At 73.1% G+C, this 917257-nt stretch carries 842 protein-coding genes, 9 tRNA genes, 13 pseudogenes and 2 riboswitches (2 of these 866 running past the window's edge); of the genes and pseudogenes, 377 read left to right on the top strand and 487 right to left on the bottom strand.

The genetic code is table 11. The features are described from left to right. Positions 1 to 234, bottom strand: the 5' portion of a protein-coding gene (locus ML5_RS11700) for a glycoside hydrolase family 3 protein (protein ID WP_013474838.1). The gene continues 1266 nt to the left of window position 1, outside the view; 234 of the gene's 1500 nt are visible here — the first part of the coding sequence; its start codon is at positions 232 to 234; its stop codon lies off the left edge, out of view. A gap of 139 nt (positions 235 to 373) precedes the next feature. On the opposite strand from ML5_RS11700, the gene ML5_RS33095 reads away from it, so the two are divergent. The 4 genes from ML5_RS33095 to ML5_RS11685 all read left to right on the top strand — a co-directional run bounded on the left by ML5_RS33095 (position 374) and on the right by ML5_RS11685 (position 3931). Beyond that, a complete protein-coding gene (locus ML5_RS33095) occupies positions 374 to 496 on the top strand; it encodes a hypothetical protein (protein WP_013285408.1) in 123 nt (40 codons plus the stop codon). A gap of 67 nt (positions 497 to 563) precedes the next feature. Further along, complete coding sequence (locus tag ML5_RS11695; protein ID WP_013285407.1) at positions 564 to 2195, top strand: ATP-dependent DNA helicase RecQ; 1632 nt, start codon at positions 564 to 566, stop codon at positions 2193 to 2195. A gap of 63 nt (positions 2196 to 2258) precedes the next feature. Beyond that, a complete protein-coding gene (locus ML5_RS11690) occupies positions 2259 to 2762 on the top strand; it encodes a hypothetical protein (RefSeq protein WP_013474837.1) in 504 nt (167 codons plus the stop codon). Positions 2763 to 2887: 125 nt separating this feature from the next. Continuing rightward, a complete protein-coding gene (locus tag ML5_RS11685) occupies positions 2888 to 3931 on the top strand; it encodes a helix-turn-helix domain-containing protein (protein ID WP_013474836.1) in 1044 nt (347 codons plus the stop codon). Positions 3932 to 4109: 178 nt separating this feature from the next. Here the strand turns inward: ML5_RS11685 and ML5_RS11680 are convergent, their stop codons facing one another. From ML5_RS11680 to ML5_RS11645, 8 genes are read right to left on the bottom strand one after another with little or no spacing between them, the layout of a single operon-like run. Beyond that, the gene (locus ML5_RS11680) at positions 4110 to 5099 is read right to left on the bottom strand and encodes a DNA topoisomerase IB (RefSeq protein WP_013474835.1); all 990 of its coding nucleotides are present in this window, start codon (positions 5097 to 5099) and stop codon (positions 4110 to 4112) included. Next, positions 5083 to 6042: a glycosyltransferase family 9 protein gene (locus tag ML5_RS11675; protein ID WP_013285403.1), complete on the bottom strand. Its 960-nt coding sequence runs from the start codon at positions 6040 to 6042 to the stop codon at positions 5083 to 5085. The genes ML5_RS11680 and ML5_RS11675 overlap by 17 nt, the downstream gene beginning before the upstream one ends. Then, the gene (locus ML5_RS11670) at positions 6039 to 6740 is read right to left on the bottom strand and encodes an SDR family oxidoreductase (protein WP_013285402.1); all 702 of its coding nucleotides are present in this window, start codon (positions 6738 to 6740) and stop codon (positions 6039 to 6041) included. The genes ML5_RS11675 and ML5_RS11670 overlap by 4 nt, the downstream gene beginning before the upstream one ends. Before the next feature lie 55 nt (positions 6741 to 6795). Further along, positions 6796 to 8286, bottom strand: a complete 1491-nt coding sequence (locus ML5_RS11665) for a PfkB family carbohydrate kinase (protein WP_013285401.1) — start codon at positions 8284 to 8286, stop codon at positions 6796 to 6798. Further along, entirely contained in the window at positions 8283 to 8975 is a 693-nt protein-coding gene (locus ML5_RS11660) for an SIS domain-containing protein (RefSeq protein WP_013474834.1), read from the bottom strand. The genes ML5_RS11665 and ML5_RS11660 overlap by 4 nt, the downstream gene beginning before the upstream one ends. After that, a complete protein-coding gene (locus ML5_RS11655) occupies positions 8975 to 10192 on the bottom strand; it encodes a glycosyltransferase (RefSeq protein ID WP_013474833.1) in 1218 nt (405 codons plus the stop codon). The genes ML5_RS11660 and ML5_RS11655 overlap by 1 nt, the downstream gene beginning before the upstream one ends. Next, a complete protein-coding gene (locus tag ML5_RS11650; RefSeq protein ID WP_013474832.1) occupies positions 10177 to 11151 on the bottom strand; it encodes a glycosyltransferase in 975 nt (324 codons plus the stop codon). The genes ML5_RS11655 and ML5_RS11650 overlap by 16 nt, the downstream gene beginning before the upstream one ends. Beyond that, entirely contained in the window at positions 11148 to 12812 is a 1665-nt protein-coding gene (locus ML5_RS11645) for an HAD-IIIA family hydrolase (RefSeq protein WP_013474831.1), read from the bottom strand. Before ML5_RS11645 ends, ML5_RS11650 begins: the two co-directional genes overlap by 4 nt. Positions 12813 to 12994: 182 nt before the next feature. Between ML5_RS11645 and ML5_RS11640 the strand changes: the two genes are divergently transcribed. Together ML5_RS11640 and ML5_RS11635 are read left to right on the top strand one after the other, a co-directional pair. Next, complete coding sequence (locus tag ML5_RS11640) at positions 12995 to 13441, top strand: SRPBCC family protein (protein ID WP_013474830.1); 447 nt, start codon at positions 12995 to 12997, stop codon at positions 13439 to 13441. A gap of 90 nt (positions 13442 to 13531) precedes the next feature. Continuing rightward, entirely contained in the window at positions 13532 to 14299 is a 768-nt protein-coding gene (locus tag ML5_RS11635; protein WP_013285395.1) for a polyprenol monophosphomannose synthase, read from the top strand. Between the two features lie 451 nt (positions 14300 to 14750). Here ML5_RS11635 and ML5_RS11630 read toward each other — a convergent pair whose 3' ends face one another. Next, on the bottom strand, positions 14751 to 16343 hold the full coding sequence (locus ML5_RS11630; RefSeq protein WP_013474829.1) for an NAD(P)/FAD-dependent oxidoreductase: 1593 nt from the start codon (positions 16341 to 16343) through the stop codon (positions 14751 to 14753). Positions 16344 to 16415: 72 nt separating this feature from the next. Between ML5_RS11630 and ML5_RS11625 the strand changes: the two genes are divergently transcribed. Then, positions 16416 to 17849, top strand: coding sequence for an aldehyde dehydrogenase (locus ML5_RS11625; RefSeq protein WP_013285393.1), 1434 nt, complete (start codon positions 16416 to 16418; stop codon positions 17847 to 17849). 60 nt (positions 17850 to 17909) lie between these two features. On the opposite strand, the gene ML5_RS11620 is transcribed toward ML5_RS11625, so the two are convergent. Next, complete coding sequence (locus ML5_RS11620) at positions 17910 to 18314, bottom strand: ChaB family protein (protein ID WP_013285392.1); 405 nt, start codon at positions 18312 to 18314, stop codon at positions 17910 to 17912. A gap of 141 nt (positions 18315 to 18455) precedes the next feature. Here ML5_RS11620 and ML5_RS11615 point away from each other — a divergent pair, with 141 nt between their 5' ends. The 5 genes from ML5_RS11615 (at position 18456) to ML5_RS11595 (ending at position 21214) form a co-directional block, all read left to right on the top strand. Next, positions 18456 to 19478: a YihY/virulence factor BrkB family protein gene (locus ML5_RS11615; protein ID WP_013474828.1), complete on the top strand. Its 1023-nt coding sequence runs from the start codon at positions 18456 to 18458 to the stop codon at positions 19476 to 19478. Between the two features lie 57 nt (positions 19479 to 19535). Next, positions 19536 to 19952 (top strand): DUF2795 domain-containing protein, encoded by a 417-nt coding sequence (locus tag ML5_RS11610; protein ID WP_013285390.1) that lies wholly within the window; start codon positions 19536 to 19538, stop codon positions 19950 to 19952. Positions 19953 to 20010: 58 nt separating this feature from the next. Beyond that, positions 20011 to 20472 (top strand): SRPBCC family protein, encoded by a 462-nt coding sequence (locus ML5_RS11605; RefSeq protein WP_013285389.1) that lies wholly within the window; start codon positions 20011 to 20013, stop codon positions 20470 to 20472. A gap of 101 nt (positions 20473 to 20573) precedes the next feature. Then, on the top strand, positions 20574 to 20837 hold the full coding sequence (locus ML5_RS11600; protein WP_030270328.1) for a hypothetical protein: 264 nt from the start codon (positions 20574 to 20576) through the stop codon (positions 20835 to 20837). A gap of 164 nt (positions 20838 to 21001) precedes the next feature. After that, entirely contained in the window at positions 21002 to 21214 is a 213-nt protein-coding gene (locus ML5_RS11595) for a hypothetical protein (protein ID WP_013285387.1), read from the top strand. A gap of 1 nt (position 21215) precedes the next feature. Here the strand turns inward: ML5_RS11595 and ML5_RS11590 are convergent, their stop codons facing one another. Beyond that, positions 21216 to 21662: a hypothetical protein gene (locus ML5_RS11590; RefSeq protein WP_013285386.1), complete on the bottom strand. Its 447-nt coding sequence runs from the start codon at positions 21660 to 21662 to the stop codon at positions 21216 to 21218. Positions 21663 to 21825: 163 nt separating this feature from the next. Here ML5_RS11590 and ML5_RS11585 point away from each other — a divergent pair, with 163 nt between their 5' ends. Continuing rightward, positions 21826 to 22191 (top strand): DUF6401 family natural product biosynthesis protein, encoded by a 366-nt coding sequence (locus tag ML5_RS11585; RefSeq protein ID WP_041784500.1) that lies wholly within the window; start codon positions 21826 to 21828, stop codon positions 22189 to 22191. A gap of 60 nt (positions 22192 to 22251) precedes the next feature. On the opposite strand, the gene ML5_RS11580 is transcribed toward ML5_RS11585, so the two are convergent. Next, positions 22252 to 23112, bottom strand: a complete 861-nt coding sequence (locus ML5_RS11580) for a hypothetical protein (protein WP_013474825.1) — start codon at positions 23110 to 23112, stop codon at positions 22252 to 22254. A 199-nt stretch (positions 23113 to 23311) separates the two neighbouring features. On the opposite strand from ML5_RS11580, the gene ML5_RS11575 reads away from it, so the two are divergent. The 3 genes from ML5_RS11575 to ML5_RS11565 all read left to right on the top strand — a co-directional run bounded on the left by ML5_RS11575 (position 23312) and on the right by ML5_RS11565 (position 27542). Next, a complete protein-coding gene (locus ML5_RS11575) occupies positions 23312 to 25465 on the top strand; it encodes a SpoIIE family protein phosphatase (RefSeq protein WP_013474824.1) in 2154 nt (717 codons plus the stop codon). Positions 25466 to 25474: 9 nt separating this feature from the next. Next, entirely contained in the window at positions 25475 to 26152 is a 678-nt protein-coding gene (locus tag ML5_RS11570; RefSeq protein WP_013474823.1) for an HAD family hydrolase, read from the top strand. A 100-nt stretch (positions 26153 to 26252) separates the two neighbouring features. Next, positions 26253 to 27542: a sodium:proton antiporter gene (locus ML5_RS11565; RefSeq protein ID WP_013474822.1), complete on the top strand. Its 1290-nt coding sequence runs from the start codon at positions 26253 to 26255 to the stop codon at positions 27540 to 27542. A gap of 20 nt (positions 27543 to 27562) precedes the next feature. Here ML5_RS11565 and ML5_RS11560 read toward each other — a convergent pair whose 3' ends face one another. Then, entirely contained in the window at positions 27563 to 28501 is a 939-nt protein-coding gene (locus tag ML5_RS11560; RefSeq protein ID WP_184977832.1) for an NAD(P)/FAD-dependent oxidoreductase, read from the bottom strand. Between the two features lie 101 nt (positions 28502 to 28602). On the opposite strand from ML5_RS11560, the gene ML5_RS11555 reads away from it, so the two are divergent. Next, positions 28603 to 28827 carry a DUF3072 domain-containing protein gene (locus tag ML5_RS11555; protein WP_013474820.1) on the top strand — a complete coding sequence of 75 codons (225 nt, stop codon included), beginning with the start codon at positions 28603 to 28605 and terminating at the stop codon, positions 28825 to 28827. 5 nt (positions 28828 to 28832) lie between these two features. Here ML5_RS11555 and ML5_RS11550 read toward each other — a convergent pair whose 3' ends face one another. Both ML5_RS11550 and ML5_RS11545 read right to left on the bottom strand, forming a co-directional pair. Next, the gene (locus ML5_RS11550; protein WP_013474819.1) at positions 28833 to 29333 is read right to left on the bottom strand and encodes a metallophosphoesterase; all 501 of its coding nucleotides are present in this window, start codon (positions 29331 to 29333) and stop codon (positions 28833 to 28835) included. 82 nt (positions 29334 to 29415) lie between these two features. Next, on the bottom strand, positions 29416 to 31242 hold the full coding sequence (locus ML5_RS11545) for a glycoside hydrolase family 15 protein (RefSeq protein WP_013474818.1): 1827 nt from the start codon (positions 31240 to 31242) through the stop codon (positions 29416 to 29418). Positions 31243 to 31354: 112 nt separating this feature from the next. Between ML5_RS11545 and ML5_RS11540 the strand changes: the two genes are divergently transcribed. After that, positions 31355 to 31942 (top strand): general stress protein, encoded by a 588-nt coding sequence (locus ML5_RS11540; protein ID WP_013285375.1) that lies wholly within the window; start codon positions 31355 to 31357, stop codon positions 31940 to 31942. Positions 31943 to 31995: 53 nt separating this feature from the next. Here ML5_RS11540 and ML5_RS11535 read toward each other — a convergent pair whose 3' ends face one another. Beyond that, the gene (locus ML5_RS11535) at positions 31996 to 32580 is read right to left on the bottom strand and encodes a DUF1684 domain-containing protein (RefSeq protein WP_013285374.1); all 585 of its coding nucleotides are present in this window, start codon (positions 32578 to 32580) and stop codon (positions 31996 to 31998) included. 114 nt (positions 32581 to 32694) lie between these two features. On the opposite strand from ML5_RS11535, the gene ML5_RS11530 reads away from it, so the two are divergent. Both ML5_RS11530 and ML5_RS11525 read left to right on the top strand, forming a co-directional pair. Beyond that, on the top strand, positions 32695 to 33177 hold the full coding sequence (locus ML5_RS11530) for a MarR family winged helix-turn-helix transcriptional regulator (RefSeq protein ID WP_013474817.1): 483 nt from the start codon (positions 32695 to 32697) through the stop codon (positions 33175 to 33177). A gap of 11 nt (positions 33178 to 33188) precedes the next feature. After that, positions 33189 to 34175 carry a pirin family protein gene (locus tag ML5_RS11525; RefSeq protein ID WP_013474816.1) on the top strand — a complete coding sequence of 329 codons (987 nt, stop codon included), beginning with the start codon at positions 33189 to 33191 and terminating at the stop codon, positions 34173 to 34175. Between the two features lie 44 nt (positions 34176 to 34219). On the opposite strand, the gene ML5_RS33090 is transcribed toward ML5_RS11525, so the two are convergent. Continuing rightward, positions 34220 to 34345, bottom strand: a complete 126-nt coding sequence (locus tag ML5_RS33090; RefSeq protein ID WP_013285371.1) for a hypothetical protein — start codon at positions 34343 to 34345, stop codon at positions 34220 to 34222. Positions 34346 to 34486: 141 nt separating this feature from the next. Between ML5_RS33090 and ML5_RS11520 the strand changes: the two genes are divergently transcribed. Then, entirely contained in the window at positions 34487 to 36076 is a 1590-nt protein-coding gene (locus tag ML5_RS11520; protein ID WP_013474815.1) for a phospholipase D-like domain-containing protein, read from the top strand. Here the strand turns inward: ML5_RS11520 and ML5_RS11515 are convergent. Continuing rightward, positions 36025 to 36762 carry a hypothetical protein gene (locus ML5_RS11515; protein WP_013474814.1) on the bottom strand — a complete coding sequence of 246 codons (738 nt, stop codon included), beginning with the start codon at positions 36760 to 36762 and terminating at the stop codon, positions 36025 to 36027. The two genes, ML5_RS11520 and ML5_RS11515, sit on opposite strands and share 52 nt — an antisense overlap. 334 nt (positions 36763 to 37096) lie before the next feature. On the opposite strand from ML5_RS11515, the gene ML5_RS11510 reads away from it, so the two are divergent. Together ML5_RS11510 and hrpB are read left to right on the top strand one after the other, a co-directional pair. Further along, a complete protein-coding gene (locus ML5_RS11510; protein WP_013474813.1) occupies positions 37097 to 37918 on the top strand; it encodes a SigB/SigF/SigG family RNA polymerase sigma factor in 822 nt (273 codons plus the stop codon). Between the two features lie 134 nt (positions 37919 to 38052). Beyond that, positions 38053 to 40623, top strand: coding sequence for an ATP-dependent helicase HrpB (gene hrpB / locus ML5_RS11505; RefSeq protein ID WP_013474812.1), 2571 nt, complete (start codon positions 38053 to 38055; stop codon positions 40621 to 40623). A gap of 3 nt (positions 40624 to 40626) precedes the next feature. On the opposite strand, the gene ML5_RS11500 is transcribed toward hrpB, so the two are convergent. Next, positions 40627 to 41352 (bottom strand): PP2C family serine/threonine-protein phosphatase, encoded by a 726-nt coding sequence (locus ML5_RS11500; RefSeq protein ID WP_013285366.1) that lies wholly within the window; start codon positions 41350 to 41352, stop codon positions 40627 to 40629. A gap of 213 nt (positions 41353 to 41565) precedes the next feature. Between ML5_RS11500 and ML5_RS11495 the strand changes: the two genes are divergently transcribed. Together ML5_RS11495 and ML5_RS11490 are read left to right on the top strand one after the other, a co-directional pair. Then, complete coding sequence (locus ML5_RS11495) at positions 41566 to 44172, top strand: glycoside hydrolase family 9 protein (protein WP_013474811.1); 2607 nt, start codon at positions 41566 to 41568, stop codon at positions 44170 to 44172. Positions 44173 to 44225: 53 nt separating this feature from the next. Beyond that, entirely contained in the window at positions 44226 to 44546 is a 321-nt protein-coding gene (locus tag ML5_RS11490; protein ID WP_013285364.1) for a multidrug efflux SMR transporter, read from the top strand. Between the two features lie 12 nt (positions 44547 to 44558). Here ML5_RS11490 and ML5_RS11485 read toward each other — a convergent pair whose 3' ends face one another. Next, the gene (locus ML5_RS11485) at positions 44559 to 45113 is read right to left on the bottom strand and encodes a DinB family protein (protein ID WP_013474810.1); all 555 of its coding nucleotides are present in this window, start codon (positions 45111 to 45113) and stop codon (positions 44559 to 44561) included. Between the two features lie 259 nt (positions 45114 to 45372). On the opposite strand from ML5_RS11485, the gene ML5_RS33085 reads away from it, so the two are divergent. The 3 genes from ML5_RS33085 to ML5_RS11475 all read left to right on the top strand — a co-directional run bounded on the left by ML5_RS33085 (position 45373) and on the right by ML5_RS11475 (position 47404). After that, positions 45373 to 45498 carry a hypothetical protein gene (locus ML5_RS33085; protein WP_255348696.1) on the top strand — a complete coding sequence of 42 codons (126 nt, stop codon included), beginning with the start codon at positions 45373 to 45375 and terminating at the stop codon, positions 45496 to 45498. 80 nt (positions 45499 to 45578) lie between these two features. After that, positions 45579 to 46847: an MFS transporter gene (locus ML5_RS11480; RefSeq protein WP_013474809.1), complete on the top strand. Its 1269-nt coding sequence runs from the start codon at positions 45579 to 45581 to the stop codon at positions 46845 to 46847. A 23-nt stretch (positions 46848 to 46870) separates the two neighbouring features. Continuing rightward, complete coding sequence (locus ML5_RS11475; protein WP_013474808.1) at positions 46871 to 47404, top strand: GNAT family N-acetyltransferase; 534 nt, start codon at positions 46871 to 46873, stop codon at positions 47402 to 47404. A 1-nt stretch (position 47405) separates the two neighbouring features. Here ML5_RS11475 and ML5_RS11470 read toward each other — a convergent pair whose 3' ends face one another. From ML5_RS11470 to ML5_RS11450, 5 genes are read right to left on the bottom strand one after another with little or no spacing between them, the layout of a single operon-like run. Continuing rightward, positions 47406 to 47663, bottom strand: a complete 258-nt coding sequence (locus ML5_RS11470) for a UBP-type zinc finger domain-containing protein (RefSeq protein WP_013474807.1) — start codon at positions 47661 to 47663, stop codon at positions 47406 to 47408. Beyond that, on the bottom strand, positions 47660 to 49240 hold the full coding sequence (locus ML5_RS11465; RefSeq protein ID WP_013474806.1) for a Na+/H+ antiporter: 1581 nt from the start codon (positions 49238 to 49240) through the stop codon (positions 47660 to 47662). The genes ML5_RS11470 and ML5_RS11465 overlap by 4 nt, the downstream gene beginning before the upstream one ends. A gap of 37 nt (positions 49241 to 49277) precedes the next feature. Further along, a complete protein-coding gene (locus ML5_RS11460; protein WP_255368079.1) occupies positions 49278 to 50252 on the bottom strand; it encodes a TIGR03885 family FMN-dependent LLM class oxidoreductase in 975 nt (324 codons plus the stop codon). A gap of 32 nt (positions 50253 to 50284) precedes the next feature. After that, complete coding sequence (locus ML5_RS11455) at positions 50285 to 51697, bottom strand: NADP-dependent succinic semialdehyde dehydrogenase (RefSeq protein WP_013474804.1); 1413 nt, start codon at positions 51695 to 51697, stop codon at positions 50285 to 50287. A 12-nt stretch (positions 51698 to 51709) separates the two neighbouring features. Continuing rightward, positions 51710 to 51973 carry a DUF6343 family protein gene (locus tag ML5_RS11450; protein ID WP_013285356.1) on the bottom strand — a complete coding sequence of 88 codons (264 nt, stop codon included), beginning with the start codon at positions 51971 to 51973 and terminating at the stop codon, positions 51710 to 51712. Between the two features lie 163 nt (positions 51974 to 52136). Between ML5_RS11450 and ML5_RS11445 the strand changes: the two genes are divergently transcribed. Together ML5_RS11445 and ML5_RS11440 are read left to right on the top strand one after the other, a co-directional pair. After that, positions 52137 to 52730: an antibiotic biosynthesis monooxygenase gene (locus tag ML5_RS11445; RefSeq protein WP_013285355.1), complete on the top strand. Its 594-nt coding sequence runs from the start codon at positions 52137 to 52139 to the stop codon at positions 52728 to 52730. A 99-nt stretch (positions 52731 to 52829) separates the two neighbouring features. Next, positions 52830 to 53684 (top strand): GDSL-type esterase/lipase family protein, encoded by an 855-nt coding sequence (locus tag ML5_RS11440; protein ID WP_013474803.1) that lies wholly within the window; start codon positions 52830 to 52832, stop codon positions 53682 to 53684. Here the strand turns inward: ML5_RS11440 and ML5_RS11435 are convergent. From ML5_RS11435 to ML5_RS11430, 3 genes are all read right to left on the bottom strand, one after another. Continuing rightward, positions 53661 to 54404, bottom strand: a complete 744-nt coding sequence (locus ML5_RS11435; protein WP_013474802.1) for an EcsC family protein — start codon at positions 54402 to 54404, stop codon at positions 53661 to 53663. The genes ML5_RS11440 and ML5_RS11435 overlap by 24 nt on opposite strands. A gap of 39 nt (positions 54405 to 54443) precedes the next feature. Then, positions 54444 to 54590 carry a hypothetical protein gene (locus tag ML5_RS32325; RefSeq protein ID WP_013285352.1) on the bottom strand — a complete coding sequence of 49 codons (147 nt, stop codon included), beginning with the start codon at positions 54588 to 54590 and terminating at the stop codon, positions 54444 to 54446. 94 nt (positions 54591 to 54684) lie between these two features. Next, positions 54685 to 55536 carry a hypothetical protein gene (locus ML5_RS11430; protein WP_013474801.1) on the bottom strand — a complete coding sequence of 284 codons (852 nt, stop codon included), beginning with the start codon at positions 55534 to 55536 and terminating at the stop codon, positions 54685 to 54687. A gap of 393 nt (positions 55537 to 55929) precedes the next feature. On the opposite strand from ML5_RS11430, the gene ML5_RS11425 reads away from it, so the two are divergent. The 4 genes and pseudogenes from ML5_RS11425 to ML5_RS31500 all read left to right on the top strand — a co-directional run bounded on the left by ML5_RS11425 (position 55930) and on the right by ML5_RS31500 (position 59032). Continuing rightward, positions 55930 to 56850 carry a proteasome assembly chaperone family protein gene (locus tag ML5_RS11425; RefSeq protein WP_013285350.1) on the top strand — a complete coding sequence of 307 codons (921 nt, stop codon included), beginning with the start codon at positions 55930 to 55932 and terminating at the stop codon, positions 56848 to 56850. 37 nt (positions 56851 to 56887) lie between these two features. Continuing rightward, positions 56888 to 57685 (top strand): exodeoxyribonuclease III, encoded by a 798-nt coding sequence (locus tag ML5_RS11420; RefSeq protein ID WP_013474800.1) that lies wholly within the window; start codon positions 56888 to 56890, stop codon positions 57683 to 57685. A 25-nt stretch (positions 57686 to 57710) separates the two neighbouring features. Beyond that, positions 57711 to 57875, top strand: a pseudogene (locus ML5_RS11415) (antibiotic biosynthesis monooxygenase); the annotation flags it as partial. Positions 57876 to 58807: 932 nt separating this feature from the next. Continuing rightward, positions 58808 to 59032 carry a winged helix-turn-helix domain-containing protein gene (locus ML5_RS31500; protein ID WP_013474798.1) on the top strand — a complete coding sequence of 75 codons (225 nt, stop codon included), beginning with the start codon at positions 58808 to 58810 and terminating at the stop codon, positions 59030 to 59032. Here the strand turns inward: ML5_RS31500 and ML5_RS31980 are convergent. From ML5_RS31980 to ML5_RS31490, 6 genes are all read right to left on the bottom strand, one after another. Beyond that, complete coding sequence (locus ML5_RS31980) at positions 59029 to 60108, bottom strand: pentapeptide repeat-containing protein (RefSeq protein ID WP_143766934.1); 1080 nt, start codon at positions 60106 to 60108, stop codon at positions 59029 to 59031. The two genes, ML5_RS31500 and ML5_RS31980, sit on opposite strands and share 4 nt — an antisense overlap. 1128 nt (positions 60109 to 61236) lie before the next feature. Further along, positions 61237 to 61446, bottom strand: coding sequence for a hypothetical protein (locus ML5_RS11410; protein ID WP_013474796.1), 210 nt, complete (start codon positions 61444 to 61446; stop codon positions 61237 to 61239). Positions 61447 to 61615: 169 nt separating this feature from the next. Beyond that, positions 61616 to 61897: a hypothetical protein gene (locus ML5_RS31975; RefSeq protein WP_143766933.1), complete on the bottom strand. Its 282-nt coding sequence runs from the start codon at positions 61895 to 61897 to the stop codon at positions 61616 to 61618. Positions 61898 to 62222: 325 nt separating this feature from the next. Then, positions 62223 to 62648 (bottom strand): hypothetical protein, encoded by a 426-nt coding sequence (locus ML5_RS31970; protein ID WP_013474795.1) that lies wholly within the window; start codon positions 62646 to 62648, stop codon positions 62223 to 62225. Then, the gene (locus tag ML5_RS31495) at positions 62645 to 64720 is read right to left on the bottom strand and encodes a bifunctional DNA primase/polymerase (protein ID WP_013474794.1); all 2076 of its coding nucleotides are present in this window, start codon (positions 64718 to 64720) and stop codon (positions 62645 to 62647) included. The genes ML5_RS31970 and ML5_RS31495 overlap by 4 nt, the downstream gene beginning before the upstream one ends. Before the next feature lie 1226 nt (positions 64721 to 65946). After that, positions 65947 to 67425 carry a recombinase family protein gene (locus ML5_RS31490; RefSeq protein ID WP_168168215.1) on the bottom strand — a complete coding sequence of 493 codons (1479 nt, stop codon included), beginning with the start codon at positions 67423 to 67425 and terminating at the stop codon, positions 65947 to 65949. A gap of 60 nt (positions 67426 to 67485) precedes the next feature. Here ML5_RS31490 and ML5_RS31485 point away from each other — a divergent pair. Next, a pseudogene (locus ML5_RS31485) lies at positions 67486 to 67644 on the top strand (antibiotic biosynthesis monooxygenase); the annotation flags it as partial. 148 nt (positions 67645 to 67792) lie between these two features. On the opposite strand, the gene ML5_RS11385 reads toward ML5_RS31485, so the two are convergent. After that, a complete protein-coding gene (locus ML5_RS11385; protein WP_236619436.1) occupies positions 67793 to 68497 on the bottom strand; it encodes a class F sortase in 705 nt (234 codons plus the stop codon). Positions 68498 to 68811: 314 nt separating this feature from the next. Beyond that, positions 68812 to 69393 carry a hypothetical protein gene (locus ML5_RS11380; protein WP_013285346.1) on the bottom strand — a complete coding sequence of 194 codons (582 nt, stop codon included), beginning with the start codon at positions 69391 to 69393 and terminating at the stop codon, positions 68812 to 68814. 143 nt (positions 69394 to 69536) lie between these two features. Between ML5_RS11380 and trmB the strand changes: the two genes are divergently transcribed. Together trmB and ML5_RS11370 are read left to right on the top strand one after the other, a co-directional pair. After that, on the top strand, positions 69537 to 70163 hold the full coding sequence (trmB, locus tag ML5_RS11375; protein ID WP_221489093.1) for a tRNA (guanosine(46)-N7)-methyltransferase TrmB: 627 nt from the start codon (positions 69537 to 69539) through the stop codon (positions 70161 to 70163). 61 nt (positions 70164 to 70224) lie between these two features. Next, positions 70225 to 72729 carry an RNA helicase gene (locus tag ML5_RS11370; RefSeq protein ID WP_013474791.1) on the top strand — a complete coding sequence of 835 codons (2505 nt, stop codon included), beginning with the start codon at positions 70225 to 70227 and terminating at the stop codon, positions 72727 to 72729. 65 nt (positions 72730 to 72794) lie between these two features. On the opposite strand, the gene ML5_RS11365 is transcribed toward ML5_RS11370, so the two are convergent. Next, a complete protein-coding gene (locus ML5_RS11365; RefSeq protein ID WP_013474790.1) occupies positions 72795 to 74438 on the bottom strand; it encodes a hypothetical protein in 1644 nt (547 codons plus the stop codon). 186 nt (positions 74439 to 74624) lie between these two features. Here ML5_RS11365 and ML5_RS11360 point away from each other — a divergent pair, with 186 nt between their 5' ends. Together ML5_RS11360 and ML5_RS11355 are read left to right on the top strand one after the other, a co-directional pair. Continuing rightward, on the top strand, positions 74625 to 75272 hold the full coding sequence (locus ML5_RS11360; RefSeq protein WP_013285342.1) for a hypothetical protein: 648 nt from the start codon (positions 74625 to 74627) through the stop codon (positions 75270 to 75272). Positions 75273 to 75603: 331 nt separating this feature from the next. After that, the gene (locus ML5_RS11355; protein WP_013474789.1) at positions 75604 to 76863 is read left to right on the top strand and encodes an Nramp family divalent metal transporter; all 1260 of its coding nucleotides are present in this window, start codon (positions 75604 to 75606) and stop codon (positions 76861 to 76863) included. 56 nt (positions 76864 to 76919) lie between these two features. Here the strand turns inward: ML5_RS11355 and ML5_RS11350 are convergent, their stop codons facing one another. The 4 genes from ML5_RS11350 to ML5_RS11335 all read right to left on the bottom strand — a co-directional run bounded on the left by ML5_RS11350 (position 76920) and on the right by ML5_RS11335 (position 80978). Next, positions 76920 to 77864: an ABC transporter substrate-binding protein gene (locus tag ML5_RS11350; protein WP_013285340.1), complete on the bottom strand. Its 945-nt coding sequence runs from the start codon at positions 77862 to 77864 to the stop codon at positions 76920 to 76922. A gap of 32 nt (positions 77865 to 77896) precedes the next feature. Next, a complete protein-coding gene (locus ML5_RS11345; RefSeq protein WP_013474788.1) occupies positions 77897 to 78799 on the bottom strand; it encodes an ABC transporter ATP-binding protein in 903 nt (300 codons plus the stop codon). Continuing rightward, positions 78796 to 79830, bottom strand: coding sequence for an iron chelate uptake ABC transporter family permease subunit (locus tag ML5_RS11340; RefSeq protein WP_236619405.1), 1035 nt, complete (start codon positions 79828 to 79830; stop codon positions 78796 to 78798). The genes ML5_RS11345 and ML5_RS11340 overlap by 4 nt, the downstream gene beginning before the upstream one ends. A 101-nt stretch (positions 79831 to 79931) precedes the next feature. Beyond that, complete coding sequence (locus ML5_RS11335; RefSeq protein WP_013474786.1) at positions 79932 to 80978, bottom strand: iron ABC transporter permease; 1047 nt, start codon at positions 80976 to 80978, stop codon at positions 79932 to 79934. Positions 80979 to 81097: 119 nt separating this feature from the next. Here ML5_RS11335 and ML5_RS11330 point away from each other — a divergent pair, with 119 nt between their 5' ends. Both ML5_RS11330 and ML5_RS11325 read left to right on the top strand, forming a co-directional pair. Beyond that, positions 81098 to 82030 carry a MerR family transcriptional regulator gene (locus ML5_RS11330; protein WP_013474785.1) on the top strand — a complete coding sequence of 311 codons (933 nt, stop codon included), beginning with the start codon at positions 81098 to 81100 and terminating at the stop codon, positions 82028 to 82030. 4 nt (positions 82031 to 82034) lie between these two features. Continuing rightward, entirely contained in the window at positions 82035 to 82394 is a 360-nt protein-coding gene (locus ML5_RS11325; protein WP_013285335.1) for a YciI family protein, read from the top strand. Positions 82395 to 82428: 34 nt separating this feature from the next. Here ML5_RS11325 and ML5_RS11320 read toward each other — a convergent pair whose 3' ends face one another. Then, positions 82429 to 82902: a cytidine deaminase gene (locus ML5_RS11320; RefSeq protein ID WP_013285334.1), complete on the bottom strand. Its 474-nt coding sequence runs from the start codon at positions 82900 to 82902 to the stop codon at positions 82429 to 82431. A 140-nt stretch (positions 82903 to 83042) separates the two neighbouring features. Here ML5_RS11320 and hrpA point away from each other — a divergent pair, with 140 nt between their 5' ends. Continuing rightward, entirely contained in the window at positions 83043 to 87038 is a 3996-nt protein-coding gene (gene hrpA, locus ML5_RS11315) for an ATP-dependent RNA helicase HrpA (RefSeq protein WP_013474784.1), read from the top strand. Between the two features lie 130 nt (positions 87039 to 87168). Here the strand turns inward: hrpA and ML5_RS11310 are convergent, their stop codons facing one another. Then, the gene (locus tag ML5_RS11310) at positions 87169 to 88098 is read right to left on the bottom strand and encodes a LysR family transcriptional regulator (protein WP_013285332.1); all 930 of its coding nucleotides are present in this window, start codon (positions 88096 to 88098) and stop codon (positions 87169 to 87171) included. A gap of 83 nt (positions 88099 to 88181) precedes the next feature. On the opposite strand from ML5_RS11310, the gene ML5_RS11305 reads away from it, so the two are divergent. The 4 genes from ML5_RS11305 (at position 88182) to ML5_RS11290 (ending at position 92394) form a co-directional block, all read left to right on the top strand. Next, positions 88182 to 88865: a succinate dehydrogenase cytochrome b subunit gene (locus tag ML5_RS11305; RefSeq protein WP_082171209.1), complete on the top strand. Its 684-nt coding sequence runs from the start codon at positions 88182 to 88184 to the stop codon at positions 88863 to 88865. Position 88866: 1 nt separating this feature from the next. After that, the gene (locus tag ML5_RS11300) at positions 88867 to 90801 is read left to right on the top strand and encodes a fumarate reductase/succinate dehydrogenase flavoprotein subunit (RefSeq protein WP_013285330.1); all 1935 of its coding nucleotides are present in this window, start codon (positions 88867 to 88869) and stop codon (positions 90799 to 90801) included. Then, positions 90798 to 91550 carry a succinate dehydrogenase/fumarate reductase iron-sulfur subunit gene (locus tag ML5_RS11295; protein ID WP_013285329.1) on the top strand — a complete coding sequence of 251 codons (753 nt, stop codon included), beginning with the start codon at positions 90798 to 90800 and terminating at the stop codon, positions 91548 to 91550. Before ML5_RS11300 ends, ML5_RS11295 begins: the two co-directional genes overlap by 4 nt. A gap of 136 nt (positions 91551 to 91686) precedes the next feature. Continuing rightward, positions 91687 to 92394 (top strand): TetR/AcrR family transcriptional regulator, encoded by a 708-nt coding sequence (locus tag ML5_RS11290; RefSeq protein WP_013474782.1) that lies wholly within the window; start codon positions 91687 to 91689, stop codon positions 92392 to 92394. Here the strand turns inward: ML5_RS11290 and ML5_RS11285 are convergent. Genes ML5_RS11285 through ML5_RS11270 form a run of 4 tightly spaced genes read right to left on the bottom strand, consistent with a single transcriptional unit; the run spans position 92380 to position 96542 of the window. Beyond that, the gene (locus ML5_RS11285) at positions 92380 to 93513 is read right to left on the bottom strand and encodes an acyl-CoA dehydrogenase family protein (RefSeq protein ID WP_013474781.1); all 1134 of its coding nucleotides are present in this window, start codon (positions 93511 to 93513) and stop codon (positions 92380 to 92382) included. The genes ML5_RS11290 and ML5_RS11285 overlap by 15 nt on opposite strands. Positions 93514 to 93535: 22 nt before the next feature. Next, complete coding sequence (locus tag ML5_RS11280; RefSeq protein ID WP_013474780.1) at positions 93536 to 94564, bottom strand: LLM class F420-dependent oxidoreductase; 1029 nt, start codon at positions 94562 to 94564, stop codon at positions 93536 to 93538. Continuing rightward, positions 94564 to 95724: a CaiB/BaiF CoA-transferase family protein gene (locus ML5_RS11275; RefSeq protein WP_013474779.1), complete on the bottom strand. Its 1161-nt coding sequence runs from the start codon at positions 95722 to 95724 to the stop codon at positions 94564 to 94566. The genes ML5_RS11280 and ML5_RS11275 overlap by 1 nt, the downstream gene beginning before the upstream one ends. Then, complete coding sequence (locus ML5_RS11270; RefSeq protein ID WP_013474778.1) at positions 95721 to 96542, bottom strand: enoyl-CoA hydratase-related protein; 822 nt, start codon at positions 96540 to 96542, stop codon at positions 95721 to 95723. Before ML5_RS11270 ends, ML5_RS11275 begins: the two co-directional genes overlap by 4 nt. 43 nt (positions 96543 to 96585) lie before the next feature. Here ML5_RS11270 and ML5_RS11265 point away from each other — a divergent pair, with 43 nt between their 5' ends. Beyond that, a complete protein-coding gene (locus ML5_RS11265) occupies positions 96586 to 97266 on the top strand; it encodes a GntR family transcriptional regulator (RefSeq protein ID WP_013285323.1) in 681 nt (226 codons plus the stop codon). A 1-nt stretch (position 97267) separates the two neighbouring features. Here ML5_RS11265 and ML5_RS11260 read toward each other — a convergent pair whose 3' ends face one another. Next, positions 97268 to 98758 carry an aldehyde dehydrogenase family protein gene (locus ML5_RS11260; protein WP_013474777.1) on the bottom strand — a complete coding sequence of 497 codons (1491 nt, stop codon included), beginning with the start codon at positions 98756 to 98758 and terminating at the stop codon, positions 97268 to 97270. Between the two features lie 76 nt (positions 98759 to 98834). On the opposite strand from ML5_RS11260, the gene ML5_RS11255 reads away from it, so the two are divergent. Further along, positions 98835 to 99986, top strand: a complete 1152-nt coding sequence (locus tag ML5_RS11255; RefSeq protein WP_013474776.1) for an acyl-CoA dehydrogenase family protein — start codon at positions 98835 to 98837, stop codon at positions 99984 to 99986. A gap of 32 nt (positions 99987 to 100018) precedes the next feature. Continuing rightward, positions 100019 to 101965, top strand: a complete 1947-nt coding sequence (locus tag ML5_RS11250) for a GMC family oxidoreductase N-terminal domain-containing protein (RefSeq protein ID WP_013474775.1) — start codon at positions 100019 to 100021, stop codon at positions 101963 to 101965. Between the two features lie 6 nt (positions 101966 to 101971). Here ML5_RS11250 and ML5_RS11245 read toward each other — a convergent pair whose 3' ends face one another. Together ML5_RS11245 and ML5_RS11240 are read right to left on the bottom strand one after the other, a co-directional pair. Further along, the gene (locus tag ML5_RS11245; protein WP_013474774.1) at positions 101972 to 104119 is read right to left on the bottom strand and encodes a 3-hydroxyacyl-CoA dehydrogenase NAD-binding domain-containing protein; all 2148 of its coding nucleotides are present in this window, start codon (positions 104117 to 104119) and stop codon (positions 101972 to 101974) included. A gap of 9 nt (positions 104120 to 104128) precedes the next feature. After that, entirely contained in the window at positions 104129 to 105343 is a 1215-nt protein-coding gene (locus tag ML5_RS11240) for an acetyl-CoA C-acetyltransferase (protein ID WP_013285318.1), read from the bottom strand. A gap of 162 nt (positions 105344 to 105505) precedes the next feature. Between ML5_RS11240 and ML5_RS11235 the strand changes: the two genes are divergently transcribed. Beyond that, positions 105506 to 106714, top strand: a complete 1209-nt coding sequence (locus ML5_RS11235; RefSeq protein WP_013474773.1) for a TetR/AcrR family transcriptional regulator — start codon at positions 105506 to 105508, stop codon at positions 106712 to 106714. 63 nt (positions 106715 to 106777) lie between these two features. After that, positions 106778 to 107971, top strand: coding sequence for a TetR/AcrR family transcriptional regulator (locus ML5_RS11230; protein WP_236619404.1), 1194 nt, complete (start codon positions 106778 to 106780; stop codon positions 107969 to 107971). Between the two features lie 12 nt (positions 107972 to 107983). Here ML5_RS11230 and ML5_RS11225 read toward each other — a convergent pair whose 3' ends face one another. Next, positions 107984 to 109201, bottom strand: coding sequence for an oxygenase MpaB family protein (locus tag ML5_RS11225; protein ID WP_013285315.1), 1218 nt, complete (start codon positions 109199 to 109201; stop codon positions 107984 to 107986). Positions 109202 to 109353: 152 nt separating this feature from the next. Between ML5_RS11225 and ML5_RS11220 the strand changes: the two genes are divergently transcribed. Then, a complete protein-coding gene (locus tag ML5_RS11220; protein WP_013474771.1) occupies positions 109354 to 110325 on the top strand; it encodes an oxygenase MpaB family protein in 972 nt (323 codons plus the stop codon). Here the strand turns inward: ML5_RS11220 and ML5_RS11215 are convergent. Both ML5_RS11215 and ML5_RS11210 read right to left on the bottom strand, forming a co-directional pair. Beyond that, on the bottom strand, positions 110233 to 112095 hold the full coding sequence (locus ML5_RS11215) for a long-chain fatty acid--CoA ligase (RefSeq protein WP_013474770.1): 1863 nt from the start codon (positions 112093 to 112095) through the stop codon (positions 110233 to 110235). The two genes, ML5_RS11220 and ML5_RS11215, sit on opposite strands and share 93 nt — an antisense overlap. A 204-nt stretch (positions 112096 to 112299) precedes the next feature. Further along, positions 112300 to 113067, bottom strand: a complete 768-nt coding sequence (locus ML5_RS11210; RefSeq protein WP_013474769.1) for an SDR family NAD(P)-dependent oxidoreductase — start codon at positions 113065 to 113067, stop codon at positions 112300 to 112302. A gap of 137 nt (positions 113068 to 113204) precedes the next feature. On the opposite strand from ML5_RS11210, the gene ML5_RS11205 reads away from it, so the two are divergent. From ML5_RS11205 to ML5_RS11175, 7 genes are all read left to right on the top strand, one after another. Then, positions 113205 to 114428 (top strand): oxygenase MpaB family protein, encoded by a 1224-nt coding sequence (locus ML5_RS11205; RefSeq protein WP_013474768.1) that lies wholly within the window; start codon positions 113205 to 113207, stop codon positions 114426 to 114428. A 65-nt stretch (positions 114429 to 114493) separates the two neighbouring features. Continuing rightward, the gene (locus ML5_RS11200) at positions 114494 to 115069 is read left to right on the top strand and encodes a hypothetical protein (RefSeq protein ID WP_013474767.1); all 576 of its coding nucleotides are present in this window, start codon (positions 114494 to 114496) and stop codon (positions 115067 to 115069) included. 74 nt (positions 115070 to 115143) lie between these two features. Next, entirely contained in the window at positions 115144 to 116328 is a 1185-nt protein-coding gene (locus ML5_RS11195) for a zinc-dependent alcohol dehydrogenase (protein ID WP_013474766.1), read from the top strand. After that, positions 116325 to 117269 carry an SDR family NAD(P)-dependent oxidoreductase gene (locus ML5_RS11190; RefSeq protein ID WP_013474765.1) on the top strand — a complete coding sequence of 315 codons (945 nt, stop codon included), beginning with the start codon at positions 116325 to 116327 and terminating at the stop codon, positions 117267 to 117269. Before ML5_RS11195 ends, ML5_RS11190 begins: the two co-directional genes overlap by 4 nt. Before the next feature lie 113 nt (positions 117270 to 117382). Beyond that, positions 117383 to 118528 carry an MBL fold metallo-hydrolase gene (locus ML5_RS11185; protein ID WP_013474764.1) on the top strand — a complete coding sequence of 382 codons (1146 nt, stop codon included), beginning with the start codon at positions 117383 to 117385 and terminating at the stop codon, positions 118526 to 118528. Between the two features lie 109 nt (positions 118529 to 118637). Next, entirely contained in the window at positions 118638 to 119315 is a 678-nt protein-coding gene (locus ML5_RS11180; RefSeq protein WP_047890874.1) for a sugar transferase, read from the top strand. Further along, positions 119312 to 119956 (top strand): NeuD/PglB/VioB family sugar acetyltransferase, encoded by a 645-nt coding sequence (locus ML5_RS11175; protein ID WP_013474762.1) that lies wholly within the window; start codon positions 119312 to 119314, stop codon positions 119954 to 119956. Before ML5_RS11180 ends, ML5_RS11175 begins: the two co-directional genes overlap by 4 nt. Positions 119957 to 119960: 4 nt before the next feature. Here the strand turns inward: ML5_RS11175 and ML5_RS11170 are convergent, their stop codons facing one another. After that, positions 119961 to 121472 carry a deoxyguanosinetriphosphate triphosphohydrolase family protein gene (locus tag ML5_RS11170; protein WP_013474761.1) on the bottom strand — a complete coding sequence of 504 codons (1512 nt, stop codon included), beginning with the start codon at positions 121470 to 121472 and terminating at the stop codon, positions 119961 to 119963. Positions 121473 to 121534: 62 nt separating this feature from the next. Between ML5_RS11170 and ML5_RS11165 the strand changes: the two genes are divergently transcribed. Further along, positions 121535 to 124018 (top strand): Tex family protein, encoded by a 2484-nt coding sequence (locus tag ML5_RS11165; protein WP_013474760.1) that lies wholly within the window; start codon positions 121535 to 121537, stop codon positions 124016 to 124018. Positions 124019 to 124225: 207 nt separating this feature from the next. Further along, complete coding sequence (locus tag ML5_RS11160; RefSeq protein ID WP_013474759.1) at positions 124226 to 124660, top strand: hypothetical protein; 435 nt, start codon at positions 124226 to 124228, stop codon at positions 124658 to 124660. Here ML5_RS11160 and ML5_RS11155 read toward each other — a convergent pair. Then, complete coding sequence (locus ML5_RS11155; RefSeq protein ID WP_013474758.1) at positions 124623 to 125633, bottom strand: DUF389 domain-containing protein; 1011 nt, start codon at positions 125631 to 125633, stop codon at positions 124623 to 124625. The genes ML5_RS11160 and ML5_RS11155 overlap by 38 nt on opposite strands. 213 nt (positions 125634 to 125846) lie before the next feature. On the opposite strand from ML5_RS11155, the gene ML5_RS11150 reads away from it, so the two are divergent. From ML5_RS11150 to ML5_RS11140, 3 genes are read left to right on the top strand one after another with little or no spacing between them, the layout of a single operon-like run. After that, positions 125847 to 126977: a DegT/DnrJ/EryC1/StrS aminotransferase family protein gene (locus tag ML5_RS11150; protein WP_013474757.1), complete on the top strand. Its 1131-nt coding sequence runs from the start codon at positions 125847 to 125849 to the stop codon at positions 126975 to 126977. A 14-nt stretch (positions 126978 to 126991) separates the two neighbouring features. Further along, a complete protein-coding gene (locus tag ML5_RS11145; RefSeq protein WP_049800139.1) occupies positions 126992 to 128182 on the top strand; it encodes a glycosyltransferase family 4 protein in 1191 nt (396 codons plus the stop codon). After that, positions 128182 to 129402 (top strand): glycosyltransferase family 4 protein, encoded by a 1221-nt coding sequence (locus tag ML5_RS11140; RefSeq protein WP_013474755.1) that lies wholly within the window; start codon positions 128182 to 128184, stop codon positions 129400 to 129402. The genes ML5_RS11145 and ML5_RS11140 overlap by 1 nt, the downstream gene beginning before the upstream one ends. A 61-nt stretch (positions 129403 to 129463) precedes the next feature. On the opposite strand, the gene ML5_RS11135 is transcribed toward ML5_RS11140, so the two are convergent. From ML5_RS11135 to ML5_RS11110, 6 genes are all read right to left on the bottom strand, one after another. Beyond that, positions 129464 to 130801 (bottom strand): glycosyltransferase, encoded by a 1338-nt coding sequence (locus ML5_RS11135; protein ID WP_013474754.1) that lies wholly within the window; start codon positions 130799 to 130801, stop codon positions 129464 to 129466. Between the two features lie 53 nt (positions 130802 to 130854). Then, positions 130855 to 132153 carry a lipopolysaccharide biosynthesis protein gene (locus ML5_RS11130; RefSeq protein WP_013474753.1) on the bottom strand — a complete coding sequence of 433 codons (1299 nt, stop codon included), beginning with the start codon at positions 132151 to 132153 and terminating at the stop codon, positions 130855 to 130857. A gap of 20 nt (positions 132154 to 132173) precedes the next feature. After that, the gene (locus ML5_RS11125) at positions 132174 to 133463 is read right to left on the bottom strand and encodes an O-antigen ligase (RefSeq protein ID WP_013474752.1); all 1290 of its coding nucleotides are present in this window, start codon (positions 133461 to 133463) and stop codon (positions 132174 to 132176) included. Between the two features lie 90 nt (positions 133464 to 133553). After that, complete coding sequence (locus ML5_RS11120) at positions 133554 to 134561, bottom strand: SDR family NAD(P)-dependent oxidoreductase (RefSeq protein WP_013474751.1); 1008 nt, start codon at positions 134559 to 134561, stop codon at positions 133554 to 133556. Positions 134562 to 134610: 49 nt separating this feature from the next. After that, a complete protein-coding gene (locus tag ML5_RS11115) occupies positions 134611 to 135507 on the bottom strand; it encodes an NAD(P)-dependent oxidoreductase (RefSeq protein ID WP_013474750.1) in 897 nt (298 codons plus the stop codon). Then, entirely contained in the window at positions 135504 to 136232 is a 729-nt protein-coding gene (locus ML5_RS11110) for a sugar phosphate nucleotidyltransferase (protein WP_013474749.1), read from the bottom strand. Before ML5_RS11110 ends, ML5_RS11115 begins: the two co-directional genes overlap by 4 nt. A gap of 149 nt (positions 136233 to 136381) precedes the next feature. On the opposite strand from ML5_RS11110, the gene ML5_RS11105 reads away from it, so the two are divergent. After that, positions 136382 to 137311, top strand: a complete 930-nt coding sequence (locus tag ML5_RS11105) for an NAD(+)/NADH kinase (RefSeq protein WP_013474748.1) — start codon at positions 136382 to 136384, stop codon at positions 137309 to 137311. Positions 137312 to 137317: 6 nt separating this feature from the next. On the opposite strand, the gene pgm is transcribed toward ML5_RS11105, so the two are convergent. Together pgm and glgC are read right to left on the bottom strand one after the other, a co-directional pair. Further along, positions 137318 to 138961 carry a phosphoglucomutase (alpha-D-glucose-1,6-bisphosphate-dependent) gene (gene pgm, locus ML5_RS11100; protein ID WP_013474747.1) on the bottom strand — a complete coding sequence of 548 codons (1644 nt, stop codon included), beginning with the start codon at positions 138959 to 138961 and terminating at the stop codon, positions 137318 to 137320. A gap of 34 nt (positions 138962 to 138995) precedes the next feature. After that, positions 138996 to 140228 carry a glucose-1-phosphate adenylyltransferase gene (gene glgC, locus ML5_RS11095; protein ID WP_013285287.1) on the bottom strand — a complete coding sequence of 411 codons (1233 nt, stop codon included), beginning with the start codon at positions 140226 to 140228 and terminating at the stop codon, positions 138996 to 138998. A 94-nt stretch (positions 140229 to 140322) separates the two neighbouring features. Between glgC and glgA the strand changes: the two genes are divergently transcribed. The 4 genes from glgA (at position 140323) to glgB (ending at position 146843) form a co-directional block, all read left to right on the top strand. Then, complete coding sequence (glgA, locus tag ML5_RS11090) at positions 140323 to 141516, top strand: glycogen synthase (protein WP_013474746.1); 1194 nt, start codon at positions 140323 to 140325, stop codon at positions 141514 to 141516. A gap of 88 nt (positions 141517 to 141604) precedes the next feature. Then, positions 141605 to 142333 carry a class I SAM-dependent methyltransferase gene (locus ML5_RS11085; protein WP_013474745.1) on the top strand — a complete coding sequence of 243 codons (729 nt, stop codon included), beginning with the start codon at positions 141605 to 141607 and terminating at the stop codon, positions 142331 to 142333. 299 nt (positions 142334 to 142632) lie between these two features. Then, complete coding sequence (locus ML5_RS11080) at positions 142633 to 144753, top strand: alpha-1,4-glucan--maltose-1-phosphate maltosyltransferase (protein WP_013474744.1); 2121 nt, start codon at positions 142633 to 142635, stop codon at positions 144751 to 144753. Continuing rightward, positions 144741 to 146843 (top strand): 1,4-alpha-glucan branching protein GlgB, encoded by a 2103-nt coding sequence (gene glgB, locus ML5_RS11075; RefSeq protein ID WP_013474743.1) that lies wholly within the window; start codon positions 144741 to 144743, stop codon positions 146841 to 146843. Before ML5_RS11080 ends, glgB begins: the two co-directional genes overlap by 13 nt. A 212-nt stretch (positions 146844 to 147055) precedes the next feature. On the opposite strand, the gene ML5_RS11070 is transcribed toward glgB, so the two are convergent. Continuing rightward, complete coding sequence (locus ML5_RS11070) at positions 147056 to 148132, bottom strand: App1 family protein (RefSeq protein WP_013285282.1); 1077 nt, start codon at positions 148130 to 148132, stop codon at positions 147056 to 147058. A gap of 82 nt (positions 148133 to 148214) precedes the next feature. Between ML5_RS11070 and ML5_RS11065 the strand changes: the two genes are divergently transcribed. The 4 genes from ML5_RS11065 (at position 148215) to ML5_RS11050 (ending at position 152431) form a co-directional block, all read left to right on the top strand. Beyond that, the gene (locus tag ML5_RS11065; RefSeq protein ID WP_013474742.1) at positions 148215 to 149819 is read left to right on the top strand and encodes a hypothetical protein; all 1605 of its coding nucleotides are present in this window, start codon (positions 148215 to 148217) and stop codon (positions 149817 to 149819) included. Between the two features lie 16 nt (positions 149820 to 149835). Further along, positions 149836 to 150639: a peroxide stress protein YaaA gene (yaaA, locus tag ML5_RS11060; RefSeq protein WP_013474741.1), complete on the top strand. Its 804-nt coding sequence runs from the start codon at positions 149836 to 149838 to the stop codon at positions 150637 to 150639. Positions 150640 to 150745: 106 nt separating this feature from the next. Further along, complete coding sequence (locus ML5_RS11055; RefSeq protein WP_013474740.1) at positions 150746 to 151393, top strand: hypothetical protein; 648 nt, start codon at positions 150746 to 150748, stop codon at positions 151391 to 151393. A gap of 96 nt (positions 151394 to 151489) precedes the next feature. Continuing rightward, the gene (locus tag ML5_RS11050) at positions 151490 to 152431 is read left to right on the top strand and encodes a TAXI family TRAP transporter solute-binding subunit (RefSeq protein WP_013474739.1); all 942 of its coding nucleotides are present in this window, start codon (positions 151490 to 151492) and stop codon (positions 152429 to 152431) included. Between the two features lie 6 nt (positions 152432 to 152437). Here the strand turns inward: ML5_RS11050 and ML5_RS11045 are convergent, their stop codons facing one another. Both ML5_RS11045 and ML5_RS11040 read right to left on the bottom strand, forming a co-directional pair. After that, positions 152438 to 153826, bottom strand: coding sequence for a HAMP domain-containing sensor histidine kinase (locus tag ML5_RS11045; protein WP_013474738.1), 1389 nt, complete (start codon positions 153824 to 153826; stop codon positions 152438 to 152440). A 10-nt stretch (positions 153827 to 153836) separates the two neighbouring features. Continuing rightward, a complete protein-coding gene (locus ML5_RS11040) occupies positions 153837 to 154493 on the bottom strand; it encodes a response regulator transcription factor (protein WP_013285276.1) in 657 nt (218 codons plus the stop codon). Between the two features lie 84 nt (positions 154494 to 154577). Between ML5_RS11040 and ML5_RS11035 the strand changes: the two genes are divergently transcribed. Both ML5_RS11035 and ML5_RS11030 read left to right on the top strand, forming a co-directional pair. After that, entirely contained in the window at positions 154578 to 154916 is a 339-nt protein-coding gene (locus tag ML5_RS11035; protein ID WP_013474737.1) for a DUF952 domain-containing protein, read from the top strand. A gap of 67 nt (positions 154917 to 154983) precedes the next feature. Then, a complete protein-coding gene (locus ML5_RS11030; RefSeq protein WP_013285274.1) occupies positions 154984 to 155526 on the top strand; it encodes an acyltransferase in 543 nt (180 codons plus the stop codon). 58 nt (positions 155527 to 155584) lie between these two features. Here ML5_RS11030 and ML5_RS11025 read toward each other — a convergent pair whose 3' ends face one another. From ML5_RS11025 to ML5_RS11010, 4 genes are all read right to left on the bottom strand, one after another. After that, positions 155585 to 157333, bottom strand: coding sequence for a CDP-glycerol glycerophosphotransferase family protein (locus ML5_RS11025; protein ID WP_013474736.1), 1749 nt, complete (start codon positions 157331 to 157333; stop codon positions 155585 to 155587). Positions 157334 to 157534: 201 nt separating this feature from the next. After that, positions 157535 to 158818 (bottom strand): nucleotide sugar dehydrogenase, encoded by a 1284-nt coding sequence (locus tag ML5_RS11020; RefSeq protein WP_013285272.1) that lies wholly within the window; start codon positions 158816 to 158818, stop codon positions 157535 to 157537. A gap of 3 nt (positions 158819 to 158821) precedes the next feature. Beyond that, positions 158822 to 160390, bottom strand: coding sequence for a glycosyltransferase (locus ML5_RS11015; protein ID WP_013285271.1), 1569 nt, complete (start codon positions 160388 to 160390; stop codon positions 158822 to 158824). Then, positions 160387 to 162006: a glycosyltransferase family 4 protein gene (locus ML5_RS11010; protein WP_369752120.1), complete on the bottom strand. Its 1620-nt coding sequence runs from the start codon at positions 162004 to 162006 to the stop codon at positions 160387 to 160389. Before ML5_RS11010 ends, ML5_RS11015 begins: the two co-directional genes overlap by 4 nt. A 230-nt stretch (positions 162007 to 162236) precedes the next feature. On the opposite strand from ML5_RS11010, the gene ML5_RS11005 reads away from it, so the two are divergent. Continuing rightward, the gene (locus ML5_RS11005) at positions 162237 to 163427 is read left to right on the top strand and encodes a glycosyltransferase family 39 protein (protein ID WP_013285269.1); all 1191 of its coding nucleotides are present in this window, start codon (positions 162237 to 162239) and stop codon (positions 163425 to 163427) included. 4 nt (positions 163428 to 163431) lie between these two features. Here the strand turns inward: ML5_RS11005 and ML5_RS11000 are convergent, their stop codons facing one another. Both ML5_RS11000 and ML5_RS32770 read right to left on the bottom strand, forming a co-directional pair. Next, positions 163432 to 165018: a hypothetical protein gene (locus tag ML5_RS11000; RefSeq protein WP_236619402.1), complete on the bottom strand. Its 1587-nt coding sequence runs from the start codon at positions 165016 to 165018 to the stop codon at positions 163432 to 163434. A 51-nt stretch (positions 165019 to 165069) separates the two neighbouring features. Then, a complete protein-coding gene (locus ML5_RS32770; protein WP_236619401.1) occupies positions 165070 to 165342 on the bottom strand; it encodes a hypothetical protein in 273 nt (90 codons plus the stop codon). A gap of 280 nt (positions 165343 to 165622) precedes the next feature. On the opposite strand from ML5_RS32770, the gene ML5_RS10995 reads away from it, so the two are divergent. Together ML5_RS10995 and ML5_RS10990 are read left to right on the top strand one after the other, a co-directional pair. After that, positions 165623 to 167065 (top strand): glycosyltransferase, encoded by a 1443-nt coding sequence (locus ML5_RS10995; protein WP_013474735.1) that lies wholly within the window; start codon positions 165623 to 165625, stop codon positions 167063 to 167065. Next, entirely contained in the window at positions 167062 to 169212 is a 2151-nt protein-coding gene (locus tag ML5_RS10990; RefSeq protein ID WP_041784171.1) for a glycosyl transferase, read from the top strand. The genes ML5_RS10995 and ML5_RS10990 overlap by 4 nt, the downstream gene beginning before the upstream one ends. 67 nt (positions 169213 to 169279) lie before the next feature. Here ML5_RS10990 and ML5_RS10985 read toward each other — a convergent pair whose 3' ends face one another. From ML5_RS10985 to ML5_RS10965, 5 genes are all read right to left on the bottom strand, one after another. After that, complete coding sequence (locus tag ML5_RS10985; protein WP_176921763.1) at positions 169280 to 170899, bottom strand: glycosyltransferase family 4 protein; 1620 nt, start codon at positions 170897 to 170899, stop codon at positions 169280 to 169282. Between the two features lie 50 nt (positions 170900 to 170949). Then, positions 170950 to 172632 carry a glycosyl transferase family 1 gene (locus ML5_RS10980; protein WP_013474732.1) on the bottom strand — a complete coding sequence of 561 codons (1683 nt, stop codon included), beginning with the start codon at positions 172630 to 172632 and terminating at the stop codon, positions 170950 to 170952. After that, on the bottom strand, positions 172629 to 173654 hold the full coding sequence (locus ML5_RS10975; protein WP_013285263.1) for a Gfo/Idh/MocA family protein: 1026 nt from the start codon (positions 173652 to 173654) through the stop codon (positions 172629 to 172631). The genes ML5_RS10980 and ML5_RS10975 overlap by 4 nt, the downstream gene beginning before the upstream one ends. Further along, complete coding sequence (locus tag ML5_RS10970) at positions 173651 to 174760, bottom strand: DegT/DnrJ/EryC1/StrS aminotransferase family protein (protein WP_013474731.1); 1110 nt, start codon at positions 174758 to 174760, stop codon at positions 173651 to 173653. The genes ML5_RS10975 and ML5_RS10970 overlap by 4 nt, the downstream gene beginning before the upstream one ends. Positions 174761 to 174911: 151 nt before the next feature. Beyond that, on the bottom strand, positions 174912 to 175544 hold the full coding sequence (locus tag ML5_RS10965; RefSeq protein WP_013285261.1) for a TetR/AcrR family transcriptional regulator: 633 nt from the start codon (positions 175542 to 175544) through the stop codon (positions 174912 to 174914). 155 nt (positions 175545 to 175699) lie between these two features. Between ML5_RS10965 and ML5_RS10960 the strand changes: the two genes are divergently transcribed. The 4 genes from ML5_RS10960 to ML5_RS10945 all read left to right on the top strand — a co-directional run bounded on the left by ML5_RS10960 (position 175700) and on the right by ML5_RS10945 (position 180698). Continuing rightward, positions 175700 to 176602 carry an ABC transporter permease gene (locus tag ML5_RS10960; protein WP_013285260.1) on the top strand — a complete coding sequence of 301 codons (903 nt, stop codon included), beginning with the start codon at positions 175700 to 175702 and terminating at the stop codon, positions 176600 to 176602. After that, complete coding sequence (locus ML5_RS10955; protein ID WP_013285259.1) at positions 176595 to 177395, top strand: ABC transporter ATP-binding protein; 801 nt, start codon at positions 176595 to 176597, stop codon at positions 177393 to 177395. The genes ML5_RS10960 and ML5_RS10955 overlap by 8 nt, the downstream gene beginning before the upstream one ends. A gap of 104 nt (positions 177396 to 177499) precedes the next feature. Beyond that, complete coding sequence (locus ML5_RS10950) at positions 177500 to 179002, top strand: bifunctional cytidylyltransferase/SDR family oxidoreductase (protein WP_013474730.1); 1503 nt, start codon at positions 177500 to 177502, stop codon at positions 179000 to 179002. 19 nt (positions 179003 to 179021) lie between these two features. Further along, positions 179022 to 180698 (top strand): CDP-glycerol glycerophosphotransferase family protein, encoded by a 1677-nt coding sequence (locus ML5_RS10945; RefSeq protein WP_013474729.1) that lies wholly within the window; start codon positions 179022 to 179024, stop codon positions 180696 to 180698. A 36-nt stretch (positions 180699 to 180734) separates the two neighbouring features. On the opposite strand, the gene ML5_RS10940 is transcribed toward ML5_RS10945, so the two are convergent. From ML5_RS10940 to ML5_RS10920, 5 genes are all read right to left on the bottom strand, one after another. Beyond that, entirely contained in the window at positions 180735 to 181481 is a 747-nt protein-coding gene (locus ML5_RS10940; RefSeq protein WP_013474728.1) for an alpha/beta fold hydrolase, read from the bottom strand. A 394-nt stretch (positions 181482 to 181875) separates the two neighbouring features. Next, entirely contained in the window at positions 181876 to 182730 is an 855-nt protein-coding gene (locus tag ML5_RS10935; protein ID WP_187692167.1) for a C39 family peptidase, read from the bottom strand. Between the two features lie 192 nt (positions 182731 to 182922). Continuing rightward, positions 182923 to 183065, bottom strand: a riboswitch (cyclic di-AMP (ydaO/yuaA leader). Between the two features lie 308 nt (positions 183066 to 183373). Next, positions 183374 to 184138 (bottom strand): hypothetical protein, encoded by a 765-nt coding sequence (locus ML5_RS10930; protein ID WP_013474726.1) that lies wholly within the window; start codon positions 184136 to 184138, stop codon positions 183374 to 183376. A 135-nt stretch (positions 184139 to 184273) separates the two neighbouring features. After that, a complete protein-coding gene (locus tag ML5_RS10925) occupies positions 184274 to 184618 on the bottom strand; it encodes a hypothetical protein (RefSeq protein ID WP_013285254.1) in 345 nt (114 codons plus the stop codon). 80 nt (positions 184619 to 184698) lie between these two features. Continuing rightward, positions 184699 to 185916, bottom strand: a complete 1218-nt coding sequence (locus ML5_RS10920; protein ID WP_013474725.1) for an acyltransferase — start codon at positions 185914 to 185916, stop codon at positions 184699 to 184701. Positions 185917 to 186071: 155 nt separating this feature from the next. Here ML5_RS10920 and ML5_RS10915 point away from each other — a divergent pair, with 155 nt between their 5' ends. The 3 genes from ML5_RS10915 (at position 186072) to ML5_RS10905 (ending at position 189505) form a co-directional block, all read left to right on the top strand. After that, positions 186072 to 187397 carry a polysaccharide pyruvyl transferase family protein gene (locus ML5_RS10915; RefSeq protein ID WP_013474724.1) on the top strand — a complete coding sequence of 442 codons (1326 nt, stop codon included), beginning with the start codon at positions 186072 to 186074 and terminating at the stop codon, positions 187395 to 187397. Between the two features lie 40 nt (positions 187398 to 187437). Beyond that, positions 187438 to 188073 carry an alpha-ketoglutarate-dependent dioxygenase AlkB gene (locus ML5_RS10910; protein ID WP_013474723.1) on the top strand — a complete coding sequence of 212 codons (636 nt, stop codon included), beginning with the start codon at positions 187438 to 187440 and terminating at the stop codon, positions 188071 to 188073. 94 nt (positions 188074 to 188167) lie between these two features. Next, positions 188168 to 189505, top strand: coding sequence for a uracil-xanthine permease family protein (locus tag ML5_RS10905; protein WP_013474722.1), 1338 nt, complete (start codon positions 188168 to 188170; stop codon positions 189503 to 189505). Positions 189506 to 189996: 491 nt separating this feature from the next. Here ML5_RS10905 and ML5_RS10900 read toward each other — a convergent pair whose 3' ends face one another. Together ML5_RS10900 and ML5_RS10895 are read right to left on the bottom strand one after the other, a co-directional pair. Further along, a complete protein-coding gene (locus ML5_RS10900; protein WP_013474721.1) occupies positions 189997 to 192486 on the bottom strand; it encodes a DNA topoisomerase (ATP-hydrolyzing) subunit A in 2490 nt (829 codons plus the stop codon). Between the two features lie 32 nt (positions 192487 to 192518). Beyond that, the gene (locus ML5_RS10895; protein WP_041784486.1) at positions 192519 to 194576 is read right to left on the bottom strand and encodes a DNA topoisomerase IV subunit B; all 2058 of its coding nucleotides are present in this window, start codon (positions 194574 to 194576) and stop codon (positions 192519 to 192521) included. A gap of 347 nt (positions 194577 to 194923) precedes the next feature. Here ML5_RS10895 and ML5_RS10890 point away from each other — a divergent pair, with 347 nt between their 5' ends. Further along, positions 194924 to 196180, top strand: coding sequence for a hypothetical protein (locus ML5_RS10890; RefSeq protein WP_013474719.1), 1257 nt, complete (start codon positions 194924 to 194926; stop codon positions 196178 to 196180). 40 nt (positions 196181 to 196220) lie between these two features. Here the strand turns inward: ML5_RS10890 and ML5_RS10885 are convergent, their stop codons facing one another. Next, complete coding sequence (locus tag ML5_RS10885) at positions 196221 to 196853, bottom strand: class I SAM-dependent methyltransferase (RefSeq protein WP_013474718.1); 633 nt, start codon at positions 196851 to 196853, stop codon at positions 196221 to 196223. Then, a complete protein-coding gene (locus ML5_RS10880) occupies positions 196853 to 197290 on the bottom strand; it encodes an Rrf2 family transcriptional regulator (RefSeq protein WP_013474717.1) in 438 nt (145 codons plus the stop codon). The genes ML5_RS10885 and ML5_RS10880 overlap by 1 nt, the downstream gene beginning before the upstream one ends. 155 nt (positions 197291 to 197445) lie before the next feature. Here ML5_RS10880 and ML5_RS10875 point away from each other — a divergent pair, with 155 nt between their 5' ends. The 4 genes from ML5_RS10875 to ML5_RS10860 all read left to right on the top strand — a co-directional run bounded on the left by ML5_RS10875 (position 197446) and on the right by ML5_RS10860 (position 200935). Next, entirely contained in the window at positions 197446 to 198657 is a 1212-nt protein-coding gene (locus tag ML5_RS10875) for a globin domain-containing protein (protein ID WP_013474716.1), read from the top strand. Between the two features lie 213 nt (positions 198658 to 198870). Continuing rightward, a complete protein-coding gene (locus tag ML5_RS10870; protein ID WP_013474715.1) occupies positions 198871 to 199728 on the top strand; it encodes an alpha/beta fold hydrolase in 858 nt (285 codons plus the stop codon). An 81-nt stretch (positions 199729 to 199809) separates the two neighbouring features. Beyond that, positions 199810 to 200439 (top strand): hypothetical protein, encoded by a 630-nt coding sequence (locus ML5_RS10865; RefSeq protein WP_013285242.1) that lies wholly within the window; start codon positions 199810 to 199812, stop codon positions 200437 to 200439. 112 nt (positions 200440 to 200551) lie between these two features. Continuing rightward, entirely contained in the window at positions 200552 to 200935 is a 384-nt protein-coding gene (locus ML5_RS10860; RefSeq protein WP_013474714.1) for a hypothetical protein, read from the top strand. Positions 200936 to 200939: 4 nt separating this feature from the next. Here ML5_RS10860 and ML5_RS10855 read toward each other — a convergent pair whose 3' ends face one another. Together ML5_RS10855 and ML5_RS10850 are read right to left on the bottom strand one after the other, a co-directional pair. Beyond that, entirely contained in the window at positions 200940 to 201149 is a 210-nt protein-coding gene (locus tag ML5_RS10855) for a hypothetical protein (protein WP_013474713.1), read from the bottom strand. Between the two features lie 36 nt (positions 201150 to 201185). Further along, positions 201186 to 202076 carry a DUF72 domain-containing protein gene (locus tag ML5_RS10850; RefSeq protein ID WP_013285239.1) on the bottom strand — a complete coding sequence of 297 codons (891 nt, stop codon included), beginning with the start codon at positions 202074 to 202076 and terminating at the stop codon, positions 201186 to 201188. A 143-nt stretch (positions 202077 to 202219) separates the two neighbouring features. Between ML5_RS10850 and ML5_RS10845 the strand changes: the two genes are divergently transcribed. Further along, positions 202220 to 202906, top strand: a complete 687-nt coding sequence (locus ML5_RS10845) for a hypothetical protein (protein ID WP_013474712.1) — start codon at positions 202220 to 202222, stop codon at positions 202904 to 202906. A 24-nt stretch (positions 202907 to 202930) separates the two neighbouring features. Continuing rightward, positions 202931 to 203668 carry a Pr6Pr family membrane protein gene (locus tag ML5_RS10840; RefSeq protein ID WP_013474711.1) on the top strand — a complete coding sequence of 246 codons (738 nt, stop codon included), beginning with the start codon at positions 202931 to 202933 and terminating at the stop codon, positions 203666 to 203668. A gap of 24 nt (positions 203669 to 203692) precedes the next feature. Here the strand turns inward: ML5_RS10840 and ML5_RS10835 are convergent, their stop codons facing one another. Then, on the bottom strand, positions 203693 to 205771 hold the full coding sequence (locus ML5_RS10835) for a glycogen debranching N-terminal domain-containing protein (RefSeq protein ID WP_013474710.1): 2079 nt from the start codon (positions 205769 to 205771) through the stop codon (positions 203693 to 203695). Further along, positions 205768 to 206145 (bottom strand): SCP2 sterol-binding domain-containing protein, encoded by a 378-nt coding sequence (locus ML5_RS10830; RefSeq protein WP_013285235.1) that lies wholly within the window; start codon positions 206143 to 206145, stop codon positions 205768 to 205770. The genes ML5_RS10835 and ML5_RS10830 overlap by 4 nt, the downstream gene beginning before the upstream one ends. Before the next feature lie 133 nt (positions 206146 to 206278). Here ML5_RS10830 and ML5_RS10825 point away from each other — a divergent pair, with 133 nt between their 5' ends. Further along, complete coding sequence (locus ML5_RS10825; protein ID WP_013474709.1) at positions 206279 to 207256, top strand: glycoside hydrolase family 88 protein; 978 nt, start codon at positions 206279 to 206281, stop codon at positions 207254 to 207256. On the opposite strand, the gene ML5_RS10820 is transcribed toward ML5_RS10825, so the two are convergent. Then, on the bottom strand, positions 207243 to 207749 hold the full coding sequence (locus ML5_RS10820) for a DinB family protein (RefSeq protein ID WP_013474708.1): 507 nt from the start codon (positions 207747 to 207749) through the stop codon (positions 207243 to 207245). The genes ML5_RS10825 and ML5_RS10820 overlap by 14 nt on opposite strands. A 99-nt stretch (positions 207750 to 207848) precedes the next feature. On the opposite strand from ML5_RS10820, the gene ML5_RS10815 reads away from it, so the two are divergent. Further along, positions 207849 to 208364: a 2'-5' RNA ligase family protein gene (locus ML5_RS10815; RefSeq protein ID WP_013474707.1), complete on the top strand. Its 516-nt coding sequence runs from the start codon at positions 207849 to 207851 to the stop codon at positions 208362 to 208364. 271 nt (positions 208365 to 208635) lie between these two features. On the opposite strand, the gene ML5_RS10810 is transcribed toward ML5_RS10815, so the two are convergent. Next, positions 208636 to 209097 carry a GNAT family N-acetyltransferase gene (locus ML5_RS10810; RefSeq protein ID WP_236619400.1) on the bottom strand — a complete coding sequence of 154 codons (462 nt, stop codon included), beginning with the start codon at positions 209095 to 209097 and terminating at the stop codon, positions 208636 to 208638. 175 nt (positions 209098 to 209272) lie between these two features. Between ML5_RS10810 and ML5_RS10805 the strand changes: the two genes are divergently transcribed. From ML5_RS10805 to ML5_RS10760, 10 genes are all read left to right on the top strand, one after another. After that, positions 209273 to 210382 (top strand): hypothetical protein, encoded by a 1110-nt coding sequence (locus ML5_RS10805; RefSeq protein ID WP_013474705.1) that lies wholly within the window; start codon positions 209273 to 209275, stop codon positions 210380 to 210382. Positions 210383 to 210405: 23 nt separating this feature from the next. Next, complete coding sequence (locus ML5_RS10800; RefSeq protein ID WP_013474704.1) at positions 210406 to 211233, top strand: MEDS domain-containing protein; 828 nt, start codon at positions 210406 to 210408, stop codon at positions 211231 to 211233. Further along, a complete protein-coding gene (locus ML5_RS10795; protein WP_013474703.1) occupies positions 211230 to 212192 on the top strand; it encodes an anti-sigma factor RsbA family regulatory protein in 963 nt (320 codons plus the stop codon). The genes ML5_RS10800 and ML5_RS10795 overlap by 4 nt, the downstream gene beginning before the upstream one ends. Positions 212193 to 212328: 136 nt before the next feature. Further along, positions 212329 to 213798, top strand: a complete 1470-nt coding sequence (locus ML5_RS10790; RefSeq protein ID WP_013474702.1) for a hypothetical protein — start codon at positions 212329 to 212331, stop codon at positions 213796 to 213798. A gap of 124 nt (positions 213799 to 213922) precedes the next feature. Continuing rightward, entirely contained in the window at positions 213923 to 214297 is a 375-nt protein-coding gene (locus tag ML5_RS10785; RefSeq protein ID WP_013285226.1) for a hypothetical protein, read from the top strand. Between the two features lie 43 nt (positions 214298 to 214340). Next, positions 214341 to 215291 carry a prolyl aminopeptidase gene (gene pip, locus ML5_RS10780; RefSeq protein ID WP_013285225.1) on the top strand — a complete coding sequence of 317 codons (951 nt, stop codon included), beginning with the start codon at positions 214341 to 214343 and terminating at the stop codon, positions 215289 to 215291. Positions 215292 to 215366: 75 nt separating this feature from the next. Next, positions 215367 to 216191, top strand: coding sequence for a metallophosphoesterase (locus ML5_RS10775; protein WP_013285224.1), 825 nt, complete (start codon positions 215367 to 215369; stop codon positions 216189 to 216191). Next, entirely contained in the window at positions 216188 to 216850 is a 663-nt protein-coding gene (locus tag ML5_RS10770) for a 4'-phosphopantetheinyl transferase (RefSeq protein WP_013285223.1), read from the top strand. Before ML5_RS10775 ends, ML5_RS10770 begins: the two co-directional genes overlap by 4 nt. A gap of 92 nt (positions 216851 to 216942) precedes the next feature. Continuing rightward, a complete protein-coding gene (locus ML5_RS10765; protein WP_013474701.1) occupies positions 216943 to 219204 on the top strand; it encodes a catalase in 2262 nt (753 codons plus the stop codon). Positions 219205 to 219380: 176 nt separating this feature from the next. Next, positions 219381 to 220751, top strand: a complete 1371-nt coding sequence (locus tag ML5_RS10760; RefSeq protein ID WP_013474700.1) for a glycosyl hydrolase family 18 protein — start codon at positions 219381 to 219383, stop codon at positions 220749 to 220751. Between the two features lie 43 nt (positions 220752 to 220794). Here the strand turns inward: ML5_RS10760 and ML5_RS10755 are convergent, their stop codons facing one another. After that, the gene (locus tag ML5_RS10755) at positions 220795 to 221772 is read right to left on the bottom strand and encodes a DUF2804 domain-containing protein (RefSeq protein ID WP_013474699.1); all 978 of its coding nucleotides are present in this window, start codon (positions 221770 to 221772) and stop codon (positions 220795 to 220797) included. A 70-nt stretch (positions 221773 to 221842) separates the two neighbouring features. Next, positions 221843 to 222601 (bottom strand): peptidylprolyl isomerase, encoded by a 759-nt coding sequence (locus tag ML5_RS10750; protein WP_013474698.1) that lies wholly within the window; start codon positions 222599 to 222601, stop codon positions 221843 to 221845. Between the two features lie 226 nt (positions 222602 to 222827). Here ML5_RS10750 and ML5_RS10745 point away from each other — a divergent pair, with 226 nt between their 5' ends. The 4 genes from ML5_RS10745 to ML5_RS10735 all read left to right on the top strand — a co-directional run bounded on the left by ML5_RS10745 (position 222828) and on the right by ML5_RS10735 (position 225793). After that, positions 222828 to 223982 (top strand): RNA ligase RtcB family protein, encoded by a 1155-nt coding sequence (locus ML5_RS10745; protein ID WP_013474697.1) that lies wholly within the window; start codon positions 222828 to 222830, stop codon positions 223980 to 223982. Next, a complete protein-coding gene (gene prfH, locus ML5_RS10740; RefSeq protein ID WP_013285217.1) occupies positions 223979 to 224584 on the top strand; it encodes a peptide chain release factor H in 606 nt (201 codons plus the stop codon). Before ML5_RS10745 ends, prfH begins: the two co-directional genes overlap by 4 nt. A gap of 184 nt (positions 224585 to 224768) precedes the next feature. Beyond that, positions 224769 to 224936: a hypothetical protein gene (locus ML5_RS32320; protein ID WP_013474695.1), complete on the top strand. Its 168-nt coding sequence runs from the start codon at positions 224769 to 224771 to the stop codon at positions 224934 to 224936. Positions 224937 to 224965: 29 nt separating this feature from the next. Further along, on the top strand, positions 224966 to 225793 hold the full coding sequence (locus ML5_RS10735) for a DUF72 domain-containing protein (RefSeq protein WP_201766736.1): 828 nt from the start codon (positions 224966 to 224968) through the stop codon (positions 225791 to 225793). A 28-nt stretch (positions 225794 to 225821) separates the two neighbouring features. On the opposite strand, the gene ML5_RS10730 is transcribed toward ML5_RS10735, so the two are convergent. Beyond that, positions 225822 to 226616 carry a DUF3152 domain-containing protein gene (locus ML5_RS10730; RefSeq protein WP_013474694.1) on the bottom strand — a complete coding sequence of 265 codons (795 nt, stop codon included), beginning with the start codon at positions 226614 to 226616 and terminating at the stop codon, positions 225822 to 225824. A gap of 136 nt (positions 226617 to 226752) precedes the next feature. Between ML5_RS10730 and ML5_RS10725 the strand changes: the two genes are divergently transcribed. The 4 genes and pseudogenes from ML5_RS10725 (at position 226753) to ML5_RS10715 (ending at position 229418) form a co-directional block, all read left to right on the top strand. Continuing rightward, positions 226753 to 227256, top strand: a complete 504-nt coding sequence (locus tag ML5_RS10725; protein WP_013285212.1) for a SigE family RNA polymerase sigma factor — start codon at positions 226753 to 226755, stop codon at positions 227254 to 227256. 5 nt (positions 227257 to 227261) lie between these two features. Continuing rightward, positions 227262 to 227981 carry a hypothetical protein gene (locus tag ML5_RS10720; protein ID WP_221489132.1) on the top strand — a complete coding sequence of 240 codons (720 nt, stop codon included), beginning with the start codon at positions 227262 to 227264 and terminating at the stop codon, positions 227979 to 227981. A 391-nt stretch (positions 227982 to 228372) separates the two neighbouring features. Continuing rightward, positions 228373 to 228651: pseudogene (locus ML5_RS32765) on the top strand (alcohol dehydrogenase catalytic domain-containing protein); the annotation flags it as partial. A gap of 5 nt (positions 228652 to 228656) precedes the next feature. Next, positions 228657 to 229418, top strand: a complete 762-nt coding sequence (locus ML5_RS10715) for a zinc-binding dehydrogenase (protein WP_236619435.1) — start codon at positions 228657 to 228659, stop codon at positions 229416 to 229418. Positions 229419 to 229481: 63 nt separating this feature from the next. On the opposite strand, the gene ML5_RS10710 is transcribed toward ML5_RS10715, so the two are convergent. Together ML5_RS10710 and ML5_RS10705 are read right to left on the bottom strand one after the other, a co-directional pair. Next, entirely contained in the window at positions 229482 to 232712 is a 3231-nt protein-coding gene (locus tag ML5_RS10710) for an Ig-like domain-containing protein (protein WP_013285209.1), read from the bottom strand. A 255-nt stretch (positions 232713 to 232967) separates the two neighbouring features. Beyond that, complete coding sequence (locus ML5_RS10705) at positions 232968 to 233537, bottom strand: winged helix-turn-helix domain-containing protein (protein ID WP_013285208.1); 570 nt, start codon at positions 233535 to 233537, stop codon at positions 232968 to 232970. Positions 233538 to 233796: 259 nt separating this feature from the next. On the opposite strand from ML5_RS10705, the gene ML5_RS10700 reads away from it, so the two are divergent. Continuing rightward, complete coding sequence (locus ML5_RS10700) at positions 233797 to 238194, top strand: S8 family serine peptidase (protein WP_013474692.1); 4398 nt, start codon at positions 233797 to 233799, stop codon at positions 238192 to 238194. Positions 238195 to 238354: 160 nt separating this feature from the next. Here the strand turns inward: ML5_RS10700 and ML5_RS10695 are convergent, their stop codons facing one another. Then, positions 238355 to 238846 carry a winged helix-turn-helix domain-containing protein gene (locus tag ML5_RS10695; protein ID WP_013474691.1) on the bottom strand — a complete coding sequence of 164 codons (492 nt, stop codon included), beginning with the start codon at positions 238844 to 238846 and terminating at the stop codon, positions 238355 to 238357. Here ML5_RS10695 and ML5_RS33235 point away from each other — a divergent pair. Next, positions 238815 to 239321 (top strand): annotated as a pseudogene (locus tag ML5_RS33235) (hypothetical protein); the annotation flags it as partial. The gene ML5_RS10695 and the pseudogene ML5_RS33235 sit on opposite strands and share 32 nt — an antisense overlap. 30 nt (positions 239322 to 239351) lie before the next feature. Here the strand turns inward: ML5_RS33235 and ML5_RS10690 are convergent. Further along, complete coding sequence (locus tag ML5_RS10690; RefSeq protein WP_013285205.1) at positions 239352 to 240386, bottom strand: sigma-70 family RNA polymerase sigma factor; 1035 nt, start codon at positions 240384 to 240386, stop codon at positions 239352 to 239354. Between the two features lie 96 nt (positions 240387 to 240482). On the opposite strand from ML5_RS10690, the gene ML5_RS10685 reads away from it, so the two are divergent. Together ML5_RS10685 and ML5_RS10680 are read left to right on the top strand one after the other, a co-directional pair. Beyond that, the gene (locus ML5_RS10685) at positions 240483 to 241310 is read left to right on the top strand and encodes an alpha/beta fold hydrolase (RefSeq protein ID WP_013474690.1); all 828 of its coding nucleotides are present in this window, start codon (positions 240483 to 240485) and stop codon (positions 241308 to 241310) included. A gap of 68 nt (positions 241311 to 241378) precedes the next feature. Beyond that, on the top strand, positions 241379 to 241606 hold the full coding sequence (locus ML5_RS10680; protein ID WP_013474689.1) for a hypothetical protein: 228 nt from the start codon (positions 241379 to 241381) through the stop codon (positions 241604 to 241606). Between the two features lie 48 nt (positions 241607 to 241654). Here ML5_RS10680 and surE read toward each other — a convergent pair whose 3' ends face one another. From surE to ML5_RS10665, 3 genes are read right to left on the bottom strand one after another with little or no spacing between them, the layout of a single operon-like run. Beyond that, positions 241655 to 242485 (bottom strand): 5'/3'-nucleotidase SurE, encoded by an 831-nt coding sequence (surE, locus tag ML5_RS10675; protein ID WP_013285202.1) that lies wholly within the window; start codon positions 242483 to 242485, stop codon positions 241655 to 241657. Then, positions 242475 to 243416, bottom strand: a complete 942-nt coding sequence (locus ML5_RS10670) for a 1-phosphofructokinase family hexose kinase (protein WP_236619399.1) — start codon at positions 243414 to 243416, stop codon at positions 242475 to 242477. The genes surE and ML5_RS10670 overlap by 11 nt, the downstream gene beginning before the upstream one ends. 42 nt (positions 243417 to 243458) lie before the next feature. Then, complete coding sequence (locus tag ML5_RS10665; protein WP_013474687.1) at positions 243459 to 243671, bottom strand: hypothetical protein; 213 nt, start codon at positions 243669 to 243671, stop codon at positions 243459 to 243461. 165 nt (positions 243672 to 243836) lie between these two features. Between ML5_RS10665 and ML5_RS10660 the strand changes: the two genes are divergently transcribed. After that, entirely contained in the window at positions 243837 to 244541 is a 705-nt protein-coding gene (locus ML5_RS10660; protein WP_013474686.1) for a hypothetical protein, read from the top strand. A gap of 9 nt (positions 244542 to 244550) precedes the next feature. Here the strand turns inward: ML5_RS10660 and ML5_RS10655 are convergent, their stop codons facing one another. From ML5_RS10655 to ML5_RS10640, 4 genes are all read right to left on the bottom strand, one after another. Further along, the gene (locus tag ML5_RS10655; RefSeq protein ID WP_013474685.1) at positions 244551 to 245033 is read right to left on the bottom strand and encodes a hypothetical protein; all 483 of its coding nucleotides are present in this window, start codon (positions 245031 to 245033) and stop codon (positions 244551 to 244553) included. A 57-nt stretch (positions 245034 to 245090) separates the two neighbouring features. Continuing rightward, the gene (locus tag ML5_RS10650) at positions 245091 to 246044 is read right to left on the bottom strand and encodes an FAD-dependent oxidoreductase (RefSeq protein WP_013474684.1); all 954 of its coding nucleotides are present in this window, start codon (positions 246042 to 246044) and stop codon (positions 245091 to 245093) included. A gap of 70 nt (positions 246045 to 246114) precedes the next feature. Then, positions 246115 to 247029 carry a CU044_5270 family protein gene (locus tag ML5_RS10645; RefSeq protein WP_013474683.1) on the bottom strand — a complete coding sequence of 305 codons (915 nt, stop codon included), beginning with the start codon at positions 247027 to 247029 and terminating at the stop codon, positions 246115 to 246117. After that, entirely contained in the window at positions 247022 to 247636 is a 615-nt protein-coding gene (locus ML5_RS10640; protein ID WP_013474682.1) for an RNA polymerase sigma factor, read from the bottom strand. Before ML5_RS10640 ends, ML5_RS10645 begins: the two co-directional genes overlap by 8 nt. Positions 247637 to 247814: 178 nt before the next feature. On the opposite strand from ML5_RS10640, the gene ML5_RS10635 reads away from it, so the two are divergent. Genes ML5_RS10635 through ML5_RS10610 form a run of 6 tightly spaced genes read left to right on the top strand, consistent with a single transcriptional unit; the run spans position 247815 to position 250647 of the window. Next, on the top strand, positions 247815 to 248228 hold the full coding sequence (locus ML5_RS10635; protein WP_013474681.1) for a YbaB/EbfC family nucleoid-associated protein: 414 nt from the start codon (positions 247815 to 247817) through the stop codon (positions 248226 to 248228). After that, positions 248225 to 248554, top strand: a complete 330-nt coding sequence (locus ML5_RS10630; protein WP_013474680.1) for a hypothetical protein — start codon at positions 248225 to 248227, stop codon at positions 248552 to 248554. Before ML5_RS10635 ends, ML5_RS10630 begins: the two co-directional genes overlap by 4 nt. Before the next feature lie 3 nt (positions 248555 to 248557). Continuing rightward, positions 248558 to 249052: a hypothetical protein gene (locus ML5_RS10625; RefSeq protein ID WP_013285192.1), complete on the top strand. Its 495-nt coding sequence runs from the start codon at positions 248558 to 248560 to the stop codon at positions 249050 to 249052. Continuing rightward, positions 249045 to 249572, top strand: a complete 528-nt coding sequence (locus ML5_RS10620; protein WP_013285191.1) for a hypothetical protein — start codon at positions 249045 to 249047, stop codon at positions 249570 to 249572. Before ML5_RS10625 ends, ML5_RS10620 begins: the two co-directional genes overlap by 8 nt. Further along, a complete protein-coding gene (locus ML5_RS10615) occupies positions 249569 to 250114 on the top strand; it encodes an SUKH-4 family immunity protein (protein ID WP_013474679.1) in 546 nt (181 codons plus the stop codon). The genes ML5_RS10620 and ML5_RS10615 overlap by 4 nt, the downstream gene beginning before the upstream one ends. Further along, the gene (locus ML5_RS10610) at positions 250111 to 250647 is read left to right on the top strand and encodes an SUKH-4 family immunity protein (RefSeq protein WP_013474678.1); all 537 of its coding nucleotides are present in this window, start codon (positions 250111 to 250113) and stop codon (positions 250645 to 250647) included. Before ML5_RS10615 ends, ML5_RS10610 begins: the two co-directional genes overlap by 4 nt. Positions 250648 to 250649: 2 nt before the next feature. On the opposite strand, the gene ML5_RS10605 is transcribed toward ML5_RS10610, so the two are convergent. The 3 genes from ML5_RS10605 to ML5_RS10595 all read right to left on the bottom strand — a co-directional run bounded on the left by ML5_RS10605 (position 250650) and on the right by ML5_RS10595 (position 252825). Continuing rightward, positions 250650 to 251543: a hypothetical protein gene (locus ML5_RS10605; RefSeq protein WP_013474677.1), complete on the bottom strand. Its 894-nt coding sequence runs from the start codon at positions 251541 to 251543 to the stop codon at positions 250650 to 250652. A gap of 47 nt (positions 251544 to 251590) precedes the next feature. After that, positions 251591 to 252205: a dihydrofolate reductase family protein gene (locus ML5_RS10600; RefSeq protein ID WP_013474676.1), complete on the bottom strand. Its 615-nt coding sequence runs from the start codon at positions 252203 to 252205 to the stop codon at positions 251591 to 251593. A gap of 83 nt (positions 252206 to 252288) precedes the next feature. Then, a complete protein-coding gene (locus ML5_RS10595; RefSeq protein WP_013474675.1) occupies positions 252289 to 252825 on the bottom strand; it encodes a DinB family protein in 537 nt (178 codons plus the stop codon). A 90-nt stretch (positions 252826 to 252915) separates the two neighbouring features. On the opposite strand from ML5_RS10595, the pseudogene ML5_RS31475 reads away from it, so the two are divergent. Further along, positions 252916 to 253023: pseudogene (locus ML5_RS31475) on the top strand (ADP-ribosylation/crystallin J1); the annotation flags it as partial. Positions 253024 to 253074: 51 nt separating this feature from the next. Here ML5_RS31475 and ML5_RS10590 read toward each other — a convergent pair. Beyond that, positions 253075 to 253812, bottom strand: coding sequence for a VOC family protein (locus ML5_RS10590; protein WP_013474673.1), 738 nt, complete (start codon positions 253810 to 253812; stop codon positions 253075 to 253077). 143 nt (positions 253813 to 253955) lie between these two features. Here ML5_RS10590 and ML5_RS10585 point away from each other — a divergent pair, with 143 nt between their 5' ends. Then, complete coding sequence (locus ML5_RS10585) at positions 253956 to 254381, top strand: iron chaperone (RefSeq protein ID WP_013474672.1); 426 nt, start codon at positions 253956 to 253958, stop codon at positions 254379 to 254381. Between the two features lie 25 nt (positions 254382 to 254406). Here ML5_RS10585 and ML5_RS10580 read toward each other — a convergent pair whose 3' ends face one another. Continuing rightward, positions 254407 to 255360 carry an FAD-binding oxidoreductase gene (locus tag ML5_RS10580; RefSeq protein ID WP_013474671.1) on the bottom strand — a complete coding sequence of 318 codons (954 nt, stop codon included), beginning with the start codon at positions 255358 to 255360 and terminating at the stop codon, positions 254407 to 254409. 70 nt (positions 255361 to 255430) lie between these two features. Next, on the bottom strand, positions 255431 to 256153 hold the full coding sequence (locus ML5_RS10575) for a hypothetical protein (protein ID WP_041784170.1): 723 nt from the start codon (positions 256151 to 256153) through the stop codon (positions 255431 to 255433). A 215-nt stretch (positions 256154 to 256368) separates the two neighbouring features. Between ML5_RS10575 and ML5_RS10570 the strand changes: the two genes are divergently transcribed. Genes ML5_RS10570 through ML5_RS10560 form a run of 3 tightly spaced genes read left to right on the top strand, consistent with a single transcriptional unit; the run spans position 256369 to position 257520 of the window. After that, positions 256369 to 256701, top strand: a complete 333-nt coding sequence (locus tag ML5_RS10570; RefSeq protein ID WP_013474669.1) for a helix-turn-helix transcriptional regulator — start codon at positions 256369 to 256371, stop codon at positions 256699 to 256701. Further along, positions 256698 to 257174 carry an SRPBCC domain-containing protein gene (locus ML5_RS10565; protein WP_013474668.1) on the top strand — a complete coding sequence of 159 codons (477 nt, stop codon included), beginning with the start codon at positions 256698 to 256700 and terminating at the stop codon, positions 257172 to 257174. The genes ML5_RS10570 and ML5_RS10565 overlap by 4 nt, the downstream gene beginning before the upstream one ends. Further along, positions 257152 to 257520, top strand: a complete 369-nt coding sequence (locus ML5_RS10560) for a nuclear transport factor 2 family protein (RefSeq protein ID WP_013285180.1) — start codon at positions 257152 to 257154, stop codon at positions 257518 to 257520. Before ML5_RS10565 ends, ML5_RS10560 begins: the two co-directional genes overlap by 23 nt. Here ML5_RS10560 and ftrA read toward each other — a convergent pair. After that, positions 257487 to 258488 (bottom strand): transcriptional regulator FtrA, encoded by a 1002-nt coding sequence (ftrA, locus tag ML5_RS10555; RefSeq protein ID WP_013474667.1) that lies wholly within the window; start codon positions 258486 to 258488, stop codon positions 257487 to 257489. The genes ML5_RS10560 and ftrA overlap by 34 nt on opposite strands. Positions 258489 to 258550: 62 nt before the next feature. On the opposite strand from ftrA, the gene ML5_RS10550 reads away from it, so the two are divergent. Both ML5_RS10550 and ML5_RS10545 read left to right on the top strand, forming a co-directional pair. After that, entirely contained in the window at positions 258551 to 259015 is a 465-nt protein-coding gene (locus ML5_RS10550; protein WP_013474666.1) for a rhodanese-like domain-containing protein, read from the top strand. A 54-nt stretch (positions 259016 to 259069) separates the two neighbouring features. Beyond that, positions 259070 to 259648: a dihydrofolate reductase family protein gene (locus ML5_RS10545; RefSeq protein WP_013285177.1), complete on the top strand. Its 579-nt coding sequence runs from the start codon at positions 259070 to 259072 to the stop codon at positions 259646 to 259648. Here ML5_RS10545 and ML5_RS10540 read toward each other — a convergent pair. The 3 genes from ML5_RS10540 to ML5_RS10530 form a co-directional block, all read right to left on the bottom strand. Beyond that, the gene (locus ML5_RS10540; RefSeq protein ID WP_013285176.1) at positions 259630 to 260340 is read right to left on the bottom strand and encodes a helix-turn-helix domain-containing protein; all 711 of its coding nucleotides are present in this window, start codon (positions 260338 to 260340) and stop codon (positions 259630 to 259632) included. The genes ML5_RS10545 and ML5_RS10540 overlap by 19 nt on opposite strands. A 64-nt stretch (positions 260341 to 260404) precedes the next feature. Further along, positions 260405 to 260917 (bottom strand): hypothetical protein, encoded by a 513-nt coding sequence (locus tag ML5_RS10535; RefSeq protein WP_236619397.1) that lies wholly within the window; start codon positions 260915 to 260917, stop codon positions 260405 to 260407. Positions 260918 to 260944: 27 nt separating this feature from the next. Beyond that, complete coding sequence (locus ML5_RS10530) at positions 260945 to 261838, bottom strand: sulfotransferase domain-containing protein (RefSeq protein WP_013474663.1); 894 nt, start codon at positions 261836 to 261838, stop codon at positions 260945 to 260947. A gap of 243 nt (positions 261839 to 262081) precedes the next feature. Here ML5_RS10530 and ML5_RS10525 point away from each other — a divergent pair, with 243 nt between their 5' ends. Then, a complete protein-coding gene (locus ML5_RS10525; RefSeq protein ID WP_013474662.1) occupies positions 262082 to 265354 on the top strand; it encodes a hypothetical protein in 3273 nt (1090 codons plus the stop codon). 45 nt (positions 265355 to 265399) lie between these two features. Beyond that, complete coding sequence (locus ML5_RS10520) at positions 265400 to 265825, top strand: VOC family protein (RefSeq protein WP_013474661.1); 426 nt, start codon at positions 265400 to 265402, stop codon at positions 265823 to 265825. Positions 265826 to 265828: 3 nt separating this feature from the next. Here ML5_RS10520 and ML5_RS10515 read toward each other — a convergent pair whose 3' ends face one another. From ML5_RS10515 to ML5_RS10505, 3 genes are all read right to left on the bottom strand, one after another. Further along, positions 265829 to 266818, bottom strand: coding sequence for a BtrH N-terminal domain-containing protein (locus ML5_RS10515; RefSeq protein ID WP_013474660.1), 990 nt, complete (start codon positions 266816 to 266818; stop codon positions 265829 to 265831). Next, positions 266815 to 267894 (bottom strand): DUF3800 domain-containing protein, encoded by a 1080-nt coding sequence (locus tag ML5_RS10510; RefSeq protein ID WP_013474659.1) that lies wholly within the window; start codon positions 267892 to 267894, stop codon positions 266815 to 266817. The genes ML5_RS10515 and ML5_RS10510 overlap by 4 nt, the downstream gene beginning before the upstream one ends. A gap of 77 nt (positions 267895 to 267971) precedes the next feature. Continuing rightward, a complete protein-coding gene (locus tag ML5_RS10505) occupies positions 267972 to 268541 on the bottom strand; it encodes a DUF4240 domain-containing protein (protein WP_013474658.1) in 570 nt (189 codons plus the stop codon). 93 nt (positions 268542 to 268634) lie between these two features. On the opposite strand from ML5_RS10505, the gene ML5_RS10500 reads away from it, so the two are divergent. Both ML5_RS10500 and ML5_RS10495 read left to right on the top strand, forming a co-directional pair. Beyond that, positions 268635 to 269576, top strand: a complete 942-nt coding sequence (locus ML5_RS10500) for a daunorubicin resistance protein DrrA family ABC transporter ATP-binding protein (protein ID WP_013285168.1) — start codon at positions 268635 to 268637, stop codon at positions 269574 to 269576. Continuing rightward, a complete protein-coding gene (locus ML5_RS10495) occupies positions 269573 to 270319 on the top strand; it encodes an ABC transporter permease (protein ID WP_013285167.1) in 747 nt (248 codons plus the stop codon). Before ML5_RS10500 ends, ML5_RS10495 begins: the two co-directional genes overlap by 4 nt. On the opposite strand, the gene ML5_RS10490 is transcribed toward ML5_RS10495, so the two are convergent. From ML5_RS10490 to ML5_RS10475, 4 genes are read right to left on the bottom strand one after another with little or no spacing between them, the layout of a single operon-like run. Further along, positions 270303 to 273440, bottom strand: coding sequence for a BTAD domain-containing putative transcriptional regulator (locus ML5_RS10490; protein WP_013474657.1), 3138 nt, complete (start codon positions 273438 to 273440; stop codon positions 270303 to 270305). The two genes, ML5_RS10495 and ML5_RS10490, sit on opposite strands and share 17 nt — an antisense overlap. A gap of 52 nt (positions 273441 to 273492) precedes the next feature. Beyond that, positions 273493 to 274179, bottom strand: coding sequence for a hypothetical protein (locus ML5_RS10485; RefSeq protein ID WP_013474656.1), 687 nt, complete (start codon positions 274177 to 274179; stop codon positions 273493 to 273495). Continuing rightward, entirely contained in the window at positions 274176 to 274997 is an 822-nt protein-coding gene (locus tag ML5_RS10480; protein WP_013285164.1) for an ATP-binding cassette domain-containing protein, read from the bottom strand. The genes ML5_RS10485 and ML5_RS10480 overlap by 4 nt, the downstream gene beginning before the upstream one ends. Further along, a complete protein-coding gene (locus ML5_RS10475) occupies positions 274994 to 275332 on the bottom strand; it encodes a PadR family transcriptional regulator (protein ID WP_013285163.1) in 339 nt (112 codons plus the stop codon). The genes ML5_RS10480 and ML5_RS10475 overlap by 4 nt, the downstream gene beginning before the upstream one ends. A 146-nt stretch (positions 275333 to 275478) precedes the next feature. Here ML5_RS10475 and ML5_RS10470 point away from each other — a divergent pair, with 146 nt between their 5' ends. Further along, on the top strand, positions 275479 to 276456 hold the full coding sequence (locus ML5_RS10470; RefSeq protein WP_013474655.1) for a hypothetical protein: 978 nt from the start codon (positions 275479 to 275481) through the stop codon (positions 276454 to 276456). Positions 276457 to 276599: 143 nt separating this feature from the next. Beyond that, the gene (locus ML5_RS10465; protein ID WP_221488115.1) at positions 276600 to 277235 is read left to right on the top strand and encodes a helix-turn-helix domain-containing protein; all 636 of its coding nucleotides are present in this window, start codon (positions 276600 to 276602) and stop codon (positions 277233 to 277235) included. A 74-nt stretch (positions 277236 to 277309) separates the two neighbouring features. Here the strand turns inward: ML5_RS10465 and ML5_RS10460 are convergent, their stop codons facing one another. The 19 genes from ML5_RS10460 to ML5_RS10370 form a co-directional block, all read right to left on the bottom strand. Then, positions 277310 to 278401, bottom strand: a complete 1092-nt coding sequence (locus ML5_RS10460; RefSeq protein WP_236619396.1) for an alpha/beta hydrolase — start codon at positions 278399 to 278401, stop codon at positions 277310 to 277312. Positions 278402 to 278406: 5 nt separating this feature from the next. Continuing rightward, on the bottom strand, positions 278407 to 279405 hold the full coding sequence (locus tag ML5_RS10455) for an LLM class flavin-dependent oxidoreductase (RefSeq protein WP_013474653.1): 999 nt from the start codon (positions 279403 to 279405) through the stop codon (positions 278407 to 278409). Continuing rightward, positions 279402 to 279731: a TIGR04076 family protein gene (locus ML5_RS10450; protein ID WP_013285158.1), complete on the bottom strand. Its 330-nt coding sequence runs from the start codon at positions 279729 to 279731 to the stop codon at positions 279402 to 279404. The genes ML5_RS10455 and ML5_RS10450 overlap by 4 nt, the downstream gene beginning before the upstream one ends. Next, entirely contained in the window at positions 279728 to 280732 is a 1005-nt protein-coding gene (locus ML5_RS10445) for a zinc-binding dehydrogenase (protein WP_013474652.1), read from the bottom strand. Before ML5_RS10445 ends, ML5_RS10450 begins: the two co-directional genes overlap by 4 nt. Further along, positions 280729 to 281142: a nuclear transport factor 2 family protein gene (locus ML5_RS10440; RefSeq protein ID WP_013474651.1), complete on the bottom strand. Its 414-nt coding sequence runs from the start codon at positions 281140 to 281142 to the stop codon at positions 280729 to 280731. Before ML5_RS10440 ends, ML5_RS10445 begins: the two co-directional genes overlap by 4 nt. Beyond that, a complete protein-coding gene (locus ML5_RS10435; RefSeq protein WP_013474650.1) occupies positions 281139 to 282404 on the bottom strand; it encodes an amidohydrolase family protein in 1266 nt (421 codons plus the stop codon). Before ML5_RS10435 ends, ML5_RS10440 begins: the two co-directional genes overlap by 4 nt. After that, positions 282401 to 284071: a hydantoinase B/oxoprolinase family protein gene (locus ML5_RS10430; RefSeq protein ID WP_013474649.1), complete on the bottom strand. Its 1671-nt coding sequence runs from the start codon at positions 284069 to 284071 to the stop codon at positions 282401 to 282403. The genes ML5_RS10435 and ML5_RS10430 overlap by 4 nt, the downstream gene beginning before the upstream one ends. Further along, positions 284064 to 285752 (bottom strand): hydantoinase B/oxoprolinase family protein, encoded by a 1689-nt coding sequence (locus ML5_RS10425; RefSeq protein WP_013474648.1) that lies wholly within the window; start codon positions 285750 to 285752, stop codon positions 284064 to 284066. Before ML5_RS10425 ends, ML5_RS10430 begins: the two co-directional genes overlap by 8 nt. Next, a complete protein-coding gene (locus ML5_RS10420; RefSeq protein ID WP_013285152.1) occupies positions 285749 to 287800 on the bottom strand; it encodes a hydantoinase/oxoprolinase family protein in 2052 nt (683 codons plus the stop codon). Before ML5_RS10420 ends, ML5_RS10425 begins: the two co-directional genes overlap by 4 nt. After that, positions 287797 to 289830, bottom strand: a complete 2034-nt coding sequence (locus tag ML5_RS10415) for an ABC transporter ATP-binding protein (protein ID WP_013474647.1) — start codon at positions 289828 to 289830, stop codon at positions 287797 to 287799. Before ML5_RS10415 ends, ML5_RS10420 begins: the two co-directional genes overlap by 4 nt. 2 nt (positions 289831 to 289832) lie before the next feature. Beyond that, on the bottom strand, positions 289833 to 290717 hold the full coding sequence (locus tag ML5_RS10410; protein ID WP_013474646.1) for an ABC transporter permease: 885 nt from the start codon (positions 290715 to 290717) through the stop codon (positions 289833 to 289835). Next, the gene (locus tag ML5_RS10405) at positions 290717 to 291727 is read right to left on the bottom strand and encodes an ABC transporter permease (protein WP_013474645.1); all 1011 of its coding nucleotides are present in this window, start codon (positions 291725 to 291727) and stop codon (positions 290717 to 290719) included. Before ML5_RS10405 ends, ML5_RS10410 begins: the two co-directional genes overlap by 1 nt. 15 nt (positions 291728 to 291742) lie before the next feature. Beyond that, complete coding sequence (locus tag ML5_RS10400) at positions 291743 to 293398, bottom strand: ABC transporter substrate-binding protein (RefSeq protein WP_013285148.1); 1656 nt, start codon at positions 293396 to 293398, stop codon at positions 291743 to 291745. A gap of 278 nt (positions 293399 to 293676) precedes the next feature. After that, entirely contained in the window at positions 293677 to 294465 is a 789-nt protein-coding gene (locus tag ML5_RS10395; RefSeq protein ID WP_013285147.1) for an ATP-binding cassette domain-containing protein, read from the bottom strand. After that, complete coding sequence (locus tag ML5_RS10390; RefSeq protein ID WP_013474644.1) at positions 294465 to 295727, bottom strand: alanine racemase; 1263 nt, start codon at positions 295725 to 295727, stop codon at positions 294465 to 294467. Before ML5_RS10390 ends, ML5_RS10395 begins: the two co-directional genes overlap by 1 nt. A gap of 19 nt (positions 295728 to 295746) precedes the next feature. Then, on the bottom strand, positions 295747 to 296727 hold the full coding sequence (locus tag ML5_RS10385) for an ABC transporter permease (protein WP_013474643.1): 981 nt from the start codon (positions 296725 to 296727) through the stop codon (positions 295747 to 295749). After that, positions 296728 to 297705, bottom strand: coding sequence for an ROK family protein (locus tag ML5_RS10380; protein WP_013474642.1), 978 nt, complete (start codon positions 297703 to 297705; stop codon positions 296728 to 296730). After that, entirely contained in the window at positions 297705 to 298697 is a 993-nt protein-coding gene (locus tag ML5_RS10375) for a phosphotriesterase (RefSeq protein WP_013285143.1), read from the bottom strand. Before ML5_RS10375 ends, ML5_RS10380 begins: the two co-directional genes overlap by 1 nt. A 109-nt stretch (positions 298698 to 298806) precedes the next feature. Continuing rightward, on the bottom strand, positions 298807 to 299922 hold the full coding sequence (locus ML5_RS10370; protein ID WP_013285142.1) for a substrate-binding domain-containing protein: 1116 nt from the start codon (positions 299920 to 299922) through the stop codon (positions 298807 to 298809). Between the two features lie 370 nt (positions 299923 to 300292). Between ML5_RS10370 and ML5_RS10365 the strand changes: the two genes are divergently transcribed. From ML5_RS10365 to ML5_RS10310, 12 genes are all read left to right on the top strand, one after another. Then, on the top strand, positions 300293 to 301480 hold the full coding sequence (locus ML5_RS10365; RefSeq protein WP_013474641.1) for an ROK family transcriptional regulator: 1188 nt from the start codon (positions 300293 to 300295) through the stop codon (positions 301478 to 301480). A 356-nt stretch (positions 301481 to 301836) separates the two neighbouring features. After that, complete coding sequence (locus ML5_RS10360; RefSeq protein ID WP_013474640.1) at positions 301837 to 303099, top strand: cellulose binding domain-containing protein; 1263 nt, start codon at positions 301837 to 301839, stop codon at positions 303097 to 303099. Between the two features lie 288 nt (positions 303100 to 303387). Then, a complete protein-coding gene (locus tag ML5_RS10355; RefSeq protein WP_013474639.1) occupies positions 303388 to 305817 on the top strand; it encodes a ricin-type beta-trefoil lectin domain protein in 2430 nt (809 codons plus the stop codon). Positions 305818 to 305941: 124 nt separating this feature from the next. Then, on the top strand, positions 305942 to 307666 hold the full coding sequence (locus tag ML5_RS10350; protein ID WP_049800137.1) for a family 43 glycosylhydrolase: 1725 nt from the start codon (positions 305942 to 305944) through the stop codon (positions 307664 to 307666). A gap of 11 nt (positions 307667 to 307677) precedes the next feature. Further along, the gene (locus ML5_RS10345) at positions 307678 to 308802 is read left to right on the top strand and encodes a ricin-type beta-trefoil lectin domain protein (protein WP_013474637.1); all 1125 of its coding nucleotides are present in this window, start codon (positions 307678 to 307680) and stop codon (positions 308800 to 308802) included. 104 nt (positions 308803 to 308906) lie between these two features. Next, positions 308907 to 309323, top strand: coding sequence for a PPOX class F420-dependent oxidoreductase (locus tag ML5_RS10340; RefSeq protein ID WP_013474636.1), 417 nt, complete (start codon positions 308907 to 308909; stop codon positions 309321 to 309323). A 43-nt stretch (positions 309324 to 309366) separates the two neighbouring features. After that, positions 309367 to 309957 (top strand): DinB family protein, encoded by a 591-nt coding sequence (locus ML5_RS10335; RefSeq protein ID WP_013285134.1) that lies wholly within the window; start codon positions 309367 to 309369, stop codon positions 309955 to 309957. 88 nt (positions 309958 to 310045) lie between these two features. Then, positions 310046 to 311872, top strand: coding sequence for a hypothetical protein (locus ML5_RS10330; protein ID WP_013474635.1), 1827 nt, complete (start codon positions 310046 to 310048; stop codon positions 311870 to 311872). A 15-nt stretch (positions 311873 to 311887) separates the two neighbouring features. Beyond that, a complete protein-coding gene (locus tag ML5_RS10325; protein WP_013285132.1) occupies positions 311888 to 312922 on the top strand; it encodes a glycosyltransferase family 2 protein in 1035 nt (344 codons plus the stop codon). Between the two features lie 114 nt (positions 312923 to 313036). Next, positions 313037 to 314167: an SPFH domain-containing protein gene (locus tag ML5_RS10320; RefSeq protein WP_013474634.1), complete on the top strand. Its 1131-nt coding sequence runs from the start codon at positions 313037 to 313039 to the stop codon at positions 314165 to 314167. A gap of 53 nt (positions 314168 to 314220) precedes the next feature. Next, positions 314221 to 315252 carry a hypothetical protein gene (locus ML5_RS10315; RefSeq protein WP_236619394.1) on the top strand — a complete coding sequence of 344 codons (1032 nt, stop codon included), beginning with the start codon at positions 314221 to 314223 and terminating at the stop codon, positions 315250 to 315252. 147 nt (positions 315253 to 315399) lie between these two features. Next, positions 315400 to 316098: a DUF4386 domain-containing protein gene (locus ML5_RS10310; RefSeq protein WP_013474633.1), complete on the top strand. Its 699-nt coding sequence runs from the start codon at positions 315400 to 315402 to the stop codon at positions 316096 to 316098. A gap of 6 nt (positions 316099 to 316104) precedes the next feature. Here ML5_RS10310 and ML5_RS10305 read toward each other — a convergent pair whose 3' ends face one another. After that, positions 316105 to 316902 carry an SDR family NAD(P)-dependent oxidoreductase gene (locus tag ML5_RS10305; protein WP_013474632.1) on the bottom strand — a complete coding sequence of 266 codons (798 nt, stop codon included), beginning with the start codon at positions 316900 to 316902 and terminating at the stop codon, positions 316105 to 316107. A gap of 87 nt (positions 316903 to 316989) precedes the next feature. On the opposite strand from ML5_RS10305, the gene ML5_RS10300 reads away from it, so the two are divergent. Then, entirely contained in the window at positions 316990 to 317841 is an 852-nt protein-coding gene (locus tag ML5_RS10300) for a helix-turn-helix transcriptional regulator (protein WP_013285127.1), read from the top strand. 75 nt (positions 317842 to 317916) lie between these two features. Here the strand turns inward: ML5_RS10300 and ML5_RS10295 are convergent, their stop codons facing one another. Beyond that, on the bottom strand, positions 317917 to 319152 hold the full coding sequence (locus ML5_RS10295; protein ID WP_013474630.1) for a cellulose-binding domain-containing protein: 1236 nt from the start codon (positions 319150 to 319152) through the stop codon (positions 317917 to 317919). 241 nt (positions 319153 to 319393) lie between these two features. Then, positions 319394 to 320257, bottom strand: a complete 864-nt coding sequence (locus ML5_RS10290; protein ID WP_013474629.1) for a DUF6745 domain-containing protein — start codon at positions 320255 to 320257, stop codon at positions 319394 to 319396. A 152-nt stretch (positions 320258 to 320409) separates the two neighbouring features. Here ML5_RS10290 and ML5_RS10285 point away from each other — a divergent pair, with 152 nt between their 5' ends. Beyond that, complete coding sequence (locus ML5_RS10285; protein WP_013474628.1) at positions 320410 to 320871, top strand: SRPBCC family protein; 462 nt, start codon at positions 320410 to 320412, stop codon at positions 320869 to 320871. Positions 320872 to 320917: 46 nt separating this feature from the next. On the opposite strand, the gene ML5_RS10280 is transcribed toward ML5_RS10285, so the two are convergent. From ML5_RS10280 to ML5_RS10265, 4 genes are all read right to left on the bottom strand, one after another. Further along, positions 320918 to 321610, bottom strand: a complete 693-nt coding sequence (locus ML5_RS10280; protein WP_013285123.1) for a hypothetical protein — start codon at positions 321608 to 321610, stop codon at positions 320918 to 320920. A 16-nt stretch (positions 321611 to 321626) separates the two neighbouring features. Continuing rightward, positions 321627 to 323936: a fibronectin type III domain-containing protein gene (locus tag ML5_RS10275; RefSeq protein ID WP_236619393.1), complete on the bottom strand. Its 2310-nt coding sequence runs from the start codon at positions 323934 to 323936 to the stop codon at positions 321627 to 321629. A 161-nt stretch (positions 323937 to 324097) separates the two neighbouring features. After that, entirely contained in the window at positions 324098 to 325957 is a 1860-nt protein-coding gene (locus ML5_RS10270; RefSeq protein ID WP_013474626.1) for a BTAD domain-containing putative transcriptional regulator, read from the bottom strand. A 189-nt stretch (positions 325958 to 326146) separates the two neighbouring features. Then, positions 326147 to 327328 carry a hypothetical protein gene (locus ML5_RS10265; RefSeq protein WP_013474625.1) on the bottom strand — a complete coding sequence of 394 codons (1182 nt, stop codon included), beginning with the start codon at positions 327326 to 327328 and terminating at the stop codon, positions 326147 to 326149. A gap of 128 nt (positions 327329 to 327456) precedes the next feature. Here ML5_RS10265 and ML5_RS10260 point away from each other — a divergent pair, with 128 nt between their 5' ends. The 3 genes from ML5_RS10260 (at position 327457) to ML5_RS10250 (ending at position 330216) form a co-directional block, all read left to right on the top strand. Beyond that, complete coding sequence (locus tag ML5_RS10260) at positions 327457 to 329040, top strand: nucleotidyl transferase AbiEii/AbiGii toxin family protein (protein ID WP_013474624.1); 1584 nt, start codon at positions 327457 to 327459, stop codon at positions 329038 to 329040. A 93-nt stretch (positions 329041 to 329133) separates the two neighbouring features. Next, positions 329134 to 329724 carry a hypothetical protein gene (locus ML5_RS10255; protein ID WP_013474623.1) on the top strand — a complete coding sequence of 197 codons (591 nt, stop codon included), beginning with the start codon at positions 329134 to 329136 and terminating at the stop codon, positions 329722 to 329724. An 87-nt stretch (positions 329725 to 329811) separates the two neighbouring features. Beyond that, complete coding sequence (locus tag ML5_RS10250) at positions 329812 to 330216, top strand: DoxX family protein (protein WP_013474622.1); 405 nt, start codon at positions 329812 to 329814, stop codon at positions 330214 to 330216. 23 nt (positions 330217 to 330239) lie between these two features. On the opposite strand, the gene ML5_RS10245 is transcribed toward ML5_RS10250, so the two are convergent. Further along, positions 330240 to 331364: a glycosyl hydrolase 53 family protein gene (locus ML5_RS10245; protein WP_013474621.1), complete on the bottom strand. Its 1125-nt coding sequence runs from the start codon at positions 331362 to 331364 to the stop codon at positions 330240 to 330242. A gap of 11 nt (positions 331365 to 331375) precedes the next feature. Beyond that, positions 331376 to 332560: a cellulose binding domain-containing protein gene (locus ML5_RS10240; protein ID WP_013474620.1), complete on the bottom strand. Its 1185-nt coding sequence runs from the start codon at positions 332558 to 332560 to the stop codon at positions 331376 to 331378. 210 nt (positions 332561 to 332770) lie between these two features. Between ML5_RS10240 and ML5_RS10235 the strand changes: the two genes are divergently transcribed. From ML5_RS10235 to ML5_RS10225, 3 genes are all read left to right on the top strand, one after another. Next, positions 332771 to 333049: an FmdB family zinc ribbon protein gene (locus tag ML5_RS10235; protein WP_013285115.1), complete on the top strand. Its 279-nt coding sequence runs from the start codon at positions 332771 to 332773 to the stop codon at positions 333047 to 333049. Between the two features lie 21 nt (positions 333050 to 333070). Continuing rightward, complete coding sequence (gene fmdA / locus ML5_RS10230; protein ID WP_013474619.1) at positions 333071 to 334324, top strand: formamidase; 1254 nt, start codon at positions 333071 to 333073, stop codon at positions 334322 to 334324. Between the two features lie 98 nt (positions 334325 to 334422). Beyond that, positions 334423 to 334752, top strand: coding sequence for a cupin domain-containing protein (locus tag ML5_RS10225; protein ID WP_013285113.1), 330 nt, complete (start codon positions 334423 to 334425; stop codon positions 334750 to 334752). A gap of 86 nt (positions 334753 to 334838) precedes the next feature. On the opposite strand, the gene ML5_RS10220 is transcribed toward ML5_RS10225, so the two are convergent. Continuing rightward, complete coding sequence (locus ML5_RS10220; protein WP_013474618.1) at positions 334839 to 335735, bottom strand: hypothetical protein; 897 nt, start codon at positions 335733 to 335735, stop codon at positions 334839 to 334841. Next, positions 335732 to 336115 carry a PadR family transcriptional regulator gene (locus ML5_RS10215; RefSeq protein WP_013474617.1) on the bottom strand — a complete coding sequence of 128 codons (384 nt, stop codon included), beginning with the start codon at positions 336113 to 336115 and terminating at the stop codon, positions 335732 to 335734. The genes ML5_RS10220 and ML5_RS10215 overlap by 4 nt, the downstream gene beginning before the upstream one ends. Positions 336116 to 336206: 91 nt before the next feature. Between ML5_RS10215 and ML5_RS10210 the strand changes: the two genes are divergently transcribed. Together ML5_RS10210 and ML5_RS10205 are read left to right on the top strand one after the other, a co-directional pair. Continuing rightward, positions 336207 to 337454 (top strand): NAD(P)/FAD-dependent oxidoreductase, encoded by a 1248-nt coding sequence (locus ML5_RS10210; protein ID WP_013474616.1) that lies wholly within the window; start codon positions 336207 to 336209, stop codon positions 337452 to 337454. 8 nt (positions 337455 to 337462) lie between these two features. Next, a complete protein-coding gene (locus ML5_RS10205) occupies positions 337463 to 337951 on the top strand; it encodes a MarR family transcriptional regulator (RefSeq protein ID WP_225319448.1) in 489 nt (162 codons plus the stop codon). A 17-nt stretch (positions 337952 to 337968) separates the two neighbouring features. Here the strand turns inward: ML5_RS10205 and mraY are convergent, their stop codons facing one another. Further along, positions 337969 to 339072, bottom strand: coding sequence for a phospho-N-acetylmuramoyl-pentapeptide-transferase (gene mraY / locus ML5_RS10200; RefSeq protein ID WP_013285107.1), 1104 nt, complete (start codon positions 339070 to 339072; stop codon positions 337969 to 337971). Positions 339073 to 339187: 115 nt separating this feature from the next. On the opposite strand from mraY, the gene ML5_RS10195 reads away from it, so the two are divergent. Genes ML5_RS10195 through ML5_RS10190 form a run of 3 tightly spaced genes read left to right on the top strand, consistent with a single transcriptional unit; the run spans position 339188 to position 340539 of the window. Continuing rightward, complete coding sequence (locus ML5_RS10195) at positions 339188 to 339397, top strand: hypothetical protein (protein ID WP_013285106.1); 210 nt, start codon at positions 339188 to 339190, stop codon at positions 339395 to 339397. Between the two features lie 13 nt (positions 339398 to 339410). Continuing rightward, complete coding sequence (locus ML5_RS33230) at positions 339411 to 339746, top strand: hypothetical protein (protein ID WP_168168214.1); 336 nt, start codon at positions 339411 to 339413, stop codon at positions 339744 to 339746. Next, positions 339733 to 340539 (top strand): aminoglycoside adenylyltransferase domain-containing protein, encoded by an 807-nt coding sequence (locus ML5_RS10190; RefSeq protein WP_013474615.1) that lies wholly within the window; start codon positions 339733 to 339735, stop codon positions 340537 to 340539. Before ML5_RS33230 ends, ML5_RS10190 begins: the two co-directional genes overlap by 14 nt. Before the next feature lie 109 nt (positions 340540 to 340648). Here the strand turns inward: ML5_RS10190 and ML5_RS10185 are convergent, their stop codons facing one another. Continuing rightward, positions 340649 to 341503 (bottom strand): aldo/keto reductase, encoded by an 855-nt coding sequence (locus ML5_RS10185; RefSeq protein ID WP_013474614.1) that lies wholly within the window; start codon positions 341501 to 341503, stop codon positions 340649 to 340651. A 96-nt stretch (positions 341504 to 341599) separates the two neighbouring features. Between ML5_RS10185 and ML5_RS10180 the strand changes: the two genes are divergently transcribed. Further along, entirely contained in the window at positions 341600 to 342013 is a 414-nt protein-coding gene (locus ML5_RS10180; protein WP_013474613.1) for a nuclear transport factor 2 family protein, read from the top strand. Between the two features lie 38 nt (positions 342014 to 342051). Here ML5_RS10180 and ML5_RS10175 read toward each other — a convergent pair whose 3' ends face one another. The 3 genes from ML5_RS10175 to ML5_RS10165 form a co-directional block, all read right to left on the bottom strand. Next, the gene (locus ML5_RS10175; protein WP_013474612.1) at positions 342052 to 343029 is read right to left on the bottom strand and encodes a phosphotransferase family protein; all 978 of its coding nucleotides are present in this window, start codon (positions 343027 to 343029) and stop codon (positions 342052 to 342054) included. Positions 343030 to 343122: 93 nt separating this feature from the next. Next, positions 343123 to 345594, bottom strand: coding sequence for an ABC transporter permease (locus ML5_RS10170; protein ID WP_013474611.1), 2472 nt, complete (start codon positions 345592 to 345594; stop codon positions 343123 to 343125). After that, positions 345591 to 346352, bottom strand: a complete 762-nt coding sequence (locus ML5_RS10165; RefSeq protein WP_013474610.1) for an ABC transporter ATP-binding protein — start codon at positions 346350 to 346352, stop codon at positions 345591 to 345593. The genes ML5_RS10170 and ML5_RS10165 overlap by 4 nt, the downstream gene beginning before the upstream one ends. A 277-nt stretch (positions 346353 to 346629) precedes the next feature. Between ML5_RS10165 and ML5_RS10160 the strand changes: the two genes are divergently transcribed. Next, complete coding sequence (locus ML5_RS10160; RefSeq protein WP_013285099.1) at positions 346630 to 347733, top strand: FUSC family protein; 1104 nt, start codon at positions 346630 to 346632, stop codon at positions 347731 to 347733. 20 nt (positions 347734 to 347753) lie between these two features. Here the strand turns inward: ML5_RS10160 and ML5_RS10155 are convergent, their stop codons facing one another. Continuing rightward, positions 347754 to 348827: an XdhC family protein gene (locus ML5_RS10155; RefSeq protein WP_013474609.1), complete on the bottom strand. Its 1074-nt coding sequence runs from the start codon at positions 348825 to 348827 to the stop codon at positions 347754 to 347756. Between the two features lie 116 nt (positions 348828 to 348943). On the opposite strand from ML5_RS10155, the gene ML5_RS10150 reads away from it, so the two are divergent. Genes ML5_RS10150 through ML5_RS10115 form a run of 8 tightly spaced genes read left to right on the top strand, consistent with a single transcriptional unit; the run spans position 348944 to position 357117 of the window. Further along, on the top strand, positions 348944 to 349816 hold the full coding sequence (locus tag ML5_RS10150) for a xanthine dehydrogenase family protein subunit M (RefSeq protein ID WP_013474608.1): 873 nt from the start codon (positions 348944 to 348946) through the stop codon (positions 349814 to 349816). A gap of 2 nt (positions 349817 to 349818) precedes the next feature. Beyond that, positions 349819 to 350367, top strand: a complete 549-nt coding sequence (locus ML5_RS10145) for a (2Fe-2S)-binding protein (RefSeq protein ID WP_013285096.1) — start codon at positions 349819 to 349821, stop codon at positions 350365 to 350367. Next, positions 350364 to 352754 (top strand): aerobic carbon-monoxide dehydrogenase large subunit, encoded by a 2391-nt coding sequence (locus ML5_RS10140; RefSeq protein ID WP_013285095.1) that lies wholly within the window; start codon positions 350364 to 350366, stop codon positions 352752 to 352754. The genes ML5_RS10145 and ML5_RS10140 overlap by 4 nt, the downstream gene beginning before the upstream one ends. Before the next feature lie 11 nt (positions 352755 to 352765). Then, positions 352766 to 353632 (top strand): XdhC family protein, encoded by an 867-nt coding sequence (locus ML5_RS10135; protein ID WP_013474607.1) that lies wholly within the window; start codon positions 352766 to 352768, stop codon positions 353630 to 353632. Between the two features lie 8 nt (positions 353633 to 353640). Further along, complete coding sequence (locus ML5_RS10130) at positions 353641 to 354213, top strand: NTP transferase domain-containing protein (RefSeq protein ID WP_236619391.1); 573 nt, start codon at positions 353641 to 353643, stop codon at positions 354211 to 354213. Beyond that, positions 354210 to 355079: a MoxR family ATPase gene (locus ML5_RS10125; protein ID WP_013474605.1), complete on the top strand. Its 870-nt coding sequence runs from the start codon at positions 354210 to 354212 to the stop codon at positions 355077 to 355079. Before ML5_RS10130 ends, ML5_RS10125 begins: the two co-directional genes overlap by 4 nt. After that, positions 355076 to 355885, top strand: a complete 810-nt coding sequence (locus ML5_RS10120) for an SRPBCC family protein (protein WP_013474604.1) — start codon at positions 355076 to 355078, stop codon at positions 355883 to 355885. Before ML5_RS10125 ends, ML5_RS10120 begins: the two co-directional genes overlap by 4 nt. Continuing rightward, the gene (locus tag ML5_RS10115) at positions 355882 to 357117 is read left to right on the top strand and encodes a VWA domain-containing protein (protein WP_013474603.1); all 1236 of its coding nucleotides are present in this window, start codon (positions 355882 to 355884) and stop codon (positions 357115 to 357117) included. The genes ML5_RS10120 and ML5_RS10115 overlap by 4 nt, the downstream gene beginning before the upstream one ends. Here the strand turns inward: ML5_RS10115 and ML5_RS10110 are convergent. Next, positions 357042 to 357998 (bottom strand): LysR family transcriptional regulator, encoded by a 957-nt coding sequence (locus ML5_RS10110; RefSeq protein WP_013474602.1) that lies wholly within the window; start codon positions 357996 to 357998, stop codon positions 357042 to 357044. The two genes, ML5_RS10115 and ML5_RS10110, sit on opposite strands and share 76 nt — an antisense overlap. 142 nt (positions 357999 to 358140) lie before the next feature. Then, positions 358141 to 359097, bottom strand: a complete 957-nt coding sequence (locus ML5_RS10105) for a YafY family protein (RefSeq protein ID WP_013474601.1) — start codon at positions 359095 to 359097, stop codon at positions 358141 to 358143. Between the two features lie 58 nt (positions 359098 to 359155). On the opposite strand from ML5_RS10105, the gene ML5_RS10100 reads away from it, so the two are divergent. After that, positions 359156 to 359899 (top strand): alpha/beta fold hydrolase, encoded by a 744-nt coding sequence (locus ML5_RS10100; RefSeq protein WP_013474600.1) that lies wholly within the window; start codon positions 359156 to 359158, stop codon positions 359897 to 359899. A gap of 108 nt (positions 359900 to 360007) precedes the next feature. On the opposite strand, the gene ML5_RS10095 is transcribed toward ML5_RS10100, so the two are convergent. Beyond that, on the bottom strand, positions 360008 to 360763 hold the full coding sequence (locus ML5_RS10095) for an ABC transporter permease (RefSeq protein WP_041784169.1): 756 nt from the start codon (positions 360761 to 360763) through the stop codon (positions 360008 to 360010). Positions 360764 to 360790: 27 nt separating this feature from the next. Then, the gene (ygiD, locus tag ML5_RS10090) at positions 360791 to 361672 is read right to left on the bottom strand and encodes a 4,5-DOPA dioxygenase extradiol (RefSeq protein WP_236619390.1); all 882 of its coding nucleotides are present in this window, start codon (positions 361670 to 361672) and stop codon (positions 360791 to 360793) included. A gap of 159 nt (positions 361673 to 361831) precedes the next feature. Between ygiD and ML5_RS10085 the strand changes: the two genes are divergently transcribed. Then, complete coding sequence (locus ML5_RS10085) at positions 361832 to 362950, top strand: epoxide hydrolase family protein (RefSeq protein WP_013474597.1); 1119 nt, start codon at positions 361832 to 361834, stop codon at positions 362948 to 362950. Positions 362951 to 363051: 101 nt separating this feature from the next. Here the strand turns inward: ML5_RS10085 and ML5_RS10080 are convergent, their stop codons facing one another. Next, positions 363052 to 364215, bottom strand: a complete 1164-nt coding sequence (locus tag ML5_RS10080) for an MFS transporter (RefSeq protein ID WP_236619389.1) — start codon at positions 364213 to 364215, stop codon at positions 363052 to 363054. A 224-nt stretch (positions 364216 to 364439) separates the two neighbouring features. Here ML5_RS10080 and ML5_RS10075 point away from each other — a divergent pair, with 224 nt between their 5' ends. Continuing rightward, the gene (locus ML5_RS10075) at positions 364440 to 367715 is read left to right on the top strand and encodes a BTAD domain-containing putative transcriptional regulator (RefSeq protein WP_236619388.1); all 3276 of its coding nucleotides are present in this window, start codon (positions 364440 to 364442) and stop codon (positions 367713 to 367715) included. A 49-nt stretch (positions 367716 to 367764) separates the two neighbouring features. Then, positions 367765 to 368406: an NAD(P)H:quinone oxidoreductase gene (gene wrbA, locus ML5_RS10070; RefSeq protein WP_013474595.1), complete on the top strand. Its 642-nt coding sequence runs from the start codon at positions 367765 to 367767 to the stop codon at positions 368404 to 368406. Positions 368407 to 368434: 28 nt separating this feature from the next. Here wrbA and ML5_RS10065 read toward each other — a convergent pair whose 3' ends face one another. The 6 genes from ML5_RS10065 to ML5_RS10040 all read right to left on the bottom strand — a co-directional run bounded on the left by ML5_RS10065 (position 368435) and on the right by ML5_RS10040 (position 372887). Continuing rightward, positions 368435 to 368944 (bottom strand): DinB family protein, encoded by a 510-nt coding sequence (locus ML5_RS10065; protein ID WP_013474594.1) that lies wholly within the window; start codon positions 368942 to 368944, stop codon positions 368435 to 368437. A 451-nt stretch (positions 368945 to 369395) separates the two neighbouring features. Further along, positions 369396 to 369704: a hypothetical protein gene (locus ML5_RS10060; RefSeq protein WP_013474593.1), complete on the bottom strand. Its 309-nt coding sequence runs from the start codon at positions 369702 to 369704 to the stop codon at positions 369396 to 369398. Next, positions 369701 to 369880, bottom strand: coding sequence for a hypothetical protein (locus tag ML5_RS10055; RefSeq protein WP_013474592.1), 180 nt, complete (start codon positions 369878 to 369880; stop codon positions 369701 to 369703). The genes ML5_RS10060 and ML5_RS10055 overlap by 4 nt, the downstream gene beginning before the upstream one ends. Positions 369881 to 370370: 490 nt before the next feature. Beyond that, the gene (locus ML5_RS31470; protein WP_013474590.1) at positions 370371 to 371567 is read right to left on the bottom strand and encodes a helix-turn-helix transcriptional regulator; all 1197 of its coding nucleotides are present in this window, start codon (positions 371565 to 371567) and stop codon (positions 370371 to 370373) included. A gap of 277 nt (positions 371568 to 371844) precedes the next feature. Further along, positions 371845 to 372018, bottom strand: a complete 174-nt coding sequence (locus ML5_RS32310) for a hypothetical protein (RefSeq protein ID WP_013285068.1) — start codon at positions 372016 to 372018, stop codon at positions 371845 to 371847. A 197-nt stretch (positions 372019 to 372215) separates the two neighbouring features. Then, the gene (locus ML5_RS10040) at positions 372216 to 372887 is read right to left on the bottom strand and encodes an HNH endonuclease family protein (protein ID WP_013474589.1); all 672 of its coding nucleotides are present in this window, start codon (positions 372885 to 372887) and stop codon (positions 372216 to 372218) included. A gap of 379 nt (positions 372888 to 373266) precedes the next feature. Here ML5_RS10040 and ML5_RS10035 point away from each other — a divergent pair, with 379 nt between their 5' ends. The 4 genes and pseudogenes from ML5_RS10035 to ML5_RS31460 all read left to right on the top strand — a co-directional run. Further along, positions 373267 to 373560, top strand: coding sequence for a transposase (locus ML5_RS10035; protein ID WP_013289208.1), 294 nt, complete (start codon positions 373267 to 373269; stop codon positions 373558 to 373560). Beyond that, complete coding sequence (locus ML5_RS10030) at positions 373557 to 374471, top strand: IS3 family transposase (protein WP_013289209.1); 915 nt, start codon at positions 373557 to 373559, stop codon at positions 374469 to 374471. Before ML5_RS10035 ends, ML5_RS10030 begins: the two co-directional genes overlap by 4 nt. A gap of 81 nt (positions 374472 to 374552) precedes the next feature. Then, entirely contained in the window at positions 374553 to 374870 is a 318-nt protein-coding gene (locus tag ML5_RS10025; protein ID WP_013474588.1) for a hypothetical protein, read from the top strand. A 247-nt stretch (positions 374871 to 375117) separates the two neighbouring features. Next, positions 375118 to 375523, top strand: a pseudogene (locus tag ML5_RS31460) (tyrosine-type recombinase/integrase); the annotation flags it as partial. A gap of 78 nt (positions 375524 to 375601) precedes the next feature. Here ML5_RS31460 and ML5_RS10020 read toward each other — a convergent pair. Beyond that, positions 375602 to 375673: transfer RNA gene (locus ML5_RS10020), tRNA-Val, on the bottom strand. 50 nt (positions 375674 to 375723) lie between these two features. Continuing rightward, entirely contained in the window at positions 375724 to 376263 is a 540-nt protein-coding gene (locus tag ML5_RS10015) for a TIGR02611 family protein (RefSeq protein WP_187690206.1), read from the bottom strand. 273 nt (positions 376264 to 376536) lie between these two features. On the opposite strand from ML5_RS10015, the gene ML5_RS10010 reads away from it, so the two are divergent. Continuing rightward, positions 376537 to 376968: an SsgA family sporulation/cell division regulator gene (locus ML5_RS10010; RefSeq protein WP_007457244.1), complete on the top strand. Its 432-nt coding sequence runs from the start codon at positions 376537 to 376539 to the stop codon at positions 376966 to 376968. A gap of 74 nt (positions 376969 to 377042) precedes the next feature. On the opposite strand, the gene ML5_RS10005 is transcribed toward ML5_RS10010, so the two are convergent. Further along, a complete protein-coding gene (locus ML5_RS10005; protein WP_013474586.1) occupies positions 377043 to 377819 on the bottom strand; it encodes a glucose 1-dehydrogenase in 777 nt (258 codons plus the stop codon). Positions 377820 to 378006: 187 nt separating this feature from the next. Here ML5_RS10005 and ML5_RS10000 point away from each other — a divergent pair, with 187 nt between their 5' ends. Together ML5_RS10000 and ML5_RS09995 are read left to right on the top strand one after the other, a co-directional pair. After that, a complete protein-coding gene (locus ML5_RS10000; RefSeq protein WP_013284926.1) occupies positions 378007 to 378924 on the top strand; it encodes a helix-turn-helix transcriptional regulator in 918 nt (305 codons plus the stop codon). Positions 378925 to 378931: 7 nt separating this feature from the next. Continuing rightward, a complete protein-coding gene (locus ML5_RS09995; RefSeq protein WP_013284925.1) occupies positions 378932 to 379387 on the top strand; it encodes an Rrf2 family transcriptional regulator in 456 nt (151 codons plus the stop codon). Between the two features lies 1 nt (position 379388). Here ML5_RS09995 and ML5_RS09990 read toward each other — a convergent pair whose 3' ends face one another. Together ML5_RS09990 and ML5_RS09985 are read right to left on the bottom strand one after the other, a co-directional pair. Next, positions 379389 to 380000, bottom strand: coding sequence for a malonic semialdehyde reductase (locus tag ML5_RS09990; RefSeq protein ID WP_013474585.1), 612 nt, complete (start codon positions 379998 to 380000; stop codon positions 379389 to 379391). After that, complete coding sequence (locus ML5_RS09985; protein ID WP_013284923.1) at positions 379997 to 380560, bottom strand: flavin reductase family protein; 564 nt, start codon at positions 380558 to 380560, stop codon at positions 379997 to 379999. Before ML5_RS09985 ends, ML5_RS09990 begins: the two co-directional genes overlap by 4 nt. Before the next feature lie 373 nt (positions 380561 to 380933). Here ML5_RS09985 and ML5_RS09980 point away from each other — a divergent pair, with 373 nt between their 5' ends. Further along, positions 380934 to 381113, top strand: coding sequence for a DUF4236 domain-containing protein (locus tag ML5_RS09980; protein WP_013284922.1), 180 nt, complete (start codon positions 380934 to 380936; stop codon positions 381111 to 381113). A gap of 112 nt (positions 381114 to 381225) precedes the next feature. Next, on the top strand, positions 381226 to 381744 hold the full coding sequence (locus ML5_RS09975) for a potassium channel family protein (protein ID WP_013284921.1): 519 nt from the start codon (positions 381226 to 381228) through the stop codon (positions 381742 to 381744). On the opposite strand, the gene ML5_RS09970 is transcribed toward ML5_RS09975, so the two are convergent. Then, a complete protein-coding gene (locus ML5_RS09970) occupies positions 381710 to 382612 on the bottom strand; it encodes a hypothetical protein (RefSeq protein ID WP_013474584.1) in 903 nt (300 codons plus the stop codon). The two genes, ML5_RS09975 and ML5_RS09970, sit on opposite strands and share 35 nt — an antisense overlap. Positions 382613 to 382660: 48 nt before the next feature. Further along, the gene (locus ML5_RS09965) at positions 382661 to 383182 is read right to left on the bottom strand and encodes a VOC family protein (RefSeq protein WP_013474583.1); all 522 of its coding nucleotides are present in this window, start codon (positions 383180 to 383182) and stop codon (positions 382661 to 382663) included. A gap of 50 nt (positions 383183 to 383232) precedes the next feature. Here ML5_RS09965 and ML5_RS09960 point away from each other — a divergent pair, with 50 nt between their 5' ends. Further along, positions 383233 to 383703, top strand: a complete 471-nt coding sequence (locus tag ML5_RS09960; protein ID WP_013284918.1) for a MarR family winged helix-turn-helix transcriptional regulator — start codon at positions 383233 to 383235, stop codon at positions 383701 to 383703. 48 nt (positions 383704 to 383751) lie between these two features. Next, positions 383752 to 385314 (top strand): tetratricopeptide repeat protein, encoded by a 1563-nt coding sequence (locus tag ML5_RS09955; RefSeq protein WP_013474582.1) that lies wholly within the window; start codon positions 383752 to 383754, stop codon positions 385312 to 385314. A 4-nt stretch (positions 385315 to 385318) separates the two neighbouring features. Here the strand turns inward: ML5_RS09955 and ML5_RS09950 are convergent, their stop codons facing one another. Continuing rightward, the gene (locus tag ML5_RS09950) at positions 385319 to 386722 is read right to left on the bottom strand and encodes a cell wall metabolism sensor histidine kinase WalK (protein WP_013474581.1); all 1404 of its coding nucleotides are present in this window, start codon (positions 386720 to 386722) and stop codon (positions 385319 to 385321) included. Next, entirely contained in the window at positions 386719 to 387375 is a 657-nt protein-coding gene (locus ML5_RS09945; protein ID WP_013284915.1) for a response regulator transcription factor, read from the bottom strand. Before ML5_RS09945 ends, ML5_RS09950 begins: the two co-directional genes overlap by 4 nt. Positions 387376 to 387470: 95 nt before the next feature. Here ML5_RS09945 and ML5_RS09940 point away from each other — a divergent pair, with 95 nt between their 5' ends. Together ML5_RS09940 and ML5_RS09935 are read left to right on the top strand one after the other, a co-directional pair. Continuing rightward, a complete protein-coding gene (locus ML5_RS09940) occupies positions 387471 to 388580 on the top strand; it encodes a sigma-E factor regulatory protein RseB domain-containing protein (RefSeq protein WP_013284914.1) in 1110 nt (369 codons plus the stop codon). Between the two features lie 241 nt (positions 388581 to 388821). Continuing rightward, entirely contained in the window at positions 388822 to 391041 is a 2220-nt protein-coding gene (locus tag ML5_RS09935; RefSeq protein ID WP_236619434.1) for an AAA family ATPase, read from the top strand. Positions 391042 to 391844: 803 nt separating this feature from the next. Here ML5_RS09935 and ML5_RS09930 read toward each other — a convergent pair. Then, positions 391845 to 392267: a hypothetical protein gene (locus ML5_RS09930; protein ID WP_041784166.1), complete on the bottom strand. Its 423-nt coding sequence runs from the start codon at positions 392265 to 392267 to the stop codon at positions 391845 to 391847. A 285-nt stretch (positions 392268 to 392552) separates the two neighbouring features. Here ML5_RS09930 and ML5_RS09925 point away from each other — a divergent pair, with 285 nt between their 5' ends. Continuing rightward, complete coding sequence (locus tag ML5_RS09925; protein WP_013284911.1) at positions 392553 to 392927, top strand: hypothetical protein; 375 nt, start codon at positions 392553 to 392555, stop codon at positions 392925 to 392927. Between the two features lie 61 nt (positions 392928 to 392988). Here the strand turns inward: ML5_RS09925 and ML5_RS09920 are convergent, their stop codons facing one another. From ML5_RS09920 to ML5_RS09910, 3 genes are all read right to left on the bottom strand, one after another. Then, positions 392989 to 393969 (bottom strand): sporulation protein, encoded by a 981-nt coding sequence (locus tag ML5_RS09920; protein ID WP_013284910.1) that lies wholly within the window; start codon positions 393967 to 393969, stop codon positions 392989 to 392991. 103 nt (positions 393970 to 394072) lie between these two features. Further along, positions 394073 to 394849 (bottom strand): DeoR/GlpR family DNA-binding transcription regulator, encoded by a 777-nt coding sequence (locus ML5_RS09915; RefSeq protein ID WP_013284909.1) that lies wholly within the window; start codon positions 394847 to 394849, stop codon positions 394073 to 394075. A 34-nt stretch (positions 394850 to 394883) separates the two neighbouring features. Further along, complete coding sequence (locus ML5_RS09910) at positions 394884 to 396893, bottom strand: beta-galactosidase (RefSeq protein ID WP_013474579.1); 2010 nt, start codon at positions 396891 to 396893, stop codon at positions 394884 to 394886. Between the two features lie 243 nt (positions 396894 to 397136). Between ML5_RS09910 and ML5_RS09905 the strand changes: the two genes are divergently transcribed. The 4 genes from ML5_RS09905 to ML5_RS09890 are packed head-to-tail and all read left to right on the top strand — an operon-like array spanning position 397137 to position 402571. Further along, complete coding sequence (locus ML5_RS09905; protein WP_225319818.1) at positions 397137 to 398504, top strand: ABC transporter substrate-binding protein; 1368 nt, start codon at positions 397137 to 397139, stop codon at positions 398502 to 398504. A gap of 22 nt (positions 398505 to 398526) precedes the next feature. After that, positions 398527 to 399483, top strand: a complete 957-nt coding sequence (locus tag ML5_RS09900; RefSeq protein ID WP_013284906.1) for a carbohydrate ABC transporter permease — start codon at positions 398527 to 398529, stop codon at positions 399481 to 399483. After that, positions 399480 to 400361 carry a carbohydrate ABC transporter permease gene (locus ML5_RS09895; protein WP_013284905.1) on the top strand — a complete coding sequence of 294 codons (882 nt, stop codon included), beginning with the start codon at positions 399480 to 399482 and terminating at the stop codon, positions 400359 to 400361. The genes ML5_RS09900 and ML5_RS09895 overlap by 4 nt, the downstream gene beginning before the upstream one ends. Then, positions 400358 to 402571, top strand: coding sequence for an alpha-galactosidase (locus tag ML5_RS09890; RefSeq protein WP_013474578.1), 2214 nt, complete (start codon positions 400358 to 400360; stop codon positions 402569 to 402571). Before ML5_RS09895 ends, ML5_RS09890 begins: the two co-directional genes overlap by 4 nt. Positions 402572 to 402599: 28 nt before the next feature. Here ML5_RS09890 and ML5_RS09885 read toward each other — a convergent pair whose 3' ends face one another. From ML5_RS09885 to ML5_RS09875, 3 genes are all read right to left on the bottom strand, one after another. Further along, positions 402600 to 402788, bottom strand: coding sequence for a hypothetical protein (locus tag ML5_RS09885; protein WP_013474577.1), 189 nt, complete (start codon positions 402786 to 402788; stop codon positions 402600 to 402602). Between the two features lie 114 nt (positions 402789 to 402902). Beyond that, on the bottom strand, positions 402903 to 403469 hold the full coding sequence (locus ML5_RS09880) for a hypothetical protein (RefSeq protein ID WP_013474576.1): 567 nt from the start codon (positions 403467 to 403469) through the stop codon (positions 402903 to 402905). Positions 403470 to 403614: 145 nt separating this feature from the next. Next, entirely contained in the window at positions 403615 to 405003 is a 1389-nt protein-coding gene (locus ML5_RS09875; RefSeq protein ID WP_013474575.1) for a cellulase family glycosylhydrolase, read from the bottom strand. A gap of 307 nt (positions 405004 to 405310) precedes the next feature. On the opposite strand from ML5_RS09875, the gene ML5_RS09870 reads away from it, so the two are divergent. Further along, positions 405311 to 406273: a TIGR03557 family F420-dependent LLM class oxidoreductase gene (locus tag ML5_RS09870; RefSeq protein ID WP_013284900.1), complete on the top strand. Its 963-nt coding sequence runs from the start codon at positions 405311 to 405313 to the stop codon at positions 406271 to 406273. 200 nt (positions 406274 to 406473) lie between these two features. Continuing rightward, entirely contained in the window at positions 406474 to 407133 is a 660-nt protein-coding gene (locus ML5_RS09865) for a GAP family protein (protein ID WP_013474574.1), read from the top strand. Here the strand turns inward: ML5_RS09865 and ML5_RS09860 are convergent. The 6 genes from ML5_RS09860 to ML5_RS09835 form a co-directional block, all read right to left on the bottom strand. After that, positions 407120 to 407917: an endonuclease/exonuclease/phosphatase family protein gene (locus ML5_RS09860; RefSeq protein WP_013474573.1), complete on the bottom strand. Its 798-nt coding sequence runs from the start codon at positions 407915 to 407917 to the stop codon at positions 407120 to 407122. The two genes, ML5_RS09865 and ML5_RS09860, sit on opposite strands and share 14 nt — an antisense overlap. Positions 407918 to 407921: 4 nt before the next feature. Beyond that, complete coding sequence (locus ML5_RS09855; protein ID WP_013474572.1) at positions 407922 to 409412, bottom strand: phosphatase PAP2 family protein; 1491 nt, start codon at positions 409410 to 409412, stop codon at positions 407922 to 407924. Between the two features lie 77 nt (positions 409413 to 409489). Continuing rightward, positions 409490 to 410491 carry a YihY/virulence factor BrkB family protein gene (locus tag ML5_RS09850; protein WP_013284895.1) on the bottom strand — a complete coding sequence of 334 codons (1002 nt, stop codon included), beginning with the start codon at positions 410489 to 410491 and terminating at the stop codon, positions 409490 to 409492. Continuing rightward, positions 410484 to 411491, bottom strand: coding sequence for a diacylglycerol kinase family protein (locus tag ML5_RS09845; protein ID WP_013474571.1), 1008 nt, complete (start codon positions 411489 to 411491; stop codon positions 410484 to 410486). The genes ML5_RS09850 and ML5_RS09845 overlap by 8 nt, the downstream gene beginning before the upstream one ends. A gap of 91 nt (positions 411492 to 411582) precedes the next feature. Further along, complete coding sequence (locus ML5_RS09840) at positions 411583 to 412158, bottom strand: Clp protease N-terminal domain-containing protein (protein ID WP_013474570.1); 576 nt, start codon at positions 412156 to 412158, stop codon at positions 411583 to 411585. Further along, positions 412158 to 412394 (bottom strand): HTH domain-containing protein, encoded by a 237-nt coding sequence (locus ML5_RS09835; RefSeq protein WP_030275209.1) that lies wholly within the window; start codon positions 412392 to 412394, stop codon positions 412158 to 412160. The genes ML5_RS09840 and ML5_RS09835 overlap by 1 nt, the downstream gene beginning before the upstream one ends. 98 nt (positions 412395 to 412492) lie before the next feature. Here ML5_RS09835 and ML5_RS09830 point away from each other — a divergent pair, with 98 nt between their 5' ends. From ML5_RS09830 to ML5_RS09815, 4 genes are all read left to right on the top strand, one after another. After that, on the top strand, positions 412493 to 413293 hold the full coding sequence (locus tag ML5_RS09830; protein WP_013474568.1) for a PP2C family serine/threonine-protein phosphatase: 801 nt from the start codon (positions 412493 to 412495) through the stop codon (positions 413291 to 413293). 83 nt (positions 413294 to 413376) lie between these two features. After that, the gene (locus tag ML5_RS09825) at positions 413377 to 414207 is read left to right on the top strand and encodes a universal stress protein (RefSeq protein WP_013474567.1); all 831 of its coding nucleotides are present in this window, start codon (positions 413377 to 413379) and stop codon (positions 414205 to 414207) included. A gap of 127 nt (positions 414208 to 414334) precedes the next feature. Then, positions 414335 to 416737 (top strand): phosphoketolase, encoded by a 2403-nt coding sequence (locus ML5_RS09820; RefSeq protein ID WP_013474566.1) that lies wholly within the window; start codon positions 414335 to 414337, stop codon positions 416735 to 416737. Then, on the top strand, positions 416734 to 417600 hold the full coding sequence (locus ML5_RS09815; RefSeq protein WP_013474565.1) for a universal stress protein: 867 nt from the start codon (positions 416734 to 416736) through the stop codon (positions 417598 to 417600). Before ML5_RS09820 ends, ML5_RS09815 begins: the two co-directional genes overlap by 4 nt. Before the next feature lies 1 nt (position 417601). Here ML5_RS09815 and ML5_RS09810 read toward each other — a convergent pair whose 3' ends face one another. Continuing rightward, on the bottom strand, positions 417602 to 419950 hold the full coding sequence (locus ML5_RS09810) for a heavy metal translocating P-type ATPase (protein ID WP_013284887.1): 2349 nt from the start codon (positions 419948 to 419950) through the stop codon (positions 417602 to 417604). Between the two features lie 165 nt (positions 419951 to 420115). On the opposite strand from ML5_RS09810, the gene ML5_RS09805 reads away from it, so the two are divergent. Both ML5_RS09805 and ML5_RS09800 read left to right on the top strand, forming a co-directional pair. Then, a complete protein-coding gene (locus ML5_RS09805) occupies positions 420116 to 421126 on the top strand; it encodes a nitroreductase (protein ID WP_013284886.1) in 1011 nt (336 codons plus the stop codon). 93 nt (positions 421127 to 421219) lie between these two features. Then, the gene (locus ML5_RS09800) at positions 421220 to 422887 is read left to right on the top strand and encodes a GAF domain-containing sensor histidine kinase (protein ID WP_174361775.1); all 1668 of its coding nucleotides are present in this window, start codon (positions 421220 to 421222) and stop codon (positions 422885 to 422887) included. Positions 422888 to 422893: 6 nt separating this feature from the next. On the opposite strand, the gene ML5_RS09795 is transcribed toward ML5_RS09800, so the two are convergent. After that, positions 422894 to 423532, bottom strand: a complete 639-nt coding sequence (locus tag ML5_RS09795; protein ID WP_013284884.1) for a response regulator transcription factor — start codon at positions 423530 to 423532, stop codon at positions 422894 to 422896. Positions 423533 to 423719: 187 nt separating this feature from the next. On the opposite strand from ML5_RS09795, the gene ML5_RS09790 reads away from it, so the two are divergent. Beyond that, positions 423720 to 424694, top strand: coding sequence for a nitroreductase (locus tag ML5_RS09790; RefSeq protein WP_013284883.1), 975 nt, complete (start codon positions 423720 to 423722; stop codon positions 424692 to 424694). Positions 424695 to 424744: 50 nt separating this feature from the next. On the opposite strand, the gene ML5_RS09785 is transcribed toward ML5_RS09790, so the two are convergent. Continuing rightward, positions 424745 to 425746: an NAD-dependent epimerase/dehydratase family protein gene (locus ML5_RS09785; RefSeq protein ID WP_013474564.1), complete on the bottom strand. Its 1002-nt coding sequence runs from the start codon at positions 425744 to 425746 to the stop codon at positions 424745 to 424747. Between the two features lie 888 nt (positions 425747 to 426634). On the opposite strand from ML5_RS09785, the gene ML5_RS09775 reads away from it, so the two are divergent. Next, the gene (locus tag ML5_RS09775) at positions 426635 to 427207 is read left to right on the top strand and encodes a hypothetical protein (RefSeq protein WP_013474562.1); all 573 of its coding nucleotides are present in this window, start codon (positions 426635 to 426637) and stop codon (positions 427205 to 427207) included. Positions 427208 to 427283: 76 nt separating this feature from the next. On the opposite strand, the gene ML5_RS09770 is transcribed toward ML5_RS09775, so the two are convergent. The 3 genes from ML5_RS09770 to ML5_RS09760 all read right to left on the bottom strand — a co-directional run bounded on the left by ML5_RS09770 (position 427284) and on the right by ML5_RS09760 (position 429253). Next, positions 427284 to 428930: a PKD domain-containing protein gene (locus ML5_RS09770; protein WP_013474561.1), complete on the bottom strand. Its 1647-nt coding sequence runs from the start codon at positions 428928 to 428930 to the stop codon at positions 427284 to 427286. 167 nt (positions 428931 to 429097) lie between these two features. Beyond that, positions 429098 to 429169: transfer RNA gene (locus tag ML5_RS09765), tRNA-Val, on the bottom strand. An 11-nt stretch (positions 429170 to 429180) separates the two neighbouring features. Next, positions 429181 to 429253: transfer RNA gene (locus ML5_RS09760), tRNA-Gly, on the bottom strand. Positions 429254 to 429412: 159 nt separating this feature from the next. Here ML5_RS09760 and ML5_RS09755 point away from each other — a divergent pair. Further along, on the top strand, positions 429413 to 429658 hold the full coding sequence (locus ML5_RS09755; RefSeq protein WP_013284878.1) for a DUF6458 family protein: 246 nt from the start codon (positions 429413 to 429415) through the stop codon (positions 429656 to 429658). Between the two features lie 122 nt (positions 429659 to 429780). Here ML5_RS09755 and ML5_RS09750 read toward each other — a convergent pair whose 3' ends face one another. From ML5_RS09750 to ML5_RS09735, 4 genes are all read right to left on the bottom strand, one after another. Next, positions 429781 to 430599 (bottom strand): isocitrate lyase/phosphoenolpyruvate mutase family protein, encoded by an 819-nt coding sequence (locus ML5_RS09750; protein WP_013284877.1) that lies wholly within the window; start codon positions 430597 to 430599, stop codon positions 429781 to 429783. 112 nt (positions 430600 to 430711) lie between these two features. Then, positions 430712 to 430786: transfer RNA gene (locus ML5_RS09745), tRNA-Val, on the bottom strand. A gap of 12 nt (positions 430787 to 430798) precedes the next feature. After that, positions 430799 to 430869, bottom strand: a tRNA-Cys gene (locus ML5_RS09740). A 34-nt stretch (positions 430870 to 430903) separates the two neighbouring features. Then, positions 430904 to 430976, bottom strand: a tRNA-Gly gene (locus ML5_RS09735). 274 nt (positions 430977 to 431250) lie between these two features. Here ML5_RS09735 and ML5_RS09730 point away from each other — a divergent pair. Further along, complete coding sequence (locus ML5_RS09730; protein ID WP_030275337.1) at positions 431251 to 431853, top strand: TetR/AcrR family transcriptional regulator; 603 nt, start codon at positions 431251 to 431253, stop codon at positions 431851 to 431853. 17 nt (positions 431854 to 431870) lie between these two features. Here the strand turns inward: ML5_RS09730 and ML5_RS09725 are convergent, their stop codons facing one another. Continuing rightward, positions 431871 to 432704, bottom strand: a complete 834-nt coding sequence (locus ML5_RS09725; protein WP_013474560.1) for a hypothetical protein — start codon at positions 432702 to 432704, stop codon at positions 431871 to 431873. A 190-nt stretch (positions 432705 to 432894) separates the two neighbouring features. On the opposite strand from ML5_RS09725, the gene ML5_RS09720 reads away from it, so the two are divergent. Both ML5_RS09720 and ML5_RS09715 read left to right on the top strand, forming a co-directional pair. Further along, positions 432895 to 433563: a methyltransferase gene (locus ML5_RS09720; RefSeq protein WP_013474559.1), complete on the top strand. Its 669-nt coding sequence runs from the start codon at positions 432895 to 432897 to the stop codon at positions 433561 to 433563. Positions 433564 to 433572: 9 nt separating this feature from the next. Then, a complete protein-coding gene (locus ML5_RS09715) occupies positions 433573 to 434736 on the top strand; it encodes a cytochrome P450 (protein WP_013474558.1) in 1164 nt (387 codons plus the stop codon). A 61-nt stretch (positions 434737 to 434797) separates the two neighbouring features. Here the strand turns inward: ML5_RS09715 and bioD are convergent, their stop codons facing one another. Further along, the gene (gene bioD / locus ML5_RS09710) at positions 434798 to 435526 is read right to left on the bottom strand and encodes a dethiobiotin synthase (RefSeq protein WP_013284872.1); all 729 of its coding nucleotides are present in this window, start codon (positions 435524 to 435526) and stop codon (positions 434798 to 434800) included. Then, positions 435523 to 436659 carry an 8-amino-7-oxononanoate synthase gene (locus ML5_RS09705; protein WP_013284871.1) on the bottom strand — a complete coding sequence of 379 codons (1137 nt, stop codon included), beginning with the start codon at positions 436657 to 436659 and terminating at the stop codon, positions 435523 to 435525. Before ML5_RS09705 ends, bioD begins: the two co-directional genes overlap by 4 nt. A 161-nt stretch (positions 436660 to 436820) precedes the next feature. Between ML5_RS09705 and bioB the strand changes: the two genes are divergently transcribed. Genes bioB through ML5_RS09690 form a run of 3 tightly spaced genes read left to right on the top strand, consistent with a single transcriptional unit; the run spans position 436821 to position 438549 of the window. After that, positions 436821 to 437816: a biotin synthase BioB gene (gene bioB / locus ML5_RS09700; RefSeq protein WP_013284870.1), complete on the top strand. Its 996-nt coding sequence runs from the start codon at positions 436821 to 436823 to the stop codon at positions 437814 to 437816. A 7-nt stretch (positions 437817 to 437823) separates the two neighbouring features. After that, positions 437824 to 438039 (top strand): hypothetical protein, encoded by a 216-nt coding sequence (locus ML5_RS09695; RefSeq protein ID WP_013284869.1) that lies wholly within the window; start codon positions 437824 to 437826, stop codon positions 438037 to 438039. A gap of 3 nt (positions 438040 to 438042) precedes the next feature. Beyond that, positions 438043 to 438549, top strand: a complete 507-nt coding sequence (locus tag ML5_RS09690; RefSeq protein ID WP_013284868.1) for a GNAT family N-acetyltransferase — start codon at positions 438043 to 438045, stop codon at positions 438547 to 438549. A gap of 1 nt (position 438550) precedes the next feature. Here ML5_RS09690 and ML5_RS09685 read toward each other — a convergent pair whose 3' ends face one another. The 3 genes from ML5_RS09685 to ML5_RS09675 form a co-directional block, all read right to left on the bottom strand. Then, positions 438551 to 439174, bottom strand: coding sequence for a DUF488 family protein (locus ML5_RS09685; protein ID WP_013474557.1), 624 nt, complete (start codon positions 439172 to 439174; stop codon positions 438551 to 438553). A 23-nt stretch (positions 439175 to 439197) separates the two neighbouring features. Then, positions 439198 to 441636, bottom strand: a complete 2439-nt coding sequence (locus ML5_RS09680; RefSeq protein WP_013474556.1) for a non-reducing end alpha-L-arabinofuranosidase family hydrolase — start codon at positions 441634 to 441636, stop codon at positions 439198 to 439200. 214 nt (positions 441637 to 441850) lie between these two features. Continuing rightward, a complete protein-coding gene (locus ML5_RS09675; RefSeq protein ID WP_013474555.1) occupies positions 441851 to 444724 on the bottom strand; it encodes a glycoside hydrolase family 9 protein in 2874 nt (957 codons plus the stop codon). A 429-nt stretch (positions 444725 to 445153) separates the two neighbouring features. Between ML5_RS09675 and ML5_RS09670 the strand changes: the two genes are divergently transcribed. Next, on the top strand, positions 445154 to 446719 hold the full coding sequence (locus ML5_RS09670; RefSeq protein WP_013474554.1) for an aldehyde dehydrogenase family protein: 1566 nt from the start codon (positions 445154 to 445156) through the stop codon (positions 446717 to 446719). A gap of 175 nt (positions 446720 to 446894) precedes the next feature. On the opposite strand, the gene ML5_RS09665 is transcribed toward ML5_RS09670, so the two are convergent. Both ML5_RS09665 and ML5_RS09660 read right to left on the bottom strand, forming a co-directional pair. Further along, a complete protein-coding gene (locus ML5_RS09665; protein WP_013474553.1) occupies positions 446895 to 447983 on the bottom strand; it encodes a GNAT family N-acetyltransferase in 1089 nt (362 codons plus the stop codon). Between the two features lie 80 nt (positions 447984 to 448063). After that, positions 448064 to 448768 (bottom strand): amino acid-binding protein, encoded by a 705-nt coding sequence (locus ML5_RS09660; protein WP_013474552.1) that lies wholly within the window; start codon positions 448766 to 448768, stop codon positions 448064 to 448066. Positions 448769 to 448918: 150 nt separating this feature from the next. Here ML5_RS09660 and ML5_RS09655 point away from each other — a divergent pair, with 150 nt between their 5' ends. Then, positions 448919 to 449992, top strand: a complete 1074-nt coding sequence (locus ML5_RS09655) for a phosphotransferase family protein (protein WP_013474551.1) — start codon at positions 448919 to 448921, stop codon at positions 449990 to 449992. After that, positions 449993 to 451204, top strand: coding sequence for an acyl-CoA dehydrogenase family protein (locus tag ML5_RS09650; RefSeq protein ID WP_013474550.1), 1212 nt, complete (start codon positions 449993 to 449995; stop codon positions 451202 to 451204). A 25-nt stretch (positions 451205 to 451229) separates the two neighbouring features. On the opposite strand, the gene ML5_RS09645 is transcribed toward ML5_RS09650, so the two are convergent. The 6 genes from ML5_RS09645 to ML5_RS09620 all read right to left on the bottom strand — a co-directional run bounded on the left by ML5_RS09645 (position 451230) and on the right by ML5_RS09620 (position 458081). Further along, a complete protein-coding gene (locus ML5_RS09645) occupies positions 451230 to 452276 on the bottom strand; it encodes a LacI family DNA-binding transcriptional regulator (RefSeq protein WP_013284859.1) in 1047 nt (348 codons plus the stop codon). An 82-nt stretch (positions 452277 to 452358) separates the two neighbouring features. Next, complete coding sequence (locus ML5_RS09640) at positions 452359 to 453792, bottom strand: GH1 family beta-glucosidase (protein WP_013284858.1); 1434 nt, start codon at positions 453790 to 453792, stop codon at positions 452359 to 452361. Then, the gene (locus ML5_RS09635) at positions 453789 to 454589 is read right to left on the bottom strand and encodes a carbohydrate ABC transporter permease (RefSeq protein WP_030274682.1); all 801 of its coding nucleotides are present in this window, start codon (positions 454587 to 454589) and stop codon (positions 453789 to 453791) included. Before ML5_RS09635 ends, ML5_RS09640 begins: the two co-directional genes overlap by 4 nt. 105 nt (positions 454590 to 454694) lie before the next feature. Then, a complete protein-coding gene (locus ML5_RS09630; RefSeq protein WP_013284856.1) occupies positions 454695 to 455675 on the bottom strand; it encodes a carbohydrate ABC transporter permease in 981 nt (326 codons plus the stop codon). 119 nt (positions 455676 to 455794) lie between these two features. Beyond that, the gene (locus ML5_RS09625) at positions 455795 to 457114 is read right to left on the bottom strand and encodes an ABC transporter substrate-binding protein (protein ID WP_013284855.1); all 1320 of its coding nucleotides are present in this window, start codon (positions 457112 to 457114) and stop codon (positions 455795 to 455797) included. Between the two features lie 421 nt (positions 457115 to 457535). Continuing rightward, the gene (locus ML5_RS09620) at positions 457536 to 458081 is read right to left on the bottom strand and encodes a plasmid pRiA4b ORF-3 family protein (protein ID WP_041784165.1); all 546 of its coding nucleotides are present in this window, start codon (positions 458079 to 458081) and stop codon (positions 457536 to 457538) included. A 150-nt stretch (positions 458082 to 458231) separates the two neighbouring features. Between ML5_RS09620 and ML5_RS09615 the strand changes: the two genes are divergently transcribed. From ML5_RS09615 to ML5_RS09570, 10 genes are all read left to right on the top strand, one after another. Then, positions 458232 to 459035 (top strand): pyrimidine reductase family protein, encoded by an 804-nt coding sequence (locus ML5_RS09615; protein ID WP_013474547.1) that lies wholly within the window; start codon positions 458232 to 458234, stop codon positions 459033 to 459035. Positions 459036 to 459642: 607 nt separating this feature from the next. Beyond that, a complete protein-coding gene (locus ML5_RS09610; RefSeq protein ID WP_013474546.1) occupies positions 459643 to 461391 on the top strand; it encodes an ATP-binding protein in 1749 nt (582 codons plus the stop codon). A gap of 11 nt (positions 461392 to 461402) precedes the next feature. Then, the gene (locus ML5_RS09605) at positions 461403 to 462551 is read left to right on the top strand and encodes an exonuclease SbcCD subunit D (protein WP_013284851.1); all 1149 of its coding nucleotides are present in this window, start codon (positions 461403 to 461405) and stop codon (positions 462549 to 462551) included. Beyond that, a complete protein-coding gene (locus ML5_RS09600; protein ID WP_013474545.1) occupies positions 462551 to 465025 on the top strand; it encodes an AAA family ATPase in 2475 nt (824 codons plus the stop codon). Before ML5_RS09605 ends, ML5_RS09600 begins: the two co-directional genes overlap by 1 nt. A gap of 25 nt (positions 465026 to 465050) precedes the next feature. Beyond that, a complete protein-coding gene (locus tag ML5_RS09595; RefSeq protein ID WP_013284849.1) occupies positions 465051 to 466022 on the top strand; it encodes a hypothetical protein in 972 nt (323 codons plus the stop codon). Beyond that, positions 466022 to 466879: a spermidine synthase gene (locus tag ML5_RS09590; RefSeq protein ID WP_013474544.1), complete on the top strand. Its 858-nt coding sequence runs from the start codon at positions 466022 to 466024 to the stop codon at positions 466877 to 466879. The genes ML5_RS09595 and ML5_RS09590 overlap by 1 nt, the downstream gene beginning before the upstream one ends. Before the next feature lie 82 nt (positions 466880 to 466961). Continuing rightward, complete coding sequence (locus ML5_RS09585; RefSeq protein ID WP_013284847.1) at positions 466962 to 467660, top strand: sigma-70 family RNA polymerase sigma factor; 699 nt, start codon at positions 466962 to 466964, stop codon at positions 467658 to 467660. Beyond that, positions 467657 to 468436 (top strand): anti-sigma factor, encoded by a 780-nt coding sequence (locus ML5_RS09580; RefSeq protein WP_013474543.1) that lies wholly within the window; start codon positions 467657 to 467659, stop codon positions 468434 to 468436. The genes ML5_RS09585 and ML5_RS09580 overlap by 4 nt, the downstream gene beginning before the upstream one ends. A 205-nt stretch (positions 468437 to 468641) precedes the next feature. Further along, the gene (locus ML5_RS09575; protein WP_013474542.1) at positions 468642 to 469301 is read left to right on the top strand and encodes a hypothetical protein; all 660 of its coding nucleotides are present in this window, start codon (positions 468642 to 468644) and stop codon (positions 469299 to 469301) included. 148 nt (positions 469302 to 469449) lie between these two features. After that, the gene (locus ML5_RS09570) at positions 469450 to 470364 is read left to right on the top strand and encodes a DNA-3-methyladenine glycosylase (RefSeq protein WP_013474541.1); all 915 of its coding nucleotides are present in this window, start codon (positions 469450 to 469452) and stop codon (positions 470362 to 470364) included. Between the two features lie 4 nt (positions 470365 to 470368). Here ML5_RS09570 and ML5_RS09565 read toward each other — a convergent pair whose 3' ends face one another. After that, on the bottom strand, positions 470369 to 470890 hold the full coding sequence (locus ML5_RS09565; protein WP_013474540.1) for a DUF1990 family protein: 522 nt from the start codon (positions 470888 to 470890) through the stop codon (positions 470369 to 470371). 55 nt (positions 470891 to 470945) lie between these two features. Here ML5_RS09565 and ML5_RS09560 point away from each other — a divergent pair, with 55 nt between their 5' ends. After that, a complete protein-coding gene (locus ML5_RS09560) occupies positions 470946 to 471434 on the top strand; it encodes a GNAT family N-acetyltransferase (protein WP_013284842.1) in 489 nt (162 codons plus the stop codon). A gap of 60 nt (positions 471435 to 471494) precedes the next feature. On the opposite strand, the gene ML5_RS09555 is transcribed toward ML5_RS09560, so the two are convergent. Together ML5_RS09555 and ML5_RS09550 are read right to left on the bottom strand one after the other, a co-directional pair. Next, positions 471495 to 471917 (bottom strand): SRPBCC family protein, encoded by a 423-nt coding sequence (locus ML5_RS09555; RefSeq protein WP_013474539.1) that lies wholly within the window; start codon positions 471915 to 471917, stop codon positions 471495 to 471497. Between the two features lie 267 nt (positions 471918 to 472184). After that, complete coding sequence (locus ML5_RS09550; protein WP_013284840.1) at positions 472185 to 472397, bottom strand: hypothetical protein; 213 nt, start codon at positions 472395 to 472397, stop codon at positions 472185 to 472187. A 136-nt stretch (positions 472398 to 472533) separates the two neighbouring features. Here ML5_RS09550 and ML5_RS09545 point away from each other — a divergent pair, with 136 nt between their 5' ends. Further along, positions 472534 to 473646: an ATP-dependent DNA ligase gene (locus ML5_RS09545; RefSeq protein ID WP_013474538.1), complete on the top strand. Its 1113-nt coding sequence runs from the start codon at positions 472534 to 472536 to the stop codon at positions 473644 to 473646. Positions 473647 to 473665: 19 nt separating this feature from the next. Further along, complete coding sequence (locus tag ML5_RS09540; protein ID WP_030274700.1) at positions 473666 to 475270, top strand: alpha/beta hydrolase; 1605 nt, start codon at positions 473666 to 473668, stop codon at positions 475268 to 475270. 45 nt (positions 475271 to 475315) lie between these two features. On the opposite strand, the gene ML5_RS09535 is transcribed toward ML5_RS09540, so the two are convergent. Next, entirely contained in the window at positions 475316 to 476590 is a 1275-nt protein-coding gene (locus ML5_RS09535; protein ID WP_013474537.1) for a YncE family protein, read from the bottom strand. 172 nt (positions 476591 to 476762) lie between these two features. Here ML5_RS09535 and ML5_RS09530 point away from each other — a divergent pair, with 172 nt between their 5' ends. Next, entirely contained in the window at positions 476763 to 477911 is a 1149-nt protein-coding gene (locus ML5_RS09530) for a helix-turn-helix domain-containing protein (RefSeq protein WP_013284836.1), read from the top strand. A gap of 47 nt (positions 477912 to 477958) precedes the next feature. Continuing rightward, positions 477959 to 478411 carry a GNAT family N-acetyltransferase gene (locus ML5_RS09525; protein WP_013474536.1) on the top strand — a complete coding sequence of 151 codons (453 nt, stop codon included), beginning with the start codon at positions 477959 to 477961 and terminating at the stop codon, positions 478409 to 478411. A 46-nt stretch (positions 478412 to 478457) separates the two neighbouring features. Here ML5_RS09525 and ML5_RS09520 read toward each other — a convergent pair whose 3' ends face one another. The 4 genes from ML5_RS09520 to ML5_RS09505 are packed head-to-tail and all read right to left on the bottom strand — an operon-like array spanning position 478458 to position 486127. Beyond that, positions 478458 to 479180 (bottom strand): ABC transporter ATP-binding protein, encoded by a 723-nt coding sequence (locus tag ML5_RS09520; RefSeq protein WP_013474535.1) that lies wholly within the window; start codon positions 479178 to 479180, stop codon positions 478458 to 478460. Beyond that, positions 479180 to 480214 (bottom strand): ABC transporter ATP-binding protein, encoded by a 1035-nt coding sequence (locus ML5_RS09515; RefSeq protein ID WP_013284833.1) that lies wholly within the window; start codon positions 480212 to 480214, stop codon positions 479180 to 479182. The genes ML5_RS09520 and ML5_RS09515 overlap by 1 nt, the downstream gene beginning before the upstream one ends. A gap of 1 nt (position 480215) precedes the next feature. Beyond that, positions 480216 to 482945: an FtsX-like permease family protein gene (locus ML5_RS09510; protein ID WP_013474534.1), complete on the bottom strand. Its 2730-nt coding sequence runs from the start codon at positions 482943 to 482945 to the stop codon at positions 480216 to 480218. Next, positions 482942 to 486127, bottom strand: coding sequence for an FtsX-like permease family protein (locus ML5_RS09505; RefSeq protein ID WP_013474533.1), 3186 nt, complete (start codon positions 486125 to 486127; stop codon positions 482942 to 482944). The genes ML5_RS09510 and ML5_RS09505 overlap by 4 nt, the downstream gene beginning before the upstream one ends. A 225-nt stretch (positions 486128 to 486352) precedes the next feature. Between ML5_RS09505 and ML5_RS09500 the strand changes: the two genes are divergently transcribed. Together ML5_RS09500 and ML5_RS09495 are read left to right on the top strand one after the other, a co-directional pair. Next, positions 486353 to 486616 carry a DivIVA domain-containing protein gene (locus tag ML5_RS09500; protein ID WP_013474532.1) on the top strand — a complete coding sequence of 88 codons (264 nt, stop codon included), beginning with the start codon at positions 486353 to 486355 and terminating at the stop codon, positions 486614 to 486616. A 297-nt stretch (positions 486617 to 486913) separates the two neighbouring features. Next, complete coding sequence (locus ML5_RS09495) at positions 486914 to 487246, top strand: hypothetical protein (protein WP_013474531.1); 333 nt, start codon at positions 486914 to 486916, stop codon at positions 487244 to 487246. 16 nt (positions 487247 to 487262) lie between these two features. On the opposite strand, the gene ligD is transcribed toward ML5_RS09495, so the two are convergent. Beyond that, positions 487263 to 488288 (bottom strand): non-homologous end-joining DNA ligase, encoded by a 1026-nt coding sequence (ligD, locus tag ML5_RS09490; protein ID WP_013474530.1) that lies wholly within the window; start codon positions 488286 to 488288, stop codon positions 487263 to 487265. A 47-nt stretch (positions 488289 to 488335) separates the two neighbouring features. Between ligD and msrB the strand changes: the two genes are divergently transcribed. Next, complete coding sequence (gene msrB, locus ML5_RS09485) at positions 488336 to 488746, top strand: peptide-methionine (R)-S-oxide reductase MsrB (RefSeq protein WP_013284828.1); 411 nt, start codon at positions 488336 to 488338, stop codon at positions 488744 to 488746. An 8-nt stretch (positions 488747 to 488754) separates the two neighbouring features. Here msrB and ML5_RS09480 read toward each other — a convergent pair whose 3' ends face one another. Continuing rightward, on the bottom strand, positions 488755 to 489030 hold the full coding sequence (locus ML5_RS09480) for an isoamylase early set domain-containing protein (RefSeq protein ID WP_013284827.1): 276 nt from the start codon (positions 489028 to 489030) through the stop codon (positions 488755 to 488757). A gap of 155 nt (positions 489031 to 489185) precedes the next feature. On the opposite strand from ML5_RS09480, the gene ML5_RS09475 reads away from it, so the two are divergent. From ML5_RS09475 to ML5_RS09460, 4 genes are all read left to right on the top strand, one after another. Beyond that, entirely contained in the window at positions 489186 to 489446 is a 261-nt protein-coding gene (locus ML5_RS09475) for a hypothetical protein (protein ID WP_013284826.1), read from the top strand. 53 nt (positions 489447 to 489499) lie between these two features. Continuing rightward, positions 489500 to 490171: a hypothetical protein gene (locus tag ML5_RS09470; protein WP_013474529.1), complete on the top strand. Its 672-nt coding sequence runs from the start codon at positions 489500 to 489502 to the stop codon at positions 490169 to 490171. Between the two features lie 137 nt (positions 490172 to 490308). Beyond that, entirely contained in the window at positions 490309 to 490752 is a 444-nt protein-coding gene (locus tag ML5_RS09465) for a GNAT family N-acetyltransferase (RefSeq protein ID WP_013284824.1), read from the top strand. Between the two features lie 105 nt (positions 490753 to 490857). After that, the gene (locus tag ML5_RS09460) at positions 490858 to 491958 is read left to right on the top strand and encodes a lytic polysaccharide monooxygenase (RefSeq protein ID WP_013474528.1); all 1101 of its coding nucleotides are present in this window, start codon (positions 490858 to 490860) and stop codon (positions 491956 to 491958) included. Positions 491959 to 492053: 95 nt separating this feature from the next. On the opposite strand, the gene hemQ is transcribed toward ML5_RS09460, so the two are convergent. Genes hemQ through hemE form a run of 3 tightly spaced genes read right to left on the bottom strand, consistent with a single transcriptional unit; the run spans position 492054 to position 495262 of the window. After that, a complete protein-coding gene (gene hemQ / locus ML5_RS09455; RefSeq protein WP_013474527.1) occupies positions 492054 to 492755 on the bottom strand; it encodes a hydrogen peroxide-dependent heme synthase in 702 nt (233 codons plus the stop codon). After that, positions 492752 to 494161 (bottom strand): protoporphyrinogen oxidase, encoded by a 1410-nt coding sequence (gene hemG, locus ML5_RS09450; protein ID WP_013474526.1) that lies wholly within the window; start codon positions 494159 to 494161, stop codon positions 492752 to 492754. The genes hemQ and hemG overlap by 4 nt, the downstream gene beginning before the upstream one ends. A 9-nt stretch (positions 494162 to 494170) precedes the next feature. Further along, the gene (hemE, locus tag ML5_RS09445) at positions 494171 to 495262 is read right to left on the bottom strand and encodes a uroporphyrinogen decarboxylase (protein ID WP_041784164.1); all 1092 of its coding nucleotides are present in this window, start codon (positions 495260 to 495262) and stop codon (positions 494171 to 494173) included. A gap of 173 nt (positions 495263 to 495435) precedes the next feature. Here hemE and ML5_RS09440 point away from each other — a divergent pair. Continuing rightward, positions 495436 to 496015 (top strand): annotated as a pseudogene (locus ML5_RS09440) (DUF3000 domain-containing protein). A 69-nt stretch (positions 496016 to 496084) separates the two neighbouring features. On the opposite strand, the gene ML5_RS09435 reads toward ML5_RS09440, so the two are convergent. Together ML5_RS09435 and ML5_RS09430 are read right to left on the bottom strand one after the other, a co-directional pair. Beyond that, the gene (locus ML5_RS09435) at positions 496085 to 496900 is read right to left on the bottom strand and encodes a hypothetical protein (protein ID WP_013284818.1); all 816 of its coding nucleotides are present in this window, start codon (positions 496898 to 496900) and stop codon (positions 496085 to 496087) included. Positions 496901 to 496987: 87 nt separating this feature from the next. Then, positions 496988 to 498373: a trypsin-like peptidase domain-containing protein gene (locus tag ML5_RS09430; RefSeq protein WP_013474524.1), complete on the bottom strand. Its 1386-nt coding sequence runs from the start codon at positions 498371 to 498373 to the stop codon at positions 496988 to 496990. A 232-nt stretch (positions 498374 to 498605) separates the two neighbouring features. Between ML5_RS09430 and ML5_RS09425 the strand changes: the two genes are divergently transcribed. The 4 genes from ML5_RS09425 (at position 498606) to ML5_RS09410 (ending at position 504247) form a co-directional block, all read left to right on the top strand. Continuing rightward, positions 498606 to 499925 (top strand): ribonuclease D, encoded by a 1320-nt coding sequence (locus tag ML5_RS09425; protein WP_013284816.1) that lies wholly within the window; start codon positions 498606 to 498608, stop codon positions 499923 to 499925. A 103-nt stretch (positions 499926 to 500028) separates the two neighbouring features. Further along, on the top strand, positions 500029 to 501225 hold the full coding sequence (locus tag ML5_RS09420) for a thiolase family protein (protein WP_013284815.1): 1197 nt from the start codon (positions 500029 to 500031) through the stop codon (positions 501223 to 501225). Further along, complete coding sequence (locus ML5_RS09415) at positions 501222 to 503285, top strand: 3-hydroxyacyl-CoA dehydrogenase NAD-binding domain-containing protein (RefSeq protein WP_013474523.1); 2064 nt, start codon at positions 501222 to 501224, stop codon at positions 503283 to 503285. The genes ML5_RS09420 and ML5_RS09415 overlap by 4 nt, the downstream gene beginning before the upstream one ends. Positions 503286 to 503473: 188 nt before the next feature. Continuing rightward, positions 503474 to 504247, top strand: coding sequence for a hypothetical protein (locus ML5_RS09410; protein WP_013474522.1), 774 nt, complete (start codon positions 503474 to 503476; stop codon positions 504245 to 504247). 57 nt (positions 504248 to 504304) lie between these two features. Here ML5_RS09410 and ML5_RS09405 read toward each other — a convergent pair whose 3' ends face one another. The 4 genes from ML5_RS09405 to ML5_RS09390 all read right to left on the bottom strand — a co-directional run bounded on the left by ML5_RS09405 (position 504305) and on the right by ML5_RS09390 (position 509523). Continuing rightward, positions 504305 to 504691: a VOC family protein gene (locus ML5_RS09405; protein ID WP_013284812.1), complete on the bottom strand. Its 387-nt coding sequence runs from the start codon at positions 504689 to 504691 to the stop codon at positions 504305 to 504307. 245 nt (positions 504692 to 504936) lie between these two features. Then, positions 504937 to 507486: a malectin domain-containing carbohydrate-binding protein gene (locus ML5_RS09400; RefSeq protein WP_013284811.1), complete on the bottom strand. Its 2550-nt coding sequence runs from the start codon at positions 507484 to 507486 to the stop codon at positions 504937 to 504939. A gap of 205 nt (positions 507487 to 507691) precedes the next feature. Then, positions 507692 to 508858, bottom strand: a complete 1167-nt coding sequence (locus ML5_RS09395) for a sensor histidine kinase (RefSeq protein WP_369752115.1) — start codon at positions 508856 to 508858, stop codon at positions 507692 to 507694. Beyond that, positions 508855 to 509523, bottom strand: coding sequence for a response regulator transcription factor (locus ML5_RS09390; protein ID WP_013284809.1), 669 nt, complete (start codon positions 509521 to 509523; stop codon positions 508855 to 508857). Before ML5_RS09390 ends, ML5_RS09395 begins: the two co-directional genes overlap by 4 nt. 469 nt (positions 509524 to 509992) lie before the next feature. On the opposite strand from ML5_RS09390, the gene ML5_RS09385 reads away from it, so the two are divergent. Beyond that, positions 509993 to 511306 (top strand): peptidase C39 family protein, encoded by a 1314-nt coding sequence (locus tag ML5_RS09385; RefSeq protein ID WP_236619387.1) that lies wholly within the window; start codon positions 509993 to 509995, stop codon positions 511304 to 511306. Here the strand turns inward: ML5_RS09385 and ML5_RS09380 are convergent, their stop codons facing one another. Together ML5_RS09380 and ML5_RS09375 are read right to left on the bottom strand one after the other, a co-directional pair. Next, complete coding sequence (locus ML5_RS09380) at positions 511307 to 512599, bottom strand: PQQ-binding-like beta-propeller repeat protein (RefSeq protein WP_013474520.1); 1293 nt, start codon at positions 512597 to 512599, stop codon at positions 511307 to 511309. It abuts the gene before it with no gap. Next, positions 512596 to 513858 (bottom strand): PQQ-binding-like beta-propeller repeat protein, encoded by a 1263-nt coding sequence (locus ML5_RS09375; protein ID WP_222947837.1) that lies wholly within the window; start codon positions 513856 to 513858, stop codon positions 512596 to 512598. The genes ML5_RS09380 and ML5_RS09375 overlap by 4 nt, the downstream gene beginning before the upstream one ends. An 84-nt stretch (positions 513859 to 513942) precedes the next feature. On the opposite strand from ML5_RS09375, the gene ML5_RS09370 reads away from it, so the two are divergent. Then, positions 513943 to 515811: a hypothetical protein gene (locus tag ML5_RS09370; protein WP_041784479.1), complete on the top strand. Its 1869-nt coding sequence runs from the start codon at positions 513943 to 513945 to the stop codon at positions 515809 to 515811. A gap of 13 nt (positions 515812 to 515824) precedes the next feature. Here the strand turns inward: ML5_RS09370 and ML5_RS09365 are convergent, their stop codons facing one another. Next, positions 515825 to 517609, bottom strand: a complete 1785-nt coding sequence (locus tag ML5_RS09365) for a hypothetical protein (protein WP_013474517.1) — start codon at positions 517607 to 517609, stop codon at positions 515825 to 515827. Further along, a complete protein-coding gene (locus ML5_RS09360) occupies positions 517567 to 519393 on the bottom strand; it encodes a hypothetical protein (protein WP_369752243.1) in 1827 nt (608 codons plus the stop codon). The genes ML5_RS09365 and ML5_RS09360 overlap by 43 nt, the downstream gene beginning before the upstream one ends. Before the next feature lie 249 nt (positions 519394 to 519642). Between ML5_RS09360 and ML5_RS09355 the strand changes: the two genes are divergently transcribed. Continuing rightward, positions 519643 to 520833: a hypothetical protein gene (locus ML5_RS09355; RefSeq protein ID WP_013474515.1), complete on the top strand. Its 1191-nt coding sequence runs from the start codon at positions 519643 to 519645 to the stop codon at positions 520831 to 520833. Positions 520834 to 521598: 765 nt separating this feature from the next. On the opposite strand, the gene dxs is transcribed toward ML5_RS09355, so the two are convergent. The 4 genes from dxs to ML5_RS09335 form a co-directional block, all read right to left on the bottom strand. Next, positions 521599 to 523542: a 1-deoxy-D-xylulose-5-phosphate synthase gene (dxs, locus tag ML5_RS09350; RefSeq protein WP_013474513.1), complete on the bottom strand. Its 1944-nt coding sequence runs from the start codon at positions 523540 to 523542 to the stop codon at positions 521599 to 521601. 58 nt (positions 523543 to 523600) lie between these two features. Next, positions 523601 to 524743 (bottom strand): anhydro-N-acetylmuramic acid kinase, encoded by a 1143-nt coding sequence (locus tag ML5_RS09345; RefSeq protein ID WP_236619386.1) that lies wholly within the window; start codon positions 524741 to 524743, stop codon positions 523601 to 523603. Positions 524744 to 524875: 132 nt separating this feature from the next. Continuing rightward, complete coding sequence (locus ML5_RS09340) at positions 524876 to 526105, bottom strand: class I SAM-dependent RNA methyltransferase (RefSeq protein ID WP_041784163.1); 1230 nt, start codon at positions 526103 to 526105, stop codon at positions 524876 to 524878. Positions 526106 to 526182: 77 nt separating this feature from the next. Then, positions 526183 to 528234 carry an APC family permease gene (locus ML5_RS09335; protein WP_013474510.1) on the bottom strand — a complete coding sequence of 684 codons (2052 nt, stop codon included), beginning with the start codon at positions 528232 to 528234 and terminating at the stop codon, positions 526183 to 526185. Between the two features lie 158 nt (positions 528235 to 528392). On the opposite strand from ML5_RS09335, the gene ML5_RS09330 reads away from it, so the two are divergent. Together ML5_RS09330 and ML5_RS09325 are read left to right on the top strand one after the other, a co-directional pair. Further along, positions 528393 to 529058, top strand: coding sequence for a TrkA family potassium uptake protein (locus ML5_RS09330; protein WP_013284798.1), 666 nt, complete (start codon positions 528393 to 528395; stop codon positions 529056 to 529058). Positions 529059 to 529061: 3 nt separating this feature from the next. Next, positions 529062 to 529751, top strand: coding sequence for a TrkA family potassium uptake protein (locus ML5_RS09325; protein ID WP_013284797.1), 690 nt, complete (start codon positions 529062 to 529064; stop codon positions 529749 to 529751). A gap of 10 nt (positions 529752 to 529761) precedes the next feature. On the opposite strand, the gene ML5_RS09320 is transcribed toward ML5_RS09325, so the two are convergent. From ML5_RS09320 to dut, 4 genes are all read right to left on the bottom strand, one after another. Further along, on the bottom strand, positions 529762 to 530442 hold the full coding sequence (locus ML5_RS09320; protein WP_013284796.1) for a DUF3159 domain-containing protein: 681 nt from the start codon (positions 530440 to 530442) through the stop codon (positions 529762 to 529764). Beyond that, complete coding sequence (locus ML5_RS09315; RefSeq protein WP_013474509.1) at positions 530439 to 530819, bottom strand: OB-fold nucleic acid binding domain-containing protein; 381 nt, start codon at positions 530817 to 530819, stop codon at positions 530439 to 530441. The genes ML5_RS09320 and ML5_RS09315 overlap by 4 nt, the downstream gene beginning before the upstream one ends. A 169-nt stretch (positions 530820 to 530988) precedes the next feature. Beyond that, positions 530989 to 531609 (bottom strand): DUF3710 domain-containing protein, encoded by a 621-nt coding sequence (locus tag ML5_RS09310; protein ID WP_013284794.1) that lies wholly within the window; start codon positions 531607 to 531609, stop codon positions 530989 to 530991. Between the two features lie 25 nt (positions 531610 to 531634). Beyond that, positions 531635 to 532132, bottom strand: a complete 498-nt coding sequence (gene dut, locus ML5_RS09305) for a dUTP diphosphatase (RefSeq protein ID WP_030274559.1) — start codon at positions 532130 to 532132, stop codon at positions 531635 to 531637. 85 nt (positions 532133 to 532217) lie between these two features. On the opposite strand from dut, the gene ML5_RS09300 reads away from it, so the two are divergent. Beyond that, positions 532218 to 532709, top strand: coding sequence for a DUF3093 domain-containing protein (locus ML5_RS09300; RefSeq protein WP_013284792.1), 492 nt, complete (start codon positions 532218 to 532220; stop codon positions 532707 to 532709). 89 nt (positions 532710 to 532798) lie between these two features. Here ML5_RS09300 and ML5_RS09295 read toward each other — a convergent pair whose 3' ends face one another. Next, on the bottom strand, positions 532799 to 533527 hold the full coding sequence (locus ML5_RS09295) for a hypothetical protein (protein WP_174361773.1): 729 nt from the start codon (positions 533525 to 533527) through the stop codon (positions 532799 to 532801). A gap of 216 nt (positions 533528 to 533743) precedes the next feature. Then, positions 533744 to 534040 (bottom strand): DUF4193 domain-containing protein, encoded by a 297-nt coding sequence (locus ML5_RS09290; RefSeq protein ID WP_013284790.1) that lies wholly within the window; start codon positions 534038 to 534040, stop codon positions 533744 to 533746. 439 nt (positions 534041 to 534479) lie between these two features. Between ML5_RS09290 and ML5_RS09285 the strand changes: the two genes are divergently transcribed. Beyond that, a complete protein-coding gene (locus ML5_RS09285) occupies positions 534480 to 534995 on the top strand; it encodes a LytR C-terminal domain-containing protein (protein WP_030274563.1) in 516 nt (171 codons plus the stop codon). 69 nt (positions 534996 to 535064) lie between these two features. Here the strand turns inward: ML5_RS09285 and ML5_RS09280 are convergent, their stop codons facing one another. Then, entirely contained in the window at positions 535065 to 535886 is an 822-nt protein-coding gene (locus ML5_RS09280) for an inositol monophosphatase family protein (RefSeq protein ID WP_013474507.1), read from the bottom strand. Positions 535887 to 536172: 286 nt separating this feature from the next. Here ML5_RS09280 and ML5_RS09275 point away from each other — a divergent pair, with 286 nt between their 5' ends. Together ML5_RS09275 and ML5_RS09270 are read left to right on the top strand one after the other, a co-directional pair. After that, positions 536173 to 537774, top strand: coding sequence for an RNA polymerase sigma factor (locus ML5_RS09275; protein WP_041784477.1), 1602 nt, complete (start codon positions 536173 to 536175; stop codon positions 537772 to 537774). A 244-nt stretch (positions 537775 to 538018) separates the two neighbouring features. Continuing rightward, positions 538019 to 538252, top strand: a complete 234-nt coding sequence (locus ML5_RS09270) for a hypothetical protein (RefSeq protein WP_013284786.1) — start codon at positions 538019 to 538021, stop codon at positions 538250 to 538252. A 152-nt stretch (positions 538253 to 538404) separates the two neighbouring features. Here ML5_RS09270 and ML5_RS09265 read toward each other — a convergent pair whose 3' ends face one another. The 3 genes from ML5_RS09265 to ML5_RS09255 form a co-directional block, all read right to left on the bottom strand. After that, positions 538405 to 540126, bottom strand: a complete 1722-nt coding sequence (locus ML5_RS09265; protein WP_041784162.1) for a DEAD/DEAH box helicase — start codon at positions 540124 to 540126, stop codon at positions 538405 to 538407. Positions 540127 to 540316: 190 nt separating this feature from the next. Beyond that, a complete protein-coding gene (locus ML5_RS09260; RefSeq protein WP_013284784.1) occupies positions 540317 to 540967 on the bottom strand; it encodes a trimeric intracellular cation channel family protein in 651 nt (216 codons plus the stop codon). Between the two features lie 40 nt (positions 540968 to 541007). Then, positions 541008 to 541226, bottom strand: a complete 219-nt coding sequence (locus ML5_RS09255; RefSeq protein ID WP_013284783.1) for a DUF3039 domain-containing protein — start codon at positions 541224 to 541226, stop codon at positions 541008 to 541010. Between the two features lie 88 nt (positions 541227 to 541314). On the opposite strand from ML5_RS09255, the gene ML5_RS09250 reads away from it, so the two are divergent. Continuing rightward, positions 541315 to 542247, top strand: a complete 933-nt coding sequence (locus ML5_RS09250) for a pseudouridine-5'-phosphate glycosidase (RefSeq protein ID WP_013284782.1) — start codon at positions 541315 to 541317, stop codon at positions 542245 to 542247. Then, on the top strand, positions 542244 to 543140 hold the full coding sequence (locus ML5_RS09245) for a carbohydrate kinase family protein (protein ID WP_013284781.1): 897 nt from the start codon (positions 542244 to 542246) through the stop codon (positions 543138 to 543140). The genes ML5_RS09250 and ML5_RS09245 overlap by 4 nt, the downstream gene beginning before the upstream one ends. A gap of 39 nt (positions 543141 to 543179) precedes the next feature. Here the strand turns inward: ML5_RS09245 and ML5_RS09240 are convergent, their stop codons facing one another. Further along, complete coding sequence (locus tag ML5_RS09240) at positions 543180 to 543536, bottom strand: DUF3099 domain-containing protein (RefSeq protein ID WP_013284780.1); 357 nt, start codon at positions 543534 to 543536, stop codon at positions 543180 to 543182. Between the two features lie 106 nt (positions 543537 to 543642). Here ML5_RS09240 and ML5_RS09235 point away from each other — a divergent pair, with 106 nt between their 5' ends. Both ML5_RS09235 and ML5_RS09230 read left to right on the top strand, forming a co-directional pair. Continuing rightward, the gene (locus ML5_RS09235; protein WP_236619385.1) at positions 543643 to 543954 is read left to right on the top strand and encodes a hypothetical protein; all 312 of its coding nucleotides are present in this window, start codon (positions 543643 to 543645) and stop codon (positions 543952 to 543954) included. Continuing rightward, positions 543944 to 544255 (top strand): hypothetical protein, encoded by a 312-nt coding sequence (locus ML5_RS09230; protein ID WP_013284778.1) that lies wholly within the window; start codon positions 543944 to 543946, stop codon positions 544253 to 544255. Before ML5_RS09235 ends, ML5_RS09230 begins: the two co-directional genes overlap by 11 nt. A 4-nt stretch (positions 544256 to 544259) precedes the next feature. Here the strand turns inward: ML5_RS09230 and ML5_RS09225 are convergent, their stop codons facing one another. The 3 genes from ML5_RS09225 to ML5_RS09215 all read right to left on the bottom strand — a co-directional run bounded on the left by ML5_RS09225 (position 544260) and on the right by ML5_RS09215 (position 547488). Next, the gene (locus ML5_RS09225) at positions 544260 to 545492 is read right to left on the bottom strand and encodes a low temperature requirement protein A (protein ID WP_013474503.1); all 1233 of its coding nucleotides are present in this window, start codon (positions 545490 to 545492) and stop codon (positions 544260 to 544262) included. 72 nt (positions 545493 to 545564) lie between these two features. After that, positions 545565 to 546149 (bottom strand): HhH-GPD-type base excision DNA repair protein, encoded by a 585-nt coding sequence (locus ML5_RS09220; RefSeq protein WP_013474502.1) that lies wholly within the window; start codon positions 546147 to 546149, stop codon positions 545565 to 545567. Between the two features lie 118 nt (positions 546150 to 546267). Next, positions 546268 to 547488: a S8 family peptidase gene (locus ML5_RS09215; protein WP_013284775.1), complete on the bottom strand. Its 1221-nt coding sequence runs from the start codon at positions 547486 to 547488 to the stop codon at positions 546268 to 546270. Between the two features lie 179 nt (positions 547489 to 547667). Here ML5_RS09215 and ML5_RS09210 point away from each other — a divergent pair, with 179 nt between their 5' ends. Together ML5_RS09210 and dtd are read left to right on the top strand one after the other, a co-directional pair. Continuing rightward, positions 547668 to 549152: a methyltransferase gene (locus tag ML5_RS09210; protein WP_041784161.1), complete on the top strand. Its 1485-nt coding sequence runs from the start codon at positions 547668 to 547670 to the stop codon at positions 549150 to 549152. Further along, positions 549152 to 549574, top strand: a complete 423-nt coding sequence (gene dtd / locus ML5_RS09205; protein ID WP_013474500.1) for a D-aminoacyl-tRNA deacylase — start codon at positions 549152 to 549154, stop codon at positions 549572 to 549574. The genes ML5_RS09210 and dtd overlap by 1 nt, the downstream gene beginning before the upstream one ends. A 3-nt stretch (positions 549575 to 549577) precedes the next feature. Here the strand turns inward: dtd and ML5_RS09200 are convergent, their stop codons facing one another. Further along, the gene (locus ML5_RS09200; RefSeq protein WP_013284772.1) at positions 549578 to 550366 is read right to left on the bottom strand and encodes a sporulation protein; all 789 of its coding nucleotides are present in this window, start codon (positions 550364 to 550366) and stop codon (positions 549578 to 549580) included. A 220-nt stretch (positions 550367 to 550586) separates the two neighbouring features. On the opposite strand from ML5_RS09200, the gene sigB reads away from it, so the two are divergent. The 4 genes from sigB to ML5_RS09180 all read left to right on the top strand — a co-directional run bounded on the left by sigB (position 550587) and on the right by ML5_RS09180 (position 552910). After that, a complete protein-coding gene (sigB, locus tag ML5_RS09195; protein ID WP_013284771.1) occupies positions 550587 to 551573 on the top strand; it encodes an RNA polymerase sigma factor SigB in 987 nt (328 codons plus the stop codon). A 103-nt stretch (positions 551574 to 551676) separates the two neighbouring features. Further along, entirely contained in the window at positions 551677 to 552018 is a 342-nt protein-coding gene (locus ML5_RS09190) for a helix-turn-helix transcriptional regulator (protein ID WP_198039690.1), read from the top strand. Beyond that, positions 552015 to 552506: an SRPBCC family protein gene (locus ML5_RS09185; RefSeq protein ID WP_013284769.1), complete on the top strand. Its 492-nt coding sequence runs from the start codon at positions 552015 to 552017 to the stop codon at positions 552504 to 552506. Before ML5_RS09190 ends, ML5_RS09185 begins: the two co-directional genes overlap by 4 nt. After that, positions 552503 to 552910 (top strand): VOC family protein, encoded by a 408-nt coding sequence (locus ML5_RS09180; RefSeq protein WP_013284768.1) that lies wholly within the window; start codon positions 552503 to 552505, stop codon positions 552908 to 552910. Before ML5_RS09185 ends, ML5_RS09180 begins: the two co-directional genes overlap by 4 nt. Before the next feature lie 55 nt (positions 552911 to 552965). Here the strand turns inward: ML5_RS09180 and ML5_RS09175 are convergent, their stop codons facing one another. The 3 genes from ML5_RS09175 to ML5_RS09165 are packed head-to-tail and all read right to left on the bottom strand — an operon-like array spanning position 552966 to position 557633. After that, positions 552966 to 555521 (bottom strand): bifunctional GNAT family N-acetyltransferase/acetate--CoA ligase family protein, encoded by a 2556-nt coding sequence (locus tag ML5_RS09175; protein WP_013474499.1) that lies wholly within the window; start codon positions 555519 to 555521, stop codon positions 552966 to 552968. 25 nt (positions 555522 to 555546) lie between these two features. Further along, positions 555547 to 556728: an acetoin utilization protein AcuC gene (locus ML5_RS09170; RefSeq protein ID WP_013474498.1), complete on the bottom strand. Its 1182-nt coding sequence runs from the start codon at positions 556726 to 556728 to the stop codon at positions 555547 to 555549. A 47-nt stretch (positions 556729 to 556775) separates the two neighbouring features. Then, on the bottom strand, positions 556776 to 557633 hold the full coding sequence (locus tag ML5_RS09165; protein ID WP_013284765.1) for a sulfurtransferase: 858 nt from the start codon (positions 557631 to 557633) through the stop codon (positions 556776 to 556778). 97 nt (positions 557634 to 557730) lie between these two features. Between ML5_RS09165 and ML5_RS09160 the strand changes: the two genes are divergently transcribed. Next, on the top strand, positions 557731 to 558417 hold the full coding sequence (locus ML5_RS09160; protein WP_013474497.1) for a metal-dependent transcriptional regulator: 687 nt from the start codon (positions 557731 to 557733) through the stop codon (positions 558415 to 558417). A gap of 37 nt (positions 558418 to 558454) precedes the next feature. Here ML5_RS09160 and ML5_RS09155 read toward each other — a convergent pair whose 3' ends face one another. The 5 genes from ML5_RS09155 to ML5_RS09130 all read right to left on the bottom strand — a co-directional run bounded on the left by ML5_RS09155 (position 558455) and on the right by ML5_RS09130 (position 562541). After that, complete coding sequence (locus tag ML5_RS09155) at positions 558455 to 559003, bottom strand: hypothetical protein (protein ID WP_013474496.1); 549 nt, start codon at positions 559001 to 559003, stop codon at positions 558455 to 558457. Between the two features lie 87 nt (positions 559004 to 559090). Continuing rightward, positions 559091 to 559321 (bottom strand): DUF5522 domain-containing protein, encoded by a 231-nt coding sequence (locus ML5_RS09150; protein WP_013474495.1) that lies wholly within the window; start codon positions 559319 to 559321, stop codon positions 559091 to 559093. Between the two features lie 29 nt (positions 559322 to 559350). Continuing rightward, entirely contained in the window at positions 559351 to 560793 is a 1443-nt protein-coding gene (locus ML5_RS09145) for an alpha/beta hydrolase (RefSeq protein ID WP_013474494.1), read from the bottom strand. A gap of 192 nt (positions 560794 to 560985) precedes the next feature. Next, the gene (locus tag ML5_RS09140) at positions 560986 to 561921 is read right to left on the bottom strand and encodes a DUF2332 domain-containing protein (protein ID WP_013474493.1); all 936 of its coding nucleotides are present in this window, start codon (positions 561919 to 561921) and stop codon (positions 560986 to 560988) included. A 440-nt stretch (positions 561922 to 562361) separates the two neighbouring features. Further along, positions 562362 to 562541 (bottom strand): hypothetical protein, encoded by a 180-nt coding sequence (locus ML5_RS09130; protein WP_013284757.1) that lies wholly within the window; start codon positions 562539 to 562541, stop codon positions 562362 to 562364. A 265-nt stretch (positions 562542 to 562806) separates the two neighbouring features. On the opposite strand from ML5_RS09130, the gene ML5_RS32745 reads away from it, so the two are divergent. Genes ML5_RS32745 through ML5_RS09120 form a run of 3 tightly spaced genes read left to right on the top strand, consistent with a single transcriptional unit; the run spans position 562807 to position 563900 of the window. Continuing rightward, entirely contained in the window at positions 562807 to 563151 is a 345-nt protein-coding gene (locus ML5_RS32745; protein WP_236619384.1) for a helix-turn-helix domain-containing protein, read from the top strand. After that, the gene (locus ML5_RS09125; protein ID WP_236619383.1) at positions 563075 to 563695 is read left to right on the top strand and encodes a DUF5753 domain-containing protein; all 621 of its coding nucleotides are present in this window, start codon (positions 563075 to 563077) and stop codon (positions 563693 to 563695) included. Before ML5_RS32745 ends, ML5_RS09125 begins: the two co-directional genes overlap by 77 nt. Before the next feature lie 16 nt (positions 563696 to 563711). Further along, complete coding sequence (locus ML5_RS09120) at positions 563712 to 563900, top strand: DUF397 domain-containing protein (RefSeq protein WP_013474491.1); 189 nt, start codon at positions 563712 to 563714, stop codon at positions 563898 to 563900. A 372-nt stretch (positions 563901 to 564272) separates the two neighbouring features. On the opposite strand, the gene ML5_RS09115 is transcribed toward ML5_RS09120, so the two are convergent. Beyond that, a complete protein-coding gene (locus ML5_RS09115) occupies positions 564273 to 567167 on the bottom strand; it encodes a vitamin B12-dependent ribonucleotide reductase (protein WP_013474489.1) in 2895 nt (964 codons plus the stop codon). Between the two features lie 38 nt (positions 567168 to 567205). Beyond that, positions 567206 to 567706, bottom strand: a complete 501-nt coding sequence (gene nrdR, locus ML5_RS09110; protein ID WP_013474488.1) for a transcriptional regulator NrdR — start codon at positions 567704 to 567706, stop codon at positions 567206 to 567208. A gap of 489 nt (positions 567707 to 568195) precedes the next feature. On the opposite strand from nrdR, the gene lexA reads away from it, so the two are divergent. After that, positions 568196 to 568978 (top strand): transcriptional repressor LexA, encoded by a 783-nt coding sequence (gene lexA / locus ML5_RS09105; protein ID WP_013284750.1) that lies wholly within the window; start codon positions 568196 to 568198, stop codon positions 568976 to 568978. Positions 568979 to 569032: 54 nt separating this feature from the next. On the opposite strand, the gene ML5_RS32540 is transcribed toward lexA, so the two are convergent. Both ML5_RS32540 and hflX read right to left on the bottom strand, forming a co-directional pair. Then, positions 569033 to 570784, bottom strand: a complete 1752-nt coding sequence (locus tag ML5_RS32540; protein WP_013474487.1) for a hypothetical protein — start codon at positions 570782 to 570784, stop codon at positions 569033 to 569035. Positions 570785 to 570834: 50 nt separating this feature from the next. Next, entirely contained in the window at positions 570835 to 572298 is a 1464-nt protein-coding gene (gene hflX / locus ML5_RS09095) for a GTPase HflX (protein WP_013474486.1), read from the bottom strand. 195 nt (positions 572299 to 572493) lie between these two features. Here hflX and ML5_RS09090 point away from each other — a divergent pair, with 195 nt between their 5' ends. After that, entirely contained in the window at positions 572494 to 573966 is a 1473-nt protein-coding gene (locus ML5_RS09090) for an NAD-dependent malic enzyme (protein WP_013474485.1), read from the top strand. A 353-nt stretch (positions 573967 to 574319) separates the two neighbouring features. Here ML5_RS09090 and dapF read toward each other — a convergent pair whose 3' ends face one another. The 3 genes from dapF to ML5_RS31945 are packed head-to-tail and all read right to left on the bottom strand — an operon-like array spanning position 574320 to position 576794. After that, positions 574320 to 575165: a diaminopimelate epimerase gene (gene dapF / locus ML5_RS09085; RefSeq protein ID WP_013474484.1), complete on the bottom strand. Its 846-nt coding sequence runs from the start codon at positions 575163 to 575165 to the stop codon at positions 574320 to 574322. 7 nt (positions 575166 to 575172) lie between these two features. Beyond that, on the bottom strand, positions 575173 to 576078 hold the full coding sequence (miaA, locus tag ML5_RS09080; protein WP_013474483.1) for a tRNA (adenosine(37)-N6)-dimethylallyltransferase MiaA: 906 nt from the start codon (positions 576076 to 576078) through the stop codon (positions 575173 to 575175). Next, positions 576075 to 576794: a hypothetical protein gene (locus ML5_RS31945; protein ID WP_013474482.1), complete on the bottom strand. Its 720-nt coding sequence runs from the start codon at positions 576792 to 576794 to the stop codon at positions 576075 to 576077. Before ML5_RS31945 ends, miaA begins: the two co-directional genes overlap by 4 nt. A gap of 204 nt (positions 576795 to 576998) precedes the next feature. Here ML5_RS31945 and ML5_RS09070 point away from each other — a divergent pair, with 204 nt between their 5' ends. Together ML5_RS09070 and ML5_RS09065 are read left to right on the top strand one after the other, a co-directional pair. Next, positions 576999 to 578207 carry a DUF349 domain-containing protein gene (locus ML5_RS09070; RefSeq protein ID WP_013474481.1) on the top strand — a complete coding sequence of 403 codons (1209 nt, stop codon included), beginning with the start codon at positions 576999 to 577001 and terminating at the stop codon, positions 578205 to 578207. Positions 578208 to 578538: 331 nt separating this feature from the next. Further along, positions 578539 to 580161, top strand: a complete 1623-nt coding sequence (locus tag ML5_RS09065; protein ID WP_013474480.1) for a cellulase family glycosylhydrolase — start codon at positions 578539 to 578541, stop codon at positions 580159 to 580161. Between the two features lie 91 nt (positions 580162 to 580252). Here the strand turns inward: ML5_RS09065 and miaB are convergent, their stop codons facing one another. Next, positions 580253 to 581752, bottom strand: coding sequence for a tRNA (N6-isopentenyl adenosine(37)-C2)-methylthiotransferase MiaB (gene miaB / locus ML5_RS09060; protein ID WP_013474479.1), 1500 nt, complete (start codon positions 581750 to 581752; stop codon positions 580253 to 580255). Between the two features lie 52 nt (positions 581753 to 581804). On the opposite strand from miaB, the gene ML5_RS09055 reads away from it, so the two are divergent. Then, positions 581805 to 582032: a DUF2277 family protein gene (locus ML5_RS09055; RefSeq protein ID WP_013284740.1), complete on the top strand. Its 228-nt coding sequence runs from the start codon at positions 581805 to 581807 to the stop codon at positions 582030 to 582032. 78 nt (positions 582033 to 582110) lie between these two features. On the opposite strand, the gene ML5_RS09050 is transcribed toward ML5_RS09055, so the two are convergent. Both ML5_RS09050 and selD read right to left on the bottom strand, forming a co-directional pair. After that, entirely contained in the window at positions 582111 to 582590 is a 480-nt protein-coding gene (locus tag ML5_RS09050) for a hypothetical protein (RefSeq protein WP_013284739.1), read from the bottom strand. A gap of 214 nt (positions 582591 to 582804) precedes the next feature. Next, complete coding sequence (selD, locus tag ML5_RS09045) at positions 582805 to 583794, bottom strand: selenide, water dikinase SelD (protein ID WP_013474478.1); 990 nt, start codon at positions 583792 to 583794, stop codon at positions 582805 to 582807. Between the two features lie 199 nt (positions 583795 to 583993). Between selD and ML5_RS09040 the strand changes: the two genes are divergently transcribed. From ML5_RS09040 to ML5_RS09025, 4 genes are all read left to right on the top strand, one after another. After that, on the top strand, positions 583994 to 584749 hold the full coding sequence (locus tag ML5_RS09040) for an amino acid ABC transporter ATP-binding protein (RefSeq protein ID WP_030269781.1): 756 nt from the start codon (positions 583994 to 583996) through the stop codon (positions 584747 to 584749). Positions 584750 to 584799: 50 nt separating this feature from the next. Beyond that, on the top strand, positions 584800 to 585735 hold the full coding sequence (locus ML5_RS09035) for a glutamate ABC transporter substrate-binding protein (protein WP_013284736.1): 936 nt from the start codon (positions 584800 to 584802) through the stop codon (positions 585733 to 585735). 78 nt (positions 585736 to 585813) lie between these two features. Next, positions 585814 to 586470 carry an amino acid ABC transporter permease gene (locus ML5_RS09030; RefSeq protein WP_013284735.1) on the top strand — a complete coding sequence of 219 codons (657 nt, stop codon included), beginning with the start codon at positions 585814 to 585816 and terminating at the stop codon, positions 586468 to 586470. Next, positions 586467 to 587342, top strand: a complete 876-nt coding sequence (locus ML5_RS09025; protein WP_013474477.1) for an amino acid ABC transporter permease — start codon at positions 586467 to 586469, stop codon at positions 587340 to 587342. Before ML5_RS09030 ends, ML5_RS09025 begins: the two co-directional genes overlap by 4 nt. A 74-nt stretch (positions 587343 to 587416) precedes the next feature. On the opposite strand, the gene rny is transcribed toward ML5_RS09025, so the two are convergent. The 7 genes and pseudogenes from rny to ML5_RS08990 form a co-directional block, all read right to left on the bottom strand. Next, entirely contained in the window at positions 587417 to 589183 is a 1767-nt protein-coding gene (gene rny, locus ML5_RS09020; RefSeq protein ID WP_013284733.1) for a ribonuclease Y, read from the bottom strand. 867 nt (positions 589184 to 590050) lie between these two features. Beyond that, entirely contained in the window at positions 590051 to 590755 is a 705-nt protein-coding gene (locus tag ML5_RS09015; RefSeq protein WP_013474476.1) for a 3-keto-5-aminohexanoate cleavage protein, read from the bottom strand. A 50-nt stretch (positions 590756 to 590805) separates the two neighbouring features. Next, the gene (locus tag ML5_RS09010; protein ID WP_013474475.1) at positions 590806 to 591498 is read right to left on the bottom strand and encodes a regulatory protein RecX; all 693 of its coding nucleotides are present in this window, start codon (positions 591496 to 591498) and stop codon (positions 590806 to 590808) included. Between the two features lie 11 nt (positions 591499 to 591509). Next, the gene (gene recA / locus ML5_RS09005; protein ID WP_013284729.1) at positions 591510 to 592559 is read right to left on the bottom strand and encodes a recombinase RecA; all 1050 of its coding nucleotides are present in this window, start codon (positions 592557 to 592559) and stop codon (positions 591510 to 591512) included. Between the two features lie 185 nt (positions 592560 to 592744). After that, complete coding sequence (locus ML5_RS09000) at positions 592745 to 592945, bottom strand: DUF3046 domain-containing protein (protein WP_013284728.1); 201 nt, start codon at positions 592943 to 592945, stop codon at positions 592745 to 592747. Next, positions 592936 to 594248, bottom strand: a pseudogene (locus ML5_RS08995) (MFS transporter). Before ML5_RS08995 ends, ML5_RS09000 begins: the two are co-directional and overlap by 10 nt. Before the next feature lie 69 nt (positions 594249 to 594317). Further along, entirely contained in the window at positions 594318 to 595460 is a 1143-nt protein-coding gene (locus ML5_RS08990) for an acyl-CoA dehydrogenase family protein (protein WP_013474473.1), read from the bottom strand. An 89-nt stretch (positions 595461 to 595549) separates the two neighbouring features. Between ML5_RS08990 and ML5_RS08985 the strand changes: the two genes are divergently transcribed. Both ML5_RS08985 and ML5_RS08980 read left to right on the top strand, forming a co-directional pair. Beyond that, the gene (locus ML5_RS08985) at positions 595550 to 596206 is read left to right on the top strand and encodes a 4a-hydroxytetrahydrobiopterin dehydratase (RefSeq protein WP_013474472.1); all 657 of its coding nucleotides are present in this window, start codon (positions 595550 to 595552) and stop codon (positions 596204 to 596206) included. Between the two features lie 46 nt (positions 596207 to 596252). Continuing rightward, positions 596253 to 596600 (top strand): nuclear transport factor 2 family protein, encoded by a 348-nt coding sequence (locus tag ML5_RS08980; RefSeq protein ID WP_236619382.1) that lies wholly within the window; start codon positions 596253 to 596255, stop codon positions 596598 to 596600. Here ML5_RS08980 and ML5_RS08975 read toward each other — a convergent pair. Both ML5_RS08975 and ML5_RS08970 read right to left on the bottom strand, forming a co-directional pair. Then, complete coding sequence (locus ML5_RS08975) at positions 596590 to 597291, bottom strand: UdgX family uracil-DNA binding protein (protein ID WP_013474470.1); 702 nt, start codon at positions 597289 to 597291, stop codon at positions 596590 to 596592. The genes ML5_RS08980 and ML5_RS08975 overlap by 11 nt on opposite strands. Before the next feature lie 80 nt (positions 597292 to 597371). Further along, complete coding sequence (locus ML5_RS08970) at positions 597372 to 598709, bottom strand: aminotransferase class I/II-fold pyridoxal phosphate-dependent enzyme (RefSeq protein ID WP_013474469.1); 1338 nt, start codon at positions 598707 to 598709, stop codon at positions 597372 to 597374. A 38-nt stretch (positions 598710 to 598747) separates the two neighbouring features. Here ML5_RS08970 and ML5_RS08965 point away from each other — a divergent pair, with 38 nt between their 5' ends. Both ML5_RS08965 and leuE read left to right on the top strand, forming a co-directional pair. Continuing rightward, positions 598748 to 599995, top strand: a complete 1248-nt coding sequence (locus ML5_RS08965; RefSeq protein ID WP_013474468.1) for a bifunctional pyridoxamine 5'-phosphate oxidase family protein/GNAT family N-acetyltransferase — start codon at positions 598748 to 598750, stop codon at positions 599993 to 599995. Next, positions 599992 to 600654: a leucine efflux protein LeuE gene (leuE, locus tag ML5_RS08960; protein WP_013284720.1), complete on the top strand. Its 663-nt coding sequence runs from the start codon at positions 599992 to 599994 to the stop codon at positions 600652 to 600654. Before ML5_RS08965 ends, leuE begins: the two co-directional genes overlap by 4 nt. A gap of 94 nt (positions 600655 to 600748) precedes the next feature. On the opposite strand, the gene ML5_RS08955 is transcribed toward leuE, so the two are convergent. The 10 genes from ML5_RS08955 to ML5_RS08910 all read right to left on the bottom strand — a co-directional run bounded on the left by ML5_RS08955 (position 600749) and on the right by ML5_RS08910 (position 611087). Continuing rightward, a complete protein-coding gene (locus ML5_RS08955) occupies positions 600749 to 601678 on the bottom strand; it encodes a sporulation protein (protein WP_013474467.1) in 930 nt (309 codons plus the stop codon). Between the two features lie 160 nt (positions 601679 to 601838). Then, positions 601839 to 602903, bottom strand: coding sequence for a hemolysin family protein (locus tag ML5_RS08950; protein ID WP_013284718.1), 1065 nt, complete (start codon positions 602901 to 602903; stop codon positions 601839 to 601841). Next, the gene (locus tag ML5_RS08945; RefSeq protein WP_013474466.1) at positions 602900 to 604255 is read right to left on the bottom strand and encodes a hemolysin family protein; all 1356 of its coding nucleotides are present in this window, start codon (positions 604253 to 604255) and stop codon (positions 602900 to 602902) included. The genes ML5_RS08950 and ML5_RS08945 overlap by 4 nt, the downstream gene beginning before the upstream one ends. 163 nt (positions 604256 to 604418) lie before the next feature. Continuing rightward, positions 604419 to 604748, bottom strand: a complete 330-nt coding sequence (mnhG, locus tag ML5_RS08940) for a monovalent cation/H(+) antiporter subunit G (protein ID WP_013474465.1) — start codon at positions 604746 to 604748, stop codon at positions 604419 to 604421. Between the two features lie 58 nt (positions 604749 to 604806). After that, a complete protein-coding gene (locus ML5_RS08935) occupies positions 604807 to 605070 on the bottom strand; it encodes a monovalent cation/H+ antiporter complex subunit F (protein ID WP_013284715.1) in 264 nt (87 codons plus the stop codon). Next, complete coding sequence (locus ML5_RS08930; protein ID WP_013284714.1) at positions 605067 to 605717, bottom strand: Na+/H+ antiporter subunit E; 651 nt, start codon at positions 605715 to 605717, stop codon at positions 605067 to 605069. Before ML5_RS08930 ends, ML5_RS08935 begins: the two co-directional genes overlap by 4 nt. Further along, positions 605714 to 607219 (bottom strand): Na+/H+ antiporter subunit D, encoded by a 1506-nt coding sequence (locus ML5_RS08925; RefSeq protein ID WP_013284713.1) that lies wholly within the window; start codon positions 607217 to 607219, stop codon positions 605714 to 605716. The genes ML5_RS08930 and ML5_RS08925 overlap by 4 nt, the downstream gene beginning before the upstream one ends. Beyond that, positions 607216 to 607698: a Na(+)/H(+) antiporter subunit C gene (locus tag ML5_RS08920; RefSeq protein ID WP_013284712.1), complete on the bottom strand. Its 483-nt coding sequence runs from the start codon at positions 607696 to 607698 to the stop codon at positions 607216 to 607218. Before ML5_RS08920 ends, ML5_RS08925 begins: the two co-directional genes overlap by 4 nt. Next, the gene (locus ML5_RS08915; protein ID WP_013474464.1) at positions 607695 to 610529 is read right to left on the bottom strand and encodes a Na+/H+ antiporter subunit A; all 2835 of its coding nucleotides are present in this window, start codon (positions 610527 to 610529) and stop codon (positions 607695 to 607697) included. Before ML5_RS08915 ends, ML5_RS08920 begins: the two co-directional genes overlap by 4 nt. Positions 610530 to 610775: 246 nt before the next feature. Continuing rightward, on the bottom strand, positions 610776 to 611087 hold the full coding sequence (locus ML5_RS08910) for a hypothetical protein (protein ID WP_013474463.1): 312 nt from the start codon (positions 611085 to 611087) through the stop codon (positions 610776 to 610778). Between the two features lie 270 nt (positions 611088 to 611357). Here ML5_RS08910 and ML5_RS08905 point away from each other — a divergent pair, with 270 nt between their 5' ends. Genes ML5_RS08905 through ML5_RS08900 form a run of 3 tightly spaced genes read left to right on the top strand, consistent with a single transcriptional unit; the run spans position 611358 to position 616976 of the window. After that, the gene (locus tag ML5_RS08905; RefSeq protein WP_013474462.1) at positions 611358 to 615977 is read left to right on the top strand and encodes an ATP-dependent helicase; all 4620 of its coding nucleotides are present in this window, start codon (positions 611358 to 611360) and stop codon (positions 615975 to 615977) included. Positions 615978 to 616017: 40 nt separating this feature from the next. Beyond that, complete coding sequence (locus tag ML5_RS32305) at positions 616018 to 616161, top strand: hypothetical protein (protein ID WP_013474461.1); 144 nt, start codon at positions 616018 to 616020, stop codon at positions 616159 to 616161. Continuing rightward, on the top strand, positions 616158 to 616976 hold the full coding sequence (locus tag ML5_RS08900; protein ID WP_013474460.1) for an S-adenosyl-l-methionine hydroxide adenosyltransferase family protein: 819 nt from the start codon (positions 616158 to 616160) through the stop codon (positions 616974 to 616976). The genes ML5_RS32305 and ML5_RS08900 overlap by 4 nt, the downstream gene beginning before the upstream one ends. An 85-nt stretch (positions 616977 to 617061) precedes the next feature. Here ML5_RS08900 and ML5_RS08895 read toward each other — a convergent pair whose 3' ends face one another. Next, entirely contained in the window at positions 617062 to 618312 is a 1251-nt protein-coding gene (locus tag ML5_RS08895) for a hypothetical protein (protein ID WP_013474459.1), read from the bottom strand. Between the two features lie 109 nt (positions 618313 to 618421). On the opposite strand from ML5_RS08895, the gene ML5_RS08890 reads away from it, so the two are divergent. Continuing rightward, positions 618422 to 619243, top strand: a complete 822-nt coding sequence (locus ML5_RS08890) for a DNA-formamidopyrimidine glycosylase family protein (RefSeq protein WP_013284705.1) — start codon at positions 618422 to 618424, stop codon at positions 619241 to 619243. A 130-nt stretch (positions 619244 to 619373) separates the two neighbouring features. Continuing rightward, complete coding sequence (locus tag ML5_RS08885; protein ID WP_013474458.1) at positions 619374 to 623027, top strand: fibronectin type III domain-containing protein; 3654 nt, start codon at positions 619374 to 619376, stop codon at positions 623025 to 623027. A gap of 505 nt (positions 623028 to 623532) precedes the next feature. Here the strand turns inward: ML5_RS08885 and ML5_RS08880 are convergent. The 7 genes from ML5_RS08880 to ML5_RS08850 form a co-directional block, all read right to left on the bottom strand. Continuing rightward, entirely contained in the window at positions 623533 to 624294 is a 762-nt protein-coding gene (locus ML5_RS08880) for a hypothetical protein (RefSeq protein WP_013474457.1), read from the bottom strand. Positions 624295 to 624310: 16 nt separating this feature from the next. Next, complete coding sequence (locus tag ML5_RS08875) at positions 624311 to 625162, bottom strand: PspA/IM30 family protein (RefSeq protein WP_013284702.1); 852 nt, start codon at positions 625160 to 625162, stop codon at positions 624311 to 624313. Positions 625163 to 625289: 127 nt separating this feature from the next. Then, the gene (locus ML5_RS08870) at positions 625290 to 625739 is read right to left on the bottom strand and encodes a helix-turn-helix domain-containing protein (RefSeq protein WP_013284701.1); all 450 of its coding nucleotides are present in this window, start codon (positions 625737 to 625739) and stop codon (positions 625290 to 625292) included. A gap of 211 nt (positions 625740 to 625950) precedes the next feature. Beyond that, positions 625951 to 626496 (bottom strand): CinA family protein, encoded by a 546-nt coding sequence (locus tag ML5_RS08865; protein WP_085983662.1) that lies wholly within the window; start codon positions 626494 to 626496, stop codon positions 625951 to 625953. Positions 626497 to 626609: 113 nt separating this feature from the next. Then, a complete protein-coding gene (gene pgsA / locus ML5_RS08860; protein ID WP_030269816.1) occupies positions 626610 to 627191 on the bottom strand; it encodes a CDP-diacylglycerol--glycerol-3-phosphate 3-phosphatidyltransferase in 582 nt (193 codons plus the stop codon). Positions 627192 to 627238: 47 nt separating this feature from the next. Beyond that, positions 627239 to 628741, bottom strand: a complete 1503-nt coding sequence (gene rimO, locus ML5_RS08855) for a 30S ribosomal protein S12 methylthiotransferase RimO (protein ID WP_013474455.1) — start codon at positions 628739 to 628741, stop codon at positions 627239 to 627241. 50 nt (positions 628742 to 628791) lie between these two features. After that, the gene (locus ML5_RS08850) at positions 628792 to 629715 is read right to left on the bottom strand and encodes an ornithine cyclodeaminase family protein (protein ID WP_030269818.1); all 924 of its coding nucleotides are present in this window, start codon (positions 629713 to 629715) and stop codon (positions 628792 to 628794) included. Between the two features lie 96 nt (positions 629716 to 629811). Continuing rightward, a riboswitch (guanidine-III (ykkC-III) riboswitch) is annotated at positions 629812 to 629877 on the top strand. A gap of 59 nt (positions 629878 to 629936) precedes the next feature. Here ML5_RS08850 and ML5_RS08845 point away from each other — a divergent pair. Continuing rightward, positions 629937 to 630251 carry a multidrug efflux SMR transporter gene (locus ML5_RS08845; protein WP_013284696.1) on the top strand — a complete coding sequence of 105 codons (315 nt, stop codon included), beginning with the start codon at positions 629937 to 629939 and terminating at the stop codon, positions 630249 to 630251. Positions 630252 to 630335: 84 nt separating this feature from the next. Further along, a complete protein-coding gene (locus tag ML5_RS08840) occupies positions 630336 to 630578 on the top strand; it encodes a hypothetical protein (protein ID WP_013474454.1) in 243 nt (80 codons plus the stop codon). A gap of 65 nt (positions 630579 to 630643) precedes the next feature. On the opposite strand, the gene ML5_RS08835 is transcribed toward ML5_RS08840, so the two are convergent. After that, positions 630644 to 633100 (bottom strand): DNA translocase FtsK, encoded by a 2457-nt coding sequence (locus ML5_RS08835; protein ID WP_013474453.1) that lies wholly within the window; start codon positions 633098 to 633100, stop codon positions 630644 to 630646. A 113-nt stretch (positions 633101 to 633213) separates the two neighbouring features. Between ML5_RS08835 and ML5_RS08830 the strand changes: the two genes are divergently transcribed. Together ML5_RS08830 and ML5_RS08825 are read left to right on the top strand one after the other, a co-directional pair. Further along, positions 633214 to 633693: a YbjN domain-containing protein gene (locus tag ML5_RS08830; protein WP_013284693.1), complete on the top strand. Its 480-nt coding sequence runs from the start codon at positions 633214 to 633216 to the stop codon at positions 633691 to 633693. Next, positions 633690 to 635339, top strand: coding sequence for a YbjN domain-containing protein (locus ML5_RS08825; RefSeq protein ID WP_013474452.1), 1650 nt, complete (start codon positions 633690 to 633692; stop codon positions 635337 to 635339). The genes ML5_RS08830 and ML5_RS08825 overlap by 4 nt, the downstream gene beginning before the upstream one ends. A gap of 63 nt (positions 635340 to 635402) precedes the next feature. Here the strand turns inward: ML5_RS08825 and ML5_RS08820 are convergent, their stop codons facing one another. From ML5_RS08820 to ML5_RS08795, 6 genes are all read right to left on the bottom strand, one after another. Beyond that, a complete protein-coding gene (locus ML5_RS08820) occupies positions 635403 to 636953 on the bottom strand; it encodes a S1 family peptidase (protein ID WP_013474451.1) in 1551 nt (516 codons plus the stop codon). 174 nt (positions 636954 to 637127) lie between these two features. Beyond that, a complete protein-coding gene (locus ML5_RS08815; protein ID WP_013284690.1) occupies positions 637128 to 638816 on the bottom strand; it encodes a ribonuclease J in 1689 nt (562 codons plus the stop codon). Between the two features lie 51 nt (positions 638817 to 638867). After that, positions 638868 to 639794: a 4-hydroxy-tetrahydrodipicolinate synthase gene (gene dapA, locus ML5_RS08810; RefSeq protein ID WP_013284689.1), complete on the bottom strand. Its 927-nt coding sequence runs from the start codon at positions 639792 to 639794 to the stop codon at positions 638868 to 638870. Between the two features lie 52 nt (positions 639795 to 639846). Beyond that, positions 639847 to 640584 carry an FAD-dependent thymidylate synthase gene (gene thyX, locus ML5_RS08805; RefSeq protein WP_013284688.1) on the bottom strand — a complete coding sequence of 246 codons (738 nt, stop codon included), beginning with the start codon at positions 640582 to 640584 and terminating at the stop codon, positions 639847 to 639849. A 245-nt stretch (positions 640585 to 640829) separates the two neighbouring features. Continuing rightward, the gene (locus ML5_RS08800) at positions 640830 to 641387 is read right to left on the bottom strand and encodes a DUF2752 domain-containing protein (RefSeq protein WP_041784475.1); all 558 of its coding nucleotides are present in this window, start codon (positions 641385 to 641387) and stop codon (positions 640830 to 640832) included. Between the two features lie 64 nt (positions 641388 to 641451). Continuing rightward, on the bottom strand, positions 641452 to 642681 hold the full coding sequence (locus ML5_RS08795) for a winged helix-turn-helix domain-containing protein (RefSeq protein WP_013474449.1): 1230 nt from the start codon (positions 642679 to 642681) through the stop codon (positions 641452 to 641454). 79 nt (positions 642682 to 642760) lie between these two features. Here ML5_RS08795 and ML5_RS08790 point away from each other — a divergent pair, with 79 nt between their 5' ends. Continuing rightward, a complete protein-coding gene (locus ML5_RS08790; protein WP_013284685.1) occupies positions 642761 to 643306 on the top strand; it encodes a GNAT family N-acetyltransferase in 546 nt (181 codons plus the stop codon). Here ML5_RS08790 and ML5_RS08785 read toward each other — a convergent pair. Continuing rightward, the gene (locus ML5_RS08785; protein ID WP_013474448.1) at positions 643211 to 644515 is read right to left on the bottom strand and encodes a glycosyltransferase family 87 protein; all 1305 of its coding nucleotides are present in this window, start codon (positions 644513 to 644515) and stop codon (positions 643211 to 643213) included. The genes ML5_RS08790 and ML5_RS08785 overlap by 96 nt on opposite strands. Before the next feature lie 35 nt (positions 644516 to 644550). Here ML5_RS08785 and ML5_RS08780 point away from each other — a divergent pair, with 35 nt between their 5' ends. After that, a complete protein-coding gene (locus ML5_RS08780; RefSeq protein ID WP_013474447.1) occupies positions 644551 to 645135 on the top strand; it encodes a GNAT family N-acetyltransferase in 585 nt (194 codons plus the stop codon). Between the two features lie 198 nt (positions 645136 to 645333). On the opposite strand, the gene ML5_RS08775 is transcribed toward ML5_RS08780, so the two are convergent. From ML5_RS08775 to truB, 7 genes are all read right to left on the bottom strand, one after another. Further along, the gene (locus ML5_RS08775) at positions 645334 to 645801 is read right to left on the bottom strand and encodes a GNAT family N-acetyltransferase (protein ID WP_013474446.1); all 468 of its coding nucleotides are present in this window, start codon (positions 645799 to 645801) and stop codon (positions 645334 to 645336) included. 76 nt (positions 645802 to 645877) lie between these two features. Next, positions 645878 to 646639: a 4-hydroxy-tetrahydrodipicolinate reductase gene (gene dapB / locus ML5_RS08770; RefSeq protein WP_013474445.1), complete on the bottom strand. Its 762-nt coding sequence runs from the start codon at positions 646637 to 646639 to the stop codon at positions 645878 to 645880. Between the two features lie 72 nt (positions 646640 to 646711). After that, entirely contained in the window at positions 646712 to 648079 is a 1368-nt protein-coding gene (locus tag ML5_RS08765) for a pitrilysin family protein (protein ID WP_041784159.1), read from the bottom strand. 121 nt (positions 648080 to 648200) lie between these two features. After that, positions 648201 to 650570, bottom strand: a complete 2370-nt coding sequence (locus ML5_RS08760; RefSeq protein ID WP_013474443.1) for a polyribonucleotide nucleotidyltransferase — start codon at positions 650568 to 650570, stop codon at positions 648201 to 648203. A gap of 220 nt (positions 650571 to 650790) precedes the next feature. After that, complete coding sequence (rpsO, locus tag ML5_RS08755) at positions 650791 to 651060, bottom strand: 30S ribosomal protein S15 (protein WP_013284678.1); 270 nt, start codon at positions 651058 to 651060, stop codon at positions 650791 to 650793. Positions 651061 to 651242: 182 nt separating this feature from the next. After that, positions 651243 to 652169, bottom strand: a complete 927-nt coding sequence (locus ML5_RS08750) for a bifunctional riboflavin kinase/FAD synthetase (protein ID WP_013284677.1) — start codon at positions 652167 to 652169, stop codon at positions 651243 to 651245. Between the two features lie 32 nt (positions 652170 to 652201). Next, on the bottom strand, positions 652202 to 653086 hold the full coding sequence (gene truB / locus ML5_RS08745; protein ID WP_013284676.1) for a tRNA pseudouridine(55) synthase TruB: 885 nt from the start codon (positions 653084 to 653086) through the stop codon (positions 652202 to 652204). Between the two features lie 108 nt (positions 653087 to 653194). Between truB and ML5_RS08740 the strand changes: the two genes are divergently transcribed. From ML5_RS08740 to ML5_RS08730, 3 genes are all read left to right on the top strand, one after another. Then, positions 653195 to 654190, top strand: coding sequence for a hypothetical protein (locus tag ML5_RS08740; protein WP_013474442.1), 996 nt, complete (start codon positions 653195 to 653197; stop codon positions 654188 to 654190). 31 nt (positions 654191 to 654221) lie between these two features. Beyond that, on the top strand, positions 654222 to 654524 hold the full coding sequence (locus tag ML5_RS08735; RefSeq protein ID WP_013474441.1) for a hypothetical protein: 303 nt from the start codon (positions 654222 to 654224) through the stop codon (positions 654522 to 654524). A gap of 87 nt (positions 654525 to 654611) precedes the next feature. Then, on the top strand, positions 654612 to 655553 hold the full coding sequence (locus tag ML5_RS08730) for a hypothetical protein (RefSeq protein ID WP_013474440.1): 942 nt from the start codon (positions 654612 to 654614) through the stop codon (positions 655551 to 655553). A 6-nt stretch (positions 655554 to 655559) separates the two neighbouring features. On the opposite strand, the gene ML5_RS08725 is transcribed toward ML5_RS08730, so the two are convergent. The 11 genes and pseudogenes from ML5_RS08725 to rimP form a co-directional block, all read right to left on the bottom strand. Further along, the gene (locus tag ML5_RS08725; protein ID WP_013474439.1) at positions 655560 to 656879 is read right to left on the bottom strand and encodes an MATE family efflux transporter; all 1320 of its coding nucleotides are present in this window, start codon (positions 656877 to 656879) and stop codon (positions 655560 to 655562) included. Between the two features lie 596 nt (positions 656880 to 657475). Continuing rightward, positions 657476 to 657685 (bottom strand): DUF6186 family protein, encoded by a 210-nt coding sequence (locus tag ML5_RS08720; RefSeq protein WP_030269837.1) that lies wholly within the window; start codon positions 657683 to 657685, stop codon positions 657476 to 657478. Beyond that, a complete protein-coding gene (locus ML5_RS08715; protein ID WP_013284671.1) occupies positions 657685 to 658092 on the bottom strand; it encodes a hypothetical protein in 408 nt (135 codons plus the stop codon). The genes ML5_RS08720 and ML5_RS08715 overlap by 1 nt, the downstream gene beginning before the upstream one ends. Positions 658093 to 658237: 145 nt before the next feature. Then, the gene (locus ML5_RS08710; protein ID WP_013284670.1) at positions 658238 to 659284 is read right to left on the bottom strand and encodes a bifunctional oligoribonuclease/PAP phosphatase NrnA; all 1047 of its coding nucleotides are present in this window, start codon (positions 659282 to 659284) and stop codon (positions 658238 to 658240) included. Further along, complete coding sequence (gene rbfA / locus ML5_RS08705; RefSeq protein ID WP_013474438.1) at positions 659281 to 659772, bottom strand: 30S ribosome-binding factor RbfA; 492 nt, start codon at positions 659770 to 659772, stop codon at positions 659281 to 659283. The genes ML5_RS08710 and rbfA overlap by 4 nt, the downstream gene beginning before the upstream one ends. A 181-nt stretch (positions 659773 to 659953) precedes the next feature. Then, positions 659954 to 660247, bottom strand: a complete 294-nt coding sequence (locus ML5_RS08700; protein ID WP_013474437.1) for a DUF503 domain-containing protein — start codon at positions 660245 to 660247, stop codon at positions 659954 to 659956. Between the two features lie 41 nt (positions 660248 to 660288). Beyond that, positions 660289 to 661332, bottom strand: a complete 1044-nt coding sequence (locus ML5_RS08695; protein WP_013474436.1) for a TRM11 family methyltransferase — start codon at positions 661330 to 661332, stop codon at positions 660289 to 660291. An 82-nt stretch (positions 661333 to 661414) separates the two neighbouring features. Next, on the bottom strand, positions 661415 to 664429 hold the full coding sequence (gene infB, locus ML5_RS08690) for a translation initiation factor IF-2 (protein WP_030269840.1): 3015 nt from the start codon (positions 664427 to 664429) through the stop codon (positions 661415 to 661417). A gap of 93 nt (positions 664430 to 664522) precedes the next feature. Continuing rightward, positions 664523 to 664859 (bottom strand): annotated as a pseudogene (locus ML5_RS31435) (YlxR family protein). Between the two features lie 15 nt (positions 664860 to 664874). Further along, positions 664875 to 665918 carry a transcription termination factor NusA gene (gene nusA / locus ML5_RS08685; RefSeq protein ID WP_013474434.1) on the bottom strand — a complete coding sequence of 348 codons (1044 nt, stop codon included), beginning with the start codon at positions 665916 to 665918 and terminating at the stop codon, positions 664875 to 664877. Next, complete coding sequence (gene rimP, locus ML5_RS08680) at positions 665915 to 666565, bottom strand: ribosome maturation factor RimP (protein WP_013474433.1); 651 nt, start codon at positions 666563 to 666565, stop codon at positions 665915 to 665917. Before rimP ends, nusA begins: the two co-directional genes overlap by 4 nt. Before the next feature lie 263 nt (positions 666566 to 666828). Here rimP and ML5_RS08675 point away from each other — a divergent pair, with 263 nt between their 5' ends. From ML5_RS08675 to ML5_RS08645, 7 genes are all read left to right on the top strand, one after another. Next, the gene (locus ML5_RS08675; RefSeq protein WP_030269842.1) at positions 666829 to 667275 is read left to right on the top strand and encodes a hypothetical protein; all 447 of its coding nucleotides are present in this window, start codon (positions 666829 to 666831) and stop codon (positions 667273 to 667275) included. After that, entirely contained in the window at positions 667272 to 667715 is a 444-nt protein-coding gene (locus ML5_RS08670) for a ferritin-like domain-containing protein (protein WP_013474432.1), read from the top strand. Before ML5_RS08675 ends, ML5_RS08670 begins: the two co-directional genes overlap by 4 nt. Before the next feature lie 69 nt (positions 667716 to 667784). Then, positions 667785 to 668366, top strand: coding sequence for a PadR family transcriptional regulator (locus ML5_RS08665; RefSeq protein WP_013284661.1), 582 nt, complete (start codon positions 667785 to 667787; stop codon positions 668364 to 668366). 19 nt (positions 668367 to 668385) lie between these two features. Further along, positions 668386 to 669117, top strand: a complete 732-nt coding sequence (locus ML5_RS08660; protein ID WP_013284660.1) for an ABC transporter ATP-binding protein — start codon at positions 668386 to 668388, stop codon at positions 669115 to 669117. Then, positions 669114 to 671795 carry an FtsX-like permease family protein gene (locus tag ML5_RS08655; RefSeq protein ID WP_013474431.1) on the top strand — a complete coding sequence of 894 codons (2682 nt, stop codon included), beginning with the start codon at positions 669114 to 669116 and terminating at the stop codon, positions 671793 to 671795. Before ML5_RS08660 ends, ML5_RS08655 begins: the two co-directional genes overlap by 4 nt. A 168-nt stretch (positions 671796 to 671963) precedes the next feature. Beyond that, positions 671964 to 672431 carry a nitroreductase family deazaflavin-dependent oxidoreductase gene (locus ML5_RS08650; protein ID WP_013284658.1) on the top strand — a complete coding sequence of 156 codons (468 nt, stop codon included), beginning with the start codon at positions 671964 to 671966 and terminating at the stop codon, positions 672429 to 672431. Positions 672432 to 672532: 101 nt separating this feature from the next. After that, positions 672533 to 673261 (top strand): hypothetical protein, encoded by a 729-nt coding sequence (locus ML5_RS08645; protein WP_013474430.1) that lies wholly within the window; start codon positions 672533 to 672535, stop codon positions 673259 to 673261. A gap of 21 nt (positions 673262 to 673282) precedes the next feature. On the opposite strand, the gene ML5_RS08640 is transcribed toward ML5_RS08645, so the two are convergent. Both ML5_RS08640 and map read right to left on the bottom strand, forming a co-directional pair. Then, complete coding sequence (locus tag ML5_RS08640) at positions 673283 to 673999, bottom strand: VIT1/CCC1 transporter family protein (protein WP_013284653.1); 717 nt, start codon at positions 673997 to 673999, stop codon at positions 673283 to 673285. After that, complete coding sequence (gene map / locus ML5_RS08635) at positions 673996 to 674853, bottom strand: type I methionyl aminopeptidase (protein WP_013284652.1); 858 nt, start codon at positions 674851 to 674853, stop codon at positions 673996 to 673998. The genes ML5_RS08640 and map overlap by 4 nt, the downstream gene beginning before the upstream one ends. A gap of 94 nt (positions 674854 to 674947) precedes the next feature. Between map and ML5_RS08630 the strand changes: the two genes are divergently transcribed. Both ML5_RS08630 and ML5_RS08625 read left to right on the top strand, forming a co-directional pair. Continuing rightward, complete coding sequence (locus ML5_RS08630) at positions 674948 to 675259, top strand: STAS domain-containing protein (protein WP_030269851.1); 312 nt, start codon at positions 674948 to 674950, stop codon at positions 675257 to 675259. Between the two features lie 76 nt (positions 675260 to 675335). After that, on the top strand, positions 675336 to 675902 hold the full coding sequence (locus tag ML5_RS08625; protein WP_013474428.1) for a GNAT family N-acetyltransferase: 567 nt from the start codon (positions 675336 to 675338) through the stop codon (positions 675900 to 675902). A 9-nt stretch (positions 675903 to 675911) separates the two neighbouring features. Here ML5_RS08625 and ML5_RS08620 read toward each other — a convergent pair whose 3' ends face one another. The 5 genes from ML5_RS08620 to ML5_RS08600 form a co-directional block, all read right to left on the bottom strand. After that, positions 675912 to 679595 (bottom strand): SpoIIE family protein phosphatase, encoded by a 3684-nt coding sequence (locus tag ML5_RS08620; RefSeq protein WP_013474427.1) that lies wholly within the window; start codon positions 679593 to 679595, stop codon positions 675912 to 675914. Between the two features lie 204 nt (positions 679596 to 679799). After that, positions 679800 to 680510 (bottom strand): gamma-glutamyl-gamma-aminobutyrate hydrolase family protein, encoded by a 711-nt coding sequence (locus ML5_RS08615; protein WP_013474426.1) that lies wholly within the window; start codon positions 680508 to 680510, stop codon positions 679800 to 679802. Positions 680511 to 680565: 55 nt separating this feature from the next. After that, complete coding sequence (locus tag ML5_RS08610) at positions 680566 to 681333, bottom strand: 3-oxoacyl-ACP reductase (RefSeq protein ID WP_013284647.1); 768 nt, start codon at positions 681331 to 681333, stop codon at positions 680566 to 680568. A 5-nt stretch (positions 681334 to 681338) separates the two neighbouring features. Beyond that, positions 681339 to 682694 (bottom strand): aldehyde dehydrogenase, encoded by a 1356-nt coding sequence (locus tag ML5_RS08605; RefSeq protein ID WP_013474425.1) that lies wholly within the window; start codon positions 682692 to 682694, stop codon positions 681339 to 681341. Between the two features lie 146 nt (positions 682695 to 682840). Continuing rightward, positions 682841 to 684205, bottom strand: a complete 1365-nt coding sequence (locus tag ML5_RS08600) for a glutamine synthetase family protein (protein WP_013284645.1) — start codon at positions 684203 to 684205, stop codon at positions 682841 to 682843. An 86-nt stretch (positions 684206 to 684291) separates the two neighbouring features. On the opposite strand from ML5_RS08600, the gene ML5_RS08595 reads away from it, so the two are divergent. Beyond that, on the top strand, positions 684292 to 685470 hold the full coding sequence (locus ML5_RS08595; protein WP_013474424.1) for a sorbosone dehydrogenase family protein: 1179 nt from the start codon (positions 684292 to 684294) through the stop codon (positions 685468 to 685470). Between the two features lie 31 nt (positions 685471 to 685501). Here ML5_RS08595 and ML5_RS08590 read toward each other — a convergent pair whose 3' ends face one another. Next, on the bottom strand, positions 685502 to 685750 hold the full coding sequence (locus ML5_RS08590) for a hypothetical protein (RefSeq protein WP_013474423.1): 249 nt from the start codon (positions 685748 to 685750) through the stop codon (positions 685502 to 685504). Further along, positions 685750 to 686043, bottom strand: coding sequence for a hypothetical protein (locus tag ML5_RS08585; RefSeq protein WP_236619380.1), 294 nt, complete (start codon positions 686041 to 686043; stop codon positions 685750 to 685752). The genes ML5_RS08590 and ML5_RS08585 overlap by 1 nt, the downstream gene beginning before the upstream one ends. A 407-nt stretch (positions 686044 to 686450) precedes the next feature. On the opposite strand from ML5_RS08585, the gene ML5_RS08580 reads away from it, so the two are divergent. Both ML5_RS08580 and ML5_RS08575 read left to right on the top strand, forming a co-directional pair. Beyond that, positions 686451 to 687251 carry a helix-turn-helix transcriptional regulator gene (locus ML5_RS08580; RefSeq protein WP_013474421.1) on the top strand — a complete coding sequence of 267 codons (801 nt, stop codon included), beginning with the start codon at positions 686451 to 686453 and terminating at the stop codon, positions 687249 to 687251. Continuing rightward, positions 687242 to 687436, top strand: coding sequence for a DUF397 domain-containing protein (locus ML5_RS08575; RefSeq protein WP_013474420.1), 195 nt, complete (start codon positions 687242 to 687244; stop codon positions 687434 to 687436). Before ML5_RS08580 ends, ML5_RS08575 begins: the two co-directional genes overlap by 10 nt. A 40-nt stretch (positions 687437 to 687476) precedes the next feature. On the opposite strand, the gene ML5_RS08570 is transcribed toward ML5_RS08575, so the two are convergent. From ML5_RS08570 to pcaF, 7 genes are all read right to left on the bottom strand, one after another. Continuing rightward, positions 687477 to 687854, bottom strand: coding sequence for a nuclear transport factor 2 family protein (locus ML5_RS08570; RefSeq protein WP_013474419.1), 378 nt, complete (start codon positions 687852 to 687854; stop codon positions 687477 to 687479). A 38-nt stretch (positions 687855 to 687892) separates the two neighbouring features. Next, positions 687893 to 689467 carry an amino acid permease gene (locus ML5_RS08565; RefSeq protein WP_013474418.1) on the bottom strand — a complete coding sequence of 525 codons (1575 nt, stop codon included), beginning with the start codon at positions 689465 to 689467 and terminating at the stop codon, positions 687893 to 687895. Positions 689468 to 689728: 261 nt separating this feature from the next. Then, the gene (locus ML5_RS08560; protein WP_013474417.1) at positions 689729 to 690475 is read right to left on the bottom strand and encodes an MBL fold metallo-hydrolase; all 747 of its coding nucleotides are present in this window, start codon (positions 690473 to 690475) and stop codon (positions 689729 to 689731) included. Positions 690476 to 690522: 47 nt separating this feature from the next. Further along, a complete protein-coding gene (locus tag ML5_RS08555; RefSeq protein WP_013474416.1) occupies positions 690523 to 691023 on the bottom strand; it encodes a DUF456 domain-containing protein in 501 nt (166 codons plus the stop codon). A gap of 88 nt (positions 691024 to 691111) precedes the next feature. After that, positions 691112 to 693262 (bottom strand): bifunctional diguanylate cyclase/phosphodiesterase, encoded by a 2151-nt coding sequence (locus ML5_RS08550; protein WP_013474415.1) that lies wholly within the window; start codon positions 693260 to 693262, stop codon positions 691112 to 691114. A 5-nt stretch (positions 693263 to 693267) separates the two neighbouring features. Continuing rightward, complete coding sequence (locus ML5_RS08545) at positions 693268 to 694086, bottom strand: SAM-dependent methyltransferase (protein ID WP_013474414.1); 819 nt, start codon at positions 694084 to 694086, stop codon at positions 693268 to 693270. Positions 694087 to 694202: 116 nt separating this feature from the next. Further along, positions 694203 to 695408, bottom strand: coding sequence for a 3-oxoadipyl-CoA thiolase (gene pcaF, locus ML5_RS08540; RefSeq protein WP_013284637.1), 1206 nt, complete (start codon positions 695406 to 695408; stop codon positions 694203 to 694205). A 98-nt stretch (positions 695409 to 695506) separates the two neighbouring features. Here pcaF and ML5_RS08535 point away from each other — a divergent pair, with 98 nt between their 5' ends. From ML5_RS08535 to ML5_RS08520, 4 genes are all read left to right on the top strand, one after another. Continuing rightward, on the top strand, positions 695507 to 696472 hold the full coding sequence (locus tag ML5_RS08535; RefSeq protein WP_013474413.1) for a glutathione S-transferase family protein: 966 nt from the start codon (positions 695507 to 695509) through the stop codon (positions 696470 to 696472). Next, a complete protein-coding gene (locus tag ML5_RS08530) occupies positions 696465 to 697133 on the top strand; it encodes a DUF998 domain-containing protein (RefSeq protein ID WP_013474412.1) in 669 nt (222 codons plus the stop codon). Before ML5_RS08535 ends, ML5_RS08530 begins: the two co-directional genes overlap by 8 nt. Positions 697134 to 697269: 136 nt before the next feature. After that, positions 697270 to 698550, top strand: a complete 1281-nt coding sequence (locus tag ML5_RS08525; RefSeq protein ID WP_187691135.1) for a dicarboxylate/amino acid:cation symporter — start codon at positions 697270 to 697272, stop codon at positions 698548 to 698550. A 68-nt stretch (positions 698551 to 698618) separates the two neighbouring features. Beyond that, complete coding sequence (locus ML5_RS08520) at positions 698619 to 699686, top strand: NADH:flavin oxidoreductase/NADH oxidase (protein ID WP_013474410.1); 1068 nt, start codon at positions 698619 to 698621, stop codon at positions 699684 to 699686. Positions 699687 to 699721: 35 nt separating this feature from the next. On the opposite strand, the gene ML5_RS08515 is transcribed toward ML5_RS08520, so the two are convergent. From ML5_RS08515 to ML5_RS08490, 6 genes are all read right to left on the bottom strand, one after another. After that, entirely contained in the window at positions 699722 to 703207 is a 3486-nt protein-coding gene (locus ML5_RS08515; protein WP_013474409.1) for an ABC transporter ATP-binding protein, read from the bottom strand. Between the two features lie 90 nt (positions 703208 to 703297). Next, entirely contained in the window at positions 703298 to 703891 is a 594-nt protein-coding gene (locus ML5_RS08510; protein ID WP_013284631.1) for a TetR/AcrR family transcriptional regulator, read from the bottom strand. 10 nt (positions 703892 to 703901) lie between these two features. Beyond that, positions 703902 to 706052: a YhgE/Pip family protein gene (locus ML5_RS08505; RefSeq protein WP_013474408.1), complete on the bottom strand. Its 2151-nt coding sequence runs from the start codon at positions 706050 to 706052 to the stop codon at positions 703902 to 703904. Then, positions 706049 to 706747, bottom strand: coding sequence for an ATP-binding cassette domain-containing protein (locus tag ML5_RS08500; RefSeq protein WP_013284629.1), 699 nt, complete (start codon positions 706745 to 706747; stop codon positions 706049 to 706051). The genes ML5_RS08505 and ML5_RS08500 overlap by 4 nt, the downstream gene beginning before the upstream one ends. A gap of 93 nt (positions 706748 to 706840) precedes the next feature. Further along, on the bottom strand, positions 706841 to 707680 hold the full coding sequence (locus ML5_RS08495) for a DUF4081 domain-containing GNAT family N-acetyltransferase (protein WP_030269880.1): 840 nt from the start codon (positions 707678 to 707680) through the stop codon (positions 706841 to 706843). 64 nt (positions 707681 to 707744) lie between these two features. Beyond that, the gene (locus ML5_RS08490; RefSeq protein ID WP_013474407.1) at positions 707745 to 708971 is read right to left on the bottom strand and encodes an MFS transporter; all 1227 of its coding nucleotides are present in this window, start codon (positions 708969 to 708971) and stop codon (positions 707745 to 707747) included. A gap of 121 nt (positions 708972 to 709092) precedes the next feature. On the opposite strand from ML5_RS08490, the gene ML5_RS08485 reads away from it, so the two are divergent. After that, positions 709093 to 709680 (top strand): PadR family transcriptional regulator, encoded by a 588-nt coding sequence (locus ML5_RS08485; RefSeq protein WP_013474406.1) that lies wholly within the window; start codon positions 709093 to 709095, stop codon positions 709678 to 709680. 48 nt (positions 709681 to 709728) lie between these two features. Here ML5_RS08485 and ML5_RS08480 read toward each other — a convergent pair whose 3' ends face one another. Further along, the gene (locus tag ML5_RS08480; RefSeq protein ID WP_013474405.1) at positions 709729 to 710547 is read right to left on the bottom strand and encodes a class I SAM-dependent methyltransferase; all 819 of its coding nucleotides are present in this window, start codon (positions 710545 to 710547) and stop codon (positions 709729 to 709731) included. A gap of 129 nt (positions 710548 to 710676) precedes the next feature. Between ML5_RS08480 and ML5_RS08475 the strand changes: the two genes are divergently transcribed. Beyond that, positions 710677 to 711351, top strand: coding sequence for a helix-turn-helix domain-containing protein (locus ML5_RS08475; RefSeq protein WP_013474404.1), 675 nt, complete (start codon positions 710677 to 710679; stop codon positions 711349 to 711351). A 58-nt stretch (positions 711352 to 711409) separates the two neighbouring features. On the opposite strand, the gene ispG is transcribed toward ML5_RS08475, so the two are convergent. The 5 genes from ispG to ML5_RS08450 form a co-directional block, all read right to left on the bottom strand. After that, positions 711410 to 712585: a flavodoxin-dependent (E)-4-hydroxy-3-methylbut-2-enyl-diphosphate synthase gene (gene ispG, locus ML5_RS08470; RefSeq protein WP_013474403.1), complete on the bottom strand. Its 1176-nt coding sequence runs from the start codon at positions 712583 to 712585 to the stop codon at positions 711410 to 711412. Positions 712586 to 712594: 9 nt separating this feature from the next. Beyond that, entirely contained in the window at positions 712595 to 713842 is a 1248-nt protein-coding gene (locus ML5_RS08465; RefSeq protein ID WP_013284622.1) for an RIP metalloprotease, read from the bottom strand. Continuing rightward, a complete protein-coding gene (dxr, locus tag ML5_RS08460) occupies positions 713839 to 715053 on the bottom strand; it encodes a 1-deoxy-D-xylulose-5-phosphate reductoisomerase (RefSeq protein ID WP_013474402.1) in 1215 nt (404 codons plus the stop codon). Before dxr ends, ML5_RS08465 begins: the two co-directional genes overlap by 4 nt. A 129-nt stretch (positions 715054 to 715182) precedes the next feature. Next, entirely contained in the window at positions 715183 to 715374 is a 192-nt protein-coding gene (locus ML5_RS08455; RefSeq protein WP_013474401.1) for a hypothetical protein, read from the bottom strand. A 188-nt stretch (positions 715375 to 715562) separates the two neighbouring features. Then, positions 715563 to 716108: a GNAT family N-acetyltransferase gene (locus ML5_RS08450; protein WP_013474400.1), complete on the bottom strand. Its 546-nt coding sequence runs from the start codon at positions 716106 to 716108 to the stop codon at positions 715563 to 715565. Positions 716109 to 716159: 51 nt separating this feature from the next. On the opposite strand from ML5_RS08450, the gene ML5_RS08445 reads away from it, so the two are divergent. After that, a complete protein-coding gene (locus tag ML5_RS08445) occupies positions 716160 to 717002 on the top strand; it encodes a YhjD/YihY/BrkB family envelope integrity protein (RefSeq protein ID WP_013474399.1) in 843 nt (280 codons plus the stop codon). Between the two features lie 10 nt (positions 717003 to 717012). Here ML5_RS08445 and ML5_RS08440 read toward each other — a convergent pair whose 3' ends face one another. Together ML5_RS08440 and ML5_RS08435 are read right to left on the bottom strand one after the other, a co-directional pair. Next, positions 717013 to 718182, bottom strand: a complete 1170-nt coding sequence (locus ML5_RS08440; protein ID WP_013474398.1) for an alkaline phosphatase PhoX — start codon at positions 718180 to 718182, stop codon at positions 717013 to 717015. A 105-nt stretch (positions 718183 to 718287) separates the two neighbouring features. Next, positions 718288 to 718707, bottom strand: coding sequence for a 50S ribosomal protein L7/L12 (locus ML5_RS08435; protein ID WP_013474397.1), 420 nt, complete (start codon positions 718705 to 718707; stop codon positions 718288 to 718290). A gap of 124 nt (positions 718708 to 718831) precedes the next feature. On the opposite strand from ML5_RS08435, the gene ML5_RS08430 reads away from it, so the two are divergent. After that, complete coding sequence (locus tag ML5_RS08430) at positions 718832 to 720427, top strand: NAD(P)/FAD-dependent oxidoreductase (RefSeq protein WP_041784157.1); 1596 nt, start codon at positions 718832 to 718834, stop codon at positions 720425 to 720427. Between the two features lie 68 nt (positions 720428 to 720495). Here ML5_RS08430 and ML5_RS08425 read toward each other — a convergent pair whose 3' ends face one another. Together ML5_RS08425 and ML5_RS08420 are read right to left on the bottom strand one after the other, a co-directional pair. Further along, positions 720496 to 721134, bottom strand: coding sequence for a TMEM175 family protein (locus ML5_RS08425; protein WP_049794868.1), 639 nt, complete (start codon positions 721132 to 721134; stop codon positions 720496 to 720498). A 108-nt stretch (positions 721135 to 721242) separates the two neighbouring features. Beyond that, positions 721243 to 722823 (bottom strand): Rieske 2Fe-2S domain-containing protein, encoded by a 1581-nt coding sequence (locus tag ML5_RS08420; protein WP_013284613.1) that lies wholly within the window; start codon positions 722821 to 722823, stop codon positions 721243 to 721245. 248 nt (positions 722824 to 723071) lie between these two features. Here ML5_RS08420 and ML5_RS08415 point away from each other — a divergent pair, with 248 nt between their 5' ends. After that, on the top strand, positions 723072 to 723296 hold the full coding sequence (locus ML5_RS08415) for a hypothetical protein (RefSeq protein WP_013284612.1): 225 nt from the start codon (positions 723072 to 723074) through the stop codon (positions 723294 to 723296). Positions 723297 to 723374: 78 nt separating this feature from the next. Here ML5_RS08415 and ML5_RS08410 read toward each other — a convergent pair whose 3' ends face one another. The 8 genes from ML5_RS08410 to ML5_RS08375 form a co-directional block, all read right to left on the bottom strand. Beyond that, on the bottom strand, positions 723375 to 724604 hold the full coding sequence (locus ML5_RS08410; protein ID WP_013474395.1) for a DivIVA domain-containing protein: 1230 nt from the start codon (positions 724602 to 724604) through the stop codon (positions 723375 to 723377). A gap of 22 nt (positions 724605 to 724626) precedes the next feature. Next, positions 724627 to 725772, bottom strand: a complete 1146-nt coding sequence (gene rlmN, locus ML5_RS08405; RefSeq protein ID WP_013284610.1) for a 23S rRNA (adenine(2503)-C(2))-methyltransferase RlmN — start codon at positions 725770 to 725772, stop codon at positions 724627 to 724629. Between the two features lie 104 nt (positions 725773 to 725876). After that, a complete protein-coding gene (locus tag ML5_RS08400) occupies positions 725877 to 727202 on the bottom strand; it encodes a phosphatidate cytidylyltransferase (protein WP_013474394.1) in 1326 nt (441 codons plus the stop codon). A gap of 254 nt (positions 727203 to 727456) precedes the next feature. Next, positions 727457 to 728014 carry a ribosome recycling factor gene (gene frr / locus ML5_RS08395; protein WP_013284608.1) on the bottom strand — a complete coding sequence of 186 codons (558 nt, stop codon included), beginning with the start codon at positions 728012 to 728014 and terminating at the stop codon, positions 727457 to 727459. Positions 728015 to 728099: 85 nt separating this feature from the next. Next, a complete protein-coding gene (gene pyrH, locus ML5_RS08390) occupies positions 728100 to 728867 on the bottom strand; it encodes a UMP kinase (RefSeq protein ID WP_013284607.1) in 768 nt (255 codons plus the stop codon). Between the two features lie 157 nt (positions 728868 to 729024). After that, positions 729025 to 729852: a translation elongation factor Ts gene (gene tsf / locus ML5_RS08385; RefSeq protein WP_013284606.1), complete on the bottom strand. Its 828-nt coding sequence runs from the start codon at positions 729850 to 729852 to the stop codon at positions 729025 to 729027. A gap of 128 nt (positions 729853 to 729980) precedes the next feature. Beyond that, positions 729981 to 730847, bottom strand: coding sequence for a 30S ribosomal protein S2 (rpsB, locus tag ML5_RS08380; RefSeq protein WP_013474393.1), 867 nt, complete (start codon positions 730845 to 730847; stop codon positions 729981 to 729983). A gap of 332 nt (positions 730848 to 731179) precedes the next feature. Continuing rightward, entirely contained in the window at positions 731180 to 732235 is a 1056-nt protein-coding gene (locus ML5_RS08375; protein ID WP_236619379.1) for a hypothetical protein, read from the bottom strand. Between the two features lie 313 nt (positions 732236 to 732548). Here ML5_RS08375 and ML5_RS08370 point away from each other — a divergent pair, with 313 nt between their 5' ends. From ML5_RS08370 to ML5_RS08340, 7 genes and pseudogenes are all read left to right on the top strand, one after another. After that, positions 732549 to 732908, top strand: a complete 360-nt coding sequence (locus ML5_RS08370) for a YraN family protein (RefSeq protein ID WP_030269908.1) — start codon at positions 732549 to 732551, stop codon at positions 732906 to 732908. Between the two features lies 1 nt (position 732909). Further along, positions 732910 to 734430, top strand: coding sequence for a YifB family Mg chelatase-like AAA ATPase (locus ML5_RS08365; protein WP_013474390.1), 1521 nt, complete (start codon positions 732910 to 732912; stop codon positions 734428 to 734430). Then, positions 734427 to 734888, top strand: a pseudogene (locus ML5_RS08360) (DNA-processing protein DprA); the annotation flags it as partial. The gene ML5_RS08365 and the pseudogene ML5_RS08360, both read left to right, overlap by 4 nt. 99 nt (positions 734889 to 734987) lie before the next feature. Continuing rightward, positions 734988 to 735560, top strand: coding sequence for a helix-turn-helix domain-containing protein (locus ML5_RS08355; protein WP_041784156.1), 573 nt, complete (start codon positions 734988 to 734990; stop codon positions 735558 to 735560). Continuing rightward, the gene (locus tag ML5_RS08350; protein ID WP_013474387.1) at positions 735557 to 735892 is read left to right on the top strand and encodes a hypothetical protein; all 336 of its coding nucleotides are present in this window, start codon (positions 735557 to 735559) and stop codon (positions 735890 to 735892) included. Before ML5_RS08355 ends, ML5_RS08350 begins: the two co-directional genes overlap by 4 nt. Then, a complete protein-coding gene (locus ML5_RS08345) occupies positions 735889 to 736701 on the top strand; it encodes a hypothetical protein (protein ID WP_013474386.1) in 813 nt (270 codons plus the stop codon). Before ML5_RS08350 ends, ML5_RS08345 begins: the two co-directional genes overlap by 4 nt. After that, the gene (locus ML5_RS08340) at positions 736698 to 738491 is read left to right on the top strand and encodes a type IV secretory system conjugative DNA transfer family protein (protein ID WP_013474385.1); all 1794 of its coding nucleotides are present in this window, start codon (positions 736698 to 736700) and stop codon (positions 738489 to 738491) included. Before ML5_RS08345 ends, ML5_RS08340 begins: the two co-directional genes overlap by 4 nt. 180 nt (positions 738492 to 738671) lie before the next feature. Here ML5_RS08340 and ML5_RS32300 read toward each other — a convergent pair whose 3' ends face one another. After that, positions 738672 to 738836 (bottom strand): hypothetical protein, encoded by a 165-nt coding sequence (locus ML5_RS32300; protein ID WP_013474384.1) that lies wholly within the window; start codon positions 738834 to 738836, stop codon positions 738672 to 738674. Between the two features lie 469 nt (positions 738837 to 739305). Between ML5_RS32300 and ML5_RS33225 the strand changes: the two genes are divergently transcribed. Beyond that, positions 739306 to 739440, top strand: coding sequence for a hypothetical protein (locus ML5_RS33225; protein ID WP_369752112.1), 135 nt, complete (start codon positions 739306 to 739308; stop codon positions 739438 to 739440). 26 nt (positions 739441 to 739466) lie between these two features. Here the strand turns inward: ML5_RS33225 and ML5_RS08330 are convergent, their stop codons facing one another. Next, a complete protein-coding gene (locus tag ML5_RS08330) occupies positions 739467 to 740054 on the bottom strand; it encodes a hypothetical protein (protein ID WP_041784155.1) in 588 nt (195 codons plus the stop codon). A 163-nt stretch (positions 740055 to 740217) separates the two neighbouring features. Between ML5_RS08330 and ML5_RS08325 the strand changes: the two genes are divergently transcribed. After that, the gene (locus ML5_RS08325) at positions 740218 to 740730 is read left to right on the top strand and encodes a hypothetical protein (protein WP_041784154.1); all 513 of its coding nucleotides are present in this window, start codon (positions 740218 to 740220) and stop codon (positions 740728 to 740730) included. A gap of 200 nt (positions 740731 to 740930) precedes the next feature. On the opposite strand, the gene ML5_RS31935 is transcribed toward ML5_RS08325, so the two are convergent. The 7 genes from ML5_RS31935 to ML5_RS08290 all read right to left on the bottom strand — a co-directional run bounded on the left by ML5_RS31935 (position 740931) and on the right by ML5_RS08290 (position 747580). Then, positions 740931 to 741881 carry a hypothetical protein gene (locus tag ML5_RS31935; protein ID WP_013474383.1) on the bottom strand — a complete coding sequence of 317 codons (951 nt, stop codon included), beginning with the start codon at positions 741879 to 741881 and terminating at the stop codon, positions 740931 to 740933. Between the two features lie 434 nt (positions 741882 to 742315). Continuing rightward, positions 742316 to 743371, bottom strand: a complete 1056-nt coding sequence (locus tag ML5_RS08315) for a hypothetical protein (protein WP_013474381.1) — start codon at positions 743369 to 743371, stop codon at positions 742316 to 742318. Positions 743372 to 743518: 147 nt separating this feature from the next. Next, the gene (locus ML5_RS08310) at positions 743519 to 743917 is read right to left on the bottom strand and encodes a hypothetical protein (protein WP_041784152.1); all 399 of its coding nucleotides are present in this window, start codon (positions 743915 to 743917) and stop codon (positions 743519 to 743521) included. Continuing rightward, entirely contained in the window at positions 743914 to 744168 is a 255-nt protein-coding gene (locus ML5_RS08305; protein ID WP_041784151.1) for a hypothetical protein, read from the bottom strand. The genes ML5_RS08310 and ML5_RS08305 overlap by 4 nt, the downstream gene beginning before the upstream one ends. Before the next feature lie 215 nt (positions 744169 to 744383). Then, positions 744384 to 744938: a helix-turn-helix domain-containing protein gene (locus tag ML5_RS31420; RefSeq protein WP_013474380.1), complete on the bottom strand. Its 555-nt coding sequence runs from the start codon at positions 744936 to 744938 to the stop codon at positions 744384 to 744386. A gap of 353 nt (positions 744939 to 745291) precedes the next feature. Beyond that, complete coding sequence (locus ML5_RS08295; RefSeq protein WP_013474378.1) at positions 745292 to 745480, bottom strand: helix-turn-helix domain-containing protein; 189 nt, start codon at positions 745478 to 745480, stop codon at positions 745292 to 745294. Positions 745481 to 746149: 669 nt separating this feature from the next. Next, positions 746150 to 747580, bottom strand: coding sequence for a recombinase family protein (locus ML5_RS08290; protein ID WP_013474377.1), 1431 nt, complete (start codon positions 747578 to 747580; stop codon positions 746150 to 746152). A 35-nt stretch (positions 747581 to 747615) separates the two neighbouring features. Between ML5_RS08290 and ML5_RS08285 the strand changes: the two are divergent. After that, a pseudogene (locus tag ML5_RS08285) lies at positions 747616 to 748350 on the top strand (DNA-processing protein DprA); the annotation flags it as partial. Between the two features lie 5 nt (positions 748351 to 748355). Here the strand turns inward: ML5_RS08285 and ML5_RS08280 are convergent. Continuing rightward, positions 748356 to 748697 (bottom strand): hypothetical protein, encoded by a 342-nt coding sequence (locus ML5_RS08280; RefSeq protein ID WP_013474376.1) that lies wholly within the window; start codon positions 748695 to 748697, stop codon positions 748356 to 748358. 516 nt (positions 748698 to 749213) lie between these two features. Here ML5_RS08280 and ML5_RS08275 point away from each other — a divergent pair. Both ML5_RS08275 and ML5_RS08270 read left to right on the top strand, forming a co-directional pair. After that, complete coding sequence (locus tag ML5_RS08275) at positions 749214 to 750218, top strand: tyrosine recombinase XerC (protein WP_049794866.1); 1005 nt, start codon at positions 749214 to 749216, stop codon at positions 750216 to 750218. An 89-nt stretch (positions 750219 to 750307) separates the two neighbouring features. After that, positions 750308 to 751489 carry an aminotransferase class V-fold PLP-dependent enzyme gene (locus tag ML5_RS08270; protein ID WP_013474375.1) on the top strand — a complete coding sequence of 394 codons (1182 nt, stop codon included), beginning with the start codon at positions 750308 to 750310 and terminating at the stop codon, positions 751487 to 751489. Between the two features lie 13 nt (positions 751490 to 751502). On the opposite strand, the gene ML5_RS08265 is transcribed toward ML5_RS08270, so the two are convergent. After that, positions 751503 to 752192 (bottom strand): M23 family metallopeptidase, encoded by a 690-nt coding sequence (locus ML5_RS08265; RefSeq protein WP_236619378.1) that lies wholly within the window; start codon positions 752190 to 752192, stop codon positions 751503 to 751505. Positions 752193 to 752323: 131 nt separating this feature from the next. Here ML5_RS08265 and ML5_RS08260 point away from each other — a divergent pair, with 131 nt between their 5' ends. Beyond that, positions 752324 to 752983, top strand: coding sequence for a methyltransferase domain-containing protein (locus ML5_RS08260; RefSeq protein WP_013474373.1), 660 nt, complete (start codon positions 752324 to 752326; stop codon positions 752981 to 752983). Continuing rightward, complete coding sequence (locus ML5_RS08255) at positions 752980 to 754086, top strand: sulfite oxidase (RefSeq protein WP_013474372.1); 1107 nt, start codon at positions 752980 to 752982, stop codon at positions 754084 to 754086. Before ML5_RS08260 ends, ML5_RS08255 begins: the two co-directional genes overlap by 4 nt. A 25-nt stretch (positions 754087 to 754111) precedes the next feature. Here the strand turns inward: ML5_RS08255 and ML5_RS08250 are convergent, their stop codons facing one another. From ML5_RS08250 to proS, 12 genes are all read right to left on the bottom strand, one after another. Further along, a complete protein-coding gene (locus ML5_RS08250) occupies positions 754112 to 754435 on the bottom strand; it encodes a DUF2469 domain-containing protein (protein ID WP_011905215.1) in 324 nt (107 codons plus the stop codon). Next, a complete protein-coding gene (locus ML5_RS08245; RefSeq protein ID WP_013474371.1) occupies positions 754432 to 755307 on the bottom strand; it encodes a ribonuclease HII in 876 nt (291 codons plus the stop codon). Before ML5_RS08245 ends, ML5_RS08250 begins: the two co-directional genes overlap by 4 nt. Next, positions 755301 to 755768, bottom strand: a complete 468-nt coding sequence (locus ML5_RS08240) for an NUDIX hydrolase (RefSeq protein WP_013474370.1) — start codon at positions 755766 to 755768, stop codon at positions 755301 to 755303. Before ML5_RS08240 ends, ML5_RS08245 begins: the two co-directional genes overlap by 7 nt. Positions 755769 to 755858: 90 nt before the next feature. Then, positions 755859 to 756491: a signal peptidase I gene (gene lepB / locus ML5_RS08235; protein ID WP_013284593.1), complete on the bottom strand. Its 633-nt coding sequence runs from the start codon at positions 756489 to 756491 to the stop codon at positions 755859 to 755861. Continuing rightward, entirely contained in the window at positions 756488 to 757372 is an 885-nt protein-coding gene (gene lepB, locus ML5_RS08230) for a signal peptidase I (RefSeq protein WP_013284592.1), read from the bottom strand. Before lepB (ML5_RS08230) ends, lepB (ML5_RS08235) begins: the two co-directional genes overlap by 4 nt. Positions 757373 to 757540: 168 nt before the next feature. Then, positions 757541 to 757900: a 50S ribosomal protein L19 gene (gene rplS, locus ML5_RS08225; RefSeq protein ID WP_013284591.1), complete on the bottom strand. Its 360-nt coding sequence runs from the start codon at positions 757898 to 757900 to the stop codon at positions 757541 to 757543. 143 nt (positions 757901 to 758043) lie between these two features. Further along, positions 758044 to 758832: a tRNA (guanosine(37)-N1)-methyltransferase TrmD gene (gene trmD, locus ML5_RS08220; RefSeq protein ID WP_013284590.1), complete on the bottom strand. Its 789-nt coding sequence runs from the start codon at positions 758830 to 758832 to the stop codon at positions 758044 to 758046. A gap of 14 nt (positions 758833 to 758846) precedes the next feature. Beyond that, complete coding sequence (gene rimM / locus ML5_RS08215; protein ID WP_013474369.1) at positions 758847 to 759386, bottom strand: ribosome maturation factor RimM; 540 nt, start codon at positions 759384 to 759386, stop codon at positions 758847 to 758849. Beyond that, positions 759386 to 759646, bottom strand: coding sequence for an RNA-binding protein (locus tag ML5_RS08210; protein WP_026268109.1), 261 nt, complete (start codon positions 759644 to 759646; stop codon positions 759386 to 759388). The genes rimM and ML5_RS08210 overlap by 1 nt, the downstream gene beginning before the upstream one ends. After that, a complete protein-coding gene (rpsP, locus tag ML5_RS08205; protein ID WP_013284587.1) occupies positions 759621 to 760076 on the bottom strand; it encodes a 30S ribosomal protein S16 in 456 nt (151 codons plus the stop codon). Before rpsP ends, ML5_RS08210 begins: the two co-directional genes overlap by 26 nt. Positions 760077 to 760318: 242 nt before the next feature. Then, positions 760319 to 760966 (bottom strand): DUF402 domain-containing protein, encoded by a 648-nt coding sequence (locus ML5_RS08200; protein WP_013474368.1) that lies wholly within the window; start codon positions 760964 to 760966, stop codon positions 760319 to 760321. Positions 760967 to 761042: 76 nt separating this feature from the next. Continuing rightward, the gene (gene proS, locus ML5_RS08195) at positions 761043 to 762449 is read right to left on the bottom strand and encodes a proline--tRNA ligase (RefSeq protein ID WP_013474367.1); all 1407 of its coding nucleotides are present in this window, start codon (positions 762447 to 762449) and stop codon (positions 761043 to 761045) included. A gap of 200 nt (positions 762450 to 762649) precedes the next feature. Between proS and ML5_RS08190 the strand changes: the two genes are divergently transcribed. After that, complete coding sequence (locus ML5_RS08190) at positions 762650 to 763243, top strand: TetR/AcrR family transcriptional regulator (protein ID WP_013474366.1); 594 nt, start codon at positions 762650 to 762652, stop codon at positions 763241 to 763243. A gap of 19 nt (positions 763244 to 763262) precedes the next feature. Here ML5_RS08190 and ML5_RS08185 read toward each other — a convergent pair whose 3' ends face one another. The 8 genes from ML5_RS08185 to ftsY all read right to left on the bottom strand — a co-directional run bounded on the left by ML5_RS08185 (position 763263) and on the right by ftsY (position 772908). Beyond that, on the bottom strand, positions 763263 to 764342 hold the full coding sequence (locus ML5_RS08185; RefSeq protein WP_013474365.1) for an amidohydrolase family protein: 1080 nt from the start codon (positions 764340 to 764342) through the stop codon (positions 763263 to 763265). Positions 764343 to 764360: 18 nt separating this feature from the next. Then, positions 764361 to 764942: a Uma2 family endonuclease gene (locus ML5_RS08180; protein ID WP_013474364.1), complete on the bottom strand. Its 582-nt coding sequence runs from the start codon at positions 764940 to 764942 to the stop codon at positions 764361 to 764363. 67 nt (positions 764943 to 765009) lie between these two features. Then, on the bottom strand, positions 765010 to 766563 hold the full coding sequence (gene ffh / locus ML5_RS08175) for a signal recognition particle protein (RefSeq protein WP_013474363.1): 1554 nt from the start codon (positions 766561 to 766563) through the stop codon (positions 765010 to 765012). 114 nt (positions 766564 to 766677) lie between these two features. Then, the gene (locus ML5_RS08170; RefSeq protein WP_013284579.1) at positions 766678 to 768942 is read right to left on the bottom strand and encodes a [protein-PII] uridylyltransferase; all 2265 of its coding nucleotides are present in this window, start codon (positions 768940 to 768942) and stop codon (positions 766678 to 766680) included. A 17-nt stretch (positions 768943 to 768959) separates the two neighbouring features. Beyond that, a complete protein-coding gene (locus ML5_RS08165; RefSeq protein ID WP_013284578.1) occupies positions 768960 to 769298 on the bottom strand; it encodes a P-II family nitrogen regulator in 339 nt (112 codons plus the stop codon). A gap of 25 nt (positions 769299 to 769323) precedes the next feature. Further along, positions 769324 to 770679: an ammonium transporter gene (locus ML5_RS08160; protein WP_013284577.1), complete on the bottom strand. Its 1356-nt coding sequence runs from the start codon at positions 770677 to 770679 to the stop codon at positions 769324 to 769326. A gap of 166 nt (positions 770680 to 770845) precedes the next feature. Then, complete coding sequence (locus tag ML5_RS08155; protein ID WP_174361701.1) at positions 770846 to 771709, bottom strand: aminoglycoside phosphotransferase family protein; 864 nt, start codon at positions 771707 to 771709, stop codon at positions 770846 to 770848. An 8-nt stretch (positions 771710 to 771717) separates the two neighbouring features. Beyond that, on the bottom strand, positions 771718 to 772908 hold the full coding sequence (gene ftsY, locus ML5_RS08150) for a signal recognition particle-docking protein FtsY (protein ID WP_013284575.1): 1191 nt from the start codon (positions 772906 to 772908) through the stop codon (positions 771718 to 771720). A 146-nt stretch (positions 772909 to 773054) separates the two neighbouring features. Between ftsY and ML5_RS08145 the strand changes: the two genes are divergently transcribed. From ML5_RS08145 to ML5_RS31415, 5 genes and pseudogenes are all read left to right on the top strand, one after another. Then, the gene (locus ML5_RS08145; RefSeq protein WP_013474362.1) at positions 773055 to 774767 is read left to right on the top strand and encodes an alkaline phosphatase D family protein; all 1713 of its coding nucleotides are present in this window, start codon (positions 773055 to 773057) and stop codon (positions 774765 to 774767) included. A 13-nt stretch (positions 774768 to 774780) separates the two neighbouring features. Further along, on the top strand, positions 774781 to 775206 hold the full coding sequence (locus ML5_RS08140; protein WP_013284573.1) for a MarR family winged helix-turn-helix transcriptional regulator: 426 nt from the start codon (positions 774781 to 774783) through the stop codon (positions 775204 to 775206). Positions 775207 to 775316: 110 nt separating this feature from the next. Then, a complete protein-coding gene (locus ML5_RS08135; protein ID WP_013474361.1) occupies positions 775317 to 776906 on the top strand; it encodes an MDR family MFS transporter in 1590 nt (529 codons plus the stop codon). 2 nt (positions 776907 to 776908) lie between these two features. Next, positions 776909 to 777397, top strand: coding sequence for a universal stress protein (locus ML5_RS08130; protein ID WP_013474360.1), 489 nt, complete (start codon positions 776909 to 776911; stop codon positions 777395 to 777397). Between the two features lie 68 nt (positions 777398 to 777465). Continuing rightward, positions 777466 to 777863: pseudogene (locus ML5_RS31415) on the top strand (DUF664 domain-containing protein). Here ML5_RS31415 and ML5_RS08120 read toward each other — a convergent pair. Further along, positions 777850 to 778839: a helix-turn-helix domain-containing protein gene (locus ML5_RS08120; RefSeq protein ID WP_013474359.1), complete on the bottom strand. Its 990-nt coding sequence runs from the start codon at positions 778837 to 778839 to the stop codon at positions 777850 to 777852. The pseudogene ML5_RS31415 and the gene ML5_RS08120 sit on opposite strands and share 14 nt — an antisense overlap. A gap of 77 nt (positions 778840 to 778916) precedes the next feature. Here ML5_RS08120 and ML5_RS08115 point away from each other — a divergent pair, with 77 nt between their 5' ends. Beyond that, on the top strand, positions 778917 to 779852 hold the full coding sequence (locus ML5_RS08115; RefSeq protein WP_013474358.1) for an SMP-30/gluconolactonase/LRE family protein: 936 nt from the start codon (positions 778917 to 778919) through the stop codon (positions 779850 to 779852). 39 nt (positions 779853 to 779891) lie between these two features. Here the strand turns inward: ML5_RS08115 and ML5_RS08110 are convergent, their stop codons facing one another. The 3 genes from ML5_RS08110 to ML5_RS08100 form a co-directional block, all read right to left on the bottom strand. After that, positions 779892 to 780512, bottom strand: a complete 621-nt coding sequence (locus ML5_RS08110; protein ID WP_013474357.1) for an HAD-IA family hydrolase — start codon at positions 780510 to 780512, stop codon at positions 779892 to 779894. Beyond that, positions 780509 to 784108 (bottom strand): chromosome segregation protein SMC, encoded by a 3600-nt coding sequence (gene smc, locus ML5_RS08105; protein ID WP_013284567.1) that lies wholly within the window; start codon positions 784106 to 784108, stop codon positions 780509 to 780511. Before smc ends, ML5_RS08110 begins: the two co-directional genes overlap by 4 nt. Positions 784109 to 784423: 315 nt before the next feature. Beyond that, on the bottom strand, positions 784424 to 784618 hold the full coding sequence (locus tag ML5_RS08100; protein ID WP_013284566.1) for a hypothetical protein: 195 nt from the start codon (positions 784616 to 784618) through the stop codon (positions 784424 to 784426). Between the two features lie 372 nt (positions 784619 to 784990). On the opposite strand from ML5_RS08100, the gene ML5_RS08095 reads away from it, so the two are divergent. Both ML5_RS08095 and ML5_RS08090 read left to right on the top strand, forming a co-directional pair. Beyond that, a complete protein-coding gene (locus ML5_RS08095) occupies positions 784991 to 786193 on the top strand; it encodes a CAP domain-containing protein (protein ID WP_013474356.1) in 1203 nt (400 codons plus the stop codon). A 77-nt stretch (positions 786194 to 786270) separates the two neighbouring features. Further along, entirely contained in the window at positions 786271 to 787140 is an 870-nt protein-coding gene (locus ML5_RS08090; protein WP_013474355.1) for an endo alpha-1,4 polygalactosaminidase, read from the top strand. Positions 787141 to 787389: 249 nt separating this feature from the next. Here the strand turns inward: ML5_RS08090 and ML5_RS08085 are convergent, their stop codons facing one another. From ML5_RS08085 to ML5_RS08030, 12 genes are all read right to left on the bottom strand, one after another. After that, positions 787390 to 789603, bottom strand: coding sequence for an MMPL family transporter (locus tag ML5_RS08085; RefSeq protein ID WP_013474354.1), 2214 nt, complete (start codon positions 789601 to 789603; stop codon positions 787390 to 787392). A 239-nt stretch (positions 789604 to 789842) separates the two neighbouring features. Then, on the bottom strand, positions 789843 to 790700 hold the full coding sequence (mutM, locus tag ML5_RS08080) for a bifunctional DNA-formamidopyrimidine glycosylase/DNA-(apurinic or apyrimidinic site) lyase (protein ID WP_013284562.1): 858 nt from the start codon (positions 790698 to 790700) through the stop codon (positions 789843 to 789845). Then, positions 790693 to 791496 carry a ribonuclease III gene (gene rnc, locus ML5_RS08075; protein WP_013474353.1) on the bottom strand — a complete coding sequence of 268 codons (804 nt, stop codon included), beginning with the start codon at positions 791494 to 791496 and terminating at the stop codon, positions 790693 to 790695. The genes mutM and rnc overlap by 8 nt, the downstream gene beginning before the upstream one ends. Beyond that, the gene (locus tag ML5_RS08070) at positions 791493 to 792452 is read right to left on the bottom strand and encodes a fatty acid synthesis plsX protein (RefSeq protein ID WP_030269999.1); all 960 of its coding nucleotides are present in this window, start codon (positions 792450 to 792452) and stop codon (positions 791493 to 791495) included. The genes rnc and ML5_RS08070 overlap by 4 nt, the downstream gene beginning before the upstream one ends. Before the next feature lie 132 nt (positions 792453 to 792584). Then, positions 792585 to 792758, bottom strand: coding sequence for a 50S ribosomal protein L32 (gene rpmF / locus ML5_RS08065; RefSeq protein WP_013284559.1), 174 nt, complete (start codon positions 792756 to 792758; stop codon positions 792585 to 792587). Between the two features lie 5 nt (positions 792759 to 792763). Beyond that, entirely contained in the window at positions 792764 to 793327 is a 564-nt protein-coding gene (locus ML5_RS08060) for a DUF177 domain-containing protein (RefSeq protein WP_013474351.1), read from the bottom strand. A gap of 123 nt (positions 793328 to 793450) precedes the next feature. Next, positions 793451 to 793948 carry a hypothetical protein gene (locus ML5_RS08055; protein WP_013284557.1) on the bottom strand — a complete coding sequence of 166 codons (498 nt, stop codon included), beginning with the start codon at positions 793946 to 793948 and terminating at the stop codon, positions 793451 to 793453. A 241-nt stretch (positions 793949 to 794189) separates the two neighbouring features. Beyond that, positions 794190 to 794666: a pantetheine-phosphate adenylyltransferase gene (coaD, locus tag ML5_RS08050; protein WP_013284556.1), complete on the bottom strand. Its 477-nt coding sequence runs from the start codon at positions 794664 to 794666 to the stop codon at positions 794190 to 794192. Then, a complete protein-coding gene (rsmD, locus tag ML5_RS08045) occupies positions 794663 to 795226 on the bottom strand; it encodes a 16S rRNA (guanine(966)-N(2))-methyltransferase RsmD (protein ID WP_013474350.1) in 564 nt (187 codons plus the stop codon). Before rsmD ends, coaD begins: the two co-directional genes overlap by 4 nt. A gap of 85 nt (positions 795227 to 795311) precedes the next feature. Beyond that, positions 795312 to 796256 carry a serine hydrolase gene (locus ML5_RS08040; RefSeq protein ID WP_013474349.1) on the bottom strand — a complete coding sequence of 315 codons (945 nt, stop codon included), beginning with the start codon at positions 796254 to 796256 and terminating at the stop codon, positions 795312 to 795314. Positions 796257 to 796332: 76 nt separating this feature from the next. Next, positions 796333 to 798534, bottom strand: coding sequence for an ATP-dependent DNA helicase RecG (recG, locus tag ML5_RS08035; protein WP_013474348.1), 2202 nt, complete (start codon positions 798532 to 798534; stop codon positions 796333 to 796335). Continuing rightward, positions 798531 to 800144, bottom strand: a complete 1614-nt coding sequence (locus tag ML5_RS08030; protein ID WP_013474347.1) for a DAK2 domain-containing protein — start codon at positions 800142 to 800144, stop codon at positions 798531 to 798533. The genes recG and ML5_RS08030 overlap by 4 nt, the downstream gene beginning before the upstream one ends. A 210-nt stretch (positions 800145 to 800354) precedes the next feature. Between ML5_RS08030 and rpmB the strand changes: the two genes are divergently transcribed. Together rpmB and ML5_RS08020 are read left to right on the top strand one after the other, a co-directional pair. Further along, entirely contained in the window at positions 800355 to 800546 is a 192-nt protein-coding gene (gene rpmB, locus ML5_RS08025) for a 50S ribosomal protein L28 (RefSeq protein ID WP_013284551.1), read from the top strand. 209 nt (positions 800547 to 800755) lie between these two features. Beyond that, positions 800756 to 802012 (top strand): ATP-grasp domain-containing protein, encoded by a 1257-nt coding sequence (locus ML5_RS08020; RefSeq protein WP_013474346.1) that lies wholly within the window; start codon positions 800756 to 800758, stop codon positions 802010 to 802012. On the opposite strand, the gene ML5_RS08015 is transcribed toward ML5_RS08020, so the two are convergent. After that, positions 802009 to 802476 carry a GNAT family N-acetyltransferase gene (locus ML5_RS08015; RefSeq protein ID WP_013474345.1) on the bottom strand — a complete coding sequence of 156 codons (468 nt, stop codon included), beginning with the start codon at positions 802474 to 802476 and terminating at the stop codon, positions 802009 to 802011. The genes ML5_RS08020 and ML5_RS08015 overlap by 4 nt on opposite strands. Positions 802477 to 802609: 133 nt before the next feature. Beyond that, positions 802610 to 803560 carry a thiamine-phosphate kinase gene (locus tag ML5_RS08010; protein WP_013474344.1) on the bottom strand — a complete coding sequence of 317 codons (951 nt, stop codon included), beginning with the start codon at positions 803558 to 803560 and terminating at the stop codon, positions 802610 to 802612. A 163-nt stretch (positions 803561 to 803723) separates the two neighbouring features. Between ML5_RS08010 and ML5_RS08005 the strand changes: the two genes are divergently transcribed. Both ML5_RS08005 and ML5_RS08000 read left to right on the top strand, forming a co-directional pair. Next, positions 803724 to 803957 (top strand): Lrp/AsnC ligand binding domain-containing protein, encoded by a 234-nt coding sequence (locus tag ML5_RS08005; protein WP_013284547.1) that lies wholly within the window; start codon positions 803724 to 803726, stop codon positions 803955 to 803957. Further along, on the top strand, positions 803958 to 804545 hold the full coding sequence (locus tag ML5_RS08000) for a DUF3515 family protein (RefSeq protein ID WP_013284546.1): 588 nt from the start codon (positions 803958 to 803960) through the stop codon (positions 804543 to 804545). It abuts the gene before it with no gap. Between the two features lie 40 nt (positions 804546 to 804585). Here ML5_RS08000 and ML5_RS07995 read toward each other — a convergent pair whose 3' ends face one another. Both ML5_RS07995 and ML5_RS07990 read right to left on the bottom strand, forming a co-directional pair. Next, positions 804586 to 805689, bottom strand: a complete 1104-nt coding sequence (locus tag ML5_RS07995; RefSeq protein WP_013284545.1) for a D-alanine--D-alanine ligase family protein — start codon at positions 805687 to 805689, stop codon at positions 804586 to 804588. Positions 805690 to 805855: 166 nt separating this feature from the next. Further along, positions 805856 to 806080 (bottom strand): hypothetical protein, encoded by a 225-nt coding sequence (locus ML5_RS07990; protein ID WP_013284544.1) that lies wholly within the window; start codon positions 806078 to 806080, stop codon positions 805856 to 805858. A gap of 234 nt (positions 806081 to 806314) precedes the next feature. On the opposite strand from ML5_RS07990, the gene ML5_RS07985 reads away from it, so the two are divergent. Then, entirely contained in the window at positions 806315 to 807160 is an 846-nt protein-coding gene (locus ML5_RS07985; RefSeq protein WP_013474343.1) for a helix-turn-helix transcriptional regulator, read from the top strand. Between the two features lie 4 nt (positions 807161 to 807164). After that, a complete protein-coding gene (locus tag ML5_RS07980) occupies positions 807165 to 807365 on the top strand; it encodes a DUF397 domain-containing protein (protein WP_013474342.1) in 201 nt (66 codons plus the stop codon). Positions 807366 to 807394: 29 nt separating this feature from the next. Here the strand turns inward: ML5_RS07980 and ML5_RS07975 are convergent, their stop codons facing one another. The 5 genes from ML5_RS07975 to ML5_RS07955 form a co-directional block, all read right to left on the bottom strand. After that, the gene (locus ML5_RS07975) at positions 807395 to 808444 is read right to left on the bottom strand and encodes an ROK family protein (RefSeq protein ID WP_013284541.1); all 1050 of its coding nucleotides are present in this window, start codon (positions 808442 to 808444) and stop codon (positions 807395 to 807397) included. 86 nt (positions 808445 to 808530) lie between these two features. Further along, entirely contained in the window at positions 808531 to 809322 is a 792-nt protein-coding gene (locus ML5_RS07970) for a putative protein N(5)-glutamine methyltransferase (RefSeq protein ID WP_013474341.1), read from the bottom strand. 172 nt (positions 809323 to 809494) lie between these two features. Next, a complete protein-coding gene (locus ML5_RS07965; protein ID WP_013474340.1) occupies positions 809495 to 810613 on the bottom strand; it encodes a cystathionine gamma-lyase in 1119 nt (372 codons plus the stop codon). 11 nt (positions 810614 to 810624) lie between these two features. Beyond that, entirely contained in the window at positions 810625 to 811632 is a 1008-nt protein-coding gene (locus tag ML5_RS07960; protein WP_013474339.1) for an NAD(P)H-dependent glycerol-3-phosphate dehydrogenase, read from the bottom strand. Next, positions 811629 to 812354: a 1-acyl-sn-glycerol-3-phosphate acyltransferase gene (locus tag ML5_RS07955; RefSeq protein WP_013474338.1), complete on the bottom strand. Its 726-nt coding sequence runs from the start codon at positions 812352 to 812354 to the stop codon at positions 811629 to 811631. Before ML5_RS07955 ends, ML5_RS07960 begins: the two co-directional genes overlap by 4 nt. 95 nt (positions 812355 to 812449) lie before the next feature. Between ML5_RS07955 and cofC the strand changes: the two are divergent. The 4 genes and pseudogenes from cofC to ML5_RS07940 form a co-directional block, all read left to right on the top strand. Next, positions 812450 to 813073 (top strand): annotated as a pseudogene (cofC, locus tag ML5_RS32740) (2-phospho-L-lactate guanylyltransferase); the annotation flags it as partial. Positions 813074 to 813097: 24 nt separating this feature from the next. Further along, positions 813098 to 813295, top strand: a complete 198-nt coding sequence (locus ML5_RS32735; protein ID WP_043330566.1) for a cold-shock protein — start codon at positions 813098 to 813100, stop codon at positions 813293 to 813295. Positions 813296 to 813349: 54 nt separating this feature from the next. After that, positions 813350 to 815656, top strand: coding sequence for an RNA degradosome polyphosphate kinase (locus ML5_RS07945; RefSeq protein ID WP_369752111.1), 2307 nt, complete (start codon positions 813350 to 813352; stop codon positions 815654 to 815656). A 7-nt stretch (positions 815657 to 815663) separates the two neighbouring features. After that, the gene (locus ML5_RS07940; protein WP_013474335.1) at positions 815664 to 816581 is read left to right on the top strand and encodes an NUDIX hydrolase; all 918 of its coding nucleotides are present in this window, start codon (positions 815664 to 815666) and stop codon (positions 816579 to 816581) included. 28 nt (positions 816582 to 816609) lie between these two features. Here the strand turns inward: ML5_RS07940 and ML5_RS07935 are convergent, their stop codons facing one another. The 4 genes from ML5_RS07935 to leuC all read right to left on the bottom strand — a co-directional run bounded on the left by ML5_RS07935 (position 816610) and on the right by leuC (position 821587). Continuing rightward, positions 816610 to 818637 (bottom strand): endonuclease/exonuclease/phosphatase family protein, encoded by a 2028-nt coding sequence (locus ML5_RS07935; protein WP_013474334.1) that lies wholly within the window; start codon positions 818635 to 818637, stop codon positions 816610 to 816612. Positions 818638 to 818772: 135 nt separating this feature from the next. Further along, complete coding sequence (locus ML5_RS07930) at positions 818773 to 819384, bottom strand: HU family DNA-binding protein (protein WP_013284532.1); 612 nt, start codon at positions 819382 to 819384, stop codon at positions 818773 to 818775. Between the two features lie 159 nt (positions 819385 to 819543). Beyond that, the gene (gene leuD, locus ML5_RS07925; RefSeq protein ID WP_013284531.1) at positions 819544 to 820131 is read right to left on the bottom strand and encodes a 3-isopropylmalate dehydratase small subunit; all 588 of its coding nucleotides are present in this window, start codon (positions 820129 to 820131) and stop codon (positions 819544 to 819546) included. A 13-nt stretch (positions 820132 to 820144) separates the two neighbouring features. Beyond that, entirely contained in the window at positions 820145 to 821587 is a 1443-nt protein-coding gene (gene leuC / locus ML5_RS07920) for a 3-isopropylmalate dehydratase large subunit (RefSeq protein WP_013474333.1), read from the bottom strand. A 49-nt stretch (positions 821588 to 821636) separates the two neighbouring features. Here leuC and ML5_RS07915 point away from each other — a divergent pair, with 49 nt between their 5' ends. Continuing rightward, positions 821637 to 822323 (top strand): IclR family transcriptional regulator, encoded by a 687-nt coding sequence (locus tag ML5_RS07915; protein ID WP_013284529.1) that lies wholly within the window; start codon positions 821637 to 821639, stop codon positions 822321 to 822323. 190 nt (positions 822324 to 822513) lie between these two features. Here ML5_RS07915 and ML5_RS07910 read toward each other — a convergent pair. The 4 genes from ML5_RS07910 to ML5_RS07895 all read right to left on the bottom strand — a co-directional run bounded on the left by ML5_RS07910 (position 822514) and on the right by ML5_RS07895 (position 823868). Next, positions 822514 to 822586, bottom strand: a tRNA-Glu gene (locus ML5_RS07910). 150 nt (positions 822587 to 822736) lie between these two features. Beyond that, positions 822737 to 822809: transfer RNA gene (locus ML5_RS07905), tRNA-Glu, on the bottom strand. A gap of 76 nt (positions 822810 to 822885) precedes the next feature. Further along, a tRNA-Gln gene (locus ML5_RS07900) sits at positions 822886 to 822957 on the bottom strand. Between the two features lie 107 nt (positions 822958 to 823064). After that, positions 823065 to 823868 carry a fumarylacetoacetate hydrolase family protein gene (locus ML5_RS07895; protein ID WP_013284528.1) on the bottom strand — a complete coding sequence of 268 codons (804 nt, stop codon included), beginning with the start codon at positions 823866 to 823868 and terminating at the stop codon, positions 823065 to 823067. 216 nt (positions 823869 to 824084) lie between these two features. Between ML5_RS07895 and ML5_RS07890 the strand changes: the two genes are divergently transcribed. Together ML5_RS07890 and ML5_RS07885 are read left to right on the top strand one after the other, a co-directional pair. Further along, positions 824085 to 825641 carry a hypothetical protein gene (locus tag ML5_RS07890; protein ID WP_013474331.1) on the top strand — a complete coding sequence of 519 codons (1557 nt, stop codon included), beginning with the start codon at positions 824085 to 824087 and terminating at the stop codon, positions 825639 to 825641. 34 nt (positions 825642 to 825675) lie between these two features. Then, a complete protein-coding gene (locus ML5_RS07885) occupies positions 825676 to 826560 on the top strand; it encodes a hypothetical protein (RefSeq protein ID WP_013474330.1) in 885 nt (294 codons plus the stop codon). Between the two features lie 24 nt (positions 826561 to 826584). Here the strand turns inward: ML5_RS07885 and ML5_RS07880 are convergent, their stop codons facing one another. The 9 genes from ML5_RS07880 to ML5_RS07840 form a co-directional block, all read right to left on the bottom strand. Then, positions 826585 to 827742 (bottom strand): cellulose binding domain-containing protein, encoded by a 1158-nt coding sequence (locus ML5_RS07880; RefSeq protein WP_013474329.1) that lies wholly within the window; start codon positions 827740 to 827742, stop codon positions 826585 to 826587. Positions 827743 to 827829: 87 nt separating this feature from the next. Continuing rightward, complete coding sequence (locus tag ML5_RS07875; protein ID WP_013474328.1) at positions 827830 to 828402, bottom strand: GNAT family N-acetyltransferase; 573 nt, start codon at positions 828400 to 828402, stop codon at positions 827830 to 827832. A 49-nt stretch (positions 828403 to 828451) separates the two neighbouring features. Then, on the bottom strand, positions 828452 to 828877 hold the full coding sequence (gene arfB / locus ML5_RS07870) for an alternative ribosome rescue aminoacyl-tRNA hydrolase ArfB (protein WP_013284523.1): 426 nt from the start codon (positions 828875 to 828877) through the stop codon (positions 828452 to 828454). A gap of 9 nt (positions 828878 to 828886) precedes the next feature. After that, positions 828887 to 829183, bottom strand: a complete 297-nt coding sequence (locus ML5_RS07865) for a hypothetical protein (RefSeq protein WP_013284522.1) — start codon at positions 829181 to 829183, stop codon at positions 828887 to 828889. A 174-nt stretch (positions 829184 to 829357) separates the two neighbouring features. Then, positions 829358 to 830218, bottom strand: coding sequence for a S1C family serine protease (locus ML5_RS07860; protein WP_013284521.1), 861 nt, complete (start codon positions 830216 to 830218; stop codon positions 829358 to 829360). Positions 830219 to 830257: 39 nt separating this feature from the next. Further along, positions 830258 to 831217, bottom strand: coding sequence for a VWA domain-containing protein (locus tag ML5_RS07855; RefSeq protein WP_013474327.1), 960 nt, complete (start codon positions 831215 to 831217; stop codon positions 830258 to 830260). Then, positions 831214 to 832230 carry a DUF58 domain-containing protein gene (locus ML5_RS07850; RefSeq protein ID WP_013474326.1) on the bottom strand — a complete coding sequence of 339 codons (1017 nt, stop codon included), beginning with the start codon at positions 832228 to 832230 and terminating at the stop codon, positions 831214 to 831216. Before ML5_RS07850 ends, ML5_RS07855 begins: the two co-directional genes overlap by 4 nt. Further along, a complete protein-coding gene (locus ML5_RS07845) occupies positions 832227 to 833276 on the bottom strand; it encodes a MoxR family ATPase (RefSeq protein WP_013284518.1) in 1050 nt (349 codons plus the stop codon). The genes ML5_RS07850 and ML5_RS07845 overlap by 4 nt, the downstream gene beginning before the upstream one ends. 192 nt (positions 833277 to 833468) lie before the next feature. Further along, complete coding sequence (locus tag ML5_RS07840) at positions 833469 to 833990, bottom strand: hypothetical protein (protein WP_013284517.1); 522 nt, start codon at positions 833988 to 833990, stop codon at positions 833469 to 833471. Between the two features lie 289 nt (positions 833991 to 834279). On the opposite strand from ML5_RS07840, the gene ML5_RS07835 reads away from it, so the two are divergent. After that, complete coding sequence (locus tag ML5_RS07835) at positions 834280 to 835263, top strand: endonuclease/exonuclease/phosphatase family protein (RefSeq protein WP_013474325.1); 984 nt, start codon at positions 834280 to 834282, stop codon at positions 835261 to 835263. A 1-nt stretch (position 835264) separates the two neighbouring features. On the opposite strand, the gene cimA is transcribed toward ML5_RS07835, so the two are convergent. Further along, on the bottom strand, positions 835265 to 836863 hold the full coding sequence (gene cimA / locus ML5_RS07830) for a citramalate synthase (RefSeq protein WP_013284515.1): 1599 nt from the start codon (positions 836861 to 836863) through the stop codon (positions 835265 to 835267). Positions 836864 to 837178: 315 nt separating this feature from the next. On the opposite strand from cimA, the gene ML5_RS07825 reads away from it, so the two are divergent. From ML5_RS07825 to ML5_RS07810, 4 genes are all read left to right on the top strand, one after another. Further along, the gene (locus tag ML5_RS07825) at positions 837179 to 837739 is read left to right on the top strand and encodes a peroxiredoxin (RefSeq protein WP_013474324.1); all 561 of its coding nucleotides are present in this window, start codon (positions 837179 to 837181) and stop codon (positions 837737 to 837739) included. Positions 837740 to 837741: 2 nt separating this feature from the next. After that, the gene (locus ML5_RS07820; protein WP_013284513.1) at positions 837742 to 838272 is read left to right on the top strand and encodes a carboxymuconolactone decarboxylase family protein; all 531 of its coding nucleotides are present in this window, start codon (positions 837742 to 837744) and stop codon (positions 838270 to 838272) included. Between the two features lie 193 nt (positions 838273 to 838465). Continuing rightward, positions 838466 to 838930, top strand: a complete 465-nt coding sequence (locus ML5_RS07815; protein ID WP_013284512.1) for a hypothetical protein — start codon at positions 838466 to 838468, stop codon at positions 838928 to 838930. Between the two features lie 51 nt (positions 838931 to 838981). Next, a complete protein-coding gene (locus tag ML5_RS07810) occupies positions 838982 to 839722 on the top strand; it encodes a tyrosine-protein phosphatase (protein ID WP_013474323.1) in 741 nt (246 codons plus the stop codon). A gap of 52 nt (positions 839723 to 839774) precedes the next feature. Here the strand turns inward: ML5_RS07810 and ML5_RS07805 are convergent, their stop codons facing one another. Further along, positions 839775 to 840869, bottom strand: a complete 1095-nt coding sequence (locus tag ML5_RS07805) for a branched-chain amino acid aminotransferase (RefSeq protein WP_013474322.1) — start codon at positions 840867 to 840869, stop codon at positions 839775 to 839777. A gap of 188 nt (positions 840870 to 841057) precedes the next feature. Continuing rightward, entirely contained in the window at positions 841058 to 842089 is a 1032-nt protein-coding gene (locus ML5_RS07800; RefSeq protein ID WP_013284509.1) for a 3-isopropylmalate dehydrogenase, read from the bottom strand. 218 nt (positions 842090 to 842307) lie between these two features. Between ML5_RS07800 and ML5_RS07795 the strand changes: the two genes are divergently transcribed. After that, entirely contained in the window at positions 842308 to 843180 is an 873-nt protein-coding gene (locus tag ML5_RS07795; RefSeq protein WP_013474321.1) for an FAD:protein FMN transferase, read from the top strand. Between the two features lie 324 nt (positions 843181 to 843504). Beyond that, entirely contained in the window at positions 843505 to 843858 is a 354-nt protein-coding gene (locus ML5_RS07790) for a hypothetical protein (protein ID WP_030270079.1), read from the top strand. Positions 843859 to 843918: 60 nt separating this feature from the next. Here the strand turns inward: ML5_RS07790 and serA are convergent, their stop codons facing one another. The 5 genes from serA to ML5_RS07765 all read right to left on the bottom strand — a co-directional run bounded on the left by serA (position 843919) and on the right by ML5_RS07765 (position 851995). Beyond that, entirely contained in the window at positions 843919 to 845517 is a 1599-nt protein-coding gene (gene serA, locus ML5_RS07785) for a phosphoglycerate dehydrogenase (protein WP_013284506.1), read from the bottom strand. Between the two features lie 317 nt (positions 845518 to 845834). Next, positions 845835 to 846848 carry a ketol-acid reductoisomerase gene (gene ilvC / locus ML5_RS07780; protein WP_013474320.1) on the bottom strand — a complete coding sequence of 338 codons (1014 nt, stop codon included), beginning with the start codon at positions 846846 to 846848 and terminating at the stop codon, positions 845835 to 845837. A 57-nt stretch (positions 846849 to 846905) separates the two neighbouring features. Continuing rightward, complete coding sequence (ilvN, locus tag ML5_RS07775; RefSeq protein ID WP_013284504.1) at positions 846906 to 847421, bottom strand: acetolactate synthase small subunit; 516 nt, start codon at positions 847419 to 847421, stop codon at positions 846906 to 846908. Between the two features lie 62 nt (positions 847422 to 847483). After that, positions 847484 to 849379 (bottom strand): acetolactate synthase large subunit, encoded by a 1896-nt coding sequence (locus ML5_RS07770; RefSeq protein ID WP_013474319.1) that lies wholly within the window; start codon positions 849377 to 849379, stop codon positions 847484 to 847486. 180 nt (positions 849380 to 849559) lie between these two features. Next, on the bottom strand, positions 849560 to 851995 hold the full coding sequence (locus ML5_RS07765; RefSeq protein ID WP_013284501.1) for a bifunctional diguanylate cyclase/phosphodiesterase: 2436 nt from the start codon (positions 851993 to 851995) through the stop codon (positions 849560 to 849562). A 110-nt stretch (positions 851996 to 852105) separates the two neighbouring features. On the opposite strand from ML5_RS07765, the gene ilvD reads away from it, so the two are divergent. Both ilvD and ML5_RS07755 read left to right on the top strand, forming a co-directional pair. After that, a complete protein-coding gene (gene ilvD / locus ML5_RS07760) occupies positions 852106 to 853953 on the top strand; it encodes a dihydroxy-acid dehydratase (RefSeq protein ID WP_013474318.1) in 1848 nt (615 codons plus the stop codon). A 170-nt stretch (positions 853954 to 854123) separates the two neighbouring features. Continuing rightward, a complete protein-coding gene (locus tag ML5_RS07755) occupies positions 854124 to 854759 on the top strand; it encodes a hypothetical protein (protein WP_236619377.1) in 636 nt (211 codons plus the stop codon). Positions 854760 to 854823: 64 nt separating this feature from the next. Here the strand turns inward: ML5_RS07755 and ML5_RS32295 are convergent, their stop codons facing one another. The 3 genes from ML5_RS32295 to ML5_RS07745 all read right to left on the bottom strand — a co-directional run bounded on the left by ML5_RS32295 (position 854824) and on the right by ML5_RS07745 (position 857401). After that, positions 854824 to 854997 (bottom strand): hypothetical protein, encoded by a 174-nt coding sequence (locus tag ML5_RS32295; RefSeq protein ID WP_013284489.1) that lies wholly within the window; start codon positions 854995 to 854997, stop codon positions 854824 to 854826. A gap of 91 nt (positions 854998 to 855088) precedes the next feature. Next, positions 855089 to 856483, bottom strand: coding sequence for a hypothetical protein (locus tag ML5_RS07750; RefSeq protein WP_013284488.1), 1395 nt, complete (start codon positions 856481 to 856483; stop codon positions 855089 to 855091). Between the two features lie 219 nt (positions 856484 to 856702). Next, positions 856703 to 857401, bottom strand: coding sequence for a TetR/AcrR family transcriptional regulator C-terminal domain-containing protein (locus ML5_RS07745; RefSeq protein WP_013474317.1), 699 nt, complete (start codon positions 857399 to 857401; stop codon positions 856703 to 856705). Between the two features lie 86 nt (positions 857402 to 857487). Between ML5_RS07745 and ML5_RS07740 the strand changes: the two genes are divergently transcribed. Further along, positions 857488 to 858162, top strand: coding sequence for a DUF4386 domain-containing protein (locus ML5_RS07740; protein ID WP_013284486.1), 675 nt, complete (start codon positions 857488 to 857490; stop codon positions 858160 to 858162). Here ML5_RS07740 and ML5_RS07735 read toward each other — a convergent pair. The 6 genes from ML5_RS07735 to ML5_RS07710 all read right to left on the bottom strand — a co-directional run bounded on the left by ML5_RS07735 (position 858159) and on the right by ML5_RS07710 (position 865932). Further along, positions 858159 to 859850: a SulP family inorganic anion transporter gene (locus ML5_RS07735; RefSeq protein WP_013474316.1), complete on the bottom strand. Its 1692-nt coding sequence runs from the start codon at positions 859848 to 859850 to the stop codon at positions 858159 to 858161. The genes ML5_RS07740 and ML5_RS07735 overlap by 4 nt on opposite strands. After that, the gene (locus ML5_RS07730) at positions 859847 to 860185 is read right to left on the bottom strand and encodes a helix-turn-helix transcriptional regulator (protein WP_013474315.1); all 339 of its coding nucleotides are present in this window, start codon (positions 860183 to 860185) and stop codon (positions 859847 to 859849) included. The genes ML5_RS07735 and ML5_RS07730 overlap by 4 nt, the downstream gene beginning before the upstream one ends. A 78-nt stretch (positions 860186 to 860263) precedes the next feature. After that, complete coding sequence (locus tag ML5_RS07725) at positions 860264 to 862711, bottom strand: glycoside hydrolase family 2 protein (protein WP_013474314.1); 2448 nt, start codon at positions 862709 to 862711, stop codon at positions 860264 to 860266. After that, complete coding sequence (locus ML5_RS07720; RefSeq protein ID WP_013474313.1) at positions 862708 to 863568, bottom strand: carbohydrate ABC transporter permease; 861 nt, start codon at positions 863566 to 863568, stop codon at positions 862708 to 862710. The genes ML5_RS07725 and ML5_RS07720 overlap by 4 nt, the downstream gene beginning before the upstream one ends. Then, entirely contained in the window at positions 863565 to 864578 is a 1014-nt protein-coding gene (locus ML5_RS07715; protein ID WP_013284481.1) for a carbohydrate ABC transporter permease, read from the bottom strand. Before ML5_RS07715 ends, ML5_RS07720 begins: the two co-directional genes overlap by 4 nt. 70 nt (positions 864579 to 864648) lie before the next feature. Beyond that, positions 864649 to 865932 carry an ABC transporter substrate-binding protein gene (locus ML5_RS07710; protein ID WP_013284480.1) on the bottom strand — a complete coding sequence of 428 codons (1284 nt, stop codon included), beginning with the start codon at positions 865930 to 865932 and terminating at the stop codon, positions 864649 to 864651. A gap of 350 nt (positions 865933 to 866282) precedes the next feature. Here ML5_RS07710 and ML5_RS07705 point away from each other — a divergent pair, with 350 nt between their 5' ends. Continuing rightward, complete coding sequence (locus ML5_RS07705) at positions 866283 to 867308, top strand: LacI family DNA-binding transcriptional regulator (RefSeq protein ID WP_013474312.1); 1026 nt, start codon at positions 866283 to 866285, stop codon at positions 867306 to 867308. Positions 867309 to 867319: 11 nt separating this feature from the next. Here the strand turns inward: ML5_RS07705 and ML5_RS07700 are convergent, their stop codons facing one another. Continuing rightward, a complete protein-coding gene (locus tag ML5_RS07700) occupies positions 867320 to 869644 on the bottom strand; it encodes an EAL domain-containing protein (protein ID WP_013474311.1) in 2325 nt (774 codons plus the stop codon). Between the two features lie 487 nt (positions 869645 to 870131). Here ML5_RS07700 and ML5_RS07695 point away from each other — a divergent pair, with 487 nt between their 5' ends. After that, a complete protein-coding gene (locus tag ML5_RS07695) occupies positions 870132 to 870515 on the top strand; it encodes a PH domain-containing protein (RefSeq protein WP_030270122.1) in 384 nt (127 codons plus the stop codon). An 11-nt stretch (positions 870516 to 870526) separates the two neighbouring features. On the opposite strand, the gene ML5_RS07690 is transcribed toward ML5_RS07695, so the two are convergent. Beyond that, positions 870527 to 871453 (bottom strand): 2-hydroxyacid dehydrogenase, encoded by a 927-nt coding sequence (locus ML5_RS07690; protein WP_013284476.1) that lies wholly within the window; start codon positions 871451 to 871453, stop codon positions 870527 to 870529. Between the two features lie 143 nt (positions 871454 to 871596). Between ML5_RS07690 and ML5_RS07685 the strand changes: the two genes are divergently transcribed. The 3 genes from ML5_RS07685 to ML5_RS07675 all read left to right on the top strand — a co-directional run bounded on the left by ML5_RS07685 (position 871597) and on the right by ML5_RS07675 (position 876330). Continuing rightward, on the top strand, positions 871597 to 873402 hold the full coding sequence (locus ML5_RS07685) for a SpoIIE family protein phosphatase (protein WP_013474308.1): 1806 nt from the start codon (positions 871597 to 871599) through the stop codon (positions 873400 to 873402). Between the two features lie 85 nt (positions 873403 to 873487). After that, positions 873488 to 874663 (top strand): sorbosone dehydrogenase family protein, encoded by a 1176-nt coding sequence (locus ML5_RS07680; RefSeq protein ID WP_013474307.1) that lies wholly within the window; start codon positions 873488 to 873490, stop codon positions 874661 to 874663. Positions 874664 to 874716: 53 nt separating this feature from the next. Beyond that, on the top strand, positions 874717 to 876330 hold the full coding sequence (locus ML5_RS07675; protein WP_013474306.1) for a metallophosphoesterase: 1614 nt from the start codon (positions 874717 to 874719) through the stop codon (positions 876328 to 876330). 622 nt (positions 876331 to 876952) lie between these two features. Here the strand turns inward: ML5_RS07675 and ML5_RS07670 are convergent. The 7 genes from ML5_RS07670 to ligA form a co-directional block, all read right to left on the bottom strand. Further along, positions 876953 to 879310, bottom strand: a complete 2358-nt coding sequence (locus tag ML5_RS07670; protein WP_013474305.1) for a pyruvate dehydrogenase E1 — start codon at positions 879308 to 879310, stop codon at positions 876953 to 876955. Positions 879311 to 879427: 117 nt separating this feature from the next. Further along, positions 879428 to 880921, bottom strand: a complete 1494-nt coding sequence (gene gatB, locus ML5_RS07665; RefSeq protein ID WP_013474304.1) for an Asp-tRNA(Asn)/Glu-tRNA(Gln) amidotransferase subunit GatB — start codon at positions 880919 to 880921, stop codon at positions 879428 to 879430. Between the two features lie 124 nt (positions 880922 to 881045). Further along, positions 881046 to 882197 (bottom strand): putative Ig domain-containing protein, encoded by a 1152-nt coding sequence (locus tag ML5_RS07660; RefSeq protein WP_236619376.1) that lies wholly within the window; start codon positions 882195 to 882197, stop codon positions 881046 to 881048. Positions 882198 to 882450: 253 nt separating this feature from the next. Further along, positions 882451 to 883926: an Asp-tRNA(Asn)/Glu-tRNA(Gln) amidotransferase subunit GatA gene (gene gatA / locus ML5_RS07655; RefSeq protein WP_013474302.1), complete on the bottom strand. Its 1476-nt coding sequence runs from the start codon at positions 883924 to 883926 to the stop codon at positions 882451 to 882453. Then, positions 883923 to 884228: an Asp-tRNA(Asn)/Glu-tRNA(Gln) amidotransferase subunit GatC gene (gene gatC / locus ML5_RS07650; protein WP_013284468.1), complete on the bottom strand. Its 306-nt coding sequence runs from the start codon at positions 884226 to 884228 to the stop codon at positions 883923 to 883925. The genes gatA and gatC overlap by 4 nt, the downstream gene beginning before the upstream one ends. Before the next feature lie 105 nt (positions 884229 to 884333). Continuing rightward, complete coding sequence (locus ML5_RS07645) at positions 884334 to 886871, bottom strand: bifunctional diguanylate cyclase/phosphodiesterase (protein ID WP_013474301.1); 2538 nt, start codon at positions 886869 to 886871, stop codon at positions 884334 to 884336. 151 nt (positions 886872 to 887022) lie between these two features. Next, positions 887023 to 889176 (bottom strand): NAD-dependent DNA ligase LigA, encoded by a 2154-nt coding sequence (gene ligA, locus ML5_RS07640; protein ID WP_013474300.1) that lies wholly within the window; start codon positions 889174 to 889176, stop codon positions 887023 to 887025. A gap of 182 nt (positions 889177 to 889358) precedes the next feature. Here ligA and ML5_RS07635 point away from each other — a divergent pair, with 182 nt between their 5' ends. Continuing rightward, positions 889359 to 889988 (top strand): type II toxin-antitoxin system PemK/MazF family toxin, encoded by a 630-nt coding sequence (locus tag ML5_RS07635; RefSeq protein WP_013474299.1) that lies wholly within the window; start codon positions 889359 to 889361, stop codon positions 889986 to 889988. A 67-nt stretch (positions 889989 to 890055) separates the two neighbouring features. Here the strand turns inward: ML5_RS07635 and ML5_RS07630 are convergent, their stop codons facing one another. The 7 genes from ML5_RS07630 to ML5_RS07600 form a co-directional block, all read right to left on the bottom strand. Further along, positions 890056 to 891093 carry an ADP-ribosylglycohydrolase family protein gene (locus ML5_RS07630; protein ID WP_013474298.1) on the bottom strand — a complete coding sequence of 346 codons (1038 nt, stop codon included), beginning with the start codon at positions 891091 to 891093 and terminating at the stop codon, positions 890056 to 890058. Between the two features lie 26 nt (positions 891094 to 891119). Beyond that, complete coding sequence (locus ML5_RS07625; protein ID WP_030270144.1) at positions 891120 to 891488, bottom strand: VOC family protein; 369 nt, start codon at positions 891486 to 891488, stop codon at positions 891120 to 891122. Between the two features lie 37 nt (positions 891489 to 891525). Beyond that, complete coding sequence (locus ML5_RS07620; protein WP_013474297.1) at positions 891526 to 892530, bottom strand: methionine synthase; 1005 nt, start codon at positions 892528 to 892530, stop codon at positions 891526 to 891528. Positions 892531 to 892560: 30 nt separating this feature from the next. Further along, entirely contained in the window at positions 892561 to 893637 is a 1077-nt protein-coding gene (gene mnmA, locus ML5_RS07615; protein ID WP_013284461.1) for a tRNA 2-thiouridine(34) synthase MnmA, read from the bottom strand. A gap of 37 nt (positions 893638 to 893674) precedes the next feature. Next, on the bottom strand, positions 893675 to 894850 hold the full coding sequence (locus tag ML5_RS07610) for a cysteine desulfurase family protein (RefSeq protein ID WP_013474296.1): 1176 nt from the start codon (positions 894848 to 894850) through the stop codon (positions 893675 to 893677). A gap of 89 nt (positions 894851 to 894939) precedes the next feature. Beyond that, positions 894940 to 895611 carry a class F sortase gene (locus ML5_RS07605; protein ID WP_013284459.1) on the bottom strand — a complete coding sequence of 224 codons (672 nt, stop codon included), beginning with the start codon at positions 895609 to 895611 and terminating at the stop codon, positions 894940 to 894942. Beyond that, entirely contained in the window at positions 895608 to 896441 is an 834-nt protein-coding gene (locus tag ML5_RS07600) for a DUF4397 domain-containing protein (protein WP_013474295.1), read from the bottom strand. Before ML5_RS07600 ends, ML5_RS07605 begins: the two co-directional genes overlap by 4 nt. A 240-nt stretch (positions 896442 to 896681) precedes the next feature. Between ML5_RS07600 and ML5_RS07595 the strand changes: the two genes are divergently transcribed. Then, positions 896682 to 897287 (top strand): RNA polymerase sigma factor, encoded by a 606-nt coding sequence (locus ML5_RS07595; RefSeq protein WP_013284457.1) that lies wholly within the window; start codon positions 896682 to 896684, stop codon positions 897285 to 897287. Then, complete coding sequence (locus ML5_RS07590; RefSeq protein WP_013474294.1) at positions 897241 to 898008, top strand: anti-sigma factor domain-containing protein; 768 nt, start codon at positions 897241 to 897243, stop codon at positions 898006 to 898008. The genes ML5_RS07595 and ML5_RS07590 overlap by 47 nt, the downstream gene beginning before the upstream one ends. Positions 898009 to 898105: 97 nt before the next feature. Here the strand turns inward: ML5_RS07590 and ML5_RS07585 are convergent, their stop codons facing one another. The 4 genes from ML5_RS07585 to ML5_RS07570 all read right to left on the bottom strand — a co-directional run bounded on the left by ML5_RS07585 (position 898106) and on the right by ML5_RS07570 (position 901238). Next, positions 898106 to 899065, bottom strand: coding sequence for an electron transfer flavoprotein subunit alpha/FixB family protein (locus ML5_RS07585; protein WP_013474293.1), 960 nt, complete (start codon positions 899063 to 899065; stop codon positions 898106 to 898108). 12 nt (positions 899066 to 899077) lie between these two features. Further along, on the bottom strand, positions 899078 to 899857 hold the full coding sequence (locus tag ML5_RS07580; RefSeq protein WP_013284454.1) for an electron transfer flavoprotein subunit beta/FixA family protein: 780 nt from the start codon (positions 899855 to 899857) through the stop codon (positions 899078 to 899080). 176 nt (positions 899858 to 900033) lie between these two features. After that, on the bottom strand, positions 900034 to 900438 hold the full coding sequence (locus ML5_RS07575; RefSeq protein ID WP_013284453.1) for a hypothetical protein: 405 nt from the start codon (positions 900436 to 900438) through the stop codon (positions 900034 to 900036). Between the two features lie 2 nt (positions 900439 to 900440). Further along, complete coding sequence (locus ML5_RS07570; protein ID WP_013474292.1) at positions 900441 to 901238, bottom strand: GNAT family N-acetyltransferase; 798 nt, start codon at positions 901236 to 901238, stop codon at positions 900441 to 900443. Positions 901239 to 901279: 41 nt separating this feature from the next. Here ML5_RS07570 and ML5_RS07565 point away from each other — a divergent pair, with 41 nt between their 5' ends. Genes ML5_RS07565 through ML5_RS07555 form a run of 3 tightly spaced genes read left to right on the top strand, consistent with a single transcriptional unit; the run spans position 901280 to position 902387 of the window. Then, the gene (locus ML5_RS07565) at positions 901280 to 901666 is read left to right on the top strand and encodes a YidH family protein (RefSeq protein ID WP_013284451.1); all 387 of its coding nucleotides are present in this window, start codon (positions 901280 to 901282) and stop codon (positions 901664 to 901666) included. Continuing rightward, entirely contained in the window at positions 901663 to 901962 is a 300-nt protein-coding gene (locus ML5_RS07560; protein WP_013284450.1) for a DUF202 domain-containing protein, read from the top strand. The genes ML5_RS07565 and ML5_RS07560 overlap by 4 nt, the downstream gene beginning before the upstream one ends. 26 nt (positions 901963 to 901988) lie before the next feature. Then, a complete protein-coding gene (locus ML5_RS07555; protein ID WP_013284449.1) occupies positions 901989 to 902387 on the top strand; it encodes a PLD nuclease N-terminal domain-containing protein in 399 nt (132 codons plus the stop codon). Positions 902388 to 902442: 55 nt separating this feature from the next. Here ML5_RS07555 and ML5_RS07550 read toward each other — a convergent pair whose 3' ends face one another. Further along, positions 902443 to 904065, bottom strand: a complete 1623-nt coding sequence (locus tag ML5_RS07550) for an acetolactate synthase (protein ID WP_013474291.1) — start codon at positions 904063 to 904065, stop codon at positions 902443 to 902445. A gap of 70 nt (positions 904066 to 904135) precedes the next feature. Then, positions 904136 to 904909 carry an enoyl-CoA hydratase/isomerase family protein gene (locus tag ML5_RS07545; protein WP_013284447.1) on the bottom strand — a complete coding sequence of 258 codons (774 nt, stop codon included), beginning with the start codon at positions 904907 to 904909 and terminating at the stop codon, positions 904136 to 904138. Between the two features lie 131 nt (positions 904910 to 905040). On the opposite strand from ML5_RS07545, the gene ML5_RS07540 reads away from it, so the two are divergent. After that, positions 905041 to 905634: a DUF6232 family protein gene (locus ML5_RS07540; RefSeq protein WP_013474290.1), complete on the top strand. Its 594-nt coding sequence runs from the start codon at positions 905041 to 905043 to the stop codon at positions 905632 to 905634. Here the strand turns inward: ML5_RS07540 and ML5_RS07535 are convergent. Further along, complete coding sequence (locus ML5_RS07535; protein ID WP_013284445.1) at positions 905580 to 906011, bottom strand: nuclear transport factor 2 family protein; 432 nt, start codon at positions 906009 to 906011, stop codon at positions 905580 to 905582. The genes ML5_RS07540 and ML5_RS07535 overlap by 55 nt on opposite strands. Positions 906012 to 906069: 58 nt before the next feature. Between ML5_RS07535 and ML5_RS07530 the strand changes: the two genes are divergently transcribed. Continuing rightward, positions 906070 to 906552 carry a DUF6232 family protein gene (locus tag ML5_RS07530; protein ID WP_013474289.1) on the top strand — a complete coding sequence of 161 codons (483 nt, stop codon included), beginning with the start codon at positions 906070 to 906072 and terminating at the stop codon, positions 906550 to 906552. A gap of 9 nt (positions 906553 to 906561) precedes the next feature. Here ML5_RS07530 and ML5_RS07525 read toward each other — a convergent pair whose 3' ends face one another. Beyond that, on the bottom strand, positions 906562 to 908043 hold the full coding sequence (locus tag ML5_RS07525) for an alpha/beta fold hydrolase (RefSeq protein ID WP_013474288.1): 1482 nt from the start codon (positions 908041 to 908043) through the stop codon (positions 906562 to 906564). 94 nt (positions 908044 to 908137) lie between these two features. Between ML5_RS07525 and ML5_RS07520 the strand changes: the two genes are divergently transcribed. Further along, entirely contained in the window at positions 908138 to 908902 is a 765-nt protein-coding gene (locus tag ML5_RS07520) for a hypothetical protein (protein ID WP_013284442.1), read from the top strand. A gap of 45 nt (positions 908903 to 908947) precedes the next feature. Here the strand turns inward: ML5_RS07520 and ML5_RS07515 are convergent, their stop codons facing one another. Both ML5_RS07515 and ML5_RS07510 read right to left on the bottom strand, forming a co-directional pair. Then, positions 908948 to 909844 (bottom strand): ribokinase, encoded by an 897-nt coding sequence (locus ML5_RS07515; protein ID WP_013474287.1) that lies wholly within the window; start codon positions 909842 to 909844, stop codon positions 908948 to 908950. A gap of 16 nt (positions 909845 to 909860) precedes the next feature. Then, on the bottom strand, positions 909861 to 910700 hold the full coding sequence (locus tag ML5_RS07510) for an ABC transporter ATP-binding protein (protein ID WP_013474286.1): 840 nt from the start codon (positions 910698 to 910700) through the stop codon (positions 909861 to 909863). A gap of 132 nt (positions 910701 to 910832) precedes the next feature. Between ML5_RS07510 and ML5_RS07505 the strand changes: the two genes are divergently transcribed. Further along, on the top strand, positions 910833 to 911837 hold the full coding sequence (locus ML5_RS07505; protein ID WP_013474285.1) for an ABC transporter ATP-binding protein: 1005 nt from the start codon (positions 910833 to 910835) through the stop codon (positions 911835 to 911837). Beyond that, positions 911834 to 912844 carry an ABC transporter permease subunit gene (locus ML5_RS07500; RefSeq protein ID WP_013474284.1) on the top strand — a complete coding sequence of 337 codons (1011 nt, stop codon included), beginning with the start codon at positions 911834 to 911836 and terminating at the stop codon, positions 912842 to 912844. The genes ML5_RS07505 and ML5_RS07500 overlap by 4 nt, the downstream gene beginning before the upstream one ends. Before the next feature lie 85 nt (positions 912845 to 912929). Here ML5_RS07500 and ML5_RS07495 read toward each other — a convergent pair whose 3' ends face one another. Beyond that, entirely contained in the window at positions 912930 to 914135 is a 1206-nt protein-coding gene (locus ML5_RS07495; protein WP_013284437.1) for an ROK family transcriptional regulator, read from the bottom strand. 124 nt (positions 914136 to 914259) lie between these two features. Here ML5_RS07495 and ML5_RS07490 point away from each other — a divergent pair, with 124 nt between their 5' ends. The 4 genes from ML5_RS07490 to ML5_RS07475 all read left to right on the top strand — a co-directional run. Beyond that, positions 914260 to 915714 carry a glycoside hydrolase family 3 protein gene (locus ML5_RS07490; RefSeq protein WP_013284436.1) on the top strand — a complete coding sequence of 485 codons (1455 nt, stop codon included), beginning with the start codon at positions 914260 to 914262 and terminating at the stop codon, positions 915712 to 915714. A gap of 122 nt (positions 915715 to 915836) precedes the next feature. Beyond that, positions 915837 to 916271, top strand: coding sequence for a hypothetical protein (locus tag ML5_RS07485; protein ID WP_013284435.1), 435 nt, complete (start codon positions 915837 to 915839; stop codon positions 916269 to 916271). Beyond that, entirely contained in the window at positions 916268 to 916750 is a 483-nt protein-coding gene (locus tag ML5_RS07480) for a thiol-disulfide oxidoreductase DCC family protein (protein WP_013284434.1), read from the top strand. Before ML5_RS07485 ends, ML5_RS07480 begins: the two co-directional genes overlap by 4 nt. Then, a protein-coding gene (locus ML5_RS07475) for a TetR family transcriptional regulator (RefSeq protein WP_013284433.1) crosses the window boundary here: on the top strand, positions 916689 to 917257 show its 5' portion. Its footprint extends 133 nt past the window's final position; only the first 569 of its 702 coding nucleotides appear in the window; it begins with the start codon at positions 916689 to 916691; its stop codon lies beyond the right edge, outside the window. The genes ML5_RS07480 and ML5_RS07475 overlap by 62 nt, the downstream gene beginning before the upstream one ends.

Here is a 917257-nt window from a genome sequence, read left to right as displayed (position 1 = left end):
CTCCTCGTCGATCGCCACGATGACGTCGGGCCGCTCGGCGCGCAGGTTCGCGGTGAGCGTGGCGACCTGCTCGTGGTCGACGACGTTGCGGGCGAACAGGACCACCGAGCCGAGGCCCTCGCCGAGCCAGCGGCACACCCACGGCGGCGGTGTGGTGCCGACGAACCCCGGTTGCAGGACGGCGGCGGCGAGCGCCGCCAGGTCTCCGGTCGATCCCTCGGTCCGCTCGCTCATGTGCTGTCGTACCCCCGTCTCCCCCACGGACCCGCCGGGGCCGGCGGGTGCTGACATGGTCACACCGCGCAGCTAAATAGTCAACAATCCTTACTGTTAGCCGCTGGCGCCCCCGGACCTCGCGTGGGAGAGTTCCCACATGTCCGCTCTGCCGCTCGCCGACGCCACCAGCGCCGCCGACATCCCCGGCGTACGCCTGCTCGGCCTGGTGGTCGGCGGCCTGTTCCTGCTGATCGCGATCCGGGCCATGTTCCGCCGCTGATCCGCGCCGGGCGGTGAGCGGCGGTGCCGGTTTCGCGCGGGATCGCCGGGGGTAGCTGAGGCGCTTGATGAAACTGACCACGCACTCCTCCAGCCTGCGCCGGGCGGCGCGGAACCTGTTCGGCTGGACCGCGCTGCGGCCCAACCAGCTCGCCGCCATGCGCGCCGTGATGAAGCGCCGTGACGCCCTGGTGGTGCTGCCCACCGGCGCCGGCAAGTCGGCGATCTACCAGATCCCGGCCAGCCTGATCCCCGGGCCGACTGTGGTGATCTCCCCCCTGCTGGCGTTGCAGCAGGACCAGATCGCCGCGCTCAACGAACGGCAGCGCCCGGAGCTGCGCGCGGTGCGGATCAGCTCGGACGAGAGCGCCGCCCAGCAGGCCGAGGCGATCGAGGACATCCGCGCCGGGCGCGCGGAGTTCCTGTTCATCACGCCGGAGGCGCTGAGCAACCCGGACCGGCTCGCCGAGGTCCGCGAGCTGAAGCCGGCGCTGGTGGCGATCGACGAGGCGCACTGCATCTCCGCGTGGGGCCACGACTTCCGGCCGGACTACCTGGCGCTCGGTCACCTGATCGACGGCCTGGGCCGCCCGCCGGTGGTGGCGCTCACCGCGACCGCCTCCCCGCCGGTACGCGACGACATCATCGCCCGGCTGCGGCTGCGCGAGCCGGAGGTGGTGGTCTCCGGGCTGGACCGGCCCAACCTCTTCCTGGAGGTGGCCCACTGCCCGACCGACGACTACCGGTGGCGGCGGCTGATCGCGCTGCTGCGCGACGACGAGCGGCCCGGCATCATCTACGTGCCGACCCGGCGGGCGGCCGAGGAACTGGCCGAGCGGCTCACCGGCGCCGGTTTCCCGGCCGAGTTCTACCACGGCGGCATGCCCACCGCGGCCCGGCACGAGCTGCACGAGGCGTTCCTCGCCGACCGGGTGCCGATCATGGTGGCCACGTCGGCGTTCGGCATGGGCATCGACAAGCCGAACATCGCCTGGGTGGTGCACATGGCGCTGCCCGACTCGCCGGACAGCTACTTCCAGGAGATCGGCCGGGCCGGGCGCGACGGATCGCCGGCCCGGGTGCTGCTGCTGTGGCGCGCCGAGGACGTCGGCCTCCAGCGTTACTTCAGCGGCGGTCTGCCGGACGAGAAGGAACTGACCGAACTCGCCGCGGTGCTGCGCGGCAAGGCCCGCAACCGCAAGGAGCTGCGCGAGCTGACCGGCCTCGGTCCGCGCAAGCTGGGGCAGTACCTCTCCCTGCTGGAGCAGGTCGGGGCCGCCGAGCCACGGGCCAAGCAGCGCATCGGCGCACCCCGGTACGCGCCGGCGGCCGCCGACTCCGGCCGCGCCGCGCTGGCCGAGGCGGAACGGCAGCAGACAGTGACCCGGTCGCGTACCGACATGATGCGCGCCTTCGCCGAGACCACCGGCTGCCGGGGGCAGGCCCTGCTGGCGTACTTCGGTGAGCAGATGCACGAGGTCTGCGGGCACTGCGACAACTGCCACGCGGGCACCAGTGTGGCGGGTGACGGCGCGGTCGGGCCGTTCCCGGTGCACAGCCAGGTACGCCACCCGGAGTGGGGCGCCGGTCTGGTGCTCAGCTACGAGGAGGACCGGATGACGGTGCTCTTCGACGAGGTGGGCTACAAGACGCTGTCCGTGCGCGTGGTGTCCGAACAGGGCCTGCTGGAGCTGGACTAGCCTGACCCGGGCGCCGCGGGGGCGCCCGTCGACAACGACGACCACGGCGAAAGGGGCCTGATCGTGATCGAGCAGCCGGCGTACACCCGGTTCGGCGTCTCCGACGAGGAGTGGGGACTGCTTGTGGGGCTGCCGCAGTCGGTGCTCACCGCGGCGGCCGCCGCCGAGTCCGACGGCACCCGTCGCACCATGGCCGAGAACGCCGCCGGGCTGGAGACCATCGCCGCCGGCCGGGAGTCGGCCAGCCCGCTGGTCGCCGCGGTGGCCGGCGAGGTCGTCGACCGGGTGGGCGACCCGGAGACCGGCGCGGAGCTGCCGGTGATCACGCCGCAGGACCCGAAGGCGATGATCGAGGACGTGCTGGCCCGGGCCGGGCAGGCGTCCGCGCTGCTCGCCGCGCGGGTGGACGAGGGGCAGGCCGGGGCGTACCGGCACTGGCTGGTGGACATCGCCGAACAGGTGGTGGGCGCGGCCTCCACCGGCGGCATCCTGGGCCTCGGCGGCGACGCGGTGACCGACTCCGAGCGCCGTTTCCGCGACCGGCTGTCCCACGTGCTGAACGACTGAACGGACTCCTAACAGAGGTTTCCCCGGTCCGTCAATGACGGACGTCACGGCCCCACGGGTGTCGCTTTTCGGCCCCGTGGGGCGTCCTTTTTGTGCAGGGCGTGACGAACACGGGGAGTCGTTCTATGGACGGGAAGCTGCACCGGCAGGTCCTCGACACGCAGGCGCTGCCGCCGCGGGAGCGGTTCGGCATGTGGCTGGACATGATGGCGAGCACCCCGACGCCGCTGCGGGTGCGCACCGCGCACGCCGACGACTTCGTCGCCCGGGCCGAGTTCGTCGACCTGGGCCGGATGCAGCTCATCCGCTACCGCTACCCGTCGGTGGACTGCGTGCGCACCTCGAAACTGATCCAGCGCCCCGACCCCGACTACTACCTGCTGGCGCTGACGCTCAGCGGCACCAGCCAGGCCGACCAGGAGGGGCAGCGCGCCCGGTGCCGCCCCGGCGACCTCACCTTCTACGACTGCTCCCGCCCGCACGAGGTCAGTCACCACGCCGACCCCGCGGGGTCCGCGTACGCCCACTCGATCGTGGCCCTGATGCCGTACGACGCGCTGCCGTTGCCGCCCCGCCGGCTCGCTCCCCTGTTCGCCGGCCGGATGTCCGGCTCGGAGGGCGTCGGCGGGCTGGTCGCCGACTTCCTCATCCGGATCACCGCGAACCCCGAGCAGTACCACGCGGCCGACGCGGAGCGGCTCGGCGCCGTCGGTCTCGACCTGGTCGCCACGCTGCTGGGCCGCAACCTCGTCTCCGAGGACGAGATGCCCACCGAGGTCCGGCGCCGGGCCCTCCAGGCCCAGGTACGCGCGTACGTGCGCCAGCACCTCGGCGACGCCACGCTCGACCCGGGCGCGATCGCCGACGCGCACCACATCTCGGTGCGCTCCCTGCACCGGCTCTTCGAGGACGAGGAGACCACAGTTGCCGCGTACATCAGGGACGAGCGGCTGGCCCGGTGCCGCCGCGACCTCGCCGACCCGGCGCTGAGCGACCGCTCGATCCAGGTCATCGCCGCCCGCTGGGGCTTCCGGGACAAGGCGCACTTCAGCCGGGTCTTCCGGACCACGCAGGGCGAGACGCCGCAGGAGTACCGGGCCCGTCACCTGGAATCGGCACGGATCGTCAACAGCACGGCATCCGCCGTCAACCTGTCCCGTACATACTGAAACCCGGGCCTGTACCGCTCGCGGTGGGCCCGCGGATATCGGGGGGCCGGGCGCGGCGTCCGCGGCGGTCCCGGCCGCGGGCGGCCCCGCCCGGTGATGTTTCCCGGGACCGCACCGGCGGCCGAGATTTCCGGCCCCGTCGCGCTTCCCCCCCAGGACCGACGGGGCCGGTCGGCGGTCAGCCGGCCTCCTCCTCCAGCAACGCCAGCACCGACTTCTCCACCGCCTCGCGCGGCATCTCCGGCTGCACCGGCGCCAGCACCCCGTCGTGGTAGAGGTCGACCACGCGCGGGTCCACGTACGAGGTCCGGGCCACAGTCGGGGTGTTGCCGAGCAGTTCGGCCACCGAACGCATCACCCCCGCCACGGCGCGCCTGCGGGCGGTGGCGGAGCGCTGCGGACCCACAGTGGCCAGTTCGGCTGCGGCGAGCACCGTCGCGTGCCAGGTACGGAAGTCCTTCGCCGTCATCTCGCCGCCGCTGGCGTCGCGCAGGTAGTCGTTCACCTCGTCGCTGCGCACGTCGCGCCAGGAGCGGCCGTCCCAGTAGCCGAACAGCCGTTCCTGGGCGCGCCGGCGACGGCGCAGGTTGAGCAGCACCCGGCACAGTTCGGCGTCCTCGATCCGGCGGACCTGGTCGATGCCGCCCTTGGCCGGGAACTCGAACACCACGCAGCCGCCCCGGGAGCGGGCGTGCTCGGGGCGCAGCGTGGACACGCCGAACGTGGGGTCGTCGCCGGTGGCGTACTGGTCGTTGCCGACCCGGAACGCGCCCATGTCGAGCAGCCGGGCGACGGTGGCCAGCACCCGTTCGCGGCGCAGGCCGCGCAGCGCCAGGTCGTGCGTGACCCGGTCGCGCAGCGCGGGCAGCCGGTGCGCCACCTCCAGCACGTGGTCGAACTTGGCCTCGTCGCGCTTGCGCCGCCAGCCCGGGTGGTAGAGGTACTGCTTGCGGCCCGCCGCGTCGATGCCGGTGGCCTGGATGTGGCCGTTCGGGTACGGCGAGATCCACACGTCCCGCCAGGCGGGCGGGATCACCAGCTCGCGCAGCCGGGTCAGCTCCCCGGCGTCGCGCACCGGCTCGCCGGCCGGGTCGAGGAAGAGCCAGCCCTTGCCGCGCCGCCGGCGCGCGTATCCCGGCCGGCCCGGATCGCTACGCCGCAACCGCACCGGAGACCCGTTCCACGTCTGCCACCGCAGCCACCACCTCGTCGATCCCGATGGCATCCAATGTCGGGTGGGTTCCTACCCCGCCCGACCCGGTCGAATCCGGGTTGACGGGCGTGGGCTCGATCGCACCCAGCGCCCGGTGCCGGGGCCGGTCCGGCGGTGGGCCCCAGTGCGCCGCCGGCACCGGCCCGAACAGCACCACCGACGCAGTGCCGTAGCCGGTGGCGAGGTGCGCCACGCCGGTGTCCCCGCTGACCACCAGCCGCGCGCCCGCGACGAGCGCGGCCATCTCGGCCAGTCCGGTCCGGCCGGCCAGCACCGCCTCCGGCGGCAGCCCGGCGTCGCGGGCGACCCGCTCGGCCAGCGCCCGCTCGTCCGGCGAGCCGGTGACCGCCACCCGGTGCCCCCGCGCGGCCAGCTCCCGGGCCAGCCCGGCGAACCGGTCCGCCGGCCAGCGCTTCGCCGGGATCTTGCCGCCCGGGTGCAGCAGCGTCACCCCGGCCGGTACGCCGGTCAGCGCCGGACGCCGCAGCGCCAGGTCCCCCGGGTCGGCCGGCAGCCCGTACGCGTGCAGCAGGCGGCACCAGCGGCGGACCTCGTGCTCGTCGTCGTCCCAGGCCGGGCCGTCCGGGTGCCCGGCGCCCGGGTTGCTGTGGGCGAGCAGCCGGCCGGGGCGTACGGCGGCCAGCGCCCGGTGCGACTGCGGCCCACGGCCGTGCAGGTTGACCGCCACCTCGGGGGGCGGGCCGGTCCACGCGATCCGGTCCGGCCCGGCGGTGGGCAGCACCCGGTCGACCGCCCCGGTCAGCTCCGCCAGCGGCGCCAGCCAGCCCGGCGCGGCGAGCACCAGCTCCCGGCCCGGCAGGCCGGCGCGCAGGCCACGCAGCGCCGGCACGGCGGTGGCCAGGTCGCCGACCCCGAGCGCCCGCAGCACCAGGATCACGGGTACGAGGACTCCTGCGCGGCGCAGACCACCATCTCGCGTACCGCGCAGCCGGCCGGCTGGGACAGCGCGAACATGACGGCTGCGGCGGTGTCGGCCGGCTCGTTGAGCACCGCGTCCGGGCCGGGGCGGTACTGCGCGTCCCGCTCGTCGAAGAACGCGGTCCGCATCCCGCCCGGGATCAGCAGCGTCACGCCGACAGCGCCGGCGAGTTCCGCGGCGAGCGCCCGGGTGAAGCCCACCACCCCGAACTTCGCCGCGCAGTACGCTGTCGCGTCGCTGACCGCCTTCACCCCGAGCGTGGAGGCCACAGTGACGATGCTGCCCCGGGACGCCTCCAGCCAGGGCAGCGCGGCCCGGATCACCGCGGCGGTGGCGAGCAGGTCCACTGTGACGATCCGCTCCCAGGTCTCGGCCGGGATGTCGGCCAGCTTCCCGGGCACGTCCATCCCGGCGGCGGTGACCACGGCGTCCAGCCCGCCGGAGCGTTCCGCGAGGTCGCGGGTAGCGGCCTCGGCGGCGCGGGTGTCGGCCAGGTCGCACTCGACCCAGGGCACCCCGTCGGCGGGGCGCTGCCGGTCCAGCACCAGCGGGCGCCCACCGGCGCGGGCCACCGCGGCGACCACCGCCGCGCCGAGCCCGCTGGAGCCGCCGGTGACCAGGACGGTCGGCCCGGCTCCGGGCGCGCCGGCGCTCACGCCGCCACCGTCGGACCGGCGGGCGCGACCGCGCCGGGTCGGATGCGTCGCTCGTTCATCGTGCTCCCTTCGCCGTGGACCGGACCTGCGCGACGGCCTCGGCCGGGTCGCCCGACGCGGCCGGCCAGCCGCCGCTGCCCCGCCCGGCCCGCGCCGCCGCGATCATGTCGGTGGTCGAGCGCCCGTCGAGGTACGGCACGACCACCGTGTGACCGCCCCAGCGGGCCAGGATCTCCGTCTCGGGCAAGGTCTCCGGGCCGCCGCCGCTGGCGTAGTCGCCGCCCTTGACCCAGATGTCCGGGCGCAGCCAGGACAGCGCCGCCTCCGGTGTCGGCTCGTCGAAGATCAGCACCGCGTCGACGCAGCCGAGCGCGGCGAGCAGCCGCCCTCTGTCGCCCTGCGGCACGACCGGGCGCTCCGGACCCTTGAGCCCCGCCACGCTGGCGTCGGAGTTGAGGCAGACCACCAGGCAGTCGCCGAGCTGCCGGGCCGCCTGGAGCGTCGCCACGTGCCCGGCGTGCAGCAGGTCGAAGCAGCCGCCGGTGGCGACCACCGTGCCGCCGGCCGCACGTACCCGCGCCACCACCTCGCCGGCCGCCCCGGCGCCGATCCGGTCCCCGCCGCCGGTGACCACCGCCGGGGCGACCGCCCGCACCGGCGCGGGCAGCGCGGCGGCGACACCGCCGCCAGCCACGTACGCCGACGCCTCGGTGACCGCCTCCTGCACCGCCTCGGACACGAGCGCGCCCCGGGCCAGGGCCAACGTCGCGGTGGACGCGAACCGGTCGCCGGCCCCGCAGGTGTCCCCCTCGGCGGGCGGCGCCGGCACCACCAGGGGCGTGGACCCGGCGTGGCTGAGCAGCGCGCCGTCCCCGCCGAGCGTCACCGCCACCGCGCGCGCCTGCCAGCGGCGGCGCAAGGCGTGCGCGCTACGCGACGCGACGGCCAGGCGGGAGCCGCCCGGCGGCGTCTTGGCCAGCTCGCGGGCCTCCGGCTCGTTCGGGGTGGCCAGGTGCACCCCGGGTACGGCGGCCGGCCCGCGCGGATGCGGATCCCAGACCACAGGCGCCCGGGTTGCGGCCAGCGCCGCGCGCAGCGCCGGATGCCCGGCCACGCCCCGGCCGTAGTCGCTCACCAGCACGGCGGACGCGTCGGCGATCAGCCGCAGCACGGCGTCGCTGGGCTGACCGGGCGCACCGGCGCTCCCGCCCCGGTCGTGGCGCAGCAGCACCCGTCCGCGCGCCCGCAGCCGGATCTTCTCCGGGGTGGCGCCGGCCAGCGGAAGCGCGTACAACCGGACCCCGGCGGCGGCGAGCAGCGTGCCCAACCGGGCCCCGCCCGCGTCGTCGGCGACGGCGGTGACCAGCGCGACCTCGGCGCCCTGCGCGGCGGCGAAGACGGCGGCCAGCCCGGCGCCACCGGGCCGGTCGACGGATACGGTCTCGTCCAGCACCGGCACCGGGGAGTCCGGGCAGAGCCGGTTCACCAGACCTTCGACGTCGCGGTCCAGCAGCGTGTCACCGAGCACCACCACCGGTCCCCTCATGCCGGGCCTCCCCGGCCGGCCGGCGCCGTCGGGTCCGGCTCGCCGACGACGACCTCGACACCCGCGCGTACCGGCCCGGCCGCCGGCTGGGCGGCGAGCGCGGCGGGCAGCGCCAGTTCGACGTACTCGCAGAGCACGTGCGAGGCCACCAGGTGCAGTTCCTGCACCACCTGCCCGTCCGGCGAGTCGATCGCCAGATGCTCGTGGCAGAGGTCGGCGAGGGGGTTGGGTGCGGGTCCGGTGAAGGCCCAGCAGCGCAGGCCCGCCTGGTGTGCGGCGTGGGCGGCGGTGAGGAGGTTGGTGCTGGCGCCGCTGGTGGTCATGAGCAGGAGGTGATCGTGGGGCCGGCCGTGGGCGCGGACCTGCCGGGCGAAGGTTTCGTCGTATCCGTAGTCGTTGGCGATGGCGGTGACGGCGCTGGTCTCGGCGTGCAGGGCGATGGCGGAGAGGGGTTGGCGGTCGTGGCGGAGTTTGCCGACGAGTTCGGCGGTGAGGTGCTGGGCTTCGGCGGCGCTGCCGCCGTTGCCCGCCACCAGCAACCGGCCACCGGCGGCGAGCCGCTGCGCCAGCTCCTCGCCCCAGCGGGCCAGCATCTGCTCCGCCTCCCGCAGCGGCAGCAACGCGGCGGCCAGCAGGCTCAGGTGGTCCTCCAGCACCGTCGCGCCGGCGGCCGGCGTCCCGGCCGTCATCAGGCGACCACCCGGGTCGGGCGGCGCACGGTGGCCACCTCGCCGTACAGCTCGGTGAGGCGGTCCGCGGTGGTGGCCCAGGAGTAGCGGGTGCGTGCCCGCTCCAGCGCGGCGGTGGCGTAGGCGAAGCGGCGGATCCGGTCGCCGAGCAGACCCCGGATCGCCGCACCGAGCGCCGCCGGCTCCCGGGGTGGCACCAGGTCGCCGGTGCGTCCGGCCACCACCGTGTCGATCAGCCCGCCGACAGCCGTCGCGACCACCGGTACGCCGCAGGCCATCGCCTCCAGCGGGGTGAGCCCGAACGGCTCGTACCAGGGGGCGGCCACGAGCACGTCGGCCGACCGGTACCAGCGGCCCATCTCCTCCCGGGGGACCGCGCCGACCAGCCGTACCCGGTCGGCGACGCCGAGCGAGTGGGCCAGCGCGCGCAGGCGCAACGCGTACGGGTCGGTCTCCAGCAGCCCGGCCGGCGGCCCGCCGACGACGACGCAGTCGGCATCCGGCACCTCGGCGACGGCCCGGATGACGTCCTGGAAGCCCTTGCGTTCGACCAGCCGGCCGACGGTGAGGACGCGGGCCCGGCCGCCGTCACGGTCGGCGACCGGGCCGAGCGGGGAGAACGTCGTGAGGTTCACCCCCGACGGCACGACAGTCATCCGGGACCGGGGCACGCCCATCCGGACCAGTTCGGCGACCTCGTCCTGGCACTGAGCGACCACCCGGTCCACCGAGCGGCCCAGCTTCCGCTCGTGCTCGACCCGGCCCGGCGGGCTGGTGTCCTGCACGCCCTGGTGGCGGCGCTTGACGGTGCCGAGCGCGTGGTACGTCTGCACCATCGGCACGCCCGCGCGGCGGGCCGCGGCGAGACCCGCCAGCCCGCTCATCCAGAAGTGCGCGTGCACCACCTCGGGCTGCCAGTCGCCGGTGCGCCACCGGTCGGCCAGCCACTGCCCGAACGACGGCATGTACGGCAGCAGGTCGTCCTTGGCCACCGGTTCGGCCGGCCCGGCCGGTACGTGCACCACCTCGTACCCGTCCGGGGTGCGGACGCTCACCGGCAGATCCACCGCGTCGAGGCGGGTGTAGACGCGCACGTCGTGACCGGCGGCCGCGAGCGCGGCGGAGAGCTCCGCGACATGCGTGTTCTGGCCACCGGCGTCCTCCCCGCCGAGGACGGCGAGCGGGCTGGCATGCTCCGAGATCATCGCGATGCGCATACTTCCTCCTCCAGCAGCCGGTCCCAGTCGGCGAGGAATCGATCCAGGCCGTAGCGGTCCCGGGCGGCGGCCCGGGCCACGGCGCCCGCCCGGCGGGCGGACTCCGGGTCGTCCAGCAGGCCACGGGCGGCATCGACGAGCGTGTCGACGCGGGTGGACAGCGCGCCCGCGGCAGGCGGCACCGCCTCCACCGCCTCGGTCGTGGCCAGTGCCACCACGGGCATGCCCATGGTCATGGCCTCGACGAGGCTGAGGCCGAGTGAGGTCCAGCGGCACAGGTGCAGGTACGCGCGCCGTTTGGCGAGTTCGGCGTGCATGGCGTGCTGGGGTACGTCGTCGTGGCTGGTCAGCCGGTCCTCGGGCAGGCCGAGGTGGGCGGCGAGACCGTCCACCTTCATGCCGTAGACGTCCAGCGGCGCCAGCGCGGCGAACCGGGCGAGCAGGTCGGTGCCGGTGACCCGCCAGCGGCGTACCGGCTCGTTGATGACCACGGCGAGGCGGTCGAGTTCCCCGGTCCACTCGACGTTCGGCGGTACGACGCCGTGGTCGACGACTGTGGTCCTGGTCGCGCCGTTGTCCCAGAACAGCTCGTTGAACGCGGTGACGTGCGTGAGCAGCAGGTCGTCGCGGTCGGCCATCGGGTGCCGGGTGTTCGGCACGTCGCCTTTCGGGGTGTTGTGCTCGACGTAGATGGCCGGCACGTCCCGGCCCGGCCGGCGGCCGAGCCACTCCGCCGCCAGGTCGAGTTCCTCCGGGCGTTGCAGGATCACCAGGTCCACGTCGGTGTCGCGCAGGTCTTCGGGAGTGACCTCGACGGCGCTGTCCGGCCACGGGTAGGTGCGCGCCCGGCCCAGCCCGTACGGACCCCGGTCCGGCGTGACCGGCACCAGGTAGCGGTGCTTGCCGTGCACGAAGGAGGTCGTCCACGACCCGTGGACGTGCCACAGCAGGATGTTCATCCGGCCACCCCGCCCGCCACCGGCGCCGGCACGCCGAGCAGCCGCAACGCCTCCAGGACCCGTCCCGGCTCGACAGCCGACAGGCACGGGTGGCCGGGGACCGGGCAGACGGTGGCGCGGGTGTCCCGGCACGCCGCCCCCGCGTCGCCGAGCCGCACCGTCGGCACCCGGTAGGGCCCCCACTGCCCGAACGGCACCGTCGGCGCGAACAGGCTCACCACCGGCACGCCGAGCGCGGCGGCCAGGTGCGCCGGGCCGGTGTTGCCCACCACCAGCGCCCCGGCGCCGGCGATGACCGCCGCCAGGTCGTCCAGCCCGGTCCGCCCGCCCAGGTCGACGCCGCCCGCCGCGGCGACGCGCGCGGTCAGCTCCCGCTCGTCCGGCCCGCCGGTGACCACGACCCGGTAGCCTGCGGCGCCGAGCACGCGGACCACGCGGGTGGCCAGTTCCTCGGGGCAGGCGCGGGTCTCCACCGACGATCCGGGGTGCAGGACCACGTAGCCGGGCTCGCCGGCGTCGGCCGCGCGCGGCGGAAGCCGGTCGGTGCGGATGCGCAGCGCCGGTTCGTCGTGGCCGGGCAGCGCGAAGCCGGCTGCGGCGGCGAGGGACAGGGCGCGTTCGGGTTCGGGTACGCCTGCCGGGACACGGTGGCGGACGTCGAGCAGGCTGCCGGGGTAGTCGTCGCTGATGGCGCTGATCCGGGGTACCCCGGCCAGGCGCAGAAGCAGGGCCAGGGGCAGGGCGGACTGGTGGAAGGAGGTGAACACGACCGCCTCGTCGGCGCGTACCTCCGACAGCCGGTCGGTCAGCGCGCGCACGGCGCCGGGGTCGACGGGTGGGGCGGGCGCGTCGATCCACGGCAGCGGCGCCTCGATGATCTCGTCCACGCCTGGGAGCAGTTCGGCGGCGGCCCGGCCGCGTGGCCCGCACAGCAGCACCACCCGCTCCGCGCCGGCCGCGACCGCCCGGATGCCCGGCCCGGTCACCAGCACGTCGCCCGCCGCGTCGCTGCGCACCACCAGCACCGTGTCCGGGCGTGACCGGCGCGCGGGCTGCGGCGCGGCCGTCAGGCGCATCCGGGCCAGCACGATGCCCACCGCGTCCGGCAGGTCGGCCGCGACAGTGGGCGCGGCAGCCACCTCGGCGGCCCGGGTGGCGGGCGTGGGCACCATGATCGCGGCGGCGCCGGCCGCGGCGGCGGCTGCCGTGTCCGCGCCGATGTCCCCGATCAGCACGCAGCGGGTCGGCGTGGTCCCCAGCGCGGCCGCGGCCTCGTGCACGAGGCCGGGCGCGGGCTTGCGGCAGACGCACCCGTCGGCCTCGGCGTGCGGGCAGATCGCCCAGTGGTCGAAGGGCCCGAGCAGTTCCTCCACCCGGGCGTTGACCAGACGCAGGTCGTGCGCCGTGAAGCAGCCCCGGGCCAGGCCGGACTGGTTGGTGACCACCGCCAGCCGCAACCCGGCCGCCCGCAACCGGTCCAGCGCCTCCCGGGCGCCCGGCACCGGCCGGACCTTCTCCGGGTCGCCGTTGTACGGCACATCCTCCACCAGCGTGCCGTCCCGGTCCAGCAGGACCGCGTCGTACAGGCCGGACGGGAACCGGTCAGCACCCGGGTCAACCCGGGCTGACCTGCACTGATCCCGCTCGTGGTCCCGTCGCACGGGCGGCGGGTTCCCGAGGCCCCGAGGAGTAAACGTCGACGTCGGCGCCAGGCCGCCCCGCCGGTGCCGCACAGCCGGGTGCACGCCTGCCACGACCGGCCCGGTCCGGCGATACCCGCCGCCCCGGAGAAGCTAACCCGGATCGCCGTTAGCGACGGCCCGCGCCGGGGTACCGCTCGGTGATGGCGGTTGTGGAGAAGGTGATCGACGCGCCCCCGGAGCAGGTCTTCGAGGTGCTCGCGGACGGGTGGACGTACAGCGACTGGGTGGTGGGCACCGCGCACGTGCGGGACGTGGACGACACGTGGCCGCGCGTCGGCAGCCGGCTGCACCACCGGGCCGGGCCGTGGCCGTTCTCGCTCCAGGACAAGTCGACGGTGCTGGAGTGCCAGGCGCCGCACCGGCTGGTGCTGCGCGCCGGGCTGTGGCCGGCCGGGGAGGCGATCGTGGCGTTCGCCCTGGAGCCGCTGGACGACGGCAGGACCCGGGTGACTATCGGCGAGGACTTCGCCGCCGGACCGCTGCGGTGGGTCCGGACCAAGCTCAACGACCTGGTGCTGCATCTTCGCAACCGGGAGACGCTTGCCCGGCTGTCCGACATCGCGACGAGGCAGAAGCCGGAGCGGTGATCGATCGGTGGCGGGGCGTCTGTGCGGCTGTCGCGCGAGGGACTGGCTACCCTCTCAGGTGAACCTGTCGGCTGACCGAGGATGTCCGTGATGATCGAACCCGTGCAGTTACCCTCCCCGTGGGGGGATGCGCGCCTGACCGTCGTCGTTCCGACCTACAACGAGGCGGGCAACCTCCCGGTGCTGGTCGAGCGCCTCCTCGCGCTGCCGCTGCCGGGGCTGAAGGTGCTGGTCGCCGACGACAACTCCCCGGACGGTACCGGCGAGGTCGCCGACAAGCTGGCCATCGAGCACCCGGACCGGGTGACGGTGCTGCACCGCCCGGGCAAGGAGGGTCTCGGCCGGGCGTACGTGGACGGCATCGGCCGGGCGCTCGACGACGGCGCGGACTTCGTCGCGCAGATGGACGCCGACCTGTCGCACCCGCCGGAGGCGCTGCCCGGCATGCTCGGCGCGCTGCTGTCCACCCAGGCTTCGGTGGTCATCGGCTCGCGCTACGTGCCCGGCGGTGAGCTGGACGAGAACTGGCCGCTGTACCGGCGCGCGCTCAGCGGCTGGGCGAACCTGTACGTGCACACGCTGCTGCGGGTACGCATCCGCGACCTGACCGCCGGCTTCAAGATCTGGCGGGCGGATGCGCTGCGCGCGATCGGGCTGGACCGGGTGCAGTCCAACGGCTACAGCTTCCAGGTGGAGATGCACTACCTCGCCACCAAGCTGGGCCACACGATCCTGGAGGTGCCGATCCGCTTCGAGGAGCGCCGCGACGGCGACTCGAAGATGACCACCGCCACGAAGATCGAGAGCGCGCTGATGCCGTTCAAGCTGCGCAGCCGGCACCGCAACCTGGATTCCTGACCCGCTCTCCCGCACGTCCACCGCGCCCTCACGCTGCGTCATTGTCACCGCGCGTGAGGGCGCGGTCGTCCCGCCACTTTCCTCGTCGGCCCCTTTGCTCTGCAGCCATCGGCGCAGCACCACCCTGAGCAGGGACGCTGTCCGGGACACCGTTTCACCGGGCGCCCGCCGCGGACACGGTGCGTGACCGATGCGTATGCGGGTGCAGAGCAAAGGCGGCGGTGCGTTGATACCGCCGGGGCAGCGCCGAATACTCGGCGTGACACACCGTGAACGGCCGTCAGCCGTCGATTGCGCGGCGGCGATCAGCAGTCGGCGCAGTCGGCGGTCAGCCGACACCGCTTTGAGCACCTCGTCGCGAACAGCTCGCAGATCTTGGTAGGAAACGGCCCCCATAGGGGCACTTTCGTACCAAGATCTACGGCTGCATCCGGGTGGAGGCGCGGTCGGGTCAGCGGTAGACGGTGCGGTGGGCGGCGGCGATCGTCCGGGCGTACACCGCGCCGGTGACGGCCCGGTCGCGGGCCAGCGCGGCCCGCGCCGCGTTCGCCCCCGGCGCGCCGTGGACGCCGCCGCCCGGGTGGGCGGAGGCGCTGGCCAGGTAGAGCCGGTCCACCGGGGTGTCGGCCCGGCCCAGGCCGGGGATCGGCCGCAGGAACAACTGCTGGTACGCCGCGGCAGTGCCGCCGCCCAGCGCTCCCCCGACCAGGCTCGGCTCGGCGGCCTCCAGGTCGGCCGGGCCGGCCACGTGGCGCCCGACGATCGACGCCCGGAAACCCGGCGCCGCCGTCTCCAGCACCTCCTCCATCCGCTCCACGTGCCCCGCCACCTCCTCGGCCCGCCAGGTCCGGCGGAACGGCAGGTGGGTGTAGGACCAGAGCGACTCGGTGCCGGGCGGTGAGTGACTCGGGTCGGCCACCGACATCTGCCCCACCAGCAGGAACGGATCCCGTGGCAGCTCGCCGCGGGCCAGCTCGGCCGCGTACGTGGTGAGGCCGTCGAGGTCGGCGCCCAGGTGCACGGTGCCGGCGCCGGCCAGGTCGCGGTTCTTCCACGGCACCGGCGCGGACAGCGCCCAGTCGACCTTGAGCGTGGAGCCGTCCCACTTGAAGTGCGCCAGGTCCTCGACCATCCGGGGCGGCAGCGCCGCCGCGCCGACCAGGTCGAGGAAGAGCGCAGGCGCTGGTACGTCGGCGACCACGGCGCGCCGGGCCCGCCAGTCGGTGCCGCCTGCGGTGCGTACGCCCATCGCCCGGCCCCGGGCGGTGAGCACCCGCTCGACCCGGGCGCCGTACGTGATCCGCCCGCCCCGCTCGGCCAGCCGCGCCACCAGCGCGTCGGTGATCTTCTGGGCGCCGCCCACCGGCACCGGCCAGCCCACCTGCTGGCCGAGCATGGCGAGCAGCCAGCCGTACACGCCGGAGCCGGCCTCCTCCGGGGACAGGTCGGTGTGCAGGGCGCATCCGGCCAGCAGCACAGTGCCGCCCTCGCCCTCGAACAGCTCCGCGCCGAGCTTGCGGACCGGGAGCACGAGGCGGCGGGCGAGCCGGAGCGCGCCGCCGACCCGGAGCTGCCGCAGCAGGCCCAGCCCGCCGCGTACCGGCGGGAACGGGGTGGTGATCGTCTGCAACATCGGCTCGGACACCTGGCACCAGTCGGCGTACGCGTGCCGCCAGCGCTCCCCGTCGCCGGGCGCGAACGCCTCCAGCGAGGCGGCGGTGGCGTCCAGGTCGCGGTTGACCACTGCGGCCCGGCCGTCCGGGAGCAGGTGCGCCAGCACGTCCGGCGCGTGCGTCCAGGACAGGCCGTGCCGTTCCAGGCCCAGCCCGTCGAGCACCGGGGAGGCGTAGCCGAGCGGGTAGAAGGAGCTGTAGAGGTCGCTGAGGTAACCGGGCGCGGTCACGTACGCGGAGCGGACGGCCCCGCCGGGCGCCTCGGTGGCCTCCAGGACCTCGACGTCCCAGCCGGCGTCCACCAGCAGGTTCGCGGCCACCAGCCCGTTGTGCCCGGCCCCGATGACGACGGCGTCTGCGGTGGAGGTCATCCGATCCGCCTACCCGGCCGGTCACCGGGCGAAACGCGTTTGCCCAGCCCATGCCGGGGCAAGCACGGCCGCATGTACACGGTTGCGCAGCTCATTGGTGGAGTGTGGGGCGCCGGCGGCGAGGGCGGCGAGCTGGTCGTCCACGATCCGGCGGACGGGTCGCCGGTGACGCGGACGCCGGTCGCGACGGCCGACGAGGTGGCCAAGGCGGTGGAGGCGGCCCGGGGCGTGGCGGCGGAGTGGGCCGCGACCGCGCCCGCGGACCGGGCCGCGGCGCTGCACCGGGCGGCGGACGCCGTCGAGGCGGCGGCCGACGAGTTGGCCGAGGCGACCACGGCGGAGATGGGCAAGCCGCTCGACGACGCGCGGGGCGGGGTGGCGGCGGGCGTCGGCACGCTGCGACAGTACGCCGAGCTGGCCCCGCTACGGGGCGGCCGGACGCTGCACGGCGCGCACGGCGCGCTGGACTTCATGGCTCCCGAGCCGCGCGGCGTGGTCGCCGCGATCACCCCGTGGAACGACCCGGTGGCGGTGTCCTGCGGCCTGCTCGGCGCAGCGCTGGTCACCGGCAACGTGGTGGTCTACAAGCCGAGCGAGCGGACCCCTGCCACCGGCTGGCTGCTCGCCCGCGCGCTGGACTCGGCGTTGCCGGCCGGGGTGCTGTCGCTGATCACCGGCGGCGGCGAGGTGGGCGCCGCGCTGGCCGGGCAGGAGCTGGACGTCATCGCGCACGTCGGTTCCACTGCGACCGGCCGGGTGATCGCCGCCGCGGGCGCGCGTACCGGGGCGAAGGTGCTGCTGGAGAACGGCGGCAGCGATCCGCTCGTGGTGGACGCGGACGTCGACCCGATCTGGGCGGCCGAACAGGCGGCGCTCGGCTGCTTCGCCAACGCCGGTCAGATCTGCGTGGCGGTGGAGCGGATCTACGTGCACCGCGACGTCGCCGAGGGCTTCCTGGACGCGCTCGTGGCGCGCGCCGAGGCGCTCACAGTGGGCCCCGGCCGTGACCCGGGCACACAGCTCGCGCCGCTCGTGGACCGGCGGCACCGGGACCACGTGCACGGGCAGGTGACCGCCGCGCTCGCCGACGGTGCCCGGGTACGCGCCGGCGGCGTGCTGCCGGACGGACCGGGCGCGTTCTACCCGGCCACCGTGGTCGAGGGCTGCCGCCACGACATGGCGCTGGTCCGGGAGGAGACGTTCGGGCCGGTAGCCCCGGTGGTGGTGGTCGACTCGTTCAGCGAGGGGCTGCGTTGCGCGGCCGACTCCCCGTACGGGCTGGCCGCCACAGTGCTGACCGGCTCGATGAGCCACGCCCAGCGCGCCTGGCGGGAACTGCCGGTCGGCACCGTGAAGATCAATTCGGTGTTCGGCGGGGCGCCGGGTGGCGCGGCCCAGCCGCGCCGGGGCAGTGGCCAGGGCTTCGGGTACGGCCCGGAGCTGCTGGACGAGTTCAGCACCGTCAAGGCGGTGCACCTGGAGGCGCCGGGCGGCGGCCACTGGTGAGACGGCACAGAGCGAGCCCGGGACCGCCTCGGTCCCGGGCTCGACGCGTACCCCCAGGGGTCAGCGACCCCCGCGGGCCTTGCGGGTCGCGTTGTTGTTGGCCTTCTCGATCGCCGTGACCAGTTCCGGCTTGGTCATCCGGGACCGGCCACGCACGTCCAGTTTCTTCGCCACCTCCATGAGGTGGTCCTTGGTGGCGTTGGCGTCCACCCCGCCGGCCGTCGGCGCGCGCCGGGCCGGGCCGCCGCCTTCGGCCTGCTTGTCGCTGGGCCCCTTGCGGCCCTTGGGCTCCCAGTGGTCGCCCACCTTCTCGAACTCGTGCTTGACCGCGGCGAAGGCGGTGCGGTGCGCCCGCTCCCCCTCGCCGTACGTCTCGACCGCCGAGTCGTGTGTCTTCTCCCAGGTCCGCTGCGCCTTCGCCGGGGAGCGCCGCAGCGTGCTGGGCAGTACCTCGCGCCCGGGCATCTCGTCCTCCTTCTGGAGTCTCGATCGGGTGTCTGGTGTGGTTCCCTCCCGCCCGGCGGGCAAACCGGCACCCGGTTTGTCGATTTCCCCCCGGGGGTACCGCCCGGCCACGCCCGGTGGCGGGGCCTGGAGGAGGCGGACATGACCGTGACGACACCACAGACGGTCGACGGCCGGACGCGGTCCCGTCTCCCCCGCCGGATCCGCCAGCTCAACTGGCGCACCTGGCGCGGCGTGCTGGTACGCAGCGGCAAGGGCTTCGTCACTGACAACTGCGCGGACTGGGCCGCGGCGCTCACCTACTACGGCGTGCTGGCCCTGTTCCCGTCCACGATCGTGGTGGTCGCGCTGGTCGGCCTGGTCTCCGACGGCCCGCGCACCGTCGACACCGTGATCGACCTGGCCCGGGAGATCGGCGCCGGCTCGGTGGTCGGCAACGACGCGTTCGTGGGCGTGGTGCGCAACGTGGTCGAGCAGCAGGGCTCGGCGAAGGTGCTGCTCAGCTTCGGTCTGCTCGGCGCCCTCTGGTCCGCGTCCGGGTTCATCGGTGCGTTCACCCGCGCCTCCAACGCGATCTACGGGGTACGGGAGGGACGGCCGTTCTACCGGCTGCGCCCGTTGCAGATCGGCATGGCCGCGGTGACGATCGTGCTGCTGGCGGTGGTGGCCACCGGGCTGATCGTCAGCGGCCCGGTCACCGACGCGGTGGGTGACCTGCTGCACGCCGGGGCGGTGGCCCGCACCACGTGGTCGGTGGCGAAGTGGCCGCTGCTCGCCGTGGTCGCGATGACGCTGCTGTCGCTGCTGTTCTGGATCGCGCCGAACGTCCGCCAGCCGCGGTTCCGCTGGCTCACCCCGGGCGGCGCGCTGGCGCTCGTGGCCTGGGTGCTCGCCTCCTTCGGCTTCGGCCTGTACGTGGCGAACTTCGGCTCGTACGACGTCACGTACGGCAGTCTCGGCGCGGTCATCGCGTTCCTGGTGTGGCTCTACCTGTCCAACTGCGCGCTGATGCTCGGCGTGCAGGTGAACGCCGAGCTGCAACGCGGGCGGGCGATGCAGGCGGGGGTCGAGGAGCCGGACGACCCGGTGCTGCCGCCGCGCTCCCCGGCCGACGACGAGAAGGCGGACGGGGAGAAGACGGCCGACCGGTTGCCGCCCGGATGACCGGCTCTCCCGGCCCGCGCCGGTTTACCGGCGATCCCCCGGGGCATCTCCCAAGGCATGGAACGTGGCAGCAGCAAGCACTCGCCCAGGGTCGACGACCAGATGAGCAGCGAGGTCAGCGGTCTCGTCCAGAGCACCGGGACCGGCGGTTCGCGGGCCGAGGAGTTCCGGATCCCCGAGCCGGCCGGCGAGGACCAGCCGGAGGCCACCACGGCGCCGGCCGGGGAGCTGCGCAGCGGCACGCCGCAGGGCATGAGCTCCGAGGACGTCGAGGCGCGCAGCCGGCTGGGACGGTTCATCACCATGACCGCCCTGCCCGGTGACCGGGAGGCGCTGCTGGCAAACGCGCGGGAGAACGAGGCGCCGACGGACATCGTCGCCGCCCTGGAGACCCTGCCCGCGGGCGCCCACTACCAGACGATCTCCGAGGTGTGGGCCGCACTCGGGCACAGGAACGAGACGACGCGCTGGTGAGCGGGCCGGCCCACGGCCCGTACGAGACACACACCGGCGGAAGAGGAGGAACCCCGACATGAGTGGCGTTACCGAGCACGTGGACGTGGACGTCCCGATCCGGACCGCGTACGACCAGTGGACCCAGTTCGAGGAGTTCCCGCACTTCATGGACGGCGTGCAGGAGGTGCGGCAGCTCTCCGACACGATGACCCACTGGACCGTCGAGATCGCGGGCGTGAAGCGCGAGTTCGACGCCGAGATCACCGAGCAGCTGCCGGACGAGCGGGTGGCCTGGCGCTCCACCGGGGGCACCCAGCAGGCGGGCGTGGTGACCTTCCACCGCCTCGACGAGGGGCACACCCGGGTCACGCTCCAGATGGAGTTCGAGCCGCACGGCGTGGTCGAGCAGGCCGGCGACAAGCTGGGCGTGGTCGACCGGCGCGCCAAGGGCGACCTGGAGCGGTTCAAGCAGTTCATCGAGCGGCGCGGTCAGGAGACCGGCGCCTGGCGCGGCGCTGTCGACCGCCCCACCCCCTGAGCCACCTCCCCCGTACCCGAGTTTCGATGGCCGCCGGCGGTGCCGGCGGCCATCGCCGTGTCCGGCCGTTTGCGATCATCCGGTCCGGGTACCGCAGGGGAATGACCGACAACGACCGCCACGTGTGGCGCGACGAGGACCGCACTCCCCTGCACGAGCTGGACCAGGCCATCGCCCGGTCGGCCACGGACGGCCAGGGCGACGACGTCACCGCCAACGACGCCGGCGAGGAGGCCGCGTTCGGGCACGGCCCGGAGGCGGTGGACCGGGGCGCCGGCCCGGAGGCCGAGCGGCGTGAGATGACCGATGCGGACCGGGCCTACCGGCCGTCGACGATCGGGCGGACCGGCCCCGACAGCATGTGATCCGCCGGCGGCTGCGGCACCCGTGCCGATGCCCGCAGCCGCCGGATTCATGCTCGGCCGAAACGACAAAAAGTGCGGTACGGACGGCCGGGAAAACGGACAGCCCATCTAGAATCGGCCGAACGGCTGACGGCACTCCCCCTGATGCGCGCAAGACTTTCGGGATGCAACAGGGCTCCGGTTTCCTCTCCAACCGTCAGCGCAAGCTCGCGTGGCTGGGCTTCCTGCTCGCCGCGCTCCAGGCTCCGGTCTCCGCCCGGTTCACCGAGGACAGCTCCTGGCTGTTCAGCCTGGTGGTGGCGCTGATGGTCGCGACCGTGATCATCGCCGACGACGGCGCCCGCCGCCGCCCGGCCGACGCCCGCTCCTCCGACTGAGTCAGCGCGTGCCGGGGCGCGCCTCGTGCCCCGGCATCCCCCGGCTGCGGCGGCGCTCCTTCATCTCCGCCTCGTAGAGGTGCCGCCGGCCCTCGACCAGCTCGTCGCGGGCCTGCCGGTCCAGCTCCCGGAAGAGCGCGTAGTACCCGTCGTCGAAGTCCTCGACGATCTGGAACGTCCACCGCCCGGCGATGACGTTGCGGCCGAGCAGTTCCCTGTCGATCCGCTCGGCGAGCGCCGGGTGACCGGCGGCGCGGAACATCTCCACCGCGTCGTCGAGCATCAGGTCGGCGTGGCCGATGAGCTGGTGCAGCTCGTACAGGTGGCCGCGGGCCCGCTCGACGCACTCCAGGGCCTCGCTGAGCTTGCCCAGCGCCTCGACCGTGGCGTCACTCACTCCCTCCGGGCGCCGGTGTGCCCGGTCCGGTCCGTCGGCCCGCTGTCCCATCGTGTCCCTCCGTGACCCCGGTCGCGTGGTCTGCGTACCGGACTTCTGCCCCCGCACGGGCGACTCAATCCCGCCGGACGACGAGACGGCTCCCCCGGACGACCCGGGCATCCCCCGCTCGGCCGAGGCCGGCCCGCGGCGGGCGGCGTTAGCCTCGGACACCATGCGCGTGCCGAACAACCGGGTCGCGACCCGCCGCTCCGCGGCCGTGGCCGCGCGGACGACCCTCACCTCGCTGACCGTCACCGTCGGCACCGCCGGCCTCGCCGCGGCCCACGCCAACCCCGGGCTGCTCGCCGAGGTCGACCAGCACGCCGCCGGGGTACGCGACAGCCTCGACGGCGACCGCCGGCCACTGACGGTGGCGGCGCTCGCCGGGTACGTCGAAGGGCTGCGCGACGCGGCGGCCGAGTACGGCTGGACGCCGCCGGCCGAGCCGGTGGACTGGTCCGAGCCGGACTGGACGCTCACCCGCCTGCTCGCGGTGTGCCTGCTGGCCCGCGGGCTGGACCCGCGCCACCTGGCCTGACCCGGACACGGCTACGGGGCGCCCGCGATCGCCCCGCGGACACCCCGTCACCCGTTGCCGTCAGCCGTTCGGCCGGCGGAACTGCTGTGTCTCGTCCCCTGCCTCGCCGGAGCGGTACGTGCCCGCGCCCGACATGGACGACTGCTGCGCCGCCGGTGCCGGTTGCCCGCCCCGGTCGGCCATCCGCCGCTCGTAGTCGCCCCGGCCGGCCTGCTGCGCCTGCCGCTGCTGCCGGATCGCCCGGGACTCCTCGGCGGCCCGGTGCAGCCAGCCGTCCCAGCGGTCCTGCATCGGCTTGACCAGACCACCACCGACACCGACGATCAGGATGCCGGCCACGGTGGCGAGGAACGCCACGAGCACCGGCGTGGTCACCGTGGTGGCGATGCCCACCTGGTTCAGCGCGGCGATGATGCCGAGCGCCAGGATGAAGATCGCCGTCACGTCGGCCAGCACCCGGCCGTACGAGAGCCCACCCAGCGCGCCGGAGACCAGGTCCCGGACGGCGTTGGCGATGGCGGCGGCGATCACCACGATCACGATCGCCACGAAGGCCCGCGGCAGCCAGGACACCACCCCGCGGATCAGGTCGCTGATCGCGTTCGGTCCCCACACCCCGAAGGCGAACTGCAGGGTGAACAGCAGGACCGCGTAGTAGGCCAGTTTGGCCAGGATGTCGCTGGCGTCGTACTTGGTGCGTTCCAGGGCCCGTTTGACGCCGCCGCGTTCGACGGCGCGGTCGAATCCCACCCGTTCCAGTGCCGCGTCCACGATTTTGAGGACGGCTCGGGCGATGAGCCAACCCACGACGAGGATCGCGATGAACGCGATCGCCCGCGGTACGAAGAGCAGCACCGACCTCCAGAAGTCGGTCCAGGCCGCACTGATGTCGACCTGTCCGACCGCGAGGGTTTTCGGCATGATGTCCCTCCTGTCGCGTGAACTGCGCCGCCCGCATACCCGGTGACCTGGGCAGCACGCCGAGCCGGACCGGGGCAATTTCCCGACATGCCCTGCCGAACCGGTCTGACCTGCCCGAACATCCGCGCCGCCCGGCACCCGCACCCGCCACGGACGCATGATCGGAACCACCCGGCCACGCTCCGGTTAGGCTGCGGTCATGCCAGGCACCGTCGGTCGGGTTCCCACACCGTCCGCCCCCGCACCGGGAGCGCCCACCGATCCCGTCGTCGGCGGGCAGGCGGCCGGGACCGCCCACCCGTGGGCCGGCACGTCGCTGGGCGCTCCGCACACCTGGGATCCCGCGGTACGCGCCGTGACGGACGTGGTGCTCGCCTCCCCCGTACCGATGGCCCTGCTCCTCGGCGACGACCTGGTGGTCTTCTACAACGACGGGTACGCCGAGCTGATCGGCGACCGGCACCCGGACGCGCTGGGCCGGCCGGCGGCCGAGGCGTTCGCCGAGGTGTGGCGCGACCCGAGCGCCGGCGAGGCGCTGGAACGGGTCTACCGGCACGGCGAGCCGTTCCTGCAACGGGAGGCGGTGCTGCCGGCCGACCGGCAGGACCCGGCCGAGCCGGCCGTGTTCACCAGGGGCCACTGCCCGGTACGCGACTCCACCGGCCGCATCGTCGGCGTGCTGACCGTCTCGGCGCAGACCACCCAGCTGACCCAGCAGTTGCAGAGCCTGAGCGACTTCGCGGCGGCACTGGCCGGCACGCTCACGCTTGACGACGTGGCCCGGGTGACGTTGCGCTACTGCCTGCACTCCTTCGACGCCGACCGGGTGTCGTTCGCGGTGGACGAGGGCAGCGCGTGGCGGCTGGTCCGCCGCATCCGCGGCGAACTGCTCGACGAGGCCGACGAGCGGCTGCCCCCGCTGTGGCGCCGGATGTCCGCCGAGTCACCGCTGCCCGCGGTGGTGACCGCGCGCAGCGGCGTGGCCTCTTTCACCGCCGACGGGCAGCCGCTGCGCGGCGTCGCGGCGGACCGGCACGACGAGAAGATCCGCGCGCTGGCGGCGCTGCCGCTGCGTACCACGGTGGTCCGGGGCTCGCTGACAGTGGGCTACCGGACGCCGCGCCCCTGGTCCCCCGCCGAACGGGCGCTGCTGACCGCCTCCTCGGAGCTGGTCGGCCAGGCCGCCGAGCGGGCCCGCCGCTTCGAGACCCAGCACGGCACCGCCCAGATGCTGCAACGCAGCATGCTGCCGGAACGGCTCCCGGACCTGCCCCGGCTGCGCATCGCCGCCCGCTACGACCCGGGCGTGGACGGCAACGCGGCCGGCGGCGACTTCTACGACGCGTTCCTGCTGCCGACCGGCGCGCTGGGCGTGGTGCTGGGCGACGTGGCCGGGCACGACGTGCAGGCCGCCGCCCGGATGGGCCAGGTACGCGCCGCGCTGCGCGCGCTCGCCCTGGTCGACTCCCGGCCGGACGCGGTGCTCGACGGGCTGGACCGGCTGGTGGCCAGCCTCGGCGTCGAGGGCGGCACCCAGGAGCTGTTCGTGACAGTGGTCTTCGGCGTGGTCGACGCGGACCGGGAGCTGGTCACGCTGGCCAGCGCCGGTCATCCCGCGCCGCTGATCCGGCGCGCCGGACCCGGCGCGGCGGTGGCCGAGTTCGTCGACGTGCCGCCCGCTCCTCCGCTGGGCCTGGGTGGGCGGGCGCGTACCGCCACCGTGCCGTTCCGCCCCGGCGACACGCTGCTGCTCTACAGCGACGGCGTGGTGGAGCGGCGCTGGCAGGACCTGGCCGCCGGGATGGCCGGGCTGGGCGCGGCGGTGACCGGGGCGGCCGGCGGCGACCCGCGCGCGCTGTGCGCGGTGGCGACCGCGTCGGTGCCGGGCGCCACCGAGGACGACGTGGCGGTGCTCGCCGTCGAGTACGCGGTGCGCCCCAGCCGGTCGGCGAGCATGGAGGTGCCGGCCGAGCCGACCGCGCCGAGCCGGGTCCGGCACTGGATGACCGCGCAGCTCGGCGAGTGGCGGGTGCCGGAGGCGGTGATCGGCGCGGCGGTGCTGTGCACGAGCGAGCTGACCACCAACGCGCTGCTGCACGCCGGCACCGCCGCCCGGGTCGAGGTCGACCTGTCCGCCGAGCGGTTGCTGGTGTCGGTTGCCGACTCGGGCACCCGGGGTCAGGTCACCCGGGCGCAGACCGACACGCTCAGCAGCCGCGGCCGCGGGCTCGGCCTGATCGAGGAGCTGAGCGACGCCTGGGGCACCGACCCGACCGTACGCGGCTCGACGGTCTGGTTCGAGATCCTCATTCCGGCGGGTGAGCCGCGCGTCGGCGACGCCCCGGCCGGGTAGGAGCCGGACATGGCCGACGACAAGCGACGCGGTGTCCTGTTCGACGTGGACGGCACCCTGGTCGACACGACGTACCTGCACACGGTGAGCTGGTGGGAGGCGCTGCGCCAGGCCGACCACCGGGTGCCGATGGCGCGGATCCACAGGTCCATCGGCATGGGCTCGGACAAGCTGCTCGACCACCTGCTCGGCGCCGAGCGGGACCGGGACGCCGACGGCCGGCTGCGCGACGCGCACGACGCGCTGTACGCGGAGTACTGGGAGCGGCTGGCGCCGCTGCCCGGTGCCCGGGAACTGCTGCGCGCCTGCGCCGAGCGCGGGCTGCGGGTGGTGCTGGCGACCTCGGCCGCCGAGCACGAGGTGACAGCGCTGCGGGCCGCGCTGGACGCGGACGACGTGATCGACTCGGTCACCTCGTCGGCCGACGCGCAGGAGAGCAAGCCGGCGCCGGACATCCTGGTCGCCGCGCTTGAGCAGTCGGGGCTGACCGCCGAGCGGGTGGTGTTCGTCGGCGACTCGGTCTGGGACGTGGCAGCCGCCGGCAAGCTGGACATCCCGTGCATCGGCCTGACCTGCGGCGGCACCGGCCGGGCGGAGCTGGCCGGCGCGGGCGCGGTGGCGGTCTACGACGACCCGGCGGCGCTGCTGCACGCCCTGCCGGACAGCGCCATCGGCACGCTCGGCTGACCGGCGGTCAACCGGCGGGCACGCGCACGCTTAACCGGACCCGCTTCGGGGCACTGCTGGACTCCACCGCCCGGCCGCCGGGCGTCGGAAGGGTGGTGTCGTGGAACCGGTCGATGTCGCGTTCGCTCTGCTGGGCGTCGGTGCGCTGCTGGCCGGGGTGCTGCCCCGGGTGCTGGAGCGGCGGCCGCTGTCGATGCCGATCGCGTTCCTCGGGCTCGGCATGCTCGTGTTCGTGCTGCCCACCGGTCTGCCCACACCGGACCCGCTGCGCTGGCCGGAACTGACCACCCACCTCACCGAGGTCGGGGTGATCGTCGCGCTGATGGGTGCCGGCCTGAAGATCGACCGTCCGCTGAGCTGGGCCCGCTGGTCGTCGACGTGGCGGCTGCTCGCGATCGCCATGCCGCTGTGCATCGCCGCGGTGGCGCTGCTCGGCTGGTGGTGGGCCGGTCTGGTGCCGGCCGCGGCGCTGCTGCTCGGCGCGGCGCTCGCGCCGACCGACCCGGTGCTCGCCTCCGACGTGCAGGTGGGCGAACCGACCGATGTGGAGGACTCGGAGGACGAGGTGCGCTTCGCGCTCACCTCGGAGGCGGGCCTGAACGACGGGCTCGCGTTCCCGTTCGTGTACGCGGCCATCGCGATCGCCACCACCGGGCTCGCGCCGTCCGGCTGGCTCGCCGAGTGGTTCGCGGTGGACGTGTTCTACAAGCTCGCCGCCGGGGTGGGTGGCGGGCTGCTCGTCGGCTGGCTGCTCGGCAAGCTGTTCTTCCGTGCCCCGAGCAAGCTGCGGCTGGCCCGGCACTCCGAGGGCTTCCTCGCGCTGGCCGCGACGTTCCTCGCGTACGGGCTGGTCGAGGTGATCGGCGGGTACGGCTTCCTGGCCGTGTTCGTGGCCGCCCGCGCGATCCGGGCCGCCGAGCGTACGCACGAGTTCCATTCCGTGCTGCACGACTTCGCCGAGCAGGTGGAGCGGCTGCTCACGGTGCTGTTGCTGCTGCTGTTCGGCGGCGCGGTGATCGGCGGGCTGCTCGCGCCGCTGACCTGGCCGGCGGCACTGGCCGGGCTGGCGCTGGTGCTGGTGATCCGGCCGCTGGCCGCATGGCTGTCGCTGCGCGGGGCGCCGGGCAAACCGGCCGAGCACTGGGTGATCTCGCTGTTCGGCATCCGCGGCGTCGGCTCGTTCTACTACCTGGCGTACGCCACCAGCAAGACCGACTTCCCGCAGGCGGATCTGGTCTGGGCCACAGTCGGTCTCGTGGTGGTGGTGTCGGTGGTGGCGCACGGGATCGCCGCGACACCGGTCATGCAGTTGCTGGACCGGGAGGGCGAACGCACCGGCGAGGACACGCGGGCCGGGTCGACGGCGCAACCGGTGGGCGCCACCGGCTGACCGGCCCGGGCCGAGGGCTGTCAGCCCAGCCGGGCGGCGAGCGCGCGGCCCAGGTCCCGTCCGGAGCGCCAGGCGGTCTGCACGCGCGGGCGGCCGAACGCGTCACCGGCCAGACCGATGCCGTCGTCGTCCAGGTGGAACGTGGCGCTCCCGGCGTGCGCGGCCGGGGACGCGTACGTCCAGCGGTGCACGTGGGCCGACACCGCCGGCTCGGGCAGTCCGAGCAGGTCGCGGACCGCCTGCTCGATCGCCGGGCGGGCGGCTGTGGGCTGGAGCAGGTGCCCGGCGGCGAACTCGGCTGTGGTGTGCGCGACGAGCACCGGCGCGCCGTCACCACGGCGGTCGCCGTCGTCGCAGACCAGGCTGAGTACGGGGTGGCCGTTGACGAACGCCCCGCGGAAGTCCGTCCAGCGGCGGGCCGGGAAGTGCAGCACCCCGCTCAGCGCCGGCGACCAGCGTTGCGCGGCCACCGCCCGGGTCGCCTCGGCCAGCGCCGGGTCCAGCAGCAGCGCCGCCTGCGGGCCGGGCATGGCGAGCACGACCGCCTCGGCCTCGGCGCCGTCCACCCGGAGGCCGGGCTCGACGCTCATCACCAGCCGGTCGTGCGTCACCGGCAGGTCGCCTGCGAGCTGCTCGACGAGTGAGCGCAGCCCGCGCGGGGCGGCCCAGCGCATCGGGCCGGTGACCTGCTCGCGCCCGCCCGGCCCGTACGCGACGAGCGTGTCGGTCCACTCCCGCGCCAGCCCGGCGGCCCGCCACCGGTCCACCACGGCGGCGAAGTCCGGGTCGTCCACCGTGAAGTACGCGGCGCCCAGGTCGGCCGGGCGGCCGTCGAAGCGCTTGCTGGCCATCCGCCCGCCGGTGACCCGGGCCCGTTCGCGTACCCGCACCGGGACACCGGCCCGCGCCAGCTCGGTCGCACACGCCACCCCGGCGACGCCCGCACCGACCACCACCACGCCCGCCCGCTCCGCCGTCACCAGCTGATCGTAGGCGGCGGGCGGCATGAACCAGCCGGGCCGGGGGTAGTGGTACACCTGTTCGAGGAGAGGTGATCAGCATGGCCGACCGCGCCAACACCAACGGCAGGAACGTGAACCCGGACGCCGCCGTCAAGGACCCGGACGACTGGGTCACCGGCGACGAGCCGCCCACCGCCGCCCAGGAGTCGTACCTGCACACCCTGGCCCAGGAGGCGGGCGAGCCGGTGCCGGAAGGGCTGACCAAGGCCGAGGCGTCCCGGCGGATCGACGAGTTGCAGGCGGAGACCGGCCGGGGCCGCTGAGCCGGTCAGCGCGGGGGCAGGCGGTGCAGCTCGACCCGGTCGAGCCGCCCCGCCGCCACCCGCGCGGTCAGGTAGGTGGCGTACGGCTGCGCCCGCCGGTCGGTGGGGGAGCCGGGGTTGAGCAGGCGCAGACCACCCGGGGCGACGGTGTCCCAGGGGATGTGCGAGTGCCCGAAGACGAGCAGGTCGCAGTCGCCGTACGCGGCGGCGCAGCGCTCCTCGCGGCGGGCCTTCGGGCCGGTCTCGTGCACCACGGCGACCCGCAGGCCGTCCAGCTCGACGCAGGCCACCTCGGGCAGCCGGGCGCGCAGCTCCGGCCCGTCGTTGTTGCCGTACACGCCGACCAGGCGGCGCGACCGCTCCTCCAGCGCGTCCAGCAGCGCCACGTCCACCCAGTCCCCCGCGTGCACCACCAGGTCCGCGGCCTCGACGGCCGCCCACAGCGCCGCCGGAAGATCCCGCGCCCGCTTGGGCACATGCGTGTCCGCCATGATCACGAGTTCCACCCCCTCATCCTCCCCCACCCCCCGTTGCCCGCGGCGATCATGAAGTTGGCGGCGCTCAGGGAGATCGACTTCGGCGTCAACCTCATGATCGACGCGAAGCGGGCGCGGGGTGGCGGTGGGAGGTGGGGGCCGGGGCGCGGGCGGCGGCGTCGGTGATGCGGCCGGCGGCGATGATCAGGCCGATGTGTGAGTACGCCTGCGGAAAGTTGCCGACCTGCTCGCCGGTGTCCGGGTCGATCTGCTCGGCGTACAGGCCGAGGTCGTTCGTGCGGGCGGCGAGCCGTTCGAACAGCCGCCGGGCCCGGTCCAGCTCCCCCGCCTCGGCCAGGCAGGCGGCCAGCCAGAACGAGCAGATCACGAACCCGGCCGGGTCGCCGTCCCAGCGGCGCAGCAGCCCGTCGCGGGACAACCGCCGCTCCAGCACGTCCATCGTGGCGCGCATCCGCGGATCGTGCGCCGGCAGGAAACCGACGAGCGGCATGACCAGCACCGAGGCGTCCAGGTCGTCGGACCCGAACGCCCCGGTGTACGCGCCGACCCGCTCGTTCCAGCCGTGGGTGAGCACGGCCGCCCGTATCTCGTCGCGCGCGGCGGCCCAGCGCGCCACGTCGGCGGGCTCGCCGATGCGGGAGCCGAACCGGACCGCCCGGTCCAGCGCGGTCCAGCACTCCACCTTCGACGACACGTAGTGCCGCTCCGGGCCGCGCCCCTCCCACATCCCCGCGTCGGGCCGGTGCCAGCCGCGCTCGGCCTGGTCGGCGAGCGTACGCAGCAGGTCGCGGACCTCGGGTGACATCGGGTCGAGGTAGTACCGCATCAGCCAGGCGGCGTCGAGCACCTCGCCCAGCACGTCGTTCTGCCGCTGCCGCCAGGCGTCGTTGCCGACGAGCACCGGCCGGCTGTGCTCGTACCCGGCCAGGTGGTCGAGGTCGTGCTCGGTCAGGTCCCGCTCCCCCTCGACGCCGTACATGATCGGCACCGGCTCGTCGCCGATCCGGCCCATCGCCCGCGCCACCCAGGTGAACTGCCGGTCCGCCTCGTCCGGGCAGGCCGCCCGCCAGAGCGCCTGGAGGGTGAGGCTGAAGTCGCGCAGCCAGACGTAGCGGTAGTCGTAGTTGCGGTCGCCGCCGAGCCGCTCCGGCACCGAGGTGGTGGCCGCCGCGACGACCGCGCCGCTGGGCGCGTACGTCATGCCCTGCACCGCGAGCGCGCTGCGCCGCACCTCGTCGCGGTACTCGCCCCGGTAGTCGTGCAGCGCCGACCAGGACCGCCAGCCGGCGACCGTCCCGGCCACCACCTCGGCGGCGTCGGGCAGCGCGGGTGCGGCGCCGGCGTACGTCGGGGCGTACCCGAGGGTGAAGCGGTGGGTGCTGCCGGCGCGGGCGGTGAACCGCCCGGCGGCGGCCCCCTCGGCGACTGTCAGCGGAACGTCGGCGCGCAGCTCCAGCCGGCAGGCGCCGGCGGTGGCGGCCACCACCCCGTCGCGTTCGGTCAGGTAGGCGCCGACCCGGCCGTACTCGAACCGCGGCGCGTACTCGACGCGCATCGGCACCTCGCCGGTGAGCCCCTCGACCAGCCGGGCGAGCACCCGGGGCGAGTGCATCCCGATGTCGTGACCGCGCGCGCCGGGCTCCAGCGCCAGCGCGTCGGTGACGGCGACCGTGCCGGTCGCCGTGGTGAAGACGGTACGCAGGACCAGCGTGTCGTCCAGGTAGGACCGCGTGCTGGTGGCCGCGCCCTCGGGGCGGATGCTCCAGTGCCCGGCGTTCTCGTCGAGCAGCCGCCCGAACACCGACGGCGCGTCGAACCGGGGCGGACACCACCAGTTGACCGAGCCGTCGCGGTCGACCAGCGCCGCGCTGCGCCCGTCGGCGAGGAAGCCGTGCTCGCTGATGTGTCGGGTCGGCACGGGTGTGGCTACCCGGCCTGGGGCACCGGCATGCCTCGCCACATCGGTCCGGCCCGGCGCGTTACCGCTGCCCGGCGCCGGGAACGCGGCGGGTTGACGAAGGAGGATGCTCATGACCAGACCCTCGACTCCGACCGCGGCCTGGCAACCCGGAATGCCGGGCAGCGACAACCTCCCGTCCGGACCGGGCGGTCGCCCGACGCCGCCGAGCGGGGACGGGCACGGCCCGCATGCCGGGGCGCCGACCGTCACGATCGGCTCGTACCCGGACTATCCGTCCGCCCAGCGCGTGGTGGACTATCTGGCCGACAACCGGTTCCCGGTGGAACGTACCTCGATCGTCGGTACGGACCTCACGCTCGTGGAGACCGTGATGGGACGGCTCACCACGGGCCGGGCGGCCCTGCTCGGGGCCGGCACCGGCGCCTGGTTCGGTTTGTTCATCGGCTTGTTGTTCGGCATCTTCACCGCCGGGAACTGGCTGGCGGTGATCCTGGTCGGGCTGGTGATCGGCGCGATCTGGGGTGCGGTGTTCGGCGCTGTCGCGCACGCCATGAGCGGTGGGCAGCGTGACTTCACGTCGGCCAGTTCACTGCGGGCCGCCCAGTACGCGGTGACTGTGGACGCGGAGATGGCCGGCCAGGCCCAGCAGCTGCTGAGCCGGATGCACCTGACACCGACCGGCGCCACCGCCCGCTGACCGGCGGTACGCGACATCGAGGGAGGGCCCCGCCGGGGTCCTCCCTCGCCGCGTCAGTGGTACGCCCGCTCCCCTGCACGCAGCGGCACGTCCACCCGGTTCTCCGGCGGCGCCAGCGGGCAGGCCCACCTGTCGTCGTAGGCGCAACTGGGGTTGTAGAGGTAGTTGGCGTCCAGGCGGACCCGGTCACCGGGGAGCACTGTCAGGCCCCGGCCGAAGGTGCCCTTGACCGTGTCGGTGAGGTACCGGCCCCCGCCGTACGAGCCGTCGCCGCAGGTGCCGTCGCGCAGCGGCAGGAACAGCCCGCCCCCGTACGCCTCGATCCACCACAGCGTGAGCGGTCCCCAGGGCGTCCCGGCGACCGCGACCCGCCGGTACGCGACCACCCCGTCCGGGCCGCCGGTGTCGATGCGCAGCTCACCGGAGGCGGGGCGCAGCGGCGCCTCGACCACCGCCGACGGGTCGGGCGGGTACCAGCGCAGGCCGGTGAAGCCGGGCCGGTCGGCGGGCGGCACCGGGCTGCTGGGGTGGGTGCGGAACAGCTCGTCGCGCGCGGCCCGGAACCCGGTCAGGTCGAGGTCGGACAGGTAGAGCCGGGCCACCCGCTCCCGCCAGTCGAGCAGGTCGAGATCGTCCATCCCCCGACCCTAGCCGGGGTCACCCGTTCAGGTTTCAAAGACTCACCCGCGCCTGGCCAACCGAGCACGACAGAGGGACTTGTTTAAATTTTAAATAGTGCTAGTCTCGCAGCCATGACGGAGAGCCTGGACGCGGAGCGGATGGCCTGCTGGCGCGCGTACATCGAGTCGAGCCAGCGGCTGTTCACCCGGCTCGAGGACGACCTGCGCGCCGACAGCGACCTGAGCTTCGCCGACTACCACGTGCTGGTGCTGCTCTCCGAGGCGTCCGGCCAGCGGCTGCGCATGGGTGAGCTGGCCGACCGGCTGGTGTTCTCACCGAGCCGGCTGACCTACCAGATCACCACGATGCGCAAGCGCGGCCTGGTCGCGAAGGAGGCGTGTCCGGCGGACCGGCGCGGCAGCGAGGCAGTGCTCACCGCGGCCGGCCTGCTCGCCCTGCGCGAGGCCGCGCCGCACCACCTGCGCTCCGTACGCGCCCACCTGATCGACGACCTCGACGACGCCGAGGTCGCCTGCCTCACCCGGGTCTTCGAGCGGCTCGGCCGGCGCCTGCGCGCCGACCGCACCGCGTCGTCCACCCCGGCCGACAAGTAAGGAGTCCCGCGATGCCCGCGATCACCGTCGACGACGTCCTCGTCCTGCCCCGCCTGCCCGAGCTCGGCGAGGCCACCGAATACCGCCAGGTCCGCCGGGTCACCACCGCCCCCAGCGGGTACGAGGGCGAAGGCTTCCCGGTCCGCCGGGCCTTCGCCGGCGTGCCGATGACCGAGCTGGACCCGTTCATCCACCTCGACCAGATGGGCGAGGTCGACTACGCGCCGGGCGAGCCGAAGGGCACCTCCTGGCACCCGCACCGCGGCTTCGAGACGGTGACCTACATGATCGACGGGATCATGGACCACCAGGACTCGACGGGTGGCGGCGGCACCATCACCGACGGCGACACCCAGTGGATGACTGCAGGCAGTGGCCTGCTTCACATCGAGGCGCCGCCGGAGCACCTGGTGATGAGCGGCGGGCTGTTCCACGGCCTCCAGCTCTGGGTCAACCTGCCCCGGGTCGCCAAGATGAGCGCGCCGCGCTACCAGGACATCCGCGGCCGGGAGTCGGCGCTGCTGACCACGCCCGACGGCGGCGGCCTGATCCGGGTCATCGCCGGCGAGGTCGCCGGGCACCGGGGTCCGGGCTCGACGCACACGCCGATCACCATCGCGCACGTCACGTTGCAGCCCGGCGCGGAGATGAGCCTGCCCTGGCGGTCCGACTTCAACGCGCTGGTGTACGTGCTGGCCGGCCGCGGCACGGTCGGCACCGACCGGCGGCCGATCCACCTCGGCCATCTCGCCGTGCACGGTCCCGGTGAGGCCTTGCGGATCACCGCCGACCGGACGCAGGACTCCAACGCCCCGGCGCTGGAGCTCTACCTGATGGGCGGCCAGCCGATCCGCGAGCCGGTGGCGCACTACGGCCCGTTCGTGATGAACACCCGCGCCGAGCTGATCCAGGCGGTCGAGGACTTCCAGGCCGGCCGGCTCGGGGTGATCCCGACCGGGCGGGTGCCGCACAGCGACGGCCAGGGCGACCGGCCCTGACCTGCTACGGGCGCCCCGGTTCGCCGGGGCGCCCGGCCGCGGTCTCAGGAGACGGCGAAGATCCCGGCCACCCCGAGGATCACCATCAACAGGACCGCCACCAGCGCACCCCGCTCCCCCTCCACCGCCTGGTCGCGGTCGGTCACGGTGTTCGTCGTCTCGGCGGGCATGTCGGTGCCTCCTCGGTATCGCGATCCAGGGGTCCGGCGCACCCCTGACGCGCGGCACCCACGCCGACCTGCTGCTCGACGTGCGGGGCCCTGCCGGGGGTCCTACCGTGTGAGGACGTCGTCGACCTCGGGGGGTGGAACGTGACTCTGCGGGACTGGTTCCTCACCGCACAGGAACGCGCCAACCCGAGGTCAGAGTTGCCCGTCTGGACCGATGGAAACCTCGCCGAGCCCCTCATTCACGGTGCCGCGTACTTCGACCGCCTGGTCAGCGAGGTGGAGTCGCTCACAGCGGGCGACCACCTGTTCTTCACCGACTGGCGCGGCGACCCGGACGAGCGGATGCGCCCGGACGGCCCGACGGTGGCGCAGTTGTTCGCCCAGGCCGCCCAGCGCGGGGTCATCGTCAAGGGCCTGATCTGGCGCTCCCACCTCGACACGCTCTCCTACAGCGAGGAGGAGAACCGCGACCTCAGCGAGGCGATTCGCGCGGCCGGCGGCGAGGTGCTGCTCGACCAGCGGGTCCGGCGCGGCGGCTCGCACCACCAGAAGCTCGTGGTGCTGCGCCGCCCCGGCGAACCGCGCCGCGACATCGCCTTCGCCGGCGGCATCGACCTGTGCCACAGCCGCCGCGACGACGCCGGCCACGCCGGCGACCCGCAGCCGATCGGCATGTCCCCCCGGTACGGCCCCACGCCGCCCTGGCACGACGTGCAGCTGGCGGTGCGCGGGCCGGTGGTCGGCGCGCTGGACACCACGTTCCGGGAGCGGTGGACCGACCCGATGCCGCTGGACTCGGAGAACCCGATGGCGTACCTGCGGGACCGGCTGCGCGGCTCCGACCTGCGCCCGGACCCGCTGCCCGAGCAGCCCGCCGACCCGCCGCCCTGCGGGCCGCACCACGTGCAGGTGTTGCGCACCTACCCGGCGGTGCGGCCCCGCTACTCCTTCGCCCCCGACGGCGAGCGCACGGTGGCCCGCGGCTACACCAAGGCGGTACGCCGGGCCCGGCGGCTGATCTACCTGGAGGACCAGTACCTCTGGTCGACCGAGGTGGCCGAACTGTTCGCGCAGGCGCTGCACGAGCACCCGGACCTGCACCTGGTCGCGGTCGTGCCCCGGCACCCGGACGTGGACGGCCGGCTCGCGCTGCCGCCCAACATGGTCGGCCGGGAGCAGGCGCTGTCGCTGTGCCACCGGGCCGCGCCGGAACGGGTGCACGTGTTCGACGTGGAGAACCACGACGGGACGCCGGTGTACGTGCACGCCAAGGTCTGCGTGGTGGACGACGTCTGGGCCAGCGTGGGCAGCGACAACTTCAACCGCCGGTCCTGGACGCACGACAGCGAGCTGTCCTGCGCGGTGCTCGACGACACCCGCGACGAGCGGACGCCGGCCGACCCTGCCGGACTGGGCGACGGCGCCCGGGTGTTCGCCCGCGACCTGCGGCTGAGGCTGTGGCGCGAGCACCTGGACCGTGATCCCGGCGGCGCGCAGGACGACGACCTGCTGGACCCGGCGGACGCGGTCGCGGCGATCACCGCGGCGGCGGATGAGCTGGATCGATGGCACGCCGAGGGCCGGGCCGGTCCCCGTCCGCCGGGCCGGTTGCGGCCCCACCGCCCGGAGCGGTTGCCCTGGCGTACGCGGCTCTGGGCGCTGCCCGCGTACCGGCTGGTCTACGACCCGGACGGCAGGCCGCTGCGGGCCCGGCGGGCGGGCACCTGGTGAAGGTCCGCCACCTCGTCCGGCACGTTCGGGCGGGCCGGGTACGCGAACGACACGCGCGGCGAGTAGAAGCCCCAGCAGACGTGCAGGGGGTTGGCCGGCCGCAGCGCGTGGACCGGGTGCTCCGGCGCCGGGAACTCCACCGACTCGACCTCGAACGGTGACACCGGCTCGGCCACGTACGGGTAGTCGGTGACGATCAGCTCGCCGTCGCGGCGGGTGAGGTAGCGGTGGTGGCCGTTGTGCGCCTCGGTGCCGGTGTGCCCGATCCGGGCGGTGACCCGGATCAGCAGCGTGCCGTCGGCGGCCCGGGTCTCGGCGGTGAGCTGATCGCCGCGCAGGTCGAGGCGGGTCTCCCCGGCGGCGGCGGGAGCGCCCCGCGCGGCCGCGTACCGCCGGACCCGATCGCTGGAGGCGAGGTAGTGCGTCCACAATCCGCCGGGCGTCTCGCCGTCGGGCGGGTCCATGTCCGCCAGTGAGACACCCAGGTAGGTGAGCGAGTACGCCCCGAAGCCGGAGGTCTGCGTCTCGTCGTCGACGACGTACTGGCAGACGAACACCTGACGCTGCGGGTGCGGGCGCAGACCGGCGGGCACCAGCGTCTCGACCGCGCCGGGATCCGCCGGGAGCCAGCTGAACAGCAGCGTCCGGGCGTTGATGACGAGTTGCGGCGCGGCGGGATCCAGCACGGTGCCTCCGTTGACGTGTCGCTACGGACGCTACGGGCGGTCCCGTCGGCGGGACAACGACAGAAAGGCGACACTTCGCCCACCTGTCGGATTCCACGTTGACCGGTCGGGGTACGACCGGGGCCGACCGGTCAGCGCCACCCCACCACCCTGCCGAGCGCGATATCGACCGGCTCACGTCTTTCGTGGCCGCTTACACCTTAAGTACATCGTACTTTCGGCTAGATTTCCGCAGCACGATCGGGCTATGGTGGCTTCCGAACGTACGACCGAAACCTAAACCTAAGCGTCACGTCTTTTTTCTTCCGTGGACGAGGTGCAGGGAGGACCACCCATGACCGCTCCCACGATCAGCGCCCGGGCGACCACGCCGGCCGCCTCCGCGAAGCTCGACCCCCGCTCGCTCACCGACAGCGCCGCCGACCTGCTCGCCGCGATGGCCGCGCTGCCCGTCGACCACCCGTCCCGGCCGGCGCTGCGCGACCGCGCCATCGAGGCGTGGCTGCCGCTGGCGAACCACCTGGCCCACCGCTACAGCGGCCGGGGCGAGCCCAACGACGACCTGGCGCAGACTGCGGCGATCGGCCTGATCAAGGCGATCGACAAGTTCGACCCGTCGCGCGGCGTCGACTTCGCCGGCTACGCCATCCCCACCATCATCGGCGAGCTGAAGCGCCACTTCCGCGACCGCACCTGGGACATCCGGGTGCCGCGCCGGCTCCAGGAGCTGCGCCTGGCGATCTCCGACGCCAACAGCACGCTGCTCCAGACGCTCGGCCGCTCGCCGACGGTCGCCGACATCGCCGCCCACCTCAAGCTCACCGAGGAAGAGGTGCTGGAGGGCCTGGAGGGCGCCCGCGCGTACAACGCGGTGTCGCTGTCCACCCCGACCGGCGACGGCGAGCGGGCCACCGAGCTGGGCGATCTGCTCGGCGGCGAGGACGGCGAGTTCGAGCTGGCCGAGATGCGTGTCGCCCTCGGCCCGGCGCTCGCCACGCTCGACCAGCGCGAGCAGAAGATCCTCACGCTGCGCTTCTACGGCAACCTGACCCAGTCGCAGATCGCCGAGCAGATCGGCGTCTCGCAGATGCACGTGTCCCGGCTGCTGGCCCGGGCGCTCACCAAGCTGCGCGGTCAGCTCGACGGAACGTACTAGCAAGGGGGGCGGCGGCCGGGTCGGCGGACCCGGCGCGGCGGCCCACCCGGCCCGGTCGGCGGTGCGCCGGCCGGGCCGTTCCGCGTTCCGGGGGCAGCGCGGACCGTCCGGCGGCGCGGTGCGAGAGTGGGGCCGTGCTCGCCGACATCCCGCTCGACCTGCCGGTCCGCCCGGTCCTGCCGGCGCTCGTCGGCGCGCTGCGCGAGCGCGGCGCCGCCGTCCTGGTGGCGCCGCCCGGCACCGGCAAGACCACCACCGCGCCGCTCGCGGTCGCCGACGCGGTCACCGGCCGCGTGGTGATCGCCCAGCCCCGGCGGGTGGCCGCCCGCGCCGCCGCGCACCGGATGGCCGCCCTGCTCGGCGAGCGGGTCGGCGACCGGATCGGGTACGCGGTGCGCGGCGAGCGCCGGACCGGGCCGCATACCCGGGTCGAGGTGGTGACCACCGGCCTGCTGGTCCGCCGCCTGCACCACGACCCGGAGCTGCCGGGCGTGGACGCGGTGGTGCTCGACGAGTGCCACGAACGGCACCTCGACGCCGACCTGGCGCTGGCGTTCAGCGTCGAGGCCCGCGCCACACTACGCCCGGACCTCTGGCTGCTGGCGATGTCGGCCACCCCGCAGACGGACCGGTTCGCCGCGCTGCTCGGCGCCGGCGACCCCGCTCCCGTGGTACGCGCCGAGGCCGCGCTGCACCCGGTCGAGCGGGTGTGGGCGCCGCCGCCGCGCCCGGTGACGCCGCCCGGTGCCGGCCGGGTCGACCCGGCGCTGCTCGACCACGTGGCAGCCACGGTCCGCCGGGCGCTGCGCGAACGCGACGGTGACGTGCTCGTCTTCCTGCCCGGCGCGGGTGAGATCGGCGCCGTCGCGCGCCGCCTGGCCGACCTCCGCGACATCGCGGTGCTGCCGTTGCACGGACGGCTGCCCGGGGCCGCCCAGGACGCGGCGCTCACCGCTGCTGCCGGACGGCGTGTGGTGCTCGCGACGGCGGTGGCGGAGAGCAGCCTGACCGTCCCCGGCGTCCGGGTGGTGGTGGACGCCGGACTGAGCCGGGTGCCCCGCACCGACCTGGCCCGAGGGCTGGGCGCGCTGGTGACGGTGCCGGTGTCGCGGGCCGGGGCCACCCAGCGCGCCGGCCGGGCCGGACGGGAGGCGCCCGGGGCGGTCTACCGCTGCTGGTCGGAGGCGACGCACGAGCGGCTCGCCCCGCAGCCCGAACCGGAGATCGCCACCGCCGACCTGACCGGGTTCGCGCTGGAGCTGGCGGCCTGGGGCACACCGGACGGCACCGGGCTGGCGCTGCCCGACCCACCGCCGCCGGCCGCGCTCACTGTGGCGCGGGAGACGCTGACCACGCTCGGCGCGGTGGACCACGACGGCCGGATCACCGCGCGGGGACGGGCGGTCGCGGCGGCGGGCACGCATCCCCGGCTGGCGCGGGCGCTGCTGGACGGCGCGCCCCGGGTGGGTGCCGACCGGGCCGCCCAGGTGGTGGCGATCCTCGGCGAGGACACGCTGGGCGGGACGGGAGACGACCTGCCCGCCCGCTGGCGCCGGCTGCGCGACCGCGCCGACCCGGCCGCCACCGCCCGCTGGCGCGCCGAGGTACGCCGCCTGCGCGCCGCCCTGCCCGCCGACCGGCACCCCGCCGGCACGCGCGCCGACTCGACGCCGCACCGCAGCGGGAGCGGTGGACGCTCGGCGGGGAACGAGCGGGAGCGCCTGCCGGACGATCTGGCCGCGGGGCTGCTCGCCGGACTGGCGTACCCGGAACGGCTGGCCCGCTCACGGCGGCCGGGCGGGTCCGCGTACCTGATGGCCGGCGGGACCGCCGCGGAGCTGGCGCCCGGGTCGGGGCTGACCGGAGCGGCGTGGCTGGCCGTCGCGGTGGCCGACCGCTCCCCCGGCGCGCCCGCCGCCCGGGTGCGGCTCGCCGCGCCGATCGACGAGGCGACCGCCCGGGAGGCCGGGGCGGCGCTGCTGGACACCGGACGGGAGGTGGCCTGGTCCGGCGGGGACGTGGTGGCCCGCGAGGTGGTCCGGCTCGGCGCCGTCGAACTGGTCGACCGGCCGCTCACCGCGCCGGACCCGGAGCTGGTCGCGGCGGCGCTGCTGGACGGGCTGCGACAGGAGGGGCCGGGCCTGCTGCGGTGGACGCCGGAGGCGACCGGGCTGCGCCACCGGCTGGCGTTCTGCCGCCAGGCGCTCGGCGACGGCTGGCCGGACGTCTCCGACGCCGCGCTGACCGCCGGCGCGCCCGTCTGGCTGGGCCCGGAGCTGGCCCGCGCCCGACGCCGGGCCGACCTCGGCCGGGTGGACGTGGCGGCGGCGCTGCGGCGGCTGCTCGACTGGCGGCAGGCCGCGCGGCTGGACGAGCTGGCTCCGGAGCGCCTGGAGGTGCCGAGCGGCTCGCGGATCCGGATCGACTACGCCGACCCGGCCGCGCCGGTGCTGGCGGTCAAGCTCCAGGAGACGTTCGGCTGGCGGGACGTGCCGCGCATCGCCGACGGGCGGGTGCCGGTGCTGCTGCACCTGCTCTCCCCCGCCGGGCGGCCGGTGGCGGTCACCGCGGACCTGGCCTCGTTCTGGCGCACCGGATACCCGCAGGTACGGGCGGAGCTGCGCGGACGCTACCCGCGCCATCCGTGGCCGGAGGACCCGACCACAGCCGAGCCGACCCGCCGTGCCGCTCCGCGACGGCGGTGAGGGCTACTCCTCGACGACGTCGGCGATCACGACGGTGATGTTGTCCGGGCCGCCGGCCCGCAGCGCCAGGTCGATCAGCCGGGCCGCGCAGGCGTCGCGTTCCGGCTGCTCGCTGAGCACCTCGGTGAGCGTGTCCGCGCGGACCACGTTGGAGAGGCCGTCGCTGCACAGCAGCCAGCGGTCACCGGCCCGGGGCACCATCGTGGCGTACGACGGGGAGACCTCGTCGCCCTGCAACGCCTGGGTCACCACCGCGCGGCGGGGGTGGCTGCTGGCCTGCTCGGCGGTGATGACGCCCTGATCGACGAGCATCTGCACGAACGTGTCGTCCCGGGTGACCTGCTTGAGCACGCCCTCGCGGTACAGGTAGGCCCGGGAGTCGCCGACGTGCGCCAGCGCGAGGCAGCTGCCGGTGCGGGCGAACAGCAGCGCGGTGAGCGTGGTGCCCATGCCCTGGCGTTCCGGGTCCTCCTCGACGGCCTGCCGGATCTGCGCGGTGGCCAGCTCGATCCCGCCCTGGAGCGCGGCGACGAGCGCGTCCTCCGGCGTCTCCACGTCCAGCGGGGCGATCGCGTCGATGGCGATGCGGCTGGCCAGGTCGCCGGCCGCCATGCCGCCCATGCCGTCGGCGACCGCGACCAGCCAGGCGCCCGCGTGCTGCGCGTCCTGGTTACCGCTGCGGATCAGCCCACGGTCGCTCGCTCCGACGGAACGAAGCTTCAGGGTCATGGGTCGCAGCCTGCCAGGTCGAGGGCTCGGATGTCTCTAGGAGATCACTGACATCGTACGTGGCGCGCCGAATCCCACCGCGCGCGGGCGCGCGGCGCTCATCGGGCCGGATCGATTGACAGCGGCGGAACGCGATGGAAACATCGGGCTGATATTGGGAGCGCTCCCAGCTCCTGGCCTCCCCCACCACCCCCGAGCACGGAAGGAACCTCCGTGACCCGATCCCGTCGTCGGCTCGCCGCACTCGCGGCCACCACGCTGGCGCTCACCGGCCTCACCGCCGGCCCGGCGAGCGCCGAGGTGCCGCCGGACGCCCCCGAACAACTCCGCAACGGCGACTTCAGCGCCGGTGTCTCACCCTGGTTCTCGTACGGCACCGGCGACCTCGCGGTCGTCGACGGCCGTCTCTGCACCTCCGTCGCGGCGGGCACCGCCAACCCGTGGGACGCCGGCATCGGCCAGGACGCGGTGCCGCTGACCCAGGGCGCCGAGTACGAGCTGTCCTTCGACGTCTCCGCGACCCCCGGCGCGGCCGTCAAGGCGGTGCTCCAGCTCGGCAGCGCCCCCTACACCACGTACGCGAGCGTCGACGCGACCGCAACCGGCACCGCGAAGCGCGTCACCACCACGTTCACCTCGCCGGCCGACAACCCCACCGCCCAGCTGATCTTCCAGGTCGGCGGCAGCGCCCAGGCGCAGACGTTCTGCCTGGACAACGTGTCGCTGCGCGGCGGGGAGCCGGCGCCGCCGTACGAGCCGGACACCGGCCCCCGGGTCCGGGTCAACCAGGTCGGCTACCTGCCCGGCGGGCCGAAGCACGCGACTGTGGTCACCGAGGCCACCGAGGCGCTGCCCTGGCAGCTCAAGTCCGCCGGCGGCGCGGTGGTCGCCAGCGGGCAGACCACGCCGCGCGGCACCGACGCGGCCTCCGCGCAGAACGTGCAGACGGCCGACTTCTCCGCGTACCGCACGCCGGGCACCGGCTACACGTTGACCGTCGACGGCGAGACCAGCCACCCGTTCGACATCTCCGGCGCGCTCTACGACCGGCTGCGCGCCGACTCGCTCCAGTTCTTCTACGCCCAGCGCAGCGGCATCGAGATCGACGGCGACCTGATCGGCGAGGAGTACGCCCGCCCGGCCGGCCACCTCGGCGTCGCGCCCAACCAGGGCGACACCGACGTGCCGTGCCAGGCCGGCGTCTGCGACTACTCGCTGGACGTGCGCGGCGGCTGGTACGACGCGGGTGACCACGGCAAGTACGTCGTCAACGGCGGCATCGCCACCTACCAGCTCCTGAGCACGTTCGAGCGGACCAAGACGGCCGAGACCGCCGGCGGCGGCGCCACCCTGGGCGACTCCACGCTGTGGCTGCCCGAGCGCGGCAACGACGTGCCGGACGTGCTCGACGAGGCCCGCTGGGAGCTGGAGTTCCTGCTGCGCATGCAGGTGCCGGCGGGCGAGCCGCTGGCCGGGATGGTCCACCACAAGATCCACGACCGGAACTGGACCGGCCTGCCGCTGCAGCCCCAGGACGACCCGCAGCCGCGTGAGCTGCACGCGCCGTCCACAGCCGCCACGCTGAACCTGGCCGCCGTCGCGGCGCAGTGCCAGCGGCTGTACGCCCCGTACGACGCCGCGTTCGCCGCGCGCTGCGGCACCGCCGCGAAGACCGCGTACGCGGCGGCCAAGGCGCACCCGGCGATCTACGCCTCGGCCAGCGACGGCACCGGCGGCGGCGCGTACGACGACACCAACGTCACCGACGAGTTCTACTGGGCCGCCGTCGAGCTGTGGCTGACCACCGGCGACAAGGCGTACCTGGCCGACGTCACCGGCTCGCCGCTGCACACCGCCGACGTCTTCGCCCCGAACGGCGCGTTCGGCTGGCAGAGCGTCGCCGCGCTGGGCCGCCTCGACCTGGCCACCGTGCCGAACACGCTGCCCGCCGCGGAGAAGACCCGCATCCGCGAGTCGATCACCGCCGCTGCCGACAGCTACCTGGCCACGATCTCCGGCCAGGCGTACGGGCTGCCGTTCCCGGGCAGCGCCGACGCGTACGTCTGGGGCAGCAACAGCAACCTGGTGAACAACGCCATCGTGCTCGCCACCGCGTTCGACCTGAGCCGGGACGCGAAGTACCGGGACGGCGCGGTGCAGGCCGCGGACTACCTGTTCGGCCGCAACGCGCTGAACATGTCGTACGTGACCGGGTGGGGTGAGCAGCACGCCCGCAACCAGCACAGCCGGATCTTCGGCCACCAGCTCGACCCGGACCTGCCGCGTCCGCCGGCCGGTTCGCTCGCCGGTGGTCCGAACGCCGCGCTCCAGGACCCGTTCGCGGCGAACCTGCTCGCCGGGTGCGCGCCGATGTTCTGCTACGTCGACGACATCAACTCGTACGCGACGAACGAGGTGGCGATCAACTGGAACTCGGCGCTGGCGTGGCTCGCGTCGTTCCTGGCCGACCAGGGTGACGCGGGCGCGGTGCCGGCGCCGTCCTGCGCGGTCACCTACACCACGCACGGGAGCTGGCCGTCCGGCTTCACCACCCAGGTGACGGTGCGCAACACCGGCACGACGGCGGTGAACGGGTGGAGCCTGCGCTGGGCCTTCCTCGGCGACCAGAAGGTGGGCCACGCGTGGTCGGCGCAGCTCGGCCAGAGCGGCGCCACTGTCACCGCGAAGAACCTGTCCTGGAACGCGAAGCTGGCACCGGGCGCGTCCACCACGTTCGGCTTCAACGGGACCGCCTCCCGGTTCCCCAACCCGGATCCAGGGCTTGTCACGCTGAACGGAAAGGCCTGCACGGTCTCCTGACCGGGATTCGAGCTCCACTCAGGCGCCATCGCAGGACCGGGTACGGTCCTGCGATGGCGTACCTGTTCCTGCTCGGCGCGATCACCGCCGAGGTGATCGGCACCAGCCTGCTCAAGGCCACCGACGGCTTCACCCGGCTCTGGCCCACCGTCGGCCTCGCCGTGGCGTACCTGTCCGCGTTCGGCCTGCTCTCGCTCGCAGTGAAGGACATCCCGGTCGGCGTCGCGTACGCGGTCTGGTCCGGCCTCGGCACCGCCGCCATCATGGCGATCGGCGCGGCGTTCCTCGGTGAGCCGCTGAGCGTGACGAAGGTGGTCGGGGCGGGACTCGTCATCGCCGGGGTGGTGGTGCTCAACCTCGGCGGCGCGCACTGAGCGCGGCCCGGCTCAGGCCGCCCGCCCCGCCGCCCGCCCTGCCGCCCGCATAAGCCGGAGCTGCCCGATCTCGGCCACGTTCTTCATCAGCTCGGCGTTCACCCACGCGGCCAGGTCCGCGACGGTGAGCCCGGCGTCCGCGGGCCAGGGGTACGCGGACGGCCGGTCCAGGCCGGCCTCGGTCAGCCCGTCCAGCGTGTCCGTCCACTCCGACCGCAGCTCCCGCAGCCACGCCACAGTCTCCGCGCCCGGTCCGGGCCAGCCGATGTCGTCGCGCTCCCGCGCCGGCCGCTGCCGCACGTGGTCGGCCGCGACCGACCACCACCAGCCGATGTGCCAGGTCAGCCACGCGATCGTGGGCACCGGGACCGGGTCCGGCTCGGTGTCGGCCCAGTCGGCACGCCACCCGCCGGCCGGGTCCTGGCGCATGGTCCAGCACAGCGCGGCCGGTTCCCAGAGGAAATCACCCGGCTCCAGCCGGTCGAGGTGGTACTCGGCGAGCGCCCAGGTCAGGTCGAACTGCCGGCGCAGCAGGGCGGTCACGGAGGCGGTCACGGAGGCGGGCACCGCGCGATCGTGGCACGGTCCGCGCCCCCGGTCGACCGGTTAACGCGCCCGCCCGGAAGCGGCGTGTCGCCCCGGAACAGAAGGGTTGTCCCTCCGGCGTCATGCCTCTCGGTCATATTTATGACTGAGAGGCATAACGCTCGGAAGCTCATCCTTCCCGCGGGGAGCTGCCGGCCGCGATTGTCACAGCCACGCCGGGCCGAGCGCCGTTTCGGTGCCGCCACGTCACCGGCCGGCCGAGAATCGGGTGTGGGCGGCAATGCCAGCCGGTAGCCGCGACGCGCTCGCCGACACGGTCCGTCCGATGCTCGGCGACGGCGGTTTCACCGACTGGACCGCACGGCTGCTCGGCGACGCAACATGCCTCGCGAGCCCTCGGGTGTGACAGGGGTCGCCGGTTCCGGGACGCCGCGACAGCTGGCCCACGCCTAGCGTCGATCGCATGGCCCTCGCCGGACGCCGCTGATGGGACGCCTCTCGCCGTTCCCGCCGCCCGGGCCGCTGCGCACGCTCGCGTACGCCACGCTGGTGAACACCGTCGGCGCGGGGCTGTGGCTGGCGGGCGGTGCGCTCTACCTGACCCGGGACGTGGGCCTCTCCGCCACCTCGGTGGGCGCCGGGCTCACAGTCGCCGGGCTGGTCGGGCTCAGCGCCAGCGTGCCGCTGGGCGCGCTGGCCGACAGGTGGGATCCGCGTACGCTCCGGGCCGTCCTCCAGGTGGGTCAGGCGGTCGCCGCGCTGGCGTACCTGCTGGTCGGTTCGTTTCCGGCGTTCCTGGCGGTGGCGGTGCCGGAGGCGCTGCTCGCCGCCGGCAACCTGGCGGTACGGGCGGCGCTCGTCGCGGCGGTGGGCGGCCCGGACGGCCGGGTGCACGCGTTCGCGACGCTAAGGGCGGTGGCGAACCTGGGCATCACCGTCGGTACCGCGCTGGCCGGGATCGCGCTCGCCGTGGACACGCACCGGGCCTACCAGGTGCTGATCGTCGGCAACGCGGCCACGTACCTGCTCTCGGCGGCGCTGCTGCTGCGCCTGCCGCCGATCGCCGCCGCGCAGCCGGCCGGCGCGGCGCACAGGTCAGCCGGCCCGCACGGGCCAACCGGTACGCGACGGGGGCCGCTGCGGGACGGGCGGTTCCTCGCGGTCAGCGGCGTCTCGGCGGTGCTCAGCACGCACGTGACGGTGCTCGTGCTCGTCGTGCCGCTGTGGACTGTGGACCGGGCCGGCGCGCCGCCACCCGTGGTGTCGGCGGTGCTGCTCGCGAACACGGTCCTCACCGTGCTGCTCGCGGTCCGGCTGAGCCGGGGCGCCGAGCGGGCCGCGCCGGCCGCCCGGAAGCTGCGCCGGGCCGGGCTGGTGCTCGCGGCGGCCACACCGTTGTACGCGGCGACGGCCGCGCTGCCGGTGCTCCCCGCGGTCGTCCTGCTGCTCGTCGCCACTGCGGTGTGGACGGTGGGCGACCTGTGGCACGGCGCGGCCGGCGCGGGCCTCGCCTACGACCTGGCCCCGCCCGGCGCGATCGGCGCCTACCAGGGCGCGGACGGCCTGCTCGCCGGGCTGGCCCAGGCGCTCGGCCGGGGCCTGCTCACGCTGCTGGTGCTCGGTGGCGGGCCGGTCGGCTGGCTGGTGCTCGGCGGGATCCTCGCCGCCGCCGGGCTGGCCGCCCCGGCTCTGGCCCGCCGGGCGATCGCGAACCGGCCGGCGCCGGAGGCACGGGCCGCCGGTGTGCCCGGGTGAGCCGCGTGTAGCAGCATGGCGGGATGACCGACCAGCAGAGCATCACCATCCGTCCGGGTGGGCCCGGCGACGCGCCCACGCTGCTGCGGCTGCTCGACAGCGCCACCGCATGGCTGACCGAACTCGGGCGTACCGACCAGTGGGGCACCGAGCCGGCGTCGATCGACCCGCGCCGCATCGCCCAGGCCGAGGCGTGGGCCACCGGCGACGGCCTGTACCTCGCCGAGATCGACGCGACGGTGGCGGGCGCGCTGGTGGTGGGCGCGGCGACCGAGTACGTGCCGCCCGCCACCGAGCCGGAGCTGTACGTGAACCTGCTGGTCACCGACCGGGCGTACGCCGGGCGCGGGGTCGGGGCGCGGTTGCTGGCGTACGCGGCGGAGCTGGCCCGCGAACGTGGCGTCGGCCTGCTGCGGGTGGACTGCTTCCGCAGCCCCGACCGGGCGCTCGTGCGGTTCTACGAGAGCTGCGGGTTCACCGCCACCGAGCCGTTCACGGTGGAGCGGCCGGGCCGCCCGACGTGGACCGGGCAGGTGCTGGAGCGCCGGGTCGGCTGAGTCAGCCGATCTCCTCGTCCACGAAGCACCAGCGCCACGACTCCCCCGGCTGGACCGACCGCATCACCGGGTGGCCGCTCGCCTCGAAGTGCTTCGTGGCGTGCTGGTACGGCGAGGAGTCGCAACAGCCCACGTGCCCGCAGGTCAGGCAGGCGCGCAGGTGCACCCAGTCCGGGTTGCCGATCGCCACGCAGTCCGGGCACTCGGTGGTGGTGTCGGGTTCGGCCGTGCCCGCCTCGGCCAGGTGCCGGCAGCTCATTCGACGACCTCCTGTCGCAGCATGGACTCCTCCAGATCCAGATCACGATAGGCGCGGGTGAGCACCTCCTCCGGGATCTGGCCGGAGTCGCGGGCGGCCCGGAACACCTCCCGCTCCGCGTCGATCATCTCCTGCCGCAGGCGCGCGTACGCCTGGGAGGGGGTTTCCCGTTCGGTGCCGCCGAGCCGTTCCCAGGCCAGGTTGGCCCGGGAGGTGGTCAGCCCGCGAAGGCGTTCCACCACCGCCTCCGGCGCGCCGGCGGCCAGTTCGTCGAGCCGTTCCCGGGCCGCCCGGCTGGCCCGCTGCTGCACCCCGGCGGCGGACAGCGCGTCCTGCACCGGGTCGTCCGGGGGCAGCCGCAGCCGCCGGGCCACCCAGGGCAGCGTGGCGCCCTGCCCGACCAGCGTCGCGACGATCACCGCGAAGGCCAGCCAGATGAGCAGCGCACGCGGGTACGGCGCGTCGTCGGCCAGCGTGAGCGGCAGGCCCAGCGCGGCGGCGAGCGTCACCACGCCCCGCATGCCGGCCCAGCCGATGACGACGGGGAACTGCACCGGCGGCGCCGGGTCGCGCTGCCGGATCCGGGGCACCAGCCGGGCCAGGTAGGTGGCCGGGAACACCCAGACGAACCGGGACAGGAAGACGGCGGCCAGCACCGCGGCGGTGATCGCGGCCAGCGAGCCGAACGGCTCGTCGAGGTCGCGGACCACCTCCGGCAGTTGCAGGCCGACCAGCAGGAACACCAGTCCTTCGAGGAGGAACCGGATCAGCCGCCAGAACGCGGTCACCTGGAGCCGGGAGGCAGCCGACAGCAGCGTGGGCAGCTTGTGCCCGATGCCGAGGCCGGTCACCACCACCGCGACGACGCCGGAGGCGTGGATCTCCTCGGCGGCGAAGACCACGGCGAACGGCACGATCAGCGACAGCGCGTTGTCCAGCACCGGGTCGGTGATGCGCTTGTGCAGGTACCCGAAGACCACCACGCCCAGCAGGCCGACCAGGATGCCGCCGCCGGCCGCGACGACCACCTCGCGGGCCACGTCGCCGACGCCGACGCCGCCGGTGGTGGCGGTCGCGGCGACGATCGCCACCCGCAGCAGCACCAGCGCGGTGGCGTCGTTGACCAGGCTCTCGCCCTCCAGGATGGTGACGACCCGCCGGGGCAGGCCGACCCGCCGGGCCACCGCGGTGGCGGCGACCGCGTCCGGCGGCGCCACCACCGCGCCGAGCGCCAGGCAGATCGCGTACGGCAGCTCGGGCAGGAACCAGTGCACGACGGTGCCCACCACGAACGCGGTGAAGACGACCAGCCCGACGGCGAGCAGCAGGATCGGCCGCAGGTTGAGCCGGAACGCCGGCACCGACGTCTCCAGCGCCGCCACGTAGAGCAGCGGCGGCAGGATGCCCACCAGCACCAGGTCCGGGTCCAGCCGCACGTGCGGGAAGAACGGCAGGAAGGACAACGCGAGGCCGAGCACGACCAGCAGGATCGGCGCGAGCAGGCCGAGCCGGCGGGCCAGCGCCGCACCGAAGGTCGCGATGGCCAGGAAGACCACGACCTCGAACAGAGCATCCACGAACGACGAGCCTAAGCGCCGACGAAGTGATGTGTGATCAGGCGGCGGAGCGCAGCTTCGGCAGCACCTCGGCGCCGAACGTGTCGATGAACGCGCGCTGCTCCTGCCCGACGTGGTGCAGCGCGATCTGGTCGAAGCCCAGCGCCACGTACTCCTCCAGCCAGCCGACGTGCCGGCCCAGGTCGGCGGAGACGTTCACGGTCTCGGCGACCTTGGACATCGGCACGTCGGCGCTCGCCACGTCGAAGTGCTCGGGGGTCTCCAGGTCCCAGCAGACCGGCGGCGCGAACACGTTGCTGCGCCACTGCTCGTACGCGATCGCCTCGGCCTGCTCCTGCTCGGGCGCCCAGCTCACGTGCACCTGGAGGTGCAGCGGGCCACGTCCGCCCGCGTCCCGGTAGGCGTCGATCATCTGCCGCAGGTGCTCGACCGGCGCGTTGACGGTGATCAGCCCGTCGGCCCACTCGGCGCACCAGCGCGCGGTGGCGATGCTCACGGCGGCGCCGACCAGTGCGGGCGGCTCCTCCGGCCGGGTCCACAGCTTCGCCCGGTCCACCGTGACGAGGCCGTCGTGGCTGACCTCCTCGCCTGCGAGCAGCGCCCGGATCACGTCGACGCACTCGCGCAGCCGGGCGCTGCGGATGTCCTTGCGCGGCCAGACCTCGCCGGTGATGTGCTCGTTCGCCGCCTCGCCGGTGCCCAGCGCGGCCCAGAACCGGCCCGGGTACATGGCGCCGAGCGTGCCGATGGCCTGCGCGATGATCGCCGGGTGGTAGCGCTGGCCGGGGGCGTTCACCACGCCGAAGGACAGGTTCGTGGCCTGGAGCGCGGCGCCGAGCCAGGACCAGGCGAACCCGGACTGGCCCTGTCGCTCGCTCCACGGCGAGAAGTGGTCGGAGCACATGGCCGCGTCGAAGCCGGCGCGTTCGGCGTGGATCACCGCCTCCAGCAGCCGGGCCGGGTGGATCTGCTCGTGGGATGCGTGGAAGCCGAACGCCGTCATGGTCGCCACTCCTACCCGTGACGGCGTCCGGCCAATCGCGTCTACTCAGAGTGCGCCCCGGCGCCCGCGCCGGCCTCGCCCTCGCCGATCCACACGGTCTTGGTGTTGCAGAACTCGCGCATGCCGGCGGCGGACAGCTCGCGGCCGTACCCGGAGTTCTTCACACCACCGAACGGCAGCTCCGGATAGGACGTGGTCATGCCGTTGACGAACACGTTGCCGGCGTCCAGGTCGACGGCGAAGCGCTCCTGCTCGGCCGGGTCGTTCGTCCAGGCGTTGGAGCCGAGGCCGAAGCTGGTGCCGTTGGCGACCTCGATCGCCTCGTCGTACGAGCCGACCCGGTAGAGCCCGGCGACCGGCCCGAACACCTCCTCGGACCACATGCGCATCTCCGGGCGCAGGTCGGTGACCACGGTCGGCGGGTAGTACCAGCCGTCCCCGGCCGGCTTCTCGCCGCCGCAGAGCACAGTCGCGCCCTGGTCCACCGCGTCGGTGACCTGCGCGTGCACCTCGTCGCGACCGCGCTCGCTGGCCAGCGGGCCGACGTCGGTCCCGTCGTCCATCGGGTCGCCGACGCGCAGCGCCGCCATCCGGGCGGCGAACTTCTCGGCGAACGCGTCGAACACGTCGGTGTGCACGATGAACCGCTTCGCGGCGATGCAGGACTGCCCGTTGTTCTGGCAGCGGGCGGTGGTGGCGACCTCGGCTGCGGTGTCCAGGTCGGCCGAGGGCATCACCACGAACGGGTCGCTGCCGCCCAGCTCCAGCACCGTCTTCTTGATCTCCCGGCCGGCGATCTGGGCGATGGACCGCCCGGCCGGCTCGCTGCCGGTGAGCGTGGCAGCGCGCACGCGGGGGTCGCTGAGGATCCGGTCGACCGCGTCGGAGCCGACCAGCAGCGTGGTGAACGCGCCCTCGGGGAAACCGGCCCGGCGGAACAGGTCCTCCAGGTAGAGCGCGGTCTGCGGCACGTTCGAGGCGTGCTTGAGCAGGCCGGTGTTGCCCGCCATCAGGGCCGGGGCGGCGAACCGCATCACCTGCCACAGCGGGAAGTTCCACGGCATCACCGCGAGCACCGGACCGATCGGCTGGTAACGCACGTACGCCCGCTTCGCCTTGACCGCGGCGGCGTCGGCCGGCTCGTCCGCGAGCATCCGGGGCGCGTTCCCGGCGTAGAAGCGGCAGGCGGTGGCGCACTTGGTGACCTCCGCCTTCGCGGCGGCGTACGTCTTGCCCATCTCGGTGGTCATCAGCCGGGCCGTCTCGTCGCGCTCGGCGTCGAGCAGGTCGGCGGCGGCGAGGAGCCACCGGGCCCGCTGCGCGATCGTGGTGCCGCGCAACTGCCGGAAGGCGAGGTCGGCCCGCTCGATCGCGGCGTCGATCTGCTCGTCCGACATCGCCTCGTACGTCTTGAGCACCTGTCCGGTGGCGGGATTGGTGGTGGCGATGGGCATGTCGTACTCCTGTCACTCGAACAGCGAGTGCCGCACGCCCGGCTCCTCCCGGCGGCGCGCGGCGCGGCGGCGCTGGATCACGACCAGGTCGACCACCGCCACCACGGCGAGCAGCGCGCAGACGACACCCAGCCAGGCGATGTCCGCGGCGAACGCGAGCACCGCGAAGACGGTCATCACGACCAGACCGAACGTGGCGAGCGCGAGCCGCAGGTTCAGGGCGCTGTTCGCGTGGCCGACCGTGCCGCGGGCACGGCGGGGCTGTGATCGGGTCATTCCTGGGGCCTACCCCGGCACGGGCGGGGATAACCGGCCGGTGCGGGAACACCGGTGATCCGGGACACCCGGCGGGCAGGCGCCGGATGCGGCCGGCAGGCGGGTGCGTTACATCGGTCTGCCGGTTCCGGCGGAGATCCCGCGGAACGGTGGAGAGGATGGCATGACCACGACTCAGGCCGTACCCGTGACCGTCGCCGTGTCCCGGCGCGCCGACCCGGCGCGTACCGACGAGGTGGTGGCGTGGATGCGGGCCGGGACGGCGCTCGCGGAGAGCTTCCCGGGCTTCCTCGGCGCCGGTTTCGTCCGCAGCGCCCCCGGTTCCGGCGAGTGGCACGTGATGTACCGCTTCGCCGACGCGGACACCCTGCGCGACTGGGAGGACTCCCCGCAGCGGCGCTGGTGGCTCAGCTCGGCGCAGGGCATCGTCGAGCACACCCGGGTGGAGCGGCGCACCGGCATCGAGGGCTGGTTCGCCCCGCCGGTGGACCACGTGGTCGAGACGTTCGGCGAGCCGGAACCGGCCGCGCCGCCGCGCTGGAAGCAGGCGGTCACGATCTGGCTGGCGTTCTTCCCGCTCAGCCTGGCCGCCACGCTGCTGACCACCCGGTTCCTCGCGGGCGTGCCGCTGGCCGGGCGGACGCTGCTGATGACGCTCGTGCTCACCCCGCTGATGACCTACCTGGTGCTGCCCCGGATCACCCGGGCGCTGCACCGGTGGCTGCACGGCCGGCCTGCGCCGACACGACAGATGTGAACGACAGTGGTCGATGCCCGATAGCCGACAGAACCGCCACCGGCTCTCCGCCGGGGCATAGGGTCGACGCGCCCGTTGCCGCCGCCGGACGGGGGACCGATGAGACGCTGGATCGCCGCGCTGGCCTGCCTGGCGGCGCTCGTCGCGCTCGCCTGTGACGGCTCCGGCGAGGCGTCACCCCGGCCCTCCGGCACACCCGCCCCCGGCGAACCCCGGGTGCTGGTCGCGCTCGGCGACTCGGTCAGCACCGGCTACGGCTCCTGCCTGGTGCTGGTGAGCTGCGAACGCAACTCCTGGTCGACCGGGGACGGCCTGCGGGTGGAGAGCCTCTACCGGCGGCTGCGCGCCGACGCGCCGGGGCTGCGGGCGTACAACCGGGCCGTGCCCGGGGCCCGCGCGGCCGCGCTGACCGGCCAGGCCCGGTCGGCGGTACGCGACAGGGCCGACCTGGTCACCGTGCTGATCGGCGCGAACGACGCCTGCCGGGGCGACGTCGACGACATGACGCCGGTCGCCACCTTCCGCGACCAGGTCGACGCGGCGCTGGGCGTGCTGCGCGAGGGCCGGCCGAAGGCCCGGGTGCTGGTGGTCAGCATCCCGGACCTGTACCGGCTCTGGCAGATCGGGCACACCGAGCCCCGCGCCGTGCGGGCCTGGTCGCGGGGCGTATGCCCGTCGCTGCTGGCCGACGCCACGTCGACAGCGCCCGCCGCTGCCGCCCGCCGGGCCCGCGTCAGGGACCGGATCGAGGCGTACGACGGGCAACTGCGCGCCGCCTGCCGGGCGTACGGGTCACGCTGCCGGTGGGACGGCGGCGCGGTGCACCGCCATCGCTTCGACCTGGACCAGGTCAACGCGCTCGACTGGTTCCACCCGAACGCGACCGGGCAGGGCCGGCTGGCCGAGGTGGCCTGGAACGCCTCCCGCTGGTCAGGGCTGACGCGGGCCCGGTAGCTGCCGGGGACCGGCGGCGCGGTAGAGGGCGCGCGTACGGTCGGCCAGTTCCTTGGTGGCCGACGAGTTGGCCCAGGTGCCGAGCACGATCGCGGCGCCCGGCACGACCTTGGCGAACATCCGCTTGGCGGCACGCACCCCGGCCATCCGGGCCAGCCGGACCCCGAGCTGGAGCATCACCCGGCCCAGCGCCCGGTCACCGGCGGAGCCGAACAGCGCACCGGCCCGCTCCCGGCCGGCGGCCACGCCCAGCGCGAGACGGGCCGTCTCGGCGACCTTGTGCACCCGCTGGAGCACCAGCAGGTCGGTGGCCCGGTCCGGGTGCGCCGGGTCGACGCCGTAGGCGGCCGCGACGTGCAGCACCAGCCGGGCCTGGGTCCAGGCCAGCACGCCCACGTCGATCACCGCGCCGGGCAGCCCGGCCGCGCCGGACACCGCACCGGAGAGCCGGGCGTGGTTGACGAACTTGCGTACCGCCTGGTCGGCCAAGTGCTCCGGCGGGGCGTCCGGCCGCAGCGCCCGCTCCCGGGCGGCCCACTGGGCGGCCTCCGGGCCGAGCCGGCGTACCGCCTCCAGGGCCAGGTGCTCCGGCGCGTACTGCGGGTCGTCCCGCATCCGGTCCCACAGCTTGGCCGGTGGCGCCTCGGGCGCCTCCACCGGCGGGACGGGGGCGGTGGGGACGGCGTTGGGCTCCCCGTCGACGGGGGCGGGGTCGGTCACGAAGGGCTCCGGAGGCTCGTGCGGCGGGGGTGACGCGGGTCAGCGCCGGCGCGACTGCAGCCGGTTCGCGATCTGCCGCAGCCGGGCCTGGTTCTCCGGCTTCGACATCTCACGCCGGCCGCGGTCGACCAGCTGCTGGCCCCGCGGCGACCGCAGGAAGGCGGTGATCCGTTGCATCAGCGACATGAGGGTCCTCCCGTCCCGCGGTCCCCTTCATGTGTACCTGGGACCGGCAAGCCCTTGATACCCGAATCGGCCCTTCGGCAACCACCCGTCCGGGTCAGCCCAGGATCTCGGCCACCACTTCGCCGGCCCGCCACTCGTGCTGGGCGTACGCGTCCGGGAACGCCGAGATCTGCACGGCCTGGGCGGCCACGGAGAGCGGCAGGCTCTGCCAGCCGGGGATCTCGGCCAGCGCGGACAGGAACGCCTTCGTGGCGTACTCGGGGTCCATCAGCTGCTCGACGGTGCCCCAGCCGCTGCTCGGGCGCTGCTGGAACAGCCCGACCGAGTCGTGGTCCCAGCCGATGGCCTGGTGCGGGTAGCTCTGCGACTCGGGCAGCACGCCGCTGGCGTAGTTGAGCAGGGTGCTCTCCTGCATGGCGGTCGCCACCGCGATGACGAGGGCGCGGCGCGGCATGCCCATCTCCTTGCCGGCCTGCACGATCTTCTTCGCGTTGTTCATCTGGGTGCGGTCCAGGCCGGCGACCGGGACGATCTGCCGGACGGTCTTCTTCGGCTTGGGCTTGGCGGTCGCCTTCGGGCTCGCCGTCGCGGACGGGCTGGCGCTGGCGCTGGGGGTGGCGGGGGCGGTGCTCGGCCGGGCCATGGCCCGGGACGCCGGGTCGACCGCGGCACGCTCGGCGACCTCCGCCGAGGGCGCCGGGTCGGCGGCGCGGTCCGGGGCACCGAAGCCGGCCTGGCTGACGCCGACCAGGCCCAGGCAGCAGGCCGCGCCGGTGGCGACCGCCAGCTTCGTCCGGCCGGGCCGGGGGTTCATGGGTGCCCAGAAGCGGGTACGCCGGACCAGTCCCCGGAGTGTGGCCAACCGGTTGGTGGAGGGGGTATCGTCCGAACGGTCAGCCGGGCGGCCGGAGCCGAACGGGTCGTCGAGGTTGCCGTCGTTACGCATCCGACGAGGCTAGGCAGGGCAAACCGGGATCACCCAGGCCCAAAGGGTGGCCCTCGCCACACTTTGGCCGTTCCGAAGCGGACGGCCCATCCCAGTGCGACCCGGCGGGCCACGGACCTCGGGAACCGGACCAATCACCCGGCCTGCGACCCGCGCAGCGGCCCGGGCAGGAACACCGCAGACCTCCCGGCCCCGCCCGATGATCGACTAACTCGTCCGTTCGGACGATCCGGATATGGGTCGCCGGACCGGGGCGTAGCCGAATCGTGATCATCATCCGGGCATCGGACGTGGCCGTAACGGAATGGACCACCCGCCCCGGTACGTTGGCCGAACCGGGGACGCCGCACGCTCGGCGCTCCCCCGTACGCGTCGACAGGGAGGACCCCACCGGTGCTCGATCCACACGAGCTCTACGAACTCACCGACGAGCTGCCCGAGCTCGGCCAGCCGGTGCTGATCCAGGCGCTCACCGGCTTCGTCGACGCCGGCAACGCCACCCGGCTGGCCCGGGAACAGCTGCTCACCTCGCTCGACGCCCGGGTCATCGCCCGCTTCGACGTGGACCAGATCTTCGACTACCGCTCCCGCCGCCCGGTGATGACCTTCGTCGAGGACCACTGGGAGTCCTACGACGCCCCGGCGCTGGAGCTGCACCTGCTGCACGACGACGACGAGACCCCGTTCCTGCTGCTCACCGGCCCCGAGCCGGATCTTCAGTGGGAGCGTTTCGTGGCCGCCGTCGCCGGGCTCAGCGCCCGCCTCGACGTCCGGCTCACAGTCGGGCTCAACTCGATCCCGATGGCGGTGCCGCACACCCGGCCCAGCGGCGTCACCGCGCACGCCACCCGCAAGGAACTGATCGCCGGGCACGAGCCGTGGCTGCAGAAGGTGCAGGTGCCGGCCGGCGTCGGTCACCTGCTGGAGTACCGCCTCGGCGAGCAGGGGCGCGACGCCCTCGGCTTCGCCGCGCACGTGCCGCACTACGTGGCCCAGGCCGAGTACCCGGCCGCCGCCGAGGCGCTGCTGTCCGCCGTGTCCCGCAGCACCGGCCTGCTGCTGCCCGTCGAGGCGCTGCGGACCGCCGCCGAGGCGGTCCGGGTGGAGATCGACCGCCAGGTCACCCAGACCGAGGAGGCGGCGACGCTGGTCCAGGCGCTGGAGGAGCAGTACGACACGTTCGCCCGCGGCCGGGGCGAGAAGAGCCTGCTCGCCGGCGAGACCGGGCCGCTGCCCACCGCCGACGAACTCGGCGCCGAGCTGGAACGCTTCCTCGCCGAGCAGACCCGACCCGGCGACACCCCGGAGCGCTGACCGGGCGGGGCGGGCGGGGATGCGGCAGGCTGGGGGCATGCGCCTGGCGACCTGGAACGTCAACTCGGTGAAGGCCCGCCTGCCCCGGCTGCTCGACTGGCTGGCCACCACGAAGCCCGACGTCGTGTGCCTGCAGGAGACCAAGTGCCCCGACGGGGCGTTCCCGGTCGCCGAGGTGGGCGAGCTGGGCTACGAGGTGGCCAGCCACAGCGACGGGCGGTGGAACGGCGTCGCCGTGCTGTCCCGGGTCGGACTGGCCGACGTGACTGTCGGCTTCCCGGGCGAACCCGGGTTCCCCGAGCCCGAGGCCCGCGCCATCTCGGCCACCTGCGACGAGCTGCGGGTCTGGTCGGTGTACGTGCCGAACGGCCGCGCGCCGGACGACCCGCACTACGCGTACAAGCTGGCCTGGTTCGCGGCGCTGCGCGACGCCCTCGAATCGGAGGTGGCCGGCGCGCTGCCGGTGGCCGTCTGCGGTGACTTCAACGTGGCGCCCACCGACGCCGACGTCTGGGATCCCGCGCTGTTCGTCACCTCCACCCACGTCACCCCGGCCGAGCGGGCCGCGCTGGCCGCGTTGCGTGACCTGGGACTGGAGGACGTGGTGCCGACGCCCATGAAGGGGCCGCACCCGTTCACGTACTGGGACTACCGGGCCGGGATGTTCCACCAGAACAAGGGCATGCGGATCGACCTGGTGTACGCGAGCGCGTCGTTCGCCCGCGCGGTCCGCTCCGCGTACGTGGACCGGGAGGCCCGCAAGGGCAAGGGCCCGTCCGACCATGCCCCGATCGTGGTCGACGCGGACCTGACACCGGCCGTCGAGACGTTCTGAGGGCAGCGCTCGTTAGGGTGGACACATGGCTGTCGTGAAGATCAACGCGATCGACGTCCCGTCCGGCGCCGGCGAGGAGCTGGAGAAGCGGTTCGCGGCCCGGGCCGGCGCGGTGGAGAACTCCCCCGGTTTCCTCGGCTTCGAGCTGCTGCGCCCGGTCGCCGGGGACACCCGCTACTTCGTGTACACGCGCTGCGTGATGTTCAGATAGAGGGATAACTACTTTAGGTAACCACCCCTCTCATGGTCATCAGGCGTCTGACCTGCGGTTTTGCAAGATTTTTTCTTTCACAATCATGATCATGGGAAGACGGCATGCGGCTGGCCGCTGGTAAATGACTGCGGCGCACCCAGGGGTACGGGCACCGGGAGATCAAAAGTCCGTGAGCGTCACGTACGGGGCGAGCAAGGGCACAACCGGCAGACCGAACGAAGCTCCCGAACCGGACATGATTGATCGGTCAACTTAACTATATTAAAGATCATTTCCACAGTGGAGGGTGGACGGTAGGGCTCACGCTCAATGGGAGGGCTCACACTAAGTTGATCTTGGGAAGTCGCAGGTCACCGCTTCTGAAACAAGATCGACGCATAGTGTGCGTAGCGCTCCAAAGCCCAATCGAGCTGAGCGCAGGAGAACCAGTCTCGGCACTGTAGGCACGCTCCTGCTTGCCACGGCCGCTCCGGTGACGGATTCCAGTGAAGGTCCAGAATGCGATGAGCTTCGAAGACTTCCCGGGCTGTGGAGACTGGCTCATCGATTGGCACCGTGACCCCCGTTACTGCGGTACGCCTGACCTCTGGTGACGAACGCTTGCCGGATCGGGTAGAACTCCCCTGCCTTCCCATCAACCCAGGAGGCTCGGCGCACGATGGGGAACCTCTGAACACAGGTCCAGTAGTTCGCCGACTTGCCACAAGAACACTCCGGCGGTAGCCAGAAGCGGAAGATCCGCTTCTTTGGTCTGTGCTCAGTCGGTTCGCGTCGCGCACGTCCCCTACTCATGGCGGTCACCTTCTGTGAGGTTTTCCCTACAACCGCCAACCTACTTCTAACCTTGACTTAAGTCAGACCTTGACATATGTGTGATCTTGTGGTTGTTGCTGACCTAGACTCAAGTCGTGCCGTACGAACAAGCTCAGTACCGAGTGATCGCTGACGCGATCACGAACAAGATTCGGTCAGGTGAGCTGAAACCAGGTGACAAGCTGCCTTCTACTTCGGAGTTGGCAGACATGCACCATGTCTCGTGGGCCACCATCAATCGAGCTTTCGGGCTTCTGCACGATCGTGGCCTTGTGATCGGCCGGCAGGGCAAAGGGATCTACGTCGTGGAACGCGATTAACTGGGGTCTCTAAGGTTCCTGATCCTACCAAGCTCATCGTTATTGCCATTCGGCCTTGGAGGCAGGTCGAAACCCTCTGGCCACACGTGCTGACGACCGGCCCGATAAGAAGCCCGCGCGCCGGTCATATCCAGCGACTTAGCATGGATTCCATGGAAGCTCGTTGCCGCATGGAAAACTGCGTCCTGAAAGATCGCCAAGCCGAACGTCGCCTTATTGGCCGCTAATCGGCCCTTGAACTCGGCACCGGTTGCGAAAAGTGCTTTGCCAAAGAAGGCCCGAGTCATGTCAACGACGCCACCAAACTCCGCGCCCGAAAAGGAGAAGATACCGTCCGCTGAAAAGAATAACCTAAGTGTTGTGCTACCTAGAACGCGAGTGTTCTCTAAGGACAAGTTGCGCGCGGCGCACATATGAAATGGCAGCCTGTCAAGTTCGGCCCCATTCAGGTTCACCTCCATTCCCGGCCAGAAGCTAGCACCTCCGACTGGAAATACCTTTCCGTCTTCATCTGCGAGGTCCTCATAACGTAAGTGTTTCTCTAAGATGCTCATAGCCGTTGCACGCACTTCTTGTTCTTGCTTACGCAACTGGCCTGAATGATGCATCGTGCCGTTGCCATCCGAGAGAAAAGGCATCCGAAGATATGCGCAGATTAAATGCATAATAGTTTGCCTATGCTCGGCGTTGTCCTGCCCTACACGCTCAAGCGCGTACAACGCCGCTAGGCGTACCGCAGCTTTCTCGGAACCCAGTTGCTCGGCTGCTTTGACATAGAGATCAGTAACACGCCGCTCCGCAGCATCGTGCTTTGAGTCGTCCGCAGTTCGGTTCTTGTGCTCTTGGTCAGCGTGGTCGACTCGCTCTTTAACGTACTGCCGACGTAGCGCGAGGAACAAAGCAATCAAGCCACCTGTGCCAGCACCAACCGCAAGAATATTACGAATGACGTCCACTCGCAGTTGCGCTGCGCGAACAGCAAGGTCCGGCGAAGTTATCAGCTTCGCCGGAACCTGGGCCGCGTCCCACATGATCCATGCTGCCGCTGTGGTAATCGCCAAGGCGGCGAACGTCATAACTATGAGGGTCGCCAAATGGATTGGCTTGTACGTCCGTGGCTTTATTGACCTCGGCTTCTTTGACTTCCAATCAGCTATTGCTTTACGCCCACTTCGCCAGACGGCACGGGGGTTGAGTCGCTTCAACCAGGAGGGGGTTTTCGGCATCCCTCCATGATCTCGTATCGATGCGACTGAGGTCTACCCCTGATGAGGCTCGTCCTCAGTCGCTATGACGACACCCGACGCTATAACCGTGATGTTGACTTTCTGAAATTCTGCTGTTGTCGGCCATGAGTTATCATCTCTCGCCGGTAGTCGATGAAACCGAACAATCTCGTTCGCTAGTCGTAATGCTCTGCCACGGAAAGGAAGTGGCCCTAGCTCCCGTTGCGCTATGGCAAAGTTCTCTCGTGTGCCGCGTAGCGCGAACATCTCTAGGGGTACCTGCAATCCTCGCCTCATGCCCGTTTCTCCCGTTCGATTTATGGTTAGGATGGCGCTGCACTGCCTATTAGCTATCGAATTAATAGTTAAGCGAGGTTCCAGAGCTTACAGGTAGGGTCATGATGAAAATACCAAGCCATAATTCCGCCCGGCCCCTCTTCCCACGAACATTGGTCGCTACATGCTGCCGCTCCTGGCGTCGACCGCGCAATAGCTTCTTCTCGGCTTATACCGATTTCCAACAACCTACTTCCTTCGCTCCATAGCGATTCCTCTAGGCAGCTACCTCCGATGTAGTTCCTAGCGATAGGCCGAATCTCAGAGCCGTATTCGGTCGACACAAGAGCAAGAAACGGCACCTCATCTACGTACCGAACAGGCAAACCGTCTTCGCTCTTGCAGAGAAATAGAGCATAGGATTTGGGCAGAGCCGGAACTAGCTGAACAATCCGAAGAGAACCCACTATCAAACCTCTCAGATGGAACGATTCGAAGTACCTGCGCGGTAATTCCGATAAAGCTCGGGGTGTTCTGAGGCAACCTTGTAAACCGCCTCAATGTATGAGCACTTGGCTTCTTGGATCTCGGTTTCGACAAGTTCTAAGAATGTCGCGGTTTGGCGCTGCACGTAATACGCCTGAGTAAGACGAGCGGACTCATCAAGCTGCGCTTGGTGTTTCGCTAGGTATTCCTCTAAAGTCACTTGCCCAGCTCCTTTGCTTCACGCTGAACCATTTCGTACAGCCCTTCCCACGAGTCGGCAAGCATGATTCGCGTCCTAAGAGCAACCCAGTTCCGCATGTTTGCTTCGTCCTCTTCGCTGAGAGAGGCGAACCACTGATCGGCTCTCTCGACTTCCTCTGTTGTTAGCTCGTCGGGCATGTATTGAATGATGTATTCTTTAGTCACTTGCTCTCTCCATTCTCCGCAGCGAACTTTTCCTCTGCGGAATCCTCGCCCAACGTGTCGATGATCCGTTGTTCTAGCCGGTCCACCCGGCGTAGAATGGATTCGATAACGGCTACCTGGCTCTTGTGGTGTTGAGGCCACGCGCCCAAACGGTCGAGAACTGACACAGTTATTTCTCCTCATCAATCGGGTTTCCACGTCCTGCGTGGAGGTCCATAAGAAACTCTCGTGCATCGTGTCGCACAAGCGGATTCTCTGCGGCAATAGCTAGGTCGAAAATCGTCATGTACGCGGCAGGAACGGTTTCGCGTATAAGCCGTTCCGCCCGTGCAATAGGTTCTTCGCCCGGGTGAAGTTGTTCTTCTAGGTCTAGGGCTTCGCAGTGCGCAAGGATGACCGGATCGAAGTCCACACCTTGACACTCTCGCTCGATAAATTCGTCATCATTCATTAAGAGTGCCGCCTCCTTTCCTGTCTCCGGTGCTCAGCACTCGTCATCTGACCGACGTGTATCCCGAAACAAAACCTGCAATCGTAGGCGATTAAAGGCCGCTCTGGTCGATCCGGTCGAGACTCCAAATCGTTGATCACCTCTTGCGCTGCTTCAATGCTCGTGAACCTCTGTTTCCGGTCGCACATTCTCCGGTAGTCGTACCTCTGATACTTGTTCATCACTCCCCCCACAGTGGTGGCAATCCTCTAAGACTGCTAGAAGCAGATGCCCTAACCGACTATTCGGATCAACGGTCTTCAGATACTCGTTAGGAATACACCACTCATGAGGATTCGAAATAACTTCCATCTATCGTCCTCCGCTTCTTGAAAGCCTCATTCCATTCAGTGCTGTAGTCGTGTGAGACTTCAACACTGACGGAAGGTTGGGCATTGAGGCCGAGCAAGTTCACATAGAGCTGGACGGCTTTGGCGTGTGCTTGCATATCGCTCGGTGCCAGCGTCTCAAGGTATCTATTCCGGGTTACCCGTACCAAGTCTTCTAGGGATTCAGCAAGGCTTTCGCGACGCTCACTGATTGTCGCTTCTATACTCGGGCCGGCTAGCCTGTGGTTCTTTATGATGTTGAGAACCTGCACGTGACTCATATCGAATATTTGGCCGATTTTGCGTGTGGACAATCCTTCTTCGACACGTAGCCTGATGATCTCGTCATTGCGGTTGATCCGGTCTAGCTCACCTCCGCTCATCCCTCTGACCTCCTTACTATCGGCCACTCTTCGGAAACCACGTAGGTTCTCTTCTTGCTGTCAACGGCGGTCACGTATCCCGACTTCTCCAAAGCGGTGACCTTGGTATAAGCCTGTGTCTTCCCGATGTCGTATAGCGTCCGGCAGAATTCGACTAGCTCGCTCTTGGTTACATAGCCCGTTCCATACGTGTCTAGTAACCGCTGGTGAAGCATCAAGCCTGTGTAAGCCGCACTGGCCTTTCCGGTTGTCTTCGCTTCGGCCAGTTCTTCAAGTGGTGTCATCTCCCAGGAAAGCGGCCCGTCGTAGTCGCCTAAGTCTTCGTTGAATGCGCCGACGGTGAAATCCAAAGCGAACCGTCGTGAGTACCCGCGTCGGGAGCCATATTCCACAGCGAGGCGAGCGATACCCGCTAACCTGTCGTATGGCTCTCGGTGCGTGTGCAATATCCAAGAGTCAGCCCATTGGGACATGCCCGCTTGGCTAATCTCGTCCAGGTCTAGACGTTGCTCTGTCGTCTGTTTCTGGCTCGGCTTCTTCATGTGGTCAGGAATGAACAAGGCACGGTCATGCCCGATAAGCAAGTCAAGTTCGGCCAACATCTTTCCGCGTGAATAGAGGTTCTGCGCCTCAATCCCCTGTGGGTGGTATGCATAAAGCGGGTCTAGGAAGAATCCCAACGGGTTGACTTCACTCTTAGCCGCTTCGACCGCTTCGGCGAACTCAGGCGAGTTAACCGGTGCTGTCTCCGCTATGGCGAAAACGTTGCTGTCTTTGGGCTTGATTCCGTATGCCTGGCAGATGCGGTTGTGTCGACGCTGCCAGCCTTCATAACCGCCTTCACCTATGAAGTAGAGAACCGGACCGCTTCTAATGACCGGGAACCTGCCGAGATAATCAACCCCTGAGCCGATGGCGATTGCCAAAGCCTGAGCGTTGTAAGTTTTGAAGGTCTTGCTGCCGCCCGCAATCGGGCCGTGAGAACCTTCCTCCCATACGTTCTTTACTAACCATCTGCGCGGAGGTAGTGGCTTATCGTGGTCGGATGGACTCCGGATAATCCATGTCCGCGCTTTGGGCTTTGCCTCATGGGGCGCCGCTTCGTTCTTGGCAGCTTTGGTCGTCGTTATAGTCGGCTTTTCGGGGCATCCTGCGGCTTCGCATGTTTGGCCTTCATGGTTGTGTTTGGCGAATGCTCGGTTGATAGTCCTCTCTAAGTAGCGCTGCGCTCCTGTGGCGTCAAGGTGAGCATGCTCTTGGGTGAGCTTGGCAATGGTCGGCTCGTGGAGTGTGAGCGCGTAATGAGTTTGTGCCCGTGTGAGTCCGTTTTCGGCTGCCAGATACGCGAGGTGGGAACTTCGCTTGTGACGTCCGGTGCCATCATCGGTGGCGGCCTGGTCGTCGGCTAGCAGCTCCACAAGCCACGTGTAGGCGTCTACGTTGAAAGCCTCGGGTTCGCCTAGCTCAGTAGCGTCGGCGGTATTGGCTGCTCTCCTGCTTTCCAACCACGCTAACCATGCTTCGGGAAGCTCCGGGAAGTCAGTTGGCCTAGGAGGGCTGCTAAGCGTTTGCCCGCTTGCGCCGAACCACCGGTATTGAGTACCTGTCTTCGGGTTGATGGAAGGCCAAACACGTGCCCATCTCCATCCGTGCCTAATGAGGTCTACGTCTTTCCCGACGTTCGGCAAGTTCTCAGTTGAGAATCCGGCAGGTACGCGAAAGAACCGAATACCCGACTTGCCATACCCACGGGCTGTGGACATCGGTCCCACAGGCAACGGTCCTAGTTCGGCTTCTAGCTTTCCTAGGGTTTCCGCTCCCCGCTTGTCGCCGTAGTCGTCTACGTCGACACCAACGACATCAGAAGGTAGCGGTAATCCCGTTCCGGCATCCGGGTAATCCCGGACTAGCTCCCGAACCTGATTAGGTGTCGGGTTGATCCGCGAACTTCCGGTTAAGCCTCTCGGGACTTTGCCAATCTCGCCATTGATGTCGGTCGGAATTACCGACGGCCAGTTACCTAGGTAAATCCTCGCGGCCTTGCCGTAGCCATGGATATCTGTGTCACCCATTGGGTACGCTTCTCCTAGAGCATCAGTCAAGCGTCACGGTTACTCTGTCGGGAGTCGTGGCGCTTGATGCTTTTGTGGGTGGGCTACGTGCGTTCATTGTTGAATCCGTTCGTTTGAGCGCTGCTTTAAGGATTTGTGCTTTAGAGGGTTGGTGGCTCAGGTCTTTCTACTTTCGGCCGTTGCCAAGCTTCCCGAGCATCAATTGCCATCTTGATGCAGTCACGAACTACATCACTTGTCGGCACGGAATCACGTTCCGAAAGTTGCTTGATTCGGTTCTTTATCTCTGGGCTAACTCTGACTGTCACAACCGGATCGGTCGCCATTTCTCACCTCCCTGCCGGTACGTGTTCAATCGTATTCGGCCGTATGCCAGGTGCCAAGATCATCGGGACTGGTCAGACCGTAGGTACGATTTCTGCACCAACCGGGGTTGATCTTGCACGCTCCGTGTTTCCGGTGGACATTCCGGGCACCGGAAAACCGCAGGTCAGAGCGTTGGGCCGGACGGTCGGGCCGGAAAGGTTGAGCGGCCGGAAGGAAACCGGAAAGAGCCGGAAAGCGGCCGGAAAACCGCAGGTCAGAGACTTCCGGCTGCCTTCCGGATTCCATCGATCGCCACGGTTTTCCGGTTTTCCGGCCGACCCCTTTAGGGGGAGGCCGGAAGAACCTCGGGCCGGAACCGGAAACGTCAAGAGTGTTAGACGGTAGACGGAAGTTACCGATTTTCGATTTGATGAGTGGCGAACTAAGCAATCCCGCACTTCACCAACTCTGAAAACGACTAACCATGATCAGCTAAACCTTGGGTTCCGGCTGTCCGCTGCCAATCCGAAGACCGGGGGGTGTCCAGGTCTGCCCGTACCGCCCGATCGTGGCTCTCCGTGGCTCTCAGAGGGCCGGAGATAGCTTCTGCACACGCGGCACACGTCGCCCGTGCCGTCCGGGTTGGTGGTCGCCCTGCCCGCTGTGGGGATGGGTCGCGCTCGTGATGGACTGCGCCGGGGAATGGGTGCTAGCGTCCAATCGGGCCCGGAAGTGTGTTGTTGACACCGGCCAGTTTCGGGCCCACTTAGGTCATTTCGTGGCGATGGAACCGAACGGGTTTTCCCTCCTTTCAAGTGTCACGTCGGCTCTTTCGGTTCTTCTTCCCAGCGCCACTAGCTTTGCCCAAGCGCAGCAAAGCCGCTCAACCCTGATGAGGTTGAGCGGCTTTGTTGTTTCTGTCAGTCGTGCGGATTCATACTGAGCCGGCTCTCTACCCAGTGAATCACTACCCGTTCTTCTGCGGGTTTGCGTTGGCCGCGACCTGCGGGCATAACGTCGATCCCGTCAAGAAGGGCACCGGAACGCAAGAACTCTCGCTTCTCAGCGAGGCTCATGTCATCCCACTTTTCGGGGTTGCTGACCAACTTGCCCACGATCGGCAGGACACGACCGGCCCGAAGCTGTGCTTCTAGCGCTTGAATCTGTGGTTCTAGGTCCGCCTCAATCTGAGCGAGCATGACAATAGAGAGCTTCTTTGTGCCCGGTGGGGGACGTAGGTATTGCTCGCGTGCCTGGTCGAGCTGTTCGGTAAGTTCGGCCAACTGTGCCTTAGTGGCTTCCCGCTCGTCGTTCTGCTCAGTCTCGCTCGTCAGCGTCACCGAGATAAGCCGCTGCTTGATTTCGGCCGAAAGGTAATCATCAAGCATCTGTCGCGGAATCGATGTGCAGTGGTTGTCCTTGCACATGTAGACCGGGTAACCGTTGTTCGTGTGAGCCTTCATCAGCGCTTCACAGACGCCACACGTCGCGATGTGCGAAGACAAGTGCTTGACTGCCGTGTCCCTGTGGTTTTTCCTGGCAGGATCACTGAGCTTGTCCATGCACGTTTGCCACGTGCTCTCATCGAGGATGGCAGGCCAAACGGCGTCCACGAGCCTTCCGGTAGTGACACCTCGCTTGCGGTCAACCTTCGGAATGTGGATTCGCTTGCCGATGTACGCAGGGTTGGTGATGATCTTCTTGAGTTTCGTGATATCCCAACGGGCACTACTAGGTGCCGGAATTCCCCGAAGGTTGAAGTCTTGGCACACTGCCCACAGGCTTTCCCCTTCCGATACCCGCTTTGCTGCTTCCCTGATTACTTCGGCCTGGTCTTCGTTGATGTGCTGAGCGACGAACTTGCGGCGCACCCCACCTCGCCGATCTTCGATGATCTCATACTCACGCTTAAAGCCGTACTGAGTTCGGCCATGAGGCATTCCGTCGTCCGCGTTAGCGTTCATGGCACGGCGTACGCGCTCCCCGATTTTCTCGGACTCATATGCCGAATCTACGCCATCTTCGGCTAGGTTCTTCCAATCACGTCCCACGCTCAGGTCGTAGGTACGCCGATCCTTGACGACATGAATACGGATTCGGTAAGTGCGGCACATGGCAAGGAGCGTGAACCACTCGATAGGCTCGCGAGATCCACGCGAGGATTCCCACAATATAAGGACATCTGGCCTGTGCCGTTCTAGGTATTCCACCATCGCCCGATACTGCGGACGGTCTTTCGATGCGAATCGGGATGCTGAGCGGTCATTCTCAGGAAAGACGGCAGCGACCGTCCACCCCTCATAATCGGCGGAGTCTCGGCACTCGGATTCCTGCTCGCCTACTGATCGGCCATTACGTTCGTCGTCTTTTGAGACTCGGCAGTAAATGACAGCAGACATTGCACGTACAGCGGTTAGCCCTGGTCGCGTCGCCCTCATGAGTCAATGTTACTTCTCTAGCTGTACTTCACGTGGGAGACCGAGGAGGCGTACCAGGCGTGGGCGCAGGGCCCGTCCCGGGCCGCGCACGCCGAGGGCGGCGAACCCCGCAAGCCCGTCGCCACCGGCGCCACCCTGCTGGAGTTCGAGGTCGTCCAGCAGGTCCCCGCCAAACCCTGACCCGCCCTCCCCCGTCCCGGCCCTCGGGCCCTCCCGGCCCCCGGCCTTCCCCGTCGATCATGAAGTTGACGGCGTTCGCGGTCCGAATTGTCGCCGCCAACCTCATGATCGTCGGAGTGAGGGCGGGAGCGAGAGCGTCGGGCAGCGGTCAGCTCGCCAGGGACGCGAAGACGATCACGTTGTCCTGGTAGCCGGTACGGCCGCCGACCCACTCGCCGCCGCAGGTGATCAGGCGCAGCTCGGCCGGACCCGAGTCGCCGTAGACCCGGGCGGCGGGCAGGTTCGCCTTGTCGAAGTACTCGACGCTGTCCACCTTGAAGGTCACCACGCTGCGGTCGGCGCGGGTCACCTGGATCCGGGCGCCGGGCTTGAGCGAGCGCAGCCGGTAGAAGACGGCCGGCCCGCTCTTGGTGTCGACGTGACCCACGATGATCGCCCGGCCCGGGTCGCCGGGCATCGCTCCCCTGTCGTACCAGCCGGTCTGGTCGTGCTCGGTCAGCGGCGGTACGTCCACCGAGCCGTCCTTCGCCTGCCCGACCGGGGTGACCGGCGCGTTGACCTTGATGGCCGGCACCGCCAGGCGTACCGGCCGGCTCGCCGGCTTCCGGACCGGGGCGGCGGCACTCGCCGGGGCCACCGCGCCCGACCCGTTCGACCGGCTCGACCCGGTGGACGCGTCGGCGAAGTCGAACGGCCCCGCCGTGCGCCCGAGCCCGGCCCCGGTGGCGAACACACCGACCAGCACCAGCACCACTGCCAGCGGCTTCGACCAGGAACCCCGGCCCCGGTCCCGCCCGCCCGGCGACGCCGGTGGCGGTTCGACGGGCGGCGGCCCGGCGGGCCGGGGACGCAGGGCCGGCGGATCGGCCGACGGCGGGTACCACGGTCGCGACGCGGCGGGCGGCGGCATCCACGGCCGCGACCCGGAGACCGGCAGGGCCGACGACCCGGTCCCGGCGGCCGGCCTCTCCCCCGAGCGCGGGCCGGTCCGGGGCGCGGCGGCCGGGTCAGCCATGGAGAACCGGGCGACCTCGGCAGGCGGGCCGGCCCGGGACGGGCGGGCGGCGTCGGCCGGTGGCGCGGCGGGCGGGGGCAGTGCCAGGAACGGCCGGCCGGAGCGCCGTGCTCCGGCGGGCGGCGGAACGAAGTGCTCGGCCATGACCGGCCTCAGCGTCCGGCGGCGCCGCGGGCGTGCCGGCGGGACGCGGCCACGCCGAGCCCGGCGCCGACCACTGTCACCGCCAGCCCCACCGGCACCAGCAGGCCGCCGAGCCCGGGGCCGGCGGTGCCGCCGAATCCGGTCGCCGGACCACGGCTGGGCAGGTGACTGGGCGGGTGGGTCGGCTGCCGGGTGGGCTGCCCCTGCTTGACCACCTGGAGCATGGTGGAGGCGGTCTCCCCACCCGGGCACTCCAGCTTCACGCGGTAGTTGCCGGGCCGGGTGCGCTCGTGGACCATCGGCGAGGCGGTGAGCAGGCCGCGCTGCGGCTGCACCTGGATCCTGCCGAACGCGTCCGAGGTCACGATCGCCGGCACGGTGTTGTTCCGGCAGCTCGCCCGGATGCCGACGAGGTAGCCGGGCGAGACGGTGCCCGGGGTGACCTCCACGAAGATCACGTCGGCCGGGGGCTGTTCCGGCACCGGCTCGGCGGCGCGCGGCGCGGCCTGGGCGGGCAGCGCGCCGACCAGCGGGGCGGCGCACGCGGCGACCGCGACCAGCAGCGCCTCACGTACCCTGAACGACCCCATGACCCCTCCCGGCGTACGGGATGAATCCTCTCACCCCCGGCCGCACATCACATCCGATCCGGGTCGCGTAGGCTCGGGTCGCTGTGACCCTCCCCGACATCGCCGCCGGCCGCATCCGTACCTTCCATCCGCGTCGCGGACGGATGAGCGAGCGGCAGCGCGACGCGCTCACCCGGCTCTGGCCCGCGTACGGCCTCGAGATCGCCGCCCTCGACGGGCCGTGCGATCCGACGGCGCTGTTCGGACGACGGGCGCCGCTGGTGCTGGAGATCGGCTCCGGCATGGGCGACGCCACCGCCGCGATGGCGGCGGCCGACCGGGACCGACACTATCTGGCGGTCGAGGTCCATACGCCGGGAATCGCCAACCTGCTCGACCTGGTGGAACGCCACGGTCTGGACAACGTGCGGGTGGCCGAGGGCGACGCGCTGGACCTGGTCCGCGCCATGCCGGAGGGCTGCCTGGACGCGGTGCACGTCTTCTTCCCGGACCCGTGGCCGAAGACGCGCCACCACAAGCGGCGGATCATCGCGCCGGCGCACGTGGCGCTGCTGCGGTCCCGGCTGGCTCCGGGCGGCACGCTGCACTGCGCGACCGACTGGGCCGAGTACGCCGAGTCGATGCGCGAGACGCTCACCGCCGACCCGGAGCTGGTCGACGTGTACGGCGGTTACGCGCCCCGTCCGGCGCACCGGCCGGTGACGAAGTTCGAGCGGCGCGCGCTGACCGCGGGCCGGGAGGTCTTCGACCTGATCCACCGGCGGCGCTGAACCCGGTGCGCTGAACCCGGTTGGCGCGGCGTGGTGTGATCCAGGCACGATGGGAGCCGCCATGACTCTCACCGCCGCGCTGCCGAAGACCGCCGATCCCGACACCCTCTACGACGCGTTCGCCTCCTGGGCGTCCGAGCGCGGCCTGGACCTCTATCCCCATCAGGAGGAGGCGGTCATCGAGATCGTCTCCGGCGCGAACGTGATCATGAATACGCCGACCGGCTCGGGCAAGAGCCTGGTGGCGATCGCGGCGCACTTCGCGGCGCTGGCCGACGACCGGACGACCTTCTACACCGCGCCGATCAAGGCGCTGGTCTCGGAGAAGTTCTTCGCGCTCTGCGAGGTCTTCGGCGCGGAGAACGTCGGCATGCTCACCGGCGACGCCAGCGTCAACGCGGACGCGCCGATCATCTGCTGCACCGCGGAGATCCTGGCCAACCTGGCGCTGCGCGAGGGCCGCCGCGCCGACGTCGGCCAGGTGATCATGGACGAGTTCCACTTCTACGCCGAGCCGGACCGCGGCTGGGCCTGGCAGGTGCCGCTGATCGAGCTGCCGCAGGCCCAGTTCGTGCTGATGTCCGCCACGCTCGGCGACACCACCCGCTTCGTCGACGACCTGACCCGGCGCACCGGGCGGCCGACCGCCGTCGTCCGCTCGGCCGAGCGGCCGGTCCCGCTCCTCTTCTCGTACGCGACCACGCCGCTGCACGAGACGCTGGAGGAACTGCTGGAGACCAAGCAGGCCCCGGTGTACGTCGTGCACTTCACGCAGGCCGCCGCGCTGGAACGCGCCCAGGCGCTGATGAGCGTGAACGTCTGCACCCGCGCCGAGAAGGACATGATCGCGAGCGCGATCGGCAACTTCCGGTTCACCTCCGGCTTCGGCAAGACGCTGTCCCGGCTGGTCCGCCACGGCATCGGCGTGCACCACGCCGGCATGCTCCCGAAGTACCGCCGCCTGGTCGAGACGCTCGCCCAGGCCGGCCTGCTCAAGGTCATCTGCGGTACGGACACGCTCGGCGTCGGCATCAACGTGCCGATCCGTACCGTGCTGTTCACCGGCCTGAGCAAGTACGACGGCACCCGCACCCGGCTGCTCAAGGCCCGCGAGTTCCACCAGATCGCCGGCCGGGCCGGGCGGGCCGGGTTCGACACGCTGGGCCGGGTCGTGGTGCAGGCCCCCGAGCACGTGATCGAGAACGAGAAGGCACTCGCGAAGGCCGGTGACGACCCGAAGAAGCGCCGCAAGGTGGTGAAGAAGAAGCCGCCGGAGGGCTCGATCGGCTGGGGCGAGCCGACGTTCCAGCGGCTCGTCGAGGCCGAGCCGGAACCGCTCACCTCCAGCTTCCAGGTCAGCCACTCGATGCTGCTCAACGTGATCGGCCGCCCCGGCGACGCGTTCGCCTCGATGCGGCACCTGCTCACCGACAACCACGAGGACCCGGCCGCGCAGCGCCGGCACATCCGCCGGGCCATCGCCATCTACCGGGCGCTGCGCGCGGGCGGCGTGGTCGAGGAGCTGCCCGAGCCGGACGAGACCGGCCGCCGGGTACGCCTCACCGTCGACCTCCAGCTCGACTTCGCGCTGAACCAGCCGCTGTCACCGCTGGCGCTGGCCACCGTCGAGCTGCTCGACCGGGAGTCGCCGTCGTACGCGCTCGACGTGCTCAGCGTGATCGAGTCGATCCTGGACGACCCCCGCCAGGTACTGTCCGCGCAGCAGTTCAAGGCCCGCGGCGAGGCGGTCGCCGCGATGAAGGCCGAAGGCATCGAGTACGAGGCGCGCCTCGAACTGCTCGACGACGTGACCTGGCCCAAGCCGCTGGCGGAGCTGCTGGACTCCGCGTACGAGATGTACCGGCAGGGACACCCCTGGGTGGCCGACCACCAGCTCTCCCCCAAGTCCGTGGTCCGGGACATGTACGAGCGGGCCATGACGTTCCCCGAGTACGTCCAGTTCTACGGGCTGTCCCGGTCCGAGGGGCTGGTGCTGCGGTACCTCGCCGACGCGTACAAGACGCTGCGGCAGACCGTCCCCGAGGACGCGAAGACCGAGGAGCTGGTCGACCTCATCGAGTGGCTGGGCGAGCTGGTCCGCCAGGTCGACTCCAGCCTGATCGACGAGTGGGAGCGGCTGCGCAACCCGTCGGACGTGGCCGAGGTGGCCGCCTCGCTGGACGACCGGCCGCCGGCGGTGACCCGCAACGCGCGGGCGTTCCGGGTGCTGGTGCGCAACGCGATGTTCCGTCGCGTCGAGCTGGCCGCGCTGCGCCGCTGGGACCTGCTCGGCGAGCTGGACGCGGGCGACGGCTGGAACGCCGACGCCTGGGCGGACGCGCTGGAGCCGTACTTCGAGGCGTACGACTCGATCGGTGTGGGGCCGGACGCGCGCGGGCCGGCGCTGCTGATGATCGAGCAGGGCCGCGAGCGGTGGACCGTCCGGCAGATCCTGGACGACCCGGACGGCGACCACGACTGGGGCATCAGCGCCGAGATCGACCTGGCCGCCTCGGACGAGACAGGCGCGGCGGTGGTCCGCGTCACCGACGTCGGCCAGTTGTAGCGGCGTCGGCTGACGTACCCGCGGGGGCGGAACCGGTCCGGTTCCGCCCCCGCGATCGTGTCCGATCAGTCGCGCGGGGCCTGGAACGCCACGCGACGACGACGGAACACGACGAACAGGACCGCGCCGGCCGCGAGCACGGCGGCGCCGACACCGGCGAGCGTGGCCGCCGGCGCACCGGTGATCGGCAGGCCGCCGCCGGTGCCACCGCTGCCGTCTCCGGAGCCACCGGTGCCCGGGCCGCCGTTGCCGACGGCGACGACGATGCGAGCGGTGTTGTTCGCCGGCTTCGACTCGGTCGAGGACGTGGCGCCGTCGACCACGATCGTGCCGTCGGTACCCGGCGTCGACTTGATCTTCAGCTGCACGGTGGGCTTGATCCGGCCGTAGCCGGAGGCCACGCTCGGGAACTCGCTCTCGAAGTTGCACCGCAGCTTCGCCGACTCGGGCAACGTCGTGCCCGGCTGGCCGTCGGTGTAGCACCACTCGCTGGGCAGCAGGACGGTGCCGCTCGGTGCGGTGATGAGGACACCGGGGCCGCCGCCGTCGGACGGGCCGTGGTTGACGACCTCGTAGGTGAGGTCGACGGTCTGGCCGACCGTCCCCTTCACCGGCGCGGCGGTGACGGCGACGTCGAGGCTGTTCTTCTTGCTCCAGAACCGGAAGTCGGCGTAGTTGTCCGACTCGTCGAGCTCGCGCTCCACGACGGCCTTGCGGGCCTGACCCGCCTTGACCGCCTTGGCGTGCAGCTTCTCGGCGGCGGTGGCGAACGACGGGCCGTTGCCCTTGGTCGCCGCGGCCTTCTTCGCCGTCTCCGCCTCACCGGCCAGCGCGGTGCTGAACAGGGCGTAGTTCTCGTCCGGGCCCGGCAGGTTGCGGCCGAACGTGATGTTGAACAGCGACTCGCCCGTCTCGTCGTCGAACAGCAGCAGCCCCTCGCCGGGCTTGAGCGTCAGCGGCACCGTGCAGGTGACCTGGCTCGGCCCGTATACGTACGGCGGACCGCTGGCCTTCGGGTAGTAGCCGACGTAGGTGCAGTCGCTGTACCGCTCGACGAAGGTGGCGCCGGTGGGCAGGTCGACCCGGACGGTGAAGTCGGTCGCCGGGCTGTCGCCCTCGTTGAGCACACCGCTGTAGAGCGGGACCCGGTCGCCCTCACCGACCGGCTTGGACTTGTCGTTCAGGTCGTCGGCGGCGGCGACCAGATCGGGGCCCGAGGCGCGGATCGTGACCGGGAAGCTGATCGTGTTGTCGCCGGGGTTGGCGTCGTCCTGTGCGCCGGCGATGGTCACGCCGACCGAACCGGCGTCACCGGGGGTCGCACCGGTGCGGCTGGCCAGCGAGAGCGGATAGATGAGATCGGTCTGGCCGGCCACCAGGCCACCGACGGTGCAGGTGACCTTCCCCGCCGCGAGCTTGCAGGAGTCGTTCCAGTCCGGCACCGAGGCGACCACGTCGGACGACAGCTTGCCCAGGTCGAGCGTGACGGTCACCGCCGTCGCGTCGGCCTGGCCGTAGTTGTAGACGTACATCCCGACCGTGGTGCCACTGTTGTCGATCTCCGCGACGGGGTCGCTGCTGAAGGACACGAACAGGTCGGGCAGTTCGTCGGCGGCGTGCGCCGGGGTCGACGGGGCGAAGAGCGCGGTCGTGGCCAGCAGCGCCGCGGCGGCGGCGAGGCGGGGCCATCGGGCCGTGAGGGATCGCATGGGTACTCCGGGAGAGAGGTGTGGAAGAACCGCACTCTAGGGGACGGATCGATCGCGCGGTGTCCCGTCCGGATCGGCGGGCCGTCGGCGAACGGATCGACAATGCCCCTTTCGCACCCTGGGCGATGTCAGACCCGTCGATTAGAATGTATGTACTAATCAAGCTGCTGACCTGGGAGGATGCTCGTGACTGCGCCCACCTCCGCGACCCCTGTCACCCCCTACGCCACCCTCCTCGGATTCACCCGGTACGTCGACCGCACCGGCCCCACCAAGGCCACCTTCGTCGGCGGGCTGCGCCGGCAGCGGGCCAGCCGGCACGGCTTCAACCCGCACGGCCAGTTCGTCAAGGCGCTCAAGGCCGACGTCGCGTTCCACACCGGCGGTACGCACCTCGCGCAGGTCGCCGACCTGGTCAAGCCGCGCTGGCGACCGCTCTACGAGGCGCTCGTGCCGGGCGCGACCCGCTGGCTGCACTCGCTCGGCGAGCCGGCCGGCGTCGACCTGGCCCAGACGCGCGACGCGCTGGCCATGCTGGGCGACCTGCCCGTGAAGATCAACCCGCAGTTCGGCGTCCGGTACGCCGACGGCCGGGCCGAGGCGATCCGGCTGCACTTCGACGAGGCGCCGCCGAGCGAGGAGACGACGCTGGCCACACTGCACCTGATGGCCCGGCACATGGACGCGGTGCTGCCGCACGCCGAGCCGGTCCTGGTCGACGTGCGGCGCGGCGAGGCGCACCGGATGCCCGCCGACGTCAAGCCCGAGCAGATCGAGCAGTGGCTGGCCGGTGAGGCGGCCGCGTTCCGGGCCATCTGGTCCACCGCCGCCTGACCGACCGCCGCGGCACGCCATCCGGCGCACCGCGACCACGCCGCCGGACCGCGTACCCGGCGGCGACCGCCGCGCCGCCCACCTACCGAACGGCCGCCCCGCCACCCGGGGCGGCCGTTCGTCGTCCCGGGCGGTGCGCCGCACGGCGCCCAGCCGGTGGTCGTACAGCGGACGGCATCGTCCCGTGTCTGCTTTCCTCCTCCGGGCTCAGGTTGGTGGCATATATGGGCATCCGTCGGGAACACCCCCGCGTGGCCGCCCTCCCTGACACCCCCCGCCGTTCGCCGTTCGCCATCAGTCGTCCGTCGTTCGCCGTCGTCGAGGAGCAACAGTGGTAACAAACGACTCGTCCGTCGTACCCCCGCTACGGACCGCCCGCGCCCCACGCCCGGTACGTGGCCGGCTCATCCTGCTCGGGCCCGCGTTCGTGGCAGCGGTCGCCTACGTCGACCCCGGCAACTTCGCCACCAACTCCACCGCCGGTGCCCGGTACGGCTACCTGCTGGTCTGGGTGGTCGTGGCGGCGAACCTGGCCGCCATGCTGGTGCAGACGCTCACCGCCAAGCTCGGCCTGGCCACCGGGCGCAGCCTGCCGGAACTGTGCCGGGAACATCTGCCCCGGCCGCTCAACCGGGTCATGTGGGCGCAGGCCGAACTGGTCGCCATGGCCACCGACCTGGCCGAGGTGATCGGCGGGGCGGTCGCGCTGTACCTGCTGTTCGGCGTCCCGCTGCTGCCCGGCGGCCTGATCATCGGCGCCGCCTCGTTCGCCATCCTGGCGCTGCGCGCCAGGGGTTTCCGGACGTTCGAGATCGCCATCGCGGTGCTGCTCGGCGTGATCGTGCTGGCGTTCGCTGTCAACCTGGTCAGCGCGCAACCGGACGTGTCCGACGCTGCGGCCGGGCTGCTGCCCCGGATGCAGGGCACCGACAGCATGCTGCTCGCCGCCGGCATCCTGGGCGCGACGGTGATGCCGCACGTCATCTACGTGCACTCGGCGCTGACCCCGAACCGGCTGCCGGCGGAGGGCGAGACGCAGCGGCGCGTCGTCGCCAAGGGCCTGCGGGTCGACGTGCTGATCGCGCTGGGCATCGCCGGCGCGGTCAACCTGGCCATGCTGCTGGTCGCCGCTAGCAGCTTCCACGGCACGTCGATCCCCGGCACCGACACCCTCGAAGGCGTGCACGCCGGGCTCGCCACCACGCTCGGCACGGCGGCGGCGGTCGGCTTCGCGGTCGCCCTGCTCCTGTCCGGCCTCGCCTCCACGAGCGTCGGCACGTACGCCGGCGAGATCATCATGCAGGGCTTCCTGCGCCGCCGGATCCCGCTGCTGGTACGCCGGATGATCACCCTGCTGCCCGCGCTCGCGGTGCTCGCGATCGGCGTCGACCCGACCCGCGCGCTGGTGCTGTCCCAGGTGGTGCTGAGCTTCGGCATCCCGTTCGCGCTGATCCCGGTGGTGATGTTCACGCGCCGCCGGGACCTGATGGGCAGCCTGGTCAATCGCCGGGCCACCACCGCCGCCGCGGTCGCGATCACGGCGTTCGTGGTGGCGCTCAACGCGTTCCTGCTCTGGCAACTGGCGGCCTGAACACACCCGCGCCCGTCCGGCCCGGTGGGGCTGGACGGGCGCGGGTGATTCGGGGCTCAGGCGGCCAGGTACTTCTCCAGGTCGTCCAGGATCTTGTTGGCGGCGCCCACGCCGATGCCGGTCATCCAGATCTCGTCGGAGACCACGTGCGCCTTGCCGGCCTTGACCGCGGACAGGCCCTTCCACAGCGTGCCGCCGGTGACCTTGGCCTGCTCGGCGGCGGCCTTCTCGCCGTACGCGGTCACGAACACCACGTCGCCGTCGGCCTCGGCGATGCGCTCCGGGCTGACCCGGTCCATCCGCTTGTCCTCCTTGCCGGCGAGCATCTGCCGCTCGGGGCGGCCCAGGCCGGTGTCGCCGACGACGATGCCGGAGAACGAGTCCGGCCCGTACAGGCGGATCTCGGTCGGCATGAAACGCACGATGGAGACCTTGCGGGACGAGGCGTCGCCGAGCTTCGCGCCGAAGTCCTTCGCCCGCTTCTCGTACTCGGCCAGCAGGTCCTTGGCCTGCTGCTCCTTGCCCAGCGCCGCACCGTCGAGGAGGAAGTTCTCCTTCCAGGTGACGCCCACCTTCTCGGTGAAGACAGTCGGGGCGATCTTGGACAGCTCGTCGTAGAACTTCTCCTGGCGGAACTTGCTGCCCAGGATCAGGTCCGGGTTGAGCGCGTTGATCGCCTCCAGGTCCGGCTCGGTGAGCACGCCGACCTCGGTGATCCCGGCGAGCTTGTCCGCGCCGAAGTAGGTGGGCCAGCTCTTCGCCTCACCGGCGGTCGCCGCGCCGACCGGGGTGACGCCCAGCGACAGCGCGGTATCGATCTTGTCGGTGTCGAGCACGACCACGCGCTTCGGCTCGGCGGGCACCTTCGTGGTGCCCATGGAGTGGGTGATCTCCCGGGTCTCCCCGGTGCCGGTACCGGCGACGGGGTCGCTCTCCCCGCAGGCGGTGAGGCCGACGCCGAGAGCGAGGGCGGCGGTGAGTGCGACGGCGAGACGACGCATCAGGTTCCTTTCGGTGGTGCGGGTCGGCGCGCTCAGGCGTCGCCGACGGGGGCGCCGGCCGGAGCCGGCGTGACGGCCGGAACGGCCGAGGTCTGGGCGGATCCGGCCTGGGCGGATCCGGTCTGGGCGGATCCGGTCTGGGCGGATCCGGCCTGGGTGAGGGCGGGCACCACGAGCGGGGCGCCGCTGACCGGGCAGGGCACGACCACGCAGTCCAGCCCGAACACGTCGCGGACCAGGTCCGCGGTGAGGATCTCGCGCGGCTCGCCGGCGGCCACCACCGCGCCGTCGCGCATGGCGATCAGATGGTCGGCGTACCGGGCCGCCTGGTTGAGGTCGTGCAGCACGGCCACCACTGTCCGGCCGCGTTCGGCGCGCAGCCGGTGCAGCAGGTCCAGCACCTCGACCTGGTGGGCCAGGTCGAGGAACGTGGTCGGCTCGTCCAGCAGCAGCGCGTCGGTGTCCTGGGCCAGCGTCATGGCGATCCACACCCGCTGGCGCTGCCCGCCGGAGAGCGTGTCCACCGGGCGGTCGGCGAGCGCGCTGACGTCGGCCAGCCGCATGGCCTCCTCGACCGCCCGCCCGTCCTCGGCCGACCACTGCCGCCACCAGCGCTGGTACGGCTGCCGGCCGCGCCCGACCAGGTCGGCCACGGTGATCCCCTCGGGCACCAGCGGGCTCTGCGGCAGGACGCCGAGCCGCCGGGCCACGTCCCGGGTCGGCAGCTCGCGGATCGCCGCGCCGTCGAGCAGCACCGCGCCGCGCCGGGGCGTGAGCAGCCGGGCCATCGTGCGCAGCAGCGTCGACTTGCCGCAGGCGTTCGGGCCGACGATCACGGTGAACGTGTCGGCCGGCAGGTCGAGGTCGAGTCCGTCCAGCACGGTGCGGCCCTCGTAGCCGACGACCAGGTCGCGGGTGGACAGCAGCGCGGTCACGACCGCCTCCCTCGGGTGCGCAGCAGCACGAAGATCAGGTACGGCCCGCCGATCGCCGCGGTGAGCACGCCGGCCGGCAGTTGGGTCGGCGCCAGCAGTCGGCGGGCACCGAGGTCGGCGAGGACCAGCAGCAACGCGCCGAGCAGCGCGGCGCACAGCAGCGGCGGGCGCTCGGCGCGGACCAGCCGGCGGGCCACCTGCGGGGCCACCAGCGCCACGAAGTCGACGGCGCCGACCTGGGCGGTGACCATGGCGGCGGCCAGCACACCGGTGCCGGCCAGCCCCATGCGCCGGGCCACCGGCCGCAGGCCGATCCCCCGCGCGGTGTCGTCGTCGAGCGCGCTGCTGCGCAGCGCCCACCCGGCCCAGAGCAGCACCGGCAGCAGCACGGCGAGCGTGCCGGCGATCCAGGCCGCCTCGCTCCATCCCTTGCCGGCGAGCGTGCCGATGAGCCAGATCTGGGCGCGCAGCCCGTCGATCGGGTCGGCGGTGAGCATGACCACCTCGATCAGCGCCCGGAACGCGAACGCCACCGCCACACCTGCGAGCACGAACCGCTGGGCCGCCAGGCCGTGCCGGGCGCCGAGCGCGAACACCACCACCGCGGCGGCCAGGCCGCCGAGCAGCGCCGCCGGCGCCACCAGCACCGCCGCCGCGCCGCTGGTCAGCGCGATCGTCGCGGCCAGCCCGGCGCCCTGCGTGACACCGATGACGTCGGGGCTGGCGAGCGGGTTGCGGGCCACGCTCTGGATCAGCGTGCCGGCGACGCCGAAGGCCGCCCCTGCCACCGCCGCGAGGACCGCGCGAGGCAGTCGCAGGTCGCGCACCACGAGGTCGTACGGGGTGCCCGCACCGGAGAGCGACCGCACCACGTCCACCGGGGCGACGTACGGCGTACCCAGCGACAGACTGACCACCACCGCGACGCACAGCAGCACGAACAGCACCGCCGCCACGACGAGGGGCCGCCACCGGAACGGCACCACCACCGCCCCGACCCGCAGCACTCCACGCCCCCGCGGCCGTCGCACCCGACCCCGTTGATCTTGCACTTCGGGCCCCTCGGGTGCCCGGAATGCCCCCTTCGTCGGGGCAGCAAGTGCAAGATCGCGGGAGCCGGGGGTGGGGGTGGTCATGTCGTCACCGTCTTGGCTCGGTGGACCAGGAGGGCCAGGAGCGGGGCGCCGAGCAGGGCGGTGATGATGCCGGCCGGGATCTCGCCGGGCGGGGCGACGAGGCGGCCGGCCACGTCGGCGGCGAGCAGCAGCGCGGGGCCGAGCAGCGCGGCGACCAGGAGCGTCCACCGCTGGTCCGCGCCCACCAGCGCCCGGGCCAGGTGCGGCACGGCCAGCCCGACGAAGGCGATCGGCCCGGCGGCGGCCACCGCAGCACCGGTGAGCAGCACGCCACCGGCCCCGGCGGCGAGCCGGACCAGTGCGACCCGGTGCCCGAGTCCCCGGGCCACGTCGTCGCCGAGGGCGAGCGCGTCCAGACCGCGGGCGGCGAGCGCGGCCAGCACCACCCCGGCCACCACGAACGGCAGCACCTGCCCGGCCACGCCGACGCCCCGGCCGGTCAGCCCGCCGACCACCCAGAAGCGGTACTCCTCGAACGTGCGGGCGTCGATGCTGAGCAGCGCGTACACGATGGCGCCGAGACCGGCGTCGAGGGCCGCGCCGACGAGCGCGAGGGTGACCGGGCTGGCGCCCTCGCGGGTGCGGTTGGCGATGGCGAACACGAGCAGCCCGGCGAGCAGTGCGCCGGCGATGCCGAACCAGACGTACCCGGCGAGCGTGCCCACCCCGAACACGGCGATGGCCAGCACCACACCGAACGACGCCCCGGCGCTGATGCCGAGGATGCGCGGCTCGGCCAGCGGGTTGCGGGTCACCGCCTGGAACAGCACCCCGGCCAGCGCCAGCGCCAGGCCGACGACGAGCCCGAGGGCGGTACGCGGCAGCCGCAGTTCCCGGACCACTGTGGTGGCGTCGCCGCCGTCCGGGGACACGAGCGCGTGCCACACCTGGTCGACGGGGAGATGGCGGCTGCCGAGCGCGAGGCTGGCCAGCAGCGCCAGCAGGAGCAGGAGCGCCGCCGCCACGGTGACCGCGACGCGGCGGACGGTGCCGCGGCGGACGGGAGTCCCGGCCCGCGCGGGCCGGACGGCGACGGTGGTCACGAGGGGGCTTCGCCTTCCGATTAGGTGCGCCTTACCTTAGCTGACCTGGTAAGGCGTACCTAAGCGGGCATTGTCGATGGGGTTGCGCCTCCACCGGGGGGAGGCGCGATGGTGGGCGCATGGACGGTGCGGAGCGCTACTCGATCGGTGATCTGGCCCGGCGGACCGGGCTGCCGGTGAAGACCATCCGGTTCTGGTCCGACCGCGGCATCGTGCCGCCCACCGACCGGGGACCGGCCGGCCACCGCCGCTACGACGCGGCGGCCGTGGCCCGGCTCGACCTGGTACGGACGTTGCGCGAGCTGGGCGTGGACCTGCCCACCGTGCGCCGGGTGGTGGCGCGGGAGGTCAGCCTGGCCGAGGTCGCCTCGGCGCACGCGGACGCGTTGACCGCGCAGATCCGCCTGCTGCGGTCACGCCGCGCGGTGCTGACGGTGATCGCCCGGCGCGGGGCCTCCCCGTCCGAGGCCGACCTGCTGCACCGGCTGGCCGGCCTGGCCGCGCGGGAGCGGCGGCGGCTGGTCGACGAGTTCCTCGACGCGGCGTTCGGCGGCCTGACCGATCCGGGGTTCGCGGGGATCAGGCGGTCGCTCACGCCGGAACTGCCAGACGATCCGGACGACGGCCAGATCGAGGCGTGGGTGGAGCTGGCCGAGCTGGCCCTGGACCCGGGATTCCGGGCCGGGCTGCGCCGGCTGGCCGAGCAGCACGCGGCGGACCGGGAAGGCGCCGAGGGCGTACGCCGGGACGTGGTCGCCGTGGTCCGGGAGGAGGTGGCCCCGGCGCTCGCCGACGGCATCGAGCCGGCCTCGCCCGACGCCGATCCGATCCTGGACCGGGCGGCGGGCCGGTACGCGCGGCTCTGCGGCCGCTCGGACGACGCCGACCTGCGCCGGCGGATGCTGGACCGGTTGCGGACCGCGAGCGACCCTCGCCGGGAGCGGTACCTGGAGCTGCTCTCCGTGGTCAACGGGTGGCCACCGGCCGAGAGCCTGGCGCCGGTGCTGGACTGGTCGATCCGGGCACTGCGCGCCCGGCAGCACCTAGCCTGAGGACATGCGATTCGACAGGCACACGGTGGTGCTCCTGGTCCGCCCGGACGACGCGCCGGACCTGCCGCAGGACGCCCTCGACCGGATCCAGGACGCGCACCTGGCGCACCAGGCCGGGCTGGTGGAGCAGGGCGCGGTGCTGGCGGCGGGGCCGTTCCTGGACGGCGACGACGGGCGTGTCCGCGGTTTCGTGGTGCTGTCGGTGGACCCGCAGATGGCCCGTGAGCTGTACGCGAACGACCCGGCGGTCCGCGCGGGACGACTCGTCGCGCAGGTCAGCAGCTGGATGGTGCCGGAGGGTCAGGTCCGCTTCGAGCAGGTGCCGGTCCCCCGCTCGATGCTGGAGGCAGCGGCCGGCGACTGAGTGTCGCGGCCGGCAGCGCCCGGGCGGGGCGCGGTCAGTCCTCCGGGGCCTGCCGGCTGCCCGGCACCACAGGCGTCGGCCACACCCCGGCGCGGGCGGCCACCGGCACCTCGACCTGCTGGTCGGCCCAGACGTACGTCTCGGGCAGCAGGTCGGTGATCGGGATCGCGCGCAGCCCGTCGGGCGGGCCGACGATCACCTTGATCGACGGGAAGTAGTCGAGCAGCACCTGACGGCAGCGTCCGCACGGCGGCAGGACGCCCCGGCCGCGGTCCCCCACCGCGACGATCGCCTCCAGCTCGCCCGCGCCCTGGGTCGCGGCGGCACCGAGTGCGACCACCTCGGCGCACGGGCCGCCGGTGAAGTGGTAGACGTTCACGCCGCTGAACACCCGGCCGTCGGTGCTGCGTACGGCGGCGGCGACTGTGTGGTTGTCGCTGCGGCAGCGCAGCTTCGCGACGGCGGTGGCGGCCTGCACGAGCGCCCGGTCGGTGTCCCGCATGATCATCCCCGCCCCTCGTCGGCCTCGTCCGTCGGCCTCGTCGGCGGCAACTTTATCCGGCGGGGACGGCCGCACCAGGGAGGGCACGCCCAGCGCCGGTAACCCGGGGGCGGTCCGCCGCGCGGCTGCCTATCCTTGGCGACGACATGCAGAATCCAGCCGTACCCGCCGCCCCTGAGACCGCCCGCGACCTGCACCGCCGCCTCGCCCCCCTGATGTTCCGCGACCAGCGCCGGATCCAGCGGCGGCTCGACGGCGTGCGCCGGCTGCGCGACCCGCAGCGGCGGGAGGCAGCGCTGGCCGAGATCGCGGCCGAGGTGACCCGGGCCGAGGCGCGGCTGGAGTCGCGCCGCGCGGCCGTCCCGGCGATCACCTACCCGCCGCAGTTGCCGGTCAGCGAGCGCAAGGACGACATCGCCGCCGCGATCCGCGACCACCAGGTGGTGATCGTGGCCGGTGAGACCGGCTCCGGGAAGACGACCCAGCTCCCCAAGATCTGCCTGGAGCTGGGGCGCGGGATCACCGGCCTGATCGGGCACACCCAGCCCCGCCGGCTGGCGGCCCGCACCGTCGCCGACCGGATCGCCGACGAACTCGGCACCGAGCTGGGCGACGTGGTCGGCTACAAGGTGCGCTTCACCGATCAGGTGGGCGACAACAGCCTGGTCAAGCTGATGACCGACGGCATCCTGCTGGCCGAGTTGCAGACCGACCGGATGCTGCGGCAGTACGACACGCTGATCATCGACGAGGCGCACGAGCGCAGCCTCAACATCGACTTCATCCTCGGCTATCTCAGGCAGCTCCTGCCCCGACGGCCCGACCTCAAGGTCGTCATCACCTCGGCCACCATCGAGACCGACCGGTTCGCGAAACACTTCGCCGACGCCGAGGGCAACCCGGCGCCGGTGGTCGAGGTGTCCGGGCGCACGTACCCGGTGGAGGTCCGCTACCGGCCGCTCGTCGAGGTCACCGAGGCCGACGAGGAGGACGAGGCCGACGAGGAGAACGTCCGGGACCAGATCCAGGCCATCGGCGACGCGGTCGAGGAACTGGCCGCCGAGGGGCCCGGCGACATCCTGGTGTTCCTCAGCGGCGAGCGGGAGATCCGGGACACCGCCGACGCGCTGGGCAAGCTGGTGCAGTCCAAGCGGTCGCTGCTCGGCACCGAGATCCTGCCGCTGTACGCCCGGCTGTCCACCGCCGAGCAGCACCGGGTCTTCGCCGCGCACTCCAACCGCCGGGTGGTGCTGGCCACGAACGTCGCGGAGACCTCGCTGACGGTGCCCGGCATCAAGTACGTGGTGGACCCGGGCACCGCCCGGATCTCCCGCTACTCCAGCCGGCTCAAGGTGCAGCGGCTGCCGATCGAGCCGGTCTCGCAGGCCAGCGCCAACCAGCGCAAGGGCCGCTGCGGGCGTACCTCGGACGGCATCTGCATCCGCCTCTACGACGAGCAGGACTTCGACTCCCGCCCCGAGTTCACCGACCCGGAGATCCTGCGGACCAACCTGGCCTCGGTCATCCTCCAGATGACCTCGATCGGGCTCGGCGACGTCGCGGCGTTCCCGTTCATCGACCCGCCGGACCGGCGCAACGTCACCGACGGCGTGAACCTGCTGCACGAGCTGGGCGCGCTCGACCCGGCCGAGACCGACCCGGCGAAGCGGCTCACCGCGCTGGGCCGGCGGCTGGCCCAGCTCCCGGTCGACCCCCGGCTGGCCCGGATGGTCCTCGAAGGCGAGCGCAACGGCTGCGCCACCGAGGTCGTGGTGATCGCCGCCGCGCTGTCCATCCAGGATCCCCGGGAACGCCCGGCCGACAAGCAGGCCCAGGCCGACCAGGCGCACGCCCGGTTCGCCGACAAGGAGTCCGATTTCGTCGCGTACCTGAACCTGTGGCGCTACCTGCGGGAGAAGCAGCGGGAGCTGTCGTCCAGCGCGTTCCGCCGGATGGGCAAGGCCGAATACCTCAACTACCTCCGGGTACGCGAGTGGCAGGACATCGTCAGCCAGTTGCGCCAGGTCCTGCGTACCTCGGACAAGGGTGAGGGCCGGCGCGGCGCCGGCGCCGACCTGCCGGAGGAGATCGACACCCCGAAGGTGCACCAGTCGCTGCTGCCCGGCCTGCTGTCGCACCTCGGCCTCAAGGACGCGCAGAAGCACGAATACCTGGGCGCTCGGGGCGCTAGGTTCGCGATCTTCCCCGGGTCGGCGCTGTTCAGGAAGCCGCCGCGCTGGGTGATGGCCGCCGAGCTGGTGGAGACGTCCCGGCTGTGGGGGCGGGTGGCCGGGCGGGTCGAACCGGAGTGGGTCGAGCCGCTGGCCCAGCACCTGGTGAAGCGCAGCTACAGCGAGCCGCACTGGGAGAAGAAGCAGGCCGCGGTGATGGCCTACGAGAAGGTCACGCTGTACGGCATCCCGATCGTCACCTCCCGCAAGGTGAACTTCGGGCGGATCGACGCAGGTCTCAGCCGCGAGCTGTTCATCAGGCACGCCCTGGTCGAGGGCGACTGGCAGACCCACCACCAGTTCTGGCGGGACAACCAGAAGCTGCTGACCGAGATCGAGGAGCTGGAGAACCGGGCCCGGCGCCGCGACATCCTGGTCGACGACGAGACCATCTTCGCCTTCTACGACCAGCGGATCCCCGCCGACGTGGTCTCCGGCCGGCACTTCGACTCGTGGTGGAAGAAGACCCGCCGGGAGCGGCCCGACCTGCTCACGTTCACCCGCGAGCTGCTCGTTAACGACGGCCGGGGCGGGGTCGACGAGGAGGACTTCCCGGACCAGTGGCGGGCCGACGGCGTGACGCTGCCGCTGACGTACACGTTCGACCCGACCGCGCCCACCGACGGCGTCACTGTGGACATCCCGCTGCCGCTGCTCAACCAGGTGCCGGCGGAGAGCTTCGACTGGCAGGTGCCGGGGCTGCGCGAGGAGCTGGTGATCGCGCTGATCCGGTCGCTGCCCAAGCCGGTACGGCGCAACTTCGTGCCGGTGCCCGACTACGCGCGCGCCGCGCTCGCCGCGATCACACCGGGCGAGGAGCCGCTGCTGGCCGCGCTGACCCGGCAGCTGCGCCGGATGACCGGGGTGACTGTTCCGGCCGACGCGTGGGACCTCGGCAGGCTGCCGCCGCACCTGCGGGTCACGTTCCGGGTGCTCGGCGACGACGACAAGCCGGTCGCCGAGGGCAAGGACCTGCCGGCGCTGCAACGCGAGCTGCGCCAGGAGGTACGCCAGGTCGTGGCCGCCGCCGCGCCCGACGTGGCCCGTACCGGGCTGACCGAGTGGTCGATCGGCGTGCTGCCGCGCACCATCGAGCAGGTACGCGCCGGCTTCGCGGTGACCGCGTACCCGGCGCTGGTGGACGAGGGCGCGACGGTCGGGGTGAAGGTGTTCGACTCCGCCGCCGAGCAGGAGGCCGCGCACTGGGCGGGCACCCGGCGGCTGCTGCGGCTGACGATGCCGTCACCGGCGAAGTTCCTCCAGGGGCGGCTGAGCAACGAGGCGAAGCTGGCGCTGTCCCGCAACCCGCACGGCAGCGTGCCGGAGCTGATCGAGGACGCGGCCGGCGCGGCGATCGACAAGCTGATCGGCGACGCGGGCGGCCCGGCCTGGGACGCCGAGGGCTTCGCCGCGCTGCGCGAGAGGGTCCGCGCCGACCTGGTGGACACCGTGGTCGAGATCATGGAGCGGGTACGCCGGGTGCTCGCTTCCGCGTACGCGGTGGAGCAGCGGCTCGGCGCCACCCGCAACCTCGCCGTGGTGGCCGCGCTGGCCGACATCCGCAACCAGCTCACCGGCCTGGTGCACAAGGGTTTCATCACCGAGACGGGGTACGCGCGTCTGCCCGACCTGCTGCGCTACCTGACCGCGATCGAGCGGCGGCTGGACCGGTTGCCGGGCAACCCGCAGCGGGACAAGCAGCAGCAGGACCGCGTCGCCGTGGTGCAGAAGGAGTACCAGGACATGCTGGCCGCGCTGCCCCCGCCGCGACGTGCCTCGGCGGCGGTCCGCCAGATCCGCTGGATGATCGAGGAGCTGCGGGTGAACGTCTTCGCCCAGGCCCTGGGAACCCCCTACCCCGTCTCGGAGCAGCGAATCTACCGAGCCATGGACGACGCCGAGTCCCGCTGACCCACACCCCCGCCCGCCGCCCCCGCCTCGTCGATCTTGCACTTGGTGCCCCCGCGCAGTGGCATTCGCACCTTTCGCCGGGGCCGAAAGTGCAAGATCGCGCGGGAGAGGGGCGGCGGGAGAGGGGCGGTCAGAGGGGCTCCACGCCTGGGGGGAGTTCGGCGGTGGCGGTGGCGTCGTGGACGTACTCCAGGAGGATGCGGCGCAGCTCGCGCCCGGCGTGGGTGGGCACCACGTCGCGGCGGCGGGCCACCGCGATGGTCCGGCGGACGCCGGGCGGGACGAGCCGGGTGACCCGGATGCCGGCGCGGCGGGCCACCACGATGCCAGGCACCAGCGCGACGCCGAGCCCGGCCTCGACGAAGCTGAGCACGGCGTCCATCTCCCCGCCGTCGACGGACAGGGTCGGCTCGAACCCGGCCGCCCGGCACGCCTGGAGCGTGGCGTCGCGCAGGTCGTAGCCCTCGCGGAACATGACGAGCGGCTGGTCGCGCAGGTCGGTGATGCGCAGCTCTCCGGCCTCCGAGGCGCCCGGCAGCGGGTCGACCGAGGCGACCACCAGGCTCTCCCGCAGGATCGGGTCGGCGCGCAGCCCCGGGTCGGTGCCGGCCGACGGCATGATGATCAGGGCGAGGTCGAGGTCGCCGCGGAGCAGGTCCCGGACGAGGTCCTGCGAGCCGCCCTCCTCCACGCGCAGGTCGATCGTGGGGTGCGCGTCGCGGAACCGGCGCAGCACCGGCGGGGCGAGCGAGGTGGCGAGGCTGGGGGTGGCGCCGAGCCGGACCCGGCCCCGGCGCAGCCCCACCAGCTCCTGCACCTCGCGGGTGGCGGTCTCCACGTCGGCGAGGATCCGCTTGGCCAGCGGCAGCAGCACCTCACCTGCCGCGGTCAGTGTGATGTTGCCCCTTACCCGCTCGAACAGCGGTGCCCCCAGGTCGGTCTCCAGCGCGTGAATTTGCTTACTCAACGAGGGCTGGGTTATGCCGACAAGATCGGCCGCCTGGGTGAAATGTCGTACTTCGGCGACCGCCACGAAGTACCGAAGCTGATGGAGCTGCATCTACATAGCCTACGGCTATCAACGCTGCGATTTCGATGCATTGGACGCCTGATCGAAGTGCTCCTAGCGTCGACCGCGTGGTAATCACGAAAACTCGGTCGCCCATCCGCTCGAACGTCGGCCTCAAGGCCGTCATGGCGGTGACGGGCATCATCCTCGTGCTGTTCCTGATCGCGCACATGCTCGGCAACCTGAAGATCTTCACGGGTGAGACGTCGTTCGACCACTACGCGCACTGGCTGCGGGACATCGGCACGCCGCTGCTGCCGACGACGTGGTTCCTGTGGATCCAGCGCACCGTGCTCACCGTCGCCGTCCTCGGGCACATCGGCGCGGCCACCGTGCTCGCGATGCGGTCCCGGGCCGCCCGCCCGGTCCGGTACGCGCACCGCCGCAAGATCCACGTGAACTACGCGGCCCGCACGATGCGCTGGGGTGGTGTGATCATCCTGCTCTTCGTGATCTACCACATCCTCGACCTGACCACGGGTCACCTGAACCCGCAGGGCGACCCGGCCAACCCGTACGGCAACGTGGTCGCCGGCTTCGCGCCCGAGCGCTGGTACGTCACGCTCTTCTACACCCTCGCGCTGGTGACCCTCGGCTTCCACCTGCGCCACGGCGCGTTCAGCGCGTTCCGCAGCCTCGGCCAGCAGACGCCGAAGGGCGAGCGCCGGGCCCGGATCGCCGCGCTCGTCTTCGCCGTCGCGCTCGTCGGCGGCTACCTGCTGGTTCCGTTCGCCGTGATCACCGGATTGGTGTCCTGACATGGATCTCTACACCGAGGGCGACCCGATCGCCGACACCCGGGCCCCGGACGGCCCGATCGAGACGCGGTGGGACCGCCACCGCTTCGAGATGAAGCTGGTCAACCCGGCCAACCGCCGGAAGATGACGGTGATCGTGGTCGGCACCGGCCTGGCCGGCGGCTCCGCCGCCGCCACCCTGGCCGAGCAGGGCTACCAGGTGCGGTCCTACTGCTACCAGGACAGCCCGCGCCGGGCCCACTCGATCGCCGCGCAGGGCGGTATCAACGCCGCCAAGAACTACCGCAACGACGGCGACTCGGTGCACCGCCTGTTCTACGACACGGTCAAGGGCGGCGACTTCCGCTCCCGCGAGTCGAACGTGCACCGGCTGGCCGAGATGTCGGTGAACATCATCGACCAGTGCGTGGCCCAGGGCGTGCCGTTCGCCCGCGAGTACGGCGGCCTGCTGGACACCCGCTCCTTCGGCGGCGCGCAGGTGCAGCGCACCTTCTACGCCCGGGGCCAGACGGGTCAGCAGCTGCTGCTCGGCGCGTACCAGGCGCTGGAGCGGCAGATCGGCCTGGGCAACGTGGAGATGAACGCCCGCCACGAGATGCTCGAACTGGTCCTCGTCGACGGCCGCGCGCGCGGCATCGTGGTCCGCGACATGGTCACCGGCGAGATCAGCACCGAGATGGCCGACGCGGTCGTGCTCGCCTCCGGCGGCTACGGCAACGTCTTCTACCTCTCCACCAACGCCAAGGGCTGCAACGTCACCGCCTCCTGGCGGGCGCACCGCAAGGGCGCGTACTTCGCCAACCCCTGCTACACGCAGATCCACCCGACCTGCATCCCGGTCTCCGGCGACCACCAGTCGAAGCTGACCCTGATGAGCGAGTCGCTGCGCAACGACGGCCGGGTCTGGGTGCCCAAGGCCAAGGGCGACCAGCGCAGCCCGCGGGACATCCCCGAGGACGAGCGGGACTACTACCTGGAGCGGATCTACCCGTCCTTCGGCAACCTGGTCCCCCGCGACATCGCCTCCCGCGCCGCGAAGAACGTGTGCGACGAGGGACGCGGCGTCGGCCCGACCGGCCTCGGCGTCTACCTGGACTTCGCCGACGCGATCAACCGGCTCGGCCGTAAGGCCATCGAGGCCAAGTACGGCAACCTCTTCGAGATGTACGAGCGGATCACCGGCGAGGACCCGTACGAGGTGCCGATGCGGATCTACCCCGCCGTGCACTACACGATGGGTGGCCTCTGGGTCGACTACGACCTCCAGTCGACGATCCCCGGCCTGTTCGTGATCGGTGAGGCCAACTTCTCCGACCACGGCGCGAACCGGCTCGGCGCCTCGGCGCTGATGCAGGGCCTGGCCGACGGCTACTTCGTGCTGCCGAACACGCTCGCCAACTACCTGGCCTCCAACTCGCTGGACAAGGTCGACGCCAGCCACCCCGAGGCGGTCGCGGCGCGCACCGAGGTCGAGGACCGGATCAAGCGGCTGCTGGCGATCAACGGCGACCGTACGGTGGACTCGTTCCACCGCGAGCTGGGCCAGATCATGTGGGAGCACTGCGGCATGGAGCGCTCCGAGGCCGGGCTGCGCAAGGCGATCGACGAGATCCGCGCGCTGCGTGAGCAGTTCTGGCAGCGGGTGCGCGTGCCGGGTGACGGCGAGGGCCTCAACCAGTCGCTGGAGAAGGCCGGCCGGGTGGCCGACTTCTTCGAGCTGGCCGAGCTGATGTGCATCGACGCCCTGCACCGCGAGGAGTCCTGCGGCGGCCACTTCCGGGCCGAGCACCAGACGCCCGACGGCGAGGCGCAGCGCGACGACGACCGGTTCGCCTACGTGGCGGCCTGGGAGTTCACCGGCACCGGTGAGCCCGTGCTGCACAAGGAAGACCTGACCTTCGAATACGTCCACCCCACGCAGCGGAGCTACAAGTGAACCTGACCCTGCGCATCTGGCGCCAGACCGGCCCCGAGGACAAGGGTCGGATGGTGACCTACCCGGTGCAGGACGTGTCCCCGGACATGTCCTTCCTGGAGATGCTCGACGTGCTCAACGAGCGGCTCATCCTCGACGGCGAGGAGCCGGTGGCGTTCGACCACGACTGCCGCGAGGGCATCTGCGGCATGTGCAGCCTCATGATCAACGGTGAGGCGCACGGCCCGCAGCGCGGCACCACCGCCTGCCAGCTGCACATGCGGCAGTTCTCCGACGGCGACACGATCGACATCGAGCCCTGGCGGGCCCGCGCGTTCCCGGTCGTCAAGGACCTGGTGGTCAACCGCAACGCGTTCGACCAGATCATCGCCGCCGGCGGCTACGTCACCGCGCCGACCGGCAGCGCCCCGGAGGCGCACTCGGTGCCGGTGCCGAAGGCCGACGCGGACGCCGCGTTCGAGTCGGCTGCCTGCATCGGCTGCGGCGCCTGCGTGGCGGCCTGCCCGAACGGCTCCGGCATGCTGTTCACCGCCGCGAAGATCACCCAGCTCTCGCTGCTGCCCCAGGGCCAGCCGGAGCGCTACACCCGGGTGATCGGCATGGTGGACGCGCACGACGAGGCCGGCTTCGGCGGCTGCACCAACATCGGCGAGTGCGCGGCGGCCTGCCCGAAGGGCATCCCGCTGAACACCATCGGCCGCCTCAACCGGGACTACCTGAAGGCGACCGCCAAGCGCTCCGGCTCCTGACCGGACACCGCACCACCCCACGCGACCGCCGCGCCCGACTTCCGGGGCGCGGCGGTCGCGCTTGTCCGGGGGTACGCCCCGACGATTGGTACGGTGAAGCGCCAACCGCGTCACCGTCTCCCCCGGGAGGGCACCCATGGCCCGGACCGCTCCCGCGCAGGCGTCCTCCCCCGAGGCGGGTCACGACGAACCGGCCGGCCGGCCCGAGTCGCTGCTGGAACGCGCCTTCACCGAGGCGTTGCACAGCGCCGACGACAGCGACGAGGTGGCGACCCGGATCCTCGACGCGGCCTACGAGCAGTTCTGCCGGATGGGCATCCGCCGCTCCACGATGGAGGACGTGGCCCGGCGGGCGGGCGTCTCCCGGATCACCGCGTACCGCCGGTTCGCCACCAAGGACCGGCTGGTCGAGCAGGTGGTCCGCCGCGAGTTCCGGCGCTACTTCGACCGGTTCCTGGTCGACATCCAGCAGGCGGCCACCGTCGGCGACCGGGTGGTGCTGGGCTTCGTCAGCGCGCTGGACGCGATCCGCCGCAACCCGCTGATCGGCGGGCTGATGAGCGTCGAACCGGACGTGCTCATCCCCTCGATGATCAGCGACGGCGGGCGGACCCTGGCCACCGTGCAGCGGTTCGTCGCCGGGCAGCTGCGCCGCGAGCAGCGCGCCGGCACCATCGCCGCCACAGTCGACGTGGAGGTGGTCGCCGAGCTGATGACCCGGCTGTCCTGTTCCTTCCTGCTCACCCCGAGCCACGTCATCGACCTGGACGACGCCGACGAGCTGCGGACCATGGCCCGCCGGTTCCTCGTACCCATGCTGGAGCCCGGCTCACAGGCCGAGTGACCGGCCGATCACCTCCTTCATGATCTCGGTGGTGCCGCCGTAGATGGTCTGGACGCGGGCGTCCAGGTAGGCGCGGGCCACCGGGTACTCGCGCATGTAGCCGTAGCCGCCGTGCAGTTGGAGGCACCGGTCCACGACGCGCTGCTGCAACTCGGTGCACCACCACTTCGCCATCGCCGCCGTCTCCGCGGTGAGGTCCGGCGCGACCAGGCAGTTGTCGACGAAGACCCGGCCCAGGCGCAGCTCGGTGGCGAGTTCGGCGAGTACGAACCGGTTGTGCTGGAAACTCCCGATGGGACGGCCGAACGCCTGGCGCTGCTTGCAGTAGTCGAGCGTCTGCGCGAACACCGTCTCGGCCCCGGCGAGAGCCGCGACGGCTATCGACAGCCGCTCCAGCGGCAGGTTGCGCATCAGGTAGGCGAAGCCCTCGCCCTCCGCGCCGAGCAGGTTCGCCGCTGGTACGCGGACGTCGGAGAAGAACAGCTCGGCGGTGTCCTGCGCCTTCTGCCCGAGCTTGTCGAGGTTGCGGCCGCGCTCGAACCCCGGCATGCCGCGCTCGACCACGAGCAGGCTGATCCCCCGCCGCCCGGCGCCGGGATCGGTACGGGCCACCACGACGACCAGGTCGGCCAGGATGCCGTTGCTGATGAACGTCTTCTGCCCGTTGAGGACCCAGTCGTCGCCGTCGCGTACCGCTGTGGTGGTGATGCCCGCCAGGTCGCTGCCCGCGCCCGGCTCGGACATGGCGATGGCGGTGACGATCTCGCCGGAGCAGAAGCCCGGCAGCCAGCGCTGCTTCTGCTCCTCGGTGGTCAGGTCGGTCAGGTACGGGCCGATGATGTCGTTGTGCAGGCCGAACGCGGGCCCGCTCGCACCGGCCCGGGCGAGTTCCTCGGTCAGGACGGCGTGGAAGCGCCGGTCGGTGACCCCGGCGCCGCCGTACCGTTCGTCGACGAAGAAGCCGAGCAGTCCGGCGGCGCCGGCGGCCCGCCACACGCCGCGGTCGACGATGCCGTCGGCCTCCCAGCGCTCGTGGTGCGGGGTGATCTCCTTGTCGATGAAGGCGCGCACCAGTTCGGCGAACGCGAGGTGGTCGGCGGTGAAGATCGCGCGGTCCATGTGTGTCGGCTCCTCCCCTGCGCTACCGGACCATGTCCGCGACCGCGGCGACGAGGCGCCGCGTTTCCTCGCCCAGCGGCGCGACGTTGAGAATCGTCACGCCCGCGTCGCGGTACTCCTGGACCCGGTCACGCACGTAGCTCTCCGGTCCGATCAGGCTGGTGCGTTCCAGCAGTTCCGCCGGCACCGCGGCGGCGGCCTCGGCCTTGCGGCCGTCCAGGTAGAGCTCCTGGATGCGGTCCGCCTCGGCTTCGTAGCCGTAGCGGCACAGCAGGTCGTGGTAGAAGTTGCGGCCCTTGGCGCCCATCCCGCCCACGTACAGGGCGATCAGCGGCCGGGCGAGGTCGCGCAGCCCGGTCACGTCCGGGCCGATCGCCAGCGGCCCACCGGCCACCACCTCCAGCGGCCCGAGGTCAGCCGGCCGTTTCGCCCGGCCGGCCGCCAGCGCGGCACCCCAGACGTCGCCCGCGCGCTGCGGATCGTAGAGGAACGGCAGCCACCCGTCGGCGATCTCGGCGGTCATCCGGACGTTCCGGTCCCCGAGGCTCGCCACGTGGATCGGGATCCGGTCGCGGACCGGGTGGGTGAGGATCTTCAGCGGCTTGCCCAGCCGGGTGCCCTCGCCGGGCGGCAACGGCAGCCGGTAGAGGCCGTCGTTCGTCAGCGTCTCGCGCCGCCACACCCGCCGGCAGATGTCGATCACCTCGCGGGTGCGGGCCAGCGGCCTGTCGTACGCGACGCCGTGCCACCCCTCGATCACCTGCGGTCCGGACGCGCCGAGCCCGAGGATGGCTCGGCCACCGGACATCGCGTCCAGGCCCGCGGCGGTCTGCGCCAGCAGAGCCGGGGTACGCGAGAAGATCGGCAGGATCGCGGAGCCGATGTGGACCCGGCTCGTCCGGGCGGCGAGGTAACCCATCACGGTGGGCGCGTCGAAGCCGTACGCCTCGGACACCCAGACCACGTCCAGGCCGTCCTGTTCCCAGGCGGCCACGTCGTCGGCGCCGCTTCTGGGGTCGGCGGCGTACGCCAGTGTCGTCCCGATACGCATCAGTGCGCTGCTCCCTGCTTCCGGCCGACGACGCCGTCGTCCAGCCACCGCGGTAGGTGTGCGCCCAGTCCCCAGTCGGTGAGGACGGGCTCGGTGTCCGCGCCCGGCGCGGGCGGCGGGCCGCCGACCCGGCCGGGTGTCCCGGACAGGCGGGGCGCCACGGCCGGCTGCCGGACGCCGAAGTGCTCCTCGTACGTGCCGCGCGCGGCCAGGTGCGGGTGGCCCGGCGCCTCGGTGAGCGACAGCACCGGCGCGACGCAGGCGTCGGTGCCGTCGAACACCGCCGTCCACTCGTCGCGGGTACGGCCGGCGAACACCTCGGCGAAGCGGGCGCGCAGCACCGGCCATCCGGCCACGTCGTGCTGTGCCGGCAGGTCCGCGCCTGCGAGCCCGAGCAGCCGCAGCAGTTCGGCGTAGAACTGGGGTTCCAGCGCGCCCACAGCCATGTGCCCGCCGTCGGCGGTGGCGTACACGTCGTAGAACGGTGCGCCGCCGTCGAGCAGGTTGCGGCCCCGCTCGGGTCGCCAGGTGCCCTGCGCGAGCATCCCGGCGAACGGGGTGGTGAGGTGGGCCGCGCCGTCCACGATGGCGGCGTCGACGACCTGCCCACGGCCGGTGGCACCCGCCACGTGCAGCGCGGCCAGGATGCCGACGACCAGGTAGAGCGAGCCGCCGCCGAAGTCGCCGACCAGGTTGAGCGGGATCTGCGGCGGCCCGCCGGCGCGGCCGATCGGGTGCAGCGCCCCGGCTACGGCGATGTAGCCGATGTCGTGGCCGGCGGCGCGGGCCAGCGGCCCGTCCTGTCCCCAGCCGGTCATCCGCCCGTACACCAGGCCCGGGTTGCGGGCCAGCGCGGCCTCCGGGCCGACGCCGAGCCGTTCGGCCACGCCGGGGCGCCAGCCCTCGATCAGGATCGCGGCCCGGCCGGCCAGCGCGAGGACCACCTCGGCGCCGTCGGGGTGCTTGAGGTCCACCACGATCGAGCGTTTGCCCCGGTTGAGCAGGTTCCGCCCGGGGTCACCGGCCGGGAGCGCGCCGGGCTCCGGCCGGTCGACCCGGACCACGTCGGCGCCGAGGTCGGCCAGCAGCATGGCGGCGAACGGGCCGGGTCCGATCCCGGCCAGTTCCACGACCCGGACGCCGGCGAGCGGGCCGCTCACGCGCCGCCCCGTGGGGCGAAGCGGGGTGCGCGGCCCTGGGCCCGGCTGAGCAGGGCCTCGCCGAAGTCGGCGCCGGCCAGGGACTCGACCATGAGCCGGATCGCGTCGGCGGCGGCCTCGGCGGCGCCGGTCTCCGAGCCCGACCACACCTGCCGCCGGATCACCGCCATGGACGCCGGTGAGCAGTGCTCGGCCAGGGCCGCGGCATAGGCTTGTGCCTCGGCCAGTACCTCGTCGCGCGGGAGCACGCGTTGCACAAGTCCGATCCGGAACGCCTCGACCGCGTCGACCTTGCGGCCGGACAGCAGCAGGTCCAGCGCGGCGCCGACGCCGATCAGCCGGGGCAGCAGCCAGGCGCTGCCGTACTCGGCGACGAGGCCGAGCCGGCTGAACGAGGTGGACAGGCGCGCCTCCGCCGCCATGAACCGCACGTCGGCGTAGAGCGCGTGGACCAGGCCGAGGCCGGCCGCGCCGCCGTTCATCGCGGCGACGATCGGCGTGCCGAGCGTCAGCGGCAGGTGCGGTGGGTAGCCGAACTCGCCGGCGAGCAGGTCGCGGTTGCGTTCGTCGAGCAGCGCGGCGAGCGCCTCCGGGTCGGCGCCGGAGCAGAACCAGTCACCGGAGCCGGTGACCACGACCGCCCGGACCTCCGGGTCGGCGTCCGCCGCCACCAGGGCCGCGTAGTAGTCGCGGAACATCTCCAGCGACATCGCGTTGCGCCGGTCGGGCCGGTCGAACCAGATGGTGCGGACGCCGTCGCTGGTGGCGGCCCGCAGTCCGGCGCCGGCCGGTTCGGACTCCGGCACGGTCGAGCTCATCGGCGCTCCTGTTCTGACATTTGACATTTGATACTCTGGGCTGGTGGCGGACCGCGGCAGGATCCAGAACGTCTCTCAGCCCCAGCTCTCCGAGACCGTGGCGAGCCTGCTGCGCGACCGGATCATGTCCGGCCAGCTGCGCCCCGGCGAACGCATCCGGCTCGAAGAGGTGGCCCAGGAGACCGGGCTGAGCATCACGCCGGTACGCGAGGCGCTGCTGATGCTGCGCGCGGAGGACATGGTCGAGCTGCAACCGCGCCGCGGGCACGTGGTGGCGCCGCTGTCGCGGCAGGACATCATCGACGTGTTCAGCCTCCAGGGCCACATCGCCGGTGAGCTGGCCGCCCGGGTCGCCGTCAGCATCACCCCGGAGCAGCTCGACGACCTGCGGCAGCAGCACGAGCGGCTGCGCCGCGCCGCCCAGGCCCGGCAGGTCAGCCGGGTCGAGCAGCTCGAATACGAGTTCCACCGCCGGATCAACCGGCTCGCCGACGCACGCAAGCTGTCCTGGCTGCTGCGCACCGTGACCCGCTACACGCCGTCGCGGTTCTACGCCGCGGACGCGGAGTGGCGGGCCGGCATGGTCGCCGATCACGAGGCGCTGCTCGACGCGCTCGCGGCGGGCGACCCGGAGGCGGTCCGGCCGGTCATGGCCCGGCACTTCACCGACGGCGCGGAGCGGCTGGTCAAGCACCTGGACGGCCTGGGCGTGTGGAACGAGTGAGTCACCGGCGGCCATGACGCCACGCGAACATCGCCAGCGAGCGCTTCATCGCGGCGGCGGACGGCTGAAGCGTCATCACCTCGATCAGCGGCCGGAACCGCTGCCACGTCACCGATCGCGCCCGGGCGAACTCGCGCAGGCCGTCCGCGCCGTGGACCCGCCCGAACCCCGAGTCGCCCACGCCGCCGAAGGGCAGTGACGGCACGCCCGCGTACCCCAGCACCGAGTTGACCGACACCGCGCCGGCCCGCAGCCGCCCGGCGAGCGCCAGGCCACGACGGCGGTCGCGGGTGAAGATCGAGCCGGAGAGGCCGTAGCTGGTCGCGTTCGTGCGGCGGACCGCCTCGTCCGCGTCGGCCACCGGGTTGACCACGAGCACCGGGCCGAACGTCTCCTCGGTGACGGCGGTGCTGTCCTCGGGCACGTCGGTCAGCACGACCGGCTCCACGAACGGGGGCCGGACCGAAGCCGCGTCACCGACAACGGCCCGGCCGCCCCGGTCGAGCGCGTCGGTGACGTGGCGCCGCACGACCTCGGGCTGGGTGGGCGTGGTCATCGGCCCGTACGGCGCGTCCGGCTCGGCACCCGGCCGGACCTGCCGCGCCAGTTCGGTGAGCGTGGCCAGGAACGGCTCGTAGACGGACCGTTCGACGTAGACGCGCTCGACGCCGGCACACGTCTGCCCGGCGTTGCCGAGTCCGCCGAAGACCGCCGCCTGCGCTGCCGCGTCGAGGTCGGCGTCGGCGGTGACGATCAGCGCGTCCTTGCCGCCGCCCTCGATCACCACCGGTGTCAGGCTCTCGGCGCAGGCGGCCATGACGGCGCGCCCGGTCGCTGCCGACCCGGTGAACGCGATCTTGTCGACCGAGGCGCGGCACAGCGCGGCGCCGGTCGTGCCGTCGCCGGTGACCACCTGGAGGACCGGGTGGTCGGGAAGCAGCTCGTGCCAGCGCTCGGCCAGCCACACCCCGACGCCCGGGGTGAACTCGCTGGGCTTGAACACCACCGCGTTGCCGGCGGCGAGCGCGTGCGACACCGCACCCATCGGCGTGTAGACGGGGTAGTTCCACGGCCCGATCACGCCGACCACGCCGTACGGCACGTACTCGACCGAGGCGGCCTGGTTGAACGCGAGTAGGCCGGAGGAGACCGACCGCCGCCTGAGCACCCGCCCGGCGTGCCGGGCCGCCCAGTCCAGGTGCTCGACGGCGAGCATCACCTCGAGTTGAGCCCCGGCGAGGCTCTTGCCGGTCTCGCTCCGGACGATCCCGGCCAGCTCCTCGATGCCACCGGCGACCGCCGCCTTGTACGCCAGCAGGTGCCGGCGGCGCTGCCTGGCGTCCAGCCCGGCCCACCAGCCGGCCGCCTCGCGGGCCCGCGTCACGGCGGCGCGCACGGCGGCGTCGTCGGCGATGTCGTAGTCGGCGCGGTGCTCACCTGTCACCGGGTCGACGACGCGCAGCCGGCGGGGGTGCTCAACGAGGGACGTCATCGGCGGCCTCCTGACATTTGATATTCGATAGTTTAGCCTTGCTGTCAATCCCTCACGATGCGCTGGAGGTACCGCGGTGGAGTGGAGCGACGAGCAACTGTCACTTGTCGAGGCGGTGCGGGACTTCTGCCGCCGCGAGGTCGGCACCCGCGAGCAACGGCACCGTCTCACCGACGGCGGGCGGGAACCGCACAGCCCGGAGCTGTACCGGAAGATGGCCGAACTCGGCTGGCTCGGCCTGTCGCTGCCGGAGGAGTACGACGGCGGCGGCGCCGGCATGACCGAGCTGTGCCTGTTCCTGGAGGAGACCAGCCGGGCGATGGCGCCCATCGGCGGGTTCACCACCTCGATCATCGTCGCCGCCACGTACCAGCGGTTCGGCACGCCGGAGCAGAAGAAGCTGATCCTCAGCGGCGTGGCCCGCGGCGTGGTCGAGGCGGTCGCGATGTCCGAGCCCGAGGCCGGCTCCGACGTGGCGAACCTGAGCTGCCGGGCCGAGCGGCGCGGCGACGGGTGGGTGGTCAACGGGCAGAAGACGTGGTGCTCGAACGCCCACCTGGCCGAGCACATCCTGCTCGTCGCGCGCACCTCGGGCCGGGCCGGCGACCACCAGGGCCTGACCATGTTCCTGGTCCCGGCCGGCGCGCCCGGCCTGACCGTCTCCGGCATCGACACCATGGGCGGCCGCGAGGTCAACGACCTCTACTTCACCGACTGCGTGCTGCCCGCCGACGCGGTGGTCGGCCGGGTCGACCACGGCTGGCGGCAGCTGATGGCCGGGCTCAACATGGAACGGCTGATCCTCGCCAGCGTGGTGCTCGGCATCGCCCGGCGCGCGTTCGACGACGTGGTGGCGTACGTGAAGGACCGCCGCCAGTTCCGCCGGCCGATCGGATCGTTCCAGGTGATCCGGCACCGCCTGGCCGACCTGGCCACCGAGATCGAGTGCGCCCGGCTGCTCGTCTACGACACCGCCGCGAAGGTCGACAAGGCACCGGACACGGTGCTGCCCCGGGAGAGCTCGATGGCGAAGCTCAAGGCCACCGAGACGGCCCGGCGCGTCGCGCTGGACGCGATGCAGATGATGGGCGGCTACGGCTACACCACCGAGTTCGACATGGAGCGCCTGGTCCGCTCGGCGATCGTGTCCACCGTGTACGGCGGCGCCAGCGAGATCCAGCGCGAGATCATCGCCAAGACGTACGGCCTGTCCGAGCAGATGTCCTGACCCACCCGGCCCTTCGGTCGATCGGAGGCACCGTGCACCTGTCCGACCGCCAGCGCGCCGCCCTGGCGAGCATCTGCGACACGTTCGCGCCGGGTGACGGCGCCGGGACCCCGTCGGCCAGCCGGCTCGGCGCGACCGAGGTGATGGCCGCACTCGTCCTGCACAATCCGCGCGCCGCCGAGGTCCGGCAGTTCCTGCGGCTGCTGGACCGGTGGGACTCCCCCGCCACCCAGTTCGTCCTCGGCGGTTCCGCGCGGCCGTTCTCCCGGCAGTCGCAGGAGCGCCGGGAGAAGACGCTGCTCGCGCTGGCCCACTCGCGGATCACCGCCAAACGGGCGCTGTTCCAGGCGCTCAAGGGCGCCGCCACCCTCTCCTACTACCTGACGCCGGGGCCGGCCGGGCACTCGCCCGTGTGGGACGCCATCGGCTACCCCGGACCGCTCGGGGTCCGGCCCGACGCGCCCGCGCCGCCGCTGACCCCGGTCCACCCGTCCGCGCCGACCACGCTGGACTGCGACGTCGTCGTCGTCGGATCCGGCGCCGGCGGCGGCACTGCCGCCGCGGTCCTCGCCGGGCACGGCCTGGACGTGGTCGTCGTCGAGAAGGGCGGCTACTACGACGACCGGGACTTCGACGGCGGGGAGCTGTCCGGACTGTCCCGGCTCTACGCCCCGGGCCCCGCCGCCACCGCCGAGGGCCAGCTCAGCCTCCTCCAGGGGCAGTGCCTCGGCGGGGGCACAGTGGTGAACTACACCACGTCGTTCCCCACCCCGGCCCGGGTACGCGAGGAGTGGGCCGCGCGCGGCGTGCCGCAGTTCGCCACCGACGAGTACGACAGCTGCCTCGACGCGGTGTGGTCGAGGCTGGGCGTCAACCGCGAGCACGGCCGGATCTCCTCCCGGGACGCGCTGATGGAGCGCGGACTGAACCGCCTGGGCTGGCACGTCGACGAGATGCCCCGCAACGTCGACGGCTGCGACACCGGTGTCGAGTGCGGGCGCTGCGGCCTGGGCTGCCGGATCGGCGCCAAACGGTCCGCGACGAAGACCTGGCTGGCCGACGCGGAGCGCGCCGGTACGCGGCTCGTCGTCGGCGTCGACGTGCGGACCGTCACCGTCGAAGCGGGCCGGGCGACGGGCGTGACCGGCCATACCGCGAACGGCCACCCGGTCGCCGTACGCGCCCGCGCCGTGGTGGTCGCGGCCGGCAGCGTGCAGACACCCGCCCTGCTCCGCCGCTCCGGGCTCACCAACCCGAACATCGGCCGGCACCTGCACCTGCATCCCGCGACCGGCGTGTGGGGCGTGTTCGCCGAGGAGGTGCGGCCGTGGGAGGGCGGGATGCAGACCCGGTACTCCACCGAACACGCCGATCTCGACGGCCGCGGCTACGGCGTCATCTACGAGACCGCCGCCACCAACCCGGCCACCGCTGTGTCGTTCATGAGCTGGACGGGCGGACGGGCACATCTGGACCGGATGCGCGCGCTGCCGCACCTCGGCGGGGTCGGCGTGATCACCCGCGACCGCGACAGCGGTGAGGTCCGGGTCGGCCGCGACGGCGAGCCGGTGGTGCACTACCGCCTTTCCCCCTACGACGCGGTCCATCTGCGAGCAGGGATCGCCGGCGCGGCCCGGATCGTCGAGGCGGCCGGAGCGCTGCGGCTCTGGTCCGGACACCAGCGCGGCCCGGTCTGGGAACGCGGCACGGGTTCCATCGACGAGTTCGTCCGGCACGTCGAGACGCTGGGGACCGCGCCCGGGCAGGTCGCCATGGCCGCCCTGCACATCATGGGCGCGGCCCGGATGGGCGGCAGCGCGGCGACGTCGGTGGCCCGGCCGGACGGCGCGACGTGGGAGGTCCCCAACCTGGTCCTCGCCGACGCGTCGACCTTCCCGGGGTCGCTGGGCGTCAACCCGATGATCTCCGTGGAGGCCATCGCGTACATGAGCGCCCAGCGACTCGCCGCCGCGCTCTGACCGCCGCTACTCGAACCGTTCGCCCCGCTCGGCCATGGCCGTCAGCAGCGGCGGCGGGTCGAACCGCTCGCCGTAGCGCTCTGCGAGCACCCGGGCACGGGCCACGAAGCCCGGCAGCCCGCCGTCGTACTGGTTGACGTACTGCAGGACGCCACCGGTCCAGCTCGGGTAGCCGATGCCCAGGATCGAGCCGACGTTGGCGTCGGCCACCGAGGTCAGCACGCCCTCCTCCAGGCACCGCACCGACTCGATCGCCTCGATGAAGAGCATCCGCTCCTTGAGGTCCTCGAAGGGCGTGTCCAGGTTCGTGCCGCCGAACTGCTCCCGCAGCCCCGGCCAGAGCCCGGCCCGCTTCCCGTCGCGGTAGTCGTAGAAGCCGGCACCGCCGGAGCGTCCGGTCCGGCCGCACTCGTCGATCATCCGGTCGATCACCGCGTCGGCGGCGTGCGGCTGCCAGGTGCCCCCGGCGGCCACTGTCGCGGCGGCCGTCTCCTGGCGGATCTTCCGGGGCAGGGTGAGGGTCAGCTCGTCCATCAGCGCGAGGACCGGCGCGGGATAGCCGGCCTGGCTGCTGGCCTGCTCGATGGTCGCCGCCGGAATGCCCTCGGCCAGCATCGCCACGCCCTCGTTGGTGAACGTGCCGATGACCCGGCTGGTGAAGAAGCCCCGGCTGTCGTTGACCACGATCGGCGTCTTGCGCAACTGGCGGACGACGCCCAGCGCGCGGCCCAGCGTGGCCTCGTCGGTCCGCTCCCCGCGGATCACCTCGACCAGCGGCATCTTGTCCACCGGGGAGAAGAAGTGCAGCCCGACGAACTCCTCCGGCCGGCTGACGCCCTCGGCCAGCAGCGTGATGGGCAGCGTGGAGGTGTTGGAGGCGATGAGCGCGTCCGGCGCGACCTGCTCGATCTCGGCGTACACCTTGTGCTTGAGCGCCGGGTCCTCGAAGACCGCCTCGATGGCGAGGTCGACGCCGGCCAGGTCGGCGAGGTCGCCGGTGGCGTGGATGCGGCCCAGGATCTCGTCCCGCTTCTCCGGCGTGGACCGGCCCCGCGCGACCGCCTTGTCGAGCAGGCCCGCCGAGTACGCCTTGCCCCGCGCCGCGCCCTCGGCGGTGACGTCCTTGAGCACCACCCGCATCCCGGCGCGGGCGCAGACGTACGCGATGGCGGCGCCCATCATGCCCGCGCCGGCGACGGCGACGCTGCGTACCGGCTCGTGGTCGCCACCGGCGGTGCGGGACCGGGCGGTCTGGAGGTCGAAGAAGAGCGCCTTGATCATGTTCTTGGCGACCTGGCCGGTCGCCAGCTCGGTGAAGTACCGCCCCTCGATGACGAACGCGGTGTCCAGGTCCACCTGAGCGCCCTCGACGGCGGCGGCGAGGATGTTGCGGGGCGCCGGGTAGGGCGCGTCCTTGAGCTGCTTGCGCAGCAGCGCGGGCATGGCCGGCAACTGCACCGCGAGGCCGGGGCTGGACGGGGTGCCGCCGGGCATCCGGTAGTCCTTGCGGTCGTACGGCTGGGTCGCGTCCGGGTGGGCGGCGATCCACTCACGGGCGGCGGCCATCAGGGCGTCCCGGTCGGCGGCCAACTCGTCGACCAGCCCGTGCGCGAGCGCGTCCTGCGGCCGGCGGCGCTGGCCGCGCAGCAGCCAGTCGGTCAGCGCGGCGGTGACGCCGAGCAGCCGGACGGTACGCACCACGCCGCCGCAGCCGGGCAGCAGACCGAGCGTGACCTCGGGAAAGCCGATCTCGATGGCCGGGTCGTCGAGCACGACGCGGTGGTGGCAGCCCAGGGCCAGTTCCAGTCCGCCGCCGAGGGCCGATCCGTTGACGGCGGCGACGACCGGGCGGCCGAGCGTCTCCAGCCGGCGTACGGCCTGCTTGAGCGCGGCCGCGTCGGCCGCCGACGCCTCGGCGTCGGCGGGCGTGAGCCGCACCAGGGTCTCCAGGTCGCCGCCGGCGAAGAACGTCTTCTTGGCCGAGGTGACGATCACGCCGGTGATCCGGTCACGCTCGGCTTCGAGCCGGTCCACGGTGGCCGCCAGGCTCTCGCCGAACTCCGCGTTCATCACGTTCGCCGAGCGGCCGGGGTGGTCGAGGGTGAGCAGCACGATGCCGTCGTCGCCGTGCTCCCACCGGATGGTGTTTGCCATTCGTGCTCCTCAGATTCGTTCGATCACGGTCGCGATGCCCATGCCGCCGCCCGCGCAGAGCGTGGCCAGGCCGTAGCGGCCGCCGCGTCGTTCCAGTTCGTCGACGAGCGTGCCGAGGATCATGGCGCCGGTCGCGCCGAGCGGGTGGCCCATCGCGATCGCCCCGCCGTTGGCGTTGACGATGTCCGGGTTCAGGCCGAGGTCGGCGACGAACCGCAGGACCACCGCGGCGAACGCCTCGTTGATCTCCACCAGGTCGAGGTCGTCGACGCCGAGACCGGCCTTCGCGAGCGCCTTGCGGGCGGCCGGGGCCGGGCCGGTGAGCATGATGGTGGGGTCGGCGCCGCTGAGCGCTGTGGCCACGACGCGGGCGCGCGGGGTGAGACCGGCGGCGGCGCCTGCCGCCTCGCTGCCGATCGCGACGAGCGCAGCGCCGTCCACGATGCCGGAGGAGTTGCCCGCCGTGTGGACGTGCTCGATGCGCTCGACCCAGTGGTACTTCTGCAACGCGACCGCGTCGAAGCCCGCCTTCTCACCGATCTCGGCGAACGAGGGGCGCAGCGCGCCGAGGCTCTCCGCCGTCGAGTCGGCCCGGATGTGCTCATCCCGGTCCAGCACGGTCAGCCCGTTACGGTCGCGTACCGGCACCACGGACCGGGCGAAGTAGCCGTTGGCCCACGCCTTCGCGGCCCGCGCCTGCGACTGGAGCGCGTACGCGTCGACCGTCTCCCGATCGAAGCCGGCGATGGTGGCGATGAGGTCGGCGCTGATGCCCTGCGGCACGAACCCGGTGGTGAAGTTGACCTCCGGGTCGAGCGCCCAGGCCCCGCCGTCGGAGCCCATCGGCACCCGGGACATCGACTCGACGCCACCGGCGAGGACGAGGTCCTCCCAGCCGGAGCGCACCTTCTGCGCGGCGATGTTCACCGCCTCCAGCCCGGAGGCGCAGAAGCGGTTGAGCTGGACCCCGGCCACCGTGTCGGGCAGGCCGGCGGCGACGGCGGCGGTCCGGGCGATGTCGGCGCCCTGGTCGCCGAGCGGGGACACCACCCCGAGCACGATGTCGTCGATCAGCGCCGGATCGAGGCCGGGCATCCGCCGCAGGGTCTCCTCGATCAGGCCGGTGATCAGCGAAACCGGCTTCACCCCGTACAGCGATCCGGTCGGCTTGCCCCGCCCGCGCGGCGTGCGCAACGCGTCGTAGATGAACGCATCGGTCGTCATGCCAAGCTCCTCATTGCTCACCCGCATGCGAATTTCGCCTAACTTTTCTTGAGCCTGCCGCCGCTTGTCAAGACGCGTTCCGCGCTGTCCGGCTCCGACCCCGCCGGGGAAACGGCCGAGGGGCGTCACCGGATGTACGCGAGGGGGCGCTAACGTGTAGCTGTGCGACAAGCAGCCAGCGACACCGCCCCGGCACCGGTCAGACGGCCCAAGGACCGCAAGGCCCGAATCGCGCTCGCCGGGGCCGAGTTGTTCTGCGAGCGGGGCTACCACGGCGTCTCGGTGGACGAGATCGCCGCCGCCGTCGGCATCAGCGGGCCGGCCGTCTACCGGCACTTCCCGAACAAGTACGCGATCCTGGTGCACGCCACCCGGGAGGTCGTCGGCGCCCTGCTCGCCGCGACCGGACAGCCGGCGGCGAGTAACGCCGACGGGCTGCTCGACGAGCTGCTGCGCGCGCTCGCCGAGGTCGCGGTGAGCAGGCGGCGGGTGGCCGGGCTGTACCAGTGGGAGGGCCGCTACCTGACGCCCGAGCACCGGCAGGAGTTCGCCGCCTCGATGGCCACGCTCGTCGGCCGCGTCGCCGCGCCGCTGCGCGAGTTGCGTCCCGAGCTGACCACCGCGCAGGCCGACCTGCTGGTGAACGCGGCGCTGAGCGCGTTCGGCAGCGTGACCACGTACCGGGCCGCGGCCACCGGCGCCGACACCGAGCACCTGCTCACCCGGGTCGCCCGGACGCTGCTGCGGACCGACGCGCCGACGGTGCCGCTCCGGCGGCGTACCGCGCCGCAGGACATGCCCGCCACCGGGCCGGTGCGTCCGGCGTCGCGGCGCGAACTGCTGCTCATCGAGGCGATGCGCCTGTTCCACAGGCACGGCTACCACGCAGTCGCGGTCGAGGACATCGGCCGCGCCGCGGGCATGCAGGCGTCCAGCGTGTACCGCTACTTCCCCGGCAAGGCCGACCTGCTCGCGGCCGCCTACTACCGGGCCACCGACCGGCTCACCGGGGCCACCACCGCGGCGATCGCCGAGGCGAGCGACCCGGCCGACGCGCTGCACCGGGTGGTGCGCGCCTACGTCGACTTCGCGTTCGGCCAGAGCGACCTGGTCGCGGTGTACCTGGCGGAGAACAACAACCTGCCGGACCGGGACCGCCACCAGTTGCGCGGCGCGCAGCGGCTGCACGTCGAGGAGTGGGTGGGCCTGGTCCGGGCGGTACGACCGGACCTGCCGGCCGCCGACGCCCGTGTGCTCGTGCACGCCGCGCTGAACGTGGTCACCGACGTCGGGCGGCTCGGCCGCTTCGACCGCACCGCCGGCTACGACGACCAGACCGCCCGGCTCGCGCTCGCCGTCCTGCACGCCTGACCGGCGTCACCGCGAGCGCGCGGGCGGCGTGAGGCGCTGTGGTTGACTGACACCCATGGTCCCGTGCCCGTCCGCGTCCGCCCGGACGATCCGGTGACCACCGGGCCGGCCGCGGCCACCCGGCCCCGCAACCGCAGACAGGTCATCGTCGAGTCGGCCGGGCAGGTGTTCAGCGAGCGCGGCTACCACGGCGCGTCCATGGAGGAGATCGCCGCGGCGGTCGGGATCAGCGCGCCCGCGCTGTACCGCCACTTCCCGAACAAGTACGCGTTGTTCGCCGAGTGCGCCAACGTGATGGTGGACAACCTGGTCGGGGTCATCGACGAGTGGCCGCCGGACGCGGCGCTGGCCGACGTGCTGCTGGCCCTCACCCGGGTCACCGTCGCGCACCGCGCCTCCGGCGGCATCTACCGGTGGGAGGCCCGCTACCTCGGCCGCGCGGACCGCCACCTGCTCCGCGCGAAGTTCGGCCACGTCGTGGGCCGGGTGACCGAGATGGTACGGCGGGACTACCCGCTGCCCGACGAGCGGCTGCGGGCGGTGGCCGCGCTCGGGGTGATCGGCTCGGTGACCATGCACCGCACCTCGATCGCCCAGCGCCGGATCGAGGATCTGGTGCTGCGGTCCGCGATGCGGGTGGTGGCCACCGATCCGGCCACCGCTGCCGGGACGGCGCGGCTGGTCGAGCTGCCCGCCCAGCCGGTGCCCCGGACGCGGCGTGCGGAGATCCTGGCCGCGGCCGTACCGCTGTTCGCCCGGGACGGGTTCGCCACAGTCACCAACGCGCAGATCGCCCAGGCGGTGGGGCTCGCACCGTCCGCGATCTACCGCCACTATCCCGGCAAGGTGGACATCCTCGTGGCCGCCTGCCTCCAGGCGGCGGAACTGCTCGCCCAGGCGGTGGACCGCAGCCTCCAGCGGGCGGCCGACCCACGGCAGGCGGTGGTCGCGCTGGCGGCGGCGTACGTGGCCTACTGCTTCGAGCACAACACCCTCAACAGCGTGGCCGAGGCGGAGGTGGCCGGCCTGCCGGACGACGTACGGCGTCCGCTCATCCTCGCCCAGCGGGAGCACATCGCGGTCTGGGAGCAGCAGTTGCGGGCGGTCCGGCCGGACCTGGACCGGCGGCAGGCCCGGCTGCTCGTGCACGCCGGGTTCGGCGTGGCGGTGGAGGCCGGGCGCGCCCTGCGCTGGCAGGACTCGCCCGGCCACCGGGACGCGGTCACCGCGCTGGTCACCGGCGCCCTGACGCTCTGAGCCGGCACGGACTCAGGTGCCCGGCCGGTTCATGACCGGGATCGTGATCGGGGTGTGCGACGCGGACGAGCCGTTGTTGAGGAACAGCATCGCCAGCCCGCGGATGAACCTGTCGAACAGGCCGAACGTCTCCGGCATGAGCGGCGAGAGCCCTTCGCGGAACATCACGTACGTCGGCCAGCCGGCCTCGATCACGCCCCGGGAGATGTAGTCGCGGGGCAGCCGCAGCCAGTCGCCGATCCGGTCGGTGAGCACGTAGCGCGCGAACTCGCGCTGGAATCCCCGGGTGACGCCCAGGTCCACCGAGGACGTCAGGTTCAGCAGGATGTCGGCCAGGTCGATGCCCTCGGGCGTCGGCGCGAGCAGCGGGGACAGCGCGTACCGGGACTGCTCCTCGGCGGCGGCCCAGCTGTTCGGGATGAACTCGTCGCGCACGCCGAGCAGGTGCAGCGCGACCTGCCACATGTGCAGGTAGGCCTCCTCCTCCGCGGCCGACATCCGCAGTCCCCAGCGACGCCAGTCGAGCAGCTTGCGGTGCACGTACGTGCCGAGGCTGTGGAAGGTGATGAGGATGTCGCCGTTGCTGATCGGGATCGGGTGGTCGGTGACGCCGCGCCACGGCGCGGACTGCGGCAGCAGGTGCCGCACGGCCGCGTGGGTGAGCCGCGTCTTGTGCGAGGTGACCACGAAGCTGCCGGTGGCCTTGAACGCGTCGGGGGCGCTCAGGTCGTACCCGTAGGTGAAGGTCTTCGCGGCGCGCGACTTCATGTCCGCGCCGCCCTCGGACCAGTAGACGTTGCGGGCCTCGCGCGGGATCACCGTGCTCATGATCCCGCTGCCCAGGCCGTAGAGCAGGAACAGGTACATGCTCATGCGCTTGTTGAACTGGGCGGCGCGGTCCAGCTTGGCCTGGTCGGCCCAGGACGGCAGCGTGTTGACCCGCCGCAGGTAGGTGGTGAGCGCCGGGGGCAGGCCGGCGGGCAGCGCGTCGCCGTTGCGGATCCAGGACGCGAACGCGGTGTTCACCGCCGGGATCTGACCGGCGTCCAGCATCGAGGCGACGAGCGGGTCGGTGTCGTCGTCCCAGACGTCCCACGGGTCGGTGACCGTGTCGGTCCCGGCGATCGAGCCGGACGACGACCACGCCCACGCCTTCGGGGCGTCCGCCACCGCTACCAGTCCCAGCGCGGCGCCGAGCGTCAGGACGCTTCGTCTACTGAGATTCTCCATTAGCACCACTTCCCGGTTCGACCGGACATCGCCCTGAACACCGGCCCGTGAGGTGCGCCCAAGCAGGTTTCGAGTTATCCGGGGATGTGATTTTCTATTAACATAGAGGAGCTTGACTGCATCGGCAAGGGTGGACGGTGGGGGTGGTGGCGATGGCTCGTGACGGGCGGTACCGCTGGTTGCGCCGGATCGAGACGCTCGATCCGGTCCGCGACCACCACGAGATCTACCGGCTCTCCGCCGGATACGAGTTCCCCTTCGACTACCAGCGGGCGCTGGAGCTGGCGCTGCTGCGCACGTTCTGCGTGCCGAGCATCTCCGCGCTGCTCGACGCGACTGGCGAGTTCCGGCTGCGGGCGCAGCAGCGCTACGACGACACCGCGCTGCTGATGGCCGAGCTGCTGGAGCACGGGTACGACTCGCCGCGCGGCCGGGAGGCGCTGCGGGTGGTCAACCGGGCGCACGGCCGGTACGCGATCTCGAACGACGACATGCGGTACGTGCTGTCGACGTTCGTCTACGAGCCGATCGACTGGCTGGACCGGTACGGCTGGCGCCCGCTGCACGAGCACGAGCGGCTGGCCGCGTTCCACTACTACCGCGCGGTCGGCGCGCGCATGGGCATCCGCGACGTCCCGGCGGACTTCGACGCGTTCCGGGCGTTCAAGGACGCGTACGAGCGGGACACGTTCCGCCGTACGCCGAGCAACGAGCGGGTCGCGGCGTACACGCTGGACCTGTTCGCGTCCTGGTACCCGGCGCCGCTGCGCCCGGCCGCGCGGCTCGCGGTGCGCGCGCTGCTGCCGCCCGAGATGCGGGCCGCCTTCGGGCTGCCGGCCGCGCCGCGACCGCTGACCGCGCTGGTCGGCGGCGCGCTGCGCGCCCGGGCCGCCGTGGTGCGGCTGCTGCCCGCGCGGACCGTGAGCCGGCTGACCCGCGCGCCACGCAACCGCACCTATCCCGGCTACCCGCGGGGGTACCGACCCGCCGACCTCGGCGCGCCGCCACCCCCGCCCGGCATCGACCCGGCGCTACTCCGTGACGGGCTCCGCCACCGCGTCGCCCGGCCGGTAGAGGGCGTCGATCCGGTCGCCGTACCTGTCGACGATGACCCGGCGCCGTAGCTTCAGCGTCGGGGTCAGCTCGCCCGACTCCGGCGTCCACGCCGACGGCAGCACCTGGAACGTCTTGACCTGCTCGGGCCGGGCGAGGCGCGCGTTCGCCGCGTCCACGGCGGCCTGGATCTCGGCCAGCAGCACCGGGTCCGAGGCCAGCGTGGGCAGCTGCGGGTCGCTGACGCCGTGCGTGCGCGCCCACTGCGGCGCGACCTCCTCGTCCAGCACGATCAGCGCCGTGACGTACGGCCGCCGGTCGCCGATCGCGACCGCCTGACCGATGAGCGGGTGCGCCCGCAGCAGGTTCTCGATCTGCGCCGGCGAGATGTTCTTCCCGCTGGACGTGATGATGAGTTCCTTCTTGCGGTCGGTGATGGTGAGGAAGCCGTCGTCGTCGAGCGTCCCGACGTCGCCGGTGGCCAGCCAGCCGTCCGCGTCGACGACCGGCTCGACGCCGCCGTCCTCGCGCAGGTAGCCGGAGCACACCAGCGGACCCCGGACGAGGATCTCACCGTCGTCGGCGAGGCGTACCTCCATGCCCACGTTCGGGCGGCCGACCGTCCCGGTGCGGAAGCGGTCGGGGGTGTTGAGGGTGGCGGTGCCGGTGGTCTCGGTCAGACCCCACACCTCCAGCACGTCGACGCCGAGCCCGGCGAGGAACCGCAGCACGTCCACCGGGATCGGGGCGGCGCCGCTGCCGGGCCAGGTCATGTTCTGCAGGCCGAGGGTGGCCTGCAACGGTCGCAGCACGGTGTCCCGGGCCTGCGCCACCCGGGCGGCCAGCTCGTCCGGCACCGGCTCTCCGGCCGCGCGCAGCTCGTACGCCTCCAGTGTCACCGCGGTCGCGGCGGCGACGGCGGCGCGGACCGCGGGCTCGGCGGTGGCCAGGTGGGCCTGGACGCCGGCGGCCATCTTCTCCCAGACCCGCGGCACCCCGAAGAACGAGGCGGGGCCGACGGTGCGCAGCGCCGCGACGAGCTGCGTGGCGTCGGGGCAGATGGTCACGTGCCCGGCGCGGTAGATCGGGTTGTAGATGCCGAGGAACCGTTCGGCGATGTGCGCGAGCGGCAGGTAGGCCACCGTCGGCGCGTGGTCGGGGACGGACACCATCGCGTCCAGCGCCACCGCCTGGTAGATCACGTTGTGGTGGCTGAGCACGACGCCCTTCGGGTTGCCCGTCGTGCCGGACGTGTAGAGCAGCGTCACCGGCTGCTCGGGCCGGATCGTGCGCCAGCGCCGCTCGAAGGCGTCCGGGTCCGCCTCGCGTGCGGCCCGGCCGAGGGTACGCACGCGCGACAGCGGCACCGCGTCGCCGGCCGGTTCGGCGGGCTCGTCCACCAGCACCACCCGCAGCAGGTCGGGCAGGTCGGCCAGGATCGGCCGCCAGCGCTCCAGTTCGGCCGGCCCTTCCAGCACGAGCACCTGGGCGGCGCTGTGCCGGGCCAGGTAGCGCATCTGCTCGGCGCTGAGCGTCGGGTAGATCGTGGACGGCACCGCGCCCAGGTGGACCGCGGCGAGGTCGACGAGCCAGTGCTCGGTGCGGCTGGACATCATGATCAGCATGTGCCGCCCGGCCTCCAGGCCGATCTCGGCCAGGCCGGCGGACAGCTCGGCGACCTCGTCGCGCAGCGCGGCCCAGGTGCGGGTGTCGTCCCGGCCGAGCGTGGTCAGCGCGGGCCGGTCGGCGTACTCGGTGGCGTTGCGGTGCAGCAGCGCCGGGACGGTCAGGTCGGCGGCTTTCTTGGCGCAGTCCTCGGCGAGGACGTGGGCGGGGTCCATGGGCTACTCCTTCACACGCAACCGGGCCTGGTGGTGGCAGGGCTGGCCGCACCCCTCGCCGTGGTGCCCGCGCGGGTTCCGCAGCCGATGGCAGCACTGTAAACGAGGGTTAACTTCCTGGGAAGGAGTGGCCGTGATCTGGCGCGGTATCGCGTCGTGACGGCAACCTGGCGACGAACGCGGACTAACCAAACGGCCCGCCGGTCACTGCGCGGTCCAGCCACCGTCCACGTGCAACACGCTGCCGGTGACGTAGCTCGCGGCGTCCGAGGCCAGGAACAGCACCGCGCCGACCACCTCCTCGGGACGGCCGAACCGGCCCATCGGGATACGGTCGCGCAGCCGCTTCGACCACTGCTCGTGGCCGCGCAACCCTTCGGTCATCGGGGTCTCCAGGTAGCCGGGCGCCACCGCGTTGACGCGTACGCCCGCCGCCGCCCACTCCAGCGCCAGCGTGCGGGTGAGCTGCTCGACGCCGCCCTTGCTGGCGCTGTACGCGGCCAGGCGCGGGAAGCCGACCTGACCGTGCACGGAGGACATGTTGACGATGCTGCCCGCGCCCTGCTCGACCATGAGCGCGCCGGCCGCGCGGGCGCAGACGAACACCCCGGACAGGTTGGTGTCGATCACCTGCTGCCAGTCACCGAGGCTGAGCCGCTCGCTGCGGTGCAGCGCCGGGCTGATGCCGGCGTTGTTGACCAGGACGTCGAGCCGCCCCCACCGCCGCCGCGCCAGGGCCACCACGGCGTTCGCGGCCGACTCGTCGGCGACGTCACCGGCGACCACCTCCGCCGTGCCGCCGCCGGCCGTGATCCGGTCGCGCACCTCGTCCAGCGCGTCCGGCCGCCGGGACTGGAGGATCACCGACGCGCCGGCCCGGGCCAGCCCCTCGGCGACCGCCGCGCCGACGCCCTGACTGGCGCCCGTCACCCACGCCACCTTGCCCGACAGCATCCCCTCGACCAGCGCCACCGTGGACTCCCCTCATCGCAAACCATCGACAGTTGTCGTCATAAGCCTTGTGGACACCGTTACCACGTGCTCTCATGTGATACACGGGCGCAACATTCGTTTCACCGTATCAGCGGCCTCGACCCCGAGGAGTGAACGTGGAACCGGTAAGCAGGCGCAAGATGTTGAAGGCCGGTGGGGCACTGGGCGCGCTCGGCGCGCTCAGCGTCGCCGCTCCGGCACAGGCCCGGTCGGCGTGGACCTGGTCTCCGAAGGGATCGGTGGCCGGCGCCGGCGCGGGCGTGGACCCCCGCTGGGTGTGGGACGAGGAGGCCGACCCGCTCGTCGCCTCCCTCCTGGACCGGGGCGAGGCGCCACTGGTCAACCAACTGCTGCGGACGTGGACGAAGAACGGCCAGCCGCTGCCCTCCGGCCTCCCGGCGGACGTCCGCGCGTTCATCGAACGCGCACGCGTGCTGCCGTCCTGGGTGGACCAGGGCAAGCTGGCCACCGCCGTGCGCTTCAACGAGAAGCGCGGGCTCTACCTCGGCGTGCTCTACGGCCTGGCCAGCGGCATGATGAGCACAGTCATCCCGAAGGAGGCGCGCGCCGTCTACTACTCCAAGGGCGGCGCGGACATGAAGGACCGCATCTCCAAGACCGCCAAGCTCGGGTACGACATCGGCACCGCCAACGCGTACCAGCCCGACGGCTCGATGATCGTGACCGCCGTCAAGACCCGGCTCGCGCACGCCGGTGTGCGTCACCTCCTGCCGCAGTCGCCCGAGTGGGCCGACGTCGCGCCCGAGGACATCCCGATCAGCCAGCGGGACATGATGGTCACCTGGCACAGCCTGCCGACCACGGTCATGCGGAAACTGACCGACTGGCGGGTGCCGATCCCCGCCGCCGAGTCGGCGGCCTTCCTGCACCTGTGGCAGGTGGCCGCGCACATGCTCGGCATCAGGGACGAGTACATCCCGGCCACGTGGAGCGAGGCGAACTCCCAGGCCGGCGAGGTCCTCGACCCGATCCTCGCGCCCACCCGCGAGGGCAACGCGCTCGCCGACATCCTGCTCGGCCTCGGCAAGGAGATCGACGCCGGGCTGCTCAGCAAGCCCATCCTCGGCTCGTTCACCCGGTTCATGCTCGGCAACCAGATCGCCAACTGGCTGGAGATCCCGCGCGACCTGCTCTGGGACACGCTGCTGCGGACGAGCTGGGGCCCGTTCATCGCGGTCCGGGAGGCGCTGCTGCCGTTCCCGCTCGCACCGGAGTGCTACTGGCTGTTCGACGAGTTCCTGCGCAAGCTCGCCCTGCTGTTCCTGTCCGAGGGGCAGTCCATCAACATCGAGATCCCGCTCGGCAACCGCGAGTTCTGACCACCGCGTCGCAGCCGGGGCACCTCCCGTCCCCGGCTGCGGCGACGAGCGCCCGGGTGAGCACCATGACCGTGTCCCTCCCTCCGTTCCTGGGGTACGTGCTGGCCGCGCCGGTCCTCGTGGCCGCTGCCGAACTCACCGCCGCGTACCCGGCCGCCGCCCGGACGCCGTCGCCGGACGTGGCCGGGCTGCTCGGACTCGGCGAGATCATGACGGCCACGGCCCTGCCCGGGGCGGCCCTGATCTCCGTCGAGGTCGCCCCGGACGGGACCGTGTCGTTCACGCTGCCGCCGGACCGGTACGACGGCGACACCTCGGCCGCCGAACTGATCGCCGACGGGCTCTCGGTGCCGCGCCGGCGCGTGCGTGTGCCACCGCCACGACCGGCAGCCGGCCGGACACGTGGCGCACCCCATCCGGCCGTCGGAACCCGTACCCCGCTCCGGGTCGCCGTGGCGGTGGCCCGGCGGCGGCTGCTGGAGGCCGCGTCGGCGACGCTCGGCACGCCCGTCGCCGGCCTGCGGCTCGCGGCCGGCGCCGTCACCGACCGCGCCGGCCGCCGCCTCGACATCGGCGCCCTCGCCGCCACCGCCGCCAGCACCAGCACGATCGCCGTGGCTGTCGACCTCACGCCACGGTGACCGGCGCCGCCGATTCAACGGCCCTCTGCCGGGTAGCAGTCCGATGGACGGCACCGGAGAGGGGACAGACAGGCATGAAGGCACTGACCTGGCACGGCAAGCGGGACGTCCGCGTGGAGGACGTCCCGGACCCCCGGATCGAGGAGCCGACCGACGCGATCGTCCGGATCACCTCGACCGCCATCTGCGGTTCCGACCTGCACCTGTACGAGGTGCTCGGGCCGTACCTGAAGCCCGGCGACATCCTCGGGCACGAGCCGATGGGCGTCGTCGAGGAGGTCGGGCCCGGCGTGACCCGGCTCAAGAAGGGCGACCGGGTGGTCGTCCCGTTCAACATCTCCTGCGGCTCGTGCTGGATGTGCGAGCGGCAGCTCTACGCGCAGTGCGAGACCACGCAGGTGACCAGCCAGGGCAAGGGCGCGTCCCTGTTCGGCTACACCTCGCTGTACGGCTCGATCCCCGGCGGCCAGGCCGAGTACCTGCGCGTCCCGCAGGCCCAGTTCGGCCCCATCACGATCCCGGACAGCGGCCCGGACGAGCGCTGGCTCTACCTCTCCGACATCCTGCCCACCGCCTGGCAGGCGGTGAAGTACGCGGACACCCCGCCCGGCGGCACGCTCGCCGTGTTCGGGCTCGGCCCGGTCGGGCAGTTCAGCGCCCGGATCGGCCGCCACCTCGGCGCCGCCCGGGTGATCGGGCTGGACCTGGTCCCCGAGCGGCTGGAGATGGCCCGCCGCCACGGCATCGAGGTGCTCGACGTCAGCCAGCTCGACGACGTACCCGGCGCGCTCATCGACCTGGTCGACGGACGCGGCCCGGACGCCGTGATCGACGCGGTCGGCATGGAGGCGCACGGCGCGCCGCTGGGCAAGATGGCCCAGACCGCCGCCGGGCTGCTGCCGGACAAGCTGGCCCAGGCGATGACCGACAAGGCCGGCGTGGACCGGCTCGTGGTGCTGCACGCCGCGCTCAAGGCCGTACGGCGTGGCGGCACCGTGTCGATCTCCGGCGTGTACGGCGGCGAGCAGGACCCGATGCCGCTGATGGAGATGTTCGACAGGGGCATCCAGCTGCGCATGGGCCAGTGCCACGTGCGGCGCTGGGTCGACGAGATCATCCCGCTGCTGGAGCGCGACGACGACCCGCTGGGCGTCGAGGACCTGCGGACCCACCGGCTGCCGCTGACCGACGCGCCGCGCGCGTACGAGATGTTCCAGAAGAAGGAGGACGGCTGCGTGAAGGTCGTGCTCGCGCCGTGACCCGGACGGTGGTCGTCACCGGCGCGACCAGCGGGATCGGCCGGGCGACCGCCAGGGAGCTGGCGGGCCGCGGGGACCGGCTGGTCCTCGCGGCCCGCTCCCCCGCCACGCTCGACGAGGTACGCGACGAGTGCCGGGCGGCGGGCGCGCGGGCGATCGCCGTACCGATGGACGTGACCGAGCCCGGCGCGGTGGCCGCGCTCGCCGACGCGGCGCGGGCCGAGTTCGGCCGCGTCGACGCCTGGGTGCACACCGCCGCGGTGATGTCCTACGGCCGCTTCGACGAGACCCCGGCCGAGGTGTTCGAGCAGGTGATCCGCACCGACCTGCTGGCCGCCGCGGCGGTGGCCCGGGAGGCGCTGCGCCGTTTCCGGACCACCGGCGGCGGCACGCTCGTGCTCACCGGCTCGGTGCTCGGGCACATCACCGCGCCCTACATGAGCGGCTACGTCGCAGCCAAGTGGGGTCTGCAAGGGCTGGCCCGCACGCTCCAGCAGGAGGCGCGGGAGACACCCGGCATCGCGATCTGCCTGGTCAACCCGGGCAGCGTCGACACGCCCGTCTACCGGCAGGCGGCCAACTACCTGGGCCGCGTCGGCCGGCCGCCGCCCCCGATCGCCTCGCCCGAACGGGTGGCGCGGGCCATCGTCCACTGCCTCGACCGGCCCCGCCGGGAGGTGTCGGTGGGCCGGCTCAACGTGGTCATGCGCTTCGGCTTCACAGTCCTGCCCGGCGTGTACGACGTGCTGGTCGGGCCGCTGATGCGCCGGGCCGGACTGACCCGGACGCCGGTCGCCGCGCACCAGGGCATCGTGTTCACGCCCAACCCGGCCTGTGAGGCGGTCCGGGGCGGATGGCTGCCCGACGTGTCCCAGGTGGTCCGGGCCGTGGGCGGACGCGCGGCGACCGTGGCGTCCGCGGTACGCCGCCGGCTGCCCTGACGTCCTGTGGGTGGCTGTCGTGCGGGCGGGCCGCCCCGTGGGCGGGCCGTCGCGCGGGCGGACCGGGACGAGGGTCGTTACCGTGTACGACGGGACACGGCGGAGGGACGAGCATGCGGGAACCAACGGGGCGGGAACCGGACCGGACGCGCGGCGGGCGGGTGTGGAAGCTCGCCGGGCTGGCCGCCGTCGCCGGGATGGCCTGGGCGGCGCGGGACGTACCGGCCCAGCTCGGCGGCCGGCTCACCGGCGCCCGGGCGGAACGGGCGGCCCGGTCACCGCGCTTCCGCGACGGCACGTTCCACAACCCGGCCGGCGCCAGCGCCACGATGGTCGCCGACCCGGGCCGCAACCTGCTCCGGGAGCTGGTCTTCGGCAAGCAGAAGCGGCGGCCGGGCAGCCCGGTGCCGCTGCTGCACCCCGGTGCCGCGCCGGCCGCCGACCAGGCCCGCGAGCTGAACGTCGTCTGGTACGGCCACGCCTCCACGCTCGTCGAGATCGAGGGGCACCGGGTGCTGCTCGACCCGGTGTGGAGCGACAGGTGCTCCCCGTCCGGGCTGGTCGGCCCGCGACGCATCCACGAGCCACCGGTCCGCCTGACCGACCTGCCCCCGCTCGACGCGGTGCTGATCTCGCACGACCACTACGACCACCTCGACATGGAGACCGTCCGCACGCTGGCCGATCTCCAGTCCGCGCCGTTCGTGGTGCCGCTCGGCGTCGGCGCGCACCTGGCCCGCTGGGGCGTGCCCGAGCACCGCATCGTCGAGCTGGACTGGTCGGAGAGCCACCGGGCCGGCGGGCTGACACTCACCGCGACCGCCGCGCAGCACTTCTCCGGGCGCGGGCTGCGCCGCGACGGCACGCTCTGGAGTTCCTGGACGATCACCGGTGCGCACCGGAAGGTCTTCTACACCGGCGACTCGGGCTACTTCGACGGGTACGCCGCGATCGGTGCCGACCACGGCCCGTTCGACGTGACGCTCATGCAGATCGGCGCGTACGACAGGGCGTGGCCGCACATCCACATGTTCCCGGAGGAGGCGGTCGCCGCCCACCTCGACGTGCGCGGCGGACTGCTGGTGCCGGTGCACTGGGGCACGTTCAACCTGGCCCTGCACGACTGGTCCGAGCCGGTGGACCGGCTCTGGGCCGAGGCGAAGGCGCGCGACGTCCGGCTCGCAGTGCCGCGTCCCGGCGAGCGGGTCGTGGTGGACGAGCCGCCGGCGGTGGACGGGTGGTGGCAGTCGGTCGCCTGAGCCACGCCGAAAAAGTCGGACAAGATATCCTTCTGCGCATATTTGCGTACTCTGTTCGCTGACGAGTCAGCGGCCGGAGGACAGCATGCAGGTTCGCCTCTCCCCAGGCGTGGAAGATCCCGACACACCCACCTCGCAGGCGAGCGTCGCCTCGGCCGTCAAGCGGGGCGTCGACGTCGCCGTCTCGGCCACGGCCCTGCTGGTGGCGGCGCCGATTCTGGCCGTGGTCGCGGTCGCGGTGCTGCTCGGCATGGGCCGCCCGATCCTCTTCCGTCAACAGCGGATCGGCCGGCACGGCCGGGAGTTCACCATCCTGAAGTTCCGGTCCATGGCGGACAGCGGTGACGCCTTCTCCCCCGGCGACGACCAGGCGCGACTGACGCCCCTGGGGCGGTGGCTGCGGGCGACCAGCCTGGACGAACTGCCCAGCTTGTGGAACATCCTGCGCGGCGACATGAGCCTCGTGGGTCCGCGTCCGTTCCCGACCAGCTACCGCGACCTCTACACACCGGACGAGTTCCGCCGGCACGACGTCCGGCCCGGCCTGACCGGGCTCGCGCAGGTGAACGGCCGCAACGAGCTGGGTTGGGCAGAGCGTTTCGCCTACGACCTGTACTACGTGGAGCGCTGGAGCCTCCGCCTGGACGCCCGCATCCTGGCCCGGACCGCGGTGGCAGTCCTGCGCCGGCAGGGCATCAGCGCGCCCGGCGCCGCCACGGCCCACGAGTTCCGTGGCACCGCCACGGAGGAGGCGGTGCCGGCGACTGCGGGAAGCGGATCCCGGTGAGCCTCGACCTGGTCGTCGTCGGGTGCGGCGGCCACGGCCGGGAGATCGCCCAGATCGTGGCGGCGGTGAACGAGTCGGCCGCGCGGCCACCGTGGCGACTGGTCGGCTTCATGGACGACAACCCGTCCGAGCGGAACCGCAAACGCGCCGAGTCGTGCGGCGCCCCCTACCTGGGGACCGTGGCGGCGCTCGGGCAGCTGCCGCCGGAGACCCACGTCGTCCTCGGTCTGGGCGACCCACGCGTCCGGCGGAAGGTGGGCGCGCGGGTCGACACGTACGGAAGGCCGGCGGCGAGTCTCGTCCACCCGGACGCCACAGTCGGCCCGGACGTGGTGTCGGCCGAGGGTCTCGTGGTGTTCGCCGGTGGCCGGATCACCACGAACGTGACAGTCGGGCGGCATCTGCACGTCAACCAGAACGCCACTCTCGCGCACGACTGCGTGGTCGGCGACTACGTCTCCCTGCATCCGCTCGCTGCAGTGTCCGGTGACTGCCGCCTCGACACCGCAGCGCTGATCGGGGCGGGCGCCGTCGTGCTCCCGGGCCTGCGGGTGGGCGCCGGCGCGACGGTCGGCGCCGGGGCGTGCGTGGTGCGTGACGTACCACCGGAGGTCGTGGTCAAGGGCGTGCCGGCCCGCTGAGGTCTCAGAGTACGAAGGCGTCCGTCCACAGCGCGCCGGAGCGGCCCGACAACGCGTCCAGCATCGCCACCGCCTGACCGTCGGTGAGCTGAGCGACGAAGTCGATGATCGCCCGGCCCCGGGCCCGTCCGATCCGGTCCGGGGTACGCGGGTGCAGCTCCGCCTCGGCCAGCTCCACCAGGTCGTGCAGCCGGCGCGGCAGCCGGGACTCCTCGTCCGGGTCCAGCAGCCACTCCCAGAGCGCCTCCACCAGCGTGCCCAGCAGCCGGGCCTGGCCGCGCTGGTGCAGGGCCAGGTCCGGGCGGGCCAGCACGAACCGGTGGTGCACGAACTTGAGCACCTGCACCTCGTGCCACTGCGGCTTCGCCAGCAGCACGTACCCGGAGCGGACCCCCGGATCCGGCGTCACGGTGATGGCGTCCACGAAGCGGGTGGACCAGCGGGCCGAGAACCGGGCCACGTACTGCTCCGCCTCGATCGAGCCGTCGAACGGCAGCGCCAGCAGCCCCTCCACCAGCTCCTCGCGGACGTGCTCGACAGCGGCGGCGAACGCCTCGTCGTCGGCGATCCAGCCGTCCTTGCGGTGCAGTTGCCGGCGCAGCCGCTCGATCGCCGCGCCCGGCCGCCGGCCCGCCCCCTCCAGCGCCGACGCGGTGATCGACCGCAGGTGCCCGCACTCGCGCTGCCAGGCCATCAGCTCGGCCGCCACCGCGCCCTGCTGGAGCACCCCGACGCGGTAGAAGTCCTCCACGTCGTGGATCGCGTACGCGATGTCGTCGGCGGTGTCCATCACCGACGCCTCGGGGGTCTGCTGCCAGTCCGGGATCCGCCCGGCGAACGGCTCCCGCGCCTGCCGCAGGTCGTCCAGCTCGGTGCGGTACGCGCCGAACTTCACCGACCCGCTCTGCGGATCCTCCGGCGGCGCCGCCGCGCCCCGGGGCGCCGGGTCCAGGTGACGCGGGTGCGGGTCGGGATGGTCCAGGCGGGTCCACGGGTACTTCAGCATGGCCGCCCGCACCGCGGCGGTCAGGTCCAGCCCGGTGGTCGCCGCGCCGCGGATCTCGGTGCTGGTGACGATCCGGTACGACTGCGCGTTGCCCTCGAAGCCGTCGGGCAGCCCGAGGCGCTGCCGGGCCAGCCGGTCGAGCACGCGCTCCCCCAGGTGCCCGAACGGCGGGTGCCCGAGGTCGTGCGCGAGCGCGGCGGCCTCCACCACCTCCGGATCGCAGCCGCCGAGCTTCTCCAGCAGGTCCCGGTGGGTCGGGTCGGCGTTCAGCCGCTCCGCTATCGCCCGGGCCACCTGGGCCACCTTCAGGCTGTGGGTGAGCCGGTTGTGCACGAGCAGCCCGGACCCGCCCGGGCTGATCACCTGGGTCACGCCGCCCAGCCGGGCGAAGAACGGCGACCCGACGATCCGGTCCCGGTCGGCCCGGAACGGGCCGGCGGCCAGGTCGCCGAGTGCCCGGGCGCTGCCACCGAACAGCCGCCGGGCCCGCGGATCCGCAGGTGCCTCCATGATCGCCACGCTAGCGCAGCCGGCGGCGGGCCGGGCACAGGCGGTCGGAGGCGAACGGCACAATGCAGGGCGGAAACCACCCGAGAAGGCGGATGACAATCGTGACCCAGTCTGTGCACCAGCGGATCGCCGAGGAACTCGGCGTCGCCGAACGGCAGGTGCGGGCAGCAGTCGAGCTGCTCGACGGCGGCGCCACAGTGCCGTTCATCGCCCGCTACCGCAAGGAGGCCACCGGCCTGCTCGACGACGCGCAGCTGCGCACGCTGGAGGAGCGGCTGCGCTACCTGCGCGAGCTGGACGAGCGGCGCGCGGCGGTGCTGGAGTCGATCCGGAGCCAGGGCAAGCTGGACGAGGCGCTGGAGGCGCAGATCCTCGCCGCCGACTCGAAGTCCCGCCTGGAGGACATCTACCTGCCCTACAAGCCGAAGCGGCGTACCCGCGCGCAGATCGCGCGCGAGGCCGGGCTGGAGCCGCTCGCGGACACGCTCCTGGCCGATCCGGCCCAGGACCCGAAGACGGTCGCCGCCGGGTTCGCCGACCCGGACAAGGGCGTCGCGGACGCCGCCGCCGCCCTGGACGGGGCGCGGGCCATCCTGATCGAGCGCTTCGCCGAGGACGCCGACCTGATCGGCACGCTGCGCGAGCAAATGTGGTCGCGGGGCCGGCTGGTCTCCCGGGTACGCGACGGTCAGGAGACCGCCGGTGCGAAGTTCGCCGACTACTTCGACTTCGCCGAGCCGTACCCGAAGCTGCCCTCGCACCGCATCCTCGCCATGTTCCGCGGCGAGAAGGAGGGTGTGCTGGAGCTGACCATGGACCCGGAGGCCGAGGGCGACGCCGACGCGAACCCCGGACCCCGCCGCTACGAGGCGGCCGTGGCCGGCCGGTTCGGCATCAGCGACCAGGGGCGGCCCGCCGACCGGTGGCTGGCCGACACGGTGCGCTGGGCCTGGCGTACCCGGATCCTCATCCACCTGGGCGCGGACCTGCGGATGCGGCTGTGGCAGGCGGCCGAGGAGGAGGCCGTCCGGGTCTTCGCCACCAACCTGCGTGACCTGCTGCTGGCCGCGCCCGCCGGGGCACGGGCGACGATGGGCCTCGACCCGGGCCTGCGCACCGGCGTGAAGGTGGCGGTGGTCGACGCCACCGGCAAGGTGGTCGCCACCGACACGATCTACCCGCACGAGCCGCGCCGGCAGTGGGACGCCTCGCTGCACACGCTCGCCACGCTCGCCGCCGCGCACGGCGTCGAGCTGGTCGCGATCGGCAACGGCACCGCCAGCCGGGAGACCGACAAGCTGGCCGGTGACCTGATCAAGCGGCACCCGGAGCTGAAGCTGACCAAGGTGGTGGTCTCCGAGGCCGGCGCGTCGGTCTACTCCGCGTCCGCGTACGCCTCCCAGGAGCTGCCCGGTCTGGACGTGTCGCTGCGCGGCGCGGTGTCGATCGCCCGCCGCCTCCAGGACCCGCTGGCCGAGCTGGTGAAGATCGACCCGCGGTCGATCGGCGTCGGGCAGTACCAGCACGACCTGTCCGAGGTGAAGCTGTCCCGCTCGCTCGACGCGGTGGTCGAGGACTGCGTCAACGCGGTCGGCGTCGACGTCAACACCGCCTCCGCGCCGCTGCTCACCCGGGTCTCCGGCATCGGCGCCGGGCTGGCCGAGAACATCGTGCTGCACCGCGACGCCAACGGGCCGTTCCGCACCCGGACCGAGCTGAAGAAGGTGCCGCGGCTCGGGCCGAAGGCGTTCGAGCAGTGCGCCGGCTTCCTGCGCATCCCCGGTGGCGACGACCCGCTGGACTCCTCCAGCGTGCACCCGGAGGCGTACCCGGTGGTGCGCCGCATCCTCTCCTCCACCGGGCAGGATCTGCGCGCGCTGATCGGCAGGTCTGCCATCCTGCGCGGCCTGCGCGCGACCGACTTCGTCGACGACACGTTCGGCCTGCCCACCGTCACCGACATCCTGGCCGAACTGGAGAAGCCCGGCCGTGACCCACGCCCGGAGTTCCGCACGGCGACGTTCGTCGAGGGCGTGGAGAAGATCAGCGACCTGACGCCGGGCATGGTGCTGGAGGGCGTGGTGACGAACGTGGCCGCGTTCGGCGCGTTCGTCGACGTGGGCGTGCACCAGGACGGCCTGGTGCACGTCTCGGCCATGTCGCACACCTTCGTCAAGGACCCGCGCGACGTGGTCAAGTCCGGCGACGTGGTCAAGGTGCGGGTACTCGACGTGGACGTGCCGCGCAAGCGGATCTCGCTGACGCTGCGGCTCGACGACGAGGCTCCGGCCGGCGGCGGACGCCCGGCGGGCGGCGACGGCCGACGGGACCGGGGCGGTCAGGGCGGCGGGCCGCGGGCCGGCGACCAGGGGCGCGGCGGCCAGCAGGGCGGGCAACGCGGCGGCGGTCAGCGCGGCGGCTCCGGCGGCGGGAAGGGCGGCGCGGCGCGCGGCGCCCAGCAGCAACGGTCGGGCCGCGGTGGCGGCGGTCCCGCTCCGGTCAACGACGCCATGGCGGAGGCGCTGCGCCGCGCCGGGCTGGCCTGACACGTTCGGCTGCCCTGCCGGGCTGAGGTCACGAACGACTCAGCCCGGCAGTGCCCTTCGGCAACCGCGACGCGCCGGTTCGCGAAGCTGACACGCGGCAGGGCGGGACGACTGGCGCGAGGGAGCGGCCAGGGGTGTCTCGGTCCGCGCCGGCCCGGAGGCCGCCGTCGTCGCCGGGCAGCCCGGGTTCCGCGTACCCTCGCCGTCGTGGGGGCCGAGGAGGACGAGCGGTGGCGGGAGCGGCGACGCCACGCGGTGCGGGCGCACGCGGCGGCCGCTGACCGGGAACGCGCGGCGGAGCAGGCGGAGGCCGCGGATCTCGTGGCCCGGTTCGCCGCCGAGGCGCTGCGGCGAGGGTTGCGTGCGGACCGGCTGACCGCTACCGGCCATGACGGGCGCGGGCGCTACCGTACGCGGATCACCGGCTGGTACGTGGACCGGGCGCACAGCCGCGCGGTGGACACCGAGGGGCGCTTCTACCTGCTCACCGTGCTGCCGGGTCTGCGAGCACGGCTGCTCGGGGCCGACCCGCGGCCCAGCGCGCCGCCGCTCGTGGTCGGCCGGGGCGGTCGCGACGGCGAGTCGGTGCCGCTGGCGGCGCTGCTCAGCCGCCGTCTCGACGCGGGCGACGACTGGCGGTGACCGGGCCGGGTCGCTGATCGGCCCGCTGCCGCGGCACAGCGTGCGCGGCCCGCCGGGCGACGTGCCGCCACCAGCACAACTGGACCACCAGCGTGAGTAGTCCGGCGAGCACGATAGCGGCCAGGTTGATCACCAGTTGGAGGGCGGAGCCGGCCGCCTCGTGCCACACGCCGTACGCGGACGCGACAGCCACGTTTGCCGCCGCCGGCACGGTGGTCACCGAGATCAGCACGCCAACGAGCGACCCGGACTTCTTCGAGGTCAGCGACAACATGCCGGCAACGCCTGCGAGCAGGCCCACCACCCATGACAACGCGTCCGGGCGCCAGATGAAGTCGGTCATCGGCCGTTCCGCCAACAGCATGTCCCGGCCGACCAGGCCGGCCGCGGTGAGCGCCCAGGTGCTCAGCACCGTGGCCGCCATGGCGACGACGAAGCCGACGGTCAGCGCCTGCACCGAGCGGCCGACCACGCGCGGCTGCCGCCGTAGCAGCGCCACGCAGAGCGCGGCGAGCGGCCCGAACTCGGGGCCGACCACCATCGCGCCGACGATCAGGATGGGCTGGTCGAGCAGCACGCCGATTCCGGCGATCATGGTGGCCATCACGATCAGGGCGAGGAACGTGCCGGTGAGCACCGTCTGCTCGCCGGTCTTCGCGGCGATCTCGTCCCAGACCACGGCGTCCTCGCCGTGCCCGGGCGCCTCCTCGGCGGCCCGGTCGGCCGCCTCGGACAGGGTCAGCTCCACGTCGTCGGCGGCGATCGCGCCGTGCGCCTCGACGCCGAGTTCCTGGAGCCGGCTCAGCACACCGTCGGCGCTCTCCCGGACGACGTCGCAGGTGACGTAGTCACCGGCGGGCTGGCGGGCAGCGCCGGGCAGCACCACGAGGTGGGTGACGCCGGGATCGGCGGCCAGCAGTTCCACGACCGCTGACGACTGTTCGCTCGGCGCGATCACCCTCAGGTGCAGCACTCGGGGCTCCTGGATCGTCGATTCCTGGCAGGGCCGCCGAACTCTACTCGGTACCAGGGGCACGTGTTGCGACCCGACGCCGCCGCGCGGCACGATCGTGTGCTTTTCGGCATGAACCCGGCGTACGCCATCACTCCTCGACTGGTCGACCGTTTTACCGTCCGTGACCCTTCGCTGCCACGACCGTGATCCCACTGCGGGGACGGAGGCTCGATGACCGGCCGGATCTACCTGTCCCCGCCCGATGTCGGGCCCCTGGAAGAGTCCTACGTCCTCCGCGCGATCCGCTCGGGCTGGGTGGCGCCGCTCGGGCCCGAGGTGGAGGCGTTCGAGCGGGAGGTGGCGGAACGTGTCGGGGCGAAGCACGCGCTGGCCCTCAACTCCGGCACGTCCGCGCTGCACCTCGCCCTCCTCGTCCTGGGGGCCGGGCCGGGAAGCGTGGTGGTGGCACCGACGATGACGTTCGCGGCCACCGCCAACGCCGCTGTCTACACCGGCGCCGAGCCGGTCTTCGTCGACTGCGACCCGGCGACCGGGAACATGGACGTGAGCGCGCTCGCCGAGATGCTCGACATGCTGACCCGGGCCGGCGAGAAGGTCGCTGCGGTCCTGGTCGCGGACATGTTCGGCACGTGCGCCGACTACGACGAACTGCTGCCGGTGTGCGAGGCGGCGGGCGCGCCGGTGGTCGAGGACGCCGCGCAGGCGCTGGGTGCCACCTACCGCGGACGCCCGGCCGCCACCTTCGGACGGCTCAACGCGCTGTCGTTCAACGGCAACAAGATCATCACCACGTCCGGCGGAGGGATGCTGCTCTCCGACGACGAGGCGTTGCTCGCCCGCTGCCGGCACCTGGCCACTCAGGCGCGCGAGCCCGTGCCGCACTACGAGCACGTCGACGTGGGCTACAACTACCGGCTCAGCAACCTGCTCGCGGCCCTGGGCCGGGCGCAGCTGCACCGGCTGGACGGGATGATGCGCCGCCGCCGGCTGCTGCGCGAGCGCTACGCCAAGCTGTTCTCCGGCGTGCCCGGGGTACGTCTGCTCGGCGACGGGGACGAGGGCTCGAACTGCTGGCTGACCAGCATCGTGGTCGACCCCGAGCGGACCGGGTGGTCGGCTGCGGAACTCGGGGCGCACCTGGCCGCGCGGGACATCGAGACCCGGCACGTGTGGAAGCCGATGCACCGCCAGCCGGTGTTCGCCGGGTGCCGGGCGGTCGTGACGGGCGCCTCGGACCGCCTGTTCGCCCAAGGGCTCACCCTGCCCAGCGGCTCCGCCCTGGACGACGACCGCCTGGCGCGGGTCGTCGGCGCGGTCGAGCAGTTCCTGGACGCCCGGTGACGGCCGGCGCGGCCATGCGCCCACTGCGGGTCGTAGTCCTGCTGAAGACCGACCAGGGCGGACTCTGGATCGTCCCGCAGGTGGAGGAACTCCGCCGCCGTGGCCACGAGGTGGTGGCGGTCCTGCCGCGCCGGACCGGGCGACTGACCGAGGAGCTGCGGCGGCGAGGTGTCGAGGTGCACGACTCGCCGTTCGACTTCCGCTTCCGGCCGCGCCCGTCGACGCTGCGGGACCTGTGGCGGCTCCGCCGCCTGATCAGCCGGCTCCGTCCGGACGTGCTGAAGTACCACCTCTACGCGTCCGCGCTCGCCGCCCGCTTCGCGAGCCTGCGCCTGCCGCTGCGCCGGGTGCACATGGTGGCCGGGCCGCTGTACCTGGAGTCTCCGCTGATCAAAATCGTCGAGCGGGTGTTGTGGCGGCTCGACGACGTCACCATCTGCGGCACCGGCCACACCTCGGGCCTCTACGGCGCGCTCGGGTGTCCCGCGCCCCGGCGACCGGTCGTCACCTACGGCGCCCGGACCGCGCACTTCGCCGACCTGGCCGGCTCAGCCGACCGGCGGGAGGTGCGGGCCAAGGCGCGCGCCGAACTCGGCATCGAGGAGGACGCGTTCGTCGCCATCATGGTCGCCTACGTCTATCCGCCCCGGAGGCTGGTTCACCAGGGCCGAGGCATCAAGGGTCACGACGTGCTGCTGGCGGCCTGGCGGGAGTTCCGCGCCGCCCACCCGGACGCCCGGCTGCTCCTGGTGGGCGCCGGTTTCTCGGCGGCCGGAGAGGCGCACCGGCGCGAGTTGATCCAGCGCTTCGAGGTCGATCGCGACCCGAGCGTGACGTGGCTGACGTCGGTGTCGGACGTGCGCGACTGCTACCGCGCCGCCGACGTGAGCGTCAGTCCCTCCCTGTCCGAGGGACACGGCGCCGCCTGTGAGGCGGGCGCCACCGGGGTGCCCAGCATCGTCAGCGACGCCGGCGGTCTGCCCGAGACCGTCGACGAGACGACCGGCTGGGTGGTGCCACGCAACGACGTGGCAGCGCTGGTCGCCGGACTGCGGCAGGCCTACGACGAGTTCACCGACGGCCGGCTCCGGCTGCGGGGTGAGCGGGCCCAGCGGTTCGCGCTGCGGCACTTCGACAACACGTTTGCCGCCGGCGATGTCGCCGACGTGGTGGAGGCCGCCTGCCGGACCGGCGGGAGAGCCTGATGCGGGTCGTGGTGACATCGGAGTCGCGCTTCAGCCGGACTCCGGACGGCGCGGTCTGGGTCGAAGCAGGCCCGGACAACGCGATCTGGCGACGGTACCTGGTCGCCTTCGACAACGTACGCGTCGCCGCCCGGGTGCGGGACGTCGCGCAGCGACCGGCGGCCGCAGCCCGGGTCGACGGGGACGGCGTCGACGTCTGGGCGTTGCCGTACTACGTCGGGCCTCGGGGTTACCTGCTGGGACGGCGGGCGATCGCCGCAGCGGTGTCGGCGGCGGCGGAACCCCGGGACGCCGTGGTGCTCCGGGTGCCCTCGCCGATCGGCTCACTGCTGGCTCGGGCACGCGACCGGGCCCGCCTCCCGTACGCGCTCGAAGTGATCGGGGATCCGTACGACGTGCTCGCCCCGGGGGTGGTCCGGCATCCGCTGCGGCCGCTGCTGCGCACGCTGTCCACCCGGACGCTGCGCCGGCAGTGCCGCGAGGCCGCCGCCGTGGCGTACGAGACGGAACGGCGGCTGCAACTCCGCTACCCCGCGTTGCCGACCACGCCCACGGCCGGCATCTCCAGCGTCGACCTGCCACCGGCGGCGTTCGTGCCGCAGGCCCGGCCGGTCCGGCAGCTTCCGCCAGTAGCGACACTGGTGTCGGTCGGCTCGCTCGAACAGCTCTACAAGGGAATCGACACGCTCATCTCCGCGCTGACGCTGATGCCCGCCGACGGGCCCCGGGCCCGGCTCGTGCATGTCGGCGTGGGCGCCTACCGTCCTCATCTGGAGCAGTTGGCCGCCCGATCGGGAGTGGCCGACCGGGTGAGCTTCACCGGCCCGCTACCCGACGCCGACGCGGTCCGCCGCCAACTGGACTCGGCGGACCTGTTCGTGATGCCGTCGCGTACCGAGGGCCTGCCCCGGGCGCTCATCGAGGCGATGGCCAGGGCACTGCCGGCGGTCGGTTCGACCGCCGGCGGCATTCCGGAGCTGCTCGAACCGGACTGCCTGGTGCCGCCCGACGACCCGGCCGCGCTCGCCTCCACAGTGACCGCGATACTGGCCGACCCGGACCGGCTCGCGGCAGCCTCGGCCCGCAACCTCCGCCGGTCCCGTGACTTCTCTGCCGAGACGCTCGACGCCCGCCGGGCGTCGTTCTACCGGACCGTCGCCGAGACCGCCGCCGGCCGGGTGGGCCGCAGAGCACCGGTTTCCCTTCCGTCTGCACGCTGACATCCCGCGCACCGGACGGCACACGCATCGACCGCTGCGGGCGCCGTCCGGTCGGGACCGTTCAGGTGACGGGACGCCGGACGCCCCCTCGCGCGGCGTCCCGGAGGATGTCGAGGTAGCGGCCGAGCTGATCCTCGCGGAACAGCCCGTCGAGCGCAGCGGCCGGGACTGCCGGCACCCGTCCGGTGCGTTCCTTCACGGCGAGCCACTCCCGCAACCGGGCTGCGATCGCGGCCGGGTCGTTCGCCACGACCCCCGCGCTCCGTTCGCGCAGCAGGCGTGCGGCCACGCCGTGCTCGTAGCCGAGCAGGAGGACGGGGCGGCGGGCCTGGAGGTAGTCGAAGATCTTGCCGGTCACCGTGCCGGCGTCTCGCGGATCGTTCCACATGAGCAGGACGAGCGCGTCCGCGTCCGCCTGGATCCGCCACGACTTCTCCGGCGAGACCTGACCGAGAAGGGTGACGGAGTCGGTCACGCCGGCCCGTTCGGCGGCGGCGCGGGTGATGCCGTGGTCCTCCCCCGCGAAGATCAGGTGCACCTTCGCTGCGTCCGCTCCGAGCAGGGCGATCGCGTCGATCAGGGGGCTCGGATCACGCTTTCCCGGATAGATGTAGCCGGTGTGTGCGAGCGTCAGTGTGGTAGCCGACGCCTCGACGCCGACCGAGGTCGCGAAGGACTCCATCGGTACGGGCCGGCGGTCGATGCCGTTCATCACCACGTGCGTCTGCACCCCGAAGGTGCGGTGGATCGTCTCGGCCAGCGGCTCCGAGACCGTCACGCACGCCGCCACGCTCCGCAGCACGCGCCGCTCCAGCCTCTTGTCGACCGCTCGACGCAGTGCGGAGCGCACCCAGTACTCGTTGCCGACGGACCACAGGTCCCGGTAGTCAGCGACCCATGGCACCCGGAACCGCCGGGCGAGTGCGGCGGCCACGACGAATCCGGAGAAGGGCGGGCCGGACACCAGGATGACGTCCGGGCGCCATCCGGCGGCGCCCCGGTCGAAGTTCTGTACCGGTGGCCGGATCCAGTTGAGCTGTGGATCCGGCAGCAACAGTTCCATGCCGGCCTTGACCAGGAGTCGATCGGCACCGGAGCGGATCCGCCCGAGCCGGGACGGCGGTGGGGCGGCGCCGTCCGGCACCGGCTCTCCCGCACTCCGGCCGGGCCGGCGGAGCCGCGGCGACGGCGCGATCCGGATCAGGTGCTCCTCGGGCACCGGGACGGGCGCGCCGCCCTGGTCGGCCCCGACTGCGGTCAACACCCGGACGTCCCACCCCTGCTGCTTCGCGAACGCCGCGAGGGCCGCAGGCCGCCGTGCGCCGACTGTCTCCGCCGGCGGGAAGTGATAAGAGACGATCAGCAGGCGCGGTGCCGGCTCCGGATAAGCGTTCCTCATGAAGGGATAAACGATTTCTTTCCGTACAGGATGTGACGGAGAACGTGAATGCCTCAGCTCTGCGGCACGAGTTCCGGCGCGGGGCGAGCACGGCCGGCGTTCCGGCCGGCCGCCGTCACGACCCGCAGCGACATCAGCCACCCGACGCCGTATGCCAGCGCGCCAGACACCCCGAACACCCAGACCGCGGCCAGCGGTGACCCGCCCGTGAGCGCCACCACCGAGACGGCTCCCGCCACCACCGCGACACGGCCCGCGTCCCAGGCGAGTTGCAGAGCTTGGCGTTCGAACACGACGAGCGTCTGCGACAGCGGCGAGACGACGAGCTGAGCCGCCATGAAGACGGCCAGGGCCTGGGCGTAGGCGCCGCTGCTGTGCCACTGCGGACCGAAGACCAGGCTGAAGGCCGCCGGCGCGCCGACCAGCACGAGCAGTGCGCCGGGACCCGCGATCAGGGCCAGTCTCCGGCTGGCGTCGAGGAACACGCGCCGACCGCGCCGGGGTTGTTCCCGGGCGATCCGGGCGACCTCCCCCAGGTAGACCTGGGCCACCGCGGACGCCACCAGGGCGGCGGGCATGGCGATCACCCGCTGGGTAAGTCCCAACCAACCCGCCACCGTGGAGCCGTAGTAGTAGGCGATGAGTAGCACCGGCAACTGCGTGCCGAGAACGTTGAGCAGACCGGACGGGGCCAGGAGAAACGGGAAGCGCCGGTACCGACGTGCCACCGCCGGCAGGCGTGACGTCCGCCGGCCGGCCCCGGCGGCCGCGCCGGGCCGGCGGGCGTCCCGGAGCAGGACCGCGGCGGCCGCGACCTGACCGAACCCGAAGCCGAGCGCCAGGCCACCGGGACGAAGCCCTGCCCCACCGGCCACGATCTGGGTAACCACCACCGACAGAGACTGGAAGAGGTTGCGCCGGCCGATCGCCCCGTAACGCCGATGCCGCACCGCGAACTGGTTGAGCACGAGGACGACACCCATCGCGGCGGCAGAGGGCGGCACCACCCAGAGCCAGTGGGCCAGCTCGGGCTGACCGAACCAGCGGGCCACCCGGTCCCCCGCCAGCACGACGACGAGCGAACCCAGTACCGCCGTGCCGGCGGCCGCGACGAGACCGAGCCGCACCAGCGCACGGGCGTCCTCCTCGCGCTCGGGCAGCGGAACGGCCATCTCGAACCGGAGCGCGGCCACCGTGCCCACCGTGACCACGAGCGCGGCGACCACTGCGAGGACGCCGAAGTCGGCTGGGCGGTAGAGCCTCGTCAGCAGCGGAACCGCCGCCAGCGCCAGCAGTTGGCCGCCGGCCGATCCGGCGGCGATGCCGAGTACTCCGCGTCGGCCGCTGGACATGGCTAGCCGCGCCCGCCACCTCACCCAGCGACCCCCCGGCCGGACGGCGTACGGACTCGTCTGGCGCGGGCCCGTACGCCGGCGGGCAGCGTCGCGCCGGCCAGCACGAGCACGCCGAGCGCCAGCGCGGCGAAGAGCGGACGGCCGGCGTTCACGTCTCCGGAGGTCGACACCGCGACCACGTTGAACGCCAGTACGGCCAGCACGAACCCGGCGACCGGGTCGCGTCTGGACGCGCGCCACAGCCCCGCCGCCACGACCACCGTGGCCAGGATGAAGGCTCCGCCCACCAGCCAGCCCGCCTCGGCCGGCAGTTCCAGCCACAGGTTGTGCGGATAGTTGTGGATCAACATGCCGGAGTAGTCGCCCCAGTTGCCGTAGCCGACACCACCGGGATGCTCGGCGATCATCGGCACGCTGACCTCGCGCATCTCCGCGCGGGCGGTGTCGAACAGCTCCTCGCTCGGGTCGGTCAGGAGCGCGTAGACCCGGGGCGGCAGGATCGACGGCAGCGCGACGACGGCGGCCACCAGAGCGCCCATCAGACCCACACCGACCCACTCGCGCCGACCCCGCCGGATCTTCAGACGGAACCCGGCCAGCACCAGGACGAAGAGGGCTACCACGGTGGCCAGGAGCGGTCCCCGGGAGCCGGTCGCCAGGAGACCGAGGCCGAGGAGCACGGCCAGGCCCGCCGCCCACCAGGCCGCCACCCGCTTCTGCAGGTAGAGCCAGGTGAGCGCGACGAACGCGCCGCCGATGGCCCGGGCCAGCCAGATCGGGTTGGAGCCGAAGCCGTCGGCCCGGCCGTCCTGCGGATCGCCGTTGAGCGTGGCGATCGCGAGCACCACCCCCGACAACACGAACACGGCGGCGAACATCTCGACATCGCGTCGCCCGCGCAGCACCGCCACCGCCAGCGTGGCGAACACGGTCAACGTGACGAGCAGCAGGAACTTCTGCCGGCCGTAGTCCGTCTCAGGGGGGTGCAGGATCCCCGGCGCCGCGAGGACGCCGAAGACCACGAGGGTCCAGAAGATCACGGTCCGGGCACGCGAGGCCGGACGGAGGATCTCGTGCAGGAGCAGCGGCACCGCGAGCACCACTGCGGCGATCAGGAACCCGCGGCCGACCAGACGCGGGAACTGGTCGAAGTTGAGCAGCAGCACCACGGCGGTGGCGCGCAGCACCGCCGAGACGAGACCATTCGTGCGCCACGCCGGCGTCTCCACCCCGACGAGCCCACCGGGGCTGCCGGGGCCGCGGACCGTGCCGATCGCCGACGACCGGCGGCTGTCCTGCATCACCATCACGTTCAAGCCTCCTGCGGCGCCGGCCGTCCGGCCGGCGAGGTGGAGAAGTGGGCAACGAAGGGCCGCCCACAAGCGTGCGGAAAACCGTCACACCGCCCGATCGGAGCGGTAGCGCACGAGGTTGGCCGGATCGAGGAACCACTCGACCGTCGCCTTCAGACCCTCGTCGATGCTGGTGGCCGGCTGCCATCCGGTCCGCGACCGGAGCAGGCCGGCGTCGCCGAGCAGGCGTTCCACCTCGGACTCCGCGGGACGGAGCCGGGACTCGGTGACCACCACCTCCGGCTGGACGCCGAACATCGCAGCGATCTTGCGGACCAGGTCACCGACCGAGGTCTCCCGGCCGGTCGCTGCCTGGAACACGCCGCCCACGACCGCGTCGTCTGGTGCCGTGCCCACGGCTTGGAAGGCCGCTACGGTGTCCGTCACGTAGAGCAGGTCGCGGGTGGTACGCAGCGCGCCGAGCCGGACCACCCCGCCACCCTTCGCCAGCTGGCTGATGATGGTGGGGATGACCGCCCTGGTGGACTGGCGGGGGCCGTACGTGTTGAACGGGCGGAGCGTGACCACCGGAAGGCCGAAACTGAGGTGGTAGCTGTCGGCCAGCTTGTCCGCGCCGATCTTCGAGGCCGAGTACGGCGACTGACCGCGCAACCGGTGCTGCTCGGTCATCGGGACGGTGGTGGCGGTCCCGTACACCTCGCTCGTGGATGTGACCACCACCCGGCCCACTCCGGCCGTCCGCGCGCTCTCCAGCACGTTGAGCGTGCCGGTGATGTTCGTGTCCACGTAGGACTGGGGAGCGAGGTACGAGTACGGGATGCCGCCCAGCGCGGCGAGGTGGTAGACGGTGGAGGCGCCGTCGACGAGCCGCTGCACCATCCCCCGGTCGCGGATGTCGCTTGCGACGACCTCGACGCCGGCCAGTTGGTCCGGGCCGAACGTGTCCAGCCAGCCGTGCGACCCGGCGCCGTTGTAGCGCACCAGGGCACGTACCCGGTGGCCTGCGGCGGCGAGCGCCTCGACCAGGTGGGATCCGATGAAGCCACCGGCTCCGGTCACCACCACCGGGCCGCCGGTCGAGTCTGCCGTCATGGTTCGCTCCTCCTCTTCACCGGTCCGGGCAGGACCGGCACCGGTCGGTTCAACGAGCCGGTGTCGCCGCTAAAGCCGTCTGGCTCCACAGCGCACCGACCGAGTCGGACAGGTCGTGTTCGGGGGCCCACCCCAGGACCGAGGCCGCCCGGCCGACGTCGGCGCATGTCCAGCTCACGTCGCCGGAGCGGGGAGACGGTGGGCGGTCCTCCCGGATGCGGACCGAGCGGCCGGACACCGACACCAGCAGCTGGACCGCATCGCGTACCGGCACCGCCCGGCCGCTCCCCACGTTGAGGACACGGGCCCGCGGCGCGGTGACAGTCACCGCCCGCCTGACTGCGGCGGCCACGTCCCGCACGTCAACGAAGTCCCGGTACGCGTCCAGCGGGCCGGTACGCAGGTCCTCGCCGGCCGTGAGGTGGGACAGCAGGGCGGCCACCCGGCCGAGCAGTGTCGTGCGGGGCATGCCGGGACCGACGGGGTTGAACACACGGAGCGCTACCGCGTCCACCCGGCCGGCCGCTGCCGCCAGCTCCATGAGCCGGGTCGCCGCCGCCTGGCTCACGCCGTAGGCACTGACCGGCGTCACGGGACGGTCCTCGGCAGCCGGGGCGCCGGACGGGACCGGACCGTACTCGGCGGCGGAGCCGAGACGGACCAGCCGCGCGCCGGGCACGGTGTCGGCGACCGCGTCCACGAGCTTGGCGGTTGTCAGCGTGTTCGCCCGGATCAGATCCTCGGCCGAGCCGCTCACCGCTCCGGCGCAACTGACCACAGCGTCCGGCCGGAGCGTGCCGAGCAACGCCCGCAGCGCCTCCGGCGTCGCGGCGACCAGGTCGCACTCATCGCGTGACGGGCACACCAGGTCCGCCGTGGCGTTCAGTTCCCGGCGTACGTGAGCGCCGATGAAGCCGGAGGCGCCGAAGAGGAGGACACGCATCATGACCCGGCCGGGGTGCCGGCGGGCAGCAGCAGGTCCCGGAGCTCGCCGAAGCACCGATTGGCCTCGTCGTAGTCCTCGGGGCGGCCGATGTCCAGCCAGTAGCCGTCGAACTCGTAGCCGGCCGGTGGTGCGCCCCGGCCCAGCAGGTCCAGCACCAGTTGGTCGAACCCGAACGGCTGCCCCACCTGGTAGTGGGCGATGGTGCTGCGGGAGAGCCCGTAGACGCCCATGCTCACCCGATAGTGCAGGACCGGCTTCTCGGAGAACGACGTGATCTTGTCGCCGGCCAGCTCCAGGACACCGAAATCGATCTTGACGGTACGCCGGTAGGTGGCCACCGTCAGCGGCGCGCCCGAGCGCGCGTGGGTGCCCAGCAGGTCGGCGTAGTCGAGGTCGGTGAGCACGTCGCCGTTCATCACCAGGAAGTGCTCGGGCAGGCGGTCCCGGATGCCGAAGAGCGGGCCGATCGTCGACAGCGGCCGGTCCTCCTCGACGTAGTCGACGGCCAGCCCGAACCGGGAGCCGTCGCCGACGAACGCCCGGATCAGGGCGCCCAGGTGATTGATCGCCAGTGTGACGTGGGTGAAGCCGCGGTCGGCGAGCTGCCGCAGGACGATCTCGAGGATCGCGTAGCTCTCACCGATGGGCACGAGCGGCTTGGGCAGCGTGGAGGTGTATGGACGCAGCCGCACGCCCGCGCCGCCCGCCATGATCACGACATGCATCGACTCTCCACTCGTCCCCCCGCCCTACCTCGCGTCCAACGAGCCGGACCGGCACGGGGGTACGGAAATCACCTGTTCGGGGCACTGTCCCGGCTTCACGGCTCCTGGTAAGCCCGGCGGGCGGCACGCCGCTGTGGTGAGCTGTAGCGGTGGCGGGCGATGTGCTGGGGCTGGTGCTGCACCCCACCCGGGACGTCTCCGAGGTGGTGGGGATCATCGCGGACTGGGCGGCCCGGCACCGCATCACGCTCGCGGTACGCACCGAGGACCGGGCGCGCGTACCCGCCTCGGTCGAGGCGGTCGCCGCGGACGAGCTGGCCGGGCGCTGCGCGGCGCTGATCAGCATCGGCGGCGACGGGACCATGCTGGGCGCGCTGCGGATGGCCGTCCGCGACCCGAAGCCGGTGCTCGGCGTACACCTGGGCCGGGTCGGCTTCCTGGTCGAGGTGGAGCCGCCGGACCTGCCCCGGGCGCTGGAACGGCTGGTGGAGCACGACTTCACCGTCGAGTCGCACGCCTGCCTGGCCTGCGACGTCTGCGGCGACGACGTGGTGGCGTTCAACGACATCGCCCTGGTCCGGCAGCCCGGCGCCGGCTTCGTCACGGCCACCCTCGCGGTGGACGGCCAGCGGTACGGCTACTACCGGTGCGACGCGCTGGTGGTGAGCACGCCGACCGGTTCGACCGCGTACAGCTATGCCGCCGGCGGGCCGCTGATCTCACCGGCCACGGAGGCGATGGTGGTAACGCCGTCCGCACCGATGGCCGGGATCTCCCGCTCGGTGCTGCTCTCCGCGCACGAGACGGTGCACCTGGAGCTGCGTGCGGACTCGGCGCCGGTCGCGGTGGAGATGGACGGCCTGCTGATCCGGCAGGCGGCGACGGAGGGTTCGGTGCACATCCGGTACGTCAAGGACGCCGGCCGGGTGGTCCGTCTCGACCCGCGCCGCTACCAGGAGCGCAACCAGCTCAAACTGAGCCTGCTGGACCTGCCGCTGCTGCCCGACCAGTTGCGGGAGCTGTTGCCGGACGGGTTGCGGGAGCAGCTCAGCCGCCGGGAGCTGCCCCCGCCCCGCTGAGCCGGTTCACGCGGTGGCGAGCACGCCGTCGACCAGCGCCTTGGCCTCCTCCTGGATCCGGGCCAGATGCTCCGGGCCCTGGAACGACTCGGCGTAGATCTTGTAGACGTCCTCGGTGCCGGACGGGCGGGCGGCGAACCAGCCCGACCCGGTGGTCACCTTGAGGCCGCCGATCGCGGCGCCGTTGCCGGGTGCGGTGGTGAGGATCGCGGCGATCGGCTCGCCGGCCAGCTCGGTGGCGGTGACCTGCTCCGGCGACAGCTTCGCCAGGACGGCCTTCTGCGTCCGGTCGGCCGGGGCGTCGATGCGGGCGTACGCGGGCGCGCCGAAGCGGTCGGCCAGCTCGGCCCAGTGCTCACTCGGCGTACGGCCGGTGGTGGCGATGATCTCGGCGGCGAGCAGGCAGAGCAGGATGCCGTCCTTGTCGGTGGTCCAGGTGCCGCCGTCGCGGCGCAGGAAGGACGCGCCGGCGCTCTCCTCGCCGCCGAAGCCGACGGTGCCGTCGAGCAGGCCGGGCACGAACCACTTGAACCCGACCGGCACCTCCAGCAGCGGACGGCCGAGGTCGGCCGCGACCCGGTCGATCATCGAGGAGGAGACGAGCGTCTTGCCCACCGCCGCGGCCGGGCCCCACTGCTCCCGGGTACGGAACAGGTGGCCGATCGCCACGGCCAGGTAGTGGTTGGGGTTCATCAGGCCGCCGTCGGGCGTGACGATGCCGTGCCGGTCGGCGTCGGCGTCGTTGCCGGTGGAGACCGCGTAGTCGTCCCGGGCGGCGATCAGCGAGGCCATCGCGTTCGGTGACGAGCAGTCCATCCGGATCTTGCCGTCGCCGTCGAGCGTCATGAACCGCCAGGTCGGGTCCACGAGCGGGTTGATCACGGTGAGGTCGAGGCGGTGCCGCTCGGCGATCTCGCCCCAGTACGCCACGCTCGCCCCGCCCATCGGGTCCGCGCCGATGCGCACCCCGGCGTCGCGGATCGCGTCGATGTCCAGCGCGGCGGGCAGGTCGTCCACGTACCGGGCGAGGAAGTCGTACTCCCCGGTGGTGGCGGCGGCGCGCGCCCGCGCGTACGGGATGCGTTTCACCTCCTTGAGCCCGGCGGCGAGGATGGCGTTCGCGCGGTCCTGGATCCACTTCGTGGCGTCGGTGTCGGCGGGCCCGCCGTGGGTGGGGTTGTACTTGAACCCGCCGTCGGACGGCGGGTTGTGCGACGGGGTGATGACGATGCCGTCGGCGAGGCCGCTGGTGCGCCCCCGGTTGTGGGTGAGGATGGCGTGCGAGACCGCGGGCGTCGGGGTGTAGCCGTCGCGGCTGTCGCGCAGCACCGTCACGTCGTTGGCGGCGAGCACCTCCAGCGCATCGGCCTCGGCGGGCGCGGAGAGCGCGTGGGTGTCCCGGCCGAGGAACAGCGGCCCGGAAAGGCCCTGCTCGCGCCGGTAGTCGCAGAGCGCCTGGGTGACGGCGAGGATGTGGTCGGAGTTGAAGGCGTTGCGCAGGCTGGATCCGCGGTGCCCGGAGGTGCCGAAGGAGACCTGCTGCGCCGGGTCGTCCGGGTCCGGGTGCTCGGCGTAGTAGGCGGTGACCAGCCGGGGCACGTCGACCAGGTCGTCGGGCTGTGCGGGCTGGCCGGCACGGGGGTGGGCCACTGCGGGATCCTCCTCGGGGATGCGGCGGGAATGCTCAGGGCTCGACGCGCTGGCCCTTGCCGATGACGACGATGCCGTTGTCGGACACGGTGTAGCGCTGGCGGTCCTTCTCCAGGTCGACGCCGATCTCGGCGCCCTCCGGGACGTGGACGTTCTTGTCCAGGATCGCGCGCCGGACGACCGCGTGGCGGCCGATCTGGACACCCTCCATCAGCACGGCGCCGTCGACGTGCGCCCACGAGTGGACCTTCACCTTCGGCGCCACGATCGAGTTCTCCACCAGCGAGCCGGAGATCACCGAGCCGGGCGACACCATCGAGCTGACCGCGCGGCCCACGCGCTCGCCCCAGGCGTGCACGAACTTGGCCGGCGGGTACGGCGGCTGCTCGGTGTAGATGGGCCAGTCGAAGTTGTAGAGGTTGAACACCGGGTGCACGTTGATCAGGTCCATGTGCGCGTCGTAGAACGAGTCGAGCGTCCCCACGTCCCGCCAGTAGCCGCGGTCGCGGTCGGTGCTGCCGGGCACCTCGTTGTCCTTGAAGTCGTAGACGTTTGCCTCGCCGCGCTCGACGAGCATCGGGATGATGCTGCCGCCCATGTCGTGCTTGCTGGTCTTGTCCGCCGCATCGCGCTCCACCGCCTCGCACAGCGCCTTGGTGGTGAACACGTAGTTGCCCATCGAGGCGTAGATCTCGTCCGGCGCGTCGGGCAGCCCGACCGCGTCGGTGGGCTTCTCCCGGAACGCGCGGATGCGCTTGCCGTCCTCGCCGACCTCGATCACGCCGAACTGGTCGGCCGTCGACAGCGGCTGCCGGATGCCGGCCACCGTGACCCCGGCGCCGGAGGCGATGTGGTCGTCGACCATCTGCCGGGGGTCCATCCGGTAGATGTGGTCGGCGCCGAAGACGATCACGTAGTCGGGCTGCTCGTCGTTGATCAGGTTGAAGCTCTGGTAGATCGCGTCGGCCGAGCCGGCGAACCACCACGGGCCGCGGCGCTGCTGCGCGGGCACCGGCGTGACGTAGTTGCCGAGCAGCGTCGACATCCGCCAGGTCTTGGTGATGTGGCGGTCCAGCGAGTGGGACTTGTACTGGGTCAACACGACGATCTTGAGGAAGCCGGCGTTCGCCAGGTTGGACAGGACGAAGTCGACCATGCGGTACATCCCGCCGAAGGGGACGGCGGGCTTCGCCCGGTCGGTGGTCAGGGGCATCAGGCGCTTGCCCTCCCCGCCGGCCAGGACGATCGCGAGCACCTTGGCAGCCATGCTCAGACGCTAACGACCCGGAACCGACTTCACCACTCGGACGCCCACACTTGCGCACCGCGTGGGACACCCGGCTCTGCACTAGGGTGCGGGCATGGCACCGATGCGCGTCGACCTGCTCACCCGCGAGTACCCGCCGGAGGTCTACGGCGGCGCCGGGGTGCACGTGGAATACCTCGCCCGTGAGCTGCGCCGGCTCGCCGACGTGCGGGTGCACTGCTTCGGCGCGCCCCGCGACGAGCAGGGTGTCACCGCGTACGCCGAACCGGCCCCGCTCGCCGGCGCGAACGCCGCGCTGCGCGTCATGGGTGTCGACCTGGAGATGGCCGCCGGGACCGGCGGCACCGACGTGGTGCACAGCCACACCTGGTACGCCAACCTGGCCGGGCACACCGCGAAGCTGCTGCACGGGGTGCCGCACGTGGTCACCGCGCACAGCCTGGAGCCGCTGCGCCCGTGGAAGGCCGAGCAGCTCGGCGGCGGGTACGCGCTCTCCTCCTGGTGCGAGCGGACCGCGTTCGAGGCCGCCGACGCGATCATCGCGGTGAGCGCGGGCATGCGCCGCGACGTGCTCACCGCGTACCCGGCGGTGAACCCCGACCGGGTACGCGTGGTCTACAACGGCATCGACACCGCGCAGTACGCCCCGGACCCGGGCACCGACGTGCTCGACCGGCTCGGCATCGACCCGGCCCGGCCCAGCGTGGTCTACGTCGGGCGGATCACCCGGCAGAAGGGCCTGCCGTACCTGCTGCGCGCGGCCCGGGAGCTGCCCGCCGACACCCAGCTGGTGCTGCTCGCCGGAGCGCCGGACACCCCGGAGATCGCCGCCGAGGTGGAGGGTCTCGTGGCGGAGCTGCGGGCCACCCGGTCCGGGGTGATCTGGGTGGCGGCGATGCTGCCCAAGCACGAGGTGATCCAGGTGCTCACCCACGCCACAGTCTTCGCCTGCCCGTCCGTCTACGAGCCGATGGGCATCGTCAACCTGGAGGCGATGGCCTGCGAGACCGCCGTGGTGGCGACCGCCACCGGCGGCATCCCCGAGGTGGTGGCCGACGGCGAGACCGGGCTGCTGGTGCCGATCGAGCAGGCCGGTGACGGCTCCGGCACCCCGCTGGACCCGGAGCGCTTCGTGGCCGACCTGGCCGCGCGCATGAACGAGCTGCTGGCCGACCCGGAGCGGATCGCCGCGTTCGGGGCGGCGGGGCGGCGGCGGGCGGTGGAGCACTTCTCCTGGGACGCGATCGCCCGCCAGACGATCGAGGTGTACCGCTCGGTGGGCGTGTAAGGAAGGGCACCTTCTTAACGCCTCCGGTAGAGGAAGGGCCCCTTCTTAACAGCCCGCCCGGGCACGGGCCAGCGGATACAGTCCCCGGATGCCGGATGCGATCTTCGCCCATCCTCGGCTCGCACCGGTCTACGACGCGTTCGACGGCGACCGGGACGACCTGGACGCGTACCTCGCGATCGCCGACGAGCTGGACGCGCGCGTGGTGCTCGACCTCGGCTGCGGCACCGGGAACCTGGCCCTGCTGCTCGCCCGGCACGGCCGTACCGTCGTGGGGGTCGACCCGGCCGGGGCGTCCCTCGCCGTCGCCCGGTCGAAGAACCGCGAAGGCCGCGTGCGCTGGGTGCACGGCGACGCCACGACGCTGCCACCGCTGCGCGCCGACCTGGCCGTGATGACCGGCAACGTGGCGCAGGTCTTCCGCACCGACGACGACTGGGCGCGCACCCTGCGGGGCGTCCACGCGGCGCTGCGGCCCGGCGGGCACCTCGTGTTCGAGACCCGCCGTCCCGAGCGCCGCGCGTGGGAAGAGTGGGCGGCGGACAGCGCGCCGGTGACCCGGGACGTGCCGGGCGTCGGGCCGGTGGAACGACGTCTCGAGGTCACCGCTGTGGACCTGCCGTTCGTGTCCTTCCGGTTCACGTACCGGTTCCCGGCCGACGGCGCCGTCGTCACGTCGGACTCGACGCTGCGGTTCCGCGACCGGGACGAGGTCGAGGCGAGCCTGACCGCCGCCGGCTACCGGGTGCTCGACGTGCGGGACGCGCCCGACCGCCCCGGCCGGGAGTTCGTCTTCGTCGCCCAGCGGTCGACCTGAACGTCGCTGTCGGACGGGCCAGAGCGCCCGGAGCCCGCCGACCCTGTACCCGAGGCGCGGAAAGAGGCCGTTCGTGGCACCGGGGCCGGCCGCCGGAAGTCCGCCACCCGTTCGGTGGAACGCCATGGGTGCCTCAGCGCCCATTTGACACCCATAGCGTTCCACTCACCGCAGCCCACGCTCGTTCGGTGGAACGGCACGGGTGCCTCACCGGCACGGACTCGACGCCCTCGTGAGCGGGTTGAGGGCTGAGGTGAAGTCGCCGAGCGCGAGAGGATCTCGCGCAGTAGGTTGAGCGGGTGACTGGACGGTTCCCGATCGAAGACGTCTCCCCCGTCGTCTCCTGCGGTCGCTACCCGGCCAAGGCAGTGGTCGGCGAGGTCGTACCGGTGTCGGCGCGGGCCTACCGCGAGGGCCACGACGCGCTCGGGTGCAACGTGGTCTGGCTCGGCCCGGACGGCGCGGCCCGCCCGTTCACCCGGATGCGCCCAGGTGAACCCGGCCAGGACCGATGGCACGCCACCATCCGCCCGGACGCGGTGGGACTGTGGCGCTTCGCCGTGGAGGCGTTCGGAGACCCGTACCTCACCTGGCAGAACGCGGTCACCAAGAAGCTCGCCGCCGGCCAGGGCGCGGCCGAGCTGGCGAACGACCTGGCCGAGGGCGTACGGGTGCTCACCGCCGCGCTCGACCTGGTGCCGAGGGCCGACCGTGATCGCGTACGCGAAGCCGTGCGGGCGCTGGCCGACGACGACCTGGACCTGCCGCGGCGGGTGAGCGCGGCGCTGGACCTGGCCGACCTGCTGTGGGAGCACCCGGTGCGCGAGCTGGTCACCACCGGCGAGGAGCGCACGCTGTGGGTGGACCGGCCGCGGGCGCTCTTCTCCGCCTGGTACGAGTTCTTCCCCCGCTCCGAGGGCGCGGTCCCGGCCACAGTCGACGCGCCCGCGCGTTCCGGCACGTTCGCCACCGCGATGGAACGGCTGCCGGGTGTCGCGGCGATGGGTTTCGACGTGCTCTACCTGCCGCCGATCCACCCGATCGGCCGGGTCAACCGCAAGGGCCGCAACAACGCGCTCACCGCCGGGCCGGACGACGTGGGCTCGCCGTGGGCGATCGGCGCGGCCGAGGGCGGCCACGACGCCATCCACCCCGATCTGGGTACGCCTGAGGACTTCCGCGACTTCGTCGCGGCCGCCGCCGAGCAGGGACTGGAGGTGGCGATGGACCTGGCGTTGCAGTGCGCGCCGGATCACCCGTGGGTCACCGAGCACCCGGAGTGGTTCACCACCCGGGCCGACGGCAGCATCGCGTACGCGGAGAATCCGCCGAAGAAGTACCAGGACATCTATCCGCTGAACTTCGACAACGATCCCGAGGGCATCCGGGCCGAGGTGCTGCGGGTGGTGCTGCACTGGGTCGGCGAGGGCATCCGGATCTTCCGTGTCGACAACCCGCACACCAAGCCGTTCGACTTCTGGCACTGGCTGATCGCCGAGGTCAAGAAGGTCGACCCGGACGTGCTGTTCCTGGCCGAGGCGTTCACCCGGCCAGCGATCATGCACGGGCTCGGCAAGATCGGCTTCACCCAGTCGTACACCTATTTCACCTGGCGTACGACGGCGGCCGAGATGCGGGAGTACTGCGAGGAGCTGGTCGCCTCGGTCGACTGGATGCGGCCGAACTTCTGGCCGAACACGCCTGACATCCTGCACTCGTCGTTGCAGCACGGCGGCCCGCCGATGTTCAAGATCCGGGCGGTGCTGGCGGCGCTGCTGTCCCCCTCGTGGGGCATGTACGCGGGGTTCGAGCTGTTCGAGCACGTCGCGCGGCCGGGCGCCGAGGAGTACCTGGACAACGAGAAGTACGAGCTGCGCCCGCGGGACTGGGACGCCGCGCTGGCGCAGGGCCGGTCGCTGGCGCCGTTCGTCACCACGCTGAACCGGGTACGCCGGGACAACCCCGCCCTGCACCGGCTGCGCAACCTGCGGTTCCACGACATCGACAACCCGGCGCTGCTGTGCTGGTCGAAGCACGACCCGGAGACCGGCAACACGGTGATCGTGGTCTGCTCGTTCGACTCACGCGAGGTGCAGTGGGGCAACACCACGCTCGACATGCCGGCGCTCGGCCTGGACTGGCACGAGCGGTTCACCGTGCGCGACGAGCTGACCGGCGCCGAGTACGACTGGGGGCAGCGCAACGCGGTGCGCCTCGACCCGTACCTGCAACCGGCGCACGTGCTCACAGTGCGCCGCCCGGCCGCACCCGAGCCGCCGCAGCCGGCCGCACCGACCGCCGCCGAGCCGGAGCAGCCGGCCGCGCCCGACCTGACAGTGGAAGACGTGCCCGCCGACCTCTCCGGCGGCACCGCCCCGACCGCACCGGCCGACAAGGACGACGCCCGATGGACCAGCTGATCGCCGGCGAGGTACACGACCCGCACGCCGTGCTCGGCGCGCACCCGGCCGACGGGAGCACCACGATCCGGACGCTGCGCCGGGGCGCGGGCGAGGTGGCGGTGCTCGCCGACGGCGAGCGGCACCCGATGAAGCGGGTCCACGACGCCGGTGTCTTCGAGGCGGTCCTCCCCGGTGAGGTGCTGGACTACCGGGTCGAGGTGGACGGCACGACGCACGACGACCCGTACCGTTATCCGCCCACGCTCGGCGACCTCGACCTGCACCTGATCGGCGAGGGGCGGCACGAGCGGCTCTGGGCGGCGCTCGGCGCCCGGGTGTTCGACGAGGGCGTCGCGTTCACCGTCTGGGCGCCGAACGCACGGGCCGTGCGGCTGATCGGCGACGTCACCGGCTGGGCGCCGGACGACGGGTGGCCGATGCGCTCGCTCGGCTCCAGCGGCGTGTGGGAGATCTTCGTGCCGGGCATGCCGGTGGGCAGCCGCTACAAGTACCGCGTCCTCGGCGCGGACGGCCGGTGGCGGGACAAGGCCGACCCGATGGCCGCGCGCACCGAGGTGCCGCCGGCCACCGCGTCGGTGGTGCACGAGTCACGGTACGAGTGGGGCGACGCGGACTGGCTCGCGCGCCGGTCCCGGCAGGCGCCGCACCAGGAGCCGATGAGCGTGTACGAGGTGCACCTGGGCTCCTGGCGACCCGGCCTCGGCTACCGGGAGCTGGCCGATCAGCTCACCGCGTACGTGCTGGAGATGGGCTTCACCCACGTGGAGTTCCTGCCGGTGATGGAGCACCCGTTCGGCGGCTCGTGGGGCTACCAGGTCACCGGCTACTACGCGCCGACGGCCCGGTTCGGCGACCCGGACGACTTCCGCCACCTGGTGGACCGGCTGCACGCCGCCGGCATCGGCGTGCTCCTGGACTGGGTGCCGGCGCACTTCCCGAAGGACGAGTGGGCGCTCGCCCGTTTCGACGGCACCCCGCTGTACGAGCACCCCGACCCGCGTCGCGGCGAGCACCCCGACTGGGGCACGTACGTCTTCGACTTCGGCCGCAACGAGGTGCGCAACTTCCTGGTCGCCAACGCGCTGTACTGGCTCGACGAGTTCCACATCGACGGGCTGCGGGTGGACGCGGTCGCCTCGATGCTCTACCTGGACTATTCCCGGCAGGACGGGCAGTGGGCGCCGAACGTGCACGGCGGCCGGGAGAACCTGGAGGCCATCGCGTTCCTCCAGGAGGTCAACGCCACCGTCTACCGGCACCACCCGGGCGTACTGATGATCGCCGAGGAGTCCACCGCCTGGCCCGGCGTCACCCGGCCCACCTCGGAGGGCGGGCTCGGGTTCGGGTTCAAGTGGAACATGGGCTGGATGCACGACACCCTGCTCTACACCTCGAAGGACCCGATCTACCGGCAGCACCACCACCATCAGCTCACGTTCTCGCTGGCGTACGCGTGGAGCGAGAACTACGTGCTGCCGATCAGCCACGACGAGGTGGTGCACGGCAAGGGCTCGCTCGCCGGCAAGATGCCCGGCGACACCTGGCAGCGACTGGCCACGGTGCGGGCGCTGCTGGCGTACATGTGGGCGCACCCGGGCAAGCAGTTGCTCTTCATGGGCTGCGAGCTGGCCGACGACAGGGAGTGGAGCGAGGAGCGCGGCCTCGACTGGTACCTGACCCACGATCCGGCCCGCGCGGGCGTGCAGCGGCTGGTCGCCGACCTGAACCGGCTCTACCGGGAGAGCCCGGCGCTCTGGGCGCAGGACACCGACCCGGCCGGCTTCCGCTGGATCGCCGGGGACGACGTGGCCAACAACGCGGTGTCGTTCATCCGGATCGCCCCGGACGGGCAGACGCTCGTGTGCGTGGCGAACTTCTCCGCGCTGCCGCTGGAGGACTACCGGATCGGCCTGCCCGCGGCCGGGACGTGGACCGAGGCGCTGAACACCGACGCCCACCACTACGGCGGGTCGGGGGTGGGCAACCTGGGCGAGGTGCACGCCGAGAACGTGCCGTGGCACGGCCTGCCCGCGTCGGTCTCCCTGCGCGTGCCGCCGCTGGGCGTCCTCTGGCTCCGCCCGGCCTGACGGCACAGCCCAGCCGGCCGGGCGGCCACGGCGAGCCCGTTATGACTCAGAGGCATAAATATGCCTCTGAGTCATAACCGTATCGGGGAGTCGCTTCCCGGTCAGCACTACGCTCTGTGATATCTCGGCGTCGGGATGACCGCGATCTGGCGGTCGCTCTCCACACCCAGGCTGTCGGCGCGTGACCGCCCGTCGCCGGGTGGCCGCAGGAGTCAGACCAGGTCGGCTTCGCGGAGGAGCTTCCAGAGGCCGGCACCGTCGGGGGCGCTCAGCCACTTCTGGCCGATCGGGCCCGACGACGACCGCCCTGCGGGCGCCGGGAGGCTACCGGCCAGCACCGACTGGGTCGGGGACAGTCGCCGGATCGCCACCCCCGCGACGTTGTCCGGGTGCGCGGCGGCGAACTCCCGGTAGATCTCCGGGTCGTGCTGCCCGTCGTCGCCGATCAGCAGCCACCGCACCTCGGGGAACTCCCGGGACAGCCGGGCCAGCGTGGCCCGCTTGTGCTCCCGGCCGCTGCGGAACCACCTGTCGGCGGTCGGTCCCCAGTCCGTGAGCAGCAGCGGCCCGGCCGGGTAGAGGTGCCGGGACAGGAACCGGGTGAGCGTCGGCGCGACGTTCCACGCGCCGGTGGACAGGTAGAAGACCGGCGCGCCCGGGTGGGCGGTGGCCAGCCGCTCGTACAGCACGGCCATGCCCGGCACGGCGGTGCGGGCGTGCTCGTCGAGCACGAACGTGTTCCACGCGGCCAGCAGCGGCCGGGGCAGCGCGGTCACCATGACGGTGTCGTCGATGTCGGAGAGGATGCCGAAGCGGACGGCCGGGTCGAGGATGCGTACCAGCGCCTCCACCGGTTCGGCGTCGGCGACGCTGAGGCGTACGCAGCCCCAGCCGGGGGTGAAGTCGGCCTCGATCACGGTGTCGACGAAGCCGCTGCGGTCGGCGGTCACCTCCTGGCGCACGCCGTCGGCCTCGATGGTCACCGTGATGTGCTTGGCGGGCAGCGTGGCGAAGCTGCGCCAGCCCCGCACCTTGTCCAGCCGGCCCCGCCGCCGCGTGTCCGGGCGGCCCAGCAGCACCCGGCAGAGCACGCGCGCCCAGCCCGGGGCGCCGTAGCCCGCGTACGCGATGATGTTGGGCTGCCACCCGGTGCGCCGCAACCGGCGCTCCACCAGGCCGTGCACGGCGTCCTCGAAGCGCGCGGCGCGGTGCAGTTGCGGGACGGCCAGCTGGTCCGGTGGTGTGGGCGGCACACGGCAACAGTGCCACAACCGGACCGGCCGGGCCACGCGAGTGATCCACGCCGATCCGCCCCGGCGCCGGGCGCCGCCGTGACAGACTGCGGTCGGGACGACGACGGGGGCGTTGGTCGTGTCGACGACGAAGCGGAACCCGGTACGACCGCGTCCGGACGCGCCGGCGCTGGTGGCGCTGCTGCTCGGCGCCGCGGGGGTCGGCTACCGGCTGGTGCTGACGCTGCTCACGGTGCCCGCGTCGAACAGCGACGAGGCCACGTTCGGCCTGGCCGCACTGCACATCGCCGCCGGTGGTGAGCGGCCGGTCTTCCTCTACGGCCAGCGCTACATGGGCGTGCTGGAGTCGTACCTGGCCGCGCCGCTCGTCGGCTGGGCCGGGCCGAGCTGGCCGGTGCTGCGGCTGCCGCTGCTCGCGCTCTTCGCGATCTTCCTGTGGCTGGCGTACCGGCTGACCCGTCGCCTGTTCTCCCCCTGGCTCGCGGTCGCCGTGGTGGGCCTGCTGGCGCTCGGCTCGGAGCGCGTGGTCCGCGACCAGCTCACAGCGGTCGGCGGCCGCCCGGAGGTGAAGCCGGCGGTGCTGGCGATGCTGCTGATCGCGGTGGCCCTCGGCGGCCGGCGGATCCGGCACCACTGGCTGGCCACCGGCGCGTTCGGGCTGCTCGCCGGGCTGGCGCTGTGGTCGGACTGGCTGATCGCGCCGTATCTGCTGGTCGCGGCGGTGGTGCTCGCGGTGGCGGTGCCCCGGGACCTGATCGGCTGGCCGGGCGTGCTGCTGGTCGCGGGCTTCCTGGCCGGGATCGCCCCGGTGGTCAAGGACAACCTCGTCGCGCCGCCCGGGCAGGACTCGCTGTCGGTGTTCCGCGAGATCAGCACCAAGGAGGGCGTCGCGCCGTCGCTGGCCGAACGCCTGCGCGGCGGACTGCTGGAGGGGGTGCCGCTGGCATCCGGCCTGTGCCCGATGGACGGATGCGCGCGCTGGGCGCAGTGGTTCGGCGTACTCTACCCGGTGCTGCTGGTGGCCGCCGCCGCGCTCGGGCTGATCGCGTACCGCCGGGCCGCCGACCACGCCGCGCGGGTCCGGGCCGTGGCGATCCTCGCCCTGGTCGCGGGCGCGGTGCTGACACTTCTGGCGTACGTGCGCAGCCCGCTCGCCGCGACCGACCCGCTCGGCAACGCCCGCTACCTGTCGGTGCTCCAGATCTCGCTGCCGGCTGTGCTGTGGCCGCTCTGGCTGGCCGCCGCGCACGCCCTGCGGGCCACCACCGGGTGGACGGCCCGGCTCGGCGGCACCGCGGCGGCTGTGGTGCTGGCCGGGCTGACCGCCGCCACCGTTGCCGGGACCGTGGCGTTCCTGGCCGGCGTGCCGGGCGTACGGGACGAGGAGCGCACGGCCCGCCGCCTCGCCGACACGGTGCGGGACGCCGGGTTGCACGAGGTGTACGGGGACTACTGGACCTGCAACCGGCTGATCTTCAACACCGGGGAGACCGTCGCCTGCGGTGTGCTCGACGGGGCGCTGACGCCCGGGCAGAACCGCTATCCGGCGTACTGGCAGCGGGTGGCGCGCGCGGAACGGCCCGGGTACGTGGTGGCGGTCGGCTCCCCGGCCGAGCGCACACTGCGGCGGCTGCTGGGCGACCGCGCCGACGCGGCGATGGTGGCCGAGGTGGGCGGCAGTCGCGTGTACCACCCCGACCGTGCCGTGCGGCCGTGGCGCTGACCCCGGCCCGTACGCTGTGCCGGTGCTCATCCTGCTGCCCCCGTCGGAGGGGAAGGCCGAGGCCGGCACCGGCCGCCGGCTGGACCTGTCCCGGCTGTCCCTGACCGAGCTGAACCCGGCCCGGGAGGCGGTCCTGACCGCGCTCGTCGACCTGTGCGCCGGGCCGGACGAGACGGCGGCCCGGACCGCGCTGGGCCTCACCGAGGGGCAGCTCGGCGAGCTGCGGCGCAACGCCCGGCTGCGGGAGGCGGCGACCGCCCCGGCCGGACGCCTCTACACCGGCGTGCTCTACGAGGCGCTCGGCCTGGACACGCTGCCCCCCGACGCGCAGCGGGCGGCCCGCCGCCAGGTGCTGATCAGCTCCGGCCTGTGGGGCGCGGTACGCCTCGCCGACCGGATCCCGCCGTACCGCTGCCCGATCGGAGCGCGGCTGCCGGGGCTCGGCGCGCTGACGACGTACTGGCGGGCGACGCTCGGCCCGGTACTGGAACCCGCCGCCGGGCGCGGCCCGGTGCTGGACCTGCGCTCCGGCGCGTACGCGGCCACCTGGACGCCGCGCGGCGCGCTCGCCGAACGCACGGTGACGGTACGGGTGCTGCACGAACGGATCGTGGACGGCACGCCGGCCCGGTCGGTGGTGAGCCACTTCAACAAGGCCACGAAGGGCCGACTGGTGCGGGATCTGCTGCTCGCCGACGCCCGGCCGCGTACCGCCGACGCGCTGGTGGGGGCGCTGCGGGAGCTGAAGTACACGGTCGAGGAGGCGCCCCGGGCGGCCGGGCGGCCCCGGCAGGTCGACCTGGTGGTCACCGAGCTCTGAGCCGCGGGCTTCCCGCAAATTTTGCTCAAGGCTCGGGCGCAGCGGTTCCCGGTCCGGCGCTCGGCAGCGACGGTAGAGGTACCCCGACGACCGAGGAGCCGCGCCGATGCTCACCACGCTGCTCGACCGCCCGCGCCCGTCGCCGCCGCCGCTGGACTGGCTGACCCTGACCGACGCCTTCGAGGTCGCCTGCATGGTGCGCTGCACGCCGCCGCCGGCCGCCGACGTACGCCGCCTCGACTCCGGACCGCACCGCGGCGGCATCGCCGAGTTCAACCGCGAGGACGCGGCGCAACGGATGCGGCAGCTGCTGGGACGCCTCGACGTGCCGGTCGAGCACGAGCTGACCACCGGTGGCCTGCGCCGCCGCTACGAGCTGCACCGGCTGTCGGTGCCGCCGCAGCACCGGGCGGCGTACGCGAATCTGCTGACCGCGGGCTGGCGGCAGGGCCGCCGGGAGCTGCTCGGCGGGCCGTTCCCGGGCGCCTCGGCGCCGCGGCGGCTGTGGCGGCCCCGGCTGGCCGCGGCGGCCTGGCGGGCGGCGCTGCTCGCGGGCGGCCGGCACGTCCGCCGGCACTGCCTCGGCATCCGGCTCGCCGACCGGGACCTGGCGGCGGTGCTGGTACGCGGCGCGGCGCTGCTGGACGTGCCGGCGGCGCTGCGGCCCGGCTCGGGCTGTTTCCTCGTGGTGGTACCCAACGGCGAGCACCGGGAGCGGATCACCGAGAGCGCGGAGCTGGCCCCGGCGAGCTGACCGGCCCGGCCCGAGACTGCCGCACGCCGGGCCTGCGGTGGTGCGTGCGCCGCGTGGGCTTGCGCCACGGCGGGTGCACGGCGCAGAGTGCAGCCCGTGAGCCGACACTGGCCTGTGCGCGCCGCCGCCCCGCTCGCGCTGGTGCTCCTGCTCGTCGCCGGGCTCACCGGGTGCCGGGACGAGCCGTCCGAGCCGACCCGCATCCGCATCGCCACCGGCAGCCCGACCGCCGTCTACCACGCCTTCGGCCAGTCGCTCGCGGCGCTGCTCAACCGGGAGCTGCCCGGCGTACGGGCCGAGGTGGTGGTCACCGCCGCCTCGGCGCAGAACGTCCGGCTGGTCGGCGCCGGGGAGGCCGAGCTGGGCTTCACCCAGGCCGACGTGCTGCCGCCGCGCGAGCCCGAGCATCCGTCGGTGCTCGCGGTGGCCCGGGTCTACGACGACCTGCTGCACCTGGTGACCCGCGCCGGCGGGCCGATCCGCACGCTCGGCGACCTGCGCGGCCGGCGGGTGTCGGTGGGCGCCGACGGCTCCGGCACGGAGATCACCGCCACCCGTCTGCTGGCGGTGGCCCAGCTCGGTGGCGACCGGGTACGCCAGGAACACCTGGGGCTGGACGACTCGGTGGCGGCCCTGCGCGAGGGGCGGATCGACGCGTTCTTCTTCTCCGGCGGGCTACCCGTGCGCGGCGTCGCCGACCTGGCCCAGCGGACCTCGCTGCGGATCGTGGACCTGGGCGACTGGACCGAGCCGCTGCGCCGGGCGTACGGGCAGGTCTACGTGACCCGGGACGTGCCGCGCTCGGTGTACCGGGCCGCCCCGGTCAGCACGGTGGCGAACCCGAACTACCTGATCGTCCGCGCCGACCTGCCCGCCGCGCTGGTGCGGGAGGTGACCCGGCTGCTGATGGACCGCCGGGAGGAGCTGGCCGCCGCGCACCCGGCGGCGGGACGGATGAGTCCCCGGTCGGCGATCGTCACCACCCCGCTGCCGCTGCATCCGGGCGCGGCGCAGTGGTATCGCGCCGCGAAGCCCTGACGCGGGTCAGCACCGGACCGGCGCGTCGGCGGGCGCCGGGAACCACAGCTCGGCGACCAGGCCCCGGGGCTCGCCCTGGCGCATGGTGAGCCGGCCGTCGGAGGCGTCCACGAGCACCGCCGCGATGGTCAGCCCGAGGCCCACGCCGTCCACGTTCTGCGCGTCCGGCGCCCGCCAGAACCGCTCGGTGGCCTGGTCGAGCTGACTGGTGGTCATGCCCGGGCCGGTGTCGCCGACGGTCAGCACCGTCCCGCCGTCGGCGGCCCGTACGGTCACCGTCACTTCTCCCCCGGTGCCGCTGAACTTCACCGCGTTGTCGATCAGGGCGTCCAGCGCCTGGTCGATGGCGGTCGGCACGGTCCGGGCGTACGCCGGCGCGTCCTCGGCGTCGAGGCGGAGCGTGACCTCGCGGTGCCGGGCCAGCGGCAGCCAGGCGGCCACCCGGGAGGCGGCGGTGGCGGTGGCGTCCACAGTCACCCGCTCGTTCTCCTCCCGCTCGGCGCGGGCCAGCGTGAGCAGCGCGTCGAGCACCGTCGCGAGCCGGTCGGTCTCCTCCAGCGCCAGCCGGTGCTCGGCGCGCCCGTCCGGGTCGGTGAGGCTGGGGCCCAGTTCCTCCACCCGCAGCCGCAGCGCGGTGAGCGGGTTGCGGAGCTGGTGGCTGGCGTGCGCGACGAAGGCGCGTTGCCGGTCCATCACGTCGGAGACCGCGTCGGCCATGTCGTTGAAGCTGGTCGCCAGCCGGCGCAGTTCGGGCGGCCCGAGTCCGGCGCGGACCCGCGCGGCGCGGCGGCCCTCGGCGATCTCGTGGGTCACCGCGTCCAGCTCGGTGACCGGGCGCAGCACCCAGCCGGCCAGCCCGAACGCGGTCGAGACGCAGGCCAGCACCGCCAGCAGGCCGATGCCCGCGAGCAGCAGCCACCACACGGTGACGGTGCGGCGCACGCCGTCCGCCGGGCTGGTCGTGACCACGGCGCCGAGCACCTCGCCGCCGTCGTTGATCGGCACGGCCGTCACCACCGGCCCGCCGACCCAGGGCCAGACCGACTCCGGGCCGCTGAACTGCTGCCCGGACAGGGCGGTGTCGAGCGCCGCGCGGGTGCCCGCGCCCGGCTCCCACCCGGACGAGGCGACCACGGTACGGCGGTCCCGGTCCACCACGGCCGCGCCGATGCCGTAGAGCGCGTCGTAGGCGGCCAGTTCCCCGTCCAGCGGGCCGGGGCTGCCGCCCCGCAACGCCGGCCCGGCCAGCGAGGCGAAACGGGTGGCGTCGGCGAGGCGGTCGGCGCGGACCCGGTCGGTCTCCCGGGTCGCGAGCGTGGCCGCCAGCGGCGTCTCCAGGGCGATCAGGACCAGCACCATCAGCAGCAGGTAGCTGATCACCAGCCGGCGGCGCACGAACCGGCCCTCACGCCTCGCGGAGCCGGTAGCCGACCCCGCGTACGGTCTCCACCAGCGTCGGGTCGCCGAGCTTGCCGCGCAGCGACCCGACGTGCACCTCCACGGTGTGCCGGTCGGCCCAGGTGGTGCCCCACACGTCGAGCAGGATCCGCTCGCGCGGCACCGCCACCCCGGGCTGGCGGGCCAGGGACAGCAGGATGTCGAACTCCTTGCGGGTGAGCGAGACGTCCCGGCCGGCCACCGTCACCGTCCGGCCGCCCACGTCGATGCGGACCGTACCGGCCTCGATCAGGTTGCGCTGCGGCGCGGTGTGCGCGGCCCGGCGCAGCACCGCCTCGATCCGCGCCTGCAGCTCCACCATCGAGAACGGCTTCACCACGTAGTCGTCGGCGCCCAGCCGCAGCCCCAGCACCCGGTCGCGTTCCTCACCGCGGGCGGTCACCGCGATGATGCCGAGCCGGCTGCTGCGCCGCCGCAGCTCGCGGCACAGGTCGGTGCCGTCGCCGTCGGGCAGCCCCAGGTCGAGCAGCACCAGGTCGCAGGGGGCGGCGGAGAGCGCGGCGGCCACCGTCGCGGCGTGTTCCACCTGGTAGCCGCGCCGGGTCAGCGCGGACGACAACGCCGCGGCGACCCGGCGGTCGTCCTCGACCAGGAGGATCCGCACCCGTTCCTCCCTCGACTCGACGTGTTGCCCTGCGAATGGTGGCAGACGCGCCGCCGGGACGCGAGGCCGCTCTAGGCTGCTGCCGTGATCTACAAGATTCTCACCGACGACGAGTGGACGCGGGCACGGGCGGACGGGCGGTTCGCCGGCACCGCGATGGACCGGCAGGACGGCTACGTCCACCTGTCCGCCGCCGACCAGGTGGTGGAGACCGCGCGGAGGTTCTTCGCCGGGGTCACCGGCCTGACCGTGCTCGCGGTGGACGAGGCCCGGCTCGGCGACGCGCTGCGCTGGGAGGAGTCCCGCGGCGGCGCGCTGTTCCCGCACCTGTACGGGGCGTTGCCGGTGGACGCGGTGGTCGCCGCGCACCCCCTGCCGGCCGACCGGCCCGCCGCCGACGCGGTGGCCGAACTGCTCGGGTGAGCGCTCGTTATGCTGCGTCGAGCCCGCCCGACGGCGCGACGCGCCCTGGCATGTGATGCGAGTTGAGATGACTGACAGCAACGACCGGTCCGCCTCCGTCTTCGTCCACCCGACGGCCGACGTGGAGTCCGGCGCCCAGGTCGGCGACGGCACCAAGGTCTGGCACCTGGCGCACATCCGGTCCAGCGCCCAGGTCGGCGCCGGATGCGTGATCGGCCGCAACGTCTACGTCGACGCGGGCGTCACCGTCGGCGACCTGGTGAAGATCCAGAACAACGTCTCGGTCTACCAGGGCGTGACCATCGAGGACGAGGTGTTCGTGGGCCCGTGCGCGGTGTTCACGAACGACTTCCGCCCGCGCGCCCAGAATCCGGACTGGACGATCACCCCGACGCTCGTCCGCCGGGGCGCGTCGATCGGCGCGAACGCCACGCTCGTGTGCGGCATCGAGGTGGGCGAGTACGCGATGATCGCCGCCGGCTCGGTGGTGACCCGCGACGTCAAGCCGTACCAGCTGGTGGCCGGCAACCCGGCCCGCCCGAAGGGCTGGGTCGACGCCAAGGGCGAGGTCATCTCCCGCGACGTCGACAACCCGCCGCACCAGGGCTGACCGGACGAGACAGGGGCGACGACCGGCGCGGTCGTCGCCCCTGCTCCGTCGGTACGCCTCAGCCGCAGAGCCGGCCGATCTCGTCCCGGAACCGGTCCATCGGGTTCGACCCGGCCGGGCCGAGCAGGTACTCCTTCAGCTCCCGCCGCGCCCCGGTCATCGGGTCGTCCCCGGCCCGGGTCACGTCGAGGATCTTCGTCAGCTCGCCGCAGTCCGCCGAGAGCAGGTACGCCGCCCGAGCGGTCGGGAACTGCCGCCGGAACTCGTCCTCGGGCAGGCCGGCCGGATTCGCCACCACGTACGGGCGCTCGCTCTGCACGAAGTCGGAGACCACGCTGGACACGTCGCTGACCAGCAGGTCGGTGACGTTGAAGCAGTCGAACAGCCCCGGCGTGCGGCCGGTGACCACCAGGTGCGCGGTGCCGTCCAGCGAGGACGGATCGGTCTCGCCGCCGGCGGCCTTGATCCGGGACACGATCCGCTCGTGCACGGCGCGGGCCTTCGGCGAGCGCGTGCCGGTCAGCGGGTGCGGCTTGTAGATCACCCGCACGTCCCCGGCTGCGAGCAGGCCGGACACGATCCGCTCACCCATCAGCACGAGCGACGTGTGGTACGGGTCGTCGTCGAGCCAGCCCTCCCAGGTCGGCGCGTACAGCACCGTGAAGCGGTGGTCGGCGGCGCCCGAGCCGAACGTGTGCACCCCGGCGAGCTGCGGGCGGCCGACCTCCACGATGTCGCGGTCCAGCACGCCGACGTCGGCCCGGGCGTACCGTTCCCGCCCGGCCGGCCCGGCCACCCAGACCTCGTCGTACACCTTGCTGTACGGGTTGACGCTCGCCTGCTTGTCGCTGTCGCCGTGGCCGACGAAGACGTGCTTCACGCCCGGCTCCCGCAGCAGGTGGATGTTGGCGCCGACGTTCGCGGCGTACAGCGCCACGCGCAGCGAGCCCAGGTCCAGGTTCATGAAGTCGACGCCGGCCGGCACGCAGATCACCGGCAGCCGGGTGTCGGCGAGCTGCTCGAACGCGTCCGCGGCGCGCAGCAGCACGACGGCGCGACGGCCGGTCGCCTCCACCGGCGCGAGCCACATGTTGGCCTGGTAGACGTCCTTGGCCGGGCCGGCGAAGTAGAGCGCCACCTCGGGCCGTTCCCGGGCCATCCAGTCGTGCACGGCGGGCAGCACACCCGGGGCCTTGCCCCGGCCGCGCAGCGCGGTGAGCGCCAGCACCGCGGCGGTGACCAGGCCGGCGGCGAGCGTGACCAGGGCGGTGAGCACCACCGGGGCGACCCGGTCGAGCGCGGCGGCCACCACTGCCGCGGGCACCAGCAGCACGTTCAGCAGCGGCATGCGCAGCCCGGCCAGCAGCCGCGCCCAGGCCGGCGGCACCGGAACCCGCCGCAGCGCGCCGAGGTCGATGTTACGGGTGTACGCCGGTGGGTCGACCCGGCCGTCGATCACCTTGGTCACCGCGTTGGTGGCGACGGCCACGGTCCACAGCGCGGCGGGCAGCAGCAGGACGGCGACGGTGCCGGCCACGCCGGGACGCACCGCGGCGACCACGAGCAGGACCATCGACAGGTCCCGCACCAGCCGCCGGAATGTCTCGCCCAGACCGGCCTTGTCGAGCAGCGTGGCGGTCTCGGTGTGCCGCCCGGCCAGGGCCAGCTCACCGGCGACGGCGACCACCGCGGCCACCGCGTACGGGACCACCAGGCCGAGGACTCCGGCGAGGACCATGACCGCGTAGCCGAGGAGCGTCGCGCCGACCGCGGCGAGACCCTGCTGGCTGCGTACTCTGCTGAACAACGACACGCTCCCTGTCTGCCCCACCGATGTCGGTGCGGGTCGATTTCCGACGGCTGCGACCCTAAACGGATCACATGACACAAGTATTGCCGGGGTGTCCGGCAGGTGAACTCCGCACGGCGTGATCCCGGCTCATCCCGGCGGCGGCACGCGACGGGCCCCGGCCGTTCGAGACGGCCGGGGCCCGCGGAGTCGGTGGGGTCAGCCCCCGATGACCACCCGGCGCACGCCGGTCCAGCGCGCCGGGTCGGTGACCCGGCGGCCGTCGACCAGCACCGTCACGCCCGGCAGGTCGGCCGGGGCGAGGGTGCGGTACTCGGCGTGGTCGGCCTGGATCACCGCGGCGCCGACCGGCTCGCCGTCGTACCCGGGCAGGCCGTGCGCGACCAGTTCCTCGTTCGTGTACATCGGGTCCGAGACGTACGGCACCGCACCCCGCCGGCGCAGCGCGTCCACGGTCGGGAAGACGCCGGAGAACGCGGTCTCCTTGACGCCGCCCCGGTAGGCGGCGCCCAGCACCAGCACGCCCACGCCGGTCAGATCGCCGTACGCGGCGGCGAGCAGGTCGACCGCGTACTCCGGCATGGCCGCGTTGGCCTCGCGGGCCGAGCGGACCACGGTGGCGGCCGGGTCGTTCCACAGGTACATCCGCGGGTAGATCGGGATGCAGTGGCCGCCGACCGCGATGCCCGGCGAGTGGATGTGGCTGTACGGCTGCGTGTTGCACGCCTCGATGACCTTGGTGACGTCCACGCCGACGGTGTCGGCGAAGCGGGCGAACTGGTTCGCCAGGCCGATGTTCACGTCCCGGTAGGTCGTCTCGGCGAGCTTGGCCAGCTCGGACGCCTCGGCGGAGCCGAGGTCCCAGACGCCGTTCGGGCGGTCCAGGTCGGGGCGCTCGTCGAAGTCGAGCACCGCCTCGTAGAACCGCACGCCGTGCGCGGCCGACGCCTCGTCGATGCCGCCGACCAGCTTCGGGTAGCGGCGCAGGTCGGCGAAGACCCGCCCGGTGAGCACCCGCTCGGGGCTGAACACCAGGTGGAAGTCGGTGCCGGCGGTCAGGCCGGAGCCCTCGGCGAGCATCGACGCCCACCGGTTACGGGTGGTGCCGACCGGCAGCGTGGTCTCGTAGCTGACCAGCGTGCCCGGCTTCAACCCACGGGCGATGGCCCGGGTGGCGTCGTCCATCCAGCCGAAGTCCGGCACGCCCTCGGCGTCCACGAACAGCGGCACGACCACGACGACCGCCTCCGACTCGGCGACCGCGGCGGCGGTGTCGGTGGTGGCCGACAGCAGGCCGGCGGCCACCGTCTCCTTGAGCTTGACGTCCAGGTCGGCCTCACCCGGGAAGGGCACGGCACCGTCGTTGACCAGCTGGACGACCCGCTCGGAGACGTCGGCGCCGATCACCCGGTGCCCCTTGGACGCGAACTGCACGGCCAGCGGCAGACCGATCTTGCCGAGCGCGACGACGCAGATGTTCATGAACTACTTTCCTCCAGAGGGCCAGATTCGGCGCAGGCGGGCAAGGAACCGACCGGGGGTCACCGGCGTGATCGCGACGATCACCTGGCCCTTGTGGTTCGTGGTGGGTGTGACGAGGTGCCAGCGGACACCGCGCCGGGCCACCAGCCGGGGTGCGGCGACGGGGCGGTCGGTGCGCAACGGCGCCGAGCCCGTCCCGCCCAGGGCGGAGACCTCGGCGCGTACGATACGACGCTCGCCTGTCCCCGCGACGACCGCCAGCAACCGGTCCACCGCGAAGTCCGTTCGTACGACGGTACCGCTGCCGGAGGACTCGGCCGACGTGACACCCGTCAGATCGCCCACACTGACCCGCAGCGCCTCCGCGCTCAGCTCGGCCAGCTCGGCCCGGCGGCTGCGGGCGGTGACCACCAGGGCCCGCGCCCCGGCGGCGTCGCGTCCCCAGGCCAGCCCGGTCGCGGTCAGCTTGGCCAGTATCGCGGCGGCCCGCTCGGTGACGTCGTACCAGTCGTCCGGGTAGCCGAACGCCGGGTCGCGGAAGCCGACGTGGTCGGCGTACCAGCGGTCGCCGTCGACGACCACCTCGGGCAGTGACCGGTCGGACTGCTGGCCGATGAGCGTGCACAGCGCGTCCAGGTCGCCGTCGCGAGCCACCGCCACCCGCAGCCGCTCCTCGGGCGCCATCCGGGCGGTCACCCCGTCGGTCAGGTACGCCTCGGCGAGCTTGCGGATCCGGTCGTGGACGTGCCGCTGCACGTCCGGGGCGAGGGCGAGGAACTCCGCGCGGAGCAGCTTCGCCACCTCCCAGGTGAAGTGGCGCACCAGCACCGCGTCCCGCCGCGGGCCGGGCTCGATCAGGCCGGCGACGAACCCGACGAGTTCCTCGGCGCAGCGCAACCGCTCCTCGAACCGGCTGGCGTACGTGATGTTCTGGGCGTTGTCCCGCTTGACCGCGTAGTAGAACTCGTAGTCGCCGAGGACCGACACCTTCTTCGCCCGGACGCACGCCTCCAGCGTGAACGGCTGGTCGCTGCCCATCCGCATGTCCGTACGGAACCGCAGGCCGTGCCGCTCGATCAGGTCCCGGCGGAACAGCTTGGTGTTCGACAACGACCAGGGCAGGTCGCTGTCGAACAGGTCGAGCCGCTCCCGGGTGGTGGCGTAGACGGCCTGGTGCACGTAGCGCTTGTTGGTGCCGACCATCCGGCCGAGCACCACGTCGGAGTCCCACCGGTCGGCGGCGTCGACGAGGCGCTCCAGCGCCTCCGGGCCGAGGTGGTCGTCCGAGCCGATGAAGAAGACGTACCGGCCGCGGGCGTGGTCGAGCGCCAGGTTGCTCGGCGCCGCCGGGCCGCCGGAGTTGGCCTGGTGCAGCACCCGGACCGTGCCCGGGTACCGCTCGGCGTAGCGGTCCAGTTCCGCGCCGCTGCCGTCGGTGGAGCCGTCGTCGACGGCGACGACCTCCAGCCGGTCCCGGCCGATGCTCTGCCCGACGAGCGAGTCGAGGCAGGCGGTCAGGTACGGCATGGTGTTGTAGACGGCGACCACCACCGTCACGTCCGGCCCGTTCACGCGCCCACCTCCACCTGTGCCGGCTCCACCGGGGCGTGCGCCGGCGGCGTCGGCCGGGGCGGCGCGTCGGGCAGCAGCCGGGAGTAGACCTCGTCGAGAACCCGCGCCTGCGCCTCCCAGGTCCAGCCGGCCAGCAGGCCCGGCCGGTCGTACGCGGCGCGGTACCGCTGCGGGTCGGCGAGCACCGCGGTGACCGCGCGGACGAAGTCGGCCACGTCCTCGGCGCGGAACACCTCGCCCTGACCGGTCTCCCGGACAGTCTCGGCCATGGTGCGCACGTCGGAGACGACCAGTGGCAGACGGGCGTGTGAATACTCGAAGAACTTGGTGATCAGCGCGATCTCGTGGTTCGGCCAGTGCTGGATCGGGATGACGCCGACCTGCGCGCCGCCGAGATACCGGACCACCTGGTGGTGCGGCACGTACGGCAGCACGTGCACCCGGTCCGCCACGTCCAGCTCACCGGCCCGGGTGACCAGGCCCCTGACGTACGCCGAGTCGGGCTTGTTGACCACGAACGCGACGTGCGCGCCGGGCAGCCGGGGCAGCGCCTCGACCATCACGCCGAGGCCGCGCTTGGCGGCGGCCACCCCGCTGTAGACCAGCAGCGGCTCGTCCGGCCCGAGCCCGCAGCGGGCGCGGATGTCCGGCGCCGGCCCGGCCGGATCCGCGGGCAACTCGTCCACCGCGGGTGCGTTGAGCACGACCGCCGGCCGTTCGGCCAGCCCGTGCTCGGTGCGCAGCAGGTCGGCCAGACCACCGGAGACGGTCATGGTGGCGTCGGCGTACGGCACGTACTCCCGCTCGTGCGCCACGTTGCCGGGCAGCCAGCGGGCGTTGTCGCGCCACGGCTGCACGCCGGGAAGATATTCGTGGGCGTCCCAGAGCAGCGCGATCCGGCGGCCCTTCGCGGCGGCCCGGACCTTCGCGCGGGCGCCGACGCCGAGCATCCGGAAGTCGTTGGCGTGGATCAGGTCCGGCGCCAGCTCGTCGACCACCGGGCCGTAGGCCAGCTCGTAGTCCCACAGGCCCGGTTCCAGGCGCCGCCACGCGCCGTCGCCGCGCAGCTTGCGCCAGAACAGCGTGTACGCGCGGTCCCAGGGGCCGTCCAGCTTGCGGCCCTTGCGGGCCCGGGTGAGCTGACGGTTGCGGAAACCGACCCACTTGCGGGTCAGGCCGGACAGCTTCTCCTCGGCGCGCAGCGCGGCCCAGGGCAGCCCGCCCGGCCGGCCCGCGCCGGACTCGCGGGCAGCGACGGTGAGCGCCGCCCGGCGGACCGCCAGGTCCGCGCGCCATGCCTTCACCGCCTGGGTACGCTGCGCCGCGATGCCGCTGGGCGGATAGGCGAGCGGGTGCCGCAGCCAGGCCCGGCGGAACTCGTGCCGGCGGCGGGCCAGCGGCTCGGGCATCGGCACGAGGCGTACCTCGGCGGCGCCGAGGCGCCAGCTCTGCGGGCTGCCGACCGGCGCCCGGCCGAGCAGCACGACGTCCCAGCCGGCATCGGCGGCGGAGCGGGCCGCCTTCTGCACCCGGGAGTCACCGATGACCCCGTTGTCCACCAGCATCACGACCCGTCCCCGGGTGCCCGCCGCTGCGGTCGTGCCGTCAGATCCCATTCCTGCCCGTTTCGTCGTCGCCAGCACCGCGCCCGCGGACCCGAGCGAGTCTACGACAGCGGATCGGGCTCGAACGCCCGCCGCCGCCGGTGCCCCACGACCTGGTGTGACGGTTGCTACCCTCCATCCTGTTCAACGACCGGCGCCCGCTCCGGGTCGTTCGCCGGGTCGCCGGCCGCGCCACGCGGGGCCTCCGGACAATCGCAGCTCAGCGCGAACGGGACCGCACAATGGACGTGGTGACCACCGAGGAACCCAGCCGGCCCGCACCAGCCCCGCCGACCGGCCCGGCCACAGCCGACCGCGTCCGGCCCGGCTACGTCCGGCGGCTGCGCGACGCCGCCCGGGACGCGGCGCCCGCGCTGGCGTTGTACGCGGTGATCCGGCTGATCGGCGTGCTCGTCGTCTACCTGTGGGCCCGCAACATCGACGTCTCCCCGGTCGAGCGGCTCACCCGGGCCGACGGCAACTGGTACCTCGGGATCGTCCAGCACGGCTACGACGGGTACGAGAAGACCCAGAGCAACATGGCGTTCTTCCCGCTCTACCCGGGCCTGACCGCGGCCCTGGAGCGGCTCTCCCCGTTCAGCCCGCGCGAGTCGGCGCTGGTCGTGGCGTGGCTGGCCGCGCTGGCCGCCGCCTGGGGCCTGTACGCCATCGGCAAGCACCTGCACGACAGGCGTACCGGCATCCTGCTCGCCGCGCTCTGGGGCGCCGTGCCGCACGCCGTCGTGGAGTCGATGGGCTACAGCGAGAGCTTGTTCACCGCGCTGGCCGCCTGGACGCTGTACGCGTTGCTGCGCCGGCACTGGGTGACCGCCGGTGTGGTGTGCCTGTTCGCCGGCCTGACCCGGCCCACCGCCTCGTCGCTGATCCCGGTGGTGGGGCTGGCCGCGCTGCTGGCGGTCGTCAGGCGGCGCGACGGCTGGCGGCCCTGGGCGGCGCTGCTGCTCGCCCCGGCCGGGTGGCTGGGCTACCTGGCCTGGGTCGGCACCCGGACCGGCCGGCCGGACGGCTGGTTCCACATCCAGTCCGCCGGGTGGGGCACCACCTTCGACTTCGGCGTCTACACCGTCGACCGGGGCCAGCAGGCGCTGGTGCAGGTGGCCGCATTGCCGCTGCTGGTGGTCACCGTGGTGGCGCTGCTGTCGATCATGTTCTTCGCGTTGAGCGCGATCGACCGGCAGCCGTGGCAGTTGCTGCTCTACAGCGGCCTGATGCTCGTCACCACGCTCGGCGCGGCCGGTTACTACCACTCCAAGGCGCGGTTCCTGCTGCCGGCGTTCCCGCTGCTGCTGCCGGCCGCCGTGGGCCTGGCCCGGGCCGGATGGGCCCGGGCCGGCACGGTGCTGGTCACGCTCGTGGCGCTCTCCGCCTACTTCGGCGGCTATCTGCTGCTGATCTGGACGAAGTCGCCGTGACCGGTCAGCGGGTGAACGGCCGGACGTCCCACACCCAGACGTCCTCGACCCGCTCCCCCGGGCCGTAGAGCGCGTCCAGCACGGTCTTCAGGTCGTCGTGGCGGCGGGCGCCGCGGTCGGGCAGCACCACGGCGTCGGCCTTCCAGTAGCGGACGTCGGCGCGCGCCTGGTCGACGTCGGCCTGGCCGACCGTGGTGTCCCGCTCGCCGAGCGAGACGGCGGTGAGCAGCTTCGCCGTGGGCTGCGGGTCGACGCCCCAGCGGCCGGTGTTGTCGGTGGCGGAGACCGGCGCGAGGAAGTAGCCCTCGGGGACGGCGAAGCCGGCCACCGCGGCAGAACTCCAGTACAGCGACGTCATGCCGTTCACCGGGACCGGGACGAGCGTGCGGCCGGGCGCCACGTGGTCGCGCCAGGTGCCGGCGGTGACGAAGTCCGGCACCGGGGTGCGGCCCTTCGCGTCCAGCGGCATCGGCAGGATCGGCAGTAGCGCGGCGGCCACCGCCACGGCCCCGACGCGGGCGGCCAGCCGGCCGGCCGGTTCGGTGCGGCGGGCGGCGAGCCGGTCCCCGGCGACCGCCAGCAGCACACCGAGCGCCACCGTGGTGATCAGCGCGAACCGGGACACCACCACGGAGTCGAACACGGGCAGGTTCTGCACCAGGGCGAACGGCGCGGGGACGTCGGTGCGACGGGTGCCGACCGTCCAGGTGGTGCCGATGGAGAACAGCGCCGAGACAAGGCCGACAGCCCCGAGGACCCGGACCGCGGTCTCCCGGCGCAGCCACCAGAGCACACCGGCCGCGAGCACCACCAGGGACCAGCCGTAGAAGCTGGCCTGCTCAGTGGTGTTCGGCGCCCAGCCGATCGCGCTGGTCGGGCCACCGGCGATCGACTTGGTGGCGAACTCGACGAACGAGCCGAGCTTGAGGGCGTAGATGTCCGGGGTGCCGGGGTGGCCGACCCGGTGCTGCGGGCCGGCGAACTGCATCCACAACGGGTACGCCGCCGCCGCGGACACGAGCACGGCGGTGATCGCCAGACCGGACAGCAGCGGACGCAGCCGGCGTACCGCGTCGCGGGGCCGGAAGACGAGGTAGGCCAGGACCAGCATCAGGCAGCCGAGCGCGGTCAGGAAGAGGATCTCCAGGCTGATGAAGAACTGGGCCACCACCAGCCCGCCCAGGATCAGGCCGTCGCGGATCACCCGCTCGCCGCGGGACAGCGCGATCACCCGCCAGACGATGAACGGCACCAGCCACTGCGCGGTGATGTGCGGGTGGCCGTTGCTGTGCGAGATCAGCGCCGGCGCGAAGGCGCAGAACAGTCCGCCGACGAACGCGGCCGCACGGGAGTCGACCACGTGCCGGGACAGCACGTGGTACCAGGCGTACCCGGTACCGGCCAGGTTCAGCGTGATGAACAGCAGATAGGAGAAGGACGCGCCGAAGAGCAGCGTGACCGGGGTGAGCACCAGGCCGGGCAGCTGCATCCCGACGTTCGTCATCAGGTTCACGCCGGCCGGGGCGTTCTGGAGCGTGGTGAAGAACGGGTTCTCCAGGTTGGTGACCGCGTGCGCCGCGTACGCCAGCATCCACTCGTTGAAGCCCTGGTCGTTCGGGCGGCTGCCGAGCAGCCGGCCGTCTTAGTCGCGCCAGCCGCGGGCGGTGACCCAGAACGCTCCGGCGAGGTAGACCAGGGCCACCAGCGCGTCGACCCGCCGCCACCGGCCGCCGCGCCGCTTTTCGGCCGCGGTGTCCGGCTCCGGCTGCTCCGGCTGCTCCGGCTGTTCCGGGGCCGCGGTCGTCGTCGGGCGCGGGGTGGACGACCCCGGATCGGACGAGTCGTCGGCCGCGGACCCGTCGCCGCCGGTGGGGGCGGGCTCACGGTCGCGGGTGTCGGGCGCAGGCGCGGTCATGGCGTAGGAGTCTACGAAAGCGGAGGCCGCGGTCGAGGACCGGCCGAGACGGCGTGTCCGGCCGGCCGGGACCGCCGGTGACGGGACCGCGGTGATCCGGGGCACGGCGCACCCGCCGGCCGCCGGGCGGCGGCAGGTCCGGCGCGCGAAACGGCGTTATTGTAGTGTCCGCACGCGCTCCGGCGGTCGTTACGCGGCCACCGGCACAGCAGGTACCGCGTCCGGCCGAGCCGTCCAGGCCGCGACACGGCATCTCCCCACCTCCCCAGGATCGGAATCGATGAACAACGGGCGAACTCTCTGGGACTCGTTGAAACTCCCCCGGCCGCGACGGTCCGGGTCCCGGCCGCACATGGTCTACCTCGCGATCGGCTTCCCACCGGCGGCCAAGAGCTGCGCCTACCGCATGCGGGAGACCGCGAACCAGTTCGCCGCCGCGGGCTGGGACGTGACCGCTGTCACCATCGCGGACGAGGCCTGGGAACGGGAGTACGGGCTCGACCACACCCTCTCCCAGGGTGTGGATCCCAGCGTGCGCGTGGTGAAGCTGCCGCTGTTCCGGGACGACCTCGAGACCGACATCCGCACGTTCACCGAGCAGCGTGCCCTGGCGCACAAGGACTACCTGGCCGACCTGCGCAAGCAGAACCTCAAGGTCTTTCCCGAGCCGGTCTTCGGCGGCTGGCGTCCGGCGCTGGAGAAGGCCCTGCTCCGGATCCACCGGGAGCGGCACGTCGACCTGCTGGTGACCACCTGCGCGCCGTACGTCAACCTGTCCGCGACCTGGAAGCTGTGGGAGACGCACCGGGTGCCGTACGTGGTGGACTTCCGCGACGGCTGGTCGGTCGACGTGATCAACAACGGTGAGGCGTTCACCCGGGAGTCGGTCTCCGGCCAGTGGGAGATCAAGCTGCTCACCAACGCCGTCGCCATCTGGAACGTCAACGAGCCGATCTCCCGCTGGTACCGCGAGCGCTATCCGGAACTGGCGCACAAGATGCGGGTCGTGCGCAACGGCTACGACGCGGCGAGCATCCCGGCCCAGGTCCGCCCCGCCCCGCCGGACCGGCCGCTGACCTTCGGCTACCTCGGCGCGCTGAACCTTCCCGTCCCGCTGCTGAGCGCCGTGCTCGAGGGCTGGCGCACGGCACGCGCCGAGGACCCGGCGCTGGCCGACGCCCGCTTCGAGGTGCGGGGCCACATCGGCGCCGCCTGGGCGCGCGGCGACAACGCGCACGCGGAGCTGCTCAGGGCCGCCGCCGTCGACGGCGTGCTGGTCGGCGGCTCGGTGCCCAAGGCCGAGGTGGTCGACCTCTACTCCCGCTGGGACGCGGTGGTGCTGATGGTGACCGGCGGCCGGTACATGACCTCCGGCAAGGTGTACGAGTACATGGCGACCGGCCTGCCGGTGGTCTCCGCCCACGAGGCCGACCACGACGCCTCCACGGTGCTGTCCACCTATCCACTCTGGACCGGCGCGGTCGGGCTGGACCCGGCCGAGCTGACCGGCGCCTTCCGGCGGGCCGCCGCGATGGCCCGTACCGCCGACGCGGCCGAGCGGGAGAAGGCCCGCGCCGAGGCGCGGCAGTACGCCCGCGAGGAGCAGCTCATCCCCGCCGTCCGGGAGGTGACCGAGCTGGTGCTGGGCACCGGCGGTCCGGCCGGCACCCCACAGCCCTCCCCCGCCGGCGCGCGCGTCCTGGCCCGAGAAGGTAGGTCATGATCGAGGTCCTGATGGTTATGGGCACCGTCCCCGGACGGGTGGCGGTCCTGACCGACGCGCTTCAGCAGTTCCGTGACAGGGGCGTCACCGTACGGGTGGCCACCACCTTCGACCCGGTGGAGAAGATCCCGGCGGCGACCGAGCTGGCCGAGGTGCACCTGCTGCCCACCGCCACCGAGCTGGGCCCCCGCTTCGGCCGGGCGGTCAAGCGGGCGGCCCCGGCCCGGCGCCCGTGGCTGCGCGCCCAGCGCGACCCGTGGGTACGCCGGCACGCCAAGCGGGCCGACGTCCTGGTCGCGCTCGACGCGCAGGCCCTGCACACCGTCTGGCAGCTCGCGCAGCGCTACCGGCGGGCCGACGCCGTCTACGGCATCGCCCCGGCGCTGCGGGCGGTGGAGAAGCGGTCCGCCGACCCGGCGCGCTACCGCCGTCCCCGGCTGAACACCGTCGGCCCGGCCCCGACCGTGCTGGCGAGCGCCACCCGCAACCAGACCGTCGACCTGGCGAAGCGGGTGTTCGAGATGAGCACCGGCAAGCGGGCCATGAAGCTCGGCCCGGTGCGCTGGTTCTGGCAGGGCGCCGTCACGGCGCCCGGCCTGCCGGAGCGGCACCGCGGCAAGATCGCCCGGCGGGTCACCGGCAACATGCTCAAGACCGGGCACGGCGCCAGCGCGAAGCGGCTGGCGCTGGCGGCGCAGGGCCGGCTGAAGAGCCCGGCGACCAAGGGGCAGCTCCTCGGCCCGATCGTGGACGCGGAACTGAGCCAGGGCAAGGTGCCCGAGCACCTGATGACAGTGGTGCGAGGTCAGCTCAAGCTCGCCGACGGCTTCCTCAAGAAGCGCAACCCGGGCAAGGCCGCGCCGCACGTGCTGCGCGCGTTCAACCTGATGTTTCACCGGATCGTGCAGTTCGACGGCACCACCTCGCCGCTGGCCGAGGACCCGGAGAAGTTCCTCGCGCCGCTGCACGACAGCGAGGCCGGCCGGGCGATGGCGACGCCGCGCGGGCGGCAGAGCCCGGCGGCGTTCCCGCCCGCCGGCCGGCCGCACCGGATGCTCTTCTTCACCGGGCTGAACGACAACTTCCTCGGGCCGATCCTGGAGCGCTACGAGGCGATGCCCGGGGTGGAGGTCCGCCGGCTGAACCTGATGGAGGAGTCGATCCTCCCGGTGCTCAGCAACGGCCGCACCAACGTGACGCTCCACATGCTCGCCGGCGCCTCCAAGCGGGCCGGGGAGGTCCAGGAGGCGTGGGGCCCCCACCTGGAGTGGGCGGACACGGTCTTCGTGGACTGGTGCAACCTCGGCGCCGCGATGCTGACGATGATCGACCCGGGCACCACCCGGGTGATCGTCCGCCTGCACAGCTTCGAGGCGTTCAGCTGGTGGCCGCACCTGACCGACTGGTCGCGTGTGGACGACGTGGTCTTCGTCTCCGAGCACCTGCGCGACCTGGCGCTGGCCGCGGTGCCGCGGCTGCGCGCGCCGCAGGGCCCGCGGACCCACATGATCAGCAACGCGATGGACCTGCACCGGTACGTGGCGCCGAAGGTCTCCGCCGACAGCCGGTTCACGCTCGGGCTGGTCGGGTTGAGTTCCCTGGCGAAGGACCCGCGCTGGGCCCTGGCGGTGCTGCGGGAGCTGCGCCGGCACGACGAGCGGTACCGTCTCAAGCTGGTCGGCGACGACCTCAACCCGGAGCTCAGCCCGGCGATCACGGCCTACGTCCGGGAACTCGACGCCGAGCTGGCCGAGCTGGAGCCGTCCGGCGCGGTGGTGCGGACCGGCCGTACCGAGGACGTCCCCGGTGCGCTCACCGACGTCGGGGTCATCCTCAGCACCTCGCTGCGGGAGAGCTTCCACTGTGCGCTCGTCGAGGGCGCGGCCAGCGGCGCGGTGCCCGTGGTGCGCGACTGGCCGTTCTTCGCCGGCCGCCCGCACAGCGCCCGGAGCCTGTTCCCGAGCGACTGGGTGGTGGGTACGCCGCAGGAGGCCGCCGAGCGGATCCTGGCCCTCACCGCCACCGAGGAGACCTGGCGTGAGGCGGGCCGGGCCGCGGCGTCGCACGTGCTGAGCACCTGGGACTGGTCGGTGACGCAGAAGGACTTCGACCGGCTGCTGCTGGAGCCGCCGGCCACGTCCGGCTGACCGGCGTACACGTGATTCGGCCGGCTCCCCGTGACGGGGAGCCGGCCGAATCGTTCTGTGCCGGGGGTCAGCGCGAGGTGGCCGCGTACTCCCGCTCGTCGCCGGGACGCCGGGACGCCGGAGGACGCGCCCCGCTCGCGGCGGGCGTGCCCAGCAGCGAGCCGTACACCTCGTCGAGGATCCGGGCCTGGGCCTCCCAGGTCCAGCCCTCCAGCAGGCCGGGCTTGTCGTAGGCGGCCCGGTAGCGCTCCGGGTCGGCGAGCACGGCCCGGACGGCCCGGACGTAGTCGGCCCGGTCCTCGGCGGTGAACACCTCACCCTGCCCGGTGGCCCGCGCGGTCTGCGCCATGGTCTTCACGTCGCTGACCACGATCGGCAGCCGGGCGTGCGAGTACTCCAGGAACTTCGTGATCAGCGCCAGCTCGTGGTTGGGCTTGTGGTGGATCGGGATGACCCCGGCGTCCGCGCCGGACAGGAACGGCACCACCTGCCAGTGCGCCACGTACGGCAGCAGGTGGACACGGTCCGCGACGCCGAGTTCGGCGGCCCGCTCCCGCAGCGCCTCGGAGAACTGGTTGTCGCCGTTCGGGTTCATGGTCACGAACGCGACGTGCACGTCGGGCAGCTCCGGCAGCGCCTCCACCATGATCTGGCAGCCCCGGCTCGGGTTCACCGCGCCGGAGTAGACGAGCACCGGCGTCCGGCTGTCCACGCCGCACAGCGCCCGCAGGTCCGGCACGTCGCCGTCGGCCTCGGCCGGCGGCGCCATCGGCGCGTTGAGCACCACGGCCGGCCGGTCGGGCAGGTTGTGGGTCTCCTGGAGCAGGTCGGCGAGCGTGTCGGAGACGGTCACCACCGCGTCCGGATAGGCGGCGTACTCAGCCGTGTAGGCGATCTGGGCCGGCAGCCAGCGCGGGTTGTCGGCCCGGCCGGTGATGCCGCCGACGAACTCGTGGGCGTCCCAGACCAGCTTGGTCCGCCGGCCGGCGGCCCGGGCCCGCAGCGTCGCCCGCGCGCCGATGCCGAGCATCCGGAAGTCGTTGGCGTGGATGATGTCCGGCTTGAGTTCGTCGAGCGTCTTGCGGAAGGCCAGTTCGAAGTCCCACAGGCCCGGGTCCAGCCGGCGCCAGGCGCGGTCGCCCAGCAGCCCCTGCCAGAACCGCACGGGCAGGCGGCTGAACAGCGCCTCCGGATCGGTCTGCGCCTTGCGCAGCCGACGGGTCTCGCCGCTGCGGAAGCGCACCCAGCGGGCGAGCGCGGTGGCGGCGGCGCGGGACGGCAGCTGGGCCGCCCGTCCCACGGCGGCCGGAAGCCCGCCGCCCAGCGCCTGGGCGCGGACGCGGCGCTCGTACAGATCGGCCTGCCATGCCTTGATCTCCTGGACCCGGTACGCGGCCTTGGTGGTGGACGCGTACGCCAGCGGCCGGCGCAGCGACCGGCTGTACTCCCGGGGCAGCCGGTGCAGCGGCTTGGGCACCCGCAGCAGCCGCACCTCGGCGCCGCCGATGCGCCAGGTGTCCACGTCGGAGCGGGCGTTGCGGATGCCGAGGAGGAAGACCTCCCAGCCGGCGTCGGCGGCCGAGCGCGCTGCCTTCTGTACCCGGGAGTCGCCGTGGACGCCGTTGTCGACCAGCATCACCACCCGGCCCCGGGTCGGTCGGGCATCGCTGTTAGCGCCAGCTTGCATCGGGTGCTTCTCCTCGTTGACGGTGCGGGCGTGGGCGGTGGTCGGGCGGGTCACCGGAGGAAGGCGTCGAAGACCTCGGCGGTGCGCCGCCCGTCGTGGTGGTCACGGACGTAACGGGTGCCCGCCGCGGCCAGGGCGACCGCGGCGGGCCTGTCGTCGAGCAGCGACTCGATGGTCTTGACGAGGGTGCCGGGGGTGGCGTTGGCGATCGGCGGCTGGACCCCGGCGGCCCGGTGCGGCCCTTCGCTGAGGTACGCCACCACGACCCGGCCGGCGGCCATCCCCTCGCAGGAGAAGGTGCCGTAGCTGCCCATCACCAGCTGGTCGACCACGATGTCGCACTCCCGCACCTGGCGCCGCATCTCGTGGTGCGGCAGCCCTTCCACCAGGCGCAGTTCGATGATCCGTCGATCGTGCAGCTCCTGCAACCGGGGCAGGAGCCGGTCGGTGCCCTTGGTCCACCGCTTCGACGGCGCGTGCAGCACCACCGGCCGGGCGCGTTCCAGCACCGGGCGGTCGCAGGCCCAGGCGTCCACGTCGACGATCAGCGGCGCCCACGTGGCGGACGGCACGTCGTCCAGCAGGTCGGGGGTGGTCACGAAGAACGGCAGGCCGCTCTCCTCGGCGGTGCGCCGGTTCCGCTCGGCGACTGTGGTGAGCTGCCCGATCAGGTCCTCCGGGGCGTCCCGGAACGCGGACTCGGCGTGCCGCTCCAGGTGCGCGCCCGGATGGCGGATCTCGCTGCCGTGCGCCAGCAGCGCGACCTTGAGCCGGGCCCGGCGCAACGCGGGCAGGTCCGCGGCGATGTCGTCGCCGTTGGCCCGGCCGAGCACCGGACGGAACGCGTCCACGATCAGGTGGGTGTACCAGCCGAGCACCCGCTCGGCCCGCGCGATCTGCACGTCGAGCCGGTGCTCGCCGGGGTAGTTCAGGTAGCGGTCGGCCGGGTAGCGGTAGGTGGCCTGTGGCTTGGCCATCACCAGTTCCGCGCCGACGTCGGCGCGGGCTGTGGTGATCGCCACCGCCAGGGCGGAGAGCTGCCCGGCGTAGTTCGCCGTGCCCAGCCCCAGCCGGATCGGCCCGGCGCCGAGCGGACGCCACGGGCCGGGCGTGCCGGCCTCGATCGGCGCGACCGGCGGCTCCTGCGCGGGAGAAGCCTCGTCGCCGCCGCGCTGCCGGGCCCGTTCCACCGCCTTGGTGAACGAGGGCAGCGAGCCGGGCGCGAAGAATTCGCCGCCGCCGTGCCGGGCCAGGTGCTCGCGCGTCACCCGGCTGTCGGCGGCGACCACCCGCAGCCCGGCGGCGAGGAAGGTGTCCAGCAGGTCGAGACCGGCGTCCGGGTCGAACCCGAACACCGCCACGTCCGCCGAGGCGAGGAACGCTGCCGTCACCGTACGCGGGCGCGGCACCACGTGGACCCGGCGGCACGCCTTGCCGGCGCGGCGGGTCAGGTCCTGGGCCGGCGCCCGCTCCGCCTCGTCGCAGACCAGCGCCAGGTGGAACTCGGGCAGCCGGACGAGCGCGCGCAGCACGCCGTCCAGCGCCCGGTCGCCGGTGATCCCGCCGGCGTGCACCAACAGCGGCGTGCCGGCGGGGAGTTCACACAGTTCGCGTACCGAAGGGGTCTGCCAGGGCCGCGCGCCGACGGCGGCCCGGCGGAGCGCGATGCGCCACCGCCGGGGAATCCGCCGCCGTACCGCGGAGACCGTCCGCCGCACCGGCGCCGGGCTCATCGCAGTGCCGGCTCCGCGTCGCTGCCGCTGGCCGCGACGGACACGACCTTGCCGTCGGCGGACGACTCCAGCAGGGCGGCCGCGACCTGCACGGTACGCAGACCCTGCCGCAGCGTGACGATGTCGCTCTGCTTGCCCTCGACCGCGTCCCGGAAGCGCTCGTGCTCGACCAGCAGCGGCTCCCGCTTCGGGATCGCGTAGCGGACCATGTCGCCCTCGGCCACGCCGCGGAACGCGCGCAGCGCCTCCCACTCGGTGTCGATGGCGGCGTTGGCGTAGAAGGTCAGGTCGGCGGTGAGCGTGTCGGCCACGAAGCAGCCCTTGTCACCGGTGACCACAGTCGACCGCTCCTTGAGCGGGCTGAGCCAGTTCACCAGGTGGTTGACCATCGTGCCGTCGGCGAGCTGGCCGACCACGGCGACCATGTCCTCGTGCAGCCGGCCGCTGCGCGAGACGGTGCGGGCGGCGACCGAGCTGTACTGCTGGCCGGTCACCCAGGCGGTCAGGTCGATGTCGTGGGTGGCCAGGTCCATCACCACGCCGACGTCGGCGATCCGGTGCGGGAACGGGCCCTGGCGCCGGGTCACGACCTGGAACACCTCGCCCAGCTCGCCCGCCTCCAGGCGGGTGCGCAGGCTCTGCAGTGCCGGGTTGTAGCGCTCGATGTGCCCGACGCCGGCGACCAGGCCGGCGTTCTCGAACGCCTCGACCAGCCGGGTGGCGGCGTCGACGGACTGGGCGAGCGGCTTCTCGATGAGCGCGCAGACGCCGTTGGCGGCCAGCTCCATGCCGATCGGCTCGTGCAGCGCCGTCGGGCAGGCCACCACCGCGTAGTCGACGCCGAGGGCGAGCAGGTCGCTCAGCTCGGGTACGACGGGCGCGCGCAGCGTGCCGGTCACGTCGCCGGCCGGGTCGACCACGCCGACCAGCTCGACGCCGTCCAGGTTGGACAGCACGCGGGCGTGGTTGCGGCCCATCGCGCCGAGGCCGATCAGGCCGGCCCGCAGCTTCCGTCCGCTCATCGGGCACCCCCGGCCAGGTTCGCGCCCTCGGCGATCCGCTCCAGGTCGGCGGGGCTCAGCGACGGGTGCACCGGCAGCGAGACCACCTCGGCGGCGGCCCGCTCGGTCTCCGGCAGGTCCCACGCGCCCGGCTTGCCGTCGGCGTCGAGGTACGGCTTGAGCCGGTGGATCGGGGTCGGGTAGTAGACCGCGTTGCCGATGCCCAGCTCGGTGAGGCGGGCCTGGGCGGCGTCCCGGTCGGCCCGCACCCGCACGGTGTACTGGTGGTAGACGTGCTTGGCGCCGTCGGCGACGGGCGGGGTGACCATGCCGGTGATCGCCGAGTCGAGGAACTTGGCGTTGGCGCGGCGCTGCTCGGTCCACTCGGCGAGCTGGGTGAGCTGCACCCGGCCGATGGCGGCGGCCACGTCGGTCATCCGCATGTTGGCGCCGACGATCTCGTTGGCGTACCGCTGCTCCATGCCCTGGTTGCGCAGCAGCCGCAGGGTCCGGGCGAGGTCCGCGTCGGCGGTGGTGATCATGCCGCCCTCGAGGGAGTGCATGTTCTTCGTCGGGTAGAAGCTGAAGCAGCCGGCGGTGCCGAACGCGCCGACCGGGGTGCCGTTCAGCTCGGCGCCGTGCGCCTGCGCGGCGTCCTCGACCACTGCGAGGCCGTGCTGCTGCGCGATCGCCATGATCCGGTCCATCGCGGCCGGGTGGCCGTAGAGGTGCACCGGCATGATCGCGACCGTCTTCGGCGTGATCGCCGCGGCGACCGCCTCCGGGTCGACGCAGAAGCTGCCCGGCTCGATGTCCACGAAGACCGGCTCGGCGCCGACCAGCCGGACCGCGTTGCCGCTGGCGGCGAAGGAGAAGGACGGGACGATGATCTCGTCACCCGGGCCGAAGCCGAGCGCCATCAGCGTCAGCTGGAGCGCGGAGGTGCCGGAGTTGACGGCGACGCAGTGCCGGCCGCCGACCAGGTCGCCGAACTCCTCCTCGAACGCGGCGACCTCGGGGCCCTGCACGACCCGGCCGCTCCGCAGCACCCGGACGGCCGCCTCGATCTCGGCTTCGCCGATGATCGGCCGTGCGGGGGGAATGAACTCTGGATGCGGCCCGACCATGGGGCTTCCTCCTGTCGACGCGTGGTTCATGAGAGACATTTCGGGGGATGGTACCGGTCTGTCGGGAAAACCAACGGGTTGCACTGATTGTCCGACCGGATGTGACCTTCTGTTCATGATCGACGACGGCCCTCCGGGGGCGGCCCGGGGTTCAGACTTCCACCTCGTCGCGTACAGGCCCCACGCATGCTACCCGCAGAGCGGCGACGATCGCGGCCGCCATCCGGGGCACCTCGGTGGGCTCCAGCGGGGCCCGGGAGATCGCCATCCGCCAGTAGACCGGGCCGACGATGAGATCGACGGCGGCGCGCCGGTCGGTGTCCGCGGACAGCTCACCGCGCTCGACCGCCCGGCCGATCAGGATCCGGCCGATGGCCTGCTGGTAGTCGTCCAGGGCGGCCTGCAGCTTCTCCGCGATCTGCGGGTTGCGGGCCGCCTCGGCCAGCAGGTCCGGGATGATCTGCGCGGCCAGCCGGTGACGCAACGCGCGCGCCATCACGTGCAGCAGGATCTCCAGGTCACCGAGGAGGCTGCCGGTGTCCAGCAGCGGGATGTTCCGCCCCGCCACCGCCGAGACCATGTCCAGCACCAGGTCGAGCTTGGAACGCCAGCGGCGGTAGATGGCGGTCTTGCTCACACCGGCCCGGCGGGCCACCGCCTCGATGGAGAGGCGACCGTAGCCCACCTCGGCCAACTCCTGCATCACGGCGGCGCGGATGGCACTGGTGATCTCCCCGCGCAGCACCGCCGCGCCGGCCGGGGCACGCCTCTTCTCGGTCGTCACGTGGAACAATGTAGCGCAACGACGGTACGGTTGCGTCCCGACGTTCGGTGGACTACCTTCCATGCAGCAGCGAGGCGGCTCCTCCCCGCCCGGCCACGCTGGATCTCTTTCACCGCACTGCTCCCCATCAGCACGAAAGATCGGAGCGCCTGAACATGGCCAACACCGCGGTGGCCGACCCCGAATCCGGACTGACCCGGGCCCAGCTGGCCCAGCGGTACGGGCTACGGGTGGCCGGGGAACGACCCGCCCTGGGTGAGTACGCCCGCAGGTTGTGGGCGTACCGGCACTTCATGACCGCGTACTCGCGGGCGAAGGTCGCCTCCTCGCTGAGCAACACCCAGCTCGGTCAGCTCTGGCAGGTGCTGACACCGCTCACCAACGCGGCGGTCTACTTCCTGATCTTCGGCGTGATCCTGGCCCAGCACCGGAACGTGCCGAACTTCATCGCGTACCTGTGCACCGGCATCTTCATCTTCATCTTCACCCAGACCGCGGCGTCCAACGGCACCAGCGCGATCACCGGAAACCTGGGCCTGATCCGGGCGCTCCAGTTCCCGCGGGCCGCGCTGCCGATCACCGTGACGCTGGTCCAGCTCCAGCAGCTGCTCATGTCGATGGTGGTGCTGGCCGCGATCGTGCTGCTGACCGGCGAGCCGATCACCTTCCGCTGGGTGCTGATCGTCCCCATGCTGCTGCTCCAGACGATCTTCAACGTCGGGCTGAGCATGGTGATGGCCCGACTCGGCTCCAAGGCCACCGACCTCAAGCAGGTCATGCCGTTCGTGATGCGCACCTGGCTGTACGCCTCGGGCGTGCTCTACCCGGTGGCACTCATCCGCGAGCACCTGCCGAACTGGGCGGCGAACATCCTGGAGTGGAACCCGCCGCTGGTCTTCATCGAGCTGGCCCGCTACGCGCTGCTCGACTCGCACCAGCCGAACCTGATCAGCTCCCCGCTGAAGCTGTGGGCGATGGGCCTGTTCTGGGCGGTCGTGATGGGCATCGGCGGGTTCGTCTACTTCTGGCGCGGAGAGAAGGAGTACGGCCGTGGCTGAGCAGACCCTGCCGCTGAACGCCGGCCCGGTGACCGACTCGGGTCGCGTCCCCACGGTGGTGGTGGACGACGTGCACGTGATCTACCGGATCCACAAGGGCGCGAGCGGTGGCACCACCCCGGTCTCCGCGCTCAAGCGGATCGTCTCCCGCACCAAGGCGCCGAACATCCGCGAGGTGCACGCGGTCAAGGGCGTGAGCTTCACCGCGTACGAGGGTGAGGCGATCGGCCTGATCGGCAGCAACGGCTCCGGCAAGTCCACACTGCTGCGCGCCATCGCCGGGCTGCTCCCGCCGGCCCGCGGCGCCGTCTACACCAAGGGCCAGCCGTCGCTGCTCGGCGTGAACGCCGCGCTGCTGAACGACCTGTCCGGCGAGCGCAACGTGGTGCTCGGCTGCCTGGCCATGGGCATGCCGCCGGAGGAGGTCAAGCGGATCGCCCCGGAGATCATCGAGTTCTCCGGGATCAACGAGCGCGGCGACTTCGCCTCGCTGCCGATGCGCACCTACTCCTCCGGCATGGGCGCGCGGCTGCGCTTCGCGATCTCCTCGGCGAAGAAGCACGACGTGCTGCTCATCGACGAGGCACTGGCCACCGGCGACCGCAAGTTCCGGGTCCGCAGCGAGCAGCGGGTCCGCGAGCTGCGCGACAGCGCCGGCACCGTCTTCCTGGTCAGCCACTCGATCGGCTCGATCCGGGACACCTGCGAGCGGACCATCTGGCTGGAGAGCGGCGTCCTGAAGATGGACGGCCCCACCAAGGAGGTCTGCGACGCGTACGAGAACCAGAAGTAGCGCCCTGGAGCGCACCGCACCGGGTTCCGCCCGGAGCGGTGCGCTCCGGCGTACGCGTTAAGGTTTTCGGATCCATCCCCTTTCACCCAGAGTGAGGTACGGCAATGACGCAGGACCACACCACCGCACCGGACGCCGCGCCGGCGAGCCCGGCACCCTGGCGCCCCGCGCGTACGGTGGCCGTGATCCTGGCCGGGGGGACCGGCACGCGCCTCGGGCTGGGCATCCCGAAGCAGCTCCTCAAGATCGCCGGTAAGCCGATCATCGAGCACACCCTCGCCGTCTTCGAGGCCGCGCCGGAGATCGACGAGATCATCGTGCTGATGGCCACCGGTCACGTCGACGACGCGCGGCGCATCGTCACCGACGCCGGCTTCCGCAAGGTCACCAAGGTGATCGAGGGCGGCGAGACCCGCAACGACACCACCCGGATCGCGCTCGACGCGGTCGGCGAGGGCGACGTCAACATCCTCTTCCACGACGCGGTCCGCCCGCTGGTCAGCGCCCGGATCGTGCGCGAGTGCGTGAACGCGCTCTGGACGTACTCGGCTGTCGACGTGGCCATCCCGTCCGCCGACACGATCATCCAGGTCGACGCGGACGACTGCATCACCGACATCCCGGTGCGCTCCCGGCTGCGCCGCGGCCAGACCCCGCAGGCGTTCCGCTCCGGCACCATCCGCGAGGCGTACCGCCGCGCCGAGGGCGACCCCGACTTCGCCGCCACCGACGACTGCGGCGTGGTGCTGCGCTACCTGCCCGGCACGCCGATCAAGGTGATCGACGGCTCGGACGAGAACATCAAGGTCACCCACCCGGTCGACGTGCACCTGGCCGACAAGCTGTTCCAGCTCGCCGCCGCGCAGGCGCCCCGGCTGACCGACCACCGCAGCTACGCCGAGGAGCTGACCGGCCGGACCATCGTGGTCTTCGGCGGCAGCTACGGCATCGGCCACGACCTGGCCGAACTGGCCCGCGGCTACGGCGCCCAGGTCTTCCCGTTCAGCCGCTCCACCACCGGCACGCACGTCGAGCGCGCCGAGGACGTGGCCGCCGCGCTGAAGACCGCGTTCGAGGCCACCGGCCGGATCGACCACGTGGTGGTCACCGCCGGCATCCTGGAGAAGGGCGCGCTGGCCGAGATGGACTCCGAGACGATGGACCGTCTCCTGCACGTCAACTTCGTCGGGCCGGTCACCATCGCGCGCCAGTCCCTGCCGTACCTGCAGCAGACAAAGGGCCAGTTGCTGCTCTACACGTCCAGCTCCTACACCAGGGGCCGGGCCCGCTACGCGCTCTACTCGGCCACCAAGGCCGCGCTGGTCAACCTGACCCAGGCGCTCGCCGACGAGTGGGCCGAGTTCGGCGTACGGGTCAACTGCGTCAACCCGGAACGCACCGCCACCCCGATGCGGACGCGGGCGTTCGGCGAGGAGCCGGAGCACACGCTGCTCTCCTCCGAGGCGGTCGCGCAGGCGTCCCTGGACGTGCTGATCTCCGACCTGACCGGCCAGGTGGTCGACGTGCGCCGGTCCCCCGGCGAGCAGGTGGCCGCCGTGCCGGCGCAGCCGGGCCCGCACCGGTCCGAGCTGTCCGCCGACGCCTGAACCCGACGGGACGTACCAGATGCGTGGTGACCTGGTCCGCAAGCTGCTCGCCCGGGGGCTGACCACCGGGCTGGCGGTGCTGGCCTTCCTCGTCGTGGCGCTCACCGGCGCCACCGGCTGGGGCCTGGCCCTGGCGGTCGCGGCGCTGGCCGCCACCGCCTGGGAGCGCCGGGTCCGGCCGTCCGCCGACGGTCTCGCCGAGACGGTGCTCGTCGCCGCCGGCATCCTGGTCGGCTACGCCCGGCGCCTCGACGACGGCTTCGACCCGGCGCTCGCCGCCACCGCGCTGGTGCTGCTCGGGCTGGTGCTGCTGGTCGGCCCGCTGCGGCAGGCCGGCGCACTGGAGATCCGGGCGGCGAACCTCCCGGTCCGCACGTGGACACCCGTGGTCGCCGCCCGGCTCGGCGACGCGCTGCTGGTGCTGCTCGCCGTGGTGGCGCTCGCCGCCGCCCTGACGCTGCCCGCCTGGACGGCGCTGGTCGCCGCGCTGCTCGTCGGCGCCGGATGCGGGGCGGTCGCGCTGGACCTCGCCCGGCGCCGGTTCCGGCCGCCCGCCGGAGGCGGCCCGGTCGGCCGGGCACTGCGCCGCCACCAGCCCGAGTTCGTGCTGCACTTCTCCGCGCCACCCGGCTCGGAGTACCAGGTCACCATGTGGCTGCCGTACCTGGAACGGATCGGCCGCCCGTTCGTGGTGGTGCTGCGCGAGCCGGAGCTCCTGCCCGCGGTGGCCGCCGCCACCCGCGCGCCGGTGGTCCTCTGCCCAACCCTGAAGGCGCTCGACGAGGCGCTGGTGCCCAGCCTGCGGGTCGCGTTCTACGTCAACCACGGCGCGAAGAACGCCCACCTGATCCGGTTCAACCAGCTCACCCACGTGCAGCTGCACCACGGCGACAGCGACAAGGCCCCCAGCGCCAACCCGGTCTCGGCCATCTTCGACAAGATCTTCGTGGCCGGGCAGGCCGCGATCGACAGGTACGCCCGCGCCGGCGTGGAGATCCCCGCCGACAAGTTCGTCGTGGTCGGCCGGCCCCAGGTCGAGGCCATCGAGGTACGCCGGGAGCCGGTCACCTCGCCGGCGCACCCCACAGTCCTCTACACCCCGACCTGGACCGGGCACCACGCCGACGCGAACTACTGCTCGCTGCCGGTGGCCGAGACGCTGATCCGCCGGTTGATCGACAGGGGCGCCGCGGTGATCCTGCGCGCCCACCCGTACACCGGCAAGAACCCGGCCTCGGCCCGCCAGCTCGCCCGGCTCACCGAACTGCTCGCCGCGGACCGGGCGAAGACCGGCCGGCCGCACCTGTGGGGCGCCGCCGCGGCCCGCGAGCTGACGCTCACCGAGTGCGTCAACCGCGCCGACGCGCTGGTCTCCGACGTGTCAGGGGTCATCTCCGACTGGCTCTACTCCGGCAAGCCGTACGCGGTCACCGACACCGGCGCCGACGGCGAGCACTTCGTCGAGCGGTTCCCGCTCGCGGCGTCCGGCTACGTGCTGCGGCGTGACATGTCCAACGTGGACGAGGTGCTCACCGACCTGCTGGACGCCGACCCGAAGGCGGCGCAGCGCTGGACGGCGCGGACCCGCTACCTGGGCGACTTCCCCGCCGACGCCTACGCCGAGGCGTTCCTGTCCGCCGCCCGCCGGGAGCTGGAACCCGACTGGGCGGTCCCGGCGCCGCGCGCGGCTGGCTAGAAACGCGGGCGGCCCGTCGCGGGCCGGCTCGCCCGCTCAGAGGTACGGGTCGAGCAGGGCGAGCACCGCCTCCGGGTCCTCGACGTGCGCGTTGTGGCCCAGCCCGGGCAGCGTGGCCACCGGCACGCCCAGTTCCTTGAGCTGCGCGTCGGTCACCATCGGGTCCAGCTCGCCCCGGGCCAGCAGCACCGGCACGTCGGTGGCGGCCAGCAGCACCGGCAGCCGGGGCTCCCCGACCGCGAACGCCGCCGGGTCCATGGCGAGCCGCCAGCGGCCGTCCTCCCGCCGCAGCCCCGCCTCCACCACCGGATGGTCCGGGGCGAACAGCCCGGCGAGCCCGGACACGCGCAGGTAGCGGCGGGCCGCCTCGTCACGGGTGGCGAACCAGGTGACCGGCCGGGCGGCCAGTTCCGCCGACTTCGCCAGCTCGGCCGGGGACCAGACCGCCTTGATGCCGAGCCCGACCACCGCGTCGACCGGAAGCCCTCGCTGCCGGGCCGCGAGCGCCAGCGCCACCACCCCGCCGAGCGAGTGCCCGAGCAGCACCAGCCGGTCCTCGGGGCCGAGCCGGACCGGGCCGAGCCCGTCGACCACGCGCTGGGCCAGGGCCTCGAACGAGTAGCCGTCGAGCGGCGGCGACCAGCCGTGACCCGCCAGGTCGGGGGCGAGCCAGCGGCCGGGCCAGCGGCGTTCCAGCAGCGGCGCCCAGGGCAGCCACACCTCGCCTGTGGCACCCATGCCGTGCAGGAGAATCAGGTGCCGCTTCCCCGTCGCATCGCCCATTGGCGCAGTCTGCCACCGCCCGCCCCGGACACGCGAGACCGAACCCGCCGACCCGCCCCACCCTCGCCCCGGCTCGCCCACACCCCGCCCCCGGTCCGCCCTCGCCCCCGCGCCGCCCTCGCCCCCGCCCCGTCCTCGCCCCCGCGCGCGGCCCTCGCCCCGCGCCGTCCTCGCCCCTGGCGCCCCCTCGCCCCGGCTCCGGCCGCCCACACTCCGCCCTCACCGTCGATCTTGGAGTTATGGCACCTTCCATAGCGGGCGAGCCAGACAAACTGGGCGCCACAAGTCCAAGATCGGCGCGCGCCAAGGCGGCGTGAGGGCCGCGCCAGGACCGGGCGAGACGGGGAAGGCCGGCACCCCGGGTGGGGTGCCGGCCTTCGGGTGTGCGGGACGGTCAGGCGGAGTAGCCGCGGCTGGCGATCCAGTGCGCCAGGTCGATCGTGGTGATCCAGTACGAGGGCAGCGACGGGTCGGCCGAGTCGGCGATCCGTACGGTCCGGCCGTCGTCCTTGTAGCCGACCACCGCGACGTAGTGGCCACCAGGGAACGAGTGCCAGCCGCCGTTGGTGTCGGTGGCCGTACCGGCGACGTTCGCGACGACCCCGCGGCCGTTGCTGATCGCCTCGACCACGTCGGCCTGGAGGCGGTCCATCTGGGCCGGGGTGGCCGAGCCGGGAATCATGCGGGTCCGGTACGGGTTGCCCTTGACCTGCTGGTTGAGCACGCGGGTGGTGTCCTCGGCCGAGTTGGTGCCCATCTCGGTGGTGCCGAGGGGGCCGGCGAGCGCGTCCTGGCTGCGCTCGATGCCGGCGGCGCTGAGCGCGTTGCGCACGGCGGCCGGGCCGCAGTAGAAGTAGTTGATCTGGGCCTGGTAGTCGTAGTCGAGCGACTTGCTCGACGGCGGCTTCGGCTTGGCCTTGGGCGTGGTGTCCGGGTCGGCAGCGGCCTTCGCGGACGGGGAGGCGCTCGGCGACGCGCTGGGCGAGGCGGAGGCGCTGGGCGACGCCTGCGGTACGGCGATGCGGGCCTCGCTGCGGCTGGCGGGCTGCTCGCCGAGGCGGGCGGCGCCGAGGTCGGCGACCGCGGCGGTGTTCTCCTGGACCGGGGCGTCGTCACCGGCGGTGGCGACGGTTCCGGCGCCGGCGGCCAGCACGAGCGCGGCGGCCGATCCGGCGATGATCTGGTACGGGCGTTCGGTGACGATCCGTCGCAGCTGACGCTTCAGGTGGTGCTTCACGAAATCCTCCACGGGGCGTGAGCGGCACACGCCGGCCCGGCACGCGGAGGAACTCACACGTGCTGGCGGGGCCGGATGGCCGGGGGATCGGGAACGCCCGTGATGCCGGGCGCCCAGGGGGCGGTTGCCGGTCGCGCGTCAGGCGCGCGCGGGCACCGCTTCGCCGTGGAGGCGGGGGGACGATCGAGGGGTGGGCACGCGGGGTACTCCTTCCGTGGCCGCCGACCGGGTTAGCTGACGGATTCGGGCGGGAAGTACGCCCTACCGCGGGCCGTGGGCTCGCGGATTCACCCCGATGGTGCTCATGGGTCCCCGGTTCGTGGAACACGATTAGGCGGGTCGGTGCGGCGTCGCCGTCGGCGATCGATTACCGCATCGGACGCGCCGACACTACCGGTGGGTATGCCCCCTGCCAAGCGCTCCCACCTGCGTAAACGTGATCCGTGGTAACGGATTTCGGAACACCCGGTTACTGACTTCACTCAATGGGACAAGCAGTTTCGACGGCGCCCGGCGGCGGAAAGCGGACAGACGGCGACCACCCGGCCGGCAATCGCGATACTCGATGACCCGTTCTGCGCCCGGCGCCCGTTTCGGCGGCCCGGGTGACCGGGCTCACCACGTTCCGGGTAACGATTCGGTCGAGACGGCCGTCTCAGCCGACCCGGGCCGGGCGCCAGCGGGCGTTACGGACCGACGCGGGCACCGGCTGGGCGCTCGGCGTCGCGCTCCGGTACGCCGGGGCGGGCCGCAGCGCCACGGTGGCCGCGTACGCCTCGGCCGCGAGCGTCCGGGCGGCCTCGGCGGCCAGTTCCGCGTCCCGCCAGGCCGCCCGCTCCCGCGCGGCGGCGCTCTCCCATCCGGCCCGGCGCCCGTCCCTGACGGTGCGGGCCAGCACGATCTCCTGCTCGGCCGGGTGCCGGCGCGGATCCCACCCGTTGCGGCGCGCCAGCACGTCGGCGAGCTGACGGGCGGTCAGGTCGCCCCGCCAGTGCGCCGTCATGGCGGCGTGGCGCAGCCAGCGCTCCCGGGCCGCGTACTCCGCAGGGGTTCGTGGCGTGCGCGGCGCGGCCAGCGCGGCGGCGCCGGCGAGGCGGCGGGCGGCGGCGTCCGCCTCGTCGTACGCGGTCCAGGCCCGGTCCGCCTCGTCCTGCGCGGCCAGCCACCGCTCCCGGCGGCGACGGGCCGTCTGGGCGGCCCCGGCGGCGGCCACCGCCACCTCCTCGGCGTACCGGATCAGGTCGTCGCGGCGGGCGGCGTCGGCGTCGGCCGGCTCGGGGGCGGTCTCCGGCGCGGGGTCGCGTTCGGGCCGGGCGACGAGCGCGGCGAGCAGGCCCAAGGCGAGCAGCAGGAGGAAGGACCAGATGGCGGCGGCCTCGGGCACGGAGGTGAGGAAGTGGTACAGAGCGGTCTGCGACATGGTCGGCACCTCACGGGAAGGACCTGGCGGGAGGACCCGCACGACCTCGCCGGGGCGGGCCGGTGGAGGGCCGCCGGGGCGGGTGCGGGGATGACGTGCGGTGGGTGCGGAGAACGGGCGCGGCCCGTGAGCGGGTCAGCGGGCGGGCGGGGCCCGCGGGCCGGCCGGTGCGACGGCCCGTCCGGCCGGGACCGGCTCCACGACGGCCGGGGCGGCCGCCCGGGGCGCGGGCGCCGGAACCCCGGCGGGAGCGGCCTGCCGCTCGGCCACGCGGTCGGCCTCCGGCCGCGTCGCGGTCGAGGCGCCGGTGACCGTGTACGTCGAGGCGGCGACCGCCGGAGCCGGGGCGGCAGCGGCGACACCGGCCGGCAGCGTGGCGGCGCCGAACGAACAGGCGACGACCACGGCGAGACTGGCGAGCATCCGGGCGGTCCAGCGCGCCACCCACCACACGGGGCAGGTGAGCGCGATCGGAAGCACGGGTACAAATTACCGCCGATCCCCCACGAACGCACCGCCGCACGGCGTGTCGCGGATCGACAGGCGGACGTGTGCGCGTGTCAGTCCGGGCGACGCCGCCCGGCGTACTCGATGTCCTCGGCCGGACCGGTGACGGGCCTCGCGCCGCCGTCGGCGGCCGGGCTGGTGGCGGCCTCGGCGGGCTCGCGCGGAGCCGGCACGGCCGGTGCGCGCGACGCCGCGCGGGCCCGGCGGGACGGGCCGAGCAGGCGCATCATCGGTGTCTCCACCCAACGGTGCAGCGCGGCGGCCAGCGCGAGCGTGACCACCAGGAAGCCGAGCACCGCGACCGGGCCGCGCCAGCCGGGCAGCCCGGTCCCCCAGTGCCCGGTCAGCCGCAGCACAGTGACCATGACGAGCACGTGCACCAGGTAGAAGGCGAACGAGACCTCACCGAGCCAGACCATCGCCCGGGACCGCCAGGGGGTGGGGCGGCCGCGCACGTCGGCGTCCGCCGCGGCGGCGATGACCAGCAGGTACGCGACAGCGAGCAGCGCCGCCCAGAACTCGGCCGGGATCCACAGCGCGGCGACCACCCAGGTGGCGACGAAGAGCCCGGTGGCGACGGCGAGGTTCGGTCCGCGCCAGCGGTGCCGGCGCATCAGCTCGGCGGCGGCCACGCCCATCCAGAACTCCAGCGACCGGGTCACCGGGAAGATCTGGGTGAACCACCACCGCTGCTCCTCCGGCACGAGCTGCTGGCCGGGCCACAGCGCCAGGATGAGCAGCGGCGCCGCGACCAGCACGGTCCGCAGCACGCCGGTACGGGCCCGGCGCAGCCACGGCACCACGAGCGGCAGGCACAGGTAGAAGGCCAGCTCGCAGGAGAGCGACCAGCTCACGTTGTTGACGCTGTAGAAGTAGCCGCCCAGCGGGATCCACGCCTGGACCAGGAAGAAGTTGGCGATCGCGGCCCACGGCACGACCGGGTCGGCGAACCAGGCCGCTACGGCCAGCGCCGCGACGAACGTCACCACGTGGTTCGGGTAGATCTTGGCGAACCGGCGGCGCAGGAACGTCCACGCGCGCTCCCCGTCCCGGTACGACCAGACCAGCACGAACCCGCTGAGGATGAAGAAGAACTCGACGCCGGACAGGCCCAGGCTGAACGCCTTGTCGACCAGGGGCTTCAGGTGCGGCTCGGCGATGATCCCCATGGTCCCGGCGTGGAAGCCGAAGACCAGCAGCGCGGCCATCCACCGCAATCCGGTCAGCGACGGCAGTCGCGGGGCACGGGTGACGGTCGGCGCGCTGGTCATTCCGGGCACCCTACCCCGGGGAACCGGGACGTTCCCGGCGAGCCGACGTCCGCTCGGCTCCGCTCGGGCGGCGGATAGGATTTCCGTTCTGCACGCGCGGGCACCCACCCGGCTCCCGCCCGCACGCCGTGCCGTACGGAAGGTGAGCGAACCGGATGCACCAGCGGATCCTGCTCCGCGCCCGCAAGGGCCCGTTCGACGTCCTCACGCCCGAGGAGACGTTCGCCGGCAACTGGATCGGGGACAACAGCGGCAACCTGGTCTTCAGCCACGCCGCACACAAGCTGCTCGCCACCTCCTCGGCCGAGATCACACCGACACGCACTCCGGCCGACCCGCGGCTCGCCGACGAGATCAACGAGCGGCACGACGTGTTCGTCGTACCGCTGGCGAACGCGTTCCGCCGCAGCTTCGTGCACCGCCTGACGCCGCTGACCCGGCTGATCGAACGGCTGAAGATCCCGGTGGTGGTGCTCGGCGTCGGCGTGCAGACGAACGTCGACGGCGACCGCGAGTACCTGCGGCCGATCGACGAGCCGGTCCGCGCGTTCTGCAAGGCCGTGCTGGACCGGTCGCACAGCATCGGCGTACGCGGCGAGGTGACCGAGAGCTACCTCAACGCGCTGGGCTTCTCCGCCGTGGAGCAGATCGGCTGCCCGTCGATGTTCCTGCACGGCGACACGTTCCAGTTGGAGAAGAGCCGCCCGGAGCTGACCGCCGACTCGAAGGTCGCACTGACCATCTCCCCGTACGTCCGCTCGATGGCCGCGGTGGTCCGCCACCACCAGGAGCGCTACCCGAACCTCTGCTACGTGCCGCAGGACCTGCGCACGCTCGGCACCCTGCTCTACGGCGACGCGCCCGAGCACCGGGGCCAGAGCAGCGACATCCCGCTGCACACCTCGCACCCGCTGTTCGCCGAGGACAAGGTGCGCATGTTCGTCGACCCGTGGACCTGGATGTCGCACCTGTCCGGGTACGACTTCGCGTTCGGCACCCGCATCCACGGCACCATCACCGCGCTCGTGGCGGGCACGCCCGGCTACCTGTTCGCGCACGACTCGCGCACCCTGGAACTGGCCCGCTACTTCGGCATCCCGCACCGGATCATGCGGGACGTGCCGGCCGACGTGGACGCCGCCGACCTCTACGCGGAGGCCGACTACACAGCGCTCAACGACGGCCACAAGGCCCGCTTCGAGACCATCACCGCGTTCCTACGCAAGCACGACCTCGGCACCTCGTTCGCCGACGGCGACAGCGCCGCGCGCTTCGACAGGCAGGTCGGCGAGACGGTGTTCCCGCCGGCCGTCCGGCCCGCCGCCGCCACCACGCCGGCCGAACTGCTGACCCGCATCGAACGGCTGCGCGACGAGAACGCCACGCTCACCGCCACCATCGACGCGCTGCGCTCGCAGCAGCTCCGGGAGCGGATCAAGCAGGCCGTCCCGGGCAAGGTCCGCCGGATGCTGCGGCGTTGATCGTCGTACGCCTGTTCGAGAGCGGGGTACGATCGGCTGCGTGTCCGACGCGTACCAGCCCTCGATGCTCGACCTGGCCGAGCAGGGCCCGACCCTGGGCCCGCTCGCCGGGGCGCTGCGCCGGCACGAACTGAGCCGGGGCGCCTGGGTCGATCACCTGCCCGGCTGGGTGCGCGGCTCCGACGAGGTGCTCGACACGCTGCGCCACGACGTGCCGTGGCGGGCCGAACGCCGGACCATGTACGACACCGAGGTCGACGTGCCCCGGCTGCTCTGCTGGTACGCCGCCGGCCGGCCGCTGCCGCACCCGGTGCTCACCGAGGCCCGGGACGCGCTCACCCGGCACTACGCGCCCGAACTGGGCGAGCCGTTCGTCACCGCCGGCATGTGCCTCTACCGCGACGGGCGCGACAGCGTGGCCTGGCACGGCGACACCCTGGGCCGCTCCGCGCACACCGACACCATGGTGGCGATCGTCTCGTTCGGCTCCCCGCGCGCGCTGCTGCTGCGCCCGCGCGGCGGAGGCGGCGGCAGCCTGCGGTTCCCGCTCGGCCACGGCGACCTCGTGGTCATGGGCGGCTCCTGCCAGCGCACCTGGGAGCACGCGGTGCCGAAGACCACCCGGCCGGTCGGCCCCCGGGTCAGCGTCCAGTTCCGTCCCACAGGCGTCGCCTGAGCCGGGGCGGGCCCCCATCGCCGCAGGGCACGTGCTAGAAACAACTCCCAGGGTCGATCACGCCCCCGTCACCCGATGACGCGAAGGGCGACCGATGACCCAGTCCCCCACCTCCCGCTGGTCCCCGTGGACACTGCACGGCGACGGCCGCCAGGTACGCCCCGGCGACGTGGTCGCACCCGACGAACGGCTCTCCTGGCCGCGCACCATCGGCGTGGGCGTGCAGCACGTGGTCGCCATGTTCGGCGCCACCTTCACCGTCCCGCTGATCACCGGCTTCCCGCCCGCCACCACGCTGCTGTTCTCCGGGCTCGGCACGCTGCTGTTCCTGCTGATCACCGGCAACCGGCTGCCCTCGTACCTCGGGTCGTCGTTCGCGTTCATCGCGCCGGTCCTGGCGGCGAAGACCGACGGCGGCATCGGCGCGGCCCTCGGCGGCATCGTGGTCGCGGGCGTGGCGCTGGCGATCGTCGGCGTGGTGGTGCAGGTGGCCGGCTCCCGCTGGATCGACGCGCTGATGCCGCCTGTGGTCACCGGCGCGATCGTCATGCTGATCGGCCTCAACCTCGCGCCGGTCGCGTGGGACGGCGACGGCTCCGGCACCGGCGTGAAGGCGCAGCCGCTGATCGCCGTGGTCACGCTCGTCGCGATCCTGCTCACCACTGTGCTGTTCCGCGGCTTCGTGGCGCGGCTGTCGATCCTCGTCGGCGTGGTGGTCGGCTGGGTGCTCGCCGCGCTCACCGGCAACCTCGACCAGCAGGCCGTCAGCAGCCTGCGCCAGGCGGCCTGGGTCGGTTTCCCCGAGTTCCACACGCCGAGCTTCGACGCGCGTGCCGTCGTGCTGGTCATCCCGGTGATCCTGGTGCTGATCGCGGAGAACGCCGGGCACGTCAAGGCGGTCGCCGCGATGACCGGCCGCAACCTGGACCGCGACATGGGCCGGGCGCTGCTCGGCGACGGCGTCGCCACAGTGCTGGCCGGGTCCGGCGGCGGTTCCGGCACCACCACGTACGCGGAGAACATCGGCGTGATGGCGGCGACCCGCGTCTACTCCACCGCCGCGTACTGGATCGCCGGCGGCACGGCGATCCTGCTCGGGCTCTGCCCGAAGTTCGGCGCGCTGATCCTCACCGTCCCGGCCGGGGTGCTGGGTGGCGCCACCACCGCGCTGTACGGCCTGATCGCCATTCTGGGCGCCCGGATCTGGATCGAGAGCCGGGTCGACTTCCACGACCCGATCAACCTGTTCACCGCCGCGGTGGCGGTGATCATCGGCGCCGCCAACTACACGCTGACGGCCGGCGATCTGTCGTTCAACGGCATCGCGCTGGGCACTGCTGCCGCCCTGGTCATCTACCACGGCATGCGCGTGATCGCCCACCTGCGCGGCACGACCCCCGAGTTCCGCCAGTCCCCCGAACCCGAACTCTGACCCGCCCCACCGCCGCCCCACCCTCGCCCCGTTGATCATGAAGTTAGCGGCACAGTTTGCCCGATTCACGCCCGCCAACTTCATGGTCAACAGGCGGTGGGGGGGGATCAGGTCACCCGGAGGGCCCGACCGCGTCGATCATGAGGTTAGCGGCACTCGGTGTCCGTTTTGTCGCCGCTAACCTCATGATCGACCGTGCAGAGTGGGGGCGAGTGCCCAGACGCCCGGAACTCGCCAGCCGCCCAGGGCGCCCAGTGCGGCAGGAGCGCCCGCTGCGGTGATCAAGGAGTTTGTGGTCGGCGCGGGGCGTGAAAAGGCCGCTAACTCCTTGATCAACCGGGTTGGGTGGGGCCGGGAGGGGCGCAGCGGGGAGGACGGGTCGGGTGGCCGGAGGGCTGGGGCACGCCGCCGGGCCGGGTGCGGGCGGAGGCAGGGGACGAGCGGCGGCGACTGAGCGGTTGGGGCGGGTGGGCCGGGCCGCCCCAACCCCGTCAGTCACGGTCGATGTGGTGGCCCACCACGGTCGGGCCGAGCATCACGGCGAAACCGGAGCCGTCTCGGCGCGGGTCCGCAGGGGGCAGGTCCACCGGGTCGCCGGTGGCCGTCGCGCCCACCGGCCGCGGGCCGATCCAGGCCACCGACAGCTCCAGCTCGCCCTTGAGGAACCGCTGCGCGCGTACGCCGCCGGTCGCCCTTCCCTTCGCCGGGTACGCCTTGAACGGCGTCACCTTCACCGTCGCTCCGGTCGACGTGACCACCATCGGCTCACCGTGCTTCGAGTCGTCGGTGCGGATCGCGCCGAAGAAGACCGCCCGCGCGCCGGCCGGCAGGTTGATGCCGGCCATGCCGCCGCCCTTGAGCCCCTGCGGGCGTACGACGGATGCGGCGAAGCGCAGCAGCGACGCCTCGGACGAGACGAACGCCAGCGTCTCGGCGCCGTCGGTCAGCCAGGTCGCGCCGATTACCTCGTCGCCGTCACGCAGCGAGATCACCTCGAACTCGTCGGAGCGGACCGGCCAGTCCGGGGCGCACACCTTCACCACGCCCGCCCGGGTGCCGAGCGCCAGGCCGGGCGACCCCTGCGCGGACGGGCCCAGCGGCGCGAGCCCGACCACCGTCTCGCCCGGCTCCAGCGGCACCAGTTCCGCCGCCGACATGCCGCCGCGCAGCGACACCGTGCCGGACTGCTCCGGCAGCACCGGCAACGGCAACACGTCGATCTTGAACGCCCGGCCGGCGCTGGTCACCAGCAGCACCCGCCCGCGGGCGGTGGAGTGCACGATGGCGCGTACCGCGTCGTGCTTGACCCGGCCGCTGCGCCGGCGCGCCTCGGCGGCCTCCTCCGACTCGGCCGCGGTCCGCGCCACCAGCCCGGTGGCGGAGAGGATCACCTGGCACGGGTCGTCGGCGACCTCCAGCGGACCGGCGGGCACCGAGGCGGCCAGCACCTCCTTGAGGTCGCCGTCGACGAGCGTGGTGCGTCGCGGCGCGCCGAACTGCTTGACCACGGCGGCCAGCTCGTCGGAGACCACCTTCCGAAGCACCTTCTCGTCGTCCAGGATCTTCGACAGCTCGGCGATCTCGCCGCGCAGCTTCTCCTGCTCGGCCTCCAGTTCCAGCCGGTCGTACTTGGTCAGCCGGCGCAGCGGAGTGTCCAGGATGTAGGTCGCCTGGATCTCGGAGAGCTTGAACCGCTGCATCAGGCCGTCCTTGGCGGCCTGGGCATCCTCGCTGGCACGGATCAGCTTGACCACCCGGTCGATGTCGAGCAGGGCGATCAGCAGGCCGTCGACCAGGTGCAGGCGCTCCTCCCGCTTGCGCTTGCGGTACGCGCTGCGCCGGGTCACCACCTCGTAGCGGTGGGCCAGGAACACGTCGAGCAGTTCCTTGAGCCCGAGCGTGCGGGGCTGGCCGTCGACGAGCACCAGGTTGTTCACGCCGAAGGACTGCTCCAGCGGGGTGAGCCGGTAGAGGTCGGCCAGCAGCGCCTGCGGGTTGACGCCGACCTTGCACTCCACCACCAGGCGGGTGCCGTTCTCCCGGTCGGTGAGGTCCTTGACGTCGGCGATCCCGGTCAGCCGCTTGGTCTTGTTCACCTCGTTGGTGATGGCCGCGATGACCTTCTCGGCGCCCACGCCGTACGGCAGTTCGGTCACGGTGATGGCCTGCCGGCCGCGGCTGCCCTCCAGCGGGCCGATCTCCACCCGGCCGCGCATGCGCACCACGCCGCGCCCGGTCTCGTACGCGCGGCGTACCTCGTCCAGGCCGAGCAGCAGCCCGCCGGTCGGCAGGTCGGGGCCGGGCACGAACTCCATGAGCTTGTCGAGTGTGGCGTCCGGGTGGTTGATCAGCCACCGGGCGGCCTGGACCACCTCGCCGAGGTTGTGCGGGATCATGTTCGTCGCCATGCCGACCGCGATGCCGGACGCGCCGTTGACGAGCAGGTTCGGGAACGCCGCCGGCAGCACCGTGGGCTGGGTCAGCGAGCCGTCGTAGTTCGGCTCGACGTCGACTGTGTCCTCACCCAGCTCGCCGGTGAGCAGCATCGCCTCCCGGGACATCCGGGCCTCGGTGTAGCGGGCCGCGGCCGGGCCGTCGTCCGGGCTGCCGAAGTTGCCGTGCCCGTCGATGAGCGGGACGTTGAGGGAGAAGTCCTGCGCCAGCCGCACCATCGCGTCGTAGATCGCGGTGTCGCCGTGCGGGTGGTATTTACCCATCACGTCGCCGACGATCCGGGCGCTCTTGACGTGGCCGCGGTCCGGCCGGTGGCCCTGCTCGTGCATCGACCAGAGGATGCGCCGGTGCACCGGCTTGAGCCCGTCGCGCGCGTCGGGCAGGGCGCGGGAGTGGATGACCGAGAACGCGTACTCCAGGTAGGAGTCCGAGACCTCGGTGACCAGCGGGTTGTCGAAGACGCGGGCGCCGGCCTGGTCGAAGGCGGCCAGGTCCGCCTTCGCGCGGTCGTCCTTGCGGCGTGCCATGGTGCGGTTTCCTTCCGAGACGAACCCGTTGGTCAGGCGTCGATGGCGTCGCGGTCGACCCGGTCGGCGGAGTCGATCAGCCAGTTGCGGCGGGGCTCGACCTTCTCCCCCATGAGCAGTTCGAGGATCCGCTCGGCGGCCTCGACGTCGTCGAGCGTGATCCGGCGGACCGCCCGGGTGGCCGGGTTCATGGTTGTCTCCCACAGCTCGTCGGCGTCCATCTCACCGAGGCCCTTGAAGCGCGGGATGGGCGTGACGATCTGCTTGCCGGCCTTCTCCAGCTTGCGGACCGTCGCCTCCATCTCGGCCTGGGTGTAGGTGTAGACGGTCTGCGGGTTGCGCCCCTTCGTGGTGATCTTGTGCAGGGGCGGCATCGCCGCGTAGAGCCGACCGGCCTCGATCAGCGGCCGCATGTAGCGGGCGAACAGCGTGATCAGCAGGGTACGGATGTGCGCGCCGTCGACGTCCGCGTCGGCCATGATGAGCACCCGGCCGTACCGCAGGGCGGACAGGTCGAACGTACGGCCGGAGCCGGCGCCGAGCACCTGCACGATCGCGGCGCACTCGGCGTTGTCCAGCACCTGCTGGAGGTTGGCCTTCTGCACGTTGAGGATCTTGCCGCGGATCGGCAGCAGCGCCTGGTATTCGGAGGAGCGGGCCATGCGGCTCGTCCCGAGCGCGCTGTCGCCCTCCACGATGAACAGCTCGCTGCGCTCCACGCCGGTGGCGCGGCAGTCGACGAGCTTGGCCGGCATGGCCGCGCCCTCCAGCGCGGTCTTGCGGCGGGCGGCGTCCTTCTGCTGCTTCTGGGTGAGCCGGACGCGGGCCGCGTCGACGATCTTCTGCAGCACCGTACGGGCCTCGGCCTTGGTCCGGCGGTCCTCCAGCCAGCTCTTGAGGTGCGCCTCGACCAGACCCTGGAGCACCTTGGTGATGCCGGCGGTGGACAGCTCGTCCTTGGTCTGCGAGGTGAACTGCGGTTCGGGGATGCGCACGTGCACCACGGCGGTCATGCCCTCCAGGACGTCGTCCAGGGTGGGCGCGTCCTCCTTGGGCTTGAGCAGGCCGCGGGCGTTGCGGGCGGCGTCGGCGAGGGTACGGGCCAGCGCCCGCTCGAAGCCCTTGCGGTGGGTGCCGCCGTGGGCGTTGCGGATGGTGTTGGTGAAGCACTCGACGGTGCGCTCGTAGCCGGTGCCCCAGCGGAACGCCACCTCGACCTCGGCGCGGCGCTGCACGTTGGACTGCATGACGCCGTTGGCGTCGGCGGCGTTCTCCCGGTAGGTGCCCTCGCCGGTGACCAGCAGCGTGCCGGAGACCGGCCGGTCGCCGGCCGGGGCGAGGAACTCCACCATGTCGGTGAGGCCGTCGGGGAAGTGGAAGCTCTCCTCGCCGGGTTCCTCGCCGGTCTCGTCGCGCAGCCGGTAAGCCACGCCGGGGACGAGGAACGCGGTGTTGCGCAGCTTGAGCCGGACCGTCTCGGTGTCAAGCGTGGCGCCGGTCTCGAAGTAGCGGGGGTCGTGCCACCACCGGATCGAGGTGCCGGTGCGCTGGCCGCGCTTCATCGCGCCGACGATCTGCAGGCCGGGGCCGGGGGTGAACGGCGCGTCCGGGCCGTCGCCGTCGAAGACGCCCGGTACGCCGTGGCGGAACGACATGGCGTGGACCTTGCCGCCGCGCCGGACGGTGACGTCGAAGCGGCGGGACAGCGCGTTGACCGCCGACGCGCCGACGCCGTGCAGGCCGCCGGAGGTCTTGTAGCCGGAGCCGCCGAACTTGCCGCCCGCGTGCAGGCGGGTCAGCACCAGCTCGACGCCGGAGATGCCGGACTTGGCGTGCACGTCGGTGGGGATGCCCCGGCCGTCGTCGTCGACCTGGACCGAGCCGTCGGCGTGCAGGATCACGTCGACCTTGGTGGCGTGACCGGCGACACCCTCGTCGGTCGAGTTGTCGAGGATCTCGTTGACGAGGTGACCCACGCCACGGCTGTCGGTCGAGCCGATGTACATGCCCGGGCGCTTGCGGACGGCGTCGAGGCCCTCCAGATGCGTCAGGTCGTCGGCCCCGTAGAGGGTCTCAGGCTGTGCGGTCAACTGGTCGTACTCCCAGGTCTCGGCGGTGTGGTGCCGTTCACCGTGTGATCCCCCCACGATGATCGCCGGGCGCGGCGCGCCGGAGCGAGCCTAGCCGGGTGCCCTGACAGGTCGGCGGCACCGGGGCGGTGCGTTGCGCGATCGGCCTGCCGGCCGGGTCCGCGCCGCGGCCGCGTACGGCGGCCGGCGGGACGGGCCGGGGCTCCAGGCGGCACAACGACCCGGGCACCGGATGTCTTCCCCGATGCGGGGCCACTGATGTCGAACCATTGACGTCCGTCACACGTGCGTGATCTGATCGCCCCCCTGAAGAATCTTTCACATTTCGATGTCTTGGGAGGTCGGGCATGTCCGTGTTCCGTCGTTCCGTGCTCGCGGCGGCGTTGGCGCTCGCCACGGTGGCGTTACCCGCCGCCGCGGCGCCCGCCCGGCCCGCAGCCGCCGCACTGCCCACCGCCGCGGTGGCGCTGGGAGACAGCTTCATCAGCGGTGAGGGCGCCGGGGCGTACGCGCCGGTCGTGGACGTCAACGGGGTGGCCCAGGGCTTCCCCGGCTGGTCCGCCGCCAACGCCAACGCCTACTTCTGCCACCGCTCCCCGAACGCCTCGCTGTTCCAGGCCGACCTGCCCGGCATCTCCGCGCGGTTCAACCTGGCCTGCTCGGGCGGCCAGCCGTACGACATCGCCAGCGCCTCGGCCACCCGGACCAAGGGGCGGCAGGTGGCCGCCCAGCTCGACCAGCTCCGGTCGGTGGCGCGGACCCACGACATCGATCTGGTGCTCGTCGGCCTCGGCTCGAACAACAGCTCGTTCACCTTCGGCAGCGTGGCGGAGAAGTGCGCCAACCGGTTCATCGCCGACGCGTGGACCGGCTGGTGGGAGTTCTGGGCGTACCTGGGCGGGCCGGTGGAGCAGAAGCCGTGCACCGACGCCGACCTGGGCACGGCCGCGCAGTTCGCCGCCGCCACCGCGGAGACCACAACGGCGCTGCGGCAACTGCTCACCACGCTGGACCAGATCGACGCCGACGGGCAGCACCGGGTGGTGTTCCAGGACTACACCAACCCGCTGCCGTTCGAGCTGAACCAGACCTACTGGACCGAGGACAGCCGCGACGACACCCGGGACAAGTTCCGCGCGCTGGGCGCCGAGCGGTACGCGGCCGGCTGCCCGATCCACCGGGCCAGCCTGGCGCCCGGCCACCGCTTCTCGCAGGGGCTCGGCACGCTCGTCAGCTCGGTACGCGGCACGCTCGCCGGCGAGTTCCCGCAGGACGACCTGGTCTACCTGAACGTGCAGCGCGCGTTCGACGGCGCCCGGCTCTGCGAGTCGACTGGCAGCCCGGGCAATGCCCTGGCCACGCCGATCCGGCTGATGGACGGCCCGAGCGGCACGTTCGTCACCAGCCTCTCCGGATACGACAAGCTCGACATCCAGCGGATCGCCAACGCCTGCGGCACGTACTTCCAGACCTGCCAGGAGTCGTGGCACCCGAACGCCGCCGGACACAAGGTGCTCGGCCGGTGCCTGGCCGGGGCGGCGGCGACCGGCGTCCGTACCGTCTCCTGCGTCCGCGCCCCGGACGGCACGGTGAGCGTGAGCTGAGCGCGCCGGACCGGGCCGGAAGAACCGGCCCGGTCCGGCGTCAGGCCCGGATCGCGGTGCCGAGGACGTGCGGCGAGGCCGGGGCCGGCAGCCCGGTCGGCGGGAAGCGGAAGCGGTCCAGCGCGGTCACCTCGAACCCGGCGGCCCGGATCGCGGCCACCGTGTCCCGGGCGGTGTGGCAGCCGGCGCAGAACAGCGGCCAGAGCGTGGCGTCGGCCAGGCGCTGGGCCCGGCGCAGGCCGGGCGTCTGCGCCACCACGTGTTCGTAGAAGCGCAGTTCGCCGCCGGGCCGCAGCACCCGGCGTGCCTCGCCCAGCGCGACCGCCTGGTCCGGCACCGAGCAGAGCACGAGCGACAGCACCACCGCGTCGGCGGCGCCGTCGGCGACCGGCAGCGTCTCGGCGAGACCGGCGACGACCGTCACAGGTATCCGGGCTCCGGGTGCGGCGGCGCGGGCCAGGGCACGCAGGCGTGGCTCCGGCTCGACGGCGACCACGCCGGTCACCCCCGGTGGGTAGTGCGCGAGGTTGCGCCCGTTGCCCGCGCCGACCTCGACCACCCGGCCGCGCAGCCCGGCGACCAGGCGGGCGCGGTGCTCGGCCATCCCGGCCTGGTCCATCGCGACGCTGGCGCGGGCGAAGAGCCGGGAGAAGATCGGATGGGAGACGGCCATCAGCGGCCTGCCGGTGGCGCGCCGAGGCTGAGCAGGAGCGGGCCGGCGGATCCGTCGACCAGGTCGCCGAGGCGTACCCCGTCGAGCACGGCGAGGAAGGCGGCCTGCGCGCGGCGCAGCTCACCGCGCAGCCGGCACTCCGCGACCAGCGGGCAGACCGGTTGCGCGCAGTCGACCACCTCGCCGTCGCCCTCGAAGGCGCGGACCACCCGCCCGACGGTGATGTCCCCGGCGTGTTCGGCGAAGGCCACGCCGCCGGAGCGGCCCCGGATGGTCACCAGGACGCCGATGCGTTGCAGCCGCTGCACCACCTTGGCGACGTGGCTGCGGGGCAGTTCGAGCCGGGTGGCGAGTTCGTCGACTGTGGCCCGGACCGGGGACGCGGCGGTCAGCATGGCGATCCGCAACGCCATGTCGGTCGACCGGTTCAGCCTCACGCACCGACCCTAGCCACTCGGCGCCGTCCGGGACACCAGCAGATTCACGGTGACTCTTGCCACCCCGGCACCGGGACCTTCGGCCCTGAAAGAGGAATCGTGGATTCCTGTTTCGTGGAGATCGACCTGTTCGAACCCCGGAAGGAGATTCGGTCGTGCTCTCGGAATCCTCAGCTGCGGTCGTGACCGCCACCCTGCCCGTCGTGCAGGCGCACGGCGAGGCCATCACCGGCCGCTTCTACCAGCGGATGTTCGACGCCCACCCGGACCTGCTGGACCTGTTCAACCGGGGCAACCAGGCCACCGGAGCGCAGAAGGCCGCGCTCGCCTCGGCGGTGGTCGCGTACGCGGCGCACCTGACCGGCGACACCGGCATGCCGTGGGGACCGGTCCTGGACCGGATCGCGCACAAGCACGCCTCGCTCGGCATCACCGCCACCCAGTACCCGATCGTCGGCCGGCACCTGCTCGCCGCGGTCGGCGAGGTGCTCGGCGACGCGGTCACGCCGGAGGTGGCCGCCGCCTGGGACGAGGTCTACTGGCTGCTGGCCTGCGAGTTGATCGCCCGCGAGGCGCGGCTGTACGCGGGCGCCGGCGTGCCCGAGGGCGGTCCGGTGTGGCAGGACTGGCGGGTGACCGGCCGGGCCCGGGAGAGCGCCGACGTCGTCTCGCTCACCCTCGCGCCGGCCGGCGGCGGCGCCGCGCCCGGCTTCACCCCCGGCCGGTACGTCTCGGTCGCCGTCGACCTGGACGGCGGCCGGGGACAGCAGATCCGCCAGTACAGCCTCTCCGGCCGCCCGGGCGCCGACACGTGGCGGATCACAGTGAAGCGCGTACGCGGCGAGGGCGGTGCGCCCGACGGCATGGTCTCCGGCCACCTGCACGACCGGGTCGCGGTCGGCGACACGCTACGGCTGAGCCCCGCGTTCGGCGAGGTCGACGCCACCGGCGGCGACGGGCCGCTGCTGCTGATCAGCGCCGGCATCGGGCTCACCCCGGCGATGGCGGCGCTGGCCCACCTGGCCGACCGGAACCCCGGACGCCAGGTGACGCTGGCGCACGCCGACCGGGACGCCGAGGCACACGCGCTGCGCGCGGAACTCCCCGTGCTCCAGCAGCGGCTGCCGAACCTGGCCGTCCACCTCTGGTATCTCGACGCCGCCGGGGCCGACCTGCCCGGCCTGAAGGCTGAGGTGTCCGCCGGGCTGATCGACCCGGACCGGCTCCCGCTGCCCGCCGGGGCGGCCGCGCACCTGTGCGGTCCGGTCGCGTTCATGAACCTGGTCCGGGGCAACCTGCTGCGCCGGGGTGTGCCGGCCGAGCGGATCGCCTACGAGGTGTTCGGTCCCGGGATGCTGCCGGGCTGACGCCCCGCCGCGAGACAGGACCTCCGCAGACCCGATTTTCCGGCACGAGGGGGCCCGTCCAGCGCCCGGAGCCTCCACGGCGGAGGCGACGGGCCCGCGGAGAAGTCGGCGATCTCCTGGTCGGGGGCGGAACCCGAGGGCAGGGGCGCGGGGCGAACGGGTCCGGCCACCCCTTGCTACCCACCGGTAGGTTCGGGCCGTACCCTGATCCGGGTGAGCGGGGACTACACCCAGGAGTTCGTGGACGTCGACGGCGCGCGCATCGGCGTGCAGGTCTACCCGGAGCCGGCCGGTCCGCCCGGCGCGCCGGTGGTGCTGATCTGGCCGGCCATGGGCGTACGCGCCCGCTACTACCGGCCGTTCGCCGCCGCGCTGCGCGACGCCGGGCTCGCGGTGATCGTGGCCGACCTGCGCGGCACCGGCGAGAGCACCCCCGCGCCGTCGCGCGCCTGCCGCTACGGCTACCAGGAGATGGCCACCGACGTCGGCGCCGTGCTCGACGCGCTCAAGCCCCGGCTGGACGGCCGTACCCGGCTGCTGCTCGGGCACTCCCTCGGCGGTCAGGTGGCGGTGCTGCACCAGGCGCTGCACGACGACGACCGGGTGGACGGGCTGGCCCTGGTGGCGGTGGGGCTGCCGTGGTGGCGGCGGTACCCGGGCCTGCGCGGGTGGGGCGTGCTGCCGTACACCCAGGCGATCGCGGCCACGGCCCGGCTGCTCGGCGTCTGGCCGGGCTGGGGCTTCGGCGGCCGGCAGGCCGCCGGCGTCATCCGGGACTGGGCGCACACGGCCCGCACCGGCCGCTTCCCCGCACTGGACGGGGTGGACACGGAGGCCGCCGTGCGGCGGATCCGCACACCTGTGCTGGCGGTGAGCGTCGACGACGACCAGTACACGCCGCACGAGACGCTCGACCACCTCTGCGAGAAGCTGACCGCGGCGCCGGTGACGCGGCACCGCTACACGGTCGCCGAGGCGGGCGCGCCGCTCGACCACTTCACCTGGGTACGCGCGGCGGCGCCCCTGGCCGACCGGATCGCCGCGTTCGCCGGCACGCTCCCCCGCCGCTGAGCCCTCCTCCCCGCCACGCCGGGCGTGAGTCGCCCGATCGTGGGTATGCCGCACCGCCCGAACACGGCGGAGGGGGATCTGATGTCAGAACGGCACACCACGCTGCGCTCGATGCACGACCTGGGCCTGGCGGCCTGGTTCGGCGGTTCCCTGATGGGGGCGCTCGGCGTCAACGGCGCGGCGGCACGGATCAACGACACGACCGAGCGGCTGCCGGTGGCCTCGGCCGGGTGGGCGCGGTGGACACCGGTCAACGCGGCAGCGATCGGCGCGCACCTGGCCGGCGCGGTCGGTGAACTGGTCACCGAGAGCCCGCGGATGGCCCGCCAGGCGGGCGTGGGGAAGATGAGCGCGGTGAAGACCGCGCTGACAGTCGGCGCGCTGGCGGTGACCGGCTACAGCCGGCTGGTCGGCATGCGGCTGGAGAAGGCCGGCGGCCCGCCGGTCGAGGGGACCACCGAACCCAACCACCACACCCCGGCGAACGTCGCGGCCAGCCAGCGGCAGATGAAGCTGCTCCAGTGGGCGGTCCCGGCGCTGACCGGCGCGCTCGTCGTGGTGTCGGCGTACATGGGCGAGCAGCAGAAACCGGGCCAGGTGTTCCGGGGCATGCTCGACCGCGCGGGCGGGCTGATGTCCGCGCCGAAGAACATCGGCAAGGTGGCCGCCGTGGGCGCGGCCGGACGTCATCTGGTCGGGGCGGCCCGTTGACCACCGCGCGGCCGGCGACCCACATCGGGGTGGGTCACCGGCCGCGCGGTGCCCCGGGACCAGACCGTCCGTCGACGGGCGGCACGGACATCAGCAGCCAGGCGAGGTGACCATGACCAGCAGGGACCGGCCGGGTACGGGTGACGGGCGCGGACCGGAGTCGGCCGCGCCGTGGGGCACCACCGACGGCTTCGACGCCGACCCGCCGTGGGGCGCCGGTGACAGCGACCCGATGGACGAGGGCAGCGAGGAGACCGCCGTACCCGAGGGGCGGCTCGGCGAGCGCCGGGCGGCCGGCGCCGGGCCGGGCGAACCGGAGGCGGGCCGGCACGGGTTCGGATCCGTCGAGCCGACCCGGACGCCCGAGGCCGGGCCGGGCGCGCCGCCGGATCCGGCGCCGTCGGGACGGACGTTCCCGGACGACAGGGCGGACGGCGACCTCGGCGACAACGCGCTGGAGGAGGCGACCGGGATGCGCCCGGAGACGCGTCCCTAGGCCGTCAGGAGCCGGTGCCGTCCTCGCCCGGACCACCCGGCACCGACGGCTCGTTGTCCGGCACCGGTGACTCGGCCACCGGGTGCCCGGTGTCGTCGACCAGGCCCGGCGCCATGCTGCCGCCGTGCGCCTCCTCTGCCTCCCGGGTCGCTCGCGGGTCTCGCTCGTCCTCGCCGCGCCGCTTCTCCACCGATCCCCCTTCGCTGTCGTCCATGCCCCCGGCGGTACCCGGACGACGGCTGAGGAAACGTCAGGCGCGCGCGGCGGCGGGCGCGACGCCGAGCAGGCCGGCCAGGCGGGCGGCGTCGCGCTGGGCCTGGTCGCCGCAGCAGTTGTTCATCAGCACGTGCAGTTCGGCGCACTGGTCGGCCAGTTCGCGCAGCAGCACCGACCAGTGCCGCAGCTCCCGCTCGCCGTAGGCGTAGCGGAACCGCTCCTGCTTGTCGCCGCTCTCCCAGGCGGTGCTGTGCCCGTGGAACCTGATCACGGCCAGGTCGGTGGTGGCGACCAGGATCGGCGGCACCGAGGAGACGTGCCCCTGCGGCATGTCCACACAGGCGTACCCGAGGTCGTGTTCACGCAGGAACGTGACGGTGTCGGCCATCGCGTCCCCGTCGAACCAGGACGAGTGCCGCAGCTCGACGGTGACCGGCCAGGGGCGGCAGCGCCGCGCGGCGTCCAGGATCCGCCGCCGGGCCGCCTCGCCGCGGGCCAGCCACGGCGGGAACTGCAACAGCACGGCACCGAGCCGGTCGGCCGCCGCGAGCGGCGCCAGCGCCGCGTGGAACCGGTCCCACAACTCGTCGTACGCCCCGGCGGGCAGGTCACGCCAGCGGATCCGGTTCGGGCCGCCGGCCGGACGCAGGTCGCGGGGCAGCGCGTCGACCGGCGTGTGGTGGCCGGTGAACAGCCGGAACGCCTTGACGTCGAAGGTGAAACCGTCCGGGGTGGCGGCCGCCCAGCCCGCCGTCGTCTCCGGCGCCGGCACGGCGTAGTACGACGTGTCCACCTCGACCAGTCCGAACCGCTCGGCGTACCAGCCGAGCCGGCCGGCGGGGGTGTTGACCCCGCGCGGATACCAGCCGGAGCGGACCAGCATCTGGTCGGCCCAGGAGGACGTGCCCACCTTGATGACACCCATGTAATTCAGTTCACCGCGAGTGCGGGACATCGGCAACCGGAGATGCCCCGGGGCCGTGACCGGCGCCGGGTGACCGACCTCACCGGCTCCTCGGCGCGCCGGAGTGTGACGCCCGGCCGGGTGGCGGCGCTGAGGGTGACGAGATGGACGCATCCGGCCTGGACCAGGAAACCGTCGAGCGGCTGCTCGTCGGCCGCTCCGGCGACAAGCCGACCGCTCCGCCGGGACTGGCCGCCGTGCTGGACGCGGTCCGCGCCGCGCCCGGCACGGGCGAGCTCGACGGCGAGGCGGCAGCGGTAGCGGCGTTCCGGGCCGCCCGGTGGATGCGCCGTCGCCGCAGTGCCCGGTTCGGGGTACGGGTGGCAGTGGCCGCACTGGCCGCGTCCCTGACCGGCGGCGTCGCGCTCGCCGCGACCGGGAACCTGCCGCGCGCCGCACGTCCGGCAGCGCCGCCGGTCGTCACCGCGCCCCCTGCGCCGTCGGCCCGGCCGAGCCCGCCGGCCGGCTCACCGGCGCCCCGGACACCACACCCGTCCTCGCCGCCCGGCCTGTGCGTCGCGTACCGGGCCGTCGCCGAGCCGGAGCGGGGACGGGCCCTGGCCACACCCGCCTTCAGCGGCCTCGTCGCCGCCGCCGGGGGTCACGACCGCGTGCCGGACTACTGCGCCGGGCTGCTGGGCGACGATCCGCCGGGAAAGGCCGGCGGGCGAGGCGGCGGCAGGTCCGCGCACCCGGTCCACCCGTCCGGCGGGCCGCCGGGCGTGGACGACCTCCCGCCCGGGCACGTCGGCCGGCCGTCCGGCACCCCGCCCGGGCGGCGTCCCGGCTGACGACCGGCTGGTAACTTGCCCCCCGTGACCCCCCGGCGTCGCCTACCGGCGATCCTCCTCCGCCTCGCAGTGGTGCTCGCCGTGCTGGCCGGCATCGTCCTCACCGCGCTCGGCCCGGCCACGGTGACCGGACTGCTGCCGTACTTCACCATCCAGAGCAACGTGGCGGTCGGCGTCCTCGCCCTGTACGCCGCCTGGTGCGCGCTGCGCGACCGGCCGGAGCCACCGAGCGTCCTCAAGGGGGCTGTGACCCTCTACATCACCATCACCGGCACGGTCTACCACCTGGTGCTGGCCAACCCGGCCAGCCCGTTCGCGATGACCCAGCCGGACCGGCAACCGGGCGAGTGGTGGGGCAACCAGTTCCTGCACACTGTGGTGCCGTTGCTGGCGGTCGCCGACTGGGCGCTGTTCGACAGGCGCGGCCGGCTGCGCCCCCGTTACGCCGCCTGGTGGCTGGTGTTCCCGCTCGGATACCTCGGGTTCGCGCTGGTACGCGGCCTGATCGTGGACAGGTACCCGTACCCGTTCATCGACGCGGGCGAGCTGGGCTACGACGGGGTGGCGGTCAGCGCGGTCGGGTTCGCCGCGGTGTTCTGGCTGCTGGGCCTGCTGTTCGTGGGCGTGGACCGGCTGCTCGCCCGGGCCGGGCGTGCCGATGCGGCGGAGGAGCCACCCGCGGCCGGGCCGGTGGAGCCGACGACGGCAGCCGAGCCGGGCGCCTCGACGGCAGCCCAGCGGGAGACCACCGGCTCGGCCTGAGCGGCGGCCGGTCAGGCGGCCCGGTCAGGCGGCCCGGTGGGCCGGCCGGCCGGCGCGCATCCGCCGGCCCGAGCCGCGTTCCCGGCCGTACGAGTCGGCTCTTCCCCACCGGCCCGGCACGTCGAGCAGCTCGATCCGCCCGAACCCGCTCGGGACGGCCGGGTTCACCAGCAGGTTCTCCCCGCACGGACGCAACCCCAGCATCGTCGCCAGCAGCATCAGCAGCCCACCGGAGGCCCACGACTGCGGTCGCCCGGCCTCCGGCAACTGGACCGGGTACTTGGTCAGCGCGCGGGGGTAGCCGGCGATCGCCTCCGGGACCGAGCCGCCGAGCGTCTCCGCCATCGCGAACACGCCCGCGGCGATGTCGGCCGCCTCCTCGTCGAAGCCGTACCGCCGCAGGCCCGCCGCGACGATCGCGTTGTCCCAGGGCCAGACCGCGCCGAGGTGCGGGCCGACCGGGTTGTACGGCATCTGCCCCTGCGCGTAGGTGCGCACGCCCCAGCCGGAGAACAGGTCCGGCCCGCGCAGGTGCCCGGCCAGCGCGTCGGCCCGGTCCGGCTCCACGATGCCGCTCCACAGCAGGTGCCCCAGGTGCGAGGTGAGCGCGTCGACCGGCTCGCCGTCCGGCGTGAGCGCCAGCGCGTAGTAGCCCCGCTGCGGCAGCCAGAAGTCATTGTTGAACCGCTCCCGCAGACGCGCCGCGTCGGCCTCCAGGCGCTCGGCGTAGCCCGGGTCGTCCCAGAACTCCCGGGCCAGGCGGGCGCCCCTGATCCGCGCGTCGTACGCGTACCCCTGGAGCTCGCACGTGGCGCGCGGGTACGGCGGCTCCACCCCGTCCCGGTCGACGATCGCCGCAGGTGTGTTCCGCCAGGTCTGGTTGGCCACCCCGTTCACCGTGTTGCGTGGCCGGTAGCGCAGGTAGCCGTCGCCGCACTGGTCGCCGTACCGGGTCAGCCAGTCCAGCGCCATCCGGGCCGGGTGCCGCAACTCGTTGACCAGGTCGGTGTCACCGGTCCAGCGCTCGTACTCGTCGAGCAGGATCACGAACAGCGGCGTGGTGTCGGCCGCCCCGTAGTAGATCGCGGTGGGCTGCTCCTCGAACGCGGCCGCCTCGCCGTATCGCAACTCAGCGACGATCTTGCCGGGCTCCTCCTCGTGGTAGTCGTCGAGCCGGCCGCCCTGCACCATCGCCAGCATGTGCAGCGTGCCCGGGGTCAGCTCGGGCGTGAACGGCAGCGTCTGGAGGCAGGTGATCAGCGCGTCCCGCCCGTACAGCGCCATCGCCCAGGGCATCCCGCCGACCGGCACCCGGTCGGTGTAGGCCAGCGGCATGTACCGCAGGGCGGCCAGGTCGGTCAGGGCCTGCCGGTACACGGCGGTCAGCGCGGACCGGTCGGAGACCAGTTGCGGCGCCCGGTCGAACCACCGTTCGAGGCCGTCCCGCATGTCCTGGCGGACGTGCTGCCTGTGGGACTCGATGTCGGCCCGCAGGTCCCGTCCGCCCGCGCCTTGGATGATCAAGGCGACGTGCAGGTCGACGTGCCACTCGCCATGCGGCTCGACGCGGATCCGGAAGGTCATCCCGCGCGCGTCCACCTCGCCCGGGACGGTGCTGGAGACGCACGTCTCCCGGGTGAACCGCCCGCGCTCGTACCGGATCCGCAGCCGCTGCTGCTCCGGTTCGGGGATGACGGTCGGGTGACGCGGGCCGGGACGCAGGATCTCGGAGGTGTCGGCGAAGTCGCCGGCCATCTCCATCCGCACCGTGTACTCGGCGGGTTCGGCCGAGTGGTTCAGCACCGTGAGGCTCTCGTGGTACGCCTCGTCGATCGAGCGGTGCCGGATCACCGAGACGTCGGCGTCCACGTAGTGGCTGGCCGCGCCCGGCACCAGCACGAAGCGGGTCTCGAAGTAGGTCAGGTCGTCGCGGGACAGCGCGTGCAGCCGCTCGCCGTCGATCGTGAGCACCCAGTGGGACAGGAACCGGGTGTCGAACGAGAACAGGCCGATCGGGGCGCACGGGTCGCGTTCCATGTCGCCCTGCGCGTCGCTCAACGCGAACGCGTTGCCCGCGAGGACGTGGACCAGTTCCTCCCTCATCGGGCCGCCGCCCGCTCACCGGCCACGTCGCGGGGATCCCGGGCGTCCGGCGGGCCGGGGAAGATCCGGCGCAGCGTCATCAGCAGCTTCAGCTCGCCGCGCGCGGCGAGGTCGTTGCGCAGCAGCGCGGCGGCCGGGTGCAGGCGCCCCGCCGCGATCCGGTCGAACACCTCCCGGTTCGCGCCGACCACCAGGTCCGCCTCCTCGGCCAGGCGGTCCACCCGGACGTCCTGCCGGTCGATGGTCAGGTACCAGTGCTCGGTGCAGCCCTCGACGCGCAGATCCAGGCGGATGGTGCCGGAGGTGGTCTCGGGCAGCTCCGGGTGCCGGCCGGCGGTCCCCCGGGTCAGATGTTCCACGGCCGAGACGCTCATCGGGCCTCCTCGTCGGTGGTCGCGGGCGCCCGCCTGCCGGCGCCGCTCGTCCCGCAGCGTCCCCGCGTCGCGGGTGAGGCGAACTCACCCGGTCCGGGTGAGGTGCGGCGGAGCGGCGGGTATCCCTGGGCCCATGCCGACAACCGGGGACGCCACCGCCGACCGGGTGCTGCTCGCGCTGCTGACCATGCAGCGTGAGTCCTGGGAGCAGGGGATCCTCGGTCAGGCACTGCTCGACCTGGGCCTGGACGAGGCCGCGGTGCTGGTCGCCGACGCCGCGGTGACCCGGCAGAGGCCGGACGGGCGGCTCGGGGAGCCGGCCGGCTCAGTGGGCGCGGTGAACGGCGCCGCGTGCGGTGAGGTGGTCCGGCACGCCGCGCGCCGCACCGGCGACCGGCGGTACGGCGTGGCGCTGGACGCCCAGCTCGACTGGCTGACCCGCCGGGCACCGAGGGCCGCCGACGGCACGCTGTTCCACCTGCTCGACGGCCGCCAGGTCTGGGCGGACACGATCTACATGGTGGTACCGCTGCTGGCGCTCACCGGCCGGACCGAGGCGGCCGCCGCCCAGGTCGCGGGGCACCGGCGAAGGCTGTACGACGCGCGCACCGGCCTGTACGCCGCCCGCTGGGACGAGGACCGGGGCGAACCGGACCGGCCCGGCCCCTGGGGCACCGGCAACGGCTGGGTGGTCGCCGGAATCGCCCGCGCGCTGCGGCTCGCGCCGGACTGGCCGGGTGACCTCCGCGCCGGGCTGGCCGGGCACGTCGAGGAGGTGCTGACCGCCTGCCTCGCGTACCGGGGCGCGGACGGCCTCTTCCCCGACGTGCTGGACGAGCCGGACGCGTTCCGCGAGGCCAACACCGCCCAGCTGCTCGGGTACGCGGCCCTCACCGGAGTGGCCGACGGGTGGCTGGCCCGGTCGTGGTTCGAGGCGGGCGCGGACCTGCTCGCGGCCGCCGCCCGGCGGATCGACGCGTACGGCCGGGTGACGGGCGTCAGCGGGGCGCCGGACTTCGAGCGCCCCGGCACCTCACCCGAGGCGCAGGCGTGTCACCTGCTCGGGCACGCCGCGCTGCGCCGGGCCGGTGCGTCGCTCAGCGCAGGATGAGCCCCCGCACGTACGCGGCCTGACCGGCGTGCTGGAAGTCGTCGTCGAGCACGCTCACCAGCCGCACCCCGAGCGTCACAGGCGGATCCCAGTTCTCGTCCACCACCCGGTCCAGGTCGGCCGCGCTCAGCCCGCGCAGGTACGCCAGGCTCCGGTCCACCACCGCCCGGTGGTAGTCCAGCAGCACGCCGCCGTTCTCGGGGCGTACCGCGGCGATCTGCTCCGGGCCGTGCCCGAAGCCGGTGTCGGCGGGGTCCGGCGGCAGGCCGCACCGCCCCGCCCAGTCGCCGGTGGCCCAGAGCTGCGGCTCCCCCATCACGTCGGCGACATGGTCGTCCTGGATCCGCGTCAGGTGCCAGACCAGCCAGCCGACCGGGTTCGCCCCGTCGGCCGGCGCCTGCCGCAGCTGGGCCGCGTCGAGCCCGTCGAGCGCCCCGGTGACCAGATCCGGCAACCGCCCGTACGCCTCGGTCAGCACGTCTGTCACGTCCACGCGCGCCTCACTCCCCTGTCCTGTCGTGCGTACCCTCGGGCAGTACCGCCCAGCGTGCCCGGCAAACCTCGGCGCGGGCCCCGCCTCTAGGGTGATCGCGTGGTCGCGGCGCTGGAGCTGTATCTGGACACCGACGCCACCCGGCGAATCCGGGTGCTGTGGGACCTGCTGGAGTCCGACGGGGTGCCGAGCATGCGTTCCCTGCTGGCGCAGCGGCACCGCCCGCACGTCTCGCTGGCTGTCGCGCCCCGCCTGGACCCGCAGCGCGTCGCCGAGGCGCTCGCCGGAACCGTGGTGGCCGCGCCGCTGCGGCTGGAGTTCCAGCACGCCGGGCAGTTCCTCGGGCGGGTGCTCTGGCTCGGGCCGGCGCCGACGCCCGAGCTGCTGGCGCACCACGCCGCGGTGCACGAACGGCTGGCGCGGGCCGGCGTCGAGGTGGTCGAGCACTATCGGCCGGGCCGCTGGGTGCCGCACTGCACGCTGTCCATGCGGGTGCCGAACCCGCTGATGGGCGCGGCGGTGCGCCGCTGCCTGGAGGTGCTGCCGCTGACCGCGACGGTGGTCGGCGCGGCGGTGGCCGACCACGCCCGCGACATCTCCCACCCCCTCCCCTGACTCCCTCCCCGCCCCGCCCCGCCCCGCCAAGATCCACGCCACCTCGGGGAGGTGGCTGCATCAGACCCCCTCCGACAGCCCCACCTCGCCGAACCGGTGTCGATCCATCCACAGCCGTGATCCACACCACCTCCCCGAAGTGGTGCCATCCCGCCCCATGATCAACACCAGGCCGGGGAAGTGGGGGCATCAGACCATCGCCGATGCAGCCACCTCCCCGACCTGGTGTCGATCATGGTCGGGCGGTGAGCTGGCGCCAAGGGAAGGCGGGTCACTGCCGAGGGGCGAGGTCGAGGAGGAAGGTCGGGTAGTCCGGCTGCGGGCACCTGTCGCCCCGGTGGCCGAGCCGCTCGTAGAACGGCGCCGCCCGCTCGTGGTGGGCCTGCCACTCCAGGTGCCGCGCCCGCCCGGCGGCCCACCGGCGGACCGCGTCGAACAACGACCTGCCCACCCCGTCGCGGCGGCGGTCCGCCCGGACGTACAGGTCGTGCAGGCGTACGGTGCGGTGCGCGTCACCGGAACGCAGGTGCGGCCCGTGGTCCTGGGCGGCGGCGTACCCGGCCAGCCCGCCCGCGTCGGTGGCGCCGAGCAGCGCCCAGCAGGGGTCGGCCAGCAGCGCGGCGAACCGCAGCCGGTGGGCCTCCGGCGGGTCGCCGCCCACGCCCATGTCCCGCAGCATCGGCCACAGGTGCGGCCAGTCCGGCACGCGCAGGTCCCGCACGATGATCGGCATCGGTCCAGGATGCGGGCGGGACAGCGCGGCGGCGACCGGGTTTCGCGCCATCTGCGGCCACCCTGACGATCGGGGCCGAACCGACGCAAGCTGGTAAAAGCGCAGGTCAGAGCCATTCTGGCCACCCGAAGACGTGCGGCCGGAGCGGCAGCGAAGCACGTCGAAGGAGAGCCTCATGGCCGCACCCGTCGTCCGTTCCGTCACCGCCGACCAGACCGTCCTGCTGCCCGGGCAGTCGACCACCGTCCGGGTCGACGCCTATCACCCCGACTCGCGCCTGCTGACGCTCGCCGGCCGGGTCAGCGACCCCACCGGCGTCACCTGGGACAGCCCGGTCCGGGTGGACCTGAGCGTCCCGCTGACCATCCAGCTCGCCGGCGCCTCGCCGGGGGTGACCGTCACACCGAGCGGCGCCGAACCGGGCCGCTTCACAGTCACCGTGCTGGCCGGCCGGGGCACGGTGACGCTGACCGCGACGGCGCGTGACGGCGCCGGCCGCACCGGCACGGGCACCACCACGCTGACCGTGCCGCTGCTGGTCGGGATGAGCGCCGAGAAGGGCGCCCGGACGCAGCGCGCGGTGGCCGACTATCCGGGCATCCGCTACATGCGCGACTTCGGCACGGACGGCCCGGACGCGGACGCGCTGCCGGAACTGCCCCCGCTGAACGCCGGCAAGTTCGCCGACGCGCCCTCGGCCGTCATGCACGTCAGCTGGAAGGACGACGTCGAGCAGCTGGCCGGCTGGCTCGACGGCGTGAATCGCCCGATCTATCTGACCTGGTACCACGAGCCGATGGGCGACGTGGCCCCGGCCACGTATCGGGCGACGGCGAGCCGGGTGACGCAGATCCTGGCGGCGCACCGCAACCGGCGGTGGGTGCTCGGGCACGGCCCGATCGTGACCCGCTACTGGCTGGACGAGGGGCGTGGCAACCCGGCCGACTGGGGTTACCCGGGCATGACCCACTACGGCGTGGACTGCTACTCCCGGGACACCGCCGCGTACTGGCCCGCCTCCCGGATGTTCGGCGTGGCCTTCGGCAAGGTACGCGCCGCGTACCCGGGCATCCGGCTGCTGGTGCCCGAGTACGGGCTGAGCCGTACCGCCGCGGACACCACCGGCGCGGGCCGGGCACGGACGATCCGCGAGCACGTCACGTGGCTGCGGCAGCAGACCGACGTCGACGCGATCGCGTACTGGAACAACTGGGCCGAGTTCGAGCTGGGCGACCCGCCGCCCGAGGCCACGGCCTGGCGCGATCTCCAGGTGGACGGGGCATAGACTGGGTCCATGAGGCGGAGTCGGTGACCAGCGGGGGCGTGACGTACCCGGGCTACACCCATGGCTGCCTCGCCTACGACGACCCGGCCACGCTGCGCGCGCTGGCGGTCGAGCAGGTAAGCGCCGGTCTCGCCGCCGGTGAGCAGGTATGGGTGGTCTGTCCGGAGGATCGCGCCACAGTCACCGGCTGGCTGGCCTCGGTCCCCGGGGTCGACGCCGCGCGCCGGCGGGACGCGCTACGGCTGGTTCCCGTCGGCGAGGCGTACCGGCACGACGAGATCGTCGACCCCGACCGGCAGGTCCGGGCGTACGTGCGGGCCACCACCGAGGCGCTCACCGCCGGGCACACCGGCCTGCGGGTGCTGGCCGAGGCGACGAGCCTGGTCCGCACCCCCGCCCAGCGGGACGCGTTCGCCCGCTACGAGCACCGGATCGACCACTGGATGCGGCACCGGCCGATGTCGGCGGTCTGCGCCTACGACCGCCGGCAGCTGGACGACGCGGCGATCGCCGAGCTGGCCTGCCTGCACTCGGTGACGAACGCGGACGTGCTGTTCCGGCTGCACGCCGGCGACGGCGACTCGGTGGTGGCGCTGGCCGGCGAGCTGGACCCGTCCAACCACCGGGACTTCGCCGCCGCGCTGGAGCGGGCCGACCCGCGGCCGGTGGCGGGCCGGGTCGTGTTCGACGCCGCCGAGCTGCGTTTCGTCGACCACCGCAGCCTGCTGCACCTGCGCGACCACGCCCGCCGGCACGACGCCGTCGCGGTGCTGCGCACCCCGAGCCGCGCCCCGGCCCGGCTCGTCGACCTGCTCGGCCTGTCGGAGGTACGGGTGGAGGTCGTCCGATGAGGAGCGGCGCGGCCTTCGGCCACGTGGGCTACTTCCACGAGGCGTTCGTCTACGACTCCGAGGAAGAGCTGCTGGCGGTGGCGCTGCCGTTCCTGCTGGACGGGATCGCGGCCGGCGAGCCGACGGCGGTGAACCTGGACGAGCGCAACGCCGAGCTGGTGCGCCGGGCGCTGCCCACCGGCGCCGAGGTCACGTTCCTGCCGGTCGGTGACGTCTACGCCCGTCCCAGCGTCGCGCTGCGTTCCTACCGGAAGCTGCTCGCGTCGTACGTGGCGGCGGGGGCGGCGCAGATCCGGATGGTCGGCGAGCTGCCGCCGGTGCTGCTCGGCGCGACCTGGGACTGGTGGGCGCGCTACGAGTCGGCGATCAACCACGCCTACGACGACTTCCCGCTCTGGGGCATCTGCGCCTACGACCGGCGGGGCACGCCCGCGCACGTGCTCGCCGACGTGGCGCGTACCCACCCGCTGGTGGCACGGACGGACGGCGGGCACGAGACGGCCGGTCTCTACACCGACCCGACGAGCTATCTGACCGAGTTCCGTCCGGCGCCCGCGGACCCGGTGCAGCGGACCGCGCCGCTGGTCGAGCTGGTCGACCCGACGCCGGCCCGCGCCCGCGCGGAGGTGCGCGCCGCCGACCGTGGCCTGCTGCCGCCCGACGGCCTGGACGGCCTGGTGATCGCGGTCAGCGAGGTGGTGAGCAATGCGCTGCGCCACGGTGAGCCGCCGGTGTGCCTGCGGTTGTGGCGCGCGCCGGACCGGATCGTGGTGACCGTCCACGATCGGGGGACCGGCCCGAAGGACCCGTTCGCCGGGCTGCTGCCGGCGGGCGACGGTTCCGACGGCGGTCTGGGCCTGTGGATCAGCCACCAGAGTTGCGACCACGTGACGTACCACAGGGACGCGACCGGCTTCACCATCCGCCTGACGGCGGGGAACCCGCACTTCCCGGTCTGACCGTGCCGCCGGTCGGCGGGCAGGAGGGCGGGGCGGGGCGAGCCTCGCGCGCGGACGCGGTACCGTAGCGCCTCATCGTGCCCTGCGGGGCGGTCATCCGCCGGCCTGGCGCTGGCGAACCGACGGAGGATGGCGAATGTCCAACGGTGCCGAGCCGTTCGCACCCCACGACGACCTGTCCGGGCGGCCCCGGTTCGATCCCGCGTTGCGCGGCTACGACAAACGTCAGGTGGACCGGTACGTCGAGCAGATCGACGCCGAGGTGAGCGCGCTGACCGCCGCGCGGGACCGGGCGTACGCGCAGGTGCGCGACCTGACCGCGCAGGTGCAGCGGGTGCAGGCCGAGGCGGTGGAGCTGCGCGACCGTCCGACGGCTGTGGACCGGGCGTCCTTCCGCGACCTCGGCCCGATGGTCGACCAGATCCTGGACCTGGCCGAGAAGCAGGCCGGCCAGATCACCGACGTGGCCACCCGGCGCGCGGAGGAGGTCCAGGGGCAGGCGGAGAAGCTGCTCGCCGCCGCGCAGGAGCAGGCCGCCCGGGAGCGGCGGGAGCTGGACGAGGAGCTGTCCGCCCGCCGGGCCGAGCAGGAGCGGGTGGACGAGGAGCGGCGGGCCGCCGCGCAGGCGGAGCTGACCGCGGTGCGGGAGCTGGCGGAGAAGCTGCGCGTCGAGGGTCAGGCCGCGCACGACCGGGCCCAGCAGGAGGCGAAGCGGATCACCGAGCAGAGCGTGCAGCAGGTCGAGCAGGCGCGCTCGGCGTCCGAGGCGCTGGTGAAGGCCGCGCGGACGCAGATCCAGCAGGAGGTCCAGGCCAACCGCAGCAAGGCCCAGCAGGAGCTGGCCCAGTGGCAGGCCACGATGGCCAAGGAACTGGACGAGCGGCGGGCCGCCGCCGAGCAGGAGCTGGCCGACCGGGCCGCCGCCGCGGAGAAGGACATCGCCTCGCTGGTCGCCGAGGCGCAGCAGTACGCCACCGAGGTCCGGGAGCGGGCCGACGAGGAGACGGCGGCGCACCAGGAGCAGCTCGCCGGCGTGCAGCGGGAGATCCAGCAGCGGCAGGAGACGCTGACCGGGCTCAAGGCGGAGCTGGAGAGCGTCTCCCGGCAGCTGGAGGACACCCGCCGGGAGATCGCCACCATCGAGCGGACCGGCGCGGAGGTGGAGGAGCGGCTGGTCGGCGTACGCCGGGAGCTGGCCGCGGAGACCAAGCGGCTGGACGAGGCGCGGCGCGCCGCGGACCTGGCCGAGCAGCACGCCAAGGAGACCCGGGCCCGGGTGCAGCGGGAGGCCAAGCGGGTCGCCGACCTGGCCGCGGCGGCGGTCATGGCGGCCGCCGCGGGCGGCGGGGAGACAGCCGAGTACCCGCAGGTGGCGGCGCGCCCGCCGATCACCGTGCCGGCCGAGGTGACGCCCCGGGCCGTGGACGGGCGGACCGAGCCGGACGCGATCGAGCCGGACCGGTCGGAGCCGCCGGTCGTGGAGCCGTTCGTCGAGCGGCTGGACGGGCCGAGCTTCGACGCGTTCGCGGTCCGCACGCCGGCTCCGCGCGGTGTGCCCGAGGCGGAGACCACGGGTACGGACAACGGCGTACCGGCCACCGCCTGAGACTTCGGCGCCGCCGGTCCGGGCCGGGCCGGCGGCGCCGCATCTTGCCCATCGACCTTGCTATATGCAAATATTTGGATCGATCTGCTGGTGCATCTCGATCTTTATTCGGGGGTTGACGGGTATGCGGAAGATTTCCTCGATCGGTGCCGCCGTCGTCCTGACCGTCGCCTCGGCGGGCGCCGTGGTGGCCGGTACGGCCGGACCGGCCAGCGCCGGGTGCAGCCACTCGCACTCCAACGTGGACGGCAAGTTCGGCCAGCTGTTCAACGCCACGAACGTCAACATCCGCACCGGCCCGCACACCACCTGCGCCTCCCTGGGCTACGGGCAGCTCAGTCACACGGTCGACTTCCACTGCTTCGCCAGCGGTGATCGGGTCACCGCGAACGGCAAGACCACCTACACGTGGACGTACCTGCGGGACGTCACCACAGGCGTCTCCGGCTGGGTCGCCGACGCGCTGCTGGACAACCTCGGCGGCAACGTCGCCTGCTGAGCGGGACCACCCGGCACGCCCACGCCGGGCAGAATGACAGGACATGACCGGCCTGCACCCGCCCGTCGAGCCGTACGCCACCCACCGGATCCCGGTCGGTGACGGCCACGTCCTGCACGTGGAGGAGGTCGGGCGGCCGGACGGCGTACCCGTGGTGTTCCTGCACGGTGGGCCCGGCGGCGGCCTGGTGCCGGTGGCCCGCCGGTTCTTCGACCCCGACCGTCACCGGGCCGTGCTGTTCGACCAGCGCGGCGCCGGCCGCAGCACCCCGCACGGCGAGGTGCGCGCCAACACCACCTGGCATCTGGTGGCCGACCTGGAGACCATCCGGCAGCGGCTGGGCATCGACTCGTGGCTGGTGTTCGGCGGGTCGTGGGGCACCACGCTCGGCCTGGCGTACGCGCAGGCGCACCCGGATCGGGTGACCGGGCTGGTCCTGCGCGGCGTGCTGCTGCTGCGGCGCAGCGAGCGGGACTGGTTCTACCAGGGCGGGCTGCGCCACCTCCAGCCCGAGGAGTGGGAGCGGTTCGTCGCGCCGATCCCGCCCGGCGAACGCGACGACGTGCTGGCCGCGTACCACAGGCGGTTGCACGGCCCGGACGAGGCGCGGGCCCGGGAGTACGCGCGGGCCTGGGGGCGGTGGGAGGCGGTCAACTCGTCGCTGCGGCCCGACCCGGAGCTGCTCGCCCACTTCACCGCCGACGACCAGGCGCTGCCCGTGGCCCGGATCCTGTCGCACTACGCGGTGCACGGCGGCTTCCTCGCCGAGGGCCAGTTGCTCGACGGCGTGGACCGGATCCGGCACCTGCCCGCCGTGATCGTCAACGGCCGGTACGACCTGTGCTGCCCGCCGGTGTCCGCGTACGACCTGGCCCGCCGGTGGCCGGAGGCGACGCTGCGGATCGTGCCGGACGCCGGGCACTCCGCCGCCGAGCCGGGTGTGACCCGGGAGGTGCTGCGCGCGCTCGACGAGGTGACCGCGAGGGTCGGCTGACCGGGCCGGTCGGACCCCCGACAGCCCGGCGGGCGAGCCTGGTCATCCGGGGGCGCCGCTGGCAAGATCGGCCGGGTGACGGGTGCGCTGTACGCGGTCAGTGACCTCCACGTGTCGTACGCGGAGAACCGCGCCGTGGTGGACGGCCTGCGGCCGGAGACGGCGGACGACTGGCTGATCGTGGCCGGTGACGTCGGCGAGGTCTTCGCCGACGTGGAGCGGACGCTGCGGCTGCTGCGCGACCGGTTCGCGCGGGTGGTGTGGGCGCCCGGCAACCACGAGCTGTGGACCCACCCCAACGACCCGGTGACGCTGCGCGGGGTGGCCCGTTACGACGCGCTGGTCGCGATGTGCCGCGAGCTGGGCGTGCTGACCCCGGAGGACGACTACCCGGTGTGGCGGGGCGAAGGCGGGCCGGTCACCGTGGCGCCGCTGTTCCTGCTCTACGACTACTCGTTCCGCGCGCCCGGCACCACCACCAAGGAGGAGTCGCTGCGCGCGGCGTACGACGCCGGTGTGGTGTGCACCGACGAGATGATGCTGCACCCCGACCCGTACCCGGACCGGGAGTCCTGGTGCGCGGCGCGGCTGGAGGTGACGCGTCGGCGGCTGGAGGCCACCGACCCGGCGCTGCCGACAGTGCTGGTCACCCACTGGCCGCTGGTGCGGCAGCCCACCGAGGTGCTCTGGTTCCCGGAGTTCGCCCAGTGGTGCGGCACCGACCGGACGGCCGACTGGCACGTGCGCCACCGCGCCGCCGTCGCGGTCTACGGCCACCTGCACATCCCCCGCACCACGCACTACGACGGGGTGCGCTTCGAGGAGGTGTCGCTGGGCTACCCGCGCGAGTGGCGGCGCCGCGGCGGCGAGCCGGCGCCCATGAAACGGATCCTCGGATGATCGGAACGCTGCTGCCGGCCGGGGCGCTGGCCGTCGAGGCGTTCGCCGACGTGCCGGACGAGACGCCGTACCCGGGCGAGGAGGACCTGGTGGCGCGCGCGGTGGCCGCGCGCCGCCAGGAGTTCGTCACCGCCCGCCGCTGCGCGCGGGAGGCGCTGGCCCGCCTCGGGTACGCCCCGGCGCCGATCCGTCCCGGCCCCCGCCGGGAGCCGGTCTGGCCGGACGGCGTGGTGGGCAGCATCACGCACTGCACCGGCTACCGGGCGGCGGCGGTGGCCCCGGCCGGGGCGCTGGCCGGGCTCGGCATCGACGCGGAGCCGCACGAGCCGCTGCCCGACGGCGTGGCGGGGATCGTCCTCACCGCGGGTGAGCCGGAGCGGCTGGCCGCGCTGCGTGACGCCGACCCGGCGACGCACTGGGACCGGCTGCTGTTCAGCGCCAAGGAGTCGGTCTACAAGGCGTGGTACCCGCTGACCGGGCGCTGGCTCGGGTTCGAGGAGGCGGAGCTGACGTTCGACCGGGCCGGCCGGTTCACCGCCCGGATCCTGGTCGACGGCACCCGCACCGACGGCGGCCCGCCGCTGGACGTCCTGGACGGCCGCTGGCTGGTCGGCGGCGGGCTGCTGCTCACCGCCGTGGCCGTGCCGCGCCGGTCCTGACCGGCGTTACCGCGATTGTTCCGGTTTGCCCGCCCTGACCTGGGGTACGGCCGAAGGGGCCTGGACATTTCGCTGTAGGAGGACAGGTCCTGATGGAATCCAGCAAGCCCACCCAGATCGTCAAGGGTGTCGTCGAAGCCGCCGTCGAGAAGGTCGGCGACGCGCTGACTCCGGACGTGCCGGGCGCTCCCGGCAGCGCGCCGCCACCGCTGGAGGAGCCGACCACGCCGCACGGGCCGCTGCCGCCCAAGGACGAGCAGGGCGCGCCGGACACCCGGACCCCGACCGGCGCCGAGACCGGCGTGCCGAAGATCGCCAAGGGGCAGCAGGGCGCTTACCTCACCACCGCCAACGGCGCCCGGCTGCGCGACACCGACCACTCGCTGAAGGCCGGTCCGCGCGGCCCGGTCCTGCTCCAGGACCACCACCTGCGGGAGAAGATCACCCACTTCGACCACGAGCGGATCCCGGAGCGGGTGGTGCACGCCCGGGGCGCGGGCGCGCACGGCACGTTCGTCGCGTACGGCACGGCCGAGGAGGTGACCCGGGCCGGGTTCCTGAAGAAGGGTCGCGAGACGCCGGTCTTCGTCCGCTTCTCCACGGTGCTGGGCTCGCGCGGGTCGGCCGACACGGTCCGCGACACCCGCGGTTTCGCCACCAAGTTCTACACCGACGAGGGCACGTTCGACCTGGTCGCCAACAACATCCCGGTGTTCTTCATCCAGGACGCGATCAAGTTCCCGGACGTCATCCACGCCGGCAAGCCGCACCCGGACCGGGAGATCCCGCAGGCGCAGAGCGCACACGACACGTTCTGGGACTTCGTCTCGCTGCACACCGAGGCGCAGCACCACACCATCTGGAACATGTCCGACCGGGGCATCCCGCGGTCCTACCGGACCATGGAGGGCTTCGGCGTGCACACGTTCCGCATGGTCGACGAGGCCGGTGCGACGGTGCTGGTCAAGTTCCACTGGAAGCCGAAGCTGGGCGTGCACTCGCTGACCTGGGAGGAGGCGCAGCTCATCGGTGGTATCGACCCGGACTACCACCGCCGCGACCTGTACGACGCGATCGAGGCCGGCGCGTACCCGGAGTGGGAGCTGGGCATCCAGGTCTTCCCGGACACGCCCGAGGAGACGTTCGCCGGGATCGACCTGCTCGACCCGACGAAGATCGTGCCGGAGGAGCTGGCGCCGGTGCAGCCGATCGGCAAGCTCACCCTGAACAAGACGCCGCGCAACTTCTTCGCCGAGACCGAGCAGGTGGCGTTCCACGTCGGGCACCTGCCGCCCGGCATCGACGTGACGAACGACCCGCTGTTGCAGGGCCGCCTCTTCTCGTACGTGGACACGCAGCTCACCCGCCTCGGCGGGCCGAACTTCACCCAGATCCCGATCAACCGGCCGCACGCCGACGTCAACGACATGCTGCGTGACGGCTTCCACCAGCACGCGGTGCACGCGGGCGTGGCGCCGTACCGGCCGAACTCGCTCGACGGGGGCAACCCGTTCCCGGCCGGCGACCGCGAGCACGCGTTCGTGGACACGCCGGTGACTGTGGCCGAGGCGCCGAAGGTACGGGCCGCGCCCGCCTCCTTCGACGACCACTACAGCCAGGTACGCCTGTTCTGGCAGAGCATGTCGCCGGTGGAGAAGGAGCACATCATCCGGGCGTACACGTTCGAGCTGGGCAAGTGCTACCACCAGGCGATCAAGGAGCGGCAGCTCCAGTGCCTGGCGAACGTCGACCCGGTGCTGTGCGAGCAGGTGGCGATCGGTCTGGGCCTGCCCGTGCCGCAGCCCACGGTGCCGCAGGCGGAGGTGCAGCCCAGCCCGGCGCTGTCCCAGGTGGGCCGGGAGTGGCCGGCCGACGGCCGGATGGTCGGCATCGTGGTCGACGCCCAGGCCGACCTGGGCGACGTGCACGAGGTACGCCGGGAGGTCTTCGCCGCCGGCATGGTGCCGCTGCTGATCGCCGCGCACGGCGGCACCGTCGACGGGCTGCCGGTGCAGCGCACGTTCGCCACCGGCCGCTCGGTCGAGTTCGACGCGGTGCTGCTGGCCGGCGCCCCGGCCCCGGCGCCGGACGCGCTGCCGGCCCGCGACGCCAAGGCCGGCGCGCCGGGCTCCCCGACCGTCGACCCGCGGGTGCTGCTGCTGGTCGAGGAGGCGTGGCGGCACGCCAAGGTGATCGGCGCCTGGGGCGCGGGCGCCGAGGTGCTGCACCAGGCCGGTGTCACAGGCACGCCGGGCGTGGTGACCGGTGGTTCCGGCACGGAGGTGCTCGGCGAGGTGCAGCGGCTGATGGCGGCGCACCGGGTCTGGGAGAGGTTCCCGGCCTCGGTCGCCTGATCCCGAGTCGCGCGTGGGGCGGTCCCGGACGGGGCCGCCCCACGCTGTGCGTACGCCACCGCTCACCGGCCGTCACTCATCGACGGTCGTCGTTGACGCCTTAGTTAATACTCTTTAATATTTGGGCCACCTCGAGGAAGACCCCCATCCGCCCCCGTCCCCCGGGAAGGCCCTCGATGCCCAGACCTCACGTCCGGCGGCGCCTCGCCGCCGGTGCGCTCGTGCTGGCCACCACCGCCGCGGCGCTCACCCTCGCCCCGACCGCCGCCGAGGCGGTGGTCCTCCCGAACAACTTCAAGAGCGTCGGCTACATGCCGTCCTGGAGCGGCAACGTCAACACCGTCCAGTACGGCAAGCTCACCCACATCAACTACGCGTTCGTGCTCCCCAACGGCGACGGCAGCCTGCGCCCGGTGGAGAACCCGGGCAAGCTGTCCTCACTCGTGTCGCTCGGGCACGCCAGCAACGTCAAGGTCTCCATCGCCGTCGGCGGCTGGAACGACGGCGACGACTCCGCGTTCGAGGCGCTCGCCGCCAACTCCGGCACGCGCACCGCGTTCGTCAACAACCTGATCGCCTTCGTCAACCAGTACAACCTCGACGGCGTCGACATGGACTGGGAGTACCCCGACCCGGGCGCCTCGGCGAACAACTACACGCTGCTCATGCAGCAGCTCGGTAGCGCCCTGCACAGCCGCGGCAAGCTGCTCACCGCCGCCGTGGTCTCCGAGGGCTACTACGTCGACGGGGTGCCCACAGCCGTCTTCGGCTCGGTGGACTGGCTGAACATCATGGCGTACGACGGCGGCAGCCCGCACGCCGGCTACGACTGGTCGATCGCCAGCGTCAACAGGTGGAAGTCGCGCGGCCTGCCCGCCGCCAAGGCGGTGCTCGGCGTGCCCTTCTACAGCCGGCCCGGCTACTACACCTACTCGGCGCTTGTCGGCATGGACCCGGCCAACGCCAACCGGGACTGCACCACTGTCGGCGGCGCCCAGCAGTGCTACAACGGCGTACCGACAGTGAAGCGCAAGACGCAGTGGGCCCTGGCGAACGCCGGCGGGATGATGAACTGGGAGCTGTCGCAGGACACCACCGGTTCGACCTCGCTGGTCAGCGCGATCTACGACACCGTCACCGGCGGTGGCACGCCGCCGTCCGGGCGTACCGGGCCGATCACCGGCATCGGCGGCGCCTGCGTGGACGTGGCGGCCGCGAGCACCGCGAACGGCACCGCGATCCAGCTCTACGGCTGCAACGGCACCGCCGCGCAGAGCTGGACCGTCGCCGGTGACGGCACGCTGCGGGCGCTGGGCAAGTGCCTGGACGTGACGAGCGCCGGCACCGCGAACGGCACCAGGATCCAGCTCTGGGACTGCAACGGCACCGGCGCCCAGACCTGGCAGGCCCAGAGCAACGGCACGCTGCGCAACCCGGCGTCGGGCCGGTGCCTGGACGCCACCGGCAACAGCTCCGCCAACGGCACCCGGCTGCAGATCTGGGACTGCTTCGGCGGCGCCAACCAGGTCTGGCGGCTGCCGGCCTGATCGGGCTTCCCCGCCGGGCGGCCCGGCCCGGCGGGGGCCGGCCTCACCAGCGGTTACGGGCCTCCTCGGCCCAGCCGACCAGGCCGTCCAGATCCACGCGCCCGCCGTCGTCGGTCGCGGCCCAGCCGGTGAAGTGCCCGAAGCACTGGTGCGTCTCCCCGGCCAGCACGAGCAGGTTGGTCCGCGCCACCCGCTCGTGGAACGGGTGGAACGTGACGTCCACCCGGTCGTCGGTGATCCGCCACGGCCGCAGCCAGTCGGTACGGTCGTACGCCCAGGTCAGGTCGGCGCCGATCTTGTGCAGCCGCCCGTCGACGAAGACCGCGTTCTCGGTCGAGCCGGTGCCGTCGGTCCACTTGCCGCCGAGCTGGATCGCCCGGCCCGGTCCGCTGCCGGCCGCCCAGTTCCACCGCACCGCGTACCGCCACTTGCCGCGGCCGTGGTCGAGCGCCGCGTACGACCCCTCCCCCACCGGGTACGCCGTGCCGTCCACTGTGATCGTGCCGTGCACCGGCCGGCCGATGTCCTTGACCGTGTACTGGAACCGGCGGGTGCTCCACGGCACCACCACGCCGAGAGACTCGTGGCCGGGCGGCAGCGGCACGGTCAGGTCCACCTCGACACCTGGCGCGCTCGCCCGCACCGTACTGCCGTCCGGGCCCTGCTCCACAGCGATGGTCAGCTTCCCGCCCCGGGCGCGGACCGGTCCGGTGCCGCTCACCGGCGGCAGCACCGTGCCCCGGGCGAACGGCACCACAGCCTCCGCCGTCGTCTCCCGCCCGGTACGCCGGTCGAGCAGGTAGAGGCTCTGCACCCCGGCGTAGTCGAGCGACGACGCGACCAGGCCGAGGATGTGCGTCGGCGTGACCACGCCCCAGTGCTCCCACCGCTTGGCCCGGCCCCAGCCGCGCAGGTTCGCCCGGTGCAGCGGCCGGCGGCTCCAGCCGACCGCGTCCGGGTTCAGCCGCCCGTCCGGCCGGCACAGGTCGACCGGCTCGGTGATCTCCCGCTCATGCGTCATCGCCGCAGGCTACCGACGGCGGCACGGGCCCGGCGGGCGGCCTGGACGGCCGTCCCGCCGGGCCGTCGCGTCAGCGGCCCTGCTTGGCGCGGCAGATCTCCACCGGCACCGCCGGGGCGCCGTCGACCGGAGCCGGGTCCTCGGGGGTGGGCGCGATGCCGCCGGCCGAGATCCGGTCCAGCGTGGCCAGCCCGGCCGCGTCGACCTGGCCGAACACGGTGTAGTTGGGACGCAGCGCCGAGTCGGCCTGCACCAGGAAGAACTGGCTGCCGTTGGTGTCCGGGCCGGCGTTGGCCATGGCGAGCGTGCCGCGCGCGTACAGGCGGCGTACGCCCGTCGGGTCGGTCGGCGCGGGCGGCAGGTCGGTGGGCAGCTCGTCGCGGTAGCGGTAGCCCGGGCCGCCCTCGCCCGTCCCGGACGGGTCGCCGCACTGGAGGACCGTGAGCGTCGGGTACGCGGTGAGCCGGTGGCAGGGCGTCCGGTCGTAGAAGCGCTTCCGGACCAGGTGCAGGAAGCTCTGCACGGTGCACGGCGCCTGCTCGCGGTCCAGCGTCAGCCCGATCGGCCCCTGGTTGGTGCGCAGCGTGACCCGCACGGTGCCCCGGTCCGGCGTACGGCGCGGGTCCGGCGGCAGCGGCACCGGACGGGCGGCCGGCTCGTCCGGCGTGGGCGTGTACGCGCACGGCCCCTTCGTGGGCGCCGGGTCGGCGGCGGGTGCCGCGGTCGCGGCGACACCTGCGGCGGCGACGATCGTCGCGGCGGCCACGCTCACCCCGGCGAGGCGGGCCAGCAGGGGTAATGCGGCGTGCGTTCGGGTTTCGCTCGACACGGTGGTCCTCCCTGGACTCGTGGTACCAGAACGACCGGAGTCTATGGACCGGGTCACCCGATGTCGACGCGGGCGCTCCGGCGGGTCGAAAGTCGGTTGCCGCCCCGGGGCCGCCTCCGCGAGGCTGAGCGGCATGACGTTCTGACGGATCGCATCCCCGCCCGCAGGCCCTCCGCGCCGCCTGCCGTCCGCCGTCCTCCGCGTTCTCTTCCAGAAACGAGCGTCTGTGTCCGCGTACCCCTCCGGGCGGGCCGTCGTGCCCGCCACCGTCTCCGTCTTCTCCTCCCCCGGCAGCTGGATCGAGTCCGCCGCGCTCGACCAGTGCCGTCAGGTCGCCGCCCTGGACGGCATGGCGCACGTCGCCGCCATGCCCGACCTGCACCCCGGCAAGGGCGCGCCGATCGGTGCCGCGATGTCCTCGACCGTGCTCTACCCGTTCCTCGTCGGCTCCGACATCGGGTGCGGCATCGCGGTCTTCCCGATCGCGCTGCGCCGGGTCGTACCCGAGCGGCTCGCGGCCCGGTTCCCCGACCTGGACCGGGCGCTCGACCCGGACCGGGACGCCGACGACCCGGCCTGGTCGGTGCTCGACGGCGACGTGCCAGCCGGTCACCTCGACGGTCTCGGCACCGTCGGGCGCGGCAACCACTTCGTCGAACTGGCCCGCGTCGGGCCGATCCTCGCGGCGGAGCACGCCGCGCGGCTCGGACTGGACGCCGGTGACCTGGTGCTCGTGGTGCACTCCGGGTCGCGCGGGCTGGGCGAACGGATCCTGCGCGAGCACACCGAGACGCACGGCGCCGGTCCCGCGCCCGACCCGGACGCCTACCTGGCCCGGCACGACGCGGCAGTGCGGTGGGGGTCGCTCAACCGGCGGCTGCTGGCCGCGCGGGTCGCGTACGCGCTGGGCGCCGAACCCACCGAACCGGTCGTCGACCAGTGCCACAACCTGGTCGAGATCCGCGACGGGCGCTACCTGCACCGCAAGGGCGCGGCGCCGGGCGACGGCCGGGACGTGCTGATCGCCGGAACCCGTGGCACGCCTTCCTATCTCGTGGCGGCGCACGCCGGGCCGGACGCCGGCTACTCGGTGGCGCACGGCGCCGGGCGCAAGATGTCCCGCGCCGACGCGCTGCGCCGGGGCCGGGCCAAGCACACCGTCGAGGAGCTGCGCCGTACGCCGGTCGGCTCGATCGTGGTGTGCGGCGACCGGCAGTTGCTGTTCGAGGAGGCGCCCACCGCGTACAAGCGCATCGAGCAGGTCATCGGCGACCTGGTGGCGCACGACCTCGCCACACCGGTCACCACAACGGTTCCGCTGGTCACCTACAAGACGCCGGACGTGGGCCGCCGCGACGAGCGCCGGAAGGGCCGCCGGTGACCGAGCTGCTGCTGTCCGCCGGACGCGGACCGGCCGAGTGCGCGTGGGCGCTGGCCCGGCTGCTGTCCCGCCTGGAGGGCGAGGCGGCCCGGCGGGGCCTGCGTACCGAACGGGTCGAGACGGTGCCCGGCGACCGGGCCGGCACCTACCGGTCGGTGCTGGTCCGGATCACCGGCGCCGGGGCGGAGGCGTTCGCGGCCGGGTGGACCGGCACGCTCTGCTGGCAGGCGCCCAGCCCGTACCGGACGGGCCACGGACGGAAGAACTGGTACGTCACCGCGCGGACGTGCCGGACCGACGTGGTGGTCACGCCGTTCCACGAGGCCGACGTCGAGTTCGTGCCGTGCCGCACCGGCGGGCCGGGCGGCCAGCACCGCAACAAGGCGAGCACCGCCGTCCGGGCCACGCACCGCCCGTCCGGCCGGACCGTGGTGGTGGACACCGAACGGCACCTGCACCTCAACCGCCGGATCGCGGTCGAGCTGCTGCGGCAGCGGATCGCCGCCGACGACGAGGCGGCCCGGCGCGCGGGCGTCGACGCCCGCTGGCGGGTCCACGACGAGCTCGTGCGCGGTGACCCGGTACGGGTGGAACGCCCCTGACACGGCCCGGTCCGCCGCGCGTGAGGGCCCCGGCTACCGTGGGCGCGGCGGACGGGCAGCCCGGCCCGCCGGCGTACGGCGCGCGAGGAGGATTGATGCGGCGGAGAAGGAGCGGCCAGTACAGCGCGTACTCCGCCGACCCCGGGCAGGTCACCGACGGCGCCCGCGACATGGACCGCGTCCGGTGAACCCGCTCGTGCAGCGCTTCCGCGCCGTCGTCGCGATGTGGATCCTCGTCGGCTCGGGCGGGTTCCTGCTGGCCGGGTTCCTCGGCCTCGCTCTGCTGACCCAGACGGGTCCGTTCGCGGCCGCGGCGCTGCGCGGCGCCTCGACGAGCTGGCCCTGCCGGTGACCGGGATGCGCCTGCACGTGGGCTGTGCCATGTGGACGCACAAGTCCTGGTCCGGCCGCTTCCTGCCGCACCCGCTGCCCGCACACGAGCGGCTGCGCGCGTACGCCGGGTGGTGCGACGCCGTGGAGGGCAACACCACGTTCTACGCCACCCCGGCCCGGGAGACGGTGGCGTCCTGGGCCGACCAGACCGCGCCGGGCTTCCGTTTCCTGCCGAAGCTGCCGAAGGTGGTCACCCACGAGCGCCGGCTCACCGGCGGCGAGGCCGAACTGCGGGCGTTCCTGCACGCGATGGAGCCGCTCGGCCCCCGGGCCGACGCGCTCTGGATCCAGCTGCCCGGCTCGTTCGGCCCCGGCGACGTGCCCGACCTCGACCGGTTCCTGCGCACGCTGCCCACCACCCACAGGTACGCCGTCGAGGTCCGCCACCCCGCCTTCTTCACCGAGCCCGGTGCGGTACGTGCGCTGGAGGCGACGCTGCACCGGGCTGGCGCGGAGTGGATCCCGTTCGACACCACAGCGTTCTTCCGGACGCCGCCGACGAGCGACGCCGAGCGGGAGGCGTGGACGCGCAAGCCGCGCCTGCCGCTGCGTACCCGGGCGCTGACCGACCGGCCGATCGTGCGCTACCTGGGCCGCGACGACCCGGCCCGCACGGTCGAGGGCTGGCAGCCGTGGCTGGACGTGGTGACCGGCTGGCTGCGGGAGGGCCGCTCGCCGACCGTGTTCGTGCACACGCCGGACAACGCCGACGCGCCCGAGCTGGCCCGCCGCTTCCACGACCAGGTCCGCGAGCGGGTGCCCGGGCTCGCGCCGCTGCCCGAGCCGGAGCCGGTCGGCCCGGCCACGCTGTTCTGAGCGCCGGGTGGGATCGCCGCCAGCCCGCTCAGCCTGCCCGGCCGCCCTCGGGCGGGGGCAGGCGGTCGTCGTACGCGCCGGACCGTCCCGCGTACCGCTCCCCGCGCAGGAACGGCAGCGGGTTCGGGGTGCAGCCGTGCAGGCCGAGCGTCTGCTGCTGCATCACCGGCGCCGGACGTCCCCGCCCCGGGCAGCGCTCGTGCCCGTGACCCAGACGGTGGCCGACCTCGTGGTTGACCACGTACCGGCGGTACGCCGCGAGATCGCTGCCGTAGGCGGGCGCGCCGCGCACCCAGCGGGCCACGTTGACCACCACCCGGTCCCCGCTACGGCAGGACGTGTACCGGTCCGGCCCGTCCCCGCACAGGTCGTCGCGCGTACCGGGAGTGGCGAGGTAGACGGTGAAGTCGGCGGGCCCGCGGGCGCCGACGCGGCGCAGGGCGATCCGCCCGTCGGTCGTCCAGCCACCCGGGCCGGTGAGGATGCCGGTGACCTGCGCCGCGAAATCGGCCGGTGGCAGACCGGTGATGTCGCGCTCCACCGCCACCCGGTAGCGCAGCAGCCGGCCCGTACCCCCGTGGGTGGCCGGCTCGGCGGCGGCGAACCGCCACTCGTCGCCGCCGTCGGCGGGATAGCCGATCCGCGCCGGACGGGACCGGACGGGCGCCGCCGCCGACGCGGACGGCACGGCGGCGGACGGCCCGGCCGGTCCGGACGGCGCGACTGCGGGCTGATCGGCCACGGCCGGTGTGCAGCCGGCCAGCGACACCGCCAGCGCGATCACGGCGGCGCCGCCGCGTGTCCGGTCCACGGTCCTGGTCATCTCGTCTCCCCTCGGCGCCCGGTCGGGGGCACGGGGATGAGGACGGGTGACCCGTCGCGGAAGTTGGTCCGGCGGGGACTCAACCTTTTCCGCGTCCCGCACGTCCCTACCGGGGTGAGAGGTGCAGAGGACCGGCATGGCCCGGGGTGACGCGGAGTTCGTCGAGTTCGCGCGGGCGTCCTCCGCGCGGCTGACGCACGCCGCGTTCCTCATGACCGGCAACCACCACCACGCCGAGGACGCCGCCCAGACCGCGCTGGTGCGCACGTACGCGTCCTGGTCCCGGATCCGCAACGGCGACCCGTACGGCTACGCCCGGTCGGTGCTGGTGAACCACCTCGTCGACACCTGGCGGCGGCCGATCCGCGAGTACCCGAGCGACGACCTGCCGGAACGGCGCGGCGGCGACATGGCCGAGGAGGTGGCGACCCGGCGGTGGCTGGTCACCGCGCTCGGCACGCTCACCGCCCGTGAACGCGCCGTCGTCGTCCTGCGCCACTACTTCGACCTGCCGGAGGCCCAGGTGGCCCGCGAACTCGACGTGTCCGTCGGCACCGTCAAGAGCACCTCGTCGCGGGCGCTGGAGAAGCTGCGTACCGCCGGTCTGTCCGCGCCGCGACCGCAGGAGACGTGCCGGTGACCGAGATGGACGAGCTGCGCCGGGTGATGCGGGCGACCGAGCGGGCCGACGGCCTGGACATCGCGGACATCATGCGCCGGGGACGCCGGCTGCGCCGCCGCCGGCGAATCGGCGCGGGGGTCGCGGCGGCGGTGGCGACGGTCGCGGTGGCCGTCGGGGTCGGCGCCGTGGCGACGCGGCCCGGCCCGCCGGACCTCCCGGCCGGGGAGCCGGTCGCCACCGCGTCCGCCGACACTCCCCCGCCCACGCCGACCGCCGCGCCGGCCCCGACCGAGGCGCCACCGCGACCGCTCGGGACGGTCGTGGACAGCGGCATCCGGTACGGCGCCGACGAGCGCGTGTTCTTCATGGTCCCGGTCGACGTGCCGCAACTGCCGCGCGTGACGATCGGCCTGGTCGCCGGCCGCCGCGCGCCGGACGGCCGCCTGACGTCGGACTTCCTGGTGAACGACGTGTCCGGCAGCGACCGCCGGCCGGGGTTCCACGAGATCGGGTACGACCAGCAGCGGGTGCCCGCCGACGCGTCGATCCCCACGTTCGGCTACTTCGTCGGCCCGGCGGCCCGCATCGTCGGGACCGTCGACGGCCGGCAGGTCGAGGCGAGGCTGGTCCGCTGGAGCGAGGACCCGGAGGTGGTGATCTTCTGGTTCGACCCGACGACCCTCACCCCGGGAACCCCCCTGGACGGCATCACCGCCCACACCGCCCAGGGCCGCCGCCTGTAGCCCGGCCCCTCTCCCCTTCTCCCGTCTCTCCCCCGGATGATCAAGGAGTTTGCGGCCCGAAACCGCCCCGGCGAGGACCCAAACTCCTTGATCATCGGCGTCAGGAGGCCGAGCCACGTGGATCTTGGTACGGAGCCGCCCTCATGAGGGCGCGCTCGTACCAAGATCTACGGCCGCTCAGGGTGTGGGGAGGCCTGACGCGTCGGAGAGGGGCGGGTGGGGCGGGGGGCCGGTCGGCGGCGGTGATCATGCGCTTTCTGCCCGGTCAGACGGGGCATTTCCGACATCGGCAAGGCCGCAAGTGCAAGATCGCGGGGAGCGGGCGGGGGCGGGAGGGCGGGAGGGCGGGGGCGGGGCGGGGGGTGGGGCGGGTGGGTGTGAGGATCGGGGTATGCGTGCTGTGGTGTTCGAGCAGTTCGGGGTACGGCCGGAGGTCCGGGAGGTGGACGACCCGGCGCCGGCGCCGGACGGGGTGGTCGTCCGGGTCGGCGCGACCGGCCTGTGCCGCAGCGACTGGCACGGCTGGCAGGGCCACGACCCGGACATCCGCCTGCCGCACGTGCCGGGGCACGAGTTCGCCGGTGTCGTCGTGGCCGCAGGCGCGGACGTACGCGGCTGGCGGCCCGGCGACCGGGTGACAGCGCCGTTCGTCTGCGCGTGCGGGCGGTGCCCGTCCTGCCTGGCCGGCGACCAGCAGGTCTGCGAGCGGCAGACCCAGCCGGGCTTCACGGGTGGGGCTCGTTCGCCGACCTGGTCGCGGTACGGCACGCCGACGTCAACCTGGTCCGGCTGCCGGACGAGCTGGACGAGGCGGCCGCTGCCGCGCTCGGCTGCCGGTTCGCCACCGCGTTCCGGGCCGTCGTCGCGCAGGGCCGGGTCGCGGCGGGCGAGTGGGTGGCCGTGCACGGCTGCGGCGGCGTCGGCCTGTCCGCAGTCATGGTGGCGGCGGCGAGCGGGGCGCGGGTGGTGGCGGTGGACGTGTCGTCCGGCGCGCTGGAGCTGGCCCGCCGCAGCGGCGCCGCGGTCTGCGTGGACGCGAGCGCGCTCGGCGGTCCCGCCGAGGTGGCCGCCGCGATCCGGGAGGCCACCGGCGGGGGCGCCCACCTGTCGCTGGACGCGCTCGGCAGTCACGCCACCTGCGTGGCGTCGATCGAGGGCCTGCGCCGGCGCGGCCGGCACGTGCAGGTCGGGCTGCTGCCCGCCGCGCAGGGCCGGCCCGCGCTGCCGATGGACCTGGTGATCGCGTACGAGCTGGAGCTGCGCGGCAGCCACGGCATGCCGGCGCACGCGTACCCGGAGATGCTGCGGCTGGTCACCGCCGGGGTGCTGCGCCCGGCCGAGCTGGTCACCCGCACCATCGACCTCGACGCCGCGCCTGACGCGCTGGCCACGATGGACCGGCCAGCCACCGCCGGGATGTGCCTGATCCGGCCCTGAGACGGGCACGGGCCGGCCCGGCGCCGGGAGACCCGGCGCGGACCGGCCCGCGAGGCCGTCCGGTCAGTCGGTGACGGTCACCGTGACGGTACGGGGCGGCTGCTGGTACTGCCCCCGGTTGTCCATGCCGCGGATCGTCACCGTGTACGTGCCGGCCGGGATCACCGGCGACGTGTACGCGAAGTTCGACCCCGGCGAGCCCGGGCTGGTGAGGAACGTGCCGATCCACGGCCAGCTGGTCGGCGCGCCCGCCCGGCCGAACGTGCCGGCCGAGTTCATGCCCTGTCCGGCGCTGTTGCCGATCTGCACCTCGACCTTCTGCATCCCGCCGTCGTCCACGGCCCGGCCGGTGATGACGATCCGGCCACCGGTGTACGCCTGACCCTCGACCGGCGTGATGCTCGGCTCCAGCGTCGGGTCGGTGTCACCCGGGTAGACCAGGTAGCGGGCGGTGGCGCCGCTGGTCGAGTTGTCCTGCTGACCGGCGGTGTCCACGGCCCACGCCTCCACGCTGTACGTGCCGCGCGTGGGCAGGTCGATCGAGAGCGTGAACGCGGTGCTGGTCGCGCCGGACGCGGCGAGCGTCGCGTCGACTGTCGCGAACGCGGCGGCCATGGTGCCGTTGGGCTGCACGTACCGGCCGGTGTCCAGGTCGCGCAGCGCGATCCGGACCGCCCGCACGCCCTTGTCGTCGGTCGCCGTGCCGGTCAGGTCCAGGTGCAGCTGGTCGACGTCCTGGTTGGTGCCGGTGAAGCTGAGCAGCCCGTTCGGGAAGGCGTCGCCGGGCACCTGGGCGGTGACTGTGAGCCGGCCCATGTTGGTGCTGGACGTGGTCAGGCCGAGCTTGTCGGTCGCCCGTACCCGGAAGTCGTAGACGCCCGGGGTGAGCGGCACCGTGGTGAACGACCAGTCGAACGTCGCGGCGTCGAGGTTGGTCGGGGAGATCCGGTGGTAGCCGGCGACCGAGTCGGCGCCCCACGTACCGTCGCTGGCGAGCGCCTCGCGGGTGGTGTTGTTGCGCAGGTAGATCTCGACCGACTTCAGGGCGTCGTCGTCGCTCGCCGTACCGGCGAACGTGACCGCGCCACCGGGCGCGACGGTGAACGGCGCCGGGTTGCCCGGCGGCGTCATCGCCACCGGCGAGGTGATCGCCACTGTCGGCGGTACGCCGTTGGCCGAGACGGTCCAGTCGCGGGTGTCGCCACGCAGGTCGCTCTGCCCGGTCGTGTCGACAGCGGTGGCGGTCATCTTCCACTGTCCCTCGACCGGCAGCGTGACCTCGTACTGCCAGGTGGTGGACGTCGCGCCGATCACGTCCGGCTCGCCGCGGAAGGTGTTGTAGACGGCGGCGACGGTGCCGTCGTCCTGGAGGTACCGGTTGTCGGGCGTGCGGAACGAGTAGATGAGCGAGTTGACGCCCTTGTCGTCGGTGGCGGTGCCGGAGGCCACGAACGTCTGCGTGGCGAGCAGTCCGGCCGACGGCGAGCTGATCCGGGTCGACGGCGGCAGGTCGTCGAAGCGGAACGTCTCGATCTTCTTGACCGCCTTGGTGGTGTCGCCGGCCCCCTTGCGGTCGAACGTCTTCGCCTGCAACTGGTAGACGCCGGCCGGCAGCGTCACCGGCAGGCTCCACGTGGTGGAGGTGGCGTTCGGCGCGGCGACAGTCGTGTTGATCGCCTTGAACGCGCCCCAGGTGGTCAGGTCGGCCTGGAGGTACTTGCCGCTGTTGCGGTCCTGGATCTCCAGCTGGACCCGCGCCACGCCGGCCGGGGCGAGCGCCTGGCCGCTGATCGTGAACGACTCGCCGGCCGGCTTCACCGCGCCCTCGATCGGCGTCGTGACGGTGGTGTCCAGCGCCGCGGGCGCGGGCTGCTTGGAGAGGTCGAAGAAGGCGACCCGGCCGGTGGTCTTGCCGCCCTTGACGTTGCCGTCACCGCCGACGAGCAGGCCGCGCGAGGTGGCGAGCATCGCCTTCTCGCCCTCGTACGAGTTGGAGCCGGGGTTCCACTCCAGCGCGGTGCCGGTGAGCGGGTCCAGCGCGCCGAGGTGGTCGCGGCGGACCACCTGGTCGCCGAGGCCGTAGCCGCTGAGCCCCTGGCCGGTGCCGTATCCGACGTTGTCCAGGCCGGGCCACGGCACGTTCGACGTGGGCGACTCCTGCCAGCTGAAGTGGCCGCCGACGTAGACGGCGGTGTCGGTGATCGCGACCGAGTAGATGCTGTCGAAGTGCCGGGAGATCCAGAGCGGCTCGACGTTGTCGTTTCCGGTCAGCGGGTACGCGATGGCGGTGTCGTTGATCGGCGGCCGGTCGCCGCCGGAGCCGCTGGTGACCACGAAGTACGAGTCGTCCGGCGCGATGTCACCGGCGAAGACGCGCTGGATGCCGCCGACGAAGGAGAGGTTGTCCTCCCACAGCCGGGTGCGCCACGGCAGCAGCGCCTTGGTGGCCGTACCGATGAGCGCCACGCCGTAGCGGTCCTGGCCGGCGATCTGGCGGCCGGTGTGCACGACCAGCAGCTTGCTGCGGTCGTGGGTGAGCTTGAGCTGCTGCACGGTGAGCATGCCGCCGACGCCGATGCCGCCGGTGACCGGCAGGTTGAAGCCGGTGTCGACGGCGCCGGTGGTGGGGTTGAGCGCGGCCAGGCCGCTGCGGCTGACGCCGTTGACGGTGGCGAACTGGCCGCCGACGTAGACGGCGTTGGCGCTGACGGCCAGCGCGGTGGCCCGCGCGTTCGCGGTGGCGGTGAACGCGGCGACCGGTGCGCCGGTGGTCGGGTTCAGCCGGGCGATCTTGCGCTTGGTGACGCCGTTGACGGTGTTGAACGCGCCGGCGATGTAGAGCGACTTGCCGTCCGGCGACGCCTCCACCGCGGCGACCGCGCCGTCGATGACCGGCTTGAACCCGGTGTCCACCTTGCCGGTGTCCAGGTTGTACGACGCCAGGGACCGCTGCGTGATCGCGGACCCGCCGACGTTCGCGATCGAGGTGAACGTGCCGGCGATGAAGACGCGGTTGCCGATCACTTCGATGTCGACGATCTCGCCGTTGGTGATCCGCGGCGTGTCGGTGCGGGGGGTGGTCGGCATCAGCCGGGTGTCCCCGGGGGTGACCAGCGCACGGGTCGCCGTGGTGCGCGCGGCGCCGAGTGCGGCGCTGCTTCCCGTCGCCTGTGCGCCGGTGTGGCCGGCCACGCCGGCGTCCCGCACGGTGACGGTGGCGGCGAGCGCCGGCACTCCCGCCACCACGACCGCGCCGGCGACGACGACCGTCACCGCGCGAAGCCAAACTCGCATCGAGACAACTCTCCCTGTCCGCCGGGACGGCCCCCTCGGGTGATTCCCGAGTCCCCTCCGTCCGCGTGCCGGACGCCACCGTAGGAGGCAAAGACTTCTCGCGATACGTGCCGCACCGGTAATCGACCGGTCGCCATCAATTCCGGCCACACCGGCAGGGCGCCTCCACCGATCGGGTCACCGGCTGTCACCGTCCGGCCGTGCGCGCCGTCCGGTCCGCAACGTGCGGCCTTACACAGCGGACCCAGGGGTGGGTCAGTCGCCCCGTACCCGGGGGTGGCGGTGGTCGGTCAGCCGCAGGCCGACGCCGCGTACCGCCGCGATGGTGACACCGGTGCCCAGTTCGTCGAGCTTACGGCGCAACCGCTTGACCAGGGACTGCACGTCGGCCCGGCCGTGCGTCGGCGCGTCGTGCCAGACCGCGTGGTGCAGCTCGGCGTAGCTCCACACCCGTACCGGCTCGACGGTCAGGCAGGTCAGCAGGTCGCGTTCCAGCCGGGTCAGGGCGGTCTCCCGGTTGCCCCACCGGGCGGTCGACCGGGCCGCGTCGATCACCAGCGCGCCGTCCGGCGCGGGCTTGTCCCGGGGTACGGGCGCAGCCGGCGCGACGGCCGGGGCAGGTGCGTGCGCCGAGGCCGGCGCATCCGTGATCAACTCGCGCAGCTCGTCCAGATCGGCGACCATCAGAAGGGGCGCGACGCCGTCCAGCAGCTCGGTCAGCCGCAGCCGTTCGGCCGGGGACGACGTCACCCCGATGACGAGCGAGAAGGGGCGCTCCGACGGGTCGGTGCCGGAGTTCGCCGCGTTCGTGCCGTCAGTCGTCACCGCGCCCCACCGTGACAAAAACTGTCAACAGGCCGCCCGATCCGGGAGCCTGTTGGTGACATGTTGCTCACGTACGGTCATTGATCGTTCCTTACTGTCGATCATAGTGTCCACTCAGGCGTCCGGCGCAGACCCGCACGGCGCCTAGGGGGCCTGGGGGGTTCTTTTCACACCGGTGTAGCAGTCGGGAGAGCACGTCTCCTGGCCCTTCTGCCATGGCTCGATCATCAGCGGGTCATCGGAGGAGGAGGCAGCACCGATGCTGAGACGTCCACACAGATGGGGCCCGGCCCGGCGGCTGGTGAGCGCGGGCGCCGCCCTGGTGCTCGCCGCCACCGCGCTGGCCGCGACCGGCACTGCGGCACAGGCCGAGACGGGCGCGGGCGCGGCGGCCGGCGACAAGATCCGTCCCGAGCTCACCCGCCAGCTCCAGGGCAAGAGCGAGGGCGACTTCTGGATCCACTTCGGCGCCAAGGCGGACCTGAGCAAGGCCGCCTCGATCAAGGACTGGAACGAGCGCGGCGCCGCCGTCGCGGCGGCGCTGAAGAAGACAGCCGCCGACAGCCAGTCGAAGATCCGCGCCGAGCTGGACCGCTCGGGCACGAAGTACCAGACCTTCTGGGCGACGAACGCCATCAAGGTCACCGACGGCTCGCTGACCATGGCGCAGAACTTCGCCGCCCACTCCGAGGTGGACGGCCTGTACGCGCCGGTGGAGTACAAGCTGCCGGAGACCACCCCCGGCACCGACGAGAAGTCGGCGAACGCCCTGGAGTGGGGCATCGCCAACATCAACGCCGACGACGTCTGGTCCCAGTACGGCGTCAAGGGCGCCGGGATCACGGTGGCGAGCATCGACAGCGGCGTCCAGTTCAACCACCCGGCGCTGGTGAACGCCTACCGGGGCAACAACGGTGACGGCACCTTCGACCACGACTACAACTGGTTCGACGCCGCAGGCGAGTGCGCCACCGCGCCGTGCGACTCCGACGGCCACGGCACACACACCATGGGCACCATGGCCGGCGCCGACGGGGCCAACCAGATCGGTGTCGCCCCCGAGGTCAAGTGGATCGCCGCGAACGGGTGCTGCCCGTCCGACGCCGCGCTGATCTCCTCCGGCCAGTGGATGCTGGAGCCCACCGACCTCAACGGGCAGAACCCGGACGCCAGCAAGCGGCCGAACATCATCAACAACTCGTGGGGCACCACGGCGCCGTCGAACGAGCCGTTCATGGAGGACGTCACGAACGCGTGGACCGCCTCCGGCATCTTCGGCGTCTGGTCCAACGGCAACAACGGCCCGTCCTGCCAGACCAGCGGCTCACCGGGCAGCCTGGCGAGCAACTACTCGGCCGGCGCGTACGACGTCAACAACAACATCGCCAGCTTCTCGTCCCGGGGTACCGGGCAGAACGGCGAGATCAAGCCGAACATCTCGGCGCCTGGTGTGAACGTGCGCTCCAGCGTGCCGACCAACTCGTACGCCAGCATCAGCGGCACCTCGATGGCGGCGCCGCACCTGGCCGGCGCGATCGCGCTGCTCTGGTCGGCGGCGCCCACGCTGGTCGGCGACATCACGGCGACCCGCGCGCTGCTCAACGACACGGCGATCGACAAGGGCGACTCGCAGTGCGGCGGCACCACCGACGACAACAACGTCTACGGTGAGGGCCGCCTGGACGCGCTCGCGCTGCTCGCCGCCGCCCCCATCGGCGACAACGGCACGCTGGCCGGCAAGGTCACCGACGCCGCCACCGGGGCCGGGATCGCCGGCGCGACTGTCACCCTGTCCGGGGCGGCCGATCGCACGCTGACCACCGGCGCGGACGGGACGTACTCCTCGCTCCTGCCGGCCGGCGACTACCAGGTGGTCGTCTCGGCGTTCGGGTACGCGACCCGCACCCTGCCGGCGACGATCACCGCGAACACGACGACCACGCTCGACGTGGCGCTCACCGCGGTAGCGAGCGTCACGGTCAGCGGGCAGGTCACCGACGGGTCCGGGCACGGCTGGCCGCTGTACGCGAAGGTGAGCGTCGAGGGCACGCCGATCTCCGACTACACGACGCCGACGACCGGCCGCTACAGCCTGTCGCTGCCGTCCGGGGCGACGTACCGGCTCAAGGTCGAGCCCCAGTACGCCGGCTACCTGACCACCACCAAGGAGGTCACCGTCGGCACGGGCAACGTGACCGCCAACATCGCGGTGCAGGCGAACCCGGAGGCGTGCACCACCGCCCCCGGCTACACCGTCAGCTCCGACGGCGAGTACGAGACGTTCGACGGCACCGGTGTCCCGGACGGCTGGACCGTGGTGGACAACGCCGGCACCGGCCAGGTCTGGGAGTTCACCGACGCCGGTGAGCGCGGCAACCTGACCGGCGGCAGCGGCAACTTCGCCATCATCGACAGCGACAACTACGGCAGCGGCGGGCGGCAGGACACGTCGCTGGTCAGCCCGGTGGTCGACCTGACCGGTGTGACCGCGCCGGTGATCCGGTTCAACCAGGACTACAACTGGCTCAACAGCGACCGCGCGGACGTGGACCTGAGCCTGGACGGCGGCACCACGTGGAGCAACGTGCTCCGGCAGGCGGCCGACGTCCGCGGCCCGCGGGTGACCGAGGTGCCGATCCCGCAGGCGGCCGGCCAGTCGCAGGTGCAGGTGCGCTTCCACTACTACGAGGCGAGCTGGGAATGGTGGTGGCAGGTCGACAACGTCCTCATCGGCAGCAAGCTCGTCTGCAAGCCGGTCAAGGGCGGCCTGGTGCTCGGCCACGTCCGCGACAAGAACGACAACAGCTACGTCAACGGCGCCACGGTGACCAGCAAGGACCGCCCGGCGGAGAAGGCCACCACAGTCGCCACGCCTGATGACACCGAGCTGCCCGACGGCTTCTACTGGATGTTCTCGTCGCTGACCGGGACGCACCCGTTCACCGCCGGTGCCGGCAACTACGTGAGCCAGACCAAGCAGGTGGCGGTCGAGGAGGACTGGGCCACAGCGGCCAACTTCCAGCTCGCCGCCGGCCGGCTGTCGGTGAAGCCGACCTCGATCACCGGCACGGTCCGGATGCCCAGCGGGAAGGTCAGCAAGACGTTCACCGTCACGAACACCGGCGGGGCCCCGGTCACCGCCGAGTTCAGTGAGCGCGACGGCGGGTTCGTGCTGCAACGGGCCGACGGCTCCCGGCTGTCCGAGCAGGCGCTGCTCGGCTCCACCGGCGCACCGGCGCAGCGGCTGACCGCCGCCACGTCGTTCGCGGCCCGCTCGTCGGGCAAGTCGTCGAACGCGATCGCCGCCGCCGCACCGCAGGCCGACCCCTGGACCACCATCCCGGGCTACCCGGCGAACGTGATGGACAACCGGGTCGTCAACGTCGACGGCACCGTCTACTCCATCGCCGGTGGCGACGGCACCGCGTCGAGCGCCAAGAACTACCGGTACGACCCGATCACCCAGGCGTGGACCGGCATCGCCGACCTGCCCGGCGCACGTAACGCCATGACGGTCGGCGTGCTCGACGGCAAGATCATCGCCACCGGTGGCTGGGGTGCCGCCGGACCGGACGCCGCCACCTTCTCGTACGACCCGGCGGCGAACACCTGGACCCGCAAGGCCGACAACCCGGCGCCGCGCGCGGCGGCCGGCCAGGCGGTCGCGGGCGGCAAGCTGTACGCGATCGGCGGCTGCACCACAGCGAGCTGCACGCCGATGGCCAACTCGGTGGTCCGGTACGACCCGGGCGCCGACGCCTGGGAGACGCTGCCGGCGTACCCGAAGTCGGTGGCGTTCCTGTCCTGCGGCGGGATCGACGGCACCGTCTACTGCACCGGTGGCAACGACGGCACCACGTCGCAGAAGGTCGGTTACGCCTTCGACCCGGCCGCGGGCGCCTGGACCGCCATCCCGGACGCGCCGGCCGACAGCTGGGCCTCCTCGTACGCGGTGGCGAACGGCAAGCTGCTGGTCGTCGGCGGGTCGCAGGGCGGCGCCATCACCAACGCCGGCTTCGCGTTCGACCCGGCGACCAACTCGTGGGCCAACCTGCCCAACGCCAACGCCCCCCGCTACCGGGGTGGCGCGGCCTGCGGGTTCTACAAGATCGGCGGTTCGTCGGGCGGCTTCACGGCCACCAAGGACAGCGAGGTCCTGCCCGGCTTCGGCGAGTGCGCCGAGGGCGCGGCCGACGTGAGCTGGCTGACCGTCGACAAGTCGAAGGTCACGCTGGCACCGGGTGAGAAGGTCACCGTCACGGTCGGCATGGCCGCGAACGTCGACCAGCCCGGCACGTACTCGGCCTCCGTGGTGATCAAGGAGAACACCCCGTACACGGTGGAGCCGGTGGCGGTGACGATGATCGCGCAGCCGCCGACCACCTGGGGCAAGCTGTCCGGCACGGTCTCCGGCAAGAGCTGCCAGGGCGCCACCGCGCCGCTGGCGGGCGTGACCGTGCAGGTCGACTCCTGGGCGAACTCGTACACCTTCACCACCGACGCCCAGGGCCGGTACGCCTACTGGATGGACCGGCGCAACAACCCGCTGACGCTGATCGTCGCGAAGGACGGCTGGAAGCCCCAGACGCGCCAGACGAGGATCAACAGCAGCACGCCCACGGTTGAGGACTTCACCCTCTCCCCCACCCGCTGCTGACCCCAGCGGCTGACGAGGACGGCCCGCCCGGCACACCCGCCGGGCGGGCCGCCCCCTTTCCCCGGCGATCTTGCACTCGCGGCCCCGGCAAGGCAGACAAAAGCCCCACCCGAGGGGCCGTAACTGCAAGATCGACGGCGAAACCGGGCGGGGTCAAGGGTTACGGGGTGAGGCGGAAGCCTACGCCTCGGACGGCGTGGATCATGGCGGGGGCGTCCAGGCGGCCCAGCTTGCGGCGGAGGCGGCGTACCACGGAGTGCATGTCCGACCCCCGCCCGAGGTGGTCGTTGCCCCAGACGGCGCGGTGCAGCCGTGCGTACGTCCACACCTGGCCGGGTGTACCGGTGAGGCAGACGAGCAGGTCGTGCTCCAGTGGCGTCAACCCGATCTCCCGCTCCCGCCAGCGCAGCACCCGCCGGTCGGAGTCGACGGCCAGTTCCCGCCTGGGTGGCTCGGCCGGCGCCTCGTCACTCGCGGGCGGGTGCGGCGCCGGGGCGAGCGCGGGCCGGCGTACCAGGTCGAGGAAGCGGCGGGCCTGATGGGCGCTGGACACGATCAGGAACGACTCGGTGCCGCCGAGCAGTTGGGCGAGCTGCCGGCGCTCGGCCGACGAGGACGCGATGCCGATGACCAAGGACGGGAGCCCTGTCATCCGTTCCCACCTTTCCGGCAGGCCGAACCACAACGCCGGGCGGTCGCCAGGCACGACGATGCGGAGGCACCTGGCTTGCGGAGTTCGACCCGAGGGGTGCGGGAGCTGCGGTTTCGTGAGGCTTCGGGGTGAACTACCGGGATCATATAGCCGAGCACCGATGATTGGTATAGCAGTTAACGTCGATGTAACTGCCAGCAACAAGGTGTTCGAGGCAAGTTGCGCCGGCGCACGCGTACCGATGAGAGCCGGGGCGTACGGCGGTCCAATGCGTGTGATCACCCACATGCTCTGCCTGGCCGACGGGACGCCGACCCGCGCGGACATCGCGGCCCGCTGCGCCGAACTGGCCGAGGCGCTGCGTGGCCGCGACCGGGGCGTGGTGGTGTGCGACGTGTCCGCGGTGACCGCGCCCGACCTGGTCACGGTCGAGGTGCTGGCGCGGATCCGCCTGACCGCGCGGCGGTTCGGCTGGCGGCTGGAGGTACGCGGCGCGGGCGACGACCTACGCGAGCTCGCCGGCCTGCTCGGGCTGGCCGGTGCCCTCCTCGAGCCGGTCCGGCAGCCCGAACAGCGGGAACAGGCGCTCGACGTCGAGGAAGTTGTTGAGCGACGTGATCCGGCCGCCGGAGACGCCGATCACGATCAGCGCCCAGGGCACGTGGCCTGAGCCGTCGGGGTCGCGCCGGTAGTGCCCGAACGCCGGCATCCCGTTGGCGGCGGTCGGCACCAGGCGGGAGCCGCGGCAGCCGCTGCCGGTGCCGGCCATCCACGCCGCGATGTGCTCGGGACCGCGCAGCCACAGCGGCAGCGGCGGCATCGACAGCGTCGCGTCCTCGTGCAGCAGCGCGGTGAGCGCCGCCAGGTCGTACGCCTCGAAGGCCCGCACGTAACGGGCGAGCAGCGCCTGCTGCTCGCTGTCGAGCGGCCGGCGCACCTCGGCCTCGGTGTCGGCCGAGGCGAGCGTGGCGCGCGCCCGTTGCAGCGCGCTGTTGACGCTCGCCACCGACGTGTCGAGCAGGTCGGCGACCTCCTGGGCCGACCAGGCCAGCACCTCGCGCAGGATCAGCACGGCCCGCTGCTTCGGCGGCAGGTGCTGCAACGCCGCGACGAACGCCAGCCGGACCGACTCCCGGCCGGCCACCACCTCGGCCGGATCGGCGACCTCGGGCAGCACCCGGTCGTCGGGCGCCGGGCCGAGCCAGATCTGCTCCGGGCGCGGCTCGCCGGGGTGGGTGGCGGTGCCGACGCCGGCCGGACCGAGGTCCATCGGCCGGATCCGGCGCTGCGCGCTGGTGGACATGGTGAGGCAGACGTTCGTCGCGATCCGGTAGAGCCAGGTCCGCAGCGCGGACCGCCCCTCGAACTTGTCGAAATTACGCCAGGCCCGGACGAACGTGTCCTGCACCGCGTCCTCGGCCTCGAAGGCCGAACCCAGCATCCGGTAGCAGTAGCCGGTCAGCTCCGACCGGTACGCCTCGAGTTGCGCCTCGACGGGGACGCTCGCCACCTCGCTCACCCCGCCGAAACTAGCCCACATGCTGCGTCAATGCGAGCACGTTCGAGCCCGCACCGATGAGTCGGTGCCGCCCGGCCGGTCTGACAGCCGTCAGGTCACCACGTCCGAGGAGCACCGATGACCACAGCGCAGCGCGACGAGACCCACGCCCCGGGGCGGTACGCCGACGTCAACGGCGTCCACCTCTACCACGAGACGCACGGCGAGGGCCGGCCGATGATCCTGCTGCACGGCGGCCTCTGCTCGGGCGAGATGTTCGCCCCGATCCTGCCCGCGCTCGCCGCGAGGCACCGGGTGATCCTGGTGGACCTCCAGGGGCACGGCCGCACCGCCGACGTGGACCGGCCGCTCGACATGGCGCTGATGGCCGACGACGTGGCCGCGCTGATCGACCACCTCGGGCTGGACCGGCCGGACGTGGTCGGCTTCTCCCTCGGCGGCGGTGTCGCCCTGCACACCGGTTTCCGGCACCCGGAGAAGGTCGGCCGCCTGGTCGCCGCGTCCGCGCACATCCGCCGCGACGCCGTCTACCCGGAGCTGCTGGCGCAGCAGGGCCAGGTCGGCGCCGCGGCGGCCGAGTACATGAAGGACACCCCGATGTACGAGCTGTACCAGCGGGTCGCGCCCCGTCCGGAGGACTTCCCCCGGCTGCTCGTCAAGATCGGTGAGGCGATGCGGAAGGACTTCGACCTCACCGAGCAGGTACGTGCCCTGCGGGTGCCGACGCTCGTGGTGGCCGCCGACGCCGACATGGCCCCGCCGAGTCACTTCGTCGAGGTGTTCGGGCTGCTCGACGGCGGCCGGCGCGACGGCGGCTGGACGGGCGAGGGCCGCCCGGCGGGCGGGCACGCGCTGGCGATCCTGCCCGGCCTGACCCACTACGACATCGACCAGTCGCCGCTGTTCGCCGCGGTCACCCTGGACTTCCTCGACCGGGGCCGCTGACCCGCGCGCGTGTGCCGCGTCCCGTGCCGGGGTACCGCTTGCACAGGAGCACCGGTGAGGAGGACGAGATGACCGACCCCAGGTACGCACCGATCGGGCTGGCCGCCGCCGGACGGCTGGTCCCCGACGACGGACAGACCGACGGCGGTGAGGTCGTCGGCGCCGACGACGCGGCTGCCGACGCCGCCCGGGCCGGCGCCGACGTGGACCTGTCCCGGGCCGACCGGGACAGCGACGGCACCCCGGTGGGCGCCGCCGACGCCGAGGCCGACCGCCGCCGCGCGGCCGGCGAGTGACGCTCTCCGCCCCGCCACCCGTGCGACGGTGGCGGGGCGGAGCCGTCCTCAGCCGTCGACCGGCAGCTCCACGTCGGGCAGGTGTCCGAGCGCCCGGATCGCGGTGACCGCCGCGTACCCGTCGGCCAGCCAGGCGATGTCGGTGCCGGGGACCGCGCGGACCGCGTTCGCCTCCACAGCCGTACGCACGAACCCCTCACCGCGCTCGGCGACGGACACCTGCACCTGACCGAACGGGGCGAGTGTCGCCTGGCGCAGCCCGGCCACCTGATCGGCCGGCCGGTCCGGCACGTTGAGGTTGAGCACGGTGCCCGGATCCGCCCCGGCCAGCCACGGCAGCAGCGTCGCGGCCAGGTCGGCGGCTGTCGACCAGTGGCGGGACTCGTCGTCCACGCTGTCCAGCACCGCGATCGCCGCGCCACCGCTGCCGGCGCTCGCCGCCGCCGGGGTGAGCACGTCGAGCGACACGGCGAGCGCGCGGATGCCGTTGTTGCCGGCGGTCAGCGCCGCGCCGACGGTGCCGGAGTGCAGGACCGCGTGGCCCGCGTTGGCGCCCCGGTTGATTCCGGACAGCAGCAGGTCCGGCACCGGCCCGAACACACCCAGGCCGGCCAGCACCGCGATGTACGCCGGGGAGGCCGCCACCGCGTACGCGGGCACACCGGGCAGCCCGTCCAGCTCGGTCTCGCGGAACACCAGCCGCCCGTCGTCGGTCACCGCCGACAGCGCCGCGCTCATCCCGCTCGCCTCGGCCTCCGGCGCCGCGACCACCACGTCCATCCCGCGTTCGTACGCCGACCGGGCCAGCGCGCGGATGCCGGGGGCGTGCACACCGTCGTCGTTGGTCACCAGCACCCGGGGCGGCCGGTCAGCCGTCATCGTCGCCGCCGTCCAGCGGGGTCAGCCGCACCCGGCCGGCCAGTTCGCGTACCGCCTCGGCCCGGCCCGTGCCCAGCCCGTGCCGGGTCACGTTCAGCGCGCCCGCGGCGGCGCCGATGTGCAGCGCCTCCCGCATGTCCCCGCCCCGGGCCAGCACCGCGGCGACCCCGGCGGTCATCGAGTCACCGGCGCCCCGGTGGTCGGCCAGCTCCAGCGGCGGGGCGTGCACCAGCAGCGGCTCGCCGTCCTCCGTCAGCGCCAGCGCGGGCTCCCCCGCGCGGCTGATCAGCACCGTCCGCGCGCCCCGCTCCTGGCACCGGCGGCCGGCGTCGCGCAGCGCCTCGACGCTGTCGTCCTTGGCCAGGCCGTCGTCGAGCAGCTCCTCGTGGCTGACCTTCAGCACGCTCACGCCGCCGTCGAGCACCGCCTCCAGGTACGGCCCGGACAGGTCGGCCACCACCTTGCCGCCGTTGGCGCCCAGGTCGGCGGCGAGCCGGCGGTAGATGTCCGGGTCCACCACCTGCGGGTCGGCCGGCCCGCTGAGCACGCTGACCGGCGCGCGCAGCCCTTCGGTGAGCGTCACCGTGTACAGCTCGTCGATGTCGTGCCGCACCATCGGCGCCCCCGGGTGCTCGGCGATCTCGGTCCGCTCGCCGTCGCGCCGGTCGTGCACGTACCAGCCGGTGCCGGACTCCCGCCGCACCGTCCGGACCGTGACGTCCTCGTCGTCGAGCAGCTTGCGGACCGCGTCGCCCACCTCGCCGCCGAGACCCACGCACATGGTCACCGGTACGCCGAGCGCCGCGATCATCCGGGTCTGCCACACCCCCTGCCCGCCGGGGTGCAGGTGCAGCTCGGGTACGTCGCCCTGCTGCTCGATCGTCACCGTCAACAGCGGGGCCGGGGCGAACACCATCACCTTCTGCTCCATCCGCCAGTGTTGCCCGCTGAGCGGCCCCGGTAATCCCCCAGGTCAGCGCGTACGCGCGGCGGTGCGCCGACGCCGCAGGTACGGCAGCGCGAACAGGTAGAGGCCGCTGATCAGGAGCAGGGCGAGCGGGAGCAGCGGCACGTAGGAGACCCACACGATCGGGTCCTTCTGGGCCAGCGCCACGAAGGTGATCACGACGGTCACGGTGAAGACGACGGAGAACCAGCGGTGCAGCTGACGGATGCGCGTGTCCATGGACGGTGACCTCTCGCCGGTGGCCTCCCCGGCGGGGAGGCCCGTGCCGGAAACGCTAGGTCCGGGCGCCCGCCCGAGGCTTCTCGATTCCTGACCGGTCCGCGGGACGGGTTGCCGGGCAGCCCTACCCTGCCGACAACAGCAGCCGATGCCACGGGGGCAGGCATGCAGATCATCGAACACAGCGTCCTCGGCACCCGTTCCGCCGTGCTCCGTCTACGCCGTCCCGGCAGCCGGTTGGAGTTCCTGGTGTTCCCGATGCTCCACGTGGCGAGCCCGGCGTTCTACGCGGCGGTCACGAAGCGGCTCCGGGAATGCGACCTGCTCGTCGTCGAGGGCGTCAGCGGCCGGTCCGCGGTCGGCTCGGCGTTGACACTCACCTACCGGGCCATGCCGGCCAACCGGCGCTCCGGCCTGGTGACAGACCCCATCCCGTACGCGTCTCTCGGCGTCGAGGTGCTCAACCCGGACGTGTCGGCGGCGGAGTTCGCCCAGGGCTGGCGGGCGATGCCGCTGCGGTACCGCCTCCAGATGTGGCTGGTGATCCCGTTCGTGATGGTGATGCAGTTCTTCGGCGGCACCCGGCGGCTGCTCTCGCCCGAGATCGAGATGAGCGACCTGCCGTCGGCCACCGACGAGCGGTACGCCGACCACGAGTTCACCGAGCACGCCGAGCGCGCGTTCGGCGGCGAACGCGACGAGCGGCTGCTCGCCGCGTTGTCCGAGCTGGTCCGTGCCCGGTCGGCGGAACGCATCGACGTGGCTGTCGTGTACGGCGCCGGGCACGTGCCTGCGATCGTGCGCGGGCTCTTCGAGCTGCACGGATACCGTCCCCGCGCCGCCGAATGGCTGACCGTCCTGAAGCGGTGAACAGAGCGCTCAGGCGGCGTCGGAGCGCCGGATGAACCCGGCAACGGCGAGCGCGCTGATCGTGGTCGCCACGGCCGCGGCGAGCACCAGAAGGGTGGTCTCCACCTGCACCGTACGCATGTATTCGCCGCCCTCGGCGGTGGCCGACGCGTAGCGCACGGCCGCCAGCGGGTTGAGCAGCACCGCGGCGATACCGGCGGTCCACGCCCTCGCCGGAAGCCGCTCGTCGTCGGGGCGGACGGTCCGCCGGACGGCCCACCGGCCGAGAGCCGCGAACGTGACGAGCAGCGTGACCGGCAGCAGCCAGAGCACGGCGGGCAGCAGGTCACGCAGGGGCACCACGGCGTCGAGCAGCTCCACCAGGAAACCGGAGCCGTCGTGGGTCACCAGGCCGATCCGGTGGCTGTAGGCCGCGAGCGCGACAAGCGTGCAGCCGATGTGGACGGCGATCAGGGCGACGAGGGCGAACAGTGGGGCGCGGCGGGCGGACACCGGGCCGAGGTTACCGCCCGCCGAGCCCCGACGGTGGACCGTCGCGCGCCGGGGCGGTCAGACGCCCAGGGCCAGGTCGGCCACCTCGGCGGCGCAGCCCCAGGACAGCGTCACCCCGGCGCCGCCGTGCCCGTACGCGTGCACCAGCCGCACGTCCGCCGGGTCCACCTCCACCCGGGGGCCGCCGTGCCGGGCCGGCCGCAGCCCGATCCGCTCCCCCAGCACCGGCGCGTCCGCGAGCTGCGGCACCAGCGCCACGCACCGGCGCCGGATCGCCGCCGCCTCCTCCGGGTCAGGGCGGGTGTGTCCCACCCCGGCCTCGTAGGTGCCGCCGAGCACCACGTCGTGGCGGCGCGGATGCACGTACGTGACGCCCGCCGGGTCGTCCTCGTCGCGTACCGAGACGGTCAGGCCCGGGTTCGCCACCAGCAGGACGTGCCCGCGCGCCGGGTACACGGCCGGGTCGGCGGCGAGCCGGCCGGCGGCCAGGCCGGTCGCGTTCACCACGACCGGGGCGACCTCGTACGCCTCGGCGAGCGTGCCCAGCGCGCGGCCGACGATCCGGCCGCCGCCCGCCTCCAGGCGCTGCCGGAGCCAGGCGAGGTACGGGGTCATCTCCACCGACGGGGCGGTGAACCGCAGCAGCGCGGTGTACGGCGGCTCCGCCGGCTCGGCCGTCAGGTCGCCGCAGGCGTCGGCCCACCAGGGCGGCCCGGCGTAGCGGTGGCGCAACCACATCCGGGTGGGCCGGTCGACCACTCCCGGCACCCCGTCGGCCGCCTGGCGGCGCAGCTCGGCGTGGGTGTCCCGGGCCCAGCGCAGCACCCGGGGATCCTCCTCGGTGTGGCTCGGGTACCAGACCGCGGCGGCCACCGTCGACACCGTGTCGGCCGGGTCGTGGGCGGTCAGGACGGTGACGTGTGCGCCCCGCCGCTGGAGCGTGAGCGCCGTCGTCATCCCGATCACCCCGCCGCCGACCACCACCACGTCCGCCTTCGTCATGACGCCCATGATGGCGCAGGCCCCGGACGCACGACCGGAGCGGGCGGGCCGCCCAGGGAGGCGACCCGCCCGGTGGGCGTCAGCCCTTCTGGCCGACCCGGTCCACGACGGCGACGGACAGCACCGCGGACGTGCCCGCCTCCCCGCCCACGCCGAGGAACGCGTACGTCCGCGGGTCGAACACCAGCACCATCAGAGCTGGACTGCGCCCCGGGGAGGGCCAGCGGACGCCCACACCGGAGCGGCCCGCGCCGTCGGTGGCCTTCTCCACCACCTCCAGGCCCGGTGTCGCGGCGGCGGCCTCGAAGAGCGCGGCCCGCGAGCGCGGCCTCAGGTACGAGTCGCCGAGCAGGGACAGCACGTCCTTGGCGGCGGCGTTGACGTCACCGGGCTCGCCGCTGCGGTGCTTGTCCAGGTAGGCGCGCATCGCTGTGGCGTCGGTGGGCACGGCCGGGTCGTAGGCCGGGCTCGGCACGCACGGTTCGGTGCCCGGCAGGAGCTGCCCGCCCTTGTACATCTTCGCGCGGCCGTCCCGGCAGCCGGGGAGCACGAACTCCTGGCGGCCGCCCGCCGGGTGCTCGACGACCAGGCCGTCCCTCGTCCCGTCCACCGACGCCCAGCTCTCCCGCAGCTGCGGACCGTCCTGCATCCGGGTGTAGACGAACTGGTCGGGCCGGGGCTCGACGTCCGGCAGCCGCAACGCCGCCGCCGCCGCGTCGCGCAGCACCTGCCGGGCGTCGGCCCGGGCGGCGGGCGCGCTGCCGCCGATCCGGTCCGGCGCCAGCACCAGCACCGCGGCCAGCGACGCCGCCACCGACGCCGTCGCGACGCCGGTGAGGACCAGCCGCCAGGCCGGCCGTCGTGCCCGCCGAACCGGCGCGGCCTCCGTCGTGGTCATCGCGCCGACCAGCCGGGTACGCGCGGCGCCGAGCCGTTCGTCCGCCGGCAGCTCGGTCTCGTCGCCGAGCCGCTGGAGCAGTCTCATCTCATCCATTACTCAGTACCTCCTCGATGGTGTCGGCCGGTTCGCCGCCGAGCCGTTCCCGCAGCAGCCGGCGCGCCCGGTTCAGCCGCGACCGCACGGTGCCGACCGGGATCGCCAGCGCGGCGGCGACCTCCTCGTACGTCAGGTCCTCCCAGGCGACGAGCAGCAGCACGTCGCGGTCGCCGTCGGCGAGCCCGGCCAGCGCGTCCAGCAGGTGCCGGCGCAGCGACCGCGCGGTCACCTCGGCGGCTACCCGGTCGGCGGGGGACGCCTCGGACGTCGCCGGGTGGTACACCTGCCGCAGCCGGTACTCCCGTTCCTCGGTGCGCCGCTGCTGGGCGACGAGGTTGGTGGCGATCCCGTACAGCCAGGGGCGGGCGTTCGGGCAGCCGGTGTCGAACCGGTCCCGGCGCCGGAACGCGGCGAGGAACGTCTCCGCGACCAGGTCGTCGGCTGCCGCGGAGCCGAGGCGGCGCGCCAGGTAGCGGTGGATTTGCGGCGCGTGCCGGTCGAAGATCGCGGCGAAGGTCTCCGGTTCCCGTACGGACCGGGCGACGACCTCGGCGTCGGTGAGCGCGCCGACGTCGGCATCCGTCGCCCGTCTCAGTCTTCTCATGCGCGGCCTCTCGGCGAGTGGGGACGTGTCACCTGTTGTCCGCTGCTCGCGTCCGGACGGTTCACGCCCGTGACGGTAGGCCGGTCGGACGGTCCGTCGTGGACCGCGCGGTCGTACGGGGCGGAATCGCTTTGTCCCTCTCGGTTACGCTCGTGGCGTTTGGCCTTGGGGAGGGCTCATGAGTGCGGATCCTTCGATGAGCGGCGACTTCACCCGCATGCTCGACGCGACGATGGCGGCACTTCGGACGGTGGGTCCGCCGCCGGAGGGTGAGGCGGAGACGCCCGCGGTGGGCGAGGCCGCCGACGGGCAGGTACGCGCCGAGATGGGCCGCGACGGCCGGCTCCACTCGCTGCACGTCGAGCCGCGGCTGATGCGGCTCGGCTCCGACGAGCTGACCGCCCACATCGTCACCGCCGTCAACGCGGCGATCGACGGGCTGCGCGCCGGCCCGGCCCCGCAGGTCGCGGACATGTCGCAGTTGCGGGAGCAGTTGCAGGAGGTACGGGACACGGCCGTACCCCGGCTCGGGTCGTTCCTCGACGCGCTCACCGAGGCGCAGGAACGGCTGGCGCGCGGCGGGCAGCGATGAGCGGCGGCGGCTTCGAGGTGCACCCGCCGCTGATCCGGGCCGCCGGGCGCGGCGTCACCGACGTGGCCAAGCGGTTCACCGGCGAGCTGGAGGCGTTCGAGGCGCGGATGCAGGGCTACGGCGAGCCGTGGGGCGCCGACGACATCGGGTCGCTGATCGGCATCGCGTACACCGAGGTGGCGAACTACATCTTCGACTGCCTCGGCATGGCCGCCGACGAGTTCACCTCGGCGGGCGCCGACATCGCGGGGATGGCCGACTCGTACGAGCGGGTCGACGAGGACGGCGCGGGCACCATGCGCTCGCTGGCCGGCGGGCTGGGGTGAACCGTGGGACTGCAACTACCCGGTGAGCTGGTCACCGCGCTCGGCTGGATCGGCTACACCTGGCCGGCCGCCGACGAGGAGAAGCTCTTCGAGATGGGCCAGGCGTGGCTGGAGTTCGGCGGCCGGATCGGGGCGGCGGCCGGCGAGGCGGACGCGGCCGCCGCGCAGGTGTGGACGCAGAACGTCGGCCCGGCGATCGCGGCGTTCCAGAAGTGGTGGGGCGGCGAGCAGAACGGGCCGCTCGTGCTGCACGACAGCATGCCCGCGGCGATGCTGCTGGGCGCCGGGCTGATCATCTGCGCGGCGATCGTGCTGGCGCTGAAGATCGCGGTGATCGTGCAGCTCGCCATCCTCGCGTTCCAGGTCGCCCAGGCGATCGCCACCGCCGTGGTCACGTTCGGCGCTTCGCTGGCCGAGATCCCGATCTTCCAGATCATCACCCGGGAGATCGTCGGCGCGCTCATCGACCAGGTCATCGGGAGACTGCTCGATGCCTAGCCCGAGGCGCGGCCGGGGCGCCGCCGCGAAACCGGCCGCCGGCAAGATCGTCCGCAAGGCGGTCGAGAAGCTGGAGAAGCCGATCGTCCGGGTCACCGGACCGAACCGGAGCCTGCCCACCAAGGTGGTCCGGGTGGAGCGCCGCGACTTCCACGCCACCGCCCAGTTCCGGCGCAAGATGGCCGCGCTGAAGAAGCTCAGCGACGAGGGCAAGCTCTACAAGGCCACCAACCCGGTGCAGCGCGACAAGAGCATCACCGACGGCTACAAGGACCGGATCCGGCAGAAGATCTGGGACAAGTACTGGCCGCACGACAAGGACCTCGCCAACCGGCTCAGTCAACGGCTCAGCGACTACCATCCCGACCACGTATGGGAACTGCAGCTCGGCGGGCCGGACACCGTCGACAACCTCAAGCTGCTGCATGGTAGAACCAACACGGACATCGGCTCCCAGATCTGGGGGCAGATCCAGAATCTGCCGGACGGAACCCCGATCCGAATAGAGGTAGTGGATTGACTTCCGATCTCGCGCAGCTTCTCGACGAACTCCGCGCCGACCTGGCCGCGGACGAGCCGGCGAGTCTCGCGTACGCGCAGATCGGCGCGCCCGCCGACGACGGTGACGTGCCGGCGGAGCTGCCGGCCGGCCTGCGTGATCTGCTGCTCGCCGCCGACGGCCTGCGGGCCGGGGCGTTCGAGCTGGCCTCGGCCGGCCGGCTCGCCGGGGTGCAGTACTTCCTCGACTACGCGCCCGACTTCTCCCCCATCCCGCAGGACAAGACCGGCTGGCTGGTCGTCGGCACGCGCAGCGACGAGCCGATCTTCGTGGAGCGGGCGACCGGCGCGGTGTGGTACTTCCCGCCGACCGGCACCGAGTGGTTCATGGGCGACGCGTTCGAGGAGCTGGCGCCCGACCTCGACTCGTTCGTGCACTACTACGTGCTCGGCCCCGGCTACGCCGAGCTGGTCACCGACGACGACGCGTGGTACGCGTTCCTCGACCGGCAGGGCCTGCTCGACGACGCGGACGAGGTCGACGAGGACGAGGCGCAGCCGTGACCGTGACCCGGGAGCAGCTCACCGCGCTGTGGGGTGAGCGGGGCGTCATCTACTTCCCCGACCAGCGTTTCGACGCGGTCCTCGGGCCGCTCGGGCCGGAGGTGTTCCCGCCCGACGGTGCGCTGCCGGTCGAGGTGCCGATCCTGTTCACGGTCGACGTCTCGGTCCCCGAAGTCGAGCTGTTCTCCACGCTGTCGATCGAGCTGGGCGACCAGGGCCCCCGCCCGTACGTCGTGCTCGGCGCCTCACCGGAGGACCCGGCGCTGCTGTTCTGCCTGGACGCGGGCACCGGCGCGGTGATCCTGCTCGACCTGGAGACGCCGAACCTGGAGACGGTGAACAGCACGTTCGCCGCGTTCGTGGAATTCCTCTACCGGCTCGGGCAGCTCATCGCCACCGACCCGGGCGGGCGGGAACGGGCCGCACGGGCGGCGGCGATCCGCGACGACCTGCGCCCGGTCGACCCGGTGGCGTTCGCGGAGCCGGAGTCGTGGTGGAACATGGCCTTCGACGAGCTGGAGTCGACCGCCTGACGTCAACCGGCCGCCGGCGCGGGCACCGCCGGTGCGGCACGGTCCGCCCCGGTCAGCCCGGCGACGAGCAGCAGGTACGCGGCCAGCTCCACCACCGCCGTGAGCGCCGTCATCGGTTGCGGCATCGCGGTCGTGGGTGTGATGGCGTACCAGGCGAACAGGGCGGTGCCGTCGGCCGAGACCGGCAGGCGCACGGCCTCGATGGCCGCGTCGAGCAGCGGCAACGCGAGCACCGCCAGCAGTGCCGCCCCGGTCGCGGCGAGCCGCCGGCCCCGTCCGGCCAGCAGCGCGGCGAGCGCCAGCGCGGCGAGTGCGAGCGCCAGCGGCGGCAGCACCGCGAGGACGAGCGCGGGCACGACGTCGGCCTGGTCGTGGTACCCCGGGCCGTCCACCCGGGTCAGCGTGGTGCGGCTGCGGGTCTCCACGACCCGGGTACCGGCGGCGACGCCGATGTCGGCGACCCGGACGGCCGCGTACCCGACGACGGGAGCGGCGGCGACCGCCGCGGCGATCAGGTGCCGCCGCCGGCCACGACCCCGGTACGCGAGCAGCAGCACCGCCACCGCGACAAGCGCCGCCCAGCTCCCGGCGAGCGCCGCGTCGAAGCCGGCCGTCCGGTCGACGGCGCTGTCGCCGCTGCCGTACACCGTCCAGCCGAAGTCTCCCGCGCCCGGCTCGGTCGGCATGGTGCGGACCGCGTCCACGATCAGCGGTACGAGCGCCGCCGGCACCGCCCAGCGCGGCGCCGGCAGTCCGGCGGCGACGGCGTACGCGAGCAGCAGCGCCAGGCTCAGCACCTCCGCGCCGCGCCAGAGCGGTGCGGCCACCAGGACGCCGACGACGTGGGCGACGGCGGACACGGCCGCGAGGATCAGCAGCAGCGGGGCGCGACGCACGCGGCGGATCCTTTCACGGCATGCCGCCTGCCGCCGCCCCGTGATCGTCAGCTGCCGGCCGGCACCTGGTCCTTGACGTCGTCGTAGCCGACAGCGCCCGGCGCCGGGGCCGGGGTGTAGATCACCCGGATCACGCCGGTCGGGTACGCCTCGGTCGCGGCCACCCGCAGGTGGTACGGCGCGTCGCCCTCGTCGAACAGCCGGCGGCCCTTACGGGCGGCGACCGGGTGCACCAGCAGCCGCAGCTCGTCCACCAGGCCCGCGGCGAGCAGTTGCTGCACCACCGAGATCGAGCCGGGGATGAGGACGCCCTTGATGCCGGCGTCGGCCTTGAGCGCGCGCACGGCGTCCACCAGGTCGCCCTGGATCAGCTCGGAGTTGCGCCAGGAGAACTCCAGCGGCTGGCGGGAGACGACGACCTTGCGCATGTCGCCGAGCTGCTTGGCGAACGGCGCGTCCTCGCCGCCGGCTGCCTCCCGGTCCGGCCAGGCGCCGGCGAAGCTGTCGTACGTCTCCCGGCCGATCAGCAGCACGTCGGAGGTGTCGTAGTCCTCGGTGACGGCGCGGCCCATGTTCTCGTCGAAGTACGGGAAGTGCCAGTCGGGGTCGATCTCGGCGACACCGTCGGCCGAGATGAACAGCGTGGAGATGACAGTGGCCATCGCGGTGCTCCTTCGCAGTGGGTTCGACGGGTTGACCGCCGCACCGTGTCAAACTCATCGGCCCGCGACGACGTCACCCGGGATCAGAACGGGAAATCCGGTGGCGCGCCCTCGCCCACGCGCCCGTCGACCGCCTCGCGGAGGAGGTCCGCGTGACCGGTGTGCCGGGCGTACTCCTCGATCATGTCGAGGAGCATCCTGCGGACGGTGGGGGTCCGGCCGTCCGGCCAGGTGAACGACGACGGCCCGGCCAGTCCACGTTCGGCGACGACGGCGTCGACCAGCCCGCGCGACCGCTGCACCGCTGCCCGCCACAGGGCGTACACGTCGTCCGGTGCGGCCTGCGCACCGAAGCGCCAGTCCCAGTCGGGTTCGGCATCGAAGTCGACGCCGTCCCACGGCGATCCGTATGCCTGACCGGCCACCTTCACGGCCAGCCAGTCCGCCTCGACCAGGGCCATGTGCGCGATCAGGCCGCCGAGCGTCATGGTGCTGGCGGCGGTGACCGCGCGCAGGCCCGTCTCGTCGAGCCCGTCGGTCTTCCAGGCGAACGTCCGCCGGTTGCGCTCCAGGACGGCCAGCAGCGCCTCGGCCTCGCTCTCGGTGGTCGCATCGTCCATCGCCGAAGCATAGGCAGCCGGCGAAATCCATGGGGGGCGGCGACGGTCCGCCGGTACGGTTCGCGGGACGAGACGCGAGAGGGGTACGCGATGACGGAGACGACGACGCTGTGGCGCCCGACCGGCCCGCGGGAGCTCGACCTCGTCCGCGCCTCCGGCTGGCGGGCCTGGCCGCCGCGGCTGCCGGACCAGCCGGTCTGACCGACGCCGGGCGGGTGGTCGCGCCCGCCCGGCACCGCCGCCGGTGGGTCAGGCCGGGGTGAGGACGCAGAACTCGTTGCCCTCCGGGTCGACCAGCACCCGCCACGGGATGTCGGCCCCGCCCAGGTCCGCGTCGGTGGCGCCGAGGGACCGCAGGCGGGCGGTCTCGGCGTCCAGGTCGTCCGACGCGTACGGGCGGACGTCGAGGTGGACACGGTTCCATCCGGTCTTCGCGTCGGCCGTGCGGACGAACCGCAGGTACGGCCCGACGCCCTGAGCGGAGCGCAGCACCGCCTGCCGGTCGGTCACCTCGTGCACGGTCCAGTCGGTGGCCCGGCTCCAGAACCCGGCCATGGCGCGGGGATCGGCGCAGTCGACCACCACCTCGGCGATCGGCCCGGTGTCGGCGTGCCGCGGGTTCGGCTCCCGTACGCAGAACTCGTTGCCCTCCGGGTCCGCCAGGACCGTCCACGGCACGTCGCCCTGACCCACGTCGGCGGGCGTGGCACCGAGCGCGGTCAGGCGCGCGACCACCTCCGCGTGCTGCGCGGCCGAGGTGGTCGCGAGGTCGACGTGGACGCGGTTCTTCGCCGTCTTCGGTTCGGCGGAGACGACGAGGTCGACGTAGAGGGCGCGGGGGTCCGGGTAGGTGAGGTCCTCGGGTTCGAGGTTCGTCACGCCGGGGGCCTCGCTGGAGATCCCCCAGCCGAGCACCTTCGCCCAGAAGCCGCCGAGCGCCACCTCGTCGTGGGCCTTCATGTTGATCTGTACGAGCCGCGTTGCCATGGCGGCGATGGTAGGTGCCGCGCCTGGTCGCTGTGGTCCCGGCAGGTGATCAGGAATCGAGAAGCGCACCGTGACCGCCGCGCCATAGCGTTGTCGTCAGGCGGTCGCACCACGCGGACCGCGAGCCACGAGGGGGAATCGAGATGTCCGACGGTTTCAGCGCCGAGGAGCGCGCCGCGATGAAGGAGCGCGCCGCCGAGCTGCGCGCCGAGGGCAAGAAGGGCGCCAAGAAGGCCGACGACCTCCAGGCCGTGCTCGACCGGATCGCGCAGATGGCGCCGGAGGACCGCGAGCTGGCCGAGCGCGTGCACATGACGATCACCTCCGCCGCGCCGGAGCTGGCGCCGAAGACCTGGTACGGCATGCCCGCGTACGCCAACGCGGCCGGCAAGATCGTCGTGTTCTTCCAGGATGCGGGGAAGTTCAAGTACCGCTACTCGACGCTGGGCTTCCAGGAGGCGGCGAACCTCGACGACGGCGACATGTGGCCGGCGTCGTTCGCGCTGGTGAAGTGGAGCCCGGAGGTGGAGAAGAAGATCACCGAGCTGGTGCGGGCCGCCGTGTCCTGACCGTGCCGCCGGACCGGCGGCGCCGTCAGGCGGGCGGCGTCCCGCCGAGGGCGAGCGCCGCGGCTTCGCGGGCGCAGCCCCAGGACAGCATCACGCCGTTGCCCGCGTGGCCGTAGTTGTGCACGACGAGCGCGTCGCCACGCCGCTCGGCCTCCACGCGCGGCGCCGCCCGGCCGGGACGCAGCCCGACGCGGTGTTCGAGGACCTCGGCGGCGGCCAGGGCGGGTTCGATCGCGACGCACCGGGCGAGGACGTCGGCCTCCTCGGCCGGATCGGGGGTGGTGTCGTCGCTGCGCCGCTGGCCGCCGCCGAGCACCACGTGGTCGCCGTGCGGGAAGATCGACGCCCATGTCGGCGCCATCGGCGCCTCCATGAAGAACCGGTCCAGGCCGGGGTTGCGCACCACGATCCGAGGGCCGCGCACCGGGTGCAGGCCGGTGTCGCCGGTCAGCGTCCGCGCCGCCAGCCCGGCGCAGTTGACCACCACCGGGGCCGACGTCGCCGCCTCGTCGAGGGAGGCCACCGGCGCAACCCGCACCTCGCCGCCGGCGTCCCGGAAACGTTCCAGGAGGTACGCGAGGTAGACCGGCATGTCGACCAGCGGCAGGCGGACGGTGAACGCGGTGCCGAAGCCGGCGGGGCGCTCGTCGTCGCCCAGCGACCGGAAGCCCGGCGTCTGGTCGGCGAACGGGGGCGTCGCCCCTTCCGGCCGGGCGGCGAGCGTGCCGTCGCGCCACGCCACGCCCGGCAGCGGCTCGGCGCCGAGCACCCGCAGCGTCTCGTCGGTCCAGGCGCGCTGCGGGTCGCCGGGTGGGGACAGATTGGGGCCGACCATCGCCCCGGCCAGCGCCGACGTCGTGTGCGCGGGCGGCGCCGCGGTGCGAACGAGCACCCGGGCGCCGCTCTCGACCAGCCGGATGCCGGTGCTGAGCCCGCTCACCCCCGCTCCGAGGACGACGACGTCCGGACGTGCGGCCATGGCGGCTCCATCCACTCGACGGTCGCGGCGGTCCGCCCATTCTGCACCCCCGGGTGGCGCGCCGCCGTCGCTAGCGCTGCCAGGAGTCGAGGCCGCGGACCGCGGACCGGGCGACGTCGTCGGCCAGGCCGGGGTCGTTGCTGGTGCCCTCCCAGCCCTGGTCGTGCACGACAGTGACCGCGTCGGCGACCCGGATCACGAGGATCTGGCTGGTGGTCCGGCCCTCGGCCGGGCTGCCGTCCAGGCTGGTCGCCGGCCGGCTCACCGTCACCAGCAGGGCCTCGTCCCCGGTTCCGGCCATCGGCTCGGACCGGACGGTGACGGTGCCGCCCGAGGCCTGGAACGACCGGCAGTCCGCGACCGCGCCGCGGACCCGGCGCAGGTAGTCGGCCGCGCCGGTGCCCTCGAAGGCGAAGACGGTCTGGTGCAGCGTGCCGTAGGGGACGTTCTCCGGCGGGTCCTTGGGCTGCTTGTAGGCGCTCATCATGGCGGCGCTCGCGGTGACCGACCGCCCGCCGCTGCGGAACTCCTGGTCGCACAATCCGGGCAGCGCGTCGGTGACCTCCATCGGCTGCGCGTCGGTCTTGCGCAGCTCCGGCGGCAGATCGGCGAAGGCTGACGTCGGGATCGTCACGCGCCCGCCGGACGACTGCGACGCCGACGGCGTGAGGGCCGTGGGCGCCGGGGCCGCCGAGGTCGCGCCCGGCCCCGCGTCGCCGCCGCCGTCGTTCTCTCCGCCGTCGCCACACGCGCCGGCCAGCAGCGCGGTGACGAGCAGGGGTACGCCAAGCATCCGCCTACGGCGGCCCGGTGTCCTCACGTCGACCTCCGTCTCGTGCCCGTCCTGACGACGTTCCCTATGCCACACCGCCCGAAACGGCCGTTCCCGTCCCCTGCTTCCCCAACGCCCACACCCCCTGCCACGTTCCGGCGCGGAGGCCACCCGCCTGACCAGCAATATGCAAAGACTTGTTTGCGCAAACGTATGTTTGCGATAGCCTGCGGGGCATGCCCTCCGATCCCGACCTCGACCTCGCCTTCGCCGCCCTCGGCGACCCGGTCCGCCGCGCCCTGGTGACCCGCCTCGCCCGTGGTGAGGCCACAGTCGGCGAGCTGGGTGAGCCGTTCGACCTGACGCCGCAGGCCATCTCCCACCACGTCGGCGTCCTGCGCCGGTGCGGCCTGGTCGAGCAGCGACGCGAGGGCACACGGCGACCGTGCCGGCTGCGCGTCGACCGGCTCACCCGGCTGAGCACGTGGATCGACGAGCAGCGCCGCGCCTGGGACGACCGCCTCGACGCGCTGGAGACGCACCTCTCCGCTCCGGAGGCGACCCGGTGAGGGCGGCTACCGAACGAAACGGCGACGAACTGATCGCCCGCCGCCATCTGCCCGCCCTGCCCGACCGGGTGTGGCATGCCTTCACCTCACCGACCGGGATCGCCGCGTTCTGGGGCGGCTCACACGCCACCGTGCCGCAGGCGTCGGTGACTGTCGACCTGCGACCCGGCGGGGAGTTCGCGCTCGACACCCGTGCCCCGGACGGCCGGACCGGGCGGCTGCGGTTCGTCTACGTACGCGTCGAACCGCCGAGCGAGCTGGTGTTCGACGAGCCGGTCACCGGCCTGCGCACCACAGTCACGCTGCGGCCCGCCGGACACGGCACCGACCTCACCGTGCACCAGCGCAAGCTTCCGCCCGAGCTGCGCACCGACCAGGCGGCCGACGGGCTCGCCTCGATCCTCGACGCCCTCGCCGCCCACCTCCGACACCACGACGATGGAGACAGCAGTGACCCGAGCAACCCAGCGTGACCTGGTCGCCGAATACTTCGACGGCTTCCGGGCGAGCGACCACGAGCGCATCCTCGCCACGCTCACCGACGACGTCGAGTGGGTCATCCACGGCCACCGCACCACCCGGGGCCGGACGGAGTTCGACGGCGAGATCGAGAATCCGGCCTTCACCGGCAGCCCGCAGCTCGACGTCGAGCGCGTGCACGAGGACGGGCCGGTCGTCGTGGTGACCGGCGAGGGCCGGGGCGTCAGCGTCGAGCACGGGCCGTTCCGCTTCGCCTTCAACGACCTGTTCACGTTCCGGGACGGGCTCATCGCCCGCGTCGACTCCTACGTCGTACCGCTGGGGTCTGCCGGGTCGTGAGCGTGGCGGCCGCCGGGCCGGGTGAAGGCCCGGCGGTACGCCGACGGCGAGGTCCGCATCGCTGCGGTGAAGTGGTGCCGGAACGTCACCGCCGTCTCGAACCCGACCGTCGTGGCGACCTCCTCGATCGGCGCGGTGGTGGTCTCCAGCAGCGGGAGGCTGGCCTGGACGCGCCGGTCGATCAGCCACCGGATCGGGGTGGTGCCGGTGGCCCGCGCGAAATGCCGCAGGTAGGTACGGGCCGACATGTGCGCCCGCCGTGCCAGCCGGTCGACGGTGATCGGGGCGCTGAGGTTCGCCAGCGCCCAGGACATGCTGGCGGCGAGCCGGTCGTCCTCGGGGTCGCCGGGCACCGGCGCCTCGATGAACTGCGCCTGACCGCCTTCGCGGTGCGGCGGTACGACCAGCCGGCGGGCGACCGCGTTGGCGATCGTCGGGCCGTGGTCGCGGCGTATCAGGTGGACGCAGAGGTCGAGACCGGCAGCGCTGCCGGCGCTGGTGAGGATGTCGCCGTCGTCAACGTAGAGCACGTCCGGGTCGACGCGTACCGCCGGGTGGCGCCGGGCGAGCAGGTCGGCGTACCGCCAGTGGGTGGTGGCGCGGCGGCCGTCGAGCAGTCCCGCGCCGGCCAGGGCGAACGCGCCCGAGCAGATCGACACGATCCGGGCGCCGCGCTGGTGGGCCGCGCGGAGCGCGTCGGTGAGCGCTGGTGACGGGTCGGCGTGCACGTCGGCGACGCCGGGCACGATCAGCGTGCCGGCGGCGGCGAACGCGTCGAGGCCGTGGCCGGTGTGCAGCGTCGCGCCGCCGACCAGCCGCACCGCGCCGGGTGTCTCCGCGCAGACGGTCAGCTCGTACCAGCCGACGTCGAACTCCGGGCGGGGCAGGCCGAAGACTTCCGTGACGATCCCGGTCTCGAACGCCGACATGCCCTCGTACGCCAGCACCGACACGGTGGCGCGGTTCATGGCGGGATCTTAGCGAACAGCGTCGCTCGCGCCACTGGAGCGACCGGACGGCGGCCACCACGATGGGTGCCATGTCGAACGTTCTGCGCATCCCCGCTGCCCGTCCCGCCGACGCCCTCGCCCACTTCGCGGCCCGGCTCACCTTCGAGGCCGACGTCAGCGACGTGCACGCCGACCTTGAGGCGGGCGTGACCGGCCTGGTCGTGATCGACTCGCGCTCCCTTCCGGCGTGGCGGCAGGGGCACATCCCCGGCGCCGTGCACCTGCCCACCGCGGAGATCGCCGGCCGGGCGGGCGAGCTGGTACCGACGGACGCCACTGTGGTCACGTACTGCTGGGGGCCGGGCTGCAACGGCGCCACCCGCGCGGGGCTGGAGTTCGCCCGGCTCGGCCGGCCGGTCAAGGAGATGATCGGCGGGTACGAGTACTGGGTGCGGGAGGGCTTCCCGGTACGCACCGAGGCCGGGCTGGTCCGGCGGCCCGCCGATGACCTCACCGCCCCGGCCGGCGCGACGTGCGGCTGCTGAGGCGTGTCGGTTCCGTACAAGACGGCAGGTGGTGGCCGTTCCTAGCATGGCCGCATGCGTGATCTTGTCTATACCGGATTCATGTCGCTCGACGGCGTGGTGGACTCCCCCGGCGGCGGTCCGGGCGAGGAGCACCGCAGCGGCGGCTGGGTCGTCAAGGACGTCGAGTTCCTGCCGGAGGCGTTCTCGCTCAAGGGTGAGGAGTTGGAACAGACCACGGCGCTGATGTTCGGACGGCGCAGCTACGAGGCGTTCGCGCCGACCTGGCGCGACTCCGAGGACCACGCCGCCTACCGGGATCTGCCGAAGTACGTGGTGTCGTCCAGCCTGCCCGAGGACGCGCTGATCGACGGCTGGGGACCGCTGACCGTCCTGCGGAGCACCGCCGACGTCGCCGCGCTCAAGCAGGGCGACGGCGGCGACATCTTCATCCACGGCAGCGCCGAACTCGCCCGCCGTCTCGCCGAGGCGGACCTGATCGACAGGTACCACCTGCTCGTCTTCCCGGTGCTGCTCGGCGCCGGCAAGGGCCTGTTCAGCCAGGCGGACCGGGACCGGCAGACACTGCGTCTGCGCGACTCCGCCGCCTACCCCAACGGCGTCGTCAAGCTGATCTACGACGTGACCCGCTGAGCCGGGTCCAGCGCTATCGCACCACCGGCGCCCGCGCGCAGCTCACCGGCCGTCCGTCCGACGTACCGGCGCAGCGCGCGGGCCAGGTGCGGTTCGTCCACGTACCCGAAGGTGGTGACCGCGTCGGCGGGCGGGCCGCCCGCGGCCAGCAGCACGGCGGCGCGGCGCGCGCGGTCGATCTGCCGCACCGCGCCCCGGGTCAGCCCGGTCGCCGCGCGGAACCGGCGTTCGAGGGTACGCGGTGACGCCGGTGGACGGCCGCCGCGCAACGTCTCGGTGACGAGCGGGTCGCGGACCACCGCACCGGCACGGACCAGCCGGTCCACCAGGGCCTCGGCGTCGTCCGGGCCGGGTGTGGGCCACCGGCCGCCGTCGAGCCGGAACGTCCGGCGGCTCACGTCGGGCAGCTCGGCGCCGCTGTCCACCAGCTCGGGCGTGGGTACGAGCCGCAGCGAGGTGCCCACCGCGAACTCGATGCCGACGAATGTGGCGCCCTCGGGCACCGGCGCGGTGCCGGTCGCGGTCTCGGGGCCGGAGACGGCCGCGTGGGAGCGCCCGTCGCGCTGCCAGAACACGAGCCCCCAGCACGGGGTCGCCACCGAGGTCATCTCGTCGACCCGATCGCTGGTGCAGGTCCACACGGTGTCGATCCAGGCCGAGTCGGACGCCCGGGTGGTGAACCGCAGCTCCACGGCAGGAGCATACGGCGGCCACGGCGCACGAGTGGTCGGGCGCCAGGGGAACGGCCGGTCCGGCTCAGTCCCGCAAACCCATCGCCCGGCGGATCGGCTCGGCCGTCGTCGGATCTGCCAGCCTCATGACGCTGATGAATCCGCTCCAGGTGGTCGCGCCGACGATCACACGCTCGTCCAGCGCCGCCATGACGAAGCCAGGTCGCCCCGAAGGGCCTCCCAGCACACCCTGGTCCACGCCTTTGCCGATGACGTCCCATTCGTCGCGCAGCCGCACCCGGGCCCAGTGCGGCCTCGCTGACGGCTCTCCGTCGACCGGCCCGACCGAGACGAGAAAGCACCCCTCTTCGTCGAACAACCGGCCCGTGTACGCGAAGTCCCACCACGCCGCGTTGGCGCCCTCGATCAGGCAGGGGTCGTCGAACATGAACTCGACATCCTCCCTGCCGTCCTCGGTCGAGCACGCGGAGAGCATCCAGGCCGCCGAGGCCGGGAGCCCGGCGGAGTCCCAGTGGAAGTCGACCACCTCCACCCCGGCGGTTCCCAGGGAAGCAATGATCATCTCCCGGTCCGGCATTCTTCTCACCCGGTCCTGTGTCCCGCACTACCGTGCGGCGGACTCCTGCCCGTTCCGCTCGTCGTCCCGGGCGGGGTAGCCGAGGATCTCCGCGAGGTCACCGGCTGCCTTCGTGTACGCGGCGTAGATGTCGTCGTCGAAGTGGTTGCGCCAGTCGCCGGACGCACCCTTGCGGTAGTGGGAGATCCGCCCGGGGGTCTCCTTGGACTTCTTCATCCTGGTGAAGCTGTAGCGCGCCAGCAGGGCCTCCAGCTCGGCCGGGGGCAGCGTGATGCCGCAGTGCCGCAGGAGCTGGTCGACCTCGTCGGCCTGCCGCTCGCCGGTCAGGTCCTCGTAGCGGAACAGCCGGAACGTCTCGTCGCTCGGCGCGACCGCCCAGGACCGCATCTGCCCGAACTGCTTCTTGTCGCGCAGGCGGTCGATGACGTAGAGCATGCCCTCCTTCTTCGGCAGTTCCTGGAGGGCCTTGCGTGCCTGCGGGATGTCGCCCATCGGGGCGTGCGAGTTGCGCAGCGAGAAGTAGCTGGAGACGACAACGTCGCGCGGGTCGCGGATCACGAAGAACGCGCGGTAGCTGCCGGCTTTGGGCACCGCCTCGAACCGCTTGTGGGAGAGGAAGATTGCCAGGCCGATGCGGCCGGCCGGCACCGGCGCGGTCGCCCCGCCGGAGTAGAAGCGCGGGTCGTAGGGCAGCATCCCGCAGTGGCGGTAGACGGCCGGGTCGCTGAACAGCGCCTTGATCCACTGGCTGCCGGTCTTGCGGACGGTGCAGTGGAAGATGTTGTCGAACTCGCTACGGGCCACCACCGGAACGGTGAGTCGCATGCGGGCGTTGCGCGCTTCCATCTGCGCCCGCCGGGCCTTGACGCGCAGAGAATTCGGCGAATTGTGCTTGGCGAATTCGACGGCCCGATTAATCATTTCCCAACCTCATCCGGACCCCGCGGAGCAGGGGCAGCACGAACACCTTTCCGCACGTCACGCAGGTGAAGTCCGCAGACCTCGCCTGCTCCGCCCCGCGCCCCGACGCGCCGCTAGGAATATCCCCGACGGTCCGATTGATGTCAATCCCGGACAGCTGGGAGTAAGCTGAAAATCTACAATTTCCATAGGAGTTGCGGAATAAGCGCGAGGGGCACCCGCGCGGAACCGCGCACCGGCACAATGAGCGCCGTGCTCACCGCCACCCGCGACCTGCTGACCGCCCTCGACCCGCTGTCCCACCGCGACCGGACGCGGCGTCTCGTGGCATGGGCACGCACCGCGCCCGACCGGGCACAGGTCTGCGCCGACCTGCGCCGGCACGGGCCCTACGAGCGGCGTCTCGCGCTGCTCGCCGCCCTGGCCAGCCGGGACACCGCGGCCGTCCTGGCCGCGACGTACGACCCGGAACCCTCGATCGCCGCCACCGCGCTGACCGCCGCCGTGCGGGCCGGCGTGACGCCCGCCGACCTGACCGACCAGCCAGCCGACGCGCGGCGGCGCGTCTACCGGGCGCTGCGCCGCAACCCGGTGCCGGCCGTCGCCGACGCGCTGATCATCGGAGTACGCGAGCGGTTCGGCGACCACGAGGCCGCCGCGCTGCTGCCGGCCTGCGGCCCCGAGACGGTACGGGCCTGGCTGCCCGACCTGGAACACGCGCTGAACCCGGAACGGCTGATGCGGACGCACAGCGACATCGTTCTGGCGCGCACCGGTGAGCGGCTCGCCGCGGCCCCGCCCGAGTCGCGCGGGCGGATCTGGGCGGAGGCCGCCGGCGCGGTGCTGCGCGGTGAGCCCGCGCGGGCCCTGGACCTGCTCGACGCGTACGCGCCCGAGGAGTCGCTGCCCGGCCCGATCGTCGCGTACGGGCGGCTCGCCGCACACGACGCGCGCCGGGTCGTACGCCTGCTCACGTCGCCCGGCCGCGCGGCCTGGCTGGCCCGGACCGTGCTGCCCCGGGCGCTGCTGCTCCGCCTCGCCACGCTGCCCACTGGTGAACTGGTCCCGCTGGCCGCCCGGCTGCGGGAGCACGACCGGGCGCTGGCCGCGTTGCTGCGCGCCGTGCCGCCGAGCCGCCGCGCCGAGCTGTACGACGGAGCGCTGGCCGACACCGACACCACGGCGCTGCTACCCGGCGCCGCGGTGATGGAGGTGCTGCCGGCGGCGGTACGGGCACGCGAGGCGGCCCGCGTGCTGACCCTCCCGTCCGTCCGGGAGCGGGAGGAGCAGGTGCGGTTCTGGAGCGCGTACCTGCCGTGGCCGGAGGCGTCCGCGTCGGCGAGCGCGGCGCTGCGCTCCGGCGACGCGGACGAACGGGCGGACGGGTGGCGGCTGCTGGTGGCGGCCGCGCGCCGCTCCCGTGATCCGCGGACGGTGGCCCAGGTGGTGGTCCGGCTGGGCCGGCTGCGCAACGAGCGGGACCCGGTACGCGCCGCCGCGCTCACCGCGCTGGCCACTGTGGCACCGCTGCTCACCAATACGAGCGCGGGCGGGCTGACCGGGCTCACCACCGACGCGGTCGACGCGCGGGACACCTCGGCGACCACCACCACGGCGTTGAGCCGGCTCGCCGTCGACGTCCTCACGCTTCACGTGGACGTGCCGGAGCTGACCGAGTGGGCACTGCGCACGATCGACGCGGTGAGCAGCGACGCGAACGTGCCGGTGCTGCGCCGGCTCGACACGGTGCTGCGCCACGGCCAGGAGCGGGTGGTGTTCGACCGGCTGCGGGGCCGGATCGAGGCCGGCATGGCGCGCGGCCGGTACGGACTGCTGTTCGCGCTCACCCCCGCGCTCGGCCGGCGCGCCTGGCGTCTGCCGGAGCTTCAAGACCTGCTGCGCCGGACGATCGGGCCGGACACCCTGCCCGCTGTGGCCCGTACGGCCGTCGGGCTGTGGCTCGCCGATCCGCGTACCCGCTCGCGGCGCGTCGCCGAGGTGCTCGACGTCGACGCGTCGGCGGTGGCGATCCACGAGGTGTGGGCGATCGTCTGCACGTCCCGCACCGACCTGCTCGACCGCGTGCTGGACCGGCCGCCGCGCGGCCGGTTCGTGGAGAACGGGAAGCGGTGGGTGCCCGGCCCGGCGCCGCGGGCACAGCGGTGGCTCCCCCGCCACCAGGAACGCTTCGTGGCGCTTCAGGCGCGCGTCGTCGCCGACTCCGGTCACCGGGTGTGGCAGCGGGCGGCGGCGATCCGGGCCGCCGCCGGGGCCGGCCCGGCCGGACGCGAGATGGTGCTGCGCCACGTCGACGCGTCCGAGGTGCCGATCGCCGAGGCGGCGCTGGGCGCGCTGGCCTGGACCGACCGGCCGGACGAGGCGTTCCCGCTGCTGCTCCGGTACGCCGACGGCGACCGGGCCCGCGTCGCGCTGTACGCCGCCGGACGGGCCGCCCGACACGTCCCGCCGGCCCGCCTGGCCGAGTTGCTGGGCGGGGTGCTCACCGGCGCCGCGAAGGTCACCAGCCGCAAGGAGGCCGCGCGGCTCCTGGCCCGCTACGCGCAGGTGGACGTGATGGTGGTGCTCGGGGAGGCGTACGCCGATCCGGGCACGCACCGCGACGTGCGCGCGGCGATCGTCTCCGCCGCCCGGCAGCGGCTGGGGACCGAGGCGGGCTGGACGGTTCTGCGCGCGGCGGTGCACGCCGGCCGGGAGGAGCGGCGGGCGGTGCTCGGCGCGTACCCGTCGGGGATCTCGGAGCGCCACCGCCGCGCCTACGCCGCGCTGGTGGTGCAGGCGTGCCGGGCCGACGACCGGGAGGTCCGGCGCGCGGCGTTCGACGCGCTCGGCGAGTGGTCGCCGTGGCTGACCGACGTCACCGACCTGGTCGTGGACCGGCTCACCGACCCGGACGAGACGACGCCGGCCATCGGGGTGGCGAACCTGCTGCGGGCCGGTGGCGACACGGCGTTCCGGGCCGCGCTGGCCCGGCTGGTGGAACGGGACGCGGCCGACGACGACCCGGGCGGCCCGGCCGCCGACCGGCCCGCCCGGCGGCGCGTCGAACTGCTCACGGAGGGCGCGGCCCTCTGGTCCGACAGCCGCCCCGCCGGCACCGACCGGGCCGGGCTGGTCGAGGCGGCGCGGTGGCTCGCCGGCCAGGACGGTTTCCTGGGTACGGCCACCGGGCTGCTCGTCGAACTCGGCCGGCTCGACGAGCTGGACGAGGTCGCCGCACTCTGCGCCGGCCGGCCCGTGGTAGCGGTCCGCACCGCGCAACGCGTCGGCGATCGCCTGCTCACCATGCGGCGGCGGCCCGATCCGGCGGCCCTCGCCGAGACGGTGGACCACCTCGCCGGGCGCGGAGACCTGGCCGCTGGCCTGTTCGCGGTGGCGCTGGTCGCGCACGGGTCGGAGTTCGGCTGGAAGACGCCGTGGCGGGACCTGCTCGTCGGGTTGCGCCGTCATCCGGACGCCGACGTACGGGAGGCCGCGTACACGCTCGACATGAGCTGACCACGCCGGGCGTCGCCCTATGCTCGGGGCGTGACGCTTCAGCGGATGGATCACGTCAGCGTCGTGGTGGACGACCTGCCGGCCGCGATCGCCTTCTTCACCGAACTCGGGATGGAGGTGGAGGGCGAGATGCCGGTCGAGGGGCAGTGGGTGGACCGGGTCAACGGCATCGACGGCGTGCGGGTCGACATCGCGATGATGCGTACGCCGGACGGCCACGGCAAGCTCGAACTGACGCGGTTCCGGGCGCCGGCACTCGTCGCCGCCGAACCGCCGGACGCGCCGCCGAACACGCTGGGCCTGCGGTCGGTCATGTTCGCCGTGGACGACGTCGACGACACGGTGGCCCGGCTGCGGGCCCACGGCGGTGAGCTGATCGGTGAGGTGGCGGAGTACGGGGACGTCTACCGGCTCTGCTACCTGCGCGGCCCGGCGGGCGTCATCGTGGCGCTGGCCGAGCAGCTGAGCTGACGCCTACCGCGCGTCGACGGCGGCCAGCACCGTCATCGCCTCGCGTTCGCGGACGGCCAGGTCGGCGAGGACCGCAGACGCGCGGGTCAGGTGGGCGGCGTCCCCGGTCCGCCCGGCGGTGGCGATGTGGTCGGCGACGGCGGTCCACAGCGGCGCGATGTCGGCGTACATCAGTTGTGCCCGGCGCAGGTGGGCGTCACCGGTGACGGTGGCGGCCTCGGCGAGGAAGTCCCGGTACATGGTGCGGAACAGCGCGCCGCCGGTGCCGCCGCGTTCCATCAGCGTCGCGGCGAGCGGAAGGTCGCGTGCCGGATCGGCGGCGCGGTCCAGCCAGCGGGTCACCCGGGCGGCGGCGGTGGCGATCCCCCGGTGGCCGAGGTTGGCGATCGGCGGGTCGAGGAACGCCCCGGCGTTGGCGCGTACCGCCGCGCGGACGGCGGCGTCCAGGTCCGGCGGGCCGCCGGGCGCGGTGAGCGTGTACGACAGGTGGCGCGCGGTCATCGGCCCGCGCGCGGCGCGGGCCCGGGCCAGGCTGTCCAGCGTGGTGGTCACCGCGCCGCCCTGCTGGGCGGTGTCGACCAGGTGGGCGTGTGAGTCGTCGTAGCCGTACACGGCGACTGTGTGCCCGCCGAAGTGGACCCGGGTGGTGAAGTAGTCCAGGTGGTACGAGTCCAGTTGCAGGCCGACCGGGTGCCCGGCGTCCAGCGCCTCGGTGACGTTCCGCCACGCCCTGGCCGCCGACGTCGTCTCCCGGACGCGCAGGTCCAACCCGAGGCGGCCGGCGGCGGCGCGGGTCACGCACAGCGGCTTGGTGCGCCCGCCGAGGAACGGCACGTCCATGCCCTTGGCGTCCCAGTAGACGAAGCCGAGCCCCTCGCCGAGACCGAACAGCATCGGCTCGGACAGGTCCAGGCCCGCGTGCCGGGTCAGCACGCCGAGCGTGGTGGTCTCGCAGTGCACCCCGCCGGTCGGCGTCACGTCGTCGAGAATCACGTCGCCTCCTGTTCCGCCGTCACGGCGCTCGGATCGTGCGTTGCGGCGGCGCCCGGATCGTGCGCTCCAGCGGCGGTGCCCGGGGCGTCCCCGGAGGGCGGGGCCAGCAGCGGGCGCAGCGGTCCGTCGCCGGGGATGCCGGGCATCCGGCGGGCCACCCCGGCGAGCAGGTCGGCGGCCTGGACGCGCGGGTCGTCGCGCGAATCGGTCATCACCAGCCCGGCCAGCGGTGACGGACCGACCGGGTCGACCGCGGCCAGTGCCGCCTGGAGGCGGCGCAGCCGGTCCTGGGTGAGCGCGCTCTGCTCGTCGTGGATCACCAGCACCCGCCGCCGGCCGCCGCTCCAGTGCAGGACGGTCTCGGCCAGCGCCGGCAGCAGCGGCTCCAGCGGTGGCGGGATCGTCCGGTCGCCCGCATACAACCTGGCCTGCACCTCAGCCACCCGGACCGGATCGAGCGCGTCGAGGACCGCGCCGGCCGCCTCGTCGCCGACGTGACGCCGTAACGCGTCCCGCGCGGCGAAGAACCGTTGCACGCTCCGGTCGTCCGCCCGATCCCGCCGCTTGGTGCGCAGCATCTCGACGACGGCGGCGAGGAAGACCGCCCAGCCGGGTCCGGCCGCCCGCCCGGCCCGGTGCAGCGTCGCCGCGGCCTGACGCCGGTCACCGGCGAGGCGGGTGCCCGCCGCGTACGACGGCTCGGCCAGCAGCAGGTCGACGACCCGGGTGGCGAGGAAGAACTCCTTGTCGACCAGGTGCACGTGCGCCCGGCCGCGCAGCGCGGACAGGAACCACTCCGCCGCCTCGGCGGCCTCGCGGCGGCGCAGGAACTGCCGGGACTTGACCTCGTCGGGCGAGAACCGGAACCCGGACCGCAGCGTACGGATCAACGCAGCGGCCTCGTCACGGCTCAGGTCGACGCTGGCGTGGACGATCACCGGGGTGGCCGGATCGAGCAGGTTGGTCCCGGAGAAACCGGACTCGTCGCAGGCGATCTCCAGCACCGCGCCGGTCAGCGCCTCGCCGGGTGGCAGCCCACCCTGCAGCGGCAGCCTCGCACCCGTCGACCCGGCCATGCCGACCATGCTCGCCCACCCGGCCCGCGGCGGACCAGCGGTTAACCCGGATCGGGCCGGAGGCGGGTCGCGCCGGCTCATTCCAGCGGCCGGTAGATCGCGGTCAGGCGCGGCAGCCGGGCGTGCATCTGCTCGTCGTCGTCGAAGTCGAAGTCCTCACCGGCCGGGTCGGCCGGCGCCCGGTCGTCTGCAGCCCGGTCGGCGGCGTCCAGCGCCTCCCAGAACGCGTCGGTGCCGGCGCCGGTCGCCTCGGCGTAGGCGTCGCCCGCCGCGCTCAGCACCGCCTCGCACTCGACCGCGTCGTCTTCCGGGTCGACGCCGGCCTCGGCGAGTGAGTCGGGATCGGCGACGGCCCGCTCCCAGACCGCCCGCCCCTGCGCGACCAGCCAGCCGCGGAAGTAGTCGAATCCGTCGTCCGAGCAGCCGCCGCGCATCAGGTAGGCGGCCGCCCACAGGTCCCAGCGCCACGCCTCCAGATTCACGTCGTCGTACGCCTGCTGGAAGCCCACGATCGCTGCCGGGCTCAGCACCGACAGCTCCGCGACGAGGTGCCGGGCCACCGCGTCGGCCCCCTCGGCGGTGACCGTCTCGCGGCCCGCAGCGCCACGCGCCCGCTCCACGATGTCCCAGAACGTCTCCCGATCCACGGCGGGACCGTACGCCGGCCCACCGACAAGCTGTCAGCGGCCGTGTCAGCGCCGTGTCAGGGCGGTGGCGGTACGGCCGCCCATGGTGGTCGCATGACGAGTTCAGCGATAACGGTCTCCGGGCTGCGCAAGGCGTACAAGGACAAGGTGGTGCTCGACGGCATCGATCTGGACGTCCCCGCCGGGACGATCTTCTCCCTGCTCGGCCCGAACGGAGCCGGCAAGACGACAGCGATCAACATCCTGACCACCCTGATCCGCGCCGACGCCGGGTCGGTGCGGGTGGCCGGGCACGACGTCGTCACCGAGGCCAAGGCGGTCCGCGCGGCGATCGGCGTGACCGGGCAGTTCGCGGCGGTGGACGAACTGCTGACCGGGCGGGAGAACCTGCAACTGATGGTCGACCTCGGCCCGCGCAACCGCGTGCCCGGCAAGCGGGTCGTCGCGGAGTTGCTGGAACGGTTCGACCTGGTCGAGGCCGCCGACAAGCCGGTGTCGACGTACTCCGGGGGCATGCGCCGCAAGCTGGACCTGGCGATGACGCTGGTCGGCGAGCCGCGGATCATCTTCCTGGACGAGCCGACGACCGGGCTGGACCCGCGCAGCCGCCGCACCATGTGGTCGATCATCAGGGATCTGGTCGCGGGCGGCGTGACGGTCTTCCTCACCACCCAGTACCTCGACGAGGCCGACCGTCTCGCCGACCGGATCGCGGTGCTCGACCAGGGCCGGCTGGTCGCCCAGGGCACGCCGGAGGAGCTGAAGCGCCGGATCCCCGGCACGCACGTGCGGTTGCGGTTCGGCACCGTCGCCGAACTCGACGCGGCGGCGCTGGTGCTGCCCGAGGCGGTACGCGACGAGGAGGCGCTGGCGCTGCGGGTGCCCGCCGACGGCGGAACCGCGGCGCTGCGCGCCCTGCTCGACCGGCTCGACGCGCACGCGATCAACGCCGACGACCTGTCCGTGCAGACCCCCGACCTCGACGACGTCTTCCTGGCCCTGACGGGCCGTACCCCGGAGGTGGCCGCCAGATGAGCAGAAACCACTCGGTCGTCATGCTGCGCCGCAACCTGACGCACCTGCGCCGCAACCCGACCTCGGTGTTCAACGCGGTGCTGATGCCGATCATCGTCATGCTGATGTTCGTGTACATGCTCGGCGACGCGTTCTCCGTCGGCGTCGACTACGTCGACTACGCGACGCCGGGCCTGATGCTGCTGGCGGTCTGCTACGGCCTCGGCGGCACCGCGACGTCGGTGAACTCCGACATGACCAAGGGCATCATCAACCGTTTCAAGGTCATGCACGTCTCCCGGGGCGCGGTGCTGACCGGCCACGTCGTCGCCACCGTGCTGACGAACGTCCTCGCGGTCGCGGCCCTGGTCGGGGTGGCGTTCCTGCTCGGCTTCCGCCCGGCCGCCGATCCCCTGCACTGGCTCGGCGTGGCCGGCGTGGTGGTGCTGCTCAGCGTCGCCGTCAGCTGGTTCACAGTCGCGCTGGGCCTGTTCGCGAAGTCGCCGGAGTCGGCGGGCATGGCCTCCGTGCCGCTGGTCCTGCTGCCGTTCTTCAGCAGCGCGATCGTGCCCGCGGACAAGATGGGGCCGGGACTGCGGCAGTTCGCCGAGTACCAGCCGTTCACGCCGATCATCGAGACCCTGCGCGGCCTGCTCGACGGCGCGCCGTCGGCCGGCGACGTGATCCCCGCGGTCGTCTGGTGCGCCGGCATCGCTGTGGTCGGCTACCTGTGGGCGCGGTCCACGTTCACGAAGCGAGCGTGATCTCGACCAGCCGCTCCCAGCCGGTCTCCCGGCCCTGTGCGACCGCCTCGGCGAACTCCGCGTCGCCGAGGCGGTCGCGCGCCGCCGCCTCGATCCGCGGCACGTCGGGGTGGGCGCGGTCGGGCAGCCCGCGTACCGCGGTGGCGGCGCCGAGCAGCCGCGCCGCGTGGTCCGGCCGGTCCAGCCGCACCGCCAGGTCCGCGACACCGACGAGCACCTGCGCGGTCAGCGGCGCGTAGCCACCCTCGCGCGCCGCCCGGCACGCCGCCGCCCGATGGGTACGAGCCTGCTCGACGTCCTCGGCCAGGTAACCCAGCAGATCCTGGGTGCCCGCCCGGACACTCGCCAGGTCCGCCTCGTCGCCGAGCAGCGCCGACACCGACCGCAGCTGCGCGTACGCCTCGTCCGCGTCACCGTCGTGGCGGGCCAGGTACGCCCGGACCAGCGCCAGTTCGGCCAGCGCGCCCGGCCAGGCGACCCCCGCGGCGAGCCGGTGCGCCTCGGCCAGCGCGGCGGCGCTCGCCGTCTCGTCGCCGCCCAGCCGGTACAGCCAGGCCAGCCGCGCCCGCATCCGGATCACGTCCTCGACGGCGCCGACTTCGGTGACCGCCGTGACCGCCTGCTCGTAGTAGTCGCAGGCGGCGGCGACGTCACCGCGTACGGCGATCAGCTCGGCCAGCTCGCTGAGCGCGAACGAGATCCCGAAGCGTTCACCGACCGCCCGGAACTCGGCGAGCGCCTGCCGCAGGCACGCCTCCGCCTGCGCCGCCTCGACGCCGAGGATGACCCGCAGCTTGCCCAGGTGCAGCCGGGCCAGCGCGCGTACCCACGGGTCCTCGTGGTCGAGCAGCGACTCCCAGGCGGGCAGCAGCGCGTCCGGCTCCCGCAGCATGCGCTCCATCGGCACGACCAGGGCCAGCTCCGGGTGACCACCGTGGCCTTCGCCGCTCAACCGGTACGCCTTGTGGATCCACTCGGCCGCGTGCTGCGCGTCGCCCGGCCCGGAGCTGAGGAACAGCACCACGAGTCCGTACACCACGGCTCGGATGTCGTCGGGCACGTCGCCGGGCGCCTCGGTGGCCGCGATGATCAGTTCCATGCCCTCGGTCCGGTGGCCGCCGAGCCACCAGTACCAGCCGGCGCCGGCCGCGAGCCGCATCGCCTCGCGCCCCTCACCCGCGGCGAGCGCCCCCCGCACGGCTGCGGTGATGTTGTCGTGCTCGGCTTCCAGCCGGGCGAGCCAGGTGAGCTGGTCGGCGCGGCGCAGCCGCGGCTCGGCGGTCTCGGCCAGCTCGGTGAAGTACGCCAGGTGCGCGCGACGGGCGAGGTCCTCCTCCCCCACCTCGGCGAGCCGCTGCGCGGCGTACTCCTTGATCGTGCCGAGCATGCGGTAGTGCGGCGCGACGTCACCGGCGGCGACCAGCAGCGACTTGTCGGTCAGCGCGGTGAGCAGGTCGAGCACGTCGCCCGGCTCGACGGCGCCGCCGGCGCAGACCCGCTCGGCCGCGTCCAGGCTCGCCCCGCCGGAGAACACCGACAGCCGGCGCAGCACCGCGCGTTCGGCGTCGCTGAGCAGTTCCCAGCTCCAGTCGACCATCGCGCGCAGCGTCCGGTGCCGGGGCAGGGCGGTCCGGCTGCCGCCGGTGAGCAGCCGGAACCGGTCGTCGAGCCGGGTGGCGAGCTGGTCGACGGACATGGTGCGCAGCCGCGCCGCGGCCAGTTCGATCGCCAGCGGCATGCCGTCGAGCGCCCGGCAGATCCGCGCCATCGTCGTCGCGGCCCGGGCGTCGAAGGCGAGGTCCCGGCGTACCGCCGCGGCCCGGTCCCGCAGCAGGCGCACGGCGGGCGACGACTCGACCTCGGCGATCGGGGCGTCGCCGTCCGGCAGGCCCAGCGGCGCGACCGGCCACAGCGCCTCCCCGGTGATGCCGAGCGGTTCCCGGCTCGTGGCCAGGATCCGCAGCCGCCGGCACTCGCCGAGCAGCCGGTGCGCCAGCGCCGCCGCCTGGTCGACGACGTGTTCGCAGTTGTCCAGGATCAGCAGCATCTCCCGGTCCCGGATCGCCGCGACGAGCCGGTCGGCCGGTTCCGCGCTGCCCGCGTCGCCGAGCAGCGCGTCGCGCAGGCCGAGCCCGGAGATCGTCGCCTGCACCACGTCCCCGCCGGCGCTGACGGCGGCGAACTCCACCAGCCACACGCCGTCCGGCAGGTCGCCCGTCATCCGGCGCCCGGTCTCCGTGGCCAGCCTGGTCTTCCCGGAGCCGCCCGGGCCGGTGAGCGTGGTGAGCCGGTGCTCGGCCACCAGCGTGCCGACCGCGGTGAGGTCGGCGTCCCGGCCGACGAAGCTGGTCAGCTCGGCGCGCAGGTTGGTGCGGCGGGTGTCCTCCCGGCGTACCGTCTCGCCGCGCAGCAGGGCGACGTGCAGCGCCGACAGCTCCGGCGACGGGTCGGCGCCCAGCGCGTCGGCGAGCGCGTCGGCGGTGCGCTGGTAGACCAGCAGCGCCTCGGTGTCGCGGCCGGCCGCGACGAGCGCGCGCATCAGCGCCGTGGCGAGCCGCTCGCGCACGGGATGGGCGGCCACCAGGTCGGTCAGCTCCGGGATCAGGTCGGCCTCCCGGCCGAGCCCGATCTCGGCGTCGTACCGGTCCTCCGTCGCGGTCAGGCGCAGCCGTTCCAGCCGGGTGGCCGCCGCGTCGAGCGCCGGACTGTCGGGCAGGCCGATGTCGCGCAGCGCGTCGCCGCGCCACAGGCCCAGCGCCTCGCGCAGCAGCCGTACCCGCTGCGGCCCGTCGCCGTCGCGGGCCCGGCGGACGAGACGCTCGAACCGTACGGCGTCGACGGCGTCGGGCTCGACGGCGAGCCGGTAGCCGTCGGGCAGCCCGTCGACGGCGCCCGCCGGCAGCGCCTTGCGCAGCCGGGAGACCAGCCGCTGCAGCGCGTTCGCGGCGTCGGCGGGCGGCTGCTCGCCCCAGATCCAGTCGACGAGCGTCGCCTTCGGGACCACGCGGCCGGGCTGGAGCGCGAGGGCGGCCAGCAGCCCGCGCAGCCGCGCGCCCGGCACGTCGGCCGGTACGCCACCGTCCGTGGTGACCTGGAACGGCCCGAGCAACCCGATCTGCACCCGCCGATCCTGCCACGCCCGGCGACCGGGTCCGGTCCGCCGCCCCCGCCGGTCAGGTGGCCAGGCGCAGGTGGCGGCGCTGCCGCAGCCGCACCGCGGCGGCCGCCACGACCAGCAGCGTGAGTGCGACAGCGAAGGCCAGCCCGTGGGTCAGGCCGCGGTTGAGGTAGCCGCCGTCGGTGTGGTCGACGGCGTACGTGGCGAGCTCGCGGCTGAACCAGAACGGCAACGCGCGGGTGGCGCTGCCCGCCGGGTCCATCACCATCTGGAGACCGACCACTGTGAGCAGCACCAGCGTGCCCTCCAGCTCACGCGGCAGCACGGCGCTCAGCAGCAGGCCGAACGGCACCGACACGAACACGGTCAGCGCCATGATCAGGGCGATCGCGCCATACCGGACGTCGCGCTGGTCGGCCAGGACGAGCAGGAAGTACGGAGTGGAGAGGAGCACGCCGACGGTCCACAGCGCGAGCAGCCGGCCGAGCACCAGGTGCCGGCTGCCGTAGCCGGAGAGCCGCAGGCGGGGTTCGATGCCGCGCGCCGCGCTGCCCGCGAACAGCGCGGCGGTGCTGAGCGCCCAGCCCAGGCCGAGGCAGACGAAGCGGATCGACTGTCCGAGGTGGTCGCCGCGGCGGCTCAGATAGAACGCCAGCGGCATCAGCAGCAGGATGACCAGCACGGTACGGCGGCGCAGCAGCTCGCGCAGGGCGGCCTCGGCCACCACCAGGGTCCGGCTCACGCGTCACGCTCCCCGGCCAGGTCGAGCACGACGTCGACGCGGTCGAGCTGGTTGAGCAGGTGGGTGACGACCACGACGGCCTTGCCGGCGTCGCGCCAGCGCCACACCTCGTGCCAGAAGTCGAGGTAGGTGCCCCTGTCGAACCCCTGGTAGGGCTCGTCGAGGAGCAGCACGTCCGGCTCGCCGAGCCGGGCCAGCACCAGGTTGAGCTTCTGCCGCGTGCCGCCGGAGAGGTGCCGGGCCTGGATGCGTCGCGGCGGTGTCCACTCCAGCCCGGCCGCCTCCGCGCGACCGGCCCGACGGGCCGCCGTCCGGCCCAGCCCCCGGCCGGCGCCGATCAGCACGAAGTGCTCGTCCGGGCTGAGGAACTCGGCGGTGCCGCCGTCCTGCGGGCAGTAGCCGAGCGTGCCGTGCACCTCGACGGTGCCCGCCTCCGGGCTCAGCAGGCCGGCGCAGATCCGCAGGAAGGTGCTCTTGCCGGCGCCGTTGGCGCCGACCACCGCCGCGATCTGGCCCGCCCGGACGGTGAGGTCGACCCGGTCCAGGACGGTCCGCCCCCGGTAGCGCTTGGTGATGCCGCGCGCGGCGAGCCGCACCGGTCCGGGCTGGCGACGCGGCGGTCGCACGTCGGGGCCACCGAGGCTGTCGACCACCGCCCGGGCGTACGTCTCCGGCGCGCCGAAGACCCGCAGCGGCGACTCCCCGCTGTCGAGCAGGTGGGTGGCCGCCTCCGCGACGACGTGGCCGGTCAGGTCGGGCCCCACCCCGTGCCGGCGCAGCTCGCCGGTCAGGGCGGCGAGCCAGGGTTCATGGTTCACCGCTTCGGCTCCTCGCGCAGTATCGTGCCCACGCTCGACGCGAAGGCGCTCCAGTCGATCGCGGCGGCCCGCAACGCCGCGCTGCCGGCCGGGCTGATCCGGTAGTACTTCCTCGCGGGCCCGGTCCCGCCCTCCCGCCAGTGCGCGGTGAGCAGGCCGGAGCGCTGCAACCGCAGCAGCACCGGATAGAGGGTGCCGCCCTGCACGGCGCCCAGCCCGTGGGCCCGCAACGCCTGGGACAGCTCGTAGCCGTAGGACTCGCCCCGGCTCAGCAGCGCGAGCACGCAGAGGTCGAGCACCCCGCGCAGCCACTGCGCCCGCCGTTCCTGGTTCATCCCGCTCCGCACTGTCCCGATCGGACGACATCCGGCGATGACGGTAGCGCCGCTACCTAGGTAGCGCAACCATCTAGTGGGGCCTCCTCCGGCCCGGCGAGGCTGATAGGTTGCGCCCTCCGCACGGGTTCGACGGGGGAATGCGCATGTCCGACACGGGGGCCGGATCCGAGCAGGGACTGGCGGGGGACGCGGAACAGCGGGGAGAGACCGCCTGGATGCGGCCGGCCGGCGAGCCGCCCGGCGTTCCCGGGCCGCCACCACCGCCCGCCACCGGGCCGGATCACGGGTCGCCCGTTCCGGGTTACGGGCCGCCCATCGCTGGTCCGCCGTACGGTCCGGCCACGCCGGCTGCGCCGTTCGGGCCGTACCCGCCACCCGGCCCGCAGTCGTCCGGCCGCAGCCGCGGTCTGGTCGTCGCCGTCGCGGTGCTGAGCGTGCTGCTGCTGGTGGCGTGCTCGGGCCTGATCGGCGGCGCGTTCCTGCTGGGTTCCTCGCCCCGCGAGACGGCCGGGCGGGAGCCCGCCGCGCCGCCGGTGGCGCCCTGGCGGTCGTCCGGCGCGACGCCCACGCCGGGTGCGACGGCGAGCGCGGAGCCGTCGGCGCGCGGGCCGCAGCCGAGCGACTTCCCGGCGGCGCAGATCTCCGATCTCAACGACGTGTGCGACGGGGTTCTCTACTTCCCGCAGTCGCCGAGGCGCACCGGAGCGGCGCCGCACCCGGTGGCACTGCTCGTCGGCACCGACCTGGGCACGGGCAGCCGCCGCCACGACCAGGTCTACTACTACGACGAGGACCTGTCGAAGCGGGTGGAGCGGACCTGGGCGTCGGAGGACCCGAAGACCGTGCAGATGGTCGCCTGCCTGGATCGCACGAGCACCGGCGCGACGATCCGCAAGTGCCGCTACGACGACCCGAAGCCGGACACGCTGACGCTGCTGAAGGCCACCTACCGCCTGCGGGTGTACGAGGTGGCGACCGGCCGCCGACTGCTGGACAAGACCATGGGCGGGGACGACCAGCAGTGCCCGTACGTGGTCCTGTACGGCTCGGACAAGAAGATCTACGCCGAGGTCAGCCACCGATCGCTGCTCGGGGCGCTGCGCAACCTGGTGAAGCGGTAGGCGGGCGACGCCGGCCGCGGTCCACCCGGGACGATGTGGGGAAACCGGCCGCACGGCCCCTCGCGGACCGGCCGGGATGTTCGATACCATCGAACATCCTGGCGGACGTCCCGCCACCTCGACAGGAGGTCCCCGTGCGGCCCATGAACAGTCAGCCGCCGTCGGAGCAGGCCGGCTCCGGTGGCGCCGCGGACGAGAACACGCCCGCGGGCGTCGTCGGCGGCCGGATCCGGCGCTACCGCAAGGAGCGCGGGCTGACGCTGCGCGGCCTCGCCTCCCGCTCCGGGCTGTCCATCGGCTTCCTGTCCCAGGTCGAGCGGGGCATCTCCTCCATCGGGCTGACCGCGCTCGGCAGCGTCGCCAAGGCGCTCGACCGGTCGGTGGCCGACTTCTTCGACGCCGGCACCGCCGCGCCGGACAGCACCGTCTCCTCGCTTCCCCGGCACTTCACGCTGACCAGGGCGGAGACGGCCGCCACGCAGTACGTGTCCGGGCAGCAGACCTACCGCATGCTCTCCGACCGCGGGCCGGACCTGGTGCTCGAACCGATGCTCGTGCACATCGCGCCGGGCGGGCGCCGGGAGAACGCGTACGGCCACCGGGGCGAGGAGTTCGCCTACGTCATCTCCGGCGAGCTGCTCTACGAGGTCGAGGGCGTCGAGCACCGGCTGTTCCCGGGCGACAGCGTGCACCTGCGCTCGTCGGTGCCGCACCAGCTCTACAACGACACCGACGCGGTGACGACTGTGGTCTCGGTGGTCACGCCCCGCCTGTTCTGACCCGCGCCCCGGGCACCACGAATCGCCCTCCGTGTTCACGTAGGTGAACCTGGAGGGCGATTCAGCGTCCGGCGTCAGCGGCCGAGGCGTCCGTCCACGGCGGTCATCGTGTCCTGCCAGACGGCCGAGGCCGGGTCGATGACGGCGAAGTGGTCCCCCGGCTGTTCGAGGTGGCGGATCTCGTCCCCGGCGGCTGCCGCCGCGGCGGCGTAGCGCCGGTTGGCGTCGACGAGGTCGAGGCTGTCCTCCGTTCCCTGCACGAGCAGTGTGGGCACCCCTGTCGGCAGGCGGAGCATCGGGTCGCTCTCGGCGTACCGGCGTGGTGCCGTCAACGGTGAGCCGCCCAGCGCCGCGGCGACCGCGCCGTCGCCGAGGTAGCGCCGCTCGCCCTCGGTGAGGTCGAGCACCCCGGCCAGCGACACCGCGAGCGCGACACGCGGCCCGCTCGTACGCGCGGCAAGGTCCGCCGCGGCGCGCAACGCGAGCTGCCCGCCGGCCGAGTGTCCCAGCACGACGATCCGGTCCAGGTCGACCATCCGGTCGCGGGCGGGTTCCCGCAACGCGAGGAGGCCCGCCTGCACGTCCTGTGTGGTCGCGTCCCAGCCGTGCCGGTCCGGGCGCCGGTACTCCAGGTTCCAGCTCGCGTACCCGCGCCGGGCCAGGTCGACGGCGAGCGCGTCCATCAGGTCCGCGCCCCAGATGGACCGCCAGAACCCGCCGTGCAGCAGCACCGCGACCGGCGCCGGCCCGGCGTCCGGGGTGGACGGCAGCCGCAGGTCGCCCCACTGGTCCGGGTCCGGGCCGTAGGCGATCCGGGTGGCCGGCGCGCGGAGGCGGTGCACGGCGTGCCGGATCGCCCAGGTCAGGCCCCACAGTCCCCGCCCGGCCAGGTGGACCGCGCCGGGCACCGGCGGCTCGACTGTGAGGTCGTACCAGACCACGCCGGACGGCTGCGCGCCGATCAGGGCACGGGCCGCAGCCGTGGGGCCGGGGAGCACCACCACCGGCTGGTCGGCCGTGGCGAGCAGCGCGCGCATCTCGTCGGCCGAGGCGGCGGTGACGACCTCGCCTGCGACGTCGAGTTCGGCGCAGGTGGCGGCGGTCGACGACGCCAGCAGGGCCGCGTCGGCCACCAGGCCGGGGCCGACCAGGACGGTGAGCCGCACCTGACTCACCTGCGCAGCAGCGGCAGGACGGCCGAGCCGAGCAGGTCGACGCCGCGCTCGTCGGTGAGGCCGTGCGGCGTGCCGAACTCGACCCGGCGCACGCCCGCGTCGATGAGCGCCTGGGCCTGCGCGGCGACCTGCTCCGGGGTGCCGGAGAAGGCGAACCGGTCGAGCACGTCGTCCGGGATCAGCCGGCCCGCCGCCTCGTCCTCGCCCGCGTCGACCAGCTCGCCGACGCGCTTGACCAGGTCGTCGGGCATCTCGACGGTCGGGTCCAGCTCGGCCACCACCGCCAGGTACATGGCCACCTCGGTGCGGGCCTTGGCGCGGGCCGCCTCGCCGTCGGTGTCGACGACTGTGACAGCGCCGAGCACGATGCCGACGTCCGCGACGTCGCGCCCGGCCTTCTCCGCGCCGGTTCGCAGCCGTTCGCGGATCACCGGGACCATGTCCGGGTTGGCGCTGCCGCCCACCTTGATCTCGTCGGCGATCCGCCCGGCCAGCGCCGCGCCCTGCGGGCCCCACGCGCCGAGCAGCAGCGGCGGGTCGGGCCGCTGCACGTCGTAGCGCAGGGCGGTGCCGGGGGCGAGCGAGAAGACCTTTCCGGTGAAGCCGCCGCGGTCGCCGCGCAGCAGGCGGTAGACGACCTGGACGGCCTCCTCGATCGTGGTCAGCGGCCGCGGCTGCGGCAGGCCGACAGCGCCCAGCCAGGTCCCCCGGGCCAGGCCCAGGTAGGCCCGCCCGTGCGAGGCCAGGTCCAGGGCGGCGATCTGACCGGCGATCTCGTACGGCGCCATCGAGTACGGGTTCAGGCAGGCCGCGCCGAGGCGTACCCGTTCGGTCGCCTGTGCCATCTCCAGCAGCGGGAAGATCGGCGGCTGGTACATCAGGTCGCCGAAGACGGTGAGCACGTCGAAGCCGTGCGCCTCGGCGGCGCGGGCCAGCCGGGCGTAGGCGCCGGCCGGCTTGTCGCTCTGGAGGCCGAGTCCGATCTCGACGGTCATGTCAGGTCCGCCGAGTTCATCGTGCGCCGGCAGGTCCGTTCCACCTTCATGACGAGCCGCTCCTCCGGGTCGGGGCAGATGAAGTGGGAGTCCTGGGCCAGCCAGTCCCCCGGCGCCAGGTCACGCTGCTTGGCGGCGAGGAAGGGCAGCACCGAGGCGAGCGCGTACACGCAGAAGTGCTTTCCCTCGGGCAGCCGCAGGTGGGCGCTGTTCGTCAGTTCGAAGTGGTCGCCCACGGCCATGCCGCACACCGACCGGCCCTCGATCCGGTCGACTGTCACCTTCAGGTCGTAGATCTCCATGTCGCCGTCGGCGCTGTCGCTCACGGCCCCTCCCCCTCGTCGATCCGTACGATGATCTTGCCGATGGTCCGGCGTTCGGCCAGTTCGGTGAGCGCCGCGGGCGCCTCGTCCAGCGAGACGACGCGGCTGACCGGCGGCCGGACCGCGCCGGAGGCGCACATGTCGAACAGCTCCTGGTACGCGGCCTCGACGGCACTGGCCCGCCGCCACGGGTACTGCGAGCCCCAGGACAGGCCGACGAGCGTCGCGTTCGCCGCCATCAGCCGCAGCGGGTCGACAGGCGGCGGTGCGCCACCGGCGGCGCCCACCGCCACCAGGCGTCCCTCGAACGCGAGGCACTCCCAGGAGCGGGCGAACACGTCGCCGCCCACCGGGTCCACCACGACGTCCACGCCCCGCCCGCCGGTAGCCGCGAGCACGGCGGGCACGAAGTCGTCCGCCGTGTAGTCGATCGCCACCTGGGCGCCGTGGTCGCGGCAGATCGCGGTCTTGGCCGGACCGCCGGCGGTGGCCAGGACCCGCGCGCCGCGGGCGACGGCCAGCTGGATCGCGGCGATGCCCACCCCGCCGGCGCCCGCGTGCACCAGCACCGTCTGCCCGGCCGTGAGACCGGATCGTTCCAGCGCGAACCACGCGGTCTGGTAGGTGACCGGCAGCGCCGCCGCGGTGACCGGGTCGACGGTGGACGGTCGCGGCACCACCACCGCGGCGTCCACGGTCACCGCGCTGCCGAGCGCACCGCGCGGCAGCGCCGGGCAGGCGAGCACCTCCTGACCCAGCAGGTGCTCGGCCCCGGCGCCGGCGGCGACGACCCGGCCGGCCGTCTCCACGCCGGGTGTCATCGGCGGGTCCGGCCGCACCGGGTACTCGCCCCGGCAGAGCATGACGTCCAGGAAGTTCAGCCCGACCGTACGCACGGCGAGCTGCACCTCACCGGGCCCGGGCGGCGGGTCGTCGGGCAGGTCGGCGACCGACAGCACGTCCGCCGGCTCACCGGTCCGCCCGGCGACCAGCCGCCGGATCACGCCGGGCCCACCGGTTCCCGGACCAGCTCGGCGTGGTGGTGCACGATCACCCAGCGGCCGTCGATCCGGCGCACCACGTCGGTGACCCGGGTGATCTCCGGCTCGTCGTCCGGGCCGAGCTGCGCGACCAGCTCGTACCGGGCCACGCCGAAGTCGTCCCACACGTCGATGCGCTTGTCCCGCGGGGCGAGCACCGCCAGCCGGGGCCGCTGCCCGGCGGCGTCGCGCCGGGCGCGGTACTCGTCCAGTTCGGCCCGGGTCCGCAGCGGCCCGGGCAGGTGCGTCTCCCAGGTGGTCACGTCGGGGTCCAGGTGCGTGTCGAACCGCTGCTGGTCCCCGGCGAGGAACGCGTCGTACATGTCGTCGATGCCGGCGGCGATCTCCGCCGCGCCTGCCTGCGCGAACGTCATCGCGTCTCCTCCTGGTTACGGTCGTCGCGGGCGATCTGCCCGCCCTTCATCACCCACCGCACGTCCCGGAAGGCCGAAGTGTCGGCCAGCGGGTCGGCGTCCGTCGCGATCAGGTCGGCCAGCTTGCCGACCTCGACAGTGCCGAGATCGGACTCCGCGCCGAGCCACCGGATCGGGCCGAGCGTGCCGGCGTGGATGGCCCGCGCGGCGCCGATCCGCTCGGACATGTACTCCAGCTCCCGGATCGAGGCGGTGGTGCCCTCGAACTCCCAGAACGGGGGGACGTCGCTGCCGAGCAGCACCTCCACGCCCGCGGCGATGGCCATCTCGAAGCTCTCCAGGTGCCGGGGGCCGGCGCCGAGCGACCGGCACTGCATCCACTCCGGCACGCCCAACTCGTCGAAGAACTCCTTGCAGCGCGTCACCAGCAGCGTCGGCACGAGCGCCGTGCCACGCTCGGCCATCCGCGCCGCGACCTGCGGGGTGAGCTGGTAGCCGTGCTCCACGCAGTCCAGCCCCAGCTCCACGGCCGCGGCGATCACATCGGCGGGCCCGGCGTGCGCGGTCACCCGGCGGCCCCACGCGTGGGCGGTCTCGATCGCCGCCGTCATCTCGTCGGCGAAGAGCTGCGGCGTGTGGATGCTCTCGTGCTCACCGGCGATGCCGCCCGAGATCATCACCTTGATCAGGTCCGCGCCGGCCTTGATCTGGCTGCGCACGCCCTGTCGGAAGCCGACCGGGCCGTCGCACTCGAGCGTGTCGTTGCCCTCGTGGCCGTGCCCGCCGGTGCACACCAGCGCCCGTCCGGCGGTGTAGATGCGCGGACCCGGGACACGCCCGGCGTTGATCGCCCGCCGCAGCGCGAAGTCGGCGTGGTCCTTCTCCGCCACGCAGCGCACTGTGGTCACGCCGGTGTGCAGCGTGCGCCGGGCCCCGTCGGCCATGTAGTGGGCGAGGTCGTACGCGCCCATCCCCTTGACGTCGTCGCCGGCGGAGCCGGGCAGCGACAGCGAGAAGTGGGTGTGCATGTTGACCAGGCCGGGCGTCACGTACGCGCCGTCGAGGTCCACCTCGGTCAGCCGGCCGGCGGCCCGCGCCTGCTCGGCCACCTCGGCGTACGGCCCGACGGCGGTGATCCGGTCACCCCGGACCCACACCCCGGCGCCGGTCACGGGCGCCATGCCGTCCACCACGCGGGCGTCCAGCACTGTGCAGTTGCCGAGCAGCACGCTCGGCTGTTCGGGCGAATAGGCGGCACTCACGCGATCACTCCATAAACGTCTCGGGCGGCCCGCGCGGAGACGTAGCCCTCGGCCACGTCCCGTCGCACCGCCTCCGGATCCCGACTCCTCGGGTCACCGTGCCCGCCGCCACCGGCGGTCAGCAACGTCACCCGATCCCCCACCGCCACCGCGGTACGCCGTGTGCTCACCCGGTGCTCCCGGTCCGTGCCCGGGAACACGACCACCTGGTTCGGCTCCGGCTGCTCGCCGCCGTCGAGCGCCCACGGCGCGCTCTTCGTCTTCTTGATGACGGTGAGGAACTCACCGGGCGTCACGAACCGGATGTCCCGCCGCAGGCCGCAGCCGCCCCGGAACCGGCCGGCGCCACCGGAGTCGGTGCGGATCTCCAGGCGCTCGAAGAACATCCCGGTCTTCGACTCCAGCACCTCAACCGGCGTGTTGCGCGCCTGGGTCTGGCACAGGTGGTTCGCCGGTCCGATGCCGTCGTGCCGGGGCGTGCCGCCCCAGCCGACCGGGTCGTTGTTGCTGACCGCGAACATGTCGCCAGTGTCCGGGTGCCGGCCGACCATCATGAACCCGGGCACGTCGCCCCCGGAGGAGGCGGCCAGCCGGTCCGGCATGCCCTGCGCCAGCGCCTTGAGGATCAGCTCCAGCGCGACGGTGCCGGTCCACTGGGTGAACGTGGCGGCCGGATACTGCGCGTGGAACAGCGTACCGGGCTCGGCGCGTACCCGCAGGGGCGCGAAGTGCCCGGCGTTGGTCTGCTCGTGCGGCGTGGTGACGCCCTTGAACGCGACCCGGCAGGTGGCGATGGTCGCGCCCAACGGCAGGTTCACCGGCCCGGGCACCGCCGGGGACGACCCGGCGAAGTCCACTGTGAACTCGCCGTCGGCGACAGTGACGGTGACCCGCATCCGGATCGGATCGTCGCTGACCCCGTCGTCGTCGAGCCAGTCCTCGGCGGTCCAGCTGCCCTGCGGCAGCGCGGCCACCGCCTCCCCGGCGCGCTGCGCGGCGGCGTCGATCACCCGGTCGACGACCGCGTCGACCACCGCAGGACCGTAGTCGCGGTACAACTCGGTCACCCGCCGCTCACCGGTACGCAGCGCGGCGATCTGCGCGTTGAGGTCGCCGAGGACGAGTTCCGGCATCCGCGAGTTGAACCGGATCAGCTCGTGGATCTCCGGCACCGGCTCGCCCCGGGAGTACACCTTCGTGCCGGGGAAGATGATCCCCTCCTGGTGCATGTCCGTGGAGTCGAGCACGTAACCGGGATCCTTGGCGCCCAGATCCATCCAGTGCGCCCGGATGCACAGGAAACCGATCAGCTCCTCGCTGTCCGGCAGCACCACCGGCGCGAACATCGTCGCGTCGTACGTGTGCGCCGCGTTCCAGTACGGGTAGTTGAGCAGCACCACGTCGCCGCGGTGCAGGTTCTCCACGCCGACGTACTCGACGCCCTTGCGCAGCGAGTAGTCGTTGGCGCCGAGGAAGCGGGACAACCCCGTGGACTCCGCGACCAGCCGCAGCCGCCGGTCGTAGACGGAGATGCCGAAGTCGTACACCTCGTAGATCACCGGGTTGAAGGCGGTGCGCACCAGCGCGGCCCGCATCTCCTCGGCGGCCGAGACGAGATGGCTGCGGACGACCTCGACGGTCGCCCCGTCGACAGTCGGCTCACCCATCGACGTCCACTCCGTAGACGTCCCGGGCCGCCTCCGGGGAGACGTAGCCCTCGGCCACGTCGCGCCGGACCGCCTCGGGGTCGCGGCCGCGCGGGTCGCCGTGCCCGCCGCCACCGGCGGTCAGAAGGGTGACCCGGTCGCCCACAGCGACCGTCGTGCGCTTGGTGCTCACCCGGTGCTCGCGGTCGGTGCCCGGGAACACCACGATCTGGTTCGGCTCCGGCTGCAAGCCGCCGTCGAGCGCCCACGGCGCGCTCTTCGTCTTCTTGATGACGGTGAGGAACTCACCGGGCGTCACGAACCGGATGTCCCGCCGCAGGCCGCAACCACCACGGAACCGGCCGGCGCCACCGGAGTCCTCGCGGATCTCCCAGCGCTCGAAGAACATCCCGGTCTTGGCCTCCATGACCTCGATCGGGGTGCCCCGGCCGGTGCTGCCGGAGACGTGGGTGGCGGCGTCCATCCCGTCGTGCTGCGCGGTGCCGCCCCAGCCCACCAGGTCGTTGTTGCTGACCGCGAACATCTTCCCGGTGTCCGGGTGCAGGCCGACCATCATGAAGCCGGGCACGTCGCCGCCGGAGGAGGCGGGCAGCCGGTCCGGCATGCCCTGGGCCAGCGCCTTGAGGATCAGCTCCACCGCGACGATGCCGGTCCAGAGCGTGAACGTGGGCTGCGGGTAGACGGCGTGGAACAGGGTGCCCGGCTCGGCCCGCACCTCCAGCGGCGCCACGGTGCCGGCGTTCGACGGCTCGTCCCGGGAGGTGAGCGACTTCAGCACGACCTTGCAGATCGCCTCGGTCGCGCCGAACGGCATGTTGATCGGGCCGCGGGTCGCGGGCGCCGAACCGGCGAAGTCGACGACGAAGCGCCCGTCGGCGATGGTGACGGTGACGCGCATCTTCACCGGGTCGTCGCTGATGCCGTCGTCGTCCACCCAGTCCTCGGCGGTCCAGGTGCCCTGCGGCAGCGTGGCCAGCGCCGCGCGGGCGCGGGCCTCACCGTCGGCGATGATCCGGTCGATCGCCTGGTTCACGGTGTCCCGGCCGAACTTCTCGATGATCTCCAGCATCCGCCGCTCGCCGGTGCGCAGCGCGGCGATCTGCGCGTGCAGGTCACCCAGCACCGCGTCCGGCATCCGCGAGTTGAACCGGATCAGCTCGTGGATCTCGCGCACCGGCTCGCCCCGGGACACGACCTTGGTGCCCGGGAAGATGAGCCCCTCCTGGTGCATGTCGGTCGAGTCGAGCACGTAGCCCGGGTCCTTGGCGCCCAGGTCCATCCAGTGCGCGCGGACGCAGAGGAAGCCGACCAGGTCGCCGTCCGCGTCCGGGTCCGCCTCGTCCGGCCGGAACACCGGCGCGAACAGCGTCGCGTCGAACGCGTGCGCCGCGTTCCAGTACGGGTAGTTGAGCAGCACCACGTCACCGCGGTGCAGGTTCTCCCGGCCCACGTACTCCACGCCCTTGCGCAGCGAGAAGTCGTTCGCGCCGAGGAAGAACGTCAGCCCGGTGGCCTCGGCGACCAGCCGCAGGTCGGCGTCGTACATCGACAGGCCGAAGTCGTGCACCTCGTAGATGACCGGGTTGAAGGAGGTACGGATGAGGGTGGCCCGCATCTCCTCCGCGGCCGACAGCAGATAGCTGCGGACGACCTCGACCTGGGCTCCGTCCAGCGTGGTCATGCGGCTTCCTCCAGGGTGACGAGCAGGTATCCGTGGTCGTCGACGGTGACCCGCTGGCCGCTGGGCACCACTGTGGTGGAGGTGCCCTCGTCGATCAGCGCCGGTCCGTCGAAGGTGTCGCCCGGCTCCAGGCGGGCCCGGTCGTAGACCGCGAACGGCACCACCGCCTGCTGCCCGAAGTCGTAGGCGTCACGGTGTGCCAGCAGCGCCTGCGACGGGTCGCCGTCGCCGCGCGGCAGGGTCTCCAGCTCCGGCCGGTCGGTGCGCCCGATGCCGCGTACCCGCAGGTTGAGGATCTGGAGCGGGTTGCCCATGGTGTGGCCGTACCGGGTGCGGTGCGTCTCGTCGAACGCGGCGCGGATCGCGTCGCGGTCCAGCTCACGCCCGACGGTGACCATCAGGCTGTGCTCCTGGCCGAGGTAGCGCAGCTCGAACTGCCGCTCCAGCACCGCCTCGCCGGCCGGCACGCCCTGCGCCACGAGCGACGCGACGGCCTCGGCCTCGACGGCCTTGAACAGCTGCTCCAGCTCCGACAGGTCGGCGTCGTCGAGCGTGGCCATCACGGTACGGCTGAAGTCGTTGACGATGTCGGCCGAGAGCATGCCCCAGGCGGAGAAGCCGGACGGCGCGAACGGCACGACCACCTCGCCGATGCCCATCTCCCGGGCCAGCAGCGGTGCCAGCAGCGGGCCGGCGCCACCGAACGCGAGCAGCGCGAACTGCCGGGGGTCGTGCCCCCGCTCGACGGTGATCTGCCGGACCGCGCCCACGGTGCGGGCCAGCAGCACGTCGAACACTCCCGCCGCCGCGTTCTCCACGCTCAGGCCGAGCGGATCGGCGAGCTGCTCCTGGATCGCGGCGCGCGCCTCGGCGTCGCGCAGCCCCATGGTGCCGGCGAGGAACCGGTCCGGGTCCATGTAGCCGAGCACCACCGCCGCGTCGGTGACAGTCGGCTTGGTGCCGCCACGGCCGTAGCAGACCGGGCCGGGGTCGGCGCCGGCGCTCTGCGGGCCGACCTTGAGCAGGCCGTGGTCGAGCCAGGCGATCGAGCCGCCGCCGGCGCCGATGGTACGGATGTCGTACGTCGGGATGAGCAGCGGGAAATGCTCCAGCTGGGCCTCGTACGCGGCGACCGGGTTGCCGCGCTCGATCACGCAGGCGTCCAGCGAGGTGCCGCCGATGTCGAACGTGAGCACGTTGTCGCGGCCCAGCTCGGAGGCGACGTAGGCGGCACCGACGATGCCGCCGGCCGGGCCGGACAGCACCGTGTGCGTGGGGGCGGTCTTGGCGACCGCGCTGGTCATCGAACCGCCGCCGGAGCGCATGATCAGGAAGCGCCCGGAGAAGCCGCGCTCGGCCAGGCCGGCCTCCAGCTCGTCCACGTACCGCTCGAAGATCGGCCGGATGTACGCCTCCAGCACCGTGGTGCTGGTGCGCTCGTACTCCCGGTACTCGCGCACGATGTCGGTCGACAGCGACAGGCTGACCTCGGGGAACTCCTCGTGGATCAGGCGCGCGGCCTCCCGCTCGTGGCTCGGGTCGAGGAACGAGTGCAGGAAGCAGATGGCGATCGAGGTGACCTGCTGGTCCACCACGAGCGTGCGGGCGGCCTCCCGGACGCTGTCCGGGTCCAGCGGCTCCACCACGCGGCCCCGGTAGTCCAGCCGGCCCCGCACACCGGCGGTGAAGCGGCGCTGCACCAGGCTCTCCGGCCGCTGGTACTGGAAGTCGTACATGTGGTCGGACGGCACGTTGCCGCGGCCGATGAGGAAGACGTCCCGGAAGCCCTCGTTGGTGATGATGCCGGTACGGCCACCACGGCGTTCCAGCACCGCGTTGAGGCCGAGGGTGGTGCCGTGGATGAACAGCTCCACCTCGGACAGGTCGGTGCCGAGCGCGGTGATCGCGTTGAGGACACCGTCCGCGGGCCGGGCCGGGGTCGTGGCCGCCTTGCGGAACCGGACCCGGTTGGTGCGAGTGTCCAGTTCCATGGCGTCCACGAAGGTCCCGCCGATGTCGACGGCGAGCCGGATGGGGCGACGGGTCATGGCGTGACAGCCTGCCTTCCGATGAGGGCGGGAAGCTCGGGAACGCGCCAGCAGGCGGCCCGGCTCTCGCCGTACGACTGAAGCTCCTGCTGCTCCGCTCGGCACCGGTCGGTGACGAACGGGCACCGGGCGGCCAGTGGGCACCCGGTCGCGGCGTCGGCTTCCTCCAGGTCCTTGACCAGCTCGACGGCCTCGCCGTCGGACCCGGCCGTCCCGCCGAGGCGGGGGGCGCTGCCCAGCAGCGCGCGGGTGTACGGGTGCCGGGGCGTGTCGAAGACGACGTCCACCGGTCCCTCCTCGACGACCCGGCCGAGGTAGAGCACCACGACGCGGTCGGCGAACCCGCGCACCGTGGCCAGGTCGTGGGAGATGAACACCGAGGCGCGTTCCGCGTCGGCGGCCACGTCGGCGATCACGTCGAGGATCTGCGCCTGGACGGTGACGTCCAGCGCCGAGGTCGGCTCGTCGAAGACGATCAGGTCCGGCTCGCCGACCAGCGCGCGGGCGATGCCGATGCGTTGCGCCTGACCGCCGGACAGCTCGTGCGGGTAGCGCTGGAGGATCGACCGGTCCAGCTCCATCCGGTCCAGCACGGCGGTGACGCGCTCCTCCCGCTGCGCCGGGGACAGGCCGGCGGCGCGCAGCGGCTCGGCGATGGAGTCGCCGACGGGACGGCGCGGGCTGAGCGAGCCGATCGGGTCCTGGAACACGAGCTGGGCCCGGGTCCGTGCCCGGCGCAGTGCCCGACCCCGCGGACGGGGGCGGCCCGGCTGCTTGACCAGTGCCTGCCCGGCGACCGTGACGGTGCCGGACGTGGGCGCGACCAGGCCCATCACGAGCTTGGCGAGGGTGCTCTTGCCGCAACCGCTCTCGCCCACCACACCGAGCGTCTCGCCCGGCCCGAGCCGCAGCGTGACGCCGCGCAGCGCGTGGTGCCCGCCGGAACCGAACCGGCTGCGGTAGACGACGTGCGCATCCTCGATCTCCAGCACGGCGGGCTTCGCGTCCGCGCCGGCCGAGACCGCGCCGGACGCTGCCGGCGTGTGCGACGCCTGCGGAACGTCGGCGTCCAGCGGCCGGGTCTGCGGGTGGAAGCAGGCGAGCGACCACTCGCCGCCACCGGGTACCGGCACTGTGGCCGGGCGCCGGGACGAGCAGGTGCCGTCGGCGTGCGCGCACCGGGCGACGAACGGGCAGTTGTGCGGCTCCTGCGTCAGCAGCGGCATGGCGCCGGGAGTGGCGACGACCGGCCGGCCGCCGACGTCCGGCACCGAACGCAGCAGCGCCCGGGTGTACGGGTGCGCGGGCTCCCGCAGCACCTGCGCGGCCGGTCCGCTCTCCACCACGGTGCCGGCGTAGAGCACCACCACCCGGTCGCAGACCTCCGCGATGGAGGCCAGGTCGTGCGAGATCAGCAGGACGCCCCGGCCGTCGGTGTCGGCGGCGTGCCGGAACTGACGCAGGATCTCCCGGGTCAGGGTCACGTCCAGGCCGGTGGTCGGCTCGTCGGCGATCAGCAGCTCCGGCGCGCAGCCGGTGGCCAGCGAGATCATCACCCGCTGGGCCATGCCGCCGGACAGCTCGTGGGCGTACGCGTCGAGCCGCCGCTGCGGGCTGCGGATGCCGACCGCCTCGAACAGCTCGCGCGCCGCCTCCCGGGCCCGGTCGCCGGACATCTCCTGGTGGGTGGCGAGCCGGTCGACGAGCTGCTTGCCGATGGTGCGGGTGGGGCTGAGCGCGCCGCGCGGGTTCTGGAAGCAGATCGCCACCCCGCGCCCGCGGTGGGCGGCGAGCGCGGTGTCGTCCATCCGCAGCACGTCCGAGTCGCCGAACAGCACCCGGCCGGTGGCGTGCGAGCCGCCGGGCAGCAGCCCGACGACGGCGCGGGCCACCATGCTCTTGCCGCCGCCGCTCTCGCCGACCAGGCCGACGACCTCGCCGGGCCGGACGGCGAAACTGACGCCGCTGAGCGCGGCGACCTGCCGGCCGGGCCGGCGGATCGTCACGGAGAGGTTCTCGATCGACAGCATGGTCACCGCCGCTTCGCGTTCGCGCGGTCCTGCAGGCCTTCGCCGAGCAGGCTGAACCCCAGGACGCAGACGAACAGGGCCAGGCCGGGCGGGACCGAGGTCCACCACCGGCCGCCGACCACGTCCGCGGCACCCAGGCTGATCATGGCGCCCCACTCCGCCTCGGGGATGCTCACGCCCAGGCCGAGGAAGGAGAGCCCGGCCAAAGTGAGCATGGCCCAGCCGCAGTTCAGCGGCGCGATCACCCGGACCGGGGTGAGGCTGTTGGGGAGCAGGTGCCGCCAGAGCACGCCGATCGGTGACGCCCCGGAGGTGATGGCGGCGTCCACGAACGGCAGTTCCCGCAGCGACCGCACCTCGGCGCGGACCAGCCGGGCGTACGCCGGCGCGTTCACCGCCGCGATCGTGATGATCAGGTTGATCGTGCCGTTGCCGAGAAGCGCGGCCACCGCGAGCGCCAGGATGAACGTGGGGAACGACTGGAAGATGTCGACCACCCGCATCAGCACGTCGTCGAGCCAGCCGCCGAAGTAGCCGGCGACCAGGCCGAGCAGCGTGCCGACGACCACCGCGAGCGCCACGGCGGCCAGCGCGATGCCCAGGTCGAGCCGGGCGGCGTAGAGCACCCGGCTCCAGATGTCCATGCCGTTGCCGTCGGTGCCGAGCAGGTGGCTGCCGCCCGGCGCGACGAGCGTGTTCGCCGCGTCGATCTCGGTCTCGCCCCACTGGCTCAGCAGCGGCGCGAACACCGCCAGCAGCGCGACCACCGACAGGATGCTCGCCCCGGCGATGATCATGCGGCGGGCGAATCGGTTGTCCCGGTCGCCGCCGGGCACGACCACCGGCGCGGCGGCGGGACCGTCGGGGACGGTTCGCAGCTCGGCCATCAGAGCCTCACTCTCGGGTCGAGGATCGCGTGGACCACGTCGGCGATGAGGAACACCAGCACGTAGCACAGCGCGATGACCAGCACCGACGCCTGCACCACCGGGTAGTCCCGGTAGAGCAGGCCGCGCAGGGCCCACTGGCCGAAGCCCTGCCACGAGTACACGTACTCAACGAGCACGGTGGAGCCGATCGCCGTACCGAAGACCAGCGCGGCGAGCGACGGCAGCCGGACCAGCGTCGCCCGCAGCAGGTAGCCGTAGTGCAGCGTGCGGTCGCGCAGCCCGTGCGCCTTCGCCGCGGCGTACGACTCCGAGTGCAGCACCTCCAGCGCGGAGGCCCGGACGCTGCGCAGCAGCGGGGCGACCACGCCGACCACGAGGGTCAGCACCGGCAGCACCAGGTACGCCGCGGCCGAGGCGATCGCCGGCCCGTTGGCGGTGAGGACGGCGTCGACGAGGTCGGCGCCGGTGAGGGGGGTCAGGCCGGTGTCCGGGTCGACGCGGCCGTTGGGGGCCGGGAACCAGCCGAGGATGCTGTAGCCGACGAGCACCAGCACCAGGCCGAGCCAGAACTCCGGTACGGAGTTGCCGACCAGCGCGAAGATCCGGACGCTGTGGTCGCCGGCCCGGTTGGCCCGCTTGGCCGACCAGATGCCCAGCACCGTCGCCACCACGAGCGCGATGCTCACCGAGATGACGACGAGTTCCAGGGTCGGACCCACCCGCAGCGCCATCTCCGAGCCCACGGAGCTGCCGCTCTGGATCGACGTCCCGAAGTCACCGGTCAGCAGCCCGCCGAGGTAGTCGAGGAACTGCTGCCACAGGGACTGGTCCAGCCCGAAGCGGGCACGGGCCGCGGCGGCGTCCTCCTCTGTGGCGTTCTGCCCGAGGATGCTGCGGACCGGGTCGCCCGGCAGCACTCGGACCAGGAGGAAGGCCAGGACGACCACTCCGAGCAGAACGGGGATCAGCTGGAGTAGTCGCCTGACGACGAACCGGAGGATACGCATGGGTGGGTGACGTCCCTAGGCCGAAGCGCTCAGGTAGCGCAGGCGGGCGAGGCCGTCCATCGGCTGCACCCAGCCGGCGACGGACTCCCGGACGGGCAGGTTGAAGTTGGGCTGGCAGATGACCACCCACGGCACGTCGGCGGCGAGGATCTCCTGGACCCGCTTCCACAGCGCGTTGCGGGCGGCCGTGTCGACAGTGGTGTGCGACTTCTCGTAGATCTGCTCGATCTCCGGGTTGCTGTAGTTCGAGTAGTTGAGGTTGGCGCCCTTGACGAAGCTCGTCGCCAGCATGTACTCGACGTCGTCCACCCAGAGCTGCCCGGAGGTGATCTGGAGCGGGATGTTCTTCTTCGTCCGCCGCTCGCCCAGGGTGGCCGGGTCCAGCGGGGTCAGCTTGAGCCGGATGCCCGCCTTCGCCGCCTCGCCCTGCACCTGGACGGCGATCTTCTGCTGCTCCTCGTTGTCGGCCTCGAAGACCAGCTCGGAGTCGAGCGACGCCCGGCCGGCGGCGGCCATGGCGGCCTTCGCCTTCTCCAGGTCGTAGGTGAACGGGTAGCCGCTCTCGTCGTAGCCGGGCATGTCCAGCGGGACCGGGCTCTTGGCCGCGCGGGCGTCGCCGCCGTACACGTTGTTGATGATCTGCTCGTAGGGCACCGCGTACGCGAGCGCCTTGCGGATGTTCACGTCGTTGAACGGCGCGGCGGTCACCGACATCTGGATGGCGACCTGGCGGTTGCTGGCCGCCGAGATGACCTTGATGCCGGCCGCCTTCTTGAGGTCCTGGATGTCGCGCTGGCTGATGCCCAGGGCGATGTCGATGTCACCGGCCTGGAGCTGGAGCCGCTGGTTGGAGGCGGCCGGCACCACGGAGATCCGGATGGTCGGCGTCTTGGCCGGGTCCGGGCCCGGGTAGCCGGTGTTCGCGCTGAGCTCGATCTCCTGGCCCTGGGTGGCCTTGGCGACGTTGAAGTAGCCGCCGGTCGGCGGGTTCTTCGCGAACCACTCCTTGGCCCAGGGGTCGCTGCCGCTGGCGTGCTTCTTGGCCTCGACGGAGTCGAAGACGTACAGCGAGATCGCCTGGATCTGCCGGGTCAGCGCGCTCGGGAACGCCTGGTGGAACTCCACCGTGTAGTCGTCGACGACCTTGACCTGGTCCGCGCTGGTCAGGCCGATGGTGCGGTAGACGCCGGCCACGTTGGCCTGGGCGGCGAACGCGCGGTCCTTCGACCACTTCACGTCGGCGGCCTTCATCTCGTTGCCGCTGGCGAACTTGACGCCGCGACGCAGCTTGAGCGTCCACACCTTCTGCTCGGCGTCCGGCTCGAACGACTCGGCGAACGTCGGGGTGATGTTCTGGGTGTCGAGGATCTGGCTGCCGCCGGTGTTGGTGACCCCGTAGTCGATCAGGTACGGGAAGACGTTCTTGTAGAGCATCAGCGCGGTCAGGTCGAAACCGACGAAGTCCTGGTCCCAGCTCGACAGATAGCTGGAGACGGCGATGCGCAGCGTCTTGGCGGAGGCGCCGCCGGACTTGCCGTCCGTGGACTTGCTGCCGCTGTCCGCGGCGCAGGCGCCGGTGGCGAACAGGAGCGCGACGCTGCCACCCAACTGCAGGACGCCGCGGCGGGAGAGCGCGGGCGAGGAGGCGCCCGGACGGGGTGAACGAGCCATGAGAAGCCCTCCTAGAAGCACGAGGCGAATGGCCCGAGCTGCGGACCTACCTGGTGTTCTACCGGATTAGGCACGAGTGAACAATAGGGTGAACGGTGTTCACTGAACACGCCCGCGTTGTCAAATTAGAGCGCTCCCGAAGTGCGGGATGACCCCGGTGTCAGCGTTCACATGAGTTCACCAAAACGTTACGCACGACGGATCGAACGGGGCCGGAAAACGCCGATGACCCCGGGAGGGACACCCGGGGTCATCGTGCGCGCGGCGGTCCGCGCGGATCAGGGGCGGCCGGTCTCCTCGGACGCGCCGGTGATCATCGAGACGATCTCGTTGCGACTGGTCCCGGTGATGTCACGGACGCCGACCTGGCGTCCCCGGCGCAGCACCGCCACCCGGTCGGCGATACGGAACACCTGGTCCAGGTTGTGGCTGACGACGAGCACGGCGGCACCACGTTCCCGCAGCTTCAGGATCAGCTGCTCCACCTTGGCGGTCTCGGCCACGCCCAGCGCCGCTGTCGGTTCGTCCATCAGCACCAGGCCGCTGGCCCAGTGGGTGGCGCGGCAGATCGCCACCGCCTGGCGCTGCCCGCCGGACAGGTCCCGGATCGTCGCCTTCGCGCTGGGGATGCGCACGTCCAGCGCGTCCACCAGCTCCTGCGTCTCCCGGGCCATCCGGCGCCGGTCGAGCAGGCGCAGCGGACCGCGGGTCAGCTCCCGGCCCAGGAACATGTTCATGTAGACCGGCTGCGAGTCGGCCAGGGCCAGGTCCTGGTAGACCACCTCGACGCCCTGCCGCCGGGCGTCGGAGGCGTCCCGGAACGTCACCGGGCGCCCGTGCATCTCCAGCTCACCCTCGGTGGGCTGGTACACCCCCGAAATGATCTTCACGAGGGTGGACTTGCCGGCGCCGTTGTCGCCGACCAGCGCGGTGATCTGCCCGGCGGCCAGTTCCAGGTCGAAGCGCTCGATCGCGACCACGCCGCCGAACTGCTTGCGGATGCCGCTCAGCCGCAGCGGCGGGGCGCCCGCCCGGGTCGCGTCGTCCTTGTGGATGACAGTGCTCATCATGCCCTCCCTGCGCTGCGAGCCGCCTGGTTACCAGTGCCGGGGCCGTCGCCCGCGTCGATGTCGTCCAGCCCGATCGGCGCCGAACCGTCGGCGGCGTACACACCGGCCACGGCCGGGGCGCCCGACCGCACATCGGTGACGCCGGCGGTCAGCGCCCGGGTGACGAACGCCTGCGGCCGGAACCCGAACAGGACCGTGTCTCCGGGTGCGACGCCCGGCGCGGCCGTCACGTCGGCCATCGCGTAGTAGTCGATCGCCTCGGGCGCGGGCATCTCGACGTCGACCAGGTACGCGTCGTCGAGACCACCGCCCCGGGGCACGATCAGCGCCCGGGTGCCGCCCAGGCCGAGCACCGGATCGACGTAGAGGCCGCCGCCGAAGACGTACGCTCGCCCGTCCCACAGGTGGGACACCTCGCTGACGTAGAGCACGGCGGGCTCCTCGACCAGGTCGGTGACCGCGTGCCAGGGCGTCGTGCCGGTGAGCCCGTGGCCGGGTTCGACCTGCGTCACGCCCGCCTCGGCCAGCATGGCCAGGATCGCCGCCGACGTCGTACCCGGGGCGTTGATCTCGACGTGCGACCACCCGGCGGCGCGCAACGCCACGGCGGCGGCCCGCAGGGTGCCGAGGTTCGGGGTCGGCACGACCCGCCCGGCGGCCGGATCGAACAGCTGGGTCGGAAAGCTGGTGACACCGGCGAACCGGGCGCCGTCGAGGGCGTCGAGCCGGTGGGCGACAGCGACGATCTCCTCGGCCGGCCAGCCGCCCTCGTGGCCCCGGTAGAACCGGTCGCCGGGCGCCGCGATCCGGGCGAGCAGCGCCTGCTCCCGCCCGGCCGCCGCGCTCGCGGCGGCCGCCTCCGCGGCCTTGGCGTCGTTGAAGACCGTCCAGTACGCGGGCGCGAGCGCGGCGGCGACCGCGGCCTCGTGCCGGGGGATCTGCACCAGATGACCGAGGTGACCGATGCCGAGCCCGCCGTGCCGGTCGGCGAGCGCGCACTGGAGGTCGACGCCGACCGCCTCGGTGATGCCCGCGTCGCGGACCGTCCGGCAGAAGTCGGGGTTGCGCCCGACCTGCTTGGTCATGGCGTAGACCGACAGCCCGTGCCGGTCGGCCTCGGCCCGGATGGCGGCGGCGTTCGCCGCTACCGTGTCGAGGTCCAGCGCGTAGCAGTTCGCCGGCAGGTCACCGCTGTCGTGCAGGTTCGCGGCGGCGGCGAGCAGGCCCGGGTTGCGGCGTCGCAGCAGGTCCAGAAACATGCGGTTGCTTCCTTCCGGGTCAGCTTCGCCGCTCGCGCAGCGAGAGGGAGACGGCCACCAGGATGATCGCGCCGCGCGCCATCATCTGCTGGGACACGGACAGGCCGGCCAGGATCAGGCCGTTGTTGAGCATGCCCATCAGCAGGCTGCCCAGCACCGCGCCGACGATCGAGCCCTTGCCGCCGAAGAGGCTGGTGCCACCGACGATGACAGCGGCGATGACGGACATCAGGTCGGCCTCGCCGAGGGTGTACCGGGCGCCCTGGAGGCGGCCGGCGTAGAGCAGGCCGGCGAGCGCCGCACACATCGCGCTGCCCATCAACACCATGATCTTGACGCGGATCACCTTGATGCCGCTGACCCGGGCCGCCGCCACGTTGTCGCCGATGGCGAGCGTGTGCGCGCCGTACCGGGTCTGCCGCAGCACGAGGTAGCCGACCACCGCGGCCGCCACCGACCAGAGCACCAGGCCAGGGATGCCGAGGATCTCGCCCTGGCCGAAGAAGGACAGGAACGCGTCGTTGCTGACCGGCACCGACTGGAGGCCGGTGACCTCGCGGGCCAGACCGGCCACCGCGCCCATGGTGGCGAGCGTGACCAGGAAGCTGGGCAGCCGGACGAGGGTCACGAAGACGCCGTTGACCAGGCCGACCGCCGCGCCCGCGGCGAGGCCCGCCGCCACACCGAGCAGCATGCTGTCGGTCTCGCGCATCGTCACCGCGCCGACGAGCGCGGAGAGCGCGACGACCGAGCCGATGGACAGGTCGATCTCACCCGCGGCCAGGACGAAGACCAGCCCGACCGCCATGATCGTGATCGGCGCGGTCTGGATGACGATGTTGGTGAGGTTGCTCGTGGTCAGGAAGCCGTTGCCGCCCTGGGTGATGGCGAAGAACAGGAACACGACCGCGAAGCCGATGTAGACCACGTAGTCGCGCCAGTTGATCCGGCGCCAGGCCGGGACGGCGCTGGTCTTCACCGCCGCATCGGTGTGGGTCATCTATCGTCCCTCCGCTGTCTGGAAAGAGGTGTTCCGGTGGGCCGGTGCGTCGTCGCGGACGCCGGCCTCCCGGCGGGCGACCGCGACGGCGCCGAGCAGGCCGGCCCGGTCGCCGAGCCGGCTGGTCTTGATCAACGGGGCGTCCGCGCTGAGCGCGGCGACCCAGCGCCGGACCGGTTCGACGAGTTCGGCACGGGAGCCGATGCCGCCGCCCAGGACGACCGCCTCCGGATCCAGGACGGCGGTGACCGCGACGACCGCCAGGGCGATCAGGCGGGCCTCCTCGTCGATGGCCGCGAGGGCGCCCGGGTCACCGGCCGCGGCCCGGTCGAAGACGTCGGGCACACTCGCCTGTTCGCCGGACACCGCGCGGTAGCGGGCGGCGAGGGCCGCGCCCGCGACCGCCTCCTCCAGCGCGCCCTTCACCTGGTTGTCCTTGTCGAACGGGTCGGTGCCCAGGGGCAGGTAGGAGATCTCCCCGGCCGCGCCGCGCGCGCCGCGGACCAGTTCGCCGTCGAGCACGATGCCCATACCGACGCCGGTGCCGACCGCCACGAACACGAAGTGCCGGTGGGTACGACCGCTGCCCAGCCACCGCTCCCCGGCGGCGGCCATGTTGACGTCGTTGTCCAGCACGACCGGGTGGCCCAGCCGGCGGGTCAGCTCGGCCCGCACGTCGAGGGCCTCCAGGTCGGAGACGTTGGGCGACAGCTCGATGGCGCCGGTGGCCGGGTCGGGTACGCCGGGCAGGCCGATCGCGCTGGCCCGCACGTCGGACCAGTCGACGCCGGCCCGCACCGCCAGCTCGCGCAGCAGCGCGTCGATCTGCGCGGCGACCGCCGTACCGCCCCGCGGGTCGGTCGGCTGCACCTGCTCGGCCAGGACGAGGCCGTCGAGGTCGGCGAGCGCGGCCCGCAGCTTGGTGCCGCCGAGGTCGACGCCGGCGACGTAGCCGCACGGACGCGGATGCGCGGCCATCAGCCGACCGTCAGGAGCCGGGCCGGGTTGGCCGTCAGCATCTGGTCGATCGCCTCCGGCGGCACACCGAGCCGGGCGAGACCCGGCACGATCTCCCGGCCCAGGTACGAGTACCCGAGGCGGCCGTGCGTGCCCGGGTTCAGGTACGCCTCGGCGCCGGTCAGGTCCATCGAGAGCAGGATCCGGTCGGCGTACCCGTCCCGGACCAGTCCGGCGAGCATGCCCAGCCGGGCCCGGTCGGGCCGGTGGTACGCGCGCTTGGCGAACTCGCCCTCCGGCGGGTCGGCCGGCAGCGGGGCGAGTACGAAGTCCCAGAACTGCTTGCCGAGCGTGTCGAAGGCGATGTTGACGCCGGTGGCCAGTACGGCCCGCAGGTAGTCCGGGTCGGGGTTGATGTCCAGGTGGCCGATGACGACGCGGGAGAGGTCGGCCTTCTCCTCGCGCAGGATCTCGACCTGCTCCAGCGCCATCGTGCCGTGGGTGGTGTGGGTGTTCACCGCCAGGCCGGTGGCGACGTGGGCGCGGGCGGCGGCCCGCAGGCACTTCTCCTCGTGCGGGGTGATCTCGTTCAGGCCGGTCGCCTGCTCGCCGAAGATGCCGACCTTGATCCCGGTGTCCCCGACGCCGATCGTGGCGTCGGCGACGAAGCGCTCCCGCATCTCGTCCACGCTCGCGGACAGCGCCCAGCCCGGGGAGTACGGCTCCAGGTAGATAGCCGACCCGGCGACCACGTGCAGGCCGGTACGCAGTGCCACCTCACGCAGCAGCGTCACGTCGTGACCGACCACCTCGTACGGGGACAGGTCCACGACCGTGCCGAAGCCCAGCTCCGGCAGGCCGCTCACCGCGCCGGCGGCGAGGTCGGCGCGGTCGTCCCCGGCGCCACCGGACAGCCACGGCCCGGGCACCAGCGCGCCGAGGTGCTCGTGGCTCAGCACCCGGCCGAGCGACTCGGGAGGCACCGGCCCGAGGACTGTCTGGACGTACCCCATGTGCTTCTTCCTCTCGTCTCGCGGTGGTCGCGGTCCCGGCGGTGGGCCGGGCCGCGTCCGGCGAGGTCCGGGGCCCGTTCGGGGAGGCCCCGGACCTCGCGGCCCGGCGTCAGTTGCCGAGCACCTCGGCCGGGGGCTCCTGGCCGTAGTCGTCGCGCCAGGCGTCGGCGATGTTGTCCTTGGTCGCGGCCATCGGCGATCCGACGACCAGCTCCGGGGCCTTCTTGCCGAGCAGGCCGTACGCGGCGACGATGCCCAGGTTCTCGCCGAGGCGGGTCGAGCCGTTGGCGACGACACCGGCGACGTTGCCGCCCTTGACCATGTCGGCGGCGAGGTTCGCCTCCAGGTCGTTCGTGACGATCTTGACGTCGGTACGGCCCTGCTGCCGGGTCGCGGCGAGCACGCCCTCGGCGGCGGTGGCCCAGGCGACGTAGACGCCCTTGAGGTCGGCGTGGCGGGTCAGCATCGCGGTGGCGATGTCCTCGGTGCGCGCCGGGTCGGAGAACCCGGCCTCCTCGACGATCTCGATGTCCGGGTAGAGGTAGCCCAGCCAGTCCTTGAACGCCTTGTCCCGCTGGTTGGTGAACCAGAAGTCGGCGTCGTGGTAGACGTAGCCGACCTTGCCCTTGCCGCCGAGCGCCTTGCCGAGCATCTCCGCGTTGGCCTTGCCGAACGCGGTCAGGTCGGCGGTGACGATGCCGACGATCTGCTCGCCGGACTTGTAGCCCTTCGGCGGGGTGGTCATCACGACGAGCTTGACGCCGGCGTCCACGGCGGGCTTGAAGGCCGCCGCCGCCGCGGTCGGGTCGACGGCGATGGTGACGATCAGGTCGGGCTTGAGCGCCAGCACGGTCTGCACGTTGTTGGCCTGCCGTGCCGCGTCGAACTCGGCGCTGGTGCTGGCCAGCACCTTGATGCCGAGCTGGTCGAACTCCTTGCGGACGCCGGACTCCACGGCCTTGGTCAGCGCGGAGCCCTCGTGCCAGACGAAGGCGGCGGAGTACTCGCCGTCCTTGACCTTCTGCCGCTCCTCGGGGGTGAGCGAGAGCTGGTCGGCGGCGGTCGGCGTCTCGCCGCCGGGGCCGACGAACGACAGGCTGGGTTCGGTACGCGGGCCGCTCGACGCGCCGCCGCTCCCGGAGGTCTCGTTCGAGCAGGCGCCGACCATGAGCGCCAGGGCGCAGAGCGCGCCGAGGGCGGCACCACGTCTACGGCTGAGAATCATTGCTCTTCCCTTCACAGCAACGGGGTCTGGAACCGGTGATTCCGGACTGACACGGGAGTCCGATGCGACCGGCACGGCGCGTGCGGGGGCACCCGCCGCCGTCCCTGGGGGCCGGCGACCTCTATTTCCGTTCAGTGTGAAAGTATTATCGCGTTCATCACAGGGAGTCAAGAGTGCTGGTCAGAGATTCGACCCACTCCGTCCGGCACCCCTCCACCGTGCTTCACCTCGGGTTTCGCGCTTGGGCCGGGCGGGAGCCGGAGACGGGCCGCGCCGGGGAAGTCCGCCGGGACGACATGGCCCGGGGTGGTTGCTCATCCACCGGCGCAGCTTTAGCATTCGGTCGGAAATAAAATCGGCGGAGGTGGGCATGGAATCTCGGGCACCCCGGGCGGCGAACCGGTCCACGGTGCTGGCCCACGTGCTGACCCATGGTCCGGTGAGCCGTACGGCCATCGGCCAGGAGACCGACCTCTCCCCCGCCACCGTGTCGCGGATCGTGGAACAACTGCTCGACGAAGGGCTGCTGACCGAGACCGACGGCGCCCCGACCACCACCCGGGGCCGGCGGGCGACCCGGGTGGCGATCGCCGCCGGACGCGGCGTGGTCTGCGGGGTCGACGTCGGAGGCTCCAACGTCCGGCTGGTCGTCGCCGACCTCGCCGCCCGGCCGCTGACCGGCCGGACCGTGCCCACGCCCGCCGACTACGACGCGCCCCGGCTGGCCCAGTGGCTGGCCGACCTGATCGTCGCGACAGTCGGCGCCGACCGGGAACGGCTCGACTGCGTCGCGGTGGGCCTGCCCGGCGCCGTCCGGCAGGGCGACCGGGCGGTCTCCAACGCCCCGAACCTGCCCCAGGTGGAGGACCCGCTGTTCCTGCGGCTGCTGGAGAAGCACCTGGGCACCGCGGTCGAGGTGGACAACGACTCCAACTACGCGCTGCTCGGGGAGCTGCGCTTCGGCGCCGCCCGGGACGCGCAGACCGCGGTGATGCTCACCATCGGGGCGGGGCTCGGCGCCGGCGTCGCCATCGACCGCCGGCTGTTCCGGGGCCGCAGCGGCCTGGTCGGCGAGTTCGGCCACCTGCCCGCCGGTCCGCTCGGCGCACCGCTCGAGCGGATCATCAGCGGCTCCGGCATCCTCGCCCGGGCCCGCGAGCTCGGCCTGTCGTTCGACAACGCGGCCGACGTGTTCCGCTCGGCCGACCCCCGCCTGGCGCCGGTCCGGCAGTACGTCGAGCAGGCGCTGCTGGTCATCCTCACCGCGGCGGTGGTCGCCTACGAACCGGAGGTGATCGTCCTCGGCGGCGGCATCTCCCACGCGCTCACACCCGACCTGGTCCGGCTGCGCGGCCGGCTGCACGAGATCGTGCCCGCCGCCGAGGCGACAGTCCACGGCGCGGAACTCGGCGACCTCTCCGGCGCGCTGGGCGCCGTGGTCGCGGCGCTGCACACCGCGTACCGGCGACTCGGGCTCGCGGAGGCCGACCTGGCCCGCGTACCCCAGCCGGACGCCCTCGCCGGCTGCGACCTGCCGGCCCTGGCCGACCACGCCTGAGCAGGCGGCGGCGCTCGCGCCGCGCGCTTCTGTGAGCGCTCACCCGGCGGCCCACCCGGCACTCCTCCGGGCCCAGCCGGTTGAACATGTTATCGATAACCTGCTATGTTCCGGCACGGGAGCGAAGGGCACGCTCCCCGTCACCCCCGCAATCGGCAAGGCGACCCGAGGCACCTTCCTCGCCGCCCCGCCGGTCGGTGACCGGTCCGGGCCGCTCCGCCGATGCACGCCGACGCAGGCGACCACGGACGACTTCGGCCCCGGCCGCACGCGCGGCTCCGCGCCCTCTTCGCAGGCGACGTCGGCATCGACGGACGGTCCGGCCTGCGCCGCCACCCAGGGCAAGGAGTCAAGCAATGGCGAAACGAACACCGCTTCTCTCATCCATCGCCGCCGCGGCCGTGCTCCTCGCGGCGGTCGCCGGCGGCGCGCTCAACGGCGGCCTCGGCGAGACGGCACAGGCGTCGACGAACGGCACACTCGCCGCGACCGCCGGCTGCGGCAAGGCACCCACGCTGTCCAGCGGGACGCGCACCATCTCCAGCGGCGGACAGAACCGCAGCTACATCCTGCGCATCCCGGACGGGTACGACCGCAACCGCCCGTACCGGCTGATCTTCGGGTTCCACTGGCTGAACGGCTCGGCGAACAACGTCGCCTCGGCCGGCTACTACGGCCTGCTGCCGCTGTCGAACAACAGCACGATCTTCGTCGCGCCGCAGGGCATCGACAACGGCTGGGCCAACACCAACGGCCGCGACCTGACGCTGTTCGACGACATCTCCCGGCAGATCGAGAACGACCTCTGCGTCGACACGAGCCAGCGGTTCGCGCTCGGCTGGAGCTACGGCGGGGCGATGAGCTACGCGGTGGCCTGCGCCCGGCCCACCGTCGTCCGCGCGGTCACCGTCATCTCCGGCGCCAACCTCAGCGGCTGCAACGGCGGCACCCAGCCGGTCGCCTACTTCGGCATCCACGGCATCTACGACAGCGTGCTGAACATCTCCGCGGGCCGGTCGCTGCGGGACACGTTCGTCCGCAACAACGGCTGCACCGCGCAGAGCCCGCGCGAGCCGAGCCGGGGCAGCCTCACCCACATCACCACCACGTACTCCGGCTGCCGCGAGGGCTACCCGGTGCAGTGGGCCGCGTTCGACGGCGACCACACCCCCAGCCCGGTCGACGGGTCGTCCAGCCCGAACGACTCCCGGACCTGGACGTCGGGGGAGATCTGGCGGTTCTTCAGCCAGTTCGCGTCCACCACGCCTCCGCCCACCACGCCTCCGCCGACCACGCCCCCGCCGACCGGTGAGCCGGGCGCCTGCACCGCCACCTACCGGACCGTGAACACCTGGCCCGGCGGCTACCAGGCCGAGGTCACGGTGGCCAACAACGGCGCCGCCACGCTCAACGGCTGGACCGTACGCCTGACCCTGGCCTCCGGCCAGGCGATCAGCAGCCTCTGGAACGGCGTCAACACCGGAACCTCCGGCTCGGTGTCGGTCCGCAACGCGGCGTACAACGGCACGCTGGGCGCGAACGCCTCGACGACGTTCGGGTTCACCGCCACCGGGAACGGCGCCACGGCGCCCAGCGGCGTCAGCTGCACCAGCCCCTGACCGGGCCGGCCCGCCGATCCCCGCACGGGGAGCCGGGCCGTGGGGTGGCACCGCGCCGCCCTCCGGCCCGGCACCGGCGGGACGACCGACGCCCCGCCGGACGCCGGGATGTGCTCTAATTAACCCTGGTCGATGTTTGCGCTAACATTCACGACCCCGCAGGCCACCACAACCGGCACCCCTGGGGCCACCGCACCGCCGCTGTTAGCGTTTACACCGACGGCCATCCACAACTCGCGAGGCACCGTCCCGGACGGTCGGGCGCCCGCGCGTACCCGAGGAGCCGTCATGGTGATCCCCCGTCCCCGGCCCGTCCGATCCGGGCCATCGCGTCTCGCCGCACCCGCCCTCGCTCTCGCCCTGGCCGCCACCGGCGGCGGCCTGACGCTCGCCGCGACCCCCGCGCAGGCGGCCACCTCGATCACCGTCAACGGCGCCTCCGGCGGCCAGACGTTCGACGGGGTCGGCGCGGTCAGCGGCGGCGGCGGCAACAGCCGGCTGCTGATCGACTATCCCGAGCCGCAACGCGGGCAGATCCTGGACTACCTGTTCAAGCCCGGCTACGGCGCCGCGCTGCAGATCCTCAAGGTCGAGATGGGCGGCGACACCAACTCCACCAGCGGCTCCGAGCCGAGCCACGAGCACGTCCGGGGCGATCTCAACTGCAACCGCGGCTACCAGTGGTGGATCATGGAGCAGGCCAAGGCCCGCAACCCCGCCATCAAGCTGGCGGCACTGCCCTGGGGCGCTCCCGGGTGGATCGGCAACGGCAACTTCATGTCCCAGGACATGATCAACTACTTCGTGGACTGGCTGGGCTGCGCGCGGCAGCACAACCTCACCATGGACTACATCACCGCCGCCCAGAACGAGAAGCGGACCGACGCGAACTGGACCATCAGCCTGCGTCAGGCGCTGAACAGCAACGGGTACGGCAACGTGAAGATCATCTACGGCGACGACTACCCGGGCAGCTGGGGTCCGGCGAACGCCGTCGCCGGCAACTCCACGCTGCGCAACAGCATCGACGTGCTCAGCGGCCACTACCCGTGCGGCTACCTCAGCGCACAGACCACCTGCACCGTCTCGTCCACCGCCACCAGCACCGGCAAGACGCTGTGGAACAGCGAGGGCGGCTCGCAGGACTACAACGACGGCGCCAAGCCGCTGGCCCGCGGCATCAACCGCGGCTACATCGACGGCCGGATGGTCGCCTACCTCAACTGGGACCTGATCGCCGCGATCACACCGAACCTGCCCTGGTCCACGGTCGGGCTGATCCTGGCCAACCAGCCCTGGTCCGGCTGGTACTCGGTCGGCAAGAACACCTGGGCGCTGGCGCACACCACCCAGTTCACCGCGCCCGGCTGGCGCTACCTCGACTCGTCCTCGGGCTACCTGGGCGGCAACCGCAACAACGGCAGCTACGTGTCGCTGCGCTCCCCCACCGGCGGCGACTACAGCACCGTCATCGAGACCATGGACGCCACAGCGGCGCAGCAGCTCACCGTGAACGTCACCGGCGGGCTGTCCACCGGCCAGGTGCACGTCTGGTCCACGAACCTGAACTCGACGAACCCGAACGACTTCTTCGTCCGCGGCGCGGACATCACCCCGTCGGGCGGATCGTTCTCGCTCACCGTCCAGCCCGGACACCTCTACACCGTCACCACGACCACCGGGCAGGGCAAGGGCACCGCCACCAGCCCGGCACAGGGCTCGCTCGGCCTGCCGTACCGCGACGACTTCGACGGCTACGCGGCCGGGCGGATACCGAAGTACCTCCAGGACATGCAGGGCGCGTTCGAGACCGTCGGCTGCGGCGGCGGCCGGGCCGGCATGTGCCTGCGGCAGATGTCCGCGCAGGCCCCGATCACCTGGAAGACGCTCGCCGACCCGGCCACCTACGGCGGGAACCTGAGCTGGGGCAACTACACCGTCTCCGCCGACGTCCTGCTCGAACAGTCCGGCTACGCCCAGATCCAGGGCCGCGTCGGCACCACGAACCTCGACCCGATCGGCCGGTACAACGGCTACTTCCTGCGGGTCACCGACTCCGGCTCGTGGTCGATCCTGCGCAACAACACCGCCGGGCAGCTCGCCACGCTGCGCAGCGGGAACGTCGCCGCGCTCGGCACCAACCGCTGGCACAGCCTCGCGCTGGGCTTCGCCGGCTCCACCATCACCGCCACCATCGACGGCACGACTGTCGGCACGGTCACCGACTCCACGTTCGGCACCGGCCAGGTCGGCTTCGGCACCAGCCAGGGCGAGACCGCCCAGTTCGACGACCTGTCGGTGGTCGCCGGCCCGGGCGGCAACCCCGGGGGTACGAGCGGCGCCCTGCTCAACCCCAACTCCAGCCGCTGCCTGGACGTGCCGAACCAGTCCCAGACCAACGGCACCCAGGTGACGTTGTGGGAGTGCAACGGCGGCGCGAACCAGCAGTGGACGGCGACCTCCGGCCGGCAGCTCCAGGTGTACGGCGGCAAGTGCCTCGACGCCGAGGGCCAGAGCACCTCGTCCGGCACCCGGGTCATCATCTGGGACTGCAACGGCGGCGCCAACCAGCAGTGGAACGTCAACACCGACGGCACGATCACCGGCGTCCAGTCCGGACTGTGCCTGAGCCCGAACGGCGGCGGTACCGGCAACGGCACCCCGATCGTCCTGTCCGCCTGCACCGGCGGCAGCAGCCAGAAGTGGAGCCGGGCGTGACGGCCCGACCTTCGCCGAAGGTACCCATCCGCCGCGGCGCGGCCTACCGGGGAGACGACCTGTGACCTCAACGCTATGGAGACCCGACCGCCGGACCAGACGATGGCTCGCGCTGGCCGTGACCATGCTCGCCCTGCTGGGGCTGGCCCCGGTCATCGCCGGAGGGCTGACCCCGACCGTCGCCCGGGCGGACAACCCGATCGTGCAGACGATCTACACGGCCGACCCGGCCCCGCTGGTCCACGACGGCCGCGTCTACCTCTACACCGGCCACGACGAGGACAACTCGACCTGGTTCACCATGAAGGAGTGGCGGGTCTTCTCGTCCGACGACATGGTGAACTGGACCGACCACGGGTCGCCGCTCAGCCTCGCCACGTTCAGCTGGGCCAAGCAGGACGCGTGGGCCGGCCAGGCGGTCCAGCGCAACGGCAAGTTCTACTGGTACGTGCCGATGGTCGTCCGGGCGACCGGCCAGATGGGCATCGGGGTGGCGGTGGCGGACAGCCCCACCGGGCCGTTCCGTGACGCCATCGGGCGTCCGCTGGTGAGCAACGGCGAGATCGACCCGACGGTGTTCATCGACGACGACGGCCAGGCGTACCTGTACTGGGGCAACCCGCGACTGTGGTACGTGAAGCTGAACGCGGACATGACCTCGTACTCCGGCAGCCCCACCCAGATCCCGCTGACCACCGCGGGCTTCGGGGCGCGGACCGGTGACGCGAACCGGCCGACCCTCTACGAGGAGGGGCCGTGGGTGTACAAGCGCAACGGCCTCTACTACATGGCGTTCGCGGCCAGGTGCTGCTCGGAGTTCGTCGCCTACTCGACCGCTCCCGGGCCGCTGGGCCCGTGGACGTACCGCGGGACGATCATGCCGACCCAGGGCAGCAGCTTCACCAACCACCCCGGGATCATCGACTTCAAGGGCAACTCGTACTTCTTCTACCACAACGGCGCGTTGCCCGGCGGCGGCGGTTTCACCAGGTCGGTGGCGGTGGAGAAGTTCTCCTACGGCGCTGACGGCTCGATCCCCACGATCAACATGACCACCACCGGCGCCCCGCAGGTCGGCACCGTGAACCCGTACTCCCGGCAGGAGGCCGAGACGATGGCCTGGGGGCAGGGGGTCGAGACCGAGGCGTCCTCCCTGGGCGGGAGGAACGTCGGCTACATCGACAACGGGGACTACATCAAGGTCAAGGGCGTGGCCTTCGGCGCCGGCGCGACCAAGTTCACCGCCATGGTGGCCTCGGCCGGCAGCGGGGGGTCCATCGAGCTGCGCCTGGACAGCGTGACCGGCCCGCTGGTGGGCACCTGCCAGGTGACCCCCACCGGCGACTGGCAGACCTGGACCAACCCGAGCTGCCCGGTCAGCGGCGCCACCGGCACCCACGACCTCTACCTGCGGTTCACCGGCGGCAGCGGCTCGCTGTTCAACATCGACCACTGGTGGTTCACCTCCGGCCTCAGCGGCACCCCGCCGCCGGTCCCCCCGTCGACCCCGCCACCCTCCTCTCCCCCGCCGCCCAGCACGCCGCCGCCGACCGGCGACGCCTGCACCGCGACCTACCGCACCACCAACTCCTGGTCCGGCGGTTTCCAGGCCGAGGTGACGGTCACCGCGGGCGCCGCGGCGCTCAACGGCTGGTCGGTGCGGTGGAACCTCGCCGGTGGTCAGAGCATCAGCCAGGTCTGGAGCGGCACGCTGAGCACCAGCGGATCCACGGCGACCGTCCGCAACGCGGCGTACAACGGCTCCGTGCCCGCGTCCGGCTCGACCACGTTCGGCTTCATCGCCGACGGCTCACCGTCCACCCCGTCCCTGACCTGCACCAGCCCGTGAGAGGAGCGTTCATGCGTACCGGAGCGAGGAGATGGCTCACCGCGGGCGCCGCGCTGGCGCTGCTGGCCGCCGGCGTGCTGACGCCCGCCGGCCCGGCGGGCGCGGAGTCCAACGGCGGCACCCGGGTGATGCCGCTCGGTGACTCCATCACCGAGGGCACCCAGGTGCCGGGCGGTTACCGGATCGGCCTGTGGCAGCGGCTGGCCGGCGGCGGCTACCGGGTCGACCTGGTCGGCTCGCAGTTCAACGGGCCGGGCAACCTCGGCGACCACGACCACGAGGGCCACCCCGGCTGGCGCATCGACCAGATCGACGCCAACATCACCGGCTGGCTGAACGCCTACCAGCCGCGCACCGTGCTGCTGCACATCGGCACCAACGACATCCTGCAGAACTACAACGTCTCGACCGCGCCGAACCGGCTCTCCTCGCTCATCGACCGCATCACCACCACGGCGCCGAACGCGGACGTGTTCGTCGCGCAGATCATCCCGCTCGCCAACTCCGGCCAGGCGGCGGCGGTGCGCACGTTCAACGCCGCGCTGCCCGGCATCGTGCAGTCGAAGGTGAACGCCGGCAAGCGGGTCCACCTGGTCGACCAGCACTCGGCGCTGACCACCGCCGACCTGATCGACGGCATCCACCCGACCGCCACCGGCTACGACAAGATGGCAGCGGTCTGGTACCGCGCGTTGCAGTCGGTGTCCGGCAGCATCGGCACCCCCGGCAGCGGCGGCGGCACGTACCAGAACGTGCAGCTCGTCGGCGCCGGCTCGGGCCGGTGCCTGGACGTGCCGAACGGCAGCACCACGAACGGCACCGCGGTGCAGCTGTACGACTGCTGGGGCGGCACCATGCAGCGCTGGACCTACACCTCGGCCAAGCAGTTGCAGGTGCTTGGCAACAAGTGCCTCGACGCGAGTGGGCGGGGCACCGCGAACGGCACCAGCGTGATCATCTGGGACTGCAACGGCCAGCCCAACCAGCAGTGGAACCTCAACGCCAACGGCACGATCAGCGGCGTCCAGTCCGGGCGCTGCCTGGACGCGGCCGGCTACGGCACCGCCAACGGGACCAGGATCAACCTCTGGGACTGCCACGGCGGCACCAACCAGCAGTGGAGCGCACGCGCCTGACCGGCGTGCGACGGGCTCCCCGGCGGACGCCGCCGGGGAGCCCGTCCGGGCGGCGCCGTCCGCATGACCAGCGGCGAACCCGGCCGGTACGTAGAGTGAGAGCCATGTCGAAGCCGCCGCTGCCCGAGCCCGCCGTCGCCATGCTGCGCAAGCCGAACCCGGCCGTCATCGCCACGCTGCGCGACGGCCAGCCGGTGTCCGCGGCCACCTGGTACCTGTGGGAGGACGGCCGCGTCCTGGTGAACATGGACGAGGGCCGCCGCCGGCTGGCGCACCTGCGCAGCGATCCCCGGGTCTCCCTGACCGTGCTGGACGAGGAGAACTGGTACACCCACGTCAGCCTCATCGGGCGCGTCGCCGAGTTGCGCGACGACGACGGCCTGGCGGACATCGACCGGATCTCGCAGCACTACACCGGGCGGCCGTACCCCCGGCGGGACCGCAACCGGGTCAGCGCCTGGATCGAGATCGAGCGCTGGCACGGGTGGGGCGCGCACAAGGACAACAGCCAGACCGGCTGACGGCGCCCCCACGATGTCCGACCCATGCGGAAGAGTGTCGGGCATGAGTGAGCCGTACGACCCGAAGGCAACGCTGCACCACTACCTGCGCGCGATCCGGGAGAATCTGATCTGGAAGCTCGACGGGCTGAGCGAACGTGAGGCCCGGCTTCCCCGCACCGCGACCGGCAACAACTTCCTGGGCCTGCTCAAGCACTGCCTGAACGTCGAGGCCGGCTACTTCGGGACCACGTTCGGCCGCGAGTTCCCCACCCCCGGGGAACTGGTTCCGGACGACGCGTTCGACGGCGACCCGCAGGCGGACTGGTACGCCCGGGCCGACGAGACAAAGGACGGGCTGATCGACCTGTACCGCCGCGTCGGGGCGTTCGCGGACGAGACGATCGAGACGCTGCCGCTGGACGCGCCGGGGCGGGTGCCGTGGTGGCAGCCGGGCCGGCAGGACGTGACACTGCACCATGTCATCGTGCACGTCTGCGTCGACCTGGCCCGGCACGCCGGGCACGCCGACGTCATGCGCGAGCAGCACGACGCGGCGATCGGGCTGGGGCGGGACAACCGGAACGTTCCCGAGGGCTACGACTGGCCGGCGTACGTCAGTAAGCTGTCGGCGCTCGCCGACCGGTTCGAGTAGCCGGCCTTCCGGTATTCCGGCCGGAAGTTTCAACCACATTTCGGACAGCGGATCGACAGGACCAGCAGCATCGTGAAGCATCTATCCCATGAAAATCCGGCCCGCCGTCGCCCCGCCGGCCGCTGAGGACACCGGTCCCGCGCGGCCTCCCGCCGAGCCGCCCTCGGACGACCGCCCCTCGGACGACCGCCCCTCCGACGGGCGTCCCTCGGACGGCAGACGCCGGTGGCGGCCGAACCCGGAGTGGACGCTGGCGATCCTGGGCAGCCTGCTGCTGGCGGTGGTGCTGACCTGGCCGACGATGCGGCACCCGGCGACCACGATCCCCGGCGACCTCGGCGACCCGACGTTGCAGGCGTGGCAGGTCGCCTGGTCGGGGCACGCCCTGCTCAGCGACCCGGCCAACCTCTGGAACTCGAACACGTTCTATCCGGAGCGCTACACCTACGCCTACAGCGACACGCTGCTCGGGTACGCCCCGTTCGGGATGCTCGGCTCCGGCTTCGAGGCCGCTGTGATCCGCTACAACGTGCTCTACGTGCTGCTGCACGCGCTGGCGTTCCTCGGGGCGTACGCGCTGGCCCGGCAGCTCGGCGCCAACCGCTGGGGCGGTGCGGTCGCCGGGATCGCGTGGGCGTACGCGCCCTGGCGGCTGGCGCACTCCGGCCACCTGAACATCCTGTCCAGCGGCGGGATCGCGCTGGCGCTGGCGATGCTGGCGCGTGGCCACGGCTGGTCGCTGCGTCACGGATACCGGCCGGAGCGCCGCCGGCACGGCTGGGCGGTGGCCGGGTGGCTCGTCGCGGCCTGGCAGGTGACGCTCGGCTTCGGCATCGGGCTGCCGCTCGTCTACTTCCTGCTGGCCGCCGTGCTGGTGGCGGCCGGCTGCTACGGCTGGTCCTGGTGGCGCAAGCGGGAGCGCCCCCCGTTCGGCCGGCGGCTGCTCGTCGCGGACCTGGCCGGCGGCGCCGTGTTCGGCACCGTGACGCTGCTGCTCGGTCTGGTCTACCTGCGCGTGGTCGACCTCAACCCGCAGGCCGTCCGCTCGCTGGACTGGACCAAGATGTTCTCCCCGCCGCTGATCGGGTTCGTCACCGCGCCGGGCGACTCGTGGCTGTGGGGGGAACGGCACGCCGCCGCCCGCGAGCAGCTGTCCTGGCCGCCGGAGATGGCGCTGCTACCCGGCATGACGCTGATCGGGCTGGCCGCGGCGGGGCTGTTCGTCTCGGCGTTCCCGGTGCGGCACCGGATCGCGCTGGGGCTCGGCGTGGCCGGCACCGTGCTGCTGGGCCTGGGCGCCACGCTCGGCGGGGACGGCGACCCCGGCTACCTGACGTTGTCCAACCTCCTGCCGGGCTGGGACGCGTTGCGTACCCCGGGCCGGATGATGCACTGGACCAGCCTGCTGCTCGCCGTGCTGGCGGCCGGGCTGGTGACGGCGCTGGCCGAGTCGTGGCGCCGGCCCGCGGCCGCACGCGTGTCCCGGGCCGCGGCGGCGCTGGTCCTGCTGGTGCCGCTCGCCCTGGTCACGCTGGAGGGCGTCAACCGCACGCCGCACCCGACCGTGCCGACGCCACCGGCCGCGATGCGGACCGCGCCGGAACCGATGCTGGTGCTGCCGGCCGGCGGGGTGGGCGATCTGAACTACATGCTGTGGTCCACCGACGGGTTCCCCCGGATCACCAACGGGCTCGGCGGCTTCGAGCCGGTCACCCAGGCCCAGACGCGGGTCGCCGTGGCGACGTTCCCCGACGCGGGCAGCGTGGCCTACCTGCGCGGGATCGGCGTGCGGTCGGTCGTCGCGGTGCCGAGCCGCGCGGCGGGAACGCCGTGGGAGGGCATCGAGAACCGGCCGGTCGACGGGCTGGGCATCACCCGGGAGGATGTCGATGGCACGCTTGTCTACCGCCTCTGACGGCGTGGGCGCCGGATGCGTGTGTCCGGGCCGGGCGGGGTGAGCACCGTGCGGTTGTCGGTGGTGGTGCCCTGCTTCAACGAGGAAGCGTCGGTGGAGCGGCTGCACGAGATGCTCAGCGCCGCGCTCGCCGAGCTGACCGACGTGGACGTCGAGGTGGTGTACGTCGACGACGGCAGCGAGGACGGCACGCTGGCGGCGCTGCGCCGGCTCGCCGCGGCCGACCCGGCCGTCTGCTACACGTCGCTGAGCCGCAACTTCGGCAAGGAGGCGGCCATGCTCGCCGGCCTGCGCCGGGCCACCGGCGACGCGGTCGTCATCATGGACGCCGACCTGCAACACCCGCCGCGGCTGCTGCCCGAGATGGTGATGCTCTACCGCCAGGGGTTCGACCAGGTGATCGCCCGCCGGGACCGCCGCGGTGACCGGTTCATCCGGATGGTCGCCTCGCGATCCTTCTACCGGCTGGTCAACTGGTGGATAGACGTCCGCCTGCTCGACGGCGCCGGTGACTTCCGGCTGCTGTCCCGGCTCGCGGTGAACGCGATCCTGGCGATGCCGGAGTACAACCGCTTCTCCAAGGGCCTGTTCTCCTGGATCGGCTTCCGCACCGCCGTGGTGGCGCACCGCAACGAGACCCGGCAGGCCGGGCAGAGCCGCTGGACGTTCGGCAAGCTGTTCAACTACGCGTTCGACGGCCTGCTGTCGTTCAACAACCGGCCGCTGCGCCTGGCGATCTACGGCGGACTGTTCCTCACGCTCATCGCGGTGGGCTACATGGCCTGGGTCGTCGCCGACGCCGTGGAGAAGGGCATCGACGTGCCCGGCTACACCACCATCATCGTCAGCGTGATCGGGCTCGGCGGCATCCAGATGATGATTCTCGGGGTGATCGGCGAGTACATCGGCCGGATCTACTACGAGACGAAGCGCCGTCCGCACTATCTGGTGCAGGAGACCGAACGCGTCGTCGACACCCCCGGCCGGGCGTCCCGGATTCCGGAGCAGCGTACGGCCACCGGCGAATCGATGGCCGGCGAAACCGGCTGAGCGACCCCGATCGGTGGGCGCCGATAGGCGCAGAATCGTTCTCTTTTCGCAGGTGGCGGGCGGTTGCTATGGTCGCCCGCGACGCCGGAGACCGGCGCCGAGGAAAGGGTTGCGATGGGGCTGATGGACAAGCTCCGGGGCGAACTCATCGACATCATCGAGTGGTTGGACGACAGCCGCGACACGATGGTCTGGCGATTCCCCCGGTATCAGAACGAGATCAAGATGGGCGCCAAACTGGTCGTCCGGGAGTCCCAGACGGCGGTGTTCGTCAACGAGGGGAAGATCGCCGACGTCTTCGAACCCGGGACGTACACGCTGGAGACCCGCAACCTGCCGATCCTGTCCACGCTGAAGGGCTGGAAGTACGGCTTCAACTCGCCGTTCAAGGCCGAGGTGTACTTCGTCAACACCCGGCAGTTCACCGACATGAAGTGGGGCACCCAGAACCCGGTCATCCTGCGCGACGCCGAGTTCGGCGTGGTCCGGGTACGGGCGTTCGGCGCCTTCGCGGCCCGCGTGGTGGACGCGTCGCGGCTGCTGCGGGAACTGGTCGGCACCGATCCGCAGTTCCGCACCGAGGAGGTGCAGGAATACCTGCGGCAGCTCATGGTGGGACGCCTGGGCGGCGCGCTCGCCACGGCCGGGGTGCCGCTGCTGGACCTCGCCGCGCACCAGGACGCGATCGGCCGGCGGCTGGCCGCCGTGCTGACCGAGGAACTGGCCGAGGTCGGAATCGCGATCCCCAAGTTCGTCATCGAGAACGTGTCGGTGCCGCCGGAGGTCGAGCAGGCGCTGGACAAGCGGACCAGCATGGGCGCTGTCGGCGACCTGGACCGGTACACCCGTTTCCAGGCCGCGAACGCGATGGAGGCCGCGGCGAACAACCCGGGTGGCGAGGCGGGCGCGGGCATCGGCCTGGGCCTGGGCATGGCGATGGGCCAGCAGATGGCCCGGTCGATGGGCGGAGGCGCGGCCACGCAGCCGCCGCAGCCCGCCCCCGCGCAGCCGGCCGCCGCCGAGCCGCCGCCGCTGCCGGGCCAGGCCCAGTGGTACGTCGGCGTCGGCGGCCAGCGGCAGGGCCCGTACGACCTCGGCGCGCTGGCCGAGCAGGCGAACGCGGGCGCGCTCGACGCGGACACGCTCGTCTGGCGTACCGGGATGGCGCAGTGGCAGCCCGCCGGGCAGGTGCCCGAGCTGGCGTCGGTGCTCGCCAGCGTCCCGCCGCCGCTGCCGCCGCAATGAGCGACACGGCTGTCTCGCCGCCCTCCTACCAGTGCGGGGGGTGCGGCGCCCGGGTGGAGTTCGCGCCCGGCACGACCGCGCTGAGCTGCCCGTACTGCGGGCACCGGCAGGAGATCGCCGGCGCCGGCCGGGAGGTGCGTGAGCACGCGTACGCGGAACTGGCGTCGCTGCCCCGCAAGCCGGTGGCGAGCGTCGGGGCGCACACGTTCGTCTGCCCGGGCTGCGGCGCCCGGACCGAGAGCGACGCGCTGGCGCAGCGCTGCCAGTTCTGCGCGGCTCCCCTGGTGGCCGACGCCGGGGCGGGTGAGCTGATCGCGCCGGAGGCGGTGCTGCCGTTCGCCGTCGACCGCAACGGTGTGCGGACGGCCCTGGGCCAGTGGTGCCGCAGCCGCTGGTTCGCGCCCGGGAGCCTGAAGAAGATCAGCGAGGCGGAGACGCTCAAGGGCACGTACCTGCCGCACTGGACGTTCGACGCGCGGACCGTGTCGGACTACCAGGGTCAGCGGGGCGAGCACTACTACGTCACCGAGACGTACACGGTGACAGTCGACGGCAGGCAGGAGACGCGGACCCGGCAGGTGCGGCACACCCGGTGGCATCCGGCCGCCGGCACCGTACGCCGGGACTTCGACGACGTGCTGGTGCCGGCCACCACCCACCTGCCCACCGAGCAACTGGACAAGCTGGCGCCGTGGCCGCTGACCGAGGCGGCCGCGTACCACGGCGACTACCTGGCCGGATACCAGGCGCTGCGGTACGACACCGAGCCCGAGGCGGGCCTGACCGAGGCGAAGGCGCGGATGGCGCCGGTCATCGAGGGGGACTGCCGGTCGGACATCGGCGGTGACGAGCAGCGGGTGTCCGCCGTGGACACCACGTACTCCGACGTGTCGTACAAGCTGGTCCTGCTGCCGGTGTGGATCGCCGCGTACCTGCACGCGGGCCGGTCGTACCAGGTTCTGGTGAACGCGCGGACCGGTGAGGTCATCGGCGAGCGTCCCTACAGCACGGCGAAGATCGTGGCGGCGGTGCTGGCCGCGCTGGCGCTCGTCGCGCTCGTGGTGGCGTACGCGATGAGCCGCTGACGCGCACGGGCCACCGGTGTGCCGCACCGGTGGCCCGTGCGCATCGCGCGAGGTGACTGCCCGAGCGGCCGATGTGCCGCCGCGCGGGTCCACAGCAGAGTGAGGGCATCACCACCATCGGCCGGGCGGCGACGGAGGGAGGCCCCGATGGACTCACTGCGGAAGACCTCGCTGGTCGCGGGCGGCGCCTATCTGCTCACCTTCGTCTCGATCCCCACCGTGGCCCTGTACGCCCCGGTCCGCGAGTCGGACTACGTCCTCGGCACCACCTCGCAGGCTCCGGTCGTCCTCGGCGGCGTCCTGGAGATGATCGTCGCGCTCGCCTGCATCGGCACCTCCGTCGCGCTGTACCCGGTGCTCACGCGCCAGGGTCCGGCCCGGGCGCTGGGCTTCGTCGGCGCCCGGGTGCTCGAAGCCGCGGGCATCCTCGTCGGCGTCGCGAGCATCCTGACGCTCGTCGCGCTGCGGGAGTCCGACGCCGGACCGGACGCGCTCGTCACCGGACGCGCGCTCGTCGCGTTCTACGACTCGGTCTTCCTGCTCAGCCAGGGCTTCCTGCCCGCCGTGAACGCGCTGCTGCTGGGCACCCTGCTCTACCAGTCCCGCCTCGTGCCGCGCGTGCTGCCGGTGCTCGGGCTCGTCGGCGCGCCACTGCTCGTCGCCTCCGACCTGGGCACCCTGTTCGGCGCGTGGGACCGGCTGTCAGCGGTGGCGGCGGTCGCCGCGCTCCCCATCGCGGTGTGGGAGTTCTCGCTCGGCGTCTACCTGGTCGTCAAGGGCTTCCGGCCCTCCCCCGTGACGGACGGCGCGGTCGAGCCCCGTCCGGTCCAGGCCGCCGCCGTCTGAGCCGGGTCAGGCCCGCGCGCCGCCGTCGACCCGCAGCACCGTACCGGTGACGAAGGAGGCGCGGTCGCTGAGCAGCCAGGCGGCGGCCTGGGCGATCTCGTCCGGTTCGGCGGCCCGGCGCAACGGGCTGGCGGCCGCGAGCCGGTCGATGATGCCGGGCGACTCCGCGTCCCAGGAGCGCATCATCTCGGTGAGCGTGCTGCCCGGGGCGATCGCGTTGACGCGGATGCCCTCCGGCCCGTAGGTGATCGCCGCGGACTCGGTGAGGCTGTTCACCGCGCGCTTCATCGCCCCGTACGCGGGCAGTGCGGGGTTGCCCATCAGGCTGCCGACGCTGGAGTTGTTGACGATCGCGCCGGTGCCCGCCGTGGCCCGGATCGCGGCGACCTCGGCGACCATGGCGAGCCACGGTCCCTTGAGGTTGACGGTGTAGACGTGGTCGAAGTCGTCTTCGCGTACCCGGTCCATCGGTCCGGGCGGCACGATCGTCGCGCCGTTGTTGAAGGCGACGTCGAGGCGGCCGTACACCTCGACCGTGCGGTCGACGGCGGCGCGCACGCTGGCCGCGTCGGCCAGGTCGCAGACCACGTACTCGGCGGTGCCGCCGGCGGCCCGGACCTGCTCGGTGACCGCCTTCAACTGCTCCTCGGTCCGGGCGGCGAGCAGCACCCGGGCGCCCTCGGCGGCGAACAGCCGGGCCGCCGCGGCGCCGATGCCGCGCCCGGCGCCGGTGATGAAGGCGACCTTGCCGGCCAGCAGGCCGGCGGTCGGGTGGACGATCGTGTCGGTTCGTGTGGTGTCCATGCCGGCAAGCCTGCGTCCGGTCGCGGAGCCCATCCAGGTACCGCCGGTACCTGGATACGCGCCGCCGCACGAGGGCACACTGGGGTCGTGGACCGACGTGAGCTGGCAGTGTTCCTGCGCAGCAGGCGGGAGCGGATCACCCCGGCCGACGTGGGCCTGCCCGCCGGACGGCGTCGCCGCACCCCGGGACTGCGCCGCGAGGAAGCGGCGCGGCTGGCGTTCATCTCCACCGAGTACTACACCAGGCTGGAGCAGGGCCGGGGTCCGCGTCCGTCGCGGGAGGTGCTGGCCGGGCTGGCCCGCGCGCTGCGGCTGTCCGACGCCGAACGCGACCACCTCCACCACCTGGCCGGGGCGCCGCCCGCGCCGCCGTCCGGGCCACCCCGGGAGGTACGGCAGAGCGTGCTGGACCTGCTGCACCGGCTGCCGCAGGCGGCGGCGTTCGTGACCTCGGCGGCGTTCGAGGTGATCGCCTGGAACGACCTCGCGGCGGCGCTCATGGAGGACTTCTCCGCAGTGCCCCGGCGGGACCGCAACCTGGTCCGCCGGGCGTTCCTCGGCCCGCACCTGCACGGCGCGGGGCTGTACGACGTGTCGGACGTGGGCGAGTTCGCCCGCCACTCGGTCGGGCGGTTGCGTGCCGCGGCGGCCCGCTATCCGGACGACCCGGAGATGGCCGCGCTGATCGCGGAGCTGCTCGCCGGGAGCGAGGAGTTCGCCCGCCTGTGGGCCTCCCACGAGGTGGGCGGCGCGCGGACGCTGTGCAAGACGTTCCGGCACCCGCTGGTCGGGCCGGTGACTGTCAACTGCGACGTCCTCGACATCACCGACCGCGACCAGCAGGTGGTCATCTACACCGCCACGCCCGGCTCACCGTCGGAGGAGGCGCTGCGGCTGCTCTCCGTGATCGGCACCCAGCGGATGACTGTCGAGCACTGAGCCGCCCGCCCTCGGTGGAACGCCATGGGTGTCCGCGCTCCCGTTCGACACCCATGACGTTCCACTCGCGGTGGGTCAGCAGCCGATCCGGGTGGAGCCCATCGCCACGTCGTCGTACCAGAGGGTGTCGGCGCCGCCGCCGTAGCTCTCCCAGCCCAGCTTCAGGTCGGTGAGCTGCGGTCGCCAGGTGCGGTTGTACCACTGGCCGTCGATGTCGTGCGTCGGCACGCCGTCGGCGGTCAGCCCGGTCACGGCGACACCGTCCAGCCACGTACGCAACTGGCCGGCGGAGCCGTCCACCATGAACTCCAGGCAGGCCCAGCGGTTGGTGGGCAGCGGCACGCTCTGCGCCACCCCGGCCGGGCTCTGCTCGGGCAGCGTGGCGTCGTCGGAGGCACGGTTCCACTGGAGCGCGCCGTTCTGGCCGCCCAGCCGCAGGTCCCGGTTGCCGTCGGCGGCGTCGGACATGGTGATCATCGTGGTGTGGTCGGTGGGCTGGGCGGTGGTGTGCCGGACCCAGATCCGGGCGTACCTGACGCTGCCCAGGCCGCTGAGGTTCTTCGTGGTCCGGACGAACACGTGGTTGCAGTACCCGGCGGCACCGTTGATCCGGACCGCTCGGCTGCCGCTGTGCGTGGTCGTCGTGTCGATGGAGGCCGTGCCGGCGCCGGAACAGTCCGGGCTCACCACGCTCCAGTCACCCGACGGCGTCGAGCCGGTCTGGTTCTCGAAGCCGTCGCACAGCACCGCCCCCGCACACCCGCTCGGCGGCGGCGTGGTCGGCGGCGGCGTCGTGGGAGGTGGCGTCGTGGGCGGCGGGGTGGTCGGTGGAGCAGTCGTGGGCGGGGCGGTGGTCGGCACCGCCGTGGTGGGCGGCGGCGTGGTCGGGCCGGCGCCGTTGCACGGTACGCCGTTGAGGCTGAACCCGGTCGGCGCGCCGCCGGCGGTGCCGTACGTGCCCTGCACGCCGAACTCGGTCGAGCCGCCGGCCGGGATGCTGCCGTTGTACGACATGTTGCGGGCGGTCACCGTCGACCCGGACTGGCTCACAGTGGCGTTCCAGCCGTTCGTGACGCGCTCGTCCCCGGCGTACGTCCAGGTGACCGTCCAACTGGAGACGGCGGTGTCACCCGGTGACACCTTGATGTTCGCGGTGAACCCGCCGGGCCACTGGTTGGGTGTGTAGTCGACCCGGCAGCCCTGTGCGGCTGCGGCCGGGCCGGTGAGCAGGGCCGTACCGGCCGCGGTGACGGCGGCCAGCGCGGCGACGGCCGCCACGAGCGGGGCGGGGCGGGCACGGAGAATCGTCATGGGAAGTCCTTCGGCGTCGGACAGGGCGCAGCGGCGCGCGTCCTCGGCGGACGCGACGGTGCGCGAGGATGCGGCGCGGCGGTGCGCCACGGTGAGTGGTCGATGCGTACGACCGATGTGCCCGGCTCGAAAGGCGGCCCGGTCAGCCGCCGGGGTCCAGTCTGCGGACCTCGGCGGCGCCCGAGCCCAATCTATTTACCGTCGCCTATCCAATCAAGGTCTCCGCCCGCGCGGATGCCCGTCATCCCGGATCGGCGCCCACGCCGCTCAGCAGCGGTTGCCAGCCGTCGCGGTAGCGCACGCCGCCGGGTCGCAGCCGGACCCGGTCGTGCGGCGTGCCGGGGACCGGCTCGATCCGGATCACCTGTGGCCGGTCCACCACGACGCAGACCTCCTCCCCCGGCCACCACCAGCCGCAGGAGCGGGCCAGGTCGGCCCAGGTGTCCAGGTGCCCGGCCTCGTCCGGCCCGTACCGGGCGAGGCCGAGCCGGCGCAGCACGTCGTAGTAGGCGATCCAGGACGCGTCCTGCTGCCCGTACCAGCACACGGGCACCGGGCCGTCGCCCGCGAGCGCCGCACGCACCGGCAGGTAGAACCCGTGCGCGAGGCTGCGGTGCAGCGCCGCGCGTACCCCCTGGTGCAGGACGACGGCGAGCGGTACGCCGCCGTCGAACGCCCGCTGCGGCGCCAGCTCGGGCCACGGCTCCTTGGCCTTGCCCCTGCGTGCGGGTGACAGCTCGGGATCGGTGTGCACGACGCCCGCGCTGAGCGCGCCCCGGAGCTGGGAGACGACCATGGCGATGTCGCTCGCCAGCAGCGGTGTCCGGGGCGGCCGTACCGCCCGGATGCGCTCGTGGAGCCGGTCGAGTGTGGGCCAGCCGCTGACCAGAGGCAGTGCCTTCGCCGGCGAGTCGACCCATTCGAAGCGGGGTCGCGGCCGCGACGCCCTCGCGTAGACGGCGGTCAGGCAGCGCTCCGCGGTGGGCTTGTCGGCCGGCTGTGTGGACAGGGCGTGGTCGAGCCATTCCTGGCGGATCCGGACCGCCTGCTGCCACAGGTCGTGCGGGGTCTTCGCGGCGTCGTCGCGCCGCGTGGGGGCGCTCATCGCGCCGGGGCGTCGCCGCCCTTCCGGTAGGAGATCATGGAACGACTCTGACCCATGTCGCGGCACCGCTCAAGCGAATTCCGTACCGTGGCCGAATCCGCAGTGCCCGGCCAGGAGAGAAGGGAACACCACTGCCCGTGGACAGTGACCGCTTGACCCGACCCCCTGTCATCACCGCGCAGATGCTCATCCGCCGGCCCGCCGCCGAGGTCTTCCAGGCGTTCGCCGACCCGGCGGTGACCACGAGGTTCTGGTTCACCAGGAGCAGCGGCCGGCTGGAACCCGGCGCCGTCGTCACCTGGGACTGGGAGATGTACGGCGTCTCCACCGTCGTCACCGTCAAGGACGTGGAGGAGAACCGCCGCATCCTGGCCGAGTGGGATCCGGAGTCCCCCACCCAGGTCGAGTGGCGGTTCCTGCCGGGTGAGGACGACACCACGCTGGTCCGGATCACCGAGACCGGCTTCGCCGGCACCGCCGACCAGGCAGTGAGCAGGGCGATCGACTCGATGGGCGGGTTCACCATGGTCCTCTGCGCCTGCAAGGCGCTGCTGGAGCAGGGTGTGCTGCTGAACGCTGTCGGCGACGCCCACCCGGCCGGATTCGAGGACTGACCGCGGCTGCGGTGGGTGAGCCGGGGCCCACCCACCGCAGGCCGGTCTAGCTGCCGAGCGTGGCCTTCGCCGCGTCGATGGCGTCGAGCAGCCGTTCCTGGTGCTCGAAGCCGTCGTCGTCGGCCACAGGGCTCGCCCCGCATTCACGCTGCCGCGCGTGCAGCAGCGTCTCGTCCACGGGAGTCACCGGGAAGGCCAGCGGGTCGAGGTCGGGTGCCCCGTCCGCGTCCTCGACGACGAGCCACTTGTTCGCCTCGTCGTAGCGGACCACACCGGCGGCGATTCCCCTGGTCCACTGGTCGAAGAGGACGGCCAGGCTGGGGGCGGCACGGACCGACTCCCAGGCGTCCTCCCCCACCGGGTAGCGCCAGATCTCCCCCTCGTGCTCGCCCGCGAGGACGAACGTGTAGAGCAGGAAGTCGAAGTGGAACAGGGGTAGTTGCTGCCGCCAGGGGAACGGCGTGCCGATCGACAGCCCCAGGTAGTCGAGCGCGTCCCCACCGTCCGGCCACGGCATCCGCCATCCGCCGTTCGGGAGCAACCGCGCGTCCGGCCAGCGCTGCGACTGCAACCAGGCCAGCTGATCCGCGACGTGGTCCACGTCGAAGATCCGGCGCACCCGGTCCGGCGGCGGCCCGGCCGGCGACTCGCCCGAATCGGGCCAGTCGAGGCCGGCAGCAGTCGCCGCGACGCGGTACTCCCGCACCGCTTCGCGCAGTACGCGCATGTCGTCGAGCATCAGGAGGCTCCTCGGCTCACGGTGCCACGGGCGTCATGCACAGGCTAGCCCCGCCGCCGCTGAGCTTGAAGGCGAAGCTCGGGCCGCCGGCCTCGACCCACGGCTTCACCGGCAGCACGACGAACTTGGTCTTGTCGCTCACCTTGCACTTGCCGTAGAACGCGTTGATGTCGTTGGCCTGCGGAAGCGACTCGGCTGTCGACACCAGCTTCAGGCTGGCGACCTGGCCGGTCAGGTCGACCGCCTGGTCGGTCGACCAGAACGGGAACTCGTCGCAGGTCTGCCCGGGAACCCGTACGTCGCACGCGTTCGGTTTGAACGCCGCGGTGCCGAACCAGCCGCGGCTGTGGCCCTTGGCGCGCGCCGCCTGCCCGCCGACGCTTCGCGCCGGGTAGAACCACACCGCCCGGGTCGGCGGCTGCGGATATCCGCCGTCGCCCATGGCGGCCACGATGTGCTTGCCGGTCTCGGTCATGTCGGCGCCCTTGTAGTTCTTGGCCCCGGGTACGTAGACGATGATGTCGTCGTCGCATCCGGCCTTGCCCTGGGTGCCGCGCTGCGCCGTACATGCCTGGTCGATGATCCGCTTGAGGCGCGCGTCCTCCGTGGAGTCCCAGGCGAAGGGCAGGTTGCGCTGGTTTGCCACCAGCTTCGTCGTCTTGATGACCTCGGCGTAGACCTTCAGGCTGTTGTACCACTCGCCCTCGTCCAGGCCCCAGTTGTCGAACTGCTCGAAGTCGACGTCGTGCGAGATCGGGTACTCGATGAGCCCGTTGACGCCGATGGTGCCGGGGAAGAGGATGGCGAGCAGCGTGCCCAGCGCGGCCCCGAGGCCGAGGCCGCCGAGGCCGACGACCCACCACGAGATGCTGGCGGCAGCTACCGGGGCGACCGCGGCCGCCGCGGCCGTCTCCGCGACGGGAGCGATGAGCGTCGCGCAGGCGCCACTGCTCAGACACCAGGCGATCGGCACCACAGCCGCCTGCAACAGCAGCGGCCGGGGCTGCGTGTCGTCGATCGACGAGATGACCGGACCGCGGCCGGAGGGAGCGATGGCGAACAGCGTGCGGGTGAGGTCGTCCGCACAGTCGACGAGCTTCTCGCCGGACGGTGGCAGGACGGCGTCGAGGCAGCTGGTGTCGGCTGCCCGGTAACAGCCGAGGAAGATCTGCGTGGCGCCGGAGGGCACCGGCACACTCGCACGCGAGCTGGCCGCGATGTAGATGTCACCACCGGCGCCCGCGCATTGCGACGCTTCACTGGCGGTGGCCTGCGTGACCGCCGGCGACAGCTCGTCCACGTGGATCATCGTGGTGAAGTCGCCGGCGAGTTCCCGCACCACAGTGCCGTCGGCGCTCAGCGCCTCCACCCGGAAGGCGTACGGCGTGTACTCCTCGAGCGGCTCGATCGGGAGTTTGATGACGCTGTCCGCCGTACACGGGCTGGCCACGTTGCCGTTGCCGTCCTCGCAGAGCTGGTCTCGCTCGAAGTGGTCGTAGATTTCGCCGTCGAGGTAGGCGCGGTAGCTCGCCTCGGTGGCCGGGTTCGGGTGCCAGCTGGCCATGGCGCCGCCCTCGTCCGGGTCCAGGGTCAGGCCGGCGTCCACGTCGGGCGGCGGCGGCAGGGCGTCGGTCGTGAAGGACGTCGTGGCGGGCGTCTTCGACCGGTTGCCGGCCAGGTCGACGGCGACCACGGAGACCGTGTGGTTGCTGGACGGCTGGAGTCCGGTGATCGAGTACGAGCGGGTGCCGACAGTGGTCCGATGCGGGGTGCCCCCGTCGACGGTGACCTCGTATCCGGCGAGACCGTAGTTGTCGGTCGCGGCACCCCAGGTCACCTTGGCGCCGGTGGCCGTGATCGTGCCGACCGCCAGGTTCGGAACGCTGCTCGGCGGGATCAGGTCCAGCACGGTGATGTCGCGCAGGATCCGTGCGTAGCGGCCGGGTTCGCGCTGGGCACGGGTGCAGACCTTCACCGGACCCAGTCGCGGTGGGCGCATGCTGGCGGTCCAGGAGGCCGACCAGTCCGTGACGCCCTCCGGCGGCGGGCCGTAGGTGAAGCTGGTCGAGGTGGTCTTCTCGACCGAGACGTCCACCATCGTGGCCTGCTTGTGCACGTAGCCGTTGACGGCGATCCTGCCGTTCGCGTCGACCGCGACCTCCGACCCGGCTGCCGGTCCTTCGAGGCGGATGGACGCGTGGTTGACGTCGTCCGGCACGGACGGGTCGGCGCATGCCGGCAGTTGCGCCTCGGTGACGACCTGGGCGGATGCCGGCTGGCTGATCATGCTGAGCGGGAGGAGGATCGCGACGGCGAATGCCGTCATGCGTAAGGACCGACTGAAATAGCGATGACGTCTGTAGCCTGACATGCCGCCCCGTCTCACTGAGATTGGTCGATGACGAGCGGAGCCTGTCACGGCGATCTATATTCGAGATACTTTGTCGTCTACGCTCGCCGGACGACCCGAGCGGTCGGCAGAATCGATCACCCGGACCGGGACGACAACGTGAGGAACGGGTTCCCCCGAACGAGCCGCGACGCCGGCCCGGACGGCACTGTCGACAATTCGGCGGCGTAATCCCTGACCAGCGCCGGCAGCCGGTAGCGGGCTGCACCGTCCCGGGCGACCAGGTGCGCATCGACCAGGCCTTCCATGGCCCGCCTGATCCGTTCGGTGGACTCGCCGAGTTGCGCCGCGGCACGGTCCACCGCCGCCGGAGCCTCCGGGCAGGCGGCGAGAAGCTCGAACAGCCGGCCGGCCACCTCGTCCTCCGAGGCGACGACCGCGACGGCGGCGGCCAGGCTCGCTCGTACGGACAGGTCGTCGTAACTCAGCAGATCCAGCGTGCTCCCTCCCGCTGTGAGTTCGCCGACCAGCGCGGCCACCGGCATCCCCGGCCACGTCGCCAGTCTCGAGCCGGCGACCCGCAGCGCCAGCACCGATCCGGCACACAGGCCGATCAGCTCGGCTGTCGCGCCCGGATCCGCGGCCAGCCGTTCCGGACCGGCGAGCGCGGCCAGCAGTTCCCGGGCGCCGGGTTCGGCCAACGGCGACAGGGCGACCCGCCGTACACCGTCGAGGTTGCCCAGAGCGCGCCGGGCCACGGCGATCAGGGCAGGACCGGGACTGGCGGGCAGTAGGGGCCGCACCTGGGCCGCGCTGGTGACGCCGTCGAGGACCAGCAGCAGCCGGCGTCCGGCGGTGAGCGAGCGCAGGCGCCCGGCGCGCTCGTCGGCGCTGTCGGGCATGTCGCCCGCCGCGACGCCGAGCGCGCGCAGCACCCGGGCCAGCAACTCCGCCGGGGTGACCGAGGCCCGGTACGCGACGTCGACGAAGATCTGCCCGTCGGTGAACTCACCGGCCACCGCGTGGGCCGCGTGTACGGCGAGCCCGGTCTTGCCGCTTCCCGGCGGGCCCGTGACGACCACGACAGCGGGTGCGCGGCACGTCGCTACCGTGCTGACCTCCCCCGCTTCCCTGGTGCGCCCGACGAAGGTGACCAGATCCGGTGGCAGCTCCCGGGGCACCGTCCGGCCGGTCTCGGCGGCGGGAGCCGGATCGGCGGCCGACGGTGCCGCGATCACCGGCGGCGGCCGGGTGTACGAGACGTCCGGCGCCCGTTCCAGGATCGCCCGGTGCAGGGCGGCCAGTTCCTCGCCCGGCTCGATGCCGAGGTGCTGGTCCAGCCGGGCGCGCGCGTCCCGGTAGGCGGCCAGTGCGGCCGGCACCTCACCGCAGCGGTACAGCGCGAGCATCAGCTGCCCCCACGCCCGTTCCCGCAACGGGTACGCGGCCAGATGCTCACGCAGCCCGGGTAGCAGCTCGGCATGCCGGCCGACCGCCAGGCGGGCATCGGTCAGCACCTCGAACACCTGAAGCCGCTGCTCCTCCAGGCTCGCCCAGCGGTTGTCGAGCGTGGTGCCGGTCGGCAGCCCTTCGCCCGCCGCGCCGCGCCACAACGCGAGCGCGGCGTCGAGCGCGGGAACGGCGTCGAGCGCATACCCCCTGACCAGTGCCGTGCGGCCGTTCTCCGCCAGCCGGTGGAACTCCGTGACATCCAGCTCGTCGGGCTGCATCCGCAGCTCGTACGCGTTCGGACGCGTCACCAGCCGGTCGCCCACCATCCGGCGCAGCGCCGCCAGGTGCGAACGCAGGTTGGCCGTCGCCGAAGGCGGGGGGACGTCGGACCAGACCATGGCGGCCAGCCGGTCCAGGGACACCGACCGGTTCGCCGCCAGCGCGAGCCCGGCGAGCACGGCCCGCCGCTTTCCCGGTCCCGGCGCGACGCGCCGGCCGCCGACCCGCAGCTCGACAGGGCCCAGAAGCCGAATGTCCAATTGCATCCCGTCGCTCCCCCGTCGAACTCCGAGGCCGCCCACAGTAGGCGGCCCCGCAGATCAGGACAAGGCATTTCGATAAGGACCAAATGTGACGGGAATCAATGCAAGTAGCGGTGTGTCGACGTAACGGAAACACCGCAGAAAACGCCCGACCAGATCATGACGGCGACGAGCCACCGGCTCGTCGAGCGGTCAGGCTCCGGCCATCGGTGCCGGCGCGAACAGGGGCGGCGCCGGATCGGCTGCCCGGATCGCGGCCACGAGCTGTGCCAGTTGCGGGTAGTCGCCCCCGGCCGCGCGGAGAAGGTGATCCGCCTCGGCGTGGTTTCCGAGATACGACTCGGCGGCCGCCCGCAGAAGAAGCGCGACGGCGCAGAGGTCGCGCGGCTCGGCGCCGGGACGGACGTCGAGAAGCAGCGATCGCGCATCCTCGGGCCGCTGGTTGAGCAGGTGAGCCAGGCTCATCACGATCCGGGCGGACAACGCTCGCGGCTGCGTCCGGGCGGCGATCCGGGCGAGTTCCGAGATCTCCCGCACCTCCCGGCGATCCACCGGCGCGCCGGTCACCACCGCGGCGTACAGGTACCACATTCCGAACTGGAGGCTCAGCATCTGGCCGATCGCCGCGGCGGCCGCGGGATCGGTGCCGCCCGCGCGAGCCAGCGCCGCGAGCCGCTCGGCCTCCTCGACCAGATCCGCCGACTGCGTGTGTCCCGCGCTCAATCTCTGCTGGTAGGCAGCGAGGGCCAGGAGCGGATCGCTGCCGTCGCGGGCCTGAATCCCGACCCGGTGGACGTCACCACCCGCTCGGGCGACCGCCCGCAGCGCCCTGACCACCTCCTCCTGGTAGTAGCCGGCCCGCAGCCCTTCGCGGGCGGCTGCCGGAGCCCGGAGCCAGCGGAGCAGGTTGTGGCCGTCGCTGTGGGTCGAACGCCCCGGAACGAGGTTGGTCAGGCCGAGCAGCGCCCCGACGAACGCGGCGCCGAGCAGCGTCAACCGCGTCAACGCCGTACCGGTGGACGCCGACGCGATGACGAGCGCCGTCGCGGCGCACAGGTTGGCCAGCGGGCCACCGAGATAGAACAGCACCATCCGCAGCGGTAACGCCGTCATCGACGGCGACGGCCGGACCGACACCTCGTTGCGCCAGCCGTTGAAGGGCGCGACACGAACCGCGATGACCGGCAGACGCAGCAGCTTCGCCACGACGAGGTGACCGCACTCGTGCAGGACGAGGTGCAGCCACAACGACACGCAGGTGAGGCCGGCGGCGACGATCGCATCCATCACCGACTCGGTGACGAGCAGCGCGAACGCCGTCGCCTCCACCGCCAGGAGGAGTGACACGGCGACCAGCCGACGGCGGAGCTTCACCAGGAGATGGTACGGCCGGACAGGCGGCGGCAGTGGGACACGCGCGCTCACGCCCGGCACAACCACGACCCGACGGTACGGCCGTAGAGCCGCGGCCCGGGCTGGACGGCGTGTCGTAGGCTTCGCCGGTGCTTGAGGTGTCGGGGGACTTCGAAATCCATGTGACGGCCCAGCCGCACGACGCGGAGAGGCTGTCCGCCCTCGCCGCGCGGCGCGGGCTGAAGTTCGTCCACATCGTCCTCGACCAGGGTGCCTACACCTCCCAGCCGATGCTCACGCTGACCGGGCGGGGCACGCACGCCGAGCAGCAGGCCGCGGCAGAGCGCCTGCAGGGCGAGGTGGAGGCGTCCGGGATCCACGTGTGCCGCACGAAGATCGAAGTGGCGCCGTGGGCTGCCGGTGTGCCGAAGTCGGACGAGGAGGCCGCGGCGGAGCCGGCCGCCCGCTACTTCGAGCATCACGTCAAACTGCTGCTGGCCGGGCCGACGGTGGCGCGGACACTGGCGCTCACCAGCCTGGTCGAGCCGCACGGGGCACGGCTGTCCCGCAACGCACGCCGGGTACGCGCCGACGGTGTGCAGGAGCGGTTCGTCACCCAGCGCTGCTACCGTGTCGGGCTCGCCACGGCCGGGCAGCGCCTGGAGGCCCTCGTCGCGGCCGTGTCCGCCGCCGGCTTCGAGATCGCCGCGGTGGAGCAGGAGTACGTGGTGTTCGACAGCGGACCGGTCCGCGACCTCGGCTGGCTGGACCCGCCCGGGAGCCCGGAGAAGACGCGGCCCAGCGACTGGGTGACGGAGCGCGAGAACACCATGCGGTCCGCGCCTGCCCGGTCCCGGGGCTTCCCGCCGACCTACCAGCCGCTGCCCGCCGACGCTCCCGTCCGCCAGCGCGCCGCGTTCGATCCCGCCCTCAAGCAGTACCCGAACGCGTACCGCGCCGGTGAGCCGGACTTCCTCGTGCCCGAGACCGGCCGGCGGTGGAGCGCCGCCCGGCGTACCGCGCTCACCGGCGTGCTTGCGGCGATCGCGGCGGCCCCCGTGGGCCGCCACCTGGTGCTGCGGGGTAGTGCGCTGATGCCGGTCCAGGTCGGCGCCGCCGCACGCGAGCCCGGCGATCTGGACTTCGTCGTCGTCCCGCACACGGTCACCAGCGGCAGCGACGAGGCCCGTACGCTGCTCGACGCCGTCAAGGCCGCCCTCCGGAGCGTGCCGGACGCCGGCCTGCGACCGGACCGGATCAGCGAGGCGGCCATCTGGACGTACGAGCGGGCCGACGGCCGCCGCCTCGTCGTCCCGTTCGGCATCGCCGGAGCGCCGGACGGCCACGTACAGATCGATATCGTCTTCGGCGAGGAGCTGCCGCTCCCGCCGGAGACGGTGATGCTCCCCGGTGTCGCCGTTGCGGTGCTCGCCGCGCCCGCGGCGCTGGCGCTCGCCTGGAAGCTGCTGTGGCTGGCCACCGACGCGTACGCGCAGGGCAAGGACCTGTACGACGCGGTCCTGCTGGCTGAGACCACGAGCGTGGACCGGGATCTCGTCCGCCGCCTGATGCGGCCGGAGCTGGGCGCCGAGGCGGACGGCTTCAGCGCCGAGGACGTGCTGACGTGGAGCATCGACTGGGACAACTTCGTCGACGAGTACCCCGGGATCGAGGGAACCGAAGAGCAGTGGACGAGGCGGCTGGCTTTGGCCCTCGAACGCGCCTGGGGATAGCCGTACCGCGTAGCGGCGCGGACAACCGTCGGCCTGAATTCGAAGAAGGAGGCCCGGCTCGACCAGTTGCCGCCGAATGACACTCTTGCGCCGATGGACGCGTTCATCTCACAGTTACCGGCGTTGCTCGGCGTCGTTGTCGGTGCCATGGGCACAGGCCTGGTGGCCTTCCTGTCCGCCAGAAGCCAGTGGAGGCGCGGCCAGGCCGTACGGTGGGACGAACGACGACTGGAGGCATACAGCGAGTTCGCCCAGGCACTGAAGGAGATTCAGGCGATATCGCTGAAGGTGCTGGCTACCGCGGCCGGGGACAAGTACCGCTCGGGACTGAACGAAGCAGAGGCTTTTCCTCGGCTCGCCGAGGCCGACATCAGGCACACCCTCGTCTGGGAGAGCCTCTTGCTGCTCGGGGACGCTTCCACCGTCGTCGCCGCACAGGACTGGCGAGAGGCAGTCTGGCGACTCGAACACCGAGCCCGTGGCGTCGACGAGAACTCCGAGCCGTTACTGGAACTGGTCCAGCAGGCGAACGCGAGTCGGGATCGCTTCTATCATGCCGCTCGGCGCGGCCTCGGCGTAGGCGGCGGATCGGTCGCTCAATCCGACCGCCTACAGCGACGCCTCGCCTCCGAAAACCACGAGCCTCCGTCCCCAATCAGCTGTGCCGGCCAGACCTCGCGATGAGTTCAGTCGCCTCCGCCGGTCTGACCTGGTGCGTCCGATCGATGTCGGATGCGGGAAACCGGCAGACCGCCAGGAGGGACGAGAACCATGACCGTCGTCGACACCACTCCCCCGCCCGTCGCGCGCGGGTTGCACCGGACGCTGTGGGCACTGCAAATCGTCCTCGGGGTCTTCCTCATCGTCGCCTCCGCCGGCCCCAAGCTGTTCGGCGAGACGAACGCGGTCCAGACCTTCGAGGACATGGGCGCCGCGCCCTGGTTCCGTTATCTCGTCGGCCTGCTGGAGCTGGCCGGTGGCATCGGGCTGCTCGTGCCTCGGCTGGCCGGCCTGGCCGCCGTCGGGCTCGCGCTGCTCATGGTCGGCGCCGCCGTCACCCAGGCGTTCATCCTGCACGGCGGCGCGCTGGTGCTCACGCCCGGGGTGCTGTTCGCGCTGTTCGTGTTCATCGCGTGGGGCCGCCGCCACTCGATCCGCTCGCTCCTCGGGCGCTGATCAGGGGTGCGCCGGCCGGCCCGTCAGGGCGTCCAGCGCACCCCCGGGTTCACCCGCCCGGACCAGTCGAAGACGGCCATGTTGTCCCACTGGTTCCCGGTGCCGTTGATGTTCGCCGGATCCCAGCCGTTGCCGCTGACGGCGTACCAGGTCGGTTCCCAGTAGAAGACACCGATCGCGCCGGCGTTGCGGGCGGTGTTCTGGACCCAGTCGAACTCCTGGGCCTGCCCGGCCCAGGTCGCGCCGATGCCGTCGCAGGTCGCGTCGCCGATGGCGTTCGGCTCGCTGTCCGCGTTGTCCCGGGTGAAGGGGTACGCGGTCTCCACGATCACCACCGGCTTCCCGTAGCGGTTCCGCAGGTCGACGATGTTGTTGTAGAGGTTCGCCAGGCTGCCGTGCCACATGCAGTAGTACGACAGGGCGGTCATGTCCCACTGCACGCCCTGGGCACGGATGCCGTCGTAGAACCACCGCGCGTTGGCGTTGCTGTCGGCGTTCGCGGTGTGGATCATCACGGGGATGCCGCCGCCGCAGGCCTTCACCGCGTTGTAGCCCTGCTTCAGCAGGCCGGCCAGCGGGGCGAAGTCGTTGTTGACGACCTTCCCCTCGTTCCACAGCATCCCGACGTTGATCTCGTTGCCGATCTGCACGCTGTCCGGCAGGGTGCCCTGCCCGCGGAGGGCGGCGCAGACGTCGTAGGTGAACGCGTACACGTCGTTGCGCAACTGGCTCAGGCTGTGCCCGGCCCAGGCCGCGGGCTTGTACTGCTTGCCCGGGTCGGCCCAGGTGTCGGAGTAGTGGAAGTCGATCAGCACCTTGAGGCCCTTGGCCTTCGCCACGCGCGCCTGGGCCAGCACCCTGCTCTTGTTGTTGTAGCCGCTGGCCGGGTTGTTCCAGACGCGCAGCCGGACGTAGTTGAGACCGACGGACCTGAGGATGTCCAGCGGGTCGCGCGCCACCCCGCCTGCGTCGTAGTACTTCGCGCCCAGATCCAGGCTGCGCTGCAACGAGGAGACGTCGGCGCCCCGCATGCTGAGCGTGTTCGCGGCGGCGACGGGCGCGGGCGTACCCCCGAATGTGGTGGTGACGGCGAGGGCGACGGCCGTGACGGCCCCGGCGAGGGCGCGGCGGCGGTGGGGTGTGCTCACGAGACTTCCTCTCAGCCGACAGTGCAGGGGGCGCCGTTGAGCGAGAAGCCGGTCGGCGGCGCGTCGCTCGCACTCCACCGCCCCTGGAAGCCGAAGGTCGCGGAGCCGTTCGGCGCGATGACGCGGTTCCAGTCGGCGTTGCGGGCGGTCACGGCGGCGCCGGTCTGGCCGACTGTGGCGTTCCACGCGGTGGTGACGTGCTGGTCCCCCGGGAAGCCGAAGGTGACGATCCAGCCGTCGACCGACGTCGTCCCGGTGTTCTGGACCGTCACCGCGGCCACGAAACCGCCAGGCCACTCGGACTGGTTCCGGTAGGTCACCCGGCAGGTCGAGGGCGGCGGGGGCGGCGGCGTGGACGTCGTCGGCAGTGTGACCGTGTTGGACGCGATCGACACGTTGCCGGCCGCGTCCCGGGCCCGCACGTAGTACAGGTTGCGCAGCGGCGTCGACGGGGGCAGCGGCGCCGTGTACGTGGTGCCCGGCACGGTGGCGACTCGGGTCGAGGTGAACCAGCCGTCGAACCGGTAGACGTCGTACCCGAGCACGCCGGCGTCGTCGGTCGACGGCGACCAGGACAGCGTGGCGGTCGAGGCGGTCACCTCGCCGACTGTGAGGTTCTGCGGCGCGCTCGGCGGGGTGGTGTCCGGGCCGGTGTCGGTCACCGGGGTGACCACCGTCAGCGCGTCGGTGGACGGCGATCGGCGCCCGGACCCGTCCCGGGCCGACACCCGGAACGAGTACTGCCGGCCCGGCTGGATGTAGCCGGTGATCGTGGTGGAGGTGACGTCGCCGAGGCTGATGCCGTAGACCACGTCGTCGAACGCCTGGTAGTAGGTGACGTCGTACCCGGCGACGGGGCAGCAGCCGGGCCTGGCGGCCGTCCAGGTGAGGGTGACCGACGTGGTCCGTACCTGGGTGGCGGTCAGGTTCGTGGGCGCGCTCGGCGGGAACGGCGTGGTGCTGGGCGTGCTGGGCGTGCTGGGCGTCGAGGTGGGCGGCGCCGCCGTCCCGGTCGGCTCCGCGGCGGGCACCGCTGCGCCGCCGGGCGCCGGGGCGACAGCGGGGTACGCGGTGCCGGCGTCCGCCGACGGCGCGACGGCCAGAGCGGCACCGAGCACTGCCGTGGACAGCACGACCGCGGCCGTCAGACCCGGCCGCAGACGGCGGAACAGCGAGGACGAGAAGACGGCAGCCATAGGTCGACAATGCCCGCCATACATCGATGATCGCCAACGTGTCCCACACCTCGGCCGGTGCCACGGCCCCGCAACCCGCCGCGAGGCGCGACCTCCGCCTCATTCGTCGTTTTACGCCGCTTATGTCAGCAATCGGTCACAATCGGATAGACAGGGTGAGCCGCTGCGGAACGGCCACCACACGCACGAAAGGCTGGACGGGAAGCGGCGATGGCCACCTTCGAGTACCGCTGCGCGCAGGACGGCAGCTTCGATGTCGCGATGCCGGTCGGCACCGCGGGCCCGTCGACGAACTGCCCCCGATGCGGGTTCCCGGCGACACGCGTGTTCTCCGCGCCCCGGCTCACCCGCATACCGGCGGCGCTGCGCGAGGCCGTGGACCGGACCGAGCGCAGCGCGGAACAGCCGGAGGTGGTCGGGCGGGTGCCCGGCCGTCGCCCGGCGCGTCACTCGACGAACCCGGCCCACGCCCGCCTGCCCCGATGGTGACCACGAGAAGGGCTCGACACCGTGCCTGAACTGCTGTTCCCCCTCGACTCCACGAAGAGGTTCACCGACCAGGAGAAGGTCGGGCACAACCGCTGGCATCCCGACGTCCCGCCCGTGGCGACGGTACGGCCCGGACAGTCGTTCCGTGTCCACTGCCGCGAGTGGTTCGACGGCGCGATCCACAACGACGACTCCGCCGAGGACATCCGGGACGCTCCGCTGACCCGGGTCCACGCTCTCAGCGGCCCGTTCGCAGTCGAGGGCGCCGAGCCGGGCGACCTGCTCATGGTCGACATCCTCGACATGGGCCCCATCCCGCAGGAGTCCGGTCCGCTGGCCGGCCAGGGCTGGGGTTACACGGGCATCTTCCCCACCGGCAACGGTGGCGGCTTCCTGACCGAGCAATTCCCCGACGCCTACAAGGCGGTCTGGGACTTCACCGGCCACAAGGCCACCTCACGGCACATCCCCGGGGTCTCGTTCACCGGGATCTCCCACCCGGGGCTGATGGGCACCGCCCCGTCCGCGTCGCTGCTGGCGACCTGGAACCAGCGGGAGGGGGCGCTGATCGCCACCGCGCCCGACCGGGTGCCCCCCCTGGCCCTGCCCCCCGAGCCGCAGGACGCGATCCTCGGCAGCCTCACCGGCGCCGACTTCGACCGGGTCGCTGCGGAGGCGGCGCGGACCGCTCCGCCCCGGGAGAACGGCGGGAACCAGGACATCAAGAACTTCACCGTCGGCAGCCGGGTCTTCTACCCGGTGTACGTGACGGGAGCCAACCTGTCCCTCGGCGACCTGCACTTCTCGCAGGGCGACGGGGAGATCACCTTCTGCGGCGCCATCGAGATGGGCGGCTTCGTCGACCTGCACGTAGACCTGATCAAGAACGGCATGCAGACGTACGGCGTCGCCGAGAACACGATCTTCATTCCGGGCGACACCCCGCCGCAGTTCTCCCAGTGGCTGGCCTTCTCCGGGCTCTCGGTCACCCTCGACGGCGAACAGCGGTACCTCGACTCGCAGCTCGCCTACCAGCGCGCCTGCCTGCACGCCATCGACTACCTGACCCGCTTCGGCTACCAGCCGGAACAGGCATACCTGCTGCTCGGTGCCGCACCCATCGAGGGCCGGCTCTCCGGCGTGGTGGACATCCCCAACTCCTGCGCGACCGTCTACCTGCCCACCGAGATCTTCGACTTCGACATCCGCCCCTCGGCTTCCGGTCCGACCCGGATCGATCCGGGCAAGGGCGCCCCGGAGGCCACCATGCCGTAGGCAGGTGACCCTGAGGGCCGGCGGTTCGGCGACGGGCGGCCGCGCTACGGTTCCCGGACGAGGATCGCGCCCGGCGCGACGAGGAGATGGGACACCTCATGCAGAAGTCATCCCTGACCGCACTGGCCCGCGAGCAGCTGAAGCTCGCGCACGGCTCCTCCAGCGGCCGCAGCAGCTCCACCGTCTACGGCGGTCACGAGCACAGGCTCCGACAGACGCTGATCGCGCTGACCGCCGGGCAGATGCTCAGCGAGCACGAGAATCCCGGCGAGGCCACCGTCCACGTCCTGCACGGCCGGGTCCGGCTCGGCGCCGGCGAGACGTCCTGGGACGGCGCACCCGGCGATCTGCTGATCGTGCCGGACCGCCGGCACACGCTGGAGGCGCTCGAGGACTCAGCGGTGCTGCTCACCGTCGCCAAGCGCTGACGACCGCACGCGCCCTCATCGGGCTTCGATGACGGAGGTGGCCCCTGCCGGGCGGTCCGGCCGGGGCCGGGCCGCCCGTCCGCCGGTCAGGCGCGGGTGCGCTGCCGCAACCGGGTCGAGACGATCGCGCCGACTGCCATGAGGACCGCGACGGCCAGGGACGGCAGGGCGTCCGGCCGGCGCAGCAGTTCTTCCGTCAACCCGGCGTTGTCCAGCTGGTGGAGCGTGCCCAGCAGGAGGGTCGGGACGACCGCGATCAGCAGTCGCTGGTCGGCGGTCGCCACCCACAGGAAGGCGGCCACCCCGGCGATCACCATGGCGGCGGCGACGATCCGCGGGACCGCGTCGACCATGCGGAGGCCACCCGCGGGGATCAGATGCAGGGCGAGGATTCCGGCGGTGACCAGGACGGCATTGGCGCGAGGTGCCGGCGGCACGTCCGCCGGCCGCCGCAGGCCCAGCACGATCAGCGGCGTGGCGACAACCGGCGCCCACCACTGCGGCAGGCCGTTGAGGAACAGGTACGGGGAGATCAGGCTCGGCACCACCGCCGCAGCAACAGCCAGGACGGCGGCGGTGCGGGCACGGCCGGCGACGAGCGCCACCAGCGCCGCGGTCAGCACGACCTCGTGGACGCCCTGATTGCGCAGGACGGTCACCGGGTCCGAGAGTCCGCCGTACCGGAACGCCTCGACGATGTCGTCCAGGCCGATGAGGACACCCAGCGCCAGCACCGCCAGGGCGCCGAGGTGGATGCCCTGCCAGAACAGCACGGCAGTGGGACGGGCCGCGGCGCTGCCGCCGTACACCCGCAGGCCGCCCCGGAGGAGCGAGACCGCCTCCCGGGCGCTGGGCCAGCGACGGGTGGTGGATTCGTCGCCGATCAATGTGTCGATCAGTTCGTCGGCGCGTTCCCGGCGGTAGCCGGCCGGATAGGCCCGCAGCAGCATGCGGTAACGCCTCTCCAGGACATCGGAACTCATGCTGGTCTGATCCTCACGGTAGAAGGTTGACGGGCACTTGCCTGCGATGCGACCCGGCGCGGCAGGCGGTCCGTGACCACCCGGGCGGCCTGGGCGAGCCGGTCGGCCTCCTCGGTGAGTACGCGGCAGCCCTCGTCGGTGAGCCGGTAGTAGCGACGGGCACGCCCGTTGACGATCTCCTCACCGTCGGCAGCGACGAGTTCCTCGCCGAGCAGCCGGTCGATCACCGAGTACAGCGATCCGGCAGCGAGGGTCACCCGCCCGTCGGACAGCTCGGTCACCCTCTTGATCACGGCGTAACCGTGGAGCGGCCCACCGAGCAGGGCAGCGAGGACGAAGTACGACGGTTCCCGTAGCGCGGGACGCGAAGCAGATCCCATGAGCCGAATATACAACCAACTTGAGTATCAGTCCAAGATGACTGTCCACAGTGGCCATTGCCCAAATCATCTTAATGATTAAGGTAATCGGATGAGCACATCGACCGACTTCTCAGTCGCGATCGCCGGCGCCGGCCTCTCCGGCCTCTGCCTGGCCCAGTACCTGACGCGCGCCGGCATCGACGTGCACGTCTACGAGCGGGATCCCGGCCCCTTCGTCCGGCGGCAGGGCTACCGGATCATCCTCGACCGGTACGGGCTGGCGGCGCTGCGCGAGAGCCTGCCCCGCCCGCTGTACCGCCTGGCGCTGGCCACCGGCGACGAGCCCGGCGGGCACCTGCGCTTCACCGACAGACGGCTGCGGGACGCCTTCACGATCACCTTCAAGGACGACCCGCACGAGACCCGCCAGGTGGACCGGCTGACCCTGCGGTCGATCCTGCAGTCCGGGCTGGACGGGCGCATCCACTACGGCAGGGCCGCCGTCGCGGTGGACAACGGCGGTCCGGCCGGACTACGGCTGCGGTTCTCCGACGGCAGCGCCGCCGCGGCGACAGTCGTGGTGGGCGCGGAGGGCGTCGGCTCGGCGCTGCGCGCGCAGCTCATGCCGGACGCCGATCCGGCGGACACCCCGATGGCGGGCATCTACGGCCGGTCGCCGTTGTGGCGCGACGGCGCAAGCGTCATCCCGGACGCGCTGCGTACCAGCGGAGTCCTGTCCATCGCCGACCGGCCCGGCAGCGCCTTCTTCTTCACCTCAATGCGGTTCGGCGAGAGCCCGCGGGAGGGGTTCTCGCGCCTGGCTCCGGGCAGCTACGCCCCCACCGGCGACGACTACGTCATCTGGGCACTGCTGCTCCGGCGGGACGAGCTGCCTCCAGGCGTCCGCGGGGACCTGCGGGCGCTGTGGCACGTGGCGGCCCGGATGAGCATCGACTTCCACCCGCTCGTCCGACGGCTGGTCGACACGGCGGAACTGGACGCCACTGTGCTCAACCTGTTCGCCACCGGCCGGCGCCCGCTCCGGTGGGCGGTGCCCCGGGCGACGATGATGGGCGATGCCGTACACGTCATGCCGCCGTTCGGCGCTCATGGCGGCAACACCGCGCTGCGCGACGCCGCACTGCTCGGCCACAGGCTGGTCGAGGCCCGGCGGAACGGCACATCCGTGGAGGAGGCGATCGCCGGATACCAGGACGAGATGGTGCCGTACGCCTTCCACGCCGTCGACAATGCCGCGAGGCTGATGCACCGCCTCACCGGTGGCGCCGCCGCACCGCACTGGGTGCTCACCCGCGTGCTACCTCGGCTGCACCGGGTCACAGTGCCGGAGGCATGATTGCCCGCGTGTCCCACGATTCGGCCCGCGCCTCCGCGATCGCCGACCTCATGCGCGCCGGGCGGGAGACGTCGCGGCTGTCCATGGTGTTCCGGTACGCCATCGCGGAGCGGCTGGGCCTTGCCGTGAGCGACCTGGAGTGCCTCGACTACCTGGCGGACATCGGCTCCGCCACCGCGGGGCAGATCGCCGAGCGGACCAACCTCACCACCGGTGCGGTCACCAGCATGCTCCGCCGGCTCCAGCAGGCCGGCTACGTGACGACCGAGCGCGACCCGGCAGACCGGCGGCGGGTCGTCGTCACCATACGGCCGGAGCGGATCGCCGACCTGGAGCGGCCGTACGAGCGTTTCGCCGAGCGGGCGGAACGGCTCGTCGAGGGCTACAGCGCCGAGGAGGTCAGGCTGCTGGTCCGGCACCACGACCGCCTCCAGGCGATGTACCTCGCCGAGTTGGACCACCTCCGCGACGGCGACACCGCCCAGCGGTCCACCTGAACCGGCGTCTCCTGTCGCTATCCCACGGTCGCCAGGAAGTCCGAGTAGAACAGGCCCAGGCCGGCCGCGACGCAGACACCGGCCACGATCCAGAAGCGGACCACGATGGTGGACTCGCTCCAGCCGGCCAGCTCGAAGTGGTGGTGCAACGGCACCATCCGGAAGACCCGCTTGCCGGTGGTCCGGAACGAGACGATCTGGATCACCCAGGTCGTGGTGATGATGACGAAGAGCCCACCGATCAGGATCGAGAGCAGCGTCGTACGGGTCACCACCGCCAGCCCGCCGATCAGGCCACCCAGCCCGAGCGCGCCCACGTCACCCATGAAGATCCGCGCCGGGGACGTGTTCCACCACAGGAAGCCCACACAGGCACCGGCCGCGGCTGCCGCGATCATGGCGATCTCCAGCGGATCGCGGACCTGGTAGCAGTACTCGTTCACGCGGGCGTACCCGTCGTCGGCGCACCAGTGCCGGTACTGCCAGAAGCCGATCAGCGAGTACGCGCCGAGCACCAGGATCGACGCGCCGGTGGCCAGGCCGTCGAGGCCGTCGGTGAGGTTCACACCGTTGGACATCGCCGTGATCACGAAGATGAAGACCATGACCGCGCCGACCTTGCCGACGTCCAGCCAACTGATGTCGCGGATGAGCGAGATGTGCTCGCTGGCCACGGTCTGGCCGTTCGTGCTGGGCACGTACAGCGCGGCCACGCCGAACCCGCCGCCGACGAGCGCCTGGCCGAGCAGCTTGCCCTTGGCGGACAGCCCGTCGGAGTTGCGCCGGCGCACCTTGAGGAAGTCGTCGAAGAATCCGACCGCGCCGCAGAAGACGAACAACCCGAGCAGCACCAGGGCCGTCATGGTGGGCCCCTCCTGCGCGATCTGCCGTTCGGGCAGGGTGGTCAGGGCGAGATGCCCGGCGACGTACGCGAGGACTGTCGCCACGATGAAGACGACGCCGCCCATCGTGGGCGTACCCTTCTTTCCCTCGTTGCTGGCGAGCCCGATCGACCGGATCGGCTGACCGGCCTTCAGCGCGCTGAAGACGCGAATCGCCACCGGCGTGCCGAACAGGGAGATCACGAACGCGACAGCGGCCGCGACGATGACCGCCCTCACGGACGGCCCACAAAGTCATCGATCACGACACGTGAGCTTGCCATCCGGAGGCGGACGGAGCAGCCCCTGAGCTTCACCACGCCGAAGCTGGCCCGCACGCCGTAGCGTCGACGGCATGAGAACGATTGTGGTGTCGCTCGCGGTGGCCGCGGTGGTGTTGCTCGCGCTCGTCGTCTTCGTCGCCCGGCGCGACCGGTCGAGGCGCCCGTCGGACGAGGACTCGGCTGCGGTCCGCCGGGCCGCCGCCGACCAGCACCGGCACGACGCGCAGCGGCAGGCCACATCGGGCCTCGCGGAGCGGCACCGCAACCCGCCGAGCACGTAGGCGCGACCGGCGCATGCGGTTGCGCGTACAGCCGCTGCTTCTGCCCGCCGGAGAGCCGCCGGAACTGCGCGCCGAGCAGCTCCCGCAGCTTCCCGGTGTCGCGTTGCGGGTCGATGCCGACCATCTCGCCCTGCTCGACGGCGAAGCTGACGCCGTCGACAGCGATGTGCTCGCCGTAGCGCTTGACGAGGCTGTCCACCTCGATGACTGCCATGGCAGAAGCGTGCCGTCCGAGGTGGTTGATGCCGGGGTCAGCCGAGCCTCGGCGTACTGCCGGCGTGGACGGGTCGACTTACTCGATGGCGGCCAGGCGGGCCGCGGCGCAGGATCACCTGGTGGTCCCACCTGACATGGTTCTCTCCGATCTCCGCGAGGCGTGGCGCCGGGCGCTGGCCGGCAGGCTCCTGGGCCTGTACCTGCACGGCTCGCTGGTGGCAGGCGACTTCGCCGTGAACCGCAGCGACCTCGACCTGCTCGCGGTGCTCACCGACGATCCGGACGAGAAGCTCCTCGACGTACTCGCCGAACTGCATTCCGACCTCGACCGGCGGCACCCGCAGTGGGCCGGCCGGATCGAGGTGGAGTACGTGTCACTGGACGCGGTGCGCGCCGATCCCGGCCGGAATCACGTGATCGCCCGGATCAGTCCCGGCGAGTCGTTGCACCTGCTGCCCGCCACCACCCACCGCGTCGTGACCTGGTCCGCCGTGCACGACCACGGCCGTACGCTGCTGGGACCGCCGGCCGGTGAGCTGCTGCCCGCCGCCGACCCCGGCCTCGTCCGCGCGGCTCTGCTGGACCACGTCCGCGACTGGCCGGCCTGGGTGCTCGAGATGACCCCACCTGGAGCCCAGTCGTACGCGGTGCTCACGCTCTGCCGGGCGTTCCAGCGCCTGCGCCATGGCCGGCAACTGTCCAAGCGGCAGGCCGCCGAGCAGACCATCACCGCCTGCCCTCGATGGGCGGACCTCATCGCCTGGGCGCGCGACTGGTGGTACGACTCCGGCCAGGACACCGATCCCGGCCGGTTCGACGAGGTCCGGGCATTCGTGACCGAACTCAGCGCCGCCATCCTGGCCCCGACCGATGGTGGGCAGTGGCGCGAGATGGACTGCGACGCCGCGACGAAGCAGGCGGGCTAGACGGCCTCCACGGCGATCAGGGCCATCCCGGCCAGGAACGCCGACGTAACCGCTGCCGGCAAAGGGTGAGACCTTCCGTCGAGGGTCGTGGACTCGTGGCAGGGCGCCGCTAGTCGAGCCGGGCCAGTTCCTCGGGGGACAGGCGCAGCGCCCCGGCGGCCAGGTTCTCGACCAGATGGTCGGGGTCGCCCGTACCGGGGATGGCCAGCATGTGCGGCCCGCGGCTGAGGGTCCACGCGATGCGCACCTGCGCCGGCGTCGCCCCGTGCGCCCGGGCGACGGCCGCCACCGCCTCGTTGCCGGCCACGCCACCTGCCTCACGTCCGTCGCCGGCGATCGCGAAGAACGGCACGAAGGCGACGCCCTGCTCCCCGCAGGTGCGCACGAGCTGGTCGTGCACACGTCGGGTGTCGACGCCGTACGGGTTCTGCACGCAGACCACCGGGGCGATCGCCTGTGCCTGCGCGAGGTGCTGCGGACGGATGTTCGACAGGCCGAGATGCCGGATGAGCCCGGCGTCCCGCAGGTCGGCCAGCGCGCCGAAGTGCTCCGCGACCGACTCCAGCCCGTTCTGGCGCAGGTTGACGACGTCCAGGTGGTCACGGCCCAGCTGGCGCAGGTTCTCTTCGACCTGTCCGCGCAGTTGGTCGGGCCGGGCCAGCGGCAGCCACTCGCCGGAGGGGTCGCGGCCCGGCCCGACCTTCGTGGTGATGACCAGTTCGCCGGCGTACGGCGAGAGCGCCGTGTTGATCAGCTCGTTGGCCGACCGCAGTGGCGAGAAGTAGAACGCCGCCGTGTCGATGTGGTTGACGCCGAGCTCGACCGCCCGGCGCAGCACGCCGATGACGCGTTCGCGGTCGCTCGCCACACCGCGGTTGCCGGTCAGGCGCATCGCGCCGAATCCGATCCGGTTGACGGTCAGGTCGCCGAGCGTCCAGGTGCCTGCGGACGCCGCAGTAATCATGTTGGGCACCGGGCGAACCTAGCCATCCCCGCTGACCTGCACAGGCGGTCATCCGCCCGATACCGGTTCCCGGAGATCGCTGTTAGGTTATCTACAGTGAACGACGATGATTTTCCCACGGGGAACGGCGGCGCGGATCTCGCCGGGGTCGAGGGCTTACGCGCCGCTGAACGGCGTCTTCAACGTGCCCAGCTGTCCTCCGACGTCGCGGAGTTGGATCGGCTGATCGACGACCGCCTCGTGTTCACCGGGCCCGACGGCCGTCTCTACTCCAAGCAGGACGACCTGCACGCGCACCGATCCGGCCAGCAGACGATGACCCGGGTCGACGAGGAGGACCTGGCCGTGCTCGCCGTCGGCGGCACCGGGGTCACGTGGTTCCTCGGCACGCTGGAAGGCACCCTTGCCGGCGAGCCGTTCGTCGCCCGGGTCCGCTACACGCGCACATGGATCCTCGACGAGGACGAGGGGTGGCGCCTGCTCGCGGCACACGTCGGTCCGGCCGGCTGAGACGCCCTCGCGCACGGTCCCGTGGTGCCGGGCTGCCGTCAGATCGCGGCGAGCGCCTTGGTGATGTTCCACTCGGCCAGGTCCAGCATCCACTTCCGATCCGGAAAGTCGGTGTCCGCGATCCGCAGTGGCCCTTCGATCAAGGACAACGTCTGCGCGTATCGGTAGAGCGCCAGCCGGTGGGGGTCGAGAGCGACCGGGCGCAGCGCCGGGTATGTCTCGCCGAAACGCATCTGCAGCCAGGCGTGGTCCCATTCGACGTCGAAGTACGTCAGCCCCTCAAAATCGATCATGACAGCCTCACCGGCCGGTGTGACGAGCACGTGATCCGGGCCGAGTTCACCGTGCACCAGCCCGTACTCCTCGCGTGGGGTGACCGCGCTCCTGAGGTGGCGTACGTGGGCGGCGACCCGGTGGTGGGCATCGGCCAGCCGGGCGTCGCGGGCCGCTGCCGCGTCGAGGTGGCCGAGCGCGCGGTCGACGATCACGTCCTCGGTGCGTCGCGTCTGTGACGCCTCACCTCGGGCGATGGCCGCGACCTTTCCGTAGTGCGGCCCGAAGGCCGTGTGCATGCGGCGCAGGGCGTCACCGAGCGCGGACAGCGGCGTGACGGCAGCGGCCGGATCGTGTTCCACCAACGCCTCCAGCCGCAGCGCGCCCGCGTCCTCGACAAGCGCGATGTCGGCGTCGAGGTGACTGCCGTCCCGGTCGATCATCAACAGATGCGGGACACGCACTCCTGCCCCGGTGAGCGCCGCGTGGGCGGCGTCGAAGAGATCCGCACCCGACGCATCCGTGAACGGGTCGTCCGGGACCGCCGGCGACGGCGGCCAGTAGTTCTCGCCCGCGGCCCACACGTACAGCATCACGGTTGTCCGGTCGTCCAGCCGAAGCCGGTAGACGCCCTTCTTGGTGCCGCCCGTCAGCCGGTCCAGGGCAGCGAGCCGCCGGTCCGAGCCGAACTGGTCCGACACCAGGTCGTGCAGGTCATCCGGTTGCAGGAATGTCCGCGTCATGGCCGCCTCTCGTCGGACCGAAGCGGCCAGGCTGCCAGGCCGGGCACCGGCGCACAACCGAGTTGACGCACCGGACCCGCCCCGCCGCCGGTCCTACTCCTTCAGGCCGATGTTGTCGATCGGCGGAGCGCTGAGCAGCCGCCGGACGGGCCACACCGTGCTCACCAACGCCAGCAGTGCCGTACCGCCGAGCACCGCCGCCCACCCGAGCGGCGGCACGTACGGGATCGGGCTGCCGGTCAGTCCGTTGACGATCGCGCTCAGCGTCAGCACCGCGATCGTCGCGCCGACCAGCACCGCCGTGCCGAGCAACCCGGCCTGTTCGGCCCGGACCATCCCGCGGATCTGACGGCGGATGACCCCGACCAGTTGCAGCAGCGCCAGCTCGCGGCGGCGGGCCAGCGCCGCCATCACCATCGTGGTGGCCGCCGCCAGCGCCGCGTACCCGACCATCACGCCGATCAGCAGCCGGTTCAGCCAGGCGCCGAGCGCCAGATCGGTGCCGAGCAGGCGCGTGCGGGTGGCGGCGTCGAGAACCTCGGCGCCGGGCCGCGCCGTCGCCCACGCAGCCAACGCGGTGCCGGCGTCCGGGCCGCCGCGGACCAGGACCTCGTCGACGGTGTTCCCCGCCGTGTGCCCGGCGACCGTCCCGGCAGCCAGGGTGACGTCGCCGAAGCCGAGGCCACGGTCGTAGATCGCGACGACGTCCAACGTGACAGGGGTGCCGTCGCCCAGCCAGAGTTCCGCCTTGTCGCCGACGTCCCAGCCGGACGAGGACGCCTGCGTCGTGGACAGGGCGACGGTGCCGGCGCGCAGGTCTGCCAGGGTGCCCTTGCGCACGGCGAGGTCCATCGTCGACATGACGCCCGCCGGGTCGACGGACTGCGCGCCGACCGGCTCGATGCCGCCGAGCGCCCGCACCACGACCTGGGTGCGGCGTACCCCGGTGGCCGCCTGCACCCCGTCCAGCTCGCGGATCTCCCCCGCCGCGTCCGCGGGCAGTCCACCCGGAGCGACGAGCACCCGCTCGGCGAGTGTTCCCGCGCTGCTCTGCGTGGTGGTCTGCCGTTCCAGGTTGTTCTGCAGGAACCAGACCGAACCGCCGAACCCGACGGACAGCACGAGGGCGGTCAGGACTGTCGCCATGCCCTGCGCGTTGGCCCGCAGGTTGGCCGCGGCCAGGTATCCGCCGGCCCGCCAGATGCGCGGCAGTACCGGGGTGAGCAGGCGTGCCGCGTACGCGTTGATCATCGGTGCGAGCAGCGCCACCGCGATGACGAACAGGTAGAGCATGCCGACCGCGCCGGCCAGCGCCCCGGCCGACCCGGCGGCGCCGAGCGTGAACGCCCCGGAGCTGCCGGCCGCCATCAGCGTCAGCACGCCGGCGATCAGCCGTACCGGGCCGCTGCGCCGGGGTTCGACAGCGATCTCGCCGAGCGCCTCGATCGGTTTGATGGCGGTGACCCGGCGTGCGGCGATCAGCGCGGCGACCACCGCCACGAGGACCGCCGTACCGATGGCGGCGGGCACCGCGAACAGACCGCCCACCATCGGGAAGCCGGCCGGCACGAACCCCCGCCCGACCAGTTCGCCGTGCACCCAGCGGGCCGCCAGCAGGCCGGCCGGGCCGCCGATCGCGGAGCCGGCCAGGGCGAGCAGCGTGGCCTCGGCGACCAGCATGCGGCGCACCTGCCCCGGCGTGGCGGCGACCGCGCGCAGCAACGCCAGGTCACGCCGACGGTGCCTGACGGACAGCCCGATGGTGCCGGCCACCACGAACACCATCAGCAGGACGACGTACCCCCCGAAGGCCGACCCGGCCTCGACCAGCAACCTCTGTGCGGCCCGGTTCTCCGGCTGCTCGGCCTTCCCGCGGTCCTCTCCGGCGTACGCCGTGGCACCGGCCGCCGACGCGACCTCCCGCACCGCGCCGAGGTCGGCGCCGGGCGCCGTTCGTACGCCGATCGCGTCCACCCGGCCCGGGTACGCGGACAAGCGGGCGGCCTGCGCGTCGGTGAAGAACACCGCCGCCGAACCGGTCTCGGCGGTTCCGCTCACCCGGTACGACCGGCTGATCCCGCCGACGACCAGCTCGATGCGGTCGCCGGGCGTCACGCCGAGCCGGGTGTCGGCCACCACCTCGTCGTCGTTCCGGGGCGCGGCACCGGCGGCGAGGGAACGGCCGGTGAAGGCGTAGGTGTCCCAGCCGTGTCCCACGGCCGCGGGTGAGCCGATCAGCACCGCGTGGTCGCCGGTGACTGCCGTGACGCCCGGCACCCGGCGGATCCGGTCCACGAGGTCGGCGTCCACGGTGCCGCCCTCGGGCAGCGTCACGGTGCTCGTGGTGGTGTCACCGTCGAACTCGCGGAACGTGTGGCTGATCGTGCGGTTGGCGACGACCACGTCGGCGCTCGCCCAGAGCCGCGGCTCCGGGCGGAACCGCAGCCCTGACTCGACGAGCGTGCCCATCGCCACCAGGATCAGCACGCCGGCGATCAGGGCCAGCAGGGTCGCGGCGGCGGGGCCGGTGCGGTGCCGCAGCAGGCGGGCGGCGAGGCCGGTCATCGGAGGACCCGCCCGTCCAGCGAGGCCAGGTGCTCGGCGATACGGACGGCTCCGAGCTGCGGGAGGTCGGCGACCATCGCACCGTCGGCCAGCACGAGCACCCGATCCGCGTACGACGCGGCGATCGGGTCGTGGGTCACCGTCACCACCGTCTGCCCGTGCTCGTCCACGACCGCGCGCAACAGCGTCAGCACCTCCGCCGCGGTCCGCGAGTCGAGGGCGCCGGTGGGCTCGTCCGAGAAGATCACCTCGGGGCGGGTGGCCAGCGCCCGGGCGATCGCCACCCGCTGCTGCTGGCCGCCGGACAGCGCCGCCGGCCGGTGGTGCAGCCGGTCGGCGAGGCCGACCCGCTCGACCACGTGGGTCAGCCAGGCCCGGTCCGGGCGGACGCCGGCCAGACGCAGGGGCAGCACGATGTTTTCCTCGACGGTGAGCGCGCCGATCAGGTTGAACGCCTGGAAGACGAACCCGATCCGGGTACGACGCAGCTCGGTCAGGCGCGTCTCGGACAGCCCGGACAGGTCGGTGCCGCCGAGGATCACCCGACCGCTCGTGGGGCGGTCGAGCCCGGCCGCGATCTGCAACAGCGTGCTCTTGCCGGAGCCCGAGGGGCCCATCACCGCGGTGAAGGTCCCCCGGCCGAAGCCGACATCGACGCCCGCGAGCGCGGTCACCTGGTTGCGGCCGGTGCCGTACACGCGGGTGAGTTGTTCGACACGTAACGCCGGTTCGATGGTGCGTCCCGGATGGTCCGGCATTCTGGTGGCCTCTCTCCGTGTCATCGGCAGGAACTGCGCGCACCAGAAACGCTATTGACCTGGAGGAACGGCGACCATCCAGCGGGCTGCCCGATCCGGGTACAGCAGGCGCTACCACCGGCCCGGGCGCTCGCCTGCCGGCACGTCGTCCGTTCCACCTGCCGCCCGCCGCCCGCCGCCCGAGCGATTGAGCAGGTCACAGCCGGGGTAGTGGGCCTCCTCGCGGAAGATCGATCGGCGGCCGGTCCCGGCCTGCCCGGCGAGAGGGGTACCACCGGTGCGGACCTGGGTACGCGACGCCGTCGCGCGGTTGCGCGGTGACGGGATGACAGTGGTCGAGCTGACCGCCGCCGCTGTGGTCGCGTGGATCGTGGCGGCGGTGGTGATCCGGCACCCGGACCCGTTCTTCGCGCCGACCGCCGCGCTCGTCGTGCTCGGCGAGTCCCGCGGGCGACGGCTGCGGCAGACCGTCGAGATCCTGTTCGCCGTGGCGGCAGCCGTGCTCGTCGCGGAGCTGCTGGTGTACGCGCTGGGCCCGGGCACCGAGACGGTCCTGCTGGTGCTGCTGCTGACCACCACGACGCTCGTGGTGATCGGGGCCCGCCGGGCCCTGGTCGTGCAGGCCACCGTCTCGGCCATGTACCTGGTCGTGGTCTCCGCGCCGAACGGGACGCTGATGCCGTTCCGCTTCGTCGACGCGCTCATCGGCGGCGCCGTGGCGCTTGCCGCCAGCCAGCTGATGGCCGCCCGTGACCCGCTGGCACCACTGGTGGCCCAGGCCCGGCGCAGCTACACCGACCTGGCCGACCTGCTCGACCAGGTCAACGCGGCGCTGCGGGGCTGCGACGAGGACGCCGCCCGCGCCGCGCTGGACCGGGCGCGGCAGGTGGACGACTGCGTCGCCGAGATGCAGGCCGCCGTGCTCGCCACCGGTGAGACGCTGCGGCTGGGACTGCGCCGCCGGCACCTGGGCAAGCTCGCCGAGGTGGAGGCCACGCTGCGGCAGCTCGACTACGCCGCCCGCAACATCCGGGTGCTGGCCCGGGCCGGTGTGACCCTGACCCGCCGGCACACCGCCACGCCGCCGGAGCTGGCCGCCGCGATCGGCGCGCTGACCTCCGCCGTACGGTCGGCTGGTGAGGCCATGGCCCACGACCTCACCGGCGCCGACGCCGACCGGCACGCGCAGCGGGCCGACGCGGCGGCGCTGGAGGCGGTCCGGATCGCCGCGGGCCTGCTGCGGACCGATCCGCCACTGCCGGTCACCATGATCGTCGGGCAGATCCGGGCGACAGCGATCGACCTGCTGCGCGGTGTCGGCCACGACGACGTGGCGGTGCTGGACCGGGTGGACGAGGCGCTCGGCCTGAGCCGGGGGTGACACGTCCGCCGCTGGTCCGCTCAGCGGTGGTGGATCGGGGTGTCGAGGTCCGTCAGCCGCCGGCCGGACCCTCCCGCGGCCAGGGCGACGAACTCGGCGGCGATCGCCACGGCGGTCTCCTCCGGCGTCCGCGCCCCCAGGTCGAGTCCGATCGGTGAGGAGAGCCGGGCGAGGGCGGCCTCGTCCACACCCGTCTCGCGCAGGCGGCGCAGCCGGTCGGCGTGGGTGCGGCGGCTGCCCATCGCGCCGATGTAGCGGGCCGGGGTGCGCAGGGCGACCTCGAGCAGCGGGACGTCGAACTTCGGGTCGTGGGTGAGGATGCAGAGCACCGTCCGCTCGTCGACTGCTGTCGACTCCAGGTACGTGTGCGGCCACTGGACGACGAGGTCGTCGGCATCGGGGAAGCGCTTGCGGGTGGCGAACACCGGACGGGCGTCGCACACCGTGACGTGATAGCCGAGGAAGCGGCCGATCCGGGCCACCGCGACGGCGAAGTCGATCGCGCCGAAGACGATCATCCGTGGTGGCGGCAGGTACGACTGGACGAAGACGGACACCTCGTCGTGCCGCTGCTGCCCGCGCGTACCGAGTCGAACGGTTCCGGTGGTGCCGAGGGCGAGCATGCCCTCGGCCTGCCGCGCCACCGCGCGGTCCAGGTCGGCGTCGCCGAGGGTGCCGGCGACCCGGTCGGGCCAGACCACCATCTGGGCCGTCCCGGCCGACGCCGTCGCCACCGGCGCACCCGTGCGGATCGCGGCGAGCACCGCGTCCGGCTCGGTCAGGACGACGTCCGGCTGGACCAGGACCTCGATGGTGCCGCCGCAGGTCAGGCCCACCTCGAAGGCGTCGTCGTCGCCGACACCGTACGTCTCGGTGCGTGCCTGGCCGGTGCGTATGGCCTCCTGGCAGAGTTCGTACACCGCGCCCTCGACGCAACCTCCCGAGATGCTGCCGACGACCTCACCGTCGGCGCAGACCGCCATGGCCGCGCCCGGCGGTCTGGGCGCCGACTTCCAGGTCCGCACGACTGTCGCGACGGCGAACCGGACGCCTGCGGCACGCCACGCGGTCAAGCCGTCGACGATGTCTCGCATTGCCGCACGATCCGTGAGCAGCAGCGGCACCGTCAACGCCGACCTAAGGACTTGCTTAGGTCGGCGTTGACTTCCGCGGGCACCGGCACCACATTGACGACTTCCGGAGGTGCGACATGCAGGTGCCGGCCCCGTTCGAGTACGAACGAGCAACCAGTGTGGACCATGCCATCAGCCTGATGGAACGGCTGGGCAGCACGTCCCGGCTGATCGCCGGCGGGCACAGCCTGCTGCCGATGATGAAGCTGCGGCTGGCCAGTTTCGACTATCTCATCGACATCAACGATCTCCACGACGAGCTCGGCTACATCGAGGCGGGTCCGGACGAGCTGCGTATCGGTGCGCTGACCCGGCATCGGGAACTGCTCGAGTCCGCCACCCTGACGGCGGCCTTCCCGATCTTCGCCGACGCCGAACGGGTGATCGCCGATCCGGTGGTGCGCAACCGGGGCACACTGGGCGGCTCCCTGTGCCAGGCGGACCCGTCGGAAGACCTGTCCGCGGTCTGCACCGCCCTGGACGCGAGCTGCGTGATCCGCGGGCCGGGCGGCGCCGAGCGGGTGGTGTCCATGGAGGAGTTCCACGTCGGGCCGTACGAGACCGCTGTCGGCGACGGGGAGATCCTGGTCGAGATCCGGCTGCCGGTGCGGCCCGGCTGCGGCAGCGCCTACGAGAAGGTGGAACGCCGGGCCGGCGACTGGGCGGTGGTCTCGGCGGGTGCCGCGGTCTGGCTCGACGGCGACGTGATCTCCGACGCCCGGGTCGGGCTGGCCGCTGTGGGTCCGAACACCACCGATATCCCGGAGATCTCCGCGGCGCTGCGCGGGCAGGAGCCCGGCGAGAGCCTCTACGCGCAGGCCGGCGCGATCGCCGCGCGCAGCTGCGATCCGGCCACCGACCAGCGGGGCAGCGCGGACTACAAGCGGCACCTGGCCGACGAGCTGACCAGACGGACCCTGCGCCGGGCCGTGGAACGGGCGAGGAGCTGAGCATGCAGGTCACCATGACCGTCAACGACGTCGAGGTCACCCGGGAGATCGAGGGACGCCTGCTGCTTGTGCACTTCCTGCGCGACGTGCTGGGCCTGACCGGAACGCACGCGGGGTGCGACACCAGCAACTGCGGCACCTGCGTCGTCTGGCTCGACGGCGAACCGGTGAAGTCGTGCACAGTGCTGGCCGCGATGGCCGGCGGACACCAGGTGCGTACCGTCGAGGGCCTGGCGAAGGGCGCGGAGCTCGACCCGGTCCAGCAGGGCTTCATCCAGTGCCACGGCCTGCAGTGCGGCTTCTGCACCCCCGGCATGATGATGACGGCTCGCGCGCTGCTGAACCGCAACCCGGACCCGACCGAGGCGGAGATCCGCGAAGCGATCTCCGGTCAGATCTGCCGCTGTACGGGCTACGCCACCATCGTGCGCTCGGTGCGCTGGGCCGCCGTGCACGAGGCGAACGCGGCCGCCGCGGTCACCGAGACCACCGAATCACGCGAAGCCGGCGAGATCGACAACGCCGGCCGGCCCGCCGGGAGCGTCGTATGACGACTGTGCACGAGCGCGTGGACACCTTCCACGACAACGACCAGAAGCCGGTGGGCTACGGCCGCATGCTGCGGAAGGAGGATCCGCGGTTCGTACGCGGCCGGGGCCGGTTCGTCGACGACGTCCGGCTGCCCGGCATGCTGCACCTGGCCATCCTCCGCTCGCCGGTGGCCCACGCGCGGATCCTGAGCATCGACACGAGCGCCGCCGAGGCCTCACCCGGCGTCAAGGCGGTAGTGACCGGGGCGATGCTGGCCGAGCAGGGTCTGGCCTGGATGCCGACGCTCTCCAACGACGTGCAGGCCGTGCTCGCCACCGACAAGGTGCGCTTCCAGGGCCAGGAGGTGGCGTTCGTCGTCGCCGAGGACAAGTACGCGGCGCGGGACGCGCTGGAGCTGATCGACGTCGAGTACGACGTCCTCGATCCGGTCGTCGACGCCCGCCGCGCGCTCGAACCGGGCGCCCCGGTGATCCGCGACGATCTCGACGGCAAGACCGACAACCACTGCTTCGACTGGGAGACCGGTGACGAGGCGGCCACCGCGGCCGTGTTCGCCCGGGCGGACGTCGTGGTGAGCCAGGATCTGGTCTATCCGCGGGTGCACCCCGCGCCGATGGAGACCTGTGGGGCGATCGCCGACTTCGACGCCGTCGACGGCAAGCTGCGCCTCTGGTCCACCACGCAGGCGCCGCACGCGCATCGCACCCTCTACGCCCTGGTGGCGGGCATCCCCGAGCACAAGATCCAGGTGATCTCGCCGGACATCGGCGGTGGCTTCGGCAACAAGGTGCCGATCTATCCGGGGTACGTCTGCGCGATCGTCGCGTCGATCGTCACCGGGAAGCCGGTGAAGTGGATGGAGGACCGCTTCGAGAACCTGATCAGCACCGGCTTCGCCCGCGACTACATCATGCGTGGTGAGATCGCAGCGACCCGTGACGGCCGGATCCTGGCCATCCGCACCAACGTCCTCGCCGACCACGGCGCCTTCAACGGCACCGCCGCGCCGGTGAAGTACCCGGCCGGCTTCTTCGGGGTGTTCACCGGCAGCTACGACATCGAGGCCGCGTACTGCAAGATGACGGCGGTCTTCACGAACAAGGCGCCGGGCGGTGTGGCGTACGCCTGTTCGTTCCGCATCACCGAGGCCGTCTACCTCGTCGAGCGGATCGTCGACTGCCTCGCCGACGAGCTGGGCATGGACCCGGCCGAGCTGCGGCTGAAGAACTTCATCCGCCCGGAGCAGTTCCCGTACACGACGAAGACCGGCTGGGTGTACGACTCCGGCGACTACGAGCCGACCATGCGGCTGGCGATGGAGATGGCCGGCTACGCCGACCTGCGGCGCGAGCAGCAGGAGAAGCGGGCCCGGGGCGAGTTGATGGGCATCGGCGTCGCGTTCTTCACCGAGGCCGTCGGCGCCGGCCCGCGCAAGAACATGGACATCCTCGGCCTGGGCATGGCCGACGGCTGTGAGCTGCGCGTGCACCCGACCGGCAAGGCAGTGGTCCGGCTCAGCGTGCAGTCCCAGGGCCAGGGACACGAGACGACGTTCGCGCAGATCGTCGCCGAGGAGATCGGCATCCCGCCGGACGACATCGACGTGGTGCACGGCGACACCGACAACACGCCGTTCGGTCTCGGCACGTACGGCAGCCGGTCCACACCCGTCTCCGGTGCCGCGGCGGCCCTGGTCGCCCGCAAGGTCCGCGACAAGGCCCGGATCATCGCCTCCGGCATGCTGGAGGTCTCGGTCGCCGACCTGGAGTGGGACAAGGGTTCCTTCCGGGTCAAGGGCGACCCGGGCAGGAGCGTGACCATCCAGGACATCGCGATGCGGGCGCACGGCGCCGGCGACCTGCCCGAGGGCGTCGAGGGCGGGTTGGAGGCGCAGATCTGCTACAACCCGTCGAACCTGACGTATCCGCACGGGGCGTACATCTGCGTGGTGGACATCGACCCCGGCACCGCGCAGGTCAAGGTGCGGCGGTTCATCGCCGTCGACGACTGCGGCACCCGGATCAACCCGATGATCATCGAGGGGCAGGTGCACGGCGGGCTGGCCGACGGAGTCGGCATGGCCCTGATGGAGATGATCGCGTTCGACGAGGACGGCAACTGCCTCGGCGCGTCGCTCATGGACTACCTGATCCCCACCGCGCTCGAGGTGCCCGACTGGGAGACCGGCTTCACCGTCACCCCGTCCCCGCACCACCCGATCGGCGCGAAGGGCGTGGGCGAGTCGGCCACCGTCGGCTCCCCGCCCGCGATCGTCAACGCGGTCGTCGACGCCCTCGAACCCTTCGGCGTACGGCATGCCGACATGCCGTTGACGCCGTCGCGCGTCTGGGACGCGATGCGCGGCAACGCCCGCCCGCCGATCTAGGGGAGGTGGCCATGACGACTATCGCCCGCCGTACGCATGATCTGACCGTCTCGCGCGCGCCGTTCGTGCACGCCACGGTGGTCCGGGCGCAGGATCCGACGTCGGCCCGGCCCGGCGACGACGCGGTGATCCTGCCGGACGGCACCATCGAGGGTTTCGTCGGCGGGATGTGCGCCGAGAGTTCGGTGCGGGCGGCCGCCCTGGACGCCCTCCGGGACGGCAAGGCGCTGCTGCTGCGGGTCCTGCCGGACGGCGCGCCCGCCTTCCCCGACACGCCGGGGGCACGGGTCGTGGTCAACCCGTGCCACTCGGGCGGGGCGCTCGAGATCTTCCTGCGCCCGGTGCTGCCCGTACCCGTGCTGGGTCTGGTGGGCGACACGCCGATCAGCGCGGCGGTGGCCACCCTGGCGGCCTTCCTCGACTTCGAGGTGGCCACGTCCGGTGACCACTCCGGCGCAACGGCGGTCGTGGTGGCCGGCCTCGGCAAGGGCGAACAGGACGCCGTCCGCGCCGCGCTGGACGCCGGAGTGGGGCACATCGCGCTGGTCGCCAGCCGGACCCGCGGCGCGGCGGTGCTCGACGAACTGGCGCTGTCCGACGCGGAGCGCGCCCGGGTCCGGACCCCGGCCGGACTGGAGATCGGGGCGCGCTCACCGCAGGAGATCGCGCTGTCGATCATGGCCGAGGTGGTGCGGGCACTCCGGGTGGACGGCCTCGCCTCCTCCCCCGCACCACCCGCGGCGCTCCCCCAGCAGGCAGTCGACCCGGTGTGCGGGATGACGGTCCTGGTCGGGCCGGACACCCCGCACGTGCGGATCGACGGCATCGACCACTGGTTCTGCTGCCCCGGCTGCCGCGACCGGCACGTGGCGGCGTAGCCGTGTTCGTGACCGGCCTGGTTCTGGCCGCCGGGGCCTCGGTGCGCCTCGGCGAGGCCAAACAACTGCTGCCGTACCGCGGGCGGACGCTGCTCGACGCCACCCTCGACCTGGCCCGCTCGTGTGCCTTCGACCAGGTGCTGGTGACCCTCGGCGGCGCCGCCGACCTGGTCCGCGAGCGGGTGGACCTCACCGGGGTCCAGGTCGTCGAGAACGCCGAGTTCAGCACTGGTTGCGGATCGTCGGTCCGCGCCGCGTCGCAGGCGGTGGACCCGCGCGCCGACGGGCTCGTGCTCCTGCTCGGCGACCAGCCCGGCGTACGGGCCGCCGACGTACGCCGGGTCGCGGCGGCGACCACCCCGCTCGCGGTGTGCCGGTACGCCGACGGCCTGGGGCACCCGTTCTGGTTCGCTCGTGACGTCCTGCCGGAGCTGCGTGTCCTGCACGGTGACAAGGCGGTGTGGAAACTGCTGCACTCCGGCCGGCACCCGGTCACGGAGGTACCGGTGGACGGGCCGGTGCCGATCGACGTGGACACCCGCGCGGACTACCGGCGGTTGCTCTCGGGCGAGGCGCGGTGAAGGATCCGCAGGCCGTGCGGCGCCGGCTGGACGCCGTCGACTACCTGGCCGACGACGGCATGGCGATGGCCGTCTTCCTCGCGCTGGAGCTGGGCAAGCCGCTGCTGCTCGAGGGCGAGCCCGGCGTCGGCAAGACCGCGGCGGCGAAGGCGCTGGCGCGGGCGCTGGACACGACACTGATCCGGTTGCAGTGCTACGAGGGCCTGACCCCCGGCGAGGCGCTGTACGAATGGAACTACCAGCGGCAGTTGCTCGCCATCCGGCTGGCCGAGGCCCGGCACGCCTCGCTCACCGACGCCGACCTGTTCGCCGCGGAGTTCCTCCAGGAACGGCCGATCCTGCGGGCGGTACGCCACCCGGGGCCGGTCCCGCCGGTGCTGCTGATCGACGAGATCGACCGGGCCGACGACGAGTTCGAGGCGCTGCTGTTCGAGTTCCTCGGCGAGTCCGGGATCACCATCCCCGAGCTGGGTACGTTCACCGCGACCACGCCGCCGGTCGTGGTGCTCACCTCCAACCGCAGCCGCGACCTGCACGACGCACTGCGCCGCCGCTGCCTGTACCACTGGATCGACTTCCCGCAGATGGACCGCGCCACCGAGATCGTCCGGCGGGCCGTGCCGGGCGCCACCGAAGGGCTGATCCGCACGGCGACCGCCTTCGTCGGCGACGTACGCGCCCTCGGCCTGGACAAGGCACCCGGCATGGCCGAGGCCATCGACTGGGTCGCCGCGCTGTCAGTGCTCGGCGCCGCCGACCTCTCCGCCGACGACGTCGTCCGGACCATCGGCACCATCGCCAAGACCCCCGACGACCGCGCCGCCGTCGCCGCCGCGCTCGGCGCACACCAGGAGAGGCCGGCATGAAGATCACCAACGAGTTCACAGTCGACGTTCCGATCGCGCGGGCGTGGGCGATCCTCACCGACCTGGAGGGCATCGCACCGTGCCTGCCGGGCGCCCGGCTGACCGGCGTCGACGGCGACGTCCACCAGGGCACGGTGAAGGTCAAGGTCGGTCCGGTCGTCTCCGAGTTCGCCGGCACCGCACGTTTCGTCGAGAAGGACGACAGTCGCTATCGGGGGGTGATCGACGCGAAGGGCCGCGACCGGCGGTCGGCGGCCAACGCGTCCGCGCTGGTCACCGCCCAACTTCGGCCGGACGATCAGCGCACCGTCGTCAGCGTGGACACCGATCTGAAGATCTCGGGGCGGCTGGCCCAGTTCGGCAGCGGCATGATCAAGGAGGTGTCGGGCAAGCTGCTCGCCCAGTTCGTCGCCAACCTCGAGGCGAGGCTGGCGGCCGAGAGGACCGGCGACAGCACGGCCGGCGACCCGCACGAGGCCACCGCGCCTGACGCATCCGAGCCCGCACCCGCAGTCGCCGCCGTGACCGGCCCCGACGCCTCCGCGGCTCGCACCCTCGCGGCCGAGGCGGCAGCGCCCGACACCGCCTCGCCCTCGTCCGCCACGCCGCCCGGGTCCGCCGTGGCCGGCACCCCCGTGGCCGCCTCGGCGTCCACCGGTCGACCGGATGCCGGCAGCAGCGCCGAATCGGAGACGCTGGACCTGCTCGGCGTCGCCGGTGGTGCCGTCGTCAAGCGCCTCGTGCCGGTGCTCGTCGGGATCGTCGTCGTCGGTGCGGTGATCGCCTGGTGGGTCGCACGCCGGTGAGGCACGGTCTGCTGCGCGGCGTCGACCGCGCGGCCTTCGCGACGGCGTTCGCCGACCGGTTGCGGCGGGCCGGCGTACCCGCCGGGCTCACCGAGGCCGGTGACTTCGTCCGGGCGCTCGGCGTGTGGACACTCGGGGAGACGACCGCGCTCTACTGGGCCGCCCGGATCAGCTTCGTGCGGCGGCACGCCGACCTCGCCGCCTTCGACAGCGTCTTCGCCGCTGTGTTCGCCGACGCGCCGCCGCTGCCGCTCACCCGGTCGGCGGCCCCGCCGGGCGCTCAGGACGACGTACACCTGCCGGTGCCCGCCGACACCGACGCCACCGGCGACGGTGGTGGGCTGCCGTGGGCGACGTTGCCGGCGCCCGTCGCCGAGGCGGAGCCCTCCGATGCCGGGGTGCGGCTGCCCGAGCGACGGCCCAGCGCCCTCGCCGGACTCGCCGACCGGCCGTTCGAGGACCTCGACGACGCCCAGCTCGCACTGCTCGGCGAGGCCCTGCGCGAGGCCGTCGCGCGCTGGCCGTCCCGGCGCACCAGGCGGCACGCCGTAGGCCCGGCCGGGCGGCGGGTCGCGCTGCGTCCGACGATCGCCCGCGCCCGACGCACCGCGTGGGAGCCCGTCGAGGTCGTCCGCGAGCGGCCGCTACGCCGGCCGCGCCGGGTCGTGCTGCTGTGCGACGTCAGCGAGTCGATGCGGGCCCAGGCCCACGCGTACCTGCACCTGCTGCGGGCCTTCGCGATGACCACCGACGCGGAGGTGTTCGCCTTCGCCACGACGCTCACCCGGCTCACCGTCGCGCTGCGGCACACGTCGGCGTCCGCGGCGATCGCGCACGCCGGCGCCGCCATGACCGACCGTTTCGGGGGTACGCGCATCGCGACGAACCTGCGGGGCCTGCTCGCGTCCCCGCACGGCGACGCGGTTCGCGGGGCGGTGGTGCTGATCGGCTCGGACGGCTGGGACAGCGACCCGCCGGCCGAGCTCGCCGCCGTGATGGCACGGCTGAGCCGCCGCGCCCACCGGATCGTCTGGCTGAACCCGCGGGCCGGCGCCCCCGGCTTCGCTCCCCTGGTGGCGGGCATGGCCGCGGCCCTGCCCTACTGTGACCGGCTCCTGCCGGCCGCGACGTTCCGGGACCTGCTGGACGCCGCCGGTCAACTCCAGAGCGTCACGTGCACCGAGGGCCGGAAATGGTTCACCGCGACGCCCACGCCGCGCATCATCGCCTGAATCGCCCGGGGCGTCGACGCGAAGCGGCACAGCTCGGCTGCCACGGACGGAGTGCCGGGGGTGACGAGTACCAGCGAATGCCACACCGCCTCGGCCGTGGCGTGCGGCCCGGACAACGCCACGAGTTGACCGCCGCGGACGTCCGGCGCGACGGTGAACGACAGCGCGGGCGCGATCCCCCGGCCGCGCTGGGCCTCACCCAACGCCGCCGCGTGGCTCTGGAAGATCTGCTGCCGCTCCTCGGGTACGCCGAGCCGGCGCAGCATCGCCGGGACAGCGCCCAGCGTGTTGGTGGCCGAAGGCCCGAGCAGCCAGGTCTGGTCGCGCAACTGCCCCGGTGACGCCGGCACACCGGCCAGCGGATGATCCGGGCCGACGACGGTCACGAGCCGGTAGTTCATCATGGGCCGGCAGGAGATCGCCGGTTCGGCCACCGGCGGCAGCGGCCCCATCGCGATGTCCGCGGCCCGGGTCAGCAGCAGCGACTCGAAGGAGCCGGGGTCGCAGACGCTCAGCTCGATGTCGAGGTCGGCGGCGCGTCTGGCGAACAGCTCGATCAGTCTCGGCGCGGCGAACTCGGCGAACTCGCTGGACGCGGCGACCCGCAGCATCCGGCGGCCGTGTGCCGCCGAACTGACCTCCAGGACCGTACGGTCCTGCAGGCCCAGCATCTCGGCCGCGCGGCTGGCGAGCCGCAGCCCGCCGGGGGTGAAGGCCAGCCCCGCCGCCGTCCGGGTGAACAACTGGTCTCCGAACTCCCGCCGTAGCTGGCCGATGAGCAGCGAGACCGCCGACTCGGAGACCTCCAGCTGCGCGGCGGCCTGCTTGACGGACCCCAGCCGGACGACAGCGACGTAGGCCCGTAGCTGCGTCGGAGTCATCGGCGTCGACCCGCCCTTCTGCGGCGCCGTGGACTGCTGCGGGCAGCCCGCGGTGTACCCCGATCATTCCCCGCCGACTGCCCCGCCGCCAGGGACAGCGCACCTCGGGGCGATCCGGCCGGTACGCGGGGTGAGCGCCCGATCAGGCGTCGGCGTCGGTGAGCAGTCGGGCGGCCAGGGCGCGTACCTCGTCCTTGAGTTCGTCCGGTCGGTCGATCGTGAACGACCAGCCGAGCCCGGCGAGCATCTGTGCCGCACCGTCGAGCCGTTCGGCTCGGGCGGTGAGGCGCACTCCGCCGGGAACCTCGGTGAGCGTGCCGACCGAGGGCGGGATCCGTCGCTGCGCCTGCTCCAGGCTGGTGTGCAGCACCGCGGAGATGTCGTGCGCGTACGGCACTGCTGCCAGACCGGCGAGTACCTGCATGGTGGGATCGAAGCCGGCCGGGATGTCGAACCTGCCCGGGGCGGGGCGGGCCGTCCCGATGCGGTCGAGCCGGAACGTCCGTACGGCCCGGCGGTTGTGGTCGTGGCCGGTGACGTACCACCGGCCGGCGTGGAAGACCAGCCCGTACGGGTCGAGCCGGCGCTCGCCGGACTCGCCGCGCCAGGTGGTGTACGTGATGTTCACCGGTTGCTGATGTCGGGCCGCGTCGGCGAGCACCAGCAGCACCTCGATGCCGGCCGGGGCGGGCTTCCGGACCCGTGCGGTGAAGTCCACTGTCTCCAGCAGCGAATCGATCCGCCGGGCGAGGACGGCCGGCAGCACCCGGCGGATCTTCGCGGTCGCGCTCTCGGCGGCCGCGCCTTCGGCGGTGACCAGCCCGGCTCGGCCGGCGGCCACGAGCCCGAGCATGACGGCGACCGCCTCCTCGTCGGTGAGCATGAGTGGCGGCAGCTTGTATCCGGGCGCGAGCCGGTATCCGCCGTAGCGGCCGCGCCGGGCCTCGACCGGGATGCCCAGGTCGGCGAGGTGCGCGGCGTATCGGCGGACCGTGCGCTCGTCGACGCCCAGCCGACCGGCCAGGTCGGCGACGGTGAAGCCGCCGCCGGCCTGGAGGATCTCCAGCAACGCCAGTACGCGCGCGGTCGGCCGGGTCACAAATCCCCACTCCTAATCCGGGCGGAACCTGTCCGGTATTGATCGTAGCGTGCCAGGCATGACGACCTTCGTACTGGTTCCCGGGTTCTGGCTCGGCGCATGGGCCTGGCGCCCGGTCACCGCTGCCCTGCGCGGGCACGGCCACGAGGTGTATCCGCTGAGCCTGACCGGCCTGGGCGAGCGCGCCCACCTGGCCCGCCCGGACACCGACCTCGACGTCCACGTCACCGACGTGGTCAACCTGCTGCGCTACGAGGACCTGCACGACGTGGTGCTCGTCGGGCACAGCTACGCCGGCGCGGTCGTGACGACAGCCGTTGCCGACCGCATGACCGACCGCATCGCCCAACTGGTCTTCGTCGACACCGGCCCGCTGCCCGACGGGGCGGCGAACGACGACTTCAGCCCGCCCCCGGAGCGTGAACGCAACGCGGCGGTGGTCGCCGAACACGGCGACGGCTGGCGGCTGCCGCCCCCGCCGTGGGCCGAGCTGGCGGCGAGCGCAGAAGACGTGGATGACTCCGTCGTCGCGTTGCTCGATGAGCGGTCGGTGGCCCAGCCGTGGGCGACTGCCACCACCCCGGTGCGGCTCACCGGGGCGTGGGAGAAGCTGCCCCGCCTCGGCGTGCTGTCGAGCTTCACCGCCGAGCAGGCACGCGAGATGGCCGCCACCGTGCCGCTGTGCCGGCACATGGCCGGCGATTCGTGGCGGTACGAGGAACTGCCGACATGGCACTGGCCGATGCTCAGCCGGCCGGCCGAGCTGGCCCGGATCCTGCACGAAGCAAGGCCGACGGCATAGCCCGCGGTGCCCGGGCGACCGTACCCAGGTCACCCGGGCACCGGCACGGGGGAACCATCCCGTTTTCGGGTTCTCTCCCGGCCAGGCGGTCAGACGTCGAAGCGGAACCTAGACGGCAGGACCCGGTCGGCGAAGCAGTCCGTTGGCGACCAGCTCGACGGTCACCGCGACGGCGATCGCCTCGACGGCCAGGAGCGCGACCAGGACCAGTAGCTGGGCTGCCCCGGCCTGGACGGGTGTGCCGCCGCCGAGCAGCACGCCGACGAAGGCACCGGGGAGTGTGACCAGGCCGACGGTGCGTGTCTGGTCCAGCGCGGGCACCAGCGCCTGCCCCGCGCTGGGCCGGCAGATCTCCAGCGCCGCATCCCGCGGCACGAGGCCCAGCGCCAGTGCCGCCTCGTACTCGCCGTGGCGGTCGCGAAGCTCGTCCAACGCGCGGCGGCCCGCCAGGGAGGTGGCCGTCATCGCCCCGCCGATGAGGATTCCGGCGATCGGAACGACCGCGACCTCGGTCAGCGGCACCGCGCCGGAGGCCACGACGAGGGCGGAGGCCGGGAGCGCGCCGGCCGCGATCGGCGCCAGCACCGGCCAGCCGAGGCGAAGCGAGCTGACCCGGCGCGCGGAGGTCGCCGCCGCGACCAGGATCATCAGCGTGATGAACCCGGCGCTGGCCCACCACGACCGCAGGACGGCAGTGATGAGCAGCGCCACGGCGCACAACTGCACCACCGCGCGCAGCGCCGCCGTGGCGATGCCACGGGCGTGGCCGAGCCGGCCGGCCCGCACCGTTGCCACGGCGACGAGCACGAGAACGACGAGTACGGCGGCGAGCGCCGGACCCACCGCGACTGCACCTTGATCCATAGGGCCATTCGACCAGCCGGCGCTTGCTCAGATGTTGGAGCCGTCCGGCGGCAGGCCGGGCGGTGGCTGCGGGGATCCGCCCCGGCCGGCAGCCGGTGGACAGGACATGCCCAGGGTGTAGGCCGTCATGGACAGCGAGCCGTAGGCGTAGCCGTCGACGAGGACCTCGGTGTCGGGGGTGTCCGTGGCGGCGGCCAGACCGGCGAGGTACAACGCGGGGATGAAGTGATCCGGTGTCGGTACCGCACGGCGGAAGTCCCCGTGCGCGTCGAGGGTCGCGTACTCGCCCGGGTCGGTCAACATCCGGGCCTTGGCGTCCTCGTCGAAGCGTCGCGCCCAGTCGAAGCCGTCGTCGGCCAGCGCCCAGTCCATGCCGCGCAGGTTGTGCACGACGTTGCCGCTCGCCACGATCAGCACTCCACGCCGGCGCAGTGGAGCGAGCCGGGCGCCGAGTTGAAGGTGGTAGTCCATCGGCTTGTCGGCGTTGATGCTGAGCTGGACGACGGGAATCGTCGCGTCCGGAAAGGCGTGCATCAGCACCGACCAGGTGCCGTGGTCGATGCCCCAGCTGTCGACGTCCGCCCCGACCCAGGTCGGATGGACGACGTCACTGACCTCCTCAGCCAGTTCGGGCAGCCCCGGCGCCGGATACTGCACCTCGAACAGCTCCTGCGGAAACCCGTAGAAGTCGTGGATGGTCCTCGGCCGGGGCATCGCGGTGACGGCCGTGGCGTTGATGTACCAGTGGGCACTGACCACCAGGATCGCGCGGGGACGCGGCACCGCTGCGCCGAAGGCTCTCCACGCGGAGGTGTACCGGTTGACCTCGAGGGCGTTCATCGGGTTGCCGTGGCCCAGGAACGCCGCGGGCATCAACACATCCAGGGCCGGACGTACGTCTGAAGGCACGTGGACACGATAGTGCCGCCTCGCAGCGGTTCCGGCCTGAATCACGCTCCCCGGCGGATCGGTGATCGAGTCTCCCGGATCGTGGCTGCCGATCGCCGTGCGGCAGCCTGCCCATTCGGGCGGCTGCCGAGTGACTCCTGGCGATGGGACCATGATCGGGTGACGCCCTTCCGCATCGATGTGCCCGAAGCCGTCCTGGACGACCTGCGCGCTCGGCTTTCGCGGACGAGGCTCGCGCCGGCCGCCCCGGGAGAGCCGTGGGCCGCCGGCACCGACCCCGGGTACCTGGCAGATCTGGTGCGGTACTGGCTCGACGGATTCGACTGGCGTGCGGTCGAGCGTGCCCTCAATCGATACCCCCAGTTCGTCACCACGGTCCGAGGCACGCCGATCCACTTCGTTCATGTCCGCTCGGCATCGCCCGACGCCACGGCGCTGATCCTGACCCACGGCTGGCCCAGCACGTACACGGAGATGCTGCCCCTGGTGTCCCGGCTCGCAGACTTCGACCTCGTCATACCGAGCCTGCCGGGCTTCGTCTTCTCCGGACCACTCGCCGAGGGCCCGACGACCGAGGCGGCCGTCGCGGACGTGTGGGCCGAGCTGATGACCCGTCTGGGCTACGACCGCTTCGGCGCCTACGGTGGCGATGTCGGATCCGGCGTGTCGACGTGGCTCGGCGCCCGCCACGCAGATCGGGTCATCGGGGTCTTCTCGCAGCACATCAAGTTCCCGCCGGCGGACCGCAGGGGTGACCTCAGCCCGGCCGAGGAGGCGTTCATCGCCAAGCTCGACGCGAAGGCCCAAGATGACTGGGGCTACGGAATCGTCCAGGAGACACGGCCCGACACCCTTGCGGCCGCGCTGAGCGACTCGCCGTCCGGCCTGGCCGCATGGGTCATCGAGAAGTACCAGCGCTGGAGCGACTGTGGCGGCGACATCTCCCGCCGCTTCGGCTTCGACGAGCTGCTGACCACCGTGATGCTGTACTGGGTCACCAACTGCATCGGCACGTCCTTCCGCCCCTACCGTGACGACCACCTGGCCCCACACCTGCCGATGGTCACCGTGCCCGCCGGTATCACTGTCAGCGTCGAGGACGCCGGCCTGCCCCGGTCGTTCGCCGAACGCACCTACGCCAACCTCACCCACTGGCGCGAGCCCAGCGTCGGCGGCCACTTCCTCGCCCAGGAAGAGCCCGATCTGCTCGCTGCCGACCTGCGCGCCTTCTTCAACGCACTGCGGTGCTCCAGAAGCCCAACCGGCGACGTCGTCTAGATCGTTTCAACCATGGGACGAGTGGTCCAGATCCTCTCGAACGCTGCGCCACGCAGGCCACGACGCCGAGGCGGCCGACGTTGAACTGCGCGTCGGGGCCCTCAAGCGGTTGGGTGCGAGAGCGTCACGGCAACCACTGGTCCGATCGCGACGCTGAGCAGGTAGGCGAGGTTGAACAGACCCAGGGCTTCGGCCCGGTGGGAGGCGGACACGACGCCGGCCGCGTGCAGGGCGAGTACGCCTTGGCCGGTCGCGGCGGCCAAGGAGCCGAGCGTCATCGCCGCAAGCAGCAGCGGTACGGCGGTGGTGACCGCCGCCAGCAGCGGCGCGGTGGCGCCGGTGACGAGCAACGCGGCGGCCGCGACGCGGCGTGACACTCGCACGGATGCCGCGACCAGGAACCCGGAGCAGATGCCGCCGATCAGGTACGGCGCCAGCAGCACGGTCCCGCTCAGGGTGCCTGCCCATCCCGCGTGCTGTCGCAGCAGGTCCGGCGCGGCGTAGAGCAGGGCGAAGTTCCCCACCCCCAGCGCGAAGGCCAGCGCGCACGCCGCGAGGAACCGGCCGTTCCGTGCCACCGCAGCAGGCAGGAAGCCGTCCGGACGGACCTTCATCCAGAACACCAGCAGAGGCAGCAGTACGACGGTGGCCGGGCCGGCCACCAGCGGTCGGTGCGGAATGAGGACGGCAGCGGTGACCAGCATGGCCAGGATGGTCATCCCGAAGAAATCGAATGGCGCCGGCACCGCGTCCGCTGCGGTGGTGCCGCGGCGAGCCGCGGGCACGGCGAGTACCGCCAGCAGCGGCAACGCCAGCGCCACCTGCCACGACGAGAGGTCGGCGATCAGTGCCCCGGTCAGCGGACCGGTGGCCCCGACGACCGCCAGCGACGCGGCGACCACGCCCATCTGCCGGGCCGAGTCGGCCAGTTTCATCGCCGTCACGGTGAGTCCGGCGGACCCCAGTCCCTGCACCGCCGCACCGGCCACCATCGCCGGCACGCTCGGGATCAGCACGAGGAGGAGCGTCCCCGCGGCCACCAGCGCGGACGCGACGGTCAGGACCGCTCCTACGCCGCGACGGGCGAGCAGCGCCGCCAGCAGCGGCGTCCCCAACGCGATCCCCCAGCCGAAGGCGGTTACGCCGGCGGCCGCGGCCTGTTCCCCGCTACCCGTTGCGCGCGCCAGGTCGTCGAGCAGCAGTGCCGGTGCGGCAATCCCGAACGACAGCGGACCGGCCAGCAGGGCGAGCCAGGGTGTGGCCACCCGCCCTGGTGCGAGCTGCCTGGGACGGTGAGCGGCTCGGCGCCGCTGTAGCTGATCCATGTCGTTCCTCCGGTGTCGGCTCGGTTCAGCCTGCCCGGGGCTCCTTACCATCGACTGATGACCGGCTGACGTACGCGTCGGTGACCCCGCACCGCTTCTGGTGAGCAGACCCGCGGTCGGCGGACGTTCGCGGGGCGGGACAGCCGGCTGGCTAGTGTGAAGCGATGAGGTTCGGAGTGCTGGGCGACGTCGCGGTGTGGACGTCGGACGGCACTCCTGTCGCCGTGCCCGGCCTCAAAGTGCGTGGTCTGCTGGCTGACCTGCTGGTTCACGAGGGGCGCCCGGTGACCGCCGACCGGCTGATCGAAGATCTCTGGGGTGACGAGGCGCCCGGCAACGCGCTCGGGGCGCTCCAGACCAAGGTGTCGCAGTTGCGCCGCGCACTGGGGGCGGGCGAGGTGGGTGGCCGTGCGCTGGTCGAGTCCGGTGAAGCCGGCTACCGGCTGCGGACGCCGTCGGAATCGGTCGACGCCGGTCGCTTCGCCGCTCTGTTGCTACGTTCGAGCGCGCAGCGGGAGCCGGCTGTGCGGGCGGCGACGCTGACGGAGGCCCTGTCGCTCTGGCGCGGTTCCCCGTACGCCGACTTCAGTGACGAGCGATTCGTCCGCCAGGCGGTCGAGCGGCTCAACGACCAGCGCCTGACCGCGCTGGAGGAGCTGGCCGAGGCCCGGCTCGATCTTGGTGAGCACCACCTGCTCGCCGGGGAACTGAGCGACCTGGTCGCACGCCATCCGTGGCGTGAGCGACTACGGGCCGCGCACCTGCGCGCCCTGTACGGCTCGGGACGCCAGCATGAGGCGCTGTTCGCCTACGAGCAGTTCCGTCGGCAGGCGCGCGACGAACTCGGCATCGATCCCGGCAGGGAGTTGGTCGAGCTGCACGGGGCGATCCTGCGCCAGGATCCCGCTCTCCAGTCGCCGGCACCGGCGTCGACTCCGGCCCGAACCAACCTGCCGGCGCCTCTGTCGCCTGGTCCGTACGGTGGGCTGATCGGGCGCGACGCGGCCGTCGAGGCGGTGCGGGAGCGGCTGACGAACGAGCGGCTGGTGACCCTGACCGGTCTCGGTGGGGTGGGAAAGAGCAGGCTGGCGATCGAGGCCGCCCGTGCGCTGGGTGACACGTTCCCCGCTGGAGTGTGGCTCGTCGAGCTGGCCGGCCAGCCGTACTGCGGCGACCACGCGACCTGCACCGAGATCGTCGACATGGTGGCGGCGACGCTCGAGATCCGGGACGACGGTCCGCCCGGCCTGCCCGGGGACCGACCACCGCGCGAGCCGATGGACCGGCTGGTCACCGCGCTGCGGGGTCGGCGAATGCTGTTGCTGCTCGACAACTGCGAACACGTGGTGGCGCCGGTCGCTCGACTGACCGAGAAACTCCTCGGAGCCGCGGCCGACCTGCGCATCCTGGCGACGAGCCGCGAGCCGCTCGGGATCCCCGGCGAAGTCGTCTTTCCGGTGCCGCCGCTTGGCCTGCCGGAGCCCGGAGCCGGCGCGCGGCAGATCGCCGAGGCTCCGGCGGTTCGGATCTTCGTAGCCCGCGCCCGCGCCACCGAGCCGGGGTTCACCGTCGATCAGCGGAACGCGGACGCGGTCGCCGTCATCTGCCGGCGTCTCGACGGCGTACCGCTGGCGCTGGAACTGGCCGCGTCCCGTCTGGCCGTTCTCGACCCGGGCGAGCTGGCGGCACGGCTCGACGATCGCTTCCGGCTGCTGTCATCCGGCCGGCGCACCGCGCCCCCGCGTCAGCAGGGGCTTCGCGCCGTGATCGACTGGAGTTGGGAGTTGCTGTCGCCTCCCGAACGCGCGGTGCTGCGCCGGCTTGCGGTCTTCGCCGACGGCGCCACCCTGGCCGCCGCCGAGCAGGTGTGCGGTGGCGGGCAGGTGGCATCGGACGAGGTCCTCGATGTGCTGGCACGCCTGATCGACCGATCGCTGGTCATGGTGCGGCACGACGAGAGTCCGCGACGTTTTCGCCTACCGGAGACGGTGGCTGCCTACGGTCTGGAACAGCTCGGCAGCGCCGCCGAACTGCCCGAAACTCGTCGCCGTTACGTCACGTGTTTCGCCCGTCTCGCCGAGCAGGCCGCCGGACGGCTACGTGGTCACGATCAGAGTCGTGCGCTGCGCGAGCTCGACGCCGAGAACGCAAACCTCCGGGCGGCACTCGACGTCGCCGCCACCGACGGTCAGGCCCGCGTGGGCTTGGCGCTCGCCACCTCGTTGTCCTGGTACCGGCTTCTCCGGGGTCGATTCGGAGAGGTGAGCCGGTCACTGCGAACGGCGTTGGACATCGTCCCGAGGAGCGAGGACGACGTCGCACCGGACGGCCTGCGGCGACATGCGGAGATGTGGCTGACCGCTCTCGCCACCCGGGACGGCGATCCGACCGCTCCCCGGCAGCGGATCCTGGAGAGCTACCAGGACACCGAGGGGCCGGAGAAGGCGTTCGCGCAGTGGTTGTTCGCCTTCATGATGCTCGGCTCCGGAGATCCGGGCGAGGCCGCCGTCCTGGTCGACGCGGCGCTGGCGGCGTTCCGCGCCGGCGGGGACCGGTGGGGCATCGCTGCCGCCTGTGCCATCCGAGCGGACCTCGCGCTCGTACTCCGCAGCGACCTGCCCGCCGCGCAGCGTGACTGCGAGACCAGCCGGTCGCTGTTCGAGCAGGTGGGCGACCGCTGGGGACAGGTGCATCCGACGAGCCTGCTGGGAACCCTGGCCGAGATCCACGGCGACTACGATCGCGCCGCCACGCGCTACCGGGAGGCGCTGCGCATCGCCGAACACCTGCGACTGTGGACGTCGGTGTCCCGGCAGTTGGCATGCATCGGCCGGCTCGCCATCTTGAGGGGCGACCTCGACGAGGCCGCCGTCAGTCACGACCGCGCGCTACAGGTGGCGCAGGAACAGTCGAGCCGCTCAGCCGCCGCCTTCGCCGGCACGGGCCTGGCGATGATCGCGCGACGGCGGGGCGACCTCGACGCCGCCGAGACCCAGCAGCGAAACCTCCTCGACTGGAACCGCCGCGCCGGCTTCCTGCCGGGCTGCGCGCTCGCGCTGGCCGAGTTGGGATTCATCGCGGAGCACCGCGGTGATGCTGTCCTCGCCGAGCGCCACCACCGTGAGTCGCTCGACGCGGCGCGCGCCACCGGGGATCAACGGGCGGTCGCCCTGGCTCTCGAGGGCCTGGCCGGGGCCATCAGTCTCGGCGGTGACAGTCGCACCGCCGCGCGGCTGCTCGCCGCGTCGCGGACGCTGCGCGAGGCCGCCGGAGCGCCGCTTCCTTCCGGGGAGCAACATGACGTCCAGCGCATCACCGTCCGCCTCCGGGAGGCGCTCGGCAGCGACGAACTCGCCGCCGAAATGAGCCGCGGCGCGCAGCTCGACCTCGACGAACAGCCGTTCAGCGGCGTCGGTAAGGGGATGGTCAGCGAACGGTAAGCCTGATCGGCACGGTTGACCGAGAACCGAGCCGACCCCAGGAGGCACCATGCACACCGATGCCAGGATCGCCGTCATCTACTACTCCGCCACCGGCACTGTGCACCGGCTCGCGCAGGCATTTGTCGACGGAGCCGCCGACGCCGGCGCGGAGGTCCGCCTGCGCCGGGTGGCAGAGTTGGCACCGGAGCACGTCATCGATGCCAAGCCGCAGTGGCGAGCCCACCTCGACGCCACTGCCGACATCCCGGTCGCCACCCTGGACGACCTTCGGTGGGCCAACGGGTACGCCTTCGGCACGCCGACCCGTTTCGGGAACATCTGCTCCCAGCTGCGCCAGTTTCTCGACACCACGACCGTCCCGTGGCAGGCGGAGGAACTGGCCGACAAGCCGGCGACCGGCTTCACGGCCACCTATGAGGAACACGGCGGCCAGGAGGCAACCCTGCTCAGCCTCTACCAGACCTTCCACCACTGGGGGTCGATCATCCTCCCCACGGGCTACCTGAACTACGACACCGCTCACGCCGCCGGCGGAAACCCGTACGGCGTCAGCCTGGTGGAGAGCCGCGCCAGCCGGGATCCCGAGTACGTCAAAGCTGTCCTCGAGACGGCCTGCTTCCAGGGCGCACGCCTGACCCGGATGGCAGCCGCTGTCGCCGCCGCCCGCGCGGACAGCCGGTTCGGGTGAGGCCCGGCGGCGGGAGCAGTACGATCTACTACTCGCCGGTTGGGCCGCCTGCCAGTTCTGCCACGATGTCCAGGTGCCCGAGGTGGCGGGCGTACTCCTGCACGAGGTGGAACAGCACCCGCTCCAGCGACGCCGGGTCGGCGCCGTCCCAACGCTCACCGGGCGCGCCGATCGCGTCGAGGTCGCTGCCCTCCACCACCGCCCGCGTGTGCCGGCCCTGCGCGCGCAGCGCGGCCAGCAGGTCGGCCCGGGTCTCCTCCGGCCCGACGAACCACCGCTCGTCTCGCCGGTCACCCCACGGGTCGCCGACCTCGCGCCCCTGGAATCCCCACTCGATCCAGCGCAGCTCCACGTACCGCAGGTGCTTGACCAGTTCCAGCGGCGTCCACCCGGACGGCAGCGCGCTGCAGCGCACGTCGTCCTCGGACAGCGCGAGCACCTTCGCCACCACCGTGTCCCGGAAGTAGTCGAGGTAGCGCAGGAACACCTCCGTACGACCGGCGGCCGGGACGGTGGGTGCGGGAAACTCGATGGTCATCCGACCAGTATCCGCAGGCCCAAGTGGGCCGCGCACCATACGAGCCAGTGTCGCGGGTGGCTGCGGCGGACGTCAGACGGCCTCTTCGCCAACGGTTCCTACACTCGGCTGGTGCCGGAACCGCGATTCGAGATGGTGATCGCCCACGTCTTCGACGTCACGGGCCGCCCACTGATCGTGTCCGGGTCTTGTAGTCCGACCGACCTGCGCCAAGGCGACATGGTAGAGGTTCTGTGTGGCGGCTACGTCGTGGCCGCAACCCGCGCCTACGTTGAGCTGCACTCGCCTCCCGGTACCGCGTCTCTCGTACTGCCTGACGTGGCAGCGTCTGACGTAGAGCCAGGCTATGTCCTTCGAGCTCTCGGGCAGCACTGAGGCCGACAGCGGAAGTCGCGCCGACCGCTTCGGTGTGCACTCTCAGCGAGCCGGTCGGATCAGGCTCGATACGAGGTCAGGCGCCCTGTTGGTGTTCTGCTCGGCCTGGTTCGGCTGGCACGGTTGCTGTACTTCGCTGCTGTACTACCGGCATGAGGTGGCCGGTTTCCCTGGTCCAGCCGAGGAAGCGACGGTGCAGCACGCCGGCCGGCGTCCAGGGCATGTCCTCGGTGGCCTGGACGAGGTAGGCACCGAGGTAGAGGGCCAGCGACACCGGAGCGTCCTCGTACTCCGCGCGCAGCTCGCGCTTGCGGGTCGGGCACGGCCATGGCAGGTCGCAGCCACCGCAGCTCCAGAGCGGCATGACCGGGCCGTGGGTGGTCACCGCACCCCCTCCAGGAACCGCGCGGTGTCCGCCCGCGCCTGCCGGCTCGTCGCCCATTCCACCTGCCAGCACGGGTACGGAGTCAGCCGCGCCCACCACGCCCGGCACCCGGCACACATGCCGTCGAGCCCTCGTACGTGAACCGCGACGATCGCCTGTTCCTGCTCACTGGTCACTGCTCACCCTCCCGACGGCCAGTGGCCACGATTGATCGGAATCCGATGCCGGACGCGGCACGGGAGGTCGTCTCCGCAGCGGCAGATGCGCCGCCAGAGCCGCCACGACCACACCGGCCGATGCCGTCGGGCAAGAGTCAGCGCGGTGGCAGAAAGGTATTCGTCGTACGAGACGCGCCGCTCTCGCGACATCGATGTGTCCCCGGCGCCCGCCGGGGCCTGTTGCCCGCCTCGCGCCTGGTCCAGCAACCGCCGCCGGGCGATGTCCTGCTCCATCATCTGGATGCGCTGCCCGACGCCGTACGCCGTCGGAATCGACGGGAGGTGCCGGCCTACGAGTCGCCGCAGGAGCCCGATAGGCACCGTCATCTTCTGGCCCTCCGTGATGAGAGCACGAAGGGGCACCTACTGATGTGCCTCGATCCGCGCCCGGTTCAGTGAGGTCCAGCGTCGCGCCGCGCGCGTCTACGATCCAGAAGGTGACTGTCCGCTAACCAGGTGTGCTGTCCGCTGTTGATCGTCGGCTCGGCGCATACTCGACGCACAGTTCACGGAACATCGCGGCCTCGGGCACTCCGAGATCCTCGACCTTGGCCAGCAGTTCCGCGGCTCGCCACCAGTTCGACGGCACCACTCGCCCGGATGCCACGGCCTGCGCCCCGAGCGCAACCGCTTCGTCCGGCTGACCGGCCGCGACGAGGGCAAGTCCGAGGTCGAGACGCGCCGATGCCGACCGGCGTGGCCGCGCTCCCCCATCGCCGTGCGGATCCAGATCGGCCACTACGGCCCGAGCCACCTGCTCGGCGCCCGGGTCACCGGCCCACGCCAAAGTCGTGGCCGTGTAGGCGGCGGCCTTGGCAGGGTCGTAGCGATAGTGATGCTCGGCTCGCTCGGGAACGGGAAGATTCGCCGCCGATCGCTCTACCCGGTCCAGCGTTCGTCGGGTGGCAGCAACGTCTCCGATGCGAGCCCATGCACGGGCCTCCTGAGCAGTCGCCTGAATCCTGGCAGAGCTGCCCTGAGGTGCAACCCGTTGAGCTTGCTGGGAAAGATCGAGTGCTGAACGGTAGTCACCTTGTGTCAACACGTCCCAAGCCCGCGTCTCCAGACACCACGCCTGAATTTCGGGATGCTCAGCATGTTCAGCAAGGTCACGAGCAGCTCGCAGATGAGCAGCCGCAGCATTCCGCTGCCGCAGGTCGATGTGAACCGTGGCCCGCAGCACCGCCAACCAACCGCCGGCAACCAACAGCCGACGCTGTTGAGCAAGCGTTACCCGTCCGTCGAGCAGCCGCACCACATAGGAGAGGTGCCGCCGCACCAACGGCAACAGATCCGCCGGTGCCATCGTCGGATAGGAGCTGGCGAGGTCGTCAACGCCCTGCTCGATCCGTTCGAGCATGTCGTTGCTGACATCACTGGCGGCGACTCTCGCTCGCAACTCGCCGGCCTCGGCCGCATGGTCGATCGGCGCATCGACCAGCCGAGCAAGCACTCCCCCGGCGTCGAGAATCCGGTCCAGGTGGCGCGCTGTGTCGACCGTCGGAGCCTTGAGCCCTGCCTCCAACTCGTGCAGATGGCTCTTACTCCGATGAGCGAGTTGCCCGAGAGACCGAAGCGACAGGCCACGCCGCTCCCGAAACTCACGCAGAGCTACCCCAAAGCGCGGATCGACGGACGAGGCCATAGCGCCGCTCCCAAGCTCAAGAGGCCAAGCGAATCAGCCGGCCGCCACCACATCGACGGTACCCCGACTCTCCGCACGCGGATGCCCACGCTGCTCACTTCTCGGGGAAGGGGCTTTGGCCCACGGCACCCGTGGGGTCAAATAGTGATCTCTTCGGTGTGAAATGTCGGCGAGCCGGTCGGATCAGGCTCGATACCAGGTCAGGTGCCCTGTTGGTGTGCTGCTCGGCCTGGTTCGGCTTGCACGGCTGCTGTACTTCGCTGCTGTACTGCTGGCGTTAGATCAGGCGTTGGATGCGGACCTTGGGGCGCTCGTTTCTGAGGTGGCCTTGCTTGTGCTGGCGGACCTGTTCCTCCCAGACCTCCTGGTCGTAGTCCAGGTCTGGCGGGGTCCACTTGTGGGAGCCGTCGCTGTAGTGGAACTTCTCGTCGCCAGGCTGAAGGATGCTCATCGGGTCCACCCGAGGAAGCGGTGGTGCAGGTGGCCGGCGGGGACGTGGGCCAGGTCCTGGGCGGCGTCAACGAGCTGGGCGGCCAGGTAGAGGGCGAGCCTCCTGGCTGCCTCCCCTCGCCCGCCTGACGCAGGTACCTGCTCGCCGGCCCGGCCGCTCGTCCGCCTCCGCGTCGTCGGCTGGGCTGCCTCTCGCGGTTAGAAGGCGCAGGTGTTGAGCATGTCCTGCAGTGCTGACTTCTCGGAGGATTGAAGCGTCAGGCCCCAGTTGTACTTCACGGTGATCCACATCTTGCTGTAGGTGCAGCGGTACGACGTCAGGGACGGCTGCCACGTCGAGGGGTCCTGGTCGCCTTTGGACTGGTTGACGTTGTCGGTGACCGCGATCAGCTGCGGGCGCGTCAGGTCGTTGGCGAAGCTCTGCCGACGGCTCGTCGTCCATGAGTCGGCCCCTGACCGCCACGCCTCCGCCAGGGGCACGACATGGTCGATGTCGACATCAGAGGCGGCGGACCAGGTCGCACCGTCATAGGGGCTGTACCAGCGGCCGGACGTAGCGGCGCAGGAGCTGTTGACCACAACGGACGTGCCGTCGCGCTTGAGGACCTGCTCGCGGGTGTTGCAGGTGCCGGTGATGGTGATCCAGTGGGGGAACAGGTCCCGCGAGTAGCCGGCCATCGAGCCCTGCGCTGCCACTGTCATGGCGTTGAGCTGCGACTGCGCCGTCGCCTTGGACGGGATGCCCGGAGGCGTAGCCGAAGCCGACTGTCCGCTCACGACGGCGAGAGCGGCACCCACGACAGTGGCGACAGTGATCGCGGCGGCACGCCGCCTGGAACGCGGGATGGGGATAACGGGCGCGATCGGCATGGCTGCCGCCTTTCGTCAAGGAGGGAACAGCAACCTTCCCCGACGATCATGTCAATCGATGAGCATGCGTGTAAAGAACAGCTGGCCGGTTATCGAACAGCCGGCCGCCATCTCGCGACCCGACGGCCTCGACCCCTCGCTTGTAAGTTCTGGGCGTCCTGTCCGGCAGGGTCCGTCGGCGTCCCTGGCCTCGGGCCAACCGTCCGGCGTCGTCCCTTACTGGGTGGTTGTGTCCACGCCGGTTGCTGTCACCGTTGCTGTCGACATCTACGGCAGGCTTCCGGCTGACCGTCAGGCATAGTTAGTGGCAACCTCTGAAGTGACCCCCTGAAGCCGGACACCTCCTGACTTGGCATTCTGCCGAGGAGGAGGAAACGCTGTGGCTCGACAGAGCAAGTACCCCGAGGAGTTCCGGCGCCAGGCCGCGGCATTGGTGCTCGACTCCGGTCGCCCGATCCGTGACGTCGGTCGGGAGTTGGGCGTCAACCACGAGACGCTGCGCAACTGGGTCGACCGGCTGCGGCAGGAGCGCGACGGCGGCCGGCCCAGCGACCTGGCCGCTGACGAGCGGGCCGAGCTGATCCGGTTGCGGCGCCAGGTCGCCCAGCTGGAACTGGAGAAGGAGATCCTGAAAAAAGCCGCGGTCTTCTTCGCACGCGAGACGGAGCGGTGAACCGTGCCGACGTGTACCGGTTCATCGACGCGGAGAAGACCACCTACCCGGTCCGTCTGCTCTGCCGGCTCCTCGGCGTCGGCCACAGCGCCTTCTACCAGTGGTTACGCGCCGGCCGGCAACGCGCCACCGACAGAGAACGCCACGACCACGCCCGGGTCGAGCTGACCCGGCAGGCCTGGTCGGAGCACCGCGGCGTCTACGGCGCCCGCCGGCTGACCGCAGAGCTGCACGAGCGCGGCCACCGCTGGAACCGCAAAGCGGTAGCGAGGCTGATGCGCCTGGCCGGCATCGAGGGCGCCCACCGGCGCCGACGCGGCAAGCCCCGCCGCAAAGCCGCCTCGACCGCGACCGCCCCGGACCTGGTCCAGCGGCAGTTCAGCACGACCGCACCGAACCGGCTCTGGGTCGCCGACATCTCTTACCTACGCACCTGGGAAGGCTTCCTCTACCTCGCGGTCGTGGTCGACGCCTACTCCCGCCGCGTCGTCGGGTGGGCAATGGCCGATCACCTGCGCACCGAGCTGATCCTCGACGCCGTCGGCATGGCCATCCAGCACCGCCGACCCGCCCGCGAGCAGCTGGTTCACCACTCCGACCGCGGAACCCAGTACACCTCGTTCGAGTTCGGCCGCACCCTGCGCTCCTGCGGCGTCCTGGCCTCAATGGGTTCGGTCGCCGACTGCTACGACAACGCCATGGCCGAGTCGTTCTTCGCCACCCTCAAGACCGAGTTGGTCTACACCCGGGCCTGGCCATCGCGGCATGAACTGGAGATGGAGGTGTTCTCCTACATCGAGGGCTTCTACAACCCTCGCCGTCGGCACAGCCGTCTGGGTAACGTCAGCCCCGACACCTACGAGAAGCTCCACCAAGAGTCCCTGACAGACATCGAGGTGTCCGGCCGATAGGGGTCACTTCACTCCGTCACGCACGTCCCGAGACCCGACAGGCTGGCAGCCGTCCGGGCCTCGCCCTGAAAGGATGACGGCATGGACCGCTTCGAGGGCCGGTGCTGGCTGGACTGGTGGGCGAACTCGTCCACTCTGCTCGACAGCGTCGAGGTGGCCGTCGTGATCGCCGCCGCTACCGGCGGCTGGGAGGCGAATGGTCGCCTGGTCAGCGACAGCGACGAAGACCGCGAGGCGTTTGCATTCCTGTGCGAACTCGACCCCGTCTTCGCGCTGCGATTCGAAGACGAGAGCGTTGTCGCCGTCACCGTTCATCCCACGGATGCGCATCGCCGCTTCAGGCTCACCGAGTACACCGGTCCGGTCCAGCGATCGGTCGTCAACCGCATCGCTCTGTAGGCAACGCCGAGCCTGATTGGCTCGACGGCAGTTTCACGGCACGTTGACGTGTCGGCACCCGGTGCTACTCCGGCCCTCATCGCCACGCCAGCGCGGCTTCCTACCGGATCGCTGGACTCGACGCCGGAGATGCCGGGCGGCCTTCCTGCCGCTGATGCGGGCCACGCCCCGTCGGCTCTCGATCCCACCGGCCGATATACCGGCTCTCCGAATCCGTTGAGCGGCCCAGCACGACCTTTGCCTGCCGTCCAAGACCCAGGCGTCCGACGCCACCCTCCCCCTGCCCGACATCTGCCTAACGGCCCTGAAACTGCGGAGCGAACAACGCGACGAGGCGAGAGCAGCCGCCGGCAAGGCGTGGCACGAAACCGACCTCGTCTTCACCACCCGCTACGGCACACCCGATCGAGCCCCGCAACCTCCAACGCTCCTGGCAGACGCGGTGCGACAAGGCAGGCGTCAAGCCGATCACCGTCCACGACGCCCGGCGCACCTGCGCCACGCTCCTGGCCGACCTCGACGTCCATCCCAGAGTCGCCATGCAGGTGCTCAGGCACGCCCGCTTCTCCGTAACGATGGAGATCTACACGCAGGTCACATCGACAAAGACGAGAGAAGCGCTCAAGCGCCTCGGCGACTCCCTGAGCCGCTGACGAGAACTGCTGTACAAAGCTGCTGTACGCAACCAGAAAGGCCACCTCCCGAAGCCGGGAAGTGGCCTTTGACCTGCGTGGGCGATACTGGGATCGAACCAGTGACCTCTTCGGTGTGAACGAAGCGCTCTCCCGCTGAGCTAATCGCCCTCAGCGCGCATGACTCTACCCGATCACCCGCCTGGACCAAAAACCGGGCCTCAGTGCGTCGCGAGGTAGTGCAGCGCCTCCGCCACCACGTCGATGCCGAAGCTGTACTTGAGCGACAGCCACACCACCACCGACACGAACGCGAGCCCGACCGCGCCGAGCACGAACCGCACGCCCAGCGACCGCATCTTCACCCAGCGCGTCCAGGAGTTGACGTGCCGGCGGGTGAAAGCGAGCAGCCGTCGCGCCCAGTGGAACTCGACCGCCCAGACGCCGAGGCCGGCGATGACCAGCAGCCAGCCGGGCCCTGGTAGCGGGATCAGCGCGATGCCGACTGTGACGACGATGGCGCCGAGGATGCCGATGAAGATCTTCAGGGCGACGCGGCCGGTGGGGTTGGCGCGGATGAGGTCGAGCGTGGTGTGCAGGCGTCCGCGCCAGCCCCGTCGCCGCCGGCGCTGCTCCATGAGAGCGCCTTGCGACCGCCCTTCCACCGGCACCTCGTACCCCCGACTTTCGGCTGCTCGGGCCGCACCTTTCGGCGATTCGGCCGTGGTCCGCGACGTCACCGAGGAGCCCCTCGTGACCATTTCCACCCCCAGTGTCGCGCGGGACCGTCACCCCTGCTCACGACTGGACGTTACCGGAGTAAGTCGACGACTGAACCACCCGTTGCCGGGCGGAACGACGGAGTGGGCGGAACCGGAAATTCTACGCGGGGCCAGGTGGTCCCGAGGGCTTTCGGAACCCCTTCCCACCACTGGGTGAAGTCAGCGTATGGCGGAGCGTAGCCAGGAGCAGCACCTGAGTATGGGAAAAGCGGGACACGCGCGTTCCGCAGCGGTGCCGGGGGGAGAACGTCCATGAGTGTCATCCGACCGACGACCGTAGAGGTCGAGACGTCGCTAAGGCTCGTCGCGCCTGACGCCACCGCCTTGCCGGTGCGTGCCAGTCTGCGTTACGACCCTGCTGACCCGTATGCGGTCCATGTCCTGTTCCATGCCGAGTCCGCCGGCGGCGAGGCGGTGAGCTGGTCGTTCGCTCGCGAACTGCTGGTCACCGGGCTCGACGAGCCGGCCGGCATCGGTGATGTGCGGGTCTGGCCGTGGGCCACCCCGCGCGGCGACTTCGTCGCGCTGGCGCTGTCGTCGCCGGACGGCAACGCCCTGTTCGAGGTTCCGCGCAGCGTGCTGGTGCGCTTCCTGCGCCGGACCTACGTCGTCGTCCCACGCGGCCGCGAGGCCGAGCACCTGGACGTCGACACCGCGGTGAACCGGCTGCTGGCCGGTCGCTGACACGGCGACACCCGGGGCCGCGCGGATCTGCCGAGTCCGCGCGGCCCCGGCCCGTCTCCAACCCGGGGTACGCGTCAGCCGCGCGTGGTGATCCCGCCGTCGACCGGGATGACCGCTCCGGTCAGGTATGCGCCCGCCCGCGACGCCAGGTAGATCGCGGTGCCCGCCATGTCCTCGGGGCGGCCGATCCGGCCCAGCGGCACCTGCTGCTCGATGGCCGCGCGCGAGTCCGGGTCGTCCAGCGCGAACGCCATCATCTTGCTCTCGAACGGTCCGGGCGCGATCGCGTTGACTGTGATCTGCTCGCCGGCGAGCTGGTGGGCGAGGCCGCGGGTGAGCATGTGCACGGCCGCCTTGGTGGCCGAGTACGCGTACACCTCCATCCACGGCACCCGGATGCCGTCGATCGACCCGATGTTGATCACGCGGGCCGGGTCGTCGGCGCCTGCTGCGGCGCGCAGCTGCGGCAGCAGCGCGGTGGTGAGTCGGAAGACGGCCTTGACGTTCACCGCCCAGAGCTTGTCGAAGGCGCCCTCCGGGTACTCCTCCAACGGCGCACCCCAGGTGGCGCCGGCGTTGTTGACCAGCACGTGGAGCCGGTCGTGGCGCTCCCGCACGGCCTCGGCGAGCGCCAGCGCGCCCGCGTCGCTGCCCAGGTCGGCGGGGATCGCCTCGCAGTGGCCCTCGGCGGACAGTTCCTTGGCGACCGACTCGCACACGTCCGCCTTGCGCGAGGAGATGATCACCCGGGCGCCGGCCCGGACGAAGCCCCGCGCGATCATCAGCCCGATCCCGCGTGAGCCGCCTGTGACCAGGACCGTCTTGCCGTCGACCGAGAACAGATCCGTCATGCCCATCCCATCGCCGTCTTCCGGCCGCGGGCCGGTCGGCCGGGGCCGCGTGGCCGGGTGCGGAGCGCACGCCGGCCCGGGTCTTACCGATCGGTAACCTAACCGTCCGGCTCGGCTGCCGACAAGAGCGGCCCGAGCGGGTGAAACCGTCGAGATGCAACGTGCGCGCGGGCCGGTTACCGTCGGGATGATGGTCACTACCGGTCAGCCCTCCCCGGCCACCCGCACCGGCCTGCCGGAGTTCCGCCCCGGCACCGACGAGATCGTCACCGGTGTGCTCGGCGACCTCGCCGCCGAGCCCGGCTGGCCCCGCCCGGTCCTGCTCGACCGCGATCTGCTGATCCTGGTCACTCACGGCCACGGCACCGCCGAGCTGGACTTCCGGCCCGTCCCCTGCCGTCCGGGCACGCTGCTGCGCGCGCATCCCGGCCAGGCGCTGCGGTTCGTCGGCGCCCAGCTCGACGCGACTGTGGTGAGCTGGCGGCCGGACGCGCTGCGCGGCCTCGACGTCGACCCGGACGCGGTGCCCGCCCACCGTCAGCTCGCCGGCGAGGACGAGGACGCGGTGATCAGCGAGGTGAGCCAGCTCGCCGTGGACGCCGACCGGCACGCGCTGGTGCCGGCCGCCGCGGCGCTGCTGCGCCACCAGCTCGCCGTGCTGCTGCTGCGGCTGAGCCTGCTGCCGCACCCGGGCGACGGCGCGACGCCCCGGGCCGAGACGGAGACGTTCCGGCGGCTGTGCCGCGAGGTGGAACGCGGCTACCGGCACACCCGCCGGGTGGAGGACTACGCCGCCCAGATCGGCTGTTCGGTGCGTACCCTGACCCGGGCCTGCCTGGCGGTGACCGGCCGCAGCGCCAAGCAGGTGATCGACGAGCGGGTGGCGTTGCAGGCGTGCCGGCTGCTCGCCGCCACCGACGAGTCGATCGCCGCGATCGGCCGGGAGCTGGGTTTTCCCGAGCCGACGAACTTCGGCCGCTTCTTCACCCGCGAGGTCGGGGTGAGCCCGGGGACGTTCCGGGCCGAGCGCGAGCGCCCGCTGGCCGTCCGTCTGGTGCGACCCCGGCCGCCCGCCGACTCCCCCGTGCCGGGCGGCCAGGCATGATGGCACTGTGCAGATCTCCGCGCGCGGCGACTACGCGGTCCGGGCAGCCCTGAGCCTGGCCACCGCGTACCCCACCCTGCTGTCCACCCAGGCCATCGCGGCGGAGCAGGACATGCCGCGCAAGTTCCTCGAGGCGGTGCTGGCCGACCTGCGCCGGGCCGGGGTCGTCCGGGCCCAGCGCGGCGCCGAGGGCGGCTACACGCTGGCCCGGCCGCCGCGGGAGATCACCATCGGGCACGTGTTGCGCGCCGTCGACGGTCCGCTCGCGGGGGTACGCGGGCTGCGCCCCGAGGAGACCCGGTACGAGGGGGCGGCGGAGAATCTGCCCCGCCTCTGGGTGGCGGTACGCGCGTCGGTGCGCCGGGTGGTCGACGAGGTGAGCCTGGACGAGCTGGTCAGCGGCCGGCTGCCGGCTCACGTGCGCAAGCTGACCGCGCAGCCGGACGCGTGGGAGCCGCGCTGATTCACAGCGTGCCGACGACCTCCTCGTAGGGCAGGCGCGGCAGCCGTTCCCGCCAGGCGTCCGGCGCCGGGCGGCCGATGTTCATCAGCAGCAGCACCCGGTGCCGCCCGCCGGGGAAGAACTCGCGTTCCACGCCTGCGGCGTCGAATCCGGCCATCGGTCCGGCGGCCAGCCCGGCGGCGCGTACGCCGACCAGCAGGTAGCCGATCTGGAGCGCGGCGTTGAACCGGGCCTGCGCCTCCCGGCCGGCCGGGTCGCCGGTGAACCAGTCGCGGGCGCCGGGGCGGTGCGGGAACAGTTCGGGCAGCCGGTCGTGCCAGTCCACGTCGGCGGCGAGCACGGCGGTCAGCGGTGCGGTCGCCGTCTTGTCCCGGTTGCCGGCGCTGACGTACGGCAGCAGCCGCGCCCGCGCCTCGGCGGAGCGCAGCAGCAGCACCCGCAGCGGCTGGCCGTTCATCGCTGTCGGGCCGTACCGGATCAGGTCGTGGACGGCGCGGACCTGCTCGTCGGCGACCGGCTCGTCGGTGAACGCGTTGGCGGTGCGGGCGGCCCGGAACAGCAGGTCCTGGGCGGCCCGGTCGAGCGCGATCAGGTCGTCGGCGGCGGCGGTCACCACGCCTCGGGCCAGTCGCCGAGCGTGGTGGTGTAGCCGCCCCGGTGGTGCAGCAGCGGGTCGCCGTCCTCACCCGCGCCGAGCGCGAGCGGCTCGCCGAGCAGGATGGTGTGGTCGCCCGCCTCGATCCGGCGCACGACCCGGCACAGCAGCACTGCGAGCGCGTCGCCGATCAGCGGCACGCCGAACGGCCCGATGGTCCAGCCCGGGTGGGCGGTGAACCTGTCGATGCCGCTGGTGGCGAAGATCTGCGCGATCTCCTGCTGGCCGGAGGCGAGCAGGTGCACCGCGACGTGTTCGGCCTGCTCGACTGTGGGCCAGCTCGACGACGCGCGGCCCAGGCAGACCGAGACCAGCGGCGGGTCGAGCGACACCGACGTGAACGAGGTGGCGGTGAAGCCGGCCGGCGGCAGGTCCGGCCGCATCCGGTTGCCGCGCAGGCCCGGTGTGGTGACGACGGTGACCGTGGACGCCTGGCGGCGCAGCAGGCCGCGGAACGAGTCGACGTCGACCGGGCGCAGCTCGACGGTGGCGGCGCCGGGCCGGTCCACGGTGGTCACGACGCCACCAGCTGTCGGCGCGACGGTGAGTGCAACCGGTCCACGAGAGCCTCCAGTCCAGGGGTAGCAGCGGCGGCACGGTGTTCTCTCCCGATACCCCCGGATGAGGGATGCGATGCGGGGCGACCAGCACTCATGCTGCCGACCGCTCTCCGCGCCGGTCAACGCCCTTCCAAAGAGTGAGACTTTCGTCGCTGGCATTGTTACTACCCGCCACCACCAGCATTTACGACTCCTTAACACCTACCCGTTGGATAGAGATTTTGCCGGGTGGCGGTCCCACCGTCCAGAGCGGACCGGGCATGGTTTCGCGAATCGTCGAACCGGGCATGTTCCAGACCGCAGAGGCAGGGAGACGAAGGAGGCACCCCCGATGGGCGTCCAGTTCCGCAAGCGCAAGAAGTACGGACCGCTGATCCTCCACTTCACCCAGAACGGCTTCTCGTCGTGGAGCATCAAGATCGGCCGCTGGTCCTGGAACTCGAACACCCGCGCCCACCGCGTGGACCTTCCGGGGCCGCTGTCCTGGAAGCAGGACAAGACCCGGGCCTGACCACCCGGACGTGGATCGGGGCGCCGGCGACAACGCCGGCGCCCCGATCGTCGTACCGGCCGGGTTCGCGGTTCCGCCGACCACGGCGTCCCGGTGACCGGAGAATCGCCGCATGGCGGACGTGTCCCTGCGGCGGTTGCGACGGCGGGCCGTCGCGGCCTGCGCCCTCATGCTGGTCGGCTACTTCCTGGTGCCGGTCGAGGCCGATCCGAACGGCCTGCGGCTGGCCCTGCGCTCGATCGGCACGGCGGTCCTGGTGGGGGTGATCGCGTTCCTGGTCACCGGCCAGGTCCGCCGCCAGCTCGTCCGGGACCAGCCGACCGGCCGGGACGAGGACCGGGCGCTGACCCGGCTCGCGGTCGCGCTGATCGCCGGGCTGCTGGTCTTCGCGCTCGGCGACTACGTGGTGGCGAACACCCGGCCCGGGGAGTTCGTCGGCCTGCGGACCCGCGTCGACGCGCTCTACTTCGCACTCGCGACGCTCACCACAGTCGGGTACGGCGACGTGCACGCCCAGGGTCAGATCGCCCGGGTGGCGGTGTGCGCGCAGATGGTGTTCAGCATCGGTGTGGTCGCCACCGGGGCGTCGATAGTGGTCAAGCAGATGACCCAGCGGTCGGGACGGCGCTGATCGTCACGTCCCCGCCGAGCCGGCCGTGCTCCGGGTCGCGGGTCACCGCGCCCGAGGCGAGCAGCGAGGTCAGCGCCCGGTTGACGTCGGCGGCCCGGTAGACGGTCGAGGTGGTGGCGAAGCGGCGCAGCTCGGTGACCGTACGCGGGCCGGAGCGGGCCAGCTCGGCCAGCAGTTCCCGGCGCAGCGGGCCGGGCTCGGGGTCGAGCGAGATGTCGAGCAGCCGGCCCTGCGGGTCGGCCGGGTCGCGGTAGCGCACGCCGGCGTACTCGTCGACCGCCCAGAGCGCCTCCTTGACCGCCTCCAGCCCGTGGTCGGAGCCGGTGCCGTAGCCGAGCAGCCGTGCCGGGCCGTCCCCGTCGGGCACCAGCTCGACCTCGGTGACGAGCGGGAACCCGGCGTCGGTGAGCGCCGGGCGCAGCGAACGGCCGGGCGCGGTGACGAGCAGCAGTTCGGCCGGGCGCCCGGACGCGGCGGCGGCGAGCAGGGCCGGGTTCGGGTCGGCGCCGTCGGCCACTGTGAGCAGCGGCGCACCTGCCGCACCGGCCGCCTTGAGCGCCACCGGCAGCCGGTCCGGGCCGCCGGGCACGAGGTGCACGGCGACGTCGGCGGGCAGGGCGGCCTCGGCGGCGCCGAGGCGTACCGGCAGGTCGGTGCCGTCGTCGGCCACGACCAGCACGGTCAGGCGCCGCCCGCGCAGCCGGTCGGCGAACTCGGCCACCACCCGCAACGCCTCCTCGGCGCCGGTGGCGTCACCTCCGGCGTACGCGAGCGCGAGCGTGGCCCGCCGCGCCCGGTGCAGCGCGGCGGGGAGCCAGTGGTCGAGCCGGCGGACGAGCAGCTCGCGCAGAACGGCGTCGGTGGACATGGTGCCGTTTCTACCGCACGGCGCGGCGGGCCCGGCCGTGAACCCCGCTCAGACCGGGACGGAGATGCCGACGCCGCCGCGCGTCTGCCCGCCGTAGCGCTGCCGCTCGCGGTCGAGGTCGAGCCGCCCGATGCGGGTACGCGCGGCGAGCGCGGCGTCGTCCAGCAGGTCGGCCGGGACGATCCAGACGATCTCGAACTCCAGGCCGTCCGGGTCGCGGCCGTAGAGGCTCTTGGTGGTGCCGTGGTCGGACGCGCCGACCAGCGCTCCGGCGGCGGAGAGCCGCTCGGCGGTCGCGCCCAGCTCGTCGAGCGTGTCCAGCTCCCAGGCCAGGTGGTAGAGCCCGACGGTGGCCCGGCTGGCCTGGGACGCCCCGGCCGCCGCGCCGATCTCGAACAGCCCGAGGTCGTGGTCGTTGGTGGAGTCGGGCGCCTGGAGGAAGGCGGCGCCGCGGAAGCCCTCGGGCGTCATCGGGACCCGGCGGAAGCCCAGCACGTCGCTGTAGAAGGCGACGCTGCGCTCCAGGTCACTGACGTAGAGGACGGCGTGGTTGAGTCGGTGGATGCCCATGCCACCGACCGTACCCCCATTTTGTTGAGCGTTCAACTATCGGCGCTATGATGGGCGTCATGACCCGGTGGCTGGACCCCGACGAGCAGCGGACCTGGCGCGCCTTCCTGACCGCCTCCCGGGCGCTGATGGAGACACTCGACCGCGAGCTGCAACACGACGCGGGCATGCCGCACGCGTACTACGAGATCCTTGTCCGCCTCTCCGAGGCCCCCGGCCGGCGGCTGCGGATGAGCGAGCTGGCCGAGCTGACCGGCTCCTCGCGCAGCCGGCTGTCGCACGCCGCCGCCCGGCTGGAGGCGTCCGGCTGGATCCGCCGGGAGGACTGCCCCACCGACCGGCGCGGGCAGGTCGCCGTACTCACCGACGAGGGCTTCGCCACCCTGGCCGCCGCCGCGCCCGGCCACGTCGAGGGGGTACGCCGGCACCTGTTCGACGCGCTCAGCCCGGCCCAGGTCGACCAGCTCCGCCGGATCAGCGAGACGCTCGCCGACCACCTGACGGATTCGGGACCAAACTGATCCACTGCGGGTCTTGTACATACCGTCGCCGGACGAGCACGATGGGGCGTGTCCTCCGGCTTCGCTGACCTGACCGTCCAGGCGCACCAACTGGTGTCCGAAGGCGACCTCGACGGCGCGCAACGGCTGCTCGCCGACGCGCTCAGCGACGCGGATCCCCGACCCGGCAACGCCTCCCCCGAGCTGGCCGAGGCAGCCGGCCTCCAGGCCCGGGTGCTGGTCGCGCTCGGCGAGCCGCACTCCGCCCGTGGCTGGGCCGCGTTCGCGTACGCGGCGGCCACCCGGCTGTTCGGCCGCTCCGACGAGCGCACCGTCACCGCCGCCGCGACGCTCGCCGCGGTGCTGCACCGGGTCGGCAGCGACGCCCGGGCGGCCCGGCTCTACTCCGACGTCATCATCGAGCTGACCGCCCGCGACGGCCCGGAGTCGCAGCGGGTGCTCGCCGCGCACGCCGACCTGGCCACCGTGGAGTACGCGCGCGGCCAGTGCGAGGTGGCCCGCGACCGGTTGCAGGACGCCTGGGAGCTGCACCGGGAGGTCTACGGCGACGGTCACCCCAGCGGCATCAAGATGCTGGCGAAGCTCGGCGCGATGGAACGCGACTGCGGCCGGTACGCCGACTCGCACGAGCACCTGACGCTCGCCGAGGAGCTGTGCCGGCTGCACCTGGACTCCGACGACCCGCTCGCCGCGCAGGTGGCCGGGCTGGCCCGCGCCGCCGCCGACCCGGACCACGTCTGCCCCGCGCCCGCCCCGGCTCCCGAGCCGCCGCCCGCCCGGACCACGCCTGTGGTGCCCGCCGCCCGGGTGCCCCCGCCCGCCGAAGGGCCGCACGACCTGCCGCCGTACTCGCCGCCCGCGCTCGACGAACCGGTCGAGACGCCGCTCTACCACCCACCCGGACGGGCCGCCGAGACCGCGCACGTGCCGACGCCGCGTACCGCGCCGGAGGCCGACGGGTTCGACGACTACCCGTGGCCGCCCGACGAGCCGGCCGAGCAGCCGTGGCGCCCGGACGCCGACCCGCTGCCGCCCACAGTGGTCGGTCTCGCCGACGACCAGGCCGGGGTACGCCGAGTGCCGCCGCCCCCACCAGAGCCGCCGTCGCGCTACCTGCCGGTGCACGTGCCCCGGCCACCCGTCGCGGAGCGGCGCGCCCGGCCCTGGCTGCCGCTCGTGGTGCTCGGCGTCGCGGTGGCGCTGCTGCTCGGCACCGTCGCGGTGATCGCCGGGGTGTCCCGGGTGGACGACGGCCGCGACGCCCCGCCACCGGCCACCAGCGCTCCGCCGCCCACCTCCGCCGGTCCCGTGCCGTCCACTCCCGCAGCCGCCAAGCCTGGCACGCCGCCCGGAAGGTTCACACTCACCGACCGACGCGACAGCATCGTGCTGAGCTGGACGTACCCGGCCGGCGCGGAAGGGCCGGTGGTGGTCGCCGGGGGCCGGTCCGGGCAGCCGCAGGGCACGTTCGCGACGCTGCCCGCCGGGTCGGCCGACTACATCGCCTACGGGCTCGACCGCACCACCGACTACTGCTTCACTGTGGCACTCGTCTGGTCCACCGACACGGTCGCGCGCACCGGCCCGGTCTGCACCAAGCGCCGCCGCTGACCGCTCACTCCGCGTCCGGCTCGGCCAGCGCGGGCAGCCGTACCGTCGCGCGCAGCCCCGGCGCGGCGGCGCCGGGCGTCGCGTCGGCCAGCTCCACCGTGCCGCCGGCCCGCCGTACCAGCTCACGCACGATGGCCAGGCCCAGGCCCGCGCCGCCCGCGTCGCGGGCCCGCGCGTCGTCGAGCCGGGTGAACCGGGCGAACACCCGCTCCCGGTCCGCCGCCGGGATGCCCGGCCCGTCGTCGGTCACCGTGATCAGGTGGTACGCCCCGTCCGGCCCGCTCACGGCCAGTTCCACGGCCGAGTACGCGTGCCGCAGCGCGTTGTCCACCAGGTTCACCAGCACCCGGCGCAGCTCCCCCGCGTCCCCCTCCACCCATCGGGGCGCATCCGGCGGCGTCAGCCGGACCGGCGGCGACGGGTAGCGGGCGGCCACACCGCGCAGCAGCTCCCCCAGCTCCACCGGGCCGACCGGGGACGGCCGGGCGTCCTGCTCGTCGAGGCGGGCCAGCAGCAGCAGGTCGTCCACCAGGCGGCTCAGCCGCTCCGTGTCGGCGAGCAGGTCGTCGGCGACCGCCGGCCAGTCGGTGTCGCCGCCGAGACGCCGGGCCACCTCCAGCTCGGTACGCATGTTCGTCAGCGGGCTGCGCAGCTCGTGCGCGGCGTCGGCGACGAACGCGCGCTGGCGGTCCCGGGACGCGGCCAGCCGGTCCAGCATGTCGTTGAGCGTGACCGCGAGCCGGTGGATCTCGTCCTGCCCGGCCGGTACGGGCAGCCGCTCCGCCCCGGCCCGCCCGGTGATCTCGGCGGCGCCGCTGCGCAACTGCTCGACCGGGCGCAACGTCGCGCCCACCACCCGCCAGGCCACCACGCCGAGCCCCGCCACCAGCAGCGGGAAGCCCACGAGCAGCAGGTTGCGGACCACGTGCAGGCTGTGCCGCACGTCGGTGAGCGACTTGGCGACCAGCACCGTACGCGGCTCCTGCGCCGTGCCGGCCGGCACCGTGACCACCCGGACCGGGCCGGGCATGCCGGCGCGCCGCCCGTCCACCACCAGCCGCTGCCGCTGCCCGGGACGCAGCTCGTCCGGGCCGAGCATCGGCACGAGGCGGTCCGCGTCGATCGAGGCGGCCCGGATCCGGCCCTGCGCGTCGACCACCTGCACCCGCAACTGACCGCCCGCGACAGGCAGCGGGTCCGGCAGCGCGTCCTCGGCGGCCAGCAACGCGACCGCGTCGGCGGTACGCAGCGCCTCCTCGTCGACCGACCGTTGCAGCGTCCAGCCCAGCGCGCCCAGCAGCAGCGCCCCGCCGAACGCGAACCCGACCGCCAGCCCCAGCACGCCCAGCGCGAGCAGCCGCGCCCGCAGGCCCAGCCGCGGCAGCGGGCCGCGTACCCACCGGCTCATGTGGCCAGCCGGTAACCGGCGCCGCGTACCGTCTCCAGCCGCTCCCGGCCGATCTTGCGGCGCAGGTAGCCGACGTAGACCTCCACCGCGTTCGGCGCGGTGTCGACCGAGGCGTCCCAGACGTGGTCCAGCAGCTCGGTCTTGGAGACCACCTCGCCGGGGCGGCGCATCAGGTAGTCCAGCAGCGCGTACTCGCGGCTGGTCAGCACCACCTCGGTGTCGGCCCGGGTGACCCGGCGGCGGGCCGGGTCCAGGCGCAGGTCGCCGACGGTGAGCACGGTCGGCCGCCGGGGCGCGCCGCGGCGCAGCAACGCCCGCAGGCGGGCCAGCAGCACCACGTACGAGAAGGGCTTGGTCAGGTAGTCGTCGGCGCCGCAGTCCAGGCCGTCGGCCTGGTCGTACTCGCCGTCCTTGGCCGACAGCATCAGCACCGGCAGCCAGCGCTGCTCGGCGCGCAGCCGGCGGACCACCTCGTACCCGGACAAACCGGGCAGCATCACGTCGAGGATCATCGCGTCGTACTCGCCGTGCCGGGCCGCGTCCAGCCCGTCCGGGCCCGTGGCCGCCACGTCGACCACGAAACCCTCCGCCGACAGGCCCCGGCGCAGCGCCGCCGCGAGCCGCGTCTCGTCCTCCACCACCAGCAACCGCACCGGTCAAGGGTGCCACCATGGGGTCACCCGTAGGGGATCTCCTCAGCGTGGTCACAGCGACGGTCGCGCAGCATGGAGCGCAGGAGGTGCACACTATGTCAGTGATGAAGAACCGCGCCGTGCTGCGCTGGCTGGTCCCGGTGACCGCGGGGGTCGCCGTGATCGGCGGTGGCGCCGCCGTCGGCACGTTCGCCGCCGGCGCCGACCCGGCGCTGCCGCCGCGCAGCGCCGCCCAGCTCCTGGAAGACCTGCGCACGTCCCGCCTGGACGGGCTCTCCGGCACCGTGGTGCAGCGCGCCGACCTCGGCCTGCCGCCGATCGCCGCGCTCGCCGGCCAGGCCACCGGCAACGACCTGGCCGGCCTGGTCTCCGGTACGCACACGCTGCGCGTCTGGTACGGCGGCGAGGACCGGCAGCGGCTCGCGCTGGTCGACACGCTCGGCGAGCAGGACATCCTGCGCAACGGGCGCGACGTCTGGACCTGGAACAGCCGGGAGAACACCGCGACGCACCGGAAGCTGCCGGCCGACGCGCCGGAGCGGGCCACCGTGCCGGCCACCCCGGCCGACGCCGCGGACCGGGCGCTGGAGGCGATCGACCCGACCACCGCGGTCACCGTCGGCCGCACCGCAACGGTCGCCGGGCGGGACGCGTACGAGCTGGTGCTCACGCCGCGCGACAAGGCGTCACTGGTCCACCAGGTCCGGATCGCACTCGACGCGAAGGAGCACGTGCCGCTGCGCCTGCAGGTGCTCGCCGACGGGCAGGACGAGCCGGCGTTCCAGGTGGCGTTCACCCAGGTCGACTTCCGCACGCCGGAGGCCGACCAGTTCCGGTTCAACCCGCCGCCCGGCGTTAAGGTCACCGAGGCGACCGAGGGCGAGCGGCCCGGACCGGCCGGTAAGCGGTTCGAGAAGAAGGACGCCGAGAAGCCGGACGTCCGTACCGTCGGCACCGGCTGGACCACAGTGGTGGTCGCCAAGATCGGCGACGCGGCGACCGGCGGCGGCGCGAAGCCCGGCGCGGACGCGCCGGATGCCCAGATGCTGGGGCAGGTGCTCGGTGACCTGCCGAAGGTCAGCGGCGACTGGGGCAGCGGCCGGCTGCTCAGCGGCAAGCTGTTCAGCGTGCTGCTGACCGACGACGGCCGGGTGATCGCCGGTCTGGTCACGCCGGAGCGGCTCTACGAGGCCGCAAAGGGCTGAGAATCGCCGTGCCCGGGGCTCGGCCGGCTGACGCCGGCCGGGCCCCGAGTCGTGTCCGGGCTTGGTCTGGTGGCTGCCGACGCGCTATCTTTCTCAGTTCAGGCACAGAAAAGGAATGGCTTCTGAATGCCATTCCTGCGGCAATTTTAGTCAATGAGGAGCCGGATTGTCAACGCACTCCGACGTGTCGGCTGACCTGCGCCAGGACGACGAGATCGGCCGGGAACAGGAATACGTCTCGATGCTGTACGACCGGCTGGACGGCATGCGGGAACAGGCCGCCCGGCGGCTCGACGAGGAGTTGCGCCACACCGGTGGCACGCAGCAGGCCCGCTCGCAGCGCGACTCGACAGTCGCGATGTACGCCGACCAGGTCGAACAGTTCTCCGCTGTGGAGAGCGGCCTGTGCTTCGGCCGCCTCGACGGCGACGACGGCGCGGTCCGCTACATCGGCCGGATCGGGATCTTCGACTCGTCCGGCGACTACGACCCGCTGCTGATGGACTGGCGCGCCCCCGCCGCCCGGCCGTTCTACCTGGCCACCGCCGCCAACCCGCAGGGCGTACGCCGCCGGCGCCACCTGCGCACCCGGGACCGGAAGGTGACCGGGCTCAACGACGAGGTGCTCGACATCGCCGCCGCCTCCCCCACCGCGCACGAGGAGGTGACCGGCGAGGCGTCGCTGCTCGCCGCGCTCAACGCCGGGCGCACCGGCCGGATGCGCGACATCGTCGAGACCATCCAGGCCGAGCAGGACCGCATCATCCGCGCCGACCTGCCCGGCGTGATGGTGGTCCAGGGCGGCCCCGGCACCGGCAAGACGGCCGTGGCGCTGCACCGGGCCGCGTACCTGCTCTACACCCACCGCCAGCAGCTCTCCACCCGCGGCGTGCTGCTGGTCGGCCCGAACGCCACGTTCCTGCGCTACATCTCCCAGGTGCTGCCCACGTTGGCCGAGACCGGCGTGCTGCTGCGTACCCAGGCCGACCTGTTCCCCGGCGTACACGCCCGCCGCGCGGAGCCGGCCACCACCGCGGCGCTGAAGGGCCGCGCGGTGCTGGCCGAGGTGCTGGCCGCCGCGGTCCGCGACCGGCAGTGGGTGCCCGACGAGCCGGTCACCATCGAACTGCCGCAGCGGGAGGTGCTGACGCTCGACCTGGAGACCGTACGGCAGGCCCGGGACCGGGTACGCCGCACCGGCCGCCCGCACAACCTGGCCCGCGCGCTGTTCGACGTGGAGATCGTGCACGCGCTCGCCGACCAGGTGGCCGAGCGGATCGGCGCCGACCCGCTGGGCGGGGACAACCTGCTCTCCGAGGCCGACCGCGCGGAGATCCGCCGCGAGCTGCGCGAGGAGCCGGAGATCCGGGCCGCGCTGGACGAGCTGTGGCCGGTGCTCACCCCGCAACGCCTGCTCGCCGACCTGTACGCCTCGCCGGAGCGGATCGCCACCGCCGCGCCGATGCTCACCGACGACGAGCGGACCGCGCTGCACCGCGAGCCGGGCGGCTGGACGCCAGCCGACGTGCCGCTGCTGGACGAGGCCGCCGAACTGCTCGGCGAGGACGAGCGTGCCGCCGTGGCCCGCCGGGAGCGGATCCGGGCGCTGGAACGCGAGTACGCCGAGGGCGTGCTGGAGATCTGGCGCGGCTCCCGCTCCATCGACGTGGAGGACGAGGCCGACGGCGGTGAGATCCTCGGCGTCACCGACCTGATCGACGCGGACCGGCTCTCCGAGCGGCAGGAGGAGTCCGACCGGCTCACCACCGCCCAGCGCGCCGCCGCCGACCGGAACTGGGCGTTCGGGCACGTCATCGTGGACGAGGCGCAGGAGCTGTCGCCGATGGCCTGGCGGCTGCTGATGCGCCGCTGCCCGAGCCGGTCCATGACGATCGTCGGCGACGTGGCGCAGACCGGTGCGCTCGCTGGCACGCCGTCGTGGGGCGAGGCGCTGGCGCCGTACGTGGCGGACCGGTGGCGGCTGGAGGAGCTGACTGTCAGCTACCGCACCCCGGCCGAGATCATGGCGGTCGCCGCCGACGTGCTGGCCGAGATCGACCCGGCGCTGCGGCCACCCCGCTCGGTACGCGCCACCGGCGTACCGCCGTGGGACCGGACCGTACCGGCGGACCGGCTGGTGACGGAGCTGGTCGAGGCGACGGCCCAGGAGGCCGCGTCGCTCGGAGACGGGCGGCTCGGCGTGCTGGTGCCGACCGGGCGGGTGGCCGAGCTGGGCGGCGCGGTGGTGGCGGCGCTGCCGGAGGCGACGGTGGGCGAGCAGCCGGAGCTGGCGAACCGGATCGTGGTGCTGACCACCGAGCAGGCGAAGGGCCTGGAGTTCGACTCGGTGCTGGTGGTCGACCCGGCCCGGATCGTCTCCGAGTCCCCAAGGGGCCACAGCGACCTCTACGTGGCCCTGACAAGAGCCACCCAGCGCCTAGGCATCCTCCGCACCCCCTAACTCCCCCCCCTCCACCCGCCCTCCGCCCGCCCTCTGCCCCGTCGATCATGAAGTTGACGGCGATGTCGATCTCCATTTCCGCCGTCAACTTCATGATCGACCGGCCCGGGCACGTGCTGCCCCACGTCCCGCCGGCGCACCCTCCCGCGCTCCTCGCCCCCCTGCCCCTGCTCCGCGATCATGGAGTTGCGGCCCCGGAAGGATCGACAAAGCGGACATCTTTCGGGCCGAGAGTGCAAGATCGGCGAGTGAGGGCGGGGTGTGTGCCGGGTTAGGCGCGTGTTCCGTCGGCCTGTTCGCGCCAGATCGGGGAACTGGCGGACGCCTGCGCCAGATCGGGGACGTTGCTATGTCACGCCCGCTCTGACCACACCACTTCCCCGAGGTGGCGACGCGTGCACCAGATCGGGAAGTGGCGGCACCCTGCGCCTCGACCACACCACCTCCCCGAAGTGGCGACGCGTGCACCACCTCGGGGAAACGGCTACATCCCATCCACCCCGACCGCACCACTTCCCCGACGTGGCGGGACGCCGTCAGCGCGAGCCGGGAGAACGCCCCACGGTCGGGTAGGGCGGGAGCGGGTCGGGCGAACAAGCCACTTCGCCGAAGTGGCGACGCGCGCGCCAGACCGGGGACGTTGCTATGTCACGCCCGCTCTGACCACACCACATCCCCGAGGTGGCGACGGCAGCGTCCGCACGAAGTGGACATCACACCGGGAACGGGGCTGGGGAGGGGAAGCGCAGACACGGGACGGCGGGGCGGCCGGAGGCCGTCCCGCCGTCCCCGCCGTGACTCAGTCAGCCTGGGTTGGGGCGGTTGTTGGTGAAGTTGCCCACCTGGGCACCCGTGGCCGAGTTGTCGCTCGTGGAGCCGCCGGCCGGGGTACTCAAACCACCCGTGCTCGCGTCACCGGTCGTCGTCGGCGCCACCTTGCCCGGGTGCTTCTCGGGCTGGCGGGCCAGCCGGCGCACACTCGCCGGGCCGGCGGTGCCACCTGTCGTGGTCACCGCTCCCTGACCCCGGGTCGGTCCGCCGTCGCGCAGCACCGTCGGGTCGACGGGTACGTCCGCCGGGTCGTCCGGGTCGAGTTCCTGCCGCATCCGCTCGACGTCGGTCTGGGGCACCGTGACCTCGTCCAGCGCGCCCTCGCCGTACACGCCTCCGGCGACCCGCTGCTCAGCCTGCCGGGCGGCGTCCTGCCGCATGTCGTCCTCACGCACGTCAACCACCTCGCAGCTCTCTCGGGGTATCGGTGTTGCGTGCCCGAGGGCGGATGGCTGAAACCGGAACCGGCGGCGGGAGGACCGGTGTGCGCCCCGGTGTCCGGTTCCGGCCGCGAGCCGAGCGCGACGGCCATTCGACGGTGACCGGCGGTTACCTTGTCTCCGGCCCCGGGTAGACCCAGGGTGCCCCCGCCACAGAGCGCGAACCGCGCCGTGGCCGACCTGCGGTAGCGGGGCGAGGGTGTGCAGGTTAACGACTCATCAAATCCTGAGGAGGACCAGATGAGCACGCAGGCTGCATCCACCAGGCCGATGAACCGGCCGATGTCCGACGTCCAGAACCGGTCGAGCATGCAGGACACGTCGACCCGGCAGATGCCGTCGATGCACGACGGTCACCGGGAGAACATGCCGTCCCCGGGTACGGAGACGAAGCAGGCGTTCCTGACCACCGAGTTCTGGGTGTACGCCGCAGCGGTCGCGGTCGTCGTGATCGCCGCGTTCTGGCGAGGCGCCGCCACCAACGGCCTGAACATCAACAACCCGAACCAGGCCTGGTGGTACCTGACCGCGCTGACCGGCGCGTACCTGGTCAGCCGTGGCCTGTCGAAGGCGGGCAGCGCGCGTCGCTCCGGCAAGGAGCGCCGGGGGCGTTGACCCCCCGCCGCGCTAACGGCGACGCCCCCGGGATCCGTCCCGGGGGCGTCGTCGCATGTGCTCACTCCCCGCCGAAGTCCCCGAAGTCGTCGCCGCCGTCGAACGCGTCATCGAGCATCTCACCGGCGATCATGCCGCCGGCGACACCGAGCGCGGCGCCCGCGACCACGCCGCCCATGCCCGGGCCGCGCCGCCCGTGGCCGTGGTGACCCGGGTAGCCGTGGCCGCCGCCGTGCGGCATTCCGAAGCCCTGGGCCCGCAGGCTGCCGTAGCGGCCGGTGGTCTCCCGCAGCCAGCCGTCGACGACCTGCACCCAGTCGGTACGGGCGGCGTCGCTGTGCGGAATCGAGTACCTGCCGATGACGTCGTGCCCGGGGCTGAGGAAGCCGCCGCGCTTGTCGCACTCCAGGATCACCTCGACGCCCTGCTGGCTGGTCACGAACGTCAGCTCGACCTCGGTGACGGTCTGCGCGTACTGCGGCGCGGCGAAGAACTCGATCTCCTGGTAGAACGGCAGCGTCTGCGGCACGCCGTAGATGTGACCCCGCTCCAGGTCGGCGTGCTTGAACCGGAAGCCGAGCGCCTGGAACGCCTCCAGGATCCGCTCGTGGATCGGCAGCGGGTGCACGGACACCTGGTCCAGGTCCGACTTGTCGACCGCGCGGGCCACCGCCAGCTCGGTGCGCAGGCCCATGGTCATGCCGTGCAGGCGCTGGCCGTACACGTCGGTGATCGGGGTCTCCCACGGCACCGGCATCTGGAACGGGATGGAGAGCTGCTGCTTCGGGGCCAGCTCGAAGGCGCCGCTGACCGGCATCCGGTGGAACTCCATCACGCCCGCGAACTCGTGGTCGCCGCTCTCGATCTCGACCCGGGTCACCAGACCGATGTTGATCTGCTCGATGCGGGCCGGCGCGTCGCCGCCGACCAGGTTCACGTGCCCGTCCAGGGTCAGGCCCGGCCGGGTGTTCGGGTTGCTGAGCACCGTGTCGACGGTCGGGCCGCCCACGCCGAACGCGCTCAACATCTTCTTGAAGACCATCGGTCACTCCCGTGCAACTGCGCTCCGACATGGACCGTCGGGCACTTCGTCAGGGCACCCTAGACGGCGGGGCTGAGAAGTGCCTGTGAGGCACGCCGCGGTGTCAGTCCGCGCGGACCACCACCAGCTCGCCGACCTGCTCACCGAGCTGCCGACGGGCCTCCGGCGGCAGGCCGCCGTCGGTGATCAGCACGTCGGCCTCCTCCAGCGGCGCGATGGTGGCGATGCCGATGGTCTCCCACTTGGTGTGGTCGGCCAGCACCACGAGCCGCCGGGCGGCGCCGATCAGCCGCCGGTTCACCGCCGCCTCCAGCAGGTTGGGCGTGGTGAAGCCGGTACGCGGGCTCATCCCGTGCACGCCGAGGAAGAGCAGGTCGACGTTGAGCGCGGCGATGGCCGCCTCGGCGACCGGGCCGGTGAGCGCGTCCGACGGGGTACGGATGCCGCCGGTCAGCACCACCGTCTGGTCGGCGCGGGGGTTCTGGTAGAGCGCGTCGGCCACCGGGATCGAGTTGGTGACCACTGTCAGTCCGCGTACCTCGGCCAGCCGGGCGGCCAGCGCGGCGGTGGTGGTGCCCGCGGAGAGCGCCACCGCCATCCGCGGCTCGACCAGCTCGGCGGCCCGCTCCACGATGGCTCGCTTCTCGGCCTGCTGGCGTACCGACTTGGCGGCGAAGCCGGGCTCCTCGGTGGAGCCGGGTCCGGCGAGCGTCGCTCCGCCGTGCACCTTGTCGATCAGGCCGCGGTCGGCCAGCACCTCCAGGTCGCGGCGGATCGTCATGTCGGACACCCCGAAGCGGCTGACCAGGTGACTGACCCGGACGCCGCCGCTCTGGCGGATCAACTCCAGGATGGCGCTCTGCCGTTGCTGGGCGAGCATGGGGACCTCCTCGGCGCGAACGGCAGGGTACCGGTCAGGCGGTCGCGGGCACCGGCGCGGGCTCCTCGCGGACCACCGCCACCTCACCCGCCGGCACCTCCAGCTCGCCGTCGCAACGGGCGCCGCCGAGCAGCTCGACGCCGCTGACCGCCAGCCGGGCCGGTTCGGTGGTGTGGTTGACCACGAACAGCCAGCTCCGGTCCGCCGAGCGGCGGCGGACCACCTCCACCCCGGCCGGCGCGCGCACCGGCGGACGTACGCCGGTCTCGGCGAGGAGCCGGGCCACCAGCCGGTCGGTGGCCTCGTCGTCGAGCCGGGTGCCGACGTACCAGGCGGCGCCCGCGCCGACCGCGTGCCGGGTCAGCGCCGGCACGCCCGGCAGGGGCCCGTCGGTGTACGCGGCCAGCACCTCGGCGCCCTCGGCGTGCAGCCACTCGGTCCACACGTCAGCGCGGGCGCCGTCGTCGAGGCGTACCGTCCCGCCTTCCCGCAGCGGGAAGAACTCCTCGACGCGTACGCCGAGCAGGTCGCGGAACGCGCCGGGGTAGCCGCCGAGCCGGATGTGGTCGTGCTCGTCGACGATGCCGCTGAAGTAGGTGACCACAGCGGTGCCGCCGGCCTCCACGAACCGGCGCAGCGCGTCGGCGTCGGCGTCGCGGACGAGGTAGAGCGTGGGCACCACGACGAGCCGGTAGCGGGACAGGTCGGCCGACGGGTGCACCACGTCGGCGGTGACCCCGGCCCGCCACAGCACGGCGTGCAGCGCCGACAGCCGGTCGGTGTAGGTGACGTCGACGCTCGGGTGGGAGTCGAGTTCGGCACCCCACCAGGCCTCGTAGTCGAACAGGATCGCCACGTCGGCGTCGACGCGGCTGCCGCGTACCTCGGCGAGCGCGCGCAGGTCGGCGCCGAGCCGGCAGACCTCGCGGAACACCTTGGTGTCCGGCCCGGCGTGCGGCACCAGCGCCGAGTGGAACTTCTCCGCGCCGGCCCAGGAGGCCCGCCACTGGAAGAACAGCACGCCGTCGGCGCCGCGCGCGACGTGGGCGAGGCTGTTGCGGCGCATCTGGCCGGGCGTCTTGGCCACGTTTCGGGGCTGCCAGTTGACGGCGCTGGTGGAGTGCTCCATCAGCAGCCACGGCGCGCCACCGGCGACGCCCCGGGTGTGGTCGGCGGCCAGCGCGAGGTTGACCTGCGGCTGCGGGTCGGCGGCGGTGAGGTAGTGGTCGTTGGAGACGACGTCCACGTCGGAGGCCCAGGAGTGGTAGTCCAGGTACTTGATGCCGGTGCCGATCATGAAGTTCGTGGTGACGGGCTGCGGGACGAGCCGGTTCAGCAGTTCCCGCTCGGCGCGCAGCTGGGCGCGCTGCTCGTCGGAGGAGAACCGCAGGAAGTCCAGCTGCTGCGTCGGGTTGGCGAACGTCGGCGCGGTACGCGGCGGGTTGATCTCGGCCCAGTCGTGGTAGCGCTGGCTCCAGAAGGCGGTGCCCCAGGCCGCGTTGAGCGAGTCCAGGTCGCCGTAGCGCTCGCGCAGCCAGCCGCGGAACGCCTCGGCGCTGACGTCGCAGTAGCAGTGCACGTTGTGGCAGCCGAGTTCGTTGGAGACGTGCCAGAGCACGACGGCGGGGTGGCGCGCGTACCGGCGGGCGACGGCCTCGACCAGGGCGAGCGAGTGGTCCCGGAACACCGGTGAGCTGGGGCAGTACGCCTGCCGGCCACCGGGCCAGAGCACCGTGCCGTCGGCGCGGCGGGGCAGCGTCTCCGGGTGCCGGTGCGCCAGCCACGGTGGCGGGCTGGCGGTGGCGGTGGCCAGGTCGACGCTGATGCCGCCGTCGTGCAGCAGGTCGATCGCCCGGTCCAGCCAGTCGAAGACGTACCGGCCGGGGGCGGGCTCCAGCAGTGCCCAGGAGAAGATGCCGACCGAGACCAGGTTGACCCCGGCCCGTCGCATGAGTTCGACGTCCTCGGCCCACGTCTGCTCGGGCCACTGCTCCGGGTTGTAGTCCGCGCCGTACCAGATGCCGTCGCCGTGCCAGTTCCGCATGACAGCAGAGGGTGCCCCCGAACAGCACCCAAGTCAACACTTTCCAACATCGACTGAAGTTCCAACGTTTACCGGCTCTTTGCCCTGCCGTACCGCCGACAGCGTCGTCTTTTTGCCCTCTTGACAGCGCCGCGCCAAGGGGTAGCTTCAAGCGCCACCGGCTGTTTGTGTTCGGACGTGTGGATTCTCGGTGGATCTGCTGCGGCCGACACGAACACCGCTCACCGCCAACGATCACGGTCCATGAGCGCAGCGCACCTCTTCCACGCAGGAGGCACCATGTCCCGTCCCCGCTCGCAAGCCGAATACCTCGCCCGGCTCGTACCCCCGTCAGTCGCCGGCCTGAACCGGCGCTCGCTGCTCGCCGGCGCGGCCGGCGCGGGGGCGCTGCTCGGCACCGGTCTGCTCGCCGGCTGCGGCGACTCCGACTCCGGGTCCGGCGGCGACGCCAAGAGCGTCTCCCTCGGCTCGAACCAGTCGGACCCGAAGCCCAAGGACGTCGTCGCCAAGGTGATGGACGGCTTCAAGACGTCCTCCGGCGTGACGGTCAACATCAACACGGTCGACCACAACACGTTCCAGGAGAACATCAACAACTACCTGCAGGGCAAGCCGGACGACGTGTTCACCTGGTTCGCCGGCTACCGGATGCGCTTCTTCGCCGCCAAGGGCCTGGCCGGTGACCTCAGCGACGTGTGGGGCAAGCTCGACGGCTACTCCGACGCGTTCAAGAAGGCGTCCACAGGCGACGACGGCAAGCAGTACTTCGTGCCGGCGTCGTACTACCCGTGGGCCGTCTTCTACCGCAAGTCGGTGTGGCAGCAGCGCGGCTACGAGGTGCCGAAGACGCTGGACGACTTGAACACGCTCGGCGCGCAGATGAAGAAGGACGGCCTGAACCCGATCGCGTTCGCCGACAAGGACGGCTGGCCGGCGATGGGCACGTTCGACATCCTCAACCTGCGGATCAACGGCTACCAGTTCCACATCGACCTGATGGCCGGCAAGGAGGCGTGGACCTCCGACAAGGTGAAGAAGGTCTTCGACACCTGGGCCGGGCTGCTCCCCCTGCACCAGCCGGACTCGCTCGGCCGCACCTGGCAGGAGGCCGCGCAGTCGCTGCAGCAGAAGAAGAGCGGCATGTACCTGCTCGGCCTGTTCGTCGGCCAGCAGTTCAGCGGCGCCGACCTGGAGGACCTGGACTTCTTCACGTTCCCCGAGATCGACTCCACGATCGGCGCGAAGGCGCTGGACGCCCCGATCGACGGCTACATGATGGCCCGCAAGCCGAAGTCCAAGGACGCGGCGCAGAAGCTGCTGACGTACCTCGGCTCGAAGGAGGCGGCGGACATCACCGTCAAGAACGACCCGAGCACGCTTGTCGCCAACAGCGGCGCGGAGACCGGTGCCTACACCGCGCTGCAGAAGAAGGCCGCCGAGCTGGTCGGCTCCGCCACCGAGATCGCCCAGTTCCTCGACCGGGACACCCGGCCGGACTTCGCCTCCACCGTGATGATCCCGGCGTTGCAGCAGTTCATCAAGGACCCGAAGGACATCAGCGGGCTGCTCACCAGCATCGAGAACCAGAAGAAGTCGATCTTCACCAGCTGACGGCGGAAGGGGGAAGGACATCATGTCCGACCTGCCCCTGATCCAAGAGGATCGCGCCGTGCCGCCGCCGGCCGCGACCACCACGAACGGTGGTCGCGGTCGCCGGCTACGGCTCCTGTCCCGCACCGACCGCGTGGTCATCACGCTGATGGTGCTGGTACCCCTGTTGCTCGTCACCGGGCTGGTCTGGCTGCCCGCGGTGGCGACGGTGCTGCTCTCCGGCACGAACTGGGACGGCATCGGCCCGATCTCCGAGATCGAGTGGGTCGGGGCCAAGAACTACGACGACGTGGTGAACATCTACCCGCCGTTCGTCCCCGCCGTGCAGAACAACCTGCTGTGGCTGGCCGCGCTGTTCGTGGTGGCCACCCCGTTCGGCATGTTCCTCGCCGTGCTGCTCGACAAGGAGATTCGCGGCAGCCGCTTCTACCAGACCGCGCTCTATCTGCCGGTGGTGCTGTCGCTGGCGCTCATCGGCTTCGTCTGGCAGCTCATCTACAGCCGCGACCAGGGGCTGCTCAACGGCGTGTTCGGCGGCGAGACCGACTGGTACGGCGACCCGGACGTCAACATCTGGGCCGTACTGGTGGCGGCCGGCTGGCGGCACGTCGGCTACATCATGCTGCTCTACCTGGCCGGCCTCAAGGGCGTCGACCCGTCGCTGCGCGAGGCCGCCGCGGTGGACGGCTCCTCGGAGACCAGCACGTTCTTCCGGGTCGTCTTCCCGGTGCTGCGCCCGATCAACATCATCGTGCTGGTGGTGACGGTGATCGAGTCGCTGCGCGCGTTCGACCTGGTCTGGGTCATCAACAAGGGCCGCAACGGGCTGGAACTGATCTCCGCGCTCGTCACCCAGAACGTGGTGGGCGAGGCCAGCCGGATCGGCTTCGGCTCCGCGCTGGCGACCATCATGCTGGCCGTCTCGCTGGTCTTCATCACCATCTACCTCTGGACCGTGATGCGGGAGGACAAGCGATGACCGCCGTCTCCGCCGGCCGCCGCCGCCCCGTGCGGCCCGCCCGGGTCGTCCTGCACCTGTTCCTGGGTACGGTCGCCGTGGGCTGGCTGTTCCCCATCCTCTGGGCGGTGCTCACCTCGTTCCGCTCCTACGAGTACACAGCCGCCAACGGCTACGTGTCGCTCGGCGGCTGGACGGTCGACAACTACGTCACCGCCTGGCGTACCGCCGAGTTCGGCAAGCACTTCCTCAACTCGGCGTACATCACCGTCCCGGCGGTGCTGCTCACGCTGTTCCTCGCCTCCTGCGTGGCGTTCGTGATCGCCCGGTTCAGCTGGAAGCTCAACATCGCGCTGCTCGGCCTGTTCACCGCGGCGAACCTGCTGCCGCAGCAGGCGCTGCTCATCCCGCTGTTCCGGATGTTCACCGAGATCCCGCTGCCGGCCTGGATGAGCGACTCGGAGCTGCTGTACGACAGCTACTGGGGGCTGATCCTGGTCAACGTCGCGTTCCAGTGCGGCTTCTGCGTGTTCGTGCTCAGCAACTACATGAAGGCGCTGCCGCACGAGCTGTACGAGGCCGCGATGGTCGACGGGGCGAACGTGTGGCGGCAGTACTGGCAGGTCACGATGCCGCTGTGCCGCCCGGCGCTCGCCGCCCTCGCGACGCTCGAAGTCACCTGGATCTACAACGAGTTCTTCTGGGCCACTGTGCTCATGCGTACCGGCGACAAGTTCCCGGTCACCAGTTCGCTGAACAACCTTCGCGGCGAGTTCTTCACCGACAACAACCTGGTCTCGGCCGGCTCGGTGCTGGTCGCGATCCCCACCCTGGTGATCTTCTTCCTGCTGCAGAAGCAGTTCGTCCGGGGTCTGACGCTGGGAGCCTCCAAGGGATGACGATCGTCCACCTGCGCCGCGCGCGGACCAGCCTGGTGCTCGACGCCCGCGGCCCGGGGCTGCCCCGGGTCGTGCACTGGGGCGCCGACCTCGGCCCGCTGCCCGACGAGGACCTGCCCGCGGTCGTCGACGCCACGGTGCCGCCGGTGGTGCCGAGCAGCTTCGACACGCCCACTGTGCTGTCGCTGCTGCCCGAGGCGAGCGCCGGGTGGAGCGGACGTCCCGGTCTCGCCGGTCACCGCGACGGCCGGGACTGGTCGACGGCGTTCCGCCTCACCGGCCTCGACGTGTACGACGAGCCCGCGGCACCGTCGCCCGCCCTGTTAGGAGGGGCCCCTTTACATGCACCAGGCGTTAACAAGGGGCCCTTCCTTTCCTCCGGGCGGGTGGAGGTGCGGGCGGCGGATCCGGGCGCGGGGCTGAGCCTGACCGTCGAGATCACGCTGGACGCGGCGGGCGTGCTGACGCTGCGGCACCGGCTGCGCAACGACGGCGACGGCCGGTACGAGGTGCGGGAGCTGACACCGGTGCTGCCGGTGCCGGCGGTCGCCACCGAACTGCTCGACCTGACCGGCCGCTGGTGCCGGGAGCGCGCGCCGCAGCGGCACCCGTGGCCGATGGGCGCCTGGGTACGCGAGGGGCGGCACGGCCGTACCGGCCACGACGCCACGTTGTTGCTGGTCGCGGGCACCGCCGGGTTCGGTTTCCGGCACGGCGAGGTGTGGGCGGTGCACACCGGGTGGAGCGGCGACCACGTCACCGCCGCCGAGCGCCGCCCCACAGGTGAGTCCACGCTCGGCGGCGGTGAGCTGCTCGCACCCGGCGAGATCGTGCTCGGGCCGGGCGAGGAGTACGCCACTCCCCTGCTCTACGCGGCGCACTCGGCCGACGGGCTGGACGGGCTCAGCGACGCGCTGCACACCCACCTGCGGGCCCGCCCGTCGCACCCCCGCACGCCGCGACCGGTGACGCTGAACGTGTGGGAGGCGGTCTACTTCGACCACGACCTGGACCGGCTGCGGGCGCTGGCCGACGCGGCCGCCGAGGTCGGTGTGGAACGCTTCGTGCTGGACGACGGCTGGTTCCGTGGCCGACGACACGACCAGGCCGGGCTCGGCGACTGGTGGGTCGACGGCGAGGTCTGGCCGGACGGGTTGCAGCCGCTGATCGACCACGTACGCGGGCACGGCATGCAGTTCGGGCTCTGGGTGGAACCGGAGATGGTCAACCCCGACTCCGACCTGTTCCGCGCCCACCCCGACTGGGTGCTTCAGGCGCCGGGCCGGCTGCCGCCGCCGTGGCGGCACCAGCAGGTGCTCGACCTGGCCCACCCGGACGCGTACGCGTACCTGCTCGAACGGCTCGACGCGGTGCTGAGCGAGCACGACGGGCTCGCGTACCTGAAGTGGGACCACAACCGCGACCTCACCGAGGCCGGGCACGCCGGGCGGCCCGGGGTGCACGCGCAGACCCTCGCGGTCTACCGGTTGCTGGACGAGCTGCGCGCCCGGCACCCGGACGTCGAGATCGAGAGCTGCTCCTCCGGCGGCGCGCGCGTCGACCTGGAGATCCTGCGCCGCACCGACCGGGTCTGGGCCAGCGACTGCAACGACGCGCTGGAACGGCTGTCCATCCAGCGCTGGACCGGCCTGCTGCTGCCGCCGGAACTGATCGGCACGCACATCGGCCCGGAGCGCTCGCACACCACGCACCGCGTACACGACCTGAGCTTCCGCGCGGTCACCGCGCTGTTCGGCCACCACGGCATCGAGTGGGACATCACCGCGATCGACGCCGGCGAACGGGCCGAACTCGCCGCCTGGGTGGCGCTGCACAAGCGGCTGCGCCCGCTGCTGCACACCGGCCGGGTGGTCCGGGTCGACCACCCGGACCCGGCCGTGCAGGCCCACGGCGTGGTCGCCCACGACCGCAACCATGCGGTGTACGCGGTCAGCCGGGTCGCCACCTCGGCGGCGCAGGTGCCGGGCGCGGTGCGGCTGCCGGGGCTGGACCCGCAGCGGCGCTACCGGGTCCGTCCACCCGCCGGAGTACCGGAACCGGCCCTGCTGGAGCTGTCCCCGCCGGGCTGGCTGGCCTGGCCGGGCGACGGCATCACGGTGAGCGGTTCGGTGCTGGGCACGGTCGGCGTGCAGCTCCCCGCCCTGCACCCCGAACAGGCCCTCCTCCTGGAGGTCACCGTCGTCGGCTGAGAGACGCCGGCAGCGGTGACCGGCCCGTTCAACCGCGGAAGCCTACGCGGTCGTGCCAGGCGCGAGACAAATTGTTCACATCCATCAGCGCGGTGGCCGAGCCGATGCCGTTGTTGATGCGGCTCTGTTTCGCCACCTCCCGCGTCTGCACGGCGGAGAAGCACAACGACACCGCGACCAGCATCAGACTGACGAAGCCCAGAATCGTTTCCCACATGTCCCCGCCCTTCAAGGAGTACGACCCCCCTCACGCTAAGCAGAGAGTGCAACACCCTGAGTCACCAAATTCCGGCCGCGTTCCTCCCGACGGCGATCAGCGGTCCGGCCGTCCTCAGGCGGCGGCGCGACGGACGGTGTCCCGCAGGGCCAGGGCCACTGCGGCGAACAGGGCCGCGCCGCACCCCACACCGGAGATCAGGCCGACGGTGCCGGCGCCCGCGCCGAGCGCGTGGGCGAGGAACCCGGCCAGGCCGAGCGCTGTCATCACGGCGCCCAGCCAGTGGTAGAGCGGCATCCGCCAGACGTGGGCGAGGCCGAAGAAGTGCACGCCGACGACCACCGCCACCCAGCCGACGGCCACGGCGGGGCGGTCCAGCACGTTGTTGATCACGGACAGGCCACCGAAGAGCGCGACCGCCTCCAGAGCCACCACCAGCCAGTAGCGGCGGTCCATGAACCCGGCGGCCTCCCGCTGCGGGGCGGGCGGCTCCCGGCCGGCCACCCGGAACAGCGTGACCAGGAGCAGCGCGGCCACCAGCAGGCCGGCGACGCGCACCACCAGCGGCAAGGGCGCGGGCAGGCCACCGCTGTTGACCAGCACGAACACGGTGCCGAACGAGATGGCCACGAGCGAGCCGATCACCAGCCCCGACGGTCGCCCCCTGGTCCCCGTGCTCATGGCGTCCCCTCCGGTCCCTCGCGCTCGCGCCTCGACCCGCGATCAAGGGCGTGGCGTCTGTACCCGCGCCCGGACGCGGCACAAACCCCTTGATCACTATGCCGGAGAGCGGTGGCCGGGCCCGCGCGGGCCCGGCCACCGGTGATCAGCTCGCGGTGCAGGTTACGGCCGGGGTGGAGTTCGTGCCGGTCCAGCTGCCGATGAAGCCGAAGCTGGTGCTCGCGCCGACGCCGAGGCGGCCGTTGTAGTCGACGTTGCGGGCGGTGTACGCCGACCCGCTGTTGCTGACGCTGGCGTTCCACGCCTGGGTGACGGACTGGCCGTTGGCGAACGTCCAGCGGACCGTCCAGCCGGTGATCGCGGCGGCTCCGGCGGTCACCTTGACCTCGCCCTGGAAGCCGCCCTGCCACGAGTTCGCGACGGTGTAGGTGGCGGTGCAGCCACCGGACGGCGGGGGCGTGGTGGTCGGCGGCGGGGTCGGGCTGGGGCTGCTCGTCGGCGTCGGGCTGGTGGTCGGGCTGCCGGTGGGGCTGGCGGTCGGGGTGCTGCCGGCGTACACCGACGCCTCGCGGGACGTGGCGGCGATGCCGTTGGCACCGTTGAAGATCCGCTGACCCCAGCTGGTGAGCTGGGCCGGGTTGAACGCGGTGGTCATGTCCAGGTACTCCACGCCGCCGCCGTTGCCGCTCCACGACCAGCCGAGGTAGCCGATGCCGTTGGCCTGGGCGTACGCCATGATGGCGTCCTCGTCCGGGTTGCCGTCGGAGTGGTTGAAGCCGAACTCGCCGACCACGATCGGCAGCCCGGCGGTACGGAACCGGCCCAGGTAATCGCTGATCTCGGCGGCGGTGTCGAACACGCCGTACATGTGGATGGAGAAGACGGTGTTGCGCTGCGGGTCGGCGGCGAACACGGTGCCGGCGTTGTCGCGCATGGTGAACGTCCAGTCCTGACCCCAGTTCGGCGCGTCCACCATGATCGTGTGGGTCAGGCCGGCGGCGCGCAGCCGCTTGATCGCGTTCGACGTGTCGGTGGTCCAGGCGCTGTAGCCCTGGTTGCCGAACGGCTCGTTGCCGATGTTGACGATGACGTACTTCTCCTGGCCCTTGAGCACGTCGGCGATGCTCAGCCAGTAGTCGGTGGCCTTCGCCAGCGTGGTGGCGGCGCCGTCCTCGCCGTACCCGGTGGTGTCGTGCACCTCCAGCACGCAGATCATCCGGTTGGCCTTGCACAGCGAGATCACGTTCGCCACGTCGGCGGCGCTGTTCTTCGTCCAGCGGTCGCCGCTGGACAGGACGACCCGGACGGTGTTCGCGCCGAGCGCCTTGATGTTGGCGAAGGAGCTGGTCTGCTGCGGGTACCAGGTGTGCGCGTGGTTGACCCCGCGCATCACGAACTCGACGCCGTTGGCGTCGTAGAGCCGCCCGTTGGAGACGGAGAACCCGGTGGCGGCGTGGGCCGGCTGCCCGAGGGCGAAGACGGCGGCGAGGGCCGTCAGCAGGGCGGCGCCCGCGACGGAGAGCAGTTTCTTCATGGCTGTCCTCAGGGGAAGGTCTCCCCCGTGCCCGAGCGGGGGTGCGGTGACGGTGACGAAGTGGTGGCGACTGAGCCCGGTAGTCGCCGCCCGGTTCCCGAACGGACGCAGGCATCAGCGTAGGGCGATGGAAGGCATTAGGCAACCGGTTAAGCGGGGCAAGCCGGGAGGCGGCGAGGTGCGACCGCGGCAATTCGACTGAACCGGTTAAGAAGCCGGGGCACGTCAACCGGGGAAGCGGACAGCAGGGTTGACCCGCGCCGGGCGGGGTATCCGGGGACGATCCGCCCCGGGAAGGAGACGTGCCATGGTCAACGTCGGTTACACCCTCATGTGCGAGCAGGCCGGCCCGAAACAACTGGTCGACCACGCCGTACGCGCCGAGGCCGCCGGCTTCGACCATCTGGTCATGTCCGACCACTACTACCCCTGGCTGGAGTCCCAGGGCCACTCCCCGTACGCCTGGTCGGTGCTCGGCGCGGTCGCCCACGCCACCAGCCGGGCCGAGCTGATGTCGTTCGTGACCTGCCCGATCCGGCGGTACCACCCGGCGGTGGTGGCGCAGAAGGCCAGCACCATCGGGGTGCTCTCGGACGGACGGTTCACGCTCGGTCTCGGCGCCGGGGAGAACCTCAACGAGCACGTGGTGGGCGGGTGGCCGCACGTGCAGCAGCGGCACGAGATGTTCGAGGAGGCGCTGCAGATCATCCGGCCGCTGCTCAACGGCGAGACGCTGACGTTCTCCGGCAACCACTTCGACGTGCCCGACGCGTACGTCTGGGACCGGCCGGAGCGGCCGGTGCCGATGGCGGTGGCCGCGTCCGGGCGGCAGTCGGCCACGCTGGCCGCCGAGTACGCCGACGCCATGATCGCCACCGACCCGCTGTCCCACCTGATCGACATGTACGAGGAGGCAGGCGGCGCGGGCCGCCCCCGCTACGGGCAGGTGGCCATCTGCTACGGCCCGGACGAGGACGAGTGCCGCAAGATCGTGCACGACCAGTTCCGCTGGTTCGGTCTGGGCTGGAAGGTCAACGCCGACCTGCCCGGCCCGGAGTCGTTCGAGGCGGCCACCCGGTTCGTCCGGGAGGAGGACGTGGCCGAGGGCATCTCCTGCGGCCCGGACACCGACCGGCACGTCGAGGCGTTCAAGAAGTTCGTCGACGCCGGCTTCACCCATGTCGCGCTGGTCCAGGTGGGCGGCGACACCCAGCCGATGTTCCTCGACTGGGCCCAGGAGGAGCTGCTGCCCCGGCTGCGCGAGCTGTGACCGTCGCACCGCTACCTCCCCCGCTGAGGAGTTGACGCCATGCGTATCGGGAACACCGAGATCCGGCCCGCCGGGGGCGGGCTCGGCTGCCTGCTGATGATCCTCTTCTCGATCGTCGCCTCGGTGGTGCTCACAGTGCTGCTCAACCTGGTCCTGTAGAACCCGGCCCGGCGCGCGCGACGGCGACACCAGAATGGGGCATGCCCCTGCTGACCGCGCTGCCGCTGGCGCTGGCGCTGGAGATGGTCGCCGGGTCGAAGCTCGTCAGCGCCGTCGTCCTCGCCTCCGGCCGCCACCCGCGGCGCAGCTCGGCGGCCTTCCTGGGCGGTGTGGCGGTCGGCGTCCTCGGGCCGCTGACGCTCTGGTACGCGGCGTTCCGGGTGGTGCGGCACACCGCCGTGCACGGCATCGGGGCAGGCGGCAGCCGGCGGCTCATCGACTGGATCGTGCTGGGCCTGCTGGCGGTCCTCATGGTGGTCACGTTCCGCAGGCGGCGGCGCGACCGGCCGCCCGGGTGGCTGCGCCGGTTGCAGGACCCCCGGCCCGCGTACGCCTTCGGTCTGGGGCTGGTGCTCGCCGTCGCCGTACCGAGCGACGAGCTGGTCATGGCGTCGGTCGCGGGAAGCATGGCCGGGCACGGCCGCCCGTGGTGGCATCTCCTGCCGTTCGTCGCGCTCACCGTGCTGCTGCTGGCCCTGCCGCTGCTCACGCTGCTGCTGTCCGGCGAGCGCGCGGAGCGTCTGCTGCCCGCCTTCCGCTCCTGGACCGACAGGCACTCCTGGCTGGTCAGCGAGACGGTCATCCTCATCTTCGCGGCCTTCGTGGTGGCCGACCTGGCGGGGTCGTTCAGCCGGCCGTGAGGTCCACCTCGGCCAGCACCGGATAGTGGTCCGAGGCCGAGTCGGCGTCACCGTCGCGGACCACCCGCACCGCTCGTACCCGGTCGGCCAGCGCCGGACTGGCGAGCAGGTAGTCCAGCCGCATCCCGGCGAACTCGGCGCCGCCGTGCCGGGTCGGCACGGTCAGGCCGCCGGGTTCGTCGCCGCCGGACCGCGGCCACAGATCGACCAGCCCGGCGTCGAGCAGCCGGGCCACCGCGCGGGTGTCCACGGTACGGCCGTCGCGGCGCAGGTGCCGCCGCCGGTACGGCGTGGCCAGCCCGGCCAGCCGGGCGGTGTGGTCGGCTGTGGGCTCCAGCGTGTTCAGGTCACCGGCGAGCAGGGCCAGCTCTCCCCCGGTGCGCCGGAGCGCGGCGGCCAGCCAGTCCGCCTCCATCCGCCGCCGCCCGCCCGAGTAGGGGTTCAGGTGCGTGCTGAACACGGTGAGCGGTCCCGCGCCGGTGGCGACCTGCACCCGGGCGGCGGCGTGGTGGAACGGGCGGCGGACCCGGCCGGCGCGCAGCACCCGCAGCGGCGGGCGGACCAGCACCGCCACCGGCTGGCCGAAACAGGACCGGGCCAGGTACGGCGTCATCCCGAGCCGCCCGGCCAGGCCGCCCAGCGTGGCGTCCATGCCGCGCAGTTCCTGCAGGGCCAGCACATCGGGGCGCTGGGCGGTGACGACCGAGACGATCCGGTCCCGGCGGTCGGTGCCGCCCGCGTCCCGCCCGCCGGTCCGGATGTTCCAGGTCATCACCCGCAGCATCGGCTCAGTCCGGCCGCGCGGCCTTGGCCAGCTCGTCGTCCAGCTCGTCGACCTGTTCGGACTCGATCGCCGGCCGGTTGCCCTCGTACACGTCGGCGTTGGGCCGGATCACCCAGTACAGCAACGACAGCCAGAGCGCGCCGAGCAGGATCGCGCCCATGAAGTCGGTCGGGTGGTGCATGCCCCGGTACATCCGGGAGGTGGCCACGCCGACCGGCATCAGCACCGCCAGGCCCACGAACAGCCACCGCCACCACCTGTCGGTACGCGGGAACACGATGACCGCCATGGCCACCCAGAGGCAGATGGTCGCCGCGATGTGCCCGGAGGGGAACGACGAGGTGGGCATCTGCCCGTCCAGGTTCTCCACCGGCGGACGGGGGCGGTCCACCACCCGGGCGCTGGCCAGGAACAGGCTCAGCTCGCCGAACATCGCCAGCACCACGTACAGCACCGGCCGCCACCGCCGCCACACGGCCAGCACGATCGGGCAGAACACCAGCGACACCAGCAGGATCGCGTGGGTGTCGCCGAACTTGCTCCACCACCAGCTCAGCTCCGTGAGCGCGTCGGTGTGCCGCTCGGCGAACCAGCGCGGCACCTCGGTGTCGAGCGAGTCGAAGAACGTGCCCTCGGCGTGGTAGCTGACGAACATGCCGAACGCGTAGAGCACCCCGAAGACGAGCACCCAGCCGACCAGCAGCTCGGCGATCGCCGAGCGCGGGTGCTCCAGCACCTTCTCCTCGTCCGGCGCGAGCGCCAGGTCCTCGCCCGCCTCCGGCTCCAGGCCCTCGCGCAGCGGCGGCACCGGCCGGCCGCGCTCGCGCCGCCACAGCCGGAAGGCGTACGCGGTGACGCCCAGCCAGGCCGCGCCGAGCAGCCAGCCGCCGATCACGTCCGACACGAAGTGCACGCCCAGCGCGATCCGGGTCAGTCCGACCAGGAAGATCAGCAGGGCGGCGATGCCGATGGCGGGCTTGCGCCAGCGCGGCGACATGGCCGGCAGGAACACCAGCAGCAGCGCCCCGTACGCGACGAACGAGCCGAGCGCGTGACCACTGGGGAAGCTGTTGCCCGGTGCGCTGGCGATCGGCACGTCCACCACCGGGCGCAGCCGCCCGACCAGCGCCTTGAGCGACGGGTCGAGGATCAGCCCGCCGGCGCCGGTGACGATCAGGTAGACCGCCAGCCGGGACTGGCGGCGGATCAGCAGGCCCACCACCGCGATGGTGACCAGCCAGATCAGCACCGGCCGCCCGCCCAGGTCGGTGATCGCCTGGAGCACTGTGACCAGCGGGCCGTGCGGGGCCACGAGGTTGTTGAACCACTCGGCCGTCTCGTGGTCGGCGTGGTAGAGCGGGCTCCACCGGAACCGGACCAGCATGAGCAGCACGCCGAACCCGACTCCCGCGCCGGCCACGGCGAGCAGGCCCGCGAGGCTCCGCTCCGCGAAATGGCTGAGCGGCCGGCTCCCGGCTTCCTTGACCGCGGTCACACCGCACCTCCCTCGTTCTTCTGCGAGGCGCGCTGTACCCGATCGGCGTGTTCCGTACACGCCGGACCGGCGTGGCGTCAGAGCGAGGTCATCTCACCGGTGTCGAACAGCTCCGCCCGCTGCGCCTCCGGCTCCCACAGGTCCGGCTGGGCGGGCTCCTCCACCCCGATGCGCATCGCTTCGAGCTGCGCGGCGAACGCCAGCCCGCCGAACAGCGCGATCCCGGTGAGGTTGGCCCAGAGCAACAGGGCCATCATGCCGGTCAGCGCGCCGTAGGTCTGGCCGAATCCGCCGCTGTACTTCACGTACGCGGCGAGCAGCAGGCTGGCCAGCCACCAGATCGCGATGGCGATGGACGCGCCGAAGAAGAGCCAGGACAGGCCGGGCTGGCGGCGTCGCGGGGCGTGCCGGAACAGCACCGCGACGGCCAGCACGGTGAGGCCGAGGCTCAGCGGCCAGCGGATCACGTCCCACCCGGCCATGGCGACGTCGCCCCACTCGTAGTGCCGCCGTACCGACTCGCCCATCGCCCGGCCGCCGACCAGGATCAGGAAGCCCGCAAGCGCGGGTACGCCGGCGACCACCGCGAGGACCGCGGCGCGCAGGTACTTCGCCAGCGCCGGGCGGTCCCGCTCGACGCCGTAGATCCGGTTGGCGCCCCGCTCGATCTGCGCCATCGTGGTGGTCAGCGCGACCAGCCCGGTGAGCAGACCGAGGGTCAGTGCCAGCTCGCCGGCGTCCTCGGTGCGCTCGCTGTCGGTGAGCAGGTCCTGCACCATGGCTTCGCTCTGGCCGGGCGTGATGGCCAGCACCGTGTCGGCGACGACCTTGCCGCCCTCGTCCACGCCCAGGTCGGTGATCAGGCCGGTGAGCGCGATCAGGAACGGCACCACGGCCAGGCAGAGCTGCAACGCCAGCGCCCGCGAGTGGCTGAACCCGTCGCCGTAGCGGAACCGGATGAACGCGTCCCGCAGCAGGCACCAGCCGCCGTGCCGGCGCAGTGTGTGCCAGGCGTCGTCGGCGGACAGTTGGTCCTCGGTCATCAGCCGGGTCTCGGGGACCAGCTTCGTGCTACTCACGGCGGGCCTCCTCGACCAGGTGCTCACCGCGCTCGCCGACCGCGTCGGCGTCCACCGCCAGGTCGGGATGCTCCTGCGGGCGCGGTACGCAGAGCCAGAGCGACTCGGGGCGGATGGTGGCCTTCAGCGACCGGCCCGGCTCGATCAGGTCGCCGTCGAGCTGCCGGGGCTGCGCCCGGGTGCTGGTGATCTCGACCGAGCGGGCCCGGAACACCTCCATCCCCGGCACCCTGTCGCGGCGGCGCAGCACCGCCCAGCCCATGGCGAGCCAGTGGCGCAGCGTACGCGGCGTCAGCACCGCCACGTCGAGCCAGCCGTCGTCCGGTTCGGCCTCGGTGAGCAGGCGTACCCCGCCCTGGAGACGCCCGACGTTGGCGACCAGGACCGAGCGGGCCCGGCGGCGCAGCGGCGGCTTGCCGTCGATGCGCACCGAGACCCGCATCGGCCGGTCGCGCAGGTGGCGGGCAGCGCCCACCACGTACGCGGGCCAGCCGATCCGCTTCTTCGTGGTCTCCGAGGTGGAGTCGAGCATCTGGGCGTCGAAGCCCATTCCGGCCATCACCGCGAAGCACTTGTCGCCGACCACGCCGACGTCGAGGCGGCGCATCCCGCGCTCGACGGCGACCTCCAGCCCGGCGGCCAGGTCGCCGGAGAGGCCCAGGTTGGCGGCCAGCAGGTTGCCGGTGCCCTGGGGCAGCACCGCGAGCGCCACGTCGGTGCCGGCCAGCGCGGTCACGCAGGCCATCACCGTGCCGTCGCCGCCGCAGGCGAAGACGACCTCCGCGCCCGCCTTCACGGCCTGTTCCGCCTGCCCGCGGCCCGGGTCCTCGACCGTCGTCTCGTACCAGGTCGGGGCCGGCCACCCGGCGGCGGCGAGCGCGCCGTCCACGGTGCGGCGGAACTCGTCCAGGTCGGCCACCTTCACCGGGTTGACCACCACTGCCGAGCGCGGGGTGCGGTTCTCCGCGTTCACCGGGCGCTTGTCGTCTGCACCGTCCACGGCGTCAGTGTGCAGGACACGGGGCGTGACGGCGACCCGGCGGAGCGGGACGTTGCGAGAACCGCAAACAGGTTTGAAAACCGGGTGCGGGTCAGGCCGCCTCGCGCAGCGCCGCGTCGACGCGCCGCCGCAGGTCGTCGATGTCCACCCCGGCCTCGGTGAGCACCACGGCGGCCGGGCCGCCGCCCTCGCGCAGCAGGCCGAGCAGGATGTGTTCGGTGCCGATGTGCCGGTGGCGCAGCCGCAGCGCCTCGCGCAGCGACAGCTCCAGCACCTTCTTGGCGCGGGGCGAGAACGTGCCGTGGTGCGACCCGCGACGCCACCACCGGCGCGGGCGCGGGGTCGCCTCGCGCAGCGCGTCGGGGCCGAAGGACTCCTCGATCCGGGCCACTATCGCGGCGAGGTCGATGCCGATCTCGCGCAGCGCCGCGGCGTCCGCCGCGCCGAGACCGTCCACGCCCTGCGCGGTGTGGCGGGCCACCGCGGCGCGCAGAACCTCGGCGTCGACGCCGCCGGCCGCGAGCAGCCGTACCGCCAGGCTGTCGCGGTCGGCGAGCACGCCCAGCAGCAGGTGCTCGGTGCCGACCGGCCGCCGCCCCTCGGCGCGGGCCTCGTCGAGCGCGTGGTGCACCACGGCACGGGCCCGGTCGGTGAATCGTTCGAACATCACGCCTCCCAGCTCTCGCGCACCGCCGGTCGCCCGGCGTGCTTCTTGTGGACCGCCTGCCGGCTGACCTCGAGGGCGTCGGCGATCTCCTGCCACGACCAGCCCTGCCGCCGGGCGTTGTCGACCTGGATCACCTCGAGCCGTTCGAGCAGCCGGCGCAGGGCGAGCACCGCGCGCAGGCCGACCTTGGGGTCGGTGCTGCCGGCCGCCGCCGCGAGTTCCGTCGCTTGACTCATGCTGTCAATGTAGGTTGACAACACCCCTCGCGTCAACCCTGGTTGACAGGCGACCCGGCCTGCCGCTGTCCGGCCCGTCCCGGTGTTACGGTCCGCTGGTGTTCCGCCGCCGCCCGCTGGACCGGCCGGTCGAGTCCGCGCGCCGGCTCACCGCCGGCCGCCTCACCCTGGAGATCGCCGGCGGCAGCGTGGTCGGGCACCGCTACCCGGAGAACTACGACGTGCTGCACGTCGACCCCGAGCTGCCGCTCGCGGTGATCTGCGACGGGATGGGCGACGGCGAGGGCAGCCGGGTGGCGGGCACGACAGCGGCCCGGACGTTCACCGCGCGGGTCCGCGCCGGCTGGCCCGCCGTCGGCGCCGCCGCGCTGCGGGCCGCCGTGGCCGAGACCCAACGGCGGGTACGCCAGGTCGGCGCCGCGCAGTCCGGCCTGACCGGGTGCACGCTCACCGCGCTCGTGGTCGAGCCGGACGGCGAGCAGGGCTGGCTGGTGCAACTCGGCGACTCGCGGGCGTACCGGCTGCGCGACGGTCTGCTGGAGCTGGTCACCGTCGACCACACCATGGCCTGGCTCGGCCTGCTGCACGGCTGGTGGCCGGCCGACTCGCCGGAAGCGGCGCGGGCGCGCTACCAGCTGCTGCGCTACGTCGGCCACCCGGCCCGGCCCGAGCCGGACCTGCTCGCCGTGCCGCTGCGCCGGGGCGACACCTGGCTGCTGTGCACCGACGGGATCAGCGACCAGCTCGGCTACCACCGGCTGCGTGACCTGCTCTCCGCGCGACGCGACCCGGCGCGCACCGCCGAGGCCCTGCTCGCCGCGAGCCTGGACGAGGGCGGCGAGGACAACGCCACAGCCGTCGTGCTGCGCGTCCACCCGGCGCTGCCCGCCCCGCGCTGACCGCCAGTTCCGCCGACCCGCTCCGGCGCACCCGGTCCCACGACTACGGTGGGTGAAAAGCAGGGGTCGGGAGGTGAGCCGGGGTGGCCGCACCCAGCCACGGCGCGGTGGTGGTCGGAGTCAGCCGGTCCGAGGCCGATCTGACGGTGGTCCGCACGGCCGCCGCCGAGGCCGCCGCCCACGACCGGCCGCTGCACCTGCTGCACGCGTTCAACTGGGCCGCGACGCCCGGCCCGGCCCCGGCCGGCGGCACCCGCACGGACGCGGAGAACGTGCTGGAGCACGCCGGACAGGTCGTCGCCGAGTGCGCGCCGGAGGTGCCCGTCAGCGGCCGGATCGTCGAGGGCTCGCCGGTCGAGGCGCTGCTGCGGGTCGCCGACACCGCATTCATGATCGCGCTCGGTGACGGGGGCATGTCCGCCCACCCGGACCGCGTGCCGGCCGACACGCCGGCGGTGGACGTGGCCGCCCGGGCGGGCTGCCCGGTGCTGGTCGGGCGCACCCAGCCGGCGCCGCCCGGGCCGCTGCTCGTCGGCTTCGACGGATCGCCCAGCTCGCAGGCCGCCCTCGCGTACGCCTTCGACTGCGCGCAGCACCGCGGCGCCCGTCTGCTCGCCGTCCGGGTGATCGAGCCGGAGTCCGGCGACCGCGACGACGGGCGGCTGGAGGAGGCGGTCACCCGGCAGGCCCGGCGGTATCCCCGGGTCACCGCCGGCTGCGAGACCGTCCATGGTGAGCCGAGGTCCGTCCTGCTCGACCGGTCCCGCGCCGCGCAGCTCGCGGTGGTGGCCGCCTGGGGAGACGGGCCGGTAGGGTCCACTCTGGGCGCGGTCAGCCAGTCCCTGCTCTACCACTCGCCGGCCCCGCTGATCGTCGTACGGGGCATCCCCGCGGACGCCGGGGACGGGTCATGACGCCCGCGCGAGGCGGGACCTACGGCCCTGACCGGCGACCCCCGATGGGACGAGGCTGGACGCGCCGGGGAAGAAAATGTGGTCCCCGAGTGGCAGCCGACCCCGAGCCACGAGAGGCTAAGGCAGCATGGACACCGCGGTGAACCTGCACAGCCCCCTGACCGAAGACGAGTTGCGCCGGCTGGACGCCTACTGGCGCGCGGCGAACTACCTGACCGTCGGCCAGATCTATCTGCTCGACAATCCGCTGCTGCGCGAACCGCTCAAGCCCGAGCACGTCAAGCCGCGCCTGCTGGGCCACTGGGGCACCAGCCCCGGGCTCAACCTGCTCTACACGCACCTCAACCGGGTCATCGTGAACCGGGACCTGTCCGCCATCTTCGTCACCGGCCCCGGCCACGGCGGCCCGGCGCTGGTGGCGAACACCTGGCTGGAGGGCACCTACAGCGAGCTGTACCACCACATCCCCCGGGACGAGACCGGCATGCAGCGGCTGTTCCGGCAGTTCTCCTTCCCGGGCGGCATCCCGAGCCACGTGGCGCCGGAGGTGCCGGGTTCGATCCACGAGGGCGGCGAGCTGGGGTACGCGCTGAGCCACGCGTACGGCGCCGCGTTCGACAACCCGGACCTGCTGGTGGCCTGCGTGATCGGCGACGGCGAGGCGGAGACCGGTCCGCTGGCCGGAAGCTGGCTGTCGAACGTGTTCCTCAACCCGGCCCGCGACGGCGCGGTGCTGCCGATCCTGCACCTCAACGGCTACAAGATCGCCAACCCGACGGTGCTGGACCGGATCCCCCGCGAGGACCTGCGGGACATGATGCGCGGCTTCGGCTACGAGCCGTACGTGGTCGAGGGCGACGACCCGGCGACGGTGCACCAGCTGCTGGCCGCCACGCTCGACCGGGCGGTCGACGAGATCACCGCGATCCAGCGCCGGGCCCGCTCCGGCGAGCACGTCGAGCGTCCCCGCTGGCCGATGATCGTCCTGCGGACGCCGAAGGGCTGGACCGGGCCGTCCCGGGTCGACGGCAAGCAGGTCGAGGGCACGTTCCGCGCCCACCAGGTGCCGATCTCCGAGGTGCGGGACAACCCGGCGCACCTGGCCGAGCTGGAGCGCTGGCTGCGCAGCTACCGGCCGGAGGAGCTGTTCGACGCCACCGGCGGCCCGGTCGCCGAGGTGGCCGACCTGCCGCCCACAGGTGACCACCGGATGAGCGCCAACCCGGTCGCCAACGGCGGCAGGCTGCTGCGCAACCTGGAGCTGCCGGACTTCCGCGACTACGCGGTCGACGTACCGACGCCGGGTGAGCCGATGGCCGGCGCGACAGGTGTGCTCGGGCCCTGGGTCCGGGACGTGATCGCCCGCAACCCGGAGACGTTCCGCCTGTTCGGCCCGGACGAGGTCGCCTCGAACCGGCTCGGCGCGGCGTTCGAGGTGACCGACCGCGCGTTCGTGGGCGCCGAGGTGCCCGGCGACGACCACCTCTCCCCCGACGGCCGGGTGATGGAGGTGCTCTCCGAGCACCTGTGCCAGGGCTGGCTGGAGGGCTACCTGCTGACCGGCCGGCACGGCATCTTCACCAGCTACGAGGCGTTCATCCACATCGTCGACTCGATGGTCAACCAGCACGCCAAGTGGCTGAAGGTGACCCGGAACATCCCCTGGCGGGAGCCGGTGGCGTCGCTGAACTACCTGCTGTCCAGCCACGTGTGGCGCCAGGACCACAACGGCTTCTCGCACCAGGATCCGGGCTTCATCGACCACGTGGTGAACAAGAAGGCCGAGGTGGTCCGGGTCTACCTGCCGCCGGACGGCAACACGCTGCTGTCCACGATGGATCACTGCCTGCGCAGCCGGCAGTACATCAACGTGGTGGTGGCCGGCAAGCAGCCCGCGCCGAACTGGCTGACCATGGACGAGGCGATCCAGCACTGCCGCCGCGGCCTGGGCATCTGGGACTGGGCCAGCAGCGACGACGGCACCGAGCCGGACGTGGTGCTCGCCTGCGCCGGTGACGTGCCGACGCTGGAGACGCTCGCCGCCGTCGACCTGCTGCGCCGGCACCTGCCGGACCTGAAGGTGCGGGTCGTCAACGTGGTCGACCTGATGCGCCTGCAACCGCCGTCGGAGCACCCGCACGGCCTGCCGGACAACGAGTTCGACACCATCTTCACCCGCGACAAGCCGGTGATCTTCGCGTACCACGGGTACCCGTGGCTGATCCACCGGCTCACCTACCGCCGGACCAACCACGAGAACCTGCACGTGCGCGGTTACAAGGAGGAGGGCACCACCACGACGCCGTTCGACATGGTGATGCTCAACGACCTGGACCGCTTCCACCTGGTCATCGACGTGATCGACCGGGTGCCGGGGCTGCGGTCGCGCGCCGCGCACCTGCGCCAGGACATGGTGGACGCCCGCCAGGCCTGCCGCGACTACACCCGCCGCTACGGCGAGGACGACCCCCGGGTCGCCGAGTGGCGCTGGATCCGCGAGAACGATCCGGCCGTGAGGAGTGGGGAATGAGCGGCGAGGAGATCCTGGTCGGCTACGACGGGTCCGCCGACGCGGCGGTCGCCCTGAACTGGGCGCTGCACGAGGCGGGCCGGTCGGGTCGGCCGGTACGCCTGGCGTACGTCTTCGAGTGGCTGACAGTGACCGGCTGGATCGGTCCCGGCGTGGCGCCGGGGGTGTGGCCGGACGAGGCCGCCCGGCAGCAGGTCGACGAACTGGTCCGCAAGGCGGCGGCGGACGCCGCCGCCTTGCGGCCGGGCCTGACCGTGCACGGCGAGGTGTTCGACGGCCCGCCCGCGCTGGTGCTCCAGGAGCGGTCCGCCGACGCCGGGATGCTGGTGCTCGGCAGCCGGGGCCACGGCGGCTTCGGCGGGCTGCTCGCCGGTTCCACGGCGGTCTCGGTCGCCGCGCACGCCCACTGCCCGGTGGTGGTGGTCCGCGACGGCCAGGCCGCCACGTCCGGGCCGGTGGTGGTCGGCTCGGACGGCTCGGAGTCGGCGCTGCGGGCGCTCGGCTTCGCCGTCGAGCGGGCCGCGCAGCGGGACGTGCCGCTGCGGGTGCTACGGGCCTGGGAGCCGCCGGGCGACCGGTGGGTGCCGCCGGACTTCGACCCGGAGCAGGTCGCCGCGAGCGAACGGGCCGCCGCCGAGGCGGAGCTGGCGCCGTGGCGGGAGAGCTTCCCCGACGTGCCGGTCGAGATCGAGGCGGTCCCCGGCAGCGCGTCCGCGCTGCTGGTGGAGGCGAGCCGGTCGGCGCAACTCGTGGTGGTCGGCAGCCGGGGCCGGGGCGGCCTGCGCGGCATGCTGCTCGGCTCGGTCAGCCAGCAACTCATCCAGCACTCGCACTGCCCCGTGGCTGTGGTACGCGAGCGCTGACTCAGCGGCCGGGCGCGGTGGAGCCCTCCTCCGGGTTGAGCGAGAAGTAGTCCTCCTCCTCCTGGGCCAGATGCAGGCGCAGCACCGCGTCCAGGCCGTAGAGCGCGGCCAGCAGATCGGGCACCTCGTCACGGCGCAGCCGGCCGTCCGGCTGCGCCGTGAGGTGCCCGCCGATCCGCTCCACCAGCCGCACGATCTCCACGTGCGCCCGGCTCATCGTGGAGGTCGCCTCGTCGCTGCCGAGCGGCCCGGCCAGCGCCGGGTAGAGCTGCCGGTCCTCGGCCGCCTCGTGCGGCAGCACCTCGTCGACCAGGCGCCGGTGCACCTCGCGCAGCGCCGGCAGGCACGCCGGATCGTCCGGGCGGGTCGCCACCATGTCGGCGGTGTCCCGCAGCCGGGCCAGCACGTCGCGCACGCCGCCGTGCTCGCCCGCGTACCGGTCGAGCAGCTCGCGTGTGTGCGCCGGCAGGTCCCGCCGCCGCAGGCCGCCGCCGAGCGCGCGCAACGCGTTGAGGATCACCAGGACGTCGATGCCCTCCTGGAGGAACGCGCCGGCCACCGGGGGCAGCCGGCCCGCCGCGGCCACCAGCATCGCCAGCACCGCCAGCCCCATCCCGACGGTGGCGCTCTGCACCGCGATGCGGCGGGCGTACCGGGCGATCTCGACGGCGTCGGCGAGCCGGTCCAGCCGGTCCACGGTGAGCACCGCGTCGGCCACGTCCGCCGAGGCGGTCGCCCCGGTCGCGCCCATCGCCACGCCGACGTGCGCCTCGGCCAGCGCGGGCGCGTCGTTCACGCCGTCGCCGACCATCACAGTCACCGCGCGCGCCGACTCCTGGCGTACCCGATCGGCCTTCTCCTGCGGCGAGCACCGCGCGATCACGTCGTCCACGCCCACGATCTGCGCCACCTGCCGGGCCGTGCCCGGGCGGTCGCCGGTCACCATGACCAGGCGCTCCAGGCCCGCCTCGCGCAGCCGCCGCACGGTCCGCCGGGCGTCCGGGCGGACCGGGTCCTCCAGCAGGATCGCACCGAGCGGCCCGTGGTCGTCGCTGACCCAGACCGCGGAACGCCCGGCCCGTTCGGCGCGTTCACCGAGCCGGCCCGCCCACTCCGGCGGTTCCCCGGCGAGCTGACCGACGTGCACCATCCGCCCGTCGACGCGGCCGCTCACCCCGTGCCCCGGCTCCTCGGTGACCTGCGTCGGCTCGGCCAGCGGCAGCCCCCGCTCGCGGGCCTGCCGCACCAGCGCGGCGGCCAGCACGTGCGGGGAGAGCTGCTCGACCGAGGCGGCCAGCCGCAGCACCTCGTCGCGGTCGCCGCCCGGCGCCACCACCACCTCGGCCGCCCGGGGCCGCCCGGCGGTGAGCGTGCCGGTCTTGTCGAGCAGGAGGGTACGGGCGCGGCCGAGCTGTTCCAGCGACCCGCCGTCGCGGACCAGGACGCCGCGCCGGGCCACCCGGGACAGCCCGGACACCACGGCGATCGGGGTCGCCAGCAGCAGCGGGCACGGGGTGGCCACCACCAGCACCGCCACCGCCCTGGTGAACTCGCCGGACAGCAGCCACGCCAGCCCGGCCAGCACCAGCGTGAACGGTACGAACGCGGCGGCGTACCGGTCGGCCAGCCGTACCATCGGGGCCTTGCGGGCGGTGGCCTCGCCGGCCAGGCGGACGATGCCGGCGTAGGTGCTCTCCGCCGCGTTGCGGCGGGCCCGCAGCCCGAAGCCGGCGCCCGCGTTGACGACGCCGCTGGCCACCTCCTCCCCGGCCGCGCGGGTGACCAGCTGCGACTCGCCGGTGACCACCGACTCGTCCAGCGTCGCGGACTCCTCGACCACGCCGTCCACAGGCACCACGTCGCCCGGTCCGACCACCAGCCGGTCCCCCACCGCGACGCGGTCCAGCGGCACCACCTCGATCCCGCCGTCCGGGGTACGCCGGCGCGCCTGCCGGGGCGCGCGTTCCAGCAGCGCCCGCAGGTCACGGGTGGCGCGGCGCTGGGCGTACTCCTCCAGCGCCCGCCCGGTGGCGACCATCACCGCGATCACCGCACCGGCCAGGAACTCCCGCACCAGCAGCGCGCCGAGCAGCGCCAGCACCGCGATGACGTCCACCCCGAACTGCCGCAGCCACAGCTGGCGCAGCGTCGTCCAGGCCGCCGGCACCAGGGCCACCACCGTGACCGCCGCCCAGACCAGCCGGGCGGCGTCGTGCGCGCCGGCGAACCACAGCGCCGCGCCGGCCAGCACGGCCACTGTGAGCAGCACCAGCGGCGCCCACTCGGCCCAGGCCCACCGCCGGGCGCGGGCCGGCTGCTCGGGTACGCACTCGCGTGGTTCGGTTCCCACGTGTGGATCGTCTCAGCCCGGACGTGGGGCGGGCGGGGCGACCCGGGTAATCCGGGGGCGAAGGACCCCTGCGGGGCGGCCGGGCATGCCCGAGGATGGAGCGGCATCCCCACCCGGGCGTCCCGGGCGTGGGGCACGATGGGGAAAACAGGAAAGGTCGTGACGATGAGCCACGAGACGCCGGCCGGCGATCGCCCGTTGACCACCGCGCTCGCGGAGGCCGCCGGAATGGCCGGCCACGCCCCCTCGGTGCACAACACGCAGCCGTGGCACTGGACGGTCCTGCCCGACGCGCTGGAGCTGCGGGTGGTCCGCGAACGGCACCTCAGCGCCATGGACCCGGAAGGGCACCTGCTGGTGGTGAGCTGCGGCGCCGCGCTGCACCACGCCCGGGTGGCACTGGCCGCCGAGGGCTGGACCCCGGTGGTGGAACGGCTGCCCGACCCGAAGGAACCTGACCTACTGGCCCGGCTCACCAGCCTCGAGCACACCGGCGCCGACCCCGACGCCATGCGCGTCGTGCAGTGCATGCAGGTGCGGCACACCGACCGGCGGCCGGTCAGCGACGAGCCGATCCCCACCGCCGCGCTGAACGACATCGACCGGGCCGCCACGCTGGAGGGGGTGAACCTGCAACTGCTCGACGACACCCAGAAGATCCAGCTCGCCAGCGCCGCCCAGCAGGCCGCCGCCGTCGAGGCCGACAGCCCGGACCTGCGCGAGGAACTGGCGTACTGGATCAGCCGGGCCGGCACCGGCACCGGGCTGCCGCCGGAGGTGCTGCCCGACCAGGCCCCGCAGACGACCGTTCCGGCCCGCGACTTCGGCCGCGCCGGCTCGCTGCCGATCGGACCCGGCCACGACAAGGCCGCCGTCTACGGGATCCTGTGGGGCTCCGACGACGAGACGATGAGCTGGCTGCGCGCCGGCGAGGCGCTCTCCGCCGCCTGGCTCACCGCCACCCGGCACGGGGTGTCGCTGGTGCCGCTGTCCGGTGTGGTGGAGGTCGAGAGCACCCGCGAGGTGCTGCGGCAGATGCTCTCCGGCCTGGGGTTCCCGTACATCAGCATGCGGCTCGGCCTGGCCGACCCGACGCACGCCGGCCCCCCGCACACGCCCCGGCTGGACGTCGCGCAGACAGTCGACACCTCGGCGGTCCGCGACCGTCTCGCCTGACCGGTCTCGATCACGGCGGCCACCGGGCGATACCATCGCCGGGTGGCCGCCGCACCCCAGTCCCGGCACGAGCACCTCACACCGTCGCTCGGGCTGACCCCGCTGTCCCGCGTCCGCCTGGACGAACTGCTCCAGGAGATGCTCGACCGCGTCGGCGAGGTGGTGACCAGCCGCGAGCGGCTCCGGGCACTGCTGGACGCGGTCGTCGGCATCGGGTCCGATCTCGACCTGCGCAGCACGCTGCAACGGATCGTGCAGTCGGCGTGCGAGCTGGCCGGTGCCCGCTACGGCGCGCTCGGCGTGATCGGGCCCGACCGGATGCTGCACGACTTCATCGTCCACGGCATCAGCCCCGAGCTGCACGCGAAGATCGGCGAGCTGCCGCACGGGCGGGGCGTGCTCGGCCTGCTCATCGACGACCCCAAGCCGGTCCGCATGCCGGACATCACCAAGCACCCCAACTCGTACGGCTTCCCGCCGAACCACCCGCCGATGCACAGCTTCCTCGGCGTTCCGGTGCGCATCCGCGACCACGTCTGGGGCAACCTCTACCTGGCCGAGAAGCAGGGCGCGGCCGAGTTCACCGAGGACGACGAGGAGATCGTGGTGGCGCTGGCCGCCGCGGCCGGCGTGGCGATCGAGAACGCCCGCCTCTACGCGCTGGCGCACCGGCGGGAACGCTGGCTGGCGGCCGCCGCGGAGATCACCTCGGTGCTGCTCGGTGAGGTACGCCGTACCGACGCGCTGACGCTCGTGGCGCGCCGCGCCCGTGAGGTCGCCGAAGCCGAACTGGCGCTGGTGCTGCTCTACGACGAGGACGAGGCGCAGTTCACCGTCGAGGTCGTCGACGGCGCCGACCCGGTCACCCGGGAACTGGTCGGCGCGGTGCTGCCGGCCGCCGAGACCAGCTTCGCCGCGTCCGTCACGCAGAGCCGCCACGACCAGGTCGAGGACCTCGCCGCCGCGGCGCCCTGGCCCCGGCCGGTGGTCGCCGGGCCGGCCGTGGTGTCCCCGCTCGCCGCCGCGGACACGCTGCACGGTGTCCTGGTGATCGGCTACCGGCCCGACCACGGGCCCGCCGCCGACGACGACCTCGCGCTGCTCGCCAGCTTCGCCGGGCAGGCCGCGCTCGCCATGGAACGCGCCCGCGGCCAGGAGGAGCGGGAACTGCTGGTGGTCCTGGAGGACCGCGAACGCATCGCCCGCGACCTGCACGACGTGGTGATCCAGCGGCTGTTCGCCACCGGCCTGCAACTGCAGAGCGGCGCGATGAACGCCCGCCCCGAGGCCGCCAAGCGGATCAACCAGGCCGTCGACGACCTCGACGCCACCATCCGCGACATCCGCCGCACCATCTTCGAGCTGCGCACCCCGATGAGCGCGGCGCTGCGCACCGAGATCCGCGAGGCGATCGAGGTGGCCGCCGAGTCGCTCGGCTACCGCCCCGAGCTGGAACTGATCGGCCCGATCGACAGCGCCGTCCCGGACGACCTGCGCCCCGAACTCACCGCCGTGCTCCGCGAGGCGCTCTCCAACGCGGTACGCCACGCGCAGGCCGACCGGGTGTCGGTGCGCGTACGCGTCGACTCCGGCCGCGTCGAGATCACCGTCACCGACGACGGCGTCGGCTGCGACCCGGAGGCGGCCCGCAGCGGCCTGGTCAACCTGCGGGAACGGGCCGAGCGGCTGGGCGGCGAGTTCTCACTGCGCCGGGCCGAGCCGCGCGGCACCGAGGTGCGCTGGAGCGTCCCGCTCGACTGACCGCCGTCAGGTGTTCTTGCCGAGCAGGCGGGTGGCCAGCACCGCCGCCTGCGTACGCCGCTCCAGGCCGAGCTTCGCGAGCACGCTGGAGACGTAGTTCTTCACCGTCTTCTCGGCCAGGAACATCTTCCCGGCGATCTCCCGGTTGGTGAGCCCCTCCGCCACGTACTCCAGGATCCGCCGCTCCTGCTCGGTGAGCGACTTCAGCTCCCGCGGCTGCTCCACGCCGCTGCGGATACGCTCCAGCACGCGGGTGGTGATCGCCGGGTCGAGCAGCGACTGCCCGGCCGCCACCCGGCGGACCGCGTCCACCAGGTCGGTGCCGCGGATCTGCTTGAGCACGTACCCGGCGGCGCCCGCCATGATCGCCGCGAACAGCGCCTCGTCGTCCTCGTACGAGGTGAGGATCAGCCCCTTGATCGAGGAGTCCACCGCGCGGACGTCCCGGCACACGTCGATGCCGTTGCCGTCGGGCAGCCGGGCGTCGAGGATCGCCACGTCGGGGCGCAGCGCCGGGATGCGGCGCGCCGCCTCCTGGGCCAGGCCGGACTCGCCGACCACCTCGATGTCGCCGCTGCTCTGGAGCAGGTCGGCAAGGCCACGACGGACGACCTCGTGGTCGTCGAGCAGGAACACCCGGATCATCAGTCCTTTCTACCCGCTTTCCCGCCCTCGTAGCACGGGTCGAAAGTCCCGTCCTGCCCGCGCCGGCCGGGACCGACGGCCGGGCCCAGGTGGGGACCTCCGGCCCTGCTCACCGCGCCGCCCCCTGACGCACCGTAGTGGTGTACCCGGCCGGGGGAGCCGGCGCCGCACGAGAGGGAGCACCACCATGACGACCGAATACACCGCCGAGCAACTGCGGGCCGCGGTCGCCGACGCGGTCCGGGCCCCGTCACTGCACAACACCCAGCCGTGGCGGTTCCGGCTCGTCGACGGCGGCATCGAGGTGTCCGTCGACCCGCTGCGCGGCCTGCCCGCCACCGACCCGACCGGCTGGGGCGCGCGCATCGCCGCCGGTGCGGCCCTGTTCAACCTGCGCCTGGCGCTCGCCGTGGCGGGCACCCCGGCCACTGTGCGGCTGCGCCCGTACCCCGCCGACCCGGACGTCGTGGCCCGGCTGGTGCCGGACGTGCCACGTCGTCCCACCCCGGTCGAGCAGAGCCTGTACGGGGCGATCGGCCACCGGTTCAGCAACCGCGCGCCGTTCTGGCCCGACCCGGTGCCGGCCGAGGCCCGCTGGCGGCTCGGCGAGGCGGCCCGCGCCGAACAGTGCTGGCTGGAACTCGTGATCGGCACCAGCGCCGTCAACGCGGTCGCCGAGGTCGCCCGCAGCGCCCACCGCGTGCTGGAACGCGACCCCGCGTACGTGGCCGAACGGGCCGAGTGGATCCGCTCCGAGCCGGCCCCCGACGGCGTGCCCTCCGGCGCCGGCGGACCGCAGAGCGAACCGCAGGACCTGCTGCCCCAGCGCGGCTTCGGCGGACGCAACCGCGCCCCCGGCCGCGACTTCGAGCCGGAGCCGCTGGTCGCGGTGCTCGGCTCGGCCGGCAACACCTCGGCCGACCAGATCCTGGCCGGGCAGGCGCTGCAACGCGTACTGCTCACCGCCACCGACGCCGGGCTGAGCGTGTCGATGCTGTCCCAGCCGATCGAGGTGCCCGCCGCACGCGAGGCGCTGCGGATGTCGCTGGGCCGGTTCGGCACCCCGCAGATGGTGATGCGGATCGGGTACGGCCAGCCGGGCCGCGCCACCCCGCGTCGCCCGGTCGAGGAGGTGCTCGACCTGCCGGTCGTGCCGGCCTGACCCGTACCCTCCTGCAGGTCAGGCCGGGAGCGCGGCCCTGCCTCTCGGGGTCAGGCCGGGAGCGCGGCCAGCAGGGCGGCCTCCCGCTCCGGCGCCAGGCCGACCGGTGCGCGCGCCGGCCGCCCCGCCCGGTCCGGCACGCGCCCCACCTCGCGCAGCCACCGCCAGGTGTCGGCGACCGTCTCGGTCACCGGCCGGCAGACCAGCCCCGCCGCGTACGCGCGTTCCACGTCCCGCTCCTGCAACCACCGGTATTCGTGCCCGCGCGGAATCCACACCGGCAGGTCGTTCCACGGCTCCACCCCGGCCGCCAGGATCGGCTCCGGCGCCGTCCACCGCAGCGTCGCGTCCGACCCGGTCACCGCCACCGCCGCGTCGAGCAGGTCACCCATCGTCGCGTGCCCGGTGCGACCCACCACGTTGTACGCCCCGCCGACGCCCTCGGCGCCCCGGTCCAGCAGCCAGGTCGCCAGGTCCCGGACGTCCACGTACTGGATGGGCAGGTCACGCGGCCCCGGCGCCAGCACGTCCCCGCCCCGGGCGACCCGGTTCAGCCACCACGGCAGCCGCCCGATGTCCTCTCCCGGCCCCAGGATCAGCCCGGCGCGCGCCAGCAGCGCCCGGTCGCCGAACACCCGCGTCGCGGCGAGTTCCCCGCCGGCCTTGTTCGCCGGGTAGTCACCGTCGTCTCCGTCCGCGTCGGCCGGCACTGTGGGCGCCTCCTCGCCGCTGCCGGGCGCGACGGGTGGCGCGTACACCGATCCGCTGGACACGTAGACGTAGTGCGGCACCGCGTCGGCGAGCGCCAGCGCGGCGTCCCGTACCGCACGGGGCGCGCCGTCCCAGGTGTCCACCACCAGATCCCACTCGCCGCCGGTGAGCGCGGCCAGCCCGTCCGGCGCGGTCCGGTCGCCCCGCAACCGGTGTACGCCGTCCGGCACCCGCCCGTGCACACCCCGGTTGAACACGGTCACCTGCCAGTCGCGGCGTACCGCCTCGGCCACGATCGCACCGCCGACAAAGCCCGTACCGCCAAGCATCAGGAGTCGCATAGGTCCCAGCCTGCCGCCGAGCACCGCCCGGCAGGCACCAAGTTCACAGTCAGCAGATCTGCCAACGGCAGAACCCGGCCTCCGTCCCTCCCCGGGCCCGCCGCCCTCATCCGCACCGGGACATGACCCGTCGATCTTGGAGTTGTGGCACCTCGCGAACCGCGCTTACCGGGCATTAGAGGCGCCACAACTCCAAGATCGACGGTGATGGGCGAGGGCGCGGGAAACTCCGGACAGCACCGGGCACGACCCCCTCCCGAGCAGCCCGCGATCTTGCACTTTCGTACCCCGCAAACCGCGCGAATGGGGCACCTGAAGGGCTCGAACTGCAAGATCGCGCGGGTGATCACCGACGCTTCGCTCCCGCCCCCCGGCCAGCCCGGCCCGGACGCGTCGATCATGAGGTTGACGGCATTCCGTGTCCGGTTTGTCGCCGCTAACTTCATGATCGACGGGGCAGAGGGCTGCATCGCGGGTGCGGGGCACGGGAGTGTTGTGACCGTGTGGGCGGGGGTGTCCGGTTCGGGGGTGGTGGGTGGCACTCTGGGGGTGGAATCGCTGGCGGGTGGGTGGCGTTGTATCCGGTGAACGACCGAGCAAGGCTCGCCCCGCGAGCGGGGTGGTGTCCGCAAGCCTGGGAATCATCCTGGCTGGCTGGTCGTTGAACACGGTTCCGACGACGTGAACCCGCGCGCCTGTTCTCCGGTGGCGTGTTGAGCCTCCGGGAATGGTGGCGGGTGGCGGGTCGTTGAACATGCTTCCGGCGCCGCGACGAGGCCCCCCGGCCCTCGCGAGCAGCCGGATCCCCCCAGTCTTTTTGAGCGCCTGACGGTGCCCACGCACCCCCGTTCCCCCGCGGGGTGTGTCGACCCCCGAATGGAGCCCTCCATGAACACGATTCTGCGTAAGAGCATTCTGGGTGTTGCTGGTCTGGCTTTCACCGGTGGCGTGTTCGCCGGTCCGGTGGCCGCTCACGCGGCGGACACCACCCACACCAAGCCGGTTGCGGTGACGGTGCAGGGTGACAAGCTGATCCCGCACGGTGTGCAGGGTGAGCAGTCGCGTATCGACCTGAACGACGAGCAGACCAAGAATGTGAAGGCGATCATTGCGGCGACGAAGAAGGCCGGTATGGACGAGCGTGCCGCTGTTGTGTCGATCGCTACGGCGTTGCAGGAGTCGAAGCTGGAGAACCTCGGCCACCTCGGTGACCGTAACGACCATGACTCGCAGGGCCTGTTCCAGCAGCGCCCGTCCAGTGGTTGGGGCACGGTCGAGCAGATCACCGACCCGGAGTACTCCACGACGGCGTTCCTGAAGGGTCTGAAGCAGGTCGACGGCTGGCAGGACATGCCGCTGACCAAGGCCGCCCAGACCGTCCAAGTGTCGGCCTACCCGGACCACTACGCCCAGTGGGAGCAGCAGGCCGCCGACCTCGTCGCCCAGCACTGGAACAGCTGAGACAAACAAGTGAGACCAGGCTGAAGGCCGGCACCCCGAACCAACGGGGTGCCGGCCTTCACGCGTACCCGATGGGTCAGGCCGGGGGCAGGACGAACGTCCACGTGGTGGTGGTCGTGCTGGCCGCGGCGCCCGTGGCGGTGAGTCCGCCGTAGCTGCCGGTCGGCACGCTGCTCGCCGAGTCGGCGAGCAGGCCGGTCACCCGGCCGCCGCCGGTCTGCGAGGTGTTGCTGCGCACCGCCACGCCGGACGGCGGGATGAGCGCGGTGGAGGTGCTGTCGCCGTGCAGCCAGTACGACACGGCCCAGCTCTGCGCGGCGGTCACCGGCGCGTAGGGGGTGATCCGGGTAGCGGTGCTCGCCGGGTCGGTGGCCCTGGCGAAGACCGGCCCTCCCGGTGCCACCCCCCGGTACGCGGCCAGCACCAGGTTGCCCTTCGCCTGGCTGTCCAGCGTCACCCGGACGGCAGTGCCGGCGTCACCCGCGCTCGCTGTCTTCCACCAGGCGGTGGTGGTGGCGAAGCCACCGTCGAGGCGGTCGAGCCTGGCCCAGCCGGTCACCCCGGTCGGCTCACCGGTGCCGGTGTGCGTGTTCTGGCTGAGCACGAGCAGCAGCGTGTCACCGGCCTGCACACCGGCCGGGACGGTGACCGTGTGGCTGGTCCAGTTGGCGTTCGCGGTGGCCTGGCCGACGAACGAGATCCGCTCCGGTACGGGCGCCACCGTCACGTCGACTGTCGCGGTGCCGGTGGTGCCCCGGTCGTCGGTGACGGTGAGCGTGACCGGGTAGGTGCCGGCAGCCGCGTACGTGTGCGACGTGGTCGGTACGGAGGCGGTGCCCGTGGTGTCACCGTCGCCGAAGGCCCAGCTGTGGTCCTGGATCGCGCCGTCGGCGTCGGTGGAGGCCGCGCCGGAGAACGTGCACACCAGCCCGGAGCAGGTGGGTGTCAGCGCTGCCACCGGCGCCTGGTTGGCCGGGCCGCCCGATCCCTTCAGGATCTTCACGTAGTCGATGTCGCCGGCGAAGTAGTCGCAGGTGACCTTCGTACCGTCGCACTGGCTCTTGCCACCCACGGACAGCGGCCAGGTGTTGGCGATGGTGCCGGTCGGCCCGTTGAGGCGGCTGGTCCGCACGCCGTCGACGTACATCTCCACGTACGCGGAGGTGCGGTTGCAGGTGACCGTGTGCCACTGGCCGTCGGAGATCGGCACGTCCGTGTAGCCGGTACGGGAGGCGCCGTCCGCGCCCCGGAACAGGCACTTCGGCTTACCGTTCGGGGCCTCGAACTTCCAGTAGCCGCCGGCCGTGTTGCCCTGTCCCTTCTGGAGGATGTTCCCGAAGGAGTACGTGGTCCGGTAGCGGATGGTCACCGAGAAGTCCCCGGCGTCCGGGTTGAAGTCGGTGCTGTGCGGCACCAGGTCGACGTGGCCCGGGACGTACTCCTTGTCGGTGGGCAGGTGGGTGGCGAAGCGGTGGCCGGTCGCCCCGGCGTAGAGCGCGCCGGTGACCACCTCGCCGCCGATCGTGCCGTGGCGGCCGTTGCCGCTGTAGTCGGTCAGCACCGTCGACGATGTCGGCTCGTCCATGCTGAAGAACGCCACCGTCCGTGTCGCGGTGGCCTGCGCGGGCGCGGCCGAGACCGTCACCCCGGCAGCCGCGACGACAGTCGCCACCCCTAACCGGGCGGCCGTCCGCCGCCACCGTCCCCGCTCGATCATGTGCATGTGACCGCCTCCCTGCGTATCGGGCATCACAGTGACACGCGTGGTGGCAACGGCTGAATAACCCGCACGGTGGAGCCGGGTGACCGATGTGGCCGGTACGAACCGTCCGAGGGGATACGTCCGCCGATCGACCGGCGGCACCGGCGGGCAGGGAGGGTGACTCTCGGTGGGCGATACTGGGTTTGAACCAGTGACCTCTTCCGTGTCAAGGAAGCGCGCTCCCACTGCGCCAATCGCCCGGGCAATCGCGAGCGGACGACGGGATTCGAACCCGCGACCCTCACCTTGGCAAGGTGATGCGCTACCAGCTGCGCTACGTCCGCGTGCCGCCGGTTCGCGCCGGCGACGGGGTGAACTCTACCCGATGCCAAGATCGCCGTGCGGCAGACCCCCGCCGCGCCCGGTGGCCGTGTGGTTGCGCTGCTCGCCGCCGGGGTACTGAGGCCGGTGACAGCACAACCATCCCCCCGAAGGAGGCTGTCGTGGGTATCGGTACGAGCATTTTCCTGATCGCGGTCGGCGCGATCCTCACGTTCGCGCTCAACGCCAGCGTCGGCGGGGTCGACCTCGACGTCGTCGGCTGGATCCTGATGGCGGCCGGCGTCCTCGGCCTCATCATGACCACGCTGGTCTGGGGCCGCCGTCGCCAGGTGGTCACGACCACCGCCGAGCAGCCGGTGGAGTACCGCCGGGTCGAGGAGCGCCGGGACGTCGCCCCGCCGATGTGACAGTGACCGGGGCCGACGGAGCTGATCGGTCCCGGATCGGGCCGGCCGGATCACCCGATCCGGCCGGCCCGCTCTGCCAGGGCCGCCCGCGGTCGGTGGCGGCGCGCGGAGTGCCGTCCGGGTCAGCTCCGCATCAGCTCGTTCAACGCGTCGAAGTCGAGCCCGCCGGCGAGCGCGTCGTACGTCCCGGCGCCGAGCACCTCCGCCGCCGCCCGCTGGGCCACCGCGTACGCGGCCTCGGCCACCGCCGGTCCGATGCTCACCCGGGCCACGCCGAGCCGTGCCAGCTCGGCGACCGGCGGCGCGCCCGGCCCGGCCAGCACGTTCAGCGGCGCCGGGATCGCCGCCGCCAGCGCGGCCACCGTCTCCGGTTCCACGGTTCCGGGTACGAAGATCCCGTCCGCGCCGGCCGCCAGGTACGCCTCGGCGCGCGCGACAGTCTCGGGTACGCCACCGGCCCGGCGCAGACAGGTGTCCACCCGCGCGTTGACGTACAGCGGGATGCCGGCGCGGTCGGCGGCGGCCCGGATCGCGGCGAGCCGGGCGACCTGCTCGTCGACCGGGCGCAGCGGGCCTCCGCCGTCGTGCCGGGAGTCCTCCACGTTGACACCGACGGCCCCGGCGGCGAGCACCGCGGTGACCGTCTCGGCGACCTCGGCGGGGCTGTCGCCGTACCCGGATTCGATGTCGGCGGTGACCGGCACGCGGACCGCGTCTGCCACCCGGCGGATCACGTCGACGGCGGTGTCCCGGGCGAGCGCGTCGCCGTCCGGGGCGCCGCGGCTCCACGCGACCCCGGCGCTCGTGGTCGCGACCGCGCGGGCGCCGGCTGCGGCGACGATCCGGGCGCTCAGCGCGTCCCAGGCGTTGACCAGGATCAGTGGTTCACCGGGCAGGTGCAGGGCACGGAACTGCCGGGCTCGGGTCTGCTGATCGTCCACCGAGCCAGTCTGGGTGGGGCGATCCGGCCGCGGCAATGGCCAGCGGCGCGGCACTGGACTGATCGATGACGACGAGAAAGGCCGTGCCGAGTGATCGGCACGGCCTTTCCGCTGGTGGGCGATACTGGGTTTGAACCAGTGACCTCTTCCGTGTCAAGGAAGCGCGCTCCCACTGCGCCAATCGCCCTCGTCTACTGCGAGGTGGAGACGGGATTTGAACCCGTGTACACGGCTTTGCAGGCCGTTGCCTCGCCTCTCGGCCACTCCACCGAGGTTGCCCCCGAACTGCGTGGCGGCATCTCCGAGCGGACGACGGGATTCGAACCCGCGACCCTCACCTTGGCAAGGTGATGCGCTACCAGCTGCGCTACGTCCGCACGTCCCCGGTGTTATCCGGTGACGGATGAGAACTTTAGCCGAGCCCGGGAACGGTTGCCAACTCGGGGGCCCTTCCGGCGCGTCCGGATGTTGCCGGCGCCTCGTGGCGCGGGCTTCCTAGGAGCCTGGGTGGCTGCCGTCGAAGGCCCGTGGGCAGGGCCGCGACCTGCGGAATCCGCTCGGCGAGTCGAGTGTCCGGCATCCGACTGTCCCGCCGCCGACCGGCCGCTTTGGTAACTCCCTGTGGTCAGACGGATGGGTTACCGTAACGCCGTGACGAGACGAGCCGCCGAGATCCGCCTGGACGCGCTGCTGCGTACGGCCTGCGAGGTGATCGCGGAACGAGGGCTCGCCAACACCCGCACCGCGGACGTGGCCGAGGCCGCCGGGGTCAGCCAGGCGCTCGTCTTCTACCACTTCGCGACCAAGGACCGGCTGCTCGCGCAGGCCTTCGCGTACGCGGTCGAGCAGGACCTGGCCCGTCTCGACGCGGTGCTGCGCTCCTCCGCCCCGCCGCTGGCGAAGCTGCGCCGGATGCTGCGCCTCTACGCGCCGACCGGCCGGGCCACCTCCTGGTCCATGTGGATCGACGGCTGGGCGGAGTCGCTGCGTACGCCGGAGCTGGAGAAGCTCTCCCGCCGCCTCGACCTGCGGTGGCGGCAGGACCTGGCCGCGGTGATCAGCGACGGGGTCGCCGAAGGCACGTTCGACTGCCCCGACCCGGCCGGCGCGGCCTGGCGGATCAGCGCGGTGATGGACGGGCTGGCGGTCCAGCTCGCGGTGCACGAGCGGGTGATCACCCGCCGGCAGATCGCCGAGTGGATCCGCCTGGTGGCCGCCCGGGAGCTGGGCCTGGAGCCCAGCCAGCTCGACTGACCCCACCCGCCGACGGGTCAGTGCCAGCGAGGGCGGGGGCGTTCGAAGGGGGGCGGGAGCGTCTCCGGTTCGGCCTGCGCGGACGGGCGCAGCAGGCGGCGCATCCGCAGCAGCAGCCCGGCGCCGAGGAACAGCAGCAACCCGCCGAGCAGGAACGCGGCCTGCACCAGGCCGAATCCGCCGCTGTCCGCCACCGGCCGCCCGGCCACGCCACCGGGCGCCGGCGGTTCCACCACCGCGGTGTCGGTCGGCTCGTCAGTCGGCTCCTCGTCGGGCGCCTCGGAGGACGGCTCGTCGCTCGGTGTGGGCTCCGCGCTGGTCGGCGAGGGCGTCGGCTCGGCCGCCTCCTCCCCCACCACCTCACGGGAGGCGGTCCGCCGGGCCAGCAGCCGCAACTGCGGGTCGTACGCCTCGGCGGCGAAACTCACCCGGCCACGCCCCACGTCCTCGGCGAACGCCACCCGGTAGCGGGCGGTCACGGTACGGCCGGGACAGAGCACACCCGGGTCGAGTTGCCGGTCGGTGAGCCGGGCGGTGTCTCCCTCGGTGCGGATCTCCAGCGGGAACGATCCGCTGTCCTCCACCCGGTCCACCTTGAGCTGGTCCAGCCGCAGGCCCTGCACCCGCACCAGCATCGACCAGCGCACCTTGACACAGCCGCCCCCGTCGGAGCGGGACACCACGGCGGACAACGTCTCCACCCGGTTCCCGGCGGTGAACTCGTCCGGCAGGCCGCTCAACTCGGTGGAGAAGGCCGCCGCCGCCCGCGCCGGCAGGGCTCCGCCGTACCCGGTCCCGGCCACGAAGGTCAGTACCAGTCCGATCCGCAGCGCGTGCCGCCAGCCGCTCACCACGCCTCCTCACCCTCGGTCGTGTCCACAGGCAACGCTAGGAGCGCGCCGGGCACGCCGGTAGACGGGCGTGTTCGCATCCAACGCCACAACACGGGGGTCATTTCACCGAGCGTGGTGAACCGGTCACGACCTCGCCGCGACACGCCCGGGATGCGGGTGGGGAACCCGGGTGGGACACAATTCTCCGATGTCCGAGCTGTCCGCCGCGTTCGTCCGGCTGCACGCCCGTCTCGCCCCGGTGGCGTTCGTACCCGAGGTGCTGCTGCACCAGGCCGACGAGCCGATCGGCCTGTGGGAGCTGACCGAGGGCGAGTTCCGCAGCTCCCAGCCGCCGCCGTTCTGGGCGTTCGCCTGGGCCGGCGGGCAGGGCCTGGCCCGTTACGTCACCGACCACCCCGACGTGGTCGCCGGCCGCCGGGTGCTCGACCTGGCCTCCGGCTCCGGCCTGGTCGCCGTCGCCGCCGCCCGCGCCGGCGCCGCCGCCGTCCGGGCGGTCGAGGTGGACGAGCGGGCCGTGGCCGCCGTCGCGCTCAACGCCGAGGCCAACGGGGTACGCGTCCACGCCGAACTCGGCGACATCCTCGACTCCGACGCGGGCGACGCCGAGGTGGTGCTGGCCGGGGACGTCTTCTACAGCGAGGCGATGGCCCGCCGGATGCTGCGCTTCCTGCTCCGGGCCGCCCGTTCCGGCGCCCGGGTGCTGGTGGGCGATCCGGGCCGGGCGTTCCTGCCCCGCGAGCGCTTCCACGAGCTGGCCGCGTACGACGTGCCGGTGTCGGAGGCGCTGGAGAGCGTACGGGTGAAGCACACCACCGTCTGGGAGCTGGACCCGAACCCGCCCGGCGCCCGCCGCTAGCGTTACCGCGTGCTGTTCCGGGGCTGGGGGGAGTCCGTCGACGGGCCGTGGCCCGACGCGGCCACCGTTGTCGACCACGTCGGCGTGCCGCACCTGGTGGTGACCCGGCACGCGCTCGTACGCAGGCTGCTCACCGACCCGGTGACGTTCCGGCCGGACAACGCGCTCGACGCGGTCACGCCGATCCCGGTGGCCGCGCTGCGGGTGCTCGCCGGGCACCGGTTCCGGCTGCCGCCGACGCTGGCGAACAACGGCGGCGCGAGCCACCCGGAGATCCGCGGCATCGTGGCCGACGCGCTGCACCCGCACCGGGTGGACGCCCAGCGCCGGTGGCTGACCGGGCTGGTCCGGGAGCGGGTGGCGGGCCTGGCGGCGGCGCTGGACGCGGGCCGCCCGGTCGACCTGTACGCGGGTCTCGCCGCCGACCTGCCGCTGCTGGTGCTGGCCCGGCTGGTCGAGCTGCCGGACGCCCCGGTCGGCGCGGTGAAGGACTTCGCCCGGGCCGCGCTGGAGCTGTTCTGGGCGCCGCTTGACGAGTCCCGGCAGCTGGCGCTCGTCGCCGAGGTGGGCCGGTTCCACACCGTGCTGCGGGAGTTCGCCGCCACCGGGGGCGGGCTCGCCGCGCGGCTGCGCGAGGCGGGGCACTCCCCCGACGTGGTCGTCGGGGCGCTGTTCTTCCTGCTGGTCGCCGGTCAGGAGACCACCTCGCAGTTCCTCACCCTGCTGCTGCACCGGCTGTCCGGCGAACCGGCGGTACGGGCCGGGCTGCGCGCCGGTGAGATCGGCGTGGACGACGTGGTCGAGGAGGGGCTGCGACTGGAGCCGCCGATCGTCACCTGGCGGCGGGTGGCGGCAGTCGACACCACGCTCGGCGAGGTGCCCGTACCGGCGGGCACCAGCATCGTGGCCTGGCTGGCCCGCGCCGGCCGCGACCCGGCCGTGGTGGACGCGCCGGGCGAGTTCCGCCCCGGGCAGCCCGGCTCGCGGCGGCACCTGGCGTTCGGCGCCGGGCCGCACCGCTGCGTCGGCGCGCAGCTGGCCCGGATGGAGGCCGCAGTGGTGGTCGCCGAGGCCACCGCGCTGCTCGACGACGTGACGGTCGTCCGTCCACCGTGGTGCCCGGACAACCTCACCTTCCGGATGCCGGACGCGTTCGTGGTGCGCCGCGCCTGAGCCCTGCGGGTGTTAACAGGGGGCCCTTCCTCTACCGGAGGCGTTAAGAAGGGGCCCTTCCTTACTCCTCGGCCCAGGCCCGCCAGTCGTCGAGCACGCCGTACAGGGCGGGGGTGAGCCAGCCGGGCGCGGACCGGCGGAACACGCCCGGGTCCATCCCGCCCGCGCCGGCCGGTACCGCGCCGAGCAGGTTCGGCAGCAGCTCGGACAGGTTGAGCCAGTGCACCAGTTCCGGTTCGGTCGGCCAGGCGCCGATCACCACGCCGGCCGGGACGGCCCGCCGCTCCAGCGCCTCCAGCGTCAGCGCGGTGTGGTTGAGCGTGCCGAGCCCGGCCCGCGCCACCACCACCGCGGGCGCGCCGAGCGACACCGCCAGATCGGCCACCGTCCACGGCTCGCCGGACGGACGCAACCCCATCGGTACGAGCAGCCCGCCCGCGCCCTCGACGAGCACCAGATCGTGCTTGTCCGCCTCCTCGCGGATCGCGTCGACCGCGTTGTACAGCTCCAGCGGCGGCAGCTCCGCCACCCGGGCCGCGGCCAGCGGGGCCAGCGGATCGGGGTAGCTCGCCAGCGTCCGGCCGGTCAGCGGGGCGGCCAGCCGGGTCACCGAGTCGACGTCGCCGGGCTCTCCTGTCGCCGTACCCGTCTGGCCGGGCTTGACCACGGCGACCCGCAGGCCGGCCGCCTGCGCGGCGGCGGCCACGGCGGCGGTCACCACCGTCTTGCCGACCTCGGTGTCGGTGCCGGTCACCAGCACCGGCCCGGTCCAGGCGTCGCCGAGGCTCATGGCGCACACTCCACGATGACGTCCAGGGCCCGGTCGAAGCCGGCCCGGTCCACCCCGGCGCTGACGGTGAGCCGCAGCCGGGAGCGGCTGTCCGGCGTGGACGGGGGACGGAAGCAGCCGACCGCCACACCGTGTTCCCGGCAGGCGGCGGCCCAGGCGGTCGCCTCCTGCGGGCCGGGCGCGGTCACCGAGATCACGGCGCCGTCCGGGGCGGACACGGCCAGCCCGGCCGCGCCGAGCCGGCGCACCGCCGCGGCGACCCGGTCGGCCAGCTCGGCGCGCAGCGCGTCGCCGTCGCGGGCCAGGCGCACCGCGGCGCGGACCCCGGCCACCACCGCGGGCGGCGGCGCGGTGTCGAAGATGAACGTGCGGCCGGTCTCCACCAGGTGGCGGACGAACTCGGCCGGCCCGGCGACCACGCCGCCGGCCCCGCCGAGCGCCTTGGACAGCGTCGCGGTGACCACCACGTCGGGCGCGCCGGCGAGCCCGGCGGCGGCGACCCCGCCGGCGCCGGCCGGGCCGGTGACGCCGAGCGCGTGCGCGTCGTCGACGAGCAGCAGCGCGCCGTGGCGGCGGGCCACCGCGTGCAGCTCCGCGAGCGGGGCCAGGTCGCCGTCGACGGAGAAGACCGACTCGGTCACCACCACCGCCGGGCGGCCCGGCGCGGCGGCGAGCGCCGCGGCCACCGCTGCGACGTCGGCGTGCGGCGTCACGAGCGTCTCGGCGCCGGAGATCCGGCAGCCGTCGATCAGCGAGGCGTGGTTGTGGGCGTCGGAGACGAGCAGCGTCCGCGGCTGGGTCAGTCCCCGGACGGCGGCGAGGTTGGCCAGGTATCCGGAGGAGAACACCAGCGCCCGGTCGACGCCGAGCCAGCCGGCCAGGTCGTCCTCCAGCGCGTGGTGCGCATCGGTGGACCCGCGCACCAGACGCGACCCGGTGGCGCCCAGCCCGTACGCGGACAGGGCCTCTGCTGCGGCGGCGGTGACCTCCGGGTGGGTGGCCAGGCCGAGGTAGTCGTTTCCGGCCAGGTCGACCACGGCGTCGTCGGCGGCGCGGGGGCGCAGCGTGCGGGTCAGCCCCGCCCGGGCCCGCAGCTCGGCGCGGCGGTCCAGGGCCGCCAGCCAGTCCGCCACCGTGCCGTCCCCTCCCGCCGACTTCACGCCCCCCGCCGGGCGCTTCCGCGGGGCGAAGTTACCACCCGCCCCGGCGGCCCCGGCGTGGCGCGGTCCCGGCTCGCCGGAGGGCCGGCGGCGGTGGTTTCCCGCGCTCACGGTGGCCTGTTAGGTTACGAGCCATGCCAGAGATCCTCGACCAGGCCCGGGAGCGGGTGCTGGGCAACGGCGTCGGCCTCGACGAGGCCGGTGTCCTCGCGGTGCTGAACCTTCCCGACGAGCACCTGCCCGCCGCGCTCCAGCTCGCCCACGAGGTCCGGATGCGCTGGTGCGGTCCGGAGGTCGAGGTCGAGGGCATCGTCTCGCTGAAGACCGGCGGCTGCCCGGAGGACTGCCACTTCTGCTCGCAGTCCGGTCTGTTCACCTCGCCGGTGCGCTCGGTCTGGCTGGACATCCCGGCGCTGGTCGAGGCCGCGAAGCAGACCGCCGCGACCGGGGCGACCGAGTTCTGCATCGTGGCCGCCGTGCGCGGCCCGGACGCCCGGCTGATGAAGCAGATGCGCGAGGGCGTCGCCGCCATCCGCGCCGCTGTCGACATCCAGGTCGCCGCGTCGCTCGGCATGCTCACCAAGGAGCAGGTCGACGAGCTGGTCGAGATGGGCGTGCACCGCTACAACCACAACCTGGAGACCTGCCGCTCCTACTTCCCGAACGTGGTCACCACGCACTCGTGGGAGGAGCGCTGGGAGACGCTGCGGATGGTCCGCGAGTCCGGCATGGAGGTCTGCTGCGGCGGCATCCTCGGCCTCGGCGAGACGGTCGAGCAGCGGGCCGAGTTCGCCGCGCAGCTCGCCGAGCTGGACCCGCACGAGGTGCCGCTGAACTTCCTCAACCCGCGCCCCGGCACGCCGCTGGGTGACCGCCCGGTGGTGGAGGGCAAGGACGCGCTGCGCGCCATCGCCGCGTTCCGGCTGGCCATGCCGCGCACCATCCTGCGGTACGCGGGGGGCCGCGAGCTGACCCTCGGTGACCTCGGCACCCGCGACGGTCTGCTCGGCGGCATCAACGCGGTGATCGTCGGCAACTACCTGACCACGCTGGGGCGGCCCGCCACGGCCGACCTGAAGCTGCTGGAAGACCTGAAGATGCCGGTGAAGGCGCTCTCGGCGACCCTGTGAGGCAGCGGTGACCGAATCCTCCCCCGCCACGGCGGCTCCCGCCGCGCTCTGGTGCGACAGGTGCGGCGAGTCGGTGGCGGCCGGGCCGCACCCGGCGTGCGAGGCGGCCCGCGCGTGGGAACCGCCGCGCTGGTGCGCGTCCTGCCGGCGGCGGATGAAGGTGCAGGTCGTGCCGTCCGGCTGGTCGGCGGTCTGCGTCGAGCACGGCGAGCGGCGGGGCTGAGGCGTGCTGCGCGGGCGGGCGGTGACGCTGCGGCCGGTGACCGACGCCGACGTGCCAGCCCTGGCCGCGATCCGGGCCACCCCCGAGGTGCGCCGCTGGTGGCGCGGCGGTGACGACCTGGCCGCGTCGGTCCGGGCGGACCTGGCCGACGACTCGGTGACGATCTACGCCGTCGAACACGACGGCAAGCTGGTCGGCGCGATCCAGTGGTACGCCGAGACCGACCCGGACTACCGCCACGCCAGCCTGGACGTCTTCCTCGACCCGGCGGTACGCGGCTCGGGGCTGGGCGGCGACGCGATCCGCACGCTGGTCCGGCACCTGATCGACGAGTACGGCCACCACCGGTTCACCATCGACCCGGCGGCGGCGAACACGGCGGCGATCCGGGCGTACGCGAAGGTGGGGTTCCGTCCGGTGGGCATCATGCGCCGCTACGAGCGCGGCGCGGACGGGCGCTGGCACGACGCGCTGCTGATGGACCTTCTCGCCGAGGACCTGGCCGGCTGAGTCAGCCGGGCCAGAGCAGGTGCCCGTCGGGCAGCCGGCGGGCGCCCTCGGCGGGCCGGTGCGGGCTGAGCCGGCCGTCCGGCATGAGGTGCGACACCGGCACTCCGCGGCCGAGCACGGCGACGTCGGCGATCAGCCGCCGGTGGCAGCGCCACCAGACGCTCTCGCTGCACATCACCGCTGTGGTCTCCCGGGCGGCGTCGGCCAGCACCTCGTCGAGTGCCGCGTCGAAGTCGGGCGTGCGGGTGTACGCGGCGTACGCCCGGAAGGCCCCGACCGTCCACCAGGTGTCCGGTTCCGGCTCGCCGGCGCGGACGTGCCGGCGGCCGCCGAGGCGCGGTTCCCAGCGGTAGCCGATGCCCCGTTCGGGCAGCCAGTGCTCCAGGGCCTCGCGGCGGACGTCCGGGTTGGTCCGGCTGGCCGGGTAGCGGCGCACGTCCACGACCAGGGCGACAGCCGCGCCGGCCAGCAGGTCCCCGAGCTGGTCCCGGTGGGCGGCCCCGTGCCCGACGGTCAGCAGCATGCGCTCCACCGACTCAGCTTGCCCCGGGTCGGCGCCGTCCGCCCGCCGGCCGAGCCGGCCCACCGGAAAGGGCGTGCCCGGCACCGCACGGGTGCCGGGCACGCCTTCCTCGTACGGTGTGGCGCCTAGCGCTGGAGGGTCAGCACACCCGGCCGCCACGGCAGCAGGTTGTAGTCGCCTCCCGCACTGGGATTCTTGCCCTGGTACAGGAACTGGAGGTTGCAGGCGTCGACGGTCTTGGTCTGGTCGGGGTTGGTGCGGACCAGGTCACCGTGGCTGATGTCGTTCGTCCACGTCGCGCCGCTGTTGGCCTTGCCGGCGAAGGGGTTGCTCTCGCTGGCGGCCTGCGGCGTCCACGAGCCGCTCAGGCTGTTCGACGTGAACGACCGGAAGTAGCGCCCCTGGCTCCCGATCGCCTCGACGATCATGAGGTACTGGTTCTGGCCCGCCACCTTGTAGACCTCGACGCCCTCGAACAGGTTGTTCGTCGAGTCGGTCATGATCGTCGTGTAGTTCGAGCCGAAGCTGCCCGGGAAGTTCCCCAGCGGCATGCTCGACCGGTAGATCTTGCCGTTGTCACCGGCGAAGAACAGGTACATGTTCTGGTCGTCGCCGATGAGCGTCTGATCGATCACGCCGTACGGGGCGTCGGGCAGGGTGGCGGTGGAGAGCGTCTGCGCCGAGGACCAGCCGTTGGCGTTCGTCGGGTCGCTCGACGTCTTGTAGCTGAACGAGGTCGGTCCCCACTGGTACGCCAGCACCCAGATGTTCTTCGGGGCGAAGTACATCAGGGTGGGCGCCACGGTGCCCTGGCTCATCCCGGTCTGGCCGGCTGAGGCCATGTCGGACCAGTTCGTGAACAGGCTGAAGTTCATCGAGCCGTACTGGCCGCTGCTGTTGACGTACGACCCGTAGACCAGGTGCTTGCCGTTGTAGACGACGTTCGTGAAGTCCTTGAGCGAGACCCAGCCGTTCTGCGGGTTGGCCAGCGCGCCGGTCGACGACCACCGGTACGTCGACGGGAGCGCGCAGCCGCCCGGCGGCGGCGTCGTGGTCGGCGGCGGCGTGGTCGGGGGCGGCGTGGTGCCACCGAAGTCGGTCCGCCACTGCTGGTTGGTCTGCCCGTGGCAGTCGTACAGCTGGATCTGCTGGCCGTTGCCGGTGCCCCAGACGTCCAGGCAGCGCCCGGACTGCACGCCGCTGATGGTGCCGTTGGAGTTGATGTTCCACTGCTGGTTCGACTGGCCGTTGCAGTCCCAGATGATGATCCCGGTGCCGTTGCCGGTGGCCGCGCCGTTCGCGTCGAGGCACTTGGTGCCGTAGACCATCAGCTGCTTGTTCGACGTGTACGTCCACTGCTGGTTCGACTGACCGTTGCAGTCCCAGAGCTGGACCCGGGTGCCGTTGGTCTGGGTGGCGTTCGGTACGTCGACGCACCGGCCCGACTGCGCTCCGACGATCCGGCCGGCGCCACCGCTGGGCGGCGGTGCCGTGGTCGGGGTCGTGGTCGGCCCGGAGGTCGGGGCGGCCGCGTTGAGGGCGTTGAGGACCGAGGTGTACGCGGCCTTCTTGTTGCCTCCGCCGTCGAACAGCAACGGGTTCTCGCCTGAGCGCCACGAGTCGCTGTCGCGGACGCCCCACACGGTGATGCCGATGCAGCGCGGCACGTTCATGCACGCCTGGGTCAGCCCGGCGTACTGGCTGGTCGAGGCGTTCGTGACGTCCGCCTCGGTCAGCGCCACGTCGACGCCGAGCGCGGCGAAACTCGACAGCGTGGTCTGGAAGTTGCCCGGCAGCGAGCTGCCACCGGTGAAGTGCGTCTGCAACCCCACGCAGTCGATCGGCACACCGCGGGACTTGAAGTCCCGGATCATGTTGTAGACGCCCTGCGTCTTGCCGTACGACCAGTTCTCGATGTTGTAGTCGTTGTAGCAGAGCTTCACCGACGGATCCGCCGCCCGAGCGGTACGGAACGCCACCTCGATCCAGTCGTTACCGGTGCCCTGCAGGTTCGACTGGCGGCGGCTGCCGTCCTCGTTGAACGCCTCGTTCACCACGTCCCACGCGGCGAGCTTGCCCCGGTAGTGGCCCATCACCCCGTTGATGTGGTCGATCATCGCCTGACGCAGGTTGCTGCCGCTCAGGCTCTGCATCCAGCCCGGCTGCTGCGCGTGCCACGCCAGCGTGTGGCCACGGACCTTCAAGCCGCGCTGGGTCGCCCAGTTGTAGATCTGGTCACCGGAATTGAAGTTGAACTGGCCCCGCTGGGGCTGGGTCGCGTCCGGCTTCATCTCGTTCTCGGCCGTGATCATGTTGAATTCGCGTCCGGCGATCGTGCTGTACGTCGAGTCACCGAGCCGGCCCGCCGCGATGGCGGTGCCGAAGTACCGGCCCGACTGCGCGGCGGCGGCGCCCAGCGTGGACGCGGCGGCGTTCGCCGACGGCATCATCACCGCGACGGCTGCCACCGTCACGGCGCTGACCGCGCCGGCGAGCAGCGCCCGGACGGCCGGTGATCGCCGTCGCCGACTCCCGCCGCGATGAACGGATGGGCTCATTGCCATCTTGGCCTCCTTACTGGCCAACACCCAGGCCGTCGGGGCGGAACGACTGGACGTCTCGATTGGGGTATCTAGCTCAGTCGATGCTTCCATCGCGCATCGGCGGGGACAATGGTGTTTCGGAAAAGTTTCGGAACGTTTTGGTCGCGCGAGGCATGGCGTGGCGTGGCCGGTCACCCGGGGTGCGGGTACCGGCCACGCCACGCCGCCTCGGCGGTCAGGAGACGGTGCAGGCGGAGCCGTTCAGAGTGAACGCGGTGGGCCTCGGGTTGGCGCCGGTGTGGGTGCCGTTGAAGCCGAAGCTGGTCGACGCGCCCGGCGCCAGCGTCCCGTTGTAGGACAGGTTCGACGCGGTCACCGCCGTGCCGGTCTGCGTCACGTTCGCCGACCAGGCCTGCCCGACCTTCTGGCCGCTGTTGCCGAACGTGAACGCCAGCGTCCAGCCGTTGATCGCAGTGGTGCCGGTGTTGGCGACAGTGATGTTCGCGGTGAACCCGGTGTCCCAGGTGTTCGCCGTCCAGGTCACCGCGCAGGAGCCGCCGGCGGGTGGGGCCGTGGTGGTCACCGTGACGCCGGGCGAGGTGGGTGAGACGTTGCCGGCCGCGTCCACCGCCACCACTGTGAACGTGTACGTGGTGGAGGCGGTCAGCCCGGTCACCGCCAGCGTGGTGCCGGTGGCGGAGCCGACCAGGACGTTCCCGCCGCGGTAGACGCGGTACCCGGTGACGCCCACCGCGTCGGTGGACGGGCCCCAGGTCAGCGTCAGGCCGGTCGGGCCGACCGCGGAGGCGGTGGGCGTGCCCGGCGCGGTCGGCGGTGTGGTGTCCGGCGCCGGGCCGGCCGGCGTGGTGACGCTGACGGCAGCCGACGACGCGGACCGGTTGCCGGCGCCGTCGAGTGCCCGCACTGTGAACTGGTACGTCCGCTCCGGCGCCAGCCCGGTCACCGCGAGCGTGTTGGTGGTGGCGGTCCGCAGCACCAGCGCGTCGCTTCCGGTCTGCGACTGGGTGATCTCGTACCCGGCCAGGCCGCTGCCGCCGGTGTCGGTGGACGCGGCCCAGGTCAGCGTGAGCCCGCTCGACGTGACGGCGGACGCCACAGGCGTGCCGGGCACTGTGGGCGCGGTGGTGTCAGGGGTGACCGGGCCGGGCTCCTCGCCCCAGACGCGGACGCCGCCGGAGTAGAGCGGCACCTTCCGGTTCGGCCCCGCGGTGGCCTGGTAGGACGGGTCGTTCGCCGGATCCCAGGTGCCGCCCTCCGGCACCCCGATCTTGAACTGGACCTCCATCCGGTGCTGCGACTGCCCGGCCGGCGCGATGGTGTAGCCGGTGCAGTCGACCTCGACGTACCAGATGTCACCGGAGAACTGCTTCGCCGTCGACGGCGACGGGCAGCCCTGGGTGTAGCCGGGCGTGACGGTGACCGGTCCGGTGCCGTCGGGCCGGAAGAAGTACCGGAACTTTCCGGTCGTCAGCGCCCGGGCCGGGAACGCCGACTTGTTGTAGATGATCGCCTTGAGCCCGGTGGCGCGCGGCTCGGCCTGCATCACTGTGGTCTCCACTGTCAGCTCGTCCATGTCGGGCGTCTCGGCGGACGGGAAACCGGCGCGCGGGCTGCCGCCGTACTCGTTCGTGAGCCGGGCCAGCGCGGAGGTGAAGCCGGCGTTGTAGTCGGTGGCGACCTCGTTCATCACGTAGTCCGACCGGCTGTCGGTGTACGCGTCGTTGGCCGAGGACGGGCCGCCGACCAGCGCGCCGTAGAGCACGTGCCGGGTCTCGGTGGGCACGGTCTGGCTGTCCCACCAGGAGCCGTGCGCGGTGCGGTGGTGCGGGTTGCGCGGCGAGTTGGTGCCGAAGCCGATCTGGTAGCTGGAGTTGCGCGGGTTGTCGCCGAGCGCGTAGTTGATCTGCCGGACCGCGAAGTCGTGGTAGCGCGCCTTACGGGTGGTGTCCGTGGTCCTGTCGCTGTAGACGAGCGCGGCGAACGCGGTGTTGGAGGCGTACCGCAGCGCGCCCCACGAGTCGAGCACCGCCATCCCGCCGGGCGAGTACGGCACCCGCTGCCCGTTGACGCCCACCGTCCAGTAGTCGAGCCACCGGTTGGCGTCGTCGACGTACTTCTGCTTGCCGGTGAGGTTCGCCAGCAGCACGTACGCGCCGAACTGCTTGTTGTCCCAGGCGATGGTCCACTTGTAGGAGCGGGTGGTGGACTGCGGCTCGGTGCCGAGCTTGTCGTACTCGCTCTCGGCCTTGGCCAGGTAGGTGGCGTCGCCGGTGGCCCGGTACAGCCAGATCGCGCCCCACACCAGTTCGTCCTGGTAGCCGCTCCACGACTTGTAGAAGCTGGTCGCGTCGGTGATGCACTCGTGGTAGTTCTTCCGCACGGTGTCGGCGAACGTGTAGAGCTGCTTGGCGTGGCCGAGCAGCTTGTCCGCGTAGGCCGCGTCGGTGGACCGGAACACCATGGACGAGGCGGCCATCGCGGCCGCCGTCTCCCCCGCCAGGTCCGCGCCGCCACAGCTCGCGTCGATCTTGTACGCGGGCCGCGCCATCGGCATCACCTCGGCCGGACCCCACCACTTGTGGTCGTCGTCGCCCTTGCCGACCTGTCCGTAGAGGACGTTCGCGGCGGGGTGCGCCTTGACGAAGTAGTCGTTGACGAAGCGCAGGTTGTTCAGCAGGTGGGTGAGCTGGCCGGAGGCGACGTACCCGTCGCGGTACTCGACCGCGCCCCACGCCAGCATGGTGGCGCTGAACGCCATCGGGAAGCCGAACTTCACGTGGTCGCCGGCGTCGTACCAGCCGCCGGTGAGGTCGACGCCGACGTCGGCGCCGTCGGTGAGCGCCGAGTCGCCGCGCCAGGAGACCCGGTTCCAGGAGGGCTTGCGGCCCGACTGCTGCGCCTCGTAGAAGAACAGCGACTTCTGCAACGCCTCGGCGTAGTTGAACGCGGGCGCGGCCTGTGCGGCGGAGGCGGACGCGGGTGGCGGGGCGGCGACGGCCGTGGCCAGGCCGACGGCCAGCGCGGCGCCGGCGGCGAACAGCCGGCGGAGCCGGGACCGGCCTCCCGGCGGCGGAATCGGACGGGGCATGGCGAGCTCCTGTGGCTGGCGCCGGGCGGCAGCCGGAGCGGGGACGGTATCGCAGGGCTCCGGCTGCCGCGTGGTGGTGGTGGTGGGGTGTCCTCGAGAGGTTCGGGAGCGCTCCCATGGACAATCGACAATGTAATGCGCCGTTCATCACAGGGGAAGAGCGTGCTGATCCGGGCCGCCCGGGCGTACTCACGGGTAACCATCGGGAGCTGGATCACACCATCGATATTTGTCGATATAGAGCGTGTTCGGTCCCAGCTCAGCGGCATCGTCACGGTGGTGAATGCAGCCGCCGGGGCGTCGTCGGCGGCGCGGCCGTCCTGGCATACGAGCGTACGGTTGCCCGGCCGCTCCGGCCCGCGGGACAGTACGCCTCACCTGCGGTGCCATCGACGCCGCCGCTCCCCGGACGACACTGAGGAGATCGCGATGGCTCTACGACTCGCCGAGGGCACCTCCTGGTCCGACACCCTCGCCCGGGCGGTGGCCGCCACGCCCGAGGCGTTCGGCACCGGCCCCGACGGCACCACGACGCTGCACAACCTCGTCCAGGGCGACTGGCGCGCGCTCGGCACGCCCACCGCCGTACGGACCCCGGTGGACAACACGGTGCTGGTGAACCTCGCCCGGCTCGACGCCGAGACGGCCCGCGCCGCCGTCGCCCACGCCGCCGACGCGCACCGGGAGTGGGCACAGACCCCGCTGGCCGAGCGCGTCGCCCGGGTCACCGACGCCCTCGACGCGCTCACCGCACACCGCGACCTGCTCGCCCTCCTGCTGGTCTGGGAGATCGGCAAGCCGTGGCGCCTGGCCTGCGCCGACGTGGACCGCGCGCTGGACGGCGTGCGCTGGTACGCGCAGGAGATCGAGCGGATGCTCGCCGACGGGCGGGAGCCGCTGCCCGGCCCGGTCAGCAACATCGCCTCCTGGAACTACCCGATGAGCGTGCTCGTGCACGCCGAGCTGGTACAGCTGCTCGCCGGCAACGCGGTGATCGCCAAGACCCCGTCGCAGGGCGGCGCGGTCTGCCTCACCGTCGCGCACGCGCTGATGCGCCGCGCCGGGCTGCCCGCCACGCTGCTGTCCGGCAGCGGCGAGGAACTGTCCGAGGTGCTCGTCCGCGCACCGGAGATCGGCGCGGTGGCGTTCGTCGGCGGGCGCTCCAACGGCGGCAAGGTCGCCGCCGCGCTGCTCGACTGCGACAAGCGGCACTTCATCGAGCAGGAGGGCCTCAACGCCTGGGGCATCTGGGACTTCTCCCAGTGGGACTCGCTCGCCGCCCACCTGCGCAAGGGCTTCGAGTACGGCAAGCAGCGCTGCACCGCGTACCCCCGGTTCGTGGTCCAGCGCGACCTGGTCGACGAGTTCCTCGACATGTACCTGCCTGTGGTCCGCTCGATCCGGTTCGGGCACCCGCTCGCCGTCGGCGACGACTGGTCGGCCGGCGACCCGCTGCCCGAGCTGGACTTCGGGCCGCTGATCAGCGGGGCGAAGGCCGACGAGCTGCGGCGCAAGGTCGACGAGGCGGTACGCGGCGGCGCCGTGCCGCTGCACCGCGGCAAGCTCGACGGCGCACCGTTCCTGGACGGGCAGGACACGTCCGCGTACGTCGCACCGGCCGTGCTGCTGGCCCCGCCCGGCCGGTCCCGCCTCATGCACGCCGAGCCGTTCGGCCCGGTCGACACCATCGTCGTGGTGGACACCACCGACGAGCTGCTGGCCCAGATGAACGCCTCCAACGGCGCGCTCGTCGCGTCGCTCGCCTGCGACGACGAGGAGCTCGCCGGCAAGCTGGCGGTGGACCTCCAGGCGTTCAAGGTGGGCATCAACAAGCCGCGGTCCCGGGGCGACCGGGACGAGCCGTTCGGCGGCCGGGGCGCCTCCTGGAAGGGCGCGTTCGTCGGCGGTGACCTGCTCGTGCAGGCGGTCACAGTCGGTGGTGACGGCCGGCTCTACGGCAACTTCCCCGACTACAACAGCTACCCGGCCACCTGATCGCACACAGACGGGCGGGGCCCCCGCATCGGGAGCCCCGCCGTGTCACCGTCCCCCGTATCGGAGGTCGGCCCGGGTGGCGCGTGACCGCGCCGGTTCCGGCCGTCGGGCCGTACCCCTCGGGTGTGCCGCGCCGTTGCGGCGCACCTCCGGGGTCCGGCCGGCGGCCGTCAGTTCAACTCGACCGCTGTGCCGGCACCGTCACCCCGGCCCGCGCGGCCGGCTCGGCCGGCGGCCGTGCGGCCAGCGGCAGCGTCGCGGTCAGCACGCCGCCGTCGCGTTCCATCGCCACCGGCCGGTCCAGCCGGCGCAGCGTCCGCAGCATCGGCGTGTTCTCGGACTGCACGTGCAGCAGCACGGCGGCGTATCCGGCCCGGTCGGCGTGGCCCACCAGGCGGCGCAGCAGCGCCGAGCCGAGGCCCCGGCGCTGCCAGTCGTCGCGGACCAGCAGCGCCGCCTCGGCCTCGTCGCCCTCGCCGAGCAGGTTCGCCATCGCCACGACCGGCTCCGCCGCCCCGCCGGAGCCCGCCGTGGCGAGCAGTGTCACGCCCCGCGCCGGTTCCAGCAGCCGGCGCAGCCGGGCCGGCGACGGGTCCGCCGCCCCGCTCAGGTAGCGCCGCTGCCGGCTGCGGGCCGAGCAGGCGGCGTGCAGGTCGCGTACGCCGGGGACGTCCTCGGCGGTCGCGGCCCGCACCGACACCTCGCCGCCGTCCGGCAGCACCAGCGTGATCCGGTCGGCGTCCCGCCGGGCCAGCGTCGCCGCCAGCTCGACCAGGGCCTGCGCGCGGGCGTACTCGGCCGGGGTGAAGCTGGGCTCCCGGCGGTGCAGTTCGTGGGCGCCGCCGGCCGGGTCGGCGAGCACCATCGTGGTGCCGCCCACCCCGCCCGGCGCGGTGGCAGGCGTCGGACGCCAGGTCACCAAGTCGGCGCCGAGCAGCGTGCGCAGCACCTCGCCGGTCGCCTCCGGGTCTCGCACCAGCCGCCCGGCAAGCCCGAGCAGCCGGGTCGGCTCGTCGGCCAGCCCGCGCGCCCCGCTACGCGCGATCCAGCAGTCCCGGCCCCGGCCCCGCTCCACGGCGGCCCGCAGCTCCGCCTCGGTCACCTGCTCGGGCGCGTCGACCAGGAAGTCGTCGACCGCGCCGGCCTCGGTGGTGTGCACCTGCACGCTGAGGATGTTGACCCCGCGCAACGCGAGGCTCGCCGTGAGCACCGACAGGTAACCCGGCCGGTCGTCCACCGTGGCTCGGATCCGCCAGAGCGCCATGGTTGTCTCCCTTCCTCGGCACCGACCATGCCGTGCGCCTGTTGCGGGCCCGTTGCCCCCGGGTGACGCAGGCCGTCCGGTCAGGTGACGGTGGTCACGGGCGGCGTGCCGACCAGGTCCAGCCGGTCGCCGAGGATCACCGCGCCGGCGCGGACGAGCTGGGCGAGCCGGTCCACCTCGGTGGAGTGGAACCCGGCGGCGGCGAGCGGTTCGCTGTGGTCGCGGGCGACCACGAGCACCAGCCCGGCCCGGCCGAACGGCGCCACCGCGTAGTGGTGCCCGTCCGGGCTCGTCATGGCGCGCGCCCGCAGCGGGGTCACCTCCGGCAGCCGCGGCGGCACCGGCGCCCGCCAGCTCGCGTGCCCGATCGCGGCGACGCCGGCCTCGCCGCTGCGCGAGGCCCAGTCCAGGGGTACGACGGCGACCACCGCCCAGTCCGCGGCGAGCAGCCCCGGCACCGCGTCGACGAGCGTGGCCACCCCGTCGACCGGGTTCGCCGCCACCTGGGCGAGCAGTTCGGCGTCCTGCCCGGTGGTGGTGGGCGCGCCGATCGCCCGCCACACGCCGTCCACCCGGACGCCGGGGATCGCTGCGAGCCCGGCGAGCATCCGCTCCACCCGCGCCGCACCCGGCCAGACCACCGTGAAATCGTCCACCGCCCGGCCGCCGAGCCGTTCCAGCACCACCACCTGCACGATGTCCGCGCCGGAGACGCCGAGTGTCCGGGCCACCTGGCCGAGCGTGCCCGGACGGTCCGGCAGGGTCACCCGAACTCTCAGCAGCATGTCTGATCCCCTCCGCTCGGCGGGCCGGCCGAGCGGCCGGCAGGCTGGGGCCCAGCCTGCCGGTTGACCATTTCGCCCCTGTTGCAAGGGCATGTCCCGCCGGGAAAACCCGACCTTGACAACAAAGCTGAGCTGCCATCAACTAATCGGATGACCGATCCGGCCGCCGATGTCGCCGCGCCCTCGACCGGTCCGGCCCCGCGCGGGCTCGACCTCGACCGGCTCGCCGCCCACCTGGCCGTCCACCGGCCGGACCTGAGCGGGCCGCTGTCGGCGCGGCTGATCGCCGGCGGCAAGTCCAACCTCACCTACCTGCTGCGCGCCGGCGACCGCGAGGTGGTGCTGCGCCGGCCGCCCCTCGGGCACGTGCTGGCCACCGCGCACGACATGGCCCGGGAGCACCGGGTGATCTCGGCGCTCGCGCCGACCGGCGTACCGGTGCCGGAGGCGCTGCTGCTGTGCGCCGACGAGAGCGTCATCGGCGCGCCGTTCTACCTGATGGCGAAGGTCGACGGCGAGGTCTACCGGCGGCGCGAGCAGACCGACGCGCTCACCGCCGCCCAGCGGCGCGACCTCGCCATGGCGATGATGGACACGCTCGCCACGCTGCACCGGGTCGAGCCGGCCGAGGTGGGGCTGGCCGACTTCGGCCGCCCGGAGGGCTACCTGGCCCGGCAGGTGCGCCGCTGGGCCGGCCAGCTCGACCGGTCCCGCAGCCGGCCGCTCCCCGGCATCGACGAGCTTCGCGACGCGCTGGCCGCCAGCGTGCCCGAGGGCGCGAACGCGGGCCGGATCGTGCACGGCGACTACCGGCTGGACAACCTGCTCGCCACCGTCGACCCGGTGGCGGTGCGGGCGGTGCTCGACTGGGAGATGGCCACGCTCGGCGACCCGCTGGCCGACCTCGGGCTGCTGCTGACGTACTGGGACGTGCTCGGCGACAGCGACCACGGCGAGGGCAACCCGGTGGCCGACGGCATCGGGCCGCGCGCCGGCTTCCCCACCGGCGCCGAGCTGATCGAGCGGTACGCCGGGCGCAGCGACGTCGACGTCGGCCCGCTGCACTGGCACGTGGCACTCGGCTGTTTCAAGCTCGCGGTGATCTGCGAGGGCATCCACTACCGGCACACGCTCGGGCAGACGCTGGGCGAGGGCTTCGACCGGATCGGCGACATGGTGGCGCCGCTCGTGGCACACGGACTGCACGAGGTGAGGGAGAGCTAGATGGAGTTCGCGTACGACGACCGGACGGTCGAGCTGCGGCAGCGGCTGGAGGCGTTCCTCACCGAGTGCGTGTACCCGGCCGAGCCGGTGCACCACGAGCAGGTGGCCGCGGCCGGCGACCCGTGGGCCCGCCCGCCGGTGATGGAGGAACTCAAAGCCGAGGCGCGGGCGCGCGGGCTGTGGAACCTGTTCCTGCCCGACGCCCGCTACGGCGCCGGGCTGACCAACCTCCAGTACGCGCCGCTGGCCGAGCTGACCGGCCGCAGCCCGCACCTGGCCCCGGAGGCGCTCAACTGCGCCGCGCCGGACACCGGCAACATGGAACTGCTCGCCGAGTTCGGCTCCGAGGAGCAGCGCAAGCAGTGGCTCATGCCGCTGCTCGCCGGTGAGATCCGGTCCGCGTTCTGCATGACCGAGCCGGAGGTGGCGTCCTCCGACGCGACGAACATCGCCACCCGGATCACCCGCGACGGCGACCACTACGTGATCAACGGCCGCAAGTGGTGGTCGTCCGGGGCGATGGACCCGCGCTGCGAGATCTTCATCGTGATGGGCAAGACCGACCCGGACGCCGACCGGCACCGCCAGCAGAGCATGATCCTGGTCCCCCGTGACACCCCCGGCGTGACCGTTCGGCGCGGGATGCGGGTCTTCGGCTACAGCGATGCCCCGCACGGCGGGCACGCCGAGATCGACTTTTCAGACGTCCGGGTGCCGGTGGACAACCTGGTCGGCGAGGAGGGCACCGGGTTCGCCATCGCCCAGGCCCGGCTCGGCCCCGGCCGGATCCACCACTGCATGCGCCTGATCGGCATGGCCGAGCGGGCCCTGGAGCTGCTCTGCCGGCGCGTGCTCGACCGGATCGCGTTCGGCCGCCCGCTCGCCGAGCAGGGCGTGGTCCGCGAGTGGATCGCCGAGTCGCGGGTCCGGATCGAGCAGGCCCGCCTGCTGGTGCTCAAGACCGCGTGGCTGATGGACACCGTCGGCAACAAGGGCGCGCACAGCGAGATCCAGGCCATCAAGATCGCCACGCCGCTGATGGCCGAGTGGGTGATCGACAAGGCCATCCAGGCGTACGGCGGGGCCGGGGTCAGCCAGGACACCCCGCTGGCCGAGCTGTGGGCGCAGGCCCGCACGTTGCGCCTGGCCGACGGCCCGGACGAGGTCCACCGCGCGTCGCTGGCCCGCCGCGAACTGCGCCGCTGGTCCTGACCGCTCCCCCGTCGCCGGGGGTGGGTCAGCCGGAGGCCCGGTGGATCAGCTCGGTGTCCAGCAGCACGTGCGGGGAGGGGACCTCCTCGCCCCGGATGCGGGACACCAGCAGCCGGGCCATCTGCCGGCCCATCTCCTCCACCGGCTGGAACACGGTGGTCAGCGGCGGCTCGGCCTGACGCGCGATCGGGGCGTCGTCGAAGCCGATCACCGCCACGTCCTCGGGCACCCGGCGGCCGGCCTCGCGCAACGCGCGCAGCGCGCCGAACGCCATCAGGTCGGAGGCCACGAACACGGCGTCCAGCTCCGGGCAGACGTCGAGCAGCCGGCGCATGGCCGCGGTGCCGCTGCCCTCACTGAAGTCCCCGTACGCGATCAGGCCCGGGTCGACCCGGCCGCCGGCCGCGCGCACGGCCTCCTGGTAGCCGGAGAGCCGGGCCAGGCCGGCGCCCATGTCCTGCGGGCCCGCGATGGTCGCGACCCGCCGGCGGCCCTGGCGGAACAGGTGCTCCACCGCCTGCCGCGCGCCGCCGACGTTGTCCATGTCGACGAACCACGCCGGCTGCGCGTTCGGGTGCAGCATCCGCGCCGGACGGCCGCCGAGCACCGTCGGCAGGCCGCGCTCCTCCAGCAGCGTGGGCAGCGGGTCGGCGTCGTGCAGCGACAGCAGGAGTACGCCGTCCACGTGCTGGTTGGTCAGGTGGTGCTCGACCCGTTCGCGCTCGATCGGCGACTGCACCATGGCCAGCCAGAGCTGCATCGGCGTCTCCACCAGACCGGAGCTGACGCCCCGGACGATGGCCGCGAAGAACGGCTCGGTGAAGACCCGCTCCCCCGACTCGGACACGACCAGTGCGACCGAGTCGGTCCGCTGGGTGACCAGCGCACGGGCGGCACGGTTCGGCACGTACCCCAGTTCGGCGATGGCCTGCTGGACGGCGGCCCGGGCCTCCGGACTGACCTGCGGCGAGCCGTTGACCACGCGGGAGACCGTGCCGCGCCCGACGCCGGCGCGGGCCGCGACCGCGTCGAGGGTCGGACGCCCGAGCGAGCGGGTGCGCTGCGTTGTCATCGTTGTGCTCCTCCGACGGTCGGGCGGACCCGGCACCGATTGAGGCGTCGGCGCCGGGCCGCCCGTTACTGGCTGGCCCAGCTTATTGTGCGGGCAGTCCGTTGCGTCGGATCACGTCGGCGTACCACCTGGCGCTGGACTTCGCGATCCGGGCCTGGCTGTCGTAGTCGACATAGACCATGCCGAACCGCTTCGTGTAACCCCAGGCCCACTCGAAGTTGTCCAGGAGCGACCAGGCGAAGTAGCCCTTGAGCGGCACGCCGGCCTCGATCGCGGCGTGCGCCGCGCGCAGGTGCGCGGCGAAGTAGGCCAGCCGGTCCGGGTCGTCCACCCGGCCGTCGACCAGCTCGTCGACGAACGCCGAGCCGTTCTCGGTGACGTAGAGCGGCAGGTCGGTGTACTCCCGGTGGACCCGCTCCAGCGTCTCCACCAGGCCCGGGGCGTCGATCTCCCAGTCCATGTCCGTCACCGGGACACCCCGGGTGACGAACCGGACGTCCTCGCTGCCCGGCCAGCAGGACGGCGCCCGCCAGTAGGGCTCCGGCTCCGCGCCCTCGACCGGCGCGGCCACCACGTGCCGGCTGTAGTAGTTGACCCCGACCATGTCCAGCGGCGTGGAGATGGTCGCCAGGTCACCGTCGCGCACGTGCCCCATGTCGGTGACCTGACGCAGGTCCGCGACGAGGTCCGCCGGGTACGACCCGCGCAGCACCGGGTCCAGGAAGAACCGGTTCGCCAGCGCGTCGATCCGGCGGGCCGCGTCGGCGTCCGCCGCCGAGCCGCTCGCCGGGGTCACCGGGTACAGGTTGACTGTGATGCCGAGCTGCGCGTCCGGGCGGACCGCGCGTACCGCCTGCACGGCCAGGCCGTGACCGAGCATCAGGTGGTGCCCGGCCCGGACCGCGTCCGCGCCGTCCCTGCGGCCCGGCGCGTGCACGCCGGAGCCGTAGCCGAGGAACGCCGAGCACCACGGCTCGTTCAGCGTGGTGAAGTACTTCACCCGGTCACCGAGCGCCTCGGCGACCAGGTGGGCGTACTCGGCGAAGCGGGCCGCGGTGTCCCGGGCCGGCCAGCCGCCCGCGTCCTCCAGCGGCTGCGGCATGTCCCAGTGGTAGAGCGTCAGCCACGGCTCGATGCCGTGGCCGAGCAGCTCGTCGACCAGCCGGCGGTAGAAGTCCATGCCCTCCTGGTTGACCCCGCCGGTGCCGCCCGGCTGCACCCGCGGCCAGCTCACCGAGAAGCGGTACGACCGCAGGCCCAGGTCGGCCATCAGCCGCACGTCGTCAGGCATCCGGTGGTAGTGGTCGCACGCCACGTCGCCGGTGTGCCCGGCCACCGTCCGGCCCTCCGTGTGGCTGAAGGTGTCCCAGATCGACGGGGCACGGCCGCCCTCCGTCGCCCCGCCCTCGATCTGGTACGCGGCGGTGGCCGCGCCCCAGAGGAAGTCGGACGGGAAGGTGAGGGCCGGACCGGCGTCGAGGACGCCGACAGCGGGCGGGCTTGCTGGGTTGCTCACGACTTGACGGCGCCTTCCATGATACCGCCGATGATCTGGCGGCCGAACAGAACGAACACGACGAACAGGGGCAGGGTCGCGATCAACGTACCGGCGAAGATCTGCGAGTTGTCGGCGAAGTAGGCGGTGTTGAGGCTGCGCAGCGAGATCTGGACGGTCGGGTTGGACGGGTCCGCCAGCACCACGAACGGCCAGAAGAACTGGTTCCACTGCTCCATGAAGGTCAGCAGGCCCAGCACCGCGGCGGCCGGACGCAGCGCGGGTGCCACCACGTGCCAGTACACCCGCCAGGTCGAGCAGCCGTCCACCCGGGCGGCCTCGATCAACTCGTTCGGTACCGCCTGCTCGGCGTACTGGCGCATCATGAAGATGCCGAAGCCGCCGATCAGGAACGGAACGGTCACCGACGGCATGGTGTTCAGCCAGTCGAGCTTGGCCATCAGGATGTAGAGCGGCAGCACGCCGAGCTGGATCGGCACCATCATCGAGGTGAGGATGATCAGCAGCAGCGCGTTCTTGCCCCGGAAGCGGAGCTTGGCGAACGCGAAGCCGGCCAGCGAGCCGAAGAACACGGTCGCGACGGTGATCGTCCCGGAGACCAGGAACGAGTTCATCAGGCCCTTGACGATGTTGGCGTCGCTGTTGGCGAGCACCCGCTCGATGTTCTCGCCGAGCTTGCCGCCGGGCAGGAACGGCGGCGGCCAGGAGTTGGCCGCGTCGTTCGTCCGGCTGGCGATCACGATCATCCAGTAGAACGGGAACAGGGACAGCAGCACGCCGAAGATCAGGCCGATCATGGTGAGCGGGCTGGCCTTCCAGAGCCGCTCGGCCCGGTGGGCGGTCTTGACCGGCGGACTCTGCCGGGTGGGCGGGCGGACGGCGGTGGTCGTCATCTCGTCACCTCACTTGTCGGAGCTGATGCGGCGGGCGAGCAGGTAGTTGATCGCCGACATCAACGCGATGAGCACGAAGAGCACGAGCGCGACCGCCCCGGCGTAGCCCCACCGGAAGCGCTGGTTCATCACGTCGAGCAGGTACATCGTGATGGTCTGGAACTGGCCCTCCGAACCACCGGAGAGACCGCCCGAGCCGCTGGTGAACAGCAAGGGCTCGGTGAACAGCTGGAGGCCGCCGATGGTGGAGATGATCAGCGTGAAGATGATCGTGGGGCGCAGCTGCGGGACCGTGATGGACCAGAACTGGCGCCGCCGGGAGGCGCCGTCCAGCGCCGCGGCCTCGTACATGTCCTTGCTGATCGACTGCATGGCGGCCAGGTAGATCAGCGCGTTGTAACCGACCCAGCGCCAGTCGACCATGGTGGAGATGGCGAACCAGGAGGCGAAGCGGTTCGCCCGCCAGTCGATCGGGTCCAGGCCGACGCTGTCGAGCAGCCAGTTGACCAGGCCGAAGTCCTTGGCGTAGATCATCGAGAAGATCAGCGCGACCACAGCGGTCGAGGTGATGATCGGCATCGCGATGGCCATCCGGAAGAACGTCTGCGCGCGCAGCTTCCGGTTCAGCGCGTTGGCGAGCATCAGCGCCAGCAGCAGCTGGGGCACTGTGGAGAGCAGGAACATGCCGAACGTGTTGACCACCGCGTTCCAGAACTGCGGATCCTCGGTGATCAGTTCGACGAAGTTGTCCATCCCGACGAAGGAGATCGTCGAGTTCAGCGGCGACCGGTCGGTCAGCGCGATCCAGACCGTGTACGCGATCGGGTACACGCCGAACACGGCGAAGATCACGAAGAACGGCAGGACGTACAGGTACGGCGAGTACTTCAGGTCCAGCCGGGTCATCGAGGCGGCGCGGCGGCGTGTGTGCCGTGCGGCGCGGGGCGCGCCGGGCTCGGGCGGCGCCGCGGCGTGCAGGTCGAGGCTCATGGGGAGTCCTTCTCCTCGGCCGGCGTCACCCGCCACACGGGCGACGCCGGACTCTGCGGGCACCGCGGGTGGCGCCGGCAGCCAGGGCTGCCGACGCCACCCGCGGGCGGCTCAACCGGTCACTTACCGGCGGCCGCACCGTTCTTCAGGGCCGCCTGCCACTGCTCGTCGGCCGACTTGCCCTGCTCCACGGCGCGCAGCGTGTTCTCCACGGCGGTGCGGACCGCGTTGTTCTTCGGGCCGAGGTAGACCGGCTTCAGGTCGGTGGCGCCGGCGGCGAAGATCTTGCCGACCGGGGCCTTGCTGAAGTAGTCGTTGGTCGAGTCGGCCACGGCCGGGTCGGTGAGCGCCTGCGGGTTCGAGGGCAGGTTGCCGACCGCCTTGTACGCGCCGATCTGGCCCTTGGCGCTGGTCAGGAACTTGGCCAGCTCCGCGGCCTCCTTCTGGTGCTTGCTCGACTTCGGCACGCCGAGGAAGGAGCCGCCCCAGTTGCCACCGGCGCCCGGCGCCTTGGCGATGTCCCACTTGCCGGCCGCCGCGTCACCGGCCTGGCCCTTGATGACACCGGTCATCCAGGCGGGGCAGGCGATGGTGGCGAAGGTGCCGTTCTTGAAGCCGGCGTTCCACTCGTTGGAGAACGACTGGAGGTTGTTGGACAGCCCGGCGGCGATCATCTTGGTGGTGAGCTGGTACGCGGCCTGCACGTCCGGGTTCTGGTCGATGACCAGCTTGTTGCTCTTGTCGTAGTAGGTGTAGCCGGTGCCCTGGCCCGCGATCTGCATCAGCACGACGTTGTAGAAGTTGGTCGCCGAGTCGACGAACTTGTGCTTCTTGTCGGCGGCGGCGAACTTCTGGCCGGTGGCGATGAACTCGTCCCAGGTCGGCCAGAGCGCGCCGACCTGCTCGCGGTCGGTGGGCAGCCCGGCGGCCTTGAACAGGTCGCTGCGGTAGCACAGCGCCATCGAGCCGACGTCGGTGCCCAGGCCCAGCACCTTGCCGTCGGGGGTGGTGCCCTGCTCCCACTTCCACGGCAGGAAGTTGCCCTTGAGGTCGTTCGCGCCGTGGTCGGCGAGGTTCACGAACTTGTCGGCCTGGGCGTAGAACTGGACGATGGTGCCCTCTTCCAGGGCCACCACGTCGCCGGCGCCCGAGCCCGCGGTGATCTGCTGGGTCAAACGGGTGTTGTAGTCACCGAGGCCGAGGCCCTTGCCCCGCTCCTGGATCTTGACGTTCGGGTGCTCCGCTTCGTACTGCTTGTACAGCTCTTCGTAGCCGAAGCCCTGGTCGCCGAAGACGTCGACGACCAGGGTGACCGGGCCGCCGCCGCTGCCGCTGTCGCCGCTGTCCGAGTCGTCGCCGCAGGCGGCGGTGGTGCCGAGCACGACGACGGACGCGAGCGCGATGGCCGCGAACCGCCGACGACGGATTGGGACGCTCATCCGAGACCCCTCTTTCGGTGGTGAGGCGATATCTGCTGTGTGGTGGGGGGTGCGTTTCGCGCGGGCCGGAGCGGGCAGGAGGGAGATCCGCACCACTCTCGGGAGCGCTCCCATGAGGTTGCCGGGAGGTGACAGGGGTGTCAATAGACCGTTGGGAGCGTTCCCATTTCGTTACCGCGTCGGCGCGCGGCCCCTGCGCGGGGACCGCGCGGTCAGCGGTGCGGCGGTGGCGCCGCGGGTCGCGCGGTCGGTGACGCGTCGGTGGCGCCGCGGGTCGCGCGACCGGTGACGCGGCGGGTGCGCGGTCGGTGGCCCGGCTGGTCGCGCGGTTCGGCGGTGCAATGGCCGCGCGGTCGGCGGTGCAGTGGTCGCGCGATCGGCGGTGCAGTTGGTCGCGCGGTCGGCGGCGCGAGGGATCGGGTCAGCAGCAGCGGCGCAGCAGGACGGTGGCGCGGTCCGGGTCGAACACGCCCGGATCGAACGCTGGGCCGGCCCACTCCCGCATGGTCGGATGCTCCGGATGCGCGGGATCGGCGAGCGCGGCCAGCAGGACCGCGTACCCGCCCGGACCGCCCACGTCCTCCGGCGGGCAGGCCCGCTCCCCGTCCAGGCACAGCGGGTAGCGCTCGTCCGGGTCGGCGGCGCAGCAGTCCTCCACCACCAGGTCGTGCTCCCACCAGTCACCGAAGTCGTACGTGTAGCGGAACCGGTCGCCCTTGCCGACGAGCGCATCCAGCCGGACGTCCAGCTCGTCGCGCAGCGCCAGTTCGCCGTCCGGGTCGGGCTCGCCGTACTGCCGGCCGTCCACGTCGAACGAGTGCAGGTGGCAGTCGCGCCAGCCCATCGCGTGCTGGATCACCCGGTGCAGCCGGTCCAGCGTGTAGCCGCCGGGCACCAGCACCCGCCGCCACACCGGCGGCCGGACGCCGGCCAGCGACACCATGAGCTGGAAGATCTGACGCGACACGACGTCCAATCCTTCCTGGGCATAGGCTGCCTGCATGATCTGCCGAGCCTGCCGGGAACGGCGGCACGACGACTGTCCTGGCCGGAAGTGGTGCGACTGCCAGCACCGTACCCCCGAACCCACCCCTCCGGTCACCGGTCCGGCCGGCGAATGACCGTCGGAACCCCGATCGAACGGATCTGGCCCGCACCCGTCACCGGTGCGCTCACCGATCCGCAGCTCACCGCGCTCTACGGCCGGACGGCCGGCCCGCACCTGCGGGTCAACTTCGTCGCCAGCGCCGACGGCGCGGTCACTCTGGACGGATACTCGGCCGGGCTCTCCGGCGAGCCGGACAAGAGGGTCTTCGGCCTGCTGCGGATGCTCTGCGACGGTCTCGTGGTGGCCGCCGGCACACTGCGGCACGAGGGCTACCGGGCGGTCCGGCTGAGCCCGGAACGCCGGGCCTGGCGCCGCGAGCAGGGGCTGGCCGAGTTCCCCACGCTGGTGGTCGTCTCCGGTTCGCTCGACCTCGACCCGGCGCAGGCCGCGTTCGCAGACGCCCCGGTCCGGCCGATCGTGCTCACCCACGCCGACGCCGTACCGCCGCCCGGGCTGGCCGACGTCGCCGACGTGATCCGCTGCGGCACCGACCAGGCCGACGCGCCCGGGCGGGTCGATCTCGTCGCCGGACTGGCCGAGTTGCGTCGGCGCGGGCTCGGCCAACTGCTCTGCGAGGGCGGCCCGCACCTGTTCGGCGCGCTCACTGCCGCCGACCTGGTCGACGAACTGTGCCTGACCGTGGCGCCGCTGCTCGCCGGCGCCGGGCCGGGCCGGATCACCGCCGGGGACGCCAGCGTCCCGCGTCACCTGCCGCTGCGGCACGTGCTGGCCGCCGCCGACGGCGTGCTGATGCTGCGCTACGTCCGCGACCCCGCCGAGACCCCGCCCGCCGGTTCCGCCCCCGCCGCCTGACCCGCTCGCGGCACGCGGCACGCGGCACGCGGCACGCGGCACGCGGCACGCGAGATCTTGGTATCAAACGGCCCCTAGAGGGGCCCTTTCGTACCAAGATCTCCGCGTCGTCCTGACACGCGGGACACGACTCCCGCGGCTCGGGACGCGCAGACCGGAAACGGCGAGTTCGGGGTGGGCAGGCGACGGGTGGAACGCCATGGGTGTCATCGGCCTGCGGAGGCACCCGTGGTGTTCCACCGAGCGGCCGGACCGGACCGGACCGGGCCGGGCCGCGCCGGGCCGCGCCGGGCCGCGCCGCATCTCGGTCACCCGACGGCATCACTGGCGGTCATCGGGCGGGCCGCCCGGGAGCCGGCAGCGTTGGCGCGGCAGACGGCCCCGCAGCGGCGGGCGGCGCGGCGGGCGGGGCGGCGCGGCGCGGCGGGCGGCGGAGGGGTGAACGTGGAGGAAAGGCACGCATCGTGATCGGGCGGATTCGGGTGGCTACCGTTCGGCGCACGGGTGACGTGGCGTCCGCCGCGTCGCGTGGCAACCTGTCGCATCCCTCGGGCAGGATGCACGACGTGCACCGCCAACGGTACGACCAGCCGACCGGAGACCGCCGATGACCGACGATCAGCTCGACGGGCCCGGCGAGGGTGTCGGCCGGGTGCTCGGCACCGCCGACGCCACCCCGCTCACCTTCTGGACCGCCGTCGCGCCGGGCAGCTACCTGCAACTCGACGACGTGGTGGTGACCCGTCGCGACCTGCCCGACCGTGAGCCGGTGACGATCGCCGGGGTGGTGACCCAGGTGCGCGCCCGGCACGAGGGGGCGCAGTTCGACTCCGACGTCTTCGCCATCGCCGACGGCACGCTGCCGGCGCAGGTGCAGGAGGCGGCCGAGGTGACCACCACGCGGGTCGACCCGGAGTTCTACGTGCCGCCCACGCCGGGCGCGGTGGTGCACCGGGCCGAGGGTGACGCGCGGGCGCGGGCGCTGCACTTCGACCGGATGGAGCGGCGGATCCCGATGGGGATGGGCCGCGACGGCGTGCCGGTCTACCTCAACGCCGACTTCCTCGACGGCACCCGGGGCGCGCACGTGTCGATCTCCGGCATCTCCGGTGTCGCCACCAAGACCAGCTTCGCCACGTTCCTGCTCTACTCGGTGTTCCGCTCCGGCGTGCTGGGCGGCGACGCGGTGAACGCGAAGGCGCTGATCTTCAACGTCAAGGGCGAGGACCTGCTCTTCCTCGACCACCCGAACAGCCGGCTCGACGACCCGACCCGGGCGGCGTACGCGAAGCTGGGCCTGGACGCCGGCGCGTTCCCGGACGTGCGGGTGTACGCCCCGCCGCGGGTCGGCGACTCCTCCGGCACGCCGGATGTGAGCAGCCGGCTCACCGGGGTGGACAGCTTCTACTGGACGCTGACCGAGTTCTGCGCCGACCGGCTCCTGCCGTACGTGTTCGCCGACGCGGACGACGAGCGCCAGCAGTACACGATGGTGGTCCACTCGGTCGCCGCGCACCTGGCCCGCTACGCCCAGCCAGCCGACGGCGGGGTGAGCATCGACGGGGTGCGGCTCGGCTCGTACGCCGATCTGGTCGACCACGTGGTCGAGCAGCTCAACGACGACGAGACACGCGGCGAGTGGGCGGGCAGCGCGGTCGGGCTGGGCACCGTCAACGCGTTCGCCCGCCGGCTCATCGGCAGCAAGAAGGACCTGGGCCGGCTCATCCGGGGCGACCTGGCGATGCGCCGCCCGCACTCGATCAACACGGCGGAGAGCGCCCAGGTCACAGTGGTCGACCTGCACAACCTGCCGGATCGCGCGCAGCGGTTCGTGGTCGGCGTGACGCTCAAGAGCGAGTTCGAGCGCAAGGAGAAGGCCGGCACCGCCAAGCCGCTGCTGTTCGTCGTCCTCGACGAGCTGAACAAGTACGCGCCACGGGAGGGCTCGTCGCCGATCAAGGAGGTGCTGCTCGACATCGCCGAGCGGGGCCGCTCGCTGGGCGTGATCCTGGTCGGCGCGCAGCAGACGGCCAGCGAGGTGGAACGGCGGATCGTCACCAACTCGGCGATCCGGGTGGTGGGCCGGCTCGACCCGGCCGAGGCGTCCCGCCCGGAGTACGGCTTCCTGCCGCCCGCCCAGCGGCAGCGGGCGCTGCTGGCCAAGCCGGGCACGATGTTCGTCAACCAGCCGGACATCCCGGTGCCGCTCTGCCTGGAGTTCCCGTTCCCGGCGTGGGCCACCCGGGTCTCGGAGGCGGGCCGCGCGCCCTCGGAGACGCTACGGTCGATCACGCAGGCCGCCGATCCGTTCGCGGTGGTCGGCTCCGGCTCCTCCGACGACGACATCCCGTTCTAGGCGGCACCCAGATGAAGATCCTGCACACCTCGGACTGGCACGTCGGCAAGGTCCTCAAGGGGCAGTCCCGGGCCGAGGAGCACAAGCAGGTCCTCGCCCAGGTGATCGAGATCGCCCAGCGTGAGCGGCCCGACCTGGTGATCGTCGCCGGTGACCTGTACGACACCGCCGCGCCGACCCCGGAGGCGACCCGGCTGGTCACCCGGGCGCTGACCGCGCTGCGGCGTACCGGGGCCGACGTGGTGGCGATCGGCGGCAACCACGACAACGGCGCGGCGCTGGACGCGCTGCGCCCGTGGGCCGAGGCGGCCGGGATCACGCTGCGCGGCAGCGTCCGGGAGAACCCGGACGAGCACGTCGTCGACGGGGTCACCGCCGGCGGGGAGCGCTGGCGGCTCGCCGCGCTGCCGTTCCTGTCCCAGCGGTACGCGGTGCGCGCGGTGGAGATGTACACGCTCACCCCGGCCGAGGCCAACCAGACGTACGCCGACCACCTGGGGCGGGTGCTGGACCGCCTCGCCGAGGGGTTCACCGAGCCGGACCGCGTGCACCTGGTCACGGCGCACCTGACTGTGGTCGGGGCGAGCACCGGCGGCGGTGAGCGGGACGCGCACACGGTGCTTGGATACGCGGTTCCGGCGACAGTCTTCCCCGGCAACGCGCACTACGTGGCGCTGGGTCACCTGCACCGCTCGCAGCGGGTCATCGGCCCGTGCCCGATCCGCTACAGCGGCAGTCCGCTCGCCGTCGACTTCGGCGAGCAGGAGAACGTCGGCTCGGTGACGATCGTGGAGGTGACAGCCACCACGGCCGCCCGTATCCGCGAGGTGCCGGTGCCGGGCGCGGTGCCGCTGCGCACGGTACGCGGCACGCTCGCGCAGCTCGCCGAGATCGAGGCGCCGGAGGGCTGGCTGCGCGTCTACGTCCGGGAGCAGCCCCGGGCCGGGCTGCGCGAGGAGGTGCAGGAGCTGCTGCCCCGGGCGCTGGAGATCCGGATCGATCCGGATCTGGTGCCCGCGCCGGGCAGCGGGACACGGACGGCTCAGCGGGCCGGCCGGTCGCCGGGCGAGTTGTTCGGCGACTACCTGGACAGCCGCGGGCACGCCGACGAGGGTGTCCGGGAACTCTTCGACGAGCTGCTCGAGGAGGTGGAGCACTGATGCGGCCGATGCGGCTGGACATGGCCGGGTTCACGGTGTTCCGCGACGAGACGACTGTCGACTTCACCGACGCGGACTTCTTCGCGCTGGTCGGGCCGACCGGTTCGGGCAAGTCGACGGTGCTCGACGCGATCTGCTTCGCGCTCTACGGGACGGTGCCGCGCTGGGGCGGCGCCCGGGGGCTGGCGAACGCGCTGGCGCCGTCGGCGACCGAGGCGCGGGTCCGGCTGGTCTTCGAGTCCGCCGGGGACCGCTACGTGGCGACCCGGGTGGTGCGCCGCGACGGCCGGGGCACTGTGAAGACGGCGAACGCCGGTCTCCAGCTCATGCCGCCGGGGTTCGACGTCACCAAGCTCGACACCGGGCTCAGCCCGGACGATCTGGGCGAGGTGGTGGCGGGCACCCCGGCCGAGATGGAGCAGGCGGTGCTGGACGCGGTGGGGCTGCCGTACGAGCAGTTCACCTCGTGCGTGGTGCTGCCGCAGGGACAGTTCGCCGACTTCCTGCACGCCAAGCCGGCCACCCGTCAGCAGATCCTGGTGAACCTGCTCGGGCTGGGCGTCTACGAGTCGGTGCAGAAGAAGGCGGTCGAGCGGGCCGGGCAGGCCGAGGCGAAGCTGGAGACCGTCGACAAGATGCTCGGCGGGCTCGCCGACGTCGACGACGAGAGTCTGGCCGCCGCCCGGGAGCGGGTGGACGCGATGCGGGAACTGGCCGCAGCGGTCGCTGCCGCCGTACCCGAATGGGAGCGGGCCCGTGCGACGGCGGGTGAGCGGGCCGCGGCGCTTGCCGCCCTCGACGCCGAGCTGGGTGTGCTGGCCGGGGTCCGGCCGCCGGACGGCACCGCCGAGCTGGCGCGGGCGGTGGCGCAGGCCCGGGTCGCCGCCGACGAGGCGGCGGCCGCGGTCGGGCTGGCCGAGGAGCGCGAGGAGAAGCTGCGCGGGGAGCTGGCCGCCGCCGGTGACGAGAGCGCGCTGCGGCTGCACCTGAAGGCGTACGCGGACCGGGACCGGCTGACCGCGGAGGCGGCGACGGTCCGCGCGGCGGTGGACGCGGCGCGGACCGAACACGAGGCGGCGGTGGAGGCGCTGGCGGCGGCGCGGGCGGACGCGCAGCGGGCCGAGACGGAGCTGGAGTCGGCGTTCCGCGCGCACGAGGACGCGAAGGCCGCCGACCAGGCGGTGGCGCTGCGGGCGCACCTGGTCGGCGGCGCGCCGTGCCCGGTGTGCGAGCAGACCGTCACCACGGTGCCGGCGGTGCCGAAGGGTTCGGCGGTGAGCCGGGCGATCGAGGCAGGCAAGGCCGCGCGCGCGGCGAGCGAGGCGGCCAAGCGGGTCGTGCAGGAACGCGACACCGCGGCCCGTGACTCCGACCGGGTGCTGCTGCGCGCCCGGACCCAGCACGACCAGCTCGGCGCGCGCCTGGCCGAGCTGGACGAGCAGCTCACGGACGCGCCCGCGCCGGAGCGGCTGCGCGAGTCGCTGGCCGAGCACGCACGGCTGCGGACCGCGCTGGAGGAGGCGGCCGGCGCGGTGCGGGCCGGCCGGGAGGCGGCCCGGCGGGCGCGGGGCGCGCTGGACGCCGCGCAGGAGCGGCTGCGCCGGGCCTGGCGTGACTTGGACGCGGTACGCGACGGGCTGACCTGGTTCGGGCCGCCGGCCGCCGACCGGGACGACGTGGCGGCGGCGTGGGCGGCGCTGGCCGGCTGGGCGGGCGAGCAGGCGCAGGCGCGGCGCGCGGAACGGGACGGGCTGGCCGACTCGGTGGAGGCGGCGCAGCGGGCCGCGGCCGAGGTGGCCGACGGGATCGCCGCGTTGTTCACCGCGGCGGGGCTGGACGCCCCCCAGGACGCGCCGCGCGACGTGGCGGTGGCGGTGGAACGGGCCGAGGCGGAGTTGCGCCGGCTCGACGAGCGCCGCGAGCAGGCCGCCGGGCTGCGGGAGCAGCGGGCCGGGCACGAGCACGAGGCCCGGGTGGCGCGGGCGCTCGCCTCGCACCTGCGGGCGAACAACTTCGAGCGCTGGCTGCTCACCGAGGCGCTGGACCTGCTGGTCGACGGCGCGTCGGGGATCCTGCGGGAGCTGTCCGGCGGGCAGTACGACCTGGTCCACGACAAGGGTGAGTTCTTCGTGGTCGACCACCACGACGCGGGGTTGCGGCGCGGGGTGCGCACGCTGTCCGGCGGGGAGACGTTCCAGGCGTCGCTGGCGTTGGCGCTGGCGCTGTCCGAGCAGCTCGCCGGCATGTCCACCACCGCCGCCAGCCTGGAGTCGATCGTGCTGGACGAGGGTTTCGGCACGCTCGACGCGGCGACGCTGGACACGGTCGCGGCGACGCTGGAGAATCTGGCCGCCCGGGGCGACCGGATGGTCGGCGTGGTCACCCACGTGCCGGCGCTGGCCGAGCGCATCCCGGTCCGGTTCGAGGTCCGCAAGGACGCGCGGACGGCCCGGGTGGAACGGACCGGCCTGTGACCGGCACGGGCCGGCGGAGCGCCGCGTGACCGGGCCGTCGCCGGCGTTCTTCGTCGACGCGTGGGATCCGTCGTACGGCGCGTCGTTCGAGGCGGCGGGCGGGTCCGGGCCGGCCGCGCCGAGCAGCGCGCAGGTCGACGCCGACGTCGAGCTGCCGGCCACCGACTGGCGGGCGATCGGCCCGCGCGCGGGCGTGCGGGCGCCGGACGTGGTGCTGCTCGTCGACGGGGTACGCCGGATCGACGCCAGCGTCTGGACGGCCGAGGAGGACGGCGGTTCGTTCCCCGGCATCGCCGCCTCGTACGCGGCCGGTGTGGTCCGCTGCGACCTCGACCGGGGCGCCGCCGAGATGGCCGGTTCCCGGGTGGGCCGTGGCCTGTTCACGGCGAGCCCGTCGGCGCAGGACGTGGTCGCCGGGACGGTCCGCTACCCGGTGCACCGGGTCAGCGGCACCGGTGAGCTGAGCAAGCTGCCCGCGGCGGTGCAGGCGCCGCTGACCGCGCTGGAGGTGGCCGTCTCCGACGCGGTACGCACCGACGGCGACCTGCTGGTGGTGGACGGCCCGCTGCGTAGCCGGCGGAACCTGCCGCGCACGCTCGGGTACATCAAGACGCAGCACAGCCAGTACCTGGACGCCCGGCTCACCGCTGTGGTGACCGGGCTGGCGCCGGGCGAGCGCTGCCCGGTGTTCCGGCTGGGCACGGCCTGGGGCGGCTGGTCGTGGTATCTGCGGCTGCCGGTGCGCGCGGGCGCGCCCTGGGCGGGCATCGTGCGGGTGGAGTGCTCGGCCGACCTGACCGTGCCGGAGGCGATCGCGCTTGCCGACCTGTCGCTGGTGACGCTGCCCCGGTTCGCCTCCACCCCGTACAAGGATCCGCGCGCCCCGCAGAACCTGGTGCCGATCGCCGGGCTGGAGCGCCGGCTGCGGGGCATGCTCGGCGACGCGCGGCTGCTGCACCGGGTGCTCACCGCCGCGGCGCGCGGGATGCGGCGCTGATGGGCCGGCGACGCGACTCCGACCGGGTGACGGCCGACGTCGACACCGGCCGGGCCGAGCTGGTGCCGGACGCCGACCGTCCGGGCTCCTGGACGCTGCTGCTCGACGGCGCGCCGCAGTCGCATGTGGATCTCGACGATCCTTCGCACCTGGAGTTCGAGTACGTCCGGCGGCTGGCCGCCGCGCTGGACCTGGTGGCGCCGGCCGGGACGCCGCTGCGGGTGCTGCACCTGGGTGGCGGCGCGCTGACCCTGCCCCGCTACGTGCAGGCCACCCGGCCCGGTTCGACGCAGCGGGTGTCCGAGGTGGACGGCGCGCTGGTGGAGCTGGTCCGCCGCGAGCTGCCCTGGCCGTCGGATCCGCGCCTGAAGGTCCGGGTGGCCGACGCGCGGGCGACGCTGACGTCGAGCCGGGACGGCGCGTACGACGTGATCGTGGCCGACGTGTTCGCCGGCGCCCGTACCCCCGCGCATCTGACCTCGGTGGAGTACGCCGCCGAGGTGGCCCGGGTGCTCGCGCCCGGCGGCAGCTACCTGGCGAACGTGGCCGACGGCCCGCCGCTGCGGCACGCCCGCGCCCAGGTCGCGACGGTGCGTACCGTGCTGCCCCGGGCCTGCCTGGTCGGCGACGCGGCGGTGCTGCGCGGCCGGCGCTACGGCAACCTGGTCCTGGTGGCGTCCCGGGTGGAGCCGCCGGTGCCGGAGCTGACCCGGCGGGCGGCGGGTGACTGGTTCCCCGGCCGGGTGCTGGCCGGTGCCGAGCTGGACCGGTTCACCGGCGGCGCGGCGGTGGTCCACGACGCGGACGCCGTCGACTCCACTCCCCCACCGCCGGGAATTTTTTCGGTCAAACGTTGATCCGATCGGCTGATCGCTGCGTATCCCCGGGCGGCCATGCCCGTGGGGGGCCGGCTGATGTCATTGGACAGCGGAGGTCTGCATGCATGCGGTGGCGGCCGGCTGGCACGGCGAGGTGGCGCGGCCCGAGTGGATGTTCGCCCGGGCACAACCACACTCGCGCGCCTCGCGTTCGGGCCGGGGGGTCGACGCCCGGTCCACCGATCGCCAGAATGACCCGGTGCCGCCGCGACCCGCTCCCGGACGCCACCAGGCGACCTCCGCCGAGGCCAGCCACTCCGACCAGTTGATCCGCCTGCTGTACGCCGAGCACGCCGGCCCGCTGCTGATGTTCGTGATGCGGCTGACCGGCGGGGACCGGCAGCGCGCCGAGGACATCGTGCAGGAGACGCTGCTGCGGGCCTGGCGCAACGCGCACCGGCTCGGCGTGCAGGGCCAGGGCTCGCTGCGCCCCTGGCTCGTCACCGTGGCCCGGCGGATCGCCATCGACGAGCACCGCAGTGAGCAGGCCCGCCCACCCGAGACTTACGACCGGGATCTGACCATGTTCGCCGAGTCGGACAGCACCGACCGGGTGCTGCGCACGATGACCGTAGCGGACGCGCTGCGTACGCTGAGCCAGTCGCACCGGGAGATCCTGGTGGCGACCTACTTCCGGGGGCGCACCGTGCCGGAGGCGGCCGAGGAGCTGGGGCTCCCGCTCGGTACCGCCAAGTCACGGGTCTACTACGCGCTGCGCGCGTTGCGCACGGCTCTGCAGGAGAGGGGGGTGACCGAATGAGCCGGGCCGATCACATGGACGTCGCCGCGTACGCGCTCGGCGTACTGGACGCGCAGGACGCGGAGCGGTTCGAGGAGCACCTGGCCACCTGCTGGGCCTGCGCGGCGGAACTGGAGACGATGGTCCCGGTGGTGGGACTGCTCTCCGGCATCGACGGTGAGGCGATGGCCGCGCTGGAGCAGACGCACACCGATCCGGCGCTGCTGGACCGGACACTGATGGCGGTACGACGGGACCGCCGTCGTACCCGGGTGCGGCAGTTGCTGGCGACGGCGGCGGCCGTGGTGGTGTTCGGCGGCGCGAGCGCGGCGGCGGCCGGGATGCTCGGCGACGATCCGGCGCCGCCGCAGGCCGGGCCGACGCAGGCCGCGCCGAGCGTGGCGCCGAGCGGCGAGCCGGGCAACCCGAACGACCCGGGCGTCGGCGGGAAAGAGGACATCGAGGGCGACCAGCACAACGCGACCGACCCGGGGACCGGCGTGCAGACCACGATGTGGCTGGCCCGCAAGGAGTACGGCACGCAGATCGCGGTGCAGCTCAGCCGTCTGCCGGGGCCGCGCACGTGCCGGCTGGTGGTGGTCCGCAAGAACGCCACGAGCGAGGTGATCTCCACCTGGTCGGTGCCGGTCGGCGGCTACGGGACGAACCAGAACCAGCTTCCGCTGGAGCTGAGCGCGTCCACCTCGGCCCCGGTGCGCGACATCGACAAGCTCCAGGTGCAGTCGGTCGACGCGAACGGCGTGGCGAGTCCGCTGGTGACGGTGGACGACATCTGATCTGGTGTGCCGACGGCGCCGGGTGGCTGAGCCACCCGGCGCCGTCGCGTCGTGCCCGGGCCGGCGGACCCCCTCGTGCTGACGCACGCATGCCGGCTTCCATCGGTTCAATCGGTCCACTGTGAAATGTGCCACCCTTGCGGGTTCAACCTTGACAGCACTGCGCCCGTACTACTCGGCGAACTGCCAAGAACGAGGAGGGCACGTGGCACACCACAAGCGGACGACCGTCATCGTCGCGAGCGCGATGGTCGCACTTACGGCCTGCGCCCCAGCGGGCTACAACGGGGCGAACTCGGGCGCGGCCGAGCCGGTCGCCGTCGCCGCGGCCGAACCCACCGCGGCGGCCGAACCAGAGGCGTCGGCGGCTCCCGAGGAGGAGCCGGTCGCGGACAAGGCGCCCCCGGCCAACGTGAAGATCACCGACGAACTGGTCGGCAAGAAGCTGCCCCGGATGGGCCGCGTCGTCACCGACCAGGACGGCTGGGTGCTGTACCGGTTCGACAAGGACTCCGACGACCCGCCGCAGTCCAACTGCGTGGACAAGTGCGCCGAGGTGTGGCCGCCGTCGCTCACCGACGGCAACCCGCAGCTGCGCGGCGTCTCCGACGACAAGGTCGGCACCATCACCCGTCAGGACGGCACCCGGCAGCTCACCATCGGCGGCTGGCCGGTCTACCGCTACATCGGCGACAAGAAGCCGGGCCAGTGGAAGGGCCAGGGCGTCGGCGGCACCTGGTTCGTGGTCGACCCGAACGGCAAGAAGAACCTGACCTGCCTGCCGACCGGCACGCCCAAGGCGGTCGCGCCGCCCGCGGCGGGCAGCTCGGACAGCTCCGGCGGCGGCTCGGACTACTCGTACTGACACCGCAGGACACGGTGACCGGTCGCCGCCGGGGAGGGCGTGGCCGGTCACCGTCGCGAACCCCGGGAGGCGGGCCGCACCGGCATCGGCCCGCCTCCCGGCCAGGCGTGCCCGGCGTCACGGCCCGGTCGCGTGGCAGAGTGGCCTGGTGACCTCGCCCGACGCCCGCCGTACGCTGCGCCCGCCGGCCGGCTACCGGCTGGCCGCCTCGGTGCGGGCGCTCACGTTCAGCCCGTACGACCCGTGTGCGCGGATCGCCGCCGGCACGTTCTGGTGGGCCACCCGCACCCCGGACGGCCCGGCCACGCTGGCGCTGCGCCCGTCCGCCGGCGACCTGCTGGCCGAGGGGTACGGCCCCGGCGCGGCCTGGGTGGTCGACCGGGCCGACCGGATCGCCGGGCTCTGCGACGACCTGACCGGGTTCGCCGCGCTCGCAGGTACGCACCCGCTGGTGGCCCGCCTGGCCCACACGCACCACGGGCTGCGGATGCCCGCCACCGGCCAGATCTTCCCCCGGCTGCTGCGGGCGGTCTTCGAGCAGAAGGTCACCGGCAAGGAGGCGTACCGGGCGTACGCCGCCACAGTGCGGCACTTCCGGGAACCGGCGCCCGGCCCGCTGCAACCACTGCTGCTGCCGCCGGAGCCCGCCGCGGTGGCGGCCACGCCGTACTGGGTGTTCCACCCGTTCGGGGTCGAGCAGCGGCGCGCCGACACGCTGCGCCGCGGGGCGGCCGTCGCGGACCGGCTGGAACGCTGCGCCGACTCGGCGGAGGCCACCCGGCGGCTCACCGCCATCCCGGGCATCGGGCCGTGGACCGCCGCCGAGGTGGTGCGGATCGCGTACGGCGACGCGGACGCGGTGAGCGTCGGCGACTACCACGTGCCGAACACCGTGGCGTGGGCGCTGGCCGGTGAGGCGCGCGGCGACGACGCCCGGATGCTGGCGCTGCTGGAGCCGTTCCGGGGGCACCGCGGCCGGGTGTGCGTGCTGCTGGAGGCGGCAGGCGTCCAGGCCCCGAAGTACGGCCCGCGCGCCCCGATCCGCTCCTTCGCCCGCTACTGACCGGTCAGCGCCGCCGGCACAGCCGCCGCAGCGTCCGCCCCAGCCACCAGGCGTACGCCCGCTGGAAACCCGGCACGACCGGCCCGCCGGCCCGCACGTACCAGTGCGCCGGGCGGCTGAACGCGGTCACCTCGAACCAGACGCCGTCGGCGCCCCGGGTCACCAGGAACGCCTCCTCACCGACCTCCGGATGCCCGGGCAGCGTGCCGTAGCCGAACCCGGCCCGGTCCGGCTCCTCCACCGTCCAGACCACCTCGGTCGGGCCCCACAGCCGCACCGGGCCGACGCCCAGCCCCGGCGTGACCCGTACCCCGGGTGCCGCGCGCGGCGCGTCCGCGCGCATCACCACGCCGGCCGCGCGGTGCAGCCGCCAGCCCAGCACCGCGTCCGCCGCCAGCGGGAAACCGCCGTCCGGCAGCCGGACCCGGTGGCGCAGGTGGTGGTAACCGGCCGGCAGGGCACCGTCGCGGGTCGCGCCCACCTCCGGGTACGTCAGCTCCGGCACGCCGGTCACCTCCACGCTCATGGGAACACCCCAGCCAGCGTACGGCCGCCCGGGAGCGCTGTGGTGAGCTGAGCCGGTGACCGACGTGACCATCGCCCCCGCCGGCCCCGCCGACGCCGGGGAGATCCTCACCGTGCAGCGTGCCGCGTACCTGGTGGAGGCGCAGCGCTACCGCGACGTGTTCCTGCCGCCGCTGACCGAGACGCTGGACGAGGTACGGGCGGCGCTGACCGGGCCGGACGTGGTGCTCGCCGCCCGGCGCGGCACCCGCCTGGTCGGCTCGGTCCGCGCCCGCCTCGACGGCGACACCGCCCACGTGGGCCGTCTCTCGGTCGCCCCCGACCAGCAGGGCCGGGGCGTCGGCGGACGGTTGCTGGACGCCGTCGAGCACGCCTGCGCCGGCCGGGTGACCCGGTTCGCGCTGTTCACCGGCGCGGACAGCGCGGCGAACCTGTCCCTGTACGCGGGCCGCGGCTACCGGGTGGTGGCGCACCGGCCGGACGAGAACGGCAACCGCCTGGCCGTGCTGGAAAAGACGGTCCCGGAACCTCCGGACGGCGCCTGAGCGGGCGCTCCGGCCCCGGTCAGCGGGCCTCGCAGCGGCGCCCGAGGCCGTCCGCCTCGGTCAGTTCCGCGCACAACGGCGCCTGAGCCCGTCCGCCTCCTGCCGCAGGTAGCGGCGCATGGTGGAGCCGCCGAGCAACCCGACCAGCCAGGCCAGCGGACCGGTCTGCACCAGGATCAGCTCGGCCCGGGTCCGCCCGTCCTCCAGCGGGATCAGCCGGTGCTCACCCCGGGTGCGCACGCCGGGGCTCGCCGACTCCCAGGCGAACGAGTACGGCGGACAGATCTCCACGACCCGCCACACGGCCGGGCGCAGCCGGGGCTGCTCCAGCCGGGCCGTCGAGCCGAGGAGCAGCGGACCGGGCTCCAGCCGACGGGCGGCGGTGACCGACGGCGTCCACTCGGGCCAGCGCTCGACGTCGCTCTGCACCTCCCAGACCCGGTCGACGTCGGCGGCGATGTCGACGGACTCCGCGAACCGCATGGGCTTCTTCCCTCCCCCGTGGACGGTCCACTCAGCCTATGCCCGAGCCCCGCCCCGCCGCCGCCCCGCGCCCGCGCCTCGCTCGGCTGGTTGCCACGTGAAGCGCCCCCCGTCCTGCGGGATTGATGTTCCGCGCAGTGGGAGCAGTGGAGATCTTGGTAGGAAGGGGCCCCTATGGGGGCCGCTTGGTACCAAGATCTCGCCGGGAGCCGGAGCCGGGAATCGGGAGCGGCCGGCGGACGAGGGACGGCCGTTCGGTTACGGCGGTCAGGCGGCCTCGTGGAGATCGGCCAGGGAGACCGGGGCGTACCGCTTCAGCAGGTGTTCCAGCTCGGCGACCGAGCCGACCTCGCCGAGGACGTTCGCGCCGCCGCCGTGCTCCGGCGGGTAGCGGTGCGACAGCCGGTAGCGGTAGCGGCCGCGGACCAGCTCGACGCTGACCCGCCAGCGCCCGCAGCACTCGCAACTCCACTCCGGCACGCCGCGACGGTAGCTCTGACCTGCGGTTCCACCATTCGGGCGGCGGTGACGAACGCGGCCGGGACGGGACACGCCACCCGGCCACCGGCGGTGATCTGCCTCACCGCTGTCGGTGGGGTCTGGTTGACTGGTCGCCGTGGACCTGCCGATCAACCCTCCGGTCGAGCCGATGCTCGCCAAGAGCGTCGCCGAGCTGCCCACCGATGCCGGTCTGACCTACGAGCCGAAGTGGGACGGCTTCCGCTGCATCGTGTTCCGCGACGGCGACGAGGTCGAGCTGGCCAGCCGGGGCGGCAAGTCGATGACGCGCTACTTCCCCGAGGTGGTCGAGCAGGCCCGCCGGCAGCTCCCGGCCCGGTGCGCGGTCGACGGCGAGCTGATCGTGATCCGCCGGGACGGCCCGGGTGGGCAGCCTCGGCTCGACTTCGAGCTGCTGGCCCAGCGGATCCATCCGGCCGCCTCCCGGGTGAAGCTGCTGGCCGAGACCACCCCGGCCGACTTCGTCGCGTTCGACCTGCTGGCGATCGACGACGAGCTGCTCGTCGACCAGCCCTATCCCCGGCGGCGGGAGCGGCTGGAGCAGGCGCTGTCCGGGGTGCGCCCGCCGGTGCACGTGACGCAGGTGACCACCGACCCGGAGACGGCCCGGCGCTGGTTCGACGTGTTCGAGGGCGCCGGGCTGGACGGGCTGATCGTCAAGCCGGCCGACCTGCCGTACGAGCCGGGCAAGCGGCTCATGTTCAAGGTCAAGCACGCCCGCACGATGGACGCGGTGGTGGCCGGTTTCCGTTGGCACAAGTCCGGTCCGGTGGTCGGCTCGCTGCTGCTCGGCCTCTACGACGACAGCGGCGTGCTGCACCACATCGGCGTCAGCTCCTCGTTCACCATGGCCCGCCGCAAGGAGCTGCTCGACGAGCTGGAGCCCTACCGCGACGTCGGCGGCGAGCACCCGTGGGTGCACGGCGACCACGAGCGGGGCCAGCGCATCCCGGGCGGGGTGAGCCGGTGGACCGGCGGCAAGAACCTGGAGTGGGAGCCGCTGCGTCCGGCACTGGTGGTCGAGGTGGCGTACGACGCGATGGAGGGCGACCGGCTGCGGCACACCGCCCGGTTCCTGCGCTGGCGACCCGACCGTGATCCCCGCTCCTGCGACTACGGTCAGCTCGACCGCCCGATCCGCTACGACGTCGACGAGGTGCTGCGCGGCGATCCGGCAGCGACGGTCGGTGACACCCGCGGCCGGGCGTAGCCTGACGGTCGACACGATCATGGAGGGCGCCCACGTGACCCGCTTCCCCGAACGGACCCGCCGGTTCCGGCCCGTCCTGGCCGCGTTCGTCGCGGCAGTGGTGCTCACCGCCGGCTGCACGCTGCCGGCGTTCGCCCCGCGCGCCGAGAGCGAGGGCGAGGCCGCCCCGCCGGGCACGGCACCGGAGTGGCGGGCCTGCCCGGAGGTGCCCGACGAGCTGGTCGGCCGGGGCGCGGCGGACATGCGCTACGACTGCGCCCGGATCGCCGTGCCGCGCAACTGGGGCACCGGGGCCACCACCGGCGCGACCGCCGGGCCGGGCGCCGGTGAGACGTTCGAGATCGCGCTGATCCGGGCCCGCTCGACCAAGCAGCGCGACCGGATCGGCTCGCTTGTCATCAACCCGGGCGGTCCCGGCGCGTCCGGCGTCGACACCGCCGTCTACCTGTCATTCGGCCCGGCGTTCGGCGGCCTGCCGACGGCGATCACCGACCGGTTCGACATCGTCGGCTTCGACCCGCGCGGGGTGGCCCGGTCCAGCCCGGTCAAGTGCATCTCCGACGCCGACCTGGACGCCAGCTTCGGCTACGACCCCGACCCGGAGAGCCAGTCGTCGTTCGACGGCTTCGTGGGCCTCAACCGGCGGGTCGGCGAGCGCTGCGGCGCGAAGTACGGCGACCAGCTCCCGCTCTACGGCACCGAGCAGGCCGCGCGGGACATGGACGCGGTCCGCGCGGCGGTCGGCGACGACAAGCTCACCTACCTCGGCTACTCCTACGGCACGCTGCTCGGCGCCACCTACGCGCAGCTCTACCCGCAGCGCGTGCGCGCCCTGGTGCTCGACGGCGCGGTCGACCCGCAGCAGAAGCTGATCGCCGGGTCGGAGAGCCAGGCGAAGGGCTTCGAGCGGGCGTTCGACAACTTCACCAGGTGGTGCGCGGCGAACGCGGGCCGCTGCCCGATCGCCCCGGACGCCCGCGGTGCGGTGACCGACGCGATCGCCAAGGCGAAGACCTCTCCGGTACGCGCGCAGGACGGCCGCAAGGCCACCGCCGGCTGGGTCTTCTACGCGGTGATCTCGTCGCTCTACACCGAGCAGGGCTGGCAGGAGCTGGCCCGGGCGATCGACGACCTCCAGGGCGGCGACCCGGACGGCGTGTTCAAGCTGGCCGACGCGTACGCGGGCCGCGAGCCCGACGGGCACTACTCGAACCTGTTCGACGCCAACCTGGCTGTCAACTGCGCCGACGAGACCGAGAAGCCGTCGCGCGAGCAGGTCCGCTCGCTCCAGTCGCAGTGGCGGCAGAAGTATCCGCTGTTCGGTCCCGCCCTGGCGGTGGGGATGCTGGGCTGCGTGGAGTGGCCGGGCGAGCGGGATCCGTATCCGACCGGCCGGGCGAACGGCGCCCCGCCGATCCTGGTGGTCGGCACCACCGGTGACCCGGCCACGCCGTACGAGCAGACGCCCGCGCTCGCGTCGATGCTCGGCGTGGGACGGGTGCTGACCTGGGAGGGCGAGGGGCACACCGCCTACCCGCAGACCTCGTGCGTGACGTCTGCGGTCGACGCGTACCTGATCTCGCTCACCGTCCCCCGGGAGGGGCTGCGCTGCCCCGCCCGGTGACGGCGCGGCCGGCGGCCGGGGTGCGGACGCCGGCCGGGCCGCCGGTCAGCCGGCGGCCGGGGGCGTCCAGCCCTCCGCGATGTGCCCGATGCGCACCCGCTGGGGGTGGTCGCCGACCGGGACGCTCGCGACCTTCTGCCCGGTGGCGAAGTTGATCGCGGTGACCTGGTCCGCGCCGGATTCGGAGATCACGCAGTCCCGGCCGTCCCCGCTGACGGTGGCCCAGTACGGCTTGCTCGCGGGCACCAGCGGCCCCTCGCGCAGCGTGGCCCGGTCCAGCACCGTGGCGTAGTCGTCCATGGTGCCCGCGACGCAGATCCGGGTGCCGTCGGGGCTCATCGACAGGCCGTGGTGCCGGGAGTCGTTGACCCAGGTGGTGCGGTCCTCGCTGGTGGCCGGGTTCTTCGGCAGCGTGGCGACGCGGGTGACCCGGTCGGTGGCCACGTCGTACTCGACGACGCCGTTGAAGAAGGACACCTGGAAGTAGAGCCGGCTGCCGTCCGGGGTGAAGACGGCCGGGCGGACCGCGTCGGAGAGGTCCCGGCGGCCGGCGGCGTCCAGCCGGTCCCGCATGTCGATCACCTTGACCACCTGGTACGTGCTGGTGTCGGCGACTGTGATCCGGCGGTCGCCCTTGGTCCAGTCGAGCCACGGCGCGTCCAGGTCGGTGTTGACCTCGCCGATGGACATGTTCCACAGCCGGGTGCCGCCGTCGGTGTAGATGTTCTCGTGCGGCTTGTCGCCGGCGCCGAACGAGCCGAGCTGCGCGCCGGTGCGGATGTCCAGCACGTGCACGGTGTTGGAGGTGGAGGCGGAGACCGCGACGCGGGTGCCGTCGGGCGAGACGGCCATGTGGTCGGCGCGGTAGCCGGAGACCGGGAACCGCCAGCGCAGCGCGCCGGTGGCCAGGTCGATCGAGACGACGTCGGCGAAGCTGGGCCGGGACACCACGAGCGCGGTGCCGTCCGGCGTGGTGTACATGTCGTCGATGAGCTGGTCGTGGCCCTCCCCGGGGCCCTGCCGGATGCCGAGGAAGAACGCCAGCTTGATCGGGTTGAGGTAGATCTCGCGCAGCCGCGCGGCGCGGTCCGGGATCACGTTGATCCGGCCGAGCCTGGCGTAGTCGCCGCGGGACCGGATCACGTCGGCGGTGCCGTCCCAGTTGTTGCCGACGAACATCACCTCCTGGAGCGCTGCCGCGGCGGCGGCCGGCGCGGGCGCGGTAACCAGCGGCGCCGGCGCGACCAGGGCGAGCGCGGCCAGCACGGCCAGGCCGGCGCGGCGGCGGGTACGGGACGGGTGCTGTGGCACGGGTGTCATGGACGCCTCCTGGCAGCCGGTACGACATCGACGTTTCTCAGTGGCGCGAGCGGTGTTACCTTGCGGTAACAACCAGGAGAGCAACCGGCCGCCCGCCCGGGCTAGGGACCTGACGCCAACGCCCGCGCGGCCCGGTTGTGCCGCGTCGACAACCGGAGGGCGGCGGACGCCGATGACCCGGATCGGACAGGCCCCGACGTTCGGCGCGCTGCTGCGCGACCTGTCCGCCGATCCGGCCGCCGTCGACGAGGTGGCGCGGGCGGCCCGCGCGGACTCCCCCGAGGTGGCCCGGCTTCCGGCCGACGAGGTACGCCGCCAGGTCGTGCTGCTGCTGACCAGTGGCCTGGGTGCGCTGGAACGCCGCGAGGACCCGGCCGGACGCGACTTCGCCGAGGCCCGGCGGCTGGGCGCCGACCGGGCGGCGCAGGGCGTCTCGGTGGCCGGTCTGCTGCGCGGGGTGCAGGCCGGGCGGGACCGGGCGGTGGAGCTGGTGGTCCGGCACGGGCGGGCCGCCGGCATCCCGGACGAGGTGCTGCTGGAAGGGCTGCTCACCATCGGCCGGTACGCCGCGGCGGTGGAGCGGGCGGTGGTCGACGGGCACCGCGGCGCCGAACGGGAACTGGCACGTACCGGCGCGGCTGCCCGGGCTCACCTGCTGCGGCGGCTGCTGCGCGACGGCCCGGCGGGCCTGCCCCCGGCCGAGCTGACCCGGTTCGGGCTGCGGCCGGACGGGCGCTACCACTGCCTGGTCGCCGCGCCGCCCGACCCGGTCCGGGCGTACGCGCTGCACCGGCAGCTCACCGCGCGGGGCGGCCTGCTCGGCACGGTCGGGGACCGGCTGGCCGGGCTGCTGCCGCGACCGCCCGACGCCGCGCCGGCCGACATGCTGACGCTGGTGGCGCCGGCGCAGCCGCTGGCGCGGGCCCCGGACATGTACGCGCTCTGCCTGGCGGCGCTGGCCACGGCCGCCAATCGGCGGCTGCGCGGGCTGCGTCAGGTCACCGACCTGGCCGGGGAGACCGCGCTCGCCGCCCAGCCGCTGCTGGCCGAACTGCTGCGGGGCACGCTGCTCGGCGCGCTCGACCCGGCCGACGAGTTCCACCGGGAGCTGGCGGGCACCGCTCTCGCCTGGCTGCACCACGGCCAGCGCCTGGACCAGACGGCCGCCGAGCTGCACGTCCACCCGAACACGGTGCGTTACCGGCTGCGGCGGCTGCGGGAGCTGACCGGCGGGCCGCCGGTCGAGGAGGGCGCCCGGTGCACGGTGCCGGAGACCGTGCACTGGTGGTGGGCGCTGCGGAGCTGGCTGGACGACGGCTGACGCCGCCCGGGCCACACCGGCGCACGGCGCTGTGCCAGGCTGGCCCGGTGACCGAGGTGATCTTCCGGGAGGCGGCACGCGCCGACCTGCCCGCCGTGCTCGCGCTGCTCGCCGACGACGTGCTGGGCCGCACCCGCGACCTGCCCGAGGTGGACGAGGCGTACGAGCGGGCCTTCGCCGACCTCGACGCCGACCCGCGCAACCATCTGATCGTCGCCGACGACGGCGGGGAACTGGTGGGCTGCTTCCAGCTCACATACATCCCGGGGCTGGGCCGGCACGGCGCCGAACGCTGCCTGATCGAGTCGGTGCGGGTCCGCTCCGACCGGCGCGGCCGTGGTCTGGGCCGGACGATGATGCGCTGGGCGATCGACAGGGCCCGGGAGCACGGCTGCGCGCTGGTGCAGCTCACCACCGACAAGCAGCGCGCCGACGCGCACCGGTTCTACCGCGACCTGGGCTTCGTGGCCAGCCACGAGGGCATGAAGCTGGCGCTCTGACCCGGCACCGGGCCGCCGCCCGGAGGCGCGCGGCCCGGCACCCGGATCAGTCCTCCGACACCAGCCGGCCGTCGCGCAGTGTGAGCGTACGGTCGGCCAGCTCGATGAGCGCCGGGTCGTGCGTGGCGACGAGCGCTGTCATGCCCCGGGCGTGCACCACCGCACGCAGCAGGTCCATGATCGACCGCCCGGTCTCGGAGTCGAGCTGACCGGTCGGCTCGTCGGCGATCAGCAGGTCCGGTTCGTTCGCCAGCGCCCGGGCCACCGCCACCCGCTGCTGCTGCCCGCCGGACAGCTCGTACGGGCGCTGCGCCGCGTGCCCGCCCAGCCCGACCAGCTCCAGCAACACCGCGACCCGCTGCTCCCGCTCGGCCGCCGGCACCTTGGCCAGCCGCAGCGGCACCCCGACGTTCTCCGCCGCGGACAGGATCGGCACCAGGCCGAACGTCTGGAACACGAACCCGATGGTGCCCCGGCGCAACGACAGCAGCTCCCGCTCACCTGCGGCGGTGACGTCGTGCCCGGCCACCCGGATCCGCCCGGCGTCCGGCCGGTCCAGGCCGCCGACCAGGTTCAGCAGCGTGGTCTTGCCGGCGCCGGAGCGGCCCCGGACGGCGACCAGCTCGCCGCGTCCCGCCGTGAACGAGACGTCCCGCACGGCGTGCACCGCGTGCTCCCCCTTGCCGAAGGTGCGGCTCACCCCCTCGACCCGGACCACGTCGACGGCCGTCCCCGGCTCCGCCGGCAGCACCACTGTCTGGTCGGTCATCACTCACTCTCCTCGCCGTGCGCCCGGTCGCCGGGGCGCACCTCGACGTGGTCGGGTTCCAGGTTGAGCCGGACCCGGTCGCGCAGGGACAGCGCCTCCACGAACTGCGCCGGCAGTTGCATCCGGCCGGTGCGGTCGAGCACCGCGTACTCCTCGCTGACCATCTCGGTGCCGCCGTCGGCGGTGACGCGCGCGGTCCGGCGTACCTCGGAGGCGGTCCGGCCGTCGCGGATCGCGACGGTACGGCGGACCTGGCCGGCCACGGCGTGGTCGTGGGTGACCACCACGATGGTGACCCCCAGTTCGGCGTTGATGGTGCGCAGCGCGGCGAAGACCTCGGCGCCGGTGGCCTCGTCCAGCTCACCGGTCGGCTCGTCGGCGAAGAGGATCTCCGGGTCGTTCGCCACCGCCACGGCGACCGCGCAGCGCTGCTGCTCGCCGCCGCTCATCTGGCCCGGCCGGCGGTCGGCGCAGTAGCCGACGCCCACCATGTCCAGCAGCTCACGGGCCCGTTCCCGCCGCTTGCGCCCTCCGCCAGCCCGGCCGGCCAGCTTCATCGGCAGTTCCACGTTCTCCAGCGCGGTCAGGTACGGCAGCAGGTTGCGGCCGGTCTGCTGCCAGATGAAGCCGACCACGTCGCGCCGGTACGCGAGCCGCCGCTTGTTCGACAGCGACAGCAGGTCGTAGTCGGCGACCCGGGCGATGCCCGCGGTCGGGGTGTCCAGCCCGGACAGGATGTTCAGCAGCGTCGACTTGCCGGAGCCGGACGCGCCGACGATCGCGACCAGCTCGCCCCGGTCGATGACCAGGTCGAGGCCCTGGAGCGCGACGACCTCGACGCCCTCGGTCTTGAAGATGCGCACCAGGCCGTCGCAGACGATGTGCCCGCGCAGCCGGTCGCGCCCGCCGGCCCGTTCGGCGGCGCGCTGGGCGGCGCGCTGTTGCAGCGACGCCAGGTCCGGTACGGCGGACGACGGTTCGTCGCGCGGCGTGAGACGCGCCGGGCCCGGGTGGCCGGAAGCGGTCGCGGTCATGTCAGCTCTCCTCTCCGAGCCGCAGCACCTCGCCGAGGCGCAACCGGCGGTTGTTCACGGCTTCCACGGTGATCGCGAAGCCGAGGGCCAGCATGGCCAGGACCGACACCCCGGCCACCAGGCCGGGTTCGAAACTCGGGCGCACGTCCACGCCCCCGGTGAAGGCGGGCAGCCCGAGCACCGGTGTGAGCAGCAGCGGCAGCAACGCGCCGACCACCGCTCCGGTGAGCACCGACACCAGCACCAGCGGCGTCAGCTCCACCATCAGCAGTCCGCGCCACTGGCGGCGGGAGAGGCCCATCGTGCGCAGCCGGGACAGCACCTGCCCGCGCGAGCGGGCCCCGGCGAGCACGGCGAGCGCGAGCCCGAGCAGCCCCAGCGCGGCGCCGCCCCCGGCACCGAGCACGAACCCGAACACCAGCAGGCCGTTCACGCCGGTGCCGCCCAGGTCGGCGCGCACTGCCGAACGGGTCGTCACCTCCGGCGCGCGGGCCTTGTCCCCGGCGTCGACCTCGCCGATGCGCAGGTAGCGCCGCTGCCCGTCGCTCGCGACCCGGTCCACCTCGGCCGCGTCCACGCCGGACCCGGCGAGCACGAAACCGGTCGGCGCGAGCTGGTGCGGGGCGTCGGCCGGCAACGCCGGCCACGGCAGCACCACGAACCGGCGTATGCCCTCGCCCACGAGCGCGAACTCGTCGACTGTGGCGGCGGTCCGCACCGGCAGCCGGTTGCCCTGCACGTCCAGCCAGGCGGGCCGCTCACCCCGGGCGTCGGCGAGCCCGGCGTCGGCCAGTTCCCCGGCCACCGCCGGAGACACCAGCGCCGGCAGCGGCGTGCTCCCGTCGGTGCGGGCCCGCACCGGGTCGGGCACGTCCACCGGTACGCCGGCCTCCCGTGCCACGTCGGCGAACCGCTGGCCGTCCACGAGCACCACGCGCAGCTCGGTGACCGGGGCGGGGCGTCCGGCGCGGTCGGCGTACGGACGTTCGGCCGGCACTGTGAGCAGCGGCGCGACAGCGCGTACCCCGGGCAGCGCGGCCAGCTTCTCCGCGGTGTCCGGGGTGAAGCGCTCCCCGCGTACCAGCAGGTCACCGGGCACGGCCTGGGCGGCGGCGGTGTCCCGGCCGGTCTCGATGCCGGTCGCCACCACGCCGCAGAACGCGGCGGTGGCGACGGCCAGCACCACCACGACCAGCGGCCCGGTGCTGGCGGCCCGGCCCGCGCGGGCGGTGCCGAGGAACGCGACGCTGCCGCGCGCCCGGGCGGCGACGCGGCTGACCAGCCGCAGGGGCCAGGGGTACGCGCGCAGCGCCAGCAGCGCCGCCGCGATCGCCAGCAGCACCGGCACGGAGACCAGCAGCGGGTCCACCGAACCGGCGGTGAGCCCGCGGCGGCGCAGCAGGAACGCGCCGAGCACGGCGAGCCCGAGCACTACCACCTCGACGGTGAGCCGGACGGCGGGTGACCGGCCGCCCAGGTCGGCACGTCCACCGGCCCGGCGGCCGACGGCGAGCGCGGCGAGCGGCGGCAGCAGCGTGGCCAGGAGCGCGGCGATCACCACCCAGCGCCACGACGCCCCGGTGCCGGGCAGCAGCCCGCCAAGCAGCCAGCCGATCCCGGCCGCGGCCGGCAGCACCAGCAGCGACTCGGCCAGGCCGCGGCGCAGGACCGCGCCGGTCGAGCCGCCGCGTGCCCGGATCAGGTGGAACTCGGCGCGGCGGCGGCGCGCGGCCAGCCGGGCGGCCAGCAGCGTCAGCCCGGCCAGCGTGGCGAGCAGCCCGGCCGCGATGACCGCGAGCAGGGTACGCGCGGCGGCGAGCGCGTCGGCGAAGCGCCGCAGCGGGATGTCCACGCCCTGGGTGAGGGTCATCTCGATCTGGGCGGGCCGGGCCCGGTCCAGCCCGTCGACGCCGGCGATCAGCGCGTCGAGGCGGCCCGGTTCGAGCCGGTCCGGGGCGATCCGGTACCGCCAGCCGAAGCTCACCGGCCAGCCGGTCGCGACGGCCTCGTCGACGCCGCCGTCGGCGGTGTAGGCGACGCCCACGAACGGGTCGCCGTCGCCCTCGGGCGGGGAGAGCTTGAGCATCGACGGCAGCGTGTCCCAGACACCGTCGGCCGGGTCGTTCGGCCGCCACACACCGACCAGGTGGACCGGGAGGGACTTGAGCACGTTGTCGTCCGGGTCGAGCATCAGGAGCAGGAACCGGTCGCCGGTCTTCACGCCGAGCGTGCCGGCGATCGTCTCGGCGAGCGTCACCTCGACCGTGCGGGCCGGGGCGACGGGGCGTTCCGGCCACCGCCCGTCGACCAGTGTGGCCGCCTCCTTGATGCCGGTACCGGCGCGCAGGTGCACGTCGATGAGCCCCTTCTCGGGGGCGAGCGTCGGGCCGCGCAGCCGTCCGGGCACGGTCTGGGCGACGTACCAGCGCTGGCCGACGGTGTCCCGGACCACGCCGGGCATCGCCCCCTCGATTCCCGCCAGCTCGGCCGCGTGACCGGTCACGGCGGTCCGGGTCGACGGCGGGAACGCGGTCGGCGCCGTGCTGTACGTGAGGTCGCGGCGGGCCACCGGCTGCCCTGCGACGTACTCGGTGAGCCCCTGCCCGGTCAGCCGGTCGGCGACCCGGGGCACGCCGGTGATCAGCAGGGCGGTCACCAGGGTCAGGACGGCGAGCAGCAGGAACTGCCCTCCGTATGCGCGTACCCGGCGCGCGGCACCAGGAAGGCTCATCGTTCTCCTCCGATCCGGAGCTGCGCGGCGGCGACCCGCTGGCGGATGCCTGTGGTGATGAGGGCGGCGAAGGCGAGCGCGGCGAGCAGCAGCCCGGCGGCTGTCGTCCCGATCGGCAGCCAGGGCACTGTGAAGGCCGCCTCGGGCACCGGCCGGCCGGCGGCCGGGGTGAGGATCACCAGCGGCACCATGGTGGCCGCCACGAGGGCGCCGACGAGCATCCCGACACCGACGCCGATCGCGGCCAGGAACGTCTGTTCGGCGAGGTACGCGCGTGCCAGCAGCCGGGTGTTCGCGCCGAGCGTGTTGAACACGGCGAACTCGGTGAGCCGGCGCCGGGTGGTGGCCCAGACGTCGACCGCCAGACCGACCAGGGCGAGCAGCACCGAGCCGAGCGCGGCGGCCAGCAGCCCGGTGCGCGCGCCCTGCCAGTACGGATCCTCGGCGGCCTCCGCGGCCACCGCCCGCCGGTCGAGCAGCACCGTGCCGCCGGTCGAGGCGAGCGCGTCAGCGGCGGTGGTGTGCCCGCCGGGCGTGGTGCCCAGCCACCACTCGGCCACCGGCCGGACGCCGCCGCTGCGTTCGAGGAGTTGTGTGGTGGCGGTGGGCAGGTCCAGCAGCACCCCGTCGCCCCCGGTGCCGGGCACCGCGGCGACCTGGCCGACCACTGTGACCTCGACCGTCACCTCGGCGACCGACAGCTTGACGGTGTCGCCGGTCTTGAGGCTCATCGCGGCGGCCACGCCGGGGGTGACGAGCACCGGCACCGGACGGTCCGGCGCCTGCGGCACCAGCGCGAATCGGGACGAGGGCACCCGGGCGAACTGCAACAGCCCGGCCGGCACGTCGAAGCCCTGCGTCCCGTCGATCCGGGTCGGGCTCGCCTCGGCGGTGTCGCGCGGCCCGGAGCCCGGGTCGATCACCCGCCAGGACCCCTCCACCGGCAGCTTCAGGGCCGCCCCGGCGGCGTCGGTGAGCCGCAGCTCGTCCAGGAGCAGCCGGTACGAGCTGCCGGTGGCGTCACCGCCGTCGGCCTCGAAACCGGCCAGGCGCAGCGGGACGCCGCCGCTGTCCGGCAGCGGCACCGAGAAGCGCACCGGCTTGCCGTCGCCGTCCCCCTCGGCGAGCCGGACCCGCCAGGTGGCCCCGGCGTCGGTGGCGAACAACGCGGTGACAGCCACCCGGGGCCGCTCGTACATGCTCTCGACCGGGGTGCGCACGGTGCCGGACAGCGTCTTCGCCCCCTCGGGCAGGACGCCGCCGGCCGGCGCGGTCCGGCCGTTCGCGAGCCGGTCCAGCAGGGCGCCGGTGGACGCGTCACCGCCGGCGTCGTCGAGCCGGATCATCCCCTTCGCGGCGGCGGCGTCGAACGCCACCACTGTGGCCGGCCGGGCCTCACGGCCCAGGCGTACGTCGTCGCGCCAGGCCGGCAGCACCCGGTCCACGCCGGGCACGGCGGCCAGCTGGGCGGCCCGGTCCGCGGGGGCGGTGCCGTCCCGTTCGGTCAGCCGCAGGTCCGCGCCGACCGTGTGCTGTGCCTGGTCCCGCTGCGAGCGTTCCCAGGAGGCCACCAGCGACCAGGCGAGCGTGCTGCCGCCGACGGCGAGCGCGAGCAGCAGCACCGGCCCGGCGTGCGGGCGCCGGCCCGCCTGCCACATGCCGAACATGGTGGCGTTCCACGTCCGCCGGTCGACGAAGCGTTCCGCGAGCCGGGTGGTCGGCGGCAGCAGCCGCAGCGCGATCACCGCGCCGGCCAGCACGCCGATGGTGGGCGCGGCGGCCAGCAGCGGGTCGATGCCGAGGCTGCCGTTCGCGCCGGCGAGCGGCGAGGAGTACTGCCGCAGCTGTGTCCAGGCGAGCACGGCGAGGGCCACCAGCGCCACGTCGACGCTCGCCCGCTGCACGGCCGCTCCCCGGGAGGGCCGCGACCGGGACGCCATGTCCGCGACGTACGTGCCCGCCCGGCGCATCGCCGGCAGCACCATGGCGAGCAGGCAGCCCACCGCCGCGCCGACCGCCACCATCCACACCCGGGCCAGATCGCCGTCGGCCAGCCCCAGGTCCGCGCCCAGGTAGTGGATCGCCTGCCCGGTCAGCGCCGGGGCCAGCAGCAGCGCCGGTGCCACCACGAGCGTCGCCTCGCGTACGGCCAGCCCGGCGATCTGCCCCCGGGCGGCGCCCCGGGCCCGCAGCAGCGCGGTCTGCGCCCGCCGGTCCTCGTTGAGCAGCGCCGCCACCAGCACCAGCGCGTACCCGCCGAGCACCACGATCAGCAGCAGCGGGGTGAGCAGCGCGGACCGGCCCACCAGGTCGGCCCGGCTGAGCCGGTCGACGAGCCGGTCCAGGTGGCTGACCTGCTGTGTCGAGGAGCCCAGGCCGGTGGCCTCGGGCAGCTTCCCGGTGATCTCGTCGAGCGCTGTGGTCACGGCGGGCAGCCGGGCTGGCTCGACCGCCACCAGGTCGGGGTCGACCACCCAGGCCGCCGAGGTGGAGCCCGGGAAGGTACGGGCGAAGTCGGCCGGGTCGAGCGCGAACGGCCCGTACGACGTGATCTCCGCGTCGCCCTGGCTCTCCCCCACCCCGGGGGCGAGACGCCAGTACGCCTCGGACGCGTCCCGCGGCCGCCACGTGCCGACGACCACCACGGTGCCGGCGCGCTCCGCGCCCCGGTCGTACAGCGGCACCCGCTCCCCGACCTCCAGGCTCAGTTGCGCGGCCACCTTCTCCGGCAACGTCACCTGCAACGGGTTGCTGCCGGGCACCGGCCACGCCCCGGCGGCCAGCTCGGCGTGCGCGGGCAGGTCGTCGAGCGTGGCCAGGTTGGCGAACATCGGATCGTCGTCGGTACGGGCGGCGCCCACGTCTCCGGTCAGCTCCCGCCCGGTCCCGGAGCGGCTCGCGGCCACTGTGACCGGGGCGCCGCCGAGCCCCTTCGCGAACTGTGCCCGTACCGCCCGGTCCCGCTCGGCGAACGCGGCGGCGTCGGCGCCACCGGAGCCGCTGATCAGCAGGCTGCGTTCCTCGGCCGGTGCGGCGTCGAGCACCGCCCGGGCGCCCGCCTCGACGGCCCGGCGGTTGTAGTCGGAGAGCCCGGTGACCAACGCGACCGCGACGAGTGCCGCGACAGCGGCGGCGAGCAGCAGCCCACGGGCCTCTATCGCCCGCCTCCACACCAGCTTCATCCGACGTCCTCTCCTGGCCCCGGCGGGCCGATGCCGAGAGAGAGCAGTGACGCCCACCAAAAGGTTCGCGCCCGTTACATGATCGTTATCGGCCTTCCCGCGCGGAACTCCGGGGGAAGCAGCCGGCGGATGTGCCCACGACCGGGGCCGGCGGGTGCTCGACCTGCGCGGGCTCACCGACCGGCAGATCCACTCGCTCGTCGCCGAGCAGACGGCGCCCGTGCGGTGATCTACGTGACCGAGGAACGCCTGCTCCCGCACCACGTCCGCGCTGCCTTCTTCGACCGGCGCTGGCGCGGTCTCGACCCGGCCCAGGTACGCGACCACCTCGACCGGGCGGCCGACGAACTCGAACGTCTGAGCCGTGAGCTGGTCACCACGCGGACCGAGGCCGAGCGCGTCCGCCAGGCGCTGCGGCAGTGGCAGTCCCAGCATCGCGCCTGCCGCCTCCGTGACCCGGACGCCCCGCCGGGCGGGTGGCCACGATGATCGAGCAACGCTGGATCATTCACCTGCCCACCACGCTGAGCGAGGAGGACAGCCAGTTCGCGCGTACCCGGGTCTGGTGCGACGCCCGGCTCGACGGCGCCGGCCGGTGCGGCCACCGCAACGACCACGACGGTTCGTGCGGCGCGCGACCGGACACCCCAGGCGCACGCCGAGCCGTGCCGGCCCGCGTCGGGTGGAACGTCATGGGTGTCTCCGCGGCCCGTAGGCACCCGTGGTGTTCCACTCGCGAACGCGCGCCGGGCCGGGCGAGCGGCGTACCGTCGGTAGCATCCGGGGATGGGCAGGTTCCTTGCACTCTTCAACGGCGCCGCTGACGAGGCCGGCAAGGCCGACCTCACCGAACAGCAGCAGACCGACTTCATGAACGCCTGGGCGGCATGGGCGCAGGCCAACGAGAGCGCCCTCGTCGACCCCGGCGCTCCGCTGTATGGGAAGAAGCTGGTCACGACGCGGGGCGTCGAGGACATCACGGACAACCTGATCGCCTACGCGATCGTGGAGGCGTACTCGCACGACGAGGCGGTCCGGATCTTCTCCGGGCACCCGCACCTGGGGCTGTTCGCCGGGAACTCGATCGCCGTGCTGGAGTGTCCGCCTCCGCCCGTCTGACCGCTGCTGGGGGGCGTCAGGGGCGAGGGCGGTCGCGGTCCTTGGAGGGCTGGACCCGCTTCGGCTCGCCGGGCATCTTCGGGTATTCCGGCGGGTACGGCATGTCGCCCAGGCCGTCGGCGGCGTCCCGCTCGGCCCACTCCAGCAGCGGCGTGATGTCCCACGGGGCGTCGTCGATGCCGACGTGCGGGTCGCCGCGCTCGGCGAACCGGGCCGGCACCGTGCCCAGGTGGAAGTCGTCCGGGTCGACCTCCGGCAACTCGTCCCAGTCGACGGGGGTGGAGACGGTGGCGCGGGCGTTGGCGCGCAGCGAGTACGCGCAGGCGATGGTGCGGTCCCGCGCCATCTGGTTGAAGTCGACGAAGACGCGCTCGCCGCGCTCCTCCTTCCACCAGGCGGTGGTGACCAGCTCGGGGCGGCGGCGTTCCAGCTCCCGGGCCAGCGCGATGGTGGCGCGGCGTACCTCCACGAACGTCCAGCGCGGCTGGATGCGCAGGTAGACGTGCACGCCCCGGCCGCCGGAGGTCTTCGGCCAGCCGGGCACGCCCAGCTCGTCGAGCAGACCGCGCAGCTCAGCGGCGGCGGTCACCGCGTCGGCGAAGTCGGTGCCGGGCTGCGGGTCGAGGTCGACGCGCAGCTCGTCGGGGCGGTCGGTGTCGGCGGCGCGCACCGGCCACGGGTGGAACACCACCGTGCCCATCTGCGCCGCCCAGGCCACGTGCGCCAGGTCGGCCGGGCACAGCTCGTCGGCCGGGCGGCCGCTGGGGAAGGCGATCCGCGCGGTGCTGACCCACGGGGGCACGCCCCGCTGCGGCACCCGCTTCTGGAAGAACATCTCCCCCTCGATGCCGTCGGGGAAGCGCTGGAGCGTGGTCGGCCGGTCGCGCAGGGCGCGCATGATCCCGTCGCCGACGGCCAGGTAGTAGCGGAAGACGTCGGCCTTGGTGAAGCCGCGCTGCGGGAAGATCACCCGATCGGGGCTGCTCAGCCGCACCGCGTGCCCGGCTACCTCGATCTCCTCGACCGCACCCTTGCCCGCCATCACGCGACCATATGCGATGCCACCGACACCCGACGTACCGTGGAACGGTGAGTCTTTCCGACAACGAACTGCCCCGTACCGAGGACGAATGGCGCGTCCGGCTGAGCCCCGAGGAGTTCCGGGTGCTCCGCGAGGCCGGCACCGAGGCGCCCTGGACCGGTGAGTACGTCGACACCAAGACCCCCGGCGTCTACCACTGCCGGGCCTGCGGGCTGGAACTGTTCCGCAGCCAGGACAAGTTCGACTCGCACTGCGGCTGGCCGAGCTTCGACGACGCCATCCCGGGCGCGGTCAAGGAGATCCCGGACAACACGCTCGGCATGCGGCGCGTGGAGATCCGCTGCGCGCGCTGCGACAGCCACCTCGGGCACGTCTTCGAGGGTGAGGGCTTCACCCCGAAGGACACCCGGCACTGCGTCAACTCGATCTCGGTGCGGCTGGAGCCCAGCGCCGGCTGACGGCGGCGTCAGAGCCGCAGCAGGCCGCCGGCCTCGTCCACCTGGTCGGCGGCCTCGTCGTCCAGCCACACCCCGCCGGTGGCGAGGTAGCGGAAGCGGTACTCCCCCGGCTTCAGCCGGACCGTCACGGTACGCGTGCCGTCGCGGCGCGGCACCAGCTCGTGCCGGCCGGGCTCCCAGCCGTTGAAGCAGCCGACCACGCTCACCGTGCCGGCCGGGGTGTCCCGGGGCAGCGAGAACGTCACCCGGGTCTGGTTGCCGAAGAGCTTGTTGCGCTTGATCACGAATCCTCCGGGGATTTTCGGCGGTCACAGCAGTCAACGCGCGACACGCCGGGAGCGACTCGCCGTGGGGCCGGATCAGGTTCGCCGGTTCCGGTTGCTCGAAGGTGTCGTCTGCGCGACTCTCGGATGACAGGTCCGTTTTCGGGGGGTTTCGCATGGCTGCCTGCGAGGTTTGCGGCAACGACTACTGGATGGCGTTCGAGGTGCGCACCGTCGACGGGTCGCGGCACACGTTCGACTGTTTCGAGTGCGCGGTGCACAAGATGGCGCCGATCTGCGAGCACTGCCAGATCAAGATCGTCGGGCACGGCGTCGAGGTCTCCGGCCGCTTCTTCTGCTGCGCCCACTGCGCCCGCGCCGTCGAGGGCGAGCAGGGCGCCGAGGTACGCGACGCGGTCGGCGCCCGCCCCGCCTGACGCGGGCGCTCCCGGGGCGGCACCGGCGTCGATCTCCGTCTAGCATCCCTCCGGTGTCCCGACGGTTGATCATCGCGGTGGCCCTGGTCGCCGTCCTCGCCGGCTGCGGTTCCACCACCGAGCCCGCCACCGCCCCCGCGCCGGCCCTGGCCGCGCCCTCGCCCACCGACGGCGGGGCCGCCGCGGCGCTGCGCGACCGTTACGCCGCGACCGGCAGCCTGGCCGGCCTGGCCGAAGAACCCGAGCACGCCAGTGAGCGGCTCGACTCCGACGGTGTCGTCTGCGGTCGCCCGCTGCCCCTGCTCGACCGGCGGCTCGTCGCGTCCACCCGGGTCTTCGTCACGCCGGAGGGCACCCCGGCCGGCGAGTTCGTCGAGATCGCCCAGGAGACCGTGGTCTACCCGGACGAGGCGGCCGCCGCGGACGCGGTACGGCAGGTCTTCGGCCTGCTGGAGGCGTGCGAGCGCGACGAGGAGGAGGGCCAGGTGACCACCGGGCACACCGCGGGGGACCTGCCCGCCGGGCTGGGCGTGCCGGGCCGGGTGGTGTCGGCGACCATGACCGTGTCCGACGGCACGCGCTTCCCGCACCGCTACGGCTGCCTGCACCACGGCCGGGTGACCCAGTGCGTCGCGGTCTGGACCCGCTCGGCGGCCGACACCGGCACCTGGTTCGAGCGCGCCGTCACCGCCACCGCAACCGGGCTGCGCACGTCGAAGGGCTGAGCAGCGCCGGCCCGGCCACGCCGAACCGCCGCGCGTTGAGCCGGCACACCGGGACCGCGCCGGCCCGGCGCGCCGAGCCGACGTGCCGCGCCAGGGGGAGCACGACCGGGCGGAGACGCGCCGCCTACCCTGGGCCGATGCCCGTCGAGTCCCACCTGGCAAGCTTCGCCGACCTGGACACCAGCACCTTCCACGACCTGCTCCGGCTGCGCATCGACGTGTTCGTGGTCGAGCAGTCCTGCCCGTACCCGGAACTGGACGGCCGGGACGTCGAACCCGGCACCCGCCACCTGTGGCTGAGCCGCGACGGCGCCGTGGTCGCGTACCTGCGGATCCTGGCCGACCCCGGCGGCGTCGCACGGATCGGGCGGGTGGTGGTGGCGCCGGCGGCCCGCGGCGCGGGCCTGGCCGGCGCGCTGATGACCGAGGCGCTCGCCGTGGTGGGTGACCGGCCGTGCGTGCTCGACGCGCAGACGCATCTGGTCGGCTTCTACGAAGGGCTCGGCTTCGAGGTCAGCGGCCCCGGCTACGTCGAGGACGGCATCCCGCACACTCCGATGCGCCGCGACCCAACTCATTGACGTTTGTCGTTTTCTGTGGCAGCGTGCGGGCGGAGCCGCCACGCGGGAGAGGGCAACTCCCGAGTCCGGGCGTCGTGCACCGACACCCCATCCCGGAGGCTTTCCATGTCCACTCCGTACCGCCGCCCGTTACCGCTCGCGGCGGCGATCCTCGCCGTCTGCGCGGTGGTGGCGGCGCTGCTCACCACCGCGTTCTCCGGCCCGGCCTCGGCGCACGGGTCGGTGGTCGACCCGGCGTCGCGCAGCTACAGCTGCTGGCAGCGTTGGGGCGGTGACTTCCAGAACCCGGCCATGGCCACCCAGGATCCGATGTGCTGGCAGGCGTGGCAGGCCGACCCGAACGCCATGTGGAACTGGAACGGCCTGTTCCGCGAGGGCGTGGCCGGCAACCACCAGGGCGCCATCCCGGACGGGCAGCTCTGCAGCGGCGGCCGCACCCAGAGCGGCCGGTACAACGCGCTCGACACGGTCGGCGCCTGGAAGACCGTGCCGGTGACCAACAACTTCCGGGTCAAGTTCTTCGACCAGGCCAGCCACGGTGCCGACTACATCCGGGTGTACGTGACCAAGCAGGGCTACAACGCGCTCACCTCGCCGCTGCGCTGGAGCGACCTGGAACTGGTCGGCCAGATCGGCAACACACCGGCCAGCCAGTGGACGCGTGAGGTGGACGGCGTGTCGATCCAGATCCCGGCGAACGCGCCGGGCCGCACCGGCCGGCACGTCGTCTACACGATCTGGCAGGCCAGCCACCTGGACCAGTCCTACTACCTGTGCAGCGACGTGGACTTCGGCGGGTCCGGCCCGACCACCCCGCCGACCAGCACGCCGCCCACCAGCACCCCGCCGACGAGCACGCCGCCCACCAGCCCGCCGCCGACCACGCCGAACCCGGCCGGTGGCTGCACCGCGACGTACGCGATCACCGGTTCGTGGGGTGGCGGTTTCCAGGCCGACGTGAAGGTGACGAACGGCAGCGGTTCGCCGATCCGCGGCTGGTCGGTGAGCTGGAACTACCAGAACGGCCAGCAGGTCAACTCGGCGTGGAACGCCTCTGTGACAACGAGCGGAACGCTCGTGACGGCACGCAACGTGGCCTACAACGGCTCGCTCGCGCCGGGTGCGAGCACCTCGTTCGGCTTCACCGGCTCGGCCAGTGCGACGAACCCGGTGCCCAGCATCGTGTCCTGCACGACGACCTCCTGACGACCGCCGTCCCGGTCGGGGCCCTGCTCGACACCGTCGCGGTGTTAAGCCGGGCCCCTTCCTCTACCGCAGGCGTTAAGAAGGTGCCCTTCCTTTCACACCAGGCAGTTGACGATGTCGGCGACCGAGCGGCGGCGGCCGGTGTAGAACGGGATCTCCTCCCGTACGTGCCGGCGGGCGCCGGAGGCCCGCAGGTCGCGCATCAGGTCCACGATCCGGTGCAGCTCGTCGGCCTCGAACGCCAGCATCCACTCGTAGTCGCCGAGCGCGAACGAGGCGACCGTGTTGGCCCGCACGTCCGGGTAGCCCCGGGCCATCTTGCCGTGCTCGGCCAGCAGCTCGCGCCGCTCGGCGTCGGGCAGCAGGTACCACTCGTACGAGCGCACGAACGGGTAGACGCACAGGTAGGCGCGGGGCTCCTCGTCGTTCAGGAAAGCCGGGATGTGGCTCTTGTTGAACTCGGCCGGGCGGTGCAGCGCCATCTGCGACCAGACCGGGGTGAGGGCCCGGCCCAGCGTGGTCCGGCGGAACCGCAGGTACGCGTCCTGCAGCGCGTCGCTGGACGACGAGTGCCACCAGATCATCAGGTCGGCGTCGGCGCGCAGCCCGGCCACGTCGTACGTGCCCCGGATCGTGACGTCCTTGCCGGCCAGCTCGGTGAAGAGCGACTCGACCTCGTCGACGACGTTCTCCCGCAGCGACGGCAGCGGGCTGGTGGCCCGGTACACCGACCACATCGTGTAGCGGATGGTCTCGTTGAGCTCGCGCAGCCGCGCCGCGTTGGTCTGCTCGGTCATGCTGCCGATCCTTCCAGTGCCGTGATGATCTCTTCGGCCGCCGTCTCGCCGGAGCGGACGCACACCGGGATACCGACGCCGTCGTAACCGGCCCCGGCCACTGCAAGCGTCGGGTGGGCGGCGCGCAGCGCCGTCCGGACCGCCGCCACCCGGGCGGTGTGCCCGGGCGTGTACTGGGGCAGCGCGCCACCCCACCGCTGCACGTGCCGGGCCACCGGCACCGGCAGCGGCGCGCCCAGCACCGCCGACAGCTCCCGGTGCACCGTGTCGGCCAGGTCGTCGTCGGTGAGCTGCAGCGACGTCTCGTCGCCGTACCGGCCCACCGAGGCGCGCACCAGCGCCAGCCCGTCCGGCCGCCGCAGGTGCCCCCACTTGGTGGTGAAGAACGTGGACGCCTTGATCGTCAGCCCTTCGCCGGCCGGCACCAGGAAGCCGGACAGCTCCGGCAGGGCCGGCCCCGGCAGCGCGAGGGTGATCAGGGCGACGCTCGCGTAGTCGAGCGCGCCCACCGTGCCGGCCGCCTCGGGCGCGGCGGCGGCGAGCAGCCGGGCGGCCGGGCGGGCCGGCACCGCGAGCAGCACCGCGTCCGCCTCGACGTGCTCGGCGTCGCGGGTCGGCCCGACTGTGAGCCGCCAGCCGTCCGGGGTGCGGCGCAGCTCGCGTACCGCGGCGCCCCGGCGGATCGTCGCCCCGCTCGCCGTCGCCGCCGCCTCGACCAGCGTGCTCAGCCCACCGGCGAGCGTGCCGAAGACCGGTGCGCCGGGCGCGCGCGGCGCGGCGGCCTGCGCGGCGCGTACCGCACCGACCAGCGTGTGCTCGGCGCGGGCCGCGCGGGCCAGCGCCGGCATCGTGGTGACAAGCGACAGGTCGTCGGCCCGCCCGGCGTACACGCCGCCGAGCATCGGGTCGACCAGCCGCTCCACCACCGCGTCTCCGAGACGCTTGCGGACCAGCTCACCGACCGAGGTGTCCTCACCCTCGGCCAGCAGCGGGTGGCCCGCGTCGCGGTCGGCGTCCGCGGCCGGCGGCGCGACCGCCGCCACCTTGTCCAGATCCCCGGGTACGCCGACGAGCGTCCCGCCCGGGACCTGGCGCAACGTGCCGTCGACGAGCAGGGCCGCCTGCCCGACGGTCGGGTGCACGATCGACGCGTCCAGTCCGAGGCGGCGGGCCAGCGTCACCGCCGCCGACTCGCCACCGGCCGGGTCGCGCATCAGGAACGACTCCGCGCCGAACTCGACCGGCCCGCCGGCCAGCTCACCGGTGTGCAGCTTGCCGCCGAGGCGGCCGGACTGCTCGTACACGGTGATCTCGGTGCCCTCGGGGGCCCGGTCGCGCAACCGGACGGCGGCGGCCAGCCCGGTGATCCCGCCACCGACGATCGCCACCCGCCACGGTCGCACCACTGTCTCCTCCTAGCGCTCCGGTCGCGCGGTCAGCTCGTGCACCAGCGCGACCACCCGGGTCAGCACCTCGGGGTCGGTCTCCGGCAGGACGCCGTGACCGAGGTTGAACACGTGGCCGGGAGCGGCCCGGCCCTGCTCGACGATGCGCCGCACCTCGGCCTCCACCACCGGCCATCCGGCGAGCAGCACCGTCGGGTCGAGGTTGCCCTGCACCGCCTTGTCCGGCCCGATCCGGCCGGTGGCGACGTCGAGCGGCGTCCGCCAGTCCACGCCCACCACGTCGGCGCCGGCCTCGCCCATCGCGCCGAGCAGCTCGCCGGTGCCCACCCCGAAGTGGATCCGCGGCACACCGGCGTCGGCGAGCCCGCCCAGCACGTACGTCGAGTGCGGCAGCACGAAGCGGCGGTAGTCCGCCTCGGAGAGCGCGCCGGCCCACGAGTCGAACAGCTGCACCGCGGAGACCCCGGCGTCGATCTGCACCTGGAGGAACGCCAGCGTCACCTCGGCCAGCCGCGCGCACAGCGCGTGCCACAGCTCCGGGTCGCCGTACATCAGCGCCTTGGTCTTGGCGTGCGTACGCGACGGGCCGCCCTCGACCAGGTAGCTGGCGAGCGTGAACGGGGCGCCGGCGAAGCCGATCAGCGGGGTGTCGCCCAGCTCGACGACGAGCCGGCGGACCGCCTCGTCCACGTACGACACGTCGTCGCGGCCGATCGGGGTGATCCGCTCGACGTCGGCGGCGGTACGGACCGGCTCGGCCACCACCGGGCCGGTGCCGGGCACGATGTCCAGGTCGATGCCGGCCGCGGCGACCGGCACCACGATGTCGCTGAACAGGATCGCCGCGTCCACGCCGTGCCGGCGCACCGGCTGGAGCGTGATCTCGGTGACCAGGTCGGGCCGGCGGCAGGACTCCAGCATCGGCACGTTGGCCCGGATCTCCCGGTACTCCGGCAGCGACCGGCCGGCCTGGCGCATGAACCAGACCGGGGTGTGCGGGCCCGGCTCGCGCCGGCAGGCGCGGACGAAGGGCGAGTCGGCCGGCCCGCCGCGGCGGGGTTCTCCGTCTCGGGCGGCAGTGCCCGTGGTGTCGGTGGTCATCGCGGCAATCGTGCCACGCCCCCGGTGCGCGCCCGCGTTCACCGTCCGCATTTGTGACGTAGAAGGAAGGGCCCCCGCTTAACGCCTCCGGTAGCGGAAGGGCCCCTTCTTAACCGTCGATCACCCGGCGCGCCGTCGCGCGCCGCGCGGTGAGCGCGGCATAGGCTGCCCGCATGGCCCCCCCGATCGCGCTCCCGGAAACGTTCGCCCGCGCGGTCGCGGGGCTGCGATCGGCCACACCCCGACCGGAGATCATCCTGGAGGAGGTCGGCGCGCCGCAGCGGCTGGCCCCGTACGCGTTCGCGCTCTCCGCCGCCGTGATGCGCGACGACGACGAGGTGGCCACCGGCCGGCTGATCCTGCTGCACGACCCGGCCGGGCACGAGGCGTGGCAGGGCACGCTGCGGCTGGTCACGTACGTCACCGCCGAGCTGGAGGTCGACCTGGCCAGCGATCCGCTGCTGCCCGGTGTCGGCTGGACCTGGCTGACCGACGCGCTCGACGCGCAGGGCGCCGGGCACCGGGCACCGGGCGATCGGCGGCACAGTCACCCAGACGCTCTCCACCCGCTTCGGCGAGCTGGCCGGGCCGCCCGCCGCCGGTGACATCGAGATCCGCGCCTCCTGGACGCCGCTGCGCGCCGACCTGGGCCCGCACCTGCTCGGCTGGTGCACGCTGCTGGCCTCCACGGCCGGCCTGCCGCCGCCCGGCGTCACCGCGCTGCCCACCCGCCGCTCCGCCGGCGCCGCCTGACCGCACCCCGCCCGGGGACACGCGAAAGGCCGCCCCGGACGAACCGGGACGGCCTTCGGTGGACGCCGGTCAGAGGTAGTTCTCGGCCTCGTCGCAGATCTTGTCCAGGCCCTTGCTGGCCGCCTCGAAGGCGGCCCGGTCGCCGCGCGACGCCGCCGCCATGGCCGTGGTCAGCTTGTCCAGGCAGTTCGCGATGACCTTCTTCTGCCGGGCCTGCTCGTCCCGGTCGTTCTTGGTGCCGGTCAGGTCCTGCTGGGTGTCCGACAGCCGCTCCTGGACCGCCTTCAGCTCACCCTTGAGCTTCTCCATCTCCTGCTGGTTCGCCGAGATCGTGCCGTCCCGCTGGCTGACCGTCTGCCGGGACTTGTCCAGCTCGCCGTTCGTGGAGACGTACAGGAACGTCATCACGCCGCCGAAGACGAACAGCAGCGCGGCGACGAGGCCGAGCACCAGCGCCGCCCACTTCCTGCCGCCGCCGGTGGCCGGCGGGGCACCCACCGGGCCGTACGGGCCGGGCGGCCCGGACATCGGCGGCGGCCCGAAGCCGGGGCCGGACACCGGCGGAGCCGACGCGGGCGGGACCGACATCGGCTGCGCGTAGCCGGGGGCGGAGACCGGCGGGACGGAGACCGGCGGCGCCGACATCGGCTGCGCCGGCGGGGGCACCGGGGCGGCGCCGGGCGCGTATCCCGGCTGTCCCGGCGTGGCGGGCTGGTATCCGCCGTACCCGGGGGCGCCGTCGGACACGGTGGGCTGGTGCAGCGTCGGCGCTGGCTGGTTCGGGTCGTACTGCTGGGGCGCGGGCCGGCTGCCGTACGGGTTGCCGTAGACCGTGCCCCCCGGCGCCGGGGGCGGGTTGTCGCCCCCGGCCGGTGGGTAGGACATGTCGTTCCTCCAGATGTGCTGGTCCCCCGCGGGGTGGCCCGATGGGCCGGGGTCGATGCGGTGCGGCCGGGCCGGTGCGGCCACCGGTCAGCAGAGCCGGAACCGGTCGCAGGCGGTCTTGATCGGCACCGCGAGCCCGATGCCCTCGGCGTTGCGGGCCTTGGCCGTGGCGATGCCGACGACCTCCTTCGAGCCGTTGATCACCGGGCCGCCGGAGTTGCCCGGGTTGATCGGCGCGTCGAACTGGATCACCGGGCCGCCGCCGCGCTCGTCCTCGCGGAACGCGCTGACCACGCCCGTGGTGACGCTGTCCTGCAACCCGAGCGGCGCGCCGACCACGATGATCTGCTGGCCCGACCGGACCGGGTCGCGGGCCGCGACCAGCCCGGTGAACTTGGCGGTGGTCTGCAGCTGCGCCAGGTCCTTGTCCTTGTCGGTGGCGATGATGGTCGCCTCGAACCGCTGGTCCTTGCGCTCCAGGAACACCTTGCGCTCACCCGCGGTGAAGACCGACTCGACCACGTGGAAGTTCGTCAGCAGCGTGGTGCCGCCGCCGGACGGGGCCTTGCCGACGGCGAACGCCGTACCGGTGAACTGCCCGGCCCGCACCCGGAACACGCTCGGCAGCACCGCGCTGGCCACCGCCTCCGGGTTGAAGGCCGCGCCGGCCTTCTTCTCCAGGCTGCCGGCGCGCTGCTCCAGGCCGTCGAGCCGGCTGGCGTCCGTGCCCTGCCCTTCGGCCATCCGCTTGTCGGCGGCGGCGAGCCGGTCGTCGAGCCGGTAGATCTGGTACGCCTGCACGCCGGTGACCACCGTCAGCACGGCGGCAAGGGCCAGCGCCACCACCGCCACCCGGCTGCGCCGCGCCGGCTGCGCACCGAAGCCGGCCGGGCCGCCGACGAGGGCCGCCTGACCGGGGTACGCGGAACCGGGCTGGGACGGCGCCGACACCGGCTGCCCCGGGTAGGCGGGCGCGGACACCGGCTGGCCGGGGTACGACGGGCCGCTGCCGGACGGGCCCGGATAGGACGGTGACGCGGCCGGCTGGCCCGGGTACGCCGGGGCGGCGGACCGGGAGGTCTGCGCCGGTACGGCGCCGAAGGACGACGGCTGGGCCGGTGCGGAGCCGTAGGACGACCGGCCCGGCTCGGACGGCGTGGTGCCGTAGGACGGCTGGCCCGGCTGGGCCGTGGCGGGCGGGGTCGCGACGCCGGACGAGGCCGCGTAGGGCGTCGGCTGCGGCGTGCCGGCCGGGTCCGGGAGACCCGGGTAGCCGGCGGGCGGCTGGACGGCGGCCCGCGCCGGGTAGCCGGGGGTGCCGGCCCACTCGGATCCACCGGGGAACGATCCCGGCACCGGGGCCGAACCGGCGGGCGGGGTGAAGCGCGGCGGCAGCGGCCCCGGCCGGTCGGCTGCCGTGTCGCCGCCGCCGTGCCCCGGCACGTCGTCGCCGGTTCCGTACCCGCCTGTCATGCTCGACCGTCCTCCCCGTCGGCTTCGCCGACGCCCCCCGACCCGCTGCGGCACCCGTACGCCGTTCGCGGCTCGATGGACCGTACCGGCGGGAACGGGCTTTGTCTTCCCCCTTGTCCGACCCTCTCACGGCCCCGCAACCCGCACCTTTCCGGTCACCTGACGGCCATCGCGCCGACACACGCCGGACCGGCTGCGCACACCGGATCGTCCGGCCTACTAGGGTTGTCAGGTGACCGACGAACCACCCCTGCGCCGTCGGGCCGCCGAAAGCCGTACCGGGGAGGCGTCCGCCCAGCCGACGTCGGCCCTGCCGGAGCCGGCGGACGCGGGGTCCGAGACCGACACGGGCGCGGCCGTCCCTCTGACCGCGCCGCGCGACGGCACGCCCGCCCCGGTGGCCACACCTGCCGAGTTGGACGAGGTCGTGGCCCGCTTCGCGGCCGGCACCGGCCCGGTGGCCCTCGATGCCGAACGCGCCTCCGGCTACCGCTACAGCCAGCGCGCCTACCTGGTGCAGCTGCGCCGCGGCGGCGCCGGCACCGCGCTCATCGACCCGCTGCCGCTGCCCGACCTGTCCGCCCTGGACGCGGTGATCGCCGAGACCGAGTGGGTGCTGCACGCGGCCAGCCAGGATCTCGCCTGCCTGGCCGAGGTGGGGCTGCGCCCGCGCCGGTTGTTCGACACCGAACTGGCCGCCCGGCTGGCCGGTTTCGAGCGGGTCGGCCTGGCCGCGCTGACCGAACAGCTGCTCGGGTTCAGCCTGGAGAAGCACCACTCCGCCGCCGACTGGTCGAGCCGGCCGCTGCCGGAGTCCTGGCTGACGTACGCGGCGCTCGACGTCGAACTGCTCGTCGACCTGCGCGACTCGCTGGACGAGGAGTTGCAGCGGCAGGGCAAGTCGGGCTGGGCGGCGGAGGAGTTCGACGCGCTGGTGCGCAACGGCGCCTCGCCGCGCGTCCGCGCCGAGCCGTGGCGGCGCACGTCCGGCATCCACCGGGTACGCGGCGCGCGGGCCCAGGCCCGGGTGCGTTCCCTCTGGTACGCGCGGGACCAGATCGCCTCCCGCCGGGACGCCGCGCCGGGCCGGGTGCTGCCCGACTCGGCCATCGTGGCCGCCGCCGAGCTGGACCCGAAGGACGAGAAGACGCTGCTCACGCTCCCCGGGTTCGGTGGGCGGTCGGTGCGCCGGCTGGCGCGTACCTGGCTGGCGGCGCTGGACGACGCGCGCCAGTTGCCGGACGACGCGCTGCCGGTGAGCCCGGCGGTGGAGGGTCCGCCTCCGCCGCACCGGTGGGCCGAACGCGACCCGGTGGCGGCCGGGCGGCTGGCCCGGGCCCGGGAGGTGGTGGTCGGCACCGCCGGGGCGCACCGGCTGCCGGCGGAGAACCTGATCGCGCCGGACTCGATCCGCCGGCTGGCGTGGCAGCCGCCCGCGGAGATCACCGACGAGACGGTGGCGGAGACGCTGCGCGGGTTCGGTGCCCGGGAGTGGCAGATCGGGCTGCTCCTGCCCGCGCTGACGGAGGCGTTGCACACCCCGCAGCAGTGACGGCCGCGGCCGGGGTGTGAGGTGGGCCACGCGGGGGGTGGTGCCACGGTTGGTTACTGGCGAGTAGCATCCGGGGAAATGCCCGTGCCGAGGGAGGCTCCAAGTGCCCCGTGAAGTCCGGGATGTCGTCTTCGTCGACGGCGTCCGTACCCCGTTCGGCAAGGCGGGTGGGATGTACGCCAACACCCGCGCCGACGATCTGGTGATCCGCTGCATCCGCGAGCTGATGCGCCGCAACCCGCAACTTCCGCCGGAGAAGGTGGAGGAGGTGGCCATCGCCGCCACCACCCAGATCGGTGACCAGGGCCTGACCATCGGCCGCACCGCCGCCCTGCTGGCCGGCCTGCCCAAGACCGTGCCCGGCTTCGCCATCGACCGGATGTGCGCCGGCGCGATGACCGCCGTCACCACCGTGGCCAGCGGCATCGCCGTGGGCGCGTACGACGTGGCCATCGCCGGCGGCGTCGAGCACATGGGCCGCCACCCGATGGGCGAGGGCGTCGACCCCAACCCGCGCATCGTCGCGGAGAAGCTCGTCGACCCGTCCGCCCTGGTGATGGGCTCCACCGCGGAGAACCTGCACGACCGCGTCCCGCACATCACCAAGGAGCGCACCGACGCGTTCGCGCTGGCCTCGCAGCAGAAGACCGCGAAGGCGTACGCCAACGGCAAGCTCCAGGGCGACCTGGTGCCGGTGGCGGTCCGCGACCCGGAGGCGGGCTGGGGCCTGGCCACAGTGGACGAGGCGCCCCGCGACACCTCGATGGAGAAGCTGGCCGGCCTGAAGACCCCGTTCCGGCCGCACGGCAAGGTCACCGCCGGTAACGCGGCCGGCCTGAACGACGGCGCCACCGCCGCGCTGCTGGTGGCCGAGGACACCGCCCGCGAGCTGGGCCTGCCGGTCGGCATGCGCCTGGTGTCGTTCGGCTTCGTCGGCGTCGAGCCCGAGGTGATGGGCGTCGGCCCGATCCCGTCGACCGAGAAGGCGCTGCGCATCGCCGGCCTGAGCATCGACGACATCGGCCTGTTCGAGCTGAACGAGGCGTTCGCGGTGCAGGTGCTCGCCTTCCTCGACCACTTCGGCATCGCCGACGACGACCCGCGGGTCAACCCGTGGGGCGGCGCGATCGCCATCGGTCACCCGCTCGCGTCCTCCGGCGTCCGGCTGATGACCCAGCTCGCCCGCCAGTTCGCCGAGCACCCCGAGGTCCGCTACGGCCTCACCGCCATGTGCATCGGCATCGGCATGGGCGGCACCGTGATCTGGGAGAACCCGCACTGGGAGGGTGGAGACAAGTGAGCCTCGCCGCACCGAACGAGGTCGTCACCAAGGCGCTGCTGCGCCAGGTGGCCGTACCCGGGCTGGACCGGCCCGCCGCCCTCATCACCCTGGACAACGGCTTCGACCACACCAAGCCGAACACCTTCGGCCCGGCCGGCCTGACCAGCCTGGACGAGGCGATCACCGCCGCGCTGGCGGCGGAGCCGGCGTTCATCGCGGTCACCGGCAAGCCGTACATCTTCTGCGTGGGCGCGGACATCACCAGCCTGCCGGCCCTGGAGAACCGCGAGCAGGCGCTGGAGATCGGCCGGCTGGGCCACCGGGTCTTCGCCCGACTCAAGGACAGCGGCGTCCCCACCTTCGCGTTCGTCAACGGCGCGGCGATGGGCGGCGGCCTGGAGCTGGCGCTGCACTGCCACTACCGGACGCTGTCGGCGGGCTCGGCGGCCCTGGCGCTGCCCGAGGTCTCGCTCGGCCTCATCCCCGGCTGGGGCGGTACGCAGCTGCTGCCGAACCTGATCGGCATTCCGGCCGCGACGCAGGTGATCATTCAGAACCCGCTGATGCAGAACAAGATGCTCAAGCCGAAGCAGGCTGCCGAGATGGGCATCGCGGACGTGCTGCTGGAGCCGGCCGACTTCCTGGAGCGGTCGCTGGAGTGGGCCGCCGGTGTGGTCCGGGGCGAGGTCACCGTGACCCGTCCCGAGGTCGACAAGGACATGTGGGCGGGCGTGCTCTACTTCGCCCGGCAGACCCTCGACCAGCGGCTGCACGGCGCGGTCCCGTCCGCGTACAAGGCGCTGGACCTGCTGGAGACGGCGAAGGACGCCGACTTCGCCACCGGCACCGCGGCGGAGGACGAGGCCCTCGCGGACCTGGTCTTCTCCGAGGAGCTGCGCAGCGGCCTGTACGCCTTCGACCTGGTGCAGCGGCGGGCCAAGCGCCCGGCCGGCGCGCCGGACAAGGGCCTGGCTCGTCCGGTCACCAAGGTGGGCATCGTCGGCGCCGGCCTGATGGCCAGCCAGCTCGCGCTGCTGTTCGCCCGGCGTCTTCAGGTGCCGGTCGTGATGACCGACCTGGATCAGTCCCGCGTGGACAAGGGCGTCGGCTACGTGCACACCCAGATCGAGAAGGCCGTCAGCAAGGGCCGGATGGACAAGGGCACCGCGGCCAAGCTGTACGGCCTGGTCAGCGGCTCGGTCGACAAGTCCGTCTTCGCCGACGCCGACTTCGTCATCGAGGCCGTGTTCGAGGACCTGGGCGTCAAGAAGCAGGTCTGGGCCGAGCTGGAGAAGATCGTCAAGCCGGAGGCGGTGCTCGCCACCAACACCAGCTCGCTGTCCATCACCGAGATGGCCGCCGAACTGGAGCACCCGGAGCGGGTGGTCGGCTTCCACTTCTTCAACCCGGTCGCGGTGCTGCCGCTGCTGGAGATCGTCCGCGGCGAGCGGACCGACGACGCCACGCTGGCCACCGCGTTCGCGGTCGGCAAGCAGCTCAGGAAGTCGTCGGTGCTGGTGAAGGACGCTCCGGCGTTCGTGGTGAACCGGCTGCTGACCCGCTTCCTCGGCACCGTGTTCGCCGCCGTCGACCAGGGCACCCCGCTGGACGTGGCGAACAGCGCGCTGGACCCGCTGGGTCTGCCGATGCGTCCGCTGGCGCTGCTCCAGCTCGTCGGGCCGGCCGTGGCGTACCACGTCGGCGGCACCCTGCACGAGGCGTTCCCGGACCGGTTCGGCGTCAGCGAGAACCTCAAGCGGATCGCCGACTCGGGCCAGCCGATCGTGGTCGACGACCAGATCAACGACGAGGTCGCGAAGCTGCTCGTGGTCGGCGACGAGCCGCTCACCGCCGAGCAGGTCCGGCAGAACGCGCTGGACGCGCTGGCGCAGGAGATCCGGCTCATGCTCGACGAGGGCGTCGTCGCCGAGGCGCAGGACATCGACCTGTGCATGATCCTCGGCGCCGGCTGGCCGTTCCACCTGGGCGGCGTCACGCCGTACCTGGACCGGACCGGCACCTCCGAGCGGGTGACCGGCAAGCGGTTCCTGCCGCACGGCGTGGCAAGCCTGCGCTGAGGCGACCGCAAGGCATCGATCGCGGTGGTCGGGCTGTCCGTTCCGGACGGTCCGGCCACCGCGATCGGCGTCTGCGGCCCAGGTCACGGGTAGGTCGCGGTTTGGCGTCGCCGCCCTTGTGCGGACAGCGGGCTGTCGGTGGTGCTGGCTACCATCACGCGTCCAGTTTTCTCACAGGAGCTGCCTACATGTCCCAGCCGCCGTCCAGTCCCTACTCCGGCAACTACCCCTCCCCCCAGCAACAGCCCGGTGGCTACCAGCCGCCGCAGCAGCCGCAGTACGGCGGTGACTACCCGCAGGCTCCCCAGCAGCAGTACGGCGGCGACTACCCGCCGCAGCAGCCGCAGTACGGTGGCCAGCTCGGTGCGCCGGTCCCGCCGAAGAAGTCCGGCGTGGGCAAGGTCCTGCTGATCGTCCTCGCGGTGGTCCTGGTGCTCTGCGTCGGCGGCGGTGTCGCCGCCTACTTCGCCACGAAGGACACCGTCAACGAGGTGGTCACCGCCACCAAGACGCGGGTGGTCGAGCCGCAGACGCTCGGCGGCCGGGCCAAGGTCACCGACCCGCAGCTGCAGACCGCCGCGGCGCAGATGAAGTCCGAGCTCAGCAAGGACGTGCCGGACGCGACCAGCACCGTCGGCGCCTTCTACGGCGACCCGGCCAAGAAGGACCTGGTCATGATCGTCGCGGTGTCCGGCGTGATGGCGGACCCGAAGAAGGAGCTGGCCGACGCCACCGCGGCGGTCACCCCGGACCTGGCCACCAAGGACTTCAAGACTGTCGACGCGGGCCCGCTGGGCGGCGACGCCAAGTGCTCCGACGGCAAGGCTTCGGACGTGCCGGTGGCCGTCTGCATCTGGGCCGACCGGGGCAGCCTCGGCATGGTGGTTGTCTACTTCAAGTCCGCGGCCGAGCTCCAGTCGGAGTTCGTGACGATGCGCGGCGAGATCGAGAAGCAGGACTGACACCCGTCACGCACCGGGCCCCCGCCGTGACAGCGGGGGCCCGGTGTCGTTTCCGGATCAGGCGGACGCGGCCCGCTCGGCAGGGCTCCGGCAGACGCAGAACTCGTTGCCCTCGGGGTCGGCGAGCACCACCCAGCCGGTTCCGTCCGGGCGGCGCCGGTCGGCCACCAGCGCGGCGCCGAGCTCGCGCAGCCGCGCCACCTCCTCGTCCCGGGTGCCCTCGGCCGGGTGCAGGTCGAGGTGGAACGCGCCCTTGCCGTGCCGCTCGTCCACCCGAACGAACAGCAGGTCGGGGCCGTGCCCGTCGGGTGCGGCGAGGACCGCCTCCGGGTCGCCCGGGTGGTCGTCGTCGGCGAGCCGGCGGTCGAGCACGCGTGCCCACCAGCCGGCCAGGGCGTACGGGTCGTCGGTTTCGACTGTCACGCAGTGGATCTGTGCACTCACTGTGCTTCCTCCTGTGGGGAGCGCGCCCCGGCGGAGTGGGAACGTCAGCGGGGAACGCGGGGCGCGGGACGGTTCACAACGAACATCGACCACACCCCCTTCCACCTCTCGGGCTGACCGGTTGATCATTCCACCGCCCGCGCCGCGCACACAACCCCGCTCGTGCAAGGAAGGGCCCCTTGTTAACAGCGAGGTGTTAACAAGGGGCCCTTCCTCTACCGCAGGCGTTAAGAAGGGGCCCTTCCTTACGGGCCGACGAAGACCGCCTTCGCGCGCCAGTCGACGCCGTCGACCGCCGGGCCGCTGCGCACCGTGAACGTCCCCGACGGAGCGCCGTTCACCCAGTCGACGGCGGACAGGTCACCGGTGCTCCGGTTCACCTTGTAGAGCGTGGAGCCGGCCACGAAGACGGCGCCCGCGTCGGAGAACCCGCTCGCCCCGGCCACGGAGAACCGGTCGGCGCCGACCACGCCGCTGTCCGGCGTGAACCAGCGCCAGAACAGGCCGTTCTGCCCGGTCAGCGTGTAGTAGAGCCGACCGCCGGTGTAGAACATGCCGGTCACGTTCGGGATCTCGGCGTAGAAGCCGGTGGTCGCGCCGACGTACGTCTGCCCCTCCGGACCCGAGTTGGTCACCACGGTGTCCCAGTACGGGTCGTGGTACGGGTCCACCAGCTCGGGCGTGCCGAACGTAGTGCCGTCGAACGTACGCCGCCACAGCGCGCCGCCGGTGCCGTAGAACAGCGTCCCGCCGACCCAGAACGCGTTGCGTGTGGCGGACCACGCGGTCTCGTCCGGGTTCGCCACCGGAGCGGGCGCGCCGACGCCGGTCAGCCCGTCGTACGAGCGGACCTGCACCTCCTCACCGGTGCCGGCCGGCGGAGGCCCGGTCTTGACGATCTCGACGGCGTCGACGAGCGGGTTCTCCTTGACGTGACGGAACTCGATGTCGACGGTGCCGTCGCTGGTCACCGTGAACTCCCGCATGGTGCCCACGTTGTGCCCGACGCTGGCGGACAGGTCCAGGTCGTCGAGGACGACCGCGCCGTCCAGCGCCACGTCGAAGACGCGCGTGTTGGGCGCGGAGGTGCCGTCGTACCGGTTGGCCAGGTAGAGCCGCACGTGCACCTCGGTGCCGGCGGGCACCGGGAACTGCCAGAGCATCTCCGCGCCGCCGGCCGGGTCGTACCGCTCGTCGCTGTAGAGCGCGGCCGGGGTGCCGGCCGGCACCGTCGCGTCCAGGCTGCCGACCGTGTTGAAGCTGGAGGTCGAGCTGCCGGTGTTGTGGTACGGGCTGGGGCTGGAGCCGGTGTCGGCCGCCCAGTCCGGTCCGCCGTCGGCGGCGGCGACCACCGGGCCGCCGGCGTTCACCCGGTACAGCACGTTGGTCGGCTTCGGCAGGCCGGCCTGGTACACGTTGCCGGGCAGCGTCGCCGTGGTGGTCGGGTGCGGTGCCTTGCCACCGGCGAGCGGGAAGAACGCGATCCGCTCCCGGCGGTACTGGAAGTTGCCGATCCAGAGTGTGTCGCCGCCGACCCAGAGGCCGCTCGGGGTCACGAGCATCTCGGAGGCGCCGATGCCGCGCGGGTGCCGGCCCGGGTTCCAGGACAGCGGCAGGCCGTTGGCGGGGTCGAGCGCGGCGATGCTGGCCCGGCCGACCGCGCCGGCCCGGGCGTTGTCGGTTCCCGTGCTGTTGTTGAGCCAGCGGAGGTGGCCGCCGACGTAGACCGCCTGCTCGCTGATGCCGACGGACAGGAACGTGTCGCCGCCGCTGTAGTCGACCCAGGTCGGCTGGAGGCTGCTGCCGGTCGCGCCGGCCTCCCAGCGGGCCGCGGTGTCGCAGAGCGTCCCGCCGTACGGGGCGCCGGTGGTGACCACCACGAAGTAGCTGTTGTCCGGGGAGAACGCGACGTCGCGGACGTACGAGTCGAACGACTGCCACTTGCAGCGCGGCGTGTAGCGGGCCGTGTTCCAGTCCGCGACGGTGGCGGCGGTGGCACCCAGGTCGATCTTGACGATCTGGTCGTGCAGGACCCCGTCGGCCTTCTTGAAGTTGCCGATGACGACGAGCTGCGTGCCGTCCGGGGAGACGGCGAGCTTCTCCGCGCCCACGCCGGCCTTGGCGCCGCTGACGCCGTCCCAGTTGTGGTTCTCGGTCAGCGCCGTGGTGAGGTAGCTGTCGACCGCGCCGGTGGTGGCGTTGAGCGACGCGAGCCCGCCGCGCGGGTTGGGGTTGCCGGCCGTGGTGAAGATGCCGCCGACCAGCAGCCGGTCACCGACGAGCGCGATGTCCTTGATCAGACCGTTGAACGCCGGCGGCGTGAAGCTGGTGACGACCGCACCGGTGGCGACGTCGAGCAGGGCCACCTTGCGCCGGGTCACGCCGTTGACGGTGTTGAACTTGCCGGCGACGAAGACCGTGCCCGCTGTGGGACCGGCGACGACCGCCGTCACCTCGTTGTCGAGCGTGGGCGCGAACGCGGTGTCCACCTGCCCGGTGGCCTTGTCGAAGGCGAGCAGGTAGTCGCGGGGGATGTCGACGTCGGAGTTGCGGTTCTGCACCCGGGTGAAGGAGCCGCCCGCGATGATCTTCGTACCGGCGTCGTGGATCGCGTCGACCGAGCCGTCCTGGACGTCGGGCGAGGCGGTGGAGGGGACGGTGTGGACCACTTTGTCGTGGCCGGGCGCGGCGACGGCTGCCGCGGGCGTGGCCGGCGAGAGGCCGGCGACGGTGAGGGCGCCGGCGGTGAGGACCGCGAGAAGACGGCGGCGGCGCGGGGCCGAGGGGTGGGTCACGGGCAGCTCCGGTGGGTGAGCAGGGTGAGGCGTCGCTGCGCTTACTCTCCGTTGATCCCCGGCTCCGCGTCCAGCGGGAGCGACGCATTCTGCCCGACCACCGTGCCGCCGGGGGCCGACCACCGTCGGGTCCGGCCGGGACAGCCGAGGCCGGCCGCACGAAAAGGTGAGGCCGCCTCACCGGCCGGACGGACCGGGTCGGCGGTCAGGTGGCCGCCGCCGGGTCGGCCGACGGAAGCGTGACTGTCACCTCGAGGCCGCCGCCGGGCTGGGCGACCGCCTTCACCGTGCCGCCGTGCGCGTCGCTGACGGCCCGCACGATCGACAGGCCGAGACCGGAGCCGCGCGCGCCGGTGCGTTCCTGGCCGCCGCGCCGGAACGGCTCGAACAGCCCGGGTACGTCGGCCGGGGCGACCTCGAAGCCGGTGTTCCCCACGACCAGCCAGGACCGTTCCCCGTCGGTGCCGGTGCGTATCCAGATCCGGCCGTGCAGGTGGTTGTAGCGGACCGCGTTCTCCACCAGGTTGCCGGCGAGCCGGTCGAGCAGGCCGGGGTCGCCGACCACCGGCGCCGGGCGCAGCGAGGTGTGCACTTTCAGGCCGATGCGCTCCACCTCCCGGGAGACCGCGGAGAGGGCGTTGGCGGTGCCGATGGCGAGGTCCGACTCGGCGCGCCGGCCCAGCCGCCGGCCGGTCTGCGCCTCGCTGCGCGCCAGCACCAGCAGCGCGTCGACCAGGCCGTTGGCGCGTTCGGAGGCGTCGCGCACCACGCCGGCCATGCGGCGGTACTCGGCGAGGTCGGCGTCGTCGTCGCTGAGCGTCACGTCGATTTCGGTACGCATCACCGCCAGCGGCGTCCGCAGCTCGTGCGAGGCGTTCGCGACGAACCGTTTCTGCGCCTCGAAGGCACCGCTGATCCGGTCGAGCATGGCGTCGAACGTCTCGGCCAGCTCGGCCACCTCGTCGTCGGCGCCGGACCAGCCGATCCGCTCGTCGAGCGTGGCCTCACCGAGGCGGCGGGCGGTGGCGGTGACCTGGTGCAGCGGGCGCAGCGCCCGGCCGGCCACCAGGTACGCCCCGGCCACACCGACCACGCTGATCGCCACCAGCGCGAGCAGACCCTTGACCAGCAGTTCCTGTGACGCGGCGTCCACCAGTTGCCGCTGCCACTGCCCGGCGTCGAGCGTGCGCCCGTCCGTGAGCACCACAGTGGTGCCCGGTAGCAGCTCGTCGGTGGGGCGCAGCGCGTCGCGGACCAGCAGCCAGGCCAGCAGCACCAGGATCGCCCCCGCGCCGACCAGCAGCACGCCGTTGAGCAGGGTCAGCCGCAGCCGCAGCGTCGGCCGCACCCGGCGGGCGCTCCGCGCGCTCACTGCCGTACCCCGCCGATGCGGTAGCCCGCGCCCACGACGGTGTCGATGAGAGGCGGGTCGCCGAGCTTCTTGCGCAGTGTCATCACGGTGACGCGGACGATCGTGGTGAACGGGTCGGTGTTGGCGTCCCAGACCCGCTCCAGCAGCTCCTCGCTGGACACCACCGCGCCGCGCGCCTTGAGCAGCTCGGCGAGCACGCCGAACTCCTTGTTGGTGAGGTCGAGCGGCACGCCGCCCCGGCTCACCACCCGGCGGGCCGGGTCGAGCACCAGATCGGCCACCTCCAGCACCGGCGGCGCGGCCGGGGTGGCGCGGCGGCCGAGCGCCTGCACCCGGGCCACCAGCTCGTCGAACGCGAACGGCTTGGCCAGGTAGTCGTCGGCGCCGAGCTGCAACCCCTCGACCCGGTCGGCGACCGTGACGCTGGCGGTCAGCATCAGCACCCGGGTCAGCGCGCCGGAGGCGGCCAGGTCGGCGCAGATCCGGTCGCCGTGCACGCCGGGCAGGTCGCGGTCCAGGATCACCACGTCGTAGCGGGTGACGAACGCCGCCTCGTGCCCGGCGTCGCCGTCGTAGGCGACGTCGACAGCCATCCCGCGCTTGCGCAGCCCGCGCGCGATCGCGTCGGCGAGGTTGCGCTCGTCCTCGACCACCAGTACCCGCATCCCGGCCTCCCACCTCGTGACCCCTGACAACCTAGTGCGGCAGGCAAAACCCGCCGCCGGAGGAGCCGACCCCCGAGACGCCCGTCGACGAGTGCACCGCCGGGGAGCGCGGGTGGTGCGCTCGGGCCACCTCGCCACGCCTGGAGCCCCGAGTGGTGACTCTTCGTAACGCTGACACCTTTTCTCCGGTGCGTCACGCACCGTGATGGCCGCTCACCCGGCCAAACCGGACAGCCGGCGAGCCGAATCTCCTTGACCAGGCGAAACGGCGAAGCGGTCCCCGGCAGCGGAGATACCCCTCCGCGCCCTTTGCTCTGCAGCCTCATGCGCAGCGGTAGCCTTACGTCACGGATGCGTCGGTGACTGCAGAGCAAAGGGCACGCGGGGGACCATGCCGCTGATGCGCTGCGGCTACGGTCGGTGACAGCACGGCGGGAGGGCCGGCCGCGTGCGGCGGCACGGGCCGCCGTTGCAGAAAACCTTCGGGTACGCGATGCTCGGCGGCGATGATCGACAAGCGCAGCAGGCACAGGTCACGGCCGCCCCGGGCGGGTTCCCGATGAGCGGCCGCGACATCGCGTACCGCCGGTTCCGCTTCCCGGCGGACCGGGACCGGGGTCGTGCGGACGGGCTACGCGCCGGGCCGGACGGCCTGACGCTCGACGGCTCGGCCGGCCGGGTCACGCACACCGATCCGCACTCCGGGACCACGGCCGGGTACGCCGCCGGCACCTGGACCTCCCCCGTGACGGCCGTCGGCTTCACCGTCACCGAACTGGTGCCCTCGTGGACCGCCGACACCCCGCCCGGCTGCTGGCTGCGGGTCGAAATGCGCGGCTGGGCCGACGGCACGGCCGCCACCGGCTGGTACGAACTGGGCCACTGGGCCGCCGACGACAGCGCCGTGCACCGCGCCTCAGTACCCGGGCAGGAGGACGACCGGGCGCGGGTCGCCGCCGACACGCTGCGGGTGACCGGCGCGACGGTGACCGGCTGGCAGGTCCGGGTGACCCTGCTCCGACGGCTCGACGCGGCCGCCGGCCCGGTGCTGCGCACCGTGGGCGTGGTCGCCTCGACCGACCCGCCCGGCGGCGCGGAGGCCGCCCCCGCGGAGGCCGTCCGCGCTGAGGCCGCCGGCGCGGAGGCCGGCAGCGCGGAGGCCGGCGACGCGTGGGGGCGCGTGCTGGACGTGCCGCGCTACGCGCAGCGGCTGCACGCCGCCGGGGAGACCCGCTGGGGTGGCGGCGGCGACTCCTGGTGCAGCCCCACCTGCGTGTCGATGGTGCTCGACTTCTGGGGCACCGGACCCACAGCGGACCGGTACGCCTGGGTGGCGCCGCCCGGCCCGCGTCCGCAGGTGGTGCACGCCGCCCGGCACTGCTACGACCACGCCTTCGGCGGGCCGGGCAACTGGCCGTTCAACACGGCGTACGCGGCGACGCACGGGGTGGACGCCTTCGTCACCCGGCTGCGCTCGCTGGCCGAGGCGGAACGGTTCGTGGCCGCCGGCATCCCGCTGATCGTCTCGGCCGCGTTCACCGCCGGTCAGGTGCCCGGACTGGACTACGACACCCGGGGACACCTCATGGTGCTGGCCGGCTTCACCGCCGAGGGCGACCCGGTGCTCAACGACCCGTACGCCCCGGACGACGAGCGGGTCCGCCGCACCGTGCCGCGCGGGCCGTTCGAGAGCGCCTGGCAGGCGGGCAGCGGCGGGATCGCGTACGTGCTGCGGCCCGAGTCGACGCCGCTGCCGCCGCCTCCGGCGCAGGCCAACTGGTGATCAGCGGCCGACCGGCCAGATCGCCATGCCTCCGGTCGGTCGCAGGCACACCAGTTCCGTACCCGTGTCCGCGCACTCGGACCAGGCGCCGGGCAGGATCCCCCGGATCCGTACCTGCCCGGCCGCCACGTCGAGCGCGCCGACGAGCGTCCGGTCCTCGGTGAGCGTGCGCAGCCCTAGTAGCGGCCCGGACGGGAGGTCGTTGCCGGAGACGCGCCAGCGCCCGAGCCGGGCCAGCACGCGGCCGGTCGGCGGGTCGAGCGCCGACAGTTCCAGTTCCTCCCCGACCCCGCGCTCGGCGGCGATCAGCCGGTCGCCTACCGGGCCCATCCCCAGCCAGCGCTCGTCCGACCAGGCCGGACGGCCGGTGGCCGGGTCGAGGGCCTGCGCACCGCCCACCTGGTCGCGCAGGCACACCATCCCGGCACAGTCGGCGAACCAGAGCCCGGCGCGGGAGCCGACCGGCAGGCTCCATCGCTCGTCGAGCCGGTCCAGCCCGTATCCGGTGACCGTGCCCCGGGCGTCCTCGACCAGCAGGAGGTCGGCCACCACCTGCGCGTACCGGTAGGCGGCGCGATCGGCCGCGGGCGCCACCCGGCCGGTGTGCGCGACCGCGCCGGAGTCCGCGTCGTACACGGTCACCCGGCCCTGCGGGGTGACCAGCACGAGCTGCGTCACCCCGTGGTCGTCGCGGCGGTACCCCACCTCCTGGCCGGGTACGGGCAGCGTCCACCGCACCTCGCCGGAGGCCGGGTCGACGGCCCGGACGGTGCCCGCACCTGGTGGGCGGGGGTTCTCCAGCAGCAGCCCGCCCGATGCGGTCCGGACCGGGTAGCCGGGATGCCGCCAGCGCAGCGTGCCGGTGGCCGGGTCGAGCATGGCCGACACGGAGTCGCCGTCCCCGACCGGGCTGCTCGTCACCAGCAGTCCCCCGGCCACGGCGGTGAGGCCGAGCACGTGGTCGCCGTCGGTGAGCGCGAACCGCCACACCGGTTCCCCACCGGGCAGCCGGTACGCGGCGACCACCCGGCCACCCCGGCCGATCGCGCCCGGGCCGTCGGCCACCACCACCCGATCCGCCAGGACCACGAACGCCGCGCCCTGCGGGGCGGGCACCCGGATCGGCTCGGGCCGTCGCGACGGCCCGGCGGCGGCTGTGACCACGAGCAGCACCAGGCACCCGAGCACTGCCACCCGCGCCGTGCGGCCCGGCGGCCGGCGGGGCGGTGCGTCGGCCGGGTCGTCGGCGGACTCGCCGTGCCGCATCTCCCCCAGCTCGATCACCGGGCTCACGTCAGCCGCCGCACCATGTAGTCGCCGCCGGGCCGGCGGCAGACCAGAAGCGTCATGCCGGTGGTGCAGTCGGTGCCGGTGAGCGTGCCCCGGATCGTGGGCGGATCGCCGGACAGGCCCACCTCGGCCAGGAGCCGGCGGCCGCCGCCCAGCGGCCGTGTCGCCAGCAGCGGGCCGCCCGACTCGTGCTGCGGAACCAGTGTCCAGCCGCCCAGGTCGGCGATCAGCCGCCCGTCGTCCTGGTCGAGCACCGCCAGGCCGTCGTCGATGTCGGTGTCGGGGACGCCGACGAGCAGCCGGCCGCCACGCACCGCCGCCACGCCCGCCCACCGGTCCACGCTCCAGCGCACGGCGCCGGTCGCCGGGTCGAGCGCGGTCGTCCCGCCGGCCGGCCCGACGGCGCAGAGCAGGGCGCCGCAGCTCTCGACGTGGCCGACGAGTTTCCGCGCGACGGTCCAGCGCGGCCGGAGCGTGTCCAGGTCGTACGCCTCGATGGCCCCGTCGCCGTCGCGGAACTCCAGCAGCAGTCCGCGGGCGAGCTGCAACCGGCGCGGGCCGGGCCGTCGTACCGGGTCCAGATCGCGGGCCACCAGCCGCGCGCCGGTGCGCGCGTCCACGACCACCGTCTGCCCGGTCGCCGGGGACAACACCATGCGTACCGGCCCGGTCGGTTCGACGTCGAAACCCAGCGCGCCCGTCATCGGCGCCGTCCACACCGTACGGCCGTCGGCCGGGTCCACCTCCATGATCGACGTACTGGTGTCGGATGTGGCCGACTGCATCAGCAGCACCCGGCCCACAGCGAACGCGATTCCGGGCCGGCGCCAGACGTCCGCACCGGTGGCCGCGTCGTACGTCACCGTCTGCCAGTCCGTGTCGTCGACGCTCCGGCCGGCCACGATCACCCGGCCGTCCTGCTCCCACACCGACACGGCGGTGCCCACGCCGGGCAGCGGGCTGCGCCACCGCTCCCGGTCGCCCCGGTACGCGAGGAGTTCTCGCCCGCCGCCGGCGCCTGCGCGGTCCGGCCGCACCACGTACACCACGTCGCCGGAGACGAACACGGCCGATCCCAGCCCGCCGGGCAGCGTCCACTCGACCGGGCCTCGCGGCGGCGTCGCGGCGGTGAGCGTGAGCAGCGCCACCAGCAGCACCACCAGAAGGCGGAACGGCCGTCCGACGGCACGCGGAGGGCGGGGCGCCGGGCCTGGCGGGGCGTCGTCGCGCAGCTCCCCCAGATCGATGACGGTCACGACCATCCTCTCCCGCGCGCCGAGCCGCCGCCCGACCGTGACCGGCCGTGTGACGAACCGCCTGTACGATGGCGCGTCGTGGCCGTGCCCGTGGTGGACCCCTCGTTGAACCCCTCGTCCGTCGAGGCGGACGCCGTCGTGGCCGACCCGCCACGCCGCGCCCGTCGCCGGCCGGCCCGCGCCGACGTGCTGGCCATCGGAGCCTATGTGCTCCTCGGCGTTCTCGTCTGCCTCAACTACTGGGGCGACGTCGAGCACCGGGTCTCCTCGCACCTGCCCACCGACCACAGCTGGTTCGAGTGGCTGTTCGCCCATGGCGCGTATTCAGTGCAGCACCTGGAGAACCCGCTGTTCACCACCCGGCAGAACGCGCCGGACGGGGTGAACATGATGGCGAACACCTCGCTGCTCGGGGTGACGCTGCCGCTGGCGCCGCTGACGCTGCTGCTCGGCCCGCAGGTGATGTACGCGCTCTACCTGGGCGCCGCGCTGTCCGCGACCGCCGCCACGTCGTACTGGGTGCTGTCCCGGCACCTGGTCCGTTCCCGGGCCGCGGCGTTCGTCGGCGGCGCGTTCCTCGGTTTCGCGCCGGGCATCGTGCACCACGCCAACGGCCAGCCCAACTTCGTGTCGAACTTCCTGCTGCCGCTGATCGTGGCCCGGGTGCTGCGGCTGGGCGAGCCGGGCCGCTGGCGGCGCAACGGGCTGGCGCTCGGGCTGCTGGTGGCGTACCAGATCTTCATCAACGAGGAGATGCTGCTGCTCACCGCGCTGGCCTGCCTGGTCGTCGTGGTGACGTACGCGGTGCAGCGGCCCCGCGCGACCCGCGAGCGGGCCGGGTCGTTCGTGGCCGCGCTCGGCCTCGGCGGCGGCCTGGCGCTGCTGCTGACGGCGTACCCGATCTGGTTCCAGTTCAACGGCCCGCAGTCCTACCGGGGCTTGCAGGGCGGCGTCTTCCACAACTGGGGTGAGGACCTGGTCGCCTTCGTCACGTTCGCCAGGGACACGATCGCCGGTGACGAGGCGGTGGAGAAGACCATCGGGCTGACCGAGCAGAACACCTGGTTCGGCTGGCCGCTGGTGCTGGTGGCGCTGGCCGCGCTGGTGCTGCTGGTCCGCCGGTCGGTGCCGGCCCGGATCCTGGCCGTGCTGGTGGTGGTCTTCACGATCGCCTCGATCGGTCCGGTCGTGCGGTTCAACGGCGTGGAGACCGACATCGACGGGCCGTGGGCGTACGTGCCGGACGATCTGCCGCTCGTCGAGATGATGATGCCGACCCGGTTGAGCCTGGTCGTGGTGGCCGCCGTGGGCGCGCTGCTCGCCCTGGCGTGGGACACGCTGGCCGGTGCCGGCCGCCCGCCGGTGCCCGCCCCCCGCTCCGGCGCCGACGACGGCGGGGACGACGACGGCGGGACGACCGCGCGCGACACGCGCCGGCGGGTGCTGCGCCTGGCCGGGTTCGTCGCCATCGCCGCCGCCGTGGTGCCGCTGATCCCGCGTCCGCTGCCGGCCGAGCGGATCGACCCGCCGCCGCACTTCATCACCGCGGGCGGCTGGCGGCCGTACGTGCCGGAGGGCCGCACGCTCGTGCCGGTGCCGATCCCCAGCAACGTGCACGGTCTGCACACGCTGCGCTGGAGCGCGCTGACCGGCCAGGAGTTCCCGGTCCCGGGCGGCTACTTCATCGGCCCGAACGAGCGCGGCGAGGGCGTGTTCGGCGCCCCGAACCGCCCCACCAGCACGCTCATCTACTCCACCATGGACGCCAACGAGGTGCCGGAGATCACCGAGGAGAACCGCCGCCAGGCCGTGGACGACCTGCGCTTCTGGCGGGCGTCGGTGGTGGTGCTCGGGGCCGGCCCGCGCGAGGCGGTGCTGCGCGACCTGATGGCCGAGTTGCTCGGCCCGCCGCAGCGGGTCGACGACGTGTGGATCTGGGACGTCCGCGACCGGGTGTGACCCCCGGTACCGGTCAGCCGACGAGCGGGCGGACGTCCCACAGGTACCCGCCGGGCACGTCCCGGCCGGAGCCGACCAGCGCGTCCACTGTGGCGCGGACCGGGTCGCCGGGTGACGAGTCGGCCTGCACGAGTGCCGCCGCCCGCCAGTGCCGCAGGTCGTCGACCGCCTGCCGGCGTTCCGTCTCGCCGACCGGCGGCACCCGGCCGGTCTCGGCGGCCCGGCGCAGCAGCAGCGACGTGGGCCGGTCCGGCGCGCCCCAGCGGGCCGCCGGGTCGGTGGCCGAGCGCGGGCCGATGAAGTAGCCGCCCGGCGCGTCGAACGCCAGCGCGGTGCGCGCCGACCAGAACATGGCGGGGCTGACCGCCGCCCCGGTCACCGGCGGCACCGGCACCAGCGTCCGGCCCGGCGGCACGTACTCCCGCCAGCCGCCGCCGGACACCACGGCCGGGACCGGCGGGACCGGCACCGCGCGGATCGGCGTCGGCGCCAGCGGCAGCAGCGCGGCGGCGACCGCGCCGGCCCACGGCGCCCAGGTGCGCACGCCGCCGCGCCGGACCCGGTCCAGCGCCAGCGCGAGCAGCACCCCGAGCACCGGTACGCAGACCAGCGCGAACCGCGCCGGCACCACCAGGTCCAGCAGCGGCACGCCGGCGAGCAGGCGGTACGGGCCGGGCAGCCCGGTGTCGTGCCGGTTCACCACCACCGGGGAACCGAGCGACAGCAGCGCGAACAGCAGGCCGCACGCGGCGAGCGCGCGCACCAGCGGCCGCCGCCACAGCCGCACCACCACGAGTACGGCCAGCAGCGGCAGGAACGGCCCGAGGAACGAGTTCTGCTCGGTCGGGTTCGGTGACAGCAGCCCGGCCCGGCGGGCGTCCCCGGCGACGCTCTGCCGGGCGGTGGCGACGAAGGAGACCACGTCGAGCCGGTAGCCCTCGGTGTGGAACGGCATCCCCCGGTAGTGGCCCGGCCCGGCGAACTGGAACCACAGCGGGTACGCCAGCAGCACACCCGCCACCAGCGCGCCGACGCCCAGCCGCCGGGCCACCACGGGCGTCAGCCGGCGCGCGGCGGCCCGGTCGGCGAGGGCGTACGCCCCGGCGAACACCCCGGCGGCCAGCGCCAGGAAGACCAGCACCTCCTCGCCGAGGAACACCTGGTACGCGACTGCGAGCCCGAGCAGCACGCCGTCGCGCCGGACCCGGTCGGTGGCCGGGCGGAACACCAGCGCGAGGATCACCGGCACCAGGAACTGGGCGGCCATGTGCAGGTGCGCACCGGCCTGCGCCACCATGCCCGGGGCGAAGCCGCAGAACAGGCCGCCCACCGCGGCGGCGGCCCGGGAGCGGACCAGCCGGCGGGCGAGCAGCGCGTACCAGGCGGTGGCGGTCCCGGCGAGGCTGAGCGTCACGGCGACGAGGAAGGCCGCCTGGGAGCCGAAGACGACTGTGACCGGGGTGAGCGGCACGCCCAGCCCGAGCACCGACGTGTTCGCCATCAGGTTCACCCCGTCCGGGGCGTTCAGCGCGCCGCTCCACAGCGGGTTCTCGCCGCCGGTGACAGCGCGGGCGGCCCGGGCCAGCATCCACTCGAACAGCATCTGGTCGCCGGCCTGGTGGAACAGCCGTTCCGGCCGGCGCCACTGGCCGGTGGTGAGCAGCACGGCGAGACCGAGGTAGCCGGCCACCACCAGCACGTCGGCCGGGCGGGGCCGACGGCGGCGGGGCGCGGGGGCGGGGACCGCCGGTTCGGTCAGGCGGACCGGCTGGTCAGTTTCCGCACGTCCCACAGCCACACGTCCAGCTCCTGCCGTCCGGGGCCGACCAGCTGCTCGACGGTGCGGCGCAGCGGCTCGGCGTTCTGCTCGTCGCGCGGCAGCACCACCACCGCCGCGTTCCAGTGCCGCAGCTCGTCCAGGTAGCGGCGCCGCTGGCGGTCGTCCAGCTTCGGCGTACGGCCGGTGGACGATACCTCCCGCAGCATCTCGCCGATGCCGCTGGGGCGGCCGCCGAAGCGCCCGGGGTCGCCTGTGACGCCGTTGCGCGGCGCGAGGAAGTAGCCGCCGGGGATCTTGAAGTCGAGGTTGGTGCTGGCCGCCCAGCGCATCGGGTCGGTGTTGCCCATCGCGGGCACCGGCACTGACACGAGCGTCTGGTCCGGCCCGACGTACTTGCGCCACCTGTCGGCGGTGATGAACTCCGGCACCGGCTCCCGGGTGGTGACCTGCAACGGCATCGGCGCGATCGGCAGCAGCGCGAGGACCAGGCCCGCGGCGGTGAGCTTGCGGGCGGTACGCCGGTCCACGCCTCGCAGCGCCCAGGCGCGACGGACCGCGTACGCGAGCAGGATCGCCACCGTCACGCCGGTGATCAGGCCGAAGCGGGTCGGCACCACGGCGTCGAGCAGCGGCAGCCGTACCAGCAGCTCCCACGGGCCGGTGGCGATCTCCCGGTCCCACCAGGAGATCCGCTCGCCGAGGGAGAGCACGGCGAAGAACAGCCCGGTGGCGGCGAGCGCGCGGACGATCACGTCCCGCCGCAGCCACACCACGATGCCCACGACCAGCAGCGACAGGCTCCAGCCGAAGAACGCGTTCTCCTCCGAGTAGTTCGGCGCGAGGTTGACGTTGGCGCGTTCGTTGCCGCCGAACGTGGGCGAGCCGGGCGCGAAGAACGCGGCAATGTCGTTGCCGTAGTCGCGCACCGCGTCGCTGAGCCCGTGGTACGCCATCGGCCCGGCGAACTGCACCCACAGCGGGTACGCCAGCAGCGCCCCGGCCAGCGCCGCGCAGACCGCCAGCCCGGCGCCGAGCGGCCGCCACGCGGTCGTCCACCGCTCCCGCTGCTGCACCACCACGGCGATCAGGAACACGCCCAGGGCCAGCGCGGTGAAGAGGAGGATCTCCTCGTTGATGAACGCCTGCGCGGTGACCAGCAGCGCCAGCAGCACGCCGTCGCGGACCGGCCGGGCCGACCGGGTCAGCACCAGCACCCGCCACACGATGAACGGCAGCAGGAACTGGCTGATGATGTTCGGGTGCCAGTTGGCGTGCGACAGCATGGCCGGTGAGAACCCGCAGAACCAGGCCGCCACGGCGGCGGCCGGGCGGTGCCGGATCAGGTGCCGGGACAGCACCCGGTACCAGGCGGCGGCGGTGCCGGCCAGGCCGAGCGTGACCAGCGTGACGAAGGAGACCGCCGGTCCGAACAGGAGGGTCACCGGCACCATCGGGATGCCGAGCGCCAGGATGGCGGTGTTCGCCATCAGGTTGACGCCGTCGGGGTAGTTGAACTGCTCGGTGAAGAACGGGAACTCGCCGTGCAGCACCACCCGCACCGAGTGGGCGAGGAAGAACTGCACCTGCGCCGGGTCGCTGCTGTAGAGCGCGGCGACCCGTCCGGCCGGGTCGACCCAGATGCCGCTGGTGACCCAGATCGCGGCGAGCAGGAATCCGCCGTACACGGTGAGGTCGATCCGGCGGCGCGTCCACCGCCATCGGCGCGCGCGCCGCGCGCCCGGCGTGGCCGGTGCCTCGGGCGTGGTCGGCGTGGTGGTCGCCGGCTCCGGCTCGGCGGTGATGGTGACCGATGGTGGGTCCAGGGTGACGGCGCGGTGGCCCGTCGGGGCGGCGGCGTCCGGCGTCGAGGCGCCGCGGGTCTCGGCAGGCGTCACAGTCGGCGGAGTCTACCGGAGCCGGATATTGGTACCCGAATCGCCCGTCACGTTCCGCAGTGGCCGATCGGCCGAAAGGGTGAGCCGGGCGCGGCCGGGTGACCGGTCGTCTCGTACCATGTGGGCTTCCGACCGACGACCGGCGAGGGGATCAGGGTGCTTTCAGCCCGCCGAGGCGCTACGACGGGCATCGCGCTGGCAGCTCTGCTGCTGGTCACGGCCGGTTGCGGTCCGGTCGCCGAACGGCAGCCGGCGGACCTGCGGGTCGGCTACGACAGCCTGGACGGCACCCTCGCGGTGTGGCCGCCGCGCGGCAGCCTGGCCCGCGACGCCGCGGCCACCGCCGCGATCACCACAGCGGTACGCGACTGGCGCTCCCCGGTGGACGACCGGGTGCACGTGCCCACGTCCGGCATCCTCTTCTCCGGTCAGGTCGCCGGGTCGGCGCTCGCGCTCGTCGCCGCCGACGTGCCCGGCGAGTCCGCCTCCTGGCTGCTGCAACTCGACCGGGACGGGCAGCGCTGGCGGGTCGTCCACGCCACCGAGTACACCGATCCCGGTTACCTGGTCTACTCCGACGTGCTGCCGGTGCGGGAGCCGTCCGGCCGCCGCTACCTCACCTCGGCCCGCGTCGAACGCCTGACCGGACCCGACGGCAAGGTGCTCGGCACCACCGACGGCGTCACCGACCCGGTCGCCGTACCGGACTGCCGGGCCGTCGAACTGACCGCGACGCTGCGGGCCACACCGTCGCTGCCGCGCGGCCGGGCCGCGGACCGCGTCCTCGACCTGGGTACGGCCACCGAAGCGCCCCGCTACCCCCTGGTACGCGACGAGACGGGCGCAGGCAAGCGCGCGCTGACCGGATTGGACACCTGCGTGCTCGCCGGCGAGCGGGGCCCGTTCGGCAGCGTGCCGCGCCGCATCGGCGACCGCGAGGCACCCCGCTCCGCGCCCGAGTCCTGGCCGATGGCGAAGATCGCGACGCGTTCGCTCGGCTCGGTGGCTCTCGGCGAGGGCGAGCCGGGCGAGTTGGAGCAGCTCAGCTGGGAGGCGCCGGCCGGGACGATGACGGCCGTGGTCTACCGGCCCGCCGACGGTGGCACTCCGGTGGTCTCCCCCGCCGACCGGTCCACCACGCTCCAGGCGTACCACCTGCCGATGCCGGGCCGGCCGCTGGCGGTGCTGTCGTGGCGTACCCGGGACGCCTCGTTCTCCGCCCCGCCCGGCACGACCCGCCTGGTCGACCGTCCCGGCCTGGTGGTCGTGGAGCACACCGACCAGAGGCAGACGTTCAGCCTGGCCGGCACCGAGAAGACCTGGTACCGCTCCCTCCCCACCCCCTGACCCTCTCGTCCTCTCCCCTCCCTCACCGCACCCCGCCCCGCCTCGCGCGTTGGCCCGGCCCCGTCGATCATGAAGTTGACGGCGACAAACCGGACACCCCGCGCGGCCAACCTCATGATCATCCACCCTGCTCGGTGATCAAGGAGTTTGTGTCACCCGGGAGTCCCTCCACGCCCCCAAACTCCTTGGTCAACGGGGCGGGCCAAGGCGGGGGCAGGGGCAGGGGCAGGGCTGGCGCGACTCGGCGATCTTGCAGTTGGGGCCCCGTTGAACAGGGCATAACCGGCAATCTGGGGGCCGGAAGTGCAAGATCGACGGAATCGGGGCGGGTGCAGAAGGCTCAGGCCCGGGTGTTGCGCTCCCACACCTCCAGCACGCCCAGCGTCAGTCCATCGTCCTCGAGGTGCCCGACGAACAGCGCGTGCAGCGCACCACCCACGCCTCGTCCCCACATCTCCGGGTCGACGTGGATGGAGCTGCGCGGTCGTCCGCGGATCCAGGTCGGAGGAGTGCGGCGGCCCCAGGGCCAGCACGCCGGCCAGGGCACCGTCCACGATGGCGCAGCGCACCCGCTTGTGCGCCGAGGTGATCGCCGCCGCCCAGCCCCGCCTCGCGTACCTCCACGACCCCTCCCTCGACCCCAGACATCCGGCGATCTTGCGATTGCGGCCCTCCCTGATCGGGCGAAGCCGACATCAGGAGGGCCGCAAGTGCAAGATCGACGCGGAAACCCGGCGCGGAGGCCGCGGGTGGGGGCAGGTCAGGTCAGCTCTGGGCTCGGGCTCCGTTTGTGGCCGGGTCGACCGGGGCGGCGTCCAGGCCGGAGATCCAGCCGGTGACGTCGCGCGCCACATCCTGGGCGGTCAGCCGCAGGTCGGCCAGGATCTGCGCGCGGCTGCCGTGCGGGTGCCAGTCGGCCGCTACGCCGAGGTCCTTGACCGGTACGCGGACGTCGGCGTCGCGCATCGCCTGGGCCAGCGCCGAGCCGACGCCGCCGATGCGTACGCCGTCCTCCACGGTGACCACGAGCCGGTGCGCGGACGCCAGCTCGACCAGTTCGGCCGGCACCGGGCGCACCCAGCGCGGGTCGACCACCGTCACGCCGTAGCCCTGCTCGGCGACCCGGGCGGCGACCTCCACGCCGAGGCCGGCGAACGAGCCGACCGCTACCAGCAGCACGTCGGTACGCGCCGACTCGGCCAGCACGTCGACCGGGCCGACCCGGCGTACGGCCGGCAGGTCGGCGGCGACGGTGCCGGTCGGGAAGCGCAGGATGGTCGGGCCGTCGTCCACGGCGACCGCCTCGCGCAGCTCCTCGCGCAGCGTCGCCGAGTCGCGGGGCGCGGCGATCCGCAGGCCGGGCACCACGCCGAAGACCGACATGTCCCAGATGCCGTAGTGGCTGGGCCCGTCCGGGCCGGTGATGCCGGCCCGGTCCAGCACGAACGTGACCGGCAGCTTGTGCATGGCCACGTCCAGCAGGACCTGGTCGAACGCCCGGTTGAGGAACGTGGCGTAGACCGCGACCACCGGGTGCAGCCCGCCCATGGCGAGGCCGGCGGCGGAGGTGGCCGCGTGCTGCTCGGCGATGCCCACGTCGTACACCCGCTCCGGGTACTTGCGGGCGAGCGTGGCGATGCCGGTGGGCTCGGCCATGGCGGCGGTGATGCCGACCACGTCGGGGCGCTCGTCGGCGATCGCGACCAGCTCGTCGGCGAAGACGTTGGTCCACTTCACCGACGGCACGGCGAGCAGCTTGCCGGTCTCGGCGTCGAACGCGCCGGGGCCGTGCAGGCAGTCGGCCTCGTCGTCCTCGGCGGGACGGTAGCCGTAGCCCTTGCGGGTGACCGCGTGCACGATCACCGGGCCGCCGAAGTTCTTCGCGGCGCGCAGCGCCGCCTCGACCGCCGGTACGTCGTGACCGTCGACCGGGCCGACGTACTTGATGCCGAGGTCCTCGAACATGGCCTGCGGGGCGACCGCGTCCTTGATGCCCTTCTTGACCGCGTGCAGCACCTCGTACATCGGCTTGCCGACGAACGGGGTGTTGCCGAGCGCGTCCTTGACCGTGTCGAGCACCTTCTCGTAGCCGGGGTTGAGCCGCAGCGACGACAGGTGGTCGGCGAGGCCACCGATGGTCGGGGAGTAGGACCGGCCGTTGTCGTTGACCACGATCACCAGCGGGTTGCCGGCGGTGGCGATGTTGTTCAGCGCCTCCCAGCACATGCCGCCGGTGAGCGCGCCGTCGCCGACCACGGCGACCACTGAGCGCTTCTCGCCGCGCAGCGCGTACGCCTTGGCCAGGCCGTCGGCGTACGACAGGGCGGTGGAGGCGTGCGAGTTCTCGATCAGGTCGTGCTCGCTCTCCGCCTGGCTGGGGTAGCCGGAGAGGCCACCGCGCTGGCGGAGCTTGTCGAAGCCCTCCTGCCGGCCGGTGAGGATCTTGTGCACGTACGCCTGGTGGCCGGTGTCGAAGAGGAGCCGGTCACGCGGGGAGTCGAAGACCCGGTGCATCGCCAGGGTCAGCTCGACCACACCGAGGTTGGGGCCGACGTGGCCGCCGGTGCGGGAGACCTTGGCGATCAGGAAGTCACGGATCTCGGCGGCGAGGATGTCCAGCTGCTCGGCGGTCATCCGCTTCACGTCCTGCGGGCCGCGGACGGTGCCCAGCAGCCGACCGTGGTTGGCCGTGCCCTCTTCAACACTCATGACCGGAGAGTCTATCGGCCGCGGAACAGTCCGCAGCCTGGCCGTGCATCGACCCAGGTCAGGCGTCCACCACGAGGCGCCGGGGCGCGGGTGGGCGCGGCGCGGCGACGGACGGGCCCGCAGGGGTCCAGGAGCCGAGCACGGCGGCCCGGGACGCCCCGGTCACCGACGGCACCGCGCCTGGTAGCCCGTGCCAGGACAGCCAGCCCAGCAGCGCGAACGCGTACGCCTCCTTGGCCTGGGCCGGTACGCCCAGCTCGTCGGTGGTGCGCAGCCGCCAGCGCCCCTCGCCCAGGGCCGCCAGCCGCGCCCGGAGTGTGGGATTGCGCACTCCCCCGCCGGCGGCCACCACCTCGGTGACCCGGTGCCGGTCGCAGGCGTCGGCCACCGTGCGGGCGGTCAGCTCGGTGAGCGTGGCCAGCACGTCGTCGGCCGCCACCGGCTCCCCGAGCGCGGCCAGCGCGGCGTCCAGGTAGCCGCCGTGGAACAGCTCCTTACCAGTCGACTTGGGCGGCGGCGCGGCGTAGTACGGCTCGGCGAGCAGCCGGGCCAGCAGCGCCGCGTGCACCCGGCCGGCCGCGGCGCGGGCGCCGTCGACATCGCAGGGCCGGTCCAGGAAGCGCCGGGCGGCGGCGTCCAGCAGCGCGTTCGCCGGGCCCACGTCGTACCCGAGGACCGGCGCCCCGGGCGCGACCACCGTGAGGTTCGCGATCCCGCCGAGGTTCAACGCGGCCCTGGCACCGGCCTCCGGGTCGAGCAGCAGCGCGTCGAACGCCGGGACCAGCGGCGCGCCCTGGCCGCCGGCCGCGACGTCCGCCGAGCGCAGGTCGTGCAGCACCGGTACGCCCACCCGGGCGGCAACCCGGGCCGGCGCGCCGAGCTGGAGCGTGCCGCGTACCCGGCCGTCCTCGACCCAGTGGAAGACCGTCTGCCCAGGCGACACCACCGCGTCGGCGGTGCCCCCGGCCAGTTCGACGCCGGCCGCCGCCGCCTCCGCGAACACCTCGCCGAGCCGGTTGTCCAGCCGGCAGACCGCCTCGATCGTGGTGGCCGCCGGGGGCAGCAGCGCGCCGATCTCGGCCCGCAGGTCGTCCGGGTACGCCAGCTCCCGGTGCCCGAGCGGCCGCAGCCGCAGCGTGTCGCCGTCGGCGGTGAACTCGGCCGCCACCACGTCCACGCCGTCGTAGGACGTGCCCGACATCAGCCCGACGATGCGCAAGGAAGGGCCCCTTCTTAACGGATCCGGTAGTGGAAGGGCCCCTTATTAACGCGATCAACGCGATCAACGCGATCAACGCGATCAACGCGATCAACGCGCGGAGCCGGGACAAGATCAATCCTGCGGGGGCAGGAACAGGCCGACCAGCTCCACGTGCTGGGTCATCGGGAACAGGTCGAAGCCGCGCAGCGCGGCCAGCCGCCACCCCGCCTCGGCGAACGTGCGCACGTCCCGGGCGAAGGCCGCCGGGTCGCAGGCCACGTAGGCGACAGCGCGCGGCCCGGCGGCCACCACACCCCGGACCACCGCCGCGCCCGCGCCCGAGCGCGGCGGGTCGAGCACCACCAGGTCGACCGGCCCGGTGATCCGGCGCCGGGACAGCGCCGCCTCCACCCGCGCGGCGACCACCTCGACGGCGCGCAGGTCGGCCAGGTTCTGCCGGGCCGCGGCCACCCCGTCCGGCGCCGACTCGACGAGCGTCACCCGTGCCCCGTCGACCCGTTCCGCGAGCGCGGCGGCGAACAGGCCGGCCCCGCCGTACAGGTCCCAGGCCGTCTCCCCCGGCCGCGGGTCGAGCAGGTCGAGGACCGCGCCGGTCAGCGCGTCCGCCGCGGCCGGGTGCACCTGCCAGAACCCGGAGGCAGGCAGCGTGAAGGAACGCCCGGCCGCCGTCTCCCGGACCCGCTCCGGCCCGCTCACGGCCGTCGGAACCCCATCGGTGTACGCGACCACGGCGACGTCCCCGCCGGTGCTGGCGACCGTCTCCACCGCGTCGGCGTCCGGCCAGCGGGCACCGGTCGGCGGGAGCACCGGCAGATCCTGGATCGCCGGGTGCGCGATCAGGCACCTGTCGATCGGCACCACTTCGTGCGAACGGTGCTTGAGCAGCCCGGCCCGGCCGGCCGCGTCGACCGCGTAGCGGACCCGGGAGCGCCAGCCCAGCGGCCCGCCGGGCAGCGCCTCGACGCGTACGCCGAGCGCGTCCACCTGCTCCGCGGTGAGGCCGCCCAGCCGGGTGAGCTGCTCGTGCACCACGGAGAGCTTCCAGTCGAGCTGGGCGGCCGGGGCGACGTGCTGGAGGTCGCAGCCGCCGCACCGGCCCGGACGGGCGTACGGGCACGGCGGGGTGACCCGGTCCGGCGAGGCGGTGAGGATCTCCACGGCATCGGCGCGGGCGAAGCCCCGGTGCAGTTCGGTCACCTCGGCCACCACCCGCTCACCGGGCAGCGCGTGCCGGACGAAGACCACCTGCCCGCCGACCCGGGCCACGCAGTGCCCGCCCGGCGCGACCGCGTCGACTGTCAGCTCGACCCGCTCGGCCTCCTCCAGCCCTGGCCGGTCCACCGACGCAGGGCCGGAGGGCGCAGCCGTCGGCGCGGAACCGGACCGCCCGGCCGCAGGACCGGAATGCTCGTCGCCGCTCACGGCCGCTCCTCGCGCTCGGTGCCGGGTGTGGACGCCACCGGCGGCGGCAGGGTGCTCTGCGGCGCCACCCGGGGGCCGCGCGCCGGGCCCCGGCTCAGCGTGGCGTCCAGCCGGTCCAGGTTCTTGCCGGCGGTGGACGCGAGCTGCCAGGGCACGCTGGTCACCATCACGCCCGGCTCGAACAGCAGCCGCCCCTTGAGCCGCAGCGCGCTCTGGTTGTGCAGCAGGTTCTCCCACCAGCGCCCCACCACGTACTCGGGAATGAAGACGGTGACCACGTCGCGCGGCGACTCACGGCGCACCGATGCGACGAAGTTGAGGATCGGGCGGGTGATCTCCCGGTACGGGGAGTCGATCACGGTGAGCGGCACCGGCAGCTCGCGGCGCTCCCAGTCGGCCTGGAGGTCGCGGGTGTCCTGCTCGTCCACGTTCACGGTGACCGCGGTGAGCGTGTCCGGCCGGGTGGCCCGGGCGTACGCGACGGCCCGCAGCGTCGGCTTGTGCAGCTTGCTGACCAGCACGATGGCGTGGTTGCGGGCGGGCAGCACGCCCCGCTGCTCGGTCGGCTCCAGTTCCTCGGCGATCCGGTCGTAGTGCCGGCGGATGCCGAGCATCACCACGTACATCACCGCCATCGCGACGATCGCGATCCAGGCGCCGAGCAGGAACTTGGTGGCCAGCACGATGATCAGCACCACGCCGGTCATGACCATGCCGAACGTGTTGATCGCCCGGGAACGGAGCATGCGGCGGCGCGCCTCCGGGTCGCGCTCGCGGCGCAGGTGCCGGTTCCAGTGCCGGATCATGCCGGCCTGGGAGAGCGTGAACGAGACGAACACCCCGACGATGTAGAGCTGGATGAGCTTGGTGACCTCGGCCTGGAAACCGATGATCAGCACGATCGCGAAGACGGCCAGGAAGAGGATGCCGTTGGAGAACGCGAGCCGGTCGCCGCGGGTGTGCAGCTGGCGGGGCAGGTAGCGGTCCTGCGCGAGGATCGAGCCGAGCACCGGGAAGCCGTTGAAGGCGGTGTTGGCGGCCAGGAACAGGATCAGCGCGGTCATCCCGGCGACCACGTAGAGCAGCACCGAGCCACCGCCGAACACGGTCTCGCCGAGCTGGGTGGTGACAGTCTTCTGCACGTACCCGTCCGGGCCGGAGATGATCTGCGTGCGCGGGTCCTCGACGAACTGGAGGCCGGTGAGGCGGGCCAGCCAGATGATGCCGACGAGCATGGCCACCGCGATGCCGCCGAGCAACAGCAGCGTGGTCGCCGCGTTCTTCGACTTCGGGCTCTTGAACGCCGGTACGCCGTTGGAGATCGCCTCCACGCCGGTGAGCGCGGCGCAGCCCGAGGAGAACGTCCGTAGCAGCAGGAACACCAGCGCGAACCCGGTGACGCTGTGCTCGGCCTGGATCTCCAGGCCGGCGCTCGGCGCGCGCAGGTCGTCGCCGAGCACGAAGACGCGGATCAACCCGGTCAGCAGCATGCCGCCGATCACGATCACGAAGCCGTACGTGGGGATGGCGAAGGCGGTGCCCGACTCACGCAGGCCGCGCAGGTTGATCGCGGTGAGCAGCACCACCGCGCTGACCGCGATGAGCACCTTGTGGGTGGCCACGAACGGCACCACCGAGCCGAGGTTCGCCACGCCGGAGGAGACCGAGACGGCGACCGTGAGCACGTAGTCGACGAGCAGCGCGCTCGCCACCGCGAGGCCGGCCTTGGGCCCGAGGTTGACAGTCGCCACCTCGTAGTCGCCACCGCCGGAGGGGTAGGCGTGCACGTTCTGCCGGTAGCTCGCCACCACCGTCAGCATGACCACGACGACCGCGAGCGCGACCCACGGCGAGAAGATGAACGCCGAGGCGCCGGCGATGGACAGCGTCAGGAGGATCTCGTCCGGGGCGTACGCCACGCTGGAGAGCGCGTCCGAGGCGAAGACCGGCAGCGCGATGCGCTTCGGCAGCAGGGTGTGCTGGAGGCGGTCGGACCGGAACGGTCGACCGAGGAGGAGTCGCTTCAGCAGCGAGGTGGGTCGGGCCACAACCGCCAAGCGTACGACCACCGGGTCCGGGGCGCTGGGGTGGTCGATCTCCCCCGCGTGCGGCCGCGCGGTACGGTTCGGTCCCCCGTCCGGCAGGGGGACGTGGCAGGCTCGCAGACGACGGGTCGGCGGGCGGCGCCGTGGGAGGAGCGGACACCGTGCATGTGGTGATCATGGGCTGCGGGCGGGTCGGGTCGACCCTGGCGCACAGCCTGGAGTCGCGTGGACACTCGGTGGCGGTGATCGACCAGGACGCGGACGCGTTCCGCCGTCTCGGGCCCGACTTCGCCGGCATCACCGTCACCGGTGCGGGCTTCGACGGCGAGGTGCTGCGTCAGGCCGGCATCGAACGGGCCGACGCGTTCGCGGCGGTGTCCAGCGGCGACAACTCCAACATCATCTCGGCCCGGCTGGCCCGGGAGACGTTCGGCGTGTCCCGGGTCGCGGCCCGCATCTACGACCAGCGCCGCGCCCAGGTCTACGAGCGGCTCGGCATCCCCACCGTGGCGACCGTCCGGTGGACCGCCGACCGGATGCTGCGCCACCTCGTCCCCGAGGGCAACGTGGAGATCTTCCGCGACCCGACGAGCACCGTCTCGATCATCGAGGTGCCGGTGCACAAGGACTGGATCGGCCGTCCGCTGCGGCAGCTGGAGCAGGCCGTCGGCGCCCGGGTGGCCTACCTGAACCGGTTCGGGATCGGCACGCTGCCCACCGCCTCCACGGTGATCCAGGAGGGCGACCAGGTCTACATGCTGGTGACCGACGACATCAACGGCCCGGTCACGTCGGTGGCGGCGGCGCCGCCGGAAGGGGGGCACTGAGCCATGCGGATCGCCATCGCCGGCGCCGGCAACGTGGGCCGCTCGATCGCCCAGGAGCTGATCGACAACGGCCATCAGGTGATGCTGATCGAGCGGCAGCCGAAGATGCTGCGGCCCGACCGGGTGCCGGCCGCGGACTGGGTGCTCGCCGACGCGTGCGAGCTGGCCAGCCTGGAGGAGGCCGACGTGGCCGGGTGCGACGTGGTGGTGGCCGCCACCGGCGACGACAAGGTCAACCTGGTGGTGTCGCTGCTGGCCAAGACCGAGTTCGCGGTGCCCCGCGTGGTGGCCCGGGTCAACCGGGCGGAGAACGAGTGGCTGTTCACCGAGCAGTGGGGCGTGGACGTCGCGGTGAGCAAGCCGCGGGTGATGGCGGCGCTGGTCGAGGAGGCGGTCACCGTCGGCGACCTGGTCCGGCTGATGACGTTCCGGCAGGGCGAGGCGAACCTGGTCGAGATCACGCTGCCGCCGACCGCGCCCTACGTGGGGCAGGCGATCCACGCGGTGCCGATCCCCCGGGACGCGGCGCTGGTGGCGATCGTGCGCGGCAAGCGGGTGCTGGTGCCGACCCCGGACGACCCGATCGAGGCCGGCGACGAGCTGGTGTTCGTCTGCACTGCGGCGGTGGAGGACGACGTGCGCGCGGTGATCCTCGGCCCGCCCAGCGCGGACCGGCACCGCGACCGTGCCTGAGGCGGCGGCGTCAGGAGCCTGGTAGCGGGGTGGGTGCGGTCTCCCGGGTGACCCGGCGCACCACCCACACCGTGATCAGCAGCAGCAGCGCGTACGGCGGGTAGCCCAGGGCGAGCCGGGCCACGCCGAGCGCGGTGTCCTGGTGGGCCAGGTAGAGCCCGGCCTGTACGCCGACCTTGGCCAGCCACACCACGCCCCACAGCACGGTGAGCTGGGTGAAGGTGCGTACCAGCTTGGGGTCGTCGCGCCACTCGGAGCGGCCCTTGGCGACCAGCACCGACCAGATCCAGCCGACCAGCGGCTGCCGGATCGCGGCCGACAGCAGCAGCGCCAGGCCGTACCCGATGCCGTAGAGGATGCCCGGCAGGTAGAAGTCGCGCTCGTCGCCGGTGCGCAGCGCCAGCAGCGCGCCGACGCCGACGCCGAACAGCCCGTTGACCGCGTGCCGCACCGGCTTGCGCTGGGCCAGCCGCAGCCCGGCGATCAGCAGCGCCACCGCCACCGAGGCGTACACGGCGGGGCGCAGCTCGCCGATCACGTTGGCGATCACGAAGACCACCACCGGGATGCTCGACTCGACCAGCCCGCGCCATCCGCCGAGCTGGTCGGCCATCTGCTCGGCGAGGCTGGGCAGCCGCTCCTCGTCCTGCGGGCCGAGACCCGACGGGGTGTGCTGCTGTCCGGTCGTCACTTCGGCGACTCCAGCTCGTAGTACGGGTTGTAGATCACCTTGCGGTCGTCGCGCACCGCCACCCGGCCGCGCGCGGTCAGGTGCCGGCCCGGCTCGATCCCGGAGATGTGCCGACGGCCCAGCCAGACCAGCGTCACCACGTCGTTGCCGTCGTAGAGGTCGGCTTCCAGCGTGGGCAGGTTCGTGCGGGGCGTGTAGACGACGGTACGCAGCCGCCCGGCCACCGACACCACCTGACCCCTGTTGCACTGGTGGGCGGGCGTGCCGCCGGACTCGGCGCTCTCCCGGCGCAGCTCCTGCGCCTCGATCTCGGCCTCGCTCGCGGTGAGCCGGTGCAGGAGCCGCCGCAGCGACCCCCGGCTCTCGTCGGTCGTCATGACCTCCGCGTCACCCTCTCCACAGCGGGGCCCCGCGGGCGGCGGAACCGTCCCGCCAGCGTACGCGCAGTGGCCGCCCGGCGGGAGCGGCGTGGCGCGTACCGCCGGCTGGGACCGGACACGCCGCGGGCCCGGCGCCGGTACGACGCCGGGCCCGGGCACGTGTGGATCAGACCTCCTGCGAGTCGGCGGCCTGCTGCTCGGCGACCTCGCGGGGCAGCCGCAGCGGCAGCGGCTCGCGCACCGGCTTGGCCTCCTGGCCGCGGTCGACGACCAGGCCGTCCAGGCAGGCCGCGAGCGGGCCGGCGGCGGCCGGGTCGGTGGCGGCCGCGCCCTGGAAGACGCCGCGCACCATCCAGCGCGGGCCGTCGATGCCGACGAACCGCAGGTCGGTCGGCCCGTCCGGGGTACCCACCCGGGCGCGCAGCTCGGGCCCGTGCTCCCCCTCGACCTCCTGGGCGGTCGCGCCGTCGCTGACGAGCGACTGGCGGATCTCCTCGCGCACCTCGTCCCAGATGCCCTCGGAGCGGGGCGCGGCGAAGACGCCGAGCTGGAGCGCGTTCTGGCCGTGAACCAGCACGACCTGCTGGATCACGCCCTGCGGGTCGGCCTGGACCCGCACCTCGACGTCCGGCACCGCCGGGATCCGCAGGCTGCCCAGGTCGAGGCGAGGCGCCTCCGGGGCCTCGCTGACGTCGTACGGGCCGCGGTCCGGCGCCGACGGGGTCTCCTCGGCGTCGAGGACCCCATTGTCACGCGCCTCGTCGGCCCGCTTCCGGGAGAAGATCACTGCGCCCACCCTCCGCTGTTCACACTCACCCTGCCACCTCTTCGCTCTGCCCGCCGGACGGCGCCGGGACCAGCCCGGCGTGCCCGCCGGTGGACCCGTGCCCGCCCGTGCCACGCCGGGACTCGGGCAGCTCGGCCACCGGCCGGAACTCGGCCCGGGCGACCCGCTGGACCACGAGCTGCGCGATGCGGTCACCCCGGCTGATCTTGGCCGGCGTGTCCCGATCGTGGTTGATCAGGTTGACCAGGATCTCACCCCGGTAGCCGGCGTCGACCGTACCGGGCGCGTTGAGCACCGTCACGCCGAGTCTGGCCGCGAGTCCGGATCGGGGGTGCACCAGCCCGACGTAGCCGTCCGGCAGCGCCACCGCCACGCCCGTGGGCACCAGGGCGCGGCCGCCGGGGGGCAGCTCGACGTCCGCGGCGGCCACCAGGTCCGCACCGGCGTCGCCGGGATGGGCGTACGCCGGCAGTGGCAGCTCCGGGTCGAGCAGCCGCACGGGCACGGGTACGACGTCTGTCACGGTCATCCTCTTCCGTCCGGTCCTGCGGGGTGCCCCTGCCATCCTGCCGGTTGCCGGGCCGCTCGCGCGCCGTACCCTCGTCTGTGTGCGTCAGTCGTCATCTCCGGCCGCCCCGACGGCCACCGCCGCGCCGTACGCGGAGCGTCTCGGGCTGCCCTGGTGGGCCTGGCCGGCCGGGCTGGCCGCGGCCGGTCTGCTCGCGGTCGAGCTCTGGATGGGCGCGACCGGGGTGCGCGCCTGGCTGCCGTTCGTGCTGCTGATCCCCGCTGCGGTGGCCGCACTGTGGTGGCTGGGCCGGATCCGGGTCGAGGTGCGTGACGGCGAGCTGCGGGTCGACGACGCCCACCTGCCGGTGCGGTACGTCGCGGACGTGGTGCCGCTGGACGCGGCCGGCCGGCGCGAGGTGCTCGGCGTCGGCTCCGATCCGCTCGCCTTCGTGGTGCAGCGGCCGTGGATCGGTGGCGCGGTGCAGGTGGTGCTGGACGACCCGGCCGACCCGACGCCGTTCTGGGTGGTCAGCACGCGGCACCCGGTCCAGCTGGCGACCGCCCTGCTGGCCGCCCGCGACGCGGCCTGACCGTCCACCGCGACCCGCCGCGGCCCGCCGCGGCCCGGCTCGGCCCGCCGCGACCCGGCTCGGCCCGCCGCGACCCGGCCCGGGACCGGTCAGGACGGCGCCTCCGGCAGGGCACGCGCGGTACGCCGCAGGTCCTTGCGCAGTTGCTCGCCGAGCGCGCGGGTGGCCCGGCGGTTGAGGTAGCCGGCCACGGCGGCGCCGGTCAGGAACGGCCCGAGCGTGGTGAGGTTGCGCCCGAAGCGGCGCATCAGGCTGTCCCGCAGTTCCCGGCGGGCGGCGGTGCCGAGCACCGCGCTCACCCCGACGCCCGGCATCATCGGGTTGACCCCCCGCTGGGTGGCCCAGGACTGCACGAGCGCCACGGCACGGCCGGTGCCGCCGGGCGGCAGCGGCACCCGGTGGACCTCGTGCAGCTCCCCGATCAGTTTCAGCTCGATCGCCACCACGGCCACCGTCTCGGCGGCCAGCAGGACGGGAGCGGAGAGCAGGGTGGGCGTGACCGCCCACTCGACGGCGGCGACCCCGCCGCCCGCGGCGCCGACTCCGGCGGTGGCGCGGGAAGCGTTGCGGACCAGCCGGTCGGCGAGCGCCTCGTCGTCCAGGCCGGGAAAGTGCCGCCGCAGCGTGGCGAGGTCGCGGATCGGCACGTGCGGGGCGACCTCGGCGACCGTGTCGGTCATCCAGCGCACCGCCGCGCGGGGCTTGAACAGGTCGGTGATCCCGCGGGCGCGGGCCTGCCCGACCAGCCGGGTCAGCAGTTGCCGCCGGCGGGCGGGCGCGATGTCGTCGGCGGTCAGGGCGGCGACGGTGGCGCCCAGCTCCGCGGTGTCCGGGCTGTCCGGGCCGGGTACGTCCGGGCCGGGCTTGTCCGGGCCGGCTTCTTCGATGCGCTCGCTCACCCGTCCGCCCTCCTGCTCCGCGCGGCGTGGCAGCCGCCCGTACGAGTCAAGCAGCTCCCGGCCGAGCGCGCACGGCGGCGGCTCGAACAGCGGCGGCCCCGTCGAGGAGGCCGCCGCTGGTGTCCCCGGTCGGGATCAGACGCACTCGCGGCAGATCAGGTCGCCGTTGCGCTCGACCGCCAGCTGGCTGCGGTGGTGGACCAGGAAGCAGCGGGCGCACCGGAACTCGTCCTGCTGCATCGGGAGGACCTTGACCGTGAGCTCCTCGTCGGCCAGATCGGCGCCGGGCAGCTCGAAGCTCTCGGCCACCTCGGCCTCGTCGACGTCCACGGCACCCGACTGTGAGTCGACCCGCCGGGCCTTGAGCTCTTCCAGGCTGTCCTCGCCGAGGTCGACCTCGTCGCGACGCGGGGCGTCGTAGTCGGTGGCCATCGGTTTCACTCTCCAATATCGATATTGTCGCTGCCGGTTGTAACGCCGGACGACGCCGTTTCGGTTCCCCTGACCGGCCACCATCTCTGTCGGGCACCCGACCCGAAGAGCGGTGGGCCGGGCTCGCCGGTGCGAAATGCCCCCGGTGAGCGCGGAACCTTACCCCCCCTGTGGGCGAGGCATGTATACCGCCCTCGCGGGAGAGATGTACGCCTCTGCGCCCGAAGTTGTTCCCAATGTGACTCAGGCGACACGAAGATAGGGGTAGTCCTACCGGTTCACCGCGTGGCGCGCCGGTATGTCGGACTGTTTCCACGCCTGAGCCGGACAAGCGTTAACCTCAGCGGCGTACTGGACGGCCGACAGGTCGCGGCCCGACCGCGTCGCCCGCCACCACCCAATCACTGTCCGGGGAGCGCCCAGGATGAGTTTTGCGCGAGTGCGGGCACTCGTTGTCGTCGGACTGCTGGCGGTCGTCGCCCTGGTCTTCGTGGTCGTCGCCGTGCTGAAGGACAGTCAGGGCACAGCCGGTACGGCGGCCGCCTGCCCCGATGGCTGGCCGCTGGTCGACCTGCGCCTGCGGGAACAGAAGGACGTCAAGATCAACGTCTACAACGCCACCGACGAGGCCGGCCGGGCCGGCAGCGTCGCGGACGACTTCCGCAACCGCAAGTTCCAGGTCAAGAAGGTCGGCAACGAGACCAAGGCGTTCGACGGCGTGGCCGAGCTGCGGTTCGGGCCCAAGGCCGTGGGCTCGGCGCACCTGCTGCGCGCGTACTTCCTCAACGAGGCCAACCAGAAGTTCGACCCCAAGCGCAAGGACGACGTCGTCGACGTGGTGCTGGGCAACCAGTTCCAGCAGCTCGCCACCACCACCGAGGTCAACCAGTCGCTCGGCGACCTGGGCGCGCCGCAGGCGCCGACCGGCACCTGCCCGATGCCGATCGAGAAGTAGGCGACGGGCGCACCGACGGCACAGGGCGGTCTCCCCCGGGGAGGCCGCCCTGTCACGTGTCCGGCGCCGTCACGGCCCGCCCGAGGCGTCCAGGTCGGCCAGCCGGTCGTGCAGCGGCCCGTGCAGCGCCGGCGGCGCGGCGAGCACCAGGTCCGGGCCGGCCGGGAGGCCGGACAGGCCGGTCACCAGCAGCCCGGCCTCCCGGGCGACCAGCCCGCCCGCGGCCAGGTCCCAGTCGGCCAGACCCTTCTCGTAGTACGCGTCCACCCGCCCCTCGGCGGCCAGGCAGAGGTCGAGCGCGGCGGCGCCCATCCGGCGGATGTCCCGGATGTGCGGGATCAGCTCGGTCACCACCCGCGCCTGGTGGGCCCGGCGGTCGGCGTCGTAGCCGAACCCGGTGGCGACGAGCGCCTGCCCGAGGTCGGTGGCGGCGGAGCCGTGCAGCCGCTGCCCGTCGCGCCAGGCGCCGCCGCCGAGCGTCGCGGTCCACTCCTCGCCGGTGACGATGTTGCGGACCACACCGGCGACCACCTCACCGGCCACCTCGGCGGCCAGCGAGACGGCGCAGTACGGCAGCCCGTACAGGTAGTTCACGGTTCCGTCGATCGGGTCGAGGATCCAGCGCACGCCGTCGGGGCCGGCCGGGCCGGTCTCGCCCGCGCCGTACTCCTCGCCCAGCACGGCGTCGCCGGGCCGGCGCTGCCGCAGCGCGGCGACCACCTGCCGCTCCACCGCCCGGTCGGCGGCGGTGACCACGTCGGTCACCGTGCTCTTGGTCGCGGCCACCGAGACGCCCTCGACCCGCATCCGGTACGCGGTGGTGGCGGCCTCCCGGGCCACATCGACAGCGATCGTGAGCAACTCCCGCGCCGTGGGCGTCGAGGTGATCATGTCTCTCCCCTTCCGGCACGATCGGGACCGGCCGTCTCGTGCGCGGGTATCATCCTTACAAAGTCCACATCTGCGCCGAATCTGCGGTCCCGGACCGCAGGTCCGCCGTGCGGCGCGGGATGATCGCGGCAGACGGCGTTACAATTCACCCTGCCCACGCGCCACGGACCGCCAGCGACCGGACGGCCCGGGACACGGGGGTCCTCAACGACTCGCCCGGCGCGGCCGTCCCATGCTGCGCCGGACGACCCGGCCGTGCTCGCTCTTTCGCCTCCGGAAGGTCTTCGTGACAGATCCCCGCCAGACCGGCGCCGACGTTCGCTCGCTCACCGACACCCTGATCGCCCACGCGCAGAGCGCCGGCGGCCAGCTCACGTCGGCCCAGCTCGCGCGCACCGTCGAGTCCGCTGAGGTGACCCCGGCCCAGGCCAAGAAGATCCTCCGCGCACTCTCCGAGGCGGGCGTGACGGTGGTGGTGGACGGCTCGGCGAGCACCCGCCGCCGCGTCGCCGCCGCCCGGTCCGCCACCCCGGCCTCCCGCGCGACCACGGCCAAGACCACCAAGAAGGCCGCCGCGCCCGCCCCCAAGCAGGCGCCCGCCGCCGAGGAGTCGCCCGCCCCGGCCCCCCGGAAGGCGACCGCGCGCAAGGCCACCACCGCCGACGTGGCCAAGGCCGCGGCCCCGGCGAAGGCCACCAAGACGACCCGCGCCACCAAGGCCACCGTGGCGGCGAAGACCGCAGCGGCCAAGCCGGCCAAGGCCGGCGGCAAGGGCGAGGGCCCCGACGGCGAGATCGATCCGGAGGAGCTGGCCGCCGAGATCGAGGACGTGGTGGTCGAGGAGCCGGCCGAGCTGACCCAGGCCGCCGAGGCCGACGCGGCCAGCTCCGCCACCGACAACGACTTCGAGTGGGACGACGAGGAGTCCGAGGCGCTGAAGCAGGCGCGCCGGGACGCCGAGCTGACCGCCTCCGCCGACTCCGTGCGGGCGTACCTGAAGCAGATCGGCAAGGTGCCGCTGCTCAACGCCGAGCAGGAGGTCGAGCTGGCCAAGCGGATCGAGGCCGGCCTCTACGCCGCCGAGCGGCTGCGCGCCGCCGACGAGGGCGAGGAGAAGCTGGTCCGCGACCTCCAGCGCGACCTGATGTGGATCTCGCGGGACGGCGAGCGCGCCAAGAACCACCTGCTGGAGGCGAACCTGCGGCTCGTGGTCTCGCTGGCCAAGCGCTACACCGGCCGTGGCATGGCCTTCCTCGACCTCATCCAGGAGGGCAACCTCGGCCTCATCCGCGCGGTCGAGAAGTTCGACTACACCAAGGGCTACAAGTTCTCCACCTACGCCACCTGGTGGATCCGCCAGGCCATCACCCGCGCCATGGCCGACCAGGCCCGCACCATCCGCATCCCGGTGCACATGGTCGAGGTGATCAACAAGCTCGGCCGCATCCAGCGCGAGCTGCTCCAGGACCTGGGCCGTGAGCCCACCCCGGAGGAGCTGGCCAAGGAGATGGACATCACACCGGAGAAGGTGCTGGAGATCCAGCAGTACGCCCGGGAGCCCATCTCGCTCGACCAGACCATCGGCGACGAGGGTGACAGCCAGCTCGGCGACTTCATCGAGGACTCCGAGGCGGTCGTCGCGGTCGACGCGGTGTCGTTCTCGCTGCTGCAGGACCAGCTCCAGCAGGTCCTGCAGACGTTGTCCGAGCGTGAGGCGGGCGTGGTGCGCCTGCGTTTCGGTCTCACCGACGGCCAGCCGCGCACTCTGGACGAGATCGGCCAGGTGTACGGCGTGACCCGGGAACGCATCCGGCAGATCGAATCCAAGACCATGTCCAAGTTGCGGCACCCCTCGCGTTCCCAGGTGCTCCGCGACTACCTGGACTGACCGCGTACGTCAACAAATCGTGCCGGTTTGATCACCAGCCGTAGAACACTCTTTGGTGATCGTTCGGTTGCCTGTTTGTGATCGTTGACGTGGCACCCTTGGTGCACGGCACACTGTCCTCCACGCCAGGTGTGACCTCGGTCCCCCGCGGGCACACAGGGAAGGCAGGGCCCGAGATGGGTGTTGCACGATAGGTGAGCAACCGAAGAGAGTGTTCATCGGTGACGACCAGAGGAGGAAGGCGATGACCCCGACCCTCACGCCGCCGCCCGAGACGGTGAGCCCCCCGGCCGCCGATGAACGGTGCGACCGCTGCAATGCTGCCGGCAAGCTCCGCATCACTCTGGCGGGTGGGAGTGAGCTGGTGTTCTGTGGGCACCACGCGAACAAGTACGCGGAGGATCTCGTGAAGATCACCGTGCGGTACGCGTCGGACCCGGAGTTCAGCTGGCGAGGCGCCGATCTGATGGCGAACTGAGGTCCGACAAGAAGTCCACAACCCGACATGACCGGCCGGAGGCACCCGCAAGGGGAGCCTCCGGCCGGTTTTTCGTGCCGGGTGCCAACGGTGCGCGACGGTGTTAAGAAGGGGCCCCTGCTCTACCGGAGGCGTTAACAGGGGGCCCTTCCTTACAGGGTCTGCACGGTGGCGATGCGCTCCTCGAGCTGCTCGATCGTCGCCTGCGCGCTGGGTGGGCCGCCGCAGATCCGGCGCAGCTCGGCATGGATCTTGCCGTGCGGCTGGCCGGTGTGGTGGTGCCGGGCGGCCACCAGAGCGTTCAGCTGCCGCCGTAGCGCCACCCGGCGCTGGGCGGCACTCATCGGTGGGGGCGCCGCCACCGGGGCCGCAGCGGCCGGCTCAGCGGTCCGCTGGGCGGCCCGGCGCTTCTGCGCGGCGAGCTGCTCGGCCTGCCGCTTGGTCAGCAGCAGCGAGACCTGGTCGGCGGTGAGCAGACCGGGCAGACCGAGGTATTCCTCCTCCTCGGGCGTGCCGGCCTGGGCGGCGGTGCCGAACGAGGCACCGTCGAAGATCACCTGGTCCAGCTCGGCGGTCGCGGAGAGCGCCGCGAAGCGCTTCTCCAGCTCCCCGCTGGCGCCGTCGTCGCGCTGGGCGCGCTCCAGCAGGTCGTCGTCGAAGCCCTCGCGGTCCTTCGGCTTGCCGAGCACGTGGTCCCGCTCGGCCTCCATCTCGCTGGCGAGCCCGAGCAGGTGCGGCACGCTGGGCAGGAACACCGACGCGGTCTCGCCGGAGCGGCGGGCCCGGACGAACCGGCCGATCGCCTGCGCGAAGTACAGCGGGGTGCTGGCACTCGTCGCGTACACGCCGACGGCCAGGCGGGGGATGTCGACGCCCTCGGACACCATCCGCACCGCGACCAGCCACCGCTGCTGGGAGGCGGCGAACGTCGCGATCCGCGCGGACGCGCCCTGGTCGTCGGAGAGCACCACTGCGGCCTTCTCACCGGTCACCTGCTCCAGCAGCTTCGCGTACGAGCGGGCCACCTGCTGGTCGCTGGCGATGACCAGCCCGCCCGCGTCGGGCATGCCGTTGGCGCGCAGCACGGTCAGGCGGGCGTCGGCGGCGCGCAGCACCTGCGGCATCCAGTCGCCGGCCGGGTCCAGCGCGGTACGCCACGCCTGGGCGATCAGGTCCTGCGTCATCGGCTCACCGAGGCGGGCGGCCAGCTCCTCGCCGGCGTTCGTGCGCCAGCGGGTCTCCCCCGAGTACGCCAGGAACAGCACCGGCCGGACCACGCCCTCGCGCAGCGCGTCGGAGTAGCCGTAGACCGAGTCGGCGCGGGAGCGCAGCAGCCCGTCGCCGCCGCGCTCGTAGCTGACGAACGGGATCGGGTTGTCGTCGGAGCGGAACGGCGTACCGGTGAGCATCAGCCGGCGTACCGCGGGCTCGAACGCCGCCTTCACGCCGTCACCCCAGGTACGCGAGTCGCCGGCGTGGTGGATCTCGTCGAGGATGACGAGCGTGCGCCGGGTCATGGTGCGCCGCCGGTGCACCTGCGGCGCCATGCCCACCTGGGCGTAGGTGACCACGGCGCCGTGGAAGTCGGCGGCGGAGTGCAGGTCGGCGTTGCGGAACGCGGCGTCGAGCTGGATGCCGACCCGTGCGGCGGCCTGCGCCCACTGGGTTTTCAGGTGCTCGGTCGGCGCGACCACGGTGACCGCCTCGACGGTGCCGTCGGCGAGCAGCTCGGCGGCGATCCGCAGCGCGAACGTGGTCTTACCGGCGCCGGGCGTGGCGACCGCTGTGAAGTCCTCGGTCCGGCGGCGCAGGTACTCCACCAGCGCCTTGCGTTGCCAGGCGCGCAGGGGCGGGAACGTGTCGAGCGCCGGCATCCGCGGTGGCACGCGTAGCTCCTCTCCGCCGCGGACGGCGGCGGGCCCGACCGGGGCCACGGGAGCCGCCGCCCATGAAAACGCCCTCGCGCATCCGTGCCGCGAAGGCCGGTTCAGCATAACCAGCGCGGGCCGTACGCCCCACTCGACGCCACGCCTGTCACATCCGCCCACCCCGGCGCGGATCGGGTCAGGGCAGTGGTCCCCGGGTGCCGGTGCGCGGCGGCCGCAGCGTCGCCACCGGGGCGGACCAGCGGCGGCGCAGCGCGATCAGGCGCAGCCCGAACACCAGCAGCGCGGCGCCGGTGAGCGGCACGGCGGTGGCCTGTCCGCACGCCGACAGCAGCGCCACCGCGATCGAGCCGGCGAGCGCCGCGAGCGCGTAGATCTCCCGGCGCAGCACCACCGGGATCTCGCCGGTGAGCAGGTCCCGGCCGAGCCCGCCGCCGATCGCGGTGAGCATGCCGATCATGCAGGCGCCGACCGCCGGCACGGCGGCGTCGAGGGCCTTGAGCGTGCCGGTGACTGTGAACAGGCCGAGACCCGCCGCGTCCAGCACCAGCACTGTGGTGCGCAGCCGGGCGAGCTGGGGGTGCAGCCAGAACACGGCCGCGGCGACGACTGCGGCGGTGGCGGCGTAGCGCCAGTCGGCGAACGCCAGCGGGGGCACCTCGTCGATGGCCAGGTCGCGGAAGATACCGCCGCCGAGCGCGGCGACCACGCCGACGAAGACCACCCCGAACAGGTCGAGCCGTTTCGCCACCGCCGCGGAGGCGCCGGAGGCGGCGAAGACCGCCACGCCGGTGAGGTCGGCGAGCAGGAGCGCGGTGGAGGTGGTCACCGCCGCAGGTTACGTCGAGGGGCGGCGGAGCCGCCCGCTGTCACTCGGCGTACGAGTCGTAGATCTCCTTGCACTTCGGGCACACCGGCGAGCCCGGCTTGGCCGCCTTGGTGACCGGGAACGTCTCGCCGCAGAGCGCGACCACGTAGGTGCCCATGACGGCACTCTCGGCGATCTTCTCCTTGCGGACGTAGTGGAACATCTCCGGACCAGTGTCCGCGTCCTTCAGCTCGGGACGCTCGAGAACCTCTGTGCTCACGACTACACCTCCGGCGTTCCAGTTTTGCAGGTCGGTCCGCCCCGGTCCAACTGGGCCCCGGCCGGAAGCGGCCCGTACGGTAACCGACGTGACCAACTTTCACATCAGTCTCGGTAGTGAGGTGGCCGACGCCCTGCGGGACGGCCGCCCGGTCGTGGCGTTGGAGAGCACGATCGTCTCGCACGGGCTGCCCCGCCCGGACAACCTGCGGGTGGCGCGCGAGATCGAGCAGGCGGTACGGGACGCGGGGGCGGTGCCGGCCACCATCGGCATGGTCGCCGGCGAGCTGCGGGTGGGGCTGGACGACGCCCAGCTCACCCGGCTCGCCACCGTCGACGGCGTGAGCAAGCTCTCGGTCCGCGACCTGGCCCCGGCGGCGGCGACAGGCGCGGACGGCGCGACCACCGTCGCGGCCACCAGCGCGGTCGCGGCGGCGGCCGGGATCGGCGTGTTCGCCACCGGCGGGCTCGGCGGCGTGCACCGGGAGGCGGCGCAGACGTTCGACGAGTCGGCCGACCTGGTCACGCTGGCCCGGACGCCGATCGCCGTGGTCTGTGCCGGGGTGAAGTCGATCCTCGACGTGGGTGCCACGCTGGAGCGCCTGGAGACGCTCGGGGTGGGCGTGGTCGGCTACCGCACCCGCCGCTTCCCCGGCTTCTACCTCACCGACGCGGGCTTCGACCTGGACTGGTCGGTCGATTCGCCGGAGCAGGTGGCGGACGTGCTGGCCGCCCGCGCGGCGCACGGCGTGCACCACGGCGGCCTGGTGGTGGCCAACCCGCTGCCCGCCGACGAGCAGCTCGACCCGGCGCTGCACGACCGCACGCTCGCCGAGGGCCTGGCCGCGCTGGCCCGCGAGGGGATCACCGGCAAGGCGGTGACCCCGTTCCTGCTGTCGCACTTCCACTCCGCCACCGAGGGCGCCAGCCTGGCGGTGAACGTCCGGATCATCCTGCGTAACGCCGACCTCGCGGCCCGGATCGCGGTCGCCGCGGCGGCCCGCCCCACCGGTACGGCATGAACGCCAGGCCGCGCATCGTCGTCGTCGGCGACGTGATCACCGACGTGCTCGCGGTGCTGTCCGGGCCGCTCGCGACCGGCTCGGACACCGCGGCCGGCATCCGGTTCAGCGGCGGCGGGCAGGCGGCGAACACAGCGGCCTGGCTCGCCGGGCAGGGCGCCGCGGTGACGCTGGTCGCCGCCGTCGGCGACGACGAGACCGGCCGGGAGCGGGTGGCCGAGCTGACCCGCATCGGTGTCGACTGCGCGGTGGAGCGGCACGAGGGCTACCCGACCGGCACCGTCATCGTGCTCACCCACGACGGGGAGCGCACGATGGTCAGCCAGCGCGGCGCGAACCTGCGGCTGACCGCCGCGCACGTGGACGCGGCCCTGGCCGCCGCGCCCGACGCCGGGCATCTGCACCTGTCCGCGTACACCCTCTTGGACGTCGGGTCGCGCGGCGCCGGCCTGCGCGCGCTGGCCACCGCTCGCGAGCGCGGGCTGACAGTCAGCGTCGACGCGGCGTCCGCGGCGCCGCTGCGGCGCGTCGGCGGGGCGTTCCTGACCTGGGTACGCGACGTCGACCTGCTGCTCGTCAACACGGACGAGGCGACGGTGCTGGCCGGCGGGCTGGACCCGGCGGCGCAGGCGCGGGCGCTCACCGCGGTGGCGCACCGGGTGGTGGTCAAGCGCGGCGCGGCGGGCGCGGTGTGGGTGGAGCGCGGCGGTGTGGTGGAGTTCGCCCCCGCGCCCGGCGTGGACGTGGTGGACGTGACCGGCGCCGGGGACGCGTTCGCGGCCGGGCTGCTCACCGCGTGGCTGGCCGGGGCCGACCCGCGTGCGGCGCTGGGCCGCGCCGGTGACCTGGGCGCGCTCGCCGTGACGACAGTGGGCGCCCGCCCGGCTCCCTGACGCCTGCGGCCGGTCCGGGCGGTGCTCCGCCCGGGCCGGTCAGGGCTCGGCGTCGATGATCTTGTGCGGGTTCTCCTCGGCGGTCAGAGCCGTGGGCGCGGGCTCCTCGCGGCGCCGGTTCTGGAACCGGTTCGCCAGGCGGTGCTCCTCCTTCGGCGGCCGGTCGTTCGCCAGCAGCACCGCCAGCCAGGGCACGAGCACCATGCCGAGCGCGCACAGCGGCAGCCAGAGCCAGAGCAGCGGGGCCTTCGCGCCGACCAGGATCGCGCCGGCCACCAGACACGCGACCCGGATGGCCATCATCAGCACGTATCGCTTCTGCCGGCTGTTGAGCTGGTCGTCCTGGCTGCGCGGGGCGTCGGTGATCAGTATCGGCTGGTACGCCTGACGCTTCACCACGGACCTCCTACGAGGGGACAGGGCCCATCCTGTCACTCCGGACGGATGATCGGCGAAATTCGTGACAGCCGGGTGCGTGTTACGTGCGTGGTACGCTTCGCCCGTGGCCAACCGGTTCAGCTTCACCGACGAGGCGCTGGCGAACCTGCGGGTCTACGACGTCACGCCCGGGGAAGTCTGGGAGGCCCTGCACAGCAAGCGCCGGGTCATCCGCCACCTCGGGGACGACGTGATGGTGGTCTACGCCACCGACCACCGGGGCCGGCGGCTCGCCGTGCTGCTGGCCGAGGCCGACGGCACCGACAACGACTGGGACATCCTCACCGCCCGCGAACTGAGCGACGTCGAGGCCAAGCGCTACGACGAGGCGGTGCGGAGATCACGCCGACGAGGAGGCGGTCACGATGCACCGTGACGAGGCGACCAAGCGGTTCCACGCCGGAGGCGACGCGTTCGCCGACCTGATCGACGACACGTCACCGGCGCAGCTGCCCACCCCCGACACCGACGTGCCGATGGTCAGCCGGTCGGTCCGGCTCCCGCTGGAGACGTACGAGCGGGTCCGCGCCGCCGCCGACGCGCGCGGCATCGGGGTGACCACACTGATGCGGCAGTGGATCGAGGCCGGCCTGGCCGACCTGGACGACTCGGCCACCGTCTCGCTGGCCGACGTACGCCGCGCGCTGGCGTCGTTGTCCCGCCCGACCGCCGCCTGACGGCTCACGCCTCCGGGCCGCCCTCGCCGAGCGCCTCCCGCCCGATCGGCGAGGCGGAGGACTCCGGCGGCCGGTGCCAGGCCCGGCGGGCGTCGGCGAACGCGACGAGCGCCAGCACGAGGGCCACCGCGCCGAGCGCGAACATCGCCGGCACGGTCGCCAGCGCGGGCAGGAGCAGCACCAGGGCCAGCAGCCCGGCCAGCCGGGGGCGGGACACCCGGCCGAAGATCTCGTACTCGAACCGGGAGCGGGCGGCCAGGAACAGCGCCGGGCCGCCCACCACGAAGACCAGCCAGTTCGGCCGGGCCGTGTCGTACGGGTGGGCGATCACCAGCTCGTAACCGACCGCGGCGCTGAGCACCCCGAGCACCATGAACAGGTGGGTCTGCGCCGCCGACTCGGCCAGCCGCCCTGGCGTGCCGGCCATCCGCAGCGCCTCCGCCAGCAGGTGACCGGCCCGGTAGAAGTAGATGCGCCAGAGCAACGCCGTGATCACGAACGAGATCGTGAACGCCACCGCCGCGTCGCCGGAGAACTCCTTCCCGCTGTAGGTCACGCCGATCACCAGGATCGACTCGCCGAGCGCGATGAGGAAGATCTGCTGGTAGCGCTCTGCCAGGTGCTCCCCGGCGACGAGCCACTGCCGGATGCGCGACGCCCCGATCCACGGCAGCGGCCAGCCCAGGAACGTGCCGAGATGGTCCACCGCCAGCGCGACGACCCACAGCGCCAGGCGCGGACCGGGCATCAGCGCGCCGGCGATCCACAGCGGGGCGCTGACCCCCGCCCAGACGGCGAGCCGCAGCGGGACCAGACGCCGCGGGTGGGCACGCAACGCCACCGCGATCAGCAGCGGCCGCCCGACCATCACCACCACGTACGCGAGCGCGAACGGCAACGCCCGCTCCTCCAGGGCGCGGGGCAGGGTCACGCCCAGCACCAGGCTGCCGAACATGGTGCCGACCACCACGACCTGGATGACGGCGCGCTCCGGCTCGTACCGGCTGGTGACCCAGGTGGTGATCGTCCAGACCTGCCAGAGCACCAGGAACAGCAGCAGGGTCCTGCCCACGTCGGCGGCCACCGCACCGGCGGAGCCGTCGACGCCGTTGATCAGCCGCTGGGAGACCCGGGTCAGCGCGAACACGAAGACCAGGTCGAAGAAGAGCTCCAGGAAGGTGGCCCGCCCGGGGCTGGACGCGGTACGCAGCAGCGCCCCGCCCCGCTGCTCGGTCATCGTCCGCCCCTGTCCCCCGTCCTGGCGACCAACGACAGGGACGGCGGGCCGGTTGCGGCGGCGTACGGCGGATCAGCCCTTCGCGGCCTTCGCCTCCGCCTTCATCCGCTGCTTGAACTCGCGTACCCGGCGCAGCGACTCGGGATCGGTCACGTCCGCGACCGAACGGTGGGCGTCCGCGTCGCCGTAGTCGCCGGCTGCCTCGCGCCAGCCGTCCGGGGTGATCCCGAACCGCTTGCCGAGCAGCGCGACGAAGATCTGCGCCTTCTGCCGGCCGAACCCGGGCAGCTCACCCACCCGGCGCAGCAGCTCCCAGCCGTCGGTCACGTCGGACCAGAGCCGGGCCGGGTCGCCGTCGTAGCGCTCGACGAGCGCCCGGCACACCTCCTGCACCCGGGCCGCCATCGCCTTGGGGAAGCGGTGCAGCGCGGGCGGCCGGGCGAAGATCTCCACGAGGGCGTCCGGGTCGTACCCGGCCAGTTCCGCGGCGTCGGGCTCGTGGCCGAGGCGCTGCGCCAGCACGTACGGGGAGGAGAACGCCTTCTCCATCGGCACCTGCTGGTCCAGCACCATGCCGAGGAGCAGGGCCAGCGGGCTGCGTGCCAGCAGCTCGTTGGCCTGCGGGTCGATGGGCAGTGACAGCGTCATGGGGACCATAGTGCCGCGCCGGCCGCCGGTCGGGGGCGGCGACTCCCCGACGACGTGACGCGGCCCGGCGGACCCCTGGGAGGTCCACCGGGCCGCGGCCCACGGAGTGGTCAGGTCACCCGTGTCGTCAGTTGACGACGAAGAGCAGCCGGTTCGGCGAGCCCGAGCCCGGGCTGGTCACCTTGCCGGTGGTGGCGTTGCTGGTCAGGTAGCTGGCCACCTGAGCCGGGGTGTAGGAGGTGTTCGCGGACAGGACGAGCGCCGCCGCGCCGGCCACGTGCGGGGACGCCATCGAGGTGCCGCTGATCGTGTTGGTGGCGGTGTCGCTGGTACGCCACGCCGAGGTGATCGACGAACCCGGGGCGAAGATGTCCACGCAGGAGCCGTAGTTGGAGAAGGACGACCGCGCGTCGGTGCTGGTGGTCGAGCCGACGGTGATCGCCGAGGCGACGCGGGCCGGCGAGGAGTTGCACGCGTTGGCGCTGGAGTTGCCGGCCGCGAGCGCGTACGTGATGCCGGAGTTGATCGAGTTGGCCACCGCGTTGTCCAGCGTGGTGCTGGCGCCGCCGCCGAGGCTCATGTTGGCCACGGCCGGCTTCACCGCGTTCGAGGTGACCCAGTTGACGCCGCTGATCACGCCGGCGGTGGTGCCGCTGCCGGAGCAGTTGAGCACCTTGACGGCCACCAGGCGCACGCTCTTGGCCACGCCGTACCTGGTGCCGCCGACCGTGCCGGCGACGTGGGTGCCGTGGCCGTTGCAGTCGGTGTTGTTGGTGTCCACCGTGTTGGTGCCCCAGGTGGCCCGGCCGCCGAAGTCGCTGTGCGTGGTGCGGATGCCCGTGTCGATGATGTAGGCGCGCACGTTGCTGGCGGTGTTCGGGTAGGTGAAGGTGCTGTTCAGCGGCAGGTTGCGCTGGTCGATCCGGTCCAGGCCCCAGGTGGCGCCGGTCTGGGTGCCCTGGGTGGTCATCACGCGGTCCTGCTCGACGTACGCGACGGCCGGGTCGGCGGCCAGGCGGCGCGCCTGGGCGGGGGTCATCTTCGCGCTGTAGCCGGTGAGAGCGGAGCTCCACACCGTGCCGACGTTGCCGCCGTAGCGCTTGGCCAGGCCGGCGGCCCGGTCCGGGACGGCGGTACGGGCGGCGAGGGTGTTCGCGGTGCCGACCGCGTCGCCCTTGAGCACGACCACGTAGCTGCCGCTGACGGCGTCCGCGGCGCCGGCGTACCGGATCTCCCCGGTGGGCGCGGCGAGAGCAGGCGTGGAGGCGGCGGCGGCGAAGGCCGCGGCGGCGGCCGTGACGGCGAGCGCACGCAGCGCGCGCCGCCGGGGAAGGGACACGTCGGGCATCGTCTGGCTCCCTACCGGGCGGCCCGGTTTGTGGCCGGATCGCCCCATCGACGGATGTTGGCAGGAATGCTAACCAGAGATCGATACACATGAAAGAGATAGTTGCCGATAGATACGGTCCACGTTATGGATCGGCGGGTGCGCGCCACGCCGGACCGCGCCCGAGGCAGGATGAGCACGTGGACCGTCACGACATGCTGCTCTCCCCCGCCGGGGTCGACGCGCTGCGCACCGCGCTCACGCTCGCCCGCTTCACCGCCAACGGGATCGCCGACCGCCTGGGCCCGCAGGGCACCGGCGCGGTGGCCCGCAACGACTACCGGGCCGCGCTGCGCGCCACCGAGGACCGGGACCGGCTGGCCACGCTGATCCGCGTCTTCATCTGCGACCAGACCGAGCCGGAGGCGGCGGTGGCCGCCGCGCTGGCCCCGCTCGCCCTGGACGAGGCGCTGGCCGGAGGCATCGTGGAGCGGCACGGCGACGGCCTGCGCGCCGGGGTCGACCTGGAGCCGTACGGGGACGACTGGTGGGTGCTCGCCGACGTGCCGGCCAGCGCGCGGCCCGGGCGCCCGCTGCACGCCGAGCACGTGCTGGGCATCGGCGGCGCCACCCAGACGCTGATCTCGGCGGCCGTCCGCCCGACCGTGGACACCGCGCTCGACCTCGGCACCGGCTCCGGCGTCCAGGCGCTGCACCTGGGCACCCACGCCCGCCGGGTCACCGCCACCGACGTCTCCGAGCGGGCGCTGCGGTTCGCCGCGACCACCGCCGTGCTCAACGGTCAGGACTGGGAGCTGCTGCGCGGGGACATGGTCGCGCCGGTGGCCGGGCGCCGCTTCGACCTGGTGGTCAGCAACCCGCCGTTCGTGGTCGGCCCGGGCACCACCACGCACGTCTACCGGGACTCCGGTCGGGTCGGCGACGCGATCGGCGCGGAGCTGGCCGCAGCCGCGCCGGACCTGCTCACCGAGGGCGGCACCATGCAGTACCTGGCGAACTGGGTGCACGTCACCGGCGAGGACTGGGCCGAGCGGGTCACCGGCTGGTTCGCCGGCACCGGCCTGGACGCCTGGGTGATCCAGCGCGAGGTGGCCGACCCGATGGCGTACGTGAACCTGTGGCTCACCGACGTCGGCGAGAGCGCCGACCCGCAGCGGATGGCGGCCTGGCTGGACTGGTTCGACGCGCACAAGGTGGAGGCGATCGGCTTCGGCATCGTCTCGCTGCGCCGCTCCGGCCACGACCAGCCGGTCGTCCGGGTGGAGGACCTGCGCCAGCGGGTCGAGCCGCCGCTGGGCGACCGGATCGGCGAGTGGTTCGCCCGGCAGGACTGGCTGCGCACCCGGGACACCGAGGGCCTGCTCGCCGCCCGCTACCGCGCCGCCGACGGGCTCCAGCTGCGGCAGGAGGCCACCATGGGCGACGACGGCTGGGCTGTGGACCGGCAGGTCCTGGCCATGCCGCGCGGGCTGCGCTGGTCCGAGGAGATCGACCCGCTGGTGCTCGCCCTGGTCGGCGGTGCCGACGGCCGGCTGCCGCTGCGCGACCAGCTCGCCCTGCTGGCCGCCGCGCACGACGTGGCCCCGGACGAGCTGGCCGAGGCGGCCGGACCGATCGTGGCGCACCTGGTCGAGCGCGGCATCGTCGAGCCGGTGACCGACTGATGCGGGCGGTGGTGCAGACCGTCGGCCGGGCCCGGGTGACTGTCGACGACGAGGTGACCGGTGAGATCGCCGACGGGCTGCTGGTGCTGCTCGGCGTCACCCACACCGACACCCCGCAGGTGGCCGCCACCATGGCCCGCAAGCTGCACGAGCTGCGCATCCTCGACGACGAGCGCAGCGCCGCCGACGTCGGGGCGCCGCTGCTGGTGGTCAGCCAGTTCACGCTCTACGGCGACGCCCGCAAGGGCCGGCGACCGAGCTGGACCGCCGCCGCGCCCGCCGAGGTGGCCGAACCCCTGGTGGACGCCGTGGTCGAACAGTTGCGCGCCCGGGGTGCGAAGGTGGAGACCGGCCGCTTCCGCGCCCACATGCTGGTGGAGAGCGTCAACGTCGGTCCCCGGACCCTCGTGCTCGACCTCTGAGGCCTAGAAGAACAGCCCCCGGCGGGACAGCGACTGACGCAGCCAGCCGTCGAGCTGGGCGGCCCAGTCCGTCCGGTCCGCCGTCGCGTGGTCCACCGTGAACCGGCCGAACGCGTCCCGGCCCTCGGTGAACAGGCCGCCCCGCTTGTCCAGCTCCAGCACCACGTGGACCTGGCGCGGATCGGTCACGAAGGTGACCTCGAGCTGGTTCATCGCGCCCGCGTACTGCGGCGCCGGGTAGAACTCGATCTCCTGGTAGAAGGGCAGCTGCTGGTGCAGACCGTAGATGTGTCCACGCTCGACGTCGGCCCGCGCGAACCGGAAGCCCAGCCGTAGCAGCGCCTCCAGCAGCCGCTCGTGGGCCGGCAGCGGGTGCACCGCCACCGGGTCCAGGTCGCCCTTGTCCATCGCCCGAGCCACCTCCAGCTCGGTACGCAGACCCATCGTCATGCCGTGCAGGTGCTGGCCGTACAGGTCGGTCAGCGGCGTCTCCCAGGGCACCTGGAAGCGGAACGGCACGTCGTGCCGCTGCCCCGGCTCCAGCCGGAACGCACCGGTCACCTGGGCCCGGCCGAACTCCTGGTTCACGTCGTACTCGCTGTCGGAGCTCTCCACCTCGACTCGCGTGACCAGGCCGAGTGCGATGTAGCTCACGTCCACCGGGTGGTCGCCGCCGACCACCTGGATCCGGCCCGCCAGCTCGCCGCCGGGGCGGCAGTTCGGGTTGGCCAGCACCGTCTCCACCGACGGTCCACCCACACCCATCGCCTGCATGAGCCGCTTGAAGACCACCACGTTCTCCGATCGTCAGTGCCGTGCCGGCCCCGACGGCCGGTCGGTGGCACGGTAACCGCGCCGGGCAAGGGAACGCCGGATTCCGGCCGGGATTCCTGTCGGGTCTCCGATCGCCTCACTCCCGTCTCACGCCCCGACCGCCAAGCTGTTTGTCATCGGCCACCACCGCGTGGGCGGCACGGGACCGGTAGGCACGTCGGACACGGGGAGAACAGAGATGACCCAGCAGATGATCGAGCACCAGGACATGGACGTCACCCTCACGGACCTCGACGCCACCGACGAGCGCGGCGTCTCCACCGATCTGGTCCGGGCGTACCTGAACGGCATCGGCCGCACCAAGCTGCTCACCGCGGCGCAGGAGGTCGAGCTGAGCAAGCGGATCGAGGCCGGCCTCTTCGCCGAGGAGAAGCTGGCCACCTGCACCCCCGTCTCCGCCGAGCTGCACGCGGACCTGGCGCTGATCGCGGCCGAGGGCCGCGCCGCCAAGGACCACCTGCTGGAGGCCAACCTGCGGCTGGTGGTGAGCATCGCCAAGCGCTACACCGGTCGCGGCATGGCCTTCCTCGACCTCATCCAGGAGGGCAACCTCGGCCTGATCCGCGCGGTCGAGAAGTTCGACTACACCAAGGGCTACAAGTTCTCCACCTACGCCACCTGGTGGATCCGCCAGGCCATCACCCGCGCCATGGCCGACCAGGCCCGCACCATCCGCATCCCGGTGCACATGGTCGAGCAGGTCAACCGGATGGTCCGGGTGCGCCGCGAGCTGTCGGTGACGCTGGGCCGCGAGCCCACCGTCAGCGAGGTCGCCACGGCGCTGGAGATCCCGGAGTTCCAGGTGATCGAGCTGATCTCCTACGACCGGGAGCCGGTCAGCCTGGACCAGGCCGTCGGCGAGGACGGCGAGAGCGCGCTCGGCGACTTCGTCGCCGCCGTCGACCCGCGTACCGAGCCGGGCGACGCCGCCACCAACGGCGAGCTGCGCAACGAGGTCCGCATCGTGCTGGCCACGCTGTCCCAGCGGGAGCAGGCGGTGATCCGGCTGCGCTTCGGCCTGGACGACGGCCGGCAGCGCACGCTGGACGAGGTCGGCCGCGAGTTCGGCCTGTCCCGGGAGCGGATCCGGCAGATCGAGAAGGTCACGCTGCTCAAGCTGCGCGACCCGGAGCGGGCGAACCGGCTGGAGGCGTACGCCTGCTGACCCACCCCAGCCCCGACAGGCCCCGGCGGTTCGCCGGGGCCTGTCGCGCTTGACCCGGGCGCTCCCACCGTATACAACCGACTGGTTACACAACCAGGAGGTTATGAAAGTGCCCGCGGATCTGCTCGACGCCACCTTCGCCGCGCTCGCCGACCCCACCCGGCGTGCCATCCTCGCCCGGCTGGCCGCCGGGGAGGCGACTGTCACCGAGCTGGCCGAGCCGTTCGCGATGAGCCAGCCGGCCGTCTCCAAGCACCTCAAGGTGCTCGAACGCGCCGGCCTGGTCACCCGGGGCCGGGACGCCCAGCGCCGTCCCTGCCGGCTCGACGCCCGGCCGCTGCGGGAGGCGGTCGCGTGGCTGGCGGACTACCGGGACTACTGGGCCGAGAGCTATGCGCGACTGGACGAGGTGCTCGCCGAACTGACCGCCGGGGAGCAGCGGTGACCGGCCTGACCGTGTCCCTGCCCGGCGACCGGGAGATCCGGCTCAGCCGCGACTTCGCCGCTCCGCGCCACCTCGTGTTCGCCGCCTTCACCCGCCCGGAGCTGCTGGTCCGCTGGTGGGGCGCCCGGGGCTGGCACCTCGTCGAGTGCGAGGTGGACCTGCGGGTGGGCGGGCGCTGGCGGTTCGTCTCCCGAGGCCCGGACGGCGATCTGATGGGCCAGGGCGGCACGTACCGGGAGGTCGACCCGCCGGCGCGGCTGGTCTGCACCGAACTCTTCGACGACCAGTCCTATCCGGGCGAGACGCTGGTCCGCCACGACTTCACCGGCTCGGCGGACCGGACCACAGTCGTCACCCACCTGCGGTACGCCACCGCGCAGGGGCGCGACACCGTCCTGCGCTACCCGATGACCCGCGGCCTGGGCGAGGCGTTCGACCGGCTCGCGGCAGTGCTGCACACCGATTCGACGACAGGAGCGACGACATGAACTGGACACTGGAAGTGGTGGTGGTGCCGGTCTCCGACGTGGACCGGGCCAAGGAGTTCTACGCGCAGCGGCTCGGCTTCGTCCTCGACCACGACACGGATCTGGGCGGCGCGGGGCGGATCGTCCAACTCACTCCCCCGGGCTCCGGGTGCTCGATCGTCCTCGGCCGGGGCGTCGTACCGGAGATGCCGCCGGGCTCGCTCAAGGGCGTGCAACTCGTCGTACCGGACCTGGAGCGGGCGCGCGCCGAACTGGTCGAGCGGGGCGTCGAGGTGAGCGAGATCCAGGTGATGGGCCAGAACCCGCGCCCGGTGCCGCATCCGCTGGACAACGTCGGCTTCGTGTTCTTCCGCGACCCGGACGGCAACGAGTGGTCGGTGCAGCAGATCTCCGAGCGTGGGTGAGCGGTGTTAAAAGGGGGCCCCTTCTCTACCGGAGGCGTTAAGAAGGGGCCCTTCCTTACAAGCGGCGCGGGCCGGTGTCCGGGCGGGCGGCCTCCGCGCCGGTGCGCACGGTGGCGTGCAGCACCGAGATGCCGTCCGGCCGGGCCAGCACCGGGTTGAGCGTGAGCGACCGCACCCGCGGCTGCTCGTCGGCCAGGCGGCCGACCCGCACCAGCAGGTCGACAAGGGCCGCCCGGTCCACCGGCGCGGCGCCCCGGTGCCCGCGCAGCAGCGGCGCCGCGCGGGGCTCGTCGACCAGTTCGGCGGCGTCCCGGTCGGTGAGCGGGACCGCCCGCCAGGCCCGGTCGCCGAGCAGCTCGGTCGCCACGCCACCGAGCCCGAAACCGACCACCGGCCCGAACGCCGGATCCTCCACCAGCTCCACCACGCACGCCACACCCGGCGCGACCATCGGCTGGACCAGCACCTCCGCGCCGAACACCGGGGCCATCTCGGCGTACGCGCGGCGCAGCGCGGCGGCGTCGGTCAGGTCGAGGCGTACCGCGCCCAGGTCGAGGCGGTGCCGCAACCCGGGGGCGGCGGCCTTGAGCGCCACCGGCCGGCCGAGCCGTTCGGCAGCCGCCAGCACCTCCTCGGCGCTGCCGGCCGGCACCGACTCCACCACGTCGATCCCGTACGCGCGCAGCAACGCCGCCGCGTCGGCGCCGTCGGGCCGCAGCGCGGCGTGCCCGGCCGCCCGGTCCACGTCGGCCAGTTCCGGCAGCACACCGGCGGGCCGGCGCAGCCAGTCCGCGTACGCGGTCACCCGGCCCAGCGCGCGTACCGCCTCCTCCACGCTCGGGTACGCCGGCACCCCGGCCGGCACCAGCCCGGCCAGGAACGTCGCCACCACCGGCTTGCCGGTGACCCGCGCGTCGGGCAGCGCCGCCGCGAAGTCGGCCACCGGGTCGGCGAGCTGGCCCGGCAGCGGCGGCGCGAACACCGCCACCACGGCGTCCACCCGCTCGTCGGCCACCGCGTCGCCGAGCGCGGCGGCGTACGCGGCGGCGCCCGCGCTCGGCCCGACGTCCTGCGGGTAGCCGTCGGCGACTGTCAGTTCCTGGGCCGCGCAGGCGGTCGCGGCCAGCCCGGTCAGCGCCGACGAGTTGCCCACCACCGCCACCCGCCGCCCGGCCGGCAGCGGCTGGTGGGCCAGCAGCACGCCCACGTCGAGCAGTTCGGACACGGTGTCCACCCGGATCACCCCGGACTGGGCGAACAGCGCGCTCACCGCAGCCGCGTCCAGCGCGGGCGCGTCCCCCACACCAGGCGGCCGGGCCAGCGAGGCGAGCGCCACCACCGGCTTGCGGCGGCCGATGCGCCGGGCCAGCCGGGCGAACTTGCGCGGGTTGCCGAACGTCTCCAGGTAGAGCGTGATGACGTCGGTGGCCGGGTCGTCCTGCCAGTACTGGAGCAGGTCGTTGCCGGACACGTCGGCCCGGTTGCCGGCCGAGACGAAGCTGGACAGCCCGAGCCCGCGCCGGGACGCCTCGGCCAGCAGCGCCACCCCGAACGCGCCGGACTGGCTGAACACGCCGACCCGGCCCGCCGCGGGCAGCACCGGCGCGAGCGTGGCGTTGAGGCGTACCGCCGGGTCGGTGTTGGCAACGCCGAGGCAGTTCGGGCCGACCACGCGCATGCCGGCCAGGTGCGCGGCGCGGACCAGCGCGCGCTGCGCCGCCGCGCCGGCCGGGCCGGACTCGGCGAACCCGGCGGAGATCACCACCAGGCCGTGCGCGCCCGCGCGGGCCGCGTCGTGCACCACGTCGGTCACCGCGTCCGGCGGAACAGCCACCACCGCGAGGTCGACGTCCTGGCCGGCGTCGGCAGCCGACGGGTACGCGGGCAGCCCCGCCACCGTCGCCGCGCTCGGGTGCACCGGCACGATCGCCCCGGCGAAGCCGCCGTCGCGCAGGTGCCCGAGCAGCGCCGCGCCGACGCCCTGGCCGGTGGTGCTGGCGCCGTAGACGGCGATGCCGCGCGGCGCGAGCAGCCGGGCGATCGACCGCGCCTCGGTGCGGTGCTCCCGGCCGCGCTGCACCTCCAGGGTCGCCTCGGTGGGCGCGATCGGGAAGCTCAGGTGCACCACGCCGTCGGCGTACTGGCGCTGGACCTGGTAGCCGAAGTCGGCGAAGACCCGCAGCATCGCCCCGTTGGCCGGGAGCACCTCGGCGACGAAGTGCACGATGCCGTTGCGCCCGGCCGCGTCGGCAAGGTGCTCCAGCAGCACCGACCCGATGCCCCGGCCCTGGTAGGCGTCCTCGACCACGAACGCCACCTCGGCCTCGGGCGAGGCGGGGCCGAGCCGCTCGTAGCGGCCGACGGCGACGATCCGCTCGCCGGCGAGCACCACGAACGCCTCCCGGTCGCGGTGGTCGACGTTGACGAAGCGCTTCAGGTCGCGTTCCGGGATGCGCGGGTACGGCGAGAAGTACCGCAGGTATCGGGTGCGCTCCGAGAAACGGCCGTGCATGGCCACGATCTCGGGCGCGTCCTCCGGGCGGATCTGTCGCAGCTGGACGGTCGTGCCGTCACTGAGCAGCACGTCCAGCGGTTGCTCGACGGTGGTCACCGGTCGGTCCTCCCCTGCCGCCGGCTCAGTCGCGCGGGTCGTGCGGATCGAGCCCGAGCAGCGGGAAGACGGCCTTGCGGGTGGCCGCGACGGCCCGGTCCACCGCGTTCGGCTCGCCGCTGGGCTGCCACGGCTGGTACGACGGGTCCACGTCGTCGGTCATCCGCAGCGGCACCTCGTGCCCGGGTCGCCGCCGCGCGGCCAGGTCCCGCCAGCCCGGCGGGGTGAGCGTGGCCGGGTCGACCGGCTCGCCGGTGGCGATCGCCAGCAGGTGCGTCCACGCCCGGGGCACCACCTCGACCAGCGCGTACCCGCCGCCGCCGGTGGCGACCCAGCGGCCGTCGCACAGCTCGTCGGCGAGCGCCCGCAGCGCGCGGTAGGTGGCCCGCTGCCCGTCCACCGACAGGTGCAGGTCGGCCAGCGGATCCTTGCGGTGCCCGTCGGCGCCGCACTGGGTGACCAGCACCTGCGGCCGGAACGCGCGCAGCACCGACGGCACGATCGCGTGGAACGCCCGCTGCCAGCCCGCGTCGCCCACCCCCGGGGGCAGCGGCACGTTGACGGCGGTGCCCTCCGCGCCCGGGCCGCCGGTCTCGTCCGGGAACCCGGTGCCGGGGAACAGTGCGAGCGGCGTCTCGTGCAGGCTGATCGTGAGCACCCGCGGGTCGCGGTAGAAAATCTCCTGCACGCCGTCGCCGTGGTGCACGTCCACGTCCACGTACGCGATGCGCTGCGCGCCGAGGTCGAGCAGCCGCGCGATGGCCACGGCCGGGTCGTTGTAGACGCAGAACCCGGCGGCCCGGGCGGGCATCGCGTGGTGCAGCCCGCCGGCCACGCTCACCGCGCGCCGGGCGTCGCCGCGCCACACCGCCTCGGCGGCGGCCGTCGTGGCGCCGGCGATCAGCGCGCTCGCCTCGTGCATCCCGTCGAAGACCGGATTGTCCGAGGTGCCCAGACCGAAGCCGGCGAACAGCGGGTCGCGCGGCGCGGACCGGACCGCGTCCAGGTAGGCCGGATCGTGTACGCGCGTGAGCAGCGCGTCGTCGGCCGGCTCGGGCTTGACCAACCGCACGCCGGGCCGGTCCAGCACACCCAGTTCACGGGCGAGCGCCATCGTCAGCTCGACCCGGACCGGGTCGAGGGGATGGTCGCCCATGTCGTAGGCGAGGAGAGCCTCGTCCCACACCACCACCGTGTCGTCGGCCATGCGGCCATCGTCGCACGTGGTCCGGGACGCGCCCACCAGTCGTACGCTCACCGGCCGGACGTGCCACCGGTCGCGACCGGACGGTCCGGGTCGGCCACCCACTCGCTCCACGAGCCGACGTACAACGCGGCGTCCGGGCGACCGGCCAGGTGCAGCGCGAGCACGGCCTGCGCGGCGGTCACCCCGGAGCCGCAGTACGCACCGACCGGCGCGTCCGCGTCCACCCCGGCGGCGGCGAACCGCTCCCGGAGCGCCTCGGCGGCGGGGAACCGGCCCTGCGTGACGTACTCCGGTGCGGGCAGGTTCACAGCGCCCGGCACGTGCCCGGCGACCGGGTCGACCGGCTCGTGCTCGCCCCGGTAACGCGGCGCGGCCCGTACGTCGATCAGCACGCCGGGCCCGGCGGCGGCGAGCCGGGCGGCAGCGGCGGCGTCGAGCACCGGCAACGCGCCGGGCGCCACCGTCACGTCGCCCGGGACCGGGGCGGGCACGCTCGTGTCGACCGGCAGGCCGGCTGCCGTCCAGGCCGGGAAGCCGCCGTGCAGCACCCGCACCTGCCGGTGCCCGGCCCAGCGCAGCGTCCACCAGGCGCGGGCGGCGGACATGCCGTCGCCGCCGTCGTACACCACCACGGGACGACCGGCGCGGACGCCCGCGGCCCGCAGCGCGGCCTGCAACGCCGCCGGGTCCGGAAGCGGGTGTCGCCCGGCGGCGCCGGGCGGCCCGCACAGCTCGGTGTCCAGGTCCACGAAGACGGCGCCGGGCAGGTGGCCCGCGGTGTGGTCGTCGCGCCCGGGCGGGCCGGTCAGCCGCCAGCGGACGTCGAGCAGGGTCGGCGGGTCGGCGTGATCGAGTTCGGCGGCGAGCCGGTCGGGCTCGACCAGCAGGTCTGTGGTGGCGGCCATGCGGCCCAGTCAACACCATTCGGCCCGCCACCTCCGGCTTCGCCTGCGTCGACGGTCGGTGGGAGCGGGTACCATCGGAGCCCAGGAGGCCGCAGACGTGAAGCACGACCTTGTTGACACCACCGAGATGTACCTGCGCACCATCCTCGAACTCGAGGAGGAGGGGGTGCCGCCGCTTCGTGCCCGCATCGCCGAGCGGCTGAAGCAGAGTGGTCCGACCGTCAGCCAGACCGTCGCCCGCATGGAGCGCGACGGCCTGCTCACAGTCGAGGGCGACCGGCACCTGACTCTCACGCCGCAGGGGCGCAACACCGCCGTGTCGGTGATGCGCAAGCACCGGCTGGCCGAGTTGCTGCTGGTGAACGTGATCGGGATGCCCTACGAGGAGGCCCACGAAGAGGCCTGCCGGTGGGAGCACGTGATGAGCGACGCGGTGGAGAAGCGGGTCTTCGACCTGCTCAACCGCCCGACCCGCTCGCCGTACGGCAACCCGATCCCGGGCCTGGCGGAGCTGGGTGACCCCGGCCAGACGCTTGCCGACACCGTCGAGGGCGAGCGCAACCTGGCTTTCCCCGGCCTGTCCGGTCCGGTCGTGGTGCGGCGGATCTGCGAGAGCGTGCAGACCGACTCGGACGTGCTCCGGCAGTTGCACGCCGCCGGCGTCGACCCGGGCGCGACAGTGACTGTGGCGCAGGAACGCGACGCCGTCTCCATCGACCGCTCCGGTGACCGGGTCCGGCTGCCCCGCGAGGTGGCGTCCCGGGTGTTCGTCGCGGCCCGCTGAGGCCGGCTTCCGGTCAGAGCTGCTCGGCTACCTGCGATCAGAGCTGCCTGGTGTCGATCACCTTGGCCAGCGTGACCAGCTTGCCGGCCGTCTTGTCCGCCTCCGCCTTCGCGGTGCCGGCCGGGGCGGTCCAGCGCAGGGTGGCCAGCCGTCCCTCGGTGGCCAGCCAGCCGACCTCGGCGGCCGGGCCGGACTTCGCGGTCTTGGGCAGCGTGCGCCGGTAGGCGGCCTTGCCCAGCTTGCTGATCTTCGCCGCGCCGCCCGGCTGCACGTCCAGGGCGAACGTGGCCGCGTCGATCGACGTCTCGGTCACCGACAGCGTCAGCTCCGGCAGCACCGCCCCGGCCGCCCGGACCACGCACGTGTGGGTGTCGCCCCGCTCGGTGGCCGCCGCCACGTCGAACGTGCCGCCGGTGTGCTCGGCGATCACCGCGAAGTCGAGCAGCCGGCACGCCCCGCCCGAGGACGCCGCCGCGACCGGCACCGGCGGAGGCGGGGCCGGCGGCCCGGACCGGGTCGGCGCCTCGTCGGCGCAGCCGGCGGCGAGCAGGACGGCCGGAACGGCCAGCCAGATTCGGGCACGCACGGGAGACCTCCGCGGTCGGCGGCGGGTCCGACCCGCCGGAGTTCCGTCGGACACCGTACGGCGTGCCCCAGCGGGGACGGAAGCCCCCTAATCGGCCACGTACGGACAGTGCCGGCAGCCTCGCCCGCAGCACGTGCCGCGCCGGGCCAGGAACCCGGCGCTGAGCACGAACAGCCCGGTCTCCGGGTCCAGGTAGCCGGCCTCCCCGGCGAGCGCGGCCGCGTGCGCGGCGAGGATGCGTTCCCGCCCGGGGTGATCCGGCGACAACCGGGACGGGTGGGGTTCGGTCAGGGGCCGTCCCGCCAGCTCGTCACGCACCGCTGAAGTCTACGGACGCCCTGCCCGCCCTAGTTGCCGCCCGGGCCGCCGTCGGTCCGCAGGCGATCCAGGTACGGCACGAACGCCTCGGGCCGCTCGAACATCGAACGGTGCCCGGCGCGCGGGATCACCAGATGGTCCTTGCGCGGTGCTTGAAGCTGCGCGTACCACTCGTCGAACAGGCGAAGCCGGCCCGGCACCTCCTGCGCGCCGTCCACGAAGTACGCCGGCACGGCGAGCTGCCGCACGTCACGCCGGAAGTCGACCTCCTGCAACCGGGGGTACAGCACGTCCCAGCCGTCCAGGAACCCGAACAGGTGCACCTTCTCCAGCAGGCTGTACTCGGACACGCCCAGGTTGCCGACAGTCCCGGTCTCGTCCTCGCTCGCGCCTTCCCGGTCGACCGGGAAGGCCCCGGCCTCATTGGTCAGCAACGGCTCGTACGCCCAGACGTCGCGGTAGGGCGGCGGGCCCTGCGCGGTCATCCGGTCCGCGAGCGCCGTCCGGCCGGTGCGGCGGGCCCAGGCCACGGTGTCGGCGTACTGGCTGCGAGCGGCCTCGCGCAGGCTCACCACCTGCCCGACGCCCACGTAGGCGGCGAACAGCTCCGGGTGCTGTCGCACGGCGAGCAGGCCGGCGATGGTGCCGCCGGAGTGCGCGACCAGGTGGATCCGATCCCGGCCGAGCCGTTTTCGCAGGTGCCGGGCCACCGCGACCAGGTCGTCCACCTCGTCGTCCAGGCGCCAGTCCGACGGGGCGCGGAACCCCGACCAGGAGCGCGGCCCGCCGGCACGGTCCCACACGGCCACCACGAAGCGCTGCTCCAGTTCGGGCAGATGGCGGCGAACCCCGCCGATCTCCGAGCCGCCCGGTGGCCCGGGCACCACGAGCAGTACCGGGGCGCTGCGGTCCGTACCCCTGATAAGCAGGCCCAGCTCGCGCCCGGAGGAGTCGACGGTGTCGAAGCGGGCGATGCCCCCGGGGATCGGGTCGGTGCGGCCCGGCACGGCCGCGCCGACGGTGACCAGCGCGAGCAACGCGGCCAGCAGACCGACGCCGATCCGGCCCAGCCGGCGCGGCACCGGCCGGCGCGGCGGCACCGCGTCGAGGCGGCGAGCCAGTCCGGCGCCGTAGGCGGCACCGACCAGCAGCGGCAACAAGCTCAGCAGACCGTGTACGCCCCGGCCGGCGAGCAGCGCCACGACGCCGAAGCCGGACAGGTGCGGACGGTCGACGGTCGGCCCGCGCAGCCGCAGCCGGACCAGCTCGACGGCCACCGCGAAGATCACCGGCGCGACAAGCATGAACCAGCGGGACCGGCTCAACCAACCGGCGGCCAGTCCGACGGCGAGGCTCACCGCGACGGAGACGAGTGCGGCGCCGACCGTGCCGGGCCCGCGCGGGGTCCACCAGCCGGCGACAGCGCCCCAGATCAACGGCAGCATCGACGCGAGGAGCACGCGGGCGCGCATGACGTCTCCCTCCGCCGAGATCGTCAACCCTAGCCAGGACGACCACTCTTCGCTGCCCCGCCCTCACGTGCGGTACAGGTCGGGTGTCGGCTGAGTGCTGCCGGAGAGTCGATCATGAAGTTGGCGGTCGTCGCGTCGGCGTGTCGCACCGCCAACTTCATGATCGCCGAAGACAAGGGCGGGGCGGGTGGGTCAGCGGAACCAGGTGAGGGACTGGCCGTGGCCTGTCGTCCAGGCCACGGGACGGCCGTCGAGGGCCAGGACGTTGTGGAAGCCTTCGGCGGGCGGCTCGGGCAAGTCGGCGTGGGGCAGGACTGACGGGTCCTCGTTGGCGATCCAGTGGCCGGGCAGCGTCCGGACCAGCGCGGTGAACGCGTCCCGGCGGGGCGGCGGCACCTGGTAGAGCACCGAACTGTGGAACACCACGAGCGTCGCCCCGGCCGGAGCCTGCGCTGCCAGCGCCGGCAGGTCGTCGACCAGGTCACCGCGTACCAGCAGGGGCGGATCGGCCGCCGCGACGGCAGCCGCGGCGCGCAGCCGTTCCCGGCGGTGCCGGTGTTCCGGCCAGATCAGCGCGTCCAGCCAGGCCACGTCGGCCGGGTCGGTGACGTCGAGCGGGTTCACGTCCAGCCCGGCCCGCCACACCACCTCCGGGCGCCGCCGCGGCGGATCGGTGCCGGTCAGGTCACAGTCGAGCACCGGCTCGCCCTCGCCGACCTGCCGGTCGCCGTAGCGGTAGGCGTACCGGTCCGGATAGAGGCACAGCCCGGCGGACGCGCCGACCTCCAGCAACGCCAGCGGCTGCGGCAACGCGGCGAGCACCGGCAGCAGCACCGCGCAGCGCCCCGCCTCGTTCGTCTGCGTCGCCCGCACCCGCATCTGCGCCGCGACGTCCGGCCAGTGCCCCATCACGTACGCGCGGAACGCCGCCGGGTCGTCCACCGGCCCACCGCGCAGCCGCACCACCCCGAACAGCAGGTTCGGCTGACGCTTGGCCGGCGGCAGCGTGTCGAGCAGGGCGAGCAGCTCCGGGTCACCGGCCACCGACCGCGACAACCGCTCGTACGCCGGGGACACGCCGCGCGTCTCACGCTCGGCGAAGACCCGATAGATGTCTGCCGTGCTCATCCCCCGAGCATTCCAGCTCGCGTACACGATGGGGTGTGACAGTGGGCACCTATGGCCGTTTGGGCCGACGGGGACGAAGCCCTCGGGAGATCTCCTCCAGGTGCCGCTGTTGGTGTTCGCGCACCATGGCCTCCCAGACCTCCTGGTCGAAGTCAGGATCGAGCGGCACCCATCGATGCGAGCCGTCGCAGTAATGAAACCGTTCGTCGCCCGGCCGAATGACACTCATCGCACCCACCCGAGGAAGCGCTGATGCAACACCCCGGCCGGCACCCAGGTCAGATCCTCCGCCGCCCACACCAGATAAGACCCCATGTACAAGCCCAACGACACCGGCGCTCCGGCGAACTCGGCCCGCAGCTCACGACGCCGCGTCGGGCAGGGCCACGGAGCGCCACACCCACCGCAGCTCCACACCGGAAGAACCGGCCCGTGGGTGGTCACCGGAGGCCGTCCAGGAAGCGCCGGGTGGCGGTCCGCGCCTGCCGGCGGGCCGCCCATTCGACCTGCTGACAGGGGTACGGAGACAGGCGCGCCCACCATGCCCGGCACCCCGTGCAGAAGCCGTCGAGGCCGGGTACGTGCACCGACAGGATCTGCCGGACCTGCGACTCCGTCACGTCTGCTCCTCTCCCGGCCAGTGGCCGCGACGGATCGGGATGCGATGGCGTGCGCGGCACGGCAGTTCCGCACCGCAGCGGCAGATCCGCCGCACCGCCGCCAGGACCACACCGGACGGTGCCGCCGGGCGAGGGTCAGCGCGACCGCCACCACGTACTCCTCGTACGACACACGAGCGCGCATGCCGCCTCCCAAATTTAGACTTCCAATTTGGAAGCCCAACTAGACTAAAAGTTGGACTCCTATTTTGGAACCCTGCCGAGCGTGTCGCGTCATCTCGATGCGGAGGGCGATAATCAGCCGATGGTCAACCCGACAATCCAGCGCAGGCGGCTCGGACTCGCGCTCAAGCGGGCTCGGGAGCACGCCGGCAGGACGCAGGACGAGGCGGCAGCAGTCATCGATGCCGCAGCGAGCAAGATCAGCCGCATCGAGCTGGGCCAGTCGGGCATCAAGCTGACCGACCTGCATCTCCTGCTCGACCTGTACGGCGTTACGGGCGAGGAAGCCGAGCCGTTACGGGAACTCGCTCGTGCCGGGCGCCAGCGAGGGCGGTGGAGCACATACCGCAACGCCGTGCCCGATTGGTTCCGCCAGTACCTCGACTGAGGGTGACGCGTCGGAGATCCGCTGGTACCAACCGGAGGTCGTTCCCGGCATCCTCCAGACCGAGCCCTACATCCGCGCGATGAACGCCACCGCCCACCCGCGCCCCAACGACGAGGATCTGGACCGAACGGTTGCCATCAGACTTGAGCGGCAGGCGATCTTGCGTCAGGACGGCGGCCCGGAGCTGAGCTTCATCCTGAGCGAATCCGCGCTCCGGCGGAACATCGGTGACGTCGACACCATGAGCGCCCAGCTCCGCCATCTCGTGGAAGTGAGCAATCAGCCAAACGTCTCGCTCCAGGTCTTCCCCTTCGACGCGCAGACCTACGAAACGACGTCCTTCAACTTCATCATCCTTCGCTTCGGTGATGACGCGGGCTCCGACGTGATCTACGTGGAGACGTTCACCGACGCGGATTACCTGGACCGGCCGGACGCTGTACGGGCCTACACTCGGCTGTGGGACCGGCTCCGGGCCGCCGCGCTCGGGCCGGTAGAGTCGCGCAAGCTCATCCAGCAACTGGCGGGGGAGCTGACGCGCTGACGAACTGGAGGTGGCGATGACATACCAGGATCGCCTCGGCGTCAAGTGGCGCAAGTCGAGTCGCAGCGACAACAACGGCGGCGCGTGCGTGGAGGTTGCCGCCGTCAACGGGGGCATCCTGATCCGCGACAGCAAGGATGCGGCTGGCCCGGTCCTGCGCATCGGCAACCCTGCCTGGAAAGCGTTCCTCAGCACCTTGCGCTGAACCGCGACCCGCCAGAGCGCACACCGCCATCGGCCCTGTCAGCTCGAATGCGACCAGGCATAGCGAGGGCCGCCAGAAGTTGAGGCGGCCACCGCCCGGTGACCGCCTCAACTCGCTACTTCTTGCTCTCCTTGACGGTCGTCTTCGGGTGCGACTGACCGTACTTAGCCGTCACGTAACGACCGGTGACCGCGCTGCGATACGTGCTGGCACCTTTCTTCGCCATGACTGAGAACACCTCCTCTCCGTACTCGATCGACTTGCTCGACCGAGCCGGGAGGAGCGATGATCTGCCTTGCTTTAGAAGCAGGTCGGGCTCCGTCCCGGCTCACGAGCCCCGGGCGCGCCAACGCCCGGGGCTCGTTGCTTTCGTCAGCTGCAGCCGCTGGTGGAGCCGCAGCCCTCGCAGACGTAGCAGCTGCCGGCGGGCCGCATCTTCGTGCCGCAGGTGAAGCAGAGCGGCGCGTCAGCGGCCTTGCCGATCACGGCCTCCAGCAGTTCGGTGCTGGAACCCACCGACGGCGCGGGCTTCACGGCCGCGGCGTCGGCCATCTCCTGCGCCGGCTGCGCGATCGGGCCGGTCTTCGGCTCGGGCGCCTCGACCGGGGCGGAGGCGGCCATCGCGGTGAGGTCCGCACCGCTCGCCTCCGCCTCCGCCTCGGCCCGGAGCTGGGCGGCCCGCTCCTTGGCGGTGAAGATGCCCAGCTCGGCGCGGCGGTCGTACGGCAGGAAGTCCAGCGCCAGGCGACGGAAGATGTAGTCCATCACCGAGGCGGCCATCCGCACGTCCGGGTCGTCGGTCATGCCGGCCGGCTCGAAGCGCATGTTGGTGAACTTGCTGACGTACGTCTCCAGCGGGACGCCGTACTGGAGACCGATGGAGATGGCCACCGAGAAGGCGTCCATCACACCGGCCAGGGTCGAGCCCTGCTTCGACATCTTGAGGAAGACCTCGCCGAGGCCGTCGTCCGGGTAGGACGAGGCGGTGAGGTAGCCCTCCGCGCCGCCGACCGAGAAGGAGACCGTCTGCGACGGGCGCTTCTTCGGCAGCCGCTTGCGCACCGGGCGGTACTCGACGACCTTCTCCACGACCTTCTCGACCTCGGCGGCCGGGGCCTGCGTCTCGGCGGTGGCCTTGTTCGGCTTGGCGGCCGACAGCGGCTGGCCGACCTTGCAGTTGTCCCGGTAGATCGCCAGCGCCTTGAGGCCGAGCTTCCAGCCCTCGAAGTAGATCTTCTCGACGTCCTCGACGGTGGCCTGCTCCGGCATGTTGACCGTCTTGGAGATGGCGCCGGAGATGAACGGCTGGACGGCCGCCATCATCCGCACGTGACCCATCGGCGCGATCGAGCGCTCGCCCATCGCGCAGTCGAAGACCGGGTAGTGCTCCGGCTTGAGGCCCGGGGCGTCCACCACGTGGCCGTGGTCGGCGATGTGCTCGACGATCGCCTCGACCTGCTCCTCGGGGTAGCCGAGGCTGCGCAGGGCACGCGGCACGGTCTGGTTGACGATCTGCATCGAGCCGCCGCCGACCAGCTTCTTGAACTTCACCAGTGCCAGGTCCGGCTCGACACCGGTGGTGTCGCAGTCCATCATCAGGCCGATGGTGCCGGTCGGGGCGAGCACGCTGGCCTGCGAGTTGCGCCAGCCGAACTTGTCACCGAGCTTGTTGCCCAGCGTCCACTGCTTGGTCGCCTCGCGCTGCACGGCGGTCGCCACGGTGCCGGTCGGCTTGATCGCGTCGTTTGCGGCGGCGTGCTTGCGCATGACCCGCTTGTGCGGCTCGGCGTTGCGGGCGTAGCCGTCGTACGGGCCGACGATGCCGGCCAGCTCGGCGGAACGGCGGTAGGCGGTGCCGGTCATCAGCGAGGTGATCGCGGCGGACACCTCCCGGCCCTGCTCCGAGTCGTACGGCAGGCCGGAGGCCATCAGCAGCGCGCCCAGGTTGGCGTACCCGATGCCGAGCTGCCGGTAGGCGCGGGTGGTCTCACCGATCTTCTCGGTCGGGAAGTCGGCGAAGCAGATCGAGATGTCCATCGCGGTGATGACGAACTCGACCGACTTGACGAACTTCTCCACCTCGAAGCCGCCGTCGGCGCGGAGGAACTTCATCAGGTTCAGCGAGGCCAGGTTGCACGAGGAGTTGTCCAGGTGCAGGTACTCCGAGCACGGGTTCGACGCGGTGATCCGCCCGGTCTCCGGGCAGGTGTGCCAGTCGTTGATGGTGTCGTCGTACTGCAGGCCCGGGTCGGCGCACTCCCAGGCCGCCTGGGAGATGGTGTGGAACAGCTTCTTGGCGTCGATCGTCTCGATGGTCTGCCCGTCGAGCCGGCCGCGCAGGTCGAAGCCGCCGCCGTTCTCCACCGCGGTCATGAACTCGTCGGAGACGCGGACCGAGTTGTTGGCGTTCTGGTACTGCACGCTGACGATGTCGGCGCCGCCCAGGTCCATGTCGAACCCGGCGTCCCGCAGCGCGCGGATCTTGTCCTCCTCGCGCGCCTTGGTCGCCACGAACTCCTCGATGTCCGGGTGGTCCACGTCGAGGATGACCATCTTCGCGGCGCGCCGGGTGGCGCCACCGGACTTGATGGTGCCGGCGGAGGCGTCCGCGCCGCGCATGAAGCTGACCGGGCCGGAGGCGGTGCCGCCGGAGGAGAGCAGCTCCTTCGAGGAACGGATCCGGGAGAGGTTGACCCCGGCGCCGGAGCCGCCCTGGAAGATCCGCCCCTCCTCCTTGTACCAGTCGAGGATCGAGTCCATCGAGTCGTCGACGGAGAGGATGAAGCAGGCGCTGACCTGCTGCGGCGACGGCGTGCCGACGTTGAACCACACCGGCGAGTTGAAGCTGAACACCTGGTGCAGCAGCATCCAGGTCAGCTCGTGCGCGAACACCTCGGCGTCGGCCGGGGTGGCGAAGTAGCCGTACTCCTCACCGGCGGTGCGGTAGGTCTCGACCACCCGGTCGATCAGCTGCCGCAGCGACCACTCCCGCTCCGGGGTCCCCACCGCGCCCCGGAAGTACTTGGTGGTCACGATGTTCGCCGCGTTCACCGACCAGGACTCGGGGAACTCCACCCCGCGCTGCTCGAAGTTGATCGAGCCGTCCCGCCAGTTCGTCATGACGACGTCGCGGCGCTCCCAGGCGACCTCGTCGTAGGGATGCACCCCCTCGGTCGTCCAGACGCGCTCGATCTTCAGCCCCGCCCCGGCCTTGTTCCGTGACTTGCTGGTCGTCACGCCCTCGCCCCCCTCGTCGGCAACGGTCACCCACCGCGCCTCGTGTACCTGTCAGAAACCCGTGAATGTCAGCTGATCGCGCCGGCGGCGTCCGCCGCACCGGCACCGGCGCCCTCCCGGGCGCGCGCGGCGGCCCGCAGCGCCTCGATCTCGCGCTCGAAGTCGGCGAGCGAGTCGAAGGACCGGTAGACGCTGGCGAACCGCATGTAGGCCACCTCGTCGAGGTCACGCAACGGGCCGAGGATGGCCAGGCCCACCTCGTGGCTGGGGATCTCGGCCGCCCCCTTGGCCCGCACGGTCTCCTCGACCTTCTGTGCCAGCAGCGCGATCGAGTCGTCGTCGACCGGGCGCCCCTGGCACGCCTTGCGCACCCCACCGATGATCTTCGTACGGCTGAACGGCTCGGTCACCCCGCTGCGCTTGACCACCGCGAGCACCGCCTCCTCGACGGTGGTGAACCGCTTGCCGCACTCCGGGCACGACCGTCGCCGCCGGATGAGCTGGCCGTCGTCGGCCTCCCGCGAGTCGACCACCCGGGAGTCGGCGTGCCGGCAGTACGGACACCGCATTCGCCCGACCTCCTCCGTCGATCGCGGGCACACCTACCGGCTCCCGGGCACGCGTCGACACGGCGGGGCCATCGTCCGATGACCGTCGCCGAGTGCGCGGTGCGGGAGTGCGTTCGGTAGTCGAACCCAACCTGTAGGCAACTTACGCCCGTGTGACTACTACATCTAGGGGTCGACCGTATGCCGAACCCCAAGCGAGGTCAAGTTGGCGGGCGTGTCCGGCGCGTCATCAGGATCACGCCCGGCACGACGCCACCGAGGAGCCCAACGGACGGCCTCCCGTGCTAGTCACGGCCGGCCGGGATAGAACATCCGTTCGAGCGGCGTACTCTTCTATCAGAACACCAGTTCGGAAATCCAGGAATTCGGCGCGACACGCCGACAGCAGGTCGTACAGATGTTTGAAAATGGCCGATCTCACCTATACGGTCAGACCACACGCACCACGAGCCGACGAGGCACCCCAGCGCCGACCAGGGAGGGACGGACGTGACCGAGGACCGGGCCAGCCGGCAGAAGAACCCGCAGCCGAACGACGGGGCGGGTCCTCCGGCGACCCGTCGCCCCCGCACCGCCCGCAGCCGCACCGCCCCCGCGGCGGTGCGTCCGGTCACCCCGGTGGTGAGCAGCTTCCCCGACCCGGCGACCGTCGACCTGACCGCCCGGCAGCGGCGGATCCTGGAGTTCATCCGCAACTGGGTCGAGCGCCACGGCTACCCGCCGAGCGTGCGCGAGATCGGCGAGGCGGTCGGGCTGGTGTCCCCGTCCAGCGTCGCCTACCAGCTCAAGGAGCTGGAGAAGAAGGGCTTCCTGCGCCGCGACCCGAACCGTCCGCGCGCCGTCGACGTCCGCGCGCCGGGCGAGGCGGACGACGAGGCGGCCCGCGCGCAGCGGCCCGCCCCGGCGTACGTGCCGATGCTGGGCCGCATCGCCGCCGGTGGGCCGATCCTGGCCGAGCAGGCGGTGGAGGACATCTTCCCCCTCCCCCGCGAGCTGGTCGGTGAGGGCGAGGTCTTCATGCTCCAGGTCAAGGGCGACTCGATGCTCGACGCGGCGATCTGCGACGGTGACTGGGTGGTCGTCCGGCAGCAGCCGAACGCCGAGGTCGGCGACATCGTGGCCGCCATGCTCGACGGTGAGGCGACGGTGAAGACCTACCGGCGGCGGGACGGGCACGTCTGGCTGATGCCGCAGAACCCGGCCTTCGACCCGATCCCCGGTGACGACGCCACCATCATGGGCCGCGTGGTGGCGGTCCTGCGCCGCATCTGACCGACAGCAGCGAAAAGGGGTGACCGTCGCCGGTCACCCCTTTTCCGTGTCGTCTCAGTAGCGGTCGCCGCGGTACTCCCGGCCACCGCCGGACACCGGGCCGTACCGGCCCTGGTCGTCGTAACCGTCGCGACGCCCGCCACGCGGCTCCTGTCCGCGGCGCGGCGGCTCGGCCCGGCCGCCCTCTGCGCGCGGCCCGCCGCCGTTCGGCTGGCCGCGGTATCCGGCGCCGCCCGGGCCGCCGCCGTAGCCGCCACCCGGGCCGCCACGACCCGGACTGCCCTGGCCGCCACCCGGGCCGCCACGACCGGGACCGCCCTGGCCTGCGCCCGGTCCGCCCTGGCCTCCGCCGCCGTAGACGCCGCCTCCGCGCCCTCCGCCGCCGGCCGGGGCTCCGCCGCCGCCGTAGACGCCGCCGCCCTGCGGACGGCCCGCGCCCGGAGGACGGCCACCGCCCTGGCCGCGACCGCCGTCCTGAGGGCCGCCACCGTACACGCCGCCGCCTTGCCGGCCACCGCCGTAGACACCGCCGGACGCCGGGCGGTCGCCGTTGGCCGCGCCGCCGTAGACGCCGCCCTGACCGCCGCCGTAGACACCGCCGCGCGGGGCGTCCGGCCGTTCGCCCGACGGGAAGCCGTTGTTCACCGGGAACTCGCCGCTGTGCTCGGGCTCGTCGGCGGGCGCCCGGGGCGCCGGCTTGCGCCGCGCCCGCAGGATGCCGAAGACGCCCGCGCCGACCAGGAGCGCGCCGAGCACCCCGACCGCCGCGATCAGGTACGTGATCTCGTCGAGCGAGAGCCCTTCGAGCCAGGACTTCTCGGCGGACGCCTTGGTCTCGGCCTTGCCGCCGTTCGGCAGCGCCTCGGCGCCGGTGGTCGACGGGGTGTAGCTGAGGATGTCGATCGGATCCGACTCGTCGAGCGTGCCGCCGTCGGAGACGGTGACGAACAACTTGCCGTCCGGCGTGTAGGAGATCGCCTCGCCGAACGGGTCGGCCAGCGGGGTGACCCGGGGCTTGCCGGTGGTGATCGCCTTGACGAGGTCGCCGCCGGCCACGTCGAACTCGAACGCGTCGGCGTACGTGCGCAGCACGACCTTGCTGCCGTCGGGCGAGCGGGCGGCGCCGGTGACCAGCGCCCGCCCGGGCGAGCCGAACTTGTTCTCGGTGTTCGTCTTCGGGAGCGTGACCTCGCCGACCTTCTTCATCGGGATCGGCTCGGTGTCACCGCTCGCCTTCAGCTTCACCGTCGGGGTGAAGATCTCCGACTTGCCGGAGAGATCCTTGGTGATCACCAGCGGCATGTTGTCGTCGCCGACGAGCAGGGCCTCCGCGTCGTGCGGCTCCTTGCCCGGGTAGCTGAGCCGGTGCAGCACCGGCTGCTTCGAGCCGCTCAGCGGCATCGTCCAGACCGCTACCCGCTCCCGGCGCGTCTTCTTCTCCACGTTGTCGCCGGTGTCGGCGATCCAGAGGGTCTTGCGGTCCGGGCTGAGCGCGAGGTCCTCGGTGTCGAGCGGCCCGTCACCGGAGTAACGGACCTCCTTGTCGACCTTGCACTTGGTGTCCAGGTAGAAGACCCGCTTGCGGCTGGGGTCGTCCGAGCCGTCGTTGATCACGACGTACCCGTTGCTGGTGGCCACCAGACCGGACAGCTCGCGGAGGCGATTGTCCTCGACAGTGCACTTCTTCTTGGGAGCCGCGGCCAGCACGGGGGCCGCGGCGGGAGCCGCCGGGGCCGGCCCGGCCGGCGCCACGACCGCGCCGACCAGGCCGAGCGCGAGCGTGACCGAGGAGACAACGTGCCGCATGACGCTCAGTGTCGCACGGCGCGGGTTTCCGGCGGGTGACGCCGGACGGCTCACCGCCCGGCGCCCACCCGCTCGTCGCTGGTCAGCCGGTCACCCGCCCGGTACGGCGCGAGTTCCGCGGCCAGACCCTCGCTGACCCGCACGTGCACCAGCGTGCCCTCGGGCAGGTGCGCGGTGCTGAGCACCTCACCCTGCCGGTGCACCCGGGAGACCAGGTCACCCCGGTCGTACGGGAGCACCGCGCGCACCTCGACCGCAGGCCGGGGCAGCCGCCGCTCGACGGCCTCGCGCATCTCGTCGATCCCGCGCCCGCTGTGGGCGGAGACGAAGACCGCGTCCGGCCAGAGCCGCTTGAGCCGCAGCATCGTCTCCTCGTCGGTGGCGTCGGTCTTGTTCACCACCAGGAGTTCCGGCAGCCGGTCCGCGCCCACCTCGGCGAGCACCTCGCGTACCGCCCGGACCTGCTCCTCCGGGTCCGGGTGGGTGCCGTCGACCACGTGCACGACCAGGTCGGCGTCGGCGACCTCCTCCAGCGTCGAGCGGAACGCCTCGACGATCTGGTGCGGCAGGTGCCGGACGAACCCGACCGTGTCGGACAGCGTGTAGAGCCGGCCGTCGGACGTGGTGGCCCGGCGGGTGGTCGGGTCCAGCGTGGCGAACAGCGCGTTCTCCACCAGCACGCCCGCACCGGTGAGGCGGTTGAGCAGGCTGGACTTGCCGGCGTTCGTGTAGCCGGCGATGGCCACCGCGGGCACCGCGTTACGGGTACGCCGGGCGCGCTTCGTCTGGCGTACCGTCGCCATGCTCTTGATCTCGCGGCGCAGCCGCGCGATGCGGTGGCGGATGCGCCGCCGGTCGGTCTCCAGCTTGGTCTCACCGGGACCACGCAGACCCACGCCGCCGCCGGCGCCACCGCCGCGGCCGCTACCACCGGTCTGCCGGGACAGCGTCTCGCCCCAGCCGCGCAGGCGCGGCAGCAGGTATTCGAGCTGGGCCAGCTCGACCTGCGCCTTGCCCTCCTTGCTCTTGGCGTGCTGGGCGAAGATGTCGAGGATCAGGGCGGTCCGGTCGACCACCTTGACCTTGGTGCGCTGCTCCAGGTTGCGCAGCTGCGACGGCGACAGCTCACCGTCACAGATGATCGTGTCGGCGCCGGTGGACAGCACTACCGCGCCCAGGTCGTCGACCTTGCCCCGGCCGATGTACGTGGCCGGGTCGGGCCGGTGACGACGCTGGATCAGCCCTTCGAGCACCTGCGAACCGGCCGTCTCGGCCAGCGCCGCCAGCTCGGTGAGGCTGTTGTCGGCGTCGGACTGGGTGCCCTCGGTCCAGACCCCCACGAGGACGACCCGCTCCAGCCGAAGCTGACGGTATTCGACCTCGGTGATGTCTGTGAGTTCGGTGGAGAGGCCGGGGACCCGCCGCAGCGCCTGCCGCTCCGACAGCTCGTACTCGCCGGTGGTGGCGTCGAACTCGTCGTCGGTGTAGGGATGGAAGGTCTCCTGCTCGCGCAAATGCGTCTCCTGTCCGTTTTGGGCAACGCCGAGAATTTTCGGCGCGTGACAGCAATCCTGACATGTGACAACGCCGGACGCACCTGTGTTATGCCCGTGACGCTACCGACGGGTAGCGGGGGCGGATGCCGGGCGACCTGGGCGGGCGAGTAGAAATGCCAGTCGAGCCGCTCAGCGCCGACGGAGGAGTTTCTCGTGGCCAACACCCGACTGCCGAGTGCCGGATTCTCCATCACCATCCGGATCGCGGTACCCGCCGACGCCTCCTCCATCGGCCGGCTCACCACCGCCGCCGGTGAGGCCGGGGCCATCGTCACCGCGCTGGACGTGGTCGACTCCGACCCCGCGCACGTGATCGTCGACCTCACCTGCGACACCGCCGACGCCGGCCACGCCGATCAGGTCGTCGACGCGCTCACCGCGCTCGACGGGGTGGACGTCCGCAAGGTCTCCGACCGCACCTTCCTGCTGCACCTCGGCGGCAAGATCGAGGTCACCCCGAAGGTCGCGCTGCGCACCCGCGACGAGCTGTCCCGCGCGTACACCCCGGGCGTGGCCCGGGTCTGCATGGCGATCGCGGAGAACCCGGCCGACGCGCGCCGGCTCACCATCAAGCGCAACACCGTCGCCGTGGTCAGCGACGGCACCGCGGTGCTCGGCCTGGGCAACCTCGGGCCGGCCGCGTCGCTGCCGGTGATGGAGGGCAAGGCGGCGCTGTTCAAGCGCTTCGGCGGGGTGGACGCCTGGCCGGTCGTGCTGGACACCCAGGACACCGACGAGATCGTGGCGATCGTCAAGGCGATCGCGCCCGCGTACGGGGGCATCAACCTGGAGGACATCGCCGCGCCGCGCTGCTTCGAGATCGAGGCCCGGCTGCGCGAGGCCCTGGACATCCCGGTCTTCCACGACGACCAGCACGGCACCGCGATCTGCGTGCTGGCCGCGCTGACGAACGCGTTGCGCGTCGTGGGCAAGCAGCTCGCGGACGTCCGGGTCGTGGTCTCCGGCGCCGGCGCGGCCGGCACCGCGATCATGAAGCTGCTGCTGCGCCAGGGCGTGGGCGACATCATCGCGTACGACCGCCAGGGCGCCCTGCACCGCGGACTGCCGGACCTCAACCCGGCCTGGCAGTGGCTGGCCGATAACACCAACAAGGAGAACTACTCCGGTGACCTGGCCGGGGCGGTACGCGGCGCGGACGTGTTCATCGGCGTGAGCGCGCCGAACCTGCTCACCGGCGAGGACGTCGCCGCGATGGCGAAGGACTCGATCGTCTTCGCGCTCGCCAACCCCGACCCGGAGGTGGACCCGCGGGAGGCGCGCAAGTACGCCGCGGTGGTCGCCACCGGCCGCTCGGACCAGCCGAACCAGATCAACAACGTGCTCGCCTTCCCCGGCGTGTTCCGCGGCATGCTCGACGCGCACGCCGAGGAGTTCACCGAGGAGATGGCGCTCGCCGCCGCGCGGGCCATCGCGGACGTGGTCGGCGAAGACAAGATCAACCCGACGGTGATCGTGCCGAGCGTCTTCGACTCCCGGGTCGCCCCGGCCGTGGCCGCCGCGGTACGGGCCGCCGCGCAGAACCCGGCCGCTACGCCGGCCCCGGCGGCCGACCCGGGCCCGGCCGACCTCCCCGAGATCGCCGCCAACGCCAGCGCCACCCCCTGACGCACCGCAGCTTGATCGACTCCACTTCCCCGAAGTGGCGGCATCATCACCCTTGATCAACACCAGTTCCCCGAAGTGGCGGCATCAGAGGCTCCGCGATATGACCACTTCGCCGAGCTGGTGTTGATCACGCTGGGCGACCGTGCGCCGGCGGAAGCAGGGGCCACGGCTGCCAGGGTCACCGACACCACTCACCATGCGCGTGTTGACCAAGGAGTTCGCGTCACCGAAGCACCGGGAATCCGCCACAAACTCCTTGATCACGGGGGCGGGAGGGCGGGCGGCACCGGGCTGGGCGGGGCAGGGCCGGGGCAGGGCGGGGCGGGGCGGGGCGGGGCGGGGCGGGGCGCGGGCTACGGGTGCAGGGCGGCGGGGGTCAGGGTGCCTGTCGCCACCAGGACGGCGGGGCCGGAGAGCCAGCACGAATCGGCTGTCACGGTGACCGTCAGACGCCCGCCTGGCACGTCGACTGTCATCGTGCCGGTGTCCAGGCCGGCGTCGCGCAACGCCACCGCCGCCACCGCGCACGCGCCGGTGCCGCAGGACAGCGTCTCGGCCGAGCCGCGCTCGTACACCCGCATCAGCACGTGCCCGTCGGTGCCGTCGACCGGCTCACCCGGCGTGGTGAACTCGACGTTCACCCCGGACGGGAACGTCGAGGCGTCCACCTCGGGCGCGCGAGTGAGGTCCAGGCCGGTCAGCTCCAGCGCGGCGGGCAGCGCGCACACCAGGTGCGGGTTGCCGACGTCCACGGCGGTGCCGGGCAGCGTCAGCCCGCCGAGCGTGGCGGTGGCCGTGTCGTACAGCCGGGGGCGGCGCATCTCGACCGCCACGTCCGCGCCCTCGACCCGTGCCCGCACCAGGCCGGCGCGGGTCGCGATCGGCAGCGTCCCGCCCGACGGGGCTGCGAGCGAACGGTCCAGCAGGTAGCGGACGAACACGCGGGCCCCGTTGCCGCACATCTCGGCGAACGAGCCGTCGGAGTTCCAGTAGTCCATGAACCACTCGGCCTCGCCGGCGAGCGCGACGCCCTCGGGGTGCTTGGCGGCGCGTACGACACGCAGCACGCCGTCGCCGCCGAGCCCGCGCCGCCTGTCGCAGAGCGCGGCGACCAGGCCGGGTGTCAGGTCGAGGGTGCCGTCCGGGTCGGGCAGGATGACGAAGTCGTTGCCGGTGCCGTGACCCTTGGTGAACTCCACTCCCCCATCATCGCCGATGCTCGGCGACCACCCGCAGGGCAGTGTCGAGAAACGCGGGCGACGCCGAGTCCAGCCAGTGGACGCGCGGGTCACGCCGGAACCAGGAGCGCTGCCTCCGGACGAACCGGCGGGTCGCGCGGATCGTCTCCTCGTGCGCCTGCGCCTCGGTCAGCTCCCCGGCCAGGAACCGCAGCACCTGCTGGTAGCCGAGCGCCCGGCTCGCCGTCCGCCCCTCGGGCAGCCCTTCGCCGACCAGCGCCCGCACCTCGTCGACCAGGCCGTCGGCCCACATCCGGTCCACCCGCAGCGCGATCCGCTCGTCGAGGCGCGCGGTGTCCAGGTCCACGCCGAGCTGCAGCGACGGGTAGTACGGCGTGGGCGACGGCAGCGACGCGGTGAACGGCGCGCCGGTCAGCTCGATCACCTCCAGCGCCCGCACGATCCGCCGCCCGTTGGTGGGCAGGATGCTCGCCGCCGCGCCCGGGTCGGCCTCGGTCAACCGCGCGTGCAGCGGCAGGGGGCCCACCGCGGCGAGTTCCGCCTCCAGCCGCTCCCGCAGCGCCGGGTCGGTGCCGGGGAACTCGAACCGTTCCAGCACCGCCCGCACGTACAGCCCGGAGCCGCCCACCAGCAGCGGCACCCGTCCCCGGGCCAGGATGTCGTCGACGGCCGCGCGGGCCAGCGCCTGGTACTCGGCGACGCTGGCCGGCTCGGTCACCGGCCAGATGTCCAGCAGGTGGTGCGGCACGCCCTCGCGCTCGGCCGGCGTCAGCTTCGCGGTGCCGATGTCCATGCCCCGGTAGAGCTGCATCGAGTCGGCGTTCACCACCTCGCCGTCGAGCGCGTGCGCCAGTGCGATGCTCAGCGCCGACTTCCCGGCCGCGGTCGGCCCGACCACCGCCACGACCGTCATGCCCGCTCCCAGTTCGCCACGAAGTAGGCGACGCCGTAGGGGGCGCGGTGGTAGCTCAGCTCGCCGCGCCAGTCGCCGCCCGCCGTCCGGGCCGCGCCGGCCAGCACCTGCCACGGCGCCCGCCCGGCGACCCTCAGCTCCGCCGACAGCCCCGGGTCCAGGCCGAGCAACGCATCGGCGTCCGCGCCGGCCAGGGCCGCGGCGACCCCCTCGTCGTACGCCTCGGCGCGCGGATCGTCGTACCCCGGCGCCTTGACGCCCCGGCAGGCGGACCCGTCGCCGAGCACGAGCAGCGCGACCCGCGGATCGTCGTCGTCGATCAGGCTCGCGCCGAACTCCGCACACTCGGCCGGTGTGGCGTCGTGCGCCACCGACCGGGCCAGGCGGGGCAGCTCGGTGCCGGAGCGGTTGAGCAGCCAGGCGCCGACGGTCAGGCTCAGCGGCAGGCGCTCCCCGCCGGAGCAGGAGATCTTCCACAGCCGCACCGGCCGGTCGAGCCCGAAGCCGCGCAGGGAGCCCCAGTCGGCGGCGTTGAACCGGACGGTCTCCGGCCCGCCGCCGACGAGCAGGATCGCCTCGGGGCCGGCGGCGAGCAGCCGGGCCACAGCGGCGTCGGCGGCGGCGCGCAGGTCGTCCAGCTCGGGCGCGGCGGCGCCGGCCAGCTCGGGCACGATCAACGGTGGGTGGGGGCACACGGCGGCGGCGACCAGGGACACGCCCCCAAACCTATCGGGATCCCCCGGTGCGTCCCCGCGCCGATCCGGTCATCGGGGGCGTACAACACCGTATGGTCACGGTCGGCGACAGGCGCTCGACACGGACGGGGGCGGACCTGTGACAATGCCGGGAGAAAGTTTGCTGCGCCGTGGCGGCGAACGAGGGGGCTGTCCCCTCGACGCCGGGAGAACGAGGATGGGCACATGAGCGACTGGACTGCCTTCGGACGGGTCGACGAGGACGGCACCGTCTACGTCAAGACCGCCGAGGGCGAGCGGGTGGTCGGATCCTGGCAGGCAGGGGCACCGGAGGAAGGGCTCGCCCACTTCGCCCGGCGCTACGCCGACCTGGTGACCGAGGTCGATCTGACCGAGGCGCGGCTCAACTCGGGCGCGGCTGATGCCGGCCACTCCCTGACCACGATCCGCCGCATCCGTGGGTCGCTGGCCGAGGCGCACGTCGTCGGTGACATCGACGCCCTTGCCGCCCGCCTGGACAAGCTGGCCACCGTCGCCGAGGAGAAGGCCGGCGAGGCCAAGGCCGCCCGCGAGGCCGCCCGGGGCGAGGCGCTGGCGCGCAAGACCGCCCTGGTCGAGGAGGCCGAGAAGCTGGCCGCCGAGTCGACCGGCTGGAAGACCGCCGGTGACCGGCTCAAGGAGATCCTCGACGAGTGGAAGACCATCCGCGGCGTCGACAAGAAAGCCGACGGTGAGCTGTGGAAGCGGTTCGCCGCCGCACGGGACGGCTTCACCCGCCGCCGGGGCGCCCACTTCGCCTCCCTCGACCAGCAGCGCAAGCAGGCGCAGACGGTCAAGGAGGAGCTGGTCGCCGAGGCGGAGAAGCTCAAGGACTCCAGCGACTGGGGCGTCACCGCCGGTCAGCTCAAGGACCTGATGGCCCAGTGGAAGGCCGCGCCGCGCGCCGCCAAGGAAGCCGAGCAGAAGCTCTGGGAACGGTTCCGCGCCGCGCAGGACGAGTTCTTCACCCGCCGCAGCGAGGTCTTCTCCGCCCGCGACAACGAGCAGCGCGCCAACCTGGAGCGTAAGCAGGCGCTGCTGGCCGAGGCCGAGGCGCTGGACGTCGACGGCGACCCCAAGGGCGCCCAGGCGAAGCTGCGGGAGATCCAGGCGCAGTGGCACGAGGCCGGCCGGGTGCCGCGCGAAGCCGCCGCCGGGCTGGAGCGCCGGCTGCGGGCCGTGGACGACAAGGTCCGCGACGTGATGGACTCGGCGTGGCGGCGTACCTCCAAGGAGGACAACCCGCTGCTGGCGCAGATGCGCGCCCAGGTCGCCGAGGCCGAGGACCGGCTGGCCCGGGCCCAGGCCGCCGGTGACGCCCGCCGGATCAAGGAGGCCGAGCAGGCGCTCGCCTCGAAGCGGCAGTTCCTCCAGCTCGCCGAGCAGGCCGGCTGACGCGAGCACCCCGGCCGGGCAGGCCGGCGGACAGACACATCGGGTGAGCCCCCGGCCGGGTCGGCCGGGGGCTCACCTGCGTCCGGGCCGGGTTGACGCATCGAGGCAGGCTGATCAGAATGAGCGGCGGAGCCAGGTTCAGGCACCGGCACGAGGGCATCGACGGCTGATCTGCGCCGTCGACGATCGCCGGTGCGACATCTCGCGAGAGGCCGTCCACACGACACGGCCCGGCGCGCGCTGCGCGCGTACTCGACGACGAGCGGGACGTGCCTCCTGGTCCTGCCGCCCGCGGCGCCTGCGCGGCGCGGGCATCCGAAGTGGAGCTTCCATGCACCGACGCACCGCCCTCGGCGGCGCCCTGACGGCGCTCGCCACCGCGGCAGCCGGCGTTCTCGTCGCCGCCGCCGTCTCCACCGCACCGGCCGCCGCGGCGGCCGGTGGCACCGGCACCGGTTACCTGCACACCAGCGGCAACAAGATCGTCGACAGTACGGGCGCGACGGTCCGCCTGACCGGTATCAACTGGTTCGGGATGGAGACCGACAACAAGACGTTCCACGGCCTGTGGTCGAGCAACCCGTGGCGCTCGCAGCTCGACACCATGGCCCGGCTGGGCTACAACACGCTGCGGATCCCGTACTCGAACGACGCGCTCAAGGCCGGCGCGACAGCCACCGGCATCAACGACTTCGTCAACCCGGACCTGATCGGGCTCTCCCCGCTGCAGATCCTCGACAAGGTCATCGACTACGCGGGCAGCAAGGGGATGCGGGTCATCCTGGACCGGCACCGGCCCACGTCGGCCGGGCAGTCGCCGCTCTGGTACACCTCGACGGTCTCCGAGGCGACCTGGATCAACGACTGGAAGATGCTGGCTCAGCGGTACGCCGGCAACACCACTGTGATCGGCGCGGACCTGCACAACGAGCCGCACGCCGAAGGCACCAACCCGGCCGCCACCGGCGCCTGCTGGGGCTGCGGCGACACCGCCCGGGACTGGCGGCTGGCCGCCGAGCGGGCCGGCAACGCGATCCTCGGCGTGCAGCCCAACTGGCTGATCTTCGTGGAGGGGGTGAGCTGCCCGAGCGGCGGCCTGTCGAACGTCTGGGACAACGACCCCAGCAACGACGAGGACTGCGGCTGGTGGGGCGGCAACCTGTCCAAGGCCGGGCAGTTCCCGGTCCGGTTGAACGTGGCGAACCGGCTGGTCTACTCGCCACACGAGTACGCCACGTCGGTGTACCGCCAGGCCTGGTTCGACGACCCGACCTACCCGGCGAACATGCCGGCCATCTGGGACAAGTACTGGGGCTACCTCTACAAGCAGAACATCGCGCCGATCATGATGGGCGAGTTCGGCACCACGCTCCAGGACCCCAAGGACAAGATCTGGCTCCAGAACCTGATGGCGTACACCGGTACCGGCGTGAACGGCATGTCGTTCACGTACTGGTCGTGGAACCCGAACTCCGGTGACACGGGCGGCATCGCCAACGACGACTGGACCACGATCAACCAGCCGAAGCAGGACATCCTCACGCCGTACCTGATCCCGCCGACCGGCGGTGGCGGCACCACCAGCCCCTCCCCGACCGGCACGCCGAACACCTCGCCGGCGCCGACCACCCCGCCGCCTCCGGTGACCGGTGGCTGCACCGCCACCTACAAGCAGATCAACTCGTGGGCGGGTGGCTTCCAGGGGGAGCTGACCGTCAAGAACACCGGCACCGCCGCGGTGAACCCGTGGTCGGCCACCTGGACGTGGCCGTCCGGCGTGACGCTGGCGAGCGGCTGGAACGCCACAGTCACGCAGTCCGGCACCACTGTGACTGCCGCCGCGCCGGCCTGGGCGTCGTCGCTGGCGGCGGGCGCATCGGTCACCGTCGGCTTCACCGCCAACGGCTCCGCCGCGACGCCGGGCGGCGTGAAGCTCAACGGCACCGCCTGCTGACGTAAGGAAGGGCCCCTTCTTAACGCCTCCGGTAGAGGAAGGGCCCCCTATTAACACCGAGTGTTAAAAGGGGGCCCTTCCTTACATGCGGTCAGTGGGCGGCGCAGCCGCCTACCGGGGCGGGTGGGACGGCCGGGGCACCGATCGTCGGCAGGCCGAGCAGCACCCCGGGGGTACGCGGAACCTGTCCCGCCTCGGCCGCGTCCCCGGCCCGGGTACGCCGGTGCGCCAGCGGCGCGCCGTCGGCGTTGAGGTGGTGCGGGGCGGCGTACGTGACAGTGGTGTGCACGATGTCGCCGGGACGGATCCGCCCGGCCAGGTCACCGGTGGCGAAGTGCACCAGCCGGCCGTCGCGGGCCCGGCCGGACATCCGGCCGGTGCGCTCGTCCTTGCGGCCCTCGCCGACGGCCACGAGCACCTCGACTGTCTCGCCGACGAGCTTCTTGTTCTCCGCCCAGGTGATCTCCTCGACGCAGGCGATCAGCCGCTCGTAGCGTTCCTGCACGACCTGCTTGGGCAACTGGCCGTCCATGGTCGCGGCCGGGGTGCCGGGGCGCTTGGAGTACTGGAACGTGAACGCCGAGGAGAACCGCGCCTCCCGCACCACGTCGAGCGTGCGGGCGAAGTCGGCCTCGGTCTCGCCGGGGAAGCCGACGATGATGTCGGTGGTGATCGCCGCGTCCGGCATCGCCGCCCGGACCTTCTCAATGATCCCCAGGTAACGCTCCGACCGGTACGAGCGGCGCATCGCCCGCAGCACGTCGTCCGAGCCGGACTGCAACGGCATGTGCAGCGAGTGGCAGACGTTAGGCGTCTCGGCCATCGCGGCGATCACGTCGTCGGTGAAGTCCTTCGGGTGCGGGCTGGTGAACCGCACCCGCTCCAGCCCGTCGATGTCGCCGCAGGCGCGCAGCAGCTTGCCGAACGCGTACCGGTCGCCGAACTCGACGCCGTACGAGTTGACGTTCTGCCCGAGCAGCGTCACCTCCAGCACACCGGAGTCGACCAGCGCGCGGACCTCGGAGAGGATGTCGCCGGGGCGGCGGTCCTTCTCCTTGCCGCGCAGGGAGGGCACGATGCAGAACGTGCAGGTGTTGTTGCAGCCGACGGAGATCGAGACCCACCCGGCGTACGTCGACTCGCGCCGGGTCGGCAGCGTGGAGGGAAAGACCTCCAGCGACTCCAGGATCTCGACCTCGGCCGCAGCGTTGTGCCGCGCCCGGTCCAGCAGCGCCGGCAGCGAGCCGATGTTGTGCGTGCCGAAGACGACGTCCACCCAGGGCGCCTTGCGGACGATGTCGCCGCGATCCTTCTGGGCCAGGCAGCCGCCGACGGCGATCTGCATCCCGGGGTGCTTCGCCTTCACGGGGCGCAGATGACCCAGGTTGCCGTAGAGCCGGTTGTCGGCGTTCTCCCGGACCGCGCAGGTGTTGAACACCACCACGTCGGGCTGCTCGTCGGCCTCCGCGGCGCGCACGTACCCGGCGTCCTCGAGGAGGCCGGAGATGCGCTCGGAGTCGTGCACGTTCATCTGGCAGCCGTACGTACGCACCTGATAGGTGCGCGGGCTGCCCGCGGCTGCGGTAGTCATGACCCGGACAGCGTATCCGGGTGGAGCCGATCGGATCGAACGAGGAGGAGCCGTGTGCCGGAGCATCAAGACCCTGCGTGAGCCGTACGTCCCGGTGGTGACCGAGGAGGACATCCGCGCCGCCGCGTTGCAGTACGTCCGGAAGATCTCCGGATTCCGTACCCCGGCCGCGCACAACGCGGCCGCGTTCGACGCCGCTGTGGACGCCGTGGCCGCCGCCACCGCGACGCTGCTCGACCAGCTCGTGGTGCGGGGGCAGCAGCCGGCGGCCCGGGGCTGAGCCCGGGGCCGCCACCGCTCGCCGCCGGAGGGGACACGGCGGCGAGCACCTGTCACGGGTGCCGGCCGGCGTCCGCGCTCAGGCGGCGGCGAGCGCCGGGGCGACCGTGTCGGGGGCCCAGCGGGAGCGGTGGCACTGCGACCAGCCCCGGCAGCGCGCGTCGGCGACAGTGCAGAGCCGGTGGTGGCTGAGCACCTCGCCGTCGTCGGTGTCGGCCACGTCGAAGTGCACCGGCCGGATGGTGCCGTCCGGCGCGACCAGCAGGTGCCGGCCGGCGTCGAGCGTGTCGTCGCGCATCAGGCAGTTGCGGCCCAGCAGCCGGGCCAGCGCCGCGATCGCGGGCAGCTCGGACAGGCTCTCGGGCACCCCGTAACAGTCGACCACGGTGCCGTACAGCCCGGGCGCCTCCCACACGTCGCAGACCACCGCGTACGCGGGGAGCCGCATCGGGTCGGCGACGGCCATGGGCATCACCACCCGGCCGAGCGCCTCGGCCAGTGCCGGGTAGACCTCCACCGGCTCGCCGCCGTCGATTCTCCAGTTCCACAGCTCGGTCATGCCGCCTCCTCGCTGCGCTCGTTCCACCGGCCTCCGGATCGGGCCTTAATGACGATGGTGGGGTGCATTTGACCTCAGCCGGGCGCAAGTTACCGGTCTGTGACCATTCCGGGCAAAATTCCCTCGGGCGACGTTGCCCGGAGTAGCTGGAAGATGACAGTTTATCGGGTACGGTGCCGCGGCGACGGCCCAGCCGCGCCGTGGATCCGGCGGCTCAGCGCACCCGGATCAGGTGCTCCGACGCGGGCAGCAACTCGCCGATCACAGTGCCGCCCGGCACCTCACCGGCGACCAGCAGGCCACCGGAGGTCTGCGCGTCGGCCAGCAGCAGCTGCTCCCCCTCGTCCGCGCCGCCGAAGTCGGTCCACGGGGTGACCCACTCCAGGTTGCGCCGGGTGCCGCCGCTGACGTACCCGTCGCGCAGCGCCTCCCGCGCGCCCGTCAGATACGGCACCGCCGCCGCGTCGATCGCCACCGTCAGGCGGCTCGCGCGGGCCAGCTTCGAGGCGTGCCCGAGCAGGCCGAAGCCGGTCACGTCGGTGCCGCAGCGGATGCCCGCGGCGATCGCCGCGCGGGCCGCGTCCCGGTTGAGCCGGGCCATCGACTCGACCGCCTCCGGGAAGCGCTGCCCGGTCTGCTTGTGCCGGGTGTTGAGCACGCCCACGCCGAGCGGCTTGGTCAGCGACAGCGGCAGCCCGGCCCGCCCGGCGTCGAGCGTGATCAGCTCCTCCGGCCGGACCACGCCGGTGACCGCCAGGCCGTACTTCGGGCCGTCGTCGTCCACGCTGTGCCCGCCGGCCAGGTGGCAGTTCGCCTCCCGGGCCACGTCCAGACCGCCGCGCAGCACCTCGCGGGCCATCTCCGGCGGCAGCACGCCGCGCGGCCAGCAGAGCAGGTTGAGCGCGACGAGCGGGGTGCCGCCCATCGCGTACACGTCGGAGAGCGCGTTGGCGGCGGCGATCCGCCCCCAGTCGTAGGCGTCGTCGACCACCGGGGTGAAGAAGTCGGCGGTGCTCACCAGGCCCGTACGCTCGTCCAGCCGGACCACCGCGGCGTCGTCGCCGTTCTCCAGGCCGACCAGCAGGTCGGCCGAGCCGCCGGTGGCACCGAGACCGGCGACCATCGCCTCCAGCTCGCCGGGTGGGATCTTGCAGGCGCAACCGCCACCACGTGCGTAGTCGGTCAGCCGGATCGCGTCGGTCACCGCCTTATGATCTCCGGCCTGCCCCGGCGGCGCCACCCGGCCCCACCGGCGGGTGACGAAATTCGGACGGGCCGGTACGCCGGTGACCGGTGTTACCGCTCCGTGACCATCTGAGTTGCGATCTGCCACATCACCCCGCCTACAGTTGCCCAACCGGGGGTCGACCGACCCCCGAATTCCGCCATGGACGACAGGGACGGTGGACGACGTGACGACGGGCGACCCGCTGATCGTGCTCGACGGGGTGAACAAGTGGTTCGGGCCGCTGCACGTGCTCGACGACGTGTCCCTGTCCGTCGGCCGGGGCGAGGTGGTCGTGGTCATCGGCCCGTCCGGCTCCGGCAAGTCGACGCTCTGCCGCACCATCAACCGGCTGGAGCCGATCGACAACGGCACCATCACGTTCGACGGGCAGGCGCTGCCGGCCGAGGGCAAGCCCCTGGCCAAGCTGCGCAGCGAGGTCGGCATGGTGTTCCAGTCGTTCAACCTCTTCGCGCACAAGACCATCCTGGAGAACGTCACGCTGGGGCCGGTCAAGGTCCGCAAGGAGAAGCCGGCCGCGGCCCGTGAGCGCGGCCTGGCCCTGCTGGACCGCGTCGGCATCGCCAACCAGGCGGACAAGTACCCGGCGCAGCTCTCCGGCGGTCAGCAGCAGCGGGCGGCGATCGCCCGCGCGCTGGCCATGCAGCCCAAGGCGATGCTGTTCGACGAGCCGACGAGCGCGCTGGACCCGGAGATGGTCGGCGAGGTGCTGGACGTGATGACGTCGCTGGCGAGCGAGGGCATGACCATGGTCGTGGTGACCCACGAGATGGGCTTCGCCCGGCACGCGGCCAACCGGGTCATCTTCATGGCCGACGGCAAGCTGGTCGAGGACGCGCCGCCGGCCGAGTTCTTCGCGAACCCGCGCAGCGAGCGGGCCAAGGACTTCCTCTCCAAGATCCTCACCCACTGAGCGTCCGTAGTGGAGTCGTCCCGTCGACTCCGTCGAAGAAGGAGATGAGTATGCGTTACAAGCGCGTGGCGGCGGTGGCCATGATGGCCTCGCTCGCCCTGTCCGCGGCCGCCTGCGGCAAGGAGGGGAACCCCGCTCCCAGCGGCGGCGGCAACGCCAGCGGTGGAGCCCAGGGCGACAACTGCAGCAGCTCGGGCGTGACCTTCACCCCCAAGACGGACGCCAACGTCGCCGGCAGCCCGGCCTTCGAGAAGATCAAGTCGGCCGGCAAGGTCGTCATCGGCGTCAAGTTCGACCAGCCGAACCTCGGCTACAAGGACGCCCAGGGCAAGCGCTGCGGCTTCGACATCGAGATCGCCCAGTACGTCGCCAGCACGCTCGGCGTCGACCCGGCGAAGATCGAGTACAAGGAGATCGCGTCCGCCAACCGGGAGACCGCGATCAAGGGCGGCGAGATCGACTACTACGTCGGCACCTACTCGATCACCGACAAGCGCAAGAACGACGTCTCCTTCGCCGGCCCGTACTTCGTCGCCGGCCAGGACCTGCTGGTCCGCAAGGACGAGTCGTCGATCACCGGCAAGGACACGCTCAAGGGCAAGAAGGTCTGCTCGGCCACCGGTTCCACGCCGATCCAGAAGATCCGCGACGAGGGCCTGACCGAGGGCGAGAACATCGTCGAGTTCAAGACCTACTCCGAGTGCGTCTCGCAGCTGCTCGACAAGAAGGTCGACGCGGTCACCACCGACGACGCCATCCTCAAGGGCTACGCCGCGCAGAACCCGGACGAGCTCAAGGTCGTCGGCCAGCCGTTCAGCACCGAGAAGTACGGCATCGGCCTGCCCAAGGACGACAAGGCGCTGCGTGACTACGTGAACGACCAGATCGAGGCGGCGTTCACCGACGGCACCTGGAAGAAGATCTACGACGGCACGCTCGGCAAGTCCGGCTCGCCGGCCACCCCGCCGCAGCTCGAGCGGTACTGACGGTCCGCACCGACGTCGGACCGGGCGGGGAGGTCCTCCTCCCCGCCCGGTCCCGTCTGGAGAGAGTGAGAGCGAGGTATGGGCGAGTTCTTCCGCGTCCTGACGGACAACGCGAGCCTGTTCCGCGAGGGGTTCTACAACACCGTCAAGCTGTTCCTGATCGCCGGCGTCGGCAGTCTCGTCCTCGGCATGCTGCTCGGCGCGATGCGGGTGTCACCGGTCCCCGCGTTGCGGGCGTTCGGCGCCACCTACGTCAACCTGGTCCGCAACACTCCCCTGACGCTGGTGTTCGCGTTCCTCGTCTTCGCGGTGCCGAAGCTGGACGTCAACATCGACTACTTCAACAGCGCCTGCATCGCGCTGATCGCCTACACCTCGGCGTTCATCTGCGAGGTGGTCCGCTCCGGCGTGAACACGGTCGCCACCGGCCAGGCCGAGGCGGCCCGCGCGCTGGGCATGACGTTCGCCCAGGTGCTGACGCTGATCGTGCTGCCACAGGCGCTGCGGGCCATGGTCCCGCCCATGATGAGCGTGCTCATCGCCATGCTGAAGAACACCACGATCGCCGCCGGCTTCTCCGTGCTGGAAGCGGGCGCCATCCCGGCGTACATGTCGGAACGGGGTGAGCCGCAGTTCATCGTGCTCACCTGGATCGTGATCGGCTTCCTGATCCTGATCATCCCGCTGGTGGTGCTCCAGCGGATCCTCGAGCGCAAGTGGGCGGTGGCCCGGTGAGCAGCAGCAGCGTCCTCTACGACATCCCCGGCCCGAAGGCCCGCAGGCGCAACCGGATCCTCGGCATCGTCTCGATCGCGGCGATCGTCGCGCTGATCGCGTTCGTGGTCTACAAGTTCAACCAGACCGGCCAGTTCGAGGCCCGCAAGTGGGAGCAGTTCCAGTACGCGGCCGTGCAGCGGGAGCTGCTGAACGGCCTCTGGGCCACGCTGAAGGTCGCCGCCGTCGCCACCGTGCTGGCGCTGCTGTTCGGTGCGTTCTTCGCCAGTGCCCGGCTCAGCGACAAGGTGCTGTTCCGCGCTCCCGCCACGTTCGTGGTGGAGCTGTTCCGGGCCATCCCGCTGCTGATCCTGATCTTCTTCGGCTACTACGTGCCGCTCCAGTACGGCTGGCCGATCGACAAGTTCTGGGCGCTGGTCATCGGGTTGACGCTCTACAACGGCTCGGTGCTGGCGGAGATCTTCCGCGCCGGCATCAACGCCGTGCCGTACGGGCAGTCCGAGGGCGCGTACGCGATCGGCATGCGCAAGAACCAGGTGCTGCGGCTGATCCTGCTGCCGCAGGCGTTCCGGTCGATGCTCCCGGCGATCGTGAGCCAGCTCGTCGTCCTGCTCAAGGACACCGCGCTCGGCTTCATCATCACGTACCCGGAGTTGCTCTTCGTGGGCAAGCAGATCGGCGGCCGGCTGGCGTTCGGCCTGCCGTACGTGCCGACGTACCTGATCGTCGCGGCCATCTACATCAGCATCTGCGGCCTGCTGTCGGTGCTGGCCTGGTGGCTGCAGAAGCGGCTGACCCGGCTGCCGCGCACCGCGGCCAAGCCGGTGGCGGCCACGCAGACCGACGGTGGCACCGGCGCTACGCCGCTGTGAGCTGACGTCGTCCGACGGACACGGAACGGGCGGGTGGGGTTCTCCCCCACCCGCCCGTTCTCGGTCTTGCCGGTCTAGCGGGCGATCTCGGTGACCCGGGACTCGCGCACCACTGTCACCCGGATCTGACCCGGATAGGTCAGCTCCTCCTCGATCTGCTTGGCCACGTCCCGGGCCAGCACCGCCGCGCCGATGTCGTCCACGTCGTCCGGCTTGACCATCACCCGGATCTCCCGGCCCGCCTGCATGGCGAAGACCTTCTCCACGCCCAGCTTCCCGGCCGCGATCTCCTCGATCCGCTCCAGCCGCTTGACGTACGCCTCCAGGCTCTCCCGCCGCGCGCCCGGCCGCCCGCCCGAGCAGGCGTCCGACGCCTGGGTCAGCACCGCCTCGATGGTCTGCGGCGGCACCTCGTTGTGGTGCGCCTCGATGGCGTGCACCACGTCCTCGCTCTCGCCGTACTTGCGGGCCACGTCCGCGCCGATGATCGCGTGGCTGCCCTCCACCTCGTGGGTGAGCGCCTTGCCGATGTCGTGCAGGAACGCGCACCGCTTGATCGTCGGCACGTCCAGCCGCAGCTCCGCGGCCATCACCCCGGCGATGTGCGCGGTCTCCACCAGGTGCTTGAGCACGTTCTGCCCGTACGACGTGCGGTAGCGCAACCGGCCCAGCAGCGTGACCAGCTCCGGGTGGATCTCGGTGATGCCGACCTCGACCAGCGCGTCCTCGGCGGCCCGGAGGCACAGCTCCTCCACCTCCTGCCGGGCCACGTCGTAGACCTCCTCGATCCGGTGCGGGTGGATCCGGCCGTCCAGGACCAGCTTCTCCAGCGTGACCCGGCCGACCTCCCGGCGTACCGGGTCGAAGCACGACAGCAGCACCGCCTCGGGCGTGTCGTCGATGATCAGGTTGACGCCGGTGACCGACTCGAAGGCGCGGATGTTGCGCCCCTCCCGGCCGATGATGCGCCCCTTCATCTCGTCGCCGGGCAGGTGCAGCACGCTGACCACGCTCTCCGCGGTCTGCTCGCTGGCGACCCGCTGGATGGCGTCCACCACGATGTTGCGGGCGCGCTGCTCGGCGCTGCCCCGGGCGTCCGCCTCGATCTCCCTGACCAGCAGCGCGGCCTCCCGCTTCGCCTGCCCCTCGATCGACTCGACCAGCTCGGCGCGGGCCGCGTCGGCGGTCAGGCCGGCCACCCGCTCCAGCTCCCGGCGGCGCTGCTCCTCCACCTCGGTCAGCGTCCGCTCGCGCTCGGCCAGGGCGGCCTCCCGGGCGGCGAGCGCCGCGGTGGCGGCGGTGAGCTGCCGCTCCCGCTCGGCCAGCCGCTCCACCTCCTCGGTGTGCAGCCGCTCCCGCTCGTCCATCCGGGCGGCCCGGCGTTCCACCTCGGCCGCCTGCTCCCGGGTGGTGGCGGCCAGCACCGCCACCTCCCGCTCGCCGCTGCGCCGGGCGGTGGCGCGTAACTGCTCGGCGTCCGCCTCGGCCTGCTTGTGCGCCCGCTCCAGCACCGTGTCCGCCTCGGCGCGGGCGTCGTCGAGCACCCGCCGCGCCTCGGCCCGGGCCGCCTTCGCCTCCGCCTTGGCGGCGGCCGCCTCGGCACGCGCCGCCGCGGCTGCGGACTTCGCCACGTCGATGGTGCTGTTCACCTCGTCGGCGGCCGTCCGCAACGCCGCGAGGGACTGTTCCTGCCGGTCCTTCTCCGCGATGAAGGCCGGGTCCTCCGGCGCGGGCGCCAGGCTGAGCCGTTTGAGGGTACGCACGCCGAACAGCACGGCGCCGACCACCACCACGACCAGCAGCAGCACGACCAGGAGGAGGACGACGTCGAAGGCGCTCATCGAGCCGCTCCGCACCGGTACGCGGGCACACTCGCCCGCCGCACTCCGGCGACCCGGCCGGCGTCGCCGGCCCGTCGGGGCTCGGTGGCCGGGCTGTCGCCCGCCGATGCGGGGTCGGGGCCGTGTGGCAGACCGCCGGTGAACCTGTGCCGCCCTGCCATGGCCGCCTCCCCCTGAAACGTCGGCGCCGCAGGACACGCGCGAAGGACACGCGCCTGCGGCTCTGGACGCCCGACCGGAGCGGCTGGCTGTGGGCAGCTTTCCGTCGGCGGTGTCCCTCATGGGGCACCGCTGGCGGCCGGTTGCAGTTGTCGGAGGCTCCGAAAGGTTCCGGAGCTTCCGTCAAGGGCCGGTGTAGCTGGCCAAAGTGATGCTGTTCTGTTACGAGATCTATGTTGTGCGCTTAGCCTGCGCTGGTCGGGCAAAGTGAGCCTGTATGGCGAGGCTAGGTCGCGAGGGGCCGTTCGGTCAAGGAGTCATGATCAAACCACCCGGACGGAGAGAAGTTACGACGTCACTCAGTGGTGATCAGATGCCGGACAGGCCAGGACAAACCCCGCCCCGTAGCGCCGCGACTCGGCCGCTCCGACCTGCTCAGGCCCCTCTCGCACCCCATGATCAGCTCTGCCGTCACCCTCCCACCCCCGTGATCGAGGACTTGACGTCCACCCGGACGACACAAACTCCTTGATCACCGTCCGGCCGCGCGGCCGCGCCGCCGGGGGTGGCAGGGCCGGCCGGTCCGGCCGGGCGCGCGCGATCATGAGGTTGGCCTGGACAAAGCGGACGGGAAATGCCGCCAAGTTCATGATCGACCTGGCCGGGCGAGGGTCGCGCGAGGGCTGCGCCGGGCCGGCGCCGGGTGGGTCAGCTTGCGGCGGCGGTGAGGGCTGCGGTCACCAGGGTGGCGTTGTCGGGGGCGGGGGTGCCGTCGGGCAGCAGCAGCGTGTCCTCCAGGCCGATCCGGGTGTGCAGGCCACGCCGGACCGCCTCCGCGTACACCGGCCAGGTGGCCGGGCCTTCCCCGTGCAGCAGAACCGGCGGGTGCCCGCCGGGCAGCGCGGCGAGGATCGCCGCCGCGTCGGCGAGCGCCGTCTCGACCTGCTCGGCCATGCACTCGACGAGGACCCGCCCGGTGGGTGCGGACCAGCGACGCCAGGCGTCGACCGCCGCCGGGGTCCACAGACCGGCCTCGACCATCACGCCGCGCTCGTGCAGGGCGGCGGCGACCTCGGCCGCTCCGGTTTCGTGGGCGTTCACCGAGGCGAAGTCGGGCAGCACCGTCCAGGCGCGGACGGCGGCGGCCCGCTCGGCCGGGTCGGGGACGATCCAGGCGCCGGTGCTCACGCCGACCGGCAGGCCGGGACGGGCGTCGCGGATGGCGGTGACCGCCGCCGCGATCACTGCCGGGTCGAGCGACTCGGTGCCGCTGTGGTCGCGCGGGTGCACATGCACCGCCGCCACCCCGGCGGTCGCGCAGCGCACCGCGTCGGCGGCCAGTTCGGCCGGGGTGAGCGGCACGGCGGGGTGCTCGTCCAGCCGTCGGGTGCCGTTGAGACACGCCTTCAGCACGGGTGTGCGCCTCCCTCGGGACGGCGGCCGCGACGCCGGCGGCCGGTCGGTCAGTCGAGCCGGCGGGAGTCGAGGTCGTGCTCGGCGTCGGCCATCGCGTCGGCGTCGATGTGCTCGGCGAACTCGGCCGCCTCGGCGCTCTGCGCGGCGAGCGCGTCCTTCACCGCCCGGATCGCCACCCCGGCCGGGTAGCCCTTGCGCGCCAGCATGCCGACCAGGCGCCGGAACACCGCGTCCGGCTCGCCTCTGGCGCTGCGCAGCTTGCGCTCCACCAGGGCGCGGGCGGTCTCCGCCTCGGTCTCCTCGTCCAGCCCGTCCAGGGCTGCGCCGGCCACCTCGACGTCGACGCCGCGCTGACGCAGCTCGTTGGCGAGCGCCCGGCGGGCCAGCCCGCGGCCGTTGTGCCGGCTGCTCACCCAGGCACGCGCGAAGGCCGCGTCGTCGACGATGCCGACCTCGTCGTACCGGTCGAGGACCTGCTCGGCGACCTCCTCGGAGATGCCGCGCCGGGCCAGCGCGCCTGCCAGCTCGGCCCGGGTCCGCGGGCGGACCGCGAGCTGCCGCAGGCAGATCTCCCGGGCCAGCTCGGCCTCGTCGCGCGGCGGAGCCGGAGCCTCCCCTGCATCGGGCTCCGCCGCGCGATCACGGCGCCCCCGGCGAGGCCGGGGCGTACCTGTGGCGTCGCCCGTACGGGGTGGACCGGCATCCCAGCCCCGGCCCGTACGGGCGCGTCGTCCTGCCACGGGTCAGCGGATCAGAAGTCGACCGGCGGCAGTTCCGGGCCACCGGCGGCGTCGCCCGCACCACCGGTGCCGACGCCGAGCTTCTCCAGGATCTTCTTCTCGATCTCGGCCGCCACGTCCGGGTTCTCGCGGAGGAACTCGCGGGCCTTCTCCTTGCCCTGGCCGAGCTGGTCGCCGTCGTAGGTGTACCAGGCGCCGGACTTGCGGATGATCGCCTGCTCCACGCCGACGTCGATCAGCGAGCCCTCGCGGGAGATGCCCTTGCCGTACATGATGTCGAACTCGGCCTGCTTGAAGGGCGCGGCGACCTTGTTCTTCACGACCTTGACCCGGGTGCGGTTACCGACCACGTCGGTGCCGTCCTTGAGGCTCTCGATGCGGCGCACGTCGAGCCGGACCGAGGCGTAGAACTTCAGCGCCCGCCCACCGGTGGTGGTCTCCGGGCTGCCGAACATCACGCCGATCTTCTCGCGGAGCTGGTTGATGAAGATCGCGGTGGTGCCGGTGTTGTTGAGCACGCCGGTGATCTTCCGCAGCGCCTGGCTCATCAGCCGGGCCTGGAGACCGACGTGGCTGTCGCCCATCTCGCCCTCGATCTCGGCGCGCGGCACCAGGGCCGCCACCGAGTCGATCACGATGATGTCGATCGCGCCGGAGCGGACCAGCATGTCCGCGATCTCCAGCGCCTGCTCGCCGGTGTCCGGCTGGGAGACCAGCAGGGCGTCGGTGTCGACGCCGAGGGCCCGCGCGTACTCCGGGTCGAGCGCGTGCTCCGCGTCGATGAACGCGGCGATGCCGCCGGCGCGCTGGGCGTTGGCCACCGCGTGCAGCGCGACGGTGGTCTTACCGCTGGACTCCGGACCGTAGATCTCGACCACCCGGCCGCGGGGCAGACCGCCCACGCCGAGCGCCACGTCGAGCGCGATGGAGCCGGTCGGAATGACAGCCGTCTGCACGACGGGCCGCTCCCCCAGCCGCATCACCGAACCCTTGCCGAACTGCTTGTCGATCTGAGCGAGAGCAAGGTCGAGCGCCTTCTCCCGGTCAGGCCCTGCTGCCATCGTTGCCACCCCTGCCTTCGCCGGCGTCTTTCCTGAGCTTCGCGTCACGCGGGACACGCTAGGCGCTGGGTCCGACAGAAAACCAGCCGACGGGCCGTGAGCTGTGGACGAGCACCCCGCTGTGGACAATAGCCGAACAGGTGTACGACTGGGCAAGCGACACGCGGGATCGACGAAAAGGCTGCTCAGCGTAGTCGGGCGGGCACCCGGTCGGGATACGCGGCGACCACGGCGCGCCACACCACGTGCGTTTGCTCACCGGCCGCGAGCGCCTGCTCGATGGTCCGCCCGCCGAGCTGGGACAGCACCTGGTCCCTGGCGATGCTGGTCGCGTACCCGGGCCCGAACGCCTCCTCCAGCCGCGTCCAGAAGTCGGTCAGCCGCACGTGTTCAGTCCTCCTCGTCGAGTGGTCGCGTGCCGGTACGGCGCAGCGCCAGCGCCACCAGCGGCACCACAGCGATCGCCGCCAGCAGGGTGAGCGTCGGGTACCCCACGGCCCGCATGACGAACCCGCTCGCCGCCGCCGCGCCCGCCCCGGCCAGCCCCATGAGCAGGTCGGACAGGCCCTGAACGCCGGGCCGGTCGGCGGTGGGCACCGACTCCGACAGCAACGTCGAACCCGCCACCATCGTGCCCGACCAGCCCAGCCCGAGCAGCGTCAGCCCCACCGACAGCAGCGCCGTGTGGTGCCCGGCGGTGCCGGAGACCGCGCACGCGGCCAGCAGCAGCGCCACCCCGCCGAGGATCACCGGCCGGCGGCCGACCCGGTCGGTGAGCCACCCCACCACCGGCGACAGCGCGTACATGCCGGCGATGTGCAGGCTCAGCACCAGGCCGACCACGGGCAGCACGTCCTCGTCGGAGTGCCACTCGCCGAGGTGCACCGGCGTCATCGACATGACAGCGACCATCACCAAGTGCCCCACCGCCACCGCGGCGATGCCGAGGCGTGCGGCCGGCCGCCCGCGTACCGTGCGCCACGCGGCGACCATGCCACCGCGGCGGGTGACAGCCGGCGCGGCGCCGGGTGCCGGCTCGGCCGCCGCCAGCCGGCGCGCGGTGAGCAGCGGGTCCGGCCGGAGCAGGACCAGGAGTACGACGGCGGTGAGCGTGAACGCGACGGCGCTGAAGGCGAACGGGCCGGCCAGCGCCGGCAGGCCCCAGCCCCGGGTGGTCTCGTCGGCGAGCGCGGCGAAGTTCGGCGCGGCCACCGCGCCGATGGTGGTGGCCCACACCACCAGCGAGAGCTGCCGTCCCCGGCGTTGCGGCTCGGCCAGGTCCACCGCCGTGTAGCGGGCCTGGAGGTTGGCCGCCGTGCCGCCGCCGAACAGCAGCATGCCGACGAAGAGCAGCGGCACCAGGCGCGTCACGGTGGCGACCACCACCAGCACGCCGCCGACCGCGCCGACCGCGTACGCGAGGACCAGCCCCGGCCGCCGGCCCCGCGCGGTCATGAGCCGGGTGACCGGGATCGCGAGCAGCGCGGCGCCGACCACACCGGCGCTCTGCGCCACCCCGGCCAGGGCGGTGCCGGCGACCCGGGCGGCGAGCAGCGCGCCGACCGAGATGCCGATGGTGACGCCGATGCCGCCGATGATCTGGGTGAGGAAGAGCAGCCGGACGGTACGCCGCTGGATGCCGGCGACGTCGGGCCGGGGCGGGGCCGGCGCGGTCAGGTCGGTGGACATGCGGCGCTCCTGGTGGGGACGGGTGCCCCATCCTCCCGCACCGGCCCGCCCGGCCGGCACCCGGTTTCGCTACAGGCCGAGGCCCCGGCCGATGATCTCCTTCATGATCTCGGTGGTGCCGCCGTAGATGGTCTGCACCCGGCTGTCCAGCCACGCCTTCGCCACCGGGTACTCCGCCATGAAGCCGTAGCCGCCGTGCAACTGCACGCACCGGTCGGCGACCTTGGTCTGCAACTCGGTCGTCCACCACTTGGCCTTCGCCGCGTCGGTCACCGAGAGGCGGCCCGCGTTGAACTCGGTGACGCAGTGGTTGACGAACGTCCGCGCGATGGTGACCTCGGTGTCCAGCTCGGCCAGCAGGAACCGGTTGTGCTGGAACCGGCCGATCGGCCGCCCGAACGCCTCCCGGGAGCGGGCGTACTCGATGGTCAGCGCGAGCAGCTTCTCGCAGGCCGCCACGGCGGCGACGGCGATGCTCAGCCGTTCCCGGGGCAGGTTGGCCATCAGGTGGTAGAAGCCGTGGTTCTCGGTGCCGATCAGGTTCTCCGCCGGCACCCGGCAGTCGTCGAAGAACAGCTCGGCGGTGTCGTTGGCCTTCAGTCCGACCTTGGCGAGCCGGCGGCCCCGGCTGAAGCCCGGCGTGCCGCTCTCCACCACGACCAGGCTCACCCCGTGCGCGCCCTGGTCCGGCGCGGTCTTGGCCACCACGACCACGAGGTCGGCCATCTCACCGTTGGTGATGAACGTCTTCTGCCCGTTGAGGACCAGGCTGTCGCAGTCACGGACCGCGCTGGTGCGGATGCCGGCCAGGTCGCTGCCCGCGCCCGGCTCGCTCATCGCGATGGCGGTGACCAGGTCGCCGGAGCAGAAGCCCGGCAACCACCGCTTGCGCTGGTCGCCGGTGGTCAGCTCGGTCAGGTACGGCGCGACCACGTCGTTGTGCAGCCCGAACCCCAGACCGGTGCACCCGGCCGCGACGATCTCCTCGTCCAGCACCGCGTTGAACCGGAAGTCGCGCTGCCCGCCGCCGCCGTACTCGGGGTCCACGTCCGGGCCGAGCAGCCCGGCCGCGCCGGCGGCCCGCCAGACCTCCCGGTCGACGATCCCGTCGGCCTCCCAGCGCTCGTGGTGCGGCACCGCCTCCCGGGTCAGGAACCGGCGGCACAGGTCACGGAACTCGTCGTGGACGGGCTCGTAGAGATGCTGCTCCATGGCGGCCAGTCTGGCACCGCTCACCCGCGCCGGACAGGGGCGGGCCGGACGGGGTGGCCCGCCGCCGCGCGGTGGACCAGGATGACCGGATGAGCACACTCACGGGGAAGCAGGTGGCCGAGGCCGGGCTGGACGGGTGGACGTACCTGCTGGGGGCGTTGCAGACGCGCATCCGTACCCCCGATTTCGCGGCCGGACTGGCGCTGGTGGCCGCGGTCGGCGCGGAGGCCGAGCGGGTCGACCATCATCCGGATCTGGACCTGCGCTACACCCACGTGGACGTGCGGCTCTGGTCGCACGACGCGGGTGGGGTGACGCAGCGTGACCTGCGGCTGGCCCGGTTCATCTCGGGGCTGGCCGCGGATTCCGGGCTGACCCTGTCGGCCGCCGGGCTGGCCCGCCTGGAACTCGCGCTGGACACCCCGGAGCACGCCGCGGTGCTGCCGTTCTGGCGGGCGGTCCTGGCCTGGCAGTCGCCGGACGGCCGCGGACCGGACGACGACGAGGTACGCGACCCGGACGGCGTGCTGCCGACCGTCTGGTTCCAGCGCTCCGGCCGGGACGAGCCGCGGCAGCGGTGGCACCCGGACGTGTGGGTCGACCCGGCCGAGGTGGACGCGCGCATCGCCGCCGCGCTGGCAGCGGGCGGCGCGTTGGTCAGCGACGCGGAGGCGCCGAGCTTCTGGGTGCTCGCCGACCCGGACGGCAATCGGGTCTGCCTCTGCACCTGGCAGCAGCGCTCCTGAGGAACCGGGGCAGCGGCGGGCGTGGTCCGGCGCTAGCGTGCCCGATGTGGACGCACGCGCGCTGATCGAGGAGTTCAACGCGGCCTGGCTGCGGGGCGACCTGGCCGCGGTGTCGGCCTGCCTGGCCGAGGACGTCACCTACTGCCCGAACGCCTGGGACGGGCCGGCCGGCACGGTACGGGGGCGGGCGGCGGTGGCCGACGTCTTCGCCGGGCAGCTCGGGCCGGGCGACGGTCCGGCGCTCGGCGCGGTCTGGGCCACCGACGACCGGGCGGTCTGCGAGTGGGCCTGGCCGCCGGCCGAGGACGGCACCGTGCTTCGCGGGCTGGACGTCTACCGGGTCCGGGACGGGCGGATCGTCGCCAAGGACGTGTTCGGCAAGATCACTTCTTGAGCGCCTTCGCGGCCACCTTCAGGTCGGCGACCAGGCCCTCGTAGGCCACGTCCTGGTTGTCGGCGCGCAGCACCGCGGACGGGTGGATGGTGGCGAGCAGCCGGGCCGCCGGGGCGTCGGCCACAGTGCCCGTCCGGTCGACCGGCACCCGCTCGAAGTCCTCCGGGTGCTGGGCGGCGGCGGGCCAGGGCAGCAGCTCACCACGCTGCTTGGTCACCCGGAACGACGGTCCGAGCAGCGCCTTGGCGGCGGTGGCGCCGAGCACCACCACGATCTCCGGGCGCAGCCGGGCGAACTCGGCGACCAGCCAGGGCCGGCAGGCGGTGACGTGCACCCGGTCCGGGGTCTGGTGGATGCGCCGCCTGCCGCGCAGCTCGAAGCGGAAGTGCTTCACGGCGTTGGTCAGGTAGATCTGGGCGGGGTCGAGCGCCGCGTCGTCGACGGCCTTGCGCAGCAGCCGCCCGGCTGGCCCGACGAACGGCAGCCCCTTCTGATCCTCGATGTCGCCCGGCTGCTCGCCGACGAAGACCACGCGCGCGTGCTCGTCGCCGCGGCCGAACACGGTCTGGGTGGCGTCCCGGTACAGCTCGCAGCCCCGGCAGTCGCCCGCTGCGGCGCGCAGCTCGTCGATGGTGTCCGCCGACGGCGGGATGAACTCCTGTGCGCCGGGTGCGCTCTCGGTCTCGGCCATGCCGATCGTTCTACCCCGTCGGGCGGCGCGCACGCGAGCGGCCCGCCGCGCTGTCCGGAGGTGTTAAGAAGGGGCCCTTCCTATACCGAATGCGTTAAGAGAGGGCCCTTCCTTCCCGCGGTGAGGGCGTCGGCGAGCGCGGGGACGTCCGCCTCGTCGAGCGCGCTCACCGAGACGCGCACGGCGGGGGCGGCGGCGATCCGGTACAGGCTGCCGGGGGCGAGCGACCACCCGGCGTCGCGCAGCGTCGTGATCGCCACCGTCTCGTCGGGCACCGGCACCCAGACGTTGATCCCGGTACGCCCGTGCGCTGTCACCCCGCGCGCGGCGAGCGCGGCAACCAGCCCGTCGCGCCGCCTGTCGTAGCTGTCCGCCGCGCGCCGTACCAGCCCGGCGGTGGCCGGGTCGCGCCAGAGCGACACGACCAGCCGTTGCAGCACAGTGGAGACCCAGCCGGCGCCGACCCGCGCCCGCCCGGCCACCCGGGCCACTGTGGCCTCGTCGCCGGTCAGCACCGCGAGCCGCAGGTCGGGCCCGTAGGGCTTGCTCACCGACCGGACGAAGGCCCACGCCGGGGTCGCCCCGGCGAGCGGATGCAGGGGTACGCGGGCCAGCTCGGCGGCGTGGTCGTCCTCGATCAGCAGCAGGTCGGCCCGTCCGGCGAGCAGCGTCCGCAGCGCGTCGGCCCGGTCGGCGGAGACGGCGGCGCCGGTCGGGTTCTGCGCCCGGCTGGTCACCACGAGCGCCCGGACGCCGGCGGTGAGCGCCGCCCGGACGCCGCCGACTGTGGGGCCCTCGTCGTCCACCGGCACCCCGACGGTACGCAGCCCGAGCGCGGCGATCAGGTCGAGCAGGTTGGCCCAGCCCGGGTCCTCCACCGCCACCGCGTCGCCGGGGCGCAGGTGGGCGGCGAGGAGCCGTTCGATGCCGTCGAGCGCGCCGCCGGTGACTGTGAGCTCACCGGCGGGCACCCCGTCCGCGGCGAGCCGCTCCCGGGCCAGCGCGGCCAGGTCGGGCAGCACGGCGTCGGTCGCGTACCCGCCGGGGGGTCCGATCTCGGCGGCGAGCGCTGCCAGGTGCGGGCCGAGCGGGGGCAGCAGCCGGGGGTCGGGCTGGCCGGCGGAGAGGTCACGGCCGCCGGGCAGCGGCGGGGGCAAAAGCGCGGCGCGGCGACCGGCGACCGGCGGGCGGGGGCGGACCCGGGTGCCGTGCCGGCCGGCGGTCGCGACCAGGCCGCGTTGCCGCAGTTCCTGGTACGCCTTCGCGACTGTGGCCGGGCTGACGTCCAGCTCGGCGGCGAGCGCGCGGACGGCGGGCAGGGCGTCGCCGGGGGCGAGATCGCCGGTGCGGATGCCGGATTCGACGCTGGCCGAAATCGCGGCGGAGGTCGAGCCGGCGATCTGATAATGTGCTGCCACAGTTCGGAGATTGTACTAGAACAAAGGTGGGATGTCACGTGTACGCCCCGACCGAACGCACCACCGCCACCCGCACCCGCGACCGGATGCACTACGACCGGGCCACCGCGCACGCGCTGCTCGACGAGGCGTACCACTGCGCACTGTCGTTCACTGTGGACGGCGAGCCGCGCATCCTGCCGACGCTGCACGTGCGCATCGGAGACACGCTCTACCTGCACGGGTCCACCGGCAGCCGGCCGCTGCTCGCCGCGCGGGGCGAGGCCGGGCTGAGGGTCTGCGTCGCCGTCACCCACCTCGACGGGCTGATCTACGCCCGCTCCCAGTTCCACCACAGCGCCAACTACCGGTCGGTGGTGGCGCACGGCACCGCCCACCTGGTCGACGACGCCGGCGAGAAGGCGGCGGTGCTGACCGCGCTGGTGGAGAAGGTCGCCGCCGGCCGGTCCGCCGACAGCCGCCCGCCGAACCGGCGCGAACTGGCCGAGACCGCCGTGCTGGCGCTGCCGCTGCGCGAGGTGTCGGTACGGATGCGCACCGGCGGCGTCAACGACGAGCCGGCCGACGAGTCGCTGCCGTACTGGGCCGGTGTGGTTCCGCTGCGGCTCACGCCGGGCCGCCCCGAACCCGCGCCCGGGGTGAGCGCGCCGGTGCCGGCGTACCTGCGTGCGGCCCGCTCGCCGTGGCACGAGCCGGCGGTGCTGCGCGGCGAGCACGTCGTGCTGGAGCCGCTCGACCTCGCCCACGCCGACGAGCTGTACGCCGCCACCGCCGACCCGGAGGTGTGGCGGCACCTGGGCGGCACGCAGCCCGCCGACGCCGCCGGGATGCGCCAGGTGGTCGCCGCCTACCTGGACGCGCAGGAACGCGGCGAGCAGGTGTGCTGGACCCAGCGTTGCGCCGTCACCGGCGCGGTGATCGGCACGACCTCCTACTACGAGATCGACCCGGTCCGCCGGTCGGTGGCGATCGGTTACACCTGGCTGGGCCGCCCCTGGTGGCGTACCGGCGTCAACACCGAGGCGAAGCTCCTGCTGCTGGGCCGGGCCTTCGACGACCTGGACGCGGTCCGGGTGGTCTGGCACACCGACATCCGCAACGAACGCTCGCAGCGGGCCATCGAACGGCTCGGCGCGAGCCGGGAGGGCGTGCTGCGCCGGCACAAGCAGCGCGCCGACGGCTCCTGGCGGGACACCGTGCAGTACTCGATGCTCGCGCAGGAGTGGCCGACGGCACAGGTCAGCCTGCGGGAAAGGCTTCGCCCGACGGCACCCGCGGCGTCATGATGTCCGGCGTGCTGGGGATCACCGACATCTGGACGTACGTGCTGGGCACCGTGGCGATCGTGCTGCTGCCCGGCCCCAATTCGCTCTTCGTGCTGGCCACCGCCGCCCGCCGGGGCGTGGCCACCGGTTACCGGGCCGCGGCCGGGGTGTTCGTCGGCGACGCGGTGCTGATGGTGCTCTCCGCCGCCGGGGTGGCCTCGCTGCTCCAGGCGTATCCGCCGCTCTACCTGGTGATCAAGTACGCCGGCGCGGCGTACCTCGGATATCTGGGGCTGGCCATGCTGCGCGGCGCGTGGCGGCGCTGGCGCGACCGCAACGACCCGGCCACGCCGCGCCTGATCGACGAGGTGGAGCCGGCGGAGCAGCGGGAGCCGTTCCGCCGGGCGCTGGTGATCAGTCTGCTCAACCCGAAGGCGATCCTGTTCTTCGTCTCGTTCTTCATCCAGTTCGTCGACCCCGGGTACGCGTGGCCGGCGCTGTCGTTCCTGCTTCTCGGGCTGATCGCACAGGTCGCGAGCGCGCTCTACCTGACCGTGCTGATCTTCACCGGCACGTACCTGGCGGCCCAGTTCCGGCAGCGCCGGCGGCTCGCCGCGAGCGGCACGACTGCCGTCGCGGTGCTGTTCCTCGGCTTCAGCCTCAAGCTCGCCGCCGGCTGAGGTGTAAGGAAGGGCCCCTTCTTAACGCCTCCGGTAGAGGAAGGGCCCCTTCTTAACAACGCACACGCACGCACACACGTGCACGCTCACGCGCTCACATGCCGTCGCCGCCTCCGCCACCACCGCCGATGCCCGCGCCGCCGGCCGTACCCCCGAGGCCGTAACCCGGCGCGACCGGCCGGTCCGGCGGGCGGCTGACGTGCGCCGACTCGCGGATCGTGGCCGACCAGTCGGCGTGCGCGGCGGCGGCCGCGTGCCTGTCGATGGCGTGCCGCAGCCAGCCGTCCACAGTGGCCACCCAGTCGCGCTTGTCGGCACCGGCGTGCCAGACCCGGAACCGGCTGATGCTCTGGTGGGTGATCCCGGCCAGGGAGAGCCGCCGGTCCAGCCAGAGCAGCACCTCCACGCCGGCCGAGTCGGTCAGCATGATCATTTCGAGTTCGGTCATCGGGCCGGCGTAGAGCGGGGCGGCCCAGAAGCCGTACCACTGCTGGAACGGCAGCGTCTGCTCCACCCCCGGCAGCCGTCCCTCGCGCAGCCCGGCCTGCCGGATCGCGAAGCCGAGCGTGTCCAGCGCGGCGAGCACGTGCTCCTGGGAGGGCAGCGGGTGGATCAGCACCGGCACCATCGCGCCCTGGTCCACCTCCGGATCCACCGACACCTCGGTACGCAGCCCGGTACGCAGGCTCAGCAGCGGCACCCCGCCGTACGTGGTCACCGGCGACTCCCACGGCAGCGGCACGGCGAACTCGACGGCCCGCCGCCGTCCGGCCGGCACCACGAACCGGCCCGCGATCGTCCACGTCTGGAACTGCACCAGGCGGCGCGGCGCCTCCGGGTCCTCCGGTTCGACCTGGGTGACCAGCCCGAGCCGGATGTGCCGGACCGGTACGTCCGACCCACCGGCGGCGAGCGTCACCCGGCCCGGCAGGCGCAGGCCCGGCCGGGTGCTCGGGTTGGGCAGCGTGGTGCTCACCGAGAGCCCGGTCCAGGCGGAGTCCCGCGACACGCCGGTCAACCGCATGCCGGAGCTTTCCCGCTGCCCGCCCGGCCATGCCCGGCCGGAACGGACGCCGGCCGCCGGCAACGGACGCGGGCCGGCGAAGCCGACGCCGGGAAGCGGAAAGACGCCGGCCCGGCGAAGTGGTTGTCCCACCTCGCCGGGCCGGTACGGATCACGACGGTCAGCGCATCCGGCGCCCTCGCGGCACCGGGTCGGTTTCGTCGTCGAACTCGCCGATGACCTCCTCCAGGAGGTCCTCCAGCGCGACGAACCCGATCGGCCGGGTCGGCCCGCCACCGTTGCTCACCAGCGCGAGCTGCGCCTGCCGCGCCCGCATGGCGGCCACCGCCTCGGTCACCGACGCCTCGGCCGGCAGCGTGAAGGCGCTGGTCATCAGCTCCTCCGCGGTCGCCGGGCGGCCGGTGGTGACGGCGCGCACCGCCTCGCGTACGTGCACCAGGCCGCACACCTCACCACCGGTGTCGACCACGGCGAGCCGGGACCGGCCGCTGTCGCGGGAGACGTGCTCGATCCGCTCGGCGGTCTCGCTCCGGCCCACCGTGACGATCTGGTCGAACGGCTCCATGACCTGGGCGACTGTGGTGCCCTGAAGCTCCAGCATGCTGGTCAGCAGCTGGTGCTGCTCGGCGCCGAGCAGCCCGTGCTCCCGGGACTGCTCCAGCAGGATGCGCAGCTCGTCCGGGCCGTGCACCTGGGCGAGCTGGTCCTGCTGCTGCACCCCGAACAGGCGCAGCATCGCGTTCGCGAGCCCGTTGAGCAGGGACAGCACCGGCCGGGCGATCCGGGCGAACGCCCGGAACGGCAACGCCAGCAGCATTGCGGAACGCTCCGCGTCGGTGATCGCCCACGACTTCGGGGCCATCTCGCCGACCACCAGGTGCAGGAACGTCACGAGCGACAGCGCGAACACCAGCGCCACCACGTGGCTGACCGCCTCGGGCAGGCCGACCGCGTGCAGCAGCGGGCTGAGCAGGTGCTCGATGGCCGGTTCGGCCAGCGCGCCCAGACCCAGCGTGCACAGCGTGATGCCGAGCTGCGCGCCGGCCAGCATCAGACTCAGCTCGCGGACGCCGTCCAGCGCCGCGCGGGCCGCCCGGCCGCCACCGGCCGCCGCCTGCTCCAGCCGGTACCGCTTGGACGCGACGAGCGCGAACTCGGCGGCCACGAAGAAGCCGTTGAGCGCCAGCAGCACCACGGAGGAGAACAACGCGAATCCGGGGCTCATGCGGAACCCTCCCCGGACACGGCGGCGGCGGGCCGCAGCCGCACCGAGTCGGCCACGTGCCGGTCCACCGCCAGCACCTCGACGAGCACCCGCGGGCCGCCGGCCGGCTCGTCGCCGTCAGTGGCGACCGGGATCTCCAGCCGGTCACCGACCTCGGGCACCCGGCCCAGCTCCCGCATCACCAGACCGGAGAGCGTGTCGTACTCGGGCGCCTCGGGCAGTTCGATGCCGGTGCTGTCGGCGACCTCGTCGATGCGCCAGCGCGCCGGGACCACCCAGGAGCCGTCCTCCTGCCGGGCCGCGGCCCGGTCCGGCGGGTCGTCCTCGTCGCGGATCGGCCCGACCAGTTCCTCGGCCAGGTCCTCCAGCGTGATCACGCCGGCGAAGCCGCCGTACTCGTCGACCACGCAGGCGAGCTGCCGGTGCCCGGACCGCAGGCGGTCCAGCACCGTCGGCAGCGGCAGCGTCTCGGGCACCAGCAACGGGGGTACGGCCACCGCGTCGACCCGGGTGGTCGCGCGCTGCGCCGGGGGCACCCCGAGCACGTCGGCGATACCGACCACGCCGACCAGGTCGTCGACGCCCTCGGCGCCGCTCACCGGGAACCGGGAGTGGCCGGTGTCGAGCAGCTCGACGATCCGGCTGACCGGCTCGTCGGCCCGGATGGTGTGCACGTCGACGCGCGGCACCATCGCCTCCCCGGCGGTCAGCTCCCGGAAGTCCAGACCCCGGTCCAGCAGGTCGGACATCTCGGCGTCGAGGTGTCCCTCCTCCCGGGACTCGGCGATGATCTGTTCCAGGTCCTGCGGGGTGGCGCCGCTGGGCAGCTCCTCGATCGGCTCGATGCCGATGCGGCGGAGCAGCCGTACGGCGGCCCGGTCGAACAGCGTGATCAGCGGACCGGCGATCTTGAGGTAGATCAGGGTGGACCGGGACAGCGCCCGGGCGAGCGGTTCGGCCCGCGCGATGGCCAGGTTCTTCGGGGCCAGCTCGCCGAGGACCATCTGCACCACTGTGGCGATGATCAGGGCGAGGGCCACCGACAGCGGCAGCGACACCGAGCTGGACAGCCCGGCCACGCCGAGCAGGTCGGCCAGCCCGGCACCCAGGTACGGCTCGGCGACGTAACCGACGAGCAGGGCGGTCACTGTGATGCCGAGCTGCGCGCCGGACAGCATGAAGGAGAGCCGCCCGGTCACCTCCAGGGCCCGGGCCGCGGCACGGTCGCCACCGTCGGCGAGCTGCTTGAGCTTGCCCCGGTCCACGGCGACGTAACCGAACTCCTGGGCCACGAAGTAACCGGTGGCGGCGGTGAGGACGGTGATGAGAAGGAGACCGACGAGGATCAACACGGGAGGTTCAGTGCTCCCGGGGTCGTCGGGGAGGGAATTCGCCGGGTATTACCCGGCCGGCTACTGCTGCCCTCCGGGGCAGGAGAGTCGATCATGCGGCCCATTTTATCGGTACCCGCTGGACGTTCGCTGAGGGTGCCGGGAAGCCTCCCGCACGTCCGGTTCAGCGTCCGGCCAGCTCGTCGGCGTCCAGCAGCGTCCGGTCGACCCGCCCGGAACGGTACGCGGCCCGGCCGATCATCTGCGCGGCCACCGGCGCGGTGGAGAGCTGGAAGATCGCCACCAGGACGAGCATGCCCAGATCCGAGGGGGTACGCAGACGCAGCGCCAGCCCGGCCAGCAGCAGCAGGACGCCCAGCACCTGCGGCTTGGTGGCCGCGTGCATCCGGTCCAGCACGTCCGGGAAGCGCACCAGCCCGATGCCGGCGACCAGGGCCAGCACCGCCCCGACCAGCAGCAGCATCCCACCGACCCAGTCCGCCACGGCGCTCATGCCGAGCCTCCTTCCGTTCGCGACTGCGGGGCTTGCAGAACCGGCTCACTCCTCGCGCTCACGCTTCAGCCCGGACCGCGAAGCGCACCAACGACACCGAACCGATGAAGCCGAGCAGCGAGAGCACCACCAGCACGGGCAGCGTGGTGGCGTGCCGGTTCACAGCGGCCTCCGCCCCCACCGCGGCGAGCATCGCCGACAGCAGCAGGTCGGCGCCGACGACCCGGTCGAGCAGGGACGGGCCCCGGTAGATCCGGGCCAGGGCGAGCAGCGCGGTGGCCGAGAGCAGCACGGTCAACGCGACGGCGAGCAGGACTGTCACTGATGGTTCCTCCGTTCGGCGGGTTCGAGGTCGAGCCGGCGTACCTCGTCGGGAGATCCGATGGCGCGGACGATGCGCCGTTCGACGGCGAGCACGCGCTGGCGGCTCTCGGCCAGGTCGTCGGGTCCGCGTACGTCGAGCACGTGCACGTAGAGCACGCCTGCGGCCCGGTCGACGTCGAGGATCAGCGTGCCCGGCACCAGCGAGATCACCTCGGCGGTGAGCGCCAGGTTGAGATCGGTACGTACGCGCAGCGGCACCGCGATGATCGCGCCGCGCGGGCGGTAGCCGAAGCGCAGCGCCACGGCTGCCACGTGCACGCTGGCGCTGACCAGCTCCGCGACGAACGTCGCAGCGAACACCAGCAGCGCGCGGGGGCGTACCCGGCCACCGAACGTGACCGGCGGCAGCGGGAAGAACAGCAGCACCGCCACACCGATCACCAGGCCGGCGACCAGGTTGCCCCAGGACACGTCGCCCCACAGCAGCATCCAGGCGACGACCAGCCAGCCGAGCGCGACCGCCTGGTCCCGCCGCCGCCCGCCCCGCCCGACGGTCGGCACCGGCGCGTCCGGGGCGGGCGCCGCACGGGGTACGCCGGCGGGATCACCGGTCGCGCCCCCGCCCGGGGGCAGGTCGTCGGTCACGGCACGTCCCGGGGCAGGACCGCCCGCACGTACGGGGTGCGCTCGCGCAGGTCGGTGGCCGCGTCCGCGGTGACCTGGAACAGCGGCCCGGCCGCCAGCGTGAACAGCACGCCCAGCGCCACCAGGGCGGTGGTGGCCCCGACCATCATTCCGGGCAGCCGGGCCGGCGGGTTGGTGGTGGCCAGCCGGGGCGCCCGCCAGAACGCGATGTTCCACACCCGGGAGGCCGCGTAGAGCGTGAGCAGGCTGGTCAGCGTGCCGGCCGCGACCAGCACGGCGGGCAGCGTCCCGCCTGCGGCCACGCCGGCCTGGAGCAGGCCGAGTTTGCCGAGGAAGCCGGAGAACGGCGGGATGCCGGCGAGGTTCATCGCGGGGACGAAGAAGAGCACGCCGAGCATCGGGGCGATCCGCGCCAGGCCGCCGATCCGGCGCAGGTCGGTGCTGCCGGCGCGTTCCTCGACCAGGCCGGCGACCAGGAACAGCGTGGTCTGGATGGTGATGTGGTGCACCACGTAGAAGATCGCCCCGGACAGGCCGGCGACGCTGCTCAGGGCCACCCCGAAGATCATGTAGCCGATGTGGCTGACGAGCGTGAAGGACAGCAGCCGCTTCAGGTCCGACTGGGCCACCGCGCCGAGGATGCCGACCACCATGGTCAGCCCGGCCACCACCATCAGCAGCGTGGCGACCTGGCCGCCGGGGAACAGCAGCGTCTCCGTGCGGATGATCGCGTACACGCCGACCTTGGTGAGCAGGCCGGCGAAGACCGCCGTGACCGGGGCGGGCGCGGTCGGGTAGCTGTCCGGCAGCCACGCCGACAGCGGGAACACCGCCGCCTTGATCCCGAACGCGAGCAGCAGCGTCAGCTGCAGGGTCAGGCGTACGCCGGACGGCAGCGCGTCCAGCCGGCCGGCGAGCTGCGCCATGTTCAGCGTGCCGGTGGCCGCGTACACCAGCCCCACGGCGGACAGGAACAGCAGCGACGACAGGATGCTGACCACCACGTACGTCGATCCGGTCCGCAACCGCACCTCGGTGCCGCCCAGCGTGATCAGCACGAAGCTCGCGGCCAGCAGGATCTCGAAGCCGACGAACAGGTTGAACAGGTCCCCGGCCAGGAAGGCGTTCGTCACGCCCGCGGTCAGCACCAGATACGTGGGGTGGAAGATGCTCACCGGCGCGGTCTCCCCGGTCTCCCCCCGGCCCTGGCCGATCGAGTAGAGCAGCACGCACAGCGTCACCGCCGAGGAGACGAGCACCATCAGCGCCGCCAGCTGGTCCGCCACCAGCACGATGCCCACCGGCGCCGGCCAGCCGCCCACCTGCACCACCACCGGCCCGAACCGGTACGCCTGCACCAGCAGCACCGCCGCCACCACCAGGACGCTGGACAGGCAGAGCACGCTTATCGACCGCTGCAGGCGGGGCCGGCCGGACAGCAGGAGGGTGAGCGCCGCGCCGAGCAGCGGCACCACCACCGGCAGCGGGACGAGGGCGCTCATGGTTTCTCACCGTCCCGGTGCAGCCGGCGGCGCGCCGGCTCCGGGTCGACCTGTTCCGGGTCCTCGTCCGGGCCCTCGCCGCCGAGGTCGGCCGTGGACACCTCGTTGCTCTCGGCGAGCCGGACGATCTGCCGGTCCTCCAGGTCGTCCTGCACCTCGTCGTCGCCGCTGGTGTACCAGCTCCGGTAGGCGACGGCCAGCAGGAACGCGGTCAGCCCGAACGTGATCACCACGGCGGTGAGCACCATGGCCTGCGGCAGCGCGTCGCTCATCTCGCCCTGCGAGGTGGAACCGACGAGCGGGGCGGCGCCGGACCGCCCGCCGAGCAGGATGAGCAGGTTCACGCCGTTGCCGAGCAGGATGATGCCGAGCAGGATCCGGGTCAGGCTGCGTTCCAGCAGCAGCGTGACACCGGCGGCGACGAGCACCCCGACCGCCAGCACCAGCACCAGCGTCGGCCCGGCCGCCCCGCGCGTCATGACTGACCCTCGCGCTGGACGACCAACCCGCGCCCCGCCTCGCCCGCGGCCTCCACGTGCCGGTCCACCTCGGCGCCCAGGCTCCGCAGGATGTCGAGCACCAGCCCGACCACCACCAGGTACACGCCGATGTCGAAGAACAGCGACGTGACCAGGTAGAAGTCACCGACCACCGGCAGCCACAGGTTGACCTTCACGCTCTGGAGCACCTCGCCGGTGAGCGCCAGGCCGAGCACGCCGCTGCCGACCGAGATGCCCAGGCCCGCGCCGAGCACCGTGCCGGCCCCGACCGGCGCCGCCTCGGCCAGCTCGTACCGGCCGCCGGCCAGGTAGCGCAGGGCCAGCGCGAGGCCGGCGACGAGCCCGCCGGAGAAGCCGCCGCCGGGGGCGTTGTGCCCGGAGAAGAGCAGGAACAGCGAGAAGATCAGTACGGTGTGGAAGATCAGCCGGGTGACCACCTCGAACACGATCGAGCGCCGCCGTTCCGGCAGCGTCTGCCCGCCGCGCAGCCACACCGTGCGCCGGTCCCCGGCGCGCAACGCGGCCGGTGGGGGACGGCGGGGACGCGGCCCGGTGCGGGACCGCTCGTAGATCAGGCTGGCCACGCCGGTCGCGGTGACCACGAGCACCGAGATCTCCCCCATCGTGTCCCAGGCCCGGATGTCGACGAGCGTCACGTTCACGACGTTGCGGCCGTACCCCTCGATCAAGGCCAGGTCCGGGAAGTCGGCGGAGATCGACGGCGCCCGCCGCGCTCCGGCCGCGGCCAGCGCCAGACCGGCCATCACCACACCGGCGGCGATCCCGATGCCGCGGCGGACCCAGCGGCTGCGGCGCAGCGGACGGGCCGAGAAGCGCTCCGGCAGCCGCCGCAGCACCAGCACGAACACGGCGATCGTCGCGGTCTCCACGAGGAACTGGGTCAGTGCCACGTCCGGCGCGCCGTAGAGGACGAACATCATCGCGGTGCCGTAGCCGGTCACGCCGACGAGCAGCATCGCGGTGAGCCGGCGGCGCGCGCCGACCGCGAGCAGCGCGGCGACCGCGATCACCACGCAGACCACGAGCTGGGCCGGGTTGTCCCAGGGCGCCAGGTCGACCCGCCACGGCGTGGTGGCGATCATCGCCCCGCCCGGCACGAACACCAGCACGAGCAGCACCGTGCCGAGGTACTGCGGCAGCGAGCCGCGCTGGGTGGCGCCGGTGACCTCGATGGCGAGCCGGTCGAAGGCGTGCGTCACCCACTCGTACCCCTGGTTGCCGCCCACCGGCGAGCGCAGCCGGGCCAGCGCGGGCGCCAGCGGGCCGCGGACCAGGTGCAGCACCACACCGCCGGCCAGCACGAGAGCGGACAGGCCGAGCGCCGCCGTGGGTCCGTGCCAGAGCGCCAGGTGCTCCTCGACCGGTCCGAACAGCTCGGCGTACGGCTCGAACAGGCCGCTCAGCCACCCGGCCGCCGGACCGGCGGCGAGCCCGGCCACGGCGAGCAGCGCCGGGGGTACGAGCATCGCGGCGGGCGGGCGGGCCAGCTCGGTGTCCGGCGTGCCGGGCCGGGTGCCGAACGCGCCCCAGAGGAACCGGATGCTGTACGCGACGGTGAGCGCGCTGCCCACCACCAGCACGGTCAGCACCAGCGGATCACCGGTGAACGCGGCGAGCGCCGCCTCCTTCCCGACGAACCCGAGCAGCGGCGGCACCCCGGCCATCGAGGCGGCGGCCAGCGTGGCGACGACGGCCAGCACCGGCGCGGTCCGCCTGACCCCGGACAGCTCCCGCAGGTCACGGGTGCCGGCCTCGTGGTCGAGGATGCCGACGACCAGGAACAGTGCCGCCTTGAACAGGGCGTGTGCCGCCAGCATCGCCACCCCGGCCAGCGCCGCCTTCGGGGTGCCCGCGCCGAACACCACTGTGAGCAGGCCGAGCTGGCTGACCGTCCCGTACGCCAGCAGCAGCTTCAGGTCGGTCTGCCGCAGCGCCGCCCAGCCGCCGATGACGAGCGTGACCAGTCCGGCGACCACGGTGACCGGCCGCCACCCGTCGACCGGGGCGAGCACCGGGCCGAGCAGTCCGATGAGGAAGATGCCGGCCTTCACCATCGCCGCCGCGTGCAGATACGCGCTCACCGGAGTCGGGGCGGCCATCGCCACCGGCAGCCAGGCGTTGAACGGGAACACCGCGGACTTCGCCAGCGCCCCGGCGAGGATCAGCAGCACGGCGACGACCAGGTACCCGCCGCCGGGCAGCGGTGCCGCCGCCACCGCCGACCACCGGTAGCCCCCGGCGTGGTGGCCGAGCAGCAGGAACCCGACGAGCATTGCCAGCCCACCCAGCGTCGTCACTGTCAGCGCCTGCGCGGCGGCCCACCGGCTGGACCGGCGCTCGGTGCTGTGCCCGATGAGCAGGTACGAGAAGACGGTGGTCAGTTCCCAGAACACGTAGAGCAGCAGCAGGTCGTCGGAGACGACGAGGCCGAGCATCGCCCCGGCGAAGGCGACCATGACGGCGGCGAAGCGGGCCAGCCCGGTGGACCCGGGCGGGAAGTAGCGGGCGGAGTAGACCAGCACCAGCGCGCCGACGCCGCCGACGAGCAGCAGCATCAGCCAGGACAGCGTCGTGACGCGCAGCGCCACGTCGAGCTGGAGCTGCGAGATCCAGGGGTACGTCTCGACCACCGCGCCGCCGTCGCGTACCGCCCCTGTGTGCGCCGCCGCCCAGACCGCTGTGGCGGCCGGGGCGAGCGCCAGCATCAGGCAGGCGCGCGGACCCCACCGGCGGACCAGCAGCGGGGCGAGCAGCGCCGCCACCAGGTGCACGATCAGCAGGACGAGCACGCGTACTCCCGGTCGAGGTGACAGCGCGCGAACACGCTGGTGTCACAACCGATCACACGCCACAGAGGCACCGAACCGGGCGGTTTTCCCCAAAACCCACCCTTACCTCACCGGCCCACCCGACGTGCGCCCGCCCCGTCGCCCGCTGATCAAGGAGTTCGTGTCCGGAACCGCGCCGGCATCCGCCGCAAACTCCTTGATCACCGGAGTGGTGGGGGGTGAGGAGGGGCGGTGGGAGGGGTGGGGTCAGGGGGTGGCCAGCTGGCGGGCGGCGCGGTCTACCGCGCGCTGGGCGGCGACCAGGGAGCGCAGCGGCAGCCGGGCGTCCCGGCTCTCCCGGCGCTGGACGAAGTAGTGCACAGCGGCCCGGACCCGGGCGCGGTCGGCGGCACTCGACCGGGCGGTCGCGAGGATCATCTCGCGCAGCCGCGCGGCCAGCTCCTCGGCCAGCTCCAGATCGGGACCGTGCAGCGCGGCGCGGAGCGCGGCCAGCCGACTGTCGACCTTGCGGATGAGCACGTCGGTTCCGGAACCCAGACCTCGGTCCTCGACGGTCATCCACGCCTCCACCCCACGCCGCATCGCGAGTGAAGTTACTTTATGTTGCAGCCCACAAGCAAGCAGTTAAGTAAGACTTAACGGAATAATCGCCCATTCCATTCTCGGACTGTCGCGGGCGGGACGGAACGGTCCGGCGGCGGGCCGGATGTCACACCGGCGCGGCAGGATGGGAGCGTGGCGGACGAGGTGACCCCGTCAGGCGGGTCAGGCAGGTCGGGCGGGTCAGGCAGGTCGGGCAGGTCAGACGGGTCAGGCAGGTCAGACGGGGTGCTGGCGGAGTTCGGCGCGGCGACCCGGGAGTGGTTCACCGCGGCCTTCGCCGCGCCCACCCCGGCCCAGGAGGGCGCCTGGCGCTCGGTGGCCGCCGCCCGCAACGCCCTCGTCGTCGCGCCGACCGGCTCCGGCAAGACGCTCGCGGCGTTCCTCTGGTCGCTCGACCGGCTCGCCAAGGAGCCGCCGCCGGCCGATCCCCGGCGCCGCTGCCGGGTGCTCTACGTCAGCCCGCTCAAGGCACTCGCCGTCGACGTGGAACGCAACCTGCGCGCCCCGCTCACCGGCATCCGCCAGGCCGCCTCCCGGCTCGGCCTGGTCCCGCCGGACATCACCGTCGGGATGCGGACCGGCGACACCCCGGCCGACGAGCGCCGGGCCTTCGCCCGCACCCCGCCGGACATCCTCATCACCACACCCGAGTCGCTGTTCCTGCTGCTCACCTCCGCCGCCCGCGACTCGCTGCGCGGCGTCGACACGGTGATCGTGGACGAGGTGCACGCGGTGGCCGGCACCAAGCGCGGCGCGCACCTGGCGCTGTCCCTGGAACGGCTCGACGCGCTGCTGGAGCGGCCCGCGCAACGGATCGGACTGTCCGCCACCGTCCGGCCGATCGACGTGTGCGCCCGCTTCCTCGGCGGCGCGCGCCCGGTCGACGTGGTGCAGCCGCCGGCGAACAAGACCATCGAGGTCAGCGTCCAGGTTCCGGTGGAGGACATGACGCGCCTCGACGAGCAGGAGCCGCCGGAGGACGACCTGGGCGGCCTCGCGCCCCGCCGCCCCTCGATCTGGCCGGCGGTCGAGGAACGCGTGTTCGCGCTGATCCGCGCGCACCGGTCCACAATCGTGTTCACCAACTCCCGGCGCAGCGCCGAACGCCTCTGCGCCCGCCTCAACGAGCTGGCCGCCGAGGAGGTCGAGGCGGCGTCCGCCCCGGAGGGCAGCCGCGTGGCCCGGGGCGGGGAGCCGGTGCGCGTATCCGATCTGCTGCCCGGCGACGGCCCGCCGGCCGGCGACGGCGCCGGGCCGGTGCGTGCGCCTCGGCAGCCGGCGGAGGTGATGGCGCAGTCCGGCGCGGCGGCCGGGGCGCCGGCGGTGATCGCGCGGGCGCACCACGGCAGCGTGTCCCGGGAGGAGCGCAAGCAGATCGAGGAGGCGCTCAAGTCCGGCCGGCTGCCTGCCGTGGTCGCCACGTCCAGCCTGGAGCTGGGCATCGACATGGGCGCTGTCGACCTGGTGGTGCAGATCGAGGCGCCGCCGAGCGTGGCGGCCGGGCTGCAACGGGTCGGCCGGGCCGGGCACCAGGTCGGCGCGGTCTCGCGCGGCGTCGTCTTCCCCAAGCACCGGGGCGACCTGCTCTCCTGCACTGTGGTGGCCGAGCGGATGGGCGCCGGGGCGATCGAGGAGCTGCACTACCCGCGCAACCCACTCGACGTGCTGGCCCAGCAGATCGTGGCGATGGTGGCGCTGGAGCCGTGGCGGCTCGGCGACCTCGCGGTGCTGGTCCGGCGGGCGGCGCCGTTCGCGGAGCTGCCCGACTCGGCGCTGCACGCGGTGCTCGACATGCTCTCCGGGCGTTATCCGTCCACCGCGTTCGCCGAGCTGCGGCCCCGCCTGGTCTGGGACCGCGCCACCGACGTCCTGACCGGCCGGCCCGGCGCCCAGCGGCTCGCCGTGACCAGCGGCGGCACCATCCCCGACCGGGGCCTGTTCGGCGTGTTCCTGGCCGGCGCGGAGCGGGCCGCGCGGGTCGGTGAGCTGGACGAGGAGATGGTCTACGAGTCCCGGGTGGGCGACGTGTTCCTGCTCGGCTCGTCCTCCTGGCGGATCGAGGAGATCACCCCCGACCGGGTGCTCGTCTGCCCCGCGCCCGGTCAGGCGGCCCGGATGCCGTTCTGGAAGGGCGACCAGCTCGGCCGCCCGGTCGAGCTGGGGCGGGCGATCGGCGCCCGGGTCCGGGCGCTGCTGCGGCAGTCCGACGCCGACGCGGTCGCGGCGCTGCGGGCCGGCGGGCTCGACGACTGGGCCGCCGGCAACCTGATGAACTACCTGCGCGAGCAGAAGGCGGCCACCCGGTCGCTGCCGGACGACCGGACGGTGGTGGTCGAACGGTTCCGCGACGAGCTGGGCGACTGGCGGCTCGCCGTGCACTCGGTGCTCGGCGCGCGGGTCAACGGGCCGTGGGCGCTGGCGATCGGTCGCCGGCTGGCCGAGCGGTACGGCGTGGACGCCCAGGTCATGCCCTCCGACGACGGCATCGTGGTGCGCCTGCCGGACACCGCGGAGACGCCGCCCGGCGCCGACGTTGTCGTGTTCGAGCCGGACGAGATCGCCCAGCTCGTCGAGGAGTCGGTGGGCACATCGGCGCTGTTCGCGTCCCGGTTCCGCGAGTGCGCGGCCCGGTCGCTGCTGCTGCCCCGGCGTGACCCCCGGCGGCGGCAGCCGCTGTGGCAGCAACGCCAGCGCGCCGCGCAACTGCTCGACGTGGCCCGCGAGTACGCCGACTTCCCGGTCACGCTGGAAGCCGCCCGCGAGTGCCTCCAGGACGTCTTCGACCAGCCCGCCCTCGGCGAGCTGATGCGCGACCTGGCCGCCCGCAAGGTACGCCTGGTCGAGGTGGAGTCCGAACGCCCGTCGCCGTTCGCGAGGTCGCTGCTGTTCGGGTACGTCGGCGCGTTCCTCTACGAGGGCGACGCCCCGCTGGCCGAGCGGCGGGCCGCCGCGCTGGCGCTCGACTCCGGGCTGCTCGGCGAGCTGCTCGGCCGGGTCGACCTGCGGGAGCTGCTCGACCCGGAGGTGCTCACCGAGACGGCACGCCAACTGCGCTGGCTCACCGAGCAGCGGCGGCCCCGCGACCCGGAGGACGTGGTCGAGCTGCTGCGCGTGGTCGGTGACCTGAGCAGCGCCGAGCTGGCCGAACGGGGAGTCCCGGAGTCCTGGACCGACGAGCTGGCGGCGGCCCGGCGGGTGCTGCGGGTCCGCATCGCCGGCGAGGACCGCTGGGTGGTCGTCGAGGACGCCGCCCGGCTGCGCGACGCGCTCGGGGTGGCGCTGCCCGTCGGGGTCGCCGAGGCGTACCTCGCGCCGGTGGCCGATCCGCTCGCCGACCTGGTCGCCCGGTACGCCCGCACGCACGGCCCGTTCGCGGCGGCCACCTGCGCGGCCCGGTTCGGGCTCGGCGTGTTCGTGGTGGAGCAGGCGCTGCGGCGGCTCGCCTCGGGCGGCCGGGTGGTCTCCGGGGAGTTCGCCCCGGACACGGTGGGCTCCCAGTGGTGCGACGCGGAGGTGCTGCGCATGCTGCGCCGTCGCTCGCTCGCGGCCCTGCGTCGGGAGATCGAGCCGGTGCCGCCGCGCGCGCTCGCCGCGTTCCTGCCCCGCTGGCAGCAGGTCGGCTCGTCGGCGCGGGGAGTCGAGGCGGTCGCCGCCGCCGTCGAGCAGTTGCAGGGCGTGAGCGTGCCCGCGTCCGCGCTGGAACGCCTGGTGCTCCCGGCCCGGGTCGCCGACTACTCCCCCGCCCAGCTCGACGAGCTGTGCGCCGGCGGCGAGGTGGTGTGGGCCGGCGCGGGCGCGATCTCCGGCGGCGACGGGTGGGTGACGCTCGCGTACGCCGACGTGGCGCCGCTGCTGCTCCCGCCGCCGGACGAGGCACTGACGCTGACCCCGCTGCACGAGTCGGTGCTCGACGCGCTCGCCGACGGGCAGGCGTTGTTCTTCCGCTCGCTGTCCGACCGGGTCGGCGCCACCGACGACGCCGCCCTGTCGGGCGCGGTGTGGGATCTGGTGTGGGCCGGTCACCTCACCAACGACACGCTCGCGCCGCTGCGCGCCGCGCTCGGCGCCGGCGGGGCACACCGGTCCCGGCCGTCGGCGCCGCGCACCCGCTACCGCCGTCCGGGCCGGGTGGCGCTGCCCAGCCGGGGCGGCCCGCCCACCATGGCCGGTCGCTGGTCCCGGCTGCCCGGACGCGACCTCGACCCCACCCGCCGCGCCGCCGCCCTCGCCGACCTGCTGCTGGAGCGGCACGGCGTGGTGACCCGGGGCGCAGTCGTGGCCGAGCAGGTCACCGGCGGCTTCGCCGGGGTCTACCCGGTGCTGTCCGCGATGGAGGAACGCGGGGCGGCCCGGCGCGGCTACTTCGTCGAAGGGCTCGGCGCGGCGCAGTTCGCGGTGCCCGGCGCGGTGGACCGCATCCGCGCGCTCGCCGACGACACCCAGGGCCGGGGCGGTCCGACAGTCGTGCTCGCGGCCACCGACCCGGCGAACCCGTACGGCGCGGCGCTGCCCTGGCCGGAGCGCGTGGTCGACTCCGGCGACGGCGCGGCACCGGCCACCGGTCACCGGGCCGGGCGCAAGGCGGGAGCGCTTGTCGTGCTCGTCGGCGGTGACCTGGTGCTCTACGTGGAGCGGGGCGGCCGGACGATCCTGTCGTTCACCGACGACACCGACACGCTCGCCGCGGCCGGCAAGGCGCTCGCCGACGCGGTGCACTCCGGTGCGCTCGGCGCGATCTCGGTGGAACGCGCCGACGGCGAGGCCGTGCACGCGTCCCCGCTGCGCGACGCGCTGACCGCCGCCGGTTTCCGCGCCACCCCGCGCGGCCTGCGTCTGCGGGGCTGACCGCCCGGAGTTTCGGGGAGCGGGCACGTAGGGTGGGCCGGTGGCCTCGATCCGGGTACGCCAGGCGCGCGACGAGGACCGCGCCGCGCTGACGGCGCGGCACGAGCGGGAGTGGGGCGGACCGATCGTGGTGGTCCACGAGCTGCGCCTGGCGCGGCAGGTCACCGGGGCGGGCGACGAGTGAACGGCATCCCGCGGTGTGTCTCGCTGACCACCGACTACGGGCTGTCCGACGGGTTCGTGGCGGCGTGCCACGGTGTGCTGGCCCGGCTCGCCCCGGCCGTACGGGTGATCGACGTGACGCACCTGGTGCCACCGGCCGACGTACGCCGGGGCGTGGCGGTACTCGCACAGACGGTGCCGTACCTGCCGTGGGGCGTGCACGTCGCGGTGGTCGACCCGGGCGTCGGCACGACGCGGCGCGGGATCGCGCTCGCCGCGCCCGGCGGGCTGCTGGTCGGGCCGGACAACGGGCTGCTGGTCCCGGCCGCGGAGGCGCTCGGCGGAGTGACCGAGGCGGTGGAGCTGACCAACCCGGACTGGCTCGGCCCGGTCGTCTCCCGCACGTTCCACGGGCGGGACGTGTTCGCGCCGGTGGCCGCCCGGCTGGCGCTCGGCGCGCCGCCGGCCGAGGCGGGACCGGCAGTGGACCCGGGCACGCTGGTCCGGCTGCCGGAACCGGTGGTACGCGCCGAGCCCGGCGGCCTCAGCGCGGAGGTGCTGACCGTCGACCACTTCGGCAACGTCCAGCTCGCCGCGCCGGGGACGCTGCTCGACGGCCTGCCGTCCCGGGTGCTGGTGAACGGCCACGAGGCGGTCCACGGCCGTACCTTCGGCGACGCGGAACCCGGCACCCTGGTGGTCTACGTCGACTCCGCCGCCCAGGTCGCGATAGCGGTGAACACCGGCCGAGCCGCCGACACCCTCCGAGCCACCCCAGGCGCCCTGGTCACCATCACCCGTCTCCCCCGCGATCTTGCACTTGGTGCCCCGGCATAACGGGCGAATGCCCCCGGGGCAGGGCCGAAACTGCAAGATCGCGGAGGAGAGCGGGGACGGGCGGGGACGGGCGGGGACGGGGGCGTCAGCAGCGGGGGACTGTGCCGCCGTAGATCGAGGACAGGTACGCGTGGCTGACGTAGTTGCCGCCCACGAGGCGGTACCACCTCGTCGTCGTGCGGTACGTGCCGGCGATCCGCTGCCCTGTCACGTAGCACTGCACCGGCACGTGGGCGTACGTGGCGGCCAGGCCCCGGCTCGCGTACGAGGTGCTCGCCCCGGCCCGCAGGTTCAGCGGCCCGGAACCGACCACCGCCCGCGCCCCACCGCCGGTCCACAGCAGCGTCACGTCCACCCAGGCGTTGTCGGTGAGCCGCAGCCCGTCCCAGAACGTCCCGTCGGCCAGGTCCAGCCCGGCCGGGTTGCGGACGGTACGGCCGAACTGGTCGCGCCCGCCGTTGTAGCCGTTCTGGTACGCCGCCTGCGCCTCGGGCAGCCCGCGCGGCAGGTCCTTCCAGTTCTCCCTGATCGACGCCGGGTTCCACCAGTCGTCGCGGGTGTTCCACGGGCCGACGTCCCACACCGGGGCGTACTCGCAGCGGCTGCCGTTCGTCGTGCAGACCTTGACGGTGTAGTCGCCGGTGTTGCGCGGGGACAGGCCGCGCCGGGTGGGCAGCGCCGCGAAGTGGTCCCGGGTACGCACCGTGTGCCCGTTGGCGGTGATGCCGCCGACCAGGCCGATCCGGGTCGCGTACACCCGGTACTTGAGCGCGGCGGCCGGCTGGACCGCCGTGGTGGCGACCTTGTCGGCGGCCAGGGTCAGGCCGGTGACGGTGGCCTCCGACGCGCTGCCGCTGGTGGTCATCACGACGCGCGCCTGCACCCGGCTGACCGGTGCGTCGAACACCGCCTCGGTGGCGTCGCGCCACTCGGTCCAGCCTCGGCCACGCCAGCCGCGTACCTGTGCCACCGCCGTACCCCCGTCGCCGGTGCGGGCGGCGAACTGTGCGCGTACCCGGGTCGCGGGCCGGTCCAGGGTGCGCGGCGCGGACAGCAGGATGCCCTCGGCGACCGGTCCGCCGACGGCGGCCGGGCGGGTGCGGGCATTGGGCCGGGGGTCGGCGAGCCGCAGGCGGCCGGACCGCCAGGCGACGTTGACGTCGTCGCCGCCGGCGACGGCGAGGTCGACGGACCAGCGTTCGGGGCCGGGCGCGGCGGCGCGGGCCGGTACGGCGGTGGGCGGGGGCGCGGCCGACGCGGGCGTGCCGGGCAGTCCGGCGGCCACGGTGAGCAGGGCGGTCAGGGCGACGACGGTACGACGTCGTGAAGGTGCCATCAGCATTCTCCTCAGAACCCCCTGATCGTTGCGTTTCCGCAGATCAAGTGGAACCTCAGTACAAATAGCGACACATGCGAATTCTGCTCGGCCGGGGGACAATGGCCGGGTGCCCGAAGGCGACACCGTCTGGAACACCGCACGCGTCCTGCAACGCGCGCTCGCCGGGGCCCGGCTCACCGGGTCCGACTTCCGCGTGCCGCAACTCGCCACCACCGACCTCACCGGCTGGACCGTGCGCGAGTCGGCCAGCCGGGGCAAACACCTGCTGCTGCGCCTCACCCGCACCGACGCCGAGCCGTGGACGCTGCACTCGCATCTGCGGATGGACGGCGCCTGGCGGGCGTACGCCCCGGGTGAGCGCTGGAGCGGACGGCCCGCGCACCTGATCCGGGTGGTGCTGCGCTCCCCCGCCGCTGTCGCCGTCGGCTACCACCTGCACGAGCTGGCGCTGGTGCCGACGGCCGAGGAGGAGTCGCTCGTCGGCCACCTCGGCCCGGACCTGCTCGGCCCGGACTGGGACGCCGACGAGGCGGTCCGCCGGCTCGCGGCCGACCCGGACCGCACCATCGGTGAGGCGCTGCTCGACCAGCGCAACCTGGCCGGGGTGGGCAACCTCTACAAGTGCGAGGTGCTGTTCCTGCGCGGCGTGTCGCCGTGGACGCCGGTGGGCGCAGTGCCGGACCTGACCGGCACCGTCGCGCTGGCCCAGCGGCTGCTCGCGGCCAACCGGGGCCGCTGGACGCAGAGCACCACAGGAGTGCTGCACCGGGGCGGGACCAGCTACGTCTACGGCAGGCGGGCGCAGCCGTGCCGCCGCTGCGGGACGGCCATTCGCAAGGAGGAACTGGGCGAACGGGTCACCTACTGGTGTCCGGCCTGCCAACCCGGCGTGGAACTTCCACGAAACGCCCAAGATCGGCCGAGATAGGGACGATTGGGTACTTCCGCCTCACCCCTGTGACGTCGCATGCTGCGGTGGACCGCTCACGGATCGTCAGCAGCGCGTACGCCCGCCACACCGGGGTGTCGGCCGGCGCGCCCCGACCCCGGGGAGAGCCATGGTGCTGTTCCGCCGCAGCCGGCCCGGACGCCCGGACCGCGCCGCCGTCGTCGCCATCGCCGAGGAGACCGCGCCCACCGGTGACCCGACGCCGGCCGGTTCCGTCGCGCCCGCCGTTCCGGCCGCCCGGGACGGCGACGACGAGCAAGGTCCGGCGCCTGCGAGCCTGGACCCGGCCGCCGTCCCGCGCCTGTTCGGCCCGGTGCCCAACACCGCCGCCAGCCCGCTGCCCACGCTCGACCCGGACGGCCGCCCGGTACCCGGCACCGGCATCCGCAAGTTCGTCGACCCGCTGCCGCTCCCCGGGCAGCCGGCCACCGCCGGGCTCGGCGCCCGCCTGCCCGTCGCCGTCCCGGACACCATCACCTGGCCGGGCTGCGACTACTACGAGATCGGCCTCCAGGAGTACGCGCAGCGCCTGCACCGCGACCTGCCCGCCACCCGGCTGCGCGGCTACCGCCAGCTCAACCTGGGCACCGACGCCTCCGGGCACAACACTGTCGGCCCGCCCGACCGCCCCTGGCACCTCGGCCCGATGATCGTGGCCCGGCGGGGCCGCCCGGTGCGGATCAAGTTCATCAACCAGCTCCCCACCGGACGGGCCGGCGAGCTGTTCCTGCCCGTGGACGAGACGGTCGACGGCGCGGGAGCCGGGCCGCTCGACGGTCCCGCCCCGTACCCGCAGAACCGCGCCGTACCGCACCTGTCCGGCGCGCAGACCGGGTGGATCAGCGCCGGCAACCCGTGGCAGTGGGTGACCCCGGCCGGCGAGATCACCCCGTACCCGACGGGTGTGGGTGTGACGCCGGTGCCGGACATGCCGCCGCCCGGCGCGGGCGCCACCACGCTGTACTTCCCGAACGACCAGAGCGGCCGGCTCATGTGGCTGCACGACAACACGCTCGGCTTGTCCCGGCTCACCGTCTACTCCGGGCAGATCGCGCTCTACCTGCTCACCGACCCGGCCGAGGAACGGCTCGTCGACGACGGCGTGCTGCCCGCCGACCAGCTCCCGCTGGTGATCGAGGACAAGACGTTCGTACCCGACGACGCGCAGCTCGCCGCCCAGGACCCCACCTGGGACCGGGACCGCTGGGGCGCCAAGGGCAGCCTGTGGCACCCGCACGTCTACCAGCCGCGGCAGAACCCGTACCGGCTCACCGGCACCAACCCGACCGGGCGCTGGGACTACGGGCCGTGGACTCACGACCCGGACGGCGGCGCCAGCCCGTGGGTCGCCCCGGTGCCGAACCCGCACCACGACCCCGACACCGACCCGGACGAGCCGCCGCTGGTACCGGGCGTGCCGCACCCGTCGGCGGTCCCCGACGCGTACGGCGACACTCCGCTCGTCAACGGCGTCGCATACCCGTACCTGGAGGTCGCGCCGCGGGCGTACCGGTTCCGGATCCTCAACGCCTGCGCGGACCGCGCGCTCAACCTCCAGCTCTACCGGGCCGCCTCCGACGCGCCGATGTGGGCCGAGGACGGCAGCCCGGCCGACCCGGACGCCGGTGAGGTGCCGATGGTCGAGGCGGTACGCGCCCCCGGGCGGCCCGCGTACTGGCCGGCGGACGGGCGCGACGGCGGCGTGCCCGACCCGGCCGCGGCCGGGCCCGAGATGATCCAGATCGGCAACGAGGGCGGCCTGCTCCCCGCCCCCGTGGTGCTGACCAACCGGCCGGTGGACTACCGGTACGACAGGCAGGACCCGACAGTGCTCAACGTGGACGGGCACGCGCTGCTGCTCGCCCCCGGCGAACGGGCCGACGTGGTGGTGGACTTCTCCACTGTGCCGCCCGGCAGCACGCTCATCCTCTACAACGACTGCCCCGCGCCGCTGCCCCGGTTCGACACCCGCTACGACCACCACACCGGCGCGCCCGACCGGACCGCCGCCGGTGGTCTGCCGCCGACCCGCCCCGGGTACGGCCCAAACACCCGTACCCTGCTCCAGATCCGGGTCACCGGCACCCCCGCGCAGCCGTACGACACCCGGCGGCTCGCCGAGCGGCTACCCGGGGCGTACGCCCGCAGCCAGCCGCCGCCGATCGTGCCGCAACCCGCGTACGACACCGCGATCGGCACCTCCACCCCGCGCCCGACGCTGGTTCCCGCGCGGGCCACCTCGGTCACGTTCACCCCGGCGGGCGCGACCGCCCCGGTCACGTTGCCGCTGGCCGTGAAGTCGGTCGGGCAGGTGTTCGAGGCCCGGCACGGCCGCGCCGTGGGGCGCCTCGGCGTCGGCCACCCGGTCGCCGGACCACTCGCCCCGGCCACGCTGCCGCTGGGACCGGCCGACCCGGCCACCGAGGTCCTGCACGCCACCGACCCGGCGGTGGCGGTCGGCGCGCCCGGCGACGGCACCCAGCTCTGGCGGATCGTCGGGGACGCCCCGCGCACCCATCCCGTCCACATCGAGGGCTGCGACGTCCAGCTCGTCAACCGGGTCGGCTGGGACGGCACGGTCCGCGCGCCCGACCCGGGCGAGCTGGGCTGGAAGGACACCGTCCGGGTCAACCCCCGGGAGGACGTCGTGGTGGCGCTGCGTCCCGTCCCACCAGCCCTGCCGTTCAAGATCGGCGACAGCGTACGGCTGCTCGACCCGACCCGCCCGGCCGGCGCACGGCTGGACGCCGGTCCGGTCAGCCCGGTCGACGGCCGCCCCGCGGTCGTGGTCAACCAGGTGGTCAACCTCGGCTGGGAGTACCGCTGGCAGACCCGCTCGGCCGGACTCCGCGACCAGGGCATGAGCCGGCCGCTGGTGGTGCGCGTGGCACCCAAGGCGCCGACCGGGCTCACCGCCACCCCGGCACCCGGCAGCGCCACCGCACTCCCCGCCATCGCGCTGACCTGGACCGGCAACGGCAGCCGGCCCGTACCCACCAGCCACCGGCTGCAACGCGCCACCGACAGCACCTTCACCACCGGACTGACCGAGATCACGGTGGCCGCCACCGCCACCCGGTACACCGACGCCACAGTCACGCCCGGCGTCACCTACCACTACCGGATCCGTGCCGAGAACGCGGTGAGCTGCTCGTCCTGGTCCAACGCCGTACCGGCGGCGGTGCACCTGTCCGCGCCGACCCGGGTGACAGCGGTGCTGCCGCCGACCGGGCCGCTGCGGGTGGCGCTGCGCTGGGCCAACCACTCCTTCGCCACAGGCGTGGACGTGCAGCGGGCCACGAACCCGACGTTCACCAGCGGTCCGGGCACCACGGCCATCGCCGTGGGCGAGTCCCACGTGGACCCGGCCGTCGCGCCGGACACCACGTACTACTACCGGGTACGCACGACGTACCTGGGCGCCGCCTCGCCCTGGTCGACTGTGGCCACCGTGACCACACCGGCCCGGCCGGTCGCGCCCACCGGCGTGAGCGTCACCGCGAGCGTGTCCGGGCCGGACACCGCCAGCGTGACGGTGACCTGGTCGGCGCCGACGCCGGCCGGACCGGGCGCCGGTTTCGTCGTGCAGCGCGCCACCGACACCGCCTTCACCCGTGAACCGGCGACGTTCCACGTGACCGGCCGAGGCTTCACCAACACCGGCCTGGCCCGAGGCATGACCTACCACTACCGGGTACGAGCGACAAACGTCGTAGGCACGTCCCCCTGGACCCCCCCAGCCCGAACAACAACCCCCACCTGACCCGCCCCCTCTCCCCGCGCCCCTTCCCTCCCCGTTGATCATGAAGTTAGCGGCAGTTTCAGAGATCAACACCACCGCCAACTTCATGATCGCGCCCGTGGGTCGGCCCGCCACCGCCCCCTCCCTCCCCCGTGATCAAGGAGTTTGTGTCCGGATCAGGCGCGCATCAGGACACAAACTCCTTGATCACCGGAGTGAGCGGCGCGGGTGGGGTGGGTGGGGGTGGGGTGGGTGGCGCGGATGGCGGGAGGACCGGCAAGCCCGGGGCGCGAGAAGGCAGGGTGCCGGGCGGAGCGCCGCCTCGGCGTGCGGAAGGCCGATCGATCATGAAGTTGACGGCCGAAATGGAGATCGAAACTGCCGTCAACCTCATGATCGATCGCGCTGGTCGGGGGCGCTTGGACGGTGATCAAGGGGTTTGTGTCGGGATCCGGCTGCGGGGAGGACACAAACTCCTTGATCAACCGGGCGAGGCCGGGGCGGGGAGGGGCGGGGCGGGGAACCGTCAGGGGGCGCGCAAGGGGGTGCGGAGTTCGGCCAGGGCGGAGGCTACGCCGTGCAGCAGGTCGGTGGCCTCGGTCAGGCGCGCGGCGGCCGGGTGCTCGGTGTTCGGACGGGCGTCCTCGGCTACGTAACCGGCGGCGGCCACCACCAGCCGCTCGTACGCGGCCACCCCGTCCTCCAACTGGGCCACCAGCGTGGCGTGCACCTCGTTCAGCGTGCTCTGCGGGGTCAGCTTCGCCGCGCGTTCCACGCTCGCCACCCGGGTCGCCAGCTCACGCAGTGAACGGTCGGCCTCGGCCGACTCCCGGACCGCCGGCTCGGCCAGCCCGGTCAAGCGCCCGGCCAGCCCGGCCAGGGTGAGCGCGGCCCGGTCCAGCCGGGCCCACGGCTCGGCTGCGGCGGTGCCGCGCAGCGCGAGGCGGGAGCGGACCCGGCGTACCTCGGCCACGACGCCCGGGCCGACGGGCAGCCGCTCGACGGCGGCGACCAGCCGGGCGCGGGAGCGGGCGGCGGCCTCCGCCGGGTCGAGGGCGGGCGGGGGCGGCACGGCGGCCAGCGCCCGGTGGTCGACCCAGCGCCAGGCGGCCACCGCGATCGCGCTGCCCGCGGCGCCGGCCCAGGCCGCGTCCGCCAGGCCGAGTCCGGCGTACGGGGTCAGCACCGCGGCGGCGCCGCCGAGCCCTCCGGCCAGCACGCTCCACCGCCGCGCCGAGTTGCGTAGCCTGCGCAGCCTGCGGAAGTGCCGGGCCCGTTCGTCCGCCATCGTGTCCGCCCCTCCGTCAGCCGGTCGTGGTCTCCCCGGTGCCGCGTTCCCGGCTCATGCTGGCCCGGATCTCGTCGAGACGGGCTGCGGCTGCCGGATCGGCCGGCTGCCCCACGGCGGGGGTCTCGGACCGGCTGCCGAGCTGCTCGCCGGCCATGCTCGACCGGATCTGCTCCAGTCTCGCCGATCCGGCCGAGTCGAGCGTGGCCTTCTGGATCTCCAGCATCCGGCCCTCGACCGAGTTGCCGGCCAGCTCGGCCCGGCCCATCGCGGTGGCGTAGCGGCGTTCGATCCGGTCACGGACCTCGTCCAGCGAGGGGGTGTTGGCGGGCGCGGTGAGCGACGACATCGACTCCAGCGAGCGGGCCACGCTCTCCTGCATCTTGGCCTGCTCCAGCTGGCTGAGCAGCTTGGTGCGCTCGGCCAGCTTCTGCTGGAGGATCATCGAGTTGTTCTCGACCGCCTTGCGGGCCTGTGCGGCCGCGCCGAGCGCCTGGTCGTGCAGCGTCTTGAGGTCTTCCAGCGCCTGCTCTGCGGAGACCAGCTGGGTGGCCAGCATCTGGGCGGTCTGCTCGTAGCGCCCGGCCTCGGCCTCGTCGCCCCGGCCCCGCGCCTGGTCGGCCACCGCCAGCGCCTGCCGCGCGTTGCCCTGGAGCTGTTCCACCTCGGTCATCTGCCGGGACAGCTTCATCTCCAGCTGGCGCTGGTTGCCGATCACCGCTGCCGCCTGCTGCACCAGCGCCTGGTGCTGGCGCTGTGCCTCCTCGACGGCCTGCTGGATCTGCACCTTCGGATCGGCGTGCTCGTCGATCTTCGCGCCGAAGAGCGCCATCAGGTACTTCCAACCCTTGACGAACGGGTTCGCCATCTCCGCCTCGTCCCCTCAGTAGCGTCGCGCCTACATCGTCCCAGCCGGACGCCACTCCGGCACCCGTACGCTCCTGATCAACAGTACGACGCGAACGCCAGCACTGCCCACGACGTGACAGCCGGGGTCAGGCGGCGCAGACCACATCCCGCTCGGCGGGGCGTACGCGGGTGCTGCGCAGCGTGGCCTTGAGCGGCGAGTCCTGCCGGACCTGGACGGCGACCCCGCCGTCGGAGGTGACCTGCCGGACACCGCGGTTGGTGGCCTTGCGCACGGCGGACGGGCCCACCGGGGCCGGCTCGACCCGCTCGTCGGTCACCGGCACCAGCACGCCGGGCATCTGCTCGGCCAGGGCGACCGTGTCGCTCACCTCGCGCAGCAGCTCGGACAGGCGGGCGCCGAGCGCGTCGCAGATCGCGGCCAGCAGCTCGCTGGAGGGTTCCTTCTGGCCGCGTTCGATCTCGGAGAGGTAGCCGAGGCTGACGTTGGCGGCGGAGGAGACCTCGCGGAGGGTGCGGTGCTGCCCTTGCCTGCGTGCTCGCAGCGCGTCACCGATCACCCGGCGTAGCAGGACCATCGCACCTCCCCCTGAACGGGACCACCATCTCCGGCCGGAACACGTCGCGCCGGACGCGGCGGACCGCCCCGGCGCCGACGGCGACCGCCGGAGCCTTCCCGCAACCGTACCCGTTGGTCGCCACGACGACATCCCACCCCGCCTTTCGAAAATCCGGGCGGATCGACAGGTCCGGCGATCCCGCCGCCGGGCGTGTCGGCGCCGCGCGGGCTCACCGGCGGCCCGCCCCCGCCGCCTCGGCGGCGTCGGCGTCGGCGGGGAGTTCGATGCGGTCGGCGAGCAGCCGCAGCGCCTCGATCACGGCAGCCGAGCGGATGTGGTCGCGACCGCCGTCGAGGTCGAGCCGGCGCACCTCGGTGCCGTCCGGTCCGGCGACCGCCACGTAGACCAGGCCGACGGGCTTGTCGTCCTGCGGCTCCGGACCGGCCACCCCGGTGGTGGCCAGGCCCCAGTCGGCGCCGCACCGCTGCCGTCCGCCCTCGGCCAGCGCGGCCGCCACGTCCGGGTCGACCGGGCCGCGCTCGGCCAGCAGGTCCTCCGGTACGCCGGCGAGCGTCGCCTTGAGTTCGGTGGCGTAGACCACCATGCCGCCCCGGTAGATCGAGCTGACCCCGGCGATCTCCACGATCGCGGCGGCGAGCAGGCCGCCGGTCAGCGACTCGACGGTGGCCAGCGTCTCGCCGCACTCGTGCAGGCGGTGCACCACGGCGGCCGCCGGGCTGCCGGCGGGCCGCTGGTTACTCGCGTCGGTGTCCATGCCCGCCCCCATTTCCCGCCCCACGCCGGCTTACTCGTCCGCCGTCCGGGCCGACGGACCCTTGCCCCGGACCGACTGACCCGCCGCCCGGACCGACTGACCCGCCGACCGGCTCAACGGGCCGGGCGGCGCAGTCGCAACGCCTGGGCGATGTAGTCGAACCCGGTGACCACGGTGACCACGACGGCCGCCCCCATGATCCACGGTCCGATCGCGGCGAGCGCCTCCGGCATCGGCCAGAGATACCAGGTGATGGCCAGGATCTGCAGCGCGGTCTTGACCTTGCCACCACGGCTGGCGGCGATCACCCCGTGCCGGATCACCCAGAAGCGCAGCCCGGTGATGCCCAGCTCGCGGACCAGGATCACCACGGTCACCCACCACGGCAGCCGGTCGTAGAAGGAGAGCAGCACCAGGGCGGCGCCGGTGAGCGCCTTGTCGGCGATCGGGTCGGCCACCTTGCCGAGTGAGGTGACCAGTTCGTACCGGCGGGCGATCCAGCCGTCGACCAGGTCGGTCGCGGAGGCCACCACGAAGATCACGCAGGCGGCCGTCCGCCAGCCCGCGTTGCTCATGCCGGAGGCGATCACGGTGGCCACGAAGACCGGCACCAGCACCAGGCGCGCGCCGGTGAGCAGGTTCGCCGCGTTGAGCAGCGGTACGGGGGCAGCCGCCGTCGACTCCGCTCCCGTCATGTCCCGCATCGCCCCACGTGGCTTCCCCGCTCCATCAGGGCCCGCCGTCACCGTACCGCGCCGGGCGCCGCCGAGATCATCTCATCCGGTACGGCGACCAGGTCCACGCCCTCGGTCGCCGTCACCGTGGCCCGGACCAGGTCACCGGGGCGCAGCGCGGCCAGATCGACGCCGCCGCCGACGGGCGCGACGAGTGTGGTCGAGCCGTCGACCTCGGGCGCCTGGTGGGCGGCCCGCCCCTCCACCACCCCGTCGGCGGTCGAGTCCACGAGCACCTCCACCGTCGCGCCGAGGCGCTCCTCGGCGCGCTGCGAGCAGAGTTCGTCGGCCAGCGCGCTGAGCTTGTCGTACCGCCGCTTGATCGTGGCGGCGGAGACCTTGCCGGTCAGGCCGGCGGCCTCGGTGCCGTCCTCGTCGCTGTAGTCGAACATGCCGATCGCGTCCAGCCGCGCCTCGGTCAGGAACCGGACCAGCTCGGCCACGTCCTGCTTCGTCTCGCCGGGGAAGCCGACGATGAAGTTGCTGCGCGCGCCCGCGTCCGGCGCCAGCGCGCGGGCAGAGGCGAGCAGTTCCAGGAACCGGTCGGTGGAGCCGAAGCGCCGCATCCGGCGCAGCACCGGCTCACTGGAGTGCTGGAACGACAGGTCGAAGTACGCGGCCACGCCCGGCGTGGTGGCGATCACCTCGACCAGGCCGGGCCGGGTCTCGGCCGGCTGGAGGTAGCTGGCGCGGACCCGCACGATCCCGTCGATCGCGGCGAGCTGCGGCAGCAGCTTCTCCAGCGCCCGGGGATCGCCCAGGTCCTTGCCGTACGAGGTGGAGTTCTCGCTGACCAGCACCAGCTCGCGGACGCCGGTCTTGGCCAGCCACTCGGCCTCGGCGAGCAGCTCGTCCGGGGTACGCGAGACGAAAGCGCCGCGGAAGGCAGGGATGGCGCAGAACGCGCACCGCCGGTCGCAGCCGCTGGCGAGCTTCAGCGAGGCCACCGGGCCGGTGTCGAGCCGGTGCCGCAGCACCTGCCGCAGGTGGGCCGGGGTGTGCGCGTCGGTCTCCGGTGCGACCCGGGCCGGGGTGCCGTGCCCTGGTAGCGACACCGCCGCGTCGCGGCGCTTCACCGGGGTCAGCGGCAGCAGTTCCCGCCGGTCGCGGGGGGTGTGGGCGCCGATCGCCTCGCCGGCGAGCACCGAGTCGAGGCGGGCGGCGATGTCCGGGTAGTCGTCGAAGCTGAGCACGGCCTGCGCCTCGGGGAGACTGTCGGCCAGCTCACGGCCGTACCGCTCGGCCATGCACCCGGCGGCGACGACCTTCGCGCCGGTGTCGGCGGCGGCCAGCAGCGTCTGGATCGAGTCCTGCTTGGCCTTCTCGACGAACCCGCACGTGTTCACCACCACCACGTCGGCGCCCTCGCCGTCGGTGGTGACCTGCCATCCGTCGGCGTGCAGCCGGGCGGCCAGCTCCTCCGAGTCGACCTCGTTGCGGGCGCAGCCGAGGGTCAGCAGGGCGACGCGGCGCCCGTCGGATCGCGGGGTGGAGGAGGAGGCAGACACCATCCGAGGGTACCGGGCCGGTTCCGGTGCGCCGCGCACCCGTCCGGCCAGGGTCAGCGCGCGGACACGGCCACCCGGGCCAGCCGATCGAGGAGGAACACCTCCGTGCCGGCCAGGCCGGTGGAGCAGAAGACCGAGATCTGGTCCGCGGTGGTCCGGCCGGGAGCCGCGCCGGCCAGCACCGCGCCCAGGTCGCGCAGCCGCCCGGCGTACGGCTCGACGGCGGCGAGCATCGGCGGGACGTACGCGGCTGCCTGCCCGGGTGAGTCGGTGACCAGCAGGTCGGCGGCGTCGAGCAGGTCGGGGCCGAACTCGTGCCTGTCGACCTGCTTGAAGCCGACGGTGTTGACGTGGGTGCCGGGGGCCAGGTCGGCGGCGTCGAGCACCGGGACGGTGCTGGTGGTGGCGAGCACCACGACGTCGCGGTCGCGTACCGCGGCGGCGGCCGAGCCGACGGCGCGGGCCGGCACGCCCAGCTCGGCGCGGACCCGCGCGGCGAACGCGTCCCGCCGGGCCGCCGAGCGGCTGAACACCGTCACCTCGCGCAGCGGCCGGACCGCCGCCGCGGCCCAGACCTGGGTCCACGCCTGCCGGCCGGACCCCACCACGCCGATCGTGGCGGCGTCCGCGCGGGCCAGGGCGTCCACCGCCACGCCACCGAGTCCTCCGGTACGCCGGGAGCCGAGTTCCTCGCCGACGGCGATGGCGCGTACCGCGCCGGTGGCCGCGTCGTGCAGCACGACGAGCTGACCGCTCTCCGGGTGGCCGAACGTGTCGTACGAGCGGAAGCCGTACCACTGCCCGGTGAGGTGCCCGGCGGTGAGCACCATCCGGCCCCCGCCCAGCGGCGCGGACGCCCGGGGCGGGGCGATGAGCCGCCCGGCGTGCGCGGCCAGCAGCGCGTCGCGCATGGCCGCGACGGTGAGCGGGGCGTCCACGGCGGCCGCGACGTCGTCGTCGGAGAAGAGCACGGTCATGCGTTCCATCGTGCAACCTGAAGTTGACGTCAACTCCACTCATGGTGGGCTTTCTCACCCCGCCGCCGACCCGGCCCGCCCGGTGCTACCGTCGGCCACGACGGCCCGCGGGCCGTCCCGGACGAGTGGTGGGCGTACCCGGTCAGGCCAAGACGCCCCGCGTGACCTAACCGTCGCCCGGCCCGCTCCGCGCCGGGCCCGCCCGTCAGAGGTGATGTCCCATGGCCTGGATCGTGCTGGTGATCTCCGGACTCCTGGAGACCGCGTGGGCGATCGCGCTGGACCGCAGCGCCGGCTTCACCCGTCCGCTCCCCTCCGCCGTCTTCGCCGTCACCCTGGTCGGCAGCATGGCCGGCCTGGCGTACGCGCTGCGCGACATCCCGGTCGGCACCGGCTACGCGGTGTGGGTCGGCATCGGCGCCGTGGGTACCGCGCTGGTCGGCATGCTCGCACTCGGCGAACCGGTCAACCTGCCGCGCGTGGCCTGCCTGCTGCTGGTGGTCGCCGGTGTGATCGGGCTGAAGCTGTTCGCCTGATCGCCCGCATCCGGTTTGGACGATGCGCCGCCCGGGGTACCCGGTCTCCCGTTGACCGACAGAGCGATCATCACGGAGGACCCCATGGCCGACATGCACGCCAGCGCCCGTCCGCGCAGCAACGCCGCCCGGATCTGCACGATCGTCGCGTTCGTCTTCGCGGCTCTCGCGATCTTCCTGTCCCCGCTGATCTTCGGCGTCCTCGGCCTGATCCTCGGCATCGTCGGCGCCGTCCTCGGTGACAAGCCGCTGGGCTGGTACGCCGCCGCCGCGAGCGTGGTCGGCGCGATCATCGGCGCCGTGCTCGTCGCCGCCCTGCTCAACTGACCCGTAAACCGCCGACGGCGGCCACCACCCTCGGGTGGGGCCGCCGTCGTCCGTTTGCGGGGCCGTCAGTCCTCGCCGCCGCGCAGGCCGGCCAGGACCTCCTCCAGCTCGTCCGGCTTGACCAGCACGTCGCGGGCCTTGGAGCCCTCGGACGGGCCGACCACGCCCCGGGTCTCCATCAGGTCCATCAGCCGGCCCGCCTTGGCGAAGCCGACCCGCAGCTTGCGCTGGAGCATCGAGGTCGACCCGAACTGCGAGGTGACCACCAGCTCGACGGCCTGCACGAGCAGGTCCAGGTCGTCGCCGATGTCCTCGTCGATCTTCTTCTTGCTGTCCTGCGCCGGGGCGAGCACGTCCGGGCGGAACTCCGGCTCGCGCTGGTCCTTGCAGAACTTGACCACGTCGGCGATCTCGCGCTCGGTGACCCAGGCGCCCTGGATGCGCTGCGGCTTCGACGCGCCCATCGGCAGGAACAGGCCGTCGCCGCGGCCGAGCAGCTTCTCCGCGCCCGGCTGGTCCAGGATGACCCGGGAGTCGGCCAGCGAGGAGGTGGCGAACGCGAGCCGGGACGGCACGTTCGCCTTGATCAGGCCGGTGACCACGTCGACCGAGGGCCGCTGGGTCGCGAGCACCAGGTGGATGCCGGCGGCCCGGGCGAGCTGGGTGATCCGGACGATGGAGTCCTCCACGTCGCGCGGCGCGACCATCATCAGGTCGGCCAGCTCGTCCACGATCACCAGCAGGTACGGGTACGGCCGCATCTCCCGCTCGCTGCCCGGCGGCGCCTTGATCTCGCCGTTGCGCACCTTGCGGTTGAAGTCGTCGATGTGCCGGACCCCGTTGGCGGCGAGGTCGTCGTAGCGCATGTCCATCTCGCGGACGACCCACTCCAGCGAGTCGGCCGCCTTCTTCGGGTTGGTCACGATCGGCGTGACCAGGTGCGGGATGCCCTCGTAGCCGGTCATCTCGACCCGCTTCGGGTCGATCAGCAGCAGCCGCACCTCGTCCGGCGTGGCCCGGGTCAGGACGGACACCAGCAGCGAGTTGAGGCAGGACGACTTGCCCGCGCCGGTGGCTCCCGCAATGAGAATGTGCGGCATCTTCGCGAGGTTGGCCACCACGTAGCCGCCCTCGATGTCCTTGCCGAGCGCCACCACCATCGGGTGGTGGTCGCTCGTCGCCTCGCGGGAGCGCAGCACGTCGCCGAGCGACACGTTCTCCGGGTCGGTGTTCGGGATCTCCACACCGACCGCGCTCTTGCCCGGGATCGGGCTGAGGATGCGCACGTCCGGCGACTTCACCGCGTACGCGATGTTGCGGGACAGCTGGGTGATCCGCTCGACCTTGACGCCTGGGCCCAGCTCCACCTCGTACCGGGTGACTGTCGGGCCGCGGGTGAAGCCGGTGACGGCGGCGTCCACGTCGAACTGCTCGAAGACGCCTGTGAGCGCCGCGATCACCTCGTCGTTGGCCTTGCTGCGGCTCTTCGGCTTGGCGCCGCTGCCGAGCAGGTTCGCCGGCGGCAGCGTGTAGTCGCCGGCGAGCCCGGTCAGCGCGAGCTGCTCGGCCCGGGTGGGCAGCGGCGAGTGCTCCGGCGGCTCGACCGGCTTGCGGTTCGCCGGCACCTTCGGCGGCTTGCGCGGCAGCACCAGCGTCTCCTGGAGGTCGACGCCTGCCAGCTCGTCGTCCGGATCCAGCGGCTCCAGCGGCGGCGGCATCCGCTTCGCGGGCCGCTTGCGGGCGGGCTTCGCCGGCGCCTCGTCCTCGGCCGACTCCTCGTCGGCGTCCGCCCCGGCCGGGTCGGCACGCAGGCCGAGCCGCTCCGGGATCTTGTTGATCGGCGTCGCGGTGACCACGAGCAGGCCGAACACCAGCAGCAGGAGCAGCAGCGGCATGGCCACCCAGGCGGTCACCGCGGACTTCAGCAGGTCGCCCACGCCCGCGCCGATCAGACCGCCGGCGAAGTCGCGCTGGACCTCGTCGACCGGGTTCTGCCCGATGTGCAGCATCGCGGCGGTCGCCAGCATCATCGAGCCCCAGCCGACCAGGCCGCGACCGCGGTGCTCGGGGTCGGCGGGGGTCCGCATCAGCCGCCACGCGCCGACCATGAACAGCACCGGAAGGATTATCGAGATGGCGCCGATGAACAGCCGTACGGTGTCGGCCAGGTGCCGGCCCACCGGCCCGGCGCCGCCGCCCCAGATGCCCACCGCGCTGAGGATGGCCAGGCCGAACAGCAGCAGCCCGGCGCCGTCGCGGCGGTGCTCCGGATCCAGCTCCCGGGTGGACGCGGCCTGCCGCCCGGCCACCCGGAACGTCCAGCCGACCGTGTGCGCAAGTCCCATCCAGACGGCGCCGACCGCCCGGCCGACGAACGCGGCCGGGCTCGGCCCGGGAGCCGGTCGCCGCCGCGCCGGCTTCCGCGCCGCCGCCTTCTTCGCCGGTTGCCGGGCGCGGTTGTTCGTGGTGCCACGCGGCGACGCGCCGCGCCGCCGGCTCGCCTGAGAGGTACGGCCCGCCATAGAGTCACGGTAACGGCGGCACCCGGTGGATCGCCGCTTTTCCGGGTCGTGTCCGCGCGTCGCAGCACGGGTCGGACCGTCGTTTGTGTTATTCGCCTCAGAAGGGATGCCCGATGGCGTCGCCGGAGATCGAGGACGGTCCGGACGGTCCGCTGGCCGGACACCCGCAGGAACTGCGCCCGCTGACCGGCGAGCTGATCGCCGCCGTGCTCGGCCACCGGGGGTACGCGGTGGTCGAGGAACCCGACGGCGCGCTGGTGGGCCGCTGGGAACGGAACCTGATCTGGTTCCACCGCCGGGGCGTGGCCGGTGAGCTGCTCCAGGTACGCACAGTCGTCGCGGACCACTTCGGCATCGAGCGCGTGCCCGAGCTGCACGCCTTCTGCAACACGTGGAACCACGACCGGCTCTGGCCGAAGGCGTACGTGCACGTCGCCGACGACGGGTCGGCCCAGGTGTGCGGCGAGGTCACCACCGACCTGGAACGCGGGGTGACGCCGCACCAGCTCGACCGGCTCGTCGACTGTGGCGTGACCACCGGGTGCCAGCTCGCCGCCGCCGTCGACGAGCTGGCCGGCGGGACGCTCCGGTGACCACGGCACGCGACCGGGGGCTGGCCGCCGCGCTCGCCGACGCCCGGGACCGGCCCGACGGCGCGGAGCGCTGCGCCGAGCTGGAGCGGATCGCGTCGCGGGCGGACGCCACCGGCGACCCGCGTACCGCCCTGTCGGCACGGTTCGCGCTGGTCGAGGCGTACCTGCACCGGGGCGAGCGGTGGCGGGCGGTGGAGCCGGTCCGGCGGATGCGGACCACGCTGGACGGGCAACCCGGGCTGCTGGACGCCCGCCCGGACGAGCTGACCCGGTTGCGCCGGCATCAGCGGCAGGCGGTGGAGGCGTCGTTCGGCACGCCCCGGGTGGGTCTGGACCAGGCCCGCTCCCTGTTGGACGCGCTCGCCGGGGAACTGGGCGAGGACGCCGCGCCGGTGGCGGAGCTGCGCTGCCGGCTCGCCGACCACCTCGGCGACGAGCCGGCGGCCCGGCGGGCGTACGAGCGCTGGTCGGCGGCGGACGCGAACGACCCGGTGGGTGGCTGTGCGGGGTGCGCCCCGGCGCGGCGGGCCGACCTGCTGGCCGGCTGGGGCGAGCCGGAGGCGGCTCTGGCGGCGTTGGCCCCGGCGCTGGCCGGCTGGGTCGAGCCGCAGTCGGTACCGACCCGGCGCGGCGAGCGGCAGGCGGCAGCCGCCGGCGCGACGGCCTGCACCGACCAGCCGGAACGGGCGCTCGCCGTGGGGCTGCTGCCGTGGCTGCGTACCGGCGCGGTGACGCAGGCGGCCCGGGCGCACGTGCGCGCGTACCGCCGGCACCGCAGCGAGCGGACGGCGTTCCCGCTGCTCGCCGCACATCTGCGCTTCTGCGCGCTGGGCGGCTACCTGCATCGTGGGCTGGAGATCCTCACCGAGCAGCTGCCCGAGCTGGACCGCCCGGCCGACGACCTGGCCGCGATGGAGTTCGCCGCGGCGGGCGCGCTGCTGTGCGGACTGGCCGCCGAGGCCGGGCTGGGCGGGCGGCGCATCCACCGCCCGGGGCACGGTTCCCGGGCGGCGGCCGAGGTGGACGTGGCGACGCTCGGTACGCAGTTGCAGGCGCTGGCGACGGCGCTCGCCGGCAGCTTCGACGCCCGCAACGGCACCGGGCACCAGTCCGGCCGGATCGCCTCCTGGCTGGCCGAACGGCCGCTCGCCGCGCCGGTGTCGCTGGCTGCCGAGAGCGAGTTCGACGAGGAGCCGGACGCCGATGATCCGGCCGAACCCCTGCTGCCCGGGCCGGAGGAACCGGCCCCGCTGGACGCGGCGCTGCTCGCCGCCGCGCTCGACGCCCGGGGCGAGCCGTACACGCCTGAGCCGGACGGCACGCTCGCCGGACGGTGGGGCGAGGCCACGATCCAGTTCCGCCTGCTCGGCCGAGACGGCGACGTGCTGCACGCCCGGGTGGTGGCGGAGCGGCGGCTGCCGGCCGCTCGGCGCGCCGAGGCGTACGCGTTCTGCAACGCCTGGAACCACGACCGGCTGCTGCCCGCCGCGTACGTGCACGAGCCCGGCGACGGGACGCTGGTGCTGGCCGCGGGCGTCTCCACCGACCTGTCCTGCGGGGTGGCCCCGGCGCAGCTCGCGGTGCTGGTGGCCGCCGCGGTCCGCACCGGCACCGCGTACGCCGAAGCGGTCGCCGCGCTGCCCTGACACGCGGCGCGGCCCCCGACCACCGGGCGGTGGTGATCGGGGGCCGCGGTCTGGGTGCGGCGGTCAGCGGGCGGAGAACGCCAGCGTGTACTCGCCGGAGCCGGACAACCCGACGACGCGGTACCGGTACGCACCGGCCTGGGTCTCGGCGGTCAGGCGGGCCGTGCCGTCGGCGGTGGCCGCGCGGGCCACGGTGCGGAACGCGCCGCCGGTGAAGCGTTGCAGCTCCAGCACCACCCGGGCGCCGTCCGGCGCGGACAGGCACGCCTCCTGGGTGCCGTCGGGCACCCGGTAGAAGCGCCCGTCCGGCTGGACCTGGGTCCGTCCGGCGGCGATCCGGCCGGTCCGGCTCACCTGCCCGGAGCACTCGGTGTCGTCCGCCGGCGGGGTGGGCTCCGCGGTCACGGGCGGGGTGGTCTCGCCGCCGCCCGCAGGCGGCTGCGTGGGCGCGGGCTGGTCGCCGGCGGTGACGAGCGTCAGGTTGTTGCGCTGGAGGATCTCGTTGACCGGCTGGAAGAACGTGGTGCCGCCCCGCGTGCAGTCGCCGGATCCGCCGGACGTGACGCCCTGCGCCTGGTCGCCGGAGAGCCACGCGCCGCCGGAGTCACCCGGCTCGGCGCAGACGTTCGTCCGGGTCAGCCCGGTGACGGTGCCCTCCGGGTAGTTGACTGTGGCGTTCTTCGCCTGGATCAGGCCGCAGCGGGTGCCGGTGGTGGAGCCCGACCGGCAGATCGACGCGCCCACCGGCGCCTCGGTGGAGCCGTTCACCGCCACCGTGCCGCCGTCGTTGAAGTCGGTCACCACGCCCTGCGGCGTCCAGTCGGCGTTCACCCGCACGAACGCCCAGTCGTCACCCGGGAACGAGGACGCGGCGAACGTGCCCTGGGCGACCCGGTTGGATCCGGTGGTGCGGTCCCCCGGCCGGCCGCAGTGCCCGGCGGTGACGAACCCGCCGACCACTGAGAAGCCGACCGAGCAGCGGCCCGCGTTGTTGATCAGGTAGGCGTCGCCGCCCCGCACGTCGAACAGCGGGCGCGGGGCCTCGTCGGCGGTCCGCACCCGGACCATCGCGGCCTTCGACCCGGCGGCGGCGGCGAGCCGTCGGCCGTCGGCCTCCGCGCCCGGCCGGGCGATCACGACCACCGCGTTGTCTGCCACGTCGACGTACCAGCCGGCGACGTCCGGGCTGGCGTCGGCGCCCGCCGCGTCCAGCCGGCTCTTCACCGCGTCCAGCTCGGCGACGCCGCGGGCCACCCGCTTCGGGACCGCGCCCGCGGCCCGTACCCGCGCCTCGCCGGCCGGGTCGGCCACCGCCACGGTGAGCGTGGCGCCGTCCGCGCTGAGCCAGCTTCCGCCGTAACCGGCGCCGAGTTCGCCGCGCAGCCGGGTGACGGTGCCGGCCGCCCACCGCTCGGTCCGCAGCCGCTTCACCGCCTGGTCGCGGGTCAGCGCGAGGTCGCGGCCCATCGCGTCCAGGACCTCCGGGGCGACGCCGTCGGCCGCCGGCGCGGCCCGCCGGGGTTCCTCACCGGCGAACGACGGTACGGTCACCGCCGCCGTCAACCCGGCCGCCGCCACCAGTACGCCGATGGCTGTCATCCGTCTGCGGTCCATCCGCCACGCTCCTCCCGACCGGCGCAGGGGCACGCCGGCCATCGGGAGGTACGGAGACGGACGCCGATCGGATGAGTGCGGTCACCACGTTTCGACACCGCGTGTCGGGGCGTACCCGGAAAGCGACGGCGCCGGCCCACCGCGGACGGTGGACCGGCGCGCGGCGCGGTCGGGTCAGACCTCGACGACGGTCGGGACGATCATGGGCCGACGGCGGTACGCGTCGTTGACCCAGCGGCCCACCGTGCGGCGGACGATCTGCTGGAGCTGGTGCGGGTCGGTGATGCCGTCCGCGGCGGCCCGGTTCAGCGCCTCGGTGACCAGCGGGACCACCGCGTTGAACGCCTCCGGGTCCTCGGAGAAGCCCTTCGCCGAGACGGTCGGGCCGGCGACCACCTTGCCGGTGACCGAGTCGACCACGACTGTCGCGGCGATGAACCCGCCGTCGCCCAGGATCCGGCGTTCGGTGAGCAGCGACTCGCTGACGTCGCCGACGGCGAGACCGTCGACGTAGACGTACCGGCTCTTGACCCGCCCGACCAGGCTGGCGCGGCCCTCGACCAGGTCGACCACGTCGCCGTCCTCGCAGAGCACGACCCGGTCCGGCGCGACGCCGGACTCGATGCCGAGCCGGGCGTGCGCCCGCAGGTGCCGCCACTCGCCGTGCACCGGCATCAGGTTGCTCGGGCGTACCACGTTGAGCAGGTAGAGCAGCTCACCGGCCGGGGCGTGGCCGGAGACGTGCACCTTCGCGACGTCCTTGTGCACCACCACGGCGCCGGCCCGGGCCAGCCGGTTGATCACCCGGTAGACCGAGGTCTCGTTGCCGGGCACCAGCGAGGACGCCAGCACCACCGTGTCGCCAGGGGCGATGGTGATGTGCCGGTGGTCGCCGCTGGCCATCCGGCCCAGCGCGCTCATCGGCTCGCCCTGCGAACCGGTGGACATCAGCACGATCTGCTCGGGCGGCAGGTTCGTGGCCTCCTCGATCCCGACCACCAGGCCGGGCGGGATGTTGAGCAGGCCCAGGTCGCGGGCGATGCCCATGTTGCGGACCATGGACCGGCCGATCAGCGCCACCTTGCGGCCGTGCTCGACGGCCGAGTCGAAGACCTGCTGCACCCGGTGCACGTGCGAGGCGAACGAGGCGACGATGATCCGCCCCTTGGCCTTCGCGAAGATCGAGTCGAGGACCGGGCCGATCTCCCGCTCCGGCGTAACGAACCCGGGGATCTCCGCGTTCGTCGAGTCGGACAGCAGCAGGTCGACGCCCTCGGCGCCGAGCCGGGCGAACCCGGCCAGGTCGGTGATCCGCCCGTCGAGCGGAAGCTGGTCCATCTTGAAGTCGCCGGTGTGCAGCACCAGGCCGGCCGGCGTACGGATGGCCACCGCCAGCGCGTCCGGGATCGAGTGGTTCACCGCGAAGAACTCGCACTCGAACGGGCCCAGCCGTTCCCGGCCGCCCTCCCGCACGGTCAGCGTGTACGGCTGGATCCGCCGCTCGGCCAGCTTCGCCTCGACGAGCGCGAGCGTGAACTGCGAGCCCACCAGCGGGATGTCCGGCTTGTGCGCGAGCAGGTACGGCACCGCGCCGATGTGGTCCTCGTGGCCGTGCGTGAGCACGATCGCCTGCACGTCGGCCAGCCGGTCCAGGATCGGGCCGAAGTCGGGCAGGATCAGGTCCACGCCCGGCTGCTCGACGTCGGGGAACAGCACCCCGCAGTCGACGATCAGCAGCTTGCCGTCGTACTCGAAGACGGTCATGTTCCGGCCGATGGCGCCGAGTCCGCCGAGCGGGATGATCCGCAGGCCGCCCTCGGGCAGCGGCGGGGGCAGTTCACCCTCGATGTGCGCCTCGGTCACGCGTCACCTCATTCTGCGACGCCGTCGCGCGGCGTCCGTCGTGTCGTTGATTCATTCGGGCAGGGGCAGGCCCGCCGCGGCGCAGTCGGCGCGCAGCTGGGCCAGTTCGTCACCGGTGGCGTCGACGAGCGGCGGCCGCACCGGGCCGGCCGGGCGACCCTGCGCCCCCAGGCCGGCCTTGACCAGGATCGTGCCCTGGGTGCGGAAGATGCCGGTGTAGAGCGGCAGCAACCGCCGGTGCAGGGCGAGCGCACCGGCGTTGTCGCCCGCCTCGAACGCCTCGATCATCTGCTTGGTCAGCGCGCCGGTGAAGTGGGTGGAGGTGCCGACCACGCCGACCGCGCCGATCGACAGCATCGGCAGGGTGAGCGCGTCCTCGCCGCTGTAGTAGGCCAGGTCGGTGCGGCTGAGCACCTCCGACGTGGCGAACAGGTCGCCCTTGGCGTCCTTCACCGCGACGATCCGGCCGTGCTCGGCCAGCTTGACGAGCGTCTCGGTGGCGATCGCCACGCCCGCGCGGTGCGGGATGTCGTAGAGCATGACCGGCAGGCCGGTGGCGTCCGCGACTGTGGTGAAGTGTCGCAGCAGCCCGGCCTGCGGCGGCTTGTTGTAGTACGGCGTGACCACCAGCAGGCCGTGCGCACCGGCCTTCTCGGCCTGCGTGGCCAGCTCGACTGTGTGCCGGGTGTCGTTGGTGCCCACACCGGCGACGATGCGGGCCCGGTCGCCGACCGCCTCGACCACGGTGCGGATCAGCGACTCCTTCTCCGCCTCCGTGGTGGTCGGGGACTCGCCGGTGGTGCCGTTGAGCACCAGCGCGTCGTTGCCCTGCTCGTCGACGAGATATTCGGCCAGCCGGGCGGCGCCGTCGAGATCCAGGCCGCCGTCCGGCGTGAACGGGGTCACCATGGCCGTCATCACTCGCCCGAACGGGCGCGACGCGCCCCGGCTCGGGGCGGCGGAGTGGTCGTGCGTCATGCTCACAACCTAGCGGACGGCCGCCGGTGGCCCGGCGGCGAAGGGCGACGAGTCACTCCGCGTGCGGCGACGCAGCCACCTCGGAGCCGTCGGGCAGGGTGGAGATCACGAAGTCGGCGAAGACGTTCGGCGCGACACCCTTGAGCTGGCGCAGGCACTCCACCGCCAGCTCGCGGATCTCCACGTCGGCGTGCTCGGTGGCGCGCATCTTCACGAAGTGCCGCCAGGCCCGGTAGTTGCCGGTCACCACGATCCGGGTCTCGGTGGCGTTCGGCAGCACCGCCCGGGCCGCCTGGCGGGCCTGCTTGCGGCGCAGCGTCGGGTTGGGCTCGTCGGTGAAGCGGGCCTCCAGCCCTTCCAGCAACTCGGTGTACGCCCGCACCGCCGCGTCGGTGGCCTCGACGAACTTCTTGTGCAGCTCCGGGTCGTCGGCGATCACCGACGGCTCGACCATCGCCGCGTCCCGCTCGGGCACGTAGCGCTGGGAGAGCTGGGAGTAGGAGAAGTGCCGGTGCCGGATCAGCTCGTGGGTGAACGAGCGGGAGACGCCGCTGAAGTAGAAGCTCACCGAGCCGTGCTCCAGCACGCTCAGGTGGCCGACCTCCAGGATGTGCGCCAGGTAACCGGCGTTGGTGGCGGTGGCCGGGTTCGGCTTCTTCCAGCTCTGGTAGCAGGCCCGGCCGGCGAACTCGGCGAGCGCCTGTCCACCGTCGGCGTCGGTGGACCAGGGCACCTCTTCGGGCGCCTGGAACTGGGTCCACGCGATCAACTTGACCTGGGGCTGAACCATCTCCGGCATTCCTGCGACTGTAGTTGGCCCGCGCCCGGCGTGGAAATCGGGCACGCGGCCGGCCAGCGGGCGCTCCGCCCAGGTGTCTCGGCCTGAGTCGTCCGATATCGCCGCTCCGGCTCTCAAGATCTTGGTAGGAAACGGCCCCCATAGGGGCGCTGCGCTTCCAAGATCTTCTCCGATCCCGCTTTGCGGAACATCGAACCCGGATAGCGGGAGCGCTCCGGCGTAGAGGGCGGAGAGGGCTAGACGTAGAGCGAGGTGAAGGGTGCCCAGGGCAGGTTGCGGACGACCGAGAAGACCCCCCACGCGGCCAGGAACACGCCGATGACCTTGGGGCTGAACTGGACCTCGGGCAGCTTCCAGCCGAACGCCCGGTTGCCGGCCCAGGCCACGAAGAGCCAGGCCAGGAACGGCAGCGCGAAGATGAACAGGAAGTGGTGCCGGGCGGCGGCGGGCAGGTCGCCGTGCAGCACGTACCAGAGCGCGCGGGTGCCGCCGCAGCCCGGGCAGTCCAGCCCCGTGGTCAGCTTGAGCAGGCAGGTCGGCGCGGCGTCCGGGTCGCTGCGGGTCGGGTCGCTGATCAGGGCGTACGCGATGCCGAGGCCGACGCAGCCGAGCGCGGCCAGCGGCACCGCCCAGCGCGGGGCGCGGGCGTGCAGGCGCAGCACCATCCGGGTGAACCGGTCGGCCTCGACCGGCTGGTACGCCACCGGGTAACCCGGCCACGGCGCTCCGGGCGCCCCGACGGGAGCTGGCGGGCCGGCGAGCGCGTGCGACGGTGATCCGGACTCCGGCTGCACGTGCCCGTGCGGCTCGGTGTGCGGGTCGGGCGCGGTGGCAGGCCGGTCAACGCTCGTCACGCGCTCACCGTACACCGGCCACGCCCACCAGCGCGGCGGCCAGCGGCCCCGCGAGGTCGCCCGCGGCGGGCGGGGCGACCGCGTCCAGGCCGAGCCAGCCGGCCAGCCGGTAGAGCTCGGCGGCGAGCGCCACTGCCGTCTCCCCCGGGTCGGCGCCCGGCTCGATCCAGGCGGCCGGCACCAGCAGCGTCCCGGCCTTCCGGTCGGCCTTCAGGTCGACGCGGGCGGTGAAGCGCTCGCCCTGGCGGAACGGCAGCACGTAGTAGCCGTAGACCCGCTGGGGCGCCGGCACGTAGATCTCGATCCGGTAGGTGAAGCCGAACAGCCGCTCGGTGCGCGCCCGCTCCCAGACCAGCGGGTCGAACGGGCTGACCAGCGTGTTGCCGCGTACCCAGCGGGGCAGCCGCGCGTCGGCGTGCAGGTAGGCCGGCTGCCGCCAGCCCTGCACCGTGACCGGGGTCAGTTCGCCCGCCTCGACCAGCTCGGCCACCGCCCGCCGCGCCCCGGCGACCGGCAGCCGGAAGTAGTCGCGCAGGTCCGTCTCGGCGGCGACGCCGAGCGAGCGGGCGGCGATCGACACGAGCGACCGGTGCGCCTCGGCGTCGCCCGGGGTGGGCGCGTCCAGCACGGCGGCCGGGAGCACCCGCTCGGGCAGGTCGTAGCGGCGGGCGAACGAGTTGGTGCGGTCGGCGGCGGTGACCTCGCCGGCCCAGAACAGGAACTCCAGCGCCCGCTTCACGGCCGACCAGTTCCAGCCCCAGTTGCCGGTCTCCCGCGGGGCGTCGTGCTCGATCTCGGCCGCGGTCAGCGGCCCTCGGGCGGCCACCTCGTCGCGGACCCAGGCGACCAGCTCGGGCTGCTCCTCGGCGATCCGGCGCATGCCGCCCCACGCCTCGTCGCGGGCCTTGGCCATCCGCCAGCGCAACGCCGGGTGCAGCCCCACCGGGACCAGCGACGCCTCGTGCGCCCAGTATTCGAACAGCTCACGCGGGCGGCGGTAGGCGGCGGTGTCCAGCAGGGCGGTCGGGTACGGCCCGAGCCGGCTGTAGAGCGGCAGGTAGTGCGCGCGCTGGAGCACGTTCACCGAGTCCATCTGGATCAGCCCGACCCGGTCGAGCACCCGGCGCAGGTGGCGGCGGGTGGGCACGCCTGAAGGCGCCGGGTCGGCGAAGCCCTGGGCGGCCAGGGCGATCCGGCGGGCCTGGGCGAGGGAGAGCGATTCCGGTACGGCCATCGTCGGCGACCCTAATCCAGCGGTACGACATCGGGAGCGGCGGCTGGACCGATCGCCCGTCGGGGCATAGAACGGACAGGTGCTCACCATTCGCCGGGAGGAACCGGACGACGCCGAGGCCATCGCCCGGGTGCACGTCCACGGCTGGCAGGCCGGGTACGCCGGGATCATGCCCGAGGAGGTGCTGAGCCGGCTGAACCCGCGCGCCTGGGCGCAGCGCCGCCGCGACCTCGGCACCGCCGACCCGGAGCACCCGTTCACCACGCTCGTCGCCGTGGACGGCGGCACGATCGTCGGGTTCACCACGTTCGGGCCGTACCGGAACAACCAGGACCGCGGCGACCTCGACCCGGCGCACGGCGAGCTGCTGGCGATCTACCTGGAACCGGCGCACTGGGGTTCGGGCGCCGGCCGGACGCTGCTCGCGGCGGCCCGGGACGGCCTGGCCGAACGGGGCTGGACCGGGTACCGGCTCTGGGTGCTCGCCGACAACGCCCGGGCCCGCCGCTTCTACGAGCGGGCCGGGCACTCACCGGACGGTGAGGAGTCCGCCTACCCGGTGCCGCTGTCCGGTGGCCGCACCCCGATCCTGCTCCGCGAGCTGCGGTACACCACCGGAGGCTGACCCGGCCGGGACGCCGTCGCCGGGACGCCCGCCGCCGGCCGGCGTGAGCCAGCGCCGGACCGGCAGCCCGAGCAGCAGCGCCAGGCTGATCCACACGTACGTGTTGCTGCCGAGGAAGCCGTCCACGCCGGTGAAGTCCTTCTCCCAGGACCAGACGATCCGGCTGCACAGCAGCGCGTACCCGATCAACGCGGCGGCCAGCAGCAGACGGCGCCGGCGGCTGCGCGCGGGCGCCGCCATGCCGTTGTCGACGAGCAGGATCAGGCCGGGCAGCAGCCAGACCAGGTGGTGCACCCAGGTGACCGGGCTGACCAGGCACATCACGGCACCGGTGAGGGCCAGGCCGGTGGCCTCGTCGCCGGCGGCCACCGCCGCCCGCGAACGCCACGCCCACACCACGAGCGTCAGGAGTACGAGCACCAGCCAGGCGATCGTGCTCGGGTGCTGCGGGTCGAGCCGAGCCACCACCCCGCGCAGCGACTGGTTGGAGACGAACGCCAGTTCACCGACCCGGTCGGTGTTCCACAGCGCCTCGGTCCAGAACTCCCGGGACGCGTCGGGGAAGAGACCGGCGGCCACGAGCGTGGCGACGGCGGCCGTGCCGACTGTGGTCAACGCGGCCCGCCAGCGGCCGGTGACCAGCAGGTAGACGATGAAGATGCCGGGCGTCAGCTTGATCGCGGTGGCCAGGCCGATGCCCACGCCCGCCCAGCGGCTGCACGCCGGCAGCAGCCACAGCAGGTCCACCGCCACCAGGAACAGCAGCAGCATGTTGACCTGGCCGAAGTTGACCGTCTCGCGCATCGGCTCGTACGCGGCGGCCAGGCAGAGCGCCACAGCGAGCGCGAACCAGCGGGTCCAGCCGGACCGGCGGGCCACCGGGTCCAGCAGCCGCCAGATCACCACGGCGCTCGCCAGCACCGTCGCGGTCACGCTCACCACGATCGCCGCGCCCCACGGCAGGTACGCCATCGGCAGCATCACCAGTGCGGCGAACGGCGGATAGGTGAAGCCGTACTGCGTGCCGGGGCGCAGGAAGTCGTAGATCTCCCCGCCGTCACGCGCCCAGTAGGTCAGCGCGCCGTAGTAGACCTGGAGGTCGAAGAAGCCGTGCCGCACCGCCGCCACGGAGAGGAACACGGTGACCGCCGCGGCGAGCGCCACCACGGCGACGACCTGCGTGATCGTCCGCCCGGCACCCTGCGCCACCGTCACCCTCCTCGCCCTGCGTAGGCTCACGTGCCATGGCTGCAGGCTACGTCCGGCCCGCGCGTCCCGAGGACGCCGGCGAGATCGCACGCATCCAGCTCGCGACCTGGCGGGTCGCGTACCGCCGGATCCTGCCACGGCACGTGCTCGACAACCTCGACGAGGCGTACCTCGCGCGGCGGTGGAGTGCGGCGGTGCAGGAGCCGCCCTCGGGCGCGCACCGGGTGCTGGTCGCCGTCGAACAGGCGGCGCAATCCTATCTGGTGGGGTTCGTCGCCTCCGGTCCGGCCGACGCCGACGCGCTCGCCCCCGACGAGCCGGCCGAGGCGCTCGGCTCGGACGTCGCCGCGGTCACGGATCTGCTGGTCGAGCCCCGGTGGGGGCGGCGCGGGCACGGCAGCCGGCTGCTCGCCGCGGCCGTCGACCACTGGCGCGCCGACGGTCTGACCCGGGCGGTGGCGTGGGCGTTCGACGCCGACGCCGCGACCCGGAAGTTCCTCGGCTCGACCGGCTGGGAGCCGGACGGAGCGGCCCGCGCGCTGGACGTGGACGACATGCTGGTCCCCCAGATCCGCCTGCACGTGGCAGTCCCGGAGGAAAATCTTCCGCCGCAGCGATGAGTTCCGCTCGTCTCGCCGGTCCACCCTCGCGTGGGTGGGCCGGCGGTCCCGGCACGGGGCAGGACCGCCACCCCACCCGCCGCACCCCGCCCCGATCCAGTCGATCATGAAGTTGGCGGCCTTTTCGATCTCCCCAACTGCCGCCAACCTCATGATCGACCAGGTACAGGCCCGGGGGGGTGAGGGTGAGGGTGGGAGTCAGGCTGGGGGGAGTTCGGCTACCAGTTCTTCGTCCTCCATCGCGCCTGTGGGGTGGAAGCCCAGGGACGTGTAGAGGGCGGCGGCGGGCTTGTTGTCGGGGTGGTAGCTCAGGCGGATCGGCCGGCCCGCCTCGGCGAGCCAGTCGGCGAGCGTCCGCACTGTGGCGCGGCCCAGGCCCCGGCCCTGCTCGGCGGCGTCGATCACCATGCCGCCGATCCAGCGCGACTCGTCGTCGTCCACGCCCCACATGACGTGGCCGACGACCGTCTCGTCGGCGTAGACGGCCAGCGAGTTCCAGACGTCCGAGCGCTCGGTGAGAAGCAGGTAGCGGGCGGCCAGCGCGGCCACGAAGGCGCGCTGGCCGTCGTGCGGCGCGACGTCCGCCACGGCCCGCCAGTTGTCGTCGTCCACCGGGCGCAGCGTCACCCGGCGGCCGGTGCGGTCGGAGTGTCCGGAATCGATCATGAAAGCAGCCTAGGTCCACGCCGCCGACCAGGCAAAACGGTTTCCCGCAGCAGGCCGGAGCACGCCGCGCGACGGATCAGTCGAGCAGGGCGTCCAGGCCGACTGTGAGACCGGGCCGGCGACCCACCTCCCGGACCGCGAGCAGCACGCCGGGCATGAACGACACCCGGTCGTACGAGTCGTGCCGGATGGTGAGCGTCTCGCCGGTGGTGCCGAACAGCACCTCCTGGTGGGCGACCAGGCCGGTGGCACGTACGGCGTGCACGCGTACCCCGTCGATGTCGGCACCGCGGGCGCCGGCCACCTCGTCGCGGGTCGCGTCCGGCGCGGGCCCCAGGCCGGCGTCGGCGCGGGCGGCGGCGATCAGCCGGGCCGTGTGGGTGGCGGTGCCGCTCGGCGCGTCCAGCTTGCGCGGGTGGTGCTGCTCGACGATCTCGACCGACTCGAAGTAGCGGGCGGCGCGCGCCGCGAACTGCATCATCAGCACCGCGCCGATGCCGAAGTTGGGGGCGATCACCATGCCTACGCCGGGCCGGCCGGCGAGCCAGCCCCGCACCTCGGCGAGCCGCTGCCCGGTGAAGCCGGTGGTGCCGACCACCGCGTGCACGCCGTGCTCGACGCACCAGCGCAGGTTGTCCATGACCGCGTCGGGGGTGGTGAAGTCGACGACCACTTCGGCACCCGCCTGCGCCACCGCGTCCAGGTCGTCGCCCTGGTCGACGGCCGCGACCAGCTCCAGGTCGGCGGCGGAGTCGACCGCCTTGCAGACCTCCATGCCCATCCGGCCCCGGGCACCGAGCACACCGACCCGGGCCGCCGTCTTCTGCTGCTCAGTCACGGGCCACAACCTATCCCAGCGCCCGGCACGGGATCCGGCGGACCGGCGCGGCGCTCAGGACCGGTGGGGCGCTCAGCTCGTGGCCGTGAAGCTGCCGGAGTCGAACGGACCCACCACGGCAAGCGACATGGGCCGGCCGAGCAGGTCGGCGGCGAGCGTGTTCACGTCGTCGAGCGTCACCGCGTCCACCCGGGCCAGCAGGTCGTCCACCGGCATCAGGTTGCCGTAGAGCAGCTCCCCCTTGGCGAGCCGGCTCATCCGCGAGCCGGTGTCCTCCAGCCCGAGCACGAACGAGCCCTTGCTCATCCCCTTGCCCCGGGCCAGTTCCGCCTCGGTGATCCCCTCGGCGGCCACCCGCGCCAGCTCCGCGCGGGTCAGGTCCAGCACCTCGTCCACCTTGCCCGGCGCGCACCCGGCGTAGACGGCGAACACGCCGCTGTCGGCGTACTGGCTGGCGTAGGAGTAGACCGAGTACGCCAGGCCACGCTGCTCCCGGATCTCCTGGAACAGCCGGCTGGACATGCCGCCGCCGAGCACGTTGTTGAGCACGCCGAGCGCGAACCGCCTGTCGTCGGTGCGGTCGATCCCCGGGCAGCCGAGGATGACGTGCGCCTGCTCGGTCTCCTTCGGCTCGACGAGCGTGGTGGCCGGCTTGGTGCGTACCGTCGGGGTGGCCGCGCGGTGCGGCGCCGGCGACGCCGGGTCGGTGTCCAGCGGGGTGCCCCGCAGCGCCTGCCGGACCAGCTTGACCACTGCGGCGTGGTCGAGGTTGCCGGCGGCGGCGATCACGATCTGCGGCGCGGTGTAGCGGCGGCGGTAGAAGCCCTGGATCTGCCGCCGGGTCATCGGCGTGACCGTCTCCTCGGTGCCGGAGATGAGCCGGCCCAGCGGGTGGTCGCCGTAGACGGCGCGGGCGAACAGGTCGTGCACCTCGTCGCCGGGCTCGTCGTCGTGCATGGCGATCTCTTCGAGGATGACGCCGCGTTCGGTCTCCACGTCGGCGGCGGTCAGCACCGAGTCGGCGACCAGGTCGCACATGACGTCGATGGCCAGCGGCAGGTCCTCGTCCAGCACCCGCGCGTAGTAGCAGGTGTATTCCTTCGTGGTGAAGGCGTTCGTCTCGCCGCCCACGGCCTCGATCTGCGACGAGATCTCCAGCGCGCTGCGCTTGTTGGTGCCCTTGAACAGCAGGTGCTCCAGGAAGTGCGCGGCGCCGGCCTGCGAGCCGGTCTCGTCGCGCGAGCCGACCGCCACCCAGATGCCGAACGACACGCTGCGCATCGCCGGGATCGCCTCGGTGAGCACCCGCAGCCCGCTGGGCAGCACGGTACGGCGGACGGTGCCGCCGAGCGGGTCGTCGCTGAGCGTCCGGGTGACCGCGCGGGCCGCCGAACCGGTCGACGCCACCCCCCGTCCCGTCGAGGCGACTGACGAACTCACGAGAACCTGCTCTCCGGATGACGAGGAACGGCGGGACGTACGACGGCTCCAGCTCGCGCAGGCGACCTGGAGCCGTGGGCCGGCCCGGGCGACGCGGACGTCACCCGGGCCGGTCGGTGGATCAGCTGTGCCGGGTCCGGCGACGCGGACGGGACTCGCCGCCGCCCTCGCCGCCCTCGGAGCGGCGCTCGCCACCCTCGGAGCGACGCTCGCCACCCCGGTCACCGCGGTCACGCGGGCCACGGTCGCCGCCGCGGTCCCGGCCCGACGGACGGTCGCCACCGGCCGCCTCACCGGCGGCCGGCGCCTCGGCGCCCTCCGGACGGATCTTGTCCAGGTAGATCTTGCCGCGGGCGTCGATGTCCGCGATCTCCACCTCGACCTTGTCGCCGACGTTGAGGAAGTCCTCGACCTTCTCGACCCGCTTGCCGTCGCCCACCTTGGAGATGTGCAGCAGGCCGTCACGGCCCGGCAGGAGCGAGATGAAGGCGCCGAACGCGGCGGTCTTCACCACCGTGCCGAGGAACCGCTCGCCCACCTTCGGCAGGGTCGGGTTCGCGATGCCGTTGATCCGGTCAACCGCGGCCTGGGCCGACGGGCCGTTGGTCGCGCCGACGTAGATCGTGCCGTCGTCCTCGATGGAGATCTCGGCGCCGGTCTCGTCCTGGATGGCGTTGATGGTCTGGCCCTTCGGGCCGATCACCATGCCGATCTTGTCGACCGGGATCTTCACGGTGGTCACCCGCGGCGCGTAGTCCGACATCTCGGCCGGCGCCTCGATGGCCCGCTGCATCACGTCGAGGATGGTCTGCCGGGCCTCGTGCGCCTGCTGGAGCGCGGCGGCCAGCACGTCCGACGGGATGCCGTCCAGCTTGGTGTCGAGCTGCAGCGCGGTGACGAAGTCACGGGTGCCGGCGACCTTGAAGTCCATGTCGCCGAACGCGTCCTCGGCGCCGAGGATGTCGGTCAGCGTCACGTACTGGGTCTTGCCGTCGACCTCGTCGGAGATGAGGCCCATGGCGATGCCGGCGACCGGCGCCTTCAGCGGCACACCGGCCGAGAGCAGGCCCAGCGTCGAGGCGCAGACCGAACCCATCGAGGTGGAGCCGTTGGAGCCGAGCGCCTCGGAGACCTGCCGGATGGCGTACGGGAACTCCTCGCGCGACGGCAGCACCGGGATCAGCGCGCGCTCGGCCAGCGCGCCGTGACCGATCTCGCGACGCTTCGGCGAGCCGACCCGGCCGGTCTCACCGGTCGAGTACGGCGGGAAGTTGTAGTTGTGCATGTAGCGCTTGCGGTTCTCCGGGGACAGCGTGTCCACCATCTGCTCCATGCGCAGCATGTTCAGCGTGGTGACGCCCAGGATCTGGGTCTCGCCGCGCTCGAACAGCGCCGAGCCGTGCACCCGCGGCAGCACGCCGACCTCGGCGCTCAGCGGACGGATGTCACGCGGGCCGCGGCCGTCGATGCGGACCTGCTCACGCAGCACCCGGTTGCGGACCTCGGACTTGGTCAGCGAGCGGAACGCGGCGGACAGCTCCTTCTCGCGGCCCTCGAACCGGCCGGTCAGCTCCTCGGCGACCTTGGCCTTGATCCGGTCCAGGGCCTCCTCGCGGTCGGCCTTGCCGGCGATCTTCAGGGCCTCGGTGACGTCGGCGCGGGCCACGTCGGCCACCGCGTCGTAGACGTCGTCCTGGTAGTCCAGGAAGACCGGGAACTCGCTGACCGGCTTGGCGGCCACCTCGGCCAGCTCGCTCTGCGCCCGGCACAGCTCACGGATGGCCGGCTTCGCGGCCTCCAGGCCGCTGGCCACGATCTCCTCGGTCGGCGCGGTGGCGCCGTCGGAGATCAGGGCCACCGCGTTCGGGGTGGCCTCGGCCTCGACCATCATGATCGCGACCTCGCCGTCGGCGAGGGTGCGGCCGGCCACGACCATGTCGAAGGTGGCCCGGGCCAGCTCCTCCAGGGTCGGGAAGGCGACCCACTGGCCGTCCACGTGCGCGACCCGGGTCGCGCCGATCGGGCCGGAGAACGGCAGGCCGGAGAGCTTGGTCGACATCGAGGCGGCGTTGATGGCCACCACGTCGTACGGGTGCTGCGGGTCGAGCGCCAGCACGGTCTCGACGACCTGGACCTCGTTGCGCAGGCCCTTGACGAACGACGGGCGCAGCGGCCGGTCGATCAGCCGGCAGGTGAGGATGGCGTCCTCGCTGGGCCGGCCCTCGCGGCGGAAGAACGAGCCGGGGATGCGGCCCGCGGCGTACATCCGCTCCTCGACGTCCACCGTCAGCGGGAAGAAGTCGAACGACTCGCGCGGCTGCTTGCCGGCGGTGGTCGCGGAGAGGACGACCGTCTCGCCGAGCTGGGCGACGACGGAGCCGGCGGCCTGACGGGCCAGGCGGCCGGTGGAGAAGGTGATCTCACGGGTGCCGAAGGACCCGTTGTCGATCACCGCGGTGCGGGATTCGGTGCCGAGGTTGGTCTCGGTCATGTGCTGTGGTGCTCCTTCGCGTCGTCGGCCGACGACACGGGAACTGCTCAGGCGGCCGGTCTTCGATCGAAGCGCCCGGGGTGGCCGGCGTCGTGCCGGGATTCCCGGGGGCCACTACCGGAGACCGGTGCTGACCGGCTCCCTCTTCGGGTGTCGCGCGGCCGGGTTCTTCGGTGGTACTGCAACGGGGGAGCGGCCAGGCGGCCACTCCCCCGTCAGGTCATCGGCGCAGGCCGAGCCGCTCGATGAGCGACCGGTAGCGGTTGATGTCCTTCTTCTGGACGTAGTTCAGCAGCCGGCGGCGCCGGCCGACCAGCAGCAGCAGCCCACGGCGGCTGTGGTGGTCGTGCTTGTGCACCTTCAGGTGCTCGGTGAGCTCCGCGATCCGCTTGGTCAGGACCGCGACCTGCACCTCGGGCGAGCCGGTGTCGCCCTCGGCGGTCGCGTACTCCTGGCGGATCTTGGCCTTGGCTTCCTGGTCGAGCGCCATGTTCTCCCTGTTTCGTGGGTCATTCGATGAGGTCCGGAGCGGTCGTGGTGACCGGTGCAACGGACCGGTTCCTCGCACCCGCGGCGTCGTGCAGGCACGCGAGGCCCCCGTCGGTCAGCCGACGTCTCCGTCAGCCTACCAGCCCTCGGGACGGACGGCCGGTCAAGGTGGCCCCGCGCCGGTCAGAGCACCGCCCGGCGGGTGCGTTCCACGTCCTCGGCGATCTGGGCCACCAGCGGTTCGATCGCGTCGTATGTCCGCTGCTCACGCAGGTGCGCCACGAAGTCCAGGGCCAGCCGCTCGCCGTACAGGTCGCCGCTGAAGTCCAGCGCGTACGCCTCCACCCGCCGCTCCCGGCCGGAGAACGTCGGGTTGGTGCCGATCGACACGGCCGCCGCCAGCGGTTCGCCGTCGCGGCGCACCAGGCGGGCCGCGTACACCCCGTCGGCGGGCACCGCCGCGTACCTGTGGGTCAGCAGGTTGGCGGTGGGGTAACCCAGCTCACGTCCGCGCTGGTCGCCGCGGACCACCACGCCCTCGACGCGGTGCGGGCGGCCGAGCGCCGCCGCCGCCGCGCCCACGTCCCCCGCGTCGACGCAGGACCGGATGTACGTGGAGGAGAAGACCGTCCCCGCCTCGGCGACCAGCGGCGCCCCCTCGACGGCGAACCCGAAGGTACGGCCCAGCCGCTCCAGCAGCGGCACGTCACCGGCGGCCCGGTGCCCGAACCGGAAGTTGTCGCCGACCACCACCAGCGCGGCGTGCAGGTGCGCGACCAGGACGTCGTGCACGAACGCCTCGGGTGGCAGCCGGGAGAACTCGACTGTGAACGGCACCACACAGAGCACGTCCACGCCGAGCGCCTCGATCAGCTCGGCCTTGCGGGCCGGCTCGGTCAGCACCGCCGGGTGCGAGCCGGGGCGTACCACCTCGGCCGGGTGCGGGTCGAACGTCACCACCACCGACTTGACGCCCAGCTCCCGGGCGCGCGCCACGGCGTGACCGATGGTGGCCTGGTGCCCCCGGTGCACGCCGTCGAAGACGCCGATGGTGACCACCGAGCGTCCCCAGCCGCCGGGCGCCGCCTCGTACCCCCGCCACCGCTGCATGCCGTTCCTCCCCCTGTCCGCCCGCACGCCGTTCAGGCCGGGGCCAGCACGATCTCCGCGCGGGCCCGACCGTCCCGCTCGCTGACGATAGCGATCAGCCCGCCCGCCGGGTCGAAGACGGCGTACGGCCCGGTGATCCCGGCGGGCGCCAGCGGCCCGCCGTGGGACAGCACCCGGGTCTCGTCGGCGGTGGCGTCCCGGCGCGGGAAGAACCGCGCGGCGGCGGCGTCCAGCGGCAGGTTCACCACGTCCGGCGCGCGCTCCTCGAGCTGGTCGAGCGTGGCCGCCTCGGCGAGCGTGAACCCGCCCACAGCGGTCCGGCGCAGCGCGGTGAGGTGACCGCCGACGCCGAGCGCCGCGCCCGCGTCGCGGGCCAGCGCCCTGATGTACGTCCCGGACGAGCAGGTCACGTCCACGTCCACGTCCACCACGTCCGGGACGTCCCGGCGGATCGCCAGCACGTCCAGCCGCGACACGGTGACCCGGCGGGCGGGCAGCTCGACCGCCTCCCCGTCGCGGACCCGCTTGTACGCCCGCTGCCCGTCGATCTTGATGGCGCTCACCGCGCTCGGCACCTGGTCGATCTCGCCGGTGAGGGCGGCCAGCGCGGCGCGTACCCCGTCGTCGGTGACCGCTCCGGCCGGGGTGGTCGCGACCACCTCGCCCTCGGCGTCGTCGGTGACCGTGGCCTGTCCCAGCCGGATCGTCGCGGCGTAGCTCTTGCCGGCGCCGATCACGTACGTGAGCAGCCGGGTCGCCCGGCCCACCCCGATCACCAGGACGCCGGTGGCCATCGGGTCGAGCGTGCCGCCGTGACCGACGCGGCGGGTACGCGCCAGCCGCCGGATGCGGGCCACGACGTCGTGCGACGTCATGCCGCCGGGCTTGTCGACCACGATCAGACCGTCTGTGCTCACGACCGCCAAGCCTGCCAGACGTCGGTGATCGGCCCTGCGGGGGATACCGCCCAGCTTCGGCGGGGTGTCAAGATCGTGCGCCAGCGCCCCGTCTGCCCGGGAAGTCCGATGACCGATCACCGCTCCGCCCCCGACCCCTACTTCTCCGCCGGCACGCCGGAGGACGAGCTGGGACGGGTGCCCGAGTGGCTGCGCCGGCCCGAGCCCGAGGTGCCGCCCGGCCGCGCGGACCGCCTGCGGATCGCGCTCGGCGGGCACTCCGGCAAGCTGCTCGGCGGCGTACTCGCGCTGGTGCTGCTCGCGTTCTTCGGGCTCGTCGGAGGGCTCGGCTACCAGGGCTTCCAGCGCTGGCGGGAACCGGCCGCCGAACACCCCACGGTCAGCCTGCCGGTCGGTGAGCAGGCGTCCTCGTCGGCGTCCCCGCCGCCGGCGGCCGGCCCGTTCGACGGCACCCCGGCGGCCGGCTTCCCGGAGGGCGCGGCGGGGATCGCGCTGCCCCGCGCCAAGCGCACCGGCGCGTTCACCGAGAAGCAGGTGGCCGACACGCTGGCCAAGGTACGCAAGGCGCTGGTCACCGCCCGGCTGGACCGCACCTTCTTCACCGCGAAGGACCCGGAGCGGCTGGTGCGCCAGTTCGCCCCGGACGCGCGGGCCGGCGTGCGCGACGACTTCCCCACCGGCGAGGCGAGCACCTACGCGACCCGGCTCGCCCCCGGCGCCCGGCTCACCGCCGACCAGCCCCGGGTCAAGGGCCGGATCAGCTACCGGGCGACGAAGGACCGGGACGGCATCCGCATCCTGGAGGTGACCACGAACTTCGTCTGGGCGTACGCGTTCCCCACCACCAGCCCCACGCCGGGCGACGGCGTCGTGGTGGTTCACGACACGGTGAAGTGGAGCATCCCGCACCCGGCCGACGTGACCACCGCCTCCGCCGGGCTGTGGATCGAGCGGGCCGACTCGTACGCCTCCAACATCGACTGCGCCGCGCTGGACAAAGGGCTGCTCGCGCTGGGCAAGCAGTCGTTCGGCGGGCCGGCCGACCCGGACCCGGACGCGGTCTTCGACCCGGACAAGACGGTCGATCTGCCGGACACCTGCTGACCCGCCCGCCTCGTGGACGGAGACCTACCCGATGAGCGACGTACCGCCCCCGGCGCCACCCCACCGCGCGCGGGTCGACCTGCCCGACTGGATGCGCCATCCGGAGCCGCCGCGCCGTACCCCCGGGCGCCGCCTGTCCGACCTCGTCGACCGCGTACCTGCGCTGGCGGCGGCACGCCGCCGGATGTGGGCCCGGCAGGGCCGGACGCGGTTCGGCGACCGGCACCCGGCGCTGGCCGCGATCGGCTCGTTCGTGTTCGTCGCGGTGACGGCGACGCTGCTCGTCGTCGGCATGCTCCACCTCGCCTGGGCGATCCGTCAGCATCGCATCTGACCAGCGGGGGAAACGGGACAGCGGGGATCGGCGTCCGGGTGCAATGATCATGCGCCCCCTGCTCCCTGCACCCCTCTGGAACGCCGCATGAGCACCGAACCCGGCACCACCCCACCCGAGCCGGATCCCTACGCCGTCGCCTCCCGGGGCGAGGAGATCCAGCTGCCGAGCTGGATGACCGGCGCGGACGCGGACGTCCCGCTGACCCGCGCCGAGCGCTTCCGGATGGTCTGGTCCCGGCAGCGCGGCAAGCGTCACGTCGCGCTCGTGGCGGTGCTCGCGCTGGTGCTGATCGGCGGCACTGCCGTGCTCGGCCGGGTCACAGTCGACCGGGTACGGTCCGGCACCGCCGCCGCGGCCTCGGCCGAGGCCAGCCCGTCGCCGGTTCCACTCAGCCGGGTCGGCGAGCCGCGCGACCTGTTCGTGGGCACCGCCGGAGCGGACTTCGCGGTCGGCGAGGCCGGGATCGTCCTGCCGCGGGCCACGGCGCAGCCGCCGTTCACCGCCCGCGAGGTGGCCGCGGCGCTGACCCAGGTCCGGGCCGCGCTGGTCCAGGCCCGGCTCGGCCTTCCCATGCGCGTTGGTGACGCGGAGCCGTTCCTGGCGTTGCTGGCGCCGGAGTCCCGCGCCCAGTTGCGCCGGCACTTCGAGGACCAGTCGTTCGTGCACTACGCCACCCGGATCGGCTCCCAGGCCGAGGTGGACGAGATCCGGGTCCGGGGCGAGATGAGCTATGAGGTGTTCACCGCCGAGGACGGCGAGCCGAGCCTGCGGATCACCACCGAGTACGTCTGGATGTACGCGTTCGACATCCCGCGGACGACGCCGGGCCCGGCGGGGATCGCCAGCATCCGCGACCAGGTGGTCTGGGAGATCTTCCAGCCCGGGGATCTGCCGGCGACGCAACGCGGCCTCTGGCTGATCTCCGCGAATTCGAGCACGAACAACGTCGACTGCTCCCGCCTGAAGGAGGGCTTCTTCACGGTCGAGCCGTGGACGGGCGGTCCCGGCTCGTTCAAGCCCTGCTGACCGGCGTCAGCGCACCGCGCCGACCACCGCCCACGCACCCGAGCGCATCCGCAGCAGCAGGCCGGCCAGCCGCAGCACCACGAACAGCGTCAGTCCGGCCCAGATCCCGCCCAGCCCGAGGTCGAACCCGTAGGCCAGCCAGATCGCCGGCAGGAACCCGCCGAACGCACACACGATGGTGAGGTTGCGCAGGTAGCGCACGTCGCCCGCGCCGATCAGCACCCCGTCGAGCGCGAACACCACGCCGCCGATCGGCTGGAGCGCCACGAACCACGGCCAGGCCGTCATGGCCTGCTCACGTACCTGCGGATCGGAGCTGAACCACGACGGCACCACGCCGGCGCCGGCGGCGATGAGCACCGCGAAGGCCACGCCGCACAGCCCGCCGAGCAGCGCGATGCGGCGGGCCAGGAACCGCGCGGCCGCCGCGTCGCCGCCGCCGAGCGCGGCGCCGACCAGCGACTGCGCGGCGATGGCCAGCGCGTCGAGCACCAGCGCGGTGAAGAACCACAGCTGTACGGCGATCTGGTGCGCGCCGACCGCGGCGGCCCCGAAGCGGGCCGCGACCGCTGTGGCGGACAGGAAGCTGGCCTGGAACGCGACGCCCCGCACGAGCAGGTCCCGGCTGAGCACGAGCTGCTGACCGATCACCCGCGGCCGGGGGCGCAGCGAGACCCGCTCCCGCACCAGCGCCGCCGCGAACAGCACCCCGGACAGCGTCTGCGCGATCGCGTTCGCCACCGCCGAGCCGACCAGGCCGAGCCCGGCCGGGTAGACGAGCAGCGGGCAGAGCACCGCGGAGAGCAGGTTCGGGCCGAGCACGAACAGCAGCGGGCGGCGGGTGTCCTGGATGCCGCGCAGCCAGCCGTTGCCGGCGGCGGCGAGCAGCAGGCCGGGCGCGCCGAGCGCCGCGATCCGCAGCCACCCGGCGGCGGCGTCGGCCACCTCGCCGGGGCCGCCGACGAGGGTACGCGCCAGCGCGCCCCCACCGATGCCGATGGCGACCGCCACCAGCACTCCGGTGGCGAGCGCGAGCCAGGACGCCTGGACGCCCTCGGCCACCGCGGCGGCCCGGTCCCCCGCCCCGAAGCGGCGGGCCGAGCGGCCCGTTGTGCCGTACGCGACGACGGTGCCGACCCAGGCGGTGAGCGTCATGACCGTGCCGCCGACGGCGAGCGCGGCCAGCGGCACCCGGCCGAGGTGACCGACCACCGCGGTGTCGACCAGGACGTAGAGCGGCTCGGCGGCCAGCACCACGAGGGCGGGTAGCGCGAGCGCGGCGATCCGCCGCGGCGAGGCGGTGACGGGGGTGGCGGTGGTGCTCATCGCCGCCGATCCTGGCACGCTCCCAGTAAGGCACGCAAGGCAGGCGACTACTTACCCACAGCGGCCGGGAAGCGGACGGGTTCCCGAGCGGCGGTGACGTCGGCGTCGGGCCGGGGTGTGGTCCTCGGGCCCGGCCGGCGTCACCGCCGGACGGCGTATGTCACTGACGGGTGTCCATCGAGGTCTGCAGCGCGCGGCGCATCTGCTCGCGCGCCTCGTCGGTGGTGGTCTCGGTCTGCGGCTTGCGCTTGCTCGGCATCTGAAGGTCCTTCCAGGGTGCGGACCGCCGGGACGTGGCGGTCCTACGGGCGCCCGGCGCTCCGGATCGGCGCGACAGCGAATCGCGCCGCGACCGGAAGTCGTCGGCGGCTGAGCGCCCGGCAGCGGTCCGGGATCACCGGAGCGGCTCGCCTGGCAGCGGGAGCCCGGGTCGGTCTGACCCTGGAGGGAGGCGAAGCCGGGTGCGGCACCACCGCCCGTGACCAGCGCCGCGAAGCGCCGGTCCCGCACCCAAATTAACGTTCACTTTCCAGATGCTGCCCGCTGTTCCCGAAATGCGGAAAGATCAACGTCGTCGTCCGGTCCGGCGAGGGCGGTCAGCGGGCCAGGAAGTGCCAGCCCAGCCACCACCAGAAGCCGAACAGCCCGATCCGGCCGACCGGCACCGGGCCCACCTCGTACCGCATCACGAACGCGCAGACGTCGGCCAGCGACGGGATCCGCGACCCCTCGCGGCGCGCGGCCCACTCGACCACGGCGAACAGCACGATCGAGACCAGAAACCCGCCGATCGCCAGTGCCCGCATCATCGGCGCACCAGTCCCCAGAACGCGGACAGCCACGCGAACCAGGCCGCCGAGCGGGCCAGGTTGTCCTCCAGCAGCGGATCGGCCAGCCGGGAGAAGGTGGGGAAGTCGTCACCCACCGCCATCACGAACGTCGCCCCCTCGAAGACCCCGAAGACGGTCACCGGGACCAGCCACCAGAGCGCGACCGACGGCAACCGGCGCGGCGCCGGACGCCGGGGCACCCGGTTGCTCAGGCCGACCCAGATCAACCCCCCGCCGGTGGTGAGGATGTAGAGGTTCGCCGCGGTCGAGAAGGACGGCATCTGGCCGCCGACCAGAGAGAGGCAGATCAGCACCGGCACGGAGACGACCGGCCGGTCCCAGGCCCGGGGCGCCTCGACGGTGAGCTCACGGGGATGATCCATCACCCGATTGTCCCCAGCGTGACGCACCGCGGAAAGCCCGGCACGCGTCGTGATCCCCCGAAAACGCGCCGATCAGCTCACACTTCCGATCGCCGCCGCACCGGATCGACCGGACCAGAAGGACATATCGCTCCAGCCGGGCGCCTCACGCCACGGGGGTCACCGCGCCGGTGGCCAACTCGGCGCGGATCCGTCCGACCACCTCGTCGAGCGCTCCCCGGCCGGTGAAACCGGCGGCGAACCGGTGCCCGCCGCCGCCGAGCGCCACCGCCACCCGGCTCACGTCCACCGCGCCCTTGCTGCGCAGCGACACCGCCCACTCCGCCTCGCCCGACTGCTTCACCACGCAGCTCACGTCCGCCTCGGCGGTGCAGCGCACCGAGTCGATCAGCGCCTCCAGCACGTACGCGGGCTGGTCGTGGCGGACCAGGTCGTCGCGGGTGGCGTACGTCCAGACGAGGCCGTGCCCGGCGGCGGCCGCCGGTTCCAGCGCGGCCCGGCCCAGCACCTCGCCGAAGAGGCGGACGGCGCCGAACGGGCGGGTGTCGAAGATCCGCCGGGAGATGTCACCGGGCCTGATACCCGTGGCGATCAGGCGGGCGGCCGTCTCGTGCACGGCCGGTGTGGTCGCCTCGAAGCGGAACGAGCCGGTGTCGGTGGTCAGCGCGACGTACAGCCCGGTCGCGATATCCGCGTCCAGCGTCACGCCGAGCCGGTCCAGCAGCTCCAGCGCGACCACGGAGGTGGCGGCGGCGTGCGGGTCGACCAGGCTGATCCGGCCGAACCCGCTGTTCGAGGCGTGGTGGTCGAGCACGAGCGACGTGCCGGCCGTGTCCAGCCGGTCGGCCAGGTCGCCCAGCCGGGACTCGCTCGCCGCGTCGAAGCAGATCACCAGGTCCGGAGCCGGGTACGCGTCGTCCTGCGGCACCAGCAGGTCCACGCCGGGCATCCACCGGAACGGCTCCGGCACCTCCGGCGGGCCGGGGAAGGTGGCCTGGAGATCGCGTACGCCGAGCCGGCGCAGACCCAGCCCGAAGCCGAGCATGCTGCCCAGCGCGTCCCCGTCCGGGTTCACGTGGCAGATCAGCAGCACCCGCGCGTCGGCGGGGAGATCGCGTACCGCCGCGACGGCGGCCGCCCATGCGGTCTCGGTGGGCCCGGCCGGCGCGCCACCCGCGGCGGCCTCGGTCACCGGCGGTCGCCGGCGCGCGGCTCGTCGTCGCCCTCGTCCTCGGCCGGGGCGTCCTCGCCGTCCTCGTCCTCCTCCTCGACCCGGTACGGCTGGGCGTCACCCGCGTACGAGGCCTGGGCGGCGAGGCGCTGCACCTCGGCGTCGGCGGTACGTGCGGCGGCGAGCAGGTCGTCGATGTGCTTGACCTGGTCCTGCACGTCGTCGAGGACGAACGTGAGCGTCGGCGAATGCCGCAGCCCGAGCGCCTTGCCGACGGTGCTGCGCAGCATGCCCTTGGCGCTCTCCAGCGCGGCGGCGGTGCTCGCCTGGGCCGCCGCGTCGCCGAGCACCGTGTAGAAGACAGTGGCGTCGCGCAGGTCGGCGGTGATCCGGGCGTCGGTGATCGTGATCATGCCGAGCCGGGGGTCCTTGATCTGGCTGCGCACCACCGACGCGACAAGTTCCCGGATGCGCTCGGCGTGCCGGCGAACCTTTGCCTGATCCGTCATGTCCCCCACCTCCGGGATCACCTGTACCAATGACGGCGCCGGATCACCAGGCGATCCGGGCCGTCGGCCGGAGACGGCGGGCGCGTGGGCGCCGCCGGGTCCGACCGCCCAACGCTGAAGAACACTACCCGCGCCCGGCCGGGCGTCGCGCGGCACGGCCGGAGTGCCGCGCGACGCGCCGTCAGTCGTCCGCGCCGTGCAGACGACGGCGCACCGACAGCAGCTCGGTCTCCGGGCGGGCGGCGACCAGCCGCTCGCAGGAGTCGAGCACCTCACGGACGTGGGCCGGCTCGGCGGCCACCACCGCCACCCCGATCTCGGCCCGGCCGTGCAGGTCCAGCGCCCCCACCTCGGCGGCGGAGACCTCGAACTTGCGCAGCGCGGCGACGATCGGCCGGACGTAGGACCGCTTGGCCTTCAGGGACCGGGAGTCACGCGGGAGCAACAGGTCGAACAGTGCGGTTCCGGTATACACGGCGAGCAACGGTACGCCGGGCGGCGCACCCCGGCACGCGATTAAGGCGCGACAGCCACCAGCACGTCCCGCTCGATCGCCTGGTCGACCCGGTGGGCGAAGTCACCGAAGCCCGGGCCGTCGAGCACGCGCAGCCCGGCATCGGCCAGCACCGCCTCCGCCTGCGCCCGCGGGGCCACGTGCGTGTTCCAGGACAGGCCGAGCGCCCCGCCCGGGCGCAGCAGCTCCCGCCACACCGGCACGGCGGCGGTGAGCAGCTCCAGCGGACTGCGGGACAACCCGTGGTCGGTACGGCTGCCGTGCGCCACGCCGTACGGCGCGTCGGTGACGATCACGTCCGCACAGCGGGCGCGCAACGCCTCGCGGGCCCGGGTGGTGTCGGTGTGCAGCACAATGACGCGCTGGGTGGCCCCGGCCCGGTGCTCGTCCCGCGACGGCGCGAGCACCGCCTCGAACCGGCGGGCCACCAGCTTGCGGTCCCGGCGCACCGACGTCGAGTCGGTGGTGTGCTTGAGCCGCTTGCGGCGCAGCCAGGTACGCAGGAACGCGGCGTACGCGTCCACGTCCTTGCCGTCGCGCTCGATGCCGATGCCGTCGTAGCCGTACATCAGCGCCTGGTTGAGCGTCGTGCCCCGGCCGCAGAGCGGATCCAGCACCACCACCGGCCCGTCCAGCATCCGCGGCGCGGCGGCGGAGGCGAGCACTGTGACGTTGAGCAGCAGCCGGGTGAACTGCTCGTTGGTCTTTCCGGCGTACTTGGGGATGGTGATCAGGTCGGAGTCGTACCGGGCCAGCGGGCGCAGCGGCACCGGCCGCAGCAGGTCGTCGCCGACCCGCTCGAACAGCGCGTACGCCGCCGAAAGGTTCGCCAGGTGGGCCAGGTCCCGCTCGCCCAGCCCCGGTTCGGCGGTGGTGAACGTCAGGTACTCCACCCCGCCGATCCCGGTCACCTCCGCGGCGGCCGGCACGACGTCGAGCACGCCGGAACCGGCGAACACGGCCAGTTCGGCGCGGGCCAGCCGGGCCGCCGCGTCGGCGTAGACGCGGTTGGCGGAGGGGGCGAGGAGCAGCGCGTACCGGATCACGCCGCAGATTGTCGCAGCCTGAGCAGACGGCGACGGCCGGGGCCCGAAGGCCCCGGCCGCCGGCCGGTCTTACGCGTGGTTCTCAGGCGCGCGGCTTCTCGCGCATCTCGAACGTCTCGATGACGTCGCCGACCTGGACGTTGTTGTAGCCGCCCAGCGTCAGACCACACTCGAAGCCCTCGCGGACCTCGGTCGCGTCGTCCTTGAACCGCTTCAAGGAGCTGATCGTGAGGTTGTCCGCCACGACCGCCCCGTCCCGCAGCAGCCGCGCCTTGGCGTTGCGGCGGATGAGGCCGGACCGGACGATACAGCCGGAGATGTTGCCGATCTTGGACGAGCGGAAGACGTCGCGGATCTCCGCGGTGCCCAGCTCGACCTCCTCGTACTCCGGCTTGAGCAGACCCTTGAGCGCGGCGTCGATCTCCTCGATGGCCTGGTAGATGACGGTGTAGTACCGGATCTCCACGCCCTCGCGGTCGGCCATCTCGCGGACCTTGTTCGAGGCCCGCACGTTGAAGCCGATGATCGTGACCGCCTCGGACGAGGCGCTCGCGAGCATGACGTCGCTCTCGGTGATCGCGCCCACGCCCCGGTGGATGATCCGAAGCTGGACCTCCTCCGGGATGTCGAGGTTGAACAGCGCGTCCTCGAGCGCCTCCACGGAACCGGAGACGTCGCCCTTGAGCACCAGGTTGAGCGAGGTCTTCTCGCCCTCCTTGAGCTGCTCCATGAGCGTCTCGAGAGTGGCCCGGCCACGGGAGTTGGCGAACGACGCCGCCCGCCGCCGTGCCTGACGCTGCTCGGCGATCTGCCGCACGGTGCGGTCGTCCTCGGCGGCCAGGAAGGTGTCACCCGCACCCGGCACCGTGGTCAGACCCAGCACCATGACCGGACGGGCCGGACCAGCCGAATCGACCGGCTTGCCGTTCTCGTCGAGCATGGCCCGGACCCGGCCGTGCGCCCCACCGGCGACGATCGAGTCACCGGCACGCAGGGTGCCCTTCTGCACCAGCACGGTCGCCACCGCGCCACGGCCCTTGTCCAGGTGCGCCTCGATCGCGACACCCTGCGCCGGCCCGTCGATCGGAGCGGTCAGCTCCAGCGACGCGTCGGCGGTCAGCAGCACGGCCTCGAGCAGTTCCTCGATGCCGATACCGGGCTTGGCCGCCACGTTGACGAACATGGTGTCGCCGCCGTACTCCTCGGCGACCAGGCCGTACTCGGTCAGCTGCTGGCGGACCTTGTCCGGGTTCGCCTCGGGCTTGTCGACCTTGTTGACCGCGACCACGATCGGCACGTCCGCCGCCTTGGCGTGGTTGAGCGCCTCGATGGTCTGCGGCATGACGCCGTCGTCGGCCGCGACCACCAGGATCACGATGTCCGTGACCTGGGCACCACGGGCACGCATGGCGGTGAACGCCTCGTGACCCGGGGTGTCGATGAACGTCACCGCGCGGTCCTCGCCCTCGTGCGGGACGTGGACCTGGTAGGCGCCGATGTGCTGGGTGATGCCACCCGCCTCGCCGGCCACCACGTTCGCCTTGCGGATCGCGTCGAGCAGCTTGGTCTTACCGTGGTCGACGTGACCCATGACGGTCACCACCGGCGCACGGCTGACCAGGCGGTCCGCCGCGACCTCGGCGTCGAGGTCGATGTTGAACTGCGCGAGCAGCTCGCGGTCCTCGTCCTCCGGGCTGACGATCTGCACGTCGAAGCCGAGGTGCTCACCCAGCAGCTGCAGGGTCTCGTCGGAACACGACTGGGTCGCCGTCACCATCTCGCCCAGGTTGAACATCTCCTGGACCAGCGAACCCGGGTTGGCGTTGATCTTGTCGGCGAAGTCCGACAGCGAGGCGCCACGGGACAACCGGACGACCTGACCCTGACCGCGGGGCGCACCCGAGGACATGGTCGGGGCCGACAGGTTGTCGAACTCCTGTCTGCGCTGCTTCTTGGACTTGCGACCGCGGGTCGGCCGGCCGCCGGGACGCCCGAAGGCACCCGCCGCGCCACCGCCACGGCCACGGCCACCGCCGCCGGGACGGCCACCGCCGCCGACCGGGCCACCCGGACGGAAACCACCGCCGGGAGCACCGCCACCGCCGCCGGGACCGCCGCGGTAGCCACCGCCACCGCCGCCGCCACCGGGACCGCCGCGGTAGCCACCGCCACCGCCGCCGCCACCGGGTCCACCACGGTAGCCACCGCCACCGCCGCCGGGACCGCCCGGACGACCGGCGCCTCCACCGGGTCCGCCACGACCGCCACCGGGGCCGCCGGGGCGGCCGGTGGTCGGGCGCTGGCTCGGCATCGAGGCCGGGCTCGGCCGCGGCGGCATCGACGCCGGGCTGGGCCGCGGCGGCATGCCGGCCGGGCTGGGACGGGGACCGCCCGCACCGGCGGCCGGGGGCCGCTGCTGCTGGCCGCCCTGGATGCCGAACGGGTTGTTACCGGCGCCACGCGCCGGCGGACGACCGCCGGGCCGGGCACCGGGGCCCTGACCCTGACCCGGACCGCCGGGACGACCGGCGGCCGGGGAACCCGGACGCGGCGGCATGGCGTTCGGGCCGGGACGCGGACCCGGGCGAGCACCGCCCTCGGCCGGGGGCTCCCGGCGTACGGTCTCGCGCTGCTGCTGACGGGCGGCCTGAGCGGCCTTGACCGCGGCCTCCTGCTCAGCCTTGAGCGCGGCGGCACGCGCCTCGGCGGCCGCCACTTCGATGTCGTGCGCGCTCGCCGGCTTGGCGACCGGAGTCGCCGGCTGCGGCGGGCCGGGGACCGGGCCCTTGGGCTTCGGTCCAGGGGTCGGCGCGGCCGGACGCCGGGGCGGCATCGGCTTGGCCGAGACCCGGGGGGCACCCGGGGTCGGGGTGGGCGTCGGGGTCGGTGCCGGGCCACTGGGCGCGGCAGCCGGCGGGCCGGCAGGCGCCGACGAACCGGCTACGAACGCGCTACGCAGCCGCCGGGCGACAGGCGCCTCGACGGTGCTGGACGCGGACTTCACGAACTCGCCCATTTCCTTGAGCTTGGCGAGAACGGTCTTGCTTTCGACCCCGAGCTCCTTGGCAAGCTCGTGTACGCGGGCCTTTCCTGCCACTGCACTCCTCACTCCGAGGTCGTGCGGGCAGCACCCGCAGCGACCTCACTCCTGCACTTGAAGCCTGGTCATTTCAGGGACTTCATCGTGTGCTCATGTCGGTCGTCCTACCTTGCTAGCGACCCTCGACCGGTCGGGCTTGACCGGTCGTCGGGGGTTGCGCGTCGACGTGCTCCGCAAGCGCACCGTGGTCGGGGACCCCGGTGAGGCGCAGTGCCCGCCCGAAGGCGCGGCGTCGCACCGCCTGCGCGAAGCAGGCCGGATCAGGGTGCATGTTCGCTCCCCGACCCGGCAGTCTGCGGGCCGGATCGGGCCGGAGACTGGTGTGACCAGCCTCGTCACCGATCGCGACGACCCGCAACAACTCGCTGGCCGGCGCTCGTTTCCGGCAGCCCACACAGGTGCGCTCCGGAATCGCGCGTCGTGCCACTGAGTAAGTCTACCCCTAGCCGCCGGAGATCGCGCTGCCCGGCTCCGGGACGTGATCAGCTCCGCCCCGGCTCTGCGGGGCTGCGGTCTCCGCGTCGGACCGGATGTCGATGCGCCAACCGGTCAGACGGGCCGCGAGGCGGGCGTTCTGCCCTTCCCGGCCGATCGCGAGCGAGAGCTGGAAGTCCGGCACGGTCACCCGGGCGGTACGGGAGGCCAGGTCGACCACCTCGACCCGCAGCGCCTTGGCCGGCGACAACGCGTTGCCGACGAAGGTGGCCGGGTCGTCCGACCAGTCGATGATGTCGATCTTCTCGCCGTGCAGCTCGCTCATCACGGCCCGGACCCGCTGGCCCATCGGGCCGATGCAGGCGCCCTTGGCGTTGACGCCGGACGTGGTCGAGCGCACAGCGATCTTCGTACGGTGACCTGCCTCACGCGCGATCGCGCCGATCTCCACGGTGCCGTCGGCGATCTCCGGCACCTCCAGCGCGAACAGCTTCTTCACCAGCGCGGGATGCGACCGGGACAGCGTGATCTGCGGGCCGCGCATTCCCTTGGCGACGTGCACGACCACGCAGCGGATCCGCTCGCCGTGCTCGTACCGCTCGCCGGGGACCTGCTCGGACTGCGGCAGGACGCCCTCCAGCTTGCCCAGGTCGACGCTGACGATGCCCTTCTCCCGGCGGGTCTCGTGCGCCTGCACCACGCCGGTGACCAGGTCACCGTCGCGGCCGACGTACTCGCCGAAGTGCACCTCGTCGGTGGCCTCCCGCAGCCGCTGGAGGATCACCTGCTTGGCGGTCATGGCGGCGATCCGCCCGAAGTCGTGCGGAGTGTCGTCCCACTCCCGGGTCACAGTGCCGTCGGCGTCCAGTTCCTGCGCGTAGACCGAGGCGGCCCCGCTCTTACGGTCGATCTCCACCCGGGCGTGCGGCTCGGCGCCGTCGGTGTGCCGGTAGGCGGTCAGCAGCGCGGTCTCGATCGCCGCGAGGATCGTGTCGAACGGGATCTCCCGCTCGCGCTCCAGGGCGCGCAGCGCCGCGAGGTCGATGTTCACCTCTCCTCGTCCTCCAGATCTTCGTCGTCGTCGGTGTCGTCACCGAAGTCCTCGTCGGCCAGGTCGTCCAGGCGGTTGAACTCCACCTGGACCCGGCCGGGCCCGAGTTCGGCGTACGGGTGTTCGGCGGGGCCGGCGTCGGTCTCCAGCACCACGCGTTCGTCGTCGGCGGCCGTGATCCGGCCGGTGAGCTGGCGGTCCCCCGCGTCGCCGCGGACGGTGACCTTGACCAGCCGCCCGGCGTTGCGCCGCCAGTGCCGGGGCAGGGTGAGCGGGCGGTCCACGCCGGGCGAGCTGACCTCCAGCTGGTACTCGCCGGCCACGATGTCGCCGCCGGCCTCCTCGGCCGCGTCCAGCGCCGCCGAGACCGCGCGGGAGACGTCCGCCACGCCGTCCAGGTTGATCCCGCCGTCGGCGTCCACGATCACCCGGACCACGTGCCGCCGGCCGGCGCGGGAGACGGAGAGGTCCTCCAGGTCGTAACCGGCCGCCGTGACGACCGGTTCGATCACCTCGCGCAGCCGGTTGCGGCGGGCGGCGAGATCGCCGCGGGGTGCGCCGCTCCGGTCCGTGCCGCGGGGGCCGTCGGAGCGGCGGGGCCGCCCGGAGGGCCCCGTCGACCGGGTGGCACGGCCACGCTGCGTCATTGCGCGCACCTCTCCTGCTGTTGCCACGACCCGCGGGCCGTGTTGTCCCTGGCCGGTGCGGGCGATCGGCCCGCCATACCGGCGCGCCACCGGGGCGTCCGCGCCCGGTGGTTGCGCAGAGCGTAACGCTAACGACCGCCGACGGACCCGGCGGCGCACCGAGACCCTGACCCACGAGACGGCGCGAATGGTGTTGACTCTGTCAGGTGGGGATCGGCAGAACACCATCCGACCAGGTCAGAGCGGGGCATTCCCGGCGCTGGCTGCTGCGCGCCGGCGGGCTCGTGGCGCTCGGCGGCGCGACCGCGCCGCTGACCGGTTGTGATCTTTTCGACCGCGACGAGGAGCCACCGGAGCCGGACGCGCTGGAGCCGCTCGTCGCCGAGGCGCTCGCGCTGGAGGCCCGCTACCGGGCCGCCGCCACCGCCGACCCGGCGCTGGCCGGGCGGCTCACCCCGATCGCCGACGCGCACCGGGCGCACGCCGAGGAGCTACGCCGCGTGATCGGCCGGCCGGCGCCCTCCGGCACACCGGCCGCCGGCTCGGCGAGCGCGCCCGCGCCCGACGCCGTGCTCACCGAGCTGCGCCGGGCCGAGCAGGAGGGCCGGACGAACGCGGCCAAGGCGTGCGCGGCAGCGCCGGCCGAGCGGGCCGCGCTGCTCGGCTCGATCGCCGCGGCGCGGGCCACACACGTGGAGGCGCTCAAGTGAACAGCCCGACGACCGGCCCGGCCTCGGCGCTCGCCGACGCGCTCGCCGCCGAGTACGCGGCGATCTGGGCGTACGGGGTGATCGGTGTGCACCTGACCGAGGCGGCGCGTACGGCGGCCCGTGCCGCCGAGGCGGCCCACCGGTCCCGCCGCGACGCGCTGCTGCTCCAGCTCGCCGAGGGCTCCGGGCAGGTGCCCGCCGACCGGGCCGGGTACGCGCTGCCCTACCCGGTGACGGACCGGGCGAGCGCGCTGCGCCTGGCGGTGGAGATCGAGGAACGGACGGCCGGGCACTGGCGGGCCGCGCTGCCGCACACCACCGGCGCGGACCGGAACACCGCGCTCGCCGCGCTCACCGACTGCGCGTTGCGCGCCACCCGCTGGCGGCGTACGGCAGGCGTGACGCCGGTCACCGTTCCGTTCCCGGGCCGCCCGGCCTGAGCGCGACGCCGGTCACCCGGCGGAACCCTCCGGTTGCGTAGCGCATACCAGGTATGCATACTCGCGGTCATGTCCATCCGTCACGGCCTGCTCGCCCTGCTCGAACGCGGCCAGATGTACGGCTACCAGCTCCGTGCCGCGTTCGAGGAGTCCACCGGGTCGACCTGGCCGCTGAACATCGGACAGGTCTACACCACGCTGGCGCGGCTGGAACGTGACGGCCTGGTCCGCCCGCTGCCGGAGAACGAGAGCGGGCAGCGGCCGTACGAGATCACCGACGCCGGACGGGCGGACCTGGCGCTGTGGTTCGCCACGCCGATCAGCCGCGCCGACCGGCCGCGCGACGAGCTGTCCATCAAACTGGCGCTGGCGCTGACCACCCCCGGCGTCGACGTGCGGTCGGTGGTGCAGACCCAGCGCACCGCCACCATGCGCGCGCTCCAGGAGTTCACCCGGTTGAAGTACACGAGCGACAAGCCGGAGGATCTACCCTGGCGGCTGGTGCTGGACGCGATGATCTTCCAGACCGAGGCCGAGGTGCGGTGGCTCGACCACTGCGAGACGAGCCTGGTCCGGCACCGCCCGGCGCCGATCCGGGCGGTCGACCACCCCGAGGCGGTGGACCGGGCCGGCGACGAAGCCCGCCGGTGACCCGGCACGGGAGGCGCTGATGGACCCGATCGACGGGGTGCTGGAACTGCGTGACGTACGCCGGACCCACGGCGCCGGTGAGGCCGCCGTGCACGCGCTGCGCGGCGTGAGCCTGACCGTACGGGCCGGTGAGCTGGTGGCGGTGATGGGCCCCTCCGGGTCCGGCAAGTCCACGCTGCTGGCGCTCGCCGGCGGCCTGGACCGGCCCACCGGCGGCGAGGTGGTGGTCGAGGGCGAGACCCTGGTCGGGCTGTCCGCCCGCGAGCTGGCCCGGCTGCGGCGCCGCCGGATCGGGTACGTCTTCCAGGACCTGAACCTGCTCGGCAGCCTGACCGCCGTGGAGAACGTGGCGCTGCCACTGGAACTGGACGGCACCGGCGTACGGGCGGCCCGCCAGCTGGCGCTGGCCGCGCTGCGCGAGGTCGACCTGGAGGACCTGGCCGACCGCTTCCCGGACCAGATGTCGGGTGGCCAGCAGCAGCGGGTGGCGATCGCGCGGGCCCTCGTCGGCGAACGCCGCCTGGTCCTCGCCGACGAGCCGACCGGCGCGCTGGACTCCCAGACCGGCGAGGCGGTGCTGCACCTGCTGCGCCGCCGGGTGGACGCCGGAGCGGCCGGGGTGCTGGTCACCCACGAGGCCCGGCACGCCGGCTGGGCGGACCGGGTGGTCTTCCTGCGCGACGGGGTGATGGTCGACTCGACCGCCCCGCTGATCGGCGTCGACCACCTGCTCAGCGGCAGCACCCGGTGACCGGCGGCCGCCTCGCCGCCGTACGCGGGTCGTGGCGGACCGCGCTGCGGATCGCCCGCCGGGAGGCCCGGCGGTCCCGGCGGCGCACGCTGCTGGTGCTGGTGATGATCGCGCTGCCGGTGTTCGGCCTCAGCTTCGCCGCGGTCAGCTACGACATGGGGGATCTGACCCGCGCCGAGCGCATCGAGCGCCAGCTCGGCGGCGGCGACGTCGCCCTGCGCTGGGACAGCCTCGCGCCGGTGACGCAGGACGCCTGGGGCGAGTCGGCCTGGCCGGTCCAGGGCGAATGGGTGTCCCGGACCCGCCCGGCGACCGCCGAGGAGGTGCGCGCGCTGCTGCCCGAGGGCAGCCGGCTGGCTCGCACCCGCTGGTGGATGACGTTCTCGACACGGGTGGACCGGCACGTCGAGTCGCTCGAGGCGCGCGCCGTCGACCTGACCGACCCGCTCACCCGGCCGCTGGCCCGGGTACGCGACGGCCGGCCACCGGTACGCCCCGACGAGATCGCGGTCAGCCCGACGGCGCTGCGCCGGCTGGAGACCCGCATCGGCGACCCGGTACGCACGATCGACGGCGCCACGTACCGGGTGGTCGGGGTGGTGGAGTATCCGGACAACCTCCGGGACGTGATCACGCTGCCCGCTGTGACCTCGGAGGGCATGGCCGGCAGCGACACCTGGCTGGTGGACCTGCCCGGCCCGCTGGAACCGGGGCTCGTGGACCGGCTGAACGCGCAGGGCATCCAGGTCGTCGCGCGCAGCCCGCTGCCGGGACGGCAGGAGTTCACCCGCGGCATGTCCGTACCGGACGCCGACGAGGCGGGCGTCGTCGGAGTCGTCGGCGGGCTGGGTCTGCTGGAGGTGGTGCTGCTGGTCGGCCCGGCCTTCGCGGTGAGCGTCCGGCGCCGGCGGCGCGACCTCGCGCTCGTCGCGGTGGCCGGTGGCGACGCCTCCCACCTGCGCCGGATCGTGCTCGCCGACGGGGTGGTGCTCGGCGCCGGCGGGGCTGCCCTCGGCCTGCTGCTCGGCATCGGTGCCGCGTTCGCCGGCCGGCCGATCGTCGAGCAGTACGTGCTCGGGGAGCGTCTCGGGGCGTACCGGATCTTCCCGGCCGCGCTGGTGGCGATCGCCGCGACGGCGGTGCTGGCCGGGGTGCTCGCGGCGATGGCGCCGGCCTGGGCGGCGGCCCGGCAGGACGTGGCGACCGGCCTGGCAGGCCGGCGCGACGCGACCCGGCCACGCCGCCGCTGGCTGCTGGTCGGGGTGGCGCTCACCGTCGCCGGGACCGCGATCGCCGCGTTCGCCGCCGGCCGCACCTCGCAGACCGGAGTGCTGGCCGGTGTCGCGCTGGGCGAGCTGGGGCTGGTGTTCTGCACCCCGTCGCTCGTCGGCGTGCTGGGCCGGGCCGGGCGGCTGCTGCCGCTGACCCCCCGGCTCGCGTTGCGCGACGCCAGCCGCAACCGGTCCTCGGCCGCGCCCGCCATCTCCGCGGTGATGGCGGCGGTGGCCGGAAGCGTCGCGCTCGGCGTCTACGTGGCGAGCGACGAGACCCGCTCACGGGCGCTCTGGCAACCCGGCCTGCCGCCGGGGAACGTGCTGCTCACCCACTCCGGTGAGACCCCGGCGGACCCGCCCTCGGCCCAGGTAGTCGCCGGCCGGGCCCGCGCGGTCCTGTCCGACGCCACAGTGGTGTCAGTCGCGATCCCCGGCTGCGCCGGCGACGTCCGGGAGAAGGACGACTGCAGCCCCTACGCGCTCATGCCGCAGGCGCAGCAGTGCCCGTACAGCTCCTCCGACCCGGTCATCCCCGATTCGGCCCGGCGGGATCCACGCTGCGTGAGCCCCTTCCAGGAGCCCGTCGACGTCTACCTGCCGGCGCTCGTGGACGACGGCGCCGCGCTGCCCGCGCTCACCGGCGCGCCGGACGACGAGCTGGCCGCCGCGCGCCGGACGCTCGCCGCCGGGGGCGTGGTGGTCACCGACGCCCGGCGGGTGGTGGACGGGCAGGTCCGGGTAGAGGTCAACTACAACTCCGGCGGCCCGCCCACCGGGCGTCTCCTGCCCGCGTACGCGCTGCGCGGCGGTCTCACAGTCGACCGGCTGGTGCTCTCCCCCGCCGCCGCGGACGCGCTCGGCCTGTCCGCCGTGCCGATGGGTTACCTGCTGGACACCGCCGGCTCGCCCACCGACCGGCAGGTCGAGATGCTGACCGACGAGCTGTTCGACATCGGGCCCATGTCCGCGCAGGTGGCGACCGCCGAGCCGCCGTCGGACCAGCGCTCGATGCTGCTCCTGCTGGCGGTGGCCTCCGGGGTGATCACGCTGGGCGCCGCCGCGGTCGCCACCGGCCTCGCCGCGGCCGAGGGCCGCCGGGACCTGTCCACGCTCGCGGCGGTGGGCGCCGATCCCCGGGTACGCCGCCTGCTGTCGCTCTGCCAGGCCGGAGTCATCGCGGTGCTCGGCTCCGCGCTGGGCATCGTCGCCGGGCTCGGCTCCGCCGTGGTCGTCCTGTCCGCGCTCAACCAGCGGTACGCGGAGTCCTGGCCGGTGCAGCCGCCGTACCCGGTGACAGTGCCCGGCGTGACGCTCGCCGCGCTGGTCGTGGTTCCGCTCGTGGCGATGGGCGGCGCAGCGCTGTTCACCCGGTCCCGCCTGCCGATCGAACGTCGGCTCGACTGACCGTCCCGCCATGATCGACACCACTTCCGGCCATGATCGACACCATTTCGCCGGAGTGGCGGTATCGCGGTGGGGTGGATGCCACCACTTCGGCGAAATGGAGTCGACCTTGGGCGGACTGACCGTCCGAGGGATGACGGGGCACCCCGCGGACGGCACACTTGTCGGATGTCAGCCCTGGGAGCCCTCACCCGCCGTCTCGGTCACCAGCGTTGGTTCGGCGCCACCATGCGCCTGCTCGTCCCGGCCGACCGGCTGGTCGGCCGGATGACGAAGGGCCGCGTGGTCGCCTTCGGGCTCGTGCCCACGCTGGTGCTCACCTCCACCGGCCGCCGCTCCGGCAAGCCCCGCAGCAACCCCCTGGTGTACGTCCCGGACGGCGACGCCTACGTGGTGATCGGCTCGAACTGGGGGCAGCAGCACCAGCCGTCCTGGACGTTCAACCTGATGGCCGACCCGGCCGCCGAGGTGGACGTCAAGGGACGCCGGATCCCGGTCACCGCCGAGCAGGTCACCGGCGAGGAACGGGAACGGCTGTTCCAGCGGCTGGTGCAGGAGTGGCCCGCGTACCGCACGTACGTCGAGCGGGCCGGTGGCCGCGAGATCCGCGTGTTCCGGCTGGTCCCGAACGCCTGAGCGCCCTCGCCGCAGACGCGCACAATCCGACATCCGCGCCACCGGGGCGGCCCGGCCCGATCTGGCTAGGGTTGCCGCAGGCGACCTGTCGGAGGTGGACCGTGGCGCTCGACGTGAACGCCGAGCGGCGTCTGGGCGACCCGCGATGGCAGGTGGCCGAGCGCGTCGGTGACGCCGTCCTGCGGCGGTTCCCGGCCGATGTGCTGGCGGTCGCCGTTCACGGTCCGCTCGCGCACGGCGACGACGACGGCGGCGGGGACCGCGAGGTCGGACTGCTGGTCGTCACCTACCGGCCCGGCGCCGGACCGCCACCCGCCACCCGGCGGGTGGACGGGGTGCTCGTCGACCTGACAGTGGCCGGGGCGGACGACTACCTGCGCCGGGCGACGACGATCACGTCCCGCTGGCCGCTGGCCGCGGACCGGTACGTCACCACCCGCGCCCTGCACGATCCGACCGGCTGGCTGCGAAAACTGCGCGACGAACACCTGGCGCGCCTGGCACGCGCCCGGCCGGCGGAGTTCACCGGCGCCGCGCGGCAGGCGTGGTACCGGGGCAGCGCGGCGCACGCCCGCGCGTTGCGGCTGGCCGAGTGGTACGAGACGGACCAGGCGCTGCTCATGCTCGGCGAGGCGCGGCTGGCCGCCGCGACAGTGCAGGGACTGTTCAGCCGCACCTACTTCCGCGACCCCGGAGATGCGGTGCGGCGTACCGGGCTGGCCGGGGCGGACATGACCGAGGTGGGTGCGGCGCTGACCCGCCAGGCCGAGGAACTGGCCGCCCGGGGGCGGCCGGTCGACGGCACCGTCGACGACCTGCTGGACGGCTGACGGCCCGCCGACGGCCGACCGTCAGCCGATGCCGCCGCCGACGCCGATCAGCGCGCCGATCAGGTAGGTGGCGCCGGCCGCCAGCGCGCCGAGCAGCAACTGCCGCAGACCGGCACGCCACCAGGCGCGGTTGGTGAACCGGGCCACGATCGCACCGGCGACGAAGAGGCCGACGCCGCCGACGCCGAGCGCCAGCCAGAGGCTGGTGAAACCGAGCAGGTACGGCAGCAGCGGCACCAGCGCGCCGATCGAGAAACAGATGAACGACGAGATCGCGGCGGCCCACGGGCTGGGCTGGTCGTCGGGGTCGACGCCCAGTTCCTCCCGTACGTGCACCCGCAGCGCCTCCTCCGGGTTGGCGCGTACCGCCTCGGCGACCTGCGTCGCCAGCTCGCGGGGCAGTCCACGGGCGACCCAGGCGTCGGCCAGTTCCCGGGCCTCCGCCTCCGGGTGGCGTTCCAGCTCGCGCCGCTCCTTGGCCACCTCGGCGGCGACCTGCTCGTTCGCGGACCGGACACTCGTGTACTCGCCGAGGCCCATCGAGATGGCGCCGGCCACCAGGCCGGCCGTGCCGGTGAGCACCACGCTGCGCGGCGACACCCCGCCGCCGCCCACGCCGGCGATCAGCGCGATGTTGGTGACCAGTCCGTCCATCGCGCCGAAGACGGCCGGACGCAGCCAGCCGCCGGAGACGTCCGCGTGGTGCGCCTCGCGCAGTGCCGCAGGGGTGTCGGTCACGGCAGCGTCAGGATCTCGTAGCCGTCGTCGGTCACGACGATGGTGTGCTCGAACTGGGCCGTCCACCGGCGGTCCTTGGTGACCACCGTCCAGCCGTCGTCCCACATGTCGTACTGGTAGGTGCCGAGCGTGATCATCGGCTCGACGGTGAACGTCATGCCGGGCTCCATCACGTCGGTGGGGCGCGGGCTGTCGTAGTGCGGCACGTAGAGGCCACTGTGGAACGCCTCGCCGATGCCGTGCCCGGTGAAGTCGCGGACCACGCCGTAGCCGAAGCGCTTCGCGTACGACTCGATCACCCGGCCGATGACGTTGATCTGCCGCCCCGGCGCGATGGCCTTGATGCCGCGCATCATCGCCGTGTGGGTCCGCTCGACCAGCAGGCGGGCCTCCTCGCTCACCTCGCCCACGCAGAACGTGGCGTCGGTGTCGCCGTGCACGCCGTTCAGGTACGCGGTGACGTCGACGTTGATGATGTCGCCGTCCTGGAGCACCGTGGTGTCCGGGATGCCGTGGCAGATCACCTCGTTGAGGCTGGTGCAGCACGACTTGGGGAAGCCCCGGTAGCCGAGCGTCGACGGGTAGGCGCCGTGGTCGCAGAGGAACTCGTGCACCACCTTGTCGATCTCGTCGGTGGTCACCCCGGGCTTGCAGTGCTCACCGGCGAGCTGGGTGGCCTGGGCGGCGAGACGCCCCGCGACGCGCATCTTCTCGATGGTCTCCGGCGTCTGCACGTGCGAGCCGCGCCACTCCTGAGGACGCTTCTTACCCACGTACTCCGGGCGTGGGATGTGGGCGGGGACCGCTCGCCACGGGGAGAGCGTGCCGGGGGTCAGCGGCGCACGGACGGTCATGACGCAAGCCTATCGCCGGGACCGGTGTGCCCCTCGCCACAGGCCCGCCGGGCAGGTTGTTGCCGTGCCGCAAACGCTGTGCCATTGTTGCTCCGTGGATCAAGGGGGCGCGGCGCCCGTCTTCTCCGTGACGGCGCAGGCCGACGGCGACCAACTGCGCGTCCAGGTGACCGGCGAGGTCGACATGGCGACCGCCGACACCATGTTCCAGACCGCGCTCCGCGAGCCCGCCAAGCGGCTCACGCTCGACCTGCGGGCGGTCACCTTCTTCGACTCGGCCGCCATCCACGCGGTGGTCCGGCTCGCCCAGCGGTTCCCGGACGCGTTGACCGTGCTGCCGTCGCCGCAGGTCCGGCGCGTGCTGGACATCTCCGGCCTCGGCGACCAGGACTGGCTCGCCGGCTAGATCGAGGGCTGCTCCCCGCGTGAACGCCGTCGACGCGGGACAGCGGGCGGCCCGGCCCGTCACTACGGTGCGGAGGATGGACAGCTCCCATCCGTCGATGGCCGGCGTCGTGCACGAGGCGCCCGGCTCGACCGTACGACTGCGCCCGGTGGCCGAGGACGATCTCGCGATGCTGCGCCGGTTCGCTGTCGAACCCGGGCTGATCGGCCTCGACTGGGCCGGCTTCCAGGACGCCGCCGCGCCGGCCCGCCGCTTCGCCGAGGACGGCTATCTCGGCGACCGGAGCGGTGGCCTGATCGTCCAGGTCGAGCCCCCGGACGCGCCGGTCGGTTACCTCAGCTACCTGCAGCGCGAGAGCGGGCGGGCACCGTACTGGGAGATCGGGATCGTGCTGCTGCCCGAGTGGCGCGGCCGGGGTCTCGGCTGGCGAGCGCAGGCGCTGCTCTGCGACTACCTGTTCAGCCACACCCCGGCGCAGCGCATCCAGGCCGGCACCCATCCCGAGAACGCCGCCGAGCAGCGGTCGCTGGAGAAGGCCGGCTTCCAACTGGAGGGAGTTCTGCGGTCCTGCGAGTTCCGGGCCGGCGCCTGGCGCGACGGGTGGCTCTACAGCCGGCTGCGCGACGACCCGTCGCCGCTGTGACCGGCCGCCTCAGCGTCCCGAGGGCGGCGCCTGATCGGCCAGCCGGCGGCGCAGCGTCAGCTCGGTGCCGTTCGCGGAACGGGTCACGTTCATCTCCCCCAGCGCCTGGATCAGCGCCAGCCCGCGCCCCCGGAAGGTCGACCCGCTCGACTCCCGCCAGCGTCCGCTGTCCCGGATGGTCGCGGTGACCGTACGGTCGGCGATCGTCACCTCGACCTCGATCGTCGGGTCCACCGGGTCGACCGGGTGCTCGATCGCGTTCGCCGCCGCCTCGGAGACCGCCACGGTCAGGTCGAACAGGTCGGTCTCGCCGACCTGGTGGGCGACGAGGAAGTCCTCCAGCCGCTTGCGGAGCACGCTGAGCCGGGTCGGGTCGGCGGGCAGGCGCAGCGCGAACCGGTTCAGTTCGGCCGCCTCCAGCGCGAGCACCGCCACGTCGTCGTGCCGGGACCGCTCGGCCACCCGGGCCATGACGGCGTCGACCAGGTCCGCCACGTGCCCGGCGCGCGCCGTCGCGTCGGCCCGCAACTGGCCCAGCCCGGCGTCGATGCCCGCGGACCGGTCCTCGATCAGGCCGTCGGTGTAGAGCAGGAGCCGGTTGCCCGGCGCGAGTTCGCCCTCGGCGGCCGGGTAGACGGCGCCGGGGATCGCCCCGATCGGCGGTCCGAGAGCCCGATCGTGCAGGAACGCCACGTCGTCTCCTCGGATCAGCAGGGGTGACGGATGACCCGCGCTCGCGTACCGGATCCTGCCCGTGCGCGGGGAGAAGCCGAGGCAGACCACAGTGGCGAAGGAGCTGCTGCCGGCGGAGTGGACCAGCCGGTTGAGCCGGGTCAGCGCCTCGCCCGGGTCGTAGCCCTCCAGGACGTACGCCCGCAGCGCGTTGCGGAGCTGGCCCATCGCCGCGGCGGCCCGCACGCCCTTGCCCACCACGTCGCCGATGACCAGCACCAGGTCGTCGTCGGCGGTGGCCATCACGTCGTACCAGTCGCCGCCGACCTCCACGTCGGCGCTGCCGGGCAGGTAGCGGCTGGCCACCACCGCGCCGGGCAACTGCGGCAGCGTACGCGGCAGCAGGCTGTGCTGGAGTGTGGTCGCGATGTGGTGCTCGGCCTCGTAGAGCTGGGCGTTCTCCAGCCGTACGCCGATCAGCCGGGCCAGTTCGGTGAGCGCCGCCTCCTCGGTGCCGCCGCCCTCGCGGCGCCACACCCGCAGCTCGCCGAGCTGCTCGCCGGCGGTGCCGGTGAGCGGCAGCACCACTGTCGGCTCGGCGGGCAGGTCGCCGCCGGCGTCCTCCTCGTGGCGGGCTCCGGTGGCGGTTACCCGGACCCGTCCGGCCTCGGCCAGGCGCAGCGCGTGCCGAGCGGCCACCCGGACCACCTCGGCGGTGGAACGGGCAGTGTTGATCTCCACAGCGGCGTCGGCGAGTGCCCGCAGCCGGCGGATGATCTGCCCACGCAACTGGCCCAGTTCGACGTTGGCCCGGACCCGGGCCACCAGCTCCTGGCTGGAGAAGGGCTTGGTCAGGTAGTCGTCGGCGCCGGTGGACAGACCCGCGACCTCCTCGGCGGCGCCGGCCCGTGCGGAGAGCAGCACGATCGGCACGTGCCGGGTGGCCGGCTCGGCCCGCAGCGCGGCGACCAGCCCGAAGCCGTCCAGCCGGGGCATCATCACGTCGGTCAGCACCAGGTCGAACGGGGTCTCGACGGCCAGCCGCAGCGCCTCCACGCCGTCCGGCACGGCCACCACCTCGTACGCCGGGGACAGCAGCCGGACGACGTGCTCGCGCAGGTCGGAGTTGTCGTCGGCGAACAGGATGCGACCGGACCCACCCGGCGCGCCGGACGCCTCCGGCAGCCCGGTGGGGCGGGCCACCTCGTCGGTCCAGAGCGCCGTCTCGGCGACGTACAGGCGGGCCTGCTCCGGTTCGGTCAGCGGGACCGGAGACAGGGCGGCCACCCGGTCGGCGGGCAGGTGCGCGTACCCGAAGGGCATGGTCACGGTGAACGTGGTGCCCCGGTCCACGACGCTGTGCGCGGTCACCGTGCCGCCTTGCATCTCGACCAGCTCGCGGACCAGGGCGAGCCCGATGCCGGTGCCCTCGTGGGTACGCGAGCGGGCGCCGGCCACCCGGTGGAACCGCTCGAAGACCTGCGGCAGTTCCTCCGGCGCGATGCCGACGCCGGTGTCGGTCACCTCCAGGACGGCGGCGCCGTCGTCCGCGCGGACCCGGACCCGGATCTCGCCGTCGAACGTGAACTTGACCGCGTTCGACAGCAGGTTGAGGACGATCTTCTCCCACATGTCCCGGTCGACGTAGACCGGCGCGGGCAGCGGCGGGCAGTCCACCACCAGGCGCAGCCCGGCCCGCTCGGTGGCCGAGCGGAACGTGCTGGCCAGCCGGGAGGTGTAGTCGGACAGGTCGGTGGGCTGGTAGCGGGCGGCCAGCCGGCCGGACTCCAGCCGGGAGAAGTCGAGCACCGTGTTGACCAGCTTGAGCAAACGCAGCCCGTTGCGGTGCATGACGGTGAGTCGGTCGAGGTACCGCTCGGGCAGCTCCCGGTCGGCGAGCATCTCCTCCATCGGCCCGAGGACCAGCGTGAGCGGGGTCCGGAACTCGTGGCTGACGTTGGCGAAGAAGTTGGTCTTGGCGCGGTCCAGCGCGGCCAGCTCGGCGGCGCGGGCGCGTTCCTGCTCGTACGCCCGCTGCTTGCCCACGGCCCGGGACACCTGTGCGGCGACCAGGTCGACGAAGTCGCGGTAGTCGTCGGTGAACGGCAGCCGGCGCGACACCCCGAGCAGCAGCGCGCCGGCCGGCTCGTTCGTGGCGGTCAGCGGCAGCAGGAGCGCCTGGCCGGCGGCGTCCGGCGGCACCGCGCCCGGCAGGTCGGCGGTGGCGATCCAGCGCGGCTCGGTGAACGGATCGCCCTCGGGCAGGCCGGGCGGCGGATCGGCGACGGTGGCCGGATCCACGCCGGAGCAGCCGCCCGGCACGAGTGTGCCGCGCTCGTCGGCGAACCACAGCGCGCTGAACGGCACGTCGGCGCGGTGGGCGTCGAGCACCCGGGTGACGGCCTGGCCCAGTTCGAGCATGCCGGGTACATCGCCCAGCTCGTTGCCCAGCTCGGCGAGGGCGCGCAGCCGGCGCTCGCCGAGCACCCGGCCGGTGGTCTCGTTGACGAAGCAGAACAGACCGCCGACGGTGCCGTCGGCGCTGCGGATCGGGTCGTACGAGACGTCGAAGTAGACGTCCTCCAGGAAACCGTGGCGGTCGAGCACGAAGGGGTGGTTCTCGCCCCGGTACGGCACGCCGGTGCGGCGCACGCCGTCCAGCAGCGGGCCGAGCACGTCCCAGGTCTCCGCCCAGTGCAGCCGGGCGGGCTGCCCGATCACGGCCGGGTGCTTGTCGCCGATGGTCGGCCGGTAGGCGTCGTTGTAGAAGGCCAGGTGCTCCTCGCCCCAGAAGACGACCATCTGGGCGCGGGACGACAGCATCGTGCTCACGGCGTGGCACAGCGCCGCGGGCCAGCGGTCCGGGCTGCCGAGAGCGGTGGTGGACCAGTCGAAGCCGCGCAGCCGGCCGCCCATCTCACCGCCGGCGGCGAACGCCGCGGCGAGCAGTGGCGGTAGGGACGCCTCGCCGGCCGCCGGGGACGAACGACCGTCCTCCCCGCCCCCGTGGGCCGAGCTCATGCAGCCTCCCGCTCCGGCCATGATCATGACGGCCGGCGATTCTCCGCCGACCGTCCCCGCCTACTACCCCGACGGACGAGCAACGTAACGCACCCGCACCGTTCGACGCTGCTTACCTCCGCCTCATCCTGGCGTAACCGACGCTCCGGGGCGACTCGGGCGGTCCTCGCCTGGTCGGCGGGCCGCCGATTCGGCTGTCCGCACCTACGAAACGCGGGTGTGTGATCTGGCCGACATCGCGGCCCGGACCAGCGCGGCCACGGGCCGCGGCTCGGCCTCGTTCTCCGGATGCCACTGCACCCCGAGCACGAAGCGCCGCGCCGGATCCTCCACCGCCTCGATCACCCCGTCGTCGGCCCAGCCGGTCACCGCCAGGCCGCCGGGGTCGGCCACCGCCTGATGGTGGTACGAGTTGACCCGGTCCACCCCGGCCATCACCTCGGCGGCCCGGCTGCCGGCGGCGAAGCGCACCGGATGCGACCCGTAGACGCCCGGCGCGGGACGGTGCCCGTCGTGCCCGACCACGTCCGGCAGGTGCTGGTGCAGCAGGCCGCCGTACGCCACCGCCAGCAGTTGCATCCCCCGGCACACACCCAGCACCGGCAGGTCCGCGGCGAGCGCGGCGGTCAGCAGCGTCGTCTCCCCCGCGTCGCGCTCCGGCCGGCTCTCGGTACGCGGGTCCGGCGGCTCGCCGTACCGCTCCGGGCCGACGTCCGCGCCGCCGGCCAGCAGCAGCCCGTCCAGCAGCCCCAGCACGTCCGCGTCGGCGTCGTCCGGGGGCAGCACGACGGCCCGGCCGCCCGCCGCGGTGACCGAGCGGACGTACGCGTGCGGCACGAGCGTCGCCGGCACGTCCCGCCACACCGCCCAGCCGGCCGGCTCGACGTACGCGGTGATGCCGATGACCGGCCTCATAGTGCCGGCCTGGTTCGCGACTGCGGGGCTCGCAAGACCGGCTCACTCCTCGCGCTCACAGGGGGGTGACGTACGCGCCGGTGATGCCGCCGTCGACGACGAACTGCGCTGCGGTCATGAACGAGGCGTCGTCGCTGGCGAGGAACGCCACAGCGGCGGCGATCTCGGCCGGGTCGCCGAACCGGCCCATCGGCACGTGCACCAGCCGCCGGGCGGCCCGCTCCGGGTCCTTGGCGAACAACTCCAGCAGCAGCGGCGTCGCCACCGGCCCCGGGCACAGCGCGTTGACCCGGATGCCCTCGCGGGCGAACTGCACGCCCAGCTCCCGGGTCATCGCCAGCACCCCGCCCTTGCTCGCCGTGTACGCGATCTGCGACGTGGCAGCGCCCATCAGCGCCACGAACGAGGCGGTGTTGATGATCGAGCCCTTGCCCTGGCGGCGCATGTGCGGGATGACGTACTTGCAGCACAGGTACACGCTCGTGGTGTTCACCCGCAGCACCCGTTCCCAGGCGTCCAGGCCGGTCTCCAGGATCGAGTCGTCCTCAGGCGGCGAGATGCCCGCGTTGTGGAACGACACGTCCACCCGGCCGTGCCGCTGCACCACCCCGTCGAACAGGTCACGCACCGCCGTCTCGTCGGCTACGTCGGCGGCGACGAACTCGCCACCCACCTCCTGCGCGGCCCGGGTGCCGGCGTCGGCGTCGATGTCCACGCAGACCACCCGGGCGCCCTCGGCGGCGAAGCGGCGTACGGTGGCGAGCCCGATGCCGCTACCAGCGCCGGTCACCACTGCCACCCGGTCGGAAAGCCGTCCCTGCACTGTGATCACTCCTCGGTGCCGATGAACACGTTCTTGACGTCGGTGAAGGCGTGCAGTGCGTCCGGACCCAGCTCCCGGCCCAGGCCGGAACGCTTCATCCCGCCGAACGGGGTCCAGTAGCGCACCGAGGAGTGCGAGTTGACGCTGAGGTTGCCCGACTCGACGGCGCGGGCCACCCGCACCGCGCGCCCGACGTCCCGGGTCCAGATCGAGCCGGAGAGCCCGTACTCGGTGTCGTTGGCGAGCCGGATCGCGTCCGCCTCGTCGTCGAACGGGAGCACCGAGACGACCGGACCGAAGACCTCCTCCCGCCAGTGCCGATCGGCCGGGGAGCCGGCGAGCAGCACAGTCGGGGCGTACCAGAAGCCGGGGCCGTCGGGGCACGAGCCGGTGAATGCGACGTCCGCCCCGTCGACGTACCCGGCGACCCGGTCCCGGTGCGCGGCGGAGATCAGCGGGCCCATCTCGGCCGTCTCCTGGGCCGGGTCCTCCACCCGCACCGCCCGTACGGCCGGTTCGAGCAGTTCCAGGAACCTGTCGTACACCCGGCGCTGGACCAGGATCCGGGAGCGGGCGCAGCAGTCCTGGCCCGCGTTGTCGAAGACCGCGTACGGCGCGGTCGCAGCCGCCTTCTCCAGGTCCGCGTCGGCGAAGACGATGTTGGCGGACTTGCCGCCCAGCTCGAGCGTCACCCGCTTCACCTGGGCCGCGCAGCCGGCCATGATCCGGGTGCCGACCTCGGTCGAGCCGGTGAAACAGATCTTGCGGACCGCCGGGTGGGTGACGAACCGCTCGCCGACCACGCTGCCCCGGCCGGGCAGCACTGTGAACACGCCCTCGGGCAGGCCGGCGTCGCGGGCCAGTTCGGCCAGGCGCAGCGCGGTGAGCGGGGTCAGCTCGGCGGGCTTCAGCACCACCGTGTTGCCGGCCGCGAGCGCCGGGGCGAATCCCCAGCCGGCGATCGGCATCGGGAAGTTCCACGGCACGATCACGCCGACCACGCCCAGCGGCTCGTGGAACGTGACGTCGAGCCCGCCGGGCACCGGGATCTGGTGGCCGGTCAGCCGTTCCGGCGCGCCCGCGTAGTAGTCGAGCACGTCCCGGACGTTGCCCGCCTCCCAGCGGGCGTTGCCGATGGTGTGCCCGGCGTTGCGCACCTCCAGGAGAGCCAGCTCCTCCAGGTGCGCGTCGACCTGGGCGGCGAACCGCCGCAGCAGCCGCCCCCGATCCCCCGGCGCCACATGACGCCACGTCTCGAACGCCGCAGCCGCCCGCGAGACAGCAGCATCCACGTCCTCCACGGAGCACCCCGGAACGACCCCGATCCCCGCCCCGTCAACAGGCGAGATCACCTCACCCACGCGGTCCCCCCTCCCCTCGCCCCCGCGATCTTGCAGTTGCTGCCCCGGCGAAAGCCCCATAACGCCCGCACTGAGGGCCGCAAGTGCAAGATCGACGTCGAGAGCGGGGCGCGAGTGCGGGCGCGGCGGCGGGGAGCGCGGCGAGGTCAGAGGCGTTCGAAGCCACGGGTCAGCTCCCAGTCCGTCACCGCGGCGTCGAAGGCGGTCAGCTCGACCTTCGCCTGGTTGGCGTAGTGGGCGGCCACCTCGTCGCCGAACGCCTCCCGGGCCACCTCCGAGTGCTGCCACAGGTCCAGCGCGTCACGCAACGTCGTGGGCACCCGCTCGGCGTCCGGGTCGTCGTACGCGTTGCCGGTGCACTCGTCCGCCAGCTCCAGCTCGTTCTCGATGCCGTGCACCGCGCCGGCCACCAGCGCGGCGATCGCCAGGTACGGGTTGACGTCGGCCCCCGGCACCCGGTTCTCCACCCGCATCCCCTGCCCGTGCCCGACCAGCCGCAGCGCGCAGGTGCGGTTGTCGGTGCCCCAGCGCAGCGCGGTCGGCGCGAACGAGCCGGGCTGGTAGCGCTTGTACGAGTTGATGTTGGGTGCGAAGAACAGGCTGAACTCGCGCATGGTGGCGAGCAGCCCGGCCAGCACCCGCTGTCCGGTGACGCTCAGGTGCGCGGGCCCGTCCCCCAGCATCGCCGAGGAGCCGGAGGCGTCGCGCAGCGAGAAGTGGATGTGGCAGGAGTTGCCCTCCCGCTCGTTCGGCTTCGCCATGAACGTGATCGCCATGCCCTCCTGGGCGGCGATCTCCTTGGCGCCGTTCTTGTAGATGACGTGGTGGTCGGCGCAGCGCACCGCCTCGTCGTACCGGAAGGCGATCTCATGCTGGCCGAGGTTGCACTCGCCCTTCGCGCTCTCCGGCGTGAGCCCGGCGCCGGCCATCTCGGTGCGGATGCGGCGCAGCAGCGGCTCGACCCGGGCGGTGCCGAGCAGTGAGTAGTCCACGTTGTACTGGTTGGCCGGCGTCAGGTCGCGGTAGCCGCGCTGCCACGCCTCCTCGTACGAGTCGCGGTAGAGCACGAACTCCAGTTCGGTGCCGGCGTACGCGGTCAGCCCGTGCGCGGCCAGCCGGTCGAGCTGCTTGCGCAGGATCTGCCGGGGCGAGGCGACCACCGGGCCGGAGCCGTCCAGCCACTCCAGGTCGGCCAGCAGCAGCGCGGACCCGGGTTGCCAGGGCATCCGGCGCAGCGTGTCCAGGTCGGGGCGCATGGCGAAGTCGCCGTAGCCGCGTTCCCAGCTCGACATCGCGTACCCGTCGACGGTGTTCATGTCGACGTCCACGGCGAGCAGGTAGTTGCAGCCCTCGCTGCCGTGCGTGACCACCTGGTCGAGGAAGTAGGGCGCGTGGAACCGCTTGCCCTGCAGGCGGCCCTGCATGTCGGTGAGCGCGAGCACCACCGTGTCGATCTCACCCTCGGTGACGGCGACCCGCAACTGTTCCAGCGAGAGCGGCGTTGGTTTCATCAGGGGCCTCCATCACCAAGGTCTACTGGCAAACCGGATCACCGTCAATGCCCCGGCGAGGCCGGGTGCGAAACCGGGGAGTGCACATGCGCCGTCGTACCGTCGCGGTCGTCGCCGCCGTCCTCGCGATCGTGCTCGCAGCGACCGACGCCCACGCCGGCAACCGGCCCACCGGCCGGCCGGCCGCGGACGGCCCCGACCGGCCGGTCACCGCCGACGCGCACCAGCGCCCGGTCGCGCTGGACCTGCGCGGCTTCGACGGGCGTGCCGGCTGGTCCGGCTACGACCTGACCCGTCCCCGCGTCGTCGCGACCGGGCTGGAGGCGCCGTGGGGGCTGGCCTTCCTGCCCGACGGCAGCGCCCTGGTCGCGCAGCGGGACCAGGGCACGATCCTGCGCGTACGCCCGGGTCGCCCGGCCCGGCAGGTGGCCCGGATCGCCGACGTGGCCGCGGGCGGCGAGGCGGGCCTGCTCGGGCTCGCGGTCTCCCCCCAGTACCGCCGGGACAGGTGGGTCTACGCCGCCTACACCACCGCTGCCGACATCCGGATCGTCCGGTTCCGCCTCGGGACGTCCCAGCCGCCGCAGGTGCTGGTGAGCGGCATCGCCCGCAGCGCCGTCCACGACGGCGGCCGGATCGCGTTCGGCCCCGACGGCATGCTCTACGCCGGGATCGGCGACGCCGGGGTGTCCGCCCGCACGCAGGACCTGACCAGCCGCAACGGCAAGATCCTGCGGATCCGCCCGGACGGCGGCGTGCCGGCCGGCAACCCGTTCCCCGGTTCGCTCGTCTACAGCTACGGTCACCGCAACGTGCAGGGCCTCGCCTGGGACCGGCAGGGGCGGCTGTTCGCCACCGAGTTCGGGCAGAGCACCTGGGACGAGGTGAACCGGATCGTGCCCGGCGGCAACTACGGCTGGCCGCTCGTCGAGGGCGTCGCCGGTGATCCCCGGTTCCGCGACCCGGTCGTCGTCTGGCCGCCCGCGCAGGCGTCCCCGAGCGGTGCCGCGTTCACCAGGGGCACGCTCTACGTCGCCGCGCTGCGCGGCGCCCGGCTCTGGGCGGTGCCCGTCGACGCCGCCGGCCGCGTCGGCGTACCGGTGGCGGAGCTGGCCGGCACGTACGGCCGCCTGCGTACCGTCGAGGTGGCCCCCGACGGTGCGCTCTGGGTCGCGACCAGCAACCGCGACGGCCGCGGCACCCCGGCGGCCGGCGACGACCGCATCCTCCGCTTCCCGCTCACCCACCGCCGCCCCACGATCTGACCCCTTGGGTACGCGGACAGCCCACCCCGCGTCAGCCACGAACCCGCGCCCAGGCCAGGAATCGGCCGTGCAGATCCGGCGCGTGGTCGGGATTCAGCTTGGCGAGTTGTTCCCGCGCCTCGGTCATCAGCCCGCCGAGATAGAGCAGCAGCGCGGTGCGGTCCTCCCGGTACTCGACGAGCAGCGACAGCCGGGCCGGCTGACAGGGCCACTCCGCCCCGCAGTTGCGGCACCGCCACAGCGGGCGCATGGGCAGGTGCGGAACCACGCGCCGGCCCATCACCGCAGCCTTCGGGCGATCGCACGCGCCTCGTCGTCGCTGAGCGGAAGGAACCAAAAGAACCGCCGGACGATCTCGGGCGGTTCCGGCCCCTCGACTCGGCCACGCAGATCCCGGATCGCGCCGCGCACGAGGAACGCCATCATCCGGATGAGCGCTGCCGGATCGAGCTGATCACGCGGAATGCGACGCAGGGTGGGACACGGCCACGGTTCCTGACAGCGCTCGCATGTCCAGTCCGGCTCGTACCCGATGTGACCGATCGCGCTGAGCACACCGACCAGAGCCGTCACCAACGGCCCCCGTTCGCCCGCCACTCCTGCGCCGGCGTCAGACGCCCCGGGCTGCCCGGGCGAATTGTGGGGAACGGTCGGGTCGGTTCACGCATCCAGGCCGGTAGATTGCCGCCGGGTTCGCGCTTCGGCAGGGTGGGCAGCTCACGGGTACGGCACCGGAACCATCGGACACGCACATCGGCCTCCTCGTTGATGGAGGGGACCGCCCGGCATCGTCGGGACCGGGCGGCCCCGGGCTGGAATCCGCCCGTGCTCGCCTGCGACGAGCGGATCCGCATGCGTGACAGTCTGGTGAGGACACCGCTACGGTCGGAAGGCATCGAGCCTGGTCACGGCGCACGAGTGAAGTACGGGCTCAACCGGCAGACACCGAATGAAATTCACGCACGGACTGTGGAGGAACTGTGGAGGAACCGACAGCAGAGTTGATCCGTGCGCAGCTCCGCCGACTACGGAACGTTGCCGGTCTCAATCAGGAGGAATTCGGCCGGTTGGTCCACTACTCGCCGTCAATGGTGTCCGCCGTCGAAACCGGCAGCCGTCCGTACGACCGGCTCTTCTTGGCTCGTGCCGACGAGGTGCTGAACTCCGGCGGCCTGCTGGTGTCCCTGCTCAAGATGGCCGAACGCGAGGGCTTGCCGTCCTGGCTCCGCCCATGGCTCGATGCCGAACGCAACGCTCGACAGCTCCGGTGCTTCCACCCGACTCTCATTCCAGCCCTGCTTCAGACGGAGAACTACGCCCGAGCGGTGATTCGCTGTGACGACCTACTCAGCGATGCCGACGTGGAGAGCCGCGTGGCAGCCCGCATGGATCGCCAGGAAGTCCTGCGGCAGCCATCTCCGCCCCAGCTCATCGCTGTACTCGACGAGGGAATGCTGCACCGCCGCGAAGAGAGCTTCCGCGGCCTGATGGCTCAGCAGATCGAGCACCTGGTCGTCTGCGCCGAGCGCCCGCACATCAGTATCCACGTGCTTCCACTACAGGTCGGGTTGCACATCGGCTTGTCCGGTCCGTTCACTCTGGCGAGAGGCGCGGAGGGCGGTTGGGTCGCCAGCATGGAATGCCAGCTCACCACGAGCGTGATCGACGGCGACGCCGACGTGGCTACGCTTCAGTCGAGATGGGAGATGATCCGGAGTGAAGCTTTGCCCCGCCGGCAGTCTCTCGAGCTTCTGAAAGAGGTGGAGACGTCATGGATCTGAGCGGCGCGACCTGGCGAAAGGCGACCCGGAGCGGCAACACCGACTGCGTCGAGGTGGCTGACAACCTGACGGAAGTGGTGCTGGTACGCGACTCCAAGGACCGGGACGGCGGCACGCTCCACGTCACCCCGACGTCGTGGCGGTCGTTCGTCGGGCTGGCCAAGCAGATCGGATCCGCAGCCTAACCGACAAAACGATCGCCAAGATCTCCGGACAGCCCGGCGCTCACATCGGCTGGACCCAGGCGGATCGCCACTGCGGGGACGGGTCCTGGCCGAGGCTGGTCCAGTACTCCCGGCCCTCGGTGATCCGCCCGCCCCGCACGGTCCAGAACGACGCGACCCGGTGCACGCCCATTCCCTCGTGCGGCACCTCCACCTCGGACACCACCGTGTCGCCCGCCGCCACCACCCGCAGCACCCGGATCGACCAGCCCTCCGGGTACTCGGCGTTGACCTTCACGTAGTTGTCGCGGCCGACGATCCGCTCGGCGCTGGCCGGCCACTCCACCACCACGTCGTCGGCCAGCAGGTCGCCGACGCCGGTCCAGTCCCGGGCCTGCATGCGATCCCACAACGCGCGTACCACCGCTTCCGAGTCCATTGCCGGATCATGGCAGGACCCACCGACAGCTACGACAGCTACGACGGCTCGGCGGGCTCGGGCTCGGGTTCGGCCTGGTCGACTGTGCGGCGCGGGCCGGTGAACCACTTGCGGGCCGAGGCGTACCACCAGATCGCGACGCCGAGCAGCACGCCACCGATGGCGATCGGCGCGTAGTTCACAGCCGTCCAGCTGAAGTCGGGGTTGCCGGGCACACCCGCCGGGACGATCGGCAGCACGAAGTAGACCGAGATGACTGCGATCTCGACCACCGCGATCCAGCCGAGCAGCTTGTAGCGGCGGCCGAGCGTCCACGGGCCCGGGGTGAACCGGTCGCCCATCCGCAGCCGCAGGAAGATCGGGATGATGAAGGACAGGTACAGCCCGATCACCGCGACCGACACCACCGCGTAGAACGCGACCGGGATGCCGCCGCGCTGGTAGAGCGCGGGCAGCGTGAGCACCAGCCCGGCCAGCGTCGCGCCGATGATGGCGTTCACCGGCGTACCGTTGCGGTTCACCTTCGACCAGAGTTTCCAGCCCGGCACCGCGCGGTCCCGGCTGAACGCGTACGCCATCCGCGACATCGACGTCACGCAACTCATGCCGCAGAAGAACTGCCCGATGGTGGAGATGATGATGACGGCCTTGAAGAAGAACGGCGTCAGCGCGCTCTCGAAGATCGCCCCGGAGAAGCCGCCCGCCTCGTTGATCGCGTCCACGTCGGTGGCCGCGAACAGGAACGCGAGCAGCAGGATCCAGCCGCCCACCGCCGAGTAGAAGATCGACCGCCACAGCCCCTGCGCGGCGGCCTTGGACGCGCCCCGGGTCTCCTCGGAGACGTGCGCGCAGGCGTCGAAGCCGGTGATCGTGTACTGCGTGAGCAGGAAGCCCAGCGGCAGCACGTAGAACCAGAACGCCAGCCCGCCGGTCTCGCCGTCACCGAAGCCGGAGTTGTTGAACCGCTCGGTGAACACGAACTGGAAGCTCTGGTGGTTGTCCGGGACCAGGACCAGGATCAGCACCACGGCGGCCGCGCCGGCGACGTGCCACCAGACCGAGACGTTCTGGAGTACGTCGATGATCCGGTGCCCGTAGATGTTGATCAGCCCGTGCAGCGCGAGGATCACCACGAACAGCCCGAACGTCTGGTGCCCGGTGCCGGCCCAGCCGTCGAACAGCGCCGACAGCGTCAGGTTGAGGAACGTGGCGCAGCCGTAGTCGACCGACGCGGTCACCGCGACCAACCCGATCAGGTTGAGCCAGCCGGTGAACCAGCCGTGCACCGGCCGGCCCATCGTCGCCGCCCACCAGTAGATCCCGCCCGCTGTCGGGTACGCCGACACCAACTCGGCCAGGCAGAAGCCGATGATCAGGATGAACAGCGAGATCAGCGGCCAGCCCCAGGAGATCGCCACCGGGCCGCCGTTGTTCCACGCCTGGCCGAACGTGGTGAAGCAGCCGGCCAGGATCGAAATGATGGAGAACGAGATCGCGAAGTTGGAGAAGCCGCTCCACTTGCGGCGCAACTCCTGTTTGTAGCCGAGTTCGGCGAGTCGTCGGGCGTCGTCGTCCATCGGCTGCTCGGCGGTCGGCGCGGGCGTCGTGGCCACTGCACACCTCCTCGAGGCGATGCTCGTGCGAGTGCTCGCAGTGTGCTCCCGGCCGATCAAGGCGGTCAATACGTACCCCGGTAATTGCGTTGTCGCCCGATCCCACCCGGGGCATCATTGTGGGCGTGACCAGGCCCGACCCGACGGGCCGGCACCGGGCGCTCGGCAACGCCCGGTCCGCGGCGGCGCGCGGCGTCCACCTCTCTCTCACTGAAGTACGGCGATCGGCCGTACCCTCCGGACGCCCCGCGCCGCCGCTCCCTACCGGCCGACTGTCACCGTCAGCCCGGGCGCAGCCACCTCCACCGGGCTGGCGAACCCGCGCCGTACGGCGGCCAGCGCCTCGCGCGGCTCCGTCCCCGGCCACAGATGGGTGAGCAGCAGGCGCCGCACCCCGGCCTCGGCGGCGTACCGGCCGACCTCGACGGCGCTGGACAGGTTCCCCTCGTGCCGCTGCGGGAGTTCGTCCGGATAGGTCGCCTCCGCGATCAGCAGGTCCGCGTCGCGGGCCAGCTCCACCCGCGCCGGGCTGGGTCCGGTGTCCCCGGTGTAGGCGAGCACCAGGCCCGGCGCCGAGAACCGGGCCCCGGCGTTCGGCACCCAGTGCGGCAACGCGAACGTCCGCACCTCGTACGGCCCGAGACGCAGCGTCTCCCCCGGGGTGAACCCGGTCAGCCGGTACCCGGGTTCGAGCAGGCCCGGCTCGTCGATCGCGAGCAGTCCGGCGAGGCTGCCGGTGGGGGCGTACACCGGCAGGGGCGGCCCGGACCGGTTCGCGAGCACCCGGGCGCGGACCAGCGGTTGCAGGTCCGCGCAGTGGTCGGGGTGGCCGTGGCTGACGTAGACGGCGTCGACGTGCTCCGCCCTCGTGAGCGCCAGCAACGGTTGCAGCGTCGCGTAGCCGGGGTCGATCAGCAGCCGGAAGCCGTCGTGTTCGACGAGGAAGCCGGCGCAGGCCTGGTGGGCGGTGGGGAAGGCGCCGAGGCCGCCCAGGACTGTTGTCCGCATCCGGTCGACCGTACCGGTGGGGTGGCCGCCGGGTGGTCCGGCGACGGTCAGACGAACAGCAGCCCCGCGACCCACAGCGCGGCGATCATCAGGCCGGCGGTGAACTCCAGGACCATCGACAACCCGGCGGCCTTGAGTGCCTGCACCGTGGCCGGCCAGGCGAGGCGGGTGTCGCCGAGCCGCAGCCGTTCGGCGCCGAAGATCCCACCGACGAAGCCGATCGGCAGCCCGATCACCGGGATCACGAAGAACCCGACCACGCCGAGCAGCCCGCCCGCCAGCAGCGAGGTGGTGGGCACGCCGGTCCGCTTCAGGTTGCGCCCCGGCCAGAGGTACTTGAGCACGGTGCCACCGGCGGCGATCGCCGTGGCGGCGGCGAGCACCGCCCAGCGACCCGGCCCGGCGTCGCCGAACAGCGTCCACACCAGTACGCCGCCCCAGCACAGCGGCAGCGCCGGTAACCCGGGCACCACCACCCCGGCCAGTCCGGCGACGATCGCCAGCGCGGCGACCACCGACACCACGGCCTGCGAATCGGTGAGGCTCACCGGTTCTCCCTTCCTCGCCTGCCGCGTGCGCGGGAGGTGTTAAGCGGGGCCCCCTCCTCTACCGGAGGCGTTAAGAGGGGGCCCTTCCTTACCCGCCCAGGCGGGCGCGGATGCCGTCGGCGGGCATCGGGGCGCCGAACAGCCGGCCCTGCCCGGTGTCGCAGCGCAGCGCCCGCAGCCGTTCGGCCTGCACCTCGGTCTCCACCGCCTCGGCCGTCACCGACAGCTCCAGCGCGTGCGCCAGCCGGACCAGCGCGTCCACGATCCGCTCGTCCCGGTGGTCGGCCACCGCGTCCCCGCCGTCACCCCGTATCCCCTCGACGAACGGACCGGCCAGCTTGACGCAGTGGATCGGCAGCCGCCGCAGGTACGCCAGGTTCGAGTAGCCAGTGCCGAAGTCGTCGATGGCCAGCCGCAGCCCGAGGCCGGCGAGCTGGTGCAGCGTCCGCAGCGGCTCGCCGGCGCTGCCCATGACGGCGCTCTCGGTCAGCTCCAGCTGCAACAGCTCGGCCGGCAGGCCGGTGTGCTGCAACGCCTCCGCCACCGTCTCCACGATGGCCGGGTCGTCGGCCTGCCGGGCGGCCAGGTTGACGCTGACAACAGGCGTGGTGTCCGGGTACGCGCGCCGCCACGACTCGGCGTCGCGGCACGCCTGACGCAGCACCCAGGCGCCGAGCCGGACGATCAGGCCGGTCTCCTCGGCCAGCCCGATGAACCGGTCCGGCCCGATCAGCCCCAGCTCCGGGTGCTGCCAGCGCACCAGCGCCTCGACCGCCACCATCGTGCCGTCCAGCAGCGACACGATCGGCTGGTAGTGCAGCACGAACTCGCCCCGGTCCAGCGCGGCGGGCAGGTTCGCGGCCAGCGCGGAGCGGGCGATGTCGGCGGCGCTGCGCTCCGGGTCGTACACCGCCCAGCGGCCCCGGCCCTCCGCCTTGGCCCAGTAGAGCGTGGTGTCGGCGGCCTTCATCAGGTCGCCGACGCTCGTCTCCGCCGCCGGGCACTCCACGATGCCGATGCTCGCCGACACGGCGAGCTGCTGGTCACCGACGTGCACCGGCGCGGACACCGCGGCCAGGGCCAGCTCGGCGACCTCCACCGCGTCGTCGATGCCGCCGTCGGAGTCGACCAGGATGACGAACTCGTCGCCGCCCATCCGGGCCACCAGGTGGCCGCGCCCGGCCACGCAGTCGCTGAGCCGGCGGGCGATCACCTTGAGCAGCCGGTCGCCCAGGTCGTGGCCGAGGCTGTCGTTCACCGCCTTGAAGCCGTCCAGGTCGATGAAGCACAGCCCGACGCGCTGGTCCGGACCGGCGCCGTCGAAGACGTCGCCGAGCGTCTCGAAGAACAGCGTCCGGTTGGGCAGGCCGGTCAGCGGGTCGTGCAGCGCCTGGAAACGCAGCCGCTGCTGCAACTCGTACCGCTGGGTGATGTCCTCCACCATCGCCACGGTGAACCGGGGCCGGCCGTCGTCGTGCCGGATGAGCGAGACCGCGAGGTCGGTCCAGACCACGCTGCCGTCCTTGCGGTAGTAGCGCTTCTCCACCCGCGCGCTGTCCCGCTTGCCCTCGATCAGCTCCTGGTACAGCTCCCACATCCCGGCCGCGTCGTCGGGGTGGAACAACGCCGAGACGTTCATCCGCCGCATCTCCGCGACGGCGTAGCCGAGCATGTCCGCGAACGACTGGTTGACCTCGATGATCTGCCCGTCCACCCCGGCGATGCCGATGCCGATGGCGGCGCCGGTGAAGACCGCCCGGAACCGCGCCTCGCTGTCCCGCAGCGCCTGCTCGACGGTGTCCCGGGCCTGCCACGCGGACCGGGCGATCCGCTCCTGCTGGCTGAAGACCCGGTCGCGCAGCGCGCGGGCGAACCCGGCGGCGAACGCGCCCTGGAGCAGCGCGACCCGCTCACGCAGCTCCGGCGACTCGGTGCGCGACGGCAGCACCCAGGGCAGGAACCGGTCGCCGAGCGCCTGCACCGACCAGTCGAGCACGCCGGGCTCGGTGAGGTGCGCCTGGACCAGGGCACGCCCCACCTCCTCCGCCGGGCGGGCGGAGAAGGTGGGGGCGAGCAGGGCCTCGCCGAGTCGCTCGGTGAGCGGCACCAGCAGGCGCTCGGTCTCGGCCGCGCTCAGCGGCACGAACCCGATACGGCGCACCGCGCGAGCCCACTCGGCGGCGTACGCGGCGGCGCCGGGCCGGCTGACGTCTCCCCCGTCGCTGTCCGGGGCGCGCATGGGGCTCAGCCGGCGGCGCGGTCGTGCCGGGCGACGCCGCCGAAGGCCCCGAACCGCTCCGGGTGCTCGTCCACGTCCGACGGGGAGTCGGGCCGCCACAGCGGCATGTGCACGACGCCCGGTTCGAGGATCGTCCAGTCGCCGAAGAAGCCGGTGATCTCGGCCCGCGAGCGCAGCGTGATCTCCGTGGCGGTACGCGCCGACAGCCGCTGCGCATCCAGCATCTCCTGCGGCTGATCCTCGAACGTGGAGTGGGAGATGACCAGGTAGCTGCCGGGTGCGGCGGCGGCGCGCAGCGTGGCCAGGATGTCGGCCGGGCGGTCGGCGTCGGGCACGAAGTGCACCACGCCGGCGAGCAGAATGCCCAGCGGCCGGTCGAAGTCGATCAGGCCGCTGGCGCGGGCGTGGTCCAGGATCAGCTTCGGCTCGCGCAGGTCAGCCAGGATCGCCGTGGCCCGGTCGTTGCCGGCGAGCAGTTCGTGGCTGTGCGCCACGGCAACCGGGTCGATGTCCACGTACACGATGCGGGCGTCCGGGTCGGCGGTCTGGGCGACCTCGTGCACGTTGCCGACGGTGGGGATGCCGGAGCCGACGTCGAGGAACTGGTCGATGCCGGCGTCGAGCAGCACCCGTACGGCCCGGCGCAGGAACTCCCGCCCGGAGCGCATGGTGGCGGCCAGGTTCGGCGTCATCGCCGCGATCTGTTCGGCGAGCTGCCGGTCGATCTCGAAGTTGTGCGCCCCACCGAGGAAGTAGTCGTAGACCCGGGCGGCGCTCGGCCGGGTCAGGTCGATCTCGGTGGGCAGGCTCTCCGGCGTCTGCATCGCTCGGTCCCCCAGGTCGTCGTCCGCCGTCGATGGCGGATCATGTGGTCCAGACCACTCTAGGCCGGTACGGCCGGGTTCGGGAGATCCACTGGAGGCGATGCCGTCGGCCCGGGTCAGGCGGCCGACTCCAGCAGCAGCGAGATGCCCTGGCCGACACCGATGCACATGGTGGCGAGCGCCCGCCGGCCGCCCCTTCGGCGCAGTTCCAGCGCGGCGGTCAACGCCAGCCGGGCACCGCTGGCGCCGAGCGGGTGACCCAGCGCGATGGCCCCGCCGCCGGGGTTGACGTGCTCGGCGTCCTCCGGCAGGCCCAGCTCGCGCAGCACCGCCACCGACTGTGCGGCGAACGCCTCGTTCAGCTCGATCACGTCCACGTCGGCGAGCGACAGGCCCGTCCGGTCGAGCAGCTTCCGGGTCGCCGGAACCGGACCGATGCCCATGATCCGCGGCGGTACGCCTGCCGACGCGGCACCGCGTACCCGGGCCAGCGGGGTAAGGCCGTAGCGCTCGACGGCGGCCGCGGAGGCGACCAGCAGCGCGACGGCGCCGTCGTTGACGCCGGAGGAGTTGCCGGCGGTCACAGTGCCGCCCTCGCGGAACGGGGTGGGCAGCGCCGCGAGCTTCTCCAGCGACGTCTCGCGCGGGTGCTCGTCGGCCTCGACCAGCTTCGTCTCGCGCTTGCCCGCGGGCACCGTCACCGGGACGATCTCCTCGGCCAGCCGGCCGTCGGCCTGCGCCTTGGCGGCCCGCTGCTGCGACCGGTACGCGAAGGCGTCCTGCGCGGCCCGGTCCACGCCGAACTCCGCTGCCACGTTCTCCGCCGTCTCCGGCATCGAGTCGATGCCCCACCCCTTGCGCATCAGCGGGTTGACCAGCCGCCAGCCGATCGTGGTGTCGTACACCTCGGCGGTGCGGGCGAACGGCGTGGCCGCCTTCGGCATGACGAACGGCGCGCGGCTCATGCTCTCCACGCCGCCGGCCACCACCAGGTCGGCCTCCCCGGCGACGATCGCGCGGGCGGCGGAGGCGAGCGCGTCCAGGCCGGAGCCGCAGAGCCGGTTGACGGTGCTGCCCGGCACCTCCTCCGGCAGGCCGCCGAGCAGCGCGGCCATCCGGGCCACGTTGCGGTTGTCCTCGCCGGCCTGGTTGGCGCAGCCCAGGATCACGTCGTCGGTGCGGGCCCAGTCGACCGAGGGATGGCGGGCCACCAGCTCGCGGACGACGTGCGCGGCCAGGTCGTCGGGGCGGACCCCGGCCAGCGCGCCGGCGTACCGGCCGATCGGGGTGCGGACTCCGGCAACGAGATAGGCCACTGTCATCGCGCGTACGTCCTTCGGGGGTGGGAAGGGGTCGGTCGGCGGGTCGCGGGGGTACCCGGCGCCAGGATATCCGTGACCGGAGCGGATAGGTTTGCCGCATGTCCGGGGCCCAGTTCAGCGCAGAGACCAGCGGTGGCGGCGCGTTCGTCCGCCAGCCCAACCGGTTCACCGGCCGGGTCACCCCGCACTCCACCTCACCCGAGGGGGGCGGGCCGGACGAGCAGGGACGCTGGCCGCTGGAGGCGGGCCGCTACCGGCTGATCTGGTGCCGGGCCTGCCCGTGGGCGCACCGGGCCCGGATCGTGCGCGGCCTGCTCGGGCTGGACGAGGTGATCTCGCTGGGCACCGTCGATCCGATCCGGGACGAGCGGGGCTGGCGGTTCGCGCTCGACCCGGACGGCTTCGACCCGGTGCTCGGCATCGGCTACCTGTCCGAGGCGTATCTGTCCACCGACAGGGACTACACCGGCCGGGTGACGGTGCCGGCGCTCGTGGACACGCTCACCGGACGGGTCGTGACGAACGACTATCCGCAGCTCACGCTGGACTTCTCGACCGAGTGGCGGCGGTTCCACGCGCCGGACGCGCCGGATCTCTACCCGGTCGAGCTGCGCCCGGAGATGGACGCGCTGATGGCGGAGATCCACCGGGACGTCAACAACGGCGTCTACCGGTGCGGCTTCGCCACCTCCCAGGAGGCGTACGACGAGGCGTTCACCGCGCTGTTCGCCCGCCTCGACGCGCTGAGCGAGCGGCTGGCCGGGCGGCGCTACCTGATGGGCGACGCGATCACCGAGGCGGACGTGCGCCTGTTCACCACGCTGGTGCGCTTCGACGTGGCGTACCACGGCCACTTCAAGTGCAACGAGCGCAAGCTCACCGAGATGCCGGTGCTCTGGGCGTACGCGCGGGACCTGTTCCAGACGCCGGGGTTCGGCGAGACGGTGGACTTCGACCACATCAAGCGGCACTACTACGCCACCCACGACATGATCAACCCGACCCGGATCGTGCCGCTGGGGCCGGACCTGTCCGGCTGGACCACCCCGCACGGACGTGGCTGAGGACACCGGCCGCCGGATCGCCGCCGCGTTCGCCGCCGTCTGCCTGGCAGCCGGCGCGGCAGCGGTGACTGTCGCGGTGATCGCCGGTCCCGGCCCGGGCCCCATCGCGTACGTGAGTGAGGCGGGCATAACCGACAGCGGGTACGCCGGGGCGTACCGGTTGGGGATCTTCTCGGTGGCCGCGTCGCTGCTGCTGCTCGCCGGGGCGCTGCCGCCGGGGTTGCGGGCGGCGGCCGGGCTGCTCGGCGCCGGCGCGGTCGCCACGGTGCTCTCCGGCGCCGTCACGTGCAGCGAGGGCTGTCCGCTGCCGCCGTTCGAGGCCACAACGGTGGCCGACCTGGTGCACGGCGGTGCGAGCATCGCGGCGACCGCCGCGGTGGTGCTCGCCATGCTCGTACTGCTGTTCTCCCCGGCCGCGGACCAGGGGCTGCGGCGGATCGCCGCGGTCGGCGCGGCGGTGGCGCTGCCGGTGGCCGCCGTAGTGGCGGCGGCGCTGCTGCTGGTCGGGCGCAGCACGCTGCTCGGGGTGTCGGAGCGGGTGCTGCTGGTCGTGGTCGCCGCCTGGGGACTGGTCACCTCCGGCTACCTGGCTGTAAGGAGCCTCACCGGCGACGGTCCTTCCGTTCCGGCCCGGGGCGGGAGTAACGTGTCGCGACGATGACCAATGTCTGGTGCCTCACCGAGCGCCTGTACGTCGATCTGCGACGGCAGGCCAGCGGCGTCTGTCCGGCGTAGCTCCACGCCCCGACGCCCGCCTTCCCTCTCCAGACCTTGGATCCGTCCTCATGACTTCCGCCCTGCGCAGAATCCCCTTCTCCGTCCAGATCCTGCTCGGCCTCGTGCTCGGCGTGGCGCTCGGTTTCCTCGCCCGCGCCGCCGACCTCGCCTGGCTGACCAGCACGCTCGACACCGTCGGCGGCCTCTTCGTCCAGCTCCTCAAGCTCGCCGTGCCGCCGCTGGTCTTCACCGCCATCGTGGTCAGCGTGGTCAGCCTGCGCGGCGTCGCCAACGCCGCCCGGCTGGCAGTCAAGACGCTGCTCTGGTTCGCCGTCACAGCGCTCATCGCGGTGAGCATCGGCATCGGCCTCGGCCTGCTCACCGACCCCGGCCGGGGCGTCAACCTGGACCCGGCCGGCGCCACCGCGCCGAAGACCACCGGCTCCTGGATCGACTTCCTCACCGGCATCGTCCCGACCAACCCGGTCGGCGCGTTCGTCGAGGGCAACGTCCTGCAGATCGTCTTCCTCGCCCTGGTGGTGGGCGCCGCCGCGCTGCTCGTCGGCGACGCCGCCGAGCCGTTCGTGTCGCTCAACCGCTCGCTGCTGTCGATCGTGCAGAAGGCGCTCTGGTGGGTCATCCGGCTCGCCCCGATCGGCACGCTCGGCCTGATCGGCAACGCCGTCGCCTCGTACGGCTGGGACCTGCTCGCCCCGCTCGCGAAGTTCACCACGGCCGTCTACGTCGGCTGCGCGCTGGTGCTGTTCGTGGTCTACCCGGTGCTGCTCGCGGTGGCCGGCAAGCTCAACCCGCTGCGCTTCTTCGCCGGCGCCTGGCCCGCCATCGAGCTGGCGTTCGTCTCCCGCTCGTCGGTGGGCACCATGCCGGTGACCCAGCGGTCGGTCGAGCGCCTGGGCGTCCCCCGCGAGTACGCCTCCTTCGCGGTGCCGTTCGGCGCCACCACGAAGATGGACGGCTGCGCCGCCATCTACCCGGCGCTCGCCGCCATCTTCGTGGCGCAGGTGTTCGGCGTGAACCTGGGCGTGACCGACTACCTGCTGATCGCGTTCGTCTCGGTGGTGGGCTCGGCTGCGACCGCCGGCCTGACCGGCGCGATCGTCATGCTGACGCTGACCCTGAGCACGCTGGGCCTGCCGCTGGCCGGGGCCGGCCTGCTGCTGGCCATCGACCCGATCCTGGACATGATCCGTACCGCCACCAACGTGGCCGGGCAGGCCGTGGTGCCGACCATCGTGGCCGCCCGGGAGGGCACGCTCGACCGGGCCGCGTACGACTCGGCCGGCAAGCGCGACCTGATCGAGCCCGCCGAGACCGAGCGGCTCGACCCCGTACCCGCCTGATCCACACTCCTTCGGGTGCGTCTCCTGAGAAGGAGGCGCACCCGTTGCCACGACCGGAGGATCCGAGAATGAGCGCCCTGTTCACCCCGCTCGCCCTGCGCGGCGTCACGCTGCCCAACCGGATCGCGCTGGCGCCCATGTGCCAGTACAGCGCCGGACCGGACGGCCTGCCCACCGACTGGCACCGCGTCCACCTCGGCTCCCGCGCGGTCGGCGGGGCCGGACTGGTGATCACCGAGGCGACGGCTGTGGTGCCCGAGGGCCGGATCAGCCCGCAGGACACCGGGCTCTGGTCCGACGCGCACGTCGACGCGTGGCGGCCGATCACCGCGTTCGTCGCCGCCCACGGCGCGGTCCCGGCCGTGCAGCTCGCGCACGCCGGGTTCAAGGCGTCCACGTACCGGCCGTGGGCCCCGGCGCGCGGCGGGGTGCCGGACGCCGAGGGCGGCTGGGCCCCTGTCGGCCCCGGCGACCAGCCGTTCGTGCCGGAGTACCGCACGCCGACCGCGCTGGACGAGGCGGCCATCGCCGCGGTGGTGGACGCCTTCGCCACCGCCGCCGGGCGGGCGCTGGACGCCGGGTTCGCCGCCGTGGAGATCCACGCCGCGCACGGCTACCTGCTGCACGAGTTCCTCTCCCCGCTGACCAACCGGCGCACCGACGGCTACGGCGGTGACCGGGCCGCCCGGATGCGGCTCACCCTGGAGGTGGCCCGCGCGGTACGCGCCGCCGTCGGCGAGTCCGTGCCGGTGCTGACCCGGATCTCCGCCACCGACTGGACCGACGACGGCTGGACCGTCGACGACAGCGTGGTGCTCGCCGGGGAACTGGCCGCCGCCGGAGTCGACCTGATCGACACGTCCTCGGGCGGCGCGGCCGTCCAGGCGTCCATCCCGGTCGGCCCCGGCTACCAGGTACCGCTGGCCGCCCGGATCCGCCGCGACGCCGGCGTGCCGACCGGCGCCGTGGGCCTGATCGTCGAGCCCGAGCAGGCCGAGCAGATCGTGGCCGGCGGCGAGGCGGACCTGGTGCTGCTGGGCCGGGAACTGCTGCGCGACCCGTACTGGCCGCGCCGCGCCGCCGCCAAGCTCGGCGCCACCCCGGCCTGGCCCGACCAGTACACCCGAGCCTTCTGACCCGCCCCCGCCCCCGCCCGGTGGGGCGGGGGCGGTCAGCCGGCCAGGTGGTTCCAGCGGGGTTCCAGGTCGGTCCAGGTGCCCTGGTCGGCGACAGTGCCGTCGATCAGCACCACCACGTGGTCGGCCCGGACCAGGGCGGCCCGCTTCGCGGTCGAGCCGACCACAGTCACCCCGTGCTCGCGCAGCGCCGCCCACAGCGCCAGCTCCGTGCTGACGTCCAGCGCCGACGACACGTCGTCGGCCACCAGCAGCTCGGTACGCGGCGCGAGCGCCCGGGCCAGCGCCAGCCGCTGGAGCTGACCACCGGACAGGCGGGTTCCCTTGTGCCCGATCAGCAGCCCGAGCCCGCCCCCGGCCGCGGCCAGGTCGTGTTCGAGCTGGGCGGTCGAGACCGCTCCGGCGGCGTCCACCTGGTGGCCGAGCGCGATGTTGTCGGCCACCGTGCCGGAGAGCACCCGGGGTAGCTGGCCCACGTACCCGACCTGGTTGGGGCGCAGGAACATCTCCGGCTCGGTGACCGGGTCACCGTTCCAGCGCAGCTCGCCGACGTGGTGCACGATCCCGGCGAGCGCGCGCAGCAGCGACGACTTGCCGGACCCGACCGGGCCGACGACCAGGACCAGTTGCCCGCGCTCGACCACCAGGTCGACGTCGCGGACGGCGAGCGTGCCGTCGGAGTGCAGCGCGCCGAAGCCGGACAGCTCCAGGCGGCGCAGCGGGTGCCGGGGCGGCGGCTCGGGCGCGGGCGCGGTGCCCGCGACCAGATCGAGGCCGGGCACCGGCGCCGCGTACACGGCCTCGCCGGTCATCGCCACCGTCCGCTTGGTCCACACGCGCGCCGACGGGTACTGCGACACCAGCGACGCGGTGGTCCACGCGAACCAGCGGGCCGCGCCCAGGGTGGACACGGCCACCAGCGTGGCACCTGCGGACAGCTCACCGGCCAGGTAGAGCGCCCACGCGCCGATCGGCAGCAGGCCGCTGGCGACCGACGGGGTGGACCGGGCCCACACCTGCATGGCGATCTCGCGTCGCTGCCGCTCGCTGCGTACCTCGTCCAGCCGGGCGAGGTGGCGCAGCACCGGGCGGGTGGCGCCGGCCAGCTTGACCGTACGGGCGGCGGACAACGCGGACACCAGCGCGGTGGCGAACGCGGCGCGCGCCTTCACCGTGCCTGCGGCCGTGCGTTCCAGCCGCGGCCCGAACAGCGTCGCCGCCAGCCCGGACACCACCATCGTGCCGACGAAGAACACCGCCGGTACGAGACTGCCCGTCACCAGCGTCATGGCGACCACGATGACCAGCGAGATGAACTGGTCCATCAGGTTGTCGGCCAGGTGCACCACCCGGTCGGTGTCGCCGCCCTGGGCCACCACCTCGGCCGGGGTGTGCCCGCTGACCCGGCGCGCGCCGGTCTGCCCGTGCACCAGCCGGGCGCTGATCCGCAGCATCTGCCGGATCCACCACTGCGGGAACCACAGGTTCGTCAGGTACGGCAGCGGCAGCACCACGAGCAGCGCGGCCACGATGCCCAGCGCCGGCAGCCACGGGTCGCCGCCGCCGACCAGGTCGGCCCAGAGCCAGGGCAGCACCGCGCCGTCCAGACCGAGCACCGTCATCACGACGAACAGGCCGACCGAGAGCAGGCCGTACCGCGGATCGTTGGTGCCCAGCCGGAAGATCTCCCGCATGGTCCGCGCGGGCGGCGAGGGCGGCGCCGGTGGCGGGTCGGTGCGCGGCACGGCGGCCGGCCGCGTCGAGGGCGCGGCCGGTGTGGCGGGCGCGTCGTCCCAGGCGGGCGCGTCGAGCAGTTCCACACCGCCGCGCCGGCCGCCCACCCCGGCGTACGCCCCGGCGTGGCTGGTGGCGAGCAGCTCGGCGAAGCGGGCCGACTCGCGCAGCGGGCCGGCCTCCAGCACCGCGCCGTCGGCCATCACGACCACCTCGTCGCAGCGGCGCACCGAGGAGAGCCGGTGCGCGATGACGATGCCGATCCGGTCGGTGAGCAGCCGTTCGGTGGCCTCTCGTACGCGGTTCTCGGTGACCGGGTCGAGCCGCGCGGTGGCCTCGTCGAGGATCACCACGTGCGGGTCGCGGACCAGGATGCGGGCGAACGCGACGAGTTGTTCCTGCCCGGCGGAGAGCACGTAGCCGCCGTCGCCGAGCCGGGTGTGCACGCCGTCGGGCAGTTCGGCGATCCAGCCGGCCAGGCCCAGTTCGGCCAGCGCCCGCTCGGCCGCGTCCAGCAGCTCCGGATCGAACAGCGCCACGTTCTCGGCGAGCGTGCCGGCGAGGATCTCGGTGCGCTGCGGCACCACGGCGATCCACCGGCGCAGTTCCTCCACGTCCAGGTCGACCAGGTCGGTGCCGCCGAGGAACACCGTGCCGCGCGGTACCTCCACCGCCCGGGTCAGCACCTTGGCCAGCGTCGACTTGCCCGAGCCGGTCCGCCCGACGAGCGCGTACGAGCGCCCGCGGACGAAGTCGAGGTGGACGTCGCGCAGCGCCGGACCGCGGTCGTCCCCGCCGGACGGGTAGCGGTAGGTGAGCCCGCGCACGGTCAGGTCGCCGTCGACCGGGGTGTCGCCGCCGCCCGGCTCCTGCGGCGATCCGGCGAGCAGTTGCACCCGGCCCCAGGCGCCGAACGCCTGTTGCAGGTGCGGCACCCAGCGGGCGATCTGCTCGACGGTCGCGCCGAACGCGACGGCCAGCAGCCAGATCGCGGTGAGCCGCGCGGCGTCCACCCGGCCGGTGGACAGCGCCCACGCGCCGCCCAGCACCACGCCCGCGACGCCGAGCCCGACCGCACCGGCGGCGACCGCGGTGACCCGCGCGGAGAGCCGGAACACCCGGCCGCACCGGGCGATCACCTCGGCCGCGCGGCGGGCGTAGAGACGCAGCACGTACGGCCGGGCGAGGCTGGTGCGCACGTCGTCCTGCCCGTGCACCGCCTCCTCCATCACTGCGGCGAGGTCGGACCACGCCTCCTCCTCGGCCATCCGGGCCGGGGCGATCCGGGCGGTCGGGCGGCGCAGCGTCACCGCGAGCAGGGAGGTGAGCACGATCATGCCGACACCGGCGGGCCACCAGACGATCAGCGCGCTCACCGTCGCGAGGACACAGACCGCGAGGCCCTGCGCCAGCCGTACGCCGGTGTTCCGCATCTCGGCGGCGACCTGGTAGACGTCGTTGTCGATCCGGTCGAGCAGCTCGCCGACCGGCGTGGTCTCCAGGGTGGGCAGGTCCTGGCCGAGCGCGACCCGGCAGAGCCGCCGTCGCACGTCGGCCGACCAGTCGGCGGTGAGCCGGGCCATGATCAGGCCGATCAGCAGGTCGGTGACGACAGCGGCGACGAGCGCCACCGCGAGCGCGACGAACCACCCGGACGAGCGGTGCACCAGCACCGGCCCGGCCAGCGCGGAGGCGGCCGCCTGGCCGGCGGCGCCGAGCACGATCAGCAGCAGGACCGCCGTCATCCGCCGGGGCGCCGTGGCCCAGAGATCTCGGAGCAGGCGCATGGAAGGTCCTCCGGACTCGGATCGGTGGGGGCGGTGCCCTCACCCTCACCCTTCCGGCGGCCCGGAATCAACCGAATTACCGACCGCTGGTCAGGTCCGGGCGACCCGCCGGACGATGCCGAGCAGCGACTCCTGCACCTCGTCGATCGGCCGCTCCGGCGAGAAGACCAGCCAGTCCACTGCTACCACCAGCCCGACGCCGAACAGCGCCGAGCTGGCGGTACGCACGTCCAGGTCGGCGGGCAGGTCGCCGCTGTCCACGCCGGCCTTCACCGTGTCGGCGATCACCGCGACGGCCTCGCCCCGCAGCAGCCGCAGCGTCTGCTGCCACTCCCTGTTGGTCCGCCACATCTCCGAGAGCAGGAGCTGGGCGAAGGCGCGGTAGCGGCGGATGTACTCCAGCTGGGCGCGGACCAGCGCGCCGAGCGCCTCCAGCGGCGGCAGCCCGTCGACGGCGGCCCGGAACTCGGCGGTGAGCAGGCCGATGCCGTGCCGCAGCAGCTCCTCGAACAGGACGGTCTTGGACTCGAAGTTGTAGTAAACGGTCCCCTTGGCCACACCGGCGCGGGCCGCGATGTCGTCCACAGTGGTGGCCGAGAAGCCCTGCTCGGCGATGAGGTCCACCGCCGCCACGAAGAGCCGCTGGCGGGTGTCCTCGCGCCGGCGCGTCCGTCCGTCCGTCACCGGCTCATCCTCACATGGTCAGTTCGGGGTGCAGCTTCGACGGGGTCAGCCGGCGGGACCGGCGGGCCGCGCCGACGGTGAGCGCCATGGCGCCCAGCCCGAACGCGAGCAGCACCAGCGCGGCGGTGACCACCGGGGCGGTCGTACCGCCGTTGACGGTGTGCCGCAGGCCGTCCACCACGTACGTCATCGGCAGCCAGGGGTGGATCGCCTGGAAGAAGCCGGGCGAGGTCTGCACCGGGTAGGTGCCGCCGGACGAGGTGAGCTGGAGCATCAGCAGCGCCAGCGCGGCCAGCCGCCCGGCCGGGCCGAGCGCCACGCCGAGCAGTTGCATGATCGCGGTGAACGCCAGCGAGGTGAGGGCGAGCAGACCGAACGTGGCCGGTCCGTGCCGCGGGTCGAGCCCGAGCCCGAGCGTCACCACCGTGTAGAGCACAGTGACCTGGGCCAGGCCGATGCCCGCGGCCGGGAGCCACCCGGCGAGCACGACCCGCCAGCCGGGCGCGCCGGACATCACATGCCGCCGGTTGACCGGCCGCAACAGCATGTACGTGATCATCGCGCCGACCCAGAGCGCCAGCGACAGGAAGTACGGGGCGAAGCCCACGCCGTACGAGCCGGCCGGGTTCTGCGAGTCGCGGATCAGGCCGACCGGGTCGCCGAGCACGCCGGCGCGGGTGGCCGCGTCGTCGTACCCGGGTAGTTTCCGCTCCCCGGCGGCGAGCCCGTCGGCGAGGTCGCCGGCGCCGCCCTCCAGCCGGGTCAGCCCGTCGACCAGGCGGTTGCTGCCGCTGCCGAGCTGGGCCAGGCCGCCGTCGAGCTGGCGGGCGCCGGTGGCGAGCCGGTAGAGGCCGCCGCGCAACTGGTCGGCGCCGGTCGACGCGTCGCCCAGCCCGTCGCGGAGCTTGGCGCTGCCCTGCGCCAGCGTGGTGAGCCCACCGGCCAGCTCGTTGACCTTCGCGCGGGCGGAGGCGACGTCGTCGGCGAGGTGCGGCGCGGCGGCGGCCACCTCGCGGGCGGTCTTCGCCACGTCGGTCATCTGCTTGCGCAACGTGGCCATGTCGGTCTTGTCCAGCGCGGCCACCACTGAGCGGGCCTGCGTGACGGCCCGGTCGGCGGCCTTGCGGGCGGCGGCGAAGTCCGGGTCGTCGGCCAGTTCGGGGTGTTCCTTCGCGACCGCGTCGAGCCGGTCGCTGACCTCATCGGCGGTCGCGACCACCTCGGCGGCCTTGCCGGGTAGCGCGTCCAGCCCGGCGGCGAGCTGCTGCGCGCCGTCGGCGACGAGCGTGGCCGCCTTCTCGATCTTGTCGGCGTTGCGGCGCAGCACCGGCTCGTACCTGTCGGCGGCGGCGTTCACGGTCGCGGCCGCGGCCTTGGTCTCGGTGGCGGCGCGCCCGGCGCCGTCGGCGAGCTGGGCGGCGCCGGTCCGCAGCTGGTCGAGGCCCTTGGCGAGCTTGTCCGCGCCCTGGACCGACTGGTTGAGTCCACCGGCGAGCTGCCCGGCGCCGTCCTCGGCGTCACCGAGCCCGTCGGCGATCTTTCCCGCGCCCTGCTGGGAGCTGCCGAGCCCGTCGGCAATCTTCCCGGCGCCGTCGGCGGCGCGGCCGGTCTCGGCCTTGGCGTCGGTGAAGCCGATCAGCATCTTGTCGAAGTACGTGGCAGCGGTGCTCTGCGCGGCGGCGGCCCGGATCTCGCTGAACGCCGACCGGGCGAGCAGCCCGGAGAGGTAGTTGGTGGCGTCGTCGTTGACGACCTTCAGCTCGCCCTGCCGGGCCGGGCGGTCCGGTTCCGGGCCGGCGGCGAGCGTGGCGGAGAAGTCCTCCGGGATGGAGAAGACCAGGTGGTAGCGCCCGTCGCGCAGCCCCTTGGTGGCGTCGGCCTGGTCGGTCACGGTCCAGCCGAACACCTTGCGGTCGAGCAGCTTCTCGGTGAGGTCGCGGCCGGCGTGCACCTCGCTGCCGTCGCCGGCGGTGGCCGGGCGGTCGGCGTTGACAAGCGCGACCGGGATCCGGTCCATCTTCCCGTAGGGATCCCAGAACGCGTACAGGTAGAGGGCGCCGTAGAGCAGCGGGACGATGGTGAGCACTGCCAGGGCGGCGCGCGGCAGCCGGCCCCGGGTCATCCGGCGCAGCTCGAACAGGGCCAGTCGCAGGACGCTCATGCGGACACCTCGGTGGGCACGGTCAGGGCGGGGACGGGCAGGGCCGGGTCGCCGATGCGGTGCACGGTGGCGGTCACCCCGGGTTCGACGGCGCGGGCGCTGGCTACCACCGCGTACCCCTGGTCGGCGAGGCGTTCCAGCGCGCCCCACATCCACTCCCGCTCGGGGCGGTCCGCGCCGGCGTCCACGTCGTCGGCGACGATCAGGCTGGGGCCGCCGAGGCTGGCGAGCACGAGCCCGAGCACCTGCCGTTCGACCGGGGTGAGGTCGCGGCCGTACCGGTCGGGGTCGAGGGGCGCGTCGGTGAGTCCGGCGCCGGCGATGGCTGCGGCGTAGGCGTCGCGGCGGTAGGCCCGGCGGGCCCGGACCGCGGCCACCGGGACCAGCCGGCGCCGGCGGCGGGGCACCGGGCCGAGCAGCAGCAGGCGTTCGGTGATGTGTTCGGCGACGGTGAGCGTCGGGTCGGGCTCGTGCACGCCCGCGACCTGGCCGAGCGCGGCCGGGCCGCGGCGGCGCAGCTCGCCGTGGTTGTGCGGGAAGCGCCCGGCCAGCGCGAGCAGCAGCGAGGTGCGTCCGCTGCCGGGCGGGCCGGTGACGGCGTGCAGCTCACCGCTCGCGGCGGTGAGGTCGACGTCCCGGTAGACCCAGCCCCGGCGGGTGCGCAGACCCAGGCCGACGGCCTCGACGATATTCATCAGGACCCCGAATTCCGAACTGACTAGTCAGTATAAAAACATGCCCAGCATAGCGCCGGGTGTCCGGTTCGGGACGTCTGGCGGGAGTGATCCTCAGAACAGCACTGTGGCGAGCGTGCCGACCGGGCGGAAGCCGCAGCGCTCGTAGACCCGGCGGGCGGGCAGGTTGAAGTCGTTGACGTACAGGCTCACTGTGGGCGCGACCCGTTCCAGCGCGTCGCGGACCACTGCTGCCATCGCGGCGGCGGCGATGCCCCGGCCACGCCACTCGGGCGCCACCCAGACGCCCTGCACCTGCGCGGTCCGGCGGGTCACCACTGCCAGCTCCGCCTTGAAGACCACCCGCCCGTCGACGAAACGGGCGTAGGCGCGGCCGGCGCGCACCAGCTCGGTCACCCGCCGCCGGTAGCCGCGCCCGCCGTCCTCGGCCAGCGGCGACACCCCGACCTCCTCGGTGTACATCGCCACCGCCGCCGGGAACAGCAGGTCGACCTCGCTGCCGCGCACCCGCCGCACGTGCGGGTCGGGCGCCACGGCGGGCAGCGCGTCCGTCGCCAGCAGCGGCTGGTTCGGGCGTACGTCCCGAGCCGGCCCCCAGTGCGCGGAGAGGCGGTCCCAGAGCCCGAGCACCGCGTCGGCGCGGCCGACGATCGAGGAACAGAGCCGCTCCTCGGCGCTCAACTGGTCGGCGAACGCGGTCACCGCCGACTCGGACGCGAGCACCGGGGTCAGGTTGCCGCCCAGCCAGCAGATCGACTCCAGGTGCCGGCGGGAGCCGTACCCGAGGATCCGCGCCTCGGCCCGCCACCAGGCCAGCCCGCGCGCCGCCACCCGCTCGGCGACCTGCGCGCCGGCGTACGGGTCGAGGTCGAGCAGCCGCTCGACCGCGCGGCGCTCCGACTCCCCCAGTTGGCGTACCGGCATGGTGAGCACGGCTACCAGCCTGCCAGATCCACCCCGGCGTGCGCGGGCCGACCGGGCACCTGCCGCACGACGCTCAGCCGGCCGGCACCGGCACCGGTTCGGGTGCGGGCGGCCGGGTCCGGGCGGCCCATCGCACCACAGGCGGCACCATTGCGCCGAGCAGCAGGAACACCACGCCGAGCACCAGCCAGCCGGGCACGCCCCAGCCGATCGCGAGCGTGGTCACGACCACCGGGGCGACCATCGAGCCGAGTTGCATACCCATCCCGTACGCGCCCTGGTACTGCCCGTGCGCGTGCGCCGGGGCCAGGCCGAAGGAGATGCCCCAGCCGGCCGCCGCGTGCCACAGCTCCCCCACGACGTGCACCAGCGCACCGGCCAGCAGCAGGGGCACCGCCACCGCGACCGGCACGCCGCCACCTGCGGCGAACAGCGCGCAGGCGACAGCGAGCAGGACACCGGCCCGGCGGGCGGCCCGGCCCGCGCCGGTCAGGTCCTCGGTGCCCCGCGAGGCGCGGACCTGGAACAGGATCACCACCACGGTGTTGACGAGCAGGCAGACGGAGATCAGCCAGTTCGGCGCTGTGGTGTGCCCGGCGATCCACAGCGGCAGCGCGATGTTGATCAGCGAGAAGTGCATGGACATGAGCCCGTCCAGGACGGTGAAGGCGAGGAACGGGCGGTCCCGCAGCGCGATCAGCCGCGGCCCGTGCGCCGGGGCGGGCATCGGCGGCACCGGCGGGAGCCGCAGCAGCACCGCCGCCGCCAGCACGTACGTGGCGGCGTCGAGCAGGATCAGCGTGACGTACGCGCCGCGGGTGTCGGCGGCGAGCGCGAACCCGGCCAGCACCGTGCCCACCGAGATCCCGACGTTGGTGACAGCGCGCAGGTAGGCGCGGGTACGGACCCGCTGGTCGGGCGGGACGGCGCCGGCGATCAGCGCACCGCGGGCGCCCCGGGTGCCCGCGTCGGCGACCGCCATCAGCACGCCGACGGCCAGGAAGCCGGTGAACGAGCGCACCGTGACCAGCGCGGCCGTGCACCCGGCCGAGGCGAGCAACGCGGCCATCTGGAGCCCGCGCGGGCCGAGGCGGTCGGCGAGGTAGCCCATCGGCGTGCTCGCCACCAGGCTGACCAGCGCGGTGAGCGTGAGCGCCACACCGACCTGGGTCACCGAGAGCCCGACCGACCGGGTGAGGAACAGCGCGCTGGCGGTGAGCCAGGTGCCCCGCCCGACGGTGTTGACGAGCGTGGAGAGGGCGAGGGTCCGGGACGGGCCCGGTTCGGGAAGCAGGCGCACACCGGCACCCTAACAGTACGTACGTACGGTTTGCAGCCCGGTTTACGTGACGCCTTGTCGGCGATGCATTGCCGATATATCGTTGATGCATCAGTGATACGACGACAGAAGGAGAGCCCTGATGGGTTTCCATCGACGCATGCACGCCATGCACGACGAGATGCGCCGCCGTGGCGGCTTCGGCTTCCCGCCCGTACCCCCGGGTCCGCCGCCCTTCTCCCCCGGACCCCACGGCCACGGGCGGGGCCGGGGCGGGCGCGGACGCGGCCGGCGGCCGAACGTGCGCGGGGCCGTGCTGGCCCTGCTCACCGAACGGCCGATGCACGGCTACGAGATGATCCAGGAGATCGACTCCCGCACCGGCGGGGCCTGGCGGCCCAGCCCCGGCTCGATCTACCCGACGCTGCAACTGCTGGAGGACGAGGGGCTCATCGCGACGGCCCCCGACTCCGAGGGCGGGCGCAAGCGGTTCGCGCTGACCGAGGCGGGCCAGGCCGAGGCGGCCGGCGCGGCGCAGGCCCCGCCCTGGGCGGAGTTCGCCGAGCAGACCGTCAACAGCTGGCACGACATCCGCGACGCCGGGGCGCAGGCCATGCAGGCGCTGCGGCAGGTGATGACCACCGGCACCGACGACCAGCGCGCCCGTGCCGCCCAGGTGCTCGACGAGACCCGGCGCAAGCTCTACGCCATCCTCGCCGAGTCCGAGTGAGCACCGCCGCCGGAACGGCACGCCGACCGTCGACCGGCCGGCGTGCCGTCAAGCACGGCGCGCGGTGACGAGCAGGTACTCCCAGCGCATCACGCCACCGTCCAGGTGCCGGGCGGCCAGATCGGTCAGCGCCCGGTCGAGCCCGGCTGTACGCTCCGGGTCGCCGGCGTTCGCCAGGTAGACCGCCACAGTGGGCCCGTAGCGGGTCGCGAAGAAGTCCCGGAACTCCCCCGGCGTGGCGAACCGGTCCACCACCACGGCGTCACGCGCCGACGTGAGCGCGTCGACCCGGTCGCCGAACAACTCCCGGACGTGCTCCTCGTCGCCCCAGAGCGGGGGCGGCTGCGCGCCCGGCGGCGGTGGCGGCGCGTACGGCCGCATGGCCGCGAACAACTGGCCCACAAAGCCCTCCGGGGTCCAGTTGACCAGGCCGATCGTCCCGCCCGGCCGGCACACCCGCAGCACCTCGTCGGCTGCGGCCCGGTGCCGGGGCGCGAACATCACGCCCACACACGACAGCACCGCGTCGAACGCGGCGTCCGCGTACGGCAGCGCCTCCGCGTCCGCCTCCTCCCAGGTCAGCGTCAAGCCCTCCCGCTCGGCCTCCGCCCGCCCGATCGCCAGCAACTCCGGGGTGAGGTCGCCGGCCACCACCTCCGCACCGGCCCAGGCCGCGGGCAGAGCCGCGTTGCCGGTCCCGGCCGCCACGTCCAGCACCCGCATGCCCGGCGCCACCCCGGCGGCCCGGACCAGCGTCGCCCCCAGCTCCGGGATCACCTGCGCGGCCACGGCGGCGTAGTCCCCCATCGCCCACATCGCGCGGTGCCGGGCCTTCACCGCGGCGTCCTGTTCCCGTTCCTCGATCATCGGTCGCTCCTCACCTGTCGTCCCTGCACAGGACGCTAGGCAGCGGACGACCCGGCCCCCAGTACGAGATCTGTACCGCTCCCGACAGGCGGCTGGCCGGGGTGGCGGGCCGGGCGTAGCGTGCCCGCCATGGGGGCCTCCTACCACCAGTTCTGCCCCGTGGCGAAAGCCATGGAACTGCTCGACGAGCGGTGGACGCTGCTCGTGGTCCGGGAGCTGGTCAGCGGCTCGGAACGCTTCAACGAGCTGCGCCGGGGCCTGCCCCGGATGTCGCCCACGCTGCTGTCCCGCCGGCTGCACCAGCTCGTCCGCGCCGGGGTGGTGGAGCGGCGCGTCGACGGCGCCGACGTGCGCTACGTCCCGACCGCCGCCGGACGCGAACTGCGGCCCGTGGTGGAGGCGCTCGGCGCCTGGGGCGTGCGCTGGATCGGCGAGCTGGGCGACGCCGACCTGGACCCGAAGCTGCTGCTGTGGGACATGCACCGCCACGTCGACCACGACGCTGTTCCGCCGGGGCGTACCGTCGTGCGGTTCCGCTTCCGGGACGTGCCCACGACGCAGCGCGACTGGTGGATGGTGATCGCCGCGGGCGAGGCCGACGTCTGCGACAGCGACCCCGGGCACGACGTGACGGTGACCGTCACGGCGGACCTGCGCGCCCTGGTCCAGGTCTGGATGGGCGACCTGGAGTGGGCCGCGGCGCTGCGCGGCGGCGCGGTGGAGGTGGCCGGACCGGAGGCGTTGCGGCGCGCCGCGCCCGGCTGGTTCACCCTCTCCCCCTTCGCCGCCGTGCCCCGGCCCTGAGACGGCGCGTGCGGCCGCCCCCTGCCGGGGACGGCCGCACGGCGACGCGAAAAGCAGATCAGTGCACTGTGACTGTGGCGCCGCCCGGCACCAGGTCACGCAGCTCCTCGGGGATCTCGGCGCCCATCTCGTCGGCGATCCGCAGCGCCTCCTCGATCAGCGTCTCCACGATCTGCGCCTCGGGCACGGTCTTGACGACCTTGCCCTTGACGAAGATCTGGCCCTTGCCGTTGCCCGAGGCCACACCCAGGTCGGCCTCGCGGGCCTCGCCCGGACCGTTCACCACGCAGCCCATGACCGCGACGCGCAGCGGCACCGGCAGGCCCTCCAGCCCGGCGGTGACCTCCTCGGCCAGCTTGTAGACATCGACCTGCGCCCGCCCGCAGGACGGGCAGGAGACGATCTCCAGGCCGCGCTCGCGCAGGCCCAGCGACTCCAGGATCGCGTTGCCGACCTTGATCTCCTCGACCGGCGGGGCGGACAGCGAGACCCGGATGGTGTCGCCGATCCCCTCGGCCAGCAGCGCGCCGAACGCCACCGCCGACTTGATCGTGCCCTGGAACGCCGGGCCCGCCTCGGTGACGCCGAGGTGCAGCGGGTAGTCGCACTTCTCGGCCAGCAGCCGGTACGCGCGGATCATCACCACCGGATCGTTGTGCTTCACCGAGATCTTGATGTCCCGGAAGCCATGCTCCTCGAACAGCGAGCACTCCCACAGCGCCGACTCCACCAGCGCCTCGGCGGTGGCCTTGCCGTACTTGGCCAGCAGGCGCTTGTCCAGCGAGCCCGCGTTGACGCCGATCCGGATCGGCACGCCCGCGTCGCCGGCGGCCCGCGCGATCTCCTTGACCTTGTCGTCGAACTGCCGGATGTTGCCCGGGTTCACCCGGACCGCGGCGCAGCCGGCGTCGATCGCCGCGAAGACGTACTTCGGCTGGAAGTGGATGTCGGCGATCACCGGGATCTGCGACTTCTTGGCGATCGCGGGCAGCGCCTCCACGTCGTCCTGCGACGGCACGGCGACCCGGACGATCTGGCAGCCGGACGCGGTCAACTCGGCGATCTGCTGGAGCGTGGCGTTGACGTCGGCGGTGAGGGTGGTGGTCATGGACTGCACCGAGACCGGCGCGCCACCACCGACCGGCACCGAACCGACCATGATCTGGCGGCTGGCCCGGCGCGGGGCCAGCGGCGGCGGCGGTACGGGGGGCATACCGAGACTGACAGCGGTCACTTCAGGCACTCACCTTGAGAAGAGCGTGATGGGGTTGATGACATCAGCGGTGACTGTGAGCAGCGTGAACGCGCCGCCGATCAGGATCACCGCGTACGTGAACGGCATGAGTTTGAGGTAGTCGACGCGGCCCGGATCGGCGCGGCCGATGCGTGCGTAGAGCCAGGACCGCGCCCGTTCGAACCAGGCGATGGCGATGTGGCCGCCGTCCAGCGGGAGCAGCGGCAGCAGGTTGAACACGCCGATGAAGAAGTTCAGCGACACGAAGAGCATGAAGAACACCAGCCAGGCGTTGTTCTCCACGGCCTCGCCGCCGAGCCGGCTGGCGCCGACCACGCTGATCGGGGTGTCCACGTCGCGCTCGCCGCCGGTGATCGCGTTCCACAACGCGGGCACCTTCTGCGGGATGCGCTGCATGGCGTGCGCGGTCTGCACGGCCATGGTGCCGGTGAAGTCGGCGGTGGCGCCGAACGCGGCGACCGGGCCGTACTCGACCCGGGTCGGGGTGCTGGGCGAGAGCGCCACACCGAGCGCGGAGACCGCCGAGGCGGCGCCCTTCGGGTCGCCCAGCGGCGGACGCTGCACCGAGGCCAGGTCGACCCGCGCCTCGGCCGGCTTGCCGTCACGCACGTAGGCGACGGTGGCCGTGCCGGGCGGGGTGGCCCGGACCACGTCGAGCATGTCGCCCCAGGTCGAGACCGGCTTGCCGTTCACCGCGGTGATCCGGTCGCCGTCCTTGAGCTGGGCCTTCTCGGCCGGGCTGGCCGGGTCGCCGGACTCGCAGGCGCGGGCCGCGTTCTCCACCACCACGCACGGCGCGATGGCGATCACCGCCGGCTCGGCCCGGAAGCCGGCCTCGGTGCTGGGGAACTTCGGGTTCGGCAGCCCCACCGACACCGCGATGATCCAGAGCGCGATCAGGGCCAGGGCGAAGTGGGTGATCGAGCCCGCGGACATCACGATCGTCCGCTTCCACACCGGGTAGCGCCACATGGCGCGCTTCTCGTCCCCCGGCTCGACGTCGTCGTCCTGCGGTGTCATACCGACGATCTTGCAGAAGCCGCCGAGCGGGATGCCCTTGATGCCGTACTCGGTCTCTCCCCGCTTGAACGACCAGAGCGTCGGGCCGAAGCCGACGAAGTAGCGGGTGACCTTCATCCCGAACGCCTTGGCGGTGAGCATGTGCCCCGCCTCGTGCAGGCTCACCGAGATGAGGATCGCCAGGGCGAACAGCACCACCCCGAGCAGATAGCTCATCGAGCTCCTTCCACCGACCCGACGATGATCTCCTGGGCGTGCGCCCGTGCCCACGACTCGGCGGCGAGCACGTCCTCGACGGTACCTGGTTCGTCGAAATCGGGAGCGTCCTCCAGCACCCGCTGGAGGGTGTCGACGATGCCGAGGAACGGCAGCCGGCCCGCGACGAACGCGGCCACGCACTCCTCGTTCGCCGCGTTGTAGATCGCCGGGCGGCAGCGCCCGGCCTCCCCCGCCGCCTTGGCCAGCGCGACAGCCGGGAACGCCGCGTCGTCGAGCGGGAAGAACTCCCACGTGTGGGCAGTGGTCCAGTCGACAGCCGCGGCGGCGCCGGGTACGCGGTCCGGCCAGCCGATACCCAGCGCGATGGGCAGTCGCATGTCCGGCGGGCTGGCCTGGGCGAGCGTGGACCCGTCGGTGAACTCGACCATCGAGTGGATCACCGACTGCGGGTGGACCATCACCTCGATGTCGGCGTACGGCACGTCGAACAACTCGTGCGCCTCGATCACCTCCAGCGCCTTGTTGACCATCGTGGCGGAGTTGATCGTGACGACCGGGCCCATGTTCCAGGTCGGGTGTGCCAGCGCCTGCTCCGGCGTGACGGCGGTCAGCTCGTCACGCCGCCGCCCCCGGAACGGGCCGCCGCTGGCGGTGACCACCAGCCGCCGCACCTCGCCCCGGGCGCCGCCGCGCAGGCACTGCGCCAGCGCCGAGTGTTCGGAGTCCACCGGAACGATCTGCCCCGGGTGCGTCACCGCGGCCTTGACCAGCGGGCCGCCGGCCACCAGGGACTCCTTGTTGGCGAGCGCGAGGGTACGACCGGCGTGCAGCGCGGCCAGCGTCGGCGGCAGGCCCAGCGAGCCGACCACGCCGTTGAGCACCACGTCGCACGGCCACTGCGCCAGCTCGGTCATCGCGTCCGGCCCGGCCACGATCTTGGGCAGCTTGAAGTCGCCGGTGGCCCAGCCACGCCGGCTCGCCTCGGCGTAGAACGCGAGCTGAAGATCCTGCGCGGCGGACGCGCGAGCCACACCGACCGCCTCCACGCCCAGCTCCAGCGCCTGCGCGGCGAGCAACTCCACGTTGCCGCCACCCGCGCCGAGGGCCACCACCCGGAAGCGGTCCGGGTTGCGCTTGACGATGTCGATGGCCTGGGTGCCGATCGAGCCGGTCGAGCCGAGCAGCACGAGATCTCGGGGAGTGGTCACCGGACCATTGTTCCCCAGCGCCTCACCCCGGTTCGTCCCGGAGTGCCGGGCGGCATGATCGACTCCACTTCGCCGAGGTGGCGGCATCAGGGTTGCCGCGATGCCGCCACTTCGGCGAACCGGTGTCGATCACGCCTGCGGCGCCTCCTCGTCGAGCAGGTCGGCCGGGTCGACGCTGAACTCGACCTTCGGGCCGTTGGTCTCCGGCAGGAGATCGAGAGCGAGCTGCGCGGTCCAGGGCTCGTCGTGCCAGCGGAGCACGTCGAACGACGGCTCGGCGGGCTGCGGTGCCGGCTCGGGCGCGAATGCGGCCTGGGCCATCGGGCTCACCCCCTCAGCGGGTGATCGTGCTACCCCTCACCTAGCGGCGCTGCCCCGATCCGCCCTGCTCGCACACGTTGTCCGTCCCCACCGCCACTCCCGTTGATCATGAGGTTGGCGGCGTCGGCGGTCCGATTTGTCGCCGCCAACCTCATGATCGCCGGGGCGGGAGCAGTTCCGGCGAACGGTCAGGCGGGGCGCTCCAGGACGAAGGTCTCCAGCTCGACGCCGCCGTACCAGTCGGTGCGCACACCCGCGTGCGTCATGCCGAGGCGCCGGGCCACCGCCATCGACGGGTCGTTCCCGGCCATCACCACCGCGTACACCCTCGGGGTGCCGGCGGCGAACTCGCGCTCCAGCACCGCGCGGGCCGCCTCGGTGGCGTAGCCGCGGCCCTGGGCGTCGGGGTGCAGGTGCCAGCCGACCTCGATGTCGTCGGTCAGAGTGACGCCGTCGCGTCCCGGTAGCGGTTTGAGCAGGATGCTCCCCGCCACCGGCCCGCCGTCGCGCGGCTCGATCGCCCACAAGCCCCAGCGGCCGCCGTACGGCGCCCAGCGTTCGTGCCACATCCGGACCCGCTCGCGCGCCTCGGACGGGTCGGTCATCCGCCCCTTGCCGCCGCCCAGCCAGCGCATCACCTCGTCCCGGGAGTAGATGTCGTAGATCCGGGCCAGGTCGTCCGGCGACTCGGTCCAGTCCCGGAGCACCAGCCGGTCGGTCGTGGCGATCGTCATGCCGCCGGATCGTAATGCGTGGCGCGGGGGCGTACGGGGAACGAGAGGGCGATGGGCGACGGGTGGGAGCGGACCAAGCGGATCACGGCGGCGGCGTTCCGGCCGGTCCGCGGTCGCGACCTGTCGCTGCACGCCGCCGCGATCACCTTCTACGGCGCGATCGCCGTGGTGCCGGTGGCGCTGCTGGCGATCTGGCTGACCGGGCTGCTCGCCGGGGCGGACCGGGTACGGCGGCTGACCGGGTACGCGATCGACACGCTGCCCACCGAGATCGGCGCGCACCGGGCGGCGGCCGCGCTCGTCGAGGCCGGTCTGGGGCTGACCCCGCTGCTGGCGCTGGCCTCGCTGCTGCCGGCTTCGCTCTACGGCGAAGGGCTGCGCCGCGCGTTCGTCTCGGTGGCCGAGCCGCGCGCCGAGTCCGGCGCGCTCGTCGGCTGGCGGGGCCGCCTGCTGCTGCTCCCGCTGCTGGCGCCGGCCCCGGCGCTGCTGCTGTCGATCCTGCTCGGGCTGCCGCTGACCACCCGGCTGGTACGCCAGGGCGGCTGGGTCGGCGCGCTCGGCGTGGTGCTGTCGTTCCTGGCGGTGTGGCTGGTGCTCACACCGGTGCTGATCTGGGTGTTCCGGGTGGTCGGCCCGGCTTCCCCGGACTGGCTCGCCACAGTGGCCCTGGGCTCGTTCACCGCGGCGAACCTGTCCGGCTTCCTGCACGGCTTCGTGCTGTTCTGCTCGCTGCCGCTGGACCTGGGTGTGCCGTTCGGCGGCTTCGACGAGATCGGCGGCGGCGTGGCGGTGCTGCTCTGGCTGTACCTGTTCCACGTGATCGTGTTGTCCGGCTACTCCGCGACGCTCGCGGCGAGCCGGTGGCGGGCCGCCCGGGTGGCGGCCCGCGCCTGACGGCTGCGGGTCAGCGCCGGAACGGGCCGCGCACCTCGTACGTGATGCCGCCGGTCCCGGCCCGGGCGCCGCTGGTGCCGCGCTGCGAGGAGAAGTAGAGGCGGCTGCCGTCCGGCGAGAACGCCGGCCCGGTCAGCTCCGACTCGGACTGCCCGAGCAGCCGCAGGAACGGGGTCACCACACCGGCCGGCGTGATCACGTTGATCTCCATGTTGCCGCCGTCCTCGGCCACGTAGAGGTCGCCTCCCGCGGTGCCGGTGATGTTGTCGACGCCGGTCAGCGGCGCGGCACCGGCCGGCACCAGCGAGTCGTCGTACGCGAGGTCGAGCCGCTGGTTCACCGCGTCGTACGCCCACACCCGGTTGTCGCCCTTGGTGGTGAACCAGCAGGTGTCGTCGGCGTACCAGCAGCCCTCGCCGCCGTCGAACGTCTGCGCCGCGCCCACCTGGTAGCGGGTGGGCACCGGGAACCCGTCGCGGTCCGGCAGGTCCCGCCAGGTCACCGGCCCGGTCACCTGGCCGTCCGGGGCGCAGAGCACCTGCACCCGGCCGGTGCGCAGGTCGCCCCAGGTGTCCGGGACGAACCGGTAGAAGCAGCCGTCCCCCTCGTCCTCGGTCAGGTAGACCACCCGCCGCACCGGGTCGCAGGCCGCCGCCTCGTGCTTGAAGCGGCCCATCCGGGTCCGCTCCTCGCCGGACCGGCCGCCCTCCGGCCAGGTCTCGAAGACCCGGCCCAGCGGCACCTCCTCGCAGGACAGCCACGTCCCCCACGGGGTCGGGCCACCGGCGCAGTTGACGTTCGTGCCGCCGAGGATCCGGTACGCGGCGGCGATCGCGCCGTCGGCGGCGAACCGCACCGCTGAGGCGCCGCCGACGAGCGGGACCTCCGAGTTGGAGACGTAGATCCAGCCGTCGCCGGCCGGGAAGCAGGCGCCGCCGTCGGGCGCCGGGTGCCAGGTGTACGAGGTGCCGGCGACGCGCTGCCCGGAACGCGCGATCACCCGGCCGGTGAAGCCGGCCGGCAACTGGAGGCCGTTGGCGTCGGCGGCCAGGAGGTCGCCGTACGGGCCGGGGCCGGGCTGGGCGGGCTGGGCCGGGGCGGCAGCGGCGGCCCAGAGACCACCGGCGAGAGCGGCGGCGCCACCGGCGGCGGTGGCGCGCAGGACGGTACGACGATCCATCGGGGATTACCTCCCGGAGGCGGTGGGTGTCCCGTCGACGGTAGGACGGAAATGCATCGACAACTGCCACTATAGGGTGAACGCCCGGTGACTGCCGTCCGGCCGTCAGAGGCCCTCGACGTACCGCTTCGCGTCGGCGAGCGACATGTGCGTGTGCTCCCGTACCACCTTGATCGCCTGGATCTTCCTGCCCTGGTACAGCAGCCGCGCGGCCTCGGCCCGCACCGCCTCGTCGACGCCCTTTCCGGGCGCCGGAGGGCCGGGCGGCCAGGATCCGCCGGCCGCCAGCGCGTCCACCGCCCGTTTCGCGTCCAGCAGCGACAGCCCGGTCTGCTCGCGCAGCACCTTGACCGCCTCGACCGTACGCCCCGCGCGGGCCAGCCGGAGCACCTCGGCCTGCCCGTCGCCGGCCGGGCGATCAGGGGCGACCAGGTCCCGGGGACGGTCGCGCCGCAGCACGAGCAGGAGCAGGAGCACCACCACGACGAGCGCCACCGCGAGCGCGATCTGAACAGCCGGGGACATGCCCGGAACGGTAGCGCCCCGCCGCGAACCCTCCCGTCCGGGACGGGCCGCCGCTACGCTCCGCGGCATGAGCGAACGCACCGAGCGAAGCGAGGGCCGTGAGCGCATGCCCAGCCCGCACTCCATGAGCGACGCGAGTGAGCTGCCGTCCCGCGCCGACGTCGTGGTGGTCGGCGCCGGACACAACGGCCTGGTCTCGGCGATCCTGCTGGCCCGCGCCGGCTTGGACGTGCTGGTGCTGGAGGCGTCAGTGGTGATCGGCGGGGCGACCCGCACCGAGAACCCGTTCCCGAAGGTGCCGGGGCTGCGTCACTCCACCGGGTCGTACCTGCTCGGGCTGATGCCGCCGGAGCTGCTGGCCACGCTCGACGTGACCATCCCGGTGCTGCGCCGCGACCCGCACTACTTCCTGCCCACGCCGGGCGGGCTCGGCTCGCCGTACCTGCTGGCCGGCAGCGACGTGGCGGCGAGCCGGCGGCAGCTCGCGGAGATGTTCTCTCCCGCCGACGTCGCCGCCGACGACGCGCTGCACGCCGAGCTGGCCCAGCTGCGGGAGGATCTCGCCCCGGCGTGGCTGGCCGAGCCGCTGCCGGTCGAGGAGACCGCCGAACGCTACGTGCGGCCCGCGCTGCGGCAGGTCTTCGTCGACCTGGTGCGCGGCTCGGTGGCCGACCACCTGGCCCGCTTCGATTTCCGCTCCGAGCTGCTGGTCAGCATGTACGCGGTCACCGACGGCCTGTCCGGGCTCAACGCCGGCCCGGACGATCCCGGAACGGGTCACAACTTCCTGGTGCACAACATGTGCCGGCTGCCGGGCGCGGACGGCACCTGGATGATCACCCGGGGCGGCATGGGCACGGTGTCCCGCACGTTCGCCGAGGCCGCCGTGCGCGCCGGGGCGCGGATCGTGGCCGACGCGCCGGTCACAGCGATCCGGCTGGCCGGAGGCGCCGCCGCCGGGGTGACGCTCGCCGACGGGCGGGAGGTGGACGCCTCCGTGGTGCTCGGCGCCTGTGACCCGTACCGGCTGATGGAGCTGCTGCCCGACGGCGCGCTCCCGGCCGAGCTGGGCGCGCGGATGGCGGCGGTCCGCCGCACCGGCACCACGCTCAAGCTCAACCTGGCGCTGACCGGGCTGCCGCGCTTCTCCTGCCTGCCGGACGACGCGCCGAGCCCGTTCGGGTCGACCATCCACCTGCTGCCCGGCTCGGCTTCACTCGTCGGCGACGGCGGCGAGTCGCCGATGGCGGCGCTGCGCGGCATGTGGGCGGACGTGCGGGCCGGGCGGCTGCCGGAGGAGCCGACGATCGAGTGGTACCTGCACACGACCGTCGACCCGTCGCTGTCCGACGACGCGGGGCACCACTCGTCGGCCCTGTTCGTGCAGTCGGTCCCCTACGAGCTGGCCGGCACCACCTGGGAGGCGGCGCTGCCCGGCTACGTGGAGCGGCTGATCGCGATCTGCGAGCGGTACGCCCCGGGCGCCGGTGACCTGGTCGCGGACGCGGTGCCGCTGCCGCCGCCCGGCATCGAGGCGCACTTCGGCATCACCGGCGGGCACATCCACCACGTCGACAACACGGTGTCGTTCACCGACCGGATGCCGTACGCCACGGGGGTGGACGGCGTGTACGCGGGCAGCGCCGGCTGCCACCCGGCGGGCAGCGTGATCGGCGCGGCCGGGCACAACGCGGCCCGCCGCATCCTCGCCGAGATGTAAGGAAGGGCCCCTTATTAACGCCTCCGGTAGAGGAAGGGCCCCTTCTTAACAACCGCCTCAACAACCGCTCACGGCGTCTCGGGCGCCTCCTGGCCGGCGGGCGGGAGGTCGCCCGGCCCGCGCACCAGGTAGACGCCGACCAGCAGCAGGTACGCCAGCAGGCTCAGCACCGGGTCGACGAACACGATCGCGAACGCGATGAGGTAGAGCAGCGGCCCGAGGCGGAACCGGCGGGCCACGGCCCGCGCCAGCCTCGGGTCCAAACCCGGTTGCAGCAGCCCGCGGCGGCGCGCCCACCACCAGCTCAGGTTGAAGAACAGCGCCTCACCGAGCACCACGCCCGCGTACAGCGCGGCGGTCAGCCGCTGGTCGCCGACGGTGCCGCGCAGGTTGTCCGCGAGCAGGTCCGCGGTGAACGGGATCGCCGCCACGAACATCAGCAGCAGCAGGTTCAGCACCAGCAGCATCTGGTCGACCCGGCGGACGTAACGCCACATGTTGTGGTGGGTCAGCCAGACCTGGCCGACGATGGCGAACGTGATCACGTACGCCAGGTAGGCGCGCCACTCGTGCAGCAGGGCGGCCGGCAGCCCGTCGTCCTGCGGCGTGTCCGGGTCGAACGACAGCAGCTCGACGGCCATCAGGGTGAGCACGATGGCGATCACCGCGTCGCTGAACGCCTCCACCCGGGAGGCGTCGCGCGCCATCTCGTTGCCGCGCCCGAACCGGTACGCCGGTTCCCTGTCCGCACCCGTCACGCCGCCCCCTCACGACAGATGGTCGCGTGCCGGGGACGGCGGACGGGGCGGAACTCGTCAGATGGCCGCTTCCCCGGCCGGCGCCGGGGTCTCCGCGTCGGCGCGGTGCGCGCGGATCTTGTGCCCGACGCTGGTCAGGCAGCGCCCGCTGGCCAGGTCGAACTTCCAGCCGTGCAGCTGGCAGGTGAGCTGGTCGCCGTCGACGATGCCGAACCGGCTCAGGTCCGCCTTCAGGTGCGGGCAGCGCCGCTGCACCACCCAGCCGTCGAGCGTGATGTCCTCGGCGTCGACCGCCCGCTCGTGCTCGTCGTACCAGCCCTCGGCGTACTGGAGGCGCTCCTCGGACAGGCACTTGAAGAAGGCGTAGACGAACTCGTTGTACTGGCCGATGCGGGCCGCGGAGAAACGGCAGGACAGGAAGAGGGAGTTGACCCAGTCCACCTCGCCGATGTGCAGCAGGTGCTCGATCAGCGCCCGCTCGGTACGGAACCGGTAGCGGACCTTCTCGTCCGCGTACGGCCGGACCTCCTTGCCCGGGAAGTCCACCACGATGGATTCGACGCTCTCGCCGTCGTAGCCGACCAGGTCGAAGCGGACCGGCCCGCCGACGCCCTTGGCCAGGTAGATCGACTCGTCGAGCAGTGGCTCGATCCGGCGCTTCATCTCGCCGAGCACGTCGACCTCGGGGTGCCGCCAGGACGCCTTCTCGGCCTCGATGACGCCGCGCTTGCGCTCCCGCATCTCCTCCAGGTGGGCGACCTTGTTCGCGAAGAACTCCTCCACCGGCACCGGGTGGGTGGTGGTCGCGCCCTCGGTGGTGATCTCCGAGACGCTGCCCGGCAGCAACACGATGCCGTTGGTGCCGCCGACCTTGGCGTACTCGGCGAGGAACACCGACTGGTCGGGGAAGATGTTGCCCTCGTCGCCGAAGATGTCGTTGAACTGCCACAGCTCGTCGTCGAGGAAGCACGGTGGGCCGGCGATCGGGAAGACGTGGTCGGCCTTCAGGTCGTCGATGTAGCGCCAGGTGCGGTCGAACTGCCGGTCCCGCTTCTGCTTGCCGAACGCGGTCTTCGCCGCCTGCGGCAGCTCGTAGACCATCGGGTACCAGATCGCGCCGGAGAACTGGAGCATGTGCGCGTGCACGTGGCCCAGCTCGGCGAACACGCTGAGGTCGGTCGGACGGGCGTCGTTCTGGTTGAGCAGCCGGACGCCGTCGTACTCGACCCAGAGCGACGAGTCGCCGATCGGGCCGTCGGTCGGGCTGGTCAGCGCCTGGATCATGATCTTCAGGCCGCCGGGCAGCTCCACGACCTGCTCGTTCGGGGCCTTGAGGAACTTGGTGAAGCCCAGCTCCCGGAACTCGTCCTCCATCTCCGAGGTGGGGAACTCGGGCAGCAGGACGGTGGCGTCCTTCGACACGAAGTCACGCAGGTGCTTCGCGTCGAAGTGGTCCCGGTGCAGGTGCGACACGTACAGGTAGTCGACCTGGCCGAGGGTCGCCCAGTCGAGCAGGGAGTTGTCCGGGAAGGGGAACCACGAGGCGAAGTAGGCGGGGTTGACCCACGGGTCGCACAGGATGCTGCCCGCGGCCGTGTCGATCCGCATGCTGGCATGCCCCGTACCGGTCACTCGCACCGCAGTCCTCCTCAAAAAGGCATCAAGGTGTACGTCAAGACGCTACCGGAGGCAGTGTGCTCGCCGTCCCGCGACGCCGGTAGTGGCCAACCGCCCCCACCGGTACGGGACCAACGACCCGGGCCGTGCCGCCCGCCCGCTGTCGCCCGCCCGGGTCATCCCCGGCACAGGAGGTCGGACCCTGCGCCGGGCCCGGTTCGGGCCGTGCCAGACTGATCGGAGATCCGATCGCGAGGGAAGGACCGACAGTGGCAGGAGACGAGCCGGTAACCGCGCCAGATCAGCACAAGCCCGGACACCGCAAGTCCGGACGGATCGGTGCGGTGCTGTCGGCGGTGGCTTTGGTACTGATGGCGCTCTGCGGGATCGAGGAGGGCCGGGTGGAGCACATCTGGCTGTTCGGGATCGCCGGACTGCTGATCGCCATCGTCATCGGCGACGCCGTGCTGCGCCGCAACGGCCTGCGGTCCTGACGCGCGGCGCCCACGGTAGTGCGCGAAGGGCCCGCCCCTCACCGGGGGGCGGGCCCTTCGTCGTCTCGGGAGGCGGGGTCAGCGGCCGAGCAGGATGTCCTGCACGTCCTTGAGCGCGGCGTCGACCTCGGCCTCGAAGTAGCCACCGGGCACCAGCCCGAAGCGCAGCGTGTCGAGTTCCTTGGGGTTCACCGGCATCGGGTTGCGCCCCTGCATGCCGCCGAGCAGCGTCTCGAAGAACCGGTCGACCTGGTCCGGGTCGTACCCGCTGCCGAACCGCCGGACCTGGAAGCTGCGCCGGATCTGGTCGACCCGGTGCAGGTCGCTGCCGGGCGGGCCGGCCATCGGCGGCCCCACCATCGGCGGACCGGCGACCGGCGGGCTCACGAGCGGCGGGCCGGTCATCGAGGGGCCCGGGCCGTAGCCCTGGTCCGGCGGCCCGTAACCCGGGTCCGGCGGGCCGTAGCCGGGCTCCGGTGCGCCGTAACCCTGCTGCGGCAGCGCCGGCGGGCCACCGGGGCCACGACCGCGCAGCTCACGCTCGGGCATGCGGATCTCGGCGGTCATGTCGGCACGGGCACGCCGGCCGGCCTCGAACCCGTCGAAGTGCTCCTCCTGGCCGTACCCACCGGGGCCGCTGTCCGGCGGACCGTAGCCGCCAGGGCCGCTGTCCGGCGGGCCGTACCCACCGGGACCGTTGTCCGGCGGACCGTAGCCGCCGGGGCCGTTGTCCGGGGGGCCGTAGCCACCAGGGCCGGGCGGCAGGCCGCGCGAGGGCGGGCCGCCGTGCCCCATCGGCGCGCCCGGGCCCATCGGGCCGGGGCCACCCGGGCCGCGGGGGCCGTCGTAGCCACCGCGCGGGCCGTCGTAGCCACCGGCGAACGCGCCGGTCGGCTCGTCGTAGCGGTTGCCGTAGCGGTCGGCGGGCGGGCCGGGCTGGGCGGGCATCTGCCGGGGCGGCATCGGCGGCTGCGGCACCGGCGACATGCCCCGGTCGTCGCGCATCGGCGGGCCGAGCCGGTCGGCCATCCGCGGGTCGCCACCGCGCCCGGCCGGTGCGCCACCGCGCTCCTCCAACTCGGCGAGCTGGCGCTCGACCCGGTCGAGGTGCAGGTCGACCTGCCACTCGTCGTAGCCGTTGAACCGGACCCGGAAGACGACGTCGTGGACCTCCTGGGAGGCCACTGGCGCGCCGATCGGCTGGCCGTCGAGTGTCGCCTCGACCCGGTCCAGGAAGGCATCGACCTCGTCGACCTTGTAGCCCCGGCGGAGCGCCTTACGCCGGAAACGCTGACCCTGACTCGCCACTATGTCTCCTGGTCTCGTACCGCTACGCCGTTGCCGCGCGTGAGTCGCCGTCCGTGTCCCCGGCGGCGGCGAGCTGCCCACAGGCCCCGTCGATCTCGCGTCCCCGGGTGTCGCGCACCGTGGTCGACACCCCGGCGTCGCGCAACCGCCGGACGAACTCCCGCTCGACCGGCTTCGGGCTGGCGTCCCAGCGGCTGCCCGGAGTCGGGTTGAGCGGGATCAGGTTCACGTGGGCCAGCTTGCCGGCCAGTAGCCGCCCGAGCAGATCGGCTCTCCACGGCTGATCGTTCACGTCCTTGATCATCGCGTATTCGATGGACACGCGACGCCCCGTCGTGGCCGCGTAGTCCCACGCCGCGTCCAGCACCTCGGACACCTTCCAGCGCTGGTTGACCGGGACGAGTTCGTCGCGCAGCTCATCATCGGGGGCGTGCAGCGACAACGCAAGGGTCACCGAGAGGTCTTCGCTGGCCAGTCGGCGGATCGCCGGCACCAGACCGACGGTCGAGACGGTGATGTGCCGCTGCGACAGGCCCAGCCCCTCCGGCGCCGGGGCCACCAGCCGGCGGATCGCCGCCACCACCCGCGAGTAGTTCGCGAGCGGCTCGCCCATGCCCATGAACACCACGTGCGACAGCCGCGGCGGCGAACCGGCCACGACGCCGGACGCGGCCACCCCGGCCAGGTAGACCGCCTGGTCGACGATCTCGGCGGTGGACAGGTTGCGGGTCAGCCCGGCCTGGCCGGTGGCGCAGAACGGGCAGGCCATGCCGCAGCCGGCCTGGCTGGAGATGCAGACGGTCACCCGGTCCGGGTAGCCCATCAGCACGCTCTCCACCAGCGAGCCGTCGTGCAGCCGCCAGAGCGCCTTGCGGGTCGCGCCGTCGTCGCAGGCCAGCTCGCGGACCGGGGTCAGCAGCGTGGGCAGCAGCTCGCCCGCCAGCCGCTCCCGGGTCGCCGCCGGCAGGTCGGTCATCCGCTCCGGGTCGCGTACCAGGCGGCCGAAGTAGTGGTTGGAGACCTGCTTGGCGCGGAACGCGGGCTCACCCAGCTCGGCGACGAGCGCCTGCCGGCCCGGCAGGTCCAGGTCGGCGAGGTGGCGGGGAGGCATCGAGGGCCGGCGGCCGCGGGCGTCGGGGTCTACGGAGATCAGCGGAAGACTCGTCATGGCGCGTCCAGTCTGACACGCTCCCGCCCGGACGCACCCGTCCGTACGTGTCGAATCGCCCCCGGCCACCCGGCCCGCAGCGGGTCGCCGCCGTGACGCATGCCTCAGTTCACCACCGGGACGAAGACGGCGAGCAGCAGGTAGGCCACCGGCACGGCGAACAGGATCGAGTCGAGCCGGTCCATCAGGCCGCCGTGCCCGGGCAGCAGGTTGCTCATGTCCTTGACGCCGAGATCCCGCTTGATCATCGACTCGGCCAGGTCACCGAGCACCGCCGAGACCGAGATCGCCATCCCGAACAACGCGCCCCACCAGGGCGCCACGTCGAACAACGCCCACAGCAGCGCCGCGCTGCCCGCCGCCGCTGCGGTCACCGAGCCGGCGAAGCCCTCCCAGGACTTCTTCGGGCTGATCGTGGGCGCCATCGGGTGCTTGCCGAACGACACGCCCGCGGCGTACCCGCCGGTGTCGGAGAGCACCACCGCAGCCAGCGTCACCAGCACCCGCAGGTGCCCGTCATCAGGCGCCGCCGCGAGCATGGCCGCGAACCCGGCGAGGAACGGCACGTACACCGCGATCAGGGTGGCCGCGGTCAGGTCGCGCTGGTAGTTGCCGGGCCCGTCGCCCAGCCGCCAGATCATCGTGCCCAGCACCGTGACCAGCAGGCCGAGGCAGAGCGCGTCGGGGCCCGCGTACCAGGCCAGGCCCACTGTGATCACACCACCGGCGACGAGCGGCGCCAGCGGCGGGTGGGCGCCGCTGCGGCGTACCGCGCGGGCCATCTCCCAGATGCCGATCCCCACAGCGGTCGCCAGCACGGCGAGGAACGCCGGCATGAAGAAGAACAGCGGCACCACGACCGCCGCGCCGAGGGCCACCCCGACGCCGATCGCGGCCGGCAGGTTGCGCCCCGCCCGGGACGTCTTCGGCACGGTGGTCGGCGGACGCTCGGCGCTCGCCCGTCGGCGTCCCGGCCCGCGGCGCCCGGCCGGCGGCTCCGAGGCGGGCTCGTCGCGTACCGCCGGGATCTGCTCGGTGGGCTCGTCGCGCACCGGCGCGATCTGCGCGGTCGGGTACTCGTCGTCGCGGGCGGGCTCACCCCACGGGCCGTCGTGGTCCGGCCCGGCGGGCCGCCCACGGTCGCCGGCCGCCGGTCCGTCGTACCGGCCCGGGCCGTCGTGGTGCCGCGAGGTCGTCGGGTACGGCCCGGCGTAGGTGTCGGATCCGGTGTACGTGTCCGGACCGGCGTACGTGTCCGGGGCTGCTCCGGGACGCGCGTAGGTGTCCGGCTCGGCGGGGTGGGTGTGCGCGGCCGGGCCGGGCCGCCAGGGGCCGGGCTCCAGATCGGTGTCCGGCCAGGGCAGGGCCGGGGCGGCCGGGCGGTCCCAGCCACGCGACTCGGTGTTGCCGTAGGGGTCGGGGTGGGACATCACGCACCGGCAGCCGGTACGAGAGCCACCACATGACGCAAGACCAAGACCATCCCCTACCGGCGTGAGACTTCCTGTTGACCGACCGACGGCCGGGCGACTCCCGCCGTTCACCCCGTGGTGGTCGGGAATCGTGCCGAGCCTACTGCACCCGCCGCGGCCCCGAGGGTGTGCGCCGCCGGGCACGACGACGGCACCGGGCCGCCGCCCGGGCGGGCGACGGCGGCGCGGTGCCGTGCGAGGTACGCGGGTGCTCAGACTTCGAGCAGCTCGCTCTCCTTGTGCTTGACCAGCTCGTCGACTCCTGCGACGAAGCGCTGGGTCAGGTCGTCCAGCTCCTTCTCCGCGCGCCGGCCCTCGTCCTCGCCGACCTCGCCGTCCTTGACCAGGCGGTCCAGCTCCTCCTTGGCCTTGCGGCGGATGTTGCGGACGGCGACCTTGGCCTCCTCGCCCTTCTGCCGGGCGACCTTGATCATGTCGCGGCGCCGCTCCTCGGTCATCTGCGGCAGGACGATGCGGAGCTGGTTGCCCTCGTTGTTCGGGTTGGCCCCGAGGTCCGAGTCGCGGATCGCCTTCTCCATGGCGCCCAGCTGCGAGTTGTCGTACGGCTTGATGATCACCATGCGCGGCTCGGGCACCGCGATGGACGCCATCTGCGGCAGCGGGGTCGGGCTGCCGTAGTAGTCGATGACGATCCGGGAGAACATGGCGGCGTTGGCGCGTCCGGTACGGATGCCGCCGAACTCCTCCTTGGCGTGCTCGATGGCACGCTCCATCTTCTCCTCCGCCTCGAGGAGGGTGTCGTCGATCACCGGTCTCCTCGCCTCCTTCTGTCGCTCGTCGTGTGTGGTGCGGGTGCTGCCGTGGCAGAGGGACCGCTGCCGGCCGGCGGGCCGGTCAGGCGGTGATCAGGGTGCCGATCTTCTCGCCGCCGACGGCCCGGACGATGGTGTCGTCGCCCTGGGCGCCGAAGACCAGCATCGGCAGGCCGTTCTCCATGCAGAGGCTGAACGCGGCGGCGTCGGCCACCCGCAGGTTACGGCGCAGCACCTCGGAGAAGGTGATCGAGTCGAGCTTGCTCGCGGTCGGGTCGATCCGGGGGTCGGCGGTGTAGACCGCGTCCACGCCGTTCTTGCTCATCAGCACCACGTCCGCGCGGATCTCCAGCGCCCGCTGGGCGGCCACCGTGTCGGTGGAGAAGTACGGCATGCCGGCGCCGGCGCCGAAGATGACCACGCGGCCCTTCTCCAGGTGCCGGATCGCGCGCAGCGGGATGTACGGCTCGGCGACCTGGGCCATCGTGATGGCGCTCTGCACCCGGGTCTCGATGCCCTCCTTCTCCAGGAAGTCCTGGAGGGCCAGGCAGTTCATGACCGTGCCGAGCATGCCCATGTAGTCGGCGCGGGCGCGGTCCATGCCGCGCTTCTGCAGCTCGGCGCCGCGGAAGAAGTTGCCGCCGCCGACCACCACCGACACCTGCACGCCGCGGCGTACCACTGTGGCGATCTGGCGGGCGATGCCCTGCACGACGTCGGGGTCGACGCCGATCGCGCCGCCGCCGAAGACCTCACCGGAGAGCTTCAGCACCACCCGGCGGGACCGACCGGGCGGAGGGGCGGTCGGGTCCTCCGCCGCCAGGCTCCGGTCACTCACAACCTGCGTCATCCGCCCCGCCCCTTCTCCCCGCGCATCGCGCGAGCGTCGCGTACGTGCCCCTGCCGACCCTATGTGACGAGGAGGCCGCGGTGCCTGTCGCGTACACCGGCGGCCTCCTCGTCGACGTTCTCCCCTGTGCCCGGGCCGGACGGCCCGGTGCGGCGGCTCAGGCCTGGCCGACCTCGAACCGCAGGAAGCGGGTCACCTCGATGCCGGCGTCGGCCAGCACCTGCTTGACGGTCTTCTTGTTGTCGGCGACCGACGACTGCTCCAGCAGGACGAAGTCCTTGAAGAAGGCGTTGACCCGGCCCTCGACGATCTTCGGCAGCGCCGCCTCGGGCTTGTTCTCCTCGCGGGCGGTCTGCTCGGCGATGCGCCGCTCGGACTCGACGGTCTCGGCCGGCACCTCGTCGCGGGTGAGGTACTTCGGCCGCATCGCGGCGATCTGCATGGCCACGGCGCGCGCGTCGGCGTCGGCCGCCTCATCGCTCTTGCCGGTGAACTCGACCAGCACGCCGACCGCCGGGGGCAGGTCCTGGCTCTTGCGGTGCATGTAGACCGCAGTGGTGCCGTCCAGCTTGGCGAAGCGGTTGAGCACCAGCTTCTCGCCGATCTTGGCGGACTGCTCCTGGATCAGGTCGGCCACGCTCTTGCCGTCGATGCTGCTGGCGAGCAGCTCCTCGGCGTTGGTGGCGCCGCTGGCCACGCCGTGCTCGACCAGCTGCTGGGCCAGCGCGATGAAGGCGTCGTTCTTGGCGACGAAGTCGGTCTCGCAGTTGAGCTCGAGCAGCGCCTGGCCGGAGTGGGCGATCAGGCCGTTGGCGGCGGTGCGCCCGGCCCGCTTGCCGACGTCCTTGGCGCCCTTGACGCGCAGGATCTCGACGGCCTTGTCGAAGTCGCCCTCGGCCTCGGTCAGCGCCTTCTTGGAGTCCATCATGCCGGCGCCGGTGAGGTCGCGGAGCTTCTTGACGTCCGCGGCGGTGAAGTTGGACATGACTCTCTCTTCGATGTCAGTGAGGTGGTCTGGGGTGCTGGTTACCCGGTTCCGGGCCGGTTCTGCCCGGCGTACCCGTCACGCCCCCACCGCCGGGAATCGCCGACGGTGGGGACGCGACGGCGAGATCACTCCGCGGAGGCGGTCGCCGGCTGCTCGGCGGCAGGCGCGGCCGGCTCGGCGGCGGCGGGCTGCTCGTCGGCCTTCTTCGGCTCCTCGAGCAGCTCGCGCTCCCACTCGGCCAGCGGCTCGTCGGCGCCGACCTGGCCGGCCTCGGGCTTCTCGTCCGCGCCCCGGTTGCGGCCGGAACGGGCGATCAGACCGTCGGCGACGGCGGCGGCCACGACCTTGGTCAGCAGCTCGGCCGAGCGGATGGCGTCGTCGTTGCCCGGGATCGGGAAGTCGACCTCGTCCGGGTCGCAGTTGGTGTCGAGCACCGCGATCACCGGGATGCCCAGCTTGCGGGCCTCGTCGACGGCGATGTGCTCCTTCTTGGTGTCGACGATCCAGACCGCGGCCGGGAGCTTCTGCATGTCCCGCAGACCACCGAGGGTCTTGGTGAGCTTGATCTTCTCGCGGGAGAGCTGGAGCGTCTCCTTCTTGGTGTAACCGGCGGCGGTGCCGCTCAGGTCACCCAGAGCCTCCAGCTCCTTCATCCGCTGGAGCCGCTTGTACACGGTCTGGAAGTTGGTCAGCATGCCACCGAGCCAGCGGTGGTTGACGTACGGCTGGCCGACCCGGGTCGCCTGCTCGGCGATGGCCTCCTGGGCCTGCTTCTTGGTGCCGACGAACAGGATGCTGCCGCCACCGGCGACGGTGGTGCGGACGAACTCGTACGCCTTCTCGATGTAGTCGAGCGTCTGGCGCAGGTCGATGATGTAGATACCGTTGCGCTCGGTGAAGATGAAGCGCTTCATCTTCGGGTTCCAGCGGCGGGTCTGGTGCCCGAAGTGCACACCGCTTTCCAGCAGCTGACGCATGGTCACGACGGCCATGGTGGGTTACTCCTACGTTGTCCCTGGTTGTCCGTCCAGCCGGCGGCCGGACGCCTGGCGCCCGATCGCCGGCCAGGGTGGGCCCGGTACGTCAGACCGGGACCAGGGAGGCCGTCGCCCCACGGAGGAGACCGTGGAGAGGGCACGCGAGGTCGACCGCACGAGGCGGTCGCCAGTCGACCAGTGTACGCGCCCTCTCCGCTGTACGACCTCCGGGTGCAGAGACCGGCCTGATCGACTCCAGGTGCGCCTTGATCGGCTCCGGGACGGCGAAGTGGCGGCGTCACCCTGTCGGTGACACCGCCACTACGGCGTACCGGGGTCGGGCCGTCTCAGCCCGCCGCGAGGGCGGCGGCGAGGAACAGCACCAGCCCGACGGTCAGGTACGCCGTCGGCGGGCGCAGCCAGCCCCGGCTGCCGTCGGCGAGCGCCAGCCCGCCGGTGCGCAGCCCGTACAGGCCGGTGCCGAAGATCGGCAGGCCGACCACCAGGAAGATGCCCACCACCACGTGCGACGTCGACACCGGGTCGCCGAACAGGCCGTGCAGCAACACCCGTACCGCCGGCACCTCCAGCACCAGCACCATCACCGCCAGCAGCACCGCCAGCGCGGGGCGCCGGGTCCGGTAGACGCCGTCACCGGGCGGCGGCCCGTCCGGACGCGGCAGCACCGCGGGCATCGGGCCGGTCGGCATCTCCAACGGATTCGGGGTCGCGGCCGGCTGGGCCGGACCACCCGGACGCTCACCGATCCGCAGCGGGGTGGCCTCACCGGGGTTCAGCCGCGCCGCGGCGGTCGCCTCGGCTCCGCCGTCCGCGCCCGCGGTACCAGGCGCCGGCTCGACGACCGGGTAGCCGCCGATCGGGCTGAGCCGGGGTTTGTCGACGCCGCCGACAGTGCTGCGGGCGTCGACGCCGGCGCCACCGGCCGGGTCGCTGCCGTGGGCGATGAGGCCGTACGGGTCGGTGCCCGCCGGGGCCGCGCCGGTCAGCGGGGCGGTCGCCGGCGTACCGAGCGTGCTCGACAGCGGGTTGCCGTGCGCGGCGGTGCCGAGCGCGTCGACGCCGCTGCGGGACACCGTGCCGAGCGGGTCGGCCGCCGACTCGCGTGCGGCGCGACGGCCGGCGCGCGATCCGGGCAGCTCACCGGAGACCTCCGGGTCGTCCGGACGCTGCGACCGCCAGCTGCTCGTGTCGTCCACCAGCGGATCGGCGGCGGAGTACCGGCCCGGCTCGGCGTACCGGTTCTCACCGGCGCGCTGCTCGGGCGTGCGGTAGTCGTCGTCGCGGTAGCGGGGCTCGCCCGCGGCGCGCCAGTCCGACTCGTATCCCCGGTCGCCCCATCGCGACCCCTGCTCATCCTCGGAGTAGCTCCGTCGTCCGTCCACGACCGGCACGGTATGCGACGGGCACCAGCCGCGCCATTCGGGTCTCCTGGGGATCGGCCCAGGTCAGCACCGATGCCGCCGGGTCGCCGACGGGACACGGTCAGTAGCCGTAGGGCGTGAACGTCGGCGCGCCGTCCGGGTACGGGAAGTCGTCGGGGAAGGCGGGCACCACCCACTCGCGGTTCAGCACGGCGACCAGGCTCCGTAGCAGATCGGACCCATGATCGTCGTTCCGTCCACAAGCCCACCCCTGTCCACAGGCAACCGATCCGCGTCCCCCGCGACAGTGGCCTCCGGTCGCATCCTGGCCGGCATGACGAACCGGAACCGAGCCGTCGGGGCGTACGGCGAGCGGTGCGCGCTACGGCACCTGATCGAGACGGGCCTGCGCCCGGTCGCCCGCAACTGGCGCTGCCCCGAGGGCGAGATCGACATCATCGCCTGGGAGGGCCCGGTCCTCGCCATCTGCGAGGTCAAGACCCGCCGGAGCGAGCAGTTCGGCTCCCCCGCCGAGGCCGTCGTGCGGGCCAAGGCCCGCCGGCTGCGCGGCCTGGCCGCGCGCTGGCTCGCCGAGACCGGCACCACCGCCGCCGAGGTCCGCTTCGACGTGCTCTCCGTCCGGCTCCCGCTCACCGGCCCCGCCCGCGTCGAGCACCTCCGCGGCGCGTTCTGACATGGGGTACGCGAAGGTGCTGAGCGTCGGCCTGGCCGGAGTCGCCGGGCATCTCGTCGAGGTCGAGGCCGACCTGGCTCCCGGACTGCCCGCGGTGATCATCTCCGGTCTGCCGGACACCGCGTTGCACGAGGCGCGCGACCGGGTCCGCGCCGCGATCGTCAACTCCGGCCAGAAGTGGCCCAACCGCCGCATCACGCTCAACCTGCTCCCCGCCACCCTGCCGAAGTACGGCTCGGCGTTCGACCTCGCCATCGCGCTCGCCGTCCTGGCCGGCTCGGGCGAACTGCCACCGGTCGCCCTGGACGCCACAGTCGTGCTCGGCGAACTCGGCCTCGACGGCGCGGTACGCCCCGTCCGCGGCACGCTGCCGATGGTCGCCGCCGCCGCCCGCGCCGGGCACACCCGCGTCGTCGTACCCGCCGGCAACGCCGCCGAGGCGGCAGTCATCCCGGGCGTACGCGTGCACGCGGTCGACACGCTGCACCGGCTCGTCGCCCACGTCCGCGACGGCAGTCCGCTGCTCGCCCCACCCGCCCACGTCCCGGCCTGCGGCCCGGCCGGGCCCGACCTGGTCGACGTGGCCGGGCAGCCGCTCGGGCGGCGTGCCCTGGAGATCGCCGCCGCGGGGGGCCACCACCTCGCGCTGTTCGGTCCGCCCGGCGCCGGCAAGACCATGCTCGCCGAACGGCTGCCGTCGATCCTGCCCGAACTGGACGACGAGGCAGCCCTGGAGGTGACGGCGCTGCACTCGATCGCCGGCCTGCTGCCACCCGGTGGCGGGCTGCTGCGCCGTCCCCCGCTCCAGGCGCCGCACCACACCGCCACGGTGCCCGCGCTCGTCGGAGGCGGTTCCGGGCTGGCCCGGCCCGGCGCGGTGTCACTCGCTCACCGTGGGGTCCTGTTCCTGGACGAGGCGCCCGAGTTCAGCAAGGGCGCGCTGGAGGCGTTGCGGCAGCCGCTGGAGAGCGGCCGGGTGCGGGTGGCGCGTACCCGGGGTGCCACCGAGTACCCGGCCCGCACCCAACTGGTGCTGGCGGCCAACCCCTGTCCGTGCGCGAAGCCCTCCGGCGACGTCGACTGCGAGTGCCCGCCCCTGGCCCGGCGACGCTACCTGGGACGGTTGTCGGGTCCGCTGCTCGACCGGGTGGACGTGCAGGTCCGGCTGACGGCGGTACGCGCGGCGGAGCTGCTGAGCACCGACGCCGCGCACGAGTCCTCGGCCACCGTCGCCGCCCGGGTCGTCGCCGCGCGGCACGCCGCCGCCGATCGCTGGGCGGCCACCGGGCACCGGGTGAACGCCGACGTCCCCGGCCCGTACCTGCGCCGGCCGCCGTGGCACCTGCCGGCCCGGGTCACCACGGATCTGCGCCGCCGGCTCGACACCGGATCGCTGTCCGCGCGCGGCTACGACCGCGTACTCCGTCTCGCCTGGACCATCGCGGACCTGGACGGGCGGGACCGGCCCGGCCACGACGACGTCGCGGAGGCCATCCAGCTCCGGACCGGGGAGGTCGCGTGAGCGCCGACGACCGCCGGCTGGCGCGGGTCGCGCTCACCTGGCTCGCCGAGCCCGGCACCCGGTCGGTGTACGCACTGGTCGAGCGGATCGGACCGGTCGCCACGCTCGACCTGCTGTTGTCCGGCGAGGCGCCGGAGCGGACACTGCGGTCGGCCGTCGCGGCGCGCGGCGTCTCCGGCGACGCCCGGACGGTCGCCGCGGAGGCACTGGCCCGCGGTGAACGGCTCGGCGCTCGCCTGGTCACCCCGGAGGACGACGAGTGGCCGGCTCAGGTCGGCGACCTGCGCCGGCTGGCGCTCTCCGGTGCCACCCGGCGGGTCGACGTGGAGACCGATCCGCCGCTCTGTTTCTGGGTACGCGGAGCGTGGTCGCTCGGTGAGGCGCTGGCGCGCTCGGTGGCGGTGGTCGGCGCGCGGGCGGCAACCCCCTACGGCGCGCACATCGCCACCGCGAAGGGGGGTTAGGGACTCAAGAGAAGACGGGCCCGGCAGGTGCGCGAACACCTGAGCCCCGGGCCCTTGACGGACAGTGGAGGTCCGCCGCCCATGAGTGTAGCTGTGAAGGCTGCCCTGCTCGCCACCAAGGATCTCGGCAAAAACGAGCGTGCCGTGGCTATCGCCATCGCTGCTCACGCCAACAACGAGGGCAACGCCTGGCCCTCTGTCGCCACCCTCGCCGACTACGCCGGCTGCTCGGAGCGGACGGTACAGCGGGCGCTGGCCAAGCTGGTGCAGCTCGGCCGCCTGGTCGTCACCAAGGTTGCCGGCATCGCCACCCGCGTCTACCGACTGGTCACCGGCCAGGGGGTGACGAACAACGGCCCGGGGGTGACGAATCAGCCGGAGGGGGTGACGAATCAGCCCGCCGGGGGTGACAGCCAGGGTGACACCCGAAGTGTTGAAGACCAAGAGAAGTTGAAGACGCGCGCAAGCGCGCGTGACTGGCGTCGATTCCTTCCCAAGAACAAGAACACCAACCCCGCCACCAACGGCTACCCGTACCCGGAGCGGCGAGGTGCTGCCCTCCCGATGACCGCCGGTGGCGAGCGCTGCCACAAGCCGGGGCACGTTGGCCAGCCTGCCGGCGGGTGCATCCCCTGCCGCTCTGAGGCGCTGGCGGGTGACCGATGAACGCCACCGCCGCCTACGCGCTCGGCCTGGTCCTCATCGGCGGTCCGGTCTCGATGCTCGCCCCGTTCGCCATCGCTCGCCGGCTGGTCGAGCGGCACGCCGACCGGGCCGCCGTTCCCACCCCTGACGTTCCCTCCCCCCTCGCCGCAGGAGAAGCAGTGCAGATCATCCAGGCGCGTACCGGAGCGCCGTGCACGGTCGTCCCGAGCCGTCGCGTCATCGTCGTTGACCCTGACCTCACCCGCGAGGCTGCCGCCCGGCTGATCCGGGCCGCGCTGCCGCAGGCCAGCGCCGACGAGATCGCGCAGTGGGTTGGGGGGATCACCCGATGAGCACCGCCACCGCTCCCAGCGCCTACCCGCGCGCCGTCGCTGACCTGCTCCCCGCCGTTCGGGACTTAGCCGACAGGCTCGGCGAGATCCCCTCGCGCAACCGGATCATGCGCGAGTTCAAGGTGGGTGCGCCCAAGGCTCAGGCCGCGCGCCTGGCCCTAGTCGCCGAGCCCATCACCCTGCCCGATGAGACCGAGGCCGAGCCCACCTCGGACCCGTGGGAGTACGCCGAGCCCGCCCCGGTTCCGCCGGCCGCGCCGGTCGAGACCGCCCCGGTTCCGTTGATCCTGCCGGCTGAGCCGTCGCCGCTGGTCGAGCACGACGGACACCCGCCGGCCTCGGCCGAGCCCGCGCCGGTCAAGGCTGAGGCTGCGCCGGTCCGCCGGCTGTCCTCCTGGCCGGTGGTGCTGATCGCGCTGCCCGCGTTCGTCGCCATCTGGTCCGGGTGGGTCGGGCTCGGCGGACTCACCGGGTTCGGGGTGGTGCACCCGCTGCCCGGTATCGCGGACGGGTTCAGCATCAACACCGCCATCACGTTGCCGATCGGGGTGGAGGTCTACGCCGCGTACTCGCTGCGAGCCTGGCTCTCCGGGCAGGTTCCGCCCCGGGCTCGCCGGTTCGCCAAGTGGTCCGGCATCGGGTCACTGATCATCGGTGCGCTCGGTCAGGTGGCCTATCACCTCCTGGTCGCCGCCGGCATCACCTCTGCCCCGTGGCAGATCACCACCGCCGTGGCCTGCCTGCCCGTGGCGGTGCTCGGGATGGCCGCTGCTCTGGCGCACCTGATGCACGAGGGGAGCGAGCAGTGACCGAGCTGGAGCGGGCTCTCCGCAAGCTGCGGCGCAAGCACACGGTCTCGCGGGTGGCCTACCGGTACGTCTCCGGTAGGCCGCTCAGCGGCAAGCCTGGCTACCCGTACCGCCACCGGGGACCGGGCCGGCTGGCCGGCTGGCAGCGTCAGGCGTACCGCCTCGGCGTGCCGGCCGCCGCCGGCCTGGCCGTGGCCTTCCCTGACGCCTCGCTCACTGCGGCCAGCGGCGCTGCTCTGGCGGCGGCGTGGCGTGGCCGGCAACGGCTGGTGCGTCGCCGGTTCCACCGGGAGTACATCGCGCCGACGCTGGCCGCGCTCGCTCCGGCGATGGGCTTGCAGACCGGCGTGCGCCTGCACGTTGATCCGTCGTTGGGCAACCTCACGCCTCGGCTGGCCAAGCCGCTGAGCCCAGCGGAGAAGGCAGTACGGGCCTGGTACGGCGAGCACGTAGAGCCGGTGATCCGGTGGCTGCCCGAGCGTGCACAGCGGGCCGCGTGGGCGGTGCAGCGCAAGGCGCAGCCGGTCACGTCTCGGCTGGCTGTGTTCTGCCGGCCGGTCGACGGTGACCAGGGGCCGCGTATTGAGCTGGAGGCGGACACTCCGTACCTGACCAAGGAGCAACGGCAGCTCGTCTCTTCCATCGTCAGCAGCAAGATCCCCGTCGCTGACCTGGTCGAGACCTGGCACCAGGTGGGCCCGCGCGTGCGCGCGGTCTGGACCGTGCGCAAGCGTCCGCCGGCTCGGGTCGGCGTCGATCAGGTCGCCGCGCACCTGCCTCGGCTGGCGGAGTGGGAGTTCTACATCGGGCAGGGAGCCGGCGACCGGCCCGTGACGCTCTCACTGCGCGACGACTCCCCCCACATCGCCGTGTCAGCCGGCACGGGCGCAGGCAAGAGCGTGCTCGCCGAGCTGATCGCCGTACAGGTACTCAACCGAGGCGGCCGAGTGGTCATCCTCGACCGCAAGGGCTCGCACCGCTGGGCCCTCGGCCTGGCCGGCGTCGACTACTGCACCCGCCCGGCACAGATGCATGACGCGCTCGTGCGCCTGGCCGCGCTCGCCGATGAGCGGAACACCCTGGCCATGCACGAGGCCGAAGACTGGGATTGCGGTCCCCGGGTGCTGGTCATCTGCGAGGAGTTGAACGCCACCATCGGGCAGCTCGTCAACTTCTGGGCCGAAGCGCGCGGCAAGGGTGACCCGAAGCGCCCCCCTGCCGTCTCGGCCCTGGCTGACCTGCTGTTCATGGGTCGCAGTGCCAAGGTCAACGTGCTGGCCATCGCGCAGATGCTCACCGCCCGTGCGATCGGCGGACCCGAGGCGCGGGAGAACTTCGGCATCCGCTGCCTCGCCCGCTACACCGCCAACAACTGGAAGATGCTCGTCCCCGAAGCGGCCATGCCGCGCGCCTCCCGCACCCTCGGCCGGTGGCAGATCGTCATCGGCGGACAGGCCACCGAGACGCAAGTTGCCCACCTCACCACTGCCGAGGCTCGACAGCTTGCATGTCCCCGGTCCCCGGAGACATCCCAGGTCAACGGCCTATCAAGCCCTGCCGGGGACTTCCTGACGCTGCGCCAAGCGGTAGACGTTGGCCTACTCCCCTGGTCTCACGAGGCGGCCAAGAAGCGGCTACAGCGGCGCGTGGGCAACGTTCCGCAGACGCGCGGGAAGCAGGGCAACGCTGACGTGTACGCGCGGCAGGATCTCGCCGTGTGGGCTACCGAGAGCGGCCGTAATCGCGCTTCTAACAGCGCCGGTAATCCTGCTGACGATCAGCGAGCATGACCAAGTAACCAGGTTGGCCGACACTGTGTCGTCTATCCAAGGTAAGGGTTGTAAGGTTCGAAGCGTTACATCATGTTGCAACGTGATGCAGCATGTGGAGGAGGAAGACCCCCGCCCCAGGTTGTCGAGGCCACGAGGCGGAGGCCGTTTCCTACTGGTGGGGGCTCAACTGACGATCGGTCAGTTGGGCCCGCATCCGTTTCCGGCCAGCGTCACCGCCAGCCCTGCGGCGTAGGCAAGCACCTTGAGTGTCAGTGCGGCCCACTCCCCGACGTCCCGCCACCGGTTGGTGTTGGTCTGCCGGCACTTCTTCGGGCCCGATGGCCCCTTGCGGCGCGTCGTCACTCGCCACTCTCCTGAGACTCAGATGCCGGGGGTCCGTCCCCCGCGCGCGCCAGGGCGGGCGTGCCGGCCTGCTTCTCCAGGAGTAGTTAGCCTTCGTGTCTTGCGCCGGAGACACCATATCGGACGGCTGTTCGCACGTTCGATTCATCAGGGTGGCTAGTGATTGCCTTGGACTACCGGACGCGAATCAGCCCCGTCATCCATCAGGGATGCCGGGGCTGCGCTCGACTTCTGGTCAGCCCAAGGGGCCGTCTTCTTGGCTAGGTCGATGAAGCCCTGCCAGGATGCCGGGCCGAGGGTCGGCGTTCCGCCGCTACGGTCCATCCCGTCCCGGACCAGGACGATCCCCCGGGAGGCACCTGCCGATGCAACCCATGTGGCTCTGGCTCCGCACGCACTGCGCGCACCCGTGGCCGTGCGCCGTCGCTCGGCTGGCCCCTGGTCGCCAAGCACGCGGGAGTCGGGTGGCATGTCGGTCTACCTGTGCGGGCAGCTCTACGAAGCGACGATCGACCTGCACCGCCTCAACCCCAACGAGGCACCGTCACCACAAGCGCTGTTCACCCGCTTCATCGGATGGGCCTCGCTGCGCTCACCGCGTTGAGGAAGTGGAGTACGTTTCTCACTGAATCAGGCTGACCCTGGGCTCGATAGGCGATGCCCTCGCGCTACATCCTTAGCCGATATGGCATCGACGATGTACCGCTCACCCTTCGCGTCGGCCCGGAGTGCGTACTCAACGATATCCTCCTCCCCCACTTCCCGAAACAGATGGATCAGCACTTCAGCACTTACGAAGTACAAGAATTTTCGACGCTGCCTATCCGATGATACGTAAATTCCATCAAACAGAGAGCCGACTTCCGTAACAGATATGCGCCAGACGAAGCTATGGATGATCTGATTGCATAGATCGGCTATGGATAGGTTGACAGTCGTCGGACTCTCCATGTCGAAGGATTCCCAGAACTCTGTGTGCCACTGGTCGCATACTTGACCCACAAGCTCATAACGGGTCACCTTGATCGGCGTTCCTCGCAGGATGCGAGAGAGCCTCCCCGCCTCACTGAGCTTCCTCACCGCGTAGGCGCTGATCATGATGTCGCGTTCGATCAGGAAGTACGTGCGCTCGTGCCATCTACGCTGTCGCCTGCGCCGCTCCAGCCGATCGGCGACCTTCACCAACTCTTCCCGCCACGGTATCGAGTCCCCGATCACGCCTCGACCTTACGAAGCAGCGACCGCCGACACTATCCGCCAAGCAGTCATGAGCATGGCTACCGCTAGCCGCTGAAGCTCGACATCGACGAAGCACGAGGGCAGGGACTTCTCCTTGGTAGCCTGCCCAGATCCAACGAGCTTCGATACCAGGGTAGGCAGAGTGACCACCGCCGAGAAGATCACCGCTGGCATCGCCCTCCTTGGCGCACTGGGTATCGGTGCCCTGCTCAAGTCTTGGGTGGACCACCTCTTGGCCCGGCGAGAGAAGCGGGTCAACATCGCTGACAAGTCGGTGCAGATGGCCGCGACCCTGATGAACAGGATGGAAGCGGAGTTGACGCGCGCTCAAGCGGCCCTTGCCAAGGCTGAGCAGGAGGCGCAGCAGCTACGGACTGAGCAAGCGGAAGCGCGATCGATCAGCGAACAGCGGGCCGCACTCGCTGGCATGGATAGGACTCTTCGAACCTCTGCCGATCAGCTCGCCGTCGCGGCAAGGTCGCTTGCCAGGCTGCAAGGCCAGGTACGCAGGGTCAAGGCGTCCGGTGGACTCGGCCCCGGGCAAGCCTCGCTGTTCCCAAGCAGTCCGCCGCCCGTGGACGAGGACGTGTGGGAAGAGATGGTGCGCCAGCACGAGGAGGACGAGTACCGGCGCGGGGCGCAGTACGACGGCTGAGCTTGACTCATGCCGGTTGCCAGGGGTGGGGGTGTGACCCTCTCGGCCCGATCTCCCCCACCGCCCAGTGATAGCAGCGGCCATCTTGCCACGGTGTAGCAGTGATCAGGACGCCTATCGACCCTCCATCCCTGGCGCTACCGGGATGCATCCCCGGAATATGCGGTGCCACGGTTTCAAGGTCGATAGGCGCACTTCGATCAGCTCATCGTCGGTTCGTCGTCCGGGGTGGTAGCCATCCAGAGCACGTGATGGAACAGGGAGAGCCGGTCACCGAAGATCCGGACGTGCGCCCGGTCGAATCGGGCGTGGCAGCTTCGGCACATCGGCGAGTAGTGGGCGGGGTTCGGGCTGAAGGGCCTACCCTGCTCTCTGCCGTCGCCATCGCGGAGTACGTCAGGATCGGCGTGGGAGTACGCCCACTGCTCGGCCTGCTTCCCGCACCGGCAGCGGTGGGCGGTGGCGCTGCCCTTGACCTTGTTGACCAGCTTGTGTGCTGAGTCGTAGTCGGTCGGCTGCTCTTGCCGGCCTCTGGGATCGGCGTGCTGGCTGCGGTCGGCGCAGTTGACGACCAGGCCGCGAGCGAGGTTCTGAAGCCCTGCCCGCTTGTCGTTGCCGCAGTCGCATCGGCAGAGAACGTACTGAGTGCCGTTGACCGATTCCTGGCGCTCGGTGAGCACCAGATCTCCGAACCGGTGCCCCGGCTTGTACTTCTGCTGTGTCGGCCGGCTGCGCTGCCGTGGCCTCGGGGTGTAGGTGCGCGCGTGCTTGGCCTTGGCCTTGCACCCGTCGCCGCAGTAGGGGGATGCCGGCCCGCGCCTGCCCTGCGGCTTGGGCGGCAGCGCCCCGCCGCAGTGCCGGCACGTTCCCGCCGGCCCGGCCGCCAGCCGCCGCAGCCGCGCTGCCGCAGAGGCGCACCGCTTGGCGCAGTAGCGGGCTCCCGACCGCTTACCGGTCATCGCGCCGCCGCAGTGCTCGCACGCCCGCCGGTCGGCGGTGGCCGTCTCGGCCCGGCGTTCTGCTCGATCGTGCCGGCGTCGGCAGGCTTCGTCGCAGTAGGCGCGCTTGCCGCTGCGTTCCTCGGGTAGCGGCGTGGCGCACTGGATGCACTCGCCGTTGAGTGCCCGCTGTTGCTCGATGGTCATGCTCACGGAGGTTGGTCTCCCTACAGAGATAGGGCGCTCTCCGTAGCCCGCTGAGAGCCACGGAGAGCGCCTGTCGTTGATCAGGGATGGATGGGAACGGGGGTGGCGCCTACGGCTTCTCGCGCCGCTTCAGTCGCTTGTGGTTGGAGCGGCACGCCTCCCGGCAGTAGAGGGAGGCACGACCGCTGTTGACCGGGACAGCGTTGCCGCAGCCGGCGCACGGCTCGGCCTGATGTAGCTCCTGGCCGACCCTCAACCGGGTGTGGCCGTTGCGCCTCCACCGGGCGTAGTGCGTGGCGCACAGACCACGCGCCCAGTGCGGCCGGGGGCAGTGCAGCAGCCGGCAGACGCGCCCATGGTTCCGGGATCGAGTCTTCATACGTGGGTGCTCTCGGCGAGCGGGCAGGGCACTCCGCGGAGCGCCCTACCCAACGCCACCGTCAGGCCGCAGCCTTGCTGATCATGACCGCGTCCGCCGTGACGGCGAGCGCCTGGCGGTCGCCGAAGAGGGTCGCCTTCTGGTCAACCACCTTGACCGACTCCACCCGACCGAGGCCGGGCGAGAAGATGCCAACGGCGTCCCCGACGCCGGCTGCCACGAACTGGGACAGCTCGGGGATGTCGACGTGCCGGTCGATGCCGTGCACGATGAACTGCACCCGGACCTTGCGCCGTACCGTGTCGCCGTCGCGGGTCTGCGATACCACCTCGCCGGAGGCTCGGCGATACATGATGGTGTGGACGTTCGCCCACCGGTCGGTACGCGGATCGACGACGTACTCCTTGCTTCGCGTCGCAGCAAGCCCGCCGAGCTGCCGCGCCAGCCCGATCCCGGTGACGCTCGACTGCTCCTCGATAACCGGCATCAGCGGCTCAAGGTTCTTGAGGAAGACCGACAGCACGAAGTGGCCCGGACCGGTGGTGACACTGTCTCGCACCTCAGCGTGCCCGGCGTGGTGCACCAGCTTGTAGATGCCAGCCACGCAGGCTTCCTTGATCGTGTCCAGACCATCAGCGGGCACAGTCACCAACAGGTGCACCGTGCCGGTCATCCGACCGGTGGCGGTGTCGTAGTCCACTCCCTCGGTCTGGTACAGGTACGCCGCCGGAGCGGTCAGCTTCTCCGGCCGCTGCGACACCACCTCGACCGGCACGCCGAACATGCCGAAGTTGAACCGGTTGGCCTCGATGACCGACCGCAGGTACTCGGCGAGCACCGGGTTGGTCTGACCCTCGAACAGCTTGACGGCACGCTCCGCCGCCGGGATGCGCTTACGCGCCATGCCGAGCAGGTACGCGGCGCGCTTGATCTCCGCCTCAGCGGTGGCCAGGTCGAGCCCAGTCACCGAGGCGTCGCCACCGTCGATCCTGGCGAACAGCTCGGCGGCAGAGTGCTCGGCCTGCTCGTGCTCGGCCTCCCGCTCGGCGACCAAGGCGCGGGCCTGAGCCAGAGCCTCAACAGGCGTGGGGATGGTGTTCTTCTTGGCAGTAGCCACGGGTGATGAACCTTCTTCCGTACAGAGTGAAGAGACGGCCGGTCGGCCGCTCGGGGTGGTTGCGAAGCCCTGATGCGGCCGGAGAAGCCGAAGCGCACTCAGGGGGTGTAGACGAGCCAGGGTGCGGCGCAGGGCGCTGAAGGGCTCTCAGGCCGTCAGCGAGGCGGAGGCAGACCAGCGGTGCAGGGTCAGCCAGTGCCCCCGGTTGACTCGGGCCTCTGGAGGGCGGCGCTGGCGTAGCCTCAGCTCGACGCCAGGTAGCTCGGTCATCAGCCGGGGCAGCACCGTGGCCGAGGTGGCGTCGTCAGTGAGGTCGAGCGGCGAGAGGTTCAGTGGCCCGCTCTCGCCGAAGGTCACGACCAGAAGCCGGCTGGCGATGATGCCCGCTTGCGCCCTGGGCCCCTGCTGCCCGCGAAGGCGGATCGCCGGTCTTGACTTCGGCGGCCGGATCTCCGCACCAGGCGCAGCCGGCTCGATGTCGACGTGGGGATAGCGGGCCCTGAGAACTTCGGCGACCAGCGCCGGCAGGATGGGATCAAGGCTCACGGCCGCACATCCCGCCAGGCGATGCGGTGCACGGTGCTGGCCTGGTCGAGCGCCGCTCGGGCGTCGGTGACCAGAGCCGTTGCACGGCTCAGGTTCTCGACCGCAGCGGCGATGAGATCAGGAGCGGCGCCGGCTGCCTGCAAGCGGGTGAGATCCGCAGCGGCGGAAGCCTTGGTGTCGAAGGCAAGGGCGTAACGCTGTTCGGCGAGTTGCTGAGCCTTACGAGCGTCGGCGCGGGAGAGGGTTCCCACTGGTGGATAACTCCTTGGGCATACGAAGGGAGCCGGCCTCCGGCCGGCTACTGCTGGTGTTGGGTGTGCTGCGAGAGCCGGCCCCTGGCCGGCATCTACTGGCCTTGCTGGTGATGGCCCCTCCGGGGCCCGATGTCCTCGCCGCTGCCTACAGGCTGAAACGGGGGCGCGTGCCGCAGCGGCTAAGTGCGAAGCGGGTGCCGGCTGGCGGTGGCCTACGGGTTCGCCTGCATCGCCAGGGCCCAGGGGTCTTCGTCCTCGGCAGGGGTGAAGTTGTCGACGTCGTCCGGGAACTGGCTTGGCCGGGCGAGCCAGGCAAGAGGCTTCGCCCCTACCTGTAGAGCAGTAGATGTGTTGGTAGTTGGGTTGGTCATGTGTTGGTAGGTGGAGCGTGCGTGCCGGTTACAGCCGGCACGATCGTTCCGGTTGGGTGGCGTGATCGTTCCGGCTGGCGGGCTCGGCGAGGTTGAACCGGAGCGATCGTTCCGGCTGGGGATCTTCAGCAGGTACAGACTGGCGAGCCCTGACCGACCTTCACGTGTCTTCTCGATCCAGCCAGCACCCTCGGCGACGTCGAGCCACTTGCGCACCGTCCGGACGTTGCAGCCGAGATCATCGGCAAGCCGCTCTTGCGTTGGCCGTACGTTGCTGCCGTCAGCGTCGCCGTAGGAAGCGAGCGCCATCACCACGCCGATGGCCGGCAGGGGCAGGCCGCTCCCGCGAAGCACCGCCTTCTCCCACACCACCTTGTGCGGGGCCGGCTTAACCACAGAGCGCCACCCCCTCGGGGATGGTCAGCATGAACACACCCGGACCGACACGACCGATCCAGCCGGCCCGAATCGCGGTCTGTAGATGCTGCTCCACCTCGGCCACCGGTACTCCGAGATCCCGGGATAGCTGAGCCTCGGTCACCCGCACCAGCGGGCCCATGCTCTGCCGGTGCCCCGCTCGACCGCTCGGCCGCTTCCGCCTGGTGCTCACCGGCTCATCCCCTCGCCGCCGCCCCGAAGCAGGCCGCGTAGCCGCGCCTCCACATCGGGGGTGAACGGTGGCGCTACCTCAACCAACCGGTCTACGTACTTCTGCCAGTCCTGCTGGCTGGTGGTTCGCTTGCTCAACCTCAGCGGCCCACCGTCCGGGCGTACGCCTCAACCTCGCTGAGCGGATAGAGCACCCTGCCCAGGTGCTTGACGTAGCGCATCGGGGAGCGACGCTCGGCCCGGTGATTGTTCAACGTGCCAACGCTGACCCCCAGCCGCGCCGCCGCCTCTGCAACGGTCAGGTAGGCGATGCCCTCGATGGTGTGCACTGGTTGTCTCCTCCCTTGCCCCTAGATGGGCACAGCAAGAAGGGGACAGCCGAGCGGCTGCCCCCTGATGGGTGGTGGGATGGGCCTACATCCCAGTTGATGGCCAAGAAGAAGCGCCAGGCCGGATGGCCTGGCGGATGAAGCTCCTACCTACATATCCCGGTAGAACGAGGAGTTTTACCGGCTGAAGTGACCCGCTTCACTAGAAGCGTCGTGAAGCCTCCACTGATATACCCACCCGAACTTCGGCGTTTATAAGCCAAGGTGACCGGCGTCACGGACGCTCTAGCGGAGCCTTCACCTACGTGTCCGCGCCCAGCGCGCCAGAAGTTGCGCGCTTGTGACCGCGTTCACTTGGCGGTGGCGAGCCCTCGTTTATGTATCCGCTCCTACCGGAGCGGAAGTCAGGCTGTAGTGGCGCGGCTCACTGCCTGCGCCTCGGGGAGCCTCAGTCACCCCCTACCCATGTATCCAGGCCGAGGGGCTCGATCAGTGCCATGCCGTGACAGCAGTCACGAGACGACGGAGGGGAAGCCCTCATCCATGTATCCCGGCGAGACGGCCCGATCAGCAACCCCGCCGTGGCAACGGTCACTGGCCGCCGAGAAGTAGGACACACCTATGTATCCGCCCCCGCGCGGCCGGTCTTATCGACGATCGTGACCGCCCTCACGCTTCGGCCATCTCGTCCCAGTGCTGACCCCATGTCTTGGTGTCCCCACGCCACCGGGACTCACGCAGCCGGCCCGGGTCGAAGAAGCCGCGCCCCTTGATCGCCGGCCCCACCCGAAGGTCAACGATCGCCATCACAACATCGCGCTTGGTCGTGATAGCCAGCGTCTCCCAGCGGCCAGGTACGTCGATGCCCGCCAGGCCGCGCAGCACGGGCGGCGTGGACAGCCGGCGTACCCGCTCTGCCGCTGCCTCGATCTCCGGGTTGAGCCGCGCCTCCAGCTTGGCGAGCCCGTCAGCCGTCAGCTTGCCCGCCGCCGCCTGGTCGTAGAAGGAGTCAAGGCGCAACCTGAGTGCGGCCTCGGCCTCGCGCGCCTCGGTCAGCTTGCCGTCATCCACGGGCGGAGCGAAGAGGCGGTCGGCATCGGGACGGCGCAGCCGGGCCAACACGTGCTCGGTGACAAACTCGTCCAGGGGATCAGCCTTGATCGCCGTGCGCTTGCAGCCCCGGCAGGTATAGCGACGTAGCGCGTTGCCCTTGAACGTGCCCATCTTGCCCTCGCAGGCGTAGCAGACCGGGACTCCGGCAAGCAGCCACTTCAACGCCGTACCCCGCTGTGTACGGCGAGAGGGATCACGTAGGCGCTCGCAGACCACCCGATACGTTTCCGCGTCCAGGATCGCCGGCCAGGCAGCGGGCCCGACGTCCTCGCCCCGGTGGATGCGCCGCGCGATGAACGCCGGATTCATGACAAGCCGGCCAAGGTGGCTCCCGTCCCACTTGCCGCCACGGGGTGATGGGATACCCCGCTCGGTGAGGCGTCGGGCGATGCTTCCCAGCGTCTCGCCAGCCGCGATGCATGCGGCAGCCTCACGGATCACCGCCGCCTGCTCGGGGTGCTCGACCTGCTCTACGTAGTTGCCCCGGTCGTCGTAGATCCGCCGGTAGCCGTACAGGAGTTGCCCGGCGGGCAATCCCTTCTGTGCGGCAGCTCGCTTCCCTCGCTGCGTCCGCTCGGCGATGCGCTCCGACTCGTCGGCCGCGTCTACCCCCTCGTCTACGAGCGTCCGCCAGTCACGCCGGTTGCGGACGTCGTAGGTCCGCCGGTGGGTGACGATGTGAACGAGGGTGCCGCGCTTGCGGCAGACGTCCAGGAAGGCCACCCACTCGCCCAGCTCACGCGAGCCACGCGACGCCTCCCAGAGCATCAGCATCTCGCACGCCCCGGACCGCAGATGATCCAGCAGGGCCGCATAGTCTGCCCGCTCACGCTTGGCATACCGGGATGCCGACCGGTCGTCGTCGGCGAACACCCGCCCGACCGTCCAGCGCTCATCGGCCGCCGTCAGCCGGCACTCATCTTCCTGCGATGCGATGGAACGCCCCTGGTCGGCGGTGCTCTTGCGCGCATAGATGTCAACGATCACGCGGGCATGGTACCCTATGTCTCTAACCGCCACTCGCCACCGAGCTGGGCTACGGCCTGGCCGACCGGGAGTGGACAGTCGTGTCCGGTGGGGCGTTCGGCATCGACGCCGCCGCACATCGCGGGGCGCTGACAGCGGGCGGCCGCACCGTCGCCGTGCTCGCCTGCGGCGTGGACCGCCCGTACCCGATGGGCAACGCCGCGCTGTTCGACCGGATCGCCGAGACCGGCCTCCTGGTGAGCGAATGGATTCCGGGCGCGGAGCCGCTGCGTCCGCGGTTCCTCATCCGCAACCGGGTCATAGCGGCGGCGACGAACGGCACTGTCCTCGTCGAGGCCGCCGCGCGCAGCGGCGCGACCCAGACGCTCAACCGGGCGCTCGGCCTGCGCCGGCCGGCGATGGTGGTGCCGGGGCCGGTGACCTCAGCGATGTCGGTCGGCGGGCACGAGGTGCTGCGGGAGCGGCCGGAGGCGCGGCTGGTCACCAACGTCGCGCACGTGCTGGAGGAGGTGGGACGGATCGGGTACGACCTGGCCCCGCCAGCCCGGGCCCCCGAGCGTCCTCGGGACCGGCTCGACGAGGAGGCCACCCAGGTGCTGGAGGCGCTACCCCGCCGCCGAACGCTCGACCTGGAGAGCGTCGCGGCGCGCGCAGGGGTGGACCTGCGCACCGCCATGCGCAAGCTGTCCATGCTGGAGGAACTGGCGATGGTGGTACGCCGCGACGACGGCTACGCGCTCGCACCGCCACCACCGGTCGCCCGCTCGTGAGCGGGTCAGTCGCCCTCGAACCGGATCTCGGCGTCAAGGCGCTCCGCACATCGGCGGACGAGCCGGGCCAGCCGGTGGACGTGGTCGACCTCGGCCGGCGCCCCGGCCACCTCGGCGAGGCACCGCAGCTCGGCGAGCAGTTGCGGCATCCGCTCGGCGCTCACTGTCAGCTCACCGAGCGGGTCGACACGGTCGAGCAGCGGGGTCCGGCCACCGCCGCGGACACGCTTGAGCAGGTCGAGCAGCACGTCCTGCGGGTCCGCCACGGCCTCGATCGAGACGTACGCGGGCCGCCGACGACCGTTGCCCGCCGATATCTGCCGGTAGAGGACGGCGTCCACTCCCACTCTCGGCCCTCCTCGTACCGGCGCCACCGTCACGGGGACGCGTTCGCCTGATCGCGGCCGGATCGACCCTCCGTCGGGGCCGGCTCGGCCACGCTGCCCGCCGGTCGCCGCACAGGAGTGTGCCGCAGCATGAGTTTCCCCTGTCCAGACCGGCTTCTGCCACCCCGCTCAGCGCGTCGGCACCTATCCCACGCCGGAAGGACCCGGCCGACGTGGCGGACGGCACAACCCACGGGCGACGGGCCGGCACCGCGAAGGCCGAAGCGACGGCCGGACCGGCACGGCGGCCAGGCGACTCCACGGCGGGGAACGGGGCGGAGTGGGGCGGCCGGGCGACTGAACGGCGAGGGCGGTGTGGCGGCGGGCGGCACGGCGCACGGCGGCGCTCCGGCCTTACGCTGGGGCGGTGATCGCCGGCCGCCTCCCCCGCCGCGACCCCGTACGCCTGGGTCGGGTGCCGCAGTGAGCAAGCGGCAGCGCGGCACCCGGGAGGCGCACGAGGAACTGCCCGCCTCGATGCGCGAGGCGGTGGACGACTTCGCCGACCACCTGTCGCGGGTGCGCAACCGCTCCGTCCACACCGTCCGGGCCTACGTCACGGATCTGGTGTCGCTGCTGGACCACGCCGTCCGGATGGGCTGCGCCGAACTGCCGGAGCTGGACCTCGCCGTGGTGCGCAGCTGGCTGGCGAAGCAGCGGACCATGGGCGCGGCCCGGACGACGATGGCGCGGCGCGCCGCCGCGGCCCGGACGTTCAGCGCCTGGGCGCACCGGACCGGCCTGCTCGCCGACGACGTGGCCGCGCCGCTGGCCAGCCCTCGGGCCCGGCGGGAACTGCCCACCGTGCTGCGGGCCGACCAGGCCGCTGCTCTGGTGGAGGCCCCGTCGCGGCAGCGCCGGAGCCCGCCCGGGGCCGACCGCTCGACGGTCCACCCCGAGGGCACCGGGCTCGGACGCGACCACGGAACGGCCGCCGAACCGGCATCCGCCGAACCGGCCGGCGACGGACCGCCCGACGCGGTGCTGCTGCGCGACCGGCTGCTGCTGGAACTGCTCTACGGCACCGGGGTACGCATCAGCGAGGCGTGCGGGCTGGACGTCAGCGACGTCGACCAGGCTCGCCGGGTGGTACGCGTGCTGGGCAAGGGCGGGCGGGAGCGGGCGGTGCCCTACGGGGTGCCGGCCCAGCGGGCCCTCGACGCCTGGCTGCGCGACGGCCGGCCCGCACTGCTGGCCCCGGGCTCGGGCCGGGCGCTTCTGCTCGGGGCGCGGGGTGGACGGCTCAACCCGACCACCGCGCGACGGATCGTGTCCGGCTGGGCCGGTGCCGCCGGGGTACCGCGGGTGACGCCGCACGGGCTGCGCCACTCGGCAGCGACGCACCTGCTCGAAGGGGGCGCGGACCTGCGCGCCGTGCAGGAGTTGCTGGGGCACTCGTCGCTCGCCAGCACCCAGATCTACACGCACGTCTCGGTCGAGCGGCTCCGCGCCGCGTACCGGCAGGCGCACCCCCGCGCCTGACCGCCGAGAGCGCGCAGGCAGCGTCGGTGGCACCGGTCAGCGGGCGGAATCCGGCCGGCGCATGATCCATCTCGGGCTAGGATCGACTGATGACGGTGCCGCAGCCACCCGAGCCGATTCCCGGGGCTCGGCTGCTCTTCTCCCTCGATCCCTCCGTCAGTCACCTCAACCACGGATCGTTCGGCGCCGTACCGATCGCCGTGCAACGCGCCCAGCAGCGCCTGCGCGACGAGATGGAGGCCAACCCGCTGCGGTTCTTCACGCAGGGCCTCGTCGACCGGATCGCCCACGCCCGGCGGCACCTGGCCACGTTCCTCGGCGCCGACCCGGAGGGCACCACGCTCGTCGGCAACGCCACCACTGGTGCGGCCGTGGTGTTGCAGTCGCTGGCGCGGCGCCCGGGCGACGAGATCGTGACCACCGACCACGGGTACGGGGCGGTGGCGCTCTCGGTCGCCAGGGAGTGCGGCCGCACCGGGGCGGTGCACCGCACCCTGCCGGTGCCGTTGACCGCCACCGACGAGGAGGTGGTGGAGATCGTCCGCACCGGGCTGCGCCCCGGTCGTACCAGGCTGCTGATCGTGGACCAGCTCACCTCCCCGACCGCCCGGCTGTTCCCCTCAGCGGCGATCGTCGCGGTGGCCCGGGAGCAGGGCGTGCCGGTGCTGGTGGACGCCGCCCACGCGCCGGGCATGCTGCCGGCCACCGTCGCATCGGTCGGCGCCGACTTCTGGGTCGGCAATCTGCACAAGTGGGCGTACGCGCCACGCGGCACCGCCGTGCTCGTGGTGGCGCCGCAGTGGCGGGAGAAGATCCAGCCGCTCGTCGTCTCGTGGGAGCAGGACAGCGGCTTCCCGGTTCGTGTCGAGCGGCAGGCGACGCTCGACTACACCGGTTGGCTGGCCGCCCCGGTGGGCCTGTTCACGTTGCGCAGCCTCGGCGTGGACCGGGTACGCGCGCACAACGCGGCGCTGGCCGCGTACGGGCAACGGGTCGTCGGGGACGCGCTCGGTGTGGCGCCCGAGCGGCTGCCGGAGCCCGGCGGACCGGCGGTCGCCATGCGGCTCGTGCCGCTGCCGCCCGGTGTCGCGACGACGCTGGACGCGGCCCGGGAGCTGCGGGCCCGGATCGCGGACCGGCTCTCCGCCGAGGTGTCGATCGCCGGCTGGAACGGGCGCGGCTACCTGCGGTTGTGCGGCCAGGTCTACAACACCCCCGACGAGTACGACCGGCTGGCCGTCCGGCTGCCCACGCTGCTCGCCCAGGGCTGAGCAACACACCCGATCATCCGGCGGGGACGGGGTGCAGCGGCAGCAACCGGACGCGACCGAGCCCGAGCAGGGCCAGCGGATCGAGGTACTCCGCGTCGCGTCGCAGTCCCCAGTGCAGGCAGGCCGCCTCGGCGCAGCCCCGATGCCCGGCGAGCAGGTCGCCGACCGGCGTGCCGGCGTCCACAGGGGTACCGGCGGTGAGCCGGGAGCGGACCGGTTCGTACGTGGTGCGCAGCCCGTCGGAATGGCCGACGGTGAGCACCGGCCGGCCGGCGACGGTGCCGGCGAACAGGACGGTCCCGGCGCCGGCCGCCAGCACCGGGGCACCGGGTGCCGCGGCGAGGTCGACGCCCCGGTGCCCGGACAGCCAGGGCTGCGGCGGCGGGTCGAAGCGCCGCACCACCCGGGGCGCGCCCGGCAGCGGCCACCGGAACGGCCCCGCAGGCGCACCCCGAAGTCCCGCAGCCGAGCCGCCCGCCGCCGAAGCACCAGGAGCCGGGGCACCCGCTGATGCGGAACCAGCCGGCCCACGCGCGGGTGCAGCCGGAGACGGCTCGACCGCGAGCGAGTAGACCCCGACCCGGGACGACAACGGCGACGGCCCGGCCGAGGGCGACGTCGCCACGGCCCGGGACGGCGCGAGGGCGCCCGGCAGGCAGACGACGAGGAACAACACCACGGCGTAAGAGATCGAGGAACGCACACGAGCACCCTGCCCACCCCGGGCACCCTCCCGCGCACCCCACCCGCCGGCCCTGTGGACGACGCTCCGACTGTGGACGAGCGCCGAAATCGGGGCCGATCTGCTACGGCCCGGACGCCTATGCTGGCCGGGTGACGAAGGACTGGTACGCCTGGCACAGCGACTACGACCAGCCCGAGTCCGCACTGGCCCGGCGGCTCGCCGAGGTGCGGCAACGTGTCTCCGACGCCCTCGATGCGGCGCCGCCCGGTCCGCTGCGCGCGCTGAGTCTCTGCGCGGGTCAGGGCCGCGACCTGATCCCGGTGCTGGCCGCCCATCCCCGGGGCGCCGACGTGACCGCCCGCCTGGTCGAACTGGATCCGCGCAACGCCGATCTGGCCCGCCGCGCCGCCGCCGACGCCGGGCTCACCGGCGTGGAGGTGGTGACCGGGGACGCCTCGCTGACCGACCGCTACGCCGATCTGGCCCCGGCGGATCTGGTGCTGGTCTGCGGCATCTTCGGCAACATCAGCGACGACGACATCCGGGAAACGGTGCGGCACTGCGCCTCGCTCTGCGCCACCGGCGCCACGGTGCTGTGGACGCGGCACCGGCGCGAGCCGGACCTGGTGCCGGTCATCTGCGAGTGGTTCGCCGAGGAGGGCTTCGTGCCGGTCGCGGTGAACAGCCCGGCCGACGGTGTGGGCGTCGGCGCGCACCGCTTCACCGGCACGCCCCGCCCGCTGGCGCCAGGCGTGCGGATGTTCACGTTCGTGGGCTACGACGTGCTGGAGCGGACGGAGCAGGCATGACCACAGTGGACGACGTCAGCCGGCCCTCGCGGGTGGCCGGGCCGGACGAGGCGATCAGCGCCGAGGAGCTTCAGCTCGCCGCGCGTAACCACGGCATCCCGCTGGAGGCGCTGCGGTACGACGTGACCCCGGCGGGCCTGCACTACCTGCTCATCCACTACGACATCCCGGACGTCGACCCGGCCGCGTACGCGCTGAGCGTGTCCGGCGCGGTCGAGCGTCCACTGCGGCTGGACCTGGCGGCGCTGTGCGACCGGCCCCGGGTGACCCACCGCGTGACGCTGGAGTGCGCCGGCAACGGCCGGGCGCTGCTGCATCCGCGCCCGGTGAGCCAGCCCTGGCTGGTGGAGGCGGTGGGCAACGCCGAGTGGACCGGTACGCCGCTGGCGCCGCTGCTGCGCGAGGCCGGCCTGTCCGGCGACGCGGTGGACGTGGTGTTCACCGGCGCGGACCACGGGGTCGAGCGCGGCGTCGAGCAGGACTACCAGCGGGCGCTGCCGGTGGCCGACGCGCTGCGCGAGGAGGTGCTGCTGGCGTACGAGATGAACGGCGCTCCCCTGCTGCCGCAGCACGGCGCGCCGCTGCGCCTGATCGTGCCCGGCTGGTACGGCATGGCGCACGTGAAGTGGCTGCGCGACATCACTGTGACGACCGAGCCGTTCGACGGCTACCAGAACGCGGTGGCCTACCGGCTGCGGCGCGACGCCGACGACCCGGGCGTGCCGGTGACCCGGATCGAGCCGCGTGCGCTGGTGCGTCCGCCCGGGTTCCCGGACTTCATGTCCCGCACCCGGGTGCTGCGGCCCGGACCGTGCACTCTGGACGGCCGGGCCTGGTCCGGCCACGCGCCGGTGACCTCGGTCGAGGTGACGGTGGACGGCGGCGAGACGTGGACACCGGCGGTCCTGGACGAGCCGGCCGGGGGCGAGTGGGCGTGGCGCCGATGGTCGGTCAGGTGGACGGCGACGCCGGGGCGGTACGTGCTCGGCGCCCGGGCGACCGACGCGTCGGGGCGTACCCAGCCGGTCGAGCAGCCGTGGAACCGGGGCGGGTTCGCGAACAACCTGGTGCAGCGGGTCGAGGTGGTCGTGCCGGCGGAGTGATCCGAGGGCGTTCAGCCGCCCGTGGTCAGCTCCCGAATCCGGAATCTGCGGGAAGCGAGATGTCGGGCTTTTCGAGCTCTTCCACATTGACGTCCTTGAACGTCATCACTCGAACATTCTTGACGAAACGGGCAGGCCGGTACATGTCCCACACCCAGGCGTCGTGCATCTCGACCTCGAAGTAGACCTCGCCGTCGGAGTTGCGCACGTGCAGGTCGACCTGGTTGGCCAGGTAGAAACGGCGCTCGGTCTCCACCACGTAGGAGAACTGGCGGACGATGTCCCGGTACTCCCGGTAGAGCTGCAGCTCCATCTCGGTCTCGTACTTCTCGAGATCTTCCGCGCTCATCGCACTCCGCCTTCCATGACCACATCTTCCCCCACCGACGCCGGAGGTCGCGGCTGCTCGCCCAACGCCACGCCGACGGTACCCCCTGACGCGCCGCAGTGCCCCATCGGCTCGTCCGGGCGGCCGGCGAACGCTCCGGGCCCGAGACCCGGCAGCCCGGCCGCGGGCTCGGGCCGCGCCGCGTCGGCGCCCGCCGGGCGGCGGGCGCGGGGAGGCCGGCCGTCCCGTCCGGAGACGGCGGCCACGTTCACGTACGAGAAGCGGTGTTCCCGGCAGGGCCCGAGCGCGCGCAGGGCGGCGCTGTGCTCGGCGGTGATGTAGCCCTTGTGCTCGGCGAAGCCGTAGCCGGGGAACCGCCCGTCCAGTTCCACCATCATCCGGTCCCGGGTGACCTTCGCGAGCACGCTCGCCGCCGCCACACACGCGGCCACCCGGTCGCCCTTCCAGACCGCCAGGCCCGGCACGTCCAGCCCGTCGACGCCGAAGCCGTCGGTCAGCACGTACTCCGGGCGGGTGGTGAGCGAGGCGAGCGCCCGGCGCATCGCGGCGAGATTGCACACGTGCAGCCCGCGGGCGTCGACCTCCTCGGCCGGGATGACCACCACGGCGTACGCCAGGGCCCGCGCCACCACCTCGTCGTGGACGCGCTCGCGTGCGGCGGGGGTGAGCAGCTTCGAGTCGGCCAGCTCGTCGATCTCGCCGCGCCGGCCCTCGGGCAGGATCGCGGCGGCGGCCACCAGCGGCCCGGCGCAGGCGCCCCGGCCGGCCTCGTCGGCGCCCGCCACGTGCCGGAAGCCACGCCGCTGCAGGGCGCGCTCCAGCGCGTAGAGGCCGCCGTCGCGGCGGACCACGGTGCGCGGCGGGGTCAGCATGCGCCGCCTCCCGCCAGTACGGCGCCGAGCCGGCCGGGCAGGTCCGGCGGGTAGTAGCGCTCGGCGGTGGCGGCCAGCTCGGCGACCGGCCACCAGCGGTGCCCGTGCACGCTCGCCCGTTCGACGTCGTTGAAGCCGGTCGTGTCGACGTCCCAGCCCGTCACCCGGACCAGGTAGAACTGCTGGTCCTGGCGGTACCAGACGCCGTCGAACGGGAACTCGACGGTCTCCGACCAGACCGGCGCGCCCAGTTCGGCCGGGGCCAGCCGCAGGCCGGTCTCCTCGGCCAGCTCCCGGGCGGCGCCGTCGGCCGGGGACTCCCCCGGGTCGAGCCCGCCGCCGGGGGTGAACCAGTAGCGGTGACCCGGCCGGGCCGGATCACTGCCCTCGAAGAGCAGCACCCGGTCGGACGCGTCGACCAGCAGCACCCGGGCCGCGCGACGAGGGGTGTAGACGGTCACCGCACCAGCCTGCCAGACGCCTGCGACGAACGACCACGCCCTCCCGCCGTCGAGGCGTGGCAGGCGGGCCGGAGCCTGGCGCGGGCCGGCTCAGGGATTGGGGATCCCGTCGAACTGCTCGGGGACGCTGAGCCAGGTCGCACGGCTGACCGGCCAGAAGATGGTGAAGGCCCGGCCGACGACCTCGCCCTCGGGGATGGTGGCGACGTTGATGTCCTCGCCCGACTGCTGCCAGTGCTCCAGCGAGTCGCCGGAAGCCTCCCGGTGGTCACCCATGACCCACAGGCGCCCCTTCGGCACGGTGATGTCGAAGTCCTGGTCGGCGGGCTTGTTGCCGGGGAAGATGAACGGCTCGTCGATCGGCTTGCCGTTGATGATCAGCCGCTCCTGGCCGCCGGTGCGGTCGCAGCAGACCACGTGATCGCCGCCGACGCCGATGACCCGCTTGATGAAGTCCTCACCGTCGGGGTTGCCGCTCCACTCGGTGGGCGCCTTGAAGACGATCACCTCACCCCGGTGCGGCGAGCGGAAGTCGTAGACCAGCTTGTTGACAAGCACCCGATCGTCGATCTTGAGGGTGTTCTCCATGGACGGCGACGGGATGAAGAAGGTCTGCAGCACGAAGGCACGCACCAGCACCGCGACCAGGATCGCCACGCCCAGGAGGATGGGCAGCTCCTTCCAGAAGGAGCTGCGGGGCTTCTCGGTCTGCTCGTCGATCACGGGAGGAGCCTACGTCGCCGGGTACGGAGCGGTCGCCCCGAACCCGCCAGAACGGTGAGCGTCGCCGCGAGCGGGAGGATCAGGACGACGCCGCCGACCGGGTCGGGATCCACAGGCACCGGCCCGGGCGCCGCCGCGGCGTCCGCGCGCGGCACGCTCGCGAACGTCTCCGGTACGGGCAGACCGGTCCACCGCTGCGACGGCCAGACGATCATGAAGGCGCGGCCGACCACGTTCTCGATCGGCACCGGCCCCTGACATCGGGCGTCCTGCGAGACGAGCCGGTGGTCACCCATCACGAAGATCTGCCCCGGCGGCACCACCACCTCGGTGAACTGCCGGGACCGGCACTCCTTCGGATTGGGCGGCAGCTCGACCGGGGAGTCCTCGGAGACGTACGCCGTCTCGTCCAGCGGCACCCCGTTGACCACCACCCGGCCGTCGTCGCAGCACCAGACCTTGTCGCCAGGTACGCCGATGACGCGCTTGATGAAGTCCTTCTCGCCGGGGCGGCTGACGCCCACCAGGTCACCGAGCGTACGGCCGACCCGGCCGGCGAAGTTGGCCGGCGGCGCGGGCGCCTCCTGGGCGACCCAGCGGTCGGTGCCCCGGAACACCACCACCTCGCCGCGGACCGGGTCGCGGACGTCGTAGACGACCTTGTTGACGAGCACCCGGTCACCGACGAGCAGCGTGTTCTCCATCGACCCGGAGGGGATGAAGAACGCCTGGAGCAGGAACGTCCGGATCAGCACCGCGAGGCAGAACGCCACGATCAGCAGCAGCGGCAACTCCTGCCAGAGCGGCATCTGGCGGCGGCCGCGGCGGGCCCGCCGGCGCCAGGGATCGACGGCGCCGTCCTCGTCAACCATCTGCACCATGCCACTCTCCGGTCCGCGGAAACGACACTACCGCCCGGGAGTCCCCTCGGAGACCCCACGGGCGGTAGTGGACCGTTTCGCACCGTCCGGCTGCGCCCGTACCGACCAGGGTAATGCGGTCTGGTCGATACGACATCCGCGCAGGCCGGGCGGCGTGGCGAACGTGGATCAGTTCGCCGGCTGCTTCTCCCGCAGCTCCTTGATCTTGGCCTTCTTGCCGCGCAGCTCACGCAGGTAGTAGAGCTTGGCGCGACGGACGTCACCGCGGGTCACGACCTCGATCCGGTCGATGCCCGGGCCGTTGAGCGGGTAGGTCCGCTCCACGCCCACACCGAAGCTGACCTTGCGGACCGAGAAGGTCTCGCGCAGGCCGTCACCCTGGCGGCGGATGACGACGCCCTGGAAGATCTGGACCCGGGAGCGGTTGCCCTCGACGACCCGTGCGTGCACCTTGACGGTGTCACCGGCACGGAAGTCGGGCAGGTCGGTACGCTTCGACTGGGCGTCAAGGGCGTCCAGGATGTTCATCGCTGCGTCCTCGTGAGGCTCACGGCGCATCGTCAGTCGATGCGCGGATGGGTGATTCTGACCCCCGGGTGGTGACCGGCGAGACCGGCCCCGGTCGAGGGTCCTCGCAACCGCCCACGGCGTGGACGGATGCGGCAACCCCTCTACTTTGCCACATGCCCCGGTGGCGGGGAAAATCCGCCCCGGTCCAGCGTCGCCCGGTCACGCTTGTCGAGCGTCTCCGGTGCCAGCGCGCCGATCATGTCGGGGCGCCGGGCCGCCGTCCGCAGCAGCGACTCGTCCCGCCGCCAGCGGTCGATCCGGGCGTGGTCGCCGGAGCGCAGCACCTCGGGCACGTCCAGCCCGCGCCAGCTCGCCGGCTTCGTGTAGAGCGGGGCCTCCAGCAGCCCGTGCGCGTGCGACTCCTCGTCCAGCGACCCGGCGTTGCCGAGCACGCCGGGCAGCAGCCGGGTGACCGCCTCCAGGATCACCAGCACGGCCACCTCGCCGCCGAACAGCACGTAGTCGCCGAGGGAGACCTCGGTCACCGGCATCCGGGTCGCCGCGTGGTCCAGCACGCGCTGGTCGATGCCCTCGTACCGGCCGCAGGCGAACAGCAGGTGCGACTCGGCGGCCAGCTCGTGCGCCAGGGCCTGGGTGAACGGGACGCCCGCGGGCGACGGCACGAGCAGCCGGGGCAGCGTGTGCCCGTCCGGGCTCAGCTCGCCCGGCGCCAGCGCGTCCAGCGCCTCACCCCACGGCTCCGGCCGCATGACCATGCCCGGACCGCCGCCGTAGGGCGTGTCGTCGACGGTGCGGTGCACGTCGTGGGTCCAGGTCCGCAGATCGTGTACGGCCAGCCGCAGCGTGCCGTTCGCGCGGGCCTTGCCGATGAGCGACAGGTCCAGCGGGGCGAAGTACTCGGGGAAGATCGACACGATGTCGACGCGCATGCGGTGGGCTCCAGCTAGAGGTCGAGCAGGCCACCGGGCAGGTCGACGACGACGCGACCGCCGGCCAGATCCACCTCGGGCACGATCGCCTTGACGAACGGGACCAGCGCGGTACGCCCCTCGGGGCGCCGCAGCACCAGCATGTCGGACGCGGGCGCGTGGTCGATGCGGGCCACCTCGCCCACGTGCTCGCCGTCGCGGGTGACCACCGTGAGCCCGACCAGCTGGTGGTCGTGGAACTCCTCCGGGTCCTCCGGCGGGGCGACGTCGGCGCTGTCCACGCCGAGCAGCGTGTTGCGCAGCGCCTCGGCGACGTCGCGCTCCAGCACGCCCTCGAAGGCGACGAGCAGACGGCCCTGATGCCAGCGGGCCGACTCGACGGTGAGCGTCGGGGGCACCCGCCAGGCGCCGGGCTCCGACGGGACCACCCCCGGCTCGGTGGTCAACACCGAACCGGGGGCGAACCGTGCTTCGGGCTCGTCGGTACGCACCTCCACGGTGACCTCACCGCGGATGCCGTGCGGCTTACCGATCCGGCCGACGACGAGAAGCATCAGTACGAGTCGACGATGTCGACGCGTACCCCACGCCCGCCGATGGAGCCGATCACCTGGCGCAGCGCCTTGGCGGTCCGGCCGGACCGCCCGATCACCGTGCCGAGGTCCTCGGGGTGCACGCGGACTTCGAGGCGCTTGCCCCGACGGGAGTCGACCATGCGCACCCGGACGTCGTCCGGGTGGTCGACGATGCCCTTGACCAGGTGCTCCAGAGCGGGACGCAGCGGCATGTCAGGCCTGCTCGCCGGACTCGGCACCGGTCTGCTCCTCGGCCTTGGCCTCGGCCTTCGGCTCCTCCGCCTTGGCGGCGGCCTTCTTGGCCGGCTTCGCCGGGGTGTCGGCCACGCCGGCGGCGGCCTTCGCCTCGGCCTCGTACGCCGCCTTGCGGTCGGCCCGCTCGGGGGCGACCTTCAGCGGCGGCGGCGCGGGCAGGCCCTTGAACTTCTGCCAGTCACCGGTCAGCTCCAGCAGGCGCTGCACGGCCTCGCTCGGCTGGGCGCCGACCGAGAGCCAGTACTGGACCCGCTCCGACTTGACCTCGATCACCGAAGGGTCTTCCTTCGGCTGGTACACACCGACGAACTCGATCGCACGACCGTCACGCTTGGTGCGCGAGTCGGCGATGACGATGCGGTACTGCGGGTTGCGGATCTTGCCCATCCGCAGGAGCCGGATCTTTACGGCCACAGTTGTTTCGCTCCTGTTGCGATCTCACCGGCCCGTACGGGCGGTGTGGCGGGTGAGCGCCGACCGGCACAGTGGGGTTTGGGCCGGAGACTGCTCGGTGAACTGGCGACGCGCCCGGGTTAGAGGGCGCCGGACGCGTGCCGGATACCAGCGAACCATTCTGCCAGATCCGGACCGGAACTCTCACACCGGACCCGGACACCACGCCCGGGGCGGGCCGGGCCGTGACCGAGGACACTCGTTCAGCGCACCGGCGGGCGGTCCCACCCCGGCGGAAGTACGTCCGGTACGTCCCATTCCGCGGGTGGGGTGAAGTCGCACCAGGTGCCGTCGAACGGAAACTCACCCGCCTCGGCGATCCGGATCACCCGCTCGCCCTCGGCGCGTACCGCCTTCTCGTCGGTCACCCAGTAGTGCTCCGGGAACGCCAGCCGCTCGGCGAACTCGTCCTCGTCCTTCCACTCCCAGCTCAGGTCCGGGTGGACCACGACGTCGAGATCCTGGTCGACCATGTCGACCCCGGCCACCGTGCCGTCGTCCCAGCGGACGCCGGGCTCCTCCAGGTTCACGTACCAGTTCTGGAAGCGGCCGGCGGCGTCGCGGAACCACCAGACCGAGTGGGCCGCGCCGGTGGGCAGGAACTTCAGCACCGGCGGGCCGTTCCACAGCCCCTGCGCGAGCCGGTAGGACGACGTCACCCACTCGGCGAACGGCACCGCCCGCATGCCCAGGCCGGCGGCGTTCACCTCGTGCGCGACGGGCGCCTCGCGCGCCACCCAGAGCACCAGGCCGCGCTCGTCGTCGGAGACCACGCGGGCCGACCGGACCCAGCCGATCCGGCCGTTGCGCACGTTCCGGTGCATGATCAGCCGCCCCGGCTCGAACCGCACGCTCACCCCCGCCGTCGTGTTAACAAGGGGCCCCTCCTCTGCGGAATGCGTTAAGAAGGGGCCCTTCCTTACACCCTCAGTAGGCGCGGGCGAGGATCGCCACCAGGTCGGGCTCGTCCTCCGAGTCCGGCACCGAGCCGTCGGCGCGCACCAGGCAGCGGACCGTCACGCCCTGAGCGTTCGCCTCGGCCTCGCCCTCGACGCCGACCGCCGACCACGGCACCCGCGCCCAGCCGGTGGCGGACGCCTCGATCGCCTCGGCCAGCGTCGACACCTCGACGGTGCGGGACCTGCGGAACTCCAGCGCCTGGTCGTGCAGCGCCTGCTGGTCGTCCTCCAGCGCGGCCAGGACCGCGCCGACCACGTCGGCCACCGGCGTCGGGGCCTTCGAGCCGTCCGTACGCCGGACCACCACCGCGTTGCCGGCGGCCAGGTCACGCGGGCCTACCTCGACGCGTACCGGGTAGCCGCGCAGCTCGGCGTCGACGGCGCGGCGGCCGAACGCGGTGTCGGTCCGGTCGTCGAGCGCCACCCGCACCCCGGCGTCACGCAGCGCGTCGTGAAGCTTTCGCGCCGCCTCGCCGACGCCCTCGCCGTCCTTGACGATCATCACGTACGCCTGGACCGGCGCCAGCTTCGGCGGCACCCGCAGCCCGTTGTCGTCACCGTGGCACATGATCAGGCCGCCGAGCATCCGGGTGGAGGTGCCCCAGGAGGTGGTCCACGCGTGCTCCCGGCCGCCCTCGGCCGAGGAGTAGCTGATGTCGAACGCCTTGGCGAAGTTCTGGCCCAGCTCGTGGCTGGTGCCCAGCTGGAGTGCCTTGCCGTCGCCCATCATGCCTTCGCACGTGTACGTGGCGGTGGCGCCGGCGAAGCGCTCCCGGGCGGTCTTCAGGCCGACCACCACCGGGATGCCGAGCACGTTGACCATCAGGTCCTCGTACGCCTCGTGCAGGATCCGCCGCGCGTAGGCGCGGGCGTCCTCACGGGTGGCGTGCGCGGTGTGCCCCTCCTGCCAGAGGAACTCGCTGGTACGCAGGAAGATCCGCGGGCGCAGCTCCCACCGGACCACGTTCGCCCACTGGTTGAGCAGCAGCGGCAGGTCACGGTACGAGTCGATCCACTTGGCCATGAACTCGCCGATGACCGTCTCGCTCGTGGGGCGCACCACCACCGGCTCGGCGAGCTGCTTGCCGCCACCGTGCGTGACGACTGCCAGCTCCGGCGAGAAGCCCTCGACGTGCTCGGCCTCCCGCTTGAGGTAGCTCTCCGGGATGAACAGCGGGAAGTACGCGTTCTCCGCGCCGGCCGCCTTGATCCGGGCGTCCATCTCGGCCTGCATCCGCTCCCAGATGGCGTAGCCGGCCGGTCGGATCACCATGGTCCCCCGGACCGGGCCGTTGTCGGCCAGCTTCGCCTTGGCGATCAGGTCCTGGTACCAGCGGGGAAAGTCCTCCGCACGGGGAGTGAGCACGCGTGCCATGACCACGCATCCTATGCGTCCCGTCACGGGTGGGCGCAGCCGGGCGCGCCCGCACTACCGTCTGCCGTCATGCTCTCCACCCACCCCGGCGCCGGGGACGCACCACCTGACCTTCGCCGGCCACGACGGCGGGCGGTTCCGGGCCGAGGCGGAGTACGAACTCGAGGTGCGCTGAGCAGCGCCCGTAGACTTCGATCACCATGTCTAAGCCGAGAAACGTCACTCCGGTGCGCGAGACGATCGTCGACGCCGCCCGTTCGCTGACCGTCACGACCGGCTGGGCCGGGGTCCGGATGGGTGCCGTCGCCAGCGCCGCAGGGGTGAGCCGGCAGACGGTCTACAACGAGTTCGGCACCAAGGCGGGCCTGGGCGAGGCGCTGGCCCGGCACGAGGTGGACCGGTTCGTCGGCCAGGTCCGGTTGGCGCTCGACGAGCACGACTCCGACGTCCGCGCGGCAGCGTACGCGGCGATCCACCGCACGCTCGCCTCGGCCGCCGAGAACCCGCTGGTCCGGGCGGTGCTGACCAGTACCCGGGGCGGCTCGGAGGAGCTTCTGCCGTACCTGACCACCCGGTCCGAGTTGGTGCTCGCCGAGGCCGCGGCGGCGCTGCTGGAGTGGACCGGCGAGCGCCTGCCGGACGCCGATCCGGCGGCCCTCGCGTTCGCCGCGGACAGCGTCGTACGTCTGGTGGTGAGCCACATCGTGCTGCCCGGGGGCCCGGTCGACGAGACCGCCGACCGGCTGGCCGACCTGGCGGTGCGCCTGTTCCTGATGGCGGCGACCGCCCGCTAGACCCGTCGCCGTCGGCCGGTCAGCGGACGACCCGGCCGCGCAGCACGATCCGGCTGGGCGTCCGGACCACACGCAGGTCGCGGCGCGGGTCCTCGGGGTAGACCACCAGGTCGGCGAGGCCGCCCTCGACGAGCCCGGGGAAGCCGAGCCACTCGCGGGCCCGCCAGGAGGCGGCGGCGAGCACGTCCGTGGCCGACATGCCGGCCTGCTCGTGCAGCAGCAGCATCTCCTCGGCCGCCAGGCCGTGGTCGATGCCGCCGCCCGCGTCGGTGCCGACGTAGATCGGCACACCCGCCTCGTGCGCGGCGCGCACCACCTCGGGGAAGCGGTCGCGCAGGCCGAGCATGTGGTCGGCGTACCCGGGGAACTTGGGGCGGGCCTGCTCGGCGATGTGGCCGAACGTCCGGATGTTGATCATCGTGGGGACCAGCGCGGTGCCCTGCCGGGCCATCAGGTCGATCAGGTCGAGGCTCAGCCCGGTGCCGTGCTCCACCGAGTCGACACCGGCCCGCACCATGATCTCCACGGCCGACTCGGAGAACGTGTGCACCGCGGCGCGTACCCCGGCGGCGTGCGCGGCGGCGACCGCCGCGGTCATGGTGTCGGCGTCCCAGGCCGGCGCCAGGTCGCCGACGCCCCTGTCGATCCAGTCGCCGACCAGCTTGACCCAGCCGTTGCCGGCCGCGGCCTGCGCGGCCACCGTCGCGGCGACCTCCGCCGCGCCGACCTCCACGCCGATGTCACGCAGGTAGCGCTTGGGCGGTGCGACGTGCCGGCCCGCGCGGGCCAGCCGCGGCAGGTCCGGCTCGTCCTCCAGTTCGGGGTACGGGTACGGCGACCCGGCGTCCCGGATCGCCAGCACACCGGCGTCCCGGTCGATCCGGGCCAGTTCCCGCGCCTGGTCGAGGGAGGTGATCGGGCTGCCGCCGCGGGCGATGCCGATGTGGCAGTGCGCGTCGGTCAGGCCGGGCAGCACGAAGCCGCCGTCGGCCACCGTCTCGGCGCCGGGCACCGGTTCGAAGGTGACCCGGTCGCCGACCAGCCAGACGTCCCGGACCTCGTCGTCGGGAAGGAACACACCGCGCACGTGCAGAGCCATGTGCACAGTCCTACCCGATCAGTCCTCCTCGACGGCGAGCAGGTCGTTACGGCGCGCGGTCAGCGCCGGCAGATCGACCGAGACCTTCCAGGGCCGCTCGGTGACGAACAGGTCCTCGGTGTGTGCCAGTTGCTCGTACTCGCGGGCGGCGCCGTCGAGCGTGTACTCGGTGAGTGCAATCCGCTCGTGCTGCGGATCCACCACCCAGTAGGAGCGGACCCCGGAGCGGGCGTAGATCTTCGCCTTGTCGTACAGGTCGCGGAAGTGCGACGTCGGCGAGACGACCTCGACGGCGAGCAGCGCGTCCTCGACCGGGACCGGCGACCGGGCGGCGTGCTTGCGCCGGATCACCACCACATCGGGGCGCGGCTCGTTGCGGCGGTCCACGCGCATGGACAGGTCGATGCTCACCAGGAACTCCGGCGGGCAGTTGACGCGCAGCGCGAGCAGCAACTCGACGCAGATCTCCTGGTGCAGGGCGGTGGGTGACGGCACGATCAACCTTCCGTTGACCAGTTCGTACGGAAGGTCCTTGGGCAGCTCGCCCAGGTCGTCGACCGTCCACTCGTGCCGCTCCGGCAGGATCGGGGCCGCGGTCATTGACATCTCCTTCCAGGGGGCGACGTCACCCTAAGAGACAGCGATGTCGCCCACCGTCACCGACACGCTAGCGGGGGCCCTTGTCGCCGCCCTTGCCGAGCTTGTTGAAGTCGATCTTCGGCAGCTTGAAGCCCGGCGGCAGGCCCTGCCCACCGGCCAGGTCACCCGGGTCCAGGCCCGGCGGGAGCTGCGGCATCCCGCCCGGGAAACCGCCCGGCATGCCGGCGCCGGTACGCGGCCGCCCGCCGCCCTTCGTGCCCTTGCGCTTGTTCTTCGGCGACTTGGTCGCCTTGCGCCGGCCACCGCCGGGCAGGCCCATCATGCCGCCCATCTGCTTCATCATCTTCTGCGCGTCGGCGAAGCGGTTGAGCAGCTGGTTGACGTCCATGACGGTGACGCCGGAACCGTTGGCGATACGGGCCCGGCGGGAGCCGTTGATGATCTTCGGGGTGGTGCGCTCGGCCGGGGTCATCGACCGGATGATCGCGGTGACCCGGTCGAAGTGCTTGTCGTCCAGCTCGGCGAGCTGGTCCTTCATCTGCCCCATGCCGGGCATCATGGCCAGCACGTTGGCGATCGGGCCCATCCGCCGGACCGCGATGAGCTGATCGAGGAAGTCCTCCAGCGTGAAGGTCTCCCCGCCCATCAGCTTGGCGGTCATCTTCTCCTTCTGATCGGTGTCGAAGGCCGCCTCGGCCTGCTCGATCAGAGTGAGGACGTCGCCCATGCCGAGGATCCGGCTGGCCATCCGGTCCGGGTGGAAGACGTCGAAGTCCTCCAGCTTCTCGCCGGTGGAGGCGAACAGGATCGGCTGGCCGGTCACCTCGCGGACGGAGAGCGCGGCGCCACCGCGGGCGTCGCCGTCGAGCTTGGACAGCACCACGCCGGTGATGCCGACGCCGTCGCGGAACGCCTCGGCGGTGCGCACCGCGTCCTGGCCGACCATGGCGTCGATGACGAAGATGACCTCGTCGGGCTGGACCGCGTCGCGGATGTTCGCGGCCTGCTGCATCATCTCGGTGTCGATACCGAGGCGGCCGGCGGTGTCGACGATGACGATGTCCCGGGCGGCGCGGCGGGCGTGCTCGATCGAGTCGCGGGCCACCTGCACCGGGTCACCGACGCCGTTGCCGGGCGCCGGGGCGTACACCTCGACGCCGGCCCGGCCACCGAGCACCTGGAGCTGCCCGACGGCGTTGGGACGCTGGAGGTCGGCGGCGACGAGCAGCGGCTGGTGGCCCTGGCTCTTGAGCCAGCGGGCCAGCTTGCCGGCGAGCGTCGTCTTGCCGGAACCCTGAAGGCCGGCCAGCATGATCACGGTCGGCGGGTGCTTGGCGAACTGGAGCCGCCGCCCCTCGCCGCCGAGGATGTTGATCAGCTCCTCGTTGACGATCTTGACGATCTGCTGCGCCGGGTTGAGCGCCTGGGAGACCTCGGCGCCGCGCGCCCGCTCCTTGACGTTCGCGATGAAGCCCTTGACCACCGGCAGGGCGACGTCGGCCTCCAGCAACGCCATCCGGATCTCGCGCGCGGTGGCGTCGATGTCGGCGTCGGTGAGCCGGCCCTTGCCGCGGAGCTTGGTGAAGATCCCGGACAGGCGGTCACTCAAGGTGTCAAACACGCGAACATCCCGTTTGTCGTTTTCGGCGGGCACATGCTGCCGGGCCGGTGGTCCAGCCCACCGTTAGGGTAGCCCGCCGCTCATCCGCCCGCTCCGGCCCGGCGGCCCGTTCCACTACACGGCGGCCAGCACGGCGGCCTCGATCCGGGCCCGTTCCTCGTCCGACGGCCAGCCGCCGACCAGGTAGAACGCGTCCACCACGTCGCCGCCCAGCGTCGAGATCCGGGCCGCCCGCACCTGGGCGCCCGCGTCGTCCAGCGCGCAGGTGACCCGGTACAGCAGTCCGGCCGCGTCGGCGGCCCGCAGCTCCAGCAATACCGCGTCGGTGGCCGCCTCCCGGTGCCAGACCACCCGTGGGGCGGCGCCCTGGCTGCGCGCGGCCAGGGCCCGACCGCGCAGCCGCTGGATGACCGAGACGTCGCCGCCGACCGCCCGGCGCAGGTCGGCGCTGAGCGCGATCGGGTCCGGGGCCAGCCCGTAACGCGGCTGCACCCGGCACTCGACCAGGGCGCGGCCGTCGACGGTGGCGGCGTCCGCGGAGATCACCTCCAGGCGGTGCAGCGCCAGGCACCCGGCGACAGTCGCGAGCAGTCCGCGCCGGTCGGCGGCGGCCACCGACACCCGGTCCTCCCCCAGGTGTACGACAGGCAGCGGCCCGGCCACGAGCGCCGGGTCCGGGGCCGGCGGGGCGGGCACCACGCCGGTGTCCAGCGTGGTGCGCACCCGGCTCACCAGCTCGGCGATCAGCCGGCCCTTCCAGCCGGACCAGGCCGCCGGGCCGGTGGCGGCGGCGTCGGCGCGGACCAGGGCGTGCAGCAGTTCCAGCGTGCCGGTGTCGCCGACGCGCTCGGCGACGCCGGCGACGGTCTTCGGATCGGACAGGTCGCGCCGGGTCGCCACGTCGGGCAGCAGCAGGTGCAGCCGGACCAGCGTGCCGATCAGCGCCGCCTCGGCCGGCGGAAGCCCGATCCGGGTGGCGACCGCCTCGGCCGGCGGCGCGCCGACCACCGAGTGGTCACCGTCCAGCCCTTTGCCGATGTCGTGCAGGAATGCGCCGAGCAGCAGCAGGTCAGGTCGTTCCACGTCGCGGGTGTGCCGGCTCGCCTCGTACGCGGTCTGCACCAGGTGCCGGTCGAGCGTGAACCGGTGCACCGGGTTGTGCTGGGGCAGGCTGCGCATCCGGGTCCACTCGGGCAGCCAGCGGTCGATCAGCCCGTACCTGTCGCAGGTCTCCCAGGCGGGCACCAGGCCGGGACCGGCGCCGAGCAGGGTGATCAGCGCGGCGCGGGCCGCCGGTGGCCAGGGCGCCGGCAGCGGCGGACAGTACGCGGCCAGCCACTCGCAGGTGGCCCGCGCGATCGGCAGCCGGGTGGTGGCGGCAGCGGCGGCCACGCGCAGCGACAGGCTCGGGTCGGGGCGGGCCCCGATGGCGGTACGGGCGAGCACCAGTTCGCCGTCCTGCTCCACCACGTCCCGGGCGACCGGGCGGCGCAGCGGACGGCCGGGGGCGGCGCGGTGCCGGCCGGAGCGGAGCCGGTCGGCGGCCCGCCAGGCGTCGTCGAGGGCGTGGCTCACGGTGCGGGCGTCGCCGGCCACCAGCCGCAGCAGCGCGTCGCCGTCCTCGGCGCCGAGCAGGCGCGCCACGCCGTCGCGTTCCTGGGCGACCAGGCGGTCGACCCGGCGGCCCACCTGCTGGTGCAGCGCGTCGCGGGTGTCCAGCAGCCGCCGGTGTGCCGCGTGCACGGCGGGGCGGAGCGCGTCGGTGACCCCGGCGGTGGCGATGGCGCGCAGGATGCCCACGTCGCGCAGCCCGCCGGACGCCTCCTTGAGGTCGCCTTCGAGCAGGAACGCCAGTTCGCCGTGCGCCTCCCAGCGGGCGGAGGTGATCTCGCGCAGGCCGGGGAGCTGGCGGATCGCGGTCCGCCGCCAGTGGTCGGTGGCGGTACGGGAGAGCTGGTCGGTGAGCGCCGGGTCGCCCGCCACGTGCCGGGCGTCGAGCAGGCCGAGGGCGACCTTGACGTCGTCCTGGGCCACCGACAGCGCCTCGGCGACGGTGCGCACCGAGTGGTCCAGCCGCAGCCCGGCGTCCCAGATCGGATACCAGAGCGAGGCGGCCAGCTCGTCGATGCCGGGCACCCCGGCGTGCAGCAGCACCAGGTCGAGGTCGCCGTAGGGGGCGCACTGGCGGCGGCCCAGCCCGCCCACAGCGACGAGCGCCACGCCGTCCCGGTCCGGGAAGGCCCGGCACAGCCAGGCGTCGAGCGCGTCGGCCCGCGCGGACCGGGCCGCCGCGCCGATCCCTGCGGGTACGCCGGCGACCTCGTTGACCACGGGCGCGCCGTCCCCGGTGGGGGCGGCGGCCGTGGTCAACGAGGTCACGTCGGCGGGTCCGGCGATCAGAGGGCGTCGAGCCCGCGCTCGCCGGTACGCACCCGGACGACCTCCTCGACGCCGGTCACCCAGACCTTGCCGTCGCCGATCTTGCCGGTCCGGGCGGCGCCGACGATCGCGTCCACGATCTTGTCGACGTCCATCTCGTCGGTGAGCACCTCGACCCGGATCTTGGGCAGGAACTCGACCGTGTACTCGGCACCCCGGTAGACCTCGGTGTGCCCCTTCTGCCGGCCGTAGCCCTGGACCTCGCTGACGGTCAGCCCGGCCACGCCGAGCGCGTGCAGAGCCTCCTTCACCGCGTCCAGCTGGTACGGCTTGATGACCGCGGTCACCAGCTTCATGTCCAACCCCTCCATCCCAGGAACGTTAACCGGCGACCTTCTCGCTGACCGGCGCGGACTCGTCGGTCTCGACAGCGGGCTCCGCGGCCGGCTTGCCGGCGCCGATCCCGGCCATCGCGAACGCGCCACCGCTGCTGCCCGTGGTGGGCGACAGGTCGTAGCCGCTCTCCGCGTGCTCGGCGATGTCGATGCCGTCGACCTCGGCCTCGGCGGAGACCCGCAGGCCGATCGTCTTGTCGATCACGAAGCCCAGGGCGAAGGCGACCACGAAGGAGTAGACGCTGACGATCAGCGCGCTGATCGCCTGCTTGCCGAGCAGCGACGCGTCGCCGCCGACGAACAGGCCGTCGGTCTCCACCAGCGAGCTGACCGAGGCGGTGCCGAACAGGCCGATCCAGAGGCAGCCGATCCAGCCGCCGACGAAGTGCACGCCCACCACGTCGAGCGAGTCGTCGTAGCCGAGCCGGTACTTCAGGCCGACCGCGAGGGCGCAGACCGCACCGGCCACCACGCCCAGCAGCACCGCTGCGGCCGGGGTGATGAACGCACAGGCCGGGGTGATCGCGACCAGGCCGGCGATGGCGCCGGACGAGGCGCCGACCAGGGTCGGCTTGCCGTCGCGCAGCCACTCCACCACGATCCAGCCGAGCAGCGCGGCGGCGGTGGCGACCTGGGTGTTGATGAACGCCAGCGCGGTGACCCCGTCGGCGGTCAGCTCGGAACCGGCGTTGAAGCCGAACCAGCCGAACCACAGCAGCGCGGCGCCGAGGGCGACCATCGGGACGTTGTGCGGCTTCATGCTCTCGCGCGGCCAGCCGACCCGTTTGCCGAGCACGAGCACCAGCGCGAGCGCCGCCGCACCGGCGTTGATGTGCACAGCGGTACCACCGGCGAAGTCCAGCGCGCCGATGTCGCCGCCGATCAGCCCGCCGCCCCAGACCATGTGGGCGACCGGGAAGTAGACCAGGGTGGCCCAGCCGAACGCGAACAGCAGCCAGCCGGCGAACTTCACCCGGTCGGACAGCGCACCGCTGATCAGCGCCACGGTGATGATCGCGAACATCATCTGGAAGGCGATGAAGACGTAGATCGGGATGCCGGTCTCGCCCCACAGGTCGTTCTCGCCGACGAAGGTCTTGGTGCCCAGGTACTGGCCCAGGTCACCCCAGAACCTGCCGCCCTCGCCGAAGGCGACGGTGAAGCCGTAGAAAAGCCACAGGATGCTGACGAGCCCGATGGACGAGAAGCTCATCATCATCATGTTCAGAACGCCCTTGGACCGGTTCAGGCCGCCGTAGAACAGCGCGAGACCGGGGGTCATGAGCAGCACGAGGGCAGTCGAGACAAGCAACCAGGCAGTGTTCCCGGTGTCGATCTCCACGCTGCCTCCTCTCGTTGTCGTATTCCTCCCTCCGACTGAGACCTGGCAGCATCGCCCGTCAGCCGGTTGCGCGGAAGCTTTGTCGCCGGCTGTTTCCTTCAGCGACACCGCGCGATTTCCGACGCGTGACGGGTTGTTTCCGGCGTGTGAAGAACGCCGATCTTGCTCAGCGCAGCGCGTACTCCAGCTGGTGCCGCTCGTAGTCGAGCAGCCGCAGGTCACGCATAGGCCGACGCAGGTGGCCCTTGTGGACGATCCGGACGAACGCCGGCTCACCGGCGGCGGCCATCCGCCGGATGCCCTCGACGTGGTCGACGATGCGCTTGCGGATGGTCCGGATGAGCCGGTGCCGGTCGCGCGGGATCAGCCCGTACGCGTCGGCGAACAGCCGCAGCCGGCGCGGCCGGTCCGGGTGCTTCCAGCCGAGCGTGATCGAGTCCCGGTCGGAGAAGATCGGCACCCAGGTCCAGGCGGCGTACGCCACGTCGTAGATGCGGGCGCCGGGCGAGGCGAGGTCGAAGTCGATCAGCCCGAGCGTGCCGTCCGGCCGCCAGATCACGTTGTGCGGCGCGGCGTCGTGGTGGCAGATGACCTCGGTGTCCGGCGGGGGCGGCCCGAACGAGCGCCAGACCGCGCCGGGCGGCGGGGTGAAGCCGTACTGCGCGTCGTGGAACATCCGCAGCATGGTGGCCACCGTGACCAGGGCCTCGTCGGTGACCCAGTGCGGGGCCAGCGGGTACTCCCCGCACTCCCCCTCCAGGTACGACAGGACCTCCCGGTTGCGCTCGTCCATGCCGAGCGCCCGGGGCGCGCCGGTGAATCCGACGTACTCCAGGTGGCGCAGCAGCGCGTGCACGGAGGGCGTCCACGGGCCGGCGTTGCGCCGGACCGTGTCTCCCACACGGACCACGGTGCTCACGTTCCCGCCGTGCAGCGGGATCTCCTGCGAAGTCACGTACGGTCTCCCGAGGCGTGGCGACGGGTGGCTGGGGTCGCGCCACCCCGCGTAGGCGCGATCGTCAGTCGTCACGGGAGAGGCTACGCGTCCCGGGCGAGCGGCTCGGTGCCGAGCAACGCGTCGACGAACTGTGCCGGGTCGAACGGGGCCAGGTCGTCCTTGCCCTCGCCGAGGCCGACGAGCTTGACCGGGATGCCGAGCTTGCGCTGCACGGCGATCACGATGCCGCCCTTGGCGGTGCCGTCGAGCTTGGTCAGCACCACGCCGGTGACGTTGACCGCCTCGGTGAAGACCCGTGCCTGCTCCAGCCCGTTCTGGCCGGTGGTGGCGTCGAGGATCAGCAGCGTCTCGTCGATCGGGCCGTGCTTCTCCACGACCCGCTTGACCTTGCCCAGCTCGTCCATCAGGCCGATCTTGTTCTGGAGCCGGCCGGCGGTGTCGATGAGCACGGTGTCGACGCCGGTGTCGATGCCGCGCTTGACCGCGTCGAACGCGACGCTGGCCGGGTCGGCGGCCTCGGGCCCGCGGACCGTCTCGGCGCCCACCCGGCCGCCCCAGGTCTCCAGCTGGTCGGCGGCGGCGGCCCGGAACGTGTCGGCCGCGCCGAGCAGCACGCTGCGGCCGTCCGCGACGAGCACCCGGGCGATCTTGCCGCAGGTGGTGGTCTTGCCGGCGCCGTTGACGCCGACCACGAGCACCACCGCCGGGACGCCCTCCTTCGGCGCGGTGCGCAGCGAGCGGTCCAGGCCCGGGTCGAGCGCGTTCACCAGCTCGGCGGCGAGCAGCGCCCGCAGCTCCTCCCCGGTGCGGGTGCCGAGCACCCGGGTCCGCTCGCGCAGCCGGTCGACGATCTCCCGGGTGGCGTCGATGCCGACGTCGGCGGTGATCAGGCTGTCCTCGATCTCCTCCCAGGTGTCCTCGTCCAGCCGGTCGCGGCTGAGCAGGCCGAGCAGGCCCTTGCCGAAGACGTTCTGCGAGCGGGACAGCCGGGAGCGCAGCCGGACCAGCCGGCCGGCGGTCGGCTCCGGCACCTCGACCTGCGGCACCTCGACCGGAGGGGCCGGCGGCGCCTCCACCACCACACCGGTGGTGAGTTCCGCCTCGGGGGCCTCGACCGGCGGGCCGGCCAGGTCCTCCTCCGTCCGGGTGTCGACCTCCGTGCGCGGCAGCGGCGGCTGCGGGCGCCGGCGCAGCCGGGGCACCACGAGGCTCAGGCCGCCGATGATCAGCACGCCGAGCAGGGCGAGAGCGACGAGGAGGTATTCCGTCATGCCCGAAATCCTGTCAGATGCCGACGACCGCGTCCCACTCACCGCCTCGGCACGCGAACAACCTGCGGGTACGCTCGCACCGGAAGGCGTACCGCAACCGCCGGCCGGGTAGGGAACAGCCGAAACGATCTTGTCGGAGGTGTGTCGTGCCCGGTTCCCGCCTGCTCATCGGCCCGTTGCTGCGCCGGGTCGTCGACACGCGGGCGACCGTCTGGGTGGAGACCAGTTCGCCCGCCGTGGTCACCGTCTGCACCGCGGACGGCGCCACCGGCAGTGCACCCACCTTCTCCGCGTACGACCACCACTACGCGATCGTCGTGGTGAGCGGGCTCACCCCGGACAGCGCCACGACGTACGAGGTGCTGATCGACGACGAGGTGGCGTGGCCGCTGCCCGACTCGTCGTTCCCGCCCAGCGTGATCCGCACCCGCGCGCTCGACGACGCCGACCAGCCGGTGCGGCTGCTGTTCGGCTCGTGCCGGGAGACCACCCAGCACTCCACCGCGCGGAAGCTGCCGCCTGACGCGCTGGACGCGTACGCCCGCCGGGTGATGGCCGCGCCCGACGAGGCCGTGCTGCCCGACCTGCTGGTGCTGCTCGGCGACCAGGTGTACGCGGACGAGACCTCGCCGACCGTGCGGCGGCTGCTCAAGCGGCGCCGGCGGCGGCCGAAGGACGCCCCGGCGACGCAGGTGGTGAGCTTCGACGAGTACACCAAGCTCTACCTGGAGTCGTGGCGCGACCCGGAGATCCGCTGGCTGTTCTCCACCGTGCCGAGCGTGATGATCTTCGACGACCACGAGGTGATCGACGACTGGAACACCTCGCAGTCGTGGCGCGCGGACATGCGCGAGCAGCCGTGGTGGGCCGAGCGGATCCGCAGCGGCCTTGCCTCCTACTGGGTCTACCAGCACCTGGGCAACCTCAGCCCGGACGAGATCGCCGCCGACCCGGTGTACGCGAAGGTCGTCGCCGCCGAGGACGCCACCGGCGTGCTGCACGAGTTCGGCGAGCGGGTCGACAAGGAGGCCGACCTGGCGCACGACACCGAGCGCTGGCGGGCCGTGCAGTACCAGTGGAGCTACGCGCTGGACCTGGGCCGCACCCGCCTGGTCATGCTGGACAACCGGTCCAGCCGGGTGCTCCTGCCGGGCAACCGGGCGATGCTGCCGCCGGGCGAGTGGTCGTGGTTCCTCGATCAGGCGCACGGCACCTACGACCATCTGGTGGTGGGCAGCTCGCTGCCGTGGCTGCTGCCGCCGGGCATCCACCACGTCGAGGCGTGGAACGAGCGCCTGGCCGACTCCGGCCGCCCCTGGGTGGCCCGGCTCTCCGAGCAGATCCGCCGGGCGCTGGACCTGGAGCACTGGGGGGCGTTCCGGCGCTCGTTCGAGGCGCTGGGCGAGCTGTTCGCGCGGCTGGGCAGCGGCACCGCGCCGCGCACCGGGGCACGGGTGGGCGCCGGGCCGGCGTACGCGCGACCGGCGTCGATCAGCGTGCTCTCCGGTGACGTGCACCACTCGTACGTGGCCCGGGCCCGGTTCGCCGACCGTAACGTCCGTACGCCCGTGCACCAGCTCACCTGTTCGCCGATCCACAACCAGGTGCCGGCCGCGATGCGCCCGCTGATGACGCTGGGCTGGAATCCCGGCCCGGCCGGGGCGACCCGGGCGCTGGCGCGCTCGGCCGGCGTACGCCGCCCGCCGGTGCGCTGGCGGAAGCTGGCCGGGCCCTACTTCGGGAACGCGGTGGCCACGCTCACGCACCAGGGCCGCAGGGCCGCCGTGGTGATCGAGGGGACGACGAGCGAGGGCGAGCTGCGGCCGGTGGCGCGACAGCAACTCAGCGACGAGGACTGAGTACCCTCTGAGCGTGGACGAGACGCTGCGCGCCGTGGAGCACGAGTTGACCGCGTTGCTGCGCCGCGGCCGGGCGCTGTCCTGGGAGATCGCCCGCGAGGTCCACCCGAACCTGGAGCCCAACGCGTACGGCCTGCTGCTCTGGCTGCGCCGCTCCGGCTCGATCCGGCTCACCGACCTGGCCGCGAAGCTGGGGATCGGCAAGGGCACGCTGAGCCGCCAGATCGGCGGGCTGGAGGCGCTGGGTCTGGTCCGCCGCGACCCGGACCCGACCGATCGGCGGGCGGCCCAGCTCAGCCTCACCGAGGAGGGCACCCGGCGGTTCGACGCGGCCCGGGCGGCGCGACTCGGACAGATAAGGCGTTCGCTCGAAAGCTGGCCGAAAGAGGACGTGGCGGACCTCGCCCGGCTGATGCACCGCTTCAACGAGTCGTTCTGAGCCCGCCGGCAGGGGGAACAATCCGCGCCCGGCCCGAGTTGTTGCTCAAGGCAACGGCTTCTACGGTTGCCCGAGGCAACCTTTCTCCCCCGCTCCGGAGGCACTTCACGATGACTCAGGCGACTGCGCCCGCACGGGCGACCGCCGTCGACATGTCCCACCGGCAGATCCTGGAGGCGCTCTCCGGCCTGCTGCTGGGCATGTTCGTCGCGATCCTCTCCTCCACGGTCGTCTCCAACGCGCTGCCGCGGATCATCACCGACCTGCGCGGCGGTCAGTCCGCGTACACCTGGGTGGTCACCTCGACGCTGCTGGCGACCACCGCGACCACGCCCATCTGGGGCAAGCTCTCCGACCTGTTCAGCAAGAAGCTGCTGGTCCAGCTCTCCCTGGTGGTCTTCGTGCTGGGCTCGGTGCTCGCCGGGCAGGCCCAGACCACCGGCGAGCTGATCGCCTGCCGGGTGGTGCAGGGCGTCGGCGCGGGCGGCCTCACCGCCCTCGCCCAGGTGATCATGGCGACGATGATCGCGCCGCGCGAGCGCGGCCGGTACAGCGGCTACCTCGGCGCGGTCATGGCCGTCGGCACCATCGGCGGCCCGCTCATCGGCGGCGTCATCGTGGACACCTCCTGGCTCGGCTGGCGCTGGTGCTTCTACGTCGGCGTGCCGTTCGCCGTGCTCGCCCTGATCGTGCTCCAGCGGACGCTGCGGCTACCAGTGGTCAAGCGCGAGGTGAAGATCGACTGGTGGGGCGCCACGCTCATCACCGCCGCCGTCTCGCTGCTGCTGGTCTGGATCACCCTGGCCGGTGACCGGTACGACTGGATCTCCTGGCAGAGCGGTGTGATGGTGGCCGGCGCGGCGCTGCTCGGCGCGCTCGCGGCCCGGGTCGAGAAGCGTGCCACCGACCCGATGATCCCGCCGCACCTGTTCCGCAACCGCACCATCACGCTCGCCGTGATCGCCAGCATCGCGGTCGGCGTCGGCATGTTCGGCGCCTCGGTGTTCCTCGGGCAGTACTTCCAGATCAGCCGCGGCGCCAGCCCGACCATGTCCGGCCTGATGACGCTGCCCATGATCGGCGGCCTGCTGGTCTCCTCGACAGTGGTCGGCCGGATCATCACCAGCACCGGCCGCTGGAAGAGCTGGCTGGTCATCGGCTCGGTGCTGCTCACCGCCGGCTTCGCGCTGATGGGCACCATGCGCGCCGACACCCCGTACTGGCACCTCGCGGTCTTCATGGCGCTGATCGGCCTCGGCGTCGGCATGTCCATGCAGAACCTGGTGCTGGCCGTGCAGAACACGGTCCGCCCGGACGAGCTCGGCGCGGCCAGCTCGGTGGTGGCGTTCTTCCGCAGCCTCGGCGGCGCGATCGGCGTGAGCGCGCTCGGCGCCGTGCTCGGCCACCGGGTCACCGGCTACATGGCCGACGGCCTGAGCCGCCTCGGCATCCCGGCCTCCGGGCCGGGCGGCGGCGGTCTGCCGGACGTACACACGCTCCCCGGCCCGATCCGCACAGTGGTCGAGGCCGCGTACGGGCACGCCGCGGGTGACATCTTCCTGGCCGCCGCCCCGTTCGGGCTGCTCGCCCTCGTCGCGGTGGTCCTCATCCGTGAGGTGCCGCTGCGCCGCTCCAACGCCGAGCCGGTCCCCGCCGGGCGGGAGACGGCCGAGGCGGTCCCCGCCGGAACGAAGGACTGACGATGGACGCCGCGGAGCGCGAGCGGTACGGCCCGCAGACCCGTCCGCTGCCCTACGAACGGGGTACGGACGGGCCACGGGTGGTGCTCGTCGGCGTGGACGGCAGCCGCACCTCGCGGCGCGCCGCCGCGTACGCCGCCGGCCTGGCCCGGCGGCAGGGCGCCACGCTGGTGGCGGTGTTCGTCAGCTCGCCGGCCTCGTACAGCGCGATGCTCTCCGGCGTGGTGGCCGGGGCGGTCCAGCAGACCCACGACGAGCTGGCCGACGAGCTGCGTGCCGAGTGCCGGCGCGGGGCCGAGGAACTGGACCTGCCGGTGACGTTCCTGTGCCGGCGCGGCGACGCCTACACCGAGCTGTGCCGGGCCGCCGACGAGCACCGGGCCGACATGGTGGTGGTCGGCTCCTCGGAGCAGGCCGGGCACAAGCTGGTCGGCTCGGTCGCCACCCGGCTCGTGCGCACCGGCCGCTGGCCCGTCGTCGTGGTCCCCTGAGGGTGTAAGGAAGGGCCCCCTGTTAACGCCTCGCGTTGTACAGGGGGCCCCTCTTAACATCTGCGCCCATGACCTGGACCGCACCCGAGATCGACCGCCGCCACGAGCCCTACGTCGCCGACGAGCGCACCATGCTCGAAGGCTGGCTCGACCACCACCGCGACACCCTGGTGCACCCGGCCTCTACGACGACCAGGAAGACCCGGACGCCGACCTGAACGCGGTCGCCGACGCCGACCCGGAGCAGACCTTCGCCACCTACCTCGCCGAGGTCGCCGCCGCCCGGCAGGCCGCCGCCGCCCTCTCCCTGGATCAGACCTTCCGGCGCCCCCGCCGGGACGGCACCGCCGAGACTCGGACGATGAGCGTCCGCTGGGTCTACATGCACATGATCGAGGAGTACGCCCGGCACAACGGCCACGCCGACCTGATCCGCGAGCGTATCGACGGCGTCACCGGGGCCTGACCCCTGCCGGGCCGCCCGCCCGCAGCACCTGCTCGCCCAGCGGGGTGAGGCAGTGCCGCACCCCCGCGCCGTCCCGCCGCGTGGTGATCAACCCGGCGGCCCGCAGGGTCGCCGCGTGCTCGCTGGCGGTGGCCGCGGAGACGCCGACCCGGCGGGCCAGCTGGGAGGTGCCGGGAGCGTCGGCGGTCGCCGCCAGCACGGCCGCCCGGGTCCGCCCGAGCAGGTCGGCCAGTGGCGCCCCGGCCCCCAGCTCACGCCGCCCCGGCCGGATCGGGTAGACCAGCACCAGCGGGCCGCCCGGGTCCGCCAGCAGGTAGGGCTGCGGGGCGAGATGACAGGGCAGCAGGGTCAGGCCCCGGCCGCCCGCGGCCACCTCGACGTCGTCGGCGACCGCGCACCGGTAGGACAGCGCGTAGTGCTCCCCCGTCTCGGCCCAGGCCAGGTACGGGCTGAGATCGCGCAACACCCGGTCGAGGCCGCCGGCCGCCAGCGTGTGGCCGCGTACCGCCCGGTCGGCCCGTACCGCGCCCTCGATCTCCGACCAGTAGGGCGCGAGCGCCACGCCGTGGAAGGCGCGCATCGCGGCCCGCAGCCGGGCCCGGGCGGCGGGCTCCCCGGCGGCCAGCGGCGCCACCCGGGCGGGCAGCGCGCCGGACGCCACCAGCGGGCCCAGCTCGGCGGCGAGCACCTCGTCCGGGGTGCCGGCGACCCGGTCCAGCAGGGCGTCGAGGCCGCCGTCGAACACCGGCGGGGTCACCAGGTCCGGCACCAGGTACGGCGTCCGGCACAGGTCCAGGTAGGAACGCATCTCGGGGCGCAACGCCGCCCGGGTCCGGGTCCGCCACCCGGCGAGGTGCTCCGGCACGTCGGCCAGGACCAGCCGCTGGGCGGCCATCGCCAGCTCGACCAGCACCGCCGGTTCGGACCGCAGGACGGTGCGGCTCAGGTCGGCGGCGTTGAGTCGCAGGGTGGTCACCGGCGAACGGTAGCCACCTTTCGGCCCGTGCCGAAAGGGGCTTCCGGGCGGGCCGGCGCCGCCGGACGCTGCGTGGCGTGAAGACACTCCCTGCGGCGGCCACCGCGGTCCTGACGGCGGTGACCGTCGGCGTACCCCGGCCCGCCCCCACCGACGTCCATCCCGACACCTACGTCGTCTCCCGCGCGCCCGGCGTGCTGCCCGAAGGGCTCGCGGTAACCGCCAGCGGCACGATGTACGTGACGAGTTCGGCCACCGGCGCGGTCTACCGGGGCGACACCCGCCGGGCCGGGCTGCGCCCGTTCCTCGCCCCCGGCGCCGACGGCCGGACCAGCGCCGCCGGGGTCCGGGTGGACCGCCGGGGCCGCGTCCTCGTCGCCGGCTGGACCACCGGCACGCTCTTCGTGTACGCGCCGGACGGCAACCTGCTGGCCCGCCGCGCCGCCGCACCCGGCGCGGCCCTCAACGACCTGGCGGTCACCGAAGACGCCGTCTACGTCACGGACTCCGCCACCGGCACCGTGTGGCGGGCCGGGCTCACCGGCGGGCGCGTCGGCGCCCTGGTCCCCTGGGTGGGTCCGGACGACTTCCCGGCCGTCCCGGTCTTCCTCAACGGCATCGTGGTCGACCCGTCGGGCCGGGTCGCCCTCGTCGCGGAGCAGGGCGGCGAGCGCCTGTTCCGGGTCGACCTCGCCGACCGGTCCGTGACCGAGGTCGAGGTGAGCGGTGGCCGGATGGGCGCGGACGGCCTGCTGCTGGAGGGGGACCGGCTCTACGGCGTGGTCAACGAACCGGACGGCGCCGGCGGCACCCGGTTCCTGGTGAACCTGGCCCGGCTCGACCAGGAACTACGTACCGCCCAGGTGGTCGACCGGTCCCGCCCGGTCGGCATCCAGCGGTCGCCCACCTCGGTGGCGCGCGACGCCGGCCGACTGCTCTGGGTGGACAGCCAGCTCTTCGCGACCACGCCCGCCCCGCCGTTCACTGTCACCGAGGTGCCGGGCCTGCGGTGAGCGGCGCACGAGCCGGGCGGGACACGGGGCCCGTCCGGCTCAGTACGCCAGCGCCGCCCGCAGGTACCGCAGGTCGGCCGGGCCGCTCCAGCGGTGCGCGGACAGACCAGCCACCCGGGCGCCGGCCACCGCGCGGTCCTCGTCGTCGACGAACAGCACCCGCCCCGGCGGCGTCTCCAGCGCCTCGCAGGCGGCCTGGAAGTACTCCTTCGCCGGCTTGTGCACCCCGACGACCGAGGAGTTGACGATCACGTCCAGCTCCCCGATCAGGCCCAGCGCGGCCAGGTCGGCGTCGAGCAGGTCGGTCGCGTTGGTGCCCAGCCCCACCCGTACGCCGGCGGCCCGCACCTCGCGGACGAACGCCAGCACGTCCGGGTCGACCTCGCCGCGGTAGCTCTGCCACTGGTCCACCGCCGCCCGGGCCCGCTCCGGGTCGCCGATCGTCGGGGTCAGCGCGTCGGCCACGCTCGCCATCCACTTCGCGTGGCTGACCTGGCCGGTGAGCACCGGCTGGAGCAGCCCCCAGGACATCGCGATCTCACCGAGGACGCCCTCGGGCAGCCCGTACTCCCGCTCGACACCGGCGGCCACCGCCGGATCCCAGCGGCGCAGCACGCCGTCGAAGTCCACCAGGAGCGCCGTGGCGCGTTCCCGACTCACTCGTCTGTCACCTGTTCCTCGTCGTCGGCCCGGTTGAGCCGCTGGCTGATCACCTGGGTCACACCGGCGCGCATCGTCACTCCGTAGAGCGCATCGGCGATCTCCATGGTCCGCTTCTGGTGCGTGATCACGATGAGCTGGCTCTTCTCCCGCAACTGCGCCAGCAGTGTGATCAGGCGGCCCAGGTTCACGTCGTCGAGCGCCGCCTCCACCTCGTCCATGATGTAGAACGGGCTGGGCCGGGCGCGGAAGATCGCCACGAGCATCGCCACCGCGGTCAGCGACCGCTCCCCGCCGGAGAGCAGCGAGAGCCGCTTGATCTTCTTGCCCGGCGGGCGGGCCTCGACCTCGACACCGGTGGTGAGCAGGTCCTCCGGGTCGGTGAGCACGAGCCGGCCCTCGCCGCCGGGGAACAGCACGGTGAAGACCTGCTCGAACTCCCGTGCGGTGTCTTCGAACGCGCTCGCGAAGACCTCCAGGATCCGGTCGTCCACGTCCTTGACCACGGTGAGCAGGTCGCGCCGGGTCGCCTTGAGGTCCTCCAGCTGCTCGGAGAGGAACTTGAAGCGCTCCTCCAGCGCCGCGAACTCCTCCAGCGCGAGCGGGTTCACCTTGCCCAGCAGGGCCAGCTCCCGCTCCGCCTTGGCGGCCCGCTTCTCCTGCACCGGCCGCTCGTAGCGGACCGGCTCGGGCACCGGCCGGCCCTCCTTCTCGGCGAGCGCCACGTCCGCGTCGGTGGGCGGGACCAGCCGGTCCGGGCCGTACTCGGCGACGAGCGTGGGCACGTCCAGCCCGAAGTCCTCGGCGGCCTTGGCCTCCAGCTGCTCGATGCGCATCCGCTGCTCGGCGCGGGCCACCTCGTCGCGGTGCACCTGGCTGGTGAGCCGTTCCAGCTCGGCGGCGAGGCGCTTGGCCGCGCCGCGTACCTCGGACAGCTCGGCCTCGCGGGCGGCGCGCTCGCGGGCGACGGCGTCGCGGTGCTCCTCGGCCCGGGCGATGGAGACGGTGAGCCGGGTGAGCGCCTCCCGGGCGCCGCCGACCACGGCCCGGGCGATCTGGGCGCCGCGGGTGCGGGCCGCGCGCCGGGCCGCGGCGCGCTCCCGCGCCGCCCGTTCGGCGGTGGCCTGCCGGGCCAGCGAGTCGGCCCGCCCGGCGATCGAGGCCACCCGCTCCTCGGCGGTACGCACCGCGAGCCGGACCTCCATCTCGTTCTGCCGTGCCTGCGGCACCATGGCGGCGAGCTGGTCGCGCTCCTCGGTGGAGGGTTCGGCGTCGAGCGGGGTGGCCTCGGCCAGCCGCAGTCGTTCCTCCAGCTCGGCGAGCGCCGCGAGGTCCCGCTCCCGGGCCGCCTCGGCGCGTGCCCGGGACTCGCCGAGCCGGTCGGTCTCCGCCTTGGCCGAGCGGGCTGCGGCGCCCAGTTCGGCGAGGCGGCGCGCGGCGGCGTTGCGGTGGCTCTCCGCCTCCCGCTTGGCGGCGGCGGCGTGCTGCACCGCCTCCTTGGCGGCGGCCACCTCGGCGCGCGCCTCGGCGAGCTGTTCGCGCAGCTCGGCGGCGGTGCGTTCGGCGGTGGCCCGGTTGGCCCGCGCCTCCTCGACGGCGGCCTGCACCTCGATGAAGCTGGGCGCCTTGGCCGACCCGCCCGCCGCCGCGTACGCCCCGACCACGTCGCCGTCGGGCGTGACAGCGCGCAGCTCCGGATTCGCGGCGACGAGCGCGGACGCGGCGGCCAGGTCGTCGACGAGCGCCACGTCGCGCAACGCCCGGTGCACGGCCGGGCGGATCGCGGGCGAGCACTCCACCAGGTCGGGGGCCCAGCGGGCGCCCTCGGGCAGCTTCGGGCGCAACGCGTCGGCGGGCCCGTCCATGCCCGGCCCGGCGGGGCTGCCGACCAGCAGCCCGGCCCGGCCGGCGTCGGAGATCTTGAGCAGCCGCATCGCCTCGACCGCTTCGTCCACACCGCTGACCGCCACCGCGTCGGCCAGGCCGCCCAGCGCGGCGGCGAGCGCCGCCTCGTCACCGGGGGCGACGGTGAGCAGCCCGGCGAGGCTGCCGAGCAGCCCCGGCACCTGGTCGGCGCGGGCCAGCAGCTCCCCTGCGCCGTCCTTGCGGCGCAGCCCCATGGCGAGCGCCTCCTCGCGGGCCTTCCAGGTGGCGGCGTCCTTCTCGGCGGCGCGCTCCCCGTCGGCCAGGCTGCGCACCGCCGCCTGGGCCCGCTCGTGGACGGCCACCGCCTCGTCGTGCCGGGCGTCCAGGTCGGCGTTGTCCCGGTCCGCCTCGGTCGACTGCTCGGCGACCGCGTCCAGGTCGGCCTGCGCCTTCTCGGCGCGGCCCATCGCGTCGGTGTGCGCGGCGGCGAGCCGTTCGATCTCCTCGCCGGCACTCGTGGTCCGCGCCCGGGCGGAGTTGACCTGGCCGGTCAGGCGGGCCAGCCCCTCCCGCCGGTCGGCGATCGCCTTGGCCGCGGCGACCAGTTCCCGTTCGGCGGCGGCGAGCTGCCGTTCCAGCTCCTGGCGGTGCTCGACCGCCTCGGCCAGCCGGATCTGGTCCTCGGTGAGCGCCGCGCGCAGTTCCTCCTCCTGCTCGCGGACCCGCCGCGACTCCGCCTCCAGCTGCTCGGGGTCGCGCCCGGGGCGCTCGTCGTCGCCGGCGGCGCTGAGGTGACGCAGCCGCTCCCGGGCCAGTTGCTCGATCGAGCGGAACCGCTCCTGGAGCGCGGAGAGGCGGTACCAGGTGTCCTGCGCCGCGGCGAGCAGCGGCGCGTCCTCGGCCAGCGCCGCCTCCAGCTCGCCGAGGCGGCCCTGCACCTCGCCGTGCTCGGCCTCGATCAGCTCGCGCCGCTCGCGCAGCGCGGTCTCGTCGGCGATCTCCTTGTCCAGTGTGGTCCGCAGCGTGTGCAGGTCGTCGGCGAGCAGCCGCAGCCGGGCGTCGCGCAGGTTGGCCTGGATGCCGGCGGCGCGGCGGGCCACCTCGGCCTGCCGGCCCAGCGGCTTGAGCTGGCGGCGCAGCTCGGCGGTGAGGTCGGTCAGGCGGTTGAGGTTGGTCTGCATCGCGTCGAGCTTCCGCAGCGCCTTCTCCTTGCGCTTGCGGTGCTTGAGGACGCCCGCCGCCTCCTCGATGAACGCCCGCCGGTCCTCCGGCTTGGCGTGCAGCATGCCGTCGAGCCGGCCCTGCCCGACGATGATGTGCATCTCGCGGCCGATGCCCGAGTCGGACAGCAGCTCCTGGATGTCGAGCAGGCGGCAGGAGTCGCCGTTGATCTCGTACTCGCTCTCGCCGGAGCGGAACATCCGGCGGGTGATGGAGACCTCGGTGTACTCGATCGGCAGCGCGCCGTCGGTGTTGTCGATGGTGAGGGTGACCTCGGCCCGGCCCAGCGGCGCCCGTCCGGCGGTGCCGGCGAAGATGACGTCCTCCATCTTGCCGCCGCGCAGCGCCTTGGCGCCCTGCTCGCCGAGCACCCAGGCGATGGCGTCGACGACGTTGGACTTGCCGGAGCCGTTCGGGCCCACCACGCAGGTGATCCCGGGCTCCAGCTTCAACGTCGTGGCGGAGGCGAAGGACTTGAAGCCCTTCACCGTCAGGCTCTTGAGATGCACCTTCTCGATCCTCGTCCGGTGGCCGCCGTACCGTCGCCGGCTGCGCGGACCTGGTGAACCCGCAGACTAACCCGGGACCGGGGCGCCGCCGCCACGCGACCCACCCGCCGGACCGGCTGTCCGCTTTCCGCCCGGCGGTCGCGGGCGGAACGGAAATGCATGATCACAATTACCGGGCGCAATTCCGGGCGGTTCCGCAAGATCGAGAATTGCGACGCCGGCGACGAAAAGGGGTCCGCACATGGCTGCGCGCCGGCACTTGAGTGTCGGCGCGCTTTTCGGTGTGGTGCGATTCAGTTTACCGACAACTGGAGATCAGGTCAGTGCGGGCTCGGCCAGACGGAGGAGGTCATCGGCCTCCGCCGCTGCCGCCGCAAGCCGATCGTTGTCGGCGCGCAGACGCGTGATCTCGAACTCCAGTGCCTGAACCCTGGCACGCAGTCGGGTGACCTCGTCGAGCAGACGCCGGTCGGGCGCTGCACTTACGTGGCCGTAGAGGGCCTTCGCCATGCTGACTCCTTGATGTGCGCTGCCGGAAAGGCCGGCCAACGCGCGCCCATGATGTTCGCGGCTGCCATTCCCACTGCATCGGGGCATGGCTGGGCGCGACTGGCGACACCTACATATTGAGCCGAAACCCCCTCCTTCGTCAAGTTGACCAAGGCCGTAGATCATCTCCACGTCGGCCGGTCCACTCGCCGGGGGGCTGCCACAAGGCGCGGACACGCTCTGTCCGGACGCCTTTACTGTACGCCGGAAATGTGTGAACGACTCATCCTTGCCGCCGGCTTCGCCTTAACTCTTTCTTAGCCACGTTGCCGCAGCTCGGAGTGCGCCCGTAGCGTCACCCCGGCCCGCAACCGACCCGTGGAGGGGACAGGCGTGTACCGCTGGAACGACCCGATCGAACCGGAGGGCGCCCGCCGGCGTCCCGAGCCGCCGACCGACGAGGGTCCGGCGTGGCTCAGCGACCGGCCCGAGCCGCGGTCGTCGTACCTGTTCGGGGACGAAGCGCAGCAGCGGCCCGCCGGTCACGGCGTCGAGCCGGTCGCCGGGGGCTTCCGTCCCGAGAGCGCACCCCCGGCCTACGGACCCGCCGGCTCGTACCCGCCGGCCCGGGACAGGTGGAACGGCGAGGAGCAGCCGACCGACGCGTGGCACGGCCAGGAGCCCGCGTGGCGGGGCCACGAGCAGCCCGCGGCGTGGCAGGGCCAGGACCAGCCCACCGCCTGGCCGGGGCACGAGCAGCCGGCCGCTGGCTGGGAACAGCCCACCGCGACCTGGCAGCCGGCGACCGACACCCCGGCCGACGACCGGCAGCGCCCGAAGCGGCGCCTGTCCCGGCCACTCGTGATCGGCGGGGCCGCCGCCGCGGCGACGCTCGTGGTGAGCCTCGGCGTGGGCGCCGTCCTGCTGCCCGGCGACGGCCAGGGCACGAAGCGCACCTCCGCAGACGCGCCGGTGGCCGCCGCGCCGCAGGCGCCCGACGGGACCGATGAGGCGCCCGCCGACGCGCTCGCGCCCGAGTCGGCGAGCCCGTCCGCCGTACCGACCACCGTCGCGCCGAGCCCGACGAAGAAGGCCACCCCGAAGCCGAGCCGCAGCACCGCCCCGTCGCGGCAGCAGGAGCGCAGCAGCGCCCCGAGCAGCGGCACGTCGGGCGGCGGCTCCACGAGCACCAAGGCCACCGCCACGACCGGGCTGAGCGCCGAACTCCAGAAGGTCGTCACGATCGTGAACCAGGAGCGGGCGAAGGCCGGCTGCAAGGCGCTCACGGTCAACGCCAAGCTGAACCTGGCCGCCCAGCGGCACAGCCAGGACCAGGCCGACCACAAGAAGATGGACCACACGGGCAGCGACGGCAGCCAGCCCTGGGACCGGGTCAAGGCCGCCGGCTACAGCTACCGCATGGTGGGCGAGAACGTGGCCTGGAACTACCAGACCCCGGCGGCGGTCATGGAGGGCTGGATGAACTCCGAAGGCCACCGGAAGAACATCCTCAACTGCTCGTACACCCAGATCGGTGTGGGCGTTGCGCGCAGCAACGGGCCGTACTGGACGCAGGTCTTCGCCACCCCGAGCTGACCGCGCGTCGTGACCGGCCCGGCGTTCGTTGACCGGTCGGGGGCGGCGTCGGGCCGCCCGCGTCCGGGGAGCTGTCGATGCGGATCCGGCCGGTGTGGGCCGTGCCGCGCTCCCGGCCGGCCCGCGTCCGCCGACGTGGCCCGCGCCGGGGCGTGGCGCTCGCGCTGACCGCGCTGCTGCTCGCCCCGGTGCCGGCCTGCCGCCGGCCGATCACGCCGCCCGGCGCGCCCACGCCCTGGCCGGCCGCTCAGGCCGACCGCTGGCGGTGGCAGTGGCAGCTCACCACCCCGGTGGACGTCACAGCCGACGCCGACGTCTTCCTCCTCGATCCGGTGGCGACCACCTCGGCCGAGACCGCCGAGCTGCGCGAGCAGAGCCGCCGGCTGGTCTGCCACGTCCGGGTCGGCACGTACGCCGCCGGCGACCCGGACGCCACCCGCTTCCCCGCCGCCGTACGCGGCGCGGGCGTGCCGGGGCGGCCGGGGAGCCGTTTCCTGGACGTACGGGGCTGGGACGCGCTCGCTCCGGTGCTGGCCGACCGGTTCCGGCTGTGCCGGGGCAAGGGCTTCGGCGCGGTGGCGCTCGCCGACGCGGACGGCTACCGGCACCGCTCCGGCTTCCCGCTGGACTTCGACGACCAGCTGCTGTTCAACCGCCGGCTGGCCGGGCTGGCCCGCAAGCTGGACCTCTCCCCCGGCCTGGTCGACGACGTGCCGCAGGTGGCCGCGCTGGCCCCCGACTTCGACTTCGCGGTCAACCAGGAGTGCGTACGCCGCCGCGAGTGCGCGAAGCTGCTGCCGTTCGTCGACGCCGGCAAGCCGGTCTTCCACGTCGAGTACACCGGCGAGCCGGCGGACTTCTGCGTCACCTCGGTCGGCTACGGCTTCGCCTCGATCCGCAAGGACCGCCAGTTGGACGCCTGGCGGGAGCCGTGCGCCCTGCCGTGACAACCCCGCCGCCCCGCTCGCCGGGGAGCGGGGCGCCGATGACGATCATCCGGTACGAAAGCTGCCAACACTCTCCGTCACCCTCAGCGGCGAACAGATGCACGGAAGGCGGTATACCTGAGAGTCATAGTTATGACTCTCAGGTATACCGCGCGAACACGAATGCCTTCTCAGCGGCCGGCACGAGCCGGAACTGATGTCAAGCTGTTCGGCACTTCCGGTTGGGCGCCGGGGCGGGTCCGCTCGGGCTCAGCGGGCGCCGACCAGCTCCGGCGCCGGAGCGGGCGGCGGCTCGACCGCCGGGGTGGGCGTCCGGCGGCGCATGAACCGCGGCGCCCACCAGTTCGCGTCACCCAGCAGCGTCATCACCGAGGGCAGCACGACCGCGCGGATGATCGTGGCGTCCAGCAGGATCGCCGCCGCCAGGCCGATGCCGAGCTGCTTGAAGTCGATCATGCTGAGCGTGGCGAAGATGGAGAACACCGCCACCATCACCACCGCCGCACTGGTCACCACCCCGGCCGACGAGGTGATCCCGTGCGCCACCGCCTCCCGGGTCGGCATCCCCCGGTCGACCGCCTCGCGGATCCGGCTGACCACGAAGACGTGGTAGTCCATCGACAGTCCGAACAGCACCACGAACAGGAACAGCGGCAGCCAGGTGACGATCGCGTCCATCGAGGTGAAGCCGAGCAGCCCCTCCGCCCAGGTGCTCTGGAAGACCAGCACCAGCAGCCCGTACGCGGCGCCGGCGGAGAGCAGGTTCAGCACGATCGAGGTCAGCGCCACCACCATCGACCGGAACGTCCACGCCATCACCAGGAACGTCAGCGCCAGCACGAACGCCGCGACGATCGGCAGCTTCGCCCAGATGTGGGCGGCGTAGTCCTCGCTGGCGGCCACGCCGCCGCCGACCGCGTACTCCACGCCCGGGATGCCGCCGAGCGTGGCCGGGACCAGGTCCTCGCGCAGCTCGTGCAGCGACCGGGACGCCTCGTCGGAGCGGCTGGCGTGCGGCGTGGCCACCTCCAGCACCGACACCCGCCGGTCCGCCGACACCTGGATCTCCGGGCCGTCCCCCTCGGCCGGCGCGAAGAGCGGGTCGGCGGCGGTATGGCCGGCCAGGTCGGTGAGCGCGGCCCGCACCCGGTCGGCCTGCTCGGCGGGTGCCCGCACGGCGACCGTGTGGCTGGTGCCGTTGCTCGGGAAGGCCGCGGTGAGCCGGTCGTACGCCTGCATGGCCGCCGTGGTGCGCGGCACGTCCTCCGGGCCGGGGAACTTCAGCTTCATGCCGAGCGCGGGCGCGGTGAGCGCGAGCAGCAGCGCGACCGAGATCAGCAGCGTGGCCACCGGCGCGCGCAGCGCCGGCTTGAGCACCGCCGGCCAGAACCGGGGCCGGGCCGGCTGCCCGTCACGCGGCGCGGTGAGGCGCCACAGCAGCGGCACCCGCGGCCGGTCCACCCAGCGGCCCAGCTTCGCCAGAAGCGCCGGCAGCACTGTGAGCGAGCCGATCACGGCGACCGCGACCACCAGGATCGAGCCGACCGCCAGCGACGAGAAGATCGCGTCCTGGGCGAGCAGCAGACCGCCCATCGAGATGATCACAGCGGTGCCGGAGACCACCACGGCGTGCCCGGAGGTCTCCGCCGCGATCTCCACCGCGTCCAGTCCGGATCGGCCCTTCGCCCGTTCCTCCCGTTCCCGCCGCACGTAGAACAGCGAGTAGTCAACGCCGACCGCCATGCCGATCAGCAGGATGACGCTGGCGGTGGTGTCGGTGGCCGGCACCAGGTGCGAGGCGAGTGTGGAGAGGCCCATCGCTGCGGCCACCGAGGAGAGCGCCAGCAGCACCGGCACCCCGGCGGCGATCAGCGCGCCGAACGCGATGATCAGGATGGCCAGCGTCACCGGCAGGCTGAGCAGCTCGGCGCGCTTGAAGTCCTTGCCGAGCGTGTCGTCGAGCGCCTTGTCGATCGACGGGCCGCCGACCTGCTCCACCCGCAGCTGCGGGTGCGCGTCCTGCACCTTGGCGGTGGTGTCCCGCAGCGGCTGCACCCGGTCACCGGCGGTGCCCGGGTCGCCCGACATGGTGATCGGCACCAGCAGCGCGCTGCCGTCGCGCGACGGCATCGGCGTACCGATCGAGGCCACGCCGTCGACCTGCCGCAGCCGGTCCGCCGCGTCCTGCGCGGCGGCCTTCGCCGCGGCTTGGTCGAGCGAGCCCGAGCGGGCGGTGATCAGCACGTTCTCAGTCGCCGGCCGGTCGAACCCGCCACTGTCGACGATCAGCTGTGCCCGTCCGAACTCGCCGATCGCCTGATCCTCGTCGGTCGCCTCGTTCAGCCCGGCGGCGCTGCCGCCCACGAAACACACCGCCACGAAGACCACCCACAACGCGATCGCGCGCCACGGATGCTCCGCACTCCACCGTGCCAGCCGCACGGCCACCGGTCGCCTGCCCATGTCCCGGGTTCCACCCTCCTGATGCCGGCCCTGTGCCGACCCCAGATGACGCTAGGCAGCAGGCGGGGCCCCGACATCGGGGAACGGCCCCCGCTCGTCCCCGATCCGGCGGACGAGGTCCGCGCGGCCGGAACCGGCCGCGCGGACCGGGCGGAAAAGGGCATCTCCGGGTACGCTCCGGCGCGTCTCCGGGGACCGTCGGGCGAAGCACACCGGCGCAACCCCGAACCGGCTCGGGGTCATCCCCGGAGGGTGCCCCGGGGCCGCGGCTGGCATCGCGGGCAGCTGTAGGAGGACCGGTTCATGAACGCCTCCCGCCGGATCGGCGCGCCGCAGCGCGGGCAGGGCTCCCCCTCCCGGCCGTACGCGTTCAGCGACCGGTCGAAGTAGCCGCTCTCGCCGTTGACGTTGACGTACAGCTCGTCGAAGCTGGTGCCACCCTGCTTGATCGCCTCGGCGAGCACGTCCCGGACGTGTCCGAGCAGCCGCAGCGCGGCCGGACGGGTGAGCGCGTCGGCCGGGCGGGTGCCGTGCAGCTTCGCCCGCCACAGTGCCTCGTCGGCGTAGATGTTGCCCACTCCGGAGATCAGCGTCTGGTCGAGCAGCGCGCGTTTGATCTCCGTACGCTTGCGCCGCAGCGCCGCCACGAACGCCTCGTCGGAGAACTCCGGGTCCATCGGGTCGCGCGCGATGTGGGCGATCTCGGCGGGCAGCTCCGCCCCACCTTCGGACACGGACAGCCCGCCGAACGTGCGCTGGTCGACGAAGCGCAGCTCCGGCCCGTCGTCGGCGAATCGGAACCGGACCCGCAGGTGCAGTTCGTCGGCCGCGCCGACCGGCTGCAGCAGCAGCTGGCCGGACATGCCGAGGTGGCCGATCACCGCGTCGCCGCTGTCCAGCGGCAGCCAGAGGTACTTGCCCCGGCGCTGCACGCCGGTGACCGTCCGGCCGGCGAGCACGTCGGCGAAGTGCGCGCCACCGGGCGCGTGCCGGCGTACGGCGCGGGGGTGGCGTACCTCGACGGCGGCGATCCGCCGGCCGATCACCCACTGGGCGAGTCCCACCCGGACGGTCTCGACCTCGGGCAGCTCAGGCACGGCCCGCGCCCGCCTCGACGTCCGTGGCGTCGTCCTGGACCTGCGGGCTCGTCTCCGCCTGGGACTGCGCCGCCGCCTCTGCCTCGGCCTGCTCGGTGAGCGTCCGCCAGGCCGACTCGGCCGCGCGCTGCTCGGCCTCCTTCTTGCTGCGTCCCTCCGCGCCGCCGTAGCGGTTGCCGGCCACCACCACCCACGCGGTGAACGTCTTGAGGTGATCAGGCCCGGTGCCCTCGATCCGGTACTCGGGCACGCCGAGCCCGAGCGCGGCGGTCAGCTCCTGGAGGCTGGTCTTCCAGTCCAGCGCCGCGCCCCGGCCCGCCGACTCGGCCATCAGCGGGTCGAACAGCCGGTGGATGACGATGGCGGCGGTGTCCAGGCCGTACTGGAGATAGATCGCGCCCAGCAGCGCCTCCAGCGTGTCGGCCAGGATGCTCGCCTTGTCCCGTCCGCCGGTGGCCTCCTCGCCCTTGCCGAGCAGCAGGTACGCGCCCAGCCCGTCCGGGCCGAGACCACGCGCCACGTCGGCGAGCGCCCGCATGTTGACCACGCTGGCGCGCAGCTTCGCCAGCTGCCCCTCGGGCAGGTCGGGGTGGTTGTGGAACAGCGCTGTGGTGATCACCACGCCGAGGACCGAGTCGCCCAGGAACTCCAGCCGCTCGTTCGTGGGCAGGCCGCCGTTCTCGTACGCGTACGAGCGGTGGGTCAGCGCGCGCTCCAGCAGTTCCGGGTCGAGCGACACCCCGAAGGCCGCCTCCAGGTGGCCGACGGGAGCACGCCGCCGCTTGTCGTTGGTCATGGTGCTACCTCGGTGTCGTGTCGGTCAGGTGCGAGATCGTGCGGGATGTCGGCGAGCAGGGCGCGGACCGTTCCGGCGGCGTCGCGGCGCCACAGGTGGGCCGCGAGCGCGATACCGGAGGCGACGTCCTCGGAGCCGGCCGCGCCGTGGCACACCACCACGGTGCCGCCCACCCCGAGCAGCGCGGCGGCACGTGGGGCGCCGCCGCGTGACGGTGGGCCGCCGGCCATGGCGTACGCGCCCTCGATGGCCTTCAGCAGGACGTTTCCGGTGAAGCCGTCGGTCACCACGACGTCGGCGCGGGTGCCGAGCGAGATGTCGTACCCCTCGACCAGGCCGACGTAGCGGCCGTCACAGGGCAGCGGCGCGGCGGCGAGCGCGGGCGCGGCTACGCGGCGCAACCGGTCGCCCTTGCCGGTCTCCAGGCCGACGGAGAGCAGCCCGACGCGGGGTGCGGTGACGGCGTGGGCCACCGACGCGTAGGCGGCGCCGAGGAGGGCGTGCCGGGCCAGCGTGGCCGGGCCGGGTTCGAGCGTGCCGCCGACGTCGAGCAGCACCACCGGCCCTTCGACGGCGGGCAGCGTGGCGGCGAGCGCCGGGCGGCGGATACCGGTCCAGCGGCCGAGGCCGAGCGCGGCGGCGGTGACTGTGGCGCCGGTCGAGCCGGCGGAGACGACCGCGTCGGCGAGCCCGTCACGGACCGCCTGCACGGCGGTGCGTACCGTGCTCTCGCCGCGGGCGGCGGTGGGATGGTCGGCCATGCCGACGGCGGTCCGCACCGGGCGGACCGTGACCCGTGCGCGCTGAGCCGGGTCGAGCGCACCGATCAGCTCGTCGGCCACCTCGATCGGGCCGACGAGCATCAGGTGCAGGGCGGGATCCGTGCGTACCGCTCGCAGAGCGCCGTCAACCACGACGGCGGGAGCATCGTCCCCGCCGAGGAGGTCGACGGCGATCCGCGCGGTGCCCGGCTCCGACGGTCCGCCGGCCGTGAGCCGGTCGGCGGTGGCGGGAGCCGGGGCACCGGGCGAGAGCCTTGGTGCGCGCGTCACCCGACCGGTGGTCGGGGACGTCACTCGGCGGCCGGGTCAGACCTCGAGGACCTGACGGCCGTTGTAGGTGCCGCAGACGGAGCAGGCGGTGTGCGGCAGCTTGGCCGACTTGCACTGCGGGCAGGCCACGGTCGCCACCGCCGAGGCCTTCCAGTTCGCCCGGCGGGCGCGGGTGTTGCTGCGCGACATCTTGCGCTTGGGGACGGCCACGGTTCTTACTCCTCTGTACGGGTCAGTTGCGTCAGGCTCGCCCAACGCGGGTCGACCTGCTGATGGCTGTGGTCGGCCGGCAGATCGTCCCAGTGCACCCCACACTCGGGGCACAGCCCTGGGCAGTCCTCCCGGCAGAGCGGGTTGGTCGGCAGCGCCAGCACCACCGCGTCCCGCAACGCCGGCTCCAGGTCGATCAGATCGCCCTGCATCCGGCCCACCTCGTCGGTGTCGGTCGTGTCGTCCGTGGCGCTGTTCTCGTACGCGTACAGCTCCTGGATCGTCACGGCCAACGAGTCGTCGATCTCGCGCAGGCAGCGGCCGCACTCGCCCTTGACGGGACCGGTGACGGTCCCGGAGACGAGCACGCCCTCGGACACCGACTCCAACCTCAGGTCGAGGTCGAGGTCCGCGCCCTCCGGCACACCGATCAACTCCACGCCGAGGTCCGCCGGTGCCGGCACGACCCGCTTGTGCGTACGCAACGCGCCAGGTCGGCGCGGCAGTTCCCTCGTGTCGAGAACCAGCGGCGACCTGGGGTCGAGTGTGCTTGGCGAGTGTTTGGGCATAGTCAGACTCCGGCCGTTGAGAGGCCGACAAAGAAGGTTACCTGCCAGGTGGGCGGACCGTCGAACCGGGGCTCACCTCCGGCTCGACGGCAGCCGGCTGTCGGCGACCGGCCTGCGCGCCGCTCAGAAGGGTAGCGGGCGGTCCGGCTCGTCCCCGGCGAAGGTGCCGATCTCGCGCAGCGCGTGCATCTTGTCCCGGCCGCGCTCTATCGAGGCCAGCGCCCGGGTGAGGAACTGCTCGAAGTTCGCCAGCGCGGTGTCGACGTAGTCGTCCACCTCCTCGCGGAGGCGCTGCGCCTCGGCCCGCGCCTCGGCGATGATCCGGGCGCCCTCGTGCTCGGCCGAGACGGTGATCTCGTTGACCGAGACCAGCCGGGCGTGTTCCGCCTCACCCTCGCTGATGATCCGGTCGGCCTCGCGCTTGCCGGCCTCCATGATCTTGTCCCGCTCCTCCAGCAGCGCGGCGGCCCGGCGCAGGTCCGCGGGAAGCTCCGCGCGCAGCTCGTCGAGCGTGGCGATCATCTCGCCCCGGTCGACCATGCAGTTGTTGCGCGACATCGGGACGGAGCGGGCCTGCTCCACCATGGCGATGAGTTCGTCGATGCGATCGAGCGGGTCCACCGGTACCTCACTCCTGTCTTCGTCGGCCGCCCTCCATCATGCGGCCTACGCCCCGTCTCGGCGCTGCTGACATCATGTCGCGCCCGGGCCACAAGCACCCCACCCGCCCCACCCGGCGCGTCGCCCTCCCCCACCCTCCACTCGGCGATCTTGCACTTGCGGCCCGGCACTCGTCCCTTGCGGGAGGAATGTCCGGGCCGAAAGTGCAAGATCGCGGGGGTGGGGCGAGGGCGGGCGGGGGTCAGGGGCGGAGGCGGGTGGCGAGCTGGGCTCGGACCAGGTCGGGGACGTGGGCGGAGATGTCGCCGCCCCACTTCGCCACGTCCTTGATCAGGCTGGACGAGATGAACGAGTAGAGCGGGTTGGTCGGCATGAAGAGCGTCTCCACGCCGGCCAGGCCGATGTTCATCTGCGCCATCTGCAGCTCGTAGTCGAAGTCGCTCACCGCACGCAGGCCCTTGATCAGCACACTCGCCTGCTGGGCGCGGCAGAAGTCGACGAGCAGGCCGCGGAACGACTCCACCCGGACGTTGTCGTACGAGGCGGTCACCTCGCGGAGCATGGCGATCCGCTCCTCGACGGTGAACAGGCCCTGCTTCGACTGGTTGACCAGCACTCCGACGATCACCTCGTCGAACAACCGGCTGGCCCGGCCGATGATGTCGAGGTGTCCGTTGGTGACCGGGTCGAACGAGCCCGGGCAGACCGCACGTCTCATGATCGGCGACCGTACCAAAGAGTGGTCTCGCCGTAACGTCTGCTGCGCTCCGGAGTGACACCTTCCACCCACGTGACCGGTCCGGTACGGCTGGACCGCTCGACGACCACCAGGGCGTCCGGGGCCAGCCAGGCGCCGTCGACCAGCGCCGCCAGCATCGCGGTGATCTCGGCGTCCGGCACCGCGTACGGCGGATCGGCGAAGACCACGTCGTACGGCCCGTCGGTGGGCCCGGCCGCCAGCACGGTGGCGACCTTGCCGGTGACCAGGCGCGCGGCCGGCGCGGCCCGGAGCGCGGCGATGTTCTCCCGGATCACCCGGGCGGCCCGCGCGTCGGACTCGACGAGCAGGACGTGGGCCGCGCCCCGGGACAGCGCCTCCAGACCGACCGCGCCGGAACCGGCGTACAGGTCGGCGAAGCGCGCCCCGTCCAGGTCGACGTGGGAGTGCACGGCGCTGAACAGCGCCTCACGGACCCGGTCCGAGGTGGGACGGGTGCCGGCGCCTGGTGGCGCGGCGATCCGCCGGCCGCCGAGCGTGCCGGCCACGATCCGGGTCACCGTCGCTCCCTGCGCATGCCCCGACGCTACGCGACGCCCGGCCCGGTGACGCGTCGGCCACCCGCCCGGCCGGACCTCGCGTGGATCACCGCGCGTCGGGGGTGTCGAGCGCCGACGTGATCGTTCGCGGATCGACCTCGGCCCGGTTCGTCAGCAGGACGAGCCGCTGGTCGGATTCGGGCAGCCAGGCGGCGAACGCCTTGTAGCCGCCGTTGTCCCCCGAGTGGTGCAGCGCCCGACGGCCGGCCAGCGGGCCGACGAAGAAGCCGTAGCCGTACGCCTCCCCGGACCGTCCGGTGGCCGCGTGCGGTGCGGTCATCGCCGCCACCGGGTCCGGGGCGAGCAGCCGGCCCCGGCGCGGTACGTCCAGCCAGGTGAGCAGGTCCGCGCCGGTGCACCAGACGTCACCCGCGCCCATGCTGACGGTCGCCAGGTCCCACGACGGCACCGGACGGCCGCCCACGTGTCCGACCGCCACGTCCGGCCGTCCGTCGCCCGCGCCGGCGAAGCTACCGGTCATGCCCAGCGGCGCGAAGACCTCGTCGGCGAGGAACTCGGCGTACGGCCGGTCGGCCACGCGCTCGACGGTCCGGGCCAGCAGCACGTAGCCGGGGCTGCTGTAGTGCCACCCCGCGCCGGGCCGGAACAGCGGCGGCAGCGCCGCGAACCGGTCGAGCAGCTCGTCCGGCTCGGCCGGCCCGTGCAGGTCGATCGCCGGGTAGTCCTCCCAGTGGCCCAGGCCGGAGGTGTGGGTGAGCAGGTGGTGCAGCGTGATGCCGGACCACTCCGGCGGCGGCGTGCCGGGCAGCCGGCGTACCACCGGATCGGACAGGCTCAGCGCCCCCCGCTCGGCGAGCAGCAGCACCGCCACTGCGGCCATCTGCTTGCTGATCGACGCGATCTGGAACCGCGTCGCCGCCGTGCACAGCCGGCCGGACGCCTCGTCGGCGACTCCGGCGACCCGGTCCACAGCGAGTTCGTCGCCCCGGGTCAGAAGCAGCACGCCGTGTTCGAGTGATGGTGTCGACATCTGCGCGAGCCTAGGCACGCGACGCCCGTGCCGCAGTCCCGCGAGGCCGCACCGGGGCGCCGTGCGAGCCCGCGCGTCAGCCCTTCTCCAGGTATTCGGCCCGCTCCTCGTCGACGAGCGCGGCGACCGACGCGGCCAGCGCCGGATGCCGGGAAAGATCCGGGTCGTCCTCGACCAGTTCGATCGCCTCGGCCCGCGCGTCGCGGATCAGCTCGGTGTCGCGCAGCAGCGACAGCAGCCGCAGGTGCGAACGCCGGCCGGACTGGGTCGCGCCCAGCACGTCGCCCTCCCGGCGCTGCTCCAGATCGAGTTCGGCGAGCTTGAAGCCGTCGGTGGTGGAGGCGACCGCGTCGAGCCGCTCCCGCGCGGACGAACCCTCGGCCGCCTCGGTGACCAGCAGGCAGAGACCGGCGGCCGAGCCCCGGCCCACCCGGCCGCGCAACTGGTGCAGCTGGGAGACGCCGAACCGGTCGGCGTCCAGCACGATCATCACCGTCGCGTTCGGCACGTTCACGCCGACCTCGACCACTGTGGTCGCGACCAGCACGTCCAGCTCGCCGTCGGCGTACGCGCGCATCACCGCGTCCTTCTCGTCCGCAGGCAGCCGCCCGTGCAGCACCCCGATCCGCAGCCCGTGCAGCGGCCCCTCGGCCAGCAGCGGGGCCACCTCGGTCACCGCCAGCGGCGGGCGGCGGCCGTTGTCGTCCTCCCGCGGCGGCTCCTCGTCCGACACCGGCCCCTCACCGATACGCGGGCACACCACGTACGCCTGGTGGCCCTTCGTGACCTCCTCGCGCAGCCGGCGCCAGGCCCGGTCGAGGAACGCCGGTTTCTCGGCGGCCGGGACCACGTGCGAGGCGATCGGCGAGCGGCCCTGCGGAAGCTGGGACAGCGTGGAGGTCTCCAGGTCGCCGTAGACGGTCATGGCCACGGTGCGCGGGATCGGGGTGGCGGTCATCACCAGCACGTGCGGCGGCTGCTCGGCCTTGGCGCGCAGCGCGTCGCGCTGCTCCACGCCGAAGCGGTGCTGCTCGTCCACCACCACCAGGCCGAGGTCGTGGAAGTCGACGCCCTCGTAGAGCAGGGCGTGCGTGCCGAGCACGATGCCGGCGCGTCCCTCGGCCACCTCGGCCAGCGCCCGGCGCCGGGCCGCCGCGCCGAGCGAGCCGGTGACCAGCTCCACCCGCGTGGCGTCGTCGGCGGCGCCCAGCTCACCGGCCCGGCCGAGCGGGCCGAGCAGGTCGAGGATGCCCCTGTGGTGCTGGGCGGCGAGCACCTCGGTCGGGGCCAGCAGCGCGGCCTGCCCACCGGCGTCGACCACCTGGAGCATGGCGCGCAGCGCCACCACCGTCTTGCCGGAGCCCACCTCGCCCTGGAGCAGCCGGTGCATCGGGTGCGGCCGGGCCAGGTCGGCGGCGATCTCCCGCCCGACGACCTGCTGGCCGGAGGTCAGCTCGTACGGCAGCCGGGCGTCGAACGCGTCGAGCAGGCCGCCCGCCTTCGCCGGCCGGGCCCGCCCCGGGGACGCCGCCGCCCGCTGCTTGCGCTGCACCAACGTGAGCTGCACGGCGAACGCCTCGTCCCACTTCAGCCGGCGGCGGGCCCGGTAGAGCGCCTCCTTGCTGGTCGGACGGTGGATCTCGCGCAGCGCGGTGCCGATGTCGGCCAGGTTGCGGGTGGCCCGCACGGTGGCCGGCAGCGGGTCCTCCGGCGGGGTGAACGTGTCGAGCACGACGCGGACGCAGCGGGCGATCACCCAGGTCGGGACCGCCGCCGCGGCCGGGTAGACCGGGATCAGCGCCCCGGCGAACTCCTCGACCTCCTCGTTTGCCGCCGCCTCGCCCTCGCCGCCCTCGCCGAGCAGGACGTACTCCGGGCCGTTGAGCTGCCGCTTGCCCCGGAACTCGGTCACCTTGCCGGCGAACAGCCCCCACCGGCCGGGCCGCAGCTCCCGCTCCCGCCACGCCTGGTTGCCGAAGAACGTGCAGGTGAGCACGCCGCCGGAGCCGTCGCCGACGGTGACCTCCAGCAGGTTGCCGCGCCGCTGGCGCATCGGGCGCACCGCTGTGCGCTGCACCTGGGCGAGCACCGTGACCTGCTCCCCCACGTCGAGCGAGCGGATGTCGGTGTGCTCGCCGCGCTCGTCGTACCGGCGCGGGAAGTGGTAGATCAGGTCGCCCGCGGTGTGCAGGTCGAGATGCCCGGCCAGCGCCTTCGCGGTGCGCTCGCCGACCAGCTTCTTCAGCGGCGTGTCCACAGTGGCCGCTTCACCAGTCATTCGACCCCCACCAGGAGCGGATAGTGCGGCTGCCCGCCCTCGTACGCCTGCACCTCGACGAACGGCCAGGCCCCCTCGACGTGCGCGCGGACCCGGTCGGCCAGCCCGGCCGGCGCGTCGGCGCCGCAGAGCAGCGTGACCAGCTCGCCGCCACCGCCGAGCATCCGGTCCACCACTGCGGTGCAGGTGTCGACCAGATCCTGCCCGATCAGGTGCACCTCGCCCTCGACCAGGGCCAGCACGTCACCCGGGCGGGCCGGGCCGGCGACGGTGAGCGCCTCCCGGGCGGCGTGGCAGACCTCGGCGTACCGGCAGGCGCCGGCCGCCTCGGCCATCGCGATCACGTCGTCCTCGAACCGCCGCTTCGGATCACGTACGGCGAGCGCCGCGAGCGCCTGCACCGGCGAGCGGGTCGGCACCACGCTCACCTTGATGCCGAGGCCGTGCGCCTCCTTGGCCGCCGCGCTCGCCACCGACTGGGTGTTCGGGTCGTTCGGCAGCACCACCACCCGGGCGGCGCCGGTGGCCCGGATCGCGTCGAGCAGCTCACCGGTGGACGGGTTGGCGGGCACCACCACGGCGCCCTCGGCGGCGAACAGCTCCGCGATGCCCGCGCCGGTGGCCACCACCACGGCGGCCCGCCCGTCGGGCAGCGCCACCTGCGGCCCCGGTGCCGGGGCGGTCTGGTCGGCGAAGCGGGTCACGCCGATCCGGTGCGGGCGGCCGGCGACCACGCCCGCCTCGACCGCCGCCCCGATGTCGTTGACGTGCACGTGCACGTTCCAGGTACCGGCGCCGTCGCCGACAATCGCCACGGAGTCGCCGAGCGCGTCCAGCTCGGCGCGCAGCCGGTTCACCGCCTCGTCGGTCGCGTCGAGCAGGTACTGCACCTCGTAGGCGTACGCGTCGGAGCCGCTCTCCCGCACGGCAGTGACCGGCGCGCGGCGGGCGGGCGGCGCGGACGCCGGCTGCCCCGGGCTCTCCCCCGTGATCACCTCGACGAGCGCGTCCAGCAGCAGGCACAGGCCGCGCCCGCCGGCGTCGACCACGCCCGCGCGGGCCAGCTCCGGCAACTGCTCGGGGGTACGCGCCAGCGCGTGCGCCGCCGCCTCGGCGGCGGCCCGGGCCACGGCGCGCAGGTCGTCGCTGTCCGCCCGGCGGGCCGCGTGGGCCGCGGCGGCGACCACGCTCAGCAGCGTGCCCTCGACCGGCCGGGCGACAGCGGCGTAGGCGGCGGTGGTGGCGTCGGCCAGCGCGTCGGCGAGCTGCCGCCCGCGCACCGCGGGCACGGCGGCGAGCGTGTCGGCGAGGCCGCGCAGGATCTGCGAGAGGATCACGCCGGAGTTGCCGCGCGCCCCGAGCAGCGCGCCCCGGGCCATCAGCCGCAGCGCGTGCCCGTGCGGGGTGTGCCCGTCGTCGGGAAGGGTGCCGAGATCCATGGCCAGGGCCTGCTGGGCCGAGGTGAACGTGAGCACCAGGTTGGTGCCGGTGTCGCCGTCGGGGACCGGGTAGACGTTCAGGTCGTCGATCTCGCCCTGGTGGGCCCGGAGGGCGGTCAGCCCGCTCGCGCACCAGCGGCGTACCGCTGCGGCGTCGAGGGTCTCCAGCACGTCGGGAAGCCTACTGGCGCACACCGACACGCGCCGGGGTCGTCCGCCGCGTGTCCGCCCCGGCCGACGGCCCGGCCCGGACGCCGGTACGCTGGGTGGGCTCGCGAAAGGGCCGGTTGGGCGTACCGACTGTCATCGGGTAACCTGACCAGGTTGCCCGGGCAGCGCCTGGCGGCGACCTCATGAACGTTTCAATCCCAGGAGTATCCCGTGGCTAGCGTGTGCGACGTCTGTGGCAAGGGGCCGGGCTTCGGCCACAACGTGTCCCACTCGCACCGGCGGACCAACCGCCGCTGGAACCCGAACATCCAGTCGGTGCGTACCCCGGCCGGTGGTGGCACCACCAAGAAGTTGCAGGTCTGCACCTCGTGCATCAAGGCCGGCAAGGTCACCCGCGCCTGACGCGGTAGCGCCACCGGAACATCGTCGGTCGCCGGCGGATCCCTTCGGGGTCCGCCGGCTTCTGTCGTGTCCCGGCGATCCGTCGCCCGGTATCCACCGACCGCCCCCGCACCCCTGACCGACCGTACGGCGACCCGCTGGTACGAGCCGGTTAGGGTGCTGCTGCGCCGGCCGTCCGGTTCCGGCGCGAGCCGTGGGGAGGATGACCGGTGGACCTCGATCTGGGCCGCGAGCAACTGGTGGTGGTGGGCGCGTCGTTCGGCTCGCTGAGCTGGTTCGACCAGGAACTGCCGCCCGGCAGCGTGGTGCTGGTCGAGGAGCCGGACGTGATCGCCCGCCGCGACCTGGCCCGGTTCGCCGAGCGGCTGCCGATGATCGGGCGCCTCGTCGCGGCCGAGTACCAGACCGGCTTCGACCCCGACGACCTGCTCGCCCGCGAGCCCGGCCTCGCCGACGCCCGGCTGGTCCTGCCCGGCCTGGAGTACGCGGTCGGCGCCGCCGCCCGGCTCGCCGAGCGGCTCGGCCTGCCGGGCGCCGGAGTGGAGGCCGCGGACGTCTTCTCCGACAAGCACCGGATGCGGCTGCTCGCCGACCGGATCGGGCTCGCGAACCCGGCGTACGAGCTGGTCGACGACCCGGCGCGGGCGGTGGAGTTCGCGCAGGCGCACGGCGGCCGGTGCGTGCTCAAGCCCACCCGCCGCTCGGGCAGCCTGGGCGTGCAGCTGATCACCGACCCGGCCGAGGTGCCGGCCCGCTGGGCGGCCAGCGCCGCCCCGCCCGACCCGGCCGAGGCCACCGAGCGCGGCCTGCCCACCGGTGTGCTGGTCGAGGAGCTGCTCGTCGGCTCCGAGCACAGCGTGGAGCTGCTCGTGGCCGAGGGCGACGTGGTCTTCGCCAACGTCACCGACAAGCGGATCGCCGGTGGGCGCTACCCGGTCGAGACCGGCCACACCGTGCCGTCCGCGCTGCCCGCCGACGCGCACGACGCGCTGTGCGCCGCAGCGGTACGTCTCGCCGAGGCGGCCGGCTTCCGCAGCGGCATGCTGCACAGCGAGTGGATCCTCGCCGACGGCGTGCCGACGCTCGTGGAGTGTGCGGCCCGGATGCCCGGCGACATGATCACCGCGCTCATCTCGATCGCCTACGAGCGGGACGTCATCGAGGCGTACCTGCGGATCCTGCGCGGCGAACGGCCGGCGCTGCCGGCGCGGGCGACCGGCGCGGCGGCGATCGAGTTCCTGATCGCGCCGCCCGGCCGGGTCACCGCCGTGGACGGCAGGCGCAACGCGCTGCGCGTGCCGGGCGTGCTCGACGTGCAGGTGGAGACGAAGGTCGGTCAGACAGTGCCGGAGCTGCTCTCCTCGGCGCACCGCAGCGGGCACCTGATGGCCTGGGGCGCCACCCCGGACGAGGCCGCGAACGCCGCCCGCCGCGCCGCGAGCGAGATCCGCATCTCGGTCGGCTAGAGCGTGCGGCCGTACGACAGGCAGCCCGGGGCGTCCTTGTAGAAGCCGAAGTTCGGGATCCGCTCGTAGCCGGCCGAGGTGTACATGGCGATCGCCTCGGGCTGCTTGTCGCCGCACTCCAGCACGATCCGCTTGCGGCCGTGGTCGCGGGCGGACCGCTCGACCGCGCCGAGCACCGCGCGGGCCACGCCCCGGCCCCGGGCCGCCGGGTCGGTGTACATCCGCTTCAGCTCGGCCGTGTCGCCGTCCTCGCCGTGGCTGCGCCATCCGCCGCAGCCCACCGGCCGCCCGTCCAGGTAGGCGACGAGGAACGCGCCGTCCGGCGGGGTGAACTCGGCCGCGTCGACAGGGGTCTCGTCGCCGCTGCCGCCGTACCGGGCGCCGAGGTCGGCCAGCGCCGCCCGGATCAGCGCCTGCGACTCGGGCGCGTCGAAGCGCCGCTCCCGGATCTCGATCTCGCTCACCGTGCCAGGTTACGACCGCCGCCGGCCCCGGCCCGGCCCGGCGGCCCGGGGTCGGACGCAGATCACTCCGGGCCCGCTGGTCTCCCCGTCCGGCGACTGTGCCGGCTATTCCGCCGTCCGGCGGCTGCACCGGTTATTCCACCGTCCGGCGGAAGTGGTCCCAGCCGCGCGGGCCGCTGTAGGCGGCACCGTCGACGGTGACCCCGGTGCCGGCCGCCACCCGCCCGACCGGCCGCCAGCCCTCGGGCAGCGCGGCGTCCGCCGGGAACGTCGCCGCCAGCGCGTGGTCCTCGCCGCCGGCCAGGATCCAGGTGTACGGGTCGACGCCGAGCGCCTGCGCCGCGTCCCGCATCTGCCGGGGCACCTCGAACGCGTCGCGGCTCACGTCGATCGCCACGCCGCTGGCGGTCGCCACGTGCCCGAGGTCGGCCAGCAGCCCGTCCGACACGTCGATCATGGCGGTGGCCCCGGCCGCGGCGGCAGCGGGTCCGGCGGCGTACGGCACCTCGGGGCGGCGGAACGCCTCGACCAGCAGCCGGGGGGTGCGGAAACCCCGGGACAGCACGGTGTAGCCGGCCGCCGACCAGCCGGTGCGCCCGGCCAGCGCCACCACGTCGCCGGGGCGGGCGCCGGAGCGCACCACCGGGTCGCGGCCGGCCAGGTCGCCGAGCGCCGTCACCGCGACGGTGAGCGTCGGGCTGCCGGACATGTCCCCGCCGACCACGCTCGCGCCGACCAGCGCCGCCTCCGCGCCGAGCCCGTCGGCCAGCTCCTCGGCCCAGGCCGGGTCCAGTTCGGCCGGCATGCAGAGCGCGACCAGCAGTGCGGTCGGGGTGGCGCCCATGGCGGCGATGTCGGCGAGGTTGGCCGCCGCCGCCCGGTGTCCCACGTCCCGCGCCGACGACCAGTCGCGGCGGAAGTGCCGCCCCTCCACCAGCACGTCGGTCGAGGCGACCACCCGCCGGTCCGGTGCGGCCACCACCGCACCGTCGTCGCCGGGGCCGAGCAGGCAGTTCCGTCCCTGCGCCAGCCGGGCGGTCACCCGGTCGATCAGGCCGAACTCGCCGACATCAGTGACCGTCATTCCGTCCCCTCGCTCCGCTGCGTCGTTCCGCACGTCCCACCCCTGTCCGTACCGGCGTGTGCTCGCTCACCGCGTCCGACCGGCAACCGATAGGGATCACGGCCGCTCAGTACGGTAGTTTCACCCTTCGGGTCGCCCGGAGGCGACGGACGGAGGTCGAGTCGTGGTACAGGCGTACATCCTCATCCAGACCGAGGTCGGCCGGGCGCGTGACGTGGCCGGTCTGATCGCGGACCTGGCCGGCGTGGTACGGGTCGACGCCGTCACCGGGCCGTACGACGTGGTCGTGCTCACCGAGGCGAACACCGTCGACGAGCTCGGCAAACTCATCGTCAGCAAGGTGCAGATGGTGCCCGGCATCACCCGCACCCTCACGTGTTCGGTGGTGCGGCTGTAAGTGGACGAGAAGGACACCTCCCCCCGCCGGGACGGCGCCACCCGCCGTGCCGCGCTCTGGGCGACGCTCGTCGCGGTGCCGGTGACCGTGGCGGTCGCCGGGTTCACGTTCGCCAAGCTGGCCCCGGAGTCGCCGGACGCCGGGCCGAGCGCGTCGGCGAGCCCTCGGGCCCAGTCGAGCGCGCCGGTCGAGATGCCCGCCCCGGCGCTGGCCGAGCGCCCGACCGTCCTGTGCCGGGCCCTGATGTCGCAGCTCCCGGACAGCGTGCGTGACCTGACGCAGCGCCCGGTCACCGCGGGCCCGGAGCAGAACGCCGCGTACGGCGACCCGGCGCTGACGGTGGCCTGCGGCGGCAGCCCGGCGCAGTTCCCGCCCACCGACGAGGTGTGGAAGGTCAACCAGGTCTGCTGGCACGCGGCGCAGGAGGCCGACGCCACTGTGCTGACCACGGTCGACCGGGAGACCCCGATCCGGGTGCGGGTGCCGAAGTCGTACGAGCCGCCGTTGCAGTGGGTGACCTCGATCTCCGACACGATCGTCAGCTCGGTCCCCTCGGCGAAGCAGGCCCCCTCGGGCTGCTCCGCCTGACGCCCGGCCGGCCCAGCGGCCGGCGGGGCGCTACGGGCGGTCAGCGGCCGGCGCGGCGGTGCAGGGCGGTACGGATCAGCCGGTTGACCAGCTTCGGGTACTCCAGCCCGCTGGCCGACCACATCCGCGGGAACATCGACGTCGGGGTGAAGCCCGGCATCGTGTTGATCTCGTTGAGGTAGACGTCCATCTGCGGGGTCACGAAGAAGTCGACCCGGGCCAGCCCGGAGCAGTCGAGCGCGGTGAAGGCCCGGGTGGCGTAGTCGCGCACCTGCCGGGCCACCGGCTCGGGCAGGTCGGCGGGTACGTCGTACTCGCAGACCTCGTCGGCGAAGATGTACTTGGCCTCGAAGTCGTACCAGTCGCGGTCGCCGATCATCCGCACCTCGGCCAGCACGGAGGCCTCCGGCGCGCCGCCGGCCTCGCCCTCCAGCACGCCGCACTCGATCTCGCGGCCGACCACGGCGCCTTCGACGAGCACCTTGCTGTCGATCTCGCGGGCGGTGACGAGCGCGGCGTCCAGGTCCGCCCAGTCGTCGACCTTGGTGATGCCGAACGAGGAGCCGGCCCGGGACGGCTTGACGAAGACGGGCAGCCCGAGGCGCTCCTTGTCCTCGTCGCTCAGCGACATCCCGGCGCGCAGCACCGCGTACGGGCCGACCGGGATGCCCTCGGCGGCGCAGAGCTTCTTGGTGAACTCCTTGTCCATGGCCGCGGCGGAGGCGAAGACGTTCGCGCCGACGTAGGGGATGTCGGCCATCTCCAGCATGCCCTGGATCGTGCCGTCCTCCCCGTACGCGCCGTGCAGCACCGGGAAGACCACGTCCACGTCGGCCAGCGCGACCGGCCCCTGGGCCGGGTCGAGCACCATCAGGCCACCGACGGCGGGATCGGCGCGCAGCACCAGCTCGGCGCCGGAGCCGGCGGTGATCTCGGGCAGCTTGCGGTCGGCGATGGCGAGCCCGCTCGGGTCGCCGCTGGCGAGCACCCACTGGCCCTGCCGGGTGATGCCGACCGGGACCACCTCGAACTCGTCCGGGTCGAGCGCGGCCAGCACGCTGCCGGCGCTGACGCAGGAGATGCCGTGCTCGGGGCTGCGGCCGCCGAAGACGATCGCCACACGGGTCTTGCCTGGGGTGGTCATGGTCACCTCATCGTTCGCGACTGCGGCTGGCCGTGCTCGCCGGTGGCGCTCACCCGACTGACCTTACTGTGCGTTGCCGCAAGCGGTGGTCGTTACCCGGGGAGACGCGGAGTCGCGTGGCAAACGGTCAAGGAGACCTATACAGGGAGTAACGGAACGGTGCGCGTCAGAAGGCCGGGTGCCGGGGCCGGCGGCCCACCGCGATGACCTTCACCCGCTGCCGGCCGGCCCGCACCATGCCCAGCGCCATGAACGCGCCGGCGATCCGGTCGGCCGCCTCGCGGCTGCTCGCGCCGACCACCTGACGGCGGCGTTCCGGGCTGGTCCGTTCGTCACGGCGGGCACCGTCCGGTGGACGCACGTCGGTCAGGACCACGAGGAACCTGGTCACCGCGGAACCCCTCCCGTCTCGTGGACCGGCAGGGGCACGCGGCGGTCGGATCGTGGGGGAGTGAAAAATCCGACCACCGCGCGCCCCATCCCCTCCGGTCGCTCACCGCCACCGTCGCCACGACAACCGGCGGTGAGGACGCCGTCACACATTGACAGGTTCACCGGCGTGAATGCAACTCTCATCGACTTTCTCTCATGCCCACGTTCCCACGGGATGTGCGACTATCGATGCATGGCGCCGAAGACCGCCCGGGCCCGACGGCTCGGCATCGCCCTGCGGACCCACCGGGAGGCCGCCGGCCTCACCCTGGAGGCCGCGGCCGACGAGATCAACAGCACCCGGAGCACGCTGTCCCGTTACGAGAACGCGCAGACGCTCGTCAGTCCCGCCACCGTGCGCGCGCTGCTCACCAGCTACGGCGTGGGCCCGGCCGACATCGCCGCGGCGGTGCAGCTGGCGAAGGACGCCCGCAAGCCGGGCTGGTGGGTGTCCTATTCGTACCTGCTGGACCAGCGCACCATCGACTTCATCGCGCTGGAGGCCGAGGCCACCGGCATCGCGAACTTCGAACCGTCGGTGGTGCCCGGTCTGCTCCAGACCGCCGACTACATCCGCGGGGTGATGCGCGGCGGGCCGCACACGCTCACCGACGAGCAGGTGGAGCAGCGGGTCCAGCTACGGCTGGACCGCCAGCAGCGGCTCTCCGGCGCCGAGCCGCCGATCCTCGACGCCATCATCGACGAGGGCGCGCTGCTGCGCCCGGTCGGTGACCGCTCGGTCATGTCCGGCCAGCTCCAGCACCTGCTGAAGATGGCCGAGCTGCCGAACGTCACGGTGCAGGTGATCCCGCTGGCCGCCGGCTACCACAGGGGCACCCGGGGATCGCTGCACATCCTGGAGTTCGCCGACCCGGAGGACCCGATCATCGCCTCGGTGGAGACAGTCGCCGGGCAGATGGTCCTCGACCGGCCGGGTGACCTGCGAACCTGCGCCAAGATCATGGAGCACCTGCGGACCGTGGCGCTGAGCCCGGCGGCCAGTCGGGACCAGCTCCTCCGCCTGCTGAACGAGAGGTGACCAGATGAACGGCACGAACCGCACGACCCCCACACCGGCCCGCTGGCGCAAGAGCAGCCACAGCGGCGACGAGGGCGCGTGCGTGGAGATGGCGCCGCTGACCGGCGCGGTGGCGGTCCGCGACTCGAAGGACCCGTCCGGCCCGGTGCTGGTGTTCCCGCCGCACGCCTGGGCCGCGTTCACCGCGGCACCGCCGCACGCCTGACCGGCTGAGCGGCCCGTCAGGCGGCGGCGTCAGCCGAGTGGGGCGGCGGCGGTGACGATGCCGCGCACCGCCTCCAGCGCCGCGATGGCCACCCCGCGCGCGCCGGCCATGTCCCGGTCCGGCACCAGCGCGAAGGTGGCCACCGCCCGCTGCTCCTCCCGGAGCACCGTGTGCTCGGCGACCGCGGCGAGGAACCAGTCCCGGAACTCCGGCGCCGCCTCCACCACACCCCCGCCGACGAAGTAGGCGTGCGGGTCGGTGAAGTTCGCCGCGATGGTGAACAGCCGGCCCAGCGCCTTGGCCTGCTGGGTGAACACCAGGCGGGCCAGCGGGTCGCCGCGTTCGCCGTAGCCGCGCAGCAGCTTCGCCGCCCGGTCCGGCTCCTCCGCCGCGAGCGGATGCTCCGGGTGCCGGGCCAGCCAGTACGGCAGCAGGTTGCGCCGGATCGCGGTGAGCGAGGCGACGCTCTCCGCGTCCCCGGTGAAGCCGCAGGCGCAGACCGGCGCCGCCTGGTCCGGCTCCACCAGTCCGTCCAGCGGGATGTGCACGTGCCCGAACTCGCCGGCCATGCCGGCCGCGCCGCCGACCACCCGGCCGGACTCCACCACGCCGCCGCCGAGCCCGGTGCCGACGATCGCGGACACCGACGACCGGGCCATCGCCTCGGTGCCGAAGTGCACGTGGTGGGCGTAGAGGGCGGCGGCGTTGCCGTCGTTGGCGTACACCACGGGCAGGCCCAGCCGCCGTTCCAGGGCGGTGCGCACGTCGAAGCCCCGCCAGGCGGGCTGGGAGAAGTTCGTCGAGCCGCGGGACGAGATCACGCCGGTGGCGCTGGCCGGGCCGGGCGTGTCCAGCCCGACGGCGCGGACCAGGTCACGCGGTACGCCGGTGTGCGCCAGCACGCCGTCGAACGCCCGCGCGAGCGCCTCCACGGCCGCCTCCGGCCCGGCGCCGACCTCGCTCGGGATCTCCAGCAGCCCGTCCACCAGGAACCGGCCGTCGACGGTCAGCACTGTGGCGTTGTCGCTCGTGCCCCCGTTGTCCAGCCCCACCACCACCGGCACACCTGCGCTGCCCACCGCCACCGCCTCCCGCCGCGCCTGACCCGAGGCTAGTTCCCGCCCGGCCCACCCGCCACGTCACCGCGAGTACTCCCCCGCCGCGGTCAGCCGGGGCGGCGGGCGGTGACCGCTGTGGCCTCCCGCTCCTCGTCGCGGACCACCGTCGGCTCCAGCCCGACGGCGGTGAACGCGGCGCACAGCTCCGGGGCCTGCGCGACGCTCGACTCGACCACGACGTGCCCGCCCGGGGCGAGCCACTCGGCCGCGCCGGAGGCGACCCGGCGCAGCACGGCCAGACCGTCCGTGCCGCCGTCCAGTGCGACCGGCGCCTCGTACAGGCGCGCCTCGGCCGGCAGCGAGGCCACCGCGGCGGTCGGCACGTACGGCGCGTTGGCCACCACCAGGTCCAGCGTTCCGCGGCGGCCGGCCGGCAGCGCGTCGAACAGGTCGCCCTGGTAGACCGGAACGCCGAGCGGTTCGAGGTTGCGCCGCGCGCAGGCCACCGCCACCGGGTCGATGTCGGCGGCGGCCAGCCAGCCGGGCGTCAGCCGATCGTGCAGCACCACGGCGGCGGCGCCGGAGCCGCAGCACAGGTCGAGCACCACCGGTGCCGGCCCGGCCAGCGCCGCCGCCGCGTCGACCAGCAGGGCGGTACGACCGCGCGGCACGAAGACGCCCGGGTGGACAGCGATCCGCCTCCCGCAGAACTCGGCCCAGCCGAGCAGGTGTTCCAGCGGCAGGCCGGCGACGCGACGGTCGACGAGCCGGGTCAGCGACTGCGCGGAGTCGGCGGCGGCGATCAGCAGTTCCGCCTCGTCCTCGGCGAAGACGCAACCGGCGGCGCGCAGCCGCCGGACGAGGGCCTGACGGTCGGGGGTGAACACGGTGGATGCCATGGCAAGCCTTTCGGGAAGCGCTCGTCGGCGCCCCCGGCGTCGCCTCAGCCCCGAAGCGACGCGGACTCGGAGGGAGCGCCGGTCCTCTGCTGGTGGATCGGACTCACCTCCTCGGGTCGGGGCCGCACGGGCCGTGGCTGCCCGTCACCTTAGCCCAGTGGCCGTCACGCCGTCAGCCCGCCGCGTCGAGCGCCGCCGTCACGTCGGCGAGCAGGTCGTCGGTGTCCTCGATGCCGCAGGAGAACCGCACGAAGCCCGGCGTCGTGTCATCGCCCCACTGAGCGCGCCGGTCGGCCGTGGTGTGCAGCCCGCCGAACGAGGTGGCGGCGGCCACCAGCCGGGAGGCGCCGAGGAACCGGGCCACCCGGCGCTCGTCGCCCAGGTCGAACGAGAGCACGCCCGGTACGCGCCGCATCTGGACCGACGCGACCGGGTACGCCGGGTCGTCCGGCCGGCCGGGCCAGCGCACACCGGTGACGTCCGGGCGTGCCGCGAGCAGGTCGGCCAGCGCCCGCGCGTTCGCGGTCTGCCGGGCCAGCCGCAGGTCGAGCGTGGCCAGCGAGCGGTGAGCGAGCCAGCAGTCGAACGCGCCCGGCACCCCGCCGGTGGCGTTGCGCCAGGCGGTCGCCGCGTCGCGCAGCCCGGCGTCCCGGGTGGCCAGGTAGCCCAGCAGCAGGTCCGAGTGGCCGGTCAGCGCCTTGGTGCCCGAGGCGACCACCACGTTCGCGCCGAGGTCCAGCGGGCGCTGCCCGAGCGGCGTGGCGGTGGTGTTGTCCACCGCCACCAGCGCACCGGCGGCGCGTGCGGCGGCGGCCACCGCCGGAACGTCGGCGACGTCCAGGCCGGGGTTCGCCGGGGTCTCCAGCAGCACCAGCCGTACACCGTCGAACGACGGGTACGGCCCGGCCGTCGGCACGAGCACCACACGTACGCCGAGCTGTTCCAGCGTGTCCGAGGCGAACGAGCGCACCGAGAAGTAGCCGTCGGCGGGCAGCAGCACCGTGTCGCCGGGGCGCAGCACTGTCAGCAGCAGCCCGGTGATGGCGGCCTGGCCGCTGGCGAAGACCCGGCAGTCGCCGCCCTCCAGCTCGCCGATCGCCGTCTCCAGCAGCCGCCGGGTGGGGTTGTCGGGCCGTCCGTACCCGTCCACCGCCGCCGACGGGCCGCGCTCCGGGTCCAGGTGGTACGGCGCGGCGAAGACCGGGCCGGGCAGGAACGGCTGGCCGGGTGCCGCGTCCGGCAGGCCGGCGTGCACGCTGCGCGTGCCGTCACCCCAGTGCTCGTCGGTCATCCCGGCTCCGCTCACTCGTACGACTCGGGCTTGGCGGTACGGCTCATCAGCGCGTCCACCGCCAGGCGCGGATCCATCCCCTCGTGGCAGATCCGCTCGATCTGCTCGGTGATCGGCATCTCGACGCCGTGCGCCCGGGCCAGGTCGCGGATGGCCAGGCAGCTCTTGACGCCCTCGGCGGTCTGCCGGGTGGCCGCCTGGGCCTGTTCCAGCGTCTCCCCCCGGCCCAGGTGCTCGCCGAAGGTGCGGTTGCGGGCCATCGGCGACGAGCAGGAGGCGACCAGGTCACCCATGCCGGCCAGCCCGGCGAACGTGATCGGGTCGGCGCCGAGCGCCACCCCCAGCCGGGCGGTCTCGGCCAGGCCGCGGGTCATCAGCATGGCCCGGGTGTTGTCGCCGAAGCCCATTGCGGTGGCGATGCCGTACGCCAGCGCGATCACGTTCTTCACCGCGCCGCCCAGCTCGCAGCCGATCACGTCGTCGTTCGTGTACGGGCGGAAGTACGGCGTCCGGATGGACGCCTGCACCAGCGCGGTACGGCGGCTCTCGGTGCCCGCGACGACAGTGGCGGCCGGCTGCTCGGCGGCGATCTCCGGGGCCAGGTTGGGCCCGGAGACGACCACCACCCGGTCGGCGGGCACCCCGGCGGTCTCCGTGATCACCTGGCTCATCCGCTTGGTGGTGCCCAGCTCGATGCCCTTCATCAGCGACACCAGCGTGGCGTCCGGCGCCAGGTACGGCGTCCAGTCGGCGAGGTTGCCGCGCAGCGTCTGCGAGGGCACCGAGAGCACCACCACCTCGGCCCCCTCGATCGCCTCGGCGGCGTCACCGGTGGCGGTCACCCGCTCGGGCAGGCGTACGCCCGGCAGGTACTCCGGGTTGTGCCGCCCGGTCCGGATCGCCTCGGCCACGGCGGCCCGGCGGGCCAGGACCGTGACGTCCCGCCCGGCGTCGGCGAGGATCTTGGCGAACGCGGTCCCCCAGGAACCGGCGCCCAGCACGGCGACGTGCCCGCTCATTCGGTGACCTCCCGGGTGCCGGTGCGGGCGGGCCGCTGCCAGAGCGGCGGTGGTGTGCCGCCGCGGATCTCCGCGACCAGATCCCGGATGCGCAGCATGATGGTGTCCGTCATCTCCTCCAGGATCGGCCGGGTCGGCGTGGCGCCGGCCCAGCGGCTCAGGTCCACCGGCGGACCGGCGATCACCGTCACCGGGGTACGCGGGCGCAGCCCGAACCGGGCCGTACGCGGGTCGAACATCCGTTCCGGGCCGACCATGGCGATCGGGACCACCGGGGCGCCGGTGGCCAGCGCCAGACGGGCCGCGCCGGTCTTGCCCTTCATCGGCCACAGGTCCGGCTCCCGGGTGGTGGTGCCCTCCGGGTAGATCACCACGGCGCCGCCCTCGGCCAGCGCGGCGACGAGCTTGTCCAGCGACTTGACCGCCTCGACGGTGCCCCGCTCGACCGGGATCTGCTGGCAGCGGTGCAGGATCCAGCCGACCACCGGTACCCGGAACACGCTGGCCTTGCCGAGGAAGCGCGGCCAGCGCCCGGCGTCGTAGATGTAGTGCGCGACCACGAGCGGGTCGGCGTGCGAGATGTGGTTCGGCACGAGGATCACGCCGCCGTCGCCGCGCAGGTGCTCCATGCCCCGCCAGGTGCGCCGGGTCCAGACCGTCATCAGCGGCTTCACCAGCACCACGGCGAGCCGTCGCCAGACCCCCAGCCTCCGCCGTGCCACAGTGCCTCCTCGATCCGCCCACGCGCCCCGGCACAGAATCATGCCTGTTCGCCCCCGCTGCGGCCAGTGCGGGTACCGCCGCCCTCGCTGGCAGGATGGTCGGCGTGTCTGAGGCCCGCTGGACCGTGGTGATGCCGGTGAAGCGCCTTCCGGCGGCGAAGAGCCGTCTGCGGGGCGCGCTGCCCGGCGTACCCCATGAGGAGCTGGCGCTCGCCCTGGCGGCCGACACGCTGCGCGCGGTCCGGGCGTGCCCGGCGGTCGCCGGGGTGCTCGTGGTCACCGACGACCCGCGGGTGAGCGCGGCGGCCGGCGCGGCGGGCGCCCGCGTCGCCGGCGACCCCGACGGCGGGCTGAACGCGGCGTTGCGGCACGGCGCGGCCGTCGCCGGGCCGTGCGCCGCCGTGGCCGGCCTGACCGCCGACCTGCCGGCGCTGCGACCGGCCGACCTGGCCGCCGCGCTGCGGGCCACCCAGGGGGTACGCGGGTTCGTGGCTGATGCCCCGGGCGGAGGCACCGTGCTGCTCGCCGCGCCGGCCGGGACGCCGCTGGCGCCGCGGTTCGGGCCCGGCTCGGCCGCGGCGCACGCGGCGAGCGGGGCGCTGCCGCTCGCCGGGGAGTGGCCCAGCCTGCGCCGGGACGTGGACACCCCGGCGGACCTGGCCGACGCCGCCGGGCTGGGCGTGGGGCCGCGCACGGCCGCGCTGCTGGCCCGGGTCGCCGCGGCGGTGGAGTACGGTGCTGGCATGCAGGGGACGGTGGCGACCTACGACGCGTCGACCCGCAGCGGTGTGCTGCTGCTCGACGACGGCACCGAGCTGGCGTTCCCGGCCCGCGCGTTCGACGCCTCCGGGCTGCGACTGCTCCGGTTGGGGCAGCGTGTCCGGATCGAGCGGGACGCCGACGGCGAGGTGGTCCGGGTGACCTTGCCGACGATGGCGTGAACAACCTGGCCCGAGTTCATTTTCCGTTCACCCTTATCGGGGAATCATGAGGTGGTGAGCACCCCTCGCGAGCAACCCGACGGCCCGCCGCCGATCCTCGACCCCGGCACGCCCCGCAACGGCCGCCCCACCCGCGGCCCGGACGGGCGGTTCCGCCAGCCCCGGCCCCCGGAGGAGCGCCTCGGCGCCGATCCGGACGCGGCCGGCGCGGCCGGGCTGGACGAACCGCTCGACCCGGTGGAGGGCCCCGGCCCGGCCGACGAGACCGCAGCGGACGCCGCGTCGCCGGCCGTGCCGCCGCTGCCGGAGGACCGCTTCCTCAACCGGGAGCTGTCCTGGCTCGACTTCAACGCCCGGGTGCTGGCGCTCGCCGAGGACCCGCGCACCCCGCTGCTGGAACGGGCCAAGTTCCTGGCCATCTTCGCCAGCAACCTGGACGAGTTCTACATGGTCCGGGTCGCCGGGCTGAAGCGGCGGCTCTCCGCCGGCCTGCCGGTACGCGGCGGTGACCGGCTGCCGCTGCGCACCCAGCTCGACCTCGTCACCTCCAAGGCGGCCGGCCTGGTCGCCCGGCACGCCGCCTGCCTGGTCGACGACGTGCTGCCGAAGCTCGCCGCCGAGGACATCCGCATACTGCGCTGGAGCGACCTGGACGACGCCGAGCGGGAGCGGCTGCGCACCTGGTTCCGGGAGCACATCTTCCCGGTGCTCACCCCGCTGGCGGTCGACCCGGCGCACCCGTTCCCGTACATCTCCGGCCGGTCGTTGAACCTGGCCGTGTCGGTACGCGACCCGGACGGCGGCTCGGAGCTGTTCGCACGGGTCAAGGTGCCGAACAACGTGCCCCGGTTCGTCCGGGTCCACCGCGACCAGCCGGGCGTGCGGTTCCTGCCGGTCGAGGACCTCATCTCGGTGCACCTCGGCCAGCTGTTCTCCGGCATGCAGGTGGTCGAGTGCCACCTGTTCCGGGTGACCCGCAACGCCGAGGTGGAGGTGGACGAGGACCGCGACGAGGACCTGCTCCAGGCGCTGGAACGGGAGCTGGCCCGGCGCCGGTTCGGCCCGCCGGTACGCCTGGAGGTCGCCGCCTCCATCTCCGACCACATGCTGGAGCTGCTGGTCCGCGAGCTGGACATGGACGGCCACGACGTGCTGCGGGTACGCGGGCTGCTCGACCTGTCCGCGCTCTGGCAGGTCTACGGCGAGGCCGACCGGCCCGACCTCAAGGACCCGTCGTTCGTGCCGGCCACCCACCCGCGCCTGGCCGAGGGTGAGGTGCCGCGCAGCGTCTTCGCCACGCTGCGCGACGGCGACGTGCTGGTGCACCACCCGTACCACTCGTTCGCGACGAGCGTGCAGCGCTTCGTCGAGCAGGCGGCAGCCGACCCGAACGTGCTCGCCATCAAGCAGACGCTCTACCGCACCAGCGGCGACTCCCCGATCGTCGACGCGCTCGTCGACGCGGCCGCCGCCGGCAAGCAGGTGGTGGTGCTGGTCGAGCTGAAGGCGCGTTTCGACGAGGTGGCGAACATCGGCTGGGCGCGCACGCTGGAACGGGCCGGCTGTCACGTGGTGTACGGCCTGGTGGGGCTCAAGACGCACTGCAAGACCGCGCTGGTGGTACGCCAGGAGGGCAACCAGATCCGCCGCTACTGCCACATCGGCACCGGCAACTACCACCCCAAGACCGCCCGGCTCTACGAGGACTTCGGCATGCTCACCGCCGACCCGGAGATCGGCGCCGACCTGACCGACCTGTTCAACGTGCTCACCGGCTACAGCCGGCAGACCGCGTACCGGCGGCTGCTGGTGGCGCCGCAGGGCATCCGCAGCGGCCTGATCGAGCGCATCGACCGGGAGATCGAACACGTCCGGCTGGGCATGCCGGGGCTCGTGCAGTTCAAGGTGAACTCCCTGGTGGACGAGGAGATCACCGACGCGCTCTACCGGGCGTCGCGGGCCGGCGTGCACGTGGACCTGCTGATCCGCGGCATGTGCACGCTGCGGCCGGGCGTGCCGGGCCTGTCGGAGAACATCCGGGTCCGCTCGATCCTCGGCCGGTTCCTGGAACACTCCCGGATCTTCCGGTTCGGCAACAACGGCGACGCCGAGTTCTGGATGGGCTCGGCCGACCTGATGCACCGCAACCTGGACCGCCGGGTGGAGGCGCTGGTGCAGGTGAGCGACCCGGTGGCCCGGGCCGAACTGGACCACGTCCTCGCCGCCGCGTTCGATCCCGACGTGGACGCGTTCGAGCTGGCCGCCGACGGCACCTGGCACCGGCGTACCGCCGACGGCGACGTGCCGCTGACCCACCTCCAGGATCTGTTGCTGCGCCGGGTCGGCGGGCGGGCGGACTGACCGGGCCGTGGCGCGTGCCGGGCGGGCATACGGTGAGCGGGTGAGCGACGACGAACCGGTGCGGATCCGGGCCGCGGGCGGCGTGGTGTGGCGCCCGGGTCCGGCCGGCGTCGAGGTCTGCCTGGTGCACCGTCCCCGGTACGGCGACTGGTCGCTGCCGAAGGGCAAGCTGGACCGCGGTGAGCACCCGCTCGTGGCAGCCGTCCGCGAGGTGGCCGAGGAGAGCGACGTACGCGCCGTGCCGCAGGTACGCCTGCCCACCGTCCGCTACCGCAGCGAGGGTCTCGCCAAGGCGGTCGACTACTGGTCCATGCGGGCGGCCGGCACCGGCGGTTTCCAGCCCGGCACCGAGGTCGACGACGTGGCCTGGTTCCCGGTCGACGACGCGGTACGCCGGGTCAGCTACCCGCACGACGCCGAGGTGATCGCCGCGTTCGCGGCGCTGCCGCCGGTCACCGCGACGGTGCTGCTGGTCCGGCACGCGCACGCCGGCAAGCGCGGCACCTGGACCGGCCCCGACCACGGCCGCCCGCTGGACGAGCAGGGGTGGGCGCAGGCACGTCTGCTGGTCCCGCTGGTGGCGCTGGTCCGCCCGGCCCGCCTGTTCTCCGCCTCGGCCCGCCGCTGCGTGCAGACGCTGGACCCGGCGGCGGCCCGGCTGGACCTGCCGATCGAGGTCTGCGGCGACTTCGACGAGCCGGTGCCGGGCCAGCAGGTCGAGGAGTGCGCGCTCGCCGCCGCGGCCCGGCTGACCGCGCTGGCGCAGGCCGTCGGGACGGTAGCGGTGTGCAGCCAGGGCAAGGTGATCCCGGGCGCGCTGGAACGGCTCACCGGCCGCGTGGACGAGGACTTCACCACCGCCAAGGGCGGCGGCTGGCTGCTGCCGTTCGCCGGTGACCGGTTGGTCCTTCCCGACCGGTTGTGAGGCCGGCCGCGGTTCTTGCGGCGGCCGCTCAGGGCAGCGTGACGGTGAGCGTCACCGGGAGGTGGTCGCTGGCCTCGGTGCGCGGCGCGCGTACCTCGCCGGCGGTCAGGCCCGGCGACACGAAGACGTGGTCGATCTGGGTGCGCGGCTCGTCGGCCGGGCTGGTCCGCAGCGGCCGGGCCGCAGCCAGCGCGTCCACCAGGCCCGCACGGGTGAACTCGGCGAACGCCGGGTCGTCCGGCTCGGTGTTCAGGTCACCGCCGAGCACCAGTGGACGGCCGTTCGCGTACCGGCCGGCGAACGCGGCCACCTCCCCCGCCTGCTCGACCGGATCCCGGCCGGGCGGCGGTTGCAGGTGCGTGGCGACCACCGCCAGTTCCCGGCCGCCGAGGTCGAGCGTGACGCCGAGTGCCTGCGCCCCGGTCGGCGCGCCGTGTGCGGTCAGCCGCCGGGTCTGCCCGGAACGCATCGGGAAACGGCTGAGCACCGCGTCGCCCCAGACCGGGTCGGCGGCGGGCGCGAAGACGTACGGCATCCCCAGCCGCCCGGCCACCAACGCCAGCGTGTCGTGGCCGCCGTTGAGCCACCAGCCCCGGTCGACCTCGCTGAGCAGCACCACGTCCGCGCCGCGCAGCTCCCGGGCCACCGCGTCCACGTCCAGCCGCCCGTCCAGGCCGAATCCCATCCGGATGTTGTACGCGGCCACCCGTACCGCCGCCGGTGTCGTGGTGGCCCGGGCCTGCGCGGGCGGCACGTGCAGCGCGGCGGCGAGCCCGGCCAGCGCGGTGAGCCCGGCCAGGGCCGCGACCCGGACCGTTGCGGGCAGCGCCGGGCCGGCTGATGCCGCACCGGACGGCGTCGGCCCGGGGCGGAGAGGTGCCGTAGCCGCCACCAGAGCCACCAGGACGGCCGTGGCGACCGGCGCCCAGCCGTTGGGGTACCCCAGGTCGTAGGCGGCGTAGTAGGCCACCGTGGCCACCGCGAACACCAGCATGCCGAGCACCGCCGCCCGCCCGCGCCGCGCCCCCGCCCGCCCGCCGTCGGCGCCTCGTTCGTCCGTGGCGGCGGCCCCGGGCTCCGCGGCGCCTCGCCCGTCGGCGGCCGCGGGCCCGTCGTCGGTCGTGTCGGTGAGGGCCAGGCAGCCGCCGAGACCGGCGGCGGTGAGCAGGTACGCCGGCACGAGCAGCCCGGTCACGAACAGCACCGACCCGGCGAGCAGCGCGAGCGGCCACAGCACCCGCGCCACGCGCGCCGGTGCCCGGAACGACGCCGCCGCGAGGAACAGCAGCACCGCGAGCGCACCCGGCAGGGCACCGTTTCCGGGGCGGACGAGGCCGGGGAAGTCGGGCGATCCGGTGCCGGCGGCGGCGCTCCAGAGCGCCGGGGCGAGCGCCACCTGCCCGGCCAGCAGCAGTGTCGGCCCGCACAGCAACCAGGCCCGGCGGCCCGGGGTCGGCACGCGCCGCCCGGCGTCGCCGTCCGCCGCATCCGTCGCCGGGGCGGCCGTCCGTGCCGCGTCGCCGCGTTCCCGGGCGCCGGCCCGCTCCCGCCGTACCGCCGCCGAGGCGACCAGGAACGCCAGCACCAGCAGGGCGCTCAGGCTCCAGGCGAGCACGCCGCCGCGCCACACCAGATCCTCGGTGCCGAGCAGGGCGTGCCCGACCGCGTTCCCGGCCAGGCCGAGCGCCAGCCCGGCGACCGGGCGGGGCACGGACGCGGCGACGGCGGCGAGCCAGACCAGGCCGGCGAACAGTCCGGCGCAGGCCAGCCAGAGCTGGGCCGGGCCGCCGGGTTGCGCGGTGAGCGCCAGCCGGGCCACCGCCAGCACACCGGCGGCGACGAGTCCGACCGGGGCGGCGCCGACGCGGCGTACGAGCGTGGGTGCGGCGAGCGCGAGCAGGAACCAGCCCAGCGCGAACGCGCCGAGCAGTTCGGCGGGCGTCTCGGCGGCCCGGCCGAACAGGGTGATGACCGACGGGAGCCAGACCCGCAGCACGTCCAGCAGGACCGCGATACCGAGGGCGAGCGTGAGGGTGGAGAGGTGACGGTGCCGCACGGGGCGCCTCTTCTCGTGACCGACGGGGGTTTTCGGCACGGCGATTCTGCGGGGCGCGACGGCGGGCGGTCAACGCGTACCCATGCGAAAGGGCGCCCACCGCGAACGGTGGGCGCCCTTTCGTGGGCCGTCCGGTCAGCGCCGGGTGGCGGCCTTCTTGGCCGGCGCCTTCTTCGCGGGCGCCTTCTTCGCCGCCGTGGTCTTCTTCGCCGCGGTGGACTTCGCCGCGGTCGTCTTCTTGGCGGTGGTGGTCTTCTTCGCCGCGGTGGACTTCGCCGCGGTCGTCTTCTTCGCCGCCGTGGTCTTGGTCGCGGCGGCCTTCTTCGCCGGCGCGGCCTTCTTGGTCGCGGTGGTCTTGGTGGCCTTGGTGGCCTTCGCCGCCGTGGTCTTCTTGGCGGCGGCGGTGGTCCGGCCTCCGGTGGCCTTGGCGGCACCGGTGGTCTTCTTCGCGGCGGCGGTGTCCTTGGGCACCTTGCCGCTGGCCACCATCTCCTTGAAGCCCGCGCCCGCCCGGAACGTCGGGACGGAGGTCTTCTTGACCTTCACCGCCTCGCCGGTCCGCGGATTGCGCGCTGTTCGGGCTCCCCGGACGCGCTTCTCGAACGCTCCGAAACCGGTGATCGCCACCTTCTCGCCCTTGGTGACCGCCGCCTGGACCTCAGCGAGAACCGCGTCGAGCGCGGCCGTCGCCGTCTTCCGGTCCCCCAGGCGAACGGCGAGCGCCTCGATGAGCTCGGCCTTGTTCACGACTTCCTCCCGATTGTGCAACTGACTCGACGCGAGCCATTCTGCGCGCACGGTATGCCCTGTGCTGCCTGGACACAAACATTCGGTGGAAAAAAGCCCTTGTGTCGCAACGGATTCGCCCCCAGCGGATGCACCGGTGGGGGCGAATAGCGCTGGAGATCAGGCGATCGAGGGCAGGAACGCCGGCCGGGCGGCCTCGTACGCGCTGATCTCGGCCTCGTGCCGGAGGGTGAGTCCAATGTCGTCCAAGCCCTCCATCAGCCGCCAACGGCTGTGGTCGTCCAGCGGGAACGCCCAGGTGGCGTCACCGGCGTGGACCTGACGGGCGGCCAGGTCGACAGTGATCGGCGTGGTCGGCTCGGATTCCACGAGATCCCACAGTTCTTCCACGGCTTTCAATTCCAGCTCGACCGGAAGGAGACCTTCCTTGAGCGCGTTGCCGCGGAAGATGTCGCCGAAGCGAGGCGAGATGACGGCCCGGAAGCCCCAGTCCCGCAGCGCCCAGACGGCGTGCTCCCGGGAGGATCCGGTGCCGAACTCGGGGCCGGCGATCAGAATCGACGCACCCGAATGGGCGGGATCGTTGAGGACGAATGACGGGTCCTCCCGCCACGCGTTGAACAGACCGTCGGCGAATCCGGTCCGGGTCACCCGCTTGAGGTACACGGCGGGGATGATCTGGTCGGTGTCCACGTTGGATCGGCGCAGCGGCACGGCCGTGCCGGTGTGGGTGGTGAACTTGTCCATGTCGGCTGCCCTTCTACAGGTCGGCGGGGGCGGCCAGCCGGCCGACCACGGCGGTGGCGGCGGCGACCGGCGGGGACACCAGGTGGGTACGCCCACCCCGGCCCTGGCGGCCCTCGAAGTTGCGGTTGGAGGTCGAGGCGGAGCGCTCGCCCGGCTTCAGCGTGTCCGGGTTCATGCCCAGGCACATGGAGCAGCCGGCGAAGCGCCACTCGGCGCCGGCGTCGGTGAAGACCTTGTCCAGCCCTTCGATCTCGGCCGCCTCGCGGACCGCGGCGGAGCCGGGGACCACGAGCATGCGTACGCCGTCGGCGACCCGATGCCCGCGCAGCACCTCGGCGGCGGCCCGCAGGTCCTCCAGGCGGCCGTTGGTGCAGGAGCCGACGAACACCACGTCCACGGCGAGGTCGCGCATCGGGGTGCCCGGGGTGAGGTCCATGTACTCCAGCGCGCGGCGGGCGGCGACCCGCTCCGGCTCGGTGACGAAGTCCTCCGGGTCCGGCACGGTCGCGCCCAGCGGCACGCCCTGCCCGGGGTTGGTGCCCCAGGTGACGAACGGCGTGATCCGGCTCGCGTCGAGCGTGACCTCGGTGTCGAAGGTCGCGCCCTCGTCGGTGGGCAGCGTCCGCCAGTACTCCAGCGCCGCGTCCCAGTCGTCGCCCCGGGGCGCGTTCGGCCGCCCCTTCAGGTACGCGAACGTGGTCTCGTCCGGCGCGATCATGCCGGCCTTGGCGCCCCACTCGATGGACATGTTCGCGATCGTCATCCGGCCCTCCATCGAGAGGTCGCGGATCGCCTCGCCCCGGTACTCGACGATGTGACCGCGCCCGCCGCCGGTGCCGACTTGCGCGATCAGCGCGAGCACCAGGTCCTTGGCGGTGACGCCGGGCGCCAGCTCGCCGACGACGTTCACGGCCATGGTCTTCGGGCGGGCCTGCGGCAGCGTCTGCGTGGCCAGCACGTGTTCGACCTCACTGGTGCCGATGCCGAACGCCAGCGCCCCGAACGCGCCGTGGGTGGCGGTGTGCGAGTCGCCGCACACGATCGTCATGCCGGGCTGGGTGAGGCCGAGCTGCGGGCCGATGACGTGCACGATGCCCTGGTTCTCGTCGCCCAGCGGGTGCAGGCGGACACCGAACTCGGCGCAGTTGCGGCGCAGCGTCTCGATCTGGGTGCGGGAGGTGGGGTCCGCGATCGTGAGCAGGTCGCCGCGCCGGGAACGGAACGCCGGGTCGTCGTACCCGGTCGGGGTGTTGTGGTCCTCGGTCGCGATCGTCAGGTCGGTACGGCGCACCCCGCGCCCGGCCAGACGCAGCCCGTCGAACGCCTGCGGGCTGGTCACCTCGTGCAGCAGGTGCAGGTCGATGAAGAGCAGGTCCGGCTCGCCGGCGGCGGAGCGGACCACGTGTGCGTCCCAGACCTTCTCGGCCAGGGTCCTCGGTTGAGTGACTCCCACCATCTGGACATCCTAAATTCTGGGAGGTAAATTTCGGCTTGTGGGACACAGTATGAGCGGTGTCGGCGTTCTCGACAAGGCGGTGGTCATCCTGGCCGCCTGTGTCGACGGCGCCAGCCTGGCCGAACTCGTTGAACGCACCAAGCTGCCCCGGGCCACCGCGCACCGGCTGGCACAGGCGCTGGAGATCCACCGGATGCTCGTCCGGGACACCCAGGGGCGCTGGCGCCCGGGTCCACGCCTGGGCGAGCTGGCCAACGCGGCCCCGGACGTGCTCCTGACCGCCGCCGAGCCGCTGCTCGCCGCGCTACGGGACGCCACCGGCGAAAGCGCCCAGCTCTACCTGCGCCGCGCCGACGAGCGGATCTGTGTGGCCGCCGCCGAGCGCGCCAGCGGCCTGCGGGACACCGTCCCGGTCGGCTCGGTGCTGCCGATGACGGCCGGCTCGGCGGCGCAGATCCTGCTCGCCTGGGAGCCACCGGAGGCGGTCATGCCGCTGCTCCCCCGCTCCAAGTTCACCGGCCGCACGCTGGCCGAGGTGCGGCGGCGCGGCTGGGCGCAGAGCGTCGCCGAGCGGGAGGCGGGTGTGGCGAGCGTCTCGGCGCCGATCCGGGACCGCACCGGGCGGGTGATCGCCGCGATCAGCATCTCCGGCCCGATCGAGCGCCTCGGCCGCCGCCCCGGCGAACGCCACGCCATGGCCGTCGTCCGAGCCGGCCAGCGCCTCTCCGGCCTCTGACCCCCACCCTCTCGCCCTAGCCCCCCTCGCGTTGATCATGAAGTTGGCGGCATTTTCGATCTCCCTGACTGCCGCTAACTTCATGATCAACGCGGCAGGGCGGGGGGTAGGGAGGGGGCCGGGAGGGGTGGGAGGGGGCGGGGATGACGAACGGCCCGCCTCGCGTTGCGAGACGGGCCGTTCGTGGATGTAGCCCCGACCGGATTCGAACCGGCGCTACCGCCTTGAGAGGGCGGCGTCCTGGGCCGCTAGACGACGGGGCCAGGCACTTTTCCTGCTTCACCACCCTGCCGGGCGGTGTGGCAGTAGTCTAGCGGCATCCCGTCCGGCACCACCGCCGGGGGTCACCCCCTGCGCACGTGGGCCGGACAGCAGAAAGCCCGCCCCGGAAACGGGGCGGGCTGTCGGTGCTGTAGCCCCGACCGGATTCGAACCGGCGCTACCGCCTTGAGAGGGCGGCGTCCTGGGCCGCTAGACGACGGGGCCAGAACCTTCATTGCACTCCGTCAGCGTGAGCTGCCGGAATCCAGCGTCCGAGGGTTCTCGCGAAACCTCGGTTGCGCTGGGGTACCAGGACTCGAACCTAGACTAACTGAACCAGAATCAGTCGGGCTGCCAATTACCCCATACCCCATTGGCCCCTTGCGGCGCCGGGAATGAACTTTACCCTCCCGGTGCCGACAGGCCAAATCCAACCCCTCGAAACCCACCTGACCAGCGGAAACGAGGCATCGGAGCGAATCAGGCGACGGGGACCACCGGGTTGCTCAGCTCCCCGATCCCCTGGATCCGCACGGTGACCGTATCCCCCTCGGTGAGCGGACTAACCCCCGCCGGCGTGCCGGTCAGCACCACGTCGCCGGGCAGCAGCGTCATCACGTGCGAGATGTACGACACCAGGCCCGGTACGTCGAACACCATGTCCTTGGTCCGGCCGAGCTGGCGCACCTCCATCTCCTCCGGGTTGCGGCCCACCTCACACCGGATCTCCAGGTCGCTGACGTCGAGCCCGGTGGTGATCCACGGCCCGATCGGGCAGAACGAGTCGAAGCCCTTGGCGCGGGTCCACTGCCCGTCGGAGCGCTGGAGGTCCCGCGCGGTGACGTCGTTGGCGCAGGTGTAGCCGAAGATGGCCCGCTCGGCGGCGGCCCGGTCGGCCCGGCGGGCGCCCGGGGCGCCGATCACCACGGCGAGTTCCGCCTCGTGCTCGACCTGCTTGGAGAAGATCGGCAGCCGGATGGCGTCGCGCGGGCCGATCACCGAGGTGGACGGCTTGAGGAAGAGCAGCGGCTCCTTCGGCACCTCGCTGCCGTGCTCGGCGGCGTGCTCGGCGTAGTTACGGCCGACACACACCACCTTGCTGGGCAGGATCGGCGACAGCAGCCGGACGTCGGAGAGCGCCCAGCGGGCGCCGGAGAACTGGATCTGCCCGAACGGGTGGCCCTCGATCTCGGCGATGGTCAGGCCCTGCGGCCCGGCCTCCGGCTCGCCCTCGACGACCCCGAACGACATTCCCTTGGCATGAGCGAAACGAGCGATACGCACCCGGCCAATCTATCCCCGCCCGCGGGCCGCCCGGCGGACACCGGCAGGCGGCACGCCCCGGCGGTCGCGCACCACACCCTCGCCGGCCGGCGGCGGCACCGGACCGCCAGGAGCCGGACAGGGTACGCGCGATCGCGCCGGACAGGGCGGGAATGGCGGCTTCGTACCCGCCCGGCGGGCCCCGGACCATAGCTTCGGGTCCGGAGGTTCGTTGGTATGCCTGCATCGAGACGACACCACAGGGCCCTGGCAGTGTTCGTGAACTGCCTCGGCGTCATCGCCGCCGTACCGGCGCTGTCCCCGGCGACGCCCCGCGCGGCCGCCGCCCCCGCCCATCCGGCCCCACCACCGGCTGTCATCCCCGGTGCCGCGGCCACCCCGATCCCGACCGGCGTGCCGGCGGTGCCCCCGGCGGTGCCGACCACCGGCCCGGCCCCGGTCCGGCCGTCGATGCCCCCGGTCAGCGTGGCGGTGGGCGCGGCGGGCACCCCGGCGCCGGGTTACCGGATCGAGGTCCGCAACGCCGGCACGGCACCCGTCGACACCATGGTCCGGCAGGAACTGCCGAACGGCTCGCGGGCCACCACGGTGACCGGCGGTGGGCGGACCAGCCGTCCGGCCGGGATGAGCGCCGGTGAGGTGACCTGGCGGCTGCGGCTGCCGGCGAAGAGCACCACCACGCTGCACACCGCGCTGTCGGTCCCCGGTCCGGGCCGCTCGGTGACGGCACCCACCTGCGTCTACGGCTCGGACGGCACACGCCCGTTCGACTGCGCCACGGCGACCTGGGTGGGCGCCGCGACGGCCCCGGCGGCGCAGGTCACCGCCGCCCCGGCCTGGCGGCGGCCGCCGGTGCTGCTCGCCGCGTTCACGGCGCTGCTGGTGGTCACCGCCGGTGTGGTGTGGTGGGCGGTGTGGCGCCGCCGCCGGCGCACCGCGGCGGGAAGCGCCGCACCGGGCAGCATGGCCCGCGGCGGAACGGGCGCCCCCGGAGGCGGCGCGACGCCCACCGGTACGCCCGCGGGCGGCACCGTGCACACCGGCGCTCCCGGAAGCGGTGTGCCCGGCGGAGCCGGACCGGGCCAGGGCGGACCGGGCCACGGCACGCCGGTACAAGGCGGACCGGGCCAAAGCGGACCGGGCCAAGGCGGACCGGTCCCAGGCGCGACCGGCGGGCCGGCCGAGCGCGGCACGGTCTACCCGCGTACGGCCGTGCCGTCGCCCGCGAGCCGCCGCCGAAGGCCGCCGGTCTGGCTCGTGGTCGGCGTGGCGGCGGCCGTGCTGGCCGGTGTGGTGGGCGCGGCGGCCTGGTCGGCCACGCAGCGGGTGGCCGCGATGGACACCACGAAGCAGCCGACGAGCGGCGCGTGGGTGGGCAGCAGCGTCACCGGCGCGCTGGGCCAGCCGCTGCGCGAGACCGCGTTCGAGTTCACCGTCTACCGGCTGAGCTGCGGCGCCGACGTCCTGCCACCGGCGCCCGGCGGCGGTCGGCCGTGCCTGGCCACGGTCGGGGTGCGCAACCTCACGACCGAGGACCAGACCTGGCACGGGCAGTTGCAGCGGGCGTACCTGCCCAGCGGCAACTGGGTGGCAGCCGACGAGGACGCGACCCGGGTGGCGAACCTCGGCCGGGACGTCTTCTCCCAGCCGGTGGCCGCCGGGCGGCGGGTGCTGCTGCCGCTGGTGTTCACCATGCGCGGCGACGAGCCGCCGAAACGGCTGGAGCTGCGCAGCGGCGTCTTCTCGGCGGGCGTGCGGGTGGACGTGGCGTGATCCGGGCACGGGCGGCGGTCGTACCCTGGGGTGTGTGACCGCCGCCCTCGCCCCCGCGCTCGACCTGGCCGACTGGCAGGCGCGCCGGCACGCCCACGAGGCGCGGGTGGACGCCTGGCTGACGCCACACCTGGAGCGCCGCCGCACCGGGGTGAAGCACCCGGTGGAGGACTTCCTGTTCACCTACTACTCGCACCGCCCGGCGCAGTTGCGCCGCTGGCACCCGGGCGCGGGCGTGGTGCTGCGCGACGCCGACCCGGCCGGTTTCGGCCCGGACTACACGGCGGGCGCCGCCGGGCTCACCCTCGACACCGATCGGGTACGCGAGCGGCGCGCCGAGTCGATCACCTGGATCCGTACGCTGCTCGCCGCCACCGCCGGACGCCCCGCGCAGTTCGGGTGCTTCGGCATGCACGAGTGGGCGATGGTCTACCGGCAGACCCAGGAGCAGGTACGGCACAACGCCTGGCCGCTGCGGCTGAGCCCGGCGGCGACGGCGGCTGTGGTCGAGGAACGCGGCGTGCGGTGCAGCCACTTCGACGCGTTCCGGTTCTTCACCGCTCCGGCCCGGCCGCTGAACGTGCTCCAGCCGACCCGGGAGGGTCAGCACGCGCTGGAGCAGCCGGGCTGCCTGCACGCCAACATGGATCTCTACAAGTGGGCGTACAAGCTGTCGCCGCTGGTGCCGTCGGAGCTGGTGGCGGACTGCTTCGCGCTGGCCCGGGAGATCCGCACGCTGGACATGCGGGCCAGCCCGTACGACCTGGCCGACCTGGGCTACCCGCCGGTGCGGGTGGAGACGCCGGAGGGCCGGGCCGAGTACGCCACCGCCCAGCGCGGGTTCGCCGAGCGGGCCGCCGGGTTGCGCGCCCGGCTGCTGGCCGCACTGGACCGGGCCGTGCCGGCCGACCACCGCTGAGCGCGGGGCCGGCCGGCGCGGGGGTCAGTTCGCGGCGCAGGTCACTGCCGGCGCCAGGCTCGGGACGGCACCGTCGGCCAGGAACCCGAACGTGGTCTGGGCGGCAGGGGCCAGGGCGCCGTTCCAGCTCGCGTTCCGGGCGGTCACTGTGGTTCCGCTCTGCGTCACGTCCGCGCTCCACGCCTGGCTGATCCGCTGGCCGGCGGAGAGCGGGAAGCGCACGGTCCAGCCGGCGATCGGCGCGGCGCCGCCGTTGCGGACCGTCACCTCCCCCTGGAAGCCGCCCGGCCACTGACCGGCGACCCGCCAGGTGGCGGTGCAGCCGCCGGCCGTGGGCGTCGGGCTGGCCGTGGGCGTCGGGCTGGTCGTGGGCGTCGGGCTGGTCGTGGGCGTCGGGCTGGTCGTGGGCGACGGCGTGGGGCTGACGGTCGGGGACGTGGTCGGGCCGGGCGTGGTGCGGCCCAGCGCGGCGACCAGCGCCGGGTACCACCTGTCGGACATCTTCTGGTCGCCTGCGGCGTTCGGGTGCACGCCGTCGTACGTGTCGGTGGCGGTGCTGAACCCGGTCCACTGGTCGACCACCACGATCGGCGACGCGGCTGTGGTCTTCCCGGCCGCCCAGCCGTCGATCAGCGAGTTGAGCGCCACCGTCCGCTGGCCGCACTCGGGACAGCTCGCCGGGTTCATCGGGATGATCTTCGCGACCAGCACGGTCATGGCCGGGTTGGCGGCCCGCATCTGGTCCACCAGCTTCGAGTACGCGGCCAGGATCGTGGCGGGCGCGATGTTGCTCCACACGTCGTTGGTGCCGAAGTGCATGAGCACGACGTCCGGGCGGGTGGCGGACAGCCAGCCGGGCAGCAGGTTCTGGTTGGCCACGTTCGTCGCGAGGTAGCCGCCGTGCCCCTCGTTGTCGCCGTCGTACGGCACGCCGCAGCCCTGCGGCCCGAGCGTGCCGACGAAGTCGACGTCGGTGTGGCCGGTGGACTGGAGGCGGTTCCAGAGCAGCGCCCGCCAGCAGCCGGGCGACCCGGTGATGGAGTCGCCGAGCGGCATGACGCGGACCGGGGTGGCCGCCGCGGCGGCCGGGGGTGTGGTGGCGGTGAGGGCGAGGCCGAGGGCGAGGACCGGTAGCAGCGCGGCGAGCGCGGTCAGCGCGGCGCGCAGGGGGTTACGGGACATGCGGAAGGGACTCCTGTCACTGTGACGTGGTGGTCGGTGACGGCCCTGAAGCTCCCGTACGCATTGAAGCGCTTCGACGCCTCCGACTCAACCCTCCGGGTGCCCCCGATGCCGGTTCCACTCCGGGGCGAGGATCGACATGACAGTGGCGTCCACCCAGTCGTCGCCGTCGCGCAGCACCTGCCGCAGCGTCCCCTCGGCGACGAAGCCCACCTTCTCGTAGGCACGCCGGGCACGCGGGTTGAACGCGAACACCTCCAGGCCGATGCGGTGCAGGCCGAGTTGCTCGAAGCCGTACCCGACGACGAGCCGGACCGCCTCGGTGCCGAGGCCGCGGTCGCGGCCGCCGGGGCCGATCAGCGTGCGGAAGTTGCAGCTCGCGTTGGCCCGGTCCCACTCGTTGAGGACCACCTCGCCGACGCAGGTGCCGCTCGCCCGGTCCACCACCGCGAGGTCGAGCCGGTCGTCCTGGCTGTTGCGGGTGCCGTACCAGGCCCGCAGGCGGGACGGCTCGAACGCCTCGCCGGCCGGGCTGCCGGTCAGCCGGGCCACCTCCGGGTCGGCCAGGATCTCGGCGAGCGCCGGCAGGTCGTCGTCGTGGAACGGGCGCAGCACCACCCGCTCGCCGGTGAGCGTGGGCTTGACGGAGAAGTCGATCACGTGGCGGAATTCTCCGGGCGGCGCGCTCGGCGGCTCAACAGGTTTTCGGTCAGTCGCCGTCCACCCGGCGGTCGCGTTTGCGCTGCGACTGACGCTTCTTCTCGGCCAGGCGACGCTCCTTGGCGCCACGGGAGGGGCGGGTCGGCCGGCGCGTCTTCGGCGGCGGGGCGACGGCCTCGCGCAGCAGCGCGGCCATCCGCTCGCGGGCCGCCTCCCGGTTGGCCAGCTGGGCGCGGTGCTCGCTGGCGGTGACCGTCAGCACGCCACCGACCAGGCGGCCGGCGAGCCGGGCCAGCGCCCGTTCCCGCAGCGTCTCCGGCACGCTCGGCGAGCCGCCCAGGTCGAAGCTCAGCTCCACCCGGGAGTCGGTGGTGTTGACTCCCTGCCCGCCGGGCCCGGACGAGCGGGAGAACCGTTCCCGCAGCTCGGCGGCGGGCACCGTGAGCCGATCGGTGACCCGCAGTCCGTCGTCCACTCCCCGAGGCTAGCGCCCGGCGCGGTGACTCGGGGTGGGGGTGGCGCTCGGCGTGGGACCGGCCCGTTCCTCGCCGCCGCCGGACGCCGCGTACGCGGCCGCGCCGACGAGCAGCAGGGCGATCACCGCGAGCTTGACGACGACGCCCCGGATCGCGAGCCAGGCGTTGCGCCGGGCGCCGGGGACGCTGGTCCGGATGGTCTGGTAGTCGGTCCAGCCGCGTTTCGCACGCGCGTAGGACGCGCCGACACCGGCGCCGATGATCAGGCCCACCACGAGGAGGGCCGCAATGACAGCTTGCTCCACCTCCGCCAGTATTCATACTCAGCGTAATATTTCTATGGCCCAATGATCCCACGCCGGATATCCGACACTTCGCACCGATCTTGCGACGCTTGTGCAGGTCAGCGCCGGGAGGGGCGGCAGGGCAACCCCGCGCGGGCGCCAGGCCGGGCCCGCGCGGGTGGCCGCGCAGACGACTCAGCCGCCCCGGCCGATGATGGTGTCGGCGGTCTGCTGGACCTGGTCGATCGGGATGGCGAAGCCGATACCGATGGAGCCGTTGCCGTCGATGGTGGCGATCGCCGTGTTCACGCCGACCACCTCACCGCGCGCGTTCACCAGCGGGCCACCGGAGTTGCCCGGGTTGATCGAGGCGTCGGTCTGCACCGCCGTGTGCCGGCCGTTGCCGATCCGTACCTGCCGGTTGAGCGCGCTGACGATGCCGGCGGTGACCGTCCCGGCGAGCCCGAGCGGCGACCCGACCGCGAGCACCGGCTCCCCCACTCTCGTCGAGTTCGCCTTTGCCAGCGGCAACGGCGGCAACCCGGCCGACGCGGGCACCTTCAGCACGGCCAGGTCGCTGGCCGGTTCCCGGCCCACCACCTCGGCCGGGAAGCGCCGTCCGTCCGACGTCTCCACAGTCACCGCGCCGGCACCGCCCCGGGCCAGGATGTGGTCGTTGGTGACGATGTGCTGCTCGTTGTCGATGGCGAACCCGGAGCCGGACGCGGACGCGCCGGAGCGGCCCCCGACCATCACCGACACCACCCCGGGCACCGTCTTGCCGGCGGCGGTGATCAGCTCCGCCGGCACCGGCGCGGCGGACGCCGCTGCCGGTCCCGGCGCGCCCCGGTCGGCCGCCCAGGTGCCGGCCGCCGCGCCGGAGACGGTGGAGAGCGCCACCACCGCCGCCACGCTCAGCAGCCGGTGGCGCACGCTACGCCGCCCGGCCTCCGGCCCGCCCCCGGGTACGTCCCGGTAGCCGCGCCCGTCCGGGTCCAGCTCCGGCGAGACGAACCACGGTCCGCGTGGCTCGCCGAGTCCGGTCTGCACTGCCATGCCTGGCTCCTCACATGTCGTGCGGTAGTGGTGTGCGGGTCAGGGCAGCCGGGAGAACCACCGCAGCGAGCCGGCCGCGGCGCCCATCGCCAGGACCAGCCCGAGGCCGATGAAGCGGGCCGAGATGTCCTGCCGCTCGGTGCGGTAGCCGACCGAGGTGCCGATGTCCTCGTAGACGTCCTTCAGCTCGGCGGTGGTGGACGCCTCGTGGAAGCCCCCGCCGGTCTGCTCGGCGACCGCCCGCAGCGTCTGGCCGTCCACCGGCACCTGGATCGCCCGGCCACCCCGGTCGACCGAGCCGCCGGGCGTGCCGAAGGAGATGGTGTGCACCGGCACCTTCGCGGCGACCGCCTGGTCGGCGGCCTCCATCGGGTCCATGCCGGAGGTGTTCGCGCCGTCGGAGAGGATGATGATCCGGGCCGGCGGCGGATCCTTGGCGGCGGTGGCGTCCAGGCTCTTGACCGCGCCGAGCGAGGTGCTGATCGCCTCGCCGATGGCGGTGCCCTGCACGCCGGTGATGCCCTCGGCCAGCCGCCCGATCCCGTCGTGCAGCGCCTCCCGGTCGGTGCTCGGCGGCACCAGCACCGCCGCGCTGCCGGCGAACGCGACGAGGCCGACGTTGAACTCGTCCGGCAGCCCGTCGACGAACCGCCGGCCCGCCTCCTTGGCCGCTGTCAGCCGGTCCGGGTCCACGTCACCGGCGAGCATCGAGGTGGAGACGTCCACCGCGACCATCACCGTGGCCCGCTCCCGGGGCACCCGCACCTCCGCCTCGGGCCGGGCGAACCCGACCACGAGCAGCGCCAGCATGGCGAGGAACAGGCCCGCCGGGACGTGCCGCCGCCAGGCCGGGCGGCGCGGGGCGACCCGGTCGAGCAGGCGCAGGTTGGTGAAGCGCACCGCGTACCGGCTCTGCCGCCGTTGCAGCACCAGGTAGCCGGCGACCAGCACGACGACGGCGAGCAGCAGCCAGAGGCGGGCGGGTGACTGCCAGGTCATGCGACACCTCCGCGGGCCGCGGCCGGCACGGTGGCCAGCCGGCGCTGCTCGTGCACGTACCGGACGACGTCCGCGCACCAGTCCCGGTCGGTGCGCAGCGCCAGGTGGGTCGCGCCGGCCCGGCGCAGCGTGCGGCGTACCTGGTCGCGCTGCTCGGCGGCGGCATGCGCGTACCGCTCGCGCAGGCCCGGGTCACCGGTCCACACCTCGCGGTGCCGGCCGCTCTCCGGGTCGACGAGCGTGACCAGGCCGACGTCCGGCAGTTCCAGCTCGCGCGGGTCGGTCACCTCGACGGCGAGCACCTGGTGCCGTACCGCGAGGCGGCGCAGCGCGGCGGCCCACGGCGGCGGCGCCGCGTCCGGGTCGTCGGGCAGCTCGTCGAGGAAGTCGGAGACGATCACCACGAGCCCGCGCCGGGTGGCGACACGCTGAAGGCCGTCCAGCCCGTCGGCCAGGCCCGGCACCGCGTCCGTCCGGCCCGCGCCGGCCGCGCCCGCGCCGTCGGAGTCCGGCAGGTCGCCGGTACGCGGAGCGCCGAGCAGCGCGCGGAGCAGCCCGAGCAGATGGGTACGCCCGCTGCGGGCCGGGAACCGGCGCAACCCGCGCGGGGTGAGCACCTGGGCGCCGAGCCGGTTGCCGACTCCCGCGGTGAGGAAGCCGATCGCCGCCACGGCGGCCACCGCCAGTTCCCGTTTGTCCAGCGTGGACGTCCCGTACTCCATGCTGGGGCTGGCGTCGACGAGCAGCCAGGTGGTCAGTTCCCGGTCCGCGTCGACCTCCCGGACGTGCGGGACGGTGGTCCGGGCGGTGACCGCCCAGTCCATCCGGCGTACCTCGTCCTCGCCGGGGCGGTACTCGCGGCTGCCGGCCGCCTCGCTGCCCGGTCCGGGGAGCAGGCCGCGGTACCGGCCGTGCAGCAGCCCGTCGAGCCGCCGGGTCACCGTCAGCTCCAGCCGGCGCAGCCGCTGGTCCGGGGCGAGATCGGCGAGCCCGGGTCCGGCCTCGCCGGTCATGCCGCCGCCAGGTCGTTCACCGTCTCGGTGGGCCCGTTCACCAGCCGGGGCGGCGGCACCGCCTCGATCACGCGGCGCACCACGTCCTCGCCGGAGATCCCGTCGGCGATCGCGTCGAAGGAGAGCACGAGCCGGTGCGCCAGCACGTCCACCGCGAGTTCCCGGATGTCCTCGGGGAGCACGTAGTCCCGGCCGTGGATGAGCGCCTGGGCGCGGGCGGCGGCCACCAGGCCGAGCGTGGCCCGGGGGCTGGCCCCGTACGCCAGCAGGGGCGCGACGTCGGGCAGGCCGAAGCGCTCCGGGTCGCGGGTGGCGAGGATGAGGCGGACCACGTACTCGGCGAGCGCGTGGTGGACGAAGACGTCGGTGGCGCGGCGCTGGAGTTCGCGCAGCCGGACCGGGTCGAGCACGGTACGCGCGGTGGGCCGGTCGGTGCTCATCCGGTAGAGGATGGCCAGCTCGTCGGCGTCGCTCGGGTAGTCGACCACCACCTTCATCAGGAAGCGGTCGCGCTGTGCCTCCGGGAGCTGGTAGACACCCTCGGACTCGATCGGGTTCTGGGTGGCCAGGACGAGGAACGGGTCCGGCACCGGCCAGCTCCGGCCGGCGATGGAGACCTGCCGCTCGGCCATCGCCTCGAGCAACGCCGACTGCACCTTGGCCGGGGCCCGGTTGATCTCGTCGGCGAGCACCAGGTTCGCCATGATCGGCCCCAGCTCCACGTCGAACTGTTCGGTGGAGGCACGGTAGATGCGCGTGCCGACGATGTCGGAGGGGACCAGGTCGGGGGTGAACTGGATCCGGGAGAACGTGCCACCGACCACTGTGGCGAGTGTCTGCGCCGCCAGCGTCTTGGCCACCCCCGGTACGCCCTCCAGCAGGCAGTGCCCGTCGGCGATCAGGGCGGTGAGCAGGCGGTCGACGAGCCGATCCTGCCCGACGATCACGCGTTTGACCTCGACGAGGGTCTGTTCCAGCTCGACGCCGCTCGCGTCGGCGTCGACCGGGCTGAGCACGCTGGCCGGGGTGTCCGAGATGTCCGTCACGGTGCTTGCTTCCCGGGCCGGACCGGCGACAAACGTCGGATTATCGGCCCCTGGGCGGTGGTCGGCGGGCCGGACCGGCAGCTTCTCCCCAGCCGGGCGGGAACGACACGAAGCGGCGCGGCACCGGCCGGAGGGGCACGGAACACGACACCGGCCCCCGCCGGAGCGGGGGCCGGTGCGGGGCCGGACGGATCAGTTGGCGATGACCAGGTGGAACGGCCGGTCCGAGGCGCTGCCGGAGGAGCTGCGCGTCTGCACGAAGACGGCGTTCGGGGTGAGCGTGCGGGGCGCGACCGACACCTCACCGGCCGGCGGCACGTTCGCCGTGTCGTTCGTGCCGATGGTCGCCACGTACGCCTTGGCGGACACGTTGTAGTCCAGCAGCACCTGGTACTGCCCCGGCGACACCCCGATGCCCGGGGTGAACCGGAACGAGGACACGACGTTGCCGGAGTGCTGCAACAGCGTGCCGTTGGCCGCCACGACGGCCCAGGCGACCTGGCCGGCGGCCGGCGGGGCCAGGGTGGCCCGCATCGCGGTCCGGGCGGCCTGCCGCTCGACGGCGGTCACCGGCGGCTGCGCCGTGGAGTGCCGCGGGCCGGGCTGCGGCTTCGCCTCCGGCTGGGCGGCAGCGGCGATCCCGCCACCGGCCAGGCTGAGCGACAGCGCGGCAAGCGCCACCACCGTCGCCTTCCGCTTGAAGAATGTGGCCATGAGTTCTCCCTTTGTAGACCGTGGTGATACGGCGACTGCGCGCGTCAAATTGCGGATCATCGGGTATCCGCTCGGGAGCGCACCGCTCGTGAGCTGGCCTTACTACAGAGAGTCGCGACGTCTCAACCAGGTGGAACCTAGCACCGGAAAATGTGGGCGGTCAATAGCGTTATTGCGTGTCCGACCGATCGGCAAAGATGCCCGGAAAATTGCGAGGAACAATTCACGAAATTGTTTCGGAGGGCATCGCGCCGACCCGGCTCCGGGTAGCCTCACCGTCGTGATCACCATGCCGCGACCAGCCCGGGCCGGCACCCGGGGCGGCCGCCTGGCCACCGCCGCATGCTGGCTCGCCGTCGCACCGGTCGCCGCGTGGGCGCTGGTACGCCTGACCGGGCTGGAACGCGGTCCGCTGGTGCAGGCGGTCGCGTTCACGCCGTACGCCGCCGCTGTGGCCCCGGTCGTGGCGGTGGCGGCACTCGCCCTGCGGCGCCGCACCCCGGCGGTGGTCGCGGTGCTGGCCGCGCTGGCGCTGATCGGCACGGTGGCGCCCCGTGCGGTCCCCGGCGACCGGCCCGCCGCCGACGGGCCGACGCTGCGGCTGCTCACCGCCAACCTGCGCCTCGGCTCGGCCGACCCGGCGGCGCTCGTGGACCTGGTCCGGACTCGGCGGGTCGACGTCCTCACGGTGCAGGAGCTCACCCCGCCGCTGGCGGCCGAGCTGGACCGGCTCGGCCTGGCCGAGCTGTTGCCGCACCGGTCGCTGACCCCCGAGGTCGGCTCGACCGGCTCCGGCGTGTACGCCCGGCACCCGCTGCGCGACACCGGTCACCGGCGCAACAAGGGCTTCTTCTTCACCCAGGCGTACGCCACGCTGACCGTCCCGGGTGCGCCACCGCTGCGGGTGGAGTCGGCGCACCCGGCCGCGCCGTACGCCCCGCACGTGGTGCCGGACTGGTGGACCGACCAGCGCGCCCAGCCGCCTGCCACCCCGGACGGCGGGCTGAGCGTGCTGGCCGGCGACTTCAACGCCACGCTCGACCACGCGGCGCTGCGGGACCTGATCGCCACCGGCTACACCGACGCGGCGGACGCGGCCGGGGCGGGGTTCGGCGGCACCTGGGGCCCGTACGACGGCGACCCGATCCCGCCGGTCACCATCGACCACGTCCTCGTGGACAGGCGCATCGCGGTGCGCGCCGCCCGCACCTACCCGGTGCCGGGCAGCGACCACCGCGCGCTGCTGGCCGAGCTGCGCCTGCCGGCCGGGTGAGTCAGGCCGCGCTCCCGCCCGGCACCCGGGCCCGGTCCAGGCCGTAGGTGAGCGCGTCGACCAGGGCGTGCCAGCTGGCCTCGACCACGTTCGGGTGCACGCCCACTGTGGTCCAGTCGCGGCCGGCGCCGGCGGTCTCCACGAGTACGCGCGTGACAGCGCCGGTGCCGTGGCTGCCCTCCAGGATGCGCACCTTGTAGTCGGCCAGCTCGAACTCGCGCAGCTCCGGGTAGTGCCGGGCCAGGCCGACCCGCAGCGCCTCGTCCAACGCGTTGACCGGACCGTTGCCCTCGGCGGTGGCGATCACCCGCTCGCCGCGTACCCGGATCTTCACCGTCGCCTCGGAGACCACCGCGCCGTCCTCGCGGTGCTCGACGATCACCCGGTACGACTCCAGCGCGAACGGCCGGGCCGGCGCGGCATCCGGCAGCTCGGAGCGGACCAGCAGCTCGAACGAGGCGTCGGCGGCCTCGAACGACCAGCCGTCGGCCTCCAGCTCCTTGACCCGCCCGGTGACCCGGGACAGGGCGTCCGGATGGCCGGCCAGGTCCAGACCGAGCTCGCGGCTCTTGAGCTCGATGCTGGCCCGGCCGGCCATCTCGGTCACCAGGATCCGCATGTCGTTGCCCACCACAGCGGGTTCCACGTGGTTGTAGAGCAACGGGTCGACCTTGATCGCGCTCGCGTGCAGCCCCGCCTTGTGAGCGAAGGCGGCGGCCCCGACGTAGGCCTGGTGGGTGTCGGGGGCGATGTTGGCGATCTCGGAGATGGCGTGCGAGACCCGCACCATCTGTTCCAGGCAGCCCTCCGGTAGGACGGGCATGCCCAGCTTGAGCTGGAGGTTCGCGACGATCGCGAAGATGTCGGCGTTGCCGGGGCGCTCGCCGTACCCGTTGGCGGTACCCTGCACGTGCCGGACGCCCGCCTCGACCGCGGCGATCGTGTTGGCGACCGCGCAGGCGGTGTCGTTCTGCGCGTGCATGCCGAGCCGTTCCGGCGCGATGCCGGTCCGCGCCACCAGTTGCTCGACCACGGCGGTGACCTGGGAGGGCAGCATGCCGCCGTTGGTGTCGCAGAGCACGAACCGCTCGGCGCCGGCAGCCAACGCGGTCTCCGCCACGGCGGCGGTGTAGCCCGGGTCGAACCGGAACCCGTCGAAGCAGTGCTCCCCGTCGACGAAGACGCGCCGCCCCTGCGCCACCAGGTACGACACGGTGTCGCGGATCATGGCGAGGTTCTCCTCGGCGGTGGTGCGCAGCGCGCGCTCCACGTGCCGCAGGTCCGCCTTGGCGACCAGGGCCACGGCCGGGGTCCGGGCGTCGAGCAGGCCGCGCACCTGCGGGTCGTCCTCGACCGCGAGGCCGGCCTTGCGGGTGGCCCCGAAGGCGACCAGGATCGCGTGCCGCAGCTCCAGCTCGGTACGGGCGCGGCGGAAGAACTCGGTGTCCTTCGGCACCGCGCCCGGCCAGCCGCCCTCGATGAAGCCGACTCCGAGGTCGTCGAGCAGGCGGGCCACCGCCAGCTTGTCGACCACCGAGTACGTGAGCCCTTCGCGCTGCGCGCCGTCGCGCAGCGTCGTGTCGTACACCTGGAACGTCATCGGAGTCCTCTTCTCGTGCCCTGGGGAGCAAACAAAAAGACCCCCCGCGGATGCGGGAGGTCTGCGCGCTCGGCGGGGGAAGGGCCGGCGCGCTAGCTGCTAATGATCAGGACGAAGCTGGTCACGACCCGTACTCTGCCACCCCGGCCCCGATTTTGGGAGGCGAAACCCATATTCCGGGACGATCGCGCGTGCGGTGATCGTCTTCACACCCGGCCACCGCCCGCCACGAGCGCAAACGGGGCTACGGAAGAATCTTGAACTGATCCAGTTACTGGCCCGGCCACCCCGCCCGGCCACGTTCAAGGAGGACCCGTGCTCACTGTCGGTGACCACTTCCCCGAGTACGAACTCACCGCCTGCGTGTCGCTCGACGCCGACAAGGCGTTCGAGACGATCAACCACAAGTCCCACGAGGGCCAGTGGCGCGTCGTGTTCTTCTGGCCGAAGGACTTCACCTTCGTCTGCCCCACCGAGATCGCCGAGTTCGGTCGCCTCAACGGCGAGTTCGCCGACCGCGACGCCCAGGTGCTCGGCGTCTCCGTCGACAACGAGTTCGTCCACTACGCCTGGCGCAAGGACCACCCGGACCTGCGCGAGCTGCCCTTCCCGATGCTCAGCGACATCAAGCGTGAGCTGACCTCCGCCTGCGGCGTGCTCGGCGCCGACGGTGTCGCGCAGCGGGCCACCTTCATCGTGGACCCGAACAACGAGATCCAGTTCGTCATGGTGACCGCCGGTTCGGTCGGCCGCAACGTCTCCGAGGTGCTGCGGGTGCTCGACGCCCTTCAGACCGACGAGCTGTGCCCGTGCAACTGGAACTCCGGCGGCGCGACGCTCGACGCCAAGGCGCTTCTCGCCGGCGCCGGGGCCTGACCATGGGCCTGGACGCGATCAAGGCGGGCCTGCCCGAGTACGCCAAGGACATCCGGCTCAACCTCGGCTCCACCATCACCACCTCGACGCTGAAGCCGGAGCAGGCGTGGGGCACCGCCCTGGCCTGCGCGGTGGCGGCCCGCAACCCGGTGGTGCTGCGGGAGATCGCCGCCGAGGCGGCCGGTCACCTCACGCCCGAGGCGGTCGAGGCGGCCAAGGGCGCGGCGGCGGTCATGGCGATGAACAACGTCTACTACCGGGCCAAGCACCTGATCGGCGACGAGCAGTACGCGTCGCTGCCGGCCCGGCTGCGAATGCAGATCATCGCCCGCCCCGGTGTGGAGAAGACCGACTTCGAGCTGTGGTGCCTCGCCGTCTCGGCGATCACCGGCTGCGGCGTCTGCCTGGAGTCGCACGAGAAGACGCTGCGCGCGGCCGGGTTCAGCCGTGAGCAGGTGCACGAGGGGCTGCGGATCGCCGCCGTCGTACACGCCGCCGCGGTGACCCTGGACGCGGAGGCCGCACTGGCCTGATCGACCGGCCCGCACGTGCCCGACCGGCACCGCACGGGCCGACGACCCGAGGGGCCGGCGTCACCACCGTGGCGCCGGCCCCTCGGCGTCGGCGGGCCGGCCGCCGGCGGGTTGGTGCCCGGACAGGGTGGGTAACCCTCCCGACTGACGACGGCGCCGCGACGGCCGCGGCCCTGGGGACGGGAGGCGGCACATGGACGGACTGGACCCGCGCGCCACGCACGGCGGCACCGAGCCGATCCTCGACGACGGCCGGGGCACGGTCGCCGGGGGCGCCCCGGCGGGCGCCTTCGACCCGTGGCGCTACCGCGACGAGGCGGGTGTGGCGAGCGCCGACCTGACCGGCTACAAGGTCGAGGCCACCGACGGCGCCATCGGCAAGATCGACCGGGCGAGCCACGAGGTGGACGACAGCTACCTGGTCGTGGACACCGGGCCGTGGATCTTCGGCAAGAAGGTGATGCTCCCGGCCGGGACCGTGAACCACGTCGACCACGACGCCCGCACCGTGCACGTCGACCGGGAGAAGGACCAGATCAAGGCCGCCCCGGAGTACGACGAGTCCAGCCACGCCGAACCGGGCTACCGGGACCGGCTGGGCGGCTACTACGGCGAGAACCACTCGGCGCTGCCGCCGGACGTGCCGCCGCGCGCCTGACATCCCGGCGACGGCCGGCGGGGACGGACGAACGCCCCGCCGGCCGTTACCGTGTCGGATGTGGACGCCGCGCAGAGCCCCTTCCCCGCCCTGTTCAACTTCCGCGACGTCGGCGGATACGCCGCTCGGGACGGGCGCACGGTCCGCCGCGGCCGGCTCTACCGCTCCGACTCGCTGCACCGCATCGACGAGACCGACCGGAGCGCGTTCACCGCGCTCGGCATCCGTACCGTCATCGACCTGCGCCGGCCGTCCGAGGTGGAACGTGACGGGCGGGTGCCCGACTACGACGGGCTGACCTACCGGCACATCCACCCCGAGCACGCCGACTGGGGTGCGAACCGGTTCGACGCCTCCGGCGTCAGCCTGGCCCGCTACCTGGCCGACCGGTACGCCGACCTGGCGCGTACCGGAACCGCCGGGCTCGCCGAGGCGGTCGGGCTGATCGCGGACAGCGCCAACGCCCCGGTGGTGGTGCACTGCGTCGCCGGCAAGGACCGCACCGGCATCGTCTGCGCGCTCACGCTGGCAGTGCTCGGGGTGCCCGACGAGGACGTGGTAGCCGACTACGCGCTCAGCACCGCCGCGTCGCAGCGCTTCACCGCCTGGGTCCGGGCCACGCTGCCGGACGCGGAGGAACCGCCGCCGCCGTTCCTGGAATCGCCGGCCGAGGCGATGGAGCTGTTCCTCGCCGAACTGCGCACCGGCTACGGGTCCGTCGAGGGCTACCTGACCCACGCCGGCGTCACCGAGGCGCAGGTGGAGTCCCTCCGCACCCATCTCCTGGACTGACCCGGCCTCGCGGTGATCGAGGAGCGAACCCCTCGATCACCGCGAAGCGCCGTCAGAGGACCCGGGTGACCCAGCCGTACGGGTCGGCGGCACGCCCGCGCTGGATGTCGACGAGCTTCTGCCGCAGCGCCATCGTGGCCCGGCCCGGCTCGCCGCCGCCGATGAGGAACTCGCCGTCGGGGAAGCGCACGCCGCCGATCGGGGTGATCACGGCGGCGGTGCCGCAGGCGAAGACCTCGCGCAGCCGCCCGCTCGCCGCGTCGGCCCGCCAGTCGTCGAAGGCGACCGGCGCCTCCCGCACCTCGTGCCCGGCCTCCGCGGCGAGGGTGAGGATCGCGTCGCGGGTGATGCCCGGCAGGATCGTGCCGCCCAGCGGCGGGGTGACGATGCTGCCGTCGTCGTAGACGAAGAAGACGTTCATGCCGCCCAGCTCGTCGACGTACCGCCGCTGCACCGCGTCCAGGAACACCACCTGGTCGCAGCCGGCCTCGATCGCCTCGGCCTGCGCGGCGAGCGAGGCGGCGTAGTTGCCGCCGCACTTGGCCGCGCCGGTGCCGCCGGGCGCGGCCCGGGTGTAGTCCGGCGAGACCCACACCGTCACCGGCTTCACGCCACCGGCGAAGTACGCACCGGCCGGCGAGGCGATCACGCAGTAGAGGTATTCGTTGGCCGGGCGCACACCGAGGAAGACCTCGCTGGCGAACATGAACGGCCTCAGGTAGAGGCTGGCGTCCTCGTGCTCGGGAATCCACGCCTGGTCGATCTCGACCAGCCGGCGCAGCGACTCCACGAACGTCTCCTCCGGCAGCTCCGGCATGGCCAGCCGGCGGGCCGACGCGGCGAACCGGGCCGCGTTGGCCTCGGGACGGAACATGGTCACCGCGTCACCGGTGCGGTACGCCTTCAGCCCTTCGAAGATCTCCTGCGCGTAGTGCAGCACCGCCGCGGCCGGGTCCATCGGGATCGGCGCGCGCGCCTCCAGGCGGGCGTCGTACCAGCCCTTGCCCTCGGCGTAGCGGATGGTGACCATGTGATCGGTGAAGACCCGGCCGAAGCCCGGGTTCGCCAGCAGGGCGGCCCGGTCGGCGGCGGATACCGGCGCGGGATTCGGACGGATCTCGAAATCGAGCATGTCACCACCGCTCATCGCGCTGACCTCCCTGCGGGTTCACGGCATGCGGGATCGCACGCCGACGTCACTGGTGCCAGAAACTTACCCCGAACGGTCGTTCAGCGGATAGCTCCGCCCCGGCGGATGCGACGCGCCGGACGGTCGGGTGGGCCCGGTGACGGGTCTGGCGGCCCGGTACCGGGCCGCCAGCAGGGTCGGCCCGGTCAGGCTACGGCGTACGCGGCGAGCCGGTCGCCGACCTCCTCGGTGCGCAGTGGCGTCCCCGGCGTACGCCCGGCCAGCTCGGTGCCGACCGCGGCGGTGACCCGGGCGGCGGCGTCGGCGTGGCCGAGCTGGTCCAGCAGCAGCGCGGCGGACAGTACCGCGGCGACCGGGTCGGCGACGCCCTGGCCGGCGATGTCCGGCGCCGAGCCGTGCACCGGCTCGAACATCGACGGGTAGCGCCCCTCGGGGTTGATGCAGCCGCTGGCCGCGAGCCCGATGCCACCGGTCACGGCGGCGGCGATGTCGGTGAGGATGTCGCCGAACAGGTTGTCGGTGACCACCACGTCGTACCGGGACGGGTTCGTCACCAGGAACATCGCTGCGGCGTCGATGTGCTGGTATTCCGTGGTCACGTCCGGGTGCTCGGCGGCCACCGCGGCGAAGGCGCGCGCCCAGAGCGACCCGGCGTGGGTGAGCACGTTCGTCTTGTGCACGAGCGTGACCTTGCGCCGCTCCCGGCGGCCGGCGCGGGCGAACGCGTCGCGGATCACCCGCTCGACGCCGTGCCGGGTGTTCAGGCTCTCCTCGGTGGCCACCTCGGCCGGGGTGTCCCGGTGCAGCGCGCCGCCGGCGCCCGCGTACAGCCCCTCGGTGCCCTCGCGGACCACCACGAGGTCGACCTCGCCGGGCTTGACCGCCGCGAGCGGACCGGCCACGCCGGGCCAGAGCCGGGACGGGCGCAGGTTGACGTACTGGTCGAAGGCGAACCGGAGCTTCAGCAGCAGACCGCGCTCCAGCACACCCGGCGGCACGGTCGGGTCGCCCACCGCGCCCAGCAGGATGGCGTCGTGACCGGCCAGCTCGTCGAGGACGGAGTCGGGCAGCACCTCGCCGGTGCGGTGATAGCGCGCCGCGCCCAGGTCGTACTCGGTGGCCTCGATCCCGGGCACCACCGCGTCGAGGACCTTGCGGGCCTGCGCGACCACCTCGGGTCCGATGCCGTCGCCGGCCACCACCGCGATGTGTGCCACCTGGCGCTCCTCGTCTCGTCGTTAGGCGCAACCGTACGTCGCCGTCCCGGCCCCCGGTACGAATCTTCCATCATCCGGGACGGCGAATCACAGGAGGCTCCCAGCCGACATTCATGGTGCGGTCATCTCCACTGCTTAGGGTCGAGTTCACGGGTCGACGGGGGCCCGGAATGCGGCACCGCCGCGACGTAGCGGCGACCACCGAGGGGGCAGGTGTCATGCGGATCGAGCACCGGCGGGCCCACTGGGCGGACGAGCAGCCACGTACCCGCTGGGTCGACCAGTCCGCGTTCCGCCCGACCCGCCCGGACCTGCACCTGGGCGCCACGAACCACCGCGTCGAGCGGTCCGGTGCCGCGGCGTCCGGCCGGATCAGCGTCCGCCACACCGTCACCACCTCGACCGCCGACTACACCATGCTCCTCAACGCGCCGGAGTGGTTCGGCCACCGGGCGGTCAGCGAGGCGCTGCGCGACGCCGTCGCCGAGCTGCGCGCCGTCGACCTCACCTACGGCCCGAACCGGCCGGACAGCCTCGTCTCCCGGCTGCGCCGCGACGAGATCAGTCCCGACTCGTACCCCCCGCTGGCCGACCTGATCGACCTCTGCGCCGCGATGCGGGCGGCGACCGACGGCTGGTTCGACGCCTGGGCCGTGCCGGGCGGCTTCGACCCGGGCGGCCTGCTCGGCGGCTGGGCGGTGGAACGGGCCGCGGCGCGGTTGCGCGCCGCCGGCATCCACGACTACGCCGTGCTCAGCGGCGCCGACCTGACGGTACGCGGGCACGCCGCCCACGGCGGCCCGTGGCGCGTCGCCGTGCACCACCCCACCGACACCCGCCGGACACCTGTCGTGCTGGAGATGACGACGGGCGCGGTCGGCACCTCGGGCGTCACCGGCCGGCGGGGGCACGTCATCGACCCGCACACCGGCGAGCCGACCGACCGGCTCGTGGCCGCCACTGTGCTCGGCCCGAACCTCGCCGTCGCCGACGCCTACGCCACCGCCCTGTACGCCGCCGGACCGGCCGGGCTGGCCTGGTTCCGTCACGACACGGACTACCGCCCGCTGTTCGCGCACCACCGGCGCTGAGTCGCCGTCGGCCCGCACGACACCGGCCGGGAGCGCGATCGGCCCCCACGGTCTCGGCAACGACCGTGAGGGCCGGTCAGCGACGAGTGCGCGTGGCTCGCGCAATCGAGGGGTGCGGGCCGAGGGGCCGGGCGCCCGACCGCGCCACCCGAAGACGGGCCGGGGATCGACTCAGCGGAAACCGCATCGGTACGCTAGCGAATCGACGCAACTCGACGCAAGAGTCTCCACAGCGGACGCCTGGTGAACGATGTCGGCAATCAGCGGTGAACGCACGGTGGGGCAGAGGTGACGGGCCGGGCCCGGGATGGCACGCTGTCCGCCGTGAGTTTCGATCTGAGCGTGTGGGCCCTGCCGAACGGGGCGACACCGGAGCAGGTGCGGGCGGCCGTGCAGCAGTGCCGCGAGGGCCGCCACGGCGAGCAGCACCCCGACCCGCGACTCGTCGCCTTCTACCGGGCGATCACGGCGAGCTATCCGGACCGCCCGGCCCGGCCCGGTACGCCGTGGGAGGCGCCGCTGCACACGGCGGCCGACCACATCGAGATGAACCTGAACCCGGCCTGCCCCGATCAGGTCCTGCTGGACGTCGAGCGGCTGGCCGGCGAGCACGACCTGATGCTCTTCGACGCGCAGGACGGCTCGGTCTACCCGCCACCGGCCCGCGTCCGTTCCTGACCCACCGGGACGACGAAGGGCCCGGCCGATCCGGCCGGGCCCCGATATGTCCTGTCCGGACTACACGTCGCGCAGGTCGGCCGCGCTGGCCGCGACCGCGCCGATCGAGTCGGCGGCGGAGGTGAGCAGGTCGGCGCCGAGCGCCTGGTCGACGGTCAGCGTCATCAGCGTCTCGCCACCGGCCTCGCGGCGGGCCACCTGCATGGCCGCGATGTTGACGCCGGCCTCGCCGAGCAGCGTGCCGACGGTGCCGACCACGCCGGGCCGGTCCGCGTAGCGCAGGAAGACCAGGATGCCCTCCGCGCCGATCTCCACGTCGAAACCGTCCACCTCGGTCAGCTTGAACACGTCGCGGGTGCCGGTGTGCGCCACGGTGCCGGAGACACGGACGGTGCGCCCGTCCGGCAGCGCCCCGCGCACGGTCACCAGGTTCGGGTGGTCGACGGTCTCGCCCGGCGTGGCCAGCGTGACCTCGACGCCCCGCTCGGCGGCCAGGTGCGGCGCGTTGACGTAGGTGACCTGCTCCTCCACCACGGAGCTGAACAGCCCCTTGGTCGCGGCGAGCTTGAGCACCGACACGTCGTGGGCGGCGATCTCGCCGCGCACCTCGACGGTGACGCTGGCGGCCACCCCGCCGGCCAGGGCGGTGAACGCCCGGCCCAGCCGCTCGGCCAGCGGCAGCAGCGGGCGGACGTCCTCGGCGACCACGCCGCCGGCCTGCACGTTCACGGCGTCCGGGACGAACTCGCCCTGGAGCGCGAGCTTGACGCTCTTGGCCACCGCGAGACCGGCCTTGTCCTGCGCCTCGTTGGTGGAGGCGCCCAGGTGCGGGGTGGCCACCACGTTGTCGAAGGCGAACAGCGGCGAGGAGGTGCACGGCTCCTTGGCGTACACGTCGACACCGGCGCCGGCGACCCGGCCCTCCGCGATCGCGTCGGCGAGCGCCTGCTCGTCGACCAGGCCGCCGCGGGCGGCGTTGACGATCCGGACGCCCGGCTTGACGATCGCCAGTTCCTTCTCGCCGATCAGGCCGACCGTCTCCGGCGTCTTCGGCAGGTGGATCGAGATGAAGTCACTCTCCCGCAGCAGCTCCTCCAGCCCGACCAGGCGGACGCCGAGCTGCGCCGCGCGGGCCGGCTGGATGTACGGGTCGTACGCGATCAGCCGGGTGCCGAACGCGGCGATGCGAGACGCGAAGAGCACGCCGATGCGGCCGAGGCCGACCACGCCCACGGTCTTGCCCTGGATCTCGACGCCGGTGTACTTGGACCGCTTCCACTCCCCCGCCTTGAGCGCGGCGCTGGCGCTGGCGGTGTTGCGGGCGACCGCGAGCAGCAGCGCGACGGCCTGCTCGGCGGCGGAGACGATGTTCGAGGTGGGCGCGTTGACGACCATGACGCCCCGGGCGGTGGCGGCCGGCACCTCGACGTTGTCCAGACCGACGCCGGCCCGGGCGACCACCTTCAGCCGCGGTGCGGCGGCGATCGCCTCGGCGTCGATCTGGGTGGCGCTGCGTACGATCACCGCGTCGGCCTCGGAGAGGGCGGAGAGCAGAGCGGGGCGGTCGGTGCCGTCCACGTGGCGCACGTCGAAGTCGTGCGCGAGCACCTCGATGGCGGCGGGGGCGAGTTCTTCGGCGATCAGTACGACAGGATTCATCGGTCCTCGTAGACGCTCGGTAATGGTTCGGCCTGGGGCGCCGGGACGCCGCGCTGCGCCCTGCGCCGATCCGTGCCACGGCCGTCGGGTGCGCTCGGGCACCACACCAAGGAATGGTAGGTGCCTGCCCGCTCTCCGGGTCGCGGACTGCGGGGTGAGCGCCCTCACACAGGTCCGTCGCACGCCTGTCATCCCCCGTTCACCGGGGGCGGTGCGGGACGAGGCGTTACTCACCGTGTCCCAGCACGTGAACGAACGGCGGCCCGCGGCCGGACGCCGGGGAGAGCGTCGGGCCGCGGGCCGCACGAGGGAGAAGCTCAGGCGGTCTCGGTGATCGGCCGGTCGACCCAGCTCATCATGGCCCGCAGCTTCTGCCCGGTCTCCTCGATCGGGTGCGCCGCGCCCTCGGCCCGCCACTTGGCGAAGTTCGGCCGGCCGGCCTCGTCCTCGGCCACCCACTCGCGGGCGAACTCGCCGGACTGGATCTCACCGAGGATCTTGCGCATCTCGTCCTTGACCCGCGAGTCGATGACGCGCGGGCCACGGGACAGGTCGCCGTACTCGGCGGTGTCGGAGATGCTGTAACGCATCCGGGCGATGCCGCCCTCGTACATCAGGTCGACGATCAGCTTCAGCTCGTGCAGGCACTCGAAGTAGGCCACCTCGGGCGCGTAGCCGGCCTCGGTGAGCACCTCGAAACCGGTCTGCACCAGCGCCGCCGCGCCACCGCACAGCACCGCCTGCTCGCCGAACAGGTCGGTCTCGGTCTCCTCGGTGAACGTGGTCCGGATCGCGCCGGCCCGGGTGCCGCCGATCGCCTTGGCGTACGCCAGGGCCAGGCCGAACGCGTTGCCGCTGGGGTCCTGCTCGACCGCGACCAGGCAGGGCACGCCCTTGCCGTCGACGTACTGGCGGCGGACCAGGTGACCGGGGCCCTTCGGGGCGACCATCGCCACGTCCACGTCGGCCGGGGGCTTGATCAGGCCGTACCGGATGTTGAAGCCGTGGCCGAAGAACAGTGCCTTGCCCGCGGCCAGGTTCGGCGCGATGGCGTCGGCGTAGAGACCACGCTGGGCGGTGTCCGGCGCCAGGATCATGATCACGTCGGCCTCGGCCGCCGCCTCGGCGGGCGTGAGCACCCGCAGGCCCTGCTCCTCGGCCTTCGGCCGGCTCTTCGAACCGGCGGGCAGGCCGATCACCACGTCGACGCCGGAGTCGCGCAGCGACAGCGCGTGCGCGTGGCCCTGGCTGCCGTACCCGATCACGGCGACCTTGCGGCCCTGGATCAGGCCCAGGTCGGCGTCGTCGTCGTAGAACACCTCAACGCTCATTGACTTCCCTTTCGTACGGCGGTGCCCGTCGGCCCGTCGAAAACTTGTGGGTACGGATCAGGCGGCGCGCAGGGCCGGGCCGGCGGTGATGGCCCGCGAACCCCGCCCGATCGCCACGGTGCCGGACTGGACCATCTCCTTGATGCCGAACGGCTCCAGGTCGCGCAGCAGCGCGTCGAGCTTGTCCGGCGTGCCGGTGGCCTCGATGGTCAGCGTGTCCGGCGCGACGTCGACCACCCGGGCGCGGAACAGGCCGACCGTCTCCAGCACCTGGGCGCGGGCCGCGCGGTCCGCGCGGACCTTGACCAGCAGCAGCTCCCGCGCCACCGACACCTGCGGATCCAGCTCCACGATCTTGAGTACGTTGACCAGCTTGTTGAGCTGCTTGGTCACCTGCTCCAGCGGCGAGGACTCGGCGTTGACCACGATGGTGATGCGCGAGACGTCCGGGTTCTCGGTCTCGCCCACGGCGAGGCTGTCGATGTTGAACCCGCGCCGGGAGAACAGCCCGGAGACCCGGGCCAGGACACCCGGCTTGTTCTCCACCAGCACGGACAGCGTGTGCATAGTCATAGCTGTGCCTTCCTCGTCATGCCCTCATGGCCCTCGCTGCGCTCGGTGCATTCGGTCATGACCTAGAGCTCGTCCTCGTCGAACGCGGGGCGAACACCCCTGGCGAACATGATCTCGTCGTTGCTGGTGCCGGCGGCGACCATCGGCCAGACCATCGCGTCCTTGCCGACCACGAAGTCGATGACCACGGGCGCGTCGTTGATCGCCATGGCCGCCTCGATGGTCTTGTCCACGTCGGCGGCGTTCTCGCAGCGCAGCCCGACGCAGCCGAGCGCCTCGGCGAGCTTGACGAAGTCCGGGATGCGGTGCTTGTGGGTGCCCAGCTCGGTGTTGGAGTAGCGCTCCCCGTAGAACAGGGTCTGCCACTGCCGCACCATGCCGAGGTTGCCGTTGTTGATCACGGCGACCTTGATCGGGATGCCCTCCAGCGCGCAGGTGGCCAGCTCCTGGTTGGTCATCTGGAAGCAGCCGTCACCGTCGACCGCCCACACAGTGGTCTCCGGCTTGCCGACCTTCGCGCCCATCGCGGCCGGGACGGCGTAGCCCATGGTGCCCAGGCCGCCGGAGTTGAGCCAGGTGTGCGGCTTCTCGTACGAGATGAACTGGCTGGCCCACATCTGGTGCTGGCCGACGCCCGCCACGTAGACCGCGTCCGGGCCGGCGATCTCGCCCAGCCGCTTGATCACGTACTGCGGGGAGAGCGTGCCGTCGGCCGGCTCCTCGAAGCCCAGCGGGTACCGCTCGCGCAGGTCGTCGAGCTGGGCCCACCAGTCGGTCAGGTCGGCCGGCGGGTGCGCGGCCTGCTCGGCGGTGACGGCGGCGATCAGCTCGTCGATCACGTGCCGCGCGTCACCCACGATCGGGACGTCGGCGTGCCGGTTCTTGCCGATCTCGGCCGGGTCGATGTCGGCGTGCACCACAGTCGCGTCCGGCGCGAACGAGTCCAGCTTGCCGGTCACCCGGTCGTCGAAGCGGGCGCCCAGCGCCACGATCAGGTCGGCCTTCTGCAGGCCGTAGACCGCGGCGACGGTGCCGTGCATGCCGGGCATGCCCAGGTGCTGGCGGTGCGAGTCGGGGAACGCACCCAGCGCCATCAGCGTGGTGACCACCGGGATGCCGGTCTGCTCGGCCAGCTTGCGCAGCCCCTCGGTGGCGCCGGCCTTGAGCACGCCGCCGCCGACGTAGAGGACCGGACGGCGGGCGCCGGTCATCAGCCGGGCCGCCTCGCGGATCTGCTTGCCGTGCGGGTGCAGCGTCGGCCGGTAGCCGGGCAGGTCGAGCGTGGGCGGCCAGGAGAAGGTCGCCGGCGCCTGGAGCACGTCCTTCGGGATGTCGACGAGCACCGGGCCGGGCCGGCCGGTCGCGGCCAGGTGGAAAGCCTCGGCCAGCACGCGGGGGATCTCGTCGGCGGTCTGCACCAGGAAGTTGTGCTTGGTGATGGGCAGCGTGATGCCCTGGATGTCCGCCTCCTGGAAGGCGTCGGTGCCGATCGACGGCCGGGCCACCTGCCCGGTGATCGCCACCATCGGGACCGAGTCCATGTACGCGTCCGCGATCGGCGTCACCAGGTTCGTCGCGCCCGGGCCGGAGGTGGCGATGCAGACGCCGACCCGGCCGGTGGCCTGCGCGTAGCCGGTGGCCGCGTGCCCGGCGCCCTGCTCGTGGCGGACCAGGATGTGCCGGACCGTGGAGTCGTAGAGCGGGTCGTAGGCGGGCAGGATCGCGCCGCCCGGAATGCCGAAGACCACGTCGACGCCGAGCGCCTCCAGCGACCGCACGAGCGAACCGGCGCCCGAGACCTCCGCGGTGGCGGGCTCCCGTACGGGCGTCTCGGTGGTGGCGGCCGCCGGGACGGTACGGCCGGGGCGGGCGGCGGGGTCGGAGTCACCGGCCGCGCCGGTGCCGGAGCGGGCACGGCGGGCGGAGTGGGCGAGGGTCTCTGGCGTGGGTCTCGTCATGGCGGTTCAAGCCTTCGGAAGTGAGTGGGTGACGCGCTTCTCAGGATGGGACGGGGAGGTCCCGGCGATGGTCCGACGGCAACAAAAAAGCCCACGTGCAGGATGCACGGGGCCAGCGCACTCTCGGTGGGAGAGTGCGCTCAGGTAAGTACTCGCGGCGACCGGTTCGACGACATGCGGCTAAGCCTGACGCATCTCACGCGATGAGTCAACTGATCCCACATTTTGGTTCACGGACGTGGGCGTGTCGGTCGCCGCGACCCCCTCCGCGCCCGGCGCCACCTGCGAAGATCCCTCCATCGAGGGACGCGGGGCGGGCGGGTTGTTGCGCAGCCGGGGCAGCAGCGGCGACGGGGCGCGCGCCGGCGCGGGCGGCGGCACCGGCGGCATCGCGGTGTGCCGGTTGCCGGGCGCCGTGGCCGCCTCCAGCATCGCCTCCAGGTGCTCGGCCGGTACGCCCCAGCCGAACAGCGCGCCCTGGCCGAACCGGCACCCGGCGGCCACCACCGCGGCCAGCTCGGTCGGGTTGGTGACGCCCTCGGCGATCACCTCCAGCCCCAGCTGGTGGCCCAGGCGCATGACGATGTCGACCATCGGGGCGAACGCCGGACCGTCCCGCCCGACCGGCCGCACCGGCTCGTGCTCGGCGACCAGGCTGTGGTCGATCTTCAGGATGTCGATCGGCAGCCGCCGGAGCTGGCCGAGCGACGAGTAACCGGCGCCGAAGTCGTCGAGTGCGATCCGGACGCCGGTCAGCCGCAGCGCGGTGAGCCGCCGGATCAGCTCGTCCAGGTCGGTGGCGACCGCGTGCTCGGTGACCTCCAGCACCAGCCGCTGCGGCGGCACGTGGTGCGCGCGCAGCGCGTCGGCGACCTGGACCACGTACTCGGGGGCGTGCAGCTCGCGCGGCGACACGTTCACCGACACCCAGACGTCGTGCCCGTCGGCCAGCCAGCGGGAGAGCTGGTAGCAGGCCTGGTGCAGCACCCACGCGCCGAGCTTGGCGATCATCCCGCACTCCTCGGCGAGCGGGATGAACTCGTCCGGCCGGACGTTGCCCAGCTCCGGGTGCCGCCAGCGCAGCAGCGCCTCCGCGCCGACCGGCCGCACCGACGGCAGCGAGGCAACCGGCTGGAAGACCAGCCGCAGCTCGTCGCGCTCGATCGCGCCGCGCAGCTCGTGCTCCATCCGGGTACGCCGGCTCAGCAACTGGTCGTAGGTGGCGTCGTAGCGCTCGATCCGGTTCTTGCCGCGCTGCTTGGCGTAGCGCAGCGCCAGGTCGGCGTTGCGCAGCAGCAGCTCGACGTCCTGCTCACCGTGCCCGGCGGCCACGCCGATGCTCACCGACAGGAAGACCGGCCCGTCGCCCTGCTCGTACGGGCGGCCGAGCACCCCGAGCAGGCGGTCCGCGACCGGGCCGGGGTCGGCCGACCCGTGCATCAGCACCGCGAACTCGTCGCCGCCGAGCCGGGCGGCCAGGTCACCCGGGCGCAGGTTGCCCCGCAGCCGCCGCCCCACCTCGATCAGCACCGCGTCGCCGACGTCGTGCCCGCGCATGTCGTTGACGTTCTTGAAGCCGTCGAGGTCGAGCCCGAGCAGCACGCACGGCACGCCCGCCTCGGCACTGCGGTGCAGGGCACGCAGCAGCCCGCGCCGGTTCGCCAGCCCGGTCAGCGGGTCGGTGTGCGCCAGCTCGCGGAAGTGCGCCTCCCGCTCGGCCAGCCGGATGGCGTAGCCGCGGACGTCGTTGAGGGCGAGGTACTGCCGGGTCACCAGGGCGAACCCCTCGACCGTGCCGGCCACGATGGCGTACCCGTCGAACCCGCCGCCCTGCACCAGGTGGTAGATCGCGGAGGCGGCCATGGCGAACATCGGCACGAAGGCGTACTCGCCGTCGCGGCGGATGAAGTCGACGTCGAGCTGCGTCAGATCGGCCCGGCGCCCGGCCACGGCGGTGGCCAGCAGACCGGCGGCGGTCAGCACCGCGCCGGTGAGCACCATGCCCGGGCCGGCCTGGCAGAGCCCGGCGGACACGGCCAGCCCGCCCGCCGTCACCGCTATCGCGCCGGCGGCGAGCAGCGTGAGCCATCCGCGCGGCGGCGCGACCCGCAGCACGACGATCACTGTGAGCCCCGTGGTGAGCGCCGCGCTGACGGTGGCCAGCACGATCGGCAGGCAGGCGACGGGTGTGGCGTCGCCGAGCAGCCGGGTCGGCTCGCTGAACGCCACCCAGCCGACGAACCAGAGTGCGCTGCCCATGATCAGGCCGTCGAGCAGCAGCCGGGCGGTGGCGGCCCGGGTCGCGGCCGCGCCGGGCAGCCGCAGGACGGCGGCGCCGAGGCCGAGCGCGGCGAGCGTCGTACCGGCGGCGACGAGGACCGCCCACCCGGTCCGCTGGCCCTGCCGGTGCGCCCAGTGGTCACCGGCGGCCAGCAGACCGCCGAGGCCGACCAGGAGGCTGAACAGGGCGGCGCCGGCGGCGACCGCGAGCAGCAGGTGAGCCGGCCGGCGGGGGCCGGTGCGGCGCCGCACCGACGCGACGAGCAGCACGGCGGCACCGGCCGCGGCGATCCCGCTCAACACCGCGACGGTGACCATCCCCGGGGACGACTGCACGCGTCAACTCTGCCGGATGAGCGCCTCCCGTGGGGGACCGGGTGTGCAACTGTTGGGACACAGGGTGCGCGCGGCGGAGTCGCCGCGCGGATGGTGTCAGACTGGTTGTCATGCCTGAGCTGCGGTCGAGGACCTCTACCCATGGTCGGACGATGGCCGGCGCCCGGGCCCTCTGGCGGGCCACCGGGATGACCGACGACGACTTCGGCAAGCCGATCGTCGCCATCGCGAACAGTTTCACCCAGTTCGTACCCGGTCACGTCCACCTCAAGGACCTCGGTGGCCTGGTCGCCGACGCGGTGGCCGAGGCCGGCGGCGTCGGCCGGGAGTTCAACACGATCGCCGTGGACGACGGCATCGCCATGGGCCACGGCGGCATGCTCTACTCGCTGCCCAGCCGGGAGCTGATCGCCGACGCGGTGGAGTACATGGTCAACGCGCACTGCGCGGACGCCCTGGTCTGCATCTCCAACTGCGACAAGATCACCCCGGGCATGCTGCTGGCCGCGCTGCGGCTCAACATCCCGACCGTCTTCGTCTCCGGCGGCCCGATGGAGGCCGGCAAGACGGTGGCGATCGAGGGCGTGGTGCACTCCAAGATCGACCTGATCGACGCCATGATCGCCTCCTCGAACGAGGCGGTAACCGACGACCAGCTCGGCGAGATCGAGCGCTCCGCGTGCCCGACCTGCGGCTCCTGCTCCGGCATGTTCACCGCCAACTCGATGAACTGCCTCACCGAGGCGATCGGCCTGGCCCTGCCCGGCAACGGGTCGACGCTCGCCACCCACGCCGCGCGGCGGTCGCTGTTCGTCGAGGCCGGGCGCACCGTCGTCCAGATCGCCAAGCAGTGGTACGAGGAGGACGACGCCTCGGTGCTGCCGCGCTCGATCGCCGGCCGGGAGGCGTTCGAGAACGCGATCGCCCTCGACGTGGCGATGGGCGGCTCCACGAACACCGTGCTGCACCTGCTCGCCGCCGCCCGCGAGGCGGAGCTGGACTTCGGCGTGGCCGACATCGACGCGATCTCCCGCCGGGTGCCGTGCCTGGCCAAGGTCGCCCCGAACTCCCCGAACTACCACATGGAGGACGTGCACCGCGCCGGCGGCATCCCGGCCATCCTCGGTGAGCTGGACCGCGCCGGGCTGCTGCACCGCGACGTGCGGTCGGTGCACTCCCCCAGCCTCGACAAGTGGCTGGCCGACTGGGACGTCCGGGGCGGCTCGGCGACGCGAGAGGCGGTCGAGCTGTTCCACGCCGCGCCGGGCGGGGTGCGCACCACCGAGCCGTTCTCCACCACCAACCGCTGGTCGTCGCTGGACACCGACGCGGCCGGCGGCTGCATCAGGGACCGGGAGAACGCGTACAGCGCGGACGGCGGCCTGGCCATCCTGCACGGCAACCTCGCGCCGGCCGGCTGCGTGGTGAAGACCGCCGGTGTGCCCGAGGAGTGCCTGACGTTCCGCGGCCCGGCCAAGGTCTACGAGTCGCAGGACGACGCGGTGACCGCGATCCTCGCCAAGGAGATCGTCGCCGGGGACGTGGTGGTGATCCGCTACGAGGGCCCGAAGGGTGGCCCCGGCATGCAGGAGATGCTCTACCCCACCTCGTTCCTCAAGGGCCGTGGGCTGGGCCGCTCCTGCGCGCTGCTGACCGACGGCCGGTTCTCCGGCGGCACCTCCGGCCTGTCCATCGGGCACGTCTCCCCGGAGGCGGCCTCGGGCGGCCTGATCGCGCTGGTCCGCGACGGCGACGAGATCGTCATCGACATCCCGGGCCGGTCGATCGAGCTGAACGTGCCCGCCGACGAGCTGGAGGCGCGCCGGGTGGCCGAGGAGAAGCGGGACCGCCCGTACACCCCGGTCGACAGGCAGCGTCCGGTGTCGGCGGCGCTGCGCGCGTACGCGTCGATGGCGACCTCGGCCAGCGACGGCGCCTACCGCCGCGTCCCGGAGTGACGTAAGGAAGGGCCCCCTCTTAACGCCTCCGGTAGAGGAGGGGGCCCTTCTTAACGCCCGCGCGCCGGTAACCTCCGGCGGCGTGGAGACGACGGTGAGTTACGCGCGACTGGTCCGGCCCGCGATTCGACCGGGTGTACGTGGGCGCCCGGTGGGGAGCCCGCGCCCGGATGGAGGCGTTCTACGCCGAGCGCGGCTGCACACTCGGCGCGGAGAACAGCTTCTTCTCCGGCGTGCTGGCCCGGCCGATGCCCGCCGAGGCGCTGGCCGACGGCCTGATCTACACCTCCGGAAGCATGAACGAGGAGCTGGAGCAGGGCGTCGTGGTCCGGGACGCCGACGGCGCCTGGCACCTCACCGACCTCGGCCGCGAGCTGACGCTGTTCGCCCAGCGGGCCACCGGTGAGGCCGCCGAGGAACTGTGGACCATGCTGCCCGGCGTGCTGCCCGGTCTGCGCATCGTGCCCCGCCTCGCCGACCTGGTCGGCCGGGTGCTGACGCACGCGCAGGCCACCGGCGGGCCGGTGTTCCGGGCGATGTCCCCGCCGTACGAGCCGGAGGGCGCCTCCCCGGCGCTGCTGCTGGTCACCCGGCTGGGCTCGCTGCGCCACCACCGCGCCGACGCGCACCGGGCCGCGTGGCGGGCCACCGGGCTGACCGCCGAGGGGATCCGGGCGCTGCCGGACGGCCCGGAGCGCGCGGCGATCGAGGCGGACACCGACCGCCGCGACGAGCCTGCGTACGCGGCGCTCACCGAGGCCGAGCGGTGGGAACTGCTGGCCGGCCTCGCCGCCCTGCCCGACTAGCGCTCGTCCTTTCCCCGCCCTCGGGTGGAACGCCATGACCCGTTTGACACCCATGACGTGCCACTCACCGCTGGGTGGGGTCCTCCTCGGCCGGTGCGGTGCCGTCGATGGGCAGGCCGAACTCCGCTGGTGAGTTCTCGTCGGTGCCGTCCAGGTCCGCGTGCGGGTCCTCCGGGGTGACGTCGTCGGGGTCGGCGCCTCCGGCGTGCAGCTCGGACAGTTCAACCGGATCAGTCATGCCGTCCTGGTACCCGCCGCACGCCGCCCGAACCCGCCCGTCCGTCAGGGCTGGACGAAACGCTCCCCCCGCTACGGGCGGAACGGTGGGGTCACTCGCCGGGGCGGTCCGAGGAACCAGAGCCGCCGGGCGTTCCCTCGGTGTCGAACTCGGGACTGTCCTGGGAGGAGATCGCGGTGGAGACGAGGCTGGAAGCGACCGGCTGAACGGGGATCACGTCCTCCGACGTACGCAACCGGGGCGGCGCGGGCATCCACGGCTTGAGGTTCTGGATGATCTGCTCGTAGAAGTCGTCGACGGCGTGCAGCACGGAGTCGATAAAGGCGCCCCGACCACTGCCACGCTTGGTTCCCGCAGCCGTGCTCTGGGCGATACGGAATGCTCGCAGCTCGCGCGAGGGGTCGGTGATGAGCGTCGTGGGCTCGGCGCGTACCTGGCGGAGGAGATCGGTGGCGCCACCTCCTCGGGCGTGCATGGCGAATGCCTCGATCCGGACCGTGTCCGGCGCGTCCTTCAGTTGACGGACCAGCCAGTTCACCCGGGTGGTCGGCCGGCCCGACCGGGGAGCGTCGACATCGACGTGGCAGACGATCTGCCCGGCCCGCAGATCGGCCGTCACGTGCAGGTGCCCGACCGCGCCCGGAATCCGGATGCTGCCGCTCAGGGTGCCGGCGCTGGCGAGTTGGTTGGCGAGCGACTGGGTGCGCGCCGCCGGATCGGCGAGGTCGCGGCGGCTCAGCGCGGGAGTCACGTCGGTGCCCAACTGTCGGCCGAGCCGGAGGCACGCGTAACGGATCAAGGCGTCGAAGCGCCCGGCGACCTGCGCCGCGGCACTGTCGCCGGCCCGCAATGTCCCGGCCGACACCCCGTCCCGCACCTGCACCCAGGCCGGCCCCATGTCGCTGAACTCGAGAGCGCCCGAACGCGGGTGTTCGAGGTATCGGATCAGCTCGCCCAGAACCCATGCCTGATCCGGGTCTGCGACGCCGCGGTATTCCTTCTGGATCACGGCCTGGGTCAGGATCTCCGTCCAGGGCAGGTGATACAGGGCGACCTTGCGCAGTTTCCGGCGATCGACTGTCGTCGGATGCTGACCCGGAACGGGAGCGATCTCGTTCGAGATCGTGATGAGGGCGTCGAATCCCTGCTCCCGCGCAATGTCCAGGTAGGCCTCCAACTGCTCGGATCGCAGCGGGTTACTGCCGGTCTTCACCTCCACGAGCGCGGTCCACTGGCGTTGCCCCCTCGTGACGCGGATGAGGCCGTCCGGAAAGAGTTGCTGGTTTCCGATTTTGAACGGAACCTCGATGAAGGTCTGCACGACTCCGGCCGGCGCGCCGACGGACTGGGTCAGGACACGCCCGAACTCCCGGACCGCGCTCATCACCGCCAGCAGGGCGGAGGTCGCCCGGCGTTCCTGCTCCTCGGCGCCGTTGATACCCGAAGTAGGAATCAGACGTGCCGCGAGCCAGGTTTCCTCAGACATAAGTGACTCCTCGTGAATGCGGTGGTACGAGAAGTTACTCGCGAGCCCGGTCGAAAAGCGGCGCGACCATTGGCGCGTACGAACGAAAAGAGTTGGCCGGTCGGATGTCGAGCGATCCATCCCGGCCGAAAGCGAATGCCGGACGGATACGCGGTCTCATCAGTTCGGCTTTCGTCGGCTTCTCAGTCCGATACCTGACTGCGAATGGCACGGGCCGGGTCAAGGGCTCGGGCGGTGTCGCTCCAGGCCGTCGAAGAGCAGGCCGAGGGTGAACTCGAACTCGGTCTGGCTGTCGCACCACCCGAGCGTCGGATCCGCCGCGTCGTGCGTCTCGGCGGCGACCATGGCGGCCAGGTGCGGCAACCGCTCGGCCAGCGCCACCATCTCGGCCTCCGCCGCGTCGGCCTCCCCGCCCGCGTCCGGCCGGAACACCTCCTGCGCGAAGCCGAGCGCCAGGCTGCCGAAGGCGTGCAGCGCCCGGTGGGCGATCCGGTACGAGAAGCCGCCCTCGACGAGCGTGGCGAGGATGCCGTCGTAGTAGGCGTACACCCCGGCGGGGACGGTCGGGCGGGAGCTGAGCAGCGCCGGGGCCCACGGGTGCCGCAGCATGACCGCACGCGCGGCGAGGAAGCGCAGCCGCAGCCGGGTACGCCAGTCACCGCCGGGCGCGTCTGCCTCGGCCCGTTCGGCGGCTGCGGTGATCTCGGCGGCGACGGCGTCCACGAGGCCGTCGAGCAGTCCGGCCTTGCCGGGCAGGTGGTGGTAGAGCGACATGGCCTCGACGCCGAGTTCGGCGGCGAGCCGGCGCATCGTGAGCGCCGCCATCCCCTCGGCGTCGACCAGGGCGATCGCGCTGGCCAGGGCCCGCTCGCGGCTGAGCGGCTCCCGAGGCTTCCTCGCTCCCATCCGGCTTCCCATCTCCCTTGACCTTACAACGTATGGTTGGCCTTACGACGTAAGGCGACCCCGGCCACGGCACGTCGATCACCCCCGAAGGAGCCGCCATGCACCAGCTGATCCGTACCGCCCGGGTGACCGGGCTGTTCTACCTCGGGCTCGCCGTCACCGGCGCCCTGGGGTTCCTCACCGTCCGTCCCATGCTCTTCGACGCCGACGACGCGGGCACGACGCTCGCCAACCTGGTGGCCCACGAGTCGCTGGCCCGCCTCGGCATCGCCCTCGAACTACTGGTCGTCCTCACCCAGACGCTCACCGCGGTCTGGTTCCACCGCCTGTTCCGTACCGTCGACGGCACCGCCGCGGGCAGCATCGCCGCCTTCGGGCTCGTCAACGCCGTCGCGATCCTCGGCAGCGCCGCCGTCCTCGCGACGGCCTTGCAGGTCGCGACCGGCGGGCCGGGCGACGCCGACACCGTCCAGCTGCTCTACCTGGTCAGCGGGAACCTGTGGGAGGTGGGCGGGCTCTTCTTCGGCCTCTGGCTGGTGCCGATGGGCTGGTGCGTGCTCCGGTCGGGCTGGCTGCCCCGGCCGCTGGGCTGGGTCCTCGTCGCCGGTGGTGTCGGCTACGTGCTCATGACGTTCGTCGCGTACCTCGCCCCCGGCGCCGGCGCCGCCGGCGACCTGCTGGTAATCCCCGCCACTGTGGGCGAGGTCTGGATCCTCGGCTACCTGATCATCTTCGGCGTGCGCAGGCGGGCACTCGAAGGGACCGAAGCCTAGGCCGGGCTCGCGGCGAGGGCGACACCCCGGGCGTACCGGATGGCGGCCGGGGTGTCCGCGAACACCAGGCCCTCGCGGCGCAGCTCGTCGGCGACGCCGAGCGTGCTGAGCACCTGGTCGTGGCCCGGGGTGATGCCGGAGAGCAGCACCGTGATCCCCCGGCCGCGCAGCCGGGCGATGGCGTCGCCGAGCACCTGGGCACCGGTCGCATCGATGGTGGAGACGCGGGACATGCGCAGGATCACCACCCGCACGTCGGCCACCTCGGCCAGTTCCAGCAGGAACGTGTGCGCGGCGGCGAAGAACAGCGGCCCGTCCAGCCGGTACGCCACGATGTGCTCGGCGAGCAGCGCGTGTTCCTCGTCGCTGTGCTCGCCGGTGTCCAGCGGCACCTGTTCCAGCTTGGCACTGCGGGCCACCGCGCGCAGCGCCAGGACGACCGCGACCGCGAGCCCGACGACCACTGCTGTCACCAGGTCCCAGATCACCGTGACGGCGAACGTCAGCACCAGCACCACCGCGTCGGCGCGGGTGGCCCGCATCAGCGCGAGCAGGGAGGCCGCCTCCACCATCCGTACCGTGGTGGCGAGCAGCACCCCGGCCAGGGCGGCCAGCGGGATACGGCCGACCAGCGGGGCGGCGGCGAGCACGATCGCGGCGAGGGCCACTGCGTGGGTGAGCGCCGCGAGCTTCGAGGACGCCCCGGCGCGGACGTTGACCGCGGTACGGGCGATGGCGGCGGTCGCCGGGATGCCGCCGAAGACCGGGGAGGCGAGGTTGGCCAGGCCCTGGCCGAACAGTTCCCGGTCCGGGTCGTGCCGCTCGCCGACCGTCATGCCGTCCGCCACAGTGGCGGAGAGCAGGCTCTCCAGGGCGGCGAGCGCGGCCACGGCAAGGGCGCTCGGCAGCAGTACGCCCAGCGCGCCGAGGTCCACGAAGTCCAGCGACGGCGCGGGCAGCCCCTGCGGCAGCTCACCGATCCGGGCCAGGTCGATCGGGGCCAGCTCGGCGAGCAGCGTCGCGGCGGCCACCCCGACCAGGGAGAACGGCACGGCGGGCCGCCACCGGCCGCCGAGCAGCATCAGCGCCGCCACGCCGAGCGCCACAGCGATCGCGGCGGGCCGAGGGTGCGCGGCGAACCGGGCGACCGCGTCGGCAGCCACCGCCCACACCTTCTCGCCGTGCGCGGCGGTGACGCCGAGCGCGGCCGGCACCTGTTGCAGCGCGATGACCACGGCGATGCCAGCGGTGAAGCCCTCGATCACCGGGGCCGGCAGGTAGCGGACGTACCGGCCGAGGCGGGCCACTGCGAGCGCGATCAGGATCAGCCCGGCCAGCGCGCCGACCATCAGCACGCCACCGGCGCCGAACTGCTGCACCACGGGCACCAGCACGACTGTCATGGCTCCGGTGGGACCGGAGACCTGGAGGTTGGAGCCGCCGAAGATCGCCGCGACGGCGCCGGCGACGACGGCGGTGACCAGGCCGGCCTGCGCGCCGAGCCCGGAGGTGACGCCGAAGGCGAGCGCCAGGGGCAGCGCCACCACCGCGACGGTGAGCCCGGCGAGCAGGTCGCGCCGGGGTGAGCGGCGCGCATTCTGCCAGTCGGCCCGGCCGGGCAGCAGCCCGGCGAACAGCCGGCCCGCCCGGCGTACGGCGTCACCGGCGCGAAGGGCAGCCGCGCTCACCGGTCCGTCCCGGAGGCCCGCAGCTCGTCCAGCAGGGCGTCCCGGTCGGTGAGGACCGCGCCGAGGATGCGCCGTCCGGCGGCGAGCAGGTCGGCCACGTCGGGGGTGCTGAGCGCGTACATGACCAGCGGGCCGTCCCGGTACGAGGTGACCATGCCGGCCCGGCGCAGCACGGCGAGCTGCTGGGAGAGGTTCGACGCCTCCACGTCGACGGCGGCGAGCAGGTCGCGGACCGGTTTCGGCCCGTCCTGGAGCAGTTCGAGCACCCGGATGCGCACGGGGTGCCCGAGGGTGCGGAACAGCTCCGCCTTGGCCTGGTACAGCGGCACCGACATGACTCACCTCTCCGACGACTCTGAAGACTTTAGCACTTGCAGAAATCTTCAAATCGATGGAGATGCGGGTATGGCCCCTCAGACGAGGTCGTTGACGCAGCGCAGCACCGGGCGGCGGGTGAGCGCGTCGGCGTCGAGCGGGCCGGGCGCGTGCACGGTGAACGTCGCGCTCTCCCCCGGCAGCAGCGTCACCAGCGCCCGGTCCACCTGCGCGGCCGGATCGAGGCGATCAGGGAACAGCGTCAGGTCGCGCAGCACGGTCCGGGCGGTCACCCGGACCCGCCGACCGCCGTCGACCGGCTCGACAGTCGCGTCCCACTGCGCCGCCGGCCACCGCACGTCGCGGTCCTCGGCGAAGAACCACAGCGCGCGCTCCGCGGTGTCCCCGGCGTCCGCGACGAGCAGTTCCGCGCGGCCGTCGTCCGGCCGCGCCAGCTCCGCCGGCAGCGCCAGCACCACCGAGGAGTACGCGGGGACGTCGAGGTCGACCGAGGTCTTCGCCCTCGGCTCCCCGGTGAGCGCCAGCCGGGTGACGGTGGCCGGCCCGCTCCACGCCCGGGCGGTCTCGTTCACCGCCACCAGAGCCAGCCCGCCGTCGCGCGGCTGCACCGTCAGCAGCCGGTCGGCGTAGGCGCGGCGCAGCGCGTACCAGAGGGGTTTGCGGCGGCCGTCGCCGTCGATCGCCGACCAGGACGTGACCGGCCAGCAGTCGTTCAGCTGCCACACGACGGTGCCGGTGCAGACCGGCCGGTGCGAGCGGAAGTGCTCCACCCCGAGCTGGATGGCGCGGGCCTGGTTGAGCTGGGTGAGGTAGTGCCAGTCGTCGAAGTCGGCGGGCGGCGGCAGGTGGGCGTCGAGCCCGCGCCGGAGCTTGCCGTCCCCGTCCGCAGCCTTCTGGTGGTGTGCCATGCCCGGCGAGTCGTGCGTGAGCGGGTCGTCGGAGAGGGCCCGGCGCAGCGTCGCGTACGCGGGCGGCGCCTGGTAGCCGAACTCGGCCACGAAGCGTGGAACGTAGTCCCGGTAGCGCGTGTAGTCGTCGGTGTTCCACACGTCCCAGATGTGCGTGGTGCCGTGCGCCGGATCGTTGGGGTGGACGTCCTCGCTGCCGGACCAGGGGCTCCCCGGCCAGTACGGGACGGTCGGGTCCAGCTCCCCGACGATCGCGGGGAGCAGGTCCAGGTAGTAGCCGCGTCCCCAGGTGCGTCCGGCCAGGGGCTCCTGCCAGTCCCAGTCGTGCCAGCCCCAGATGTTCTCGTTGTTGCCGGTCCAGAGCACCAGCGACGGGTGCCCGGCGAGACGGGTCACCTGCTCCCGCGCCTCCGCCTCGACCTCGGTGCGGAACGGCTCCTCCTCCGGGTACGCGGCGCAGGCGAACAGGAAGTCCTGCTGCACCAGCAACCCCGTCTCGTCGGCGAGGTCGTAGAAGTCGTCCGACTCGTACCGGCCGCCGCCCCAGACGCGCAGCAGGTTGACGTTCGCGCCGGCCGCCTGGCCGAACCGCTCCGCGAGGCGCTCCCGGGTGACCCGGTTGGGGAACGCGTCGTCGGGGATCCAGTTGACGCCTTTGACGAACACCGGCACGTCATTGACGTGCAGCGTGAACGGGGTGCCGTGGGCGTCGGGCGTGGTGTCCAGCCGGACCGAACGGAACCCGATCCGGCGGGCGGCGGCGTCCAGCTCCCGGCCGTCGGCGCCGTGCAGGGTGACGTCGAGGTCGTACCGGGGCTGGTCGCCGTACCCGATCGGCCACCACAGCGCGGGGTCCGCGACGGTGAGCGTCACGACGGCGGTCCGCTCCCCCGCCGGTACGGCGACGTCGGCGGTGACGCCGGCGACGGCGGCGCGGACGGTCAGCGGCTCGTCGCCGGCCCGCTCGACCTGCACGTGCAGCTCGACCCGGCCGACGTCGTCGGCCACCGTGACAATCGGCCGGACCGACGCGAGCCGGGCGGTGGACCAGGCGTGCAGGCCGATGTCGCGCCAGATGCCGGCGGTGACGAGCGTCGGCCCCCAGTCCCAGCCGAAGTTGCAGGCGGTCTTGCGGATGAAGTGGAACGGCTCCGGGTACGCGTTGGGCCGGTCACCGAGCCGGTCCCGGTGCGCCTCGGCGTACCGGTACGGGGAGTCGAAGCGTACGGCGAGGGTGTTGCCGTCCGGGCGCAGCAGCGCGCGGACGTCGAAGCGGTACGAGCGGTGCTGGTTCTCGGTGCGGCCGACCTCGACGCCGTTGAGCGTGACGGTGGCGACCGTGTCGAGGCCGGCGCAGACCAGGTCGACCCGCTCGTCGTCACCGGGCTGCCCGGCGAACGTGGTCTCGTAGACCCAGTCGGTGCGGCCGATCCAGGTGAGGCGGTTCTCGTTGTCGTCCAGGTACGGGTCGGGGATGAGGCCGGCCGCGAGCAGATCGGTGTGGACGCAACCGGGGACCGACGCCGGCACCGCCGTCCCGGCGATCTCCGGCGGCACCGCCGGCCCGGGCTCGGCCCGTAGCGTCCACCCCTCGTGCAGCAGCGTTCGACGGCTCACGACTTCACCGCGCCTTCCATGATTCCGCGGACGATCTGACGTCCACCGATGAACAGCATGACCAGCAGGGGAACGGTGGCGATGAACGCGCCCGCGAGCACCCGCCGGTAGATCACGTAGTTGCCGCTGGCCAGGTCGGAGACCGCCACCATCGACGTCGGGTAGTCGGTGCCGCTGAGCGTGATCAGCGGCCACTGGAAGTCGTTCCAGGTGGCCACGAACGTGAGCAGGCCCAGCACCGCCAGGGCCGGGCGGATGGCCGGGAGCACGATGGTCGCGTACACCCGCATGGTCGTGGCGCCGTCGACCCGGGCCGACTCGATCAGCTCGTCCGGGACGGTGTTCACGATGAACTGCCGCATGTAGAACACGCCGAACGCGGTGACCAGGCCGGGCGCGATGACGGCGAGCAGTGTGCCGTTCCAGCCGAGCTCGCCCATCACGATGTAGAGCGCGACGATGCCGAGCTGGTTGGGCACGGTGAGCGTGAGCACCACGAACAGCATGAGCGCGCGGCTGCCCTTGAAGCGCAGCTTGGCGAAGGCGAAGCCGGCCAGCGAGCAGAAGAACAGCACCGAGGCGGTCACCACCACCGAGACGATGACGCTGTTGACCAGTGATGCGGCGAAGTAGACGTCCTGGAGGGAGAAGACCTCGTCGACGTTGGTGAGGAAGCGGTCGCCGGGGATCACCGCCGGTGGCAGCTTCGCCAGCGCCTCGTCGTCGCTGGTGGCGATGACGAACATCCAGTAGAGCGGGAACGCGGCGAACAGCATGCTCACCGCGAGGAGCAGGTAGGTCCAGAGCCCGGCCGGGGTGTCCTGTGGCGCCCGGGCCACCACGCGTCGCGTCGTCACCGGCGGCCTCCGGAGAGTCGGTTGGTCAGGAGGTAGTTGACGCCTGCGACGACCAGGATGATCAGGAACAGCGCCCAGGACATCGCGGCGGCGTACCCGAGGTTGAGGTCCTTCCAGCCGACCTTGTAGATGAGCTGGGCGATGGTCTGCCACTCGCCGTCCGGCCCGCCGGTCGCGGCCTGGGCGTTCGGGTCGAACAGCATCGGCTCGGTGAACAGCTGCAACCCGCCGATGGTGGACAGGATGACCGTGAACAGGACCACCGGCTGGATCATCGGGACGGTGATCCGCCAGAGTTGCTTCCACGGCCCGGCGCCGTCGATCGCCGCGGCCTCGTAGACGTCGCGCGGGATGGACTGCATGGCGGCCAGGTAGAGCAGCGCGTTGTAGCCGATCCACTTCCAGTTGACCATGGTGGCGATGGCGATCCAGGCGTGCAGCTTGTCCGCCCGCCAGTCGATCGGGTCGTCCGGGCCGCCGATGCCGAGCAGGCCGAGCGCCCAGTTCGCCATGCCGAAGTCGCGGGAGAAGAAGACGCTGAACACCATCGTCGAGGCCACGATCGGTGTCACGTACGGCAGCAGCACGCCCACCCGCCACCACGTCTGCGCCCGCAGCTTGCGGTTGAGCAGCGACGCGACGAGCAGCGCGAGCAGCAGTTGCGGCACGGTGGAGAGCAGGAAGATGCCGAACGTGTTGTAGAGGGCGTTCCAGAAGTCCTCGTCGGCGAACAGGCGGCTGAAGTTCTCGGCGCCGGCCCAGTACGGCAGCGTCGGGTCGTCCAGCCGGTAGTTGCGCAGCGACACGACCGCGTTGAACAGCAGCGGGAACAGCCCGAACACGAGGAAGAGCAGGAAGAACGGCGCGATCATCAGGTACGGCATGTACCGCATGTCGAAGCGGTACAGCCGGTCGCGCCAGGTCATCCGCCGGTCGCCGGCGCCGGTACGGCCGCGCTTGCGCGCGGGTGGGCGGCCGGGCGGCGCGGGCGCGGCACGGGTGCTGGACATCGGTTCACTCCAGGGCCGGGAGATCGGACGGTGACGGGGCGGACCGGGCCGCCCCGTCACCGCTGACACGTCAGGACTTGGCGGCCTTCTCGGCCTCCTTGACCGCCTCGGACCAGGCGGCGTCGGACTTGAGCGACTTGTTCTCCACCCGCCGGATCACGTTCTCCACCGCCACCCGGGTCGGGCCGTTCTTCCGGCCCAGGTACTGCGGGGTGAGGCCCTGCGCCATCTTCGGGAAGATCTGGCCGACCGGGGCGTCGTTGAAGAACGGGTTCTTGAAGTCGGCGATCGCCGGGTCGGTGTAGAGCGCCGGCTGCGACGGCAGGTTGCCGACCTTCTTGAAGATCTCGATCTGCTGCTCCGGCGCGACCAGCCAGGTCAGCAGCTTGTACGCCTCGTCGACGTTCTTGCCCTGCTTCGGCAGCGTCAGGAAGGAGCCACCCCAGTTGCCGCCGCCACCCGGTACCGCGGCGATGTCCCACTTGCCCTCGGTGCCCGGCGCGGTGTCCTTGATGTGGCCGAGCATCCAGGCCGGGCAGGCGAGCACCGCGAACGCGCCGCTCGTGAAGCCCTTGTCCCAGTCGGCCTGGAAGCTGACCAGGTTGGCCGACAGCCCGGCGCCCACGGCCTTTACCGTGTAGTCGAACGCCACCTTCGGGCCCTGCTCCATCCGGAGCTGGTCCTGCTCGTCGTAGAAGCCGACCGGCTGCTGGCCGAGGATCGGGTTGAACAGGTTGGTGCCCGCGTCGATGAACTTCTTCTTCGTCGTGGCGGTGTACTGCTGGCCGACCTCGATGAACTTGTCCCACGTGGGCCAGAGCGCTGACACCTGGTCGCGTTCGGTGGGCAGGCCGGCGGCCTTGAACAGGTCGGTGCGGTAGCACATCGCCAGTCCGCCGACGTCGGTGCCGAGGCCGATCTGCGTCTTGCCGTCGGCCGACAGCGACTGCTTCCACTTCCAGGGCAGGTACTTGCTCTCGTACGAGCCGGCGCCCTTGTCGAGCAGGTTGACGAACTTGTCGGACTGGCTGCGGAACTGGACCATGAAGCCCTCGTCGATCGCCGCGATGTCCGGCGCCCCGTTGCCGGCGACGAGCTTCTTCTGCAGGTCCTCGTGCTGGGCGTTGTACTCGCCCGAGTTGAGCTGGATCTTGACGTTCGGGTGTTCGGCCTCGTACTTGGCCTTCAGATCCTGGAGCCCGAAGTCGCCCCAGAAGTTGATTTTCAGCGTGACCTGACCACCGGCCGAGTCCGAGCCGCCGGTGGTGCTCCTGCCGCTACAGGCGGCGATCATGACCAGGCTGACGGCACCGACGGCGGCCACGCGCGCCAGGTGCGTCCAGGACCGTTTCATGTCATCCTCCGCGCCGAATGGGAACGCTCCCGATATCGAGGAACGTTGACTGAACCGGATAAGTGAGGCCACCGTACGGTTCACCTTCAGGGCTGTCAACGGGCGGTTACCGATGTGCCCGTCCGGTAACCTCGCCGCCGCTCACGACTGCCGTTCACGGCCGTCCAGGGCGGGTGCCGGGCGATCGGCGCTCTAAGCTGAACCGCACAAGCGACGGCCGCCGGAACCCGTCCACCGCCACCCGCCGGTGGCACCCGGGACCGGCGCGGCGTGCAGTAGCGTCACCAGACGCCGGTGACCCGGCGACCGAGAACGCCCGCGAGGGCCGGACACAGTGGAGGAACGCTTCGGTGAAGCGGCCGACCATCGCCGACGTCGCCCGGCGCGCCGGGGTCTCCAAGGGCGCGGTGTCGTACGCGCTCAACGGCCAGCCCGGTGTCTCCGAGGCGACCCGGCAGCGGATCCTCGCCATCGCCGCCGAGATCGGGTTCCGTCCGAGCAGCGCCGCCCGCGCACTGTCCGGCGCCACCGCCAAGGCGGTCGGGCTGGCGCTGTGCCGCCCCGCCCGGATACTCGGCATCGAGCCGTTCTTCATGGAACTGATCAGCGGCGTCGAGGCCGAACTGTCGGCCCGCTCGTACGCGCTCACGCTCCAGGTGGTCAGCGACCAGGAGGCCGAGATCGCCGTCTACCGGCGGTGGTGGGCCGAACGCCGGGTGGACGGTGTGCTCGTCTGCGACCTGCGCACCGACGACCGGCGGGTGCCGGCACTGGAGGAACTGCAACTGCCGGCGGTGGTGATCGGCGGACCCGGGCACACCGGCGGCCTGGCGAGCGTCTGGGCCGACGACGCGGCGGCCCTCGTCGAGACGGTGGAGTACCTGGTCGCGCTCGGCCACCGGCGCATCGCCCGGGTCGGCGGGCTGCCCACGCTGCTGCACACCGAGATCCGCACCGAGGCGTTCACCGGCGTGTGCCGGCGGCTCGGGCTGGACGAGGCGACCACCGTCTGGTCTGACTACACCGGTGAGGAGGGCGCGCGCGCCACCCGCCGGCTGCTCAGCTCCGCGGGCCGCCCCACCGCGGTGATCTACGACAACGACGTGATGGCGATCGCCGGGCTCTCGGTGGCCCAGGAGATGGGCCTCACCGTGCCCGGCGACCTGTCCATCGTGGCCTGGGACGACTCGCCGCTCTGCCAGCTGGTGCACCCGCCGCTCACCGCGCTGGGCAGGGACATCCCGGCGTACGGCGCGCACGCCGCCCGGCAGCTCCTGGCCGTGATCGCGGGCGAGCCGGCAGCTGTCGTGCAGGACGAGACGGCGCACCTGACGCCGCGCGGCAGCACCGCCCCACCTCGTACGACGACCCGCTGAACCGGTTCAGCTCACCGGGCGGTGGACGGATACTCCTCGAACCACGCCTCGACCCGCTCGGCGGTCGCCGGCCGGGCCAGCGCGAAGCCCTGGCCGTACCGGCAGCCGGCCCGCCGCGCGCCGGCCACCTGCCCCTCCGACTCCAGCTCCTCGACCACCAGCTCCACGCCGAGCCGGTCGGCCAGGTTCGCCACCACGTCGATCAGCGGGCGCTGACCGTCCCCACCCGGGCCGACCAGGTGCGGACCCACCTTGAGCAGGTCGATCGGCAGCCGGCGGAGCTGCGCGAGCGAGGCGTGCTCGGCTCGGAAGTCGTCGAGCGCGATCCGTACACCGATCGACCGCAGGCCGGCCAGCCGGGCCACCACTGTGGACAGCTCCAGTCCCACCACCGGCTCGGCCACCTCCACCACCAGCCGTTCCGGTGCCACGTCGTACGCGGCCAGTGCAGTAGCGGTACGCGCCACGAAGTCCGGCGCGGCCAGCTCGCGCGGCGTCACGTTCACCGCCATCCACAGCTCGCGACCGCCCTCCGACCACGCGGCGAGCTGGCGGCAGGCCCGGTCCAGCACCCACCGCCCGATCTCGCCGGTCAGGTCCAGGTCGGCCGCCACCGGCAGCAGCTCCGCCGGGAGCACGGTGCCCAGCGCCGGGCTGCGCCATCGCAGCAACGCCTCCGTACCCACCGGCATCCGATCGGCGAGCGCCACCACCGGTTGGTAGACCAGGTCCAGCTCACCGCGCGCCACCGCGCCGGGCAGCTCCCGCTCCAGATCCAGGCGGCGGACCAGCTGCTCCTCCAGGTAGGCGTCGTACCACTCGACCCGGTCCCGGCCGAGCTGCACCGCCCGGCGGCGGGCCAGGTCCGCCTGGCGCAGCACGTCCTCCGGATCGCCGCCGCTGGTCTCGGCCAGCCCGACGCTCACCCCGAGCCGGGCGACGCCTCCGGGCCGGGGGTACGGCTCGGCCAGCGCCGCCAGCAGCCGCAGGCCGAGCGCGTACGCGAGCACCGGCCCGAGATCGGTGAGGACGGCGTACTCGGTGTCGCCGAGCCGGGCCACCAGATCGTGCGTCTCGGAGCTTGCCCGCAGCCGGCGCGCGGCCTCGCTGAGCACCGGCCCCTCCGGCACGGCGCCACCCACCCCGTGCAGGTCGACGACGAGCAGCCCGCCGCCACTGCGTTCCGCCATCGCCCGGACCAGATCCGCGCGGGTCAGCGGCACGGGCTCCACCGGCCGGGAGTCCGGTCCGAGCCGGCGCCGCAACCACGCCTCGCGGGCCGCGAGCCGTTGCACCCGGCGGCGCTGGTCGGCGGTGGCGAGCAGCTCACCCACCATGATCGGCGGAATGACGGCCAGGCCCAGGGCCATCGCGGCGGTACTGAACTCCCCCGCCGTACCCAGGTGGATCCCGGCGGCCAGCGCGGCGATCCCGGCCGGCGCGGTGAGGCGGGGCCAGGCGGCCGGCGCCGCGTCCCGGCCCGGCCGCTCACCGCCCGAGGTACGCCGGGCGCCTGCGGCCGTGAGCAGCGCCCCGGCCACCAGGGGCGCCGCGACGAGCGGCAGCGCCCGGTCCGGCGCGCCGTAAGCCAGCAGCACCACCAGTAGCGTCAGCCCGCCGAGCGTCAGGGCGGCCCCGGCGTGGCAGCGCGCGGCGCCCGGCCGGCGGCGGCGTTCGGCGACGGCCGCTACCGCGAGCACGGCGAGCACCACCGCGCCGCCCGCCGCCACCATTCCGGCCACGGCCGGGACCGGGCCGCCCGGCAGCAGCATCCAGCCCGCGAAGACCAGGCTGACGCCGAGCGCCAGCACGTCGACGGTACGGCGCACCAGCTCCGGGCCGGACAGCCGCGATCGGCCGGGCAGGCGCAGCAGGGCCGTCACGTGCAGCGCCCCGGTGAGGCACAGCCCGGCCAGCGCGATCGGCAGCCGGTGGGCGGCGTCGCTCAGCGGCAGCACCGCGACGGTGAGCCCGGCGACCAGGACGGCGCTGTCCAGGATGGCGGCGACCCGGCGGGACAGCGCAGCCCGGCGAGCCCGTCGCCCGGTCCTCGGGCCGAGCGCCGTCGCGCCGTGCGTCACGGCGAGGTCCGGAGCTTCGCCCGTCGGCACGGGACGGCCGGTCGGCGCGCGGTGGCCGGGCGGTGCGGGACGGTCGGGCGGTGCGGGGCCGTCGGGCGGCGCGGGACCGTCGGGCGGTGTGGCGGCTCCGGCCAGCCAGGCGAGCCGGACGCAGGCGAGGGCGAAGCCTCCGGCGACGGCGAGCGCGGCGGCTGCGGGGCCGGGCAGGGCACCGGCGACGCCGGCGAGGAGGAAGGCCGTGCCGACGAGTGACACGGCGACATCGGGCAGGACTGATCGCCGACGGGGAACGGCGGGAGGGGGGACGGGCACGGCGGTCGCCTTCGTGAGGGGGCACGGGGGCGGTGCGGTTGCGGTACGCGGTACGACGTGCGGGGTCGGGGCGGTACGGGAACGCATCGGCGGGGACCGCTGCGGCCACGCCTAGAAACGATCCCGGAAGCGCCCGGTGACGTCACCGCCGCAGTGACATCCGTCACATCAACGCCCGCCACCGGCCCGGATCACGCCCAAGATCGACGCGTCGGTCCCGCGTCGGTCTCCCGCGCGAGATCTTGGAAGGAAACGGCCCGCGGAGGGGCCCAACGCTTCCAAGATCTCCAACTCGAGCGAGATCTTGGTACCGGACCGCCCCGCGAGGGGCGGAACCGCACCAAGATCGTCGGCGGGAGCGGGGAGGGACGCGGGGAGGGTGGGGACGCCCGCGGGGTGGCGGGGACTGGCCGGGTGGGATCATCGGGGGGTGAGCCGCGCCGATACCGTCCGTTTCCGTCACAACCAGGCCATCCTGGTCGCCGCGATCGTCGCCTTCATCGGGGCGCTGCCGCTGGCCTCCGCCCGCTGGTGGCTGCTCTGGGTGCTGCTCGTGCCGCTCGCCGTCGCGGTCTGGGCGTGGCGGGCCGGCACCGACGCCGATGCCCGGGAGCTGCGGCTGCGGGCGCTCGTCGGGCAGCGCCGGGTGCCGTGGAACCAGGTCGCCGAACTCGCCGGTGACCCCCGCGGCCGGGCGGTGGCCCGGCTCGACGACGGCGAAGTGGTGATGCTGCCGGCGGTACGCGCCACCGAACTGCCCCGGCTGATCGCCGTCACCGGGCAGGAGCTGCCGGACACCGGCAGCGATCATTAAGCCACCGGCGATCAGTAGCCGTCGACCACCCGGTTCGTCAGCTCCTCCCCGGCCACGTACCGGCGCAACTGCTCGCCCACCAGGCGGTACGCGCGGGGCAGCAGCCCGCGTACCGAGCCGGCGACGTGCGGGGTGAGCAACACGTTCGGCAGCTCCCACAGGGGATGGTCGGCGGGCAGCGGCTCCGGGTCGGTGACGTCCATCGCCGCGCGCAGGCGGCCCGAGGTCAGCTCGGCCACAAGCGCCGAGGTACGCGCCACCGGCCCGCGGGCGGCGTTGACGAGCAGCGCGCCGTCAGGCATCGCGGCGAGGAAGCGCTCGTCGACCATGCCCCGGGTCTGCTCGGTCAGCGGCACCAGGAGGACCACCACGTCCGCCTCGGGCAGCAGCGCGGGCAACTCGTCCACCCCGTGCACGCCCTGGTCGGGTCGCGGCGTACGGGCCACGAGCGTGAAGCTCACCTCGAACGGGGCGAGCCGGTCGCGTACCGCGGTGCCGATCGAGCCGGCGCCGACGATCAGCACCCGCTTGCCGGCCAGTTCGTCGGTGGGCGCCACCTCGTCGTACGCCCACTCGCGCCGGGCCTGCGCGCGGGCCAGCGGCGCGAATCCGCGCAGCGAGGAGAGGATCGCGGCGACCACCCATTCGGCGGTGGGTGAGTCGTGCACGCCCCGGGCGTCGCAGAGCGTCACGCCGTCGGGGATCCGCCCCACCCAGGCGTCCGCCCCGGCGGAGAGCAGTTGCACCACCTCGACGTCGGGCAGCTCGGCGAGGAGCGCCCCGGCGTCCGGGCCGGACAGGAACGGTGGCACCCAGAACCGCACCCCGGACGGGGACGACGGAAGCCGCCGCGGGTCGTCCAGCAGCTCCACGGTGACGCCGGGCGGCAGCTCGCCGAGCAGCCGGCGGCCCTCCGGGTGCGGGATCCATACCTTCACGACCGCCGACGATATCGGCCCCGGACCGGCCGGCGCGGCGTGACCCGTGACGAACACCGCGCCGGGAATGGAGTGGCGGCCCGGCGGGGTATAACCGAGAGCGGGATGCCGGTCGGGTGTTCCGCTTGCTGAGGGCGGTGGCGATGAGCGAGGACGGCCGGGGACGGGTGTCCGTGCCGATTCCGGCGCTCGCCGACCCCGACCGGTTGCGTTCACTCGACGAGACCCGGCTCGACGCCGTACCGGACGAGGCGTTCGACAGGTTCGCGCGTCTGGTCGGCGACCTGCTGGACGTGCCTGTCGCACTCGTCTCCCTGGTGGACGCCGAGCGCCAGTTCTTTCCCGGCGCGACCGGCCTGCCGGAGCCGTGGGCGGCCCGCCGGGAGACGCCGCTGAGCCACTCGTTCTGCCAGCACGTCGTCGACATCGAGATGCCGCTGGTGCTGCCCGACGCCCGTCTCTACCCGCGCGTACGCCTCAACCTGGCGATCGAGGACCTGGGCGTGGTGGCGTACGCGGGCATGCCGCTGACCGACCTGGAGGGGCGGGTGCTCGGCTCGCTCTGCGCGATCGACAGCAAGCCCCGGGCCTGGACGAAGGAGCAGCTGCGGACGCTCGCCGACCTGGCTGCCGCGTGCTCCTCGGAGCTGCGGCTGCGCATCGCGGTCCGCGGCGCCGAGCAGGCCCGCCGCCGCGCGGAGGAGGCGCACGACCGGCTCGCCATGCTGGCCGGGATGAGCGAGATGCTCGGCGGCACGCTCGACGTGGCCACCGCCGTGGACCGGCTCGGGCACGCGATGGTGCCGCTGCTCGCCGACTGGTGCCTGATCACGCTCGTCGACCCGGCGGGCCGGCCGCGCACCGTCACCGGCGTGCACCGCGACGCCGAGCGCGAGGCCGACCTGACCCGCTTCGCCGAGTTGCTGACCACCGGGCTCAGCGCGGAGTCGCAGATCCGGTCGGTGCTGCGTACCGGGCGGCCGGTGGTGCGCGCGGTGGCCGACCTGGACGACGTGGCGCGCGGGACCACGCGCCCGGAGCTGGTGCCGCTCGCCGACCGTCTCGGCATCGGCTCCCACCTGACCGTGCCGATCACCGCCGCCGGGGACCGGGTGATCGGCGCCGTCACGCTCGTCAACCGTCAGGGGCGGCGCGGTTTCGACGCCAGCGACCTGCGCACCGCGCAGGACATCGGGGTACGTGCCGGACAGGCGGTCGGCAACAGCCGCCTCTACGGGGAGCAGCGGCACGTGGCCGAGGTGCTCCAGCACAGCATGCTGCCGAGCCTGCCGGCCGTGCCCGGAATCGAGCTGGCCGCCCGCTACCTGCCGGCCGCCGACCGGGTGGAGGTGGGCGGCGACTGGTACGACGCGTTCGTCCAGCCCGACGGCGAGCTGATCGCCGCGATCGGCGACGTCGCCGGGCACGACATCGAGGCGGCGGCCACCATGGGCCAGTTGCGCAACCTGGTGCGGGGTAACGCGTACGGGCGTAACGATCCGGTGGAGGATCTGGTGGCCCACCTCGACCAGGCCATGGGCGGGCTGCGGGTGCCCACCGTCGCGACCGCCGTGCTGGCCCGGGTCCGTCCGGCCGCCGGCGGGCTGACGGTCTTCTGGTGCAACGCGGGGCATCCACCGCCGTTGCTGGTCCGCGCCGACGGCACGGTCTCGGTGGCCGACGGCCGCGGGCCGCTGCTCGGGCTGGCCCGGCCGCCCCGGCGTACCGGCCGGACGCTGACCCTGGCCCTCGGCGACACGCTGCTGCTGCACACCGACGGGTTGATCGAGCGCCGGGACCAGCCGATCGACGAGGGACAGGCCGAGCTGCTCGCCCACCTCGAGGCCGGCGGGCCGGGCGTACCGCTGGACCTGCTCTGCGACCGGCTGCTCGCCGCCGCGCACCGGCGCGAGGACGACGTCGCCCTGCTCGCGCTGCGGGCCGGCTGACCGGTACTCCTCCGAACGGCCGGACGCGGGCAGGGGTGCGCGCGACGTGCCCGGTTCGCCGGTCCGCCCGGCTAGGCTGGGCCGGGTGAGCCCGCGTCTTGCGTACCCCCGTGTCAGCCGCCTCCGGACGGCGCTGGCGGCGTCCTGCGCGGCGTTGCTCCTGGGCGCCGCCGGCTGCTCCCTCGGCGAGCCCGAGCCGGACCCGGCCGGCGCACCGCCCAACCTGCCCACACCGTCCGGCACCGCGAGTCCCGGCGGGGCCGGTCAGCAGGTTGTCGCCACCGTGCTGGCCAAGGGGCTGGAGGTGCCGTGGGGCATCGCGTTCCTGCCCGACGGCGGGGCGCTGGTCACCGAGCGGGACAAGGGACGGATCCTCCAGGTCGGCCCGGAGTCCGGCCCGGACGGGCTGGCCGTCCGGCCGGTCCAGACCGTGCCGGACGTGGCCGCCGGCGGCGAGGGCGGCCTGCTGGGCATCGCGGTCTCCCCCGCGTACGCCAAGGACCGCACGGTCTTCGTCTACTACACGGCCGAGGACGACAACCGGATCGCGAAGATGCAGCTCGGGCAGGCGCCGAAGCCGATCCTGACCGGCATCCCGAAGTCCGGCACGCACAACGGCGGCGGGCTCGGCTTCGGCCCGGACGGCCACCTCTACGCGAGCACCGGCGACGCCGGGCGCACCGAGAACGCCCAGGACGCCAAGAGCCTCGGCGGCAAGATCCTCCGGATCACGCCGGACGGCAAGCCTGCGCCGGGCAACCCCACCGCCGGATCGCCGGTCTGGTCGACGGGCCACCGCAACGTCCAGGGCTTCGCCTGGACGCCGGACAAGAAGATGTACGCGGTGGAGTTCGGCCAGAACACCTGGGACGAGATCAACCAGATCAACAAGGGCGGGAACTACGGCTGGCCCCGGGTCGAGGGGCGCGGCGACGACAAGCGCTACGTGAACCCGATCACACAGTGGCCCACCGGTGACGCCTCCTGTTCCGGCCTGGCGGCGGCGGACCGTCTGCTCGTCGCCGCCTGCCTGCGCGGCCAGCGACTCTGGCTGGTGGAGCTGGCCGGCAACGGCACAGTCCTCGGTCAGCCGCGCGACCTGCTCAACGGCCGGTACGGTCGGCTACGGGCCGTCGCGGCGGCGCCGGACGGCTCGCTCTGGGTGAGCACGTCGAACCGGGACGGGCGGGGTACGCCCACCGCCGAGGACGACCGCCTCCTGCGGCTCGTCTTCGCCGACGGGGGCGCCGGCCGGAGCTGATCCGGCCCACCGGGTTTGTCAAGATCGCGCAAGGGGCAGGTCAGAATCTCAGCATGGACGGCCACGAGAACGAACAGCACCGCACCGGGGACGAGACGTCTCCGGAGCGCGGGCGTGCCCGCCGCCTGACGGCGTGGCGGCCCGGTCACCGGCTGCGCCGGCTGGGTGTCGTGCTGGCTCTGCTCGCGGTCACGCTCGGCGGCATCGTGATCGGCACGTACGCGGGCGGCCACGTCGGCACCGACATCGGCCCGTTCCGGGCCGAACTGAAGCTCAGCCCGTCGCTGTCCGGCGGCACCACCGTCGACATCCCGCCGCTGGGCGCGCTGCTGCTGGACAGCCACGACGGCCCGGCGTACCTCACAGTCGAGGTGGGCTCGCTGGATCAGGGGCGCACCGAGGCGCTCATCGACGACCCGGCCAGCATCAGCCGGGCCAGCCAGTCGGCCGTCCAGGACGTCCGCGACGGCGTGATGCGGCTCGGGCTGCGTACGCTCGCCTCGGTCGTGCTCGCAACGCTGCTGCTGGCCGCGCTCGTCTTCCGGGACGTCCGGCGTACCGCCTGGGCCGGCGGCCTGGCGCTGGTCGTGACCGCCGGCAGCCTCGGGATGGCCGCGAGCACGCTGCGCCCGCAGGCGATCGAGGAGCCGCGGTACGAGGGCCTGCTGGTCAACGCGCCGGCGATCGTCGGTGACGCGCGGCGGATCGCGAACGACTACACCAAGTACGCCGAGCAGCTTCAACGGCTGGTCGGCAACGTCAGCAAGCTCTACACCACGGTCTCCGCCCTGCCCGTGGTGCAGCCGTCGCCCGGCACCACACGGGTGCTGCACGTGTCGGACATCCACCTCAACCCGACCGGCTGGCAGCTGATCCGTACCGTGGTCGAGCAGTTCGGCATCGACGTGGTGGTCGACACCGGCGACATGACCGACTGGGGCAGCGAGCCGGAAGCCTCGTTCGTCGGGTCGATCGGCCTGCTCAAGAAGCCGTACGTGTTCATCCGCGGCAACCACGACTCGCCACGCACCGCCGCCGCGGTGGCGCAGCAGCCGAACGCGATCGTGCTGAACAACTCGGTCACCACAGTGGGTGGGCTGACCATCGCGGGCATCGGCGACCCCCGCTTCACCCCCGACAAGGAGACCTCACCGGCCGGCAGCGGCCTCACCTCGGCCGTCGCCGACCAGGTGATCGGCGCCGGCGAACAGCTCGCCGCCACGATCGACAAGTCGCCGCGCAAGGTCGACATCGCGCTCATCCACGACCCCGCCTCGGCCGGCCCGCTCTCCGGCGACTGCCCGCTCGTGCTCTCCGGGCACACCCACTCCCGGCAGGTGTCGAAGCTGCCGCAGGTGGAGGGCAAGCAGCCGACCACGCTGATGGTGCAGGGCTCCACCGGTGGGGCCGGGCTTCGCGGCCTGGAGGGCGAGAAGCCGACTCCGCTGACCATGACTGTGCTCTACTTCGACCAGCAGAAGCTGCTCCAGGCGTACGACGAGATCACTGTGGGCGGCACCGGGCAGTCGCAGGTCAACCTGGAGCGGCACGTCATCCGCGACCCGGCGAAGGGCGACCAGGTGCCGGTCACCCCGACCCCGACCCGCGGCCCGTCGGAGTCGCCGTCGCCGGGCACGACCACGCTGAGCCCCACCCCCACGAGCTGACCGCCCCGCTTTCTCGCCTTTCTCGCGGTCAGCCCGGCGCCCTACCGCACTGACACCCGGTCACTCGGCGTCACGAATCCCGTCCGGCACCGGTATGCCCCGCCCGCCGACTTTGCTCTGCACCCATCGGCGCAGCAGGCACCGAGAGTCACCGCCTGGGTGGGTGCAGAGCGGCGGGTGTTCCGCGCCATCGCAGCTCAGGGCGGTGATGCGGATATGGCTGCAGAGCAAAGGGGCCGAGAGGCGATCCCCCGGGTCGCCAGAGGCGGTTACTCTCCGCAGCCGTCCCGGCCGTCACGTTCCGTGAGGAATACCGTCCACCGCGCCACCCGAATCAGCCAGGACGCGGCCCGCCGTGCCGGAGTCGATCCGGGAGAGCCAGGAGAGCCGGCAGAACCCGGTCGCAGGACGCACCGGGCCGAGTGCCAAGGGCGGGCCGGATCGCCCGAGAGAGCCGGAAGACCGGCGAGCCGAGAGGCTGAGGCCCACCCGGAGGCCGGACCTCACCGCGAGGACCCGGGGCCGCCGCACGGAGGCCGGACCTCCACCGCGAGGGCCCGGGGCCGCCCGGATGTCCGGCCGGCCCCGTGGCGGCGTGCGGTCAACGCAACGGACGCGCGCCTCAGCGCAGCGCGATCGCGGCCAGCGCGGCGTTGACGATGCTGCCGGGCAGCAGGTCGTGCAGCTCGTACAGCTCCCGGACACTGCCGGACTGGCCGAACTCGTCCACCCCGAGCGGCACCGCCGGAGCGCCGACCGCCGAGCCGAGCCAGGCCATCGCGTGCGAGGCCGCGTCGTGCACGGTGACCACCGGCACCCGGTCGGCGAACGCCGACCGCAGCGCGCCCGGCACGCTCGGCACGGTCGCGGTCCGCACACCCTGGCGCAGCGTCCGCTGCCACGCGCGGTAGAGGCGGTCCAGGCTGGTCACGTCGACCACGTGCGCGGCCACGCCCTCCTCCGCCAGCTCCGCGGCGGCCGCGAGCACCTCCGGCAGAACCGCGCCGGAGGCGGCGAGCTGCACGACCGGGGCGTCAGCCAGATCGGGGTACGCCTGGTGCGCGTCGACGAGCCGGTACGCGCCGGCCACCACCTGCCGCCGCAGCACGGCGTCCCCGAGCCGTGCCCGGGCCGCCTCGAACGGCGCCTGGTCGATCGGCCGGGTGCTGAGCCGGAAGTAGTAGGCCCCGTCCTCGGCCGGCGCGGCTGTCGCGGCCGGAGCGGAGCCGCCGGCGATCTGCCCGAGCGCGTCGCAGAGCAGCCAGTCGAGGCTGCCGGCGTACGCGGGCTCCAGGAACGTCACCCCCGGCAGCTCCAGGCCGACCGACGCGGTGATGGTGGACTGGTGCGCGCCGCCCTCCGGAGCCAGCGTGATGCCGGACGGGGTGCCTGCCACCACGAACCGGGAACCGGAGTACGTGCCGTACAGGAACGCGTCGAGACCGCGCAGCACGAACGGGTCGTAGACGGTGCCCACCGGCAGCAGCGGCTGGCCGGACAGGTCCCACGACAGGCCGAGCTGGCCGAGAAGCAGGAACAGGTTCATCTCCGAGATGCCCAGCTCGATGTGCTGCCCGGCGGGGCTCTCGGTCCAGCGCAGCATCCGGTCCTCGGTCCAGGAACGCTGCTCGGTCGGTGCGAAGACGCCCGTCTTGTTGATGAACCCGGCCAGGTTGGTCGAGGTGGCCACGTCCGGCGCGGTCGTCACCAGGTAGGGCGCAACCTGCGGATCACGGGCCAGGTCGACCAGCACCCGGCCGAAGACCTCCTGGGTGGAGACGGGCTTGTTCGCGCGTACCCTCGTGGTCTCCGGAACGGTGACGCCCAGCGCCCGCTCGCGCGGCGGGCGGGACAGCACCTCCCGGCGCTCGCCGGCCCGGATGCCGGCCGGGGACGCCGGGTCGAGGCGGTCCCACTCGGTCTCCGGGGTCAGGCCCTGCGCGGCGCGCAACGTGTCGACCTGCTCGGTGGTGAGCAGCGCCGAGTGGTTGCGCGGGTTGCCGGCGATCGGCAGGCCCCAGCCCTTGACCGTGTACGCGAAGACGACGCTGGGCCGATCGGTGACGGCGTCGCACTGGGCGTAGGCGTCGAGCATGGCCTGCGCGTCGTGCCCGCCCAGGTCGGTGACGAGCGGGCCCAGCTCGTCGTCGCCGATGTCGGCGACGAACGCGGCCACCTCGGCCGGCGCGCCATCCAGGAACTGCTTGCGCAGCGCCGGCCCGGCCAGCCCGAACAGCGACTGGTACTGCTCGTTGGGCATCCGGTCGATCCAGTCGCGCAGCGCCGCGCCGCCGGGCCGGGCGTACGCCTCGGCCAGCTTGCGGCCGTACTTGACCTCCACGACGTGCCAGCCGGCGGCCTCGAACTGGCCGCGCCACTGGTTGATCCGGATGCCGGGTACGACCCGGTCCAGCGACTGGCGGTTGAAGTCGACGAGCCACATCACGTTGCCGAGCCCGGTGGTTGCCGGGTCGGCGACCGCCTCCCAGATGTTGCCCTCGTCCAGCTCGGCGTCACCGATGATGGCGACGAACCGGGAGTGCGGGCGCGCGCCGAAGTGCGCGTCGACGTAGCGGCGGGTGACGGCGGCGAACAGCGGCGCGGCGGCGCCCAGGCCGACCGAGCCGGTGGAGAAGTCCACCTCGTCCGGGTCCTTGGTGCGTGACGGGTACGACTGGAGACCACCGCGCGCCCGCAGCTTCGGCAGGTACGACTTGTCGAGGTTGCCGAGCAGGTACTGGATCGCGTGGAACACCGGCGAGGCGTGCGGCTTCACCGCCACCCGGTCCTCGGCGTCCAGGTGGTGGAACCAGAGCGCTGTCATCGCGGTCACAAGGGAGGCGCTTGACGCCTGGTGGCCGCCGACCTTCACCCCGTCACCGGTGTCGCGGTCGTGGTTGGCCGCGTCGACGATGCGGGTGGCGAGCCAGAGCACCCGGCGCTGGATCTCGTCGAGGACGTCGAGGTCGTGCTGGTTCACGGTGACTCCATCCGGGCGTCGCCGTTGACGCCCTGTCCGGGGAGGGGGTGGCGAGGCGTTAGGAAGGGCCCCTTCCCATGCACCAGGCGTTAAGAAGGGGCCCTTCCTTACAACACGTCAGGCGCCGAGGCGCGCCAGGATCAGCTCGCGGACGGTCTTCGCGTCCGCCTGGCCGCGGGTGGTCTTCATGACCGCGCCGACCAGCGCGCCGGCCGCCGCGACCTTGCCGCTACGGATCTTGTCGGCGACGTCCGGGTTGGCGGCTATCGCCTCGTCCACGGCGGCGGTGAGCGCGCCGGTGTCCGAGACGACCTCCAGATTGCGGTTGGTCATGATCTCGGTCGGCGAGCCCTCGCCGGCCACCACGCCCTCCAGCACGGTACGGGCCAGCTTGTCGTTGAGCTTGCCGGCGTCGACCAGTCCCTGGAGCTCGGCGACCTGGGCCGGGGTGGCACCGACGTCGGCCAGCTCCACGCCGGTCTCGTTGGCGCGGCGGGACAGCTCGCCCAGCCACCACTTGCGGGCCGCGGCCGGGGTGGCGCCGGCGGCCACCGTCGCCTCGATCAGCTCGACCGCGCCGGCGTTGACCACCGACTGCATGTCGAGGTCGGACAGGCCCCAGTCCTGCTGGATCCGCTTGCGGCGCAGCCGCGGCAGCTCCGGCAGGGCGGCCTTCAGCTCGGCCACCCACGCGGTGTCCGGGGCGAGCGGCACCAGGTCCGGCTCCGGGAAGTACCGGTAGTCGGTGGCGGTCTCCTTGGACCGGCCCGACGTGGTGTCGCCGGTGTCCTCGTGGAAGTGCCGGGTCTCCTGCGTGATCCGGCCGCCGGCCTCCAGCACCGACGCCTGGCGCAGCATCTCCGAGCGCACCGCCCGCTCGACCGAACGCAGCGAGTTGACGTTCTTGGTCTCGGTGCGGGTGCCCCACTCCTCGCCCGGCCGGTTCAGCGACGTGTTGACGTCGCAGCGCAGCGAGCCCTCCTCCATCCGCACGTCGGAGACGCCGAGCGAGCGGATCACGTCACGCAGCTCGGTGACGTACGCGCGGGCGACCTCGGGCGCGAGCGCGCCGGTGCCCGGGATGGGCTTGGTGACGATCTCGACGAGCGGGATGCCGGCCCGGTTGTAGTCGACGAGCGACTCGGTGGCGCCGTGGATGCGACCGGTGGCGCCGCCGACGTGCAGCGTCTTGCCGGTGTCCTCCTCCAGGTGCACCCGCTCGATGCCGATGCGCACCGGCTCGCCGTTGACCTCGACGTCCAGGTAGCCGTCGAAGCACAGCGGCTCGTCGTACTGGCTGATCTGGAAGTTCTTCGGCATGTCCGGGTAGAAGTAGTTCTTCCGTGCGAACCGGCACCACTCGGCGATCGAGCAGTTCAACGCCAGCCCGATCCGGATGGTCGCCTCGATGGCGGCCTTGTTCGCCACCGGCAGCGAGCCGGGCAGGCCGAGGCAGACCGGGCAGACCCGGGTGTTCGGCTCGCCGCCGAAGTCGGTCGGGCAGCCGCACCACATCTTGGTGTTCGTGCCCAGCTCGACGTGGGTCTCCAGGCCGATCACCGGTTCGAAGCGCGCGACGACCTCGTCGTACGCGGGCAGTGTCGTCGTCATCTGAGCTCCAGGCGCGATCCGGACAGAACCGTTCCAGCCTAATCGGCTGGCCCGGCCACCCCGATGCCGGGCTTCGAGATCACCGCACGGCGGTCCGCCACGACGACCTGGCCCGGGCCGGGCGTCACTCGGGTGCGGTGAAGCTCCGCCGGCGGTTGTAGGCCAGCACGAGCAGGATGCCGCCGACGGAGAAGGCCACGACGCTCAACAGCAGCAGTACGAGCGGCGAACCCGGCCCGGTGATCGGCAGCCACGCGCCACTCACCTTCGACGGCGAGGGCGTCGGCTGGGGCGCCACGGTGCTGCTGCTCTCCGACGGCGTGGCGGCCGGATCGCTCGGCGTCGGCGTCGCAGTCGGGGCGGCCGGGGTGGGCGTCGAGCCGGTCGGGGTCGCCGTCGGGGTGGCCGGGGCCGGGGCGGCGACGGTCAGGGACACCTCAGTCGTGGCGCTGGTGCTGTATCCCTTCGCCGAGACGGTGAAGGTGAACGTGCCGGCGCTGCCCGGGGTGCCGCGGAGCCGGCCCTCCTCGTCGAGGGTGAGACCGCCCGGCAGTGCCCCGGCGGCCAGGGCGAACGCGATGTCCGAGTCACCGTCGGCGGTGAACCGGAAGGAGTAGGGCTTACCGGCAGTGGCGGCGGGCGGTTCGCCGGAGGTGAACGCCGTCGCCGCCTCGGCGACGACGACTGTGGCCTTCTGCTCGTCGAAGCGGTCGTTCTTGTCGGTCATCCGCAACGTGAACGTGTACGTGCCGGGGGTGGTCGGCGCGCCCCCGAGCGACGTCCCGACCACGAGCATCCCCGGCGGCAGACCGCCCGACGTCACCGACAGCCGGTACGGCGCCGTCCCGCCCGTGGCCTCGACGGTGTGGATCGCGTACACCCGCCCGAGGTACATGGGCGACCGCGGCGTGCCGGACGTGATGACGACAGTCGGCTCGCGTACCTCGATGGTCGCCGTCTGCTCGTCGAAGAGATCGTTCTGGTCGGTCATCCGCAACGTGAACGTGTACGTGCCGGGCGTCGTCGGCGCGCCACCGAGCGACGTCCCCACCACGAGCATCCCCGGCGGCAGACCGCCCGACGTCACCGACAACCGGTACGGCTCGGTGCCACCTGTGGCCTCCACGGTGTGGATCGCGTAGACCTGCCCGATGACCATGACCGGCCGGGGCTTGCCCGAGGTGATGGTGACGGTCTCCGTGACGGCGGTGGCCGGTTGCGCGGTGGCGGGCTGCGCGGCGCCCAGCAGCAACGCCGCGACCATCGTCAGGGCCATGACCGGGCGAAGTGTCCCCATCGCACATCCAGCTCTCGGTCGGAACCGCTCGCGTCCGCCAGCGGGCCACAGTCCAGTCGATCCAGCAGACCCGGAGTCTATTCGACCAGTGCCAGTGACCCCGGGCAATCCACTGATCGGTGATCACCGTGTCGTCGCGACGACAGCCGCGCCCGGCGCGGTCGTGGTGACCGCACCGGGCGCGGGACGTCGTCCGGTACGGAGGCGGGCGGCCGCCTCCGTACCCCTTGGTTCAGAGCGCCGGCGGGGTGAGCATGCCGACGGCGTTCTCCAGCGCGGCGGCGACCCGGTACATCCGGTCGTCGGCCATGGTCGGCGCCATGATCTGGAAGCCGACCGGGAGCCCGTCGGACAGGCCGCACGGCACCGAGATGGCCGGGCCGCCGTACAGGTTCGTCGGGATGGTGAACAGGTCGGCCAGGTACATCTGGTACGGGTCGGCGGTACGCGACCCGATCGGGAACGCCACGAACGGCGTGGTCGGCGAGATCAGCGCGTCGACCTGCTCGAACGCACTGGTGAAGTCCCGCGTGATGAGCGTGCGGACCTTCTGCGCCTGGCCGTAGTAGGCGTCGTAGTAGCCCGAGGAGAGGGCGTACGTGCCGAGCATGATGCGGCGCTTGACCTCGGGGCCGAAGCCGGCCTCGCGGGTCAGCGACATGACCTCCTCCAGCGACCGGTTGCCGTCGTCGCCGACCCGCAGGCCGAACCGGACGCCGTCGAACCGGGCCAGGTTGGAGGAGCACTCGCTCGGCGCGATCAGGTAGTACGCCGGCAGCGCGTACTTGAAGTTCGGGCACGAGACCTCGACGATCTCGGCGCCCAGCTTCGCCAGCGCCTCGGCGGCGTCGCGGAACGCGGCCATCACGCCGGGCTCCGCGCCCTCACCGGTGAACTCGGTGACCACGCCGAGCTTCACGCCGGTCAGGTCGCCGGTGGCGCCGAGCCGCGCCGCGGCCACCACGTCCGGCACCGGGGCCGGGATCGAGGTGGAGTCGCGCGGGTCGTGACCGCCGATCACCTGGTGCAGCAACGCGGCGTCGAGCACGGTACGCGCGCACGGGCCGGGCGTGTCCAGCGACGAGGAGAACGCGACCAGGCCGTAGCGGGAGGTGCCGCCGTAGGTGGGCTTCGCGCCGACGGTGCCGGTGACCGCGCCGGGCTGGCGGATCGAGCCGCCGGTGTCCGAGCCGATCGACAGCGGTGCCTCGTACGCGGCCAGCGCCGCCGCGCTGCCACCGCCGGAGCCGCCCGGGATCCGCTCCAGGTCCCACGGATTGCGGGTCGGCCCGTACGCGGAGTACTCGGTGGAGGAGCCCATCGCGAACTCGTCCATGTTCGTCTTGCCGAGCATCACCGTGCCGGCGTCGCGCAGCCGCTCGACGATCGTCGAGTCGTACGGCGGGCGCCAGCCCTCCAGGATCTTCGACCCGACCGTGGTCGGCACGCCCTTGGTGGTGAGCACGTCCTTCACCGCGACCGGCACACCGGCGAGCGGGCCCAGTTCCTCACCGGCGGCGCGGCGCTCGTCCACGGCACGCGCGGCCGCCAGCGCCCCCTCGGTGTCGACGTGCAGGAACGCGTGCACCCGGTCGTCGACGGCGCCGATCCGGTCCAGGTGGGCCTGGGTGACCTCGACCGCGGAGGTCTCGCCGCTCGCCACCAGCCCGGCGATCTCGACAGCGGTCAACTTCGTCAGGTCGGTCATGAGGCCACATCCTCGTCCAGGATCCGCGGGACGCGGAACCGCTGCTCCTCGGCGTCGGGGGCGCCCGACAGCGCCTCCTGCGGGGTCAGGCCCGGCCGCACCACGTCCTCACGGAGCACGTTCGTCAGCGGCACGGAGTGGGACGTCGGCGGGATGTCCGCCGCGGCGACCTCGCCGACCTGCGCGACCGACTGGAGGATCACATCCAGCTGGCCGGCGAAGGTGTCCAGTTCCTCCTCCGTGACGGCGAGCCGCGACAGTCGCGCGAGGTGCGCGACCTCCTCGCGGGAGATGGCGGCCATCAGTGCCCCCTTCGTGGCTGTCCTGAGACGTCTGCGGTGGGCCGGCCGCGCGTACGGGCGTGCTCGATGACGCGCGGTGACCGGAGCGAGTCTATTGTCCCGCCGTCACGACGACGCCTTCGACTCCCCCTCCGGGGCCGGACCGCTGCGGCTCCCCGCCTCCGCCGGGCGCACCGGACGGTAGCGGGACAGCCAGGCCACCAGGTCCTCGGCCGGCATCGGCCGGGCGTGGAACCAGCCCTGCGCCACGTCGCACCCGGCGGCGTGCAGCATCCGCCAGGTGCGCTCGTCCTCCACGCCCTCGGCGACCACACGCAGCCCGAGCGCCCCGGCCAGTTCGATCATCGAGCGGACGATCGCCGCGTCGTCCGGGTCCTCGGCCATCCCGAGGACGAACGACCGGTCCACCTTCACCTCGGACAGCGGGAGCCGCCGCAGGTGCTGGAGCGACGAGTAACCGGTGCCGAAGTCGTCGAGCGCGATGCCGACGCCGATGCGGTGCAGTTGGGTGATGCTGGCGAGCACCCGCCGCGGGTCGGCCATCAGCGCGCCCTCGGTGATCTCCACCTGGAGGCGCTCCGGCGGCACGCCGTACCGGGCCAGCCGGTCGGCGATCTGGTCGGCGATCTCGCCGGTGTGCAGGTCACGGACGCTGACGTTGAGCGCGGCCCGCAGCGTGAGCCCGGCCGCCGACCACTTGGCGAGCTGCTCCACCACGTCGTCCACCACGCGGCGGGTGAGCAGCCGCATCACCGCGCTCTGCTCGGCGACCTGGATCAGCTCACCCGGGTCGACCATGCCCCGGCGCGGGTGCCGCCAGCGCAGCAGCGCCTCGACGCCCACCACCTCGCCTGTCGCGATGGCGATTTGCGGCTGGTAGTACATGGTGATCTCGCCCGGGTGCCCGGCCTGCTCGTCCGGCCCGGCCACCGTGCTCCCGTCGGCGGTCGGCCCGATGACGCCCGGCGCACCGGTGCTCACTGCGGCCTCCGCGTCCTGGGTGACGTCGGCGTCGGCGGTCTCCGTCTCCGGCGCGAACTCCGCGTCGCCGACCACGAGCGGACCCGCGCCCGGGCCGGTGCCGGCCCGGGCGGCCCGGCGGCGGATCGGGTCGGCGCCGGTGAGGATCCGCTCGATCAGGTCGTCGTCGTGCCGCTCCTCGACGCGCTCGCGGCGCCGTCGCAGCCAGCGGTTCGGCCCGTCGCCGGACCGCCGGCCGCCGTCGCGCGCCGGCCGCTGGTTGCGGGCCGGGCGGTCGGCCCGCACCGGCAGCGCCGGGGTCAGGGCGGCGCCGTCACCCCCGCGTACGCCCACAGTCTCCCCGCCCTGCGCGGACGGGCCGGACTCCAGCACCCGGCGCAGGTCGGCCAGCAGGCTCAGGCGCTCGGCCGAGTTGTGGTCGGACTCCGGCGCGTAGACCGCCACCGTGTCGTTGCGGTGCTTCGCGTCGTACATGGCCACGTCGGCGTGGCGCATCAGGGTGGCGAAGTCCTCGCCGTGGTCGGGGTAGAGCGCGATGCCGATGGCGCCGCCCACGTCCAGCGGCAGCCCGTCCAGCGGCACCGGTTCGGCGAGCGCGGCGACCACCCGGTCGGCCCGCTCGCGAGCCTGGTCGATGTCGGTGAGCCGGGGTACGACGATGGCGAACTCGTCGCCGCCGAGCCGCGCCACCATGTCACCGGCGCCCACAGCGCCCGTCAGCCGGGCGCTCACCTCGACCAGCAGGCGGTCCCCCACCGCGTGCCCGAGCGCGTCGTTGACGTGCTTGAACCGGTCGAGGTCGAGCAGCAGCAGCGCCAGGTGCGCGTCCGGCGCGCCCCGGGCGGCCCGGTCGCCGTGCAGGTGCACCTGCTCGGCCACCTCGGTGAGCAGCGCCTTGCGGTTGGGCAGCCCGGTGAGCGGGTCCACGTCGGCGAGCTGTTCCCGTTCGGCGGAGAGCCGGGCCATCCGGTAGACGGCGAACAGCGGCACCAGCACCAGCGGGATCAGCGCCGCGCTGGCCCGGGCGGCGGCCACCAGCACCGGCGCGAGCAGCAGCAGCGAACCGGTGGCGAGCAGTTCGTAGGCCAGGCCGCTGCGGACGCTCGGCCACCACCTGTCGCCGAAGCGCAACCGGACCGCGGAGCTGACCAGCCCGTAGTTGACCACGAACCAGGCGACCGTCGCGCCGCCCACGGCCGCCACGTCGGTCCAGTGCAGACGGCCGCCGTCGAACAGCTCACCCGGGCCCAGCCGGGTGACCGCGTACGCGGCGGCGAGCGCGCACGCGTACTGCGCGGCGTTGAAGCCGGTACGCCAGGGGGCGTACCCGAGCCGCCAGCCGCTGACCGCGACCGCCACGGCCTGCACCGCGACGGCCGGACCGAAGCCCCAGCCGAGCAGGATGGCGAAGGTGAAGCAGGTCGACGGGAACACCGCCGAGGTCTGCCGCCGGCCGGGCGGGACGAACGGGCGGGCGTCGCAGGCGACGGCGAGCGCCGCCATCGTCCAGAACGCGGCCGGCAGTTCACTCCATCTGTCGGCGAGCGCGACGAGCGGCCCGGCCGAGACCGCCAGGGCGACCACGCCGATCGCGCCGACGAAGCCGAAGAACGGCCCGCTCCGCCCGGGCGGGACGGAGTTACGCGGGTCGCCGGTCTCCATCGCACCTCCCGGGGAACGTCCTGGCGCGCGCCGTCACGCGTCGTACGCCAATGAAACGCCCTCCGAGGCGATTTCCCCGACACGACAGTCACGAATCGGTCGTAGTCGTAATTAACTTGGTATCCGCCGGACGATCGCTGTGACCAGCCTGTCAGTCCTCCACCCGGGCCACCTCGCGGGCCGCCTCCGGGCCGGAGTCCAGCAGCACGCGGAATCCGTCCTCGTCGAGGATCGGCAGTTTCAGGGTGGCGGCCTTGTCCGCCTTGGAGCCGGGATTGTCGCCGACCACCACGAAGCCCGTCTTCTTGGAGACCGAGCCGGTCACCTTGCCGCCCCGGACCTGGATCGCCTCGGCCGCCTGGTCGCGGCTGAACCCGCCGAGCGTGCCGGTGACCACCACCGTGATCCCGTCGAGCGGTCGCGGCCCCTCGTCGGCGGCCTCCTCGGCCATCCGTACGCCCGCCTCGGCCCACTTGCGCACCACGTCGCGGTGCCAGTCGACGGCGAACCACTCCTTGACGCTCGCCGCGATGGTCGGGCCGACGCCGTCCACCGAGGACAGCTCCTCCTCACCGGCGGCCTCGATCGCGGCGACCGAGCGGAAGTGCCGGGCGAGCGCCTGGGCGGCGGTCGGGCCGACGTGCCGGATGGACAGCGCCACCAGCACCCGCCACAGGTCGCGTTCCTTGGCCTCGGCGAGGTTGTCGAGCAGCTTGGTGGCGTTGCTGCCCAGGCTGCCGTCCTTGTTGACAAAGAACGGCGACCGGCTCAACTGCTCGGCGTCGAGCTGGAACAGGTCGCCCTCGTTGGTGATGATCTGGGCGTCCAGCAGCGCCGCCGCGCCCTTCTCGCCGAGCACCTCGATGTCGAGCACCTTGCGGCTGGCCAGGTAGAAGACCCGCTCGCGAATCTGACCGGGGCAGGCCCGCCCGTTGGGGCAGCGGATGTCGACGTCGCTCTCCTTGGCCGGCGCGAGCGGCGTGCCGCAGGCCGGGCAGGTGGTAGGCATGACGAACGGGCGGGCGTCGGCCGGGCGCAGCTCGACCACCGGGCCGAGCACCTCGGGGATCACGTCGCCGGCCTTTCGCAGCACCACCGTGTCGCCGATGAGCACACCCTTGCGCTCGACCTCGCGGGCGTTGTGCAGGGTGGCGTAGGCGACGGTGGAGCCGGCCACCCGCACCGGCTGGAGCACGGCGCGCGGGGTGACCCGGCCGGTGCGCCCGACCTCCACCTCGATGTCGAGCAGCTTGGTGTTGACCTCCTCCGGCGGGTACTTGAAGGCGATCGCCCAGCGGGGCGCGCGGCTGGTCGAGCCGAGGCGGCCCTGGATGGAGACCGGGTCGACCTTGACCACCACGCCGTCGATCTCGTGCTCGACGTCGTGCCGGTGCCTGCCGTAGTAGGCGATGTATTCCGCGACGCCGGCCAGGTCGTCCACCACCCGCCACCGGTCGCTGGTGGGCAGCCCCCACGCCTTGAGCGCGGCGTACGACTCGGACTGCGCGGCCGGCCGGAACCCGGTGCGCGCGCCGACGCCGTGCACCACCAGGCGCAGCGGGCGGGAGGCGGTCACCCGGGGGTCCTTCTGCCGCAGGCTTCCGGCGGCGGCGTTGCGCGGGTTGGCGAACGGCGCCTTGCCCTGCTCGACCAGGCTCGCGTTCAGGTCGGCGAACGCGGCCACCGGGAAGTAGATCTCGCCGCGCACCTCGATCAGGTCGGGCACGTCGGGGAAGTCGCCGGCCGGGGTCAGCCGGGCCGGCACGCCCTTGATGCTGCGCACGTTGGCGGTGACGTCCTCGCCGGTGCGGCCGTCGCCCCGGGTGGCCGCGCGCACCAGCCGGCCCTTCTCGTAGGTGAGGTTGATGGCGAGCCCGTCGACCTTCAGCTCGCACAGGTAGGGCACCGGGCCGCCGGCGTCGCGCTCGACCCGCTCCGACCAGGCGGCCAGTTCCTCGTCGGCGAAGGCGTTGTCGAGCGAGAGCATCCGCTCGGCGTGCGTGACCGGCGTGAAGTCGGTGGAGAAGGTGCCGCCGACCCGCTGGGTGGGCGAGTCGGGGGTGCGCAACGCCGGATATTCGGCCTCCAGCGCCTCCAGCTCCCGCAGCTGCTTGTCGAACTCCGCGTCGGTGACCGTCGGCGCGTCGAGCACGTAGTAGCGGTACTGGTGCTCGGTCAGCTCCTGGCTGAGCGTGGCGTGCCGCTCCCGGGCCGCCGGGGTCGGCTCGGCACCCGCCGCCGCGTCCTGGGCCGCGTCGACCGCTGGGGGAACCGCTTCTTCGGACACGCCGCCGCCTTCGGACACCGCTGTCGACCTCCCGTGTTCGTGCTACCCGAGAACCGTAGCGGTCGGCTGTGACAGTCGTCCGGCCACCCGCGCCGAGCAGGGCGAACGGACGCCTACCGCGCCACCCGGGCGGGTGGGGCCGGGCCGTGCGACGATCGGTCGGCGGTAGTGGGCCACAACGGTCGGAAGGCGGACGACGGATGCGCGACGGGGTGATCTGGGCGCTGGTGATCGCGGCCTGCGTCGCAGCCGGCTGGCTGTGGAACGACTGGCGCCGCCGGGCGGCCGAACGCGCCGGGACGCGCGACCGGGCCGACGGGAAGCGCGACCGGGCCGACGGACGGCGGCCGGGCACCGGGCGGGGCAGCCGCACCGGCGGACCGGACGGCGAACGCCGCGGCACGGAGCGGACCGGCGGTGGACGCCGCGGTGACCGGGCCGGCACCGGGCCACGGGGTGGCCGCACCGCGACGCCGCCGAGGCCGCGGGGCGCCGGACGGACGAGCCGGGACGAGCCCCGGCCCGGGGAGATCTGGTGGGCCGACGTGCCCTACGCCGACGGGACCGGTTCGAAGGTGCGTCCCTGTCTGGTGCTGCGCGTCGACGGCCGGGACGCCGAGGTCCTGAAGATCACCAGCCAGGACAAGTCGGACCGGGACGACCACCTGCCGATCCCGACCCGGGACTGGGATCCGGACGCCGACCACGACAGCTACCTCGACGTCAGCGAGCCGATCCCGGTGCCGCTGGACGCGTTCGCCGACCGGGCCGGCACCTGCGACCCGGACCTGTGGCGGGGCGTCCGCCGGCTGAGCCACCTCACCGGCTGAGCGAGCCGCCTCGCCCCGGCCTCACCCGGAAGGCGGGGTCACGCCGCCGGTCCCCGGCCGTCGCGGGTTAGCCGGCGCCGGACGCCTCCCCGTCGAACGCGTCGGCGAGCGCGGTGAGCTGGCCGGCGTACTCGATCCGCCCCGCCCACCCGGCGGGCCAGGCGGACGTGCCGTACGCGGCCCCGACGAACGCGCCGGCCAGCGCGGCGATGGAGTCCGAGTCACCGGCCGTGGTGGCGCCCCGGGCCAGCGCGCCGACCGGGTCGTCGCCGTGTCGCAGCGCGCAGAGCAGCGCGGTGGCCAGCGCCTCCTCGGCGACCCACCCCTCGCCGGTGAACCGGCACGGGTCGCCGCCGTCGTCCGGGCGGGCCAGCGCCGCCTCCAGCCGGCCGAGCACGCGCAGGCAGTCGTCCCAGCCCCGGGCGACGAACTCGGCCGCGCTGCTCTCGCCGGGCCGCTGCCACAGGTCACCGAGCCAGTCTTCCCGGTAGACGGTGCGCTGCTCCCGGGCCCGCTCGGTGAGCAGGCCGGGCAGCTCCGGCAGCGCCGCGCCGTGGCGCAGCAGCCGGACCGCGTACGCGGTCAGCTCGCTCGCCGCCAGCCCGGTCGGGTGGCCGTGGGTCAGGCCGGCCTGGAGCTGGGCCAGCCCGGCCATCGTGTCCAGGTCGACGTCGAGCAGCCCGACCGGGGTGACGCGCATGTTCGCGCCGCAGCCCTTGGAGCCGGCGACTGTGGCCTCCTGCCAGCGGGAGCCCCGGGCCAGCTCGGCGCAGGCCCGCAGGCAGGTCATGCCCGGGGCGCGGTTGTTCTCCGGGCTCACCGACCAGTCGACGAAGCGCTGCCGCAGCAGCGGCTCCACCACCTCGGCCGTGTACGCGGGCGCGTCGTGCAGCGCCCACGCCACTGCGAGCGCCATCTGCGTGTCGTCGGTGACCAGGGCCGGGTCGCCGGTCAGCTCGCGCGGACCGCCCGGACCGTAGCGCCGGACGATCTCGGTGACGGTGAGGAACTCGGTCGGCTTGCCCAGGGCGTCGCCGTAGGCCAGGCCGAACAGCGAACCGGCGGCGCGGCCGGTGGCGGTGGAGGCGGTCACGGTGGCGATCATGCCCCCGCCGCGCAAGTGGCGGAAGATCAGTCCCAGCAGAGGCAGAACGGGTGGCCGACCGGGTCGGCGTAGACCCGGAAGCCCTCCCCCTCACCGGGGAGCCGCCGTGCGCCGAGCGCCAGCACCGCCTTCTCGGCCGCCTCGATGTCGTCGACGCTCACGTCGAGGTGGAACTGCTGCGGCCGGGCCGGGTCGGGCCAGTCGGGGGTGCGCAGGCCCGGCGCCCGCTGCAAGGCCACCCGCGGCTGGTGCCCGGGTGGGCCGCCGAGCACCACCCACTCGTCGCCGTCGGAGTTCTCCTCCACCACGGGCAGGCCGAGCAGCTCGGAGTAGAAGGCGGCGAGCGCGCGCGGATCGGGGCAGTCGATCACTGTGGAACGCAGTCGTCCAATCATGCCGGTCATCGTGCCCGGCGGGTACGACGGAAAAACGTCAGTCCTCGGCGAGCCGCCGGCCCGCGTCGCGGCAGGCGGTGAGCACCGCGCGGGCGTACCCCGGGGTGGCGCCGGCCAGGCCGCACGCGGGGGTGATCACCACCTGCTCGGCCAGCCGGCGGCGGGGGAAGCCGAGCTGGTCCCAGATCCGCCGGACCCGGTCGGCGACCTCGGCCGACGTCGGCGCCCGGCCGGACGGCGGCGGCAGCGTCGGCGCGGCGCCGGCCAGCAGCCCGAGCCCGGCGTCGATCGCCTCGCCGAGCGGGTCGAGGTCGGTGACCAGCGACAGGTCGAGCGCGACGCCCACCGCGCCGGCGGACCGGATCAGCTCCAGCGGCGCGTCCGGCGCGCAGCAGTGCACGAGCGCCGGAACACCGGCCGCCTCGATCACGTCGTGCAGCAGCGCCCGCGCCACCTCGGTCTCCACCGGACGGTGGGTGCCGAATCCGCTCTCGGTGGGCACCCGGCCGGCCAGCACCGCCGGCAGGGACGGCTCGTCGAGCTGGAGCAGCACCGAGGCACGGGGCAGCCGCCGGGTCACCGCCTCGACGTGCCCGCGCAGCCCTTCGCCGAGCGAGCCGGCGAGGTCGCGTACCGCGCCCGGGTCGCGCAGCATCCGGCCGCCGATCGGCAGCTCCAGCACGGCGGCAAGGGTGAACGGGCCGGCGGCCTGGACCTTGACCGGGCCGGCGTACTCCTCGGCCTGCTCGGCGAGCTGGTCGAGGTCGCGTTCCATCAGGTCGCGGGCACGGCGCACGTCCCGGCCGGGGCGCGGGGCGATCCGCCAGCGGGCCGCGTACAGCTCGACCGGCAGTTCGACGAGCAGGCCGGCGGTGCGGCCGACGATGTCCGCGCCCGGCCCCCGGGCGGGCAGCTCGGGCAGGTGCGGCAGTGCGGGCAGCTCGCCGAGCACGATCCGCTGCGCCTCGGCGATGTCGGTGCCGGGCAGCGACCCGATGCCGGTCGCCGCGCCGGTGGGCCAGGGCCACGCCTGCTCAGTCACGGCCGCAGCCTATCCGCTGCCCGTCGCCGGTCAGGCGGCGGTGATGGTGGCGGAGCCGAGGACCACGTCACCGGCCGGGTCCGGCCGGTAGGCCACTATCGCCTGGCCGGCTGCCACACCCCGGACCGGGCGGCGCAGCGACGCGCGCAGGCCGTCGGCGTCGACCTCGACGGCGGCCGGCACCACGTCGCCGTGCGCCCGGAGCTGCACCTCGCACTCGACCGGCCCGTCCGGGCGCGGCCCGCCGGTCCACACCGGGCGGGTCGCGCGTACGTCGGAGACCTCCAGCGCCTCGGCCGGGCCTACCGTCACCGTGTTCGTGGTCGGGGTGATGGACAGCACGTAGCGGGGCCGGCCGTCCGGCGCCGGACGGTCCAGGTGCAGGCCGCGCCGCTGTCCGACGGTGTACTGGTAGGCGCCGCTGTGGCTGCCCACCACCGCGCCGGTGAGCGCGTCCACCACCTGGCCCGGCGCCTCGCCGAGCCGCTCGGCGAGGAAGCCGCGGGTGTCGCCGTCGGCGATGAAGCAGATGTCGTGCGAGTCCGGCTTGTCGGCCACGGCGAGGCCGCGCCGGGCGGCCTCCGCGCGCACCTCGGCCTTCGTCGAGTCGCCGAGCGGGAAGATCGACCGGTCGAGCTGCGCGCGGGTCAGCACCGCCAGCACGTACGACTGGTCCTTGGCCGCGTCCACGCTGCGTCGCAGCAGGCCGTCCGCGCCGAGCCGGGCGTGGTGGCCGGTCACCACCGCGTCGAAGCCCAGGGCCACGGCCCGGTCCAGCACCGCGGCGAACTTGATCTTCTCGTTGCAGCGCAGGCAGGGATTCGGGGTACGCCCCGCGGCGTACTCGGCCACGAAGTCGTCCACCACGTCGTCGTGGAACCGGTCGGCCATGTCCCACACGTAGAACGGGATGCCGAGCACGTCGGCGGCGCGCCGGGCGTCCCGGGAGTCCTCCAGCGTGCAGCAGCCCCGGGCGCCGGTGCGGTACGTCTGCGGGTTACGGGCCAGGGCCAGGTGCACGCCCGTCACGTCGTGCCCGGCCTCCACCGCCCGTGCCGCCGCGACGGCGGAGTCCACCCCGCCCGACATCGCCGCCAGAACCCTCACCGGCCCACTCCCCTCGTCCTCACCGAGGGTATCCGGGTCAGCGGGGAGTACGGAGGGCGGCCGCGCGGCGGGCCCGCTCCACCGCTGCGGGCAGCGCGGCGATCAGCGCGTCCACGTCCGCGCCGGTGCTCGTGTGGCCGAGCGTGAAGCGCAGCGAGGACCGGGCCCGGTCGTCGTCGGCGCCCATCGCCAGCAGCACGTGCGAGGGCTGGGCCACCCCGGCGGAGCAGGCCGACCCGGTCGAGCAGGCGATGCCCTGGGCGTCCAGGAGCAGCAGCAGCGCGTCTCCCTCGCAGCCGGGGAAGGAGAAGTGCGCGTTGCCCGGGAGCCGGTCGGCCGGGTCGCCGTTGAAGATCACCTCGGGGACGGCCTGCCGGACCCGCTCGACCAGCTCGTCGCGGAGCGCGGCGACGCGGGCGGCGTACTCCTGCTGGCCCTTGACCGCGGCCTCGACGGCGACCGCGAACGCGACGATGCCGGCGGTGTCCAGCGTCCCGGAGCGTACGTCGCGCTCCTGGCCGCCGCCGTGCAGCAGCGGGGTGGCCGCCACGTCGCGGGCCAGCAGCAGCGCGCCCACACCGGCCGGGCCGCCGAGCTTGTGCCCGGTCACGGTGAGCGCCGACACGCCGCTGGCGGCGAAGTCGACCGGTACCTGCCCGACCGCCTGGATGGCGTCGGTGTGGAACGGCACCCCGTGTTCGGCGGCGACGGCGGCCAGCTCGGCCACCGGCTGGACGGTGCCCACCTCGTTGTTGGCCCACATGGCGGTGACCACCGCGACACGCTCGCCGTGCTCGGCCAGCTCGGCGCGCAGTCGCTCCGGATCGAGCCGTCCGGTCGCGTCGACCGGCAGCCAGCCGGCCTGCGCGCCCTCGTGCTCGACCAGCCAGTCCACCGCGTCGAGGACGGCGTGGTGCTCGACCGCGCTGGAGACCACCCGGACCCGGTCGGCCCGGGCGGCGCGACGAGCCCAGAAGACGCCCTTCACGGCGAGGTTGTCGCTCTCCGTGCCGCCGCCGGTGAAGATCACCTCGGAAGGGCGGGCGCCGAGCGCGGCGGCCACCCGCTCGCGGGACTCCTCCACCCGCCGCCGGGCCCGGCGGCCCGCCGCGTGCAGCGACGAGGCGTTGCCGACCTCGCGGGCGGCAGCGACGTACGCCTCGAGTGCCTCGTCCAGCATCGGGGTCGTCGCCGCGTGATCAAGGTATGCCATCACGGTTCAGCCTAACGGCCTGCGTACCAGGCACCGGGGGCCGGACCGCCCCGTCCCACCCGGGGGCGGTCCGGCCCGCTCTCGCGCGCTCACGCGGGAACGGCCGTGATCACGATGTTGTCCCGGTAGCTGCGGGTCTTCGAGTCGAACGGCCCGCCGCAGGTGATCAGCGTGAGGCGGGGTTCACCGTCGCGCGCGAAGTACCGCTCCAGCGGGATCTTCGACTTCCGGTACTCCTCCCGGGCCACCACCCGGTAGGAGCGCTCGCGGCCGTCCGAGCCGGTGGCGGTGAGCTCGTCCCCCTGGCCCAGCTCACGCAGCCGGAAGAACGCACCCTTGCCCTGCTCGGCGCTGTCCACGTGCCCGGCGATCACCACCGAGCCGGCGCCGGCCTCCAGGCCCGGGCCGTAGCGGTACCAGCCGACCTGGTCCACGCTGGGCGGCACCTCGAACTCGTCGGTGCGCTCGTTGACGCCCACCGGGTTGACGGTGGCGGTGACCCGGATCGGCGGGATGCTCAGCTTCACCGGCGGCACGATCTCGCTGTCGGCCGGCAGCGTCCCCGGGTTCACCGGTACCGAGCCGCCGCCGGTTGCCGTCGCCGCCGGTGTGGGCGTGGGCGTGGCGCCGGCCAGGGCGGTCACCTCGTCGCCGCCGACGTCCTCGGCGGGCTCGGATCCGCACGCCACCACACCCGCCAGGGTGAGCGCGGCGGCGCCGGCGGCCATCGCCGCCAGCGCCCCGCGGTTGCGCACCGTCACCGGCGACCGGCCCGGGCGGTTGCCGCCACCCGCGCCCCGCCGCCGACCAGGAGCAGCACGCCGGCCCCGGCCAGCACGTACCACCAGGTGTCCACGCCGGTGCCGGCCTGGCCGCCGGTGCCGCTGGGCACGCCGCCCGGCGCCGAGTGCAGGCCGTTGATGGTCTGGGCGACCACGCTCAGGTTCTTCGCCTCGGCCGAGCCGATCGCGTAGACGATGGTGGCGGTGCCCTCCTTCAGGTTCAGGTCGGCCGGGCCGATGGCGACGGTGTCGGTGCCGGCGAGCACCACGTCCGCCTCGACCGAGCCGGCCGCCACGTCCGCCTTCGCCTCCTTCGGGTTGGTCAGGCCCTCGAAGACCGGCTTGCCGCCGGCCCGCACGTCGACGGCCGGGGCGGCGGCGGTGTGCCGGACGATCAGCCGGGCCTTGCCGGCGCCCACCTTGGACACGTCGTTGACGAACGGGGTGATCTGCGGCTCGCCGGCGGCGCTCAGGTGGGCGGCGAGGCTGATGTTCGCCCCGCCCGGCACCGCGGCGTCGTCCACCTTCAGGATCGCCTTGTCGATCGCCTCACCCGGCTTGGTCAGGGCGATGTCGTACTCCCCCTCGGGCAGGGTGAGCGGGCCGGCGACGTCGCCGGGCTTGAAGTTGTTCAGCGTCTTCTCGCCGTTGACGTACACGTCGACCGGGGTGTCCGGGATGCCGTGGACCACGGAGACCTTCGACGAGGCGGCGTAGGCCGGACTCATGGTGGCGGCGCCGACGCCGGCGAAGGTGAGGGCGGCCACCGCGCCGCCCGCGGCGACCCGACGGAACATCGCGTACTGCATTGTCTGCCTCCTGGTGGTTGGTGCTGATTCGTCAGGCCTGGCTTGCAGAACGGGTTACGCCGGCTCCGTCGCCCCCGGATGCGCCCGGATCCGATTTCTTTTTCCCGTCTCCGGGCGCATCCGCCGGACCCTCCGACGACGAAGGAGAGGTGACGAGGGTCGTGACCGACACACCGGGAGAGTGGGGCGAAGGCTGTGGGAGTTACAGTCGGGCATGCCCCACGGAAGGCGAGCCGCCCGGTGACGGCGGCGAGGCAGGGCCCCGAACCGCCGGGCGAGGACGACCTCGCCACCCGGTTCCGCGACGGCGACGAGGCGGCCCTGCGAGAGGCGTACGACAGGTACGGGCGAGCGGTGCTGCACCTGGCCACCACGACGCTCGTGAACCGCAGCGACGCCGAGGACGTGACCCAGGCGACGTTCGTCGCCGCCTGGCTCGGCCGGGAGACGTTCGACCCGGCGAAAGGCTCACTGGTCGGCTGGCTGCTCGGAATCGGGCGGCGCAAGGTGGTCGACCGGATCCGGGCCTCGGCCCGGGAGACCCGGGTGGTCGAGACGGTGAAGCAACTGCCGGAGCCGGTCTCCACCGGCCCCGACCCGGACACCGTGGTCGACCGCCTGGTGGTCGCCGACGAGCTGGCCCGGCTCCCCGACGAGCAGCGCCGGATGCTGGAGCTGGCGTTCTACGACGACCTGACACACCAGCAGATCGCGGCGGTGACCGGAGTGCCGCTCGGCACCGTCAAGAGTCACATCAGACGCGGCATGCAGAGCCTGAAACGCAGATGGGAGGTGGACGGTGCAGCACCTGGACCACGACCGGCTGGTCTTTCTGGCGCTCGGTGAGAGCGAGGCGGCTGACGGCGAGGCCACCCATCTGGACACCTGCGACCACTGCCGGGGCGAGGTGGAGACGCTCCAGCACGTCGCCGGGCTCGGCGCGGGCACCCAGGGCCTGGCCGAGCTGCCCGACCCGCCGGAGCACATCTGGCAGGGCATCATGGCCGAGGTCCGGGCCGCCGAGCAGCTGCCGGCGCTGACCGACAGGCGCCTGCCGCGCCCGGCCGACCCGGTGGAGCCGGCCGCCGTACCCGTCGTGGCACGTCGTCCGCGGCGGAGCCGGCGCTGGCCGGGTTGGGCGACCACGGCGGTCACCGCCACAGCCGCCGCGGTGATCGGCGTGGCCGGAACCGCCGCGGTGCTCGGCGGCGGCGAGGAGACCGATCCCCGGCCGCCGGTGCTGGCCAGCGCTCCGCTCGCCGCGTTCGGTTCGACGCCGAAGGACGCCTCCGGCGACGCCCGGGTGCTCGGTGACCACCGATTGCATCTGCACGTGGCGAATCTCCCGACCGTTCCGGGGTACTACGAGGTCTGGCTGATCGATCCGAACACGATGGATATGTTCTCCGTGGGTACGCTGAGCAACGGATCAGGGGACGCGCTCCTGCCGATCCCCCCGAACGTCGACCTGCGTACCTACACCGTGGTCGACGTCAGCGCGGAGCAGTACGACAACAAGCCCGGCCACTCCGGCGACAGCCTGCTGAGGGGCACCCTGACGGGCTGATCGGCGGGCCGGCTCAGCTCCCCGGCCCGCCGATCAGCTCCCTACGAGAAAGGCCGCCGCCCGGTGCACCGGGCGGCGGCCTTCTTTCACGCGACGCTCACTTGCGCTTGCGGATCTCCTCGGCGGCCTGCGGGACGACCTTGAACAGGTCGCCGACCACGCCGTAGTCGGCCAGCTCGAAGATCGGCGCCTCGGCGTCCTTGTTCACCGCGACGATGGTCTTCGAGGTCTGCATGCCGGCCCGGTGCTGGATCGCACCGGAGATGCCCAGCGCGACGTAGAGCTGCGGGGAGACGGTCTTGCCGGTCTGGCCCACCTGGAACTGGTGCGGGTAGTAGCCGGAGTCGACTGCCGCGCGGGACGCGCCGACCGCGCCGCCGAGCAGGTCGGCCATCTCCTCGACCAGCTTGAAGTTGTCGGCGTTGCCGACACCGCGACCGCCGGAGACGACGACCGACGCCTCGGTCAGCTCGGGGCGGGAGCCCTTCTGCTCGGCGACCCGCTCGACGACCTTGGCGAGCTTGTCCGCGTCGGTGACCGACACGGTGAGCTGCTCGACGGCCGGGGTGGCAGCGGCCGGGGCCGGGTTGAGCGAGTTCGGCCGGACGGTGACCAGCGGCAGGCCCTTGGTGACCTTGGACTTGACGATGGTGGAGCCGGCGAACGCGACCTGGGTGGCGGTGCCGTCGGCGGCCAGGCCGACCACGTCGGTCAGGATGCCGTTGTCCAGCTTGACCGCGAGGCGGGCGGCGATCTCCTTGCCCTCCTGCGACGAGGCGAGCAGCACGGCGGCCGGCTGGACGCGCTTGACCAGCTCGGCGACCACCGTGGCCTTGGGGGCCACCAGGTAGCCGTCGATCTCCTCGCCCTCGGCGGCGTAGATCTTCTCCGCGCCGTACTCGCCGAGCTTGGCGCTCAGCGCCTCGGCGGCGCCGGCGCCACCGAGGACGACGGCGCTCGGGGTGCCCAGCTCGCGGGCGAGGGTGAGCATCTCCAGGGTGACCTTCTTGACGCCGAATTCCTTCGTGGCTTCGACGACGACGAGAACCTCAGACATGTCAGTGACCTCTCACACGAACTTCTCGGTGGCGAGGAACTCGACCAGCTTCACGCCGCCCTCGCCCTCGTCGGTGATCTTCTCGCCGCCGGAGCGCGGCGGGCGCTTGGAGTGCTCCACCACGGCGCTGGTGGCGCCGTCGAAGCCCACCTCGGCCGGGGCCACGCCCAGGTCGCCCAGGGAGAGCGTCTGCACCGGCTTCTTCTTGGCCGCCATGATGCCCTTGAAGGACGGGTAGCGCGGCTCGTTGATGGTGTCCCAGACGGAGACCACGGCCGGGGTCGAGGCGGTGACCACCTCGTAGCCCTCCTCGGTCTGCCGCTCGACGGTCAGGTTCGACCCGTCGACGGTGAGCTTGCGCGCGCCGGTCAGGGCAGCCACGCCCAGCCGCTCGGCGATCATGTGCGGCATGACCTGGACCCGGCCGTCGGTCGACTCGGCGCCGCAGATGACCAGGTCGGCGTTGAGCTGCCCGAGGGCGGCGGCCAGCACCTTCGAGGTGGCCACCGCACAGGAGCCGTGCAGGGCGTCGTCCACCACGTGGACGGCCTTGTCCGGGCCCATGGAGAGCGCCTTGCGGATCGACTCGGTCGCCCGGTCCGGACCCATGGTCAGGATGGTGACCTCGCCGCCGTGCGCCTCCTTGATCTTCAACGCCTCTTCGATGGCGTACTCGTCCATCTCGTTGATGACGTTGTTCGCCGAACCGCGGTCGACGGTGTTGTCGTCAGAACGCAGGTTGCGGTCCGCGCCCGAATCGGGCACCTGCTTGACGAGTACGACGATGTTCATCGCGCTTCGACGACCCTCCTGTTTGGTGTAGCGATCACTCGCCCGGTCACGGGCGCAGCCTCCCGCGTGACGCAACGTGGGTCAACCGCGGGCTGCTGTGCACTTCCCCACGGAGCAATGTTACCCGCAAGTAGCATGGCCACCCCGGCGGCCCGGAGTGACGCAACTCACCACCGTCACGCCGGCTCGGCCAGCGCCTGCCGGATCTTCTCGATCGCCGCCGCCTCGGCCGGCTCGATCCCCCGGTGCGCCTGGGCCACCCGCTCCGCCGCGGCCAGCACCACCGACCGGTACGTCTCGACGTCGCCCGGCGACTTGGCGCGCAGGATCTCCACCGACCGGCCCAGCGCGGGCAGCACCACCGACTCGACCTCCAGGACCGAGTCCCGGGGGAGCTGCGGCAGCGGCCCGGTGGTCAGCGCCTCCTTGACCACGCCCCCCACCTCGGCGAGCGCGCCGGAGGCGGCGAAGCTCTCCCGCACCATGGCCAGCACCCCGGGTACGGCGTTGGAGACCAGGAAGACGGCACCGAACGCACCGGTCTTCAGGGTGAGCCGCTCGTCCGCCGTCAACCGTTCCATGATCACGGAGTGTAGACGTACGGCGTGGAGGTGGTGACCGCAACGAGCCCGAGCCGCTCCAGGATGGGGCGGCTGTCCGGCGAGCAGTCCACCTGGAGCAGCGTCTTGCCGCGCTGCTGCGCCAGCCGCGCCCGGTGGGCCACGAGCGCCCGGTAGACGCCCTTCCTGCGCCACTGCGGCAGCGTCGAGCCGCCCCAGAGGCTGGCGAAGCCGGTGCCCCGCTGGTAACGGATCCAGCCGGCGCTGATCACGGTCTCGCCCGCCTCCGCCACCACGATCGTGATCGACTGCGGATCGGCCTCGATCTCCCGGACCAGCCCGTACACCAGGTGGCTGCGGTCGGAGTGCCAGACCTCCTCCTCCATCGCGGCGATCCGCTCCAGGTCCGCCCGGCTGGTGACCTCGCGCAGGCGTACCCCCTCGGGGAGCACCGGGACGGCGGCGGCGAGCGGCGCGACCGGGCCGACCACGACCGTCTCCTGGTCCTCCGGCACGAATCCGGCGGCGCGCAGCCGGTCACCCAGGTCGGCCGGCTCGTCGTGACCGGCGAGCTTCCACTCGACCGACTCGCCCCGGTCCCGGAAGACCTCGACCTGCCGGGCGATGAGCGCGTCCAGCTCGGCGCCGGCCAGACCGTCGAGCGTCCGGTACGTCAGGAAGCCTCGGTGGTCGAGCCCGAGCACGCGGAACAGCGGGCCGTCGCGCTCGACCGTCACCCCGGCCGGCAGCGGGTCCGGCAGCTCCGGTCGGATCTGGCTGTCGTAGGCGTCGCGCAGCTCGCGCGCGTCAAGATCGGTCATCCCCCCAGGCTAGGCGCGGGGCAAAGCGGATAATCGGCAGCGTGTGGGAGTCGATCAAGAGCTGGTTCGACCCGCGTGAGCTGCGTTCGGTCGGCACCCCGCCGGACTACCGCTTCTCGCTGGCGAACGAACGGACGTTCCTGGCCTGGCTGCGAACAGGTCTCGCGCTGGTGGCGGGCGGGCTGGCCGCCGCGCAGTTCCTGCCGCCGCTGCGCCTGGCCCACCTGCGCGAGACGCTCGCGGTCGCGCTGCTGCTGCTCGGCGCCACCGTCTCGATCCGGGCGGTCGACCACTGGGCGCGCACCGAACGCGCCATGCGGCTGAACGAGGAGTTGCCCGCGTCCCGCTTCCCGGCCGTCCTCGCGCTCGTCGTCGCGGTCGGCGCGCTGCTGCTGGTGGCCGCCGTGCTGGTGGGCGGCGCTCGGTGACCCGTGACCCCGGCCTGCAACCCGAGCGCACCCGGCTGGCGTGGCGGCGGACGCTGCTCACGCTCACCGCGGTGCTGCTGCTCCAGCTCCGGCCGGCGTTCGGCGGCCGGGCCGCGGACGCGGCGCCGGCCGGGCTCGCGGTGGTGGTCTGGCTCGCCGTGCTCGTGGTGACGTGGCACCGGGCCACCGGCACCGGACCGCGCCGGTTCGACAGATGGTCGGTGCCGCTGACCGCGCTCGGCGCGGCCGGACTTGCGGTGCTCGGCGTGGCGCACGTGCTCGGCGGGGTGCGCTGACGAGCGGCGGTGAGCCATCATGAGTCATGGCCCGCCTCTACGTGCTGCTCTTCCTGGTCCAGATCGTCCTCGCCGTGTGCGCGCTGATCAGCTGCCTCTCCGCCGACGAGGAGAAGGTCAAGGCGCTGCCCCGGATGATCTGGGTGCTGATCATTCTCTTCTTCCCGCTGGTCGGCTCGATCGCCTGGTTCCTGGTGGGCCGCGAGCGCCCGGCCGGGACCGCCGGCGTCACCGGCACGGCCCGTCCCGCCGCCCCGGCCCGCCGCCCGCTCGCACCGGACGACGACCCGGAGTTCCTCGCCTCGCTGGACGAGCGGTCCCGCCGCGAGGACCAGGAACGGCTACGGCTGTGGGAGGAGGACCTGCGCCGCCGCGAGGAGGAACTGCGCGGCCGCCCGGACGACAGGGACCGCCCCGAGGTCTGACACGCGCAGCGGGCCGCCCGCCGGTCACCCGGTGGACGGCCCGCACGCGCCGTGGTCAGGCCAGGTTCGACGAACGGGGGTACGCGTCCGCGGGGTCGGTCAGCACGTTCACCAGGTACGGCACGCCCGAGTCGAACGCGCGCCCCAGCGCGGGCCCGAGGTCGGCGGCCTTCTCCACCGTCTCGCCCGCGCCGCCGAGCGCCTCGACCACCTTGTCGTAGCGCAGGCCGGGCTGGAGGTCGGCGGCCACGTCGTAGCCGTACATCGCCCGCATCGGGTGCTTCTCCAGCCCCCAGATGCCGTTGTTGCCGACCACGATCACCACCGGCAGCTTCTGCCGGACCAGCGACTCCACGTCCATCAGCGAGAAGCCGGCCGCGCCGTCGCCCATCAGCACGCAGATCTGCCGGTCCGGGTGGCTGACCCGGGCGCCCATCGCGTAGCCCATGCCGGTGCCGAGGCACCCGTACGGGCCGGGGTCGAGCCAGGTGCCGGGCTGGGCCGGCTCCAGATAGCGGCCGGCGTACGACACGAAGTCGCCGCCGTCGCCGATGGTGATGGCGTCCGGCGCGAGCGCCCTGCGCAGCTCGCCGTAGATCCGGGCCGGGCGGATCGGGTCGGTCTCGGCGGCCATCTCCTCCGCGTCGCGGGCCTTCGCCGCGTCCTCGGCGGTCCGCAGCTCGGCGATCCAGTCGGCGTGGTCGGCCCGGTCACCGGCGTGGTCGGCGAACGCGCCCAGGATCAGCCGCAGGTCACCGGCCGGCGCGGCGGCCGGCTGCACGTGCCCGGCCCGCTGGCTGGGCGCGTCCACGACGTGCACCACCTGGGCGTCGCCGAAGTCGCCGAAGGAGAGCCGGAAGTCCAGCGGGGTGCCGATCACCACGACCACGTCGGCGCCCTTGAGCGCGACCCGGCGGGCCTTGGCGAAGGCGAGCGGGTGCTCCGGCGGCAGCGCGCCCCGGCCCATCCCGTTCGTGAACACCGGCACCCGAAGCGACTCGGCGGCGGCGCGCAGCGCCTCGACGGCGTCGCCCGCGTACACGTCGGAGCCGGCGATGACGACCGGCCGCGACGCGCCGGCGATCAGGCGGGCCGCCTTCGCCACCTCGTCCGGGTCCGGCTCGATCGGCGCCGGCGGCGTGACCGCCGGCAGGTCGGCGTCACCGACCGAGAAGACCGCCTCCAGCGGGAAGTCCAGGAACACCGGGCCGCGGTGCGGGGTGAGAGCGGTGGTCAGCGCCGCCGACACCGCGCGCGGGATGTCGTCGGCGCTGAACACCGTCTCGGCGTGCTTGGTCACCGGCGCGACGAGCGGCAGGTGGTCCATCTCCTGGAGGCTGCCCGAGCCCCAGCGGAACTGCGGCGCCCGCCCACCGAGCACCAGCACCGGCGAGGCGTTGAAGAACGCGCTGGTCAGGCCGGAGACCCCGTTGGTGACGCCGGGGCCGGCGGTGAGCACGGCCAGGCCGGGGCGGCGCTGGAGCTTGGCGACCGCCTCGGCGGCGAACACCGCGGACTGCTCGTGCCGCACGTCGTAGAGGGGGAAACCCGCCCTGTGCGCGGCGTCGTAGAGCGGGAAGACGTGCCCGCCGGACAGCGTGAACATCTCCCGTACGCCGTGCGCGCGTAGTGCCGCGAGTGCCAGATCGCCCCCGTGGCCCTCGATCCGCTCCGTCATGCCATTCCCCTTCGTCGACCGACCGGGGTCACGCTACTGGCCGGTATCGCGGATGTGAACAGCTCTCGCGTCAGCGACCGGTGAAGCCCGGCTTGCGCTTCTCCACGAACGCGGCCATGCCCTCGCGCCGGTCGTCGGTGGCGAACAGCGCCGCGAAGAGCTGGCTCTCCCAGGCCAGGCCCGACGTGAGGTCCATGTCCAGACCGCCGTCGACAGCCGCCTTCGCCGCGCGCAACGCCTGCACCGGCCCGGTCAGGAACGGCTTCACGTACGCCACAGCGGCGTCGTAGACCTCGGCGGCCGGGACCACCCGGTCGGCCAGGCCGATCCGCAGCGCCTCGGCGGCGTCGACCATCCGCCCGGTCATGATCAGGTCCTTGGCGCGGGCCGGGCCGACCAGGCGGGCCAACCGCTGGGTGCCGCCGGCGCCCGGGATGATGCCCAGCTTGATCTCCGGCTGGCCGAGCTTGGCGTCCTCGGCGACGATCCGCCAGTCGCAGGCCAGCGCCAGCTCGCAGCCGCCGCCGAGCGCGTACCCGGTGATCGCGGCGACGACCGGCTTGGGGATGCGGGCGATCGCGCCGAGCGCGCTGGACAGGTCGGCAGCGCGCTCCGCCATGTCCACGTAGGACATGTCGGCCATCTCCTTGATGTCCGCACCGGCCGCGAAGACCTTCTCGCCGCCGTACACGATCACGGCGCGGACCTCGGCGTCGCCGGTGGCCGCCGACGCGGCGGCGCGCAACTCCTCCTGCACCTGGGTGTTGAGCGCGTTCATCGGCGGCCGCTCCAGCCGGATGGTGCCGATGCCGTCCTTCACTTCCAGCCTGACGAACTCGCCCACGCTGCCCTCACTTCCTCGTCGAAGTCGCGTGCCAACCTTACGACTCGCCTCGTTGGGGTAGACAGTGTGGTGTCGGCGACTCCCCAGGTCGCCGCCGGAGTCGCCGCAGCCCCGCCACCGGGAGTGAGGCCATGATCACCTACTACGACGACCGCTCCGTCCAGGTCACCTCCACAGCGGTACGGGTGGACGGGCGCAGCTACCCGCTGGCCGAACTGACCACCGTGTGGCACCGGCGGGGCGACCGCTCCTGGCGGGTGCTCGCCGGGCGCGGCGCGATCGGGGCCGCGCTCGCCGGGCCGCTGGTGGCCGCCGTGCTGGGCATCGCGCTGGCCGTGTGGCTGCAGCGCTCGGCCGCGGTCACCGTCGCCGTCGTCGGCGTCTCGGTGCTGGTCGGCCTCGCCGTCGGCCCGCTCGCGGACTTCCTCTTCGAACACCTGGACCGCTCGTACGCCCGGGGCAGCCGGGAGATGGAGATGTGGGCCGAATGGCGGGGCCGCCCGGTGCGGCTGCTGCACACCCGCGACGCGATGCGCTTCGGGCAGGTCTACCGGGCGGTGCAGCGGGCCATGGAGAGCCTGCCGGCCGCGCCGGGTCGCCCCGGGCCGGGCCGTACCGCACCCGGTCGTCCCGCGGCCGGTCGTCCCGCGACCGGTCCTGCCGCGACGGGTCAGAACGTGATCGGCTCGTCCGGCAGCAGGCCGAGCCCGCGCAACAGGCCGTAGGTGTCCTGCTCGCCCCAGAACTGCACGATCCGGCCGCCGGCCAGGCGGTACATCTTGCAGGCGCTCTGCACCGTGGTCGCACCTGTCGCGTCCCGCCGGTAGGTCTGCGCCAGCGACACCACCACCCGGTCCCCGGCCGCGAAGATCTCCCGGATCTCCTGGTCGATCACCGTCAGGCCGGGTGAGGAGACGGCGGCCTCGGGGTAGCGCCTGCCGCGTACCGCGGTGCCGGAGCCGTAGATCTCCACGTCCTCGTCGACCACCTCGGCCAGTTCGGCCAGGTCCTTCGTGACGAAGGTGCGCAGGTAGCGCCTGACCACCTCGACGTTGCGCGCCTGCTCGTCACCGCCGGTTCCGGCCCCGTTCCGGTCCGTCATGCCGTCATCCTACCGACGCTCGACCGTCCAGTGTCGACACACGCGGTTAGGCTGATTCATGGTCCTCTATTACCGGGACGACGCCGTACAGGTCACCTCGGAGGCGATCCACGCGGGCGGGCAGGTCGTCGCGCTCGCCGACGTCACGTACGTCTGGCACGCGCGCGGCGCCACCACGCTCGCCGTCCGGGGACGGGTGCTGGGCCGCGGGATGCTGGTCCTGCTGCTGTCGCTGCCACCCCTCGTCGCTGTGGTCTGCGTGCTCTCGCTGGCCTGGTCCGCGCAGGACCGGGGCGAGTGGAAACTGGCCCTGATCATCCTGGCCGCGTTCGTGGTGGCGGGGCTGGCGCTCACCCCGTTCCTGGAGGTGCCGCTCGGGTGGCTGGACCGCTCCTACGAGCGCGGCAACCGGGTGCACGAGCTGTGGGTGCAGCACCACGGCCGGGAGACGATGCTGGTCCGTACGCCCGACGCGCTGCGGTTCGGGCAGATCTACCGGGCCGTGCAACGCGCCGTGGAACAGCAGACCGACAGCAGATAGCGGCGACGGTCAGGCCAGCGGCAGCGTGGTCGCGATCGGCCAGGCGAGCACCACCGCCCCGACCGACGACGCCAGCCACCACGGCGCGGCCCGGCGGCGCAGCACTCCGGCCCAGGCCGCCTGCCAGACCACCAGCGCCGCGAACAGCGGCACCACCAGCAGCACGAACCCAGGTGCCAGGCCGAGCACCGCGGCGACGGCGAGCACCAGCACGGCGATCCCGCCGGTGGCCGCGTACCGGATGCCGTGGCCGTCCGCGAGCCGTTCGGCGCCGAGCAGGAAGACCAGGCAGCAGAACGTCACCAGGGGCAGCAGCCACCACCGGGCCCCGACCGGCACGGTCGAGGTGAGGCCGAGGTGCAGCGGCAGCGCGACGGCGAGCGCGGCGTACCCGAGGAGCCCGACAGCGACGGCAGCGGACCGGACGCCGCCCTCGGTCACCGGTGGCCGGCGGGGTTGCGCGAGGCGTGCCACGGCGGCCAGCAGCACGCCGGTGAACAGCAGGAACACTGCCACGTACCCGCCCACGGCGAGCGGCAGCCGGGCGGTCGGCAGCAGCGCGGCGAGCGCGGCGCCCAGCCCGGCCGCCGCCACCGTCGCGGCGAGCCACCGGCCCGCACCCGTACGCGGACCGCCGGTGCCCGCCCCCGCCCGGCGCGATAGCAGCGCCGCCAGCGGCACGAAGCCCAGCGCGAGCCCTGCCAGCAGCAGCCCGGCGCCGCCCGGCCGGGTCAGCGGGGCCGGCGGCGGCCCGCCGGTACGGTCCGGGAGCGCGTCGAGCACCGCGGCGTGGGTACGCGGCGCGAACAGCACCGACACGTGCTCGGTGCCCGGTGCCACCACCCGCGTGCGGGTGCCCGGTGGCGCGTCCCGCGTCGCCTCGTCGACCGCCTGGCGGAAGCCGGCGAACTCCAGCCCGCCCACCACGAGCGTCAGCCTCCCGGGCCAGCCGGCCGGCACGTCACCGCCGTCGGGCAGCGAGATCGCCACGGTCCGGTCGATCTCCGGATGCGCCACCGCGTACCGGGTGACCGCGCCGGCGCCCATCGAGTGCCCGACCAGGACGATCCGGTCCGGGTCGACGCCGGGACGCCCGCGCAGCCAGGCGACCGCCACGTCCAGGTCGTGCCGCAGCAGCGCCCGGCTGCGATCCTCGTCCCGGCCCGCACCGGGTAGCCGGGCGTGGCTGGCGCCGTGGCCGGCGAAGTCGAGCAGCACCGCGATCCCGCCCCGGCGGGCCACCGAGTCGGCGAGCGGCCGCATCAGCCGGGCCGACCCGGCGAAACCGTGCGCGATCACCACCCCGGGCCGCAGGTCGCCGCTCACGCCGTCCGCCCGGACCTCGGTCAGCGGGACTCCCGCCACGGTCGCCCGCCGGGTGCTCAGACCGGCGTCGGCGCGGGCCAGGAGCAGGGCGCCCAGGACGACGGCGAGCAGCGCGGCCACGCCGCAGGCGAGCAGTCGCCGCGACGCCGGGCCGGGGGTGGGCATGCCGGCACCCTACGCCGCGTCGGCGGCCCGGCGTGACCTTCGCCGCCCGGCTGCCGTCGGGCGGCACTGGCAGCGACGCCGCACACTGGATGTCATGGCGATCCCTCTTCCCCGGCCCGGCGCCGTGCTCGGCCTCACCCGTACCGCCCTGGACCAGGCGCTCGGCTCGGCCGCCACGGTGGCCTCGGTGCCCGCTCGCGCCTTCGCCGTCCTCGATCAGGTGGAGGCGCTGGTCCGGCGGATCGACGGGGTGGTGGACCGGATCGAGGGCACGCTCGACCGCACCGACCGGGTGCTCACCGACGCCGAGACGGCGGTCCGCGAGGTGGCGGTGATCAGCACCGCCGCCACCGCGGCGATCGACACGGCGACCGAGGTGGCCGCCGCGGCGACTGTGGTGGTCGGCGAGGCGCAGCGGGTCTCCGAGGCGGCGGCCACGGTGGTCGGCCAGGCCGACCGGGTGGCCCGGACGGCGGCCGGTGTGGTGACCGAGGCGGAGACGGTGACCGCGCGGGCGGCGGGCACGCTGGCGACCGCCGAGAAGGCGACGGGCGTCGCGACCGAGCTGCTGACCGCGTACGAGGCGACGCTGCGCCGGGCCGCGCCGATGGCAGCGCGTTTCGTGGAGCAGCTCAGCCCGGAGGAGGTGACCGCCGCGATCCGGCTGGTGGACGAGTTGCCGAAGCTCAAGGACCATCTCACCTCGGACGTGCTGCCGATCCTGGCCACGCTGGACCGGGTCGGCCCGGACCTGCACGACCTGCTGGACGTCACACGCGATCTCAAGCTCGCGGTCGCCGGCATCCCCGGGCTCGGCATGCTGCGCCGCCGCGGCGAGCGCCTCACCGACGAGGTGTAAGGAAGGGCCCCTTCTTAACGCCTCCGGTAGAGGAAGGGCCCCTTCTTAACCGCCGGGGAACAGCTCGTCGATCTCCGCGCGGTGCGGCAGAGCCACCGAGGCACCGAGCTTGCGCACGCACGCCGCACCGGCGGCCGCCGCCCAGCGGACCGCGTCGGCCAGGTCCCGCCCCTCGCCCCAGGCCACCGCGAGCGCGGCGGTGAACGCGTCCCCGGCGGCGGTCGAGTCGACCACGTCCACCGGCACCGCCGGCACGTGCGTCGGCGGGCGGTCCCTGTCGACGTACCAGGCGCCGTCGCCGCCGAGCGTGAGCACCGCCCGGGGCACCAGCTCCAGCAGCGCCGCCGGCTCGTCCCGGCCGCGACCGGTCAGCGCCTGCGCCTCCGGCTCGTTCACCACGAGCAGGTCGGTGGCCGCCAGCAGCTCGGCCGGCACCGACCGGGCCGGCGCGGCGTTGAGCACCACCCGGGTGCCCGCGGACCGGGCCGCCAGCGCCGCCTCGGTCACCGTCTCGACCGGCACCTCCAGCTGCGCGACCAGCACGTCCGCATCGCGTACGGCGGAAAGCTCGCCGGCGGTCAGCGACGTGAACGCGGCGTTCGCCCCGGGGGTGACCAGGATGGCGTTCTCCCCCGCGCCGCCGACCATCACCAGCGCGACGCCGGACGGGCCGTAGACCACCCGCAGGTGGCCGGTGTCCACGCCGGCCGCCGTCATGCGGGCCCGCAGCGTCACGCCGAACGAGTCCGAGCCGATCGCGCCCAGGAAGACACAGGACGCGCCGGCGCGTACCGCGGCGACCGCCTGGTTGGCGCCCTTGCCGCCGGGCAGCATGACGAAGTCGTCGCCCAGCACGGTCTCGCCGGGCCGGGGCAGCGCGGCGCCGATGCCGACCAGGTCCATGTTGGCACTGCCGACGACGGCGATCCGGGTCTGCGGCACTGTGTCGTCCCGTCGCTCAGGCGGCGCGGGCGGCCCAGCGGTCGCCGGACCGCGTGACCACCAGCGGAAGGCCGAACGTCTTCGACAGGTTGTCGGCGGTGAGCACGTCGGCGAGCAGGCCCTGCGCCACCACGGCACCCTCGCGCAGCAGCAGCGCGTGGGTGAAGCCCGGCGGGATCTCCTCCACGTGGTGCGTGACCAGCACCATCGCGGGCGCATCCGGGTCGTACGCCAGCTCGGCCAGCCGGGCCACCAGGTCCTCGCGCCCACCCAGGTCGAGCCCGGCGGCGGGCTCGTCGAGCAGCAGCAGCTCCGGGTCGGTCATCAGCGCGCGGGCGATCTGGACCCGCTTGCGCTCGCCCTCGGACAGCGTGCCGTACGTGCGGTCGGTGAGGTGGCCGACGCCGAGCTGGCGCAGCAGCGCGGCGGCGCGGACCTCGTCGGTGCGGTCGTAGCTCTCCCGCCAGCGGCCGACCACCGACCAGGCGGCGGTCACCACCACGTCGACGACGCGCTCCTCGGCGGGGATCCGCTCGGCGAGCGTCGCTGTGGACAGGCCGATGCGGGTACGCAGCTCGTTGACGTCGGTACGGCCGATGCGCTCGCCGAGCACGTGCGCGACGCCGCTGGTCGGGTGCAGCCGGCCGGCGGCCAGGTTGAGCAGCGTGGTCTTGCCCGCGCCGTTCGGTCCGAGCACCACCCACCGTTCGTCCAGCTCGACCCGCCAGTCGACGTCGTGCACCAGCGCCGTGCCGGAACGCTTGACGCCGACCCCGTCGAGGCTGACCACCAGATCCGCGTCCACGGTCGAGGGGGCGAGGGCGCCCGGGGCGCCGGGGATCAGGTCACCAGTCACCGCTCCATCCAATCACGCACCCGGCCCGGCGCCCCCCACGGGCGGCGCCGCCGCCATAGGGTGGGGCGCCGTGTCGTTGGTCACCGCTTCCGGAAGGACACCCATGCCCGACCGCTGCCGGGAGGCGCGCGGATGAGCGCGGTCATCGAGATCGCCGGCCTCCGCAAGACGTTCCACACGCTGCGCCAGGGGCGCCGGGTCGCCGTCGACGGCTTCGACATGCTGGTCGAGGCGGGCCAGGTGCACGGCTTCCTGGGGCCGAACGGGTCCGGGAAGACCACCACGCTGCGCGCGCTGCTGGGGCTGGTCCGGCCGGACGCCGGGCGGATGCGCGTGCTGGGTGCCGAGTCACCCGAGCACCTGCCGGACGTGGCCGGCCGGGTCGGCGCGATCGTGGAGAGCCCGCAGTTCTTCGCCAACTTCACCGCCCACCGGACGCTGCGGCTGCTGGCCCTGGCCGGGGGTGTGCCGACCGCCCGGGTGGACGAGGTGCTGGAGCAGGTCGGGCTGCGCGACCGGGGCGACGAGCGGGTCAAGGGCTACTCGCTGGGCATGAAGCAGCGGCTGGCGGTCGCGTCGGCCCTGCTGAAGAACCCGGAGCTGCTGATCCTGGACGAACCGGCGAACGGGCTGGACCCGGCCGGCATCCGGGAGATGCGCGACCTGACCCGGTCGCTGGCCGAGGCCGGGGTGACGGTGCTGCTGTCCAGCCACATCCTCGCCGAGATCCAGTTGATCTGCGACCACGTGACGATCGTGAGCCGGGGGCAGCGGGTCGCGTACGGGCCGGTGGAGGAGGTGCTGGCCGGCTTCGACCAGCACCAGTGGCGGGTCCGGGTGGCCGATCCGGAGCAGGCCGGGCAGGTGCTGGGCCGCGCCGGCCTGTCGGTGGCGGTCGCGCCGGACCACCTGGTGGTGACCGGTGTGCAGGATCCGGAGACGATCAGCCGGACGCTCGGCGAGCAGGGCATGTGGGTACGCGAGCTGGTCCCGCTGCGGCCGGACCTGGAGAGCGTCTTCCTGGAGCTGACCGGCGGCAACGAGCACGTGGCGGTGCCGCGGCAGGTCGACGGCGCGCCGCCGAACGACGGTGTGATCGACCTCGACGTCCGGGAGAGCCGGGAGGTGGACGCGTGAACCTGGTCCGTGCCGAGCTGGAGCGGCTGGCCGCCCGGCGCTTCGTGCAGCTCATGGTGGTGCTGCTGGCTGCCGCCTTCGCGGTGACCGTGGTGACCACGCTCGCCGGTTCGCACCGGCCCGGCCCGGCGGAGCTGAGCCGGGCGCAGGCGCAGGCGGCGGAGAGCGTGCGCCAGATGGAGATGACGTACGACCGCTGCCTGCGGATCCGCGAGGGCACGATCCCGCCGGGCGAGAACGACTACCTGCCGCGCGACTGCGCCCAGATCGACCCGGCCCAGATCGAGGAGTTGCCGACCACGGCCGACTACCTCAGCGGTGTGTTCGTCTTCGCCAAGGAGGCCGAGCCGCTGCTCTACTTCCTGATCGCGTTCCTGACGCTGTTCGGGTTCCTGGTCGGCGCCTCCTACATCGGGGCCGACCTGAACTCGGGCGGGGTGGTCAACCTGCTGCTGTGGCGGCCCCGGCGGCCGACGGTGCTCGCCACGAAGCTCGGCACGCTGCTGGGCGGGCTGCTCGGCCTGTCGGTGCTGGCGTCGGCGGCGTACCTGGGGTCCTTCTGGTTGATCGGCCAGGCGTCCGGACTGGTCGGGCGGACCGGCGGCGACTTCTGGCCGTCGCTCGCAGCGATCTGGGTACGCGGGCTGATGCTGGTGCTGCTCGCCGCGGCGCTCGGGTTCGCCGTCGCCACGCTGGGCCGGCACACGTCGGCGGCGCTCGGCACCGTGGCCGCGTACGTGGTGGTGTGGGAGCTGGGGGCGCGGCTGGTGTTCCAGATCCTGGAGGTCGGCCGGCCGGACCGGTACATGCTGTCCAGCTATCTGGCGGCCTGGCTGTCCGGTGAGGTGCGGCTCTGGGACAACAACGCCTGCGGCCCCGGGATCTCCGGCTACTGCGACGGCTCCTACACGCTCACCTGGACGTCGGGGCTGGTGGTGCTGCTCGGGCTCACCGGCGCGCTGGTGGCCGCCGCGTTCACGGTGTTCCGCCGCCGCGACCTGATCTGACCGGAGCCGCACCTCGGCAACTCCTTGCGAACCCTGACGCCATGATGAAGGATTCCTTCACATGGCGCCAGGGTGCACGACGCGGTCAGCCGACCGTCGAGCCGAACACCTCGTCGCGTACGGCGTCCAGCGCGGTACGCAGCGCGCCCCGCAGGATCGGCTCCTCGGTCAGCCCGGTGGTCACCACCCGGGGCCGGACCAGCGTGATCGCGGCGACCTCGTGCTGCACGCGCTCGGCCAGCGCCGCCCCGCCCGCCTGCCCGACCGCCCCGGCGAGCACCACGAGCGGCGGGTCCAGCACCACGCAGGTGCTCGCCACACCGAGCGCCAGCCGCCGGGCCAGCTCGTCGAGCATCGGACCACCGGCGGTGCCGGCGGCGATGGCCGCGCGTACCACCTCGGCGGCCCGGGCCGCCGCGACGCCCTGCTCCGCCGCCTCCGGGCTGGCGAAACCGTGCTCGGCGGCCACAGCGCGTACCGCGTCGGCGCCGACGAGCTGCTGGAACGCCGGCTTGGCCCGCTTGGACACGTCGCGCGGGATGGGTGCGCCGGGCACCGGCAGGTAGCCGATCTCGCCGGCCGCGCCGCTGCTGCCGTGGTGCAGCCGGCCGCCCAGCATGATGGCCAGGCCGACGCCCGCGTCCACCCAGACCAGCACGAAGTCGGCGGTGCCACGGGCCGCGCCGGACTGCGCCTCGGCCACCGCCGCGAGGTTCACGTCGTTCTCGAACACGACCGGGGTGTCCAGGTCCTCGCGCAGCGCGGCGAGCAGGCCGCTGTGCCAGCGCGGCAGGTTGAACGCGAACGTGATGTCGCCGGTCTGCGGGTCGACCAGGCCGGGGGTGCCGAGCACGACGCGCCGGACGGCGGACAGCTCCGCCCCGGCGCTGCTCGCCGCCTGGACCACGGCGTTGTGCACCACGCCGACCGGGTCGTCGGTGTCCTTCGTGGACTGCTCGACCCGGCCGGCCACCGTACCGGTGATGTCGGCGCAGGCCGCCACCACCCGCTCCGCGCCCACCTCGACGCCCACCACGTACGCGCTGCTCGGCCGGACGGCGTAGAGCTGCGCGTTCGGGCCCCGCCCGCCGGCCTGCTCGCCGACCCGGGCGACCAGGCCGCGCTCCTCCAGCCGCTCGACGAGCTGGGACGCGGTGACCTTGGACAGCCCGGTCAGCTCACCGATCCGGGCCCGGGTCAGCGGACCGCGTTCGAGCAGCAGCTCCAGGGCCGCACGATCGTTGAGCGCCCGCAGGAGTCGGGGGGTGCCGGGCAGCCGGGTCGCACTCATGCCAACGTCCTCAATTTTCAGTAAAGTTTTCTAACCACAAAACGCCTGCCAAGGGGTGCCCGTTAGCGTATCGGCCACCCCCATCCGCAGAGGTCGGACGACCCGGCAGGGAAAGGGGATACTCGTGGGTCTGGATCCAGGACTGCGCCGGCTCGCGCTGGGCACGCTGCTGGCCGCGTACCCGGGACCGGTCCCGCCGGACTGGGCGGTCGACCTGCTCGCCGACGGGCTCGCCGGGCACACCCTGTTCGGTACCAACATCCACGACCCGGCCCAGGTGGCGGCGTCCACGGCAGCGCTGCGCGCCGGCCGCCCCGACGTGATCGTGGCGATCGACGAGGAGGGCGGCGACGTCACCCGGCTGGCGCACGCCACCGGCAGCCCGTACCCGGGCAACGCCGCGCTCGGCGCGGTGGACGACCCCGACCTCACCCGCCAGGTGTACGCGGCGATCGGCGCGGAGCTGGCAGCGCTCGGTATCACAGTCGACCTCGCCCCCACCGTCGACGTGAACACCGCCGACGAGAACCCGGTGATCGGCACCCGCTCGTTCGGGGCGGACCCGAAGCGGGTCGCTGTCCACTCGGCCGCCGCCGTCGCCGGTCTCCAGTCGACCGGCGTGGCCGCCTGCGCCAAGCACTTCCCCGGGCACGGCGCCACCGTCGCCGACTCCCACCACGAGCTGCCCACAGTCGACGTGCCCCCGGCGGTCCTGCGGGAACGCGACCTGCCGCCGTTCGCCGCCGTCGTCGACGCGGGCGTCCGCGCGGTGATGACCGCGCACATCCGGGTGCCGGCGCTGACCGGCGACGGCCCGGCCACGTTCAGCCGCGCGGTCCTGCACGACCTGCTGCGCGTCGAGTACGGCTTCACCGGCGCGATCATCACCGACGCGCTGGAGATGAAGGGCGCCGTGCTCGCCGCCGGCGGGGTCGGTGCGGGCGCGGTGCGGGCCCTGGCCGCCGGCGCGGACCTGCTGTGCATCGGCGCCCGGGTGGACGCCGAGCTGGTCGAGTCGGTCGCCGCCGAGATCGTCGCGGCGATCACCGACGGCCGGCTGGCTCGGGAGCGGGTCGAGGAGGCCGCCGGCCGGACCGCCGCGCTCGCCGCCGCCACCGGCCCCGCCGACGCCCCGCCGCCGGCCGCCGACGGCCTCGGCTACGCCGCCGCGCTGCGGGCGGTACGCGTCGAGGGCGACCTCACCCGCGACACCGCACCGCTCGTGGTGCAGGTGCACGCCACCTCCACCATCGCCGAGGGGCGGGTGCCCTGGGGGCTCGGCCCGCACCTGGCCGCCGGGGTCGAGCAGGCCCGCGCGGTGGCGGGCGACACCGACCCGGACCAGTTGCGGCGGCTCGCCGGGGACCGGCCGGTCGTGCTGGTCGGCCGGCACCTGCACCGGCTGCCCGGCGCGCGCGAGCTGGTCGAGGCGCTGGCCGCCACGCATCAGGTGACTGTGGTCGAGATGGGCTGGCCGGGCGCGTGGCGGCCGGCGGGCGCGCGCGCGTTCGTCGCCACCCACGGCGCCAGTCACGCCAACGGCCGTGCCGCCGCCGACGCGCTCGGCCTGACCGCCTGACCCACGCGCCCCACCCGGCCCGCTGCCCTGAAGGGCGGCGGGCCGCTCTCTTGAACGCGTTCAAGTTCTGTCGTACGCTCACGGTGCCCGAGATTTGAACACGTTCAAGAGAGGCGACGGGGATGGACGTGAAGGTCTGGATGTATCTGGCCTACCTGACGGTGAGCATCGGCCTCACCATCTGGGTGGCGCGGGCGCTGTCCCGCAACGGGCTGGTGTTCCTGCAGGACGTGTTCGCCGACAGCCGGCTGGCCGAGGCGGTCAACAGCCTGCTGGTGGTCGGCTTCTACCTGCTCAACCTCGGCTACGTCACGGTGGCGATGAAGGAGTCCGGTCCGGTCGGCGACGCCAGCCAGGCGCTGGAGCAGCTCTCGCTGAAGGTGGGGCTGGTCCTGCTGGTGCTCGGCGCGCTGCACTTCTTCAACGTCTTCGCGCTCGGCCGCTACCGCCGCGGCCGCCTGCGGCAGCAGGCCACCCACCCGCCGCTGCCGCCGGTCGGAATGCTCCCGCCGCAGGGCGGACCGGTACCGGCGGGTCCGAACCCGCCGGCCCGGTGACGTCCGCCCCGGGCGGGCGCCGGCAGGATCCCACCGGGCACGGGGCCGGTGGGATCCGCGGGTTCACCGTCCTGTTCGACGCGGACTGCCCGATGTGCCGGGCCGCCCGGCGGTGGCTCGCCTCGCGCGCCCAGCTCGTACCGCTGGAGTTCGTGCCGGCCGGGTCCGCCGAGGCCCGGCGGCGCTTCCCCGGCCTGGACCACGACGCCGCGCTGCGCGACCTGACGGTGGTGGCCGACACCGGCGCCGTCTACCGCGGCGACGGCGCCTGGTTCGCCTGTCTCTGGGCGCTCGCCGAGCATCGCGGTACGGCCGAGCGGCTGGCCCGGCCGCACCTGCTGCCGCTGGCCCGGCGGGTGGTGGCGGCGGCCTCAGCGGTCCGCGAACGGATCCGGGAACCGGGATACGGTGACGACGATGACCGAGCAGAGTGCGCCGACGACCGCTGCGGGTGGACAGGGGTCGACGGCCCGGGGTGAGCAGACCCGTCAGCTGATCCTGGACACGGCGATGCGGCTGTTCCGCGAGCGCGGATACGCGCGGACGACGATGCGCGCGGTCGCCCAGGAGGCAGGCGTGGCGGTGGGCAACGCCTACTACTACTTCGGCTCCAAGGAGCACCTGGTCCAGGAGTTCTACGCGGGCACCCAGCGCGAGCACCGGGAGGCGGCCGCGCCGGTGCTCGCCCGGGAGCGGGACTTCGGCCCGCGACTGGCCGGGGTGCTGCACGCGGGCGTCGACGTGCTGAGCCCGTACCACGCGTTCGCGGGCGCCTTCTTCAAGACGGCGGCCGAGCCGACCTCGCCGCTCAGCCCGTTCTCCGCCGAGTCGTCGGCACCCCGGGACATGTCGATCGCGCTGTTCCGCGAGGCACTCACCGGGTCCACCGTCAAGCTCGACGACGAGCTGCGCGAGGCGCTGCCCGAGCTGCTCTGGCTCGGCTACATGGGGGTGGTGCTCTACTGGGTGCACGACCGCTCGGAGGG

This window comes from Micromonospora sp. L5 (assembly GCF_000177655.2).
Lineage (GTDB): Bacteria > Actinomycetota > Actinomycetes > Mycobacteriales > Micromonosporaceae > Micromonospora > Micromonospora aurantiaca.
The sequence above is the reverse complement of the archived record's forward strand: the minus strand, read 5'-3'. Positions and strand labels throughout refer to the sequence as shown.

Bases quoted from the DNA above. Each gene is read 5' to 3' on its own strand.
- ML5_RS10335 (WP_013285134.1), top strand. From the start codon at position 309,367: ATGAGTGAGCCGTACGACCCGAAGGCAACGCTGCACCACTACCTGCGC.
- ML5_RS08010 (WP_013474344.1), bottom strand. From the start codon at position 803,560: ATGACGGTCACTGATGTCGGCGAGTTCGGCCTGATCGACCGGGTGACC.
- ftrA (WP_013474667.1), bottom strand. From the start codon at position 258,488: ATGAACCGCGCCACCGTGTCGGTGCTGGCGTACGAGGGCATGTCGGCG.
- ML5_RS08040 (WP_013474349.1), bottom strand. From the start codon at position 796,256: ATGTCGACACCATCACTCGAACACGGCGTGCTGCTTCTGACCCGGGGC.
- rpsB (WP_013474393.1), bottom strand. From the start codon at position 730,847: ATGGCCGTCGTGACCATGCGTCAGCTGCTGGAAAGCGGTGTGCACTTC.
- ML5_RS10635 (WP_013474681.1), top strand. From the start codon at position 247,815: ATGAGTGCGGATCCTTCGATGAGCGGCGACTTCACCCGCATGCTCGAC.
- ML5_RS10165 (WP_013474610.1), bottom strand. From the start codon at position 346,352: ATGCCGGACCATCCGGGACGCACCATCGAACCGGCGTTACGTGTCGAA.
- ML5_RS07610 (WP_013474296.1), bottom strand. From the start codon at position 894,850: ATGGCATACCTTGATCACGCGGCGACGACCCCGATGCTGGACGAGGCA.
- ML5_RS08365 (WP_013474390.1), top strand. From the start codon at position 732,910: ATGGGGTACGCGAAGGTGCTGAGCGTCGGCCTGGCCGGAGTCGCCGGG.
- ML5_RS10725 (WP_013285212.1), top strand. From the start codon at position 226,753: ATGGCCCGGGGTGACGCGGAGTTCGTCGAGTTCGCGCGGGCGTCCTCC.
- ML5_RS08245 (WP_013474371.1), bottom strand. From the start codon at position 755,307: ATGCTGACCCCGCCGCGCACCGTGGTCCGCCGCGACGGCGGCCTCTAC.
- ML5_RS08130 (WP_013474360.1), top strand. From the start codon at position 776,909: ATGGACGCCGCGGAGCGCGAGCGGTACGGCCCGCAGACCCGTCCGCTG.
- ML5_RS08275 (WP_049794866.1), top strand. From the start codon at position 749,214: ATGCGCGAGGCGGTGGACGACTTCGCCGACCACCTGTCGCGGGTGCGC.
- ML5_RS07630 (WP_013474298.1), bottom strand. From the start codon at position 891,093: ATGATCGCCACCGTGACCGCCTCCACCGCCACCGGCCGCGCCGCCGGT.
- sigB (WP_013284771.1), top strand. From the start codon at position 550,587: ATGACCCAGCAGATGATCGAGCACCAGGACATGGACGTCACCCTCACG.
- ML5_RS11590 (WP_013285386.1), bottom strand. From the start codon at position 21,662: ATGGGACAGCGGGCCGACGGACCGGACCGGGCACACCGGCGCCCGGAG.
- ML5_RS08875 (WP_013284702.1), bottom strand. From the start codon at position 625,162: ATGGCGAACCCGTTCGTCAAGGGTTGGAAGTACCTGATGGCGCTCTTC.
- ML5_RS10440 (WP_013474651.1), bottom strand. From the start codon at position 281,142: ATGACGTTCGCGCAGGCAGGCGCGGCGGAGATCGCCGCCGGCATCGAC.
- ML5_RS07995 (WP_013284545.1), bottom strand. From the start codon at position 805,689: ATGACCACCCCAGGCAAGACCCGTGTGGCGATCGTCTTCGGCGGCCGC.
- ML5_RS10985 (WP_176921763.1), bottom strand. From the start codon at position 170,899: ATGCAAGCTGGCGCTAACAGCGATGCCCGACCGACCCGGGGCCGGGTG.
- ML5_RS07715 (WP_013284481.1), bottom strand. From the start codon at position 864,578: ATGTCCAGCACCCGTGCCGCGCCCGCGCCGCCCGGCCGCCCACCCGCG.
- ML5_RS09890 (WP_013474578.1), top strand. From the start codon at position 400,358: ATGACGATCGTCCACCTGCGCCGCGCGCGGACCAGCCTGGTGCTCGAC.
- ML5_RS09895 (WP_013284905.1), top strand. From the start codon at position 399,480: ATGACCGCCGTCTCCGCCGGCCGCCGCCGCCCCGTGCGGCCCGCCCGG.
- ML5_RS09170 (WP_013474498.1), bottom strand. From the start codon at position 556,728: ATGGCCGACGACACGGTGGTGGTGTGGGACGAGGCTCTCCTCGCCTAC.
- ML5_RS10905 (WP_013474722.1), top strand. From the start codon at position 188,168: ATGACCCAGTCCCCCACCTCCCGCTGGTCCCCGTGGACACTGCACGGC.
- ML5_RS10345 (WP_013474637.1), top strand. From the start codon at position 307,678: ATGCGTACCGGAGCGAGGAGATGGCTCACCGCGGGCGCCGCGCTGGCG.
- ML5_RS09565 (WP_013474540.1), bottom strand. From the start codon at position 470,890: ATGAGCGTGGAGGTGACCGGCGTGCCGGAGCTGACGTACCCGGAGGTG.
- ML5_RS11420 (WP_013474800.1), top strand. From the start codon at position 56,888: ATGCGCCTGGCGACCTGGAACGTCAACTCGGTGAAGGCCCGCCTGCCC.
- ML5_RS11450 (WP_013285356.1), bottom strand. From the start codon at position 51,973: ATGACCCGATCACAGCCCCGCCGTGCCCGCGGCACGGTCGGCCACGCG.
- ML5_RS09680 (WP_013474556.1), bottom strand. From the start codon at position 441,636: ATGGCAATGAGCCCATCCGTTCATCGCGGCGGGAGTCGGCGACGGCGA.
- lepB (WP_013284592.1), bottom strand. From the start codon at position 757,372: ATGGTGCAGATGGTTGACGAGGACGGCGCCGTCGATCCCTGGCGCCGG.
- ML5_RS09635 (WP_030274682.1), bottom strand. From the start codon at position 454,589: ATGATCGGCCTGATCTTCGGCGTGCTGCTGTCCCTGTTCCCGTTCTAC.
- ML5_RS11270 (WP_013474778.1), bottom strand. From the start codon at position 96,542: ATGAGCTCGACCGTGCCGGAGTCCGAACCGGCCGGCGCCGGACTGCGG.
- ML5_RS33230 (WP_168168214.1), top strand. From the start codon at position 339,411: ATGCGGTTGCGCGTACAGCCGCTGCTTCTGCCCGCCGGAGAGCCGCCG.
- ML5_RS08430 (WP_041784157.1), top strand. From the start codon at position 718,832: ATGAGCGACGCGAGTGAGCTGCCGTCCCGCGCCGACGTCGTGGTGGTC.
- dxs (WP_013474513.1), bottom strand. From the start codon at position 523,542: ATGAGTGTTGAAGAGGGCACGGCCAACCACGGTCGGCTGCTGGGCACC.
- rimM (WP_013474369.1), bottom strand. From the start codon at position 759,386: ATGCTTCTCGTCGTCGGCCGGATCGGTAAGCCGCACGGCATCCGCGGT.
- ML5_RS10155 (WP_013474609.1), bottom strand. From the start codon at position 348,827: ATGCGAGACATCGTCGACGGCTTGACCGCGTGGCGTGCCGCAGGCGTC.
- ML5_RS08830 (WP_013284693.1), top strand. From the start codon at position 633,214: ATGGCGTCGCCGGAGATCGAGGACGGTCCGGACGGTCCGCTGGCCGGA.
- ftsY (WP_013284575.1), bottom strand. From the start codon at position 772,908: ATGACGGAATACCTCCTCGTCGCTCTCGCCCTGCTCGGCGTGCTGATC.
- ML5_RS09900 (WP_013284906.1), top strand. From the start codon at position 398,527: ATGTCCGACCTGCCCCTGATCCAAGAGGATCGCGCCGTGCCGCCGCCG.
- ML5_RS11280 (WP_013474780.1), bottom strand. From the start codon at position 94,564: ATGCGTATCGGGACGACACTGGCGTACGCCGCCGACCCCAGAAGCGGC.
- ML5_RS09065 (WP_013474480.1), top strand. From the start codon at position 578,539: ATGCACCGACGCACCGCCCTCGGCGGCGCCCTGACGGCGCTCGCCACC.
- ML5_RS11650 (WP_013474832.1), bottom strand. From the start codon at position 11,151: ATGAACATCCTGCTGTGGCACGTCCACGGGTCGTGGACGACCTCCTTC.
- ML5_RS07985 (WP_013474343.1), top strand. From the start codon at position 806,315: ATGGCGCCGAAGACCGCCCGGGCCCGACGGCTCGGCATCGCCCTGCGG.
- ML5_RS07815 (WP_013284512.1), top strand. From the start codon at position 838,466: ATGGACGGACTGGACCCGCGCGCCACGCACGGCGGCACCGAGCCGATC.
- ML5_RS11430 (WP_013474801.1), bottom strand. From the start codon at position 55,536: ATGCGTAACGACGGCAACCTCGACGACCCGTTCGGCTCCGGCCGCCCG.
- ML5_RS10950 (WP_013474730.1), top strand. From the start codon at position 177,500: ATGACGCAGGACCACACCACCGCACCGGACGCCGCGCCGGCGAGCCCG.
- ML5_RS10530 (WP_013474663.1), bottom strand. From the start codon at position 261,838: ATGATTAATCGGGCCGTCGAATTCGCCAAGCACAATTCGCCGAATTCT.
- ML5_RS09215 (WP_013284775.1), bottom strand. From the start codon at position 547,488: ATGCCCGACGTGTCCCTTCCCCGGCGGCGCGCGCTGCGTGCGCTCGCC.
- ML5_RS11240 (WP_013285318.1), bottom strand. From the start codon at position 105,343: ATGACGACCGATGCGTTCATCTACGACGCGTTGCGCACGCCGCGCGGG.
- ML5_RS07535 (WP_013284445.1), bottom strand. From the start codon at position 906,011: ATGACGGACCGGAACGGGGCCGGAACCGGCGGTGACGAGCAGGCGCGC.
- ML5_RS10120 (WP_013474604.1), top strand. From the start codon at position 355,076: ATGAAGATCACCAACGAGTTCACAGTCGACGTTCCGATCGCGCGGGCG.
- ML5_RS09915 (WP_013284909.1), bottom strand. From the start codon at position 394,849: ATGCTCGCCCAGCAACGGCAGAGCGCCATCCTGGAGTTGATCCGCCAG.
- ML5_RS08480 (WP_013474405.1), bottom strand. From the start codon at position 710,547: ATGATCGAGGAACGGGAACAGGACGCCGCGGTGAAGGCCCGGCACCGC.
- proS (WP_013474367.1), bottom strand. From the start codon at position 762,449: ATGGCACGCGTGCTCACTCCCCGTGCGGAGGACTTTCCCCGCTGGTAC.
- ML5_RS09970 (WP_013474584.1), bottom strand. From the start codon at position 382,612: ATGTCCACCGACGCCGTTCTGCGCGAGCTGCTCGTCCGCCGGCTCGAC.
- ML5_RS09770 (WP_013474561.1), bottom strand. From the start codon at position 428,930: ATGCACATGATCGAGCGGGGACGGTGGCGGCGGACGGCCGCCCGGTTA.
- ML5_RS09805 (WP_013284886.1), top strand. From the start codon at position 420,116: ATGAGCCACGAGACGCCGGCCGGCGATCGCCCGTTGACCACCGCGCTC.
- ML5_RS07805 (WP_013474322.1), bottom strand. From the start codon at position 840,869: ATGAGCGGTGGTGACATGCTCGATTTCGAGATCCGTCCGAATCCCGCG.
- serA (WP_013284506.1), bottom strand. From the start codon at position 845,517: ATGAATCCTGTCGTACTGATCGCCGAAGAACTCGCCCCCGCCGCCATC.
- ML5_RS10500 (WP_013285168.1), top strand. From the start codon at position 268,635: ATGACGAGTTCAGCGATAACGGTCTCCGGGCTGCGCAAGGCGTACAAG.
- ML5_RS09870 (WP_013284900.1), top strand. From the start codon at position 405,311: ATGGTCAACGTCGGTTACACCCTCATGTGCGAGCAGGCCGGCCCGAAA.
- ML5_RS09280 (WP_013474507.1), bottom strand. From the start codon at position 535,886: ATGATCACCTCGACGCCCACGGCGCGGGAGTTGCTCACGATCGCTGTC.
- ML5_RS09840 (WP_013474570.1), bottom strand. From the start codon at position 412,158: ATGTTCGAACGATTCACCGACCGGGCCCGTGCCGTGGTGCACCACGCG.
- ML5_RS11380 (WP_013285346.1), bottom strand. From the start codon at position 69,393: ATGGGGTCGTTCAGGGTACGTGAGGCGCTGCTGGTCGCGGTCGCCGCG.
- ML5_RS10520 (WP_013474661.1), top strand. From the start codon at position 265,400: ATGGATCACGTCAGCGTCGTGGTGGACGACCTGCCGGCCGCGATCGCC.
- ML5_RS10305 (WP_013474632.1), bottom strand. From the start codon at position 316,902: ATGGACACCACACGAACCGACACGATCGTCCACCCGACCGCCGGCCTG.
- ML5_RS11325 (WP_013285335.1), top strand. From the start codon at position 82,035: ATGCGATTCGACAGGCACACGGTGGTGCTCCTGGTCCGCCCGGACGAC.
- ML5_RS07570 (WP_013474292.1), bottom strand. From the start codon at position 901,238: ATGACCGATCTTGACGCGCGCGAGCTGCGCGACGCCTACGACAGCCAG.
- nrdR (WP_013474488.1), bottom strand. From the start codon at position 567,706: ATGCGGTGTCCGTACTGCCGGCACGCCGACTCCCGGGTGGTCGACTCG.
- ML5_RS08450 (WP_013474400.1), bottom strand. From the start codon at position 716,108: ATGACGATCGCCACGACCGACCGGCTGGTGCTCCGGGACTGGACCGAG.
- ML5_RS10960 (WP_013285260.1), top strand. From the start codon at position 175,700: ATGGCCAACACCGCGGTGGCCGACCCCGAATCCGGACTGACCCGGGCC.
- ML5_RS08835 (WP_013474453.1), bottom strand. From the start codon at position 633,100: ATGGCGGGCCGTACCTCTCAGGCGAGCCGGCGGCGCGGCGCGTCGCCG.
- ML5_RS09960 (WP_013284918.1), top strand. From the start codon at position 383,233: ATGGGCGTCATGACCCGGTGGCTGGACCCCGACGAGCAGCGGACCTGG.
- ML5_RS11440 (WP_013474803.1), top strand. From the start codon at position 52,830: ATGAGACGCTGGATCGCCGCGCTGGCCTGCCTGGCGGCGCTCGTCGCG.
- ML5_RS10645 (WP_013474683.1), bottom strand. From the start codon at position 247,029: ATGGATGAGATGAGACTGCTCCAGCGGCTCGGCGACGAGACCGAGCTG.
- ML5_RS08620 (WP_013474427.1), bottom strand. From the start codon at position 679,595: ATGAGCTCGGCCCACGGGGGCGGGGAGGACGGTCGTTCGTCCCCGGCG.
- pcaF (WP_013284637.1), bottom strand. From the start codon at position 695,408: ATGACAGTGGCCTATCTCGTTGCCGGAGTCCGCACCCCGATCGGCCGG.
- ML5_RS09975 (WP_013284921.1), top strand. From the start codon at position 381,226: ATGGCGGACGTGTCCCTGCGGCGGTTGCGACGGCGGGCCGTCGCGGCC.
- ML5_RS09885 (WP_013474577.1), bottom strand. From the start codon at position 402,788: ATGTGGGAAACGATTCTGGGCTTCGTCAGTCTGATGCTGGTCGCGGTG.
- ML5_RS08250 (WP_011905215.1), bottom strand. From the start codon at position 754,435: ATGAGCGCGGAAGATCTCGAGAAGTACGAGACCGAGATGGAGCTGCAG.
- ML5_RS11130 (WP_013474753.1), bottom strand. From the start codon at position 132,153: ATGTCCAGCGGCCGACGCGGAGTACTCGGCATCGCCGCCGGATCGGCC.
- ML5_RS10470 (WP_013474655.1), top strand. From the start codon at position 275,479: ATGTCCGACACGGGGGCCGGATCCGAGCAGGGACTGGCGGGGGACGCG.
- ML5_RS11135 (WP_013474754.1), bottom strand. From the start codon at position 130,801: ATGAGGAACGCTTATCCGGAGCCGGCACCGCGCCTGCTGATCGTCTCT.
- ML5_RS09720 (WP_013474559.1), top strand. From the start codon at position 432,895: ATGTCCGAGCTGTCCGCCGCGTTCGTCCGGCTGCACGCCCGTCTCGCC.
- ML5_RS08185 (WP_013474365.1), bottom strand. From the start codon at position 764,342: ATGGCTCTGCACGTGCGCGGTGTGTTCCTTCCCGACGACGAGGTCCGG.
- ML5_RS09290 (WP_013284790.1), bottom strand. From the start codon at position 534,040: ATGGCCACCGACTACGACGCCCCGCGTCGCGACGAGGTCGACCTCGGC.
- ML5_RS10375 (WP_013285143.1), bottom strand. From the start codon at position 298,697: ATGGGGTACGTCCAGACAGTCCTCGGGCCGGTGCCTCCCGAGTCGCTC.
- ML5_RS07745 (WP_013474317.1), bottom strand. From the start codon at position 857,401: ATGGGAAGCCGGATGGGAGCGAGGAAGCCTCGGGAGCCGCTCAGCCGC.
- ML5_RS10760 (WP_013474700.1), top strand. From the start codon at position 219,381: ATGCCCAGACCTCACGTCCGGCGGCGCCTCGCCGCCGGTGCGCTCGTG.
- ML5_RS10255 (WP_013474623.1), top strand. From the start codon at position 329,134: ATGGACGCGTTCATCTCACAGTTACCGGCGTTGCTCGGCGTCGTTGTC.
- ML5_RS10835 (WP_013474710.1), bottom strand. From the start codon at position 205,771: ATGAGGGAGGAACTGGTCCACGTCCTCGCGGGCAACGCGTTCGCGTTG.
- ML5_RS09530 (WP_013284836.1), top strand. From the start codon at position 476,763: ATGACCCGGATCGGACAGGCCCCGACGTTCGGCGCGCTGCTGCGCGAC.
- ML5_RS09265 (WP_041784162.1), bottom strand. From the start codon at position 540,126: ATGCCGGCGCTCGACACGTTCCCGCCCCTGCGCGCCTGGCAACGCAAG.
- bioB (WP_013284870.1), top strand. From the start codon at position 436,821: ATGCCAGAGATCCTCGACCAGGCCCGGGAGCGGGTGCTGGGCAACGGC.
- ML5_RS11575 (WP_013474824.1), top strand. From the start codon at position 23,312: ATGCCAGGCACCGTCGGTCGGGTTCCCACACCGTCCGCCCCCGCACCG.
- ML5_RS08545 (WP_013474414.1), bottom strand. From the start codon at position 694,086: ATGCAGACGCCGGAGAGCCTGCCCACCGAGATCGACCTGACCCGGCCG.
- ML5_RS09795 (WP_013284884.1), bottom strand. From the start codon at position 423,532: ATGATCCGGGTGTTCCTGCTCGACGACCACGAGGTCGTCCGTCGTGGC.
- ML5_RS11330 (WP_013474785.1), top strand. From the start codon at position 81,098: ATGGACGGTGCGGAGCGCTACTCGATCGGTGATCTGGCCCGGCGGACC.
- rplS (WP_013284591.1), bottom strand. From the start codon at position 757,900: ATGAACATCCTGGACGCCCTTGACGCCCAGTCGAAGCGTACCGACCTG.
- ML5_RS08850 (WP_030269818.1), bottom strand. From the start codon at position 629,715: ATGACCGTGCTCTTCTCCGACGACGACGTCGCGGCCGCCGTGGACGCC.
- ML5_RS10510 (WP_013474659.1), bottom strand. From the start codon at position 267,894: ATGGCCGGGTCGACGGGTGCGAGGCTGCCGCTGCAGGGTGGGCTGCCA.
- ML5_RS08505 (WP_013474408.1), bottom strand. From the start codon at position 706,052: ATGAGCGTCCTGCGACTGGCCCTGTTCGAGCTGCGCCGGATGACCCGG.
- ML5_RS10990 (WP_041784171.1), top strand. From the start codon at position 167,062: ATGATCGAGGTCCTGATGGTTATGGGCACCGTCCCCGGACGGGTGGCG.
- ML5_RS09585 (WP_013284847.1), top strand. From the start codon at position 466,962: ATGCATGCGGTGGCGGCCGGCTGGCACGGCGAGGTGGCGCGGCCCGAG.
- ML5_RS10320 (WP_013474634.1), top strand. From the start codon at position 313,037: ATGGGGCTGATGGACAAGCTCCGGGGCGAACTCATCGACATCATCGAG.
- ML5_RS11285 (WP_013474781.1), bottom strand. From the start codon at position 93,513: ATGGACCGCGCGATCTTCACCGCCGACCACCTCGCGTTCGCCGAACTG.
- ML5_RS32735 (WP_043330566.1), top strand. From the start codon at position 813,098: ATGCAGGGGACGGTGGCGACCTACGACGCGTCGACCCGCAGCGGTGTG.
- ML5_RS10405 (WP_013474645.1), bottom strand. From the start codon at position 291,727: ATGCGTATCCTCCGGTTCGTCGTCAGGCGACTACTCCAGCTGATCCCC.
- gatB (WP_013474304.1), bottom strand. From the start codon at position 880,921: ATGACGACGACACTGCCCGCGTACGACGAGGTCGTCGCGCGCTTCGAA.
- ML5_RS31490 (WP_168168215.1), bottom strand. From the start codon at position 67,425: ATGTCTGCTGTCATTTACTGCCGAGTCTCAAAAGACGACGAACGTAAT.
- ML5_RS08345 (WP_013474386.1), top strand. From the start codon at position 735,889: ATGAGCACCGCCACCGCTCCCAGCGCCTACCCGCGCGCCGTCGCTGAC.
- ML5_RS08255 (WP_013474372.1), top strand. From the start codon at position 752,980: ATGACCACAGTGGACGACGTCAGCCGGCCCTCGCGGGTGGCCGGGCCG.
- ML5_RS09665 (WP_013474553.1), bottom strand. From the start codon at position 447,983: ATGGCGCTCTGGCGGATCCGAGCCACGGTGGACGACCGGCCGGGTTAC.
- ML5_RS11165 (WP_013474760.1), top strand. From the start codon at position 121,535: ATGCAGGGCGGAAACCACCCGAGAAGGCGGATGACAATCGTGACCCAG.
- ML5_RS09430 (WP_013474524.1), bottom strand. From the start codon at position 498,373: ATGACAGGCGGGTACGGAACCGGCGACGACGTGCCGGGGCACGGCGGC.
- ML5_RS07580 (WP_013284454.1), bottom strand. From the start codon at position 899,857: ATGAACATCGTCGTACTCGTCAAGCAGGTGCCCGATTCGGGCGCGGAC.
- ML5_RS11125 (WP_013474752.1), bottom strand. From the start codon at position 133,463: ATGGTGATGCAGGACAGCCGCCGGTCGTCGGCGATCGGCACGGTCCGC.
- ML5_RS10385 (WP_013474643.1), bottom strand. From the start codon at position 296,727: ATGACCCACACCGATGCGGCGGTGAAGACCAGCGCCGTCCCGGCCTGG.
- leuD (WP_013284531.1), bottom strand. From the start codon at position 820,131: ATGGACAAGTTCACCACCCACACCGGCACGGCCGTGCCGCTGCGCCGA.
- ML5_RS10355 (WP_013474639.1), top strand. From the start codon at position 303,388: ATGGTGATCCCCCGTCCCCGGCCCGTCCGATCCGGGCCATCGCGTCTC.
- ML5_RS08880 (WP_013474457.1), bottom strand. From the start codon at position 624,294: ATGGCGGACGAACGGGCCCGGCACTTCCGCAGGCTGCGCAGGCTACGC.
- ML5_RS11510 (WP_013474813.1), top strand. From the start codon at position 37,097: ATGACCGCTCCCACGATCAGCGCCCGGGCGACCACGCCGGCCGCCTCC.
- ML5_RS08435 (WP_013474397.1), bottom strand. From the start codon at position 718,707: ATGTCCCCGGCTGTTCAGATCGCGCTCGCGGTGGCGCTCGTCGTGGTG.
- ML5_RS10785 (WP_013285226.1), top strand. From the start codon at position 213,923: ATGCGGAAGATTTCCTCGATCGGTGCCGCCGTCGTCCTGACCGTCGCC.
- ML5_RS09935 (WP_236619434.1), top strand. From the start codon at position 388,822: ATGCTGTACGACCGGCTGGACGGCATGCGGGAACAGGCCGCCCGGCGG.
- ML5_RS09325 (WP_013284797.1), top strand. From the start codon at position 529,062: ATGCGGATCGCCATCGCCGGCGCCGGCAACGTGGGCCGCTCGATCGCC.
- ML5_RS07525 (WP_013474288.1), bottom strand. From the start codon at position 908,043: ATGCCCACCCCCGGCCCGGCGTCGCGGCGACTGCTCGCCTGCGGCGTG.
- ML5_RS08560 (WP_013474417.1), bottom strand. From the start codon at position 690,475: ATGCGGACAACAGTCCTGGGCGGCCTCGGCGCCTTCCCCACCGCCCAC.
- ML5_RS09495 (WP_013474531.1), top strand. From the start codon at position 486,914: ATGGGCAGGTTCCTTGCACTCTTCAACGGCGCCGCTGACGAGGCCGGC.
- ML5_RS08950 (WP_013284718.1), bottom strand. From the start codon at position 602,903: ATGAGCCCCGGATTCGCGTTGTTCTCCTCCGTGGTGCTGCTGGCGCTC.
- dtd (WP_013474500.1), top strand. From the start codon at position 549,152: ATGCGGGCGGTGGTGCAGACCGTCGGCCGGGCCCGGGTGACTGTCGAC.
- ML5_RS08445 (WP_013474399.1), top strand. From the start codon at position 716,160: ATGGGCGACGGGTGGGAGCGGACCAAGCGGATCACGGCGGCGGCGTTC.
- ML5_RS09270 (WP_013284786.1), top strand. From the start codon at position 538,019: ATGACCCCGACCCTCACGCCGCCGCCCGAGACGGTGAGCCCCCCGGCC.
- ML5_RS09980 (WP_013284922.1), top strand. From the start codon at position 380,934: ATGGGCGTCCAGTTCCGCAAGCGCAAGAAGTACGGACCGCTGATCCTC.
- ML5_RS10805 (WP_013474705.1), top strand. From the start codon at position 209,273: ATGGCCGCACCCGTCGTCCGTTCCGTCACCGCCGACCAGACCGTCCTG.
- ilvC (WP_013474320.1), bottom strand. From the start codon at position 846,848: ATGAGCGTTGAGGTGTTCTACGACGACGACGCCGACCTGGGCCTGATC.
- ML5_RS07750 (WP_013284488.1), bottom strand. From the start codon at position 856,483: ATGTCTGAGGAAACCTGGCTCGCGGCACGTCTGATTCCTACTTCGGGT.
- ML5_RS10900 (WP_013474721.1), bottom strand. From the start codon at position 192,486: ATGGCACGCCGCAAGGACGACCGCGCGAAGGCGGACCTGGCCGCCTTC.
- ML5_RS11365 (WP_013474790.1), bottom strand. From the start codon at position 74,438: ATGCGATCCCTCACGGCCCGATGGCCCCGCCTCGCCGCCGCCGCGGCG.
- ML5_RS11665 (WP_013285401.1), bottom strand. From the start codon at position 8,286: ATGAGGGGACCGGTGGTGGTGCTCGGTGACACGCTGCTGGACCGCGAC.
- ML5_RS10945 (WP_013474729.1), top strand. From the start codon at position 179,022: ATGCGTGGTGACCTGGTCCGCAAGCTGCTCGCCCGGGGGCTGACCACC.
- ML5_RS10395 (WP_013285147.1), bottom strand. From the start codon at position 294,465: ATGAGCACTGTCATCCACAAGGACGACGCGACCCGGGCGGGCGCCCCG.
- ML5_RS09140 (WP_013474493.1), bottom strand. From the start codon at position 561,921: ATGAGCACGGCAGACATCTATCGGGTCTTCGCCGAGCGTGAGACGCGC.
- ML5_RS09540 (WP_030274700.1), top strand. From the start codon at position 473,666: ATGGAGGGCGCCCACGTGACCCGCTTCCCCGAACGGACCCGCCGGTTC.
- ML5_RS07660 (WP_236619376.1), bottom strand. From the start codon at position 882,197: ATGGCCCTGACGATGGTCGCGGCGTTGCTGCTGGGCGCCGCGCAGCCC.
- ML5_RS08985 (WP_013474472.1), top strand. From the start codon at position 595,550: ATGAGCACACTCACGGGGAAGCAGGTGGCCGAGGCCGGGCTGGACGGG.
- cimA (WP_013284515.1), bottom strand. From the start codon at position 836,863: ATGACGTTCCAGGTGTACGACACGACGCTGCGCGACGGCGCGCAGCGC.
- ML5_RS10575 (WP_041784170.1), bottom strand. From the start codon at position 256,153: ATGCTTGGCGTACCCCTGCTCGTCACCGCGCTGCTGGCCGGCGCGTGT.
- ML5_RS07835 (WP_013474325.1), top strand. From the start codon at position 834,280: ATGCCGCGACCAGCCCGGGCCGGCACCCGGGGCGGCCGCCTGGCCACC.
- ML5_RS09475 (WP_013284826.1), top strand. From the start codon at position 489,186: ATGGCTGCCTGCGAGGTTTGCGGCAACGACTACTGGATGGCGTTCGAG.
- ML5_RS09655 (WP_013474551.1), top strand. From the start codon at position 448,919: ATGACCGATCCGGCCGCCGATGTCGCCGCGCCCTCGACCGGTCCGGCC.
- ML5_RS08600 (WP_013284645.1), bottom strand. From the start codon at position 684,205: ATGAAACCAACGCCGCTCTCGCTGGAACAGTTGCGGGTCGCCGTCACC.
- ML5_RS11010 (WP_369752120.1), bottom strand. From the start codon at position 162,006: ATGGGATCTGACGGCACGACCGCAGCGGCGGGCACCCGGGGACGGGTC.
- ML5_RS07840 (WP_013284517.1), bottom strand. From the start codon at position 833,990: ATGGCCACATTCTTCAAGCGGAAGGCGACGGTGGTGGCGCTTGCCGCG.
- leuC (WP_013474333.1), bottom strand. From the start codon at position 821,587: ATGGTGGGAGTCACTCAACCGAGGACCCTGGCCGAGAAGGTCTGGGAC.
- ML5_RS09030 (WP_013284735.1), top strand. From the start codon at position 585,814: ATGGGCGAGTTCTTCCGCGTCCTGACGGACAACGCGAGCCTGTTCCGC.
- ML5_RS10765 (WP_013474701.1), top strand. From the start codon at position 216,943: ATGGAATCCAGCAAGCCCACCCAGATCGTCAAGGGTGTCGTCGAAGCC.
- ML5_RS08750 (WP_013284677.1), bottom strand. From the start codon at position 652,169: ATGCAGCGGTGGCGGGGGTACGAGGCGGCGCCCGGCGGCTGGGGACGC.
- ML5_RS08780 (WP_013474447.1), top strand. From the start codon at position 644,551: ATGGCTGCAGGCTACGTCCGGCCCGCGCGTCCCGAGGACGCCGGCGAG.
- ML5_RS07915 (WP_013284529.1), top strand. From the start codon at position 821,637: ATGAGCGGTGTCGGCGTTCTCGACAAGGCGGTGGTCATCCTGGCCGCC.
- ML5_RS11695 (WP_013285407.1), top strand. From the start codon at position 564: ATGAAACTGACCACGCACTCCTCCAGCCTGCGCCGGGCGGCGCGGAAC.
- ML5_RS09925 (WP_013284911.1), top strand. From the start codon at position 392,553: ATGAGCACGCAGGCTGCATCCACCAGGCCGATGAACCGGCCGATGTCC.
- ML5_RS10350 (WP_049800137.1), top strand. From the start codon at position 305,942: ATGCTCGCCCTGCTGGGGCTGGCCCCGGTCATCGCCGGAGGGCTGACC.
- ML5_RS08520 (WP_013474410.1), top strand. From the start codon at position 698,619: ATGAGCGCCCTGTTCACCCCGCTCGCCCTGCGCGGCGTCACGCTGCCC.
- ML5_RS08590 (WP_013474423.1), bottom strand. From the start codon at position 685,750: ATGGGCCGGCGCGTGGTTCCGCACCTGCCCATGCGCCCGCTGTGGCGG.
- ilvD (WP_013474318.1), top strand. From the start codon at position 852,106: ATGCCTGAGCTGCGGTCGAGGACCTCTACCCATGGTCGGACGATGGCC.
- ML5_RS08760 (WP_013474443.1), bottom strand. From the start codon at position 650,570: ATGACCGAGACCAACCTCGGCACCGAATCCCGCACCGCGGTGATCGAC.
- ML5_RS10545 (WP_013285177.1), top strand. From the start codon at position 259,070: ATGCGTGATCTTGTCTATACCGGATTCATGTCGCTCGACGGCGTGGTG.
- ML5_RS09670 (WP_013474554.1), top strand. From the start codon at position 445,154: ATGGCTCTACGACTCGCCGAGGGCACCTCCTGGTCCGACACCCTCGCC.
- ML5_RS09675 (WP_013474555.1), bottom strand. From the start codon at position 444,724: ATGCCCCGTCCGATTCCGCCGCCGGGAGGCCGGTCCCGGCTCCGCCGG.
- ML5_RS10100 (WP_013474600.1), top strand. From the start codon at position 359,156: ATGACGACCTTCGTACTGGTTCCCGGGTTCTGGCTCGGCGCATGGGCC.
- ML5_RS07550 (WP_013474291.1), bottom strand. From the start codon at position 904,065: ATGACGGAGCGGATCGAGGGCCACGGGGGCGATCTGGCACTCGCGGCA.
- ML5_RS10235 (WP_013285115.1), top strand. From the start codon at position 332,771: ATGGCCACCTTCGAGTACCGCTGCGCGCAGGACGGCAGCTTCGATGTC.
- ML5_RS09950 (WP_013474581.1), bottom strand. From the start codon at position 386,722: ATGAGCCGGTGGGTACGCGGCCCGCTGCCGCGGCTGGGCCTGCGGGCG.
- hrpA (WP_013474784.1), top strand. From the start codon at position 83,043: ATGCAGAATCCAGCCGTACCCGCCGCCCCTGAGACCGCCCGCGACCTG.
- ML5_RS32295 (WP_013284489.1), bottom strand. From the start codon at position 854,997: ATGACTGATCCGGTTGAACTGTCCGAGCTGCACGCCGGAGGCGCCGAC.
- ML5_RS11660 (WP_013474834.1), bottom strand. From the start codon at position 8,975: ATGACGGCCGGGACGCCGGCCGCCGGCGCGACGGTGCTGGAGGACCAC.
- ML5_RS11445 (WP_013285355.1), top strand. From the start codon at position 52,137: ATGACCACGACTCAGGCCGTACCCGTGACCGTCGCCGTGTCCCGGCGC.
- ML5_RS10930 (WP_013474726.1), bottom strand. From the start codon at position 184,138: ATGTCGCAGACCGCTCTGTACCACTTCCTCACCTCCGTGCCCGAGGCC.
- ML5_RS10975 (WP_013285263.1), bottom strand. From the start codon at position 173,654: ATGAGCGGACGGAAGCTGCGGGCCGGCCTGATCGGCCTCGGCGCGATG.
- ML5_RS11370 (WP_013474791.1), top strand. From the start codon at position 70,225: ATGACTCTCACCGCCGCGCTGCCGAAGACCGCCGATCCCGACACCCTC.
- ML5_RS33090 (WP_013285371.1), bottom strand. From the start codon at position 34,345: ATGCCCGCCGAGACGACGAACACCGTGACCGACCGCGACCAGGCGGTG.
- ML5_RS07530 (WP_013474289.1), top strand. From the start codon at position 906,070: ATGGTCCTCTATTACCGGGACGACGCCGTACAGGTCACCTCGGAGGCG.
- ML5_RS07575 (WP_013284453.1), bottom strand. From the start codon at position 900,438: ATGGAACGGTTGACGGCGGACGAGCGGCTCACCCTGAAGACCGGTGCG.
- wrbA (WP_013474595.1), top strand. From the start codon at position 367,765: ATGCACACCGATGCCAGGATCGCCGTCATCTACTACTCCGCCACCGGC.
- ML5_RS09225 (WP_013474503.1), bottom strand. From the start codon at position 545,492: ATGACCGAGCAGCGGGGCGGGGCGCTGCTGCGTACCGCGTCCAGCCCC.
- ML5_RS11300 (WP_013285330.1), top strand. From the start codon at position 88,867: ATGGATCTCTACACCGAGGGCGACCCGATCGCCGACACCCGGGCCCCG.
- ML5_RS08725 (WP_013474439.1), bottom strand. From the start codon at position 656,879: ATGAGCACCACCGCCACCCCCGTCACCGCCTCGCCGCGGCGGATCGCC.
- ML5_RS10830 (WP_013285235.1), bottom strand. From the start codon at position 206,145: ATGAGCGTCTCGGCCGTGGAACATCTGACCCGGGGGACCGCCGGCCGG.
- ML5_RS08440 (WP_013474398.1), bottom strand. From the start codon at position 718,182: ATGGATCGTCGTACCGTCCTGCGCGCCACCGCCGCCGGTGGCGCCGCC.
- ML5_RS08865 (WP_085983662.1), bottom strand. From the start codon at position 626,496: ATGGACACCGACGCGAGTAACCAGCGGCCCGCCGGCAGCCCGGCGGCC.
- ML5_RS07635 (WP_013474299.1), top strand. From the start codon at position 889,359: ATGCGCGACGGGGTGATCTGGGCGCTGGTGATCGCGGCCTGCGTCGCA.
- ML5_RS08575 (WP_013474420.1), top strand. From the start codon at position 687,242: ATGGATCTGAGCGGCGCGACCTGGCGAAAGGCGACCCGGAGCGGCAAC.
- ML5_RS08515 (WP_013474409.1), bottom strand. From the start codon at position 703,207: ATGCGCCTGCTCCGAGATCTCTGGGCCACGGCGCCCCGGCGGATGACG.
- ML5_RS10415 (WP_013474647.1), bottom strand. From the start codon at position 289,830: ATGCTGTCGATCGAGAACCTCTCCGTGACGATCCGCCGGCCCGGCCGG.
- ML5_RS07540 (WP_013474290.1), top strand. From the start codon at position 905,041: ATGATCACCTACTACGACGACCGCTCCGTCCAGGTCACCTCCACAGCG.
- ML5_RS09650 (WP_013474550.1), top strand. From the start codon at position 449,993: ATGGAGTTCGCGTACGACGACCGGACGGTCGAGCTGCGGCAGCGGCTG.
- ML5_RS10670 (WP_236619399.1), bottom strand. From the start codon at position 243,416: ATGGAGCAGAAGGTGATGGTGTTCGCCCCGGCCCCGCTGTTGACGGTG.
- ML5_RS11055 (WP_013474740.1), top strand. From the start codon at position 150,746: ATGCTCACCACGCTGCTCGACCGCCCGCGCCCGTCGCCGCCGCCGCTG.
- ML5_RS11185 (WP_013474764.1), top strand. From the start codon at position 117,383: ATGCGGGAACCAACGGGGCGGGAACCGGACCGGACGCGCGGCGGGCGG.
- ML5_RS33095 (WP_013285408.1), top strand. From the start codon at position 374: ATGTCCGCTCTGCCGCTCGCCGACGCCACCAGCGCCGCCGACATCCCC.
- ML5_RS09070 (WP_013474481.1), top strand. From the start codon at position 576,999: ATGAGCGACTGGACTGCCTTCGGACGGGTCGACGAGGACGGCACCGTC.
- ML5_RS09610 (WP_013474546.1), top strand. From the start codon at position 459,643: ATGACCGACGATCAGCTCGACGGGCCCGGCGAGGGTGTCGGCCGGGTG.
- ML5_RS11260 (WP_013474777.1), bottom strand. From the start codon at position 98,758: ATGACGTCCCTCGTTGAGCACCCCCGCCGGCTGCGCGTCGTCGACCCG.
- ML5_RS10825 (WP_013474709.1), top strand. From the start codon at position 206,279: ATGCCGACAACCGGGGACGCCACCGCCGACCGGGTGCTGCTCGCGCTG.
- ML5_RS10225 (WP_013285113.1), top strand. From the start codon at position 334,423: ATGCAGAAGTCATCCCTGACCGCACTGGCCCGCGAGCAGCTGAAGCTC.
- trmB (WP_221489093.1), top strand. From the start codon at position 69,537: ATGAGCGAGCGGCAGCGCGACGCGCTCACCCGGCTCTGGCCCGCGTAC.
- ML5_RS08060 (WP_013474351.1), bottom strand. From the start codon at position 793,327: ATGCCCAAACACTCGCCAAGCACACTCGACCCCAGGTCGCCGCTGGTT.
- ML5_RS07710 (WP_013284480.1), bottom strand. From the start codon at position 865,932: ATGAAACGGTCCTGGACGCACCTGGCGCGCGTGGCCGCCGTCGGTGCC.
- ML5_RS08910 (WP_013474463.1), bottom strand. From the start codon at position 611,087: ATGACCGTCGAGGACCGAGGTCTGGGTTCCGGAACCGACGTGCTCATC.
- ML5_RS10110 (WP_013474602.1), bottom strand. From the start codon at position 357,998: ATGACTCCGACGCAGCTACGGGCCTACGTCGCTGTCGTCCGGCTGGGG.
- ML5_RS10940 (WP_013474728.1), bottom strand. From the start codon at position 181,481: ATGGGCGATGCGACGGGGAAGCGGCACCTGATTCTCCTGCACGGCATG.
- ML5_RS09790 (WP_013284883.1), top strand. From the start codon at position 423,720: ATGACGACCGAATACACCGCCGAGCAACTGCGGGCCGCGGTCGCCGAC.
- ML5_RS11595 (WP_013285387.1), top strand. From the start codon at position 21,002: ATGCAACAGGGCTCCGGTTTCCTCTCCAACCGTCAGCGCAAGCTCGCG.
- ML5_RS08895 (WP_013474459.1), bottom strand. From the start codon at position 618,312: ATGGCACCTTCACGACGTCGTACCGTCGTCGCCCTGACCGCCCTGCTC.
- ML5_RS09515 (WP_013284833.1), bottom strand. From the start codon at position 480,214: ATGACCGCGACCGCTTCCGGCCACCCGGGCCCGGCGCGTCTCACGCCG.
- ML5_RS07850 (WP_013474326.1), bottom strand. From the start codon at position 832,230: ATGACCGGCGAGGCCGGACCCGGGCTCGCCGATCTCGCCCCGGACCAG.
- ML5_RS09345 (WP_236619386.1), bottom strand. From the start codon at position 524,743: ATGTCGGGCACGTCCTACGACGGCGTGGACGTGGTGGCGGCCGAGTTC.
- ML5_RS09375 (WP_222947837.1), bottom strand. From the start codon at position 513,858: ATGGTCGTGACCGTCATCGATCTGGGGGAGCTGCGCGACGACGCCCCG.
- ML5_RS07755 (WP_236619377.1), top strand. From the start codon at position 854,124: ATGGAGGCGTTCTACGCCGAGCGCGGCTGCACACTCGGCGCGGAGAAC.
- ML5_RS10250 (WP_013474622.1), top strand. From the start codon at position 329,812: ATGACCGTCGTCGACACCACTCCCCCGCCCGTCGCGCGCGGGTTGCAC.
- ML5_RS10665 (WP_013474687.1), bottom strand. From the start codon at position 243,671: ATGGACACGCGCATCCGTCAGCTGCACCGCTGGTTCTCCGTCGTCTTC.
- ML5_RS07820 (WP_013284513.1), top strand. From the start codon at position 837,742: ATGGGCCTGGACGCGATCAAGGCGGGCCTGCCCGAGTACGCCAAGGAC.
- ML5_RS07485 (WP_013284435.1), top strand. From the start codon at position 915,837: ATGGACGTGAAGGTCTGGATGTATCTGGCCTACCTGACGGTGAGCATC.
- ML5_RS07795 (WP_013474321.1), top strand. From the start codon at position 842,308: ATGCGGATCGAGCACCGGCGGGCCCACTGGGCGGACGAGCAGCCACGT.
- ML5_RS08550 (WP_013474415.1), bottom strand. From the start codon at position 693,262: ATGCGCGCCCCGGACAGCGACGGGGGAGACGTCAGCCGGCCCGGCGCC.
- ML5_RS07860 (WP_013284521.1), bottom strand. From the start codon at position 830,218: ATGGCAGTGCAGACCGGACTCGGCGAGCCACGCGGACCGTGGTTCGTC.
- glgA (WP_013474746.1), top strand. From the start codon at position 140,323: ATGGCACCGATGCGCGTCGACCTGCTCACCCGCGAGTACCCGCCGGAG.
- ML5_RS10420 (WP_013285152.1), bottom strand. From the start codon at position 287,800: ATGACCCGTCGCCCCATCCGGCTCGCCGTCGACATCGGCGGGACCTTC.
- rimO (WP_013474455.1), bottom strand. From the start codon at position 628,741: ATGGTGTCTGCCTCCTCCTCCACCCCGCGATCCGACGGGCGCCGCGTC.
- ML5_RS10590 (WP_013474673.1), bottom strand. From the start codon at position 253,812: ATGGCAACGCGGCTCGTACAGATCAACATGAAGGCCCACGACGAGGTG.
- ML5_RS32325 (WP_013285352.1), bottom strand. From the start codon at position 54,590: ATGTCGCTGATGCAACGGATCACCGCCTTCCTGCGGTCGCCGCGGGGC.
- ML5_RS10455 (WP_013474653.1), bottom strand. From the start codon at position 279,405: ATGACCGTCGAGATCGGACTCGGCCTCCAGAGCGACAAGCCGGCCGGC.
- ML5_RS09390 (WP_013284809.1), bottom strand. From the start codon at position 509,523: ATGCGGGTACTGGTGGTCGAGGACGAGCGCAACCTCGCCGACGCGATC.
- ML5_RS08135 (WP_013474361.1), top strand. From the start codon at position 775,317: ATGACTCAGGCGACTGCGCCCGCACGGGCGACCGCCGTCGACATGTCC.
- miaB (WP_013474479.1), bottom strand. From the start codon at position 581,752: ATGACTACCGCAGCCGCGGGCAGCCCGCGCACCTATCAGGTGCGTACG.
- ML5_RS10275 (WP_236619393.1), bottom strand. From the start codon at position 323,936: ATGACGGCATTCGCCGTCGCGATCCTCCTCCCGCTCAGCATGATCAGC.
- ML5_RS08085 (WP_013474354.1), bottom strand. From the start codon at position 789,603: ATGGGCAGGCGACCGGTGGCCGTGCGGCTGGCACGGTGGAGTGCGGAG.
- ML5_RS07770 (WP_013474319.1), bottom strand. From the start codon at position 849,379: ATGACGAGACCCACGCCAGAGACCCTCGCCCACTCCGCCCGCCGTGCC.
- ML5_RS11640 (WP_013474830.1), top strand. From the start codon at position 12,995: ATGGCGGTTGTGGAGAAGGTGATCGACGCGCCCCCGGAGCAGGTCTTC.
- ML5_RS10620 (WP_013285191.1), top strand. From the start codon at position 249,045: ATGCCTAGCCCGAGGCGCGGCCGGGGCGCCGCCGCGAAACCGGCCGCC.
- hemE (WP_041784164.1), bottom strand. From the start codon at position 495,262: ATGACCACCGACACCACGGGCACTGCCGCCCGAGACGGAGAACCCCGC.
- ML5_RS10430 (WP_013474649.1), bottom strand. From the start codon at position 284,071: ATGGGTGAGCCGACTGTCGACGGGGCGACCGTCGAGGTCGTCCGCAGC.
- ML5_RS10410 (WP_013474646.1), bottom strand. From the start codon at position 290,717: ATGGCCGAGCTGCGAACCGTCCCCGACGGTCCCGCCGCCGCGCCGGTG.
- ML5_RS10730 (WP_013474694.1), bottom strand. From the start codon at position 226,616: ATGACCAGGACCGTGGACCGGACACGCGGCGGCGCCGCCGTGATCGCG.
- ML5_RS10720 (WP_221489132.1), top strand. From the start codon at position 227,262: ATGGACGAGCTGCGCCGGGTGATGCGGGCGACCGAGCGGGCCGACGGC.
- ML5_RS08465 (WP_013284622.1), bottom strand. From the start codon at position 713,842: ATGAGCTATCTGCTCGGGGTGGTGCTGTTCGCCCTGGCGATCCTCATC.
- ML5_RS09145 (WP_013474494.1), bottom strand. From the start codon at position 560,793: ATGCGCGCCCGCGTGCTCCTCGCGTCGATGCTGCCGTTGATCTGGGGC.
- ML5_RS10595 (WP_013474675.1), bottom strand. From the start codon at position 252,825: ATGGACGATGCGACCACCGAGAGCGAGGCCGAGGCGCTGCTGGCCGTC.
- ML5_RS07960 (WP_013474339.1), bottom strand. From the start codon at position 811,632: ATGAGCGGGCACGTCGCCGTGCTGGGCGCCGGTTCCTGGGGGACCGCG.
- ML5_RS31970 (WP_013474795.1), bottom strand. From the start codon at position 62,648: ATGAGCGGAGGTGAGCTAGACCGGATCAACCGCAATGACGAGATCATC.
- ML5_RS11585 (WP_041784500.1), top strand. From the start codon at position 21,826: ATGCGCGTGCCGAACAACCGGGTCGCGACCCGCCGCTCCGCGGCCGTG.
- ML5_RS08180 (WP_013474364.1), bottom strand. From the start codon at position 764,942: ATGACCGCGGCCCCGATCCTGCCGGAGCGGCACGAGTGGACGGTCGAC.
- ML5_RS08975 (WP_013474470.1), bottom strand. From the start codon at position 597,291: ATGGCCGAGACCGAGAGCGCACCCGGCGCACAGGAGTTCATCCCGCCG.
- ML5_RS07980 (WP_013474342.1), top strand. From the start codon at position 807,165: ATGAACGGCACGAACCGCACGACCCCCACACCGGCCCGCTGGCGCAAG.
- ML5_RS10170 (WP_013474611.1), bottom strand. From the start codon at position 345,594: ATGACCGGCCTCGCCGCCCGCCTGCTGCGGCACCGCACCGGCCCCGCC.
- ML5_RS11150 (WP_013474757.1), top strand. From the start codon at position 125,847: ATGACCGGCCGGATCTACCTGTCCCCGCCCGATGTCGGGCCCCTGGAA.
- ML5_RS07970 (WP_013474341.1), bottom strand. From the start codon at position 809,322: ATGGCATCCACCGTGTTCACCCCCGACCGTCAGGCCCTCGTCCGGCGG.
- ML5_RS08570 (WP_013474419.1), bottom strand. From the start codon at position 687,854: ATGGACTCGGAAGCGGTGGTACGCGCGTTGTGGGATCGCATGCAGGCC.
- ML5_RS11535 (WP_013285374.1), bottom strand. From the start codon at position 32,580: ATGGACGATCTCGACCTGCTCGACTGGCGGGAGCGGGTGGCCCGGCTC.
- ML5_RS31495 (WP_013474794.1), bottom strand. From the start codon at position 64,720: ATGGGTGACACAGATATCCATGGCTACGGCAAGGCCGCGAGGATTTAC.
- ML5_RS09965 (WP_013474583.1), bottom strand. From the start codon at position 383,182: ATGGGCATCCACCGACTCAACCACGCCGTCCTCTACGTCAGTGACCTG.
- ML5_RS10855 (WP_013474713.1), bottom strand. From the start codon at position 201,149: ATGGACGACAGCGAAGGGGGATCGGTGGAGAAGCGGCGCGGCGAGGAC.
- ML5_RS10710 (WP_013285209.1), bottom strand. From the start codon at position 232,712: ATGCGAGTTTGGCTTCGCGCGGTGACGGTCGTCGTCGCCGGCGCGGTC.
- hemQ (WP_013474527.1), bottom strand. From the start codon at position 492,755: ATGACCGAGCAGACCAACGCGGCGCGGCTGCGCGAGCTCAACGAGACC.
- recA (WP_013284729.1), bottom strand. From the start codon at position 592,559: ATGGCAGCAGGGCCTGACCGGGAGAAGGCGCTCGACCTTGCTCTCGCT.
- ML5_RS10795 (WP_013474703.1), top strand. From the start codon at position 211,230: ATGAGGAGCGGCGCGGCCTTCGGCCACGTGGGCTACTTCCACGAGGCG.
- ML5_RS11290 (WP_013474782.1), top strand. From the start codon at position 91,687: ATGGCCCGGACCGCTCCCGCGCAGGCGTCCTCCCCCGAGGCGGGTCAC.
- ML5_RS11615 (WP_013474828.1), top strand. From the start codon at position 18,456: ATGACCGTGACGACACCACAGACGGTCGACGGCCGGACGCGGTCCCGT.
- ML5_RS10280 (WP_013285123.1), bottom strand. From the start codon at position 321,610: ATGCTCGACGACATGCGCGTACTGCGCGAAGCGGTGCGGGAGTACCGC.
- ML5_RS10735 (WP_201766736.1), top strand. From the start codon at position 224,966: ATGTGGACGCACAAGTCCTGGTCCGGCCGCTTCCTGCCGCACCCGCTG.
- recG (WP_013474348.1), bottom strand. From the start codon at position 798,534: ATGACTGGTGAAGCGGCCACTGTGGACACGCCGCTGAAGAAGCTGGTC.
- ML5_RS08595 (WP_013474424.1), top strand. From the start codon at position 684,292: ATGCGCCGTCGTACCGTCGCGGTCGTCGCCGCCGTCCTCGCGATCGTG.
- map (WP_013284652.1), bottom strand. From the start codon at position 674,853: ATGACCGTCCGTGCGCCGCTGACCCCCGGCACGCTCTCCCCGTGGCGA.
- ML5_RS10660 (WP_013474686.1), top strand. From the start codon at position 243,837: ATGCAGATCATCGAACACAGCGTCCTCGGCACCCGTTCCGCCGTGCTC.
- dapA (WP_013284689.1), bottom strand. From the start codon at position 639,794: ATGACGCACGACCACTCCGCCGCCCCGAGCCGGGGCGCGTCGCGCCCG.
- ML5_RS10890 (WP_013474719.1), top strand. From the start codon at position 194,924: ATGTCCGTGTTCCGTCGTTCCGTGCTCGCGGCGGCGTTGGCGCTCGCC.
- ML5_RS08090 (WP_013474355.1), top strand. From the start codon at position 786,271: ATGCGGATCCGGCCGGTGTGGGCCGTGCCGCGCTCCCGGCCGGCCCGC.
- ML5_RS09220 (WP_013474502.1), bottom strand. From the start codon at position 546,149: ATGGTCCCCATGACGCTGTCACTGCCCATCGACCCGCAGGCCAACGAG.
- ML5_RS11630 (WP_013474829.1), bottom strand. From the start codon at position 16,343: ATGACCTCCACCGCAGACGCCGTCGTCATCGGGGCCGGGCACAACGGG.
- ML5_RS08990 (WP_013474473.1), bottom strand. From the start codon at position 595,460: ATGGAGCAGCATCTCTACGAGCCCGTCCACGACGAGTTCCGTGACCTG.
- ML5_RS10755 (WP_013474699.1), bottom strand. From the start codon at position 221,772: ATGACGCATGAGCGGGAGATCACCGAGCCGGTCGACCTGTGCCGGCCG.
- ML5_RS11000 (WP_236619402.1), bottom strand. From the start codon at position 165,018: ATGCTGGCGTACGCGGCGCACGCGGTCACCAACCTGGAGAACCCGTTC.
- ML5_RS10465 (WP_221488115.1), top strand. From the start codon at position 276,600: ATGAACAGTCAGCCGCCGTCGGAGCAGGCCGGCTCCGGTGGCGCCGCG.
- ML5_RS09465 (WP_013284824.1), top strand. From the start codon at position 490,309: ATGCCCGTCGAGTCCCACCTGGCAAGCTTCGCCGACCTGGACACCAGC.
- ML5_RS11530 (WP_013474817.1), top strand. From the start codon at position 32,695: ATGACGGAGAGCCTGGACGCGGAGCGGATGGCCTGCTGGCGCGCGTAC.
- ML5_RS10770 (WP_013285223.1), top strand. From the start codon at position 216,188: ATGATCGGAACGCTGCTGCCGGCCGGGGCGCTGGCCGTCGAGGCGTTC.
- ML5_RS07890 (WP_013474331.1), top strand. From the start codon at position 824,085: ATGCCTGCATCGAGACGACACCACAGGGCCCTGGCAGTGTTCGTGAAC.
- ligD (WP_013474530.1), bottom strand. From the start codon at position 488,288: ATGGCGGGCAAGGGTGCGGTCGAGGAGATCGAGGTAGCCGGGCACGCG.
- ML5_RS09245 (WP_013284781.1), top strand. From the start codon at position 542,244: ATGAACGCCAGGCCGCGCATCGTCGTCGTCGGCGACGTGATCACCGAC.
- ML5_RS10810 (WP_236619400.1), bottom strand. From the start codon at position 209,097: ATGCCGATCATCGTGCGGGACCTGCGCGTGCCGGACTGGCCGCACCTG.
- ML5_RS10390 (WP_013474644.1), bottom strand. From the start codon at position 295,727: ATGTTTCTGGACCTGCTGCGACGCCGCAACCCGGGCCTGCTCGCCGCC.
- ML5_RS10210 (WP_013474616.1), top strand. From the start codon at position 336,207: ATGAGCACATCGACCGACTTCTCAGTCGCGATCGCCGGCGCCGGCCTC.
- ML5_RS10370 (WP_013285142.1), bottom strand. From the start codon at position 299,922: ATGATTCTCAGCCGTAGACGTGGTGCCGCCCTCGGCGCGCTCTGCGCC.
- ML5_RS09820 (WP_013474566.1), top strand. From the start codon at position 414,335: ATGGACACCGCGGTGAACCTGCACAGCCCCCTGACCGAAGACGAGTTG.
- ML5_RS09775 (WP_013474562.1), top strand. From the start codon at position 426,635: ATGAACACGATTCTGCGTAAGAGCATTCTGGGTGTTGCTGGTCTGGCT.
- ML5_RS10400 (WP_013285148.1), bottom strand. From the start codon at position 293,398: ATGGCTCGTTCACCCCGTCCGGGCGCCTCCTCGCCCGCGCTCTCCCGC.
- ML5_RS09615 (WP_013474547.1), top strand. From the start codon at position 458,232: ATGACCGTCGGAACCCCGATCGAACGGATCTGGCCCGCACCCGTCACC.
- coaD (WP_013284556.1), bottom strand. From the start codon at position 794,666: ATGAGACGTGCGGTCTGCCCGGGCTCGTTCGACCCGGTCACCAACGGA.
- ML5_RS10585 (WP_013474672.1), top strand. From the start codon at position 253,956: ATGTCCGACGGTTTCAGCGCCGAGGAGCGCGCCGCGATGAAGGAGCGC.
- ML5_RS07965 (WP_013474340.1), bottom strand. From the start codon at position 810,613: ATGACCGACGAGCACTGGGGTGACGGCACGCGCAGCGTGCACGCCGGC.
- ML5_RS07880 (WP_013474329.1), bottom strand. From the start codon at position 827,742: ATGTCCCGTAACCCCCTGCGCGCCGCGCTGACCGCGCTCGCCGCGCTG.
- ML5_RS11655 (WP_013474833.1), bottom strand. From the start codon at position 10,192: ATGCGCATCGCGATGATCTCGGAGCATGCCAGCCCGCTCGCCGTCCTC.
- ML5_RS10380 (WP_013474642.1), bottom strand. From the start codon at position 297,705: ATGGCCGCGCATCCGCGTCCGTGCGGCTACGTCGCCGGCGTCGACCTC.
- glgC (WP_013285287.1), bottom strand. From the start codon at position 140,228: ATGGCTGCCAAGGTGCTCGCGATCGTCCTGGCCGGCGGGGAGGGCAAG.
- ML5_RS08795 (WP_013474449.1), bottom strand. From the start codon at position 642,681: ATGGCCGTACCGGAATCGCTCTCCCTCGCCCAGGCCCGCCGGATCGCC.
- ML5_RS09605 (WP_013284851.1), top strand. From the start codon at position 461,403: ATGAAGATCCTGCACACCTCGGACTGGCACGTCGGCAAGGTCCTCAAG.
- ML5_RS32540 (WP_013474487.1), bottom strand. From the start codon at position 570,784: ATGCGGCACGTTGTCTCCTCGGTCACGCTCGCGCTCGGCCTGGTCGGC.
- ML5_RS31470 (WP_013474590.1), bottom strand. From the start codon at position 371,567: ATGGCCTCGTCCGTCGATCCGCGCTTTGGGGTAGCTCTGCGTGAGTTT.
- ML5_RS09505 (WP_013474533.1), bottom strand. From the start codon at position 486,127: ATGAAGCTGGTGTGGAGGCGGGCGATAGAGGCCCGTGGGCTGCTGCTC.
- ML5_RS10365 (WP_013474641.1), top strand. From the start codon at position 300,293: ATGGAATCTCGGGCACCCCGGGCGGCGAACCGGTCCACGGTGCTGGCC.
- ML5_RS11120 (WP_013474751.1), bottom strand. From the start codon at position 134,561: ATGACGGCAGACTCGACCGGCGGCCCGGTGGTGGTGACCGGAGCCGGT.
- ML5_RS11320 (WP_013285334.1), bottom strand. From the start codon at position 82,902: ATGATCATGCGGGACACCGACCGGGCGCTCGTGCAGGCCGCCACCGCC.
- ML5_RS08735 (WP_013474441.1), top strand. From the start codon at position 654,222: ATGAGCGACGTACCGCCCCCGGCGCCACCCCACCGCGCGCGGGTCGAC.
- ML5_RS07855 (WP_013474327.1), bottom strand. From the start codon at position 831,217: ATGACCTGGCAGTCACCCGCCCGCCTCTGGCTGCTGCTCGCCGTCGTC.
- ML5_RS09190 (WP_198039690.1), top strand. From the start codon at position 551,677: ATGAAAGTGCCCGCGGATCTGCTCGACGCCACCTTCGCCGCGCTCGCC.
- ML5_RS10995 (WP_013474735.1), top strand. From the start codon at position 165,623: ATGAACAACGGGCGAACTCTCTGGGACTCGTTGAAACTCCCCCGGCCG.
- ML5_RS08820 (WP_013474451.1), bottom strand. From the start codon at position 636,953: ATGGACCGCAGACGGATGACAGCCATCGGCGTACTGGTGGCGGCGGCC.
- ML5_RS10025 (WP_013474588.1), top strand. From the start codon at position 374,553: ATGGACCGCTTCGAGGGCCGGTGCTGGCTGGACTGGTGGGCGAACTCG.
- ML5_RS11600 (WP_030270328.1), top strand. From the start codon at position 20,574: ATGACCGACAACGACCGCCACGTGTGGCGCGACGAGGACCGCACTCCC.
- ML5_RS08270 (WP_013474375.1), top strand. From the start codon at position 750,308: ATGACGGTGCCGCAGCCACCCGAGCCGATTCCCGGGGCTCGGCTGCTC.
- ML5_RS10185 (WP_013474614.1), bottom strand. From the start codon at position 341,503: ATGATTACTGCGGCGTCCGCAGGCACCTGGACGCTCGGCGACCTGACC.
- pip (WP_013285225.1), top strand. From the start codon at position 214,341: ATGACCGGCCTGCACCCGCCCGTCGAGCCGTACGCCACCCACCGGATC.
- rpsO (WP_013284678.1), bottom strand. From the start codon at position 651,060: ATGGCGCTCGACCAGGAAGCCAAGGCCAAGATCCGCCAGGAGTACGCG.
- ML5_RS11225 (WP_013285315.1), bottom strand. From the start codon at position 109,201: ATGGAGAATCTCAGTAGACGAAGCGTCCTGACGCTCGGCGCCGCGCTG.
- ML5_RS10270 (WP_013474626.1), bottom strand. From the start codon at position 325,957: ATGCAATTGGACATTCGGCTTCTGGGCCCTGTCGAGCTGCGGGTCGGC.
- ML5_RS08660 (WP_013284660.1), top strand. From the start codon at position 668,386: ATGGACCCGATCGACGGGGTGCTGGAACTGCGTGACGTACGCCGGACC.
- ML5_RS08870 (WP_013284701.1), bottom strand. From the start codon at position 625,739: ATGGTCCTGCTACGCCGGGTGATCGGTGACGCGCTGCGAGCACGCAGG.
- ML5_RS11350 (WP_013285340.1), bottom strand. From the start codon at position 77,864: ATGCGTCGTCTCGCCGTCGCACTCACCGCCGCCCTCGCTCTCGGCGTC.
- ML5_RS10330 (WP_013474635.1), top strand. From the start codon at position 310,046: ATGAAAATCCGGCCCGCCGTCGCCCCGCCGGCCGCTGAGGACACCGGT.
- ML5_RS11580 (WP_013474825.1), bottom strand. From the start codon at position 23,112: ATGCCGAAAACCCTCGCGGTCGGACAGGTCGACATCAGTGCGGCCTGG.
- ML5_RS11200 (WP_013474767.1), top strand. From the start codon at position 114,494: ATGACCGTGTCCCTCCCTCCGTTCCTGGGGTACGTGCTGGCCGCGCCG.
- ML5_RS08475 (WP_013474404.1), top strand. From the start codon at position 710,677: ATGGGGGCCTCCTACCACCAGTTCTGCCCCGTGGCGAAAGCCATGGAA.
- ML5_RS09315 (WP_013474509.1), bottom strand. From the start codon at position 530,819: ATGACGACCGACGAGAGCCGGGGGTCGCTGCGGCGGCTCCTGCACCGG.
- ML5_RS11635 (WP_013285395.1), top strand. From the start codon at position 13,532: ATGATCGAACCCGTGCAGTTACCCTCCCCGTGGGGGGATGCGCGCCTG.
- ML5_RS08925 (WP_013284713.1), bottom strand. From the start codon at position 607,219: ATGAGCGCCCTCGTCCCGCTGCCGGTGGTGGTGCCGCTGCTCGGCGCG.
- ML5_RS10920 (WP_013474725.1), bottom strand. From the start codon at position 185,916: ATGACCAGCGCGCCGACCGTCACCCGTGCCCCGCGACTGCCGTCGCTG.
- ML5_RS07600 (WP_013474295.1), bottom strand. From the start codon at position 896,441: ATGCAGTACGCGATGTTCCGTCGGGTCGCCGCGGGCGGCGCGGTGGCC.
- ML5_RS11310 (WP_013285332.1), bottom strand. From the start codon at position 88,098: ATGCAGCTCCATCAGCTTCGGTACTTCGTGGCGGTCGCCGAAGTACGA.
- ML5_RS08625 (WP_013474428.1), top strand. From the start codon at position 675,336: ATGGACAGCTCCCATCCGTCGATGGCCGGCGTCGTGCACGAGGCGCCC.
- ML5_RS10685 (WP_013474690.1), top strand. From the start codon at position 240,483: ATGACCACAGCGCAGCGCGACGAGACCCACGCCCCGGGGCGGTACGCC.
- ML5_RS07685 (WP_013474308.1), top strand. From the start codon at position 871,597: ATGAGCGAGGACGGCCGGGGACGGGTGTCCGTGCCGATTCCGGCGCTC.
- ML5_RS09165 (WP_013284765.1), bottom strand. From the start codon at position 557,633: ATGGCCGCCACCACAGACCTGCTGGTCGAGCCCGACCGGCTCGCCGCC.
- ML5_RS07740 (WP_013284486.1), top strand. From the start codon at position 857,488: ATGCACCAGCTGATCCGTACCGCCCGGGTGACCGGGCTGTTCTACCTC.
- ML5_RS11115 (WP_013474750.1), bottom strand. From the start codon at position 135,507: ATGATGCGTGTCCTCCTCTTCGGCGCCTCCGGCTTCATCGGCGCTCAC.
- ML5_RS09510 (WP_013474534.1), bottom strand. From the start codon at position 482,945: ATGAGCCTTCCTGGTGCCGCGCGCCGGGTACGCGCATACGGAGGGCAG.
- ML5_RS33225 (WP_369752112.1), top strand. From the start codon at position 739,306: ATGTCGGTCTACCTGTGCGGGCAGCTCTACGAAGCGACGATCGACCTG.
- ML5_RS09815 (WP_013474565.1), top strand. From the start codon at position 416,734: ATGAGCGGCGAGGAGATCCTGGTCGGCTACGACGGGTCCGCCGACGCG.
- ML5_RS09645 (WP_013284859.1), bottom strand. From the start codon at position 452,276: ATGACAACGCAGCGCACCCGCTCGCTCGGGCGTCCGACCCTCGACGCG.
- ML5_RS31980 (WP_143766934.1), bottom strand. From the start codon at position 60,108: ATGACGTTCGCCGCCTTGGCGATTACCACAGCGGCAGCATGGATCATG.
- ML5_RS08775 (WP_013474446.1), bottom strand. From the start codon at position 645,801: ATGATCGATTCCGGACACTCCGACCGCACCGGCCGCCGGGTGACGCTG.
- ML5_RS09630 (WP_013284856.1), bottom strand. From the start codon at position 455,675: ATGAGCCTCGACCTGCACGCCGCGGCGCCGCCCGAGCCCGGCGCGCCC.
- ML5_RS11555 (WP_013474820.1), top strand. From the start codon at position 28,603: ATGGCCGACCGCGCCAACACCAACGGCAGGAACGTGAACCCGGACGCC.
- ML5_RS11470 (WP_013474807.1), bottom strand. From the start codon at position 47,663: ATGAGCTGCCGGCACCTGGCCGAGGCGGGCACGGCCGAACCCGACACC.
- ML5_RS09180 (WP_013284768.1), top strand. From the start codon at position 552,503: ATGAACTGGACACTGGAAGTGGTGGTGGTGCCGGTCTCCGACGTGGAC.
- ML5_RS07585 (WP_013474293.1), bottom strand. From the start codon at position 899,065: ATGTCTGAGGTTCTCGTCGTCGTCGAAGCCACGAAGGAATTCGGCGTC.
- ML5_RS08165 (WP_013284578.1), bottom strand. From the start codon at position 769,298: ATGAAGCTGGTGACCGCGGTCATCAAGCCGTACCAGCTGGACGCGGTG.
- ML5_RS08720 (WP_030269837.1), bottom strand. From the start codon at position 657,685: ATGCGGGCACTGGCGATCGGCGGGTTTCTGGTCTCGATCGTGCTGTTC.
- ML5_RS10425 (WP_013474648.1), bottom strand. From the start codon at position 285,752: ATGACCACGCTGGACGGAGCCCAGGTCGAGGTCGTCCGCAGCTATCTG.
- ML5_RS09035 (WP_013284736.1), top strand. From the start codon at position 584,800: ATGCGTTACAAGCGCGTGGCGGCGGTGGCCATGATGGCCTCGCTCGCC.
- ML5_RS11110 (WP_013474749.1), bottom strand. From the start codon at position 136,232: ATGCATGTCGTGATCATGGCGGGCGGCGCGGGCGTGCGGCTGCGTCCA.
- ML5_RS08650 (WP_013284658.1), top strand. From the start codon at position 671,964: ATGTCAGCCCTGGGAGCCCTCACCCGCCGTCTCGGTCACCAGCGTTGG.
- thyX (WP_013284688.1), bottom strand. From the start codon at position 640,584: ATGGTTCAGCCCCAGGTCAAGTTGATCGCGTGGACCCAGTTCCAGGCG.
- ML5_RS07555 (WP_013284449.1), top strand. From the start codon at position 901,989: ATGGCCCGCCTCTACGTGCTGCTCTTCCTGGTCCAGATCGTCCTCGCC.
- ML5_RS10010 (WP_007457244.1), top strand. From the start codon at position 376,537: ATGAGTGTCATCCGACCGACGACCGTAGAGGTCGAGACGTCGCTAAGG.
- ML5_RS10630 (WP_013474680.1), top strand. From the start codon at position 248,225: ATGAGCGGCGGCGGCTTCGAGGTGCACCCGCCGCTGATCCGGGCCGCC.
- trmD (WP_013284590.1), bottom strand. From the start codon at position 758,832: ATGCGCGTCGACATCGTGTCGATCTTCCCCGAGTACTTCGCCCCGCTG.
- ML5_RS10240 (WP_013474620.1), bottom strand. From the start codon at position 332,560: ATGGCTGCCGTCTTCTCGTCCTCGCTGTTCCGCCGTCTGCGGCCGGGT.
- ML5_RS10175 (WP_013474612.1), bottom strand. From the start codon at position 343,029: ATGACGCGGACATTCCTGCAACCGGATGACCTGCACGACCTGGTGTCG.
- ML5_RS10495 (WP_013285167.1), top strand. From the start codon at position 269,573: ATGAGCAGAAACCACTCGGTCGTCATGCTGCGCCGCAACCTGACGCAC.
- ML5_RS09625 (WP_013284855.1), bottom strand. From the start codon at position 457,114: ATGAGCGTCCCAATCCGTCGTCGGCGGTTCGCGGCCATCGCGCTCGCG.
- rimP (WP_013474433.1), bottom strand. From the start codon at position 666,565: ATGACGCAGCGTGGCCGTGCCACCCGGTCGACGGGGCCCTCCGGGCGG.
- ML5_RS10325 (WP_013285132.1), top strand. From the start codon at position 311,888: ATGCGTGTGTCCGGGCCGGGCGGGGTGAGCACCGTGCGGTTGTCGGTG.
- ML5_RS10700 (WP_013474692.1), top strand. From the start codon at position 233,797: ATGCTGAGACGTCCACACAGATGGGGCCCGGCCCGGCGGCTGGTGAGC.
- ML5_RS10005 (WP_013474586.1), bottom strand. From the start codon at position 377,819: ATGACGGATCTGTTCTCGGTCGACGGCAAGACGGTCCTGGTCACAGGC.
- ML5_RS08920 (WP_013284712.1), bottom strand. From the start codon at position 607,698: ATGACGCGCGGGGCGGCCGGGCCGACGCTGGTGCTGGTGCTGGCGGTC.
- ML5_RS11145 (WP_049800139.1), top strand. From the start codon at position 126,992: ATGCGCCCACTGCGGGTCGTAGTCCTGCTGAAGACCGACCAGGGCGGA.
- ML5_RS10135 (WP_013474607.1), top strand. From the start codon at position 352,766: ATGACGACTATCGCCCGCCGTACGCATGATCTGACCGTCTCGCGCGCG.
- ML5_RS11610 (WP_013285390.1), top strand. From the start codon at position 19,536: ATGGAACGTGGCAGCAGCAAGCACTCGCCCAGGGTCGACGACCAGATG.
- ML5_RS11480 (WP_013474809.1), top strand. From the start codon at position 45,579: ATGGGACGCCTCTCGCCGTTCCCGCCGCCCGGGCCGCTGCGCACGCTC.
- ML5_RS10865 (WP_013285242.1), top strand. From the start codon at position 199,810: ATGTCAGAACGGCACACCACGCTGCGCTCGATGCACGACCTGGGCCTG.
- ML5_RS07505 (WP_013474285.1), top strand. From the start codon at position 910,833: ATGAGCGCGGTCATCGAGATCGCCGGCCTCCGCAAGACGTTCCACACG.
- ML5_RS08740 (WP_013474442.1), top strand. From the start codon at position 653,195: ATGACCGATCACCGCTCCGCCCCCGACCCCTACTTCTCCGCCGGCACG.
- ML5_RS09460 (WP_013474528.1), top strand. From the start codon at position 490,858: ATGTCCACTCCGTACCGCCGCCCGTTACCGCTCGCGGCGGCGATCCTC.
- ML5_RS08500 (WP_013284629.1), bottom strand. From the start codon at position 706,747: ATGAATATCGTCGAGGCCGTCGGCCTGGGTCTGCGCACCCGCCGGGGC.
- ML5_RS11170 (WP_013474761.1), bottom strand. From the start codon at position 121,472: ATGGAGGCACCTGCGGATCCGCGGGCCCGGCGGCTGTTCGGTGGCAGC.
- ML5_RS32770 (WP_236619401.1), bottom strand. From the start codon at position 165,342: ATGACCGCGCCTGCGCCCGACACCCGCGACCGTGAGCCCGCCCCCACC.
- ML5_RS10695 (WP_013474691.1), bottom strand. From the start codon at position 238,846: ATGACAGGGCTCCCGTCCTTGGTCATCGGCATCGCGTCCTCGTCGGCC.
- ML5_RS32310 (WP_013285068.1), bottom strand. From the start codon at position 372,018: ATGAGCATCCTTCAGCCTGGCGACGAGAAGTTCCACTACAGCGACGGC.
- ML5_RS09435 (WP_013284818.1), bottom strand. From the start codon at position 496,900: ATGTCCTACCCACCGGCCGGGGGCGACAACCCGCCCCCGGCGCCGGGG.
- ML5_RS11005 (WP_013285269.1), top strand. From the start codon at position 162,237: ATGGACGTGGTGACCACCGAGGAACCCAGCCGGCCCGCACCAGCCCCG.
- ML5_RS10790 (WP_013474702.1), top strand. From the start codon at position 212,329: ATGTCCAACGGTGCCGAGCCGTTCGCACCCCACGACGACCTGTCCGGG.
- ML5_RS11605 (WP_013285389.1), top strand. From the start codon at position 20,011: ATGAGTGGCGTTACCGAGCACGTGGACGTGGACGTCCCGATCCGGACC.
- ML5_RS11525 (WP_013474816.1), top strand. From the start codon at position 33,189: ATGCCCGCGATCACCGTCGACGACGTCCTCGTCCTGCCCCGCCTGCCC.
- ML5_RS08370 (WP_030269908.1), top strand. From the start codon at position 732,549: ATGACGAACCGGAACCGAGCCGTCGGGGCGTACGGCGAGCGGTGCGCG.
- ML5_RS09590 (WP_013474544.1), top strand. From the start codon at position 466,022: ATGGGCCGGCGACGCGACTCCGACCGGGTGACGGCCGACGTCGACACC.
- ML5_RS07730 (WP_013474315.1), bottom strand. From the start codon at position 860,185: ATGTCGGTGCCGCTGTACCAGGCCAAGGCGGAGCTGTTCCGCACCCTC.
- gatA (WP_013474302.1), bottom strand. From the start codon at position 883,926: ATGACCGACCTGACGAAGTTGACCGCTGTCGAGATCGCCGGGCTGGTG.
- ML5_RS08400 (WP_013474394.1), bottom strand. From the start codon at position 727,202: ATGTCCCACCCCGACCCCTACGGCAACACCGAGTCGCGTGGCTGGGAC.
- ML5_RS10860 (WP_013474714.1), top strand. From the start codon at position 200,552: ATGACCAGCAGGGACCGGCCGGGTACGGGTGACGGGCGCGGACCGGAG.
- rbfA (WP_013474438.1), bottom strand. From the start codon at position 659,772: ATGACGGATCAGGCAAAGGTTCGCCGGCACGCCGAGCGCATCCGGGAA.
- ML5_RS10475 (WP_013285163.1), bottom strand. From the start codon at position 275,332: ATGAACCAGGAACGGCGGGCGCAGTGGCTGCGCGGGGTGCTCGACCTC.
- ML5_RS08665 (WP_013284661.1), top strand. From the start codon at position 667,785: ATGTCCATCCGTCACGGCCTGCTCGCCCTGCTCGAACGCGGCCAGATG.
- ML5_RS09865 (WP_013474574.1), top strand. From the start codon at position 406,474: ATGCCCCTGCTGACCGCGCTGCCGCTGGCGCTGGCGCTGGAGATGGTC.
- ML5_RS09555 (WP_013474539.1), bottom strand. From the start codon at position 471,917: ATGCGGTTCGCGGAGTCCGTCGACATCGCCGCCGACGTCGACCGGGTC.
- ML5_RS09875 (WP_013474575.1), bottom strand. From the start codon at position 405,003: ATGAAGAAACTGCTCTCCGTCGCGGGCGCCGCCCTGCTGACGGCCCTC.
- ML5_RS08730 (WP_013474440.1), top strand. From the start codon at position 654,612: ATGAGCACCGAACCCGGCACCACCCCACCCGAGCCGGATCCCTACGCC.
- ML5_RS09860 (WP_013474573.1), bottom strand. From the start codon at position 407,917: ATGCTGCGGGTGATGACCTGGAACATCCGGACCGGCGGGCGGGACGCG.
- ML5_RS08100 (WP_013284566.1), bottom strand. From the start codon at position 784,618: ATGGCGAAGGCCCTCTACGGCCACGTAAGTGCAGCGCCCGACCGGCGT.
- ML5_RS10295 (WP_013474630.1), bottom strand. From the start codon at position 319,152: ATGACGATTCTCCGTGCCCGCCCCGCCCCGCTCGTGGCGGCCGTCGCC.
- ML5_RS08425 (WP_049794868.1), bottom strand. From the start codon at position 721,134: ATGGCGCGCGACGCCTCCCGGGTGGAGGCGTTCAGCGACGCGGTGATC.
- ML5_RS10680 (WP_013474689.1), top strand. From the start codon at position 241,379: ATGACCGACCCCAGGTACGCACCGATCGGGCTGGCCGCCGCCGGACGG.
- ML5_RS10525 (WP_013474662.1), top strand. From the start codon at position 262,082: ATGAGCGCCGTGCTCACCGCCACCCGCGACCTGCTGACCGCCCTCGAC.
- ML5_RS10340 (WP_013474636.1), top strand. From the start codon at position 308,907: ATGTCGAAGCCGCCGCTGCCCGAGCCCGCCGTCGCCATGCTGCGCAAG.
- ML5_RS09940 (WP_013284914.1), top strand. From the start codon at position 387,471: ATGTCAGTGATGAAGAACCGCGCCGTGCTGCGCTGGCTGGTCCCGGTG.
- ML5_RS11220 (WP_013474771.1), top strand. From the start codon at position 109,354: ATGGCTCGTGACGGGCGGTACCGCTGGTTGCGCCGGATCGAGACGCTC.
- leuE (WP_013284720.1), top strand. From the start codon at position 599,992: ATGATGTCCGGCGTGCTGGGGATCACCGACATCTGGACGTACGTGCTG.
- ML5_RS10580 (WP_013474671.1), bottom strand. From the start codon at position 255,360: ATGGCCGCACGTCCGGACGTCGTCGTCCTCGGAGCGGGGGTGAGCGGG.
- ML5_RS08615 (WP_013474426.1), bottom strand. From the start codon at position 680,510: ATGAGGCCGGTCATCGGCATCACCGCGTACGTCGAGCCGGCCGGCTGG.
- ML5_RS08535 (WP_013474413.1), top strand. From the start codon at position 695,507: ATGTCCGGGGCCCAGTTCAGCGCAGAGACCAGCGGTGGCGGCGCGTTC.
- ML5_RS08715 (WP_013284671.1), bottom strand. From the start codon at position 658,092: ATGGATCATCCCCGTGAGCTCACCGTCGAGGCGCCCCGGGCCTGGGAC.
- ML5_RS11540 (WP_013285375.1), top strand. From the start codon at position 31,355: ATGACCAGACCCTCGACTCCGACCGCGGCCTGGCAACCCGGAATGCCG.
- ML5_RS08845 (WP_013284696.1), top strand. From the start codon at position 629,937: ATGGCCTGGATCGTGCTGGTGATCTCCGGACTCCTGGAGACCGCGTGG.
- ML5_RS09050 (WP_013284739.1), bottom strand. From the start codon at position 582,590: ATGACCGAGCTGTGGAACTGGAGAATCGACGGCGGCGAGCCGGTGGAG.
- ML5_RS07645 (WP_013474301.1), bottom strand. From the start codon at position 886,871: ATGGAGACCGGCGACCCGCGTAACTCCGTCCCGCCCGGGCGGAGCGGG.
- ML5_RS10970 (WP_013474731.1), bottom strand. From the start codon at position 174,760: ATGGTCGGGCCGCATCCAGAGTTCATTCCCCCCGCACGGCCGATCATC.
- ML5_RS10690 (WP_013285205.1), bottom strand. From the start codon at position 240,386: ATGTGGGCTAGTTTCGGCGGGGTGAGCGAGGTGGCGAGCGTCCCCGTC.
- ML5_RS07520 (WP_013284442.1), top strand. From the start codon at position 908,138: ATGGCGATCCCTCTTCCCCGGCCCGGCGCCGTGCTCGGCCTCACCCGT.
- ilvN (WP_013284504.1), bottom strand. From the start codon at position 847,421: ATGACTATGCACACGCTGTCCGTGCTGGTGGAGAACAAGCCGGGTGTC.
- ML5_RS11140 (WP_013474755.1), top strand. From the start codon at position 128,182: ATGCGGGTCGTGGTGACATCGGAGTCGCGCTTCAGCCGGACTCCGGAC.
- ML5_RS10600 (WP_013474676.1), bottom strand. From the start codon at position 252,205: ATGGCCACTGTCATCTCCACGCTGTTCATCTCGGCCGACGGTGTCGCC.
- ML5_RS10150 (WP_013474608.1), top strand. From the start codon at position 348,944: ATGCAGGTGCCGGCCCCGTTCGAGTACGAACGAGCAACCAGTGTGGAC.
- ML5_RS11085 (WP_013474745.1), top strand. From the start codon at position 141,605: ATGCCGGATGCGATCTTCGCCCATCCTCGGCTCGCACCGGTCTACGAC.
- ML5_RS09920 (WP_013284910.1), bottom strand. From the start codon at position 393,969: ATGGTCTTCAAGAAGATGTTGAGCGCGTTCGGCGTGGGCGGCCCGACC.
- ML5_RS10650 (WP_013474684.1), bottom strand. From the start codon at position 246,044: ATGGGCGTCATGACGAAGGCGGACGTGGTGGTGGTCGGCGGCGGGGTG.
- ML5_RS10075 (WP_236619388.1), top strand. From the start codon at position 364,440: ATGAGGTTCGGAGTGCTGGGCGACGTCGCGGTGTGGACGTCGGACGGC.
- rlmN (WP_013284610.1), bottom strand. From the start codon at position 725,772: ATGACGAGTCTTCCGCTGATCTCCGTAGACCCCGACGCCCGCGGCCGC.
- ML5_RS11030 (WP_013285274.1), top strand. From the start codon at position 154,984: ATGACTGACAGCAACGACCGGTCCGCCTCCGTCTTCGTCCACCCGACG.
- ML5_RS07495 (WP_013284437.1), bottom strand. From the start codon at position 914,135: ATGAGTGCGACCCGGCTGCCCGGCACCCCCCGACTCCTGCGGGCGCTC.
- ML5_RS09230 (WP_013284778.1), top strand. From the start codon at position 543,944: ATGCACCGTGACGAGGCGACCAAGCGGTTCCACGCCGGAGGCGACGCG.
- ML5_RS08485 (WP_013474406.1), top strand. From the start codon at position 709,093: ATGGGTTTCCATCGACGCATGCACGCCATGCACGACGAGATGCGCCGC.
- ML5_RS10040 (WP_013474589.1), bottom strand. From the start codon at position 372,887: ATGCCGATCGCGCCCGTTATCCCCATCCCGCGTTCCAGGCGGCGTGCC.
- ML5_RS31975 (WP_143766933.1), bottom strand. From the start codon at position 61,897: ATGAATGATGACGAATTTATCGAGCGAGAGTGTCAAGGTGTGGACTTC.
- ML5_RS10915 (WP_013474724.1), top strand. From the start codon at position 186,072: ATGCACCAGCGGATCCTGCTCCGCGCCCGCAAGGGCCCGTTCGACGTC.
- ML5_RS10000 (WP_013284926.1), top strand. From the start codon at position 378,007: ATGATGGTCACTACCGGTCAGCCCTCCCCGGCCACCCGCACCGGCCTG.
- ML5_RS11500 (WP_013285366.1), bottom strand. From the start codon at position 41,352: ATGACCCTGAAGCTTCGTTCCGTCGGAGCGAGCGACCGTGGGCTGATC.
- tsf (WP_013284606.1), bottom strand. From the start codon at position 729,852: ATGTCCAACTTCACCGCCGCGGACGTCAAGAAGCTCCGCGACCTCACC.
- rnc (WP_013474353.1), bottom strand. From the start codon at position 791,496: ATGACCAACGACAAGCGGCGGCGTGCTCCCGTCGGCCACCTGGAGGCG.
- ML5_RS10535 (WP_236619397.1), bottom strand. From the start codon at position 260,917: ATGCCGGACCGGGAGATGATCATTGCTTCCCTGGGAACCGCCGGGGTG.
- ML5_RS11195 (WP_013474766.1), top strand. From the start codon at position 115,144: ATGAAGGCACTGACCTGGCACGGCAAGCGGGACGTCCGCGTGGAGGAC.
- ML5_RS09410 (WP_013474522.1), top strand. From the start codon at position 503,474: ATGTCCCAGCCGCCGTCCAGTCCCTACTCCGGCAACTACCCCTCCCCC.
- ML5_RS10145 (WP_013285096.1), top strand. From the start codon at position 349,819: ATGCAGGTCACCATGACCGTCAACGACGTCGAGGTCACCCGGGAGATC.
- ML5_RS08840 (WP_013474454.1), top strand. From the start codon at position 630,336: ATGGCCGACATGCACGCCAGCGCCCGTCCGCGCAGCAACGCCGCCCGG.
- ML5_RS07625 (WP_030270144.1), bottom strand. From the start codon at position 891,488: ATGATTGGACGACTGCGTTCCACAGTGATCGACTGCCCCGATCCGCGC.
- surE (WP_013285202.1), bottom strand. From the start codon at position 242,485: ATGACGGCTGACCGGCCGCCCCGGGTGCTGGTGACCAACGACGACGGT.
- bioD (WP_013284872.1), bottom strand. From the start codon at position 435,526: ATGAGCCTCGGCGACGCCTGGACCGGGCCGGTGCTGGTGACCGGCACC.
- ML5_RS11490 (WP_013285364.1), top strand. From the start codon at position 44,226: ATGGCGTACCTGTTCCTGCTCGGCGCGATCACCGCCGAGGTGATCGGC.
- ML5_RS09660 (WP_013474552.1), bottom strand. From the start codon at position 448,768: ATGCTGCTGAGAGTTCGGGTGACCCTGCCGGACCGTCCGGGCACGCTC.
- ML5_RS08455 (WP_013474401.1), bottom strand. From the start codon at position 715,374: ATGGCCCAGGCCGCATTCGCGCCCGAGCCGGCACCGCAGCCCGCCGAG.
- rny (WP_013284733.1), bottom strand. From the start codon at position 589,183: ATGAGCGCCTTCGACGTCGTCCTCCTCCTGGTCGTGCTGCTGCTGGTC.
- ML5_RS10140 (WP_013285095.1), top strand. From the start codon at position 350,364: ATGACGACTGTGCACGAGCGCGTGGACACCTTCCACGACAACGACCAG.
- ML5_RS08350 (WP_013474387.1), top strand. From the start codon at position 735,557: ATGAACGCCACCGCCGCCTACGCGCTCGGCCTGGTCCTCATCGGCGGT.
- ML5_RS11455 (WP_013474804.1), bottom strand. From the start codon at position 51,697: ATGCCCATCGCCACCACCAATCCCGCCACCGGACAGGTGCTCAAGACG.
- glgB (WP_013474743.1), top strand. From the start codon at position 144,741: ATGGACCAGCTGATCGCCGGCGAGGTACACGACCCGCACGCCGTGCTC.
- ML5_RS10640 (WP_013474682.1), bottom strand. From the start codon at position 247,636: ATGAGAAGACTGAGACGGGCGACGGATGCCGACGTCGGCGCGCTCACC.
- ML5_RS10845 (WP_013474712.1), top strand. From the start codon at position 202,220: ATGGACGCATCCGGCCTGGACCAGGAAACCGTCGAGCGGCTGCTCGTC.
- ML5_RS10850 (WP_013285239.1), bottom strand. From the start codon at position 202,076: ATGGGTGTCATCAAGGTGGGCACGTCCTCCTGGGCCGACCAGATGCTG.
- ML5_RS10550 (WP_013474666.1), top strand. From the start codon at position 258,551: ATGGGTGCCATGTCGAACGTTCTGCGCATCCCCGCTGCCCGTCCCGCC.
- ML5_RS09880 (WP_013474576.1), bottom strand. From the start codon at position 403,469: ATGAGCACGGGGACCAGGGGGCGACCGTCGGGGCTGGTGATCGGCTCG.
- ML5_RS10570 (WP_013474669.1), top strand. From the start codon at position 256,369: ATGCCCTCCGATCCCGACCTCGACCTCGCCTTCGCCGCCCTCGGCGAC.
- ML5_RS11020 (WP_013285272.1), bottom strand. From the start codon at position 158,818: ATGAACATCTGCGTCGTCGCGCTCGGCAAGATCGGTCTGCCGCTGGCC.
- ML5_RS10215 (WP_013474617.1), bottom strand. From the start codon at position 336,115: ATGGGATCTGCTTCGCGTCCCGCGCTACGGGAACCGTCGTACTTCGTC.
- ML5_RS10310 (WP_013474633.1), top strand. From the start codon at position 315,400: ATGGACTCACTGCGGAAGACCTCGCTGGTCGCGGGCGGCGCCTATCTG.
- ML5_RS08955 (WP_013474467.1), bottom strand. From the start codon at position 601,678: ATGCGGTTGACCGGCGTGTCGCGGGACTCCGCCTGGACCGGGCTCTCG.
- ML5_RS11625 (WP_013285393.1), top strand. From the start codon at position 16,416: ATGTACACGGTTGCGCAGCTCATTGGTGGAGTGTGGGGCGCCGGCGGC.
- mnhG (WP_013474465.1), bottom strand. From the start codon at position 604,748: ATGAGCGCCGTGGCGGACTGGGTCGGTGGGATGCTGCTGCTGGTCGGG.
- ML5_RS09905 (WP_225319818.1), top strand. From the start codon at position 397,137: ATGAGCGCAGCGCACCTCTTCCACGCAGGAGGCACCATGTCCCGTCCC.
- ML5_RS09600 (WP_013474545.1), top strand. From the start codon at position 462,551: ATGCGGCCGATGCGGCTGGACATGGCCGGGTTCACGGTGTTCCGCGAC.
- ML5_RS11570 (WP_013474823.1), top strand. From the start codon at position 25,475: ATGGCCGACGACAAGCGACGCGGTGTCCTGTTCGACGTGGACGGCACC.
- ML5_RS10095 (WP_041784169.1), bottom strand. From the start codon at position 360,763: ATGGATCAAGGTGCAGTCGCGGTGGGTCCGGCGCTCGCCGCCGTACTC.
- ML5_RS10980 (WP_013474732.1), bottom strand. From the start codon at position 172,632: ATGAGCCCGGCGCCGGTGCGGCGGACGGTCTCCGCGGTACGGCGGCGG.
- pgsA (WP_030269816.1), bottom strand. From the start codon at position 627,191: ATGACGGGAGCGGAGTCGACGGCGGCTGCCCCCGTACCGCTGCTCAAC.
- ML5_RS07675 (WP_013474306.1), top strand. From the start codon at position 874,717: ATGGACGGCCACGAGAACGAACAGCACCGCACCGGGGACGAGACGTCT.
- ML5_RS09785 (WP_013474564.1), bottom strand. From the start codon at position 425,746: ATGCGACTCCTGATGCTTGGCGGTACGGGCTTTGTCGGCGGTGCGATC.
- ML5_RS11620 (WP_013285392.1), bottom strand. From the start codon at position 18,314: ATGCCCGGGCGCGAGGTACTGCCCAGCACGCTGCGGCGCTCCCCGGCG.
- ML5_RS10290 (WP_013474629.1), bottom strand. From the start codon at position 320,257: ATGAGCGCCCCCACGCGGCGCGACGACGCCGCGAAGACCCCGCACGAC.
- miaA (WP_013474483.1), bottom strand. From the start codon at position 576,078: ATGACGGTCGTGGCGGTGGTCGGGCCGACCGCGGCCGGGAAGTCGGCG.
- ML5_RS11245 (WP_013474774.1), bottom strand. From the start codon at position 104,119: ATGGCAAACACCATCCGGTGGGAGCACGGCGACGACGGCATCGTGCTG.
- ML5_RS10885 (WP_013474718.1), bottom strand. From the start codon at position 196,853: ATGGCCGTCTCCCATCCGATCTTCTCCCGGCTCTTCGCCCGCGCCAGC.
- gatC (WP_013284468.1), bottom strand. From the start codon at position 884,228: ATGGCCGCCATCTCCCGCGAGGAGGTCGCGCACCTCGCGCGACTGTCG.
- ML5_RS11475 (WP_013474808.1), top strand. From the start codon at position 46,871: ATGACCGACCAGCAGAGCATCACCATCCGTCCGGGTGGGCCCGGCGAC.
- ML5_RS08190 (WP_013474366.1), top strand. From the start codon at position 762,650: ATGTCTAAGCCGAGAAACGTCACTCCGGTGCGCGAGACGATCGTCGAC.
- ML5_RS10220 (WP_013474618.1), bottom strand. From the start codon at position 335,735: ATGAGTTCCGATGTCCTGGAGAGGCGTTACCGCATGCTGCTGCGGGCC.
- ML5_RS08885 (WP_013474458.1), top strand. From the start codon at position 619,374: ATGGTGCTGTTCCGCCGCAGCCGGCCCGGACGCCCGGACCGCGCCGCC.
- ML5_RS10015 (WP_187690206.1), bottom strand. From the start codon at position 376,263: ATGGTCACGAGGGGCTCCTCGGTGACGTCGCGGACCACGGCCGAATCG.
- ML5_RS10360 (WP_013474640.1), top strand. From the start codon at position 301,837: ATGGCGAAACGAACACCGCTTCTCTCATCCATCGCCGCCGCGGCCGTG.
- ML5_RS11685 (WP_013474836.1), top strand. From the start codon at position 2,888: ATGGACGGGAAGCTGCACCGGCAGGTCCTCGACACGCAGGCGCTGCCG.
- ML5_RS09910 (WP_013474579.1), bottom strand. From the start codon at position 396,893: ATGCGGAACTGGCACGGCGACGGCATCTGGTACGGCGCGGACTACAAC.
- ML5_RS09535 (WP_013474537.1), bottom strand. From the start codon at position 476,590: ATGACACCCGTGCCACAGCACCCGTCCCGTACCCGCCGCCGCGCCGGC.
- ML5_RS09835 (WP_030275209.1), bottom strand. From the start codon at position 412,394: ATGAGTCAAGCGACGGAACTCGCGGCGGCGGCCGGCAGCACCGACCCC.
- ML5_RS09580 (WP_013474543.1), top strand. From the start codon at position 467,657: ATGAGCCGGGCCGATCACATGGACGTCGCCGCGTACGCGCTCGGCGTA.
- ML5_RS33085 (WP_255348696.1), top strand. From the start codon at position 45,373: ATGCCAGCCGGTAGCCGCGACGCGCTCGCCGACACGGTCCGTCCGATG.
- pyrH (WP_013284607.1), bottom strand. From the start codon at position 728,867: ATGACGCAGGTTGTGAGTGACCGGAGCCTGGCGGCGGAGGACCCGACC.
- ML5_RS10195 (WP_013285106.1), top strand. From the start codon at position 339,188: ATGAGAACGATTGTGGTGTCGCTCGCGGTGGCCGCGGTGGTGTTGCTC.
- ML5_RS10065 (WP_013474594.1), bottom strand. From the start codon at position 368,944: ATGACCATCGAGTTTCCCGCACCCACCGTCCCGGCCGCCGGTCGTACG.
- ML5_RS09520 (WP_013474535.1), bottom strand. From the start codon at position 479,180: ATGACCGACCAGACAGTGGTGCTGCCGGCGGAGCCGGGGACGGCCGTC.
- ML5_RS11215 (WP_013474770.1), bottom strand. From the start codon at position 112,095: ATGGACCCCGCCCACGTCCTCGCCGAGGACTGCGCCAAGAAAGCCGCC.
- ML5_RS09120 (WP_013474491.1), top strand. From the start codon at position 563,712: ATGACATACCAGGATCGCCTCGGCGTCAAGTGGCGCAAGTCGAGTCGC.